Genomic DNA, 922,746 nt, shown 5'->3' with positions numbered 1-922,746 from the left:
ATAACAGGCCAGTCGGAGTTCTGAAGCCGTCTCATTACGGCACTGTTCCCATAACGACTGCCAGGCGGGATCGGGCGTCGCAGCGGTTGCCAACAATAGGGGTGCCATCGTCAGAAACATCAATTTACCTCCAGCTTCTGGCATTTGTGGTCGAGAGTGCGTTTAGGGATATTGAGGCTATCGGCCACCAGCAGGCGATTGCCCTGAAACTGGCGCAGGCGTGCCTCAATAACAGCCGCTTCATACAGCTGCGTGGCAATACGCAAGTCGTGGATGTGCTGATAGCGATCCTGCTCTTCAGGCGGGCTGCTCATCAGCCGCTCGCGCAGTTCCGTCGGCAGCGATGCCAGAGACAGTGCCTCACCGTCCGGCGTATGCGCGCAGGCGACTTCCAGCAGATTGCGCAGTTCCCGCACATTGCCGGGAAAGTCATACGCCACCAGTTGGCGCAGGAAAGCGCGGTTCAATGGCCCAACGTGCTTTTGCTGTTTATCTGCAAATTGACCGATGAAGTGCTCGCACAGCAGACGAATATCGTCCGGCCGCTCGCGCAGCGGGGCGACCTGCAACAGACACTGGCAAAGGCGATGATAGAGATCCTGCCGAAATATGCCGTCAGACACCTGCTGTTCCAGCGGCTGATGGGTCGCAGCAATCAGGCGGAAATCGGAATGCACTTCTTTCTCCGCACCGAGGGGACGGAAGCTGTGCGTTTCCAACACCCTTAACAGCTTGGCCTGCATGGACTGCGGCATATCGCCGACTTCATCCAAAAACAGGGTTCCGCCGTTAGCCTGCTCGACCAGACCAATCTTGTTGCTTTGTGCGCCGGAGAACGCGCCTTTTTGGTAACCAAACAGCTCGCTTTCAATCAGGTTTTCCGGGATCGCCGCGCAGTTGATGGCAATAAAAGGCTTGTCGGCACGTTCGGAACACTGATGCAGCAGACGCGCGACCACATCTTTCCCTGAACCGGTTTCGCCCTGAATCAGCACCGAAAGACGGTGTTTTGCCGCCTGATAAATCTGCTGATGCAGCTCTTTAATGACGACAGATCGGCCAATCAGCGTCGTTTCCACTCGCTTTTCCTGCTCGCGGCGGCTTTGCCCTTCATCCTTAATCTGGCGAAGTGAATCTCTCAGCGCGACCTGCTCCCGTCGGGTATGCGCCAGCTCACGCAGCAGCATCAGCTGACGGCAAAACACCTGCACCAGCCGCTCGCACTCACCGCGCTGATGCAGCGTTTGCAGGCGCATCGGCGTATCCAGCAGCGCCAGCACTGCCAGCGGTTTACCACTCTCCGACAGCAGCGGCAGCGCATGCAGCCCGCAGTTCGTCCCGACAGAAACCAGCATCTGCCGGAATTCACGGTGCTCAATGCGGGCACCGCCATAGAGAGAATCCCAGGTGCGCGCCTGATTCTTATGCAGCGCATAAGCCAGCGGGTGGCTAAAGTCATCCACGCCCAGACTCAGCGCCACCGGCGTTTCATGCACTCGCCCCTGGCAGGTCAGTTGCCTGCCGCTGACATCCACCATACCCAGTAGCATCCCTTGAGGCTGCCAGGCGGCCTGCATCGTCTCCAGCAGCCAGTCGCACAGACCGGCCTCGTCATGCTGTCGGGTGAGTGCAAGCGCCAGTTCGAGGGCATGTTGCATACTCAGCCCTCAACCTCAGTCTGGAACTGGCCGGCTTCGACGCGGAAATGAATACGGCTGACAGGCTCACCCGCAGACATGCGTTGCAGCAGCTGTAGCGAGACCGGCGGCAGCAAGGCACCATCAATTACCGATTCGAGCATACGCGCGCCGTTTTCGCTGCGGTTTGCCAACCGCAGAATCTCTTCCGGCACCTCGTTCTCAATGATGACTTCCGCCCCAAAGCGCTGTTGCAGCAGAGACACCAGACGCGACAGTTTGCCTTGTACGATCTCAACCATGGTGTCATGCGCCAGCGGCAGGTAAGGGATGACTTCCATACGCGCCAGGAGTGCGGGTTTGAAGAAGGCTGCCAGCTCAGGGTAAAGCGCATCCAGCAACACATCCGACTGCTCGGCGTAGTTCACAATCGTCTGGAACCCGAGGTTGGACGTCAGGAAGAACACCACGTTGCGGCAGTCGATCACCCGGCCTTCGCCATCGGCGAGTTCACCTTTGTCAAACGCCTGATAGAACAGGTTCAGAACATCTGGGTGCGCCTTCTCCACCTCATCCAGCAGCACCACGGAATACGGCTTCTGGCGGATGGCTTCGGTCAACACGCCGCCTTCACCAAACCCGACATAGCCCGGCGGCGAACCGATCAGGCGTGAAACCGTATGTTTTTCCTGATATTCCGACATATTGATGGTGGTCAGATAGTTGCGTCCGCCAAACATCAGATCGGCAATCTGGAGCACGGTTTCCGTTTTACCTACGCCGCTCGGCCCGACCAACAGGAAAGCCCCCAGCGGACGCCCCGGACGACGAAGATCCGCACGCGCAGTCAGCAGATGTTTATGCAATTGAGCAATCGCCAACTGCTGCCCTTTAATTGAATCCCCCAGGAATTCAGGCAGGCGCGTGACGACATCCATTTCACTCTGTGAGATGCGGTTCAGCGGTACGCCGGTCCACTCGGCAATAACGGCCGCAATCTGCGTTTTATCAACGTGAGGAGAAACCAGTACCGAGGACTGTTGCAGCGCTTCCAGCGCCTGTTCGCAGGCCGCCAGTTCCGCCGCGGCTGACACCGCATCAAAATCGACAGACTGCTCTTCATCCAGCAGCGCCGTACGCAGTTCAATCACGCGCTGAACCTGTATTTTCTGCTGCTGCCAGTCGGCTTCCAGCTGTGCCAGCTGTACCACACCGGCTTCGCGGGCGTCGCGTAGTTCAGCTAATCGTTCTTCGGTATTGCCCAGACCAATACGCGCCTGACGCTCAAGCTGGGTGATTTCCATCTCCTGCTGATGCAGGCGGGTTTGTAGCTGGCTGACCGCACGCGGTGGCGTCGTCAGGTTAATCGCCACGCGCGCGCTGGCCGTATCCAGCACATCGATGGCTTTATCGGGCAGTTGGCGACCGGAGATATAGCGGGCTGACAGCTGTGCCGCCGCCTGAAGCGCATCTTCATCAATCAGGACACCGTGCGCCTTTTCATAGATGCCACGCAGCCCACGCAGGATAACCGTGGCTTCTTCCGCATTCGGTTCACCGACTTTGACGAGCTGGAAACGGCGGGAAAGCGCGGCGTCCTTCTCGACGTATTTTTTGTATTCGCTCCAGGTCGTGGCCGCGATGGTGCGCAGTTCACCGCGCGCCAGTGCAGGCTTGAGCAGGTTGGAAACGTCCAGCCCACCGGCCTGATTGCCTGCCCCGATGAGCGTATGTGCTTCATCGATAAACAGAATGATAGGGCGCGGTGAATCTTTCACTTCCTGCATCACGCCTTTGAAGCGTTTCTCAAATTCGCCTTTCACCGAGGCACCGGCCTGCATCGCTCCCAAATCGAGCGTAAGCAGTTCCACATCCCGCAGTCTTTCCGGCACGGCACCGGCCACGATACGCAGCGCCAGCCCTTCGATCAGCGCACTTTTACCGACGCCCGCTTCCCCGACCACAATCGGGTTGTTTTTACGACGACGGGAGAGAATGTCGATCATCAGATCGATTTCATGGTCGCGGCACAGCACCGGATCCAGTTGCCCCTGCCGGGCGGATTCCGTCACGTTTTGGGTATAGCGAGAGAGCTGCGTGTTCGCCGCAGCAGCCTGTTCGGCCGTGGCAGACTGCACCGCGACTTCCGTTTCCACCGAATCCTTCACCCACTCATCAAACTGCTGGCGTAAAAGCTCACGGTTAATCTGCGCCAGCGGGCGGGATACTGCGCCAGCCACATAGCGATTGGGCGTCATCAGCAGAACCAGCAGCAAGATGCCGCTACGCAGGCGTGAATGTTGGAATTCAGCCGAGGCCAGCAGCCAGCTATCCTGTAACCACTCCACCAGCAGAGGGGAGAATGAGGGATAGCCTGCGTCAAACTCTTTATCCATGGAGGAAGGTAACAGCAGCGAAGACAGCTCATCCGCATCCACGCCTGCACGCTTGAGGATCTGACGCACATCGCACAGTGGCGTTTCCAGCATTTTCAGCAACAGGTGCTCAATACGGATTTCCGCACCCTGATGTTGAATACAGAGTGCCGCCGCTTCTTCCAGCATATGACGGCACACGGGGTTGAGTCGTTCAACCAGTGTCGGCAGTTCAATTCGAATCACGGTGTAGCTCCTGTTATTGTAATAATTCTCCCAGCTGACGCAGTACGTCCTGGGTTTGATGAGTTAGCTGATAGCGGTACAGGCCGAAGGCGGCCACCAAAACAACACACACGCCGACAAATAGCGTGCGTAATGACACCTGTCTGCGCAGGTGGTAGCGCGAGGCCTGTTGCCCCAGATTCAAGTGGAAGACCGTCGGGGAATTCGCCGGCTCAGGGCGCAGGGTGTCGTGCAGCTTGTTCACGACGCGATTGAGTTCCTCACGCCCCTGGGTCATCACCCGATAGCGCCCTTCAAAACCCAGACAGAGGCAGAGGTAGATAAATTCCAGAATGTCGCGATAGCGGGTTGGGTCGTCCAGTAACTTCTCCAGCAGGACAAATACCTTTTCGCCGCCCCAGGTCTCATTGTGAAAACGGGTCAGCAGAGAATGGGCCGACCACATACTCTGCCCGCCCCACTCCCGTCCCATCACGGCTTCATCAATGAAGGTGCAGAGGATGTAGCGGAACGACAAGATCACGCCGTTTTCGTAGCCATGAGAGTGTAATTCCTGCTCGATAGCCTGAATTTCAGATACCACACGCTGATACAGATCTTCCACGCCCTCATAAGCAGAGAGCTGGCGCACCCGCTCTACCATGCCCAGCAGCGGCGTGACCGCATCCACCATCGGATTAATGCTTTGTCCACGCAGGCGGAACCAGTAGTCGGAGTCCATATCCAGCTGGCGGGCGTGGTCAAAAAGCAGATCGCCCAGTTGATCGTTTTTAATAACCTCGATGCTCATCTTTTCCTCTCCTTACTACTGCCCACGGATGGCCCAAAGCTGCATATCCAGTTCCGGGAATTCGCCAGCAATGTGGAACGCCAGCGTGTTGCCAGATACCAGCACCTGCCAGGCGGGGCTTTGTCTATCCAGTTGGAAATAGCTGTAGCCCGCGTGATAAGGCAGCTGACGCGGCGCAACCGGCAGCGGCAGCAGCGGGATACCCGGCAGTTGCAGGCTGATCAGTTCGCGGATCTTCTCGCTGGAGGCGATCTTCGTTTGTTGCAGCAGCTGTTTACGCAGATGCTCCTGCGGCATACGCGCACGCACCGCCAGTACAAACTCGGCGTTGGCCATCAGTTCCGCATCGCCAACCATCGCCACCATCACGCCATACGGCTGTTTCTTCAGTTGGATGGAGACGGCGCGCGGCGACAGCACGGTGCTCAGCGCCTGACGCAACGACATCATCAGCGGCTCAAAGCTGGCCTGCTGGTGTTCGTGACGATAGGCGGGGAATTCAGGCGGCAGACGCGACTCATCGGTAAACGTCATCAGCTCGCCACACAGCTCAACCAGCGTTTCGTGCAGGCGTTCAGGGTGTAGCGTGCCAAGGCGTGCCAGATGCGACAGTTTGGGCTGCGCACGGTTAAGCAATTGCAGCATCATAAATTCGGCCACGTCCGCGACGCCCTGCTGTCCCGGTGCAGCAATACGCTGCGCCAGACTGCGCGCGCGTTCCGCCACCAGACCGGCGGATTCCCCCAGAAAGCGTTTTAGGGTGGGGATCGCGGTGACGCTGATACTGCACGGCATAAAATTCGGATCCAGAATCAAGCCGCCGTCGGGGCGTTTATCCAGAATGTTGGCAATCGCCAGCGAGGCATAGGCGCTGCGATCGTCACGATCGAGCATCAGGCGCAGGCTAACCTTACCGACTTCCAGAGAAACGATATCGCCGCCGTCGCTGTGCAGGTCGCGCACGTCATGCCGGTGCGATTGCAGGCGGCTGGCGATCCCCTGCCCCGGCTGACCGACTTCACTGACGCCATTTACCGCCAGCGGCAGCGCCAGATACACTTTCTGGTTTGCCAGCGCGACGTCGGTAATCTCCAGCGGCAGCGGCAGCGCATCGTCGCCTGGAATATTGAACACGGTGCCGTCAGGCATCACCCCGCTGGCGTTAACCAGCGCGATGCGGCCAAAATTGAGGTATTCCTCATTAATCGCCAGCGACTGCAAGCCATAGAAATAGTCACTGAGGGCGCTGAGACGCGCGTGCAGTGCGTAATCGGTGTGTCTTTGCTGTTGTTGAAAATGCTGCGGTTTAATGAACAGACCTTCCCGCCAGATAATGCGATTGCGACTCGACATAGTTATTCTTCTTCTTGGTCTTTTTTGATTTCGACTTCATCCCTGCGCAGGTGCACGAGGATCTGATACGTCTGCCCGGTATTCTTTAGCTTGATGACTTTGCGCCACTCTGCGCTTTCCGAATCGGCATAGCGCGCCACCACACCGAGGTAGTGCACTTTTTCATCCAGCGCTTCGGGCGGCAGATATTTGAACTGCCCCGGCAGCAGCGTGTAGTCCTGATGATTGATGTAATTCTTGGCTAATGCCTTTTCGATATCCGTCGTGATTTGGTCGTAATCGGTGGCTAACAGACGCGAATCCTCCGCCAACAGCACCAGTTGGAATTCGATAGGCGCGGCTTCACCGCTGTCATTCGGGTTAACGTCCGGTTCCGCCAGCAGGCTAAATCCCACGGTAGAAGGCTGATGATTATTACTGCCTACCTGAATGTCGGGATTCGCCGCCACCTGCGCCATCTTGCCCAGCGTGGTACACCCCGACAGCAGGAACATCAGGGAACATAAGCACAGAGCCCGCAGCATTATTTTTGCTCCTGCTGTTGACGCACGGAACGGTCATACGCCTGCGCATACACCTGATGGAACAGTTTCTGGAAACCCTGCTGGCGCGGCGACGTTAATTCGCGGTAGTAGTGCTGATACATCTGCCATGCCCAGCCGTCATCGGCCGCCAGTGGTTCGCCACTGCGGCGATAGTGCTCAAAGCGGCTGAGCAGCGCGGCAGGCGAGAAGGCCTGAAGAATATTTTCCAACGCTACGGCAATCGCTTGCTGGTTCGCGATGTGGTGCACCCGCACATTGTTCAACACCTCTTCCACGGCGGCAGGCGCAGACAGGTGCACCGGGCTTTTCCCTTCGGCAAACAGCACCGACAGCGTATCCGCATAGCCCAGCCCCAGACGCAGCGGGTTATCTTCAATCGGGCGTAAATGCGTGTCCGCCATGGCCGCCTGCTCCGTCTGCAATGCCAGCAGGCCTTCCACCATCGCGCGCAGGCTTTTCCCCATTTCTTCCAGCATTTCGCGCAGTCGTGCATCATCACCCGGCTGAAGCGACAGCCCCAGCCCGCGCATCAGCGGTGCCAGTGAGGTGCCATCGCTGTAGCCCTCCAGCCCTTCTCCCGCGTACGGTGTGTTGATGGTCGGTAATTCCACAAATTTCTGATCCATGGTGTCCTCAGCAGAAGAAAAAGAAGAAAGAGAGGTCGTGAGCGATGCACCGGCCGTCTCACTGTCTGATGGCAAGAGTGGCTGGCTCTGCTCTTTCTGTAGTGCCCACAGCGGGTCATTCAGCACCACCGTGGGATCGGCCAGATCCGTTGAGCGCTTTTTTTTATCTTCCGTTAACCAGCCACCCAGCACATCGACCGTGCCCTGCCCTAATACCTGATCGATATCCTGTTCCGTGGTGGGATCGCCGATATAAACGCCCAGCCGGAAAGGCCCGATAACCAGCTCATCGCCGTGCGACAAAATGACTTTGCGATCGCGCCCAATCGGCGACAGCGATCCGTTAATAAAAGACTGACCGCTCAGATCGCACAGGCTGAAATAGCCGTCGGTCATGTCGATACGGGCGTGCGCCGGCACCACGGAGCCCAGTCGATCCCGCAGTTGCCACTGGTCTTTTTCCGACGCGCCCAGCGTGCCACCACGGTGATCGAACTGGTGCTGCACCTGAGAATTGATATCGAGCTGCTCACTGTTGAGCACAACCAACGTGAGTGGATGGGTTACGTTCACATTTACTCCTGCACACAAATCGTCACATAGGGATCCGCGGGCGGCTGCCCGAGAAAGCTGCTCCATCCCAACCGGCTGCTTTGCTCACTGCCCAGACTTAAGCCCTTGGCTTCGCCTTCCGCAAAACCCAGACGCAGATCCCAGGCCAACTGATCGCGAAGAATGAAAGAGACAAAACGCACCAGCGGCTGAAAATGCTCGCCGTTGGGCAAGAAGCTGAGAAAGCGGCTAAAGCTGAGATTGCCGACCTTGAGCAAAAACTTGCCGGCGCAGTCATTCACTTTGTCGCCGATAACAAAATCGCCGCCCAACATCATGTTTCCTTTGCCCAGGCGGTTCTGCTGCCCTTCGTGAATGGGCACGCGACGGTGCTGCCAGGCCAGGACAGCCACGTCATCCAGATCAAAACAGTGAATAACCAAGCCCGCGACCACTTCCGGGGAGCGGCTGGGGCTGGCGAGCACCCCGGCGTAGGAAAGCATCTTGGCGCGGTTAACCGGCAGGCTGTCGCGTACGGCGTCATTCCCTAACCCCACCAGCGCAAACATCAGGCGGGAGAATCCATCCTCACCCTCATTTTGAAAGCGGACGTGATAGCGGTATTTGCGCCATGCGCGGTGCAGCAGCGTAAGTAAGCGGTGATGAAAGAAGTCGAGAAACACGCCCAGCTTCTGTTCGCCCTGCGCGTATTCCCAGGCCAGCTCTTCGAGGTAATAACCGGGCATCGGTGACTGACTGCCGTGCAGGCCAAGAAACGCGACTTCCAGCTCCTGACGGCCATCTTCATCACGTCCCACCTGCAAGATATCGCTCGGGTGAAAACCGATGGAGGCCGTAGAGCGAAAGCGCAGGCGTTCCTGTTCAGGGCGGAAATCCAGCTCTTGTTCCAGATCCACGCCTTCCAGTTGGTTAAGTAACTCCACCAGTTGGAAAAAATTAAAGCGTGAGACATCCTGACGGAACGTCACATCATTGAGTGTTGACCTATCTGTACCGGCCATCGGTAGCGCTCCTTGTTATCGATGTTGACCACTTCCAACAGGTGGAAAGCGTTGACGCTGGCGTATAGCGAGAAGAAGTGCGCCAGCACCGTACTAAACAGATAGAGTTCTCCTTCACTGGAAAACGCGGATTGCCGTACTGACAGGATGGATTTCAAGCCGCGAACCGGCATCCCCTGCACCAGACGGTCGATAGGCGTGGTTTCGATAGATTCGATCCCTGCCAGACGCTTACGCGAGGCCTGTTCCGCCTGCTTGTCGTGCAGCGCCGGGAAATCATAAGTACGCAGGATCTGCACCAGCGCATCGCGCCGCAGCAGCGACACATAGTTCAGAGACAAGTTGGAGATCAGCGTCCAGTGCAAGCTGCCATCCATAGCAGGCCGCAGCGGTCGCGTCGGCCGCACCAGATTGCGAAACGTCGCGAAAGACGGCGAATTGCCGGTTGGCACGCAGATCGACCCAACAGGCAATTTCGCCGCACGCGATCGGTTGGTACAGGTCAGCGTGACCGAGATGGATTCATCCAAATCAATCACTTCCTGCTCATCACCACGCACAAAAGAAAGCATGTGATCAAACCCGTTGCCATTGACCGCTTCTCTTACCCGAATACGGTAATAGAGCGCGAGCCGTCCTTTGGCACGCTCGATTTGGTGCTGAAAGCTCTCAAACGGCTGATAGGTGCGTGGAATCCCCCGAGCACGGCCTGAATTCCCTTCAACCCAGCCTTCAACCTTATCCACAGAGAAGATTTCAAAGCTATCGGCGTTGCGGTAGCTGGCTTTCAGCGGGTAATCCGTCTGGCGTCCGCTGAGGTTGATCGGCTCGCTATCATGCTGGAAGAGATTGATTGCCGGCACGCAGTTGAGCATGAACGAATCAGGACGGATCTTCAGTTCCGCCGGCAGCGGGCGGTCAAAGCAAAAATGCAGACGGAATTCCGTTACCGTCAGCGGGAGCTCCGGCCATACCGCGTCCGCGAGCTGGAAAAAGAGAAAACTTTCAGGAAAACAAAAGTATTCCTGCAGGATACGGTAGCCGGAATAGACATTGCCGGGATACGGCAATAGCGCATCTTCCCGCTCAAAGCCGACCGTTTTCAGCACGCTGGCTTCCTGACGGAAGCGCTGACCATCGACTTCCAGCTCAATGTGCGACAGTTGGCTGGCAATCCAGAAATAGAGTTCGTAAGCCGTATAGGTATCACCGCCCAGATAAAAGCGCAGCTTGTCGAGTTGTAGATCGCTTAGCGATAGCGGGCCATGCAACCCAATATCCAGCGTGATGGTGGAAAGATCGTTGCCGCTCTGTACCTTGATCTCACGGATATCCGCAGGATAAATCCAGGCATCGTGGCAGGTCTGAAAATGGCACACCACATCATCAATCGGCAGACTATCAAGCTCACAGCCGCGCTCAACAAACGCGGGCTGGGCAATCGCGCCGGGGAGTACCGAAAACTGCATAATCGTCATGCTCGGTACGGGGCGCAGGTAATTAGGCCACAGCATGCCCAGCAGACCGTGTGTCAGTTCCGGAAACTCATCCTCGATCTTCGCCCGCAGGCTCCCTGTCAAAAAGGCGAACCCTTCCAGCAGACGCTCGACGTCTGGATCCGTGGTTTGTTCTGACAAAAATCGGGTAAGCTCAGGGTGCGCCTTGGCGAATTCACGCCCTTGCAGGCGCAAGTAGGTCAGCTCATCCCTGAAAAAATGTTCCAGTGACATAATCAGATCATTCTGTAGTGGCGGTGGCTATCCATATGGATATTGAAAGAGGCAACCTGCTCCAGATCTTCCAATCTGACCCGGGCGGTAACCTGAAACGACATCTCCATCGGATTCGATAAATAGTCCGATGTGTCGACATCCACATGAACAATTCGCGGTTCAAAGCGACAGATACACTGTCGGATCGCCTCCCGGATTTTCCCTCGAATGTCCGCCCCACCCTGCGTCGCGTCATTAAAATCAATCACGCCAAGCTCAGGTGCGCTGCGGCAATTTCCGGGCCGGGTGTTGAGCACATTGTCCAATTGACGCTTAACGGACTCGATCAGTGCTTCAACTTCCGTTTCAGGGGAGGAGCGACGCTCCTCCCCACGGATACGATCAAACAGACTTGCCGCGTTTCCCCTTTCCCAGGCAGAAAGAGACGGCATAAGTCTTATTCCTTATCCAAACGCCCTACCAGCGACAGCTCAAAGTTCGCCCCCATGTACTTGAAGTGCGGGCGCACAGACATAGTGACCTGATACCAACCTGGTTCCCCTTCTACATCCAGCACTTTGATTTGTGCGGCACGCAGAGGACGACGGCTACGAACATCTGCCGGCGGGTTTTCCTGATCGGCGATGTACTGTTTAATCCAGGTATTCAACTCACGCTCAAGATCCTGACGCTCTTTCCATGAACCAATCTGTTCACGCTGCAGCACTTTGATGTAGTGCGCCAGACGGTTGATGATGAACATGTACGGCAGTTGCGTACCCAGCTTGTAGTTGGTTTCCGCTTCTTTGCCTTCTTTGGTATTTGGGAACACCTTCGGCTTCTGCACCGAGTTAGCCGAGAAGAAGGCCGCATTGTCGCTGTCTTTACGCATCGTCAGCGTGATAAAGCCTTCTTCGGCCATTTCATATTCGCGACGATCGGTGATCAGGACTTCAGTCGGGATCTTGGCCTGAAGTTGGCCCATGGCTTCATACACATGCACGGGCAGATCGGTAATCGCACCGCCGCTCTGCGGGCCAATGATGTTCGGACACCAGCGATATTTCGCGAAGCTGTCCGTCAACGCCGTTCCCATCAGATAGGCGGTATTGCCCCACAGATAGTGTTCGTGATTGGTGCTGATATCTTCCTTGTAGTTGAAGCCCTTAATCGGGTTCTCTACCGGGTCATAAGGCAGGCGAGCCAGGAAGCGCGGTGCCGTCAGCCCCAGATAGCGACCATCTTCGGACTCACGCAGCGAACGCCATTTCGTGTAGGCCGGGCCTTCGAAAACGGATTTCAGATCTTTGATGGAAGGCAGATCGGTGAAGCGATCCACGCCAAAGAAGGTCGGAGCAACGGAAGAGATGAACGGCGCATGCGCCATCGCACCCACGGCGCTGACATACTGCATCAGCTTGATATCTGGTGAACTTTGCGTCAGCGCATAGTCACCGATTACGCCACCGATAGGCTGACCGCCGAACTGGCCGTAGCCGCTGGAATACACGTGCTTATAGAAACCAGACTGTGAGATTTCAGGCGCGAATTCGAAATCTTCCAACAGCTCTTCTTTCGTCGCATGCAACACCAACAGTTTGATGTTTTCGCGGAAATCGGTGCGATCGATAAGCAGTTTCATCGAACGCCAGGAAGATTCCAGTTCCTGTAATTCTTTCGCATGCAGAATAACGTCAATCTGCTTGCTGAGCTTTTTGTCCAGTTCGACGATCATGCTATCGACCAGCGCTTTGTTCACGGGTTCTGCTGCATTACCGCTATCAAGAATGTTAGCGACCAGCGCGGCAATGCCCTGTTTAGCAACGCTGTAGCCTTCATCAACCGGGCTGATACGCGCTTGAGCCATGATGTCATCAAGCAGCGATCCAGAAGCATTGGCGGCTCCTGCCTGAACCTGTTCTTCAACTATTGACATATTCGTTTCCCTATTTCGTCAATATACTCGTCATACTTCAAGCTGCATGTGCGTTGGCTTCGTTCACTCACCCGAATCACTTACCTGAGTAAGCTCATCGGGATTCCCTCTCTTGCCGCCTTCATGCAACTCGAATTATTTAGTGTATGAACATCAATTATTCGGCGGGTTTGACCAGATCGAGCTCTTTCAAAAGCTGCTCTCTGGCTTCTTCGCTGGACAACAGATCCTGCAAACGATTACGGAATGAGGGAATATTGCCGAGGGGGCCTTTCAGCGCCACCAGTGCTTCACGTAAATCAAGCAGCTTACGTAATTCAGGCACCTGTTGGGCAATGCGGTCAGGGGAGAAATCATTCAGACCGCCGATGCTCAATTTCACTGGCAGGTCGTCCTGACTTTCTTCTTCAAGGCGGTTTGGCACACTGAAATTCAATTCCAGATTTGCTTCTTTCATCACTGAGGTAAAGTTGTTCTTATCGATCGATACGGTCTGACGTTCTTCGATCGGCGTTTCCTCTGTGCGCCCTTTCATATTTCCCACGATCATCAGCGTCAACGGCAATTCTATTTCCGCCTGCTGACCACCAGTGGCCGGAACATATTTGATATTAATACGTTCCTTTGGTGCGACAGATGCACCATCAGTTCCTTTTGCCATGTGTCTATACCAACGTAAGGGCACTCGGGCCCGGAGAAGTAAAGTCGATTCCTACCAAAAGCCCGCCATAGTCCATAAGAACGGCAGCAATTCGGCAAACAAATATCCCCGTCATACTTCAAGTTGCATGTACGTTGGCTGCGTTCAGTCACCCGAATCACTTACCTGAGTAAGCTCATCGGGATTCCTTCTCTTGCCGCCTTCCTGAAACTCGAATTATTTAGGGTATAGCGTATTTGTTTTTCGACCAGCGAGATGAAATAAATTAAAAACCGAATTAAAAAGCATAATAAAACCGTAATGTTACGGCTTATATCGGCGTAAAAAGAATCACACCAAGAAGGAATTAAATACATTTATATTTTGAGTTTGGATCATACACACAACACAAACGCACGGTCAATGCTTATATAGCAGAGCAACTAAACGGAACCACTAAAACACAAAATACATTAAAAACAATAAATTATATTAATCTTAAGTAAAAATAAACGGAAGAAAAAATAATATACCGCTGATTTTCAATTAACGGAAAAGGCATATATTTTATGCCTTTTAATTTCGTTAAAAACGAAATACTTAATGCGCTAATAAAAATCACCAATAACAAAAAGCTCATTAATTTTAATTTAGTGAAAATATTTACCCTCTATTTTTTACTTTTGACAGAACAAATATCTCCATTACCTTAATAAACTATTTCCCTGTTAAGAAATAAATATTAGATAGTTTAGCAATCATTGATTTATTAATGAAAATTAACGGGTTTTTATACTATCAAAAATCACAAGAAAAGAACTAATGACTTACCATGGTTTTTTTGCGTTATTTCATAACAAAAACCACCGTGAGGTGTAGTGAAATGATCTTTTTGACGTCATTTTCAGGCTAAAAAATGGCAGTTATTCGGTAGAAGACTATTCCAGACTGAACGTGATTCTCGGCATGCGACGGAAAGGAAAAATGAGGGAAAAAGCATTAAGCCATCAAAAGATATCGTGAAGCGGATTATCCGCAATATCGTGGAAGAAGGGCGCCCTGACAGGACGCCCTTCTTTGCATTACTTCAGGTTATCTTTGAAGAACGATGTACAGCTCTTTCGGCTGACCTACACGTTTGTACGCGTCTTCGCTAAACGCCTTTGAATGCGCCTGGGAAACGTTCTCATTGGAGAATCATCCTCAGTGGGTTGGGTGGAGACCTTTACGGACGTCAATAAAGCCAGAGTGGCGTCTATCACTAAGAACATGCCGCTGATAGTGAAAGAGCTTTGGTAGCAGCTATGGTCAAACGCGAACCGGCCGTTAAAAATAACCAGTGCACGCAACACCTGATGCGTAGGAACCAGACGAATCGCGCTCGCCGCCGACATCGACCAGAATCCCCCAATAGCGATCCCTATCAGTGCACGACCTGCCATGTAGATCATATAGTTGGGTGCCAACGCGATGATCGCGCCAGAGATCGCTATCAACAGCGTCAGCCCCAGCATTTTCGCTGCTGGTGGATACATTACGTGAAAGTGGTTCGTGGTATGGCGGGATAGAAGTTAGGTTTCTAATATTCCTATCCGTGCTGCAATACGACCTCAGAGGATTTGCAAATATAGTGAATCGTCTGCCTCTTATTATGCTGAATAGCGGAGCCGAAAGAGTAGATAACTGAAGGGAGGTAATCAGTATGTCGGAAGATATCTAAAATTGAATGGTTCATTTTTCCGAGATATTTACAGATTTTCTTAACGTCAATAGTGACCAAGCGGCCACCATCCTGCATTACTTGTGAAACTTCATATAGGGCTTCTGCCCAGTAGGGCTCTCTTCCCCACCACACGGTTGGAACATGTCGCCCTGTTCAAGAAAACCAATGAGTTCCGATAAGTGGCCCGCACCACTGATCACAACCAGGTTGTCTGTAAGTTTACCAACCGGAATCACAATCCCATTGTCGGCAAAATAGTCTCACGTGGCGATCGCGAATCTGAATCACAGAGCAGTAAAATAAGACGTACCACGAAGTTGTTGGTAACCAAGACGATGGCATCCGCAGACATCGTTGTGCTTTACGTATCCACTCAAATGTTGATTTCATCATCTCTCTTGCATGATCGCTGCATGTTGTTTTGCGATGTCTACTCTCCGATCGTACTCTTCGCTCGTAATGTTTTCATAACAGCAGTCTGCTTCATCCCTACGATAGCGGTTACAGCCATAAAAAACGCCACCATCTTTGTTCTTACGCTTAACCATTGTGCCAAGACCACAGCGTCGACAGACAATTTCAATCTCCTTACATTCCGGGTTCGCGCATATCCTTTGCATACCATTGTACATCACCATCGGTGAGCTACATTGCTTGCAGGCACTAGCCATATAATCACAGGCAGGGGAGTGAGAGCAGACATAGAATTTTTTATCATAGCGACTCACTTTGCCCGTTAAGGAGCCGGATTCACAATCTGGACAACTCCATTGACCGACCTCAAGAGAATCACTTTTCGTAATAAGCTGTTTACCCATTTTTGCAATTTCCTCAACAAAAACTGAGGTGTTCTGACTATCAAAGATCATAAATACATAGTGACGGGCACGGGTAACGGCGACATAAAATAACCGACGCTCTTCGGCAAACAGGTATGGCTCTTGCTCTGGGAGAAGAAGGTCTATCAGCTCATCATTTTCTTTTGCTGATGGAAAACTCCCCTTTTCGAGTCCCAGCAGGAGCACGTAATTTGCTTCCAGGCCTTTACTGGCATGCGCCGTCTGGTATTGGATATCCAGGAGTGGAAATTCGACCATTAGCGCTTTTACGTCCAGTTCCTTAAGGTCTCGCATATTTTCCAGACGATAGCGGCCAATAAGCATTACTGGTGCTTGACGGGTACTGTTAAGTCTCAATTCCCGATTTTGGCAACGAGTAAGTGCTCTCTTGATTTGCTGACGATAAGCCTCAGCTTTCTTTTGGTTATGATCGGCAAGGTCAATACCGGGTATTTTTTCCTGAATATCGAGCAGTTGTACTGCCGCATGTTCCACCTGTACGTGGGTAGTAATCTCTTTCTTCAACTGCGCCGGATTTCGAGTAACAAAGGTAGAACTAAGCTCATGTATGCGATTGTTAAAACGATAACTCTTGTCCAGAGGTAACATTCTCGCGGGCGAAAACTGATGATCAAAGCGGGTAAAAAAGCGGAGATCCGAGCCATTGAAGCGGTAAATGGCTTGCCAGTCATCCCCTACTGCAAACAGCCGCATGTTATCCCGGGTTCCCAGTAATGCTTTTAATAGCTTCCCTCGCCCACCAGAAAGATCCTGAAACTCATCGACCAAAACATAGTCATAACGATGATGAAACAGTCCTTCCTGAAGTGCCGTTGTCGCTTCCGCGATCATATCGCTGAAGTCCATTTCTTGCTGCTCTTTGAGATGAGCTTCGTAGGCATCATAAACGGGTTTAAATAACTCGATAAATGCCTGGGTACGCCCCATATCTATACGTTGAGGTGACGCTAGGAGGTCTGGAAACGAAAATTGCCCCTCTTTGAAAAGGCTAAGAAAACGGAGCATCAAATCTATAAAGCCCTGCCACGGCGATGAACCAGAGCTTTTAAGCTCATCTAGGAGTGTATCTGTGTCACGTAAATGCTGTGGCTCCTCAACCCGATTAAGTATATCGAGGATATTTTCTTCCAGCGTCCCTTCGCTCAATTGATAGCTATACAACTCTTCTAGGCGGGTATTGTGCTGTTTATGCAATTTCCGTTTCCAGGCTAATCCTTCGAGATATGTGGCCTGATCGACAAAAGGGGCCGTTCTCATTTCCCGATCGACGCCAAGGTATTCAATATAGGTCTTACTTCCCGGCAAATAGAAGTCAGGCTTATACTGGCGGCGTTCAATGGTTGCTGTGCTGATCTCATAATTCGCCTCGTACTCGAAGGGTACAGAATACAAATACAAATAGTTGGCAACCCGCAATTCGCCTACACTTTTAACCCATTGCCCAGTCAGGGTAATCAGACGACAACTTTGTAGAAATTCATGATATTCTTCAATGGTATTGAAATCGTATTCACAACGACCTGGCGTGCTATAACAAACAAAATATTTAACTAAATTTGTTTTATAATCATCACGGAGGCTGACTTCTGCTTCTAATGTTGATTCAATAAATTGGCGTAATTCATTATTTTGCTCAGCAAAACGTGTAAGCGAACGCTTGACGCCAATACTTTGAGCAACGATACGATTACCGAAAGCATGGAAGGTTGTCGCTTTTAGCTTGTCACCACTCTCTGGCAACCGCTCAGAAATACGTTCAGCCATTTCCCGCGCGGCTTTGTTACCGAAAGCCAGCATTAAGATGTTTTCAGGCTGAGCTAAACCAGCCTTCAATAGATACCCCGCCTTACCGATTAATGTCGACGTTTTACCTGTACCGGCACCAGCAATAACCAAAGTATGATCATCATTAGTTACACATGCTTTACGCTGAGGAGCACTCAGTGGCTGTGATTCGATGTGATCAAAGAAAGTTTGATAAGACGACAAGAGTTGTGGGATGACCAGCTCGTTAAAGTGATTTCTTCCTGATTCTGAAACATCAGCCACGGATAACTTCAGTGCCAGTTGTGCAATTGGGTTGCTGCCTTCACGAGCAATAAAATCGGCGTCAATGGCAAGGTCCTGCAAACGTTGTTTTACCAGAACTAACTGTGACAAAGAGCGCCATTCCCATGAAGAGAAATAGTGATGCCCTTTTTGATAGCGTTTGACTACCCCAAGTAACTCCCGCCACTCGACGCTATGCTGAAAAATATCCAGAGCTGCACACTGTATCTTTTGGATAAGCGTTTCAAGCTGCTGAAAGTTGAAACCATTTAAACGATATGATTCACGTTCTGTCCCAATTACAATCTCAGCATATAACCATCTTTGCTTTAACTTAATATTTTTAATATCGCCAATAGGCAATTTCTCACTTACGCCATGATATTTGAATACCAATTGGCCTGGAGACAGTGATATTTTTTTTGACCGCCGACGCCAGATGCCCCACAGATCGTAAAGTGGGTGTGTGCCGAGGTTATATTCACTTTGCAACTGTGGATTTAATGTGTCCATTCTTTATTGAAAAATCACAAATATAGAAATTTAAAAAGATGACCGAATGAATTGGAACATTCAACGTTGCCGGAGAGTGATATTTAGCCCTCTCAATCTAAGTGAAGGCGCTATACCGTCCAGCTGTTAGACACCACTTCAGCCTGCTTCAGAATCAGCTCTACCGCACCCGCGGTTTTATCCGGCGGATATTTGTATTTACGCAGCGTCTGGCGCACCAGAATACGGAGCCGCGCACGAACACTTTCACGTACCTGCCAGTCTACAGTGGTGGATTTACGCAGCTGCCGCGTGACTTCAATAGCCAGCTTTCTGAGTGTTTCATCTCCTAGCTCACGCACCGCACTTTCATTTTCTGCTAGCGCATCATAGAAAGCGATTTCATCTGGGTTTAAGCCCAGTGCATCATCGCGCGCCATCGCTTCCTGGAACGCTTTAGCCATCTGGATCAACTCTTCAATCACCTGCGCGGTTTCAATGGCGCGGTTATTGTATTTAAGCAATACGGCTTTCAGACGGTCGGAATACTTCTTCTGCTGTACGACGTTGTTGCCGGAACGAGCATGAATGCCATCATTGAGCAGTTTTTCCAGCAGTTCTACGGCCAAGTTACGCTGAGGCATTTCCCGTACTTCTTCCAGGAACTCATCAGACAGCAGACCGATATTAGGTTTATCTAACCCAGCCAGGGCAAACACATCCTCGACACCAGTCGCAACAACGGCGTTATCGAGAATCTTGCTTAACAGGGAATTTTTCTCTGACTGGCCAAATTTTGCCTTCGGATCAAGCTTAATCAGTCCCACCCTAACCGCCGAAAGAAACGCGAACTCCTCTTGTAAAGGTTCGGCCTCATCAAGGGTATTACACAATGACCAAGCTTTACTCATCGCCAACGAGACGTCGAGGTAACGCTTTTTACCGTCATCCAGACCCAGAATGTAGTTAACGGCATCGCGCAAGAACGCCAAAGGATCGCGAGAAAAGCCTTCGTAGCTAAAGCCTGATTTTCCTGCTAAGGACGCGAACATCCCATGAATGATGTCGATTTTTTCAAGCAGGACGGCAAAAGCTTCCCGGGCATCCACCGTGGTCTGCCCCTTCCCTTTTGAGTCGGTATAGGTTTTCAGCGCCTGCTTCAGCTCGTTCGCAATGCCGATATAATCCACCACCAGCCCGCCGGGCTTATCCCGGAACACGCGGTTAACGCGCGCAATGGCCTGCATCAGATTATGGCCGCGCATCGGTTTGTCGATATACATAGTATGGCAGCATGGCGCATCAAACCCAGTCAGCCACATATCACGGACGATCACCAGCTTCAGCGGATCGTTCAAATCCTTAAAACGAGTTTCAAGACGCTTTTTGGTCTGCTTGTTGTAGATATGAGCCTGGAGATGGTCTTTATCTGATGCTGAGCCCGTCATAATGACTTTGATTGCGCCTTGTTCGACATCCGTGCTGTGCCAGTCCGGGCGGATCGCTACGATGGCGTTGTAGAGCTTCACGCAGATATCGCGGCTCATGGCGACAACCATCGCTTTGCCATTCATGGCTGCATTGCGCGTTTCAAAATGTTGAACCAGATCGGCGGCTACCTGTTTGATACGCGGCTCTGAACCTACCAGCTTTTCCAGACGGCTCCAGTCGCCTTTGGTCTTTTCTTGCTGACCTGTCTCTTCATCTTCCACCAGCTCATCCACCTGATCTGAGAGTGTTTCTAACTCCTCATAGTTCAGGTCGAGTTTTGCCAGCCGGGATTCGTAGTAAATCGGCACCGTCGCGCCGTCATCCACCGCATCCTGAATATCGTAGATAGAGACATAATCACCGAACACGGCACGGGTGTCTTTATCTTCAGACGCAATCGGCGTCCCGGTGAATCCCATAAACGACGCATTTGGCAGCGCATCGCGCATGTGTTTTGCGTAGCCGTATTTATAAACCCCGGTTTCGCGGTCTAGGGTCGCACTCAGGCCATACTGGCTGCGGTGGGCTTCATCGGAAATCACCACGATATTGCTGCGCAGGTTGAGTGCTGGATGGCTCTGCTCACTGTCCAGAGGCGCAAACTTCTGCACAGTGGTAAATATGATGCCGCCGGATTCACGGGCATTGAGCAGCTCGCGCAATTCGTCGCGGTCGTTAGCCTGTAAAGGCGTTTGCTTCAGCAAGCCCTGCGCCTGGCAGAATGTGGCGTAGAGCTGCCCGTCAAGATCGTTACGGTCGGTCACCACCACGATGGTCGGGTTGTTCATCTCCGCCTGTTGCAGCAGCTTTCCAGCGTAACAGCACATTGAAATGCTTTTGCCTGAGCCCTGGGTATGCCATACCACACCCGCTTTTTTACTGCCGGGGGTAATGTTGCTACGCAGCGGCAGGTGTTTACCGGTAGACGCCACAATCGTTGCCGCGACGGCTTCGCGCACAGCATGGAACTGGTGATAGGCAGCAATTTTCTTGATCAACCGTTTGCCGTCATACTCAAACAGAACAAAGTAGCGAATGTAATCGAGAAGAAGCTCACGGTTAAAGAAGCCCTGCACCACGGTTTTAAGCTGCCAGTCAAACTGCGGTTTGTCGTCTTCATTAGCGACGGTTTTCCACGGCAGGAAGCGTTCTTCGTCCGCAGTCAGAGAGCCAATACGGGCATTTTGCCCGTCGCTCACCACCAGCGCTTCGTTGCAGATAAACAGGTCGCTAAGCTCGTTTTTATAGGTCTGTAACTGGTTAAACGCAGCCCAGATATCGGCATTCGCATCAATCGGGCTTTTCAATTCAATCACAACCACAGGCAGGCCATTGATATAGCCAATCACATCCGGGCGACGAACCTGTTTTGTGCCCTGAATGGCGACCTGATTCACTACCATAAAGCGGTTATTGTCTGTGTGGTTAAAATCCATCAGCAACGCTTTATCGTGAACCGTTTTGTCTTCACGTTTGTACTCAACGGGCACCCCGTCGAGCAGCAGATGGTGGAATGCTTTATTGCTGACGACCAGATCCGGGCTTTCGGGGCGGGTAATACGCAGTATCACCTCTTCCAGCACGGAAACAGGGAGATGGGGATTGATGGCTTGCAACTGCTCCAGCATCACCGGGCGCAGAAACACATCATGGAATGAGGCACGTAGCGGATTATCGCCATCCGGCGCAATATCGGGCCCGTGCAGCACTTCCCAGTCCTGTTCAGCAAACCATTTCAGGCATTGCTGTTCTAAATCGTCTTCGCTCAGCATCGGGCTTCCTCTGTCTCAGGTTCTTCCGTTTCTTCCGGCGCGTTAGAAATCTCTTTCAGCGCCATATTCAATGGAGCGATAAAAGGGTCGAGCGCTTTTTCAAACGCCGTCAGGTTTACCAACAGCCAGTCAATCATCGCTGGCCAGTTGCTCTCATCCAGACTGGTGGCGGGCGTGGCGAAAGAGATTCGGCACGATTTTTTGCCCGGCAACGGCTCCCACTTCAGCGCATGGCCAAAAGTGTTTTCAATCGTATCTTTACGCTCATACAGCCAATTAAATGCAAAGGTGTTGCTCTCCGCCGATGATTTGGCAATCCACAGCTCAACGCGGCTCTCTTTTTTGCTGAAAATCAGGTTCCATGAGACGGCGCTGATACCGGAGCCAGCACTGAGCCAATGGTCGGTCGAGGGGCTGATATTGTTATACAGTGTGCAAGAGCTGGCCTTCAGACGTTCCAGCGCTTTGGTCCAGAATGCCTTGCGGATCATCAGGATCGCTTTGACCCCGCCGCTGGTGGACTGTTCTTCGGCTTCTTTCTGTGCCATACCGATCATGAAGGATTCCGCTTCTGGCGTCGGAATCACCTGGCGAATATCGACAAACACATCGTCGTTGAATTTATACGGCTTAACCTTAAAACACTGCACCCGCAGGCCAAACTGCATCAGCCACAGAGCGGTATTGGTCACTTCTTTACGGAAGCTGGCCGCGACCATCATCACTCGCTGCGTGCGGCTCTGATTAATTTGCACCTCATCGAGGCTTTCGCACTCCAGAAACTCCGCCATCACTTCCGCCGCCGGACGAGTCTCTTCCGGTTCGTATTTATCGAGATAGAGCTGGAAGATGTCGAGGATCTGATCTTTGCGCAGGTTCGCGCAGTAACCGGCATATTTCAGCGCCTGCCACACTACATCGCGCCCTGAGTCATCAAGCTTGTTTTCGATAATCACCAAGTTGCGCTGTTTATCGATCGCCAGCAGGTCGAGGCGCTCTTTGGTGTCGTCAAAACCGGCGAACTCTTTCTGGATAATCAGCAGTTCATCATCGTTATCACGGGTTAACGCCTGCGGGTTTTTCGCCAGCCACTCCTGCAGATGATCGCGTTCACGAAAGCCGAGGCTGCTGAACGACACTTCTTGCAGGGAGTGCAGGCTGTTGGTCGGCGTATCGACTTTATACATTTTCCGCCTCGCTTACCGCCTGCTCGGCTTCCGGCAGGGTGATTTCACCTGAGAGCAGTTTGGGGAGTAGGGTGTCGCGGAGTTGGGTTAACGTTTTATTCTGAACATTATTACTTTCAATAAATGAATAATACTTACCAACAGCCTTTGAAAAAGCGTGTGTTATTTTCTTCTCAGGGCAAATACACTGCCAATCCATTATTGCTTTTTTATCTCCCCGAGGCATTTTCACACCTTTAGACGTCAGCATCATAAAATCAAAGAATGATTCTTGATAAAGCAGATTGTAAATATACTCCACGGCAATAGAGTCTCTTGCTTCAAAGGCTAACACATCCGCCGAACGTCCCCCCTCGAACCGAGCTAACCAAATTTTCTTGAAATAAGGGCGGATATTGGAAATCAGAACATGTCCACATCTGAAATCAGGCACGCTGTTTACAGATGGTAATGAAGAAGCAGTAGAAATACCGGCTCGATTTTCCAGCATATTCTCAGTGGAAATATATGTATCTGGTGTCAGAGAGGAAATATCGACTTTCCCGTTGGCAAAAGTGGCAATATCGCTCAATGGACCATAGCACCACCCTTCAGGAATCCCCCCCAACTCACTCTCCTGCATCGCAGACGGAAACAGTTCTGCCGTGGCTTTTAGCTCAGCATAGTGCTCAGGGTGTTCACGCTCAAAAACCGCCAGCGCATCAGTATCTTTCCCGGAAATCGCCGTCATGGCAGCACGTGTCGCGTCTTCCTGCGAACCGCCCGCTTCCAGCGCTGCGATTTTGGCTTTTACCGGTTCAAAATCGACAAACCAGCTTTTGAACAGGGCTTGCGCCATTTGTTCTAGGGTTTGGTTGACTCTCTGATTAACTTCAATTTTATTCTCTAAAGAAAATAAAAACGATGCAATGGCTGATTGTGTTTCATAACGCGAAGGAAAACTCACTTCGAAAGGGTAGACTGCGTTTCTATTTAGTGACTTCTGAGCACTTCCAGAATTAAACTGATCAAAATTGATCTGCTTAAGGAAATAATATAGGAACTCAGGACTATGCCCCTTAAAATCAGTAATATAAAGAGATGTATTTAAAGGCCAATAATTTCCCGAGACATAAGAAATTTGCCCCATGGAATTACCACTACGTCCTATGATTACACCGGGCCCTTTCGCTTTATATTGATCATGGTAACCTGTAACTCCAGATGACCCCATGACTGGTATTTGACCAACCTTACGTTCTTGGGATGGAAGGTCATGACCCCTCTGTAATGTGAATATATCGCCTAGTTTTTTTTTCCCCCATTCAGAACTCATAACCCAGCCCCCCCAGATTCGCCTTAATCTGTTCTTCCAGCTTCGCGCTATCTTCTAGTTGATCTTTCAGCTGTGCCGTCAGGCGTGCCATCTTCTCGGCAAAGGGTTCATCGTCTTCTTCCTGCTCGGCGGCACCCACGTAGCGCCCAGGGGTCAGCACAAAGTCATTTTTTTGAATATCTTCCAACGTTGCAGAGAAGCAGAATCCGGCTTCGTCTTCATACTCTTTATCCATCTGCCAAGCGTGGAAGGTATCGGCAATTTTGGCGATATCCTCGCGGCTGAAATCACGCAGCACGCGGTCTTTCATAAAGCCAATCTTACGGGCATCAATGAACAGGACTTCGCCTTTGCGGTGCGCTTTGCCGTTACTGCCAGATTTGTCTTTGGTCAGGAACCAGATACAGGCCGGGATTTGGGTGTTGGTAAACAGCTGACCCGGTAATGCCACCATGCACTCGACCAGATCCGCTTCGATCAGGTTGCGGCGGATCTCGCCTTCGTTGTTGGTGTTGGAGCTCATCGAGCCGTTAGCCAGCAACAGCGCCATCGAACCTTTTGGTGCCAGGTGATGGACCATGTGCTGCATCCACGCGAAGTTGGCATTGCCCTGCGGCGGCGTGCCATATTTCCAGCGCACGTCGTTTTCCAGCTTCGCGCTCCACCACTCCTTCATGTTGAACGGTGGGTTAGCCATCACGAAGTCGGCGCGCAGATCCGGGTGCTGATCGTCCAGCAGGGTATCGGCGTTTTTGCTGCCGAAGTTAAAGTCGATGCCACGGATCGCCATGTTCATCGCCGCTAGCTTCCAGGTGGTCGGGTTCGACTCCTGACCGTAGACGGAGATTTTCTGTTTCTGCTCGGCGGCGTTGTACTGCTTTTCGCCCGCATGCTCTTCAATAAAGCGGTCGCTGGACACAAAGAAGCCGCCAGAACCCATCGCCGGGTCGTACACGCGGCCATTATACGGCTGCAGCATTTCGACGATCAGGGTAACGATGCTTTTTGGCGTGTAGTACTGGCCGCCCTGTTTGCCTTCCGCCAGCGCAAACTGCCCCAGGAAATATTCGTAAACGTGGCCGAGAATATCTTTGCTTTTTAAGTTGAGCTTCTCGCCGTTATATTCCGGGTTGCTGAAGTTTGCATCAGAGAAGGTATTAATCAGCCCGGTTAGTACCTCGTTGCCTAACTGATACTGACTAATTCGGTTCAGGATACCTTTCAGCTTCGGGTTGGTTTTTTCAATTTCATCCAACGCATTGTCCACCAGCCAGGAGACAGAACGCAGTTTGACGTCCTGCCCGGTAGTTTCGTCCACCCACAGCACAGTACCGGTCGGCAACATGGCTTTGTTTTTTAGCGTTTCCCAACGCGCGGCTTTTGGCACCCAGAAGATGTTCTTTTCTGCGTAGTAATCTTCCACTTCCAGTTCATCAACAATCGCCTGCGCATACTCTTCATCAGAATCATAACCGTCACGCGACATCGCGTAGATATTGTCCGGGTTGCCGACATCGCGGAACAGAGTGATCAGATCTTGCTGACGGGCCTCAAAGGCATCGGACACATACTTCAGGAAGATAAGCCCCAGCACGACATGCTTGTAGTTGGCGGCATCCATATTGGCGCGCAGCTTGTCAGCGGCCTTCCAGAATTTGTTATCCAGCTCGTTCAGGAACTGTTGTTCGGCGTTGTTCATGAAAATCCTCGGGGTAAATCGCAAAGAAAGAGCAAACATGCCCTATTGCAAATTCATTTTTGGAATGCAGTTCGCAAAATGATACCCGGAACGGTAATGATTACAAACGCCACTGCGTAAAGAAATTTGCATTTGAGAGGTGAATAATAGGAAACTAAACCGCCGTTCCGTTTGCAACTTCAGCGCTTTTACCAGATACGCAGCTCATCCTTTGAACTGTAAGAACAGTCCCGCAGCATCGAAACGATAAATTTACAAAGTGTTAAAAGTGAGTAATTGCGCATAAATTTTGATTAAAGGTAATCAGAATGTTGTCGATGGTTATTCTTTGGCTTTTTTTTATATGAAACAGGTAAAACTATGCCCTGGCTTAATTCCATTTTATTGGCGCTTACGTCTGTGCAACCCTATATGGTGCCAGCAACCGTTATTGGCCTCGTCAGTGTTGCATTTCTCTGTTTTATTTTCTTTTATCTCTACAGGTCGGTTAAAATTGTTAACCAACTGAAAAAATATACACAGTCAATTAATAATATTGAAAATGATGAGCCAGATAATCAACTAGAGCATCTGAAGAATTTGTTTGTTCAACCAGAGCTAAAGCATGCCTGGAATGAATTTGCAGACTCCTTGCATCCGCAGCGCGAACTGGTTGGCAGTGAAGAGAAAATTGTGAAAATTCGCGCCACCGCACCGAGCGCCAACTTTTTCTCAGAACAGCAACTGGTAGATATTCCACTTAATACTGAATTCTTTAAGCATCTCCCCGGCATACTGACTGGGGTGGGGATTATCGGCACGTTCTATGGGTTGATGATTGGCCTGAATCATTTTGACCCCAGCACACCGGAGCAAGTGGCCAGCAGCGTCAATAATCTGCTGCACGATGTGCTTTACGCTTTCCTTGGCTCTGCAGTTGCTATATTTGCGTCCATCGTTGTCACATGGCTGGAGAAATTCTCTCTGGCGAAATGCTATAAATATCTGGAAAAATTTACCGCTTCCATCGACAAGCTTTATATCAGCGGGGTGGGAGAGGAATATCTCGCCTCACTGGTGAAGTCCAGCAACGAAAGCGCCACTCAGGCGCGCCAGCTGAAAGAGAGCCTGGTCACCGATCTTCGTGACATGCTGCTCCATCTCGCCGAAAGCCAGAAAGTTGAAAATGAACGGCTCGCGAATACATTAAGCAACACCTACCGCGAATCAAGCGCACAGTTTGCCGACCAAGTGAGTGGCGCAATCGAAAATAGCCTGAAGTCACCGCTGGATAAAATTGCGGGTGCAGTTCAGACCGCCAGCGGCGATCAAAGCGGCATGGTACAGAACATGCTGCAGGATGTACTGACTGCATTTATGGCGAAGCTCGACACTACCTTTGGTCAGCAGTTTACGAATCTCAACGAAATGATGGGGCAAACCGTCGGTGCGATTCAGACGATGCAAAGCGGCTTCTCCGCCCTGCTACAGGACATGCGTCAGGTCAGCGACGATTCCCGTCAGGGCAGCGCGCAGTTAATTGAACAACTGCTCTCTGAAATGAAATCGGGCCAACAGGCCATGCAGGCGGGCATGAATGACATGCTCACCAGCTTACAGTCCTCTGTCGCCAAAATTGGCGCTGAAGGCGAAGGTGCTGGTGAACGTATGGCACGCCAACTGGAGAAAATGTTCGCCGACAGCGAAGCGCGAGAAAAAGCCCAGGCAGAACATATGTCCGCCTTTATTGAAGCCATTCAGAATTCCGTGCAGCAGGGGCAAAGTGCCACAATGGAAAAAATGGCGGCTTCTGTCGAAGCACTCGGGGAGCAGTTGAGCAGTCTGTTTGGGCAGATAGATAAGGGTCAGCAACAGATATCAGCGAACCAGCAGGCTAACCAGCAGTCCCTGCACGAACAGACGCAGCGGGTGATGAGTGAAGTAGACGATCAGATTAAACAGCTGATTGAAACCGTTGCCAGCCAACATCAAGGGACGACGGAAACACTGAATAAACTCGCAGAACAAACCAACCGACAGATTCAGGATATGCAAAACGGCGCGGACAAGATGCGTGTTGCGGCCGAGCGCTTTGAGCATGCAGGAGAAAAGGTGTCGGAAGCCAATCACCTCACGGCTGACGTACTGAATAAAGCACAATCGGCAGGTTCATCGCTCGCCCTTGCCACCAGCGAACTCACTTCCGTTGTCGCGGATTATCGTAACAATCGGGAAGCCGTCAGCAAATCCATTGCCATGCTGGAGTTGCTTGCAGCCAATACTCAGTCTGAACAGACTACCCGCAGCCAATTCATTACCGACCTCAAGCAGCATGGTGAGCGCTTGCAGAGCTATAACCGTGAAGCGCAGACCTTTATGGAGAATGTCAGTGACGTGCTCGGAAAAGGTTTTGAAGACTTCTCAGAAGGTGTTTCGCGCAGCCTGGATAAAACGCTGGGCAAACTGGACGTTGAGATGGCCAAAGCCTCTAATCTGCTTGCAGGTTCTGTCGAACAGATCGGAGAAAGCGTCAGTGAGCTTGACGATGTTCTGTCACGCGCTCGTGCCTGAGGAGTGACGGCTGATGTTTGGAAATGCATTTGGTGTTAGAAAACGCCGCGGTGATGAAGCAGAGAAACCCTTCTGGATCTCCTATGCCGATCTGATGACCGCCATGATGGTGCTATTTCTGGTGGTGATGGTCGCGTCGCTAAGCTCCGTTACACAACGTATTCAACGCGCGGAGCAAGGGGAAAAAGTCAGAGGGCAGGATATCACCAGATTATGTGAGCGCCTGGAGCTGCATGCACGTAATGTGAACAAAACCATCGTGGTGGATTGCCACGATAACCGCATCAGCTTTGGTGAGGCAGGTCGTTTCGACCACAATCGTTTTTTCCTGAACGCCGAAGGGCAAAAAGCATTACAGGATGTCGTTCCACTTGTACTGGAGGCATCTGACAGCGATGAAGGCAAAAAGTGGTTTAAACAAATCGTCATTGAAGGATTTACCGACACCGATGGTTCGTACCTTTACAACCTACATCTCTCCCTTCAGCGCTCTGAATGGGTCATGTGCAGTTTGCTGGATAGTCGTAGTCCTCTGCAAAAAAGTATTTCTGCAGAACAGCAGCTCCAAATTCGTAAGCTTTTCCTTGCTGGTGGTGTCTCGTTTAATAATGCGAAAGAGAGCAAAGAAGCCAGCCGCCGCGTCGAGTTGCGCATGCAGTTTTTCGGGCTTAAGGATAAACGTGGTGGGGCCGAAGAAGTGGATTTCCCTCCGGTCGTGAATAAAGAAGTTTGCCAGTTGGTAATGCCGCAATGACACCCGCACTGAATTCTCTATCGCAGCGTATTGCAGCGAAGATGTCTTCCTGCCAGCAGGATGATAATTATCTACGCAATGATTTTCACGCGTTGGCCTCTGCAGCCCTCGATATAGAAAAACGTTTTGATAAAGCAGAGAAGATACCCACACCGCCGCATGAAATGCGACTGGCAGCCCTGCGTCGTTTTCGCCTTGCGGAAGAACTGACTGAACGTGAGTGGCGGATGGTGTTTTATGGCCTTGCCGATAATGACCCTCTATCCCCCGACCAGCCGGTATTGCTGGAGGATGAGCATTTTTTCCCGAAGGTAAACAGCGCTATCAAAAGACGGCTCGAAACCAAAACGTTGAAACGCCGGGACTGGGCAGCACTCTGTTCAAGCTATTTTGCCTACAGGCACGAATATCCGGAGAACAACCCACACTGGTGTGTGCTGCGTGGGCATATCGCCCAGGGTTACTTCGTAGTGAAAACCGAAATTCGCAGAGAAAAGTCATGGATGAAAACTATTGAGTTTTACCACGACATTTTTACGCCCCAGGCTGGCGGAGTGATATCCCATCAGCTACTTTCCGGCGAGAGCAACTCTTTATCATCATTAGAAAAAATAGCGCAAATCCCCGACAGCAGCTGGTTGTGGAAACGTATTTTCACCGTATTGCTGGCGCAGCTTGATACTCTGGATGATCCTCATTATCTGGACAAAATCAGTTGGCTATTAGGCCTGGCGACGCAGTGGATACGTTTTCGCGATGACATCATAACGGCGACGCTGACCCGCTATTACCATTCTACTTATCGTGATCAAGCACATTCCGCTCTGAAACAGGCCGCCCTGGAATACTGGGATAACCCGCAACTGAAAAGCCAACAGAATAAATGGCATCAGTATGTTTCTGAACCCGTCGCAGCAATGGTACGGGGCTGGCTGGCAAAGCAAGATCTGATGCACTTCTTTGAGCTATTACGCGGGAATGACGATGTTGATCAGGCACGATTGCACTACTGGCTACGCTTCGCGAACCAGATGGGATTTACCCGTATTGTTATGGGGCCCGATGCCTGGCAAGATCGTGGCAGCGATTTTATGAGATTCCGCGAGGAGAATCGTGGACGGCTGAGTCATCTGCGCGGTGGACGTAGTTTCGATAACGCCATGATCATGCAGATTAACGATTACATTTTCGTTGAGTTTTCAGGGACGGGGAACGCGATGTATGCCTACCGAGTGGGTCAGGCTCCATTTAACCCAGAGTCACACTCATTGGATATTAATATCCAATTAAAAGACAAATACCGTAATGTTCTTCGTCTTCCACATACTCCACGAGCCGAAGGCTACACCAAAGCCCGACTCACTGGCTGGATGCTGAAATATGATGATGAACTGCGCAAACTGGGTATCCGCTGGATGGCTGAAGAGCCCATCAAATTTGTTGATAAAAAAGCCCCCTCACCCGCCTCGGTATCTGATATCAAAATCATCAATCCATTGCGGGATACGGCAATACAGCGCTTGGTTGAAAACACCTCATGCATAGTCAGCGATAACCGACAAAAAGGTGGTGTGCTCTCCGTTCAGCTCAAATCTCCGGATGACACAACGGAAAGAGAGTTGCTACGACTGGGTTTCGCCCCTGTGACTAAAGAACCTCATCGCTACTGGATCAAATAATGCTGAAACGTTTGTTAAACAAACTGACGGGAAACCGTCAGCAGATAGAACGCCACCTGAAGAATCAGTACCAAATTGAGGAAAACGGACTCAATTTTCAGCAATCGCTGGTTGATGACCTGGAACTTTGGGCTCTGGCATCCTGGCTTGAACAACTGGCTGAAGAAGACTATCTGATATCACTAACAGACCGCTGGTTGTTGAGTTGGGATACATTGTATCGTCTATTGGAAGACGAGGAACATGCCAGCAGCCTGCCTTTGATTGGCGTGCCTGAGATTTTGCCCCTACGTGCAAGTTTGAGTTCGCGAGGAGCTCTAAGCGATAGTGATTTCCGCGTCTGGATTGCTGAATGGGCTACACTTCCCGCGCGTCAACCTATCCGCTTTAGCCGTACCGGGGCTATTTTTACTCATGAAAATCAGCAGCATCTGTTGTCACGAGAAAACTGGGCACTCTTGCAGGCAACCGAGCAGCTCAGCATGCAGCAAACTCAGACTCCCGGCGAAACCACCAATCAACTGGGATGGGCTGTAATTCGCAAATGTGCGAAACAGGCCGCCGCAAAATTTGATGATTATTTAGAAAAAACGCATGTCATCAAACCAACTTCATTGTCGTTACGCCTGCGTAAGGCGACAGTTGCTGATACTGCCGTTATCGAAATTGAGCCCCACTTCGAGGACCAGCCAGCTAACTGGCTCGGTAGTTTTGACAAAAACTTGCAGGTTCATGATAGCTACCGTATACCCGGAGAGAATGGCGAACTCAGCCATGTCATCATCCCCCCCGAAGTGAAAGAAGTCCTGAATTCAATACACTCAATCCCAGGCCGTCGGGTGGCCGGTAGTGAAGCGCTTTCCTTTGTTCGCAACCCCTATACCTTCCTGGGTGAAGATGCCGCCAGTGTTATTGCCCCCGAAGAACATGAACAGGCACTGTTTGATGCCCATATTTTCTTCCATCACTTCAAGCTTCAGCCTCGCGTAAATGATGAGAACAAAATAGAGGATATTGCGTTGGTTCTGGAGCCAATCTCACCGGTACCACAACCGGAAGTGTCATTCCTCTTCTCTGCCCCATGGGAGTTGGATAAATTTGTTCAGGCTCTGGGTATCAGCGTTGCCGCACAAATGCCAGCAGGTTCCTGGCAGGGTTACGAACTGGAATTGAGCCAATTCACCGAACTGCAGTGGCATGATTGCCAGTCACTGCTGACGCGCTGGCAACAGGAAGTCGAAGGTAAAGAGTTCACCGATGTTCTGGATATCAACAAATATGGCGATCGCGTTATTGGTATCGGTGAATTTGAAAAAATATCATCTCGCTGGCTGAGCAAAGCGCAAAGCGAAAACTGGCTCCCTGACGATATCGATTTCTCCGCATTTTCGGTCGAAACGCTGGATGGCTGGCAACCTGATAACCTGCAGCATTTCGATGAACTGCAGGAGAGAATCACCCAGGCAGAAGCTACTGGCGAAACGCATATCATCTCCCCCTGGAATGATACTGAATTACCGCTGGATGCAGCTAAAACGTTCAGTAGGAACTGGGAAAAACAGAAAAATACAGCAAATGAATCTGAGGGCAATGCTGTTGATAAAACAGTCCGGGCTGTCCTCAAAATTGAACAGAACATTGAAGATGTGGCCTACATCAAACAGCGCCGCGATTCACTCCTCAATGCACGTCATGCTGAACCTGAAATTCCTCTGAGTCTGAAAGAGCATATCCGACTCAAAGACCATCAGCGTGAAGGCGTGGCCTGGCTTCAGCAACTTTTCCTTCGTTCACCTCAGGAAACGGCAGGCTGCCTGCTGGCGGATGACATGGGACTAGGGAAAACGCTGCAAATTCTGAGTTTTCTGGTCTGGTTCATTGAAAAATTCCCAGACGAACCACCAAGTCTCATTGTCGCCCCGGTCTCTCTTTTAGATAACTGGGAACGTGAGCTGGATAATTTCTTCTACACCACAGGTATTCCGGTATTGAAATTGTATGGTGAGACCATTAAAGCGGTGAAATACCCGAAACAAGCCATTCCAGCTCATCTACAGTCTCAAGGGATCAAGAATTTACTCAAACCCGGCTGGCAGAGTGAGGCGAAAATTATTCTGACAACTTACGAAACCCTTCGCGATCAGGAGTTCTCACTGGCGCGTCAGCATTGGTCCATTATGGTGTGCGACGAAGCTCAAAAAATAAAAAATCCAGCAGCATTAATCACCCATGCAGCGAATGCCGTACAAGCCAGGTTCAAAGTAGCCTGCACCGGCACACCGGTGGAAAATACGCTTGTAGACCTTTGGAGCCTATTTGATTTCGCTCAGCCGGGTCTATTAGGGGCGCTCAATGAATTTGGCAAGCACTATGTTCGCCCTATAGAAAATGAAGCGGGTCGTGATACGGGGCGACTTGAAAGTTTACGAGCGTTGATTGAACCACAAACATTACGCCGAACTAAAGAAGAGGTAGCGCGCGATCTGCCGCAAAAAATCGAAGTCACCAGCTGTAAGCAACTGTCGTTTTCAGGAGTTCAAAAGCAACTGTATCTTTCCTCTATTGCCAACTGGCAACAACAACAGGCGCTAAGCGAAGGAATGCAGCAGTCGGGCGTTGGGGTGTTAGGGTTGTTACATCGACTCAAACTCATTTGCGCGCATCCGGCAGTGGTTAGCCCGGGGCCTCGCTATCGGGAAGGCTCGCCAAAACTTAACTGGATGCTGAAAACGCTGGATGAAATTAAACACAGCAGTAAAGACAAGGTGATTATCTTCACTGAGCTGCGTGATCTACAGCGCGAGATACAGCATGCGATTCAGCAGCGGTTTGGCTTCCGCCCGGTGATAATTAATGGTGATACCAGCACTAAAAGTCAGAGCCAGAACAGCCGTCAGCGATTGATTGATGATTTCCAGGACCAACCCGGCTTTGGCGTGATTATTCTTTCCACGGTAGCGGTTGGTTTTGGGGTTAACGTTCAGAAAGCCAACCACGTTATTCATTTCACCCGCTGCTGGAACCCGGCAAAAGAAGATCAGGCAACTGATCGCGCCTACCGTATCGGTCAGACAAAAGATGTGTATGTGTATTACCCGACCGTAAGGGACGGCGATATTACGACATTTGAGGAAACTTTAGATGTGTTGCTCAACCGCAGGCGTGCGCTTGCAAGAGATATGCTTTGCACTTCCCCGGATTTAAGCGGGGTAGATTTCGAAGGTGTGTTCAAAGGAGCATGAACAAGGTATATCAGCTATTACATTTGGCACTAACGCATTAATATTTATACCGTTACATCGTGATCCCTCTTACGCGGATGGATAACAATGCCATCGTTTTCATTTTCTTTCAGCACCTGACCCACCTTCATATATTGAGGTGCAAGATAGTGCCTGTTCGTATCAGGCCTTCAGATTAACGCAATCTATCGTCACCGCTACAGGTGTCTCTGAAAGAAAAGTACAGGAAGTGTTAAACACGCTCCAGTCAACGATGGATATCAGCATTACACGCGTAAAAAATGGCAAACGGCAAGTCTTGTCTATCTCGTCATGGAGCGTGTTTGGTGACGGAGAAAGGTTGATCGAGAAACTGAAAAATATCGATCTGTCGATATTTAAACAACATCGTAAAATCACCACAAAAGCGTTGCCAAACAACACGCGCCCCTCACTCATAGTGGCGCTGGAAGAAAAGCGTGATTACTACAACCAGGTGAAACTCAAAAACTATCGGGACAGTATGCGCCTTGAGGGATTCAACGTTGAGGATACGCCACTTCCCCCTGACAAACAGGAAAGGGGAGCACTGAGAAAAAATCTAATTGCGATGTATAAAGCGGGTGGTTATGCCTGATAAATAAGCTCGGCATTGACGTAAAAAACTAGCCGGAGCCGGTTTTGTCGTTTCTGCTATCTACCTCGCTATTTCGCACTTGGGTAGACGATTTTAGATTCCATGACCTGAGACATACATAGGCAAGCTGGCTAGTGCAGGTGAAGAGTGCCAATATCGGTGTTACAAGAAATGGGAGGCTGGGAAAGCATCGAAATGGTTCGGGGATATGCGCATTTATCCGCTGGTCATCTAACAGGACACGCGAGCAAAATCGACGCAATTTTAGAACGCAAACGACACAAATATGGCACAAAAGAAGAATGAAGTTTACACAAAATATAGATAACTTATTGATTTTTATGGTGCCGATAATAGGAGTCGAACCTACGACCTTCGCATTACGAATGCGCTGCTCTACCAACTGAGCTATATCGGCTTTGAGATCGTCGTGGCGAGAGCCAGACGTGAACTACGGGGTGACAAATTAGTGATAATGGTACGTCAAGTCAAGCGTTTGGCGATCGTCTGCTGGTTTTATCAGCATCCACGCTGTTCTGATAATTTTCCGTGCTAATAACGCTATAGGCTATAGCTTTTCGGCTTAACGGACGCGTATGCGGAGCATGTTTCCTATGCCACCATCTTCTTCGGGTGAAGTACAAGAAAGACAATCCCTAATCATATGAAAACACCGTTTTATTTGCAGATAAATATTCCTGTTTTATAAAGCATGATATTTACAATAAAAATATCTTTTTACCTTTCCGATATAAATGCAATACATAACAAAACCCAAGTGTACTGTTTAGGATAATTCCCTATTCTTTTTATTTTCTATTTTGCTCTACTTAAATGACCAAGACGACAAGGAGGCGGTCTTAACGTGAAGCTTTCAATAATACGTTGTCGACGACAAAATTATTGTTAGCGTAGTCATAGAGCGCTGTAAGAGGAAATAGACCATGAATATGAAACCACTGTTTTTAGGCTTAATTCTGGGAACCAGTTACATTGGCATGGTGGCAGCAAATGATCTGGATTCCGCCCGGGCGTCAGCAGAATCGGCCTTCAATCACGATCGCACTGAAGCGAGAGAAAAAGCGTCAGAAGCACGAACCAAGGCGCATGAGCATGGGGCCCAGGCGCGGGAAAAAGCGAATGATTTCAAAGCTGATGTGAAATCCCGAGAATCCGAAGCCAGAAAAGACGCCGAAAAAGGCTGGGCTGACGTCAAATCGAAAGCGGATAATTTTAACAGCCGCGCGGAAAAGAATGCTCGTGAAACCGCCGACTCCATCCACAATGCCGCAGAGAAGCATCAACGTTAATATGAAATAACGCATCATTGTAATAGAGGATAAGTCATTATTACCCTTTATCCTCCGATAGCAAGACAGGTTATGTATTTGTGAATACGCCGCACAAAGCATAGCCTGTTACTATTGGAGGATATTTCTCTGATGCGGTTATTTTATTGCAATTCTATTGCTTTATTACATTTTACGTTAAATACATATAACACAGAAAAAAATCACAGTTGGAATGAGATGTCTTATTTAGACAAAAAGAGAAAAGTAATAAAACAGAATGAAAATAACGCTGCGCATATCTCTCGATATACGCAGCTATGCATCGATTAGGCGCGAATCAAATCGTCACCATAACCAATCCACTTATAGGTGGTCAGTGCTTCCAGCCCCATTGGGCCGCGCGCATGCAGTTTCTGGGTACTGACCGCCACTTCCGCGCCCAGACCAAACTGACCGCCGTCGGTGAAGCGCGTGCTGGCGTTGACATACACCGCAGAGGAATCCACTTCACGCACGAAGCGTTCCGCATTGCTCAAGGAGCGCGTCAGAATCGCATCAGAGTGCTGTGTACCATGTTCACGAATATGGGCAACCGCCGCATCCAAATCGTCCACCAGCGTAACGTTCAGGTCGTTAGAGAGCCATTCATCGTTATAGTTGGCTTCTTCCACCGCAACGACGCGTGCCGGGCCGCCGGTCAGATAAGGCATCGCTGATGGGCTGGCGTGGAGCGTAACGCCTGCCGCCGCCATTTTCTTGCTCAACTCTGGCAGGAAACGGTCGGCAATACGTTGATTGACCAGCAGCGTTTCCAGGCTGTTACAGGCGCTAGGGCGCTGCACCTTGGCGCTTTCAATGACGGTCAGCGCTTTGTCGAAATCGATGCTGTCGTCAGCATAGATGTGACAAACGCCAATACCCCCAGTGATGACAGGGATCGTCGATTGTTCGCGACACAGCTTGTGCAAGCCTGCACCACCGCGCGGAATCAGCATATCTACGTAGCGATCCAGCTTCAGCAGTTGATTAACCAGCTCACGATCCGGGCTTTCAATCGCCTGTACCGCAGCAGCAGGCAGGCCGCACTGCGACAGTGCCTGCTGAATCACTTTCACCGTCGCCGCGTTGGTGCGGTATGTCTCTTTTCCACCACGCAGAATCACCGCGTTACCGGTTTTCAGGCACAGAGACGCCACATCAATGGTGACGTTCGGGCGCGCTTCATAAATCACACCGACCACGCCCAGCGGCACGCGCCGACGCTCCAGCTTCAGCCCGTTATCCAGCATGCTGCCGTCAATCACCTGCCCTACCGGATCGGTCAGACGACATACCTGACGCACATCGCTGGCAATCGCGCTCAGCCGTTCCTGCGTCAAAAGCAAGCGATCCTGCAACGCCTCGCTCATGCCATTTTGGCGTGCATCGGCTAAATCCAGCGCGTTAGCCGCCAGAATCGTCGCACTCTCGGCTTCCAGCAAATCCGCAATCGTCAGCAGCGCGCGATCTTTTTGCGCCGTGCTCAGAACCGCCAGCTGATAAGAGGCCGCTTTTGCCGCTTTACCCATTTGTTCAAGCATCGCGAACTCCTTAATTGATAATCATATCGTCGCGATGGATAGCCACCGGACCATATTCGTAGCCAAGAATCTCGGCAATCTGTTGAGAATGGTGTCCGGCAATCATACGCAGTGCATCGCTGTTATAGCGCGTCACGGCATGCGCCACATCGCGGCCCGCCAGACTACGCACGCGGATGACTTCGCCACGAGAGAAGTTCCCTTCTACGGTGCGGATGCCTTTAGGCAGCAGCGAACTGCCGCGTTCGAGGATCGCCGAGAGCGCGCCGTCGTCGACGGTGATTTCCCCCGCCGGCGGTGCGCCGAAAATCCAGTGTTTGCGGCTTTCCAGCGGCGCATCGAGCGCATGAAAACGCGTTCCGACGGAGATATCCGCAATCACATCGCCAATCACGCCCGGCTTGCTGCCAGCGGCAATCACCACGTCGATACCGGCACGGCAGGCCACATCGGCAGCCTGTAATTTGGTCGACATACCGCCCGTTCCGAGGCCTGATACGCTATCACCCGCAATGCTGCGCAGCGCATCGTTGATGCCGGTGACTTCACGGATCAGCTCCGCATCGGGATTATTACGCGGATCGGCGGTAAACAGCCCTGCCTGATCGGTCAGCAGCAGCAGTTTATCAGCATCGGCCAGAATCGCCGCCAGCGCAGACAGGTTGTCGTTGTCACCGACCTTGATCTCGGCGGTCGCAACAGCGTCGTTTTCATTAATGACCGGAACGATATTGTTATCCAGCAGCGCCCGCATGGTGTCACGCGCGTTGAGGAAACGCTCACGATCTTCCATATCCGCACGCGTCAGCAGCATCTGCCCGACGTGAATACCGTAGATGGAAAACAGCTGTTCCCACAGTTGAATCAGGCGGCTTTGGCCCACGGCGGCCAGCAGTTGTTTGGTCGCAATCGTGGCGGGGAGTTCGGGGTAACCCAAATGTTCACGCCCGGCGGCAATCGCCCCTGAGGTGACAATAACAATCCGATGCCCTGCCGCATGTTGCTGCGCACACTGGCGCACCAGTTCAACAATGTGGGCACGGTTAAGACGGCGCGAACCGCCGGTTAGCACGCTGGTGCCCAGTTTCACAACCAAAGTCTGGCTGCCGCTCATAATTTCTCTGCCGTTGGATGTCAAAAAATAAGAATAAGGAAAACGTTGTAGCAGGACAGACGCGTTATGCCAACAGGCACAACGCGAAAACCTGCGAATAAATCGGGGATCGTCAGGGAAGTATCACGGTCGTGCGACGAGGGTACAGACGGGTTCCAGCGAGTGCAGCTGTTTCTCCAGACGGACATGGAAAGCCTTCCTGGCATTTTCCACCTGTTCCATCACGGCTTTGTCCTTGATTTTTTCTTCACGCCAGTTGCCCTGTTTATCGAACAAACCGTAATGATAGTCATAGGTAAAGCCTTTGCCAGTATCTTCCAAATTCAACCACCAGCCCCAGAACTCACGATTTTCTGGCGCAGGCTTGATATTGACGCAAACCGCCAGGCAATCAAAGAAGAACGCGGTATCCTCGCACTGCGCTTCACGGATATAAGGCCCCAACGACGTAAAATTTTTCATGAGTCGGCTTTTGGGGTGTCCACTCGGTAACATCATCTACGATCTCCTCTGGTTGAACCTTCTTTTTAGCAGAGAATGGCAATTTATCAACCACCTGGCGTCAGGTTACTGCCCGATGCCTGACTTTTCTGCCTCAATACCAATGCGCTGTCATGCTACGAATTTAGGCTGCACGGCAAAGCGTGATAGCCCCATTTCAGCGTGTGGCGCAGGCAATGCCAGCAGCGTTTGCAGGCGTTCAGCAAAATAAGCGTGAACCGGACGCTTGCCGTCCAGCACGCTTCGCAGCTGTTCTTCCGTAAACGGCGTCAGCCTGAGCAGCGCTTCGAAGATCTCTTTCCGCTCTTCCTGCACGCTGAGTGACAGTGGCGTTACTCCATCATCATTGCTTTGACAGAGATCCGCACCGTAGGCATGCAGCATCGCCAGCATGCGGGCGGACACAGACTCAGGGCGCGGTGGGAAATCAATAGCGCGGCGGCTCGTTATCGCACACAGCGCGGGCGTCATGCCGCCTGCGCCACGCGCATTCGGATTTGCACCATATTGCAGCAGAACCTCAAGACAATGCTGTGCGCCTTGTTTCGCCGCCAGCATCAGTGGCGTCATCCCGTGTTCGCCCCACGCGATGTCTTTCTCTATCCCCTGTTGCAGCAGTGCCTCAAGCGTCGCTTTACGCCTTTCCGGCGTCACGACCACATTATAAATAACGCGATGCAGCGGCGGAGCAAGGTGACTTGCGGTTTCCGCATTGAGGCTAACGCCTTGTTGAATCAGCCAGTTCAGCACCTGTGGACGACACCCTGCCGCAGCGGCGTAAACCATGTTCATCCCGTCTGGTGCCGTGCTATGCAGGTTCATCCCACAGGAATGCAGGTGCCGGAAAATATCAATCAGCACGCTTTCATGCGGGCTGGACGGTGAATACAGGAGCAGCGCCATCCCCAGCGGAAGCGCACCGCTTTCTTGCAGTACCTGCTGTTGACTGAAATCCGCACCGTGAGCCATCAACAGATCGATCAAATCAGCATGATATTGTCCGGTGACGATCATCGCCTCACAGAGCGTATAAAGCGCTGGCCACGTCGTCGGCGTGTCATCCTCCTCCTCCCACATCGTATAGCCGATATTGGGGGAAGCGCCCGCTTCCAGCAGATGCTGGAGGGTGGAAGAAAACACGCGATGGACGCGGCTATCCGTTACCGCGGCCTTGGCTTGCAACATGAGATATTGCGCCAGCACCGTGCCCTGATTGACATCATTTTCACGCTCAGCATCGCGTTCGTCCTCTGCGTCATCCTCATCATCGTCAGACTCGTGTTGTTCAAAACGTAGCGGATAACGGCGATCGAGATCGGCAGCCCGTTCCGCAATACGCCGTACCAGCGCAGGAGGAAACGACCTTTCCAGCGCATCCAGCAGAATGCTGTGCGCAGGCACATCGCAGCGCATATCCGGGAAGGTATCCAGCAAGAACGCACACAACGGCGCAGGCAGGCCGCAATGCAGCGCCATTTCCAGCCAGGTCACCGAGGTTTTCTGTTCCTGATGTTTCGGATCATGATGAAATGACAGCGTAAAACCCGATTCCAACATCCCTTCACGTGCAGCCTGTGTAACGATCGGCTGAAACACCTCCAGCGTCATCCATGTTCCGGCGTGCCGGAATACCGTTTCCAATATCGACGTCCCCGTCAGCCGTACCGGGCTATCCGCCTGGAACAGCCGCATTAACAAAAAGCGGTCCTGCTTTTCCAGCAGAATATCGACGGGATGGCGTTTCTCAGCCTCAGGATGAAACAGGACAGGCTGATTGATATCCAGCCCGTTTGCCAGCAACACCCCCAACATCGTACTGCGCTGAGCATGGGTATAGACCGAGCTTTCGGGCAGATCAAAAAAACAGTGTAGCCAGCCGCACCCCTGATTATCATAAAAATCCAGCCGGGCACCGTGCTGTAAAAGCAGCGCAGCAAGCTCAGGAGAGTAAGACGTGATAGCCGCGAAGAGCGCGCTTTCGCCCTCAGGCGTTTCGATACTCGCCCCTTTTTCCAGCAGATAGCGGACGAGCTCGATCTCCGTGTCGCGATCCTGACTTAACTGATGCAGAACGGTTTGTCCGTCGCTCAGCGCGTTGATGTCGCCCTGAGCCGCCAGATAGCGATCGATCAGTTTCCGCTGCTTGCTGGTAGGGATATCAGAGAAGCAAATCGTCTCTAACGTATCCGTTTTGGAAGATGAACCAAACATATACGACGTCCTTATCGCGGCAACGAATGATGGGAAGACGGCTCGCCAGCGCTGAGTCGCGCAATCTGTTGGCGTAGCTGATCGGAGAAATAGCAGTAGCGGTTGCCCTGCGCCAGCCAGTCCAGCAGCCGATGCATATCATCCAGAGTGGGGGACAGTATCTCCAGTAGCGCTTTAAACACCGCTTCATGTTTATTGCGAATACAGCGGACCAGCAGATCGTTACCCTCTTCGTCCACCCGCGTTATCGTCACGCCATACTGATGAAGCAGGGTCACAATTCGCGCCGCCGCCGCATCCGCGCGGTGTAACGCACAGCGCAGGGGCGTCATGCCGTTGGCACTGCGGGCATGCGGGTTGGCACCCCGCGCCAACAACACCTCGGCACACTTCGCTTCACCATAGTACGCCGCGCACATTAGCGGCGTGAATTGTTCATCAATCGAGAACTCATCAATATTCGCGCCGTTATCCAGCAGTACCGCGACGGTTTCAGCACGCCGCTCCGGCGTCAGTGCTTCATCGCTATACAGGCTGATGGTTTTATGCAGAACGGGGGAATTGTCGAATCCGCTCAGGGTGTGAATATCCACACCGTGTGCAATAAGCCACTGTAAAACCTGTGGTCGAGAGCCAATCCCCGCAGCCGCTGCCGTGTTGATCAGGTAAGCATTGGTCGCCTGCAAATCCATACCGTGTTCGTACAGGTAGTTCATCACCTGAAGCAGCACATCTTCATGTGTCGAACTGTAGCCACGCTGAAGCAGCGTAATGCAGAGTGGTTCGCTGACCGCACTTTTCTTCACGTTGAAATTCGCACCGTGTGCCACCAGTAAATCCAGCAGGTCGGGGCGAAAGTTATTCTGCGACACCATTTCAACGCCGACGAGGTAAAGCAATGACCAGTTCCGCATTTCATAGCTACGCCCTCCGCTCATTTTATCGACCAGAGGCGACGCACCGTATTGCAGCAACAGGCTCATGGCATCGTAAAAATAGGCGTAATAGTCAGGCTCGATCAGCGCCTTTATCAGACGGTTGTCCACAAACTGCATCATGGCCGAGCTACCGACGTCAGGGTAAGCATCGGCCTCCCACCCGCTCTGTTTTTTCCGGCCAGAAGAAATGAACAGGGAATAAGGACGATCGATATCCGCCGTTTTTTGAATAATTCGCTCCACCAACTCAAGCGAATAGCGGTTAAGTAACGTGTCCAGAACGAAGCTGTAATTGCTTAAATCACAGCGGATATCAGGATAGGTATCGAGCAAGCATTCACAGAGTCGCTCATCCGCACAATAAAAAATGGCCATTTCCAATAGCGAACCATCGGTACGAATCTTCTTGTCTTCGGAAAGAATCACGCCGGGTTCACGATAAGCCGCTCCCCCCGCGAGTTTCACGATTTGCTGAAAAAGCGGCAGCGGAAGCCACTCACTTTTATAATTAAAGATGCGCTCAAAAATGCCGGTTTCGGCGAAATGGATCGGAATATCGAGCTGAAAAATGTGCTCCAGCAGACTGACATCCTTCTCACAGAGCACGATCTCAATCGGAAAGCTGGTCTCCAGCGATGTCCAGAAAATGGTTTCACGATTGAGATCCAAACCGTAGCGTAACAGCAGATCCAGCATTTGCTTACGCTGCTCGTCGGTGTAGGTATGTCGATCCTGAGGACAGTACAGGTAGTTCAGCCACGAATTGCTGAAGAAATTGAGGTAGTGCACATCAGCGCCGTACTGAAGATAAAGCTCGGCAAGCTCCAGATGGAAAAACTCGATCGCATTATGCAATGCGCTGAATCCTCCAGGCTGTTCAATAAAAGCCCCTTTATCCAGCAGGTAACGAACCAGCTCTGTATCCGGTACATCCGTACTTACCGTAAGCAAACCGAGTACATTAGCATTATGAGGCTGCCTTTCATTGATGCTGCCGCCCTGTGCCAGAAAGCGGTCGATTTGTCGTTTTTTCTTTTCCAGCGGTAATGCTGAACAACAGATGTCATGCAGGCTTTGCTGCTGACGAGACAATATTCCCCACATCATTGCATCCTTCAACGATCCCCAAACGGGTAAAAATTGTTTATGAACCATCTGACATGACGGCCCCTACCTCTCCCCCTTATCCGCACAGGCTTTCCTGAAAAAGCATTGCCGTTCGACGCCGGGTACTCAATACTCAGGTCTCTTCGTTTTCGTTCATTGAGAAGTGACGCCCATGCCCCATTGTATCGCCGAACATTCGTCAGACATTGATGTAAATGCCCTACTTCCTGCGATCTATCGCGGCGCGCTCGAATCCGGTTTGTTTGCCAGCGACGGCAGCGACATCAAAGTTAGATCCCTCGCGTACGATAACTACACGACAGGTGGAGAACGAGCCAGCTTTATTCATGTGGCAATCAAGGTGCTTTCCGGGCGGACGGAGGAGCAGAAAAGCAGTCTCTCCAATCGGGTACTTCAGAAGATTGAAGCTCTGGGATTGAAGAGCCTGTCAGTGACGGTTGAAGTGATTGATATGGATAGGCTTTGCTATGCCAAAAAGATCCTTTGACCGACGGTTATCGTCTGGCAGGAACAGCGGTCTGTGTAGCGAAGATTCGCCTGCACAGACCGTGCGTTGCGCCCGATCTTCTACACTTTATCCTGCAGCCATCCGCTGATTTGCTGTAGTGCGCGGTGGAAATTCTGGTACACCGGCGAGAAATTAACCGGCAGCAGTTTCCCTTGTGCGGATGAGTTCACAATCAGGCTGGCCTCTTCTTTCGGGCAGAGCGGATCGTTATCCCAGTAGCCTGCCAGCATCGGCGTCGGGCAGCGCCGTCCTAGCAGCCCCTGCGTTTTCAGCGAATAGCGTCCCAGTTCGGTTTTCAGCGAGGTATCCGTCGAGAACGGCATACCCAGTCGGCTCGCCAGCACATCCATAAACATATCAGGCACCTGCTGCTGGCGAGTCGGATCGCTTAATAGGTGATGCACCACGGGGCCGAGACAGGCCACGCCGCGTAAACGCTGCGATTCCAGATATGCCAGCCGAACGGCAATATTGGCACCAAAGCGGAAACCAAACGCGGCAACGCGAGTGTGATCGACCCACGGAACATCCGGTAACGCGCGCAAGACCTGCTGATGCAGGAAGCTGGAATCCTGAGTCAGCTTCCAGCGAGAAGAAAATCCAACGGAGGGAACATCAATCGTCAGCATTGCCATGCCCGCTGGCGCAAAATAGTCCTGAAACAGGCGATGATAATCGCTCTGCAACATTTCCAGGCTGCCGCACATCAGAACGGTAGGGAAAGGCGCTTTCGCCTGCGCTGGCATATGCAGAAAACCGGTCAGCGTACCGCCGCCCGTAATCGGGAAGGTTAATTCTTTGAGTTCATAAGGCAGATATTTAGCCGCTTCTTCATAGGCGCGGTTTGCCAGCGTTTGCGCCTGCTCCGCCAGCTCATCGCCTTTAATATGCGGGTAGGCAGCAATGCTGTAGAGGTTGGCGGCATTCAACCAGAGTTGCCCAGTTTGCGACTCATCGCTACTCTCAAGCGCCCGCTGCTGCCAGTCTGCGCCCTGCTTCGCCCATTCATAAATCCAGTTACCGCCTCGATAGCCGATCACCGTATCGAGCAGTTGCTCGTTGCTTCTGTCAGCTTTGCTGGCAGCGATGCGCGACAGCACATCTTCGATTTCCCACGGATCGACGCCACGCCAAATCCACATCAGTCGGTTAATCATCCGATACCAACTGCGGGTCTTCTCCCCTTCCAGCGTAGAATGCAGCCCCTGCACATCCTGACTATTCCGCGTACGTCTGACCAACGTCGAGGTTTCTGGATGTTTAAAGGATGGTTTGAATAGCGTTTCAGACAGGTTAGCTTGCGCCACAGCAGCCTCCGTTAATGTAAACCGCTGTTAGCGGACATCAGACGACTTCTTCGTCACCCACTAAAGTGTAACGAACTCAGGCCAGAGAAGACAAATATCAACGGCAGAAACACACGATCGGATCAAAGCCTGCGCTAGAAATGACGAACGTTCAGAAACAACCGTCGCTATAAACACTAATCGGCATAAATACCCATCGTCAAAAACGACAATGCCCGGCTAAACCGGGCATTGATGGGAATCGATATTCGTTCTGGCGATTAACGGCCAGACAAAGGCGGAACAAACACCACGCCCATATCCCACGGCTGTTCAATCCAAGTGTCCTGCGGGATATCGATCACGTAGTCGTCAACCAGCGGTTTACCAGCAGGTTTCGCGAAAATGGTCACAAAGTGCGCTTTCGGGTACATATCACGAATCGCTTTCGCCGTACCGCCCGTGTCAACCAGATCGTCAATCACGATAAACCCTTCGCCATCTCCCTCGGCACGTTTCAGCACTTTCATTTCGCGCTGGTTGTCGTGGTCATAACTGGAGATGCAAACGGTATCAACGTGACGAATGCCCAGCTCACGCGCCAGCAGTGCGCTTGGCACCAGACCACCGCGGCTAACGGCAATGATGCCTTTCCATTGATCGGCAGGCAGTAAACGCTGTGCCAGTTTGCGGGCATGAATTTGCAACATATCCCAGGTTACGACGTACTTTTCGCTCATAAAATATATCCCAGCCGAATAAAAAACGGCTTAAGTTGAGTCTGAGGGGGGAAAAAGGTTGCGCGAGATTATAGATAGCCAACAACATAAAAACCAGTTTTTCTCAACGTGAGAATCGAGTTTTTCCTGACAACCTGCGCCCTGACAAGCCCATTGGTTCATATTGCAGCAGTAAAAATAAGGCAGAGCCGACGGCAATTCCCCTGCTTTGATGGAAAATGATATTCTGTTGTGACACGCCATGTTATATGGCTAACAGCGATTAACTTTTAACCTATAGCCCTGCCCGCCAGAACGCGAAGGCTGGCCGCTAAAAAGGAGACTGAAATAGTGTCTGAATTGTCTCAACTTTCCCCCCAGCCGCTGTGGGATATTTTCGCCAAGATCTGTTCCATTCCGCACCCGTCTTATCATGAAGAAGCATTGGCCGCGCACATTCTGGAATGGGCTAAAGAGAAAGGCATCTATACCGAGCGCGATCAGGTCGGCAATATTCTGCTGCGCAAAGCGGCAACCGCAGGCATGGAAAACCGCAAACCTGTCGTGTTGCAGGCGCATCTGGACATGGTGCCACAGAAAAACAACGACACCGTACACGATTTCACTACCGATCCGATCCAACCTTATGTTGACGGCGAATGGCTGAAAGCACGCGGTACCACGCTGGGCGCAGATAACGGTATCGGTATGGCGTCTGCGCTGGCGGTGCTGGTCGATCCGAGCGTTGAGCACGGCCCGCTGGAAGTGCTGCTGACCATGACGGAAGAAGCCGGTATGGATGGCGCGTTTGGTCTGCAACCTAACTGGCTTCAGGGTGAAATCCTGATCAATACCGACTCAGAAGAAGAAGGCGAGATCTACATGGGTTGCGCCGGCGGTATTGATTTCATTACCCGCCTGCCGCTAGAGCGCGAACTGCCACCTGCCGGTTACCACACGCTGAAGCTGACGATTAAAGGATTGAAAGGCGGCCATTCCGGTTGCGACATCCATCTGGGACTGGGCAACGCCAACAAGCTGCTGGCACGTTTCCTGTTCGAGCAGGCGAAAGCGCTGGATCTCCGCATTCTCGATCTGAACGGTGGGACGCTGCGTAACGCGATTCCGCGTGAAGCTTTCGCCACGCTGTCACTGCCTGCCGCTAACGTCGAGCAGTTGAAAGCGCTGAGCCAGGACTATCTGGCCGTGCTGAAAAATGAGCTGTCCGCCGTTGAGAAAAACGTGACCGTGCTGGTGGAAGCCAGCGACAGCAATGAGCATCCGCTGACGCAAGACAGCCGTGATCGCCTGCTGGCACTGCTCAACGCCACGCCGAACGGCGTGATCCGCATGAGCGACGAAGTCAAAGGCGTGGTAGAAACGTCGCTGAACCTCGGCGTTGTGACGATGGAAGACGATCACGCGGAAATTATCTGCCTGATTCGTTCGCTGATCGACAGCGGTAAAGACGCCGTCGTCGGTACGCTGACAGCACTGGGCCAGTTGGCTGGCGCGAAAACATCACCGAAAGGTGGCTACCCAGGCTGGCAGCCAGATGCGCATTCGCCGGTCATGGCGCTGGTACGCGAAACGTATCAGAAGCTGTTCAACAAGACGCCGAACATCATGGTGATTCACGCCGGTCTGGAATGCGGTCTGTTCAAAAAGCCGTACCCAGACATGGATATGGTTTCCATTGGGCCGACCATCACCGGACCACACTCGCCGGATGAGCAAGTGCATATCGGCAGCGTCGATCTGTACTGGAAATTGCTGACAGCGCTGCTGAAAGCGATTCCGCCACGCGCTTAATCACGTAGTCGTAAAAATCAGGGTGGCGCATAGACGTCGCCCTTTTTTATCCTCAACTCAGCAGCCTTATCCCCAATCAAACACCAATTGTCGCTCAATTTGCGGGTCGAGCAGCGTCACATGTAACCCAACCAGCCGGACACCCCTGGATTTACGCCGCTCCTGCCAGGTTTGTCGCGCCAGCTTCAACAGATCCTGTTTATTCAGCACCGGCCACACATGCTCCTGCGTCGTTTGCTGAAAATCATCAAACTTGAGTTTGACGCCCTGACGCGCAATATGCAGATCGGGCTTCACCCGTTTCAGGCGGACTTCCAGCTCCTGATAAAGCTGCTCGATCAGGTTTTCACACTGTTCCCAGTCGTGAATATCCTCCGCCAGCGTCTTCTCCACACCAACCGATTTCCTCAGCCGATCCGGTGAAATCCGTCGCTCATCAATCCCCTGACAGCGCTCCCACAGTACGCGGCCAAACTTGCCGAACTCTTTAAGCAGATCCGCCAGCGCATACACCCGCACATCCGCGCAGGTATGAAGGCCACGTTCTTCCAGCCGTTTCGCCGTCACCTTCCCCACGCCGGGGATCTTCTCCAGCGGCAGCGTCAGCAGGAAATCATCCACCTGCTCCGGTGTAATCACATATTGTCCATTCGGCTTATTTAACTCAGAGGCGATCTTCGCCAGAAATTTGATCGGCGCAATCCCCGCCGAGGCGGTCAGATTCAGTTCATCCGCGATGGTTCGACGGATTTCTTCGGCGATGCGCGTCGCCGAACCGTTGCAGTGCGGGCTGTCAGTGACATCCAGATAGGCTTCATCCAGAGAAAGGGGTTCGATCAGCGACGTGTAGCGGGCGAAGATCTCGCGGATTTGGCGCGAGGTGGACTTATACACGTCCATGCGCCCCGGCAACAACGTGAGGTGTGGACACAGGCGCAAGGCGGTTGCCGTTGCCATCGCACTGCGGACGCCGTAGCGTCGGGCAGGATAGTTAGCGGTGCTGATGACGCCACGACGATCGGCGCTCCCACCAATCGCCAGAGGAATATCGCGCAGGCGCGGGTTATCACGCATCTCAATTGCTGCGTAGAAGCAGTCCATATCAACATGAATGATTTTGCGCATACTGGCCCTCTGACAATACTGTATAAATATACAGATCAAAGTCAGTATAGACAAGCTGCGCGATACCTGCCGCGTTTACTGGGCGATCAGCATAACCAGCTTAAATTCGCTCTGCACGGCAGGGTGAAAAGTCTGTTGATGATAGGCGATATCGCCAAGCGAAGGATGGTGGAAACGTCGCTCGCCGCCTTCACGGGCGGTTACCGCCTGCTGTGACCACCAGAGATTGAATTCACGGCTTTCTTCACACAGCGACATCACGATTTGCCGAACGGCGTCAGTCGGCGCGTAATGGCTTGATTCCGCGCGGAACTCCGCCACCACCCGCTTCGCGCGTTCCGGCCAATTAACCACCAGCGATCGTGCCAGTGGATTAAGAAACATGAAACGCAGCAGGTTCGGCTCGGGATCGTTCCCCAGCCATCCGGCAAACAGCTGTTCCGACGGCGCATTCCACGCCAGCATATTCCAGCTGCCATCCAGAAGATACGCAGGACAAGTAATGTGATGCAGACTGGCGGCAATCTGCGCATCCGGCGGCGTTGCCCTATTCTGCTTCTGAGGATCCTTCACGCCAGCAAGGCTAAAAAGATAATCATGCTCTGCGGGTTCCAGTTTTAACGCCTGCGACACGCGGAGCAGCGCCGATGCCGAAGCGGACACATCACGCCCCTGTTCAAGCCAGGTATACCAGGTGGTGCTGATGCGGGCGATTTGCGCCAGCTCTTCGCGACGTAATCCGCTGGTGCGCCGCCGCCCAGAGGCTGGCAGGCCGACCATTTCCGGCGTAGTCCGCTCACGCAGCGCCCGTAAGAAAGCCCCCAGCGCTTTTGGGCCGCTCAGAGAATTGGCTGATATAAACGAATGTGCAGACATAGTCAGGTGTCCTTTTCATCCTGTTCGTCGAGGCAAGCTCGAGACGACAACAGCATGAGTGAAAGCGGTGTTAATCAAACAGGGAGTATTTTATACCCGTATAAATGCTCATATTGTACCCGTATTTTTCCCTCACTATAGTGTTCTCAGACCGACGTCTTCTGTAGTGGCTGGCGCGCCGCCGTTTAACCCATGATGAAACGAAAGCAATTCAGATAAAGCGAGAGCAATGATGGAAGAAAAACAGAACCATAATCATCGCGTCGAACATCAGTTCGGCTCACAGGCGCAGAACTACCTGACCAGTGCGGTGCACGCGCAGGGCAAAGATTTAACCCAACTGGCCGCTTTATTAGCGCCCTTCCCGCAGGCGCGCGTGATCGACATCGGCTGCGGTGCCGGACATGCCAGCTTCGTTGCCGCACAGGCCGTCGCGGAGGTTGTCGCCTACGATTTGTCTTCCCAAATGTTGGACGTGGTGAGTCAGGCTGCCGCAGAAAAAGGACTGCATAACATCCGCGTTCAGCAAGGTGTCGCTGAGTCTTTACCGTTCGAGGATAGCAGCGCAGATATCATCATCAGCCGTTATTCTGCGCATCACTGGCATGATGTCGGGCAGGCGCTGCGTGAAATGCGGCGCGTTCTGAAACCGGGTGGGCGCGTGATCATGATGGATGTCGTTTCGCCCGGTCATCCGCTGCTGGACAGCTATTTGCAGACGGTAGAGAAGCTGCGCGATACCTCACACGTGCGCAATTACGCGCCGGGCGAATGGCTGAGCCTGTTTACCGACGCAGGGTTTATCGTGCGTAACGTCACCAGCGACAGGCTGACGCTGGAGTTCAGCAGTTGGATCGCCCGTATGCGCACGCCAGAACATTTCGCGGTCGCGATTCGTGAACTGCAAAAAACGCTGCCGGACGAGGTGGTACATCATTTTGACGTACAGACGGATGGTTCCTTTGTCACCGACATTATGATGATAGAAGCCACTCGCGCCTGATACGCTTTCCCCGTAATTAACGACCTCAACACGATCTCAAATTAGACGGCCCGCATCCTTTCGGGTCGTTTTTTGTAAATGTTATTTTTTAGCGCTTTTCAACGCTTGATTAATATGAAACCAATGATAATGTGATTTCGTTTTCGTCGTGACCTATTCGCCGACGAAATATATACCGATAACGGCTGTCCCCACGCTTTCGCTAAAACACCAGTAGCGCGACGCGGATGCCGCGTGTAGCAGGCAATTTTATTATCAGGAATCATAATGCAAAAAATCGCGCTGTCGTTTGCGATGTTGTTTTTTTTGCCTTCTCTTGTTGTTACCAGCGCCGCCAGCGAGACCGCACCGCCGCTAGCGCCGATAGCAAAAGAATTAAAACAGCAATTATTAGGCTCTCCGATCTATATTCAGATCTTTAAAGAAGAGCGAATATTCGAACTTTATGCGAAAGTCGGTAACGAATACCGTTTATTGGAACAATATCCCATCTGTAAATATTCAGGCGGATTAGGGCCAAAACGCGTTGAAGGCGATTTAAAAAGCCCGGAAGGTTTCTATCAGGTTGACCTGCGCCAGCTCAAGCCAGACAGCCAATATTACCGCGCGATCAATATCGGCTTCCCCAACGATTATGATAAATCACAGGGATATTCTGGTCGCTATTTGATGATCCACGGTGAGTGTGTGTCGGTCGGCTGCTATGCCATGACCAACACCTACATGGATGAGATTTATCGCTATGCCGAAGCCGCGTTACGCAACGGGCAGGCGAAGATTGATATCGCCATCTACCCGTTCCGCATGACGGAACAGAACATGCAGCGCCACCGTAATTCCACCTACGCCAGCTTCTGGAAACAGCTTCAGCCGGGGTATGCCTATTTTAATCAGCATAATCAGCCACCGGCCGTCACGGTGTTTAACGGACAATACGTCGTTAACCCACCGTTGATGACCAGCCAGCCGACCTTAAAGTACGCGCTCGCCGAAACAAAATAGAACGAATTCACCTGGCATAATCTGATGCCAGGTTTCGTTGCCCGTTAACGGCTGCGTCGCCAGCACGGTGACGACATCATTGGGTGTCGTCTGCTGCTGAAAATCAATCTCCACATCCTGATCCAACAGCGTCGCTTTACCAAACGGCGCGCGGCGAGTGATCCAGTAGAGTTTGGTTGAGCAATACCCCATCACAAAGCGCCCGTCCGACAGCAGCATGTTAAACACGCCTTTCTCCCGCAGGACATCCGCCTGTTTGGCGATATAGCGGAATACCGCTGGCCAGTTACCCGGCGTACGCGGGTAGCGTTCAGCCAGTTGGGACAGCAGCCAGCAGAAAGCAAACTCGCTGTCCGTCTGGCCAACAGGGCGAAACATGCCCGTTTTCAGGGTGTTGTAGCCTTTCAACTGCCCGTTGTGGGCGTACGTCCAGTTCCGCCCCCACAGCTCGCGCGTAAAGGGATGGGTGTTTTCCAACGACACCGCGCCGCGATTGGCCTGCCGGATGTGTGAAACCACCGCACACGATTTGATAGGGTAATCCTGCACCAGCCGGGCAATCGGCGAATTATAGCTTGGCAGCGGATCTTTGAACGTACGACAGCCGTTCCCTTCATAAAAGGTAATTCCCCAGCCATCCCGATGCGGTCCGGTTTTCCCACCGCGCTGTATCAGCCCGGTAAAGCTAAAGCAGATATCCGTCGGTACATTCGCGCTCATCCCCAGCAATTCACACATCTGACTTCCTACCCTTCCCTTCTCGTCATATTTCAAGTTGCATGTGCGTTGGCTACGCTCAAATACTCGGCCCATCGTGGGCCTCGCCCTAAAGGGCCGCTGCAAGCAGCGTTCAAATCTGCTCCCGGCAGATTTGTCACCCGAATCACTTACCTGAGTAAGCTCATCGGGATTCCTTCCCTTGCCGCCTTCCTGAAACTCGAACTATTTAGAGTTTATTATTAACGTGGCTTACTGATCCGCCATCTCTTTTTCAATCAGTTGAATCAGGATGTGAATCGCTTTGATATGGATTTCCTGAATACGGTCGGCATAGCCAAAGTGCGGAACACGAATTTCCACGTCGGCTGAGCCCGCCATTTTACCGCCGTCTTTCCCGGTCAGCGTAATGACCTTCATGCCCTTCGCTTTTGCTGCGGCAATCGCTTTAATAATGTTGCCGGAGTTGCCCGAAGTGGAAATCCCCAGCAGCACATCGCCTTCACGTCCCAGCGATTCGACATAGCGAGAGAAGACAAAATCATAGCCAAAATCGTTGCTGACGCAGGACAGATGGCTCGGATCGGAAATCGCAATGGCTGGATAACCTGGACGGTTCTCGCGGTAGCGGCCCGTCAGCTCTTCGGCAAAGTGCATAGCATCACAGTGTGAACCACCGTTACCGCAGGAAATTACTTTACCACCCGCTTTAAACGCATTAGCCAGCAGTACCGCAGCATTTTGAATCGACTGAATGTTCGCATCATCACTCAAGAAATTATTCAGTGTTTCTGCCGCTTCTTTCAGTTCACTACGGATTAAATCCTGATACATGGAATCCTCTCATTTTGTCTGGTGACAACATTCTATTCTCTATTGTCCAGCAGTGTAGCGGATCGTACCAACAGCGAGAAGCGCGTAATCACGGGATTGAGAGGATCGCTGATGCCCGTCAGAAAACACACGACTGCCGCTCGGTTTGTGAAGTGAGTTGTAATTATGATGTAAACGAATTGATAAAAATAATCAGATAAACTACAACGAATATAAGCAACAGGTCAGACCTCTTATGACATTGACCTATTACGCCTTATTTCACTGATAAAAACGGTTCTCACTTTCCACTGCCACGTAACGCTTGGTGGAAAGGTGAAAACCCTCCATTCGATCACAATGCTGGAGACACGTTATGGTTGCTGTCAGTATCCTCCTCCTACTGATTATTATCGGAGCGATGTTTTACCATCGGCTCAGTCTGCTGCTCGGCAGCGCCATCCTGCTGGCCTACTTCGCAGCCATGTCCGCTATGTTGCTGTGGCCTGTCTGGCTGATGATTCCGCTCGTGATTCTGCTGATACCGATTACGGTTCCGGCTCTGCGCCAAAAGCTGGTTTCCGCTTCCGCGCTGCGCATGTTCCAGAAGGTCATGCCGCCGATGTCGAACACGGAAAAAGAAGCGATCGATGCCGGGACAACCTGGTGGGAAGGCGATCTGTTTCGCGGCGCGCCGGATTGGAAAAAGCTGCATAACTACCCGCGTCCACAGCTGACCGCCGAAGAGCAGGCATTTATCGACGGGCCGGTTGCTGAAGCCTGCCGAATGGCAAACGACTTTGAAATCACCCACGAACGCGCCGATATCCCGCCAGAACTGTGGGAATATTTAAAAGAACACCGCTTCTTCGCCATGATCATCAAGAAGCAGTACGGCGGGCTGGAATTCTCGGCCTATGCACAGGCGCAGGTACTGCAAAAACTGGCGGGCGTCTCCAGCATTGTGGCGATCACCGTCGGCGTCCCTAACTCACTCGGCCCCGGCGAACTGCTGCAACATTACGGGACAGAAGCGCAAAAAGATCACTACCTGCCACGTCTGGCACGCGGTCAGGAAGTTCCCTGCTTTGCGCTGACCAGCCCGGAAGCGGGTTCGGATGCAGGCTCGATTCCCGATACCGGCATTGTCTGTTACGGCAACTGGCACGGCGAACAGGTCGTGGGCATGCGCCTGACCTGGAATAAACGCTATATCACTCTCGCCCCCGTCGCCACCGTGCTGGGGCTGGCCTTTAAGCTGTACGATCCCGATCATCTGTTAGGCGATCAAGACGACGTAGGCATTACCTGTGCGTTGATTCCAACGGACACCGACGGCGTTAAAATCGGCCGCCGCCATTTCCCACTAAACGTTCCGTTCCAGAATGGCCCGACGCAAGGTGAGAACATTTTTGTTCCGCTGGATTACATCATCGGCGGTGCGAAGATGGCCGGTCAGGGCTGGCGTATGCTGATGGAGTGTCTGTCGGTCGGACGCGGTATTACACTACCGTCCAACTCTACCGGTGGGCTGAAATCGATTGCCCTCGGCATCGGTGCTTACGCGCACATTCGCCGCCAGTTCAAAATCTCCATCGGTAAGATGGAAGGCATCGAAGAGCCGCTGGCACGCATCGCGGGTAACGCTTACGTGATGGACGCCGCCGCAACGCTGATTACCAGCGGCATCATGCAGGGCGAAAAACCGGCGGTGCTCTCCGCTATCGTCAAATATCACTGTACCCACCGTGGTCAGCGCAGCGTGATGGATGCGATGGATATCGCCGGCGGTAAAGGCATCTGTCTTGGCCCGTCCAACTTCCTGGCGCGCAGCTATCAGGGCGCACCGATTGCGATTACTGTGGAAGGGGCGAATATTCTGACGCGCAGTATGATCATCTTCGGGCAAGGTGCCATCCGCTGTCACCCTTATGTGCTGGAAGAGATGGCAGCCGCGCAGGAAAACGACGTCTCACGCTTTGACCGCTCGCTAGTGGGTCACATCGGCCACGTCGGCAGCAATAAAGTGCGCAGCTTCTGGCTTGGGTTGACCAACGGCCGCCTGAGTAGCGCACCAGTGAACGACAAAACACGTCGCTACTATCAGCAGCTCAACCGACTCAGCGCAAACCTGGCCCTGCTGGCGGATGTGTCGATGGCGGTTCTGGGCGGCAGCCTGAAACGTCGTGAGCGTATCTCGGCGCGTCTGGGGGATGTTCTCAGCCAGCTCTATCTGGCTTCTGCGACGCTGAAACGCTATGAGGACGAAGGGCGTCAGAAAGCGGATTTACCGCTGGTGCACTGGGGCGTGCAGGACAGTCTGCATCAGGCCGAGCAGGCGCTGGACGATCTGCTGCGTAACTTCCCGAATCGTGCCGTTGCAGGACTGCTGACCTTTATTATCTTCCCACTGGGTCTGCGCTGCCCGGCACCGTCTGACCGCCTCGACCATGAGGTCGCGAAGATTCTGCAAACGCCGTCAGAAACGCGCAGCCGTCTGGGACGCGGTCAATATCTGGTTGCCAGCGAACACAACCCTATCGGGCTGCTGGAAGAGGCACTGCTGGATATCATGGCTGCCGAGCCGATTTACCAACGCCTGTCGAAGGCCAGCGACAAACCACTGCCGTTCATGCGATTGGATCAGTTGGCAGAGCAGGCGCTGGTGGAAGGTCAAATCACCGCAGAAGAAGCGGATATTCTGACCAAAGCCGAAGCCAGCCGCTTACGTTCAATCAACGTGGATGACTTTGCGTTCGACGCACTGGCCGCCAACAAGCCCGCGCCCGTAACGCAACCGGAAAGAAAAACCGAAGCAGCATAACCAGAATCAGGCCGGGTTATACCGGCCTGTTCTTTCCTTTAAAGGCACATCAGTTGTAAAATCCACATCATCTTTCCTTCTAAATGAAACCCGACACATGGCTTACATCCCCAAGAACTACGCCAGACTTGAAAGCGGCTACCGCGAAAAAGCGCTCAAACTTTTCCCGTGGGTATGTGGTCGTTGTTCACGCGAATTCGTCTATTCCAACCTGCGTGAATTAACCGTTCACCACATCGATCACGATCACAGCAATAACCCGGAAGACGGCAGTAACTGGGAAATGCTGTGCCTCTACTGCCACGACAATGAGCATTCCAAATATACCGATGCGGATATGTACGGTTCGACGGTCGTCGCGGGTGAAGATGCGCAGAAGGATGTCGGGGTTGCCACCCATAATCCTTTCGCGGATTTGAAGGCGATGATGAATAAAGGGAAAAAATAATCAGTTTGCCGCTCCCATCAGGTTCATTGACGGGAGCGGTTATAAAATAGCGTGGCTAATGACGACTAAGCACCACTCTGCCGTACACGCGCCAGCAGCGCATCCACATCTGCAACATGCGGGGCGGCCAGTACCAGCGTTCTGCCCAGCGAAATCGCATGACGCTGGCACGCTAAACGCGCTTCAGCCTCCTGAATGCCGTCCAGATCGGCGACGTGCGCCAGCCCAATCGTGCGGCGAATCAGTTCAGTGCCGCAGTAGCCAACGGCATCCCGCCACACCTGCTGTAAAAACAGCGCGGCATAGCCCGATTCCGCCAGCGCAGGATCGTGGCTTTCACTTTCGCTCAATGCCAGAAAACGAGCGGAAAAGGTCTGCCACAGCGTACGAATATCTTCCAGACGTCGTTCGCGCCCAGCCGCCGCCTCGCGCGGAGCCAACAGCCCCGGCAGGCCGCAATAATTCAGCAGCAGATTGCCAATTGCCGTGCCGACATCAAAGCCAATCGGCCCGTAAAAACCGAATTCAGCATCAATCGCTTTTAAGCGCCCTTCTGCGACAAAGATCGACCCACTGTGGATGTCACCGTGCAGCAGCGCCTCGGCTTTGCTCAGGAACCCATGCTTCAGCCCGGCAACCGCCAGCTTCAGCGCACGATCGTCACGCAATGCCAGCACATCCGGCGTCAGCGCGGCGTCAAACTGGTTTCTTTCATGATCGATATAAGGGTCGGTAAAGAAAAGATCTTCGGTAATCTGACACAGTTCGGGGTTAGTGAACTGGCTGACCGCCGCTTTCTTCTCATGTGGATGCTGATGAAAATCAGAGGTATGGAATAACGTCTGCGCCAGATATTCTCCCAGCTGTGTCGCCGCCTGAGGATAATCCGCGCCCTTAACCAGCTCGCTGCGCCAGATACGATGATCGGAGAGATCTTCTTGCACCATCACCGCCAGTTCAGGATCGTGATAGAGCACGGTCACGGTATGCTGTGGACAAAACCGCGCATGCGTCAGCAAGGTTTCGGCTTCAATGCGGGCGCGGTCAAGCGTCAGCGGCCAGGATTCCCCGACGCAGCGCACATAGGGCAATGCCTGTTTGACGATGACCCGACTAACGCCCGCTTCATCTTTAATTTTAAACACCAGATTCAGATTGCCATCGCCGATCTCTTCTGCGGCTACCAGCGTTTGCGGCTGACTGACACCGCCGTACTGGCGGGCATATTCAACAGCGTCATCCGCCGTAAAAGTGCGGTAAAGTGACATTCCAACTCCTCGCTATGCTTAAATTCAAGATACGGACATAAAAACGTTCGGACGTCTATACATCTATCAGGCATCTTGGCAGAATAAGAATATCGATGCAACATGGATTTAACGACCTATGCAGACACTTAACACAACCAGCTTGAAAATTGTTGATAACCAACTGTGGATCCTCGACCAGCAGGCGCTACCGCAAGAAAAACGCTGGAGCCCGTGTCCAGATGTCGCGTCACTGGTTGAGCATATCCAGACGCTACGCGTACGCGGCGCACCGTTGATTGGCCTGTCCGCCAGCCTGCTGCTCGCGCTGCTGGCTGAGGAAGGATTATCTCAGGCCGAACTGGCGCAGGCGCTGGAGACGCTGAGAGCATCGCGCCCTACCGCTGTGAACCTGATGAACAATCTGGATCGCATGAAGCTGGCGCTGGCACAGCCGCAGTTTGTCGATGCGCTGGTGCAGGAAGCTCTGCGACTGGTAGAAGAAGATCGCGCCCTGTGTGAACGCATTGCCGATCACGGCGCAGCGCTGGTGAAACCCAACAGCCGCTTGCTGACCCACTGCAACACCGGCGGGCTGGCAACGGCAGGTATCGGCACCGCCATCGGCGTGCTGCTGCGCGCGCACCAGCAGGGAAAGGTCACTCAGGTGTGGGTCGATGAAACGCGCCCGCTCTTACAGGGCGGACGCCTCACGGCCTGGGAACTGGGTGAGTTAGGCATTCCTTATCAGCTAATCTGTGATTCGATGGCCGCCAGCCTGATGGCGCAGGGTCAGGTCGATGCGATTTGGGTCGGCGCAGACCGCATCGCCGCCAACGGCGACGTCGCCAATAAGATCGGCACTTACAGCCTCGCGGTGCTGGCGCACTATCATCAGATTCCGTTTTACGTCGCGGCACCGCACACCACGCACGATCCTGCATGCCCGGACGGTCGAGCTATCCCTATCGAACAGCGCGCTGCCGCCGAAGTCACCGGCGTTTCCGGCAGCTTCGGCCACTGCCAGTGGGCACCGCAGAACGCGGCAGTCTACAACCCGGCGTTTGATGTCACCCCCGCCGAATTAATCAGCGGCTGGGTACTCGATACTGGCGTGGTCACGCCACAGGACGTCAAAGAAGGGATCTTTCAGACAGCGTTGAAAAGCCATTGAGTGGTAAAAAACGCCATTTTTCTATGTCCGATAGCGCGAATATTTCGGGCGTGTTAATTGCTCGATTCTTCTGTGATTTCATCACACGCCCGACAAGGAGCGCTCAATTGCCGCAGCTCCTTGACCACTGGCTTTTGGCGTGAATTGTGCCGCTGCGCGGTGCCTTCGGCGTTCATGATTGCTTGAGGGCCGCCAGTGACGCGTTCCCGACGCGGCACTGGCTCTCGCCGCTTCCATGCGGCTCACCCAGCCCTCATGCCCACCTCAGCACAATTTTTTACGCCTGTAAAAAATCGGTCAGATACTTACAAGCATCTGACCGATAAAAATTCCCTTTCATCTTAAATAATTAGCGGTGCGCTAGCGCTCCAGCTTCGGATATACATCCGCGATCTTATCGCCGGTAAAATGCGCGATCCAGCCTTCTGGGTTATCGAACAGGCGGATGGCGGTGAAGTGCGGTTCCGGTCCCATATCAAACCAGTGCGCGGTGCCCGCGGGTACCGACAGCAGATCGTTCTTCTCACATAGGATCTGGTAAATCTTGCCGTTCAGGTGCAGACAGAACAGCCCCGCGCCTTCGACGAAAAAGCGCACTTCGTCTTCGTGATGCACATGCTCGGATAAAAACTTGGTGCGTAGCTCCGCGCGCTGCGGATTATCAGAACGCATGCTGATGACATCCCAGCTCTGATAGCCTTTTTCTGCCACCAGCTTGTCTATTTCATGCTGATAAGCTGCCAGTACTTCTTCAGACGACGGCGTATCGCTCAGCTTCTGGCTGGCTTCCCAGCGTTCAAAACGTACGCCGATGTCGTTCAGCTGTTTCTGAATCACCTCAGCATCCTGACTTTGCCAAATCGGCTGGCTTGCATCGCTGTCGCTAAAAATGGTTAATCCACTCATTGGGCGTACTCCGGTAAGTCGATCTGGTCAAAACGTGCCACCTGACGGTGACGGCTTACGTTATCCGCATCATCACGAATAAGCTGACAGGTGTGCCAACCGGCTTCCTGCGCGGCATCCAGCTCCTGACGAATGTCCGACAGGAACAACAGTTGCTCAGCAGGCAGCCCAATGGCTTGTGCAATCGTGCGATAAGAGCCGGTCTCGCGCTTCGCACCGACGCGGGTATCAAAATAGTCGCTGAACAGCGGGCGCAGATCGCCCGCGTTGCTATACCCGAACAGCAGCTGCTGCGCTTCCACCGAACCTGACGAGTACACATACAGGCGCAGGCCCTGCTGCTGCCATGCGGCGAGCTGTGCTGCCACTTCAGGGTACAGATGCCCCTGAAAATCGCCGTTACGGTAGCCCGCACGCCAGATAATGCCTTGCAGCTGCTTCAACGCGGTGGATTTACGATCTTCATCCATAAACTGGTTCAGCGCGGCAATCAGCGTTTCGCTATCCGCATCCGGCTGACCTAGCTCCTGACGCAGGGCATTCAGCGCCTGCGCGATCTCAGGATCGCTACCGTGCTGGCGAACGGTGTCGGCCAGACGTTCGCGGGCATAAGGAAACAGCACGCTGTGAACAAAACGGATATCGCTGGTGGTACCTTCAATATCCGTCACAATGGCCTTAATCATGCTTTCGCCTCCAGCAGTCGACGTTGCAATTCGCACTGGAACAGGAACTCCAGCCCTTCCAGATGACGACGCGCTTCTTTCACCGTCGCGCCCCAGCAGTAAAGACCGTGGCCGCGCACCAGAAAACCGTAGCGTAGCGGCGTGTGGCTGGCGTACTCGGTTACCCGCTGCGCCAGCGCCGGAATATCCTGATCGTTATCGAAAATCGGGATCGCCACGCGATCCAAATGAGTGGTCTGCCCCGCCAGCGACTTTTGCATTTCGTAGCCGTGCAGCACCAGCTCAGCGCCCTTCTCTACCCGAGACAGCACCGTCGCGTTCACCGAGTGCGTGTGCAGCACCGCGCCGATAGTCGGTTCGCGGCGATACAACAGCGTATGCAGCCCCGTTTCCGCCGACGGCGTGCGACCGCTCGGCACATGGTTAGTGACAATCTCCACCAGCAGGAAATCCTCTGCCTGAAGGCTGCCTTTGTCTTTACCCGATTCAGTAATCAGGCACTGCGCGTCATCAAGGCGTACGGACATATTGCCGCCCGTCGCCGGACACCAGCCTTTCTCGCCGATCCAGTGGCAGGCCGCAAGCAGCGCCGTCAATTGTTGATTTTCAGTCATGAGGCTTCCCGTTTTTGGTCTTTCTGTTTCAAAGCATGCAGTTGCAGGTTTAGATCTTTTCATTATGTCTTAGCACGCAAAGGCATTTAGCCGTTTAAACGTCCAAGCGTCTTGATTGCCAAATACTAACAGCATGTTATATTACCAAGCAATACAGGCTTGCAGGAGTTCCACCCCGCTATGAGCGCCGCTCTGATCCCCGACAGTAAACTGCCTTCGCTGGGCACCACCATTTTTACCCAGATGAGTGCGCTGGCCCAACAGCATCAGGCCATCAATCTATCACAAGGTTTCCCTGATTTTGACGGCCCGGACTATTTACAACAGCGGCTGGCGTATCACGTCAATCAGGGCGCCAACCAATATGCGCCAATGACCGGTGTCGCGCCGCTGCGTCAGGCGATTGCCGAAAAAACGGAAGAGCTGTACGGCTGGCGACCGGATGCCGATAGCGAAGTGACCGTCACGGCGGGTGCGACCGAAGCGCTGTTTGCCGCCATTGCCGCGCTGGTACGTCCCGGTGACGAAGTGATTTGTTTCGATCCCAGCTATGACAGCTATGCGCCCGCCGTGACGCTGGCCGGCGGCGTACTCAAGCGCATCGCCTTACAACCGCCCGCCTTTCGCGTGGACTGGTCGCATTTTGCTGAGCTGCTGAGCGACCGCACTCGTTTGGTCATCCTGAATACGCCGCACAACCCGTCCGCGACCGTCTGGCAGAAGGCTGATTTTGAGCAGCTATGGCAGGCGATTGCCGCGCGTAACATCTTCGTGCTGAGCGATGAAGTCTACGAACACATCTGTTTCGACAGCGAAGGACACGCCAGTGTGCTGGCCCACCCGTCGCTGCGCCAACGCGCTATCGCCGTTTCATCATTTGGCAAAACGTTCCACATGACCGGCTGGAAAGTCGGTTATTGCGTCGCCCCAGCCGCCTTAAGCGCAGAAGTACGTAAGGTTCACCAGTATCTGACGTTCTCCGTGAACACGCCCGCGCAGTTCGCGATTGCCGATATGCTGCGTGAACAGCCGCAACACTGGCGTGAACTGCCCGATTTTTATCGCGCACGTCGCGATCGCTTCATCAAGGCGCTGTCAGGCAGCCGTTTTGACATTCTGCCCTGCGAAGGCACTTACTTCCTGCTGGCGGACTATCGGGCAATTTCCGATCTGGACGATGTCAGCTTCTGCCGCTGGCTGACCGAGCACGTTGGCGTCGCGGCCATTCCGCTGTCCGTCTTTTGCGCCGATCCGTTCCCACATACGTTGATTCGGCTATGCTTTGCTAAACAGGAAGCAACGTTGGATGCCGCTGCGGAGCGTTTATGTCGACTTTAAAGATTTCATTGCTGCAACAGCCGCTGGTCTGGCGCGATGGCGAAGCCAACCTGCGCCACTTCGATACCTTATTGGCAGAGATGAGCGGGCGTGATGTGATTGTCCTGCCGGAGATGTTTACCACCGGCTTTGCGATGGAAGCCGCCAAAGGCAGTCTGGATCAGTCGGTTGTAGAGGCGTGGCTGCACCAATGGGCGCAGAAGACGAATGCGCTGATCGGCGGCAGCGTCGCGGTAAATACGCCAAAAGGGGCGGTGAACCGGTTCCTGCTGGTCGATCCGCACGGCGAGGTGCATCACTACGATAAACGCCACCTGTTCCGCATGGCGGACGAACACCATCACTATCAGGCAGGCACGGAGCGGGTCACCCTTGAGTGGCGCGGCTGGCGTATCTGTCCGATGATCTGCTACGACCTGCGTTTCCCGGTCTGGTCACGCAACCGGCAGGACTACGATTTGGCGCTGTATGTCGCCAACTGGCCAGCGCCACGAGCCGCACACTGGCAGACGCTGCTGGCGGCGCGCGCCATTGAGAATCAGGCCTACGTCGCAGGCTGCAACCGCGTCGGCACCGACGGCAACGGTCACAGCTACCGCGGCGATAGCCTGATTATTAATGCTCAAGGGGAAATTCTGGCCTCTGCCGCTCCCAACCAGCCCGCCCGTCTGGACGCCGAGCTGTCGCTGGAAGCGCTGCAAAGCTACCGGGAATCCTTCCCCGCTTGGCGCGATGCCGATCGCTTTACGCTCTAGTGGCTGTAGCTGTCGTTACTGTGCAGAGGCGTGGTAGAACACCGCCTGACTGTACGCCTGTAGCGCCAGCGCCACATCCGCCGTGGTAACGGACTCGTCAGGATGGTGGCTGATGCCGCCACGGCAGCGGACAAACAGCATCGCTACCGGCCAGCGTTCGGCAATAGCAATCGCATCGTGCCCCGCGCCGCTTGGCAACATCAGCGTTTTGCCTTGTACCTGCGTCACTGCCTCATTTAATACCGACTGCAAGGCGGGATCGCAGCGGGTTGCCGCAATACGGTAATACTCTTCGGCGCTGAACTGGCAGCCGCGCTGGTGCGCGATAGCCTGTCCCAACGTCAGGAGTTTTTGTAGCAGCGCATCCAGCGGTGCATCCTCCGGCCCGCGAATATCCAGCGTCATCTTGACCTCACCGGGAATAACATTCGCCGCGCCCGGTAAGCACTGTAATGTGCCAAACGTGGCGACCAGATGAGGATCGCTTTCCCGCGTTATCCGCTCAGCCTGCGCCATCCAGTCAGCCGCCGCCGCCAGTGCATCCTGCCGCTGCGTCATCGGCACCGTGCCCGCATGCCCCGCCAGCCCGAGGAACGTGCAGTTGAGCCGCCGCGCCCCGTTGATCGCGGTGACTACGCCCAGCGCCAGATCCTGCTGTTCTAGACACGGCCCTTGCTCGATGTGTAACTCCAGATAGGCGGAGATATCGCTGACCGGACGTGCTGCGTGCGCCACCTCAAGCGGATCCAGCCCCGCAATGGTCAACGCCTGCGCCACACTGGTGCCCTCGGCATCCTGACACTCCAGCCAGTTCTCCGGCCAGGTGCCCGTCAATCCCCGACTGCCCAGCAGCGTAATGCCAAAACGCGTGCCTTCTTCATCGCCGAAGCCGATGATTTCCAACGCCACGGGCAAACGCATCCCCTGTTGATGGAACGCACGTACCACTTCAATCGCCGTCAATACGCCCAGCATGCCGTCATAACGTCCGGCATTGCGCACCGTATCCAGATGCGAACCGAGCAACAGCGCTGGCGCATCCGGTGTTAATCCTTCATAGCGACCACAAATGTTGCCAACGCTATCCTGCCAGACGTTCATGCCCGCTTCGCGCATCCATTCTCCCACCAGCGCATTGGCACGCAGGTGCTCCAGCGACAGATAAACACGGGTCAGTTGGCCGGGCGTTTCGCTGATTTCCGCCAGCGCATCGCAGCGCGACATAATCTGCTCAGCAGCGACCTGTGCAGCAGCGGGCAACATCAACATTTCACTCATGCACGACCCTCATCCGCCGCATAGCAATTCCAGGCCGCCTGCAAGGCTTCGCCCTGCACGGTACGGAAGCCAAGGCGATTCAGCACCGCCTCCAGCGCCGTCAGCGTTTGCATCACGCAGTCTTTACGCGCGTTGTAGCCCATCGTCCCGATGCGCCAGATCTTGCCCTGAAGCGGGCCAAAGGATGTGCCGATCTCAATGGCGAAATCTTCTAGCAGCAGCTTACGCACCTGCTCACCGTGAACGCCGTCAGGAATCACCACACCCAGTACGTTATTCATTTTGTGAGTCAGTGAACCAAAGGTCTCCAGCCCCATTCCCTGAATCCCCGCCACCAGCGCACTGCCGTGCAGCGCATGGCGGGCAATGCTGCGATCCAACCCTTCTTCGAGGATCGTTCGGGCACACTCGCGTGCGGCGAACAGCATGCTCGTTGCCTCGGTGTGGTGGTTCAGGCGCTCCGGCCCCCAGTAATCCATCACCATGCCCAGATCGAAATAGTTGGAATAGATCATCTCATCGTCGCCGTCCTGATGCGCGTCCGTTCGGATCCCCTGCTCAATACATTTGCGACGGCGGATCACCGCTTCCATCTGCGAACTGAGCGTGATCGGTGAACTGCCAGATGGCCCGCCCAGACACTTCTGCAATCCGGCGGAAACCGCATCCAGTCCCCACTTGTCCGTTTCCAGCGGGTTGCCGCCAAAAGACGCCGTGGCATCGGTATAGAACAGTACGCCGTGGCGGCGGCAGATCTCGCCCAGTTCCTCCAGCGGTTGCAGCATGGTGGTCGACGTATCGCCCTGCACCGTCAGCAGTAAACGCGGGCGTACCGTTTTGATCGCATCTTCGATTTGATCCGGCGAGAACACCTCGCCCCACGGCACTTCAATGGTATGAACGTCAGCACGACAGCGGCGGGCAATCTCGCACAGCAGATGACCAAAACGACCGAACACCGGCACCAGCACCTTATCGCCAGGGCGGATCGCCGACAGCAAAATCGCTTCGATCCCCGCGCGCGAGGTGCCATCGACCAGCATCGTCCAGCGATTTTCCGTGCGGAAAAGTTGACGATAGAGCGCCATGACCTGATTCATGTAGTTCGTCATCGCGGGGTCATACTGCCCCACCAGTTGACTGGCCATTGCCCGTAATACGCGCGGATCGGCATTGATCGGCCCCGGCCCCATCAGCAGGCGATGAGGGGGATTAATTTGCGCGTACAGTTCGCTGTTCATGGTTATCTGCTCCAGATTCTTTACGTTACCGATCTGCTAATCGAATGATTTGATGCGCGTTTCCGTGCGTGATTAGCTCAAAAGAGGGAAGCCTTACGCTTCCGATAGTCCCCGGACCGAGGCGATGAACTGTTTCAGTTCGCGGGTCTGCGGGTTAGCGAACAGCGTTTTGCTGTCGCCCTGCTCCCAGACCGTGCCCTGATGCATAAACACCACGCGGTCGCCCACTTCACGGGCAAAATTCATTTCATGCGTGACCAGAATCAGCGTCATGCCTTCTGCGGCCAGCTGTTCCAGCACTTTCAGTACTTCGCCGACTAATTCAGGATCGAGCGCCGAGGTAATTTCATCGCACAGCAGGACTTTCGGGTTCATCGCCAGCGCGCGGGCAATCGCGACACGCTGCTGCTGGCCGCCCGACAGGTTGGCAGGGTAATAGTGAAGGCGCTCACCCAGCCCCACCTTTTTCAATACCCGCTCGCCCAGCTCACGGCACTCCGCCGCACTTTTACCCAGCACGCGGCGCGGTGCCAGCATCACGTTTTCCAGCGCCGTCATGTGCGGAAACAAATTGAAGTTCTGGAACACCATCCCGACCGAGCGACTAATTTCCCGCGCCTGCGAATCCCTGTCGGTAACTGTCATCCCGCCCAGCTTGATGCTGCCGTCCTGATAGCCTTCCAGACCGTTCATGCAGCGCAATAGCGTGCTCTTACCAGAGCCGCTGCGCCCGATGATCGAAATGACCTCACCCATTTCAATATCCAGATCCACGCCTTTCAGGACATGGTTCTGGCCGTAATATTTTTGAACCTGATTAATGGTGATGAGCGGCATTGAATTTCTTCTCCAAATAGCGGCTGTAGTAAGAGAGCGGATAGCACATCAGGAAGTAACCCAGCGCCACCAATCCGAACACTTTAAACGGCTGATAGGTCACGTTATTCAACATGGTTCCCGCCTTGGTCAGTTCGATAAACCCGATAATCGACGCCAGCGCGGTACCTTTAATCACCTGCACGGAAAACCCCACGGTAGGCGCGATGGCGATACGCATCGCCTGCGGCGCAATCACCCGATAGAGCGTCTGGCCGAAATCCAGCCCGAGGCAGCGCGACGCTTCCCACTGCCCTTTCGGCAAGGCTTCCACACTGCCGCACCAGATATCCACCAGAAAGGCACTGGTAAAGAGCGTCAGCGCCAGTGCTGCCGCCGTCCACGGGCTCACATCGATGCCGAACAGCGCCAGCCCGAAAAAGGCGAGGAATAGCTGCATCAGCAACGGCGTACCCTGAAACAGCTCGGAATACAAATGGACAAAGCGCGTCGGCCATTTGCGTTTCGTCAGCCGCAGCAGCATCAGCGGAAAAGTCACTATCGCGCCGCCGATAAACGCCGTCAGCGACAGCAGTAGCGTCCAACGTGCCGCCAGCAGCAAGTTGCGCACAATATCCCAGTCGGTAAATGTCATCATGACGGGTTCCCCAGAAAGCGCCGACCTGCCAGCAGTAAGAGTTGTCGCATCAGAACAGACAGCACCAGGTAACACAGCGTGGTTGCCAGATACACTTCAAAGCTCAAAAACGTACGGGATTGAATCAGGTTGGCGGCAAAGGTCAGTTCCTCGTAAGACACCTGCGACACCACCGACGACCCCAGCATGACAATGATGCACTGGCTAACCAGTGCCGGATAAATCCGCTGGAGCGCGGGCGGCAGAATCACACGTAAAAAGGTCTGCATTCGCGTCAGCCCCAGCACGCGGGCAGCTTCCCACTGGCCTTTCGGCGTCACCTGAATCCCCGCGCGGATAATCTCGGTGCTGTACGCTCCCAGATTAATCAACATCGCCAACAGCGCGGCCTGTCCGGCGGTGAGCTTCAAGCCCAGGCTCGGCAAGCCGAAGACGATGAAGAACAGCTGAACCACAAACGGCGTATTGCGGATCAGCTCGACGTAGACACCCCATAGCCGACTCAACAGAGTGGGCTTGCCGCTGCGCAAGGCCGCACCGAAGATGCCGATAGCAATGCCGCCGAGGGTTGCCATGACCGTCAGCTCAATGGTGACCCACAACCCCTCCAGCAGCTCAGGCCAGAACGGAAACAGCGCAGAAAAATTAAGCTGATAGGTCATGGCGTGCTCCCGTTAAGCCTTGATGCTGGCCGGCAGCGGCGCTTTCAGCCATTTTTCCGACAGGGTATTGAGCGTATTGTCTTTCAGCGCTTGCTCAATCAGCGCGTCGACTTTCGCTTTCAGCGCAGGCTCGTCTTTTTTCAGACCGATGTAGCACGGCGAATCTTTCAGCATAAACTTCGCTACGGGTGCTTTCGTCGGGTTCTGCTCGGCGATAGCCGCGACAACCAGGTTACCCGTTGCAACATATTCCACCTGCCCGGACAGGTACGCCGACAGCGTGGTGTTGTTATCTTCGTAGCGCTTAATCTGTGCGGCCTTCGGCGCGACCTCCGTCAGCACCATGTCTTCTACCGCACCGCGCGTGACGCCGATACTTTTGCCTTCCAGCGCTTCTGACGATGTCAGCGTGCTGTCTTTCGGCCCAAATACGCCGAGGAAAAACGGCGCGTAGGCGCGGCTGAAATCGATCACTTTTTCACGCTCGGCATTTTTGCCCAGACTGGAGATCACCAGATCAACTTTGTTGGTTTGCAGATACGGCACGCGGTTGGCGCTGGTGACAGGAACCAGCTGCAACTTTAGTTTCATCTCTTTCGCCAGATAGCGAGCGATATCGATGTCATACCCCTGCGGTTGCAGATCCGTTCCTACCGATCCAAACGGCGGGAAATCCTGCGGGACGGCGACACGCAGCACACCGCGCTTCTCGATATCCTGCAACTGATCGGCCATCGCACTACCGGCTTGAACCAGTAACATTGCCGCGCCCATCACCGCCAGTAACCCTTTTTTGATGCCCAGTTTATTGATCAACATCGTCTCTGCCCCCGGTTAGTATAATTGAAACGAAAGATTCTTTAAAAACAAAAATTGAAACCATCGTTGCAGATATTAAGCAAGGAGCATGCCAGATTCCATGAGTACTCTTAGCGATGAGGAGCAGCGTTAGAAGGTCAGAGAGTTTTTCTAAATCACGGGGTAGCGATGGAGATGATTATGGTATGGGTATGTAATATTAGTGAAAGGTTTCGGGCGTGATTGAAGAGAGATCATTTATGCAACTCATGCACCACGCCCGACGTAGGGCTGCTCAGTCGCCGCAGCCCTACGAACCCTGGCTTTCGGCGTGAATTATGCCGCTACGCGGTACATTCGAAACGCGTGTCATCCTGTCGAACCGCCTGTGACGCGCTCCCGACGCGGCACAGGCTTTCGCAGCGTCCATGCTGCTCATTCGGGATGCCCCACGTTTCTCATCATAATTTTTTACGCCTATGAACAGATAACAACGAGAAACAATCCACAGCTCTGCGTCACAAAAATAATCCAGTGCTATCACGCCCGAAACAATCCACGTGACTACATGACAGATAAGCGCATTAGGAATCTAAACACTCACTTTAACGCATTATTTTGGTGCAATAGCACCATCCCAACGCACCATTAGCGTTGCTCAAGCTCATCCAGTTCACCATAAAGATCCACGATCTGGTGAATACGCTGGCGTCCATCACGCAGCATTTCATGCAGCAGCGCATTGCTGATCACGTTCACCAGACTCATAGCGGACGAATAGCTGTCAAACGCCGAGACGCTGTCCAGCGGGACGCACAATGACCAGGTTGCCAGCGACATTAGCGTACTCACCTGCGGTTCGCATAACAGCAGCACAGGCACGCCGCGCTTTTGCAACTGCACCAATAGCGGCTGAATCAGGCGCGGACGGCGGCGAAAAGCCACCACAATCACGACATCCTGCGCAGTGAGATCCACCAGCTCTTCGGATAACGTCTGCCCCGGCTGCGTCAGCAGCGTGACCTGTTGGCGAATCTGGAGCAGCTGTTGGCGCAGGTGCAACGCCACCGGATAGCTATTGCGCAGCCCAATCAAACACACTCGCTGCGCCTGCATCAGCGCCTGAATCACCGCGCCAAACTGCACGGGATCAATCTGGTTTATCCACTGTGTCAGGTTAGCCATTTCCTGCTTGTAATGCCGTGCCAGCAGCGTATTCCCCTGCACGGCATCCCGGTTATCCGCCAGCGGCATCCCGCTCTGGCGCAGCGTTCTGAGCTCATCGCGCATGTCACGGTAGCTGGGGTAGCCCAGCCGTTTGAACAACCGGCTGACGGTCGCTTTGGAAACACCGCTCAGCCGCGCCAGCTCGGCGCTGTTGTAGCTAATCAGATCGTCAAAGTGATCGAAGATGAAATCCGCGACACGCTGTTCCTGCGGTGAAAGCTCGCTGTAGCGATCCCGTAATCGTTCATCTATTTGCATCATCGTCTCTCACCCGTTGCGCTTGCTGTAACGTTTGTTTCATGTCGCAGAACATAGCACAGGATTGTCAGGATGATATAGATACCTCCTCCGGCACCGCATACAGACTTTCCACCGCAATAAAAAACTGGAACGCCGTTTGCTTATAGCTAGGGTTAATAGAACTCATCACCCTACATAAAACTTAAAAAGGAATCCTGAGATGATGCAAAGCAACACCGCCCCGCTGGGCATGGCGGTAGCACCTCATCATTTAGCCAGTGCCAGCGCGTTGGCGATTCTGCGTGAAGGTGGCAACGCTATTGAAGCCATGGTCGCAGCGGCGGCAACTATTGCCGTGGTGTACCCGCATATGAACGGGATCGGCGGCGACGGTTTCTGGCTGATTGTGCCACCACACGGTGAACCTGTTGCTATTGATGCCAGCGGGGCGGCGGGGTCGCTGGCCTGCCGTGAGTACTATCAGGGCGAAAGCCGCATTCCGCACCGCGGCCCGAAAGCGGCACTGACGGTCGCAGGCACCGTCGGCGGCTGGCAGGAAGCGCTGGCCTATTCACAAGAGCTGGACAATTCACAAGAAATAGACAGCACGCCGATGCCGCTGGCTCGTCTGCTATCTGACGCGATTCGCTATGCGGCTGACGGTATTCCCGTCACGCAGTCTCAGGAAGATGCACTCACCCAGCGTTATCACGAGCTGGGCGATTGTCCGGCCTTCAGCCAGCTGTTTATGCCGCAGGGAAATATCCCGCGCGCGGGCAGCCGTTTCACGCAGTCGGATTTAGCCGATACCCTGACGACGCTCAGTATTGAAGGGCTGGACAGTTTTTATCGCGGCTCCGTCGCTGCCAGGCTGTCGGCACAGATGGCGCAGCTCGGGATGCCGCTAACGGCTGACGATCTGGCAAATTACCGCGCCAGGCGGACAACGCCGCTGGTGCTGAAGCACAGCAAAGGTGACATCTATAACCTCGCGCCACCGACGCAGGGTCTGGTATCGCTCGCGATTCTCGGTCTGACCGATCATTTAGACATGGAAGATCTGAGCGATAGCCAGACGATCCACCGCATTGTCGAATCGACCAAGCTGGCGTTTGGCCTGCGTGACCGCTTCATTACCGATCCCAAGCTGATGACACAGGACGTTCAGGCGCTGCTGGAAAACGATGCGCTCGGCGTGCTGGCTCGGCAGGTCGATACCCGCAAAGCCGCACCGTGGGGAGAAGGCAAAGGCCCCGGTGACACGGTCTGGATGGGCGTATGCGACAGCAGCGGTCTGTGCGTCTCTTTCATTCAAAGTATTTACCACGAGTTTGGCAGCGGCGTGGTATTACCGGGAACTGGCGTGCTCTGGCAGAACCGCGGTGCCTCGTTCAGCCTCGATCCGGCACACCTGCTGGCGCTAGAACCGGGTAAACAGCCTTTTCATACCTTAAACCCTGCCGCCGCACGCCTGTCCGATGGTCGAACGATGGTCTACGGCTCGATGGGCGGCGACGGACAACCGCAGACGCAGGCGGCCATCTTTATCCGTCACGTCCAGCAAGGGCTGCCGCTGCAACAGGCGATTACCGCCCCACGCTGGCTGCTGGGCCGTACCTGGGGACAGGTCTCCGATACGCTGAAGATCGAAGATCGCTTCAAACCCGCCACCGTGGATGCCCTGCGTCAGCTCGGTCACGACGTCGAACTGTTGAGCAGCTTTAGTGAAACGGTCGGCCACGCGGGGGCCATCGTACGGCACACCAACGGCATGCTGGAAGGTGCCTTCGACCCACGCAGCAACGGCAGCGCGGCAGGTTTTTAATCATCACTCAACAGGGAGAACACCGCATGACGACAACATCCATCGATAACGACACGTTAGCCGCTTATCTTCAGCACATGGAAACGCTGCTGGCGCTGCAGCTCAGTCAGGAACGGCGTCAGGAGCTGTTAGTGCAGTTCAGCCGCATTCACGCCATGGCGCAGCCGCTGATGGATTTTCCTCTTGATGAGCATCAGGAAATTGCTGGGGTTTATACGCTATGAGTTCACACGCCAGAAGCGCATCCTCATCGTTATCCATCCGACAGATTCAGCAAGGTTTGCAGGCAGGCACGTTCTCCGCCAAAGAGCTTGCACAGCAGGCGCTGAGCGCCATTGAGCAGGCCAACCCCACCATTAATGCCTACACCCATGTCACTGGCGAACGCATGCTGACAGAGGCCGAGTACATCGACGCTTGCCGTCAGCGCGGGGAAACTTTGCCCGCGCTGGCCGGCGTGCCTTACGCCGTCAAAAACCTGTTTGATGTCAGCGGCGAAACTACGTTGGCCGGTGCTGAACTTTTCAGCCAGCGACCGCCCGCCGCACAGGATGCTTTTGCCATCCGCCAGCTTGCCAACCAAGGCGCGCTGCTGTCCGGCATGTTGAATATGGATGCCTATGCCTACGGCTTTACCACCGAAAACAGCCATTACGGCCCCACGCGTAACCCGCTTGATACACAGCGCATTGCGGGTGGATCGTCTGGCGGATCGGCCGCTGCCGTCGCAGCAGGCTTGGTTAACTTCACGCTGGGCAGCGACACCAATGGCTCGATCCGCGTACCGTCGTCGCTCTGCGGCATTTTCGGGCTAAAGCCAACGTTTGGCCGGTTATCACGTCACGGCAGCCACCCGTTTGTCGCCAGCCTCGACCATATCGGTCCGCTGGCGCGTAGCGCAGACGATCTGGCATTAGTATTCGATGCCTTACAAGGTCGCGATGAACACGATCGCTTTCAGGCCAAGCGGGAAACGCAGCATACCGCCGCACAGTTGGAAGCGGGCAGTGACGGATTGCGCTACGCGGTGCTCGATGGCTATTTCTCCACGTGGGCCAGCGAGGAAGCCAACGCCGCCGTTCGTCAGATCGCACAGGCTCTGGGTGCGCAGGACAGCCTGACGCTAACCGATGCCGCACTGGCACGTAGCGCCGCCTTTATTCTGTCGGCCAGCGAAGGGGGCAATCAGTATTTACCCGACTTACGCTCGCAGCCCGAGCGCTTCGAGCCCCTGTCACGTGAGCGGCTGCTGGCAGGCGCTATGATTCCCGCGGCCTGGTATGTGCAGGCTCAGCGCTTCCGTCATTATTTCCGTCAACAGACGCTGGCGCTGTTTGAACACACCGACCTGCTGATCGCCCCGGCGACGCCCTGTTCCGCCACGCTCATTGGGCAGGAAACCATGCGCATTAATGATACCGATCTGCCCGTCCGCGCCAGCATGGGCATGCTGACACAGCCGATCTCTTTCGTCGGTCTGCCCGTCGTGACAGTGCCGGTAGCAACCGCCAGCGGCCTGCCGATAGGCGTGCAGATTATTGCCGCACCGTGGCGCGAGGATCTTTGTCTGCGGACGGCATGGGCGCTTGAGCAGCAGGGCATCACCTATACAGTAGAGGAAAGAAAATATGTTGCCTGAGGATATTAACCAGCCGGATGTGCTGGCCGACGTGACCGCCGCGTTCTATCGCTACGAGAAAGCCTTAACGGGTAATGACATTGCGGTGCTGGATGAACTGTTCTGGCACGATGAAAAAACTGTGCGCTATGGTGCGGGAGAAAATCTGTACGGGATCGAGGAAATTCGCGCCTTTCGCCTCGCTCGCCCCTCTGCCGGTCTGGACAGAACCCTGCGTAATACGGTCATCACCACTTACGGTCATGATATGGCCGTCGCCAGCACGGAGTTTACTCGCGCAGGCAGTACGAAGATCGGCCGCCAAATGCAAACCTGGATAAAAATGCCCGAAGGCTGGCGCATTGTCGCCGCCCACGTCAGCCTGATGAGCGAATAGTAAGAGGGGAGGATTTTTCCCCTCTTGCCACGTCTACCGACCCCACATCCTTAAGGCTGGCGGTGATACACCGCTTCAATATTGTAGCCATCGGGGTCGTGCACGAATGCGGCGTAATAATCCTGATGATAATGCGGGCGCAGCCCCGGCGGCCCGTTATCTATGCCTCCTGCCGCAGTAGCGGCGGTAAAGAAAGCCTCAACATGCTCTCGCGAGGCGGCGCTGAACGCAAAATGCACCGCTGGGCAGGGCTCGCCCTTCGACTGATAAATCCAGAACTCACCGCCGGGATCGCTTGACTGCCCATACCCTTCCATCACTGCAAAGCTGACGGCAAATGACATGTCCTTAATCAGGCGATAACCCAACGGCTTGAGCGCCGTTTCATAGAAGTGTCGGCTACGGGTAATATCCCTCACCGGAATGCTCAAGTGATCTAACACGATGGCCTCTTTCGATAATCGCTGTGGGTGATATCTAGCCACTATAACCATACTTTTATCATGGATAATATGATCGCGATCGGCAAAAGAGAAACACACGATGGTTCACGAAACATCTCATCAAATCAGTACTGTCACCCTGTTTTTATTCCCCCTAAATATGACAGATATATTATTCAGAACACTCTCATTTATTGGTGGGAATTAATGCAATCATTTTACCCACAATATCTTTGCTATACTGTATAAAATACCGACAGATATCATAAGTAAAAAATGTACTTACGTCGGTCTATTTTAGTGTCTATAACCCAAAAAATGTGATTTATTTATCATATTATTCTATTAGTGAAATTCACTATAAATCGCGGTTTATCCACCATCAGAAAAGGTTATATCCCCTGCGAATCCAACGCGTAAAAATCAACAGGTAACACACTGTTATAAAAAGAATTACCTTTCCAATCAAAAATCATAAAGATCACGTAAATCATGAAGATAAGGCAGTAATAATAGCGTTACTGTTATCGCGAATATTAGCCTACCGAGAAACGCCCCTGAGGCAATCAAAGGTTGTCTCAGAATCTGAGTATGGTAGGGTAGATTAAGTTTAATCATTATCAGGGCTACGTTATAGAATTATAAACGACATAGGAAAACAATAATTTCATGGCAATTAAACTTGAAGTAAAGAATCTTTATAAGATATTTGGCGAGCATCCTGACAGAGCATTTAAACTGATTGATAAAGGCCTGAGCAAAGATCAGGTATTTGAAAAAACAGGGCTTACTGTCGGAGTGAAAGATGCCAGTCTGGCCATTGAAGAAGGCGAGATATTTGTCATCATGGGATTATCCGGTTCCGGCAAATCAACCATGGTACGCCTTCTCAATCGTCTGATCGAACCCACTCGGGGTCAGGTGCTGATCGACGATGAGGATATCTCCAAGATATCCGATACCGCGCTGCGTGACGTACGCCGCAAGAAGATCAGCATGGTGTTTCAATCCTTTGCGCTGATGCCGCATCTGAACATCCTCAACAATACCGCGTTTGGTATGGAACTGGCTGGCGTGCCGAAAGTGGAACGTGAGCAAAAAGCGCTGGATGCCTTGCAGCAGGTTGGTCTTGAAGCCTACGCCGCGTCTTACCCGGATGAGCTGTCCGGCGGGATGCGACAGCGTGTCGGTCTGGCGCGTGCATTAGCGAATGACCCCGATATCCTGCTGATGGATGAGGCGTTCTCCGCACTCGACCCGCTGATACGTACTGAAATGCAGGATGAGTTAGTCAAACTCCAGTCTCGTCATAAACGCACGATCGTCTTTATCTCGCACGATCTGGATGAAGCGATGCGCATCGGCGACCGCATTGCCATTATGCACGGCGGTGAAGTCATTCAGGTCGGTACACCCGATGAAATCCTGAATAACCCAGCCAATGACTATGTGCGCACATTTTTCCGCGGCGTCGATATCAGCCACGTGTTTAGCGCCAAAGATATCGCTCGCCGTCGCCCGGTCACCTTAATCCGTAAAACGCCCGGCGTGGGCCCACGTTCCGCGCTGAAAATCCTTCAGGACGAAGACCGTGATTACGGCTACGTGCTGGAAGGCGGAAAACGCTTCATTGGCGTCGTCTCGATTGATTCACTAAAGCAGGCGCTGAAAGAACAGCAGCCGCTGGAACAGGCGTTACTGCCCGAACCTGCTCCCGTGCCCGCAGATATGTCACTCAACGAGCTGATTTCTCAGGTCGCACAGGCCCCCTGTGCCGTTCCTGTCGTCGGCGAAAACCATGAGTACATTGGCATCATTTCCAAAGGAATGTTGCTACAGGCACTGGATAAGGAAGGAGTGACCAATGAGTAAATCAACATCAAATCCGTGGGATAACACCACGGCACAACATCAGCCGGCCGATCAAAACGCAGCCCCTGAACAGGCCAATGGCGCACAGCAAAATGATCCGTGGGCAGCCAGCACGCAGAGCGCACCAGCCGATGGCTCAACCCCCGCGCAACATGGCACGACGCCGGACCACGCAGCGCAGGGCGATCCCTGGTCTACCAGCGCGCCTGCTCAGGATGCACCAGCTAACGGCAGCGATGCCTGGAGCACCGCACCGGCTCCCGATGGTTCCGCCGATGCCGCCCATCAGGCGGCGCAATCCGGCAGTGACTGGCTGAATAACGCCGCACCTGCAACGCCCGAGCATTTCAACCTGCTCGATCCGTTTAAGGACACGCTGATCCCACTGGACAGTTGGGTCACGCACGGGATCGATTGGGTTGTGCTGCACTTCAGACCGGTCTTTCAGGGCGTTCGCGTCCCGGTTGACTTCATTCTGAGCGGCTTCCAGCAGTTCCTGCTGGGTATGCCCGCGCCGATTGCCATTCTGGTGTTCTCGCTGCTTGCCTGGCAGATGTCCAGCTTCGGCATGGGTGTCGCCACCCTGCTGTCTCTGATCGCCATCGGTGCAATTGGTGCCTGGTCTCAGGCCATGATCACGCTAGCGCTGGTGCTGACCGCGCTGTTCTTCTGCGTGCTCATCGGGCTCCCCATGGGGATTTGGCTGGCGCGTAGCGAACGGGCGGCGAAGTTTATCCGGCCACTGTTAGATGCCATGCAGACGACGCCTGCGTTCGTCTATCTGGTGCCTATCGTCATGCTGTTCGGTATCGGTAACGTGCCGGGCGTCGTGGTGACGATAATCTTTGCCCTGCCACCGATTATTCGCTTAACGATTCTGGGTATTCGTCAGGTGCCGGCCGATTTGATCGAAGCTGCCGAGTCATTCGGCGCGAGTCCGCGCCAGATGCTGTTTAAGGTTCAGCTCCCGCTGGCTATGCCGACCATCATGGCGGGAGTTAACCAGACGCTGATGCTGGCGCTGTCGATGGTGGTTATCGCCTCGATGATCGCCGTAGGCGGTTTGGGCCAGATGGTACTGCGCGGTATCGGTCGTCTGGATATGGGTCTGGCTGCCGTCGGCGGCGTCGGGATCGTTATTCTGGCGATTATTCTTGACCGCCTGACGCAGTCTCTCGGACGCGATCGCCGCAGCAAGGGTAACAAAAGCTGGTACACCAGCGGCCCGATTGGCCTGTTGACCCGTCCTTTCATCAAGCAATAACGCACGATAAAAACAGAGGGAATCATGATGCGTAACACCACACTTTGGGCCGCCGCCCTGACTACCGCCCTGTTGAGTACGCAGGTTTACGCCGCAGACACTGCGCAACCTGGTAAAGGTATCACCGTTATTCCGGTGCAAAGCACTATCTCCGAAGAAACGTTCCAGACGCTGCTGGTCAGCCGCGCGTTGGAAAAGCTGGGCTATGACGTGCAGCCTCCGCGTGAAGTGGACTACAACGTGGCCTACACCTCAATTGCCTCCGGCGATGCGACGTTTATCGCCGTGAACTGGGACCCGCTGCACGCCGATCAGTACAAAGCCGCGGGCGGGGACGCGAAATTCTACCGTCAGGGTGAATATGTCTCCGGTGCCGCACAGGGTTATCTGATCGATAAGAAAACGGCTGAGAAATACAAAATTACCAATATTGCGCAGCTAAAAGATCCGAAAATCGCCAAGCTGTTTGATACCAACGGTGACGGCAAAGCCGATCTGACGGGCTGTACGCCGGGCTGGGGATGTGAAGCAGCGATTAATCATCACCTGCCTGCCTATGGATTAACCAACACGGTCGAGCATAACCAAGGCAACTATGCGGCGATGATTGCCGATACCATCACCCGTTATAAAGAAGGTAAACCGATTCTGTACTACACGTGGACGCCGTACTGGGTGAGTGATGTGCTGGTACCGGGGCGTGACGTAGTCTGGTTGCAGGTACCTTTCTCTTCCCAACCGGGAGAAATGAAAGATGTCAGCACCAAACTGCCTAACGGCGCTGACTATGGCTTCCCTGTCAACACGATGAAGATTGCCGCGAATAAAGCGTGGGCCGAGAAAAACCCGGCTGCGGCGAAACTGTTCGCTATCATGAAGCTGCCGATTGCTGACGTAAATGCGCAGAACCTGCGTATGCACGAAGGCCAGGGTTCACAGAAAGATATCGAACGTCATGTTGATGGCTGGATCAAAGCCCACCAGCAGTTGTTTGACGGCTGGGTGAAAACCGCCGCTGACGCCGCGAAATAATCATCGGTAGACGAGCGCCCCTTTCGCGAAAAGGGGCGCTCGTTTTCTTCGTTCCCGCCACAACACGTCACAACCCTGACGCCTCACCCAACCCAATCAGAAAATCATTTTATCTTGTCGTCCAGAAATGCGTGGATGACAGGGATGATGTCATTTGCATGCGTTTCTAAAGCAAAATGCCCGGTATCGTAGAAACGAATGTCCGCATGAGGAATATCCCGCTTCCACGCTTCCGCACCGGCTGGCAAAAAGTAAGGGTCATGGCGGCCCCAGACCGCAAGCAGCGGCGGTTGCTTCTCACGGAAGTAAGTCTGGAATTCAGGATAACGCTGAACATTGGAGGCATAGTCCAGTAGCAGGTCTAGTTGAATATCAGCATTGCCTGGGCGGGATACATGCACCCCTTCAAGAGTGTATCCATCAGGGGAGACAAGGCTGGTATCACTGACGCCTTCTAAATACTGCCATTTCACGGAGGCTGCTGTCGGAAAGTCATGAAGAGCAGCACGATTCTCTGCCGTTGGTGATTGCCAATATCGTCTGATCGCATCCCATCCTTGCGCCAAACCTTCTTCATAAGCATTACCGTTCTGCGAAATAATTGCCGTAATGCGATCGGGATGAGCCGTAGCGAGACGCCATCCAACCGGTGCGCCATAGTCATGAACCATGATCGCATAACGCGGGAGCTTCAACTGTTCCGTGAACCGATCGATCGTCTTCGCCAGATTATCAAACGTATAGTCATACTCATCACTTCCCGGCGATTCTGTGAAACCGAAGGACGGCAGATCGGGAGCAATCACGTGATAATTCTCAGCAAGTGCCGGAATCAGTTCTCGAAACATGTACGAGGATGCAGCGAATCCATGCAGTAGCAAAATGCTGGGTGATGATGGTTTTCCTGCTTCACGATAGAAAATGTTTACGTTACCCACCTGCTCATAACGGTAGTGGACTTGGGTCTCGGGGGTCGTTGCTATATGAGTATTCACAGTCTTTTTCCTTTGTAACCTTTAAAGTGACAATTTGAAGGTTACAAACATTTAGTGTAACCTGTCAATATCATTTTAAGGGTTACATCAATGCACACATCAACGATAGTTCAGCCTCACTTTCTCGCGAACAACCTCGCTTTGGATCTCATCAACAGTGCATTTGGAACAGGAAGCGAATACCACGACTGTTTGACTGATGACGCAAGTGTCATCGCCTGGCTTAAAGCGGCTAAGCAACTACCTGAAAATTTTACGGATACGCCGGCAGGCTTGATGAATGAAGCTCTGGCATTACGTCAGGCAATGGTTCGGACAATAGAGGCCGTCCGATCGGGTAAGGAATATAACCCTGAACAAATCAACCACATTCTTGATAGTGGGCGGCCAGTCAGAACGCTGGAATGGAATAGTCAGCAAGCTGGTTTTAACGTTGTGGAATGCAGGAGGGATAATAGCTGCGCGAGCTTACTCGAACCGGTAGCAATGGCGTTCGCTGCTCTGATTTCCGGGCCTGAGGTAAAATATATTCGTCAGTGTGAAGCGCACGACTGTACTCTGTTCTTTCTGGATACCACCAAATCACATCGTCGGAGATGGTGCAGCATGGCGCTTTGTGGCAACAGGATGAAAGTCGCGGCATTCCGCTCGCGTAAGCAGGAAACAGACTAATAACGGGAACAATGAACCTTTACGCTGCCCGTGAGAAACGTCAAAAGCACACGTTATACATCCGGTAGAGACACCCTTCTTTCTACGACGCCCCTTTCGCGGAAAGGGGCGTTTTTCATTGATGGGCGATAATTACGGCAGGTTAACGATTTCGACCCAGTTCGCGCCTTTTCCAGTCGGATATTGCCCGACTCGCACTAAATCCCCGTTATCCTGATTGATGCGATACACCGACAGCGATGTCGATTTTTCGCCGCTGGCGATCAGGAACTTCCCGCTTGGATCGATCTGAATGCCGCGCGGCTGCGTTTCCGTCGGGTAGCGCGTAATGTATTGCAGCTGCCCGGTTTTCGGTTCTACCCGCAGCAGCGCAATCGTGCTTTTGGTGCGTTCCGATACGTACAGGAATTTTCCATTTGGCGTCAGACGTAAATCGGCACTCCATATCTGTGGACGACTGTCAGTGCTATTTTTATCCGGCGTAACGGTTCCCGCTCGCATCCCCGCATCGGCCGGCACGGTGTCCGTGTAATCCAACAGCGTGAGCTGCCCTGTATTTTCATTCAACGCCAGACGCGCGACTTTGCCGGACAGTTCATTGCTCACGTAGAGCGTTTTATTATCTGGCGATAACACCAGATGGCGCGGTCCGTTTCCTTTAGGCAGCTTAATTTCTGCCGGTTCATTTGGCGTCAGCGTGCCGGTTTTCGCGTCAAACCGGAACTGTACGATTTGGTCGCTGCCCAGATTGCTGGCAAAAACGAATTTATTTTTGCGATCGGCAATAATACTGTGTGCCTTCTCGCCTGTTGGCACCACCGTGACCGCACTCGCGTTCACCTTTCCGTCTTTATCAATGCCATTAACCGCGACTTTATTACCGCCGTACGAGGCGCTGAACAGCCACTTTCCCGTGCGGTCCGTCGAGATGTAGGCCATGCTGTCCGGCAGTTCCGCTTTGCCTAATGGGCTCAGCGCACCGCTTTTAGGGTCGATTTTATAGCTAACCGCCGAGTAAGGAATGCCACGCGTCGCAGCATAGAGGAAGGATTTATCCGGGCTAACGGCCATCGGCATCACTTTCGCGCCTGCGGCGGATTTCCCAATAGCGGTTAATTCACCGCTTTGCGTATTGAGAGTGTAGGCATCAATTACGCCGTCAGTGGCAGCAGAAACGTAAACGGCCGTTACCGCCTGGGCGCCCACCGACCACAGTGCAGCTGCGGGCAGAAGTGCACATCCCATTAACACTGCAACGCTTTTTTTCTTAAATACCTGATAATGCTTAAGCATAATGTCCCCTGTCGATGATGTTATGACGCTGGCGATAAGCTAAATCAATATCATTAAAAACAAAACAAACTTAAGAAGCGTAAAGATATTCTGGTATCTCATTAGGCTCTGCCGGATACTATACCCTCTGCTTTTAACATCATATTAACGTTCACACTATGTCTCTTCAGCAACAATCTGTATCACCCCAGCCGCAACCGGGGCTTAGCCTGTCTTTGACCCTGATTATGTCTGTCGCGACCGGTCTTGCCGTCGCCAGTAACTATTATGCTCAGCCGCTGCTGGAGACCATTGCCAGAGTCTTTGCGCTTTCCGTCAATCAGGCTGGGTTTATTGTCACCGCAGCGCAGTTGGGTTATGCCGTCGGTCTGCTGTTTTTGGTGCCGCTAGGGGATATGTTTGAACGCCGGACGCTGATTGTCGGCATGACGTTACTCGCCGCAGGCGGGATGCTGATTACCGCTTCTGCCCCCACGCTCTGGATCATGATTGCGGGTACAGCGTTAACTGGGTTGTTCTCCGTTGTCGCACAACTGCTGGTGCCTCTCGCCGCCACGCTGGCGACGCCGGAAACGCGTGGTAAAGTCGTGGGCACGATTATGAGTGGCCTGCTGCTGGGGATTCTGCTGGCGCGTACCGTCGCGGGTGCACTGGCTTCACTCGGTGACTGGCGCACCGTGTACTGGGTTGCCAGCACGCTGATGGTCATCATGGCGCTGATTCTGTGGCGGGCATTGCCGCGCATTCCTCAGCAAAACACGCTGAACTATCCGCAACTGCTCGTCTCAATCTTCCGCCTGTTCTCCACCACCCCGCTGCTGCGCACGCGCGCTATCCTGGGCTGTCTGTCCTTTGCGAACTTCAGCATTCTATGGACGTCGATGGCCTTCCTGCTGGCCTCACCGCCATACGGTTATTCCGAAGGCGTTATCGGCCTATTCGGTTTGGTTGGTGCAGCTGGAGCCTTGGCGGCATCACGCGCCGGACGTTTAGTCGATCAGGGCAAAGCCAAGCCGACCACCAGCGTAGGGATTATCCTGCTTTTGCTGTCGTGGGGCTTTATCGCGCTCGGTATTCATTCCGTGGCGGCGCTGCTCATTGGTATCATCGTGCTGGATCTGGCGGTTCAGGGCGTACACGTCACCAACCAGAGCGTGATCTACCGTATGATGCCCGAAGCGCGTAATCGCCTGACATCAGGCTACATGACCAGCTATTTTATCGGCGGCGCGCTGGGATCGCTCCTTTCCGCCTCGGCTTACCAGCAGTGGGGCTGGCTTGGGGTCTGTGCCGCGGGCGGCATCATCAGCCTGTTGAATCTGCTGGTGTGGTGGCGAAGCCATCATCACGAAACGCAGGAAGCGATGGCGGCACTATAAACCTTCATATTTGCAACACAGACCTTCGTACTTGCAACACGCTCGCGTGAGGCTGTCTTATTTGAGACAGTTTCTGGCGAGAAAATTACGCCCGATACCATTGCGCCAAAAACCATCACGCCTGTTACGCAATAACGTGAAATTCCGGTGACGCTTTGCTAGTGTTATCGGTTAATTTCCTTTAAGAACAAAACATATCAAGCTAGTGAAGACATTAACCTCATCTGCACCGACAAAATCTGCGTCTTTTAGCGAAGGCGTATTTGACAGCCTGCCGATTGTTATCGGCTACATGCCCGTAGCATTCGCGTTTGGCATGAACGCCGTCAAGCTAGGTTTTACCCCGCTGGAAGGCATTTTCCTTTCTTGCATCATTTACGCTGGAGCCAGCCAGTTCGTCATCACCGCCCTGCTCAGCGCAGGCATGTCCATCTGGGTGGCAGCATTGACCGTCATGGCGATGGATGTCCGCCATGTGCTGTATGGTCCTGCTTTACGGCATCGTATTGCGCAGCGACTGCCGACCCGAAAAACCGCGCTGTGGGCGTTCGGCCTGACGGACGAAGTCTTTGCCGCAGCCGCCACCCGACTCGCGAAAGATAACCGCCGCTGGTCAGAAGAGTGGATGATGGGCGTGTCGCTGCTCGCCTGGCTCTCATGGGTGCTCGGCACGGTGATCGGAGCCGTGTTCGGTAACGGCCCGTTGAATGATTACCCTGCCGTTGAAGCGGCGCTGTCTTTCATGCTGCCCGCACTTTTCCTGAGCTTTTTACTCGCGTCCTTCAGGCGGAAACAGAGTCTGGTCGTCGCCTGCGCGCTCGGCGGCGCGCTGCTTGGCCTGCTGCTGTCCTCCATCCCAGCCGCAATACTGTTCGGCATTCTCAGCGGCTGTCTGGCTTCGCTGGTGAATCCTGCCACGCCACAGGTGAACGCATGAGTACAGAAGTCATTCTTATCGGGCTGATTGTCGGGCTGGTGAACTACCTCTTCCGCTATCTGCCGCTACGGCTGAGCGCCTCACGCGCTTCCGGTTCGCTGCAACGCGGTAAAAAAGCGCTGTTGCTTGATAGCATTGGCATTGCTTCCATTTGTGCGCTACTGATTGTTTCCAGCGTGCCAGATATTCTCGCGCATCGTGAAAAGCTGCTGCCAACACTGGTAGGATTCATTACGCTGACCGCCTGTTTTTATAAAACCCGTAGTATCGTCTTATCAACGTTACTGGGTGCGCTCTGCTACGGCATTGCCTTTAAACTGCTTTGAATCCGCCGTGCGAATTATCAACTAACATTTTGATTTAAATAAAGTAAGCGGTGAATAATCTTCATTTTAAGCGATTCTCCGCTTACTTTCTGTCACAGAAATAAGCACAATTTCCCACCTTAATGCCGTTTACCCAGTTAGTAACATTAGTTACTATGCACACCGTGATTAATGAGGTTTATATAAAAAATGGACAGTTCATTCACTCCTATAGAACAAATGCTCGACCTGCGTGCTTCGCGTAAGCCCGACTTCCCGCGTCAGGAAGTGCTATTGCTGCGTTTATTCATGCACGTTCAGGGCAAAATCCTGGAACACAGAAACCGAATTCTGAAAGAACAGGGCATCAATGAAACCCTCTTCATGGCATTGCTGACGCTGGAATCTCAAGAGTCTTATAGCATTCAGCCTTCTGAACTCAGTGCCGCACTGGGATCGTCACGCACTAACGCGACGCGCATTGCCGACGATCTGGAAAAAAGAGGCTGGATTGAACGGCGTGAAAGCAGTAGCGACAGACGCTGCCTGCATCTGCATCTGACAGAAGAAGGCAAAGCATTTCTTGGTCAACTGATTCCACCGCAGCACCATAGCCTCCATGTGCTTTGCTCCGTGCTTGAATCTGGTGAACAAAAGCAGCTCGAAAGCCTGATGAGAAAGCTGCTGGTCCGGCTGGATGAGATGGACGAGTCAGTCAACGAATAACAGAAAAAACAACAACAAAAAACAATAGTCAGCACCTTTCCACCCGGAATGACCCGATGCTTATGTATCGGGCGGAGGCGTTTTGCTGCGAAAAATAGGCATGACCTCTCCGCAACCGCGACATGCGGCTTAGCAAAACGGCAATATCACGCTCCGGGCGGGCGACCTTAAGCCCCCCGGGCCGCACAGCAAAATGAATTCATTGCGACTATCGCCAGACTGCTCTGTCTGGTGCGATAGCCGATACAAAGAAAATAAAAAGAGAGAGAACAGCATGAGTGAAAGTGTGGAAAATCAGGTGCCGCAGACGCCACAGAAAAACAAAAAACAGCAGCGCAAACGCGTGTTATCGCTGCTGACGTTTATTTTCGTCGTGCTGGGCTGTGCCTGGCTGGTTTACTGGTTCCTGGTGCTCAGACACCACCAAAGCACCGACGACGCCTACGTCGCAGGCAATCAGATTCAGATCATGGCGCAGGTCAGCGGCAGCGTCACCCATGTTAACGTCGACAATACCGATTTTGTTAAGCAGGGACAGGTGCTGGTGGAGTTAGATCCGACCGATGCCCAGCAGGCGTTTGAACGCACGAAAACCGGGCTGGCCAACAGCGTCCGCCAGACGCACCAGTTGATCATCAATAGTAAGCAGTATCAGGCCAATATTGAGCTGCGCCAAACTGAGCTGAACAAGGCACAAAGTGACTTGAGCCGCCGGGAAGCACTCGGCAGCGCCAATGCTATCGGGCGTGAAGAAGTGCAGCATGCTCGCGATGCCGTCGCAACCGCCAAAGCCGCACTGGAAGTCGCCAGACAGCAATATCAGGCGAATCAGGCAATGATTCTGGATACGCCGCTTGAGAAGCAACCCGCCATACAGCAAGCCTCCGTAGAAATGCGCGATGCCTGGCTGGCGCTACAGCGTACCAAGATCGTCAGCCCGATTGACGGCTATGTCTCACGCCGCAGCGTGCAGATTGGGGCGCGTATCTCTTCGACATCAGCGCTGATGGCCGTCGTTCCTGCCAATCACCTGTGGGTCGATGCGAACTTCAAAGAGACACAGTTAGCCAATATGCGTATCGGGCAACCGGCTACCGTGATCGCAGATATCTACGGTGACGACGTCGTGTATCAGGGAAAAGTGGTCGGTCTCGATATGGGTACCGGTAGCGCGTTCTCTCTGCTGCCTGCGCAGAACGCGACGGGCAACTGGATCAAGGTCGTGCAGCGCCTGCCCGTGCGTATTGAGATCGATCCGAAGCAGGTCGCCGAACATCCGTTGCGTATCGGTCTGTCCGCGCTGGTTAATGTCGATACCGCCAATACCGAAGGCAGCGCGTTAGCAGAAACCTCACGCACCACGCCGGCCTACCAAAGTGATGCGCTGACGTTGGATCTCACGCCTGTTAATCAGGAAATCAGCGCCATTATTCAGGCGAATGCCGGTTAAGCGTGCAGGAGAGAAACGTGCAGAGAGAACCGCTTAAAGGCGCGAGCCTGGCCTGGATGACCGTTGCTCTGTCGCTGGCAACGTTCATGCAGGTGCTGGACTCTACCATCGCCAACGTCGCTATTCCGACCATCGCCGGTAATCTGGGTGCGTCCAACTCACAGGGAACGTGGGTCATCACCTCGTTCGGCGTTGCCAACGCCATCTCTATTCCTATTACCGGTTGGCTGGCCAAACGGTTTGGGGAAGTCCGCCTCTTTCTGTGGTCAACGGCGCTCTTTGCCCTGACATCCTGGCTATGCGGAATATCCACCAGCCTGGAAATGCTGATTTTCTCCCGCGTGTTGCAGGGGATTGTCGCCGGGCCACTGATCCCGCTGTCACAGAGTCTGTTGCTCAGCAATTATCCCCCCGCCAAACGCAGCATCGCCTTGGCGCTGTGGTCGATGACCGTGGTCGTCGCGCCAATCTGTGGCCCGATTCTGGGCGGCTGGATTAGCGACAACTATCACTGGGGCTGGATATTCTTCATCAACGTTCCGCTCGGCATCGCCGTGGTATTTATTGCTATGCAAACGCTGCGCGGGCGAGAAACCAAAACCGAGATTAAGCCCATCGACACCATCGGACTGGCGTTGCTGGTTGTCGGCATCGGTAGCCTCCAAATGATGCTCGATCGCGGCAAAGAGCTGGACTGGTTTAACTCGACGGAAATCATCACCCTGACCGTGGTGGCGGTGATTGCAATCGCGTTCCTGATTGTCTGGGAACTGACGGACGACCACCCGGTAGTAGATTTATCGCTGTTTAAATCGCGCAACTTCACTATTGGCTGTTTGTGTATCAGCCTCGCCTACATGTTTTACTTCGGTGCGATCGTGCTCTTGCCGCAGCTGTTGCAGGAAGTGTATGGCTATACCGCCACCTGGGCGGGGCTGGCATCCGCCCCCGTTGGGTTGATGCCGGTGGTGCTATCGCCGATTATCGGCCGATTTGCTCCGCGTCTGGATATGCGCAAACTGGTGACGTTCAGCTTTATCATGTACGCCGTCTGTTTCTACTGGCGAGCGTACACGTTCGAGCCGGGCATGGATTTCGGCGCATCGGCCTGGCCGCAGTTTGTTCAGGGGTTTGCCGTCGCCTGCTTCTTCATGCCGCTGACGACCATCACGCTGTCAGGTCTTCCGCCGGAGCGTTTGGCAGCAGCATCGAGTTTGTCGAACTTTACCCGAACGCTGGCGGGATCGATCGGGACGTCGATTACCACCACGCTCTGGACACAGCGCGAATCGCTGCACCATGCACACCTGACGGAATCTATCACGCCGTATAATCCGATCGCGCAGGAAACATACCAGCAGCTTCAGGCAATGGGGATGAGCCAAACGCAGGCTTCAGCCTACATCGCAGAGCAGATTACCGCACAGGGGCTGATTATCTCCGCCAACGAGATTTTTTGGGCCGCCGCAGCCGTATTCCTGATACTGCTGGTGCTGGTCTGGTTCGCTAAACCGCCCTTTACCACTGGCGGTGGAGGCGGTGGCGCGCACTAGTTCGTCGTACGCTTTCTTTCCCCTTCTGCCAGCAACGGGCCGAAGGGGAATTCTCTTTTCTCCTTCCCACTGTCCCCTGATGACTCAAACACACTCCCCCTTCTTATAGCACTGTAGCGAATAAGGATTTACAGATTCGGGATAAACATATTTTCACATTCCGATTACAATGCGCCTCTTTTATTCGGGGATTACGTGGTTCTTTTATGTCACAGGTTTTACATTTCATTTTGGCAACAGCAGCCATTTTTTTGTTGGCACTGCTCGTCAGTCACGACAGAAAACGCATCCGACTGCGCTTTATTGTGCAACTGTTGGTGATTGAAATTTTGCTAGCCTATTTCCTTTTGCATTCCAGCATCGGGCTTAACGCGATTAGTTCCTTTGCCGGGTTGTTTGAAAAGCTATTATCTTTCGCCAATCAAGGAACCGATTTTGTGTTTGGCGGGATGAACGCACAAGGGCTTTCCTTTATCTTCCTCAATGTGCTCTGCCCTATCGTCTTTATTTCCGCACTGATCGGCATTTTGCAGCACTGGCGAATTTTGCCGCTGATTATCAAAGGCATCGGCACCTTGCTGTCTAAGGTCAACGGGATGGGGAAACTGGAGTCGTTTAACGCCGTAAGTACGCTGATGCTCGGGCAATCGGAGAACTTTATCGTCTATAAAGGCGTCATCGCTGACATGTCGCCACGGCGGATGTACACGATGGCCGCGACGGCAATGTCGACCGTGTCCATGTCTATCATCAGCGCCTACATGACCATGCTGGACGCCAAATACGTCGTCGCCGCGCTGATTCTGAATATGTTCAGCACCTTTATCATTCTGTCGATCATCAACCCTTACCAGACTGACGACGAACCAGAACTGAAGCTGGAAAAGCTGCATGAAGACCAAAGCTTCTTTGAAATGCTGGGGGAATACATTCTTGCCGGGTTTAAAGTGGCGATGATTATCATGGCGATGCTGATCGGCTTCGTGGCCTTGATTGCCGCCGTGAATGCGCTGTTCAGCACCGTCTTCGGCATTAGCTTCCAGGCAATTATGGGCTATGTCTTTTCACCGTTAGCCTGGCTGATCGGCATTCCGTCTTCCGATATTTTGAACGCGGGCAGCATCATGGCGACCAAGCTGGTGGCGAATGAATTCGTTGCCATGCTCGAACTGAAGAAGATCGCGGCAGAGATGTCGCCACGCGGCTTGGGCATTTTGTCCGTATTCCTGATTTCCTTCGCTAACTTCGCGTCAATCGGCATTATCGCGGGCGCAATCAAAGGGCTGAATGAAGCACAGGGCAACGTGGTATCGCGCTTCGGCCTGAAGCTGGTTTATGGTTCTACGCTGGTGAGCTTACTGTCTGCGGCAGTGGCGGGACTGGTGCTGTAGTTCGTGATAAAAGCCAGTCGAGCGGTGATAATGGGTAGATCGTAAAGACGCTGTGAATACATCCCTGTACGCTCGGATTGCGCCATCCATGGCGCAAACGCTTTACTCTTCTATCCCATTATCACCGTTCTTGTTCTGTCGATGGGATTACAAACGATATGAATCAGCCCCTGAAAAGGGGCTGATGAAAAAATCAGAAAGCGACGCAGACGGGAGCATCAATCCGCATGACGGATTCCTGCGCGAAACGTGATTTGTAGGTGGTACGCAGCGCTTCAATATCACGCTCTTTATCAGCGCCGTGAATCAACATCAGCGCCTTGCTGTTCTCTCGGGCAACCACGCCATCGTTCCCCAGCCATTGCCCTTTGGCATCAAACACCGTCAGGCCTTCTTTAAAGCGCGGCGTAACGTCACCATCCAAAAACGCTTTCCACTCAGCCTCTGAAATCACCGGGCCAGCAGGACGATTCAAACCAAAATAAAGCGTGGTCTGCACCTGCTTATCGCCAATCTGACACGCATCAGCGGCTGGCGTAGCGGCAACGGACGAGTGCGGCAGCGAATGGCAACCGCTTACCAGCAATGTACCCAACAGCAACGATACCGCGATAACTTTCTGCTTCATCAATCGTCCTCTCATCCGTGGTGACACCGACTCAGGGAGCCAATTCTCCCTGTGCGTCGATGCGTGATATCAGGCCTGATTCTGTCGCCACCACTCGGACAGCAAAATGCCCGTTGCGACCGAAATATTCAGACTTTCAACTTTACCGGTGCCGCCGATAGAGACTTTTACATCACCCTGTTGCCAGGCGCTATCCGACAGACCATCGCCTTCCTGACCCAGCACGATCACAGTTTTCGCCGGAAGCGTCGCTTGTGACAATGCCGTGCCTTTATGGCTGGAGGTGGTCACGATGGTGTAGCCTGCGTTACGGAACTCTGTCAGGACGGACAGGAAATCGTCAGCGTTAATCGCTTTAACGTGTTCCGCACCGCCTTCTGCCGTACGCACGGCCGCGCCGGATTCCAGCAGCGCCGCATCTTGTACCAGCACACCTTTCACGCCGAAATGCGCGCAGCTGCGCATAATGCCGCCGAGGTTGTGCGGGTTACCCACATCTTCCAGCGCCAGTACACAGTCTTGCTCGCCAGCCGTTTTCAGGTACTCACGCACATCCAGTCCCTGACGCTTTTTAATCAGGAAGCAGACACCGCCGTGGTGCTCAGTGCCGGAAGCCTTAATCAGTTCGTCCTCTTCCACAACGTGGTAAGCCTTGCGGTTTGCCGCCATCCAGCGCAGTGCATCGCGGAAACGCGGCGTCACTTCTTGCAGGAACCAGGCACGAACGATCACTTCAGAGCGGTTTTTAAACAGCGCCTGACAGGCATTTTCACCGTAGACACGTGTTTCTTCCTGACGCTGGCGACGCAGCTGCTCAGGATCGATATGGCTCTTGCCAGTGATCCCGCCATGGTCCGGCGTTTCGCTGTCGCCCGGCGCACGAGACACGGTTTTCCACGGGGATTCATATCCTCCCGTCTCTTCACCGCGTGGACGACGCGGACGATCGCCGCTACGTTCGTTACGATCTTTATTGCCCCACGGCGATTTCGCATTGCTATCGCCGTCGCGGGACGGATTTTCCCGGGCATAGCGCGGGTTAACGTCGCGCGGATGCTTCGGCTTTTCGCGTTGATCGCGAGAACCACCGCCATCACGCCGATCGCCACGGCGATCTTTGTCAGTTGGGCGCTTGTTTTTATTCTCTTTCTCGCCCTCATCATCACTACGGACGTACATCACACGGACTTTGCCGCTTTTACTATTGAATGAATCGCTCATTGTTTTCTCCACCTACGCGCTGGGCGCGAAGATTACCTTATGTACACCCGCTTAGCCACACGCTTGTGGTAAAAGAGCGCTAACAGTCAGAAGCTATTGTAGCTATTGGGCAAACCACGTTGTTGCCATAATGTCTCCCCACCATAATTTATTCACGCTTAAGCAACATGCCGTTGACTTTCCAATGCCGTATTGCGCGCATTTTATCAGCGACATCTTTATTTTAGCCCTTTTATCTGAGGCCCTGTTATGAATACGGTATGTGGATCTTGCCAAACAACCAATCGCCTGCCAGAAGAGCGTGTTGATGACCATGCAAAGTGTGGTCGTTGCGGAGAAACCTTATTCAGCGGTGACGTTACCAATGCCACAGAAGCGACGCTCGATAAGCTGTTACAGGACGATCTTCCCGTCGTGATCGATTTCTGGGCGCCCTGGTGTGGCCCCTGCATCAACTTTGCCCCGGTGTTTGAAAATGTGGCGCAGGAGCGTAGCGGGAAAGTCCGCTTTATTAAGGTCAATACCGAAGCCGAACCAGCACTCAGCACACGTTTCCGCATCCGCAGTATTCCAACCCTCATGATCTTTAAACAGGGCCAGATGGTCGACATCCTCAACGGCGCGCTGCCAAAAGCACAGTTCGAGAGCTGGCTGGACGAATCGCTGTAGAGAATTAGGGTAGGAGCGTAGGTATTATTGCCTCCTACCCTTTTGGTCAACCCGCCTGTCGATTAGAATGTCGCCTTTCTGAATCAGCTTCTCAATGATGAAAACGAAGCCGATTCGTTGCAGAATCTCATGGCGTCATCTATTTCATGCTCAACCATCCTTTAATGGTCAACCGTCCCCTCATGGACAATGCCGTACTCCGTCTGCGCCAGCAACGTCTTGAGCAGTCAACCAAACCGTTCCGCGCCCGTGGCTGCCGCGTAGTACGCTGTCAGCAGTGTTTATTACCCGCAACTAACTGCCTGTGCCACACCATTCAGGCACAGCAATCTCGCAGCCGATTCTGTCTGGTAATGTTCGATACCGAGCCGCTAAAGCCAAGCAATACCGGACGTCTTATCGCCGATATTCTGCCCGAGACTCAGGCGTTTCGCTGGTCACGCACCGAGCCCGATCCCGAGTTGCTTGCTGCCCTGCAAAACCCGGACGTTCAGCCGTATCTGGTTTTCCTTGCCGATGCCGCGGAAGAAAGACGTCAGGTGTTTCACCAGCTTCCCGCAACGGAAAAGCCCGCGCTATTTGTCTTACTCGATGGTACGTGGCCGGAAGCGCGTAAAATGTTCCGCAAAAGCCCTTATCTGGACAATCTGCCGATCCTGTCGCTGAATGTAGAGGCACTTTCCCGCTATCAGCTGCGCGAAGCCAGTAGCGCAGGACAACACTGCACCGCCGAGATTGCCATCGCCCTGCTCGCACAGGCGGGGGATATCGTCGCGGCCGACGCGCTATCACAACATTTTGACCGTTTCCGACGACACTATCTGGCAGGGAAATCACACCACAGCTTGCGGGAAAATTTACCCATCGTCACAGCACAAGCGGCAGAAAGCGTTTAGTATCAAAGGGGATTGATCTAAAGGAGTGACGCATGAGCCAGCGCGGATTGGAAGCACTGTTACGCCCTAAGTCTATCGCCGTTCTCGGCGCGTCAGAAAAACCGGGACGAGCCGGTTTTCTGATGATGAAAAATCTGCTGGACGGCCATTTCAGCGGCCCCGTGCTGCCTGTTACGCCGAAATATCGTGCCGTTTGCGGCGTGCTGGCCTACCCGACGGTCGCCAGCCTGCCGATGACGCCCGATCTTGCCGTGATTTGCACCAACGCTAGCCGTAATCTGACGCTGTTAGAAGAACTGGGACAGAAAGGCTGCAAAACCGTCATCATTCTCTCCGCGCCGCCGACCCAGTTCAGCGAATTAAAGGCCTGCGCCGTGCGCTATCACATGCGCCTGCTTGGCCCCAACAGCCTCGGGCTACTCGCGCCCTGGCAAGGCCTGAATGCCAGTTTCTCCCCAGTCCCGATTATGAAAGGCAAATTGGCATTCATTTCGCAGTCGGCTGCTGTGTCCAACACCATATTGGACTGGGCGCAGCAGCGCGGTATTGGCTTTTCCTATTTCATCGCTCTGGGCGACAGCCTGGATATCGATGTCGACGACCTGTTAGATTTTCTGGCACGCGATGGCAAAACCAGTGCGATTCTGCTGCATCTGGAACACATCAGCGATGCGCGCCGCTTTCTTTCTGCTTCTCGTAGCGCATCCCGAAATAAACCGATACTGGTGATAAAAAGCGGGCGCAGCCAGCAGGCCCAGCAGTTGTTGAATGACCAGCGTCACGGTCTGGATGCCGCCTATGACGCGGCAATTCAACGCGCAGGCTTACTGCGGGTACGGGATACACATGAGCTTTTTTCCGCAGTGGAAACCTTAAGCCACCTGCGGCCGCTGCGCGGTGAACGCTTGATGCTGGTGAGCAATGGCGCATCGCCCGCTGCACAGGCGCTGGATCAGCTTCTCAGCCGACAAGGCAAGCTCGCCCAACTCAGCGAGGCAACCCGACAAGCGCTACAGGAAGCGCTGCCGCCGACCGTCACTATCGGCAATCCGCTCGATCTGCGTGATGATGCGACCGCAGCCCGCTATCAGGCAGCGGTTTCGGTATTACTGGACAGCGATGAGGTCGATGCACTCTTAATCATTCACGCACCCAGCGCCGCTGCCCCCAGCACCGATAGCGCTGCGCAATTGATTACGCTCTTCCAACAGCATCCGCGTGGGAAAAGAATTACGCTGCTGACCAACTGGTGCGGTGAATTCTCCTCGCAGGAAGCACGACGCTTGTTTAACGATGCAGGCATTCCGACCTATCGCACGCCGGAAGGCGCGGTTACGGCATTTATGCATATCGTCGAATATCGGCGTAATCAGAAACAGCTAAAGGAAACCCCGGCGCTGCCGCTGAATTTAGGCATCAACGCCAGTCAGGCACATGCTCTGATTCATCAGGCGCTGTCAGATGGCGTGACGCAGCTTGATACGCATGAAGTTCAACCCATCCTGCAAGCCTACGGTTTGGATACGTTACCCACCTGGATCGCGGGCGACAGCGCAGAAGCCGTCCATATCGCCGAACAAATTGGCTACCCGGTCGCGATTAAGCTGAGATCGCCCGATATTCCACATAAATCGGAAGTTCAGGGCGTCATGCTGTACCTGAGAACCGCCAGAGAAGTCCAGCAGGCGGCAGATGCCATTCTTGACCGAGTGAAACGCACCTATCCACAGGCACGCATTTACGGCCTGCTCGTGCAGAGCATGGCAAATCGCGCTGGCGCGCAGGAGCTTAGGATTGCCGTCGAGCAGGATCCCGTTTTCGGTCCGCTGATTATGCTAGGAGAAGGCGGCGTTGAGTGGCGAGAAAAACAAGCTGCCGTCGCCCTGCCTCCGCTGAATATGACGCTGGCCCGCTATTTGGTGCTGCAAGCGGTGAAAGGCGGCAAGATTCGGGAATACAGCGCGCTGCGTCCGCTGGACATTCCCGCGCTCAGCCGCTTACTGGTTCAGGTATCCAACCTGATTCTCGACTGCCCTGAAATTTCCCGGCTAGACATTCATCCTCTGCTGGCATCCGGGGACACCTTTACGCTGCTGGATGTTACGCTACATCTGACGCCGTTCAGTGGCGATCCGCAGTCAAGGTTGGCAATCCGCCCTTATCCACACGAGTTGGAAGAAACGGTTACCCTCAAAAATGGTGATAGCTGTCTGTTCCGGCCAATTTTGCCGGAAGATGAACCGCTGCTCAGTTCGTTCATTGCAAGAGTGACGAAAGAAGACCTGTATTACCGTTATTTCAGCGAAATTAATGAATTTACTCACGAAGACTTAGCCAATATGACACAAATTGACTACGATCGTGAGATGGCATTCGTTGCCGTGCGCCAGCTCGGTGAGGAGACTGAGATTATTGGCGTGACGCGTGCGATTTCCGATCCGGATAATACGGATGCGGAATTTGCCGTGCTAGTGCGATCCGATCTAAAAGGGCTGGGCCTTGGCAGACGCCTGTTGGAAAAGCTGATTGATTACGCCAAAGCGCATGGTCTCTCCCGCTTGACCGGCATCACCATGCCGCATAATCAAGGCATGATCCAGCTGTCCAAAAAGCTCGGTTTTCACATCGACGTACAATTAGAAGAGGGAATTGTGACGCTGGAATTGCCGCTGAAGAATTGATAGCAAGACGTGACATGGCTCTTGCAACGGGAATTGTGATACCGATTCAATGGCAAAACAGACTCACAACAGCCGGAAAGTAATGGTATTATCGCCCATTCGGCTACTCCTTAACTTTTGATAATGACCAGAAGGTCATATACCCTAATGCAGCTCGACGTATGGTGGGTATAAACTGATGAGAGAAGAAACGCACTGTGATGCTGTCAAATTTTAAACGCAATAAATACCAACAGCACCTTGCACAACTGCCCAGAATTCCCCAGAACGCAGATGATGTTCAGACGTTACATTCGCCTGAGCTTTTCCGCACGACGCTGATTAACGCCATTTTGAGTGCTAAAAAACGCATCTATATCGTCGCGTTATATCTTGAGCGCGATGATGGCGGCATGGGAGTTCTATCCGCAATTTATGAAGCCAAACGGCAGTGCCCAGAGCTGGATGTCCGCATTCTGGTAGACTGGCATCGTGCTCAGCGCGGCAGGATCGGCGCAGCAGCAGAAAATACCAATGCCGACTGGTATTGCGATATGGCGAAAAAACATCCAGACACGCATTTCCCTATCTATGGTATTCCTGTCAACACACGCGAAGCATTGGGCGTGCTGCACCTGAAAGGATTCATTGTCGATGACACGGTCATCTACAGCGGGGCCAGCCTGAATGATGTTTATCTGCACCAACATCAGAAATACCGTTATGACCGCTATCAACTGATTCATAATCCGGTATTGGCCGATACGATGGTGCAATATATCCAGACCATGCTGACGGCTCCGGCAGTACAGCGATTGGATCATACCGATCGCCCGAAAAGTCTGGAAATAAAAAATGATATCAAGCAGTTCCGTCAAACGTTACGTACTGCCAATTATCAGGCTCCGGAACACAGCACGGACGCGCACGAATTAACCGTCACGCCGCTGGTCGGGTTAGGAAAACAAAGTCCGCTGAATAAGACCATCCATCACCTGATGTATTGCGCTGATGAGCATGTGGTTATCTGCACCCCGTATTTCAACCTGCCAGCGCTGCTGGTGAGAAATATCATCCGGCTATTACGAGACGGTAAGAAAGTAGAAATTATTATCGGTGATAAGACCGCTAACGACTTCTATATTCCAGAAGATCAGCCTTTCAAAATCATCGGCGCGTTACCGTATCTCTATGAGATCAACCTACGCCGTTTCCTGAGTCGTCTGGAGCGCTACATTGAGAATCAGCAGCTTGTTGTGCGGCTATGGAAAGATGGTGATAACAGCTTCCATCTGAAAGGCATGTGGGTAGATGACAAGTGGCAACTGTTGACGGGAAATAACCTTAACCCACGCGCATGGCGTCTGGATCTGGAAAATGCCATCCTGATTCACGATCCTCAGAAGGTTCTATTGCAGCAACGTCTGGACGAGCTGGACACGATCAGGACGCATACTCACGTCGTACAAAGCTATACGGAACTGGAGAGCATTGCGCAATATCCAGTGAAAGTCCGCAAACTGATACGACGTCTGCGCCGTATCCGTATCGATCGACTCATCAGTCGTATTCTCTAAGACCTGTGATCTGCTTTAAAAAAACCTCGGAAGCCGAGGTTTTTTATTGTCATTTGGGAGCCTGGCCGGTGCAACTATCGACCAGGCGTTATGGCAGCGGTCTGAAAACTAAAGCTTCATTCCTTTGCCTCTGCGATGCAGCGTCAATGACACAATAAACGCAACCGCCCCCATCACTGATACATACCAGAAGAAAGCCGTTTCCATACCAAACGATTTAAGCGAAAGTGCAACATACTCAGCCGAACCACCAAACAGCGCATTAGCAACCGCATAAGATAAGCCGACGCCCAACGCCCGGACTTCAGGCGGGAACATTTCTGCTTTTAAAATGCCGCTGATAGACGTGTAGAAACTGACAATAATCAGTGAAAGCATCACCAACGAGAAGGCAATGACAGGGCTAGTCACACTCTGCAGTACCGTCAGAATGGGAACCGTCAGCAATGCCGCAAGCCCGCCGAAACAGAGCATGGAGCTACGACGGCCAATCTTATCCGACAGCGCACCAAAGAACGGCTGTAGCAGCATAAAAATAAACAGTGCGAGGGTCATTAACCCACTAGCCGTTTTCGCATCCATCCCTGCTGTATTCACCAGATACTTTTGCATGTAAGTGGTAAACGTATAAAAAGCTAAAGAACCACCGGCCGTAAAGCCCAGTACGGTAATAAAGGCGCGGCGATGTTTCCACAAACCCGCAAGTGAGCCAGCATCTTTATGTCCGCGAGTTGTTTTATCAGACGTTTCATTCAAAGAGCGGCGTAAATAAAGCGCGACAATCGCTAAAATAGCACCGAGAGCGAAAGGAATACGCCATCCCCACGCCCGCAAATCTTCATCACTCAGTATCTGTTGTAATATCACAACGACTAACAGCGCCAGCAGTTGGCCGCCAATCAGCGTGACATACTGGAAAGAAGCATAGAATCCCTTACGTCCCTCAACGGCAACTTCACTCATATACGTTGCGCTAGTGCCGTATTCTCCACCGACAGAAAGCCCCTGAAATAAACGGGCTAATAACAATAAAAAGGGAGCCCAGGTGCCAATGGTTTCATATCCCGGTAAACATGCAATAACCAGAGATCCAAAACACATCATGCAGACTGAAATTAGCATTGAATTTTTACGACCATGCTTGTCTGCAATGTAACCGAAAAGCCAACCGCCTATCGGTCTCATTAAAAAGCCTGCTGCAAAAACCCCTGCGGTTTGTAGTAATTGAGTGGTGGTATTTCCCGAAGGGAAAAAGATATGGGCAAAATAGATTGAGCAAAAGGAATAAACATAAAAATCAAACCACTCAACCAAATTACCCGATGAAGCGCCAACTATAGCTCGGATACGTTGACGCGTATCTTTCGCATTTTCCGTTAGATCAGTCATCTTATTTTATTCTCCTGTTTTTCCGGGCATAAAACGATGCCCGCTATAGTAAAGCGGCACTTAAACCCTGAGGCAACAAGTTCCTGATTGTAATAATTTATTAATGTAACAACGCAAACAGTGCTTTTATTACCCTTAACTGAAACACGGATAAATAAAACAGCACAAACAGGACGTTATTATGAGGTGGGTTAATAAGAAGATAAGCGCGTCTATTCAGGTAAAAGGAAGAGTTTACGATCCTGAAATAGAAATAAATAAAAGGCCATCCTGTTAAGGATGGCCTTTTATCTTAATTGAAACCTGGCAGTTCCCTACTCTCACATGGGGAAGCCCCACACTACCATCGGCGCTACGGCGTTTCACTTCTGAGTTCGGCATGGGGTCAGGTGGGACCACCGCGCTATCGCCGCCAGGTAAATTCTTTTTTAAGCCGAACATTAACCCAAATAACTGGTGCTGATACCCAGAGTCGAACTGGGGACCTCACCCTTACCAAGGGTGCGCTCTACCAACTGAGCCATATCAGCGCACCTGTATAATTTGATGCCTGGCAGTTCCCTACTCTCACATGGGGAAGCCCCACACTACCATCGGCGCTACGGCGTTTCACTTCTGAGTTCGGCATGGGGTCAGGTGGGACCACCGCGCTATCGCCGCCAGGCAAATTCTGTTTCATTCCAGCCGTTACTATGGTGACTTTATCTTTCTCGTCATCACGCAACCACCAGAACCAATCTCTGAACAAGCTGAACATCGTTCTCTATGAGTCTTTAAAACACCTTCGGTGTTGTAAGGTTAAGCCTCTCGGGTCATTAGTACTGGTTAGCTCAACGTATCGCTACGCTTACACACCCAGCCTATCTACGTCGTCGTCTTCAACGGCCCTTCAGGGACATCAAGTGTCCAGGGAAGACTCATCTCGAGGCAAGTTTCCCGCTTAGATGCTTTCAGCGGTTATCTCTTCCGCACTTAGCTACCGGGCAATGCAATTGGCATCACAACCCGTACACCAGTGGTGCGTTCACTCCGGTCCTCTCGTACTAGGAGCAACCCCTCTCAATCTTCCAACGCCCACGGCAGATAGGGACCGAACTGTCTCACGACGTTCTAAACCCAGCTCGCGTACCACTTTAAATGGCGAACAGCCATACCCTTGGGACCTACTTCAGCCCCAGGATGTGATGAGCCGACATCGAGGTGCCAAACACCGCCGTCGATATGAACTCTTGGGCGGTATCAGCCTGTTATCCCCGGAGTACCTTTTATCCGTTGAGCGATGGCCCTTCCATTCAGAACCACCGGATCACTAAGACCTGCTTTCGCACCTGCTCGAGCTGTCACTCTCGCAGTCAAGCTAGCTTATGCCTTTGCACTAACCTCCTGATGTCCGACCAGGATTAGCTAACCTTCGTGCTCCTCCGTTACGCTTTGGGAGGAGACCGCCCCAGTCAAACTACCCACCAGACACTGTCCGCAACCCGGATTACGGGTCCACGTTAGAACATCAAACATTAAAGGGTGGTATTTCAAGGTTGGCTCCACGCAGACTGGCGTCCACGCTTCAAAGCCTCCCACCTATCCTACACATCAAGGCTCAAGGTTCAGTGTCAAGCTATAGTAAAGGTTCACGGGGTCTTTCCGTCTTGCCGCGGGTACACTGCATCTTCACAGCGAGTTCAATTTCACTGAGTCTCGGGTGGAGACAGCCTGGCCATCATTACGCCATTCGTGCAGGTCGGAACTTACCCGACAAGGAATTTCGCTACCTTAGGACCGTTATAGTTACGGCCGCCGTTTACCGGGGCTTCGATCAAGAGCTTCGCCTTGCGGCTGACCCCATCAATTAACCTTCCGGCACCGGGCAGGCGTCACACCGTATACGTCCACTTTCGTGTTTGCACAGTGCTGTGTTTTTATTAAACAGTTGCAGCCAGCTGGTATCTTCGACTGATTTCAGCTCCATGAGCAAGTCACTTCACCTACCATCAGCGTGCCTTCTCCCGAAGTTACGGCACCATTTTGCCTAGTTCCTTCACCCGAGTTCTCTCAAGCGCCTGAGTATTCTCTACCTGACCACCTGTGTCGGTTTGGGGTACGATTTGATGTTACCTGGAGCTTAGAGGCTTTTCCTGGAAGCGTAGCATCGGTTACTTCATCACCGTAGTGACTCGTCATCACGCCTCAGTGTTAACGATGACCCGGATTTACCAAAGTCATCCACCTTCACGCTTAAACCGGGACAACCGTCGCCCGGATAACCTAGCTTTCTCCGTCCCCCCTTCGCAGTAACACCGAGTACAGGAATATTAACCTGTTTCCCATCGACTACGCTTTTCAGCCTCGCCTTAGGGGTCGACTCACCCTGCCCCGATTAACGTTGGACAGGAACCCTTGGTCTTCCGGCGTGCGGGTTTTTCACCCGCATTATCGTTACTTATGTCAGCATTCGCACTTCTGATACCTCCAGCAGCCCTCACAGGCCACCTTCGCAGGCTTACAGAACGCTCCCCTACCCAACAACACCTAAGTGTCGCTGCCGCAGCTTCGGTGCATGGTTTAGCCCCGTTACATCTTCCGCGCAGGCCGACTCGACCAGTGAGCTATTACGCTTTCTTTAAATGATGGCTGCTTCTAAGCCAACATCCTGGCTGTCTATGCCTTCCCACATCGTTTCCCACTTAACCATGACTTTGGGACCTTAGCTGGCGGTCTGGGTTGTTTCCCTCTTCACGACGAACGTTAGCACCCGCCGTGTGTCTCCCGTGATAACATTCTTCGGTATTCGTAGTTTGCATCGGGTTGGTAAGTCGGGATGACCCCCTAGCCGAAACAGTGCTCTACCCCCGAAGATGAATTCACGAGGCGCTACCTAAATAGCTTTCGGGGAGAACCAGCTATCTCCCGGTTTGATTGGCCTTTCACCCCCAGCCACAAGTCATCCGCTAATTTTTCAACATTAGTCGGTTCGGTCCTCCAGTTAGTGTTACCCAACCTTCAACCTGCCCATGGCTAGATCACCGGGTTTCGGGTCTATACCCTGCAACTTAACGCCCAGTTAAGACTCGGTTTCCCTGCGGCTCCCCTATACGGTTAACCTTGCTACAGAATATAAGTCGCTGACCCATTATACAAAAGGTACGCAGTCACCTAACAAGTAGGCTCCCACTGCTTGTACGTACACGGTTTCAGGTTCTATTTCACTCCCCTCGCCGGGGTTCTTTTCGCCTTTCCCTCACGGTACTGGTTCACTATCGGTCAGTCAGGAGTATTTAGCCTTGGAGGATGGTCCCCCCATATTCAGACAGGATGTCACGTGTCCCGCCCTACTCATCGAACTCACAACTTGTGCATTTTTGTGTACGGGACTATCACCCTTTACTGTGCGACTTTCCAGACGCTTCCACTAACACACAAACTGATTCAGGTTCTGGGCTCCTCCCCGTTCGCTCGCCGCTACTGGGGGAATCTCGGTTGATTTCTTTTCCTCGGGGTACTGAGATGTTTCAGTTCCCCCGGTTCGCCTCATGACACTATGTATTCATGTCATGATAGTGTGTCGAAACACACTGGGTTTCCCCATTCGGGTATCGTCGGGTATAACGCTTCATATCAGCTTACCGACGCTTATCGCAGATTAGCACGCCCTTCATCGCCTCTGACTGCCTAGGCATCCACCGTGTACGCTTAGTCGCTTAACCTCACAACCCGAAGGTGTCTTTAGTAAACCAAAGTCACTGTCGCGCTGCGATTATTTGAGAGACTCATTGACAGACTGATTCACCACGACACACCCGAAGGCCGCCGTGTATGTTCAGCTGTCATGTTTCAATTTTCAGCTTGTTCCAGATTGTTAAAGAGCAAAACTTCGCAGTGCACCCAGACAGGTACACTCTGAAATTTTCTATACAGCGAGTAGTGATGGTGGAGCTATGCGGGATCGAACCGCAGACCTCCTGCGTGCAAGGCAGGCGCTCTCCCAGCTGAGCTATAACCCCATCGTTGCTTACAGATACCTTAGATACCACTCACGGAAGAGTTGGTAGGCCTGAGTGGACTTGAACCACCGACCTCACCCTTATCAGGGGTGCGCTCTAACCACCTGAGCTACAAGCCTATTAAGGTATTTCTGCTCGTTATTTTCATCAGACAATCTGTGTGAGCACTTCACTTAACGCACATCTTTTTGGTAAGGAGGTGATCCAACCGCAGGTTCCCCTACGGTTACCTTGTTACGACTTCACCCCAGTCATGAATCACAAAGTGGTAAGCGCCCTCCCGAAGGTTAAGCTACCTACTTCTTTTGCAACCCACTCCCATGGTGTGACGGGCGGTGTGTACAAGGCCCGGGAACGTATTCACCGTAGCATTCTGATCTACGATTACTAGCGATTCCGACTTCATGGAGTCGAGTTGCAGACTCCAATCCGGACTACGACGTACTTTATGAGGTCCGCTTGCTCTCGCGAGGTCGCTTCTCTTTGTATACGCCATTGTAGCACGTGTGTAGCCCTACTCGTAAGGGCCATGATGACTTGACGTCATCCCCACCTTCCTCCGGTTTATCACCGGCAGTCTCCTTTGAGTTCCCGACCGAATCGCTGGCAACAAAGGATAAGGGTTGCGCTCGTTGCGGGACTTAACCCAACATTTCACAACACGAGCTGACGACAGCCATGCAGCACCTGTCTCAGAGTTCCCGAAGGCACCAAAGCATCTCTGCTAAGTTCTCTGGATGTCAAGAGTAGGTAAGGTTCTTCGCGTTGCATCGAATTAAACCACATGCTCCACCGCTTGTGCGGGCCCCCGTCAATTCATTTGAGTTTTAACCTTGCGGCCGTACTCCCCAGGCGGTCGATTTAACGCGTTAGCTCCGGAAGCCACGCCTCAAGGGCACAACCTCCAAATCGACATCGTTTACAGCGTGGACTACCAGGGTATCTAATCCTGTTTGCTCCCCACGCTTTCGCACCTGAGCGTCAGTCTTTGTCCAGGGGGCCGCCTTCGCCACCGGTATTCCTCCAGATCTCTACGCATTTCACCGCTACACCTGGAATTCTACCCCCCTCTACAAGACTCTAGCCTGTCAGTTTTGAATGCAGTTCCCAGGTTAAGCCCGGGGATTTCACATCCAACTTAACAGACCGCCTGCGTGCGCTTTACGCCCAGTCATTCCGATTAACGCTTGCACCCTCCGTATTACCGCGGCTGCTGGCACGGAGTTAGCCGGTGCTTCTTCTGCGGGTAACGTCAATCAGCAAGGTTATTAACCTTACTGCCTTCCTCCCCGCTGAAAGTGCTTTACAACCCGAAGGCCTTCTTCACACACGCGGCATGGCTGCATCAGGCTTGCGCCCATTGTGCAATATTCCCCACTGCTGCCTCCCGTAGGAGTCTGGACCGTGTCTCAGTTCCAGTGTGGCTGGTCATCCTCTCAGACCAGCTAGGGATCGTCGCCTAGGTGAGCCATTACCTCACCTACTAGCTAATCCCATCTGGGCACATCTGATGGCGAGAGGCCCGAAGGTCCCCCTCTTTGCTCTTGCGAGGTTATGCGGTATTAGCTACCGTTTCCAGTAGTTATCCCCCTCCATCAGGCAGTTTCCCAGACATTACTCACCCGTCCGCCGCTCGTCACCCAGGGAGCAAGCTCCCCCGTGCTACCGCTCGACTTGCATGTGTTAGGCCTGCCGCCAGCGTTCAATCTGAGCCATGATCAAACTCTTCAATTTAAGATTTGTTTGATTTGCTGAACTCGTCAGCGATGCTCAAAGAATTAGTAACTGTTTATTCGTAATGAATTTACTGTTGTTCACTCTTCAAGACTTTTTTATATCGTTAAGATACGGTCTTGTGAGTGCCCACACAGATTGTCTGATTAAATTGTTAAAGAGCAGTGCGTTGTGGTCTTAACCACTTCGCGAGGTGGCGTATATTACGCTTTTCACCTTCAGAGTCAACGCTTATTTTAAAGCATTTTCTCTTTCTTTATCGACCCGGTTGTGTGCTCACAGCGCCGTGTCGATGGAGGCGCATTATAGGGAGCCGATTCAGAAGCGCAAGCAAATCTCGTAAACTTTTTTCTGTTTGCGCATCTTTCATTCGTTCCGCTTGTTAACTGCGCGTTTTTATCCATTTTGGCAGGTCTGCGAGGCTTTCCAGCACACCATCGGCCAGTGCTTCGCCTTGCTCAGTGACGGGTTTACCAGTACGAACCAGCAGCTTTTTTCCTATACCAGCGCCAATTGCAGCCTGAATATCCTCTAATTTGTCTCCCACCATATAGGAAGCCGCCATATCAATGTTCAGCTCACGCTGTGCGGAAAGCAGCATACCAGGCTCAGGCTTACGACAATCACAGCTCTGGCGATACTCACCTTCCCCAGCTTCAGGGTGATGCGGACAAAAATAGATGCCATCCAGATCAACACCACGATCGGCCAGCGACCAGTCCATCCACTCCGTCAGTTGCATAAACTGATCTTCTGTAAACTTACCGCGGGCGATGCCGGACTGATTCGTCACCACAACCAGCGCGAACCCCATGCTTTTCAACTCACGCATGGCATCGATGACGCCATCAATAAATTGAAAATGGTCAATGTCATGAACATAACCGTGATCGACATTGATCGTGCCGTCACGATCAAGAAAAACTGCTGGAACGCTTTGTGCCACTGACTTTGCTCCTGAATGCCTAAATTACGCAGTAGTATCGCATGTTTTCACGCATAGGGAGAATGCAGAGCCATGACAATCCCGATTGACTTAGACGTCTAGACGCCCTAACATCCGTTTCATATTCTGTTAATTCAGAAACTGATTTATCCAGCCATAGGCACTCACGATAAAAAACATATGATTGAACTTTCTAATATTACTAAGGTTTTTCAGCAAAACGGGCGAACAATTACCGCGCTTGCTGATGTCAGCCTTCATGTTCCCACCGGGCAAATTTATGGCGTTATCGGCGCATCAGGCGCAGGTAAAAGTACACTAATCCGCTGCGTCAATTTATTGGAACGTCCGACAGAAGGGAAAGTGCTGGTCGATGGGCAAGAGTTGACTCAGCTGTCAGATAGCCAGTTGACGCGTGCACGCCGTCAAATCGGCATGATTTTCCAACACTTCAACCTGCTCGCTTCGCGCACCGTTTTTGGCAACATATCACTACCGCTGGAATTGGATAACACGCCGAAAGCCGACATAACCAAACGAGTCAATGAGTTGTTGGAGTTGGTTGGACTGGCAGATAAGCATGATGTCTACCCAGCCAATTTGTCCGGCGGACAAAAGCAGCGCGTCGCCATTGCCCGTGCACTGGCTAGCAATCCTAAAGTTCTGCTGTGTGACGAAGCGACCAGCGCGTTGGATCCTGCAACAACCCGTTCGATTCTTGAGTTACTGAAAGACATCAATCGCCGCCTCGGTCTAACCATCCTTCTTATTACCCATGAAATGGACGTGGTGAAACGCATTTGCGATCAGGTTGCGGTGATCAGCGACGGGCGGCTCATTGAGCAGGACACCGTAAGCGAAGTCTTCTCACACCCGAAAACGCCTCTGGCGCAGAAATTCATTCAGTCAACGTTACACCTGGACATCCCAGACGATTACCTCACTCGTCTGTCCCCTGACTCTCGTCCGAATTCCACACCGTTATTACGAATGGAGTTTACGGGTAAATCGGTGGATGCTCCGCTGCTGTCCGAGGTTGCTCGACGCTTTAACGTCAACAACAACATTATCAGCGCCCAGATGGATTATGCCGGTGGCGTTAAGTTCGGCATCATGCTGGCAGAAATGCACGGCAACGATGCGGATATCAAAGCCGCAATCCAATTTCTGCAGGAAAGTCACGTTACAATTGAGGTTCTGGGTTATGTCTGAAGCAATGATGTGGTTAATGGCTAAGGGAGTATGGGAAACCGTCGCGATGACGTTCGTTTCTGGTTTCTTTGGCTTTGTGCTTGGCTTACCCGTAGGCGTTTTGTTGTATACCACACGTCCGGGGCAAATCATCGCCAACCCAAAACTCTACCGAACCGTTTCTGCACTGGTAAACATCTTCCGCTCGATTCCATTCATTATTTTGCTGGTGTGGATGATTCCTTTTACCCGCATCATTGTCGGAACCTCGATTGGTCTGCAAGCGGCTATCGTTCCCCTCACCGTAGGAGCAGCGCCGTTTATTGCCCGCATGGTGGAAAATGCGCTACTTGAAATTCCTACAGGCCTGATCGAAGCCGCCCGTGCGATGGGTGCAACGCCAATGCAAATCATCAGAAAAATATTACTGCCGGAAGCATTACCAGGACTCATTAATGCCGCAACTATCACGCTAATCACACTCGTAGGCTATTCTGCTATGGGTGGAGCCGTAGGCGCAGGCGGCTTAGGTCAAATTGGTTATCAGTATGGTTATATTGGTTATAACGCGACGGTCATGAATACGGTATTAATATTACTGGTTGTTTTGGTTTACCTGATTCAATTCTGCGGCGACAGGGCAGTAAAAGCTGTCACACACAAGTAGTCATCACAATACGCATTTGCCATACAGGCATCTGCCAAGAGAATAATTAATTAGGGGTAAGGATATGGCGATTAAACTGAAATCTATTGCGACCATTGGCGCACTTATTGGTGCTCTGGCGCTAACGGGATGTGGTCAGGAAGAAAAGAATCCTAATCATATTAAAGTCGGCGTTATTGTTGGTGCAGAGCAGCAAGTGGCGGAAGTCGCGCAGAAAGTGGCGAAAGACAAATACGGCCTGGACGTTGAATTGGTCACATTCAACGACTACGTTTTGCCAAATGAAGCTCTGAGCAAAGGCGACATCGACCTGAATGCCTTCCAGCACAAACCTTATCTGGATCAGCAGATCAAAGATCGTGGTTATAAACTGGTTTCTGTCGGCAATAGCTTTGTTTACCCAATCGCGGGTTACTCCAAAAAAATCAAATCGCTGAATGAGCTGCAAGATGGTGCTCAAGTTGCGCTGCCAAACGATCCAACCAACCTGGGCCGTTCTCTGCTGCTGCTGCAAAAAGTCGGCTTGATTAAACTGAAAGACAACGTTGGTCTGCTGCCAACCGTACTGGATGTGACTGAAAACCCGAAAAACATCAAACTGGTAGAGCTGGAAGCACCACAGCTGCCACGTTCTTTAGATGACGCACAAATCGCGCTGGCTGTAATCAACACCACTTACGCTAGCCAGATTAACCTGACGCCAACCAAAGATGGCCTGTTTGTTGAAGAGAAAGACTCTCCGTATGTAAACCTGTTGGTTTCACGCGAAGACAACAAAGACGCTGAAAACGTGAAGAAATTCGTTCAGGCTTATCAGTCTGATGAAGTGAATGACGCAGCAAATAAAATCTTTAATGGCGGCGCAGTGAAAGGCTGGTAATCCCATCCTAACGCGTTTAATTAAAAGATATCTGTAAGACGGGCTATGGCCCGTCTTGTTATTTGTGCAATTGCTTGCTTCAATACCCGCTCTTTGAGAAAAAGCAGAGGAATCCTTAATGCGTGCTGTTCCCTTTATATTGTTGGCCATGTCGCTGACAGGCTGTTCTTTATTTCAGAAGCCACCGGCACCGGCACCTCAACCCGCGATTGAAACCAAAACTGTAGAACCTGCGCCTAAACCGAAGCCTGTGGCTCGCCCGACGCCAGCGGTGTTATATAAAAGTGCAGAAGAATTAGTCGGTAAACCTTTCCGTGATATGGGCGAAGTTTCGGGGTCCTCATGTCAGGTCAGCGCTCAGGACTCTCCCCCTAACGCGGCAAATGCGCGTAAAAGAATGCAAAACCGCGCAACGGCAATGAAAGCTAATGCGGTTTTACTGCATGAATGCCAAACCGTCAGCGGTGTAGCGGGTTGCTACAGCCAGGTCGTTTGCCAAGGCACCGCGCTGAAAGTTTCTGCACAATGAGTCAATTTGTTTTCAATCAGATCGGGATTATCCGCTCACCATATAAAGAAAAGTTTGCCATTCCGCGGCAGCCGGGTCTGATTGAAGACGGAGGCGGAGAGCTTCAGCTATTACCGCCGTACAATCAAGCAGACTGTGTGCGGGGGCTGGAAGATTTCAGCCATATTTGGATAGTGTTCATTTTTCATCAAACGATGGAAGGCGGCTGGCGTCCGACAGTTCGACCACCGCGTCTGGGAGGAAACACACGTACAGGCGTTTTCGCTACGCGTTCCACCTTCCGTCCCAATCCTGTTGGCATGTCGTTGGTTGAATTAAAAGGCATCCGAGCAAAAGGCGATTCGGTTACGCTCGACTTAGGTAGTCTTGATCTGGTTGATGGCACACCGGTCATCGATATCAAACCTTACCTACCCTTTGCAGAAAGCCATCCTCAAGCGCGAGCGGGATTTGCCCAAATGGCACCCGATGCCGCGATGCCCGTCGCTTTTTCCCCTCTTGCGGAAAGCCAGATCGCAGAACACCAAAAGAAATATCCCCAGTTAAAACGCTTTATCTCTCAGGTTTTGGCACAGGATCCGCGTCCCGCCTACCGTAAAGGGGAAAGCACTACACGGGAATACGCCGTTTTATTATTGGAATTCAATGTGCGTTGGCGCGTCAGCGAAGAACAAACCGAAGTGTTAAGTCTCGACCCGTCACATACGTGTTAATACACGAACCGCAGCAATATATTCTAAAATTGTCCCTGCTCTCTTTTGACACGTCGTCCACGCTGGTAAACTAAGCCACTTTTTATGTGCCTTCGGCTGCGCGGCAGCCCTATGCTACTTGTCGTTCTAACGGAACTAAAACCCCATGCGTACTAGCCAATACATGCTCTCCACACTCAAGGAGACGCCAGCCGATGCAGAAGTCATCAGCCATCAGTTGATGCTCCGGGCAGGAATGATTCGTAAACTGGCCTCAGGTCTTTACACCTGGTTGCCGACCGGTTTACGTGTTTTGAGAAAAGTTGAAAATATCGTGCGCGAAGAGATGAACAACGCTGGCGCGATTGAAGTGTCCATGCCCGTTGTTCAGCCTGCCGATTTATGGGTGGAAAGTGGACGTTGGGATCAATATGGCCCGGAACTGCTGCGCTTTGTCGATCGTGGTGAGCGCCCATTTGTGCTCGGCCCAACACACGAAGAAGTGATTACCGATCTGATTCGTAATGAAATTAGCTCTTATAAACAGCTGCCGCTGAATTTCTTCCAGATTCAAACCAAATTCCGCGATGAAGTGCGCCCACGTTTTGGCGTCATGCGCTCGCGTGAATTCCTGATGAAAGACGCCTACTCTTTCCATACCTCGCAGGAATCATTGCAGGTCACTTACGACGCGATGTACGCCGCTTACAGCCAGATTTTCAGCCGCATGGATCTGGATTTCAGAGCCGTTCAGGCGGATACCGGTTCTATCGGTGGCAATGCCTCCCATGAGTTTCAGGTGCTGGCGACCAGCGGCGAAGACGATATCGTTTTCTCAACGGAATCCGACTACGCGGCAAACATTGAACTGGCAGAAGCTATCGCGCCGAAGTTAGGCCGCGCTGAAGCGACGGAAGAGTTGCGTCTGGTTGATACGCCAAATGCCAAGACCATCGCCGAGCTGGTTGAGCAGTTTACGTTGCCAGTAGAAAAAACAGTGAAGACGCTGCTGGTTAAAGCAACGGAAGAAAGCGGCCATAAACTGGTTGCCCTGCTGGTTCGCGGCGATCACGAACTGAATGAAATCAAAGCGGAGAAAATTGCTCAGGTTGCCAGCCCGCTGACATTCGCAACAGAAGAAGAAATTCGTGCAACTATCGGTGCAGGTCCAGGTTCACTTGGCCCAGTCAAGTTGTCGATTCCTGTTGTTGTCGATCGTACCGTTGCGGCGATGAGCGATTTCAGCGCTGGCGCGAACATCGATGGCAAACACTATTTTGGTATCAACTGGGAACGTGACGTTACGCTGCCGCAGGTTGCAGATATCCGTAACGTAGTTGAAGGCGACATCAGTCCAGACGGCAAAGGCACACTGCAAATTAAACGCGGTATCGAAGTGGGCCATATTTTCCAACTGGGCAGCAAGTATTCTGAAGCGCTGAAAGCGACGGTTCAAGGTGAAGACGGCCGTAACCAGACGCTGACGATGGGTTGCTACGGTATTGGTGTGACGCGCGTTGTCGCAGCGGCGATTGAGCAGAATCATGACGAACGCGGCATCATCTGGCCAGATGCAATTGCACCTTTCCACGTTGCTATTCTGCCAATGAACATGCACAAATCTTTCCGCGTGAAGGAAGTGGCTGAGGATATCTACCAGCAGCTGCGCGCTAAAGGCATTGAAGTTCTGCTTGATGACCGTAAAGAGCGACCAGGCGTGATGTTCGCCGATATGGAGTTGATTGGCGTACCGCATACCATCGTCATTGGCGATCGCAATCTGGATAGCGAAGAGATTGAATATAAGAATCGTCGGGTCGGTGAAAAGCAGATGATTAAAACCAGCGAAATCATCGATTTCCTGCTGGCGAATATCGTACGCTAATCGCTGTCGGACCGCCCTTTCACGCGAAAGGGCGAATACAGACATAAAAAAATGGTGGGTCTCCCCACCATTTTTTATTTCAAGACATCAGTAACGCGTCACGAATTATTCACGAAACAGTTCTTCAATGCTCAACCCCTGAACCTGCAAAATTTCCCGCAGGCGGCGTAAGCCTTCAACCTGAATCTGGCGAACACGTTCGCGCGTTAAGCCGATTTCACGACCCACATCTTCCAGCGTAGCCGCTTCGTACCCTAACAGGCCGAAACGACGCGCCAACACCTCACGCTGTTTGGCATTAAGCTCAAACAACCATTTAACGATATTCTGCTTCATATCGTTATCCTGAGTGGTGTCTTCAGGTCCGTTATCTTTTTCGTCTGCCAGAATATCCAGCAGCGCTTTTTCCGAATCGCCACCCAGCGGAGTATCGACGGAAGTAATACGTTCATTCAGGCGCAGCATGCGGTTGACGTCATCAACAGGTTTATCAAGCTGTTCGGCGATTTCTTCCGCACTCGGCTCGTGATCCAGTTTATGAGACAGTTCGCGCGCAGTGCGCAGATAAACGTTGAGTTCTTTGACTATGTGAATCGGCAAACGGATGGTACGGGTTTGATTCATGATCGCCCGTTCTATCGTCTGTCGAATCCACCAGGTTGCGTAGGTTGAAAAACGGAATCCTCTTTCTGGATCGAATTTTTCAACCGCACGGATCAGGCCGAGGTTCCCCTCTTCAATCAGGTCCAGCAGCGCCAGACCACGATTGTTGTAACGGCGGGCAATTTTCACCACCAGCCGCAGGTTACTCTCGATCATCCGTCGGCGCGATGGGACATCGCCACGCAACGCGCGTCGGGCAAAATAAACTTCTTCTTCTGCGGTTAAAAGCGGCGAATAGCCGATCTCTCCTAAATAGAGCTGTGTTGCGTCAAGGACACGCTGTGGGACCCCTTGCGATAACAGCTCGTCTTCCGCCGAGTCATTATCATTGGTATCTTCCTCTGCCAGCGCTTTATCGTCAAAAACGTCAAGTCCATTTTCTTCGAAATCGGTATCTTCATGTAACTCGTTAACTTTCAGCGTACTTTGGCTCATAAGTGGCTCCTACCCGTGATCCCTTGGCAGAATACCGAAATACTCTGCCCGATTTATCGCTGCGGCAGAAAACGCAGCGGGTTTACGGATTTCCCCTTGTAACGAATTTCAAAGTGCAAGCGAACTGAGCTGGTGCCCGTACTGCCCATCGTAGCGATTTTTTGTCCTGCCGTGACGTCTTGTTGCTCACGGACTAGCATCGTATCGTTATGGGCATAGGCACTGAGGTAGTCATCATTATGTTTGATGATTATCAGATTTCCGTAACCACGTAGCGCATTACCCGCGTACACCACGCGCCCACTGGCGGTTGCGGTGATCGGTTGCCCACGTGAGCCGGCGATATCAATCCCTTTATTTCCCCCCTCAGAAGCGGAGAAACTATCTATGACTTTCCCATCGGTAGGCCAACGCCAACTGCCGACAGCAGCCGTATTGCTGCTGGCAACAGCCGCTGGTGCGGAAACAGGAGCGGTTGTTGGTGCCCCTGTCGTAGGTAACATCTTACCTACATTCTGTTTACCCTGATTACCAGAATACGCATTAGTTGACTGAGAATCAACCGATGTAGTTTGTATTTGCGCACTTGATGGCGGCGTAGGTATACCACCTCGGGTGGCATCGGTTGTTGCCAACATTCCACCACCGCTCGTCAGGCCACCGCCCGAAGCGTTGTTGCCAGATCCGCTGCCTAAATTCAGTGATTGCCCCACATTCAGGCTGTATGGCTCAGGAATATTGTTGCGTTGCGCCAGATCCCGGTAGTCATTACCGGTAATCCACGCGATATAAAACAGGGTATCGCCCCGTTTAACCGTGTAGGAATTGCCGCCGCTGTAGCTGCCTTTCGGAATATTGCCGTAGCTGCGGTTGTAAACAATTCGTCCGTCGGACGTTGTTGCAACGCTTTCACCCGCCGTTGAAATGCGTGATGGTGGCGCAGATAACATTCCCCCTCGGTTGCCCGTATTTCCGTCAACGCTGCTGATCGGTGCGGATTTGGAATTATTGTTGGTACATCCCGCCAATCCTAAGACAATCACCGTACAAGCAGCAATGTGACGCAAATTCATCATTCGGCTTCCCATGCGCCTTACTCCCCTATAACTATAGCGTTCAAAAAAGTGTCGATAACATTCAAAAAACAGTAATACTCAGAACTCAATTCGGACATGTCTGCCTCGCACCTGCTCTCGCTTAACGGGTTGTAGCTCAACTGCCCGTTGCGTAAGTGATTGTAGCGTAACCGGTATCCGGTGATTTATTCGTTAGTTGGAACGAGAAAGATCGCTACTTCACCATCGCTGGCGCATAAGCAAAACGAGAAAGGCACCACGATGATTAGATGCTAACAATATCAACAAGTTCGCACTATAAAACAGTTGTGTTGAAATTTTAAAGACTTAACAACAAATGCGTACCAACGCCACGGTATCAGGCTAATTCCCCTTTGACCAGCGGAACAAACCGAACAGCTTCAACCGTTTGAATAATAAATTCGCCAGCATGGCGTTGAACAATTTGTAAGTATTGTGACTGTTCACCAACAGGCAACACCATCACGCCGCCTTCATCAAGCTGTTCCATCAGCGCTCGGGGAATTTCCGGCGGTGCAGCAGTGACGATGATGGCATCAAACGGCCCGCGCGACGCCCAGCCCTGCCACCCATCGCCATGACGGGTAGAAACATTATGCAGATCAAGCTGCTTTAAGCGACGTTTAGCCTGCCATTGCAGCCCTTTGATGCGCTCAACCGAGCAAACGTGCCGCACCAAATGCGCCAGAATTGCCGTTTGATAACCCGACCCAGTGCCAATCTCCAGCACGCGGGATTCGGGCGTCAGGCTGAGCAGTTCCGTCATCTTCGCAACGATATAGGGCTGCGAAATCGTCTGGCCGGAACCAATAGGCAGAGCGGTATTTTCATACGCTTTATGCTCGAAAGCCTCATCAACAAAACGTTCTCTGGGTACGGCTTCTATCGCCTTCAGCAGACGTTCGTCCTGAATGCCCTGCTGGCGCAGCTGCGCCAACAACGTTTCTATACGCTTGTTTACCATTCCCCGCCGACCTCAGCTCTGGTTAACCTCGTCACCAATACAGCAATTTTCCCGCACAGGGGTAAGCTAACCGCCGCTATCGCACGGTTGCCAGCATTATTCTTTTCAACTATTTTCTGCAAAAACGTATCGCAGTACATCAGGCACCGAGATCGGTATCCTGCTGTGAATGCAGCAATTCACGCACCACGCTGGTCGCAAAACTGCCCGCAGGTAGCCAAAACTTCACTTCCACGGTCGCATCGTCCTGCCATTCCCAGTGCATCTGCTGCGGATACAGCAGCACCGCACGCCGGGCAGGTTCGACCCGCTCACGCTTAATCAAAGACCACAGCGTGTCTTGTCCGAGCAAAGCCTGTTCTTCAAATACCCGCGCGTCATCCTGCGTACCAAGTTCGCCATCACCAGGCAGCGGCGCGGTAATCTGGAGTTCGCCCGCATCAAGGCGCGTCTGTAAAACGTCTAATTCATCAGGCTTAGCAACAAACCAGCTGCCGCGCCCTGTTAGCTGCAATGCATCACCACACAAGACCGTTTTCGCCTTCTGCTCCGCGAGTCGTGCACTGGCAACCTGATTAAACATCGCGCTGCGGCTGGCGGAAAGATAAAAACTCCGCTTACTGCGTTCTTTTACCCGAATCTCGTTATTTGCCCAAAGACGAGCCTGCTCAAGATTATTTCCGTTGCGCCCGAAACGCTGGCTGCCGAAATAATTAGGTGCGCCGTTCGCGGCGATCAGCGCCAAACGCGCGTCGACCTCGTTTCGATCGCTAACCTGACGCAGTACCAGCGTAAAATGGTTACCTCGCAGCGTACCGATCCGCAGCTTGCGACGATGGCGAGTCACCTCAAGCACATCACAGCCTTCAAGCGCCAGCGAGGAGAAATCAGGCGTCTCTTTTCCCGGCATGTGCAGGCAGAACCACTGTTCGGTGACAGCATGACGATCTTTCAGGCCCGCATAGCTAACGGCACGCAGCGGTAGACGAACAAATTTCGCCAGCATCTCGGCCACAAATTGCGTATTGCAACCGCGTTTGCGCACGCGCACCAATACCTGCTCACCGTCACCATCTGGCTGAAACCCCAGATCTTCCACCACCAGAAAATCTTCAGCAGTGGATTTCAATGAGCCAGTAGCCTGTGGTTCACCGTGCAACCAGACGAGTTGTTCGTTATTTTCCATCGTTATCCTACAAAGTGCATGGCCGGATGACGCACGGCCACGACATTGTTTTTTATACTGTTAACTTTCTATGACTGATAAGGCTATCGCTTACCACGCAACAATTTCGCCCGTTCCTTTTTTCACCAGCAGGGCAACGGCTTCGCAGGCAATGCCTTCGCCGCGACCAGTAAAGCCCAATTGTTCTGTTGTGGTCGCTTTCACATTGACGTCGTCCATATGGCACTGCAAATCTTCCGCCAGATTCACGCGCATTTGCGGGATATGCGGTGCCATTTTCGGCGCCTGCGCAATAATCGTGACGTCCAGATTGCCCAACTGGTAGCCTTTTTCATTGATACGACGCCAGGCTTCACGCAGCAGACCACGGCTGTCCGCGCCTTTAAAGGCCGGATCGGTATCAGGAAACAGCTTGCCAATGTCACCCAGCGCGGCGGCCCCCAACAGGGCATCGGTCACGGCATGCAGCACCACATCCCCATCGGAATGCGCCAGCAGGCCTTGAGTATAAGGAATTCGCACGCCACCGATCACCAGCGGACCTTCTCCACCGAACTTATGGACATCAAAACCGTGACCGATACGCATCGCGCGTTCTCCTTATCTGTATTTAACGAATAAATTTAGCGAATAAAATAGGGTTACTGCAAACTGGTTAAATAGAATTCGGCTAATGCCAAATCCTCTGGACGAGTGACTTTGATATTATCCGAACGTCCGCTGATAATTTGCGGGCGATAGCCACAGTATTCCAACGCGGAGGCTTCATCTGTGACGGCAACGCCATCCTGAAGCGCCCGTTGCAGGCACTGTTTCAACAGCGCAGCAGGAAAAAGCTGCGGCGTCAGCGCATGCCATAAATCGTTACGTTCTACCGTGCGATCGATAAACCCGTCCGTGCCGCGTTTCATGGTGTCACGAACCGGCGCGGCCAGAATTCCACCAACGTCACTCTGCTCGACAATCGCCAGCAGGCGCGTCAGATCGTCCTGATGAAGACACGGACGCGCCGCGTCATGCACTAACGCCCATGCGCTATCGGCAACGGTAGACAGCCCAGCCAGCACGGAATCCGCACGCTGCTGCCCACCCGTCACGGCACAAATACGGGGATCGTTGGCAATCGCCAGGGTATGAAAGAATGCGTCATCAGGACTGATAACGACGACGACACGCTGCACGCGTGAATGGCGTAAAAGCGCGTCGATGGTATGTTCAAGAATGGTTTTATGGCCGGTCGCATCATTGCCAATCGTCAGATACTGCTTAGGACGATCGTTTTGCATCCGGCTGCCGTTACCCGCAGCGGGTAAAACGGCAACAATGTCAGGCGGGGAAAGGCGTGGTGTCTGCATGCGTCAACGTTGTATGTTGTTGGATGGAGCGTTATTAGATGACGTCGTATTCGCGTTACGATGGTTCGATTCTGGCACCAGACGATAGAAGCTTTCACCGGGTTTAATCATCCCCAGCTCATTGCGTGCACGCTCTTCAATCGCTTCCTGTCCGCCATTGAGGTCGTCAATTTCAGCAAACAGCTGTTCGTTACGGTCTTTTAATTTGGCATTGTTCCCCTGCTGGACAACAACATCATCTTTCACCCGAACATAATCATGAATGCCATTCTTGCCCAGCCACAGTGAGTACTGAAGCCAGCCAAGCAATATCAATAATAACAGCGTAAGCTTTCCCATCCCGCCCCCTGAAAAACCGCCTAATCATCCCATAACTTTTGTTTCGACTCCACTGTGTCCGGCAGTGGGAGGCAATATTCACCCTGCCGCGAGCCCAAATGGGGATATTTCGGGCAGAAGATCACGCCAAACGCGCGCCCGCGCCACACTCACGTCGTCCATTCATCCTCTCGTACTTTCTATTCATCAAAAGACGTAAGCGCATAGCATCTGCCTGGCTAAAACCGTCCATAGGAAAAACGTCAGTTGAACCATTAATGCTATCTGTGTATTTTTATGCATACAAAGTGCATAAAAAAAGAAAGTTTTACATTTAAACCAGGAGAAAACCATGTTCAAAAAATTGTTATTCGTTGGTGCGCTCTTCACCACCGCCCTATCCACTACCGTACTCCCCACCAGCGCCTTCGCTGCAGAGCCAACTTACGTTGTTGGCTCTGGCGGAACCTATCGTCCCTTTGAATTTGAAAATGCGCAGAAAGAGCTGGAAGGCTTTGATATTGATATTATTAAAGCGATCGCCAAGGCGGAGAACTTTAATATCAAGCTGATCAATACGCCGTGGGAAGGGATCTTCGCGACCCTTAACTCCGGCGACCGCGACATTATTATTTCCGGTATCACGATTACCGACAAACGTAAGCAAATGGTCGATTTCTCCGCACCGTATTTCCCAGCCGAGCAGTCCATTGTGGTGCCTAAAGGCTCGACGATCGACTCAATTGCGGCGCTGAAAGATCACAAAGTCGGCGTTGTGAACTCCAGTACCGCCGATATCGTGGTCTCCGATGTATTAGGTAAAAACAGTACATCGATTAAGCGCTTTGATAACACCCCGTTAATGTTACAAGAGCTGTATGAAGATGGTGTGGGTGCAGCGGTTGGCGACGTGGGCGTGGTGAAGTTTTACATTAAGACGCACCCTGAAAAACAGTTCAATCTGGTTTCCGACGCTAAATTCGAACGCCAGTATTTCGGGATCGCCGTCGCGAAAGGCAACGATCAGCTGCGCGCGAAGATTAACTCCGGGCTGAAAAAAATCGTTGCTGATGGCACCTACGCCAAGATCTATCAAACCTGGTTTGATAACAACGTTCCGACCTTACCCGCAGAATAACGCCTGCAAGACACTGCGCACCTCTCCAGGTCTCCACCGCCTCACACGAGACGTCGCATCAACCGGACAGCTAGCCTGTCCGGTTTAATTTAGAGTAATCATTACGTTAGCCTATTCAAAAAAGGAAACGATCTTGACGGGATTTCGTTGGGAGATCATTCAGGAATATGCCCCGCTGTTTATGGAAGGCACCTGGATGACCATCAAATGCACCATTATCTGTGTCATTCTTGGCACCTGCTGGGGATTAACGCTCGGATTAGGCCGCTTAGCGCAGGCACCGCACGGGCCGTGGAAATATATCCTGCACTACGGCGTGCAATGGCCGGTACGTATCTACATCAGCGCCTTCCGCGGCACGCCGCTGTTTGTACAAATCATGGTGGTGCACTTCGCGCTGGTGCCGTTGTTCATCAATCCACGTGATGGATTGCTGGTGACCAGCAATATTATGTCGGTCGACTTTGCCCGCACGCTACGCTCAGATTACGGCGCGTTCCTCTCTTGCATCGTGGCGATTACGCTGAATGCGGGTGCCTATGTCTCTGAGATATTCCGCGCCGGTATTCAGTCGATCGATCGCGGCCAGATGGAAGCGTCACGCTCTCTCGGCATGAGCTATGGCCGCACCATGCGGAAAGTCATTCTGCCGCAGGCTTTTCGCCGCATGTTGCCGCCGCTGGGCAACAACGCCATCGCGATTGTTAAAGATTCATCGCTGGCTTCGGCAATCGGCTTGGCGGATCTCGCCTATGCCGCTCGTACGGTGTCAGGGGCTTACGCCACGTACTGGGAACCCTACCTGACGATCTCTATCGTTTATTGGGTTATTACTTTCCTGCTTTCGCTGCTGGTGCGGCACATGGAAACGAGGTTTGGCAAAAGTGATTCACGTTAAAAACCTGCAAAAACAGTTTGGTGATACGCATGTCCTGCGCGGTATTTCCTGCGACATCGCCCCTCAGGAAGTACTGTGCCTGATTGGCCCATCCGGTTCAGGAAAAAGTACCTTTCTGCGCTGCATCAACGCACTGGAGACGCTCTCGGCAGGCGAGATCACGGTCAACGGTTTTGCCATTCACGATCAGAAAACCAATATCAATCGCGTGCGTGAAAGCGTGGGAATGGTGTTCCAGCGCTTTAATCTGTTTCCGCACATGACGGTGCTGGAAAACATCATTATGGCACCGATGGATGTGAAAAAATTGCCGCGAGCACAAGCCGTTGAACGGGCTAAAGCGTTGCTCAGCAAGGTTGGCCTGCTGGATAAAATCGATGCCTGGCCGAATAGCCTGTCCGGTGGACAGCAACAGCGTGTCGCGATTGCCCGTGCGTTAGCGATGGAACCCGCGATCATGCTGTTCGATGAACCGACATCCGCGCTGGACCCGGAGCTGGTTGGCGAAGTGTTAGCGGTTATGAAAACGCTGGCGAATGAAGGCATGACGATGGTCATCGTGACCCATGAAATGGCCTTTGCCAGAGAAGTGGCCGATAGAGTGATCTTTATCGATCAGGGAGTCATTCAGGAACAGGGAACGCCAGAGGCGATCTTTACTCACCCGAGTAACCCGCGCACGCAGGCTTTCCTGAGCAAGATCCTGTAAATACGGTAAGACCATGGGCTGTCAGCGTCTTCCACGCTGGCAGCCTTTTTCTTTTACCACCCCGTCAGAAAAGAAAATACCAGCCAGAACAGGCAGATCACCGTCAGCCCTGTCGCAAAAAGCGTATAAAAAATATAGCCTCGCAGCAGGAAGCTAAACCCGACGCCAACCAGCACCGAAAACGGCATCAGCGCCAGAAAAAACGGCCAGGTGTAGAGCATGAAGAAAAACGTGGTATTGGAGCCGTATACCAGAAAAGGGATGGCAAAGGCCAACCAATAGAAGGAGAACCCCGTTACCGCCCCCATAAACAGGTAGGAAACGCCGTCATCTTCTTCTTGTTGCGCTGGCCGAGTCTTGCTAATCGTTAACTGCGTGGCATTTTGCATAATCTTTCCCATTCGTCCCCTCATCACCCACTAGCGCGGTGAAAAAAGCGGGATATCAGAGCTTGATAATAGCTCTCTTGCCCAGCAGATCTAACAATTGGCCTGTCAAATTTGTTACTAATTGTTCGCCATCCAGATGACTATCCGGCGCTTCCGGCGCTTCATACGCCGAGTCGATCCCAGTGAAATTACGCAGCTCTCCCGCACGGGCTTTTTTATACAACCCCTTAGGATCGCGCGCTTCACAGGTCGCTAACGGCGTATCCACGAAGACTTCGATGAACTGCCCTTCGCCCAGTAAATCCTGCACCATTTTACGCTCGGCGCGGTGCGGCGAGATAAACGCGGTCAGGACCACCAGACCCGCGTCTACCATCAGTTTGGCGACTTCACCCACGCGGCGGATATTTTCGCGCCGATCGTCGTCGGTGAAGCCTAAATCGCGGCACAACCCGTGCCGCACGTTGTCGCCATCCAGCAGGTAGGTGCTGACGCCACGTTGATGTAGCGCCTGTTCCAGCGCCCCCGCCAGCGTGGATTTACCGGATCCAGACAACCCGGTAAACCAGATAACAACGCCCTGATGACCATGCAATTTCTCGCGCGACTCTCGGGTGACATCGTGCGCATGCCAGACGACGTTATCGTCAGTCGGTTCATCGCGTAAAGACACGTTATTTGCCTCCCAGCAGATCGCGCGCACCCCAATGTGGGAAGTGGCGACGTACCAGCGCATTCAGTTCCAGTTCAAACGCGCTGTGTGCGCCCGGCTCCTGATACACCTGCTCGATAGGTTCCCGCACCAGCCCAGCACCGACCGTGACATTGCTCAGGCGATCGATAAAGATCATCCCGCCCGTCACCGCATTGTGCTGATAGTTGTCCAACACCAGCGGCTCATCAAAAATCAGCTCAACCGAACCGATACCATTCAGCGGCAGGTTCTCCGCGACGCGCTGCGTCAGCGTATTGATCTCAACCTGATACTGAATATTCTCGACCCGAGCGCGCGTTTTCTTACCGCCAATCTTGATGTCGTAACTCTGTCCCGGCACCAGCGGCTGCTCCGCCATCCAGACGACGTCCACCAGCGCATGCTGCACCGCTTTCAGCGACTCGCTGCTGTCGATCAGCAGGTCACCACGGCTGATATCCACCTCATCCGCCAGCACCAGCGTAATCGCTTCACCCGCCTGCGCCTGCGGTAAATCCCCGTCAAAGGTCACAATACGGCTGACGGTGGATTCTACGCCGGATGGCAGCACTTTAACCCGTTGCCCAACGCGGATGATGCCGGAGGCCAGCGTTCCCGCGTAGCCACGGAAATCCAGATTCGGGCGATTCACATACTGAACCGGGAAACGCATCGGCTGTTCCAGCGTACGCTGTGCCACATTGACCGTTTCCAGCACGTCCAGCAGCGTCGGTCCGGTATACCAGCCCATCGTCGTACTCGGCGTTGCGACATTGTCGCCATCCAGCGCGGAAATCGGCACAAAGGTGATATTCAGGTCGGCAGGCAGTTGCTGAGCAAAATCCAGATAGTCCTGCTTAAACTGCTCAAACACCGTTTGCTGATAATCCACTAAGTCCATTTTGTTCACCGCCACCACCAGATCGCGAATCCCCAGCAGGGTCGCAATAAAGCTGTGACGACGGGTTTGATCCAATACGCCTTTGCGAGCGTCAATCAGCAGGATCGCCAGTTCGCAGGTTGATGCGCCGGTCGCCATGTTACGGGTGTACTGCTCGTGTCCCGGCGTATCGGCGATGATGAATTTGCGTTTTTCCGTGGAAAAATAGCGGTAGGCCACGTCAATCGTGATGCCCTGTTCACGTTCAGCCTGAAGCCCATCGACCAGCAGCGCCAGATCCAGTTTTTCGCCCTGCGTGCCCAGACGCTTGCTGTCATTGTGCAGCGTATTGAGCTGATCTTCATAAATCTGGCGCGTATCGTGTAACAAACGGCCAATCAGCGTACTTTTTCCATCGTCGACGCTACCGCAGGTCAGGAAACGCAGCAGCGTTTTATCCTGCTGCGCGTGTAAATACGCTTCCACACCGCCCTGCTCGGCGATCTGCTGTGCAATCGCATTGTTGATGATGACGGCATCTTTCTCAGCCGCATTGTCTGCCGCTGTGTCTTTTAAAGAAATTTGGCTCATTCGACGATTCCTCAGAAATACCCTTGACGCTTTTTCAGCTCCATTGAACCGGCCTGATCGCGGTCAATTACCCTTCCCTGACGCTCACTGGTCGTGGAAACCAGCATCTCTTCGATGATTTCCGGCAACGTTTGCGCCTCTGATGCCACCGCGCCCGTCAGCGGCCAGCAGCCCAGCGTGCGGAAGCGCACCATACGCTGTTCGATCACTTCACCGGGTTGCAGATCGATGCGATCGTCATCCACCATCAGCAGCATGCCATCGCGTTCCACCACCGGACGCGGCGCGGCCAGATACAGCGGAACAATATCGATGTTTTCCAGATAGATGTATTGCCAGATATCCAGCTCGGTCCAGTTGGAGAGCGGGAAAACGCGGATGCTCTCGCCTTTGTTAATCTGGCCGTTGTAGTTATGCCACAGCTCCGGGCGCTGATTCTTCGGATCCCAACGGTGGAAACGATCGCGGAAAGAGTAAATACGCTCTTTGGCACGCGATTTCTCTTCATCGCGGCGCGCCCCGCCAAACGCGGCATCAAAACCGTATTTATCCAGCGCCTGCTTCAGCCCTTCGGTTTTCATAATGTCGGTGTGCTTGGCGCTGCCGTGCACAAAGGGGTTAATCCCCAGCGCTTCACCCTGCGGGTTGCGGTGCACCAGCAGTTCACAGCCGTAGGCCTTTGCCGTCCGGTCGCGGAATTCGTACATTTCACGAAATTTCCAGCCGGTATCAACGTGCAGCAGCGGGAAAGGCAGCGATCCCGGATAGAACGCCTTGCGCGCCAGATGCAGCATCACCGAAGAGTCTTTGCCGATGGAGTACATCATCACCGGATTACTGAACTCGGCCGCTACTTCGCGGATGATGTGAATGCTTTCGGCTTCAAGCTGCCGTAAATGCGTGAGTCGTTTCTCGTCCATACCCTTTCCTTAAGCCAAGTTTACTACCGCTGGGCGGCTGTCTTGCGGCACCGTCGGCGTTGTCTGACCAAACCAGGCAATCTGATGGTGCAAATCCACCACCTCGCCAATCACCAGCAGCGCCGGTGTCGGCGCTTGCCGTGCCAAATGTTCTAACTGTTGCAGCGTGCCAATTTGCACCTGCTGATCGTGTCGGGTGCCGCGACTGATCACGGCAACGGGCGTCTGCGATGAACGGCCATGCGCGATCAGTTGCTGCGAAATCTCGGCGGCCTTCATCGTTCCCATGTAAATCGCCAGCGTCTGACGGCCACGCGCCAGCGTCGACCAGTCCAGCGAATCGCCATCCGGGCGACAGTGTCCGGTAATAAAAAGCACGCTCTGCGCGTAGTCACGGTGCGTTAACGGGATCCCCGCATACGCCGTGACGCCTGCTGCCGCCGTCACACCGGGCACCACCTGAAACGTGATGCCGGCCTGCGCCACCGCTTGCAGCTCTTCACCGCCACGGCCAAAAATAAAGGGATCGCCGCCTTTCAGGCGCACTACCCGCTTCCCTTCCTGCGCCAGCTTCACCAGTAGCTGATTAATCTCATCCTGCGGCAACGAATGCGCGCTGGCGCGTTTTCCAACGCAGATACGTTCGGCGTCGCGCCGCACCAAATCCAGCACGTCGGGGCTGACCAGATGGTCATACAGCACCACGTCCGCCTGCTGCATCACCTGTAATCCACGCAGCGTCAGCAGTCCGGCATCGCCGGGGCCTGCACCAACCAGTGCGACCTCACCACGTGCCGCCGCTGGCTGCTGCTGTTCCGCTTGCTGATGTACCAGTTGCTGTTGCAATTCGTCTTCGGCCTGCGCCAGTTGCCCCGCAGACACCAGCGACGCAAAGCGTCCGACAAACAGCCGCTCCCAAAAGCGACGGCGTGCCGGCATCGAATGCAGTCGGGTTTTAATTCTGTCGCGCCAGCTTCCGGCAATGTCCGCCATCGTGCCCAAACTGGCGGGCAGTAATGATTCCAGCTTTTCACGCAGCAGACGCGCCAGCACCGGCGCCTGTCCACCCGAGGAAATGGCCACCACCAGCGGAGAGCGATCGACAATCGAGGGGAAAATAAACGAACACTTTGGCTGATCGTCCACCACGTTCACTAGCAAATGCCGCTGATTCGCCGCCTCAAATACCGCGGCATTCAGCTCAGCGTCATCCGTAGCGGCAATCACCAGAAATACGCCGGATAGCAAATCAGGCGTAAAAACCTGCGCCAGCCATTCAACTTTTCCGTCCTGATGCTGTGCCGCCAACGGTTCAGCCAGCGCCTGCGCGACAATTTTTACCTCCGCACCCGCGCGTTGCAGTAGATCGATTTTGCGCGTAGCAACCTCGCCGCCGCCGACAACCAGTACCGGACGCTGACGAAGATCGGCAAATATAGGGAGATAGTTCACAATCGCCTTAACTAAGCAAAAAAGTAGATAATGCGACTATACGGTGAGGACAGAACACTTATGAAATGCCGAATTGGAATGACAAGTTCCGTAATGGAATAACAACACGTTTACAACCGGCAGCAGGACGCCTGACGCAATCGGGCATCCATTTGATTGCGCCGTAGGTGTTCAGTTGCAAGCTTGATTCTTGATCCTGACCATTTGTGCAACATCATCGCCGAGCAGTTGATCCAACTGGCCTTCGCGAATCCACTGCACGACCTGTACTTCGATATCCACCGCATGATCCTGACGATCTTGATGGTATGAACCGGGCAAGTAGAGGAAGGCCGCAAACCCCTCGTCATGCAGCTGGCGCGCTTCTCCACGGGCAAAGCGGTCAATCTCAATGCTCATCGCATCAAGATTGGCCTGACGAGCAAGCGCTGCCGGGTCAATCAAACGCGAGTGCATCAGGCCAACGGTTGGCACGTCGGGTATCGCCGCTTTTACCGCTCTCAGTTGAACATAGTCAAACGAAGAGAATTGCAGCAGGTCAGCACAGTCCAGTTCATCGATGAGCTTCATCAGCTTCGGGAAGAGTATCTCATTGCAGTCATACACTTTGAATTCAAGCTGATAGATGATGCCGAGCTGACGGGCGAACAGCAGAGCATCCCTGAGCCGCGGGACGCGTTCTCCTGCGAATTCCTGACTGAACCACTGCCCAGCGTCGAGTTTAGCAAGCTCAGAATAGGTCATGCCTTGCACAAGGCCACGCCCGTTGGTGGTGCGGTTAACCGTCTCGTCGTGAATCAGCACTAATTCACCATCACGCGTGATTCTTAGATCGGTTTCGCAGGTTACGCCGAAACCCGCATGTTCAAACGCCTTGTTAAACGCGGCAAGGGTGTTTTCTGGTGCACCAGCGCTGTGGCCTCGATGACCTCCGAGGCGTATTGTCGAAGGCGTCATTCGTAGTGGATTCATTGCCATTCTCCTCGTTATATTGCGTTTAACCTTTATTGCGTTTAACCACGGCTCCTCATTTCAGTGTCGGATCGGACAGGTCACGTAACCGATCGCCAATGAGGCTGATAGTGAGCGACAGTATGAAGATGACCATCCCCGGCACGATGGATATCCACCACGCCGTCATGATGTAGTCACGCCCTGCCCCCACCAACGATCCCAGGCTGACCTGTGGCGGCTGCACCCCGAGGCCAAGGAAGCTCAGCGACGACTCCAGAATGAGGATTTCAGGCATCACCACCGTGAAGGTGACCAACACGACGGCAAAGATATTGGGAAAAACGTGGACGATCGCGATACGAAAGCCACCCGCGCCATTGCGAAGCAAGGCGGCGATATACGGCTTCTCCAGTTCAAGACTGGCCATCGTCCGCGTCAGTCGAGCAAAACGCTCCCAGCCGAACAGCCCCAGCAGGCAGATGAAAAGCGTGAGGCTGTTGCCGAGAAAGGCCAGCACCGTGAGTGCAATGATGATAAACGGCATCGACGCCTGAAAATCAATCGCCACCCGAATGATGGCATCCGCTACACCGCGTCGGAAGCTCGCGATCAGGCCAAGCGATGTGCCGATGACCATGCTGATAATTGACGCGCCAAGGGATATAAAGAGACTCATACGGAGCGCATAGAAGACGCGGCTTAAAATGTCGCGTCCCATCTCGTCGGTGCCAAGCCAGTGCCGGGAGCCGGTTCCAAGGTGGAACGGCGGCATATTGCGCGCTCTCAGATCTATCTGCGCAAAGCCATAAGGCGAAAGCATGTCAGCAAAGACGGCAAGCACAACGGCAATCACAATGACCCCAATACACACGAGCAGCAGCGGATTAGCATGGGGAAACCGGGCGAATATGCCAGAAGGCATCTTTGACGCGGAGGACGTATCTGTCATGACACACGCCCCCGAGACCGCTGTGAGTGGCGCAGGCGGGGATCGATCATCACATGCAGGAAATCGACGAACAGGTTGGCGCTGACCATCGCCACCGTGATGAGAATGACAATCGCCTGAACCACCGCCACATCGCGGGCAGCAACAGAATTGATGAGCAGCAGGCCCACGCCGGGCCAGGCGAATACCGCTTCAATCACGGCGGAGCCGCCAATCATTCCGCCGAGCAAGAATCCGAACAGCGTCAGCAGAGGCAGTGCCGCGTTCGGCATTACGTGCCTGACGATAAGCCCCCACTCGGAGACACGTTTCGCCCGAGCGGCAAGAATATAACGCTGCCCGATGACTTCAAGTACGCTTGAGCGAACGAATCTCGCGATAACACCAGCGTTGTAAAGCCCGATAGCCAGGGCAGGCATCACCATGTGAGCAAGCGTCGCACCTCCCCCCGATGGCAGGATCCGCAACTGTACGGCGAAAAGCTGGATCAGGAGAATACCGGTCAGGAAGGTAGGAATTGAATGCGTCAGCACGGCGAGGCCGATTACCGTGCGGTCGACAATCCTACCGTGATAGTGCGCCGCGACGATACCCAGCGGAATCCCCACCGCAAGCGCCAGTACAAGCGAAGCCGCCATAAGCCGCAGCGTTGCGGGGAGCTTTTCCATAATCATAGCAAGCGCATCCTGACCGCTTCGCAGCGATGTACCAAAATCCCCCGTCACGATGCGCCCGAGATAGGTGAAATACTGTTCGGTCACGGGGCGATCCAGCCCCCACTGCTGGCGGAGTATGTCAATAACCTGCGGCGGCGTTTCGACACCGAGGAGCGACGTCATCGGGTCACCGCTGATGCGCAGCATGACGAAAGTAAAGGTGACAGCAAGAAACACCGTCAATAACGCACGCAGCGCTGAGCCAAACAGGGTGTTCAGCATGCCGCTCTCTCCACCAGAACGGAGCGGCTGTGTACAGCATCCGCAGCAATGGAGCGACGCCTTCCTTTCGGCACGGCAGCCAGCAGTTTTATGGTGTAAGGATGGGAGGGCTCGGCAAACACGCTTGACGTCAGCCCACTCTCCACCACACCGCCGCCCTGCATCACGGCGACCCGATGCGACACGTGGCGCACCACGCGCACATCGTGGCTGATCAACAAGATCGAAAGACCGCGCTTCTCTTGAAGATCGAGCAGCAAATTGAGCACCTGCGCCTGAACCGACACATCCAGCGCCGAGACAGGTTCATCGCACAGCAAAACCTTCGGCTCAGCCACCAGCGCCCGGGCGATAGCCGCGCGTTGCCGCTGCCCGCCGGACATCTGATGTGGGTAGCGATCCAGCATGGTAATGGGGAGAGCGACAGCGCTAAGTGCTGCTTTAGCCCTATCGCGCCACTCACTCTTGCACCCGATAGCGTGGATCGAGAGCACTTCCGCGATCTGCCGACCAATGGTGTGACGTGGATCGAAGGCACCGAGCGTATCCTGCGCAACAACCTGAAGCACCCGCGCCAAACGCCGGCGATTCGGTTTGAGATAGTGGGAAAATGGCTCGCCAAAGAGTGACAGCGTGCCACGGTCAGGCTGGCGATCGCCGCAAAGTAGCGCGGCAAGAGTCGATTTTCCGGATCCCGATTCGCCGACCAGACCGAGCGTTTCACCTTGTTCAAGCGATAAAGACACGCCGCGTACCGCCTGTTTGCCAGCCCGACGGTTCGGCAACAGCGAAAACCCAACATGATAGGTGAAATCCAGATCGCGGGCTTCGAGAATAGGCATTCTGTCCATCGCGTTCACACTCATGGCGCGCTCCCCGCAGAGAGTGATGAGGTCGCCGTATCACGCTGCCAGTGTTGGGGAATTTCCACCAGTCTGCTTAGCGGTTCACCGCTGCCCGGCATCGCGTCCAGCAGCAGTTGAGCGTAGGGATGGTTCGATCGCGCGTAGATATTTTCAGTCGTATCGATCTCCACGATCTCGCCGCCGTACATAATGGCAATGCGATCGCAGACCTCCGCGACCAGGTCAAGATCGTGGCTGATGAAGATCATGGCAATGCCTCGACGACGCACCAGCGAGACAAGCAGCGACACGACCTGCTGCTGGACGGTAACATCCAGCGCCGTCGTTGGTTCGTCTGCGATGACGAGCTTCGGCTCCAAAGCAAGTGCCATCGCGATCATCACACGCTGGCACATACCGCCAGAGAATTGCGAAGGATAGTCATGGTAGCGCTTCTCTGGTTGATCGATAGCGACGTCTTTCAGCATCTGTAACGCAATCTGGCGAGCCTCCTCCACAGCGTGTCCCGCACTGCGCGCAGCCTCAGCGATTTGTTCGCCAACCGTACGTACCGGATTAAGGCAGGATATCGGTTCCTGAAAGATCATGCCGATCGGCGGAAGCTTTTTCGCCACCAGCGCGTTATGCAGTTCGGACGCGGCGAACGTTTGGCTGCCAATCGTGACCGAGCCAGAAACAAGCGCGGTAGCGGGCAGAAGGCCGGCCACCGCGAGGCATGACAGCGATTTTCCAGACCCGCTCTCCCCCACAATTCCCAGAATTTCACCTTCGCCGACGTCAAAGGATATCGACTTAACCGACGTGGTTCTGCCTTTCCCCGCGAGAAAGGCGATATTCAGATTTTGAATGGAAAGCATGGATTCAGTCATGATGACACCCTCACTTGGCAGCATTAACAAAGGAGAGATTTTGTGGGCCAAGATCCATCGCGAAAACCGGCTTCGGCTTCCACTTCACCTTGTTAGAAACCCCGTAGAAGACGGCGTTCTGGTAAAGCACGGTAATCCCCGGATCCTTCCACTCAATAATGTCCAACATCCTGGAGAAGATCCTGGCACGATCCGCCGGGGCAATCGTCGGTTCAAGCTTTGCGCCGAGCTGGTCAAACTCGTCATTAATCCAGATTTTCTGCGTGCCCAGCGCAGCGGTCTTTGCGAACCCCATCGCATAGACGGAAACGTAGGGATCGGGAATCGCGGCGGTGCTGGACCAGTTACCCACCGCCCGACCAGACGCATTTTCAAACAGCTTGCCGGGCTCAACAAATTCCATCCTGGCGTTGACGCCCACCGCCTGCCACATCGCCACCACGGCTTCACTCACCGAGTTTTCCGCCGTGTAGTAATTGTTTTGTGAGCGGAGCGCGATCGGTTCACCGTGATAGCCCGCCTCCTTCAAAAGCTGCCGCGCTTTGTCAGGGTTATATTCGTAGTTTGGGCGATCCTTCATGTAGATAGGACCGAACACTTTGAACTGCTCACCATTCGGCACAACGGTTCGTCCGTTCCAGATGGAATCCACAATCGCCTGACGGTCAATCGACAGGATAAGCGCCTGACGAACACGCGGATCCTTGAGTACGGGGTTATATTTGTCGAAGAACAGGATACGGTTGTTTGGAACGGGGCCACCGACGATCTTCGCGTTACCCGACTGGTTCACCATCTCAAGCTGATCCGGCGGCAGATCGGTGGCAATGTCATAATCCCCTGCGATAAGACCAGCGATACGCGATGAGACTTCCGGCACCATTCTGAAGATGACACGCTTCGCATTCGGCTTGCCGCCAAAATACCGATCGTGCGCCACCAGCGTCACATGGTCATTGGCTACCGACTCCAGAACCTTATATGGACCTGCGCCGACCGGCTTCTGCTTCCATTTGGCCCAGTCACTGCCCATCTTCATCCAGGCATCTTTGCTGATCACCACAGCGGCATAGCTTGCCAGCCGCTGTAACAAAATCGGATCTTTGAACTTCGTGACGAAACGGACGGTATCAGGATCCACCACCTCGACATGATCAAGGCTGCTAAAATTTGTCAGATACGTGGGATAACCGGGTGCTTTCGGATCGGTCAAACGTTCCGGTCCGAACGAAAAGGCGACGTCTTCCGCCGTCATTTCGCGACCATCATGAAAAATGACGCCCTTGCGAAGCGTCACTTCAAGCGTTTTATCGTCGATCCATTTCCACGCCGTCGCAAGATTCGGCTGTACCGAGAAATCACCATCAATATCGAGCTTCAGTAAGGTCTCGTGGATCGACGGATTGTTGCGGAAAGCGACATTAGACGCCGCATCAACCGGTTCCTGTGTCTCCGGGTTTTTCTGAACCGCGATCCGTAACTCAGGACGCGTGTCCTCCTGAGCAAGTGCGATGCCACCAGAGAGGAAAACAGCAAACAGCACCAGCGCACCGATAAAGCTCGTTCTCTTCATGTCAGGCACTCCCTCAGTAAGCGGGTTCGCCAAGCCGCGTCCACGACTGAACACGCTCGAACTTGTTTAAATAATGATCAAATGTTGACCAAATCCTATCTTTGCAAGATGACGGTGTTATGACGACAATTCGCTTATTGCGACAGGACAGAGGGGAGGTAAAAACAGAGGATGGCGCTACAGGGCGGCTGGTTGAGGTAACACAACGCGAGTAAAATATCGCGTTCGCACTCCGTAGCCAGATATGAAAAACCCCATGCAGAACATGGGGTTTGTGATCGGTCTACCGCTCGTTGTGGGGGAGTTTTTATCCTTCGTGCAGACCGCATTCGCGTTTCAGGCCGAAGAAACGCGTTTCTTCTTCGGCCATACCCGGTTCCCATTTACGGGTGGTGTGCGTATCGCCAACTGACAGATAGCCCTGATCCCACAGCGGATGGTAACCCAAGCCGTTTTCTTTCAGGTACTGGTACACCGTTCGGTTGTCCCAGTCGATAATCGGCAGGAATTTGAAGATGCCGCGCTGAATCGCCAGCACCGGCAATTCACCCCGGCTGCCGGACTGCTCACGACGCAGGCCAGCAAACCATGTTTTCGCCTTTAACTCGCTCAACGCCCGATTCATCGGCTCGACTTTATTCAGCAGGTTGTAGCGCTCAATGCCTTCCACACCCTGCTCCCATAGCTTGCCGTAGCGCGCCTCTTGCCAGGCCGGGGATTCAGCCGCGCGGTACACTTGCAGATTCAGCTTCAGCTGTTCCGTCAGTGCATCAATAAACTGATAGGTTTCAGGAAACAGATAGCCCGTATCCGTGAGAATAACCGGAATATCCGGCCGCTGTTGCGTCACCAGATGCAGCGATACCGCCGCCTGAATGCCGAAACTGGACGACAACACATAGTCGCCCGGCAGATTCTCCAGCGCCCAGCTCACTCTTTCCTGCGCCGACAGCTGTTCAAGCTGGCCATTTACGACAGCCAGCGCGGCCGCCTGCTCCGCTTTCGGCAACGCGTTGAGCGCCTCAAGGTTAAATTCGGCCATCAGGCTCTCCTGTCAGTCATAAAAATCGCGGGCAGGATCCAGCACCGCTTTGATGATGTTGGTGCGAATCACGAAATCCCCGAAGCCTTCATTCCGCTGGCGATCTTGCGCCCACAGCCCGATAAGCCGATCCATTTCTGCAAGGATCTCGGTTTCATTAATGTTCTCGCGATACATACGCGGAATGCGTGTCCCCTCGCGATTCCCGCCCAGATGCAGGTTATAACGCCCCACCGCTTTGCCCACCAGACCGATTTCTGCCAACATTGCGCGACCGCAGCCGTTCGGGCAACCCGTTACGCGCAGAACGATGTGCTCATCGCCCACGCCGTGCTGCTGCATGATGTCTTCCACTTTCGTGACGAACTCCGGCAGGAAGCGTTCGGCTTCCGCCATCGCCAGCGGACAGGTCGGGAACGACACACAGGCCATCGAATTCTTGCGCTGCTCGCTGACGTCGTCGTCAATCAGGCCGTGCTCACGCGCCAGCGCATCAATCTTCGCTTTGCTACGTGCAGGAACGCCTGCGATGATCAAATTCTGGTTCGCCGTTAAGCGGAAATCCCCTTTGTGGATCTTGGCAATTTCCGCCAGACCGGTTTTCAACGGACGACCCGGATAATCCAGAACACGACCGTTTTCGATAAACAGCGTCAGATGCCATTTATTGTCAATGCCTTTTACCCAACCGATGCGATCGCCACGTCCGGTGAATTCATACGGGCGCACCGCTTCAAATTTCACACCGGCACGCGCTTCCACTTCCTGCTTGAAGTTGTCTACGCCTACGCGTTCCAGCGTGTATTTGGTTTTCGCGTTTTTACGGTTAGTACGGTTACCCCAATCGCGCTGCGTGGTCACCACCGCTTCTGCAATGGCCAGCGTATGCTCAATAGAAATGTAGCCCAGTTCACTGGCGGTACGCGGGTAAGTTTCTTTGTCGCCGTGTGCGATAGAGAGTCCACCGCCCACCAGCACGTTGAAGCCCACCAGACGGCCGTTATCGGCAATCGCAACGAAGTTAAGGTCGTTCGCATGCAGATCGATATCATTCTGCGGCGGGATCACCACTGTGGTTTTGAACTTACGCGGCAGATACGTTGAACCTAAAATCGGCTCTTCATCCGTCGTGGCGACTTTCTCCTGATCCATCCAGATCTCAGCATAGGCGCGCGTACGCGGCAGCAGATGCTCAGAAATCTTTTTCGCCCACTCATAGGCCTGCTGATGCAGTTCGGATTCTATCGGGTTAGACGTACACAGCACGTTACGGTTCATGTCATTCGCCGTCGCCAGCGCATCCAGCCCGATGCTATTCAGCATCTGGTGTACCGGTTTCACGTTCGATTTGAGAATGCCGTGATACTGGAACGTCTGGCGGTTCGTGATGCGAATGCTGCCATAGATCGTATTTTCAGTCGCAAATTTGTCGATTCGCAGCCACTGCTCTGGCGTCATCACGCCACCGGGCAGACGGCAGCGCAGCAGCATCGCATGACGCGGCTCCAGCTTTTGCTCGGCACGTTCGGCGCGAATATCGCGGTCATCCTGCTGATACATACCGTGGAAACGGATCAGCAGAAAGTTATCGCCCCTGAAACCACCGGTCAGACCATCGTTCAGGTCTTCAGCAATCGTGCCGCGCAGAAAGTTACTTTCTGTCTTCATGCGCTCAGCATCAGCGAGTTTCCCTTCTACCACCAAGGGGCCGGGGTGTTTTTCACTGAAAACGTATTTTTCACTCATTAGTACACATCTCGCTGATAACGGCGCTCAAGGCGCAGATCGCTTAAAAACTCATCGGCCTGTTCACTGTCCATGCCGCCATGCTCAACTATCACATCCAGCAGTGCCCGCTCGACGTCTTTCGCCATACGGTTGGCATCACCACACACGTACAGGTGCGCGCCATCCTGAATCCAGCGCCAGACTTCCGCGCCTTTTTCCCGCAGTTTGTCCTGCACGTAAACTTTATGCGCCTGATCGCGCGACCAGGCCAGGTCGATGTTGGTTAGCAGGCCATCTTTGACATAACGCTGCCATTCAACCTGATACAGAAAATCTTCCGTAAAGTGTGGGTTACCAAAGAACAGCCAGTTTTTCCCTTCAGCCCCATCGGCATCGCGCTGCTGCATAAAAGCGCGGAACGGCGCGATTCCGGTGCCCGGCCCGATCATGATGACCGGCGCGTCGGCATTCGCAGGCAGACGGAAGTTATCGTTATGTTCGATGAAGACGCGGATTTCATCGTCTTCACTCAGTCTGTCGGCCAGATAGCTGGAAGCGCCACCAGCGCGCTCGCGGCCTTCGTATTCGTAGCGCACCACGCCAACGGTGATGTGCACTTCGCTTTCGACTTCCGCCTGCGAGGAAGCAATAGAGTAAAGACGCGGCGTCAACGGACGCAGCAGACCCAGCAGTTGCTCCGCCGTCAGTTCCGTCGGCGCTTGTCGCACCATATCCACCAGCGGTGTGCGCTGTGCGAACTGCTGAAGCGCAGGTTTATCGGCCAGCAGCGACAGCAGCGTTTCATTACGCGACAGTGCCGCGTATTTCTCGACAATCGGCGCGGTGTTCTGCGTCAGCTCAAAGTGGCTTTTCAGCGCCTGCGATAGTGGCAGCGTCTTGCCGTCAACGCTGACGGATTCATCGCCTTTCAGCCACAGCAGTTCCAGCAATTCCTGCACCAGCGCAGGATCGTTATCGAACCACACGCCCAGCGCATCTCCCGGCTGGTAACGCAAACCGGAATCGCCCAAGTCGATCTCGATATGGCGAACATCCTTTTCGGAGTTACGCCCGGTCACTTTCTGATTAACGGCAAACGTGGCATGCAGCGGTGAGGATTTGCTGTACGGGCTGCTGGTAATTTCATCCAGTGCGCCCTGAGCGGCAATTTGCGCGACGGCTTCACCCTGAACTGGCACCCGCGCCTGCAAAATATCAACCAGCTGACGTCGCCATTGTTCGGCAAGCCCCTGATAATCCACATCGGCATCCACGCGATCCAGCAGACGTTCAGCGCCTAACTCAGCCAGACGGCTATCGAAATCTTTACCCGCCTTGCTGAAGAATTCATAGGAAGTATCGCCCAGACCAAACACGGCAAACGCGGTGTCTTTCATCTCCGGGGCTTTTTTGGACAGCAGGAACTTGTGCAGCGCGACGGCTTCTTCCGGCGGCTCCCCTTCCCCCTGCGTCGAAGCAACGATCAGCAGCAGTTTTTCCTGCCCGATTTGCTTGAATTTGTAATCACCCGCATTGACCAGATTGACGGACAGCTTGGCTGCCAACAGATCGTCACGTAGCTGTTCCGCCACCCGACGTGCATTGCCGGTTTGTGAGGCGGAAATCAGCGTAATCGTTTGTACTGGCACCGTGACTGCGGATACCGTCGTTGCCGTAGCGGCGATCGCCCCCGGCTGCACGTTCCCAGGCTGCTGTACCAGCCCCCAGAAATAGCCGGATAGCCAGGCCAGCTGCGTCGATGAGAAATCACCGGTTGCCGCCTGTAAACGCGTTAATTGCTCCGCACTCAGCGGAAGCAATGAAGTGGGGGAAACCGGAGTAGTCATTGTGATTTCTGTTTCCTTGTGCCTGTGCTGTTAGCCAACGACGCTAATACAAAAACATGCAATAAAAAGATGAATGGAGGATAAGGGTAACGATCTGCATCTTAACAATTAAAGAAATGATGGAAATATTAAATAACCAAAATGACTAAATGGTTTTTCTGATAGTCCTTATTGCTTAAAGTGTTATGCCTGATAGCACGTGCGCTTCATGCCTGTTACGGGAAAAATGTCGGTAGGATGTGATGAGGAAAAAGGGCTGCCACGCAGCCCTCTGTGCAGACGATACTCGCTAAATTTTTAGGACCTTCATGCCGAAATCGTCAGGATGAACGATGTTTTCGAGCTTACCGACCTGCTGCAAGTCGCCATTAGAAACGACACTGCTGATATTGGTATCAGGAAAACGAAGGTTCTTGGTGAGATGCACCACGATAGGCTTACCCTTTTTATCAATATCCATCACCCACCCGAGGAAGCCTCCCGAATATTTCGCCAGACTGCCGATGGGGTAGAGGCCATAAATCTGCACGTATTTGACCAGCACAGCCTTATCATAGGCCGCGTTAGCCTCATAGATTTTGCGATAGGCGGCCAATGGCGTGCGGGGAGAAATACCATTACGCGCATGCCTGAGCTTATTAATCGCCTTAATCACAGAGACCAGCCGGACTAACGGCGACAATGGTTCGGCACGCTTGCCTTGCGGATACCCGCTGCCGTCCAAACGCTCGTTGGCGTTCTCAATCACATCGCGACAGGTAGGGCTTATCGACCAGCCTAGCTCACGTAACTTCGCGCCCAGTACCGCCACATGACCGCTAAGGATCGCTTTTTGCACCGGATTCATATTGACCTTGAGCGACGGAAGACGGGCGTTGACCAACAGCGGTTTGCCCATCGTGTGGAGTAACGCACCTAACACCGCCTCACGCAAATAGGGATCGTGTGGATCGGCAATTAACAGCATGTCGGCCAATTTCCCCGCGACCTGTACCGCATGCCTGACCCAGTCCGCCTCATCACGCAGGAACGACAGCGCATACAGAAAAGCCTTTCGATCTTTTTTAACCATATACAGCAAGGTATCAACACAGTCATAAAAGATCTCAACGGGCAGCTGATTGCGCGTTTTGATGTACATCAGCCCAATCTGAAGCCGATGGGCAATCTCCATGACGCCGCGTTCCATCGGCGTCTGGCGGGTACGCTTCTCTCGCTCCTGACTTTCTCGCAGCAACAGATTTTTCTCCTTAGTACCCGGAATGAACAACGGAGACGAATACACCATGCTGCCAGTCATACCGGTTCGGTATGCTGCCTCTCTTTCCGACTCATTCGTGTAATGAAGTAGGGCTTCGGACTGGGATGAAGACAAATGGATAAATTGGATACCGACGGCCGCATAGCCATTATTGCCAAAGGGGCGTATATGGCGAATTTTCCCCTCGGCATAAAAGCTTTCTCCGTTAGGGAATTCCAGCGTAATACCGGGGATATCCTGGCCCACTTCAATCGCAATACTCTCAACCAGATCGATTTCGACCAGACATCCACCGGTCGATAAATTACGCAGGGTTCCGGGTACGTTAAGCGTGTGTAGATAAACTTCAATGCGAACACGAGCCTGCATGCCAAGAATAAAGGGAATACGAATCGCCCCCCTGTTTTCAGTGACAAAAACAGATTCTGGCAAACGACACTCCAGACGATAAAACATACTGTCCGTCTTGAATAATTGGGTCGGAATATTACAAAGACTGTAGGTTTCTCGTTCGATGTTATCCGTGCCTTTGAGCGCCTCCAGATCAAAATTCAAACCACCATCGGCAAGATATCTGTCGATATCCGAGCCTGAGTATTCCACATCCAACACGATACGGTTTTTATCCGGATTCAATTCCGCAACGTCTGCTTTCAATGCATATAGCATATCCTTCGCATAGATAGACATCACATAGGTATGTTGCAGTAATGCGCTAATCACTTTAGCGGGAGGAGGAGAAAAGTGTTCCACGATAAGATCTACCTATTAACGCGACGGTGATATACCCCAAAATCTAAAAAGGATTTCCCCTTTAATAGAAACGAATTTTTACACAAGATTAAAATTTTTAAACAACATTAAAAGCGCGAGAAAAACACTATTCTTACTGAGTGAAACCTCTCTCAGATTTAATTTATGCGATTTTCTTCACCCTAATACCATGACGACATGACGATCTTCATATCGTTGATCATCCTAACAAGGATGTTATGAAGTCACAACGTTCGCTCTCGCTCGCTAATTTGATTAAAACACGAACAAAAATAAACAAAAAACCAAGTAAACAAAAAATAGCGGAACTAAAAACCAATTAAATAATAATAAACAGAATTAACACCCACAGACAATATAGATTTAAACGATCATTATTTTTTAGTTGATAGTTAAAAACTATTAAACGTAGATAATTGATCATTTAAAACAATTTCCAACTATCCCAAATTGCTGTGTAGAATCCAGACGAGCAAAGCTGTGGAATTCCTATTTCTATGGAGAGGGTGAGTAATCAGTAAAATGAATACAACAACATTGAATATCGATGGAAGAATTCTTAGGCTGACAGCAGAGTTTCAGCCTATTATCCATCTCCCTCAAAATAAAATATTCCGCTATGAAGCCCTCGCCAGGTTTTATAACTCAGAAGGCGTTTTAGCATCGACTCAGCAGACCATAGATAAAATTGAGGAGTGTAAAGCCATCGATAAAGTGACAGACTTTATGTTTGATGTGGTCTGTCAGGTAATAAAAAACAAAAGTAGCATGACAATATCATTCAACCTGTCGCATTTACTTTTTAATAATTCCGCCTATCTGGAAAAGTTATACCAAAAATGCCTCATGCATGAGGTTAACCCACAGAATATAGAAATAGAGATCAGTGAAAAAACGACTCGGCAGCAGCTAATAGACGGGATACCCTTTTTAAATCAGGCCAAGAAATATGGCTTTATGATTTCATTAGATGACTTCGGCGCAGGAAATCTACAAATAGACAGCCTGAGCTTGTTTGACTTCGATACCATAAAAATCGATCGTTCTATTATCGATGGCATCGGGAAAGAAGAGACAAAATCACAAAAACTAAAAGTCTTATTGAACAAACTCATTCCTCTTGGCGTAAACATTATCTGTGAAGGCGTTGAGAAAGCGACCGATTTGAACCGGTTAAATAAATATCACCCCATTGGGATTCAAGGATATATCTTCTATCGGCCACTCACATTCAGCCAATTAAGGCTGCTGGAAGGCTTTTAGCGGGCATCCTCGATTTCTCTGCTCTGCCTCTCGCGGGTTAACGCATCATAATCAATCCGTGATCCCCACTCCCACAATAAATGCCACGCCAACAACGCCTTAGACGATCGCGATTAGCGAACAGGCTCACATTTCTGGCGTTCGCCGCAGGAATTTATCCTTTGCGATAGCACATCAATGCGATACTCACGCCAGTGGCAACGGGAGAAAAACGATGTGGCAACGACGCGCGCTGGAACTTAATACGCAGGATATTTGGCACTGGCAACAGGTCATCTCGGTCGTCGATTACGCCCGTGAACAGGGTTTCAATACGCTGGTGCTGGGTGCCGCGGATTTACTGGATAAGCTGGTGACGCCGGAAGCCTACAATAACGCACGTTTTGACGATCGCATCAGCAGCCAGCAGCGTTCCCGCTGTGTTTACCTGAATCAGGTCGCGGCGCACTGCCGTGAACAGGGGTTAGCGCTATATCTGCAATGCAAAGAGCTGTCCTTTCCCACAGATTTACTGCTTCATCACCCGGAATTACTGGACAACAAACATAGCCTCCGCATGGATACCGATTTTTGGTGCGACTACCTTGCCGCCAAAGTCGAACTGCTGATGCAGCAGATCCCGAGGCTGAGCGGCCTGCTGCTGGCGATCTCCAACAGCGATAGCCTGCTGCGCTTTTCTGCCCCCTCCGGCGATGCGATCAACGGTATCGCTCCCGTTACCACGCTCTGGCCGACCAACGCCGACAGCGAGCAGATCTATCACCGTCTATTCTCCGCCGTCGCCCGCGTGATGCACTACCACCAGCGCCATCTGGTATTACGTGCGTTTCCCGCCAGCCATCAGGATATCGGTAATGTCCTGAACGCCATTCGCACGCTGCCAGAATCGGTCTCCGTCGCCATTAAAGTCACGCCGGAACGCTTCTGGCCGGAGTTTCCCAATAACCCCGCACTGCTGGACGTCAGCGGGCGTGAAGTCTGGGTTGAGCTGGATCTGGCTGGCGAAGAAGTCGGCTGGGGCAATCTCCCCTTCCTGCGCTACACCGAGGTGCAAGGGCGGCTGCTGTGGTGTCGAGAGAAAAATCCCGCGATTGTCAGCACGCTGTGCCGCATCAGTTGGGAAGGGGTGGATAATCACAGCGTGATCGGCACGCTCAGCGAATTTACGTTGTTTGCCTGTGCGCGACTCCTGACTAACCAGATCGCAGCGGCAAATGAAAGCACGCTGTTCGCACAGTGGCTGATGACGCGCTACCAATGGCAGCCGGACGATGCCGTGCTGCATGCGATGCTCGCCTTGCTGGAACAGGCTCACCAGGCCATTTCTCTGTCGCTATACGCACGCCACCATGTTTTCCATCGCCACAGCCTGCTACCGACCAGCTTTGGTCAGGCGATCTGGAGCCTGTACGGTCAGCTCAACCGTAACCACTGGCTGCCGGGTTCCGGTCAGGATATTACGTTCGATCCGCAGCATGCAGAGCTGGCTTCACAGAATCTCTATCACATTGCGAAAGAGAAAGATGCCGCCTGGCAGCTGGCGGAACAGTGCCAGCAGGCCGCACTGCAATTCTCCCGCGAACACGCGATGCCTGACGCGCTCAGACAGCGCTGGCAGCAGGAATGGCGCGGGCTGACGCTGTATTGCCGCGCCTTTGTTCACGCGCAGAAAGCCTTCTTTACGCTGCACTACTGCAAACAGGTGGAGAATAACTGGACGCTGCGGGAAATCGCCAAAACCAATATTCAGGCGCTGTACGGGATTGGGCATGAAATGGAGGATTTCTGCCTGCAACACCGAGATTATCCGGTGAGCCTGCATGTGATGTTTGATGCCGGGCGTCCACGCGCGTTAGCCGATAGCCTGCAACAGCAGTTGGCTGAACTCACGTAACGCACCGGCAATCCCTACATTAATCAATAACGAACGTAATCAATAACGAACATAATCAATAACGATCTGAGTCAGCCGCTTGCTAGCGAATCACCCGTTTCAGAATGCGATCGCCTGAATTGCTGAAGTTTTTCGCCGATTCTTCCACGCTCTTCTTGCCATAGTCGAGCTGTTCGATGGTTTGCAGGATCAGGCTGGCCAGCTGTGGATCTTCAAGATACGAGGACACCGGCGTTTGCATCGGTTTTTCTAGCGCCATCGAGAGCCCGGCAACCGACAGATCGTTGGTATCCAGTTTCTGCTTTTCTTCCAGCGCTTGTCTGGCGATACGGCTGAGCGGAATGCCGCGCTCGGTGCCCATTAGCAGCGCGCCTTCAGGATCGTTCATCAGATAATTCAACAACAGCGCCGCTTCTTTCGGGTGCTTGGTATTTTTACTGATGGCAAACAGCATCGACGGTTTGAAGAACTGCCCGGAGTTATCCGATCCCGGCGTCATGATGTACGGGCCTAGTTCGAGCTTACTGGGTGCCGCCAGCGGATCGGCGTATTTCTTCACAACCGAAATCCACAGATGTGCCCCACCGTATTCCCCGTTAATCCAGGGGCGTGTTTCATACATTCCGACTTTACCGAACGCGTTGTAATACTTCGAAGACGGCATCACATGCTCGTCGATCAAACGCTTATAGAAGCGAAACGCCTCGATCCACTGCGCCTCGCTGTAGTTAAAGCGTTTGTTCTTTTCATCGATCATGCCGATCTGATACTTCTGCGTCATGTAATAGTTGATCAGTTCCAGCATGCCTTCACCGCTGTCCTGCGCAGGTGAAGCAATGGGGAAATAGTTATCGCCCAGTTTCTCTTTAAACACCTTGCCGGCATGGAACAGCTCATCCCAGGTGGTGGGATACGGCAGTTCGGTCTTCTTCCAGGTTTCCGTGTTGTAATACATCACCAGCGCATTCAGCGAAGTGGAAATCGCGTTCACTTTGCCGTCAATCGTCGCGGGTTTCAGCGCATCTTCGGGGAAATCCTGTAATTTCAGCGTATCGGTCAGCTTATTCAGGTCATAAAAACCGGTGCCAGTCTTGGAAAAAATCGGCAGCCAGTTCCAGTTGACCTGTAGCACATCCGGTTCTTCACCGCTGGCAATCTGCGTCGTCAGGCGGGATAAATGCCCGTCCCAACCGGTGTATTCTGGTTTCACGCTGATGTGTGGATACTTTTTCTGAAACGCTTCCAGCGCGGTCAAGGTCGCCTGATGGCGGCTGTTTCCTCCCCACCAGGAGAGGCGTAATTCTACGGGTTCAGCAGCCTGCGCGAACGAACAGAGCGCAGAGAAGGCGATGACAATCAGTCCAGGTAATCTCATTTTTCCCCCAACGACATTATTATTGTGTTTGTGCGTGTGTCTGGCGTACTGGTGTGACGATATAGATGAGAAAGCAGGTCAGGTACATAGCCGTGAATCAAACCATTTCTCGACTCTGACAAGATAGGCAGAACCCTTTTTATCGCGCTAGTCAGCACGGCGGGAAAACGTGTGATTTGCGGGGCTGACGGAAGAAATGCGGATGACTGACCGCGTTAGCGGGCGTTTCAACCACACGGCGTGAGCCCTATGTGACGCGGCAGGGAGGTGCCTCACATCCTTAACCGACGCACCACACCAAAAAGAGATTTAATTCACAAATAAGAAACACAAAAACAACAAAACCACTCCATGCACGCGGCAAAAGAGAAAAAGCGGCGTAAAAGTGTGATGAAACACACATGGCATAACGCGCCACCTCGCCCTCTTCGTTATGCCTTTCACATTTTCTTGCGCCGCGCGCCGTGCGCTGTGAAGCCCGCTCCAACCTCCGCAGATTTCATCACGTCAGCCACAGCCAAAGGCCAGCAAACGTGCTGCAATCGGAGCAGGCTCGATCAGATAGGATAACGCGATGAAGCACTCTATTCAGTCATACTCCCCCGCTGCCGACGGCATCACGCCGGATACCGCCATTTTTCAGCAGGCTATCGATCGGATTGCGGCACAGGGTGGCGGCACGCTGACGGTGGAACCGGGGCGCTATCTATTAGGGGGATTACTGCTGCCTTCCAATTTTTGTCTGCAATTGGAGGCGGGGGCTGTGCTCATCGTCAGCGGTGACTATGAACAGTTTGCGCAGGCTACCACGATCAGCATGGCCGAGCTGTCGCACCGCGCGTTTCTTTATGCCTACCAACAGCGCAATATCACGATCTGCGGTCAGGGTAAGATCATGGGAAATGCCGACGCCTATTTCTCTGCAGAGCCCGACGATCAAGGCTATCGCCTGCCTGCACAACATCGCCCGCGCATTGTGGTCTTTGAGGATTGCGAACACGTCCGCCTGTGTGATTTTACGATTGAACACGCCCCGATGTGGACTGTGCATCTGGTCAGCTGTCGCCACATCATCGTCGAACGGCTGACGATTGATAACGATCTGAGCATGGCAAATACCGATGCGCTGGATCTCGACAGCTGTCAGCAGGTGCAAATCAGCAACTGCTCGCTGAGCGCCGCCGACGATGCGCTGTGCATCAAAACTACTCATAAGCCGCCCCATCTGCAACGTAAGGTGCAGCAGGTCGTCATCAGCAATTGTCTGTTACGATCCAAGAGCTGCGCCCTGAAGATTGGCACCGAAACCTTTGCCGATATCGAAGACATTTCCGTCAGCAACTGCGCCATTTACGATACCAACCGTGCGATCGGCCTGATCTCACGCGATGGCGGCGCGTTCCGACGCCTACAGTTCAGCAACATCACGTTCCAGTGCGTCGCCGCGCATCCGTGCCACTGGGGAAAAGCCGATCCGATCTTTATCTCCGTGCGCTATCGCGATCCCACCATTGAGCCGGGTCGGATCGAAGCGGTACAGTTTTCCCAGATCGCCGGTGTCAGCGAGGGAGCGATTAACCTGCATAGCACGCCCGCAGGCTACATTCGGGATATCCATTTCCATGCTGTGCATCTCGAACAGCGGCAGAGCGACTCGCCGGAACAGGGCATGTACGATGTGCGTCCGCCCTGCAATCCAGAACGCCCGACGGGTATGGGGCTGGATAATGCGTATCGGGTCGATCCGGCGACAGGTCGCGCCTTCGGTGTCGACTATTATCCAGGCGGCATGCCCGCGATCTTTGCCCGTGGCGTGCTGAACCTGACCACCAGCCACATGACGATCCACCGTCCCGATCCGCTGCCTTCCGGCTGGCATCACGCCGCGATCGTGCAGCAGGAAGAATAAGTGATTCAAACGACACTTTCGGGTAGTATGCGACGGTTTTTTGCATACTATGTTCTGAGAGCTCCTTTTTCAGAACGACACCGGGAACATCGCTATGGTCACTACACTCTTTAAAGATTTTCAGTTTGAAGCCGCGCATCATCTGCCTCACGTACCAGACGGCCACAAATGCGGACGGCTGCATGGGCACTCTTTCATGGTGAGACTGGAAATTACCGGTGAAGTGGATCCGTATACCGGCTGGGTGATGGATTTCTCCGAGCTGAAAGCCGCGTTCAAACCTACGTGGGAACGATTGGATCATCACTATCTGAATGAGATCCCCGGTCTGGAAAACCCGACCAGCGAAGTGCTGGCACACTGGATCTGGCACCAGTTGAAGCCGACATTACCGCTGCTCAGCGCGGTCATGGTAAAAGAAACCTGCACCGCTGGCTGCGTCTATAAAGGCGAGTAACAAAGAAGTGGTGGTGCTGTAGTCTGGCGTGAGCATCCCTCCCTCACGCCGCTACGATCGGTCGCTATTATCAGTAAATGAATATCAGGCGATATTCAGGTACTTATGTGTCTGCATAGACAGCCGCCAGTTGCGGGCGATGCAGGTCTCGATACACAACTTAGTCGCATCGTCTTTCTGGCTGATCGGCTGTAGCGCCACAATCCGCGGCTTATCATCATCAAGCCTCGCCAGTAATGCATCCAACGCCTCAATGTCACGCTCACGCGCCACCGGATGTTTTATTTCATCCGCCCGTTGCAGCGCCTGATCGAGCACTTTCATACCGCCGCGCATATTCACTTTCGGCGATACCGTCACCCAGGTTTTTGGCGAACAGCGCACGTCATGGGTGCCGCTGGTTTCGATTTGGCAACTAAAGCCCTGCTTTTCCAGCTGTAGCGTTAGCGGTGCCAAATCGTGGATGCAGGGTTCACCACCAGTGATCACAATGTGGCGCGCCGTGTAGCCTTGCTGCACCATCAGCGCCAGAATGTCGTCTGCACTCGCCGCACCCCAGGCATCGCTTTCTTCCGTTTTTACCAGCACCTGATCCAATGAGGTTTCCCGCTCTGCCAGCTTGTCCCAGGTATGTTTGGTATCACACCAGCTACAGCCGACCGGGCAGCCTTGCAGGCGCACAAACACCGCCGGCACACCGGTAAAATAGCCTTCGCCCTGTAACGTCTGGAATATTTCATTAATCGGGTACTGCATGGTTTTCACTGTCTCTCTCACTTAAAAATGCAGTATACCCTAAATCATTCGCGTTGCAGGACGTCAGCAATGCGCTAGCAAATCCGGCTGGAACACACTACATCAGGGACAGTTGAGTAATTTGCCCCGTGCGTCATAATCAATCTGTTGTTACCACTTCACCTGCTTTCATACGTTTCATTATTAACAAGGACAATAATCAATGAAGTTATTGAAACCTCTAGCCCTATTACTCGTCTCGTGTGCCTTTGTGCCTGCATTTACTCAGGCGCAGGATATCGCGCAGATTAAAACACAGCCGGGCTATTACCGCATGATGCTGGGCCAGTTCGAAATTACCGCACTGTCTGACGGCACCAATACCATGTCGATGGATAAGCTGTTACAACGCACTCCTCCGGAAAAAATCACCGAACTGCTGGCAGAAAAAGCGCTGACACCGCAGGTGGAAACCTCTATCAACGCCTATTTGGTCAATACCGGCAAACACCTGATTCTAATCGACACCGGTAACGGCAAGCAGAGCAACCCTACAGTCGGAAAAGTGCTGCCGAACCTGATTGCGGCGGGCTACAAACCTGAACAGGTCGATACCGTATTGATGACCCACCTGCACGGCGACCATTTTGGTGGTCTGGTGCAGGACAATAAACTCAGCTACCCGAATGCTACCGTGTATGTCAGCCAGCCAGAAACCGACTTCTGGCTCAGCCCGGATAATCTGAAGAACGCACCAGAGAATAGAAAATCCGCGTTCCAACGCGTGCAAAGTACCTTTGATGTCATTCGCAAAGAGAACAAGCTGAAAACGTTCCCAGCTCAGCAAGCCGTATTATTACCCGGCATCACCGCGATTCCGAGTCCGGGACATACACCGGGGCACACGTCTTTTCTGATCGAGAGCGAAGGCAAAAAACTGCTGGCATGGGGAGACATCATTCATGCGGAAGCGGTGCAAATGAGCTTACCGGCCACCACCATCAGCTTTGACTCAAATATGGATCAGGCGACGGAATCCCGTAATAAAGCGCTGGCCGACGCCGCCAGTCAGGGTTATTGGGTTGCTGGCGCTCACCTGCCCTTCCCCGGCATCGGCCACGTGGGTACACGCCTGGAACGCAACGGCACCACCAACGGCTACCGCTGGCTTCCGGCGAATTACAGCGTGGCAGGGTTAAAGAACTAGGTATCAGAATGGCGTTCATTACGTTAATTACTGGCGGTTCGCGCGGCATTGGCCGCGCAACCGCGTGCTATCTGGCAGGAAAAGGCCACAAGGTTTGCATCAGCTACCGCACCCAGCAGGATAGTGCGAATAGCGTTCTCGACGAGATTCGCGCAAGTGGCGGGACGGCAATTGCCGTTCAGGTCGATATCGCCGACGAAGAGCAGGTTATCGAGCTTTTTAAGCGGACGGATAAAGAACTTGGCTGCCTCACCGGTCTGGTGAATAACGCCGCGATGCTGAAACCTCAAGCCACTATTGAACAGCTTGATGCCGTGCGGCTTAACGATATTTTTGCCACCAACACGGTGGGCAGTTTTCTCTGTGCCCGGGAAGCGGTCAAGCGTATGGCGTTCCGTCATGGCGGAAAAGGCGGGGCTATCGTCAACGTGTCATCCGCCGCTGCCCGACTGGGTTCACCGCATGAATATATTGATTATGCGGCATCAAAAGGCGCGCTTGATACGCTGACGATTGGCTTATCGCTGGAGGTTGCCGATCAGGGCATTCGAGTTAACGCCGTGCGTCCCGGTTTTATCTATACCGATATGCATGCTGACGGCGGCGAACCGGCAAGGGTCGATCGCATCAAGCACTCGCTCCCCATGAAACGGGGCGGCCACCCGATGGAAGTCGCACAGGCAATAGGCTGGCTGTTATCGGACGAGGCGTCCTATGTCACAGGGAATTTTATCGATTTAGCTGGCGGCAAATAAAGCATCCTTTCTACCTTCGGTTCTTATACACAAATGCTGCGAGTTATTATGGGTTTTGCCGTTATCCGGCGTAAAAATTATGCAGCGGTGGGCTTGGCCGCCGAGTGAGCGACAGGACGTCGCGAAAGCCAGTGCCGCGTCGGGAACGCGTCACTGGCGGCTCGACTAGCGGTCAAGAACACCGATGGAACCGCGCAGCGGCATAATTTAGCCGGAAGCCTGGGTTCGCAGGGCGGCGGCGACTGAGCGCCCTGCGTCGGGCGCGTATACGGTATCGCATATGAATAGCGACGGTGTGGCGCACGAAACTGCCCCTTAGCCAGCATAACCGATATGACTAAGAGGCAACGCTCGCGTTAATCCAATTACAAATAGACCCGCAGATATTCCGCCAGACACAGGATCGCCATTGCCTGGCCGTACGGCATGGAGGTCAGCGCGATGTTGCGGTAGAAATCCAGATCGTTGCCCATCGCCGTGCCGAACGATACCTGCGTTAGCTCGCCGTCCTTATTGACGTGATTAATCACGCCACGAATCGCTTTCTCCGCCACCTCAGCGTAGCTCGGGTCGACGTAGCGCTTGCGCACCGCTTTCAAAATACCGTAGGCAAAACCGGCGGTTGCCGAACTTTCAAGGTACGAATTCGGATCGTCGATCAGCGTGTGCCACAGGCCGCTGTCATCCTGATATTTCGCCAAGGCTTCAATCTGGCTTTCCAGCACCTGCAACAGGAAGCGACGCGTCGCGTTATGCTCCGGCAGATCCAGCAGTTCAATAAATTCAGGAATGACGATCGTCAGCCAACTGTTACCACGCGCCCAGCGTGCTTTGGCGTAGTTGTGCTGCCCTTCGAACGTCCAGCCGTGGAACCACAGGCCGCTTTCGCGATCCATCAGATATTGCACGTGCAACAGGAACTGATACGTGGCTTCTTCCACAAACTCCGGCCGGTTTAACAGCTTGCCGATTTTCGCCAGCGGCAGCACGCTCATCATCAGCGTGTCGTCCCACAACTGCTGATGGTTTTCGTTGTTATAAACAATATGCTGCAAGCCCTGCTTATCCGTGCGCGGCATTTCATACATCACCCACTCCGCCCAGCGCTCCAGATACGGCAGCCAGCGTGCATCGCCCGTTTCTTCATAGCGATAAGCCAGCGTCAGGAACGGGCACACAGTGTTCACGTTCTTCGTCGGCGTACCTTCCGCCAAACGCTCGGTAAACCAGTCGTCGATGATAGCTCGCATCTGCTCGTCGCCCGTCTGCTGGTAATACTGGTAAATCCCGTACAGCCCGATGCCGTGCGTCCATTCCCAACCCGCCCAACCTTTGGTATCAATTACCCGACCATCGTCCAGCCGTAACAAAAACTCACCGGTTTTATCCTCAATATTCACCAGATTGTCGGTGATACGGCAAATCAGCGCCTTCAGATCCTCGCGGGAGATGAAGCGTTCTGGCTGACGTAAAAGCGGGCTATGTTTTACACTGAATACGGTCATAGTCATTCATCCAATTGAGTTATCAGTTAACAGTTCAATACAGTTACGACTGCGTGGCGTGCGTGACCGGCTTATCACCTTTATGGCGATTCAGATAGCCGATGTTGTTATTGCCCCACAGCGATTCATACGGCATACCAGCCAGCATTTCGACCGTTGCCCGCGCCTGCGGCGTAATGTTCTCCGGCACAGGACGCCCGGCCTCACGCATTTTCAGCGTCTCTTCCCGCAGCACGCTGTGCGTTTGCAGGTTGAGTTTAAAGCGCAGAGAAACCAGGAAGCCCAGCGCCAGCACACCCACAGTGCCGAAGCTCAAAATCATCAGAATCGTGTGGCTAACGCCCGGTGCCTGTACGCTCTGTCCGGACACAAAGCCGGATAGCTGCAACACAATACCCACCAGCATCACCGCACCGGCCTGCGAGGCTTTGCGAGTCAGCGTCATAATCCCGGCGAAGATCCCCTCGCGACGCTGTGCAGTAATCACTTCATCCACGTCGGCGATGTAAGTGTAGGTATTCCACGGCACGTAGTTGATCCCGCCGCGCCCGATACCCGCCAGCGCAGAAATCAACAGCAGCAGAGAGAGGGTGTCATGCAGGCCGCTGTACCACAGGACGGCGTAGGAAAGCGCACTCACGCCAAACAGGCACACGGCCAAGCGGTAAGACGGGGCTGGCCCAAAGCGGATACACAGCGGAATCATGCCGATCACCGCAATGAATTGCAGAATCGCCATCGTTCCCATCAGGTTAGACGCCATGGTCGGGCTTTGCATCAGCACAAAGACCACGTAGTAAGTGAACACGGCGTTAAACACGTCCTGCGCGATATACCCGCCCAGATACATCCCAAGATGCTGACGGAAGATGCGAATACGCAGCGTGGAAACCAGCTCGACGTTCAGCCGTTTCAGGCTTTGGCCTAACGTCAGAGACTGGCGCTCTTTCTCCGCCCGCAGCGACGCTTCCGACATCTGATCGCGCGGCCGTTCCCAGGTAAAGAAATAGACCAGCGTCAACACCAGCGCACAGATAACGGAGAACACCAGACTCGAATAGAAGAAGGAAATGGCGTTGTCTTTACCAAAGTAGCCCAGCAGGATGCCCGGCAGGAACGCAGCCAAAATCGCGGACAGCTGCGCCAGCGCGATGCGTGCGCCGGAGAACTTGGTCTTCTGTTTGAAATCGTCGGTCATTTCCGGCACCAGCGTTTCATACGGCACCAGCACCATCGTATAAACGATATCGAACAGCAGGTACGTCAGTAGATAGTACCAATAGCTCATATCCCCGACCCACATGAAGCTGTAGCTGAACACGAAGGGAATACCGAGCAGAATAAAGAACTTGCGGCGGCCAAAGCGTTTGCCCAGCCAGGTTGAACCGAAGTTATCAGTCAGAAAGCCCATCAGCGGGCTGACGACGGCATCAAGCACACGCGCCATCGCAAAAATAAACGTTGCCTCAATCGGCGTTAAGCCACAAAACGTGGTGTAAAAATAGAGTAACCAAGCGGCCGTCAGCGCCGTTGTACCAGCACCAAGAAAGTCCCCTGAACCGTAGGCTAAATAGTTAGCCAAACCGATCTTACGCGTTTTCATCGCCATCCTTCCCCGAACATTTTTAATTATGAAGGTGTCACGCTGATACGGTAGCGCCCGGCGATCGTGAAAACCTTTGCGCTTTTGCCACCACGCGTCCCGCGCTGGCAGCACAGGGAAGATTGGTGCGATCCGCGTCAAAGATTTTATAAAAAGCCATTTTAACTGAACGAAACCCGCAGTTCGTTTATGGCGATCACAGGATAGAAGATAGGAAGTCAGCAGGAAAAGAGGCAACGTCGCCAACGGACGTTGCCTCGTGATGTCTTGAAAAATAGCGTTTTTTTAGCAGGGACTGGCGCTATTCAGCGTGCTGTAATCGCCATAGGAAGGTTTGCCGCGCGTGGGCTAAACGCGGCTGGCGCAGAGCCCCCGGCACCCAGGCCAGATAGTAATCCAGCTGCGTTGTGCCAACAGGAGGCGGAATAATGGCAAGATCCCCCGTATCCAGCAGATCCTGACATAAATACACCGGCATCACCGTCCAGCCAAATCCACTGGTCAGCACGCGACGCAGCGCACGCAGATCCTGACTCACCACGGCAGGCACCAGTCCCTTGTCCTCCATGCGGTTCTTCTTCAACCAGTGATCGATCAGAGGAAATTCAAGGTCATACGCCAGCATCGGTTCCTGCGCCAGCGCCTGAGGCAGATCGCCCGTCTGCAATAGCCGTTCGACAATCGCGGGAGCCGCTACCGCCTGTAGTGTCGCACTCTTTAACAGATCGCTTTTCAGTCGCTTATCCGTCACCGGATGCGCCGTTATGCCCAAATCACAGTGCCCTTCCAGCAGCATCTGTTTAATCAAATCGCCGTCGCCGGTATGCATATGCACCCGCACGCCCGCCTCAAGCAGCGGCAGTAGCTGTTCCGACACCACTTCGGCCATGAAATCCGCATGGCCAATGATATGCAGCGTCCCCGCGACGTCCATTGACCTCGCGCGGGCGGAGGCCAGCGCCGCCTCGGCCTCATCGAGCTTGTCCCCCAGATCCGCCGCTAAGTCATCTGCCGCCGACGTTGGCGTCACACCATTCGCCTGACGCTCAAAAAGCCGCCGTCCCACCGCCACCTCCAGTCCGGCAATGTGCTGCGACACCGCAGGCTGAGTCAGATTAAGCGCGCGCGACGCTCCGCTAATCGAGCGCTGCCGATAGACTTCCACAAATGTGCGTAGACGAATGAGTGACATACGGTACCTATAGAGACTGAGACATAAAATTATTTATACCCCTCGAATAATAATCTTGTTGGCGGGTGGATCAACCCCTGCCGTATCCTTTATCCCATCTTGAGTGACCCGGAAACCCCGGCTAACTTTCTGTTTTCTCTGGTACTCGACGACAAAAAAGGGGACAAAACATGTCGACACAACAATCCAAAAAGGATTTACAAGCCATCCTGAATACGATGAAGCGTGCTCACATTGCATCTGGCCCAGCCGATGCCGCGCTGCGTCAAGATCGCTTACAGCGCAGCATCAATCTGCTCCGTGAAAACCATGCCGCGCTCGCACAGGCCATGAGTGATGATTTCGGCCATCGCAGCCTGTACCACTCCTTCGCCGCCGACATCGGCATCACGCTGAAAATACTTCAGAACGCCATCGACAACGTTGAACGCTGGATGCAGCCAGAACCTGTTGATGAACCCGCTCCCGGCATGCAGGCGTGGATCCAGCATCAGCCTCTGGGCGTGATCGGGGTAATCAGCCCGTGGAATTTCCCAGTAAACCTGTCATTCGGCCCGCTGGCTGATATTTTTGCCGCTGGTAATACCGCGATTCTGAAACCGTCAGAACTCACGCCACGCACATCTGAACTGCTGGCGGAATTGATTGCCCACTATTTTGATCCGCTGGAATTGGCCGTGGTGCTGGGTGATGCAGAAATCGGTCAGGCATTCAGCGAACTGCCGTTCGATCATCTGGTCTTTACCGGCAGTACTGCCGTCGGGAAACATGTGATGCGTGCGGCAGCAGAGAATCTGGTGCCGGTCACGCTGGAGCTGGGTGGCAAATCACCAGTCGTCATCGATCGTAGCGCAGATATTACCGAAGCCGTTGAACGCACGCTGACGGTGAAAACCTTCAACGCCGGGCAAATCTGCCTGTCACCGGACTACGTTCTGCTGCCCGAAGGTCAGGAGCAGGCTTTCCGCGATGCCGCGAAAGCCTTTATGCAGAAAAGTTTCCCGACGTTACAGGCGAACCCAGATTACACGTCTATCATTGCTGACAGGCATTACGATCGCCTGATTCGTATTCTGAAAGAGGCTGAACAGCAGGGCGCAACCGTCGTCAGCCTGGCACCGGAAGGCGAAGCGCCCTACGATGCGAAAAGCCGCAAGATTGCCCCGCATCTGGTGTTCGGCGTACATGATGATATGACGATCATGCAGGAAGAAATTTTTGGCCCGCTGCTGCCGATTAAAATCTATCAGGCAGCAGAAGAACCGATTCACTACATCAATGCGCACCCACGCCCGCTGGCGGCGTATCTGTTCAGCAACGATGACGCTATGCAGCAGCGTTTCGCAGCCAGAACAACATCCGGCGCGCTGGTTATCAACGATGTGATGACGCACGTGTCTATCGACACACTTCCGTTCGGCGGCGTTGGCGCATCCGGCATCGGTGCATATCACGGCGTTCACGGATTCCGCCGCTTCAGCCATGCCAAACCGATTGTCATACAGAGTGAAGATGGCGCGTCTAACCTAACACTGCGTGCGCCTTACCATGAGAAACAAGACGCAATTGTCGCCGTCCTCAAAGGGTAAACAGCAGCGATTCACCCGATCATCCTGCAACTATAGAGAGAAAAATGATGAAAATTTTAATGGTCCTGACTTCTCACGACAAACTGGGCAACACGGGTAATAAAACTGGCTTCTGGCTGGAAGAGTTTGCTGCCCCTTATTACACCTTTAAAGACGCCGGTGCCGAGCTGGTACTCGCCTCCCCTGCTGGCGGTCAGCCGCCTCTCGACCCGAAAAGCGATCTGGCCGATTTTCAAACCGAGCTGACGCATCGCTTTAAAGCAGACCCTGCCGCACAGCAGGAACTGGCGAATACGGTAAAACTCGATACCGTCAATGAACAGGATTTCGATGCCGTCTTCTATCCTGGCGGTCACGGCCCGCTCTGGGATTTGGCAGAATCACCGGTCTCTATCGCGCTCATCGAAGCCTTTGTACGCGCCAACAAGCCGACCGGTTTTGTCTGCCACGCGCCGGGCGTACTGATTCACGTGAAAGCAGAAAATGGCGACGCGCTGATTAAAGGCCGCAAAGTGACAGGCTTCACCAACGGTGAAGAAGAAGCGGTTCAGTTGACGGACGTGGTGCCTTTCCTGATTGAGGATGAGTTCAAGAAACTCGGCAGCCTGTATGAAAAAGGCCCAGACTGGGCGCCGTACCTCGTTGAAGACGGCAAACTGATCACCGGCCAGAACCCGGCAAGCTCGGAAGTGGTTGCTAAAGCGATTCTTAAACAGCTGGCTTAATCCGCGCTATACCCTCATTTGTCTGTGTCTAAAAAAACAGGGCCGCATCACGATGCGGCCCTGCCATTAAGTACTCCACCTCGGCATATCTCAGGGTGGAGATAATATTGTATCCACCTGCTGCGCGGTTAAATCGATACCGTAAAAGCGCTGATAGAAGTCATGCGTCTCTTTTGCCATATCAATGTGCTGCATCTGCTGCGGATACAGCGTTTTTGCCAGCCAAAGAAATTGCAACGCCTGCTCCGACGTTTCCCGACACCACCAGAACATCCCTAGCGGATTCGCATAAACGCGCCCCTGTTTTACCGCCCGTAGCTGCTGCCACTGCGCATCCTGACGAATCGCCTTCGCATCGTCAGCCCGCATCGTAATAATCACATCGGGATCGGCCTGAAAAATCTGCTCAAGCGACACGGGCGCGGTTGTCACACCAGAACGGCTAAACCACGGTTCTGCCACGTTGATCGCGCCGCCCAGATCCATCCAGTCCTGATTCAGTGAAGGACGTCCCGATGTCGTTAACGGATCGCCAACCGCATGGTAGACCTTCACACGCTGCTGTGACGGGATATGCTGGATCACCTCTGTCACACGCCTGACGTTATCCTGATAGTAGGCAGCAAAATCCTGCGCCCGACGCGATGCGTCCGACCCCAGAACCTCACCGGTAATCAGCGTGCGTTCAACCATCGCCGCCAGCGAGTTATAGCGGAGCGGCACAATAGCGATCCCCGCTTTATTCAGCGCCTCCGCTTCAGCAACCGGTACGCTGTCCGATACGAAAAAGACCTGAGCACGGCGAGAGATCAGCGCTTCCGTATTGATTCCCATGTTTCCGCTATGAGCGACCAGCGACGCCTGCGTAATAGACGGAACAAACTGGCGGAACAGCGGCATATCGCGCACGAGCTTCGTCGTCCCGACAATACGATCGCCATAGCCCAGCATAGCCAGTATCGAGTTTTGCGCATTCCACGAGGTGGCAACTCGCTCAACCGTCGCGGGCACCGTCACCGTGCGATCGCCGTAATAGTGAATCGTCCGCTGCGGTGGTTCAGGCGTCTCCGCCTGAACCCAATGCACACCAGAAAAACTCACCGCCAACAGCACTAACGCATTGAGCAAATACTCGCGATACCGCGTGGTAAGGTTACGTTTCAGCATCACACTCACCAGTCAACGGTCAGAGAAGCGCGGATCTCACGCGGTTCACCGGCGAACGCGTTGGCTCCACTATTAATACCGTTAATGTCGCCGGGGAAAATAGAAGCCCAGTAGCGTTCATTGGTGACGTTATTGAGCGCAACACGAAACGCCGCGGGCTTATCGTACAGCTTAAAGCCGTAGCGCGTGCCCAAATCCAGCGTGAAGTAGCTACCCGCCCAAGCGGTGTTAGTGTCATTCGCCGCGCGTTTACCGGTGTAGTGAAGATTCGCCATATAGACCAGATTGGGTGCAGACGGATGGCTGTATTCCGTCAGCAGATTGGCCTGAATCTTTGGCACCCCGACCACCCGCTGATTACGTGTTGCTGAATCTTTAGTGTCTTCTAATTTAGGATCCAGCAGCGTCATGCTGCCATAGAGATGCAAACCGGAAAGCACTTCACCATCCGCCATCAACTCCAGCCCCGTGTTAACCTGATTACCCTGCTCTTTGAACACGTTGTCTGATACGTACGCAAAAGGCCGTTCCAGACGGAAAAGAGCCGCATTCAGGTTCATCCCATCCCACTGCGATTTCACCCCCGCTTCATACTGGGTACTACGGTAAGGCTTGAGCGTTTGCCCTGCATTTATCACCAGATTGCCTGAATCCTTCGCAGGCGCGGTCCCGCCCTGCTCCAGCGAATCCGCATAGGCAACATAGGTCATCACGTTAGGCAAGGGTTTGTACATCAGAGACAACGTCGGGCTAGTACCTGTGGCACGTTGCACAACGCCAGTATTGAAATTGCGTGAAGTGATCCAACTTTGGCTCACGACGCCCATGGCCGACCAGCGATCGTTGAACGTGATGGTATCACCAACGGTGATGGCCTGCTGGCTATCACGGCCGGATTTAGAGTAACCAGAACCGACATAAAAACGCCCGTCACTAGGGTCGGTGTAAGTGCGTGGCGTATCAAACGCACTGGAACCTAACGGATAGGATTTCGGATTCCCTGGAGAGGCATACCTCGTCCACTGATATCCCGTGGTGCTAAATACCACGTCATGAGAAGGCCCGTTTGTATCAATGTGGCCGTTCAGTTGTAGCGTATTGCTCAATACCTTAAAGCGTCCCGCAGAGTAAGGCTGGCTCAATTTAGATGTAACCGTTCCGTCTTTTTGAATCGCGTGTCCCAACGAGCGCATACCGCGATCGGCGGTTTGATAACCCACCCCGCCCGAGGCATACCAGTTATTATTGAAATAGTGCTTAAGGCGGGTGCTCGCTGTTTTGGTAATGAGATCGAGACCCGCAAAGCTCTGTCCGTATCCCTGCTTCGTCACATCCGGAGCACCGGGTAACTGGGTTGCATTGTCATAAGAAAAGCTACCGGCATAGCCCATTTTTCTGAAGCGATACTCGCTGGCATTCACTTCCAACACCGTATCGGGCGAGAGGTTCCAGTCAAACGCCACGCTGGCAAGTTGCCGTCTCAGCGTGCTGTTGCTGATACTCCCCTCGCCTTCATCGTGCAGCAGGTTGATGCGATAACCGAACTGGTTTTCGTCACCCAGATGTCCGCCCAGATCGGCATGGCCCATTGCTGCGCCTTTACCGGAATAGCCTGCGGTAAAGCGGTTCAGCGTTTGAGCCGTCGGCCTTTTTTGTGTGAAGTTAAACTGGCCGGACGGGCTGGCAGGTCCATACAGCGCGCCAGTCAGGCTGTTAATCACATCCAGCCGCTCCAGCATTTCGACTGGGAACGCCGTGGTGGAAATAATGTTTAATCCATCCAACCGGCTGTTCGCCAGCACATCACCTTGCATACCGCGACTCTGCGGGCGACCGACGTCAATGCCGCCCCGCGCCTGCATCTGGCTGGACGCGCTGTATTTCAGGAGGTCGTTAACGTTCTTCGCCTGCTGATTGGCAATCATGGCTTCCGTCACGGTCGTGGTCGAATACGGCGTATCCAGCCTTGAGCGTTTGCCTAATGGCCCGATCTCCACATCATCGGTCGTCATGCCTGCGCCAGCCAGATTCGCATTCGCCTCACTGCGTTCTGCCTTGACGACCATAACGTCGGCCGCTTTTGCCTTTTCGTTGACCTTGCTGGTTGTCGGTTCGGCGCTCAATACCGGTGGAACAACCACCATTAATACTGGCAATAACCACTGTGCTTTTTTTCTATTATTTTTTCTTGGGGCCTTCATCTGCTATGTCCCTGTTGGTCAATATTATGTCAACAATCGATATGTAAACTTTTATATATCGCCGCATACTATACAGACATGACAAAAAGAAAATAAGGCGAGCCATAGAGGGATTTATTTTATAAAACGTTGAATTTTAAAAATTAAAATATAAAAACGGGGAGTATAGCCGATACCACAAAGTGGGCAGCGGATATCCAAAGAAAGGAAGGAACAGAGCATTTTTCAACGTTGCACAGCAACGGCGCGAAGGGTGAAGCACAGGGATGTCCGGCAAAAAAAATCCAGAAACGTTTTCACGCTTCTGGATTTTTATGGTTAATCACGTTGGCGTATATCAGGCCGTTTTATCCGCAGCCTGATGACACCAGAAACGTAATTACTGGCCTTTAACTTCTTTCAGGCCATTGAACGGTGCAGCATCACCCAGTGCTTCTTCGATACGAATCAGCTGGTTGTATTTAGCAACACGGTCAGAACGGCTCATAGAACCGGTCTTGATCTGGCCAGCCGCTGTACCTACTGCCAGGTCAGCGATGGTGGCATCTTCAGTTTCGCCTGAACGGTGAGAGATAACAGCCGTGTAGCCTGCATCTTTCGCCATTTTAATTGCAGCCAGCGTTTCGGTCAGAGAACCGATCTGGTTGAATTTGATCAGGATGGAGTTAGCGATGCCTTTCTCGATACCTTCTTTCAGGATCTTGGTGTTGGTTACGAACAGATCGTCACCAACCAGCTGGATTTTGTCGCCCAGAACTTTAGTCTGGTAAGCGAAGCCAGCCCAATCAGATTCGTCCAGACCGTCTTCGATAGAGACGATTGGGTATTGTTTAGTCAGATCTTCCAGGAAGTGAGTGAATTCTTCAGAGGTGAACGCTTTGTTGCCTTCGCCAGCCAGAACGTATTTACCGTCTTTGTAGAATTCAGACGCTGCACAGTCCATCGCCAGCGTGATGTCTTTGCCCAGTTCGTAGCCTGCTGCTTTTACCGCTTCAGCGATAACAGCCAGCGCTTCGGCGTTGGAACCCAGGTTAGGCGCGTAGCCGCCTTCGTCACCAACAGCTGTACCCATACCTTTGGATTTCAGAACTTTAGCCAGGGTGTGGAACACTTCAGAACCCATACGGATGGCTTCTTTCAGGGTTTTCGCGCCAACAGGCTGAATCATGAACTCTTGGATATCAACGTTGTTATCCGCGTGCTCGCCGCCGTTGATGATGTTCATCATTGGCAGTGGCATAGAGTATTTACCTGGGGTGCCGTTCAGTTCAGCGATGTGAGCATACAGCGGCAGGCCTTTTGACGCTGCTGCTGCTTTAGCGGCAGCCAGAGAAACAGCCAGAATAGCGTTAGCACCGAACTGAGATTTGTTGTCAGTACCGTCCAGGTCGATCATGATCTTGTCGATGTTCGCCTGATCTTTCGCGTCTTTACCCAGAACAGCCTGAGCAATCGGGCCGTTAACAGCAGCAACGGCTTTCGTTACGCCTTTGCCCAGAAAACGGGATTTGTCACCGTCACGCAGTTCCAGCGCTTCGCGAGAGCCAGTAGAAGCTCCTGATGGCGCAGCAGCCAGACCTACAAAACCACCTTCCAGATGAACTTCCGCTTCAACAGTTGGGTTTCCGCGTGAGTCGATGATTTCACGGCCGATGACTTTAACAATTTTGGACATTAGATTTTCCTCAGTACAAGTTAAACTAAAACTTTAGATAGAACTAAAACCCTAGACGAACAACGCGCGATAGCGATCGCGCGTTGCTGATATAACTCTTACTTCACCTGACGCTTCTGGTACGCGCCAGCGGCTTTCACAAAGCCGGCAAACAGGGGATGTCCATCTCGCGGCGTTGACGTGAATTCCGGGTGGAATTGACAGGCAACGAACCAGGGATGATCGGGTAATTCAACAATCTCCACCAGTTTGCGGTCGGCGGAAAGACCAGCAACCCGTAATCCCGCCGCTTCAATCTGTTTCAACAGCATGTTGTTAACTTCATAACGATGACGGTGACGTTCGATAATCGTCTGCTCACCGTACATCTGACGCACCAGACTGCCTTCGGTCAGATGGCATTGCTGCCCGCCAACGCGCATGGTGCCGCCCAGATCGCTAGCTTCATCACGGACTTCAACATTGCCATTCTCATCACGCCATTCGGTGATCAGCGCAACCACCGGATACTTACAGTCTGGCATAAACTCCGTTGAGTTTGCGCCTTCCATTCCGGCAACGTTACGGGCAAATTCCATTAATGCGACCTGCATCCCCAGGCAAATGCCCAGATAAGGGATATTGTTCTCACGGGCGTAGCGCGCCGACATGATTTTCCCTTCGACACCACGATAGCCAAAACCGCCTGGAATCAGGATCGCGTCTAAATCTTTCAATACGTCGACACCACGGGTTTCAACATCCTGTGAGTCGATCAGCTTGATATTCACCGTCAGGCGATTCTTCAACCCGCCGTGTTTCAGGGCTTCAATCACGGATTTGTAGGCATCCGGCAGCGCAACATATTTGCCGACCATACCGATAGTGACTTCACCGCCCGGATTCGCTTCTTCATACACAACCTGTTCCCATTCTGACAGGTTCGCTTCAGGGCAGTTCAAGCTGAATCGTTTACAAATATAATCGTCCAGCCCCTGTGATTTCAATAGCGACGGGATTTTATAAATCGAATCAATGTCTTTAAGGGAGATTACTGCTTTTTCTGGCACATTACAGAATAAAGCAATTTTTGCACGCTCGTTGGCCGGCACGGTGCGGTCGGAACGGCAAATCAGCACGTCAGGCTGAATACCGATGGAAAGCAGTTCTTTAACGGAGTGCTGCGTCGGCTTGGTTTTCACTTCGCCCGCTGCCGCCAGATACGGCACCAGCGTCAGGTGCATAAACAGCGTGTGTTCGCGGCCCACTTGCACCGCCATCTGCCGAATCGCTTCAAGGAACGGCAAAGATTCGATATCGCCGACGGTACCGCCGATTTCGACCAGAACGACATCGTGGCCTTCGCCACCTTCAATGATGCGCTCTTTAATCGCGTTGGTGATATGTGGAATCACCTGAATAGTCGCGCCCAGATAGTCACCACGACGCTCTTTGCGCAGGACATCAGAGTAGATACGGCCAGTGGTGAAGTTGTTGCGGCGCGACATTTTCGTGCGGATGAAACGCTCGTAGTGACCCAAGTCCAGATCGGTTTCGGCGCCGTCTTCGGTGACAAACACTTCACCGTGCTGCGTCGGGCTCATCGTGCCCGGATCCACGTTGATGTACGGGTCCAGTTTCATGATGGTAACGTTGAGGCCACGGGCTTCAAGAATAGCCGCCAGAGAGGCTGCGGCAATGCCTTTACCCAGAGAGGAAACGACCCCGCCGGTCACAAAAATATAATTAGTTGTCATGCTGAACCTGAGAGTTTAGGTTTAAAGACGATGGAGGTACCAAGACGGGAAAGTAGTATACCTGAACCTGATGAACGCCACAAATGTTCGTTTTACACAATGTGGCGATTCCAACACACTCGAAGGCGAGATAAAACCGCCCTTATCGCAACCAATAATTACCTTTAATAACAATACAATAACCGCATTAAAATCGATAAAAATACGGTTTGTGATTAAAAATGGATTAATGGCCTATTTCCTGTTTTTTCACCTGCTGCCATGCCGCTTCCATTTCATCCAGCGTCGCCTGTTCCAGCGTTTTTCCCGATGCCGTAACGATTTGTTCTACCTCACGAAAACGACGAGTGAACTTGCGATTTGCCGCCTGCAATGCATTCTCAGCCTTGTGCCCCAGGTGACGAGAGAGATTGACTGTGGCGAACAATAAATCACCAATCTCTTCACCTAATTTTTCTTCATCGACAACGGCTTGCCGCGCCTCAAACATCACCTCATCGATCTCTTCATACACTTTATCGAGCACCGGGCCCAGGCTGTCCCAATCGAAGCCCACAGACGCACAACGTTGCTGAATTTTTTGCGCTTTCATCAGGGCAGGCAGCGCATCAGGAATGTCATCCAACGGTGAGTGACGATCTTTCTCCGCACGCTCCTCCGCTTTGGTCTGTTCCCAGTTTGCCAGCACGGCATCGCTGTCCGTCAACGTCAGGTCGCCGAAAATATGCGGGTGGCGGCGTTCCAATTTGTCGCTGATGGCGTTACACACGTCAGAGAAATCGAACAGGCCCTTTTCCTGCGCCATCTGCGCGTAAAACACCACCTGAAACAGCAAATCCCCTAACTCACCGCGCAAATCATCAAAATCCTGACGGCTGATGGCATCCAGCACTTCATACGTTTCTTCCAGCGTATAGGGCGCGATAGTGTCAAACGTCTGTTTCTTGTCCCACGGACAGCCGTTTTCAGGATCGCGCAGGGTTTTCATGATGGCGAGCAGGCGCTCGACGGAGGATAAGTTCGTCAAAGATACGGTCATAATATTCCTGAAAAAATGTGTATAAAAATAGCAAAACACAGCAGCCAACTTCGGCTAAAAAGCGTCAAGACATCACTATTTTCATTTCAACGGCGTAAAAAATTGTGCTGAGATGCACATGACCGCCGAGTGAGCCGCATGGACGCGGCGAAAGCCTGTGCCGCGTATGGAACGCGTCACAGGTGGCTCGACAGAGGACATGTACATCGAGGGAACCGCAACGCGGCACAATTATCGCCAAAAGCCAGGGTTCTGAGGGATGCGGCACCTGAGCATCCCTCAGTCGGGCGTGGCACTGGTGCCACAAAGAACAATATTGCTAAGCACGCACGAAACTTTTCACCACACTCGAACAAGGTTTTCAACTGGCTGATAGTGAAACCATCATTTACGCCCCCTGCTGGCGCCGCGCATCAATCACATCCGGCAGTTGGTTGAGCTTCGCCAGAATGCGGCTCAGCACCTGCAGGTTGTAGATCTCGATATCCATATCAATCGTGGCCAGTTGCTGCTTCGTGTCGCTGCGGCTGGCGACGCCCAGTACATTGACCTTCTCATTCGCCAGAATCGTGGTGATATCCCGCAGCAGCCCGCTACGATCGTTAGCAATCACCCTCACCACCAGCGAATAACCGCTGGAGTAGCTTTCGCCCCAGACGGCATCGACGATACGTTCCGGCGAACTGGCGCGCAGTTCGTCCAGCTGTTCACAGTCGGCACGGTGAATCGAAATACCCCGGCCTCGCGTGATAAACCCAGTGATCTCATCGCCCGGAATCGGCTGACAGCAGCGGGCAATGTGGTGCATCAGATTGCCGACACCTTCTACCACCACGCGGCCGTTGTCCTTCGTGTTGCGTGCCGGTGGCTGATGCGATTTTTGCGTCAGCTGGCGCAGCGCTTCACGATCCAGTTCTTCCGCGCTCGGCTGTTTTAGCTGCGATTGCAGGAAATTCACCATCTGGTTCAGGCGAACATCACCGCCGCCAATAGCAGCCAGTAACTCATCCAGTGAATTCACGTTGTAGCGTGGCAACAGCAGTTTTTCGGCTGCTTTCAGGCTGACCCCCAGATGCGCCAGTTCGTCATCCAGAATCTGTCGACCCGCCAGAATGTTCTTGTCGCGATCTTGCTTACGGAACCAGTTCTGAATCTTCGAACGTCCGCGACTGGTGGTGATATACCCCAGATTCGGGTTCAGCCAGTCACGGCTCGGGTTCGGTTGCTTCTGGGTGATGATTTCAATCTGATCGCCCATTTGCAGTTGGTAGGTAAACGGCACGATACGTCCGCCGATTTTCGCCCCGATGCAGCGGTGCCCGATATCACTGTGGATGTGATAGGCAAAATCCAACGGCGTGGAGCCCGTGGGGAGATCCACCACATCGCCTTTCGGCGTAAAGACATAAACCCGATCGTCAAACACCTGGCTGCGCACTTCGTCCAGTACGTCATTCGAATCCGCCACTTCTTCCTGCCAGGCAAGCAGTTTACGCAGCCAGGCAATGCGGCCTTCGTAGCCGGAGCGCCCGCCCACGGAGGTGCCTTCTTTGTATTTCCAGTGTGCCGCCACGCCCAGTTCGGCATCTTCATGCATCTGCCGCGTACGAATCTGGATTTCGAGCGTCTTTCCACCCGGCCCTAACACCACGGTGTGGATGGACTGATAGCCGTTTGGTTTAGGGTTAGCGACGTAGTCGTCGAACTCGTCCGGCAGATGGCGATAGTGGGTATGCACGATACCGAGCGCACCGTAGCAGTCCTGCAAGCGCTCAACGACAATACGTACCGCACGCACATCGAACAGCTCATCGAACGACAGCGCTTTCTTCTGCATCTTGCGCCAGATGCTGTAGATATGCTTGGGACGACCGTAGATCTCCGCCTGCACGCCCTCTTCTTTCATCGCGTTGCGCAGCGTTTTGACAAAATCGTCAATGTACTGCGCACGATCGATACGGCGCTCGTGCAGAAGTTTGGCGATTTTTTTATATTCATCAGGATGCAGATAGCGGAAGCAGAAATCTTCCAGCTCCCACTTCAACTGGCCGATACCCAGGCGGTTAGCCAGCGGCGCATAGATATTGGTACACTCTTTGGCCGCCAATACCCGTTCTTCTTCCGGGGCATCCTTCACTTCACGCAGATGCGCGATCCGCTCTGCGAGCTTGATCACCACGCAGCGGAAATCTTCCACCATCGCCAGCAGCATGCGGCGGATGTTATCGACTTGCTCAGACGCGCCGGAATCATTCTGCGTCGCTTTGAGCTGGCGAATTGCATCCATATCGCGCACGCCATGCACCAAATCAACGATGTTTTTCCCAAACGCGGCTTCTAGTGTCGCCTCATCGACCACGTTCGCATCGGCCAGCGGAAAGAGCAGCGCCGCGCGCATGCTGTCATTGTCCATGCTCAGCGTGGACAGGATTTCCACCATTTCAATGCCGCGCCACAGCAGTAGCGACGCATCGGCGTGATCTTGCGTTTGCTGCTCACAGTAACGCCAGGTTTCGGCTAAACGTTCACACGATTGCTGGCTGGAAATACCCAGTGAAGCAATCCACGCGTCAGGGACAAATTCACCTGCCGTATTCAAATGCGCACTTCTTACCGCAACCATAATTTCTCCCTACGTTACCCTTCACCTTGCAAACGACGCTGCTTTGCTGCCTATTACGCCTTTCGCGTGCCGGTATCGTGCAAAAACAGTGCCATCGATTCAAGGTGACCGGTATGTGGAAACATATCCAACATGGCGACATTCGCCAGCCGATAACCAGCGGCCAGTAATACTTTGCTGTCGCGTGCTAGCGTCGTGGCGTTACAGGAGACATACACCACGCGTTTCGGTGCCAGTCTGGTTATCTGCTCCATTACGCCTGCCGCGCCCGCACGTGCCGGATCAAGTAATATCTTATCAAAACCCTGAGCCGCCCACGGCTGCTGCGTGACGTCATCTTCAAGATTTTGGTGAAAAAATGTGACATTGGACAGCCCATTGCGTCGGGCATTCTCGCGCCCTTTCTCAACTAACGCGGTCACCCCTTCCACGCCGACGACGCTGGCGGCACGCTGTGCCAGCGGTAGCGTGAAGTTACCCATGCCACAAAACAGATCTAATATTCTATCCTGCGGTTGCACATCCAGCCATGCCAGCGCCTGCGCGACCATCTGCTGGTTCACCGCATCATTGACCTGAATAAAATCGCGCGGGCTAAAGGCCAGCGTCAGCCCGGCAACGTGATAAACCGGTTCTTCACCCTGTAGACACGTCAGCGAGTCGGCATCCGGTGCCAGATAAACCGAAACACCCTGCTGCTGCGCAAAGCCACGCAGCGCCTGCTGATCCGATGAATGGAGCGGATCAAGGTGCCTCAGCACCAGCAGCGGACCGTTCTCCGCCTGCACCAGCTCCACATGCCCAAGACGCTTCACCGCCTTTAATCGGCTCAAACAATCGCGCAGCGGTTGCAGCAGCGCTTCAAGCTCGGGGCGCAACACCGGACAGGCTTTGATATCCACCAGATCGTGAGAATTTGATTGTCGATAGCCCATCAACAGACGCTGCTCTTTTGCCTGAAAGTATAACGCAAGCCGCGCGCGCCTCCGATAGGCATAAGGTGTGCCGGCGATCAGCGAGGCTTCAGGCAGCTCTGCGCCCGTTTCCCGCGTCATCAGGCGCACCAATGCAGCCGTTTTGCTGCTCTGTTGCAGCGTGATGTCCGCGTGCTGCTGCTGGCAGCCGCCACAGCGGGTAAAATGCGGACACGGCGGCGCGACGCGCTGCGGGCTAGGCGTCAGAAGGCGTTTAAGTTTTGCATGTGAAAACTGACGCTTCTCTTCCGTCAACTGAACGTCGGCCTGCTCTCCCGGCAGTACCCCCGTGACAAACACCGTCTTGCCGTCGTGACGCGCCACCCCTTGCCCAAACGGATCAAGCGACGTGACCGTAACAGTGAGGTTCTTAGCAGGAATCGCTTTCCGGGTCGTCACACGCCGGTTTGGAGAGTAGAATTGCGCCATAATGTACTATCGATTTTTCTCTTGAGTTGAACGGCTGTACCAGGTACATGCAGTACCCGATAACTAATGACATCATTGGGTGCCCAGCATCCTCTAATTCTCCCACATTGGAACCCCATGACCAAATACAGTCTTCGTGCACGGATGTTGATACTGATTTTGGCACCGACATTGATGATCGGGCTGCTGCTCAGTTCGTTCTTCGTCATTCATCGTTACAATCAGTTGCAGTCGCAGCTGGCCGATTCGGGCACCAGTATCATTGAGCCGCTGGCGACCATCAGCGCTTACGCCATTACCCATCGCCAGATGGACACGATTCCCGCGTTAATCAATACGCTTCATCGCCGTCACTCCGCGATTATTCGTACCATTAGCGTATTCGATGCGCGCAATCAGCTTCTGGCGACCACCAACGTACGCAACAACGTGACATTGCAGCCGCTCAGCGGCGATGCGCTTGCACACAATAAACTGCACCTGCACCACACGAATGATGCGCTGATTCTGCATATGCCGATCGTCAATGACAGCGAATTCATGCCGGGTGGAACCACACCGGTACTGCCCGGTACCGCTACACCTCTCGGCTATCTGGTGATCGAGCTGGATACCAGCACCATTCGGCTTCAGCAGTATCAGGAAATCTTCATCGCCGCGCTCCTGCTGCTGCTCTCTTTGGGCGCCGCCGTCATCTTTGCCTATCGTCTGATGCGGGATGTCACCACCCCGATTCGTAATATGGTGGATACCGTTGACCGCATTCGCCGTGGGCAGTTGGATAGCCGGGTCGAAGGTTACATGCTCGGCGAGCTGGATATGCTGAAAAACGGCATCAACTCGATGGCGATGTCGCTAACCGCCTACCACGAAGAGATGCAGCAAAATATCGATCAGGCGACCTACGATCTGCGGGAAACGCTGGAGCAGATGGAGATCCAGAACGTCGAGCTGGATCTGGCCAAAAAGCGCGCGCAGGAAGCGGCACGCATCAAATCAGAGTTTCTGGCAAATATGTCGCACGAACTGAGAACGCCGCTGAATGGCGTGATCGGTTTCACCCGCCAGACGTTGAAGACGCCGCTGAACACCACGCAGACGGACTATCTGCTCACCATCGAACGGTCCGCCAATAACCTGCTGAATATTATTAACGATGTGCTGGATTTCTCGAAGCTGGAGGCCGGAAAGCTGGTTCTGGAAGATATTCCGTTCTCGCTGCACAGCACGCTGGACGACGTTGTGATGCTTCTGGCGCACACGGCACATGAAAAAGGGTTGGAGCTAACGCTCAGTATTCAGAATGACGTGCCTGAACAGTTTGTTGGCGATCCGCTGCGAATACAGCAAATCATCACCAACCTGCTGGGCAATGCAATTAAATTCACCGAGCAGGGCAACATCGATATTCGGGTGGAGAAGCGTCGACAGGAATCTCATCAGGTGCAGCTAGAGGTGCAAATACGCGATACCGGCATCGGTATTGCCGAGTTGCAGCAATCGCAGCTGTTTCAGGCGTTCCGTCAGGCCGACACCAGTATTTCGCGCCGTCATGGCGGTACGGGGCTTGGGCTGGTCATCACCCAGCGTCTGGTCAAAGAGATGGGTGGCGATATCAGTTTCCAGAGCCAGCTCAACAAGGGATCGACCTTCTGGTTCCATATCACGCTGCCGCTCAACCCGCACGCCATGCCGACCGAACCGGCCTACACGATGCTGCAAGGCAAACATCTGGCCTACGTTGAGTACCATCCCATCGCCGCGCAGGCCACGCTGGATATCCTGAGCCAGACGCCGCTGATCGTGAGCTACAGCCCGACGTTTGAGCAACTGCCGGAAGGGGAATTCGATATCCTGCTGCTCGGTATTCCTGTGCAATATCGCAACACCCTGCTCGACTACACGCCCAGACTGCGCGATATCTGCCGCCGTTCGCCCTGTGTGATTCTGGCGCTGCCCAGCCTCGCGCAAATGGATGCCGAGCAGTTGAAAACCTTCGGCGTACATGCCTGCCTGAGCAAGCCGCTCGCCGCGTCACGCCTGCTGCCACTGTTACAGGACAGTACGCTGTTCCAGCTCTCTTTTCTGCCGGACGATGCCGCATCGCACCAGGGCGTCGTACGCCATCCCGCCCGTTTGCCGCTGAGCGTGATGGCGGTGGATGACAACCCCGCTAATCTGAAACTGATCGGCACGCTGCTGGAAGAGCAGGTCGAGACGATTATCCTGTGTGAAAGCGGACAAGATGCGATTGCACAGGCGGAGCTGCATCAGTTCGACGTTATTCTCATGGATATCCAGATGCCGGGTATGGACGGCATTTGCGCCAGCGAGCTGATCCGTCAGATTCCTCACCATGCCACCACGCCGATTATCGCGGTGACGGCGCAGACCATGACGGGTGAGCGCGAGCATCTGCTGCGTTCGGGTATGGATGACTATCTGGCTAAACCGATAGATGAACAGATGCTGAAAAGCGTGCTGACACGTCATGCACGGCAAGATCCGTTGAAGCGCAATCGGGGCGATATGGCGGGATTACTGAACGAGCACGACGATAGTCAGCTATCACTCGACTGGGCGCTGGCGCAGCAACAGGCGGCCAACAAGCCGGAACTGGCGCGTGACCTGCTGCAAATGCTATTGGATTTCTTGCCGGAGGTTCAGCGGAAGATAGAAAACGTGCTGAAGGGCCAGACGGATGATGACATCATCGAGCTGGTTCATAAACTGCACGGCAGTTGCAGCTACAGCGGCGTTCCGCGCCTGCAACGCATCTGCCGCTATCTGGAACAACAGTTGCGTAAAGGCATTCACGCCAGCGATCTGGAACCCGAATGGCTGGAGCTACTGGACGAAATCGACAACGTCAACAAAGCCGCCCAGCCGCATATCAAACCGATGCATTCGTAATTAAGCCCTGTCTCTTCGTTACATATTATGGGGCTACAGAGACAGTTTCGTGCGCTTTGCTATTATACGGCGTAAAAAATTATGCTGAGGAGATAGCGGGCTTCGGATGAGCCGCAGGACGCGGCGAAAGCTTGCGCCACGTCTGGAACGTGTCGCAAGCGGTCCGTTAAAGCCGGATATCGACGAAGGTACCGCGTTAGCGGCATAATTTCCGCCGAAAGCCTGGGGTCACGGGGCGAGCGGCGTGTGAGCCGTCCCGTGTCGGGCGCGTGCTGCGAAGTAGCATGAAATAGCCGTATTGTGGCGCACGAAACCGTCTCTCAGTCTGCATAAAAATAAGTAGATAAAAGGTTCTAGACTAACCGTAGCGCCATCGCATTAACGCGATACCGACTGCGCCAGTCGGATCGTGGCAGCGATATTACGTGCCGTCATTCGCACATTCTCTGCCGCATTATCCAGCGCTTCTTCGAGTGAGCAGATGTTGTAAAGCACGCTGAATACGGCATCCAGGCCATGTTCATGCACCACGGCGACATCTGCCGTCAGGCTGCCAGCAATGCCAATCACCGGTTTATTATACTGTTTGGCAACCCGCGCCACGCCAATCGGTACTTTGCCGTGGATCGTCTGACTGTCGATGCGCCCTTCCCCGGTAATCACCAGTGTGGCGTCTCGTACCAGTTCATCCAGTCCCAACGCTTCTGTAACAATCTCAATGCCCTGACGCAGCTCGGCACCGCAAAAAGCCTGTAGTGCCGCCCCCATACCGCCTGCCGCCCCCGCACCGGGAACGTGTTCCACGTCCATATCCAGGTCGTGGCGAATCACCGCCGCATAATGCTTCAGCGCATTATCCAGCTGTTCAATCATCTCTGGCGTTGCCCCTTTCTGAGGGCCAAAAATCGCCGACGCGCCCTGTTTCCCCGTCAACGGGTTGGTCACATCGCAGGCCACTTCAAAGCGGCAATTTTTAATACGCTCATCCAGCTCGCTGATATCGATGCGTTCAAGTTTGTCGAGTTCACCACCGCCAAAACCAATCTGTTCGCCCTGCTTATCCAGCAACTTCGCGCCCAGCGCCTGCACCATGCCCGACCCGCCGTCATTGGTGGCACTCCCGCCAATTCCGATGATGCAGTGCCGAACACCGTGATCCAACGCGCAGCGAATCAACTCGCCCGTGCCATAGCTGGTGGTTTTTAACGGATTACGCAGTTGCGAAGGCACACGTTCCAGACCGCTTGCCGCCGCCATCTCGATAAAAGCCGTTTTTTCATCGCCAGACAGGCCAAAGAACGCATCGATGTTATCGCCTAACGGTCCTGTCACCTTAACATTCACAATCTTGCCATCGGTCGCAGCAACCATGGCTTCAACGGTGCCTTCCCCACCATCTGCAACAGGCAATTTGACATAGCAGGCATCGGGAAATATTTCACGAAATCCCTTTTCAATCTGCGTAGCAACATCTTGTGCAGACAGGCTTTCTTTATAAGAATCCGGTGCGATCACTATTTTCATAAACGATCCGATTTCATCAACGTTCCGATTGCATCAATAATCCGCGCGCTCATGAAACGGCGCTTATACCTGCCAACGTTCAGGGCAGCAAATCCTGAAACCCAGGAGGTAGATCAGAGTGATTATCTGCCAGTCGGCTGGCATCCTGTGCCAGCCTCGTGACTATCGCTTCACGGCTTATCGCGTAACTTCAACTTTGGCCAGCTTCTCGTAGTAGCACGCCAGCGCACTGTGGTCGGCCGATCCCAGATCGTCCGCTTTCAGCGCCTGCATCATTTCCATCACCGCTGCGGTTAACGGCAGTTGTGCACCCACGCCGTGTGAGGTATCCAGCGCGTTCGCCAGATCCTTGATATGCAGATCGATGCGGAAACCCGGCTTAAAGTTACGATCCATCACCATCGGCGCTTTCGCATCCAGCACGGTGCTGCCCGCCAAACCACCGCGGATCGCCTGATAAACCAGATCCGGGTTAACGCCTGCTTTCGTCGCCAGCACTAACGCTTCAGACATGGCGGCAATGTTCAGCGCCACAATCACCTGATTCGCCAGTTTGGTCACGTTACCGGCACCGATGTCACCGGTATGTACAACGGAACCCGCCATGGATTTGAGAATCTCAAAGCAGCGGTCAAACTGGGCTTTGTCGCCACCGACCATCACGGACAGCGTGCCGTCGATCGCTTTAGGCTCACCGCCACTGACCGGCGCGTCCAGCATAGCGATCTCTTTCGCAGCCAGTGCGGTCGCAATTTCACGGCTAGCAAGCGGGGCGATTGAGCTCATATCCACCACAATGCTTCCGGCACGAGCACCGTCGATGACGCCGTTTTCACCCAGCACTACGTCTTTAACGTGTGGAGAGTTAGGCAGCATGGTGATGATGACATCGCACTGCTCTGCAACCTGTTTCGGCGTTGTAGCCGCCGTGGCGCCTGCCGCAACCACTTCCGCGACCGCGTCCAGATTTCGATCCATCACGACTAATGAGTAACCTGCTTTCAGCAGATTTTTACTCATCGGTTTTCCCATGATGCCCAATCCAATAAAACCAATTTTCATCGCCCTAACCTCATTGTCTGATGTAGATATCACTTCAATTCACGATGAACCCGCCTCATGGCGGATCCGATTCGCACGGAATGACTGAATTACTTCTTGTACTTGTCGCTCAGCGCTTGTGTTGCGCTGCGGAACACGCCCAGATCGCTACCGACGGCAACGAAGCTTGCGCCCCATTCCAGATAGCGACGCGCATCGGCCTCAACCGGAGCCAGAATGCCGCATGGCTTGTTATGCGCCGCGGTACGATCGAAGATGTGGCGGATCGCCTTTTGCACGTCAGGATGGTTAGGCTGACCGAGATAGCCCAGCGCCGCAGACAGGTCGCTCGGGCCAACAAATACGCCATCTACGCCGTCTACCGCGATAATCGCATCCAGATTGTCGAGGCCGTCCTGACTTTCGATTTGCACCACGACGGTAATGTTGTCGTTAATCTTGGCGAAGTAATCCGGTTCGGTGCCATAGCAGTTGCTACGGTGCGCCACGGAAACCCCGCGAATCCCCGCTGGCGGATAACGCGTTGACGCAACCGCACGCGCGGCTTCTTCCGCCGTTTCCACGAAGGGAATCAGGAAGTTATTGAACCCAATATCCAGCAGCCGCTTGATGATGATCGGCTCATTGCACGGCGGACGAACGACGGGCGCGCTGTGGCTGCCTTTCAGCGCCATGAGCTGAGGAATAAACGTCACGATATCGTTAGGCGCATGTTCTCCATCCAGCACCAGCCAGTCGAATCCCGCCAGCCCCAGTACTTCAGTTGAAATCGGGTTGCCCAGCGCACACCAGCAGCCAATCAACGTTTTCCCCTGCAGCAAATCCTGGCGAAAACGGTTAGGTAACAGCGGAGTCTTCATTTTTTATCCTCGGTCATTCCAGCGCCGCTTGCCTGAAGCGGCGCGCTCAAAAAACGGAAAATCAGAACGTTAGCGAACCAGACACGGACGTTTATTATCAAACGTCCACTCAGGAATAAGGTACTGCATTCCCATGGCGTCGTTACGTGCGCCTAATCCCATGTTTTTATACAGTTCGTGTGCTTTCATCACCTGGTCCATATCCAGCTCGACGCCCAGACCCGGTTTCTTCGGCACTTCCACCATGCCGCCAACAATCTGCAACGGTTCTTTCGTCAGGCGTTGGTTGCCTTCCTGCCAGATCCAGTGCGTATCAATCGCCGTAATCTTGCCCGGTGCCGCCGCCGCGACATGAGTAAACATGGCCAGTGAAATATCAAAGTGGTTATTGGAGTGAGAACCCCAGGTTAAGCCCCATTCGTGGCACATCTGCGCCACACGAACGGAACCTTGCATCGTCCAGAAGTGCGGATCGGCCAGCGGGATATCGACTGATTGCAGCGAAATAGTGTGACCCATCTGCCGCCAGTCGGTGGCGATCATGTTGGTCGCAGTAGGCAGCCCCGTCGCACGGCGGAATTCCGCCATCACTTCACGACCAGAGAAACCTTGCTCCGCACCGCACGGATCTTCTGCATACGCCAGCACATTGCGCAGCTGTTTGCCCAGTCCGATGGCTTCATCCAGCGACCAGGCACCGTTTGGATCCAGCGTGATGCGCGCCTGTGGGAAGCGTTTTGCCAGCGCGGTAACCGCCTCGGCCTCTTCGCTACCAGCCAGTACGCCGCCTTTCAGTTTGAAATCGTTGAAGCCGTATTTTTCGTACGCGGCCTCAGCCAGACGCACAATGGTCTCTGGCGTCAGCGCTTCTTCATGACGCAGACGGTACCAGTCGCATTTCTCATTAGTCTGGCTCTGGTAAGGCAAATCGGTTTTATTACGATCGCCGATGTAGAACAGATAGCCCAGCATCTCGACGGCATCACGCTGTTGACCATCGCCCAGCAGCGAAGCCACGCTGACGTTGAGGAATTGCCCCAGCAGATCGAGCATGGCGGCTTCAATTCCCGTGACGACATGGATAGTGGTACGCAGATCGAACGTCTGCAAACCGCGCCCGGAAGCATCGCGGTCGGCAAACTGCGCACGTACCGCCGTCATCACGTTTTTGTATTCGCCCAGCGTTTTACCCACCACCAGCGCGGCAGCATCCTCCAGCGTCTGACGGATTTTCTCACCGCCGGGAATTTCGCCGACACCGGTATTCCCAGCGTTATCTTTCAGAATCACAATGTTGCGAGTGAAATAAGGGGCATGTGCGCCACTCAGGTTGAGCAGCATACTGTCGTGACCTGCAACCGGAATAACCTGCATGTGGGTAATCACCGGCGTTGAACTTTGCAATGTCATTTTCTTATCCTTTCTCTCTAATTTTTCACTGTAGGGTTAGCGGCCAAAAACCGGGCGTTTACGGTCAAATTTCCAACCTGGAATCAGGTACTGCATGGCAACGGCATCATTACGTGCCCCGCTCGGTAATTTTTTATACAGATCGTGAGCTTTCATGACCTGTTCCATATCCAGCTCAATCCCCAGACCGGGACGATCCGGCACCTTAATTTTACCGTTGACGATTTGCAGCGGCTCTTTGGTCAGGTGCTGCCCTTCCTGCCAGATCCAGTGCGTATCGATCGCCGTCGGGTTACCCGGTGCCGCAGCCCCCACGTGTGTGAACATCGCCAGAGAAATATCGAAGTGGTTATTGGAATGGCAGCCCCACGTCAAACCCCACTCATCACACAGTTGGGCAACGCGCACTGCACCGTGCATCGTCCAGAAATGCGGATCGGCCAGCGGGATGTCGACCGCCTGTAGCATCACGGCATGGTTCATTTCACGCCAGTTGGTGGCAATCATGTTGGTCGCGACTGGTAGCCCAGTGGCGCGGCGGAATTCCGCCATCACTTCACGACCGGAGAAACCTTGTTCGGCACCGCACGGGTCTTCCGCGTAGGTCAGAATGCCCTTCATGTCTTTGCACAACTCAATCGCTTCATCCAGCAGCCAGGCACCGTTTGGATCGACGGTGATACGCGCATCCGGGAAACGTTTCTTCAGCGCCTTCACGGCATCGATTTCTTGCTCGCCGGGCAACACGCCACCTTTGAGTTTGAAATCTTTGAATCCGTAGCGGTCAGTCGTGGCTTCGGCCAAACGCACAATCGCCTCGCTGTCCATCGCCTGCTGGTGACGCAGGTGATACCACTCGTGCTTGCCTTTCTCACCTGATAAGTAAGGTAGATCTGTCTTCGTGCGGTCGCCGATATAGAACAGATAACCGAGCACGGTGACTTCATCACGCTGTTTACCCGGCCCCAGCAGTTCGGCAACGGGGACACCCATAAATTGCCCCAGCAGATCGAGCAGCGCCGCTTCGAGTGCTGCCACCGCATTCACGCGCAGCTCGAACGTCCAGGCACCTTTGCCGAAGGAATCAAAATCAGAAGATTGATTGCCGACATGAATGTCATGAACCAGACGGTTCATTCGGGCGATTTGTTCGCCTTTTACACGAGGAATTGCTTCAACCAGCGTGTTGTAAATGACCTCACCACCGGGTGCTTCGCCGACACCGGTATGCCCAGCGCTGTCGGTTAAAATGACGAGGTTACGCGTGAAGTAAGCACCATGCGCACCGCCGATGTTCAGCAACATGCTGTCATAGCCCGAAACGGGGATGACTTTCATGTCGGTAATCACAGGCGTCGCTGACAAGTTTGTCATTACAGGCTCCCGTCACAAATGGAGCGCACAGGATTGACGCTTAGGTTTCCGATGTTTGCCACAACGCAGAGACGCGTTGAAGCGGATGAAAATAATTCAGTCATACAGAAATAAAAAACAGATGGTGCACCAGTAGATGATTTCATGTTGTTTTCCTACTTTATTAGCGCGACCTTGTTTTTACTCTGATTTGAACTGAACACTGCTTGTAGGGTTATCAGAATAAAAACAGGTTATAACTGTCCCGATACCTAAATAAACCAGTTAGGAAAGCGATGTTGTACTCCGTACCGCCTTACCAACCTCAGTAAAAAGTATAAGTTTTCTTATTTCACAACTCATTGGGCAATAGCACAGCATTCCCTGTCGAAATGCAGATTAAATATGTCATTATCACAGGCCAATGGGAGGTGTTTCACGAAAACCGGGCAAAGCGAATTTCCGCCTTATAAACACCGAAATACGTCTTCCCAGCAGCCGATTTCAAAGAGATAAAACCCGGATTTCCATGAAGTAAATAAACGGCAAATCTAATAGAGAAACGCTGCGCCATCAGTACGATAGCGCAGCGTTTCGTGTTATTGCCTATATTCAGATGAATGCAGTAACGAATGGCCTTAATTCTTAACGAACGGCTTCAATTCGATACGTTTAATATCTTTCACGATGAACAGGTAGCTGAAGATCGCAACCAGCGCATGGATCCCGACATACACCAGACCCCCATTGAAGGAACCGGTCATTCCGATGATGTAGCCAATCGCAATCGGCGTCACGATACCAGACGCGTTACCGAACATATTGAACAGCCCGCCGCTCAATCCGCTGATTTCTTTCGGTGCGGTATCGGCCATAACTGCCCAGCCCAGCGCACCAATGCCTTTACCGAAGAAGGCTGCGGACATCACCGCAATGACCACCCACTCGGTTTCAACGTAGTTACAAATCACCATCGACATGGAGAGCAACATACCGAGAACGATTGGCGTTTTACGGGCAAAGGTCAGGGAGTTGGTCCGGCGCATCAGGTAATCGGAAATAATGCCGCCCAGAACGCCCCCGACAAAACCACAGATAGCAGGCACTGAGGCGACAAATCCCGCTTTGAGGATCGACATACCACGAGCCTGAACCAGATAAAGCGGGAACCAGGTGATGAAGAAGTAGGTCAGTGCATTAATACAGTATTGACCGATATACACACCCAGCATCATGCGAGACTGCATTAATTGCTTGATCTGGTGCCATTTTTCGCCTTTCTCAGTCGCCTTCTTCGTCCCTTTGGCGTCCATATTGATCAGTGCGCCACCGGCTTCGATGTAGTCCAATTCGGCCTGATTCACACCTGGGTGATCTTTCGGATCGTGAATCACTTTCAGCCAGACAAAGCTCAAAATGATACCCAGCCCGCCCATGAACCAGAACACGTGCGCCCAGCCAACTGCCTGCGTCAGCCACCCCATGATCGGTGCAAAAATAACCGTGGCAAAATACTGTGCCGAGTTGAATATCGCGACGGCAGTACCACGTTCTTGTGCAGGGAACCAGGCAGCCACAATGCGGCTATTTCCCGGGAAGGAAGGCGATTCACACAAGCCGACCATAAAGCGCAGGAGGAACAGAGAAATCACAATGCCCGCGCCGCTGAAAACGTCGACAAAGCCTTGTAATAAAGTAAAAAGCGACCAGGTCAAGATACTGTAGAAGTAGACTTTCTTTGAGCCAAAGCGATCGAGCAGCCAGCCTCCAGGTATTTGTCCAATCACATACGCCCAGGAGAACGCTGAGAAGATATAACCCATCCCCACCGCATCCAACCCAATTTCCTTAGACATTGCTGAACCAGCAATGGATAAGGTCGCACGGTCTCCATAGTTAAATGACGTGACAATAAACAACATCACGACAATCCAGTAGCGGGCGTTTGTTCTCTTTTGTATCGCGCCAGCTGCTGAGCTTACTGTATTCATGATGAACTCCTGCTTCAATCGCGGTTCGCTCATTCATTCCGAATAACAGATAACGGTGTAGGGTTATCAGAATGAAGATTCAGTGGATAGTTAACATTCCCATTTTTATTTTTTTTGCGAATAGCCAGGCTATATAGCATCAGAGTAATTAGCTGACATCTTCAACTCGCAGGAACATTATAATTTTTACCCACTCACTGCTCACTAGCTAAAAGCACAACATTAAAAATGTCCTTTTGAATATGTTGGTGCACTTGCACGATATAATGCGAGGTATTTCACGAAAAACACCGCCGTTCTCTTTTTACATTTATACACATTATTGTCATTTCCCCCTGAAAAACCGTGCGCAGTCAGAATGTGATCAAACTCACCGAAAATTGGGTCTTCGCCTGATAAATCAGAAACAAAAAGCGCTGGCTTAGGTCAATTGCATAATGTACGAGAAGAGAACCTCACGTATACTCGTTAGCGAGCAATGAAATAATAGCGTGATAATAGTTATCACCGCGTTTCTGATAAACCAATAATAAAGGCTTGCATCATGTCAGATAAATCAGAAAGTAATGCTGCACAAGAGCAGCCACTTTATATTAAGGTTCACGATTCTGATAATGTTGCCATTGTTGTTAATAATAATGGCTTACGTGCCGGAACCCGCTTTAACGATGATCTGGAATTAATTGAGCATGTTCCGCAAGGTCATAAAGTGGCCCTTGTGGATATCGCCAAATCAGGCGCCATCATCCGCTATGGTGAAATTATCGGGTATGCGCTGCGTGATATTGCCAAAGGAAGCTGGATCGATGAATCGCTGGTCGAGTTGCCTCAGGCTCCTGCGCTGGAAACTCTGCCGCTAGCGACCAAAATCCCCCCCGCGCTACCTGCGCTGGAAGGTTATACCTTTGAAGGCTACCGCAACGCCGACGGCAGCATAGGCACGAAAAATCTGCTGGGCATCAGCACCAGCGTGCACTGCGTCGCGGGCGTGGTGGACTATGTCGTCAAAATTATCGAGCGCGATTTATTACCGAGATATCCCAATGTGGATGGCGTGGTCGCACTCAACCATCTTTATGGCTGTGGCGTAGCAATCAATGCCCCTGCTGCGGTGGTTCCTATCCGTACCATTCACAATCTGGCGCTGAACCCGAATTTTGGCGGCGAGATACTGGTGGTCGGTCTGGGCTGTGAAAAATTACAGCCGGAACGCCTGCTGGAAGGGACGTCTGACGTACAGGCCATCTCTCTTGACGATACCAGCATTGTCCGCTTGCAGGATGAACACCACGTTGGTTTCAGATCGATGGTGGATGACATTCTGACGATGGCAGACAAACACCTGCAACGGCTGAACAAACGTCAGCGTGAAACCTGCCCGGCCTCTGAGCTGGTTGTCGGCATGCAGTGTGGTGGCAGCGATGCTTTCTCCGGCGTCACCGCGAACCCAGCAGTGGGTTTTGCCTCCGACCTGCTGGTACGCTGCGGCGCCACCGTCATGTTCTCCGAAGTGACCGAAGTACGCGACGCCATTCATCTGTTAACGCCACGCGTCATCAATGAAGAAGTCGGTAAACGCCTGCTGGAAGAAATGGCCTGGTACGATAACTACCTCGACAGCGGGCAGACCGACCGTAGCGCCAACCCATCGCCGGGCAACAAAAAAGGTGGCCTCGCGAACGTGGTGGAAAAAGCACTTGGCTCCATCGCCAAATCCGGCACCAGCGCGATTGTCGAAGTCCTGTCCCCCGGACAGCGCCCAACCAAACGCGGGCTGATTTACGCCGCAACGCCGGCCAGCGACTTTGTATGCGGCACGCAGCAACTCGCTTCCGGTATCACCGTGCAGGTCTTCACCACCGGTCGCGGTACCCCCTATGGCCTGCTGGCTGTCCCCGTCATAAAAATGGCGACCCGCACCGCATTGGCAAACCGCTGGCACGATCTGATGGATATTGATGCCGGCACCATTGCTACCGGAGAGGCCACGATCGAAGACGTAGGCTGGCAGCTTTTCCACTTCATTTTGGATATCGCCAGCGGCAAGAAAAAAACCTGGTCCGATCAGTGGGGGCTGCATAATGCACTGGCCGTCTTCAATCCAGCGCCGGTAACCTGATTACCGTTCTCCGCAGGCCAGCGTCATTATCTGGTCTGCGGATAGCGTTATTTGATCTACAATAAATTCAGCGTCAATAAAAATGAAAAAAAGGCCGTAATTAAAAGAATAAACAGCAGAGCAGCAACATTTAATTTCATTCACGCAAAGAAAAAATAAAAAAACCTTAACAAGTTATTCTTTTTAGCGTCAAATTCATCGATTCCAAAACACCTATTAAGAATAATCCCTATTTTACCCCTACCTATTTTTAATCATTTTTTACCAATTATTTATTGCTAATAAAATGAATCAATTGACAGATAATCGTCCTCATCATAAATTTACGCGTGCTGAAAAAGCGTGCTAACACTGATGACATATTTGTTACAAAAATATATATCCTAAATAATTCGAGTTTCAGGCAGGCGGCAAGGGAAGGCATCCCGATGAGCTTACTTGAGTAAGTGATTCGGGTGACTGAATGCAGCCAACGCACATGCAACTTGAAGTATGACGGATACAGTTACAAAATCTCCATCACGCACAATATAGGGTCAATAGCCCGCTCATAAATAATGCATAACATTATTTTATATAAATGAGTAAGCCACCCAAAAAATTTCAGTATACCCATTTGAATAACTTGAATATTTACACAGCAATATGCCTGACAGATTTCACGGGACGAACCATTCGGCAGCGATACTGCGTTTCAGCCTCTGTAATAACCAGAGCGTCTGAGACGAGAAAAGCGGCCAGCGTGTCTGAACCTGGAAACTGAGCGGGATACGTACGCCGGGGTTTCTAATGAGATTAAATACACCTGTTACACAGCAGGAGTATCTGTTAGACATGGACACCATATTGATGTCCACGACAAATATTCACAGCCACATTACCTATGCCAACTCTGCCTTCATTACGGTTAGTGGTTTTTCCGAAGAGCAGCTCATCAATCAGCCTCACAATATTGTGCGCCATCCCGATATGCCCGTTGAAGCCTATGCCGACATGTGGTTTACGCTGAAACAAGGTGATAGCTGGACTGGATTAGTTAAAAATCGTCGCAATAACGGTGACCACTACTGGGTTCGCGCCAACGTTACGCCGGTCTACCAGCAGGAGCAGCTCGCAGGCTATATCTCAGTACGTAACACGCCTAACGCCGAAGAAATCAAGCATGCCGAAACGCTGTATAGCGCCGTGCAGAAAAAACAGGCGGGCAGCCGTAAGTTCTACAAAGGGTTAGTCGTTCGTACTGGGCTCTTTTCGCCACTGTCGCTCTTGCAGAAATTGTCAGTCCGCTGGCGCTTGCGTCTGGCAGTCTTAACGGTGGGCCTCATTCCCGCACTGCTTGCGTTCAATGGCATGAATCCGCTGTGGCTATTGGCGCTGACGCTACTACTCATTGTCATCATGGATCAGTTTCTGCAAAAGCAAATTGCACAGCCAATCAGGATGATACTGAAGCAGGCTCAGCATGTGGTATCGGGCCGTAAAGTAAAGCATGTCCACCTGAACCGGGTCGACGAAATCGGCTTGCTGCTACGCTCTGTTAACCAGTTTGGCCTGAACCTGCATTCGCTTGTCGACGACGTCAGTACACAGGTAAACGGCATCACCAACGTCAGCCATAAGCTGGCGGAAAACAATGTCGACCTGAATACCCGAACGGAAGAGACATCGGCCAATCTGCAACAAACTGCCGCCGCCATTGAAGAAATTACCGTTGCCGTGCAGCAGAGTGCAGAAACAGCGGCACAGGCCACCACCATGGCAGAAGCCGCCAGCAGCACCGCGTTTAAAGGTGGCAATATCATGAAGGAAACCATCGGCATGATGGATTCCATCTCCAGCGCCAGCGATAAAATCGTTGATATCATTGGCGTGATAGACAGTATTGCCTTCCAGACCAACATCCTTGCGCTGAATGCGGCCGTTGAAGCCGCTCGTGCGGGCGTACAGGGGCGCGGATTTGCGGTAGTGGCCGCTGAGGTTCGCAATCTGGCGCAGCATTCCGCCTCTGCGGCCAAAGAGATTAAAACGTTGATCGATGCCAACGTCGAAAGTGTGAAACAGGGCAGCATAATGGTCGAGAACGCGGGCAAACATATCAGCGACATCGTTGATGAAGTCTTGCAGGTCTCCACTATGATCAAAGAGATCAGCAACGCAACGCATGAGCAAACTTCAGCACTGGGCCTGATCAATACCTCTATTGCACAGATAGAACAAATGACACAGCGCAACACCGATATGGTTACGCACTCAACAGAAGCCGCTGAAGGGCTCAATCTTCAGGCAAGGCGACTGAATAGCGCGATTAACGTGTACGGTAGTTAACTAACGTCATCTCATCCATTAGGGCAAGGGAGTAGAAAAGCCCCCTTGCCCCCCCTTTCTTTCCCTCCAGCAAGCGCATATCATCCTCGTGGTTTTGTAAATTTTTCGTAAAGAAAAGGGCGGAACTGCCGATAATCACTGCAGAATTGACTTATTTCAGGAGGAAGTGATGGCCAATGATATCAGCCGGATTGTAATGAACACATTTCCAAAAGTAGCAGCGGCTCCCACGGCCGGTAAGCCTGCATCTAATACAGAGAGTAAGGCTGCATCGGCGGGTGAAAGTAAAGCTGCACCAGCTACCAGCAGTGGTGCTCAGCAAAAGATTGCCGCATTACAAAATCAAATCAAACAGCTGACCAAAAAGCTAAAAGAACTGGGCACAGATGCCGCCAGTGCGCAAAGTGAAGACGAGCGCAAGCTCATCAAACAGCAGCAGCAAATGATCCAGGCGCAAATCCAGGCGCTCTATGCCGAAATTGCCCGCATCCAAAAAGAAGAAGCGGAAAAGAAAGCGATGGAAGCCGCATCAAAAACGACATCACAACCACCTGAAAATAAAGCCAAAAAAGGCGGTGTTGATATCTACGTCTAACAGCAATATCTGGCGTATTCCCCTCTTTCTTTTTCTCCCTTTCCTGACTGATACAGTTTGTTACATGAGCTGTCAGGAAAGTGAGCATTTCATGTTTCATTGCCAACAATATCCCCTTCGAGAAAGTGCTTAAATTGCCGTTGCACAGGCATGTAGCCCAAGTCATTCGGGTATCAACCCTAAATAATTCGAGTTTCAGGCAGGCGGCAAGCGAGGGAGTCCCGATGAGCTTACATAAGTAAGTGATTCGGGTGACTGACAAATCTGCCAAAGGCAGATTTGAACGCTGTATTGCAGCGGCCCCTACGGGGCGAGGCACACATCAGTGGGCCGAGTAGCGCAGCCAACGCACCTGCAACTTGAAGTATGACGGGTACATCGGCATCTTTTCAGGAGGGAAAATGTCAAACACCATCAGCGTTATCAGCGTATCGACAACCACGGCAAGCAGCAGTAAAAGCAGTAGCACGTCAGAACAGCAGATTGCGCAGTTAACCAAACAGGTCCAATCGCTCACCAAGCAGGTGAGTAAACTGACCGAATCGGCTTCTAGCGCAGAAAGCGATGAAGAACGTAAACTGATCGAACAACAGCAGCAGGCAATTCAGGCCCAGATCCAGGCATTACAAGCACAAATTGCTCGTTTGCAGAGTGAAAAGTCAGAGCAGCAGTCTGATTCCTCTTCTACGACGCAAAATGCTAAACAAGAAGGCGTTAACCGCCCAACCGCAGACAATAAGATTAATGTCTATGTATAGGATGGGGTAACTAGCAAACGTAAAAGGTCGCTTCATTGAAACGACCTTTTTTCGTCAAGGACTGCGCGAGGAAATGGATAATCAGGAACGGGGCCGCTTCAGCGGCGTGACCAACCCTTGCAGACCCTCTATCTTGATTGCCAGCGTAATCTGCATCAATTCCCCTAAGCGACCTTTAGGAAATTCATCCTTGCGGGAGAACCACAGCAGGTACTCTTCCGGTAAATCGATCAGCACTCGCCCTTTGTATTTACCAAACGGCATCTGCATCGTGGCAATGTCTATCAGGTCTTCTTTTTCCATCCGTTTACGCCCCCAATAGTCGGATCATTTCCGCCTCATCGATCACTGGGATCCCCAATTCTTGCGCCTTCACCAGTTTAGAACCCGCGGCTTCACCTGCAATCACCATATCGGTTTTCTTCGAGACACTGCCGCTCACTTTCGCCCCTAACGCCGTTAGCCGATCTTTGGCTTCGTCGCGGGACAGAATACTTAGCGATCCGGTCAATACCACCGTTTTCCCCGCAAATGGGCTGTCGATCTCTTCAGCATTGACGACCTGAACCTCAGGCCAGTGAATGTTGATCCCTGCGGGATCGGTCAATTCACGGATGACGGTTTGGTTGTGCTCTTCCTCAAGGAAATGACGCACGTGCGCGGCGACGACTTTACCGACATCCGGCACTTCCAGCAGCGCCTCTTCATCGGCAGCAAAAAGCGCCTCTAGCGAACCAAAATGCGCAGCCAGATTAGCCGCCGTCGATTCGCCAACGTCACGGATCCCCAACGCATAGAGGAAACGTGCCAACGTGGTGCTTTTCGCCTTTTCCAGCGCATTGACCAGATTCGTCGCGGATTTCGGCCCCATGCGATCCAGCCCCGTCATGATCCCAGCGCTCAAACGGAACAGATCGGCTGGCGTCTTGACGTACTCTTTTTCCACCAGTTGATCGATGATCTTATCGCCCATGCCTTCCACGTCCAATGCGCGACGAGAAACAAAATGCTTCAGTGCCTCTTTACGCTGGGCACCACAGATCAGGCCACCAGTACAGCGCGTGACGGCCTCGCCTTCTACGCGTTCAACGTCAGATCCACATACGGGACAGGCCGCAGGGAAAACGATCGGACGCACCGTTTCTGGCCGCTCAGATTCCACGATGCCGACGATCTGCGGGATCACATCCCCCGCTCGACGCACAATCACGCGATCACCAATCTGCAAACCTAGCCGCTCAATTTCATCGGCATTATGCAGCGTGGCGTTGCTGACGATAACCCCGGCCACGGCGACGGGTTCCAAACGCGCAACCGGCGTAATCGCGCCTGTTCGCCCGACCTGAAACTCGACATCGCGCACCCAGGTCAGCTGTTCCTGCGCCGGAAATTTAAAGGCCACCGCCCAGCGAGGCGCACGGGCAACAAACCCTAACCGCTCCTGCAGTTCCAGAGAGTCAACTTTGACAACGACGCCGTCGATATCAAAGCCTAACGAGCTGCGGGTTTGCTCAACCTGACGATAAAAATCGAGTACCTCGGCCGGACCGGTACATAGTTTAATTCTGTCGCTCACCGGCAGTCCCCACGCCTTGAACTGCATCAGCCGCTCCCAGTGGCTTGCGGGCAGCTCACCGCCTTCCAGCAGACCTACGCCATAGCAAAAGAAGGTCAGCGGACGCTTAGCCGTAATGCGCGGGTCAAGCTGGCGTAGCGATCCGGCGGCAGCGTTACGCGGGTTAGCAAAAACTTTACTCCCCGTACGACGAGCCTCTTCGTTCAGCTTTTCAAAACCGCTGTGCTTCATAAACACTTCACCGCGTACTTCAACACGACGCGGAATATTGTCACCCTCAAGGCGCAGTGGAATCGCTGCAACGGTACGAATGTTACTGGTGATATTTTCCCCGGTCGTGCCATCCCCACGCGTGGCTGCCTGTACCAGAACGCCATCTTCATACAACAGGCTGACGGCTAAACCATCCAGTTTCAGCTCGCAGCAGAATGTCAGATCGTCACCGTTCTTCAGCCGGTCGCCAATTCGCTTGCTGAAGGCCAGATAGCTCTCTTCATCAAAGACGTTATCCAGCGATAACATCGGCACTTCATGACGTACCTGCTCAAATGCCGCCAGCGGTGCCGCACCCACGCGCTGCGTGGGAGAATCACTGGTCACCAGCTCGGGGTGATCCGCCTCTAACGCTTTCAGTTCCTGCATGAGCTTGTCATATTCGATATCAGGAATTTCGGGCGCATCTTCAACGTGATATTTGTATTCGTGATGGCGTAAGACCCGGCGCAACTCCGCTACCCGCAGTGCGGCCGCATTCACTTCGGCTGGTTCTTTCTTCACTGGTTTCATACCTGTTTTATCTGACGTGTCGCCCTGTCGGCGTCGTGATTGTTATGATTCTCGCCCGTGATCTACCAGAGCGAGAATCATTAGCTTGCGGCCTAACGGTGCCGAAATATTGCGAGCACCGTCAGTTTTATTTCATTTAAGATTTAGACGTGTTGGCTTTAATCGTGTTGATGATGTTCGTCGTGGAACAGCCGTCCTCAAAGTTCAGGACTTTCACTTCACCGCCGTTGGCCCAGACTTCTTCACTACCGGCGATTTCATGTGGCTGGTAGTCTCCGCCTTTCACCAGAATGTCCGGCAGAATGCTGGCAATCAGGCGCTGCGGCGTATCTTCTTCAAACGGCACGACCCAGTCGACGGCTTCCAGTGCACCCAGCACGATCATCCGCTGCGGCAGCGGGTTGACGGGACGAGTCGGTCCCTTCAGACGCTTGGTTGAGGCATCGCTGTTTACCGCAACGATTAATCGGTCGCCAAGTTTGCGGGCGTTTGCCAGGTAAGACACGTGTCCGGCGTGCAGAATATCGAAGCAGCCGTTGGTCATGACAATCTTTTCGCCACGCTGACGCGCCAGTTCAACGGCCTGTTTCAGCTGTTCTTCGGTCATGACACCAAATCCGGTGTCGGCACGGCCGCGGATAGCATTTTCCAATTCAATCGGCGTGACCGTGGACGTCCCCAGCTTGCCGACGACGACGCCTGCGGCGGCATTAGCCAGGAAACAGGCCTCTTCCAGCGGGTTACCTGCCGCCAGCGCAGCGGCCAACACACCGATTACGGTATCGCCCGCACCGGTCACGTCGTACACTTCCTGCGCCTGCGTCGGCAAATGCAGCGGTGCTTTGCCCGGCTGTAGCAGCGTCATCCCTTGCTCGGAACGGGTAATCAGTAACGCGGACAGATCGTAATCGGCCACCAGTTGCATACCACGCTCAACCAGCTCGTCTTCCGTTTTGCAACGCCCTGCTACCGCTTCAAACTCAGACAGGTTTGGCGTCAGCAACGTCGCGCCACGATAGCGGGCAAAATCCGTGCCTTTCGGGTCGATCAGCACCGGAACCCCAGCCGCTTTTGCCGTCTGAATCATGGTTTGCACATGCGCTAATGCGCCTTTTGCATAGTCAGACAGCACCAGCGCGCCAATTTTTGGCAGCGCCAGTTGAATACGCTCGATAATCGGCTGAGGATCAATTCCTTCAAAGCCCTCTTCGAAATCCAGTCGGATCAACTGCTGATTACGTGACAGCACGCGCAGCTTGGTGATCGTCGGATGCGTAGGAACAGCGACAAAGTCACACTTCACATTCACTTCGCCAAGTTTGGCATTCAGTGCGCGAGCTGCATCATCAATGCCCGTTAACCCCACCAGACGCGATCCCGCGCCCAATGCAGCGATGTTCATTGCGACGTTCGCCGCGCCGCCTGGGCGCTCTTCGATCGTATCAACCTTGACCACAGGCACGGGTGCCTCTGGTGAAATTCGGCTGGTCGGCCCATACCAGTAACGATCCAGCATGACATCACCGACCACTAATACACCCGCTTGACGGAAATCAGGCAGCGTCACTTTCATCCTCTACTCCAGGCTTATTTCGCATAATGCGCGTAATAATATCATAGGCACGTATCATACACGCCACTGCTGCGCGGCTCTAAACCGCACGGCACATTTGACCATATAGATAGGAGGAGCTTACGCTCCCACCAGCCACTTATTCCAACTCACCAGCACCTGCTCCCGCTCCGCAACGAACCGCTCCTTGCTGACCCGACCGGACAGCTCCTGCAAGGCCAGATGGTGCAGTTCATTGCGCATGGTAACGTAGGCCAGCTTGAGCGCATTGGCTTCACTCTCTTCCATTACGCCATATTGCGCCATCAGTTCCAGAATACGCACGTTGTCTGACCAACGGGTCAAACGCGGTTCCTGAGCGGCGTAACGTAGCATCAGATACTGGGCAATGAATTCGATATCCGTAATGCCGCCCGCATCCGTTTTGATGTCGAAGAGTGCTTTATCTTTGTTCGCCAGATGCTGACGCATTTTTTCCCGCATTTCGCGCACTTCGGTTCGCAGCGTCTCCGCGTCACGCTCTGCACACAGAATGCTGCGACGAATAGACTCAAATGTTTGCTGCACACCGCTTTCGCCGTACACCATACGTGCACGCACCAGCGCCTGATGCTCCCACGTCCATGCCTCATTGCGCTGATACTCATCAAACGCTTCGACCGTACTCACCAGCATACCCGCCGCGCCCGATGGCCGCAGACGGGCATCCACTTCATACAAAATGCCTGATGACGTCCGGGTGCTAAACAGATGCATCACTCGCTGTGCGAGGCGCAGATAAAACTGACGACCATCAATACTGCGTTCGCCATCCGTCATCACGTCCGATGGACAATCCAGCAAGAATACCAAATCCAGATCGGAGCTATATCCCAGCTCCCAGCCGCCGAGTTTGCCATAGGCAATAACCGCAAACCCACGGCCTTCACGATGCTGCAAATGTGACGGCTGGCCATAGCGCGCCACCATCTGTCCCCACGCCTGCTGAACCACGGCCGCGATAATCGCTTCAGCCAAATACGTTAAGTGATCGCTCACTTTCATCACGGGCAGTACGCCACCGATATCCCCTGCGGCGATGCGTAGCTGCTGCGACTGCTTGAACTGGCGAACGGCTTCCAACTGCTGTTCTTCATCATCCTCAGGGACGCGCATCAAATACTGACGTAGCTCATCGGCATACGCGCCCGGTGCCGTCGGCTGATACAGCGTTGATGCATCGAGCAATTCATCCAGCAGCAGGGGGTAGCGTGCCAGCTGGCTGGCCACCATTGGCGACGCCGCGCACAGGCGAATCAGTTGGCCGAGCGCAGCGCGAGACTCCAGCAGCAGTTCGAGATAGGTGGTACGTGTGACAATCCCCAGCAGCAGCGGCGTCAGACGAGACAACACCGTATCCGCTTCCTGACGAGCGCAGACTTCCGCCAGCAAACACGGCATGAGCTGATCCAGCACGTCCCGCCCGCGCGGCCCTATCGTGCGTTTCGCCACATCGTGACGGAATTCCACAATCGTCCGCATCAGCTTTTCACGCACGCTTTCCGAGAGATGGGGCGTCAGCGGAGCCAGTTCACCGTCATCCAGCGTGTCCTGCCATAGGCTGCTATAGCTGCTATGTTCAGGGATATCATTATTGTCCGGTGCATCATCGCCAATCAGGTCATCAAATACGTGACGCACCGCCTGCATATGCTGTTCCAGCATGGATTGCAGCGTGTCCCAGTTGTCAAAACCCATTCCCCATGCCAGCCGCTGCTGATTCAGCTCATCACCCGGCAAGGTTTGCGTCTGCTCATCGGCAATCGCCTGCAACAGGTTCTCTAAACGACGCAGAAACAGGTAAGAGGTACTGAGATCGAGCACCTGCTGTGGCGTTAATAATCCCAGCGTTCCTACATGCTGTAGCGTAGGCAGCAGCGAGCGCCCCTGCAATCCTGGTTCACGCCCGCCACGAATCAGTTGGAAAACCTGCGTGATAAATTCGATTTCACGAATGCCGCCCGCACCCAGCTTGATGTTGTTGCGCAGATCCCGTCGACGCACTTCGCGGGCAATCATGCCCTTCATATTTCGCAGTGACTGGATCACGCTGAAATCGATATAGCGACGGAAGACAAAGGGCTTCAGCGTACTGCGCAGTTCCTGACTATAGTCATCGTCCATTCCCCCCATCAGGCGCGCTTTGACCATGGCATAGCGTTCCCAATCGCGGCCCTGTTCCTGATAATAATCTTCCATGGCCGCAAAGCTGAGCACCAGCGGACCGCTGTCACCAAAGGGACGTAACCGCATATCCACACGGTAAACAAAACCATCGACGGTCGGCTGATCCAGCACCTTAATGAGCCGCTGCCCCAGACGCGTGAAGAATTGCGCGTTATCCAGCTCGCGTCGTCCGCCTTGCGTATGACCATTTTCGGGATAGACGAATATCAGGTCGATATCCGAAGAGAAGTTAAGCTCTCCCCCACCCAGTTTTCCCATGCCAAGAATCAGCAGAGGCTGAGCTACGCCCTGCGCATTGCAAGGTGTGCCCCACTCGCGACAACAGGCCTGATATAGCCAGCTTCTGGCCGCCACGATCACCACCTCAGCCAGCTCACTCAACTGACGCAGCGTGTGCTCCGTCGTACTGGTTTGCAGCGCCTGCGACCACGCAATTCGCGTCAACATATGTCGACGAAACCGGCGTAATGCCGCCATCAACGCATTTTCATCGTTAACGTCGGCCAATACATTGCTCAACCAGTCGGCGTAATGCTGCCACTCTTCAGGCTGCGGCGGTTGCTGATGAATCCCTTGCCACCAGTCAGGATGGAGCGCAAGCGCATCGCTGACAAAATCGCTCAATGCCAGAACAGCAGAGTCACTGTCGGTTATCGGTTCATCAGGTGCGGCTTCCCGCAAACGCGACAGAGCACGCTGAGATTGTTCCGTCAGAAGCACAGGTAAAGCGGGCAAAGGAAGTATCGACATGGGGGTTCCCTTGATGCGCCGCCTATCCTCACTGACAAGCGGCAGTTAACGGTTACTGTGATGGTCCGCCGCTATGTAGCCAGAACGGGGGCAAGGTCAACGCCTCTTTACGGTAGGCTTCCAGATAGGCAGAAGGAGCCTGTCCGGCAGCGAGCCGCTCAATTTCCTGGAGCAACACCCGCCAGTGTGAAATGTAGGCTTCCACCTGCTCCGCCGGATAAGCGCCGGATAAGAGAAGAAAAGCGCAGATATTACGTTGCAGACGAGGGATTTGCTGTTCGTACTGCGCTTCCGTCAATTTAGAGGAAAAAGCGCTTTTCAGATCCGCCGTGCTACGGCTTAACATGATGTCGGCAAAGCGTTTGAACGATCCCTGTAGCTTAATGCGATCTTTATTATCCATATGGTCACGCCAGCCAGACTCGATCAGCCAGGAAGTCAGTACCAACTTACTTTGCAGGTAGTCGACGCTGTAGCACACTTCCGCGCCGTCGGAGCCTTGTAGCCGGGCCTCCAGCGTCGCGAGTGCAGAACGAAAAAGCGTGGTGACCTTGCGTAACACAACGCCTCCCACCAGCACCAACATTTCGCGCATCATCGCACTGGCCTCTGGCAGGACTTCACGGGCAGAGGCATTCCCTCTTACCCACAGTTCTTCGTGGTATTGCCAGTGACTCAACCCCAGTTCCAGCGCCGCGCGGATGGCCTGATCGATATTGGTTTTTGGATCCACAACCAGTCGGTTGAGAGGCTGACACTCGCGAACCGGATTACCTTTAGCCAGATGGTATCCGCGCGCCGCCTTACTCAGGCTGCCCTGCCGCATACCACCAAACTCCGCGATTTCCTTTGCCAGCTCCAGCAGATGGGTGGTCTGCCCGACCTTAAGCTCCATCTCCAGTTCGCACAGCGGTTCACTCAGGTCTCCGGCACGAATTTCACCACGATCTAAGGCAACTTCAATCACGCTTTGATAGTAAGTAAACACCCACTTTTCACGCGTAAAATCCGTACTAAACAGCGGATTGAGCGACGATTGCAGCGCCTCAACATCGCAATCCTCCGGCCAGACTTCCGCCGGAAACAGGCTGAGATCCAGCTCAGCGTTCTCCAGCTCAACATTATATTCTGGGTGTTGATGCAGCCCGCCAATCACCTTGCCGGCCGTTTTCGCCGTCATTTCGTAGCGTTCATTTTCGCCGCGAATACGCAGGCCGATGCCATTGCGGCGCAGGTAATTATCCGCCGTTTCATAATAGGTATTGCTCAGACGCTGGGCACGCATGTGCTCATACTGACTGTAATCACTCTCCCAGTCAGCCAGTTGCGTCAGCAGCGATTCAACGCTGTCGGGATGAACAATAAACTTCAGCTCAATTTCTTCACTCATAGCATTCACAACACCAAGACCACATTCATTATCATGTCAGTAAATAACATTTTACTTCAGCTTACTACTCTTACCGCACACACTCTTTTTCACCTGCGAACAAGCGCGCATTTCTTATGCAACGCTGCCATTGGCAACACCGCTTTTCCCCGCTTAAACACGCCGCTCACCGCCTTCTAAGAACTTATCCCAGCAGGCATTATTGGTGTGAAATAGCCCTAATGGGGAGGTTCTAAGACTGTTCTCATTTCGGTTTATACATTGCCTCGTCAGACTTAAGCCTCTACTATCGGACCACCATTAACGCAACATGATGATCTTATGCAGAAATTAGGCTTACTCTGTTTTACTTTATTTTCGCTCACGCTGAGCTGGACCGCACAGGCGGAAGAAAAACGCTATATTTCCGATGAGTTATTGACGTATGTCCACAGCGGGCCGGGCAATCAATATCGTATCGTCGGCACGGTGAATGCTGGCACTGAGGTCACGCTACTCAGCGTTAATGAAAGTGCAGGCTATGCGCAGATTCGTGATGATAAAAACCGCACCACCTGGATTCCTCTCGACCAGCTTAGCGAGACGCCGAGCCTGCGCACGCGGGTGCCGGAGCTGGAAAAACAGGTAAAAGACCTGACTGACAAACTGAATAATATCGATCAGACCTGGAACCAACGCACCGCGGATATGCAACAGAAAGTCGCAGCCAGCGATGGTGTTATCAATGGGTTGCGTCAGGAAAATCAGGATCTGAAAACACAGCTTATCGTCGCACAGAAGAAAGTCAGCGCGGCGAATGTCCAGCTTGACGATAAGCAGCGCACCATCATTCTACAGTGGTTTATGTATGGCGGCGGCGTGGCTGGCATAGGCTTGCTGCTGGGTCTGCTGTTGCCGCACATCATCCCTCGCAAAAAGAAAAATGACCGCTGGATGAGCTAATCGGAACACGTGCCTGCTTCTTGCAGGCATTTTTCTTTGCGGCCAACGTCGCGGTGCAAAGATGGTAGTATGTGGTGAAGTATTGGTTATTGATTCAGGAGCCCGACGTTGAAGATCTACCTTGTCGGCGGCGCTGTTCGGGACAGCCTGCTGGGTTTACCCGTCACCGAGAAAGATTGGGTGGTGGTCGGCGCGACGCCGGAGAACCTGCTTGAGCAGGGTTACCAGCAGGTTGGAAAGGATTTCCCCGTCTTCTTACACCCCGTTAGCCGCGATGAATACGCTCTCGCGCGTACCGAACGCAAATCTGGCAAAGGCTATACCGGGTTTGTCTGCCATGCCGCCCCCGATGTCACGTTAGAGCAGGATTTGCTGCGCCGCGATTTGACCATCAACGCGATTGCCCGCACCGAGCGAGGCGACCTTATCGATCCTTATCACGGTCGTCGCGATCTTGAGAATCGCGTACTGCGCCACGTTTCCGACGCATTCAGCGAAGATCCGTTACGGGTGCTGCGCGTCGCCCGTTTTGCCGCGCGTTTTGCTCATCTCGGCTTCCAGATTGCCGAAGAAACCATGGCGCTGATGCAAAAAATGGCGCATGAGGGTGAGCTGGCTTATCTGACGCCAGAGCGCGTCTGGAAAGAGACGGAAAAAGCACTCGGCACCTCGTCGCCAGATGTCTATTTTCAGGTGCTTCGTGACTGCGGTGCGCTGGCCGTGCTGTTCCCTGAAATCGATAACCTGTACGGCGTGCCCGCCCCCGCCAAATGGCATCCGGAAATCGATACCGGCATTCATACCATGATGACGGTGGCGATGGCCGCTCGCCTCAGCCCTGAGATTGACGTACGTTTTGCTACGCTGTGCCACGATTTAGGAAAAGGGCTGACGCCCCCCGAACTGTGGCCGCGTCATCACGGGCATGGCCCGGCGGGCGTCAAACTGGTTGAGGCACTGTGCCAGCGCCTGCGCGTACCTAACCCGATTCGCGATTTGGCAAAGCTGGTTGCGGAATATCATGATCTGGTTCATACCGTGCAGGTGCTGCAACCCAAAACCCTGCTGAAGTTATTTGATGCGATTGACGTCTGGCGTAAACCACAGCGTCTGGAGCAGTTAGCGCTCACGAGCGAAGCCGATGCCAGAGGCCGTGCCGGTTTTGAAGAGACCCCGTATCCGCAAGGCGACTATCTGCGTGAAGCTTTCCGCGTCGCCAGTCAGGTCAGCAGTGCGGACGTCGTCGCCGATGGGTTTAAGGGCATTGACGTGCGTAACGAACTCGCACGCCGTCGTATTCATGCACTGGCAGACTGGAAAGCACAGCAGCCAGATTCATCAGCCGCATCCTGAAACAAAGAGGCCACGCTAATGCGTGGCCTCTTCTCTTCTATAACGGTCTACCTAAAATCGACGTTCTCAGTCTTACATAAACACCATGTAAACCACGCCCGCGACGATAAAACGGTAAATCGCAAATGGGACAAACGAGATGCGTTTGATGATTTTCAGGAAGGTTTTAATCGCAATCAGCGCCACAATAAAGGCCGTCACGAAACCAACGGCAAACATCGGCACATCGGCCAGCGACAGGAAATGCCAGCTTTTATACAGATCCAGAACGGTCGCGCCCATCATCATGGGAACCGCCAGAATAAAAGAGAACTCAGAGGCAGCATAGCGGCTGACGCCCATCAGCATCCCACCGGAAATGGTCGCCCCTGAACGCGAAAAGCCGGGCCACAGCGCCAGACATTGAAAACAGCCAATCATAAATGCCTGACGGTGCGTGATGTCATCCAGCCCGACAGCACGCGGCTGTTTTGGCTTGAACCATTCCGCCGCTAACAGCAGGAAGCCACCGATCACCAGCGCATACATCACGTTCTGTGGATAAAACAGCGACTTGATGACGTCATGAAAAATCAGACCAAGCACCACCGCGGGAATCATTGCCAGCAAGATGTGCGTCAGTTTCAGACGTCCAGCGGTTTTCCCCTCGTGCGGAACGTCGCCGAAGTGAATCCCAATCAGACCAAAGAGGCGGCGCCAGAACATCACGACAACGGCCAAAATCGAGCCAAGCTGAATGATAACTTCAAACGTCTTGGCTTTCTCATCAGCGAACCCTAACCAATGACCAACGATAATCATATGCCCCGTAGACGATACGGGCAAAAACTCGGTCAGTCCTTCGACCACGCCAAGAATAAATGCGATTAGCAATGAATGCAGGTCAGTCATCTAAAAATCCTTGCCTCTAATAAAAACGAAAATGCAGCGCACAAAAAAGCGGCCGCGTACTTCCGCGAGCCGCTATAACTGGCTTATAGACTATTTGGGTTACGATTTAGTTGCACGTAAATCAGTATTTATTCTGTTAAATCAGATTTATCGTGTGCCACGCTCAATAATGACGCCAACCTGACGCGCCTGCGCGACAGCGCCCGGCTTGCTGAGCTTGATCCGCAGCCAGGGGATCGAGAAGCGCTGCATCAGCATGTGCGCGACTTCTTCGGCAACGCGTTCCACCAGAGCAAAGCGCTGGTTTGCCACATGGGCAATCACCGCCTCGCTGACATCGGCATAGCTCAGGCAGTCATTAACATCGTCACTGGCGGCTGCCTGACGGTTATCCCAGCCCATTTCGATATCGAACACCAGTTTCTGCTGGATGGTCTGTTCCCAATCGTAAACACCAATAGTTGTGATTACAGTAAGTTCTTCAATAAATACGATATCCATCACGCCATTCTCTGTTTTTGTCGCTGTCGGATACCACTTCCGACGGAATGTGCGTATTATCCACAGATGAGAAGAGTAAAACGACCCTTATTAAACGTCTCTCTATACAAACTAAACGGAATAGCGTTATGAGTGTTACCGCGCTTGGTATGATGTTAATCGCGTATCTGTGTGGCTCTATTTCCAGTGCGATTTTATTTTGCAGAATTGCTGGGCTACCCGACCCGCGCCAGCATGGTTCCGGGAACCCCGGAGCCACTAACGTATTGCGTATTGGCGGCAAAGCGGCCGCTGCAACCGTATTGGTGTTTGATGTTCTGAAAGGCATGCTGCCAGTGTGGGCGGCTTACGAGCTGGGCGTTCCCCCGCTATATCTCGGGTTAACCGCTATCGCTGCCTGCCTCGGTCATATCTATCCCGTCTTTTTCCACTTTCGCGGTGGCAAAGGTGTGGCAACGGCGCTGGGTGCCATTGCCCCTATCGGCTGGGATCTGACGGGGCTGATGACCGGTACCTGGCTACTGACCGTGCTGCTGAGCGGCTATTCCTCGCTGGGTGCGATTGTCAGTGCGCTCATCGCGCCGTTTTATGTCTGGTGGTTCAAACCACAGTTTACCTTCCCCGTCGCGATGCTCTCTTGCCTGATACTGATGCGTCATCATGACAATATCCAACGCCTCTGGCGCGGACAGGAAAGTAAAATCTGGAATAAGCTACGCAAGAAGAAGCAGCCAGAAGACGAACAGACGTCCTCCGAAGAATAAGACAAAAAAATTCCCGTTTTCACGGGAATTTTTTTATGAAGTATGACGGAGATATTAGAATCGGCCGATGGCGGCAAATTCCTGCGATTGCACTTTAAACTGAGACATACTTTCTGCAAGCAGGCGCGCCTGATCTTCCAGTGAGCGCGTGGCAGCAGCGGACTCTTCTACCAGAGACGCATTTTGCTGTGCGACTTCATCCATTTGCGATACCGCCAGATTCACCTGCCCAATACCATTGCTTTGCTCACGCGTGGCCGTTGAGATCTCACGCATCAGGGATGTCACGCGCGCCACGGCGTCAGAAACGTCATTCATCGTTTCGCCCGCCATTTTCGCCATCACGGTGCCTTCACTGACGCGACTTTGAGACTCTTCCATCAGCATTTTGATCTCTTTAGCCGATTGCGCACTGCGCTGCGCCAGACTTCGGACTTCACCCGCCACCACCGCAAATCCACGCCCCTGCTCACCCGCACGTGCGGCTTCAACCGCCGCATTCAGCGCCAGAATATTGGTCTGGAACGCGATGCCGTCAATCACCGCCAGAATATCGCCAATGCGTGCGGAGCTGCTGGAGATCATCTGCATTTTCTCAATCATGCTCCCCACGGTTTCGCTGCCTTTATTAGCGATCTCGGATACATTTTGCGCCAGCGTATGCGCTTGCTCTGCACTTTCCGCATTCAGCGTCACTGTCGCGGTCAACTGCTCCATACTGGCTGCGGTTTCTTCCAGCGAGGAGGCTGACTCTTCCGTACGCGCGGCTAAATGCGTATTGCCGGAAGACAGCTCGCGCGTGCCGACGTCAATCTGCATACCGGCATCACGGACGCGGCCCACGGCGGTTGCCAACGAGTGCTGCATCGCTTTCATCGCCTGAATCAGACGGCCAATTTCATTATTGCCGCCATCGGGAATGCGCTGGGTCAAATCACCACGGGCAATAAACTCCAGTTGACCGACCGTCTCTTCAAGCGGAGACAGAATAGAACGCTTCAAGGCAATCCAGGCTGCCAACACCAGCAGCAGAACGGATATACAGGCAATACCGATGATCATCAAACGGTTGAATGCGAAACTTTCCGCTTCTGCGAGCATGTTTTCCCCGACTTCCAGACCGAAGTCACGGAATTCGTTCGCGACCTTATCCATCTTAACGCTGAGCGGCGGTAGTACGTCCTGCAACAGCACGTAATAGGCTGCGACATCGCCACGTTTCAGCGCATCAACCATCGGCTGAACGCCAAGATTCATGTATTGCTCGTAGTTGCTTTTAACCTCTGCGGCCATTTTGGCACCGCGCTCCGTTACGGTGCCGTAGGAAAGAAAGCGTGCCATTTCTTTGTGGGAAAGCGCCGTGTAGGCTTCTGCCCGCGCGACCGATGCATCCGCCAAATCGGTCAGCCCGCTTTCCATCTGACGAGCCGCCAACGCCGCCCCTGTTCTTGCGCGCAGTGAAGCGGTATAGCTCCCCGCCAGCGCCGTGACTTCTTTGCCCTGAATCTTGTCGATTGTCGTCAGCGACGTGATTCCCTGATTGATTGAGGTGATGCCAATTCCGCACACCAGCAATAACAGCAGTACCATCGTTCCTAACAAAGCAATCAAGCTCGTCTTGATTGTGATGTTTCTTAACATTTTTGTTTCCCTGATATTACAAATGATAAATAAATGCGAAGAAATGCTCCGCATAACGTGATCCAGATCATCTTCCTATCGGTAACAAGCCTGCTTTCTTTAAAGAAACTTTAGTAACGAAAGTATTTTTACTTAAACGACTCGCGCAAGCGCATCACGCCTTGCTCACGCTAAAAATCAGGGACATTAAACGCTTTTTGGCTATAATGACGGCCACGCTATTTCAGGTTTAAGAGAAGGAAACCGACATGAGTCTGAACAATGTCCCGGCGGGTAAAGATCTGCCGGAAGATATCTATGTAGTGATTGAAATTCCCGCGAACGCCGATCCGATCAAATATGAAATTGATAAAGATACCGGTGCGCTGTTTGTAGACCGTTTCATGTCTACGGCCATGTTCTACCCATGCAACTACGGCTACATCAACCACACGCTGTCTCTGGATGGCGACCCGGTTGACGTTCTGGTTCCGACCCCGTATCCGTTGCAGCCTGGCTCAGTGATCCGCTGCCGTCCTGTTGGCGTGCTGAAAATGACCGACGAAGCAGGCGAAGATGCCAAGCTGGTTGCCGTTCCGCACAGCAAGCTGACCAAAGAATACGATCACATTAAAGACGTTAACGACCTGCCTGAACTGCTGCGTGCACAGATCGGCCACTTCTTTGAGCACTACAAAGATCTGGAAAAAGGCAAGTGGGTGAAAGTGGAAGGTTGGGATAACGCTGCTGCGGCGAAAGCCGAGATCGTTGCTTCCTTCGAGCGCGCGAAAAACAAATAAGCGCCACACGATATGCCTTAAAGCCCTTATGGGCTCAAGATATCGCATGATCAAAAACACCGCCTTGCGCGGTGTTTTTATTTATAGCGACCATGACTTGATTGGCGACTCGGCCTCAAGCCTCTTCTTCATCTTCTTCACTGCGCTTTAGCCAGTCACCGCTGGCAATACGCGTCAGCCCTGCAACAGGGTGCTTGTACAGATAGATCCAGGCACTGCCCAGAGGCGTAGGAATCAGCTCACGTTGGTATTCGTGGCCGTCCCGCTTTAAGGCATCCAGTTCTGTCAAAATCGACGAACTAATGCGATAGACCTCGCAATGGATCTCTCCATCACCGGGTACCACTGCCGGATAATGGCCGAGATCGTACAGCTCGAAACCTGCGAGCTGACAATCCCCTAACCATTGCGCATTCGTCATCCAATGACTGTTTCCCTGTTTGCGTCGTAAACTGCCGTAAACAATAATTCGCATCGCTAGAACTCAAACTGATAGAGCACATCTAATGCCTGGCTAATTCCAGACACCGCTTCCAAGTATAGTTTTGGCATCAGGCGATAACGTAGCGTTAACGTTGCCAAAGAATCGAATATGCCAACACCATATTTCACTTGCAGACCCGGAAGGACGTAGCCGCTGACGACAACCTGAGAATTATCGCCAACACCCTGTGTATCCAGAGCTAAATTACTTACGCCAAAGGCCTCGCCGATTTTACCCACAACTTGACCACTTTGTGCAACCCCTAAACCGACTAACATTGAGGTCATTGCCGAGCTATCTGCTCCACCGCTGTCCAAACCCTGTCCACGCAGCAGATAAGAGAGCGCTTCCTGCTGTGACATCGCCGGATCGGAGAAGACTTCCAGCTTCGGTGTCGCGGCCATGCCAGTGACGCGCACGCCGGCAATGACGTCATTCTCCGTGTTGTCTGGGTTACGAATGGCTTCGATATTCAGGATCGGCTGATCCGGCGGGCCGGAGAACAGAATCAGCCCTTTGCGGACGATCAGATCCTGTCCGTAGGCTTTAAAGCGGCCAGATGGAATGTCGATCTGGCCGTTCAGCCCTAATCCGCGCTCGTCCTGAACCATTTTCAGGTCGCCCTGTAGGCGAGCCGCCAGCCCGAACGCATCCAGCTGTACATCATTACCAACGCGGATCGTCAGGTTACTGTTAATCGGAATCGCGGCGCTGGCTTTCTTCAGCGGCTGGCGCTGGGCATCCAGCATCACTTCATCCGATGACACCGCCACCGCACTTTCCGGCATGTCTTTAACTACGATACGCGCCCACGGAATACTGACCGATCCGTTTAACGCAAACAGCTGCGGCGTGGCTTCGAAGACAATATCCGGTGAGACATCCAGCCGCGCCATCGGCGGAATCGTCACACGTAGCTTCTGGCCTTTCGCCGCAATGCGCGCACGCCAAGCATCAGGCTGCGACCAGTCCGCGTTCCCGCCGAGGTTCAACTGCCCGTTATCCGTTTTCAGGAAGCCTTGCAGCGTTGACGACATCCCACTGAAATTCACCGCCAGCCGCCCGTTGGTCAGATCTACCGGCATCCAGTTGCCGTCAATATCCAACCGCTCCAGCACCATCTGGCCAAAGATCTGAGGACGTGCTGCATCCCCCGCCAGACGCAGGTTCGCATTCAGAATCCCCGCTGCTTTTTCTCCTTTATTCAACGCAGGGTTGAGCAACGCCAGCGAAATATTGTTGATCGTGACGCTGCCGCCGAGGTTGCGTCGGCCCTGTGGATCGGTTACCTGAATATCACCGCTGAAGCGCCCGTTCTCGCGAATCGCCATCAGCCAGCCAAGCTGTGCGCGCCCGCGATCGAGCCCGGCATTCAGCGTAAAGGTATCGAAATCAATCGGCAGCGTGTTGCCCTGCATCTGCTGACGAACGCTCACGCCGTTACCCACCAGCGACACTTTCGCCTGCGGTAAGCCTTGCCCCGCCTGCCAGCTGATATCGGCACCGCCGGTGAACGTCCCGGCCAGCACGGTATCCGCCGTCAGGAACGGTTTCAGCATGGCGAGATCGAAGCGGTTCAGTCGAATACTCGCCTGTCCGCTCGGTCCGGCCTCAATCGCTTTTGGAACACAAAGCTCTGCATTCGGATTCCGCCAGCAGTGCGTGCCGATGGTGATCTTCTGCTGCGCATTCAGGTAATCCAGCGCCATATCCTGCGTCAGACGCCATTCACCCACTGGCGTATCGAAGCGGGTATTGTTCAGCGTGCCGCGCCAGCGCTGTTCCTGACGATCAAAGCTGCCCGAAAGTGCCAGTTGCCCCGCGACCGGTTCGCCCTGCATATTCAGGCGAAGCTGGTGCTGCTTTTCGTTGCCGCTGGCATCCAGCGTCAACAGCGCAATATTCAGGCCGTCCTGCTTTAGCGCTTCAAGACGCACGGCCAGCTTGCCCTGAATCTGCTGCTCAGAGCGCACATCGCCTTCCACCCTCACGCTGCTAATCGTCATCGCCTGCCAGCGCAGGCCGGACGCCGTGATATCCGCCAGCATCTGTGGTTCACGCAGATTGCCACGGAGTTTGAGTGTGCCGATGGCGCGCCCCGCCAGACCGGGCAACATACCGTCCAACGACGGCGCATTGATGTCGGCATCCAATTGCCATTTGTCGCTCAGGTCGCCTTTGACGTTCAGTTGGTTGCGGCCTAGCGCCAGATTCAGCGCTGGAATTGTCCACTGTCCCGCCGCGTTACCGCGCAGTTCGCCTCTGGCCGTGAGCTTATTCGCTTTCACGTTGCCGTCCAGACGCAGTTCCGGCACCTGTAACTGCCAGCTACCGCCATAGACGCTGCCACGTGTCGTAATCTTGCCATCTACTTTAGCCGGCCATTCAGGCCACTGTTTCGCAGTGTTAATCCCGTTCAGCAGTAGCTCGCTGCGCCAGCTTATGGCTTTGCTCCAGTCGATCAGCGCCGTCAGGTCGGCATTCCCCTGCAATGCCGCCAACCGCAGGCGGTTCAACGTAAACTGCTGTTCGTTGCCTTTGCCATCCAGCAGCAGCGTGGCGGGAGGAATATCCGCCCCGCTCAGATCGCCGCGCAGCGACAGCGCATAGTCGGTCGCTTTGCCGTTAAAACGCAGCCTGACGTTGTCAGCTTGATACTGCGTCGCGCCCGTCAGCGGCCAACGCACGCGTTCGGTTTGCAGCGTCAACGCCAGCGGCAGTCCGGCTTCCGCCAGTTTGGTTTGCAGATCCAACTGGGCACGCTGCGGCCCAGAGAGGTTCAGCGCCACATTCAGCTGTTCGCGCAGGCCGCCCTCAACCGTCAGTTTAAGCTTCTCACCTTTGATCGGATCGACGTTCAGCACGCCGTTCGCCGTCAGCGAGACAGGCCAGCTCTCGCTGAGCGTCGCTTCACCGCGCACATTCAGCCCGCCCTGCGGCGATTGGACGATAAGTTTGTCCAGACGCAAATGCTGTTGCTGGGTCGAGGCCTGCACGAACAGGTTATTAATCAAAATGTCCTGATCGCCCATCAGCCGCAGCTGTTCACCGTGAATCTCGACAATATTCAGATCCAACGGCAGCGTGAACTGGGGTAAATCAGGTAATAGCGGTTTGGAGAATAACTCGCTAAGGCGTTCACCTAGCGATTGTTCAGGTACGGCAGGCTTGTCAGAGGTGCTATCCGTTTTGGATGTCGATGCCGTCGGTATTGGTGTCGTGGTGGTGGCTGCCGCGACGGTATTGTTTGCCGCCAGCGCGTTATCGATATGAAGCGTTTGCGAGGAGCCTTGCTCCGCCGCATCGCGTACGTTCGCCGCCGTTTCTTTAATAACCGCGGCCATTTCCGCCGCCGTCACTTTGCCGTCTTCCAGCACGTCGACAGGGGTTTTCGGTAAGGCCACCAGCAGGGCGCTGATTTTGGTCGGCAGCAGCGTCAACGCGCGCCCTTCCCACTGCATGCCAGTGCGGAATTCACTGAGAGAAACCGCCGTGTCATCCACGGTAACCTGAACGTTGCTGAGCGTTAACTGACGCAGTGAAATCGGGAACGGTGCAGAGATTTCCGTTACCGGCGTTGAAGGTGCCGGTGGCTCTGCCGCCACAGGCAAGGCTTTGGTATCTACGACCACATCAATGCGGTTTGCCGAAAGGTCATTGATGCACAGCTGACTTTTGCGCAGACACGCTAGCGCAAGCGACAGATGAAACTCCTCGCTCTTTACCGTCACGCCCGGCATTTGGTAGCTAACATTTTTTAGCGTCAAATCACGCCAGCCGCCGCTTACGCTGGCAATGTCCAGCCCCGGCACCACGCGTGCTGCGGTATTCAGCAACAGATGCAGACCCGGCGTGGTTCCTACCAGTAATCCCAGCCCAACAACGAGCAGCAGTAAGAAGGCGACAAACCCAATGCCGACCCTTTTCCACCAGCGCCCTTTTCGTACTGGCGTCACCGGCACGTTATCCTGCGCGGCGTTTTCTTCTGTAGCCAGATCCTGGGCTTTTTTTTCGTTTTTCTCATCCATCATAATTCAGGCCCCAGCGCGATATAGAACTGAACATCGTTCTTCTTCTCTGCATCGCCGATCGGCATAGCAACATCGAGTTTTACCGGACCAATCGGCGAAGCCCAGCGTACACCGACGCCCGTGCCGGTCTTGAAATTACTGCGTTTGATGTCATTCACTGCTTCACCTGAATCAACAAAAACTGCGCCCCACCATTTTCCCGTGACGTTGTATTGGTATTCGAGCGAGCCGGTCGCCAGCTTGGACGCACCGGTCAGTTTGCCGTCGCTGTCGCGCGGCGAAATAGATTTGTACTTGTACCCACGGATGCTGCGATCGCCACCGGCAAAGAAACGCAGTGAAGGCGGGACGCGGGAGAAATTATTGGTTTCAATCCAGCCCAGATTGCCGCGCGCGACAAAGCGGTGTTTATCCGCCAGCGTACGAATCCAGACGTTTTGCGCCTGAACCACGGCAAAGTCGATATCCGATCCCCAGGTGGTGTCGGAAATGTCGATAGAATAACGTTGCGTATCGCCCCATACCGGCATCAGCCCACCGCGTTGGCGAGTTCGGTTAATGCTGACGCCCGGATAGATCAGCATTGTGGTATCCGTCACGCTAGCCTGCGTAAAGTGATCGAGGCTCCAGCGCAGGTTAATCGCCCGTTGCCAACCGCTGGAGAGATCCCAGTAGCGTGCCACGTTCAGCGTGGTGCCATCGGATTTGGTATCGTTGAGATCTTCGCGCTTGAAGCCGCCTTGCAGCAGGTAATACTGCTCAAGCGGGTTCTTCAGTAAGGGGATTTTGTAGCTAAAATCGAGTGATTGCTCCGGCGCGGACACGCTCAGGCTGCTTTCCAGACTGTGACCCCGTGAATTCACCCAAGGCTTATTCCAGGTCGTTTTAAAGCGTGGGCCAACATCCGTGGCATAGCCGACACCAGTCTCAATACGGTTGCGGGTTCGTGGCGTCACCACGGCTTCCAGCGGCAACACCTTGTCGCTTTTCGACCGATCGAAATCAGGTGAGACCACGACAGAATTAAACCACCCCGTCGCAGAAAGACGGCGGTTTAACTCACCGAGGTCTTCGCTGGTGTAAGCATCACCTTCATGAAACGGCACCAGATTTTGCAGATAGTCATCGCGGATTTGCGCGCCCTGAAAGTGTACGGCGCCAAAGCGATAGCGTTCACCGCTGTCAAAGTCGATATCCCAAAACGCCTCTCTCTCTTCCCGCATCACGCCAAGCTGGCTTTGCTGGAAGCGCGCATCGAAATAGCCTTTGCGTAATGACAAACCATTCAGCCCGCTTTTAAAGCGATCGAAATCGCCATGGTTCAACACCGAACCGATTTCAGGGCGATCGTCTTTAACCAGCTGTTGGTAGTCTTTATCGTCGTGCGCACCACCGCGCAGGGTGATGTTCACCCCGGCAATTTTTACCGGTTCACCGGGAGTCACGGTGGCAATCAATACGGGTCGTCCGCCATTAACGGCAGGCCGGAATTCGAAACCAATCTGTGGATCGTAGTAGCCGAGCGCACGCAATCCCTGACGGATCGCTTCATCGACGCGTGAGCGGAAACGCCCATCGGCATTCACCTCATCAACCGAAATGGTCGATAAGCGTGCCCGTACATTCTTTTGTAACTGCCCTTCCAGCCCCATGACTTGCAGACGCACATTCGCTGCCTGGCTCTCTGGGGCCAGCATCAGCAGCGCACACATCAGGCCAAGAACCCGGTATCGTGGCGCACCGCAGCCAGCAAAGCTATTTTTTTGTCCTGCTATGCCTTTTTGCCCGGTAACGCTTTTTTTTCCAATGAAACTTTTCGTTGAGATGAAAATAGTCACTGAGCTCCCTGATAAAATCGGTCTGTCGCCTAAAACCTATCTCCCCGTCATACTTCAAGCTGCATGTGCGTTGGCTTCCCTTACTCACCCCAGTCACTTACTGATGTAAGCTCCTGGGGATTCGTGCGGTTGCCGCCTGCCTGCAACTCGAATTATTTAGGGTATAGCATGGCTTTTATCACTTCGCCCGCCGCATTGACGGCCGTCGCTGTACGCTTACCTGACAATCCGCCACGCAGCGCCGAAATCTCCTACCAACTTTGCATGATATTAGTGATAAATACTAATTTTCCATCTTAAGAATAGATTTTCACCTACAAACATCAATATGCGGCATTACAGATAAACATTACCTTAACATTAAACACCATGAAGATATAAAGACAGCCCAACGCTTCTTGGTTATGCTTTCCATGAAAGCGGGTTATTTACCCAGTCTAGCTGGAGTTAACAACGTGATGAATTCAATTGATAAAACGCAGCGGATTACGCAATCCGATGCTTTACCGGGGCGTTCCACCCCCATGCCCGTCGCCAGGCTGCATGTCGTGCATGAACATTCCATGACACATGTACCAGACTCGATGTCCGTGGCGATTTTTGCGATGGGCTGCTTCTGGGGCGCGGAGCGTTTGTTCTGGCAACAGCCGGGTATCTACAGCACGGCGGCGGGTTACATTGGCGGTTACACGCCCAACCCGACCTACCGTGAAGTGTGCAACGGGCAGACCGATCATGCCGAAGCAGTGCGCGTCGTTTTCGATCCCGCGGTGATCGACTACGAGCAGTTGCTGCAACTGTTCTGGGAAAATCACGACCCCGCGCAAGGCATGCGTCAGGGCGGCGATATCGGTAGTCAATACCGTTCCGCTATCTATACGCTCACGCCCGAGCAGGAAAAGGCAGCACAGGAAAGCCTTCAACGCTTTCAGCAAGCAATGAGGGAAAACGGTGACGGCCGCGCCATCAGCACAGAAATCGAGCCTGCGGGTCCGTTCTATTATGCGGAAGACGAGCACCAGCAATACCTGTACAAAAACCCGAACGGCTACTGTGGATTAGGCGGTATCGGCGTCTGTCTTCCGCCTCAGCGTTGACCACTGGCGGTAATTTCACCGCTCCTGCTATAATGCGTCCGAACCGGGCAGCGCGTTGCCCGGTTATATACCTCCAATTATTGCTATTAATTTACTCACCTTTCTGAGGATCGCTGCGCTAACTTAGGCTCATGCGAAAACTTTAAAAATGATGTTAAACAGTCTATTACTGATTCTTTTTCTTATTGCCATCAGTGCGTTTTTCTCGCTGTCCGAGATCTCGCTGGCGGCGTCACGTAAAATTAAACTCAAATTGATGGCCGATGAGGGAAACCTCAACGCCGATCTGGTGCTCAAATTTCAGGAAACACCGGGCATCTTCTTTACCGTAATTCAAATTGGCGTCAACGCCGTCGCGATTCTTGCAGGTATCATCGGCGATGCGGCATTTTCCCCGACGTTTTCCATTCTGTTTGAACGCTTCATGTCACCCGAAGCCGCTGATAAAGTCAGCTTCATCTGCTCATTCGTCCTTGTCACCAGCCTGTTCATCCTGTTTGGCGACCTCACCCCGAAACGCATTGGTATGATTGCGCCGGAAGCCGTCGCGGTCCGCATAATCAACCCCATGCGCTTCTGTTTGTTCCTCTTCCGTCCGCTGGTTTGGATCTTTAACGGCCTGGCTAACGTTATTTTCCGTCTGCTCAAGCTGCCGATGGTGCGTAAAGATGACATCACGTCTGATGATATTTATGCCGTGGTGGAAGCCGGTGCGCTGGCTGGCGTGCTGCGTAAGCAGGAACATGAGCTGATCGAGAACGTGTTTGAGCTGGAATCCCGTACCGTGCCGTCTTCGATGACCTCACGCGAAAGCGTGGTCTATTTCGATCTGCGCGAGCAGGAAGACAGTATTAAGGAAAAAATCGCCCAGCAGCCGCATTCCAAGTTTCTGGTTTGCGATGGCACGATCGATCAGATCGTCGGCTACGTGGATTCCAAAGACCTGCTGATTCGGGTGTTGGGAAACCAGAGCCTGACGCTGAGTAGCGGCGTGCAGATTCGTCCAGCGCTGATCGTACCGGATACGCTGACGCTGTCCGAAGCGTTAGAAAGCTTTAAAACCGCGGGCGAAGATTTTGCCGTTATTTTGAACGAATATGCGCTGATCGTCGGCATCATCACCCTTAACGACGTGATGACCACGCTGATGGGCGATCTCGTCGGTCAGGGAATGGAAGAACAGATTGTCGCGCGTGATGAGAATTCATGGCTGGTTGAAGGCGGTACGCCAATAGAAGACGTGATGCGCGCGCTGAATATTGATGATTTCCCGCATTCCGGCAACTACGAAACCATCGGCGGCTTCATGATGTATACGCTGCGGAAAATCCCGAAACGTACCGATGCGGTGCGCTTCTCAGGCTATAAGTTTGAAGTGGTGGATATCGACAGCTACAAGATCGATCAGCTGTTGGTGACGCGTCTGGAAGACCGCCCGATTGTCTCATCAAGCGTGAAGATTGATAGCGACGATTAACCGCCAGAAGACATGCCCAACCAATCGGGCTTCATCACAAACCAGAACGGCCCGCTACGGGCCGTTTCTTTATCACTTATCCCATCTCGGCCTGAAGCCGGATGACCTGGCGATTCACTTCGGACATCACCAGAAGATGCTGCTTATCCTGTTTCTTTGGCAGTAGAATTTTGCCGTAGTCGAACTCAAAAGCACCAACCCCTTTTATGTACAGCCGCCCACGAAACAGGGTTTTCACATACTTGGCGACTTTCAAAGGATTGTAACGTTCGAAGATCCTCATCGTTTTACTCTCCCGTTTTATTTTTTTACGCTCTCCCTTTCGCCAACATGGCTGAGGTTCTGGAGCGCTAATGAGATAACGGATACTGCTAATTAGTGCTGTAAAACGGCATTTAGTTCCCCACTATTCAGTATTCTTAACTGCTTTTACAGATTTTTACAGAGTAGTGTTTAAGGAAACCCCTAGTCATCAGTATAAACCTTCAAAAATAAGGGTTTTGTGCACTCGGGCACAAACCGTTTTATCGCGGAGCAGGACAGACCAGTTTCCTGAATCTACGCTTATTCCATAGCCCGATATTTTCCCTCATTGCCATCGCATCGGGCCCCACACTGAAGGACATACCATGATAAAAATACGCCACCTGCTCCTCGCGCTCTCTATCACGCCTCTGCTGGGGCTCCCAGCCTTAGCCCATACGCTGGTACTCAACCAATTGGTTCCCCCCGTCGGCGTCGCAGACAGAGGAGAACTTCAGTACCTTAATAATCAGTTTAGTTATAAAAACTGGAACAGTGCGCAATTGCCCGGAAAAGTACGGGTGATACAACATATCGCTGGCCGTACCTCAGCCAAAGAGATGAACGATCCGCTCATCTCCGCACTGAAGGCCGCTAACCTACCGCATGATTATTACCAAACGACGACAATCGTGAATACCGACGATGCCATCATCGGCACCAGCATGTTTGTGCGCAGTAGCCTTGAGGACAACAAGAAAGCCTTCCCGTGGTCGCAATTCATTGTCGACAGTAACGGCAACGTGCGGAAGGCCTGGCAGCTACAACCACAAAGCTCAGCTATCGCGGTGTTGGATAAACAGGGGAAAATTCGTTTCGTGAAGGATGGCGCATTGAGCGGACAAGAAGTGCAGCAGGTGATGTCCCTGCTGCGCCAGTTACTGGAAGAGAAATAACGAACCCGACTCTAGCTGATTAAAATAAAGAGACGCGAAAACCGGGGTTGAGGAAGGATTCACGCGGCGTGTAGGACAGCGGGCGCCCTTGCCAATCGTGAATCTGCGCCCCGGCAGCCACCGCCACCGCATGACCCGCCGCCGTATCCCAAATGTTGGTCGGCCCGAAGCGTGGGTAAAGCTGCGCTTCGCCTTCCGCCACCAGACAAAATTTTAGCGATGACCCAATCGCCACCGTCTGGTGCTCACCCAGTTGGCTAAGATAATCTTTCAGTTCACTATCGGCATGAGAACGGCTAACCACCACCAGCGGCGGATGCGCCTGCTTCACCGTAATTTGCCGACGCTGGCCGTTCTCTTCTTTCCAGGCTTTGCCGTCCGCCGCAGAATACATTACACCCGTGACCGGCACATACACCACGCCCAGCACGGCCTGACCGTTCTCGATCAGCGCAATATTCACCGTAAACTCGCCATTGCGGCTAAGGAACTCTTTGGTGCCGTCCAGCGGATCGACCAGCCAATAGCGCTGCCAGTGCCGACGGATTTCCCACTCCGGCGGATCTTCCTCTGACAGCAAAGGAATGTCAGGATACGCCGCAGCCAGCCCGTCCTTAATAACACGATGCGCCGCAAGGTCGGCAGCCGTCACCGGTGAGTCATCTTTCTTGTGCGCAACATCGACAGGATGTTGCCCTTCGTAAACCTGCATAATCGCAGCACCAGCATCGCGAGCCAGTTGGCAAACAGTTTCTAACATGATCGACCTCGTCGTTATCGGTTACACGTAACGCAGACTTCATCTCTGTCATTCATTATACATCTGTGAGGCAATCTACGATTATTGCCATTATTGATGTCATCCTCAGCATTTAGAGACGATAATCACTTTAACTTCATCATGATATGAAAGACACCCCCGATCGCCTCACGCGTCGACAATTACCTCACAAGGAGTTACGCAATGAAGCATTCACTGGCACTCAGCCTGCTTGCTACGCTGGTCGCCACGACCGTTCATGCCGCTACTGTTGATCTACGGGTATTGGAAACCACCGATCTGCACAGCAATATGATGGACTTCGATTACTACAAGGATACGCCAACCGATAAATTTGGTCTGGTGCGTACCGCCAGCCTGATTCACGCCGCGCGCGAACAGGCCACCAACAGCGTGCTGGTGGACAACGGCGATTTGATCCAGGGCAGCCCGCTAGGCGATTACATGGCCGCGAAAGGACTGAAAGCGGGTGACGTGCACCCGGTTTATCAGGCGATGAACACGCTGGACTATTCCGTCGGCAACATCGGTAACCACGAATTCAACTATGGCCTGGACTATCTGCACAAGGCGCTGTCCGGCGCGAAATTCCCTTATGTGAACGCCAACGTGCTAGATGCCAAAACGGGCAAACCGCTATTTACGCCTTACCACATTGAAAACAAATCGGTTACGGATCGCGACGGCAAACAGCATACCCTGCGCATCGGCTATATTGGCTTCGTCCCGCCGCAGGTCATGGTGTGGGATAAAGCCAATCTGACGGGAAAAGTCACCGTAGAAGACATCACGGAGAGTGCCAAAAAGTGGGTACCAGAAATGCGTAAGCAAGGGGCCGATCTGGTGATCGTTATCCCTCATTCCGGCCTTTCTGCCGAGCCGTATAAAGCGATGGCGGAAAACTCTGTTTACTACCTCAGCCAAATTCCCGGGATCGACGCGATCATGTTCGGCCATGCTCACGCGGTTTTCCCCAGCAATGACTTTGCAAACATCAAGGGCGCTGACATCAAACAGGGCACGCTCAACGGCGTGCCTGCGGTGATGCCGGGGCAATGGGGTGACCACCTCGGCGTCGTCGATTTCACGCTGAATAACGACAGCGGCACATGGAAGGTAGAACAGGCGAAAGCGGAAGCCAGACCGATCTATGACAAAGCGCAGAAGAAATCACTGGCGGCGGAAGACGACAAGCTGGTGAAAGTGCTGTCTGATGCGCACCAGAATACGCGCGAATTTGTCAGCAAGCCGATTGGTAAATCCGCAGACAACATGTACAGCTACCTGTCGCTGATTCAGGACGATCCTACGGTGCAGATCGTCAACAATGCTCAGCGCGCCTATGTGGAACACTTTATTCAGGGCGATCCCGATCTGGCCGATCTGCCGGTACTTTCAGCCGCTGCACCGTTTAAAGCCGGTGGACGTAAAAACGATCCTGCCAGCTATGTCGAAGTGGAAAAAGGCCAGCTCACCTTCCGTAACGCTGCCGATCTGTATCTCTACCCGAATACGCTGGTGGTGGTGAAAGTTAACGGGCAGCAGGTACAGGAGTGGCTGGAATGCTCTGCGGGTCAGTTCAAACAAATCGATCCAAGCAAGCGTGAACCGCAATCTCTGCTCAACTGGGACGGCTTCCGCACCTATAACTTCGACGTGATCGATGGCGTCAATTATCAGATTGATGTGACACAGCCTGCCCGCTATGACAGCGAGTGCGCGTTAATTAACGATAAATCGCACCGTATCAAAGGGCTGACGTTTAACGGCAAACCGATCGATCCCAAAGCGACCTTCCTGATCGCCACCAATAACTATCGCGCCTACGGTGAGAAATTTGCCGGTACGGGTGAGAAGTATGTGGCCTTCGCCTCGCCGGATGAAAACCGCTCCGTTCTGGCGGCCTACATCAGCGCGGAAACGCAAAAATCGGGAGAAGTGAAGCCACAGGCGGATAACAACTGGCGTCTGGCACCTATCGTCAGCGACACGCCGCTGGATATCCGTTTTGAGACATCACCGTCTGAAAAAGCCACGGCGTTTATCAAAGAGAAAGCCCAGTACCCGATGACGTCCGTCGGCAATGATGAAACGGGCTTTGCGGTTTATCGCCTTGACCTGCAACACGCTAAATAAAGACTGACAGCGATGTCATCCACAGGCTCCTGCTTCGGTGGGAGCCTGAACGGAAGTTTTACAGCGGCTCAACCGAGTTATTTGCTGACGCATCAAACTTCTTTTGGGATAACAGCACGTTATCCATATTCTGCTCCGCCCAATAGGTAAGCTCGGCAATCGGCTTAGCCAGCGTTTTTCCCATTACGGTTGAGGCGTATTCCACTGTCACCGGAATGGTTGGGAAAACCGTTCGTTCGACAAAGCCGTCACGTACCAGATTCTTCAGCGTTTGCGACAGGACCTTTTGTGAAATCCCTTCCACATCGCGTTTTAACTGATTAAAGCGCATCGGTCGTTCAACCAGAATATTCAGAATCAGCAACGTCCACTTATCCCCCACGCGATCCAAAATCATGCGGGTCGGGCAGTTTTGCGCATAAACATCATAGCGTTTGCTCATTATCGCGTTTCCATCTGGTTACCTTGAAGATACCAACTCACTTAAAAGTGCTGTCTTAACAGAACCACGAGGCTCCGATATAGTCCTCACATTATAAAGTTAGTATCCATTAGAAAGCACGTATCACTCGCAGGCTACATGACAAGGCCACGGCGTATCGTTGATAAACACAGAGAAATGAGGATAGGTTATGTCAAAAGCAGTCGTTATTTATCATTCAGGCTACGGCCACACCCAGCGTTTGGCTACTGCCGTAGCCGAAGGCGCTAACGCCGAGCTGATTGCCATCGATGCGGAAGGAAATATCAGCGATGCCGAGTGGGAGCAACTCGCCGCTGCTGACGCCATTATTTTCGGTACACCGACCTACATGGGTGGCCCAACCTGGCAGTTCAAGAAATTCGCAGATGCCAGCTCTAAAGCCTGGTTCTCCCGCAGCTGGAGCAACAAAGTGTTTGGCGGCTTTACTAACAGCGCCAGCCTGAACGGTGACAAGCAGGTCACGCTGATTTATCTGCAAACGCTGGCTTCACAGCACGGCGGAATTTGGGTCAGCCTGAATCAACTGCCTTCCAATGCCAAAGCGGCAAAACGCGATGATTTGAATAACCTCGGTGGTTCTGTCGGTCTGCTGGCACAGACGCCGTCTGACGCCAGCGTAGATGAAGTGGTCGCGGGCGATCTGGCGACCGGTAAGCTGTACGGCCAGCGCATTGCTGACATCGCCGCAAAACTGGCTAACTAGTTTAGCAACACACTCTACGTACCATTATCCAATGCATAAGCGCCGCCCTTTCGCGGCGCTTTTTTTATCCGCTAGTCGCGAAACGATCCCCGCCCATTGCGATAGTACCCATTCCCCCGTTCATGCCCGCGTCTGTCCCAATCACCGCGACGCGGCCCGCGATCGTCAACGTAGCGAGGGGGATCAAAGCGGCGCTTATCATAATCGCGCCTGTCACGCTGACTCTCACGCCACCAGCGGGCATCGCGCCAGCGCCAACCATCCCAATAGTAACCGTGCTGATTACGTTCACCACGGTGGTAACCCCGGTGCTCCTGCCACCAGCGCTCGCTGCGCCAGTCATAGCCATCCCAGTAATTACCTCGTCTGTCACGCTCACCGATATTCAACGTGACGCCGGGCATCAGATCGATGCTGGCACCCTTAGCCTCTGGCGTTGGCATGACCGCAAACATTCCTACAAACAGGGCACTGATGACGAGTGGCTTAAACATAGGGTAACTCCTTGCTCACCGCGACTGCGGCCTGACAGAGATATACGGGGAATTCCCCTACGCCACTATCAGATAAATACTTATTTTCCTAATTTTACCGTTCTTAACGTTTCGCTAATGCCTATGCACGCTATTCATCAGCACGCTATTAATTCATTAATAAATTTAATACTAAAAATCCACTCAAGCACCAATAAATGCAGACTTAAAGATTAACCATAGGGAATAAATATTAGAAATATTCACCTTAGCGCCAATACTTACTTTAAGAATATCCATCATTCATAGAGGAAGCAGCGATGAGCGAAAACTATACGGTGGGAGATTATTTACTGGATCGTCTGACACAGATTGGTATTCAGCATCTCTTCGGGGTGCCGGGCGATTACAACCTGCATTTCCTCGATCATGTCATCAGGCATCCGGAGATCGCCTGGGTGGGCTGCGCGAACGAGTTAAACGCCGCTTACGCCGCCGATGGCTACGCGCGATGCCGTCCGGCGGCGGCCCTACTCACCACGTTCGGTGTCGGCGAGCTCAGTGCGATTAACGGTATCGCAGGCAGCTACGCAGAATGCCTGCCCGTCATTCACATTGCCGCTGCGCCCAGTCTCGCGTCACAACACAACGGTGAATTACTCCATCACACATTAGGCGACGGCGACTTTAGCCACTTTTCCCGCATGGCGGCAGAAGTCACCGTTGCCCAAGCCAGCCTCACCGTCGAGAACGCCACCACAGAGATCGACAGGGTCATTGGAGAAGCGCTTGCTCAGCACAAGCCGGTATATCTGTTTCTGCCCTTGGACGTGGCTGCGGCACCGGCTGGAACACGACCGTATTCGCTCGTTATCCCTGAACCATTACGCTCTGATGAGTCACTGCAAGCCTTTGTTAGCGCCGCCACAGCGATGCTGAGTGAGGCAAAATCGGTCTCATTATTGGCAGATTTTCTGGCTCAGCGCGTTGGCGTTGCAGAGCAAATCCAACGCTGGCTCGATAAAACGCCGCTCCCCCACGCCACCTTACTGATGGGGAAAGGCACGCTAAACGAACAGCATCGCAGCTTTACCGGCACCTACGCGGGTGGCGGCAGTCACGAAGCGATCCGGGCACACATCGAAGACGCGGATGTCATCATCAGCATTGGCGTACGCTACACCGATACGATTACCACTGGCTTCAGCCACCAGATTCCCAGCGAAAAAAACATCGATATCCAGCCCACGCTGGCGCGTGTCGGCAGTCAGGTTTTCCCCGCTATTCCAATGTCAGATGCTATCACCGCGCTGGAAAAAATCACTGCGACGCTTGCGTCCCGTTGGGATCACCGCACCATTACGCCGCCGTCCTTACCACCATCAGAGCACACAGACACGCTCAATCAGCGGGAGTTGTGGCAACAGATGCAGCGTTTCCTCCGTTCCGGCGATATTCTCGTGACCGACCAGGGCACCTCCTGCTTTGGCGCCGCGGCGCTTCGGTTACCGAGCCACTGCCACTTCATCGTCCAGCCGCTGTGGGGATCGATAGGCTATTCTTTGCCAGCCGCATTCGGCGCACAAATAGCTGAGCCGGAACGGCGCGTGGTGCTGTTGATCGGCGACGGATCGCTGCAGCTCACCGTACAGGAGCTTGGCTCTATCATTCGGGATCGTTTGAACATGGTCATTGTGGTACTGAATAACGAAGGCTATACGGTCGAACGCGCCATCCACGGCCCAGAACAGCGCTACAACGATATCGCGGCCTGGAACTGGACGCAGCTTCCCGCCGCGCTGGGCGCGGATGAAAACGAGATACTCTGCAAACAGGTGTGTTCACCCGTTGCCCTCGCGCAGGTGCTTGAGCAGGTGAACGCCGCGTCTCGCTTCTCGCTCATTGAGGTGGTATTGCCGAGAATGGATATTCCCGCGCTCTTACACACCATCACGCAGTCGCTTGAGACCCGCAATACCGTACAGTAGAACGGCATACTTTTTACCGCCTACCTCGTAAGCGGTATATTCAACGATTAAAGATGTATTTAAAATGCAATTTATAAACTGCATTCGTTGAGAGGCATCATCATGGCATACCGCGATCAATCCCTGGGTGAGTTGGCTATCGCTATTCCGCGCGCAACCAAACTCTTTCGTGAACTTAATCTGGACTTCTGCTGCGGCGGAAAGCAAACGCTCAGCCGCGCGGCGGGCAAAAAAGATCTCAATATCGACGAGCTGGAAGCACAGCTAGAAAAACTGGCCGCGCAGCCTTCTGATGCGCGCGACTGGCGTGAAGCACCGCTGGCCGACATTATCGCGTACATCATCCCTCGCTTTCACGATCGCCACCGCGAACAGCTGCCAGAGCTGATTCTGATGGCAGAAAAAGTCGAGCGCGTGCATCACGATAAAGCCGACTGCCCGCACGGCCTCGCAAACCAGCTGACCGCCATCTATAACGAGCTGTCTCAGCATATGATGAAAGAAGAGCGCATCCTCTTCCCGATGATCAGTCAGGGAATGGGCGCGAATGCTGCCGCTCCGATTTCAGTGATGGAGCATGAGCACGATGACGCTGGGCGTGATGTGGAAGTAGTCAAAGAGCTGACCAACGGCGTTGTGCCGCCGGAAGGTGCCTGCAATACCTGGCGTGCGCTGTACTCCGGTATCAACGAGTTCATTACCGACCTGATGGAACACATCCATCTGGAAAACAATTTGCTGTTCCCACGCGCGCTGCGCGGTGAGTAAGTAATGTCGTTTTAATAAAAAACAAAGTAATTAAAAACAATTAAGTAGAAACAAAAAGGCGCTCAATGAGCGCCTTTCTTTTGTCTGGAGATTACAGAATTTCCAGCAGTTCCACTTCAAAAATCAGCGCGCTGAACGGCGGAATGGAAGCACCCGCGCCACGTTCGCCATACGCCAAATTGTGCGGAATATAGAGTTCCCACTTGGAACCAACTGGCATCAGCGTCAGCGCTTCAATCCAGCCTGGAATCACGCCGCTTACTGGGAATTCAGCAGGTTGACCACGCTGGACGGAGCTGTCGAACACGCTACCGTCAATCAGACGACCGGTGTAATGCACACGTACGCGATCCTGACGAGCTGGGATCGAACCTTCACCCTGCGTCAACACGCGGAATTGCAGACCCGATTCCGTGCTGTTCACGCCTTCTTTCTGCGCGTTTTCGGCCAGGAACTGCTGACCTTCTACCGCCAGCACCTGTTGGCGCTCGCGACGTACCGCATCAGCACGCTCGTGAATTTCACGCAGCGCACGATGAACCACATCCACAGGCACCGCAGGCGCATTACCTTCCAGCGCGTCACGTAAACCAGCAAGCAGAGCTTCTGGGATCAGGCCTTCAAGACCTGATTCCTGTAACTGTTGACCAACCTGTAAGCCGATGCCGTAACTTGCCTGCGCTTCGACGCTATCAAAAGAAGGAGTTGTCATGGATGTTCCTTTTAATCTGTAAAAAACTGAAAGCGCAGCATAACAGCGACGGGGATTGGGGTAAAATCCTGTGTGCAGGTAATCACGTTAACCGCACACCAGCCAAGCCATTCCGGGAAGCTGGCCTATACTGGTAGTTCTGATGTTGCTATCGCACGGGTTGCCTTAATCATCAACGCGTTAACTGGTCAGCCCATGCGGATTATCGGTATACTGGATTGCGTTATTATCCTGATACTGTTTTTATGCCGACGCCGCATGGCTACTGGTATAGCTTAGTGACTGGCATAGCGTTGTTAGTGACATCATTTTTATACTGATTGTTTTTATACTGAACTGTAGTAAGAGAGGTCACCATGGGCAGAATTGCGCCCAGGAAGCGGAAAACCACCTGGGATTATCAAACGCTAGTACGCTTCTGCCAGCGAATCATCCAGCGGCAGCCCTCACATGCTGTAGCCGTAGAAAACGACGGGGAACGCGAAGAGCAGGAACAACTGCCCTCTCCTTCCCTGCGCGAACGTCTTGGTGTCATGCTACAGAAAGTCTGGCATCTGCCCGACGGTTATCACTGGATGGAACCGTTGCCGTTCTTCCATCGCCGCGGGATTTTAATCGCTATCGCACTGCTGCTCGTCGTGCTGCTCTGGCCTTACAGCGCACAACATCCGCAGCCAGCCCGTACCACGCCCGTACCTCTTACGCAGGCAGACAATCAGGCGGCGATGCAGGCCGTGATTATTGAAAACCAGCCTTCCATACCCCAGCAGCAGCCTGCGGCTACCGAGCCTCCGACGCAGTCATCAGCACCGTGGCGACAGTATGAGATCGCCTCGGGGCAAACGCTGGCCCAGCTCTTTCGGGATAACAATCTGCCCGTCAGCGATGTGTTCGCGATGGCTCAGGTGGAAGGCCGGGATAAACCGCTCAGCAATTTACGGGCAGGTCAGGCAGTCAAATTACAGCTGAATGCACAAGGTATGGTCGCCGAACTGGAGATCGAAACCACGGCGAACCAGACGATTCGGTTCACCCGCGGTGCGGACGGTGCCTTTACTCGCACTCGCTAGCGAACCAACCGTTCCAATAGAAAATCGCGCAGAACGATAGCATGGTTGTGCTGCGCGTCTTTGCTGCCATAAAGCAGCGTGATTGCCTGCTTCTCTTCAAGTAACGCCAACAGCCTGCCGCACGCCGAGCCATGCGCTAACTCATTACGATAATAATCCACAAATTCCGCCCAGCGTTCAGGTTCGGCGTGAAACCATTTGCGCAACTCGCTGCTCGGCGCGATATCTTTAAACCACTCAACCCCCTCCAGACGCACTTTGCTGATGCCACGCGGCCACAGGCGGTCAATCAGAAAAGTGTGGGGGGAGAAAGGGGCGTGTGCGTCATAAACACGGGTGAGATGAATCAAGTCAGACATGCAGCCTCCGGCCTGCTTTTTAGGTATAGGTAATGATAGGTCATTTCCCGATCCCTAAAATGCAAAACGCTGGCACAAGGCCAGCGTTTCACATGTTAACTAAAGTGTTAATTCAACGATAAACGTGAATTACGCTTCAGCAACAACAACAACATTCAGTTCAGCAAAGACATCGCTGTGTACCTGGAAGCTCACTTCGTGCTCACCCAGAGTACGCAGAACGCCGTTCGGCAGGCGAACTTCGCTCTTAGCAATGTCAACACCGGCAGCCGTTACCGCATCAGCGATATCGCGAGTACCGATGGAACCGAACAGTTTACCTTCGTCGCCTGCTTTAGACGCGATGGTAACGCTACCCAGTTCTTTGATCTTAGCAGCGCGAGCTTCAGCAGCTGCCAGAACGTCAGCCAGTTTGGCTTCCAGTTCAGCACGGCGTGCTTCGAAGAACTCAACGTTTTTCTTGGTTGCCGGGACAGCTTTGCCCTGTGGAACCAGGAAGTTACGAGCGTAGCCCGCTTTAACGTTTACCTGATCACCCAGGCTGCCCAGGTTTGCTACTTTATCAAGCAGAATAACTTGCATTACTTTATCCTCTCAAAGTCTCGTTAATGGACAGTGGCCGATTACTGATGACGGTCAGTGTACGGCAACAAAGACAAGTAACGCGCACGCTTGATAGCGCGGGCCAGCTGACGCTGGTATTTTGCACGAGTACCGGTGATACGGCTCGGAACAATCTTGCCGCTTTCAGTGATATAGTTTTTCAGCGTAGCGATATCTTTGTAATCAATCTCTACAACGCCTTCCGCGGTGAAACGGCAGAATTTGCGACGACGGAAATAACGTGCCATGTGGCTAGTCTCCAGAATCTATCAATTCAATCTGCTCGGCATGTAACACTATCTTGCTCAGACCATTGCGCCCTTGATGGCAGCTAATGAACCCGTGCACGGTAAGTTGCGTGCCGACCGTTATACTGTGGGTAACTGCTTGTGACGAGAGTCCGCTGACAATCACGGGCATACGACACCATGCTTGCCGACTCAATCCGGCCTCCTCCTGTGTCGAGCGGTGCTCAAGCACAAACTGACAGTGAGGAATGCCTGACGGGCTGACTTTACGAATGGGCGTCTTGCACACTGTGCCGGACAACACCAGACGATTCACCGTCACCACAACAATTACTCTTCAGAATCCCCTGCATCCACATCATCGCCAGCTTCAGCGAAATCTTCACGACGCTCACGGCGTTCGTCTTTCGCTTTCACCATTGGAGATGCTTCAGTTACCGCGTGCTTAACGCGCATAACCATGCTGCGGATAACGGCATCGTTAAAGCGGAAGTTTGTTTCCAGCTCATCGATCGCTTCCTGCGGCGCTTCAACGTTCAGCAGAACGTAGTGAGCTTTGTGCAGTTTGTTGATCGGGTAAGCCAGCTGACGGCGGCCCCAGTCTTCCAGACGGTGGATCGTGCCCTGCGCACCAGTAATGGTAGCAGTGTAGCGCTCGATCATGCCCGGAACCTGTTCGCTCTGGTCAGGATGAACCATAAATACGATTTCGTAATGACGCATCGAATTGCTCCTTACGGATTATTCAGCCTCCTGTCTGGGTCAACCGCGGCCCGTGGAGGCAAGGAACGTGTATGTGTGCGGCTGAAAAAATGACGCGTAAGTATAGTGCCCGACATTAAAGAACACAAGGAAGAAACACGGGAGTTTTCTACGTGGCGATATTTAAGCGTTCGGGACGGGATTACAGCGTCCGCTGGAAGAAATCAGCCCCCGCTTGCAGCGCCGTTGGCGTAATGCGATGCCCCACGCCCGGCTCGGTCAAATACGTCAGATTAGCAAGCTTATCGCGCGCCTGTAATGCCTGATAGAGACGAGCGCTTTCTGCCGCCGGCACGACATCATCCGCTTCACCGTGCCACACCAGCAGCGGTCGATCGGACAGCGCGTCCAGACGCGTAGTGACATCATAATCGGCCAGTTTGCTCGCTAACGTCTGCAACACCGCTTGATTTTCCTCACTATCGGCCGGAACCGGAGGAAACAGCGCGGACGATAGCGTAGAGAAATAGCCCGATCCCATAAACGCCGCCACCGCGCTAATCCAGGGATAACGCGCCATACAACCAAGCGCACTCATTCCACCGAGCGACGCACCGCAAACGCCAATCCGCTCACCATCAATCAGGCCACGCTGCCGATATTCCGCTACATAGCCGGGGAGTTCTTCAATATTCGATTGCAGAATATCCCAGAAGTGGCGCAACCGCCGTGCGTCATTCCCGTCATAGCGCGCACCGTGCATGGCCGCATCGGCCAAAATCACCCGAAATCCAGCCTGAGCCAACGCATAGCCAAAATACGAGTACACCTCTTTTGATGAAGTGTAACCATGAAAGAAAAAAATCGTCGGAAGGGGCTGCTCTCTCCTTCCCGCTGGGGCCGCGTGAATCGTTTCAATACCGCTACCGAGTTTATCCAGTGACATTTCGACCATATTTCCCTCGTTTTCTGTTCTGTCAGCCTATTTTTATGTAGCGAAATCGTATTTAGCAGAAAGAGGATGACCTTCTACGATAACCCACTCACAGCCATTTTCTTATCTCCGTGTCGTCACTGATTCCGTGCTGGTTTAATCGACGTATTTATGTAAATAAAAAAATCACATTGATCCAGATCAATAACTGAAATGAATGTTTACACTCCGTGATTAATTTTTTTTCACTTACTGCCGTTAACGCATGTGAAGCAAGACTAAAAAATAACCTTTTTTATTATAAGAGACACACATATGTTGGGACTTTCTTTTAAACACTGGGGCCTGGGTATCAAGCTATCAGTCATCGCTTCACTGAGCGTGGCGATACTTTTCATTGCATTCACCCTATCCCTCACCCGTTCAGCAGGTAATCAGCTCAAAACCCTGACCCTTAACGACATGCAGAGCCAGGTGAATGGCGTCACCGACATGATCAACATGTACGATACCAGCCTACAAGCCGAGGTTAGCAACTATACGCGGCTGCTGGCGAGCTTTCTGCCGACGCGGTTTTCACTGGATACCGTTAACCGCACGCCTTTTGGCAACACCTCTCACCCAACGCTTAGGGCTGGCGACACGGTATTGAACCTCAACACCGAAGTGCCAGACGACTTTCTGAGCCGTACTCACGCGATTTCAACGATTTTTGTACGCGATGGAGAGGATTTTACGCGCGTCACCACGTCGCTGAAAAAAGAAGATGGATCGCGCGCGATGGGCACCAAACTCGATCGTGAAAGTCCGGCCTATGCGCCCGTGATGAAAGGCGACACTTACAGTGGGTTAGCTACGCTGTTCGGCAAACAGTACATCACCCAGTATCAACCGATACGTGATAGTGAAAACAAGGTGATCGGTATTCTGTTCGTCGGCGTCGACATCACGAAGCAATTTACCGAGATGCAGCAAACTATCCTGAACAAGAAAATGGGTGAAACTGGCCATTTCTTTGTACTTAGCACGAAAAAAGGAAAGGATGCGGGCAACTATCTTTACCATCAAAGCAATGCCAACCAACGTCCTGACTGGTCAGAAGGTGCGTTAGAGAAAGTGCTGGCAACCGGTAATGGTACGATCGAATACGACAACAACACGATGACGGGCGAAGAGAAAACTCGAATCATGGTGTACCGCAGTATTCCGCAGTGGAACTGGATTGTTGCAGGCACGGTGAGCAAAGAAAGCCTGATGGCAGAAATTAATCACACCCGTAACTTGTTTTTGGGCGGCGGCATTATTCTGGTTCTGCTGTTCGCCGCATTCTTTGTCATGCTGACACGTAAGTGGCTGAGCCAGCCGCTGGTTGAAATCGTCAAAGTGGCGGAACAGTTTTCTGCCGGTAACCTGACCGCGACGCTCTCCAGCAACCGTAGCGACGAAGTTGGCCGCCTAATCGATGCCATTAACGGCATCGGACAAGGGCTAACGACCATCGTGTCGCAGGTGAGAAATTCGTCCGAAGAAATCAGTGCCAGCACCGATGCGCTGGCCGCCGATAGCGAAAACATCAGCGAGCAGATTGCCCGTCAGGCCAGTAGCGTCGAAGAGACGTCGGCCAGCATGGAGCAACTCTCCGCCAGCGTGAAGCAGAACGCCGATAACGTCTCCGCCGCCAAAGATTTGGCAGAGCAGAGCGCAGCAGCAGCACGAAACGGCAGCCAGACTGTCACCGACTCCGTTTCTACGATGAGCGACATCAAGAACTCATCGCAGCGGATTGCTGATATCACGACCGTGATCGAATCTATCGCTTTCCAGACCAATATTCTGGCACTGAATGCCGCAGTAGAAGCCGCTCGTGCAGGTGAGCACGGCAGAGGTTTCGCCGTGGTTGCTGCTGAAGTGCGGGCGCTGGCACAGCGCAGCTCCACCGCGGTGAAAGAGATCGAAACCCTGATTGATGAATCACTGGAGAAAATCGAAGCGGGTTATCATTTCTCAGAAAAAACGCAGGCGGTAATGGACGACTTGCGTAACCGCATCTTGCAAGTCAGCACCATCGTGAACGATATCGATATCGCCTCACGCGAGCAGTCCGCCGGTATCAGCCAGGTGAACATCGCGATTGTGCAGATTGGTCAGGCAACACAGGAAAACGCCATTCTGGTCAACAATTCGGAAGACACCGCGCAGAGCCTGCGCCAGAAAGGCCACCACCTCAGCGAGCTGGTCAGCGTCTTCCGTATTTAACATTCACACAGCGGCCATCGTGTCACAGGTATTGCACGATGGCCGCCGCTTGCGTATTATGCCGACGTTTTTTTCACCCATCCCCCACACTGACAAAGGAGACGACATCATGACAGCACTAACTCTGATTCTTTGCAGGACATCTCGGGACTAATTCCGCATTCTTTTCCGCTTTGCGTTATCCCCCCAGCTGTAGCCTGCCTTACCCTATTTTTAAATTGATCAGCAGGATGATCTATGGGCAATGCTATTCGCTCTATTTCGGCGCGCGTCAGTGTGATCGCGACGGAAAATACCTGGATTGAAGATAAAGCAATCCAACAGCTTCACATTACATCACAACTTCCCGATATGGTTCGCGTGGCCGGCATGCCAGATTTGCATCCGGGCCGAGGTTACCCTATCGGCGCCGCCTTTTTTTCACAACAGCGTTTCTATCCGGCGCTGGTCGGAAACGATATCGGCTGCGGCATGGCGCTATGGCGCACGAGCCTGAACGCCAACAAAATCTCTCTGGATAAGCTGGAGAAACGGCTTGGTAATATCGATGGGCCACTGGAAGACGATATCGAGATTCCCCCTTCGCTGGCGGATTTTCGCTATTCGCTGGGCACCATCGGTGGCGGTAATCATTTTGCGGAATTACAGCAGCTTGATGAAATCTATCAACCCGATGAACTGCACGCTTTGCACATTGATCCTAAACAGCTGCTGTTGCTCGTCCACAGCGGCTCGCGCGGATTAGGGCAAACCATACTGGAAGCTCACGTGCGGGAGTTCGGCCATCAGGGACTTGAAGCCAATACGCCTGCCGCGCAGGCCTATCTGGAACAGCACCAGTTCGCGCTGACGTTTGCCACCCACAATCGGCGACTGATCGCACAGCGAATGCTGGAACGTTGGCATACGGAAGGCGATGCCGCACTGGACGTGAACCACAATCTGGTGACATCGGCAACGATTGAGGGCATTTCCGGCTGGCTGCACCGCAAAGGCGCGACACCCGCCGACTGTGGACCGGTCATCATTCCCGGTTCGCGCGGCGACTACAGCTACATCGTGCAACCCATTCCTCACGCCGATAGCCTGTATTCACTGGCACATGGCGCGGGCAGGAAGTGGATGCGCGCAGAGTGTAAAGATCGGCTGTCTTCACGTTACAGCGTCCAGCAACTCGCGCGAACCCGCTTCGGCAGCCGCGTGATTTGTCAGGACAGGCAGCTGATTTTTCAGGAAGCACCAGAAGCCTACAAACCGATAGACAGCGTGATCGGTGCGATGCAGCAAGCGGGATTAATCATGCTGATTGCTCGCCTGAAACCGGTACTCACCTACAAAACGCGTGGGGAGGATAAATGATATTGCTTCAACTATCCGCTGCGCAGGGACCAGACGAATGCATGCTGGCAACCGCAAAGGCTTTGCAGGCTCTGACGCGAGATGCCGCGCAGCAAGGCGTCGACTGTGAAATTATCGAAACCGAAGCGGGGAAACGCGCTGGCACACTACGTTCCGCACTGGTTCTGTTAAACGGTGAACAGGCGGAACCGCTGGCTGCCAACTGGTGCGGTACACTTCAGTGGACGTGCAATAGCCCCTGGCGCAAGGGTGGCGGACGCAAAAACTGGTTTATCGGCGTCGCCCGCTTTCATCAGGAACAGGCGTTTGCCGATAACGAGATTCGCTTTGAAGCCACCAAATCCTCTGGTCCCGGTGGGCAGCATGTGAATAAAACCGAGTCTGCCGTCCGCGCCACCCATGTCGCCAGCGGTATCACGGTGAAGGTACAGAGTGAACGCAGCCAGCACGCCAACAAGCGTCTGGCCTGTTATCTCATCGCCTATCGTCTGGAAGCGTTACAACAGCAGCAGCATGCTGAACTACGGGCACAGCGGCGTCTGTTCCACCATCAGATAGAACGCGGCAATCCGGTAAAAGTCTTCAAAGGCGAAGATTTTACGCTGGTCACCTCGCGCTAACCTCAGCTAACTAGCGGGCAATCGATGCCCGCTAGTTAGTTTTCTCTTGCTAAAGAGAATGCCATCGGCCCGACGATAGCGCTACACTTCCGCTATCTACTCCTGTCAGGCTGAAACGATGAACATCGTGCGGATACTTTTCTTACCCCTAATACTGATGCTGTCCGGCTGCCAGATCATACAAGGCAAGCCTGTCGCGCCACCGCCGCCTGCGGAGAAAGCGCTTGAAATTCGCTACGCGCAAGCCAGCACGCTGGAAAAAATGGGGACGATTTCGGTGAGCATGCGCGGAAACGCAGATGACGTGGATCGCGCCCTTCAACAAAAGGCCGATGCCTCTGGTGCACATTATTATGTGATTGTAATGAAATCCGAGGCTGCCACGCTCCCCGGCATGTGGTTTGCGCGCGCCGTGCTGTATCGGATGGGCAGGTTGTAAAAAAATACCGGGCGGATTCCCGGTATTGTCATGCAACGGCAAATTAATACGACATACACGCCGCATTCAGAATCCCGCCGCTGAGCGAGGCGGCACAGAGAAAGGCACCGGTGGCGACATCATTATTCTGGATATGCTGGCTGAGGCGCGGCATATACAGGCGCACCGCGAAATAAATCACCAATTGCACCACCAGCGCGACTGCGCCCCAGGTGATGTAATCCACCAGACTCACCGAATTAATCGCCGCACTGGAAAGCGGGATCACATAGCCAATTAACGCCCCACCAAACCCAATAGCCGCCGTAGCGTTGTTTTCTTTAATCAGCACCCATTCATCATGCGGCGTGACGCGGGTGTAGATAAACAGAAAGGCCAGCACCATGGCAAACCCGATAAAGAAATAGGAAGCGAAAGCGAGTAGCGACGTAACAATAGGCATAGCGATATTCCTTTTAAATGAGCCCCGTTGGCGCATCAGCAATAAATAACAGGAAGCATGAAGAATATAGATGATTCTTGCATAGCAAAGCGTTTATACATGACTTTACGTGATAAACAATGCAGAAGCCCCCCAGCGGAACGCGTTATCCCACAGCCTTCATACCCGCACGGTCTCCTCACATTTTTTAAGAAAACGGATAAGCATTGCGCCTGAAATGCCGATAACAGATAAGGCATTTTTTATCAGTCAGATAGGTGCCTGTTTCACACTCATCACCTGCTTTATATGCAAACACACAACAACAACTAATCCGTTATTGACCTGCGATGACGGTAAATAATTAATGAACGAAAGGAAGAGGTTTATGCTGCGCTGGATGTCATTTCAAAACCTGTCTGTAACGCGCAAGTTATTGGTAGGGTTTGGTTTATTGCTCATCATGGGGGTCATCCTCTCTATGGTCGGCTTTTACGGATTACACAATAGCGACCAATCGTTAAAACGCATCAGCCGCCTTGGCGCCATGTATGACAAGACCGTGGTCGCGCGGGAAGGCAATTTTGGTTATGCGCTGGAGCGTAAAGCACAGTATCTGGAACAGCACGACAGTGCGATCGGTAACATTAAGGAAGAGCTGTCCGCGCTGCTGAAAGCGATCGACACGGGCCATTGGCCAGCAGAAGACAAAAGCGCCATTCAGGATATCAGTGCGTCACTCAACGCTTATATTTCACAGCGCCAGCAGGTGATGAGCCCGGATGTCAGCCAACAACGGCTCAGTGAATTGAACGAGCAGATGGCCGGGTTGCAGGAAAACATCAACAAACTTTACTTCACGGAAGAAAGCCGCGCAGGCCGTAACGTCATTAGCAGCGACATACAGCTGGGCGTGATTACGCTGATTGCCATCATACTCGGTCTGACCACGGCCATCGTTATCTCGCGGCAGATCGTACGCCCGCTGCATCAGGCGTTACATGCCACCCGCGCGATTGCGGAAGGCGACCTCACGATGCAACTTCACAACGATCGTCATGATGAATTAGGCCAGTTGATTTCAGCCATGGGGCAGATGAACAGCAACCTGCACAGCATGATTGATAAAATTCGCCTCAGCGCGAACCAGATTTCCTATGCCGCTGGGGAAATTTCTGCCGGTAACACCGATCTCTCTTCTCGCACAACGCAACAGGCCGCTGCACTGGAAGAAACCGCTGCCAGTATGGAACAGCTGACGTCAACGGTGAAACAGAATGCGGATAACGCCCATCAGGCCAACCGACTGGTTATGGATGCTTCTGACACCGCGAATCAAGGGGGAGAGCAGGTTTCTAAAGCCGTCAACACCATGCACGATATCGCGCAAAGCTCCCACCGCATTGCTGAAATTACTTCAATGATCAACAGCATCGCGTTTCAAACCAATATCCTGGCGCTTAATGCTGCGGTAGAGGCGGCACGGGCCGGTGAACAAGGGCGTGGTTTCGCCGTTGTCGCCAGCGAAGTGCGTAATCTGGCACAGCGCAGCGCGCAGGCCGCTAAAGAGATCGATACGCTCATTGGTGAGTCGGTTTCGCAGATTAATAACGGCGCGGCACTCGTTAACGGCGCAGGGAAAACGATGGAAGGGATTGTCCAGTCAGTGACGCAGGTCCACGCCATTATGAAAGACATTACTACCGCGTCGGACGAGCAACATCGCGGCATTTCTCAGGTCGGTCAGGCCATTATAGAAATGGATCAGAACACGCAGCAAAACACCGTGCTGGTAGAGCAATCCTCTTCTGCCGCCCAGTCGCTGGAACAACAGGCGATCGTACTTTCTGATGCCGTTTCCGTCTTCCGGCTTTTACAGCCTTCGCAACAAGACGTTCGCAGGCTGGCGAGCCCTGCCGTATAAGCACTATTTAGAACGCTAGTCCCAACGAAAAAGAGGTGCCCCAGGGCACCTCTTTACTATCATTCGCGACACTGATTACGCGCGCTGACGCACAGCTTCAAACAGGCACACGCCCGTGGCAACCGACACATTCAGTGAAGACACGCTACCTGCCATCGGAATACTGATCAATTCATCGCAGTGTTCACGAGTCAAACGACGCATACCTTCCCCTTCCGCGCCCATGACCAGCGCCAGCGGCCCGGTCAGCTTGCTTTGGTATAGCGTATGATCCGCTTCACCCGCTGTGCCAACGATCCAGATATTACGCTCCTGCAACAGGCGCATCGTACGGGCCAGATTGGTCACGCTGATAACCGGTACGGTTTCCGCCGCACCACAGGCCACCTTCTTCACCGTCGCATTAAGCTGCGCGGAACGATCGCGTGGCACAATCACCGCATGCACGCCAGCCCCATCCGCATTACGCAGGCAAGCGCCCAGGTTATGTGGATCGGTCACGCCGTCCAATATCAACAGGAAAGGCGTTTCCAGATTGTCTAACATCGCAGGCAGATCGTTTTCCTGATATTTCCGCCCTTCTTTAACTTTCGCTACGATCCCCTGATGCACCGCGTCGTCAGCCTGCTTATCCAGCCATTGACGATTCGCCACCTGAATGACGATGCCCTGCGCTTCCAGCTCCGCAATCACAGGCTGAAGGCGACGATCGTCGCGCCCTTTCAGAACAAAAACTTCCAGAAAACGCTGTGGATCGCGCTCAAGCAGTGCCTTAACCGCGTGGATACCGTAAATAATTTCGCTCATTGATACTCTTCAAATTAACCATAACAGGCGGTGCCCGTTAATGTAGAGATAGAGGTTTACCCCGCGCGCTCCCCTTCTCAGTGGAGAGCACGGGCTCACTAACCTTACTCAGCAGATTTTTTCTTCGCGCGTTTCGCTTTGGTCGCGGCGGCGATTTTACGCGTTTTTTCCGCGTTCTTTTTCGCTTTATCGCGGTTCTTTTTCGGCTTGGCTTTTGACTTATCCGATTTCGTGTTGCTCTCGCCTTCTTTGCGGAATGCGGCATCCGGCTCAAAGTTTGCCGGCGCTTTGCTGGCGCTGCGACGACGTCGGGCTGGCTTAGCCTCACGCGATTCCGGCTTCTTCACACGATCGCGTGCAGTTTTACCTTCACCACGCACCTTGCGCGTGCTGGAAATCAACGCGAAATCAATATTGCGCTCATCCATATGGACGGCTTCAACACGAATTTCGACTTCATCACCCAGACGATAAACCTGCCCGCGCGATTCGCCGATCAGTCGCTGGCCAATATTATCGTAGCGGTAGTAGTCATTATCCAGCGTGGAAACATGCACCAACCCATCGATAAACAGCTCTTTCAGGCGCACGAAGAAGCCAAAACCGGTCACGCTGGAGATAATCCCCGTAAAGACCTCACCCACGTGATCCTGCATAAAGTCGCATTTCAGCCAGTCCGCGACGTCACGCGTGGCTTCATCCGCACGGCGCTCCGTCATCGAGCAGTGCATGCCAAGCTGTAGCATCTCGTTAATATCGCTATGCCAGCCGCCCGTTGGCGTCCAGCGCTCATGACGATCGCTCAGCAGATACTTAATGGCGCGGTGCAGCGACAGGTCTGGATAACGACGAATCGGTGACGTGAAATGGCCGTAAGACGTTAATGCCAGACCGAAGTGGCCTCGGTTCTCTGGATCATAAATCGCCTGCTTCATTGAACGCAGCAGCATCGTTTGCAGCATTTCCCGGTCAGGACGATCAGCCAACTCATTCATCAATTCGGCGTAATCTTTCGGCTGTGGCTTCATTCCGCCTTTCAGCGTCAGCCCCAGTTCGCCCAACACGCTACGCAGGGCTAAGACATGGTCTTCACTCGGCTGGTCGTGTACGCGGAACAGCGCAGGCTCTTCGTTTTTCTCCACAAATTTCGCGGCGGAGATATTCGCCAGAATCATGCATTCTTCGATCAGCTTGTGCGCATCGTTACGCACCACCGCTTCCACACGATCGATACGGCGTTCAGCGTTGAAAATGAACTTCGCTTCTTCCGTTTCAAACGCGATGCCGCCACGCACTTCACGCGCGTGTTCAAGCACCTTGTACATGCGGTGTAACTCTTCCAACCCACCCACCAGCGGCTTGTAGTGCTCGCGCAGTTCGGCGTCGCCTTGCAGAATATTCCACACTTTGGTGTAGGTCAGGCGCGCATGTGAACTCATCACTGCTTCATAGAACTTATAGGACGACAGCTTACCCTGCGCCGAGACGGTCATTTCACAGACCATACACAGGCGATCGACCTGCGGGTTAAGCGAACAGAGTCCGTTCGACAGCACTTCCGGCAGCATCGGCACCACCTGCGACGGGAAGTACACCGAGGTGCCACGCGCCCGCGCTTCATGGTCGAGCGCCGTATTCGGCCGAACGTAATAGCTCACGTCCGCAATCGCAACCCACAAGCGCCAGCCACCGCCGCGTTTCGGCTCACAGTGCACTGCGTCATCGAAATCGCGAGCATCTTCGCCATCAATCGTCACCAGTGGCAGCTTACGCAGGTCCACACGGCCTTTTTTCGCGGCTTCCGGCACCTCTTCGGAGAGATCTTTTACCTGCTCTTCCACTTTCGGCGGCCAGGTGTGCGGAATATCATGGGTACGCAGGGCGATATCCACCGCCAGCCCGGTGCCCATATTGTCACCGAGAATCTCGACGATCTTACCCACCGCTTTCGTGCGGCGCGTGGCGCGTTGCGTCAGCTCAACCACTACCACGAAGCCCATACGAGCGCCGTTAATTTCTTCTTTCGGGATCAGAATATCGAAGCTCAGGCGGCTGTCATCCGGTACGACGAACCCGACACCAGCATCGACAAAATAGCGGCCAACAATTTGTCCGGTACGCGGTTCCAGCACGCGCACAATGCGCCCTTCACGACGTCCTTTACGATCCGCGCCCAGCGGCTGTGCCAGTACTACATCGCCGTGAATCGCCCGTTTCATCTCTTCGGCCGACAGATAAAGATCGTCTTTGCGGCCTTCCACGCGCAGGAAGCCGAAACCATCGCGGTGACCAATAACCGTACCACGCAGCAGATCGAGTTTTTCCGGCAACGCATAGCACTGACGGCGGGTAAAGATAAGCTGACCATCACGCTCCATCGCACGCAGGCGACGGCGCAGCGCTTCGAGAGCGTCTTCTCCGGTTAATTGCAGGTCGGTGGCTAATTCTTCCCGGCTAATCGGGGTATCGCGCTTGGCGATATGCGCCAAAATATATTCACGACTGGGGATGGGGGATTCGTATTTTTCTGCTTCTCGTTCCAGGAATGGATCTTGTGACATTGCGGTTCCTCCGTTGTCATCAGCAGGAGGCTGAACAAAATTCATTCAACCAACAATAATTTATAAAGCGGCGGGTTTTCTTTGACCATATCAGCCAGCGTGTATTGATCCAGCTCATGCAGGAAATTTTGTACCGCTTGTTGAAGAACCTGCTTTAAGCGACAGGCCGGCGTAATGTGGCAAAATTCATGGCTACAGTTAACCAGCGTGAGCGGCTCCAATTCGCGCACGACATCGCCAATTCGGATGGTTTCTGCCGGTTTCCCAAGACGGATACCGCCATTCTTGCCGCGCACGGCCATCACCAACCCAGCACGACTAAGTTGATTGATAATTTTGACCATATGATTACGGGACACGCCATACACTTCCGTGACTTCCGAAATGCTGGTCATTTTCCCGCCCGGCAGCGATGCCATGTAAATCAGCGCCCGCAAACCATAATCCGTAAAACTTGTTAACTGCACATAAACCTCGGATACCTCTGGGTATCATTGACTGGCGTATTGAGTACGCCCCTGAAAAACCAACGCTATTAACAGATAATAAACCAGGCGTAAACGCTACGGCTAATTATTTATACCCTTTGCGTTGAGAGAAACCCGTGGCGAGAGAAGCCTGTGTTGCGGGAAGCGCTCGGTTGCGCCCTTCTTGCCCGCCCCTTTTTACGCCTGCCATATCTTTTTAATTTTATCTCACCGCAACACAGATAACGTATTCTCTTCTGTTGCACACACCACATCCAATGATGACTGGGTTATCACCCACGAAGGCGGCGTAAGGAAAAGGACACCATGGGGTTGAAAAATATTTCTATTCGTACCGGCTTATTAACGTTATTGCTGCTCACTACCCTGTTGCTGCTTATCGTCAGCAGCATGGGCGTTGTCGCGATTAAGAAAGACAGGGAAACGCTGACAGCACAAAATCAGATTCAAGGCATTGAGCTGGGCAACCTGATGAGCGGCTACAACCAGACGCTCAGCGCGAGAGCCTCGGCAACGCTCGCCGTCAGGAAGATCGAAATCGGTCTGCTGGACGACGGAGCCAAGGAAACCGGGGTCGTAGAGAAGCATCTTCGCCAATCGCAGGAAGACATTGAGCGCGTGATCCAATCGGCCAATGCCGATCCCAAACAGCGGGCGCTGGCGCAGGACGTATTGAAAACCTATCAGGCCTATTTTCAGCAGGGCATGACCCCGATGCTAAGTGCACTGCAAAAGCAGTATACCGACGAATATTATGAAGTTCTGGAAAAACAGCTCGGCCCGCTGAGCGAAGCCTTTGATTTATCAATCCAGAATTTCCGTCAGTATGCCCAACAGCTGTCCGAACAGGGTCTGGCACAGTCCGAGAGCAACGAGCGCATCATGCTGTTGCTCATTGCCATCGCCTGCCTGCTGTCTATCACGCTGGTGGCATTAGCCTGGGTCGCGCTACGGCACATGCTGCTCAAACCGCTGGACTATGCCATTGAACAACTGGAGCAGGTTGCCGCTGGTAACCTGACCCGCCGCCTGATTCAAGGCGGAGACAATGAACTGGGTCGACTCAATGATGCTATCGGCCGCATGCAGGGTGCGCTGCTGGAGTCGGTCAGTCAGGTACGCGACGCAAGCACGCAAATCGATCTCGGTAGCCGCGAACTGTTTGAAGAAAACGCTCAGCTTTCTCAACGTACCGAAGAATCTGTTGCTGCACTGGAACAGACGGCAGCGAGCATGGAGCAATTGAGCGCGACGGTGAAACTCAATGCCGATCACGCGGAACTCGCGCATCAGTTGGCCAATAATGTCTCGAACACCAGCAGCCGCAGCAACGAGTCCGTCTGTTACGTCATTGAAAAAATGCAGGAGATCGCCACCAGCGCCAAGCGAATCAATGACATTCTCAGCGTCATTGACGGCATCGCATTCCAGACCAACATTCTGGCGCTGAACGCCTCCGTTGAGTCCGCTCGCGCAGGCGAACAAGGCAGAGGCTTTGCCGTCGTCGCCGGAGAAGTGCGTAATCTGGCGCAGCATAGCGCACAGGCGGCGAAAGAGATCCGCGCATTGATTTTGGATTCCCAAACGCGCGTGTCCGAAGGGCTTGAATTAGCCACTAAAGCCGGTGAAACCATGGATGAAGTGACCGACGAAATCATCCGTATTACACAGCTGATGCGGGATATTTCCACCGCCACGCAAGAACAGCATCGCGGTATTGAGCAGGTTAACGTCGCCTTCACACAGATCGATAAGGTCGCTCAGCACAACGCGCAGCTCGTCAAAGCCTCATCCGCGACTACACAGTCGCTGGAGCAGCAGTCTCAACAGCTCATGCGGTCTATGGCACTGTTTCAGGTAGAGCCTCGCCTTTCCTAATCTACTGATAGATTGCACCGCCTGTGGTCAGCCCAGCGCTGACCACAGGTATCTCCCGCAGATAGCCCCCGCTTCCACATATTCCCTAAAAAATTGAACAAATAATGAGAAAAAGCAGGAACCCTTTTCCCTCCCGACACACCTATTTCATAGGTATACTTTCAGATAATTTGAGTATTATTTTTTTACCGCTATTCTCTGTTTTTACACATAAGCGTATAAATAGAGTTTCTGCATGAAAGCGGAAAAATCAATGACGGCAATACATTGAATAAAAAGACAATCAGAGACATCTCTTATTGGTAATATTCATCATGCGTTTTAGTCTATTAATTATATATCGATATAATATTTATTAATTTAATTAATAGCGCGCTATTTTATTAATTCGACCCATTGGTTTTCGCGTAAAAAAAGGGGACTGCCAATCACCCGATAACATCACAGATGGCATCATGATAAAACGGATGCCTCTGACAACAGCGAATCAAGGGTAAAGACAGAAAGAATATAGGCAAATATAAACATGAATAATCAGTCAGTTGATGTTGATTTGATTACCAGGTTTGACAATGAAGCCAAACTGCACGCGCTCAATTCCGTTTATGCCATCGCCGAATTTGACCTGGCAGGGAAATTGATTGAAGCCAATCCTCTTTTTTGCAAAATGCTGGGCTACAAAAAAGAAGACATTATTCAGAAAAGCCACACGCTTTTTCTGCCAGAAGCACAGCGTCAAAAACATGACCACTTCTGGCACGATGTGATTAAAGGGAATATTAACGCAGGGGAATTCCAACGGAAAACCCAAAAAGGAGACATCATTTGGCTCCACGCCGCCTATACGCCCATTATTGATCATTCAGGTCGCCGCGTTGGCGTCATCAAACTGGCGCTCGATATTACTCAGGAAAAGCGTCTAATGTCGGAGCATCGGGCACAGCTAGACGCGATTGAGAATTCGCAAGGCGTGATCGAGTTTGATAAAGACGGCTATATTACCCACGTCAATAAACACTATCTGATGCTGACGGGCTACGAAGGGAAGGAGATTCTCGGCCTGCACCACAAGTCTCTCTGCGATCCTCTTTATACCGAACAAGCCGACTATCAAACATTCTGGGAAACCTTGCATCGCGGCCATCCCATCAGCGGGCGCTTCCACCAGTTGGGCAAAGACAGCCATTCATTCTGGATACAGGCGACCTACAGTCCAGTGATGGATAGCGACGGTAATGTGAGAAAAATCATTAAATATGCTCACAACATCACGCAAAACGTCGAAACCGAAAAGAAAGCCCATCAGCAAGGCATCATTCTCGATATCCTGCTGTCAGTCCACGACAGCTTTCTGCTCGACCACAATCTGCCTTCCGCCTGCGATAAAGTCTTTGAGCGGCTGCTGAGCGTCACCAACAGCACCTTCGGCTTCATTGCCACATTGCAGGAAGATGAAAACGGCCAGTCGCTCTATCTTCCCGCAATCTCCAACCTTGCCTGGGATGACGAAACCCTTAACTGGTACAGGCACCAGCGCAGAACCCACGGCGGCCTGAGGCTCCGTAAGCTGGATAATCTGTTTGGCCACGTGGTGACCCACAATACGGTGGTGTGCACCAATAACCTGCTGAGACAAAAGGCTGGCCGAGACCTTCCACCTATCCACCCCGCACTGTATTCCCTGCTTGGCATTCCTATCACCCACAACGGCAAAGCGATCGGGATGATCGCACTAGCCAACCGTCGTGAAGGTTACGATCAAACGATGATCGAGCTATTGGCTCCGCTGGTGAAAACGCTCGGCATCATCATCCACGCGCGTTCGCTGGAGGATGAACGCACGCAGATAGAAGCCTCTCTGCGCTTTAACGCGGGGCATGATTTTCTTACCGGGCTGCCGAATCGCAGTAGCTTCTTCGAACAGGCCAGCGATTTTTTTCTCCTCAAGCAGCAAAGCCAGCACACGGAAAAAGGCTGTCTGGCGATTATCGATATCGATTTATTCAAAAGCATTAACGATCAGTACGGCCATCTGGCTGGCGATGCTGTCCTCAAAGAGTTGGCGATGCTCATGCGCATGTCGCTACGTCAGGAAGATCTGGTCGCCCGCCTCGGTGGGGAAGAGTTCATCATTCTGTTAAAAGACGTCTCTTACCAAACGGCGGTGGTAACGATTGAGCGTATTCGTCAAGCAATTGAGCAACATACGCTGGAATACGATCGCCAGAATCTGCGTTTCACGATTAGTGCAGGCATTGCCGTCTACCGTTCCGATCTTGCTTCCGTTGAGGACTGGATTCAGTTAGCCGATGAAAACCTCTATGCGGCTAAACGGCAAGGTCGCAACTGTGTGAAATAAGCCCATCCCGACAGCGCTGCTGGTTGCTTTGCTCGAACGTTTGCATTCCCGCAGCGGCTCCGGTTTGAATCAGGCCGGGAAGCTGGTGCGTTTTCCCTTCCCTAATCAGGTTACTGACCGCCGCCGTCGCCGTCAGCACTTCATAAAGCGCAATTCGGCCACCTTGCGCAGCAGGCAACAGCCTTTGCGTCACCACGGCCTGCAAGCAGGTAGCTAACTGGCTACGAACATAGGCTTTCTCTTCACCGGGAAAGACGTCAATCAGACGATCGACCGCCTGCGATGCACTACGTGTATGCAGCGTCGACAACACCAGATGGCCGGTTTCCGCCGCCGTCAGCGCCAGCCGAATCGTCTCCGTATCGCGCAATTCCCCCAGCAGAATGACATCGGGATCCTCCCGCAATGCGGCCCGTAGCGCCTGCGCAAAGGACGCACTGTGTGCACCAATCTCCCTCTGTTGAATCAGGCAACGTCGGCTGGCATGGATAAACTCGATCGGATCCTCCAGCGTAATCACATGGCGATCGCTGCTGTCGTTTAACGCCCCAAGCATGGCCGCCAGCGTCGTAGATTTACCGCTCCCCGTTGCACCGGTAACTAGGATCAGTCCGTTCGGTTTCTCCAGCAGCGTCGAGAGAACGGGTGGTGCCTGTAGCGCCGCCAATGAAGGCTGAGCGGACGGGATAATACGTAGCGCCGCAGACAGCCCTTCCCGCTGGCGAAATACATTGACCCGCAGGCGTTGTCCATCGGGCAGCATTAGCGCGCCGTCCACCTGACCAGCCTGCCGCAGTTGCTCGCGCTGAGCGGGTGCGAGCCAGGCATCGCACCATTGTGCCACCTGATCCGACGTTAAACGTGGTAAGGTATTTTCAGGCTGTAGCCGCCCGTCCACACGTAGCACCGGCGGGTGACCGCTACAAAGGTGCAGATCCGAGGCATTATGTTTTACACTACGCGCCATCCACTCATCCAACTCCATAGATAACCTCCTGAATAACCATGACGACAATCCAGCAGAATCTACAGGACATCCGGCAGCAAATCTCAGCCGCCGCGGCGCATTGCGCACGGGCACCAGAAGAAATTACGCTACTTGCAGTCAGTAAAACCAAACCTGTGAGCGCGATCGAAGAAGCTATTGCGGCAGGGCAACGGGCGTTTGGCGAGAACTATGTCCAGGAAGGCGTGGAGAAGATCCATTATTTCCAGAAAAACCACCCGGACACGCCGTTGGAGTGGCACTTTATCGGCCCGCTACAGTCAAATAAAAGTCGACTGGTGGCCGAGAATTTTGACTGGTTTCACACCGTGGATCGTCTGCGCATCGCGCAGCGTCTGAGCGAACAGCGCCCGACCACCTTGCCGCCGTTAAACGTTCTGTTGCAGATTAATATCAGCAGCGAACCGAGCAAATCAGGCATTATGGTGGATGAATTAGCAGAGCTTGCCGCCAGCGTCGCCGCACTGCCCAACCTGCGTCTGCGTGGCCTGATGGCGATTCCGGCACCGGAAACCGATTACGAGCAGCAGTTGGCTGTTTTCAAACAAATGGCCGCGCTGTTGCAAACGTTGTCCGCAAATTATCCGCATATTGATACACTTTCTATGGGGATGACGGACGACATGCGCGCGGCGATTACCGCCGGCAGCACGATGGTGCGCATTGGTACGGCAATCTTTGGCGCGCGCGACTATTCAGTCAAAAACGCCTAACTGTCAGTAAAAGATCCATAAACAGGAGTACGCGCTGAACGGCACGTCATCTTTGACAGAATACAAACGGAACAGGTGATTAGCGATAATGCAGATGCAACAACGTAAAATAGCGTTTATTGGTGCCGGAAACATGGCGCAGGCCATTATCGCCGGATTGGTCAACGGCGGTTATCCCGCTCAACACATCAGCGTCTGCGCGCCTTCGGGTAAGAATCGCGATGCGCTGGCTGCACAGTATGGCGTGATCAGCAGCGCGGACAATGTCCGCTGCGCTCAGGAAGCGGACGTTATTGTGCTGGCCGTCAAACCGCAGATGATGGCAACGGTTTGCGAACCGCTGCGTGAACAGGTCAATTTCAGCGGTAAGCTGGTGCTGTCGATTGCCGCAGGCATCAACATCGCACGTTTTCAGGCGCTGCTGGGCGAACCGCTGAATATCGTGCGGATTATGCCAAACACGCCGTCTCTGGTCGGCAAAGGCATGAGCGGAATGTATGCCCCCGCCTCCGTCAGTCAGGCTGATAAAGATTTCACGGCACAGCTGATGCAGAGCGTCGGTAAAATTTGCTGGGTGGATAGCGAGCAAGGTATCAACGGCGTGATCGCCGCGGCGGGCAGCGCACCGGCCTATTTCTTCCTGTTTATGGAAGCGATGCAGCAGGAAGCCATCCGTCAGGGGTTCAGCCAGGAAACGGCTCGCCTGTTGGTGCAGCAGGCCGCTTCCGGTGCTGCCGCGCTGGTTGAAGCCAATCCGGATACGCCGCTGTCGACCCTGCGGGAGAATGTCACCTCCAAGGGCGGCACCACGGCAGAAGCTTTGCGGGTATTTAACGAACAGCAGTTGGCGCAAACCGTGGCCGAGGCCATGCAGGCGGCAATTGCTCGCGCACAGGAAATGGAAACGCTTTTTTAACCACAGCGGGTTCCCCGATTCTTTATCTTATAAGGAAAAGACGTACTTATGCTCACCCTGACTTTTCTGGTCAAAACGCTGGTCGACCTCTATGTAATGGTCCTGCTGCTGCGCATCTGGATGCAGTGGTCACGCAGCGATTTCTATAACCCGTTGTCGCAGTTTGTCGTCAAAATCACCCAGCCGATTGTCGGGCCGCTGCGCCGCATTCTGCCGTCGTTAGGGCCAATTGACAGCGCCTCACTGCTGCTGGCCTTTATTCTCACGACGATCAAATACCCGTTACTGTTGTTGATTCAGGTTGGCGCGATTTCCCTTAGCCCAATGAACCTGCTAGTCGGGCTGATTTCGCTGATTAAATCCGCGGGATACCTGGTTTTCTGGGTCATCATCATCCGTTCCATCATGAGCTGGGTCAGTCAGGGCCGTAGCCCAATCGAATATCTGCTGCACCAGTTGACTGAACCGCTAATGGCACCACTCCGCCGCATTATTCCAGTCATGGGCGGCATTGATTTCTCTGCGATGGCCGTGATTCTGATTCTGTATATGCTCAACTATCTGGGCATGGACCTGTTCCCGGGACTGTGGTTCCTGCTGTGAGTGCCATTACCCGCCACGGCGATGCGCTGGTGATTCGGCTGTATATTCAGCCGAAAGCCAGCCGGGATCAGATCGTGGGTTTGCATGGCGACGAGCTAAAAGTCGCCATCACCGCACCACCGGTGGATGGGCAAGCCAACGCCCATCTGACCAAATTTCTCGCCAAACAGTTTCGGGTCGCCAAGAGTCTGGTCGTGATTGAAAAAGGCGAACTCGGGCGGCATAAACAGATTAGAATTACCCATCCGCAACACATCCCGGCTGACGTCGCGGACTTCATTGAATAAACACGCAGGACAAGACGATGCAAAAAGTGGTTTTGGCTACCGGAAACCCCGGTAAAGTGCGCGAGCTCGCCAGCTTGCTGGCCGATTTCGGTCTGGACATTGTGGCGCAGACCGAACTGGGCGTGGATTCCGCCGAAGAAACCGGCCTGACCTTCATCGAAAACGCCATCCTGAAAGCACGTCATGCGGCGCACATCACGGGACTGCCAGCCATTGCCGATGATTCCGGTCTGGCTGTCGATGCGCTGGGCGGCGCGCCGGGCATTTACTCGGCACGCTACGCGGGCGTGGATGCCAGCGACCAGCAAAATCTGGATAAGCTGCTGCTGACACTAAAAGACGTACCGGACGAACAGCGCCGCGCCAGCTTCCACTGCGTGTTGGTGTATCTGCGCCACGCGGAAGACCCGACGCCGATTGTCTGCCACGGTAGCTGGCAGGGTGTGCTGACGCATGAAGCGGCGGGCAGCGGCGGCTTCGGCTATGATCCGATCTTCTTCGTGCCAGAGCTGGGTAAAACGGCAGCGGAACTGACGCGTGAAGAGAAGAACGCACAATCTCACCGCGGTCAGGCGCTGCGCCTGCTGCTGGATGCGCTACGCAATGCTTAAGCTTCCCCCGCTCAGCCTGTACATCCATATTCCGTGGTGCGTACAGAAATGTCCGTATTGCGACTTCAACTCTCACGCGCTGAAAGGCGACGTACCGCATCAGGAATATGTCGATCACCTGCTGGCGGATTTGGATGCCGATTTGCCGCTGGCGAGCGGTCGTGAGCTGCACTCGATCTTTATCGGCGGCGGTACGCCCAGCCTGCTGAGCGCGGAAGCGATGCAGGCGCTGCTCGACGGCGTTCGGGCAAGAATTCCGTTAACGCCGGACGCCGAAATTACGATGGAAGCCAACCCCGGTACGGTTGAAGCCGATCGTTTCAGCGGCTATCAGCGTGCGGGGATTAACCGTATCTCCATCGGCGTGCAGAGTTTCGATCCGCAAAAGCTGACGCGCTTAGGGCGTATTCACGGGCCGGACGAGGCCAAACGCGCCGCGCATCTGGCGACCGGTCTGGGATTACGCAGTTTTAATCTGGATCTGATGCACGGCTTGCCGGATCAATCGCTGGACGAAGCGCTGGACGACCTGCGTCAGGCGATTGCGCTCAATCCACCGCATTTATCGTGGTATCAGCTCACCATCGAGCCCAATACGCTGTTTAGCTCGCGCCCGCCGACACTGCCGGACGACGACGCGCTGTGGGACATCTACGAGCAGGGCCACGCGCTACTGAGCGCCGCCGGTTACCAGCAATATGAAACCTCTGCCTATGCCAAACCGGGCTATCAGTGTCAGCACAACCTGAACTACTGGCGCTTCGGTGACTATTTGGGAATTGGCTGCGGGGCGCACGGCAAGCTGACCTTCAGCGACGGCCGCATTCTGCGCACGGTCAAAGTCCGTCATCCGCGTGGCTATATGCAGGGCACGTATCTGGATAAACAGCACGACGTCGCCAACGACGATCGGCCTTTTGAGTTCTTCATGAACCGCTTTCGCCTGCTGGAAGCCGCTCCGCGCGCGGATTTCACGGCGTACACCGGTCTGGAAGAGCACGGCATCCGCCCGCAGTTGGATCAGGCATTGGCGCAAGGTTACCTGACGGAAACCGCTACGCACTGGCAAATCACCGAGCACGGCAAACTATTTCTAAACTCCCTGCTGGAGCTGTTTCTGGCGGAAGAAGAATAATCATTCCGTGGGCAGGTTTATCACAGAAAACCTGCCCACCGCTTCCCACCCTATCTCTCCTTTTGCAATGCTTACAGCGCTTATGTCGAGCCGCCTCCCTTTTCCATCACGCGCCATTTGCACGCAGCATGAAAATCCTTTTTCCTTGTGCTGGACGACGATGCCATCGTTAAGTACGCTACAGGCTTCTGATAAGAACAAATCTTACATCTGAGTACCGGAGGCATGATGGCCAGAACCATGACAATTGACCTTGGAGATGAACTTCGTCATTACGTGGAATCGCTGGTGGAATCAGGCGATTACCGAACGCAAAGTGAAGTCATTCGGGAAGCACTGAGAATGCTACGGGAAAAACAGGCGGAGTCAGATCTGCAAACGCTGCGTCAGTTAATCGCTGAAGGGATAAACAGCGGAGAGCCACAGGAGTGGAATAAAGATGAGTTCTTGCAAAAAATCAGAAACAGGACGCGAACGACCACCCGATAAAATCAAGCTAACGCCGCTGTTGTCCGAATACTTCATCAGTTGCAGAACATTGTGCAGCACCTTAAGTGGATATGAGCCATTTTCTGCGAGCATAAGTGCATTAGCTCAGACTTGAACTGTCAGTTTTCGCGGACAGAGCACAATCACATCGGACTGGCTGCATTGGGTAAAAGCGGAAATGAGAAAGGTTTGCTCATGCGATCTTGAGAATTAATTGAGATTATATAAGAAACACCACCACCTTAATGGATAATGGTGTATTAGCCATTAAATATTTTGACTGGGTCGACTTTCAATTAAATGCAGCCTGTATTTTAATGCATGATGTGTCCTAAATTCATTCTGTATATTAATTTTTAGGTTATGCAAGCTGCTCACATACTCCCATCTACCTTGTTTTTTCTGTCCAATCAATGAATTATCGAAAAGAAAGTTAATATATTGACGTATAACACTGTCAGTAATTCCTGCAAATTCATCCCTGCATTTTTCAGAAAAATCGTTATAGTCAAACGTTTCTACCTGAATGGTTTGAAGTACGGTAAGTAAGTTTTCTATCTCAGGAAACTGATTAGACCATTCATCAATCACTTCATTATATACACTAATAGATGCCTCACGGTCAGCCTCATATAACTCATTGGATGTGTAAAGCCCAGAATTATTTTTATTATGGCAGGATCGTATTTTATTAAAGTATACAATTATATCTCTAGGTCTGAAAAAAGAACGGCGACATATATATTTAAAGGGAGGTGTACCTTGTCTGACAAACGAGACTTCAAATGCTTTCCCAGACCTGTCCTTTTCGTCCCCTAAAGTAACCTCTTGAGGTTTATATTTCTTTATCCTTTCATAGTACATATCATTGAGATTGTTTTCGTCCCACGATATGATAATCGCGCTGTCTTGAAGCAATTTATTTTTATCATTAAATTTCAAAGAATGATAAATATCTGTGCGTAAGAATGGTATTACTTTTAATTTATCAGAAAGATTTTCATCGGAAGAGATATTTCTACATACATTAAGCAGGTTTATTAGAACTTTACTATATTCTTCAATTTGACCTTCCAACCAATTTTCGTCTAACTGGTCTAATGCGATTATTATTTTATTATCTCCCACATTATCTTTAAATACTTTTTCAAAATGAACTAAAAGAGTGAAAGCATTTGATCTAAGCTTCTGTTTAAGTTGTGAGTTTTCCGCTATTTCCTCTAATGAAACCTCGCCAACGTCAAGCGATATATCTTCAAGACTTGCACTTGGTCCTTTAATAGTCTTTAATCGGGTAACTTTAGAAAAAAGGACCTCTCTTAGAGTTGGATCTGGGCTTCCAAAAATAGTTTTTATATATTTATCAGCCCATTTCAAATCTTTGTTCAGTTGTTCTTTTTTGGTGTTTTTTATTTCAATAAGCTTAGAAAGTGCCTTAATGTAAAAAAGATACATCCAACTTTTCTGGTAAGCAGATAGCTCACCAGCCATTGCATCCTTGTAAAGTTGATGCGCAGGCCAAGGATAATCACTGAAATTTAAGCATACTGAATTAAACCCATTAAGATTCGTTGGATTTCCTCGCCTAATATGTTCATAAATTGCGGTTTTCCCCGTCCCCTTTCTTCCAAGAACCAGCCAAGCCCTACTTTCAATAATATCTTTAATAGCGGGGAGTTTAAAAAAGTAAGTCTGCAGATCTCGATCTGTTTCAGCCGAAACTTGAAATTCTGGAAGCCAATCCTTGATATCCATATATACCTCACGAAAATTTAAAGATTGATATTTTCTCTAAAAATAAAGGCAAGTAGTGTCATGTGGCAAGTTTTTTTTGATTTATTTCTAAGTTTAGAGACTTTGGCTTTATTTTCTCACTGTTTTGATATTATTGCTGTAAGTATGGATTTATCGTAGATATTAACAAAGACCATCGTCGTCTTTACAACTGACTCACATATCTAAAACGCCACACAACGTCCGCTCCCAGTAGAGGCGACTGTCAGATTAAATTTAGCTCTGCGCTGTAACAGCGCTAGATCAACACTAAGCTAATATGCATAAGCCGCAACATAATCTCAAACAATATCAGCCGGTTCAGCGCTATCGAGGATTGAATTTTTACCTGCGGTTATGACACAGTAGAAACCTATCACGCTCTGTTTATCAACCACCTGCGGGTAACGATGATGAAACGTATAACAACAATCGTAGTAGCGCTGCTGGTCACGGCAGCATTGAGCGGCTGTAACACCACGCGCGGCTTTGGCCAGGATGTGCAGAAACTGGGTAGCAAAATTTCTCACGCCGCCAGCTAACCTTCCGTCAAATGACAAAAAACCGGCCATACATCAGCCGGTTTTTTCGTTTAGCCGCGATCCCTACGCTTTCCGCAGTTGGTTCAATAACCCTCAGAACGCCGACAGCATATCAATATGCGGAATGCCGTCTTCGTCATATTCATCACCGGTCGCCACAAAGCCGAACGCGCCGTAGAACGTTTGCAAATGGGCCTGCGCGGACAGGAAAAGATGCTTTTGCGGCCAGTGGCGTGCGCAGGCAATCAGCGTGTGTTCCATCAACTGGTGCCCCAGATGTTGCCCGCGGGCATGCGGCGCGACAATCACGCGCCCAATCGTCACCACATCGTTGTTCGGATGGGGCGCTAGCAACCGAGCGCATGCGGCCAGCTTGCCGTCACGGTACGCCGTAATATGGCGATTACCGTCCACCAGATCGCGGCCATCAATATCCAAATAGGGACAGGTTTGCTCGACCACGAATACCTGATTGCGCAGCGCCAATATGTCATGCAGTGAATACACGTTAAGGTCTGCCACATCCCAGTCATGCCATATTAGACTCATTGCTACCCTTCCTATTTCGTTTATTCCGCACCGGTGGAACGATCGCGGCGCTTAGCCAGAATCAGCCATGCCCACAGCAGTGCAATAGCCAGCGCAAACAAGACGCCAAAGCCAATCCCGATGGTGATAACCGACACGCCCAGTTTCACCACCAGAGAATAGAGTCCCAGCATTAACAGCATAGCGCCGTTCTCACCCAAATTCTGTACGGCGATCGCATTCCCCGCACCGACGCTAGCCTTCCCACGCTCCTGCAACAGCGCATTCAGCGGGACGATAAAGAACCCACCGAGCGCCCCCAGCAGAATCAGCAAGGAATAGGCGCTCATGAGATTGTGCTGAAGCGTAAAAATCACCACCACTACGCCAATCAGGAACCCGGCAGGCAAGCAGCGCCGCACGCTATCGAGCGTTACCAGCTTCGCAGCCGCACCGGCTCCCACCACGATACCCACGGCGACCATCGCGTTAAGCAGCGTCGGTGTAGCATTGTCGGTAATCCCAAGCGCATGCGGCACCCACAGCACCAGCAGAAAGCGCAGCGTCACGCCTGCACCCCAGAACATACTGGTGCCGATCAGCGAGAGTCGGGCGTCGCCATCGCGCCACAGTACCCGACAGGCGGAAAAGAAGCTGCTCGCCATCTGCACCGGATGCCACGGCTGCCCCGGTCGCGCCGCGTTGAGACGAGGAATCAGCATATTCGCCCCCAGCGCTATGCCGTAAGCCACTGCACAAACCGACAGCGCCCCGTAAATGTTCCAGTCCGCCAGCACGCCGCCTGCGACTGAACCGGTCAGGATCGCCGCAATCGTCGAGGCTTCCATCAGACCATTCGCTTTGACCAACTGATCGCCGCGCGTGATCTCACCCAGAATGCCGTATTTCGCTGGGGAATAAGCCGCAGCGCCAATGCCCACCAGCGTGTATCCCAGAAACGGATTACCGCCCACGCAAATCAGCAGCGCACCTGCCAGTTTCAGGGTATTGGCGAACATCATCACCTGCCCTTTGGAGAAGCTGTCCGCAATTTGCCCGACAAACGGTGCCAGAATGATGTACGCAGCGACAAACCCCATCTGCAAAAACGGCTGGCTCCAGTCGGGATACACCAGCTGTTTGATCAGCGCTAACGTGGCAAACAGCAGCGCGTTATCGCCAAACGCGGAGAAGAACTGTGCGATAATCACCGCACTCATACTGCGCGACAGCAAAGGCGTCGCGGGTTCAGTCTGTTGACTCATGCATTCGGCTCCGACGCGTTAGTTGCTGGTTCTTCGGCCATCTGGCGCAGCGTGACAAAGTCAGGCTTGCCGCTGCCGAGTAGCGGTAAGGCTTTCACATAGCGAATATCGCGCGGCACCGCCAGTTCCGGTACACCACTGCTGCGTGCCTGTGCGAGCAATGCGTCACGGGTTATCTGGTTGTCCGTCGTAAACAGCACCAGCGCCTCGCCTTTGCTGCTGTCACTTTTCGCACTGGCCGCATGCTGCGCTTCCGGCGATATCCTCACCGCCAGCTGTTCTACGCTTTCCAGTGACACCATCTCCCCCGCCAGCTTGGCAAAGCGCTTCACGCGGCCGATGATGGTGCAGAAGCCTCTTTCATCCAGTTCGACAATATCGCCCGTGTCATACCAGCCCTGCTGCAACTCGCCCTGCGCGTTTTCTGCCGCAGGCGCTTCAAGCACGCCGGGGTTTTCCACCCGCAGATAGCCTTTCATGATATTCGGTCCGCGTAGTTGCAGGCGGCCGCCGCGCGTGATGCCCGGCACCGTAATCAAACGCGATTCGATTTCCGGCAAAAGCTTGCCGACGGAATGGATTTTTGTCGCCATCGGCACGTTGATCGCCACGACCGGCGCGCACTCGGTCACACCGTAGCCTTCCAGAATGCGGATACCAAATTTATCCTGCCAAACCTGACGCGTCGTTTCAGACAACTTTTCCGCCCCGGCAACCACATAGCGCAGACGAGCAAAATCATACGGATGAGCAAAGCGCGCGTAGTTGCCTAAGAACGTCGACGTCCCAAACAGCACGGTACAGTTCTGGTCATAAACCAGCTCCGGCACGATGCGATAATGCAGCGGGCTGGGATAGAGGAACACGCGAGCGCCCGTCATCAGTGGCGTTAACAGCCCCACCGTCAGGCCAAACGCATGGAACAGCGGCAGCGCAGACATAAAACGGTCGCGCGGCGTGAAATCCGCCACCGTACGAATCTGCTCAACGTTCGCCAGCAGGCTGTCATGGGAATGCACAACACCTTTCGGATTCCCCTCGGAACCGGAGGTAAACAGCACGATAGCCGCATCGTCAGGCTTCTGCGGCAGCATCGCACGAGCCGGAAACAGCAGATGAAACAGGATCCACAGCTTATCGGTCAGCGTCACGGTGTCTTTCAAATCTTCCAGATAAACCCAGTTGGCCTCGCTGACCTGCTTCGGTAGATCCGTTAGCTTGCCCTTTTCAAGAAACTGGCGAGACGTGACGATGGTTTTAATCCCCGCCGCTTTCATCGCGCTTTGTAGCCCTTTCGCGCCAGCGGTGTAGTTCAGCATGGCAGGAACGCGGTTACGCAGCGATGCGCCCAGGATGGATGCCGCAGTAATGGTTGCGTTGGGCAACAGCATGCCGACATGCTCATCGACGCGGGTAAAGCGCTGCAAAATGCGCGACACGCCCAGCGATTTTTTCAATAAGCCCTGATAGCTGTCTTCATTGAATGAGATGTCCGCAATGCTGGGGGAGGAGCGCCCATAACGGGTTCTCGCGGCCAGAAAGGCCTGATACAGCGTGTGCTGCGGGCGCGTATCCATCCGCGCTTTCATCATAATCTGGTGTAAATGCTCACCGGCCAGCGCCCGGCGTTCTCTGGCACTGCTGGCTTCCGGCATCGGCAACGTGGTCGGCGGCAAATAGGTGATCGTAATTTGCGGGAGGCAGCGGCGTTTAAAGACGCCTGCCAGCCGACCAAACGGCGTGAACTCTGCGCCATCAATGCGCACGGGGATAATCGTTGCTCCCGATTTCGCCGCGACAAACGCCGCGCCGCTGTAAATCTTCATCAGCGATCCGGTTACGCTGATGCGCCCTTCAGGGAAAACCACGACGGGCTGGCCGCGTTCGATCACCTTGATCAGCCCTTTGATTGCCAGAGGCTTAGTGGGGTCTAACGGCACGAAATCGATATACGGCTTCAGCCAGCGCATAAACCAGCGGTCGGAAATGGAGGAGTACACGGCAAAGACGGGCTTTATCGGTAAGAATAACGCCAGCAAAACGCCATCAAGGAACGAGACGTGATTGGGGGTGATGAGCAATTTGGATTGCTGAAACTGGCTGCTGTCGCCCTCGATCCGGATGCGGTACAGACGCTGGAACACCCAACGTAACAGGGTATGAATCATGCCTTCTCCCAATAGACAGATAAACGGGCAGCTTGCTGAAACGCAAAAACCACCAGGCGATACGTCAAAATACTACATATGCACCATACTTCAAGCGACGGGCACACGGCTTAACGTGAAGATTGCCAACGGCACAGCATTCACATCGCATGAAAATGGCTGGAAATAACGAAAGCGGGAAATTCAGGCAAAAAAAAACCTACGCATCCGCGTAGGTTGGTGTAATCAAATGGTTTCAATGTACAGAGCACATCGATATATCACCAATCAATACCTCTGGGACTTGTAACTCTAAAGATCGCCGCATCGCTTCACCAGCGATGAATCGAAAGAGTTATTCTATAAGTGCAACCAACTGTAAGATTCTGGTGAATCATGTAAGGCCGCCGCCTTTTAGCGCGTTTTCTAGCGTGATAGCGACTGATGATACAGGCGCACGGCTTTATCTGGGTAATCCAACCCATCGCCGATGTAACGCCAGCCGTGTTTTTCGTAATAGCCGCTAAACGTGGCGAACAAATAGAGATCGTCAAAACCTCGACGACGACAGAAATCCAGTACGTGCTGTTGCAGCGCCAGACCTAACCCTTTGTCACGCTGGCTTTCTTCCACGTACAGCGATGCCAGCCAGGGCGTCAGATCCTGTCGGCTGATTAAATCACAGCGCCAGAGTCCCACCGTCCCGACTAAACGCTCGCCCTCCAGCGCGATAAACGTCAGCGGCAGCACCGCAGGATTCAGGCTATTGCGCACCACGCTGGCAAAGAATTCCCGGCTGTTCTGGCTGCCGAACGCCTGCCAAATCCAGTCGATCACCTGCTCTTGATGCTGGGGATGATCCGCCAGATAAACAATCTTCACGCTAGAAATATCCGTCATGATCACACCAGTTTCCCCTGGAAGATCGGCACAGAATCAAACAAATAGCCGTCAAACTCCGGTGCATCGGCGTCAGAGATTTCCATCAACGTATTTTTGACGTTTTCGAGGTGCTGCCACATCGCCTGATAAGAGCCAGACACATCGCGACGCCGCAGCGCCGCCAGAATAGCCTGATGATCCGCCAACCATTTCAGGCGATAGCCCTGCGTCCCAACATGCGTATAAAGCTGCTGCCAGAGCGCGTTATCGTCACGGCACGCCCAGATATTGCTGACCGTCTCCAGCAGCATCTGGTTTTGCGTCGCACCGGCAATTTGCAGATGGAACAGGCGATCGAAATCGCCACGGTAATCTTTGCCGGCAATCGCGGCCTGCTCTTGTTCCAGCGTCTTACGCAGATTTTCGATATCCGCCCGCGTTGCCATACGTGCCGCAAACGCCGCGATGTTGCTTTCCAGCAGTTGGCGAGCCTGTAGCATTTCAAACGCGCCGATATGATTTTTGGCACCGTCTGCCGCGTCGTCTTCATCGGGAATACGCAAGACATAAACCCCAGAGCCCTGACGAATATCGACCGTGCCTTCCAGTTCAAGCATCAGTAGCGCTTCGCGCACTATCGTCCGGCTAACGCCATAGGTTTCCGCAATATTTCGTTCAGGAGGAAGGCGCGATCCGACGGGGTAATCCCCTGACTGAATCTTCTGACGCAAATCACAGCCGATTTCCTGATATTGCTTCTTCTCTTGCAGAACCACATCCTTCGCCACGCTTTCACCCTACATGCACTGTCGCCCTAGGTGCGGACGTCAGGCCCGCACCGAATATACCCAGCCACGTACTGACGTCGCAGCGGGGCATTAGTCTACCAAACTCAGCGCCTGATCCAGTACTTTTGCGCCATTTAATGTGCCGTAGGCGACGGGGTCGATCACCGCGATAGGAATCTGGTAGCTGTCCGTCAGCTTTTTATTCTCGTTAAGCTTGAAGCGCACCTGCGGCCCCAGCAGAACCGCAATAATGTCGCCGCCAAACTCCTGCAACTCATCCCGCAAGTTTTGCTCAGGGATCGCGTAGATCTTCAGCTCCATTCCCCGCGTTTCCGCTTCCTTCTCCATCTTGGTGACCACCAGTGAGGTCGACATTCCTGCTGAGCAGGCCAGTACGATTCTTTTCATATTCCGTTCCTCATTTTGGTTATCTGCACCTATTTCTCTTCATCATCCAGCGTCAATTCAAGTCGACGCGTGTCGTGTAGCTGACGAAACCAGGCGGCGGATTTTTTCGGCCGCCGTTGCCGATCCTGCTCCAGATCGATTTCGATCAATCCATAGCGATTTTTAAATGCGTTCATCGGCGAGACGTTGTCGGTAAAGGCCCACAACATGTAGCCGCGGCAGTTTGCGCCCTCTTCCTTCGCCTTCAGCGTCCAGTACAGGTGTTCGGCAATAAATGCGATACGGTAATCATCCTGAATCACGCCCGCGTCGTCTTTAAAGCGCGCCTCGTTCTCAATACCGATGCCGTTTTCCGCTACAAACCACGGCGTATTGCCGTAGTCGCGCTCTATGCGTTTCGCCATGTCGTAAATGATTTTGGGATTGATCTCCCAGCCGCGCGAGGTGTTCATGCGACGCCCCGGCAGCTCAAAATGCTCGTAATAATAGGCCGGATGGAACGGTGTCTCTTTGTTCCACTCACGGCTGGGCGCTTTGACCCGATGCGGGTAATACAGGTTGATCCCCACCTCATCGACCGTATTGTCCCGAATGATCGCCAGCTCTTCTTCCGTGTAATCCCACTTCACCTGATGCTGCGCCAGCAGCGCCACCAGCTCAGCTGGATATTCGCCTTTTAACGCCGGATCGAGAAAAACGCGGTTATAGAACAGATCGTAAAGGTGCGCCGCTTTCACATCGTGCGCCGCACGGGATCGCGGATACGTGACTTCGGGATTGAGGATCACACCGATCGAACCGCCATCCCGGTGATAGCCCTGCTGCCGAAACCGCTGCACCACTTTGGCCGTCGCCAGATTCTTATGGTGATTCCACTGCATCCACGTGTGCGTGTTCTGCTCATAAGGGTAGCGTAGCGCGTCCAGATAAACGCGCGTCTGCACCACAATTGGCTCATTGAAGGTAAACCAGCGCTTCACTTTCCCGGCATAGCGGGTAAAAACCGCGTCGGCGTACAGCACAAACCACTCCACCACCTGCTTGGATGACCAACCCTGATACTTCTCCAGCAAGCAGGCGGGTAGCTCGTAATGCTCAAGGCAAATCATCGGTTCGATCCCCTGCCGGTGCATTTCATCCAGCAGGTTATCGATATAGGCCGCGTACTCTTCATCGACAATGCCTTTCTCATAGTCCAGCATAAAGCGTGACCAGTTGATCGACGTACGATAGTGCGTCAGCCCTGCCAGCTTCATCAGCGCCACGTCTTCCCGATAGCGATTAAAGAAATCCGTCGCTTTCGCCGGGCCGTAGCCGTTGTGCCAGACCTGACGATCCTGCTTGTACCAGAGATCCAGATAGGAATCCTGCCCGGCTTTCTTGCCCCTCCATCCTTCCGTCTGCCATGCCGATGCCGCCGCGCCCAGAATAAAATCCGGTGGGATAGTCAGTGCAACCTTACTCATGCGTTACCTCTCCTCTCGTCCGTTTCAGGCTTTTTCCGCTGCGGCCTGCTTTTCTGCTTCCAACTGCGCCAGCTCGGCACGACGGGACGCCACTTTGACAAACGGCAGATAGATCAGCATCGCAACGATGATGCATACGATTTGTGTCGCAACAGCCCCCATCGATCCTGCCGTCGACAGCCAGGCGTTAATGATCGGCGGTGTTGTCCACGGCACCATCACCACGGCTTTGCCCGCAAACCCCATGCTGGTGGCGAAATAACCAATCGTGCCCGTCACTAACGGTGTGATAATGAAGGGAATAGCCAGAATCGGGTTGAGCATAATCGGCATACCAAAAATCACCGGCTCATTAATGTTGAACACGCTGGGGCCGAAGGAGATTTTGGCGATCTCTTTCATCTCTTTGCGCTTGGAAGCAATCATTACTGCCAGCAGCAGGCCAATCGTCAGGCCGGAACCACCGATGCTCATGTACACATCCCAGAACGGCATGGTGATAATGTTCGGTATCTCATGCCCCTGCTCGAACGCGGTCATGTTGACGGCAATCGCCCCCAGCAATAGCGGTTCACGAATCGGTTTAATCATCTGGTTGCCGTGAATCCCGATCACCCAGAACAGCTGAGCGACAAACATCAGCACCAGTAAACCAGGCAGGCTTTGCACCACGGATTCCAGCGGCTGCTGCACCACCTGATACACCGCGTCATACAGGTACATGCCCGTCACGCGGTGAAACACAAACCCAAAGGTGGCGATCGCAACCACCGTGATAATGGAAGGAAACAGCGCAGAAAAAGAGGCCGCAACGTTGGGCGGCACGCTGTCCGGCATTTTAATCTGCAGCCGATCGACATTTTGCAGCTTGGTATACATCTCGACAGACAGGATGGCGATGAACATCCCCAGAAACAGGCTTTTGGTATCGGAGAACTGTTTCGCCAGCACGTCTTTCACCACCATCATCTGTCCGTTAACGGCCATTTCGATCGTGGTCGGCGTGACGGCAATAAAGCAGATCACTGCCAGCAGGCCAGGAAACAGCCCGCGTGAACCGTTAATCTTCCCAAGCTCGATACCAATCAGGAAGACGGCACCGATAGTCAGAAAACTGAGCGTGGCGTAGTTAATGCCGCTCATAATCGGTTTAAGTTCAGCCAGAAACGAGAACGTGGAAAAACTGGCCAGACCATTTTTCGGATCCATCACCATGTTGGAAATCAGAACGGAAAACGCCCCGACGATAATGACGGGCATCAGCGTAATAAAGGATGCCTTAATCGCCATAATGTAACGCAGACTGTTAAATTTATTGGCAAAGGAGCCCAATGAATCAATCAGTTGGTCCTTAAATGACATAACACCACCTCTTTCATCATCATATTGTTATATCGCGTGTGACACGCGGGATGGCCGTTACGCGCAGGGTAAATGCAGGTACCGCGCTTTCGCGTTTGGCATACCAAAAATCAACCATAATGAATTATTTTTCTGTGACATGACTCTCACAAGGCAATATTGGAATTCCAATATGATGAAAATGTGATTTTTGGCATACCATAAATTCTCAGCCAACCTAGGCTGCTTTCCTGACCGTAATAAGGAAACCGACGATGAAAGATACAGAAAACGTTCCTGCATTCGATATGGAACAAACCGTGATGGAACTGCTGATTAATGCGGGTGAAGCGCGCTCAAACGCCATGATGGCCATTCAGGCCGCACGCCAACGGGAGTGGCAACAGGCTGACGATCTGCTCGCGGCGTCACAAGAAGCGGCGCGTGCGGCTCACCGCGTTCAAACACGGCTGATCGGTCTGGACGAAGGGGAAGGCAAGGTGCCCGTCAACCTGATCATGGTGCATGCACAGGATCATCTGATGACTGCCATGCTATGCCGGGATTTGGCAGAAGAGATTGTCTTGTTACGCCGTGAAATGGCCGCATCACAAAATTAAAAAAAATCTGGTTGAGAAACGAACATCAGGCGTTAAATCCAGCAATATGCCTGTGGTAACATGTCGCATGATGTTCGTAACAGGGATGAATCGGCGTTTTTAGCCCGTCATCATACTCAATTAAGGTGCAGCGATGAAAACCATGCTTGAGGTGGCAAGACGTGCAGGAGTGTCTAAAGCGACCGTCTCCAGAGTGCTAAACGGCACGGGTCAGGTCAAACAGGCAACACGCGATGCCGTATTTCAGGCAATGGAGGAACTAGGCTACCGTCCTAACTTTCTGGCGCGTTCGCTGGCTCGTCGTACCTCAAACAGCATTGGTCTTGTTATCTCCAATTTTAACGGCCCCTATTTTGGTCGTCTGCTGCGCCGTGCTACGGATATCGCAGAAAGCAACGGTAAGCACCTGATCGTCACCGACGGGCACGATACACCGGAAGATGAGCAGCGCGCGGTGCAACTACTGTCAGACAGGCAGTGTGACGCCATTATTCTCTATACCCGTTATATGTCCGAATCGGACCTCATGACGCTGCTCGACACGCTGACCATTCCGATGATCGTGATGAATCGCGATCTGCCGCAGGCGCGAGAGCGTTGCATTTTCTTCCGTCAGCAGCAAGCCGCGTTTGACGTGGTGAATTACCTGATCGAACAGGGTCACCGTGAGATCGCCTTTATCACCGCCCCCATGCAAACACCGACGGCGCAGGCGCGACTCGCGGGCTATCAGCAGGCATTAACCGCTCACCAAATCGCGCTTGAACCGCGCCGGGTGGCATATGGCACCAGTATGGTCGCCAGCGGCTATCAGGCTGCACGCCAGTTGCTGAATAGCGGCATCAGTTTTAGCGCGCTGTTTGTCAGCAACGATCACATGGCGATTGGCGCGATGAAAGCACTGTACGAGGCAGGGAAAAAATTACCGCAGGATGTCTCCGTCTTCGGCTTTGACGATGAACCCTGCGCCACTTACCTGCACCCTTCACTTTCCACCGTCTACATGCCGATTGAAGAGATGGCCGCTACCGCAATTACGCAAGTGCTGGATCTGATCGCGGGTAAGGACGTCAACCCGCTACAGCCCTTCACCGGCGAACTAAAAATCCGCGAGTCGGTACAGAAAGGGCCGTATTACACAGCGTAAAACTCACAGTAAAACCGCTCCCCGGGCAGCTGCCTGCACGGGGCTCTCCTCTTTAGCCATGCTCAATCAACATCACCGCACTCGTATCCGCTTCCAGCGCATCAAACAGATGCGGGACATCAGCGGAGTAGCTAATGTAATCCCCTGCGCTCAGTTCAACGGGCTGTGTGACAGGCCCAATTCTGGCGCGACCACTGCTCAGGATCACGTGTTCAACCGTCCCCGGCCTATGCGGTTGAGAGATTCTGGCTTCCCCCGGCTGCACTTTCAGCCGATAGATATCACGCTGCGCGCCTGCCGGGCACGCGGCCAGCAATGTCGCGGCATAGTTCGCCTGCTCGGAGTAGGTTGCTGCGCCTTCGTTAGCCCGAATCACCTGCACGTGCTGGCGAGGCTGCCCAATCAGTTGGCTGACTTGTACATCAAGCGCCATCGCCAGCGCCCAGAGCGTTTCCAGACTCGGGTTGCCGATCCCAGTTTCCAGCTGTGAAAGCGTTGATTTTGCCAACCCTGCGCGCTTTGCCAGTTCGGTCACTGACAGATTTAACCGCTCTCGTTCACGCCGAATAGAAACCGCCAGCCGTGCGATGGGCGTAATCTCCTGCGCCCCCTTTTCCTGATTATCGATCGCCATATCGTTCACCATAACGTCCATTTGTTCGACTTGACGAACAAATGGTTTGTGTTCATTATTTTGTCCTGTTGTTCATTATAAAAAATTTTGTTCGCTATAGCAGTAATCTCGACACACTAACAGGCAGGAAAAAAGATGGCACCTCAGACTCGCGGCACGATAGAAATGGCTATCGCGATGATCATTTCCGGCACCGTCGGCTGGTTCGTTTTGACAGCAGGACAGCCAGCCATGACGGTCGTCTTCTGGCGCTGCGCGTTCGGTGCATTGACGATGCTCATCGTCTGCGGATTATTGGGTCTGTTGCGGCGGGGCATCATTAGCAGGAAGCAGGCTGGCATTGCCCTACTCGGCGGTCTGGCACTGGTATTCAACTGGATGCTGCTATTTGGCGCTTATACACACGCGTCTATCGCCGTCGCCACCGTGGTTTACCACACGCAGCCCTTTATGCTGCTGGGGCTAGGCGCGATCTTTTTCAGGGAAACGCTCACCCTCAACAAAATCGGCTGGCTGCTGTGCGCCTTTAGCGGCATCGTCCTGATCGTCAGCGCCCAAACGGGAACCGACAGCAATGACAAAAGCTATCTGTCAGGCGTGCTGATGGCATTGGGTGCCGCGTTCTTCTACGCCGTGGCGGCCGCGATAACGAAAAAACTGTCGGGGATCCCACCGCACGTGCTCGTGCTGATACAGCTGCTCGTTGGTGTCGTCATCCTTGCGCCCTTCGCGACAATGCCAGTTTCCCCTACGGTTTCACAGTGGGGAATGCTTGTGACTATCGGCGTGATCCATACCGGGCTGATGTCGACGCTGTTATACAGCGCGATCCAGAAGATCCCGACTGCGCTGGTTGGCGCGCTGTCGTTTATCTATCCCGTTACCGCCGCGCTGGTAGACTGGGCGGCTTTTGGGCATCGGCTGAATGCGATGCAGCTTGCCGGGGCGGTCGCGATTCTGCTGTCCGCCGCCGGTATGACGTTCGGTTGGCGCATCACGTTCAACAGGCAAGGGCCTCGTTTGCGTCAGGCTGTGCGTTCGGGGGAAAAACAGAATGCCTCTCCCCCGATCCAACCGAATCATCCCGATTAAAGTGCTTCCAGCGCCAGCAGCTCGTCCAGCGTCTGGCGACGACGAATCAGGCGTGGTTCACCGTTTTCGAACAGCACTTCCGGCAGCAGCGGACGGCTGTTGTAGTTCGAGGACATGGATGCGCCGTACGCACCAGTATCATGGAAGACCAGATAGTCGCCAACCTGCGCATCCGGCAGCGCGAACGTTTCCACGCCGCCACCCGCCTGCTGAGTAAACACATCGCCGGATTCACACAGCGGCCCGGCAATCACGCTGTCGCGCAACGTGGACTGGCTGGTATCGCGGCCATCGCCCGGCAGCAAAGAAACGTGGTGATAGCTACCGTACATTGCCGGACGCATCAGATCGTTAAACCCGGCATCGACCAGCACAAAGTGGCGACTCCCCATAGATTTTATCGCCCGCACTTCCGCCACCAGCACGCCCGATTCCGCAACCAGAAAACGCCCCGGCTCGATTTCCAGCGTCACCGGATGACCGAGATGCGCGGCAATTTTCTCACGCGCCGCATTCCACAGCCCGTAATAGTGTTCGGTATCAATCGCTTCTTCGCCGTGGCGATAGGGAATCGACAGCCCGCCGCCCGCTGAAATCGCCTCGATATCCTGACCCAGTTCAACAACCTGCTGCACCATCGCCTCGCACACCTGTTCCAGATGGCCGTAATCGACGCCGGAACCAATGTGCATGTGGATTCCCACCAGCTTCAGCTGATAGCGCTGAATGTGCGCCAGCGCCAGCGGCAAATCGCCGTACCAGATGCCGTGCTTGCTGTTCTCGCCGCCAGTGTTGGTTTTCTGGCTGTGACCATGACCAAAGCCCGGATTCACACGCAGCCACACCGGATGCCCCGGCGACTGCTGCCCAAGCTGCTCCAGCATATCGACCGAACCGGCGTTCACCGGAATGTTCAGTTCGGAAACGCGTTGTAGCGTCGGACGATCTAGCAGATCGGCAGTAAACACGATCTCATGCGCATCGGTGCCCGGCACAAAGCCTGCAATCAGCGCACGCTCGATCTCACCCAGCGATACCGAATCCACTTTCACACCCTGCTCACGCATCAGGCGCAAAATGTGCGTGTTGGAACACGCCTTCTGCGCGAAGCGGATCGTGTCAAACTGGCGTAGTTGGGCGATGCGGTTAACGATGGTCTGTGCGTCATAGGCCCAAACCGGGCAACCAAAACGGGCAGGCAGTTCACGCAGACTTTGCGCGTTCAGGGCGTGTGTTACGTCATTCAGATCGTGTGGCATAAATAATTACCAATTACGGGTTAATCGTAGTTAAGAATCACTATAAAAATTACCATTCTGGTAAACAAATATCGTTTTAAGCAGACTCTATTCATTTCTGATATGGTTTATAAAAATGAATGAAGGAGCCGACATGGCAGCAGTATCCTTACGACACATCGAGATTTTCCATGCGGTCATGACGACCGGGAATCTGACGGAAGCAGCGGATCTGCTGAACACGTCGCAGCCGACCGTCAGCCGCGAGCTGGCACGCTTTGAGAAGCTGATTCAGATGACGCTGTTCGAGCGACTGCGCGGTCGGCTTTACCCCACCGCGCAGGGGTTACAGCTGTTTGAAGAAGTGCAGCGCTCGTATTATGGACTGGATCGGATCATCAACGCCGCCAGCGATATTCGCCGTTTTCAGCAGGCGCAGCTTTCCATTGCCTGCCTTCCCGTCTTCTCACAGTCGCTGCTGCCCGACGCCTGTAAACCGCTGCTGGCACGCTATCCGCTGCTTAATCTGCATATCATTCCGCAAGAGTCGCCGCTGCTGGAAGAGTGGCTGTCTGCCCAGCGCCACGATTTGGGCTTAACGGAAAACAGCCTCACGCCAGCCGGTACAGAGCGGCAAACACTGATGTTGCTCAATGAAGTGTGCGTGCTGCCTGCCGGGCATCCATTGGCGCAAAAAGCGGTGCTCACGCCGCAGGATTTTGCCGATGAGCCCTTTATCAGCCTGTCGAGCGCCGACAGCTATCGCCAACTGTTGGACAAGCTGTTTCAGGAAGAGGGCGTGTCGCGCCGGATGGTACTGGAAACGCACAGCGCGGCATCGGTGTGTGCGATGGTGCGGGCAGGCATTGGGCTGTCGATCGTTAACCCGCTCACCGCGTTGGATTATGCCGCCTCCGGCGTCGTCGTGCGGCCTTTCAGCATCGACGTGCCCTTTACGGTCAGCCTGATTCGTCCACTGCACCGCCCTGCTTCGGCGCTGGTCGATACCGTGATTGATCAACTCAAGCAGTATGCCGCCGATGTGCCTTCACGTCTGGAGCAGGTCTTGCAGCGCTAATAACGTGATTCGCTTGTGATTAGCGCCGTCACATCGCCGATGGCTGTGCCAGCGCCCGCCAGCGAGGATCGTGAGCAAACCATTCCACCAGAAAATCCAACAGGGTACGCAGCGCGGCCGGCATCTGGCGGCGCGAGGTGTAAATGCCATAAATGCCCATCGCCTGCGGACGGTATTCCGGCAACAGCGCCACCAGTTGTCCGTTAGCGAGATAGGGTGCCGCAGAATAGCGCGGTTGCAGCGCGATCCCCGCCCCTTCCAGCGCCCCCGCCAGTAGCACCAGTGACTCGTTGCCGCTCAGGTTACCGCTAACGGGAATCGTAAACTTTTCATCACCGCGGGAAAAATGCCACAGGCTTTTACCGAAATAGGTGTAGGTCAGGCAGTTATGAATCGAGAGATCGGTCAGCTGTCGCGGAATACCGTGCTCATTCAGATAAGAAGGCGATGCACACAGCACCGATTCACAGCGTGAAAGCGGGCGGGCAATCAGATTGGGATCCAGCTCGTTGGTGATGCGCAGCGCCAGATCGATACGTTCCTCGACCAGATTCACCGTTCGGTTATTCATTTGCAGATCGATAGCAACGCGAGGATGTCGCCGCAGGAAAGCCGTTATCGCCATACCAAGCGCCCCCTGCGCCAGCGATTGCGAACAGCTGACGCGCAGCAAACCGCTTAACGTAGCATCGTCGGTATCGGCCTCGACGCGCATATCCGCCGTCAGCGCCAGCATCTCCCGACAGCGTGCCAGCGTTTTTTCACCCGCATCCGTCAGGCTCAGCTTGCGCGTGGTGCGGTGCAATAGCCGCGCCCCTGCCCACGTTTCCATCTCCGCCAGATAGCGCGTCACCATCGCCCGGGACATGTCCAGCGTCTCTGCCGCCGCAATCATGCTACCGCGGTCTATAATCGTTACAAACACTTCAGCAGCCGTAATACGATCCATAAATTAGTCCGTTTTATGCAACAAACAATTGCCCGTTTTGCGGTTTTTCGTACGATTAATGCAACATAACATGAACCCACTTTCTGTCATACCTGTGGAGTATCACCATGTCTAAATCTATCGCTTTTACCGTGTCTTTACTTGCTGCATCGCTGGGCCTGGCTTCTGCGGCTAACGCCGCCGAGTTAAAAATCGACGTGTTTAATCCGGGTGAAGCCAGCATATTCCCCGTTTCTTCTGAAATTATCAGCGGCGATAAAGAAGTCGCGCTGATCGATGCACAGTTCCAACGTAACGATGCCCAAACGCTGGTTGATCGCATCAAAGCCACCGGAAAAAAACTGACCACCGTCTATATCAGCCATTCTGACCCTGACTACTATTTCGGTCTGGACGTCATTAAAGCCGCTTTCCCGGACGCTAAAATTATTGCGACTCAGGCGACCATCGATGCGATCAACGCCAGCAAAGACGGCAAAGTGGCGCATTGGGGCCCGGTTCTGAAAGAAAACGCGCCGAAGGAGATCGTGGTTCCTCAGGCACTGGAAGGCGATAGCTTTACCGTTGATGGCAAAAAACTGGAAGTGAAAGGACTGAAAGGGCCAACGCCGGATCGCACTTACGTCTGGATCCCTTCGCTGAAAGCCGTGGTCGGCGGTATTCCGGTATCTGCTAACATCCACGTCTGGCTTGCCGATACCCAAACGCCAGAGTCTCGCGTTCACTGGCGTGATACGCTGAAATCCATTGAAGCGCTGAAGCCAACCACCGTCGTACCGGGCCACTTTATCGCGCCAACCGATTACACCTTGAAAAACGTGACGTTTACGCTGCAATATCTGGATACAGTGGAAAAAGAGCTGGCAAAAAGCAAAGATTCTGCCGAACTGATCGCTGCAATGAAAAAACACTACCCGACGCTGAAAGAAGAATCGGGTCTTGAACTGAGCGCCAAAGTCCTGAAAGGTGAAATGAAGTGGCCACAGTAAGACTGCATTATATTTACGATCCATTGTGCGGCTGGTGCTACGGCGCCGCCCCACTCGCGCTGGCAGCGCAGGAGATTGACGGGTTGGATCTGATCCTCCACGGCGGCGGTATGATGACGGGCAGCAATAGCCGTACCATCACCCCGGAGTGGCACGATTACGTGATCCCCCACGATCGCCGCATTGCACAAATGACCGGGCAAACCTTCGGGGAAGCGTATTACGAAGGGCTGCTGCGCGACACCAGCGTCGTGCTGGATTCTGCGCCGCCGACGGCTGCCGTACTCGCTGCGGAAGCGATGGATGATAAAGGCATGGTGATGCTGCACGAGATCGAGCGTGCGCACTATGTTTCCGGACTAAAAATCGTCGACGCCGCCGTGCTGCGTCAGTGCGCGGAAGCAATCGGTCTGGATGGCGAGGCTTTCAGCACCGAGTTCGCCTTTATCCAGGCAGAAACGCTGTCAAAACACATCAGCGCTAGCCGGGAATTATTGGCGAAAGTGCGTGGACAAGGCTTCCCCACTTTTGCGCTGGAAGACGCTAACGGGAATTTCCAGCAAATCCCGGCGGCAAACTACCTCGGTCAGGTAGACGCATGGCGCAAGGTGCTGACACAGATGGTCAACCACGCGACGGCATAATCGCCCGCATCAACCTTCATTAAGGGAGCACGCCAACGGCCTGCTCCCTTTTCTTTTAATAGCCGCCAAGACGTGAATCTGCAGATCTCAAACCACACCTGGAACCATCAGCTGCAATATCGTACTCATGGCGACACCTTCCTGGGTAGTCATTCTTTGAATCCTCATCATCGGATTCAGCAGCGACGAATGCGCTCAAAATGAGTAGCGGTACACCAACAATGAGTCCTGTTGTTCTCCAAAAACTAATTTTTTCACTTCCATCGGCATTATGGATAATCTGCCCTTGATCATCACGCGCAGCACAACCTGTCATTAATAGGCATAAAGCTATTATCAGTATTTTTTTCATAATTTTTAGTTAGAGAAGAACCTCGTGGCAGATTAAAGAACACTCAAAAAAAGACTATTGATAATGATCATGCTTTTTTGAAAAAAGTTTTTAAATACCAGTATTTATCGCAACGCCCACTCTAACCGTACCTTCAGAAATTTGTTAGCGCTTTTAGGGTTGAATCAAGCAATCTTGAGCTCTTCCCTTTGTTCAGTACCGGCGTAAAGTAGAGTTTTCGGCCTGTCTTCTCCGTCCAAAAGAGGTCATCCGGCATGAAAAAGACACGTTATACCGAAGAGCAGATTGCGTTTGCCCTGAAGCAGGCCGAAACCGGCACACGGGTCGAGGAAGTCCGCAGAAAGATGGGGATTTCTGAAGCCACTTTTTACAACTGGAAGAAGAAGTTTGGCGGCATGGGCGTGACGGAACTGCGCCGTCTGCGTCAGTTGGAAGAAGAGAATCACCGTCTGAAACGGCTGGTGGCGGACCTGAGTCTGGACAAGGAGATGTTGCAGGATGTCATCCGAAAAAAGTTCTGAGGCCCGTGCAAAAGCGTGACGCGGTGGCATATCTGCTGGAAGCTTACCGTATCGGACTGCGTCGTGGCTGCCGTCTGATGATGCAGAGTCGCACGGTGTACCACTATCGCAGTTGCCGTGATGACAGGGCCATTACGCAGCGGATAAGGGAAATTGCCGAAACCCGTGTTCGCTATGGCGTTCAGCGCATTCATATTCTTCTGCGCCGGGAAGGCTGGCTGATTAACCATAAAAAAACACGCCGTATTTATTGTCAGGAAGGCCTGAATCTGCGGACAAAACGCCCCCGTCGACATGTCACCGCCAGACACAGACGCGCACGTCCAGGGGTGAGTGCGATTGACCAGTGCTGGAGCATGGACTTCGTGGCTGATAATCTGTTCAACGGGCGTCGTATCCGGGCGCTAACTGTAGTCGATAATTTTAGTCGGGAATGTCTGGCAATCCAGGTAGGTCAGGGACTGCGCGGAGACTATGTGGTCGCGGTGATGGGGCGCCTGAAACAGTTACAGAAGCGGGTGCCGGGACGGCTGCAGACCGACAATGGCAGCGAATTTATTTCTAAGCCGCTAGATCAGTGGGCCTATGAAAACAAGGTGACAATAGACTTCTCACGGCCCGGAAAACCGACAGATAATGCCCTCATCGAGTCATTCAATAGCCGTTTTCGGGACGAATGTCTGAACGTCCACTGGTTCCTGTCACTGGAAGATGCTCAGGAGAAGATCGAACACTGGCGACAGGAATATAACCAGCAGAGACCGCATTCCTCGTTAAATAACCAGACTCCGGAGGAATTTGTTCGAAGTCTGCAAAAAGGCCCGGATCTCTGATTTAGCCTGGCCCCGATATTGGGAAGAGATCAAAACGCACCTTATTCTGTTGGGTATCCAACATTTGGGGTGCAGTTCAGATTACGGGCTTTATTTTTGTTCTAATTTTAAAAGAGAGACTATTTTATAAGTCTCCATTTTCTACAACCACAAGAAGGGCAAGAATATCTTTCTGCTAGCCATTTCGTTATCTCATCAGAGAATGCTAATAGAGCCACGCCACCAGTAACTATTGCAACACAAATAACAAAGGCGAATCCAGTCCCAGCAAAAAAATAAGTCACCCAAGCCCAGAAGCCACCACCAACAAAACTACCACCAAGAGCTTTTAAGAAAAATGTTTTATTGGCTTCTTCTTTAAACCCACATTTCCCACATTCAACATATGCCATATAGACCTCCGTGTTTCGTGACCAAATTCATTTTTTACTTAGAAATAGAGTGTCCACATTCAGGACAAAACTTCATTGTACTATCTGTTAGAATGGCACCACAACCTTTACAATCGAGAGCATTAAGTTTTTTACGAAGCATCGCAATATGAATTACACACGGAATTGTAACTTTATAAGCGGGACCTGCTAGATCAATAGCTGTCCATAAGCCAGTAATCGCCCATCCAATAGGACCTGTTAGGATGGATGCTGTTCTCATTAATGTTGCATTAGTAGCAAGCATCAGTCCTCTTCCAAGAATTAGTTTCGCAATTTGGTTAGCAATAATGAGTGTTAATTGATAAGAATAAAATCCACCAGATCTAAAAATAGCAATAAATGCAGATGTAGCTACTCCACCGCTACTTAAACCTCCTTTAGCTCCCATCTCATCCATAAGTCTTTGTTTATCTCCATCAGACATTTCGTCTAAAGCTTTAGTTAGGATTGTTTCCAATATTGCATTTTCAATATCTTCAATGACTTTTTCTTTGTTAAATGGGGCTTTTATTTTTGTTGCCACATCACAAACCATTTCATGATAACTAGGTCCCTCACCACCTCTAAATAAATTAGCAAATGAGTTCCCACCCATATCCCTGACTTCTTTTGCAATTAAATCTGCATATTCAGAATGAGATGGCTCGTGTAGTTTGTATGACTCATGAACGGTTAAAGTCTCAGATAGTTTTGTCTTAAGATATTCGACCAGAGGAGCCAAGTCTTCATCAGAAGAAATATCTAAAACGGGATTTATATCTTTATCAAAAATAGTTGTATTTTTCATTTTAATTCCTTTTATAAACAGTTCAATACCAATTTATTTATGTATTATGTAGATAAATTTTCAGCAGGGGGAATATATTAAGAATTTTCTCTATTAACTTTTAAATACTTTCAGAGAGTTAATTTTTGATGACTAACTCTCAAATAAATAGAGCTATACGTAAGTGTTAATCAAATTTTCCGTTAGAACCTCTAACTTCAATAAGATTTTTAGACTCAGTTTTTAGCTTTGCTAATGTTTTCTTTGCATCTCCACATCCGTCATTGGCATAGATAGCCCCCTTCTTTCATGACGGCCACGGAACTATACGCAATGAGTTTCTATGTATCAACTCCATTAATGGTCTTGATGAGGCTTTGTTGAATAAATACTTTTCGAGATACAGCAAAGCCGTTCACATACCTCTCAAGCAATACGCACGCTGTCCGGCATCCCCAGTAACATCATGATGTTTCGCGAATTCAGATAATAAGTACAACGCACAGTCATCACTGCATCATATGAGCGAGTGCTGAATGAGAACACAAACAGCCTGTTACGGCAGTTTATCCCGAAGGAGACAGACCTGAGAAGCGTGTCAGAAGAGGCGTTACTGCAAGGCCACGCAAGTGTCTTGGGTTCAGGCAACCCTCGGTGGTATTTGCAGAGCTAAGAATGGCGGCTTAGCGTTGCACTTCGGAGTTGAATCCGCCAGATAGCTATCAGTCACAACCCGCTCCCTGTGCTATAGTCAGCGCCAACAAAGATAACCTCAGACAACACCGCCAGACACACGAAACGATAACTGACAAACCATGACCGACGTAAAATCAGGTACACACAACACGGTATCCACCGACCCTCGCGCTTCTCGCCTTAACCGCTTCTCCATCGCGCCGATGCTCGACTGGACCGATCGCCACTGCCGTTACTTTCTTCGCCAGTTGAGCAGCCAGACGCTGCTGTATACCGAAATGGTGACGACAGGCGCGATTCTTCACGGCAAAGGCGACTATCTGGCCTACAGCGAAGAAGAACACCCGCTGGCGCTACAGCTCGGCGGTAGCGATCCGCAAGCGCTGGCGCAGTGTGCCAAACTGGCAGAGCAGCGCGGCTATGATGAAGTTAACCTGAACGTTGGCTGCCCGTCTGACCGTGTACAGAATGGCCGTTTCGGTGCCTGCCTGATGGGCGAAGCGGCGCTGGTGGCGGACTGCATCAAGGCGATGAAAGACAGTACCTCAATCCCGATTACGGTGAAAACCCGCATCGGCATTGACGATCAAGACAGCTATAAATTCCTGTGCGACTTTATTCAAACCGTCGCCGAACGCGGCGAGTGCGAGACGTTTATCGTCCACGCGCGCAAAGCCTGGCTATCGGGCCTGAGTCCGAAAGAGAATCGGGAGATTCCACCGCTGGATTATCCGCGCGTTTACCAGCTCAAGCGCGATTTCCCTGCACTCACTATCGCCATCAACGGCGGCGTCAAAACGCTGGAAGAAGCCAAAACGCATTTACAGCATCTGGACGGCGTGATGATGGGCCGTGAGGCTTACCAGAATCCTGGGATTCTGGCACAGGTTGACCGTGAGCTATTTGGCATCGACACTGCCACGCCGGATCTGGCTGGCGTGGTGCGAGCCATGTATCCCTATATCGAGCGCGAACTCTCTGGCGGCGCATCATTAGGCCACATCACGCGCCACATGCTCGGCATGTTTCAGGGCATCCCCGGCGCGCGTCAGTGGCGACGTTATCTGAGTGAAAACGCCCACAAACCCGGTGCTGACGCTGCGGTGGTAGAGCGTGCGCTAGCGCTGGTTAATCTGGTTTAAAAAACACTAACAGTTAGTCTTTTTCACCAATATTCTTTCATTTCTCTTCCCCGTGCCGCTGGTAAATCAATCACTTACCAGCGGCGCATCTTGGCATGATTCTTGTTATAGCTTATGTGGCACGCAGAACTTTTCTCTGCGGTTTAACCGCTACAGGAGCACACCATGTTGGAAATTTTCTTCGTTATTGGCTTTTTTATCATGCTGATGTTGACGGGCGTGTCACTGCTGGGCGTGATTGCGGCACTGTTTGTGGCGTCCCTTTTTATGTTGATTGGTGGGCTGTTTAGCATCGCGATAAAGGTGCTGCCGTGGCTGATTTTAGCCGTCGCGGCGGTGTGGCTGTGGCGCAAATTTAGCGGTCGACCTGTCTACAACTCGCACCGCTATACCTATCGCAAATACACGTATCGCCAGCGCAACGGAAATGAGTGGTAATGCCAGAAAAATCTGAATTACGCACGAAAATGACGGGCAACGCCGTGTTTAACACCAACTTGTTTTAATACGGCTTGTTTTAATACGGATTATTTTAATATGGCCTGTTTTAGTACAAAAGTGTGCGCCAGCAGATATTTTTTCCCGGATGTGGCTGCTAGGATGACGCCACAGTTTGACACCCGATTGTCGTTTAGAGGGTGAGCAAACTAAGTTGGGTAAATAAACAGTTGGGTAAATAAACCAAGTTAGGTAAATAAAACACGGTGGCAAAAAGCCACACAATTTCATCATCGTCAGGGAAATAATAGCCGCACAGCGGCACTTTCGTGACGATCACCACGCTGTACCCTACATACAGTCTGATGAAATTAGCGTAACGGCCAAGGCCTTTCAGGCAATAATACCGACTCGTTAAGAGTCGGTATTATTGTCAGGCTCTGTCACTCAGCAACCGCCTTCCCTGACCTCAGCACATTCACTCACACACCACGCCTACTCTTGCTATTGCAACGGCTCACGCTTGTGTAGCTTCACACGAAAGCCTGATGGCGACATCGTAAAAGCAAAGCTCTCGGTAACGTCCGATGCGGGCTGCTGCGCCTCGACGCGAAACCCGCTACACAGCGCGTGAAATCCCAGTTTAATTTCCATTAATGCCAGCGACCGTCCGGGGCACATACGCGGCCCGCCACCGAAAGGCTGAAGATCGGAAAAAGAGGCCTTTCCGCGTTCAAGCCACCGCTCAGGCACAAAATCATCAGGCTGCTGAAACAGCGCGTCGTCAAACCCGCTCGCATTCAGCATCAGCAACAAAGGCGTGCCCTTTTTAATCAGGAAATCATCAATAACGGTGTTCTTCGTTGGCTCAAGATACAGCAACGGTGCAACGGGCTTGAGCCGCATCGATTCATACATCACAGCGGTGAGCCAGGGCAGTCGCGGAAGCGGCCACGGAAGGAGTGCTCCGGCACCATCAGCCGCCTCTTTACACTCTTGAAAAACACACTCTTCGACCGAAGGCGCTGAGCAAAGCTGGAAACTCATCCAGGCCAGCGTATTCGCCGTCGTGTCCTCCCCCGCGAGAAGGAGCGTAATCGCATTGGCGACAATGTCGTCGTCTTTCAGCGTCCCGTCTTTTTTCTGCTCGGCAAGCATCACCTGTAGCATATTTTCCGGCGCTTCCATTAATTGCGGATTGAGCAGGAGGCGTTTCCGCTGACGATAAATAAACCCATCAACGTATTCACGAATCAGGCTCAGGCTTGCATCGAACTGCTTATCTCGCTCCCTCCTGATGTACCGCCATACAGGAAACAAAGAACCACTGCGGGCATTAATCATGGGAAATAGGCGACGTAAGCTTTGCGACAGCGGGTTTTCCCCCTGTTCGAGCGTATTCACGTCTTCACCAAAGGCCAGTAATGACGTGATATCAACCGTATAGCGCTTGAATTCTTCCACGAGGACAACGGTTTCCCCGGTTTCAGCCAACATCGCGAAACGGTCCGATAGCCGGGAGGTCACCTTCCTGAGGCTGGGATAGAAATATTTCAGATGGGCGGGCTGAAACATCGGCTCCGTCAGCCTGCGCTGATGCTCCCAGCGTTTCCCTTCCGATGAGAAAACCCCGTTCAACCCCGCTTCCTGAAACACGGATTCAATGCTGCTGATGCGCCGAAATTCGTCAGGGCGGGATTTCATGATGGTGCGAATACATTCCGCATCGGCAATCACTATCGCGGACGTGAGCCCCAGCCTTAAGCGATAAAAGCGCCCATACTGCGCTTTCCACCGCAGCATCTGGAGATGAACATCACTTCGTTTCAGGTAATCAACATGCCCAAGAATACTTCGGGTTGGGGGCATTGGCAGGCGTTTGATGGATCTCATACTCACATCCTTCTTTAGTGTGTTCAAAATCAGGCGAGAAATCGCCTGTGAAAACAACAATCGAGATAGCGGAGAGGTAAAGAGAGAACCATTTTTGAAAAAATGCCGTGGAACCGATGCTCACAGCCAGACGCGACATACGCGTTCGATTCTGCTTATTGGGATTGATGTACGGCGCAGACAACGAGCAAGGCACAGGATCTGAATGACCGTCTTAACCTGCTTTTCGTCAAATCCTACAGAGAGGTGTTTAAAAAACAAACAAGCCGTTTTGGTTTTTTTGTTAAGAAGTAATACTGTCAGCCACGTTTTTCCCTGCCTGGAAAAGGGGGGCGGGAGAAGCGAGGTTATCGGCAGAACGCGATAACCTCATTGAGCAATTAGCCCGGAATCAGCAGGCATGAGCCCTGCGTACTGCGACTTTCCAGCGCCCGATGCGCCGCTTGCGCATCCGACAGCGCGAATTTCTGGTTATGCGGCACATCTACCGTAATCGCCCCGCTGGCGATCAGTGAAAAGAGTTCATTGCTGGCCAGCTCCAGCTCGGCGCGGTTCGTCACGTAGCCAAACAGTGACGGACGCGTGACGTACAATGAGCCTTTCTGGTTCAAAATCCCCAGATTGACGCCAGTAACCGGCCCGGACGCGTTGCCGAAGCTGACCATCAATCCACGGCGACGCAGGCTGTCGAGCGAGGCTTCCCAGGTATCTTTCCCGACCGAGTCATACACAACGTTCACTTTCTGCCCGTCGGTCAGTTCTGCGACGCGCTGCGCAATATTCTCGGTACGGTAATTTATGGTCGCCCAGGCACCCGCCTGTGTTGCCCGTTCCGCTTTCTCATCAGAGCCCACCGTCCCGATCAGCTTCGCACCCAGCGCCTTCGCCCACTGGCAAGCGATCAGCCCAACACCACCCGCCGCGGCATGGAACAGGAAGACTTCATTCGGCTTGATTTCATACGTCTGGCGCAGCAGATAGTAAACCGTCAGCCCTTTCAGGAAAGAGGCCGCCGCCTGCTCAAAGCTGATGGCATCCGGCAGCAGCGCCACCTTTTCCGCCACCACGTTGTGCACGTCGCTATACCCGCCCAGCCCGGACTGCGCATACACCACGCGATCGCCCACTTTCAGCTCGCTAACCCCTGCTCCAACTTTCGTCACGACGCCTGCCGCTTCGGTTCCCAGCCCGGAAGGCAAGTCAGGCACCGGATACAGGCCGCTGCGAATATAGGTATCGATAAAATTAATGCCGATGGCGCGGTTCTCAACCTGAACCTCTCCCGCAGCGGGGTCGGCAGGCGTGAAATCCACATATTGCAGAACCTCTGGGCCGCCATAAGCTCGGAACTGAACGCGTTTTGCCATGTTATCTCCTTAATCGTGACAGGTTCATCATTGCTCTATTATGGATATGGATTGTGTTATTTCGGACGTGTGGCATATACAATGCCTCCTAATCCAATGGCAAATCAACCGGTAAAGAACCCGTTTCATGGCAGAGAAAAGACCCACCAATAAATCGAATGAACCCCGTGACCGCCAGATGGAAGGTCTGAAACTTCCGCCACATTCGCTGGAAGCGGAGCAATCGGTATTGGGTGGCCTGATGCTCGACAATGAGCGTTGGGATAATGTCGCCGAGCGTGTTGTCGCGAACGACTTCTATAACCGCGCCCACCGCCTGATCTTCACCGAAATGCAGCGCCTGCTCGAAATGAGCAAACCCATCGACCTGATTACGCTGTCCGAATCGCTCGAGCTGCAAGGTTCGCTGGAATCCGCCGGTGGCTTCGCCTATCTTGCCGAACTGGCAAAAAACACCCCGAGTGCCGCGAACATCGGGGCCTATGCAGATATCGTGCGCGAGCGCGCCGTGGTGCGTGAAATGATCTCCGTCGCCAATGAGATCGCCGATGCAGGCTACGACCCACAGGGCCGCAGCAGTGAAGATCTGCTCGATCTGGCGGAATCCCGCGTCTTCCAGATCGCCGAAAACCGCGCCAGCAAAGACGAAGGCCCGAAAAGCATCGACCGTATTCTGGAAGACACCGTTTCCCGTATCGAGCAGCTGTATCAGCGTCCGCACGACGGCGTAACCGGCGTGTCTACCGGCTATCAGGATCTGGATAAAAAGACCGCAGGCTTGCAAAAATCTGACCTGATCATCGTCGCGGCGCGTCCATCGATGGGTAAAACCACCTTCGCCATGAACCTGTGTGAAAACGCGGCGATGATGCAGGATAAACCGGTATTGATCTTCAGTCTGGAGATGCCCGGCGAACAGATCATGATGCGCATGCTCGCGTCGCTGTCCCGCGTGGATCAGACCCGTATTCGTACCGGCCAGTTGGACGATGAAGACTGGGCGCGTATTTCCAGCACCATGGGGATCCTGCTGGAAAAGCGCAACATGTACATCGATGACTCCTCCGGCCTGACGCCAACCGAAGTGCGATCCCGCGCCCGTCGCGTGTTCCGTGAACACGATGGCCTGAGCCTGATCATGATCGACTACCTGCAATTGATGCGCGTGCCGTCGCTGTCCGACAACCGTACGCTGGAGATTGCAGAAATTTCTCGCTCGCTCAAAGCATTGGCAAAAGAATTGCAGGTTCCGGTTGTCGCTCTGTCGCAGCTTAACCGTAGTCTGGAGCAACGTGCCGATAAGCGCCCGGTTAACTCGGATCTGCGTGAATCCGGCTCCATCGAGCAGGATGCCGACCTGATTATGTTTATCTATCGTGATGAGGTGTATCACGAAAACAGCGACCTGAAAGGCATCGCTGAAATCATTCTGGGGAAACAGCGTAACGGCCCGATTGGTTCCGTTCGTTTGACCTTTAACGGGCAGTGGTCGCGCTTTGATAACTATGCCGGCCCACAATATGACGATGAATAACGCAGCGCTCAGCAATGACAACACTGCACTAAGGAACAAGAATGAAAACGGCAACTGCCGTCATTAACCGGCGTGCTTTGCGCCACAACCTGCAACGTATCCGCCAGCTAGCACCTGGCAGTCAGGTCGTTGCCATCGTGAAAGCCAACGCCTACGGCCACGGCATGATCGACGCTGCCCATACCTTTTCCGACGCTGACTGTTACGGCGTCGCGCGGCTCTCCGAAGCGCTGACACTGCGCGCCGCGGGTATCACCAAGCCTATCGTCCTGCTGGAAGGTTTTTTCTCCGCCGACGAGCTTCCGCTTCTGGTGGAGCATCAGCTAGAAACCGCCGTTCACAGCCCCGAACAGCTTGCCGCCCTGGAACAGGCCACGCTGCCACAGTCGATCCCCGTGTGGATGAAGCTGGATAGCGGCATGCACCGCCTTGGCGTTCTGCCGGAACACGCCGACGCGTTTTGGCAGCGCCTGACCGAATGCCGCAATGTGGTTCAGCCAGTTAATATCATGAGCCACTTTTGCCGCGCCGATGAACCCGAAGCCGGCACCACCGAACGCCAGCTAGCCTGCTTCGATGCCTTTACACAGGGTAAACCCGGCGCGCAGTCCATCGCGGCCTCCGGCGGTATTCTGCTGTGGCCGCAGTCACACCGCGATCGCGTTCGTCCCGGCATCATTCTCTATGGTGTGTCGCCACTGGATAACGAAGACGCCGCGCATTTCGGCTTCCAGCCTGCGATGACCTTTACGTCTCACCTGATTGCCGTTCGCGAACACCACGCGGGCGAAGCAGTCGGTTACGGCGGAACCTGGACCTGCCCGCGCAATACCCGTCTGGGCGTGGTAGCCGTCGGCTACGGCGATGGCTATCCGCGCTGCGCGCCAGCAGGAACCCCCGTGCTCATCAACGGGCGTGAAGTGCCGCTTTCCGGCCGCGTATCAATGGATATGATTACGGTGGATTTAGGGCCGGATGCGCAGGACAAGGTTGGCGATGAGGTCATTCTTTGGGGGCCAACGCTACCGGTTGAACGCATTGCCGCGCATACGGGTGCCAGCGCCTACGAACTGATTACGCGCTTAACCCAGCGCACTGCGGTGGAATACGTCGACGGTGAGTAAAAACGAACCAGCAGGTTTTTATCGGCAGGCTCATGGCTTGCCGACCTTAAAACGGGTTATCTACTATGCGGCAAGCTGGCTTGCCGTCTCCGCGATCCTGACGCTGTTTGCCCTCGTCAATTTCTATACTCTGAAACCGACGGATGTCGGCGGCACGCTGTTTGGCGGCATGTTTAGCGCGATGTTCGATCTCATCTACTGGTCTTGCGCCGCATCGGGTTTCTGTTTTCTAGCGCTCTTTCGGCTTTCAGGATGGCGTGTTGCCTGGATACTCGCGGGTCTGGTGCAAATCGGCATCAGCGCCCTGTGGCGGATTCAATATTGGCAGGAGTATGAAAACGACAATTTGATACTCTCCCCGATGCCCGGTGAGCTGTATGTTTCCATGCTGGTAGGCGCAGGCATGGCCGCTATCGGCATCGTGAAATATCGACACGCGCGGCGCAACCCAGTCGCTCAACGCCCAACCTATGCTAAAGCCGTCGCCGCATTGCTGCTCGTTGCGCTTTATCTGGCGCTTCCGCTACATCTCTACCTGCGTGAACCTCTCCCCTACTGCGCCTTTAGCCCTGACGGACAGCAGTTAAGCATATGTCTGGGGGACAATGACGAGCGGATTATTGTGGAGTGATGGATTTACTGCCGTATAGGCAGTTTAGAAATGGTATGCCAAAGCCGGAGCAGATATAGAAAAGTTCACTGCCGTATACGCAGCTTAGAAACACTGCGTAGTACCCATCACCACAACACAGCGGTTCACTGCCGCATAGGCAGCTTAGAAAACACGGTCACGAATAGTGATCCGCATGATTGGTGTCCACTGCCGTACAGGCAGCTAAGAAAATAAAGCTCTCCTAAAGTCAGGAATAAAAAACTCATAGGCAACGCGGCCTAAAAAGCTGGTAGTCTGTTTGGCCGACTGCCTGATACTGTTTAGGAAACGCGATGTACCACATTGATGACTTCGATCTGAAAATCCTGACGCTGCTACAGACGAACGGCCGCCTGACCAATCAGGAGCTGAGCGATCTGGTTGGGCTTTCCGCCTCGCAGTGTTCCCGCCGTCGCATCGCGCTAGAACAGGCACAGCTGATTCTTGGCTATCATGCCCGTCTGTCGCCGAACGCCGTCGGGCTGGAATGTCTGGGATTAATTGAGGTGCGACTGATCAATCACACCAGCGAATACGTTGAGCGTTTTCACCAGATGCTGGGAGAAGTGGACGCCATCATCGACGCCTATAAAACCACGGGTGATGCCGATTATCTGTTAAAAGTGGCTGTGGCAGATCTGCCTGGACTCAGCACGCTGATTAGCCAGATTCTGTCGCAGAACAAGAGCGTCGCGCACCTGAAAACCTCAGTGGTATTGAACCGCCTCAAAGAGAACGGTTTGATGATGCCAGAACTGCCTGCGTTGCCCTGAATTGGGGCAATCGCCTCTATTTGGTGCAAAAAAGGAATGATTCGCGCAACAAAAACCGAATAAACGCACAAAATAGACAGATAAATAATAAAAAACGCATGAATCACGCATTATTTTCATTCATATAATTCAATACGTTGCTCTTATCGCAGGCGAGAGTATGCTGATGCCCGCCGCTAAGCAGCACTATCTGGTGTGATTCTTGCTTTGGTAAGCACATGTTTTTACGACAGTCTGTTGAGTGCTCACCATGGATAACGTTATTCCCACACAAAAACTATCACACACGCTGCTGGAAGATATTCTGGCGATACTGATCGGCACGCTGATGGTGTCGTTTGGCGTCATTCTGCTCCGTCAGGCTGGTGCCCTTACCGGCGGCACCGCAGGTATCGCTTTTCTTATCCACTACCTGACAAACGTCTCCTTTGGTGTAGCCTTTTTCCTGCTGAACCTGCCCTTCTATTATCTGGCCTTACGCCGCATGGGGTGGGAATTCACGGTGAAAACGTTCTGCGCCGTCGGGCTGGTTTCGCTGTTTTCCGACCTGCACCCGATGTTCGTTCATTTCGATCAGCTCAATCCGTTCTACGCCACGCTGTTTGGCAATATCATCACCGGCATCGGCTTCGTGGTGCTGTTCCGCCATAAGGCCAGCCTCGGCGGCATGAACATTCTGGCGCTGTATCTTCAGGACAAATACGGCCTGCGGGCGGGAAAACTCCAGATGGGTGTTGACGTTGTGATTGTGCTGACTTCCCTGTTCGTGGTAAGCATACCGATGTTGATTGCTTCGATTCTGGGGGCAACCATTCTGAACCTGATTATCGCGATGAATCATCGCCCCGGCCGTTACGCGGCCTGATTGTCCCCACCATCGTCGGGGTTGCGGTACCCATAAAAATGACACATTCAGGAGAGCTACACTGTGTTTCAAAACGTTGATACCTATGCCGGAGATCCTATCCTGTCTCTGATGGAAAAATTCAAACAGGATCCAAGAGCGGATAAGATCAATTTGAGTATCGGGCTCTACTACAACGAGCAGAATATTATCCCGCAATTGCGCTCCGTCAGCGCGGCAGAAAGCAGCCTGAAACAGCCAGCGCAGAGCGCGAGCTCTTATTTGCCGATGGAAGGACTACAGCCTTACCGTACCGCGATCCAACAACTGCTATTTGGTGAAAACCACGCGGCGCTGGAAGCGGGTCGCATCGCCACCATCCAGACACTGGGCGGTTCCGGTGCGCTAAAAGTCGGTGCAGATTTCCTGAAACGCTACTTCCCGAATTCAGAAGTGTGGGTCAGCGATCCAACATGGGAAAACCATATTGCGATTTTTGAGGGCGCGGGCTTTAAGGTTCACACCTATCCGTATTTCGATGGCGAAAACCTGGGCGTGAAATTTGACGCCATGCTCGCCACCCTGCAAGCGTTGCCAGCACGCAGCATCGTGCTGCTGCACCCGTGCTGCCACAACCCGACCGGTTCTGACCTCACCACCGAACAGTGGGATCGCGTCATTGAGGTCATCATCCAGCGTGAGCTGATTCCGTTTATGGACATCGCCTATCAGGGCTTTGGCCTCGGGATTGAGCAGGATGCCTATGCGATTCGCGCCGTTGCCAGCGCGGGCGTTCCGGCACTGATCGCCAACTCGTTCTCCAAGATTTTCTCACTGTATAGCGAGCGCGTCGGCGGCCTTTCCGTGGTGTGTGACGATGCTGACAGCGCACAGCGCGTGCTGGGCCAGTTAAAAGCCACCGTTCGCCGCAACTACTCTTCCCCACCGAATTTCGGCGCACAGGTGGTCTCTAAAGTCCTGAACGACGCGCAGTTGAACGCTGACTGGAAAGCGGAAGTCGAAGAGATGCGCACCCGCATTCTGAGCATGCGTCAGGAACTGGTTTCGGCACTGAAAAACGCACTGCCGAACCGTAACTTCGACTACCTGCTCACCCAGCGCGGTATGTTCAGCTACACCGGATTCAGCCCGGAACAGGTTGATCGTCTGCGTGAAGAATTCGGCGTGTATCTGATCGCCAGCGGCCGTATGTGTATGGCGGGGCTGAACCACAGCAACGTCCAGCGCGTTGCTGCGGCTTTCGCCGCGATTCAGTAAATCGTAAAATAATAAAGCCACTGGCTTAACCGACTCACCGTTGTGAACTCGCTTAACTCAGTGGCTTCTGTGATAAAAATCCCATGACCCAACTACGCTATCTGAACGGCTATCCCCCAGCGATTGTTGCCCAAGTACAAACGCTCCTCGATCAAGGCAAACTCGGCCTCTGGCTGGAAAAAAGATACCCTGACCGTCATCCGATCCAGAGTGATAAGTCGCTCTATCAGTTTGTCGCCGAGCTGAAACAGCGCTATTTGAAAAACGCCCCGGCGATATCAAAGGTGCTTTACGACAATAAACAAAACCCGATAAAAGGGACGCTAGGAACCAATACGTTTGTGGCGCGTGTGCAAGGTGGAAAATTAAAGTCCAATAACGAAATCAGAATAGCGACGCTATTTCGTGACGGGCCGGAAGATTTCCTGCGGATGATCGTGGTACACGAACTCGCTCACCTCAAAGAAAAAGACCACAACAAGGCCTTCTACCAGCTCTGCTGCCATATGGACCCTGATTATCACCAGCTGGAATTTGATATGCGAATCTGGCTGAACTGGCGAGAAATAAATGCGGGTTAGGTCTAACTTCACCTTTTATTATGACTCGCTTTACTTTAGCTTTGCCTTAGCCGTATTATTTCCGCGCGGATAATCAATATATTATCACGCAGTCTATTGATAAATATTCTCATAAGGATTTGATATGGCTAATTTGATTTATGCCAGCATTAATGGTCAAAAACAGGGTTTAATATCATCTGGTTGCTCAACGCTAGATTCAATTGGTAATCGCTACCAAACGGGTCATGAAGATCAAATACAAGTATTAGGTTTAAACCATAGCATCAGCCGCGAACAGAATGTCGCGCATCACCCGATTCATTTTATTAAGCCAATCGATAAGTCGTCTCCGTTATTAGGGATGGCGATCTCTTATAATGAAAAAGTTGATGTGACATTTTATTTTTATCGCGTCAATTCCGCTGGGCAGTTAGAGCTTTATTATGAAGTAACCTTAACGGATGCGAGCATTGTTGATGTCACCTGTGTCTACCCACACGTCATCGATAACAATGACATCATGCCGTATGAAAAAGTCCAGCTGAAATATAAAACCATAGCATGGAATCACAAAATCGCAGGAACGTCGGGTTACAGCATTTGGGAGGAAATGAGCCTCTAAGATTTATGACCTTTGATAACAGGCGCATCTTATCAGGTGTGCTTGTTATTCACCATTCATCACAAAGAGCGATATTTTTCACATATTTATTGGGATCCATCCAGGAGTTTTTAGGACAGATTTCATAGCCTTGTTCTCTAAAATTAAAAGATATATACATAGATGCAACAAAACTAACCACCACACCAATAAAAAACAAATAACCACACACACTTGCTAATATCCCATGCATTCCTATAGGTTTGTTTTTTACTGCCATGTAAAACCCTAAATACGAAAAGTAGAATAATATTGGCGCACCAAAAATAAGTATACCTACTTTCCATGAAAAGATAATGACATCGTTTAGCCTAAATAGATTCCAATAGCCGTTAAAAGAAAACCATATTCCCCAGCATGTAAGAATAAAAGTCAACACTGAGAACGCGAAAGATAATGGCCTATTTATTTTAAACACGAACAATCCTCCACAAGCATGAATAAAAACCTATCAGAACATTGTTTACCATTCATCACAAAGAGAAATGTCTTTCACATACTTATTGGGAGCTATCCATGAGTTCTTAGGACAGGTTTTATAATCTTGATCATTAAGATCATATGATATATAAGTTGATGAAAAAAACTAACAACCGCACCAAATATAGCCACAACAGCTAATGAGTTAGCTAGTTTATTATTCATTTTAGGCACTTCATTTTTTATAGCTGAATAAAATGCCAAATATGAAAAATAAAACAACAAAGGTGATCCAAATACCATTAAACCAAGTTTTCATGAAAAAATTATCACATCACTTTTTTGTAAAAAACTCAAATATCCATTGAAGGAAATCCAGCTAATAAAACATGAAATAAAAAAAAGGAAAAATGCAAACGCACCAACTAATGGCCTATTTACCTTAACCACAAATACCCCCTAAATTATAAAGTAATTATAACTACATTTGTTCTTTACAAAGAGCAATATTCCTTACATATTTATTGGGAGCTATCCATGAGTTCTTGGGACAAATTTTATAACCCTGTTCATTAAGACTATAAGAGATATACATAGATGAAAATAAACTCACCACAGTACCAAAAATAGCAAATATAACCAATGCATTTGAAATTTTATTATTCATTTTAATTGGTCTATTTTTTACAGCAGAAAAAAAACCAAAATAAGAAAACTGGAACACTATTGGAACTAGGAAAATTATAACCCCGAGTTTCCATGAAAATGAAATAACATCATTTAGATTAAAGAAATCAATATACCCACTTAAAGAGAGCCATCCTCCCCAGCATGAAAGAAGAAAAATAAAAACTGAATATATGAAAAAAAACGGTCTATTTATCTTAACCACGGCTGACTCTCCCCCATGCATGAAAGAATTGATCAGGATGGTATGGTGTATATTGCTTTTTATGCGATTTCAAATTTTTTATTATCGTCTCACTTATTTTATACTCATTATCCAACCACAGTAATGAAAGACTGACTATCACCCCAATAGCAAAGATGCCAAAAGCAATGCCAATAACACTGAACCCCGTAGCCATAAGCCCAGTCGCTAATGTTTTCGCCCCCCATGCAACCCCAACCGATACAGCTAACTTTGCCGCATCCATCGTTAAATTAACAAAGAAATCGGTCAGTGCGTATTCATCTTTCACCATCAATTCAATGGCTCGATAAGCGCCTGAAAACACAATGCAGAACCTTGCCCCAGTCGCAATACCGCTTTCAATGCCTTTTGTACCTATCCCTATATCGAGTACTTTTTGGTTACTGACTAAATATCGGGTGGCATCTAAATACTTTCTTACCCCCGGATAGCCAGATAATTTTATGTACTTACTGCCATTTTTCCCGACATATTCCGTTGCCGTGACGCCGAACCCTTTCATCTCCATCACGATTCGGCTCACAGACACGGCTTCTGCGATGTTCCCAGCAAACGATGAAACAGGATCGGTACAGCCAAATATGGCCGTTTTCCACGATTGATTGGGATTCGGGGTGCATAACGTCTGTAAAAAATACGTCGCTTCCTGCGCAGTCAATATGGCATGAATGTTATCGTTATTTATTTCATTGAGTTGAGCATGTAATTTCTGATAGTTAATATCAGCATGCTGCTTTTTAAAATCAAGATGATCTTCTAGCCGATAGTCATCATCCACAAGCGTTTTTAAAACCGGATCGTATTTCACAGCATCTCATTCCTTTGAATTTTACTTAAGTCAACGCACTATTTCCCTGTAAAGGCACTTTAACGGAAAAATGATGATTTTTAAATGTTAATAACGTTCAATCCGCAATTTTTCATTCCCCATAAAGAAACCCGTTACTTAAAAACGTTACGAGAAAGGGGAATCAAAAATACGTTATTTAAAGGCGATAACGCATCAAACACTGACGATAATGCTACCTCGATAATAGCCAGAAAATGGCTCTTAAAACCGGGGATAAACTGCCTGTACGGCAGTGAACGTATTCATAACTATCTCGCCTAATAGCAGCATTTTCTAAGCTGCCTAACCGGCAGTGAACGGCGACGTTCACGCGTTATTTTCACATCGGCATTTCTAAGCTGCCTATGCGGCAGTGAACCGAAAAGGACATTTCTGATGCTGTCCGCGACTTTTCTAAGCTGCCTATGCGGCAGTGAACGTTGGGCGAACGTGAAGAATAATGATGTTGAATTTCTAAGCTGCCTATACGGCAGTGAACGACAGACGGCGAATATCATCGCGCTCGTAAGTTTTCTAAGCTGCCTATACGGCAGTGAACGTCATGGAAATGAAAAAACTGTCACAACGTCTTTTCTAAGCTGCCTATACGGCAGTGAACTGTAATTCATCACCTCTGGTGAGGTTTCTTGTTTTCTAAGCTGCCTATACGGCAGTGAACAACAAACTCTCGCTGATTTCGTCAGGGAGAACTTTCTAAGCTGCCTATACGGCAGTGAACTGTTGAATTTGACGTCTGGCGTTACTTTCATCTTTTCTAAGCTGCCTATACGGCAGTGAACACGGTTATTCAGACCGAGCGCATTAACAGCCATTTCTAAGCTGCCTATACGGCAGTGAACACAGCGTAACCTTCAGATCATGTGCGGTTTCCTTTCTAAGCTGCCTATACGGCAGTGAACACGGTCGCGTATAACGGCCTGATTAATGATATTTTCTAAGCTGCCTATACGGCAGTGAACGCTCAGCCCTGCCACGGCCGCAATCATGCTGCTTTCTAAGCTGCCTATACGGCAGTGAACCTCAGGATGCATGCTTCCAGACGGCTTTGCCGTTTCTAAGCTGCCTATACGGCAGTGAACTTGTGGTTCACAGAACTCCGCGTATTCGGATTTTTCTAAGCTGCCTATACGGCAGTGAACGCGTTAAACTCAAGAATGCCGACGCCGAGACTTTTCTAAGCTGCCTATACGGCAGTGAACCCACTCTTATTCGTCAGTTTAAAAAAGTAGATTTTCTAAGCTGCCTATACGGCAGTGAACGGGATCGGTGAGGTAGACGATCACCCCTGCATTTTCTAAGCTGCCTATACGGCAGTGAACATATGGCACTGGCCTGCGCAGTCGGCGCTATCTTTCTAAGCTGCCTATACGGCAGTGAACTCATTCAATAACCCCTTGCATTTTCCAGTATATTTCTAAGCTGCCTATACGGCAGTGAACCTATGCATCATTATCGGGCTGGCGTTTGGCGGTTTCTAAGCTGCCTATACGGCAGTGAACATTTCTCGCCCGTCAACTGTGGCGCCGGAGACTTTCTAAGCTGCCTATACGGCAGTGAACAGCGTGAACTGTGTCACCGTCTTGCCCGTGGATTTCTAAGCTGCCTATACGGCAGTGAACATCAAATCGCCGTCCGTGGTGTGCGCCTGAACTTTCTAAGCTGCCTATACGGCAGTGAACATTTCGGCAGATGCAGCCCTGCGGATAGCTCATTTCTAAGCTGCCTATACGGCAGTGAACGATTGCTTGCGGCCAAACAGGGCTTTCACGCGTTTCTAAGCTGCCTATACGGCAGTGAACACATGGCGGAGACGTTTGATCCGCGCGTCTATTTTCTAAGCTGCCTATACGGCAGTGAACGACCCGGACACGCCGAGGCCGATTTTTTCCCCTTTCTAAGCTGCCTATACGGCAGTGAACCTCCGCAACCGGCACGATGTTGATACGGGTCATTTCTAAGCTGCCTATACGGCAGTGAACTGTAGCCCGATCACTCTAACGGTTTGTTTTATTAGCAGCAATTGCCGTTTTCCCTGCAAAAACCCTTTTTTTCAGCTCATCTGTAACTCATTGATTATTAAGCCTGTGAAATAGGCCAAATAAAAAGGGTCTGTGTTTGGGTAATATTTTTGTCAGCCACCACGTTCCCAGAATATTTGTGATAGTCTGATTTTCGTTAGTTTTCTGAAGATTATATTTTTTCTTATCAAATAATTAGCCTGCGATTTATTTCGCTGGCGTCACAGCTATTATCGATTGCGGCAGAAAATACATTATGGATAACGCCTTTAGCCCTTCGGACTTAAAAACCATTCTGCATTCCAAACGCGCCAATGTTTATTATCTCCAGCATTGCCGCATTCTCGTTAACGGTGGCCGTGTCGAATATGTCACGGAGGAAGGAAACCAGTCTCTGTACTGGAATATTCCCATCGCCAATACCAGCGTTGTCATGCTGGGAACCGGCACCTCCGTCACGCAGGCAGCGATGCGGGAGTTCGCCAGAGCGGGCGTGATGATCGGTTTTTGTGGCGGCGGTGGTACTCCGCTGTTTGCGGCAAACGAGGCGGAAGTCGCGGTGTCCTGGCTATCGCCACAGAGCGAATATCGGCCAACCGAGTATTTGCAGGACTGGGTCAGCTTTTGGTTCGATGATGAGAAAAGGCTGGCCGCCGCCATCGCTTTTCAGCAGGTGCGAATAACGCAAATTCGTCAGCACTGGCTGGGCTCGCGTCTGTCCCGCGAATCCCGCTTTACTTTTAAGGCCGACCATCTTCAGGCGCTTCTCGATCGCTATGAAAAAGGGCTAACCGACTGCCACACCAGCAATGACGTACTGGTGCAGGAAGCGATGATGACCAAAGCCCTGTACAAACTGGCCGCCAATGCCGTGAGCTATGGCGACTTTACCCGTGCCAAACGCGGCGGCGGCACCGATCTGGCTAACCGCTTTCTCGACCACGGCAATTATCTGGCTTATGGACTGGCTGCCGTCGCGACATGGGTTTTGGGTCTACCGCACGGGCTAGCCGTGTTGCACGGTAAAACTCGCCGTGGCGGACTAGTATTCGACGTCGCCGATTTAATTAAGGACGCACTCGTGCTGCCACAGGCGTTTATTGCCGCGATGGAAGGCGAAGATGAGCAAGAATTTCGTCAGCGCTGCCTGACCGCATTCCAACAATCTGACACGCTGGATGTGATGATCGGCAGCTTGCAGGATGTCGCCAGCAAGCTGAGTCAGGTGGGTCGATGAACATTCTGCTGATTTCAGAATGCAATAAGCGCGCGCTGGTCGAAACCCGCCGGATACTGGATCAGTTTGCTGAACGCAAGGGCGAGCGCACGTGGCAAACCGCCATCACGCAGGAAGGGCTGAACACGCTACGCAAGCTGCTGCGCAAAACGGCGCGTCGTAACACGGCTGTCGCCTGTCACTGGGTTCGCAGCGCGAATCATACCGAACTGCTGTGGATCGTCGGTAATTTACGGCGTTTTAATGCACAAGGGAGCGTGCCGACCAACACCACCAGCCGCGATATTCTGCGCTCGAAAGATGAAAACCCGTGGCACAGCGCCGAGGTGTTTAGCCTGCTGGCCGCTATTGCTGGGTTATTTCACGATGTCGGCAAGGCTAACGCGCTATTCCAGACAGGGTTGAGCGGTACAGGTCCACGCAGCCAACCGTATCGGCATGAATGGGTATCGCTGCGGCTGTTTCAGGCCTTCGTGGGGGAGCAAGACGACAAAGGCTGGTTAACCGCGCTCAGCACGGTGACTCCAGAGGCAGAAACAACCCTGCTGCCAGCCTTACAGCGGGATAAGCAAACGCCCAGTGGCAGTCCATTTCGCACTTTGCCGCCGTTGGCGCAGGTTATCGCCTGGCTGATTGTTTCGCACCACCGGCTGCCTGTGTTTAACAAATCGGCAGAGCTTGCGCCCAACAGCAGTGAACCCCAGCTCGACTATGCAGAAACATGGTTAACCGACCATCTCTCGGCACAATGGAATGCACTCAATCATTGCAAGCTCGATGTCACGCCAGCCAATCTGGCACAGGTGTGGCAGTTTCCGCATGGCACGCCGCTACGCAGCAGCGTCTGGCGTGAGAAGGCGCGCAAGTTTGCGGGTCGAGCGCTAAAGCTCCCCTCATTCATGCATTTCGCTCAGTTAGATCAGCGGCTGACCGTGCATCTGGCGCGTCTCGCACTCATGCTAGCTGACCATCATTATTCAGCAGGCGCGGCAACGGTTGGCTGGCAGGATATGGCTTATTCAGTCTGGGCTAACACCGATCGCAAAACGGGGGAATATAAACAGAGGCTGGACGAACACTGCGTCGGCGTCGGGCAAAATGCTCTGCTGCTGGGGCGCAGCCTGCCGCATCTGCGCGATACGCTACCCGCAATTACTCGCCACAAAGGATTTCGTCAGCGCAGCACGCACCCGCGCTTTCGCTGGCAGGATCGCGCATTCGATCTCGCCTGTTCCATTCGTGAATCCAGCAGGCAGCATGGGTTTTTCGGCGTCAACATGGCCTCGACAGGCCGGGGGAAAACCTTCGCTAACGCGCGAATTATGTATGGCTTGTCGGACGAGTCTATCGGCTGTCGCTTCTCTGTCGCGCTAGGGCTACGCACGCTGACGCTACAAACGGGTGATGCGCTACGGCAGCGCTTAAAGCTGGATGAAGACGACTTAGCGGTGCTGATTGGTTCACAGGCCGTGCAAGATCTCCATGAAATGCAGTTGGAAAATGAGACGCGCCAACAAAACACCGCGCAGACGGGCAGTGAATCCGCCGACCCGCTGTTCTCTGAACATCAGTATGTTCGTTACGACGGCTCGCTGGACGATGGCAGGTTAAAGACGTGGCTGGAACGTAGCCCAACTCTGCATCAATTACTGAGTGCACCGGTGCTGATCACCACCATCGATCACCTGATGCCCGCCACAGAAAGTCTGCGCGGCGGCCACCAGATTGCCCCGATGCTACGGCTATTGACCTCCGATCTGGTGCTAGATGAACCGGATGATTTTGGGCTGGAAGATCTTCCCGCGCTCTGCCGACTGGTGAACTGGGCAGGCATGCTGGGATCGCGTGTTCTACTTTCCTCGGCCACGTTGCCACCCGCGTTAATTCGCGCGCTGTTCGGTGCCTATCTTGATGGCCGTGCTGCCTGGCAACAGGCTTACGGCACACCGAATACACCCTTGAACGTGTGCTGCGGCTGGTTTGATGAATTTGACTGTCAGCATGAGCAGTACGGCGATGTGAAAGGCTTCATAACCAGGCACGATGCGTTCGTTCAGCAGAGGCTGAAGCATCTTACCAAAGAGGAACTCCCGCTCCGGCTGGCTTCCATTGTGCCCGTCAGCAGCCCCAGTAAAAATAAAGATGATGTTCATCTGGCCGTCGCACAGGCGATCCACCCACTGATACGAGATTTACATTCACAGCATCACCAACAGCATAAGAGCGGAAAAACCGTTTCGCTGGGACTGGTCAGAATGGCAAACATCGACCCGTTGGTTGCCGTCGCCCGCCAGTTACTTGCCATCCCCTCGCCGCCGGATACCTGTATTCATTACTGCATTTATCACAGCCAACATCCGCTGGCGATGCGTTCCTATATTGAGCAACGGCTCGATGCCGCGCTGATGCGCAACGACGCCGATGCGCTGTGGCAGGTGGAGGAGATTCGTCAGGCGATAGAAAACACGCCACAGCAGCATCATATCTTTGTGGTGCTGGCGACCTCGGTCGCTGAAGTGGGTCGCGATTTCGACTGTGACTGGGGGATTGTCGAACCCAGCTCAATGCGTTCATTCATCCAACTCGCCGGACGAATATTGCGCCACCGGCAGGATGAACAACATGTGCCTAAAACCCCCAATATCTGCCTACTTAGCCACAATATTCGCGCGCTGAGAGGGGAAGATATCGCGTACTGTAAACCCGGCTTTGAGTCAAAAGACGAACGGCTGGATACGCACGACCTTCGTCAGCTATTGCAGGAGGAGGACTACCGTCATCTCAACGCCGCCCCGCGCATTGTGCAACCGCCGGCCCTCACCAAACCGTTTTCACTGGTGGCGTTAGAACATGCTGTTTTAGGAAAAACGCTGCTTGGCCTCAAAAATCAAAAGCTCGATGGTCTGAAACGCCCGCCCGCCGCATTCTGGTGGCGTGCACATCCGCACTGGAACGGTGAATTGCAGCGGCGCACGCCCTTTCGAAAATCCGACAGAGATGAACCGTATACCCTGTGGATCGCCGATGACGATGAAGATGCCGTTTTCATGATACCGGACGACGGCCCCAGCGGCTGGAAGCCAAGCGATGTGATCCGCACCACGTCACTGCACATGGCAGAAGGCGTTTGTGCGTGGATCGATCCCGACTACCACGCCTTATACCAGCGGCTGGCGGATGAGAAACAGTGGGAACTCAAACGGGTTAGCGCCCGCTTCGGCGAAATCCGCCTGCGGGAAGACGAGGAAAAAGACTGGCTCTGGCACCCGCTACTGGGAGTGTTTGCACAATGACAAAAATAACAATAGGAGGAGGAATGGAAGAAAGCAGACTGACACAGTTCATCGTGTCCTACATCAACAATCGAAAGCAGACCAAGCTGGATGCATTCGATAAAGAAGCGGAGAAGAAACGTGCGGTGCTCAGCGGTGAAGCGTTAGCCGCAGAGGAATTGGAGCTGACCGAGAAGCGGCGAGAGATTGAGCAAAAACATGAGGTTCGCGCGTGGTTAAGCGATGCCGCCAGCCGCGCCGGACAAATCAGTCTGGTCACCCACGCGTTGAAATTTACCCACAGCGATGCCAAAGGCACCAGCGTCTTTAGCACCGGAACGGTAACGGAGGCTAAAACGCTTTCGACCGCAACACTGGCACAACCCGCTATCGATGCCGTGGGAAACGCCGCCGCCCTTGATGTCGCCAAACTGCTCCAGACTGAACACGACGGGGATTCGCTGGTCGCGGCCCTACAGCGTGGCGATCACCGTGCATTAGAAAAACTGGCAGAAAACCCGGAACAGCTCGCACAGTGGCTGGCGGGGTTTCAGCAGGTCTTCACCGATCGCCAGCCCAGCTCACATAAGCTAGCCAAACAGATCTATTTCCCCATAGCAAACGGTGAATACCATCTGTTAAGCCCGCTGTACTCCTCTTCACTCGCGCAAGCGCTCCACCAGCGGATTAATACCGTGCGCTTTGGTGAGGAAGCAAAAGCGATTCGTCAGGCGCAAAAAGCAAATCAGTGGCACGAGCAGCTCTCCATCAGCTACCCCTATCTGGCGGTGCAGAATATGGGGGGCACCAAGCCGCAAAATATTTCCTCACTCAATAGCAGCCGCAGCGGCCGCTCCTATTTGCTCAGTAGCGCACCGCCACAGTGGAACAGCATTGAAAAACCGCCGCAGCAGCATGACTCTATTTTCCGTCCACGCGGCGAGGTGGACTATCACACCCGAGCGACCTTAGCGCAGATGCAGCGCTTTCTGCTTAGCGTCAAAGAGGTGGAAAACAATCGTGACATTCGCCAACAGCGCCTGCGCTATCTCGACCAGTTGATCGATCAGCTCTTCTTTTATATCTCCAGCGTACAAAACCTGCCCTCCGGCTGGAGCGCAGAATCTGAACTGAAACGCGCCCAGCAGCTGTGGCTCGATCCCTATCGTGCAGAAACGGATACGGTTTTCCGCCGTGAGCGTGAAGCAGGAGACTGGCAAAAGGTCGTGGCCTACGATTTTGGCCGCTGGCTGAACCGTCGGCTCAAGCATGAAGAGTTGATCTTCGGCGAAGTCGAACGCCGCGAATGGTCTACCGCCGCGCTGTTCAAACGCCGGATGCGTGAAATGGAAAGCGCACTGAAAGAGGATCTGGCATGAGCACATTACTTATCCTACGGCGTATCAAAGTCGAAAATGCCAACGCCATTGCCGGGTTGACCTATGGCTTCCCCGCTATTACGCACTTTCTCGGCTTTACCCATGCGCTGTCACGCAAGTTACAGGCCAGCCACGGGTTGACGCTGGAAGGCTGCGGCGTGGTGAGCCATCAGCATCAGCTACACGCCTACGGTTCTAGCTGGGAACGGAGTTTCGCCCTGACACGCAATCCATTGACCAAAGAGGCGAAAACCGCTGCTTTCAATGAAGAAGGCCGCATGCATATGACCGCCTCGCTGTTGATCCGCTGCGAGGGACAGATCCCGGCGGATACCACGGCATTGTGTGATTTCCTCACCCAGCAGGCACAGTGCCAGCGGCTGGCGGGCGGCACGATTGTTGATATCGAGCGCGTCACCATCCAGTCATTACCCAGCGACGAAGCGGAAACCCGTAAAGTTATGCGCCGTTTGTTACCTGGCTTTGTACTAAAAGATCGCACATCGCTGCTGCATGACCATTTCCAGACGCTACAGCAGGACAATCCGCAAGCGGAACTGATCGATGCCTGGCTGGATTTCGCCGCATTAAAAATGCGGGCAGAACGCGATCCCAACGGGAGCAATGTACAGTGGCAGTACCAGCCCAAACCCGGTGGCGGCGGCTTTCTGATCCCGCTAATGATCGGCTACCGCGCCATTTCGCCGCTTTATGCTCCCGGTGAAGTCGATAAAACCCGCGATCCGCACACGCCATTCTGTTTTGCCGAAGCCGCCTACGGCATCGGGGAATGGCAAGGCGCGCATCGCATCAGCGATATCCGCCAGATACTCTGGGAGTACGACTATCAGAACGGCGATTATCACTGCCGCCAATTAGCAGACACCCATTCAGCAGCAGAAGACACTTCCTACGAATTCGATGACTAAAAGGACGACATCATGGCAAAAGCACCAACAAGTTTAAAAACTGCATCGGTACTGGCTTTTGAACGCAAGCTGGCGAATTCGGACGCGGTAATGTACGCAGGCAACTGGGCGCAGCAGGATAGCTGGACACCTATTGCCATTCAGGAGAAATCGGTGCGCGGGACGATCTCCAACCGCCTGAAAAATGCCCTCACCAGCGACCCGGCCAAGCTGGATGCAGAAATCCAAAAAGCCAACCTGCAAACCGTAGACGTTGCCGCCCTTCCCTTCGGTGCCGATACCCTGAAAGTCGTGTTTACTCTGCGGGTGCTGGGTAACCTCGCGCAGCCTTCGGTCTGTAACGATCAGGATTATCAAACCGCGTTGGGTAACATCATCACCGGATACGCTCAGGATCAGGGTTTTGGCACACTGGCGGCACGCTATGCGGAAAATATCGCGAATGGTCGTTTTCTGTGGCGCAACCGCGTCGGGGCGGAAGCCATTCGCGTGGTGGTGACCACAGGTGAACAACGCTGGGAATTTAACGGCGAAGACTATTCACTGCGTGAGTTCAGCCAGCCAACAGGTGACCTTGCAGCACTGGCACAGGCGATTGAGCAAGGGCTAGCTGGCGACTCATCGGTGCTTTTTACCGTGGAAGCCTATGTGCAGCTCGGCAACGGTCAGGAAGTCTTCCCTTCTCAGGAACTGGTGCTTGACGACAAAGCACGTAACGGCAAGAGCAAGATTCTCTATCAGGTGAACGATGTCGCGGCTATCCACTCGCAGAAAATCGGTAACGCGCTACGCACCGTTGATGACTGGTATCCGGCGGCGGATGAAGCGGGCCCGATTGCCGTCGAACCCTACGGTTCCGTCACCAGCCGGGGTAAAGCCTACCGCCAGCCCAAGGAGAAGATGGATTTTTACACGCTGCTGGATAACTGGGTGATTAAAGGCGATGTACCTGCACCGGAGCAGCAGCATTACGTGATTGCCACGCTGATTCGCGGCGGCGTGTTCGGTGAAAAAGGCGAATAAGGTGGCGGTATGGATCACTACATTGATATTCGCGTCCAGCCCGATCCTGAGTTCACTGCCTCGCAGCTCTTGAACGCGCTGTTTGCCAAACTGCACCGAGCACTCGGACAGGTGGCGGATGGCAAAATTGGGATCAGCTTTCCCCAAGTGGGTAAAACGCTGGGGGAATGCCTGCGGCTACACGGAACAAAAGAGGCGCTCTCCACGCTGGAGCAAACGGCCTGGCTGAAAGGATTGCGGGATTACACATTGGTTTCTGAGTGTAAAGCCGTACCCAACGGCGTGAAATTTCGCACCGTGCGCCGCGTTCAGCTCAAGAGCAGCGCAGAACGGCTGCGCCGACGCTCGGTGAACAAAGGCTGGCTGACGGAGGCGGAAGCCGCAGCACGCATTCCCGACGCGGTGGAAAAACGCAGCGCACTGCCGTTTGTGCAAATTAAGAGCTTGTCCAACGGGCAAATGTTCTTCGTGTTTATAGAACATGGTCCGCTACAGAATGCTCCTAGCGCAGGACGCTTTTCCTCCTACGGCTTAAGCGCAGAAGCCACCGTACCTTGGTTCTGACCCTTTTTTGGCGACCATCTGCAAGTCATTGATTTTTAATTGCGGTTGGTCGCTCTAATAAAAAAGGGTTTTCCGACAAAAAAGTCGCATTCTCTTTAACAATCTGGTGGTTAGCGTAAAAACTTAACGGGTTCACTGCCGTATAGGCAGCTTAGAAACGCAGGAGCTACATCAGCGATTATTACTGGTAGTTCACTGCCGTATAGGCAGCTTAGAAAGGTGACATCAACTCCCAAATAGGTGAAGTTGTGTTCACTGCCGTATAGGCAGCTTAGAAAACCAATCCGCGATGTTGAAATCAATCGCCGACGTTCACTGCCGTATAGGCAGCTTAGAAATGTCTGGATTGGTTACGACCCGTCACACACAGGTTCACTGCCGTATAGGCAGCTTAGAAAAGACTGTCCGGAGCGGAATCAGCGGGGTTAAAGTTCACTGCCGCATAGGCAGCTTAGAAAGGAGGGATTAGCTAATGGGCTGGATTAAGTGCGTTCACTGCCGTATAGGCAGCTTAGAAACACAGCGTGCCAGTAATCCGATTTCGCACAAGGTTCACTGCCGCATAGGCAGCTTAGAAAGGCTGTTAACAGAACGTCTGATGCAGAGTGTCGTTCACTGCCGTATAGGCAGCTTAGAAAATAAAGCAAAACCCCGCCAAATTGACGGGGTTGTTCACTACCGCATAGGCAGCTTAGAAATGATTCAGCGCTGCTTTTTGCGGCGTGATGTTGTTCACTGCCGTATAGGCAGCTTAGAAATCGCTATGCAACTAACTGCTGAGTAACTGGCAGTTCACTGCCGTGTAGGCAGCTTAGAAAACGAACTACGCCCAGACCTTTACCCAAACCCGGTTCACTGCCGCACAGGCAGCTTAGAAAAGCCAGTCAACATATCGTACACCAAACATGTTGTTCACTGCCGCATAGGCAGCTTAGAAATATCTCACGCAATGCGGCGTCGTGGCTGGGGGGTTCACTGCCGTGCAGGCAGTTCGGCGATTATCGGGATGCGTCGCTGGTGCGACGCATTTTAGAGGCTTATTCCCCGTGGAGGGTGACAACCAGCGAGCGGCTGCCGCCGTGGTTGCGGTGCTCGCACAGGTAGATGCCCTGCCAGGTGCCGATGTTCAGGCGTCCGTTGGTGATGGGAATCATTAGACTGTTGCCCAGCAGGCTACCTTTTAGGTGCGCCGGCATGTCGTCGCTACCTTCATATGTATGGCGGTAATACGGCTCATCCTCCGGCACTAAGCGATTAAAAAAGCTTTCAAAATCCTGCCGCACCGTGGGGTCGGCATTCTCGTTAATCGTTAGCGCCGCCGAGGTGTGTTTGATGAACACCTGCATCAGCCCGACGTTTATCTGGCGCAGTCCAGTAACCTGCGCCAGTATTTCGTCAGTCACCAGATGGAAGCCTCTGGCTTTCGGCTTCAGGCGGATTTCATATTGCATCCACATCGCGGCCCCCTGCTATCAGGCTTCGCGTGCCAGAATCGGCCGCAGGAAGCGTGCAGTGTGGGACTGTTCACACTCTGCCACCGTTTCCGGCGTGCCGGAGACCAGAATTTCTCCGCCGCCGCTGCCGCCTTCCGGCCCTAAGTCGACAATCCAGTCAGCCGTCTTAATCACGTCCAGATTGTGCTCAATCACCACGATGGTATTACCCTGATCGCGCAACTGATGCAGAACGGTAAGAAGCTGCTGAATATCGGCAAAATGCAGGCCGGTCGTAGGTTCGTCGAGAATATACAGCGTCTGCCCAGTTCCGCGTTTTGACAGCTCGCGCGACAGTTTCACACGCTGTGCTTCCCCGCCGGACAGCGTGGTGGCCGACTGCCCAAGGCGAATGTAGGACAGGCCGACGTCGATCAGCGTTTGCAGCTTCCGCGCCAGCGCCGGAATGGCGTCAAAGAACCCTCGCGCTTCTTCGATGGTCATATCCAGCACTTCATGAATGCCTTTGCCTTTGTATTGAATCTCCAGCGTTTCGCGGTTATAGCGTTTGCCTTTGCACTGGTCGCACGGCACATAAACATCCGGCAGGAAGTGCATTTCGACCTTAATCACACCGTCGCCCTGACAGGCTTCGCAGCGTCCACCACGCACGTTAAAGCTGAAACGGCCAGGGTTGTAACCACGGGTACGCGCTTCCGGCACGCCGGCAAACAGCTCACGAATCGGCGTGAAAATACCGGTGTAGGTTGCCGGATTGGATCGCGGCGTACGGCCAATCGGGCTTTGATCGATATCGATCACCTTATCGAAATGCTCCAGCCCCTGAATCTCGCGGTGAGCAGCAGGTTCCGCCAGCGTCGCGCCGTTCAGCTGACGCTGCGCCAGCGGGAACAAGGTATCGTTGATGAGGGTGGATTTACCCGATCCCGACACGCCGGTAATGCAGGTAAATAGCCCAACCGGCAGCGTCAGCGTGACGTCTTTCAGGTTATTGCCCTTCGCGCCAATCAGCTTCAGCACTTTGGTCGGATCCGCAGGCACGCGCTGTTTCGGGATTTCGATCTTGCGTTTACCGCTGAGGAACTGCCCCGTCAGCGAATCCGGCACCGCCATGATCTCTTCCATCGTGCCTTCTGCGACAATCTGGCCGCCGTGCACGCCCGCACCGGGGCCGATATCAATCACATGGTCGGCAGCACGAATCGCATCTTCATCATGTTCCACCACAATGACGGTATTGCCCAGATTACGCAGGTGAATCAGAGTTTCCAACAGGCGCTCGTTGTCACGCTGATGCAGGCCGATAGAGGGTTCATCCAGCACGTACATGACGCCAACCAGCCCGGCACCAATCTGGCTCGCCAGACGAATACGCTGCGCCTCGCCGCCGGACAGCGTTTCTGCCGAACGGGAAAGCGACAAATAGTTCAGCCCGACGTTAACCAGAAACTTCAGTCGATCGCCAATCTCTTTCAGCACTTTCTCGGCGATTTGAGCACGTTGCCCGCTGAGCTTCATATTCTGGAAAAACGTCATCGCATGGCCGATGCTCATATCGGAAATCTGCGGCAGCGTCGTCTGTTCAACAAACACGTTACGCGCTTCTTCACGCAGGCGCGTTCCGCCGCAGCTGGCGCAAGAACGGTTGCTGATGAATTTCGCCAGCTCTTCGCGCACCGCCGTGGATTCCGTCTCTTTATAACGGCGCTCCATGTTGTGCAGCACGCCTTCAAACGGATGGCGACGCACCGACGTATCGCCGCGATCGTTGATATATTTGAACTCGACGTTCTCTTTACCGGAGCCGTACAGAATCACTTTCTGCACCGCGGCGCTCAGGCTTTCAAACGGGGCATCGACGTCAAATTTGTAGTGCTCCGCCAGTGAGCGCAGCATTTGGAAATAGTAGAAGTTGCGGCGATCCCAGCCGCGAATCGCGCCACCCGCCAGCGACAGCTCAGCATTTTGCACCACGCGGGACGGATCGAAGAACTGTTGCACACCCAGACCATCACAGCTTGGGCACGCGCCCGCCGGGTTGTTGAACGAGAACATACGCGGTTCCAGTTCGTGCATGCTGTAGCCACACACCGGACAGGCAAAGTTCGCCGAGAACAGCAGTTCAGGCTGCGTCGGGTCGTCCATATCCGCCACCACCACGCTACCACCGGACAGATCCAGTGCGGTTTCAAACGACTCTGCCAGCCGCTGCGCCAAATCTTCGCGCACTTTAAACCGGTCAACGACAACTTCGATGGTGTGCTTTTTCTGTAATTCCAGCTTCGGCGGATCGGACAGATCGCACACTTCGCCGTCGATACGGGCGCGGATATAGCCCTGCGACGCCAGGTTTTCCAGCGTCTTGCTGTGTTCGCCTTTGCGATCTTTCACAATCGGTGCCAGCAACATCAGGCGCTTGCCTTCCGGCTGCGCCAGCACGTTGTCCACCATCTGGCTGACCGTCTGCGCATCCAGCGGCACATCGTGCTCCGGGCAGCGCGGCTCACCCACGCGAGCAAACAGCAAACGCAGGTAGTCATGAATTTCGGTAATCGTCCCGACCGTGGAACGCGGGTTATGCGAGGTGGATTTCTGTTCGATAGAGATGGCGGGCGACAGCCCTTCTATATGATCGACGTCCGGTTTTTCCATCAGCGACAAAAACTGACGGGCGTAGGCGGAGAGAGATTCCACATAGCGCCGCTGCCCTTCGGCATACAGCGTGTCAAACGCCAGCGATGACTTACCCGAGCCCGACAAACCGGTGATTACGATCAGCTTGTCACGAGGGATTATCAGGTTGATATTCTTGAGATTATGGGTACGAGCACCACGAACTTCGATCTTATCCATTCACACACTTCCCGGAATAAAAACGGTTTGTCATCGCCTCTCGAAGGGAGAGAACCGGTACGAAACGAGCAATTATGGCACAAAAAAAACTGAATGGATATCCAGTATTAAACCCGTTTACTTTGCAAACGCTGCAAATCTTACTTTCATTTCTGAAGCCATTTCGCAGGTATGACAGAGAGTTTTCCCATGGTAAGATTGATCGTTTAGACTTAGAAAATAAATCTACCGATTCATCAGGAGACGAGCATGGCCAGCAGAGGCGTTAATAAAGTGATTCTTGTCGGGAATCTGGGTCAAGACCCGGAAGTCCGCTATATGCCGAATGGTGGTGCAGTTGCCAACATCACGTTGGCTACGTCGGAAAGCTGGCGTGACAAGCAAACCGGTGAGCAGAAAGAGAAGACCGAATGGCACCGTGTCGTGCTGTTCGGCAAACTGGCAGAAGTCGCGGGCGAATACCTGCGTAAAGGCTCTCAGGTTTACATCGAAGGCGCACTGCAAACCCGTAAATGGGCCGATCAGGCTGGCGTAGAGCGCTACACCACCGAAGTCGTCGTTAACGTCGGCGGCACCATGCAGATGCTGGGTGGACGCCAGGGCGGCGGTGCACCAGCAGGCGGTAACGCAGGTGGCGGTCAGCAACAAGGCGGTTGGGGTCAACCTCAGCAGCCGCAGGGCGGCAACCAGTTCAGCGGCGGCGCGCAATCTCAGCAGCGCCCGGCACAGAACAGCGCTCCAGCACAAAGCAACGAACCGCCAATGGATTTCGACGACGATATTCCGTTCTAAGAGTTATTCGTCTATCAACGTCGTTTATCAAAAATAATAATGAGACCCCGATTTATCGGGGTTTTTTATTTTTGCGGCGTGCAGAAAAGGCACCGGTAAACAATCAACTAAAGAAATTATCACCCGATGTGCGTTTAGTGCTCATCGAGATAAGCAGAGCACAATCTGTACAGTTATTTCTCCATCGCTATTAAAAAATAGCAACGCCCCATCAACGGGGTATAAACGCTATATATGGAGATATAACGTATGGAAAAAAATAGTGCGCTTCGCGCCGATAACAAAAAGCTGTCCCACATCCTCGTCAGCAAGACATCCTCACCCCATTCTGGCAACGCATCTTTCAGGCTCGCAGCACTTGCTATAACCGTCTCTAGTTTGCTTTTTGCCTCACCGACACTCATCGCAGCAGAAACAGCAACGACTGCTGATTTAGTGTTACGTAACGGCAATATCTACACTGTTAATCAAGGCCAGCCGTGGGCAGAAGCCGTCGCGGTACGCGATGGCCGCTACGTTTTCATCGGTTCAAATGCACAGGCCGCGGAATTTATCGGTCCGAAAACACAGGTGGTTGATCTTGAGGGCAGCATGGCAATGCCGGGGATTAATGACGTCCATGCTCACCCGTTAGACGGCGGCTATGAAGATATTTACTCCTGTAACTTCGCGCAAACAAGCTCACTGGATGACATTCTGAATAAGGTCAGTGAATGCGCGCAAAAAGCCGGGCCGGGCGAATGGGTGATCGGGTCTGCCTGGGGTAGCCCACGTATGGCGGAGCTGTCTACCGCTGAAGCCTTGGCGAAACTGGATAAAGTCAGTAACGGGCGCCCGGTCATTCTGCGTGATGATTCCTACCATAACCGCTGGATTAATAGCGAAGCGATGCGTTTAGCCACTATCACCGCCCAGTCCGTTAGCCCAGCCGGAGGCGTTATTGTTAAAGACGCCAAAACAGGCGAACCCACTGGCCTGTTGCAAGAATTCCCCGCGTTCCAGCACGTACAAAGTCTGGTTCCAGTACGCACGGAAGAACAACGGCTGACATCAGGACGCGGTGCCGCAAAAACGATGGTGTCGTTAGGTATTACTGGCGTACAGGAAGCGGTCAGTTCTGAAGTGAATCTGCGCATCTGGAGCAAGATTGACCGGGCAGAAGGCCTGCCTTTACGCATTATCGGCTCGATCGTTTCTACTCCGCTTCTGGATGAAGGTGCCGCGGGCATGGAGCTGGTTGCCCGACGCGACGTCTACCGCACCACCAACTTCTTCCCCGATCGTTTTAAATTTGTTTTGGATGGCGTCCCGCCAGCCCATACCGCGAAACTGCTTGCCCCCTATTTGCCCACTCAGGCACATGGCGATCACTACCACGGCGATACGCACTACACCACCGAGCAGGTTGTAGAAATTTTATCCAAGCTGGATAAACAAGGCATATCAACCAAGCTTCATGCTGCGGGAGATGGCTCGCTGCGTCTGGCGCTGGATGCCGTTGAGCAGGTGCGTAAAATAAATGGGCCAAATGGCCCCATGCATCAAATCGCGCATACACACCTGATCTCACCGAAAGATATGCCACGCTTTGCACAATTACGGGTAGCTGCCGACCTCTCGCCGATGCTGTGGTTCCCGTCCGATATGACAAACGCCAGCGTAGTGACGATTGGCGAAGAACGTATGAAGGATTTTGTCCCCACGGTCAAATTGCTGCGTTCTGGCGCCGTGGTTGCCGGCGGTTCGGACTGGCCCGCAGGTGGCCCGACACCGTCTCCATGGATTGGCATTGAAGGGCTGGTAACACGTCAGAACCCACTGGGTGACGCACCCGGTACACTAGCTCCCGAAGAGGCCGTCGATCTGTCTGAAGCGATTAGTATCTATACCATCAACAGCGCAAAAGCGATGGGGATCGAAAAAGAAACGGGATCGGTAGAACTGGGTAAATCCGCCGATCTAATCGTGTTGGATCGTCACTTATTTAACGTACCGATCAAACAGGTTCATCGCACCAGCGTGGTCAAGACGTATTTCAAAGGCCAGCTCGTGCATTCAGCGCCAGAGAAATCCTGACGCCGCGCAGTCTATTACACTGCATAAATATCAGGGGCGTCGATGCGGCGCCTCTGCAAACACCGCTCTCACTTCCCCGAATTGGTCTGCCTACCTATCAATAAGTGGCGGGGTATATCCGGCTATTCCGTTGCTATCTTATTGCTATGAAAAGCAGCCTGATTTTCAGCACCAATTCGTAACCACAAAATATTCGCGACAACATGAGAGTAAAATGATGAATACAGACCAAGAAATTATTGTTAATCCCGTTGTTCCAGAAGATCACGAGCAGTGGCTGCCCTATTGGAAGCGTTATCAGGAATTCTATAAGGTGCAGCTTTCCGATGAGGTCACGGAAATCACCTGGAACCGTTTTTTTAAAACCGATATCCCTGTGTATTGCGCGGTAGCGAGAGAAGGATTACACATTGTGGGCTTCGTACACTTTGTTTTTCACGATTCCACATGGGGAGTAAACTCTTATTGTTATTTAGAGGATCTGTTTGTTGCACCCACCGCTCGCGGTAAAAACGTTGGCAAAAAACTGATTGAATACGTGAGAGAACAAGCTCGAGAAAAAAACTGCGATCGGCTGTATTGGCATACTCAGGAAACCAATAAAACAGCCCAGCGACTTTATGATTGGGTCGCGGAAAAACCCGGCGTTATCGAATATAGAATGCCGCTTTAACGATAAAAAATAGATTGCCGCCGCACAGACTTTCTGTACGGCGTCAGGCACTCACCACCAAAACGCTATTGGTTCGACTTGGGCATTGGCCGCCAGTCCACCTTTATGGGATACGCTTTGAAGTTATAGTCGATACCATAAGAGTGCTGCCTGCCAGCCAGGCTGCATTTACCGAAAAAAGAGTATTCCCCGTTGTATCGTTCTGGTGGTGTCGAAATCACGATGTTTCCGCAGCAGTCTGGATAAATACACGCCGTCGTGTGGGTAAATACAATATAGCCGTCCTCGGTTCTACTAAATAACCTGTCGGCATAAAGCTGTTTGCATTCCTCTTTATTCGGCGCACCGACGACCAAAATGCGGAGATTGTCATAATATCCCACCAGCACCACACCAAATATCACCCCGAATGCGGCAACATACGTCCACAGCGGCAAGTTGATTACAGGATGAATCTGCATAAGATCCGCGACAAGACTCAACCCCGGCAATAAACAAACGGCCACAAAGCTGACAATGAACTTACTCTGTTCAGAATGCGATATTTCCTTATAAATGCGAGCCGTGTTTTCGCCCACCAGATTAGTGTATTGCCCGTGGTGATTATTGACGTTAATAACGCCGGATTCATTATTGATAACCGTTTGATGTTCGCCCGAGTTTCTCTGTTCAATCTCCATCACTCCCTCCTTAGACATAAAACCATCACAGTAAGGGATTTGAGCACAACATGAATGAACCCGCTACGTTGATCTTCACTCACACCTTATTGGCGCATGCCGATCGCCAACCGATTAAAGGCACTCATCAGCGCAACAGCAAAGCTCAGATCGGCGATCTCTGCATCGCTGAAATGCGCCTTCAGCGGCTCGAAATCTTCATCAGGCGCGTGGCTGCGAGCCACGTCCACAAGCGATTCAGTCCAGGCCAGCGCTGCACGCTCGCGTTCATTGAACTGCGTGCTAACACGCCAGCCCGCCAGACTGTCCAGCTTGGCATCCGGCACGCCGTCTGCACGTAAAGCCGACGCATGCATCTCCAGACAAAAAGCGCAGCCATTAATTTGTGAAACACGCAAATAGACCAATTCGATCAACTGTTTACCAAGACTGCTCTTGTTCAGCGCTTTCTTGGCAATGCCGAACCCTTGATAGGCTTCTGGCGAAAGGGTTTGGTAGGGCAAACGAAGCGTACTCATAGAAGATCTCCAGTAAGAATGAAAGAACGAGAAAAGAAGTCAGCGCATAGAGCGTCTGAGCCCATGTTTCAACCGTCGAGGTTGCTCCTGACCGTGCCATCCGAGGTGATCGTAAAGTCGTTGTTCATGGCTCTTCACACCAATAGCGTCTGGCTGAAATGCAGCCCTTTAGCGAGCAAGCCCTGACGAAAATAGAAGCGTTGCGCCAGCGCATTGCTCAGGGCCGTATCGAGCACCAGATGAACACAGCCTTGCCGCTGCGCTTCCTCGCGCATTGCCTCGATCAGCAGGCCGCCGAGCCCTCGATCGCGGGCAGCGACGGCAACCACAAGGTCATCAACATAGAGGAATCGGCCATACAATAGGTTTTCCTGAATGCGGTAGCCCGCCAATCCCATGACGAGATCGCCCTGCCATGCCGCAAGCAAACGATAACCTTGCCCAGCCTGACGACGTGCCTGCGCAGTAAATACGGCAGCATCAGGAAGATGAGGCCGTAGCTCCCGCATCACATCGAAGCAAGCCAGGTAGTCCCGATCGCTGTCAATGAGGCTCAATCGAAAGGTGCTCATGTCAATCTCCTTGTAATGGAGCAGGTATGTTAGGAAAATCATGACCCATAAAAAAGGTGCAAGAATTGAGTAAATGAATGGGACATAACGGATGGACATGCAGCAACTGAAGCCAAGCAGAGAACACGATGCACCGCTCTATTTACAGTTGTATCGACGCTACCGCGACGCCATTACCGCCGGAAAACTTCATCCGGGCGATCGCGTGCCGTCCGTGCGCAGCCTCGCCAGTGAGCTAAATCTGGCACGTGGCACGGTCGAAATGGCTTATCAGATGCTGGCTAGTGAAGGCTATTTCCTGACACGCGGCCCAGCAGGAACCATCGTCTCACTCCGGCTGGAAAACCTGGGCGAGTCGGGACACATCGCCACATCCCTTTCTCAAATACCCGCGCGCCCACAGACCGAAACCACTCAGGTACAACCTTTCCAACTCGGTTTACCAGCACTGGATGCCTTTCCCCGCAAGACCTGGGCGCGCCTTGCCGGACACAACTTACGTACTCTGGATACAGCAGCAATGATCTATCCAGACCCCGCGGGCTATGAACCACTTCGTCGCGCCATCGCGACCTATCTGGGAATCTCGCGCGGTATCACTTGCACATACGAGCAGGTGTTCATTACCGCAGGCTACCGGGGAGCGCTGGAACTGGTGTGTCGCACGTTGTTGCAACCCGGTGATAGTGGATGGTTCGAGGATCCAGGCTATCTCTTTGCGCGCCGGTTTTTGGCGCGAGCAGGTATGCATCTGCAACCCGTTCCAGTGGATGAGGAAGGTCTGAATGTGGACATTTGTCAACAGCGAGCCGCAGAGGCACGTTTTGCCGTAGTGACCCCCACACACCAAAGTCCCATGGGCGTGGCGTTGTCCTTACCCCGACGACTACAGCTGTTGGAATGGGCCAGCCACCGCCGATCGTGGATCATTGAGGACGACTACGACAGCGAGTTCCGTTACCACGGTCGGCCATTGCCGGCACTGAAAAGTCTGGATCGCGATGGGCGCGTACTCTACACCGGCACCTTCAGCAAGGTGCTGTTTCCCGGCTTACGCTTAGCCTATCTGGTTGTCCCTGAACCGCAGATCGAGCGCTTCAAGGATACGGCAAATCACTTTTGCTGCCCCGGTTCGATCTTGCCTCAGGCCACGGTGGCGGCTTTCATGGAGCAAGGCCACTTTGCCCGCCATTTGCGCAGAATGCGTTCACTGTATGCGATTCGCCGCGGCTATCTCGTCGATGCACTGTTACAGACATTAGGTTCACACCTGGTCGTCCAGCCGCAGGCGGGCGGTATTCATGTGTTAGCTACGCTGGCCACCCGTGGCAACGACCAGTCTCTGGCAGCGGCTGCTCAATCTCATGGTCTTGCCATTCAGGCGCTGAATGACTGGCGAATGTGCAGGCCATCACACGGTGGGCTGCTTATGGGATTCACTAATGTGGCCGAACCTGCGATGGCGAAGGCGTTGGTACATCGACTGGCCGTTGCCATCGGGTTATCGTGAAAGGGTTATCCCACAGCCGGATCGCGCTGCTGCCCGTGAGCTCAACCGGTAGTAGTCCCCACCCGCCGCACCGATTCTCTGACCACCACCTGTCCGGCTAGCTCGGTGCGCTGGGCAATACCCAGCGCCTGTGCAGGCGTCATTTGCTGCGCCAGCAGCTGTAGCGCCGCGCGGGCGATGGTCTCAAACGGCAGATGCACCGTGGTGAGCGAAACCGGCAGCATATCGAACGGCAGGATGTCGTCCATCCCCATCACCGATATGTCCTCCGGCACCCGCAACCCATGCTGATAGAGTGCGTCGATCACGCCGATAGCCTGATTATCCGCCGCGCAGAAGATCGCAGTGACCCCCAGCCTGTCGGGGTTAGCCGTCAGCCAGCGCAGCAGCGCGTCACGTGCCGTGCGCGGGTGGAAATCCGGCAGCGAGAGGATCAGATCCTCATCCACCGCAATCCCCGCCTGCATGAGCGCATCCCGATAGCCGCGCTCGCGCTGTTTGATCGTCATGCGCGACGTCCAGGTCAGGTGCAGGATCCGCGTATGTCCTTGCTCGATCAGGTAGCGCACGCCCGCCGCCGCCGCGTAGTGGTTGGCAGGCGTGACGCTGCTCAGGCGCATTGAGGGATCTTCGCCGTTGATCAGCACCGCCGGAATCCCGCTTTCCGCCACGGCGTTCAGCAACGTCGGGTGATCGTCATTCACAATCAGAATGCCGCTCTCTTTTCCGCCCTGAAGTTCACGCAATAGCTGCTGTTCGTTAATGGTGTCGTGCTCCCCCAGAAACGGACGCAGTTGGATATTGCGTTGCAGACACAACATTTTCAGTGCGTTGATCAGCGTCAGCGACACCAGATTGTACTCGCTCTCCAGCATCAGGTTGCGCGGCGTCGCCAGCAGAATGTGGCGCAGCGGCTCGGTCTGCGCGACGGCCGCTTTGGCCACTTTATGCAGCGGATAACCCTGTTCGGTGGCAATCGCCATGATGTGCTGCCTGACTTTGGCGCTGATCGGTGCCGTCCCGTTCAGCGCGCGGGAAACCGTGCTGATGGAAACCCCCGCGCGGTCGGCAATATCCTTGAGTGTCGCCATTATTTCATCCCCGTGTTGGCAATCCCCGTCGTGATGTATTTTTGCAGGAAGACGAATACCGCCGTCACCGGCAGAAGCGAGAGCATCGTCATCGCCAGTATATAGTGCCACTGCACCGAGAACTGCCCCTGAAACGCATTCAGACCGATTTGCAGCGTAAAATTATCCTGACTGGAGAGAACGATCAGCGGCCAGAGGAAGTCGTTCCAGCGCCAGATCACCGAGAAGATCGCCAGCACCGCCAGCGCAGGGGCGGTTAATGGCAGGATGATCTTCCAGTAAATACGGAACTCGCTGGCGGCATCGATACGCGCCGCCTCGATCAGTTCATCGGGGATCGTCAGCATGTATTGCCGCAGCAGGAATACGCCGGTCGGCGTCGCCACCGTGGGAATAATCACGCCCCACAGGTTATCGCCCATGTTCAGGCCAATCACCACCAGGAACGTCGGCACCATCACCACCGACAGCGGAATCATCATGGTCGAAAGAAACAGCGTCAGCACCGTACCGCGCCCGCGAAACTCGTATTTCGACAGCGCAAACGCCGCCATCGAACTGAGCAACAGGGTCAGCAGCGTCGCCATCACCGTCACGAACACGGTGTTCTTCAGGTAGGTGGCAAAGTGGAACTTCGTTATCGGCGTCGTGTAGTTCTCCGTCTCCAGATGCAAGGCCTTCATCGGCACCAGATCTTTCGTCGATACACGCACCACCTCACTCGGCGCATCCGGGTTCACCAGTTGTGCAATCAGGCCAATGCGTCTAACCAATGCCATGGTTTTCGCTTCGCCGTCGTCCTGCTTAACCTGCCACAGCTCCAGCGGCTTCGGGTACTCCGGCAACGTGATAGTATCCGCCGCCTGCGGCAGAAAGCTGGGCGGAAAACGGTTGATCTCCGCGGGCGTTTTGAACGACGACATCGCCGCCCACATCACCGGAATCATCACCAGCAGCGTACCCACCACCAGCCAAACCCAACTCATGATATCCGTGATGTGAATGCGCCCCGGATGACGGGTACGGGTGAGAAATGCGATTATTTTCATCATGGCTCCCGTTATTTTTTCCCTTCCAGCCGACGCGTCAGCAGGAACTGTAACGCCGTCAGGATCATCAATACCACGCCCATCAACACCGAGGCCGCCGAAGCCAGCCCGTAGAGCGACGCGTTTGACGAAAAGGCCGTCTGGTAGATGTACTGCACGATAAAGCTGTTGGCCGTACCGGGGCCGCCGCCGTTGGTGAGCACCCAGGCTTCATCGAAGATCTGCACGCTGTTGATGGTCAGCAGAATCACCACCACCAGAATGTTCGGTGCCAGCAGCGGCAGCGTCAGGCGATAGAAACCACGCCAGCGCGAAGTGCCGTCCACCGCCGCCGCCTCATAGATATCACGTGGGATCGCCTGCAATCCGGCCAGCAGGATCAGGGTATAAAACCCTACGTGAAACCAAACGGAGACAAACACCACCCAGAAGCGCGATAGCGTCGGGTCGAGCAGGAAGGTAATCGGCTGCCCGCCCAGCGACGACAGCACCAGATTCAGCAGGCCATTGCGGTTAAGGAACCACTGCCAGATCAGGCCAACCACCACCGGCGACAGCAGCACCGGATAGAAGAACATGGCGCGGAAAAAGCCACGGGCGATAATCTTGCGGTTGAGGATCAGCGCCGTTACCAGGGCCACCAGCAGCGTGCAGAGCACATTGAAAAAGGTGAACGACACCGTGTTGTAGACGCCGGTCCAGAACAGATCCTGTTCACAGGTCGATGGCTCGGCGTAGTTGCCGCAGCTCAGCAGCGTGGAAAAGTTATCCACGCCGACGTAAGGGCGTTCCCACAGCAGGATATTGGTGCCGCCGGTAAAGGCGTAGCACACCGCCAGCAGAATCGGAATAAAGACAAAAACGGCGAACAGCAGCATATTCGGCGCGATAAAAAACCACGGCATCACTTTGCGGCCACCGAGTTTTTGTAGCAGATTCACCGCTTTTTCCACTGGCGTGACCAGCTTATCGATCAGCGATCCTGCGGGCAGTAAGGCAATCTTTTTCATGTCGTCCTCTCCCGTCGCGATAATTAGTGCTCGGTACAACGCGGCAATGTGTCATCCGTTTTGCCGTCGAACAGATGGCAATACGTCGGCGGGAAGCGGACGAACACTGATTCACCTGCGGCGAACTCACGGTGTTGCGCCAGATGGACGATCATCTCGTCGTCAATGCCGCCCATACGCCCGTAGATAAAGGTTTCATGCCCCATCATCTCGCAGCGATCGACGCACAGCGCCATCCCCTCGCCGTCCTCCACCAGCTCGCAGTGTGAAGGACGAATGCCGAGCGTGACGTTTTGCCCGACGGTACCGATAAACGGCAGCACCAGACGATTACCCGACGGACACTGCACCTCAACGCCGTCCGCGCAGGTGGCGACGATCTGCGCCGGAAACATATTCATGCGCGGTGAACCGATGAAGCCGGCGACAAATTTATTTTTCGGCCGATTGAACAGTTCCAGCGGCGTGCCAACCTGCTCGATGCGACCGGCGTTCAGTACCACAATGCGCTGCGCCATCGTCATCGCTTCCACCTGATCGTGAGTCACGTAAATCATGGTGGTGCGTAGCTTCTGATGCAGGCGGGACAGCTCGCCGCGCGTCTGCACACGCAGCTTGGCATCCAGATTGGAGAGCGGTTCATCAAACAAGAACAGGTCAGGTTCACGCACGATCGCACGACCAATCGCCACACGCTGCTGCTGCCCACCCGACAGCGCACGCGGTCGGCGATCCAGATAAGGTTCCAGTCCCAGCATACGGGCGGCTTCATCAATACGGCGGGCGATTTCGTCTTTGGGGAAGTGCAAATTCTCCAGCCCGAATGCGAGATTCTTGCGCACCGAAAGGTGCGGGTAGAGCGCGTAAGACTGGAATACCATCGCAATCTTGCGCTCTGCTGGCGTGAGATCGTTCACCTTGCGGTTGTCGATCCGCAGTTCGCCGCTGCTGATCTCTTCCAGCCCGGCAATCATGCGCAGCAGCGTGGATTTTCCGCAGCCCGACGGCCCCACAAAGACCATGAACTCGCCGTCATGAATCGTTAAGTCCACACCTTTGATGATGTTCACCGCACCATAGCTTTTGTGGACGTTTTTTAGTTCCAGACTCGCCATTGTCAGCCCTCGCAAACAGAATCTAACTGTGCCAATAACATCAGCATGACCAGCGCCTGCCCGTAAGGCACGGCAACATTAGGAATATCGCGATAGAACTGTAAGTCGTGCCCCATCGCCGTGCCGTCCGAGACACCCTGCACCACACCCTGTGCGTCAATCTGCGCCACTACGGCGGCATAGCCTTTTTCCAGCACGTCCTGTGGGAAAGCGTGCAGCATACCCAATCGACGCGCCGTCAGAATCCCGGCGATAAATCCGGCGCTGGCGGACGTCTCCAGCGGCGAATCCGGGTCATCCAGCAGCGTATGCCACAGGCCAGACTCGTGCTGGCAGCGTGCCAGCGTTGTCGTTTGCTGTTCCAGAATCGCTTCCAGCGTGCGCAGAACTGGCGCGGACAGTTGATCCTCCGCCAGCACCCGCATTTCCGGCAGCACCAGCGTGATCCAGGCGTTGCCGCGTCCCCAGAACGCATTGGCATAGTGATGGCGACCGACGAACGTCCAGCCGTGATACCACAGCCCGCTGCGCACATCGGCCAGATAGCGCGCGTGCGTGACTAGCTGGTATTCCGCTTCTTCGATCAGATCGCGGCGGGAGAGCAATTTCCCCGCCACCACCAGAAACAGACCGGCCATAAACAGCGTGTCATCCCACAATTGCCCGGTGTTCGGGCGCTCTTTCACCGTGTGCTGGAAACCGCCGTCCTCGGTTTTCGGCAGCGAGTGCAGCAGCCAGTCCGCCCAGTCGCTCACGGTTTCACGCCACTGCGCGGGCGCATCCGGTTTGTCCTGACACAGCAACGCCAGCACCAGCATCGGTGCCGTCGAGTTGATCTGACGCGGCGGCAGCCCGGCATCCAGCTTTTGCTGATACCAGTTCGCCAGTGTCGTCAGCATGGTGTCGTCCTGCGTCAGATGCGCCAGCTTCCAGAAACCGTACAGCCCGACGCCGACCTCCCAATCCCATTCCTCAAATTGAATCGTCAGTCCGGCATCCGGCGCATCGTCCTGCGTCACGCTGTCGATCGCTTTCAGGCGGCAAAATGCCCGCGCCACCTGCGCCAGCAGCGCTTCGGTTTGTTGTCGGTTAAGTGAACCTGTCTGCATGTCATGGGTTTCCTGTGTTGAACTGCGGGACGACCGGGACATCGTCGGGAAAAATGAAAGGCTGCTGCGCCACGCTGAATCCTGCCGCGTAGCTAAAGGCCAATTCGCCGTAATCGGGATCGTCGATACGCACGCCGTCGCTGTCCTGTATCAGAGAACGCCCTCGGAAGCGGGCAGCGAATGCGGCGAATCCTTGTGCGCCGTTGCCGCTGTCTACGGCAACGAACCAGACGTTCTGTTCGCCATACGCGCGTAGTTCGCCTTCCGCCTGCTGACCTGCGGTCGCAAACGACTGTAATCCGGCGGGATTATGGAAGGCAGCATAGCCGTTGCCGCCGCGTACGAAGCACCAGACATCTTCAACGATGACGTCATCCAGCGCGGTTTGTGGCAGATAGAGATGTGTCCAGGGGCGGACATCCTGTTGCAGATCGAACACCATCAGCGCGCGATTACGATGCTGCATCAGGTGCGGCAAACGTCCGTTGCCTGCCCAATAAGAAGGACGGTGCACACCGTCAGGGCGATCCTCGCCGGGGTGATTCACCCACAGGCGGGCGGCATAGTGCGTGCCCAGACGTACATCCAGCAGATGCTGCTGGTGTCCGGGCTGGCCGGGGTGATGATCGAAGACGGAAGAAAACGCCACGTCGCGCTGCTTCCAGGCAATGATGCGGGCGCTGCGGTTCAGCCCCTGCACCCAGCGCGCTTCTGCACCGTGCGGCAGTGACCAGTGTGCAATTCGATCCGTCGTTTCCGGCGGCTGATAGTCGCTCAGGCACAGCAGCGGCAGCGCGGCGCAGTGCGGAATCAGCCAGCCCTCGCCCCACATCAGCGCACACAGGCCGGACAGCTCGGTCAACATGCCGGAGCGCAGTTCTTTATCGTAGGCGCGCCCCATGGTGCCAACTGCGACGCCGTTCTGGTGTACCCATGCCGTCATCAGCATGATACGGTCAATCACCACGCGAGATTTCTCGCGCAGATCGGCGTCCTGCGCCAGTTCGTACAGCGCCACCAGCCCAATCAGATCGATGGGGTAATAAGCTGCCGAGTTCCACTCCACCAGCCCGTGCTCCAGAATAGAATCAAACCAGCGCGTCAGGCGTTCGTGAGCAATCGCCTTTTGCTCCAAACCGCGGCGGCCGCTGCATGGGAAGGTGTCATCAGGGAAGTTTTGTCCGGCCAGATACTGCGCGACATGGAAGCACAGGCAGTGGTTTTCGCTCCAGAACCACATGGTGTCGTTGCCCGGTTCATCAATCCAGTAGCGGAAACCGAGAATCGCACTGCGCACGCGCCGCCAGTCCTGCGGCGGCAACTGCTGCCCCTGATAGCGCTGCCACAGCCAAATCAACGGCACCAATTGGAAATCGGCACAGTCTTCACGGCGGCTGATTTTTTGCAGCGCGCTGTTGAGAATCGGTGCGGCGGCATCGCTGCCCTCGCCCGTCGCGACAATCGCCAGCAGCCGTCCGAGGCGCTCAAAGCCGTGCAGCGCTGTATGGCGTAGCACCGCTTCACGTCGCGCGGCCAGCGTCGGTAACGCAGGCATCGTTTGCGATGGCAAGCGCCCGAAGCTGAGCGTGCGCGTCAGCGTAATACCGTTGCAGGTCGCGGCACAGACCAGATCGTAGTAGCCCACCAGAACCGCAGGTAGATCCACCTGCCAGCCGAGATTGCCAGCAGGCAGCGTTTGTTTTTGCTGCCATACGGGGACGGATTCGTTGACGTTGCCAATCAGCCGATGCGCCATCGTCACGGATTCCGGCAGCGGCTGCGCGCTATTGAGCACCAACACAGGCGGTTGGATCAGGTTATTTTCCAGCGTCAGCCCGTTCACCCAGCTATCCAGCGCGGCCAGCTGTACGCTGAGCGCCGCGTCTTCATCAAGCTGCCAGAAGAGCGTGTCGTCTCCCTGATAGCACAGGCTGAACAGGTAGTCAGTATCACGTTCGCACAGCTCTTCGCTATGCACTACCAGCGTGTTCACTCCTGCTTGCAGAGGCAGCGTGATGTCACAGGTTTGCTCGGTATTGCGGGTAAAGGGCGTAAAGCGGGTAATCGGCTCGCCGTTCAGCCACAGCGTGACGCCGCCGCAGGTGCTGAGCGTAAACGGTGCCGTTTGCACGCTGTCGCTGTGGATCACGCAGCGGGAAAAGCGCTGCACGTGAACCGGACACGGCCAGAAATCGCTGAAATTTACGCTGCGGCTTTCATCGCCGCCGCTCCACATCAGCGGGAAGCGTAAATCGTCCGGCAGCGCCACGTCGCGCTTTGCCTCTTCCTGCAAAAAACGCACGCGACAGGGCAGCACGCCGACATCGACAAAACCGTTAATAAAGCGGTAATTCACCTTATCCGGCAGCGTATCCGGCTCGGCGAAATAACGTTTTTCCGTCAACTCGGTGATGAGAAACCGATTAATGACGCCGTTCTTCTTTAATTTCCAACCGATATTCATACTGAATCCTGTTTACGGCGTTGAAAAATAAAATAACGAAAAGGTATGGCGGTACTTATTTGCACTTTCACTGTGCACACCCTGCCAATATTTAGGGCAGCGGGTCATTCTCTGCACCGTGATATCGCAATTAGAATGCAAATTTGCATTAAATTGTCATTTGCGTTCATTTATTGACATTTCGCATTAATAAATAAGATTATCGCGTTTATATATGTGATTAATATCACAAAAATGCTTTATTTAAATCAACATTTAAAATATCTTTAACCTGCTTCACATAAATCAATCAGCGTTCTGTCCATGATTGCATGATGAAAATGACAGATGAATGCAAATTTGCATTAATTAAAAGACAACTTAAATCGCAGGAATAAAATAAACCCCGTCGCCAACGCCAGGGTATTTACGTCATTAATCAAACATAAGATGTGCTCATCAACGGAGAGGTTTATGATGCGTTCCAACACCGCGTTATTTTTTTCCGCCCTCGCACTGGGGTTATTCAGCAGCAGCGCGTTAGCCGCTAAAACGCAAATAACATTTTTATATAGTGACGACGATCCCGAATTAGTGCATTTCATGGAACAGAAGGTAAAAGCTTTCTCCCAGAGCAATGAGCGCATCGATGTGAATTTTGTCAGCACCGGCTATAACGCGCTGCAAACACAATTACCGATGCAGCTGGCAGCAGGCTTAGGCCCGGATATTGCCAAAACCACGCAAATGGGGCTGCTCGGCTATACGCTGGATTTACGCCCTTACCTGAAAGATCCGGCCGCCTTTGAGAAACGCTACAGCGCCGGCATCGAAAAAATCATGCGTGTGAAAGGCGTGCATAAAGCGGATGCGCTACCGGGCTTTGTCGCGTCCTGGACCGCCGATCTGCCGTTCGTTAACGTGACGCTGTTTGAACAGGCGGGCGTGCCCCTGCCACAGCCGGGCTACACGATTGATGATTTGATGAAAGCCTCGAAGCTGGTTGCGGAAAAAACCGGCGTGCATATCCCCTTCACCATCGACCGCAGCGGTTTCCGCTTCTCCGGCCCAGCCTACTCTTACGGCGCACGTTACGATAAAGACGGGCTGATCAACTTCCCGGACGCCGCCGCGCAGCAGTGGATTAAAGATCTGAAACGCTGGTCAGATGAAGGCGTGTTCCCGCGTGAAATGTGGGGCGCGGCAGGCGGTGGTCAGTACAAGAGCATGGCGGACGATTTCGTGAACGGCAACATCGTGACCTACTTCTCCGGCAACTGGCTGTTGAACCAGTTCAGTAAGCAAATTGGCGACGGTTTTGACTGGAAAGTGCTGCCTGCGCCGTGCAAAGAGAAATGCATCTCGATGGGCGGCGCGACCTTCATCATGCCGTTCACCACCACCAAACACCCGCAGGAAGTCGCCGAATTTATGGAGTGGCTGGGCAGCGAACCGCTACAACGTGAGATTGCCGAACGCTTCAATATCATCGTCGGCGCGGATATTACCGATCTGCACTACCAGACCAAAGATAAACACGTGATCGACGGCCTGAACACCGCGCGTGAAGAGATCAAAAAGATCCCGTCTTACGTCTTTGATTGGGAACGCATGGAAAGTCTGGGCGCGAACGAACTGTATCCCATCATCCTGACGCGCTTTACCCAATATCTGAACGATCAGGTGTCGTTTGATGAGTATCTGCGCCTGACGTCAAACGATGTGAAGCGCCTCAACGAGACGATCGCGACCAATCAACAACAGAGGAAAAACGCACCGTGAAATGGCAGCTGAGGGAGATCGACATCGATGGCGATCGTCCCTTTGATCGCATTAGCGAAAGCACAATATGCGAGCAGCGCTGGCCGGGACAACATCGCTATCTGCTGGTCACCGGCGGTTTCACCCGCCTGCTGCACTGGCATGATGGCCTGCTGACCTGCCGCGGCGGCGATAGTTTTCCCATCGGCGACCCGGCCAGCCTGTCGCGGCTAGGGCTGTGGGCGGTACAGGAGATGCTTCAGGCCGTTGAGGGCATCACGCCGCTTACGCCGCTCAGCGAAGTGCTGTTCCTGCACTTCGATAAGCATGTCGATCGCGTGATCGACTGGTCAAAGCAAGCACAGGCCACTGACTACACCACGCTCGGGCACGTTGTGCTGGCACACCCGCAGGACGCGCTGTCGGTGCAGTTGCTGACCCGCTGCGCGGGCGAGTTGAGTCTGCTGCTCAACAGCCTGCCGGACTCACAAACTGAATCCGTCAGCCTCAGCGGCGATCTGGCGGTGGCCTGTCTTCCCTATCTGGATTCTGGAGCGCACGCATCATGACGACATGGCTCTATGCCGGTGTAGATGGCGGCGGCACAGGCTGTCGAGCACGTATTTATCAGACCGACGGTACGCCGCTCGGTCAGGGACACGGCGGCCGTGCCAATCTGCTGCTCGGCGTGGAAAGCGTGCGCCAGTCGGTGGACGATGCCATCGCGCAGGCATTGAAGCACAGCGGGCTATCGCCGGATGACGTATCCCGGTTGAAAGTTGGACTGGCACTCGCCAGCGCAGAACATCGCGCCGCCTACGAGGCGTTTCTGGCGTTGCCACATCCTTACGCGACGCAGGTGCTCAACACCGATGCGCTGGGTGCCTGTCTGGCCGTTAATCAAGGAAAAGACGCAGGCGTGGTCATTGCTGGAACCGGCTCCTGCGGGCTGGCGTGGCAGAACCAGACGATTACCGCCTACGGCGGCCATGAATTCCCGATTTCCGATCAGGGTAGCGGCGCACGGCTTGGGCTGGCGGCACTGCAACACACCTATAATGTGCTGCAAGGCTGGTGCGCGCCGTCTGCGCTCAGTCAGCGTATCGACGATTTCTTTTCCGCCAGCACAGCGCCCACGAACACGCTCGACGCGCTACAGACATTTAGCCAGCAGGCGAAACCGGGCGACTATGCACAGTTCGCCCGCTACGTATTTGACTGCGCTCAGCAGGACGATACTGTTTCTCATGCGCTGCTAGCGCAAACGGCCAGCGAAATCAGCCTGCTATTGGCCGCCGTGGCGCGCCATGCCACACCTCGCTTATCGCTCATGGGCAGCATCGGTTTACATATTCGTCCCTGGCTGCCGGACGAGTGGCAATCCCAACTCGCCGCCCCGGTGGGTGATGCGCTCGACGGCGCACGATTGATTGCCTGTCATGATTATGCGTTATACAGCCATCCGTTATAAAAAATAAATAATGCCGGAGATAGTCATGGAATCACTCACTCGCAGAACTTTCGTCAAGCTCGGCGCAGGCAGCGCCATTACGCTAGCTGGCGGTTTTTTTCACGCTAACGCCGAATCATCAGCGCCCGCCAGTCCGCTGCGCATTGCCATTATTTCAGACGTCCACGTCCACAATATCTACGGCAACTACGATTTTGACGGCCTGCCCGATGCGCAGACCGGAAAGAAGCTGACCATTCGCACCCTGAAAGATTCGGTGAATTCGACCCGCATCTTCAATGAACCCTACTTTGCACTGCTGGCCGCGCTGGACGAACTGGCAAAACAGCAGGTGAAATACGTGGTGCTGTCCGGCGATTATTCTGATGACGGCCAGCAGCCTACCGTTGAAGGGATTGCCGCCATCCTGACGCAGTATGAACAGCGCCACGGGATGCGTTTCTTCGCCACGCCCGGCAACCACGATGTCAATCGCCCGCAGGGGGATGACTCCTGGCAACGGATGCTCAACGCCGACGGCACCAGCACTATGCTAAGCAGCAAACCCGGCGTTAAGCTTGGCGATGCGCAGTCACTGATTGTCACCGCCAAGATGCAGGCGCTTGGCTATGAACACGGCCTGCCGCTGATGAAGCCGTTTGGTTTCTTTAAACGCGACGACTTCCTGCACTGGGAAACGCCGTTTGGCGACAGCGATGAACTCAGCAAGCGTCAGTACCTCGCCCGCTCGCCGGACGGCAGCAAGCAGTGGAATATCGTGGACGCCTCCTATCTGGTGGAACCGGAAGCGGGACTGTGGCTGCTTTCCATCGATGCCAATGTGTATCAGGTCAAAGACGGCCCGGAGAAACGCGAAGGGATTGAAGGCTACTCCACCAGCAGCAACACGGGCTGGAACGCCTTGCTGACCGAGAAACCGTTCATGCTGCCGTGGGTGAAATCGGTGGTACAGCGGGCGAAAGCGCAGAATAAGAAGCTGCTGGTGTTCTCACACTATCCGCTGGTCGATTTCCTCGACGGCACGGTGGAGGACGAAAAGCAGCTGTTTGGCAGCAACAGCTTCATTAAACGCACGCCACGGCCGGAGGTTGCCGAGCAGGCGCTGGCGGCAGGAATCCGCCTGCACTTCAGCGGACACCTGCACGTTAACGACACCGGCGTGTATCGCGGTTCACAGGGGACGCTGGTGAATGTCGCGGTGCCGTCGCTGGCCGCTTACCCGCCCGCCATGAAGCTGGCGACGCTGCATAGTGATCGAGTCGATATCGATACGCTGGTCCTGCGCAACGTGCCGCAGTTCAACCATCTATTCCCGTTCTATCAGAAAGAGTTGGATCGCACCGGTGAACCGCTGGGCGATATTCTGAAAAGCCGCGATTATTACGACTTCCTGCATCATCATCTGGCGCTGCTGGTACGCCAGCGTTTTCTGGTAAAAGACTGGCCGGAAGATTTATCTCCCCTCATTAACACACTGAACTGTGGCGATCTGCTGTGGATTGCCCAGCAACAGGAACCGCTCAGCGCCAAAACGCTGCCCGATGCCGCTGAGCGCAAACCGAATGCGGTCGCGGGCACAGATGGGTTACAGGATATTTCACTGCTCACGCTGGTGACCGACTGGTATTGCCTGCGCAACGGCAGCGATCTCGCCTGGCAGGATATCCCGGCTGCGCGGGTGAAACAGTACCGCGCGCTGCTCGCTGCCTACACGCCAACGGCAACGCTACCGCCGGACAGCCTGCAATACCGCTTCGGCCTGATGTTGAAAATCCTCGCCGGTTACATCAACGATGAGCCAGCGACTCGCTTTGTGGTTGATATGCAGGGGAATTTCGTCACGGTATAAGATTTTCTCTTTCGGGGGCGGCTTCGTACGCCACGCTGAAGATAAAACTGAGTCAACTCATATTGCTCACGGGTCTTCTCTTCACGGCGTAAAAAATTATGCTGAGGTGAACATGAACGCCGAGTGAGCGGCATGGACGCCGCGAAAGCCAGTGCCGCGTCGGGAGCGCGTCACTGGCGGCTCGAAAAGCGGGCATGGGCACCGAAGGAACCGCGTTAGCGGCATAATTTCCGCCAAAAGCCGGGGTTCATAGGGGGCTGGCGTAGCCCCCTATGTCGGGCGCGTGCTACGACGTAGCATGAAGATAACAGTGCTCGACGCGCACGAAATATTCCCCCAAACCAAACCTAATCGCCTTACATACTTTCTTACCTATTGCCTCTATCGTCATCGATAAAAATCGGTATGTTATAATATAACAATTAGCCTTTTACCGATGATAATGACAAGTTTTTACTCCCTCTCCGCGCTGAAGCGCGTGTTACTGGTTTTCCTGCTGTTGGTGCCGTTGTGGCTATTGGTTGGATGGGCGGTGGTGTTGCCATGATTGCCCTGCAAGAACTGGCCTTTGGCTATCGTAATCAACCACCGCTCGCGACGCTAAGCGGGTGCTTTCATCAAGGCTCGCTGACAGCAATTATCGGCGCAAACGGCACGGGCAAATCCACGCTGCTGAAGACGCTGGCGGGTCTGTTGCCGCCACTATCCGGCTCATTCAGCCTCGGTAGGGGTTGTGAAGATAGCGCTATCGGCTATTTGCCTCAGCTCTCAGAATTTGATCGGCAGTTTCCTATCAACGTACGCGATCTGGTGCTCATGGGCTCGCTGCCCCATCGCGGATTACTACGAAGTATCAATGCCAACTGGCATCGTAAAGCGGCAGACGCGCTCGACGCCGTCTCAATGGCAGACTTTGCCGATCGGCATATTGGCGTCCTGTCCGGTGGGCAGCTACAGCGTGTACTCTTCGCGCGGCTGATGCTGACTCAGGCTCCCATCATTCTGCTGGATGAGCCTTTTACCGGCGTAGATAGCCACACCACGCAGGCGCTTTTGCAGATTATTGAGCAGCTTCACGCAGAAGGCAGAACCATTCTGGCCGTGTTGCACGATCTGGAGCTGGTCGGTCAGCACTTCCCGAATATCTTGCATCTCACCCCAGACGGCCCTCACTGGGGAGAGGCTCAGCCCATCTTACATAGCCTGCGCAAGGCAGACAGCGATACGCCAACGCTCAGGATCGTCACGTCATGATGTTATTTCACCTTATTGCTTCGCCTTTTATCGAATTCGGTTTTATGCGCCGTGCGCTAGTCGGCTGTCTGGTCATCACGCTAAGCGCCGCGCCGTTGGGCTGTTTCCTGCTGTTGCGACGCATGAGCCTGATTGGCGATGCGCTGTCACACGCGGTCTTACCCGGCGTCGCCATCGGCTACCTCATCTCCGGGATGTCGCTGCTGGCGATGGGGATCGGCGGCTTTATCGCCGGACTGGCCGTCGCCATGCTCTCCGGCTTCGTCACCCGCCACACGGAATTAAAAGAGGACGCCAGCTTTGCCGGATTTTACCTCGGTTCGTTGGCACTCGGCGTCACGCTGGTGTCACTACGCGGATCCAGTGTCGATCTGTTGCATGTGCTGTTCGGTTCGATCCTCGCGGTGGATCGCGCCGCACTGATCGACATTGCGCTGATCGGATCGACCTCTTTGCTGGTGCTGGCGGTGATCTATCGGGCGCTGGTGATTGAATCGTTTGACGTGACCTTCCTGCGCATCAGTTCAGGCCGCTATCGGGCGTTGATCCACGGCCTGTTTCTGTCGCTGGTGGTGCTGAATCTGGTCGCCGGGTTCCAGCTGTTAGGCACGCTGATGACGGTCGGCATGATGATGCTGCCTGCCGCCAGCGCACGCTTCTGGACGCAGCGTCTGCCCGTCATGCTCGGCATTGCGGTGCTGCAAGGGATGCTCGCCAGCCTGATCGGGCTGCTGTGGTCCTACTATGCCGAGCTGCCCGCCGGGCCCGCCATCATTCTGACGATTACGCTGTTTTTCTGTTTCTCGGTCTGCGTTGGTCACAACGGCGGGCTGCTACGCCTGCGTCGTTGACCAATGAATCTCGTTATCTGCAATGTTCTGTGAGGAAAGAAATGAAACGTTCACTGTTAGCTATTGCGTTATCCGGCCTGCTGCTTAGCCCACTGGCGATGGCAAAGAATCTTGATGTTGTAGCCAGCTTTTCCGTACTCGGCGATATGGTCAGCCATATTGGCGGCGATCGCGTTACCGTGACCGATCTGGTGAAGGTCAATGGCGATCCACATGAGTTTGAACCCTCTCCGAAAGACAGCAAGACGCTGGCTCACGCCGATCTGGTGTTCGTTAACGGGCTGGGGCTGGAAGGGTGGATTGACCGACTGGTCACCGCCTCCGGCTATCATGGCGATGTCATTACGGCGTCAAACGGAATTGAAACCCGCACCATGGTGGAAGATGGCAAAACAGAAACCGACCCGCATGCCTGGAACAGCATGAGCAACGGCGTGGTCTACGCGCATAACATCGTTAATGCGCTGGTGAAAGCCGATCCAACGAATGCCGATTACTATCGTCAGCAGGGTGAAGCCTACATCAAGCAGTTACAGGAGCTGGATAGCTATGCGAAGAAAACCTTTGCCGCGATTCCGCCAGAAAAACGTAAAGTGCTGACCAGTCATGACGCGTTTGGTTATTTCGGCCATGCCTACGGCGTGAAGTTCCTGTCGCCGGTGGGCTACTCTACCGAATCGGAAGCCAGCAGCAAAAAAGTGGCCTCGCTGATTAAGCAAATCAAGCAAGAGAAGGTGAAAAGCTACTTCATTGAAAACCAAACCGATGGACGTCTGGTGAAACAAATCGCCGATGCCAGCGGCGCACAGCCCGGCGGTGAACTGTACCCGGAAGCTCTGACTGACGCCTCCGGCCCCGCGGCAACCTACACGGCTGCGTTTAAACACAACGTCGATACCCTCGCCGCCAGCATGAAGTAAATCCCATTCCTGCCGGTGCCACAACACTGGCAGGAAATCTCGCTCTGCCCCGCCCTATGAAAAAAATTCACTACACTTAACCAGCACGATCTTTCCGAGGAGGGTCTATGACATCGCAATCTTTCGACAACAACGGGTTACGCCAGAAACTTCGCGGGCTATGGTTTCTGGAATCCTTCATTGATGTACTGGGTGACGGCAGCGTGGTTCATATGATGGGGGAAGGGGCAACCGGCTATATTCAGTACACTGACGATAACTGGATGACGGTGCAAATCATGGGCAGCGACAGAGTGCCCTACGACTCGGGCATCATGACGGGAGGTTCAGAGCAGCAGCTGATGCAGGCCGCCGCCACCTACTTCGCGTATGCGGGCCGTTATGAAACCCATGACGCAGCGCAGACCGTCACGCACTATCTGGACTATTACCTCATTCCGAACTGGATTGGTTCCAGCCAGCTGCGCTACGCACAGTTCAGTGAAAACGACACACGTCTCTGTTTAACAACGGATCCGATGACATTCAACGGCGTGGTGCATAAACCCGAACTCAACTGGCGGAAGCAGTCGGCCTGACACAACGCGTCAGGCACAAACCCGGTTTACACCAGCGTCAGATTGAACGCTTTGCCTTTCAGCTCCGTTTGCGCCTCGGGTGCTAACGCGCTGTCGGTGATGATATCGGTCAGCTCTGACAGAGGCGTGACGCAGAACAGTGAGTACGCGCCGTATTTGCTGCTGTCGGCCAACAGTATCCGGCGGCTGGCATTCGCGCCAAGATCTTGTTTTACGCCGGCTTTCTCTTCCGTCGGCGTGGTGACGCCTTTATCCAGACTCCACGAGTTGCAGCTGATAAACGCAATATCGGGGTAAATGCTGCGTAACAGGCGGCGGCCGTGTTCGCCGATGCAGGACTGGCTGCTGTCATCAATACGCCCACCGATAATCGTCACTTCGATCTGCTTGAACTCAGACAGGAACAGCGCAATTTGCAGATCGGCGGTAATCACACGCAGCGGCAGATGCGTCAGGTGGCGCGCCAGCTCCAGCATGGTCGTTCCCGCATCCAACACCACCGCGCTGCCCGGTTTAACCAGCGTTGCGGCATAGCGGGCTATCGCCTGCTTCTCTTGAAGGCTGCGATGTAATTTCTCATTCGTGGTCGGCTGGGAAGGAATAAAGCGATTGAGCGTCACGCCGCCATGACTGCGGCTAATCACGCCCTGCTCATCCAGTTTGATCAAATCACGGCGGATCGTCGCTGGGGAAGCGTCGATCACGGACACCAGTTCATCTACCGTCACCAGATTATGGCTTTTCAGGTAATCCATAATCTGATCAAGACGGCTCTGCCCTTTTACTTTATCCCCGCTCATGCGGAAAGCATCAGTTAATGTAGGATCCACGGCGATATCCATCTTGCTGTTATCGAGTTATTTTACGTTGTTGGTTCTTGATTGCAGGATACCAGAAACCTTCCCGAACGCGGGAAGGAAGATATCCTGCAATGCGTGCTGTATCGCGTTTTATTCGCTTACAAAAACCGAGCTATCAACCGTGATAGGTTACCGCCAATCAGGCCAGCTGCATGGCGAGCTGGATAGAGATCGCCATACTTTCGGACTTCGCTTTCCCTGTCCAGGCAATATCAAACGCCGTGCCGTGGTCAGCAGACGTACGGATGAACGGCAATCCGGCGGTGATGTTCACCCCATCATAGAAGCCCAGCAGCTTAAGCGGAATGTGCCCCTGATCGTGATACATCGCCACCACCATGTCGTACTGGCCTTCATACGCCTGTAGATAGACGGTATCCGGCGGGCATGGGCCATACACATCAATACCTTTGGCCTTCATGGCTTCCACCGATGGCGACACAATTTTGATCTCTTCGTCACCAAACAGGCCATTCTCGCCCGCATGCGGGTTAACCCCGGCAACGGCGATACGCGGGTGGGTAAAACCAACGCGCTTAAGGAAAACATCCGCCATGTCGATCACTGTTTCCACGCGATCGCGGTTCAGCGTATCCAGGAATTTACGCAGCGCAATGTGCGTTGAAACATGGATAACCTTCAACTTATCGGTATACAGCACCATCGCATAGTCGCGGCTGTTGGTCAGCTTCGCCAGCAGTTCGGTGTGACCCGGATAGAGGTGGCCCGCCGAGTGCAGCGCTTCTTTATTCAGCGGCGCGGTGGCAATCGCATGGACTTCACCCGCCATCGCCAGTTCGGTCGCTTTCTTGATGCAGCGGTAAGCCAAATCGCCCGCCTGCGCCTGAACAACGCCAGGCTTCAGTGCCTGAGGATCTTCCAGCGGCTCATCAATCATGTTGATTACGCCCGGCGCGAAGACCGCGTCAGCCGGTTTATCAATGATTTTCAGCTCTACGGCTGGCACGATATTCAGCGCCAGAATACGTCGCATCGTCTGTACACAGCCCACCACCACAGCAGATGCGCTGGAAAGCTCGCCTTCGGCCAGCGACTTGATAATAATTTCCGGTCCAATCCCTGCCGGATCACCCATCGTTACCGCAATAATTTTACTCACTGACCTTCTCCTCAATAAAACGTAAAACGTCGAGCAAAGTAGTTTCGTTGCCAAAACCCCCCGCTTTAGTCATCACAGGGGTCGTGCCGACAACGCTGTTCAGCAGGTATCCCCAGGGCACACAGGATGCGATTTGCCCCTTAATCTGAAAGCCGGTCGCGCCCAGTGCGGTTGCTACGGCAATCGCAATGTCACCACCGGATAAATACAGTCCGCCCGGCAGACGCTGGTTAGCGCTGCCCGCCGTCAGGCTGTCTAGCGCCTGAACAATATTGCGCGTAAGTTCCCCCAGATAGTGGCTGATCGTTTCGCCAAGCTGCTGTCGGCTAAGCCCAAGCTGCTGGCACCGCGCGTCGATCTCGAAGCGCTGATTTTCGTTATGACAGGTACGAATAATGCAGTGATTACCGCTCATCAGCGCCTTCACCGCGTCCTCACACTGGGATGCCATGACGGTGGATGACTCGGCTGAAAAGAGTGCGTTGATATCAATATCAACCAGCGTGACATCGCTGCGCAGCCTGACGGCCGCAATCTGTTTTTGAGCGATGTCGCTCATCGACCCGACGACAGCCAGCAGCGGCTTTTCAGTTTTACGCGTAAAATTCTGCGTATTCGCCAGCGCTTCGCTCAGGCCCGCCGAGCCGACCAGCAAGGGGCGAAACGGCAACGTTCTGGTGGCATCAACGATATGTGTCAGATCGTCCTGCACATCGGTATCAAGAATAATCAGACGCACGCCCTCGTCCGCCAACTGCTGCAAACGGTGGGCTAAATTAGCCTGACGGACGTCATCAAGGTGTATCTCCGCCACAGGCAACGCGGTTTGTTCTGCCAGACGGGCAGCGATAGAAGCGGAGGTCACTGGCGTTTTGGGATCGCTGGCAAATTCCGTGTCGGTAAGCAGACGACCATTCACCCAGACTTCACCTTTGCGGGTCACACGCCCCAGCGTCGGTGATGCCGCGGCAATCAGCGCGACGGGCACGTCTGCCACAGACAGCGCGGCTGCCACTTCCGCGCCCAGATTCCCGCGCAGCGTCGAATCAATCTTCTTGATAATCCAGCCTTGTCCGCCAGCGGCCTGCCAGGCTGCAACCGCTTCTGCGGTACGTTGAGACGCCACGTCGTCACGCGCCGCACGGCTATCGGTGTTGATCACCACCGCATCGCCCAGTAAATCCGCGTGCAGTTTATTAACGTCAAAGACGACGCTAACCCGCGCACCATGCTGCGCCAGACCGACGCCCGCATCATTGGCACCCGTAAAGTCATCAGCGACCACTAATACCTGTTCTGCTGATTGCTGCACGTTTGGCATACCTCATCCCCGCTTCATGATTACCTGATAATGATTATATTGAATCACGTTTGATTATATGTGAGCAATATCAAATTATTTAAAAGGAATTTCACCTATAAATTATCACCACGATGTGGCAAATGGCGTTTAGCAGTGACTAAAACCATTCCATTTGACTGAAAGTAATCACTATCGCAACCATTATCATCGCGATAACGCTCTGGCGAAGAAGAGAAAAGGCAAGGTAATAAGCATGAATATCAATAGCACTATCCTCAGCGGTTACCGGGTACTTCAGGACATTAGTCACCTGTTGGCAGGGAAACAGCACGTTTTATTTGTCACCGACAAAAACATCGTCGGGCTGCCTGACGTTCAGGCGCTGATCGCACAAGTTAAGCACGCCGTTCCGCAGGTTCTGTTGGTTGATCATGTTCCTGCCGAACCAAGCCAGCACGACGTGGCACAGATACTGAGCCAGCTCAATCAAATCCAGACCGATCTGGTCATCGGCGTGGGCGGCGGTAGCGTACTGGACGTCGCCAAACTGCTTTCCGTACTGTGCGCGGGCGATGAAACCGTCACGCTGGATAGCCTGCTGGCGGGAGAGAAACCGACGCGCCGCACGACATCCCTGCTTATCCCGACCACCGCAGGAACCGGCTCAGAAGCCACGCCGAATGCCATTCTGGCGATCCCGGAAAAAGAGACCAAAGTCGGCATTATTACGCCAGTGATGCTGCCGGACTACGTTGCGCTGGTGCCGGAGCTGACCATCAGCATGCCGTCACATATCGCCGCTTCAACCGGTATCGATGCGCTCTGCCACCTGATTGAGTGTTTCACCTCAACGATTGCCAACCCGGTCAGCGACAACTACGCGCTGATTGGCCTGAAAAAGCTGTTTGCCAACCTCGAAACCTCCGTGCGCGAGCCGAGCAATATGGAAGCCAAGCTGAACATGCTGTGGGCGTCTTATTACGGCGGTGCCGCCATTGCCCACTCCGGTACGCATCTGGTCCACGCCATGTCTTACCCGCTGGGCGGCAAGTACCACATCCCACACGGCGTAGCGAACGCCATCCTGCTCGCCCCTTGCATGCGTTTCGTGCAGGACGCCGCACAGGAGAAATTCGCGCAGGCGTATGACCTGCTGCCGGATGCCGATCTGACGCTCAGTACCGCGGAAAAAGCGCAGGCGCTGGTGACCTACTTCAGCGAGTTGGTTAAACGCCTCAACCTACCTAACACCTTACAGCAGCTCGGCGTGGAAAAAGACCACCTGCCGTATCTGGTTGATGCCGCGTTACAGGTTCAGCGCCTGATGAAAAACGTGCCAACACAGGTCAGCGCCGACGACGTCCGCGAGGTTTATCTGACCCTCTTTTAAAGCGCGGATTTAGGCAAAACGGTTTTAAGTTTTCATCTTTTTGATTACGTGTCACGAGGAAGAACAATGAGTAAAAATATTACCGGCGTCCTGACCGCCATCGTCACGCCGTTTGATAACCAGGGCGAATTTAACCCCGCTGCTATGCGTCTTCAGGTTCAGCGCCAGATGCGCTACGGCAACGGTATTTTTTGTAACGGCACCAACGGTGAGTTTTTCGTACTGCACACCGATGAAAAAGTCGCCGTTACTGAAACCTGCGTTGATGAAGTCGCCGGAAAAGTGCCGGTTGTCGGCCACATCGGTGAAATCTCCACGCGGGAAACCATCAAGCTCGGCAAGCGCATCGCCGCGCTGGGTGTTGATGCCGTTTCGGTCATCACCCCGTATTTCATCCCACTCAAACAGGAAGAACTGATCGCCCACTACACCGCCGTCGCCGATGCGCTGACTGTGCCGGTGTTTCTCTACAACATTCCTGCACGCACGGGGAATACGCTGGCGCCGGAAACCGTCCGCACGCTGGCGGATCACCCGAACATCATCGGCATTAAAGACAGCGCAGGCAGCTATGAAAGCCTGAGCGGTTATGTGCAAGCGGTGAAAGGTGTACAGGGCTTTAACGTATTGAATGGCCCAGACTCGCTCATTCACCAGGGCTTTGTTGACGGCTGCTCCGCCTGTATTTCCGGGCTGGCTAACGTGGCACCGGAACCGATCAGCCAGATTTGGCATCGTTTCCATGCCGGTGACATCGAAGGCTCCCGTCAGGCACAAGAACAGGTTGCCGAGTTGCGTAAGACACTGTACGCCATTGCGTTCTCACCGGCTGTGGTGAAAAAAGCGCTGGCGATCATGGGTGAAGATGTCGGCGTCAGCCGCTATCCAATCCAGTTTTCCGCACAGGATGAAGACAACATCCGCAACATACTTAGTCAATTCTCGCAGTAACAGAGAAATATCAATTTCCACTTATAGGCCGAGAAGATATGAACCATTTTAACCTTACTGACACCCTCATAATCGTTGGGATGATTGTGTTTTATATCGCATTCACCTCATGGTTAACCTACAAGCTCCGCAGTAAATCGAACACCGAGTTCATGGAAGGATCACGCGCGCTACCGGCGTTTATCGTCGGTATCCTGCTGATGACCGAGTTCATCGGTGCCAAATCCACCATCGGTACGGCGCAGTCTGCCTTTGAAAACGGCTTTGCCGCATCCTGGTCGGTGATTGGCGCCGCCATCGGCTTCCCGCTGTTTGGTATAGTTCTGGTGAAGAAGATTTATAACACCGGGAAAATTACCATCTCCGGCGCGATTGCCGAGAAATACGGTACCAGCACCAAGAACATCATTTCGATCATCATGATCTATGCGCTGTTGCTGGTTAACGTGGGCAACTACGTCAGCGGCGCGGCAGCCATCGCCACAGTGTTGAAGGTCTCTCTGCCTGTCGCCGCGCTGATCACCGCTGTCGTCAGTACTTTCTACTACTACTTCGGTGGCCTGAAAGGGACAGCCTACATCACGCTGATCCACAGCGCCGTGAAGTACGCTGGCGTCATGATCATTCTGTTCGTGGCGTTGAAAATGACCGGCGGCTTCAAGCCAATGATCGAACAAATGCCGGATTACTACTGGACGTGGGATGGTAAACTCGGTGCCGGCACCATCTTCGCCTGGCTGATCGGGACTATCGGTTCTATCTTCTGTACGCAGTTCGTCATTCAGGCCATTTCGTCAACGAAAGATGCCACCAGCGCCAAACGTGCGACCTGGGTTGCCTTCTTCTTCTGTATGCCTATTGCACTGGCTATCGCGGTCATCGGTGTCGCAGCGAAGTTTGCCCACCCTGAAATCAACAGCCTGTACGCGATGCCAGTCTTCCTGCAAGACATGAACCCGTGGCTCGCCGGTCTGGTCACCACATCACTGGTCGCGTCTATCTTCATCAGCGTGAGTATGGTGGCACTGGCTATCGTTTCTCTGCTGATTAAGGACTTCTACGTTCCTTACTGGAAACCGACGCCAGAAAAAGAAATGAAAATGACCCGAATCCTGTCGCTTGTCGTCGGTTTCGCGCCTCTCCTCTTCGTTCTGTTCGTTCCTGAAATTCTGAAGCTGTCGTTCTTTACGCGTGCCATTCGTCTGTCGATTTCCGTGGTTGCGGTGATTGCGTTCTACCTGCCGTTTTTCAACAGCGCACGCGGTGCAAACGCCAGCCTGATATCAGCCTGCGTCGTCACCTCTGTTTGGTATATTCTCGGCAACCCGTACGGCATCGATAACATGTATGTCGCGTTGGTTACCCCTGCTATCGTCATGCTGATCGACCGCATGATTCCGAACAAAGCGGCCAAAATCAAAATTTCTCAAACTGAAAATAAATCAGGAGCCTGAGTCATGAGTAGCGAAATCATTACCGTGGAACGTAGCGGAAAAGTTCATCACGCAGAAGGCGATGCCGCGCGTCTGGATGCCTACATTCCATCGGAATGCCCGCAGAATCATGCGGCCAACCTGCTCCATCTGCCGAACGGCGATGTGTTGTGCGTCTGGTTCGGCGGCACACAGGAAGGGATTGCGGATATCTCTATCTACATGTCCCGTCTGGTAAAAGGTAACGATAGCTGGAGTCAAGCCGTTAAGCTGTCTGAAGATGCCACGCGCTCCGAGCAGAACCCGGTTCTGTTCCTCGCACCGGACAACGTGCTGTGGCTGCTGTACACCGCGCAGAAATCCGGTAATCAGGACACCGCGATTGTGCGCTACCGTCAGTCTACAGATTTCGGTGCGACCTGGGGCGAGATCGGCACACTGCTCGATCAGCCGGGTACCTTCATTCGCCAGCCCATCACCGTGTTGGCAAACGGCGACTGGCTGCTGCCAGTGTTCTACTGCCGCGTTCAGCCGGGCGAGAAATGGGTCGGCAACGATGATGACAGCGCCGTAAAAATTTCCAGCGATCGGGGGAAAACCTGGCAGGAATACCCAGTGCCAAACAGCACGGGCTGCGTGCATATGAACATCACCCCGCTGAAGGACGGCACGCTGCTGGCGCTGTACCGCAGCCGCTGGGCGGATTTCATCTACCAAAGCCGTTCAACGGATGGCGGTAAAACCTGGTCAGATCCCGTGCCGACCGAGTTGCCGAACAACAACTCGTCCATTCAGGTGACGACGCTGGAGAATGGCCATCTGGCGCTGGTGTTCAACCATATGAGCGCCGCCGATGCCACCGAACGCCGTCTGTCGCTGTACGATGAAATCGAGGACGAAGAAGACAAAGCCAGCAATGCCAAAATGCCGGAAGTGCAAGCCGGTGGTCGTAGCGCCTTCTGGGGTGCTCCACGCGCCCCGATGACGCTCGCCATTTCGGAAGACGGCGGTAAAAGCTGGCCGTGGCAGCGCAATATCGAAGTGGGCGACGGTTATTGCATGACCAATAACTCCACGGAGAAGCTGAACCGCGAGTTCTCTTACCCCAGCGTTAAACAAGCGCAGGACGGTAAGCTGCACGTGGCATTCACCTACTTCCGTCAGGCGATCAAGCACGTCGTGGTGAGTGAGGAGTGGGTCAAAGCGAACTAAACCACGCTGCTTTTTCTCTTTGTCAGCGGGGGGAGCTCCCCCGCTATACCCTAAATAATTCGAGTTTCAGGAAGGCGGCAAGTGAGGGAATCCCGATGAGCTTACTCAAGTAAGTGATTCGGGTGACCGAATGAAGCCAACGCACATGCAACTTGAAGTATGACGGGTATATACCCGGGACACTATAATGATTGCAGGAAACCTCAACGCCCTCAAACTCGCCACGCTGCCCGATGCACTGTGGACCATTCTGTCCGCTCCGGGCATATCGTTGGCTGAACTGAATGCGCTACCCGAAGGCCGTTATCAGCCGGAAGGAGCCGACTGGTTCTACAACATCGGCACCGTGAACACCGCACCGCGCGCCACGCGACATACTGAATTTCACAGCAACTACCTCGATATTCAACTGATTCTGGAAGGCGAGGAAATTATCGGTTACGGTCTGAATGATGTGCACGGCCAACCCGCGACCGAACGTAAGCCGGATCTCTACATTCTGGATAATCCTCAGGTGCCGCATCAGATCCACCTGCGGGCAGGCGACTTCGTCACCTTCTATCCGGGTGAAGCCCATCAGGCGCTGTGTGCGATTAACGACAGCCCTGCTCCGGTCAAAAAAGCCGTGTTTAAAATCCCCGTCACATTGTTGTAATTAAGAATGGTTGCATCAAAGCCGTTAAGTTTGATTAAGGAGACACATGTCATGTCAGCGACAGCCCCCAAACACGCCCTGATTACCGGTAGCAGCTCAGGGATCGGTGCCGCCATCACACAAAAATTACTGGCGGAAGGCTGGCGGGTAACCGGCCTGTCACGTAAGCCGGGTGACTATTCACATCCAAACTTTACCCACCGCGCGGTGGATATCATGGATATGCCCGCGCTGACGGCCATTCTGGACGAAATTACGCAGGTTGATGCCGTCATCCATGCCGCGGGCATCATGAAAGCCGCCCCGCTCGGTCAGCTTTCGCTGGAAGACGGTGAAACGCTGTGGCGATTGCATATCAACGCGGCGCAGGTGCTCGCCGACCGTCTGGTCGATAAGCTGCCGCAAGGCGGCCGCATCGTGCTGCTGGGCAGCCGCACGTCGAGCGGTTCAGCAGGGCGTAGCCAGTACGTCACCACCAAATCCGCGATGATCGGCATGGCAAGAAGCTGGGCGGCGGAACTGGCTCCGCGCGGCATTACGGTAAACATCGTCGCGCCGGGCGCAACAGAAACCCCGATGCTGACGATGCCGGGCCGCCAGAGTTCTCCGCCGAAGCTGCCGCCGATTGGGCGCTTCATCCAGCCGCAGGAAGTGGCCGATCTGGTGGGCTATCTGCTCTCCCCATCTGCCGCAGCCATTACCGGGCAGCAGTTGGTGATGTGCGGTGGCGCCTCGCTGTAATTCATCACGCTGTCCTTGCTAAGCCGGCCGCGCAGGCCGGTTTAGCTAGCTGCTGGCACGCGGCTCAAAGATAAACTTCACTTTTTCGACTACCGGTGGATGTTCGTCGTTGTCCATCATGGCGAGAACCAGACGCCCGACCTCCGCGCCCAGCTTTTCATAATCAAGCCGCATCGCGGTCAGCGCTGGGAACGTGTGCTCACATTGTTCAGAGCCATCCAGGCAGGTAATCGCCAGATCGTAAGGGACTTTCATCAGGCGGCGCTGGCATTCAAAGAGCGCACCTAGCGCAATTTCTTCATGGCTGCAGATAATAGCATCCAGCTCCGGCTGGTTTTGCAGCAATTCAGTCATCGCATAGCGGCCAAACTGTAGGCTAGGCGCTTCCGGGATCGTAATTTTCAGATCCGCATTGTGATAGTGCGCCAGCATGGCTTTATTCCAGCCGTTCAGCTGCTGTTTTTGCAAACGGTTATCCGTATGCGCGCCGATATAAGCCACGTGGCGATACCCCTTTTCCAGCAGCGACATCGTCAGCTGTTCCGCCGCTTCGGCCAGGGCGATATCAATATTGATATTCGCACTCAGCGCGGCTGCTCCGGAAACGTTCACCGTAATAACATTGCTGGTCTGAATAATGTCTCGGGTTCGCTGTGAGAGTTGTGCGCTGAATAACACCAGCGCCGCTGGCCGCTGCTGCAGGAGTTTTTCGACCATTCCCGCTTCGGTATGCTGGCGATATTCATGGCAGCCCATGATTAACGGAACGTTATGTTTGCCCACCGCCTGTTGCAGCGCCTGCACAAAACGCACGCTGGCGCGATCTTGCTGAAAAGGATAAAGCACCGCGATAGCAGGCTGATAGGCTGATGCCAGCGCGCCTGCCGCCTGATTCGGTACATAGCCCAGCGTTTTTATCGCGTCATTGATTTTCTTCTGTGTCGCATCAGAAACCAGACCGGGTTCCCGCAACGCGCGGGACACCGTCATCGCGCCGACACCGGCATGGCTCGCAATGTCCTGTAGCGTCACGCGACTCGTACTCTCGGTGAGCTGGCTGGCCTCTTGGTTGGGTTCATAGCCTAATGCTCTGGCGGCCAGTTCCACTTTGCTGCGTAACTTTTCAGAGACCAGATCGGGTTTGCGCATCACGCGCGATACCGTCATCGTCCCTACGCCCGCGTAGTCGGCGACATCCTGTAGCGTAACCTTACCGGTACTACGACGCTTACGCATGCTCACTTCCTCTCCATTCGTCATGTTTCTCATCGCACGGTCGCGATAACAGCCTGTTACGTCATTGCCTTCAGGCTAGCGTAAAGGGCGAACGCCCCGATTTCCCGACGCATTCACGCCGAACCATCGCCGTTCCTAGTGTGCCTGTGACAACACGGGGGAACAAATAATGGCCCCGCTTGTGCTAAGCAGGTCACAGTTAATGATAGCCATATCAGTTAGCGCTATCTTTTTAGATGTTAATCACATTATTTTCGAGGGCGGCACACTATCCTGCGTTCAGAATGATACAGAGGTGACTCTAATGCTTAACACTTTACTAACACCAGACGTTGTTCAGATTTTACCTGCCTGTGATGACTGGCGTCACGCTATCGCCTTGTCCTGTAAGCCTTTACTGGATAACGGTTCGATTGAACCCACCTATGTTGAAGCGATCTACCGCTCTCATGAGGCTATCGGTCCTTACTATGTCGTCGGCCCGGGGATTGCCATGCCGCATGCACGCCCGGAAGACGGCGTGAACCAACTTGCCGTCAGCCTGACGCTGATTCGCGACGGCGTGGTCTTCCATTCCGAAGGCAACGATCCCGTACATTTACTGATCGTTCTGGCCGCCACGGACAGCAATAGCCATATCGATATTATTTCACAGCTCGCTCAGTTGTTCGACACACCTGATGACGTCGCCGCGTTAATTAACGCGACGGAAGTAGAACAGGTGCTTTCCGTTATTTCTCGTTATTAATTGCCACCAGAGGACACAGATTATGAAAATTACAGTCGTATGCGGTAACGGCCTGGGTACCAGCCTGATGATGGAAATGAGCATTAAAAACATCGTTAAAGAACTCGGCGTGGTTGCTGACGTGGACCACGTGGATTTAGGCTCAGCGAAAGGTACGGACAGCGACATCTTTGTCGGTACAAAGGATATTGCCGATCAGCTCGTCGCGCAGGCAGTGGGGGGGAAAATTGTGTCCCTGAACAACATGATCGATAAAGTGGCGATGAAAGAGCGCCTGTCGGTCGCCCTGACAGAACTTGGCGCGTTATAAGCGAGGGATCAAAAATGGAATTCTTCCGTTTTTTAATGAGTGATGTGCTATCTGAGCCGTCCATATTGGTCGGTTTGATTGCGCTTATCGGCCTGATTGCACAGAAAAAACCGGCTACGGAATGCATCAAGGGGACGGTGAAAACCGTAATGGGCTTCCTGATCCTCGGGGCGGGCGCGAGCCTGATCGTGTCCTCGCTGGGGGATTTCGCCCAGATTTTCCACCATGCGTTCGGTATCGCCGGTGTGGTACCGAACAATGAAGCTATTGTCGCGGTAGCACAGAAGAACTTCGGCACCGAGATGGCCATGATCATGTTCTTCGCGATGGTCATTAATATCGCGATCGCCCGCTTTACGCCGTGGAAATACATTTTCCTGACCGGCCACCACACGCTGTTTATGTCGATGATGGTTGCGGTGATTCTGGCAACAGCAGGCATGAAAGGGGTGATGCTAATTACCGTTGGGTCGCTGGTCGTTGGGGTATCAATGGTGCTGTTCCCTGCCATTATTCACCCGTATATGAAGAAAGTCACAGGCTCGGATGACGTCGCCTTTGGTCACTTCTCTGCGATATCACAGCTGTTGTCAGCGTTTATCGGCAGCAAGTTTGGTAATAAAGAGAAATCAACAGAGGACATGGAAGTACCGAAGAGCCTGCTGTTCCTGCGTGATACGCCGGTTGCCATCGCCTTTACCATGTTTTTCATCTTCATTTTCACCTGTCTGTTTGCTGGCCCGGAAGCAGTGAAAACGATGAACGCCGGTGGGAAAAACTGGTTCATGTTTTCGCTGATCCAATCCATTACCTTTGCCGCTGGCGTGTATATCGTGCTGCAAGGCGTGCGGATGGTGATTGCGGAAATCGTGCCTGCGTTTAAAGGTATTTCTGACAAACTGGTTCCCAACGCTAAACCAGCATTAGATTGCCCCGTTGTCTTCCCGTATGCCCCGAATGCCGTTCTGGTCGGCTTCCTGAGCAGCTTTGCGGCTGGGGTGATCGGTATGGTTCTGCTCTACCTGATGGGATTAACGGTGATCATTCCTGGTGTAGTGCCGCACTTCTTCGTCGGCGCAGCGGCTGGCGTTTTCGGTAATGCCACCGGCGGACGTCGCGGTGCGATTCTAGGTTCTTTTGCCAACGGACTGCTGATTACCTTCCTGCCTGTTTTCCTGCTGCCGGTGTTGGGCAGTATCGGACTGGCAAACACCACGTTCAGCGATTCCGATTTCGGCGCGGTGGGGATTCTGTTGGGCATTATCGTGCGCTAAGCCCGCATTGATGAATGTCATCCAACAGATCGGTTTTAGTTAACGGGGGAAATGATGGAATTCTATTTAGATACGGCGGATGTCGCCGCAGTAGAACGACTCGCTGGCGTGTTGCCGATTAAAGGCGTGACCACCAATCCGAGCATTGTTGCACGCGGAAAATCCGATATTTACAGCGTGCTGCGGGATATGCAGGCCATTATCGGCACGGAAGGACAGCTGTTTGCTCAGGTGATGTCGCGCGATCCTGATGTGATGGTGGAAGAGGCATTGAAGCTCAGAGAGGTGATTCCTTCTCTGGTCGTCAAAGTGCCGGTGACGCATGCGGGTTTGAGCGCTATCAGGCAATTGACGGCGCTGGATATTCCCACCCTCGGCACCGCCGTGTACGGTGCGGGACAAGGGTTTTATGCCGCGTTGGCTGGCGCTCGCTATATCGCGCCTTACGTCAACCGCATCGATGCGCAGGGTGGCGATGGGATTGCACTCGTGAAAGAGCTGCAAACCCTGATTAACCTGCACAGCCCGCAAACTCAGGTGCTAGCAGCCAGCTTTCGCACGCCACGTCAGGTACTGGATTGCCTGCTGGCGGGGTGTCGGGCGATTACCGTCGACCCTGCCGTTGCTGAACTGTTCCTGCAAGATCCTGCGGTTGACGATGCACTTAACCGGTTCGATCATGACTGGCAGGCACGCTTTGGTCATGCCGATCTTGGCTGATTGATGGAAAACACCACTCGCTCGCCGGGTGGTGTTTTCCACTGTTTACAAACCCACCTACTCCCCCCTTCTCGCGAATTCAAAGGCGAGCGCCGAGCCACCCATTTCCCTCTCATGCGAACACGCGATATCTCACCGTAGCCGTAGATCGGTTCTCCCATAAGATAATTGATTGGACAAAATTTGCACATTGAGAAAGGGGTGATTATATTTATCACTCAGTAGTTTTTTTAGTGATAATAACAATAAACAATAGTTACAATATAAAACTATTTATCTTGTAAGTTTACATTACGATTTAAATAGCGCATTGCTGAGGCTCTGTATTCTGGCAGAAATACGGCTTCTATTTTAAATGCGGCCTTTACCCTTTGCCGACAGCGATAGTGGCAATACTTTTCTCCTATGGTTGATTCAAAATACGTATGTATCTTCCTACCCTAAATAATTCGAGTTTCAGGAAGGCGGCAAGAGAAGGCATCCCGATGAGCTTACTCAGGTAAGTGATTCGGGTGACTGAGCGCAGCCAACGCACATGCAACTTGAAGTATGACGGGTATATTACATTCAGGAGTCCAGCATGTTACTCAAAACGTTCTTATTCGGCACAATTTTAGGAATAACCTCATTTACGGCTTTCGCCGCCAATCCTGTCGATGGAAAGACACTTAACGTTGCGGTTTCTCCAGCTTCACCACCAATGCTATTTAAATCCGCTGACAGGAAATTAGAAGGGATCGATCTTGAACTCTTCTCTTCTTATTGTAAGGAGAGAAATTGCAAACTGAAAATAACAGAATACTCATGGGATGGCATGCTGGGTGCCGTGGCAAGCGGTCAGGCTGATGTCGCATTTTCAGGGATATCCATCACGGATAAACGTAAGAAAGTCATGGATTTTTCCGCGCCCTATTATGTGAATTCATTTAATCTGGTGAGCTTGAATAACCGCGATATAGACCTGAGCGATCTGAAAAATTTACAAAAATACTCTGTAGGGTTCCCCAGAGGTATGGCTTATGCCGATTTGATAAAAACCGATCTGGAACCCAAAGGATATTACTCGCTCAGCAAAGTTAAACTTTACCCCTCTTATAATGAAACCATTGCCGATTTGAAAAATGGCAATCTCGATCTCGCCTTCATAGAAGACCCGGTTTACTTTAACTACAAGAACAAGCAAAAAGCCTCGATTGAAAGCCGCTATGTTTTCAAAGGCGTTGATCACCTTGGGTTTGCCTTTAAGAAAGGTTCACCGGTGCGCGATGACTTTAATACCTGGCTGAGTGAACAGGGTGAAGAAAAAATATCGAGCATCGTAGATAAGTGGATGAAATAAAAAACGATGTCATCACAAGATATGATAAACATCTATTATTTCTTGTTTGAAGGTGTCAAATACACGCTCATCGTTACATTGACGTGTTTTGCATCAGCCTTGGTTATTGGATTAACCGTCGCCGTGTTACGGCGACTGGTTTTTCCCTCGGTGAAGAACATACTGGATATTCTGGTCTTCATTTTTCGTGGTATTCCCGTTTTAATCGCCGTTTTCCTCGTTTATTTCGGCCTTCCGGCAATAGGCCTGAGCATTCCCCCCCTGCTTGCCATGAACATTAGCATTGGATTAATCAGCGGGAGTTATCTTGCGGAAGTGTTCCGCGGTGCACTTCAATTGGTTGATCCATCAGAGATTACCGCCGCCAAGACCGCAGGTTTAGGGAAATTACAAATTATAAGATACATCGAGCTACCGCAAATGCTCCGCTTTTCTGTTCCTGGGGTAGCCAACGAATTCTCATCGGTATTAAAAGCCACACCTTTTGCCTACACCGTTGGCATACCGGAAATCACCAAGCAGGCCATGTCTCTGACCGCAGTCACGATGAACGGTCTGGTCATTTATACGCTGGCGGCAATACTTTATTTTCTTATTTACAAATTATCTATTATTGCCGTAAGGCGGCTTGAAATGAGATTTCAGGTAACGAGCGATGGCTTGAAAAATCAGGGTGGCAATAGATGACATTAATAGAATTACGCGAGGTCAGTAAGACACTCGGTAGCAAAAAGGTGCTGGATAATCTCAATTTACAGATTGAGCATGGCGAAATAAAAATCGTCATGGGCCCATCTGGCTGTGGCAAAACGACGCTGCTGCGCTGTCTGGCCCAGCTTGAAAGCCCGGATACAGGTAATATATTTTTTCATGGTCATAACGTTACCGATAAAAAATTTAATATTCTCGATTTCAGGAAAAAAATTGGATTTGTTTTTCAGAACTATGCGCTATACCGCCATCTGAACGTTATGGACAATATTACTCTGGCGCTGCGTAAAGTATTTAACGTCTCAGAACGCGATGCCAGAACTAAAGCCTTATATGAACTGGAAAGGCTGGGTATGGAGGAGCACAGTATGAAATACCCTTCACAGCTCTCTGGCGGCCAGCAACAGCGCGTTGCTCTCATCCGTGCTCTGGTCACCGATCCTGAAATTATTGTGTTTGATGAGCCGACATCCGCCCTCGACCCGCTCATGACCCGTGAAGTGGGTTCGCTCATTAAGCAGCTTCACCGGCGGAAAGTCACCATATTATGCGTCACTCACGATATACGTCTGGCTAAGCAGCTTTGCGACAGAGTGACCTTCCTAAATTATGGCAGGATCCGGGCCGAAGGATCTTTCGCAGAGCTGTCAGCCCTCAATGGCGAACCGGATATTCATTATTTTTTTGGAGAAAAATAATATGCTTGCCGGATGGATGAGTTTTTATCACGAGCTGATAGAGCAGCTCCCACTGGTGCTTGACGGAATCGGCGAGACAGTAAAGCTGGCGATAGTGGTTTCTCTCACGGGCTTTTTCTGGGGCATTGTTATTTTTTTTCTGAGTATCAGCAACCGACCAGCCGTTAAAAAGCTAACAGAAATATATATGGATTTCTTTATCGGCACGCCATTAATTCTTATTTTATTTGTCATGTATTACGGCTTGCCACAAATCGGTATTAACTTATCGCCTTTCGCTGTCGCGGTAACGGGATTTACCCTTAATATCGGGGCTTATAACGCCGCCTATATGACAACCGCTTACAATTCCCTGAACAAGTACGAAGCAGAGGCGGCCGTCGTACAAGGGTTTAGTCAATGGCAAATATTTCGCTTAATGATATTGCCTCAGGTATTAATCACCTCAGTGCCTGCCCTGACTAATCAGGTCATTAATAATATCAAGGACAGCACCATCGCTTTTCTCATCCAGTACACTGAATTTTTTTCCCGCATTCAGGAGGTCGCGGCAACTAACTTTGAGTTTTTCAGTGCCTACCTGTTTGCTGCGCTGGTTTACTTAGTGCTGATTTCTTTTATTGTGCTGCTGTCCAGAATCATTGAACGCAAGCTGCTTGTTCTCACTCAGGCCTAACCTGACAGGTACCGATGATTGATGCAGATAACGGTCAACGGTTCCCCGCGTACTGATTCCAGCACGCTTTTCCTTAACCGTTCTGTCAATGCAGGACGAAATCGCGGTACTTTTCCACCAGCGTCAGAAAATCATCCAGACCGCATAAAGACAGGCTCTCTTCGTCGTAATAACTCATGCCTTCTTCCAGCTCATCGGTGGTGAAAGACAGCTGATTTGCCTGCACCATCACTTCTTCTTCATCCAGCAACAGCGTGTATTCATGCCCCACGCGCCGCCACTGTCGTTCGCTGCCTGCGACGGAACGCGCCGCCTCTTCAACGTCAGTCAAGATCGTCAGCTGGCCTTTCACTTCTTCATTGAACCAGTGTCCGATCGCTTCATGTCCCATCGACATACGAACGATGACCTGGCCCGTCACATCCCGCAAAAATTCATAGTCCATGATGCCATCCTCACTGTGATGTTTCTTTTGTTCAGTTTAGTCGCCTCTGCCCCCTCTCGTCGTGATACACCTTCACCTTTCATGCTGCAAAGGCACGATGCCAACCGCCAATGCACAGGCAGCGTGAGGTATGACGCGTATAAAACGGGCAGAAAAAAAGGAGGCACAAGGCCTCCTTCGGTGTAGAGATGCGAACTATAGCGAGTTAGACCGCCGTCTGGAAGATCACGCTATCCGCTTTCTCGGTATATTGACCTAACTGGTCAAAATTCAGATAGCGATAGGTGTCCTGCGCGGTTTTATCCACCTGCGACATGTAGGTCTGGTACTCTTCTGAGGTCGGCAAACGACCCAGCAGCGACGCAACCGCAGCCAGTTCGGCAGAGGCCAGATACACGTTAGCGCCGGTTCCCAAACGGTTCGGGAAGTTACGCGTCGACGTGGAAACGACCGTTGCACCATCCGCTACGCGTGCCTGGTTACCCATGCACAGCGAGCAACCTGGGATCTCAATACGCGCGCCGCTCTTACCAAACACGCTGTAGTAGCCTTCTTCGGTCAGCTGTGCCGCATCCATCTTGGTCGGCGGCGCAACCCACAGGCGGGTCGGCAGTTGGCCTTTGTGGCTATCCAGTAGTTTACCTGCTGCACGGAAGTGACCGATGTTGGTCATACAGGAACCGATGAAGACTTCATCAATCTTCTCGCCCTGCACGTCAGACAACCAGCGCGCATCGTCTGGATCGTTCGGCGCACACAGGATCGGCTCTTTGATGTCGGCCAGATCGATGTCGATCACTGCGGCGTACTCGGCATCGGCATCCGCTTCCAGCAGTTGTGGATCGGCCAGCCATTTTTCCATGCCCTGAATACGACGTTCCAGCGTACGACGATCGCCGTAGCCTTCGGAGATCATCCACTTCAACAGCACGATGTTGGAGTTCAGATACTCAATGATCGGCGCTTTATCCAACTTGATCGTACAGCCAGCCGCAGAACGCTCCGCCGAGGCGTCGGTCAGTTCAAACGCCTGCTCGACTTTCAGATCCGGCAGACCTTCGATTTCCAGAATACGACCGGAGAAGATGTTCTTCTTGCCTTTCTTCTCAACGGTCAGCAGGCCTTGCTTGATGGCATACAGCGGGATGGCGTGAACCAGATCGCGCAGAGTAATGCCCGGCTGCATTTTGCCTTTGAAACGCACCAGAACAGATTCCGGCATATCCAGCGGCATCACGCCCGTCGCGGCAGCAAACGCCACCAGACCGGAGCCCGCAGGGAAAGAGATACCGATTGGGAAACGAGTATGGGAGTCACCGCCCGTACCGACGGTATCCGGCAGCAGCATACGGTTCAGCCAGGAGTGGATAACACCATCGCCCGGACGCAGTGAGACGCCGCCACGGTTCATGATGAAATCAGGCAGCGTGTGGTGCGTGGTCACGTCAACCGGCTTCGGATAGGCCGCAGTGTGACAGAATGACTGCATCACCAGATCGGCGGAGAAGCCCAGACAGGCCAGATCTTTCAGCTCATCACGGGTCATTGGCCCGGTGGTGTCCTGTGAACCGACAGACGTCATCTTAGGTTCGCAGTACTCGTCAGGGCGAATACCCGCAACGCCACAGGCACGTCCCACCATTTTCTGCGCCAGTGAGAAGCCTTTCTTGCTGACTTCAACCGCTTTGGAAATACGGAACACGTCGCTGTGCGGCAAGCCCAGTGACTCACGCGCTTTAGAGGTCAGACCGCGGCCGATAATCAGTGGAATACGGCCACCGGCACGCACTTCATCCAGTAAGACGTCGGTCTTCAGCGCAAACGTCGCCAGCACTTCATTGGTGTCGTGGCGGCGTACTTCGCCTTCATACGGGTAAATGTCGATCACATCGCCCATATTCAGATCGTTCACATCAACTTCGATCGGCAGCGCACCGGCATCTTCCATGGTGTTGAAGAAGATCGGGGCGATCTTACCGCCCAGCACCACACCACCACCGCGTTTGTTCGGGACATAAGGAATATCTTCGCCCATGAACCACAGCACGGAGTTGGTTGCCGATTTACGCGACGAACCGGTACCGACAACGTCACCGACGTAAGCCAGCGGGAAGCCTTTCTTATTCAGTTCTTCGATCTGTTTGATCGGGCCCACGGCGCCAGGTTGATCGGGATCGATACCCTCACGGGCGTTTTTCAGCATCGCCAGCGCGTGCAGCGGGATGTCAGGGCGTGACCAGGCATCAGGTGCCGGAGACAAGTCATCCGTGTTGGTTTCACCGGTGACTTTAAAGACGGTAACGGTAATTTTTTCCGCCAGTTTCGGGCGGGACAGGAACCACTCGGCATCAGCCCAGGATTGAATCACTTTCTTGGCGTGCGCATTGCCTGCTTTCGCCTTTTCTTCTACATCGTAGAAGTTATCAAACATCAGCAGCGTGTGGGACAGCGCTTCGGCGGCGATCGGTGCCAGCTTGTCGTTGTCTAACGCATCAATCAGCGGATGAATGTTGTAGCCCCCTTGCATGGTGCCCAGCAGCTCGATCGCTTTTTCCTGGGTGACCAAGGGGGAAGTGGCTTCGCCTTTGGCGACGGCAGCCAGAAAACCGGCCTTCACGTAGGCGGCTTCATCAACGCCGGGGGGGACACGGTTAATCAGCAGGTCAAGCAATACTTCTTCTTCGCCCGCCGGGGGATTCTTGAGTGACTCAACCAGCGCGGCCATCTGCGTGGCATCTAACGGTTTAGGAACAATCCCCTGCGCAGCCCGGTCGGCTACGTGCTTACGATATTCTTCTAGCACGACGTTCTCCTCGCTCTCATTGTCTTCATTATGCCCGGCGCTCTTGTTCCCGCTTGTGGTGTCCATGCCTGGGTGCCAGCGTGTGGATGTAAGGTAGTAGAGTGTCCGGTCCAGCCTCGTCAGCATATCAGGATTTGAATTGATTGTTAATTCGTTCACATAATAGCAACATTAATTTTTATTCAACTATGCTATGTGCCCAATTTCACTATCACTAAAAAATGCCGACATCAGCAGAATAGCATGTCCCTGACGGCACACACTAACTATGCTGAGTTAACCACATAATAGGTAAGTTTTTAACAACATAGCGCGATTAATCATCGTTTGATGGCGTAGCGATAATCAGAATGTTCGCAATAGAGTCGGGAAAAGTGTTAACAGATGATAGGTGCCTTTACGGCAACGATGCCGGATGACCTCTTTGATAACAGGAAAAAACGCCATGAAGATAACACGGTATCTGCCAATGGTTTTCGTCTCTGCTTTCGCGTTCACCGCATCCGTCTATGCCGCCCCCATCGATCTGGAGGGTATCGGTTTAACACGCGATATTCCTTGTAATGGCAATAATGTCAATATTTCAGGCAACGGCAACAACATCGTACTGACAGGCAAATGTGCCACGATTTCCGTCGCGGGCTCTGAGCACAACATCACGTTCGATACCGCGACCTCGCTTATCGTGACCGGTGCAGAGATTGCCGCCACAGGTCAATCGACGGGTGACCTGACTGTCGCCGCGTATAAAAACACCATCCGCACGAACATTTTTTCCGAGGATAAACCCGCAAAAGTGAATGTGACGGGTACGGAACATCATCTCGATCTGGATTTTAAAGGCCCTGCCGTTGTTTCCTTCAATGGCATCAGCAACCGCCTCTCATGGGGAGGAACAGAACCGAAACTCTCTTCCAGCGGTGCCAATAACGTCATCAAACAAAAGCCCTAATTTGCTGCGTTTATTCCTCTGAAAGATGCCTGATAAACGGCCGCACGTCACATCGCACAGGCTCCGTTATAAGCTGTTTTATCGATGTCAGTCATTATCCTCGCTCGAATCCGAGGGTATGATAAGCTCAATATATTAGGTATCACTAAACTAGTCAGTTACGCAGGATGGTAGGAACATGGCGTTGAGCAATTCGGATCGAGAATTCATGCAGGACGGTGCAGCAAAAGCAGCGGCTATGCTGCGCGCAATTGGCAATGAAAACAGGCTACTGGTGCTTTGCCTGCTTATCGAGCACGGCGAAATGTCAGTTGGCACGCTGCTTGAACACATCCCGCTGAGCCAATCCGCCCTCTCGCAGCATCTGGCAAAAATGCGTGAAGAAGGGTTGATTAGCTATCGGCGCGAATCACAAACGCTGTACTACCGCATCGAAAATCAGGACGTGGAAAAAATCGTCGCCACCTTAAAAGGCATTTTCTGTCCCTGATAGCGGCAACGGCCCGCAGGGTGAAGGCCAAGGATGGCACGCAATAAAAAAAACGCCACGGCACAATGGCACCGTGGCGTTCGCGATTCAGTATGACGGATATAAAACTTAGAACGACGTATTCACGCTGACAAAGAAAGTCCGTCCCGGTTCGTTATAGGTTGCCGCACCGGCACCCGCAATGGTAACCACGTTATTGTTCACCACATCCTGCGCATTACCCGCGCGGAACAGGCGTTTATCAAACAGGTTATCGACACCACCGGTCACGCTCAGGTTCTTGTTAAACTTATAGGTACTGCTTAACCCGAACAGCGCATAAGGGCTTAACTCATTGGTTGCGCTACCCGTTACGCGCTCACCTTTGTAGTTATATTTCTTCGGCTTCTGACGACCATACCAGGTCACATCGGCCAGGAAGGAAAGGTTCTCCGTTGCCTGCCAGTCCACTGATGAGTTCAGGGTAAACTCCGGCGTAATCGACAGATAATCGCCCGTGGTTTTATTTTTCGATTCCAGCATCCAGGTCAGGTTGTTACGCCAGTTGATGCTTTCCGTAACAGGAACGGTCAGGTTACCTTCCAGTCCCTGAATAACGGCTTTCGGTACATTGCCCCACTGGAAGATGTTGGCATTAGCATATTGGGAATTGGTTCCGCCCACCGCTTTACCGATGACATTATTGCCTGCTTCAATTTTGTTACGGTAATCGTTATGGAAGTAGGTAATACCCGCGATCAACCCATCGCGATGAAACTCCAAACCAATCTCTTTATTCAGGCTGGTTTCCGCCTTCAGGTCTTCATTGCCGATCAGGTAGCAAGACGTGCCGCCAGCACAGCCCTGTCCACGGCTATAGAGGAGATAATTCTCGTTAGTTTGGTACAGGTTCGGCGCTTTGTAAGCACGAGCAATACCTAACTTCAGCGTATAGTCATCATCCAGTTCCTGCGACAGGTTGAGCGACGGGCTCCAGTTGGTGCCTGCCGTGCTGTGATGATCGACACGTAACGCCGGCGTCAACACGGTGCTGTCCGTCAATTGGACGTTATCTTCCACAAAGGCAGAAGCCAGACGAGCCGCGGATTTCTCACTACGACCGCTGCTGCTCAGCGAACCCACACTGCCCGCTTCGGTTGTCGTCTGCGTGTTCGACACCGGATCCGTCATCTTCTGCTCGTTCCACTCAACCCCGAACGTGAGTACCTGATCGACCCAGAGATTCAGCGGAAGATTCACTTCATTGTGCGCAGTGAAATTATCCAGTTTTATCGTGCCATATTGGTTCGGACTATTGGTATCAAAAATCCCTTCTAAACCGCCAGACAGCCCTTCAAGGATACGGGTATTGTGCGTACGTTCGTATTGTAGATACGACGTAGAACTGACGCCGCTGTCCCAGTAGCCGCGATGCGTGACCGCAAAGTTCTGGCGGTACATGCGGTTCGTTTCCTTGCCATAATTACTCACGACAAGCGGGTTGGTGTTGGTATTTTGCGAATCGCCCGCATAGATATTGCCCTGACGGCTGGAACCCGCTTCGAATTCCAGCGACTGCTGCTTGGTCATATCCCAGCGCAACAGGCCGTTGATATCTTTATTACGCACCCCTTCGCGCCCGGAAGGTAGTGAAGCTGACTGATTACCCGCACGTGCGGACTGATGCCCTTGGTTAATATCACGCGCATCAGCTTGGGTTTTGTTCAGATTACCAAACAGACGGAAGCTCAGACTGTCAGTCAGGCCGCCCATCAGGCTGAAATCGGTACGCTTGGTTGCGCCTTCTGAACTATGCTCTGGCGCGTTCAGGAAGGTATTCCAGGTGCCGTGCCATTCTTGCGTCGGCTGTTTGGTGATGATGTTAACCACCCCGCCTGCTGCGCCGTTACCATAGCGCGCCGCGGCTGGACCGCGCAGCACTTCAATACGCTCGACCATATCGGCAGGAACCCAGTTGGTGTCACCGCGAGTATCACGCTCGCCGCGCCAGCCGTAACGCACGGCTGTACGGCTCGACACGGGCTTGCCATCCACCAGAATCAGTGTATTTTCCGGTCCCATGCCGCGGATATCGATCTGGCGGTTGTTACCGCGCTGGCCGCTGGTTGAGTTACCGGACAGGTTGACGCCCGGCATGGTGCGAATCAGATCGGAGAGATCGTTAGCGGGCGGACGCTTGCTGATATCTTCAGCCGTAATCACCGACACGCCCGGAGCCTGACGGGTTTGCTCAGCAGCCGTCACCACCATCGTATCGCCCGATGCTTTACTTTCGGCCTGATTCTGCACCTGAGGGGCAGGTTCTGTTGAAGGCGAGGTCTGCGCAGCGCTCAGAAACGACGTCATCCCGCAGCTAACGCCAATGAGCGTCGCCAGATAACGACGCGATTGTGGTAGTTTCATCAAAATTATCCTGCCCTGTAAGAAATGAATAAGTAGCCTGAAAAAGGATCAACATCGCAGCCGGTACAGCGACACCTAACGACAATCAGCAAAAACGCTGAATAACGGCGGAGATAAAACGCGCAAACGTGGCGGTTATCGGGGAGAAGCGTCATGCCAACGGCATCACGTCGTGTTGTTATGAAATGCTGTGTGTAATCAATCAGCCCTTTTCTCCGCATTGCCGGAAATGGAAAATGCATTTATCGTGCAGTGTGATGTCCTCAACGAAAAATGCTATTGAGAAGTATTTGCATTACCATTTTGGCGCGGTCATTGTTACATTTGTCATTCAGGACGGGGTTTGCTCTAGCAGCAAAATGTTTTGCCAAAGCATCAAAATGGAAGGCGCAGGTCGAAGGGTTTAATCAGGTAGGTAATCACGTGCGCAGCTTCACTCAGTCATCAAAGCCGATCTATAAAGATCACATCGTTCAGCAATCGAGTCTGGTCGCGAATAATTACCGTTTTATCGGCCCCCGGCTGATCGATAACACGCCGGTGCTATTCGGGTCGTTCACTGTCGTACAGCTCAATCCCCATCTGATCCTGCATACCGCGGATGTGATTAATCGCCACAACATGAAAACCCAAAACCTGCTGGATGGTGCCATCAAGCTGGCCATCGTAGTGAGCGGCAATGCGCACATCTCATTTGGTCATCAGGAACTGCATCTGGGAGAGAAGCAGCCCGCCTCGCTGATTGCGCTGACGGAGCCGACGATGTTTACCCGCATCGGCAAGCGCGATGAATATGAGCGAACGATTACGCTGACGTTCGACAGGGAATGGCTGTACGGCAATATGATGGACACCGTTGGCGACTGGCAGGCTATCCACGATTTCACGCAGACCCATCTGGCGACACACCTGTGGACACCGTCCCGGCAGGCGCTGGCGATTGCTTTACAGACGCTGGATGCCGAACCTTGTCAAACGCCGCTCCAGCGCCTGTATCTGGAAATGCAGTGTATGAGCCTGATTATCGAGGCGTTTACCTCATTGACCGCCAGCGTCGCGCAGGAGAAAAGTAGCGGTGTTACCCTGCGCAGCTACCATCGCATTCAACAGGTCAGAGATATGCTGGAAAGCGGCAGCGCCGACCATCTTTCGATGAGTGAAATCGCTAAAAGCGTCAACATGAGTGAAAGCACGCTACAGCGCCATTTTCGTCAGACGTTCAATATGAGCGTGTTTGAATACCTGCGTAACTGCCGTTTGCAGCGCGCTATGCTGGCCTTGCAGAAAGACGGGATCGGTATTGCCCAAGCCGCCAGCATCGCCGGTTACAACAGCCCCGCCAACTTTGCCACCGCTCTGCGTCGTGCGTTCGGTATCACGCCGGGGCAGCTAAAAGACCGCTTCTGATTCTCAATCACTAATAACCAAATGGAATTTATTATTCCGTTTGGTTATTAATCGCTCTTCAGCGATGCGCAGTAAATTAGTGTTTTTCTGCCAGCACATGACTATCCATGACCAATCAGACTGATATCACCGCAACGCTTGCCCACCATATCATCCATAGCGAACCTAATCAGGAAGCGATTGATGCCGCCCGTAACGGGGTGACTGACTTCGTTTCCACCGCACTTCCCATCGTACAAGGTGCGATTGCCGATAGCGGGCTTGCGCCGTTAAAGCAGGTCTTCAGCGGTACGGACAGCCTGACGCGTAGCCTGATTCTGGGTTATGCCGGTCACGTATTGGATTTTGACGATTACCATCCTGCGTTTCGCGGCCACCCCAGTACCGTCATTCTGCCTGCCCTGTTTGCCCTGGCTGCAGAAGATTCCTCCGTCACGGAAGAGGCATTTTTGACGGCGTATGTGATCGGTGTGGAAGCCGCAGGCAGAATCGGGCTGGCATGCGGCCCGCGTCATTACAGCCTCGGCTACCACAACACGGCGACGCTCGGCGCTATCGCCGCCGCTGCCGCTGCTGCACGTCTGGCTGGTGCTTCGGTAGAACAGACGCAAACCATTCTTGGTATGGCGGCCACGCAGGCCGCAGGGCTGCGGGCGCAGTTTGGTTCAGCGGTCAAACCGCTACATGCTGGGCTTTCCGCCAGAGCGGGGCTAACCGCCGTCAAGCTGGGCTTAGCGGGCTTTGAGGGCAACGAACAGCAGGTGATTGACGACTTTCTTGCAGCACACGGCGATCAAAAACAGCAGCCGGAGCTGCTGGTTGAAAACTGGGGCGCGCCGTGGCGTATGTTGACTCCCGGTCTGGAGTTCAAGCGCTACCCAACCTGTGGCGGCACCCACAGCGCTGCCGAAGCCGCGTTTGCCCTGCGGGAACAGTGGCATCAGCAGAATGGTGCGGATGCCGATCTGGCTGATGCCATCGAACAGATCACGGTGACTTTCCCGCCGGGCGGCGATGTTGCTCCCTTTATCCGTAACGCGACAAACGGTGTAGAAGCCCGGTTCAGCCTGGAATATGTGATTGCGGCGGCACTGATTGAAGGGGAGCTAAAGCTGGCTCATTTTTCAGAGGCCCCGGTTGAAACCACGATCGCCGCGCTGGCGAACCGCGTCATACGCCGCGCCGATGAAACCGCGCCACCCGATGAGCTTGACCCAGAGGCGCGCTTTCATGAGGTGACGCTGTACTTACGTAACGGCAGCACGCTAATCCAGCGCACCACACGTCAGGAAACCTCGGCACGCCCTACCGATCTCCGCGCCAAGCTGCGGCAAACGATCGGTTCGCTGGCGCATCTCGACAGCAACCGAATCGCTGACCGCTGCGCATTACGGCAGGAAGGCGATCTACGCTATTTGCTTGGGCTGTTGTTTTAACAAGGTACTGTTTTAACAAGATTCTGGTTTTAGCGGGATGCTGGGATGTGAGTTGCTGTCGATAACCCTCATTATCGACAGCACGATTACTGGTAATCATCTCGCCGCCAGATCGGCTTAATCCGCCTGATGGGAAAGCCATTTCCCTTTTTCATCAAATACCGTCACGCCCGGCACTCTGGAGTAATTCCCTTCCCCCTCCGATTTATAGTGGGTCGCCAGTATATGGGGAGCGCGATAGTCAAAATTGAAATAGCCATCATCAGGATTCTTGACGATCAGCTTGCCCGTGCTGTCGATAAGACCTTCTTCTACCTTGAAGTAGCGATTATCAAGGTTGTTTTTAAAAGATGTCGCTTCGCCATACGTAAACAGGTTCTTTTTCTCTTGCGCGGAAATAGCCGGGAATCGCGTCACATCAAGCTGACGTAATACATGCAGGAACATCAGGCGTTCCAGCGGCGTGCCTGCATCTTTCGGGACTAAAAATTGTAATGTGAGTCCACTTCCCACATTCACATCGTATTCATAGCCGACAAACGCGCTGTCGCCATAAATAAAAAGGTTATCAACTTCTTTACCTTCGGGGACGATCTCTTTGGTTTCAGCCATGAGTTCAGGAATCGACTGAGTAGCTACCTTAAAATAAACATCGTACTTAAACACTTCCGACGGGAATCGTATTTCAATGCGCGTTTTTGACATGCTCCGTTTAATAAAGCGCTCAGGCTTTTCCATACGCTGTCCGAGTGCTTTCCAGATAGCCTGATGCATTTCCGCGATAGCAAATTCATCAGCGATCTTTACGCCATACTTCGCTTCCAATTCCGGCTGAGATAATGCCAAATCGAACATCGACAATGCCTGCTCGCCGCGGTAACGTTCATCCATCGTACGCAGTACCGCAAACGCATTGGCTAACGCGACGGTGTCCCCAGCATTCGCTAACCCGATAAAGTAGCGCTGCTTAGCCTCATCATATTGAAAATAGACGGCTTCCAATTTGCCCTGTTGATTATCATATGCCGCACCGTTTTCCGATTGGAATAACACGCCTTTTTGCCCCTCCAGCCACGATGCCAGATTAAAATCCTCTTTTGCCGCGCTAACGGTAAACAGGTCAAAGTCGGTGTTATGCTGCTTATCCCGATAGGAATAGATCTGCGTGTCTTTATTTTCCCGATCGATAAGCAGACGTCCCATTCTGCGCACATAACTCCCGTGTTCCCATAAACTCAGCTTGTCGAACATGGCAAACGGCAGCTTAATCGTAAAGTCGTCTTCAGGATAAAAAGGGATACCGGGGAAATCATCCATCGGCGCGCGATTAAATACCGCCTTCTCTTCAAGAAGCCGCGCCTGATAGGCTTTTTTATGTTCTTCAAAACGCTGCTGGATTTTGAGTAAACCGGGTGACTGTTCTTCCGTCTTTTTCAAGACCATGGTGATTTCACAATAATAAAACGCACAGGCAGCGCTTTTATCCGATACGAACGTAACCGTGTTTTTCCCGGTGATGTTTAGCGTGTGCCACATACCGTTGACCCGTATACGGTTGTCTTTCATCTCCTCGGTATATTCGCCATCCTCGCTGTAGTAACTCACCTGCGTCGGCGTCAGATTAAAATAGAGGTCATTTTTAATGCTCTTGAGGTTTTTTGCGATATGTTCCTGAAGGTTATCTCTGTTTTTATTGGCTTCAGGATTTTTACTGTTATCAAACACTACGCTGATATCTTCAACCAGATATTTCCCCTCGCTCAGGGTTTCTTCTCCGTTACAGCCCGACAGCCATAAGGCCATCATGATAATACCCAGGTATTTCTTCATCACTTCATCCCTGTAAAATTAAAAAGCCTCTGAGTGCCGCGGCACGCAGAGGCGAGTCATGCATCAGTAAGCTGATGTTATCAAAAAACTTATTGCACTCGTCATACTTCAAGTTGCATGTGTGTTGGCTACGGTCACTCACCCGAATCACTTACCTGAGTAAGCTCATCGGGATTCCTTCCCTTGCCGCCTTCATGAAACTCGAATTATTTAGAGTATATAATGCAGGCGCTGACGGCTAGGGTTTTAGCCATTGGTCCAGAAAGCGAAACACCTCTTCCTGCTGTTCCTGATAGAACACGTGCCCCAGCTCAGGCCAGATTTTGGTTTGCAGCTTGCTGTCTGCCCGTTGGGATTGCCACACCTTGTGCATTTTGGCATAAGCATCCTCAACGGATTGCGTCGGGAACAGTTTGTCCTGGCCGCCGTTAAATAACAACATCGGTTTTGGTGCAGCTACGCTCGCCACATCGGGGAAATCAAAGCGCGTCGGTTGCCCCGGATGCAGCATATAGAATGATGACTGCCCTCTCAGCACATTGTTGCCCGGCGTCATCAGACCGTCATACGTGCCAATCCAGGACACCGCTGCCGTTGCTGCTACCTTGTCGGACAGTGCCGCGAGCTGCCAGGCACGATAGGCACCCATTGAAAAACCCACGACGCCGATGCGTTGTTTATCAACCTGCTCAAGCGATGCCAGAAAGTCCGTCGCCCGCATGTCTTCGTAGGCCATCAGACCCGCGAGTGAGCGCCCCAGATTAAAGAAATTGCTCGCCAGCGCCTGCTGCTGCTCATACTTGATCGGCCCGCGCGATCCCCAACCTAGCGCATCGACAGCCAGCACCACATAGCCCCGCTTCGCCAGCTCATCCCCGACAAAGCGGCCGGTGAAAAACTTATCTGCCCACGCCTGTGCGGAATCGAGCTGTGCGTCATTGCCCCACGGCTTAATCATCTTCTCTTTGCCGATATCAAACTTCGCGCCGTGATCGTGCAGCAGGATCACCGCAGGGTGCGGCCCCGCACTTTTTGGCGTCAGGAGCAACGCGTCTACGCGGCTTTCATCGGTCAAGTTGAAAGCGACTTTCTCCGCTGTATAGCTGCCGCGATCCTGTTTTTCCATCGCCTGCGGCGAAAAGTCTTTAGTCGAATCCGGCGTCAGGAGCAGCGAACGCAGCGTTTTTCTCGACTGGGCTTGCCACTCGCTAAAATCCGTAAAACGCCCAGATAGCCAGGAGTCCGTGTAGGTCATCTGCTGTTTAAGCTGCGGATAAAATGAAGGCAGTCCTTCATCCGTCACCGCCTGATCTGTCGCGGGTTGAATCGTAGGGTTCATATCGTTCGCCATCAGTGAAGGACTAGTCAGCAAAGCCGCCAGTAGCCAGACAGAGGAGCGTAAGGTATTAAGATTCATCATAACCTCAAAAATAAAACGTCGTTTCTTTTTGAGGTTTGATTGTAATTGACGCTGCTAAAAATAAACGGACGGAACGCGCATTCTGCGAAGCCGCAGGCAAAAAAAATCCAGCACCTTTACGGTGCCGGATTATGATTCATCGTAGCAGTATGCGCAAAATGACATCAGGCTACGGATTCACCTCGTTTACGTTCAGCCACCAGCACAACCCCTTTTCGCGATTCATTCGGTGCAAGGCTCCAGATATCGCTTTCGGGAATACTGCGACCATCATATCGGATTCGTTCTCCGTCATACGGCCAAAACGCACGCTGTTCTGAGTCGAATACAAATACCTGAATACCCACTTCTTTACGCGCCATACGTGCCCACAAGGCTTTCCCACCAGGGAATTGAACGTTATCACTCACCAGCACAATGCCGTCATTAATGAGCGCCTTATACATGGCGCTAGCGACATTGGCGTTTCGTTCACGTTTAGTGACAATCACACCTTCAACCTGAGCAAGAGTGTCATCTACCAGTTGCTGATTTTCGTAATAACCGATGACCGCCAAAATAGTCTCGGTTTCATCATTGCTGTGGCGAGATTTTAGGTCAATCTTTGCGACGACAACATGCCGTAAATCTCCGTTAACGTCATCGGGTTCTCCATATATAGCAACGGCATGATGCCGCTCGTTATGGATATAAATATCCACCGCGCGACCGTTCACACTCGTTTCGCCAATTTTCCGATATTCCCGCGCCATAGTGGCGGGACTATATGACATTGGAAGAATCGCCATATCAAAACTCCCGCTATCGTTGAGTACTGGTGACATTGTAAGCATAGCCTGTTGCTCGTCGTTGGGGACTATCATACCAAACATCATGCACATTTTAGCCAATTTACGCTGCGGCGCTCCCCATAAACATTGCAGCCAGACGAAACAGGGAAATAGGTTGATTCATCGCAGGCTCACGAACAAAAAATCCGACACTCTAGCATCGCGTCATGGGGAAGCCGTGTTGTCTGGCAGACCACACCACAACGAACGCAATCAATAACAGTACCAACAGCGCCGGAGAGAAAGCGGTAACGCCGAGGCGCTCCAGCAGAACACCACCGATGATACCTCCCCCTGCAATAGCCATGTTCCAGGCGGTAACCAACATAGACTGCGCCACGTCAGTTCCCCCTTCAGCCGTTCTGACAAGAGCCGTCTGGAATAGCGTCGCCGCGCCGCCGAAGGCTAACCCCCAGACGGCCACTGCCGTATAGACCACAGCTGGTACATCACCTGCCACGCCAAGCGCCAGTACGGACAGGCAGAACAATGCCGAGCAGCCAAGCGTAAGAGCTCGCAAATAGCGGTCAATCAGCACGCCGACGATCCAGATGCCCAGCAGTGATGCGACGCCGAATACCAGTAACACCAAACCGGTCTGTGCAACCATGCCCACCGCTGCGAGAAACGACGCAATGTAGGTGTAGAGAATGTTATGCGCCAGCACAAAGGCCAGCACTGCGCACAGCACGGGTCGCACGCCTGCCATGGTGAACACCTGCCCCAGAGATAGCCTCCTGCTTGCAGATTGCCCAGCGAAATCCGGTACCTGAATACGTACCCACAACATGAGCACGACTGCCAAACCACTCATCACACCAAAACACATCCGCCAGCCGATCACGTTGCCAAGAAAGGTTCCCGCGGGCACACCGAGCGACAAGGCTAATGGCGTGCCGACCATCGCTATCGCAATAGCTCGTCCCTTCTGGTGTTCGGGCACCATACGGGCCGCATATCCCGCCAATAGCGCCCACAGCAGCCCAGCGGCAACACCCGCTAGAAAACGCGCCGCCATCGTTAGCACATAACTACCGGAAAATGCCGTAATCGCATTGGCGACAGCAAAGCCTGCAATAGCTACCAGCAACATCAGGCGGCGACGCACACCTTGCGTCGCGGCGGTCAACGGGATCGCAGCCGCCAGAGAGCCTACGGCATAGATAGTGACGGTTTGCCCGACCCAGGCTTCGGACACCGCCAGACCTTGCGCCATCTGCGGTAGCAAACCCGCAGGCAGCGCTTCGGTCAGGATAGTGATGAAAGCTGCCGTGGCTAACGCCAATAATGAGGCAATGGGCAATCTGTCATGATGTGTATCCGTCATTGAGGCCGTCATCGTGCTGCCTCCAACTCGCCATACACGGCATCGCGCAGTTCGGTGACAAAATTCCCCGACATCCCTTCGTACATCGTGTTGGTGAAAGCCACTACGCTCAAACCTTGTGTTCGATCGACAAACCATGAATGACCGTAGGCACCTCCCCAGCGCCAGGTGCCAGACGATTCAGGCGACCCGGCTAGCAGCGGATCGCGCAGGACGGAGAAACCGAGGCCAAAACCACAGCCCTGTGCATTGGGCAGTTCCAGCCCCTGTGTTTGATCGCGTTCCATCTCCTCGATCAACGCGTCAGGCAGCGGGACACTGCCACCTTTACGCAGAGCTTCCAGCAGGCGCAACAGATCCCCGGCCGTGCTTGCCATGCCAGCACCGCCTGATGGAAAGGCCTGAGGATCACAGATGCGAGCGGGACTGTACGCGATACCGATGGCTCCCTCGAAGGGAGAAACTATTTCACCTTCGGTCAGGCGATGCGGCTGCGGGGTGTCGTTCACGTAAGCGATTGTCAGGCGTGATGGATCACGCACAACGAAGCCGGTATCGTGCATGCCCAGCGGGTCGGTCACCAGTTGGCGAACCGCCTCGCCCAATGACGTACCGTAAATGCGTTCGATCAAGGCACCCAATACATCTGTTGCCAGCGAATAGCCCCAACCCTCTCCCGGCACGTATTGCAGGGGAACGCTGGCGATACGACGCAGGTTCTCCGCTAGGCTGATGCCAGAGGCATCCATACCATCTGAGACACCCGCCTGTGCGTAGGGGCCGTCCGCATGGGTTTCGAAAAAGCGGTAGCCCAAACCCGCAGTGTGACTGAGCAACTGCCGCGCGATAACGCGAGCAGGGCTGCCGTCGGCAAGCCGGAGCTGGAACGTCGGCATCCAGCGAGTAATATCCTCATCCAGATTGAGCCGACCTTGCGCCACCAGAACCAGTGCCGCGACTGACACGATGGGCTTGCTGACAGAAGCCAGCCGGAAGATGGCGTCCAGCGCCATAGGACGGGCGCTCTCCCGGTCAGCCCATCCTGCAGCCTGCTGATGAATCAATTCTCCGTTGCGCGCGACCAGCACGACAGCACCGACCAAACGCCCATCGTCCAGCGCCTGTTGAACGACGGCCTGAATTCGGGCAGAGAGAGGGGCGGTTGAGGCACCGGTATCCAGAGAAAATACGGGAGTTATCAAGGGGTGTTCCTTTTATCAATGGGCGTTCCCGTTACGATAGAAAATCAGCAATTAAAGAAAAAGTAGGCTACTGTTCCTTGATATACGGAACAAACCGTCCGCAATAGAGAGGAAATATGGATAGCCTGAATGGCTTAGCGGTATTTGTGCAGGTGGCCGAAACGCGTAGTTTCATTGCCGCTGGCCGGCTACTGGGCGTGTCAGCGTCTGCGGTAGGCAAAAGCATCGCTCGGCTTGAAGAAAAACTGGGCGTGAGGCTATTTCACCGCAGTACGCGCAGCATCACATTGACCGCCGAAGGTTCACTATTTCTGGCGCGTAGCCGACGAATTCTGGCTGAAATCGAAGCAGCAGAACTGGAGCTGTCGCAGACCAGCGCCGTACCGCGCGGACGCCTGCGGGTAAGTTTGCCGTTGGTCAGTTCACTGGTGTTGCCCGTACTCGGCGAATTCATGCGTGAATACCCCGAGATCGAACTAGATTTAGACTTCACCGACAGAATGGTGGACGTCATTGAGGAAGGTTTCGATGCTGTGGTACGGACAGGAGATCCCGTTGACTCACGCCTTACCGCACGGAGGCTGGGAGCCTTCCGTTCTCTGCTAGTCGCTGCGCCAGACTACCTTACCCGGCGTGGCACCCCTCAGATACCTGTCGATCTGATGCAGCACGCCTGTCTGCACTACCGCTTTCCCAACAGCGGAAAACTGGAGCCGTGGGCGCTACGACTTCCCCCCGGCGAACCAGAGTTGCCATTACCCACCTCGATGGTCTGCAACAACATCGAAACGCGCCTCTGTTTCGCACTGCAAGGGTTGGGGATCGCCTACCTGCCAGACTTCTCCATCCGTGAACCGCTGGCCAGCGGCCATCTACAGCCGATCCTGACCGACTATGTGGAGCGCAGCGGCGTCTTCTATGTGTTGTGGCCTGCCAGCAAACACCCATCACCAAAAGTACGGGCACTCGTCGATTTCCTCTGCGCGCGAGTATTTCCCGCCTCTGATGCGTAAAAAAAATCCGGCACCTCTAAAAGGTGCCGGATTGAATTCACGCTATTCGAACCTGAGCGAACTTACTTCTTCTTCGCTTTCGGGTTCGGCAGGTCGGTGATGCTGCCTTCAAAGATTTCAGCCGCCAGACCAACGGACTCATGCAGCGTTGGGTGCGCATGGATGGTCAGTGCGATATCTTCTGCATCACAGCCCATCTCGATCGCCAGACCGATTTCACCTAACAGTTCACCACCGTTAGTACCGACAATCGCACCACCGATAACACGGTGAGTTTCTTTGTCGAAAATCAGTTTGGTCATACCGTCAGCACAGTCAGACGCGATAGCACGGCCAGACGCTGCCCATGGGAAGGTCGCGGTTTCGTAGCTGATGCCTTTCTCTTTCGCTTCTTTCTCAGTCAGACCTACCCAGGCCACTTCCGGTTCGGTATAGGCGATAGAAGGAATCACTTTCGGATCGAAGTAGTGTTTCTTGCCGGAGATCACTTCGGCAGCAACGTGGCCTTCATGCACGCCTTTGTGCGCCAGCATCGGCTGACCGACGATGTCGCCGATAGCGTAGATGTGTGGCACGTTGGTGCGCATTTGCTTATCAACGTGGATGAAGCCGCGATCGTCAACTTCCACGCCCGCTTTGCCAGCATCCAGGTTTTTGCCGTTCGGTACACGACCGATAGCAACCAGAACCGCATCGTAACGCTGTGGCTCGGCTGGCGCTTTTTTGCCTTCCATCGTCACATAGATGCCGTCTTCTTTGGCTTCTACTGCCGTCACTTTGGTTTCCAGCATCAGGTTGAACTGCTTGCTGATACGCTTGGTGAAGACCTTAACGACATCTTTGTCAGCAGCCGGGATAACCTGATCGAACATTTCAACAACGTCGATTTGTGAGCCCAGAGCATGGTAAACGGTACCCATTTCCAGACCGATGATACCGCCGCCCATAACCAGCAGACGTCCTGGGACGCTTTTCAGCTCCAGTGCATCGGTAGAATCCCATACGCGCGGGTCATCATGAGGAATGAAAGGCAGTTGGATTGGACGTGAACCCGCCGCGATAATCGCGTTATCGAAGTTGATCGTCGTTTTGCCGTTTTCGCCGTCAACTTCCAGCGTGTTGGCACCTGTGAATTTGCCCAGACCGTTAACCACTTTAACTTTACGGCCTTTCGCCATGCCAGCCAGACCACCGGTCAGTTGGGTGATGACTTTTTCTTTCCACAGACGGATTTTATCAATGTCGGTTTTAGGTTCACCGAACACGATACCGTGTTCTGCCAGTGCTTTGGCTTCTTCAATAACTTTAGCAACGTGCAGCAGGGCTTTGGAAGGGATACAACCCACATTCAGACACACCCCACCCAGCGTGGAGTAGCGCTCTACCAGTACGGTTTCCAGACCCAAATCCGCCGCGCGGAATGCAGCAGAGTAACCCGCGGGGCCGGCACCAAGTACCACTACCTGAGCTTTAATTTCAGTACTCATCATGACCTCTTAATTGATTTCCGGCGGGTCTGTGACGTCATTGTTATTGAGTCTTAACGCCCTCTTCCACCGGGACGTGTCTTTGCCGCAGTAGTTTACAAAATCGTTAACAATTTTGAAACAACAAGCGACTAACGATTTGTCCTTGATCACTGACAGCTGTAACAAATTACAGCTTATCAGAAAAAAGCCGGCCGTCAGGCCGGCTTTTCGATTACATCACCAGACGGCGGATGTCAGACAACATGTTGTTAATGATGGTAATGAAGCGAGCACCATCAGCACCGTCAATGACACGGTGGTCGAAGGACAGAGACATCGGCATCATCAGACGCGGAGTGAACTCTTTACCATTCCAGACCGGTTCCATCGCGGACTTAGACACACCAAGAATAGCGACTTCCGGCGCGTTGACGATCGGCGCAAAGTGCGTAGTCCCGATGCCGCCCAGGCTGGAGATCGTGAAGCATCCGCCCTGCATTTCGCCAGCAGTCAGCTTACCGTCACGGGCTTTCTTGGAGATCGCCATCAGTTCGCGAGACAGCTCAGTGATGCTCTTCTTGTTCACGTCTTTAAAGACCGGAACCACGAGACCGTTCGGGGTATCAACCGCAACACCGATGTTGATGTATTTCTTCAGCGTCAGACGTTGCGCATCTTCAGACAGAGAACTGTTGAAGCGTGGCATCTGCTCAAGCGCAGCGGCAACAGCTTTCATGATGAAGACAACTGGGGTGAATTTCACATCCAGTTTGCGCTTCTCAGCTTCGGCGTTCTGCTGTTTACGGAACGCTTCCAGATCGGTGATGTCAGTTTTGTCGAAGTGCGTAACGTGCGGGATCATCACCCAGTTACGGCTCAGGTTAGCACCAGAGATTTTCTGGATACGGCCCAGTTCCACTTCTTCCACTTCACCAAACTTGCTGAAGTCGACTTTCGGCCATGGCAGCATGCCCGGCAGACCGCCGCCAGCGGCAGCAGCTGGCGCAGACTCAGCGCGTTTCACTGCATCTTTCACGTAAGCCTGAACGTCTTCGCGCAGGATACGGCCTTTACGACCAGACCCCTTCACTTTCGCCAGATTCACGCCGAATTCACGTGCCAGACGACGGATAACCGGCGTTGCGTGAACGTAAGCATCATTCTCAGCGAACTCGCTCTTGCCTTCTGCTTTCGCAGCCGGTGCAGCAGCAGGTTTTGCCGCTGGAGCTGGTGCAGTTGCCGCTTCTTGCTTAGCAGCTGGAGCCGCCGCAGGTGCAGCGCCCTCCACTTCGAAGACCATGATCAGTGAACCGGTTTTCACTTTGTCGCCGGTGCTGATTTTGATTTCTTTAACCGTACCCGCGAACGGCGCAGGGACTTCCATTGAAGCCTTATCGCCTTCAACGGTGATCAGTGATTGCTCAGCAGCGATTTTATCGCCAACTTTAACCATCACTTCAGTCACTTCGACTTCGTCACCGCCGATATCCGGTACGTTAACTTCTTTAGCGGCAGAGGCCGCTGGCGCAGCTGCTGCAGGAGCAGCGGCTTGTGCCGGAGCGGCAGCAGGTGCAGCACCCGCCACTTCGAATACCATGATCAGAGAACCGGTAGAGACTTTATCGCCGGTGCTGATTTTGATCTCTTTAACCGTACCTGCGAAAGGTGCCGGGACTTCCATAGACGCTTTGTCGCCTTCTACGGTAATCAGAGACTGTTCAGCAGCAACGGTGTCGCCTACTTTAACCAGTACTTCAGTCACTTCGACTTCGTCACCGCCGATATCCGGTACGTTGACGTCTTTCACTGCCGATGCAGCTGGAGCAGCAGCCGGAGCCGTTTCTTTCTTCTCTTCTGCCTTGGCAGGTGCAGCGTCAGCTGCACCGTCGGCGGAATCGAAAATCATGATCAGTTTGCCAGTTTCAACTTTGTCACCGACAGAGACTTTAATCTCTTTCACGACACCAGCCTGCGGAGAAGGGACTTCCATAGAAGCCTTATCACCTTCAACCGTGATCAGCGATTGTTCAGCTTCAACTTTATCGCCAACCTTCACCAGCACTTCGGTGACTTCAACTTCATCTGCACCGATATCCGGTACGTTGATTTCGATAGCCATGTAATCTTTACCTCTTATGCCAGACGCGGGTTAACTTTATCTGCATCGATGTTGAATTTAGTGATGGCATCAGCAACCACTTTCTTATCGATTTCACCGCGTTTAGCCAGTTCACCCAGAGCCGCAACCACGACGTAAGACGCATCCACTTCGAAGTGGTGACGCAGGTTCTCACGGCTGTCAGAACGACCGAAACCGTCAGTACCCAGTACGCGGTAATCGCTAGCTGGGATGAAGTTACGGATTTGCTCAGCAAACAGCTTCATGTAGTCAGTAGATGCCACCGCTGGCGCATCGCTCAGTACCTGAGCCACGTAAGGTACGCGTGGCGTTTCGGTTGGATGCAGCATGTTCCAACGCTCACAATCCTGGCCTTCACGTGCCAGTTCAGTGAAGGACGTCACGCTGAATACGTCAGAACCGATGCCGTAGTCTGTCGCCAGAATCTGAGCCGCTTCACGTACGTGACGCAGGATAGAACCTGAACCCAGCAGCTGCACTTTACCTTTGCTACCTTCAACCGTTTCCAGCTTGTAGATACCCTTACGGATACCTTCTTCCGCACCCTGCGGCATCGCAGGCATGTGGTAGTTTTCGTTCAGCGTGGTGATGTAGTAGTAAATGTTTTCCTGCGCTTCACCGTACATGCGATGCAGACCGTCATGCATGATGACCGCAACTTCGTAAGCAAATGCCGGATCGTAGGAAATACAGTTCGGGATAGTCAGAGACTGAATGTGGCTGTGACCATCTTCGTGCTGCAGACCTTCGCCGTTCAGCGTCGTACGACCGGAAGTACCACCGATCAGGAAGCCACGAGCCTGTTGGTCACCCGCTGCCCAGCACAGGTCGCCGATACGTTGGAAACCGAACATGGAGTAGTAGATGTAGAACGGGATCATCGGCAGGTTGTTGGTGCTGTAAGACGTTGCCGCCGCCAGCCAGGAAGAACCTGCGCCCAGCTCGTTGATACCTTCCTGCAGAATCTGACCTTTCTGGTCTTCTTTGTAGTAAGCAACTTGCTCACGGTCCTGCGGAGTGTACTGCTGGCCTTTCGGGCTATAAATACCGATCTGGCGGAACAGACCTTCCATACCAAAGGTACGCGCTTCGTCAGCGATGATCGGAACCAGACGATCTTTGATAGATTGGTTCTTCAGCATCACGTTCAGGGCACGTACAAACGCGATAGTGGTAGAGATTTCTTTGTTCTGCTCTTCCAGCAGGGTGCTGAAATCTTCCAGCGTTGGCAGTTCCAGCTTCTCATCAAAGTTCGGCTGACGAGACGGCAGGTAGCCACCCAGCGCCTGACGACGCTCGTGCAGGTATTTGTACTCTTCAGACCCTTTATCGAAAGTGATGTACGGCAGTTTTTCGATATCAGCATCAGACACTGGCACGTTGAAGCGGTCGCGGAAGTAACGCACGCCATCCATGTTAACTTTCTTAACCTGGTGAGCGATGTTCTTACCTTCAGCCGCGTCGCCCATACCATAACCTTTAATGGTATGTGCCAGAATAACGGTTGGTTTGCCTTTGGTGTCCTGCGCTTTTTTCAGTGCAGCGTAGACTTTCTTCGGATCGTGACCACCACGGTTCAGTGACCAAATTTGATCGTCGGTCCAGTCTTTAACCAGTTCTGCCGTCTCCGGGTATTTACCGAAGAAGTGCTCACGCACATAGGCACCGTTTTTGGATTTGAAGGTCTGGTAATCACCGTCAACGGTTTCTTCCATCAGTTGGATCAGTTTACCGCTGGTGTCTTTACGCAGCAGTTCGTCCCAACGGTCGCCCCACATGACTTTGATCACATCCCAGCCAGCGCCGCTGAAGATACCTTCCAACTCGTTGATGATCTTACCATTACCAGTAACCGGACCATCCAGACGCTGCAGGTTACAGTTGATGACGAACACCAGGTTGTCCAGTTTTTCACGGGTCGCGATAGTGATCGCACCTTTGGATTCTGGTTCGTCCATTTCACCGTCGCCCAGGAAGGCATAAACGGTTTGCTTAGAGGTATCTTTCAGACCACGGTTTTCCAGATACTTCAGGAATTTAGCCTGGTAGATAGCACCGATAGGGCCCAGACCCATAGAGACGGTCGGGAACTGCCAGAAATCTGGCATCAATTTAGGGTGCGGATAAGAAGACAGACCGTTACCGTGAACTTCCTGACGGAAATTGTTCATCTGATCTTCGGTCAGGCGGCCTTCAAGGAAGGCACGAGCGTAAACGCCCGGAGAAATGTGGCCCTGGAAGTAGACCAGGTCGCCGCCGTCCTGCGCAGTGCGAGCACGGAAGAAGTGGTTAAAGCACACTTCATAGAAAGTGGCGGAAGACTGGAAAGAAGCCATGTGGCCGCCCAGATCCAGATCCTTTTTAGAAGCACGCAGCACTGTCATGATCGCGTTCCAGCGGATTGCTGAGCGAATACGACGTTCCAGATCCAGATTACCAGGGTATTCCGGCTCGTCTTCCACTGCGATGGTGTTGATGTATTGACGTGCAGCTGTACCAGCAGCAACGCTGACACCGCCTTTACGTGCTTCACTCAGAACCTGATCAATCAGGAACTGGGCGCGTTCAACACCCTCTTCACGGATGACCGATTCGATCGCCTGCAGCCAGTCGCGGGTTTCGATCGGATCCACGTCATTATTTAAACGATCTGACATGGTTATTCCTTATCTTCTCTAATCAGTTAGTTTATGGAGCCTGTCTTCCTGCATTCTGACTCAGGTTTCGTCCTAAGCAAAACGCATGAAGACAGGCTCATCGTCGTCATTACCGCATTCAGAGCCCCAAATTACGGATGCTCAATCCCTGCGTTGCTGGAGCCGACGCAGCGATCTCTCGCGCCGACTATGTTCCCGGTTAAGATCCAGCAATACTTCCTCAATAAACGCCAGATGACGGTGTGATGCTTCGCGCGCCTTTTCCGGCTCACGGGCAACAATCGCCTCAAAAATGCTGGCGCGATGAATGCTAACCTGAGCCAACACTTCACGGCTCAAATAAAGCAATTCAAAATTCTGCCTCACGTTCTGTTCGAGCATCGGCCCCATACAGCGCACCAAATGCAGCAACACCACATTATGCGTGGCTTCTGTTACAGCAACCTGATACTGCATAACGGCTTCTGACTCGGCGTCCAGATCGCCCGCTTCCCTCGCCTTCTCAATCACGGCATGACAATCCCGGATACGCTGCAGATCCGACTCTGTGCCACGCAACGCAGCATAGTAGGCAGCAATGCCTTCCAGCGCATGACGCGTTTCCAGAAGATCGAACTGTGATTCGGGATGTGTGCTCAGTAATTCTGCCAGCGGATCGCTGACGCTTTGCCATAGATTGGCTTGAACGAAGGTACCACCACCCTGACGGCGCAAAAGGAGACCTTTGGCTTCCAGGCGTTGAATGGCTTCTCTCAGAGAAGGGCGGGAAACATCGAACTGTTTTGCCAGTTCGCGCTCCGGTGGGAGCTTCTCGCCGGGGCGCAAGGTTCCCTCAAGGATCAGAAACTCCAGCTGCTGTTCAATCACATCTGACAGTTTGGGCTGACGGATCTTGCTGTATGCCATAGTGAATTCTTCTCTGCGAATGGCGCGGAGTCAATTGGTAATACCAATTTCAAAAACGTGACGCTAAAGTAACAAAGTATTCACCTTCTGTCCATAAGGACCTTGAGCTAAATCACCAATCCCACCAGATTTTAACAAATGCACGAGAAACATGCGGCAAAGTGATAGCCCGCCTGTGGTATTACCATTAATCCCCTCTGTCTATATTTTAACTTTTTTGAAACGTAAAGCAGGCATTGCTGAACCGTTTAAATACGAAAATAGTGAATTTAAATGCAAAAAATAAGGTTTTTTATTCTCATAAGGGAAGCGCAGTTACCCGCAACTTCACATCGTGGTAAACAGCATTTTACAGCAGGGATAAAGAGATAATAAAAAGGAGTAAAACTAAAGGAGTAGCAGCCCCCTTCTCCCCTGAAAAATCCTCTCTAAATTTTCTCGTCATCAGGCTCTTAATCAGGGAAAGGTAAAATTTTTGATGTAGCGATAGTTTTTAATTATCAGACGATAAGAAATCAGTGCAATCTTGCGTACTTACCACTATTCTCTGCCAAACGGTAGCGGTTTTCTTATTTTAAGAAATACCGATCCGTAAAAATAAAATTACACAAACGTATAGTCACTAATACGCGTGTTCGTTCACACCGTGTTTTTTACTTGCACTGGCAGAGGGTTAAATTTGATGGATAATCAACAAACGGACGGCACGCTAAAGCGTGGTTTGAAAAACCGTCATATTCAGTTGATTGCCTTGGGTGGCGCGGTAGGTACTGGCCTCTTTCTTGGTATTGCGCAGACAATCAAAATGGCCGGGCCATCGGTCCTGTTAGGCTATGCGATTGGCGGCCTGATCGCGTTTCTCATTATGCGCCAACTGGGCGAGATGGTGGTTGAAGAGCCGGTAGCCGGATCATTCAGCCACTTTGCCTATAAATACTGGGGCGATTTCGCGGGCTTTGCATCGGGATGGAACTACTGGGTGCTGTATGTGCTGGTCGCCATGGCCGAGCTCAGCGCCGTGGGGATTTACGTCCAGTACTGGTGGCCAGACATTCCGACCTGGGTGTCCGCCGCCGTCTTCTTCCTGCTGATTAACGCCATCAATCTGGCGAACGTCAAAGTCTACGGTGAGATGGAATTCTGGTTTGCCATCATCAAAGTCGTCGCGATTATTGGCATGATCGTCTTCGGTGGCTGGCTGCTGCTCAGCGGTACGGGCGGGCCGGAAGCGACCGTAACCAACTTGTGGGCGCAGGGCGGGTTCTTCCCGAACGGCGTGCTCGGTCTGGTGATGGCGATGGCGGTGATCATGTTCTCATTTGGCGGGCTGGAACTGGTGGGAATTACCGCGGCAGAAGCGGATGACCCAGAGAAAAGTATTCCACGCGCGACCAATCAGGTTATCTATCGCATCCTGATTTTCTACATCGGTTCACTCGCTATCCTGCTGTCACTGTACCCGTGGGGCAAGGTTGTGGAAGGCGGTAGCCCGTTCGTCATGATCTTCCATGAACTGAACAGCAACGTCGTAGCAACGGTGCTGAACATCGTGGTACTGACCGCGGCGCTGTCCGTTTACAACAGCTGCGTGTATTGCAACAGCCGCATGCTGTTCGGTCTGGCGAAGCAGGGTAACGGACCGAAAGTACTGAAAACTGTCGATGCTCGTGGCGTTCCGGTTGTTGCTATCGGTATCTCCGCGCTGGCGACGGCGCTGTGCGTCCTAATCAACTACCTCATTCCGGGTAAAGCCTTCGAGCTGCTGATGGCGCTGGTCGTGTCGGCTCTTGTGATTAACTGGGCAATGATCAGTCTGGCGCACCTGAAGTTCCGTGCGCAAAAGGACAAAGAAGGTACGGTGACCAAGTTTAAAGCGCTGCTTTATCCGCTGGGTAACTATATCTGTCTGCTGTTTCTGGCCGGCATACTGGTCATCATGTTCCTGACGCCGGGCATTCAGATTTCCGTCATGCTGATTCCGGTCTGGCTGGTTATTTTGGGCGTGGGCTACTTTATCAAAAAGAAAAATCAGGCGGCGTAAGCCTAAGCCTCTGCGTTCACCACATCCTTTCCCATGGCCGACTCTGTCGGCCATTTTCATATTTGCCACGTCCATCACACTTTGCCCCACCCGACCCGTTTGTCCATTTTTGCAACCGATTTCATACGCTCTTTTATCCCTATCGAGAGGAATAATCGTGCTTACACGTTAAGCACAGGAGTCGTATTCATGAAGAACAACGCACTGTCCGTTAAAGAAAAGATCGGCTACGGAATGGGTGACGCAGGATGCAACATGATTGGCGGAGCCATCATGCTATTTCTGAGCTACTTCTACACAGATATCTATGGCCTCTCGCCTGCTTTAGTCGGCACCCTGCTACTTTCCATTCGCGTCATCGATGCCGTCACGGACCCGATTATGGGCGCGATCGCCGATCGCACCCAAAGCCGCTGGGGTCGCTTTCGGCCTTATCTACTTTGGGTCTGCGTGCCCTACGTGCTGTTCAGCGTCCTCATGTTTACCACGCCAGATTGGAGCTACAACGGCAAAGTCATCTACGCTTTCGTCACCTATTTTCTGATGTCGCTGACGTACACCGCCATCAACATCCCCTACTGCTCACTGGGCGGCGTGATCACCGCCGATCCGCATGAGCGGGTTTCTTGTCAGTCATACCGCTTCATCATGGTCGGTATCGCCACGCTCATCCTCTCTTCGACGCTGCTGCCTATGGCTGAGTGGTTCGGCGGCGAGGACAAAGCGCGCGGCTACCAAATGTCGATGGGCGTAATGGCGATCATTGCCCTATTCATGTTTCTGTTTTGCTTTGCTACCGTTCAGGAGCGAATTAAACCCGCCATCCCCACCAACGATGCGCTGAAAGCGGACCTGCGAGACGTCTGGAAAAACGACCAATGGCCGCGCATTCTGCTGTTAACCCTGTGCAACGTCTGTCCCGGATTTATCCGCATGGCCGCCACGATGTACTACGTCACGTGGGTGATGGGAAAGTCCGCCTCATTCGCCAGCCTGTTTATCAGCCTCGGCGTGGTCGGCATGATGTTCGGCAGCGCATTGGCGAAACCCCTGACCGACCGTTTCTGCAAGCTGAAAGTGTTTTTCTGGGTCAACATCGCGCTAGCGATCTTCTCCAGCGCCTTCTATTTCTTCAACCCTCACCTGACCAGCTTTATTCTGGTGATGTACTTCCTGCTCAACGTCCTGCACCAGATCCCGTCCCCGCTTCACTGGTCGCTGATGGCCGATGTGGATGACTATGGCGAGTGGAAAACCGGCAAGCGAATCACTGGGATCAGCTTCTCAGGCAATCTGTTCTTCCTGAAGGTCGGGCTGGCGATTGCGGGGGCGATGGTCGGCTTCCTGCTGTCCTACTATGGTTATGATGCCAATGCTCCACAGCAAAATGCAGAAGCCATGAACGGCATCATCATGTTGTTCACCCTTATTCCGGGCGTAGGCTATTTGATTACCGCAGGCGTTGTGCGTTTGCTGAAGGTCGATCGCCAGCTCATGCAGCAAATACAAATCGATCTGGAAAAACGCCGTAATAACTATCGGGAACTGAGCGAAAGCCGCGACAGTCAATCACTCAACGTCAAAAGAGGAGGAAAGAATGATGAACCCACATCAATGGCCTAACCCACTGATTGAACAACGGGCTGACCCTTTCATTCTTCGCCACACGGATGGACTATATTATTTTATTGCCTCAGTACCGGAATACAATCGGCTCGAAATTCGCCGGGCCAGTTCGCTGGAGGCGCTTGCCCACGCGACCCCGGTAACAATCTGGCGCAAGCATGAACGTGGCCCTTTAAGTGCGCTGATTTGGGCACCGGAACTGCACGTGATTCATGGCAAGTGGTATGTCTATTTCGCCGCTGCGCCGACGGAAGACATCAAAGACGGCTTATTCCAACACCGCATGTTTGCGCTGGAATGTGCGGACAGCGACCCGCTAAAAGGCAACTGGGTTGAAAGAGGCCGAATTTATACGCAATTCGATACCTTCTCGCTGGATGCCACCCACTTTGAAAATAAAGGCAAACGCTACTATCTGTGGGCGCAAAAAGACCCCGCTATTTCAGGTAATTCGAATCTGTATCTGGCGGAAATGGAAAATCCGTGGACGCTGAAAGGCACGCCGGTCATGTTGAGCAAGCCGGAGCTACCGTGGGAAGTGATTGGTTTTAAAGTCAACGAAGGGCCCGCTGTCATTAAGCACGGCGAACGCCTCTTCATCACCTATTCCGCCAGCGCCACCGATGAAAATTACTGTATCGGCTTACTGTGGGCGAATGCAGACAGCGATCTGTTGAACCCGACAAGCTGGCATAAATCGCAGCAGCCGGTCTTTACCACCAGCCGAGCAAACCGGCAGTTTGGGCCAGGCCATAATAGCTTTACGCAAACAGAAGCGGGCGAAGACGTTCTGGTTTACCACGCCCGCAACTACACGGAGATCGAAGGCGACCCGCTGTATGACCCGAATCGCCATACGCGGATTAAAACCTTCACCTGGGATCGTGACGGAATGCCCGTGTTCGGCGAACCGCCCGCTGACAGGCAATAAGCGAGAAACGAGTGCGCTGGGACGCCCAACGGGAAATTAAACCAGCGCACCGTATATCGTCAGGAGCGCGACGACGACCACTAATACCAGCGTCACCTTTTTCGCCAGCGTCACAGCGGCTTTGGGCGTCTCCACAGGCTCAACGTGGGATTCACGCGCGAGAGAAAATTGAGCCAGTTGAGTCAACACCCAATACTGTGAACTGCGAGAATCCCCCAGCGAAGCGAACCAGGCAGGCAGCGCTTTCTCGCCGTGCCCCAGCAGTGCGTAAGCGGCACCCGCCAAACGTGCGGGGATCCAATCAAGCCAATGCAGTAAACTATCGACGCCAGACTGCGCGCGCTCCAGCGGGGTGTGGTGGCGGGCAAGCCAGGTTTGTCTGGCACGTAAAAATGCATACCCCGTCAGCGCAATCGGCCCGTAGGGGCCAGCAGCGATAAACCAAAATAGCGGCGCTAAATAAAACCGGAAATTTATCCACAGCAGCGCATTTTGCAGCTCTTTCAGTTGCTCTTCTTCTCCCGTACCAACGGGCAGACCATGAATCAGCGCCAGTTCAGCCGCCATTTCCCGACTGGCATCCGCCTCGCCGCGCTGTGCTGCCTGTAAATAGCGCCGATAGTGCTGACGGATTTCACCTGCGCCAATGCACATCAGGCTGATGACAATCCACAGCAAAAGAGAAATCAGGCCGAACAGAATGCCGCTCGTGAGCCACAGCAAGCCCGCCACGATGCTCATGCTGCAGAGCGTCAGGAACAGCGTTTGCAATAAAGACGGAGACGGCACGTGCCGGAATACGACCTCAAGCCGATGATCGATCTGCCAGTGCTCGCCCTGTTTGAACAAGCGTTCCCATGCCAGCGTAAGCAACAGTGTAAACAGCGTCATTAATCCAGACTCCCTTTGTTCTCTGTCCCGTTTTCTTGTAACAGACGATGATAGCCGTCCCAGTCAAATGCCGGTCCGGGGTCGGTTTTACGGCCCGGTGCGATGTCGCTGTGTCCGGTAATTCGCGATAGCGTAATAGGATAGGCCTGCATTAACAGGCGTGTAATCGCAACCAGCGAGTGATACTGCTGCGCGGTAAAAGGCAGCGTATCCGTCCCTTCCAGCTCAATGCCAATAGAGAAATCATTACAGCGTTCCCGACCTTCAAACACCGAAACACCGGCATGCCAGGCTCGCTGATCGAAAGGCACATACTGGGTGATTTGCCCATCGCGGCGAATCAGGCAGTGTGCCGCGACGCGTAAATGGGAAATATCGGCGAAATAAGGATGCGCAGTGGGATCCAACGTCGCCGTAAACAGTTGATCAATATACGGACCGCCAAACTCGCCAGGCGGCAGACTAATATTGTGGATCACCAGTAGGGAAGGCACCTCATCATTCGGGCGGCCATCATAATGCGGTGAAGGCGTGTGTGTAATGTCGGATAACCAGCCATTTTCCAAAAGCATCGGCGATAACCTCGCATCGTATCGTTTGCCGGCTGAATCAGGCGAAAACTCAATTTCAGGAGTAAAAACAACGTCAGATATAAAAATAATGTCAGGTGTAAAAACCATTGTAGCCAAAAGTCCTTGTATCCAAGATACCATGTTTCACGCCATGCTATCTATTCAACTGGGTATCAATAGGTTTTACCGTTTGTTTTGTGATATTCCCGTCGCTTTCCTGCCTGAACGCAATCCCGATACCTTTTTTAGTAAGGTGAAATTCCTAACACCATTATGTGATTAAAATCACACTACAAATGTAATAGCACAATAAAAGGCAATCGTTTTCGTGCATTGCGTCTATTTTTACTTAAAATGCATGACAAAATTATCTTCTGATTTTTTTAGATATTACCAAAACTTATTTTGCGGTCTTACGTACGACGTAAATAACGTCTAACACTATGGTACTTAACATGAAAAAAACTTTCGCCGCAGGCGCTTTACTCGCACTGTCATGCTCAATGCCTGCTCTTGCCGACAGCAATAAAGCCGAATACCTGTCCGACTGGTGGCACCAGAGCATTAACGTCGTCGGTAGCGCCCACACGCGCTTCGGGCCGCAACTGAACAGCACGACTTACCTGGAATACGAAGCCTTTGCGCGCAAAGACTGGTTCGATTTCTACGGCTACGCCGATGCGCCTAAGTTTTTTGGTGGCGATCCCGACAGCCGTGGCATTTGGGACAAAGGCTCTCCGCTGTTTGTCGAGATCGAACCACGCTTCTCCATTGATAAACTGACGGGCGCTGATCTGAGCTTCGGTCCGTTTAAAGAGTGGTACATCGCCAATAATGTTATTTACGATCAGGGTCGCAACAGCGGTTCACGCCAGAGCACCTGGTACATGGGCTTAGGTACCGATATTGATACCGGCACCGACCTGTCTCTGTCAGTGAACGGCTATGCCAAATACCAATGGCAGAACTACGGCGCAGCTAACGAAAACGAGTGGGACGGCTACCGTGTAAAAGTGAAATACTCTTACCCACTGGGTTCGATGCTGGGCGGCAACGTCTCGTATATCAGCTTCACCAATTTCGATTTTGGCTCAGAACTGCGTGATAAATCGAACTCAAGCCGCACCAACAATTCCATTGCCTCCAGCCATATTCTGGCGCTGGGCTACGACCACTGGCACTACTCTTTCGTCGCGCGTTATTTCCACAACGGCGGCCAATGGGCTGATGGCGCAGAACTCAATTTCGGCAAAGGCCCGTTTGAAGTGAAATCTACCGGCTGGGGCTACTACCTGGTCGTCGGTTATAACTTCTAAAATCGCTTCCGCTTTCCGGCGACCACGGATGTTCGCCGGAAGACTAATGACAGTAACAGATTGAATTTTAATAAGTATTCATTCTGGATGTCCTGATATAAACAAGGTAGCATAGACCTCCGAATCCCCCTTCGGAGTTTTGTCATGTCAACGCGTCGCTACAGTCAGGAACAACGTCAACAAGCCTTGCTCGCTCGTATTGCACAAGATATCCCCGCCAGCGTGCAACTGGCCTTGCGTGAAGATTTAGGTGGCATCGTCGATGCTAATCAAGACATTACCGCGCTTCTGCTCCCCGACAACGAGACCGTCAGCGCACGCATTATCACGCGTGAAGCAGGTATATTCTGCGGCACGCGCTGGCTTGAGGAAGTCTTTTCTCAATTAGGCAACACGACAACGATCGTCTGGCACGTTGCCGATGGCGACGCTATCACGCCCAACCAAACGCTGTGTGACATCACAGGCCCAGCCAAACAGCTCCTGACAGGTGAACGCACTGCGCTGAATTTCCTGCAAACGCTGTCCGGTGTCGCCACTGAAGTCAGCCGCTATGTTGCCGTGTTACAGGGAACGCGTACTCGACTGCTGGATACGCGCAAGACGCTGCCTGGGCTGAGAACCGCGCTGAAATACGCCGTATCATGCGGTGGCGGAGACAACCATCGACTTGGACTATCCGATGCTTTCCTGATCAAGGAAAACCATATCATCGCCGCGGGTTCAATCAAAAATGCGGTAGAAAAAGCACAGTCTCTGCGCAGCGATGTTCCGGTAGAGGTTGAGGTCGAATCACTGGACGAATTACAGCAAGCGCTGGAAGCGGGTGCCGATATCATCATGCTGGATAATTTCAGTCTGGATAACATCCGGGAAGCCGTTAACACGACGCAAGGCCGCGCGCTGCTGGAGATATCCGGTAATGTCACCCTCGACACGCTGCGTGGCTACGCCGAAACGGGCGTGGACTATATCTCAGTGGGGGCGTTAACCAAGCACGTACAGGCACTGGATTTATCCATGCGCTTCATCTAACCGCTCTTCTATTTCTATCGGCGAGGTGCTATTTCGCACCTCGTTCACCTCTCGACATCTCATCCTCCCGCACACCACCGTAACAACACAAACGACAAATCCCGCGCGGACTTCCTGTCCCGACAGCGTGAAAAATTGCGTCTCTGCTCGCAAAAAATTTTCAATCCTCTGCAAGTCCGCTCAAAACATGTCGTGGCGCTTTCCTGTTTCACATTTCCCTGCTCGTCAGCCTTCGCTCCCTTTTCTATGCTGCCGCCATCCGTATGAATTTCTGCACCAAAGCCTTTAATTTATGAGCAACAACAGGGAAATCAACATGACAACACAACAAGGATTTACGCTGATTGAGCTGATGATCGTTATTGCGATCGTCGCCATCCTCAGCGCTATTGGCGTACCGGCTTATCAAGGCTATCTGCAAAAAGCAGCGCTAACAGACATGCTGCAGACGATGGTGTCTTATAAAACACCGGTCGATCTCTGTGGTCTGGAAAATGCCGCGTTTACGGCCTGCAATGCAGGTAGTCAGGGCATTCCGGGTAGCAAATCTTCACGCTATGTCAGCGCCGTTAGCGTCGCTCAAGGCGTGATTACGCTGACTGGCCAATCTACTCTGCAAGGGCTGCGCGTTATTCTGACGCCAACGTGGGATACCGAAATCGGCGCTTCACGCTGGACGAAAAGCTGTGCCACGGATGACAACGCAGAGAGCCTGCAATCTGCCTGTCAGGACGTTTTCCGTTTCGATAATACAGCAGGCTAATCATGACAGACTCCTCCTTCTCCTCCGAGCATACGCTCAGCGAGTTACAGACGCTGTGCCGACGTTATCAGGCATTGTTGCTCAGTCTCGATGAACAAACGCTGTCGGTCGCCGTCACGGCCTCCCCTTCTGCGGAGATGATTGCCGCGCTGCGTTTCGCCAGCAATCGCCGCATTATGGTGGAACAGTGGCCACAAACCAGAATGGAACAGCAGCTTAACCCGGTGAACGCCGTTGCCGAGCCCGCAGAAACCTACCATGCAGGCACTTATGCCAACACTCATAACAATATTCATAACAACAGCACCGGGCTGCAGGATCATGACGATGACTCCCCTGTTGCACAATTTATCCATCAAACACTACGTCTCGCTGTTCAGCGGCGCGCCTCTGATATCCACTTTGAGCCATTACTGGACAGCTATCGCGTACGCCTACGCATTGACGGCGTGCTACAGGCCATATCCGCACCGCCGCCCGAACTGACAAACCGTATTACCGCGCGGCTGAAAATCATGGGTAAGTTGAACATCGCCGAACGGCGACTGCCGCAGGACGGCCAATTCAGCCTGACGCTGGATCAACAAGCCTACTCATTACGCATCGCTACGCTGCCCGTACAACAAGGCGAAAAAGTCGTACTGCGTATTCTGCAAACGCACCAGCAGGAGCTAGCACTGGATAAACTCGGGCTCAGCGCAAAGGCGTTACAGCAGGTGATTAGCGTACTAAGCGCCTCACAGGGAATGCTGTTAGTCACTGGCCCGACAGGTAGTGGAAAAACCGTCACGCTTTACAGCGCGATACGTTGGCTAAACGAGTGCAGCCGCAATATCTGTAGCGTGGAAGATCCTGTCGAAATCCCCTTGCAGGGCATAAACCAAACGGCAATCAATCCCAAAGCCGAACTGGGCTTCGGCCGAATTTTACGAGCGCTGCTGCGACAGGATCCAGACGTCATTATGATCGGTGAAATCCGTGACGCTGAAACCGCAGAAATTGCGGTAAAAGCCGCACAAACCGGCCATCTGGTCATGTCCACGCTGCATACCAACTCTGCCGTAGAAACGTTAACTCGCCTCAGCCATCTGGGCATCCCCGGTTACCTGTTAGCTGCGGCGCTAAAACTCATCATTGCCCAACGCCTTGTTCGTCGGTTATGCCCGCACTGTAAAATCCCAGAAGAACCGCTACTTTCACTACCCAATGACGTATGGCAAGGGCCACTGCAACATTGGCAAGCCCGCGGCTGTAGCCACTGTTTTTCTGGCTACTATGGTCGCGTCGCGCTCTATGAATTGTTGCCTATCACGCCAGATTTTCAGGCAGCGCTAGCGGGCAACGCCAGCACAGGGGAATTATCTGCACTCTCTCGCCATGCCGGTTTTCCAACGTTACTGACTGCAGGGCTTGAGTTGGTCAACGACGGCCTGACCTCACTTGCTGAAGTCTACCGTGTGGTGGGCGATGAGCGGTCAATGAATCAGGAGGCGAAATGAGGCTACAGCGCTTATATCACTGGCAGGCCATCACGTCCGAGGGCGAATTTATCGATGGAGAACTCATTAGCACACATCGCCAGCACGCCTATGCCAGCCTGATTGCACAGGGTTACCAACCGCTTCTCGTAAAAGCCAGCCATTACCTGTCGCTACGCTACTGGAAACGTGAACAGCTAGGCGAGTTAATCAAACAGCTTGCTGCCCTGCTACAAGCCGGATTACCACTGCTGGAAGCATTAAAACTGGTGTCGGAACAGCACGATCGCCCCGGCTGGCGCTGCGTACTACGGGATGTTCGTACCCACGTTGCTCAGGGAAGCTCACTGTCTGAAGCACTACAGGCATATCCTCACATCTTTCCCGTTCTGTATCGTTCCCTCATTGCCGTCGGCGAGCTAACCGGCAAGCTGGACGCATGCTGCCTACAGCTCGCCCAACAGCAAGAAAAACAGTCCAGGCTGCAACAGAAAGTCATCAAAGCGTTACGTTACCCCTGCTTTGTTTTAGCAATCGCCATGCTGGTCAGCATGATGATGTTAACGCTGGTTCTGCCCGAGTTTGCGTCGCTCTATTCCTCATTCGATACGCCGTTGCCGTGGTTTACCCGGCAATTGCTTTATCTGGCAGAGGTCATATCTGACTACGGATTCATTGGGGTGCTGGTACTTAGCAGTTTGATAGTGGGATACGCTCGCTTGAGGCAGAAACGGCAATTGTGGAAAACCCGAGAGCAAGAATGGTTGCTGAAGCTTCCTATCGTATCCAGCCTATTACGCGGTAAATCGCTGAACCAGATCTTCCATATTCTCGCCATGACGCAGCATGCCGGTTTAACGCTCCCGGAAGGGCTGGATGCCGCCGCGACGATCCGTCACCCGCTCTATCAAGTCGCAATTCAACAAATACAGGCGCAGTTGCATCAGGGGACGTCGCTATACCACGCAACACAGCATCACGCCGTACTATTCCCTGCGCCCTGCCCGCAACTGATCCGCGTGGGGGAAGAAACCGGTGCGCTGGATGCGATCTTTACACAACTGGCAGAATGGCATGAGGGTCGGGTACAACAGCAGGCAGACATGCTGACACAAACGCTGGAACCGTTGTTGATGATGGTCGTCGGGGGAATGGTCGGGGCGATGGTGATTGGCATGTATTTGCCTATCTTCCAGTTGGGGAATGTATTGGCCGGTGCCTGAACCGGCCAATACAACATACAAACCAATACAACATACAAACAGCGACAAACTACGCCGTATGCATCACCGCTGACAGCGGACGGAAAGACGGCGCATAACGGCGGCAATTACCCGTTGAAAATACGGTTTTCCTGCTCGGCTACGCGGATAAACGTTGTACGCTTTGTCAGCTCTTTCAAACGGGATGCACCAACATAGGTACAGGCCGAGCGCAGGCCACCAAGAATATCGCGCACGGTATTGTCTACCGGACCGCGCAGAGGCAACTTCACGGTTTTTCCTTCTGCGGCACGGTATTCCGCCACGCCGCCAACATGACGCTCCATCGCGGATGCGGAACTCATGCCGTAGAACAGCATCATCTTCTCACCGTTTTCTTCCACGATGGTGCCTTCACATTCGTCATGTCCTGCCAGCATACCGCCCAGCATGACAAAATCGGCTCCGCCGCCAAATGCTTTCGCAACATCGCCCGGCATGGCGCACCCGCCGTCGCTCACGATTTGCCCACCGAGGCCATGTGCTGCATCGGCACATTCAATCACCGCAGAAAGCTGAGGATAGCCAACTCCCGTTTTAACGCGTGTTGTGCAGACAGAACCGGGGCCAATGCCGACTTTCACGATGTCCGCACCGGAGAGAATCAGTTCTTCAACCATTTCGCCGGTCACAACGTTTCCTGCACAGATAACCTTATCCGGGCAGGCCTCGCGTGCTTTTTGCAGGAACGTGACAAAGTGCTCGGAATAGCCATTGGCGACATCGATACAGATAAATTTCAGCTCAGGCGACAGCGCCAAGATTTGCTTTAACTTGATGAAATCAGCCTCAGATGTCCCGGTCGAGACCATGACATGGCGCAATACTGATGCCGGTGTGCGTTGCACAAACTGAGACCATTGTTCGACAGAGTAGTGTTTATGCACAGCCGTCAGAACATCAAAAGAGGCCAGGACTTCCGCCATACTAAACGTACCCACGGTATCCATATTGGCTGCGATAATCGGTACGCCGGACCAGTTGCCGCCGGCATGGAGGAAGGTGAATTGACGTTCCAGTTCAACGTCGGAGCGGCTTTTCAGCGTCGAACGCTTTGGCCGGATGAGAACGTCTTTAAAGCCTAACTTTAAATCTTCTTCAATACGCATGAGGTTCGAGTTCCTGGTTAATGACGGCGGCATACTCAGTATCGTTACTGAGCATAATCATTTCTGAAAAAATAATGCCCTTTACCAGTGACGTTATCATACGCAGGAATAATCCTGCGGCAAGACTGCGATTTTCACTTTATTTGGGATAAAATCAGAGAAATTTACCTATCACCCAGCAAAGTGATAACGTGAAGCACACTGCGGTTGATAACTGATTGACTTCAGGGGGACGGGAAGATATTCCTCACCCTTGAAAATAGTAGAAATGTTAACTTTTCAACACGGGTGCAATGACATACATCGTAGCCTTAACGGGCGGTATCGGCAGCGGAAAAAGCACCGTAGCTGATGAATTTGCCAAATTAGGGGCCACTATCGTTGATGCGGATATCATCGCGCGTCAGGTAGTCGAGCCTGGGGAACCCGCACTGGATGCCATTAGGCTCCGGTTTGGCGACGCTATGCTCAATACTGATGGTTCATTGAATCGTGCCGCACTACGCCAGCGGATTTTCTCCTCACCAGAGGAGAAACAGTGGCTGAATAATTTACTCCATCCGTTGATCCACCAAGAAACACAGGCCCAGTTTCAGGCTGCATCCGCACCGTACATTCTGTGGGTCGTCCCTTTACTGGTGGAGAACGGTTTACAACAGCGGGCACAGCGTATTCTGGTCGTTGATGTAGACAAAGAAACACAGCTTGCACGTACGCTGGCCCGCGATGGCATCAGCCAGCAACAAGCAGAAAACATACTGGCAGCACAGGCTACCCGAGAACAGCGCCTGGCTTATGCCGATGATATTATTGATAACAGTCGCTGCCCAAACGAGCTGGCTCCACAGGTTGCGGAATTACACCGCCAGTACCTGGAGCTTGCCGCCTCCGCAGCCGACAGGATGACTAAGAATGAGTGACGCCCCCTCAACGATTTTATTCGAATACCCGCTGAACGAAAAAACACGTACCTGGTTGCGTATCGAATCATTATTGCAGCAGTTACATCAAAACCACTCCCTGACCGATATGGGAGGCGCTCTAACATTTTTTCGTGCTATCGCCGAACTGCTCGATGTGCTGGAACGTGGAGATGTCCGTACCGAGCTGCTGAAAGAACTGGAACGGCAACAGCAAAAACTGCTGCAATGGAGTGATGTACCGGGCGTTGACATGGAGCGCATCCATACGTTGAGACGTCAGTTGAAAGATCTGGCCAGTACGTTGATGGCCGCACCACGAATGGGGCAGTTCTTACGGGAAGATCGCCTGATTGGCATGGTACGCCAGCGGCTTGGTATTCCCGGCGGGTGCTGTAGTTTCGATCTGCCCACTTTGCATAGCTGGCTGCACCAGCCTCAGGAACTGCGTGAGAAATTGGTTTCCGGCTGGCTTAACTCCTTATCTCCGCTCAAACAAGCCTTGGACATGATCCTGGAACTGATCCGCCATTCTGGCACGTTCCGCCCGCAGACCAGCCTGAACGGTTTTTTCCAGGACAATGCCTCCGATGCTGATCTGCTACGTTTGCGCCTTGAGCAGATACATCAGCTCTATCCGCAGATATCCGGCCATAAGACACGCTATGCCATCCGTTTTCTGCCATTAGATAGCGAAAACGGCCACATTCCTCCGCGTTTAACCTTTGAACTGGCCTGCTGCTAGACTCAGCCCCGACCAGACAGAAATGCGTTAAGTAGCATATATGTGTTAAGTACCAAATGGAGTGAAAAGAATTTTATGACAGTAGAAATTACGACGGTAAAGTGCCCAACCTGCAAGCAGGCAGTCATCTGGGATGAAACCAGCATCTATCGCCCATTTTGCAGCAAACGTTGTCAGCTCATCGATTTAGGGGAATGGGCTGATGAAGAAAAGCGTATTCCAAGTGATGATATGGTTTCTGATAGTGAAGACTGGAGCGAAACGCGCTAACGGCCACGCTTCGCCACGATAGTTTTTAAGACAGGGGCTTTCAGACAGGAAAAAGTAAAGCCAGATTAAAGCGATTTCAGCCAGCGGATCATCTCCGCATTCGCTGGCGGAAACTCTTCCTCACGTAATTCTTCTACGCCCACCCAGCGAGATTCCTGACCTTCCCGACCATAGGGTTCCCCCTGCCACGTTTCAACCAGAAAGAAATGAAGCGTGATAATTCTCTCCGACGTAGAAAACGTTTTGTCGTTTAGCGGCTGTGGTGCGCTGGCTTCGATGCCCGTTTCTTCACGCAGTTCACGAATCAGCGCCTGCTCTGGCGTTTCACCTTCTTCAACTTTACCGCCGGGAAATTCCCACATCCCTGCCATATGAACGCCATCAGGGCGGCGAGCAATGAAATATTGCTGCTCCGCATTGCGGATGATGCCGACCGCGACGGATAACTGTTTTTGCGTCATGACACTTCCTATCAGATTCTTATCAAGTAAAAGGCGGTCAATGACCGCCCTTGTACTTATCACATATTAACTACTGGATCAGCAGTCAATTATTTCTGCAAGCGACCGTGGCACTGCTTATATTTCTTGCCTGAACCACATGGGCAAGGGTCGTTACGTCCAATTTTACGGTCTGCCTGCGCCGGTGAACCGGTGTTCAGGCTATCTTCTTCCTGATGGCTAAACTGTTGCTGCTGTGCCAAACGCTCAGCTTCTTCGCGGCGTTGCTGCTCCAGCGCTTCAATTTCTTCCGGCATTCTCACCTGAACTTTGCTCAGTGTACTGATCACTTCATATTTCAGTGATTCCAGCATCGCGGCAAACATAGAGAACGACTCACGCTTATATTCTTGTTTCGGATCTTTCTGTGCATAGCCACGCAGATGGATGCCCTGACGCAGATAATCCATTGCCGCCAGGTGCTCTTTCCACAAGGAATCCAGCGTCTGCAACATCACGCCTTTCTCGAAGTTGCGCATGACTTCAGCGCCAACCACTTCTTCTTTGCGATGATAAACCTCAAGCGCCTGCTGGAAAATACGCTCACGCAGTGTTTCTTCGTGCAACTCAGGCTCTTTATCCAGCCACGCCTTGATCGGCATATCCAGATCGAAGTCGTTCTTCAGGCGCTGTTCCAGACCTTCCGTATCCCACATTTCTTCCAGAGATTCCGGTGGAATATAGCTGTCGATAGTCGCTTTAAACACATCTTCACGAATACTGGTGATGGTTTCACTGATATCGGACACATCCAGCAGTTCGTTACGCTGTGTGTAGATCGCACGACGTTGGTCGTTCGCCACATCATCGTATTCCAGCAGCTGTTTACGAATATCAAAGTTACGGCTTTCCACTTTACGCTGTGCGTTAGCAATCGCCTTGGTGACCCACGGGTGCTCAATCGCTTCGCCCGGTTTCATACCCAGTTTACGCATCATATTAGAAACGCGATCGGAGGCAAAAATACGCATCAGCGCATCCTCCATCGACAGATAGAAACGTGATGAACCCGCATCCCCCTGACGACCGGAACGACCACGCAGCTGGTTATCGATACGGCGAGATTCATGACGTTCTGTACCGATAATGTGCAAGCCACCCGCAGCCAGCACCGCATCATGGCGTACTTTCCAGGCTGCTTTGATTTCTGCAATTTGCGCGTCATCTGGGTTTTCCAGATGTGCGACTTCGGCCTGCCAGCTACCACCCAATACGATGTCCGTACCACGACCGGCCATGTTGGTCGCGATGGTGACCGCACCAGACTGACCCGCCTGTGCAACAATGTCCGCTTCCATGGCGTGGAATTTCGCATTCAACACATTGTGTTTGATGCCCGCCTTTTCCAGCGCCTGAGAAACCACTTCTGATTTCTCAATAGAGATCGTACCGACCAGAATAGGCTGGCCTTTTACAGAGCGGTCTTTGATATCTTCAATGATGGCATCAATTTTTTCCTGCTCGGTCATGTAGACCAGGTCAGGCAAGTCTTTACGAATCATCGGACGGTTAGTCGGCACCACAATCGTATCCAGCTTATAGATGGAGCTGAATTCGAACGCTTCGGTATCCGCCGTACCGGTCATACCTGCCAGTTTTTCATACAGGCGGAAGTAATTCTGGAAGGTAATGGAAGCCAATGTCTGGTTTTCATTCTGAATGGTCACCTTCTCTTTCGCTTCCACAGCCTGATGCAGACCATCAGACCAGCGACGCCCCTGCATAGTACGGCCAGTGTGTTCGTCGACGATGATAACTTCACCGTCTTTCACAATGTAATCGACATCGCGGGTAAACAATACGTGCGCACGCAGCGCAGCGGTCACATGGTGCATCAGCATAATGTTGGTCGGAGAGTACAGCGACTCGCCCTCTTCCATAATGCCTTCTTTCACCAGCAGTTCTTCTACCAGAACCAGACCACGCTCGGTGAGGTTAACCTGACGCGCTTTCTCATCAACAGAGAAGTGTCCTTCACCGTGGAAGGTATCCGAATCTTCTTTCTCCTGACGGATCAGGTGAGGGATGATTTTATTGACGCTGATATAAAGCTCAGAGCTGTCTTCAGCCGGGCCGGAAATGATCAGCGGCGTACGCGCTTCATCGATCAGGATGGAGTCAACCTCATCCACCAGCGCATAGTATAATTTACGCTGCACGCGCTCTTCCGGGCTGAACGCCATGTTGTCACGCAGGTAGTCGAAACCGTATTCGTTATTGGTACCGTAAGTGATATCTGCCGCATAGGCTTCACGCTTCGCTGGAGCAGGCATTCCCGGCAGGTTGATCCCAACGCTCAGGCCAAGGAATTCAAACAACGGACGGTTATTTTCGGCATCACGCTGTGCCAGATAATCGTTCACGGTAACTACGTGTACGCCACGACCAGTCAGCGCATTCAGGTACGCAGGCAGCGTTGCCGTCAGCGTTTTACCTTCACCGGTACGCATCTCCGCGATGCAACGCTCGTTCAATACCATACCGCCGATAAGCTGCACATCGAAGTGACGCATGCCAAAGACACGCTTACTGGATTCGCGGACTACCGCGAAGGCTTCCGGCAGCAGGTTCTCCAGCGACTCACCTTTTTCCAGACGGGCACGGAACTCCTGCGTTTTCGCTTGCAGTTCCTCATCTGAAAGTTTTTCCATTTCTGGCTCTAAACGACCGATGACATCAACATTTTTACGCATACGACGCAGCGTACGATCGTTACGGCTACCAAAAATTTTGGTTAGGATATTCATGACCATAATAGTTTTAATCTCACAAGTGCCACGGATCCAGTGGCAACACAACATCGAAAAACTGAGAAACTCAGCAAAAAACGAGAGAAATTTCTTCAGCTAATTATCCACTACACGTTCAGCTGAAAAGAGAGGGCCCTGCGCGGATGCCGCGGATTTGGGCAAGCCAGACGCCGATTTGATGGTGTGCCTGAGGATAAAAAGTGACATGCCCAGCATGAGGGGAGATCACAAAGGGATACTGGGAATCCTGCGTCAACAACGCATTTAGCGTATCCAGCAAAACCAAAGAATGAGGTTGAAGATCGTCAACCTGCTCGGCACTGGCCGTCTGTGGCGTCGTCAACGCAAAAGAAAGATGACGGATTACCGTGCGAATCGCATGCTGATGCCAATAATCAACGCTGTAGGACGAGCGCCGATGCGCTTCCTTCAGCGCGACCAGATCGGTAAGGTTCAGCGAGACGTGATTCTGGCGACTCACGCTGGAGCTTGAATTAGGGAGTGAGGCGATATCCTGTGAGTCGTTCAGGCTTGTCGGCAGGCCAAGACTCGCCGCGACCATCCCTAATAAGAGATGCGGCCAGAAATAACGTCTGCCAAATTGTCGCCAACGATTTAGAATACCAATCACGAGTAACATCCACCGGAGCCAGGTCTATGCGTGATAGCCGCCCACAATCACTGGAATTTCTGTTTGATAGCGCATCTATGTCGGGTAAAGGCCCGCTACAAGATGTGCAACAACGCGCTATCGCCTTATTAAAACTCAACCGTGCCGTACGCGGGTTACTGCCTGCACCGTTGCACCCATGGTGCCGCGTCGCTAATTACCGGCAAGGTTTACTGATACTGGAAACCGCCAACGCCAGTTGGCTGATGCGGTTACGTTACGAACAACCTGCGCTGCTCTCTGCATTACGCGCACAAATACTACCATCATTGGCTTCAATCGACATCAGGATTAATCCAACGCTTGCCGCAAAAGGGCATGAAATTGTGAAAAATAATGACATTACGCCGACGGAAAATACCGATGACAAACCGTTGCGTCAGTTGAGTGAACAAAGTGCGGAAACATTGAGGACATTAGCAGGCAACAGCCCGGAAAAACTCAGAAAGATATTAGAACGACTGGCTTCATTGGCCGGAGAGAGTACCAATAAAACCAGTCGTAATAAGAAATGATTACTTCAAGTTCAAGCGTTACGCCAGCACGATAGACGGTGCTTTAAATGCCAACGGCATCTCAGCTTCGTCTTCAAAGGTCACGTATTCCCACGCTTCCTGATTTGCCAGCACAGCCTGCAACAATTTGTTATTCAGTGCGTGTCCAGATTTAAACGCAGAGAACGCACCGATGATGTTGTGCCCACACATAAACAGGTCACCGATGGCATCCAGCATTTTATGGCGGACAAACTCATCTTCAAAACGCAGACCGTCTTCGTTCAGTACGCGGTAATCGTCAACGACGATGGCACAATCCATACTGCCGCCCAGGCACAACCCACGAGACTGCAAGTATTCGATATCGCGCATGAAGCCGAATGTACGCGCACGGCTGATCTGGCGAACAAACGCATCAGCGGAGAAATCCAAACGATAGCGCTGGTTGCCCGCATCAATCGCCGGGTGGTTGAAGTCGATAGTGAAATCCAGGCTGAAGCCGTTAAACGGTTTCATCTCGGCCCACTTGTCGCCATCTTCAACGCGAACAGGCTGTTTGATACGTACGAATTTCTTGGCACAATTCAGCTCTTCGATACCAGCATCTAACAGCAGGTAAACGAACGGGCTGGCGCTGCCATCCATAATTGGAATTTCTGGCGCGTCAACATCAATGACAATATTGTCAATGCCCAACCCTGCAAGCGCAGCGTTAAGATGCTCCACCGTAGAAATACGGACGTCATGCTCATTAACCAGGCAAGTACAGAGCATGGTATCACGCACGGATTTTGCATCAGCCGGAAAATCAACCGGGGGATTCAAGTCTGTGCGGCGATAGATGACCCCGGTATTTGCCGGTGCAGGACGCATGGTCAACGTGACCTTCTTGCCGGTATGTAACCCGACACCAGTCGCCTGAACAATACGTTTTAATGTACGTTGTTTGATCATCATTTTATCTCGCATGTTACTGAACCTACCGACCTAGTATACACCAGGCTCGGCGGCACAGTTTAGCACAAAGAGCGGAGATTCCAACGTTATCTGGCAGCAAATTAGTCTGCCTGCTTACGCAGAAACGCCGGGATATCCAGATAATCTGGCTCTTTATTCGTCTGCGGATTCTGGTCGTTAACCACTTTGGCAGCCGGTTTTTCCTGCGCCAGTGGCGTCATACCGTGTTGCTGATAACGATGATCCATCACAGGCTGACTGGCCTGCTTGTTCGTCACCAGAGTAATCTCAGGACGCTTGTCCATGCCGATACCCGTCGCAACAACCGTGACACGCAGTTCATCATTCATTTCCGGGTCAAGCGACGTACCGATTACGACTGTCGCATTATCGGACGCGAATGCACGGATGGTGTTACCAACCGTCTCGAACTCATCCAGACGCAGATCAAAGCCCGCCGTGATGTTGACCAACACGCCACGTGCGCCGGACAGATCGATATCTTCCAACAGCGGGCTGGAGATCGCCATTTCAGCCGCTTCTTCTGCACGGTCTTCACCACGCGCAACACCGGAACCCATCATGGCATAACCCATTTCGGACATCACGGTACGCACGTCTGCAAAGTCGACGTTCATCAGGCCTGGACGCGTGATCAGCTCGGCAATACCTTGCACCGCGCCTTTCAGTACATCGTTTGCCGCGCCAAATGCATCCAGCAGGGAGATACCGCGTCCCAGCACTTTCAGCAGCTTGTCGTTTGGAATAGTGATCAGCGAGTCGACGTGCTTAGACAGTTCAGCGATACCCTGCTCTGCAAACGCCATACGCTTTTTGCCTTCAAAGTTGAAAGGCTTGGTCACCACAGCGACGGTCAGAATGCCCAGGTCTTTTGCAACTTCGGCAACAACCGGCGCAGCGCCTGTACCTGTACCACCGCCCATACCTGCGGCGATAAACACCATGTCCGCACCTTCCAGTGCTGAACGCAGTGCTTCACGATCTTCTTCAGCCGAATTACGTCCGACTTCAGGGTTAGCGCCAGCGCCCAGACCTTTCGTGATGCCACTGCCGATCTGAATCGTCTGGCCAACAGCCGTTTTGCGTAATGCCTGCGCATCCGTGTTGACCGCGAAGAATTCGACGCCTTCGATGCGCTCACGCACCATGTGTTCGACGGCATTACCACCGCCACCACCGACGCCGATGACTTTAATCACCGCGTCGTTGGTTAATTCCATTGGTTCAAACATAATTTCTCTCCGTTTGTGCCTGTAACTGCGAGATCATAAAACTGTGCCAGGTGATCTCTTTGATAAAATTAAAATTCTTTCCTCAACCAGCTGTTGATTCTCTTGAACCAGTTGCTCACTGAGGCACGTTTTTCGACTTCATGCTCACCACCCAGATGAGATTCTTTTCCGTAATGCAGCAACCCAACCGCCGTTGAGTAATAAGGCTCTTGGGCGTAATCCGTCAGCCCTGTTATATTCATTGGTTGTCCAATACGCACCTGTGTATGGAACACACGCTGCGCACAGGCCGCCAGACCGTCTATTTGCGCGGCACCGCCCGTCAGCACAATCCCTGCTGCCAGATGGTGTTTCACGCCTTGTTGACGCAACTGCTCCTGCAACTGTAAAAGTTCATCGTTCACCAAGTTCAACAGCTCGGTGTAACGTGGTTCAATCACTTCCGCCAATGTCTGTCTTTGCAGACTGCGAGGTGGACGTCCTCCAACGCTCGGGACTTCCACATTCTCATCTTTGCCGACGATCGCGCCTAATGCACAACCGTGACGCACCTTGATCGCTTCGGCATCCGTCGGCGGCGTACCAAATGCGTAAGCAATATCGCTGGTAACCACATTGCCCGCATACGGAATCACTTTAGTGTGTCGCAATGCGCCACCGGTATAGACCGCGATATCCATTGTACCGCCGCCAATATCAACGACACACACGCCCAGCTCACGTTCATCTTCTGTCAGAACCGCATAACTGGAAGCCAGTCCCGCAAAAATCAGCTGGTCAACCTTTAAGCCGCAGCGTTCAACGGCTTTAACAATATTCTTCGCCATATCGTTATGGCAGGTTATCAGGTGGACTTTCGCCTGCATGCGCACGCCGGATAAGCCAACCGGGTTTTTAATCCCTTCCTGATAATCGATCGCGTACTCCTGTGGAATCACATGGAGAACACGATGTTCATCACGCACGCGCACGGATTTAGCGGTATGCACCACGCTTTCCACGTCGTCCTGCGTAACCTCTTCTTCTGAAATAGGCACCATCCCTATTTCATTCTGGCAGCTGATGTGTTTTCCCGAGAGCGCCAGGTACACGGAAGAGATCTGGCAGTCTGCCATCAACTCAGCCTGATCAATAGCGCGCTGAACACATTTAACGACCGATTCCAGATCGTTTACACCGCCTTTATCCATACCGCGTGACGGGCAACTGCCTACGCCAATAATGTTGACCATGCCATCGGGCAGAACTTCCCCTACCAGCGCAGCCACTTTTGCTGTACCGATTTCCAGCCCAACTACCAGTTTTCTGTCCGTCGACTTGATCATTGTTGTTTAGCCTGTGCCTGTTTCTGGTTACTGTTCTGTTGCTGATCAATGTCTTAGTGCTGACCAACTCGTTGCCGATCACCGTGTTGTTGTTGATCACCCTGTTGCTGATCAAGCAAAGCTGGAGCCCAACCTATCGCGGCCCCGCTGTCATACCGCAAATCCACATGGCTGATACGTTTGTTTTCGCTCTGAGCCTGCCGCTGCAACAGCGGATACAGCTCGATAAAGCGTTGCAGACGTTTAGCCCTGTCGTCCCGCCCCAATTCGAGGCGAGTATCATCGTCTAATCCTAGTTGCCACGAATGCCGCGCACTCATCGCCACCATTTTTAACGTAAACTTCCCGGCGGCCAGCGTCTGATTCATTGTGCGATAGCCTTCCAGCACTTCTGCTTCACTGCCTTCCGGGCCATACAGCAGCGGCATCTTGCGATTGCCAATACGTTCGGCGGGTACACTGAACGAATTTCCTTCTGCATCAACCATTAGCTGATCATTCCAACGCGCCACCGGAACATATTCAACCAGATGAATCTTTAATTCGTCCGGCCACTGCTTGCGCACGCTAGCCTGTTTTATCCACGACAGACGCTCGATCTGCTGCTGGATCACGTTCACATCCTGTGTCATGAACGTTCCCGGCGACCCCAACGACAAAATAGCCTGACGGATATCGTCGTTGGTGGTGTACTGTCTTTCCCCTGTCACTGCCATGCGGGAGAGCGGTAAGCGGCTGGCATCTTTCATCCACCCCACAACCATCCAGCTTCCCCAGACGATCGTCCCTATCACCATCAGCAGGAAAATCATCCCTGCCAATTGGCCTCCATTACTGCGACGTGTTCCTTTGGTTTCAGGCTCTCGTCCGCGTGTATTCAGCGCTGCCTGCGACATATCAGCCAGCGAGCTCTAAAATTTTCACGACCAGTTGCGAGAAAGTCAGCCCACGTTGGCGCGCTGCCATAGGAACCAGACTGTGGCTCGTCATCCCCGGAGACGTATTCACTTCAAGCAGATAGAAGGCACCGTCGCTATCCAGCATAAAATCGACGCGTCCCCATCCGCTACAGCCCACCGCACGATAAGCCGCCATCGCCAGTCCAGCTAGCGCCTGCTCTTGCTCGTCCGGCAAACCACTCGGACAGAAATACTGCGTATCATCCGATAAATACTTCGCTTCATAATCGTAAAACGTACCCGCAGGCTGAATACGAATAGAAGGCAACACGTCATCACCCAGGATAGCCACCGTATACTCTGGGCCGCTCAGCCACTTCTCGATCAGAATATCGTCATCGTGACGGAATGCTTCTTCCAGTGCAGCAGGCAGTTCGCTCAGCGTATTCACTTTGCTCATCCCCACGCTGGAACCTTCACGGCTTGGCTTGACGATCAGCGGCAGCCCGAGATGGGTGAATTTCGCCAGCAGCGCGTTTGCCGCCGTTTCTGAATATTGGCGACGATCCAGCGCCACGTATGGCGACACCGGTAATCCCACGGCTTGCCACACCTGTTTGGTGCGGAGTTTATCCATCGTCAGTGCAGATGCCATGACGCCGCTACCGGTATAAGGCAGCCCCAGGAACTCCAGAACGCCCTGCAATGTACCATCTTCACCACCACGACCATGTAAGGCGATGAAAATCTTGGTAAAGCCTTCTTCCTTTAACGTCGTCACAGAGACGTCACGGGTATCAACCGCATGCGCGTTGATGCCCGCTTCTTTCAGGCCAGCCAAAACCGCCTGACCGGAAAGTAACGACACTTCACGTTCGGCAGAGGTTCCACCAAGCAATACAGCAACTTTCTCAGTCATGATGTTCCTCATTCACTCATCTGTGGCTGTAATCTGGAATCAGCCAGTTTACGCGCCAGTTTACCGATGTTGCCGGCGCCCTGAACCAAAATCAGGTCTTCACCTCGCAGCGCCTGTGACAACAGTTCCGGTAAAGTATCCACATCCGTCACCAGAATCGGATCAATCTTACCTCTTCCGCGAATCGTACGGCACAGCGAACGGCTGTCCGCGCCCGGAATCGGCGACTCTCCAGCGGAATACACATCCAGCATCAGCAGCACGTCAACCTGCGATAGCACATGTGCGAAATCGTCATACAAATCGCGGGTTCGCGTATAGCGATGCGGCTGAAAAATCATGACCAACCGCTTATCTGGCCACCCGGCGCGGGCGGCTTTAATCGTGGCATCGACTTCCGTCGGATGGTGGCCGTAATCATCCACCAACATCGCCGTACCGCTTTGACCATTCACCAGCTCAAGCGGATATTCACCGAGAAAATCAAAGCGACGACCGGTGCCCTGAAAACGCTCAAGCGCGCGTAGAATCGCCTCGTCATCAATCCCTTCATCGGTCGCCACAGCAACCGCTGCTGCTGCGTTGAGCGCATTGTGACGCCCCGGTGCATTCAGCGTGACAGTAAGCAGCGGTTTATCTTTCCGCTCCAGCGTAAAATGCCCTTGCGCACCAGTCTGGTGATACCCTGAAATACGCACATCAGCATCGTCGCTAAAGCCATACGTGGTGATATGCCGACCCACGCGCGGCAGCAGTTCACGGATTACCGCATCATCAATACACATCACCGCTTGCCCATAAAACGGCAGGTTGTGCAGGAAATTGATGAACGTCTGCTTCAGGTTCTCAAAATCACCCTGATACGTGTCCATATGGTCAGCTTCGATATTGGTCACAATCGCTACCATCGGCTGCAAATGCAGGAAAGACGCATCGCTTTCATCCGCTTCCGCAATCAGGTAACGGCTTGAGCCCAAACGCGCATGCGTTCCCGCTGCCTTCACCAATCCACCGTTCACAAACGTCGGATCCAGTCCCGCTTCCGCGTAAATACTGGAGACCATCGCCGTCGTCGTCGTCTTGCCGTGCGTACCTGCGATCGCAATACCGTGACGAAAACGCATCAGTTCCGCCAACATCTCGGCACGACGGATCACCGGAATACGTGCGTCATGCGCGGCGACAATCTCAGGGTTATCCGCAGTAATCGCACTCGACACCACCACCACGCTGGCGTTCAGAACGTTCTCCGCACGGTGGTGGAAGTAAATCTGCGCGCCAAGTTCAGTCAACTGCTGCGTCACCGCATTTGGAGCTAGATCGGAACCGCTAATTTCATAACCTTCGTTGGCCAACACTTCGGCGATACCACCCATGCCAGCACCGCCGATGCCGACAAAGTGTATGTGCCGGACGCGATGCATCTCGGGCACGATTGAACGTAGTTTCGCCAGTTGTTGAGTATTCACTTTATTCTATCGCTACCTTGTAGCGTCGTCGCACAGCCTTATGTCCGACAACGTTGTATTAATTAACCATGAGCCACATGTGTGGCCCGACTGCCTGCCGCTGCACTGACTTCCGCCGCAACCCGGTCGGTTGCATCTGGAATGGCCACTGCGCGGGCTTTTTGTGCCATTGTCAGCAAGGTTGCGCGATCCCAAACGGATAGCACCTCGCTAACAGCCGCCACGCTGAACTGTGGCTGCTCAATAATTTTTGCCGCGCCTGCCTTTTCCAACGGCAGCGCATTCCAGTACTGCTGCCGATCTTTATGCTGGAACGGGACAAACAGCGCCGGTAACCCAGCCGCTGCAATTTCACTGACGGTCAATGCGCCGGAACGGCACACCACCACATCAGCCCAGGCGTAAGCTGCCGCCATGTCATCAATAAATTCGGTAATCTTGTGCTGCGTCTGCCCAACATCCTGATAGGCCTGTTGAACGGTTGATAACGCCCCTTTGCCAACCTGATGCCAAATCGTCACGCGATCGCCCAACTGTGCTGCCACGCCGGGTAGCGTTTGATTCAGCACTCTTGCGCCCTGACTACCACCAACAACCAGCACCCTCACAGGGCCTGAGCGATCGGCTAATCGTGCTTCCGGCGCAGGCAATGCCAGCACATCGGTTCTGACCGGGTTCCCCACAACATCAGCTTTAGGAAACGCACCCGGGAATGCCTGCAATACCTTTTTGGCGATATGGGATAACCAGCGATTGGTTAGCCCTGCAATACCGTTCTGCTCATGTAGGACAACCGGAATGCCGCACAGCCAGGCAGCCAAACCACCGGGACCGGAAACATAACCACCCATCCCCAGCACCACATCAGGCTGGTAACGGCGCATAATCGCGCGAGCCTGACGCACTGCCTGAAAAATACGAATCGGCGCGCTTAACTGCGCCCGAATGCCTTTACCACGCAAGCCAGAAATGCGGATAAAATCAATTTCGATACCATGCTTAGGCACCAAATCGGCTTCCATACGATCCGCCGTACCTAACCAGCGAACCTGCCAGCCCTGCGCCATCAGGTGGTGCGCAACCGCCAGCCCGGGAAAGACATGCCCGCCCGTACCGCCAGCCATCACCATCAAACGCTTGCCTTCGCCACTCATCGGGCACCTCTCGTAAACGCCTGCGCTTTCGTCAGACGCGTTTCAAAATCAATGCGTAACAGCAACACTATCGCCGTCGACATAATCAGCAAACTCGAACCGCCGTAACTGATCAGCGGCAACGTCAGCCCTTTTGTCGGTAGCATCCCCGCCGCCGCGCCTACGTTCACCAGCGTCTGAAAGCTGAACCAGATACCGATGGAACACGCCAGAAAGCCCGAAAAACGCTGATCGATCTCCAGCGCCCGCTTCCCGATAGACATCGCGCGAAAAGCGACGAAGAATATCATTAACAACGCTAAAACCACACCGATATAGCCGAGTTCCTCACCTAAAATAGAGAAAATGAAATCGGTATGTGCTTCCGGCAAATATTCCAGTTTCTGTACTGAATTCCCCAGCCCTTGCCCCCAGAATTCACCGCGCCCAAATGCCATCAGGGACTGCGTTAACTGGTAGCCGCTGCCAAACGGATCGTCCCATGGATTCCAGAAAGACGTCACACGGCGCATACGGTAAGGCTCAGCGATAATCAGCAGGCCAACGGCAAACACGCCACAGCCGATGATCGCCAGAAACTGCCACATCTTGGCGCCAGCCAGAAACAGCATCGCCAGCGTCGTAATAAACAGTACAACTACGGTGCCGAGGTCCGGCTGTGCCAGCAGCAGCACCGCCAACACCACCATCACGCCCATTGGTTTGCAAAAGCCCCAGAAGTTATTTCTCACTTCTTCAACTTTGCGCACCATGTAGCTGGACAGGTAGCAAAACAGCGCCAGCTTGGATAATTCCGCAGGCTGAATACGCAATGGCCCCAGCGAAATCCAGCGTGACGCACCGTTGACCGAGCTTCCCACCGCGAGCACCACCAGCAACATAACCATGGCGAGCAGTAGCAGTACCGGGCTGTAACGTTGCCATATCTCCATCGGCACACGCAGCGTGATTAACGACAAGCCAAATGCCAACCCGATATAAATCGCATCACGTTTCGCGAACAGGAACGGGTCGCTGGCAAGACGCTGTCCAACAGGCATAGAAGCTGACGTCACCATCACAAAACCAATCACGGCCAGCCCAAGCGTCAACCACACCAGCGTCCTGTCGTACAGGACAACGCTGAGCGTATCGCTTTCGCGCGTTCCCATAACCCAGCTCTTGATGCGCTCGATAAACGCCAGCCCGAAGAACCGCATCAGCCTAACTCCTCCGCCAGACGAGCGAATTCATCGCCTCGCTGTTCAAAACTGCGGAACTGATCCAGACTTGCGCAGGCTGGCGACAACAGCACCATATCGCCCGGCTTAACGCGTTCGGCGATGATACGCATTGCCTGTTCCATCGTTTCTGTCTGCTCGGCAATTTCCGGGCGCAGCGCAGCCAGCTGTTGCCCATCCTGACCGAAGCAGTACAAATGAATGTGCTCGCCCTGCAAATACGGCACCAGCGGCGAGAAATCGGCAGATTTACCGTCACCGCCTAACAGCAGGTGCAACGTGCCTTCTACCGCCAAACCGCTCAATGCGGCCTCGGTGCTGCCCACATTGGTGGCTTTAGAATCATTGATCCACCGCACGCCATTACGCTCGAAAGCCATTTGAAAGCGATGAGGCAGTCCGGTAAATGACGTCAACGCCGTCAACGCAGACGCACGTGGAATCTTCACTGCATCAGCCAACGCCAGCGCTGCCAATGCATTCGTATAATTGTGCTGCCCGACCAGCTTGATTTCACGGGTATTGAGCACACGTTCACCGTCAACCCGCAGCCAGGTTTCTCCCTGCTGACGGTTAAGGTGATAATCGCCGACATCGACGCCAAAACTGCGACAGCGTGCATCCGCACCGCGAACCGGCATGGTCAGCGCATCATCAGCATTCACAACACACAAATCCGCGTGTTCATAAATACGCAATTTCGCCGCCCGGTACTGCTGTAGACCAAACGGGTAACGGTTGGTGTGATCTTCCGTCACGTTCAGAATGGTTGCGGCAGCAGCGTGCAGGCTACTCGTCGTTTCCAATTGGAAACTCGACAGCTCCAACACATACAGCTGAGCAGGCTGTTCAAGCAGTTGCAGTGCAGGTAGACCGATGTTGCCCCCCACACCCACCTGCCAGCCTGCGGCACGCGCCATTTCGCCGACCAGCGTCGTCACCGTACTTTTACCGTTAGAGCCGGTAATCGCCACAATCGGTGCCTGCGCTTCACGACAGAACAGCTCGATATCACCAACAATCTCGATGCCAGCATCAGCGGCGTCACACAGAATCGGCGTCGCCAAGGCAACACCAGGACTGGCGACGATCAAATCTGCGCTCATCAGCCAGTCTTCATTCAGGCTACCGAGATGTCGTTCCACCTGCTCCGGCAGCTTATCCAGACCTGGCGGACTGATACGGGTATCCACCACGCGCGGTACGACATCGCGCGCGAGAAAGAAATCAACACAGGAGAGCCCAGTCAGACCCAACCCGATAATGACGACTTTTTTACCCTGATAGTCCACCATGTCTTACCGTACCTTCAGCGTTGCCAGGCCAATCAGCACCAGCATCAACGAAATAATCCAGAAGCGCACAATCACGCGCGGTTCCGGCCAGCCCTTAAGTTCATAATGGTGATGAATCGGCGCCATGCGGAAAATTCGCTGCCCGCGCAACTTAAAGGACCCGACTTGCAAAATCACCGACAGCGTTTCGACCACGAAGACACCGCCCATAATCACTAATAAAAACTCCTGGCGCAGCAGGACCGCAATAGTCCCCAGCGCGCCGCCCAGCGCCAGAGAACCTACGTCCCCCATGAAGACCTGCGCCGGATAGGTGTTAAACCACAGAAACCCAAGCCCTGCGCCCACAATCGCGGTACAGACGATCACCAGTTCACTGGCATGGCGGATATACGGAATGTGCAGGTAACCAGCAAAGTTCATGTTCCCTGTTGCCCATGCCACCAGTGCAAAACCCGCCGCAACAAACACAGTCGGCATGATTGCCAAACCATCCAGACCATCAGTCAGGTTTACGGCATTACTGGTGCCGACAATCACAAAGTAGGCCAGCGCAACATAGAGCAGGCCCAGTTGCGGCATTACGTCTTTGAAAAACGGCACAACCAGCTGCGTGGCTGGCGTATCTTTACCGATGGAATACATGGTGAAAGCCACCACGAGCGCAATCACCGACTGCCAGAAATATTTCCAGCGAGCGATCAATCCCTTGGTGTCCTTACGGACCACTTTGCGGTAATCATCAACAAAGCCGACCGCGCCGTAGCCCGCTAACACCAGCAGTACGCACCAGACATACGGGTTAGACAGGTTCGCCCACATCAAAACGGAAACGATAATCGCCACCAGGATCATCACGCCCCCCATCGTCGGGGTTCCGCGCTTACTGAAATGTGATTCCGGCCCTTCGTTACGCACAACCTGCCCAATCTGCAAACGCTGCAGCCAGGCAATCATGTGCGGCCCCATCCATAAGGAAATAACCAATGCGGTCAGCAGGCTGACAATGGCGCGGAACGTCAAATAAGAAAAGACGTTAAAGCCGGTATAAAGTTTGGCCAAATGTTCGGCCAGCCATACTAACATTGCGCATTCTCCTGTAATGCATGTACAACCTGCTCCATCGCAGCACTGCGTGAGCCTTTGACCAATACGCTGATGACGTTATGTTCTGACATCAGCACCTTCAAACGTGAAACCAGCGCGGCTTTATCCTGAAAATGCTCACCATTGCCACTGGCAGTGCCGATCAATTCACTCAACGTTCCCACACTCAATACGCGATCGATGCCCGCAGCACGCGCCGCTTCGCCCACTTGACGATGGCACTCAGGGGCTTCATCCCCCAACTCGCCCATATCACCAACGACCATCACACGGTAGCCCGGCATCTCTGCCAGCACCTGTGCCGCCGCCGTCATTGAACCGACATTGGCGTTGTAGCTGTCATCCAGCAGCAGCTTGCCTTCAGACAAAGCTATCGGGAACAGCCGCCCCGGTACCGCCTGAAGCTGAGATAATCCGGCTTTAACGGCTTCCAGCGTCGCTCCGACGGACATCGCCAGCGAAGCCGCCGCCAGTGCGTTAGAAATGTTATGTCGACCCGGTAAAGGCAGCAGAACCTGCGTTTCACCAAACGGTGTATGCAGCCTGAAACGCGTGCCTTGCGCCAAAATCTCTACGTCGCTGGCAAAAAAATCGATATCGCAAGCAGCCTGCGGTGAGAAACGCCAGACGGTTTTATGATTCAGCATGACCTGCCAGTGCGGGAAATCGTTGCTGTCTGCATTCACGATCGCTACGCCGTCTGCTGGCAAACCAGAGAATATCTCGCCTTTCGCCTGTGCCACGCCGGCCAGTGAACCAAAACCTTCCAGATGCGCGGCGGCCAGATTGTTGACCAGTGCGCTTTCCGGCCGCACCAGATCGGTGGTATAGGCAATCTCACCAATGTGATTTGCCCCCAGCTCAATCACTGCGAACTGGTGTTCCGCCGTCAGACGCAGCAGCGTTAGCGGCACACCGATATCGTTGTTGAAGTTACCAGCGGTATACAACACGGAGCCACACTGTCGCAGAATCGCCGCCGTCATCTCTTTAACCGAGGTTTTACCGGAAGAGCCTGTCAGGGCGACAACACGCGCCGTTGACTGCTGACGAACCCAAGCACCCAATTGGCCCAGCGCCAGACGCGTATCTTTCACCAGCAGTTGCGGCACATTGATAGGTAAGTGCTTACTGACTAACAGAGCCGCCGCACCGCCTTTTACCGCATCCGCAGCGTAATCATGTGCATCGAATTTCTCGCCTTTCAGCGCGATAAACAAACCGCCGGACGTCAGCTTACGCGTATCGGTTGAAACATCTTCAATATCAATGCTTTCGCCAATCAGCTGCGCATTCAGCACCGTGGCAAGCTGCTGCAAGGAGACACGAATCATGCAATCACCCCCAGCAGGCGGGCAACGGTGATGCGATCGGAATAATCGAGACGCTGATTGCCCACCAGTTGATAGTCTTCGTGCCCTTTACCCGCAACCAGCACCACGTCATTTTCCTGCGCCTGCATAATCGCGCTAGTGACCGCTTCAGCACGTCCGTGAATCACCTGAACGCGCCCGGCATCCAGCAGCCCAGAGAGAATATCGGCAACAATTGCCTGAGGCTCTTCACTACGCGGGTTATCATCGGTAACCACAACGCGGTCGGCCAGTTGTTCTGCGATACCGCCCATAAGTGGGCGCTTACCTTTATCACGATCGCCACCACAGCCAAACACACACCAGAGTTTCCCCTGACAGTGCAAGCGTGCCGCTTCAAGCGCTTTTTCCAGCGCGTCTGGCGTGTGGGCGTAATCCACAACGACCGTTGGTTTTGCTTCAGCATGGAAAACTTCCATGCGGCCACATACCGGTTGCAACTGAGAGCCCGCGATAACCAATTTATCGAGCGGATAGCCCAGAGACAGCAGCGTTGCCAGCGCCAGCAGCATATTGCTGACGTTAAACGCGCCCATCAGGCGGCTTTCAATTTCGCCATGCCCCCAGCTTGAATCAAACGCAATCGTGGCACCGTTATCGTGATAATCAATCTGTGTCGCTTTCAGCCAGCGCCCACGGCAGCCGGGGACAAGATTGTTTTCCATAGTGACGGCAACCGCATCCGGCAGCTTCGCCAACCAGCGCAGTCCGACTTCGTCATCTGCGTTGATAATCATCTGCCCAACACGATGCTCGGAGAACAGCGCCCATTTGGCCGCTTCGTAGCTTTCCATATCGCCATGGTAATCAAGATGATCGCGGCTCAGGTTAGTGAACACCGCCGCCGCGAACGGCAACGCAGCCACACGATGCTGCACCAGACCGTGGGAGGACACTTCCATGGCGGCGAACGTCGCACCTTGATCGACCAGTTGGCTCAGCACCTGCTGAACATCAACAGCAGACCCTGTCGTATTCTCTGTCGGAATTGCTCGACCTAATAGGCCATTGCCTACGGTACCCATCACGGCACTCGTTTCGCCTAATGCCTGACTCCACTGCGCCAGAAGCTGAGTCGTCGTCGTTTTTCCGTTGGTTCCCGTTACGCCAATCAGCTGTAACTTTTCCGCAGGCTGCTGATAAAAACGGCCTGCCAGCGCGGACAGCCGCTGGTTCAGGTTGCTGAGATACACCACTGGCACACCGTGCATTTCGCGAACGGTGCCATCAGCGGCCTCACCTTCAGCTTCGGCAACAATCGCTGCTACGCCTTGCGCAATTGCCTGCGGAATATAGCGCCGTCCATCTGCTTTGTGCCCAACAATCGCGACAAACAGATCCCCGGCAGCCGCAACGCGGCTGTCTAATGTCATTTCCCGCAGCGCGCGCGCCGGAGTGTCTTGCACCCACGGCGCAAGTAAATCGCGCAAATTACGATCTGCCACCTGATCCCTCTTCTCTATTAATTACAAACTCGTTTTTGTCGCCTGTCGGCAACGCATCCGGTTCGATATTCATCGTACGCAGAACGCCGCCCATGATGGCGCCAAAGATTGGCGCAGAAACCGCGCCGCCGTAGTACTTCCCTGCCTGCGGATCGTTAATCACGACAACCAGAGCAAAACGTGGGTTACTGGCTGGTGCCACACCCGCCGTGTAGGCAATATATTTGTTGATGTACTTACCATCCGGGCCAACTTTTTTAGCCGTACCGGTTTTAATCGCGATACGGTAACCTTTGATGGCCGCCTTGGTACCGCCGCCGCCGGGCAGCGCCACGCTTTCCATCATGTGCACCACGGAACGCACCAGCGCTTCAGGGAAGACACGCTCGCCTGGAACGGGTGGATCGACTTTGGTAATCGATAGCGGACGGTAAATACCGAAACTGCCGATAGTGGCGTAGACTCGCGCTAACTGTAACGGTGTTACCATCAGCCCGTAGCCGAAAGAAAAGGTGGCCCTCTCTATGTCAGACCACCGTTGTTTTTGAGGGTATAAGCCACTGCTTTCTCCGACCAACCCCAAATTGGTCGCTTTCCCTAATCCAAAGCGTGAGTAAGTATCTACCAGCGCAGAGGAAGGCATCGCTAACGCCAGTCTGGAAACACCGACGTTACTCGATTTCTGTAGCACGCCCGTCAGCGTCAATTCGCTGTAGCGCGCCACGTCTTTGATTTCATGACCGTTGACGTAGTAAGGCAGCGTATTAAGCACGCTATTTTCTTTGACGACACCACGCTGCAACGCCGTCATTACCACCATCGGTTTAACCGTAGAACCCGGTTCGAAGATATCGGTGATGGCGCGGTTACGCATAATCTCTTTCGGCGTATCCGCCAGATTGTTCGGGTTATAAGACGGGCTATTCGCCATCGCCAGCACTTCACCGGTATTCACATCAACCAGCACAGCCGTTCCTGACTCAGCTTTGTTAAAGGCAACCGCGTTGTTGAGTTCGCGGTAAACCAGCGCCTGCAGACGCTCATCAATGCTCAGCGCCAGATTATGTGCAGCCTGACTATCAACAGAAGAGATATCTTCAATCACGCGACCAAAGCGGTCTTTACGCACGGTTCGTTCACCGGGTTGCCCGGTCAGCCAGCGATCAAAGCTTTTCTCAACGCCTTCAATACCCTGACCATCGATATTGGTGAAGCCGATGAGGTGAGAGGTCACTTGTCCAGAAGGGTAATACCGGCGAGATTCCTGCCGCAGATTAATGCCCGGCAGTTTCAGTTTATGAACATATTCGCCAATGGCAGGATTCACCTGGCGAGCGAGGTACACGAAGCGCCCTTTCGGGTTAGCGTTGATCTTGGTTGCCAGCTGATCCAACGGAATATCGAGCGCATCAGACAGTGCTTTCCAGCGCGTATCCAACGTAATACCGCCACGATCGTTCACTTCTTTCGGATCGGCCCAGACGGCATTCACCGGCACGCTGACGGCCAAAGGACGGCCAGCACGATCGCTTATCATGCCGCGTGCCGTTGGCACTTCCTGTACGCGCAGAGAACGCATATCCCCTTCGCGCACCAGTTTGTCTGGGTTGATAACCTGAAGATAAGCCGCACGCGCCATCAAGCCAACCATCGCAAGCAGGATACAGCCGCAAAGCAACGCAAAACGCCAGCTAACAAAGCTGGCTTGATCTTCCTGGCGCTTTAACTTTCCTGTACGGGCTGCTTTCATGCTTAGCTGGTTGCCTATTTAGTTCATTGCTTAACCACAATGTTTTCCTGTGACGGATCAACGTGCCCCATTTGCAGTTTTTCCGTCGCGATCCGCTCCACGCGGCTATGATCCCCTAGTGAGTTTTCCTCCAGGATCAAGTTTCTCCATTCGATATCCAACGCATCACGCTCCAGCAGCAGCTGTTCGCGTTCTGCTGTCAGCAGACGTGTCTTATGCGCCGTGGTGACCACAAAGACCGCAGAAACCAGCACGGCAATCATCAGCAACACCGGGAGCTTTGCATTACGCAGCAAATCCTCACCGATGACGCCGACCAGAGTATGCCGCTCGTTACCGATCACGCTGGCAGTCTCTCAGCGAAGCGCAGAACAGAACTGCGCGCGCGTGGGTTTTCCGCAACTTCTGCTTCCGAAGGCATCAGTTTCTTGCCGACAGCTTTTAGCGTCTGTCCGCCCTGGCTGCGCAACTGTTCTTCCGTTAACGGCAGGCCTGCTGGCACCTGTGGCCCGCGGCTCTGATGGCGAATAAACCGTTTCACAATCCGATCTTCTAACGAGTGGAAGCTAATCACCGACAGACGTCCTTGCGGAGCCAGTACGCTCAGTGCGCCTTCTAGCGCACGTTCGATCTCTTCCAATTCGCTATTGATGTAAATGCGGATCGCCTGAAAACTGCGCGTTGCCGGATGCTTATGTTTTTCTCTAATCGGACTGGCGGCAGCGATCAATTCAGCGAGTTCTTTTGTCCGCGTCATCGGGTCGAGACGATTACGCTCCACAATGGCGCGGGCAATACGCTTGGCAAAACGCTCTTCGCCGAACGTTTTCAAGACCCAGACAATGTCATCAGCTTCCGCTTTCATCAGCCATTCCGCGGCAGACAAGCCACGTGTCGGATCCATGCGCATATCCAGCGGGCCATCACGCATAAATGAGAACCCACGCTCAGGGTCATCAAGCTGAGGAGAAGAAACGCCAAGATCGAGCAGAACGCCATCGATCTGCCCAGTAAGCCCGAGTTCCGCAACATATTCCGCCATCGCGGAAAACGGTCCGTGAATAATAGAGAAACGAGGATCGTCAATCGCCTTGGCGGCTTCAATTGCCTGAGGATCGCGATCGATAGCTAACAGACGTCCTTCCGGCCCCAGTTGGGAAAGAATCAGACGAGAATGACCACCACGGCCAAATGTGCCGTCGATATATATGCCGCCGCTGCGAATGTTCAGGCCATTTACTGCCTCATCCAACAGGACGGTGGTATGTTTATAATTTTCCAGCATGGCTATAGCGATAGGTCCTGCAACCGCTCAGACAAAGGTTCCTGAGTCGATTGTTCAGCGTCAATATCATCCCTGACCTGTTGATACCAAGTCTGTTCATCCCACAGTTCAAACTTGTTGAACTGCCCGACTAGCATCACTTCTTTTTTGAGGTCCGCATGCTGCCTTAACGTATTCGCAATCAACAAACGCCCTGCACTATCCATTTGGCACTCGCTGGCATGCCCCAATAACAAACGCTGAACACGACGTTCAGCAGGGTTCATGCTCGACAAGCGCGACAATTTTTGTTCAATAATTTCCCATTCAGGTAAGGGATAAAGCAGCAGGCATGGCTGATGCAGGTCAATGGTGCAAACCATTTGACCTTGCGATTCCCCGTTCAGCATTTCCCGATATCGGGTAGGCACAGCAAGGCGCCCTTTACTGTCGAGGTTAACCAGCGTAGCCCCACGAAACATACCTGAGTTACCCCTCCATAACCTTTTTCACCACTTTACCCCACAAAATCCCACCTTTAAGAGTGTACGGAGGGTATGAAAACCTTGTCAAGCCAGAGCTGGCGCGCTTTGGGATTATTCCTGAATGAATTGGGGCCGTCATAGAGGTAAAAGGAATAAGGAGTCAGAATTAACAAAGATTAACGTCATGATAATTTGAGGAAAATTCATAACGGAACGGGAACATTGCAAACATATAGCCACCAACTCCGGCATATCGATTATTTTTATTGTCACAAGCTGATACCAAAGGCAGCAGTTTTCAGAATAGTCTTACCAAGCCGAACACCTTGAATACCAAGGCCTACACAAGCCCGCAGCATCATACCGTAGCGGTTAACATCTGCTCAATGTCACATTTTTAACATCAACATCGCCGATTCTTCATTAATCAGCCGATTTACGTTAATTGATGCCCCACCGACGAATGCGGTTTCCTGAAAAGAAAAGCAGGCTCAGGAAATGTGTCGAATACATTAAGCGTCCCTCATCCTCAAAGACGCATTAAAAATGGAGCACCACAAGCAACCCTGTTTTATCGGTCATCTACTCACTTCCTTTAATGCTTTAACGCAATTCCTTCCCATACAGAAAGGTCTTTCACCAAAAAACCATAACAATTTGTTTTTAAATAATTTTAAATCCCTTGGCGCGATAAAAAAACGGGAAAATTGCCGGGCAGATATAAAGTAGCGGGAAAGTATAAAAAACACTCACAAATAAATATTTTTACCTAGTACAAAGCCAATCATGCAGTGATGTAAACTACGCAAACAAAATAAAGCATGACAAAAAACCACGTTAAACCATTACACCAGTTTATCCGCCCTAAGAATGGAGCAACCAGGCATGTTTTCCCCGACGTCACGATTGCGAAGTGCCACTGCAGATACCTTTGCGCTCGTTGTCTATTGTTTCATCACCGGCATGGCGATAGAAATCATGCTTTCCGGTATGAGCTTCGAGCAATCGCTGTCTTCACGTTTGTTATCTATCCCCGTCAATATTGCCATTGCCTGGCCGTATGGGCTTTACCGCGATCGCGTGTTGAATATGGCCAGACGTCACGGCGGTGAGCATTTCCTGGTACGCAGCGTCGCCGATCTGTTTGCCTATGTCAGTTTCCAATCCCCGGTTTACGCCATCATTCTCTGGTCTATCGGGGCTAACCCCGCGCAAATCCTGACCGCAGTTACCAGTAATTTGGTGGTGTCGATGGTGACAGGCGTGATATATGGCTACTTTCTGGAATATTGCCGTCGGCTATTCCGGGTCGCCTTGCCGTAAAAGTGAATTGAGGTAGGGTAAAGAAGAGGCGCCATAGCGATCTATGGCGCAAAAAACAGGTCGAGATTACGCGCGGCTCAAAGAACCACGACGATACAGATTACGCCGGATACGATTCAAACCAGGTTTCGGCCTTTTCGGCTCATCCAGACTGGCCAACACCAACTCCAGTACGCGTTCCGCGACTTCACGATGGCGCTGAGCGACAGACAATACCGGACACTCCAGATAATCCAACAGTTCATTGTCCCCAAAGGTCGCGATAGCCAGATTATTCGGCAAACGCCCGTTAATCTTCAGGTTGACGTCCATCACTCCCTGCAATAGCGGGAATGAGGTGGTGAATAACGCTTCGGGCATAGGATTATTTTTCAAATAATCCATAAACGCGGCAGCGGCAGCCACGCGTTCATAGCTATTAGAATAAAGGTAATTCACTTCGCGCGGATCGCCCGCCCACGCCTGACGGAACCCCTGCTCACGCAGGAAGCTGACAGAAAGCTCAGGCAAAGCGCCAAGATAAAGTACCGATTTCGCAGGCACTTTTCTTAATTCCTGTGCCAGCATTTCAGCATCTTCAAGATCAGCCCCCACCACGCTGGTGAAGTGCTCACGATCTAACGCCCTGTCTAACGCAATAATCGGCAGGCTGCCGTTTATCCAACGTTGATAAAACGGGTGCTCCGGCGGTAATGCGGTAGAAACAATAATCGCGTCAACCTGGCGCTGCAACAGATGCTCAATACACCGCATCTCATTGTCTGGCTGATCTTCTGAACACGCAATTAATAGCTGATATCCGCGCTGTCTGGCCTGACGTTCCAGATAATTAGCGATGCGTGTATAGCTGGTATTTTCCAAATCGGGAATAACCAAACCAATTGAACGCGTACGCCCGGCACGTAATCCAGCCGCGACGGCGTTGGGATGATAATTGTGCTCCCTGACGACAGCCATGACTTTCTCAACGGTCTTATCGCTCACGCGATATTGTTTTGCTTTCCCGTTAATGACATAGCTGGCTGTCGTGCGTGAAACACCCGCAAGACGCGCGATTTCATCCAGTTTCACGGTAACCCCTTAGTAGGCCGGAAAATAAGTAGGCCGGCTCAATAAATAGTGTGATGACCATAAAATCATCATGGATATGGCGTAGATCTAACAGCAGAAGCTTTTGTACGGCAACTGCTTTTATCACGTTACCGACATATTTCAAGCTGCCATATCAATAATGGATGTCTTTTAAGCTGAATATATTGTGTCTATATAAGATAAGGGAAATAAAAAGGCCCGATACTATTATCGGGCCTCTTAAAAGAAAAAGCAGCGAAAAGTCGATTAACGCATGATTTTATCGCCGCGCGATACGCCGACGATACCAGAGCGCGCCACTTCAACAATTTCGGAGACTTCACGTACGGCACTCAGGAACGCATCCAGCTTATCGCTGGTGCCAGCAAGCTGTACGGTATAAAGCGAAGCGGTGACATCCACGATCTGGCCGCGGAAAATATCGGCGCAGCGTTTCACTTCTTCACGACCATAGCCTGTAGCCTGTAGCTTCACCAGCATGATCTCACGCTCAACGTGCGCGCCCTGCCCAAGCTCGCTGACGCGCAGGACATCCACCAGCTTGTGCAGTTGCTTTTCGATCTGCTCCAGCACTTTCTCATCGCCTACCGTCTGGATAGTCATACGAGATAGCGTTGGGTCTTCGGTTGGTGCCACCGTCAGACTTTCGATGTTGTAGCCGCGCTGGGAAAACAGGCCGACGACACGTGACAAGGCGCCTGATTCATTCTCCAGTAATACTGATAAAATCCGACGCATGATCAGGTCCTCTCCGTTTTGCTCAACCACATTTCATCCATCGCCCCGCCGCGAATCTGCATGGGGTAAACATGCTCGCTGCTGTCGATGTTGATATCAACAAACACCAGACGGTCTTTCTGCGCCAGCGCTTGCAACAGCTTGCTTTCCAGTTCGTCCGGCGTATCGATAGAAATCCCGACGTGACCGTACGCTTCAGCCAGCTTGACGAAATCCGGTAATGATTCCATGTAAGAACTGGAATGGCGGCCAGAGTAGATCATGTCCTGCCACTGCTTCACCATGCCGAGGAAACGGTTGTTCAGGTTAATGACCACCACAGGCAGATCATATTGCAGCGCCGTAGAAAGCTCCTGAATATTCATCTGAATACTGCCGTCGCCCGTTACGCAAATCACCGTTTCTTCCGGCAGCGCAAGTTTGATGCCCAATGCCGCAGGCAGGCCAAAGCCCATCGTGCCCAGTCCACCGGAGTTCACCCAGCGGCGCGGTAAATCGAACGGATAATACAGCGCAGCGAACATCTGGTGCTGACCGACGTCCGATGCCACATAGGCTTTGCCTTCGGTCAGCCGATGCAGCGTTTCAATCACTGCCTGTGGTTTAATCTTATCGCCTTCGGTGCCGTATTTCAGACAGTGACGCCCACGCCACTGTTCGATACCCTGCCACCAGTCACGCAGCGCATCAAACTGCTGCGGTGCGCCATCCTGTGCCAGCAACTCCAACATCAGGGTTAATACTTGTTTAGCATCGCCCACGATAGGGATATCGGCGTTTACCGTTTTGGAAATCGACGCGGGGTCGACATCAATGTGCAGAACCGTCGCATTCGGGCAGTACTTCGCCAGATTGTTCGTTGTTCGATCGTCGAAACGCACCCCTACGGCGAAAATCACATCGGCGTTATGCATAGCCGTATTGGCTTCATATGTCCCGTGCATCCCCAGCATACCGAGGCACTGACGGTGCGTGCCAGGAAAGCCGCCCAGCCCCATCAGGGAGGTTGTCACTGGCAGATTAAGTTTTTCCGCCAGCGTCAGCAGTTCTTCGTGACACTCCGCATTAATGACGCCACCGCCGCTGTAGATAATCGGTTTTTTTGCCGCCAGCAGGGTTTGCAACGCGCGACGAATCTGACCTTTGTGCCCTTGAACCGTCGGATTATAGGAACGCATGCTGACGCTTTCAGGATAAACGTACGGCAGTTTATTCGCCGGATTCATGACGTCTTTCGGCAGATCGACCACCACCGGTCCTGGACGTCCGGTCGATGCCAGATAAAACGCTTTTTTCAGAATCGTCGGGACATCTTCCGCTTTCTTGACCAGAAAACTGTGCTTCACAATAGGGCGGGAAATGCCCACCGTGTCGCATTCCTGAAAGGAGTCATAGCCAATCAGCGAAGTCGCAACCTGACCGGACAACACCACCATAGGAATGGAGTCCATATAGGCAGTAGCAATACCGGTAATCGCGTTGGTCGCACCAGGACCAGACGTGACCAGCACGACGCCGACCTCACCCGTCGCGCGCGCGTAGCCATCCGCCATATGTACCGCACCTTGCTCATGCCGCACCAAAATATGCTCGATACCACCAACCGTATGCAGGGCGTCGTAAATATCCAACACCGCACCGCCCGGATAACCGAACACATGTTTTACGCCCTGATCGATCAACGATCGGACCACCATTTCGGCGCCTGACAACATCTCCATGGGTCTGCCTCTTTTGTTCAGAAAGCGGAATCCGCTTCTGTATTGATCGGGAGAAATCCCCGAACTCACATTGTATTAATACTGTTAACTTTTAGTACAAGAATACGAAATATTATAGGGATTACTGATAACCCATTAACATAACGCCAGATTATGACGCAGACAAACGGCAAAAAACCACCGCCCTTAATCGTGCCTAGGGGAAATCGAACGTGAGGGAAAAAGGAACTGAGATAAAATACTAACTGGAAACCTTCAGACCTGAGAGATCGTCCATGAAGGCCATAAATTACAGAGTGAAATATTGAGGCCGAAAACCACATTTCTTTTCAGGAAACGCGCTTCTCGGCCTACGACATCATCAAGACTCTGCGTACATTGCATCAATTTCCAGCTGGTAACGCTGGTTGATGATCTTCCTGCGCAGCTTGAGCGTTGGCGTCAGCTCCCCTTCTGCCATCGAAAACGGCACAGGCAGCAGCGTGAATTTCTTCACCTGCTCCACGCGGGAAAGCTCTTTCTGCATCTCCCGCAAGCGCTGCTCGAACAGCTCAATAATATGGCTGTGGCGCAGCAGCTCCAGACGATCGTGGTACTTCAGATTGATGGAATGAGCGTATTCTTCCAATGCTTCGAAGCAGGGAACAATCAGCGCAGACACGTACTTACGCGTGTCCGCAATAATCGCAACCTGCTCGATGAAGCGATCCTGTCCCAGCGTGCCTTCCAGATGCTGCGGGGCAATATATTTACCGCCGGAGGTTTTCATCAGATCTTTCAACCGTTCGGTAATAAACAGGTTACCGTTGGCATCCAGTTCCCCCGCATCGCCGGTTTTCAGCCAGCCATCTTCGGTAAAAGTGTCTGCGGTTTCCTGCGGACGGTGGAAATAACCCCGCATGATGGTCGCACCGCGCACCTGAATCTCTTTTTCCTCGCCAATGCGGACCTCAATGCCCGGCAGCGGCGTACCAATAGAGCCCAGGCGGAAGCGACCTTCCTCCCAGCAGGAAACCGTCGCACAGGTTTCGGTCATGCCGTAGCCATAGATGATACGAATCCCGATCGAGCGGAAAAACAGAATGATGTTGTCATCCAGTCGCGCGCCTGCGGCTGGCATAAAGCGAATCTCGCCCCCCAGCAACTGGCGCAGTTTTCCTAACACCAGACGGTCTGCATAGTGGTGCATAACGCGGCGGAAAAGACCGCCCTTCTTCGCGGTCTGGCTCGCCAGAAAAGCGTGTTGCCCCTGCGCGATAGCCCAGTTAAATAGCCGCTGGCGATACCACGGCGCCTGCGCCACTTTTTCATGGATAGCGCTATACACTTTCTCATAAAAACGCGGTACGGCGCACATCACGGTAGGCTTCACCGTCTGCATTGCCTCACGCACCAGATTCGTGTTGCTGAGATACACGTTCTGCGCGCCGCGGTGCATAATGACAAAGCTCCAGGCGCGCTCAAATACGTGGGAAAGCGGTAAAAAACAGAGCGATACGTCATTTTCTGACATATCCAGACGATCGTCATGCAGCTTAAGCTGCATCGCCATGTTGGTGTAATCCAGCATGACACCTTTCGGCTCACCGGTAGTGCCAGAGGTATAAATCAGCGTAAACAGATCGCTGAGATCGCGACTGTCGATACGCGTTTGCCATTCATCACGCCAGAAATCTTCTACGGCCTGCGCTTCAAATTCATGCAGAGATTGTGCGATGTCGCTACCGCGCAGGTTAACGCCTTCATCCATCACGATAATGTTTCGCAGTTGCGGGCACGTGTCCCGCAGCGCCAGCAGCGCATCCAGCTGCTCCTGACCACCGACGAATATCGTACGGATATCCGCATCATTGATGATGAATGCCGCCTGTGCCGCCGTATTCGTGGCATAGATCGGCACGCTGATCGCACGCAGGTGCAGCAGCGCCAGATCGGCCAGCGACCAGTTCATTGAGTTATGAGAGAAAATCGCAACCCGTTCCTGAACATCCAGCCCCAACGCTAAGAGCGCGCTGGCAATGCGCTGAATGCGCTGCCCGGCCTGTGTCCAGGTGAGCTGCTGTTCGCCCGCAGGCGTCCACTCGCGCAACGTAATGCGGCCTGCGCAGTGATTGATTCGATCTTGGACCCGGTGCACCACATGGTATGGCTGTAAATGATTATTCATCTGTAAAAGAATTTCTAAGGGGGAAGAATTTGACAGCGTTTCAGCGTACAGCTGTACATTATTTGGCGTGCAGTCTACCGTCATTGTTCAAAACCGCAACGATCTTTCGTTCATTCGGCGCAGGCTATCGCTGGTTTACTTGATGCACATCACACCAATCAAAAGTTGACATAACCCTGATAATCGCGTACCAATAAAGGAACACCGAATTTTAGATGACGAGACACCATGTTCAACTTTACTGTCCTACTAGGCCTACTACTAAACGCATCCTTCTTGCGCGGTAGGTTTGTGGGCAGAGTTCAGAACTAAGTTTCTCGCCACACGATACAAAAACCCGCGCTGATGCGCGGGTTTTTTTTTACTCGCCGAGCGCCAAGTACAAGTAGACACGACAAGGAACTAAACCGATGAGCGAGCAAGTCATTATTTTCGATACCACATTACGCGATGGTGAGCAGGCTTTACAGGCGAGTCTGAGTGTAAAAGAAAAGCTGCAAATTGCCTTCGCCCTGGAACGTATGGGCGTTGATGTCATGGAAGTCGGCTTTCCTGTTTCCTCTCCCGGCGACTTTGAATCTGTTCAGACGATCGCCCGTAACATCAAAAACAGTCGTGTGTGTGGCCTGACCCGCTGCGTCGAGAAGGACATCGATGTCGCAGCAGAAGCGCTGCGTGTCGCAGAAGCGTTCCGTATCCACACCTTTATCGCGACCTCGCCGATGCACATCGCCACGAAGCTGCGCAGCACGCTGGATGAAGTGATCGAACGCGCCATTTACATGATCAAACGCGCGCGTAACTACACAGACGACGTTGAATTTTCCTGCGAAGATGCGGGCCGCACGCCGATCCCAGACCTGTGTCGCGTGGTTGAAGCTGCCATCAACGCCGGCGCTCGCACCATCAATATTCCTGACACCGTCGGCTACACCATGCCGCATGAGTTTGGCAACATCATCTCCTCGTTGTACCAACGCGTTCCTAATATCGATAAAGCCATTATTTCTGTTCACACCCACGACGATCTGGGTTTGGCCGTTGGCAACGCTATGGCGGCAGTGCACGCCGGCGCTCGTCAGGTAGAAGGCACCCTGAACGGTATCGGCGAACGCGCGGGTAACTGTTCACTGGAAGAAGTCATCATGGCGATCAAAACCCGCCATAACATCCTGAATGTACACACCAACATCAATCATCAGGAAATCTACCGCACCAGCCAGTTGGTCAGCCAGATTTGCAATATGCCTATCCCCGCTAACAAAGCGGTTGTGGGTGCCAATGCCTTCGCTCACTCCTCTGGTATTCACCAGGATGGCGTGCTGAAGAACCGTGAAAACTACGAGATCATGACGCCGGAATCCATCGGCCTGAAAGAAGTCCAGTTGAACCTGACTTCCCGTTCTGGTCGCGCCGCGGTGAAACACCGTATGGAAGAGATGGGCTATCAGGACAGCGATTACAATCTGGACGATTTGTACTCTGCCTTCCTGAAACTGGCGGACAAGAAAGGTCAGGTCTTTGATTACGATCTGGAAGCGCTGGCCTTTATCAGCCGTCAGCAGGAAGAGCCTGAGTTCTACCATCTGGATTATTTCAGCGTTCAGTCCGGTTCCAGCGTGATGGCAACCGCCTCTGTCAAACTGATCTGCGGCGAAGAAACTCAGTCAGAAGCCGCAACGGGTAATGGCCCGGTGGATGCCGTTTATCAGGCGATCAACCGCATTACGGGTTATCAGGTTTCGCTGGTCAAATACCAACTGACCGCCAAAGGTCAGGGGCGCGATGCGCTGGGTCAGGTTGATATTGTCGCGGATTATCAGGGGCGTCGCTTCCACGGCGTCGGTCTGGCAACGGATATCGTTGAATCTTCCGCGCAGGCAATGGTAAATGTATTAAACAACATCAAACGTGCTCAGCAGGTAGAAAAAGAAATTCAACGTCTGCAGCAGCACAGTAACCAACAACAAAACGATAGCAAACAACAAAACAGTCAGGAAACAGTGTGATGACAAAGAGCTACCATATCGCCGTTTTACCCGGAGACGGCATTGGCCCGGAAGTAATGGCGCAGGCCCATAAAGTACTGGATGCGGTACGTCAGCGTTTTGGCATCCGCATTACCACCAGTGAATATGACGTTGGCGGTATCGCCATTGACCGTCAGGGCACACCACTGCCGCAGGCGACCGTTGCAGGCTGTGAGCAGGCCGATGCGATTCTGTTTGGTTCCGTTGGCGGCCCGAAATGGGAACACCTGCCACCAGCAGAACAGCCGGAGCGCGGTGCGTTATTGCCTCTGCGTAAGCACTTCAAACTGTTTAGCAACCTGCGTCCTGCTCGTCTGTATCAGGGGCTGGAAGCGTTTTGTCCGCTGCGTAGCGACATCGCCGCGAAAGGCTTTGATATCCTGTGCGTCCGCGAACTGACGGGTGGGATCTACTTTGGCCAGCCAAAAGGTCGTGAAGGTAGCGGTCAATATGAGCGCGCTTTCGATACCGAGGTGTATCACCGTTTTGAGATTGAGCGCATCGCGCACATCGCGTTTGAATCTGCTCGCAAACGTCGCAGCATCGTGACCTCCATCGATAAAGCCAACGTACTGCAAAGCTCGATTCTGTGGCGCGAGATCGTGAATGAAGTTGCCAAAGCCTATCCCGATGTGAAGCTGTCTCACCTGTATATCGATAACGCGACAATGCAGTTAATCAAAGATCCGTCTCAGTTTGACGTGATGCTGTGTTCTAACCTGTTCGGAGACATTCTGTCCGACGAGTGCGCCATGATTACCGGTTCAATGGGCATGCTGCCTTCTGCAAGTCTGAACGAACAAGGCTTCGGTTTGTACGAGCCAGCTGGCGGTTCCGCACCGGATATCGCTGGTAAAGATATTGCTAACCCGATTGCACAGATTCTGTCGCTGGCGCTGCTGCTGCGCTACAGCCTGGGTGCAGATGATGCCGCAGAAGCGATCGAAAAAGCCGTTAATACCGCACTGGCTGAAGGCTATCGTACTGCCGATCTGGCAAGCACCGGCAGCGCGATCGGCACTAATGAAATGGGCGACGTGATTGCGCGTTTTGTCGCGCAAGGGGCATAACCATGGGTAAGACGTTATATCAAAAATTGTTCGAAGCGCACGTGGTTCATGAAGCGCCGAACGAAACGCCGCTGCTGTACATCGACAGACATCTGGTACACGAAGTAACTTCCCCGCAGGCTTTCGACGGCCTGCGCGCGATGGGCCGTAAGGTTCGTCAACCGGGGAAAACCTTCGCGACCATGGACCACAACGTGTCCACGCAGACCAAAGACATCAACGCCAGTGGCGAGATGGCCCGCATTCAGATGCAGGAGTTAATCAAAAACTGTGCGGAATTCGGCGTTCAGCTGTATGACCTGAACCACCCGTATCAGGGCATCGTTCACGTTATCGGGCCTGAACAAGGGATGACCTTGCCGGGCATGACCATCGTCTGCGGTGACTCGCACACGGCAACGCACGGCGCATTTGGTTCACTGGCTTTCGGTATCGGTACGTCGGAAGTGGAACATGTGCTGGCGACGCAAACCCTGAAGCAGGGTCGCGCTAAAACCATGAAGATTGAAGTCACCGGCGATGCACCACACGGCATCACCGCGAAAGACATCGTGCTGGCGATCATCGGTAAAACCGGTAGCGCAGGCGGCACTGGTCATGTGGTTGAATTCTGCGGTACCGCTATTCGTGCGCTGAGCATGGAAGGCCGTATGACGCTGTGTAATATGGCGATTGAAATGGGCGCGAAGGCAGGTCTGGTCGCACCGGACGAGACGACCTTCAGCTACCTGAAAGGCCGTCAGTTTGCACCGAAAGATGCCAACTGGGATGCCGCGGTTGCGTACTGGAGCACGCTGAAATCCGATGATGACGCGCAGTTCGACACGATCGTCACGCTGGACGCCGCTCAGATCGCGCCGCAGGTCACCTGGGGCACCAACCCCGGTCAGGTTATCGCCGTCAATCAGGAAATCCCTAGCCCTGACTCTTTCAGCGATCCGGTAGAACGCGCCTCCGCGGCCAAAGCACTGGCCTATATGGATCTGCAACCCGGCATTAAACTGACTGACGTGAAGATCGATAAAGTCTTCATTGGCTCCTGCACCAACTCGCGTATCGAAGATTTACGCGCTGCGGCAGAAATCGCCAAAGGGCGTAAAGTTGCTGCTGGCGTTCAGGCTATCGTCGTACCCGGTTCCGGCCCGGTAAAAACCATGGCGGAGCTGGAAGGGCTGGATAAAGTGTTCATCGAGGCGGGCTTTGAGTGGCGTTTACCGGGCTGCTCCATGTGTCTGGCGATGAACAATGACCGTCTGAACCCCGGCGAGCGTTGTGCATCAACCAGCAACCGTAACTTTGAAGGCCGTCAGGGTCGCGCTGGCCGCACCCATCTGGTCAGCCCGGCAATGGCTGCGGCAGCGGCAGTGACGGGTCGCTTTGCCGACGTCCGCGAGTTGAATTAAGAGAGAAACCGACATGGCTAAATTTACTCAACACACAGGTCTGGTGGTTCCTCTGGATGCCGCTAACGTCGATACCGACGCCATCATTCCTAAGCAGTTTCTGCAAAAGGTGACGCGTACTGGTTTCGGCCAACACCTGTTCCACGACTGGCGCTTTCTGGACGATGCGGGCCAACAGCCTAACCCTGATTTTGTGCTGAATCAGCCGCATTACAAAGGGGCGAGTATCCTGCTGGCGCGGGAAAACTTCGGCTGCGGCTCTTCCCGTGAGCACGCGCCGTGGGCGCTGACCGATTACGGCTTCAAAGTCGTTATCGCGCCAAGCTTCGCCGATATCTTCTACGGCAACTCGTTTAACAACCAGCTGCTGCCGGTGAAACTGAGCGACGAGGAAGTGGACGAGCTGTTCAAGCTGGTTGACGGGCAAGAAGGGATTAACTTCACCGTTGATCTGGAAAATCAGGTTGTTCAGGCGGGCAGCAAAAGCTACCCGTTCGAAATCGACAGCTTCCGTCGTCACTGCATGATCAACGGATTAGACAGCATCGGCCTGACGCTGCAACACGAAGCGTCTATTACCGAGTATGAAAAGAATCAGCCTGCATTTTTGAACTGATTCAAGATTACAGATAGCCCGAAGCCCGCACACTTCCCCTGCGGGCTTTTTCTTTTGGAAATATGGACTGTATTACAGTAAAGCGGCAATCATATAGAAAGCCAGCATACTCAAAAGCACCGCGACTACTATATTTCTGATAAAGAATGAAATTACGACACTCACTATCGCGCCGAGAAAATACGGGTTATCAGGAAAGGCGCGAATCACGCCGTGGTCCATTAAAATAATCGGTCCACAAATCGCGGTGAGTAAGCAAGGTGCGGAATACTTTAATGCTCGGTGGAGTAACACCGGAATTTTTACCGGTACGGCGGGCTCAAGAAAAATATAGCGATTAAAAAACACGATCCCTGCCAAAACGAATATCAATAACCAGCTCATTTTTCTTCCTTAAGCACAGACGCAACGAACACAGAGAAAAACATACCGCCGACGCCAGCAATAGCAATGGCGCCTTCTATCTTGAAATAGGTCAACAGCATCGACAACAGCAGAGAAAACAGGACGCCAGAAAAGGTGCTGATTTTCTTTATCATCGGCACAACAATGGTGATAAACGTGGCAACGATAGAATAATCAAGATGATACTTATCCAAATCAGGCACAGATGACGCCATGAGCACACCAAGAATACTGAAGATATTCCAAAAAATATAAAAGGTGAAACCCGCACCAATTAAATAGCTGGTACTAACGTTGTTCTTTCTGTCTTTCTTTTCACTGAGTGCAAAAAGCTCGTCCGATAATAAAAACCCGATAGGAAGGCGCTTTCTCAATTTCAACGTTGAAACATATTCGCGTAACGTCAGGCCATATATCAGGTGCTGCGCGGTGATAAAAAAAACGGAGATTAATAGTGTCGCAATATTCGCCCCGGACATGAGTAAGCCCAGCGAAACGAGCTGCGCCGCCCCCGCGAAAATAATCGCGGACATCCCGATACTTTGCCCAACGGATAATCCCGACTGAATAGCCATAGAACCAGCCAAAATTCCCCAGGGCACCACGGACAAACAGAGCGGAAGCATTTCAACTACCCCCGTCATAAAATGCTTCCACGGACTCACGGTGTCTTTTGATTCAGACGATGAACGAGTTACGGTGTTTTCCATATAACATTGCATTACCATAAAAATATCGATAGCGGAAAACTAACAAAACGTTTTTTAAGAGTATTGGATGAATTTGCTGCGCCCCAGAATAGGGGCCGAGTATAATTACAGATTGCCTTTAGCAAACTCGCCCGGCGTCAGCCCTAACGAGTTTTTGAAATGGCGATGGAAGTGGCTCTGATCGGTAAAACCGCACCGTACGGAAACATCGAGGATCGCATCGCCTTTACGCAACAATGCCTTAGCCTTGCGGAGCCGTGCCTGAATCAAGTAGGCGTGAGGCGTAATCCCCACCACCGCTTTAAACTGTCGTAAGAAGTGCCACACACTGAGTTCGGCCAGCGCAGCCAATTCAACGAGAGCCAGTTCTCTCTCAGGATAGCTGTCCATAAACGCTTTAACGTTCAATATATTTTGGGTCGCTACGGGCAGCATCTGTGGCGTCAGTCGCGTCTTGCTGTAGCGCATCGTCAGCCAGGTTAATGACGACAACAGCAGCGTTTCTTTCAAGAGCATATTGCCCGGCTGAGCGAGCATATTGAACGTCATGAGCAGTTGATCCGATAGCCCTGGGTCGTGAACAACCGCATCGGGAAACCACGGGATGGAATCCTTTGAGCGCTGCAGATCCTGATTAATCGAGCGAAAAAGATCGGGATGCGGATAAATGGCGCGATAGGCCCAGCCGGTTTCGACCTCCGAACTCCCCGTGTGTACATCGTCCGCATTCACCAGAATGATGTCACCTTTAGGCGCAACATGTTCTGCACCGGAGCGATAAAAACGCTGAGCTCCCTGCTCAATCACACTGATGCAATACGTATCATGCACATGGCGAGGAAAACGCTGCTGGTAGTACTGCGCCTGCAACATATCCAGACCACCTAATGCCTCCAGGTGTCTGAAATGTGTTTGCTCTTGCACTACCGGCTTTTTATGCACGCGTTAATCCTCTTATCGTTTGTACAAAATTGCTCTGGCGGAAGCGACATGTGCGTACTTCTTTATAGCCAGAAACAGCGTACCTGTTTCACTGATTCTATCAGAAGCGGATTCACATCCCCATGCTCGAAAAAACAACGAAAAAAAAGCCAGCGACAAAGCCGCTGGCCATTGATGACACATTCTCGTCTTTATGTCTTTTACCAACCGGGTTACATCAGATGAAATCGGGACACGCCAAGATTCAACCGTTCGGCCTGCTGCTCAAGCGATGCAGCAGACGAGGAAGCCTCCAGCACCAGCGTTGCGTTCTGTTGCGTGACCCGATCCATTTCTGATATCGCTAACGACACCTGATTGATACCACTGCTCTGCTCATCAGACGCCAGCGCGATCTCATTCATGATGCGGGTGACGTTATTAATTTCAGCCACAATCTCAGCCATCGCTTTACCCGCTTCGGATGCCAGCGTCGTCCCCTCAGTCACTCTGGCTTCGGATTCTTTAATCAGCGCGGCAATTTCCGTTGCGGCGTTAGCCGAGCGCTGTGCCAGATTACGCACCTCTCCTGCGACTACCGCAAATCCTTTACCCTGCTCGCCCGCTCTCGCGGCTTCAACCGCCGCATTCAGTGCCAGAATATTGGTCTGGAATGCAATCCCGTTAATGAGCGCAATAATCTCAGAAATCTTGTCTGAACTCTTGGCGATATCCGCCATAGATCCCACAACCTGTTCAACAATGCCGCCACCGTTCACCGCTTTGGCTGAGGTCTCCGTCGCCACAACACTTGCATGGTGCGCATTATCGGTATTCTGCTTCACGGCAGCCGTGAGCTGCTCCATGCTGGCCGCCGTTTCCGCCAACGCTGCAGCCTGCTGCTCCGTTCGTGCAGACAAATCCGTATTACCGACGGCAATTTTCGTCGAACTGCTGTGAATCGACTCTGCACTGTCGCGTACCGAGCCAACTGTTTCGGAGAGCGAGTCCTGCATTTGCTGGATGTTGTTCCCCAAAATACCGATTTCATTCCGTCCGACATCCACACTCGGGCGCGTTAAATCTCCGTGCGCGATTGCCTGTATGCGTGATACCCAATACTGCACTGGGTTAATAATGACCCGACGAATGACGAAGAACGTCATGCCCGTTAATACGATCGCCAGAATAAAGGCACCTATCATGAGCGTATAGCCCAGAGTGGAATTCCGTTCAGCCGTCACATTAATATTTTTTGCCATCTCAACCCGATAAAGATAAGACGCTTTCAACGGCACATCATACTCATCATCCAATTTAGACAGGGTCGTCGACTCAAATGCATTGAGTTCTTCAACATTGCCCTTCTTCGCTATGTCAAACATGGGTTTAATACCGCGTTCAACATAATCGCCATAGCGCGCTTTTAATTCATTATCGCGGGCGAGTTCAACATCTGAGCGAACTGACCTATTTTGATACCCATTAAACATTTGCTGAGACAGCGACAGACGTTCTTCTGCCGCTTTCATACTCGCATTGTAGTTATCCGTAAGGCCATTACGTAAGTGATTCACAGCATGGAGCAAATTCATACGTGCTGCACGCATATGATTAGCACTATCAACCAATTCCATTCGAACATTCAATTCCAACGTCGAACTATTTAACGATTGCTCAGCCTGCTTAAGAAAATAGGACGATGTGGAAACCGCCAAGGCAAAAAGAAGTAAAACACCAGAAAAAACAATGACAAAAAGGGGCGTCAGTTTGATATTGTGCACACCAGGTGCAGCGTGCCAGGGTTCTGGTTTTTCGTAAATCTCTATTGACTGATAAGGAACATCGCTCATTTTTACATCCGTCGAGTTATTCAAAAAATTGCTGTGAAGTAAATTGCTGGTAAGCAAGAAAAAATAAAACGCCGCTATATGTTACAGACTATTTAAAGATTGTGACAATGTGCGTTAAACGCAATATAAAAAACAATGGACTATAAAAAATAATTTTATCCATAGGAGCGTCATCACAAAAAACCACCTATGATTTCAAAAGAAATAGTTTCCCCAAAAAACAATTTATAATAAAAACCATTACACTCAATTAGTGAATTATTTTAGTCATTATTCTTACATTAATATTAATTATAAGAGAAAAAAATAGATTAACGGCGTCATTCTTTTTTATTGAGAATAAACACGCTTTAACATTCAATATTACTGACTGATTCACTATTTCGTCACCCTGAATACAGAACCCCACATTACCCCGCACGATGAGCACACAAGGCGTCACACGCCGAGAAAAAGCAGTAAGCCGAGTTGCCATTTCGATCACGGTATTTTCCCGCGGACGTACTATGCTGAAAACGTTCAACTCAATGTGTGAGAGGAGCCTATGGCGCGCACTATTCAGCGTTACCGTTTAAGCATCTCTGGCGATTGCCGGGCCTGGTTCAACATCGACCATCGCCTCACCAATGATTTCCCTCGTCCGCCTCATGCCTGAATCAGCGCCACGCTGATCATTTCCTGTTCCTGCATTCCTTATTTCGGCGTCACATAACGTGTCGCGACGGAATTCTTTTTTCTGGAGATCTATGGCATGAAACGCATCCCTGAACCATTCCGCATTAAGATGGTAGAAAATATCCGCATGACAACGCAGGCGGAACGTGAAAAAGCGCTGGCAGAGGCGGGGTACAATCCTTTCCTGCTACGTAGCGAAGACGTCTACATCGACCTGTTGACCGATTCTGGCACTGGCGCGATGAGCGACCGCCAGTGGGCTGGCTTAATGATGGGTGATGAAGCTTACGCAGGGTCACGCAATTACTATCATCTGTGCGAAAAAGTCGAAACCTTGCTGGGCTACCCGTTTACGATTCCCACCCATCAAGGGCGCGGCGCGGAACAGATTTTATTTCCGTGTCTGATAGCCAAGAAACAGCGTGCTGGCGGCGCGAAAAAGCCCATCTTCATTTCCAACTTCCACTTCGATACCACCGCTGCGCACGTCGAGCTAAATGGCGCTCGAGCCATTAACGTCGTCACACCAAAAGCTTTTGATACGAACACAGCCTATGACTGGAAAGGCGATTTCGATCTGGACCAGTTACAAAGCGTGATTTCACAGCATGGCGCGGAGAATGTCGTCGCCATTATCACCACGGTAACCTGCAACAGTTCAGGCGGACAGCCCGTCTCGATGAGCAACATGCGCGCCGTTTACCATATTGCACAGCAGCATCAGATCCCTGTGGTGATTGATTCGGCACGTTTCTGCGAAAACGCCTGGTTTATCAAGCAGCGCGAAACGGGCTATGCGGATAAATCCATTAAAGCCATCGTGCATGAAATGTATGAATACGGCGACATGCTGACGATGTCCGCGAAGAAAGACCCAATGGTGAATATTGGGGGGCTGTGCTGTTTCCGCAGCGATGAGGACCTGTTTAACGAGGTGCGCATTCGCTGCGTCCCGATGGAAGGTTTCGTCACCTATGGCGGACTGGCTGGACGAGATATGGAGGCGCTCGCCATCGGTCTGGAAGAAGGGATGGACGAAGACTATCTGGCCTACCGTATTGGACAGGTCGCCTATCTCGGAGAACGCCTGAAAGCCGGTGGGATTCCGATTCAGTACCCGGTTGGAGGACATGCCGTCTTTGTCGATGCCGCACGGCTATTGCCTCATATTCCGCCAGAGCAATTCCCTGCGCAGGCCCTTAACAATGCGCTGTATCTGGAAGCCGGTATCCGCAGCGTTGAAATCGGTTCGCTTCTGCTGGGGCGCGATCCAGACACCGGGCAACAGAAAGCGTCACCGCTTGAGCTACTGCGCCTGACCATCCCACGCCGGGTCTACACCAACGACCACATGGACTACATTGCAGATGCCCTTATCGCATTAAAAGCCCGTGCTAACGATATTAAAGGGTTAACGTTCACCTATGAGCCCCCCGTGCTACGGCACTTTGTCGCCCGTCTAAAACCAGTGGAATAACCCGCTGTAAGCATGCCCGGTGTCTTTCTCTGCGGGCATGCTTCCTTTCCAGTCTTCCTCTTCAATTTGCTTTTGCGAAGCTGCGCGCAGGCCGATCGCGCCGTTTAAATGTCAGCTAAATAAGCAGGTATATTTCATTCTCGACCAACACCAGCGTTGACAATTGTCAACACGCGACTTTACCATGACCCTATATAGCGATGAAAAAACATCCAAATAAGCATATTCAGGCAGCTATTGAATACGCACTAGCGCAAGGCTGGCGTTTTTATCCCAGCAACGGGCATGCATTTGGCAGACTTATCTGTGGCACGCCGGATCACAGTACCCATATGATGAGTATTTGGTCCACGACATCAGTCCCGGAAAATCACGCAAAGCAGATCCGCCGCAATGTCGATAGCTGCCTGATAACGTTGAAACAATAGAAGGTCTATACGGCTTACCGAGGAATTTATGACAACGTATCACTTTTCTCTCACGCTAGCGGGCGTTTCCGCAGATACGGCTGGGCTGGAAGATGCGCTTTTTGCCAGCGGCTGCGACGACGCTCTGATCTGCTTCTATGGCAATGCCGTCTATCTCGAATTTGATCGAGAAAGCCCCCGTTTTTCTACCGCGGTTATCAGTGCTATTCATGATATCGAGTCCGCAAGCATCCAGGCCAAAGTCCACTCCGTCGATGCAGTCTGGGTTGGAATCAGTGATATCGCAGCCTTGTCTGCGCTGTCGCGTCAGGCTATTGCGCTTCTCAAAGATGGAAAACGTGGTGCGGGCGATTTCCCCTCTCCGGTCCAGCGCTTACGCGGTACATCACCGCTGTGGGAATGGAGCGATGTCGCCGACTGGCTGGCCAAACAAAAAAAAATCCCCCAAGAATTAGCCGATAACGCCCGGGAGCTTGCCACGATTAACCTGGCTTTACAGATACGCAATGCCCACCAGAAGGACGAATTAGCTCGTTATTGTGCACTGCTCAGCGAAGGCAAGCCATTACGTGAACCAATCATCACGTAAACAACGCCGCTGATACCTCACTACCCTGCAAACCACCCGCAGCAGACAAAGCTAGCGGCAGGTAAACACCATAAAAAAAGCCAGCGAAAAACTCGCTGGCTGGTGAAACATCACCATTACTCAGAATACATTGTTTTACTCAGAATAAATTGTTTCGCACCGCCTAAAGCCAATGACGGTACTCTTCATCAGACATGTCGTTCAGGTGCCACTGCGTTGCCTGCTGCAATAGTGCAACGCGCTGTTGGGCAGACATCCATCGCAACCACTTTGCCTTACAGGTCGATAAGTAGGTTTGATAGAACTGGTACAAACGGGAAATCGCCATCAGCCACCTCCTCTCTTTCCTTGTTGCAAAGTATCGGCGTAATATAGGGAAAGATAAATTGATGACTTTAGTGCAGGGAGTTCCTCTTTTATGTCTTCCCCTCGATTGCAACAACAGTTCATCCGCCTGTGGCAGCACTTTCAGGGGCAAACGACCGACACCACGCTGCAAGAGTTGACCGGGGTGTTGAACTGCTCACGCCGCCATATCCGCTCATTACTGAACACGATGCAGCAGGAAGGCTGGCTCGTCTGGCAGGCAGAAGCCGGAAGGGGAAAACGCTCTCAGCTATCGTTTGTTTATACCGGACTGGCGCTACAGCAGCAGCGCGCTGAAGATCTGCTGGAGCAGGATCGCATTGAACAGCTAGTGCAGTTGGTGGGTGACAAAGAAGCGGTGCGCCAGATGTTACTTGCCCACCTTGGGCGCAGTTTCCGGCAGGGAAAGCATATTCTGCGCATCCTCTATTACCGCCCCTTACGCAACCTGCAGCCAGGTTCGGCGCTGCGGCGTTCGGAAATGCACATTGCACGGCAAATTTTTAGCGGGCTGACCAATATAAATGAGGAAAATGGGGAACTAAAACCCGATCTTGCTCACCATTGGCAGATGCTGGCCCCGCTGCACTGGCGTTTTTATCTGCGTCCGGCCATCCGCTTCCACCACGGTCGCGAGCTCACGATGGATGATGTCATCACCTCGCTTAAGCGCCTCACCGCATCGCCGCTGTTTTCGCACCTTGAAACCATCACATCACCAATGCCCTTCGTGATTGATATTCGGCTGAGCAGCGCGGATAAATGGCTGCCGTGGCTATTGGGCAGCGTGCACGCCATGATTTTGCCGCAGGAATGGCAAACGCTACCCGATTTTGCCCAACACCCGATTGGCACTGGCCCTTACGCCGTGGTGCGCAATAACAGCAACCAGTTAAAGATCCGCGCCTTCGATGATTATTTTGGCTATCGGGCGCTAATTGATGAGGTCAATATTTGGGTACTGCCCGACGAGCCAGAGGAAATGCCGGTATCTATCCAACTCCAGTCTGACAATTCTCGTCACGAACAGCTGGAAAGCCGGATGGAAGAAGGCGGCTATTTCCTGCTGTTCGATAAGCGTTCGCCGTTAGCATCACGACCGGAAGCTCAGCGATGGCTCAGGCAGGTCTTTAACCCTATTTCGCTACTCAACCACGCCAATATCAGCAACCAGCGTGACTGGTCTCCCGCCTACAGTTTGCTGCCGCGCTGGCACCATCATCATCCCGATGTACCGCAATCCATGCCGAAAGGGCTAACGGACGTCACGCTCACGTTCTATCAGGCACACCCTGAATATCGGATATTAAGCGAGATAATGCACACACTGCTGGCACAACACGGCGTCACATTACATATTCAGACGGTCAGCTACGAAGACTGGTATCAGGGCAATGCCGACAGCGATATCTGGTTTGGTAGCCTGAATTGTTACCTGCCGATCGAATTCTCCCTGTTCGCGATGCTCTACGAACTCCCGCTGGCACAGCACTGTCTGAATGACGATCTGCACGCGGACGCGCAGCAGTGGCGTAACCACACGCTGCCGATGGCAGAGTGGTGTGAAAAGCTGATCGCCAGCGGCCAACTGCACCCTCTTCTGCATCACTGGCTACAGCTTCAGGGGCAGCGCAGTATGCGCGGCGTCAGGATGAATATGCTGGGCTGGTTTGATTTTAAATCTGCCTGGTTCGCGCCGCCGGAACGCTGACGGTATCTGAAAAGTGCGGGGCAAAGAGAATTGCACCGCACCCTTCTGCCTATTTTTGCAGTTGCATCCGTAAGAAATGCTCGACGTCGACCGTCTCATAACCGTTACGTTGATTAAACGTACCGGATTTGTCCCACCACATCCCTTCACCCAGAGCGAACGCTGCCCGGTAGCGCGTCATGACGTCATCTGGAGCAGCTTTCAGGTCCGCGCGCAATTTGTCCAGCGTCCATACGGTCTTCTCAAACGTCCTTCCCGTGACATGTTCAACGACATCAGCAAGCTGCCCGTATGAAATCGTGTCGCCTGCCACGTAGACCACCTCATTAACCAGGCGTGGCTCAGCCAGCAAGATTTCCGTCGTGAGCCAGCCAATGTCTTCGGGGATCGTCACGGTCACTTTGGTATCCCAACTTCCCAAGCCATGAAGGGTTCCACGTTCCAGATCCACCACATCGAAGGTTGGCTCAAACAGGAAACTCGTGAACATGCCCGTCGAGACAATCACCCATTCGGTACGTTGCTGGCTGCGCAGCAGCTGCCTCACGTCGTACTGCTCATCAAAAACCGGATGCCCGCTGTTGCGACCAACTACGTCATAGTCAACGCCAAACTGCCAGGGGAAATAGCGCGCGACGTTGGCAGCCAACACCGCTCTGGTTATTTTCATCTGAGTGCCAGGCCCTGCTACGAATCCCGAACAGTTCACTACCGTCTTATAATTCCCGAAAAGCCCCTTAAGGGTATGTTCATCAGAGGCTAGATCGAACCCCATCACATCAACCCCCAGGGCACGGAGTTCGGCCAGTGTTGCCCTATTCTGCTCCGACGGATCGTTAATGGTGCCCGGTGAGACCAGTGCCGTGACCGACAATGGCAGAGCGCGCGCACGCGGCGCGAGAGCACGCAATACCGCCATACCGAGCTGCCCTGCACCAAGCACAAGAATATCTTTCAACGCTGATCCGCTGTCATTCATTACTTAACTCCTTCAGAATTTCAAATTATCACTATCATAGAGGTCGTGTGCTTCCCCTATGCATTCAGCGTGCTAACATGCCTCTGGCCTTTCCATACTTGTCACTGTCAGGAAATCCAGAGTTCGGGAGCTATGTTATACAAGAATGCGCGCATGATAAGATTCAGCCACATCACTTTATAATTTGAAAAAATCAAACAATTAAGTGATATAGCTGCTGGCACGATAGGTACGTCGTCTATGCGTCTTATCAACGTTTCATAGCAAAATGAGGAGACATCGTATGGATCGGTTTCAGGCCATGGAAATATTCATGCGTGTGGTCGATGCGGGTAGTTTCAAAAAAGCGGCGGAAACAATGCATGTTTTACCCTCCACCGTAACCCGCAGCATTAAAGAACTCGAATCACATCTGGGGGCTCGATTACTCAACCGAACAACACGAGCGCTCAGTATTACGGATGTTGGCTTGCGCTATTACGACAGTTGCAAAGCGATCTTGCGTGATGTGCACGCCGCTGAAAGCGTAGCGGCACAGCAAAAGGAAGAACTGCATGGAACGATCAGAATCGGAGCGACACCTTCTCTGGTCAAAAACTTTCTTATTCCAGCACTGTCCGGTTTCTGTGAGCGCTATCCGGGAATAAAGTTGGATTTCCACTTGGGTGATGCCACTGTAGATATCGTTCAGAATGGTATCGATTGTGTCATCAGAACCGGAGAACCGCCGTTATCTCGACTGGTCGCACGACGTCTCGGTGCGTTCCATTGGTATATTTGCGCATCTCCACGCTATCTTGAACAGCATGGACACCCGACAACGTTAGAGTCGCTCAACAAGCACGCCGCAGTAGGATATACCCACAGCCGAACAGGTCGTTCAACTCGCTGGGATTTTCACGATGGAGCGCACACCGTAGCGATGCCAATAGCAGCACAGATCAGCGTCAATGACACGGATGCCTATGTTGCCGCAGGTGTAGCCGGCTTGGGGCTAATACGCATTGCCAGCTATATGGTGCACCAGCAACTTGCTGATGGACATCTTGTCAGGCTACTTCCTGATATCAGTGCCCCGCTTGAACCTATTTTCATTCTCTACCCACAAAGCCGCCACCTCTCGCCCGCGATTCGCGCCTTTATCGACTGGTGTACAGCGCTAATCGAACAAGAATCAGCACAATGGTGAATGACCACAAATAAGACACAAAAGCCGTCACGTTAAGCGAAATTGTGAGCGTACGGCTGTCACGCCGCAGTATCTGAGCGAGCATAGAGGGCTGGTTTGATTTTAAATCTGCCTGGTTCGCGCCGCCGGAACGCTGAGAGCCTTTCGCTGCCCGACTTAACCCTTTACAATGTGCCGTTCTCAACGGGGTGCGGAAAATTTTTCGCTGAGAAGATACCCGTCGAACCTGATCCGGTTAATACCGGCGAAGGGATTTGAGAGTGCTGCTCATTGCTGCCTCAAAGTCCTTTGCCACCCTATGATTCTCAGGAGTGCAAAGTGTTAAATCAATTATTACCGCGTTCAGCCACCGTGCTGAAAACCAGCCTGTCTTGCCTGCTACTGCTCTCAGCGTCGGCGTTCGCCAAGCCTGCGCTTACCGTATATACCTACGATTCATTCGCTTCCGAGTGGGGTCCAGGCCCTGTCATCAAGACCGCATTTGAAAAAGAGTGCGAGTGCGAGCTGAACTTCGTCGCGCTGGAAGATGGTGCCTCGCTGCTGAACCGTCTGCGTATGGAAGGCAAGAACAGCAAAGCGGATATCATTCTGGGGCTGGACAACAACCTGCTGCAGGCAGCGGAACAAACCGGCCTGTTTGCGCCACACAACCTGGACACCCGCGCCGTCACGGTGCCGGGCGGCTGGAACAATAAGACATTCGTGCCTTATGACTACGGCTATTTCGCGTTTGTGTATAACAAAAACACGCTGAAGAACCCGCCGAAAAGCCTGCATGAGCTGGTGGATAGCAACGAACCGTGGAAAGTGATCTATCAGGATCCACGCACCAGCACGCCGGGACTGGGGCTGCTGCTGTGGATGCAGAAAGTGTATGGCGATGATGCGCCGCAAGCCTGGCAGAAACTGGCGAAAAAAACCGTTACCGTCACCAAAGGTTGGAGCGAAGCCTACGGTCTGTTCCTGAAAGGGGAAGCGGATCTGGTGCTGAGTTACACCACGTCGCCGGCCTATCACATCATTGAAGAGAAGAAAGACAACTACGCGGCAGCGACCTTCAGCGAAGGACACTATCTGCAAATTGAAGTCGCCGGGCAGTTGGCTTCCAGCAAAAATCCCGAGCTGGCAAAACGCTTTATGCAGTTCATCCTGAGCCCAACGTTCCAGCAGGCGATCCCTACTACAAACTGGATGTATCCGGCGGTTAAAACCGATCTGCCAGCAGGCTTCGCGACGCTCGCGGTGCCGGAAAAAGCCATGCAGTTCAGCGCGCAGGAAGTCGCTGACCAAAGGACCCAGTGGATTCAGGCATGGCAACGCGCCGTCAGCCACTGATCGGCGGACGTCTGTGGCCAGGGCTACTGGCCACCACGCTGTTAATTTCCGTTGCCGCACTGGCTTTCGGCGCCCTGTGGCTACAGGCACCCGAAAGCCAGTGGCGCACGCTATGGCATGACAGCTATCTCTGGCATGTCATTCGGTTTACCTTCTGGCAGGCCTTTCTCTCCGCGCTGTTCTCTACCGTTCCGGCCATGTTTCTCGCCAGAGCGCTGTACCGGCGACGCTTTCCCGGCCATCGCTGGCTGCTGCGCCTGTGCGCGATGACGCTGGTGCTGCCCGTGCTGGTCGCCGTTTTTGGCCTGCTCAGCGTTTACGGTCGCCAAGGCTGGCTGGCCTCTGCGCTGGGCTGGTTTGACCTGAAATATACATTTTCACCCTATGGGTTGCAGGGCATCCTGCTGGCGCACGTCTTCTTTAATCTGCCGCTGGCAACCCGATTGCTGTTGCAGTCGTTAGAAGGCATCGCTACCGAGCAACGTCAGTTGGCCGCGAATCTGGGCATGAACAGCTGGCAGCATTTCCGGCTGCTGGAATGGCCCGCCCTGCGCCGGCAGATTTTACCCACTGGCGCGCTGATTTTTATGCTCTGCTTCGCCAGCTTTGCCACCGTGCTGTCGCTGGGCGGCGGCCCGCAGGCAACCACGATCGAGCTGGCGATCTATCAGGCATTAAGCTTTGATTACGATCCGGGGCGCGCGGCGCTGCTGGCGTTAATTCAGATGGTTTGCTGTCTTGGTTTGGTACTGCTGAGCCAGCGGTTGGGGCGCATTCTGCCCGTCGGCAGCACACAGCAGCTTGCCTGGCGCAACCCGCAAGATAGCGCTTTAAGCCGCCTCACCGATGGCCTGCTGATTGGTGCACTGTTGCTGCTGGTCGTCCCTCCTTTGCTGGCCGTGGTAGTGGATGGCGTGAACCGATCTCTGGTTACCGTGCTGCAACAGCCTGTGCTCTGGCAAACGCTGTTTACCTCACTGCGCATCGCCTTAGGCGCAGGGCTCCTGTGTCTGGTACTGACCATGATGCTGCTCTGGAGCAGCCGCGAGCTCAAGCTACGCCAGAAGCCACTCTACGGGCAGTTGATGAACCTGAGCGGTATGCTCATCCTCGCCATGCCCGGTATTGTGCTGGCAACCGGCTTTTTCCTACTGCTGAATAACAGCATCGGGTTACCGCAATCCCCTTACGCACTGGTGGTGTTCACCAACGCGCTGATGGCGATTCCCTACGCGATCAAAGTGCTGGAAAACCCCATGCTAGACGTTGCCGAGCGCTACAATCGACTCTGCACGTCGCTGGATATTCGCGGCTGGCAGCGATTGAAGCTGATCGAACTCGCCGCGCTGAAACAGCCTCTGGCGCAGGCGTTAGCCTTTGCCTGCGTGCTGTCGATCGGGGATTTCGGCGTTATCGCGCTGTTCGGCAATGAGCAGTTCCGCACGCTGCCGTTCTACCTGTACCAGCAAATTGGTTCCTATCGCAGCGCCGACGGCGCAGTCACGGCGCTGCTCTTAATGCTGCTGTGCTTTATGTTATTTACTCTGATTGAGAAACTGGCAGGCCGTCATGATCGCGCTTGAGAAATTGACCTACTTTTATCAGCACTTGCCCATGCGTTTTGATTTTCACGTCAAACCGGGCGAGCGCATCGCCATCCTCGGCCCCAGCGGCGCAGGGAAAAGTACGCTGCTGAATCTGGTTGCCGGTTTCCTGATGGCAGACAGCGGGGAATTACGACTTAACGGCGAATCTCACCGCGAGACACCTCCAGCTAAACGACCGGTGTCGATTCTGTTTCAGGAAAATAACCTGTTTCCTCATTTGACGATCGGACAGAACATCGCGCTGGGGCTACATCCCGGACTGCGACTGAGTGCCACACAGCGTGAAACGTTACGGCAGATCGCCGATCGGGTCGGTCTGGCAGATCTTCTGGATCGTCTGCCGTCGCAGGTGTCCGGCGGGCAGCGCCAGCGCGCGGCATTGGCACGCTGTCTGGTGCGTCACCAGCCCATTCTGCTGCTGGATGAACCGTTCTCGGCACTCGATCCCGCCTTGCGTCAGGAAATGCTCGATCTGGTTGAAGGCGTGTGTCAGGAGCGTGAATTCACGCTGTTGATGGTGTCTCACAATCTGGATGATGCCATGCGGATCGCGAAGCGTACGGTGCTGATCGTGGATGGACAGATTTATTATGACGGGCCGACTCAGGCGCTACAAGATGGCAGCGCTGAAGCAGCCGCCATCCTGGGAATTTCACGTCCGTCTTCGGATTGAGAAGTTAAGGCAACGCCTGATAGCGCAGGTTGCTGAACGTCACCTCGCCTTCGCCTGAAGCATACAGGGCAGGCCGCAGACTGAGGAAATCATACGCGACGTTGTGATGGTAGCCGGACACTTCCATCTGCACCGGGTATTTCTTCCACGGTTCCTGATCCGAGGTTCGGGTGTAGAACGTCACGATATGGCGATCGTTTTTCATCCGAATCTGTACCTCATTGCCCGTAATATGCGGTAATTTCTTCTCCGCCCTTTCCAGCCCGTAGCGATGCATGACGATGCCATCCTGATTAAACGACAACCCGACATATAGCTTCGCATTGTAGAACAGCAGTAAACCAGCCTGTGCACCGGGAGCAAAGTTCGCTGTCACTTCAATCTGGTAAGCCTGATCGCCGGGGATCATCGTCAGTGGCGCGCTATCTTTCGGCGACGTGCCTTTTGCCTTCAGGTGCAGCTCGCCGTCGCTAAGCGTAACCCGCTTTAGCTCTTCCGCATTGGCGCGGTAGAAATGCCAGCGAGCCGGAAATTTCTCGTCGGTAAAGCTATCAGACCAGCCGATGCCGTGAGGCACCGCTTCGCCCCCTGTCGGCTTGCGAATCGGTTTGCCGGTATCGAATCCGGCAGACGTAAACCAGCCGTCATCGCCCCAGACAATTGGCTCCAGCATCGCCTGCCGCCCCAGCGTCATAAAGCCATTTTCATAACCGTGATACACCATGTACCAATTTTTATCCGGCCCGTCGATCAGCGTCGCATGACCGCGTGACCACCACTTCTCTGAACGATCCTGCGTGCGGATAATCGGGTTATGCGGCGAGTTTTCCCACGGTCCGTTGATCGATTTAGATCGCGCGGCAATCACCATGTGCCCGGTTGGTGGCCCAGCCGTTCCGCCTTCCGCCAGCACCATGTAGAAGTAGTCGCCGTGGCGCAGCATCTTAGGCCCTTCCTGCGAGAAGCTTTCCACATCCCACTCTTCCGGGTACTGCCATCCCTGATAGACCACCTCCATGTCGCCGACCGTCGACAGCCCGTCGTCCGTTAATTGCACGCGGTTGCCACCAGACATAAAGATGTAACGCTTGCCATCCTCTCCCACAACGTGGCCGGGATCGCTGGCCGGATTTTTCAAGCCAGTATCTTTCGGCGGCGTCCACGGACCGTGGATATCATCGGCGGTAATCACATACAGCGTCTTCTTTTTCGTCCCTTTGGCGTCGATAATCCGGTTTGTGGTGAAGTAGATATAATATTTGCCGTTGTGTTTCACCAAATCCGGTGCCCAGATCGCATCGACAGGCGTCGTGATCGCGGGGCCAAGTGGTTCCCAGTTCACTAAATCGCGTGAATGCCAAATCAGCAGCCCGGGGATGTCGTCAAATGACGAGAACGTCATGTAATAGTCATCCCCGTCTTTGATAATCGTGGGATCAGGATGATCGCCCGCAATAATCGGATTGAGATAACAGCCATTGCCCAAATCAGCCTGACGCTGTTGTTCAATACCCCGTTTCCATTCGTTAGCAGGGCCAGCCTGACAGGCCATCGCCGTGCCGATACCCATTGCCATCAATAAGATACCGCTTAATACGCCTTTCCCTACCGCTCGGGACACGCCCATTTATCACCACCCACTATCTCAATGATTATTTTATAATTTATAACATTGAAACCCTGTTCCAATTGTGAAAACAGTCACGCTTCTCTCGGTTATACGGCGAAAAATCAGGCGATAGTCGTGCGGTGAAATACCAATATATACCCTAAATAATTCGAGTTTCAGGAAGGCGGCAAGTGAGGGAATCCCGATGAGCTTACTCAAGTAAGTGATTCGGGTGACTGAGCGCAGCCAACGCACATGCAACTCGAAGTATGACGGGTATACTGTGACCAATTCGACATATTCAGTTTTTATCCCTTGTAGGTATTGTGTCTTTTTGTACTGCTGTGCTTATATGAGTTGGCGAGTGAATAACTCATTCGAACACAACATTCGGCCATAAATAATTCACTAGAACATAAATAGGATTCCCGTGACGCACTATTCTTCTTCCACTTCAGCACTACTAAGCGCCGCGCATGTTGACGCGGTCGTCGTCGTGCGCGTGGCAGTCGTGGTCGTCGTCGTCGGCAGCGCGCCGTAACGGGTTCCGAATCGAAGATTCTCAAACCCCGCCGGCGCAAGCCGAGCGGGGTTTCTTGTTTTTACCCTCCCCGCTCCGACACCGCACCGGCCCTGATGAAGGATGTAAACATGCGTTATACAGGCGCTCAGTTAATTGTTCTGCTGCTCGAACAGCAGGGCATCACCACCGTAGCGGGCATTCCCGGCGGCGCGGCCCTGCCGTTATATGATGCACTGGGTCAGAGTAAGACTATTCGCCACGTTCTGGCTCGTCACGAGCAAGGCGCTGGATTTATGGCACAAGGCATGGCGCGAGCCAGCGGACGCGCTGCGGTTTGTATGGCTTCCAGCGGGCCGGGGGCGACCAACCTGCTCACCGCCATCGCCGATGCCAAACTGGATTCGATCCCGCTGGTGTGTATCACCGGTCAGGTGCCTTCCAGCATGATCGGTACCGATGCGTTTCAGGAAGTCGACACCTACGGCATCTCTATTCCCGTCACCAAACATAACTATCTGGTTCGCGACATCAACGAACTGCCGCGCGTGATCCCTGAAGCCTTTCGCATCGCGCAGTCGGGCCGCCCTGGCCCAGTGTGGATCGATATTCCAAAAGACATTCAGAATGCGACCATTGAGCTGAGCGAACTGCCGGACGTCTTCCCTCTCGATACGCCACCCGCTATCGCCCAGCAGGAAATCGAGCGTGCTGCGGCCATGATTAATGCGGCTCAGCGTCCGGTGCTCTATCTGGGCGGTGGGATCATTAGCAGCGCCGCGCACGAACAAGCGATTCAACTGGCGGAACGCTCCAGCCTGCCAACCACCATGACGCTGATGGCACTGGGAACCATGCCCGTCGATCACCCTCTGTCACTCGGGATGCTGGGTATGCACGCCGCACGATCAACCAATCTGATCTTACAGCAGGCAGATTTGTTAATTGTGCTGGGTGCGCGTTTTGACGATCGTGCGATTGGTAAAGCAGAACAGTTTTGCCCGCAGGCCAGCATCATTCACATCGATATCGATCCCGCCGAGTTGGGTAAGATCCGCCAACCACACGTGGCGATCAACGCAGATGTCGCACAGGCGCTGGATCAACTGCTGCCACAGATTACGCCGCAGCAGCGTGACGTATGGCGCACCACCGTCCGCGGGCTGCAACAGGAATTTCCGTTCAGCATGCCGGGCGCTGACGATCCATTGAGCCATTATGGTCTGGTTCAGGCCACGGCACAGGCACTGACGGATGATGCCATCATCACGACCGATGTCGGCCAGCATCAGATGTGGGTCGCGCAGTCTTATCCGCTGCGTCGTCCACGCCAGTGGCTGACATCCGGCGGGTTTGGGACGATGGGTTTTGGCCTGCCTGCGGCGATTGGCGCGGCGCTGGCTGAACCGGATCGCACCGTGGTGTGTTTCTCGGGTGATGGCAGCCTGATGATGAATATTCAGGAAATGGCGACCGCGGCAGAAGAAGGACTCAACGTAAAAATCGTCCTGATGAACAACCAATCGCTCGGTCTGGTTCACCAGCAACAGGATATGTTTTTCCAGAAACGCATCTTCGCAGCCGATTACCGCTACAGCGCGAATTTCCTCGCGATTGCCGCAGGTTTTGGCTTTGCAACTTGCGATCTGAACGCCGCCGCCGACCCACAGGCCGCGCTGCAAGAGATGCTCAATCAACCAGGTCCTGCGCTGATCCACGTACTTATTGACGCCAATGAAAAAGTGTTACCCATCGTGCCACCGGGCGCAGCGAACATCGATATGATCGGAGATTAATGACTATGTCAACTCAACCAACTTCAAATCAGGTCACGCTAGAACTCTCTGTGCGCAACCATCCCGGCGTCATGTCACACGTTTGCGGCCTGTTTGCCCGCCGGGCATTTAACGTGGAAGGCATTCTGTGTATGCCGCTGGCCAACGGTGAAGAAAGCCGCATCTGGCTACTGGTCAAAGATGACCAGCGGCTACCGCAGATGATCAGTCAGGTGGAAAAGCTGGAAGACGTCCTTCAGGTTCGCCGTCACGGTGAAGAAATGCGTATTTTCGAGCAGGTCGCCGAGTTTTACTGCTAACTGGCTTGGCCGGGTCTTTCCCGGCCTGCCCAACATTACCCGTTTAACACCTGCCATAGCAGATGACGGTAAACTGGCATCAGCGGGTGCTGTAGTAGTACGATCAGCAAGGCAACCGCTACCACGGACATCACGGGCGCAACCCAGCGCAGACGTCTGAACGGCATCTTTCTGCTAAACCAGTCATGATGTTTACGCTTATCACTGCGCCACCAGCGCCAGTTTAGCCAGCCTGCGCCCCACACCATGATGGCAGTAATCAGCAACAGCCACTTAAATCCTGCGCTGTTTGTCCCCGCGGGAATATCAATCGCAACGCCAGCCAAAATGCCCGGTAAGAAATAGGCTGGCGGCCACAGCAGGCAGCCAATGATATTCGGCACGGCAAATTTATAAGGCGGTAACCCCAGCATCCCCGCCACCATCGGGATGAGCGGACGCGTCGGGCCGACAAAACGCCCGATCAGTATCGTCGGCATCGGGTGCTGATACAGGGCATATTCGGTTTTACTCAGCAGCGCCTGATGCTTTTTCAGGAAAGACCAGTTATGCAGCGGCGCCTTAAAACGCATGCCAATAAAATAAGAAATCCAGTCCCCTAGCAGGCAACCGATAATCCCTGCCGCCCACGCCGGGTAAAGCCCCATTTGTCCGCTGCCGATCAGTGCTCCCAGCGTTGCCATCATCACCGTTCCCGGCAACAGCAGCCCTACCAAAGCCAGAGATTCGAGAAAGGCAACCAGCATGACGGCGATCAGTGAATACGCTAGCGATTGGGTAACCAGATGATCCAGCCACGCTTCCATAAAATCTACCCGTACGTTATAAAAACAAGGATTGTCTGGATCATAGCAGAAGCCGTCAACTCCTGATTTCACCTCATCATCCGATTAGGATTAATGTAAAAATCCAACACACCGGATTACCACGCGATTTCGTCTCTCAGGCGATATTGATCGCCGTCCGTTAGCACGAAACCCAGCAATATCCTACCGAAAATATGTAGCATGATTTATCTATCCTACGTTGAAACGATCTCAGCTCGCAGGTATAGAAAGCCTGTACGTTCTGATAAATATCAACTATTCCCCTTATCAAGGCAGACGCAATATCATTTTCCAATTCAAGCCGTTAGCACCACTTCAGTAATGGTGTTTTATGGTCAATTCTTTTGCACCGACGGGCATCAACACTTATGATAGCGGTCATTTTTTGCCACCGTGCCACACTGCCACTATGTTTTTTAAACTATTCAAACATTTCGGATTACGACGTCTTATCCTACTCTTGGCAGTGGCGAGCGCCTTGGTAACACTGGCAAACAGTTTTTATGCCAGCTATCGCGTCCAACGAGAGCTGCTGATTGATAACACCCTTGAAGCCAACCGCGTTTACGCCACCAAGCTCGCGGCAATGACCCATTCCTTCTTTAAAGAATCCCAGCAGCAGCTCGCCTACAGCGCCAATATCGTCGCGACCCAAATGGATGATAAGGCCGGCCTGTTTAAAGAAGCCGAGCGCCTGCGGTTACAGACCAGCAATTTCAACTCAGTCGTCATTGCAGATGAAAAAGGGATCATCAGAGCCACATCGCCCGATACGTTCCAATTAATCGGGAGAAGCCTGACCACAGAAGGCGCACTCGAAGCCTTGAAAGAAAAACAGCCGCTTATCAGCCAGCCCTATGTATCCGCCGCCAATAACCTCATCGTGCTGATATCTTCGCCGATATTCACACGAGATGGCCGCTATAAGGGGTTTATCGGTGGTTCGATCTATCTTAAGCAGCCCAGCGTGCTCAATACGCTCTTAGACAAACACTATTACCGTGATGGCTCTTATATTTATGTCACCGATAAGAACAAAACAATGCTGTATCACCGTGACATGGAGCGTATTGGCAAAACAGAAACCAATAATCTGAAGATCGATGCGTATCACGAAAATAATGGCAGCCAGCATATGGTGAACTATCTGGATGAAACCATGCTGGCGGGTTACGCCGTTGAAGCCACCTCACAGTGGCAGATTGTGGCGCTTCGCCCGATGGACATCACGCTGAAACCTCTCGATAGCCTGATGCTGAACGTGCTGCGTCACACGCTTCCACTCGCGCTGTTGACCATCTTCTGCGTCTGGCTGCTGGCCCGGCTCATCGCCCAGCCGCTGTGGCTGCTGGCGCGCAGTGCCAATAAGATGGATGCACTCGATGTCTCCGACGACATCAGAAATATCCACTCCTGGTATTTCGAAGCCTCACAGCTCAAACAGGCCATGCTGCTGGGTATCGATTTACTCCAGCGCAAAATTGGTAAGTTGCGTTCAGAGGCACATTCAGACCCCATGACCGAACTGCTCAATCGTCGCGGGTTGGATAGCGTGCTCCGCTACTGGCAAATGGGACAGAAAAGCTTTGCGGTCATCGCACTGGATATCGATCGCTTCAAGCGCATCAATGACACCCACGGCCACGATGTCGGCGACAACGTCATCCGCTATCTCTCACAGCTTATTCGCACCAGCTCACGCGATGCCGATATTCTGTGCCGCAGTGGCGGTGAAGAATTTTTGATTCTACTGCCGGAAACCAGCCTCGACGTCGCACTCAGCATTGCTGAACGGTTGCGGCAGCGCGTGCAGGAATCGACCATTCCTGTCGTGGGCAATATCACCATCTCATTAGGCGTTGCCCTGTGGGAACCGGGCGTCAGCAATATGCCAATCGATCGCACCTTCAAGCTGGCAGATGAAGCCCTGTATCAAGCCAAGCAGGAAGGCCGCAACCGCGTGGTCTCTGCCTCCGGCAGCGAGCAGTAATCCATTTTCCCCTTATTTTATATACCCTAAATAATTCGAGTTGCATGAAGGCGGCAACGGCGCGAATCCCCAGGAGCTTACCCAGGTAAGTGACTGGGGTGAGAAAGGGAAGCCAACGCACAAGCAGCTTGAAGTATGACGGGTATACAGGTGATGTCGCTGGACATCACCTGTATAAATAACCATACTTATCCTTACCATCTTTCCTTATCCCGCTCGCTATAAAAGGCCGCTTAGTGACTCAGGTTCGTCAGGGGTTTCTACTGACCCGCCACTGGAACGACACACCAGCTGGCACGCAGGTTGAATTCTGGCTGGCCACCGATGAGGGCCCGCTGCTCGCACGTCTGCCAGTACAGCAGGCCGTTGCCTTTATTCCCGCACAGCAGGAAGCCCGCGCAAGAACGCTCTTACAGCAGGAGAAACGCTGGCAGTTAAAACCGCTCGCCATGCAGGATTTCCACCATCAGCCGCTGCTGGGGCTGTATTGCCCGCAATACCGACAGCTGCTGCGGCTGGAGAAATTGCTGCGTGAAGGCGGCGTTCAGGTCTACGAAGCGGATATTCGCCCGACGGAACGCTTTTTGATGGAACGCTTTATCACCGCACCCGTGTGGTTTAGCGGCAACGCCGTTTCAGATAGCCTGCTGACGGACTCCCGCATGAAACCCAATCCTGATTACCGCCCGACGCTCAAGCTGGTGTCATTGGATATTGAGACCACCCGCCACGGCGAGCTTTACTGCATCGGGCTGGAAGGCTGCGGACAACGTCAGGTTTACATGCTCGGCCCACCGAACGGCACGCCTGCCGAGCACGAGGATTTTACGCTGGAGTACGTCGCCAGCCGCCCGTTGCTACTGGAAAAGCTGAATACCTGGATGCAGCAGCACGATCCCGATGCCATCATCGGCTGGAATCTGGTGCAGTTTGACCTGCGCGTCTTGCAGAAACATGCCGAGCGCTACAACATTCCGCTCAAGCTAGGGCGCAACGGTCAGGCGTTAGAATGGCGGGAGCACGGCTTTAAACAGGGGCATTTTTTTGCCAGCGCCACCGGCCGTTTGATTATCGACGGCATTGACGCGCTCAAATCCGCGACGTGGAATTTTGCCTCGTTTAGTCTGGAATTCGTCGCGCAGTCGCTGCTGGGGGAAGGCAAAGCAATCGATACGCCCTATCAGCGAATGGATGAAATCGACCGCCGTTTTGCTGAAGATAAACCGGCACTCGCGCGCTATAACCTGCAAGACTGCGAACTGGTCACGCGTATTTTCGACAAAACCGAGCTGCTGCCTTTCTTGCTGGAGCGCGCCAGCGTCACTGGTCTGGCGGCCGACCGCAGCGGCGGTTCCGTGGCGGCATTTTCCCACCTTTATTTACCGCGCATGCATCGCATGGGTTACGTCGCTCCGAATCTGGGTGACGTCGCACTTGAAGCCAGCCCCGGCGGATTTGTGATGGATTCACGTCCCGGCCTGTATGATTCAGTGCTCGTACTGGATTATAAGAGCCTCTACCCTTCCATTATCCGTACGTTCCTGATCGATCCGGTTGGGCTAGCGGTAGGAACGCAGAATCCAGACGCTCAGCACGCCGTCCCCGGCTTTCGCGGGGCGTGGTTCTCCCGCGAACAGCACTGCCTGCCGGCGATTGTTGAACAAATCTGGCAAGGGCGTGAAGCGGCGAAGCGTACTAACAATAAGCCACTGTCGCAGGCGCTAAAGATCATCATGAATGCCTTTTACGGGGTGCTGGGCGCAACAGGCTGCCGTTTCTTCGATCCGCGTCTCGCCTCCTCCATCACCCTACGCGGCCATGAAATCATGCGCAAAACGCGCGAGCTGATCGAGGAACAGGGCTATCAGGTGATTTATGGCGATACCGACTCCACCTTTGTCTGGCTGAAGCACGCGCATAGCGAAGAAGAAGCCGCAAAGATTGGCAACGCGCTGGTGCAGCACGTTAACCAATGGTGGACACAGCACCTGCAAGACACTCAGCAGTTGACCAGCGCGCTGGAGCTGGAGTTTGAAACGCATTTTCGCCGCTTCCTGATGCCAACGATTCGCGGCGCGGAACAAGGCAGTAAAAAGCGCTACGCCGGCATGATCGACACGCCACAAGGCGACAAGATGGTGTTCAAAGGGCTGGAAACCGTGCGCACCGACTGGACACCGCTGGCGCAGCAGTTTCAACAGCAGCTCTACCTGCTGATTTTTCAGCAACAGCCTTATCAGGACTGGCTGCGGGATTATGTCGACCGCACCCTGAATGGGGATTTTGACGATCTGCTGATCTACCGTAAACGGCTGCGCCGCCGGCTTGATGATTACCAGCGCAACGTGCCGCCTCACGCCAGAGCAGCGAAAATCGCCGATGACTATAACCGTCAGCAAGGACGACCGCTGCAATACCAAAACGGCGGCTGGATCAGCTATGTGATGACCGTCAACGGCCCCGAACCGCTGGAAACCCGGCATTCTCCGCTGGACTACCAGTTCTATGTAGAACGCCAGCTCCAGCCCGTCGCAGATGCCATTCTGCCTTTCCTGCACGACGATTTTGCTACACTGGTAACAGGTCAGATGGGTTTGTTTTAAATGGCAGATATTCATGTTTTTAAATGACAGGGGTTAATTCGCGCCACAGCAAGTTTGAGGGGTGACGAACGCACCGTCATCCATTACCATAACGCCCTTTCTGAATTTGCATCAGCAGCATTATCGGCACCCGATAATGTAATCAGACATTCCTCCGACACAGACGAACATCGAGCTAAGAATTTATGCCTTTTACACTTGGTCAGCGCTGGATCAGCGATACGGAAAGCGAACTTGGACTGGGAACGGTTGTTGCCGTCGATACGCGTATGATTACGCTGCTTTTCCCTGCCAGCGGTGAAAACCGACTTTATTCCCGCAGCGACGCTCCCATCACCCGCGTGATGTTCAATCCTGGCGACACCGTCACCAGCCATGAAGGCTGGCAGCTCAAAGTTGATGACGTGCGAGAAGAAAAAGGGTTGCTGGTGTATTGCGGCCAACGCCTGGACGATGAAACGTCGGCGGAACTGCGTGAAGTCTTCCTCGACAGCAAGCTGACGTTCAACAAACCGCAAGATCGCCTGTTCGCAGGGCAGATCGATCGTATGGATCGCTTTGCCCTGCGCTACCGCGCCCGCAAGCATCAGAACGAACAGGCGCTACAGCAGCAGATCGGATTGCGCGGCATGCGTGCCAGCCTTATCCCCCATCAGTTGCATATCGCTCATGAAGTCGGCCAACGCCACGCACCGCGCGTTTTGCTGGCGGACGAAGTCGGTCTGGGGAAAACCATTGAAGCCGGGATGATCATCCACCAGCAATTGCTGGCAGGTCGTGCCAGTCGCGTGCTGATTGTCGTACCGGAAACCTTGCAACATCAGTGGCTGGTCGAAATGCTGCGCCGCTTTAACCTGCTCTTCTCACTGTTTGACGACGAGCGCTATGCCGAAGCCAAGCTGGACAGCAGTAATCCGTTTGAAACCGAACAGTTGGTCATCTGTTCACTGGGATTTGTGCAACGCAGCGCCCAGCGCTTTGCGCAGCTCGTCAACGCCGACTGGGATCTGCTGGTGGTGGATGAAGCTCACCATCTGGTCTGGAGCGAAGAAAGCCCTAGCCCGGAATATCAGGCCATCGAAACGCTGGCACGCGCCACGCCGGCCGTTCTGCTCTTAACCGCGACGCCGGAACAGCTCGGCCAACAGAGCCACTTTGCGCGCTTACGCCTGCTCGATCCCAACCGTTTCCACGACTATCAGGAATTCGTTGCCGAACAGCAGCAGTACCGCCCGGTTGCCGATGCCGTCACGCTGTTGTTAGCGGGCGAAAAAGCCCAAACGGCTGAACTGAATGCGCTGAGCGATCTGCTGGGCGAACAGGATATCGAACCGCTGTTGAAAGCCATCAACAGTGACAGCGATGACAATCAGAAAGCGCGTCAGGAACTGATCACCATGTTGATGGATCGCCACGGTACCAGCCGTGTGCTGTTCCGTAACACGCGTCAGGGGGTTAAAGGCTTCCCGCAGCGTATCCTGCATCAAATCCGCCTGCCGCTGCCGGCGCAGTACCAAACGGCGATTAAAGTGTCCGGCATTATGAACGCGAATAAGGCGCTGGAAGTCCGCGCCCGCGACATGCTGTACCCGGAACAAATTTATCAGCAGCTCGAAGGGGACGATGCCACGTGGTGGAACTTCGATCCGCGCGTGGAATGGTTACTGAACTACCTGACTGCACACCGTGATGAAAAAGTGCTGGTGATCTGTGCACAGGCCGCCACCGCGCTACAGCTGGAGCAAGTGCTTCGCACGCGTGAAGCGATCCGCGCCGCCGTCTTCCATGAAGGGCTGTCGATTCTGGAGCGTGACCGCGCCGCCGCCTATTTTGCTTCTGAAGAAGAAGGCGCACAGGTGCTGATCTGTTCAGAGATCGGTTCCGAAGGCCGTAACTTCCAGTTCGCCAGCCATTTAGTGATGTTCGATCTGCCGTTCAACCCCGACCTGCTGGAGCAGCGTATTGGTCGTCTGGACCGTATCGGACAGGCCAAAGAAATTCAGATTATGGTGCCCTATCTGGAAAGCACCGCACAGGCGTTGCTGGTGCGCTGGTATCATGAAGGGCTGGACGCATTTGAGCACACCTGCCCGACAGGCCGTACCATCTATGATGCGCACCACACGCAGTTGATCGAGCGACTGACGACCGTTGGTGAACAGCAGGGACTGGATGAGTTTATCCATGTTTGCCGTCAACAGCACGACAGCCTGAAACAACAGCTTGAACAAGGCCGCGATCGCCTGTTGGAAATGCATTCTAACGGTGGCGAACAGGCTCAACTGCTAGCGCAGGCCATTGCCGAGCAGGATAATGACGTCAATCTGGTGACATTCGCCCTGAACCTGTTCGATATTGTTGGCATCAATCAGGAAGATCGCAGCGATAACCTGATCATCCTGACGCCATCCGATCATATGCTGGTGCCAGACTTCCCGGGCCTGCCGCAGGACGGCTGTACGATCACCTTCGATCGCGATCAGGCGCTCTCTCGCGAAGATGCACAGTTTATCAGTTGGGAACACCCGCTGATCCGTAACGGGCTCGATCTGGTGCTGTCCGGCGATACCGGAAGCTGCGCAGTGTCGCTGCTGAAAAATAAAGCGCTGCCGGTCGGCACATTGCTGGCAGAATTGGTTTACGTGGTGGAAGCGCAGGCACCGAAACACCTGCAACTGACTCGCTTCCTGCCGCCTACGCCGGTTCGCCTGCTGATGGACCGTAAAGGCACCAATCTGGCGGCACAGGTTGAGTTTGAAAGCTTCAACCGCCAGCTCAATGCGGTAAACCGCCATACGTCCAGCAAGCTGGTGAATGCCGTACAGCCTGATGTTCACGCCATGCTGCAACAGGCAGAAGCGCTGGTGGAAACGCAGGCGCGCCAGCTCATCGCCGAAGCTCAGGAGCAGGCTGACCTGCAATTGCGCCGCGAGCTGGAACGTCTGGAAGCGCTGAAAGCCGTCAACCCTAACATTCGTGAAGATGAGCTGACTGCACTGGAAAACCAGCGCGAGCAGGTGCTAAGCAACCTGCATGAAGCCAACTGGCGTCTGGATGCAATCCGTCTGGTTGTGGTGACGCATCAGTAAGCGTTGCTGACTGCGGTATCGGCATCGTGCTATACCGCAGCTATAAAGACATGTTGTTTGCAAAATCGAGATACACGGGCCTACCACGGGGCGAGGTCTCCCTGCGGGAACCTCATCCCCGTGTTCTCCCTAATATCACACATTATACGTTGCCTGAAAGGTGCTCCGATGGAACCCTATAATCCGCCTACCGATCCCTGGTTGCATATTCTGTATCAGGATCAGCACATCATGGTGGTGAATAAACCCAGCGGTCTGCTGTCGGTTCCCGGCCGCGCGCCAGAACACAAAGACAGCGTCATGAGCCGTATTCAGGCTGACTATCCGACCGCAGAATCTGTACATCGTCTGGATATGGCAACCAGCGGCGTGATTGCCGTCGCCCTCACGAAAGCCGCCGAACGCGAATTAAAGCGTCAGTTTCGCGAGCGTGAACCCAAGAAATCCTACCTTGCCCACGTCTGGGGACATATGGCACAGGATGAGGGCGTCATCGACCTGCCACTGATTTGCGACTGGCCGAACCGCCCGAAACAGAAAGTCTGCTTTGAAACAGGAAAAGCAGCGCAGACGGAGTATCAGGTACTTTCGCGTGACGCTGACGGTACAACACGCGTCAAGCTGATGCCGATTACCGGTCGCTCCCACCAACTGCGTGTTCACCTGCTCGCGCTAGGTCACCCTATCCTCGGCGATGGCTTTTATGCGCATCCCGATGCCAAAGCACTTGCCCCCCGCCTTTTACTGCACGCACAAGAACTGGCTATCACCCACCCTGAATTCAATACCCCAATGCACTTTCGTTGCGAAGCGGATTTTTGAGGCAGATATGCCGACGGTATTTGCAAATCGGTGTTTGCTGGAGCGGTAAAACAGGGAAGGAGTAAGAAGAGGAAGGATGCGGATTATTTTGTCTGATTCGCGCTTTTCAGCAGTTCATAGGCGGCCTGAATATCCTGCGCTTTGCGCTTGGCCATCTCCATCATCCTCGGCGAAAGCTTCTTGGCGACCAGCTTATCGGGATGATGCTCGCTCATGAGTTTGCGGTAGGCACGCTTAATCGTCACGGCGTCATCACTGCTGCGCACGCCTAGCGTACGACAGGCACTTTCGACCGTTGGCCCACGCGGCGGTGAAGCCGGGCGTTGGCCGCCATAAGAGTGTCCGTTGGAGTAGCCCCCACTGGAATGGCCGTTACTGCGTCGTTGATGCGATTTACCGTTCTGGCGTGACTGATTCTGCCGCGACTGTTGCCCCGTGCTACTTTCCATATTCCGCAAAAAGAACTCAAACTGCTCGCGCGTTACGCCCAGCTCATCGGCAATCACATACAACACGCGTCGTTCATTTGGATGCAAAACGCCATCAACAAACGCGACCTGAAGCTGAATTTCCAGAAACATCTTAATTAAATCAAAACGTCCCAGACAGGCATCGCGTAGCTTGCGTAATTTTATTCGCAGAGGGAAATGACTGGTCTTTCCTTCACGGAAAGCCCGTTGAGCGGCGGTTCTGGCCTCACCAAACAGCTCAAGGCGATCCATCATTTTGGTTGCAATCTTGATATCGGCTTCCGTCACCCGGCCTTTGGATTTGGTCAGGTGTCCCATGGCCTGAAAGGTCGTGAGAAAGAACAATGACTGACGGGTAGACTGAGCGGAGAAATAGTCACGGCGACGCGATGCCCGAGCTTTGTCAATCCAATGCCCCATCAGTAAGCCCATGATCATTCCCCAGATGCCAGCGCTTGAGACGATTCCCAGCGCCAACCCCAGCAACTTTCCCCAATACCGCATATACTCCTCAAATCCTCATGCCGTCAGCCAAAAATTGCTTTATCATACCTGTCATTTATCTTTGCACCTAACGGCGGTGCGTATAGGCGGTGGGGATTTAACACTGGCGCAACGCTAACGAGTGATATAGTCTCTGACCGTTTGCCGGCATGATGCCCCTGATGACGGAACACCTGATACCACGTATGAAAAAAAGTTTCCCAACTCTGCTGGCCACTCTGGTTTGGTCGGCGCTTTACAGCCAGCACGCGCTGGCCGATCTCGCTGAACAGTGCATGCTGGGTGTACCTACGTACAACAGACCGCTGGTAACAGGCGATCCTAATCAGTTGCCGGTCAATATTCAGGCCGACAAAACCGAAGCCAACTATCCCGACAACGCCAAATTCACCGGCAATGTTAACATCCAGCAGGGCAACAGCGTCATGACCGCCGAACAGGTGGAACTGAACCAGCTGGATCCGATAACGCAGGGTAGCGCGCCTACGCGTACCATTACTGCGACGGGAAATGTCCACTACGACGACAATCAGGTTATCCTGAAAGGCCCTAAAGCCTGGGCCAACCTGAACACCAAAGATACCGACGTCTATGAAGGCGACTATCAGATGGTGGGCCGTCAAGGGCGTGGTTCCGCCGACAAAATGAAAATGCGTGACAGCAATCGCTACACCATTCTGGAAAACGGCTCCTTCACTTCCTGTCTGCCGGGAGATAATAGCTGGAGTGTCGTCGGTTCGGAAGTGATTCAAGACAGAGAAGAGCAGGTTGCTGAAATCTGGAACGCACGTTTCAAGATTGCTGGCGTACCTGTGTTCTATAGCCCGTATTTACAGCTTCCTATCGGCGATAAACGACGCTCTGGCTTCCTGATCCCCAATGCGAAATATGGTAGCAGCAATGGCTTCGAACTGCTGACGCCCTATTACTGGAATATTGCCCCTAATTTTGACGCCACGATCACACCGCATCTGCAAACTAAACGTGGTATGCAGTGGCAGAACGAATTCCGCTACCTGACCACACCAGGCCTTGGTGTCATTCAGTTCGACTGGCTGCCCAGCGACAATGAATATGCCAAAGTCTCCCCGCAAGATAGTAACGATACCCGCTGGCTGTTCCACTGGGGTCATAGCGGCGTGATGGATCAGGTATGGCGTTTTAACGCCGATTACACGAAAGTCAGCGACGATCGCTACTTCACCGATCTGGAGTCGAATTACGGTTCAACTACCGATGGCTACGTTACCCAAAAATTCAGTGCGGGCTATGCGAACCAAAACTGGAACACCTCGCTGTCCACCAGACAATTCCAGGTCTTTTCCAATGCGACCAGCCGTGATGTCTACCGTGCTGAGCCGCAGCTCGATATCAATTATTACCAGAATGATATCGGCCCGATTGATATGCACCTTTATGGTCAGGCGGTAAAATTTACCAACGTCAACGACAATCGGCCGGAAGCGACACGTCTGCACGCTGAGCCAACGCTGAATCTCCCGCTGGCAAACCGCTGGGCCAGTCTGAATACCGAAGCCAAGCTGTTAGCGACGCACTATCAACAGGACAATCTGGATCGCTATCGCGCCGATCCTACCGTCACCGACGTCAATAAAAACGCGCTCCAGAGCTCCGTTAACCGTGTCATGCCGCAATATAAAGTGGATGGCAAAATGGTCTTTGAGCGCGAAATGGACTGGTCGCAGGCCTATACCCAGACGCTGGAACCTCGCGCGCAATATCTCTATGTCCCCTATCGCGATCAGAGCGGCATTCATACCTATGACTCCACGCTGATGCAGACCGACTATTCCGGCCTGTTCCGCGATCGCAGCTACAGCGGCCTGGATCGCATCGCGTCCGCGAACCAGATTGCGACCGGTGTCACTACGCGTATTTATGATGATGCGCTGGTTGAACGTTTTAACGCTTCTATTGGTCAAATCTATTACTTTGATCGTCCACGTACCGGTGACCGCAATACGTCACTCGATAAAAGCGACAACAACGGCAGCCAGGTGTGGGCCGGTGACTCCTTCCTGAAAATCGATGACAGGTGGGGCGTTCGCGGGGGTCTGCAATATGACAATCGTCTGAACGAAGTCGCGCTGGGCGACGCCGTGTTAGAATACCGTCGCGATGCGGAACGTCTGGTGCAGTTGAACTACCGTTACGCCAGCCCTGAATACATTCGCGACATGCTGCCGAACGTAACAAATCAGGGTTCTCAGCAAGGTATTTCGCAGGTCGGTATCACCGCGAGCTGGCCGATCGTCGAACGTTGGGCGGTGGTTGGGGCTTATTATTACGACACCAAGGCTAATCAGCCAGCAAATCAGCTGATTGGGCTGCAGTACAATACCTGCTGTTGGGCCGTGAGCGTTGGTTATGAACGTAAAATTACCGACTGGAACAGCGCCAGCCGCAGCAGCGAATACGACAACAAAGTGTCATTTAATATCGAATTACGTGGTCTAAGCAGCAATTACAGTCTGGGTTCCGAAAAAATGCTTCGCTCGGGTATTTTGCCTTACCAGCGCGCATTCTGATGCAATACGGAGTGCTTAGCCGATAAGGATGTGGCAAACAGGCTGTCTCACTGAAACGTTGGAACTTTTAACCCGCCTTGCGGATGAAATAATGGGAAAGGTATGAAGAACTGGAGAACGCTTATTCTCGGATTGGCACTGAGTGCCTCTACCGCGTTCGCAGCACCACAGGTGGTTGATAAAGTCGCAGCAGTGGTCGACAACAGCGTCGTGTTGGAAAGTGATGTAAACAGTCTTTTGCAGTCGGTAAAACTGAACGCCCAGCAGGCCGGGCAACAGTTGCCGGATGACGCCACGCTGCGTCATCAGATTACCGATCGCCTGATCATGGATAACATCATCCTGCAAATGGCGCAGAAGATGGGTATCCAGGTGACGGATGAGCAGCTGAATCAGGCGATTACCAATATTGCCGCTCAGAACCGGATGTCTCTGGACCAGTTAAAAAGCCAGTTGGCTTATGAAGGTCTGAACTACAACACCTACCGTAACCAGATTCGCAAAGAGATGCTGATTTCGGAAGTGCGTAACAACGAAGTCCGCCGTCGCATTACCGTGCTGCCACAGGAAGTCGATACGCTGGCTAAGCAAATCGCCACCCAGACCGGTGAAAACGATGAACTGAATCTGAGCCACATTCTGATCCCATTACCAGAAAACCCGACTCAGCAGCAGGTTGATGAAGCGGAAAATCTGGCAACGTCGCTGGTGAAACAAATCAATGAAGGCGCGGATTTTGGCAAGTTGGCCATTACCTATTCTGCGGATCCTCAGGCGCTGAAAGGCGGCCAAATGGGCTGGGGCAAGTTGCAAGAGATCCCAACGCTGTTTGCTGAACGCTTAACACAGGCGCAGAAAGGTCAGGTCGTTGGCCCGATCCGTTCTGGTGTGGGTTTCCACATTCTGAAAGTGAACGATATTCGCGGCGGTAACAAAAGCGTATCGGTAACCGAAACGCATGCTCGCCATATTCTGATCAAGCCGTCTGTCGTCATGACGGACAGCCAGGCGCAAGCCAAGCTGGCCGAAGTGGCACAGCAGATCAAAAACGGCAGCACCGATTTCGCCTCACAAGCCAAACTGCTCTCTCAGGATCCAGGTTCAGCGAATCAGGGCGGCGACCTTGGCTGGGCTTCTCCAGATATGTACGATCCGGCCTTCCGCGATGCGTTGTTGAAACTGAAGAAAGGCGAAATCAGTCAGCCTGTTCATTCCTCTTTTGGCTGGCACCTGATTCAGTTGCTAGACACCCGTCAGGTTGATAAAACCGACGCGGCGCAAAAAGAGCAAGCGTACCGTATGATCTTTAATCGTAAATTCGCTGAAGAAGCGCAAACCTGGATGCAGGAACAGCGTGCAGCGGCCTATGTCAAAGTGATTAATGGTGCCAGTAACTAATGCAGACTGAGAGCAATACGCCACGCGTTGTGATCACCCCCGGCGAACCCGCCGGGATTGGCCCCGATCTGGTGATTGCTCTGGCTCAGCAGGCCTGGCCTGTAGAGCTCGTGATCTGTGCGGATCCTGACCTGTTACTCAGTCGCGCATTACAGCTGTCTATGCCGCTGACGCTACGTGACTATCAACCCGGCCAGCCCGCACAGCCACAACAGGCGGGTAGCCTGACCATTCTGCCGATCGCCGCACCAGCAACCATCATTCCAGGCCAATTGAATGTCGCTAACAGCGCTTATGTCGTTGAAACGTTGGCGCGTGCTTGTGATGGCTGCCTGAACGGTGAATTCGCCGCGCTGATTACCGGCCCGGTGCATAAAGGCATTATCAACGATGCCGGCGTTCCCTTCAGCGGACACACTGAGTTTTTCGCCGATCGCAGCCGCTGTGACCGTGTCGTCATGATGCTGGCAACAGAAGAACTGCGCGTTGCCTTAGCGACCACGCATCTTCCGCTTGCAGCCGTTTCTGCGGCGATTACCCGCCAGAGCCTGCACGAAGTCATCACGATTTTGCATCATGATTTGCAGACAAAATTCGGCATCGCTCAACCGCAAATCTATGTGTGTGGGCTAAATCCTCATGCCGGTGAAGGCGGCCATATGGGCCGTGAAGAGCTGGATGTGATTAACCCAGCGCTGGACGAACTCCGGCAGCAGGGCATCACGCTGGTTGGGCCGTTGCCTGCCGACACGCTTTTCCAGCCAAAGTATCTGCAACACGCTGACGCCGTTTTGGCGATGTATCACGATCAAGGGCTCCCGGTTCTGAAATATCAGGGCTTCGGGCGCGCCGTTAATATCACGCTGGGGTTACCTTTTATTCGTACGTCGGTCGATCACGGTACAGCGCTTGAGCTGGCCGCAACCGGCAGCGCCGACCCCGGCAGCTTCATCACGGCATTAAATCTTGCCATTAAAATGATAAAACACAGTAATGAATAATCGCGTACACCAAGGTCACTTCGCCCGTAAACGTTTTGGGCAAAACTTTTTAAACGATCACTTCGTGATCGATAGCATCGTTTCGGCGATTCATCCTCAACCGGGTCAAGCGATCGTCGAGATCGGTCCCGGCCTCGGCGCGTTGACCGCGCCCGTTGGCGAACGGATGGATCGTTTTACCGTTATAGAGCTGGATAGGGATCTGGCAGCGCGCCTGGAAACGCATCCGACGCTGAAAGACAAGCTGACGATTATTCAGCAAGATGCCATGACGATCGATTTCGCCGCGCTCGCTGAACAGGCTGGGCAACCGCTGCGTGTTTTCGGCAACCTGCCGTATAATATTTCCACACCGCTGATGTTCCACTTGTTCACCTATACTCAATCTATCCGCGACATGCACTTTATGTTGCAGAAAGAGGTGGTTAACCGCTTGGTGGCAGGGCCGAACAGTAAAGCCTTCGGACGCCTGAGCGTCATGGCACAGTATTATTGTCAGATAATCCCAGTGCTTGAAGTACCACCAGAGGCATTCAAGCCCGCGCCTAAAGTTGATTCCGCCGTAGTGCGACTCGTTCCTCATGCCGAGATCCCCTACCCGGTCAGCGACATTCGCGTGCTGAGCCGCATCACAACGGAAGCGTTTAACCAGCGCCGTAAGACACTGCGTAACAGTCTGGGCAACCTGTTCACCCCGGAAATTCTCACCGAGCTGGGAATCGATGTCTCCAGCCGCGCAGAGAATGTGACCGTTGAACAATATTGCCGATTGGCGAACTGGTTGAGCGAGCATCCTGCAAAACAGGAATAACTGGAGTTCATCATGATTAATGCGCCCCGTGTTTGTGTACAGGTTCAGAGCTTCTACGTGGAATCACAGTCGGAGCCTGATGAAGAACGTTTCGTGTTTGCTTACACGATTACGGTTCGCAATCTGGGGCGTCATGAAGTCCAGCTTTTGGGACGCTATTGGCTGATCACCAATGGTAACGGTCGCCAGACTGAAGTTCAGGGTGAAGGCGTCGTCGGCGAACAGCCGATTATCCAGCCCGGCGGCGAATTCCAATATACCAGCGGTGCCGTCATCGAAACGCCTCTCGGCACGATGGAAGGCCACTACCATATGGTTGACCATCAGGGTAAAGCGTTTCAGGTTTCCATCCCCGTTTTCCGTCTGGCTATTCCTTCACTGATACATTAATTATGTCTACCTATTTAGTTGGCGATGTTCACGGCTGTTTCGTGGAACTTAATGCGCTATTGGCGCAAGTTTCCTTTAATCCAGAGCAAGATACGCTCTGGCTAACTGGCGATTTAGTCGCACGCGGGCCGGATTCCCTCCAGGTTCTACGCTTTGTTCGCTCCCTCGGTTCCTCTGTTCGCATGGTGCTTGGCAATCACGATCTGCACCTGCTAGCCGTTTATGCAGGCATCAGCCGCAACAAGCCGAAAGATCGGCTCAACGAGCTCCTTACCGCACCCGATGCCGACGAGCTCATCAACTGGCTACGTCGCCAGCCGATCTTGCAGGTTGATGAAGAGCTGAAGCTGGTGATGGCGCACGCGGGCATCACACCGCAGTGGGATCTGCCGACGGCGCTCATGTGCACACGCGAAGTCGAATCGATCCTGAGCAGCGACAGCTACCCGCTTTTCCTCGATGCCATGTATGGCGATATGCCGAACCACTGGAGCCCAGAGCTCAGCGGTCTGGCCCGTCTACGCTTTAGCACCAATGTCTTTACCCGTATGCGCTACTGCTTCTCTGGTGGGCAGTTGGATATGCTGTGTAAAGAGCCGCCGAGTCAGGCCCCTTCTCTGCTAAAACCGTGGTTTGAGCTGCCGAGTCAGGTTACTGGGGAATACGCGATTGCGTTCGGACACTGGGCCTCGCTGGAAGGGAAAGGCACGCCGGAAAACATTTACGCGCTGGATACCGGGTGCTGTTGGGGGGGAGAACTGACTATGCTACGTTGGGACGATAAGCGCTATTTCACGCAACCGTCGCTTTCATCAAACACGTCATCAAATACCGAGCTTTCTGGCGATAGCGCGCCCTTATCGGGTGAGTAAAGGCTCGAAAGCCGTTGCCCCATCCCCAACCGTGCCAGAGTCATAGAAAGGGGAAAGTCGTCTCAGACTGAACCTTTTTGGATGACGGTACGGCCAACGCCTCGGCGGGAATCGACCAGATGCCACCGCCAAGAAACCCGGACAGGCCGACAGCTTCTACGCCGCCTGACGGCAATTCACGGCGGCTTGGATCGCTCAGGCGGTCAGTATTCAGATTACGGTTTCTATTCGTCATGCTTACTGTCTCCTATCTATCAAATACAGCGGCTTAACGACATCTCAATTGAACGACGGAAGCCGCTACTCGTTTTCATACTAGCGATGATAGATGACGGAAATGTGACCCATTTCCGCTAATAAGTGGAGAATTCATCTCTCACTATGGCTGCTGGTGGGTTGCCGCGGTCGATTTTGTCAGCGGTTGAGAAGCCGCAGAATATTGCACCACCAGCATCCCCATCACGATTAACGCGACACCCGCGATTCGCCCCAGCGTCGCAGGCTTCACCGCCAACCCCATCAAACCAAAGTGATCGATGATCAGCGATGCCACAACCTGCCCAACAATCACGCAGACAATAAAACCTGAGGCTCCGAGCTTTGGCGTCAGCAATAAGGCGGCGGTGATATAAGCCACGCCCGCCACGCCGCCCAGCCAGATCCACCACGGCCCCTGCAAGGCATTACCCAGTGCTGGCATGGGCACCCGAGCAGCAAACAGAATCGGCAACAGCACGCAGATGCTGACCAGCAGGGACACCAGCGTTGCCCAAAGTGGATGGCCTAACGAGCGCCCCAGCATCGCATTACTGGCGGCCTGAAAAGGCACAATGCTCCCGGCGAATACCGCAATACCCAGCGGCAGCAATAATGAGAGAGAAAAAGAAGAGAATAACGACATGGAGCCCCCTGATTCACAATATAAGTTCACAACGTAATTGGGATGTTCCAATACTCCATCATCCATTAAACTGATGGAAATTCGTAATTCATACGGAAGACATTCACAGAATGGATGATTTACGTCGTATCGATATGAATCTGCTGCTAACGCTTCATGCGCTGTTGACGGAAAAACACGTCACGCGGGCGGCACTGCGCTTGCACCGCAGCCAGCCTGCCGTCAGCCATTCACTAGCACAGCTTCGCCAGATTTTTAACGATCCGCTGTTAGTCCGACGTGAAGTCGGTCTGACGCTGACGACCCGTGCACAGGCGCTACTCGGCCCGCTGGAACTCGCGCTTGATCAACTAAATGGCCTCATACAAGCTCCGCAGTTCGATCCGCGCCATAGCACGCGACATTTCCGTTTGGCGCTTTCTGATTACGGTACGAATGCCGTTTTGCCAACGCTCATGCGGCATCTACGCGTGCAGGCTCCCGGCGTTTCGCTGGCCGTCAGTCATGCTGGCCGTGAAATGATGCTGGCACAGTTAATTGATGGAGAAATCGATTTAGGCCTCGGCGTATTTCCTGAACGCCCGTCTGAAGTACACGCCGAGCTTCTCTTTGAAGAACAGTTTGCCTGTCTGGCCGACCGCGTCACGCTGCCGGAAAACGGTACGCTATCGTTTGAGGCATGGCTGGAACGCCCACATGTTCTGGTCACCATGCATCCCGATTCAGCCAATGAAGTGGACAGCGCGCTTGCTGCAAGCGGCCTGTCGCGCAATGTCGTGCTGACGCTGCCCCACTGGCACGCCGCCATCAATCTCATTGCCGGTACTGACCTGATTTTAACTGCCGCACGGCGCAGCATGGCCCACATCACTACGCCAGATTTGCACATTTTTCCGCCTCCTTTCGCGATACCCAACTTTGACTTCCAGCAGGTGTGGCATACGCGACGCGAGAGCGATCCTGCGCATCGCTGGCTGCGACACGCCATTTGGGAAAGCTGTCAGGCGGGGGAAGTAAACATCGGGTAAGAAAACGAAAAAACCCGCCACAAAGGCGGGTTTAGCGGGTCATCGACAGAACGTTATCGCAGGAAAGGTGCTTAGCGGCGTTCCAGAATTTCGAAGCAGTAACTGTGTGAGTTGCGCTCGTCAGCATCATGGAATTCGCTGAAAACAGACTGCCACTCATCCGGCTCATAGTCAGGGAAATGCGTGTCGCCTTCCACTTCGGCATCAATGTGCGTCAGATAGAGGCGATTAGCCTGCGCCAGCATTTGTTGATAGATACTGCCGCCGCCAATCACCATCACTTCCTCGACGTCGCCCGCCGCCGCCAGCGCAGCGTCCAGCGAAGAGACCCAGGTCACACGATCGTCATCACCGGGATGATTGCTGACGACAATGTTCAGTCGGCCGGGCAGCGGCTGACCGATAGAACGGAAAGTATTACGCCCCATAATAATCGGCTTATTAAGCGTATTACGCTTAAACCATGCCAGATCGGCTGGCAAATGCCACGGCATCGCGTTTTCCATACCAATCACGCGATCCACTGCCAGTGCAGCAATCAAACTAATAACCATGGTGAAAAAACCCTGTAGGTCAGAAAATTGCTGACACTATACGGAAAGCCCTTTCGCTCGTCGATATAGATACAAGACCGAAACGTAATATAAGAGTTTTATACTCCCGGCCGTTTACGGTAGAGCCAGATCCCCGGTAAAGACAGGCCGATAGAGAGCGCGCCGACGATAAAACTGGCCTTCAGAAAATTGGTTATCATGACGCTCATCAGCGCTTCGCTGTAGCCAAGATGCGAAATCTCCACCACCGAAATCATCGCGGTATAGGCAGAAATACCGGGAAACATCGGGATCACCGCCGCTACGGTAAAGACTTTCGGATGCGCTAGCAGCCAGCGTGACCAGCGAATACCGATGATGCCGATCAGGATCGCCGCCAGAAACGACGCCCACTCGATATTCATGCCGAAATGTATCGCCAGAAACCGTACGCCATGCCCGACACCACCCAGCAGCGCACAGTAAGGCAGCACTTTCAGCGGCACGTTGAAGACCATCGCAAATCCCAACGCAGGGACCGCCGCCAGCACCATATCCTGCAAGAGTGCCCACAGTAAACTTAAGCCCATCCGCGTAACCCCCACAGCGACATCGCCATCACCACGCCAATACAGGTTGCCAGCGTCAGTAAACTCGCGACCGTCCAGCGTGCCAGACCGGTATTCACGTGCCCTTTAAACATATCCGCCACGGCGTTAATCAACGGAAAGCCAGGAACCAGCAGCAGCACGCTCGCCGCCATCGCGACCGTCGAAGTTTGTCCAAAAGCAGGCAAACGCATCAACAGCCCGGATGCCGACGTTGCAACAAAAGCCGTAATACAGAAGTTGATCAACGGATTCAGGTGTCGCGCCGTAAAGACCTGTCGGACGTACATCGCCAGGCCGCTGGCAATCAGCGTGACGATAAACGCATCCCACCCACCGCCGTTCAAACGGCTGAAGCAGCCGCAGGAGAGCGCCACAACGGAAACCATCAGCCAGCGCGGATAGCGCAGCGGTTTGATATTTCCCAGACGTTTTTCCACCCCTGTCACATCCAGCAGCTTATGCTCGGCCATGATGACCGCATGCTGAACCTCAATGACGACGTGCATATTAATCCCGCGATCCACATTCTTCCGCGTCGACGTCAGGCAATGTCCTTGCATGATGGTGGTCAGCACAATTGAATTTGCCGAGATTGAACTCTCAACGCTATCAGCGCCGAGCGCCATACCCAGCCGTGACGACAGCTGTTCTACCACCATACTTTCTGCGCCATGCTGTAACAGCAACAGCGCACACTGGATGCACAGTCGGGTTATTTCCCGCTGCTGTGGCGCTTCACCCATCCGTTTTTCGCCACATAATGGTTCACGGTTCTCACATTCACTGACCATGTTGTTATCTAACCCGCCCCTGAAATTAACCACAAAAAATGAAAGGACAATTGTTAACATATCGCCGCCGAATAACCAATAAGTGTGATGCGAATTCATTATTCTGGCGCTATGATTTCCCTCGGCCCTCTCTTTCTTCACTGCCTGGAATGACCATGTTAGAAACATCACTGTTTGTCGCGACCATCGCCACGCTGGGGATGCTCTCTCCCGGCCCCGACTTTTTCCTCGTTATCAGGAATGCGGCGCGCTATCCGCGTGCTGCTGCAATGATGACCGCCTTTGGCGTCATCTGCGGCGTAGCAACTCACATGGCGTACTGCGTCGCCGGGCTAGCCGTCGTCATCACCACCACGCCTTGGCTGTTTAATGTACTGAAATATGCGGGTGCCGCCTATCTGATCTGGATCGGTATTCAAGCGCTATTCGCGCGCGGCGGAAGCAAAATGGACGTATCAAATCTGACACAGCAAAGCGTCAGCCTGAAAAAAGCGTTCCTGCAAGGCTATCTCTGCAACCTGCTGAATCCGAAAGCCACACTCTTCTTTCTGGCGATGTTCACTCAGGTTCTGAACATTCACTCAGGCCTCGGTGAAAAACTGTGGTACGCCATGATTATCTGGCTGCTTTCTCTCGTCTGGTGGCCGCTGTTGGTGGTACTTTTCCAAAGCGAACCGGTACGCCGCGGATTGGCTAAAGTGCAGAAACTGGTCGATAAGCTGCTGGGAACAGTGTTGATCGCGTTAGGTATCAAAGTCGCGCTAGGCTAACACTCAAAACGCGCCCATGAAAAAAGCCAGCGCTGTTACCAACGCTGGCTTTTATTATCCGCTTACTGCCTACCGGAGTTGGTCAATCAGCCTTTAATCATCGCATGCATTTCCTGCACGGAAGTCACTTTCTCCGTCGGATCTGCCGTCAACGACATGGCCGTAGCAAAACCGCCGTTCAGCGTTGTGTCGTAGTGCACCTTATATTGCAGCGCGCTGCGGCGAATCAGCTTGGAATCTTCAATCGCCTGACGCCCTGCGGTGGTGTTGACGATGTAAGTGTACTCGCCGTTCTTGATGCGGTCCTGAATATGCGGACGACCTTCATGCACCTTGTTCACCAGACGCGGATTAATGCCCGCTTCGCCCAGCTCAATCGCCGTGCCGTGCGTCGCATCCAGCTCAAAGCCGTACTTCAACAGCTTGGCCGCCAGATCCACCACGCGAGCTTTGTCGCCTTCACGCACCGACAGCAGCGCACGTCCGGTTTTCTTCATGTGTGAGTTACTACCCAGCATCGCTTTAGCAAACGCTTCAGCAAACGTGCGGCCCACGCCCATCACTTCACCGGTTGAACGCATTTCTGGCCCCAGAATCGGGTCAACGCCAGGGAATTTATTGAACGGCAGCACCACTTCTTTTACGGAGTAGTACGGCGGGATAATTTCTTTCGTGACGCCCTGCTCAGCCAGCGTTTTGCCTGCCATCACACGTGCCGCGACTTTCGCCAACGGAACGCCCGTCGCTTTCGAGACAAACGGTACGGTACGCGCCGCACGTGGGTTCACTTCAATCAGATAAACTTCGTTATCCTTCACCGCGAACTGCACGTTCATCAGGCCGCGAACGCAAAGTTCAAACGCCAGTTTCTCAACCTGCTGACGCATCACGTCCTGAATCTCTTTGCTCAGCGTATAAGCCGGCAGTGAACAAGCCGAGTCACCGGAGTGAACGCCCGCCTGCTCAATGTGCTCCATAATGCCGCCAATCAGCACGCGCTCACCGTCACAAATCGCATCAACGTCGACTTCGATGGCATCGTCAAGGAAGCGGTCTAACAGCACCGGCGCATCGTTGGACACGCTAACGGCGTTTTGGAAGTAGCGACGCAGATCGATTTCGTCATACACGATTTCCATCGCACGACCGCCCAGAACATAAGAAGGACGGACAACCAGCGGATAGCCGATACCACGTGCTTTTTCTACCGCTTGCTCAATGGTCGCAACCGTGGCGTTAGCCGGTTGCTTCAGCCCCAGACGATTAACGGCCTGTTGGAAGCGCTCGCGGTCTTCTGCACGGTCAATCGCGTCCGGGCTGGTGCCAATCACTGGCACACCCGCAGCTTCCAGCGCACGCGCCAGTTTCAATGGCGTCTGGCCACCGTACTGCACGATAACGCCTTTTGGCTTCTCGATGCGGACAATTTCCAGCACGTCTTCAAACGTTACCGGCTCGAAGTACAGACGGTCGGACGTATCGTAGTCTGTTGAAACGGTTTCCGGGTTACAGTTGACCATGATGGTTTCATAACCATCTTCACGCAGCGCCAGTGAAGCGTGGACGCAGCAGTAGTCAAATTCGATCCCTTGACCAATACGGTTCGGCCCACCGCCCAGTACCATGATTTTGTCACGATCCTGAGTCGGATTGGCTTCACACTCTTCTTCGTACGTGGAGTACATATAAGCCGTATCGGTCGCAAATTCTGCCGCACACGTATCGACGCGTTTATAGACGGGATGTAGGTCGAACTTATCACGCAGCTTGCGAATTTCGCTTTCTGCCACGCCAGCCAGCTTCGCCAGACGCGCATCAGCAAAGCCTTTACGCTTCAGCGTACGCAGGAATTCGGCATCCAGCGCAGTTGCGCCTTTTTCAGCGACTTGCTCTTCCAGACGCACCAGCTCTTCAATCTGCACCAGGAACCAGCGGTCAACGTTGGTCAGGTTAAACACGCCATCGACAGACATCCCCGCGCGGAAGGCGTCGGCGATATACCAGATACGCTCGGCACCGGCATCTTTCAGCTCGCGGCGAATTTTGGTCAGCGCTTCTGGATCGTCCAGATCCACTTTCGGATCGAAGCCCGTTGCGCCCACTTCCAGGCCACGCAGCGCTTTCTGCAAGGATTCCTGCTGCGTGCGACCAATCGCCATCACTTCACCCACAGATTTCATCTGCGTGGTCAAACGGTCGTTGGCACCCGCGAATTTCTCGAAGTTAAAACGTGGAATCTTAGTGACAACGTAGTCGATAGCAGGTTCGAAGGACGCTGGCGTACGACCGCCAGTGATGTCGTTCATCAGCTCATCGAGCGTGTAACCTACAGCCAACTTGGCCGCGATTTTCGCAATCGGGAAGCCCGTCGCTTTAGACGCCAGCGCGGAAGAACGTGATACACGCGGGTTCATTTCGATAACAATCAGACGGCCGGTTTTCGGGTTTACCGAGAACTGGACGTTGGAACCGCCCGTTTCTACGCCGATTTCACGCAGTACCGCCATCGAGGCGTTACGCATGATTTGATACTCTTTATCGGTCAGCGTTTGTGCCGGTGCGACGGTGATGGAGTCACCCGTGTGGATCCCCATGGCATCGAAGTTTTCGATGGAGCAGACGATGATGCAGTTGTCGTTCTTATCACGCACCACTTCCATCTCATACTCTTTCCAACCGATCAGCGATTCATCGATCAGCAGCTCTTTGGTTGGAGACAGATCCAGACCGCGCTCACAGATCTCTTCGAACTCTTCACGGTTGTAAGCGATACCGCCACCGGTGCCGCCCATCGTAAAGGAAGGACGGATGATGCACGGGAAGCCGACGTCAGCCGCAACCGCCAGCGCTTCTTCCATATTGTGTGCAATACCGGAACGCGCGGTATCCAGACCGATCTTCTTCATTGCCACGTCGAAGCGGCGGCGATCTTCTGCTTTATCAATCGCATCCGCCGTTGCACCAATCATGGTAACGCCGAATTCGGCCAGCACGCCCTGACGTTCCAGCTCCAGCGCACAGTTCAGCGCAGTCTGGCCGCCCATCGTTGGCAGCACCGCATCTGGACGCTCTTTTTCAATGATCTTGCGCACCACTTCCCAGTGAATCGGCTCGATGTAGGTCGCATCGGCCATTTCCGGGTCGGTCATGATGGTTGCCGGGTTTGAGTTCACCAGAATAACGCGGTAACCCTCTTCACGCAGCGCTTTACACGCCTGTGCACCCGAGTAGTCGAACTCACACGCCTGGCCGATAACAATCGGGCCTGCGCCCAGAATCAGGATGCTTTTAATATCTGTACGTTTTGGCATTTTCTCGCTCCTGATTATTTAGCTGAAGAACGGTAAGTCTGAATCAAGTCAATAAAGTGGTCGAACAGCGGCGCGGCATCGTGCGGGCCTGGGCTCGCTTCCGGGTGTCCCTGGAAGCTGAACGCGGGCTTATCCGTGCGGTGAATTCCTTGAACCGTATGGTCAAACAGGGATTTATGCGTGACGCGCAGCGTGGCAGGCAGATTATTTTCATCAACCGCAAAGCCGTGGTTCTGCGCGGTAATCATCACACAGTTGTTATCCAGATCTTTGACCGGATGGTTGCCACCGTGGTGACCCAGCTTCATTTTGATGGTCTTGGCACCGCTCGCCAGTGCCAACAGTTGGTGACCCAGACAGATGCCGAATACCGGAATATCCGTTTCCAGGAAGGTTTTGATCGCGCGAATCGCGTAGTCGCACGGCTCTGGGTCGCCCGGGCCGTTAGAGAGGAAAATACCGTCTGGATTCAGCTTCAGCACCTCTTCGGCAGGCGTCTGCGCCGGAACAACCGTCAGGCGGCAGCCGCGATCCACCAGCATACGCAGAATGTTGCGTTTCACACCGTAGTCATAGGCCACAACGTGGTAAGGCAGTTCGCTTTCGTTTTTCGCCGCAGGCAATTCGCCTTCCAGCGTCCAGCTTCCCTGTAGCCAGCTGTAGCTTTCTGCCGTCGTCACTTCTTTTGCCAGATCCATACCCTTCAGCCCCGGGAAGGCTTTCGCTTTCTCCAGCGCGACGGCAGCATCCGGCGCATCGCCCGCGATGATGCAGCCATTCTGTGCGCCTTTCTCACGCAGTAGGCGGGTCAGTTTACGGGTATCGATATCAGCAATGGCGACGATGTTGTTGCGTTTGAGGTATTCAGACAGGCTTTCTTCACTACGGTAGTTGCTGGCAATCAGAGGTAAATCGCGAATAACCAGACCTTGAGCCTGTACAGAGGGGGATTCTTCATCGTTGGCATTGGCGCCGACATTACCGATATGGGGATAAGTGAGAGTGACAATCTGGCGGGAATAGGAAGGATCAGTAAGGATTTCTTGATAACCGGTCATCGACGTATTGAAGACCACTTCCCCCACTGCCGACCCTTCTGCCCCAATGGCCCGACCGTGGAATTGGGTTCCGTCTTCCAGAACCAATAGCGCTGACTTAATCAAAACACCCTCCAAGGAATAAACAATCACGTTATTTGCATATTAATTCAGATTTGAGTCACTAAATCAATGCAAAAACTACCTGTAAGGCCAATTTTTGGCAAATTGGGCGCATTTTAATGATGGTCTTCCTGATTGTCTACCCAAACCGCTTTTTTTCTCTTATTTTTATGCTTTACGAAATAAATAGTGACCCACTGACGTAAAAAACGCTATCAACTTAGATAAGTAAACGGTTGCGAGACAACATCGTTAAAATAAGGATAACAAATCGCCAGTAAAGGGGACTTCGGTAGTCACAAGGAAGAATTACTGCTAAAAAATAGAATAAAAAACAGATAAAAAGAAACAATAAGGTAAAATTAACCTGAAAAAGGTAAAATAAAAGGTGATCATAAAAATAACCACCTTTATCAGGTAGATATAATATTTGTATTAAAAATTAAGTACTATAAATCATCCAGAGAAAGCACATCTCTCATATCAAAAAGGCCACTTTCTTTCGAGCTAATCCAGATAGCGGCTCTTACTGCACCATTAGCAAATGTCATACGGCTAGATGCCTTGTGGGTAATCTCAACGCGCTCGCCAATGTCAGCAAACATCGCCGTATGTTCACCGACAATGTCACCCGCACGTACGGTCGCAAAACCAATGCTTTTCGGATCGCGTTCACCCGTATAGCCTTCACGCGCGTACACGGCACAGGACTTCAGATCGCGTCCCAACGCATCGGCGATCGCTTCGCCCATCGCCAGCGCGGTACCCGATGGCGCATCCACTTTGTGGCGGTGGTGTGCTTCAATAATTTCGATATCAGTATAGTCGCCCATGACCTTGGCCGCTTTTTCCAGCAGCTTCAGCATGACATTGACGCCAACGCTGAAGTTCGCCGCAAACACAATTCCGATATCCTGCGCAGCTTGCTTAATCGCCGCTTTCCCTGCGTCATCAAAGCCAGTTGTCCCAATAATCATGCCTTTACTGTGCTGACGGCAAAACGCCAGATGCGCTAAGGTGCCTTCCGGGCGGGTGAAGTCGATCAAAATATCGAAATCATTCTGCACGGCATCCAGACTTTCATTCACGGTAATACCGTTTTTACCCAGCCCGGCGAGTTCACCGGCATCGCTTCCTATCAGAGACGAACCAGAGCGCTCCAGCGCCGCGCCCAATACCACGCCGTCCATTTGATCGATAGCCTGAATCAGCTGGCGTCCCATACGGCCGCCCGCACCTACAACCGCAATACGGATGGATGAATCCTTCATAATGTCTCTCTCTTTTTGATCCTGACGACATAAAAATAACATCAGGTTAACGGGCGCTGCGCACTATCGCCAGCGGATTTACCGCCAGATTAGAAAATACTGTTTGAAGCCGCAGAAAATCAGCAAAACTGTCTAACCACACACAGCAAAATGGCGCATCAGAGCGATGAAAAGCCGCAAGGTATTTGAAGATAATCATAAATGGTCAAAATTAAGCCATATGGCATAACGCATAAAAATTCATTTTTATGCATTAACATTTTCATGGGTGAATGAATATAGGGGGAAGAAAATGGAAGGGGATAAAAGCGGTAAGGCCTAAGCCCTACCGCAGCAACAGCATTAATCTATCTGTTTGACTTCAACACGCAGTTCTTTCGGCACTTCAAAGACGATGTTTTCTTCACGTCCCTGCATTTCAACAGCCACCTTGCCGCCTAATTCTTTCAGGCGCTGAATCACCTGTTGTACCAGAATATCCGGTGCCGATGCGCCTGCGGTTACCCCAACATGCGAAGCACCCGCTAGCCATGACTCCTGGATATCTTCCGCTGAATCTATCAGATAAGCCGCTTTCCCCGCGCGCTGTGCCAATTCAGCAAGCCGATTGGAATTTGAGGAGTTTTTAGAGCCGACGACAAAAACGACATCCGCCTTATCCGACAAATGGCGAACGGCTTCCTGACGATTGGTCGTGGCATAGCAGATGTCATCTTTACGCGGGCCGACGATCTGCGGGAAACGCTCACGTAATGCATCAATCACCGCATAGGTATCATCAACAGACAGCGTGGTTTGCGTCATAAAACACAGATTGCTTTCGTCTTTTACCTGTAGCTGCCAGACATCCTCAGGGGATTCCACCAGATACATGCCGCCGTCCGCATTGCTGTACTGCCCCATCGTTCCTTCAACTTCAGGGTGCCCGGCATGCCCGATAAGAATCGCTTCTACGCCTTTCTTACTGGCTCTGGCCACTTCCATATGCACCTTGGTTACCAGCGGACAGGTCGCATCGAATACCGTCAAATCGCGGTTTTTGGCTTCATTACGTACCGCTTGCGAAACGCCATGTGCCGAGAAAATCAGAATCGCACCGTCCGGCACGTCTTCAATCTGCTCAATAAAAATCGCACCACGTTCGCGTAATCCGTTAACCACATAGCGGTTATGTACCACTTCATGACGGACGTAGATCGGCGTACCAAAAAGCTCCAGCGCACGTTCCACAATGCTGATAGCCCGATCGACACCGGCACAAAAGCCGCGCGGATTAGCCAGCAGGATCTGCATGTGTCACCTCCTGTTGTACGGGATCGATATCCAGCACTTCAAGATCGAAGGTTATTGCCTGGCCGGATAGAGGATGGTTGAAATCCACGGTGACCGACTCTTCGGTCACATCGCGAATAATCCCCGGCATATCATTTCCGGCAACGCCGCTGAACAGCATGATGGTGCCAACTTCAGGTACGCCGGTCTGGGCGAAATCACGACGCAGGAAGAACTGGATCAGGTTCGGATTGGTCGGCCCAAAGGCCGACTCCGGCGGTAGCGTAAACTTGCGTTTATCGCCTCGCATCAATCCCAACAGGTTCTGTTCCAACGCGTCAGACAGGCTACCGTCGCCAAGGCGAAACAGCGCTGGTTTGCCGCGCTCACGCGTGGATTCGGCCGTAGAGCCATCCTCCAGCGTCAGAATAAAATGCACCAGCAGCGCGCTGTTATGCTGAACACTCTCGGACATCAGTGACCCTTTTGCTTAACGGTATCAGTATCATCATGCGTACTGAAAAAACCTTCCAGTACGATGAGCGCCGCACCAATACAGATAGCGGTATCGGCAAGGTTAAACGTGGCGAAATGCCAATCACCGACATAAAAGTCGATGAAATCGACAACAAATCCGTGCCATGTCCGGTCGAACAAATTGCCCAGTGCGCCGCCGATAATCAGCGAATACGCAATGTTATTGAGCCGCTGTTTGACGCTGCCACGGTACATCATCACCAGCAGTGCAACCACGATAGCAATCGCGATGCCAGCAAAGAACCAGCGTTGCCAACCGCCTTTATCCGCCAGGAAGCTGAATGCTGCGCCGTAGTTACGGGCGTAATGCAGATTCAGAGAAGGCATCACTGGCACCGTATCTCCCAGCGCAAAGTGGGCAAGGATCCACTGCTTGCTGCCAAGATCGACAATTAAAACCAGTATCGCCAGCCAGAGCCAGCGCAGTCCACTCGAACAGATCTTATTCATCAGACAAATTTACGCTCTTCGCCGTTACCGCCCACGTTAGTCGCACAGCGACCACAAACTTCAGGATGCTCGGCATTGCTACCGATATCCGTCTCGTAATGCCAGCAGCGTGGACACTTGTGCCCTTCTGCCTCACTTAAGGCAATTTTCAGTCCGGTGAGTTCCGTTGCCTGCGCGTTATCCGGCGCATTTTCATAACGTTCCATCTGCGCTTTTGACGTCAACAGCGCAAAGTGCAGTTCCTGACGCAGCTGATTCAACTTGCCTGCCAGATTGGCATCGGCGTACAGCGTGACGGAGGCTTCCAGCGATCCACCGATACGTTTGTCATTACGCGCCTGCTCAATGACTTTGTTCACTTCGCTACGCACTTTCAGAACATCCGTCCAGAACGCATCGTTCATGGTTTCTGCGCTATCCAGCGCGAACAGACCGTCATACCACTCTTCGGTAAAGACGTACTGTGCGCGCTCACCCGGCAGGTAGTTCCAGATCTCATCCGCGGTGAAGGACATAATCGGTGCCATCCAGCGTACCAGCGCTTCTGAGATATGGTACAGCGCAGTCTGGCAGCTACGGCGTGCCACGCTGTCGCCTTTTGCCGTGTACTGACGATCTTTAATGATATCCAGATAGAACGAACCCATTTCAATCGAGCAGAACTGCATTAGACGCTGTACGACACGGTGGAAATCATAGCTTTCATACGCTTCGAGGATCTCTTCCTGTGCCGCTTTCGCACAGCCGACCGCCCAGCGATCCAGCACAACCATGTCTTCTGGTTCCACCATATGCTGCTGTGGATCAAACCCATTCAGGTTCGCCAACAGGAAACGCGCGGTGTTACGGATACGGCGATAGGCATCGGCGGAACGCTTCAGAATCTCATCGGATACGGCGATTTCACCGGAGTAATCCGTTGAACCGATCCACAGACGCAGAATGTCGGCACCGAGTTTGTTCATTACGTCCTGCGGGCTGACGGTATTTCCGATCGATTTGGACATCTTGCGGCCCTGACCATCAACGGTGAAACCGTGGGTCAGTACCTGACGGTAAGGCGCTTTGCCTTTGATCGCCGTAGAGATCATCAGGGAAGACATGAACCAGCCACGATGCTGGTCGGAACCTTCCAGATACATATCCGCCGCGTGACCGCCGAATTCAGGGCGTACATCCACGACAGACGCGTGCGTTGATCCAGAATCGAACCACACGTCCAGCGTGTCCGGCACTTTGACGTAGTTATCCGCGTCTGCGCCCAACACATCGGCCGGATCGAGATCCCACCATGCCTGAATGCCATCGGCTTCAACACGTTTCGCTACCGCTTCAATCAGCTCAGCCGTACGCGGATGCAGTTCTTCCGTCTCTTTGTGGACAAACAGCGACATCGGCACGCCCCAGGTACGCTGACGGGAGATACACCAGTCAGGACGGTTGGCGACCATCGCTTCGATACGCGCCTGGCCCCAATCCGGGATCCACTGCACGCCTTTGATTTCAGACAGCGACTGCTTACGCAAGCCTTTCTGATCCATGCTGACAAACCATTGTGGCGTGGCGCGGAAAATGATCGGCGACTTATGACGCCAGCAGCACGGGTAGCTGTGCTGCAATTTCTCTACGTGCAGCAACATGCCTTTTTCACGCAGGATTTCAACGATCAGGTCGTTGGCTTTGAAAACGAATTTGCCATCCAGTTCAGGATATGTGCCGCTCAGGTAGCAGCCGTTCGGCCCAACCGGGTTGGCGATTTCCAGATTGTATTTCTGACTGATCACATAGTCGTCAGGGCCATGGCCACCGGCGGTATGCACCGCACCGGTACCCGCATCCAGCGTGACGTGCTCGCCCAGAATAGCCGGTACGTCGAAGCCGAGGAATGGATGTTTGAAACGCAGCAGCTCAAGATCCGCACCTTTGCAGTCGCCCAGAACGATCCACTGCGTCACGCCGACGCGTTTCATCACGCTTTCAACCAGATCGGCCGCCAGAATCAGCGCCTGACCGTCAATCTGCACCAGCTGATAATCGAATTCCGCATTCAGTGAGATCGCACGGTTTGCTGGCAGCGTCCACGGCGTGGTAGTCCAGATCACCAGCGAAACAGGGCCGCCGTCTACGCTATTCACGCCAAATTTGGCTAATACCGCGGCCACATCGCTGGCGTTGAACGCGACATCAATGGACGGAGAGGTTTTGTCGTAATACTCAACTTCCGCTTCCGCCAGCGCGGAACCACAGTCAGCACACCAGTGAACCGGCTTAGCACCCTTGTGCAGGTGGCCGTTTTCAATGATGCGGCCCAGCGCACGGATGATGTTCGCTTCGGTTTTGAAATCCATCGTCAGGTAAGGACGATCCCAGTCGCCCAGCACGCCGAGACGAATAAAGTCGGCTTTCTGACCGGCGACCTGCTCTGCCGCATATTTACGGCATTCCGCGCGGAATTCTGCGGCGCTGACTTTCTCGCCCGGCTTACCAATCAGTTGTTCTACTTTCAGCTCAATCGGCAGACCGTGGCAGTCCCAGCCCGGCACGTATGGGGAATCGTAGCCAGACAGACCTTTTGATTTAACAATAATATCTTTCAGAATCTTGTTAACTGAGTGACCAATGTGAATGCTGCCGTTCGCGTACGGAGGGCCATCGTGCAGAATGAAGGTCTTCTTTCCCTTCTTCGCATTACGAATAATCCCGTACAGATCCTGCTCATACCAACGTTTCAGCATGTCAGGTTCGCGCTTGGCCAGATCGCCACGCATCGGGAACCCTGTTTCCGGCAAGTTCAGGGTAGTCTTATAGTCACTCATTAGATTCTCGATTTCGTTTCGGCTAGAAAAATTAAACCGGTGTCTTTAACCCGAAGAACGTCCGGGCTGTCACCACATCATCGGCGATTTGCTGTTTTAACGCATCGAGCGAAGCAAAACGCTGTTCATTACGGATCTTTTTACGCAGTACGACTTCAATATGACGACCATAGAGGTCCATCGTCACGTCCAGCAAATGCACTTCAAGCTGCTGGCGTTTGTCACCGTTTACGGTCGGACGCGTGCCAATATTGGCAACGCCCGGTAGCGGTTCTTGCCCCAGCCCATAAACGCTGACGGCATACACGCCGCTGACGGGGGAAACCTGACGTTTCAGCGGCAGGTTGGCGGTAGGGAACCCAATGGTTCGTCCCAATGCTTTGCCATGTTCCACACGCCCGGAAATGCTGTAAGGATGGCCCAACAGGCTTTCCGCCAGTTCAAGTTCATCACGACTGAGCGCTTCACGTACGGCAGTGCTGCTAACCCGTTTGCCGCCATTACAGAACGAATCGGTGCTGATGACATCAAATCCCGACTCACGTCCAGCCTTCTGTAATAACAGGAAATCTCCCTGACGACCAGCCCCGAAGCGGAAGTCATCTCCCACCACCAGAAACTTCACGCCCAATTTTTTCACCAGCAGGGAAGAAACGAACGTCTCAGCATCGTTGGCGGCAAAACGTGCGTCGAATCTGACGCACAGCAGGTAGTCCACGCCGGCCTGCGCCAGATATTTCACCTTGTCACGCAGACGCGTCAGACGGGCGGGCGCTTTTTCCGCAGCGAAGAGTTCCAGCGGCTGTGGTTCAAAAATCATGACCATCACCGGCAGCCCACGAGCGCGACCTTCCTGCTTCAGTCGTTCAAGCAGCATTTGGTGTCCGAGGTGCACGCCGTCAAAATTACCAATAGTGAGCACACAGCCGTAATGGTGTGCCCGAAGATTGTGTATACCGCGAATTAGCTGCATGGCTGGCCCAGAACAAAGGGTTAATATTATGGAAATCGGCGGATTATACCTTGTACAGCGAGTAAGGTTAACCCGCGATTCGCGCCTTTTGCAGCCACCTTGTAAATCGTGCCAGTATTTGCACGATTTTTAGCTGAATCATCGATGGATGACGCCTATACGCAGAATATCCAGACGGCGGACGGCACATGCAATCCGACTTTACCGATGACAGACAGGGCTTTATCAAATTCAGGATGAATTTATGATGCGAAAAGCTGTATTCCACCGCGTGAAGCTGCTAAAATCCTGCGCCATCACAACGTAACAAGTGTCGACGTACAAACGACGCTTATTTGCACAAATCCATTGACAAACGAAGGCTAAACGAGCATATTCCACGGCCTTTGAATTGTCCTCGATTGAATATATTTGGGAGTTGGACCTTGGCTAATATCAAATCAGCTAAGAAACGCGCCGTACAATCTGAGAAGCGCCGTAAGCATAACGCAAGCCGTCGCTCAATGATGCGTACTTTCATCAAGAAAGTATACGCGGCGATCGCTACTGGCGATAAAGAAGCGGCACAGAAAGCATTTAATGACATGCAACCGATCGTGGATCGTCAGGCTGGTAAAGGCCTGATCCACAAGAACAAAGCTGCACGTCATAAATCCAATCTGGTTGCGCGCATCAACGCCATGCAATAATCACGCATCTGCGTGTTGTTGCTAAGAAAAAACCGGCCTAGGCCGGTTTTTTTGTGTCTGTGGTATCACAGAAGAGCGCTGAAAAATCCGCGTTACAGACGCGCTGCACCGCCGGATGTTGGATCATTCTGGCCGCAAAAATCGCATAATACTCATCCTGAATGTTCTCAATCCTGCCGATCTCGACGATATCGCCCTGCTGGTAGATTTCATTGGCATACAGCGACGGTGCAACGAAAATCGCGTCGTTATTAATGCCGAACGCGGTCATCAGCGCCGCATCATCAAATTCGCCCAAAATAGTCGTCTGAATATTTTGCGCCGTAAACCAGTTCAGTAATTTCCGTCCCAGCATGGTTCGCCGCCCGGGAATCAGCAGCTTACGCTGTTCAAGGCAGGCGGGAAAAGGCTGCTCAGGCTGCGGACGTTTACAATAAAAACTCACACCACATTCACCCAGCTTGATTGAAAACAGCCCTTCCTGCTGCGTCGAATCCACCGGACAATCTGACAGAATCATATCCAGCTTATGCTGGCTCAACTGCTCCAGCAGCATTTCGTGCGTCGACTCAAAACAGCGTAAATGGATATGTTCCTGTTCCGTTACGACCGTTTCCAGCACCCTGCTCACCAGCCGTTTGGACAGCGCATCAGCCACGCCGACATCGAATAACAGGTTCGATTCTTTGCGGTAGTTCACAATATCCAACATTTCCTGGCTAAGCTGGAACATGCTATCCGCATAGCGAAAAACAAGCTGTCCCAGCTCCGTCGGTTCCAACCCTCGTCCCTTACGCTTGAAGAGCTTGCCCTGTAAACGCTCTTCCAGACATTTGATTTGTCCGGTAATGGTCTGCGGCGTTAAGAACAGCGTCTCTGCCGCCCCCGCAACGGATCCCGACTTATAAACCTGCCAGAAATAATAGAGATGATTAAAATTCAAATGAGACACACCCGCCCCCTCTTCACGCCTCCGGCATAGCATCAACCCTTACACGGTTGCATCACCTTGTCCAGCGTAGGCAACACGACGCGTAGCGCCAGATAGCCAAGCAGCGCAGCCAGCCCCGATGCCAGCAGAATTCCCAGCTTGGCATAGGTAATCAATTCCGCATCGCCGCCGGAGAAGGCCAGCAGCGTAATAAATATCGACATGGTAAAACCGATGCCGCACAGCACTGACACCGCTACAATCTGGCTAAAATGAACACCAGCGGGCGGACGCGCGTAGCCCAGCCGGATGGTTAGCCAACTGAACAAGGTAATGCCCAGCGGTTTACCAATCAGTAATCCAGCGGCAATGCCAAGGCTCAAAGGGGAAAATAGTTTTTCCAGCACAATCCCCTGCAATACAATGCCTGCGTTAGCGAAGGCAAACAGCGGGATAATCAGAAACGCGACCCACGTTTGTAAGCCATGTTCCAGCGTGGTTGCCGGAGAAGATTCGCCGTTGGACGTACGTAAAGGAATAAAGAATCCGACAATCACTCCCGCCAGCGTTGCATGAACGCCACATTTCAGGATGCAAACCCACAAGACGATCCCCACCAGCAAATAGGCGGAGGTTTTACCAACCTGCTGCCTGTTCATATAGGCCAGTGCCGCAATCGCCAGCACCGCCCCACCCAGCGCAGGCCAGAAGATCTGCTGCGTATAAAACAGAGCGATGATCAGGATCGCTCCCAGATCGTCAATGATCGCCAGCGCCAGCAGGAAGACTTTCAGCCCAGCGGGAACTCGTTTGCCCAATAGCGTCAGCACGCCAATGGCGAACGCGATATCTGTCGCGGCGGGAATCGCCCAGCCAGCGCGCGTCACTTCATCATTCGCGTTGAAAAGCAGAAAGAGCAAGGCAGGAAACATCATTCCGCCTACCGCAGCCGCCAGTGGCAACATCGCCTGCTGGCGACTGGCTAACGTGCCTTCAACGAGCTCGCGTTTCACTTCCAGGCCAATCAGCAGGAAGAAAATTGCCATCAGCCCATCGTTAATCCACAGCAGCAGATTCTTATTGATTTCCAGTGCGCCAAACCGCATTTCCACCGGCATCATTAGAAATTGCTGATAGCCAGCGGCAGTCACAGACCAATTGGCAAACGCGATTGCCAAAACCGTTGTCATCATTAGCATCACACCCGCGGCGGCATCCAATCCAATAAAGCGACGAATCATTGTTATCATTGACTTAATCTCCCATGAGGCACGAACGCCAATACCGTACGTTCGCTTTCTTACTGGCAAGATTACGTGACCTAACCACTCGTTAAAAGCAGATTAAAACTGGCTTAATCATCGTAAAAAACGATCTATTGAATTGAGGCTATCGAGAGAAGGGAATAAAAAATGTTGGGAGCGTTTTTCAACGTTGCACAGCAACGGCCGCAAGATGACGGACGGATGTCAATCATAAAAAAACCGGCAGGTTTACCCCACCGGTTTCTTATCACGCGTTAACGACAAATCATTAACGGGTTAAATCATCGAAAAATTTCTTCACGCCATCGAAAAAGTTTTTCGAGCGTGGGCTATTTCTCTCGCCAGACGGGCCACCGAAGCTCTCATCGAGTTCTTGCAGCAGTTGTCTTTGACGCTCGTTCAGGTTAACCGGCGTTTCTACAACCACACGGCACAGCAGATCGCCCTGCGCGCCGCCACGTACCGATTTCACGCCCTTGCCACGCATACGGAACAATTTCCCGGTTTGCGTTTCCGCAGGCACTTTCAGCTTCACGCGGCCATCCAGCGTAGGAACTTCAATCTCGCCACCTAATGCTGCCATCGCAAAATTGATCGGCACTTCGCAGTACAGATTGTTTTCTTCACGCTGGAAGATCGGGTGCGCTTTAACCTGCACCTGAACGTACAAATCACCTGACGGTGCACCGTGCTCACCCGCTTCGCCTTCACCAGACAAACGGATACGGTCGCCCGTGTCCACGCCCGCCGGAATTTTCACCGACAGCGTTTTGCTCTTCTCTACGCGACCATGGCCGTGACATTTGACGCACGGATCTTTAATGATCTTACCGCGACCATGACAGTGCGGACACGCTTGCTGCACGGTAAAGAAGCCCTGACGCATCTGAACCTGACCGTTCCCATGACAGGTTGGACAGGTGATCGGGGAGCTACCCGGCTTCGCGCCGTTACCGTGGCACACATCACACTCTTCGAGTGCGGGAATACGGATCTCTTTGGTGACGCCACGTACCGCTTCTTCTAGCGTCAACTCCATGTTGTAGCGTAAATCGGATCCACGGCTCGCGCGCTGACGGCGACCGCCGCCAAAGATGTCTCCGAACACGTCGCCAAAAATATCACCAAAATCGGCACCGCCGCCGCCAAAGCCACCGCCGCCTCCGCCCATACCACCTTGCTCAAACGCCGCGTGACCGTACTGATCGTAGGCTGCGCGTTTTTGCGAATCGATAAGGATTTCGTAGGCTTCTTTGATCTCTTTGAACTTAGCTTCTGCCTCGCTATCACCAGGATTACGATCCGGGTGGTACTTCATCGCCAGACGCTTGTAGGCTTTCTTTATTTCGCGCTCATCTGCGTTTTTAGCAACGCCCAGGCTTTCGTAATAATCTTGCTTCGCCATTTCTTTTCCTGCCCCTCAACATGCGTGCACGGGCGCAGAGTTTCCTCGACGCCCGTGCTGATTGCCAGCAGTAGCCTTGTGGCTGCTACTGCGCCCGCTCAAGGGCGATTACTTTTTATCTTTGACTTCTTCAAACTCAGCATCAACGACATCGTCGTCGCGACGAGCAGAAGCATCATCAGCGGCACCTTCAGCACCTGGCTGTGGCTGAGACGCTTCCAGCAGCTTGCCGGAAACCTGAACCAGCGCCTGAATTTTCGCTTCGATGTCTGCTTTGTCTTCGCCTTTCAGCGCGCTTTCCAGCGCTTTCAGTGCATCGTCAATGGCAGTTTTATCATCAGCGGCCAGTTTGTCGCCCACTTCTTCCAGCTGCTTACGCGTGCTGTGCAGCAGGTGATCGCCCTGGTTACGCGCCTGAACCAGCTCTTCAAACTTACGGTCAGATTCCGCATTGGCTTCTGCGTCACGTACCATTTTCTGGATTTCTTCTTCGTTCAGACCAGAAGACGCCTTGATGGTGATTTTCTGCTCGCGACCGCTGTTTTTGTCTTTCGCGGAAACGTGCAGGATACCGTCAGCATCGATGTCAAAAGTTACTTCGATCTGCGGCATACCGCGCGGTGCAGCCTGAATACCATCCAGGTTAAACTGACCCAGAGATTTGTTATCGTGCGAACGCTTACGCTCACCCTGCAGAACATGGATCGTTACCGCAGACTGGTTGTCTTCCGCCGTCGAGAACACCTGACTGTGTTTAGTCGGGATCGTCGTGTTTTTGGCGATCAGCGGAGTCATCACGCCACCCATCGTTTCGATACCCAGAGACAGTGGGGTTACGTCCAGCAGCAGAACGTCTTTCACGTCACCCGACAAGACACCGCCCTGAACCGCAGCACCGATAGCAACCGCTTCGTCCGGGTTCACGTCTTTACGTGGCTCTTTACCGAAGAAGTCAGCAACTTTCTTCTGTACCAGAGGCATACGCGTCTGACCACCAACCAGAATCACGTCCTGAATTTCAGAAACGGACAGGCCAGCATCCTGCAACGCGACTTTCAGCGGCTCCAGAGAACGGTTCACCAGCTCTTCTACCAGTGATTCCAGTTTCGCACGCGTCACTTTGATGTTCAGGTGCTTAGGACCGGTAGCGTCTGCCGTGATGTACGGCAGGTTAACGTCGGTCTGCTGAGCAGAAGACAGCTCGATCTTGGCTTTTTCTGCCGCTTCTTTCAGACGCTGCATCGCCAGTGGATCGTTGCGCAGGTCGAAACCTTGCTCTTTCTTAAATTCGTCAACCAGATAGTTGATCAGACGGCTATCGAAGTCTTCACCACCCAAGTGGGTGTCACCGTTGGTTGCCAGAACTTCAAAGGTTTTTTCGCCATCAACTTCGTCGATTTCGATGATGGAAATATCGAACGTACCGCCGCCCAGGTCGTAAACCGCGATAGTGCGGTTGCCAACTTCTTTATCCAGACCGTACGCCAGCGCTGCCGCCGTCGGTTCGTTGATGATACGTTTGACTTCCAGACCCGCGATACGGCCGGCGTCTTTGGTTGCCTGACGCTGCGCATCGTTGAAGTAAGCCGGGACGGTGATAACCGCTTCGGTGATCGTCTCACCCAGATAGTCTTCCGCCGTTTTCTTCATTTTTTTCAGCACTTCAGCTGAAATTTGCGGCGGAGCCATTTTCTGATCTTTCACTTCCAGCCATGCATCGCCATTATCTGCCGCGATGATTTTGTACGGCATGATGTTGGCATCACGCTGAACTTCTTCGTCTTTGAAACGACGGCCAATCAGACGCTTGATAGCAAACAGTGTATTTTGCGGGTTGGTCACTGCCTGACGTTTAGCCGGTTGGCCAACCAGAGTTTCACCGTCTTGCGTATAAGCAATGATTGAAGGCGTGGTGCGATCGCCTTCGCTATTTTCCAGTACTTTTACCTGAGTACCGTCAATAATCGCGACACAAGAGTTGGTTGTACCCAGGTCGATACCAATAATCTTACCCATCTAAACATCTCCACTAAAAAGTCATATTCGGTATGGTGGTTAAACCTACTGTGCGGGCGAAATGTCGTTTTTCAACAAGATTTCTCGTTTTTCCAACGACACACCCTCGTTTTCATCAGCAGCACACGTTTCATTTTCATGCTAACCACCGATGTAACGGCCCGACACACGCCTTTGCGGCAGGTCAAACTGTTTCGGTTGGAAATAAGATGGGGCCAACATTTCTATCATCAAGGGGGGAAGATGAAAAAAAATGACCTTTATCCCTCGTACGATCAAACTATTCTGCCTTCCCCATGTTGTGTCCGTTCCAAACGCCCGATATGATGCCGCGCCCGCCGCAGAAATGGGGACATTTCCCCACATAATGGCGGGCAATAACACCTAAACGACACCTATCCCAACGTGATTGGCGCACTCGCTAACCTTAATGCCGCGCCCGACGCGAAGGGACTATTAATAATCTGTTATTGCAGAGGATTTATGAGCACGAACACGTTGGCAAATCCTGGTCCATTAGGACTGATGGGCTTCGGGATGACCACTATTCTGTTGAACCTGCACAACGCAGGCTTTTTCCCACTTTCTTCCATCATTCTCAGCATGGGTATTTTCTACGGCGGTATTGCCCAGATTCTGGCTGGCCTGCTGGAATATAAAAAAGGGAATACGTTCGGCGTGACTGCATTTACGTCTTATGGCGCATTCTGGCTGACGCTGGTTGCCATTCTCGTACTGCCAAAAATGGGTCTGGCGGAAGCCAGCGACGCGCAGTTCCTTGGCGTGTTCCTTGGTCTGTGGGGCGTCTTCACGCTGTTTATGTTCTTCGGCACCTTCGGCACTAACCGCGCCCTGCAATTTGTCTTCGGCAGCCTGACCGTGCTGTTTGCGCTGCTGGCCGTAGGCAACTTTACCGGCAACCACGCCCTGCTGACCTTCGCGGGTTACGAAGGCATCATCTGTGGCGCTAGCGCGATTTATTTGGCGATGGCTGAAGTGCTGAACGAGAAGTTTGGCCGCACCGTACTGCCAATTGGTGCTCGTGGCGCGTCTCACTAAGTTCTGACGCCATACCCGTACCAACGCAATCCTGTGTTCCATGCAAACGAGCCCTGTCAGATTGATAGGGCTCGTTTGTTTTTGATGCCGCGCTATTTTTTGATAATAGCGTGCTTAAACTTCGACGGGCGAACGATCGCGCGCGTCGCTATCGGCCGAAGCATGCGAATCGGCATCCAGATCGCGCTGCAAATAAATCCCCAGCAGCAGCCCTACCGCAGCCAGCGTCAGAACATAGAAGGCAGGCGCCATCGGCGTCGCCTTCATAATCAGCGTCACGAAGACGGGCGTCAGGCCACCGAAAATGGCATAGGAAACATTGTAGGAAAAAGAAATCCCGGAGAACCGCACTGCCGCCGGGAATGCCCGCACCATGACATACGGTACGCCGCCCACCACACCAACGCTGAGCCCCACAATCGCATAGCTGACAAAGAGCAACGTCGTACTACTTGCTGCCGAGCTATAAAAGAACCAGCTACAGGCAGCCAGCAACAGGCTACCCACAATGAACAGCTTGCTCGCACCGAAGCGGTCAACCAGCAGCCCCGCACCGACGCAGCCCACCATCAGCGCAATCGTTGCCAGACAGTTCGCCTGCAATGCCAGCGCGGCAGGAATGCCGTGGACTTTTTGCAGGTAGGTCGGTGCCATCAGAATAACGACGACAATGCACGCAGACAGCAGCCAGGTCAGCAGCATTGAAACCACAACCGCGCGTTTATGATTTAAGACGACAGATTTCAGCGGCAGCTCTTCCGCCAGCTTTTTCTGCTCACGCATCTCCATAAAAATGGGGGTTTCCTGCAACCAGCGACGCAGATACATGGCGACAAGACCGAATACCCCGCCAATAAAGAACGGCAAACGCCAGCCGCCGCCAGACATCTGCTCTGGCGTGAGCACCGTGTTCAGCAGCGTCGCGATCAGCGATCCCAGCAGGATCCCCATCGTTAAGCCGGCAGTCAACGTACCACAGGCAAACCCAATACGGGCGCGAGGCACATGCTCCGCAACGAAGACCCATGCACCGGGGACTTCCCCACCGATTGCGGCACCTTGCAGCACGCGCATTAACAGCAGTAAAAGTGGTGCCGCAATACCAATAGCTTCATAGGTTGGCAGCAAGCCCATTGCCAGCGTCGGTAACGCCATCAGCAATATGCTCAGGCTGAACATTTTCTTACGTCCGCTCTTGTCGCCAAAGTGGGCCATGATGATGCCCCCAAGCGGGCGGGCCAGATAGCCTGCGGCGAAAATACCGAACGTCTGTACCTGCCGCAGCCATTCAGGAATATCGGGTGGGAAAAAGAGATCGCCAATCACGGCGGCAAAGAAGACGAAAATAATAAAATCGTAAAACTCTAACGCGCCACCCAGCGCAGCCAGAGACAGCGTTTTATAGTCCTGCCGGTTCAACCGGCGAGGATGGGCGTGTTGGTCCTGAGTCATAAGTTACCGTGCATTGCCAGAGTGAGAAAAAACATCACCGCAGTGTGTAAAGTAGAAATTACTATAGCGGCAAAATTTTTATACACCAGAAAAGCTGAATCTTATGTTTCAAATCGCCTAACTTCAGTTTTTTATTTCGCGCACGGCATTTTTAGGGCGAAAAGCTGCTACCACATCCGCATTGGTTTCAATATAAGGGCCTTCCAGCAACTGGATACAATACGGTACGCTGGCAAAAATACCGGCGACAACGACCTTGCCATCTGCATCTTTTAAACCTTCCAGCGTTTCCTTAATCGACTTGGGTTGCCCTGGAAGATTAAGAATCAGCGCCTGTTTACGCAGCACGCCCACCTGACGGGAAAGGATCGCGGTAGGAACAAAGCGCAGGCTGATCTGACGCATTTGTTCGCCAAACCCCGGCATTTCTCGATCGGCAACGGCCATCGTGGCATCCGGCGTGACATCACGACGTGCAGGCCCCGTTCCCCCGGTTGTCAGCACCAGATGACAGCCGCGTTCATCAACCAGTTCACACAGCGTTTGTTCAATCATCGGCTGTTCATCCGGCACCAGCCGGGTTTCCACTTCAAAAGGCGTGGTCAACGCGCTGCGGAGCCAGGATTCCAGCTCTGGGATGCCTTTATCCTGATAAATCCCGCCGGAAGCACGATCGGATACGGAAACCAAGCCAATACGCAATACGTTCATAAGCACCTCAGTTTAAACAAAACACCAATTTTATCAGGATATTGACGGCTTTTAGCAAACAATTCGCTCTCATGAGGAAATTCACACGATGTTCGTTATTTCACGCTGAGTGCGGTATGACACTTGATAATAATTATTAAATAGCGTCTCAAAAAAAGTCAGGGCATGACTTAAATTAATAATAACGCGGCGCAATTAAAATTTAAGAATAGTAGGCAAATAAAAAAGATCGCTACCCCATTAAGAGCGGGTGAAATACGCCGATAGATTAAAGAGAAAAGGATGATATCCACCACGACAGAGCATCACGTTAAATCAGATCATATGATAAAATTAAAGCACTTCTTTAGTATCACAATAAGTAAAAAAGCCCTATCAAGGAAGTCGCCATGACCGATCTTAAATATAAGATATTAAAGTTATTTTCACACCCCACCTCGGCCTTCTTCCTTTTTGGGTTTATTTCCTTTTTTATCGTTATCTTTCTTACTCATGAAGCAAGCAGAAACGCATGGAAAGTAGAACGGCAGAATCTGGACATCACCATCAAGACATATGAGTCTTATAATGCGGGTGGAGAAGTAACGGAGAGTGATATCACCCGAAAAACGGGTTCCTACATTTCTTCACGGGTGAGAACGTGGGTATTCAATACACGCGACGTTCGTAGCGAATGTATTAATCGATTATCATCGTCTGAGCTTACATTTAATGATATGGCGATTATCCGTGTCTGCCAGAATAAACTGCCATCAATTGGTGAATATGCAGGTAAAGGCAGCCTTACTACCATATTTCCGGTGCTATCGCCTACGGATGAATTATTGGGTATCCGGATTAGAACCACGTCAGAAACGCCTCCTCCTACGTTTTTTTATACACTGACATCCCTTGGTTCCGCGGCCGTCATTCTCAGCGTTGTGCTGCTTTCTGCGATCTTAGGCAGCTTGCTCTCACTTCTGGCAAAAAAGTACCTGATAGAGCTGCCCATCATCGCGCGGTATGACGATCTCACCGGTTATTTACGGCGAGACGCGTTCTTTCTGGCCGCCAATAAAGCCTTTAGTATCGCTAACCTGACCAAGCGCCCCGTTAGCGTCATTCTGATCGACATTGACTACTTTAAGCAGGTGAATGATAGCTTTGGGCATAGCGTCGGGGATGATGCGTTGAAGTTTGTTGCTGACACCTTCAAGAAATCATTTCGCCGTGAAGATATTTTTGGCCGGATTGGCGGCGATGAATTCGCGATCGTATTACCGAATACCGGGTTAGAGGATGCGTACACCATCGTGGACAAAGCAAGAGAGCGCGTTAGCGACACGCCTTGTGAAACCACCGCGGGGAAAATCAGGCTGACGGTCAGTATTGGGCTGGTTGAATACTATATCGCTGGGGAAGATCTTAGCGAGGTCATGAAACGTGCCGATGACAATCTTTATATCGCGAAGAAAACCCGTAACGCGACGGCGAAATAGCCCTATTCCCTCCACGAGACCAAACTGCAGACAAAAAAATAGCCGGGAATCCCGGCTATTTTCATCAGCAAAATGCTTACAGTAAATCGGCAATCATCTTTTCCAGTTTTTCCTGGTCGATAGCAAATTTACGGATCCCGTCGGCCAGTTTATCAATCGCCATTGGATCCTGGTTGTGCTGCCAGTAGAACTCAGCTTCAGTCATTTTCGCCGGACGAACTTTCACCTCACCGACGTAAGACAGTTTGCGAACGACTTCGCCTTCGCTTTCTGACAGCTCTTTCAGCAGGGCTGGTGCAATCGTCAGGCGGTCACAACCAGCCAGTTCCAGAATCTCACCGACGTTACGGAAGCTTGCGCCCATCACGACGGTTTCATAGCCGTGCTCTTTGTAGTAGTCGTAGATTTCGCTGACGGAAACCACGCCTGGATCTTCATGCGGTGCGAATTCTTTCTTATCGCCATTGGCTTTGTACCAGTCAAGGATACGGCCAACGAACGGTGAAATCAGGAACACGCCCGCTTCAGCACAAGCGCGCGCCTGTGCAAAAGAGAACAGCAGCGTCAGGTTACAGTTGATGCCTTCTTTTTCCAGCTGCTCCGCCGCGCGGATGCCCTGCCAGGTGGAAGCCAGTTTAATCAGGATACGTTCGTTGCTGATGCCCGCGTCGTTGTACAGCTTGATCAGGTGTTTTGCCTTCGCCACACTGGCTTCGGTGTCATAAGACAAACGCGCATCCACTTCTGTGGAGATACGGCCAGGGATCAATTTTAAAATTTCGAGACCGATATTGACCGCCAGTTTATCTGTGGCATCCACGACCTGCTGTTTGCGATCGCTGCTCTGCTCACGCGCCCAGGCAATTGCCTCGTCGATCAGCTTGCGGTATTCAGGAATTTGCGCCGCATTCAGAATCAGTGAAGGGTTGGTGGTCGCATCTTGCGGTTGGTACAGTTTCATTGCCGCAATATCGCCGGTATCAGCTACAACCGTGGTCAGTTGGCGTAGGGAAGTCAGTTTATCCGTCATGTTGGCATGTCTCGTTGTTTATACGTGGTGCTCGTGAATGAAAATAGCTCGTATATGAATCGACTTGTTATCTAATCTGGTGGCCGTCTGTTTTGCGCCGAAATCTGATAATAACACGCGCACTTTCCCGTGCAAGCCGGCCTTTTCCCACTCGCCCCTGCAACGGCGGTTACACGCCGATAAGACGCCATATTTTCCCCTTCTCGAACGCGCGAGAACGAGAAAGACGAGGCGTATTATAGCTATCGCCGTTTTCTTACTACGTTCTTGCTATAGTAGAGCCATCAGAAACCAGACCGACAGGACATGGCGCATGCTTATTACTATTTCACCCGCAAAAACGCTCGACTACACCAGTCCTTTGGCAACGACGCGTTATACCCAGCCGGAACTTCTGGACTATTCCAGCCAGTTGATTGATGTGTGTAAAAAGCTGACGCCGGCACAGATCGCTTCTCTGATGAGCATCAGCGATAAGCTGGCTGACCTGAACGCAGGCCGCTTTAGCGATTGGCAGCCGGATTTCACACCGGAGAACGCGCGTCAGGCGCTGCTGGCGTTTAAGGGCGACGTCTATACCGGATTGGCCGCAGAAGATTTCAGCGAGGATGACTTCGATTTCGCTCAACAGCATCTGCGTATGCTGTCAGGCCTGTATGGCGTGTTGCGCCCGCTGGATTTGATGCAGCCGTATCGGCTGGAAATGGGCACCAGGCTGGAAAATAAAGCCGGCAAAGATCTCTACAGTTTCTGGGGCGACACCATTACTGAAAAGCTGAATCAGGCGTTGCGCGAACAAGGCGACGATGTGCTGGTTAATTTAGCATCGGACGAATATTTCAAAGCTGTTAAACCGAAAAAGCTCAATGCCCGTCTGATCAAGCCCGTTTTCCTGGATGAGAAAAACGGTAAGTTCAAGGTAATCAGCTTCTACGCCAAGAAAGCGCGCGGTCTGATGAGCCGTTTCATTATTCAAAACCGCCTGACTCAACCAGAGCAGTTGAAAGCGTTTAATCTGGAAGGTTACTTTTTCGAGGCGGCGGACTCTTCAGCTAGCGAGCTGGTGTTCAAGCGCCACGAACAGTAAATATACCCGTCATACTTCAAGCTGCATGTGCGTTGGCTACGGTCATTCACCCGAATCACTTACCTGAGTAAGCTCATCGGGATTCACTCTCTTGCTGCCTTCCTGCAACTCGAATTATTTAGGGTATAAATAGTACGATAGGCAAAAAAGAAAGGCGGCGAAAACGCCGCCCTTTCAATCGATTTATTCCGGCAGTGACATCAGGAACTCACGCAGCTTCGCGAAATCATCCGGGAAGTTGTGCGACAGCAGATCCAGATCGGCACGCTCAGCGAGCGCTTCCGGTAGATCCAGTTCTTTACCCAGAATGTCTTCTACGCTTTCCTTGAATTTCGCTGGGTGCGCCGTACCCAGGAACAGGCCAAACTCACCGGCTTGCAGTTGATCGCGCAGCAGACGGTAAGCAATCGCCGCATGCGGCTCAGAGAGATAGCCTAACGCATCCAGCTCATGCATGGTTTCTTTCGTGGTCTCATCGCTCACCGCGCCAAAGCCCAGCGTTTTCAACTGCCAGTTCTTACGACGGAACAGCTCTTCCACGCGCGGCCAGTTGTTCGGCTGGCTTACGTCCATCGCGTTGGATAACGTTGCCACCGTTTTATTCGGTTCCCAATTTCCGCTGCTTAGGAAACGCGGCACGGTGTCATTGGCGTTGGTCGCTGCGATGAAGCGCTTAATCGGCAGACCCAGCGATTTCGCCAGCAGACCGGCAGTCAGATCGCCGAAGTTACCACTTGGTACAGAAACCACTAGCTGGTTACGGGCTTCTTGCGGCAGCTGTGCAACGGCTTCAAAGTAGTAGCAAATCTGCGCCAGCAGACGGCTAATGTTGATGGAGTTCGCTGAGTTCAGGCCAATCGCCTTTTTCAGTTCTTCATCATCAAACGCCTTTTTCACCAACGCCTGACAGGCATCGAAATCGCTGTCGATAGCGATGGTGTGAATATTGCCACCCAGCGTACAGAACAGTTTTTCCTGCAACGGGCTGATCTTGCCCTGCGGATACAAAATCACGACGCGGACATTTTCCAGACCGTAAAAGGCGTGCGCCACAGCGGCACCGGTGTCGCCAGAGGTCGCCGTCAGAATAGTGATTTTCTCGTCGCCAGACACTTCCGTCAGCATTTGCGCCATAAAGCGGCCGCCGAAGTCTTTAAAGGCCAGCGTCGGACCGTGGAACAGCTCCAGCGCAGCAATGTCTTCCGCAACTGGCGCAACGGGTGCCGGGAACGCAAAGGCAGCTTTTACGCGCTCGAACACGGTTTCAGCCGCGATCTCATCGCCAATGTACGCAGACAGAATACGGCTGCTGCGAGTAACGAAATCCAGATCCAGCAGTGCATCAATTTCGGTGCGCTCAAATTCCGGCAGTTCCAGCGGGAAGAACAGCCCTTGCTGGCTACCCAGCCCTTGCTTGATAGCCTGAGCAAAACTGACCTGCTCGTTATGATCTTTAAGGTTGTACAGTTTCATGCGTTATCCCAGTTGTCGTGCGCCAGTCGTATCAAGACGGCAAATATGAACAAAACCTTCATCGTTCTGCAAATAGTTATCCCGCAGCCAGTCGGCTAAGCGCTGTGCGCTTGCCATGTCGTTGCAGACGGAGAATAACGTTGGGCCAGAGCCGGAAATACCGCAGGCCAGCGCCCCGATATCTTCAGCAGCCTGACGAGCGGCCGCAAAGCCGGGCAGCAGTTTCGTACGATAAGGTTCCGCGATGACATCCTTCATCAGTTTCGCCGCCAGCTCAGCCTGTCCGGTATGGCAAGCGTGGATAAAACCGGCCAGATAACGGCCGTGGCTAATGCAATCCTGACGACGATATTGCGCAGGCAGAATCGCGCGCGCTTCAGCAGTAGAGACTTTAATCCCCGGATACGCCATGACCCACAGCCAATCATCGAACGACGGCACGGGCTGGCTGATGATGCCGTTCTCTTCCAGCATCAGTTGGACGCCACCGAGGAAACACGGGGCAACGTTATCGTAGTGAACGCTGCCGGAAATGCGCCCTTCCAGCTCACCCATCAGCGTCAGCAGACGGGTATCATCCAGCGGCTTGCCGCAAAATTCGTTCATCGCCATCAGCCCAGCGACGACAGAACAAGCGCTGGAACCGAGCCCCGAACCAATCGGCATGTTCTTTTCGAGCGTCATCGCTACTGGCACGGTTTTGCCAATTTCCTGACAGAACAGTTCCCAACATTGATACACAATGTTTTCTTTCGGGTTGTCCGGCAGCTTGCTAACAAAACGCCCTTCATTACGCAGGCTGAACAGATCTGCGGCCTCAACAGAGACGCAATCCCCCAGCAGTGAACCGTCTACCGGCGAGACGGCCGCACCCAGCACATCAAACCCGACGCTGACGTTACCGATTGATGCAGGTGCATACACCTTAACCATAATTATGCTCCCAACTTCCATGACAAGGTGCGCAGCAGATCTGCGAACACACCAGCAGCGGTAACATCGTTACCCGCGCCATAACCGCGCAACACGAGCGGCAGTGGCTGATAATAACGGCTGTAGAATGCCAGCGCATTCTCGCCATCTTTGACTTTAAACAGCGGATCGTTGCCGCCAACAGCACTGATTTTGACCTTACAGCGACCTTCTTCAATCACGCCGACATAGCGCAACACTTTACCTTCATCACGCGCTTGTGCAACACGGCTGGAAAACTCATCGTCTGCCGACGGCAGGCGCTGCATGAAGCTGGCAACATCGCCGGAGGCATCGAAGCTGGCAGGCAGAACAGATTCCACCTCAATATCGCCCAGCTCCAGCTGATAACCCGCTTCACGCGCCAGAATCAGCAGTTTACGCGCCACGTCCATACCGGACAGATCGTCACGCGGATCGGGCTCGGTATAGCCTTTTTCTTTCGCCTGTGTGGTCGCTTCCGACAACGACATGCCTTCATCGAGTTTACCGAAAATAAAGGACAGCGAACCAGAAAGAATTCCGGTAAAGCGAATCAGCTCATCACCCGCATTCAGCAAATTTTGCAGGTTCTCAATCACCGGCAGGCCTGCACCGACGTTGGTGTCATACAGGAAACGACGACGGGATTTCGCCGCAGCGCTACGCAGTTGGTGATAGTAATTCATCGACCCCGTGTTGGCTTTCTTGTTTGGCGTCACGACATGGAAACCGTCGGCCAGGAAATCCACGTACTGATCGGCCACGGCCTGATTCGACGTACAGTCAACGATCACCGGGTTCAGCAGATGGTACTCTTTAACCAGACGGATCAGACGGCCCAGATTAAACGGTTCGCGGGCTTTACCCAGCTCTTCATGCCAGTTTTCCATCGAGATACCGTTAATATTGGTCAGCATCGCTTTGGAATTGGCGATCCCACACACGCGCAGGTCGATATGCTTGTCTTTCAGCCACGGCTGCTGGCGGTGGATCTGATCCAGCAGTGCGCCACCCACGCCGCCGACGCCGATCACAAACACGTCGATCACCTGATCGGTGTTAAACAACATCTGGTGGGCAACACGTACGCCAGTGGTGGCGACATCGTTATTCACCACGACGGAGATAGAACGCTCGGAGGAGCCCTGCGCGATAGCCACGATATTGATATTTGCCGTCGCCAATGCCGAGAACAGACGAGCAGACAGACCGCGCAGCGTACGCATGCCATCGCCCACCACAGAGATGATGGCCAGACGCTCCATCACATCCAGCGGTTCCAGCACGCCTTCTTTCAGTTCCAGATAGAATTCGTCTTCCAGCGTTTTTCTGGCACGCGCCAGCTCGTTTTGCGATACGCAGAAGCTGATGCTGTATTCGGAAGATGACTGCGTAATCAGAACAACAGAAATACCTGCACGTGACATCGCGGCAAACACGCGCGCGGCCATGCCGACCATACCTTTCATGCCTGGGCCGGAGACGTTAATCATCGCCATGTTGTTCAGGTTGGTAATGCCTTTCACCGGATACTGCGTATCCGTGCTGTCCATGCCGATGAGCGTGCCGGGAGCCTGAGGATTTTCGGTGTTTTTGATGAGGCAGGGAATTTGGAACTGGGCGATAGGAGCAATGGTGCGAGGGTGGAGGACTTTGGCGCCGAAATAGGACAGCTCCATCGCCTCCTGATAGGACATCGATTTCAATAATCGAGCGTCCGGCACCTGACGCGGATCGCAGGTATAAACGCCGTCCACATCGGTCCAGATCTCACAACAGTTGGCACGTAAACACGCAGCCAGTACCGCAGCGGAATAGTCAGAACCGTTGCGGCCCAGCACGACCAGTTCCCCTTTGTCGTTGCCGGCAGTAAAGCCTGCCATCAGGATCACATGATCTTTCGGGATGGCGCTTTCAGCGATGCGGCGAGTCGACTCCGTGATATCCACGGTGGATTCAAGATAGTGTCCCTGCGCCAGCAGCTTCTCTACCGGGTTGATAACGGAGACCCCATAGCCGCGCGCCTGAAAGACCGCTTCCATGATGGCGATAGACAGTTTTTCACCTCGGCAGATGATCGCAGCGTTCACGCTATCAGGGCACTGACCCAGCAGCGCGATGCCGTGCAGAACGTGTTTCAGCTGTGCAAATTCCTGATCCACGAATGCCTTCAGGCGGGCATGGTCAAAGCCGGGTTGAGACGCGGCAAGGCCTTGCAGCAGCGAAGAAAAGATCGTTTCAGCGTCGTTTAAATGAGGCAGGATATCTTGTCCGGCGACGGTTTTCTCAATCATGGCAACCAGATGGTTGGTAATTTTCGCCGGAGCGGACAATACGGTAGCCACCTGTCCCTGGCGCGCGTTGTTCTCGATAATGTCGGCAACGCGTGCAAAACGCTCCGCATTCGCTACTGAAGTCCCGCCAAATTTCAACACTCGCATTTTTATCTGTTCTCCTGAATTTCTGCCAACCAAACGCCGGAAGCGTTTTTTGTATGCCGCTTACAGACGGCGTTGAGGGATAACCTGCCATAAAAAAAAAGCCCGCACTGTTCGGTGCGGGCTTTTTCTGGAATCTTTATATGCGTCAGCCCGCACCGTTACTGGTTGTATCGGTGATGGTAATAATCGTGGTGATCAGGCTGATAGTGCGCATGTTAAAATCGAATCTCATTAGAAGTAGAGTTATCTGCCCTATTAGTTAGGCCAATCGCCCTTTGAAGTCAACGGATTTCTTTTTTTTCTTCTCGCCGAAGGAAAAATTCCTGCCGCTCAACCCACTGCCTAAACAGGAATAAGCCGGACAAACCGTTGTCAAAATACGTGACTCAAGATGTTCGACTGCCAAAAAAGCCATCTCTGCTATCTTATTTCGGCAATCTTTTTTCAATGTCGTGTAGCAACCGATGGAGCATCGCCGTATCGCGTTGTTCTAAACGACCCAGCCGCTGATGCAGCCAGTCTCGCAGTTTTTCATCGTCCTCAACCGCCAGAGTAACCAAAAGCCGTTCCATACGATCGCGCAGCGCCGATAACTGCCCCGCCACCGCTGGCTGTGTCGCTTCCGGTTTGACCTGCATGAATTCAGCCAGTTGATAACAGTACACCATCACCGCCTGACCAAGATTCAGCGAGGGATAATCCGCTTTCATCGGCACGCCAGTCAGCACATCCGCCAGTTCGAGCTCTTCATTCGTCAGGCCAACATCTTCCCGACCAAACACCAGCGCCGCAGACGCCATCCATTGAACCTTCTCCTGCAATACACCAGTCAGTTCCGCTGGCGTGCAGTAATAGTGATATTTAGCCCGGCTGCGCGCGGTGGTCGCGACCGTAAAATCGACATCTGCCAGCGCTTCGGCCAGCGTGGAAAACGTCTGTACGTTATCCAGAATATCCCCCGAACCGTGCGCCACCCAGCGAGCCGCTGGCTCCTGATGTGCCGTGCTACCGACAATACGCAAGCTGCTGAACCCCATCGTTTTCATCGCACGAGCGGCCGCCCCGACATTTTCAGCCCGAGCGGGCTCAACCAAAATAATATGAAACTGCATAGGCTCCTCAGTATGGGTTACATGCGTTTTGGCAATAGTTCATCTGCTCGCCAAACAACACGACCTTGTAATCGATAACAATTTATTGATGACTACGATTTATTGATAGCGACAATTTGTTGAGTATCACGGTGAAAAGTTAACAATAAATCAACAACATTTCCGGCATCAACACAGCCTTAGATAGGAAACATCGGTGAGTCCAAAAAATGGGCGGGAAGATAAAACCCTAAGAAAAATAAGGTAAATTATTTTATTTCAATAAGTTATAAAACTACCAGCGACTGTGTAGCGCCAATTATGATTATTGGCATTTGCTATGCTAAATCGTTCATAAAAAGTGCTAAATTGTGACGTAAACTGGCAATCCTATAAGTGTTTATCACAAAATAGTTAACGTGCTAAAATGAAATTTGATATATGTCAACAGAACCGTAGATTTATCAGCAGGCAAAATCTGTGCTTACTGTTATGTTGCTGTTAATAAGGTTAAACTGTGCGCCACTTTGAGCGCAGTTAAATTAGCGCCACGCTCATCCGCTAGCAGTACCTCTAAGCGGGTAGAGAATGAACACCAGTAACGCATTTACGTACTTGAGTCTGACGTTGAGCGAGAGCGTAGTCTACCTCGATAAGCTCCAGGGAAATACCCGGAATAACTGGCGTTGTAGCCAGCGGGCCAGCAGGGTATGACAGCGACTTCTGTACTTCCGATTTCTATAATTTAAGTTGGCAATTTTAGGTAGCAAACATGCAGACGCCGCACATTCTTATTGTTGAAGACGAGCTAGTAACTCGTAATACCCTCAAAAGCATTTTTGAGGCGGAAGGATACGTTGTTCACGAAGCCACTGATGGCGCAGAAATGCACCACATTTTGTCCGAGAACGACATCAATCTGGTGATCATGGACATCAACCTGCCAGGAAAGAACGGCCTGTTGCTGGCACGTGAATTGCGCGAGCAAGCCACCGTTGCCTTGATGTTCCTCACCGGCCGCGACAATGAAGTCGATAAGATCCTCGGTCTGGAAATCGGTGCGGATGACTACATCACCAAACCGTTCAACCCACGTGAACTGACGATCCGCGCACGTAACCTGCTGTCACGCACCATGAATCTGGGCAGCGGCACGGAAGAGCGTCGTCTGGTGGAAAGCTATCGCTTCAACGGCTGGGAACTGGACATCAATAGCCGTTCTCTGATTAGCCCGGCTGGTGAACAATACAAGCTGCCACGCAGTGAATTCCGCGCCATGCTGCACTTCTGCGAAAATCCGGGCAAGATTCAGTCCCGTGCAGAACTGCTGAAGAAAATGACGGGCCGTGAGCTTAAGCCGCACGACCGTACCGTTGACGTCACCATCCGTCGTATCCGCAAGCACTTTGAATCTACAGCCGATACACCGGAAATCATCGCGACGATCCACGGTGAAGGCTACCGCTTCTGCGGCGATCTGGAAAATTAATTCCCCTCAGCCGGAGCAAGCTTCTGTTCCGGCTGTTTTCCCTTCTTACCGCACGTTATTCACTCTTTCCCCACGGCATAACCGGCACTGCGCTTAACGCATTCTTCGGCGATCCATCGACTAAACGATCGGAGTAAGCAAGATAGATCAGCGAATTGCGCTTTTGATCGTAAAATCGAACAACCTGCAATTTCTTAAAAACCAGCGATGTTCTTTTCTGGAACACAACAGATCCGCGATCGCCGCCGTTTTTGATTTTATCGGACAGCGTAATCGGCCCAACCTGCTGACAGGAAATGGCAGCGTCCGACGTGTCTTCCGCCAGCCCTAACCCGCCTTTGATTCCGCCCGTTTTGGCTCGGCTAATGTAGCAGGTCACGTTTGATACATCCGGATCGTCAAACGCTTCCACTACGATCTTATGATCCGGCCCCAGCAGTTTAAAGGCCGTATCGACAGATCCCACTTCTTCCGCACTGACAACGCCAGCGGTGGACAGCAATAGCAGACCCGCTCCCATGATGCGCTTTATGTTCATATTCCAGGTCCTGTGACAATTCATAACAAACGGTTAATAACCACAATTAAAAAGGGGATGAGCAAAATAAACCGCTATAATCTCCCTCCTTATCCAAATTACCTGCGGAACATTTTCAAAAATCTTCGGCAGTACCAAAGTGAAAATATTGCTATGATGCGGGATCTCAATACGCTCGCGCTCAATGTGTTTGATGAGGAAGATTATGGATCAAGCCGGTATCATACGTGACTTGCTTAACTGGCTGGAAAGCCATCTCGACCAGCCGCTGTCACTCGATAATGTGGCGGCGAAAGCGGGTTATTCCAAGTGGCATCTGCAAAGAATGTTCAAAGATGTGACGGGCCATGCCATTGGTTCATATATCCGAGCGCGGAGATTGACCAAAGCGGCGGTTGCACTCTGTTTGACCAGTCGCCCTATCCTTGATATTGCCCTGCAATACCGTTTTGATTCACAACAGACTTTTACCCGCGCGTTCAAAAAACAGTTTGCACAAACGCCAGCGTCCTATCGTCGTTCCGATAACTGGAACACTTTCGGCATTCGTCCGCCGATCCGGCTTGGTGCGTTTACCCTGCCACAGCCGCAGTTTGTCACCCTGCCAGAAACGCAGTTGCTTGGGCTAACGCAAACCTATACCTGTCGCCTGGAACAGATTTGTAATTTCCGTACGGAAATTCGCGTCCACTATTGGCGTCAGTTTTTGGGAGAAACCCGCAGCGTCCCACCGGTGCTGTACGGGCTACATCATTCACAGCCGAGTAAAGAGAAAGACGACGAGCACGCAGTGCTCTACACCACCGCGCTGGAGCCGCAGTATCTGCCTGATGATATCCACACGGGCGAACCCATCACACTACCGGGCGGCGACTACGCGATGTTCGTGTTTGACGGCCCGACAGACGAGCTACAGGATTTTATTATCAGCCTGTATGACACCTGCCTGCCGACCTTCCAGCTCACGCGCCGTAAAGGGTTCGACGCCGAGCGTTTTCACCCTAGTCGCGATGCAGACGGGGAAATACCCGACATCATCCGCTGCGAGTATTTTATCCCCATCCAACATCCAGAACCGCTCTCAGCGCTGTAACTCATCCAGTGCCGGAATATCCAAATGCGAAATATCTCCGGCCGTTTCCACCACCCATCCCGGTGCCAGCCACGGGCTTTGCTGATAATCGATGCGCGACAGGGAGCAGTTGCGTAGGCGCAGTCGCCGTTCGGCCGATGCGGGTAACCCCAGAACCGTACTCAGCAGGCATCCCAGCGCCATACCGTGGCTAACCAGCAAAGGACGACTTCCCGCGGGCAACGCCAGACAACGTTCCAGAACGCCGTGCATGCGCAATGCCACATCGACCATCGACTCGCCTTCTGGGATGCGGCCATCGGGCGTGCCATCCACCAGCCCTTTACGCCATTTTTCTTCCTCGGCGGTCAGCGAATCCAAATCGCGGGCTTCTAAGACGCCCATGTTCAATTCACGTAACCCGGGCTCCAGGATTATCTGGCAATCACCACAAGATTTAGCGATGATTTCTGTCGTCTGACGCGTTCTTCCGAGATCGCTGGTAAAAATATGCGTAATCCCTAACGTCCTGATTCGTCCAGCAACTTGCTGTGCCTGTTGCTCACCTCTTGGCGTCAGCGCACTGTCCGATTGACCTTGAATACGTCGAGCCACATTCCATTCTGTTTCGCCGTGGCGAACAAGATATACCTGTAACATGGTTATTTTCCGTTATACTGCGTCAAATTAACTAAAGGTACGAAACTGTTATGTATCACGTTGTTGCTGCAACTACCAACCCGGCAAAGATTAAGGCTATTACTCTGGCATTCACCGATGTCTTTGGTGCAGAAAACTGCCGCATCGAAGGCGTTGACGTCGACAGTGGCGTCCCACGTCAGCCTCTCGGCTCTCTCGAAACCCGTACGGGCGCAAGAAACCGCGTCATGATGGCACGCCAGGTGCGACCAGAAGCCGATTTTTGGGTCGGTGTCGAAGCAGGCATTGAAGAAAGCATGACGTTCGCCTGGATGGTGATCGAAAACGCCCACCTGCGTGGCGAATCACGTTCTGCAAGCCTGGTTCTTCCAGAAAGTATATTACATGGTATCCGTGAAGGGCGGGAATTAGGCGATGAAATGGAGCGTTTGACGGGCGTTCAGAATATCAAACATAAAGGTGGTGCCATCGGCGTCTTTACCGACGGCAAATTGTCACGCACCAGCGTGTACCATCAGGCGCTGCTGCTGGCACTGGTGCCGTTCCATAATCCGATCTATCAGATTCCCGTTCAGGCAGCAAAACCGTAACGGCTACGCGTCATCACTCAACGGCTTATCTGCCGACAGCAACTGCGCTTCCAGCCAGCTTTTTAACGCGGGGGGCGCGGCTTTCAGACTGTTTGAACCGCGCGTAATCGTCGCAATTCCCGCACCTAACTCGCTTTTCAGCTCACGCTGGCTCATTTCACCCCGCATTAGCTCCTGTATAATTCGCACCCGCGTTCCTAACGCTGTACGCTCATCCGGCGTCAGCAGGAGTTGAAGCAGCGGCAATTGAAGATCCTCCGCAATAGACTGCTGCAATAGCGCGACAAAGCGTAACCAATGCTCATTGTCTTGTTCAGAAAGTGCCGGGTCGATAAGCGATAACGGAGTCATAACGGGCTGCCATACTATTTAACTAGTACGGCAGCATAACACAATTTCAGGCAACGAGCGCAACGCCACGTCTCAATAACGCCGCTGCCATTCCGCATCCGTCAGCACACTGGCTGGCTGATTAAGGAAATAGCGATAGAAGACGTCATACGCCAGCACATTTTTCACGTAACCCCGTGTTTCCGAGAACGGAATACTTTCGATAAACGCAACGGGATCGATGCGCCCAGCGCTGTTCCTTAGCCAGGTATTCACGCGCGACGGCCCGGCATTGTAAGCCGCGGAAGACAGAATGCGGTTACGGCCGAATGTCTGGTACACGTACTCCAGGTAGTTCGTTCCCAACAGGATATTGGTTTCGGGATCGAACAGTTGGCTGCTGTTCGTATAGAACGTGATATTACTCATTTTGGCCGTATGCTGCGCCGTCGCGGGCATCAACTGCATCAGGCCCGATGCACCAACCGGAGAACGCGCTTTCGGGTTCCAGGCGCTTTCCTGACGAGCAATCGCCATTGCATAGCTCTGGCTGATGCCTTTCCCCTGTGTTTCACGGCGGAATTCATCGTTCCAGGCCAGCGGGAAACGCTCTTCCAGATGATCCCACAGCTTCGCGACAATCGTCGCCTGAACGCTCAAATCCGCCCAGCGCTGTTCAAACGCATAGCGAGCCAGGGCTTCCTGCTGCGGTTTGCTGCGATTCGCCACCAGCCCGACCCATTCGCTGCGCGCCAGATTATCCATCTGCCAGAACATCAACTCCCGCACTCGGGTAATTTCCGGTAGCTGAGACAAAGAAGGATCTGGTTTCACCGCCGCCATGATAGTCATGGGATAGCGCTCGTTCAGTTTCTGCGCCGCCGCCATCGGATAGAACCCGCGTTCCTGCATCAGGCTGCGTAATAGCGTCTCGCCTTCCTGCCGTTTGCCCTGATCCAACAGCACCACCGCACGCCAGTAGCGCCATTCGTCTTTCTGTAAGGCATCTGCGGGTAAACGCGCCATCCAGCTCGTTAGCCCCTGACGATCGCCGGCTCCCAGCGCCATACGTACGCGGCGTTCCAGCAACGTGGTCGACGTGCTCTGCCGCACCACGCCATCCCGCCACTGTGCCTGTTCTGGCGTGGCATCGTTGCCCATCAAACGCCAGGCAATGGTTTCTTCCATCCCCTGACGTTCTGCCGCGCTCATTTTCTGCAAACGGGCAATGACTGGCAGCATCGAACGGGCATTATCAGCATCCTGACGCGCCGTGCGCGTAAAGGCCGAGAGCGTGACTTTACGCGTAAAATCCGTCGGTCCGACGGTACGGGCGAAGCTCTCCAGCGAATTCGGATCGTTCTGGAGTTTCAGCAGCGCATCGCCCATCGTTTTATAATCGTCGGGTAACTGCTTGATGAGATAGCTCACCAGACTGCTGCTGCCTTCGTCCATCGCCAGACGCGCGCGTTCCAGCGTCGTCAGCGGCGTCTGTTCGCCGGCCTGCTGCCAGACGGAGAAGAGTTTATCGCACACGGTAGGGAGCGAACGCCCTGTCAGCCAGATATCCCGCGTGGCTTCCCACACGCCCTGGCGCTGACCGGTTGCCCACTGGGCGTAATAAAAGTTACAGCGAGCGCTGACCGGCTTCGGCGGCTGAGGGCTAAATGCCAGCAGCCCAATCCAGTCCTGACGACGCGCCAGCTCATTCACAAAGCTGGTCGTCAGGTTACGGGCGGGCGGCAACGTCGGGTGCGTTGCCATAAACTGCTTCACCTGCGTCGCGCTGACCTGACTCAGATCCTGCGTGAGCGAACGGTATTCAAGATAAGGATAAAGTGGGTAACTGCGCAGCGTCGGCATCAGCTGCGCGACCGTGTCCATCTGGTTGCTGTCCCATGCTTGCTTAACCTGCTGATAGCGCTGACGCTGTTCGTCCAGAGAATCCGCCAGCGCATGGCCGGAAATCCCAGCCAGACATATCGCCGAAACGGCGTACCACCAATGACCCGCTTTTCTCACCTGCATTAACCTCATCCGTTATCGAACTTGCTATCGGCATCCTTCATCGTATCGATACCCCTATCCTATCGGGCAGATCCAGTGTGGCACATCATGCCAGACAACGATATGCCGATCCGCAAACCGATTCTGAAATTCATCACGCGGGCCTACGTCTCAGATCGGCCATGGCAAATCGCCGGATAGCTGGGATCGCGGGCTGAAACCCGCTACACTTCATACTTAGAATAATCGATCCGCTGCCGGGGAATTTCCCCAGGCTGCACCACTGAGTATTAAGTAGCACAATGCTACATATGGTCACCCGCTTATGGTGACAAATCATAGAGATAAGAGAGAGGCGAAGTCGCAACGTGGCTCAATATGTTTATACCATGCATCGCGTCGGTAAGGTCGTACCGCCGAAGCGTCACATTCTGAAAAACATCTCCCTCAGTTTTTTCCCCGGTGCCAAGATCGGCGTGCTGGGTCTGAACGGAGCCGGTAAATCAACGCTGTTGCGTATTATGGCTGGCATTGATACGGACATCGAGGGCGAAGCTCGCCCACAACCTGGAATCAAAATCGGCTATTTGCCGCAGGAACCGCAGTTAAACACCGAGCACACCGTACGTGAATCCGTGGAAGAAGCGGTGTCTGAAGTCGTCACCGCGCTGAAGCGTCTTGACGAAGTCTATGCGCTGTATGCCGACCCGGATGCAGACTTCGATAAATTGGCCGCCGAACAAGGCCGACTGGAAGAAGTCATTCAGGCGCACGACGGCCATAATCTGGACAACCAGTTAGAGCGCGCCGCCGATGCGCTGCGCTTGCCGGAGTGGGATGCGAAAATCGCTACCCTGTCCGGGGGTGAACGTCGCCGCGTGGCGCTGTGCCGCCTGCTGCTGGAAAAGCCGGACATGCTGCTGCTCGACGAACCAACTAACCACCTGGATGCCGAATCGGTAGCCTGGCTGGAACGCTTCCTGCACGATTTCGAGGGCACCGTGGTGGCGATTACCCACGACCGTTACTTCCTCGATAACGTCGCCGGCTGGATTCTGGAGCTGGACCGCGGCGAAGGTATTCCGTGGGAAGGCAACTATTCTTCCTGGCTGGAGCAGAAAGATCAGCGTCTGGCACAGGAAGCCTCTCAGGAAGCGGCACGCCGTAAATCCATTGAGAAAGAGCTGGAATGGGTGCGTCAAGGCGCTAAAGGCCGTCAGTCGAAAGGTAAGGCACGTCTGGCACGCTTTGAAGAGCTGAACAACACCGAATACCAGAAACGTAACGAAACCAACGAACTGTTTATTCCGCCAGGAGCTCGCCTCGGCGATAAAGTGGTGGAAGTCACCAACCTCAGCAAGTCTTACGGCGAACGTCAGCTCATCGACGGGCTTTCCTTCTCCGTACCGAAAGGCGCGATTGTCGGCATTATCGGCCCGAACGGTGCCGGTAAATCAACGCTGTTCCGCATGATGTCCGGTCAAGAACAGCCGGATGGCGGCTCGATTGAGCTGGGTGAAACGGTAAAACTGGCGTCAGTTGACCAGTTCCGTGACGCGATGGACAACAGCAAAACCGTCTGGGAAGAAGTGTCTGGCGGACAGGACATCATGCGTATCGGCAACACCGAAATGCCAAGTCGTGCTTACGTTGGCCGTTTCAACTTCAAAGGGGTTGATCAGGGCAAACGCGTTGGCGAGCTGTCCGGTGGTGAACGCGGTCGTCTGCATCTGGCGAAACTGTTGCAGGTCGGCGGCAACGTGCTGTTGCTCGATGAACCAACCAACGACCTGGATATCGAAACCCTGCGCGCGCTGGAAAACGCCCTTCTGGAATTCCCAGGCTGTGCCATGGTGATCTCGCATGACCGTTGGTTCCTCGACCGTATCGCAACGCACATTCTGGATTACCAGGATGAAGGTAAAGTGGAATTCTTCGAAGGTAACTTTACCGAATACGAAGAATACAAAAAGCGTACGCTGGGTGCCGATGCGCTGGAACCACACCGCATCAAATACAAGAAGATCGCTAAATAACCCATCATCGAACGCGATAAAACAAATGGCCCGCAAATTGCGGGCCATTTTTCTTTCCAATACTACTTCACTTACTCGATCAGAACGTTTCCCAGTTTTGACTATCGCTGCCTTTGCTGCTGGCTCCGGCGAGCGCCATCGCTGGCGCTAAGCGCGGTTGCGGTGCCGCCTTCGGTAAGGACGATTTCAGTCTCTGAGCCACGCCAGCCAGCTTGAATACCGCGACAGCCTGCGTTAGACGTGCAGCCTGTTCTTCAAGTGAAACAGCCGCCGCCGAGGCTTCCTGTACCAGCGCCGCATTCTGCTGCGTCGCGCTATCCATTTCAGACACGGCCTGACTCACCTGCCCGATGCCACGGCTCTGTTCGTCAGAAGCGGAAGCAATTTCTCCCATGATGTCGGTCACGCTGACAACCGCGCGGACGATCTCACCCATGGTTGTACCCGCCTGAGACACAAGCCCAGACCCCGTTTCCACCAACCGGCTCGATTCGCCAATCAGCCCTTCAATCTCTTTCGCGGCCTGTGCGCTGCGCTGCGCCAAATTACGGACTTCACCTGCCACCACAGCAAAACCACGTCCTTGCTCACCCGCACGCGCGGCTTCTACCGCGGCGTTCAGCGCCAGAATGTTAGTCTGGAAAGCGATGCTATTAATAACGGACGTGATTTCGGAAATGCGTTTTGAGCTTGTAGAAATGTCCAGCATGGTATCCACCACGCCTTGCACAATTTGTCCGCCTTTCTCCGCTTTTTCAGAGGCATTTTTTGCCAACTGGCTGGCGTGATGGGCATTGTCAGAGTTCTGTTTCACCGTCGCGGTCAGCTGTTCCATGCTCGCGGCGGTTTCCTCCAGCGCGGCCGCCTGCTGCTCGGTACGCGAAGAGAGATCGACGTTACCCGCCGTAATTTCTGACGACCCTTGATAGATCGAATCCGCACCTTCGCGCACGATCGTCACCGTATCCGTCAGCTCCGCCTGCATGTTCTGGATATTCGTTCCCAGAATGCCGATTTCATTACGTCCCATCGCCATCGGCGGCTGCGTCAAATCACCCGCTGCGATCTTCTGGATACGATCAACCAGTCTGTTGACCGGCGCGAGAATCACATTGCGCACCATGATGTAGGCCATGATCGCCATAATGATCGACAGGACAAATGAACCTGCCATCATCCAGTAACCCAGCTTGGCATTATCCGCCGCACGATGATTTATATCCTGCGCAGCTTGCGTGAGTTCATTCACTTTCTTACGCACTGGAACACTGAACGCTTCATCTAACTGACGGGCCAGCGTACTTTCCAACGTGATCGTATCTTCAAATTCCCCGTCGTTTGTCGCTTTCTGCATAGCCAGAATCGCGTTATCACGGTAGTTGGCATACGCCTTAAGAATCTCGTCATCCAGCACGTTTTCGCTCTCCAGTTTGTCTGGACGCGCGATATATTCATCCAGACGCTTCTGTGAGGCTCTGACTCGCCCAGCAGCCTGGTCTGAAGCGGATTTAAAGACGTCGTGATCGCTAATACGGTTTGCCGCCCCCGCCTGAATAAGCAGCAATCTGGCAACGCGCAGTTGATCGAGGCTGCTGCTAATACCAGCGCGGATATCAGACAATTCATTAGCCTTATCCAATGAATCATTACTTTGCTTTAAGAAATAGCTCGCTGTGCCAATAGAAAGCGCAAATAAAATCAGGATAATTGAAAAAAGAGTAATAAATAACGAAACGAGACGTATATTGTTGATGTAACTCAACTTCTCTTTTTGAACAGACATCGGTTGCATTCTCATTTTCACCATCACTGGTCTACATTATCTCTGCCATTGCTGGTGCGGCAGAGCCCAGATATCACTGTGACAATAATGTCACGCAGGACAAACCTTTCATAAGAAAGTCAAAAGGAACCACAATTGTTATCGGCATTTTCAGTCTAAAACGTACCTAAAATAAGTTGATGGAAATCACGTTTCAATAAAAATTAAAAAATATCCGTAAAAATGAAACAAAAATATTATAGGTACGACAATCCCTACTGCTTTTTCAAAAACGTTGAGTAATCGTCCCACGCGCGATGCTGTAAAACAAAGTCGATAAAACACGCCAAGGCGGGCGAATTCAGCTTGCGGCTGGGGTACACCAGATAAAGCTCGTTGGCTTCCACCTGCCAATCCGGCAAGACCCTGACCAGTTTTCCAGACACCGCTTCATCCAGACAGAGGAAATCCGGCAATAGCGTAATCCCCGCCCCCGCAATCGCGCACTCACGGGCGTAAAGCAGGTTATCCGTGATATGCGAATCGGGGAGTAACCAGCGATAGAGTTCTGAACCGCGATGCAGGAGCCACTCCGTCCAAGCATGATGCGCAATACAGCGGTGTTGCTGGAGCTGTTGTGGATGAAGTAGTGCCGAGTGCCGTGCCAGATAGTCAGGCGATGCCAGCAAGTATCGCGGGGTTTGCCCAAGCGAACGCCCAATCAGTGAAGAGTCATGCGGTTTACCGGTGCGAAAAGCGACATCAAAGCCCTCCTGCACCAGATCGATCACATCGTCTGAAATCAGCACATCCAGTGATACCGCCGGAAAGTGCTGCTGAAACTCGGCGGTGAGCCGCGCCAGCAGCGTAGAACCTAATCCTGCCGGGCTGGTGATGCGCAGCCGCCCGCTGGGGTTATCACGCAGGCGCTGTATGGCGAGATCGGCACGCTCGCTGGCTTGCAGCATCTCCTGACAGTGAATCAGGTAACGCTCACCGGCAAACGTCAGATTAAGCTGGCGTGTGGTTCGATTCAGCAATCGCAGGCCAATCTGCTGTTCAAGCTGGCTAATGCGCAGGCTAAGGCTGGATTTTGCCAGCCCCGCTTTTCGCGCCGCCTGTGTAAAACTGCCACACTCGGCCACCAGCGCAAACAGCGCCATATCCTGTAATTGCTTAAACATGATTGTTCACCCCAGACGAACACTGCATTATTTATTGTCCATCTTATCAGCCCTATCTCTGTGTTCTACACTTGGTTTTATTCAAAAATAGGTTTTATTCACAAGACCGCATTCTGAAAATAATGAGGAACAGACCATGACCGCTCATGCGATAGCCGTTGATCCACAACAGCCAGAAAATTTCATTGCCATCACGCAGGATATTCCCGAGCCCGGTGAATACGATCTGTTGGTCGGTGTAAAAGCCATTTCCGTCAATCCAGTGGATACCAAAGTTCATGCTGGGTTACGTCAGAATGGATTACAGCAGCCACGAATTCTCGGCTGGGATGCCAGCGGTGTCGTGCTGAAAATCGGCAGCGCGGTTAACAACATTCAGGTCGGTGATGAAGTCTGGTACGCCGGCAATATCACCCGCCCCGGCAGCAACACCACCCATCAGTTAATTGATTCACGTATCGTGGCACGTAAGCCGGTGTCGCTAGACTGGGCAGCGGCGGCCGCACTGCCGCTCACGGCGCTAACCGCCTGGGAAGGCTTATTCGAGCATTTGAAAATACAGCAGGCCGACAGCAACAAAACGCTGCTGATTATCGGCGGTGCAGGCGGCGTAGGGTCTCTCGCGATTTCTCTGGCGGCATTGCGCAGTTCAGTGAACATCATCGCCACCGCGTCACAGCCTGACTCGGCAAAGTGGTGCCGCCAGCGCGGTGCCCATAAGGTCGTGGATTACCGTAATCTGGTCGATTCTCTGGAAAAAGAAGGGATCAAACAGGTCGATTACATTTTCTGTCTGAACGACACGGACGGCCACTGGGATGCCATCAGCAAACTGATCGCGCCAATGGGACACATCTGCACCATCGTGGAAAACAAAAATCCGCTCGACCAAACGGCACTGAAACTCAAAAGCGCGGCGCTGCACTGGGAACTCATGTTTACCCGCAGCATGTTCACCACGCCGGATATCGCGGAACAGGGGAATATTTTGCACGAAGTCGCACAGCTGGTTGATGCAGGAAAACTTCAGGGAACCGCCAGCGAAACGCTGCAAGGGTTAACGGTAGACACGCTGAAGCAGGCTCACGGTAAAGTGCTGGAAGGGCATATGCGCGGAAAGATCGTTATCGCGCTTTAAAAACGCAGCCAGCCCCAAAAGGGGCTGGCTGTTTATTCCCTGATTAAAACAAATCAGAACAGCAGACGGGCACGAATGGTGCCAGGAATTGCCTTCATCAGTTGCAGTGCCGTTTGCGCACCGTCGGTTTCAACATCAATGACCACATAACCAATTTCAGGTGTCGTTTGCAGATACTGCGCGGCAATGTTAATGCCCTGCTCAGCAAAGATCTGGTTAATTTTGGTAATAATGCCAGGACGGTTTTCATGGATGTGCAGCAGGCGGCTGGCGCGTGCGCCATGAACAGGCAGCGATACTTCCGGGAAATTCACCGCAGACAGCGTAGAGCCGTTGTCTGAATATTTCGCCAGCTTTCCAGCGACTTCATCACCGATATTTTCCTGCGCTTCCTGCGTGGAACCACCGATGTGCGGCGTCAGCAGCACGTTGTCAAACTCGCACAGCGGCGACAGGAACGGATCGCTGTTGGTTGCTGGTTCCTGTGGGAATACGTCAATTGCCGCACCGGACAAATGCTTGCTGCTCAACACGTCGCACAACGCTGGAATATCAACTACAGTACCACGAGCGGCGTTAATCAGGATTGAGCCCGGCTTCATCAGCGCCAGTTCTTCCGCACCCATCATGTTATACGTGCTTTCATTTTCCGGCACGTGCAGGCTCACCACGTCGCTCATATTCAGCAAGTCGGACAGATGACGCACCTGCTGAGCATTACCCAGCGGCAATTTACTTTCGATATCATAGAAGTAAACGTGCATACCGAGGCTTTCAGCCAAAATACCCAACTGCATACCGATATGGCCGTAGCCGATGATCCCCAGCTTTTTACCGCGCGCTTCAAACGAGCCCACAGCCAGCTTGTGCCAGATACCACGGTGCGCTTTCGCGTTGGCCGCCGGGATACCACGCAGCATCAGCAGCATTTCGCCGATCACCATTTCTGCCACGGATCGGGTATTGGAAAAAGGTGCGTTAAATACCGGGATACCACGCTTGGTCGCGGCCGACAGCTCAACCTGATTAGTCCCGATACAGAAACACCCTACCGCGATCAGTTTTTCCGCAGCAGCAAAAATCTCTTCTGTCAGATGGGTACGCGAGCGGATACCCACAAAATGCGCATCGCGGATGGAGGCTTTCAACGCCTCAGGATCCAGCGCACCTTTATGGAACTCGATGTTGGTGTAACCCGCTGCACGCAGGTTATCCAGCGCGCTCTGATGCACGCCTTCCACTAACAGAAACTTAATCTTGTCTTTTTCCAATGATACCTTTGCCATTTCCCGACCTTATTTTCAGACTTCAAATGTGACAGAGTGCTCAATAGCTTCTGCCAACATAACAAAAATTACGCAGTCAGCAATACAAACGATTGCTTCGCCCAAATCGCGCCACAGAGGAGCGCGCCTGATTTATGGCAAAAAATATTGCCAAAGATGTGCATCGCCATATCGACGATAAATAAAATAAGAAAATGTGATATTAAGTACCAAAAATGAGCCGTTAACTAAATGGATTTTTTTAGCTAAAAAATTTCTGACGTGGGAGTTCACCACGCCAGAACGATCGCGCACTCATTTAACGACGGTTTTTACACCCTCAGCCGTACCGACTAACGCAACATCCGCACCGCGGTTGGCGAACAGCCCTACGGTTACGACGCCAGGGATGCCATTAATGTGGTTTTCTACCGCGACCGCATCCATGATATTCAGATTGTGTACATCCAGAATGACGTTGCCGTTATCCGTCAGTACGCCCTGACGATAGACTGGCTGCCCGCCCAACTTCGCCAGTTCACGCGCCACGTAAGACCGCGCCATCGGGATAACTTCAACCGGCAGCGGGAATTTACCCAGCACATCAACCTGTTTGGATGCATCGACAATGCAGATGAACTGACGCGACATTGCCGAAATAATTTTCTCGCGGGTCAGCGCTGCACCACCGCCTTTGATCATCTGCATGTGGCCGTTGATCTCATCCGCGCCATCCACGTAGACATCCAACGAATCCACATCATTCGCGTCAAAAACCGGGATACCCAGACTTTTCAGCTTTTCCGTTGAGGCATCCGAGCTGGAAACCGCGCCTTTGATTTGATGTTTTATCGAACCCAGCGCATCAATAAAGTGTGCTGCCGTCGATCCGGTTCCTACTCCCACAATGGTGTCGGGGCGGACGTAGTCGAGCGCTGCCCATCCCACTGCTTTTTTCAGTTCATCTTGCGTCATAATCTGCTTCTGGCCTGTAGAATCGATATACGAAAACGTGTGCGTATTATAGAACATGCACGTTGGGGAAAGCGTGCAAATTCACTTCACCGCCGATGCATTATTTCATGCGTACCATTTCACACATACCGTGCTGAATCGTGATTGCGCACAACAGCCAAAATAAGATTTCTGCATGGCAAATCTGCAAAATGTGGCATAGTGAAAAAAAACAGACTCATTCAGAGGATTTTGACTTTCATGAAACGCCCGGACTATCGAACGCTTCAGGCTCTGGATGCCGTCATCCGCGAGCGTGGTTTTGAACGCGCTGCCCAAAAACTGTGTATTACCCAATCTGCCGTTTCACAGCGTATTAAACAGCTGGAAAACCTGTTCGGCCAGCCGCTATTAGTCAGAACCATCCCGCCTCGCCCAACGGAACAAGGGCAGAAACTGCTGGCTCTGCTTCATCAGGTCGAGCTGCTGGAAGAAGAGTGGCTGGGCAATGAAACCAACAGCGACATCCCGCTGCTGCTTTCGCTGGCGGTGAACGCCGACAGTCTGGCAACCTGGCTGCTGCCAGCGTTACAACCGGTGCTGGTCGATTCACCGATTCGTCTTAATTTGCAGGTAGAAGATGAAACGCGCACGCAGGAAAGGCTGCGTCGGGGTGAAGTGGTCGGTGCGGTGAGTATTCAGTCCCAGCCGCTGCCAAGCTGTCTGGTGGATAAACTGGGCGCGCTGGACTATCTATTTGTCGCATCGCCGACCTTTGCCGCCCGCTATTTCCCGAATGGCGTGACGCGCTCGGCGCTGCTGCGTGCACCGGCGGTCGCCTTCGACCATCTGGATGATATGCATCAGGCCTTTTTACAGCAGAATTTTGATTTGTCACCGGGCAGCGTTCCCTGCCATATCGTGAATTCGTCAGAAGCGTTTGTACAGCTAGCGCGTCAAGGCACGACCTGCTGCATGATCCCGCATCTGCAAATCGAAAGAGAACTTGCCAATAACGAGTTAATCGACCTGACGCCGGGGCTGTTTCAGCGCCGGATGCTCTACTGGCACCGCTTCGCGCCGGAAAGCCGGATGATGAGGAAAGTGACGGACGCCCTGCTCTCGCACGGTCATCAGGTACTGCGGCAGTCATAACGTACTGAGAAAGTAAAAAAAATAACAGGCCTGTCTGAGCAGGCCTGTTGATATCATCAATGGTTTACGCAACCGTATTTTAGCGTGAACGTTACTGCGTGCGCTGCAACTCAAATACCACATCCACCTGATCGTCAAAGTGAATAGTTTGCTGTTCATAGGTTTGTGCTGCTTCGCTTTGAACCGCGGCATCTGCCGTTTTAAACATCCGTGCCATTGGCATCGGCTGATAGTTAGCAACGTGATAGCGAACGCTGTAGATCGGCCCCAGCTTGGCGTTAAAGCCCTGCGCCAGCGCTTCCGCCTGACTCGTCGCCTGCTCGATGGCTTTCTTACGCGCTTCATCACGATAGGTTTCTGGGTTAGCAACGCCTAATTCTACCGTGCGAATCTCATTCAGCCCCGACTTCAGCGCCCCATCCAGCAACTCGTTCAGTTTGTCTAACTGGCGCAGCGTGACTTCCACCTGACGCACCGCACGATAGCCTTTCAGCACCGAGCCACCGGTTTTCAGATAGTCATATTCTGGCTGCGTACGTAAATTGGCAGCATTGATATCTTTTTTCTCAATGCCATTTTTACCGAGAAAATCAAAATATTGTGCAACGCGGGCATCGACCTGCTTTTTCGCTTCCGCCGCATCCTTCGATGACACGCTCACTTCAATCGCCAGACGCGCGATATCCGGTGTCGCATCTACGCTGGATGTCCCTGATGTCACGATATGCGGGCCATCCGGCAATTCCGCAGCCTGCGCGGCTATCGACACACCGCCAAGTCCTATCGCAGCGGCCAACGCCAGTGCATTGAGCTTCATCATACCTCGCTTCACACTCTCTCCTTACTTATGTTTCGTCACGCATGCCGCTCGCAGATTATCTGTATCAATAGATTGTCCGTATCAATAGATTATCAGCGCCCACACGGTATCTTCCAGAATGAAAGAGACAAGACGGATTGCTTTACCGACCAACATAACGCATTACCAACTCCACACAATATAGGTGAATTTCTGAAACACAGCGTAAGGTGAGGTTATTTATTTCCAACCATCATTGCCAACCGTGACGCGCCAGCTGCAAAGCAATGCCCCACATCACTACACCGACAAAAAAGTTGATGACCCGCTGTACCCGCGGCGTATTCAGCCACGGTGCCAGCCAGGAGGCCAACAGCGCCAGCGCAAAGAACCAGGTGAAGGAAGCCGTCATCGTCCCTAGCGCAAACCAGCTGCGGGCATCGTCCGCAAACTGGCTACCCAGACTCCCTAGCACCACAAAGGTATCCAGATAGACATGCGGATTAAGCCAGGTCACCGCCAGCATGGTAGCAATAATGCGCCAGCGGCTTTGTTTCATCACTTCGGCGCTGGCGAGGGCAATATTCTTGCTGAAGGCAGTTTTCATCGCTCCCCAGCCAAACCAGAGCAGAAACGCAACACCGCCCCAGGTCACCGCCCCCAACAGCAATGAAGACTGGCTAAGCAACGCACTACCGCCAAAAATACCAGCGGCAATCAGCACCATATCGCTCAAGGCACATAGCAGCGCCACCATCAGGTGATACTGCCGGCGAATTCCCTGATTCATCACAAATGCATTCTGTGGCCCCAGAGGCAAAATCATCGCCGCCCCCAACAGAACGCCCTGTAAATACACCGCCCACATACTTCTCTCCTGCATCATTTGTTGTTATCGCGGGGGAGTGTATGGAAGCCAATAAGATAAGTGAAATTGAATATTCTAACGCTACATTAGCTAAGCTAATGTGCTGAAGGCAGAGGAAGTCCCTGTCGGACGAGAAGATAATTTCTGACGATGCACCACGCCGATAAGGACATGGTGCATACCTGAAGGATTACGTCAGAGAGGTTATTCTGGCTGTTTCGCTGCGGATGGTAAGTTATGCAGGTGTACATCCATCTGCGGATAAGGGATACCAATACGGTGCTCATCCAGCACGCGTTTAAAGCTTTCCAGCAGATCCCAATACACCGCCTGCGCGTTGCCGTTGGTTGTCCACACCCACACCACAAAATTCAGCGATGATGCCGCCATTTCATTCAGGCGAATCGTGACGCCCTTATCGTGCTGGATACGTTCATCCGCCGCGACAATATCGCCCAGCAGCTTTTTCACCACGTCGATATCAGCGTCATAGGCTACGCCAACAATAATTTCGGTACGGCGATCCGGTTCACGCGAACTGTTGATGATGTTGCCAGCAATGATCTTGCCATTCGGCACCACGATGATTTTGCCGTCAGACGTGCGCAGCGTCGTCGAGAAAATCTGTACCTGCGTGACTGAGCCGGACACGCCGCCCAAATCCACCCATTCGCCGGTACGGAAAGGCCGGAAAATCACCAGCAAGACGCCCGCTGCAAAGTTGGCTAACGACCCCTGTAATGCCAGACCAACAGCCAAGCCCGCAGCACCCAACACAGCAATCACTGATGCAGTCTGTACGCCAACCCGACTCAATACTGCAATCAGCGTGAACGCGATAATGCCATAGCGCACCAGCGCAGACAGGAAATCTGCCACGGTTGAATCGATAGAACGGTTAATCATCAGTTTATTGATGGTGCCGGAAACGATCCGAGCGATCACCAGACCAACGATGAGGATCACTAATGCGGCGACGATATTCACGCCATACTGCAAAAATAGGCTCTGATGTGTCACCAACCAGTTCCCTGCCTGATCCAACCCCGTATTAAGTTCTTCCATTTCAAAGCTCCTGTTTTTTAATCACTGGGAAAGCATAACGCCCCTAACTGAAACCGCAACATTGAGTCCCAAAAGCCCCAAAAATTAAGGCTCCCGTAGGAGCCTTAGCATCAAATCATGTGTACGTCGTCTGACTTACAGCACGTCAACGGCATTAAGCTCTTTGAAAGCTTGTTCCAAACGAGTCACCATGCTTGCCTGTGAGGCACGCAGCCACACACGCGGGTCATAGTATTTCTTGTTCGGCTGATCTTCGCCTTTCGGGTTGCCCAATTGGCCTTGCAGATACGCTTCGTTTTCTTTGTAGTATTTCAGGATACCTTCCCACGTTGCCCACTGGGTATCGGTATCGATGTTCATTTTCACTACGCCGTAGCTAACGGAATCTTTGATTTCCTGAGCGCTGGAACCAGAACCGCCGTGGAATACGAAGTCCAGGCTGTTGTGCGGCAGGTTATGTTTCTTAGAAACATATTCCTGAGAATCACGCAGGATGGTCGGGGTCAGTTTCACGTTACCTGGCTTGTATACGCCATGCACGTTACCGAAAGAAGCCGCGATAGTGAAACGTGGGCTGATCGCGTTCAGTTTGGTGTACGCGTAGTCAACGTCTTCTGGCTGGGTGTACAGAGCAGAAGCATCCATGTGGCTATTATCCACACCGTCTTCTTCACCACCAGTACAACCCAGTTCGATTTCCAGGGTCATATCGATTTTGGCCATACGCGCCAAATACTTAGAGCAGATCTCGATGTTCTCTTCCAGAGACTCTTCAGACAGGTCGATCATGTGAGAAGAGAACAGCGGTTTGCCGGTAGCAGCAAAGTGTTTTTCACCCGCATCCAGCAGGCCATCGATCCACGGCAGCAATTTCTTCGCGCAGTGGTCGGTGTGCAGAATCACCGGCACGCCGTAGTGTTCAGCCATTTGATGCACATGATGAGCGCCAGAAATCGCACCCAAAATTGCCGCCTGCTGACCTTCTGCTTTCAGGCCTTTACCGGCGATGAATGCTGCACCGCCGTTAGAGAACTGAACGATGACCGGCGCACGCACTTTGGCTGCGGCTTCCAGCACAGCATTGATTGAGTCGCTACCGACACAGTTCACTGCTGGCAAGGCGAATTTGTTTTCTTTTGCTACTGCGAAAACTTTCTGAACGTCATCACCAGTGATGACACCGGGTTTTACGAAATCAAAAATTTTAGACATGTTACGTGTCCCGTTTCGTTGGCCGTGGAGGGGTTAGAGAAATCGATGTTAAATCGACAGGTTGTCTCGACACGATATTGCGAACATCACATATCGAGACAACCACAGGAAAGAGGAAAAGCGCCCCTTACCTTAAATTATTGCTTGGCACGTTCTTCCAGCATAACTACTGCTGGCAGTTTTTTCCCTTCGACAAATTCGAGGAATGCGCCGCCACCGGTAGAAATGTAGGAGATTTTATCTGCAATACCAAACAGATCGATCGCAGCCAGCGTATCGCCGCCACCTGCGATAGAGAACGCGTCGCTCTCTGCGATAGCACGGGCGATGGTCTCGGTTCCTTTACGGAAATTCGGGAATTCGAAGACGCCAACCGGGCCATTCCACAGGATAGTCTTGGCATTCTTGAGAATTTCAGCCAGACGCTCAGCGGATACATCACCCAGATCCAGAATCTGCTCTTCGTCTTTGATTGCCGTAACGGACTTCAGCGTTGCCGTTGCAGTTTCAGAGAATTCTGACGCGACACGCACATCGCTCGGTACAGGAATATCACAGGTTTCCAGCAGCTTTTTCGCTTCAGAAATCAGGTCAGCTTCGTACAGGGATTTGCCCACGTTGTGGCCTTGTGCGGCAACGAAGGTGTTGGCGATACCGCCACCGACGATCAGCTGATCGGCGATTTTAGACAGGGAATCCAGCACGGTCAGTTTAGTGGAAACTTTAGAACCACCCACGATAGCGACCATCGGACGGGCTGGCTCGCTCAATGCTTTACCCAGCGCTTCCAGCTCACCAGACAGCAGCGGACCTGCACAAGCGATAGTGGCAAATTTACCCACGCCGTGGGTTGAAGCCTGCGCACGGTGTGCCGTACCGAATGCATCCATTACGAACACATCACACAGCGCCGCGTATTTTTGGGACAGGACTTCGTCGTCTTTTTTCTCGCCTTTGTTAAAGCGGACGTTTTCCAGTACAACCAGCTCACCTTCGGCGACATCAACACCGTCCAGGTAATCTTTCGCCAGGCGCACAGGAGAAGACAGTTTTTCTTTCAGGTAGTCAACGACAGGCAGCAGAGAAAATTCTTCGTTGTACTCGCCTTCGGTCGGGCGTCCCAGGTGGGAAGTGACCATAACACGAGCACCTTGTTTCAGCGCGATTTCGATGGTCGGCAGAGAGGCACGGATGCGCGCATCAGACGTCACTTTCCCTTCTTTTACTGGTACGTTCAGATCCGCACGAATAAGAACACGTTTACCAGCCAGATCCAGATCGGTCATCTTAATTACAGACATGGTGAATCCTCTTGTTGATTCTCTTTTAAAGTTGCTTGAGCGAGATAGCGACCCCAGATCGCCACCGTCGTACTAGAAACCGCTGGCTGCCATCGCCCGTGTTGTATCCAACATCCGGTTGGCAAAGCCCCATTCGTTATCGCACCAGACCAATGTTTTAATCAGATGCTGACCACTGACCCGTGTCTGTGTGCCGTCGACAATGGCACTGTGCGGATCGTGGTTAAAATCAGCCGACACTAACGGCAATTCAGTGTAATCAACTATACCACGAAACGACTCATGCGCTGATTTTTGCAATAGTGCGTTAATTTCATTCACATTTACGGCTTTCCTGACGCTAACGCTCAGGTCAATTGCCGTGACGTTAATGGTCGGTACCCGCACCGAGATCGCCTCAAAACGATCGACAAACTGCGGAAAAATACGGGTGATCCCCGCCGACAGTTTAGTATCTACCGGAATGATCGACTGGCTGGCGGCGCGTGTACGCCGCAGATCGTGATGATAAGCATCGATCACCGGTTGATCGTTCATCGACGAGTGAATCGTCGTCACCGTCCCATTTTCGATACCAAACGCATCATCCAGCAGTTTGATTACCGGGATAATGCAGTTGGTCGTGCAGGACGCATTGGAAACAATACGGTGCCCGCTTTCCAACTGGTGGTGATTGACGCCAAACACCACCGTCGCATCCAAATCTGTCGTTCCCGGATGAGAAAACAGCACTTTCTTCGCACCTGCCGCCAGATGGGCTTCTCCATCTTCCCGGCTACCGTAAACGCCGCTGCAATCCAGCACGATATCAACACCGAGTTCTCGCCAGGGCAATGGCTGAATCTCTGCCTGATGCAACAGCCGAATACAGTCATCACCGACATAAAGCTGGTCGCACTCCTGACGCACATCCCACGAAAAACGGCCGTGGCTGGAATCATACTTGAGCAAATGCGCCATACCTTCCGCGCTCGCCAGCTCGTTAATAGCCACAACGGTAATCTCGGCTCGGCGGCCTGATTCATACAACGCACGTAAAACACTGCGGCCGATGCGGCCAAAACCGTTTATCGCAATACGGATCGTCATGGCGTTCTTTGTGATTCCTTGTGTCGTGGCAGGGTTACCCAGCACATAGGATATACCCTTCTTAGACACCAGAGAACCCCTGGAGAAACGCCGTCAGCACAACAACTGAAACGCTTCAGCTAGCATAAACGAATTAACGCATAAAAGAAATATTCTCGTCTGGCACACACAAGAAGAGTGACCTGCGTCATAAAAATGAAAAAACCGCGATCGAGGGGCAGGCAAAGCGCATCAAGAGGTGGATGAAACTAAAGATGAAAAAAAAGCCGCCAGCGCTAGCTGACGGCTTCTCATATCGAGATTAATGCGGCGTGATTACTTCAGCAGCGCCTGCGCTTTTTCAACGACGTTATCGACGGTGAAGCCAAACACTTCGAACAGCTGCTCAGCCGGCGCAGATTCGCCGAAGCTCGTCATGCCGACAATCGCGCCGTTCAGGCCGACGTACTTGAACCAGTAGTCCGCAATACCCGCTTCAATTGCTACACGTGCCGATACCGCTTTCGGCAGCACCGCTTCACGATAGGCTGCATCCTGCTTGTCGAACGCATCCGTAGACGGCATGGACACTACGCGCACCTTGCGGCCTGCAGCAGTCAGTTTGTCATACGCGCCGACAGCCAGTTCAACTTCAGAACCGGTGGCAATCAGGATCAGCTCAGGTTGACCCTCGCTGTCTTTCAGCACGTAGCCACCTTTCGCCACGTTCGCCAGCTGTTCAGCCGTACGTGACTGCTGTGCCAGATTCTGACGGGACAGGATCAGCGACGTCGGGCCGTCCTGACGCTCAATGGCGTATTTCCACGCCACCGCCGTTTCCACCTGATCTGCCGGACGCCAGTTGCTCATGTTCGGCGTCACACGCAGGCTGGCCAGCTGTTCAACCGGCTGGTGGGTCGGGCCGTCTTCGCCCAGACCGATGGAGTCGTGGGTGTAAACGTAGATGCTGCGGATTTTCATCAGCGCGGCCATACGTACGGCATTACGCGCATATTCCACAAACATCAGGAAGGTCGCCGTGTACGGTACAAAACCACCGTGCAGCGCAATCCCGTTGGCAATGGCTGTCATACCGAACTCGCGCACGCCGTAGTGGATATAGTTCCCCGCGTGGTCTTTATCCAGCGAAACCGAACCGGACCAGATGGTCAGGTTGCTCGGTGCCAGGTCAGCTGAGCCGCCCAGGAATTCCGGCAGCAGTTTGCCGTAAGCTTCCAGCGCGTTCTGTGACGCTTTGCGGCTGGCGATTTTCGCCGGATTGGCCTGCAAATCGTCGATAAATTTCTGTGCGTCCGCCTGCCAGTTGGCCGGCAGTTCACCGCCGGTGCGGCGTTTGAACTCGGCAGCCAGCTCAGGGTACGCGCTGGCGTAGGCGGCAAACGCCTCATCCCAGGCCGCTTCCTTACGCTGACCGGCCGGTTTCGCATCCCAGGCGGCATAGATGTCGGCAGGGATCTCAAACGGCGCATGCGCCCAGCCCAGCTGTTCGCGCGACGCTGCCACTTCTGCATCGCCCAGCGGTGCACCGTGGGAGTCGTGCGTACCGGCCTTGTTCGGTGAGCCGAAGCCAATCACGGTTTTGCACATCAGCAGCGACGGCTTGTCGGTCACCAGCTGGGCTTCACCGATAGCGCGTTTGATAGCGTCCGCATCGTGACCATCTACGCCGCGCACCACGTGCCAGCCGTAGGCTTCAAAGCGGGCGGCAGTATCGTCGGTAAACCAGCCTTCAACGTGACCGTCAATGGAGATACCGTTGTCATCATAAAACGCGGTCAGTTTGCCGAGCTTCATGGTGCCGGCCAGCGAGCAGACTTCGTGGGAAATCCCTTCCATCATGCAGCCGTCGCCCAGAAACGCGTAGGTGTGATGGTCGACAATCTCATGACCCGGGCGGTTGAACTGCGCCGCCAGCGTGCGCTCGGCAATCGCCATACCGACTGCGTTGGCAATCCCCTGACCCAGCGGGCCGGTGGTGGTTTCGACGCCGGCGGTGTAGCCGTATTCCGGGTGACCCGGAGTTTTAGAGTGCAGCTGGCGAAAGTTTTTCAGTTCTTCAATCGGCAGGTCGTAGCCGGAGAGATGCAGCAGGCTGTAAATCAGCATGGACGCGTGGCCGTTGGACAGCACGAAGCGGTCACGGTTGGCCCAGTTAGGGTTGGCCGGATTATGGTTAAGATAATCGCGCCACAGGACTTCGGCGATATCGGCCATGCCCATCGGTGCGCCCGGGTGACCGGATTTGGCTTTCTGCACCCCATCCATGCTCAGCGCGCGGATAGCATTGGCAAGTTCTTTACGAGAGGACATGCTTGACTCCAGATCGGATTGAACGACTGCCCTTCCTGTATAATCATTAAAAATCAATAAGTTAAACAAGAATGACAAAATAAATATGATTACAAATGTACATGAAAAGCAGAGGGAATGCACATGGAACCGTGAGCAAAAAACAGGGATTTATCGGCTGACGAATCAATGGCGGTTCTTTTACCAATTAGGCAGTTGATTACAGCGCCATACGCCATGTTTTCTAGTAGGTTCACCTTTATCAACCGCGCCTTTTTGGAACTCCCCAAAACAAAAATTCATCGTCGACAAGATATCGGAAGGCATACAAATCAGATTTTCCGATCTATTTATCAATGTCGTTTTCGGGTACCTTAAAGCCGTTTTTTGGGTATTAAAAAAATAAACATTAATCGTATGGAGATGATTTTTATGGCTATTCGTTCTTCTGTACTGGCGCTGTGTGTAGCAACCTTGCTGACTGGCTGCCAGAACTTAAACACCAATACCTTAATGCAATCTGGCGCACAGGCGTTTCAGGCGGCAACGCTCAGCGATGCTGATGTTAAATCACTCAGCAATCAGTCCTGTGAGCAAATGGATAAAGAAGCAAAGATTGCCCCTGCCGACAGCAAGTACACACAGCGCCTGAATAAAATTGCAGATGCGCTGGGTCATGACATCAACGGTACACCAGCCAACTATAAGGTTTATCTGACAAAAGATGTTAACGCCTGGGCAATGGCTAACGGCTGCATCCGCGTCTACAGCGGCCTGATGGATATGATGAATGACAACGAAGTGGAAGGCGTTCTCGGCCACGAAATTGGCCACGTTGCGCTGGGCCACACGCGTAAAGCCATGCAGGTTGCCTATGCGGCGACGGCTGCACGTACTGCCATTGGCTCTGCGGGTGGCGTAGCGGCGTCCCTGTCACAGTCTCAACTCGCCGATCTGGGAGAGAAACTGGTTAATTCCCAATTCTCTCAAACTCAGGAAACGCAGGCAGACGACTATTCCTTCGATTTGCTGAAGAAACGTGGCGTCAAACTGGAAGGTCTGGCAAGCAGCTTTGAAAAACTGGCCAAACTTGATGCCGGTCGTGAGAGCAGCATGTTCGATTCCCATCCTTCATCAGAAGGACGCGCCAAACACATTCGTGAGCGTATCGCTGCCGAGAAATAATCACACACGCTGATTACTCGCAAAGAACACACACGACGGGCAATTGAAAAAATCTCAATTGCCCGCTAGTCATCCGACCACTATCATCCCCATCATATTCACGGTAAGCTGCTACATAACCGCTATCGCCAATCGCTTCTATCCTCACAATGATAGGATTTAAGAATTAATCGATATAAATAGATAGCTATTTTCAATCGTATTTACTTTCTGTTCTCTTTTTAAGAAACGAATCTCGGCAGATTTCCAGATGCTGGGAGCCGCAATCCGCGAATGGGCGGCATACGGAAAAACAGGCAATCGCGATTAGCACAGAGACATACGTCGCAATAAACAAGAATGATGGAGTAACCCCCTGTATTTAAAGATAGAAATAAACCAGTAAATCAAGCATACTATGTTAAACCAATAAAAATTTTTCCAGTTTGATCATATAGATATATGATAAAACCTGTTGTCGCGTCCGCAGGTTTCTCTAGAGGCTCCACCTTTTAGCGATTTAAAGGCATTTCAGGATCGCGATTTCTTAATAACTGGATAACATCAGCAGCGATTATTGGTTTATGGCCACTTTCAGACAATAAACTCATATGTGTTAAAAATCATGGATGTGAGAATTTTCAGTAAATGCAATTTTACCACGGTAGGATTACGGGAAATCCTATCCAGTATCCCTATGCTCTCGATAAAGCCCGTCAACCGGTTTACGCTGCAGCAAGGAAAGAAGAAATGTATTTTCATCATTGACGGTAGCAGCGAGGGCTTTGAGGAATACTACGAGTCGATAAGAACTCACTTTTATAATATGGCATCGTCGTTCGTTATCATCAATAATTCCCCCAATCACCCACCCGTGTGCATTGACGAAAAAACGATTCTTATTTCAAAGTCAGCAGCCATCGATTCTTTTTATAAATTACTCGATTTTGTCCACCTTCACGACCGCCGTTTATTCAGTCCCGTCAGACTGTCAAAATCTGAATATGCCGTATTCCAGCATTGGTGTGCGGGCTACACAGCGGAAGCGATTGCCGATATCATCGGATTAAATAAGAAGTCCGTACTGAACAGCAAATCACGATTACTGAATAAATATGGCGTTCAGGATAAAAACTCTTTACTGCTTATTGCCAAAATTATCTTCAAAGACAGCGTCATTGAAGAATTTGATTCCCTTCCAAAACCAGCAACAGATATCAATATGAGTCATTCGACTATCTAAGCGATAGCCGAAAAAAAAGGGATGCTCGCTCGCATCCCTTTTTACTCACTCAGTCACACTTATTCTTCATCTTCCAAATAAGTATAGCCGTACAGCCCGCTTTCAAACTCTTCCAGGAACTGCGCCTGAAGTTCGGTATCCAGATCGGTTTCTTTCACTTGATCGCGGAAACGGGTCATCAACACTTTGGGGTCAAGCTGCACATATTCCAGCATGTCAGCAACCGTATTCCCTTCGTCAGATTCTTCAATCTCAACGGTGCCATCCTGGAAGACAAACACGTCAACGGTCGACGTATCGCCAAACAGGTTATGCATATTCCCCAGGATTTCCTGATAGGCACCGACCATAAAGAAGCCCAGCAGCGGCGGGTTTTCTGGATCGTAAGGCGGCATCGGCATCGTCGTCGCGATCCCGTCACCATCGACATAATGATCGATCGTACCATCGGAATCACAGGTAATATCGAGCACGACAGCACGGCGCTCAGGCGGCTTATTTAGCCCTTCTAACGGCATTACCGGGAACAGCTGATCGATCCCCCACGCATCCGGCATGGATTGGAACAGCGAGAAGTTGACATACAGCTTGTCAGCCATCCGCTCCTGTAATTCATCGATGACCGGCCGATGTGCTCGGTTGCTCGGATCCAGCTGTTCCTGAATCATCTGGCAGATGCTCAGATAAAGCTGCTCTGCTTTCGCGCGCTGCGTCAGATCCAACATGCCGTGCGTGTATTGGGTATGCACATCGTGCAAGTCCATCTGGCTGTCGTGCAGCCATTCACGCAGCGAACGGCGTTTCCCCGGCTGCTTGATTTCTTTCCAGGTTGACCACAGGCTCTCCAGCGCACGCGGAGCGCCTTCTTCCGGCTCAGTCGGGTCACTGAATTCGTTGCGTTCAACACCGATAATATTGGAAACCAACACGGTATGGTGCGCGGTTACCGCACGGCCAGACTCGGTGATGACCGTCGGATGCGGCAACCCATGTTCGTTACAGGCATCACCGATGCCCCAAATCACGTTGTTGGCATATTCGTTCAGGCCATAGTTCACTGAACAATCGGACTGAGAACGCGTGCCTTCATAATCCACGCCCAACCCGCCACCGACGTCAAAGCACTGGATATTCACGCCCAACTTATGCAATTCGACATAAAAGCGCGCGGATTCACGCACGCCCGTCGCGATATCACGGATATTCGCCAACTGCGATCCCAGATGGAAATGCAGCAGTTGCAGGCTATCCAACTTCCCAGCCTCACGCAGCATCTCAACCAGTTGCAGTACCTGGACCGCCGCCAGACCAAACTTGGATTTTTCACCGCCGCTGGATTGCCACTTGCCCGATCCCTGAGAAGCCAGACGCGCGCGGACGCCAAGGCGCGGCACCACATTCAAGCGCTCGGCTTCTTCCAGCACCAACCGGATTTCGGACATCTTCTCGATGACCAGATAAACCTTGTGGCCCAGCTTTTCGCCGATGAGTGCCAGACGGATGTATTCACGGTCTTTGTAGCCGTTACACACAATCACCGTGCGGGTCATGCCCGCGTGGCCCAGTACCGCCATCAGCTCCGCTTTTGAACCGGCTTCCAGACCCAACGGCTCACCGGAATTAGCCAGTGACTCAATGACGCGACGATGCTGGTTCACCTTGATTGGATAAACCAGAAAATACCCGCCTTCATAACCAAACGATTCGCGAGCCTGTTTAAACGCAGCGTTAATAGAACGCAGGCGATGCTGAAGGATTTGCGGAAAGCAGAACAGCGCAGGAAGGCGCTGATGGTTATCTTTCTGCATATCTTTGACCAGTCTGGCCAAATCGACGCGAGCTTCTGGTACGTCAGGATCTGGGCACACGCTAATGTGGCCGAGCTCATTGACGTCATAGTAATTATTGCCCCACCAGGCAATATTGTAAGTACGAAGCATTTCGCTGGCATTACGGTCATTCATGGCAACCTCCTGCATAGAGCGCAAATTTTCATGTTTACCCGTCGCTGACGAGCCGTGATGAATCATGTCGTCAGACATAACGAACCTCTTCTTTTTCTAGACTGCTGATCACATCAGTACCTGAATAAACAGCCCACATGAGCATACCTGCAACATGCGGCATCGACAGTGAAAAAACCGGCGTAGTGAAGTATGCCGTCACTTTATTACTCTTATTAGTGTAAAACACGTTGTCAGGCTCCGTGTTACGGGTCGATAAAACTCGTTGTGAAAATCACCGGGCGAACGTGACCAGAAAGACGCTAAACGCTTCTGGCAGAAAGAATAACAGGCAGGTTAACCAGCCCTGGAGTCCTGTGTCGAATTTAAAGACAGGCTACGTCGAGAAACGGAAAAGAAGGGTTGAGTCGCGGACGCGGTAGCGTCAAAAGGGACATATTGCGAACGCAATATACTCAGTAAACAACGGATCATTAATCCTACCACCTCCACGTGCGCCGCAGGCTATGCGGTCAGCTATCAATAAAAAATTCAAGATGTCGCGGGTTGTATCACCGCTCGCCGTTTATACCTACATGCTGCTGGAAAAGCAAAATGAAAATTACCGCTAGTCATCTCTTGTAAAAGAAAAAACGGCCGATGATAAAAGGACGATGGCGCGCTAATGCGAAAAACTACTGGCACTGAGACCAAAAGGTGACCTAGAATAGCCATCCAGATGTTAATCCGTCTATACCGATTAACTGATACACTGCTTAACGGCTTTGATTTGAAGGTAAAGAAACTCATGGCTAAACACCTTTTTACGTCCGAGTCAGTCTCTGAAGGACATCCTGATAAAATTGCTGACCAGATTTCTGATGCGGTTCTCGACGCCATTCTGGAGCAAGACCCAAAAGCGCGTGTCGCTTGTGAGACTTATGTAAAGACCGGCATGGTGTTAGTCGGTGGTGAAATTACCACCAGCGCCTGGGTCGACATCGAAGAAATTACCCGTCGTACCGTGCGTGATATCGGTTATGTCAATTCTGAAATGGGCTTTGACGCTAACTCTTGCGCCGTACTGAGCGCGATTGGCAAGCAGTCTCCTGATATCAATCAGGGCGTTGACCGCCGCGATCCGCTGGAACAAGGCGCAGGCGATCAGGGTCTGATGTTCGGTTACGCAACTAACGAAACCGACGTCCTAATGCCAGCCCCCGTGACTTATGCACACCGTCTGGTTCAGCGCCAGTCAGAAGTCCGCAAGAGCGGCTCTCTGCCGTGGCTGCGCCCGGATGCAAAAAGTCAGGTTACGTTCCTGTACGACGATGGCAAGATTGCTGGCATCGATGCCGTGGTGCTGTCTACCCAGCATTCAGAAGACATCAGCCAGAAAGATCTGCATGAAGCGGTGATGGAAGAGATCATCAAACCGGTTCTGCCAGCAGAATGGCTGTCTGCCAATACCAAATATTTCATCAACCCAACCGGACGCTTTGTTATCGGCGGCCCAATGGGTGACTGCGGTTTAACTGGCCGTAAAATCATCGTTGATACCTACGGCGGCGCGGCACGTCACGGCGGCGGTGCGTTCTCCGGTAAGGATCCGTCTAAAGTAGACCGTTCTGCTGCTTACGCTGCTCGTTATGTTGCCAAGAATATCGTCGCTGCTGGCCTAGCCGATCGCTGCGAAATTCAGGTGTCCTACGCTATCGGCGTGGCAGAACCCACGTCCATCATGCTCGAAACCTTTGGCACAGAGAAAGTGTCCACCGAGCAGTTGACGCTGCTAGTGCGTGAATTCTTCGATCTGCGTCCTTACGGCTTAATCCAGATGCTGGATCTGCTGCATCCGATTTATCAGGAAACCGCAGCCTATGGTCACTTTGGCCGCGAACATTTCCCGTGGGAAAAAACGGACAAAGCCGCAGAGCTGCGTGAAGCTGCTGGCCTGTAATCTAGCGACTAAATAAAGGCTATACCCTAAATAATTCGAGTTGCATGAAGGCGGCGACGCAGCGAATCCCCAGGAGCTTACACCAGTAAGTGACTGGGGTGAGCGAGGAAAGCCAACACACATGCAGCTTGAAGTATGACGGGTATAAAACGGCGAATGAAAATTCACCGTTTTTCATTCTATCTCCCCTGCATTTCCCTCCGCTTCACCTATTGCGTCTCCCAGCCACTCAATTTATGCTCACAGCAATGAACACATCCCGAATCCCCATTGCCAGCCATCAGGCTGTAATGCGCTGTCTGCGTGATAAATTGCAACAGGCTAACCTCACCTTGCAGACGGACTACACCGAGCCAACAGTAAACTACCAGCAACGCGGTTCAACGGCAGGAACGGCCTGGCTGCAACACTGGGAAATTCGGCTGAATCCTGTCTTGTTGCAGGAAAATCAGCAGGCCTTTATCGATGAAGTCGTTCCCCATGAGTTGGCTCATCTGCTGGTTTATGCACGTTTTGGCCGTGTCGCACCGCATGGCAAGGAATGGCGCTGGATGATGGAAAACGTCCTGCACGTCCCGGCAAAACGTACACATCGGTTTGCGGTGCAATCTGTACAGGGGAAAACCTTCACCTACCTGTGTGATTGCCAACGGCATGAGCTGACGATCCGCCGGCACAATCGGGTGCTGCGCGGCGAAACAGAATATCGCTGTCGTCGTTGCGGGAAAACCTTACGTCATGATGTAAAAAGTTCTATTTAAAAGGGAATTTCTAGTTTTAAAAACTGCTTTTGCATTTGCCTGCCGACGAGACATCCGGTAGTCTGCCAACTTTACAGCCTGTGGATTATTTGGAATATGCTACGCAAAATTCTCGCTATCGCCGCCGTTGGCGCGACGCTGGTTTCGGCTACCGCGCTGGGTCAAAACATCAATAATTTTTCGCAGGCAAAGGCCGCTGCTGTCGACATTAATCGCGATGCGCCGGGTTCGTTCTACTGTGGCTGCAAGATTACGTGGCAGGGCAAGAAAGGCACACCTGACCTTGAATCCTGCGGCTATCAGGTGAGGAAAAATGAGCAGCGTGCCAGCCGTATCGAGTGGGAGCACGTTGTACCGGCCTGGCAATTCGGCCACCAGCGCCAGTGCTGGCAGGATGGTGGCAGAAAGAACTGTAACAGCGACCCTGTTTACCGCGAGATGGAAACCGATTTACATAACCTGCAACCTGCTATCGGCGAAGTAAACGGCGATCGCGGCAATGCCATGTATGGACAATGGAACGGTGGTGCATCCCAATATGGTCAATGCGAGATGAAGGTCGATTTCAAAAATAATCTGGCAGAACCGCCCGCTCGCGCTCGCGGCCAGATCGCGCGTACCTATTTCTATATGCGCGACCGCTATCAGTTACGCCTTTCCAGCCAGCAAACCCAGCTGTTCGAAGCCTGGGATAAGCAATACCCGGTCACCCAGTGGGAATGTACCCGCAATCAGCGCATCGCCGCAAAACAGGGAAACCCAAATCCCTACGTTCAACAGGCTTGCCAGCGCTAGTTCGTCTACCTACTATAGCGAATCTGTTTCCAGCAAAACCACCGCCAGATGACGGTGGTTTTGCCTATTTCTGGCGTTTCTGCGCCGCTCTATTTTATTCAAAGGTCTGAATTCAGTATGCGAGTACCACGCATTTTTCATCCCGAAACGCTCCCCCTTAACGGTGGTGAAGTCGAACTGAGTGACGATGCCGCCAATCATGTGGGTCGCGTGTTACGCATGACTACGGGTCAGTCATTGCAGCTGTTTGATGGCAGCAATCATGTCTTTGATGCAGAAATCATCACGGCTGGCAAAAAGAGTGTGCGCGTTCGCTTCACAGCAGGTAAGTTGGAAGATAAAGAATCGCCCCTACATTTACATCTGGGACAGGTGATGTCGCGCGGCGAGAAGATGGAGTTTACCATTCAGAAATCCATCGAGCTGGGCGTCAATGTGATTACCCCACTGCTTTCTGAACGCTGTGGCGTCAAACTGGATGCCGAGCGTATGGAGAAAAAAATTAGCCAGTGGCAGAAAATTGCGATCGCCGCCTGTGAACAGTCCGGCCGCAATTGTGTGCCGCTGGTGCGGCCAGCGATGACGCTGGAAGCCTGGTGTGCGGAGCAAGACAACGCGTTGAAATTAAATCTGCACCCGCGCGCCACACAAAGCATCAATACGTTACCACTGCCGGTCGCTCGGGTCAGGCTACTGATCGGCCCGGAAGGCGGGCTCACCGCCGGTGAAATTACCATGACCTCAGAACACGGATTCACTGATATCCTGTTGGGGCCACGCGTCTTGCGCACAGAAACCACTGCACTCACCGCCATGACCGCCTTACAGGTACGTTTCGGCGATTTGGGGTAAAGGAGAAAAGAATGATCAAACTCGGTATCGTGATGGATCCAATTGACACCATCAATATCAAGAAAGACACCAGCTTTGCCATGCTGCTGGAAGCACAGCGCCGTGGTTGGGAACTACATTATATGGAGATGAACGATCTCTATATGCATGCGGGCGTCGCGCGTGCAACAACGCGTCGCCTGAGCGTTCAGTACGATTACGACGGCTGGTACGATTTCTCCGGCGAGCAGGATATTGCGCTGGAAGAGTTGGATGTGGTGCTGATGCGTAAAGATCCGCCGTTCGATACGGAGTTCATCTACGCCACCTATATTCTGGAACGTGCAGAAGAGAAAGGTACGCTGATCGTCAACAAGCCGCAGAGCCTGCGTGATTGCAATGAGAAGCTGTTCACCGCCTGGTTCCCGCATCTGACCCCCGATACGCTCGTTACGCGTCGTGCAGACAAACTGCGTCAATTCCATGAAAAACACGGCGACGTCATTCTCAAACCGCTCGACGGCATGGGCGGCGCGTCTATTTTCCGTTTGAAGCAGGATGATGCCAACGTTTCGGTCATCATCGAAACGCTGACCGAACACGCGACCCGTTACTGTATGGCACAAAACTATCTGCCGGCAATTAAAGACGGCGACAAACGCGTGCTGGTGGTCGATGGCGAACCCGTTCCTTACTGCCTGGCACGTATCCCGAAAAGCGGTGAGACACGCGGCAATCTGGCAGCCGGTGGGCGCGGCGAAGCACGTCCGCTAACCGAAAGCGACTGGAAAATCGCCCGTGATGTCGCACCGACCTTAAAAGCCAAAGGCCTGATTTTCGTCGGTCTGGACATCATCGGTGACCGCCTGACAGAAATTAACGTCACCAGCCCGACCTGCGTACGTGAAATCGAAGCGGCTTACCCGGATGTTTCTATCACTGGCATGCTGATGGACGCCATTGAAAAGCGTCTGGCTGCACGTACCCGCTAAGACCAGAGACACCTGACACGCCACCCGGCCCGCGCAATACGGGCCGTTTCTCCAACGCTGACGGATATCGATAAAAATACACAATGAATTTACAGCATCACTTCCTCATTGCTATGCCAGCACTACAGGACTCTGTATTTAAACGTTCGGTGGTCTATATCTGCGAACATAATGAAGACGGAGCCATGGGGCTGATCATCAACAAACCGATGGATCAGTTTTCCGTGGAAAATGTGCTGAAAAAGCTAAAAATAGATCCGACACCGCGCGATCCTGCCATTCGATTGGATAAACCCGTCTTCATTGGCGGCCCACTGGCGGACGACCGTGGCTTTATCCTGCATACGCCCTGTTCCGGCTTTGGTTCCAGCATCAGTATTTCTGAGGACACAATGATCACCACGTCCAAAGACGTGCTGGAAACGTTAGGTACGCCTAATCAGCCAAAAAATACGCTGGTCGCCTTAGGCTACTCCGCCTGGGAGAACGGCCAACTTGAAGAAGAACTGCTGGATAATGCCTGGCTGACGACGCCAGCCGATAAAGACATTCTGTTCCATACGCCAATTGCCGAACGCTGGCGGGCGGCGGCCAGAAAGTTGGGTATCGATATTCATAATATCTCCACCGAAGCAGGACATGCCTGATGGCCAGCAGAACCATTCTTGCCTTTGATTTTGGGACAAAAAGTATCGGTGTCGCCATTGGTCAGGAAATTACCGGTACAGCGCGTGCACTGACGTCGTTCAAGGCGCAGGAAGGGATACCCGATTGGCAAAAAGTGGAAAAGCTGTTGTCAGAATGGCAGCCCGATCTGGCCGTCGTCGGCTTGCCGCTCAACATGGATGGCACCGAACAACCCCTGACGGCACGGGCGCGGAAGTTCGCTAACCGACTGCATGGCCGTTTTGGCATCGCGATTGAGTTACACGATGAACGCTTGAGTACGGTGGAAGCACGTGCCGATCTCTTCGAACGCGGTGGTTTTAAAGCGTTGGATAAAGGTAGCGTAGACGCGGCGTCTGCGGTGATTATTCTGGAGAGCTGGTTCGAAGCACAGCGTTAAAAGACAATCCCGTGTAGCCGAATATCCGACCACACGGGACTATATTTATGACTAATTAATTGATAACTAATTAGTATTAACGACTAATTAATGCAATTAGGCGTCTGGGAATTCACGGATGAAACGTTCGACGTCATCAACCATGGATTCAGTTCCTACGAAGAACGGTGAACGCTGATGCAGTTTCTCTGGCGTGATATCCAGAATACGGTTTTTACCGTCGCTGGCCTTACCGCCCGCCTGCTCCGCCAGAAACGCCATCGGGTTGCATTCGTACAACAAACGCAGTTTACCTTTCGGATAGCTCGCCGTGCTCGGGTACAGGTAAATTCCGCCTTTCAGCAGGTTACGATGGAAATCTGCAACCAGTGAACCGATGTAACGCGACGTATAAGGACGCTGCGTCTCTTCATCCTGCTCCTGACAGTATTTGATGTATTTCTTCACGCCGACAGGAAACTTGATGTAGTTCCCCTCGTTGATGGAATACATATTCCCTTTTTCCGGGAAGCAAACTTTTTCATGCGAGAGACAGAACACACCGAGCGACGGATCGTAAGTAAAGGCGTGAACGCCGTGACCCGTGGTGTACACCAGCATGGTTGAAGAACCGTAAACGATGTAGCCCGCAGCAACCTGCTGACTACCCGGCTGCAAGAAATCAGCTTCCGTGACTGACGTTCCCAGCGGCGTAATACGGCGATAAATAGAGAAAATCGTACCGACAGAGACGTTTACATCAATATTCGACGAGCCGTCCAGCGGATCCATCAGAACGACATACTTGGCATTTTCCGCCTTATCACCTTCAAAGATAACAATTTCGTCTTCTTCTTCGGAGGCGATACCTGCCACTTCACCACGTGCCTTTAATGCCGCTTTCAGTTTCTCATTGGCATACAGATCGAGCTTCATCTGCACTTCGCCCTGAACATTCGAAATACCGCTGGCTCCCAGGATATCAACCAAACCCGCTTTATTGATATCACGGTGAATAATCTTGGCACCCAGTTTAATAGCAGACAGCAGCGCGGTAAGCTCACCTGTGGCGTGAGAGAAATCGTGCTGTTTTTCGACGATAAATTCGCCTAACGTTTTCATAACACTATTCCAGAATCTACGGATGAAAAGCGGTTTCATTTCTGCACCGCCAACGTTTGCGCATGCAGTGTAGCCCAAAGAGAAAGTGAGTACCTAGTCAAATCCATTTCTTATGGCGGATTCATAGCGTTAGAATGTGACGCAGACTCACTGTGAAGATGGAAAATGTATGCGTATTCATATTTTAGGTATCTGTGGCACCTTTATGGGTGGCCTTGCCCTGCTTGCTCGTTCGCTGGGGCATGACGTCACAGGCTCAGATGCAAATGTTTATCCCCCCATGAGTACCTTACTTGAAGAACAGGGAATCACGCTGATTCAGGGATACGATCCAGCACAGCTTAGCCCTGCGCCTGATTTGGTCATCATCGGTAATGCGATGACGCGCGGAAACCCGTGTGTTGAAGCCGTACTGGAACAGGGATTACCTTATGTTTCCGGCCCACAGTGGCTGCATGATTATGTGCTGCGCGATCGCTGGGTGATTGCCGTTGCGGGTACACATGGCAAAACCACCACGGCGGGGATGGTCACCTGGATTCTGGAAGATTGCGGCTACCAGCCTGGCTTCGTGATCGGCGGAGTTCCCGGCAATTTCACCGTTTCCGCACGCTTGGGTGACAGCCCGTTCATGGTGCTCGAAGCCGATGAATACGACTGTGCGTTCTTCGACAAACGTTCCAAATTCGTACATTACTGCCCAAGAACGCTGGTGCTCAACAATCTTGAGTTCGATCACGCCGACATCTTTGACGATCTGAAAGCCATTCAGAAACAGTTCCACCATCTTGTGCGACTGGTGCCGGGCACGGGGAAAATCATCCTGCCAGCCAATGACCTTAACCTCAAACAGGTGATGGGAATGGGATGCTGGAGCGAGCAGGAACTGGTTGGCGAAGAAGGCACATGGCGTGCACAAAAAGTGGCGATCGATGCCAGCCAATATCAGGTTTACCTGAACAATGAACTCGTCGGTGAAGTCCACTGGAAGTTGGTGGGCGAACACAATATGCACAACGGGCTGATGGCTATCGCTGCCGCTCACCACGTTGGCGTACTGCCTGCTGATGCCTGCCGCGCACTGGGTGGATTTATCAACGCACGTCGTCGTCTGGAGTTACGCGGTACGGAGCACGGCGTCACGGTTTATGACGATTTTGCGCACCACCCTACCGCAATTCTGGCGACGCTGTCGGCGCTACGCAGCAAGGTTGGCGGCACGGCTCGGATTTTGGCTGTGCTTGAACCCCGTTCTAACACCATGAAATTGGGGATGTGCAAAAACGAGCTAGCACCGTCATTAGGCCGCGCCGATGAAGTTTTTCTATTCCAGCCGACACATATTCCATGGCAGGTGGTAGAAGTTGCGGAAGCCTGCGTACAACCCGCTCACTGGAGCGCAGATATTGACACGCTGGTAGAAAACATCGTCAAGACCGCACAGCCTGGCGACCACATTCTGGTGATGAGCAACGGCGGGTTCAGCAACATCCACAATAAGCTGCTGGATGGCCTGAAGAACAAAGCGCAGAAGGCGAAAGACGTTCAGGAATAACAGGTAGAAGCCGTCGTTGTTCACACCACGACGGCCAAACGGTAGATAGCAAAAAGGACGGGAATCCCGTCCTTTTTCATCTTCGCCTCACCCATTAAGGGCGGCAAAATCAAGCGTCGAACGGATCGCGCAGCACCATCGTTTCGCTGCGATCTGGGCCGGTAGAAATGATATCAATCGGCACACCAGTGATTTCTTCGATACGTTTGATGTAGTTCAGCGCAGCCTGCGGCAGTTTGCTGTGATCTTTCACGCCAAACGTGCTTTCAGACCAGCCTGGCATCGTTTCGTAAATCGGCTCAAGACCTTCCCAGCCCTCAGCAGCCAGCGGAGTCGTATCCACTTCGGTGCCGTTCGGCAGGCGATAGCCTACGCAGATTTTAATCTCTTTCAGGCCGTCCAGAACATCCAGCTTGGTCAGGCAGAAACCAGACAGCGAGTTGATCTGTACTGCACGACGTACGGCAACCGCATCCAGCCAGCCGGTACGACGACGACGCCCCGTGGTCGCGCCAAACTCGTTACCTTTCTGAGACAGATGCTCGCCCACTTCTTCAAACAGTTCAGTCGGGAATGGACCTGCACCTACACGGGTAGAGTAAGCTTTAACGATACCCAGTACGTAGTCTACATAGCGTGGACCCAGACCAGAACCGGTAGCAACGCCGCCCGCAGTGGTGTTTGAAGAGGTCACGTACGGATAAGTACCGTGGTCGATATCCAGCAACGTACCCTGTGCGCCTTCAAACATGACGAAATCGCCACGCAGGTGCGCTTTGTACAGCAGATCGGAAACATCAACGACCATGCCTGTCAGAATATCGGCAATCGCTAACACGTCGTCCAACACTTTCTGGTAGTCGACAGCGTCAGCTTTATAGTAGTTAACCAACTGGAAGTTATGGTATTCGACGATCTCTTTCAGTTTGACAGCAAAGGTTTCTTTATCAAACAGATCGCCAACGCGCAGGCCACGGCGAGCAACTTTATCTTCATACGCAGGGCCGATACCACGGCCAGTCGTACCAATTGCTTTCGCACCACGCGCTTTTTCACGCGCGTTATCCAACGCGACGTGATAAGGCAGGATTAACGGACAGGCTTCAGAAAGCAGCAGACGTTCGCGTACCGGGACGCCACGCGCTTCAAGCTCCGTCATCTCTTTCATCAATGCGTCAGGCGCCAGCACAACACCGTTACCGATGATGCTGACAACATTTTCACGCAGAATGCCAGAAGGAATTAAATGAAGGACGGTTTTTTCACCGTTGATAACCAGCGTGTGGCCAGCGTTGTGTCCACCCTGATAGCGCACAACATATTTAGCCCGTTCAGTCAGCAGGTCAACGACCTTGCCTTTACCTTCGTCACCCCATTGGGTGCCCAGTACGACGACGTTCTTACCCATTTCAAGAATCACCAGGTTGCTTAAAAAAGGATTCTACCATCTCATTTGGATGCTTTCAGTACTTTTAGCACACGATTGCGCACATTTTTCCGCTTAATTTTAGCCACCCATCCGGCTACGCAACATGTAGTAGATCACGCACCCTGCAACAACTATTCCGCCGCCAAAACGGCGCAAAATAGTATCCGGCAACTGCGCTATTCCCAAAATCATACGTCGCCAGAGACGGGGAAACAGCAGCGGCCCCAATCCTTCGAGCACCAAAACCAGCCCGAGCGCCAGCCAAATCGTTGAATTCATAACCACCCCTTTTCCCGCTTCAAGTACGAACAGGACCAAACTCTTGGATTTGTCTCTGCCAGAAAATGGCAAAAAAAAGCCCGGAGAAAGAACCCGGGCTTGATGAGACGTTAGTGAATGACTATCAGCGGCGTGGAACCATGCTGCTTTCCGGTGACTTCATGTAGCGGAAGAAGTCGCTATCCGGGCTGAGCACCATCACGTCCTGATTATTACTGAAGCTGTTTTCATACGCGCGCAGGCTACGAACGAAAGCGTAGAAGTCAGGATCTTCACTGAATGCATTAGCAAACAGTTTCGCCGCTTCGGCATCCCCTTCACCACGGGTGATACGTCCCTGACGTTCAGCTTCAGCCAGCGTACGGGTGACTTCATAGTCGGCCGTCGCTTTCAGCTTTTCAGCCTCTTCCTGACCTTGTGAACGGTGGCGACGAGCTACCGCTTCACGCTCTGCACGCATACGTTGGTAAATTGCGTCAGAGACTTCAGTTGGCAGGTTGATTTGCTTAATTCGCACATCGATAACCTCAATACCCAGCGCAGCCATACTGTTAGGGTTGATATGAGGTTCGTTGCTCGTTGTCTCTTTCTCAACACGCGCAGCAGCAGAAGCAATCGCATTATCGGCTTCGGTCGTTTCACCGGTACCGGTATTCAGCGCTTCACGCACGTCAGACATCAGTTGACCACGCGAGTCGGTAACAATGCCTTTCACATCCAGACGACCAATCTCGGAACGCAGACGGTCACTGAACTTACGTTTCAGCAGTACTTCAGCCTGAGAGATGTCACCACCGCCCGTTGCCAGATAGTAACGGCTGAAATCGCTGATACGCCACTTAAGGTAAGAATCGACAATCAGGTCTTTCTGCTCTTTTGTGATAAAGCGGTCAGCCTGGTTTTCCATGGTCTGGATACGCGCATCCAGCATTTTCACTGAGTCGATAAACGGAATCTTGAACTGCAACCCCGGTGCATAGATCAGCGGCTTATTGTCGTCATCACGCAATACTTTGCCAAAACGCATCACAATGCCGCGCTGGCCTTCCTGCACCACAAACAGTGACGCATAGACCACCATCAGTACCAGGATCAGGATAAATAGTAAGGGCTTACGCATCGATTATTCTCTCCCTACTCGAGTGAAGTCATCACGCTGCGCATTTGCTCTGCGCTGATCCATGATATTTCCATTGTTACTGCTGCGCGTTTGATTGCTATTCGTCGCACCGCTGCTGTTGCCAGGCAAACGCAGTGGGTTAGCGCTGCTACTGTTATTGCTTTGCGTATTTTCACCGCCTTGTCCACGCAGCATCTGATCCAACGGCAGCACCATCAGGTTGCCCCCCTTGTCATTGACCAGAACTTTACGAGTATGGCTCAGTACGCGTTCCATCGTTTCGATATACAAACGCTCACGGGTGATTTCCGGTGCAGCTTTATATTCCGGTAAGACTCTGGCAAAACGGGCAACTTCACCCTGAGCTTCCAGAACGGTACGGGTTTTATAAGCGCGAGACTCTTCCAGAATACGTTGCGCCTGACCGTTAGCACGCGGCTGAACTTCGTTCGCGTACGCTTCCGCTTCACGAATATATTGCTGTTCGTTTTCACGTGCGGCAATCGCATCATCAAACGCGGCCTTCACTTCTTCCGGCGGACGTGCGGTCTGGAAGTTGACGTCCAGCAGCGTGATACCCATGTTGTACGGACGAACGGTTTCTTCCAGTACACGCTGAGTATCCGTACGCACAATGGTACGGCCTTCCGTCAAAATTTTGTCCATCGTGTATTTACCAATAACGCCGCGCAGCGCACTGTCAGTTGCCTGACGCAGGCTGTCATCCGCATTGGTTACACTGAACAGATATTGTTCTGGCTGCGTGACACGATACTGCACGTTCATTTCAACGCGCACGACGTTTTCATCTGACGTCAACATCACGCCCGACGTCGCCAGTTCACGCACCGATTCAACGTTCACCGCGCGAACAGAATCGATGAAGGTCGGTTTCCAGTTAAGACCCGGACCAACCAAATGGCTGAATTTACCAAAGCGCGTGACGACACCGCGTTCCGCTTCTTTAATGGTATAGAAACCAGTAGCAGCCCAGATGACAACCGCAGCGACGGCAGCGATACCGACGATCCGGCCACCCAGTGCTGGGCCGCCAGAATTTCCGCTGTTGCTTGAGCCTGAACCTTTTCCGCCACCCAGATCGCCGAGTTTTTTGCTCAGCTTACGGAAGATGTCGTCCAGATCCGGCGGCCCCTGATCTCGGCCACCTTTATTGTTATTTCCGCCAGAGTTGCCGCCATTATTGCTGCTGCTCCCCCACGGGTCGCGGTCTTGTCCGTTATTACCGGGCTGATTCCACGCCATGTTTTAGCTCCATTCTTTATGATAGGTGTTCTTCAGGTTCAATATCCCAGAGTCCGTCAGACTATTTCACCGCTCAGACTGTTTGTACCAGTCAAATCAGACAATATAGTCCAGCAGTTCCTGCTCTTTTTTGCAGAGGCGGTGCCAGTCAGCAATCGGCATACGAATAACCAAACCAATTTGCCCATCCTCTTCAATCCATTCTTTTTCTATTGCCTGAAGCTGGTAAAAACGACTACGCAAGCGTCCTGCCTGCGGGGGAAGATGCAAGGTATGTTGTGCGATTTCCCCGGAAAGCCGCTCAGTCAATGCCTGAAATAGCAACGGAATACCGTCGCCGGTCTGTGCTGAAAGCCAGACCCGTACCGGTAGGTTCTCTTCGTTGCGATCGATACGCGGAACGAAATCATCCAGCATATCAATCTTGTTCATTACCAACAGCGCAGGTATTTCGTCCGCCTCAATTTCCGCCAATACGTCATCAACCGCTTCAATGTTCTCGTCAAGACGAGGATCGGCGGCATCAACAACGTGCAGCAGCAGCGAGGCCTGACGTGTTTCCTGTAATGTAGCCTTAAACGCAGCCACCAAATCGTGGGGCAACTGCCGGATAAAACCTACGGTATCCGCCAACACCGTATCACCCACATCATCCACTTGAATGCGGCGCAATGTTGGATCCAGTGTGGCAAATAACTGATCGGCGGCATAGACGCCCGCCGATGTAATCGTGTTAAACAGCGTGGATTTACCCGCGTTGGTATAGCCCACCAGCGAAACGGTGGGAACATCGGCACGAACCCGCGACCGGCGCCCTTGTTCACGCTGTTTTTCTACCCGTTCAAGACGCGACAGTATCTGCATGATACGGTTACGCAATAAACGACGGTCGGTTTCAAGCTGGGTTTCACCCGGGCCACGCAAACCGATACCGCCTTTCTGACGTTCAAGGTGCGTCCAGCCGCGAACCAGTCGGGTCGCAAGGTGGCGCAGCTGTGCCAGTTCTACCTGTAATTTCCCCTCGTGCGTACGCGCACGCTGGGCAAAAATATCTAAAATCAGTCCGGTACGATCGATCACCCGGCACTCGCACAAACGCTCCAGATTACGTTCCTGAGCAGGCGTCAGCGCATGATCAAACAGCACGACAAACGCGCCCGTTTCTTTTACTACCTGAGCAATTTCTTCAGCTTTGCCTTCCCCGACAAAATACTTGGGGTGAGGCGACTTACGGCTGCCAGTAACAACCTGCAAGGATTCAATACCGGCAGAAGAAACCAGAGATTCAAACTCCAGCAGATCTTCTGTATCTCTATCTTGCGAAAAGAAAATATGAACTAATATGGCCCGTTCACCTGATTCATAACGGTCAAACAAGCGAGTAACCTCTCAAACGAGCAAAAAACACCACAGCGAAGGAGCCGAGCGATGCGTCCAGCTCTCCCACGCCGTGGTGAATTGACAATACGCCTTATTCGGCGTCATCAGCTTCCTGCGACTGCTGCTGAGCAGTCGTGTTACTACCGTGATAGTTGTTGCTGCCGCCTGGATTGTTGCTATGGTGAGAGACTGGGCGAGAAGGAACAACTGTAGAGATGGCGTGCTTATAAACCATCTGACTTACCGTGTTTTTCAACAAAATCACGAACTGATCGAAAGATTCGATCTGACCTTGCAACTTAATACCGTTCACCAAATAAATCGAAACCGGAACACGTTCACGACGCAAAGCGTTCAAGAACGGATCTTGCAAAGATTGCCCCTTAGCCATTCTATATTTTCCTTATTTGTATGTTGTTTGTAACAAAGAACCCTACGGCTCTAAAATAACGGTGTAAAAAAACTTGCACGCTGAGACTCACCGATTGTACACAATCACTCAACCTATGCACTAACAACCTGTATCACCTTGTCCAGTGCTTCAGTCGGTTTTTCGCTATCCAGCCAGCAGACATCATCCCAACCGCGCAGCCAGGTCATTTGACGCTTCGCTAACTGACGCGTCGCACAAATTCCCCGATAAACCATCTCATCGTAATCAATTTCACCGGATAAATATGACCACATCTGGCGATAACCAACGCAACGAATAGAGGGCATATCCGTATGAAGGTCATGCCGGGCAAATAATGTCCGGGCTTCTGTCTCAAAACCTGCCGCCAACATCTGATGAAAGCGCTGTTCAATCCGCTCATGCAACAATTCACGCGTCGCCGGGGCGATAGCAAACTGATGAACATGATAGGGCAGCGCGTCGCCAGACGTTTTTGTCAGTTCAGTTAAAGTGTTACCTGAAACGAAAAAAACTTCCAGTGCTCGCGAGAGTCTCTGCGGATCATTTGGATGAATCCGAATTGCTGCTACCGGATCGATCTCACTGAGCTGCCGATGCATCGCTTCCCAGCCGATTTCTTTTGCCTGCTCTTCAATGCGTTGGCGCACGGCAGGATCGGCTGACGGCAGAGGAGAAAGTCCCTCCAGCAGCGCCTTGAAATACAGCATCGTCCCCCCGACTAACAGGGGAATGCGTCCGGCGGCGGTAATGTCTGCCATCTCACGTAGCGCATCACGGCGAAAATCTGCCGCAGAATAGGACTCTGTCGGATCGAGAATATCGATTAACCGATGCGGGGCCAGTGCCAGCTCTTCCGCACTCGGTTTCGCCGTCCCAATATCCATATCTTTATAGATGAGGGCGGAATCTACGCTAATCAACTCTACCGGCAAATATTCTCGTAACGCCATTGCCAATGCCGTTTTTCCTGACGCCGTCGGCCCCATGATAAAAATGGCGGGCGGCAACGACGCTTGTTCTACATCACTCATGCTTTAAAGCCTTGATGGCATCCTGGATGTCCATCACAGATAAAAGTTCAGACGGCGGCGTTTTCGCCAACTGCGGACAAAGCCGCTCGACATCCGCCAGTAATTGTATGGCCTGAGAATGACTCCAGCTTTCCTGCTCACTCTGCAATCGCGTTGCCATCCACGACGCCAATTCGCCAGGTTCCACCTGCTGTGTCTCAACCGTCTGATAGTCGGCCAGATAGCCTATCAGTTCGGAGATCAAGTTTTGTAAATTTTGTTGGCGCAATGGTAAAGGTACGGCACGCAATGTGGCACGTTGTGACTCAACCACGACATCAATACCAAAACGCGCCAGCAAAGCGTGATGGGCAGACAACACGTTCAGCTCGGATTTACTCAACGTCAGGCGCTGCGGAATCAGCAACGGCTGCGCCCGCAGCCCTTCTTCCGGCGGCGTCAACTGCACCGCTTTCAGATAGCGTTCAGCAACGGAAAGCGACAGCATCGCCAATCCCTTATGGTACTCCAACAGCGCGTAGCACGGCGGATAAACCGTCAATACCCGCCCAAAACCGTTTGATTGGCTTTCCAGCGGTGATTCAACCGGCGCACGTTGCTTGTTATTGCTCGCGGCGGTGTCCGTCGCGGTTCGATTTGGCGGTGCGTCATGCGATGCCGTGGATGGGGCAACCCTATCCGGCGACATAACGTGACTCGACGGTGCAGAAATACGCTCACCAGACGACGGCGGTGCACTTGCTGCGTTATCCGCAGGTTGCAGCAGCGTCTTATACAGATCACCCTGCTTCTTCTGGTACGGATTCTCCGGCTGATAGCCAGAATAAGCAGATTCTTTCGCCTGACCGGAATGACCTGCGCGCGGCGTTTTCCCACCATACGACGGCGAACTATCGGTACGTGACGGCTGGGCAAAATGGTTTTCACCGGCGGCGGTACGGTTTTCCTGCTGCCATTGCACGGGTTTCCCGGTTTCCGGCTCTGTTATGCCAAGCGCCGGTGAGGATGCCTGTTGCAGAACGGACATCACCGCCTGATAGATGAAGTCATGTACCAGACGCGCCTGATGGAACCGAACTTCATGCTTGGCAGGATGCACATTGACATCCACCTGATGCGGGTCGATCTCCAGATACAGCACATAGGCGGGCTGCTGCTCGTCACTAAGCTGATCCTGATAAGCCTGCCGGATGGCATGATTAATCAGCCGGTCACGCATCATGCGCTGATTCACGTAGCAATACTGCATATCAGGCAGTTGCTTGGCTCCAACCGGATCGGCTACCCAGCCATGAATGGTGAGATCACCGTGTTGCCATGACACTGCCAGCGCATGTTGCAGGAACGTCGCCCCGCAGATGCTGCCCAAACGGCGTTCATACTGGCTTTTATCCGGTGCCGCACGGTACTGCCGCATCAGCTTACCGTTATGATGTAGCGTGATGGCGACATCGAAACGCGCCAGCGCGATGCGGCGCACCACCTCATCAATATGTGTGAATTCGGTTTTTTCGGTGCGCATAAATTTACGGCGGGCGGGCGTGTTATAAAACAGATCCAGCACTTCCAGCGTGGTGCCCACAGGGTGAGCCGCGGGTTTAACCGTCACTGCCATGTCACGCCCTTCGGCGTAGGCCTGCCAGGCTTCGGATTGTTCGGCGGTGCGCGATGTCAGGGTTAGACGAGAGACGGAACTGATACTTGCCAGCGCTTCGCCGCGAAACCCCATACTCACGATGGCTTCCAGATCGTCGAGCGTGGCGATTTTGCTGGTCGCATGACGCGCCAGCGCCAGCGTTAATTCATCCTTTCCAATCCCCGAACCATTGTCACGAATACGGATCAGCTTCGTGCCGCCGCGCTCGATGTCGATATCAATCCGGGTCGCACCTGCATCCAGACTGTTTTCCACCAGCTCCTTCACGACCGAAGCCGGACGCTCAACCACTTCTCCGGCAGCGATCTGGTTAGCCAGTTGCGGTGGCAACACCTGAATCGGCATGGCGTATCCCTCTTACTATCCTCAATCTATCGACATCGTCAGCATGAAGAATCAGGCAGACGGAATAACCAGCGTTTGCCCCAGCTGTACCGTGCCGGAGCGCATATTATTCGCCTGCTGGATCTCTTTCATGCTGACGCCGTAACGGGCAGCAATCGCACTCAGGCTATCACCCTTTACGACCTTATGCTTCACCGGCGCTGCCTTTTTAGGCGCAGGTGTTGATGCTGTCTGTCTCGTCCCAGTAGCCGGAATATTCAAGCGCTGTCCAACCCAGACGATGTCCTTGTTCAGCTTATTCACGTCACGCATAGCCGCGAGACTGACGCCATAGCGCCGGGCAATGGAAGAGAGCGTTTCGCCACGTGCAACGGTATGACGCGTGCTGCCCGCACTCGCTTTTGCTGCGGTTACGTTACCGCCCGACGTTGCTCTATCACTTGCCGCCGACTGTAGTGGGCGGCTTTCCTGCTTTGGGAGGGATTGAATCGGGTGAGTTTGGAAGTAACTTCTCAGCCCCTGATAAATCGCATTGGCGATTTTTTCCTGATAGTCGTTGCTCCCCAACAGCCGCTCTTCCGAGACATTCGTGATAAATCCGGTTTCCACCAGTAGAGAAGGAATATCCGGCGAGCGCAACACGCCCAAACTCGCGTGCTCAGGCAGTCGTTTATGCAGCCCCCCGACGCGCTGGAGCTCACGCAGCACCTTGGTCGCGACGTCATACCCGACCCGCTGAGAGTGACCGAATTGCAGATCCAGTACCGCCTGACTGAGGTAAGGATCGGCACTGCTGTTCGCCAGTAGATCGCCTGCCCCGCCCAACAGTTCAGACTGCTTCTCATGCTGCTCCAGCCAGTTTGCCATTTCACTGTTCGCACGGCGGTTGGACAGTACCCAAACAGACGCACCTTTCGCATTGCGGTTCGGTGCCGCATCCGCGTGAATCGACACTAACAGGTTCGCACCCTGCTTACGCGCCACGTCCGAACGCCCCATGACGGAGATAAAGTAGTCGCCGTCACGCGTCAGCACGCCTTTAAAGGCCGGATCGTTATTCAGTAAGACTTGTAGCTTACGCGCGATAGAAATGGTGACATTTTTCTCCCGCAGCCCGTTCGTACCAATCGCCCCTGGATCCTGTCCACCGTGCCCGGCATCAATCGCCACAACGACGCGTTCATTCCCCTGTCGTGCTGGCACGCGTGCAGATGACGAACTGGTATTGACGGCAACAGTCGGTTTGTTGGTAAACGGATTTTTGGCCGGTTCTGCCGGCGCGCTATTTTGCTGGCGTGAAGCAGGAGGCGCAGAGGCTTGCACCGTTTTTGCTTTATCACCGGTGATGGTGAAAACAACAACGTAACCAGACCCTTCTTTTTGCGTCACCGCCCGCGTTTTAGCCGCCTGAGTTAAATCCAGCACCAAACGCAGGCTTTGTGCGTCCTGCGCGTTGCTGGTTCGCACGCGCTTAATCAGATTTTGCCCGCTGAAATCCAACGGCAGCCCCTGAATAATGCCAGTCTGACGAATATCGATGACCACTCTGGCGGGGTTACTGAGCGGGAAAAAAGCATAAATAGGCTGACCGCTAAAGCTCAGGCGCACCGTGGCCTGGCCTGACGCATTATCCACCTTGATATCCGACAGGTTGGCCGCCCACGCCGAGCTTGCCAGCAACAGCCATACACCGATGAACAGCTTAACCATACGACTCATCATGATTCTGTTGTTCCTGGCTGAAGAGAAAAATGTTGCAACATCGCGTCTCCCGCCGCAGAGACAGCGGACAGCTCAGCCTGTCGGCCCTGATCCTGATAGCGTAAATGCAGTTCGATATCCGCATCGGGCAGCACGCCAGCGCCCTGCTGAGGCCATTCAATCAAGCAGATGGCATCCTGTGTCAGATAATCGCGGATCCCCATAAACTCCAACTCTTCCGGGTCGGCCAGTCGATAGAGATCGAAGTGGTAGACCGCCAGCGGCGATAACGCATAGGGCTCGACCAGCGTATAAGTGGGGCTTTTAACATTGCCCTGATGACCGCGCGCCTGTAGAAAACCGCGACTAAACGTCGTTTTTCCCGCACCGAGGTCGCCATAAAGGTGGATAACACAAGCACCGTTGCAGGCTTTCGCCAGCGCCGTACCTAAAGAGATCGTTGCTGCCTCATCCGGCAGAAGTAAGACTATTTTTTTCATTCTATCTATTGTTCTAAAAACATAGGTTCTGAAAGCATCGGCTCTGGAAACACCCGCTCGGGATTAACATATCGGAACAGCACAGGCAGTAAATCGGTTGCCAGCATACCTCGGGTGCCACGTCGCGCTGCCAGCCAATCGGCCGCCGCACCGTGAACGACACACCCTGCACAGGCAGCATCATACAGCGAGAGCTTTTGCGCCAGCAAACCGCCAACGATACCCGACAGCACATCACCCATACCGCCTGTCGCCATGCCGGGGTTTCCCACATCAGCAATGGCAACCTCGTCTCGCTCGCTGGCAATCACCGTTCCCGCACCTTTCAATACGACAACGCCGCCATAGCGTTTTACCAACTTTGTAGCCGCAAGTAAGCGATCACTTTCAATATCAGAAACGCGGCAATTCAGTAAACGTGCCGCCTCACCGGGGTGAGGTGTCAGCACGCGATTCTGCCGCTTATGCGGATTGATTGCCAGCAGGTTAAGCGCATCCGCATCCCATAACATGGGTTTGTTACAATTTTCTGCCAGACGCAGCGCGCTTTTGCCCCATTCATCCTGCCCTAAACCGGGTCCAATCACCACGACATCGGCCCATTCCAGCCCCTGCCGCAGCATCTCTGTCGTCAATTCTTGCACCATCAGCTCAGGCCGAGCCGTCAGAAACGCCGATTGATACTGTTTGTGAGTAAGTACTCGCACTAAGCCTGCGCCGCTGTGTAACGCCGCATCCGCAGCCATCAATACTGCACCACCTAAGCCGACGTTGCCGCCTACCACCAGCAGCCTGCCGTTATCACCTTTATGTTGTCCGGCTGGACGAGGCGTCAACCACTCGGGAAGTTGCGCCGCGGTCAGCCGCCGTATCGGCGCGGTTTGGTCGTCCAGCCACGCCTGCAATCCTAACGAATGATAATGTAATGTTCCGACGTGCTCACGGGCGCGACCGGTCAGTAGTCCCGGTTTCAAGGCGATAAACGTCACCGTCTGCGCCGCACAAATCGCAACGCCTGCACAGGTGCCGGTTTCGGCATCTAAACCAGAGGGAATATCCAGTGAAACAATGGGAGCGGGATAGGCATTCGCCTGCGTCATTAACGCAGCATAAGGCGCACGCGGTGCAGCAGAAAGACCGATTCCCAGTAGACCATCCACAATGAGATCGATCCCATCCGGCCACGGTATATCACCATCCTGCGCACTCACGTCCTGAACATGACCGCCCTCTTCCAGCCACCGCTGACGCGCAAGATGAGCCTCATCAGGTAGCGACTTATCGCGGGTACAGGCAAAAACATCTACCTCTATGCCCGCCGCCAGCGCCAAACTGGCGACCACATATCCATCGCCGCCGTTATTGCCGTGTCCAGCCAGCACCCGCCAACGTCGAGCTGAGGGATAGCATCGGCGAGCCACCTGAAATGCGGCTTCTCCTGCACGCTGCATGAGTTCCCACAGCGAAAGCCCCGACTCGCTGGCCGCTCTGGCTTCTTCACGCCGCACCCACTCGGCGTAAAACACCGAATCAGGCAACTCATCCTCTCGCTTCCGGTCGTGACACGTCATCATCTGCTCTTAGTTTTCATTACAATGACTTAAAATTAGCAAGCAACCTAAACGACCGCCAGCATTCCGCACATCTCAGCAGGCATCGGCTCTGCAGCGCGAATATGGTAACATCAGCACGTCTTGTTTATTTCTGTGGCCCCATCATGTCATACCCCTACGATCTCAACGAATTAGCACAACACATCAAACAATGGGGACAGGCATTGGGGTTCCAGCAGGTCGGCATCTGCGACACTGATTTGTCCGCAGAAGAGCCTCGGCTTCAGGACTGGTTGGATAAGCAATACCACGGGGAAATGGACTGGATGGCGCGCCATGGCATGTTACGAGCGCGTCCGCATGAGCTGCTGCCCGGCACACTGCGCGTCATCAGCGTACGTATGAATTACCTGCCAGCCAAAGCCGCATTCGCCAGTACCTTAAAAAACCCAGAACTCGGCTACGTTAGCCGCTATGCGCTAGGTCGTGATTACCACAAGCTGCTACGCCAGCGACTGAAAAAACTCGGCGACCAGATTCAGGAATACTGCGGTGAATTGAATTTTCGCCCCTTTGTCGATTCCGCTCCCATTATGGAGCGTCCTTTAGCTGCGAAAGCCGGGCTTGGCTGGGTTGGTAAACACTCACTAATTCTGAACAGAGAAGCGGGTTCCTGGTTCTTTCTCGGTGAACTGCTGATCGATTTACCTCTCCCCGTCGATCGCCCACAGGAAGAACAGTGCGGTCGATGTGTCGCCTGCATGACCACCTGCCCAACTGGCGCGATTGTCGCACCTTATACCGTTGATGCCCGCCGCTGCATTTCCTATCTGACTATCGAATTGGAAGGTCCGATTCCTGAAGAATTTCGTCCGCTAATGGGTAATCGCATCTATGGCTGCGATGACTGTCAGCTGATTTGCCCGTGGAATCGGTTTTCACAACTTACCGACGAGGCGGATTTTAGCCCGCGTGCCGCGCTGCATACGCCAGAGCTGCTGGCACTATTCGGCTGGAATGAAGAGAAATTTCTGCGAATTACGGAAGGGTCGCCGATCCGGCGCATCGGCCATCTCCGCTGGCTACGCAATATTGCCGTCGCACTGGGGAATGCCCCCTATCAGGATAGTATCGTACTGGCGCTGCAAGCCCGTCTGGGTGAAAGCGAACTGTTGGATGAACATATCCACTGGGCAGTTCATCAGCAGTTGGAACGTCGTGCATCACTGGGAATCGACGTCCGATCCACACAGAAAAAACGACTTATTCGTGCAGTAGAGAAAGGATTACCGCGTGATGCGTGAGCCGCTCAAACTATTGTCATCAGTTTGTCGCACGCGCTGTGAATAAATAAAAAAAACCGTTGCCAATCAACTGTCACAAAAAGTACAAGCGATAGTTATGGCGTTTTATAAGTAAAATTTATGAATAGATATCAATAAGATACTCTACAGTATTTTATCAATAACATAGTGTGATTAATAAATAACCAACCAACAGCCTGTGGATAAGTCTGTTAAGAAGAATATGATTTTTTGTATTAACTGATAAAAAATGATGTGGATTGAGGTAACACTTGTGCTCGAAATAGGATGCTATGTTGACAGTAAAGAACGGGCAGCAGCACAAAGCGGCGAGCATTATGAATTTCTTATTGTCCTTTAGCAAGGGCTGAGATCTACTTTTTACGATCGAAAGAAAAATTTTACGATCAAAAACAAAAACGCGGCGACACTTCTATGAAGCATCGCCGCGCGGAACGTTAAGAGCGTCGTCAGAGAAACAGAAGGATGGCAAATATATCCACCTTCGTCCTCAACAGGCCGACGTTATGCACGGGTTCTGATCAGGTAGTCAAAGGCGCTCAAGGACGCTTTTGCGCCTTCACCCGTCGCGATAATGATCTGCTTGTACGGCACCGTCGTACAGTCGCCGGCAGCAAAAATCCCTTTCACGCTGGTTTCGCACTTGGCATCGATCTCAATTTCACCGATGCGGTTTCTGGCTACCGTACCTTCCAGCCAGTGGGTGTTAGGCAGCAGGCCAATTTGTACGAAGATCCCTTCCAGCGCTAAATCATGCACTGAATCAGTAATACGATCTTTGTAGCTCAGCCCCGTCACCTTCTGTCCATCGCCTTTCACTTCCGTGGTTTGCGCATTCAGGATGATGTCAACGTTCGGCAAGCTACGTACTTTCTCCTGCAATACCGAATCCGCTTTCAGCTCCGACGCAAACTCAAGCAGCGTGACGTGTTTCACCACGCCAGCCAGATCGATAGCCGCTTCGACACCGGAGTTCCCGCCGCCGATCACTGCAACGTGCTTGCCTTTAAACAGTGGGCCATCACAGTGCGGACAGTATGTTACGCCGCGTGTACGGTACTGATCTTCGCCGGGTACATTCATGTTTCTCCAGCGCGCGCCGGTCGCAATAATCACACTGCGCGCTTTCAACGTCGCACCGGATACGGTAATCACCTGATGCGGTTTACCCGGTTCGCCGCCAGGAATTAGGGCTTCTGCACTCTGCGCGTCAATCACGTCGACATCGTAGTCATCAACATGGCTTTTCAGCGCGGTCGCCAGCTTAGCCCCTTCCGTTTTCGGAACGGAAATGTAGTTTTCGATATCGACGGTATCCAGCACCTGACCGCCGAAGCGCTCACCGACTAATCCGGTACGGATACCTTTACGCGCTGAATAGACCGCCGCCGCTGCGCCCGCTGGGCCGCTACCGATGATTAACACATCATAGACGTCACGCTGATTCAGCTTCTCAACCTGTTTGGCACCCGCGCCAGTATCGATTTTCGTCACAATCTCAGCCAGGCTCGTGCGCCCCTGACTGAAGTGTTCGCCGTTCAGGAAAACGGTCGGAACGCCCATGACATTACGGCTTTGAATTTCATCCTGGAACACACCGCCGTCAATCGCGGTATGGGTGATATTTGGATTCAAGACCGCCATTAAATTCAGCGCCTGCACCACGTCCGGGCAGTTGTGGCAGGACAGTGAGTAATACGTTTCAAAGTGGAATGAACCGTCAAGATGGCGGATTTGATCGAGTAATTCTTTCGCTTCTTTCGACGGATGACCGCCCACCTGCAATAACGCCAGAATCAGGGAGGTAAATTCGTGTCCCATTGGCGCACCGGCAAAACGTGGGCCACTTTGGGAATCTGGATTGGTAATCAGGAATGAAGGCTTACGTACTGCCAGATCATTCTTTTCAATAAAACTTACCCGATCGGACAGCTCAGCAATCTCAGCCAGCAGGGTTCTGACTTCAGCAGATTTAGCAGAGTCATCCAGAGTCGCAATCAACTCAACAGGTTTGGTTAATTTTTCCAGATAGGCTTTCAACTGGACTTTCATCGTATTGTCGAGCATTGGTCGTCCTTAATTAGGCAAGGTGGTACAAAAGCAAAATCGTGCGGGGGTGCTGGCCCCAAAAAGCCGGGCCAGAAAAATCGGGTGCAATGCACCCGACAAAACAGTCATATTTTCCGAGGTGTCAGCTTAGATTTTGCCAACCAGATCCAGAGACGGTGCCAGCGTAGCCTCGCCTTCTTTCCACTTGGCTGGGCACACTTCGCCTGGGTGAGAAGCCACGTACTGCGCCGCTTTCACTTTACGCAGCAGGTCAGAGGCATCGCGGCCAATGCCTTCCGCCGTGATTTCTACCGCCTGAATGATGCCCTGTGGGTCAACGATGAACGTACCGCGATCGGCCAGACCTTCTGCTTCGCGCATGTTCTCAAAGTTACGCGTCAGTTGGCCCGTTGGGTCACCGATCATGGTGTATTTGATTTTGCCAATGGTTTCAGAGCTGCTGTGCCACGCTTTGTGCGTGAAGTGGGTGTCGGTGGAAACAGAGTAGATTTCCACGCCACGCTGTTGGAATTCGTCGTAGTAGTCAGCGACATCACCCAGTTCGGTCGGGCAGACAAACGTAAAGTCGGCCGGATAGAAGAAGAACACGCTCCATTTGCCTTCGATGTTCTTCTCAGTCACTTCGATGAATTGACCGTCTTTGAAAGCCATGTTTTTGAATGGTTTAACTTGGGTATTGATTACTGACATCACTTTATCCTCATGTGTTTTCGCATGTGGCTAAAGTACAGAAATGTGATCGCTATCACCAATCCGTTGTCTTTATCGAATCAATAAGTAATACCTAACGTAGGGTGGAATCAGGGATACGTAATCTCCATATTCTGGCCACCGATCCTGATCGTCTTGAAACGTGGGGAAACGGCTTCAACCTTGCCATCTTTCACCAGCGCGACCAGTTTTTCCGTCCCTATCGCGCCAAACATACTGGCCGCAATCTGCCACTGCCCCTTTTCATCACGGGCGAGGATCTTCCCACCATTCCCCCAGCCTACTCTGGGGAAAACGAGCACTTCGTTATGACCTTCGCCTGTCAAATCAATAGCAAAGAGCAGGCAAGGGATTTCTCTGCATTGATTACCCAGATTATCGCCCTGCAACATGCTTTCGACGCCGTCTTCCAGCGGCCCCACCCACTCGACCTGAACAGGGAGCACTTTCGCGGGGCGACCTTCCAGCCGCTCGAGCAGCACCTGACGCCCTGTCGCGTCAAGTATCCGGTCGTGCTTCAATTCTGCGGCCAGCCAGTTAAATTGCTGCCTGCCCGCCGTTCCTAACTCATCACGCAGCGCCCACAGATCAAATTCATCAATCGGCGTTTTCCCATTAAGCAAGCGCTGAACCTGGTTTTTCGCGCTAAACGCTTCTGGATTTAACAACGGCGTATGTAGCAATATCACCAAAACACAGATGACGGCAGCGAGCAGCGGATTGCTTGTGCGTAAACTCCCCAACCAGACGCCAGAACGGCGGATGACGGCCCACACCATCGCCAGGCTGTAAAGCATCGCAATCGCCACCACGAAGATCGACTGGAAACGGAAAGGTGTCAGGCCATACTGCTCGATACGCAGCCAACTGGAATAGCCCGCCAATGCAACCAAGACTGGCAGGCACACCACGCTGGCACTGACCAACCCGCGTAACACCGCCGGATAAGCGTGGCCTTCGTTATCATCCTGAGAGGCACAGTTAATCAAAAAGAGGTTTACGCCCATCAGGCATAGCAGAATGACGGTAGAGCGGCCGGTATTCCATATCGGCTCCAAACCGCTAAAAGGCAGCGTCAAGGTGAAAACTACGGTAATCAGCGCACTAAACGGCAGCAGGAAGCGGCAAGCCGACAGCAGAATCCCACGCAGCAGCACGACTACCGCTTCTTTGGTCATTCCGATATAAATACCGACAGAAAACACCATCGGTAAGAACAGCATATAAAATCGATGATGGCTAAGTACTTTACTCACCAGCCGAAAACCCAACATGTTGAACAGCATGCCACACAGTACGAGCAGCAACACAACCACCAGGACTAATAGCAAAGCCATCAATACAGTAAAAATATTGCTCCAGGCATCTTTACAGAGTGCTTTATAGGATGGCCATCGCCCTTCACGTGTTGACCAACTGCGCATGAAAGTGCAGCTGATATAACCGAGTAGGATGCCACACAGTAGCCAGGAATCAGGCAGGTAGTTTCCCCCGCCGTCATAAAGAACCCAACCGCTAATCGCCGTCATCAGTACGGTCAGCGCGCCGGCCCAAAGCCACGTCTTATTCACCAAGAGCGTGCGCTCCAGCAATTGCAGACTGATTCCGCCAACCGCCGCCATTGTGATCAACATCGTTTGAGGAATGCCGCTTTTCATTTCCTGCACAGCGACAAATAAAAGCCCCTGGAGCAGGCCAATAACCAGATAAAACCTTAACGATGGGGAACTGGCAGGCATGGCAAATCCTTTTATCGACGTACGTCACATATCGGTCGGTGGTGTAGACACTTTTTCACCACTCGAATGATGTGGGGTAGCAAAATGAGAATAGTGCGAGCAGTCTACAAGTAAACGCTTCAGGTATCACGCTTCGGTGACAAGTTTGCAACACCATGTTTTCCCTAATAACACCGCGAGACAGTGCGCTAAAATTTAACGCATTCAGAATAGTCATATCAAAACATTAGCAATGAATATAATTTCATGGAAATAATATTAAAATAAAACATCACTGGAATTGAATAATAATAAGCTCAGTAAAATAGCGCACCAAATATATCAACACGGGCTATAAATCTATTTCAAAATAACCACAAAGAATTAAAGTTATTTAATTCAATTGCCGATTTTATACTAATACCCATATCGCGGTTTGTCTGAGTCTTATGGCTACAGCGCGCAGACGCTGTATTCCGCCCTATGGTATGAACACAACGCCCAGATATCAGCCTGCTACCTGGAAACCTGAAGATGATTAATTTAAATAACCTTCCCGCAACCAAAAGCATTGATGTTAGAGACACGGCAAAAACAAACTCATCTGTGGTAACAGGCAACACGTCGAATAAAACGACGTCATCCGTCTCCTCAAATGAATCAACAACAAAAGATAAAAGCAGCGTATCGTCGCTGGCACGGCAATTAAATGATGCAGCAACACGTGCAGAAGCGAGGGATAGCAGCAATAGCCGTGGAAAACTGGCGTCATATGCACATTCGGTCATTGAGGAACTGGCTGGTAGCAGCTATGAAAGCCGCCGAAAAGCGCTAGCTGAAGAATTACCGGATACTGACGACCCGCAATTACTTGCTCGCGCAAAGCAAGCTAATGACTTCGCTAATGGTCATGGCTCAAACCCCTTTAAAGGACTCTCTCGCGAGCAACTCTCACTCATTATTTATGATGATAGTAATACCTTTACCGTCAACGAGCGCAGAGCGGCATTACATGAATCAAATGAAATAGAAAGCGCCTGGAGCCATCGAGTCGTAGCGCAAAGCAAGCAAGAATGGAATCGGGGGGAATTTAAACAAACCGAGTTCTTCAAACTTGTTCTGGAACACTATGAAGGCTTGCCGTTAATCGAACAGGTACAGGCTCCCGCCAACTACGAATCTCGACTCAAACATCTAATCGAAATGGATTACAACTTTGTGACCGGCGAGCCAGGGAAAAATGCGAACCCGCTGAACAATCTGTTCGACCTGCTTTTACCACGTAATATCCCAATGGGAAGCAATGCCACCCCTGCGGGAAAGGCTGAATAAGCAAAATAAAGAGTCCTACTGTACGTATCCCAGTAAACCGAACCATTCATTTTTAGAGATCTTCAGGCATACTATTTATGTCCCCCGAGGAGATCACCATGCTTAAAGCCCGATTCACTGAGCACCAGATCATCACCGCTCTCAAGTCCGTCGAAGCCGGACGTACCGTCAAGGATGCCTGACACCAGCGCTAGATACTTGTCTCACTGGTTTCAGCAGCACGTAGGATAATATCGGCGTTTAATGAAGCAGGATGAAATATCAGGCAGTGATAAAACTGGATGTCTGATTAAGATAAAGGGGGGTAATGACGAAAATAAAGAATTTTGGAGCGGGAAACGAGACTCGAACTCGCGACCCCGACCTTGGCAAGGTCGTGCTCTACCAACTGAGCTATTCCCGCAGAGAATCGGATTTATTATCTTTTTACTTTCAGCAAAAAACAAATCTTGCCGAAACTAAAACTAGTTAAACCCAGTCAAATCAAATGTAACCTAATGAATTTAATCACTATTTACCAGTAGGTGATTCAACGGTCAGCATTATGTACCAATCAACTTTACGTGGCAAGCCCTTTTCACTGAAAACCTTACCATCCAGTTTTAACCAGCGCCAACGCAGTGGAGGCAAAGCTATGAGCCCGCCTCCACAACCAGACCGCCTGAGGTTAAGGCGGCCTGATATTTCATTGACTTATGCGTATCAGGATTTTACGCTTTTCAACAACGTTTGCTTACAGATGTGCCCGAATGTGACGTGAGTGACATTATTCCCGCCCACGCCGACACCGCTCTGAGCCGGGACTTCAATACGCCATGCGCCCACATCGTAGGTTGTTCTCCACGTATTAATATAGCCCTGACTGTAGTCCTGGAACTGTGTCGTGTAATCAGCATAACAGTTATCCAATTTCACAGACCCAGAAGCCTTGCCGTTTGCATCAGTGATTATTCCGTGGGCATTGGCAGCATTAAACTCTAACTCACCGTTGTTTTCTCGTTGGTCGAGTATAAGAATCGCCACAATATTTGGAATACCCGCGCCGGTGGAATCCGCCATCGTCACTCCCCAGGTAACATCCCGATAGGCTTGCGTGGTCATAAAACCAAAAGCTGTCGGTGCAGAACTTGGGATACGCAGGACGGTACTTTCCCCCGTAACAGAATGGCTAAACCCAACAATTTTGGAGCCTAAAGTTAGCTTATATTTCTGAGACACCGTCGGTAATCTTGATGGATTAGGCAACACTCTCACCAAAACTTTCTCATTCGGCTGAGAAGGAATAATGGTAATTTCCTGTCCGGTATTACGGGTTGTCCAGGTATTACCGCCATCAGTGGAAGACGCCAGTAACCAGTTGTTATTGGTTCCGCTCGTCACGCCATCAAAGCGAAGTAAAACATGCTGGCCACGGGTTGCGGTAAATACGTAGTAATCCGCATCAGAATCACTATCAGAGTTACCTTCAATTTCCCTCAGATTATCAGACAAGGGATAGGCCAAAGACGGAATATCGTTCAACTCATAAGCATCAACATTCGTATTAACAATGGCGCCAAAATTAAAACCAGAACCATCTGCGGTATTGGCTTCCATAAACCAATAGTAGTGCCCCGGTGGAGTTAAATCCAACGTAGCTTCATCAGCATTCCCTGCTTGATTTGAATAATTAATTGCCGTCACATTATTCTGACCATCGTCCCGCATCAAGCTAAGCGCAATATCGGTTTCAGGACTCATGCCTACGACGAATGCGGTTGTTTTAGAACGCTGAGTGATTTCAAAGTGATAACAGGCGCTGCCTCCACTTTGCAGCCCGTCCAGCGTATAAATAGAGTTTACGGCAAGAGTCGGACACAGCGGAGTGAATGCAGCGTTATTAGCAAGAGGCTGGGTGCTTGATAACGGCTTTTTTTGTGCATTTTTTGCATCAGCCTGTGCATCTGGTGCATTGGGAGCGATAACAACAACCCCCTCATTTTCCGCTTTGTGAAATTTATAATTACTCGCAGCATGCGCTTGTATGCTATTAGGGGCATCAAATACAGAAACCGTGCCTTTCTTTTGCAGTTTCCCAATATCCTTCACTTCGACAGAAACGCTGGTTTCAGCAATCGCTGAACCCATGCAGAATGCCAATCCGGCAGCCGCAAGATATACATTTAAACGATGGTATTTCATCCCAATATTTCCTTATCCTTGAGGATTATCAAATAGAACGCAGACTTATTATTTAATAATTAACAAATACTGAACGTGAAGCGGACGTAGTATTACACCGACACGCTGCATAATCTCAATAAAATCTTACAAAAATATTTAAAATGAAATTTTTTAAATGAGCGAATTGAAATTATTATTAAATATAATTAATTCGCTCATTGATAATTTACTCAATAATTATTTAATACTCGCGACTAAAATCAACCTCACCACGCAACGTATTATCAGCATGAAAGCGGGTGAGATTATCCAGAAATAATCGCCCCATCAGCCCCGGCACCATTGGTCCGGCAATGTGCGCCGTCAACGTCAGATTCGGTGTGTTCCAGAATGGATGGCTGTACGGTAGCGGCTCTTGCCTGAATACATCCAGCACCGCCCCCGCAATCTGCGCATCACATAGCGCCGCCCGCAAATCATCATCCACCACGGCGCTACCCCGCCCGACATTAATGAACAGCGCCGAAGGCTTCATGGCGGCAAACAGACGGGCATCATAGATATCGGTGGTTGCCGACGTATCGGGAAGGAGATTGATGACATAATCAGCCTTCGGTACCGCAGCGGGTAACTCCGCTAAGCTCATGATCCGTTTAAAATCAGGTCGCTGTCTTGGCGTACTAACGATGCCATATAACTCAACACCAAAAGGCCGTAGAAAACCTGCGACCTCACAGCCGATCTCTCCCGCACCAACAATCAGCACGTTTTTATCCGCCAGCGATCCTGGTAAACGGTGATCCCAGCGCCGTTCTTCCTGACTGATTTGCCGTTCCCCCAGACGCAGTTCATGCCTGAGCATATAGGCAATCACATATTCGGCGATAGGTTGCCCAAACACGCCAACGGCACGGCTTAAACGGTAATCACGCGGCAACTCATCAGCCAACAGCGGTTTGAACCCTGCCCAGGTCGACTGTAGCCACTTTGGTTTGGCTCCCTGAGCCAGCAATGCGGCAGCGGTATCCGGTTCACCCAGCCAAATCGGGCAGCTTGCGGCCTGCTCTGCCGTACCGTTCGAGAGCACCAGCTCAAGCTCTGGTGCAGCATGATTTAAGACAGAGCCAATCTCATCGGCCCGCGAGTCCAGCAGCAGAATAGCGGTCATAAGCACGTTCCTTAGCAGAGTGAGACACCTTCGGACTCACTCCGAACATTGTCGTCATTACGTTTACGATTAGGCAGAAGCCTGAATGAGCGACGTCAATAGCGCGCCGCGCTTCGCTTCCGATTTCTTCACCAGTGCAGCGAGCTTCTTGGTGTTGCCCCAGATGAGATACAAAATATGTTCTATCACGGCGGGTTCCCGCATCCGCACTTCTTCAACCAGTTGTTCGAACAACGCATCATTCTCTAGCGCGAGCAACATATTCAACTTTAGGCTTTCTGTCGCATGGCTAAGACAGGCAACCAGCGTCGCCACGTTCTGCGCCGTCGCACTATGCTTATCGAAAAATGCACGAATGAAGGCATCCTGTACCGATTGATGTTCATCATCCACACTTTCCATGTAATCTTTAACGAGTGGGAAGTATCCCGCCTCAGTCAGGCCCAGCCCGAATACCGCATAACTTCCCGGCATACAGCACTTTTCGCCTTCCGAATCGGCGTACCATTCAAATTCTTCAATCGCAGTACGCGCATAATCCTCAAGAAGCGGATAGTTCGATGCATACTGCAACGCGTTAGCAAAAAAACGATGGGTATCCGATTTTGCCAGCCCCTTGATGGGAAGGTACTGTCGCACCGACGATTTCAGGACAATCTTGTAACTCTTTGGGAAACCAAGCGTCAGTAAGCGCGTAATGAAGCGCAGCACCTGCTCATACGCTTCGGCGCTTTCCTTGCGAATACGGACGGTGATGGTCGAGAACACATCATTCGCCACGCATTCCACCGATTCGTTCTTCAGGTTAATCTGCACTTTCTCAAACGCACCACTTCCCTCTTCCATAATGCTTAGCGCATGCAGGTAGCCCAACTGTTTCGCGATATCCAGATATTCCAGCGCCTGAGACTTACTGTAGGAAGGCTCATAACGCAGAATCATGATGGCGGCATAAAGCACGAGCTCGACGGGGTGAAGCGTTTGTGGATCCTGCTGCTCCAACGCGATTCCGGGCTTGAGGGTATAGATTTCTGGCTCAAAAAAATGCTCAGGCTGAGACACATCGCAATACCGCAGCAGAAATTCCTGTTCTACCCACGTTTTTAATGCACCGATAATATTGCGCCGATGCTCCGATAGCTCCGCATGCCCGGCGTTTCGCCGCTGAATTTGCTCAAACTGCGTCATGATCCAGTGGATATCCTGCGAGGGAAAGAGCTGTACATCAAGCAGGTGACTAGCCAGAAAGAACGTTTGCAGCGGCTCTGTCGGCGCATCGCCATGCGTCAGGTGCCGATCGGTATAGGCGTGGATAGACTCAAGTAGCCGCTGTTTTTTCACCTCGTTGGTGAACGTAAACAGCGTAACCAGCAGGCGACCTTCGATTGCCGGGAACACGGCACGGAAACAAAATCGGTAGTCAATCAGCGCCGTATCTGCCAGTTTCTCAACACGCTGCGCGATAGCCTGAGCCAGCACAGGAACGATACTTTCCTGTATCTGCGCCACGCTCAGCGCCCCTTTGCGGCTGCCGGGAGACAGCCCATCGGCATCCGGCTTCGCTTCAGAGGATATCGACGTACGCCCCGGCGCATAATCCAGTATCACATCGTCATGGATGCCGGCCTGCAATGTGGTTCGCGATATAATCTCATCAAGACCGGCCCTTTGCTCCTGCGTATCGAACCATTTGTTGATTGCCGTAAGCGACTCGTCGCGCATAGGGAAATCGTGTTGTGGTGATACCCCGGTTTCGTTTGAATGCCTGCCCGTCATTTTTCTATTTTTCCTTATTATTTATCGCAGATGAAACATTGCCCCAAAGCACGGTATTGATGATTCTACCACCCTCCTCCACCACCACCGCCGGAACCGCCTCCCGACGATCCCCTGCCGGAAGAGCCTGAACCACTGGAGCTGCCGCCTCCCCCGCCAGAGCCGGAGCTCACCACCGTCGTTGACGAGGCGCTACACGCGCTGTTGAACTGGGAAATACCGTCCCACTGCGTACTGGAGAACACGTCAGAAACCATTTGGTGGTTTTTCAGATACTGAGCAAACGTATTGGCCCAGGTTTCCCCCACGCCCAACGCCAGCGCATAAGGCAGCATGCGTTCAAAATGCGTCACTCGCTCATCGGGCGGATACAGCGTCTCATAACGGCGCTCTTCTGCGGCGCGGAGGTACAAGGTCATCCCTTTGGCTACGGCCAGGCCATTCAACCCTTTCTGGGTATGGCGCGGGACAATGCAGAAGAACCCCAGACACAGTAACAGGCTTACCGATAAGGCCCCCTGATAGTCTGTCGGCAGTTGAGACGATGTCAGTAAGCGAAACAGTCCGAGACCAAACGGCAGCGTAAAGAGAAACCCGGCCACCACCAGAAAAAGCGAGGCTTTGCTTTTCTCACTATTCTTTAGCAGTGCGGAATAGCGTGCGTATTTCAGTAATTGCAGACACAGCATCATACTGAACAGAAGGAAAGGCATGCCGATAACCGTGCTTATTGCCGTCCAGAGATTGAAGAAAAAGCCGTACAGCACCGGAACCAGCAGGCTTAGCGCGAGACCCACTCTCACGGCTCCTGCACTCGATAAAAACAGCGTCGGGTGCATTTTTTCATAATGCGCCTCTTGAGCCTTACGCGCCTTCTGCATTGGCACCGAACGCATACTGGTTTCCGTAATATCCAGTTTCTTCGTCTTGCCGGGAAACAATGTGCTGAGGAGCTGTTTATCCTCAGGTGTCAGCTTCACGGACCCGCTTTCAGGTAAGCGAGTGAGCCACTGTTCTTCTCGCCTCTGTGTCATACCACTTCGGCTTTTTCTCGGCTTATGGATGACTTTTGTCAGCGCAATCGCACGCCTGGCAACCAGATCCAAGACATCGCTGGAGAAAGCCACGTTATCGTAGGTTCGTTGACAGAGGTAACGTACATAGCCGGGATAAATGCCATTGGGAACGCTATACAACGGCATGACTGCGGGTTTCGTTAAGCCAAGCGGGGTTATATGCTTACTCCACCAAAACAGGTAGTAAGCCACGATCAGAAAGGGAGGAAACCACAGTATCCCGCTCTTTAACGTGGGTGAGAGCCAATTCCCCAGCAGGGAATCCTCTTGCGGTGCAGGGGCGGAAGCCAGAATACTCCTTGGCCAGGTGTAGGCGACCGTTACACCTTCCCCCGGCTGCAGCGGCGCGAGCGTCTCGATACTGCCATCAGCCAGAATACGGGCGTTGTCACCTTTCCTGCCCACCGGACCGGTATAGACATCAATCGATTGCAGGCGGGTATCTTTACCGCTGGCAGAGAGAAACGCGGCTTGCTCCGGCAGATACAGGCGAAAACGCACCTGATTTATTGGATAACTCCAACCGTTGCCGGTGACGTTCCAATACAGCTCATCCCAATCGGGAAAGCGGCTGAAATGGTTACTCACCTGATACTGAATACGGTAGCGATAGACTCCAGGTTGCAGTTGACGATCGGTGCGACCAATCAATACCTTAATCTGTTCGCCCGTTTGATCGATGCTGTAGCGTTCCGGCTCGCCATCTCGCAGTACCTGTGTAATCTGGTACGCCAGCCGGAACGTACTGCCATCCTGCCGATACCAGACCAGCGGGAGCGTGCGGAAAATCCCTCGTTTGATCTGCTCGCCGGTCGACTGAACCTGAATGGTCTCATCCACCAGCATGGTGCCATCCGTCTGGAAGCGAGCCTGCGAATCAAACAGCAGAATACGTTCGTCCTCTAGCCGGTTATCAACGTTAGCGCCCGGCGCGACGCTAACACCAGGGATAAACATATTATCCGGCACGTTTGCCTGAACTAAAACACTCCATCCGAGTAAAACCAGCCAGCCGCAACGGCGCAGCGCATCCACCCACCTTGCCATCACGTCACTCCATCCGCGGAACGTCACCCTCTGCGGGATTCTCCAGTTCAAAGAACGTTTCGGTTTTAAACTGGAACAGTTTTGCGATTAGCAAGCTGGGGAAGGACTCCACCTGAATATTCAAATCCCGCACCGTGGCATTGAAATAACGGCGCGACATCTGAAGCTGCTCTTCAATGTCAGAAAGCGATTGCTGCAAGGCGAGGAAATTTTGGTTGGCTTTCAGGTCAGGATAAGCCTCCGCTAGCGCAAAAAAGCGCCCCAGCGTCCCTGAGTACTCCCGTTCATTCTGAGCAATTTGCCGCGTGCTGCCAGTCTGACTGGTACGCTGGCGGGAAATGGCTTCCAGCAGATCCTTTTCATGCTGCGCGTAGCGCTTGACCAACGTCAGAAGATTAGGGGCCAGATCGTGCCGGCGCTTTAACTGCACCGCAATACCGCTCCAGGCTTCATCTTTAAAACGTCGCAGAGATATCAATCGGTTGTAGGTAAAAATCGCCCAGATAATCACCAAACCAACCAGAGCTAAACCAAGATAAATTTCCATTTTAAACTGTCTTTTCGCTGTGATAGAGAAGGAAAATCAACGCGTTGGTATAAAGGTATGACGACGAATAGTACCGCATTCACGCGTCGTTGGTGACAGGAAATTACGCTGGTTTGGTTTTTCTCATGATGTAGAGAAGGCGTGATAAATCAGTCAATGACAATCCCACAGCACGGGGAAATCCGTGCTGTGGGATACAGCTAATCAGGCGTGCAGCGTGGCGTTATCAATGACGAAGCGGTATTTCACATCGCCTTTGAGCATCCGCTCATAGGCTTCATTGATTTCGTCCGCGCGGATCAGCTCAATATCGGAAACAATCCCGTGCTCGGCACAGAAATCCAGCATTTCCTGCGTTTCAGGAATGCCGCCAATCATCGAACCCGCCACCGTGCGGCGTTTCATGATCAGGTTGAACACGTTAGGAGAAGGATGCGGCGACGCAGGTGCACCGACCAGCGTGAGCGCGCCATCGCGTTTCAGCAGCACCAGAAACGCATCCAGATCGTGCGGCGCAGCAACGGTATTCAGGATTAAATCGAAGCTGCCTGCGTGCGCCGCCATTTCTTCCGCGTTACGAGACACCACGACTTCATTTGCACCCAGCGACTTGGCATCTTCACGTTTGGATTCAGACGTGGTGAACGCCACAACATAAGCCCCCATGGCATGCGCCAGTTTGATCCCCATGTGGCCAAGTCCACCGATCCCTACGACACCGACCTTCTTACCCGGCCCGGCATTCCAGTGGCGCAGCGGCGAATAGGTGGTAATCCCCGCGCACAGCAGAGGTGCGACCGCAGCCAGTTCCGCCTCGGAATGACGGACGCGCAGCACATAGCGCTCATGTACGACGATCTGCTGGGAGTAGCCACCCAGCGTCCAGCCGGGCTCATCCGCCGTCGGGCCGTTATACGTGCCGACCATTCCGTCACAGTAGTTTTCTAAACCATCGTCGCATTCTTCACAGTGCCGACAGCTGTCCACGATGCAGCCAATACCCACCAGATCGCCAGCCTTAAAGGCTGAGACATGAGCCCCTACAGCCGACACCCGCCCAACGATTTCATGGCCAGGTACACAGGGAAACTGTGTTCCTGCCCATTCAGCACGTACCTGATGCAGGTCCGAGTGGCAGATACCACAGTACGCAATCTCAATCTGGACATCGTGGGCTCCCGGCGCACGACGGACGATCTGCAACGGTTCAAGAGGTTTATCGCCCGCATGGGCTCCATACGCATGTACAAGCATGGCTATTTCCTTTTCTGTTGAGAAACCGATTATGTTGAGAAACACGCTATACCCTAAATAATTCGAGTTGCGTGAAGGCGGCAACCGAGCGAATCCCCAGGAGCTTACACGAGTAAGTGACTGGGGTGAGTAAGGGCAGCCAACGCACAAGCAACTTGAAGTATGACGGGTATATTTTCCTCAATTCCCCCAGCAAACAGGTATAGCATTCCGCTTGTTTTCTTGCCTAATTCTCCATTTTTATGTTCACACGACGTATTACAGACGGCTTTATTCACCACCGTCATGCATCAGAGCGTAATTTTGGTGAACGCCAGCGAAGCGCCTAGCGCAATCAGTGCAACGCCGATACCTTTGTCGACCAGACGTTGCTTGTCGAGCAGCCGGCGACGCATAGCCGGTGCGGCAAAAAACAGCGCGACAATGCTGAACCAGACCCAGTGCGCCACCGACATGAATAACCCATAGCCAAAATTATGGCTCATTGGGCTACCGGGCTGCACAACCTGAGTATAGGTGGCGACAACAAACAGCATGGTTTTTGGGTTAAGCGCGTTGGTGAGAAAGCCCATGCGAAACGCGGCAAGCGATGACGGCGCATGACCGGACGCTTCTTCTAATGTTATTTTTGTTTTATTGGTTAATGACTTATACCCCAGATAAATCAGATATGACGCTCCCAGAACTTTCATCGCCATAAATAGTATCGGAGAGTTCACAATGAATACCGCGATGCCAAAAACGGTATACATCACGTGGATCTGGACGCCACAGGCAATGCCAAACGCGCTGAGTAAACCGGCGCGCGAGCCAAAGGCATAGCTGTTGCGGGTCACCATGGCAAAATCAGGCCCCGGACTGATCACTGCCAAAATGGTGATCGTCGCGACGGCAATTAACTCATTCATTAACGTTTTCCTTGTTCAGCAAGCCATCACCTTCACGATGATTTTGCACAGATGGGTAACAGACAGGATAAAGGAGCAATGCAAAAATCACTGACGCAATACGGCTAGCAAAGATGCGACTCCTACGATATTTCCTCATTATTTAGGCCATTAGGCCTTTTAAATCTGAAGACAGTGTGATTATTCAGCGTTTGCATGTGGCAAAAAAGCGATTTATCTTGGTATAAATCTGTCAAATTTCATCGTGTATATGAAAATTCCCTCGTTAGCCTCTTTTCGCTTCTTTGAAGCGGCCGCACAAACAGGTAGCTTTGTTAAAGCCGCCGAATCCCTGCACGTCACGCATGGTGCTGTCAGCAGGCAGATCAGATTGCTGGAAGAAGCACTGGGGGTTGAGCTATTTGAACGGCGCAACCGGGCAATCTTTTTAAACGCGGCGGGACGTTCTTTGCATACGATCACGCAGTCCGTCTTCGAGCAGCTCGAAGGCGCGGTCTACCGGCTACAGCAAGGTGCGCAGGATGAGGTACTGACGCTGTCATGCGAGCCCACGATTGCCATGAAATGGCTGATTCCGCGGCTGCCGGCGTTTAATCAGGCGAATCCCGATATCAAACTTCATCTGGTGGCTGCGGGCGGGCCGATTGATTTTGTGCGTAGCGGCGTTGACCTCGCGCTGCGGCGTGACGATTTTCACTGGGATCCGCAAACGCATGGGGTAAAGGTATGTGACGAATGGATGGGGCCGGTAAGCCGCAATAAAACCGAGCGCAAGGAAAGTCTGGAGGGAATGCGTTTGCTCTATACTGGAACGCGACCGAAAGCGTGGGCAACCTGGCAACGACAGACGCATGTGTCACTCAAAGGCAGCACCAGAGCGGACTATGAACACTTTTATCTGTGTATTCAGGCGGCGGTATCGGGACTAGGCATGGCAATGGCGTCTTTCCTGATGGTGCAGGACGAGATTGCAAACGGGCAACTGCATGCACCGTATGGATTTGCGCGGGAGGGTTCTGCTTATTATCTATTATCGCCCATCCCCCTTGAACAAAATGAAAAGTACGTACGATTTCATACCTGGCTAATGCAGGAAGTGTCCACCTGCCTTTCCGGGGTTGAAAATGCTTGTTAAAACCGCACTGGAAAGACAATGACAGCATATGCCCGTGAAGCCAATTTCACGACACTGAACATGATTATCGCCGCCTCACTCGTGGGGTTGGTTACGGGGTACACGCTGCCGCTCATCAGCCTAAAGCTGGCCGAGCTCGGGCACAGCACCGCGACACTCGGTATTCTGGCAGCCCTTCCCGCAGCGGGGATGATGCTATCCTCTTTCGTTACGCCATGGCTCAGCCGCCACCTGCACGCCAGCTATCTGTTATCCGGCAGCCTGATCGTTCTGGCGGCATCCACCGTTGCCTCGTTCCTGCTGTCACACCCTGTTTCGCTCATCTTCCCCCGTCTGTTAACCGGGCTCGCCTCGGGGGTTTTGGTGGTGCTGGGAGAAACCTGGGTCACCAGTCGGGCGTCAGACAAACACAAAGCGACGCTGACGGGGCTGTATGCCGCCGTTTTCACAGGGTGTCAGCTGATAGGGCCGCTGCTGATTGCCGCTGGCGAGCCGATGCAAACCTATGCGCTATGGCTGATTTGCGCGCTATCCGCCGCGTGTGCGTTCATGTTGAGGAACTGCGCCACGATGGTTCAGGCAGATGAATCGTCCTCAGCATCTTATCGGGATCTTATTCCTTTTCTCCCGGCAATCGCTTCTGGCGTGCTCTGTTTCTCCTTCTTCGATGCCAGTATCCTTGCGCTCTTTCCGCTTTATGGCATGGAACAGGGCTTGGACGAAAAATCCGCGATCTTACTGGTCACACTCATTTTTCTGGGCGATGCCGTATTTCAGACACCGATTGGCTGGCTGGCAGACAAATGCGGCATCATCAAAACCCACATCGGCTGCGGCATCCTTTTCTGTGTGATGCTGGTCTTGATCACCTTCTCGTTCTCCTCCCCTTCGCTTTTGGTCCCCGTCTGTATCGTACTGGGCGCAGCGGCAGGCGGGCTTTACACACTGTCTCTGGTTCGGGCGGGTCAGAAATTTGCCGGTCAGCGGCTGATTGTGATGAATTCACTTCTGGGGCTGGTGTGGTCGGCTGGCAGTATCAGCGGGCCGCTATTCTCTGGTGCCGCCATCACGTTTTACGGCTACGACGGCCTCATCGCCATCTTGCTGCTCACCGGCGTGCTGTTTGTCGGTATACAGGGCGTATTAAGAAAAGAACGCGTATCGCGCTCGTTGGGTGAAGAGTGAATGCAGAAATCTGGCTCACCCAGCCCGCTACGGCTGGGTGAGCCAGAAATAGATACGCCAGATGGGCGACTTATGCAGCCATTTCGCGTTTGAACGTCTTGCTTGCGCATGCCGCTACGCACCAGCGGGTAAACAATATTCTTCCAGGCGCTCATCCAGGGGAAAAGTGCATCACTGATCTCTTCCCTTCGTTCAGTACCAGCGTAAAGGTGAGTTTTCGGTCATTATTCTACTTAAAAAAGAGGTTATCTGGTATGAAAAGACACGTTATACCAAAGAGTAGATTGCTTTTTCCCTGAAGCAGTATTGATCCTGAATAGTAAAAATTATAAAGCAGGGAATTATTAGAGAAAGAAACCAAAAGATTGGAACGGAAAATGAGATAAATATTCCTCACTCAATACATTGACTAAAAAAATATTTCAAGTACCAGTTTTTTGGTTGGTTATATTGGGTACTAGCTTGAAAATGCATACGTGGAGCTGTAATGTAGCCAAGCGTTTAACCATATAAAATTAAAAAATGAAACTTCATGATATCAACATATCAACATATCAACATATCAACATATCAACATATCAACATATCAACATCATGAAGTATAAATCAGAAATAATAATTAAGTTAAAGATATTCATTCCTTAGAAAGGAGACGATATCATCTGCAAAAGAATTATAAATCTTTGCCATATGATATCTACGAAACTCGATGATATTTTCCTTACTTCTATCATTTAATGATAGCGATACTGTAGGAACAGCCTTTTCAATTACATCGATAACGGATTTATACTCATTTTCAGAATATGTAAAAAAGACTTTACTCCCAAGAAAATTACTTAAACTTGAACGAAATAAACTTTGCGGTGGGAAAATTGAAAAAGAGTTAACATCACCGATAATGTTATTATCAAACAAAACTGAACCTACATAGTTTTTCAGCACTATTGCCAATGTCTTGCCGGAAGCAGAACCAGCAGAATACTTAGCAGATAAATCAGGTGAAACAGCAAGATTTAGCTGTTTGCTTAGGCTAACTTGTAGGCTGAATTCCTTTTTACTTAGCCCCTCTTTAAAGAAGAGTATAATCCCCTCTATTTTTGAAGGACTAGCCCTTCCAAGTTCATATATTGAAATAAAGAACAGCCAATTGCTTAAACGCTTAGTGGATTTCATCCCATGGTAAGAATGAAAATAATGAAATGCCATAAATAGAATATTTGTATAAGGTAGCAAAGAGAATTTATTAATTAGCATTTCATCAACAAAAAACCTCAATGTATCATCTAAAGAACTAAGTATTTTTTCTAATTGATGAGGATTATTTTTATTGATAGTCTTTAGTTTTTCAACAATTTTGTTCCTATCTTGATCATAAACTTCAAATCCGATTGCAGTTTTAATTAATTGAAGGTAGACTTCATTTTTGTTTTTTTCATCAATAAAGTATTTTTTAAAACAAGCACGAACATCATCAATGAATTTATTAATTCCACTGTCAGAATCACCATCGTATGTCAGTGCATAGACTATATCTTGCTGCCCGATATTTTTCCCCATAGAATTTAGCCTAGAAAACACCTCAACAACCTCAGACAAATCTCCACCATCTAATTTTATGACTGCCATTTTATACTTTCTAATTTTATCAGCTAAAATTTCGGCTTTTTCTATTAAAGAATCATCTGATGTTTCATCTATAATCCTGCGAGCTTCCTTTAAAAAAGAAGTTGTTTTTCTGAGTGATTTAATACTTATAAAATGAGAATCATCCCCTTTATTTCCAGGGGAGTGTGTAAAGGAATCCTCTCTAAGATTGAAATATAAATCCCATTTTCCATCTTCATCAAAAATGTCATCTGAAAGGCAACAAAAAAGTGTTGTCAGACGCTGTTGTCCATCAACTATGTAGTATTTCTCACCATTTGATTGACTGACAGCTCTTCCACCAACATAATTTGGAGTCGGGATATCTTTTCCACCACCATTCCATAAAAGAATGGAACCAATTGGATATCCTTTATAGATACTATCAAATAGATACTTAATATCTTTTTCTTTCCAAACATAGGGTCTTTGAAATTCTGGTAACACAATCTTACCATTTTCGATATTTGAAACCAAATCATCGATAAACATCACTTCTGGGCTTACTGAAGGTATTTCACTTTTGTCATTAATCATAATATTCTCTCAATAGCCGCACAGATTTTTTTAAATTCTGTATTTATCTTATCACATCGCAGAACAAAGTCATCTTTTGTTATTAACGCATCTTTTTTATAGACCAAACCAGCAATGTCTTTTCCAAAACCATTTTTTATTTCATCGTAAACTTCATCAGGGATGTTGGCATAGAGACCATTAAATGAAATATCAGTTTTATGCTTATGCCCACCTTTTCTCTTAAATCCAATTTTATAGTCAAAAAAATCTTTTTGTGTAGACGATAATTTTGAGAATGATTCAACTATTTTTTTTCTTGCAAAATCTAATTCTGAAATAATGCTATCCGGTATATAATTCTCTATCTCTCTTTTTTCAAGGGTACAGCAATGAACATTATTCTGAGCTGCAGTTTCAATTATCTTAGCTTGCACGTCACTAGTGTTGTCTCCTGGATATAATTGATCGGAATCATGAACAACTAAAATCCTTTTCATGTTATTCATTTTAGTTGCTTCGCTCAATATATGCTTGGGTATTTCACCACAACCTCCGGCCCCTCGAATCTCCCATGAAATATCTTTTGACTGTAAAAGAGATAGCTTTTTTTGACTTTTTAGTACGACATCAATAAATAACGCATCACTGAATTCATTTTCAAGAATCACTACAGCCTTACGGCTTAAAATTTTATTTAGATCTGACGCTCGAAATTTATCCCTCCCATTTCCTTCTTTTGAAATAGTTACTGTTAATTGATAATTCGTATTGGCTGCTGCGACAACCAACCTTTGAAGACAAGCCCTCTCAAATTCATTAATATTACTATGACTTATCAAGTCCTTAATATTAGACAAATCAATTGAGTGTGAGTCTTTATGTGAAATCATTCCTGAAAAAAACAGTAATTTATCATCAGACGAGTTTAATACATCCAATTCGCATTTTATTTTCATTTCAGCGAACTCGCCATGTTTAATGCGATTACTTCATCAAAATCCTCTTCAAAAATACCTTTAGGCCACCAATCAACGGCTCCTTTATCATCAACCTTAATTGGAGAAAGTCTCGCTGTCTTATTACTATCATCATAGTCAACATAAATAATATTTACATCTTCACAATCAATACCTTCTGCAACACGTCTTCTAATCCTTAGGACAAATTCTTTTGAATGAGTTTCAACAAAGACGATATTACTATTCCTTGCATTTAAATATAGATCGGCGACTATTCCACAAGCTGCAGGATGAATGTGTAACTCTGGCTGTTCAATTATTTCTATACCTTTTATTTTCTTTAAATCCCGCACATTTCTATTTATCACTGATGGAAATATTTGAGCAAACCCCATACCTTCATCAATTATATTTGACTCATTAAATTGATTACTACAAACAACTGAAAAAGATTTATCAAAAGAGCGTAACGCAAAATATTTTCCATTAAAATTACTATGCATCCACTCTTTAATCTTGTTACTTAAAACCCCATTGGATTTATAGTCAACATCCTTGAAAATGTACGGAGCATTTTGGCCTTTATCTCCAATATCAAGTTTTTTTATTGTTTTTACAGTATAGGTTCTTTGTAACTCCGATCTGAAAGGGCCTAAGTAACTTATATCAAAATCATAATTCCTAACATTTTCTAATAGAATAAAAATCACATTATCGCTATCCTTTAAATTTTTAGGGATTAACCCATCAAATACCAATTCCTGCACCTTACCTTCATAAATATATTTTACGCTTCCATTCTTCTCTAACCCTTCAAGATCTAATTCAGCTTGATATGTTATATCTTTATATATAGATTTGAAATTTGAAACCAATAGTGTTTTTAATTCAGTGGAAAAAGTCAACTCTGTAACAAATGATATTTGTTCGCCATCACAATCAAAAGTAGCACCTAATTCAAGCCTAGTGTATTCATTGTGACCATGGACTACATCATGATATGAAGCGCCTATATCGATGTCTAATGGAGTATAATCAACTACATTACCAGAACCAACATTCAATGATTTTAAAATTAAGGGAGCCAGTCTTGCTAAAGCACTTTTCCCCGCACTATTTTTTCCAATAAAAACATTGAATTTACCAACATCCAAGTTTATTTCTTTATATGCCTTATAATTTTTGGCATAAAACCTTATAGGTTTAATCATATTTCTTCTTATTCTTAGCTAAAAGAGATTTATCTTATTTAATTTATCCCAAACAGGCAACAGGTTATTTCATTAACATTTAAGCATACAGTTTCACATGCTGACTTTTAAGATTAGCATTCTATTATTCTAGTTATGAAAATATTTTATAGCTACTTTATTAGCTGTAATATTAACATAGGGACGGTGTACGTTTCTGGCATCAAAACCGTACACCTTACTCCTTAACCGTTCCGCACCAGTCAACTTGCTTCACTCGGCAGCCCTTAGAATGACTCGCACCGATGCCATTTCATTATGTAGCGTGCGCAGAGTAACTCCCTGTTCTAGCCACTAGACGATATAGCGACAGCAGATGACAGGCAAACCACCATACAATGGTGGTCGGCGAGATACCATCTAACCTGTCGTACCAACATCTGCATTTCACAGTTTAGACATGATATATGCTATCTCCAAATCCTCAATAACCTCTGTTCTACGGCACACGGCGACTCACGACACAGAGAAACCATGTCGCACTGGATAATACCTATGATTGAGATATTACGGAGATATCGGTTGTACAACTGCCAACATCGTCAGAGTAATGTCCTTAGGCATCGATTCAGTCCTTCCCTGATATGTGGGTTTACGAGAATTGGTGCAGAAAATGTGCATCAAGTGATAGGTCGCTTCAGAAAGCTCAGAGGCATAAGGGCTGGCGCAGAGATCGTTAGCGGCGTCACTTGCAACGGCTTACAGCCGTATGAAGTACTACGGCTTCATGAATAAACCAGACTGAGCCAACGAAGGCCAGCTATAAGACTGTTGATTCGAGGAGTATGAACAGGATAAAACCCTATGGTTACCAATATGATAAAAGAGCTACCATCACCGTAGCGATCACCCACAAAGAAGTAGCAAGTCAGGTTGAGAACAAGATTGGTCCTGCGTATTCTCTTGAAGCTCATGGCAACATGGGAATACTGCTTGCAACAGCAGTGTAACATTGACAATTTACTGTGCAAAAAACCCTATATCAAACGACCAACGCGCTGCACTTGTCGGTTCCACCACAGCAAGAAAAAAATTTTGTAAACTTCCACAGAGTTGGTTTTCAATCCCCCTCCACCCTGCGTCCGATATCCTAATAGCGCGAAGGCCAAATTTCTTCGGGGCGTTTGTTCAAAGCCTCAGCAATCAGTCTTTCGCCTTTCGGCCAGTGTCTTGTCAGCGCGTTCGCTAATGTGGACGAAGCTAGACCAGCTTTCCTTGAAACTGCCGCCAGCGTCGTACCTTTTTTCCTTAAAGACGCAATTATATCTGCTGGATGCCAGTCATTATTTTCCATCTTTATCTCCTCCATGATTTCAGCGTAAATGTTCAGTATATCTAAACAACTATAATGTTAAGTAATGCTAAACATTAAGTCAATATCTAATAGAGGTGTTGACTATGATTCCTATACGTCTCAAATCTGCACGGCTAAACGTCCATCTTACTCAGGAAGAACTGGGTACACTGGCAGGCATTGAAGAAGAAACCGCACGTTCACGCGTTTCACAGTATGAAAATGGGATACATCGGCCAACATTCGAAATGATGTGTGCCTTTGCTAAGGTGCTGAATGTACCGGAAGGTTACTTTTATACTGTTGATGACAAATTTGCAGAAATGCTTCTGGATCTCTTTCGTCAATACAAAAGTCGTTCCTTCTGATTTTTCTATTCTTGCCTATGACCTCTGTTCAGGGACTCTAAGCAACTAAAATGTAAAGCGATGCTAAACATGGCACCAATATGGATTATTGATGGTGTCATAATGCTACCTACTCGTCTAAAAGCAGCTCGCCTACGCGCTAAAATTACTCAGGAAAAATTAGGCGTACTTTCAGGTATCGAAGAAGCAACCGCCCGTTCCCGAGTTTCTCAGTACGAAAGCGGTACACATCGCCCCACCTTTGAAATGATGTGTTCCTTTGCCCGCGTTCTTAACGTACCTGAAAGTTATTTTTATACTCTCGATGACGAATTCGCAGAACGTATTCTGAAATTGTATGAAGACGAAGTCGTTCAGAATAAATAGTTCATCAAAATGTAGTGCTCAAACGAGCACTAAGAACGACGACAATCCACCGCGAGTTAACCATGGTGATTGTCGTCGATGTTGCGTGGTACAGGCTTAAGACTTTGCACTGATCTGCGTGAAGACATCTTGCAGGGTTGCGGCTTCGTAGGTTGGCGCGATATCCGAATCGTTGGCGGCTCCGCCTGCATTGAACCAGCAGCTGTCTATACCGTACAGGTTCGCCCCAAGAATATCGGCATCGAGCCTGTCGCCCACGATGATCGCTTTGGTTTTCTCGAACGAGCTAAATTTGCTGGCGGAGAACTCGAAGAAGCGCGCATCCGGCTTGGCGAAACCGCAAGCCTCAGAGGTGGCGACAAACGAGAGACAATCTGCCAAACCCGAGTTCGCCACACGCTTCGCCTGCACATGCTCAATACCATTGGTAATAATGCCAACTTCACCAATCTCGGCAAGCGCTTCACAGATCTGAACCGCGCCATCTACCAACACCACGGTCTCAGGCAGGCACTCCAGATAGAGGTTGCTCGCTTTGTGGGGATCGATATCGATGCGATGAAGGGAAAACGTGCGGCGGAATCGTTCTACTTTCAGGAGATCCTTGGAGATTTCCCCCTTTTCAAACTCACTCCATAGCTGAGTATTCTCGCGCTGATAGTCTGCGAACAGGGTCGTATTCTCAATATCGACGCCAAGGTTCGTCAGCGTACGCGCAAACGAAAGACGCTCAGAGGCTTTGAAGTCCAGCAGCGTGTCGTCAAGGTCAAACAGGAAATGGCGGTATTTCATAAATGTTGGTTACTCTGCATCAAGGAATCACTTCTGACGGAGACGGACTGCGCTGGTTTAGCGGCCGCTAGCGCACGGTTAACCCCCAGAAGTACGACGAGGAATGATAGCGTCAATAGCCCAATCATTACCCACGGAAACGCGCCCGGGCCTGCGCTGCTGAGAAGCAATCCTCCAATGACGCCCCCTGAAGCCACCGCGGTGTTCCACGATGTGGTAGACATCGACTGTGCGACGTCCACGGCGTCAGAAGAAAGGTGAGTCATTGCCGTTTGCGTGACGACGGAGAATCCCCCGAAAGAGATGCCCCACATAAAGACTGCCAGAATCAGAATGACCTGTACATCGGACCAAAGGCCCAGAAGGAGCGTCGCCGCGGCGAATAAGAACACCTCGGCAGGACCGAGACGCTTGAGGTTGCCATCGACGATAATGCCGGACAGCACAAGGCCAAACACCGCACCCGCACCGAAAATGAACAACACACCGTTGAGCCAGTCACCCATGGCGGAAGCCACGAGGAAAGGTTCGATGTAAATATACAGAATGTTGTGCGTGACGATGTAGGTGAGGATCAGCGCCAGCGTCGCCCCGACGCCACGCTTGGCGGCAACCTGAGGCAGTGATAACCGTTTATCCGCCGATTCCCCTGGGAAGTCGGGAGCAAAAAGCGCGATCCAGACAACAAGGAGCACCGCGATAGCCGACACGAGCCCAAATGCACCCTGCCAGCCGATGACTGACCCGAGAAGGCCGCCAATCGGTACGCCGAGAACCAGCGCCGCCGTAGAGCCCGCACCAACAATGGCAATGGCACGCCCGAGTAACCATCTGGGAACCATACGGGAGGCGTACCCGGCAAGCATCGACCAGACCACGCCACCGAACAGACCGGCGACAAAGCGGGCGGCCAGTGATAAAACGTAGTTGTCTGAAAAGGCGGTCACCGCATTCACGACGGCAAATCCGCTAATCGCAATGAGCAGCAGAGGTTTGCGTCGCATGCCGCGCGTCAGCGCCGTAGCGGGAATCGCAGATAACAGCGCCCCCAGAGCAAACGCGGTAATGAACTGGCCGGCCAGACTTTCAGAGACATCAAGACCCGTAGCGATCGCACTGAGGAGCCCTGCCGGCATGATCTCAGTCAGTAAGGTCAGAAACGCGGCTGTCGCAAGTGCGAGGAGCTTTAACACGGGGAGAGACGGGGTTTGGATTCGATTTGCACTCAAAATAATTATTTACCTGTAACGCGGACCTGTCGTGGCACACTGAATTTTGCCACCTAAGCAGAGATGATATCACTACATCCGTATACAAACAGGTAACATGATGTTCGACGACAGGGGGGTTCTCACGAGGAAACGCCCGATGACACGCAGGAATCCGCCCACTCGACACCAAGTCACAGCCAATCAGCCCTCAGTTTTCCCACACAATTCACCCGTCAACCACTGAATGTAATCCGCTAAAGCCACCTCATTTCTCTGGCAATACGTCCATTTCTGGTAGCGTTTTATCGTAATGAAACCCGCCTGCCGCAGCAGGTCGACATGCCGACTGGCCGTTGGCTGGGCGATATGCAGCGCGTCGGCGATCAGCGTAATACACACACCAAATTCCTGCGGATCGGCTGACGTCTGACCACTGAAATGTTGTTGCGGATGCTTCAGTAGCCGGAGTATTTCCAATCGAGGCTCGCTGGCTAATACTTTGACTTGGGTTGATCTCTCACTCATCTTTCGTATTATATAGTCATATAGCTAATATTGAATATGACAATAACATGCTTGAACTAAAACATAACGTTATTTTCGAAGGCCAGCCTGCCGCATGGGGCAAGGTTCAGCCGCTGGTGCTGATTCACGGTACGCCTTTTTACTCTGGCATTGAACCTTTGCTTACCGAGCTTGATGGTCCAGTGAGTCTTTTATGGGGCGAACATAATGAGCAGCAGTGACAGCATTCTCGAACACTTACTTTTCACGATCCACAAACGGTTAGTCTCGATACCTGTAGAACAACATTTACGTGGCGATCTCATCCCCATCGTCAATAGCTGGCCTTCCCTGCCAGTAAAAAACACGCGGCCGAATACCGCCGCACGGCTGCCTGCGGTTGATTACCTCGAACAAGCATTGAACATCGGAGAAACATCAGGAGACAGAGAGCTATGCTCAATGATCAGGCTATTAGCTCCCGCATTAAGTTGGAACTTTGATTATTCCCCTCATCCTGATTCTCCGTATCTGGACGAAAAAATCGCCTTTACACAATTTGTCGGACCTGAGGATTTCTGGATATCGTCGCATTTCGCGATAGGGCTGACGCTCATTGCACCAAAAACCCATTATCCAGCGCATTGCCATCCCGCGGCGGAGATTTACCTTCCTCTGGCTGGTACGGGTTTGTGGTCGATGGGGAATGGCGGCTATTTTCCGCGCCAACCCGGTGAGTTAATTTTTCACCCTAGCGGTGTGACACATGCGACTCGGGCGCAAGAAGAGCCCGTGCTTGCTTTGTACATATGGCACGGCAATATTCGTTCACCCTCTGAATGGCAGTACGGATCGTGTAAATAGCCATAAATTGCAGGCAATTGCCTGCAATTTATAGTAGAAAATGAAGAATTATTATTTCTTCATTTCAAGGCTTTTCATTGCCTCTTTGCTTAGGCCATCCTTTGAACTGCTAATAACACAATTGTAACTTTCATTTTTATTAATAATCATGAAAGTGCTCACCGGGTTTTTCATTTTTTTATCAAGAGAGAAAAGAATATTAGCCTCAGGTAAAACACTAGGGCTAAATGCACCAAACGAATAGCTATCAGAGAGACCCAAAGCGGATAAATCGGCCGTTAATTCCATGGGTTGTGTACTGTGTGGCGAAGGGAACATGGATTTTGCCGACATCATCATTGACTGGGTATTAATATTATATTCTGTTGTCACTTTCATGCCGGCGTATTTGGATTCAGGCATATTCAGCTGTTTCTCACACATCGCATCGTGCTGTGGGCTGGGCGTTCCATTTTGCAGGACAGCGTGAATATGTTTGAGTTCAACTTGCTCTTTTCCAGTATGTGCTTTTGCCGTGTCATCAGCCTGAGCAAACCCGCTCATCACTAAAGCCGCCGTCGCTACAACATGTAAAATAGTGCTATTTATTGCTTTCATTTTTCCATCCTCTTTTATCTGTAGGGATAACCATATGATCCATGATAACAACCCATTATTTATTAAATAAATAATCGGAATGCCTCATGAAATTTAAATGATACTCCCCAGATAGCGTCGAATAGAAAAAATCACTAAAAACAATAACAACCTTCTTCATTTTAAACGATGTGATTTTTATAAATGCATTCTGGTTATAAACATAGTTAAATTTTAATATTACGTCAAAATCAAACCGACATAAAAAATAAAATAGAAAAGAGAATCAGAATAAATATAACCAGACTAAGTATTTAATAAAATGATTTATCTACGATATCAACGATCAAGGCACAGCCCAGAGACATCACTCAGCGCACAGCATGGGTTTCTTACGCGATGAAGAAAGCAGAAAGTGTTTAACGGATTTGATACATGAAAAGAGAAAAGGACACTGAATTGAAGGAAAGAAAAAAACTAAAAGATTGGAGCGGGAAACGAGACTCGAACTCGCGACCCCGACCTTGGCAAGGTCGTGCTCTACCAACTGAGCTATTCCCGCATATCGGACAGACATTAACAGGCGTTACGTCTGATTACTGCGCACTGCTTGTATGGTGACAAACAGTGATAAAACTTGGAGCGGGAAACGAGACTCGAACTCGCGACCCCGACCTTGGCAAGGTCGTGCTCTACCAACTGAGCTATTCCCGCCCGGTAAATCTTCACACGATGTTGAAGTTCTTTAATTGAAATTCTTCATCGGTATGGGGTGCGCATTATACGAGAAATCCGTTTAACCGCAAGCCCCCCAAAATGAAAAATTGTCTGACTGCTGATAAAAAAAACAATACGCTGACAAAACAGGCGTTGTGACGTAAATAGCAGCAGATCGCGGCACATCACGCCCTACCCGTTTTGCTTCAACGACTACAGCCGCAGAAAGTTCTCACGGTAATAGGCCAATTCCGCCAGTGATTCGCGAATGTCGTCCATCGCCTGATGCGTGCCTTGCTTCTTAAAGCCCGTCAGGATTTCTGGCTTCCAGCGTCGCGCCAGTTCTTTGAGCGTGCTGACATCCAGATAGCGGTAGTGGAAGTAGGCTTCCAGCTCTGGCATATAGCGGAACAAGAAGCGACGATCCTGACCGATGCTGTTGCCACAGATCGGCGATTTACCCGCCGGTACCCATTTTTGTAGAAACGCCAGCGTTTCCAACTCGGCAGCGCGTTCATCCGTCGTGCTGGCTTTGACGCGATCCGTCAGGCCGCTGGCACCGTGCGTACGCACATTCCAGTCATCCATCAGCGCCAGTTGGCTGTCTGACTGATGCACCGCCATGACCGGCCCTTCAGCCAACACGTTCAAATTTGCATCCGTCACCAGCGTTGCGATCTCAATGATGCGATCGTGATCCGGGTTCAGACCCGTCATCTCAAGATCGATCCAGATCAGGTTATTTTCATCTACCATCGTGGGAATTCCTGTTGCATTGTGCCCTGTCGTCGATACAAGGATACCAGTATCAATCTCAATGCTGATACCGATAAGGTGGTATCAGTTAATTAAAATCAAATAGGGTGTATTATAGTCGGTTCAAACGCGGCGGGCGATAACGCACTGCCGCGAACGATAAATCGTCTTAAGTGAGGCTCAGTGAGCAAAAAGAAACTGTCGAAAGGTCAGCAGCGTCGGGTTAGCGCAAACCACCAGCGTCGCCTGAAAAAAACGGAAAGCAAAGTCGAATGGGAAGATAGCCAACTGGGCGATGCGCAGGAAGGCATTATCATCAGCCGATTCGGTATGCACGCCGATGTGGAAGCCGCCGATGGCGTGGTGCACCGCTGCAACATTCGTCGGACCCTTTCATCGCTGGTCACGGGCGACCGCGTCGTCTGGCGCCCAGGCCATGAATCACTCGCAGGCATCAGCGGGATCGTGGAAGCCGTTCACCCTCGCCATTCCGTCCTGACCCGCCCCGACTATTACGATGGCATTAAACCGATCGCCGCCAATATCGATCAGATCGTGATCGTTTCGGCGATCTTGCCTGAGCTGTCGCTGAATATTATCGATCGCTATCTGGTCGCCTGCGAAACGCTGGAGATCGACCCGCTGATCGTGCTGAACAAAATTGACCTGCTGGATGACAAATCTCGCCAGTTTGTTGATAAACAAATGGATATCTACCGCGCCCTCGACTATCGCGTGCTGATGGTTTCCAGCCATACTCAACAGGGTATCCCTGAATTGGAGCAAGCCCTCACCGACCGTATCAGTATTTTCGCCGGACAGTCAGGTGTCGGGAAGTCCAGCCTGCTTAACGCGCTGCTCGCACTGGACGAAGAACGAATTCTGGTGAATGAGGTGTCTGATAACTCAGGATTGGGGCAACACACCACCACCGCCTCCCGGCTTTACCACTTCCCGCACGGCGGCGACGTGATCGACTCACCGGGCGTGCGTGAATTTGGTCTGTGGCATCTGGAACCTGAACAGGTGACAAGTGGTTTCATTGAGTTACGTAAATACATCGGCTCATGTAAGTTCCGCGACTGTAAACATGAAAACGATCCAGGCTGCGCGATCAATGCTGCACTTGCGCGCGGAGAGATTGCCACAGAGCGTTTTGATAACTATCACCGGATTCTGGAAAGCATGGCGCAAGTAAAAACGCGTAAAGGCTTTTCGGATACAGATAACTGACATTTATCATGACCATCGTTACAATGCGCCCCCTTTGAGGGTAAGTGAATCCGCTAACTCTCTTTCTGGGCTACCGCTGGCAACATCAGGCGTGTTTCCCAGACAGCTTATTTTATGGCGCACTATTAATCCAAGAGGCTCACAGTGCTGGATAATATCAAAATCAAACTACAGTATTGGCTTCCCAAGATCTGGCTGACCCGCTTAGCGGGCTGGGGAGCAAATAAGCGAGCAGGAAAACTCACCAAGCTGGTGATCGATCTGTTTGTCCGCCAATACAACGTCAACATGCAGGAAGCGCAGCAGCCGGATACCGCCTCCTACCGCACGTTTAACGAATTTTTCGTTCGCCCTCTGCGTCCTGGCATTCGCCCTGTCGATCCCCATGCGCACCGTCTGGTGCAGCCCGCTGACGGCGTGCTGTCGCAGTTTGGCCCTATTACCGACGGCAAGCTAATTCAGGCGAAGAACCACGACTACACGCTGGAAGCATTGCTGGCCGGCAACTATGTGATGGCCGATCTGTTCCGCGACGGTCTGTTTGCCACCATTTATCTTTCTCCGCGTGATTATCACCGCCTCCACATGCCGTGCGACGGCGTGCTGCGCGAGATGATTTATGTGCCGGGTGACCTGTTCTCCGTCAATCTGCTGACGGCCGATAACGTGCCGAATCTGTTTGCACGTAACGAACGCGTCATTTGCCTGTTTGATACTGAATTCGGCCCATTGGCCCAGATTCTGGTGGGTGCGACCATTGTCGGCAGCATCGAAACCGTGTGGTCAGGCGTGGTAACACCACCGCGTGAAGGCATCATCAAGCGTTGGACTTACCCGCAGGCGGGTGAAGAAGGTGCCGTCGTACTGGCAAAAGGCGAGGAAATGGGTCGCTTCAAGCTGGGCTCAACCGTGATTAACCTGTTTGCCGCAGGCAATAATCTCCAGTTTGCTGCTCACCTGAATACCATGAGCGTGACGCGTATGGGCGAGCCGTTTGCCGAAGTCCGTCAGGATGAGCAAACGCCTGTTGTCTTCCCGGAAGGCACCGAGCTGGAAGCTAACGACGCCGCACTGTCGCCTGCCGCGGTAGCATCTGAGCCCGCTCAGGTTGAGGGACAAAATCCTGCGGTTGAGGCATCCGGCCAGACGGGCCACAAACCCGACGCGCCGTAAATAACGGCCGACTTTAGTCGCTTGTAAGAGTGTTGTTTGTAATAAAGGTAGCTAACGTGCGTCTGATTCTGACTTTTCTTTTGGGATGTTTATTATCAACTGCCGCGTTGGCTGCCACTGCGCCCAATGAGGCGCAGCTACGCCAGCAGCTACAGCAGGCGGAGGCCAACAAAGGTGCAGCCGATCAGGCGAAAATTGTTGAGGAATATCAGGCTGCGCTGAACACCCTCCAGGATCGCAAAGAATCACTGGAGCGCGCCACACAGTATCAGCGCGTTATTGATGATTTCCCCAAACTGGTTCAGGAGCTGCGTCGCCAGCTTAATGCCGAAGACGGCAAACCGTCGTCTATTTCAGACAGTCTCTCCAGCAACGATCTTGAACAGCAGTTACTGCAAACCAGTAGCCAACTGCTGGAACAGGCGCGCCAGCTCCAACAGGAACAGGATCGGCTGCGTGAAATCAGCGACTCACTGAGCCAGCTTCCGCAGCAGCAAACCGAAGCCAGCCGCATGCAAAGCGATGCGGAACGCCGTATTCAGTCTCTCGGTACGCCTGCTACCCCGCTGGGGCAAGCGCAGCTCGTCGCGCTCCAGGCCGAATCTGCCCTGCGCAAAAGTCGGGTCGACGAACTGGAGCTGGCACAGCTTTCAGCCAGCAATCGTCAGGAGCTATCCCGGTTACGTGTCGAACTGTATAAAAAGCGCCACGACAGGCTGGATCTGCTGCAACAGGATTTACGCAGCAGACTCAACAATATGCGCCAGCGCGAAGCCGAACAGGCATTAGAACGCACAGAGCTGCTCGCGGAACAAAGTGGCGATTTACCCAGCGTCATCAGCAAGCAGCTACAGGTTAACCGCGAGCTTTCCGTCGCGCTGAACCAGCAAGCGCAGCGGATGGACCTCATTGCTTCTCAGCAGCGTCAGGCTGCCACGCACACCATTCAGGTTCGTCAGGCGCTGAGCACCATCCGCGAACAGGCACAGTGGCTCGGCGTTTCACCGATATTAGGTGAAACGTTACGGGCACAGATCGCCCGCCTGCCGGAAATGCCCAAGCCTCAGTTGCTGGATAGCGACATGGCGCAGTTACGCGTGCAGCGGCTGCACTTTGAAGATCTGATCAACAAACCGCAGGATCTTGATAAAGCCAAACAGGACAACGGCGATCCGCTGACCAGCACACAGCAGCGTATTCTGACCGACCAGATGCGAACCCAGCGCGACCTGTTGACTTCACTGATCTCCGGTTGCGATTCACAGATACTCGAACTGACCAAACTCAAAGTCGCCAATAACCAGTTGGCGGATGCATTGACCGAAACACGGGAAGCAGCCCATCGCGACCTGTTCTGGGTGGCGGATGTTGACCCTGTGACGTTCGCTTATCCGCTCAAACTGGTACAGGATCTGACGCGCCTGCTGTCACTGGATACGCTGACGCAGTTGGGTAGCGCGCTGGTAATGATGGTGACCAGCCAGGAAACCGTGCTACCGCTGCTGGGTGCACTGCTGCTGGTTGGCTTTAGTATCAGCTCGCGTCGTCACTATCATGCGTTTATGGAACGTGCCAGCAGCCGCGTCGGCAAGGTCACGCTCGATCACTTTATGCTGACGCTGCGTACCGTATTCTGGTCTATCCTTACCGCCCTGCCGCTGCCGGTGCTCTGGGCCGCGCTGGGATACGGGCTGCAAAACGCCTGGCCTTACCCGATTGCCGTCGCTATCGGCGACAGCGTGACCGCCACCGTGCCGTTGATGTGGCTGGTGATGATCAGCGCCTCATTCTCGCACCCGCAGGGGCTGTTCATTGTCCACTTCCGCTGGTCGCCGGAGCGCGTAGCCAGAGCGATGCGCTACTATCGTCTCTCGATTGCCTTTATCGTGCCGCTGATTATGGCGCTGATTACGTTCGATAAGCTCAACGATCGCGAGTTTTCCAGCACGCTGGGGCGGCTCTGCTTCATCCTGCTCTGTATGGCGCTGAGCCTGGTCACGACCGGATTAAAACGCGCGGGCATCCCGCTGTATCTGGACAAAGAAGGTTCGGGGGAAAACTCCGTTAACCGAGCGATGTGGAACATCCTGATCGCCATGCCGCTCGTTGCTGCGCTGGCTTCCTGCATCGGCTATCTGGCAACCGCACAGGCGCTGTTAGCCCGTCTGGAAACCTCCGTCTCTATCTGGTTCTTCCTGCTGGTGGTTTACCACATTATTCGCCGTTGGATGTTAATTCAGCGCCGCCGCATCGCCTTCGACCGCGCCAAACAGCGACGTTCGGAAATTCTGGCGCAGCGTGCCAAAGGTGAAGAAGACTCGCCGTCTGCGTCGTCCCATGAAAGCAGTTCGGACGCGGTGGAAGAACCCGTCGTCGATCTGGATGCCATCAGCGCCAAGTCCCTCCAGCTAGTACGCTCCATTCTGACACTGATCGCACTGGTTTCCGTTATCGCGCTGTGGTCAGAAATTCATTCTGCCTTCGCGTTCCTCGAAAATATCAGCCTGTGGGATGTTTCCAGCACGGTCAAAGGCGTAGAAAGCGTACAGGCGATTACGCTGGGATCGGTGCTGATCGCGATTCTGATCTTCATTGTTACTGCGCAGCTGGTACGTAACCTGCCCGCCCTGCTGGAGCTGGCAATCCTACAGCATCTGGATCTGTCGCCGGGCAGCGGTTACGCCATTACCACCATCAGCAAATATATTCTGATGCTGATCGGCTGCCTGATGGGCTTCTCGCTGATCGGGATCGAATGGTCGAAACTGCAATGGCTGGTTGCTGCACTAGGTGTGGGACTCGGGTTCGGCTTGCAGGAGATCTTTGCCAACTTTATCTCCGGCCTGATCATCCTGTTTGAGAAACCGATCCGCATCGGCGATACGGTCACGATCCGCGATCTCACGGGTAGCGTCATGCGTATTAACACCCGCGCCACCACCATTTCCGACTGGGATAGAAAAGAGATCATCGTGCCGAACAAGGCATTTATCACCGAGCAGTTTATCAACTGGTCGCTATCGGATTCCGTCACGCGTGTGGTGATGACGGTGCCTGCTCCGGCGAACGCGAACAGTCAGGAAGTCACGGAACTGCTGATGGATGCAGTGAAGCGCTGTTCGCTGATTCTGGATACGCCAGAGCCAGAAGCCTTCCTGGTTGACCTGCAACAGGGGATTCAGATTTTTGAGCTGCGCGTGTTCGCCGCCGAAATGGGGCACCGTATGCCGCTGCGCCACGAACTGCATCAGCTGATTCTGGAAAACTACCGCAAACACAATCTGGAGCTTCCTTTCCCACCGTTCCAGGTGAAAATGGACAATCTGTCACGCAGTGGAAAAACGCTGACGCCACGGCAGCGGACGCCGGGCAGCTTATAAGAAGGGAAAATGGGCGGCGGCCAGATGTGGCCCCGCCCTACTTCAAACGGATTACGCGCGATCGACGGAGAACGCGATCACATCACTCAGCCTCTCGGCATTCAGTGCCAGCATAATCAAACGATCCACACCTAACGCCACACCCGCACACTCCGGCAGACCGTGTTTTAGTGCCGCCAGCAGGTTTTCATCAATCGGCTGCTGTGGCAAATCCCGCGCGGCACGCTTGCGATTATCCTGCTCGAAACGCTGACGTTGCTCATCGGCATCGGTCAATTCGCGGAAGCCGTTCGCCAGCTCGATCCCTTTGAAATAGACTTCAAAACGCTCGGCGACACGATGGTCTTCCGAACTGATCTCGGCCAGTGAAGCCTGCGTTGCCGGGAAATGATAGACAAACGCCGGTTTGTCGCGCCCGATATGCGGCTCAACGCCAAAGGTGAACAGCATCTGCACCAGCGAATCGCGATCGTCTTCACGGCAGGCGATATCGCCCAGCCCGAGTTTTTCTGCTGCTTCGCGCAGCTGCGCTTTATCAACAGACAGAGGGTCGATCTCCAGATGGCGTAAAAACGCCTGCTGATAGGAGAGCATTTCCGCGCTTTCACAATCCAGTACCTGCTGCAACAGGTCATCGACCTCATTCATCAGGCGGTACATATCATAGTGAGGGCGATACCATTCCAGCATAGTGAATTCTGGGTTGTGGTGTCGGCCTGATTCTTCATTGCGGAAACTGCGGCCCAGCTGAAAGATCGGTCCGCTACCGGCAGCCAGCAGACGCTTCATGTGGTATTCCGGGCTGGTCATCAAATACAGCGTCATGCCATCCGCAGCACCGGGACCAACGAAGCGGGTCTGGAACGGGTATAAGAAAATATCCGTTACCGTAGCCTGGCTCATGGCAGGCGTTTCGACCTCCAGTACACCACGATCGGTGAAGAAACGTCGGACAGCAGCAATGATCGACGCTCGTTTCAACAAATTAGCGACAGAAGCACTAGGTTGCCAACTTGTCGTCTCGCTCATGGTTCTTACTCCAAAGTCAAACAGGGGGTGCAGTCTACCCGCATCAGCCCAAATTTCCAGCGGAAAAAAGGCCAGACGCGCTTTTCAGCAATGCATGCTCTACCCTCCAAGAGGGAGCGGTCAGGATAGTCGCTATAAATTATATCCAGTGGATCATTTTCTTATATCCACCTCAAAAGGGTTATTAAAGAAATAAAAGCATCATTTCCCCTTAAATAAGCCTTTCGATCACGTTTTTATCAATAAATACGCAGCCTGCTGAAAAAACCACAAAATGCAGGATCACATCAAATTTCATCTACCCATAATTCGGTATAATCATTCCCACACAAAAATTATAGGTTTATCTATTCTTTATACATCTATCACATAATTTTCAGCGGGTTTGATATTAAGCTCGGATATAAAGACAGAAACGAATAGATATTATTTTTTTATTTTAACTTAATTAACTTAAGTAACTGGAGGAATGCATTGCAAACCTTTAACGCCGATTTGGCCATTATCGGGGCCGGAGGAGCTGGCCTACGAGCGGCAATTGCTGCCGCAGAAGCCAACCCTCAACTGAAAATTGCGCTGATCTCAAAAGTCTACCCAATGCGTAGCCATACCGTGGCGGCAGAAGGTGGGTCAGCAGCAGTGACTCAGGAACACGATAGCTTCGATTATCACTTCAACGACACCGTATCGGGTGGCGACTGGCTGTGTGAACAAGACGTGGTTGAGCACTTCGTCAAACACTGCCCGGAAGAGATGATTCAACTGGAACAGTGGGGCTGCCCCTGGAGCCGTAAACCAGATGGTTCTGTCAACGTTCGCCGCTTTGGCGGGATGAAGATCGAACGCACCTGGTTTGCCGCCGATAAAACCGGCTTCCACATGCTGCATACCTTGTTCCAAACTTCCCTTAAATATCCGCAAATCCAACGCTTCGACGAGCACTTTGTCCTCGATGTTCTGGTCGATGACGGTCAAGCGCGCGGCCTTGTTGCCATCAATATGATGGAAGGTTCGCTGATTCAGATCCGCGCTAACGCCGTGGTGCTGGCGACAGGCGGCGCAGGCCGCGTGTACCGTTACAACACCAACGGCGGCATCGTCACAGGCGATGGCATGGGTATGGCGTTCCGCCACGGCGTCCCACTGCGTGATATGGAATTCGTTCAATATCACCCAACCGGCTTGCCCGGCTCCGGTATCCTGATGACCGAAGGCTGTCGCGGCGAAGGCGGCATCATGGTCAACAAAGACGGCTACCGTTACCTGCAAGACTACGGCATGGGCCCGGAAACGCCGCTCGGCGAACCGAAAAACAAATACATGGAGCTGGGGCCGCGCGATAAAGTCTCGCAGGCGTTCTGGCACGAATGGCGCGCAGGCCGCACCGTCTCAACCCCGTTGGGCGATGTGGTTTACCTCGATCTGCGCCACCTCGGCGAGAAGAAACTTCAGGAACGTCTGCCGTTCATCTGCGAACTGGCAAAAGCCTATGTCGGTGTCGACCCGGTGAAAGAGCCGATTCCTATCCGTCCTACCGCGCACTACACGATGGGCGGCATTGAAACCGATCAGAACTGCGAAACCCGCATCAAGGGTCTGTTCGCCGTCGGCGAATGTTCCTCGGTTGGTCTGCACGGTGCGAACCGTCTCGGTTCCAACTCGCTGGCCGAACTGGTGGTCTTCGGTCGCGTTGCGGGTGAGCACGCCGTACAGCGCGCACAGGCGGCGGCACCGGCCAACGGCACGGCGCTGGATGCACAGACGCGCGACATCGAACAGCGTCTGCATGACCTGATGAATCAGGAAGGCACCGAAAGCTGGGCGAAAATCCGCGACGAAATGGGCATGTCGATGGAAGAAGGCTGCGGTATTTACCGCACCACCGATCTGATGCAGAAAACCGTCGATAAGATGGCAGAACTGAAAGAACGCTTCAAACGCGTGAGAATCACTGACCGCTCCAGCGTGTTCAACACCGACCTGCTGTACACCGTTGAGCTGGGCCATAGCCTGGATGTTGCGGAATGTATGGCGCACTCGGCGATCAACCGTAAAGAGTCCCGCGGTGCCCACCAGCGTCTGGATGACGGTTGCACCGAACGTGATGACGTTAACTTCCTGAAGCATACGCTGGCGTTCTATAACCCGGAAGGCGCACCTCGTCTGGAGTATAGCGATGTGAAGATTACCAAGCTTCCACCGGCCAAACGCGTATACGGTGCAGAAGGTGATGCGCAGGAAGGCAGCAAGAAGGAGCAGGCGAATGGCTGAGATGATCAAAACCCTGAAAATGGAAGTCATGCGCTACAACCCTGAACAGGACAGCGAACCGTATTTTGAGACGTTCGATGTCCCGTACAACACGCAGACCTCCCTGCTGGATGCGCTGGGTTATATCAAAGATAACCTGGCACCGGACCTCTCCTACCGCTGGTCCTGCCGTATGGCGATCTGTGGTTCCTGCGGCATGATGGTGAATAACGTCCCTAAACTGGCCTGTAAAACCTTTCTGCGTGAATACACGAACGGTCTGAAGGTCGAAGCGCTGGGCAACTTCCCCATCGAGCGCGATTTAGTGGTCGATATGACCCACTTTATCGAGAGTCTGGAAGCCATCAAGCCGTATATCATCGGCAACGATCGTAAACCTGCTGACGGCCCGAACAAACAGACTCCGGCGCAAATGGCGAAGTATCACCAGTTCTCCGGCTGTATTAACTGTGGCCTGTGCTATGCGGCATGCCCGCAGTTCGGCCTGAACCCTGAGTTCATCGGTCCGGCAGCAATTACGCTGGCGCACCGTTATAACCTGGACAACCGCGATCACGGCAAGAAAGAGCGTATGGCGCAGTTGAACGGAAATAACGGCGTCTGGACCTGTACGTTTGTGGGCTACTGCTCAGAAGTGTGTCCGAAGCACGTCGATCCTGCCGCTGCCATCCAGCAAGGCAAAGTCGAAAGCGCGAAAGACTTCATGATCGCCATGCTGAAACCACAATAAGGGAGGGACAATGATGACATCTAAACGTAAAGCGTATGTTCGCGGTATGTCGCCGACCTGGTGGAAAAAGCTGGGGTTCTACCGCTTTTATATGTTGCGTGAAGGGACTGCCGTCCCTGCCGTCTGGTTCAGCATCGTGCTGATGTTTGGCGTTTTCGCGCTGAAAAACGGGCCTGAAGGCTGGGCAAACTTCGTCAGTTTCCTGCAAAACCCGCTGGTGCTGCTGATCAATATCGTTGCTCTGCTCGCTGCTGCGCTGCATACCAAAACCTGGTTTGAACTGGCACCGAAGGCCAGCATCATCGTGATTAAAGATGAAAAAATGGGGCCAGAGCCGATCATTAAAGGGCTGTGGGCTGTCACCGTGGTGGTAACCGTAGCCGTTCTGGCGATCGCCTTACTATTCTGAACAGGAGAAATAATGTGATTAACCCAACGCCAAAACGTTCTGACGAACCGCCTTTCTGGGGCCTGTTCGGCGCTGGTGGGATGTGGAGCGCGTTCTTCGCTCCGGTGATCATTCTGCTGGTCGGCGTGATGTTGCCTCTTGGCTTGTTCCCGGACGCGTTGACCTATGAGCGCATCGCCGCGTTCAGCCAGAGCTTTATCGGCCGTGTCTTTTTACTGCTGATGATTGTACTGCCGCTCTGGTGTGGCCTGCACCGTATCCACCACGCGATGCATGACCTGAAAATCCACGTTCCTGCCGGGAAGTGGGTGTTCTACGGCCTGGCGGCCATCCTGACCGTGGTTACCGTTATCGGTGTCGTTACGCTGTAGAGGTAACATCTGTAAATGTGTACCTAACGGCCTGCACGAGATCGTCGCAGGCCGTATTATTTCCCCGCCTGACTACGTCCATCGTCTACACTGGAACAAAGATGAAAACGATGAGATGTCAATATGATGCCCTTTAACGCTATTCGCTTTAACAGCACGTTATTCAAAAGCCTTCTCTTCACCATCAGACGACGTGGGAAAGCCTGCATTGCCGCGTTGATAGCACTCTTTTCTGTCGCCTGTAGCGTGACGCCGCCCGATAACGTCACCGTCGTGGAAAATTTTGACGTCAATCGTTACCTCGGCACATGGTATGAGATCGCCCGCCTCGACCACCGTTTTGAACGCAATATGGAACGCGTGACGGCAACCTACAGCCCGCGGGATGACGGCGGCATCAAGGTGATCAATCGTGGCTTTAACGTCGAAAAACAGGAATGGAACGAGAGCATCGGGAAAGCGTATTTCACGGGTTCGCCTCAGCGGGGCGCACTAAAAGTGTCGTTCTTCGGGCCGTTCTATGGCGGTTACAACATTATTGAACTGGATGACGACTACCGCTACGCCCTGATTTGCGGGCCGAACCGCGACTACCTGTGGATTCTCTCACGCACGCCAACGTTGGATCCTGCGACACGCGACAAACTGGTCGCCACGGCCAAACGCTACGGCTTCCCGACAGAAGCGCTTATCTGGGTCAATCAGTAATCTGAGTGTATTGACCGCAATACAAAAAGAAAACCGCGCCCGGCAGACAAATATAATCGGTTCGGCGCGGTTCTTTTAACATGAACATGAACATGAACATGAACATGGAAAAAGGAATAAACAAGGAAAGGCCGATCGCGTCCTGCAATATTTTCACTATTCCGGCAAAGGCGACCTGATAGCTAATCCGATTTGCAGATACCTGCAAAAAGCATGCGAATAATACAATACCTCGATTGACCAATTATCCAGATTCGGCCACTGAAATAGCGTAAATGCCCGTACCAGATAAACGTCATAAATATATTACTCAACGTCAGCATGCTGGCAGGCATGGCAAGAGACGACGTTATTACTTCACCGAGTGAACCGCGTTTTCATTTCCTCAATGTATGGAAGAAAACACCATCACGGTATTTTCTTCCACTCGGAAACGTTATTACGACTTATTTCCTAAAACATACCCTAAATAATTCGAGTTGCATGCAGGCGGCAACGCAGCGACAAATCGGTTAGAGACCGATTTGAACTGCGCTAGCGCTGGCCCGAAGGGTGGACCTCATTTATGAGGTCCATTAATCCCCAGGAGCTTACATCAGTAAGTGACTGGGGTGAGTGAGGAAAGCCAACGCACATGCAGCGTGAAGTATGACGGGGATGGGCTATTGGGCGCTACGCTGAATGGCCTTCCCACCCGCTTCAACATCTTCCCCAACACCTCTGGTGGTATTACACCCAACCACTGCGGAGAGAATAACCAGAGAGAAAATGGCAACAAACGCTTTCTTCAACATACTCGATTCCTTCTTTATGAGAATAGGATTTCAACGGTACGAAAGGACTGCTTTTTAAGCGTAGCCAATTTTAATGCTTGTGGCGGTTTTTTCGGACGAGGAGCAAAACAGGGGGAGAGACTTGAGTGAGAAAAAATGAATTAAAAAGGCCGCCCTCACAGAAGGCGGCCTTCTTCGCATTAATTACTTAACGCGTGAAACGTATTCGCCAGAACGCGTGTCAACTCTGACAACTTCGCCGATCTGCACGAACAATGGCACTTTAACGACCGCGCCAGTGCTCAGCGTTGCTGGCTTACCGCCAGTACCGGCAGTGTCGCCTTTCAGGCCTGGGTCGGTATCGGTGATTTCAGCTTCGATGAAATTCGGTGGCTGAACGGCGATAGGACGACCATCCCACAGGGTAACGATACATTCGGCGTTGTCTTGCAGCCATTTTGCCGCATCACCAACGGTCTTCTCTTCAACCTGATGCTGTTCAAACGTCTCAGGGTGCATGAAGTGGTAGAACTCACCGTCGTTGTACAGGTAGTTCATGTTGGTATCAACGACGTCTGCGCCTTCTGCAGAATCGGTAGACTTGAAGGTTTTTTCAACGCGAGAGCCCGTCAACAGGCGACGCATTTTTACGCGAGCAAAAGCCTGGCCTTTACCCGGCTTAACAAACTCACTGGATTCGACGGCATACGGTTCGCCTTCGAATATGATTTTAAGACCGGAACGGAAATCGTTGCTAGAATAAGTCGCCATAAAGGCCCTCTACAATTTTAATACTGGTACGAAGCCAAAAAATGGCACACATTGTAACCCTAAATATACCTTCCAGAGAAGATTGGTTGCAGCAACTTGCGGACGTAATTACCGATCCTGATGAATTACTGCAACTTTTGGCACTGAGCGATCACGCTAAACTCCGGCAAGGCCGTGATGCACGCCGGCTTTTTGCGCTGCGTGTACCGCGCGCCTTCGCTGCACGGATGCAGAAAGGCAATCCTGACGATCCATTGCTGCTACAGGTATTGACCGCGCATGAGGAGTTTATCGCCACCCCAGGCTTCACTCATGACCCGCTTGATGAGCAACACAGCGTCGTGCCGGGGCTACTGCACAAATATCACAACCGGGCCTTGCTGCTGGTTAAAGGCGGCTGTGCGGTAAACTGCCGCTACTGCTTCCGCCGCCATTTCCCCTATCAGGATAATCAGGGCAACAAGGCAAACTGGCGTCAGGCGCTGGATTATATCCGCCAGCACTCAGAACTGGATGAAATTATTTTTTCCGGTGGCGACCCGCTGATGGCTAAAGACCACGAGCTGGACTGGCTGATCACCGAGCTGGAACACATCCCACATCTGAAACGCCTGCGCATTCATAGCCGTTTGCCGGTGGTGATCCCTGCACGTATTACCGATACGCTGTGCGATCGCCTGTCACGCAGTTCGCTTCAGGTGTTGCTGGTGACGCATATTAACCACCCGCAGGAAATTGATCCTGATTTAACACAAAGTATGGCGCGTTTGCGCCGTGCAGGCGTGACGCTGCTCAACCAAAGCGTGCTGCTGCGCGGAGTGAATGACAGTGCAGAGACACTCGCCCAGCTCAGTAATGCGCTATTTGACGCAGGAATTCTGCCTTATTACCTGCACGTATTGGATAAGGTTCAGGGTGCCGCGCATTTTCTGGTAGATGACAACGAGGCGCGCGTCTTAGTCAAAGCACTGCTGAAGAAAGTATCCGGCTATCTGGTGCCCCGTCTGGCACGGGAAATCGGTGGGGAAGCCAGCAAAACGCCGCTGGATTTAGGGATGAAGCAGCATCAGGATGACGCTGGGATAGTCGGTTGAGTAATACGTTAGGAAAGCGGTGAGAGCAAAATGCCACTCTCACCGGGTTTTTCTTTAGCTTAAGGACATTTGTAGACGCTGCCGCTCATCTTGCTGTCCAGCGGCGCAAAGCTTGACCAGAAGGTCTCACTCGGACTGGTTGCACCATAGACCGTATTGCCCCCCATCGCCGCCGCTTTATTACGCAGATCGTTTGCCGCACCGCGCATAGAACTGCCGTCGCTATGGTTGCCCGCCAGCCAGTTAGACTGGCTACCGCTGGCCTGCCCCAACAGCTGACATTCGCTGCCTGGCTTGGTATCCGTGAACGTCACGGCCTGCCCGGCGGCGCTGAGTTGGCTACTGCTACTGCTGCATCCCGCCAGCAACACTGCCGCGGCTAGTCCCAACAAAATACGAACCTGCATGTCTTCCTCCTTGCGATTGAAAAACCAAAGGGCACAGGCCCGATTAGTTACGCCACGCCTTGAAGCGGTTGATCAGTCCGTTGGTAGAACTGTCATGGCTGTCGATCGTACTGTCATTTTCCAGCTCTGGCAGAATACGGTTCGCCAGTTGTTTCCCTAACTCCACGCCCCACTGATCGAATGTGAAGATGTTCAGGATCGCGCCCTGAGTGAAGATTTTGTGCTCATACAGTGCAATCAGCGCGCCCAGGCTGTACGGGGTGATTTCGCGCAGCAGGATAGAGTTGGTCGGGCGATTGCCTTCGAATACTTTAAACGGCGCGACGTGTTCCACTTCTTTTGGACTTTTGCCTGCCGCCGCAAATTCTGCTTCTACCACCTCACGGCTCTTACCGAACGCCAGTGCTTCCGTCTGTGCAAAGAAGTTCGATAGCAGTTTGCTGTGATGATCGCTCAATGGGTTATGACTCACCGCCGGCGCAATAAAATCACACGGAACCAGCTTGGTGCCCTGATGGATCAACTGGTAGAACGCATGCTGGCCGTTCGTACCCGGTTCACCCCAGATAATCGGCCCGGTCTGGTAATCCACTGGATTGCCGTTGCGATCGGCAGATTTCCCGTTGGATTCCATATTTCCCTGTTGGAAATAGGCGGCAAAACGGTGCATGTATTGGTCATACGGCAGAATCGCTTCAGTTTCAGCACCGAAGAAATTGTTGTACCAAATGCCGATCAGCGCCAGCAGCACTGGCAGGTTTTTCTCCGCTGGCGTGGAAGCAAAGTGCTTGTCCATCGCGTGCGCGCCGCTGAGCAGTTTTTCAAAGTTATCAAAGCCCAGAGAGAGAATGATCGACAGCCCAATCGCCGACCACAGAGAGTAGCGTCCGCCAACCCAGTCCCAGAATTCGAACATGTTGTCGGTATCGATACCAAATTCGCCGACGGCTTTCGCGTTGGTGGACAGCGCGGCAAAGTGCTTGGCAACGTGTTTCTCGTCCTGCGCCGTTTTCAGGAACCAGTCGCGAGCGCTGTGCGCGTTGGTCATGGTTTCCTGCGTGGTGAAGGTTTTCGACGCAACGAGGAACAGCGTGGTTTCCGGGTTCAGCGGCTTCAACGTTTCAGCGATGTGCGTGCCGTCAACGTTGGAGACAAAGTGCATGTTGAGGTGATTTTTATAAGGCTTCAGCGCTTCCGTTACCATGAACGGGCCCAGATCGGAGCCACCGATACCGATGTTAACCACGTCGGTAATGGTTTTGCCGGTATAGCCTTTCCACTCACCACCAATCACGCGTTCGCTGAAATCTTTCATCTTCGCCAGCACCGCGTTGACTTCCGGCATCACATCTTTGCCATCTACCAGAATCGGCGTGTTGCTGCGGTTACGCAGGGCAACGTGCAGAACGGCGCGGTCTTCCGTGCGGTTGATTTTCTCGCCGGCAAACATGGACTGAATCGCCGCAGATAGGTCGGTTTCCCGTGCCAGCGCGTGCAGTTTTTCCATCGTTTCTGCCGTGATGCGGTTTTTGGAGTAATCCACCAGCATCTGATCGTCGAACGTCGCGGAAAAATGCGCGAAACGATCGCTATCTTGTGCAAACAGCTCGCTGATTTGCACGTCTTTCATCGCGTCAAAATGGTGTTGTAATGCCTGCCAGGCGGCAGTTTGGCTTGGATTAATATTTTTCATAATGCGACTTTCTCTCTAAGCATGAGTTCAAAGTGACTGAATCGATTGTATCCCTTAAAATCCAGATTGAGATCCCTTTTCTTGCTAAAAGCGGTTCATGCCGTTTTGTTTATTGACAGAAACCGCATAACCCGTTATTTGTAACACCGTACTTGCACACTCGGTGTGCAAGCCAGAAGAGGCGCATCGCCCAGGTAAGATATCGGAGGAACCGTAATCCGCTGATGATATCCGAGGGGGAGCGATGCCGAGATGCGGTGAAAATACGGTTTTCACCCTATCGACTACAGAGGCTGAATCCTCTGGGTTGTCACCGGATTTGTCCTGATGGACATCCAGCAAGGTGGAGCGCTTCTGGGTGTATCGTAGTCATTTTTTCTACGCCTGCCCCCTACTTCTGCTCTCCCCCTGTGCCAAGGCTGATTAATGGAATGCTGTTTACTGAAAAACAGCCTACCACCTGACACGAGGTTTTTTGACATGTCTGCAACTGAAGTCTCCGCGAACGCGAACTCTACCGTTATTGCCAAATTTGGCGGCACCAGCGTGGCGGACTTTGACGCCATGAATCGCAGTGCCGATGTGGTGTTATCCAATCCGAATGTGCGCGTTGTGGTGCTGTCAGCATCAGCGGGTATCACGAATTTACTGGTCGCGCTCGCGGAAGGTCAAACGCCGGAAACGCGCGCCGAGCATCTGGCGAAAATCCGCCAAATCCAATACGCCATCATCGACAGACTGACCAATCAAAGCGTGATTCGCGATGAGATTGATCGCATGCTGGACAGCGTCACCACCCTGTCTGAAGCGGCGGCGCTCGCGACGTCAAACGCCCTGACCGATGAACTGGTCAGCCACGGCGAACTCATGTCTACCCTGCTGTTTGTCGAGATTCTGCGCCAGCGTGATGTCGTTGCAGAATGGTTCGATGTGCGCAAAATCATGCGTACCGACGATCACTTTGGCCGTGCTCAACCAGACTGTGACGTACTGGGCGAACTGACTCGCAGCCAGCTGCAGCCGCGTCTTGAGCAAGGTCTGGTGATCACTCAGGGCTTTATCGGCAGCGAAGCAAAAGGCCGCACGACCACGTTGGGTCGCGGCGGTAGCGATTATACGGCGGCACTGCTGGGCGAAGCGCTCAACGTCAGCCGGATTGATATCTGGACCGATGTTCCCGGCATCTACACCACCGATCCACGCGTGGTGCCGACGGCAAAACGCATCGACCAAATCATGTTTGAAGAAGCCGCCGAAATGGCGACGTTTGGCGCGAAAGTCCTGCACCCCGCCACGCTGCTGCCTGCGGTGCGTAGCGATATCCCTGTGTTCGTCGGTTCAAGCAAAGATCCGGCCGCTGGCGGTACGCTGGTATGCAATAAAACCGAAAACCCGCCGCTGTTCCGCGCGCTGGCGCTGCGTCGTAAACAAACGCTGCTTAAGCTGTATAGCCTGAACATGCTGCACGCACGCGGTTTTCTGGCCGAAGTGTTCAGCATTCTGGCGCGTCACAACATCTCCGTTGACCTGATCACGACGTCAGAAGTCAACGTCGCGCTGACGCTCGACACAACCGGCTCCACCTCAACGGGCGACAGCCTGCTATCCAGCGCCTTGCTGACCGAACTGTCATCGCTGTGTCGGGTTGAGGTTGAAGAGAATCTGTCGCTGGTCGCGCTGATCGGCAACAATCTGTCTCAGGCCTGTGGCGTCGGGAAAGAAGTGTTTGGCGTACTGGAACCCTTCCGTATTCGCCTGATCTGCTACGGCGCCAGCAGCAACAACCTGTGCTTCCTGGTACCGGGTGACGACGCCGAGCGAGTGGTACAAACACTGCACCGCAGCCTGTTCGAGTAAGCTTCTTCTATCTTGTGGGGGCCCCCCCCCACAAGATTCTGTCACAGCGTCAGCGGCGATTCTTCGCGTTCTTCATCCCCATCCTGTTGCACAATCAAGACGTTATACGCTACCGCACAGAACAGTGAATTCAGTCGGTTCATGTCCCCGAGTAAGCTCAAATGGAGCGAACTGGTTTCCAGACTCTGTACGTTGTGCTGATGTAAGCGATCGACATGAGCATGGGCATAACGGCGGTTCATAATGCGGAAGCGGTGTTTGGCACGGCGCAGGCGTTTCGCGCTGGTGACATCCTCCGACAGGAAAACCGACAGCCCCAGACGCAGATTCGCCAGCAGCTGTTCATGCAGATGGTTCAACTCTTCCAGACCCTGTGCGGAAAACGCCATGCGTACGCCGGAGGAATGGTTGGCAATGTCATCTGCCATGCGTTCGATAATATCCCCCGCCTGCTCCAGATTCAGCGCCACTTCGATCACCTCAGCCCAGCGCCGGGAATCTCGCTCATCCAAGCCGTCTTTCTGAATCTGCGCCAGATAGAGCTTAATCGCGGTGTAAAGGATATCGACATCGTCATCGAGTCGACGAATCTCCCGCCGCTGCATATGGTCGCCCTGCAAGACTTCGCGGTACAAACGCAGCATCTGCTCCAGCACATCGCCAATGCGCAGCGTTTCCCGCGCGGCGTTGGTTAGCGCCAGCGCCGGCGTATCCAGCGAACTGGTGTCCAGATGGCGCGGTTTCATTTGGAGATCGACCTGCGGCGAGTCAGCAATCATCGCGCAGGACAGGCGTGCCACCACGCCGGTAAGCGGAATCAGCAGCAGACAGCGAATCAGGTTGTAGAACAGATGGAAGTAGATGACCAGCTCTTCGGCGTTTAACGGAATACGCGTCAGCCAGCGCGAAAGCGGCTCGACCAGCGGCAACACGACCAAACAGCCTATCAGTTTGAACAGCATGCTGCCGAGCGCCACGCGTCGGCCTGCCGCATTCTGCGTCGAGGTGCTCATCATCGTCAGTAATCCGCTGCCCAGATTGGCACCAATGACCAGGCACATCGCCACTTCCAGCGAGATCACACCGCTTGCCGTCAGAGTTGCCGTTAGCAGCACCGCTGCCAGACTGGAATAGGTAATCACCGCGAACAGCGCGCCAGCCAGTGCATCCAGCATGACGTCGCCCGTCAACGAGGAAAACAGTACCTTCACACCCGACGTTTGTGTGATCGGAGCCGCGGCCACGACAATCATTTCCAGCGCCAGCAAAATCAGCCCGAGCCCAATCGCCACGCGACCAACCTGACCCACCCGCGTCTGCTTACGGCTGAGGAAAAATATCACGCCCAGAAAAATTAGCAGCGGAGAAAGCCAGGACAGATCGAACGTCAGAATTCGCACCATCAGTGCCGTACCGACATCCGCCCCGAGAATAATCACCAGCGCAGGCGTTAATGCCACCAGCCCCTGTGAGACAAAAGAGGTCGTTAGCAACGCGGTCGCATTGCTGCTCTGCACCAGCGCGGTTACGCCAATACCGGCCATAAAAGCCAACGGCTTTTTCTCAACGCTATCGCTGAGAACCCGCCGTAACTGGGTGCCATAAACTCGCATGATACCGGTGCGGACAATGTGAGTGCCCCACACCAGTAACGCAATCGCAGAAAGGAGATTCAACAGTGTTAACAAAAAGTCCTCGCCTCCAGCTAAACGTGTGTTGATAACGTAATAAATGATCATCTTACCAGATGTTGGCGGACCGTACTGCGAGGCAGCCCGCGCCATAGCAAAATCGCCCACCAATCAACTCATGATAAAAATTACTTAACTGACAATATTTAAAAAACAGAATCCAAATCAATAAGCCAATAATTTTGCCTCACGCCTTTCACGGTTAGCGCTATGCTCTTTTTATCCCTATAACTCTTATGGGTTATAACCCTGCACAATCTTGCAGCCCTCGAGTAAGGAAAATGGATGAAAACGAAAACCTCATATGGACTGAACTGGCTCCCGCTAATCATTATTCTCGCCATCGCCGCCTTTTTTTGGCAAATGGAACCCCCAACTGGCTTAAGCCCCGCCGCCTGGCACTCCGCCGTCCTCTTCGTCGCCACGATCGTGAGCATTGTCGCGAACGTTCTCCCGATTGGGGCTATCGGTATTATCAGTATCACGCTCTTTGCGCTGACGTACGCCGCGGGAGATACAACGGCCAGCGGCGCGATACAAACCGCACTCAGCGACCTGAACAGCTCGCTGATCTGGCTGATTGTTGTCGCTTTCATGATCGCGCGCGGCTTTATCAAAACAGGACTGGGTCGCCGCATCGCCTTGCAGATGATCCGCATGTTGGGAAAACGCACGCTGGGTCTGGCTTACGGTCTGGCCTTTGCCGATCTGGTGCTTTCCCCCGCAATGCCGAGCAACACCGCACGCTGCGGCGGGATTATTTATCCCATTGCCGATTCGCTGTCGCGCAGCTTCGACTCCAAACCGGAAGATGCCTCGCGCAGCAAGATTGGTACCTTCCTGATTACCTGCATCGGTAACGTTAACGACGTAACCGCTGCGCTGTTTATGACCGCTTACACCGGCAACCTGCTGGCGGTGAAACTGGCGGCCAACGCGGGCGTGACCATCACGTGGGGAAGCTGGTTTCTGGCGGCGCTTGTGCCCTGTTTGATTTCTCTGGCCGTTGTCCCCCTGCTCGTCTACTGGCTGACCAAACCAGAAATTCGCCATACGCCGGATGCACCAAAACTGGCCGTCGCCGAACTGGCAAAAATGGGCAACATGAGCCGCGGTGAATGGCTGATGGCATTCACCGTCGTCCTGCTGCTCGTACTGTGGATTTTTGGCGATAAATTAGGCGTGGATGCCACAACGGCCTCGTTCGTCGGGCTGTCTTTCCTGCTGTTAACCGGCGTACTGAGCTGGGAAGACGTAAAGAGCGAGAAAGGGGCCTGGGATACGCTAATTTGGTTCGCCGCCCTGCTGATGATGGCGAATCAGTTGAAAAAACTCGGCTTCACCAACTGGTTTGGCGATCTCATCGGCAGCAACATCGGCCACTTAATGCAGGGAACCAGTTGGGTATTGGTGTTGTTACTGCTAAATGCAGCCTATTTCTACACCCACTATTTCTTCGCCAGCGGCAACGCGCAGATCGCGGCACTTTTTGCGGTATTCCTCGGTGTCGGGATCAACCTGAACATTCCGGCGGTGCCGATGGCATTCATGCTGGCGTTTACCAGCAGCCTGTACTGTTCACTGACGCAATATACCCACGCGCGCGGCCCGATCCTGTTCGGCGCGGGCTACGTACCCACCGCCGTCTGGTGGCGCACCGGTTTCGTCGTCAGCCTGGTGAATCAGGCGATCTTCATGAGCGCGGGTCTGCTGTGGTGGAAGGTGATTGGCCTGTATTAACGCGGTGTGCCGTTGGCATGGTGGGATAACAAAGGGGCAGTACCGCTGCCCCAATATCGTATCTACTCTTGTGAAACCGTGTACTTGTATAAATCACGCTGAGTGAGGTAGGTAGAGGTCGCATTCTTATCAATAGACAAAATGATTTCCCCCGTGAACCCATCATTGAAATCACCTTCATTGATTTTATTTACCGTAAGTAGCGATTGCGCGCCATTCATCTTGGTAAAATATTCATCTTCAGTGTTGGTCACCCGCGAGATATCCCTTGGACTGTAGGGCTCGTTATTATAAACCACACGACAAAGTTCCTCTGGGAAATATAACTGCCCGACAAAAGCAAAGTGCTCTTTTTCCAGAGGATTTTTACTTACCCGCCTTATCGCAACATGAATATGTGTCGCCCTGCCAGCATAGAACCCTGGGAAGATCGTCGTGAACCTCACCACACCATTCTGGTCTGTTGGCTGTATACCCCGAAAGAAACTGGTGCTATCTGTTCTATTAACGGTCCCAACCTCATCTGTTGTCGCTTCTTTATCAGGGCTAATGAAGCTCCAACCTGAGTATTTTCCTCGGGCGTTACAGTGCCAGATATCAACTAATATGTTATCCACGGGTTCACAAGACACCCCATCGATCACTTTTATCTTCAGCAACAGCGGGATGCCGGGCTGAGACTCGGTAATATCACGCCGTAGTATTTTATAATCAACAAAATAAGGCCCTACTATTTGTTCCGTCGTGAGCGGGCACGTCTTTATCCCAACCTCCTTTGCCTTATCCGCTACGTCATTCGCCCTCGTATAGAACGGTATATTCGCTAAAGATAATAACCCGACGGTTCCAATGATTCGTTTCGCAGAGCTAATAAAGAAAAACCGTCTATTTTTATTATTCAATTCCATTGCTATTCCTCACATGCGCTATGTAAATAGCTTTTAAAATAATAAGTAGTAAAATTATTCTCAGGGGTAATAGGTGCTACATCACTTCATTACTGATCCATGCGTCAATTAATCCATTACTGATCAATTAATGAATATGACGTTCGATAACGTCACCGAATATAACACGTCAAAGGAGTATTGTTTTTAGTCGTTAAAATGTCTAGCACATCGGATATAAAAGCCACGTATTGCCACATATAAAAAATCTCAACGACATTAATTACACCTAAAAAATATAAATACAGGAAATATAAATTCACTATTATTTATTTTATTCAATGAATCAGAACGATATTTAACTATTTGCGGAAAATAGCTGAAATAGATATGCAGTAGCAGAATATTATCGCCATTCGCTATCAGGATTAATGTATTCAGATATTGGAGGGAGAATAGAAGATTTATGGATATAAATTTTCATAAAAGCGGCCGTCCTACCCGTTAAAGCAGGACGGCGAAGGCATCAGAACGAGTAAGAGACACTGCCGACTACGCTGCGTTCGGCACCGAAGTAACAAAACTCCAGCGAGTTACAGGACGCCACGTAGCGTTTATCGGTCAGGTTATTGACGTTAAGCTGTGCACTTAGCCCTTTCAGGCCGACCTTCGAGAGATCGTATCCTATCGCCATATCCACCAGCGTATAAGAAGGCAGCGTGTGGGTATTGGCACGATCGGAGGTCACCCCGTTCACGTAACGCACACCGGAACCAATCGTCAGGCCGTCCAGAGGACCACTTTTGACATCATAGTTCGCCCAGGCGCTGGCCTGATTGCGCGGTGCGTACACCGCACGCTTTCCTTGCTCAGCCACACTGCTTTTCTTATAGCGAATATCCATATAGGTATAAGCCGCTTGCAGACGCAGATTATCCGTAATATGGCTCACGGCCTCCAGTTCAACGCCTTCCGATTCAATTTCACCTACAGAACGGTAAGGGTCGTTAGGCTGAACTTTTGTCGCCACGTTCTTCTGATTAATACGGAAGACCGACAGACTGTACTGATCTTGAGAACCTTCCGGCTGATACTTCATCCCGGCTTCCCACTGCTTGCCTTTCATTGGTTCCAGCACGTTGCCGTTATCATCGGCGAAGCTGGTTGGCGTAAAGGCCGTGGAATAGCTGACATATGGCGCAAAGCCGTTATCAAACAGGTAGAGCAAGGCGGCACGTGAGCTAAAGTTGTTTTTATCCAACTCGCTGTGTGTTCCTTTGGTGTGGTTAACGTGGGTCACTTTTACTTGATCGTGGCGACCACCCAGCGTTAAGCGCCAGCGCTCCCAGCTCATTTGATCTTGTAGATAGATGCCCGTCTGTTGCAGCTTGTGCTTTTCCAACGTCCCAGACATGGCCGTTGGACCGGAACCGTAAACGGGATTAAATGCGTCAATAGCCGGGAAAGAGCCAGAAGGCCAGTCCATATTATTATTACGCTGCTGATAGTCGATCCCCACCAGCAGGCGGTGGTTCACCGCACCGGTATCCACGCTGCCATCGAGCTGGTTATCTAGCGTTAACGCAGACAGCGACTCGCGGGAACCCGAGTAATAACGGGTCAGCGTATTGTTGCCCAATGGTTCCCAGCCATAGGCGTACACCTGATCCAAATGCACTTTAGTACGCAAATAACGCAGCTTTTGGCGCACTGCCCAGCCGTTATCGAAGCCATGTTCAAAGTTGTATCCCACCATGTTTTGCTTACGATCGTATTTCTCATAATTCTCTTCCCCTTCATAGAAGGTGTTCGAGATTTTCCGTCCGTTATGCGCCACCACCGTGCCTTCATACGGTAAACCCGAATGGCTTCCGCCCTCAGGATCGCGTTGCAGATACGCCATCAATTCCAGCCGTGTCTTGTCGGAAATCCGCCACAGCAGGCTGGGCGCAATCGCATAGCGTTCTTCTTTCAGCGGCCCAAATTGGGTATCCGCTTCACGGACCATCCCACCCAGACGGAATGCAAAACGCTCGTCATCATCCAGCGGTCCGGTAACGTCAAACGCCGCACCACGTTGTGCATTGTTGCCTGCGAACAGTTTGATCTGTCCGCTGCGATCGAACGACGGCTGGCGGGAATTCAGCGCTACAATCCCGCCCGGAGAAGAGCGCCCGTAGAGGACGGACGCCGGGCCTCTGACCACTTCAATACTGTCGAGAAACCAGGGATCGATAACCAGCGAGCTATGGGAGTTGGTATCCCCCATCATCTTCAGCCCATCAAGATAGACGTTATCGAGGCTGCCGTCGGAAAAGCCGCGCAGCACCATGTAGTCAAAGCGGTTGGACGCGCCGATTTGGTTGTTGTACACGCCCGGCGTATAGCCGACCGCCTGACGAACGCTGATCGCCCCCTGTTCCTGAATCTGATCGCGCGTAATGATAGAAACGGCCTGAGGAGTCTCAATATCGGGCGTTTCCAGCTTAGTCGCACCGCGTTGCGTTTGAGACGTCACGACTAACGTATCACCCTGAGAAGAAGAGGATGGCGTATCCTGCGCCAGTGCCGACACCGTTAATCCACTGGTGAAACAGCCAACCACCAGCGCCAGCCGCGTTTTTCTGAACATGGGAATCTCCACAGACCTTATTATTGTAAATAAGAATTATTACCGTTTTTAGTCTTGCGATAGCTATGCGCAGTGACAACTTGCGTATGCGCAATGACAAAACGGGAACTCAGCGAGAAAGCGTCAAACGGGCAGCCAAGTGACAATATCTGGCATAAATAAGGCTCAGAAGATTGATAAGAAAGGAAATGCTAGATGACCATGCGCGCATCGCTCGGCGCCATACCGTAACGCCGCCGGAAAGCCGTAGCAAAGTTGGTCGCGTGCTGGTAGCCCGACATCCAGGCTGCCTGCTGAACGCTGTATCCCTGCACCAGATAGCGCCGAGCCAGTTCCAGCCGACAATCGCGTAGATAGTCAAAGACCGAATGACCATACGCCTGACGAAACTTGGTACGCAGGCTACTGGTGCTCATCGCGGCCAGCTGCGCCAATTCATTGAGGGTGTACTCTTTTTCAGGCTGTTGTGCCAGAAGCCGCCGAACGTTCTCCAGCCGATCCTGCTCCCCGGGCGGAGGCAATACGCGCCGCTCTCCCCCACGTTGCCCGAATGACAGGCCTTGCCCTAGCAGCTGTAGCATCACGCCTTCCAGCATGAGCTGGCGCGATAGCCCCGGTGTGGTGTTTTCCAGTGCGTGCTGCAACCCAGATAATAAATAGCCGGGAACCTGCCATAAAAATGTCGGATTACCGCCCTGTTCCCACTCGTTCAGCAGCGAGCCCAACAGCGGATCCAAAGCAAAAGTGGTGGGGAAAATGCCCAGCGATACGGTGCGAAGATGACAATCCGCAAGGTGGCTAGCGTTCATGACTAACGGGTCACCTAGCCGGGTGCTGAATGCCATACCAGACCGCACAACAAATTCCTTGCCGTTCAGACGCAGCGCGACGCGACCTTCCAGCACCACCAGCGTATAAAACGGGCAACAGTGCAACGACGTCGATTCGTAAGGCTGCAACACCTGCACGTTGGAGTTCGTCAGGCAAATCCCAGAGGACAGCGTCATCTCTTCGACATCGCCCTGCACAACGATACGCTTTTCTTTCGCGCGCTCACGGCAGGACGACAGCTGCGGGAAGTGGTAATCAATCCCGTAACGTTCACCGATGTCGAAGAAATCCTCAATGGAAAAGAGTCGTTTTAGCATGGGCGGAAAGATACCCTCATCCTGTTTAACGCCCAGAATCAGGCCAGCGGTTAGCGGAAATGCGTGGAATGAAAACAGAAAAATGCTTTCTGCTTAATTGATGCTCACCTTACCATTACCATGAAATCGCATCAATAAGACTGATAACTATTCTCATTGAAATGGTGTTCGCGTAACACAGGGTCATCAGCGGGGAAGATATTGCATGGGCTCAATCACGAAACCAGTACCGCTATGCAAAAAAGCAGACGTTTCGTGCGTGGTAAGCCGAGTATTTCTCTGTGCCATCAGCACCACGCCCGACTCAGGGCGCTCAATCGCCGCCGCCCTGAGAACCCAGGCTTTTTTGGCGGAAATTCTGCCGCTACGCGGTGCCTTCGGCGTTCGTAGTCGCTGTTCGGGCCGTCAGTGACGCGTTCCCTACGCGGCACTGACTTTCGCCGCGTCCATGCGGCTCACCCGGCGGCCACGCCCACCTCAGCAGAATTTTAACGCCAGTTGAAAACCAACACTTGTTAACCCACAGATATTATTTCTTTTACTGGCATCTTAATCTGCATCATAACCTAGATTCGGCGCCAACCAGCGCTCCACCTCACTCACTTCCATCCCTTTACGCACCGCGTAATCCGCTACCTGATCGTGCTGAATTTGCGCGACGGCGAAGTATTTACTGTCGGAGTGGCTGAAGTACCAGCCGGATACCGACGCGCCAGGCCACATGGCATAGGATTCGGTGAGCTTCATGCCGGTATGCTTTTCCACATCCAGCAACTGCCAGATTTGCACTTTTTCCGTGTGATCAGGGCAAGCCGGATAGCCCGGTGCAGGACGGATGCCCTGATAGTTCTCGCGGATCAGCAGCTCATTACTGAGGTTCTCATTCGGCGCATAGCCCCAGTAAACTTTACGCACACGCTCATGCAGGTATTCCGCAAAGGCTTCCGCCAGACGGTCAGAGATCGCCTTCACCATGATCTTATTGTAATCATCATGCTGAGCTTCCCACTGATCGGCCAACGTATCTTCTTCCAGCCCACCAGTCACCGCAAAGGCCCCTAGATAGTCCGGCTTACCGCTGGACTTCGGTGCCATAAAATCAGACAGGCAGTAGTTCGGGAAGTCTGTTTTCTCCGTCTGCTGGCGCAGATGGTGGCTCACTGACAGCACCGTTTCACGCCGTTCATCGGTATAAATCACCACGTCATCACCAACGCGGTTAGCCGGGAATAAACCCACCACACCACGCGGATTCAGCGCACCGCGTGCGGACAAATCATCCAGCATCGCGTTGGCATCGGCAAACAGGCGCTTGGCCTCTTCACCCACCACCTCATCTTCCAGAATGCGGGGATATTTCCCGGCCAGCGACCAGGTCATAAAGAATGGCGTCCAGTCGATGTAGTTACGCAGCGTTTCGATGCTGGCTGTCACCGCCTGCACGCCCAACCGATGCGCAACGGGCGGCGTGTAGTTCTCCCAATCCAGATCGGAAGCGTTAGCACGAGCCGCTTCCAGCGTCACGGGCGGCGTTCTTGGCTTTTTACGCGCATGCTGAATACGCACGGTTTCGTACTCTTTACGGGTACGTGCAACAAAGTCGTCATATTGCGCACTGGAAAGCAGCGCCGATACCACGCCGACAGAGCGCGAAGCATTCTGCACATAGACCGTCGGGCCGCTATAGTTCTGCTCAATCTTCACGGCGGTATGTGCTTTAGACGTCGTCGCGCCACCAATCAGCAGCGGCAGCGTGAAACCCTGACGTTCCATCTCTTTCGCCACGTTGACCATTTCGTCCAGCGACGGCGTAATCAGCCCGGACAGCCCGATGATATCAACATTCTCTTCACGCGCGGTCTTCAGAATTTTATCCGTCGGCACCATCACGCCCAGATCGATAATCTCGTAGTTGTTACATTGCAGCACCACGCCAACAATATTCTTGCCGATATCGTGGACGTCACCTTTTACCGTCGCCAGCAGGACTTTCCCAGCGGAACTCCCTTTGTCTTTACTGGCTTCAATGTAGGGTTCAAGGTAGGCCACGGCCTGCTTCATCACACGGGCGGATTTCACCACCTGCGGCAAAAACATTTTACCCGCACCGAACAGGTCACCAACCACGTTCATGCCGTCCATCAGCGGGCCTTCAATTACCTCGATCGGCCGCGTCGCCTGCTGGCGAGCTTCTTCGGTATCCAGCTCGATAAATTCGGTAATGCCTTTAACCAGCGAATACTCCAGACGCTTCCGCACGTCCCAGCCGCGCCACTCCGCCTGTGTTTTGCTGCCTTCATCTTCCGTTTTGCTGCCGCGATACTTTTCCGCCAGATCGAGCATACGCTCGGTAGCATCGCTGCGACGGTTAAGGATCACATCTTCAACCGCATCGCGTAGTTCAACAGGAAGATCGTCATAGATCGCCAACTGGCTGGCGTTCACGATCCCCATGTCCATACCATTGCGGATCGCGTAATAAAGGAAGACAGCGTGGATCGCTTCACGCACCAGATCGTTGCCGCGGAATGAGAAGGAAACGTTAGATACACCGCCGGAGATCATCGCATGCGGCAGCTGCGCCTTGATGTCCGCACAGGCTTCGATGAAATCCACCGCGTAGTTGTTGTGCTCATCGATCCCCGTTGCCACAGCAAAAATGTTCGGATCGAAAATGATATCTTCCGGTGGGAAACCGACTTCTTCCGTCAGAATTCGGTACGCCCGACGACAAATTTCAATTTTACGGGCACGGGTATCAGCCTGACCGACTTCATCAAACGCCATCACCACCACAGCCGCACCGTAGCGCCGTACCAGTTTGGCGTGATGCACAAAAGCCTCAACGCCTTCTTTCATGGAAATCGAGTTAACAATTCCCTTACCCTGAATACATTGAAGCCCCTTCTCAACCACCTCCCACCGAGAGGAGTCGATCATGATCGGCACACGGGCAATATCAGGTTCACCGGCAATCAGGTTCAGGAAACGGACCATCGCCGCTTCCGCATCCAGCATGCCTTCATCCATGTTGATGTCGATGATTTGCGCGCCGCTTTCCACCTGCTGACGGGCGACGTCCAGCGCTTCGTTATATTTTTCTTCTTTGATCAGACGCTTAAAACGTGCGGAGCCGGTGACGTTCGTCCGCTCCCCGACGTTTACAAACAGCGTGTTGGCATCAATATTCAGCGGTTCCAGACCGGATAGGCGGCAGGCCACCGAAATCTCCGGCAGCTTGCGCGGCGGTACACCTTCCACCACTTTTGCCATCGCGGCAATGTGCGCAGGTGTCGATCCACAGCAGCCGCCGACGATATTCAGAAAACCGGCCTGTGCCCATTCGCCGATATGTTTCGCCATATCGGCCGGATCCAGATCGTATTCTCCAAAGGCGTTGGGCAGCCCTGCATTAGGGTGCGCGCTCACATAGCATTCTGAAATACGTGACAGCTCAGCGACATACTGACGCAGTTCATCCGGCCCCAGCGCACAGTTCAGGCCGAAAGATAGCGGACGGGAATGACGTAAGGAGTTGTAAAACGCTTCTGTTGTCTGACCGGACAGTGTACGCCCTGACGCATCCGTGATCGTGCCGGAAATCATCACCGGCAGCTCGATGCCTAATGCCTCAAACTCGCTTTCTACCGCGAAGCTCGCCGCTTTAGCGTTCAACGTATCGAAGATGGTTTCGATCATGATCAGATCGACACCGCCCGCGATCAATGCGCGCGTCGATTCGCGATACGCTTCTACCAGTTGATCAAAACTGACGTTACGGTATGCCGGATCGTTAACATCGGGAGAGATCGACGCGGTACGGTTCGTCGGGCCAAGCACACCGGCAACATAACGTGGCTTATCCGGCGTTAAGGCCGTCCATTTGTCCGCGCTGGCACGCGCCAGCTGTGCAGCAACGGTATTAATTTCCGCCGACAACGCCTGCATATCATAGTCCGCCATCGCAATGGTGGTGGCGTTGAAGGTGTTGGTTTCGAGAATGTCGGCACCGGCTTCCAGATAGGCGTCATGGATTTCGCTAATCACCTGCGGCCTGGTGAGTACCAGCAGATCGTTATTTCCCTTCACATCGCTCGGCCAGTCAGCAAAGCGCTCGCCGCGATAATCTGCTTCCTGCAGGCGATAACCCTGGATCATGGTTCCCATACCACCATCCAGCACCATAATGCGTTGCGCCAACTGACGCCGCAATTCGTCTACCCGATTACTCACGCGAACCCCATCCTCGGCCAATAAATACGATATATATTGCGTCTATCCTAGCATAAGTTGTGAGCACGCTAACGCGGTGTAGCATGAGACTTTTTCAGGTCATTTGCCGATAAAAAGCGCAGAGAAAGAAGAGTTGCATTCTGCGGTGAAAAAACGAAAATCAATTCCATTACCATAAAAAGGAATCGACGCCATGACGCCACCAGAGCCAGCCAAACGCGGGAAAAAACCCAGAGCCAGCGCGAGCACCGCTGCACAACCGACCGGGCAGGTGCAGTCGTTGACCCGTGGCCTGACGCTGCTTGAATATATCGCCAAAGCCAACGGCAGCGTGGCGCTAACCGATCTCGCTCAGCAGGCCGGTTTACCGAATTCCACGACCCACCGTCTGCTCACCACCATGCAGCAACAGGGCTTTGTGCGTCAGGTTGGCGATTTGGGGCTGTGGACGATTGCTTCACACGCGTTTATCGTCGGCAGCAGCTTTCTGCAAAGCCGCAACCTGCTGGCGATTGTGCATCCGATAGTACGCAAGTTAATGGAAGATTCTGGTGAAACCGTCAATCTGGCCGTGCTCGATCAGACCGATAGCCAGGCGATTATCATCGATCAGGTGCAGTGTACGGCGCTGATGCGTATGTCTGCACCGATTGGCGGTAAGCTGCCGATGCATGCTTCCGGTGCTGGGAAAGCCTTTCTGGCGCATTTACCCGATGCTCAGGTCACTCAATTGCTACACAAGAAAGGGCTGCACGGCTACACACCACACACCTTCAGCTCGCCACAAGCGTTGAAAGAAAATCTGTCGCTGATTCGCAAGCAGGGCTATTCGTTCGATGACGAAGAGCACGCGCTGGGGCTGCGCTGTATCGCGGCCTGCATTCTGGATGAACATCATGAAGCGTTCGCCGCCATTTCCATTTCCGGCCCCGTGTCGCGCATCACAGACGATCGCGTCACAGAACTCGGCGCGCTGGTGATCAAAGCCGCCAAACAAGTCATGCAGGAATACAGTGGGTTATAAGCCTTTTAGGCGCATGTTTATGCAGACTGTGGGAAGGTTTCGTGCGCAATAATACCGTTATTTTCATGCTACTTCATAGCATGCGCCCGACACAGGGCGCTCAGTCGCCGCCGCCCTGTGTACCCAGGCTTTCGGCGGGAATTATGCCGCTACGCGGTTCCACCGGTGTTCCTGACCGCTAGTCGAGCCGCCAGTGACGCGTTCCCTACGCGGCACTGGCTTTCGCGACGTCCTGTCGCTCACTCGGCGGTCAAGCCCACCGCTGCATAATTTTTACGCCAGATAACGGCAAAGGCCTGAATCATTCTCAGTAGTGGTGTATAGCGGCTCAGCGCGTTGGCTAAAACGCTTGCGGCGTCGGTAGGCGTAAACATCCTCAATATGCCCTTCCCGGATACGCTGCTGTAGTGCTCGCCAGTAATCCGCACAAAACAGGTCGCCGTGCATTTCCTCAAACAGCGTACGAATGTGGCGGTCACTGCACAGGAAATGGGGGAATTCTTCGGGAAACACATCGTTTGGCGCGACGCTGTACCACGGCTCGGCGGCCAGTTCGTCCTCTGGGTGACGCGGCGGCGGGATTTTACGGAAATTCACTTCAGTCATGTAGCAGATTTCATCGTAGTCATAAAATACGACTCGCCCATGACGCGTGACGCCGAAATTCTTGAATAGCATGTCGCCGGGGAAAATATTCGCCGCGGCCAGCTGTTTGATGGCATTGCCGTATTCTTCAATCACATCGTGCAACTGCTGTGCGCTTGCCTGTTCCAGATAGAGGTTCAGCGGCGTCATCCGGCGTTCCATGTACAAGTGTCGGATCACCAATTGATCGCCCAGATCTTCCAGCTTTTCCGGTACCTCACGCCAAAGCTCTTCCAACAACTCTGGACTGATACGATGTTTATCGATGACGAAGTTTTCATATTCCTGCGTATCCGCCATGCGCCCTACACGATCGTGCTCTTTCACCAGTTGATAGCACGCCATGACCCGCTCTGCACTTACCTCTTTCTGCGGCGCGAAACGATCTTTGATGACCTTAAATACGCGATCGAACGACGGCAGCGTAAACACCAACATCACCATCCCTTTCACGCCGGGAGCGATAATAAACTGCTCTTCTGATTCGGCAATGTAGTGCAGATATTCGCGGTAATACTCGGTTTTACTGTGCTTCTGGCAGCCAATCGCCAGATACAGCTCCGCCGTCGTCTTCCCCGGCAAAATGTCACGCAGCCATGCCACCAGCGCCGACGGCAACGGGGCATACACCATGAAGTACGAGCGGGCGAAACCGAACACAATGCTGGCGTCTGCCTGACTGGTTAAGCAGGTATCAATAAATAGCGCTCCGCGTTCGTTGTGGTGAATCGGCAGCAGGAACGGAAAGACACCGTCAGGGAGCGACAGTTTTCCCACTAACCAGGCCGCTTTGTTACGATAAAACAGCTCATTAGCCAGCTGTAATGTCGCCTGCGCAAGCTGCTCCGCTGAGAAAGTACGCTGCAAATACGCAGTGATATAACCAATATCACGTGGTAAATCCTCCCACGGTAGGCGCAGCGGCACATCGCTCAGCAGCTTTTCCAACATGTTCTGCCAGCCGTCAGTGGGCACAAACGTCTTGGCGATAGGCCGGGGGATTTCACGAAAGCGCTGTTCAGGCTGAGAGCTGAAAACAAACAACTTATCAGGCGTCAGTTCCCGATGGTTGAACAGCCGACAGTAGACAGAATTAAAGAAACTCTCGGCAATCTCAAAACGCGGGTAGTCCGGCAGTAAGCGGGTGTAGATATGCTTCACGCGAGCCAAAAAATCCGCATCATCGCAGCGAATGCCCGTAATACAGCGCAGCTGTTCAACCACCAGACCAACGTGGTGATCGTAGAGGTGAATACGCTGTTTCATTGCCTGTTGTACGGCAGGCCAGTCGGCCTGTTCAAAGCGCTGCTGCGCCCCTGCCGTCACTTCGAGAAAACGTCCATATTGCGCATCAAACCCTTGCAGGATCGTCTGCGCCACCAGCTTTTCAAGGTCACGCGTCATCATGATCTCCCGATGAAACCCGGCCAGCCGAACACTGACCGGGTTAGGATCAGAACTGCTGTTCTTCCGTCGATCCCGTCAGCGCCGTCACTGAAGACTCGCCTCCCTGAATGATGTTCGTCACCTTATCGAAGTAGCCGGTCCCCACTTCCTGCTGATGCGATGAGAAGGTATAGCCGTCTTTAATCGCCTCAAATTCAGGCTGCTGCACTTTTTCTACGTAGTGCCGCATCCCTTCGCCCTGCGCATAGGCATGGGCCAGGTCAAACATGTTGAACCACATGCTGTGGATGCCGGCCAGCGTAATGAATTGGTACTTGTAGCCCATCGCCGACAGCTCATCCTGAAAACGTGCGATCGTGCTGTCATCCAGATTCTTCTTCCAGTTAAAGGAAGGTGAACAGTTGTACGCCAGGAGCTTACCGGGGAACTTCGCGTGGATAGCCTCAGCAAAACGACGCGCCAGCGATAAATCCGGCGTTGAGGTTTCGCACCACACCAAATCGGCATACGGTGCGTAGGCCAGACCGCGGCTGATTGCCTGCTCGATCCCGGCTCGCGTGCGATAGAAGCCTTCCACCGTACGTTCTCCGGTGATGAAATCACGGTCATGCTCATCGCAATCGGAAGTCAGCAAATCCGCTGCATCAGCATCGGTTCGCGCAACCAGTAAGGTCGGCACACCTAAGACATCCGCCGCCAGCCGCGCCGCAACCAGTTTCTGAATGGCTTCCTGCGTCGGTACCAGCACCTTGCCCCCCATGTGCCCACACTTCTTCGCCGATGCCAGTTGATCCTCAAAGTGAACCGCCGCAGCACCCGCCTCGATCATCGACTTCATCAGCTCAAACGCATTCAACACGCCGCCAAACCCCGCCTCCGCATCCGCCACAATCGGAAGAAAGTAGTCGGTATGACGCTTGTCGCCCGGTTCAATACGGTTCGCCCATTGAATCTGATCGGCACGTCGAAAGGTGTTATTGATGCGTTCAATCACCGCAGGTACGGAGTTCGCCGGGTAGAGCGACTGGTCGGGATACATGCTGGACGCCAGATTGGCATCCGCCGCCACCTGCCAGCCGGAAAGGTAAATCGCTTCGATGCCCGCTTTCGCCTGCTGTAAAGCCTGCCCTCCTGTCAGCGCGCCCAGGCAATTCACATAGCCTTTGCGAGAGTCACCATGCAGCAGGTTCCATAGCTTTGCCGCGCCGAGTTGCGCGAGCGTGCATTCCGGGTTCACCGATCCCCGTAGATTAATCACATCTTCTGCGCTGTAGGGGCGCGTAATCCCTTCCCAGCGGGCGGTTTTCCACTCTTTTTCGATATGCTGGACTTGTTGGGTGCGAGAGGTCGTCATAGCAGAGGTTCCTTTTTATTATCAGTCAGGATTAATCAAGCAATGCGTAGCCAGGTAGCGTCAGGAAGTCGATCAGCTCATCTTGCGTGGTAATTTGCTCCATCAGCCGAGCTGCTTCATCAAAGCGCCCTCCGCTGAAACGGGCATCACCGAGTTCCTCCTGAATCACAAACAGTTCTTCGGCCAGCATCTGGCGGAACAGCGCTTTGGTGATCACACGGCCATCGCTCAACGTCTTGCCGTGGCGAATCCACTGCCAGATTGAGGTGCGGGAGATTTCTGCCGTCGCCGCGTCTTCCATCAGCCCATAAATCGGGACGCAGCCATTGCCGGATATCCATGCCTCGATGTACTGCACCGCAACGCGAATATTCGCGCGCATCCCCACTTCCGTTCTCTCTCCCGGGCAAGGCTCCAGCAACTCTTCTGCACGGATGGGCGCATCCTGTTCACGGCTGATATCGAGCTGATTTTTACGCTCACCTAACGCCCGATCGAACACTTCCATCACCGCATCGGCCAGCCCCGGATGCGCCACCCAAGTGCCATCGTGACCATTGTGAGCTTCCAGCTCTTTGTCTTTACGTACCTTATCCAACACCCAGTTATTGCGTTCCGCATCCTTACTCGGAATGAACGCCGCCATCCCGCCCATAGCGAACGCACCGCGACGGTGACAGGTTTTGATCAATAGCCGCGAGTAAGCGCTAAGAAAGGGTTTTTCCATCGTCACCGACTGGCGATCGGGTAGAACGCGATCGCTATGGTTCTTTAATGTTTTGATGTAGCTGAAAATATAATCCCAGCGGCCGCAGTTCAGCCCAACGATATGGTCACGTAAGTGATAGAGAATTTCGTCCATCTGGAAAACGGCAGGCAGCGTTTCAATCAACACCGTCGCTTTGATCGTCCCACGCGGCAGATCAAAGCGATCTTCCGTATGGCTGAAGACATCATTCCACCAGGCCGCTTCCTGCCATGATTGGGTCTTTGGCAGATAGAAATAAGGGCCACTACCTTTCTTCAGTAGTTCCTGATAGTTGTGGAAAAAATACAGCGCGAAGTCGAACAGGCTGCCGGGAATCGCGTCTCCCTGCCAGGACACGTGTTTTTCGGGCAGATGCAAACCGCGCACGCGGCAAATCAATACGGCAGGGTTGGGTTTCAGTTGGTAGATCTTTCCTGTTTCATTGATGTAGGAAATCGTACCGCGTACGGCATCACGCAAGTTGATTTGCCCATCGATCACCTTTTCCCATCCCGGTGACAGCGAATCTTCAAAGTCCGCCATGAAAACTTTCACGTTGGCATTTAATGCATTGATCACCATCTTGCGTTCGACCGGACCGGTAATCTCAACGCGACGATCCTGAAGGTCATCGGGAATACCGCGTATTGCCCATGCCTTATCACGAATGGAAGCCGTTTCTGAAATAAAGTCAGGTAGCTTCCCCTGATCGATATTACGCTGTTGTACCTGCCGCTCAGCGAGCAACTGATTACGTGCCGGCGTGAAATGCGCGACCAGCTCCGTTAAGAAATCAATCGCCTCTTCCGTAAGAATTTGCTTCTCACCTTCACCAAAACGCTGACTAAACGCCAATTCTTTGCTTATCGTCTGCTGCATCATTCGTGGTTCCTTTTCAGATTCCGCTTCATTTATCAACAACCGCCAAATCGGCAAACCAGTATGTACATTTCTTAGCCGACAGAATTAAGCGTAATACAATAAAAAACAAAATCAAAAACAATTTCCATTTTAATAAAAAAGTAAAAATAACCCCATGATAAAAATGAAAATTAAAATCAAAAAGGAAGAGAAATAACTTTCACTAACCAACAGAAATGAAAGAGTTCAGCACAAAAAAGAAAGGCACCTCAAAAGGTGCCTTAGCGAAAAGAAGGGGAATGGGTTAGTCCAGCGTAGGGTTCATCCGGCGTAAATCGTAAGGCGTAATCTGGTAAACATAGTAATTCAACCAGTTAACAAAAAGCAGATGACCGTGGCTACGCCAGCTCGCTTTCGGTGCCAGTTCAGGGTTGTCATCGGGGAAATAATTCACCGGAACGGCCGGATCCAATCCAGCGTCGCAATCACGGAAAAACTCCCCCGCTAGCGTCGAGACATCATACTCTGGGTGTCCGGTAACAAACGCCAGACGCTTATCTTTGCTGGCAAACAGATAGGCTCCGGCCTGCTCCGACTCAACCAGAATCTCTAAATCCGTATGCTGACGAATTACATCAGCAGGGAAATCTGCATAGCGTGAATGTGGTGCAAGGAACGTTTCATCAAAGCCACGAGTCAACAACGCATGAGGTTGCAACGTTTGATGTGAATAAACACCAGATAGCTTTTCCTTGCGCGTCATCTTGGGAATACCGTAGAGGATATTGAGAGCAGCCTGCACAGCCCAACACACGAATAATGTGGAGGTAACATGCTCTTTTGCCCACTCGATGACACGTGCGATCTGTGGCCAATAAACAACATCGCAGAAATCGACTAATCCCAGCGGTGCGCCAGTAACAATCAGGCCATCAAAATTTTCGTTTTGGATGTCGTCGAAATCGCAGTAGAAGTTATTCAAATGCTCAGCCGGCGTATTCTTTGATTCACGACTATCGATACGCAGCAGTTGGATATCGATCTGTAAGGGGGAATTGGATAACAGGCGCAGAAACTGATTTTCAGTCTCGATCTTTTTAGGCATCAGGTTCAGAACCAGCACTTTGAGGGGACGAATTTCCTGCGTTTTAGCACGCGAGGACGTCATCACAAAGACGTTCTCATTCCGCAGAAAATTAACGGCTGGTAACTCATCAGGAACCCGAATTGGCATAACCTTATATCCTCAAAGCATACGTTTAAACGTTTAGACATCCAGATGCCCGAAGATAGCGAGTTTTCGTTCTAATGTCGAGCGCTCAGAGCATAAGGTGAAAATGTTTCACGAAACCTAGTATGCGTCATCAGTGCGACTTCTGCTGAATGCGTTTAAGCACGTCAGAATCACTTAGGGGAACAGCCCATAGCAAAAAGCCCCTGTCTTTCGACAGGGGCTTTTCACTTATTTGATGCCTGGCAGTTTATGGCGGGCGTCCTGCCCGCCCCCCTCCGGGCCGTTGCTCCGCAACGTGCAAATCCGCTCCCGGCGGATTTGTCCTACTCCAGAGAGCCCTCACCGACAAACAACAGATAAAACAAAAAGCCCAGTCTTTCGACTGAGCTTTTTGTTTTATTTGATGCCTGGCAGTTCCCTACTCTCACATGGGGAAGCCCCACACTACCATCGGCGCTACGGCGTTTCACTTCTGAGTTCGGCATGGGGTCAGGTGGGACCACCGCGCTATCGCCGCCAGGCAAATTCTGTTTCATTCTAGCCGTTATGTTTCACTTTTTTGTGTCACACAACCACCAGAACCAATCTCTGAACAAGCTGAACATCGTTCTCTATGAGTCTTTAAAACACCTTCGGTGTTGTAAGGTTAAGCCTCTCGGGTCATTAGTACTGGTTAGCTCAACGTATCGCTACGCTTACACACCCAGCCTATCTACGTCGTCGTCTTCAACGGCCCTTCAGGGACATCAAGTGTCCAGGGAAGACTCATCTCGAGGCAAGTTTCCCGCTTAGATGCTTTCAGCGGTTATCTCTTCCGCACTTAGCTACCGGGCAATGCAATTGGCATCACAACCCGTACACCAGTGGTGCGTTCACTCCGGTCCTCTCGTACTAGGAGCAACCCCTCTCAATCTTCCAACGCCCACGGCAGATAGGGACCGAACTGTCTCACGACGTTCTAAACCCAGCTCGCGTACCACTTTAAATGGCGAACAGCCATACCCTTGGGACCTACTTCAGCCCCAGGATGTGATGAGCCGACATCGAGGTGCCAAACACCGCCGTCGATATGAACTCTTGGGCGGTATCAGCCTGTTATCCCCGGAGTACCTTTTATCCGTTGAGCGATGGCCCTTCCATTCAGAACCACCGGATCACTAAGACCTGCTTTCGCACCTGCTCGAGCTGTCACTCTCGCAGTCAAGCTAGCTTATGCCTTTGCACTAACCTCCTGATGTCCGACCAGGATTAGCTAACCTTCGTGCTCCTCCGTTACGCTTTGGGAGGAGACCGCCCCAGTCAAACTACCCACCAGACACTGTCCGCAACCCGGATTACGGGTCCACGTTAGAACATCAAACATTAAAGGGTGGTATTTCAAGGTTGGCTCCACGCAGACTGGCGTCCACGCTTCAAAGCCTCCCACCTATCCTACACATCAAGGCTCAAGGTTCAGTGTCAAGCTATAGTAAAGGTTCACGGGGTCTTTCCGTCTTGCCGCGGGTACACTGCATCTTCACAGCGAGTTCAATTTCACTGAGTCTCGGGTGGAGACAGCCTGGCCATCATTACGCCATTCGTGCAGGTCGGAACTTACCCGACAAGGAATTTCGCTACCTTAGGACCGTTATAGTTACGGCCGCCGTTTACCGGGGCTTCGATCAAGAGCTTCGCCTTGCGGCTGACCCCATCAATTAACCTTCCGGCACCGGGCAGGCGTCACACCGTATACGTCCACTTTCGTGTTTGCACAGTGCTGTGTTTTTATTAAACAGTTGCAGCCAGCTGGTATCTTCGACTGATTTCAGCTCCATGAGCAAGTCACTTCACCTACCATCAGCGTGCCTTCTCCCGAAGTTACGGCACCATTTTGCCTAGTTCCTTCACCCGAGTTCTCTCAAGCGCCTGAGTATTCTCTACCTGACCACCTGTGTCGGTTTGGGGTACGATTTGATGTTACCTGGAGCTTAGAGGCTTTTCCTGGAAGCGTAGCATCGGTTACTTCATCACCGTAGTGACTCGTCATCACGCCTCAGTGTTAACGATGACCCGGATTTACCAAAGTCACCCACCTTCACGCTTAAACCGGGACAACCGTCGCCCGGATAACCTAGCTTTCTCCGTCCCCCCTTCGCAGTAACACCGAGTACAGGAATATTAACCTGTTTCCCATCGACTACGCTTTTCAGCCTCGCCTTAGGGGTCGACTCACCCTGCCCCGATTAACGTTGGACAGGAACCCTTGGTCTTCCGGCGTGCGGGTTTTTCACCCGCATTATCGTTACTTATGTCAGCATTCGCACTTCTGATACCTCCAGCAGCCCTCACAGGCCACCTTCGCAGGCTTACAGAACGCTCCCCTACCCAACAACACCTAAGTGTCGCTGCCGCAGCTTCGGTGCATGGTTTAGCCCCGTTACATCTTCCGCGCAGGCCGACTCGACCAGTGAGCTATTACGCTTTCTTTAAATGATGGCTGCTTCTAAGCCAACATCCTGGCTGTCTATGCCTTCCCACATCGTTTCCCACTTAACCATGACTTTGGGACCTTAGCTGGCGGTCTGGGTTGTTTCCCTCTTCACGACGAACGTTAGCACCCGCCGTGTGTCTCCCGTGATAACATTCTTCGGTATTCGTAGTTTGCATCGGGTTGGTAAGTCGGGATGACCCCCTAGCCGAAACAGTGCTCTACCCCCGAAGATGAATTCACGAGGCGCTACCTAAATAGCTTTCGGGGAGAACCAGCTATCTCCCGGTTTGATTGGCCTTTCACCCCCAGCCACAAGTCATCCGCTAATTTTTCAACATTAGTCGGTTCGGTCCTCCAGTTAGTGTTACCCAACCTTCAACCTGCCCATGGCTAGATCACCGGGTTTCGGGTCTATACCCTGCAACTTAACGCCCAGTTAAGACTCGGTTTCCCTGCGGCTCCCCTATACGGTTAACCTTGCTACAGAATATAAGTCGCTGACCCATTATACAAAAGGTACGCAGTCACCTAACAAGTAGGCTCCCACTGCTTGTACGTACACGGTTTCAGGTTCTATTTCACTCCCCTCGCCGGGGTTCTTTTCGCCTTTCCCTCACGGTACTGGTTCACTATCGGTCAGTCAGGAGTATTTAGCCTTGGAGGATGGTCCCCCCATATTCAGACAGGATGTCACGTGTCCCGCCCTACTCATCGAACTCACAATCTGTGCATTTTTGTGTACGGGACTATCACCCTTTACTGTGCGACTTTCCAGACGCTTCCACTAACACACAAACTGATTCAGGTTCTGGGCTCCTCCCCGTTCGCTCGCCGCTACTGGGGGAATCTCGGTTGATTTCTTTTCCTCGGGGTACTGAGATGTTTCAGTTCCCCCGGTTCGCCTCATGACACTATGTATTCATGTCATGATAGTGTGTCGAAACACACTGGGTTTCCCCATTCGGGTATCGTCGGGTATAACGCTTCATATCAGCTTACCGACGCTTATCGCAGATTAGCACGCCCTTCATCGCCTCTGACTGCCTAGGCATCCACCGTGTACGCTTAGTCGCTTAACCTCACAACCCGAAGATGTTTCGATTGAATCATCATCGCGCTGCGATTATTTGAGAGACTCATTGACAGACTGATTCACCACGACACGCCCGAAGGCCGTCATGCATGTTCAGCTGTCATGTTTCAATTTTCAGCTTGTTCCAGATTGTTAAAGAGCAATATCGTAAACATGACTCCGAAGAATCATCTTTAAGATATTCGTGATAATGTCTTTCACTCATTATCGGATTGGCGTCCCCAAGGGGATTCGAACCCCTGTTACAGCCGTGAAAGGGCAGTGTCCTAGGCCTCTAGACGATGGGGACACGAAAAATCCGCACCAGGTCATAAACCCGGCACGCTCGCGTCAGCATGAGTCTACACTCATGACATCAACAGGTGCGCTTGCTCAGTATTTTCATCAGACAATCTGTGTGAGCACTTCACTCAACGCACATCTTCTTGGTAAGGAGGTGATCCAACCGCAGGTTCCCCTACGGTTACCTTGTTACGACTTCACCCCAGTCATGAATCACAAAGTGGTAAGCGCCCTCCCGAAGGTTAAGCTACCTACTTCTTTTGCAACCCACTCCCATGGTGTGACGGGCGGTGTGTACAAGGCCCGGGAACGTATTCACCGTAGCATTCTGATCTACGATTACTAGCGATTCCGACTTCATGGAGTCGAGTTGCAGACTCCAATCCGGACTACGACGTACTTTATGAGGTCCGCTTGCTCTCGCGAGGTCGCTTCTCTTTGTATACGCCATTGTAGCACGTGTGTAGCCCTACTCGTAAGGGCCATGATGACTTGACGTCATCCCCACCTTCCTCCGGTTTATCACCGGCAGTCTCCTTTGAGTTCCCGACCGAATCGCTGGCAACAAAGGATAAGGGTTGCGCTCGTTGCGGGACTTAACCCAACATTTCACAACACGAGCTGACGACAGCCATGCAGCACCTGTCTCAGAGTTCCCGAAGGCACCAAAGCATCTCTGCTAAGTTCTCTGGATGTCAAGAGTAGGTAAGGTTCTTCGCGTTGCATCGAATTAAACCACATGCTCCACCGCTTGTGCGGGCCCCCGTCAATTCATTTGAGTTTTAACCTTGCGGCCGTACTCCCCAGGCGGTCGATTTAACGCGTTAGCTCCGGAAGCCACGCCTCAAGGGCACAACCTCCAAATCGACATCGTTTACAGCGTGGACTACCAGGGTATCTAATCCTGTTTGCTCCCCACGCTTTCGCACCTGAGCGTCAGTCTTTGTCCAGGGGGCCGCCTTCGCCACCGGTATTCCTCCAGATCTCTACGCATTTCACCGCTACACCTGGAATTCTACCCCCCTCTACAAGACTCTAGCCTGTCAGTTTTGAATGCAGTTCCCAGGTTAAGCCCGGGGATTTCACATCCAACTTAACAGACCGCCTGCGTGCGCTTTACGCCCAGTCATTCCGATTAACGCTTGCACCCTCCGTATTACCGCGGCTGCTGGCACGGAGTTAGCCGGTGCTTCTTCTGCGGGTAACGTCAATCGATAAGGTTATTAACCTTACCGCCTTCCTCCCCGCTGAAAGTGCTTTACAACCCGAAGGCCTTCTTCACACACGCGGCATGGCTGCATCAGGCTTGCGCCCATTGTGCAATATTCCCCACTGCTGCCTCCCGTAGGAGTCTGGACCGTGTCTCAGTTCCAGTGTGGCTGGTCATCCTCTCAGACCAGCTAGGGATCGTCGCCTAGGTGAGCCATTACCTCACCTACTAGCTAATCCCATCTGGGCACATCTGATGGCGAGAGGCCCGAAGGTCCCCCTCTTTGCTCTTGCGAGGTTATGCGGTATTAGCTACCGTTTCCAGTAGTTATCCCCCTCCATCAGGCAGTTTCCCAGACATTACTCACCCGTCCGCCGCTCGTCACCCAAAGAGCAAGCTCTTCTGTGCTACCGCTCGACTTGCATGTGTTAGGCCTGCCGCCAGCGTTCAATCTGAGCCATGATCAAACTCTTCAATTTAAGATTTGTTTGATTTGCTGAACTCGTCAGCGATGCTCAAAGAATTAAAACTGTTTATTCGTAATGAATTTACTGTTGTTCACTCTTCAAGACTTTTTTATATCGTTAAGATACGGTCTTGTGAGTGCCCACACAGATTGTCTGATTAAATTGTTAAAGAGCAGTGCGTTGTGGTCTTAACCACTTCGCGAGGTGGCGTATATTACGCTTTTCACCTTCAGAGTCAACGCTTATTTTAAAGTGTTTTCTCTTTCTTTATCGACCCGGTTGTGTGTTCACAGCGCCGTGTCGATGGAGGCGCATTATAGGGATCCGTTTTCGTTACACAACAACTTTCTTGATCTTTTTTTCTGTTCGCGTGTTTTTCGACCCTTTCGATGAGATCTTACTCGATCCACACCACTTTTCAGTTGCCGACATCCCATATCTGTCGATATTTTGTCTAAAACGAATCATCAGTATGTGGCAAATAACTACATATGCTAAATAACTACGAGGTTATCGATGAGTGCAAAAACATTCCGTCGTTATAACGGTATTTCTCCCGTTCTAGGCGAAAGGGTCATGGTCGATCATTCCAGTGTGGTGATTGGCAAGGTAACACTAGGCGATGATGTCGGCATCTGGCCCCTTGTCGCCATACGCGGTGATGTTAACTACATTACTGTTGGTGCAAGGAGTAATGTTCAGGACGGTTCTGTACTTCATGTCACCCATTGCTCAGAGAAAAAACCAGAAGGTAATCCGCTTATTATTGGTGAAGACGTCACGGTAGGTCATAAAGCGATGCTGCACGGTTGCCAAATAGGAAATCGGGTTCTGGTCGGGATGGGATCAATACTTCTGGATGGAGCAATTGTTGAAGATGATGTCATGATTGGTGCTGGTAGCTTAGTCCCCCCAGGAAAACGGCTAGAGAAGGGACATCTATACCTCGGCAGCCCAGTCAAAAAAATTCGGCCACTCACACAAGAAGAAATAGAAGGGTTGATTTACTCGGCAAACAACTATGTTCGCTGGAAAGATGAATACCTTGCTCAGGACAACGAGTAACAACCTTCATCATCCCATTCTTCAACAGCGATCATTTGTTCCAGTTCATCTTCAAGATCCCATCGATATTCCCTGAACAGTGCCAGCCACCGTTCAGGGCTATCACCGCCATAACGTTGCTGGAGCAGCTCAGCACTCACTAAACATTCCTGCAGAAAACCATTCACTAAAACAGGAAAGCGGATCGCCATTACCTTATCATCCCAGCTTTCACGATCGGGAAACTGGATCGCCTGATTCATTTAGCAAGATCCTGCTTTAGTAAAGCAATCACGGGCTCCACATCCGGCATGACGCCATGCCAAAGTTTAAACGCATGTGCCGCTTGCCCCACCAGCATTCCCAAACCATCTGCATAATGGAGGGCACCATGCTGTACGCACCATGACAAAAATGGTGTCAGCTGCGGCAGGTAAAACATGTCATAACAGCACGTTTCCGGCGAGATGAGTTCTGTCGGTAAGTTAGGAACGCTGTCGTACATACCAGAAGATGTGGCGTTGATGATCAGATCGAACGACTGACCTTGTAAATCATCGAGAGCAACAGCGTTAATATCACCAATGCCACGGAAGATCTTAGCTAAGGCATCGGCCTTGGAAAAGGTTCTATTTGTCAGCACCACTGTACAGCCATAAGCCAGAAGAGGTTGGATAACCCCCCGTGCCGCACCACCCGCACCAACCAGCAAAACACGATCCAACGGCTTCACCAGCGCCAATCGTTGCAGATCGCTAAGCAAACCGATGCCATCGGTATTATCACCAAACAGGCGGCCGTCACTCAATCTCTTCAATGTATTGACCGCCCCCGCAAGCGCGGCACACTCGCTACACTCATCGGCCTCAGCAAAGGCACGCTCTTTAAAGGGCGCTGTCACATTCGCCCCACCAGCACCATCACGAAAATGCTGGCGCAGCATCTGCTCAAAATTATCCAGAGGCGCCAACACGCGCTGGTACGTCAACGTTATCCCCGTCTGTGCAGCAAATAGCTCATGTATGCGAGGTGATTTACTATGCGCAATCGGGTTGCCAAAAACCGCAAAAGACGTTACTTCAGACACGTTCCTCTCCAACTTGTCGTTACCCCTGACGAATAAGCTCGCCTGTTAATACATCCCTGATTTCTGATGGGTTCATTCTTCCGCCGACATCCCCAACCAGCACAGGAAAATCATCACCAAACTGTAGAGAAACTTCCTGAGCCGTGCGGCAAGGCGGTTGACCACTTAAATTGGCACTGGTCGATACCAACGGTTTACCGTAGCGCTGGCACAGTTCCTTGACTAATGGGTGGTCGCTAACGCGCACCGCAAGTGAAGAAAATTGGCCCGTTAACCACTGCGGAGTCGTGCGTTTTGCTGGCAATACCCAAGTAACCGGACCTGGCCATGTGGAAAACATCACGGCCTTCTGCTCATCGGATAACGCACTGTCATCAATATAAGGAGCCAGTTGGCTAAAATCTGCCGCAATCAGGATCAACCCTTTTTGCCAAGGGCGTTGTTTTAACGCCAGCAGGCGATTAACCGCCACTTCACTATCAGGATCGCATCCCAACCCAAATACCGCTTCAGTCGGGTATGCAATAACCTGCTCGTTGTGTAACTCCCGCAAAACGGGAATCATTCGTTCATCAGACACATCACTCATTCTTATCAACTTCTACCGCTATCGGTTTTCCACATAATTTACTGGCACAAAATAGCTTGATACCTTGTGCCGTTTTTTTCTCAAACAATAAAGCGTAATGGCAAGAAGGGCATTCACCCGCTATCGGCTTATGGTTTAACGTAAACTGGCAATCGGGATAGCGATCGCAAGAATGAAACGCCTTGCCGTAGCGAGATTTACGCTGTAACAGCGTGCCTTCATTACACTGTGGACATCGAATCGCCGTATCATCAGGGCGATCGATAGTCTCGGTATGATGGCATTCAGGGTAATTGCCACAGCCGATAAACATCCCATAACGACCTTGCCGTAAGACCAAGGTCGACTGACAAAGCGGACATTGCTGCCCATCTAACACTTTGACGATATGTCCATCAGCTTGTGCTTTCAGCGGGCGAATGAACTCACATTCCGGATACGCAGAACAGCCAAGAAATGGGCCGTGCCGACCAGAACGGATAACCAGCACTGACCCACAGTCTGGACACATTTCCTGTTTTTTTTCAGCAAACAGTGCAGGCTTAGCCATTCGAACTATTATTCCTCTGGCTATTGCACATAACCGTCATTGACCTCAAAGAGTAATTCTTCCATTTGCTGATAGGCATTCTCACAACCAGGTACATTGAAAAGCACCATGAGAATGACCCACTTCAGATCTTCCAGATCAAATTCCGGTGTTTCCAACGCCATGACGCGTTCAATGATCATTTCCCGCGTTTCAAGGTTCAGAACCTGAATTTGCTCAAGGAACAATAAAAAGCCACGACATTCCGCATCAAGACGCTGCGCCTCATCCTGCGTATAGATCCGTATAGCCAGAGGATCGTTCGCTAAATAAAGCGGCGCAGTCTGCCCTTCCTGAATATCCGCCAGTTTTTCCAGCCAACTCAACGCGCTATAGATATCGTTACGATGGAATCCAGCGCGGGTGAGGTCATCAGTTAACGTATCCTGATCGACACGCATTTCAGTTTCATTGTGGATGTAGCTCTCAAACAAGTACATGAGTACGTCGAACATGGCCTGCCCTCCTTAATCGGACATAGCCGCCGGGTACTGCTGCGATCCATCCTGCTAACTCCAGATCTAATAGCTTAGTGACTATCTCTGGCACAGGTTGGCCGGCACGTTCAGCGACAACGTCAACAGGTGTAACCTCATCTCCTACGTTAGCCAACACGTCGGCAAATGGCAATTCGCCATCCTCTTCTTCGTTAGAAATAGTTTGCCCGCTTTCCATCGGCAGCCACTGTAACTCACTCACCAACTGCTCAAGAATATCTTTCGGATGTGTAACCAGGCTGGCTCCTTGCTGGATCAACCAGTGTGTTCCCTCAGTCATCGGGTTGCCAATCGGTCCCGGCAGAGCAAAAACCTCTCGCCCTTGCTCCAAAGCATAACGCGCAGTGACCAGCGACCCACTGCGGATAGTGGCTTCAATGACCAGAACACCCAGTCCTAACCCGCTGATAATACGATTTCTTCTGGGAAAGTTGGTTGGAAAAGGCGGCATCGCGAGGGGAAATTCAGAGACCAACGCGCCACCACCGCCACAGATACGTTCGGCAAGCTTAGCGTGCCGCTTGGGATAAATATTTTTCAACCCGCTTCCCAGCACTGCAATGGTTCGCCCTCCCGCATCCAAAGCAGCGCGATGAGCAATACCATCAATGCCAATCGCTAGCCCACTTGTTACCGTGAGTTCATTCGCGGCAAGCTCCTGGGCGAAAAAGCATCCCCAGCGTTCACCGTAAGCACTACTCCCCCGGCTACCAATAATCGATATTTGTGGCGATGTCAGTAACTCAGGAGAGCCAGAAACAAAGAGTAGAAGCGGAAAATCACGAATATTGCTCAATAGAAAAGGATATAAGGCATCTTCGCACGTCACGATATGATGATTGGGATAAGACAACCAATTAAGGGTTTCTTCCAGAGTCTTACGATCGTAGGCACAGAATTGGGCTATTTGGGTATCAGACAGGCCTAACGCCCTCAGGAGCTCGTTATCGAACGAGTTTAAGTCAATAAGCTTTCTGACAATCGCCCAAGCACGTCTGGCACCCAGATGCCGTACGCCCGTCATACGTAACCAGATTTCCGTTGATCGCATCGGTGTCCCTTACTCAGCTCTGTTCAGATAAGTGCTGCAATTCAGTGCCGATGCTGTCAATCGGGGCAGGAAATGTCTAGAATGAGGACTAAGACTCTCTCACTATTCAGATACAGATCTAAACATATATGGCAGTTTTGCAGGTATTACATTTTCCAGACGAGCGGCTCCGCATCACTGCGCAGCCAGTAAAAGAAGTCAATGCAGATATTCAACGTATCGTGGATGATATGTTCGATACCATGTACGAAGAAGAAGGTATTGGGCTGGCTGCGACACAGGTGGATATTCATCAGCGTATTATTGTTATTGACGTCTCTGAAGAACGAGACCAACGACTGGTGCTGATCAATCCCGAGCTGATTGAAAAGAGCGGCGATACGGGCATCGAAGAGGGTTGTCTGTCGATCCCTGAAACGCGTGCGCTGGTTCCTCGTGCAGAGCATGTGAAAGTGCGCGCATTGGATCGTGAAGGTAAGCCGTTCGAACTTGAAGCAAGCGAGCTACTCGCCATTTGTATTCAGCACGAAATGGACCATCTGGTTGGGAAACTGTTTATCGATTACCTTTCCCCGCTTAAACGCCAGCGCATTCGTCAAAAACTGGAAAAACTGGCTAAGCAGAATAGTCGAGCCCGATAATTTTCATCCTGACAGGAAGCACCGTGTCTGATTCTTTACGCATAATCTTTGCCGGAACCCCTGACTTTGCCGCGCGTCACCTCGACGCGCTTTTATCATCGGGCCATGAAGTCGTTGGCGTTTTCACCCAGCCCGATCGTCCAGCAGGCAGGGGCAACAAGCTCACTCCCAGTCCGGTAAAAGTACTGGCAGAGCAGCATAGCATCCCCGTTTTCCAGCCTAAATCTCTGCGGCCGGAAGAAAATCAAGCGATGGTTCAGGCGTTAAATGCCGATGTTATGGTCGTTGTCGCCTACGGATTAATTCTGCCGCAGCCCGTGTTATCCATGCCTCGCCTTGGCTGCATTAATGTTCACGGTTCTTTGTTGCCTCTCTGGCGCGGCGCAGCACCCATTCAACGTGCATTGTGGGCTGGGGATAGTGAAACCGGCGTGACGATCATGCAAATGGATGTTGGACTCGATACTGGCGCAATGCTGCACAAAATTTCGTGCCCAATCCTGCCCCAGGATACCAGCGCAACGTTGTACGATAAACTTGCTGAGCTGGGCCCACGTGGCTTATTGGAAACGCTGGAACAACTTGCTGATGGCAGCGCTGTTGCTGAAACACAAAATGATGCCCTTGCCACCTATGCAGAAAAGCTCAGCAAAGAAGAAGCTCGTCTCAACTGGCAGTTATCTGCCGAGCAGCTTGAACGCTGTATTCGTGCTTTTAATCCTTGGCCAGTCAGCTATTTCATCGTCGATGAACAGCCAGTGAAAGTTTGGAAAGCTGAGGTCATCGCCAAAGCACATGACTCACAGCCCGGTACAATCATACAGGCAGACAAGCAAGGCATTCAGGTAGCAGCAGCCGATGGCATCTTGAATATTCAGGAATTGCAGCCCGCAGGCAAAAAAGTCATGGCCGCACAGGATCTGCTTAACTCACGTCGTGAGTGGTTCGTTCCCGGTAATACACTGGACTAATCTATTTTTCATACCGGCACCATGCCGGTATATCCTCTCTCTTTTACGTATACGTCATCGCTAACACATGAAAAGCTCATACAATCTACGCAGTATTGCCGCAAAAGTGGTGGGGCAGGTTCTGGATCAGGGGCAATCACTCAGTGCCTTATTACCTGTCTATCAGCGTGAAGTCTCCGATAAAGATCGCGCACTTTTGCAAGAGCTTTGCTTCGGCGTATTACGCGTTTTACCGCAGTTGGAATGGTGTATTCAACAACTGATGGCTAAACCTCTTACGGGTAAACAACGCACGCTGCACTACCTCATCATGGTCGGCATCTACCAGTTGCACTACACTCGAATCCCGCCACATGCGGCCCTGGCAGAAACAGTAGAAGGTGCCGTCGCATTAAAGCGGCCACAGCTCAAGGGACTGATTAATGGCGTATTACGCCAATTTCAGCGTCAGCAGGAAGAACTGATTCAACGTGAGGCAACTCACTCATCTCATTACCTGCATCCAAGCTGGCTGCTGGCGCGCATTGAACGTGCTTATCCACATCATTGGCAAAACATCGTTGAGGCGAATAATCAACGCCCCCCAATGTGGCTACGTGTGAATCGATTACACCACACACGTGAAGCGTATTTAAACTTGTTAGAGCAAGAGGGAATCGAGGCATTTCCTCATGCTGAATACAGCGATGCGATACGACTTGCTGCCCCCTGTGCGGTCGATCAATTGCCAGGATTTTCGCAAGGGTGGGCAACGGTACAGGATGCATCGGCTCAAGGTTGCGTCTATTGGCTCGATCCACAAGATGGCGAACAGATCCTCGATCTCTGCGCTGCACCCGGCGGAAAAACGACACATATTTTAGAAGCGGCACCAAAATCTCATGTGCTCGCTGTCGATGTAGATGAAACCCGTTTAGGTCGGGTAAAAGAAAATTTACTGCGGCTACAAATGCATGCCGAAGTAAAACAAGGTGATGGACGTTATCCCGATTCATGGTGCGAAGGACGTGTGTTTGATCGCATTCTGTTGGATGCCCCATGCTCGGCCACGGGTGTGATTCGCCGTCATCCTGATATTAAGTGGTTGCGCCGAGATAGAGACATCGAGGAATTAGTGGCATTGCAAAAAGAAATTCTTGATGCCATCTGGCCACATCTCAAAACAGGCGGCACGATGGTCTATGCTACCTGTTCTATTCTGCCGCAAGAAAATACCCAACAAGTTGCTGATTTCCTGACTCGCCATACCGATGCAACGCTTGTCGATACAGGAACCAGAGAAATACCGGGTATACAGATGCTTCCCCATGCCGATGGTGGTGATGGTTTCTTTTATGCGAAGCTGGTAAAAAACTGATATTGAACCCAGTATTGTCTGCAACAGACAGCAATCAATAAACGGCATGGCTTATTATGAAAATTATCATTCTTGGCGCGGGTCAGGTCGGCGGAACACTGGCGGAAAATTTAGCGGGTGAAAACAATGACATCACTGTCGTTGATACTGATGCAAATCGGTTACGCCAGCTTCAGGATAAGTTTGACCTGCGTGTCGTTACAGGCTATGCCTCTCATCCACGCGTACTACGTGAAGCGGGAGCAGAAGATGCGGATATGCTGGTCGCCGTTACCAATTCAGATGAAACGAATATGGTAGCCTGCCAGATTGCTTATTCTCTTTTCAAAACACCAAACCGGATTGCACGCATTCGTGCAGCTGAATACATTCGTGAATCAGAACAGCTGTTTTTACCAGAAGCGGTTCCCATCGATCACTTAATTTCTCCAGAGCAGTTAGTGATCGATAACATTTACAAACTGATCGAATATCCTGGAGCACTTCAGGTCGTCAACTTCGCTGAAGGCAAAGTGAGTCTTGCGGCAGTTAACGCCTATTATGGGGGCCCACTGGTCGGTAATGCTCTGACTTCTCTTCGTGAACACATTCCTCACGTAGATACCCGCGTTGCGGCTATTTTTCGTCACGATCGCCCGATTCGCCCACAGGGTTCCACTATTATCGAAGCTGGAGATGAAGTGTTTTTTGTCGCCGCTTCACAGCATATTCGTGCGGTGATGAGTGAGCTGCAGCGCCTTGAAAAACCATATAAAAGGATCATGATTGTTGGTGGCGGGAACGTCGGTGCAGGATTAGCGCAGCGGTTAGAAAAAGACTACAGCATCAAGTTGATAGAACGAAATGCAGACCGAGCTGTGGAACTGGCTGAGCTTCTGCAAAATACGGTCGTATTCCATGGCGATGCTTCAGATCAAGAACTCCTCGCCGAAGAGCATATCGAGCAGATCGATGTATTCATCGCCATTACCAACGATGACGAAGCGAATATTATGTCAGCTATGCTGGCTAAACGTATGGGCGCGAAAAAAGTAATGGTACTTATCCAACGTCGGGCTTATGTCGATCTGGTTCAGGGCAGCGTCATCGATGTCGCAATATCCCCACAGCAGGCAACAATTTCTGCGCTACTCAGCCACGTCCGCAAGGCGGATATTGTTAGCGTATCCTCTTTACGTCGTGGTGTCGCCGAAGCAATCGAGGCCATCGCCCATGGAGATGAGGGCACATCGAAAGTTGTCGGCAGAATGATCGAAGATATTAAGCTTCCACCCGGTACGACCATCGGTGCTATCGTTCGCGGTGATGACGTCATCATTGCCAACGCAAATAGCAAAATTGAACAAGGTGATCACGTCATCATGTTCTTGGCCGATAAGAAATTTGTGCCTGATGTTGAACGTCTATTTCAACCGAGTCCCTTCTTTTTATAACGTGGGAACAGATTTATTGCCCATCGATAATCTGGCAAAGATACGGCTATTGGTTAGAATTAATTTATAAATTTTGGCAGGAGAACAGATATGAGCATCATCAAAGAATTCAGAGAGTTTGCCATGCGTGGCAACGTTGTCGATTTGGCGGTGGGTGTCATTATTGGTGCAGCTTTCGGCAAAATCGTCTCTTCTCTGGTATCAGATATTATTATGCCGCCACTTGGGCTTTTGATTGGTGGTGTCGACTTTAAACAATTCAGCCTTATTCTCCGGGATGCACAAGGCGAAATTCCTGCCGTTGTCATGAATTATGGCGCTTTCATCCAGAATATTTTCGACTTTGTCATCGTCGCTTTCGCGATTTTTATAGCGATCAAACTTATGAATAAAATGCGGCGCAAACAGGAAGATACGCCTGCCGCCCCACCAAAGCCTAGCGCTGAAGAAAAGCTCTTAGCTGAAATTCGCGACTTACTAAAAGAACAACAAACTAGACAATAAGAATTAAGTTTCTACTTAGACTCAGTGTCGTTACTCAGAAAGCAGAAAGGCCAGAGGTAAATAATCATTTGATTGCTTACCACTGGCCTCCCAATTACCTTTCTTCATGTGCTTCTCTTTCCTACGATAACTTCCTTTCCCTTTTTCATTCACTTCAATTCGTTGACGAAACAGTGGGTCATGTAGCAATGCCTCAATGGCGTTGTCCTGAATTTTCCCACGTTTATGGCGGTATGTGGTCATCATTACTCCTAAAGAACTCGGGTTGGTATGTACATCAATAAAACGTGCAGAGTATATAGTCGAAATGGGTAGATGAGAACGGGTGGGATGTATCTTTCAGCTCACTCAGACACAGGTCGTTGCTTACCATGTATATTTATGTGAAGGCATGACTTATTTCAGATATAAAAAAACCGGGTTTCCCCGGTTTTTTTACGCTCTTACAGATTACTCTGCAGTAGCCACTTCTTCTGTCTGCGAAACTGAGCGATCAACGAGCTCGATGTATGCCATCGGCGCATTGTCACCAGCACGGAAACCACACTTCAGAATACGAGTGTAACCACCGGCACGGCTCGCGAAACGCGGGCCCAGTTCATTAAACAGTTTTGCCACGATCTCGTTATCACGAGTACGGGCGAATGCCAGACGACGATTAGCAACGCTGTCGGTCTTGGCAAGAGTAATCAGCGGTTCAACAACGCGACGCAGCTCTTTCGCTTTCGGCAGGGTCGTCTTGATGATTTCATGACGAACCAAAGAACTAGCCATGTTACGGAACATAGCCTGACGATGGCTGCTGTTACGGTTCAGTTGACGACCACTCTTACGATGGCGCATGACCTTATCCTTCTCAGTAAAACCTTAACCTGTGATCTGGTTACTCATCAGCAATGCTTGCCGGTGGCCAGTTTTCCAAGCGCATGCCCAGAGACAGACCACGGGAAGCCAGTACGTCTTTAATCTCAGTAAGAGATTTTTTACCAAGGTTAGGCGTTTTGAGCAGCTCAACCTCGGTACGCTGTACCAGATCACCGATGTAGTGGATAGCTTCTGCCTTAAGGCAGTTAGCAGAGCGGACAGTCAATTCCAGATCGTCAACAGGGCGCAGCAGAATCGGATCGAATTCTGGTTTCTCTTCTTTAACTTCTGGCTGACGAACATCACGTAAGTCAACAAAAGCTTCAAGTTGTTCAGCCAGAATGGTAGCCGCACGGCGGATCGCTTCTTCAGGATCGATCGTGCCATTGGTTTCCATTTCGATGACTAGCTTGTCCAGGTCAGTACGCTGTTCTACACGAGCTGCTTCAACATTGTAGGCAATACGCTCTACAGGGCTGTAGCAAGCATCAACTAACAGACGACCAATCGGGCGCTCATCTTCTTCCGTATGAATACGGGCAGATGCCGGCACATAACCACGACCACGTTGAACTTTGATACGCATGCTAATAGATGCGTTTTCATCGGTCAGGTGGCAAATTAAGTGCTGCGGCTTGACGATTTCGACATCACCATCATGGATGATGTCGGCTGCAGTCACAGGGCCAATGCCAGATTTATTCAGGGTAAGAATAACTTCATCTTTGCCTTGAACTCTCACCGCCAGCCCTTTCAGGTTGAGCAGGATTTCCAGGATATCTTCCTGTACGCCTTCTTTGGTGCTGTACTCATGCAGTACACCATCAATCTCAACCTCGGTCACCGCGCAACCTGGCATGGATGAAAGCAGAATACGGCGCAGTGCGTTGCCAAGAGTATGGCCGAAGCCCCGCTCTAATGGCTCAAGGGTCACCTTGGCGTGCGTCGAACTCACTTGCTCGATATCAACCAGGCGCGGTTTTAGAAACTCTGTCACAGAACCCTGCATTGTGTCCTCTCTTTGGTACTAAGCTTTACTTGGAGTAAAGCTCGACGATCAGGTGTTCATTAATGTCCGCAGACAGATCGGTACGTTCAGGAATACGTTTGAACACACCTTCCATCTTGGCAGCATCAACTTCCAGCCAAGTTGGCTTTTCACGCTGTTCAGCCAGCTCCAGAGCGGCTTTCACGCGAGATTGCTTTTTCGCTTTCTCACGGATGCTGACTACGTCATTCGGGGATACCTGATAAGAAGCGATGCTAACAACGCGACCGTTTACCATGATAGCTTTGTGGCTTACCATCTGACGTGCTTCAGCACGAGTGGCACCAAAACCCATACGATAAACAACGTTATCCAGACGACCTTCCAGCAGTTGCAGCAGGTTTGCACCTGTGTTGCCTTTCAGACGTGCAGCTTCTTTATAATAGTTACGGAACTGACGCTCCAGAACACCGTAGATACGGCGAACTTTTTGCTTTTCACGCAACTGTACACCATAGTCAGACAGACGCGGTTTACGCGCACCGTGCTGGCCAGGAGCTTGTTCAATTTTACACTTGGAATCGATCGCACGAACACCAGACTTCAGGAACAGGTCGGTGCCTTCACGACGGCTCAGCTTGAGCTTAGGACCCAAATATCTTGCCATTTTCTTTCTCCAACAATCCTAAAAGCGGCGTTATACGCGGCGCTTTTTCGGCGGACGACAACCGTTATGAGGGATCGGAGTCACATCAGTAATATTAGTGATGCGGAAACCAGCCGCGTTCAATGCGCGGATAGTAGACTCACGGCCCGGACCAGGTCCTTTAACCATAACTTCCAGGTTCTTAATACCGTACTCTTTCACGGCCTCTGCGCAACGTTCTGCAGCTACCTGAGCAGCGAACGGCGTAGATTTACGAGAACCACGGAAGCCGGAACCACCGGCAGTTGCCCAACCCAGCGCATTACCCTGACGATCAGTAATGGTTACGATGGTGTTGTTGAAAGAAGCATGGATATGAGCCACACCGTCAGAGACTTGCTTTCTTACACGCTTACGTGCACGAATAGGTGCCTTTGCCATTATTCAATCACCCCGATTATTTCTTGATCGGTTTGCGCGGACCCTTACGGGTACGGGCGTTAGTCTTGGTACGCTGACCGCGAACCGGCAGACCACGACGATGACGCAAACCACGATAAGTACCAAGGTCCATAAGACGCTTGATGCTCAGGGTAACTTCACGACGCAGATCACCTTCTACAACAAACTTGGCAACTTCGTCACGCAGCTTATCGATTTGCTCTTCAGACAGCTCACTGATCTTAACATCTTCGGCAATCCCTGTTGCAGCACAAATAGCCTGCGACCGGGTTTTACCGATACCGAAAATCGACGTTAACGCAATAACGGTATGTTTATGATCAGGAATGTTAATGCCTGCTATACGGGCCACTATGCACTCCTACAATTTTATACAGCAACACCATTCTGAAAAGCCCGTTTTCAGGATACTCAAATAATGTTGCAGCTACATACAAAAGATTGGCTGGCTAATCTAGCCAGCTCAATCCAACTTTGCAAGAAAAATATGCGAGATAATCAGCCTTGACGCTGTTTATGCTTCGGCTCGGCACTGCAGATCACACGAACGACACCGTTACGCTTAACAATCTTACAGTTACGACATAATTTCTTGACGGAAGCACGAACTTTCATTTTTACTCTCCGTAACTTCTCAAGCTCACCTAATTAACGGTTATAGCCTTTCAGGTTTGCTTTCTTCAATGCAGACTCATATTGACTCGACATCATTAGAGTTTGCACTTGAGCCATAAAGTCCATGATGACGACAACAACGATCAATAAAGATGTACCCCCGAAATAGAAAGGTACTTTCATTGCGTCACGCATAAACTCCGGGATCAGGCAGATAAAAGTAATATACATCGCACCAATCAGAGTCAGGCGAGTCATCACTTTATCGATATATTTCGCCGTTTGCTCTCCCGGACGAATTCCTGGCACGAATGCACCGGACTTCTTCAGGTTATCTGCTGTTTCGCGCGGGTTGAAAACCAACGCAGTGTAGAAGAAACAGAAGAAGATGATTGCAGACGCATAGAGTAACACATAAAGCGGCTGTCCGGGCTGCAAATACAGCGAAATAGTTGTCAGCCAGTTCCAACCGGTACCGCCCCCAAACCAAGATGCAATCGTGGCTGGGAACAGAATAATACTGGAGGCGAAAATTGCAGGGATAACCCCAGCCATGTTCACTTTCAGCGGTAAATGCGTACTCTGTGCTGCATAAACACGACGCCCCTGTTGACGTTTTGCATAGTTAACGACGATACGACGTTGACCACGCTCAACGAAAACAACGAAGAAGGTTACTGCAAACACTAAAACTGCAACCAACAGCAACAGGAGGAAGTGCAGGTCGCCTTGCCGAGCTTGCTCGATAGTATGGCCAATGGCCGGCGGTAGTCCCGCAACAATACCAGCGAAGATTATGATCGAGATACCGTTACCGATACCACGTTCCGTAATCTGTTCTCCCAGCCACATCAGGAACATTGTCCCAGTAACCAGGCTCACAACAGCGGTAAAGTAGAAAGCAAAACCTGGATTTATCACCAAGTCTTGCATTCCAGGCATATTCGGCAAACCGGTGGCAATACCGATCGACTGGAATATAGCCAATACCAAGGTACCGTAACGGGTATACTGGCTGATCTTACGACGGCCAGCTTCCCCTTCTTTCTTTATTTCAGCCAACGCGGGATGAACCACCGTCAGCAACTGGATAATAATCGACGCCGAAATATACGGCATAATACCCAGTGCAAAGATAGAAGCACGGCTGAGAGCACCACCAGAGAACATGTTAAACATTTCAATGATGGTGCCTCGCTGCTGTTCAAGCAATTTGGCAAGCACAGTGGCATCAATACCAGGAATTGGGATAAAAGAGCCAATACGGAAAACAATTAGCGCACCGATAACAAACAAAAGTCTGCGCTTCAGTTCACCAACTCCGCCTTTAGCACTTTGAAAATCTAATCCTGGTTGCTTAGCCATCTGCTACTTATTCCTCAATTTTACCGCCAGCAGTTTCGATAGCAGCACGAGCACCTTTAGTGACACGCAGACCACGAATCGTTACCGGACGAGCAACTTCACCAGACAGAATCACTTTCGCGAACTCAATCTGAATGCCAATAACATTAGCGGCTTTCAGCGTATTCAGGTCAACCACATCGCCTTCTACTTTAGCTAAATCAGACAGACGAACTTCTGCCGTGATCATCGCTTTGCGAGAAGTAAAACCGAATTTCGGCAGACGACGATATAAAGGCATCTGACCACCTTCAAAACCACGACGTACGCCACCGCCAGAACGAGAGTTCTGACCTTTGTGACCACGACCACTGGTTTTGCCCAGGCCAGAACCGATACCACGACCTAAACGCTTCGGTGCGTGTTTAGCACCTTCGGCCGGAGACAGAGTATTTAAACGCATCTGTTACTCCTCTACTTTAACCATGTAGGAAACCGCGTTGACCATACCGCGAACCGCAGGAGTATCCTCACGTTCAACTGTATGACCAATACGACGCAGACCCAGGCCAAGCAGTGTCGCCTTATGTTTCGGCAGACGACCGATTGCACTACGGGTTTGAGTAATTTTAATAGTCTTTGCCACGGTCATTACCCCAGAATTTCTTCAACGGATTTACCACGCTTGGCAGCGACCATTTCTGGGGACTTCATATTTGCCAAACCATCAATCGTTGCACGAACCACGTTAATCGGGTTAGTGGAACCATAGGCTTTAGCCAATACGTTGTGAACCCCTGCAACTTCCAAAACGGCGCGCATTGCACCACCGGCAATAATACCGGTACCTTCGGAAGCTGGCTGCATGAACACACGAGAACCCGTGTGAGCACCTTTAACTGGGTGCTGCAGGGTGCCGTTGTTCAGCGCGACATTCATCATATTGCGACGGGCTTTTTCCATCGCTTTCTGGATCGCTGCTGGAACTTCGCGAGCTTTACCGTAACCAAAACCAACGCGGCCGTTGCCATCACCCACTACAGTCAGTGCGGTGAAGCTGAAAATACGACCACCTTTAACGGTTTTAGATACGCGATTTACCGCGATCAGCTTTTCCTGCAGTTCGCCAGCTTGTTTCTCGATGTGAGCCATCTTACACCTCTACCTTAGAACTGAAGGCCAGCTTCACGGGCAGCATCTGCCAGTGCTTGGACTCGACCATGATATTGGAAACCGGAACGGTCGAAAGAGACATCTTTGATGCCTTTTTCTAACGCGCGTTCTGCAATAGCTTTACCTATTGCACTTGCTGCGTCTTTATTACCGGTAGACTTCAGTTGTTCAGCGATAGCTTTTTCTACAGTAGAAGCGGCTACCAGGACTTCAGAACCGTTCGGTGCAATGACCTGCGCATAAATATGGCGTGGAGTACGATGTACCACCAGACGCGTCGCACCCAGTTCCTGGAGCTTGCGGCGTGCGCGGGTCGCACGACGGATACGAGCTGCTTTCTTATCCATAGTGTTACCTTACTTCTTCTTAGCCTCTTTGGTACGCACGACTTCGTCGGCGTAACGGACACCCTTGCCTTTATAAGGCTCAGGACGACGGTAGGCGCGTAATTCCGCAGCAACCTGACCAATAACCTGCTTATCAGCACCTTTCAGTACGATTTCAGTTTGGCTTGGGCATTCTGCAGTAATACCTGCCGGCAGTGCATGCTCTACTGGGTGAGAAAACCCGAGAGACAGGTTAACCACATTGCCTTTAACAGCAGCACGGTAACCAACACCAACCAGTTGCAGCTTCTTAGTGAAGCCTTCGGTAACACCGATAACCATTGCGTTCAACAGAGCACGAGTGGTACCAGCTTGGGCCCATCCGTCAACAAAACCTTCGCGCGGAGCGAAAGTCAGAGCGTTGTCAGCTTGTTTCACTTCAACAGCATCGTGGATCTTACGACTCAGCTCGCCGTTTTTACCCTTAATCGAAACATCCTGACCGTTGAGTTTTACCTCTACGCCGGCAGGAATGACGACGGGTGCTTTTGCAACACGAGACATTTTTCCTCCCGATTAAGCTACGTAGCAGATAATCTCGCCACCAAGACCAGCCTGGCGAGCTGCACGATCAGTCATAACACCTTTAGAGGTAGAAACAACTGCGATACCCAAACCGGCCATAACTTTTGGCAGCTCATCTTTTCTTTTATAGATGCGCAGGCCTGGACGGCTTACTCGCTGAATGCTTTCTACCACTGCCTTGCCCTGGAAATATTTAAGTTCTAATTCCAGAACTGGCTTGGTGTCGCCTTCGATTTTGAAATCTTCAATGTAACCTTCTTCCTTCAGCACGTTGGCAATTGCCACTTTCAGCTTGGAGGAAGGCATGGTGACCGCAACTTTGTTCGCGGCTTGACCGTTACGGATACGGGTCAGCATATCCGCGATCGGATCTTGCATGCTCATCTGTCTTTACTCCCGTGATTCAATTGGTGACAATTACCAGCTAGCCTTTTTCAGACCCGGAATTTCACCGCGCATAGCGGCTTCACGGACCTTGATACGGCTCAACCCGAACTTCCGCAGGAAAGCGTGCGGACGACCAGTTTGGCGGCAGCGGTTACGCTGACGAGACGGGCTGGAATCACGCGGCAGAGTCTGCAGCTTAAGAACTGCATCCCAACGATCTTCGTCGGATGAGTTCACACCAGAGATGATAGCTTTCAATTCCTCGCGTTTAGCGCGGTATTTTTCAGCCAGTTTCACACGAACAACTTCGCGTGCTTTCATGGATTGCTTAGCCATTAGTAACCCTACCTTACTTGCGGAATGGGAAGTTAAAGGCGGCCAACAGCGCACGGCCTTCATCATCGGATTTCGCAGTAGTGGTAATGGTAATGTCCAAACCACGAACGCGATCGACTTTATCGTAGTCGATTTCCGGGAAGATGATCTGCTCACGCACACCCATGCTGTAGTTACCACGACCATCGAATGACTTAGCGGACAAGCCACGGAAGTCACGAATACGCGGTACAGCAATGGAAATCAGACGCTCAAGGAACTCCCACATGCGTTCGCCACGCAGAGTTACTTTACAGCCGATCGGATAGCCCTGACGGATTTTGAAGCCTGCAACAGATTTGCGTGCTTTGGTGATCAACGGTTTTTGACCGGAGATTGCTGCCAGATCAGCTGCTGCGTTATCCAGCAGTTTCTTGTCAGCGATCGCTTCACCAACACCCATATTCAGGGTGATCTTCTCGACCCGAGGGACTTGCATGACAGAATTGTAGTTAAACTCAGTCATGAGTTTTTTAACTACTTCGTCTTTGTAGTAATCATGCAGTTTCGCCATCGTACTACTCCAAATTACTTGATAGTTTCGCTATTAGATTTAAAGAAACGGACTTTTTTTCCGTCTTCGAATCTAAAGCCTACACGGTCAGCCTTACCAGTTGCCGCATTGAAGATTGCAAGGTTAGAAACTTGAATTGCAGCTTCTTTTTCAACGATGCCACCTGGTTGGTTCAGGGCCGGAACCGGCTTCTGATGTTTTTTAACCAGGTTAATACCTTCAACAATGACCTTACTAGCAGACAGGACATTTTTTACTTTACCGCGCTTACCTTTATCTTTACCGGTTAGCACAATAACTTCGTCATCACGACGGATTTTCGCTGCCATGATTCGCTCCTTAAAGTACTTCTGGTGCCAGAGAGATAATTTTCATGAACTTCTCATTACGCAGTTCACGAGTTACCGGCCCAAAAATACGCGTACCGATAGGCTGTTCGCTGTTATTGTTTAAAATAACGCAAGCATTGCCATCGAAGCGAATGACAGAACCGTCCGGGCGACGAACACCCTTCTTGGTGCGCACCACTACCGCCTTCAGAACATCGCCTTTCTTCACCTTACCGCGAGGAATTGCTTCCTTGATGGTAATTTTGATGATATCGCCGACGCCTGCGTAGCGACGGTGCGAGCCACCTAGAACCTTGATACACATTACGCGACGTGCACCGGAATTATCGGCCACGTTCAGCATAGTCTGTTCTTGGATCATTTTAGTGCTCCGCTTGTCAACTACTACTCTAGGACCCTTTCGGGCCATTAAATACCCCATAATTGAGGGCGCAGCATTATAACACCGCTTCCTTGGTATGGGTAGAAAAAATAAACGGCCCTTTGCAGAGCCGTTTATCATAAGAGAAGAGCGCTACTTTATTACAGAATCGCTTTCTCTACAACGCGAACAAGTGTCCAAGACTTATTTTTGGACAGCGGACGGCATTCGCGGATTTCAACCACGTCACCGATACCGCATTCATTGTTCTCGTCATGTACGTGCAGCTTAGTCGTACGCTTAATGAATTTACCGTAAAGCGGGTGTTTCACAAAACGTTCGATAGCAACAACCATGGATTTCTCCATTTTGTCGCTTACAACACGACCTTGCAGAGTACGGATTTTATCGGTCATTACGCACCCGCCTTCTCAGTCAGTAAAGTCTTAACACGTGCAATATTCTGACGCACTTGTTTTACCAGGTGAGTCTGTTGCAACTGACCACTGGCAGCCTGCATACGCAGGTTAAATTGCTCGCGCAGCAGGCCGAGCAGTTCAGTGTTCAGCTCTTCGACGCTTTTTTCACGCAGCTCATTTGCTTTCATTACATCACCGTCTTAGTTACAAAGGTGGTTTTGATAGGCAGTTTCGCTGCTGCCAGTTGGAATGCCTCACGGGCTAACTCTTCCGGCACACCGTCCATTTCGTACAGGACTTTACCTGGCTGAATCAAGGCAACCCAATATTCCACGTTACCTTTACCTTTACCCATACGAACTTCAAGCGGTTTCTCGGTGATCGGTTTGTCCGGGAATACACGGATCCAGATCTTACCTTGACGCTTAACAGCACGAGTCATGGCACGACGTGCAGCTTCGATTTGACGAGCAGTCAGGCGACCGCGGCCAACAGCTTTCAGACCGAAAGTGCCGAAGCTAACATCCGTACCCTGCGCCAGACCACGGTTGCGGCCCTTGTGCACCTTACGGAATTTTGTACGCTTTGGTTGTAACATCAGCGACTCTCCTTACTTGCGGCCTTTACGCTGCTGCTTTTTAGGTTGAGCAGCCGGTTTTTCCGGTTGTTCAACGGCAGCCATACCACCCAGGATCTCACCTTTGAAGATCCACACTTTCACACCGATAACACCATAAGTGGTGTGCGCTTCGGAGGTGTTGTAGTCGATATCCGCACGCAGTGTATGCAATGGAACACGACCTTCACGGTACCATTCGGTACGCGCGATTTCAGCGCCGCCAAGACGGCCACTTACTTCAACTTTAATACCTTTAGCGCCCAGACGCATGGCGTTCTGTACCGCACGCTTCATAGCACGACGGAACATCACACGACGCTCCAGCTGAGAAGTGATGCTGTCAGCAACCAGTTTTGCGTCCAGTTCAGGTTTACGAACTTCTGCGATATTGATCTGTGCAGGTACGCCAGCGATATCCGCTACGACTTTGCGCAGTTTTTCAACATCTTCACCTTTTTTACCGATCACGATACCCGGGCGAGCAGTGTGAATAGTCACACGAATGCTTTTTGCCGGACGTTCGATAACGATACGAGAAACGGAAGCCTTCTCCAGTTCCTTCGTCAGGTATTTACGAACTTTAAAATCGCTGTCCAGGTTGTCAGCGAATTCTTTGGTATTCGCATACCAGGTAGAGTTCCAAGGTTTGACAATACCCAGGCGAATACCATTAGGATGTACTTTCTGACCCATTGCTAGTCTCCAGAGTCTCAGCGATCGGACACAACCACAGTAATGTGGCTGGTACGCTTCAGGATGCGATCCGCACGACCTTTAGCACGCGGCATAATGCGCTTCATGCTTGGGCCTTCGTCAACGAAGATTTTCGCGACTTTCAGATCATCAATGTCAGCGCCATCGTTGTGTTCTGCGTTAGCAATAGCAGACTCCAGCACTTTTTTAACCAGACCAGCAGCTTTCTTGTTGGTGTAGGTCAGAACTTCCAGAGCTTGCGACACTTTCTTACCGCGAATCAGGTCTGCCACCAGGCGAACCTTTTGAGCAGAAGAACGAGCGTGGCAATGTTTAGCGATAGTTTCCATCTCTTCCTCCTACCTTAGCGCTTCTTGGCCTTTTTGTCGGCCGCATGGCCGCGATAAGTACGAGTCGGCGCGAATTCACCCAGTTTGTGACCGACCATTTCATCGGAAACAAACACCGGAACGTGCTGACGACCATTATGGACAGCGATGGTCAAACCGATCATATTTGGAAAGATCGTTGAACGACGGGACCAAGTGCGCAAAGGCTTCTTGTCTCCGCTTTCCACCGCTTTCTCTACCTTCTTCAGCAAGTGCAGGTCAATAAATGGACCTTTCTTGAGAGAACGTGGCATGGTTTATCCTCTAAGATTATTTAGTACGGCGACGTACGATAAATTTATCAGTACGCTTATTGCTGCGGGTCTTCTTACCTTTGGTCTGAACGCCCCACGGACTAACCGGGTGCTTACCAAAGTTACGACCTTCACCACCACCGTGTGGGTGGTCGACTGGGTTCATTGCCGTACCGCGAACGGTAGGACGAACACCACGCCAGCGTGCAGCACCAGCTTTACCCAGAACGCGAAGCATGTGCTCAGCGTTGCCAACTTCGCCCAGCGTAGCGCGGCAGTCGGATTCGACTTTACGCATTTCGCCAGAACGCAGACGCAGGGTAACGTAAGAACCGTCACGAGCAACGATCTGAACGTAAGCACCAGCAGAACGAGCCAATTGGCCGCCTTTACCTGGTTTCATTTCTACGTTATGAACCGTTGAACCGACTGGAATGTTACGCATCGGCAGGGTGTTACCCGCTTTAATCGCAGCATCAACGCCAGATTGAATCTGGTCGCCGGCTTTCAGGCCTTTCGGCGCCAGGATATAACGACGTTCGCCGTCTTTGTACAGAACCAGCGCGATATTCGCGGAACGGTTCGGATCATACTCCAGACGCTCAACAACCGCAGGAATACCGTCTTTATTGCGTTTGAAGTCAATCAGACGATATTGCTGTTTGTGACCACCACCGATGTGACGGGTAGTGATGCGGCCATTGTTGTTACGGCCACCGGATTTGCTGTTCTTTTCCAGCAACGGGGCATAAGGCTTGCCCTTGTGCAGCTCAGGGTTAACCACTTTAACAACGTGGCGACGACCCGGAGATGTCGGTTTACATTTAACAACTGCCATTGTCTTTCTCCTCCGACTTACTCAGCGCCGCCGATGAAGTCCAGATTCTGGCCTTCTTTCAGGGTGACGTAAGCTTTTTTCCAGTCGCTGCGACGACCAATACGCTGTCCGTGACGCTTAACTTTACCCTTAACTACTAGGGTGTTTACGTCTTTAACTTCTACTTCGAACAGTTTCTCTACAGCAGCAACGATCTCTGCTTTAGTCGCGTCTTTAGCAACTTTGAGAACGATGGTGTTAGTTTTTTCCATCGCGGTAGATGCTTTTTCAGATACGTGCGGCGCGCGCAGTACTTTCAGCAGACGTTCTTCACGGATCATGCCAGCATCTCCTCAACTTGCTTAACTGCATCAGCAGTCATAACGACTTTGTCGAAGGCGATCAAGCTAACTGGGTCGATACCTGCTGCATCACGCACGTCAACCTTGTACAGGTTACGCGCAGCCAGGAACAGATTTTCATCCAGTTCACCGGTGATGATCAACACGTCTTCCAGTGCCATTTCTTTCAGTTTCTGTGCCAGCAACTTAGTTTTCGGTGCTTCTACAGAGAACGTCTCGACAACGATCAGACGATCTTGACGTACCAGTTCGGACAGAATGCTTTTCAGCGCGCCGCGGTACATCTTTTTGTTAACTTTCTGACTGTGGTCCTGTGGCTTAGCAGCGAAGGTTACACCACCGGAACGCCAGATCGGGCTCTTAGCAGAACCAGAACGCGCACGGCCAGTACCTTTCTGACGCCAAGGTTTTTTACCGGAACCAGTTACTTCAGCACGGGTCTTCTGGGCGCGAGTACCTTGACGGGCACCTGCTGCATAAGCAACAACAACCTGATGTACCAGCGCTTCGTTGAAATCACGACCGAAGGTAGTTTCGGAAACAGTCAGCGCGCTTTGCGCGTCTTTCAATACTAATTCCATTGCTATCTCCTCACGCCTTCACAGCTGGTTTAACGATCAGGTCGCTACCGGTAGCTCCCGGAACAGCACCTTTAACCAGCAGCAGGTTGCGCTCAGCGTCAACACGCACTACGTCCAGGCTCTGAACGGTTACACGTTCGTTACCCAGCTGGCCTGCCATTTTCTTGCCTTTGAACACTTTGCCCGGAGTCTGGTTCTGACCGATAGAACCCGGAACGCGGTGGGACAAGGAGTTACCGTGAGTAGCATCCTGAGTACGGAAATTCCAGCGCTTAACTGTGCCAGCAAAACCTTTACCTTTAGATGTACCAGTAACGTCTACTTTTTTAACGTCTGCGAAAATTTCGACACTGATGCTCTGACCTACAGTGAACTCTTCGCCTTCAGAAAGACGGAATTCACGCAGAGTACGGCCAGCTTCTACGCCAGCTTTAGCAAAGTGACCTGCTTCTGGCTTAGTAACACGGTTTGCTTTTTTAGCACCAGTAGTTACTTGCACAGCGCGGTAACCGTCGTTAGCCAGGTCTTTAACCTGAGTTACGCGGTTTGCTTCAATTTCGATAACGGTTACGGGGATAGATACGCCATCTTCAGTGAAGATACGGGTCATGCCCACTTTTTTACCGACTAAACCAATCATTGTTTCAACCTCTCAATCGCTCAATGACCTGATTAACCCAGGCTGATCTGCACGTCTACACCAGCAGCCAGATCCAGACGCATCAGAGCATCAACGGTTTTCTCGGTTGGCTCAACGATGTCAACCAGACGCTTGTGAGTGCGAATCTCGTACTGATCGCGCGCATCTTTATTGACGTGCGGAGAAATCAGAACGGTAAAGCGCTCTTTGCGGGTCGGCAGCGGGATCGGACCACGTACTTGCGCACCAGTGCGCTTAGCAGTCTCGACGATTTCCGCAGTTGATTGATCAATCAGACGATGATCAAACGCTTTCAGGCGGATACGGATTCTTTGGTTCTGCATGAGACCAGAGCTCCAATTATTTATAAACGTAAATGATTACTCCTCACACCCATTTCGATTGATGGGGGAGTGTAATCGTCAGCACATAACCCCCATATCGGGAGTATTGTTTTGGTCAATAAATGAATATTGGCCGTCTGATTCGGATTGAATCAGGCTTACCTAGTTTCGGTAAGCTCGCGCATTATACGCAAATTGGCTGGGGAAGCAATAAGCAGGACGAAATGATTTTAACGCGGCCGGAGCAATGTGCACAGTCCGGCCGAATTGGGGCATAAATTGCATAGCAGGCTATGATAATCAGTTACTCAGCTTTTAGCTGAGCTTGAAGATAGTTTTGTATGCCAAGACGTGAAATCAAGTCTAATTCTGTTTCCAGCCAGTCGATGTGCCCTTCTTCATCGGCAAGAATTTCTATCATTAGATCCCTACTGACGTAGTCATGCACCGAATCAGCATAGGCAATTGCCTCACGCAAATTCTTTGCGCCATCCAATTCAAGTTGAAGATCAGAACGTAAGATCTCCTCGACATCCTCGCCAATGTTTAACTTACCCAAATCCTGTAGATTCGGGATGCCTTCGAGAAACAGGATTCGTTCGATGTAGCGATCAGCATGTTTCATTTCGTCAATAGACTCATGATATTCGTGATCGTTAAGACGGGTTAAGCCCCAGTTTTTAAACATTCGGGCATGAAGGAAATATTGGTTAATGGCTACCAGCTCGTTGCCCAATAACTTATTCAGGTGTGTGATGACTTTTTTATCGCCTTTCATGACATGCTCCTCCGCTCCAGTTCTTAAAGTGTAGAACCGGTAAGCAGAGAGTCAAAAAAACAACCCTACATTTTATGCCACTTCATACATATCAGGAATTTTAGCCTGCTCTTCCTCAAAAATGACACGCGCCTGACGAATACACTTACCGCAATCTGTCCCGATAGGGACGAGCTTGCGTAATTGCTGCATGGATTGAGGCTGGTGCTGACGAACAGCATTACGAATGACTTTGTCAGAAATTGCGTTGCACAAACACACATACATATCAGGATGACTCATTATTATCGCGAGTGTCTTTCGCACTACCTTTCAGGACACTACAACCAGCATTTGAAACCGCTCCTAGCGATTTTTTAACCAACTGAGTTATTCTAAATAAGAATTATTTTTATTTCAATTTCCATCTAATCATTTGGACGTAAAAAAAGGCACCGAAGTGCCTTTTTCATGCATTAAGTTTATCAGCGATTAAGCGATAACTTTAGCAACAACGCCCGCGCCTACTGTACGGCCGCCTTCACGGATGGCGAAACGCAAACCGTCGTCCATCGCGATTGGGTGGATCAGGGTAACAACCATTTTGATGTTGTCGCCCGGCATTACCATCTCTACGCCTTCTGGCAGTTCGATGGTGCCCGTTACGTCAGTTGTACGGAAGTAGAACTGAGGACGGTAGCCTTTGAAGAACGGAGTATGACGGCCGCCTTCATCTTTGCTCAGGATATACACTTCGGATTCGAACTGAGTGTGCGGCTTGATTGAACCCGGCTTAGCCAGTACCTGGCCACGCTCGATTTCTTCACGCTTGATACCACGCAGCAGAACACCAACGTTCTCGCCTGCACGACCTTCGTCCAGCAGTTTGCGGAACATTTCTACGCCAGTACAGGTAGATTTCGCCGTATCTTTGATACCAACGATTTCAACTTCTTCACCGACTTTAACGATACCGCGCTCTACACGACCGGTAACAACGGTACCACGACCGGAGATGGAGAATACGTCTTCGATTGGCAGCAGGAACGGCTTGTCAATTGCACGCTCTGGTTCTGGGATATAAGAATCCAGGTGCTCTGCCAGTTCGATGATTTTTGCTTCCCACTCAGCTTCGCCTTCCAGCGCTTTCAGAGCTGAACCACGAACCACTGGGGTGTCGTCGCCTGGGAAGTCGTACTGAGACAGCAGCTCACGTACTTCCATCTCAACCAGTTCCAGCAGCTCTTCGTCATCAACCATGTCACATTTGTTCAGGAACACGATGATGAAAGGAACGCCAACCTGACGACCCAGCAGGATGTGCTCACGGGTCTGAGGCATTGGGCCGTCAGTCGCAGCAACAACCAGGATCGCACCGTCCATCTGGGCAGCACCGGTGATCATGTTTTTCACATAGTCGGCGTGTCCCGGGCAGTCAACGTGCGCATAGTGGCGAGACGGGGTATCGTACTCAACGTGAGACGTGTTGATGGTGATACCACGTGCTTTTTCTTCTGGTGCGTTATCGATCTGGTCGAATGCACGCGCGTTACCACCGTAGGTTTTAGCCAGAACGGTAGTGATTGCAGCAGTCAGAGTCGTTTTACCATGGTCAACGTGGCCGATAGTACCGACGTTAACGTGGGGTTTTGTACGTTCAAATTTTTCTTTAGACACGGCGATATTCCTTACTCAAATGCTCTCCCCCTATGGAGAGAGCACGGGATTTTGTTTTAACCCTGAGGCTTATTTACCACGGGCTTCAATTACGGCCTGAGCAACGTTGTTAGGCGCATCATCGTACTTCAGGAACTCCATGGAGTAAGAAGCACGGCCTTTGGTCAGAGAACGCAGTTGAGTTGCGTATCCGAACATTTCAGACAACGGAACTTCAGCGTGAATCACAACGCCAGTAACGTTAGATTCCTGACCACGCAGCATACCACGACGACGGCTAAGGTCACCGATGACGTCACCAGTGTTCTCTTCCGGCGTTTCAACTTCAACCTTCATGATCGGCTCAAGCAGAACAGGTTTTGCTTTCTTAAAGCCGTCTTTAAAGGCGATAGAAGCAGCCAGTTTAAACGCCAGTTCAGAGGAGTCAACGTCATGGAAAGAACCGAAGTGCAGACGCACGCCGAGATCAACCACTGGGTAACCAGCCAGAGGACCCGCTTTCAGCTGTTCCTGAATACCTTTATCAACGGCAGGTATGTATTCACCAGGAATTACACCACCTTTGATGTCGTTGATGAACTCGTAACCTTTCGGATTTGAGCCCGGCTCCAGTGGGTACATGTCGATAACAACATGACCATACTGACCACGACCACCAGACTGCTTGGCGTGTTTACCTTCGATATCGGTAACTTTCGCACGAATCGCTTCACGGTAAGCAACCTGTGGTTTACCCACGTTCGCTTCAACGTTGAATTCACGCTTCATACGGTCAACGATGATATCGAGGTGCAATTCACCCATACCAGCGATGATAGTCTGGTTAGATTCTTCGTCAGTCCAAACGCGGAAAGACGGGTCTTCTTTAGCCAGACGGCCCAATGCCAGACCCATTTTTTCTTGGTCAGCTTTGGTTTTCGGTTCTACCGCGATGGAGATTACCGGCTCTGGGAATTCCATACGTTCCAAAATGATGACGTTATCTGGATCACACAGAGTGTCACCCGTCGTTACATCTTTCAGACCGATAGCAGCAGCGATATCGCCCGCACGAACTTCTTTGATCTCTTCACGCTTGTTAGCGTGCATCTGAACGATACGACCAAAACGCTCACGTGCTGATTTAACTGGGTTCAGTACGGTGTCACCGGAGTTAACTACACCAGAGTACACGCGGAAGAACGTCAGGTTACCAACAAACGGGTCGGTAGCAATTTTGAACGCCAGAGCAGCAAACGGCTCTTCATCACTCGCGTGACGCTCAGCCGGCGTGTCTTTACCGTCATCCAAAAGACCATTGATCGCAGGTACGTCAACTGGGGATGGCAGGTAGTCAACTACTGCATCCAGCATCGCCTGAACACCTTTGTTCTTAAATGCAGAACCACAGGTTACCAGGATGATTTCGTTGTTCAGAACGCGCTGACGCAGAGCTTTTTTGATCTCTTCTTCAGTCAGTTCTTCACCACCCAGGTATTTCTCCATCAGCTCTTCAGAAGCTTCTGCTGCGGATTCGATCAGGTTTTGGTGCCATTCTTCAGCCAGTTCCTGCATATCAGCTGGGATATCTTCGTATTCGAAGGTCACACCCTGATCGGCATCGTTCCAGTTGATGGCTTTCATTTTCACCAGGTCAACAACACCGGTGAAACCTTCTTCAGCACCAATTGCCAGCTGCAGCGGAACAGGGTTCGCGCCCAGACGGGATTTGATCTGACCAACAACTTTCAGGAAATTCGCACCCATGCGGTCCATTTTGTTAACGAACGCAATGCGTGGAACTTTATATTTGTTTGCCTGACGCCATACGGTTTCAGACTGCGGCTGAACACCACCAACTGCGCAGTAAACCATTACCGCACCATCAAGTACACGCATGGAACGTTCTACTTCGATAGTGAAGTCAACGTGTCCCGGGGTGTCGATGATGTTTACGCGATGCGGTTCATACTGCTTAGCCATACCAGACCAGAATGCAGTAGTCGCTGCGGAAGTGATAGTAATACCACGCTCCTGCTCCTGCTCCATCCAGTCCATGGTAGCTGCGCCGTCATGAACTTCACCGATTTTATGGTTTACACCAGTGTAGAACAGAATACGTTCGGTAGTAGTGGTTTTACCGGCGTCGATGTGCGCACTGATACCGATATTACGGTAGCGTGCGATGGGTGTTGTACGAGCCATTTGTATCCTCTATTTACTAGGGCGTTCAATTTAGTTAACCCAAGCGGGTTGGCTATTTTTAGCGCCCGCTTGGTTAGCATGACTACAGCGAAGGGATTACCAACGGTAGTGAGCGAACGCCTTGTTAGCTTCGGCCATACGGTGAACGTCTTCACGTTTCTTAACAGCAGTACCTTTGTTTTCTGCTGCATCAGAAAGTTCGTTCGCCAGGCGCAGAGCCATAGATTTATCACCGCGTTTACGAGCAGCTTCTACGATCCAACGCATTGCCAACGCATTACGACGAACCGGACGGACTTCTACTGGTACCTGATAAGTAGAACCACCAACGCGGCGCGACTTAACTTCGACAGTCGGGCGAACGTTGTCCAGAGCTACTTCAAAAGCTTCCAGATGATCTTTACCAGAACGCTGAGCCAGGGTCTCCAGCGCGGTATAGACGATTGCTTCTGCAGTAGATTTTTTACCATCTACCATCAGGATGTTTACAAATTTGGCCAGCAGTTCTGATCCGAACTTAGGATCCGGCAGAATTTTACGTTGACCAATGACGCGACGACGTGGCATGGAAATACTCCGTTGTTAATTCAGGATTGTCCAAAACTCTACGAGTTTAGTTTGACATTTAAGTTAAAACGTTTGGCCTTACTTAACGGAGAACCATTAAGCCTTTGGCTTCTTCACGCCGTATTTGGAACGGGATTGCTTACGGTCTTTAACACCTGAGCAGTCCAGCGCGCCACGAACGGTGTGGTAACGCACACCTGGCAGGTCTTTAACACGACCGCCACGGATCAGGATCACGGAGTGCTCCTGCAGGTTATGACCTTCACCACCAATATAGGAGGTAACTTCAAAACCGTTGGTTAAACGAACACGACATACTTTACGCAGTGCGGAGTTCGGTTTTTTAGGGGTGGTAGTATATACACGGGTACATACGCCACGTTTCTGCGGGCATGCTTCCAGCGCCGGAACGTTGCTTTTAGCAGCCTTCAGGGAGCGTGGTTTGCGTACCAGCTGGTTAATCGTTGCCATTCAAAAAGCTCCTGGGTTTTGCTTCGTAAACACGTAATAAATCGCCTCATGTTTGCGCAAGGCAAAGTATGAGGACGCAGAATTTTAGGGCTGGCAGTGGAAGGAGTCAAGAAATATACAAAAATTCGGCGTTACCACGCGAGTTGCTGCGGGTGCTCCACTGTCAGTTGAACAAACTGATTATAGTCAATGAGTGTCACATTGTTTGAAATTTGTTCAGTCATTCCTCTTGCCGCGGTATCAGGCTGGAGCGCGTAGAGAAGAACCGCTGAATCAAGAAGACGCTGAATAATATCTCCACCAGCCAGCGCAGCGATAACACCGTCTTGCAATAAGACCAGCGCATCACCCTGATCCAAGCTGCGCAAGAGTGCATCCAGGTCAACGTGATAAGGAGAACGTGAGAGCGTATGCAGCATAAAGGGGAGATCCGTCGCTAGAATGAAAGGATGGAATGATAATCGGCCAACTTACTGCGCCATGCTTGCGGCCCTAATAGCTCTACATCCAAAACCCAGTCTGTGCCTATACTCAACCCACGCTGGCGCGCAGAAGTCTCGCACAGATAACAAGCGTCGATATCGTATAACGGCAGCACGCCAAACGTTGCGATGTAATTACGCATCAAAATCTTTTCCGGCTGTTGATGCGGCAGCAGTTGCAGTACGCCATCACCAACAAAAAATACGCCAATCTCTTCCGTCAGGGCTGACATCGCCAATAGTGCATCCAGCCCTTCCCGTCCGGAAGCGCTCCCATGTGGAGAATGCGTAAAAACAAATGCGACTCGCTTCATAACGCTACCTTAAAACTGAATAACCCGATCGCAGGTCAGCACCGATTGCGCCAGTTCCCCCAGCCCGCTCAGAACAAAGCCGGGTTGCAGATTCGCGCCAGCAAGGTTGAGCTGAGTCGCTTGCTGCGCGTCGGTCACACCTCTGCGTAATGCCGCAGCGACACAGACATTCAGCGCCACCTGATGCGTTTCGCCCAACTGCTGCCAGGCGCGTACAAGATCAAACTCATCATTAGCGGGTGACGTTAGCTGGTTGGCATTTAGCACGCCCTCGCGATAGAAGAACACGCTTTTCAGTCTGTGCCCTTCAGCTAACAGCGCCTGTGCAAACTGCAACGCGCTGCTCGCTTGCTGTGTGCCATAAGCCGGGCCGGTCACCAGCAAACAGTAACTCAGCATTAACGTTCGTGCCCGCTGAAGTCGCCGCTTTTGAATTGACGAATATAAAGGTAGACCGTGTGTTTGGAGATATTGAGGCGTTCGGCGACCTGGTTGATGGCGTCTTTAATATCAAAGATGCCTTTCTCATACAGGCTCAGTACGATTTGGCGATTTTTCGCATTATTGGAGACATTGCGATCCGCATTGACTTCCTCAATCGAAAATTCCAGCGTTTGTGCCACGAGATCATCAACGGATGACGCAAAGTTAACAGAAGAGGCGGCATCATGCGTTTCAGGTGGAATAAAGGTCTGCACAATCTGGGAGAAAGGCACATCCAAATTCATGTTGATACACAGCAGCCCAATCACGCGCTGATCGCGATTGCGAATGGCAATCGTCACTGACTTCATCAACACGCCGCTTTTTGCGCGGGTAAAATAGGCTTTCGACACGCTGCTATCTTCACCTGCCATGTCATGCAGCATGCGCAATGCAAGATCCGTAATCGGCGAGCCAATCTTCCTGCCGGTATGTTCCCCATTCGCAATACGCACGGCGGAACATTTAAGATCCTCAAGCGAGTGCAACACAATCTCACAATGCTCGCCAATTAACATGGCCAAGCCATCAACCACCGCTTCATACGATTTCAGGATCTCATAGTCCGTTTGACTGAAAGGACGTTCATCCAGCAAATCAAGCTCATAAGATTCGCCAGATACAAGCGAATTAGACATGGCAGACACCACCCTCAACGTCATCTATTTATTTTGTATTGACAGGGGACACAGTCTAGCAAATGTCCACACTCGCGTCCCTGAATTTAACGGGCTACCTCTTAAGGTTGCATTAATTTAATCCCGCTAGAGTCAGCGTCTTCTTTCCTCTCCATCATGGAAATCACGAGAGACGTGTATGAAAAAACGAATACCGATGGGCAGACCACACCTGAGCAGCATCACGTTCGTGCTGATATTTTCTGCCTTTATTACTCTGGTCCAGAACATTGCCTACTACCGCCAAACGCTGAAACTGCTGGACATGACAGACTGGGTTGCTATCCCTTTCTTTCTCAGCATGCCCGTTGTGATTTTCGCGGTGCTGAATATCATTTTCACACTTCTGGCAGTACCTTATCTGCGTAAGGCCGTCATTGTTCTTTTTCTGCTGACCGGTGCCGCAGCGCAATACTTTATGCTGAACTACGGCATTATCATTGACCGAACCATGATCCAGAATATCCTGGAGACAACAGCTGGCGAATCCTTTTCACTGCTTACGCCACAGCTTGTCGCCTGGGTATTCTTTATTGGCGTCATTCCTGCGGCACTCGCCGTCTGGATAAAAATAAAGCCCGCCAAGCCGACAACGCTCTATATTGGCATGCGCTTTCTTAGCATCATTATTTCGTTATTCGCTATTTTATCTATCGCGGCATTCTTTTATAAAGATTACGCCTCGTTCATGCGTAATAACAAAGAGTTGGTAAAAGCAATTACGCCCAGCAATATTGTGGCGGCCAGCTTGTCCTACCATAAACATAGTGTGCTGGCTAACTTGCCTCTGGAGCAAATTGGTCTGGATGCCCACAAAGCGGCCCCACCGTCCCCGACGGCAAAAAAGAATCTGGTTATTCTGGTGGTTGGCGAGACATCCCGAGCGCAAAACTTTTCGCTGGGTGGCTACGGGAAAGAGACAAATCCGCTGCTGGCAAAAGACAATGTGATTTATTTTGAAAACACCTCATCGTGTGGCACATCAACAGGCGTTTCCGTTCCCTGCATGTTTTCCAACATGCCGCGCCAAAGCTTTAACGGCGATGTAGCCAGCCATCAGGAAGGGCTGCTGGATATATTACAACGGGCAAAGGTTAACGTACTTTGGCAAGAAAATGATGGCGGCTGCAAAGATGCCTGTACACGAGTGCCAACGGTTGATGTGACATCGCTGAAACTGCCGGGATTATGCATCAACGGCGAATGCCACGATGAAGCGTTATTCCACGGCGTTGAAGACTACATCAATAAGCTCGATAACGACGGAATTATCGTATTACATACGATAGGCAGCCACGGCCCGAGCTACTACCAGCGCTACCCTGATGCCTTTAAGAAATTTACGCCAACGTGCGATACCAATCAGATTCAGACCTGTACGCAGGAAGCGCTGACCAACACGTATGACAATACGATCCTGTATGTCGATTTTGTTGTGGATAAAGCGATCAATTTACTGAAACAGCATCAGGATAAATTTAATACGTCGCTGGTTTACCTGTCCGACCACGGCGAATCGTTAGGGGAAAACGGCATCTACCTGCATAGCATGCCCTACTCTATTGCGCCGAAGCAGCAAACGCATGTGCCAATGCTAATGTGGTTATCAACGGGTTATCAGCAGCAACAAGGTATTCAGGATTCCTGTCTGCGCCAGAACGCGAAGCAGCTGGATTACTCGCAAGATAATCTTTTCCATACCATACTGGGGATGTTTACTATCGCCACGAAAGAATATCAGCCTCAGCTTGATATCCTTCATCCGTGCAGGGACAAGGCAACATGAAATTATTGATTGTTGAAGACGATAAGCTGTTGCAGGAAGGATTATTATTGGCGTTGAGTCATGAAGGTTATGCCTGCGATTGTGCAGGCACGGCCAAAGAAGCGGACGCGCTCATCGGCAGCGCGCATTACAGTCTGGTTATTCTCGATCTTGGCTTACCGGATGAAGACGGACTCACCCTGCTCTCACGCTGGCGTAAGAATCATTACCAGCATCCCGTACTCATCTTAACGGCGCGGGATAAGGTAAACGATCGCGTCAGCGGGCTGGATGTCGGCGCAGACGATTACCTTGCCAAGCCCTTCGCACTGACGGAATTACAGGCGCGCGTACGCGCGCTGATTCGCCGCAATCAGGGTTCAAGCAACAGCACAATACAGGTCGACAACATTACGTTGGACTTAAACAATCAACAGGTGTTACTGGACGACAAGCCAGTGGTGCTAACGCCAAAAGAGTTTGCGATCCTGTCCCGTCTGGTGTTGAAAGCCGGTTCTCAGGTACATCGCGAGGTCCTGCATCAGGATATCTACGCCTGGAACGACGACCCGTCCTCCAATTCGCTGGAAGTGCATATCCATAATCTGCGTCACAAGATAGGGAAAGACCGCATCCGAACCCTGCGAGGTTTTGGCTATCTGCTGACTAAAGGTGAACAGCCATGAAGAGCGATGCCGACACCGTTACCAGCATGCGTCGTCGTTTGGTGCTGGCGCTGGGCGGCATCCTGCTTGTCTGTCAGATGATCAGCGTATTCTGGCTTTGGCACGAAAGCGAAGAGCAAATCAGCCTGCTGGTTGATAAATCCCTGAGCGCCAGCGCTCAGAACATGCAGATCGATCAAGAGATCAATGAAGCGATCGCCTCGCTCAGTATCCCAAGTCTGGTGATGGTCATTCTGACATTGCTCATGTGCTTTCAGGCGGTCAGTTGGATCACTCGTCCGCTTTCCCGTCTACAGGAAGAATTGCAGGATCGCACGGCGGAAAACCTGGAGCCACTGCCACAGCAGAGTGACATTAAAGAAATCGCTGCTGTCACCCATACCATCAACCAGCTTTTTCAACGTCTGGACGAAACGTTGAAACGCGACAGGCAATTTACTGCGGATGTCGCTCATGAATTACGAACCCCGCTATCCGGTATTCGACTGCACCTCGAACTGCACCAGCAACAACACCAGATTGACTGTAGTTCACTCATCAAACGCATTGATAAAATGGTGAAAACGGTGGAACAACTTTTGCTGCTTGCGCGTGTCGGGCAAGAGTTTTCAGCGGGCCATCACCAAAATGTCGCGTTCCTGAAAGACGTCATTTTTCCTATGCAGGATGAACTGGCCGAGATGCTGCAAAAACGTCAGCAGACGCTGAAATGGGTATTGCCGCCAGAAGATATCACGCTGCGCGGCGATGCGACGTTGCTCCAGCTACTGCTACGCAATCTGGTAGAAAACGCCTATCGCTATAGCACGGAAGCCAGCCAGATCACCGTAAGCCTGAGTACGCGGCAACATCTTGAACTACAGGTTGAGGATGAAGGGCCGGGGATCGATGAAAGCAAGGTCGGTGAATTGAGTAAGGCGTTCGTTCGCATGGATAGCCGCTATGGCGGTATCGGTCTCGGACTAAGTATCGTGACACGCATTGCTCAGTTGCACGATGGAAAATTTTTCCTCTGCAACCGACCGCAACGTTCTGGCGCCCTCGCCCGCGTGGTGCTCACCGCCCCTGACGAATACCCCGATTCCGCCTGAAAAATAAAGCAGCGCCCCACACCGCATAGTCGTGAGACGGCACATCCCTGTGCACAAACCTCACCTGCGTTATTGGTACACAGGATAGCGTTGGCACAGCGCCACTACCTGCTGGCGCACACGATCGCATACCGCCGTTAATGCGCCATTCCCTTCGCCAAGCCCATCCAGTACATCACATAACCATTCCGCCAGTTGCTCGCACTCCGCCACACCAAAACCGCGCGTCGTCACGGCTGGCGTTCCAATACGCAGACCTGAGGTCACAAAGGGTGAACGTGGATCGTTAGGCACCGAGTTCTTGTTTGTCGTGATGTAAGCCTCGCTCAGTGCAGCATCGGCATCTTTACCGGTATACGGCTTGTCGGATAGGTCAATCAGTATCAAATGGTTGTCGGTGCCATCAGAGACAATCTTGTAACCGCGTTGCTGGAGAACGCGTGCCATGGCACGGGCGTTGGTCACCACCTGACGCTGATAAACCGTGAATTCAGGGCGTAACGCTTCCTTGAATGCCACCGCTTTGGCGGCGATAACGTGCATCAACGGACCGCCCTGAATACCGGGGAATACGGCAGAGTTAAGTTTTTTGTAGAACTCCTCGCTCTGACCTTTGGCTAAAATAATCCCACCGCGCGGGCCGCGCAGCGTCTTATGGGTTGTGCTGGTTACAACGTGAGCATGAGGGAGCGGATTCGGATACTCTCCGGCAGCCACCAAACCAGCAACATGCGCCATATCCACCCAGAAAATAGCGCCTACCTTGTCAGCAATCGCGCGCATACGAGCCCAATCCTTATGGCGAGAATAAGCGGAGAACCCGCCGATTAGCATCTTTGGCCGGGTTTCCAACGCAATACGCTCCATTTCATCGTAGTCGATCAGCCCAGTATCAGGGTCTAACCCATAGGGGACGATCTTGTAGTGGCGACCAGAGAAGTTGGAGGGATTACCGTGGGTCAAATGCCCGCCCTGAGCGAGGTTCATGCCCATCACGGTATCGCCCGGATTAGTCAATGCCAGAAACACGGCCGCATTAGCCTGAGCGCCAGCATGAGGCTGGACGTTAGCATAATCGCAGTCAAACAGCGCTTTGGCCCGTTCGATAGCCAGACGTTCAGCCACGTCGACATACTCACAGCCGCTGTAGTAGCGCTTGCCTGGGTAGCCTTCCGCATATTTGTTGGTGAACACGGAGTTCTGGATCGCCATCACCAGCGGACTGGCGTAGTTCTCTGAGGCGATAAGTTCAATGTGAGTTTCCTGCCGGTGTTCTTCATGCCGGATGGCGTCGGCCAGTTCCGGGTCGAAGTCAGTAAGGGTAAGAGAAGCGTCATACATGGGCATCGTCCTATGCGTTAGTCATTGGTTTTTTAATCGTGTGATTCTGTGAGAGGTTCGTCAGGCCAGTAGTAGCTATCCGGCAAAGGGCGCGCACCAAAGATTGCCTGCCCGACGCGTACCACGGTGGCACCTTCCTCAATGGCTATTTCAAAATCGCCGGACATCCCCATGGATAATTCATCCAGCTCAATGCCGACCGGAAGGTTTTGCTGCAACCGATCGCGTAACTGACGCAACCGTATAAAACACTGACGCACGCGTTCAGCCTCGCTGGAGAACAGCGCGAGCGTCATCAACCCGCGCACACGTAGCGCAGAGAATGCGGGAAGCGCCTGAATAAACGCGGGGACATCTTCAGGCGACAGGCCGTATTTGCTGGCCTCACCGGAGGTATTCACCTGCACAAATACATCCAGCGAGCGCCCTTCAATCTGCAAGCGACGATCCAGCGCTTCAGCCAGCCGCAGACTGTCCAACGCCTGAAACTCACTAGCGAAGCGTGCCACCAGCTTAGCCTTGTTGGTTTGCAGGTGACCAATGACCGACCACTGTAAATCGGTTAAATCCTGCATGGCTTCCCATTTACGGAACGCTTCCTGCACCTTGTTTTCACCCAATATCCGACAACCAGCCGCATGGGCCATACGCAGGCGTTTTTCAGGCTTGGTTTTGCTAACGGGCAGCAGCCGCACTGTTGCAGGATCGCGGCCGACGCGCTGACAAGCTGCTGCAATACGAGCCTGAACTGCCGCCAGATTGAGTTGGAAGTCATCAACCGTGACAGCGTCGGGATAGCAGCCGTGCCTGTCGTGGCGAGTTTGAGTATCGGAGGATATCGACATCAGCGTCACTCCTGACGAAAAAGATGAATGGATTGTGAAACGTATTTATAGATTTAAAATAGCTGGATGTTCCCCACCATTTTCCCGATAAGAGGCAGACCAATTGTTCAAACACGCCCAGCTTGAATCGGTCAAGGCCTGGATTGGCGACCCCGCGCAAGGTGCCCTACCCCTGCACGCTCGTATCCAGCGAGCGATTCGCCAGTTAATCCTCGATGGCGTTCTTGATGTGGGCAAGCCCTTACCCGCCTCACGCGCACTGGCTATATCACTAGGGGTGTCGCGTGATACGGTCGAGTCGGCTTATAGCCAACTGCATGCGGAAGGATTTATCGAACGTCGCGTCGGCAGCGGCAGTTTCGTGTCGGAGCGGGCAAAGCGTCTGCCGGCGCGTGGCAAAGCCCGGAAAACGGGAGATAGCAGAGCAGAGCTACGCCTCAGTCAACGCGGCAGCGCTATGTTCCAGAATGGTGGGGTGCGCGACTTCATCATCCCGCGTGCGTTCGCGCCCGGCGTACCAGAAACCCGCAGTTTTCCCCTCCAGACATGGGAACGACTGGAACGGCAGGTACTAAAAGAATATGGCACGCGGGCACTACTACACAGCCCACCGCAGGGCATGGAAGTGCTAAGGCGCGCCATCGCAGATTATGTCAATCTCGAACGGGGAGCTCGCGCCACGCCCGAACGCGTACTGGTGCTGACCAGTTCCCAGCAAGCGCTCACCCTGTGTGCGACTGTATTGCTGGATGCTGGCGATCCGATCTTCCTTGAAGATCCCGTGTACCACGGCGCACGCAAGGCATTCGAGGCGGCCGGACTCGCGTGCGTGCCGATCCCGTTAGATGCCGATGGTTTGCAGATTGAACACCTGCTTGAGGCAAGCAACAAACATAATGTGCCCGCTAAAGCCGTGTTCCTGACGCCCTCACACCAGTTTCCAACTGGCGCAACGCTGGCGCTGGATCGGCGTCTGGCCGTGATTGAATGGGCATGGCAGCACCAGAGCTGGATTATTGAAGACGACTACGACAGCGAGTTTCACTACGCGGGCAAACCTACCGCGTGCGTTCAGGGGCTCGACCCGCACGATAGAACGATCTATATCGGTACCTTCACCAAATCGCTGTTTCCCGGCCTGCGCATCGGCTACATGGTACTGCCGCCGCAGTTGGTTACTCCCATGACCGTGGCCCGCACGCTGATGGATGGGCACAGCGCGCCCATTCCACAGCTCACGCTGGCGCGTTTTATCGAAGGAGGCCATTTCGGTGCCCATGTACGCACAATGCGCGCCGTTTATGCCGAACGCCGCGATGTGCTGGCACGGCTGGTGCGCCAGCATCTGGCTGATTTCGTGGAGCCACGAGTGCCAGCCGGAGGCATGCAGATGCCGTGTATCTTCATCCGTGACATCTCTGAACGTGACGCCGTGGAGTCCGCGCGTCGGGCCGGCATCGATCTACTCGGGCTAACAGCACTGTATACGTCGGGCCAGCATCAGGCTGGTTTCCTCATGGGATTTGCTGCCCACGCACCGCATGAACTGGAAACGGCGGTCAAGACGTTGGCGAAGGTGCTACGCGCACTGTGCTGATGATAGGTTGCAGGTGGTGGATGACAGATAGGTGCCGTCACGGTTAACGGAAAAGGGATTCGATCGCAGGGAAATGATGGTGAAAAAAAACCGCAGGTCGAAGCCTGCGGTTATATCGCCATGATCGCGATGCTTATTTAGCCGCTTTCTCTTCGGCTGCTGGTTTTTCAGCTTTCGCATCATCCGCTGCTTTCAGGTCAGCTTCAGATTTAATGTCCAGCAGTTCAACGTCAAACACCAGCGTGGAGTTAGCCGGAATGCCAGGCACGCCGTTCTCGCCATAGGCCAGAGCCGGTGGGATAGCCAGCTTGATTTTGCCGCCTTTCTTAACGTGCTTCAGACCTTCAGTCCAGCCTGGGATCACGCCATCCAGACGGAAAGACAGTGGCTCACCGCGTTTGTAGGAGTTGTCGAACTCGCTACCGTCAACCAGCGTACCTTTGTAGTTAACCACTACGGTGTCGCTGTCTTTCGGCGCGTTGCCGCTACCTTCTTTCTCAACCTGATACAGAAGGCCAGATGCCGTTTTCTTCACGCCTTTTTCTTTGGCGAAGGACTCAAGATACTTAGCGCCTTTATCCGCGTTATCTTTCGCATCTTGCTTCATCTTGGCTTCAGCAGCGGCTTTCACTTTACCTTCAAAGCCTTGCAGCGTTTTCTCGATTTCTTCGTCAGTCAGCTTGCTCTTATCAGCAAAGGCATCCTGCACGCCAGCAATCAGCTGATCTTTATCCAGTTTGATACCTAATTTTTCTTGTTCTTTCAGAGAGTTATCCATGTAACGCCCTAAAGATGCACCTAACGCATAAGCCGCTGCCTGCTCATCGTTCTTGAATTTGGCTGCCGCAGTGGTGTCAGATGCCTGCGCTTTGTCTGCCGCCAGAGCCTGGCCCGCGTTCAGAGCCAGAGCCATCGTTGTTGCTAACAGCGTTACTTTAAACAGTGATTTCATCCATTTCTCCAGCATCTGGAGCGACGCGCTCCAGCCATCATTAAAATAAATTCGCGCCTACTATAACTGTGCGGACGAAGACAACACAACGACGCACGCGACAATCCTTTGATAAAAAACGTCAGGAAGCTTTTCTGACATCATTTGTGTCGTCCTAAGGCCTTCTGGCAACAATATGCCCCGATCCGGATAGTGCATTGCGCCCTACTGCGACCGTTTTTACTACCAGAAGTTTCCGCTTTCTGACAAACTCGCGGGTAACAAGAAGTAAGGGGAATACCGATGTCACCATCAGCACTTGAAGAACGGCTCGAACAGTTGGAAAGCCGACAGGCTTTTCAGGAATTAACCATAGAAGAACTTAACCAAACGGTTATTCAACACGAGCGGGAAATTAGCCGCCTGCGTGAGCATGTCCGTCTCCTCACCGATCGGCTGCGCAGCCAGCAAACCTCGCTCGTTGCCCCCCAGTCGGAAGAAACGCCGCCGCCGCATTACTGAGATTCGCGACCCGTTATGCCGGCGCTCACCACCGTCCAGATATAACAATAAATAAAAAAACCTCAGGTGATCTTCATCAACCTGAGGTTTCTTTTGTGCGTATGCGCTACGACTAATTAGTGGCAGCCGCATCCACCGTTGCCGCCGCAGCCGCCTTTACCGTGCTGGTGACCGTGATCGTGGTCGTGATCATGGCCGTGACCGCCACAGCAGCCGTCGCCGTGTTCATGATCGTGTTCGCCGTGAACGTGACCGTGCGCCAGCTCTTCTTCCGTCGCTTCGCGGATAGCAACAACTTCAACGTTGAAGCTCAGGTTTTGGCCTGCCAGCATGTGGTTGCCGTCGACAACAACGTGGTCGTCTTCAACTTCGGTGATTTCAACTGGCACTGGACCCTGATCGGTCTCAGCCAGGAAACGCATGCCAACCTGTAGCTCGTCAACGCCCATAAAGACATCTTTCGGTACGCGCTGAACCAGATTCTCATCATAGTTGCCGTAAGCATCGTTGGAACCGATGTTCACATCAAATTTCTCGCCCGCTTCACGGCCTTCCAACGCTTTTTCCAGACCAGAAATCAGGGAACCGTGACCATGCAGATAGTCCAACGGCGCGCTCACCGGAGACTCATCAACCAACACACCGTCTTCTGTACGTACCTGATAGGCCAGGCTGACCACCAGATCTTTTGCTACTTTCATGATATCTCCTACCGTTGGAAATCAAACTGGCGCAAATTGTAGCTGAAAAATGTCCCTATGTACCGTCTGGAATCAAAAAACGTCAACGGTTGATGACAATGCCACCACGACACGCGTCCCTCATTCTGGCCGGAAGATCCCGATAATCTCGTTAGCCTGCGGGGCGGATGCTACCGCAGGTTCCTCTGTCTGGCTCTGGCGATATCCGCACTTCACGCACACCACAACCTCGACGTCATCTTCTCGTCCAACGGCAAGCGTGTCCTGCGCCTGACACGTCGGGCACACCGCCCCTGCAATAAAACGTTTACGCATGATAACTCCCATTCATCTCCGCCCTAAAATCTAGAACCTGGAATCTATTCTACTAGGCGTTATTGGCGCAGACAGTTTGGACTCGGACAGCGCGCAGAAACCGGAGCGTACACGTAGTACGTGAGGATTTCGAGCACTGCCCAGGTTCAAAATGGCAAGTAAAATAGCCTAGAGAATAGGTTCTTACTCGTCGTCCTCATCCCACACACTAGGCCGACGTCGCTCGCGCAGCATTTCCCGCTGGAAAATGTCCTCCAGCTCACGGCGAGCCTCTTTCACACGAGAGATTTGCGCGACATCCCCCGTCAGTTGCGGCACCAGTTCACGCAGCATACGCATATCGAGACGGCGGAAATGCTGTTGCGCACGCATCGCCTGATGGGGGTGCATGCCCACCGTCACCAGCGTTTTACGCCCTAACTCCAGCGCACTGGAAAAGGTTTCACGCGAGAAATGTTTTACGCCCGTCTGTAACAGCTCATGAGCTTCCACGCGCCCACGGGCCCGCGCCAGAATCTCCAGATTTGGAAAGTGTTGCTGACAGAGATGCACAATCTCCATCGTATCTTCCGGCGCATTACAGGTAATCACGATTGAACGCGCTTTATCCGCGCCCGCCGAGCGCAGCAGTTCCAGCTCCGTGGCATCGCCATAATAAACCTTATAACCATAGCTACGCATCAGGCTCACGGCGCTGATATCACGCTCCAGAACGGTAATCCGCATTTTGTTCGCCATTAATAAGCGACCAATCACCTGTCCGAAACGCCCGAAGCCCACCACAATCACCTGCGGTTCGTCGTCCTCGACATACGGTTTCTCATCCGGCACATCCTGCACGTTATAGCGACGTACCAGAATGCGGTCGATCAACTGCATCAGCAGCGGCGTCGTCATCATTGATAGCGTCACCGTCACCAACAACAGCGGCAGTTGCTCGCCTTTCAATACGTTGAATGAAGCCGCTGCGGAAAACAGGACGAAAGCGAACTCACCGCCTTGACTCAGCACCCCGGCAAACTGCAAGCGCTCGGAGCGGCGCATACGGTTAATTCGCGCAAGGACATACAGTACGGCCGCTTTCACTGCCACCAGCACCAGCACCGCAACCATAATCTTCACGATGTGGGTGTAGAGGATCCCGAGATTCAGTGCCATTCCTACAGAGATAAAGAACAGCCCAAGCAGCAAGCCTTTAAACGGCTCAATGGCAATTTCCAATTCATGCCGATATTCGCTTTCCGCCAGCAGAATGCCGGCGATAAAGGTGCCTAACGCCATGGAAAGCCCCAATGCTTCCATAAACAGCGCAGAACCGAGCACCAGCAACAGCGCAGCGGCGGTGAACACCTCGCGCACGCCGGATGCCGCAATAAAGCGGAACAGCGGACGCACCAGATAACGACCACCGATTAACATGCCGAGAAACGCGGCGACCTTCAGCCCAATTCGCTCCCAATCGCCGAAGTCACCCTGCACACCGGCCAAGATGGGAATCAGTGCCAGAGCAGGGATAACGGCCAAATCCTGAAACAGCAGAACAGAGAAGCCCAGTTGCCCCGACTCATTGCGGTTCATGCCCTTTTCGCGCATCAGCTGCAGCGCCATAGCCGTTGACGACATCGCCAGCCCCACGCCGCCAATCAGCGCGGACTGCCACGAGAAATCAGTCAGATACAAGGCGCCGCCTAAAATCAGCGTACTCAGCCCGACCTGGGCCGCCCCAACGCCAAAGATCGAGCGGCGCAGCGTCCAGAGCTTGGACGGATTCAGTTCCAGGCCAATGATGAACATCAGGAAAACGACACCCAGCTCCGAGAAATGCAGGATGGCTTCCACATCACGGATAAAGCCAAGCCCCCAAGGGCCAATGGCGATCCCTGCGATCAAATAGCCCAGTACGGCACCAATGCCTAATCGGGCAGCAATCGGTACAGCTACGACCGCCACAAACAAAAATAAGACTCCGGCGGTCAGTAGCGCGGAACTCTCCATATTAGCGTTCCTCTTCAGGTAAAGGGGAGGATAGCCATTCACCGTAAGCTTTGGCTTGACTCAACAACACATCAGGCTGTAACCGACGCGCCCAGTAAATAATCATGGGATGCATCCAGTGCATACGGCACATTGCTGCCGTAAGCTCAAACGGACGTAGCAAATCCTCCATCGGGTAGCGATTGCTCCCGTCAGGATGGTAGGCATCTTCCGGTTCACCGGTCGTAATCACCGAGCGCCAATATTTCCCCGCCAGCGCATTCCCGCCGATCCCATTGGCAAAACCACGGGATAACACCCTATCGAGCCACTCTTTCAGCAAAGCCGGGCAGCTATAGGTATAAAACGGATGTTGGAAAACAATGACCTGATGCTCACGCAGCAGCTGTTGCTCATGATGAATATCGATAAAAAAGTCAGGATAGTGTGCGTAAAGATCGTGCACAGTTACATTCGCCAACTGCTGAGCCGGTTGCAATAAGATCCGGTTCGCTACCGAGTCCTGTGGTTCCGGATGGGCATACAGCAGCAAAATCTTCGGTGGCTGCGACATCATTCCCCTCCAAAGCGTCGTCATAATAATCGTTTTCCGTTACCATGCAGCGCAACGACTAAAAACAGGGCACCGCGTGTCCTGATATGTCCATAATTTAACATACTCTGAACATACGGCGCTTTATGATTGTTTTCTCTTCGCTGCAAATTCGACGTGGTGTGCGCGTTCTGATCGACAACGCGACAGCAACGGTTAACCCCGGCCAGAAAGTCGGTCTGGTTGGCAAGAACGGCTGTGGTAAATCTACGCTGCTGTCATTACTGAAAGGTGAAATCAGCGCCGATGGCGGCAGCGCGACCTTCCCGCAAAACTGGTCACTGGCCTGGGTCAATCAGGAAACGCCTGCGTTAGACAAGCCTGCGCTGGACTACGTGATTGACGGCGACCGTGAGTTTCGCCAGTTGGAAGCCGCGTTGCAGACCGCCAACGAAGAGAACGACGGCAACGCCATCGCTACGCTGCACGGCAAGCTAGATGCGATTCAGGCCTGGACGATTCAGGCCAGAGCATCAAGCTTGCTCAATGGGTTAGGATTTTCTCAGTCACAGTTACAGCAACCTGTCAGCGCCTTTTCCGGCGGCTGGCGGATGCGTCTGAATCTGGCACAGGCGCTGATCTGTCGTTCAGACCTTCTGCTGCTGGATGAACCAACCAACCACCTCGATCTGGATGCGGTCATCTGGCTGGAAAAGTGGCTGAAAAACTACACGGGCACGCTGGTCCTTATCTCGCACGACCGCGATTTCCTCGATCCGGTGGTAACCAAGATCCTGCACATCGAGCAGCAGTCGCTCAATGAGTACACCGGTAATTACTCCTCGTTTGAACGCCAGCGCGCCACCCGTCTTGCACAGCAGCAGTCGCTCTATGAACATCAGCAGGAGCGCGTCGCACATCTGCAACACTATATTGACCGCTTCCGCGCGAAAGCGACCAAAGCCAAGCAGGCGCAAAGCCGGATAAAAATGCTGGAACGCATGGAGCTGATTGCGCCAGCGCATGTCGATAACCCTTTCCGCTTCAGCTTTCGTGCCCCGGAGTCGTTGCCCAATCCACTCATGAAGATGGAAAAGGTCAGCGCAGGCTACAACGACAAACTGATTCTGGAATCCATCAAACTCAATTTAGTGCCGGGTTCCCGCATCGGGCTGCTCGGCCATAACGGTGCGGGTAAATCCACGCTGATCAAACTGCTTGCTGGCACGCTCGCCCCACTGAAAGGGGAAATTGGCTTGGCGAAAGGCGTGAAGCTCGGTTACTTCGCCCAGCACCAGTTAGAGTTCCTACGTGCGGACGAATCGCCCTTGCAGCATCTGGTGCGTCTGGCAGAGCGGGAAACGGAACAGCAACTGCGCGACTACCTCGGCGGCTTCGGTTTTCAGGGCGACAAAGTCACAGAGATCACCGAGCGCTTTTCCGGTGGCGAAAAAGCCCGTCTGGTGCTGGCACTGATCGTCTGGCAGCGTCCCAACCTCCTGCTGCTCGACGAACCGACCAACCACCTCGATCTGGATATGCGTCAGGCGTTGACCGAAGCGTTAATCGATTTTGAAGGCGCGTTGGTTGTCGTCTCGCACGATCGACACCTGATCCGTTCTACTACGGACGATCTCTATCTGGTGCACGACCAGAAAGTAGAACCGTTCGACGGCGATTTGGAAGACTACCAGCAGTGGCTGGTCGGCCTGCAACGTCAGGAAAATGCGGCTGATGAAACGCCAAAAGAAAATGCCGCCAACAGCGCGCAGGGCAGAAAAGATCAGAAACGCCGCGAAGCTGAATTGAGAACGCAAACGCAGCCGCTGCGCAAACAGATAACCAAGCTTGAACAGCAGATGGAAAAGCTGGGGGAAACGCTCGCAGCGCTTGAAGCTCGGCTGGCGGACAGTGCCATCTACGACATCAGCCGCAAGGCCGAACTCACCGATTGCCTGCAACAACAAACCAAAGTCAAAATCGAGCTGGAAGAAACGGAGCTGTCCTGGCTGGATGCGCAGGAACAGCTAGAGCAGATGATGCAGAGCGAGTAAATTGCGTTTTCCCACCCGAGCGGGCGCCCCCCGCTCGCTTTCCCATTCTTTTCTTTCGCTATCACGACATTATCTTAAGAAGTGATGATAATGCGCATTGAGCGCAATATTTCCCCAAGGTAATATTTAGCAATTAATCTACTGATTTCTACACACTAACCTATTCACCGATATTGAAGGCCGCAAGGCATAAAACGGCCGAACAATAAGGCAAGGACAACATTTATGATGGAAAATACGCCGTCTGTTTCTACTGATTCCCTTTCTGCTACGCTCACCACTTCTGGCAACAACGCCGTCCCCCTGACAGCAGGCGATGCGTTATCTGAGCTCAACCTGTCGCAGCTTAGCGAGCAGGAAAAAAGCGAAGTATCAGTACTAGTCAATAAAATTGATATTACTGACCCGATGCTGTCCATCTCTTACGCCGCAAACACCATGGGCAATATTTCGCGTTTTTCAGAATCTTTAATGCAGGAAGTCAGAGCAAAAGATGCGGGCGTGATTGGCGAACAGCTGACAGATTTGCTGATGAAGGTAAAGTCGGTCGACCTCACCGTGTTTGACACTAAGCAAAGCTTCCTCGCATCTTTCCCATTGATAGGAAAACTGTTCAACACCATCCAGCGTACGCTGCTGGAATATCAAACGCTGGCACAGCAGGTTGATACCGTTTCTAAAAAACTCGAAAGCGCCATGATGGAGCTCTTGCGTAATATCTCCACGCTGGAACAGCTCTTCATACGCAACCGCGAGTATTTTCAACAAATCACGCTGCATATCATGGCCGGTAAACAGAAATTGGCAGCCATTCAGTCTGGCGATCTGACCGCCGCACAGGAAAAAGCACAGCGCACCAACGACCCGATGGATATGCAGTACGTGCGTGATTTAGTGAGCAACATACAGCGCTTTGAAAGACGACTGCACGACCTGATGATGTCCCGCACCATCGCGATCCAAACCGCGCCGCAAATTCGCTTGATGCAAAGTAATAGCCAGTCGCTCGCCGAGAAAATTCAGAGCAGCATTCTCTCCACAATTCCGTTGTGGAAGAGCCAGATCGTGATGGCGATAACGCTGCATTCACAGCGCAAATCGGCAAAACTGCAAAAAGACGTCTCTGATACTACCAATGCCATGCTGAGAAGAAATGCAGAAATGCTCCAGCTCGGCACTGTTGAAACCGCGCGGGAAGTCGAACGCTCGATTGTGGATATCGAAACCTTACGCGAGGTGCAAAGCCGCCTTCTGAACACCATCGAAGAAACCGTCACGATTGCCAATGACGCCAGAACCCGTCGGGCTGATGTAGAAAAAGAACTAGGCACGATGGAAACGGAGCTAAGAACGCGTCTGGCCGAGATTGCAGCGAACCAACAACACGCGATGCAGCAACGTTCTGCATAAATAATTTCGTTTTGATAAGTGGTCTTCATTGAATATGCAAAACGCATCTTCCCCTCCAGATGAGGGATGGCAAAAGAAACTAGGTCGTTTGTGCCTGACGCTGCTTAAGATCTGGGGATTAGTCTGGGCTGCTTTTATCGTCTCTGCGCTGATCACTATACTGTTTCTAGGTAAATTATATCCAGACCTCATGGCGGACGAAAACGTTCAAACTCGTGTTTTCATCGTGAATGCTTTCAGCTTAATTCTGCTGTGGTACGCCTTTACACGGTCTCAGGTTGACATGATTTGGCCACTTGTGGCTGGCGTAATTTGGTTCATTGCGCATGATGCCCTATTCGTTCTGGGATGGATTGCGGCAGCGTGGTGGATAATCAAAGTATGCTCCGAGATTTCTCATCCTCGTCTTGGCACAGCTATTCAGTTTCTTTTAGTTTTCATCATCATCATGAGCTACACCGATGTGCATAGGTTTGGTGAACACCCGTTCTATAATACGGCCTTCGCCACGTGTATTGTTCTAGGTGCAATGAGCCATTACCAAGGGAAAACTGCTTTCAAAACAAGGAAAGACCAACCCAAAACTCCCATTCCGGCACCAGCCCCTATGTCGTCTAAACCTTCGCAGCCAGTTGTTACACCGCCTGTTCAGAAAGCAATTACGTTTGAGAGCCGTATCGTACGGTTGCAAAACTTACAGAAGCTCCCCACCGAGCTTCTCGACGAACTGAAAATTATCGTTGAGTACGGACAGCTTATTGTCACGTGTATGAAGGAAGATCCCAAGGATGTGGAGCCGGGTACGGCGTTTCTTAATCGTTATCTTCCTGCCGTAGAGAAAATGGCTGGCGAGTTTGTCAGGCTCTCGACCCAATTGGAAAAACACGGCAAATCAGATGATTTTCTGCTGAAGAATGTTACTGCCCTGAAAGCACTCGGTTCCGCCTTTCAACAGCAACACGCACGGCTGCTGGAGAACGATACGTTGGATTTTGATGTCGAACTTAACCTGGTAAATAATCTATTAAAAACAGATGGTTACAAGTAAATCTCTCCGATAATATTCTGCTAACCGTGTAGTTCCTAAGTCGCGAGCGAAAAACCGCTCGCGATTTCATCAACGAAGTATTAATGCCAGATCAACAGCACGCAGGCAGCGGTCAGCAGGCCCATTGATACATTAAAGATAATCCACGCTTTCTTACTGCGCAGCAGTCGCCCAATCATCGTGCCAAACCCAAGCCAGATAACACCGGACACCAGATTGACCAGCACAATCCCGATGCTTATCGCGATAACAGACTGGTTATAGCCTTCCCCCGCCAGACTAAAACTGGCCACCGCGCCCAGCGCCATGAGCCACGCTTTCGGGTTCAGGAATTGCAGCAACCACCCTTGATAAAGCCGGATCGGCTGGGGCGGTGCAATGGACGTTTCCAGACGTTCGTAAGCCGCCGTGGCAATTTTCCACGCCAGCCAGAGCAGATAGGCACTGCCGAGGACTTTCAGAATAAAGTGCAGCGAAGGGTAAATCAGAATCAAACCACCGACACCGAATGCCACCAGCAGCAAAATGCTCTGCATGCCCAGCATGATGCCGACCATCAACCACAGTGAGCGCATAAAGCCAAAATTCGCGCCCGAGGTGGTCAACAGCATATTATTCGGCCCCGGCGTGATGGCCGCTACCCACAAAAACCCCAACATCGAAAGAAATAAACTCAGTTCCATTATTTGTGGGCGCTCCTGACCCAAATGTCGTACCAACTGGCAGCATTGAAGCTAACAGTGTGATATTGATCGTACAAGAGCCGACAACAAGATTTCTATATCCTTTATGTATGACCATTTTCGTCCGCTGAGCGGCGCGCATAATCCACATCTGCAAACGCTATTGCCGCGTCTGATCCGCCGTCATGCGCAATTCTCGCCAGTCTGGCAGCCACTTGAATTGCCGGATGGCGATTTCGTCGATCTGGCCTGGAGCGAAGCCCCCGAACAGGCACGGCACAAACCGCGCGTGGTGCTGTTCCACGGCCTAGAAGGTAGCTTTCATAGCCCCTACGCTCACGGCCTGCTGCATGCCTGTAAGCAGCGCGGCTGGTTGGCCGTCATCATGCATTTTCGTGGATGCAGCGGTAAGCCCAACCGGATGAAGCGCATTTATCATTCCGGCGAAACCAGCGATGCCAGTTATTTCCTGCGCTGGATGCAGGAGACGCTGGGCGATGCCCCTACCGCCGCCATCGGCGTGTCCCTCGGCGGCAACATGCTGGCCTACCTGCTCGCGCAGCAAGGCGAAGCCTGTTCACTGTCCGCGGCCGTTATTGTTTCCGCACCACTGATGCTCGAACCCTGTAGCCGTCGGATGGAACAAGGCTTCTCCCGCGTCTACCAGCACTATCTGCTGCGCCTGTTGAAACAAAACGCCGGCCGCAAGCTGGCGGCTTACCCAGATACGCTGCCAATTCAGTTGCCGCAGCTGAAGCGAATTCGCCAGCTACGCGAGTTTGATGACGTCATTACTTCACGTATCCACGGCTTCCGCGATGCAGCAGACTACTACCGACGCTGTAGCGCTCTGCCGCTGTTGCCTCAGATACGTAAACCGTTGCTCATCATCCATGCGAAGGACGATCCTTTCATGACTTCAGAGGTGATTCCCGATCTGTCGCAGTTACCGTCTAATATTGAGTATCAGCTAACGGAACATGGCGGGCATGTCGGCTTCGTCGGCGGAACGTTGCTGAAACCGGAAATGTGGCTGGAACAGCGCATTCCCAACTGGCTTAGCCCATTTTTGGACCAGGCCAGCGACTCTTTTCCTTCAGGAACCGTTTTTACTCAGGAACCCTTTGAATCAGGAAACATAGCGTGATTATTCCCTGGCAACAGCTCGATCCAGAAACGCTGGATAACATCATCGAATCTTTCGTTCTGCGGGAAGGCACCGATTATGGCGAACAGGAGCGTTCGCTGGCGCAGAAAGTGGAAGATATCCGCGGCCAACTCCAGTCTGGCGAGGTGGTGTTGGTGTGGTCTGAGTTGCATGAAACCCTCAATATCATGCCGCGTAACCAGCTCAATTCCGGAGGTCATGCCCCCTATTGAGCATGCCGAAAGTCGTGAAAGAACGCGCCAAACATGCTAACAATGATGACAATTACGTCTTTTTTGAGGATGCGCGCAGGCCTTCGGTCTACGCGGGCATCGCGATCACGGAGTCACGCACCTTATGTCACATCAGCATCCGATTATTGCGGTTACCGGCTCCAGCGGAGCGGGAACCACGACAACCAGTCTGGCCTTCCGTAAGATTTTCCAGCAGTTTGATCTGCGTGCCGCCCAGTTAGAAGGCGATAGCTTTCACCGCTATACCCGCCCGGAAATGGATATGGCGATTCGTAAAGCGCGTGATTCAGGGCGCCACATCAGCTATTTCGGCCCGGAAGCGAATGATTTCAGCCTGCTGGAACAGTCGTTTATCGAATATGGCCTGCACGGGCGCGGCCAGACGCGTAAATACCTTCATACCTACGATGAAGCAATTCCCTATAATCAGGTTCCCGGAACGTTCACGCCGTGGGAGCCAATGCCGGAACCCACCGACATCCTGTTCTATGAAGGGCTCCACGGCGGCGTAGTCACAGAGCAAAATGATGTGGCACAGCATGTGGATTTACTCGTCGGCGTGGTGCCGATCGTCAACCTGGAATGGATTCAAAAGCTGATTCGTGACGTTAATGAGCGCGGCCACTCGCGTGAAGCGGTGATGGATTCCGTCGTCCGCTCAATGGAAGATTACATCACCTATATCACGCCACAGTTCTCTCGCACACACATCAACTTCCAGCGTGTGCCTACCGTAGACACCTCCAATCCGTTCGCCGCCAAATCGATTCCATCACTGGACGAAAGCTTCGTCGTGATTCATTTTCAGGGATTGGACAATATTGATTATCCCTATCTGCTCGCCATGTTGCAGGGTTCCTTTATCTCCCACATCAACACGCTGGTCGTTCCCGGCGGGAAGATGGGATTGGCGATGGAATTAATCATGGCGCCGCTGGTACAGCGGTTAATTGAAGGGAAAACCATCGAATAAGCATCGAGATACACGGGGCGACCACAGGGGTGAGGCCTCCCTACGAGAACCTCCCCCTGTGTTTCCCCTAATAACAGGCTTAAGTGACCAGAATGAGTGCCCAGAGAAAGGGATTATTCCAGTACTCTAATTTCGTGGCTGTGCGTTACCTCAACGGCTTTACCCAGCATCAGTGCCACAGAGCAGTATTTTTCCGCCGACAGTGCGACGGCTCGTTCAACAACTTTGTCGGTCAATCCTTTTCCCGTCACGATAAAATGCAGATTGATGTGGGTAAATAAACGCGGCGCGTCAGACCGACGCTCTGACGTTAATTTCACTTCACAATCCGCTACATCGTTGCGGCCTTTTTGCAGAATCGATACCACATCAATCGCACTGCATCCCCCCACAGACATCAGCACCATTTCCATCGGACTGGGCGCTTTATCACCGGAATTGCCGTCCATCAATATCTGATGTCCTGATGCGGATTCGCCCAAAAACGTTAAGCCTTCAACCCATTTTACCCGTGCCTGCATGATGCCTCTCCACTAAAAATTTTTTGAAAATTTATACCGTTACTGTACAAAAACCAGCGTTAATCAGCGCTTTGTCATGCTGAAGCGAGACAACACAAGACACGTCCTTAAAGCTGTGTTAAAACGAAAATAGAATAGACCTTTTCTGGACAAACCCAGAAACGAAGAAGATGATGACCTGGCCAGACATACCCCAGCCACGTTTACGGTGCGGCAAGGCAGCAACCGGAAAATAAAGGGTACAGTGGTTTCAGTATATTCCCTGACGTCATTCTGCCTAGACTGAATTTTATTTTTTTAGCAGTTAAACACGCCGTACAGGGAACTCTGACCCCTGTAATTTGCGCAGTGAATTACAACAGAGGATGATAGCGAATGGTTCTCGGCAAACCGCAAACAGATCCAACTCTCGAATGGTTCCTTTCCCATTGTCATATTCACAAGTATCCATCGAAGAGCACGCTGATTCACCAAGGTGAAAAAGCAGAAACGCTTTACTACATCGTGAAAGGCTCTGTCGCAGTGCTAATCAAAGATGAAGAAGGCAAGGAAATGATTCTTTCCTACCTCAATCAGGGCGATTTTATCGGCGAGCTCGGCCTGTTTGAAGAAGGTCAGGAGCGCAGCGCCTGGGTGCGGGCAAAAACTGCCTGTGAAGTGGCTGAAATTTCCTATAAAAAATTCCGCCAGCTCATCCAGGTTAACCCGGATATCCTCATGCGTCTGTCTGCGCAAATGGCCAGCAGACTTCAGGTTACCTCTGAGAAAGTCGGCAACCTCGCCTTCCTTGATGTGACCGGCCGTATTGCCCAAACCCTACTCAACCTGGCCAAACAACCTGATGCCATGACGCATCCAGATGGCATGCAAATAAAAATTACCCGTCAGGAAATTGGGCAAATCGTTGGCTGCTCGCGTGAAACCGTGGGCCGCATTCTGAAAATGTTAGAAGACCAGAACCTGATCTCTGCACACGGTAAAACGATTGTCGTTTACGGCACTCGCTAAGCCCCTGTCGCTGTACCCTACCAATAAAAAAGCGTGAAGCCTCGGCCTCACGCTTTTTTTATGGCGAGCTTCCTGCTCACCACCCTACGGGTCGTTGCTAACGCAACGCTGAAAAACGTTCCCTGCGTTTTTTTATGGCGTGCCATCCCTGGCCGCCACCCTAACGGGCCGTCGCAAGCGACGTTGAAAAACGTTCCCTACGTTTTTTTATGGCGTAACGTAATCAGTTTGCTGCGTTAACGACCTGCGCGACGGCTTTAGCGAATTTCGCCATCCCCTGCGCAATATCATCTTCATCAATGATCAACGACGGTACAAAGCGGATCACATTCGGCCCAGCCATCAGCACCATAAGCCCCTGAGACGTTGCCGCCGCCAGAAACTCGCCCGCACGACCATGCCATTGCGGTTTCAGTTCTGCACCCAGCAGCAAACCCATACCGCGAACCTGTTCGAATACACCGAACTGCTGATTGATTTTCTCAAGCTCACTGACAAAGCGATCGTGGCGATCCGCCACGCCTGACAGCACTTCTGGCGTATTGATAATATCCAGCGCGGCTTCCGCCACCGCACAGGCCAGCGGGTTGCCGCCATAGGTGGTGCCGTGTACCCCAACCGTCATGGCCGATGCGATCTCTTCCGTCGTCAGCATTGCACTAATTGGGAAACCACCGCCCAGTGCTTTAGCCGTTGTGAGAATATCCGGCGTAATGCCGTAGTGCATGTAGCTGAATAGTTTGCCAGTACGCCCCATTCCGCTCTGCACTTCATCAAACACCAGCAGCGCCTTGTGCTGATCGCACAGATCGCGAACGCCTTGTAAAAATTCAGGCGTAGCAGGCGTAATCCCCCCTTCACCCTGAACCGGTTCCAGCACGACTGCACAGGTATGATCGTCCATCACCGCTTTAACAGCAGCCAGATCGTTGAAGGGTACATGAACAATATCGGCAGGCTTAGGCCCGAAGCCATCGGCATATTTAGGCTGTCCGCCGACCGAAACGGTGAACAGCGTCCGACCATGGAATGCATTGTAGAAGGAGATGATCTTGGTTTTATACGGACTATGGCGTTTAACCGCATAGTGACGCGCCAGCTTAAAGGCAGCTTCGTTGGCCTCGGCACCGGAGTTAACAAAGAACACACGGTCGGCAAAAGTCGCATCAATCAATTTGCTGGCGAGGCGCAACGCAGGCTCATTAGTGAAAATATTGCTGGTATGCCACAGCTTTTCACCCTGCTGCTGCAACGCATTCACCAATGCAGGATGACAGTGACCCAGCGCCGTAACCGCAATACCGCCGGAGAAATCGATATACTCGCGACCGTCCTGATCCCAGACGCGGCTCCCTTTACCTTTCACGGGTACAAACTTCGCGGGTGCATAAACTGGCAAAATCACTTTATCGTGAGTATCCCGTGTCACTGCTTTCTGCTCTGCTGCCATTTGCTGCCTCACTCTGCTGTCCATCATATCGGAATGAAAATATAGTCACTAAATATGCATAAAAAATCAATTTCAGGCAATATTAAATCGGCTACTGAGGAGAATAACTTTCTATATCGCTAAATTTTAAGGAAATTATCCAAAAGCTGATGCCCTTGCTGGCTAAGAATGCTCTCTGGGTGAAACTGCACCCCTTCCAGCGGCAATGCGCGATGGCGAATCCCCATAATCTCATCACGCTTTCCTTCATGTTCGCTCCAGGCCGTGACTTCAAAGCAATCGGGTAGCGAGGCGGAATCAATAATGAGTGAATGATAACGGGTGACCGTCAACGGCTGTGCCAACCCCGTGAAAACCCCCGTATCGCTATGCGCAATCGCTGAGGCTTTCCCGTGCATGACCTGCCGTGCCCGCACCACACGCGCGCCGAACGCCTGTCCCATCGCCTGATGGCCAAGACACACGCCCAAAATAGGCAATTTATCGGCAAAGTGACGGATTGCAGCCAGTGAAATGCCCGCCTCGTCCGGCGTACAAGGGCCCGGTGAAATAACCAACCGCTCAGGCGCAAGCTGTTCAATCTCACGCAGCGTCAGTTCATCATTACGCTTCACCACAACCTGTGCACCAAGCTCACAAAAGTATTGGTAAAGGTTGTAGGTAAAGGAGTCGTAGTTATCGATAATTAGCAGCATATTGACTTAATCTTTTGATAGATATTGGTTATTTAAATTAACTCCACGTTTGATACCAGCAATAATACCCGAAAATTATGTCGATGCGTTTTTCATAGGCGAGTGCAACACAGGTTATTGCATCTGTATACGCGATTAGAAGGATGACACGACGTTGACGCTAGCTGCATCCAGAGGCGAGTGGATGATAGGAGGCAGAGATTCCAAATGAAATTGGAGAACAGTGCGGAATCTCTGGTTTGGTTCTATATTGATTAAGCGACAAGCATGATCGTTAAACGTCATCCAGGATAAAGGTTATTGGTACCTGATAAAAACCATCAACATATTCAGGCCTTAGCTCAGCAACGGAGCTATCTGGCTTTTCCCCATATAGTTTGATTGCTATATCTGTCAGAGTGTTAGTCGTTACAGCATCTTTCGCGCTAGACTGGAATATGCCTATCGATGATAAATAATCCAGGGGGAAATTAAACCGATAGACGCCAAATTTATTTTCATTTCGGATAATAATATCCATGGGATTCATAATCTTATTGCCTTTTAACGACAATTTAGGAATGTAGGTTGTGAACTCGACAGGCGCTTCATCTCTAATTTCGGCCCACGTGACATTGCAACTCTGATTCGCAGAAGCAAGTTTTCCTTTCGCTTTGAAGGCATCAGAAAGGCATAAGCCAACTTTGCTTCCGGTTAAAGGTTCCATCGTAGACTTACGGATAACGTTAATAATAAATTTTACAGCATCCTGCTGTGTTGATTTAACGGAATTACACTGACCTTTTTTAAAGATAAATTTATCCAACCGTTCATTAATATCATCCCTGTTATTAATTAATGCTGCATTTATTAATATGGATTTTCCACCGACTTCACTGTGTGCTTTATATGTCAGGCTACATAGGCTGAATGCAACACCGGATAAGATAAAAGTCCTTCTGCTAATCATTACTCAGTCCTCCAGGCTCATCAACTCATCCTCAGCATGGGACATTATTGTCATGTTTGATGAAGGGTATGTTACACAGGATAATATATACATTCCTTGTTGGGCAGTGTTGAGGAACGACTGATCGCTATCCTGGTAACTACCAGATATCACCGTGCATGCGCAAGATGAGCAGGCACCAGCCCGACAGCTATAGGGAAGGTCTATTCCGGCCTGCTCAGCAGCATCAAGTATATAGGTATCATCACTGCATGTTATTGTATCCGTTTTACCGCAATTTAATATAGTTATAGTATATTTAGCCATAATGTATCATCCTTTGAAATTATTAATTAAATACAATCCATTAAGATGCATAGTTTATAAAACCACTACCTATTTATTAATCTAATTATCAATACTATTGTAATACCAATGAATAGAGCGTTTATTAATTTCACTTTATTATACTCACTCTAATAGCATGGCTTTTCTTGAATTCAAAAATGGATCAGAACGTACACATCGGAATCATTCCTTTGCACTGAGTAACACAAGCGTGGAAGCGCGAACTTCCATAATCACCAGGAATACCAATGAGATAGGAGCACTCCGCAATACATTGCTCTATCTCTTTAATGGAAATATTGTTATTAATAACAACATCATCTATTGTTTTATTTTTAACAACGCAAGATTTATCACTTTCTATAAAATTTGCTTTCCCATTTAAAAATTTAATAGAGACAATTTTATTTTCTGAACCCACTGCGTTGCTAGAAAACAAAAATAAAGATATAAAAAATGGAAAAATAATTGATAACATCGACATCCTTAACATAAATAAATCCTTTCAAGATATGCTAATAATCATTTAAACCCTATAATTCACTTCATTTCCCATTAGAAAAACCTAACCGTTATGCCTCATTCACATCCTTATTCACATAAACCGTGAAGCCGTCTGGTTTTAAATCGGGATGATCAATAGAAATATCATTTATCACCTTACCGGTTAAGGTATAAATTAAGTGCCCGGCAACATGCAGGCACCTTTCATACTCTTCCTGAGGTAATTCAGTTTTCAGCACCGCTAATTCTGCTTTGATTTGTTCGATAAGAATGATTGATTTATCAATTAAACTTGCTGCGATTTTTTTATCTGAAATGAACATATTACGATCCTGGTGATGTGTTTGAAAATGGCTTCCCTGTATTCCAATCACGCTACCTCTCACACATTTAACAGTCAAGAAAAACCAATCTTGTCAACAAAAAATATGTGGCGAAAATATTTATGCAGATAAACGGTTGCAACACATGGCCAGCCTCCCTCTTTTTAGTTATTTTTAGCGCTCCACAACAGTGAGCGGCAATCTTCAACGACACAACGTCTCTGCAAACAGAGGAAAATCGGGGCTATGTGTTTACACGATGTCAGAACATAAAGTTAGCACAATAATAATTACATAGATCACAAATAATTTATTTCCGTAATAACCATCTTTATTAATAGGCCTTATTTATTAGATTCATTACAGTAAACGATTACCCTGAAATTATTTTTAACAAAAAAACAATAACCACAAAAACCCATGAATTAATTAATTTTTTGAAAAAGGAAGAGGGTAGCCAGGTAAAAAAACCTTCCCATTGATATTTATTTTTAATTTTTGATGACGATCACAATTGCTAAGAAAGCGAATAAACCACGCATGTTAGATGGATAAAAAATAAAGAATCCAGATTGAAAAAACACATATTAAAAAACATAACTCAATGAATTTAAATGATTTAAATGGAAATTAGTTTCTATTTAAAAGCAATAAACACAAATCCTCTCAGCTGTCCTCTGTTATTTAATTAATATATTTAACGCCCCATCTTGTATTGTTTATTTTTTCTGTTAACACTTAGCTCGGTTTTATAGACAAACCTTAGTTTCATTTTTGTTGAAACAGCCTTTTTTATTACACAGGGTGTGTAGTGATAAATACCCAAGAAAATTCTATGTCAAGGAGAGTACATAATGAAATACCTACTGCCTTCTGCAGCCGCTGGGCTGTTGCTGATCGCTGCCCAACCGACAATGGCGGCAAATACGGGAGGTTATGCCACCACTGACGGCGGCGACGTTTCCGGTGCTGTGAAAAAAACCGCACGCTCTCTGCAAGAGATCGTCGATATCATTGAGGCCGCGAAAAAGGACTCAAGCGGTAAAGCAGTCAAAGGTGGCGCCTACCCGCTCGTCATTACCTATAACGGTAATGAAGATGCGCTAATCAAAGCTGCTGAAGCCAACATCTGCGGCCAATGGAGCAAAGATCCGCGCGGTGTAGAAATCAAAGAGTTCACCAAAGGGATCACCATCCTCGGTACCAACGGATCTTCCGCTAACTTCGGTATCTGGATGGTTAACTCTTCCAACGTTGTCGTGCGTAGTATGCGCTTCGGCTATATGCCGGGCGGGGCAAAAGATGGCGATGCCATCCGCATTGATAACACGCCGAACGTCTGGATCGACCACAACGAGATCTTCGCCAAGAACTTCGAATGCGCTGGTACGCCAGACAATGACACCACCTTTGAATCAGCGGTTGATATCAAGAAAGGGTCAACGAACGTCACGGTGTCCTACAACTATATCCATGGCGTGAAAAAGGTCGGGTTGAGCGGCTCAAGCAACACGGATACCGGTCGTAACCTGACTTATCATCACAATATTTACAGCGATGTTAACTCACGTCTGCCGCTGCAACGTGGTGGTCAAGTGCATGCTTATAACAACTTGTATGACGGTATCAAAAGTTCAGGCTTTAACGTCCGTCAGAAAGGGATCGCGCTGATCGAAAGTAACTGGTTCGAAAATGCACTCAACCCAGTGACTGCACGTAACGACGATTCCAACTTCGGTACTTGGGAACTCCGTAACAACAACATTACCAGCCCATCTGATTTTGCTAAATACAAGATCACTTGGGGTAAACCGTCTACTCCGCACATCAATGCGGATGACTGGAAGAGCACCGGTAAATTCCCAGCCGTTCCGTATAGCTACTCACCAGTTTCCGCACAGTGCGTGAAGGATAAACTGGCAAACTATGCTGGCGTAGGTAAAAACCAGGCAGTCCTGACAGCAGCTAACTGTAAGTAAACGCGTTAAGCCCGACGCATGCATTCTGCGTCGGGTTCTTCCTGAGCGAGTGCTTCGGCCTCGCTCATTTTTAAGAAACCTGCGCAAGATTGTCAGCGTGACCTTCATGAAAATAGGCGTCATGCCAATGATAATTTAGCCAATAAACCGCGATGAATAATGAGGTCTATTTTTGGCTTATCACCTAAAGAAACGCCATATAGCGACTAATAATAATTATTTTTTAACAAACTAAAATTCACGATAAATTTGACGCATCACGTAAACAATATTGAATATGCCTGTGATAGTATATTTTGACTTAAGATGGTTTCCTTGCGCTAGCGGCAGTCATTGCCACAACCAAAATAATCATTTAAAACCCAACTAATAAAGAAACCCGATTGCATTTATTTCCTGCAAAAAAATAACTTTATGATTTTCTGTTACTTTAAAAGAAAATCATTTCTTATAAAATCCAAATTATCCAATCATCAGTATTACAAAATGTTTCAAACGTAATACATTTAACATTTCCCCCTTGAACTGATCTTATTTTTTGACCACACTCCCCCTTGGTTTTTCACCAAAACTGAGTTTCATTTTTGTTGAAAAATTTGTACCTGTTACATCGGGCATAGGGATCGATAAATGCCCATGAAAATTCTATTCCAAGGAGACAATCATAATGAAATACCTATTACCTACGGCAGCCGCGGGATTGTTATTACTCGCAGCTCAACCCGCGATGGCCGCAAATACGGGCGGCTATGCCACTACGGATGGTGGAGACGTATCCGGTGCCGTGAAAAAAACGGCACGTTCTATGAAAGAAATTGTGGATATTATTGAAGCCGCGCAAGTGGATTCAAAAGGCAAGAAAGTCAAAGGCGGTGCTTATCCGCTCTTCATTACCTATAACGGCAATGAAGATTCATTAATCAAAGCGGCTGAAAAGAATATCTGCGGCCAATGGAGTAAGGACGCCCGTGGCGTACAAATCAAAGAGTTCACCAAAGGCATTACTATCCAGGGCACCAATGGCTCATCCGCCAACTTCGGTGTTTGGATCGTGAATTCTTCTAACGTCGTGGTACGTAACATGCGCTTTGGCTATATGCCGGGCGGCGCACAAGACGGCGATGCCATTCGTATCGATAACTCACCGAACGTCTGGATCGACCACAACGAGATCTTCGCCAAGAACTTCGAATGCGCTGGTACGCCAGACAATGACACCACCTTTGAATCAGCGGTTGATATCAAGAAAGGGTCAACGAATGTCACGGTGTCCTACAACTACATCCACGGCATCAAGAAAGTCGGCCTGAGCGGTTCAAGTAGTTCGGATACGACAGCTCGTAACCTGACTTACCATCACAATATCTACCGCGATGTTAACTCACGCCTGCCACTGCAACGTGGTGGTCTGGTTCACGCGTACAACAACCTGTATGACGGCATCACCGGTTCAGGCTTTAACGTCCGTCAGAAAGGGAAAGCCCTCATCGAAAGCAACTGGTTCGAAAATGCGCTGAACCCAGTGACGGCACGTAACGACAGCTCCAACTTCGGTACCTGGGAGTTGCGTAATAACAACGTCATGAGCCCAGCCGACTTCGCGAAATACAAAATCACCTGGGGCAAACCGTCCTCCCCTCACATCAATGCGGATGACTGGAAGACCACAGGAAAATTCCCTACCGTCTCCTATAAGTACACTCCAGTTTCTGCGCAGTGTGTGAAGGATAAACTGGCAAACTATGCTGGCGTAGGTAAAAACCTGGCAGTACTGACAGCAGCTAACTGCAAATAAACGCGGCCAGGCTTTCTCTGTCGAATCAAGACAGGAAGCAATAAGCCTGAATGTCCCGCGGCCATGACTCTTCACGCTAAGACATGGTTCTATCCGAGCGAGCTCTAAGAGCTCGCTCGTTTTTTATGAAACTTACGCATGAGAGTGGATAGGCATTCCTAAAAAGTAGGCACAAATTAAATATCATGCTAATTATTTAGATATTAAATTAATAGCTTAATTTATTAATGAAGAAACCATTCTTTAATTAAGGATTAATCGATAAAAATAACAGAATTCAATCAACACAGGATTAATTAATAATTTGATCGGCATCAAATATTTCTTACGCAATCATCTCAATGAGGAAATTTTACTTATTTATTGATGTCGCTCACAGTTATCACCTCTATCAAATCGCATCCAACAGCGGGTAATAAAACGAAATATAATTTTATTTTTCATAAAAATTCAAAGCGGATTGATTTTAGAAAAAATGAAAAAAACATTACCTTTTAAAATAGTCACTTATTATCGATGCGTATTTCCATCTTCATTCAGCCCTATATATTTAATATCGAAATATTGAATTCTTTTGCTTTTATGGTAAGACTTAATTGGGATTTCAATAAACCTTGATTTCATTTTTATTGAAACACCAAAATAATATAATCTGGGCTATGTGGATCATAAATGCCCAAACAAAAATTCAATTCCAAGGAGAGTACCTTAATGAAATACCTACTGCCTTCTGCAGCCGCTGGGCTGTTATTGCTTGCGGCCCAACCAACGATGGCGGCAAATACGGGGGGTTATGCTACCACTGACGGTGGTGACGTTGCCGGTGCCGTGAAAAAAACGGCGCGCTCCATGCAAGACATCATTGATATCATCGAAGCCGCTAAGCTGGATTCCAAAGGTAAGAAAGTCAAAGGTGGCGCTTACCCGCTCGTCATCACCTATAACGGTAATGAAGACGCGCTGATCAAAGCCGCAGAGAACGATATCTGCGGTCAGTGGAAGAAAGACGCCCGCGGTGTAGAAATCAAAGAGTTCACCAAAGGCATTACCATCATCGGAACCAACGGATCGTCCGCCAACTTCGGGATCTGGCTGACAAAATCATCCGATATCGTCATCCGTAACATGCGTTTTGGTTACATGCCGGGCGGCGCGCAGGATGGTGATGCCATTCGTATCGATAACACGCCGAACGTCTGGATTGACCACAACGAGATCTTCGCGAAAAACTTTGAATGCGCAGGTACAAAAGACGGTGACACCACATTCGAATCCGCGATTGATATCAAGAAAGCCTCAACCAACGTGACGGTGTCGTACAACTACATTCACGGTATCAAAAAAGTCGGGCTGAGCGGCTTCAGCAGCAGCGATACGGGTCGTGACCTGACTTACCATCACAATATTTACGACGACGTTAACGCTCGCCTCCCGCTGCAACGTGGCGGTCAGGTTCACGCGTACAACAACCTGTATACCGGCATCACCAGTTCTGGCCTGAACGTGCGTCAGAAAGGGATTGCGCTGATCGAACGTAACTGGTTCGAGAATGCGAAAAACCCAGTGACCTCGCGTTACGACGGTTCCAACTTCGGTACCTGGGAGCTGCGTAATAACAACGTTATGAGCCCAGCCGACTTCGCGAAATACAACATCACCTGGGATAAAGACTCCAAACCCTACGTGAATGCGGAAGACTGGAAAAGCACTGGCACATTCGCTTCTGTTCCTTACAGCTACTCTCCAGTTTCGGCACAGTGCGTGAAGGACAAATTGGCGAACTATGCTGGTGTGAACAAAAACCTTGCCGTGCTGACAGCAGCAAATTGCAACTAGTTGCGATGTGTAACGCGTGAAGGGTAAATAAGCAAACTGCAGGCTCCACCCCTCATTGTCCTGTGCTAACCGGAGCCTGCAAGCGCGCTTAACGCCCGTTGGTTTATCGTTCGGGCCACACTTGAGCGAGTCCTAAGGGCTCGCTCATTTTTATCGTTAATATTCAAGGAAATGAAATGAAACGTTCTCTTCTGTTCGCCGCACTGTTCAGCACTGGCTTAGTATTCAGTGTTGGCGTACCGATGGCTAGCGCCGCCACACCGGCAGCACCAGAGTTGAAAGGATTCGGAACGGATACGGTTGCAGGCAGCGGTGGACGCATTATTCGCGTCACAACGCTGGCCTCTTCCGGATCTGGTTCACTCAGGGAAGCGCTGGCCGCCAAAGGGCCGCGCATTATCGTTTTTGAGGTTGGCGGCATTATCGACCTGAATAAAAGTGACCTCCGGTTAACAGAACCGTTTGTCACCATCGCCGGTCAGACCGCTCCCTCTCCCGGTATCACCATCATTCGCGGTGGAATGGGGATCAGCACCCATGATGTGCTCATGCAGCATATTCGTTTTCGCATCGGCGATGCCGGTACGGGTAAAAAAAGCGGCTTTGAACGCGATGTTTCCATCAACGGCAAAGATGCCTACAACGTCGTGATCGACCATTCTAGCTTCGCCTGGGGTACGGACGAAAACCTGTCTATTTCCGGCCCACGCTATGACGGGCCGCAGGGCACCGCGCACCGCATCACACTCTCGAATAATATCGTTGCTGAAGGCCTATACGATTCGGCTCACACCAAAGGTATTCACTCGATGGGCACACTGGTTCACGATAACGTGACTGACGTATCGATTGTGGGCAGCCTCTATGCGCACAACAACGAGCGCAATGCCTGGTTCAAGGCTGGCTCTACAGGCGTCATGGTCAATAACCTGATCTACAACCCCGGCATCTGGGGTCTTCGCGTTGGTGGAGTAGCAAAAGAGTGGGAAGGGAAAACCATGCCTGCCAGCCCACGCGTCTCCGTGGCGGGTAACGTGATGCACTACGGCGCTAATACCAAAGCAGGTTTAGGATTGGTAGGAAGCAACAGCTCCGGCGATGTCTGGATGTCAGATAACCTCGCGTACGATGCCAAGGGCAAAGCCGCACCACAAACGTCAGGCAGCGGGATTACTTTACTCAAAGTATCCCCTATTTGGCCTGCGGGATTAACGGCATCACCGGCCAGCGCCGTCACCAATCAGGTACTACAAAGCGCAGGCGCACGCCCTAAAGATCGTGATGTTGTTGATAAACGTATCGTGGAGAATTTCAAACAGCGGAAAGGTAGCTTCGTGAATAGCCAGGAAGACGTCGGCGGCTATCCTGTTGCCACAGCAACCTACCGTCAGTTGAACGTGCCGAGCACCGGCGTGGACGCGTGGCTACAGCAAATGGCTAAAGCACTGGAATAACGCGGTAGTCGAGACGTTAATAACGCCTATCTACTCAATAAAACGGTGGTAATGGAATAGAAGAGTAAAGCGTTTGCGCCATGGACAAAAACGTCGCTTGCGACGACCCTGAAAGGGTGAATCTCAGGGATGAGATTCATATCTGCGCAAGCCGAGCGTACAGGGAAGTATTTACAGCGTCTTTACGATCTATCCATTACTACCCGCTCTGCTAGCTTTGTCAAAAACGCGAAAAGGCCACATCAGTGGCCTTTTTCGTATTCTCGGTTCTTTACTTATCTATCTTGCCGATCAGGGCAGCACTTTCGCAGACTGAATCACCACTGGCGTAGTCGGTACGTTCTGATAAGGCCCGACGTTTTTCGTTGGCACCTGAGAGATCTTATCCACGACGTCCATGCCCTTCACGACTTTACCGAACACGGCGTAGCCAAAATCACGCTGGCCGTGATCGAGGAACGCGTTGTCCGCGATGTTGATAAAGAACTGGCTGGTTGCACTGTCTTTATCAGACGTGCGTGCCATCGCGATCGTACCGCGCTGGTTACGTAAACCATTATCGGCTTCATTCTTGATCGGCGCGTTCGTCGCTTTTTGGCTCATTTCGCCAGAAAAGCCGCCGCCCTGCACCATAAAGCCAGGGATCACACGGTGAAACGTCGTCCCGTTATAAAAACCGTTGTTAACGTACTCGACGAAATTTTTTACCGAAACCGGTGCCTTTTGATTATCTAAAGACAGTTCGATATTGCCCGCGGACGTCGTCAACAGCACACGTGTGGTGGTGTCGGAAGCCGCAAAGGCGGGAGAAAATGCCGTCAGTGAAATAAGGGCTGCCGCAGCAACCAGAGTACGTTTGAACATGAGAATTCCTTTTTGAAGAGGCCGACTACAGAAAGCGTAATGATTGTAAGTATCCACACCCTTCAACGCTACCCATTTACCTTTTTTTACGTATAAAAGTCTGTTCGTAACCAACTGTGAGCGAAAACCTGTACGTAAGATAAAAAAAGGGCCGATTGCTCGGCCCTCATGATGATGATTATCGCGCAGCGCGCCTAGTCAATACGTACCTAGCCCATACGCTCCGAGCGCACCGCCAGATCGCGGCTGTACTGACGGCTAGCGTCCACCAGCATAGAGGTATACGCGTCCTTCGGTACATCGCTGGTCAGGTCGTCGGTTTCCAACGTTTCCAGTATTTTACCGTATTGCATCACCGCTACTTTATGGCACAGGTGGGAAATCACGCCCAAGTCATGCGTCACCATCAGGTAGGTCAGCTTTTCCTGCTGCTGCAACTCCGTCAGCAGGTTGAGAATTTCCGCCTGTACCGACACATCCAGCGCCGACGTCGGCTCATCCAACAGCAGCACTCTCGGTTCCAGAATCAGCGCTCGGGCAATCGCCACACGTTGACGCTGTCCACCCGAAAGCTGGTGCGGATAACGGCGGCGGAAGTGCGTTCCCAGCCCCACTTTCTCCAGCAAGGTATCGATACGATCGTCACGATCGTCAAAGCGGTGGATCGACAGCGGCTCTTCCAGAATCGACTCCACGGTATGACGGGGATGCAGCGATCCGTACGGATCCTGAAACACCATCTGCACCCGGCGACAGCGCGCCTGATCGATTCGGTGCGCCAGTTTCTTCCCGTCAATATGCAGCGTGCCTTCCCAATGATTAAAAAGCCCGGCCAGACACTTCAGCACCGTGGTTTTACCGGAACCCGACTCCCCTACCAGACCAAAGATATCGCCATCGTTGACGGTAAGGTTCACATCGTACAACACCTGATTCGCCGTGCTGCCCTGCCCAAAAGAGAGATTCAGGTTATTCACTTCGATCATCGGCTTGCGCTGACTCATTGCTTCAGTTGCCATGATTATCCCCTTTATCCATTGATCCAGGCTGGATCGCGATTCATCACCGGCAAACGCGGGCGTCGATGGTCGATATCCGGCAGAGAGTTCAGCAACCCACGCGTGTAAGGATGCTGCGCGTTGTCCAGATCGGCGGCAGCAATGGACTCCACGACGCGTCCGGCATACATCACCAGCACCCGATCGCAGAAGCTGCGTACCAGATTGATATCGTGGCTGATGAAAATCAGCCCCAGACCGCGCTCGCTGACCAGATCGTCCAGCATTGCCAGCACCTGCAAACGCACGGACACATCCAGTGCAGAGGTCGGTTCATCGGCAATCACGATTTCAGGTTCGGTAATCAGCATCATCGCAATCATGATGCGCTGCCCCTGCCCGCCCGAGATTTCATGAGGGTACAGATTGTAGACGCGCTCTGGCTGGCGAATACGCACCACATCCAGCATCGCCATGACCTTTGCCTTCGCCTCGCGGTGCGACACTTTATGGTGCGCCAGATACGCTTCGGCAATCTGATCGCCAACGCACACCACCGGGTTCAGCGAATATTTTGGGTCCTGCATAATCATAGAGATGCGCTTGCCGCGAATCTGACGCATCCGCGCCTCATCCGCTTTCAGCAGGTCGGTATCGCCGAAGCACAGTTTGTCTGCCGTAATCCGCGCGCTATGCGGATGCAGTTGCAGCAGCGCACGGCCGACCGTCGATTTACCGGAGCCAGATTCGCCGACAATAGCCAGCTTTTCACAGCCCAGCGCGAAGGAGACGCCGCGCACGGCGTCCGTCACGGCACCACGGTTCACGAAGCTTACCCGCAGATTTTCCACTTCCATCAGGGGCGAGCTTCCCGGCGCACGTTGAGAAGACTTATTCAGTTCTGGGATCGAGGATGTCACGTAGGCCGTCTCCAAGGAAGTTGAACGCCAGGCTGTTAATCAAAATCGCCAGCCCCGGAATAGTTACTAACCACCAGCACTCCATCATGTAACGACGACCCGCAGAGATCATCGCGCCCCATTCAGGATCGGGCGGCTGTGCCCCCAATCCCAGAAAGCCCAGACCCGCCGCGGTCAGAATGATGCCCGCCATATTCATGGTGATACGAATAATCACCGACGGCAGACACAGCGGCACAATGTGGTGCAGCAGGATGCGGATAGAGGATGCGCCTTGCAGCTTCACGGCAGAAACAAAGTCCGCGTGACGCAGCGACAGCGTCTCCGCCCTTGCCAGACGGGCAATCGGCGGCCAGGCTGTCAGCGTAATCGCAATCACCACATGCTCCAGACCTGGGCCAAGCGCTGCAACGAACGCCAGCGCCAACACCAGACTAGGGAACGAAATGAAGATATCGGTAATACGCATCAGGATAGTATCGACGATCCCGCCGTAATACCCTGCCACCACGCCCAGCGCCAGCCCGATAGGCCCCACGGTTACCGACACCAGCGCAACGATATACAGCGTGATGCGTGAACCATAGACCAGACGACTAAACACATCGCGCCCAAACTCATCGGTGCCAAAGTAATGCGCCGCACTCGGGGCCTGTAGCGCGTTAGCCAAATCCTGTACCAGCGGATCGTGCGTGGCGATCCACGGGGCGAAAATAGCGACCAAAATCAACATCAGCACAATCGCAGAACCAATCGCGGTCAGCGGATTGCGCATCATCGTCAAGAGAAACCCGCCGATTCGCGCACCGCGTAGCCGCAGGCGGCTCACACGTTTTTCCGGCGGTGTCCGCATTACCGATTCACGGCTGACTGGCGGCTCAGAGGAAATATTCATGCGTTCGTCCTCGGATCAAAGATTTGATACAACATGTCCGACAGCAGGTTAAGCGTCACGAAGATCAACCCGACTAGCAGCACACATCCCATAACCGCGTTCATATCCCCTAGCAGCAGGCTGCCTGTCAGATAGGAACCAAAACCAGGCCATGAGAAGACCGTTTCGATCAGTACCGCCCCTTCCAGCAGCGAGCCATACGCCAGCGCCACCACCGTCAAAAGCTGAACCAGAATATTGCGAAACGCGTGCGCCCAGACAACGCGGAACTCAGACAGCCCTTTCACTCGCGCAGTAATGATGTATTCCTGCGAAAGTTGAGCCAGCATGAAGCTACGCGTCATACGGCTGATATAGGCCAGCGAGTGGAAACCGAGAATCGTGGCTGGCAACACCAGATGGTTCAGCGCACTGCGGAACACATCCCACTCGCCCGCCAGTAGCGAATCCACCAGCAGCAGGCCGGTACGGTTCTCCACCAGGCCGTCGTAGGCCATATCAACCCGTCCGGCACCGCCCACCCAGTTCAGCCAGGCGTAGAACACCAGTAGCCCCATCATCCCGACCCAGAATATTGGCGTGGAATAACCGGCCAGACTGATAAAACGCACCACATAATCCGCCCACTTGCCGCGTCGCGCCGCAGCCAGCACGCCTAACGGCACGCCCAGACCGGCACCGACGATAATCGCCATGGTGGCAAGCTCGATGGTGGCAGGGAAAACGCGGATAATGTCATCCACGACCGGTCGCCCGGTCAGGAGGGCATTGCCCAAATCCCCATGCATTAGTGAATTGAAGTAAATAAAGAACTGCACATACAGCGGCTTATCCAACCCCAGCTGTTGGTAAACCTGTTGATAGGTACTTTGGTCGGCGTCCTGTCCGACAATAGCCAGGACTGGATCGATTGGCATCACGCGGCCGATCACGAAGGTCAGGATTAATAACCCGAACAGCGTGACGACGACCTGAAACAGACGTTTTGCCAAACGACGCAGTACTCCACCCGGCTTGATCCAATCAGAGAAAACCATGTTCTTTCTCCTGATATCCCGGTGAGCGGCGACAGCAAATCACCACTCACGCGGTCATCTCTTTTTAACGTATCTGATCGGGATGATTAGCCGGGAACGTATCGGCTAATCATCCGGTTTAACGTGTGGACACTAGCGCTGCTTATACACCTCACGCAGATGCGTCGTAGAAGACGGATGCGGCACATAGCCTTTCACGTCCTTACGCAACACCACAGAATCGATCATCTGCGACACCGGAATGATGGCCGGGAACAGTTCTTCATAGCGATTCTGCACGTTGATATACATCTGCTTCTGTTTCTGAGGGTCTTTCTCCAACAGCGCCTGATCGATCATGTCGTTCAGAGGCTTATCGTAGAAAGACGTGCGCCAGCCCTGGAAGTTGGTCAGTTTGGCTTCGTCGCTGTTATCTGGGTTATAGACAACAGAACGCAGGCTGGAGTGAGGATGTGGATCGACGCCGCCACCGCCGCGGCCAACCAGCATATCGAAGTTACGATCGCGCATTGCGCCGTAAACCTGATTACCGGTGCCGGAGATGATTTTGGCTTTGATGCCCGCCTGTGCCAACGTGGACTGTACCGATGTCGCCAGATTCAGGAACGGCTGATCGGACAAGACACGCAGCGTGGTTTCAAATCCATTCGGGTAGCCCGCTTCGGCCAGCAGTGCCTTGGCGCGTGGCACGTCCAGCTTGTAGCCAGGATCCGGCAACGTCGCATCCATCCCTTTCTGGATAGGACGCTGATGATAGAAACCATAGCCAGGCATCACCGTCTTATTAACGCCGTCGTAATCAATCAGGTAACGAACCGCTTCACGTACTTTCGGTTTGGCGAAGTATTCGTTCTTCAGGCTCATGGCAACGTAGTACAGCGTGCCTTTTTGCACCTCATCAACCACAACGTCTTTATCTTGTTTCAAGGCATTGATATCCGGCACCGACATGCCAGAGGCCACGTCAATATCGCCTTTTTCAATCATCAGGCGTAGCGCCTGTGATTCAGTCATGTGACGGAAAATCACGCGACGCATTTTCGCATCGCCCTGCCAGTTGTTCTCAACTTTGCTGATGCGCAGCACGTCTTTCGCCTGCCACACGTCCAGCTTGAACGGACCGGAACCGGCTTCATTCGTGGTCAGCCAGCCGTTACCCCAGTCGCCGTTTTTCTCATGCTGCATGACCGTTTTGCTATCCAGCACCGAGCCGCTACCCAGCGTCGCCAGCGAGTAGAGCACCAGTTTTGGATCGTTCGGTTTTGGCAGTTCGATTTCGACGGTGTGCGCGTCTTTGGCACGGATCATTTTCTCCACGTTTTCCGCGGTGAAGCCGTAGGATTTCCACGTCGTGGCCTGTGCCATGTTGAGGTTAAGCAGACGCTTCATCGACCAGGCGAAGTCTTGCGCCGTTACGGGGTTACCGGAATGAAATTTGGCGTTATCCACCAGATTGAAGGTAATGACCTTACCATCATCACTGACGCTCCAGCTTTTCGCCAGAGAAGGCTGGATGTTACTCAGGTTGGCGGGATCCAGCACCACCAGCGAGTCATAGAGGTTGACGATAATGCCCACCACTTCGTTACCGGTCATCGCGGCCGGATCGAGTGAGAGCATGTTGTTCATGTTCATCCCCACGATCAGCTGATCGTCAGGGGTTTTTGCCGATAGAATGGCCGGCGTAGCGGCCATGCAGAGTGAACCTAACAGCAGGGTACGGAGTATTGCTCGTGCTTTCATCATTATTCTCCAAGGTGTGGGAGCATGGAAGACGACAACTTTTTATTTTTTAGGTAAGGCTATCTTTCAGGTCGAACAAAAAACGATTAGAACAAAACGTTATTCTTTACTTAGGGTATGCTCCTCAATCCAGTCAAAATTAATATCTTCTCCCAGCCCTGGACGTTGCGGCAGATGCACAAAGCCCTCATTGTCCATTGGATCGACAATCGAATTCAAATACGCAGCAGGTTCGTCGTAATCGAGGAAAGGATGCAGCAGCCCGCGCTCATACCAGCGGCAGTTTTTGATCGCACCCACGACGTTGAGGTTTGGCGCGCCGTTACCGTGAACTTCGCAGTCCATACCGAAGGATTCCGCCAGACTCGCGACTTTCATACACGGCCAGAGACCGCCCACGCCTTGCACGCCCGCGCGTAAAATGTCGCATGCGCCTTCTTTAACCCAGTCAGCACGGCTGAAATATTTACCTGACAGACTTTCTGGCCCGATAACATCGATATCCAGACTCTTGGTCAGCCAGCTGTAAGACGCCATGCTCTGTTCTTCCATCGGCTCTTCAAACCAGGTGAAATCGAGCTTTTGCAGTTCACGGCCGATGTACAGTGCATCGCTGCGGCTGTACCAGTGGTAACCATCCAGCATCAGGCAGATATCCGGGCCGACCGCTTCACGTACTGCCGCACAAGCTTGTACGTCAATCTTCGGGCTAGGCGCGAATGACACCGGTGGCATCCAGGTATGCAACTTGATGGCTTTATAGCCGCGCTGCACCAGCTTTTCTGCGAACTGACCGTATTCCTCTGGCGTAGATAAGCCGCCTTCCAGCTCATCACCACACATGGTGCTGCCGTAAGCAGGGACTTTCTCACGATAGCCGCCGAGCAGCTTATGCACTGGCATGTTGAGCACGCGACCTTGCAGATCCCACAGTGCGGATTCCACAATCGACAGCGCACGGTCGGTCAGTTGGTTGGCGCTACCGCGCTGCCAGTGCACCAGATCCTGCCACAGGCGCTCACGGTCGAACGGGTTTTGCCCAATCAACACTTTGCGGAAGAAAGCATTAACGATATGAGGACGAATCACTTCCGGCGGAGCGAAAGCGTAGCCTTTTTGGCCGTCATCTGCCGTGATGGTTAACAGCGCCATCTTGGCCTGATTTTCAGGTCCCGGGTGTGAATGACCCGCACTGTCGGAAACCCGGCGTGTGGGATAAGTGAAGACGGTGACATCAATTGATTCTATTTTCACGTTGTTACCTGCCTTGATGTTTAACACAACTCATGTACAAGATTGACGAATGTAAGCCGTATAAATAATTAAAGAATAACTCCACTGACTGTGTTGGCCTTGTCGCTAAAAAACACCGCTATTTTTCTGGTACGACCTTATAAGTCGATCAATGTCACAGAAAAGAAATAGTGTGCTAATTAAAAAAAAATGCTGTTTTATTTTCAATTATTAAGGTTGTGACGCCGTTAGTCATTAGGCAATTTCTTCCATATGATGAAATTATGTCACCGATAATTGTGCAATTGCACACAACCTTGTGAGCATTATCACCAGAAAATTTCATATCCTTATTAAACAAATGGATAATCCCTTAGTTTTATTTTTAAGCGATCAGGAACGTGAATGATTGACGAGGGGGACGATTACTCTGATAGCGGATTGCCCGCTAACCAGTCGGCTTCTGACCAAAAGCGTGCTATAGATCTCATTTTTGCCCGCCACTAAAACTCCAGCAAAAACCAAGACTTAAGAAAAAATAAGTAAAATCATCAAGATACCTATAAAGTAGTATATAAAAGACAATTTGATGTACATCAATAAGCGTCCAGTGTGGAGCGATAAGGTAACCTCAGAAGAAGCAATTTTGAGGCAAAAATGAACAAAGTCAGACTCGCTGTTATCGGTAACGGGATGGTTGGCCACCGTTTTATCGAAGAGTTGCTGGATAAGGCCCCAACGTCCACCTACGAGATTACCGTTTTTTGTGAAGAACCCCGCGTCGCCTACGACCGTGTCCACCTCTCTTCTTACTTCGCGCACCACACGGTAGAAGAGCTCTCTTTAGTACGCGAAGGCTACTACGAAAAAAATGGCGTTAAAGTCCTGCTCGGTGAACGCGCCATCACCATCAACCGCAGTGAAAAAGCCATCCACTCCAATTCCGGCCGTACCGTGTATTACGACAAGCTCATCATGGCCACCGGCTCTTATCCGTGGATCCCGTCAATCAAAGGATCAAACGGGCAAGACTGTTTCGTCTACCGCACCATTGAAGATCTGAACGCCATCGAAAACTGCGCACGCCGTAGCAAACGCGGCGCGGTGATCGGCGGGGGTCTATTAGGTCTGGAAGCGGCTGGCGCGCTGAAACACCTTGGCGTGGAAACGCACGTCATCGAGTTCGCCCCCGTGCTCATGGCCGAACAGCTGGATGCCCAGGGCGGCACCCTGCTGCAACGCAAGATTGAAAACATGGGTGTGCGTGTGCACACCAGCAAGAATACGCAGGCCATTCAGCATTCCGGTCTGGAAAACCGCAAAACGATGATCTTTGCCGACGGCAGCACGCTGGAAGTCGACTTCATCGTGTTCTCAACCGGTATCCGCGCACAGGACAAACTGGCCCGTCAGTGTGCGCTGGAAATCGGTCCACGCGGCGGTATCGCGATTAACGACTGGTGCCAAACCTCCGACCCGGACGTCTACGCTATCGGCGAATGTGCCGCCTGGCATGGCCGACCATTTGGTCTGGTCGCACCCGGCTACAAGATGGCGCAGGTTGCCGTCGACCACCTGTTAGGGCACGAAAACCGATTCCAGGGTGCCGACATGAGCGCCAAGCTCAAGCTGATGGGCGTCGATGTCGGCGGGATTGGCGATGCACACGGCCATACGCCGGGCTCTCGCAGCTACATGTGGCTGGATGAAAATAAAGAAACCTACAAACGTCTGATCGTCAGCGCCGACAATAAAACGCTGCTCGGTGCTGTGCTGGTCGGCGACACGCGGGATTACGGCAACCTGCTGCAATTCATGCTGAACAAAATCCCGCTGCCGGATTCTCCTGAAGCGCTGATTCTTCCTGCGTCCGCTGGCAGTGCCAAACCGACGCTGGGTGTCGATGCTCTGCCAGAAAGTGCGCAAATCTGCTCCTGCTTCGACGTGTCCAAAGGCGATATCATCAAAGCGATTAACGGCGGCTGTCATACCGTCGCGGCGCTTAAGGAAACCACCAAAGCCGGTACGGGCTGCGGCGGCTGTATTCCGCTGCTTACGCAGGTGTTGAACGCGGAACTCAGCAAACAGGGGATCGAAGTCAATAACCACCTGTGTGAACACTTCGCCTATTCGCGTCAGGAGCTGTACCACCTGATCCAAATCGAAAAAATCAAAACGTTCGATCAACTGCTGGAGAAACACGGTTCAGGCTACGGCTGTGAGGTCTGTAAACCGACCGTCGCGTCCCTGCTGGCTTCCTGCTGGAACGAGTACGTGCTCAAACCGCAGCACACGCCGTTGCAGGATTCTAACGACAACTTCCTCGGCAACATTCAGAAAGACGGCACCTACTCCGTGATCCCACGCTCCGCAGGCGGGGAAATCACGCCGGATGGCCTGATCGCCATCGGTCGCATCGCGAAGCAATACAACCTGTACACCAAAATGACCGGCTCTCAGCGCATGGCGCTATTCGGTGTACAGAAAGACGACCTGCCTGACGTATGGGCTCAGCTCATCGAAGCCGGGTTTGAAACCGGCCACGCTTACGCCAAGGCATTACGTATGGCAAAAACCTGCGTCGGCAGCACCTGGTGCCGCTTTGGCGTCGGCGACAGCGTGGGCTTTGGCGTCGAGCTGGAAAACCGCTACAAAGGCATCCGCACGCCGCACAAAATGAAATTTGGCGTCTCCGGCTGTACGCGGGAATGCGCGGAAGCACAGGGTAAAGACGTGGGGATTATCGCCACCGAAAAAGGCTGGAACCTCTATGTATGCGGCAATGGCGGGATGAAGCCGCGCCACGCCGACCTGCTGGCAGCCGACTTAGACCGCGAAACGGTAGTCCGCTATCTGGACCGCTTCATGATGTTCTACATCCGCACGGCCGATAAGCTCCAGCGTACGTCCGTCTGGCTGGATAATCTCGAAGGCGGCATCGACTATCTGCGTAATGTGATTGTGAAAGACAAACTGGGCATTAACGATCAGCTTGAAGCGGATATCGCACGGCTGCGGGAAGGCTACGTCTGCGAATGGCAGGCGACGCTGGAAGATCCGGAAGCACAGAAACGCTTTGCCCACTTCATTAACAGCCCGGTACGTGACCCGAACGTGCAAATGGTGAGTGAACGTCAACAACACCGTCCGGCGCGCCCTGCCGAGCGTATTCCGGTGAAACAGATTGAACTAGAGGAGGAAAACGCATGAGCCAGTGGACGACCGTATGTAAGTTAGACGACATCCTGCCCGGCACTGGCGTGTGTGCACTCGTCGAGCAGCAACAGATTGCCGTGTTCCGCCCACGTAACGATGAGCAGGTTTACGCCATTAGCAATATCGATCCGTTCGCACAGGCGAGCGTATTAAGTCGTGGGATAGTGGGCGAGCATCAGGACGATCTTTGGGTCGCAAGCCCATTGAAAAAACAGCATTTCCGCCTTTATGATGGCTTCTGTCTGGAGGATGGAGCCTATTCTGTTGCAGCTTATGATACTCAGGTAACAAACGGTAATGTGCAAATATCCATCGCAGACCGTGACATCGCGGTTGATAATAGCCAACCATTACCCTAATAACCTGAGCTTTCAAGAGGCGTTACATGGATTACCTGCCAATATTCTGTCAGTTGCACGATAAACCTTGTCTATTGGTAGGAGGGGGTGAAATAGCCGAGCGTAAAGCCCGGCTATTGCTGGATGCTGGCGCAGTAATTACCGTCAATGCGCTCGATTTTAACGATCAATTTCGGGCGTGGGAACAGGATGCTCAATTAACGCTGGTACAGGGCACCTTCGATCCCACGTTACTGGACGCGGTGTGGCTGGTGATTGCCGCTACCGACGATCAGGACGTCAATAACCATGTCTATGCCAGCGCCAGCGAGCGCCGTATTTTCTGTAACGTGGTGGATTCACCAGAACGCGCCAGCTTCATTATGCCGTCGATCATCGACCGTTCGCCGCTGATGGTCGCGGTGTCTTCTGGCGGCGCCGCACCGGTATTGGCTCGGCTACTGCGGGAAAAGCTGGAAAGTATTCTGCCGCAAAATCTCGGTAAGCTGGCGACATACGCAGGTGAATTGCGCAGTCGGGTCAAAAGCCGGTTCCGCAATATGAGCGCACGCCGCCGCTTCTGGGAAAAGCTCTTCGTACACGATCGGCTGGCTCAGGCGCTGGCAAATGACAATAGGCAAAGCGTTCAACAACTGACGGAACTGCTTTTCTCCGCGCCGCTCGATGACCGAGGCGAAGTCACGCTGGTTGGCGCAGGGCCTGGCGATGCGGGATTACTGACGTTGAAAGGCCTTCAGCATCTCCAGCAGGCCGACATCGTTGTTTATGACCGTCTGGTATCGAAAGAGATCCTCAACCTGTCACGCCGCGACGCCGAGCGAATTTTCGTCGGTAAAGCGTCTGGCTATCACAGCGTTCCTCAGGATCAAATCAATCAACTGCTGGAAGAAAAGGCACGAGCGGGGCATCGGGTCGTCAGGCTGAAAGGCGGCGATCCCTTTATCTTCGGCCGGGGTGCAGAAGAGCTGGAGCATCTGCAACAGGCGGGCGTCCCGTTCTCCGTCGTCCCCGGCATTACGGCCGCGTCGGGCTGTTCAGCCTACAGCGGTATCCCACTCACCCATCGCGATCACTCGCAGGGCGTCAGGCTGATCACCGGACACGTCAAGCACGACACCGATCTGGACTGGTCCAGCCTCGCCGCGGAAAAACAGACGCTGGTGTTTTACATGGGGCTTCAGCAGGCTGAGCACATTCAAAGTAAGCTCATCGAACAGCGGTTACCGGAAACCGTGCCTGTCGCGATTATCGAAAACGGCACCTCAACCAAACAGCGCGTTCTGACTGGACAGCTCTCCCAACTGCGCGAATTAGCACAACAAGCCAGCAGCCCGAGTTTGATCATCATCGGCAACGTTGTCGGGCTGCGGGAAAAATTGAGCTGGTTCTCTGACCAGACAGCATAATCCTCTCCTGACCACCTTACTCACCCGCTATCCGTTCTACCGGATAGCGGTTATGCACCATCATAATGCAACGTCCCGTCAAATAGCATAACAATGCACTATTTTGAACATACTCCCTTACAAAATGTCACTTTAATGCTTTACCGCAGGCCACATCTGCCTTATTTTGACTAAAACAAAACCCATTAATAAGCAGACTATATGAATAAATAATCAATAATCGTTTACGTAAAACGTGGCCCGACTATTGCTTAGCTTTCTAATAGATTCGCGGCACGACCTCTGAATCGTTCCTATCGAACCGATTTCATCGTCAAGCCATCGTGGTTTATCGAATTAGTGCCTCATCGAACGAATACATATCGAAAGGTGATACATCGCGTCATTACGTATTTCTACTCTCGTTCCTGAACGGAGTATGTAGTCCTCTCATCACAAAAACAGTTCTGCTCAGCAGAACAATAAGCAAGCAGTTTGGAGTCACTTGTGGAAGACGTTACTTTCTGGCATCTCATCAGTTTTGGTGAACATGGCTGGGGGAAATTATTACTCATCGGGGCAGGAATGACCCTCGCACTGGCGATCGGCGGCTTCCTTCTAGGGGCGGTGATCGGCACGATCGGTGCCTGGTCCAAAATTTGCGGCAATCGCCCCGTACGCTATCTGGCCGATGGCTACACGACGCTTATCCGTGGCGTCCCCGATCTACTCATCATCTACCTGCTGTATTTCGGCGGCAGCTCTGCGTTAACCCTGCTCGCCAAACTGTTTGGCAGCAATGAGTTCTTTGGCTTTCCCGGCTTCCTCGCCGGGGTAATCGCCGTCGGCATTTCTTCCGGCGCGCAGCAGACGGAAGTCTACCGCGGTGCCTTCTACGCCGTGTCCAAAGGGGAAATTGAGGCCGCCAAAGCCTGCGGTATGCCAACGCTACTGCGCCTGCGCCGCATCATCATCCCGCTCCTGCTGCGCCACGCGATCCCCCCACTCGGCAACGTGTGGCAGTTGGTGCTGAAAACCTCTGCGCTGGTTTCCGTTACCGGCGTCGCTGAACTATTGACGCAGGCGCAAACTGGCGCGGGCTCTACCGGCAAACCGTTTGATTTCTTCATGGCGGCCGCGCTGCTGTATCTGGCTATCTCAATCTGTTCCGGCTGGATTATGCGCCGTGCTGAGTCTCATTATTCCCGGGGTGTGAAACGCTGATGGATTTTCCTTTTCTGTACGAAACGTTTCTGGAGATTATTCCCGGTATCCCGTTAACCCTGCAGCTGGCGGTCAGCTCAGTCTTTCTGGGCTTCTTCCTGGCACTGGGTTTGGCGTTGATGCAGCTGTCATCCTTTGCCGTACTGCGCTCCATTGCCCGGACCTACGTGCTGTTTTTCCGCGGTACGCCGCTGCTGGTTCAGCTGTTCCTGATTTACTACGGGCTGGGGCAATTCACCTGGGTTCGGGAAAGTATGCTTTGGCCATTCCTGCGGGAACCGCACTGGTGCGCCCTGCTGTCGCTCAGCCTGTGTACCGGTGCCTATGCCAGTGAAATTATCCGTGGCGGATTACAGTCCGTTCCGGTTGGCCAGATCGAATCGGCGCGCGCCTGCGGCATGCCGTCGTTCATGATTTTCAAGCGTATCGTTTTTCCACTGGCAATTCGTCAGGCGCTCCCTGCTTACGGCAACGAGCTGATTTCGATGGTCAAATCGACCTCGCTGGCTTCCATCATCACGCTGATGGAAATCACCGGAATTGCTGCACGTCTCATCGCGGAAACCTACCGGGCGCTCGAAGTGTTCCTGGTCGCTGGTGCTATTTATCTGTTTATTAACCTGATTCTGACACGTTTACTGATGTGGACAGAATTTAGGCTTACCCCTCATCTCCGTGCGCCGGGTGCGCAACCGGCAGCGAAAAAAATTAAGAAATTGGGAGATCTGCAATGACGACACCCGCCATTAGCCTGCGCAACATTCATAAAAGCTTCGGCTCTCTGGACGTCCTGAAAGGGATTTCGATTGAGGCCAATCAGGGGGAGGTCATCTCAATTCTGGGATCGTCCGGTTCAGGTAAATCGACGCTGCTGCGCTGTAGCAACCTGCTTGAGCTTCCCGATCAGGGCGAGATTATCGTCGGCGGAGAAGCGATTGAAATGAAGCCGAACCGCAAAGGGCAGAACCGCCCGTCGAACCTCAAGCAGATCGACAGAATTCGTACTCAGTTGGGCATGGTATTCCAGAATTTTAACCTCTGGTCACACAAGACCGTGCTGGAAAACATCATCGAAGCGCCCGTGCACGTCTTAAAACGCCCACAGACGGAGTGCGTGGAGCACGCCGAGCAGCTGTTAGAGAAAGTCGGTCTGGCGGATAAGCGTCACTACTATCCCGCGCATTTGTCCGGTGGACAACAGCAGCGCGCCGCTATTGCCCGTGCGCTCGCGATGGAACCCAAAGTGATGCTGTTTGATGAGCCGACCTCCGCACTTGACCCAGAGCTGGTCGGCGAAGTGCTGCGCGTCATGCGCACGTTGGCGGACGAAGGGATGACCATGCTGGTCGTGACCCACGAAATGGATTTTGCCCGCGAAGTCTCCAACCGCATCGTCTTCCTCCATCAGGGGGAAATTGAAGAACAGGGAACGCCGGAGCACGTTTTCACTGCCAGCCAGTCGGCTCGCTTCCGGCAATTTATTGCCAGTTGGTAAACACAACCCCACCACTATCGTCACAGTGGTGGGGAAATAAACAAAATATAACGATATAAAACGCCGGGAGAACACCAATGATCAAATCAAAACTCACACTGCTCGCCTGTTCACTGTGTATGGCAGGAACATTGGCCGCTTCATTCACCGCCTCAGCGGAAGAGAAAAAATGGACGACCGTCCGCATCGCGACCGAAGGCGCTTACCACCCGTATAACTTCACCAAACCAGACGGTACGCTGGATGGTATGGAGATCGAACTATACAAAGTGCTGTGTAACAACATGCAGGTGAAATGCGAGATCATGGTTCAGCCCTTCGCCAGCGCGATTCCTGCGCTGAACGCGGGTAAATATGACGCGATCATCGCGGGTATGTCCGCCACGGCAAAACGTCGTGAAGTGATCGACTTCAGCCAGCCATACACGCAGGCAGGACAGACTTTCGCCGTGCTGAAGTCCAGCTCACTCGCCAAAGATTTCCCAGACGCGGGCGTGCGTTTCTCTATTGAACCCGCCGATGAAGCGAAAGCACTGGCTGAAGTTGAGAAGCTGAAACCGCTGCTGGAAGGCAAAACCATCGGCGTGCAGTCCGCCTCTATCGCCAGCGCCTTTTTGGATAAATACATGAAAGGCGTGATGAAAGTGCGCGAATATAAAACCACTCAGGAACACGATCTGGATCTGAAAGCAGGCCGTGTGGATCTGGTCATCGCTTCCGCGCCTTACCTGAAAAGCACAACGGACAAACCGGGCAATGACAACATCGTGATGCCAGGGCCACAGTTCATCGGCGGCATTCTGGGCAGCGGTTCTTCCGTTGGCCTGCGCAAAAGCGATCCTGAGCTGAAAGCCATGTTCGACAAGGCAATCGATCAGGCCAAGCAAGACGGCACCATCCGGAAACTGAGCGAAAAATGGTTCGGCATGGACACCACGCCGCTCTAAGCGTTACCCAATCGCAGAATCGCGTGTCATGGCCGATTGGCTGTGACACGCTCCTCGCCAATGCCATCCGAGAAATCAAACGAGCACACCACGCATGAATGCAACACACAATGAAGGAACGCTGCCGGCCGTTAATCGCCAGAACGTGGAAGAAATCTGCGATCTGATTGCCACCAAGCGGCAGCAGTTCTGTACGCTGAGCGACGGCATCTGGGATACGCCAGAGCTGAACTACGAAGAGCATCGTTCGGCGGCACAGCACGAAGCCATCCTGAAAGCAGAAGGCTTCCGTCTGACGAAAGGCATCGCCGACATGCCGACCGCACTGCTGGGTGAATTCGGCGAAGGTTTGCCGATTATCGCCATTCTGGGTGAATACGATGCGCTGCCGGGCCTGAGCCAGCAGGCGAATGTCGCTGAGCCAAAGCCGTTGGAAAACGGTGGCAACGGCCACGGCTGCGGACATAACCTGCTCGGCACCGCGGCACTACAGGCAGCGACGGCAGTGAAAGATTATCTGCAAAAGCACGCATTATCTGGAACCGTGCGCTTTTACGGCTGCCCTGCGGAAGAAGGCGGATCGTCCAAAGGTTTTATGGTCAAGGAAGGCGTTTTTGACGACGTCGATATCGCCCTCTGCTGGCATCCAGCGACCTTCACTGGCGTCAACAGCCCGGTCTCGCTGGCCTGTAACGAACTGAATTTTTACTTCAAAGGTCGCGCTGCTCACGCCGCCAGCAGCCCACATCTGGGACGAAGCGCGCTGGATGCGGTGGAACTGATGAACGTTGGCGTGAACTACATGCGCGAACACATGCCGTCCTCTGCTCGCATCCACTATGCGATTACCGACAGCGGCGGCCACGCCCCGAACGTCGTTCAGGCCAACGCCACCGTGCGTTACCTCGTACGAGCTCGCCAGTTGCCGGAACTGCACCAGTTGGTCAAACGCGTGAAGAAAATTGCCGAAGGCGCAGCGCTGATGACAGAAACTGAAGTCAGCAGCGAAGTGATTAGTGGTGATGCCAATCTGCTGGCAAACCCGCCGCTGGAAGCGCGTATGCACGAACATCTGCTGGCACTCGGCCCGATACCGTTCGATGACGAAGACCGCAAAATGGCAGCGATGTTCCAGACCGCGCTGAGCGCCGAAGACATTGCCGAATCCTACGCGCGTTTCGGCGTTAAACCGCAGCCGGGTTTAACGCTGCACGACGGAATTTATCCGCTGTATAGCCCGAATGATGCCTTCATCGGTTCTACGGACGTGGGAACGGTTAGCTGGGTTGTGCCAACCGTACAGATTCGCAGCGCCACCTATGCCATCGGTACGCCGGCACATTCATGGCAGTTGGTCGCACAGGGGAAAACCGGAGCCGCACACAAAGGCACGGAGTATGCGGCGAAAGCGATGGCCTCACTGGCTATCGATCTGCTGGTCACGCCCGAACTAGTTGCACAGGCAAAAGCCGATCATCAGGAAAGATTGCAGCAGACACCGTTTGAGAACCCGATTCCAGACGACGTGTTTCCGCCTATCCCACAAGGATAAGATAGCGGATTCAAAGGGATAGATAAGCAGTAGCAGGAAACCGTCAGGAGAGAGCCTCCTGACGGTAATTAAGACTTACGGGCGGGAAACAAAACCGACAGCGTCGTAGACTTTCTTCAGCGTTTCCTGTGCGCGAGCACTCGCTTTGTCAGCCCCTTCACGCATGATCTGTTGCAGGAAAGCCTCATCGTTACGGTAGCGATGATAACGTTCTTGCAGCTCAGACAGCATACCGGATACGGCATCCGCCACCGCGCCTTTCAGGTGACCATACATCTGGCCATTAAATTCCTGCTCCAGCTCAGGGATGGGTTTTCCCGTCACGCCAGACAGGATATCCAACAGGTTCGATACCCCAGCTTTATTCTTCACATCATAGCGAATGACTGGCGGCTCATCGGAATCCGTCATCGCGCGTTTGATCTTCTTCACCACCGCTTTCGGATCTTCCAGCAGCCCGATAACGTTATTGCGGTTATCGTCGGACTTGGACATCTTCTTGGTCGGCTCCAGCAGCGACATCACGCGCGCGCCCGATTTCGGAATGAACGGCTCTGGCACTTTGAAAATGTCGCCATACAGGCTGTTGAAGCGCTGCCCGACGTCACGGCTCAGTTCCAGATGCTGTTTCTGATCTTCACCCACTGGCACCTGATTCGTTTGGTACAGCAGGATATCCGCCGCCATCAGCACCGGATAACTAAACAGACCGGCGTTGATGTTCTCTTCATAGCGCGCAGATTTATCCTTGAACTGCGTCATGCGGCTCAGTTCGCCGAAATACGCGTAGCAGTTCAGTATCCAGCTCAGTTGGCTGTGCTCAGGCACGTGCGACTGAACAAAAATGGTGCTCTTTTTCGGATCGATGCCGCAGGCCAGATACAGCGCCAGCGTATCCAGCGTCGCTTTTCTCAGCGCCTGCGGATCCTGACGTACCGTGATGGCATGCAAATCCACAATGCAATAGATGCAGTCGTAATCGTCCTGCATGTTGACCCACTGACGTAACGCCCCCATGTAGTTACCAATGGTCAATTCACCAGACGGCTGCGCACCGCTAAATACAATGGGCTTGCTCATACTAAGGGTTCCTGATTGTGTGAAGAAGACTGCCCGAACAGGGGCAAAATATCGGCAAAACGATCCAGAACGACATCCGGCTGACTCAGCTCGATCGCTTCACCATAGTTATAACCATACGTCATGCCGACACTGCGGCAGCCCGCCGCCTGTGCCGCCTGAATATCATTGCGGGAATCGCCGACGAACAGAAGCTCGCTGGCACGCAGCCCCAGCTTACCGAGCACCAGATAAAGCGGCGCAGGATGCGGCTTTTTCACAATGACATCATCGCCACCGATGATCAGCGAAAAATAGTCGCCAATCCCCAGGCCTGCCAAGAGCGGGGCAACGAACGGCGTGGGTTTATTGGTCACCACCGCCATCGGAATGCCCTGCTGCGCCAACTGCGCCAGCGTCTCTTTTACCTGTGGAAACAGCGTGCTACCGCTATCCACCGTCTGCGCATAATAGACATCGAACCGCTCACGGGTTTCTTGCAAGCGTGCACCTGTAGGCTCAACGCCAGCCCAGCGCAGCGCCCGTTCAACCATCACGTCCGCACCGTTACCAATCCAGGTTGCGACACGAGCTTCGCCCGCAGCAGGCAACGACTGCGCCACTAAGGCCTGATCGATCGCCGCCGCCAGACCCGGTGCGCTGTGAATCAGCGTCCCATCCAAATCAAAAGCTACTCCGCGAACTGCGGTTAATTCAGTCATGTGTCGTCCTTGAAATTTCACTACGCATTTGATCAATGACGGCACGGTAATCTGGATGACCAAAAATCGCCGATCCCGCCACAAACATATCCGCGCCCGCTTCAGCAATTGCGCCGATATTGTCTACTTTTACGCCGCCATCGACTTCCAGTCGAATGTCGTAACCGCTGTCGTCGATCAAGCGACGAACCTGACGCAGTTTATCCAGCGTGCTGGGAATAAAGGACTGGCCGCCAAATCCAGGGTTAACCGACATCAGCAGAATGATATCCAGCTTATCCATGACGTAATCGAGATAACTCAGCGGCGTCGCCGGGTTAAACACCAGCCCAGCCTTGCAGCCGTGATCTTTGATCAGTTGCAGTGAACGATCGAGATGATCCGTGGCTTCGGGATGAAAGGTAATGAAACTGGCTCCCGCATTGGCAAAATCCGGGATGATACGATCGACCGGTTTCACCATCAGGTGGACGTCAATCGGCGCGGTGATGCCGTAATCGCGCAGGGATTTCAGGACCAGCGGGCCAATCGTCAAATTTGGCACATAGTGGTTATCCATGACATCAAAATGGACCACATCCGCCCCGGCAGCCAATACGTTAGCGGTATCTTCACCAAGACGGGCAAAATCAGCCGACAGAATGGACGGCGCGATTAAAAACGGTTTCATTCATTTCTCCAAACGGTAAAGTCTGAATGCCTGCGGGTAACCTATTCCCGGCTAATGACGCCTCTCAGACGGCATTAACCGATTCACCGCGCTCTGTTTACCCCAAACGGTATTACCGATATAGGGCTAATAACTCGTTTACTTTACTACGCCCTAAAATATTACGGCTAATCGTTCTGCGTGCTTTAACAACATAAAGCACCGCTTCCTGATACCACTCACGAGTCAGTAACGTGTCATGATTGGAAATCAGTACCGGAATCTGGCTTTCTGCTGATAAACGGCGCGCCAATTGCGCCAAGCTCTGCTGGTCGGCACGACTGAAATTATTGGTGTGATAGGCCGTAAAATTCGCGGTCGCAGACAGCGGCGCATAAGGCGGATCGCAATAAATGACCGATCCCTTCTCTGCTTTTTCCAGCGTGTCCTGATAATGCTCACAGACGAAAGTGGCATTTTGCGCTTTGAAGGCGAACCAGCGAATTTCTTCTTCAGGAAAATAGGGCTTCTTGTAGCGCCCGAAAGGAACATTGAATTCACCGCGCATGTTGTAACGGCACAGGCCGTTATAGCAGTGGCGATTCAAATAGAGAAACAGCAGCGCGCGCCGATAGGCATCGCTGCAAAGGTTAAATTCGTCACGCAGCAGATAAAACGTCTCTGACGTGTTGACCTCATCCGTAAAAAGTTTACGGGCGTCGGTAACAAACTCATCTGCATTCGATTTAACGATATTGTAGAGATTAATCAGGTCGCTATTAATATCAGCCAGTATGTAGCGATCGTATTCCGTATTCAGAAACACGGAACCCGCGCCAACAAAGGGCTCAATGAGACAGTCTCCTGCGGGTAAATAGCGACGAATTTCTTCTACCAGCGGATATTTACCACCAGCCCATTTTAAAAAAGCGCGGTTCTTCTTCATGCCGTCGTTAGTTACTCATACGTTTCAGAGCCGCGGATTGTACTCTGTGTCAGACAGCACATCAGGGCTAAAATTGGTGTTACTTATTCAAGTCCTGCTTCACCTGGCGGATCGGCTTAACCCATGGTTTTTTCGCTTGTACCTCTGCGGGCAACGCGGCAATTGCCTGTTTCGCTTCCGCAGAAGAAGCATAGACTCCGGTCACTAACACATACCAGGATTTTCCGTCTCGTTTCGTTTCATACACCCAAGAATGGGTGAGATTATGTTGTTTTGCGTAGGCTTTCAGCGTATCCGAGCGTGATGCGCTGCTCAGTTGCAACGTAAAACTGCTGGCAGGCGCATTCTGTACGGAAACGTTCTGCCCGGCTGCTGCAGGAGCCGCTTTTGCATTAGCTGCGGGTTTGCTTGCGACTGGCGCTTTTGGCGCGCTGTTCGCAGCAGGCTTAGCGTTGCTGGCGTGTGCAGGCGTCGTGTTGTGCGTATTTTTAGCGGATGAGGTCGCAGGCGTTTTCCCCGCAGGAGCAACCGTCGCAGGCGCCGTTGGCAACGTCGAGTTTCCTGCCGCACCCTGAGAGAATTCGCTCACGCGCCCTTGCTGTTGCGACAGCGCATCAGTGATATTGCCCGGCAGCTCAATACGCTGCTGGCCTGCCACCGGCGGTTGAATCTGTGCATCCGTCGGCGTACCGGAAATCGGTGGAGCACTCAATGTCTGAGGCGACGTCGGCGTTTGAGAAGACGCCTGCCCTGGCATTTGACCATGACTGACCTCGCCGGAAACAGCCGCAGGGCTTTCACTCGGAGAGGAAGGCTGCGTGTTCTGGGTCATGGAGGACGAGGAAGAGAGATCGATATTTCGCTCGCCACTCGCTTGATTCTGCGTCTGTGAGGTTTGTGGCTGAGAAGGCGCCTGCAAGGCAGACCCAATACCCACGATCAGCAACACCAGCACCACAATCCCGATGCCAATCATCAGGTGCTGTCTGGAAAGCGCGATTTTAGGTACCGCGAAGTTGCTGCTTTTCTGCTGACGAGTAGGTCGACGGTCACTGGTATCAGGCTTCAGCTCATCTTCCGGCTTGAACTCATCCATTTAACATCTCCCCACTAAAAAGCTCGAATTCGCCACGCGGTCGCCAAGGCGAATCATTGAATCGTAACGCATTGTATTTTATTAACCATAACCCATCAGGGCGTGTCTGTCGTTAATACTTATCTTTCATAACTGCCAGTCTTTCATAACCCGATAGCATTACGCATCAGGCAAGACAGTCAGCTATCGAAGCCAACACCATGTCATGCGCAACGCCGCCACGAACTTCAGATTGACCGATTGCCGTTGGCAGCACCAGACGTAACTCGCCCGCCAGCACTTTCTTGTCGCGCATCATATGAGGAAGATAGGATTCAGGTGTCATTTGCGTTGGGCCGTTTACAGGTAAGCCAGCGCGAATCAGCAGAGACTTGACTCGCTCGACATCCTCAACGGAGAACTGCCCAAGGCGACGTGCCGTATGTGCAGCCATCACCATGCCTGCCGCAACCGCTTCGCCGTGAAGCCAGTTACCGTAGCCCATTTCTGCTTCAATGGCATGCCCGTAAGTATGGCCCAAGTTGAGCAGCGCACGCATACCGCTTTCGCGTTCATCTGCTGCAACCACCGCCGCTTTGATTTCACAGCAGCGTCGAATGCAGTAAGCCAGCGCGTCATGCTGTAGCGCACGCACGGCTTCAATGTTTTCTTCGAGCCAAAGAAAGAAATCGCGATCCAGAATAATGCCGTACTTGATGACTTCCGCCAGCCCGGATGACAATTCCCGTGCCGGTAAAGATTTCAGGCAGTCCAGATCGATCACAACCGATACGGGCTGGTAGAACGCCCCGATCATGTTTTTACCCAATGGGTGATTGACGGCGGTTTTACCACCGACGGAAGAATCTACCTGCGATAGCAGCGTCGTCGGCACCTGAATAAACCGGACGCCACGCTGATAGCTGGCCGCGGCAAAACCGGCTAAATCGCCGATGACACCGCCACCCAAGGCAACAATCGTCGTATCACGACCATGCGGTTTCGCCAACAGCGCGGTAAAAACCTGATCCAATACGGTCAGCGATTTGTGCTGCTCGCCGTCAGGTAAGATAACCTGATCGACATGCACACCACTGTTTTCCAACACGCCACGAACGCGGTCAAGGTACAGAGGAGCCAACGTCTGGTTCGTCACCAGCATGGCCTGCTCCCCCGCTTTCAACGGCATAAAAGAAGCCGAATCATCAAATAATCCAGCGGCTATCGTAATGGGATAACTACGTTCCCCTAGTGTTACGGTAATTCTTTCCATGCGCGTTAAACAACCCGTTCAGGATCCGCTCAATGCGGATAAGGTATGCTCTTAGTTACTTTCCAGCATATTGATAATCTGGTTAGCAACGACCTTGGCACTTTGCTCGTCAGTCCGAATGGTAACGTCAGCGATTTCTTCATAAAGCGGGTTCCGCTCTTTCGCCAACGCTTCCAATACTTCACGTGGAGGGGTTTCAACCTGAAGTAACGGACGCTTCTTGTCACGCTGCGTGCGGGCAAGCTGTTTCTCGATTGTCGTTTCCAAATAAACGACAACGCCGCGCGCGGAAAGACGATTGCGCGTCTCACGTGATTTGACTGAGCCACCGCCTGTCGCCAGCACGATGCCTTGCTTTTCCGTCAATTCATTAATGACTTTCTCTTCACGATCGCGGAAGCCTTCTTCGCCTTCCACATCGAATACCCAGCCCACATCAGCCCCAGTGCGTCGCTCAATTTCTTGATCGGAGTCGAAAAACTCCATATTGAGTTGCTGAGCTAACTGACGGCCAATAGTGCTTTTGCCGGCACCCATAGGCCCAACCAGAAAGATATTGCGTTTCTCTGCCATGTTTTTTGGTATTACTAAGACAATTCGTTAATGATAACCCGCCCCGCCAATCAACCCAGCGGCGGGACCTAAACTGAAACCTCATGAGCGATAGTGCGAGAATCAGACAAAAAATTATCTCAAGACTCAGGGTAGTTTGGCAACCGAATAAAATGTCACACCGACCACAGGGGGTCAATGTAGTATGTTTTATCGACATTTTCGGTGGAACAACACTTCAGTGCTCAATTCGCTAACCCTTGTAAGCTAAATCCGCCGCAGCGTCAAACTCATAAGCGACGAACGTGACAAAATATTGCGCCCAATCCGAAAGAAAAACACCGTATGACATCAGAGCCCGCCTGAGTTTACTCACGATGATGCGGGTATCAGCGTCGGCGTAATGAAAATGACCAATTCTCGTCGCGTATGCTGCTGAGTATGGTTTCTGAACAGATGACCAAATACGGGAACCTCGCCCAATATGGGTACCTGTCTGTCGCTGTTCTTTTTTTGCTGCTGGAAAATGCCGCCTAAAACGATGGTTTCTCCATCAGCGACCGTCACCTGGGTTTGGATTTCCTGTTTATCGATCGCTAACGCTTCGCCATTATCACCCTGTTTAATCGTCTGCCCCGGCATGTTTTGGCTGATTTTCAGGTTCAGTGTAATCCGTCCAGCACGCAGAATGTCTGGCGTGACCTCCATCCCTAACACCGCCTCTTTGAACTCGATAGACGTCGATCCGCTGGCACCGCTGGAGACCTGATACGGAATTTCCGTGCCTTGTTTAATACTGGCGGTCTGCTGGTGCGCGGTAAACAAGCGAGGGCTGGCGATAATCTCGACCTGACTTTCCTGTTCCAGCGCCATTAATTCCAGGTCCAGCAGGCGACCATTCAAGCGTGCCAAATGGAATCCGGCATTGATCGCGGGCGTATCGACTGGCAGGCCAACGTTAAAATTATTCAGCCTGAGCGCCTTGTTCGCCGCGTCCCCTTCACCCAACCCCCAATTCACGCCCAGCGCCTGTAGGTGCTCGCTACTGATGGTGACGATATGCGCCGCCAGCTGTACCTGCGCTAACGGCAGATCGAGCTCTTTCACCCACGGTTCGAGCTGTGCCAGAGCCTCTTCCGTATCGCGAATCAATAGGGTATTCGTCCGCTTATCCACGGTTACGCTGCCCCGCGTAGAGAGTAGCGTTCCACGCTGAGCCTGAACGCTGGCCGCCACTTCCGTCGCATCAGCATATTGCAATGCAATAGAGATATTATGCAGCGGCAATTTCTGCGCCTGCTCCGCCGCATGTTCGTCTCGTTCTTTCTGCAAGGACTCAAGGTGCCCAGCAGGGAAAACCATCAGCACGTTACCGTTCCGCTCGACGCTGAGCTTCCCCATACGTAGAACAATATCCAATGCCTGCTGCCAAGGAATATCGGCCAACCTCAGGCTAAGATTCCCCGTCACACCCGGAGCGATCACCACATTGAGCTGTTGGTGATCGGCTAACGCCTGTAGCACCCGAGGTATCGGTGAATCTTCAAACGCCATCGATACCGAACTTTCCGCGCTGGCCTGACACGGCGCGGCGAGAAGAAGTAACCCACTCCACGCCACCATCCGACATAACATCCTCATATTCATAACCTTCCTTGTTATCGAGATACGCTGTTGCCAGCGTTGTTTTCAAAGAGCGGTAGTCCAAAGACAGCGTTCAAAATACCTGTCGTCAGGCAGACTGCATCTATTCCGCAGGCTTAGTGATAAACGGAGAAATCAGCAGCAGATTCTCTGGCAGACCATCACAGCCTGCCTCATGCGCTGTCGGGACAAGTTTGGCACCTGATTTATCCAGTTGACTGACCACCCAATTCCCCGGAGGGATCGTCTCGCCACGTGTCAGCCTGATCCAACCGGCCTCCGGCTGCGCTAACCAGCCAGTCCAACGGTCGCCAGAACCAATCACGCCTTTTAGCTGCCACGCTGGCTGTGTCGCTGAGGGCAGACAGCGTGAAGCAGCCAGAGGCTGAAAAGGGTCGATACGCTCTGTGGATTTTTCTGCCTGCACGCTATGTGGCGCAAATAGCAGCATCAATGTGATACGAAGCGTGGCATGGCTCATGGCGACACCTCCGGCCTGATTAGCGTTAGTTCAACCAGAAGCCGCGGTTTTTCCGACGCTGCCGCTGGAGCGCCATCTGGCTTTACGGTTAGTTGCGTTATTCGCAGCACATAAGGTAATGCCGTCAGCGCACGAAGCACCTGCAATACGCCCGTGTAATTCGCGCTAAATGCCAATTGCCAACGTTCCTGATGAGGTGCTCCCGCATGAGGCGGAGCGGGCTGCCAGGATAGAAGCGAAGCCCCCGCCAGCGACAGCGGCTCAACGATAAGCTGTGCCAGCCCGTCAGGCTGAAAGGGATCGTCTTGCGCGGTTTTCTCCGCTAATTGCGTGCGTAGCACCGAGAGCAGTGGCATCGAACCTAGTTTTTGCTGGAGTTCCCCTACATCCAGACGCGCCTGAACGGTTTGCTCTTCTATGCCAATCACCGCCTGCCGTACTTCACCGATGAGGAACCAGCCTGCTAACAGTCCAGCAGTGGCGACGAACGCCAATTGAAGCGCTAGCTGCTGCCAAAGCGGTTTATTCACTAGCCCAGGCCGATTCAGTACGACGGCAGTCACGATCGCTTGATTAATCATGGTCTTCCCTCGGTAAGGAAACACCCGCATCGCGCCAGTTGGCCTGAAAGGAAAAGTGCAACGGGGTATTCACACCACGCTCTCGGGACGTATGCAGCAACTGCACACGCTCAACAGAAACATGACGTGATAACGCGTGCTGTAGCGTAATGATATCGTGATAGTTTTCACTTACACCGGACAGCAGCAGATGCGACCCGCGGTCAGCGATTTCCGTCAGCCACAGACGCGCGGGCACCATGCCAGAAAGCTGATCTAACAGATGGAGGTTACGACGATTGTCATGCTGGACTCTCGCCTCGCCGCGTTCCTGTTCCAGATAGCGACGCAGCGCTTCTCGCGCCTGATGCGTTTGTTGATACTGCACCGTCAGTTGCTGCTGTTGGGCCAGCACCGCATGGAGTTCATCCTGCGCGCGTTGCTGCCTGTTTTGCCAAAGCAGATAGCTCGCCGCAATAAGACATAGCATCAACCCCGTCTGTAGCCACAGCAGCCCTAGCCAACGGCTTGCCCGCTGGCGCATCCGAGTGTTGCGCCAGGGTAAAAGATTAATCAGCAACATAGTCAGGCATCCTCAGGCCGCAATGCCAATCCACCCGCAATCGCAAAAGCCGAGGGGAAACTCGGCAGCGGCGGCTGCATGTGGTTAAACACCGTTAACGGCGACCACGGCTGCAATACGTCGGTCTGCTGGCTGGGTAAATCGGGCGAGACGCTAGAGTAATAGGCTATGTCATCGACATCATGCTGATAGCGAGTGCTTACAACAGATAAGATATCGGCCTCGCCATTCAGCTCATCAAGGTGTATCACGCCCGAGTGAAAAGCATGGTTCAACGGGGAAACCCACAGCCAGCCATCCAACAAGCGATGCAGCAACAGACGGTGAGTTTCAAGCCCAGCCCGCTGCGCCATCGCCCGAAGCGCACAGGTTGAAACCTCAAGTACATCGGGGTGTAGCCCCGCGCTATTCAGGCATGCCAGCCAGTTATCAACCTCCTGTCGGCGCGCGGCCGTCACCAGCAGCGAACCCCGCATCTGCGGATCTTCCCGATAGTCTATCGCCAGCGATTCGCTGCTGATCGGTAGCTTACGCGCCGCCAGGGTTTCGATGTAGAGGCTACGCTCCGGCTCCTGTAAACGCGGGTCGGGCATCGGTAAATGCTGCTGTAAAATCAACTGAGCAGGGAACCCTACCCGTAGCGAAATGTGTCCAGGCAGTAAACGACGCCATGTTCGCAAGGCCTCACAAAGTGCCTCAGTATGGTGTAGACTACCCGTGCGCAAGGTGTCGTCTGGTAGCGGATATTGCCACCAGTGACGAAGCTGCCAGCCATCGCGGCGGCGCTGAACCGCCAGCGCACGCATGAAGCCGTTTTGTATATCAACGCCAACCCGCCAGATGTGATAACCCATGTTCAACCCGATTTCCTTATCCAATAAACATATCCACAGTGCTGGCTTACCTTTATACTAGCGCCCGGTTGTTTATAAACTGTCCAAACGCTACTGAATGGAAAATCCCAGGTGAAGTTCGTAAAGTATCTATTCATCCTTGCAGTCTCTTGCATTCTGCTGGGAGCTGCCTCGATATACGGTTTGTATCGTTATATCGAACCCCAACTGCCCGATGTCGCCACGCTGAAAGACGTTCGGCTGCAAACGCCTATGCAGGTTTACAGCGCCGATGGCGAACTGATCGCTCAGTTTGGTGAAAAACGCCGTATCCCACTCAAGCTGGATCAGGTTCCCCCTGAGTTGGTACACGCTTTTATCGCGACCGAAGACAGCCGCTTCTATGATCACCACGGTGTCGATCCCGTCGGGATCATCCGCGCCGCGTCTATCGCACTCACATCGGGTCACGCCTCTCAAGGGGCGAGTACCATTACGCAACAGCTCGCCAGGAACTTCTTCCTGAGCCCCGAACGCACCCTGATTCGTAAGATCAAGGAAGTGTTTCTGGCTATCCGCATTGAGCAGTTGCTGACCAAGGATGAAATCCTTGAGCTTTATCTGAACAAGATTTACCTCGGCTATCGCGCTTATGGCGTTGGCGCAGCGGCACAGGTTTACTTTGGCCGCCCTGTTGACCAGTTGACGCTGAGCGAAATGGCGATGATCGCCGGTCTGCCGAAAGCGCCATCGACGTTCAACCCGCTCTATTCCTACGACCGTGCCGTTGCCCGTCGCAACGTCGTCCTTGCACGTATGAAGGATGAAAACTACATCACCCAGTCGCAATACGATGCGGCACGTAACGAAAAACTGGTCGCGAATTATCACGCACCGGATATTTCGTTCTCCGCCCCGTATGTCGCAGAAATGGCACGACAGGAGATGGTCAAACGCTACGGCGAAGATGCTTATAACGATGGTTATAAGGTCTACACGACGGTCACCAAAAAATTGCAAACCGCCGCACAGGATGCGCTGCGTAATAACATCCTCGCCTATGACATGCGCCACGGTTACCGCGGCCCGAGCAAAGTGCTCTGGAAGGTAGGCGAAGGCGTCTGGGATCAGGCGAAGATGATTGCCGCCCTGAAAGCGTTGCCGGTCTACGGCCCGCTCTATCCGGCCATCGTCACCAGCACTACGGCTGACAACGCGATTGCGATCCTGTCTGACGGCAGCAACATTGCCCTGCCGATGGCGGGCATGCGCTGGGCACGTGCATACCGTTCCGATACGCAGCAAGGGCCAACACCGAAGCGCGTCACGGACGTGGTACAGGCAGGCCAGCAGGTCTGGGTGCGTAAAGTGAACGATGACTGGTGGCTGGCACAGGTGCCGGACGTCAACTCTGCCATCGTCTCGCTTAACCCGAAAAACGGGGCGATAGAAGCACTGGTTGGCGGTTTTGACTTTAACCAAAGCAAATTCAACCGTGCGACGCAGGCACTGCGTCAGATTGGTTCCAACATCAAACCGTTCCTGTATACCGCTGCGATGGACAAAGGTTTAACGCTGGCAACGATTCTGAACGACGTACCGATCACCCGTTGGGATGCCGGTGCAGGATCTGACTGGCGGCCGAAAAACTCACCGGCAACCTACGATGGCCCGATCCGTTTGCGTCAGGGGCTGGGTCAATCCAAAAACGTAGTGATGGTACGTGCCATGCGTGCGATGGGCGTAGACTATGCCGCGGATTACCTGCAACGCTTCGGTTTCCCGGCGCAGAATATCGTCCATACCGAATCGCTGGCGCTGGGCGCGGCCTCGTTTACGCCGCTACAGGTCGTACGTGGTTATGCCGTCATGGCAAACGGCGGCTATCTGGTCGACCCTTATCTGATTAGCAAGATAGAGAACGAAGTGAGTGGGACGGTCTTTACCGCGACGCCGAAAGTGGTCTGTGATACCTGTAACCTACCGCTAGTTTACGGTGAAACGCCACGTTCTCCGGTGTTGGCGACCACTAACGTTGAAGATGTTGCCACGTCAAACGAAGCGCCGCCGGTAGGCCTGCCGCAGCCAGAACTGGAACCTGTCACGCCAGAAGCCGCACAGCAAAGTGCTGCACAGCCTTATGCACCGCACGTGATCAACACGCCGTTGGCGTTCCTGATTAAAGACGCGCTGAACAGCAACGTCTTTGGCGAACCGGGTTGGATGGGAACGGGCTGGCGTGCAGGCCGTGATTTGAAACGTCGTGATATCGGCGGTAAAACCGGTACCACGAACAGTTCCAAAGACGCCTGGTTCTCCGGCTATGGCCCGAATCTGGTGACTTCAGTCTGGATTGGCTTCGACGATCACCGTCGCGATCTGGGTGCCAGCAGCGCATCTGGCGTCATCAAAGATCAGATCTCCGGTTATGAAGGCGGTGCGAAATCAGCACAGCCTGCGTGGGATGATTTCATGAAAGCCGCGCTGGATGGCGTACCGGAGCAACCGCTGACGCCGCCGCCTGGCATCGTCAGTGTGGTCATTGACCGTAGCAGCGGCAAGCTGTCCAACGGTGGTGGGAATAGCCGTTCCGAATACTTCATTGATGGAACGCAGCCGAAAGAATACGAAGTGCATGAAGTCGGCACCACGCTGATGGATAACGGACAAAGCGAAGAATTATTCTAGCCAACGTTCGATAGCGTTACACTTACAAAGAAGGCACCAGAAACGGTGCCTTCTTTTTTGGCTATGATGAGTCAGGAAATTAGCGGGGTGTGCGGCGCAGCCAGTCGTGGGCCAGAAACAGCGCGCTGACATTACGCGCTTCGCGGAAATCAGGCTCTTGCAGCAACGACATCATGTTATCTATCGGCCAGCGGACTTGCGGCATCGGCTCCGGCTCATCGCCTTCCAGGCTCTGCGGATACAGCCCACGCGCCACAACGATATTCATCTGGCTGGAAAAATAGGAGGGCGCCATCGTTAACGTCGCCAGCAACTCCAGCTTTTCCGCTCCAAAACCGACTTCTTCCATTAGCTCGCGGTTAGCGGCTTCGAAAACCGTTTCGCCGGGATCGATCAGCCCTTTGGGAAAGCCCAGTTCGTATTCTTCAATGCCGACGGCGTATTCACGGATCAACAGCAGTTCATCATCAATGATCGGGACAATCATCACCGCCTGTCGGCCACTTGGGCGCATCCGTTCATAAACCCGACGTACTCCGTTACTAAATTCAAGATCGACGGATTCCACATTGAACAGGCGCGAATGCGCTACCGTTTCTACCTTGAGGATTTTAGGTTTTTTCAGGTTATGACTCATTGATGCCCCCCAGAGAGTTACGACCAGAACGGCACCTTAGCCCAACGCGCATGAGAGACTGCGTTTATCGCAGCCTGAATATGCCATGCTGTTGAATAAGAAGAGATCGTAAATATGCTTTTTTGATTCTGTTCACATTGTGCGTTAACAGTCACCTTCGCTGCAACTATCGTGACGATGAATTTACGTGTGGGCAACATGAAGGATACATCCTGTATGAGAAACCACCAGAAAAAGTCAATAACTTAAAAAAAATAGGAATATCCTCATTCAAGAGGCGTTTTTTGCTTGTTACTATCATCACCTTATGCGATTAATTCCATTCACAATTACGTTATTAATCTAAGAAAACAATGCCATACGGGTTATCATCGATTGTATAATTTTGTTAAACTCCGACGAGAACAAGGAGCATCGCGTTTTGGAATGGAGATGAGATGAGCACAATATTTACCCTATTGGCGATATTGCTTGCCTGTCTGATCGCTGTCGGAGGTCTTATCGCCTACCGTATGCGACACCGTTTCTTCTCCGCTCCGCCGTTACCCGTTTCGCAATCGCTTCCCCGACGGTTAACTGAAGACGAACGGATCGCCATTGAGCGTTATCTGGCTCAGGAAAACAGCCAGCAAACCACGCCGCTTGATACCCCCAACGAGCAGCCAAAACTGCCGCGTTCCCTGCAAAGTAATCGGGTTTACCCCATCACCCATACGATTACACGCTATGGCCTGAGCACTGATACTCAGAATAAGTGGCGCTACTATATTGATACGCAAGAAGTCCATCTGCCGCCCAGTTGGGAACCGTTTATTACCGAAAATAACACCGTCGAACTGATTAAGACGCGCTCGATCCCGCTGGTCATTTCCTTGAATGGACACTCGCTAACCGAGTGTCTCGACGATCGTCCCCTCGCCCCACTGCCGAGTGAAGTCCCTGTCCCGAACGCCTCCATCCGTCAGGAAGGGAGTGAGCATGCCGAGTTGGTCACTATCCGTAAGGAAACACGTGAAGAACACGCCATGCACCACTCTGGGGGCTTGAAGGAAACCGCCGTGCTCTGCGTGTCTTTTCTGCTTTTGTTCATCAGTCTGAATAGCCCTATCGCCCTGCTCCCCTGGCTGATCGGTACCGCATCATTATTAGCAGGCTGGAGCCTGTGGCAGCTTTTCCGCTCGCCGTCCGCTCAGGAACTGCGCGATGTGCACTGCCTTCACGGCACGCCGCAAGGTTTGGGTCTGTTTGGCGAATCCAATCAGGGGCCGCTCGGTAATATCTCGCTCGGTAATATCGATCTGATTTACCCGCCTCACTGGCAGCCCTATATCACGCAGGATCTCGGGCGAAAAACAGATGTCGATATCTATCTCAACCGACAGGTGATCCGTCAGGGAGAGCACCTGTCGCTGCATGATGAAGTGAAACATTTCCCGCTACAGCGCTGGGGCAGGAATCTACTGCTGGCCGCTGGTTCACTGCTCAGCCTGATTTTGCTCGTCACTAACGTACAGCTTGAACTGCCGCTCAAGCTCAGTCTGGCCTGGCTTCAAGGTGCGCAGCGCATTCAGGTCACGCAGGTCAGCGATCTGGAAACCACTCAGCTCCGCATTGGCGACACGCTGGCGGTACGTGGCAACGGCATGTGCTATGTGCCCGCAGGCATTCATCCCGTTTCCGCACCGTCGTCCTATGCATTCAGTCCTTTTGACTGCTCCGCTATTTACTGGAATAAAGCTGCACCGCTGCCATTACCGGAATCCGAGACGATTGAAAAAGCTTCTGCCCTGCTGAAATCCGTCAACAGCCAGCTCCATCCGCAAGCGGAAAAAGAAGGTCAGGTTAACTCTCAGTTAGCGTCTACGATCCAGAAATCAGGTCTGATTCTGATGAAAAACTTCGCTGAAGTTGTCCTGAGAACACAAGATTTGTGTCGGCAGGAAAACGATTGCTCTCGCCTGAAAAATGCGCTGGTGAATCTAAGCGACGTCAAGAACTGGAATACACTGGTAAAAGACGCCAATTCCGGCACGCTGAAAGGTATGAATGTGGTGCTGCCCGCCGTCAGCGCAGAAACGCTGGAATCCTTGGTCAACAGTTCTACCGATCAATTCTTCTATCAGGAAATCAATAACGCGGCAGATTCGCTGAACAGCCCGCCGCCCGGTGGATTCCTGATTCGCAGCGACGAAGGCCGACAGTTCGTTAACCATCCGCTTCCTCCGATGCCGCTGAATGAATATCGTCCATCGGACCAGTGGCAGGAACTCCAGCGGCTTTCCGCGATGCTGCTGCATACACCGTTTAATGCCACGGGCGTGATTACGCAGCTGAATACCGATGCCAACGGAACCCAGCACATCAGCCTGCACAGCGAACCTGACGTCATTACCGTCTGGCGCTATCTCGGCACGTGTCTGCTGCTGCTGCTCTTTTCTGCAACGTTTATCGTTAATGCGATTTTGACCGGGATTAAGATGCGTAAAAGCCAGAAGCGAGTGACCGATATTCAGCGCTATTACGCCTCACGGTTCAATATGATGACGAATTCGTTCCCAGACAATCGCCCACAGCTACCCCGCTAACGGCATCGTGCCCGCTCTGTGGTTATGCTAACCTAGCGGCCGTCACTCTTGTCACAATTGCATTGCGCGTCTTCTGCTGCATCACCCCTATAGCACGGCGCGACATCTGGAGTCGTTATGAATCCCCACGTTAACTGGCACGACATCGACACCGTGATACTGGATATGGATGGCACGCTACTCGATCTGGCGTTTGACAGCTATTTCTGGCTTCAACTGGTGCCGCAGTCGCTCAGTGAAAAACGTCGCATCAGCCTTGAACAGGCGCGCCAGCTTATCGAACAGGAGTACCAGGCCGTTCAGCACACGCTAAACTGGTACTGTTTCGATTACTGGTCAGAACGTCTCGATCTGGATATCTATCAAATGACGACGGATATCGGTACGCGAGCCCGATTGCGCGATGACACGACGCCGTTTTTAGCGGCGCTGCGCGAATGCGGTAAAGAGACAATTCTGCTGACCAATGCCCATCCACACAGTCTGGCGGTAAAAATCGAACACACCGGGCTGGATCAGCACCTTGATTTATTACTTTCCACCCATACTTATGGGTATCCGAAAGAGAATCAGCGCTTGTGGCAGGCCGTACAGCAGCAGACTGGCTTCAACCCCGCCAGAACGTTATTCGTGGATGACAGTGAACCGATTCTGGATGCCGCGAAAACGTTCGGTATCCATTACTGTCTGGGCGTGCGTAATCCCGATTCCGGCCAGCAGGAAAAGGCATTCCTGCAACATCCGTCAATGAACGACTACCTTGCGCTGCTACCAGCCCTGCGCCACTCCGTTAACGCAGGGTAATGCAGGTGGCCTGAGGGGGAAACACGGAGATGAGGTTCCCGCAGGGATGCCTCGCGCCGTGGTCGCCCCCAGTAACGCGATCCTTAAACGATCGGCATTAGGGTAATCAGGGGAATTTATGGTGAAAGCTACCGAGCAGGCCGACGACGCCGTTCGTCTGGACAAATGGCTTTGGGCTGCCCGTTTCTATAAAACCCGGGCGATAGCTCGCGAAATGATCGACGGCGGCAAAGTGCATTATAACGGGCAACGCGGTAAGCCGAGCAAACAGGTCGAACTGAATGCCGAGATCAAACTGCGTCAGGGCAATGATGAACGCACCGTGGTCATTTTAGCCGTCAGCGGCCAGCGCAGAAGCGCGACAGAGGCGCAGGCGCTGTATCAGGAAACGGCCGCAAGCATTGAGAAACGAGAAAAGCTGGCACAGGCGCGGAAAATGAATGCGCTGACGATGCCACACCCCGATCGCCGCCCTGATAAAAAAGAGCGACGCGATCTGATTAAATTTAAATACAGCGATCAGGAATAACGCTCCGCTCTTCATTTGTTGGTCATCAAACTGCTGACAATAGAGAGAAGACCCAGCGATTGCCGCACCACTCATCGCCGCACTACTCATCTCCGCACAACGACGAGAAAATATTATGGCTCATGACCAACTACATCGTTATCTGTTTGAAAATTATGCCGTTCGTGGCGAGTTGGTGACAGTTAACGAAACGTATCAACGTATTTTGACCAACCACGACTACCCAGCTGCGGTACAAACGCTGCTGGGCGAAATGCTGGTTGCCACCAGCCTGCTAACGGCCACGCTGAAATTCAGCGGCGATATTACCGTTCAGCTTCAGGGCGATGGCCCACTGAAACTGGCGGTGATTAACGGTAACCACCAGCAACAGATGCGCGGCGTTGCCCGTCTGCAAGGGGATATCGCACCGGGGAGTTCGCTGAAAGAAATGGTCGGCAATGGCTATCTGGTCATTACCATTACGCCGACTGATGGCGAGCGTTATCAGGGCGTCGTCGGTTTAGAAGGTGAAACCGTGGCCGAATGTCTGGAGAGCTATTTCCAGCAGTCCGAACAGTTGCCGACACGGCTGTTTATCCGCACGGGTCAACACGACGGGAAGCAGGCAGCCGCAGGCATGCTGCTTCAGGTGTTGCCCGCACAGGATGCCGACCGTAATGATTTTGATCATCTGGCACAGCTCACCACAACGGTCAAAGCCGACGAGCTGTTTACCCTGCCTGCCACCGAGGTACTGTACCGCCTTTATCATCAGGAAGAAGTCACCGTGTATGAGCCGCAGGATGTCGAGTTCCGCTGCCACTGTTCGCGCGATCGTTGCGCAGATGCATTAATGACGCTGTCCGATCAGGAAGTGAATGAGATGATCGAGCAGGACGGTGAAATCGATATGCACTGTGATTATTGCGGTACGCATTACCTGTTTAATTCGCTGGACATCCGCGCCATACGGCAGGATTCATCAGGAAATCTGTTGCATTAATCTTTTTAACGGGTACGAAAGTACCCGTTTTATTTTGCTTATTTTCCCATCTGTAAACCGACGTGATTATTTTTCAAACACCCTAAATAAGCAAAGTTATTAATGAATTTATTTAATTTTATGATTGCTATCGCGGTTAAAATAAGCTCACTCCCTACAATGTTTAGTAGTACGACTATAACTTGAGGAGTAGCAACATGCTGATCAACGGTCTTACCCCGCAAGCCCTGACGGCTTATGGAATCCACGATGTCCGCGATATTGTCTACAATCCCAGCTATGACCTGCTTTTTGAAGAAGAACGCTCCCCTACCCTACAAGGCTATGAACGCGGCATCGAAACCCAACTGGGTGCGGTAGCCGTCGATACCGGCATCTTTACTGGCCGTTCCCCGAAAGATAAATACATCGTGCGCGATGACGTGACCCGCGACACCGTGTGGTGGTCCGATCAAGGAAAAGGTAAGAACGATAACCACCCCTTGAGTCAGGAAACCTGGTCACATCTGAAGCAACTGGTCACCACACAGCTGTCCGGCAAGCGGTTGTTCATCATCGATGCCTTCTGCGGTGCTAACCCAGATAGCCGCCTCAGCGTACGTTTCGTGACGGAAGTGGCGTGGCAGGCGCATTTCGTCAAAAACATGTTTATCCGCCCGAGCGATGAAGAGTTGGAAGGCTTTGAGCCGGATTTCATCGTGATGAACGGCGCAAAATGCACCAACCCGAACTGGCAGGAACAGGGGCTGAACTCCGAGAACTTTGTCGCGTTCAACCTGACAGAACGCATCCAGTTGATTGGCGGCACCTGGTACGGCGGCGAAATGAAGAAAGGGATGTTCTCCATCATGAACTACCTGCTGCCGCTGAAAGGCATCGCTTCCATGCACTGTTCGGCAAACGTCGGCGAAAAAGGCGATGTGGCGGTCTTCTTTGGCCTGTCCGGCACGGGTAAAACCACGCTGTCCACCGATCCGAAACGCCAGCTGATTGGCGATGACGAGCACGGCTGGGACGACGACGGCGTCTTCAACTTTGAAGGCGGCTGCTATGCCAAAACCATCAAGCTGTCTAAGGAAGCAGAGCCGGATATCTACGGTGCCATCAAACGCGATGCGCTGCTGGAGAACGTCACCGTGCTGGCAGACGGCACCGTGGACTTCAACGACGGCTCCAAAACCGAGAACACCCGCGTCTCCTATCCGATCTACCACATTCAGAATATCGTTAAACCGGTCTCCAAAGCGGGCCATGCAACGAAAGTGATCTTCCTGACGGCGGACGCGTTCGGCGTGTTGCCACCGGTTTCCCGCCTGACGTCCGATCAAACGCAGTATCACTTCCTGTCCGGCTTTACCGCCAAACTGGCAGGAACCGAGCGCGGCGTAACGGAACCGACACCGACCTTCTCCGCCTGCTTCGGCGCAGCATTCCTGATGCTGCACCCGACGCAGTACGCTGAAGTGCTGGTAAAACGCATGAAGGCGGCTGGCGCACAGGCCTATCTGGTGAACACCGGCTGGAACGGCAGCGGCAAACGTATCTCCATTAAGGATACGCGCGGGATTATTGATGCCATTCTGAACGGCAGTATTGATGATGCAGAAATGCAGACGCTGCCTGTCTTCGATTTGGCGATTCCGACCTCGCTGCCCGGCGTCAATCCTGACATTCTCGACCCGCGTGATACCTACGCCAGCGTCGAACAGTGGCAGGAAAAAGCGGACGATTTGGCACAGCGCTTTATCACCAACTTCGATAAGTACACCGATGCACCGGCAGGCGCAGCGCTGGTGAAAGCAGGACCGAAGCGGTAACCACAGGTAAGAAAACCATTACGAAAAAGGCGCGGATTCCGCGCCTTTCTTATTCATGCCAGTACTGCACAAAATACTTATGACTCTTTCACGGCACCCGCATCCGCTACCGCAACGTCCGAGAGCAGCGGCAGATACGCGCGGACGCAGAGCCCACCGCGTTCGCTCCTGCCGACATCCAGCACGCCATTGTGCGCATCGATAATACGCTGCACAATCGCCAGCCCCAGCCCTGTACCGCTAGTGGTTCGTGCGCTATCACCACGCACAAACGGCTGGAACAGGTGCTGTAACTGATCGGGCGCAATGCCTTCTCCGTCGTCTTCTACCTGAAACCAAACGCGCTGTAGCTCACGTCCAGTACTGACTTTGATCCAACCGTTCCCGTAACGCGCCGCATTCACGACCAGATTCAGCGCCGCGCGTTTGATCGAAAGGGAGCTAATGCGCACCAGCAGTTCGCCGGTAGCAAAATCGCTGTCAATCTGGCGTTCATAACCGCTTTCCGATGCCACCACTTCGCCCATAATGGCGTTCAGGTCGGCCACTTCCGTCTGCATTTCCTGACCGGTACGCAGGTAGTCGAGGAACTGCTCAATAATCGCATTACACTCTTCAATGTCCTTATTGATCGACTCCGCCAGATAGTCATCTTCCTTGCCCATCATTTCGGTCGCCAGACGAATTCGCGTCAGCGGCGTACGCAGATCGTGGCTGACGCCCGCCATCAGCAGCGTGCGGTCATCGGCCAGCAGCTTCACGCCGGAGGCCATCTGGTTAAAGGCACGCGTCACGGAACGCACTTCGGAAGCGCCATATTCACGCAGCGGCGGCGGAATAATGCCTTTACCGACCTGCAAAGCCGCATGCTCCAGCTCAACCAAGGGTCGGTTCTGCACCCGAATAAATAGCCACGCACCGCCAATCACCAGCAGCATTATCGCCAGCGTATAGCGGAATAGCGGCGAGAAATCGCCCTGATGAATTTCGGTGAGGGGAACGCGCACCCAGATATCCGGTGACAGCCAGGTTTTCAGCCACACCACCGGCGTATTCTTGCTGACTTCAACCCGCACATCCGTCGGGCCGCCCAGCTGTTGCGCCATCTGGTCACTCAGAAACTTGTAGTGCTGGGCCCAACGCAGGCCGCTTTCCTCCGCCGCCGCATTGGTGTACAGCGATATACCCAATTCGCGGTAAATCTCACGCCGGAACGCAGGCGGCACCTCAAGCGTGGAGCCATCTTCCAGTTGCAGACTGTCCGTCATCAGCATTCTTACTTCGTATGCCAGCACTTTATTGAACTGCTGCAAACTCGGCAGAATCGCGAAGTTGAGCACCACCAGATAGGTGGTGACCAAACTGACAAACAATAACGTGACAATCAGTAGCAACGTCCGTGCAAATGAGCTGCGCGGAGAAAAACGCCATTGCATCATGCCTTACTGCCGTCCGGGACAAACACGTAGCCAAGACCCCACACGGTCTGGATATAGCGCGGGTGCGCCGGATCCTCTTCCACCATGCGGCGCAGACGAGAAATTTGTACGTCGATGGAACGCTCCATCGCACTGTATTCACGACCACGGGCCAGGTTCATCAGCTTATCGCGAGACAGCGGCTCGCGCGGATGGCTCACCAGCGCCTTAAGTACGGCAAACTCGCCGCTGGTTAACGGCATCGGTTCATCATCGCGGAACATTTCGCGCGTGCCCAGATTCAGCTTGAATTTGCCAAACGCGATAATGGCTTCTTCCTGCGATGGCGCGCCCGGCAGTTCGTTCGCCTGACGACGCAGCACCGCACGGATGCGAGCCAGCAGTTCACGCGGGTTGAAAGGTTTAGGAATATAATCGTCCGCGCCGATTTCCAGCCCGACGATACGATCGACTTCTTCCCCTTTTGCCGTCACCATAATGATCGGCATCGGGTTGCTCTGGCTACGCAAGCGACGGCAGATGGACAACCCATCTTCGCCCGGCAGCATCAGATCCAGCACCATAAGGTGAAAGGATTCACGGGTCAGTAAACGGTCCATCTGTTCAGCATTGGCTACGCTACGTACCTGAAAACCCTGCTCAGTCAGATAACGCTCTAACAGCGCCCGCAAACGCATGTCGTCATCTACAACCAGAATTTTATAGTTTTCTTGCATTCTCTTTCTCCAAAGGCGTAATAGCGCCGACGATGCTATTGTTCAGAAACATACGAATTACTGACAGTCGTTTCTGGTATACATTCTAGGCAAAATTGTTACAAAGCATATTAAAATTCGTGTAATCAATCATTTCCTGTGCTCTCAGGCATGAAATAATCGGCGATTAATGACGATTGCGGTTAGCGAAGCGTGTCGTTTACGAAGATTGCCGTTTACCAAGATTGTCGTTTACGAAGATTATAGTAACGCCGCTACCAATAAAAAGGCACGGTAGCGGCGAAAGCAGGAGAAAAGCGAAGAAAGAGGACGTTGCCGCCTGAATTCAGCGCGACAACGTGGAGCGGTCAACGTATCGCGGTGATTAGCGCATAAGCTCATCCAGCACAACACGCACCGACGGCAGTGCCGGTTGGAAAAGGTGACGCGTCGTCTTGTAAGGGAACAGGCTCTTTTCCGCCACAATCGTTTGCATAATCAGGCTTTTGCAAAATGGTTGCCCGGTCTTCCAGTGGTAAACGGACACGCGGGGATCGTCATAGTCGAGCAGCGCACAAGGGATATGCTTTAATCCCAGCTCGGCGGCCGCGCGTAACCGGTGATTACCGTCCATAATAATCCCCGTCTCTTTCTCTATCGGTACTGGCGTCGTCCAGCAGCCACAGCGGCAAATATCCTCCATCAGACATTCCACGTTCGACATATCGACATTTTCAGAGGGAAGCAGGAACTGCACGGGCGTAAGAGCAATCTGGTAAGTCATACTTTCAAACACGCTCTACCTCCTGAAGTAAACAATCTCGTATCGCTCCGGCCAGTGCACCGGAGCCGACGGTGAGTGACTTACTGCGTAAGACTGACGAAATAGCCCGGCTGGTAATCAACCGGCAAGAACTGCTGGTGAAGCTGGCGGAAGGTGTCATCCGCATTGAGATCGCGGAATAAGTCTGGGTGGAACCACTCGGCCAGTTGCTGAATGGCGATAAAGTCATACGGGCCGTTGTAAAACTGATGCCAGATGGCATGAAACGCTCGCTGCTGCTTGGCGACGCTGTTGGTGTAGGCCGGACGCCCCAGAAACCATTCGAGACGCTTACGTCCTTCCGCCATATCCTGCCCCGGCCCCAGACCAATCCAGCGTCCACCGGGCACGAAGGCCTCAAAGTTACCGCTGGTGATCACCACAATTTCCGGGTTTTCCACAATCACCTGTTCAGGGTGCATCTGCATAAAGGTGCTCGGCGCATTCTTCGCCGCAACGTTATCGCCACCGGCCAATTGCACGAATTTACCGAAGTTATCCGGGCCGAACGTCAGGCAGCATTCATCGGTATAGCCACCCAATCGCTCAATAAAAACGCGCGGGGAACGTGGTTTTTTCGCCGCCAGCACATCGGAAACGCGTTTTAGCTGTGCCTCACGGAATGCGAGAAAGGCTTCGGCACGTGCTTCCTGATTAAACAGCTTGCCGAACAGACGCATGGTAGGCGCCGTGTTTTCCAGCGGGTGATAGCGAAAATCGACATACACAATCGGAATGCCGACGCTGTCCAGTATCCGGTCATAACCCGCATCGACAATCGACCGCTGTGCCTCAATGTTCATAATGATGACGTCCGGCTTGAGCGACACCGCCTGCTCCACGTCAAACGTGCCCTTTTCCGTGCCGTCAAACGTCGGGATTTTTGCCAGTTGAGGGAAGCGGTCACGATACTGGTGCCACGTTGCCGGATCGGACTGAATCAGATCGCGCTTCCAGGCGACAATCCTTTTCGCCGGGTCTTCCCTGTCGAGCATCGCAACCAGATACAGCTGACGCCCCTCCCCCAGCATGACACGCTGCACCGGCGTCTTTACTCTCACCTCGCGCCCCAGCACGTCCTTGATGACAGTGGAGGTTTGCGCAGTTTGCTCAGCCTGCCCCGCCAGCGGCGACAGGCCTATCATCAACAGCGCGCTCAGCAATAACCGACGGCAATATTGCCGCGTCCAACGATTACACATTTTCGATATTTCCCTTCGTCGAGAGAGAGTCATGTTTTTCCGCCTGTATCCGCAGGCGTCGTAGCAGCATCAGCGCGACCAGGAAGGTCACCAGATACGCGGCACCAACGCAGAAGAACAGCGAACGTAATCCGGGGGAGTAGAGAACCAATCCGCCCAAAGCAATGCCTAGAATCGAGGCAAACTGGCTGACGCTTTGCGCCACGCCGAGTATGTAACCCTGCTGCCCGGCCCCAGCCGCACGGGAAATCAGCGCCATCAGCACGGGCGTCGTCGCCCCCAACAGCACGCCCCACAGGAAGTACAGCGGGATGAAAATCGCAATATTCAGGATCGTAGCAGCCGTCAATGTCACGGTGGCGCAGGCTAGCATGACCACACACAGGCGGCTCAGCGTCTGCGACAGCGAGAGATTTTCAAAATAGCGCGCCCACAGCGATGCGGAGACAATCACGCCAGTCGCCTGCAAGCCATAACACAGCCCGATAACCCACTTATCCACCTGAAAGAAGCCGTCCAGATAGAGGGAAAACGGTGTTTGCGGGATCATACGGCTGGTCAGCAACAGGCCAGAAATCAGCAGCAGACCGGGAATCGGCGACAGCGCCCAGAGCCGCCTGCGGGGAAGGGCTTTCGCCTGCGCGTCCGCTGGCGGAACAACGGGAGCCTCAGGGGCGACATGTGGCAGGAACAGCGCCACGGTGATGCCGCACAGCGCGCAGAGGATCGCCGCACTCAGGTTGATCCAGAAGAAGTTCAGGTAATCGAGGATCAGCCCGCCGACAATCGCTCCCAGCAGCGATCCCACGTTGGTAGATACCTGAAGCCAGGCAAACAGCCGCGTGCGCTGTAGCGGACTGACCACCGCGACGCCATACGCCTGCGCGGGCGCAATATAGCCCGCACAGGCACCCTGAATAAAACGCAGCGCGACTATCGTCCAGATGTCGTTTGCCCACGCCAGCCCAAGCTGGGTTAACGCCAGCCCAAACAGCGCGCGGATCATCATGGCTTTGTTGCCCAGCCGGTCGCCCATCCGTCCCCAGAAGGCGCTGGTCAGCATAATGCCCAGCATCGGCCCGACGTACACGGCAATCCCCGCGATACTCAGTTCCGCACCGGATGACATACTTTCCAGATGCAGCGGCCAAAACGGCCCGCTCATCTCCATCGCCCCCATCGCCACTAGCTGCACGACAAACATAAAGTGGATGATGAACGCCACCTGTCCGCTCAAGCGCATGCGTCAGCTCCTTCTGCTTCGACGGCGTCACCCGGCCTCATTCCCGCTACGGTCATCACGTCAATTCATCTCATCCGTCAGCCAGTGCGGCGGGAAATAGTCGGGGCGATCCTGCGTGGAGGTTCCCATGTAATCGCTGCACCACCGGTAAACTTCCTCAATGTACGGCACGCTAACGGTCAGATTCTCCGCAATCGTCACCAGCAGGCTCAGGCCATAGGCAATATCCTCCTGAAACACCCGATGCTGCGTATCAAACACGTACCCACCAGCGTCATGTTTTCGCAGCGGCAGACCGATGCCGTGATAAGCCTGATTGGTGCGCAGCACGGAAAGCATCGTGTGCGCATCGGCAATCTGATCGCCATAGGCATCGATAATCTCCTGCTTGAGCGGCAGCACTGAATCCAGCCGCACGCCGAGCCGCGTCTCCAGCGCTGCACACAGCCGCTGGTTCTCCTCGTCCATGCGTTCCAGATAATAGGCACCGAGTTCCGGGCAATCATTCCACCAGCACAGCGGCTGTGAGAGCGGTCGGGCATGCCACTGCCCGTAGGGACCGATCAGGCCGTAAATCACCGCGCTGTGCATAATCGGGTTACCCGGCGTCAGCGTGATCTCCAAATAATCCGGCAAGAGCACCACGGGCGCAGCATAGAGCCGTTGCAGCAGCGCCATCAGCGCCTGCTGGCTCGCAGCGGTTTCACGCCGATGCGTGGCGACATACAGCGTGGCCTTTTCGCCGCCCATTTTGATCGACTGTCCCGGCAGCAAATCAAACGCAATGTGCGCGACGTCCTTCATGCCCCAAATCACCGCGTTTGGGCGCGCGGCCAGCTCACGTTCGGCCAGCCAGTCAAAACCGCAAAAACCGGGGATTGCGCCGACGTACACCGGTTTATCGCGGGGAAGATGCGGAACGATCCGCGCCAGAAGATCGGCGCGGAAGTTGGCGGGAACGGTGATGATAACGATATCCGCATCGCGGCAGGCTTCCGCCGGATCGCAGGTCACGCAGTCCGGCGTCGCCGTCAGCGTCTCGCCATCCGGCAGCAGCGCGTGTAGCCGTTTACCGTGCTGCTGATAGGCTTCCGGCAGACGAGGATGGCTGCCCAACAGCGTCACCTTGACGTCTGGCAGTTGTTTAAACAGCACCGTGGCGAGATGGCCGGTCTTGCCGGCCCCGCAAATCACCACGTTAAGCGGCTGCCCGCTTAGCGTTTCGATCATCCTTGACTCCTTAGCTCGCCTGCTCCAGAGAAATCGCATTGCCCAGCCAGCGATCCAGATCGTGCCACACGCCGCTATCGATCAGGTTACGCGCCGCCAGCCACTCTTCGTTAAACACCGTGTGCAGATATTTCTCCCCGCCGTCGGCAATCGCCAGCACGACGTTGCCGCCGATGCGATCCTGATAGATCAGCTCCAGTGCTTTATAGATCACCCCGCCCGTCGAACCGCCGACCAGCAAACCGTAGTGCCGTGCGATATAGCGTGCCGTTTCAAACGCCTGCGCATCCGAAACCTGCTCACCACAGTCGATGCAGCTGTAATCCAGCACCAGCCCTACGGTATCACCCGCTGGCGTACCGGTGCCGGATTGATAGTAAGGCTTGCCGGGGTGGCCGAAGACGATAGAACCCACCGGTTCAACGGCAATGGTCGTGATATCCGGGTTATGGACTTTCAGGCCGTGCGAAATGCCCGTCATCGAACCGCCGGTGCCCACGCAGCCGACAAACGCGTCGATCTTGCCAATCTGGCTGAACAGCTCGCGGACAAAATCGGCATAGCCGCCCGCGTTCGCCGCGTTATCCGACTGGTTCATAAACACCGCGCCGGGTATTTCCTGCGCCAGCTGTGCCGCCATGCGCTGGCGTTCCACCACCGCCACCTCATCTTCGCCGTAGTCACCGGAGACGTAGCGAATTTCCGCGCCGAGCGCGCGCATGATGGCGATTTTATCCTGTGCTGCGTGATGATCGACCACGGCGATAAAGCGCAGGCCGTATTCAATTGACGCCAGCGCCAGCCCGATACCGGTATTCCCCGATGACGACTCGACAATGGTGCCACCAGGGCGGATTTTGCCTGACTTCAGCCCGGCGACAATCATGTTTCTCGCCATGCGATCCTTCATGCTGCCGCCGGGGTTGTTCTTCTCCACTTTTAAAAACAAACGCGTATCCCCATAGGGAACCGGAATTTGTATAACGGGCGTATTACCAATTAAATCAGTTACTTTATTCAGGATCATGGTTCTGCTCCATTCAGTTATCACTGGAAAAAATCAGCTCACCTTTCTTACCTTTGAACGCACACAGGCGCGCAGGCAGCGGATGCCGATGAAACGCGTTTTCCAGCAGGTCCATCTGGTATCCCGCCGTATTCGCGTAAATCAGTAAATCGCCTGACTGCGGCACGGTTCGAAAATGAATCAATCGGTTCGTAATGACATCGTCGTCCAGACAGCTGTGTCCGGCGATCCAGGCTTTGCCCGGTGCCAGAGGCGTGTCTTTTTTGACGGAAAAAACATGCAGAGGATCAATCAAAAACTCAGAGTTAAACCAGGTTTCACACGCGCTGAAGCTGCTGCCTTCCACAAACACGACGTGGTTGCCATCCGGCTGGCGGCGCGTGCGCGTGACGCGAAACACGGTAATCGCACTTTGGTCAGCGAGGCTGCGTCCCGGCTCAATCGCCAGAATCAGGCCGTGCTGCTTGAGCACGTCCGCTACGCGATCCTGTCCGATTGAGGCGGACAGGAATGCCTCAAGATAGTCGACAGCCGAACGCTCACCGCCATATGGGTAAAACGAGGTCGGCACCTGACCGTGGCGGTAATCCGCCGCATTCTGCTTCGCTAAATAATCCTGATAGCGTGAAGCCGAAAGATATTGAATCGGCAATCCCCCGCCGATATCAATAATCGCGGGCTGCAATCCCTTTGAGCGTGCCCGCTCCAGTAATGGCAGGACCTCAGCAAATGCCGCCACGCGGGTATCGGGATCATAGCCGCCGAGATGGAAATGGAAGCCTTCCAGATGAAGCACAGCCTGTCTGGTGCTCAACGCCTCCAGACAGATTGCAACCTCATCGGCCAGCATGCCAAACCGACTGGCCTGCGCGAACGACGGGCGATAGCGCAGCAGAACCCGCACGGGATCCGTCACGCGCAGCAAATCCGCCAGCGCGAGCACCTCGTCGAACTCTTCCGGTGAATCCAGCACGATAAGAGCGCGGTGATGAACCAGCGCAGTCAGGAACTCACGCGTTTTGGCCGGGCCGGTGGCGCACAGCCGCGCGCCGTCGCAGCCTGCCCGCAGCGCATCTTTCAGTTCCTGTAAGCTGGAAACATCCACGCCGACGCCCGCATTCACCGCCGCCTGTACCAGCCCCGGCGATTTGTTCACCTTCGCGCCGTAGTACAGGCGGCAGTCTACGTCGTGACGCTGCAACACTGTCCGCAATGCCGCGATATTGTTGGCCACGGTGTGCGGCCAGACAATATTCAGCGGCGACCCATACTGCTCAACCAGCCACGACAGCCTTTGCGGCGAGTTGAAAAGAAACTGCTCAATCTCACTATCCAGATAAGGCGTCAGTCTCTCAGGCCAGTGGGCCTGCGCGACAGGGAGGGAAGACACTGCGGCAAAGCTAAACAGGTTGCTCATCGCTATCTCCTTAACGTTCGGTTCCTGAAAAATACCTATCCTTAGAAATCAACCGCGACGGACAGCATCAGCGTCCGCGGCGTTCCTTGCGATACCGTGCTGAACGACGTCACGCCAGACCAGTAATTGCGGTCAAAGGCGTTCAGGACATCGGCACGGAATGTGGTGGGCGCGCTGTAGATTCGCGTCTTGTAACGCGCGCCGAAATCAACGGTGGTCCAGGAAGGAATAGACTGGGTATTGATGGTGTTGACGTTCTGCTTCCCGTTATGAGTAACGTTGGCGTTCAGCGTCAGATCGCGCAGGAACGGCAGGTCATATTCCACGCCGGCGTTCGCCTGAAAACGCGACGTGCCCGGCGCACGCTTGCCCTGTGCACCCGGCGTCACACTTTTGGTCAGTTCGGCATCCAGCAGCATCACGCCACCGGTCAGACGCAGATCTTCCAGCGGTGAACCGACCACATCCAGCTCGATCCCCCGATTGCGCTGCTCGTTAGCCTCAATAAACTCACTGCCCGGTCCGTTAGCTAACGCGCCGCTCGGCTTGGTGATCTGGAAGACGCTTAGCGTAGAAATCGTCCCCAACGCGTCCACTTTTACCCCAGCCTCGTACTGTTTGCTCTTATACGGCGACAGCACTTGACCCGGATTGCTCGCCGTCGTGGGCGCCACGTCCCCTTTACTTAGCCCCTCAATGTAGTTGGCGTAGAGAGAAACATGCTGCCAGGGTTTAACAATCACCCCGAGCATCGGGGTGATTGCGCTCTTGTCATAAGAAGAGCGCACCCCGCCATCCGGGGCGGCGAAGTTATCCGTGTTGATCTGCTGATAACGCAGCCCACCCGTGACCTGCAGCGCATCGTTCCAAAAGCCGAGCGTATCCGCTAGCGCGATACCCGACAGTGCCGTGGAAGAACGTTTGTATATGCTTGACGGTGCGGCGATATCCTGTGCTGGCACATAGACAGGGTTATAAATATTTGAATTAATAGCTGTTCCCGGCACATTAGCGCTAGCCTGACGATCGCGATAGTAGCTAGTCTGTGCCGACAGCTTGTGCGTCACCGAACCCGTTTCCACATCCGCACGAATGCCGGTCGCGAAATTGTAACGGCTGGTGGTAAAGCGGTAATTCCCTACGGTAGAACGAATATCGCCGTTATTATTCGTCACCTGCGGCACCTGCTCCGACAGTCGGCTCACGTGTGCACTGGAACCACCCAAATCGGTAAACCAGGTAACGTTATCCGCCAGATCGTATTCGGTATGTAGCAACACCGACTGGTCTTTGGAATGCCAGAACCCCCACGGCTGAGAGATATTGTTATTGCCATCCGGTGCGTCGGGCACGGTCACCCCCTGCGCGAACGAATAAGGACGAGACGGTGCACGGGTTTTTAGATGCTGAGTGATGAGATCCAACGTGGCGCGGAAGCGTTCTGACGAGAAATCCAGCCCAAGCGAGCCGACCTGTGTACGTTTATCGCTGCCATCCCACACCGTGTCGCCGTAGCCGTAATTCCCGTTAAAACGCACGCCGAGCAGATTGTTATTGTCCAGCGCATAGACGCGGGAAATATCCGCATGCTGTGTGAACTGGGAATCAGACTGCCAACTGGTCGTGAGGCGGGTCAGATTGCCGACGGTGGTCGGGCGTTTGGTGACAGCATTAATCACGCCGCCCACGCTGCTGTTAGGCGACAGCCCATACAGCAGCGCCGACGGCCCTTTCAGCACTTCTACCCGCTCGATGTAGTCGGTCATCAGCTGATAGTTGGGCGCAACACCGTAGACGCCGTTCATGGCGATGTCGCTCAGGTTTCCTTCATTGAGAGGAAAACCGCGAATGTAGTAGGAATCCAGCAGACCGCCCTGAGAACTGCTCACCCGCACCGATGCGTCATGCGCGACCACCTGCCCCAGCGTCTGTGCCTGTTTATTTTCAATAAACGATGAGGTCATGTTGCTGACATTAAACGGCGTATCCATCACGTCCTTTTTGCCCAGCAGTCCGGTGCTGGACGACCGCGCCGACATGCCGCCCGCGACCAGCCCCTGCACGGCATCCGCGTCTTTAGCTTCCACCACGATAGTGGAATCATCGCGCTCACCCGTTGCAGACTGCGCGGGTATCGCGATGCCGCTTAGCACCGCCGTTACGGCGATGGCCAACGCGGAGGGAATAGGAAAACGAGTCTTCCCGGTAGGTGGAGTGAAGTTCTTCCTGGCGTTCATCAACAAAGTTATCCATCTCAAAATGAGGAGTGAAAAAGATGCTCCCCTTTTCAGCCTGTGAGGCGGGAGCATCGCCATACATCACGATCCGATGCGGGTTTCTTCCTCTTCAATGAGGAAGGGATTGCTCAGACCGTGCTGAATCCGATAGTCGCGATATTCCTGGATGTGCATGCGCAGCAGCGAACGCGTATACCAGGGCTGGGTCATAAACATGTCGCGTTCGGTCTGCCACAGCTCGCCATCAACGCGCGACTTCACCGCGTCAAACGCCGCGGCGGTTTCTTCTTTCATCACCTGCCACAGCCGGGCATCGGCAAAGCCGTATTCCGCGCTGAGCGCCAGCGCCAGTTCGTGCAGGTGGCTGACAAAGCAGGCATCGACGACAAACATCCGCACGGGTTCGATGTCGTCTTCAAATACCGTGGGCAGAATGCCGGGCCAGACGTAGGGTTGCAGATGGTGACCGCGCTGACGCAGCAGCGGTGCATAGGTGCGCCCGTCGCCGAAATCACGGATTAATAATCCCTGCGCGACACCTTCCGGTGAAAAGAGGATCTGGCTGTTCTGCTGATGCGCTTCCAGCCCGATGCCGTACAGCAGATAGATAGCGATGACTGGCCGGGTTACGGCGCGAACGTATTGGCGGAACCACGCTTCGGGGCCAAGCCCAGACAGCGTCACCAGCTCGGTGAACAGCGGTTGGTCGCGGTGAGGCAGTGCCGTAAACAGCGTGGCGACGGTCACGGGAAGCGCGCCGTCAGTGCGTTCATAAATTCGAGCATCGCGGAAAACGACGGAGAGATGTTTGCCCGGCGCGTCATCCTGATGAACTGCGTGCTTGTAGTGGAACGCCGTCTCTTCGCGGAAAAACGCCAGCCGCTGTTCGAACCCGCTTTCCTGCGCCAGAATCGCTTCGATAATGGTGCTGATACGTGGCCCCATGTGGATGGATTTCGCTTGTAGGCTGCGCATTTCGCTGGTCATCCAGATGGCGACAGGCAGTTTGATGAAAGGGGAAGCAGGCGGTTCAACGGGCAAAACAGTACGGAACGACATACCCGGTAGCGTGATGAGATCGGGGCCGTCGGTAAGCAGAATCCCTTCGGCAATTTCATCCGCATAGTGGGATTTCACCCAGTTTTCCAGATGCCAACTGTGGATGGGCAGCGGGAGCCACTGCGTCTCATCCAGCCCTTGTTGATTCAGGCGCTGCTTCCAGTCCTGCCAGAGCGCGGGGAATGCCTGAGCAAACCACGAATGAAAATCATCGACGTGCGGCATGGATTCGACATACGCCATATCGCGGCGCAGCGCGGTAATACGCAGCGGCACGCGGGCGTTAAATTCGGGTGACAGCTGCTGGACGTCTTCGTCACTCAGTCCGGGGCGGGATTTCCAGGTCGGGTAGTAAGGGTGGCCTTCCAGCGATCCCCACTGATCGAGAAACATGGCGGCATCGCGAATGCTGAGCTGCCGACGCAGCCACGGCGTGAAAGCGTTCTGCCCGTCCTGCTGCATGGCATCAGCCACCTCAGCACGCCACTGGCAACGATAGCGCCGGGCGTTGGTATCATTACGAATGCTGTTACCGACGTCTTTTTTCAGGCCACGGATGCCGCTCTCGTCAGGATGAAAATCGAAATTGTCGCGAAGTAAATCAATCAATCGCTCGTGGCTGGTAACGGGAAAAGACGTTCCATCTGAATGAATGAGATAAATATTTCCATTATTAATATAGGTGTTTGCCGGTGATGGCGAAATATCATCAAATTTCAATATACCTTTGCCACCCTGCAAAGCCAGCGTTGCTTCTCTGGAATTACCCTTAATAAATCTCAGGTCATTTTTATTCAAAATCCCTTCTGCGAAAAAGCAGCGAATCAATCGCCTTAACGCGTTTTTATTTGAGTAATCAGAGAGAAAATCATCTACATCCTGATGTATATCCCTGTGTTTAATTTCGTCAGCCTTGATATTCATAACCACTCCTCATACCGATAAAACAAGTAAAAACCGATTGCAGTAACGTATAAAAGGGTGTCGTTAAATCTCGGGTTAACACGTCCCGAAACTTAATAAAAATGTCGCGATAGATGGATTGAAAAATAATGAACGGAAAGCTAGCATATTAATCACTGCAATGTAAATAGCTATCATTCTTATTCGCAATTAATGAGTTACATTTTAATAAAACTGCATTTAATCAATAAATTAACAGAAGGAGAGCAGCATGGAACACGCTAAAACCTATCTCTTTGTGCCTGGTAATGCGCCCCACCGCTTTCAACAAGCCGTCTGCTGCGGTGCCGATGCCGTGATATTTGATTTAGAAGATGCTGTTCATCCTGATGAAAAAAACCAGGCTAGAGAAAATATTATCCAATGGGATAAAAACGATACGACCGTCTCTGAAATAAATTGCAAAAGATATATACGTTTAAACAAATTTGGTTCAGTGGAATTCAGTGAAGATATCGAGTTTCTGAATAGGCTTAATAATAAAGAAAAATTAAGAAATAACGCCCCATCCAAACATAAAACAGCCAAATGGGAAATTGTTTTACCTAAAATAGAATCCGCAGAAATGCTGCATGATGCGCGGGAAATGATAAATCGTAATAGATCGGAAGCGGTTAATATTATTGCGATAATTGAAAACGCGCAGGGGTTGCATCATGCAGAAGAGATTTGTGCAGCAGGGGTAGAAAGAGTCGCATTTGGCTCATTGGATTTCTCACTCGATATTCATTGCGATCAATCCTTGTATGCCTTGCTGTATGCCAGAAGCCGCATTGTATTAGCCTCCAGACTGGCCGACTTGCCGCCACCGATAGATTGCGTCAATCCTGACTTCACGCATCACGACCGGGTGTTAGCTGACGCATTACATGCGCGCTCGCTCGGCTTCTCAGCCAAACTCTGTATTCATCCCTCGCAGATCGATGCCGTTCAGCAGGCATTCGCGACGGATCGCAGCAAAATAGACTGGGCAAAGCAGGTTCTGAAAGCAGCCGAACACAGCTACGCTTTCCAGATAAACGGTGAGATGGTGGACTTACCCGTCATTGAGCAGGCCAGGCAGCTATTGCGGGCGCAAAATGTAGATGACTAAACCTCTTGCGCCAATAGGACACGAAGGGGATACGCTCGCCCGGCTTGCGGTGTGTTTCCCCTGCGTGCCGCTGCCGGGCCGCTTATGACTTAACGTACTCAATCGAATTAACAAACCACTCACGCGGGCCGTCTGGCGTGTTCACGGTGAACTCCTCATCAACCGCTTTTTTCAGCATGGCGCGCGCCATCGGGGAATCGATCGAAATATAGTCTTTATTGTCGCCGTAGATCTCGTCCGGGCCGACAATCCGAAAACGCTTCACCTCACCTTGTTCATTCTCGATCTCTACCCAGGCACCAAAGAATACGCTGCCATCCTGCTGCGGCGAATAATCAACGATTTTCAATTCCGTCAGGCATTTTCTCAGGTAGCGCACACGCCTGTCGATCTGGCGCAATAAACGCTTGTTATAGGTGTAGTCCGCATTTTCTGAACGATCCCCCAGGCTCGCTGCCCAGGAGACAATTTTCGTAATTTCCGGGCGCTTTACATTCCAGAGATGGTCATGCTCTGCCCGCAGTTTGTCATACCCCTCGCGGGTAATCAGATTGGTTTTCAAGTCAGTAACCCCGTTAGGCTCTTAGTGCGTACCACATGCTTCGCTATTCCCACGTACAAAAATCGCGCGTTCATTACACAGATTTACAGTTTTGGCTAATAATCTATCAACAGACATAAATATGTCATTTCTATCCCGTACTTTTAGCCACGGAGAGCTACGGAGAACGATTTATGTTTAGCTTAGACGCCATTCTGCAAGATCTTGCCCCGCATCGCCATACGCCACCCTGGCAGAAAACGGTTTTGCGTTCTCTGCTATTTGAAAATGAAATGCACCAATTTGCGCGGCGTTACCCGCATTTGAAAGGCTTAGATCTGGTCGAACAGATTCTTGACTACTTCAACTTCAATTGTGAAATGGTCGAAGGGGATTTAGAAAATATCCCCAGTCAGGGGCCGGTGGTGTTGGTTGCCAACCACCCCATTGGCTCACTGGACGGTCTGGCGCTACTGCGTACCGTCGCCAGCGTCAGGCCCGATGTCCGCATCGTCGCCAGCCAGCTACTCTCTTATGTCGCCCCGCTCAAAAATCTGTTTTTTTCCGTCGATAACTTCAATAACCGCACCAAACGCCAGCAAATCAGCGCCATCCAGCAGCATCTGGAAGGCGACGGCGCGATCATTGTCTTCCCCGCGGGCGAAGTTTCACGCGCTAGCCTGCAAGGTATTCGCGACGGTCACTGGCACAACGGCTTTATCCGCATGGCGAGCAAAGCCCGCGCGCCCGTGGTTCCGATTCATATCGGCGGACGCAACAGCGCGCTGTTTTATCTCTCTTCCATGGTTTATCGCCCGCTCTCCACGCTCCTGTTGGTAAGAGAAATGTTTGGTCAGCGCGACCAAACCCTCAAGCTGCGTATCGGTGCCAGAATTCCCTATGCGTCCTGGAGCCAGGGCGAATGGAACGCTAACGATCTGGCGGCTCGTTTCCGGCGTCACGTTTATCGCCTAGGGCAAGGAAAGCCCGGCTGTTTTACCGGTGAAAAACCCATTGCGCTGGCTGAAGACCGCGTGCTGCTGAAGCGCGCGCTGTCAGAGTGCGAAACGCTGGGTACCACGCCGGATGGCAAGATTGTCTATCTGTATCGACGCGGTGAAGAAGATTACGTGCCGCTGTTGCGCGAACTCGGACGCCTGCGCGAAATCGCCTTCCGGGCTGTGGGCGAAGGATCCGGCCAACGTCGCGATCTGGACAGCTATGACGATGACTATTTGCATCTTATCCTGTGGGATGACCGCGAACTGGAGATTGTCGGTGCCTATCGCTTTGTCTCGACGGCCAGTTTGATCGCAGAAAAAGGGAAAAGCGGCCTCTACAGCCACAGTCTGTTCCAGTACGGCGACGAAATGGATCCGATACTGGCATCAGGCATTGAGCTGGGACGCAGTTTCATTCAGCCCAAATACTGGGGTAAACGCGGGCTGGATTATCTCTGGCTGGGTATTGGTGCCTATCTGGCGCGCTATCCAGAACATCGCTATCTGTTCGGGCCAGTGTCGCTTTCCGGTACTTTGCCGCCGCATGCACGCGACTTGCTGGTGGCGTTTTATCGCCTGCACTTCACGCCCGATCAGCCGCTGGCTACGTCGCGTCGCCCTTATCCAGCCTCGCTGCCTGACGTGCTGAAACAGTTTGAAGGAACGGACTACCAGCAGGATCTCACGCGATTGAAAAGCATGCTCAGCAACATGGGTTGCGCAATCCCCACGCTCTACAAGCAGTATTCGGAGCTGTGTGAGCCGGGCGGCGTGCGGTTTATCGACTTCGGTATCGACCCTGATTTCAATAACTGCATCGACGGTCTGGTGCTGGTCGACCTACAACAGCTGAAAGAATCACGCTATCAGCGCTATATCGCCCCTTTTGTCAGCGATAAAGCGTCGTGATCGATCGGTGCGTTAACGTCTAAAGGGGTTAACGCACCACTCTCCAACGTTTTTCTCATTATTCCCATTAGCCAACGCCATACCCGCACGCATTTTGTCTCTCAGATCACACATTTCATACGAAATCCCATTCGCCGTAATTTACGTGATCAATAGAACGCTTTTCTTGCCGATATTACAGATATTCTTATCGATATGTTTTTGAGGACGGGAGTTACCGATGTATCCCGAAAATACGAAACATAGCTATAATTCCTTGTCATTACTTGCATCGATTACGATAGCAAGCCCCCTCCGTTATGCCTTCATAGCATGTCAAAAAATTAAGGATGTTTATGAATATGCTGAACAGAATCAAACTCGGCAAGATGCTGGGTATGGGATTTTCTCTGGTTATTATCATCAGCCTGATGGTGGCATTCTTCGGACGACTCCAGCTGGTTGGGCTGGGTAACGACATCAACCGGCTTTCCGGTACCACGTTGGCGAATATGTTATTGATTCAGGAAGTTAAAGCTGGCTTTGACGCCAATGCTCGTCTGATCCGTAACATGGCACTCAGCACCGATCCTACGCAAATCAGGCAGGAAAAGCAGTTCGTCGACGAGCAAATCGCCCGCAATACCGCCAACCTGAAAAAGCTGGGGCAACAGCTCGACACCGAAGGCACCAGTGCGCTGCTGAAACAGTTTCAGGACACCCGTCCGCCCTACCTTGCGGCCTTTTTGAAAGCGATGGAATTGGTGCAATCCACCGATCCGCAGCAGCGTCTGCAAGGTAACACCATTATTCTCAATGAGATGCAGACGGCACAAAACGCACTGTTTAAAGTGCTGGACGCGATGATGGCCTCGCAGCAGCAGGATACCAACGAGATTGTCAGCGGGGCGCAGCAGGATGCGCAGTCCGGCAGCGTTATCATGCTGATTCTCGCGCTTGCCGCTGCCGCGATGGCTGCGGTCGTGGCCTGGCTGATTACCCGCACGCTGAAAAACCAACTGGGGGGAGAACCGCTCTACGCCACCCACGTTGCCCGGCAGGTGGCCGATGGCGATCTGGCCGTCGATATCAATATCAAGCCGAACGACCACAGCAGCCTGTTAGCCACCATGCGTCATATGAGCCATAACCTGGGTGATATCGTCGAGCAGGTGCGGCAGAGCAGCGAAGCCATCGCGTCCGGTTCCAGCCAAATCGCCGCAGGCAGCGAAAACCTGAGCCAGCGTACGGAAGAACAGGCCGCCAGCCTGCAACAAACAGCCGCCTCAATGGAGCAGATGAGCCAGGCGATTCGTCAGAATGCCCATACCGTGCGTAGCGCCACCCAGCTTGCCAGCCAGGCCAGCGAAACGGCAACCAAAGGCGGTGATGCCATCAGCGATATGGTCATTACGATGAAAGAGATCTCCACCAGTTCACACAAAATCCGCGACATCATCAGCGTCATTGATGGTATCGCCTTCCAGACCAATATTCTGGCACTGAATGCGGCGGTCGAAGCCGCGCGCGCGGGTGAGCAAGGTCGCGGTTTCGCCGTGGTGGCTGGGGAAGTTCGCTCGCTGGCGCAGCGTTCCGCCTCCGCCGCTAAAGAGATCGCGGTACTGATCAACACCAGCGTCGAAAAAGTGGAAGCGGGAAATCGTCTGGTTGAAGACACCGGCAGCACCATTGATGAGCTGGTGCGTCAGGCGCGCAGCGTGGCGGATTTAATCAGTGAGATCGGGACGACAACGCAGGAGCAGGAATCCGGTATTTCGCAAATTCATGATGCCGTGAACCAGCTCGATCAGGTCACCCAGCAGAACGCGACGCTGGTGGAAGAATCCGCCAATGCGGCAACCAGCCTGCGCGAACAGTCCTCTCATCTGGTTACGCTTATGAACCATTTCCATCTGCGAGGCACACCAACAGTCCGTCCAGCGCCGAAGAAAGCCCAACCGACTCGTTTAGCGCTCGCGCCGGTCGGCAACGCACAGGATAACTGGGAAAAATTCTAGGCTTGTCCTGCCCGTGATCACCATGATGCCGCGACATAGGCATCATGGTGAAAATCACATCAGTCTTTCAGCGCGGAAACATAGTCCCGACGCGGCTGTCCGGTATAAATCTGGCGCGGACGGTAGATGCTGATTTCATCCTGCTTGTGCATCTCATCCCAATGTGCAATCCAGCCGATCGTTCTGCCGACGGTAGAAATAACCGTAAACATTGACGGCGGCAGCCCCATCGCTTTGAGAATGACCGAGGTATAGAAATCGACGCTCGGGTAGAGCTTATTCTCCAGAAAATAGGCGTCGGTCATGGCGATATGTTCCAGCTCCATCGCCACCTGCAACAGGCTGTCTTCCGTGCCGAGTTCATTGAGCACTTCATAACAGGTTTTGCGCAGAATCGCCGCGCGTGGGTCGAAATGCTGATAGACCGAGTTACCGAATCCCATCAGGCGGAATGAATCGCAGCGGTCTTTCGCGCGTCGTACAAATTCAGGGACGCGATCGACCGTTTTGATCTCTTCCAGCATGCGCATACAGGCTTCGTTCGCCCCGCCGTGCAGCGGCCCCCACATTGATGCCAGCCCGGCAGCAATGCAGGCAAACGGGTTAGCGCCGGAAGAACCCGACGCTCTGACCGCCATCGTAGACGGGCACTGACCATGATCGGCATGAAGAATCAGGATGCGGTTCATCGCTCGTTCCAGCACCGGATTCACTTCATATTCCTCCGCCGGAATCGAAAACAGCATATGCAGGAAGTTACCGGTATAGGAGAGCGAATTACGGGGATACACGGACGGCTGTTCGATGGAATATTTGTAGCACATCGCCGCTAACGTCGGCATTTTCGACAGCAGCCGCACGGCCGCCAGCTCGCGATGCTCCGCGTTATGGATATCTAATACATCGTGATAGAACGCGGCCAGCGCGCCCACCACCGCGCACATCAGCGCCATTGGGTGAGAGTCGCGACGAAAGCCGCTGAACATCCGGGTGATTTGCTCATGAACCAGCGTATGGCGGGTGATGTTATCGGCAAATTTCGCATACGCTTCCGCCGAAGGCGCTTCACCATGCAGCAGGATGTAACAGACTTCAGTAAAGTCACACTGCTCGGCGAGCTGTTCGACAGGGAAGCCCCGATGCAGCAGCACGCTATTCACCGCATCTATATAGGTAATCGCCGACTCGCACCCTGCCGTATTGGCAAAACCGGGGTCATAGCTGCACAGCCCGTGTTCACCGAGTGGGCGAATATCCACCGCTGTTTTCCCCAGCACGCCGGAACGCATGTTCAGCGTGATATCCGCCTGCCCTTCTGCCGTCAACGTGGACGTTCTGACTGTCATGAACCTTTCTCCTGCCCGAATTAATGATGTTGTCCTCGTCCGCTCTTACGGGCTTCTGGATCGGTCATCCCGTGCGGCGCTCAATTTATAGCTACACAAGGCCAACGTATGTCATACGCTAAAATCGTGAGTGGGTTGCAAGAATCTAACGGAATATTGATGTAGGTAAATTTTGCCGCGCCTCTTTCCCCTTCTCGGATCGTAATCCGGCGAACAGCGCCATCATCGTCCCCGTATTCCAGACGGCGGCGGCTGGCATTTTGCACGCTCAATCCGTATAACTGTCCTCACTTATTTCACCCACTACTTATTTACTCCACTAACTTGATGACGACTGATATCAGACCTATGAATGATTCATTAAGCCACATTATCGCCAGCGAATTGCAGGCGCGTACGGAGCAGGTAGACGCCGCCGTCCGCCTGCTGGACGAAGGAAACACCGTCCCTTTTATCGCCCGTTACCGTAAAGAAGTGACCGGCGGGCTGGATGACACCCAGCTGCGCCAGCTCGAAACGCGCCTCGGTTACCTGCGTGAACTGGAAGACCGACGCCAGACTATTCTGAAATCCATCGACGAACAGGGGAAATTAACCCCGCAGCTCGCCACCGCCATTAACGGCACGCTGAGCAAAACCGAGCTGGAAGATCTCTATCTACCGTATAAACCGAAGCGCCGCACGCGTGGGCAGATCGCGATTGAAGCCGGTCTGGAACCACTAGCCGACGGCCTGTGGCAAGATCCGAGTCAGGAGCCGGAGCTGACGGCACAGGCTTATGTCGATGCCGAGAAAGGCGTAGCGGACGTGAAAGCCGCATTGGACGGCGCACGTTACATCCTGATGGAACGCTTTGCCGAAGACGCCACGCTGCTGGCGAAAGTGCGTCACTATCTGTGGAAAAACGCCCATCTGGTTTCCCGCGTCGTGGAAGGGAAAGAGGAAGAAGGCGCGAAGTTCCGCGATTATTTCGATCACCATGAACCGATTGCTCAGGTGCCTTCACACCGCGCACTGGCCATGTTCCGTGGCCGTAACGAAGGCGTACTGCAGCTGGCGCTGAACGCCGATCCGCAACATGAAGAAGCGCCGCGTGAGAGCTACTGCGAACAGATTATTATCGACCACCTGAACCTGCGTTTGGGGAATGCGGCTGCGGACAGCTGGCGACGCGCCGTCATTAGCTGGACGTGGCGCATTAAAGTGCTGCTGCACCTTGAAACTGAACTGATGGGCAGCGTGCGTGAAAAAGCCGAAGACGAAGCAATCAACGTTTTCGCCCGCAACATGCACGACCTGCTGATGGCCGCCCCAGCGGGCATGCGCGCCACTATGGGTCTCGATCCCGGCCTGCGCACTGGTGTAAAAGTCGCGGTGGTGGATGCCACCGGCAAGCTGGTCGCGACCGATACGATTTATCCGCATACCGGTCAGGCAGCGAAAGCCGCGCCGATCATCGCCGCACTGTGCCTCAAACATCAGGTTGAGCTGGTGGCGATTGGTAACGGTACTGCATCGCGTGAAACCGAACGCTTCTTCCTCGACACGCAGAAACAGTTCCCGGATATCAAAGCACAGAAAGTGATCGTCAGCGAAGCCGGCGCGTCAGTGTACTCCGCGTCCGAGCTGGCGGCGCTGGAATTCCCCGATCTGGATGTCTCGCTGCGCGGCGCAGTCTCTATCGCCCGTCGTTTGCAGGATCCGCTGGCGGAGCTGGTGAAGATCGACCCGAAATCCATCGGCGTGGGTCAGTATCAGCATGACGTAAGCCAAAGTCTGCTGGCGAAGAAACTGGATGCAGTGGTCGAAGACTGCGTAAACGCCGTCGGCGTTGATCTGAATACCGCGTCCGTGGCGCTGCTAACCCGTGTCGCCGGACTCACGCGCATGATGGCGCAAAATATTGTGACCTGGCGTGATGAGAATGGCCGCTTCCACAATCGCGAACAGCTGCTGAAAGTCAGCCGTCTGGGGCCAAAAGCCTTTGAACAGTGTGCGGGCTTCCTGCGCATCAACAACGGCAACAACCCGCTGGATGCCTCCACCGTTCACCCGGAAGCCTATCCGATCGTGGAACGTATTCTGGCCGCGACCGAGCAAGCGTTGCAGGAGCTAATGGGGAACCCCAACGCGCTGCGTAACCTGAAACCGTCGGATTTCACCGATGAGCGTTTCGGCGTGCCGACAGTAACCGACATCATCAAAGAGCTGGAAAAACCGGGTCGCGATCCACGTCCTGAGTTCAAAACCGCCAGCTTCGCCGACGGCGTGGAAACCTTAAACGATCTCCTGCCGGGTATGATTCTGGAAGGTGCCGTCACCAACGTCACCAACTTTGGTGCGTTTGTGGATATCGGCGTCCATCAGGACGGTTTGGTACACATTTCATCACTGGCCGACCATTTCGTCGACGATCCGCACAAGGTCGTGAAAGCCGGCGATATCGTCAAAGTGAAAGTGATGGAAGTGGATCTACAGCGTAAGCGTATTGCGCTGACCATGCGCCTTGATGAACAGCCGGGCGACACCGCATCACGTCGTGGCGGTGGCAATGCGCGTGGCGATAGCAATACTTCATCGCGTCAGCCAGCCGGTAAATCACGTCCTCGTCCCGCTAGCGCCCCTGTCGCTGGCAACAGCGCGATGGGCGATGCTCTGGCCGCCGCCTTTAAAAAGCGCTAACCGCCGTTCTGTCATTTAAATCATGCCTGACCTTATTTACGGGGTCAGGCATCTTTCCTGCCAAAATACCGCCATTTTGTTTCCCTAATAAAACTACGTTTCATTTATATTGAAATATTCAACCACTTCGCGATTATTTTGTGATCTGCATCTAGGTAAATAAATTACCGTTGCGTTATTATTGTTCTATATAGGAAACCATAGTTTTATATATAGAACCCAATGAATATATTCCAACAGCTCGAACACAGTAAAGCGCCGGCAGCCGTCCGTTTAGTGATGATTATTGACTACATCGCCAAACATGACGAAGCCAGCTTCACTGAGATTTGCACTGATTTGTCTATACCCAAAAGCAGCGTACATCATCTACTGGAAGTGCTGGTGGTGACGCAATTGTTACGTCAGCGCGCTGACGGTCGTTATGTTTTGGGATTGAGACTGTTTGAGCTTGGCGGTTTGGTAATAAAGAATATTGATCTGCGTAAAGACACGATTAACTTTATGCATGAATTAGTCAAAGAGACAGAACTGACCTGCCATCTTGGTATTATGGATGGCGATAACGGTTTCTTCCTGAGTAAAGTCGAATCCCCCAAGGCCATCGTAAAAACATCCTGGGAAGGTAAGAAAATTGTATTTAACCGTATGTCTCTGGGGAAAGTACTCGTCGCCTGGCTACCACAGGAAAGAATTGAATCACTGATTGCCGATTGCACCTTTGAGTATTTGACGCCCCGGACGATTACCAATAAAGAAGATTTCCTGCAGCACCTGAAAATCGTCAAGGAACAGGGCTGGGCAATAGACGACGGCGAAGATATAGAAGAGATCTGTTGCATGGCTGCGCCTATCTTTAACCAAAATGGTGAAGTCATCGCCGCCATTGGCGTTAACGGTATGCAGTCGCAATATGCGAATGGAAAAAAAGAAAAGCATCTGGCAAGCCTGATTAAAACCAGCAAAGCAATTACCGCTCATATTAACAGCCGGAATATTGATATTAGATAAAACATTTATCGTCGCTTTCCATAATTAAAAACTCTGGCTTATTAAAACAATCCAGAAATAATGACACGCAAAAAGCGTGACGGACACGTATGACATAATTACCTGTAAATGCTAATACGCATTACGGGAAGGCCATCTATAACTAAAAAAACATGACATAAGTCATCATTAAGATGACGAAAAATATTAATTATCAATTTTATAATGGGGACAACCATCTTCACTAATTAATAAAATCGGGTAATAACCTCTTGGGTTTTATTCCGCCCTATTTATGACTTTATACCAATACTCCATCTGCTTTCACTGAAAGCGGGCTGAACATGCTTTTATCTTTTAATGAGGTCTTTTATGAAAATCAAACAAGCTATTGATAAAATCCCTGGGGGATTAATGCTGGTGCCGCTCTTTTTGGGCGCACTCTGTAATACCTTTACGCCTGGCGCTGGGAAATACTTAGGTTCTTTCAGTAACGGCCTGATTACTGGCACAATCCCTATTCTGGCGGTATGGTTTTTCTGTATGGGTGCGTCCATTGAATTTAAAGCAACGGGAACGATGCTGAGAAAATCAGGCGTTCTGGTGGTCACCAAAATCGCCACCGCCTGGGTTGTGGCGCTGATCGCGGGCACGTTCCTGCCGGGTGACGGCATCCAAAACGGCATGCTGGCTGGGATCTCCGTGCTGGCGCTGGTCGCGGCAATGGACATGACTAACGGCGGTTTGTACGCTGCACTGATGAACCAATACGGTTCGAAAGAAGAAGCGGGTGCCTTCGTACTGATGTCTCTGGAATCCGGCCCGTTGATGACCATGGTCATTCTGGGTGCCAGCGGTATCGCTACTTTTGAACCTCAGTTATTTGTCGGTGCCGTCCTGCCTTTCCTGATTGGTTTTGCATTGGGCAACCTGGACCCAGACTTGAGAAAGCTGTTCGGTAATTCAGTACAAACGCTGATTCCTTTCTTTGCCTTTGCGTTAGGTAACACCATTAATTTATCAGTGATCCTCCAGACGGGCTTCGCAGGTATCTTCCTCGGCCTGCTCGTGATCGTTGTTACAGGTATCCCGTTGATTCTGGCGGATAAATTTATCGGCGGTGGTAATGGAACCGCAGGCGTGGCCGCATCCAGCAGCGCGGGTGCCGCCGTCGCCACTCCTCTGTTGATCGCGAATATGGCTCCGGAATTCGCTCCGGTCGCTCAACAGGCAACAGCGTTAGTCGCCACCAGTGTGATCGTGACATCAGTACTGGTGCCCATCCTTACGGCAGTATGGGCAAAACGCTTTTCACCTAAAACCGCATAAGAAGGTAGCAAAATGGACGTACGACAAAGTGTACACAGTGAACATGCGAAAACGCTTGATACCACTGAGCTGAGAAAGAAATTTCTTATTGAGCAGATATTTACGCCAAACCAATACACCATGACCTACAGCCACATCGACCGTATCGTGGTGGGCGGGATCATGCCGGTGGATGGCGAGATAACGTTTGATGACGGCATCGGCAAACAATTTGGCGTGAACTATTTTCTTGAGCGTCGCGAGCTGGGGCTGATCAATATTGGCGGCCCGGCAAAAATCGTCATCGACGGCACAAGCTATGAAGTTGGCAATGAGGAAGCGCTCTATGTCGGCAAAGGGGCGAAAGCCTTAGCGTTCAGCAGCCTGGACAGCGCCAAGCCTGCGAAACTGTATTACAACAGCGCACCAGCACATGCCGTTTTCCCGACACGCATCATTACACAGGATGACGCGATCAAAGCACCACTGGGCGATGTCAAAACCTGTAATAAGCGGACGATTTGCAAATATCTGGTGCCGGAAGTGGTGGAAACTTGCCAGCTGAGCATGGGGTTAACGCGTCTGGCAGAAGGCAGCAACTGGAATTCAATGCCGACGCATACCCATGAGCGCAGAATGGAAGTGTACTTCTATTTTGATATGGCGGAAGACACCATTATTTTCCATATGATGGGTGAACCGCATGAAACGCGCCATCTGGTGATGCATAACGAGCAGGCTGTGATCTCCCCGAGTTGGTCGATTCACACCGGTGTCGGCACCAAAAACTACGCCTTTATCTGGGGCATGATCGGCGAAAACCTGACGTTTGACGATATGGACCATATCGCGATGCTGGATTTACGTTAATCCCCTCTGGCGTCACGCCAAGACAGTAAAATGCAGCAGGGTGAACCACGTTCACCCTGTTTTTTTATGTCACGTCAGTTATTAGTCGCCACACTTACTCGCCACATTTACTCACCACGCAGTGCCGTGGCGGGAGATTGGCGGTAAGACAGCATCGCGGGAATGGTGAGCACCACAGCGGCGACCAGCAACAGGAGCAGGACGAAGTGGATGTCTTCCCATTCCAGCGTCACCGGCAAGACGAAACCGCTTTTCTCGCTCATGACCACCGCAATCGCACGGGCGGCAAGATAGCCCAGACCGACACCCAGCAGCACGCCGACGCTCACCAGCGACATCAATCCGCTCCAAATCAGCGTAAAAATGCCGTAGCGCGGCGCGCCAAAGGCACGCAGTGCGCCAATCTGTTTCTGTCGCTGCCGCAGGTGGATAACCGCCACCATCGCCACCGCGACGCCGACTAATCCCTGCGTTCCCAGCGAGATATAGGTCAGCAGTTCACGAATGTCGCCCAGCATCGAGTAGAGTTTCACCAGCACTTCGCCGGGGAACACCGCCAGCGTCGTGTTGCTGCGATACAGCGAACGCAGTTGATAAGCACCCGCGATCGTTTTCGGTTTAACGACAATAGCGGGCAATCCCGCCTGATGCGCATGGCCGTGTGCTTCTGCTTCGCCGTGCTCGTCATCATGAGACGCTGTTACCGGTTGAGCGGCATCCGCATGATGATCATCACTTGCAGCAGCTTCCGCAGGATGAGCGTCGTTGTGATGTTCATCAGCATGCTGTTCGCCTGCAGCCTGCGTGGTTTCATCATGCGAATGACCGTCATGTTCACCTTCGTGCTCATGTGCGCCATGATCATGGTCGGCATGCTCGTTATGGTCGTGATCATCGTGGTGTTCATCGTCCGCAGCATGCGGTGGATGGATGCCGTGTACTCGCCACACCGCGTTCACCGGCACCAGAATCGCTTTATCCCACGCGCTACCGTCAGCAGGTAAAACACCGACAACGGTGTAGGTGACGTCATCGTGCGCGTGCGCCCCTTCCGTCCCCACCTGACCATGAATCGGGCTAAAGGTACTTCCCACCGTCAGCCCCGTTTGCGCCCCTACCACGGCCTCAAAGCCGTCGTTGAACACGCGTCCGGCGGTAAGCTGCCGCTTACCATTATCCGTGACCAGCGGCGGCGTGGTGCCAACAATCGGCATCCCCTGATAGAAATCACCAAACGCGACCGGGGCCGCCCAGGCAACCAGCGGGTTCTTTTCCAAATCGGTCAGCACCTGCGCGGGAACCAGCGTCAGCGCCGACGGTTGCAGGAACACGGATGACAGCACCAGTTGGGTTTCGCTCCCCGGCGCGCCGATCACCAGATCGAAACGGTCAGCCGCTTTGGCGCTGCCCATACGTAGCGCTCTTTCCTGCAAACTCACCGAAATACTTAACGCTGTCGCCACGGCGATCAGCAACACTACGACCAGCACACCCGGCCAGAGCCGACGCCAGTCAACCCAGATAAGACGCCAAGGAATCATGCGCGATCCTCCTGATACAGCGTGTCCGCCACGAGGCGTCCTTTTTCCAGTTTAATACAGCGCGACATCTGTGAAGCCAGACGTGCATCGTGCGTAATCGCGATAAGCGTCGCGCGACTCTCGCGCGCCAGCATCACCAGCAGGTCGGCAATCTGCTCACCGCTGTGCGCATCCAAACTGGCCGTTGGCTCATCGGCGATGATGATATCAGGCTTGCTGAGCAAGGCTCTTGCGACCGCCACCCGCTGCTTCTCGCCGCGTGATAGCACTTCAATCGGACGTTTCGCGGTATCCAGCCCGACCTGTGCCAGCAAATCCGCCGCCCGCTGCCTGAGCGCCGCAGGGATCCGCCAGTGGTGAAACTGCGCAGGCAGTAAGACGTTCTCTATCGCACTCAGGCCGGGGAACAGGTGGAAATCCTGCATCACCAGCCCGATATGCTGCGCCCGCCAGCGGTCGCGTTCCGCTTCGTTCATCTGCCAGATATCCTGTTTTTCCCACTGCACACAGCCCGTTCCGCTGTGATCCATCCCGGTAATAGCATTCACCAGCGTGGTCTTACCGGAACCGGAAGGCCCCATCACCGCGACCCGCTCGCCAGAACGAATCGACAATGTGGGAATAGCCAGCACAGCCTCGGACGTATCGGGGAAGGTCACACTCAGGTGTTGAATCAATAACTCCGCCATCAGCGCTCCTAAAGGGTATCGAACGTGGCTTCACGCAGTCGCAGCAGGCTGACAAAACCCGTTTCAGGGTCAGTCCACGATCCGTGTTCCAGCACGCCTTCCACCTCAATCATGGTGTTGTTCTGTACGAAGGTCTGACGTTTGGCGAGGTAAACAACGAGGATATCTTCAGGCCAGTCCGCATCAGACGAACAGAAGGGGCACAGCGCCATCGGCATTTTGGTTAAGACAAAGAATTGTGACTCCGCCTTGAGGGGCGGTGCCATGAAGCCGCGCATTTTTACCCGTTTGCCGGAGAGCGTTTTGACTTCATTGGAGAATTCCAGACCCAGCACGCCGTAAGAGGCGTACAGCTTGTCGAAGGAGAGTTCAGACTGCGCGGCTTTCACCGGGGCGATACCACCGAGGAGGAAGATCACCAGCACCGCGCGCAGCCAAGAGAATAAAAGCGGGGTCGCCCCCGCTTTGCTGCATTTCGCATTATTCATAGCGTCGTAGGATTACTTTTTGTCCTGCGGTTTCACCGCCAGTGCATCAACAATCACCCGGAACAGATCGGTGTTTTCCATGTAACCACGGATACGCTCTGCACCTGGGCCGCTCGCCTGAATCACCATGTCGTCAACGGCATGAACACCCGTATCGGAAGAGCGTGGCAGGATCCCTTCACGGAATACCGCGCCCGGCACTTTCTCGTAGGCTTTGTTGGCGACATATTCATCTTTTTCGTTCTTGATAGCAGGAACGAACTGGTTATCCAGCTTCGGACGGAACGTCTCGTAATAGTCAGGGAAGTTGTTGAAGAACACCGCCAGACGTTTAGAAACGTTCAGGTCATCCGGGTAGCCGTCTTTGTTGGCATCCTTATAGTTCGGATAGCCCGCATCTTCATACACGCCAACCTTCTCACGCATTTCGGTGCCCGGCTTGCTGTCGTCCACAGTACCGATGATAGACAGGCCATGCGTATGGTCACCCGTCACGATAATCATCGTGTCTGGGTTTTTCTCGGCAAATTTCTTGGCGATGGCGACAGACTGATCCAGCATGATGGTGTTCGTGAAAGCACGTTCCCAATCCAGCGGGTGGGACGCTTTGTCGATCAGCGCAGATTCCACCATAAGGAAGAAGCCATCCTGGTTTTTGGACAGCACATCCAGCGCCGCCTGCGTCATGTCGGTCAGGTCAGGCTGGTTCGGGAATTTCTTGGCAACGTCATTTTTCAGGAAGCGACGATCCATCACGCCATCCATGTTGCCGGTGTGGAACAGCCCCAGCAGCTTGGTCGCCTGCGCAGCATTTTTCTTCAGTGAATCCGCATCGGTAACCAGTGAATAGCCCGCCTGCTGGAATTTCTCAACGTAGTTGGTTTCGTCTTTACGCTTAGAACCCGGCGTGCTTTTTGGCAGGAAGTAGGCAGAACCGCCGCCCAGCATGACCGTAGGCTGCACGTTGTAGAACATCTCAACGATTTCGGCTTTATCCGCACGACGACGCGTGTGAGAGACGACCGCCGCTGGCGTAGCGTCTTGAAGTTCAGCATCGCTGACGACGCCGACAGACATTTTGGTCGAACGGGTTAACAGCTCACCCAGCGTTTCCTGCTTCGGGTGATCCAGTGAATTTTTGCTACGGCTGACGTAGACACCCAGCGCATTCACACCGGATTTGTGACCGGTCATATAGGCGCTCATGGTGTTGGCGCTATCGGCCGCGATAGAGTCGGTACTGGACGTACCGGCAAACGCCATATATTGCAGGTCATCAATCGCCAGACGACCGTCAGCTTTCCCTTCCGTCACCCCTTTGGACAGGATGCGCGCGCCAGTGCGGTGCGCAACGGACAGGCCATCGCCGATGAACAGAATCACGTTTTTGGCTTTACGCGTGCCGGACGCGGAATAAACGTCCCAGTTCACCTGCGTCTTTTTGCCTTTGGCTTCCGCCTCTACCACATACTTGCCCGCTTCCGGCAAGTTCACGTCTCGCAGCCAGATCGTGGACGCGTTGCCGCCGTCTTCACGCTCAACAAACGAGGCCGTTTTGCCCAGCACCTGCTGGTAATCCTTGCCGTTGATCAGAATGCGAATATCTTCCGGCTTAAGTACTTCATCAAACTCGACTTTAAAATCGAATTTCCCGCCCGCCAACATGGTGGCACGGTCAATGGGATAAATGGCCTGAGCCTGCACCATTCCTGGCAGTGCAGCAGAAATCAGTAAAGGCAGTAACCAGCGAGCTTTCATTGTTATGTCCTTGGTTGCGTAGTTTAGCAGGACATAACGTAGTTACCTTTTTTTACAGTTTGATGAATTTACCCATAAATTATTGCATCTACATCTATTTTCAATAACAAATACAATCTGGCTGTTACGTTTCAAATGCATTCTCCCGACGCCACTTTCCGGGCGCCATCCCCAGATGCTGCCGGAAAATACGGCTCAGATGACTGGGATCGGAAAAACCGGTATCTGCCGCAATTTGGGACAAGGTGCGGGAAGTCCGCAGCATCAGCCAACAGGCCTGAGCGATCTTCATGTCCATGTACGTCTGCTGGATGGTACGGCCAATGCGCTTTTGCAGCGATCTATCCAGCTGTCTCCGCGACAGGCCGCTGCGCTGAGCAATATCCTCAGAAGTTAGCCTGCTTGCCAGACTCTGGCGCATGATAGTCAGCGCCCGTCGTACCGACGTCGGCGCGCCTTCAAGCTCAGGGCTGTTCCATGTCAGGCTGGACGGAGGAACAAACCCACCGACCAACATATCTGATAACCCCTTGATAGCCCGTTCTCTTCCTAGCTTTTTTTCCAGCAGAAAAGCTGCCAGCTCGATAGTGGCACTGCCGCCGGGGCAGGAATAGATACCGCCTTCCTCCATGACGTTCCTGTCCGTAACGGGGGTAATAGACGGAAAAAGCGCTTTAAACTCACCGAAATGACGCCAGTGAACCAGAATGCGTTTGCCGGAAAACCCCGTCTCCGCAAGCAGAAAGGCGGCATTATCAACACTCACCAGCGGGATCTTGCTGCGCCGAAGGTGCCGCAGCAAGGGGAGATAAGAGGCGGTATCAGACATGATTTTGGCGGGTGTATTCCCACCGAAAATGACGAAATAATCGCAGTTTCCAGCATGGATTTTCCGCGTTGAAACCGCCTCGTCTGGCACCAGCACGGCCCCACAGCTGGCTGTCACTGGCTGGTTATCCAGCGTCGTCAGCGTCCAGGAACAGTTCACCTGGCGACTATAGTCCTCCTCATCGCTGGAGAACCGCAGCTTATCGAGAAATCCACCGACCGACAGAAGGGAAAAACCCGGCATCAGCAGCAGAACGAATTTTATCTGGGGATTGACCATGTACGCCTGCTCAAAAAGCGGATCGCGACAACGCAATCCAGACAGAGATAACCCTATTTTAACGCTCAGCGAGAGAAAGCGGCTTTTTAGCGCAAGACCCACCGTTTACTGCATAAACAGCACCAGTCCGCCAATCGTCACAAAGATGGCACCGCAAACCATGCTAAAGGCTTTGCCATGCTCTGCAAGATAAACCCGAAATCGCCCCGCCGTTAGGTTGATAGCCAGTTCAACCAGAAACTCCACGGCGACAAAGGTGGCAACCATCACGACAAATTGCAGCAATGTATCCTTTGTCGGATCGATAAATTGAGTGAGAAACGCCCCGAAGAATAAGAAGACTTTCGGATTCGCCCCTGCCGACGCGGCACCCTGAGTAAAAAGGGATAACCGATTTATTGATGCCACCACTGGCGCAGATTCACTGATAGGCAGCGTCCTTAACCGCCACTGCCTGAAACCCAGCCAGATAAGATACATGCCGCCGGCAAATTTTATGTAAGTCAGGAAAGAAGGGTACATGGTAAGCAACACGTCAATGCCAAACAGGGACACAACCATCAGCAGCGCGAAGGCCAGTATGCCGCCCCAAATGGTATACAGGGTGATAGCAGGCCCGAATCGAATACTGTGCGTGATGACCAGTAGCGCATTCGGCCCTGGAGTCATGGCAAGGCCGCAACAGGCAAGCGCGAAGTAAAACCATACAGTGATGTCCATAACCTCTCCTCTTTTACAGAGGTATTAGAGCGAACTGTTCAGCGTGAATAAATGAACAGTTCGGACTAAATAGTGTTGTTTATGGATACCCAGCAAACCACCATTCGGCGAATGCCATCAGGTCGTCAGGCAATGTCGACCATGCCCTACTCGGGTGCTTTCTCCTTTAACGGAAAGCGGCGGCGTACGACAACAAAGAACAGCGGCACAAAGAAGATGGCGAGGAAGGTGGCAGCCAGCATCCCGCCGATCACGCCCGTTCCCACCGCATGCTGGCTGGCCGAGCCCGCACCGCTGCTGGTTGCCATCGGCAGAACGCCGAAGATAAACGCCAGCGACGTCATCAAGATCGGCCGCAATCGCTGACGGGAGGCTTCCAGCGTGGCCTCAACCAGATCCTTCCCTTTCTGGTTCATTTCGTTAGCGAATTCCACTATCAGAATGGCGTTCTTCGCCGATAGCCCGACCACCGTCAGTAGCCCAACCTGAAAATAGACATCATTTTCCAGACCGCGCGCCCAGGTTGCCACCAGCGCCCCCAGCACGCCCATCGGCACCACCAGCATGACGGAGAACGGCACCGTCCAGCTTTCATAGAGCGCAGCCAGACACAGGAATACCACCAGCAGCGAAATGGCATACAGCGCCGGTGCCTGCGCCCCGCTCAATCGCTCCTGCAACGACATACCCGTCCACTGTAATCCAAAGCCTTCCGGCAACTTCGCCACCAGTGATTCCATGACATTCATCGCCGTACCGGTACTGACGCCCGGCGTCGCCTCGCCGACAATCTCCAGCGACGAATAGCCGTTGTAGCGCTCAAGGCGCGGCGATCCCGTTTCCCAGACGGTTTGCGCAAACGCGCTGAACGGCACCATGCCGCCGCTGTTGTTGCGCACATACCATTTGCTGACATCGTCCGGCAGCATGCGGAACTTCGCCGCCGCCTGCACGTAGACTTTCTTCACCCGGCCACGGTCAAGGAAGTCATTCACATAGGTCGAACCCCATCCCGTTTTCAGCGTGCTGTTAATGTCATCCACCGATACGCCCAGCGACTGTGCTTTGCGCTGATCGATATGAATGCGCAGCTGCGCGCTATCATCCAGACCGTTGTGGCGCACGCGCGTCAGTTCGGGATTGCTATCAGCCATATTTAACAGCTGATCCCGCGCGGCCATCAGCGCATCGTGTCCCAGTCCCGCGCGATCTTGTAACCGCATGGCGAAACCGGCGGCACTCCCCAGCCCGTTAATTGACGGCGGACTACTGGCGAACACACGCGCTTCCTGAATATGACGAAAGGCTTTGGTCGCGCGTTCGATAACCGCAAACGAGCTGCTCTCCGGCGTGGTGCGTTCATCCCAGTCTTTAAGGCGTACAAACAGCCGCGCTACGTTCTGCCCGTTTCCACCCGGCCCTGAGCCAATGGTGGAAAACACGGACGTCACGGTGTCTTTTTCCTGCGTGAGATAGTACTGCTCGATCTTGTTGACCACCTGTAGGGTCTGCTGCTGCGTCGAGCCCGGCGGGAGCTGCACTTGTGTCGTGAACACACCGCGATCTTCCTGCGGCAGAAACGAGGTCGGTAGCCGGAAGAACAGGAAGGCCATAACCCCGATGATGCCCATATACAGCAGCAGCCAGCGCCCGCTGCTGATCAATATCTTGCCGACGCCGCGTTCATACTTCAGCGACGTGCGGGTAAAGCTCCGGTTAAACCAGCCAAAGAACCCTTTGCGGCCATGATGCTGCCCCTTGGCAAGCGGCTTGAGCAACGTCGCGCACAGCGCGGGCGTCAGAATCATCGCCACCAGCACCGACAGAATCATTGAGGTCACAATCGTGATGGAGAACTGGCGGTAAATCGCTCCCGTCGTGCCGCCAAAGAAGGCCATCGGCACAAATACGGCGGACAGCACCAGCGCGATCCCGACCAGCGCCCCTTGCACCTGCCCCATCGATTTTCGCGTCGCCTCGCGTGGTGAGAGCCCTTCCTCGCTCATCACACGCTCTACGTTTTCCACCACCACAATGGCATCGTCAACCAGCAGGCCAATCGCCAGCACCATCGCGAACATCGTCAGGGTATTCAGGCTAAAGCCGAAGGCATACAGCACGGCAAACGTGCCTAGCAACACCACTGGCACCGCAATCGTAGGAATCAACGTGGCGCGGAAATTCTGCAAGAACAGATACATCACCAGAAAGACCAGCAGCACCGCTTCGAACAGGGTTTTCACCACATCAGTGATAGAGGCTTTAACAAAAGGGGAGGTTTCGAAAGCGATTTTGGCTTCCAGACCGTGCGGGAAATATTGCGACAGCTCCTCGATACGTTCTCTGACGCGCTTATCGGTTTCCAGCTCATTCGCACCGGACGCCAGTTTTACGCCCAGACCGGAAGCGGCCTGACCGTTGAAGCGGCTGAGAAAATCGTAACGCTCTGCCCCCAGCTCGACTTCCGCGACATTGCCGAGCGTCACAGCAGAGCCGTCTTGATTGACGCGCAGCGTGATATCGCGAAACTGCTGCGGCGTCTCTAACAGCGACTGCGCGTTGATCGTGGCGTTCAGCGCCTGATTATCCACCGACGGCACGCCACCGACCTGACCGACCGAGACCTGACTGTTCTGCGATTCGATAGCCCGCACCACATCGCTGGTGGTCAGCGCATAATCCATCAGTTTGGCCGGATCCAGCCAGATGCGCATCGCATACTGCGATCCGTAGGAATCGACCTCGCCTACCCCGCTGATGCGGCTGATCGGCTCCTGAATATTGGTGGCGACATAATCGGCGATGTCCTGTTTGTCCATGCTGCCATCGGTAGAGACAAACGCGACCATCAGGATATTGGTATCGCCGGTTTTACTCACGGTGACACCCTGCTGCTGGACGTCCTGCGGCAGCTTACGGGTAGCGGATTGAAGCTGGTTTTGCACCTGCTGGCGGGCTTCATCGGGGTCGGTGCCTGCCTCGAAGGTCAACATGACTCTGGCTTGCCCGGTATTGCTGCTGTCCGAGGACATGTACATCAGGTTATCCAGCCCCGTCATGCTTTGCTCGATAACCTGTGTGACGGTATTTTCCAGCGTCTGCGCCGATGCGCCGGGGTAGCTCGCGGTGATTCGCACGCTGGGCGGAGCCAGATCGGGATACTGTTCCAGCGGCAATGACTTGATGGCCAACATACCGCACAGGCTGAGAAGGATAGCCAGCACCCACGCAAAAATGGGACGGTCGACAAAAAAGTTCGCCATCTCTCCAACACTCCTCAGCCATATTTTAACGTGGCTGCTTCACGAGCAGCCTACTTATGAACAATCTGAATAAGATTCACAAAACCCAGAGAAAACCCTGCACACAGGGTGCCGAATTACCTTAACTGTCGATGTCGGCTAAATCGTGGAGAAATTGAGGAGAAAATGTAAATTATCGTCGGCTACGCCTGCGCGAACGCGATCACCTGCTCGGCAAAGGCATCAGGGTGCGAGATAAACGGCGCATGCGCGGCCTTTGGAATCACCACCGAGGTTGAATTTGGCCACTGGTCATCCAGCAATCCGGCAACCTTGCGCGGCACCAGCCCGTCTAACGCACCATAGAGCCGCAGGAACGGCACGGCCAGGTCGGCTAACGGCTGGCGTAAATCCGCTTCACGCAAAATCGCCAGCCCGCCGTTTAATACCTCGACTGACGGCATAGGCTGTTCCAGCACCACGCTTTTTAACAGTCGGGCATCCTGACGTGCGCTCTCCGTTCCCAGCGTTTGCAGCGCCAAAAACCGCTCAACCGTACGCTGGAAATCTTCACTAAGCTGCTGTTGAAACCCCTGCAAGACGTCTGGCTTGATTCCCGGCCAGTCGTCCTGTGCACTGAAGCAGGGGGATGACGCCACGGTAATCAGCTTGTCCACCCGCACAGGGGCGCTCAATGCAATCTGGCTGGCAACCAGCCCACCCAGCGACCACCCTAGCCAGACGGCGTGTTCCGGCGCCTGCGCCAGCACGATGTTCGCCATGTCACTCAGCGGCATCGGCCCAAATCCCTGACTTCTGCCATAGCCCGGCAGATCGACTACATGCAGACGAAAATGCGGGGCGAGTCGCGCAATCATGCTTTGCCATACCTGCGCATTCAGTCCCCACCCGTGCAGCAACACAAGATCCGTGTTTCCTGCGCCTTCGGTCTGCCAATACAACGCTGCCATCAGTTATCTTCCTTCCTCAGGAAACCCCTTCACGTTTGCATGGGGTCAATATATTTCAGGGAAAACGATCGTTAAGGAAAACAATGTTAACCATCTCCGCACGCTGCTGGCTATGCTTATTGCCGCTTCATCACAGCCAGCAGGGTATTTGCTCGTACTGCCAGCGCCATTTGCCGCGTTTGCCCCTCTGCTGCCCGCGCTGTGGCTTGCCCTCCGGTGACACAACACATCAGTGCGGGCGCTGCCTGCAAAACCCGCCGCCCTGGCAATCAATCACGTTTATCAGCGACTACGTACCGCCATTCAACACGCTGCTGAAGCATTTTAAGTTTCACGGTAAAACCGAGCTGGCAGCGGTGCTCGCCCGACAGCTGTTGCTACGCTGGCAGATGACCTACCGCGAGCGAAAGCTCACCGGACAGGTTCCCCTGTTCCGCCCCGATCGTTTGTTCACCGTTCCCCTGCACCGGAACCGCCAGTGGCGACGTGGCTTCAACCAGACCGAGCTGCTCGCCCGGCCTCTCGCCCGCTGGCTGAACTGCGCTTACGAGCCACGCGCATTGCAGCGCACCCGACGCGCGCCGCTACAGCAAACGCTCAGCGCCAGTGCGCGACGGCGCAATCTGCGGGGTGCATTTTCCTGTGATGTCTCGCTGTCCGGGCAGCAGGTGGTTTTACTGGATGATGTGGTCACGACGGGTAGTACCGCAGCCGAAATCAGCAGGCTGCTGCTGGCTCAAGGTGCAGCGGGCGTTCAGGTCTGGTGTTTGTGCCGAACCTTGTAGTTGGGGGGAGGATGGGCGTATTATAACCGATAAGTGCAGTCAACTATCGAGCTTACTCTTATGATCCGTATTACCGATGCTGCTCAGGAGCATTTCCTGAAACTGTTGGCAAAACAGGAAGAAGGCACACAGATTCGCGTATTTGTTATCAATCCAGGTACGCCAAACGCCGAGTGCGGCGTATCGTATTGCCCGCCGGATGCCGTAGAAGCCAGCGATACCGTACTGAAGTTTGAAAAAATTTCCGCTTACGTGGACGAACTCAGCGCACCTTATCTGGAAGACGCTGAAATCGACTTCGTGACCGACCAGTTAGGTTCTCAGCTCACGCTGAAAGCGCCGAACGCTAAAATGCGTAAAGTGGACGACAATGCCCCGCTGATGGAACGCGTGGAATATGTGCTGCAATCGCAGATCAACCCACAGCTGGCAGGCCACGGCGGCCGAGTGACGCTGATGGAAATTACCGATGACGGTCTGGCGATTCTGCAATTTGGCGGCGGCTGTAACGGCTGTTCGATGGTTGACGTCACGCTGAAAGAAGGGATTGAGAAAGAGCTGCTGCAAACTTTCCCTGAGCTGAAAGGCGTGAGAGATCTCACCGAACACCAGCGCGGCGAGCACTCCTACTATTAATCCTCTCCCCTGATGATTGATCTTTGCTTTTCCTCCCCGGCTCAGGGGAGGAAGAGTATTCATTCTGTTATTCGGCTTTCTGCGCTTTCATCGGCGCGCCACGACGCAAATCCATATCCCGAACCAGTCGTTCAAGGCAGCGGTCAGCGAAGATCGACTCCAGCGGACGCGTGAGCTTGCGCCGCCAGTTGGGGTATTCACGATTGGTGCCCGGCACATTGACCGGCGTCGCCATGTCCAGCCAGTCTTCCAGTTGGAACCCGACCAGCGCGCTTGCGCTGTCAGCGACATAGCGATGAACGCCACGACTCAGCGGTGCGCCCATTGTCGTCAGCGCCGAATTACGGCCAACCCGCTGCGGCAATAGCCCGAATTCGTGCAATGCGTTGAGCAACCCCTGTTTCGCTTTCTCACGCTGCTGCATTTGTTCTTGCAGTAGCGCTTCCGTCGGGTACAGCCCTAACTCCCGCCCCAGCGATAAATCCACGGTTTGCCAGTAGCCGCGCAGCGTCGGGAGATCGTGCGTGGTGATCGTTGTCATGGCCTGACGCGGGTAATCTTCCGGCGCGCGGAAGTGGTTCTCTTCGTCCTTTTCAAAGAAAAGCACCTTGTAAGAATAGATACCGTAGTCGTGCAGTTTGCTGACAATTTCCGGCGGCACCGTGCCTAAATCCTCACCGATAATCAGGCAGCGATGACGCTGGCTTTCCAGCGCCAGTACCGCCAGCAGATCGTCGACCGGATAATGCACGTAAGCCCCGTTGCCCGCCGACTCCGCCTTGGGTATCCACCACAGGCGCAAGAGCGCCATCACGTGATCGATACGCAATGCACCACAGTGCGCCATGTTGCTGCGCAGGACGTCGATAAACGGTTGATAGCCACGAAGCTGCAGCATAGTTGGATTCACCGGGGCAAGCTGCCAGTCTTGTCCCTGCGGCCCAAGCGGATCCGGCGGTGCACCGATAGAGGCATCAAGGCAATAGAGCTGCCGTTCGTCCCAGGTTTCCGCGCCGCCCTGTGCAACGCCAACGGCTAAATCGCGATACAGACCGAGCGGCAAGCCAAGCTGTTTACTGTGCGCGTAGCACTCCGCGAGTTGCTCGTGCGCCACCCATTGCAGCCAGCTGTAAAACGTAATCTCATCGCTGTTTTCACGGCGGAATGATTTCACGGTTTCACTGTGCACGTCATGATAGCTGGCAGGCCATTGGTGCCAGTCCGCGTAATTCTCACCCTGTTTTTTCAGGTAGGCCTGCAATGCATCAAACGTCGCCTGAAGTTGCAGACTCTGCCCACCGCTAACGACAAACTGGCGAAAGGCGCTAATACGCGGATCCAGCGCACTGCGCGTCGTAAAGTAGCGGAAAGCCAGCCGCAAGGCGGTCAGCTTAAGGGCCGTCACCGGTTCATAATCGACCCAGCGTCCTGCCCGCAGCGCAGACACCGCGCTTTGCGTATCCTCACGGTGCCACCATGCTTGCGCTTCACTGCTCTGCTGGAAATCATCGATCCGATTCATATCGATATAAATAATGTTCAGCCAGTGCCGAGAGGAAGGACTATAAGGGCTTGCAGCTTCTGGTAGTGCGGGGTACAGCGAATGCAGCGGATTCAGCCCCACAAAGGCACCGCCGCGCCGGGCAATCTGTTCTATCAGTTGGCGAAGATCGCCAAAATCCCCGACGCCCCAGTTGTTCTGCGATCGCAGGGTATACAGCTGGACGGTCACGCCCCACCAGCGTTTTCCCTGTAATAAGGACTCGGGCTCATAGCAGCGGTGCGGGGCAACAATAATCCGACAGCTCCAGCGCTGATCGGCCTGCGTCAGCGTCAGGTAGTGGTAACCCAGCGGCAGCACGCCCGGCAGCGCCAGCGTTGAGCCGCCCGTTATCTGTCCTTGAATTTGACCGCCGTTTTCATACATCAGCGTCCAGAGGAATTCACCGTGACCAGCAAGCTCGATGACCGCATCCCGGCCTTGCAAAAAGACCCGAACAGGCGGCAAGGGTGCATTATCGCTATCAGAAACGTCCATCATGGCCTGAATCTGGTTTCTGATTGCGGCCGCAACAATGTGCTCTTTGCCATACGCATCGGTATAGCTTTCCGCGATGCCTGTCTGCTGGCTTGCCAGTTTATCCACCTTGAACACCCTCTCCTTTTCCTAACGATGCGCTTGCCAAATGCGCGTCTGGTAATCATGAATCGCCCGATCCGAACTGAACATCCCCATTCTGGCGGTATTCAGCACACAGCGGCGCGTCCATTCATCCGGCTCACGGTAAAGCGCATCAACACGCTGCTGCACCTCACAATACGGTGCAAAATCGGCCATTAACATATAGGGATCGCCCAGTTTCAGCAGGCTATCCAACAGCGGGGCAAACGCATTTTTATCCCCCTGACTGAACGCACCGCTCGCTAGCTCGTTCAACACTTCACGCAGCAGCGGTGTCACAGCAAGGTAGTCAGACGGCTCATAGCCCTGCGCCTGTAGCGCTTTTACCTGTTCGACGGTGTGACCGAAAATGAACAGATTGTCTTCACCGACCTGCTGCGCCATTTCTACATTCGCGCCATCCAGCGTGCCGACGGTCAGCGCGCCGTTCAGCGCCAGCTTCATATTGCCCGTGCCGGACGCTTCTTTACCTGCCGTTGAAATCTGTTCAGACACATCCGCGGCAGGAATCATCCGTTCGGCCAGCGAGACGCGATAGTCCGGCGGGAAGACAACCTTCAGGCGATCGTTAACGCGGCGATCCTGATTAATGACCGCAGCGACTCGGTTAATGGCATAAATGATGTTTTTCGCTAATACATAGCCCGGTGCCGCTTTGGCACCGAACAAAAAGACGTGCGGCACTATATCCAGATGCGGATTGTCACGCAATTGACGATATAGCGCGAGGATATGCAGCAGATTCAAATGCTGGCGTTTGTACTCATGCAATCGCTTGATTTGCACATCAAACAACGCCTGCGGATCGATCACGATGTCGTACTGCTGGCGGAGGTAGGTCGCCAGCTGCGTTTTATTATCGGCTTTGATTTGTCGATAGCGCTCACGAAAGCCAGCATCGTCAGCATAGGGCTCCAGCCCTTGCAGCGCGGGCAGATCATTCACCCACGGCGTGTGCAGCGTGTCGTCGATGAGCGTGGATAACGCCGGATTACACTGCTTTAGCCAGCGGCGTGGTGTAATGCCGTTGGTGACGTTATGGAATTTGGTCGGCCACAGCTGGTGATATTCAGGGAACAGATCTTTCACCACCAGCTCCGAATGCAGCGCCGCCACGCCATTGACCGCGAAGCAGCTGACAACACACAGGTTTGCCATGCGAATCTGACGCTGGTGGCGAATCGCGAGCTTAGCCCATATCTGCCGATCGCCGGGCCATTGCTGTTCGACCTGCGCCTTAAACTGCGTATCGATTTGCCGAATGATAGACAGGTGACGCGGAAGCAGACGGCCAAGCAGCCGTTCGTCCCAGCGCTCAAGCGCTTCCGGCATCAGCGTGTGGTTGGTATAGGCAAAGGTGCGTCCGGTTATCGACCAGGCTTCATCCCACGGTATCTGATGCTCGTCCAGCAGCAGACGCATCAGTTCGGGGATCGCCAACGTCGGGTGAGTATCATTAAGCTGGATGACTTCGTAATCCGGCAGCGTGGACAGCGCCCGCCCAGCATTAAGATGACGGCGCAGAATGTCGGCCACCGAACAGGCGCAGTGGAAATACTGCTGCATCAGGCGCAGGCGTTTGCCCGCAGCGTGGTTGTCATTCGGATACAGCACGCTGGTCAGGCTGGCGGCGGAAATCCCCGCCTGTGCCGCACGCAGATAGTGCCCTTCGTTGAATAACGTCAAATCAAACGGATCGCGATGCGTCGTACGCCACAAACGCAGCGGCTGCGCCGCACCGTTGTGATAGCCAATCACCGGCAGGTCACAGGCTTCACCTCTGAAAACGGTATCCGGCAGCCAGCGCAAGGTGCCGTCAGTTTGAGGTTGCAGACGCCCGCCAAACCCAACATCCACCGCCAACTCCGCGCGCGGTAAAAACCACGGATAGGTATCGCGCTGCCAGTCATCGGCCGTTTCCTGCTGCTTTTCCTGCGCAAAATGCTGACGGAACAGACCGTATTGGTATTTGAGGCCGTAACCCGTTGCAGGCTGCCCCACCGTTGCCATCGAATCCAGAAAGCAGGATGCCAGCCGACCTAATCCGCCGTTGCCTAAACCCGGATCGGTTTCCTGCTCCAGAATATCGCTCAGGTTCAGTCCCTGCTCAGCCAGCACGGCGGCTACCGCGTCATACCAGCCCAGATTCAGCAGGTTGTTGCCCGTCAGACGACCGGGCAGAAACTCCATCGACAGGTAGTTCACATGGCGCTGAGGCGTATTGGCAACAGGAGACGTTGGCGAAGCGGAGTGCATCAGCAGTTGTTCAGACAGCGCAAGGCTGACGGCGCGCCAGCACTGCACTGGCGTCATCGTTTTCAGGGACGCGACGCCACCGAGCCGCTGTTGGCGGCGCAGCGCGACGGTAAATTCTGAGGCATCAAAGGCGATAGCGGGATGGGCGGAGGAAACGGGCTGCGTTAAAGCCTCTGGCTTTTTTGCAGCCGCTGAACGTTTTGACGATCCGGATACTTTTGCAGAACCCGACTTTCTTGAAGAATCTGACATCGTGCCTCCTCCTTTGTCCATCATGGAAAAGGCACATCGGGTTCAACACAACTCCAACTGTACCTTATGTTGTTCAATGATTTTCAGTACGCTGGGCGGTGGTGACTGATCGGTAAAAAGATAGTCTATCAAATCCATGTTACCCAAATTCACCATCGCATTACGACCAAACTTGGAATGGTCCGTCACCAGCATGACGCAGCGAGAATTTTCAATAATCGCCCGTTTTGTGCGCACTTCATGGTAATCAAACTCCAGTAATGACCCATCCATGTCAATACCACTGATGCCCAAAATGCCGAAATCCAGGCGGAACTGAGAGATAAAATCCAGCGTCGCTTCCCCCATGATACCGCCATCGCGGGTACGCACTTCGCCACCGGCCAAGATCAGGCGAAAATCCTCTTTTGCCGTCAGCAGCGTGGCTACATTCAGGTTATTGGTGACCACGCGCAGATCCTTATGCTGCATCAGCGCATAGGCCACCGCTTCGGGCGTGGTACCGATATCAATAAACAAGGTAGCGCCGTCTGGAATTTGGCTCGCCACCCGACGGGCAATGCGCGCTTTTTCATCCGACCACATCATTTTACGGTCATGGTAGGCCGTGTTAACCGAGCTGGACGGCAATGCCGCGCCGCCGTGGTGGCGATGGATTTTATTCTGCTCGGCCAGATCGTTCAGATCGCGACGAATGGTCTGCGGGCTCACCGCAAAATGCTCCACTAGCTCTTCAGTACTGACATAGCCCTGCTGGCGCACCAGCTCAATAATGGCGTCATGCCGTTGTGTCTGCTTCACATTTATCCCCTAAGACGCCCCGATTTACCGGGGGTTTGTTTTATTATACGTGTCCCAAAAGGCCATCAATAGCCCGACAACCAGACCAGCCACATGCGCCGCATTCGCGATCGACATGCCTAAAATATCGAAATATCCGGCGACCAGCCACAGTAAAGCGAAGGCCATCAAACTGCGCGGCATGGATAAATAACCGTCAGGCTCTCGTTCCCCTCGCAGCCAGACATAGCCCATCAGGGCATAAACCACGCCAGACAGGCCACCAAAATGGGTTCCGCTAAACCAAGACTGCGCCCAGCCGCTCACCAGCGCGGAAACCAACGTGATGACCAGTAACTTTCCGGTTCCCAGCACTTTTTCAACCGGGCCGCCCAGATACCACCACCACATGAGATTGAACAAAATGTGCAGCAGGGAAAAGTGCAACAAAACATGACTGAACCAGCGCCACACCTCTATCTGTTGTCCCTCAGCCGGGAATGCCAGCCATACCATCACGCTCTCATAGCCCGAGATTTGCATCAGGATGAACACCGCGATCGTCACGACCATCAGGGAGAGCGTCAGCGGGCCTGCTTTTTGCTTCAGCGTTTGCAGGTAAGAGTAGCGTTGGTATTGAATACCGGTATCCATCGATCCCGTTTGCCAACTGGCCGCCAGATAGCGCGGGTTTGTCGGGTCGCGCAGAAAAATCTCCAGCTCACCCTGAACCTTGCTCAGTTGGCTTTCATCCTCCAGCCACAGTTCAGCTTCATGCCCCTGAGGCCGCATTTCCAGATGAACCTGCTGTGTACGCATGTAATCAACAAATGCCTGAGCCAGACGCGGGTTGGAGAGAGCAATAACGCGAATCATCATAGCGGGAAGCGCCAGTGAGTAGGTTGAGTTAGGAACATGATAATAAAGGTTCTTTAATCGTCATGCGATCAGGCTTGCGCCTGCGTGTCTTGCGGGTAGCGGTTTTGCCAGGCCTCAAAGCCACCATCGATACTGTACACCGAATCAAATCCCAGGCTAATCAGGTACTGTGCAGCGTTGCGGCTGCTGATACCGTGGTAGCAAATCACCATGACCGGTGCTTCGAGGTCAGCGCCGCGCACGAAGTCAGACAGCGTCTCGTTCGTCAGGTGCGTCGCGCCGGGGACATGGGCTGCGACAAAGCTCTGTGGATCGCGAATATCAACAACAACGCCTCCTTCCTGCCAGCGGGAATGGGCTTGCTCAATACTGATAGCTTCAAATTGTTCCATCGAAAGTGACAACCTTGTTAATAATGGACAGGATGTTAGTAACAACTGGCGTCATTGTAACCCGCCTTCAACGGCATAAAACCCATATGATTATAAGGTTATTTATAAAAACAGTGCTTCACTAATGTGGAGAGTGGCGACAAAACGGCACAATTCCAGCCTAATATCCCTTCTTTTAATGTGACAACTATCATCATATTGTTAGGTTCGTCACGCATAAATGTTTTTATTTGGTTAACCGTTGGCTGATTTGTTTGTTTTCGATTATCATAATGCTCGAAAACGAACATTTTGATTTATTCGAGGGTGGAGGAAGAAACGTGGAAACCAAAGATCTAATCGTTATCGGCGGCGGAATTAACGGTGCAGGCATCGCCGCAGATGCGGCTGGGCGAGGGTTATCAGTCCTGTTGTTGGAAGCGCAGGATCTTGCCTGTGCCACGTCCTCCGCCAGTTCCAAGCTGATTCACGGTGGCCTGCGTTACCTTGAGCACTATGAGTTTCGTTTGGTCAGCGAAGCGCTGTCTGAGCGTGAAACGCTGCTGAAAATGGCCCCGCACATTATTTTCCCTATGCGCTTTCGTTTGCCTCACCAACCGCACCTGCGTCCGGCCTGGATGATTCGTATCGGCCTGTTCATGTACGACAACATCGGCAAACGCGTCAGCCTGCCTGCCAGTAAAGGACTGAAATTCGGCGCAGATTCTGTGCTTAAGCCTGAATTGAAGCAGGGCTTTGAATATTCTGACTGCTGGGTGGACGATGCGCGTCTGGTGGTGTTAAACGCGCAGGAAGTGACAAAACGCGGCGGAGAAGTCCGTACCCGCACCAAAGTGACCCGCGCTCGCCGTGAACAAGGTGTATGGATTGTCGATGCGGTTGACTCACTGACTGGCGAAACCTTCACCTGGCGCGCCAAAGGTCTGGTGAACGCCACTGGTCCGTGGGTGAAAGAATTCTTTGATGACGGCCTGCAGCTGAAATCGCCTTACGGCATCCGTTTGATCAAAGGCAGCCACATCGTGGTGCCAAAAGTTCATAACCAACCGCAGGCGTATATTCTGCAAAACAAAGATCACCGTATTGTGTTCGTGATCCCGTGGCAGGATGACTACTCAATCATCGGCACGACCGACGTGGAGTACAAAGGCAATCCGCACGATGTGAAGATCGATGACAACGAAGTCGCCTACCTGCTGGACGTGTATAACGACCATTTCAAACAGCAGCTTACGCGTGACGATATCGTCTGGACTTACTCTGGCGTGCGTCCGCTGTGTGATGACGAATCCGATTCTCCGCAGGCGATTACCCGTGACTACACGCTGTCAGTCGATGATGATAACGGTCAGGCTCCCCTGCTCTCCGTGTTTGGCGGCAAGCTGACGACATACCGTAAGCTGGCAGAGCACGCGCTGGACAAGCTGCACAAATACTACCCGCAAGCGGGTAAGGCCTGGACGAAAGGTGCGGTACTGCCGGGTGGTGATATCGCCGGCACGCGTGATGACTACGCCGCTGCGCTGCGTCGCCGCTTCAATCTGCCTGAATCACTGACGCGCCGTTACAGCCGCACCTACGGTTCAAACAGCGAACTGATTCTGGCAAACGTGAAAGGCCTCAGCGACCTGGGTGAAGATTTCGGTCATGACCTGTATGAAGCAGAACTGCGCTATCTGGTCGAAAAAGAATGGGCCGTTATGCTTGATGACGTCATCTGGCGCCGCACCAAACTGGGCATGCGCTTCGATGATGCACAGAAACAACGCATCAGCGACTGGCTGGCAAACCATTACCAACAGATAGCAAAAGCGGGCTAATTGCTCCAACCTCTACTTCTCGATCAGGCCCCCTGATCGAGAAGCCTTCCTACTATAAATAGCAGACGTCTAACATCCGCAACATACTCTTATCGTACCCGGTTCTCCGATGATGATTGAGCCTTTTGATTCGCACTCTAATTTATTCTCAATGAGATTATTTCAATATTAATCAATGGGTTTACTTAGTTTTAGTCCTTTTTTTGTGCTATTGACTCTGAAAAAATCTTGTTATCCTTTACGCGTACTTTCTTAAAAGGAATAGCGTCAAAGATGCCACATGGAACGTTTTCATTACTCTTCACACCGCTTCAACCCTGCAACCTTCTTGTCTCCCACGACGTGAACACACCGACTCTCTGCTCGACTTAAATGTTTTGCGCTTTGCACCCACGTTGCGTTTTTAGCCAACACGGCATCTTATCAACGTAACGCTTTATCAACATGAATGATGGTGTGAGCAGGCTCAGACCTCAACGCAAGTTTTCATTTCAATCAGGATAGCGACGTGCCGCTCCGGGAAAACCCGAGGCGTGCGGTAGCCATGGCAACGGCGAAGGAAGAAGGAGAGGACGGGTGGCAAACAGTACAGGATTACAGTTCACCGTAAAGGTCGGTGCCCTGGAAGCAGGCACTTTCGCGGTGGTGGATTTCAGGCTGGATGAAGGGCTGAATAGGCCTTTCAGCCTGTCGCTGAGTCTGGCAAGCGCGTTGCCGGATGTGGATTTCGGCGCGGTGCTGGACCAGCCGTGCGAGCTGATGATCTGGTATGAAGGCGAACTGAAACGTCGCGTCAGCGGGATTGTCAGTGGCTTCACGCAGGGTGACACCGGATTCCGCCGCACGCGCTATCAGGTGGAAGTCCGTCCGGCCCTGTGGCGACTGGGATTACGCACCAACGCCCGTATCTTTCAGGCCCAAAAGCCGGAAGAGATTATTGGTGCGCTGTTGGAAGAAGCGGGCATTACCGACTACGCCTTTGCGCTGCGTAACGAGCACGCGGTGCGCGAATACTGCGTGCAGTATCGGGAAAGCGATTTAGCCTTTATCACCCGGCTGGCTGCTGAGGAGGGAATGTATTTCTTCCATGAATACGAAGAGGGTAAACACCGGGTGGTGTTTGCCGACGATGCCGGTGCGCTGACCAAAGGCCCCGAGCTGTTCTTCAATCTGGCGACGCAGGGGCTGAGTGAGGGCGAATATGTCCGGCGCTTCCACTACGCGGAGCGGGTGAGTACGGCCGAAGTCGTGCTGAAAGACTACAGTTTCAAAACGCCGGCTTACGGGCTGTTGCATAAGAAAATGAGCGGTGAGCTGGAGCATCAGCGCGAAAGCTACCAGCATTACGACTATCCAGGTCGCTATAAGCAAGACCCGAGCGGCAAGGCGTTCAGCGGTTACCGGATGGATGCGCTGCGTTCAGGGGCGGTGACGAGCGAAGGGGAATCCAACTGTGCGGGGCTGATGCCGGGCAACACCTTCACCCTGACCGAGCACCCGAATGCGACGCTGAATGCAGTGTGGCAGACGGTGAGCGTGACGCACGTCGGGCAGCAGCCGCAGGCGCTGGAAGAGGAAAGCGGCGGCGAACCGACGACCATGAGCAACAGTTTTGCGGTGGTGAAAGGCACGACGACATGGCGTGCTGCCATGCCATACAAACCGATGGTGGATGGTCCGCAAATCGCCACCGTCGTCGGCCCGACGGGGGAAGAAATTTACTGCGACCAGTATGGTCGGGTAAAACTGCAATTCCCGTGGGATCGCTACGGTGCGAGCAATGACCAGAGTTCCTGCTGGGTGCGCGTTAGTCAGGGCTGGGCAGGCGGCCAGTACGGCATGATTGCCATCCCGCGCATCGGCCATGAAGTGATCGTCAGCTTCCTCGAAGGCGATCCTGATCAGCCGATTGTGACCGGGCGTACTTTCCACGTCACTAACCCGTCCCCCTATCCGCTGCCCGCTAACAAAACGCGTACCACGCTTCGCTCCAAAACCCATAAAGGCAAAGGATTTAACGAACTCAGCTTTGAGGATGCGACCGACAACGAAGAGATCTTCCTCCACGCCCAGAAAAATATGGCAGTGCGGGTGCTCAATTCCAAAGATGAGCGTGTGGACTATAACCACACAACAAGCATCGGACATGATGAAGAACTGGTGGTCGCCAACGATCGTAAAGTCACGGTAGAAGGCAATCAGGATCACAAAACCACAGGCAACCATTTATCGCTGACCGAAGGCGATCGGGGCATACAGGTTAAGGGCGATCTGACGCAGAAAATCAGCGGCGTATTCAGCGTGGACAGCAACGGCGACCTGACGCTGCAAAGCGGCAGCAAATTAACGCTCAGGGTCGGAGGCAGCTTTGTGGTCATCCACGCCGGCGGGGTGGACATCAAAGGGCCAGCCATCAATCTGAATTCAGGCGGCAGCCCGGGCGATGTGGCACTCCCCGCAGATCCGGCGATATTGAAAGCGGCCGCTGTCGCAGGGACGATGTTTGTGGCGCACTGTCCGGCAAAGGAGAAAGAAAACAGTGAGTGAGATAACACGCTGGGCAATAGTGGATGCAGCGGTAGAGCCTGAATTATTTTCGATGCTGGAACAATTAGATCCACCTCATGCCAGTTTATACGCGGAGCCAGTACCGGAAGATATTGGGAAATTGGCACCGCACCTGGTGCAAGTAGATGACAGGGTCTTTCACTGGCTGAATAGAAGGAAAACACCCTGGGGTATCTTGTTGGAAACAACGTCTGAAATGAAAGTATTGCGGCAACACTTGCGTAAATATCTACATGTACAGATCCCCAATGAAGAAAAACCTGTATTTTTCCGTTTTTATGATCCGAGAAATATTTGGTCTTTTTGCGATGTAATGACTGAGTGGGAACTGTTCTGCTTCATGGGGCCAATTGAAAAAATCATGACCATTTATGATGGAGCAGTACGAGAAGAGACTTTTCATTCAGTTCGTGCTCAATTTCCTCTCACGGCCAAGAGCAAGATGAAACTTCTAAAATTTAGTCAATCACAACTTGATGTTCTAAATAACCACTCCGAATTGAGATATATTGATGAGGTTTTTTCTAAAACACTTGTTAAATATAAAGAAAAGATACATCACATTTCTCACAGCAGTAACCAAAGTGATCCTGAACAGGATTTTTATTTCTATAAAGACTCTCAGGAAAATTCGACAACTTTCTCAGTAAAACATATTGTCATTGAGTGTTATTATTTTTGTAAAGAGCATAACATTAATGATGACCACTCAATTCGTGAGTTAATTCATTTGTTAATAGAAAAGGATTATTATTCATTAGAACAAGCCCCCGAGTTTTGGAGGGATTCTTTGCTCCGTGAAGAATTACCTGGTTACTATCGTGTTAGTAATTTATTAAAAGATGTTCTAGGTGAATATTCTGCCTGAGAGGGATAGGCATGACTGGAGCATCGTACTTACCCACGGTTGAGTGGGCGTATAAAGTATGGTAATTTCGGCGAAAGGACTTGTGTCTTTCACTCTATCATATAGGGATATGTAATGAATAAATCATCTATTATTGGCATCTTTTTAATACCCACATTTATTTGGTTATCGCTATCATTTTTATATGCTTTTTTTTGTGGTGATAGGGATGTGCATACGTATTTTTTTAATAGCTGGAATTTTGTCTCATGGATTATTTTCGCAAGCTACACAATAAGTTGCAGTGTTGTTTCTATCTTTTTCCACTTAATAATGAAAAAATATTATATCGTTACGATGATAATCATTACTTTTATATTTTCTATTACAGTCACAGATTTTGATTACATATATTCGTCTTTATTTTTTATTATTATGTTAAGCATTCCACTCTTTGGTTCATTGACCTTACGGTATCTGCGTAATAAACAGGCTCATCATAAGTAGACTAGCGACGAGGACAATCAACATTAATGCCGTTCATTAGAAAATCTTAAAATAAGTATTTTACATCGAACTCAACTAATTATAGTTCTCATCTGTTATTTTTAGATATAGCGTCGTTAAAAAATGAAAAATGTTATTACTTATAGATATTTCACCAGGATAATTTCATATTAGATAAATTGAAATAAAAAGGAATTTTAATATGCAGCCTGAAAATAAAACTGAAGAATTACTCGAGTATATTTCAAAAAAAGACTCTCTAACTGTAGAACAAAAAAAACAAGAAATTGAAAAATTTTCACACCCTGATAAAAATTCGAATTATAATGCTGGTCAAGCTTGCGCCACATGCCCGCCATCCCATGCCAGAAAAGAGTTTGTAGATGAGCTTATTAACTCTTTAGAATCTAGATATGCTGTCACTATTTATACCGCTTATCCAGGAACGCCTTTAAATGATAACGATGGAAAACCAGAGTTTAAAGAAGGAAAAAGAGTCGTATCTGAAGCTGGTCATATGTGGTTAGAGATCTCTAAACTTCAAAAAAATAATATTAACACTTCAAAATCTTATGGCTTTGCACCAAAAAAATCAGGAATTACAGGTGATGGTTCAGTCACAAACAAAGATACTCATCATTATGAAAATCCTTATTACAGAAGAAAAATCGAAATAAAAAAAGACCAATACAATAAATTAAAAGAATTTGGAGATACCGCAACCAATGAATCTGAAAAATATTTCGACCTTTATTATAACGGAGCAACAAATAGTTGTATCGATTTCACATGGCAAGCATTACGCCACGCAGGATTAATTCCAGAAAGTACATGGAATGATTTTAGTCGTTATAATAAGGAGAAGAAAAAAGCAGGTAAATTTGACGGCGATCTTAAGGTCATTAATAACATTCCACATATAAAGTCTATTCCAACACCATTTCCTGATAGTGAATTAAACTCGGAGAAATATAACCAAAAACCAGATAGAACAATGCTGCAATGGATTTTGTCTAAAAATGATGACGATAAAAATGGTGATAGTATCGACGTTGCAAGTAGGCAACATGACCGCGCACTCAACAGTGTTTGATATCGCTACAGAGAAGCTGAAAAAACAACGCTGAGTCTGAATGGGCAAATCGTATTTGCAACGGAAGTACCCTACGAAAAGGAACGCAATGTGGGTAACGCAGTTAAATTAGGCGATAGCGACACAGGGCATGGGAGTCATCCACCGACACCTGTCGCTGCAGGTTCATCAACGGTTAAAGTTGATGGTTTGCCGTTGGCTCGTCAGGGCGATCCGCTGTCTCATCATGGTCATGACCGGAGCATTAGCAGCGGTTCATCCAGCGTACTCGTTGATGGTAAACCAGCAGCACGCACGGGTGATGCAGTAAGCTGTGGGGGCGTGTTGATTGGTGGGGGAAGTGTGAATATCGGATGATATACCACAGTACTTCCCCCATCTTTAGTAAACAGGCGTTCATTGAACGCCTGTTGTCTTTTTAAAAATTAACCCTCAATGGAAGGGTCTTCTCTCATCACAACCGTATCGGTTTAATATTCCAGATATCTTCTGCGTATTCGCCGATGGTGCGGTCGGACGAGAAATAGCCCATGTTGGCAATATTCTGGACGGCACAGCGCGCCCATTCGTCCTTTTTCGCATACAGCTCATCCACCCGATCCTGCGTATCCACATAGCTGCGATAATCTGCCAGTAGCTGGTAGTAATCGCCAAAATTCACCAGTGAATCAAACAGATCGCTATAACGTCGGCTATCATCAGGGCTGAAAACGCCCGTGGTGATTTGCGTCAGCACGCGGTGCAGTTCTTCGTCCTGATCGTAATATTGCCGTGGGTTGTAGCCGTTCTGACGTAGCGCTTCAACCTGATCGGCCGTGTTGCCAAAGATGAACATATTCTCTTCGCCAATATGTTCCAGCATTTCAACATTCGCCCCATCCAGCGTGCCAATCGTCAGCGCACCGTTCAGGGCAAACTTCATATTACTGGTTCCGGAGGCTTCCGTGCCCGCCAGCGAGATCTGTTCAGAGAGATCCGCCGCTGGGATGATCATCTGTGCCAGACTCACGCTGTAGTTCGGGATGAAGACCACTTTCAGCCGATCGTGCAGGGTCGGATCGTTGTTGATCACCTTCGCGACATCGTTGATCAAGTTAATAATATGCTTCGCCATGTAATAGGCTGATGCGGCTTTGCCCGCAAAAATGACGACACGCGGTACACGCTCGACCTCAGGGTCATCCTTAATGCGGTTATAGAGTGTGATGACGTGCAGCACGTTCAGCAACTGCCGCTTGTATTCGTGAATACGCTTAATCTGCACATCAAACAGCGATTCCGGGTTAACCACAATATTCAGGTTTTCCGCCATATAGGTCGCTAAACGCACTTTGTTCTTCAGCTTCACCTTGCTGATTTTCTGCACAAATGCCGGATAATCGATGTGCTGTTTCAGTTCGCTCAATTGGCTCAGATCGGTGCGCCAGGTCTGCCCAATGGTGTCATCCAGCAGTTTGGAGAGCGACGGGTTAGCCAGCGCCAGCCAGCGCCGCGGCGTCACACCGTTGGTTTTATTACAGAAGCGGTTAGGGAAGAGACGGGCGAAATCGGCAAACAGAGACTGCACCATCAGATCCGAGTGCAGCTCCGATACGCCGTTCACCTTATGGCTGGCCACTACAGCCAGCCACGCCATGCGTATTTTACGCCCGTTGTTTTCATCAATGATGGAAACCCGCGCCAACAGTTCGTTGTCATCGGGGACTTCTTTCTGGACGTACTCCAGAAAATGTTCGTTAATTTCGAAAATCAATTGCAGATGGCGCGGCAGGATTTTACCCAGCATATCAACCGGCCAGGTTTCCAGCGCTTCCTGCATCAGCGTGTGGTTGGTGTAGGAGAAGACTTTCCTCACCACGGTCCACGCCTCTATCCATTTGAATTTGTGCTCATCGATCAGCAAACGCATCAGCTCAGGGATGGCCAGCACCGGATGCGTATCGTTCAAGTGAATGGCGAACTTCTCTGCCAAATTGTTGTACGTTTTGTGCATCATCCAGTGACGGTTGAGAATGTCCTGCACCGTGGCGGAAACCAGGAAGTATTCCTGACGCAGACGCAGTTCGCGGCCTGAATAGGTGGAATCATCGGGATACAGCACGCGCGACACGTTTTCCGAGTGGTTTTTATCTTCTACCGCCGCAAAATAGTCGCCCTGATTAAATTTACCCAAATTGATTTCGTTACTGGCCTGCGCGCCCCACAGACGCAGTGTATTGGTGGCATCGGTATCAAAACCGGGAATGATTTGGTCGTAGGCACACGCAATAACTTCTTCCGTTTCCAACCAGCGCATTTTGCTGCCTTCCTGCTGGATTCGGCCGCCGAAGCGCACTTTGTAGCGCGTGCTGTGGCGCGGGAATTCCCACGCATTACCGTATTCCAGCCAGTAGTCCGGCGATTCAGCCTGCCTGCCGTTAACAATATTCTGTTTGAACATACCGTATTCGTAGCGAATACCGTAGCCGCGCCCCGGCAGCGCCATCGTCGCCAGCGAATCCAGAAAACAGGCAGCCAGACGCCCCAGGCCGCCGTTCCCTAAGCCGGGATCGTTTTCTTCCTGTAGCAGATCGTCCAGTTCCAGCCCCATGCCATCCAGCGCGGCCTTCAGATCGTCATACAGTCCCATCGCCAGCAGCGCGTTCGACAACGTCCGCCCCAGCAAAAATTCCATCGACAGGTAATAGACCTGCCGCACATCCTGCGAAAGCTGTGCCCGATTCGAGCGCAGCCAGCGCTCCACCATCCGGTCACGCACGGCCAGCAGCGTAGCATTCAGCCAGTCATGTTTATTCGCAATAGAGGGATCTTTCCCCACGCTAAACATGAGCTTGTAAGCAATAGAGTGTTTCAGCGCTTCCACACTGAGCGTTGGTGAAGTATAGATAAACGGCGAGTTCATAATATTCATTCCCAAGTGAGTGTTACCCTACCCTGTCGTTTTCAGATTGCACGAGGATGACGCGCAGCGGGAAAACTAGTGGGTATACAAGCGTTGATAGAGCGCACCATAAGCCTGAGCAGAAACCTGCCAACCAAAATCCATCGCCATCGCCTGACGCTGCACATAGCGCCATAGCGTGGGTCGGGACCACAACACAAACACACGACGAATCGCGCGGGATAGCGATCCCACACTGCAATCGTTAAAGACGAACCCGCTTGCCAGCCCATCCGCCAGATTCTCCAGCGAACAGTCCGATACCGTATCCGCCAGCCCGCCGGTTCGGCGTACCAGCGGCAACGTGCCATATTTCAGGCCGTAGAGCTGCGTTAACCCGCAAGGCTCAAATCGGCTCGGCACCATGATGACATCCGCGCCGCCAATAATGCGGTGCGAGAAGGACTCGTGATAGCCAATCTGTACGCCAACCTGACCGTGATATTCCGCCGCCGCCGCCAGAAAGCCCTCCTGTAAATCCGCATCCCCTGCGCCCAGCACCACCAGTTGCCCGCCCTGTTCCAGCAGGTCCGGCACCACGCTTAGCGCAATATCGAGCCCTTTCTGACTGGTCAAGCGGCTGACGATGGCAAAAACCGGTGCCTTGTCGTCCACCTTCAGGCCCATCGCCGTTTGCAGATGCCGCTTGTTTGCGGCTTTGTCCGCTAAAGCATCTCGGGAGTAATGGCTGGTGAGTAAAGGATCGTGCGCCGGATTCCAAATCGTTTCGTCTACGCCGTTGAGGATGCCGGACAGCCGTCCTTCTTCTTCGCGCGTTTTCAGCAAACCTTCCATGCCGTAGCCATAAGCCGGTAGCGTAATCTCGTGCGCGTAGGTTGGGCTGACGGTCGTAATATGGTCAGCGTAGTACAATCCCGCCTTGAGGTAGGAAATCTGGCCGTAAAACTCCAGCCCGTACACCTGAAAGAACTCGCTCGGCAGGTGGAGATTCGGCATATGCCGGGCATCAAACAGCCCCTGATAGGCCAGGTTATGAACGGTAAAGACCGATTTCGCCGGACGGTTGCGCGCCGCCAGATAGGCACAGGTCAGCCCCGCGTGCCAGTCATGGGCATGCACAACATCAGGCAGCCAGTAGCGATCCAGCCCGCATGCCATTTCACATCCCATCCACCCCAGCAGCGCAAACCGCAGGTAGTTGTCAGCATACGCATAAAGCGCCGGGTCGTGATAAGGGCTGCCCGCGCGTTCATACAGCTCAGGCACATCAATCAAATAAATACCGACGCCGTTAAAATGGCCGAACAGCAGCGTGACGTGTCCCGCGAAGGTATCCAGCTCACGCACAACCTGTAGGTTGGCGATGCCTTTTTTCAGATCGGGGAAGGCAGGCAGGATGACACGGGCATCCATCCCCGCCGCAATCTGCGCGCCGGGCAACGCACCAGCCACATCCGCCAGTCCACCGGTTTTCAATAGTGGAAATAGCTCCGAACAAACATGTAAGACCCGCATTATTACTCCCGTTTTGTTCCGATGGTGTTTACAGCTTTTCCAACATTGATCGCGTGACCAGCACGATCCCCTCTTCCGAACGGTAAAAACGGCGGCTATCCTCTTCCGCGTTTTCACCAATCACCATGCCTTCCGGCAAGTGGCAGGCGCGATCGATGACACAACGGCGTAAACGGCAGGAGCGCCCCACGTTGACATCCGGCAGGATCACCGTCGAATCGATACTGCAAAACGAATTCACCCGCACGCGCGGGAACAGCACGGAATGCGTGACAACAGAACCGGAGACGATGCAGCCCCCGGATACCAGCGAGTTCATTGTCATGCCGTGACTGCCGGAACGGTCCTGAACAAATTTGGCGGGCGGCAACGATTCAATCGCGGAACGAATCGGCCAGTGCCGATCGTACACATCCAGCTCCGGCGTAACGGACGCCAAATCGAGATTGGCGCGCCAGTAGGCTTCCAGCGTGCCGACATCCCGCCAATACTGATGTTCATCTTCGCCCGATGTGACGCACGACAGCGTAAAAGGATGCGCCCAGGCCAGACGCTGCGAGACAATCTTCGGAATCAAATCCTGCCCAAAGTCGTGGGCAGAATCCGTCGCGCTACGATCCGTTTCCAGTAATTGATAAAGATAGTCCGCATTAAAAACATAGATCCCCATGCTCGCGAGCGCCATATCGGGGTTATCCGGCATCGGCGTCGGGTTATCCGGTTTTTCGGCAAAATCGAGGATGCGGTGCTGTTTGTCGACACTCATGACACCAAAGGCGCTGGCTTCTTCGATCGGTACGGGCAGACAGGCGACGGTACATTCCGCTCCCTTCTCCACGTGATCGATGAGCATACGTGAGTAGTCCATCTTGTAGATGTGATCGCCCGCGAGGATCACCACATACTCCGCACGATAGCGTCGAATGATGTCGAGATTCTGACACACCGCATCTGCCGTTCCCCGATACCAGTGATCGGTCGAATGGCGCTGCTGCGCAGGAAGTAAATCGACAAATTCGTTCATTTCCGCATTCAGAAATGACCAGCCGCGCTGAATGTGCTGCACCAGCGTATGCGACTGATATTGCGTAATCACGCCAATACGGCGGATACCGGAATTCAGGCAGTTAGAGAGCGCGAAATCAATAATGCGAAATTTGCCGCCAAAATGGACGGCAGGCTTGGCACGTAATGCCGTCAACCCTTTCAGTCGCGTTCCACGGCCTCCGGCCAAAATTAATGCCACGGATTTCAAAGGGAGCTGTCTTGCCAACATCAGAGGGTCATGCTTGTCGTTATTCACCATGGCTATCTCCTGATTATTCTTTTAATGGCTTGCGCTTAGGCGGTCTGCTTTATCAAGACGCTTACCGCCTGCGCTTGTCCGTGCCAAATTCCACCTTCAGGCGGATTCGTCTCATCAAACGGCGGTGAAACCTGCCAGTGGCCTTCTGGCAAAATGAACGCACCGGCATGCAGGCTGGCGTTAAACAACACGAGCCAACGACCGGAAAGTAAAATCTGTAGCTGATGCTCCCCTTGCTCCCATTGCTGCGGCGTCAAAGGCTGCCCTTCTCGGTTCAGCCACTGCACTGCACCATCCCCTTCTTGCCACCACGTTTCCTGCTGCAATGCCGGAATCGTGCGGCGTAACTGGATCAATCCGGCGACAAACTCACGCAGCGCGCTATTCGCGTTTTCCCAGTGCAGCCAGGTCAATTCGTTGTCCTGACAGTAGGCGTTGTTGTTGCCCTGCTGGCTGTGTCCCAGTTCATCGCCCGCCAGCAACATTGGCGTTCCCTGCGACAGAATCAGCGTCGTCAGCAGCGCCTTCTGGCTGGCCAGTCGGCGTTGAAGGATGTCGTCATCCGCTTCCAACCCTTCCGTACCGTGGTTATTGCTGAAATTGCTACCTGTGCCGTCGCGGTTGCCCTCGCCGTTGGCGTCATTGTGCTTGTGGTTGAAACTCACCAGATCGCGCAGCGTAAAGCCGTCATGGGCCGTCAGTTTGTTGATGGAGGCATGAGGCAGGCGGTCACGCTGCTGGAAGATGTCGCTGGAAGCAGCAAAGCGGCGGGCGAATGCGCCAAGAGAAATGTCACCATGCAGCCAAAAGCGGCGCATGTCGTCACGGTAGCGGTCGCTCCATTCGGCAAACGGTGTCGGGAATTGACCGAGCTGATAACCGCCATGTCCGATGTCCCACGGTTCAGCGATCAGCTTGCAGCCCTGTAAGCGGCTATCATTTTTCATAGCAGACAGCAGCGGCGCGTCGGCGGTAAAATCCGGGGTACGCCCCAGCACCGTTGCCAGATCGAAGCGGAAACCATCTACGTGGCAGACCTCGCGCCAGAAATGCAGGCAGTCCATCACCCAATCCATCACCGCCGGATGATTCAGGCGCAACACATTGCCGCAGCCAGTCCAGTTATGGTATTCGCCGTTTTCAGTCAGCCAGTAGTAGCTACGGTTGTCGATACCGCGCTGGCACAGCGTGGGCCCTTCGACGTCCAGCTCGGCGCTGTGGTTAAACACCACATCCAGAATGACCTCGATGCCCGCATGATGCAGCGCTTTCACCGCATCGCGAAATTCATTCAGCGCGTCGTCGCCCGCGGCCAGACTGTTATCGACGGCAAACGGCAGCAGCACGTTATAGCCCCAGTAGTTACGCAGCCCCAGTTGCTGAAGCCGGGGTTCATCGGCATGCTGCTGTACAGGAAGCAGCTCCAGCGCCGTGATGCCCAGCGACGTCAGATAGTCAATCATCACCGGATGGCCTAACGCCGCATAGCTACCGCGAATGTCTTCGGGGATATCGGGATGCAACTGCGTCAGCCCACGGACATGCGCCTCATAAATCACCGTCTGATTCCAGGGCGTTTGCGGATGCTGGTCATCCTGCCAGTCATAATCCTCAGCCGTAACGACACACTTCGCCATAATGCCAGCGCTATCGCGCTCATCTCGTTGGTCAATCCCGCCTTGCAGGCAAGCGTCATCCACCACCCAGCCATCAAGCTGGCGGGCGCACGGATCCAACAGCAGTTTATGCGGATTGAAGCGCAAACCCTGCGACGGTTCGAACGGCCCATCGACCCGGAAACCGTAGCGTAGCCCCGGCTGTGCATCAGGGAGATAGCCATGCCAGATATCGCCGCTGCGTGCAGTCAGCGCGATGCGCTGCTCCTGCTGATGTTCATCAAATACACACAGTTCGACTCGCTCGGCATCCGCCGAAAACAGCGCGAAATTCACGCCGCTGCCGTCAAAACTGGCTCCCAGCGGCGTCGGCTTGCCCGTCTGCAATTCCGCCATTTACGCCTCCTTCACCAGATACAGCGTGGCAAGCGGCGGAATAGTCAGAACCAGAGAATGCTGGCGCTGGTGGCTAGCGTGCTCCTCGCTGTAAATCGTCCCGACATTGCCCGTATCGCTACCGTTGTAGTGAACCGAATCCGTGTTGAGCACTTCTCGCCAGCCGCCAGGCTGGTTAATGCCGATACGGTATCCATAGCGTGGAACCGGCGTGAAGTTGCTGACCACCAGCATCTCATTGCCTTGCTCATCACGCCGGACAAAGACAAAGACCGAGTTTTCCCGGTCATCCACCACCAGCCATTCAAAGCCCTGAGGCTGGAAATCAAGCTGATACAGCGGCGGCTGCTGGCGATAGCAGTGGTTAAGATCGCGCACCAGCTTCTGCACGCCGCGGTGCCAACCTTCCGGCTCATCCAGCAGGTGCCAGTCCAGACTGGCGTCGTGGTTCCACTCACGCCCTTGCGCAAATTCGCCGCCCATAAACAGCAGCTTCTTGCCGGGATACGCCCACATAAAGCCGTAATACGCGCGCAAATTGGCAAATTTCTGCCAGACATCGCCGGGCATGCGATCCAGCAGCGAGCGCTTACCATGCACCACTTCATCGTGAGACAGCGGCAGCACGAAATTCTCGCTATAGGCGTACAACATGCCGAACGTCAGCAAATCATGATGGTATTTGCGGTGAACCGGATCGTGCTGCATATAAGCCAGCGTGTCGTGCATCCAGCCCATATTCCACTTGTAGTGAAACCCTAACCCGTTGCAGTCCGGCGGCAGCGTGACGCCTGGATAATCGGTGGACTCTTCGGCCAGCGTGATCGCCGCGGGCGCGGCATGACCCAGCATATGGTTGGTGTAACGTAGAAACGCAATCGCTTCGAGGTTCTCTTTACCGCCGTAATGGTTCGGTACCCACTCGCCTTCACTGCGGCTGTAGTCGCGGTAAATCATGGAAGCCACAGCGTCGACCCGCAGGCCGTCGATGCCATAGCGCTCCATCCAGAACAGCGCGTTGCCCGCCAGATAGTTACGCACCTCATGGCGACCATAGTTATAAATCAGCGTGTTCCAGTCCTGATGATAGCCTTCACGCGGATCGGCATATTCATACAGCGCGGTACCGTCAAACTGCGCCAGACCGTATTCGTCGCCGGGAAAATGCCCCGGCACCCAGTCCAGCAGGACGTTAATACCTGCCCCATGGAGCGCATCAACAAAGGCTCTGAACTCAGACGCGGTGCCGAAACGGCGCGTTGGCGCATACAGCCCCAGCGGTTGGTAACCCCAGCTACCATCGAACGGATGTTCGTTAATCGGCATCAGCTCCACGTGCGTGAAACCCATGTACAGCACATAATCAATCAGCTGATTCGCCAGTTCTTCATAGCTCAGCCAGAAATTGTTATCCGTATGCCGCCGCCAGGAACCAAGGTGAACTTCATAAATGGAGATCGGTGAACGCAGACCGTTCGCCTCACGCCGGGCGTCGCTGGTCGGGACTTTCTCAGGCAGCGGTGTAATCAGCGAGGCCGTATCCGGGCGCATCTGCGCTTCGAACGCATACGGATCGGCCTTCAGCCGGACGTTGCCGTGGCTGTCGATCATTTCATATTTGTAGAGCTGCCCCGCTTTCACATCGGGCAGAAACAGTTCCCAAATACCGTTTTCCTGCCGCAGCCGCATCGGATGACGTCGACCATCCCAGAAGTTGAACTGCCCCACCACTGAAACGCGCTGGGCATTCGGCGCCCAGACGGCGAAGCGCGTGCCTTCAACACCGTCCAGCGTTTCCAGATGTGCGCCTAGCCGCTCGTAAGGCCGCAGGTGGGTGCCTTCAGCCAAAAGCCAAATGTCCATATCCTGCAACAGCGGGCCAAAACGGTAAGGATCTTCAATGACCCAGGTTTCTTCACCCCAGGTCACGGCCAGTTGATAACGGAAGGCATTTTTCCGGCGCGGCACCAGACCACAAAAAAAACCGCGTTCGTCTACACTATCCAGCTCGACGATTTTTCGTCCATTGCTGGCATCCACAACCCAGACTGCCTGCGCATCCGGCAGCAGTGCCCGAACTTCAAGACCTTTGGAGGAATGATGCATACCTAACAGCGAAAACGGATCGGCATAGTGCCCGGAAATAAGTGAATTAATCGCCTCAGAAAACGCTGACATGGTATCCATCCTCTGATTAACCATTTGAATTAAATAAATAAGTAATATAAAAAGCGCATTACGTTGTGCTTATATTCTCCCGTTACTTATTTTTAACAAAAATTCAATAAAAATAACGGGTTATTAGCTTGCTAATGAATAACGGCGACGTGTAAAAATAATGAATACTATGAAAGAGTTCTTGAACCACGCCCCCTAATTCAGCGTAGTCAAAGAACGGAGAAATATCAGAGAACGGATGAAATTTTTCCGTTTATATTTATATGAATAAGTTATGACACGGGATAATTAGCATCTTTTGTTTAAAGATCGGTTCGTCTGCTAGCAAAAAGCAGTACAATTTGGCGGTTCGCGTATGATGAGATCCCGCCCATGGTTAGCCAGATTGATCTGATTCTTTCCCTGTTACAGCAGATGTGTGTTTATCTGGTTATCGCCTATCTGCTCAGTAAAACACCGCTTTTTATCCCGCTGATGCAGGTCACCATCCGCCTGCCACACAAGCTGGTCTGCTATCTGGTGTTTTCCGTGTTTTGCATTATGGGAACCTATTTCGGCCTGCATATAGACGATTCTATTGCCAATACCCGCGCGACGGGCGCCGTGCTCGGCGGCATGCTGGGCGGCCCTTCCGTCGGCTTTCTCGTCGGGTTAACGGGCGGATTACACCGCTATTCGATGGGCGGGATGACCGCGCTGGCCTGTATGCTGTCGACGATTGCCGAAGGCTTGCTCGGCGGGCTGTTACACCGCTATCTGGCACGCCGCAACCGCATCGATTTGCTGTTCCAGCCCCTCGTCGTCGGCCTGACCGCGCTGGTCGCGGAGATACTGCAAATGGCGATTATTCTGCTGGTTGCCCGTCCGTTTGATAACGCGGTTGAACTGGTTCGAGACATCGCTCTACCGATGATGATCACCAACACCATCGGTGCCGCCATGTTCATGCGCATCCTGCTCGACAGACGCGCCATTTTTGAAAAATACACCTCTGCGTTTTCCGCCAAGGCTCTGCAAATCGCCGCCCGCGCCGAAGGGGCGCTACGTCAGGGATTCAACCCGCAAAACAGTATGCGCGTCGCCCGTATTTTGTATGAAGAGCTGGGAGTGGGTGCCGTAGCCATTACCGATCGCGACAAACTGCTGGCCTTCATCGGGCTGGGCGACGACCACCACAATGTCGGTGCGCCTATCACGTCATCACACACCCGTCGGGCGATAGACAACAATCAGGTGGTGTACGCCGACGGCAACGAAGTGTCTTATACCTGTTCGGTTTCATCACACTGCAAACTCGGCTCCACGCTAGTGATCCCGCTGCGTGGCGAAGATCAGCGCGTTGTCGGCACGATCAAGCTTTATGAGCCCAAGAACAAGCTATTTTCCAGCATTAACCGCACGCTGGGGGAAGGGATCGCCCACCTGCTTTCCGCACAGATTCTGACGGGCCGTTTTGAACAGCAGAAACAGCTACTGGCCCAATCGGAAATCAAGCTGCTACACGCACAGGTCAACCCGCATTTTCTGTTTAACGCACTGAACACGCTGTCCGCCGTGATACGACGCAACCCCGATCACGCTCGCCAGCTGGTGTTGTCCCTGTCGACGTTTTTCCGTAAAAACCTCAAGCGCAGCAACGATGAAGTGTCGCTCAATGACGAGCTAGAACACGTTAATGCCTATCTCGCAATCGAAAAAGCGCGCTTTGCCGATCACCTTACCGTAGACATTTCGCTACCGGAGGCGCTGCGTGAAGCGCGGTTACCCGCGTTTTCCCTGCAACCGATTGTCGAAAATGCGATTAAGCACGGTATCTCTCAGATGATTGAAAACGGGCATATCCACATTAGCGGACGCCTGCACGCCAACACGCTGGAACTGTCAGTGGAAGATAACGCTGGTACCTATCAGCCTCGCAGCGGCGGCGATGGGCTGGGCATGAATCTGGTCGACCGTCGCATCAAAGCACGCTACGGCAACCGCTATGGCATCACGGTAGTCAGCGAAGCGGATAAATTCACCCGGGTCGAAGTACGCGTTCCACTGATCTCACCCCGTCAGGCATTGGAACAGCTGGATAGCGTGGCGTGATGGGGAGATAAAGGCGTTGTGGGCCAGGTAGCAGGCTACCGTGACGGCAGAGCAAAATCAGTTTATCAATACAAGGAGGCGTTATGACCGATACCGCACTTTATGCCGCATTTGAACAGGCAGTACCCGGATTTTCAGCACACGACATCATTACGCCAGCATTGAATCAATCGCATGGCGAATATGCACAGATCTATTGGCTGGATAATTTATTGGGGGAAGATTTTCTTTGTTATATCGAATGGAAAGAATTTGATCTTCAGGCGCTGGAAGCGTTAACCCCTATTCAGCAAGCAGGGATCGCGTTATCTATAGACAGTTTGTTTGACGAACAGGGTTTCCCAATCGGGGACATCACTCCTGAAGAGTTCTTTTATGATGCATCCGGTTTTTACCTGCCAGTGCTACAGCAGCAGTTACAACAAGCCGAATTGCAGTTGCTTGAAGTTGGATTACTTCAGAACGGCGACGTCTATTTACATGAAAACCCACGTTTTATCTGCACCACAACGGCTAAAGATAAAGTGGATCAGCTAAATCTGTGCCTGCAACAAAGAAGTCTGGTACTTTGCTGAAAATCTCAGTGAGTGATACGCGCCTTGGACGCTGGGCGTTCTGAAATACCCGGCCCGTCGCGGTTCTCGAAGACATACGAGTGAAGAAATACGAGCAGAAATATGGCGCAACACCAAACGATGTTGCGCCAGAAAAGCAGGAGGATTACAGCAGAATGCGCAGCATACGGCGCAGCGGTTCAGCGGCTCCCCACAGCAGCTGATCGCCGACCGTGAAGGCGGACAGGTATTCCGGCCCCATGTTCAGCTTACGCAGACGACCCACCGGCGTAGAGAGCGTGCCCGTTACCGCAGCAGGCGTCAGCTCACGCATGGTGATGTCGCGATCGTTCGGCACCACTTTCACCCAGTCATTGTGGGTTGCCAGCAGTTGTTCGATTTCCGGCAGCGCCACGTCTTTTTTCAGTTTGATGGTGAACGCCTGGCTGTGGCAGCGCAGTGCGCCGACGCGCACGCAGAGGCCGTCAACAGGAATGACGCTACTGGTGCTAAGAATCTTGTTGGTTTCCGCCTGACCTTTCCACTCTTCGCGGCTCTGGCCGTTATCCAGCTGTTTGTCGATCCACGGAATCAGGCTACCTGCCAACGGCACGCCGAAGTTATCAGTCGGCAGCGAACCGCTACGGGTAAGCGCGGTCACTTTACGTTCGATATCCAGAATCGCAGAAGCCGGATCCTGTAGCTCTTTCGCCACTTCACCGTGTAACGAACCCATCTGAGCCAGCAGTTCACGCATGTGACGCGCACCGCCACCAGAAGCTGCCTGATACGTCGCAGCAGAAACCCACTCAACCAGATTGTTCGCAAACAGGCCGCCCAATGACATCAGCATCAGGCTGACGGTACAGTTGCCGCCGGCAAAGGTTTTGATGCCTTTATCCAGACCCTGCTGAATCACACCGTGGTTAACCGGATCCAGAATAATAATCGCGTCATCTTTCATACGCAGTGAGGATGCGGCATCGATCCAATAACCCTGCCAGCCACTTTCACGCAGCTTTGGGTAAACTTCATTGGTATAATCGCCGCCCTGACAGGTAATGATGATGTCCAGCGCGCGCAGTGCATCGATATTATAAGCATCCTGCAACACGCCTTTATGACCACCCAGCGCCGGAGCAGGTTCGCCGTGCTGAGAAGTCGAAAAGAATACCGGGTGAATCACATCAAAGTCGCGTTCTTCCACCATGCGCTGCATGAGAACCGAGCCGACCATACCGCGCCAGCCAATAAAACCAACATTTTTCATGGTAACTGTCCTGCTTTGGGGGTAACAAAAAGAATTCTGGCTAACGTCGATAGCGCTTAGTGATTGCTGGTTCGGTGATCTCCCGCAGAGGTCGCGCGCGCGTCGTGTCGTAAACCTGTAAATAATCGTGTCATTCAACCTTACAAAATGTACATAAAGTCGCAAGTGAATTTATTCGATAGTACGCCCTTTTTCAGCAGTCATTCTAATATCATCAACCTGGCACAGGATAATCACGTTGGTCAGCCCGTGAAGATGGCCCAGGTCAGGAAACAAGGTTTCGGGAGTAAAAAACCAAAATGACAGAAATGATCTCCGCAACAGTGCTGCTGTTGCTCATTATGGATCCACTCGGCAATCTGCCGATTTTTATGTCCGTACTCAAACACCTCGACCCCAAACGCCGACGTGTGGTGCTAATCCGTGAGATGCTGATCGCACTCGGGCTGATGCTGATTTTCCTGTTCGCCGGTGAACGCATTCTGGCATTCCTGAATCTGCGCACCGAAACCGTGTCGATTTCTGGCGGTATCGTGCTGTTCCTCATCGCGATTCGTATGATTTTCCCTTCGCAGGAAGGCAATAGCAGCGGCCTGCCAGCAGGCGAAGAACCGTTTCTGGTGCCCATGGCGATTCCACTGGTAGCGGGGCCGTCGATCCTCGCGGCGCTGATGCTGCTGTCCCACCAGTATCCCAATCAACTACCCCACCTGACGCTGGCGCTGTTTATCGCCTGGACGATCTCATTCATCATCCTGCTGATGTCGGATGTGTTCTTGCGTTTGCTGGGTGAGAAAGGCGTGAGTGCGCTGGAGAAATTGATGGGATTGATTCTGGTCATGCTATCGACGCAGATGTTCCTCGACGGCGTGCGTGCCTACATGAAGTTATAGACGCTCCGTTTCCCCCTGTGTCCTATACATAAATGTGCAAATTATTAGGGGGTTGACGTTATCTGGCGTAAAAATTATGCAGCGATGGGCATGACCACCGAGTGAGCGGCAGGGACGCCGCGAAAGGCTGTGCCGCGCCGGACAAAAACGTCAGAGACGTTTTTGAACAGCACTTGTGCTGGCCCGAAGGGCGAGCCCCGTTTATGGGGCAAGTAAACGCGTCACAGTCGGCTCGAAAAGTGGTCATGAACGCCGATGGCACCGCGTAGCGGCATAATTTAGCCAGAAGCCTGGGGTCATGGGGCGAGCGGCGTTTGAGCCGCCCCATGTCGGGCGCGTGCTACGCAGTAGCATGAAAATAACGACATTATCGCGCACGAAACCGTCTCTTGGTCGGCATAAAAATGTGACTAAAAGCCTCCCTCCGCAAGGAGGGGGCTAAACACATCAGAGGAAAATACTCCCCACTAACGCTATCAGGAACGCGATACTGCCGAGCAACGTTTCCATCACCGTCCAGGTTTTCAGGGTCGTTTTCTCATCCATTTCGAGGAAACGGCCAACCAGCCAGAAGCCTGAGTCGTTCACATGCGACAGCACGGTCGCACCGCCCGCAATCGCTACCACGATAAAGCAGAGATCGAACTGGCTGAGGCCAGGGGTCGCCGCCACCGCTGGTGCCATCAACGCCGCCGTGGTCGTCAACGCTACCGTTGCGGAACCCTGTGCCACACGCAGTGCAGCAGATACCACAAACGCCGCTACAATCACCGGCATACCGGTATCTGCCAACGCGCCAGACAGCGCATCGCCGATACCGCTGGAACGCAGAACGCCACCGAACATCCCGCCCGCACCGGTGACCAGAATAATCGAACAAACCGGGCCCAGCGCGCCTTCACAGATCTTCTCAAGGTGCCGGCGGCTATGCTGGCCGCTAAACATAATCATGGCGAACAAGACCGTAATCAGTAGCGCAATCGGCGTTTTCCCTAACATACGCAGGAACTGCACCAGACCGCTATCACCGCTGATAACGCCCATTACCGTCAGGGTATTCAACCCGGTATCGAGGAAGATCAGGATCAGCGGCAGCAACAGCACCCACATCACCACGCCAAACGCTGGCGGCGTATGCTTCTCATCCGCTTTGACTTCGGTCAGGAAGGTAGACGGCAACGGCAAATGGAATTTCTTACCTGCCCACAGGCCGAACAGATAACCGCCCAGATACCAGGTAGGGTAAGCAATCACAGCACCAACCAGTACCAGCAGGCCAATGTTGGCACCCAGCAGTTCACTGGCAGCAACCGGACCAGGATGCGGCGGCAGCAAGGCGTGCATAACAGCAAACGCGCCCGCAGCAGGGAACGCATAGGTCAGCGTTGAGCCACCAAAACGTTTCGCCACGCTGAAAATAATCGGCAGCATCACGATCAGCCCGGCATCGAAAAAGATCGGGAAGCCGAACAGCAGAGAGGCAAGACCCAGCGCGAAAGGCGCACGTTTCTCACCAAATTTATTGATTAGCGTATCCGCCAGCACATTTGCGCCACCGGTCACTTCCAGCAGGCGGCCAATCATTGCCCCCAGACCAACCAGCAAGGCAACAGATGCCAACGTACTGCCGAAACCGCTGAGCAGCGTAGGAACGAGTTTCTCAAAAGGGGTTTTCGTCGCTAGCGCCGTGATCAGGCTCACCAACGTCAACGCCAAAAACGCGTGGACGCGGAAGCGCATAATCAGTACCAGTAACAGCGCGACCGCACCTGCGGCGATGGTTAATAGCACACTGGCGCTATAGGCGGATGTTATTTCTGTCATCGTTAATAATCTCTTTAGGGCACCCGGTCTGGATTGGCTGATTGTTTGTGAGGTGTATCACATCATCATTTGATACCGGTAACATGATACGGGTAACATGTTAAAATCAGGAACTATCAAACACCATTTAATTTACATTTTGAGATAGAGATCAAATTATGTCAGGTCGAAGCATTATTCTGATGGGCGTATCAGGCAGTGGAAAATCCTCAGTTGGCGCTGAACTTGGCCGCGCCATTCAGGCAAAATTTATTGACGGCGACGATCTGCACCCGCGCGCGAATATCCAGAAAATGGCCAGCGGTACGCCATTGAATGACGACGACCGCGCACCGTGGCTGGAGCGTCTCAGCGATGTTGCCTACAGCCTGGCGCACAAAAACGAGACGGGCATCATCGTCTGTTCCGCGCTGAAAAAGCGTTACCGCGACCGCCTGCGCGAAGGCAACGAAAAGATGGTGTTTATCTATTTGAAAGGCAGCTTTGAGCTGGTTCTGGAGCGTCACAAAGCCAGAGCAGGCCACTTCATGCCGACAGACCTACTGAAAAGCCAGTTCGATGCGCTGGAAGAACCGGGTAGCGATGAGCCGGATGTCCTGAAAGTCGATATTGACGGCACCCGGGAAGACGTCGTGCAACGCTGCGTTGACGCACTGCGCGCGGCAGGCTAACGCAGCGGCTTAGAGGCTTTCGCCGTCCAGCACGGTAAAGCCGACATCGACCCTCTCCTGCGTAACTGGCTCGCCCCGCAGACGAGCCAGCAGTTGTTCGGTGCCGACGCGTCCCATGTGTTCACGCGGTGTCAGTACGCTAGCCAGCTTCGGCACCATCGCCTGACCAATGTCGTGCCCGTGGAAACCCGCTACGCCAATGTCATCCGGCACGCGCAGCCCCTGCCGCTGGCATTCGAACATCGCACCGACGGCTAAGTCGTCATTGGTGCAAAATACGCTATCGACCTGCGGGTATTCCGCCTGCGTCTGCCGCAGCAATTCGCCACCGAGCGAATAGGACGATGCCCGCTCGCTCATCGCGCAATAGCTCTTGAGCCCGCTTTCCCACATCGCTTGCTCGTAGCCCTGACTGCGCATAATCGTACGCTCATCCTGACGCGCACCGAGATAGACGATATGACGATGCCCCAGCGCGACCATACGCAGCGTCATCTGTCGAGCGGCTTCAACGTTATCAAACCCAACAGCCATATCCAGACAGGGTGAGACGGAATCCATCAGCTCAACGACCGGAATGCCAGCAACGTCCAGCATCTGGCGCGTTCGCGGCGTGTGGGTACGTTCAGCCAGAATAAGCCCATCGATGTGATACGACAGCAGGGAAGTCAGACGCTGTTCTTCTCTGTCAGGATGATAGCCATAGTGCGCCAGCATGGTCTGGTAGCCGTGCGCTTCCGCCGTGCGTTCAATCCCGCGCAAGACTTCGGCGAAAACCTGATTAGTTAATGACGGCAGCAGCACGCCAATCGCCCGGCTGGTGGAACTGGCGAGCATATTCGGCGCGAGGTTGGGGATATAGCCCAGCTCATCCAATGCAATAGCGATCTTTTCCTGCAACGCGGCGGATACCTGAGCGGGATTACGCAAATAACGGCTTACCGTCATTTTGGTAATCCCCACGCGATCAGCAACGTCCTGGAGAACGGGTCTTTTTTTCTTCATCGTCGACTAAAATGCCTGAAAAACAGTAATCTAAGTCTAACAAAAAAAGCATTAAGAAAGTAAAGGCAAAGGGGCAGAATCTGAATGATGTAATCAGGTCGTGATAAATAAAAAGCCCGCGTCTTTTCCTACGCGGGCTTCTTCACTTTTCTCACTCGCCGTTATACTGGCGGCAGATCAAACAGCAGGATTTCACTGTCCTCGCTGGCGTGTACGGAGATCGCCGTTTCGTCCCACACTGCAAACGCATCGCTGGCTTCCGCTTTCTGGCCGTTAATCTCTACCGTACCGCGCACCACCTGAACCCAGACGCGGCGACCGGCCTGAATCTGGTACACCGATTGCTCCTGCGCTTTCAGCGCCCAGCGCCACAGCGTCATGTCCTGAAAGACTTTCAGTGAGCCTTCACGCGCATCCGGGGACAGCACCAGTTGACGCCCTTGTTGCACATCAAAGCGCTTCTGCTCGTAGCGCGGCGTCAGCCCGGTTTTTTCCGGGATAATCCAGATTTGATACAGGTGCAGCTGTTCGTCTTTGCTGGCATTGTATTCAGAGTGGCGAATGCCCGTGCCCGCACTCATAATCTGGAACTCACCCGCTGGTACCTGCTCTTTATTTCCCATGCTGTCCTGATGTTCAACCGCACCGGACAATACATAGGTCAGAATTTCCATATCTTTATGCGGATGCGTGCCAAAGCCCTGACCGCCTTCAATAAAGTCCTCATTAATGACGCGCAGTGCCGAAAATCCCATGAAATCAGGATCGTAATAATCGGCAAATGAGAACGTGTGCCAGCTGTCGAGCCAGCCGTGATTCGCATGTCCGCGATCTTGCGCTTGACGTAAATAGATCATGTTATTTCCTCCCGCGTTTTTGATAAGGAAAGTGTAACGGGCGGCGGTAAATAAGATAGCGCAAAAAACTCACCGCTCTGTTCGAAAAATCAGAACAGGATGCAGCATTGAGAAATAAGAATTGAGAAATGGCGGAACCAGAGAATCACTCTGGTTCCGTGTTCAGCGATTACTTAACAACACCTAACGCTGTCGGATCGGGATATAACATCACCCACCGACCACTATCATTGCTCACGCCCGTTCCCGTCGCTGAAATTTGATAGGTGTCAGGATCCATAATGAGGAAGCGCTTATTCGACACGGCCAATAGCGTTCCGTTACCGTTGCCGGAATCGGTATAAATAAAAGATTCGCTGTCGGTGATATTGTCTGCAGACGCCACTAAACGCCCATCAGCGGTGGCAGAAATATATTTCCCCGTCTGTATCGAGCGGAAAGCGAATCTATTTTGATTAAGGTAAACCGCCTGAATTCCACTATTTACCGACGGATTTACGCCATTGACGATAATGGGCGTTGATTCGCCAGTAACCGTGGCCAGCGTCCCGGTATTATCCTGATTCCTGTATTTGCTGACCGATTGCAGAACGATAGACATTGGGCGTGAGGTGGAAGCCTCCGTAGCATTAATAAGCCCTTCATAAGAGGGATGGTCAAAATAGAATTTACCTATCGGCATACGACTGATGACGTCTTTCGTGTAAGGCAGTTTGGTTTCAGGCACGCCGGCAGCGGTGAATAAACTGAAAATCCCCCGATATATTGGCCTGAACTCACCACGAAACGCAGAAGAGATGGTCAGGCCAGGGATCCACGAGCGCCCTTTTCCCATATCCGCAAGCGTATAACCTTTGCCAGGAATCGGCGTATAGGGCACCGTATATCCCAGATTATATTTCGCTGTATATTCCGCAGCCTTAACAAGCGGATAGCTATTATTCGGGTAGCTCACCATATCTGCACCGCTTGTATGATACTGGCGCTGGTTATAGCCAATCTGCGCCGCCATCACCAATAAGCCTAATCCCCCTTGCGCATGCGCCTGATCGCGGCCGCTCTCCTGCAATTGGCCATTATCATTTTGTACATAATGGATAACCGAGCCGTTGCCCTCGCCCTGCTTAAAATACGTTACGGCATTATTATATATTTCAGAATCGTTCAGCCAGACGCCTAAGCTCAGGTTAAATACCGTGTCGGCCGCGTCCCAATTACCATTCGCCCAACCGCCATTTACCTGACCATACGTGATGGTCAATGGGTAAAATACGTTGGTCATCATTTTACTAAACTGCGCAATATCAGCAGACGACCAACCGCTGCCGGTATAGCGCAAAATTTCAGCCGCATTAAGCAATTTATAACCATATAGGCTGGCGGCCAGCTGTGCGTCATTACCTTTAATTGCCGTTAATGTCGTTGACCAGCCGTTAAGAATTTTTATCGCCGCATTCGCATAGGCGGGATTTTTTGTCATCGCCCATTCAATTGCGAGGGACAATGCGGCGGAAGCACTATTCTGTAGCTCGCCGTTTCCCGTATTCCCATTCGTGGGGTCGTTCCGGTATACCACCGCTTTTGGCGTGACCGAATACGTGGAGCTTGCCAAATAGTGAGATTGCAGCAGTTGCCAATCCGTATACCAAGGCTCTTGCTTATTATTGACACCTGCCTTCATCCGCTCCAGATCGGCCTGCGTATAAAGCATACCCGGATGCAGGAAGGCTTTATCGTTGGCGGCCGAGTAGCCTACTCTTAGCCCGCCTAGAAATAGACTCAACAGCATAATTATTAAGAAAAATGCGTTTTTTTTCTTACTCAAGCAGCTATCCATAAACAGTTTCCCTTTTATTAATTGACCTCTATGGCGGTGCGATACCCGTTCGTTTTTCCAGAACGGTATCATCAATAATCGATCGGCAAGGCAATCACCAGCACGATGTATCGGTAAAACCAGAGAATGGTTTATGGCGGTGGATTAAGGGAGAAGGCTTTCGGAAGATCTGAGACGGCAGTTTGGGCGTTCGACAGGCAAAAAAAAAGCCAGCACCCGAGCTGGCTAAATAATACTGGAAGCAATGTGAGCAATGTCGTGCCTTCACGGGGAAGCCGAATCGTCATGAACACCATCGGTAATTAACACAGGCACATGACATCGTTCCCCGGAACGCACAGCAATAATAATCATTATCATTCGCACTTGTAAAGTGCTTTTTGCGATAAATTCTTATTCTCAATACGGACCGAGGAACAGCCCGTATTGCTCCCCTTTTGTTTGTTACTCTGGCTGCGCCAGTGACCTCGCCAACAGGGTGATCGGGTGCTCACACCGTTTACTGGTCGACATCTCAATCTGCCATTTACAGGTTTCGCAGTCCGTCACCACGATATCGACGCCGCTCTCTTCAATCTGCTGGAACAGCGGTGCGCCAATGCCTTGCGACGTAGCGTAGTTCTCTTTCTTGAAGCCATAAGTGCCCGCAATGCCGCAGCACTGGGAATCCAGCATCACCAGCTCAAGGCCGGGGATGCGTTGCAGCAGCGCCAGGGTATACGCCGTCCAGCCCATCCTCTCCAGATGGCAGGGCGTGTGATACGCCACCCGCAGCGGCAATTTACCCAGCGGCAGCGTGCGCCCTTCTTCTTCCAGCAGACGGTAGAGCTGGCGCGTCACCAGTTCGACGCCATCGCGCACATGGCCGTTATCCACCCCCAGCAAATGCGGATATTCGTCCCGCAGCGTGAACGTACAGCTGGATGACGTCGCGACCACCGGCAGGGATTTCTGATTGATTGCCTCATCCAGCGATTTGATATTCGCATGTGCCTGCTTTCTGGCCTTGTCGTGAAAACCATTGGCAATCAGCGGCACGCCGCAGCACTTCTCTTTATTCAGCAACTGGACGCCAATGCCCATCGCGTTAAAGACCTGAACCAGATCTTTACCCAACTGTGGATGGTTGTAGTTCACATAGCAGCCGTGGAAGTACGCAATCTGTTCATCATAGGCCTGCTGCTTTGCCGCCTGCTGACGATACCAGCGTCGGAAAGTGCCGAATGAATATTTCGGCAACTGGCGACGATGGTCGATTTTCAACGCCTTATCCAGCAGATGGCGCACGGGTTTCAGACTGGTCGCCGTATTCACCAGCGGCGCAAACGGTGTGGCAATCGACCCCATAAGATCGGTATGGCTCAGAATCGCATCGCGCAGCGTCGGCTTGTGGGTGCTGTGCGTCCCCTTTGCGCGCTGAATAATGTCACCAATTTTGACATCCGACGGGCACGCGACCTCACAACGTTTGCAGTTGGTGCAGTATTTCAGCGCATCATCATACAGCGCCGGATCTTTGCGCCGCAGGCGTTCGCCGTCCGGCCCGGCCTGTTTCGGGCCGGGATAAAGTGGGTTCACGCGTGAAACCGGACAGTACGTGGTACAGACCGTACACTTAATGCAATCTTCAAAACTGTTATCGCTAAGCAGGCTCATGGGTTGCCCTCCTTCAAAATCTGTTCGGCAACATGAAGTGCGCTGAGCAAGGAAACCCCCGCTCCACATCCCTGTACAATCGGGTCGAAGCCTTCCAGCACCGCGCCAATCGCGTACAGGTTGTTGACCGTTTCGCCCCCAATGCACGGATGCAGGTATTCATCGACAATTGCGCCAAATTGCAGATAAGGCTGTGGCGCAAACACATCCTGCTGGCTCCAGCCCTCGCGCTGGTCAGCGAATCGAACGTCCAGCCCAAAGACCGGTTCGGTCACCCGATCAAACTGCGTCACCAGCCCATTACTGAAAAAGCTGCCGCTCGCCAGCACCGCATGCTTCGCCCGCAACGGAATATCGCGATGATGGTGGCTATGGATCGCAATCTCCTGCGGAGACAGCGAGGCGCGCACCGCACGATCTCCCGGCATCACCATCCCACCCAGTTGGCGAAAGCGCTGCGACAGCGCCTGATGCAAGCGTAACCCGAGCAATGACGGCGGCAATGTCGGCAACAGCAGCACCGGTTTACCTAACGCATCAGCAAGTTCATTGATGATTTCAGGGCTGTCCAAGCCCAGACAGGCTGGCATGATGATGGCATCGTTACCGTTAGCCAGAAGCGACAATTCCTCCAGCAGCGCCGAGCGATTTTCCGGTCGGTCGAGCACACGGGCGATATTAACCGCGCGGAATTCGCTGGGGTTCTGACGCAATCGATCCAGCACGGGCAGCTTGAGTTCATCACTGCGGGCCGCGATCCCCTGCGTCTGAAGCGTACCGGCCACAATACGGGACTGAAAATCCAGAAAGCCTTCGATACCCGCAATCAGCGGATTATCGCCAAAGCGGGAATCCGGCAAACCACGCGTGACGCCATCGACCGGGCTCAGCCAGCAGGCGCGAAACTTACCTAGCGGCGTCATGCGCCAGTGGTTTTGCTGATGATTGCCCTGCAGGGTGATATTGCTGCGTTCCAACAGCGCCTCGGCCTGTGGCAACAGCGCCGCCACTGCCGCCGCGCCCATGCGGGAATAAGGGTGGTGAGGAGCCTGATGCGCCAGTTCATCCAGCGCATCGAGCGGCTGGCTCACGGGCTGCCCGTCAGGAAGATGGGAGAGTAAATCCAGCGCACCGGAAGAAAAATGCAGCGCATTCTGTCCCGCGCTAACAATCGCACAGCGTTTTCCCTGCTCCGCCAGGCGAATACCGCAGGTCAATCCCGCCAGTCCGCCACCGATAATCACAACGTCATAGCGCATGACGATCCTCCTGACTGTCGCTGGCCGTCAGGCCGCACAATCCCTGATAAATCCAGCTGGTAAACTCGCTTTCGCGCAGCGCATTGCCCCACGCAATCGGGCGAATGCCTTTCCAGCGTTCGTTCAAAAACTGACTGAGCTGCGTGAGCGACTGCTCCGGCGTCGCGGTGCCCAGACGGCACAGCAGACCCGCCGCACGACAGGCACAGAGTTCACCCTGACAGGTGCCCATACCCACGCGGGTGCGCCGACGTAAATCAATCAGGTTATTCACCTGTAACGATTCCACGGCGTAGCGCACTTCCCCCGCCGTCACCGCCTCACATTCGCACACCAGACTGCGGTCCAGACGCTCACCGGACAACATTCTTCCGGCACGTTCACCGTGGCGATAAATCGCCGAACCGCGCAGCGGCGCAGAGAGCGGTTTTGCCGTAGGGTAAGCAGACAGGGGATGAGGAGCGGACTTCACCTCCTCCAGCGATTCAGAACCGGGCAGCGGCGTCTGTGCCGTCGAGCAGGCCACGTCATGACCCAGCTTTTTGCAAATAGCGTCAGTCACCCACTCCGCCATCAGGCGGTAGGTCATCAGCTTGCCGCCGGTGATAGTAATAAATCCTTCCAGCCCGTCGCGGCTGGCATGGTCGAGCAGCACAATACCGCGGCTTACGCTACGCCCGCTCGGGTCGCTATCGCTGGCAACAAGAGGACGGACGCCGGCATAGGCGCGCAAAATTCGCGTGCTCGCCAACGTCGGCGCCAGCATCGACCCTTCCCGCATCAGCGTTTCCACCTCGGCAGGCGTTACCAGCATATTGTCGATTTGATCGTAATCGATGTGGGTTGAGGTGGTGCCAATCAGCGAAATGGTATCGCCCGGTACCAGAATGTCGGCATCCGCCGGTTTACGGCAGCGGTTGATCACCATGTTGTTGATGCGGTGCCCAAGAATCAACAGCGCACCTTTTGCCGGGAACATCCGCACGCGCAGATCGGCATATTCCGCAATGTGTTGCCCCCAAATACCGCCCGCGTTGACCACCACCTGTGCGTAGATTTCTGTTTCTACACCTTTTTTATGGTCGAAAACGCGCACGCCGGTAATACGATCGCCCTTGCGAATCAGCCCGATGACCTCGTGATAGGTCAGCACTTCCGCGCCGTGCTCGCAGGCATCAATCATGTTGGCCGCCGTCAGGCGAAAAGGATCGACCGAACCATCCGGCACGCGCACCGCGCCAATCAGTGTCGGATTTGCTGCCGGTTCCAGTCGTAACGCTTCCCGCGGGTCCAACGCCTGTGCGCTAATCCCCGCCTGCTGACAGGCGGTAATAAACTGTGCCTGCCAAGCGAGATCGTCTTCGGGCAAGGTGATAAACAGACCGTCAGTAGGTTCGATACAGTGGCGAGCAATCCGCCGGAGAATCTGGTTTTCTTCAATACATTCGCGGGCAGACTCGCCATCGGTTACTGCATAGCGGGCACCGCTGTGTAATAAGCCGTGATTACGCCCGGTTGCGCCGGTCGCAATGTCATAACGTTCAAGCAGCAGGCAGCGCAGTCCGCGCAGGGCACAATCCCGTGCCGTTCCTGCTCCCGTTGCACCACCGCCGATGACAACCACGTCAGTTTCACGCCAGTTCCCCGTATTTTGCATCATGTTCTCGCTCCAGGCGGATGGTCTACATGTTGCTATTGGGACACAGAAAGCAGGGTTAATGTTTGATAAAGAGCAAAAACGAACACTAAACGAAAATAAAGCAGGGTTTAAAAACAATAAGTGTGATTTAGGTCACTAAAACCGCACTGTGTAATTTTTCGATTCTGTTAACATGAGCGCAAAAATCGTCACAGTTTCATAAAAGTGTAACATCAGCGTCATGAATCACACTCATTTGCACGCTAACCCCTTACAATAACGTTCGTAATAGAACAAAAAAGCTATCGTTTTTTTTCGCATTGGAGATATCTATGCTGAGTATTTTTAGGCCCGCCGCCCACCAGCCGCGCGTGTCGCAAGAACACGTTGATCCGCTCTATCGCCGCCTGCGCTGGCAGATTTTCATGGGGATCTTTTTTGGCTACGCCGCCTACTATCTGGTGCGTAAAAACTTCGCACTGGCCATGCCTTACCTGATTGAACAGGGCTTCTCACGCGGTGACCTCGGTTTTGCACTGTCAGGTATCTCTATTGCCTACGGCTTTTCCAAATTCATCATGGGATCGATATCCGACCGTTCTAACCCGCGTGTGTTCCTGCCTGCGGGTCTGATTCTGTCAGGTGCGGTCATGCTGTTCATGGGCTTCGTGCCGTGGGCAACGTCCAGCATTGCAGTCATGTTCGTCCTGCTGTTCCTGTGCGGCTGGTTCCAGGGTATGGGCTGGCCACCGTGCGGACGTACGATGGTTCACTGGTGGTCACAGAAAGAACGTGGTGGCATCGTGTCCGTATGGAACTGTGCTCATAACGTCGGTGGTGGTATTCCTCCTCTGCTGTTCCTGCTGGGTATGGCCTGGTTCAACGACTGGAAAGCAGCACTCTACATGCCGGCCTTCGCCGCCATTCTGATTGCCATGATCGCTTTTGCACTGATGCGTGACACACCGCAATCCTGTGGTCTGCCACCGATTGAAGAGTACAAAAACGATTATCCGGTTGATTACAATGAAAAAGCGGAAGAAGAACTGACGGCTAAGCAGATCTTCATGCAGTACGTTTTCCCGAACAAACTGCTGTGGTACATCGCGATCGCCAACGTCTTCGTTTATCTGCTGCGTTACGGTATCCTCGATTGGTCACCGACCTACCTGAAAGAAGTTAAACACTTCGCACTGGATAAGTCTTCCTGGGCCTATTTCTTCTACGAATACGCAGGGATTCCGGGCACGCTGCTGTGCGGCTGGATGTCCGACAAGGTCTTCAAAGGCAACCGTGGTGCAACGGGCGTGTTCTTCATGACGCTGGTGACAATAGCAACCATCGTTTACTGGATGAACCCAGCCGGTAACCCAGGTGTGGACATGGCCTGTATGATCGTCATCGGCTTCCTGATTTACGGCCCGGTCATGCTGATTGGTCTGCATGCATTGGAACTGGCACCGAAAAAAGCAGCGGGTACCGCAGCGGGCTTCACCGGCCTGTTCGGTTACCTCGGCGGCTCCGTTGCCGCTAGCGCCATCGTCGGCTACACCGTTGACTTCTTCGGTTGGGACGGCGGCTTCATGGTGATGATCGGCGGCAGCATTCTGGCGGTACTTCTGCTGGTGATTGTTATGCTGAATGAGAAAAAGCATAAAGCAGAGTTAGCCAATCGCGCCTAACCCGCTCTTGTAAGCATCCCTCTGGCGGCGTCCTGATGACGCCGCCTTTCTCTCAACAGAAAGAGGTTTGATCGCATGAACGTTACCGTAACATCTCTACTCTCCGCCCTCGCGCTCTCCGTTTCCTTTAGTGCTTTCGCTTCATCAACCGACAAAATCGTTATTGCCCACCGCGGTGCCAGCGGCTATCTGCCCGAGCATACGCTTCCGGCAAAGGCGATGGCCTACGCTCAGGGTGCCGATTATCTGGAACAGGATCTGGTGCTCACCAAAGATAACGCGCTCATTGTGTTGCACGATCACTATCTGGATCGCGTGACCGACGTGGCAAAACGTTTTCCGCAACGCGCCCGTAAAGATGGACGCTTTTACGCTATCGACTTCACGTTAAAAGAGATCAAGTCGCTGAAATTCACCGAAGGATTCGATATCAAAGACGGCAAACAGGTACAGAGCTACCCGAACCGTTTTCCGATGTGGAAATCCGACTTCCGTATTCATACCTTTCAGGAAGAAATTGAATTTATTCAGGGTCTGAACCACTCGACCGGCAAGAACATCGGACTCTACCCCGAAATCAAAGCACCGTGGTTTCACCATCAGGAAGGGAAAGACATCGCGCGCGAAACGCTGGCCGTGTTGAAGCAGTATGGCTATACGAAAAAAAGCGATAAGGTCTTCCTGCAATCATTTGATGTCGCAGAGCTAAAGCGCATCAAAACCGAATTGCAGCCGCAGATGAAGATGGATCTGAACCTGATTCAGCTGATTGCCTATACCGACTGGCATGAAACCTACGAGAAGCAGGCCGATGGAACGTGGGTGAATTACAACTACGACTGGATGCAAAAGCCCGGCGCGATGCAGCAAATTGCGACCTATGCCGATGGTATCGGCCCGGACTATCACATGCTCGTCCAGAAAGGATCGACTCCTGATAAGATCACCTTTACCGATATGGTGAAGGAAGCCCATCAGTATAAACTTCAGGTACACCCGTTTACGGCAAGAGCCGACAGGCTACCGGCGTACGCCAACGATATCGATCGGCTCTACGATATTCTCTACTATCAGGCGAATGTTGACGGGCTGTTCACCGATTTTCCCGACAAAGCGGTCGATTTCCTGAAAAAACCGCGCTGAGACTCAGCATTGCCATCGGGCACCGCGTGCCCGATGATGCGTCGGTCGATACTATACGACTTACTTCAGAAACAGTTCCCGCAGGTAATTCGGCACCGCGCTGTCCGCGTTAGACCCAATCACTTCACGATCCGGCAGCATATCTTTCAGGCGCTGATGCGCGTTCTGCATCACGCAGCCTTTACCCGCCATCGACAGCATTTCGTAGTCGTTCATGCCATCACCAAACGCCACACACTCTTTGAGTGAGAAGCCGATAATCTTCGCCACCTGCTCCAGCGCATGGCCTTTAGACACACCGCCCGCCATCACTTCCAGACAGGTAAGCGTCGAAAAGCTCACGTTAACGCGGTCGCCCCAGCGCGCGTTGATCGCTTCTTCCAGCGGTAACAACTGCTCATGGGAATCACAGGTAAAGAACACTTTGCTGACGCCATCGGTTTCGAGCAATGCAGGTTCAAACAGCTTGTATTTAAAGATCGACTCTTTGAAGAAGCGCTCTTCTTCCGCGCGCGGACGGTTCATAAACCACTCATCATCGCGGTAAACGTGCGTCAGCATATCGGGGTTATTGTGTACGACGCTGTAAAGGTCGCGGGCAATGTCCTGATCCAGGTTGTGGCTGAAAATCAGCTCGCCCTGCGAGTTGTGCACGCGCGCGCCATTCGAGGTAATCATAAACGCGCTAATGCCGAGGTTATCGCGGATCTGCGCGACATCCATGTGATGCCGTCCGGTAGCAAACACAAAGTGAATCCCTTTTTCCGTCAGCAGCCTGAGGGTTTCTTTCGCATACGGGGACAGCGAGTGGTCAGGTGACAGCAGTGTGCCATCTAAATCGGAAGCAACGACATGGTACATAACGATGAGATCTCACTTCTGGTGTGTTGTGGCGGCACGCGCCGCAAAAAATTAACGAGGTTGCTGGCAGCATCCGTTGAGCGGCGTGCCAACAGTCTAAAATTAATGATAACGCGCAAAGTGCGCCAAAATTAGCGCAAATGCCTGAGCGCGGAGGTTATCCGTTTCAAAGAGAATTTCATGCCGCGCACCGGGGATAACCTGCAACACGCCGTTTGAGTTAGCGTTACCGTTCTGTGTCAGCGTCTGGCAAAACGCATTCTGGCTGCGGTTATCCACCACGCGTTCCTCTCCTGCCTGTAGCAGCAGAAGCGGTGTGGTGACGGCGCTGGCCTGTGCCAGTAGCTGTTTCCCCGCCTGTATCGCCTCACGCACCCAATGATAGGTCGGGCCGCCGATGCGCAAATCCGGTGAATCCGCATAAAATCGAATGCTGCGCTGGTAACGCTCACGGCTGTGCGTCAGCACATTCATCCGATAAGGCAACGGCCGCCACTGTCCGGTGCCAATGGCGTAGTAATCACGAATCGCCGGGCGACGCTCCGCCCAATCGACGATCCATCCGACAACGCAATGAGGAAGCGGTAAATGAATGCCAAACATCGGCGCGCATAGCGCTACGGCATCAAACGTCTCAGGTTGGCGAATCAGCAGCTGTGCCAGAATCGCGCCTCCCATCGAATGCGCCAAGGCAAACCGGCGGGTATAGTGCTTCGGGCCAATATGCTGCTGGCACAGCGTTTCAGCATCATCGACATAATCACTGAAGCGCACAACGTGTCCACGGTGTCCGTCTTGCAACACCCGACCCGATCGCCCTTGCCCACGGTGATCCATGATGAGCACATCATAACCGCTATGAAAGAGGTCATAAGCGACTTCGCTATATTTGACATAGCTTTCGATACGGCCTGAAAAGACAACGACAATCTTATCGTGCTGGGGTGCGGTAAAGCGAACGAACCGGATCGGTACATCATCAACGCCGGAGAATTCGCCCTCTTCGCGCTGACGCCAGAAATCCAGTAATTCTCCGGTAGCAAAAGCGGCAAACTGCGCTTCTCGCGTTAACAGGTTCGAGGCTAACCCCTCAGGCGTTAACCGTTCCGACGTAAACAACGTATTGTGGCGTTGAACCATCACACCTCTCCGGTGACGCGGGAAAACTAAAGCTAGCGGAAGAACATGACAAGCGGTAGAGCACCAGCGTATTGTGACATAAAAAACAGACAGACTCTCGTAATACAGAACGTGATTCAGGGGCATGCTTCATGACATTGGATTGGTGGTTAACCTATTTACTCACAACGCTTATTCTCAGCCTGTCGCCCGGCTCGGGTGCCATCAACACCATGAGTACCGGCATTAGCCACGGCTATCGCGGCGCGGCGGCCTCAATCTGTGGTTTACAGGTCGGGCTGGCGATTCATATCGTGCTGGTCGGCATCGGGCTAGGCGCGCTGCTTAACCAGTCGGTACTGGCTTTCGATATGCTGAAATGGCTGGGCGCGGCGTATCTGATTTGGCTGGGGATTCAGCAATGGCGCGCCGCAGGCGCACTTGACCTTCAGGCGATCGCCAGCGCGATGCCACGTCGTAGACTGTTTAAACGTGCGGTGCTGGTGAATCTGACCAACCCGAAAAGCATCGTGTTTCTGGCGGCGCTGTTCCCGCAGTTCATTATTCCCCACCAGCCGCAGACTGCACAGTATCTGGTGCTAGGCATCACCACCGTAGTAGTCGATATCATCGTGATGATTGGCTACGCCACGCTAGCCACGCGTATCGCCGGATGGCTGAAAGGTCCACGGCAGATGAAGACGCTCAACCGGATATTCGGTTCACTGTTCGTGCTGGTCGGCGCGTTACTCGCTACGGCGAGAAAGGCCTGATTAAAAGACAGCGCGTCGTATCAGAGTACAGCGCGCTGTTTTTTTCTCGAAAGCAAATGCTCTTAGAGGGATATTCTCGCAGGGAAAGATTAGCGAGAGAAAATCAGGTGCAAGCCGAACCCGGTAAACAGCACGCCCGCTACGCCATCCACCCATTTCGCCAGACGCTGATAGCCGCGACGCATTGCTGGCAAGGCGAAAACCATCGCGACCAGACTGAACCAGATCAGCGTTTCAATGGAGATCAGCGCAAACAGCCCCCAGCGGGCACCGCTGCCAACGCTATCGCCAACAAACAGCGAAAACACGCTGCCGAAATAGATCAGCGCCTTCGGATTCGCCAGATTCGTCAATAGTCCGCGCATGAAGGTTTTACCACGCTGAGGCAGTACCACCGCCGTTTCCTGCGTGGTTTCCAGCTGTGCTTTACGCCGAGCAGAACGCAGCATCTGCCAGCCCATCCAGCACAGGTACAGCCCGCCGCCGACGGTAATGGCCGTATGCAGCCAGGCCATTTTTTGCAACAGCAGGTGCAGCCCCAGCAGCGCGATAGCCGCCCAGACAACCACACCCAGAGAAATACCTAGTACGCCCATCATCGCTTCACGGCGGGAACGGCTGGCCGCAGTTTGTGAAACGAAAAAGAAATCAGGTCCTGGACTCATTAGTGCAATGAAATGCACCAGCGCCACCGTCAGAAATAGCATCAGCATCTTGGTTTTCCTGTTTTTTAAATGCAATCAGATAAGGCGAGCGTTACTCGTCATCATTATCGACATGATCGCGAATCATGTTCATGAAAGGCGCACCGAAACGTTCGAGTTTACGGTGTCCAACCCCGTTGATATTCAGTAGCTCACCCGCGGTGATCGGCATCAGTTCAGCCATCTCCAGCAGCGTGGCATCGCTGAACACCACGTAAGGCGGAATATTGTCTTCATCCGCGATGGATTTACGCAGTTTGCGTAATTTGGCAAACAGCTTGCGGTCGTAATTTCCACCGTACGATTTTTGATTGGCACGCGGTTTCAGGTTAATCACACGCGGCACGGCCAGCTGTAGCGGCATTTCTCCCCGCAACACGGGGCGCGCAGATTCGGTAAGCTGTACGGCGGAATGCATTGTGATGTTCTGGTTCAGCAAGCCCAGATGAATCAACTGGCGCAGCACGCTGACCCAATGCTCCTGCGATTTATCTTTACCAATACCGTAAACCGGCAGTTTGTCATGGCCGAAATCACGGATACGTTGGTTATTCGCCCCGCGCAGCACCTCGACGATATACCCTAAACCAAAGCGCTGCCCAACCCGGTATACGCAGGAGAGCGCTTTTTGCGCTTCGACCAGCCCGTCATAACGCTTCGGCGGATCGAGACAAATATCGCAGTTGCCGCAGGCCTCCTGGCGTCCTTCACCGAAATAGTTCAGCAACACCAGACGGCGGCAGGTCTGCGCTTCGGCAAACGCGCCCATCGCATTGAGCTTATGACGCTCGATATCCAACTGCGGCCCAGCCGGTTTTTCCTCCAGACAGCGGCGCAGCCACGCCATATCCGCCGGATCGTAGAACAGTGCAGCTTCGGCAGCGAGGCCATCACGCCCAGCTCGCCCCGTTTCCTGATAGTAGGATTCGATGTTGCGCGGAATATCAAAATGCACCACGAACCGTACGTTAGGCTTGTTGATGCCCATCCCAAACGCCACGGTCGCGACTACCACCTGGAGATCGTCACGCAGGAACGCTTCCTGCACCTGTGCACGCCGCTCGTTATCCAATCCAGCGTGATAAGCCCCTGCGCTCAGCCCACGGGCCTGCAACCGTGCGCAAATATCTTCCACGCGGGAGCGGCTGTTACAGTAGATGATGCCGCTTTTTCCACGCTGCCCCTGCACGAACATCCAGAGCTGGTCGAGCGGTTTGAACTTCTCCACCAGCGTGTAGCGAATGTTTGGACGGTCAAAGCTGCTGATCTGAATCAGCGGCGACTGAAGATCCAACAGGCGAACGATATCGTTCCGCGTGGTCTCGTCAGCCGTAGCGGTCAGCGCGATAAAAGGAAGATGCGGGAAACGCTGTTTAATCTGCCCCAGCGCGCGGTATTCAGGGCGGAAATCGTGCCCCCATTGGGAAATACAGTGCGCTTCATCCACCGCGATCAGAGCGATCTGCCAGTGGGCGAGATGATCGAGGAAACTGTCCGTCGTCAGGCGTTCAGGCGCAATATAAAGCAGCTTGATCTGACCCGTACGACAACCGGCCATCACCTCAAGCTGCTGCTCGCGCGTCTGCGTCGAATTCAGGCAGGCTGCCGAAACACCGTAGGCCTGCAGCTGATCGACCTGATCTTTCATCAGTGAAATCAACGGGGACACCACCAGCGTCAGCCCGTCCATCACCAGCGCAGGGATTTGATAGCACAGCGATTTGCCGCCGCCTGTCGGCATGATAACCAGACAGTCCTGCCCACTGAGCGTCGCGCTGATAATTTCCTGCTGACCCGGTCGGAATTGCTGGTAGCCGAACGTGTCCCGCAGAACCTGAACCGCCAGCGCTTCCTTATTCAATACTTCCGCCGTAGACACGCCTTCCCCAATTCAATGAAATCAAACAGGCGCTATTTTCAGCGCCGTTGGGTAAAACTGCAATCGTTAGTTTGGTAAAACAACAGGGGCTAAAGCGGTAATCGCTAAAACCCCAGTCGCGAAAACATGGCCGTTAGAACATGTCGTTCAGCGTGACGCCAACGCCAAAGCGGGTCTGACGGTGGTTGTAGTCAATCAGGGATTCGCCGTAGCCGCTAAACACCTTGGTGTAGAAACGGACATGACGCGTCAGCGGGTAGCTCCAGCCCAGTTCACCGCCGCCGTAGCCGCTGTTCCAGTTATAGCGCCCTTCTGCGCTAAACACGCTGTCGCCCCACACATAGCCGACGCGCAAGCGATAATGGCCCATGTATTTGGTGATATCTGGATTGTCATCCTGACTGTCGGAGAAACGCACCCACGGCTTCACATCAACCTGCCAGTTGCCGTTCTGAGCCATCAGGCGGGCATAAGCGCGGTTCCAACTGCGCGACGTCGGCTCGGAACGGCCGTTAGACTGGTGGTTAAAGCCCATTTCCACATCCCGCAGCGTCCAGCCCGCGAAGGTGTAGTTCGTTGCCCAGCCCAAAAAGACCTGTGGCTCATAATCGGTTTCACGGAACGGAGAAGACTCACTCTTATTAGACAACTGCCACCATGAGCGCTGCGTATAGGACGCCCCCAGCAACGAGTTATCACCCAGAATGCCACGCCAGATCGGGAACCCCAGACTCAACTGGTAATGCACTTCATCTTTACGTGCTTCATCGCCCCAGTTATAGCTCTGTATCGCCGTTTTATTGATGTTGCTGGTATAGGTATACAGTATGTAGTTGCTCTCGTAAGGATAAAGAACAAACGGGGTGTTGTGCTCTTCTAACAAGCTGGCAATAATGCTGCCACGTACCGCAGGTTGATTTGGCGCAGGCTCGTTTACGTTTGTTGTTGTTTCAGCATGGGCCTGTGCCATCAGTAATGCTGCCAGTACGAGTACTATTTTATGCATTCATTTTCTCCGACATGTCTTTTCTCCGGCATTCTTTTATCCAAATATACCCGTCATACTTCACGTTGCTTGTGCGTTGGCTGCCCTTACTCACCCCAGTCACTTACTTGTGTAAGCTCCTAGGGATTCGCTCGGTTGCCGCCTTCACGCAACTCGAATTATTTAGGGTATAAATGCTTTTATCTAAATAAACTCATTTATCTAAATAGTGATAAGCCTTCCCCACTCAAGCCCGCCATTCTACACAGTTCAGCGACGTTTGAATTATCGTTCTCCCGTTTCTCGGCCTTTTCTGGCAAGAAACAAAATCAATGCATAAAATAAACACTTGCATAACCTTATCGCATCAAATCACCTACATTTAATGTTTACCTCTTATTGCTCGGACGGAAAACAACGATGGCTAACCACCCCTCATTTCAGGGAACGACATTAACCAGAGATACCGTGCGCCAGCTCGTTGGCGAGATCTTCATTTACAAGATGCCATTCAACATCGAACTCGGTCTTGAACTACAGCAGTTTGAAGCCGACAAAGCCGTCCTGACGTTCACCCGGCAAGATAAGCTCATCGGCAATGCAGCACAAAAAATCCTGCATGGCGGCGTGATTGCTGCCGGGCTGGACGTTGCCGCTGGATTGGTCTGCGTTGGCAACACGCTGCTGCGCCATGAGACGATCAGCGATCAGGAATTTCATCACCGCCTCGCCCGCATGGGAACGATTGATATGCGGGTAGATTATCTGCGGCCAGGCTATGGAGAACACTTCACCATTACCAGCACGTTGCTGCGCGGCGGCAATAAAATCGCCGTCGCCCGTGCCGAATTGCATAACGAACAGGGTTCGCATTTGGCCAGCGCTACCGCAACCTATATTGTCGGGTAGCCTTTCTCGTGGGCAAGCAGGATTGTCACTAACACTTTACGTGAAAGCGCTCACAGTTTTGGGTAGACTTAGCGTTTTCCCGCCGTCCTTATCGAGTCACCCATGAACGCGCAACAAACCCGTGAGGGGATCTTTTTCGCCCTCGGTGCGTACTTTATTTGGGGAATTGCTCCCGTTTACTTCAAGCTGCTTGAGCACGTTCCACCCAATGAAATACTGACGCACCGTATTATCTGGTCATTCTTCTTTATGCTCATCCTGCTGACCATCGGCCGGAAATGGCGTCAGGTGAAACTTGCCTGCCGTAACGTCAAACATCTGTTTCTGTTGGCATTAACGGCGGTACTTATCGGCGGGAACTGGCTGTTGTACATCTGGGCGGTCAACAACCATCACATGCTGGAAGCCAGCTTGGGGTATTTCATCAACCCGCTGGTCAACGTCATGCTGGGCATGATCTTCCTTGGCGAACGCTTTCGCCGTCTGCAATGGCTGGCCGTGCTGCTCGCCGTGACTGGCGTACTGGTTCAGCTGTGGACGTTTGGCTCGCTGCCGGTTATCGCACTCGGGCTGGCATTCAGCTTCGCGTTATACGGTCTGCTGCGTAAGAAGATTGGTATCGACGGGCAAACTGGCATGCTGATCGAAACGCTGTGGCTGCTGCCGGTTGCGGTCATTTATCTGTTTTTTATTGCCGACACGCCAAGTAGCCATCTGACAGCCAATCCCTGGTCGCTGAACCTGCTGCTGCTCTCGGCGGGTATCGTCACTACAGTGCCACTACTGTTTTTCACCGCCGCGGCGATGCGCCTGCGCCTGTCAACCCTCGGCTTCTTCCAGTATCTCGGCCCTACCATCATGTTCATACTGGCAGTGGTGTTCTACGGTGAAACATTCAGCAGCGACAAACTGATTACTTTCGCCTTCATCTGGGGTGCGCTGGCGCTGTTTATTCTGGATGCGCTTTATACGCAGCGTAAGCTACGCCGCACGCCAGCTACAGTTTCCCAGCCTCAACACGACGGGAAATAAAGCGCGATAAGATCGGGCTGAACAACAGCGTCGAAAACAGCCGCAACGTCTGCATGGCAATGACAAACGCCATATCGACCCGACTGCCTGCGGCAATAATCGCAATCGAATCCAGCCCGCCGGGGCTGGTCGCCAGAAAGGCGGTCAGCATATCCACCGGCATCATTTTCGTCACCATCCACGCCATTCCACCGCACAGCAGCATCAATCCGACTATCGACGCCATCATGTGCGGCAGCGTGCGGATCGCCAGCAAAAAGATCGGGCGGGTGAAACATAAACCTACGCTCCAGCCGATAAAGGCATAGGCCAGCGCCAGCAGCCATTCTGGGGTTTGCAGATGCAAGGTGCCGCTGGCATGCAGCATCGAGCCAATAATCATCGGCCCTAACAGCGCCCCGGATGGAATGCGCAGGCGTCTTCCCAGCCAGGCGCTGCCAAACGCCACGCAAAGCGTCGCCAGAAAGCGCCAGTCCAGTGCGGGAAACCAGACCAGCATCGCGCTGTTTTCCGCCGCTTCATCACCCAAACTCAGGCGTGCGACAAACGCCGCCGACGCGGTGACCATCAGCACGCGTAAATATTGCATGAAGGCGACCAGCCGCACATCCGCGCCAAACTCCCCGGCCATCGCGACCATTGCAGATGCCCCGCCCGGCGACGCGCCCCAGGTTCCGGTCGTGCCGGGCAGTTCGCTAAATTTGACCAGCAGCCAACCAGATAGCCCGCTGGCAACCAGCGTCGCCAGCAGAATGAACAGCACCAGCGGCCATTCACTCATCAGCGGTTTCAGGATAGAAAATGACAGGCTTTGTGCGACCAGACAGCCCAGAACGGCATTGCTGCCCGCAAAGCAGACGGGCGGGATGCGAATCGTCGCACCGTTTAACCCCATGACGACGCCGACCATCATCGGCCCCAGCAACAGCGCGGCGGGAACGTGGTAAATCTGTAGCCCAAACCCAAGGGATAATGAAACCGACAGTAATATTCCCCATTGCATCCAAGGAGACATCCCTTTCATGCACACGACCTGTTTTTAGTAATAGAAAGTAAGAACAGAAAGACTGTCCGCCATTCTAAACAAGATGGCCGGAGAATGAACAGACGCGGAAGAATAAACAGGAAGAGTGAGTCGGGGAACGATAAGTATAGAGAAAGGCGTTTTAACGCGCCTGACGGTTAAACCCCATCAGGCGCATCGGTAAAAACTTACAGCCAGTTCTTACGTTTGAAATAGAGGTACGGTGCCAGTCCGGCGAGAATCATCAGCACAATCGCACCCGGATAACCAAACGACCATCTCAACTCGGGCATAAACTCAAAGTTCATCCCGTAGCTGGATGCCACCAGCGTCGGCGGCAGGAACACCACGGAAACCACCGAGAAGATCTTGATAATCCGGCTCTGCTCGATATTGATGAAGCCCATCGCCGCCTGCATCAGGAAGTTAACCTTCTGGAACAGGGATTCGTTGTGCGGCAGCAGAGATTCGATATCGCGTAAAATTTCGCGCGCCTGCTCAAGCTGACCGGATGGCAAGCGGGCTTTACGCACCAGAAAGTTCAACGCGCGTTGGGTATCCATCAGACACAGGCGCACTTTCCAGCCCACGTCTTCCAGTTCCGCTAGCGTAGACAGCGCGTCGTCGTACTCTTCCCCCTGACGCCCTTCCATAATGATGCGGCTCAGCGATTCCAGATCGCTGTAGATGTTCTCGATCTCGTCCGCCAGTTGCTCAATTTTGGTCTCAAAGAGATCGAGCAGCAGTTCGTAAGCATTGCCGTCCACCAGCGTTTGGTTACGGGCACGCATGCGATACAGGCGGAATGCAGGCAGCTCACGTTCGCGCAAGGTGTACAGACGACCATCGCGAATAGTAAACGCCACGGTCGAGTTACCGGCGTGATCGTCAGCATCTTCAAAAAAGAAAAAGGAGTGAATGTGCAGGCCGTCTTCATCTTCAAAAAAACGTGCCGACGCCTCAATGTCTTCCAGTTCCGGGCGGGTTGCCAGGCTTTGTCCCAGTTCGTTTTGTACTTTTTCACGCTCATCGTCTTCCGGTTCGATCAAATCGACCCAAACTGACGTGGTGAGATCATCGGAGTCATCCAGTTCCAGACGAGATAAACGGCAGTTATCCAGTTTAAATGCGCTCAGCATGGGCCATAGCTCCCCTTTCAGTAGCAGAGATGGACAACGCGATTGAAGCACAGAAACAAAGGTGAGGTGTCACCAGCAGGTTTCAGTCCGTTCGACGGATCTGACTCGTAGCGACAAAAACAGCGTCGCTGACAACCACGAAGGCTATCAGCAGAGGAAGATAGCCTTAGAAGTTGTACCTAATGAACAGGTTAGTGAGCCAGTATCGACTGGGTGTGTCCAAGGCGTTAGTCCTCCGAGAATAATGATGCGCGCATGTTACGCCGAGATGAAAAAGACTTCAACTTTAAAACCTCGGCTGAAACACGCTGTAAAAGATTGATCAAATGGATAAGGTTTATTCAATAAGTTTGGCGCGGAAAAGGGTAAAAAGCGCAGTCCTCAGCGTAAAAAAAGAACTGCGTTTATCGATTAAGCGTGGTCTGGTAAATAGGCGATAGCACGGACGGGGAAGCCGGGCGCACCAGCGAAATTAGGGTAGCTGACGTGAATATAAGCGCCGGTAGACGGCAGCTGATGCAGGTTATTGAGTACCTCAACCTGCCAGGCATTTTGGTTCAGCACGAAGAACTCGCCAATCAACCCGTTGTTGCGACGGAAATCCGCGGCGGAATCCGTATCCAGCGTTTCATGCCCAACCGCGCTAATGCCGCGCTCTTCAAACAGGAACGTCAGCGCCTCAAGCGACCACCCCGGCGTATGGCTGTTGCCCTCTTCATCTTTATTGGCGAAGGCATCAAGATCAGGCCAGCGCGTGCTCCAGCCGCTGGCAAACGCGACAAAGCTGCCTGACGGGATTTCTCCGTGTTCACGCTCAAACGCCAGAATGTCGTCAACCGACAGACGGTAATCGGGATCGTTCGCGACGGCGTCTTGCTTGTGGAGCACCACCAGCGGCAGCAATAGCTCTTTATTATCAATACGATCCAGATAACGCTTACCCGCGACAAAATGCCCCGGCGCATCAATATGCGTTCCCGTCTGCGTCGCAAACGTCACGGCCTGCGCATAGAACCCGTGATCTTCAACGTTGAATAAGGTCTTACGCTGCAACACACCTTCAAACGCGCTAAAAATAGGAATCGACTCCGTAATCGTATGCGTAAGATCGACCCATTTTTTCTTCTGCAACTCGGCAACAATCTGGTCTAGCGTCATGGGCATGCTCCTTTTTTATTGTGATACCACACATCCATGGATACGCGGCAAGTCACCTAGCATTGTCGAAAATGACGATAAAGACTAAGACAGGGTTTTTATAAGTTATATAACCCCGTGATACTTCAAACTGCATCGTGACGATCACACCGTTTCCAGTCTGGCATAAGCGGCGACCAGCCATTTAATGCCTTGCCCTTGAAACGCGACCTGAAGGCGGGCATGATCGCCGCTGCCTTCCAGATTCACGATCGTACCTTCGCCGAATTTCGCATGGCGAACCCGCTGCCCTAATTTGTAGCCGCTGTCGTTTTGCGTTATCGGCGTGCCGAGGCGCTGATGATTAACCGGACGGGAGACGCTGGCGCGTAACCGTACTTCTTCAACACACTCTTCCGGCAGCTCGCCGACGAACCGGGAAGGCCGGTGATAAGCTTCTTTGCCGTATAAACGGCGGGATTCCGCGTAGGTTATCGTTAGCTTTTCCATCGCGCGCGTGACGCCGACATAAGCCAGACGACGCTCTTCTTCCAGACGTCCGCCTTCATCCAGCGACATCTGGCTAGGGAACATCCCTTCTTCCATACCGACGATAAACACCTGCGGGAACTCCAGCCCTTTCGCCGAGTGCAACGTCATAAGCTGAACCGCATCCTGATTGGCATCCGCCTGACCTTCACCCGCTTCCAGCGCGGCATGCGACAGGAAGGCCTGAAGCGGCATCAAATCCTGATCTTCTTCCTGATAGCTGAACTGGCGCGTCGCCGTCACCAGTTCTTCCAGGTTTTCTACCCGTGCCTGCCCTTTCTCGCCTTTTTCCTGTTCGTACATGCTCCACAGGCCGGAATCCTTAATCGCCCGGTCGGTTTGAATATGCAATGGCAGCTCAGAGGTTTCATAAGCCAGCGCATCGATCAACTCGATAAAGCGTTGCAGCGATGCCGCCGCCCGCCCAGCCAGCACTTTCTCCTGCAACAGCGCCCGCGTGGATTGCCACAGCGTCAGTTGACGATCGCGCGCCGTCTGACGCACCACGTCCAGCGTGCGATCGCCAATGCCGCGCGTCGGCGTATTCACCACACGCTCGAACGCCGCATCATCGTTACGATTAGCGATCAGGCGCAGATAAGACAGCGCATCTTTGATTTCCTGACGTTCGAAGAAGCGCATGCCGCCGTAGATACGGTACGGCATACTCTGCTGTAACAGCGCCTCTTCCAGTACGCGCGACTGGGCATTGCTCCGATACAGAATGGCGTTATCTTTCAGCGCACCGCCATTTTCATGCCAGGTTTTAATCCGATTAACGACGTAGCGCGCTTCATCCAATTCGTTGAACGCGCAATACAGCGAGATAGGCTCGCCTTCTACGCCATCGGTCCACAGGTTTTTTCCGAGCCGCCCGCCGTTATGCGCGATCAGCGCATTCGCCGCTTTCAGGATGTTGCTGGTCGAACGGTAGTTCTGCTCCAGACGGATCGTTTCTGCACCGGCGAAATCTTTCAGGAACAGCTGAATATTTTCGACCTGCGCCCCGCGCCAGCCGTAAATCGACTGATCGTCATCCCCGACGATCATCACCTTAGCGCTGTCGCCCGCCAGCATACGAATCCAGGCGTACTGAATGCGGTTGGTATCCTGGAATTCGTCCACCAGAATGTTGGTAAACCGTTCGCGATAGTGGTTCAGCACATGCGGCTTGTTCAGCCACAGTTCATGCGCGCGCAGCAGCAGCTCGGCGAAATCCACCAGCCCGGCACGATCGCACGCTTCCTGATAGGCCTGATACACGCGCTGCCACGTTTGCTCGATAGGGTTGCCGTAGCTTTCAATGTGCTGCGGGCGCAGCCCTTCATCTTTCTTTCCGTTGATGAACCACATCGCCTGACGCGGCGGCCACTGCTTCTCATCCAGATTCAGAGCCCGAATCAGACGCTTCAGCAGACGCAGCTGATCTTCGCTGTCCAGAATCTGGAAATCCTGCGGCAGATTGGCATCCATATGGTGCGCACGCAGCAGGCGGTGTGCCAGCCCGTGGAAAGTACCGATCCACATGCCGCCCTGGCTGGTGCCGATCAGATGATCGATACGATGGCGCATCTCCGCCGCTGCTTTGTTGGTAAACGTCACCGCCATAATGGAATACGGCGAACAGTTTTCGACGGACAAGAGCCAGGCAATGCGATGAACCAGTACCCGAGTTTTGCCGCTGCCTGCCCCCGCCAGCACCAATAAATTGCTGCGCGGCGCGGCTACCGCGTCACGCTGTTTGTCGTTGAGGCCATCAAGCAGATCAGAAACGTCCATAGGTACGGGTTATCCGGTGAGGGAAACACCGCATCGACAAGGGCGTTTCCACTGGTGATTTATACAGATTAATGCAGTGATTATAGCAATGCCGACAGCGATGCCAACCGCGAAATTTCAATATGCGGCAGCAGCCGGGCGTCGCCAATCTGCGTCAGGCTACCTTCACGCAGGTTAATCCAGCAGGCCTGCATACCGCAGCGGATCGACCCCGCCACATCGGTCGTGAGATCGTCACCGACATGCAGAATCTCATGCACAGGCAAATTAAGCTTTTGCGCCACCAGATGGTACATGTCGTCAAACGGCTTGGCGCGACCGTGCGGGCCAGCGCGCAGGATAAACGAAAAATAGCGATCGAGGCCAAAGCGGTGCGGCTCAGCATTACCGTTGGTGATGGCGGCCAGCGGTACTTTCTCGGCTAACGCCGCTAGCGTCTGGTGCGTTTCTTCGGTAATCGTAATCTGGCTGCGCCAGTGGGCAAAGTTTTCCATTGCCGCTTTTGCGCCATCCTTAGCCTCTGCCGCGCTCAGGCCGCGCTCTAACATCGCCAGTTCAGCCGCACGGCGACGCCATTCGGTCACGTCGTGATAGATGTCCGGTTCGCGCTCCAGCAAGGTCTGGCGTAAGTTCTGAAAGTCATCAGCCTGAAAATCACGAAGTGCAGGATGGTACTGTTGCAGAAAGCGGATTGACTCTTGCCCCGTGCGCCGAATGACGTCCGCGTTATCGTACAGCGTGTCATCCAGATCGAACGTGATCGCCCGGATCGGGCCAAGAGATCGGTAAAAATGCATCAGGGTTTCCCTCGTTTGGCGCGTGGATGCGCGGCATCGTACACGGAGGCTAAATGTTGAAAATCAAGATGGGTGTAAATCTGCGTCGTGGTCAGGTTAGCGTGGCCAAGCAGCTCTTGTACCGCGCGTAAATCACCGCTGGATTCCAGCATGTGCGTCGCAAAGGAGTGACGCAGCTTGTGCGGATGAACATGGCTATTCACGCCCTGCTTAATCCCCCATTCGGCAAAACGCTTCTGCACGTTGCGCATCGAAATGCGTCGCCCCTGATTGGAAATAAACACGGCATCATCCTGTGGGCCAAACAGTTCGCGTAGCGCCAGCCAGCGTTCCAGCCAGGTTACCGCCGTTTTTCCTATCGGCAATTTGCGCTCTTTACTGCCTTTCCCCATGACCCAGATTTCACCGCTGGCCAAATCAATATGCTGATAATCCATGCCGACCAGCTCAGCTAAACGCAGCCCCGCGCCGTACATCACTTCCAGCATTGTGCGGTCGCGCACCGCAAGGGGATCGTCCAAATCGATCTCCAGCAGGCGATTCGTCTCATCCACATCCATATTCTTGGGTAATGGACGCCCGGCTCGCGGCGCGGATACTCCTTTAGCGGGGTTCGCCGCCAGCACGCCGCGTGACACCATCCAGTCGAGAAAACTGCGCAATGCCGATAAACGGAGCGCCAGGCTACTGGAATGTAGCCCATCGCGCTTACTGCGGGACACCACGGAACGCACGCCAGAGGCGTCCAGCTTGCGCCAGTCAGCCACACCCGCCGCGGCGAGTATCGTGATAACCGCGGACAGTTGGCGTAAATAGCTGGTCTGCGTCAGCGGGCTTAGCTGACGCTCTACTTTCAGATAGCGCAGGAACGCCTCAACATCAGCGTGTAACGGCGAAGAGGAAGGAGCCTCCGATGGCGCAGGCTGCCGGCTCATGCCCGCTCAACCCAGCGCGCCAACATCGCTGGCAGCATCATGGCCATTTGCTGAAGCAGCACGGTTCCCATGCCATCCTGATAATGATGGCTGTCGCGGCTGCTAAAAATCAGCACGCCCAAATCGTGATGATTTCCCATCAACGATAGCGCGACCGACCCAACCTGTCTGGCCTGTGGCAGCAGAAGCAACAGCTCCGGCCCGTTCAGACTGCCAAGATAGTGGTTATGTTGTCCGAAGCGCTGAATGCGCAGCGGCTCAAAGGTGGAGCGGTTTAGCCCAAGGTGGGTAAAACCAGACGGCGCGCCAAGGCGCCATTTATCACTGAACAGACGCACCGTTGCGCCCGCCAGACCAAGCTGACGCGCCCAGCGCTGCAAGCGATCCAACATGTCGGTCAGGCTATCCGCCGACGCCAATTCAGTTTGTAACCCAAGCAGGCGATTGAACAGCACTTCGTTCGCCCCCGCCTGTTCCATCAACAGCGTGATTTCTTCCTCAAGCTGAGTAATGTGGTTACGCTGACGTGCCAGCTGCCATTCCACCAGCGACACGGTTCCCCTGACGGGGTGAGGAATGCGCATCTGCTCGACGGGACGCGCATTGCGGATAAAAAAATCGGGATTCTGTTGCAGGAACTGCAAAACCATCTCGTCACTGAGTGCGATCTCGCGCTCTGCCTGTTCCTCGACATTCTTCATAAATGAATAAATCCATCGTAGACATGCGTTGCAGGCCCGGTCATGAATAACGGATGTCCCGGCCCATCCCACTGGATATCCAACTCCCCGCCCGGCAGCGATACGCGAACGTTCGCGGACAATAATCCCTGCTGGATCCCTACCGCCACAGCAGCACACGCGCCGCTACCGCACGCTTGCGTTTCTCCCGCACCGCGTTCGTACACCCGCAGACGGACAGTGTGGCTATCCACCACTTGCATAAAACCGATGTTGGCACGCTCGGGAAAACGCTCGTGGCTTTCCAGCAGCGGCCCCAGCGTTTCCACCTTCGCCGTGTCCACATCCTCAACCTGAATCACACAGTGCGGGTTGCCCATCGACACCACGCCACACAGCACCGTATGTTCGTCGGCACGCATGATGTAGGTTTTCTCCGCTTTGACCGCGCGGAAAGGCACCTGTTGCGGCTCGAAATTGGGTTCGCCCATATTGACGCGTACCAGTTCGTCATCGGTCACCGACAATACCATCCGGCCAGTCTGCGTACTGACGGCAATATCACGCTTGTTGGTCAGCCCTTTCAGGCGAACAAAACGAGCAAAGCAGCGCGCGCCATTGCCGCACTGCGCCACTTCGCTGCCATCCGCGTTAAAAATGCGGTAATGGAAATCCAGTTCAGGATCGTAGGGTGGCTCAACGACCAGCAATTGGTCGAACCCTACACCACAGTGTCGATCCGCCAAACGGCGAATCAATTCGGGTGAAAAATAAACGTTTTGCGTAACGGCATCAACAACCATGAAATCGTTGCCTAACCCGTGCATCTTAGCGAACTGCATTATCCTGACTCCCCCGCTTGCTTAACCGGGCGCGATAAACATCTACGTGACCTGTTATTTATTATTACCGTCACGCATTAAGGACGTACTGACGCTTTCTTTTGCGGCGGCTGGTTCTCATTTTGCTGAGTCGTTGACGCACCGGATTTGCCATCGGCAGGCATATAAAGCGGCCCTTTCAGACCACAACCAAATAAACTCACTACGGCTAACACCAGAAAAAGCTGGCGAAATACGTTCTTCATCACGTTAAGACCTGTCATTAATACTCGTATGCTCTCTATAATCGCAGGTGGATCATGAAAATCAATAGGAATCGAAAATGAACGATAGCGAGTTCCACCAATTAGCCGACGAACTCATGCTTCAATTGGAAGAAACGCTGGATCGGTTTGAGGGTGATGCCGACATTGATTACGAAACTAACGGCGGCGTGATGACGCTGAGTTTTGAGAACGGCAGCAAAATCGTGATCAATCGGCAGGAACCGCTGCACCAAATCTGGCTGGCGACCAAAACGGGCGGTTACCACTTCAACCGTCAGGCGGAACGCTGGGTATGCGATCGCAGCGGTAAAGATTTTATCGCGCTGCTGTCAGCAGCCTGCTCGGATCAGGCCGGGGAAACCGTTCGCTTCGGGTAACAGACTTTTCAACGGTCTCGCGGCGCTCCACACATCAGCGCCGTCCCAGAATGATCAACCCCAGAACCAGCAACAACAGCATGCCGATACCCACCATATTGACCAGCGGCCAACCGCTGGTTAGCGCCATCAGGCTACCGGCAGACAGCGAAGCCAGCGCGTTAGGCACGTAAATCACCAGCGAGTTAATCCCCTGCAAACGGGATTTATGTACCGAATGGGTAAACGCGTTCAGCATGAATGTCCCGCCGTTGAACATAAACGCCCACCCGACGCCGAACAGCATCAGCGCAAAAAGGAAGTGCCAGAACGTCAAACCGCTCAGCGCGACCGCTACCCCGACAACGTTACACACCATACCAATCACCACGACCTGAATCGGCGTCAGTCGCTTCGCCAGCAGCACTAACAGCAACGCGGGCGCATACATCGTCACAAAATGCCATTGCAACACCGTCGCGCTGTGGCTAACGGAAAAGTGGTGCTGGTGCATTGCCAGCGGCACGGAGTTCATTAAGAGCGTCATCACCACAAACCCGACAGAACAGCTTGCCGTTCCCAACACAAACGCCCGGCTTTTCAGGATTGACGCCAGCGGTTCACTAAGCTGAGTGCTGGGCGTGGCAACGGACATCGGGGGTAGTTTGAGACCAAGTAACAGCAGTGACGTGATAACACAGATGAAGGCCGCCGCGATAAAGCTGCCAAGAAACGGGTACGAAACCCAGAGCTGAGAAGACTGGCTAGCCGCGAACGGACCGAGGAAGCCACCCAAAATACCACCGCTGATCACCCATGAAATCGCCCGATTTTTCTGCTGATTGTCGGTAAAAATTTCAGCCGCAGCGAAGCGATAATACTGGTTGAAGGCGCAGGACATCCCCAGAACAAATGTCGAAAACACAAAGAGGGAGAAGCTGTGTAGCACAATCGCCAGCGCCGCCAAAAGCGCGCCCGCCAGCCCCAGCAGCGTGCCGATGATGAACGCGTTGCGCCTGCCATATTTCGTCATCAATGAGGAAACGGTGTAGATCATGAGCGCCGCACCGCACACCGTCGCGGTAATCGGCAGCGTGGTCAACAGCGGAACCGGCGTCATTAATACGCCAACCAGCGTAGAGCACAGCGTCATCAGGGAAATAATACTGCCGGTCAGCCCTTGTCCGAGCGCCAGCAGTATCAGGTTTCGGCGTTGCAACGAATCCATCAATACATCCCTTTCTGAATACGCTGAAAGCCGAGTGCCAGAACGTTATAGAATCTGTAGCCGCTGCTTCATTGTCATCACCTCATCATCCACTGCGGGTGTAATGCACAGATGAGAAAGTGCGCTGCTGCGGAACGGGATCACCTGCGTGCGGCCGTCCAGTTGTACGATTTGGTAGAACTGCGGCAGATTGAAATTGATAAAGCTGGAGCCGTAGGTAAAGCGATCGTGCGAAGACGAATAGAAGCGGCTGACATCACGCACCAGCTCTTCTTTACTGCCTTCACAATGGTGATACACCTCAACGCGATTCGACTCATCCAGAATATAGATATTAAAGCCCTGATTTTCTGTCAGATCTTCAAAGAAGAACTGGATGATCCCTTCGCTGGCGACGCCATCGACCACTGGCGGTAAATGGACATGGTTGGTTTCAACCTGAACCGGCTGACCTTGCAGTTTGTTGTTGGAAATCGCGCCATAAAACTCGACCGCATTTTCCAGCTTCTGCACCGATACACTCAGCCGCTCGAAGAACAAGCCCCAGGTTTGCCCCGCCACTTTCACTGCTTTGAAACGCCCAGGCTCTTGCTGACGCGTACTGGTCAGGCGCAGTTCAATGCATTCGGACACCAGTTGCTGAACACGCGTACGAATCAGCCCGCGCAGGTGCTGGCTGTAGCAGAAGACTTCCAGCGATTCCGGCAGCGCCGCATCCTGATGCATTTTGCCCAGAATGGTTTTCAGCGCTTCCAACACCGCCTGCTCACCGCTGAAATGCAGCGTACGCACTTCATTCCACGAGTTGCGATACAGCAGGTCGATACTGCCAACCAGACACTGCTGCTGCTGGCCGAAGCTAAAGACATCCAGATGACGGAAATCGAAATGGACTACCTGATTGCGGAAAGCCGCCGTCGGATCGTGTTCCAGATTGACGATAATCGCCAGATGACGAATTTCACACGGGCTGTACAGCGCCTTCGGCGTGGGGGCAGGCAGACGCAGCGGGAAGTGGCTGGCTACGTCGTCCACCAGCGCTTGCAGGCGCGTGATGTCACACAGCTCGTTGCCTTTAATATACAGGCGCGTGCTTGGCGTCAGCAGGCCATTAAAATACGCCCACGCCACCAGCTTGTTCAGATAGCGATTATATTCCAGCGGCTGATGGCTGACGATCGCATCCATCGACGGTGCCTGATTGTACAGGTACCAGCCAGAGCGGTTCGCGCGGCCCGCCGGAACATAGATAAAGGTTAAATTCGGCTCCGACAAATCGGGCGAAATTTGTGGGTTCAGCAGGGTAACTTTACCCGGCAGCGCTTCAAACGCAGCGTACAGTTTACGGGTCAACACACCGATATCCTGCGGGCTGGCGCTGACGCTCAGGTTATTACGGCGGGCGAAGCGAATCAGGTTGCGATAGGTCTGCATCATCGCATCCAACAGCTCATTATGTGCTTCGCGTACCTGTTCGATTTTCCAGTTAGCGCGGTTATCCAGCATCGCCAGATGCTCGTCGCTCCATCCCCATTCTTGCACCAGCTGGCTCAGAATCTGACGACGCCAGCCGACACAGGCTTTTTCTCTGGAGAGCTTTTCACAGACTTTTAAGTAGAAACATCGACGCGCCAGATCGAGGCGCGTGGGATCGTTGATCGCCGTCAGATAGTGCGTCACGCGATCCAACATCATGCAGTAAGGATCAAGACCGAAAGAGACGATCTCGCCGTCATGCAGGCGTTTTTTAATTTCGGTCGACAGCAGGCTGGTGTCTGGGTATTCCCAGGAATAGGCTTCCAACAGCAGCGTCTTCAGTACGGCTTTATAGGGGGAATCGATGCTTTTATAGAGCTGCCAGAGACTCGCGCCGAAATACTCTTCCGCCGACAGCGTGCTCAGGCCGCCTAAATCCATCCACTCGTTCGGTGCCAGTGCCCCTTGCGAGTAGAGCGACAGCACATACTCGTCGTAGTGAGATTCTTCCTCGACCGGCACCATATTCCACAGAATACGTTTACCCGCCATACGCACGGCGGTACGGTAGAATTCGTCGAGTAACAGGATGTGCTGCATGGTGCCGCAGTCTTCGCCGCTCAGGCTACCGCTTTCATTGTGGCGGAAACGGCTTTCATCCATCAGGAAGAAGCTGACCTCAGCGCCCTGCGCCGCAGCCCACTGCTCAAGCAGCGTACATTTCTTCTGTAGGAGTTGGCGTTCTTCGCTATCCAGCCAGGATTGGTGGCACACCCAGATATCGAGATCGGAGCTACAGCTCTGCCCGATAGACGAGGTGCTTCCCATTGAATAGATGCCCGTGATCGGCAGTTCACCCTGCGGATGAGAACAGTCAAACTGACCCCAGCGCAACGCGATGCCATCAAGGTACTGTTGCTGCTTTTCATCAGGCGTGTGAGTGCAGATACCGTGAGGCACCTTGCCTTCAAGGTAGCCGGGCATCAACGGGTGATGATGATGTAATAAAATGGGCAGAAGACTGTAAACCTGCTGAAAAGCGGGTTTCATTGCTCCCAGAGCACGGTCAACACGCAGTTGGTTGATCGCATCCAGTCTTTGCTTCAAAGTCTCGATGTAGAAGTACAAGACGTTTCGCCTGATTTATCCCAGTGCCTAGAAAAACCCCGTGTTCCAAATCCGCATGATGAAATTAGAAGAATGTTTAGCGAATTATTGCTGGAAACGTGATCAATTTAACACCTTGCTGAATGGGCGTAAAGAAAGTAAAGAAAGTTAGACTTATCTATCTTGCTTTATTACGAATTTCTCTACCCGACTGCATCAGCACGGCTTCCTATCTATGTATGCGGCACCCGAATTTCAGACCGTTTTAAAAGGCGCACCGCTAATGCCCACAACCTGACACCAACGCACCATCAATGATACGATGGCGGAAAATGATAAAAACGGTATCAAGCATGTTAGCCAATATTATTAGAATTGCCACCCGACAAAGCCCGCTCGCCCTGTGGCAAGCACGATATGTTCAGCAGTGTCTGAACCACCTCTACCCGGATTTACACGTGGAGCTGGTGCCGATGGTCACCCGCGGCGACATCATCCTCGATACGCCACTGGCAAAGGTCGGCGGTAAAGGATTGTTTGTTAAAGAACTGGAGTTGGCGCTGCTTGAAGGGCGCGCCGATATTGCCGTCCACTCCATGAAAGATGTCCCTGTCGAATTCCCAGACGGCCTCGGTCTGACCACCATTTGCGAGCGCGACGACCCGCGCGACGCTTTTGTTTCCAATCATTACGACAGCCTCGATCAATTACCGGAAGGCAGCTGTGTCGGCACCTCCAGCCTGCGCCGTCAGTGCCAGTTGCGCGCCCGACGTCCCGACCTGGTGATTCGAGATTTGCGCGGTAATGTCGGCACACGCCTGTCAAAACTGGATAACGGCGAGTATGACGCCATTATTCTTGCGGTCGCGGGCCTGAAACGTCTTGGTCTTGAAGCGCGCATCCGCTGTGCGTTAAGCCCGGAAGAGTCTCTGCCAGCCGTCGGACAAGGCGCTATCGGCATCGAATGCCGTTTGGATGACGAACATGTCCGCCAACTCCTTGCCCCACTCAATCACCCCGCTACCGCGGTCCGCGTACTGGCTGAACGCGCCATGAATGTACGCCTTGAAGGTGGCTGTCAGGTGCCGATTGGCAGCTACGCCGAACTGGAAGGCGATACGCTGTGGCTACGTGCGCTGGTTGGCGCGCCGGACGGCAGCCAAATGATCGTCGGTGAACGCAAAGGAAACGTCTCCGATGCCGAACAACTCGGGATTGCACTGGCTGAAGAGCTGTTAGCCAAAGGAGCCAGCGCCATCCTTCAAGCCGTTTATCAAGGATCAAGCTCATCATGACAATTCTGGTTACCCGTCCGTCACCAACTGGCGAACAACTGGTGACCCGTTTAAGAAAGCTCGGCTATAACGCCTGGCACAGCCCGCTGATCGAGTTTTCACCCGGACGAGAACTCGCCAGCCTGCCTACCCTATTACAGGCACTGAGCGCCGACGATTTGGTGTTTGCGCTCTCACAACACGCCATTCATTACGCCGATCCGATGCTGGTACGTACGGGCATCAACTGGCCTGCCCATCTCGCTTATTACGCCATAGGCCGAACCACCGCGCTGGCGCTGCATAAAATCAGCGCACACCCGGTAGCCTATCCGCCTGAGCGCGAAACCAGCGAAACGCTCCTGCAACTTCCTGACCTGCAAGATGTTTCCGGTAAACGCGCATTATTGCTGCGCGGCAACGGCGGCAGGGAACTGCTAGGGGAAACGCTAACCGAGCGGGGCGCACAGGTGACCTACTGTGAATGTTATCAGCGCAGAGACGTTCACTATGACGGGCTAGAGCAAAGCCGCCACTGGCAACAAATAGGCATCGACAAACTGGTGATCACCAGCGGAGAAATGCTACAACGGATCTATACTTTAGTACCTGATTACTATCGGGCTTCCTGGTTACTCGGCTGCCAGTTGATCGTCGTCAGCGAACGGCTGGCAGAACAAGCTCGTCAGCTTGGCTGGCGTGATATCCGAGTGGCTGATAATGCCGATAACGATGCGCTCGTGCGCGCACTACAATAAACCTGATCATGGGATGTACCATTATGACGGAACACAATACCCCCACAGCTCCATCCGACGAGGTTGCTGAACGGGTTGAACCCGCGCATCAGCAGCAGGATCCCGCACCGCAGCCCAAACGTAGCGGTGCCGTGCTGGGGGCGATCGCGATTGTGATTGCACTGGCCATAGGCGCAGGCTTGTATTACCACGGCCACCAACAGGCGCAGAAAGAAACTGCCGCGCTTCAACGTCTGGAAGCGCAGTTCAACACATTGCAGCAACAGCATAAGCAAGAGCAACAGCAGTGGCTGGACGCTCAACAGCAGCAAAGCAAAGCGCAGGAGACTGCCGCACAGCGTCTTGAGGCGCTAACGCGTCAGTCAGACGAGCTGCGCGATAAGCTGGCGGCGCTTTCCAGCCATGACACCAATACCTGGCTGATCGCTCAGGCAGATTTTCTGGTGAAACTGGCAGGACGCAAGCTGTGGAGCGACAAAGACGTCACCACCGCAGGCGCGTTGCTGAAAAGCGCGGACGCCAGCCTGGCGGAAATGAACGATCCTAGCCTGATAGAAATCCGCCGCGCGCTGACCAGCGATATCGGAGCGCTGGCAGGCGTAAGTCAGGTCGATTTTGACGGCATCATCCTGAAAGTCAATCAGCTCACCGATCAGTTGGATAACTTGCAGCTCGCCGATAACAACACCGATGAAGCGCCGATGGACGCCAACAGCACAGAGCTGTCCGCTTCCTTGAGCGAGTGGCGACAAAATCTGAGCAAGAGCTGGCACAATTTCCTGGCTGATTTTATCACCATTCGCCGCCGCGACAGCGCCGCCGAACCGCTGCTGGCACCGAATCAGGATGTGTATCTGCGCGAGAATATCCGCTCACGTCTGCTGGTTGCGGCACAGGCCATTCCTCGCCACCAGAATGAAGTGTACAAACAGTCGCTGGAAACGGCAGCAACCTGGGTTCGCGCCTACTTCGATACTACCGACCCTACGACGCAGGCCTTTTTGGATCAGCTCGATGCCTTAAGCCAGCAGTCGGTTTCACTGGATGTCCCAACGGAGCTACAAAGTCAGGCGCTGTTGGAAAAACTGATGCAAACGCGCGTTCGTAACCTACTGGCTCAGGCGCCAGCCACACAGCAAGGGGAATGAGCATGCTAAAAGTCTTATTGCTGTTCCTGATCCTGATCGCTGGCGTGGTGATCGGCCCGATCGTCGCGGGTCACCAAGGCTACGTCCTGATCCAAACGGATAACTATGACATTCAAACCAGCGTGACCGGTCTGGTCATCATGCTGGTACTGTTCTTCCTCGCCTTTTTGGCAGTGGAATGGGTGCTACGCCGGATCTTTCGTACCGGATCCCGCACGCGCGGCTGGTTCCTTGGCCGCAAACGTACTCGCGCCAGAAAACAGACCAAAGCCGCGCTGCTCAAGCTGGCCGAGGGGGATTATTTACAGGTAGAGAAGCTACTGACGCGCAATGCCGACCATGCCGAGCAGCCCGTAGTTAACTACCTGCTGGCAGCCGAAGCCGCTCAGCAGCGCGGCGACGAATTCCGCACCAAGCAATATCTGGAGCGTGCCGCCGAGGTTGCAGATACCGATCAGCTTCCGGTGGATATTACGCGCGTGCGTATTCAGCTAGCGCGTAATGAAGATCATGCCGCACGTCACGGCGTCGACAAACTGCTGGAGGTCGCGCCCCGCCACCCTGAGGTGCTGCGTTTAGCGGAGCAGGCTTTCCTGCGTACTCACGCCTATAGCGCGCTGCTGGATATTCTGCCTGCGATGCGCAAGATCAACCTGTACCCTGAAGAACGTTTGCTGGATCTGCAGCAGCAGGCCTATATCGGCTTGATGAATCAGGCAATGGCAGATGGCGGCAGCGAAGGACTGAAATCATGGTGGAATAATCAGAGTCGCAAAGTACGCCATGAAATCCCGCTTCAGGTCGCGATGGCTGAGCATCTGATCGAGTGTGACGATCATGATACCGCTCAGAAGATCATTCTCGACGGTCTCAAGCGCCAGTATGACGAACGCTTGATCCTGCTAATGCCACGTCTCAAAGCCGGAAACCCAGAACAGCTGGAAAAAGTGCTGCACCAGTACATCAAGCAGCAGGGGGCAACGCCGCTGTTAAGCAGCACGTTAGGTCAATTGCTGATGAAACACGGCGAATGGCAGCAGGCCAGCGATGCTTTCCGCACCGCGCTAGAGCTCCGACCAGACGCGTATGATTATGCCTGGCGCGCCGATGCACTCGATCGGTTGCGTCTGCCGGATGAAGCGGCCCAAATGCGGCGCGAAGGGCTGTTACTCACGCTACAGCAGCCTGCCGACTAACCGCTACGCCGCTCTTTCATAAGGCTCCTTTTGGAGCCTTATTCTTTTGTGTGACCCGTCCTGCATAGCGCGACAGAAGGCCGTTACCGAACATTTTCCTCAGACGAAAAAAAACGCTTACCGATAAACGGTAAGCGTTGAAAATATCAGGTCTGTCAGACAACAGAATGGTGCCTCACTCAACGTTATGTCCGGAAGGCCCGATGGAGATTTGCATCTTCATCTGGAGTTGGACGATAGGCACCTCAAATTGGCTCTGCGTCATTCCCAGGATTATGAAGCCGAAGCAAGCATAGAAGGTGGAATGAGCATCTACACGCTTATTTAAGCATAAATTATGCCAACATGCATAACTTTATTATCACAGCCTCACCAAGTAGAGGTAAGCGACTAATAATAAATACTATTTTTATTTATCCACTGCGAGAGCAACTAAGACACGATGGGCGACAAAAACGAGATCGCGCTCACAAAACCTGTCGCCATTCAGAGACGATTTTGTCACGTAAAATATTAACCATTAATAATCAATGAATTAAATGTCTCCTTTTTGCGACAGCAGAACCCCTAGAGTGTCGTGTTTTTCCGACAGCCCTATCAAAGCTGCTGATTCAATTTAAGAAAGGGGAAAATATCCGCGCCGGGAAACCGACACGGACAGAGTTGGCTTAATGAGAGGAGATTAGCGGGAGGACAGTTGCTCTAAGCTCTGCTTCGCCACCTGATACAGATAGTGCGCAGTCGGGAACAGTGCGCTGTCATCAACGCGGAATTTCGGGTGGTGCAGCGCATACGGCCCGCCGGAACCGACCATCATGAACGTACCCGGTAATTTTTGTTGATAGAACGCGAAATCTTCACCAATCGGGCTGGCTTCCACGCGACGCGCTTCAAACCCTTCGTCACTCGCCACATTCAGCGCAAACTCAACCCACTCTGGCGTGTTGATCACCGATGGTGGCCCTGCGTGCCACAGGAACTCAATTTCTGCACCAAAAGTACTGGCGATACCTGCAACGATCTGACGGAAACGCTGTTCAATCAAATCACGCGCGTCCTGATTAAACGTTCTGACCGTGCCTTCAACGTAGGCCGTGTCTGGGATAACGTTCCAAGTGCTGCCGCTATGAACCTGAGTAATCGACACCACCGCGTTGTTGTCGGACGATACCGTGCGGCTGATGATGGTCTGTACGGCAGAAATCAGCTGGCCCAGGATAATAATCGGATCGTTACCTTCATGCGGCTTCGCAGCGTGACAGCCTTTCGCCGCAATCTTGATCTCAAAGCGGTCAACGCCCGCCGTCAATGCGCCATCTTTCCCACCGATGACGCCAACGGGCAGCGTCGGATCGTTGTGAATGCCGAAAATCGCTACCGCATTGTCCAACGCGCCAACGGCGATGACTTCCGGTGCGCCCAGCCCGGTCTCTTCGGCGGCCTGGAACAAAATTCGCACGGTGCCTTTCAGCTCCGGCTCGATTTTCTTCAGCAGAATCGCCGCGCCAAGTGCAGCGGAAGAGTGAAAATCATGACCGCAGGCGTGCATCACGCCTTTGTTGAGCGACGTGAATTCTACGCCAGACTCTTCTTCAATCGGCAGAGCATCGATATCAGAACGTACCACGACCAGTGGACCATCCTGTAAGCCGCCGACTTCAGCAACCAGACCGGTTTTCAGCGGTAGATCGAGGATACGAATCCCCTCTTTTTCCAATACCGCACGAATCTTCTTCGTGGTTTCGAACTCCTGATTCGACAGTTCAGGATTGCGGTGTAAATCGTGGCGAAACGCCTGAATAAACTGAGCCAGAGGCTCGTGCTGAGGTGCTGTTCTCATGAATACTTGCTCCACATTATCGTGCCCTGCCTGACAGGGCTGCCTTGTTCAGGCGTGCAGGTGTGTCTACGTATGCGTTAAATATCGTACTCAAGCGGCTCAGGCAGCTTGGTCAACTGACGCAGGAAACGCTGGGTTTGCGGGTTATCCGAGAAGCTAATCACCTGCTCCGCCGGACCTTCCTCAACGATATGACCGTCTGCCATGAAGATCACTCGGTCAGCCACTTCTTTCGCAAACTGCATTTCGTGGGTGACGATCACCATCGTGGTGTCATTTTTCGCCAGCTTCTGAATCACCTGAAGCACTTCGTGTACCCTTTCCGGGTCCAGCGCCGAGGTCGGTTCATCAAACAAAATCGCCTTCGGATCGACCGCCAGCGCACGCGCAATACTCACGCGCTGCTGCTGTCCGCCAGATAGCGTCACCGGATATTGTGCCGCCTGCGGCAGCAGGCCAACCTGCTCCAGCAGTGCCAGACCGATTTCATCCGCCTGCTTCTTCGGCATTTTTTTCACGACAATCAGCGCTTCCGTCACATTCTCCAGCGCCGTTTTGTTCTTAAACAGGTTGTAACTCTGGAATACCATCGCCGTCTGGCGGCGCAGCGCATAGGCCTCTTTAGAGGAATAACGGCGCGTATCCAGCGTTTGGTCGCCAATTTCAATCGTGCCCGACTCTGGCGTTTCCAGCAGGTTCAGACAGCGCAGCAGCGTGGATTTACCCGAACCGGATGGGCCGATAATCGCCACGACTTCACCCTTCGCGATATCCAGACTAATGTTGTCCAACACCACCTGATCGCCAAAGCGTTTAGAAAGATTCTTTACACTGATCATGTCAGCCCCTTATCGCTGTAGCGAGTGATTCAGTTTCTTCTCCAGCTGTTTTTGCAGCCAGGAATAAACAATGATCACCAACCAGTAAATCAGACCCACAACCAGGAAGGTCTCAAAGAAACGCAGAGATTCAGCGGCAATCATCTTGCCTTCCGCGAACAGTTCGGAAACGCCCAGCGCAAAGGCCACCGAGGTATCTTTAATCAGAGAAATGAAGGTGTTCCCCGTCGCGGGCAGCGCATTCAGCATGGCCTGAGGCAACACGATGCGGCGATAGACCTGCGCTTTGCTCATGCCAATGGATAAGCCCGCTTCCGTCTGGCCGAAATCCACCGAGGCCAAGCCCGCACGGAAAATCTCAGCCATATAGGCGGACGTTTTCAGGCTAAAGCCGATAATCGCGGCCGTCATCGCATCCAGATTGGATAAGCCGGGGAATAGCTGCGGCAGGCCGAAGTAGATGATAAACAGCTGAACCAGCGACGGAATGCCGCGGAACAGCGAGATATACAGCTCGACGATTTTTACTACCACGACAATCTTGCTTTCACGGACTAACGCCAGGATAAGGCCGAGAACCATAGCAAAAAACATCGAAACCACGGCGAGGAACAGCGTGGTTGGCAAATACATTAATACCTGGGGAAAGACCTTTAACAGGTAGGCAAGATCGATATTCATGAGTAATACCATTAATGCATCCACCGGCCATATTGCGCCGGTGGAACAAGGTTATGACTAGACTACATAACAAGCCATCTGGCGACATAACGAATCATCAGGTTACGTAATGACTCGGCCAAGATGACGGCGTGAGGTTATTTAGCCGGTGATACCGTGATGTCTTCACCAAAATATTTTTCGGAGATCGCTTTCAGGCGTCCATCTTCACGCATTTTCGTTAACTCTGCATCGAACTGCTTACGCAGCGCATCGCCTTTCTCGTCCTTATGGAACGGGAAGCTCACTTCTTCAATCACCAGCGGCTCGCCAACCAGTTTGAACGGCAGGTTACGCTTATTGATTTCTGCCAACAGAATCGGACGTGAATTCACGTAGCCTTCAACGCGCTTAGACAGCGCATCGTTCATCGCGCCATCGCGTGTTTCATAGGTGCGAATATTCACGCTGCCGTCGGCAAACGCTTTTTTCAGGTTGTTGACATGGTTGGAACCCAGAACCCCGGCAACCGTCTTCCCTTTCAGGTCAGCCAGTGTATTAATGTCCGCGTTGTCTTTGTGCGTCACAATCTGGCTGCCGTAGAAGCTATACGGTTGAGCAAAATTGTATTTTTCCTGACGCGCTGGAGTAATGGCTACCACGTTCGCCACGGTATCCAGTTTTTTCGCTTCCAACTGGCCCATCAGGCCACTGAAATCGGCGGTGACCCACTCAACTTTGTAGTTCAGATCTTTCGCGATGGCTTCCGTGACTTCAACGTCAAACCCGACCAGCTTGTTATCCTGCTTGAAGCCACTTGGATAACTTTGGCCTGTTGAACCCACTTTCAATACTTTTTCCTGCTCAGAGCCGCTCTTCCCAGAATCACAGCCAGCAACAAGAAAGGCGGTCGTCAGCGCCAGAACAGACAACGTTACTTTTTTCATCATTTTACTGCCTCTCTTTTTGATTTTTTATCTTTCCACTGGTCATACAATTGGTTATCAAGGATTTTTTCCATCCAGATTGTCAGGTGTCCTTTTCCCAGATTCGTCTGCCCGACTTCCTTGAAACCATAATTTCTGTACATCTCAATCAGCCACGGGTGGTTTTGCGCGGTGCCAAGCGACACGGCAGGCGCTTTGAGCTGGTTAATCAGAATTTCTTCCTCCAGCCAGCTCATCATTTGCTTACCCAGTCCCTGTTTTTTATAGCCAGGGTGCGTTGCAAACCAGCCCAGATGAGGTAGACCGAACGGGCCCGGCTCAGGCCCCCACGGATAGCGGATGGTAAATGACGACACCATCTCACCGTCTTTTACCATCACATAAACGCCGTGTGAGGCAATATGCGTACGCACCATGTCGATATCTGCATGGGCGGCGGAAAAATTGATGCCTAACTGGCGAATCGGCTCAAATGCGGCCAGCGCCAGCGCCAGAAAAGTTTCATCATCCGCAAGCGTGGCCTGACGAAATACGATACTCATGGTGTCACCTTATGCTGGCAGCAGGCCGGAGTTATCTGCATAGCGAATCACGTCATCAACCTTCTGCGGCGCACTGCCAACGTAGTTAGCCGGATTCAGCCATTCGTCCAGATCGGCAGCAGTTACCTGTTCAGACAGCACCGGATGAGCCAGCAGCACCGATTTAAAGGACTGATTCTGCTCGAATGCCTGCATTGAGCATTCGTAAACCAGATGGTGAGCAGTCTGCTTGCCGAGGCGTTTGCCAATCTCGAACATCACTTTTTCGGACAGCAGCAGGCCATTTTGCAGATCGAGGTTCGCCAGCATCTGCTTCTCGTTGACGGACATGCCACGCAGGATGCCAAGCGCATTCTGAAGCTGAGCGGACAGATAGATATTGATTTCCGGCAGCGCAATCCACTCCGCACGCCAGCTCATCGCATCACGCTCATGCTCAACTTTCATCGATTCATGAATCAGTGCAGCGCTCTTAAACAGCGGAGCCGTCAGGCTCGCCAGCCCTTCCAGCGCAGCTGGATTGCGTTTATGCGGCATCGTGGTAGAACCAATTTTCCCTTCGGAGAACGGCTCTTCAATTTCGTTAATCTCAGTGCGCATCAGGTTGTACAGCTCATTACCGATTTTGCCCAGCGTACCGCTGATCAGAACCGTAACAGAAGCATATTCGGAGAAGCGATCGCGGGCAGACTGCCAGCCGATATTCGGCGTATTCAGCCCCAGCTTATCCAGCGTCAAACGCTCGATTTCCGGCCCTTGTTCGCCAAAAGAAGCATAGGTACAGATGGCACCGTTGATGTTGCCGACAAGAACACGTTCTTTGATTTCACCCAGACGTTCGAGGTGACGGATAAATTCATCCAGCCAAACGGCCAGTTTGAAGCCAAACGTGGTGGGCAGCGCCTGCATACCGTGGGTACGACCGGCCATCAGCGTGTGTTGGTATTTCTTCGCCAGACGTTTCAGTTCAACGGCCAGCAGTTGTGTATCTCTGACGACAATATCAAAAGATTGTTTCAGCTGTAACACTGTCGCGGTATCAACGATGTCCTGCGTGGTCACGCCGTAGTGAATAAACTCACCCGCCGCACCGCACTGTTTCTGAATCGCGGCAATCGTCGGCATCAGAGAGTGCTTCATGCGCGCGGCATCTTTGGCAATCTCTTCAACGTTAAGCGCGCTTGCGTCAGCGTTTTCTGCAATGGTTTTTGCCGCATCCAGCGGAATGACACCCAGTTCACCCTCGGCAAGTGCCAGGGCAACTTCGACTTCGACCTGTTTAGTCAGGCGGTTATGCTCGGACCATACGCCGCGCATTTCAGGCGTGCCAAAATTATTCCCTATAAGAAGAAAATCAATAAGATGTGATGCCATAGTTAACTCGTTAGTGTTGGATTTATCAGGCGGGATTTATGTCGTCTTTTTAATTTTTAAAAATATAACATGCGGAAATTATGCGCTTTATACCTTTGGGATCTATCTTAGATCAAAAAGTTTGATTGCAAACTATGCATGTAGAAATGTTCGCTAACACTCTCTCCCAAGCAGAAAAGCCCATTTGTCACTTTCCTCTTCCTACAATGAAACTCCTTATCCGTATGACCGCTGACGAAGGATTATCATGCTTCCCCACACGACATTACGTACTCCCCGTAGCTTATTGATTACCATGATCATTATTTCAGCCTTTTCTACTCAGGCTCAGGCGCAGGATCGCTACCAGTTAGAAAAAGTTGTTGAAGTCAGCCGTCATGGCGTACGTCCTCCAACAGAATCCAACACAACGGCACTTGAATCCGGCACAGCACGAGAGTGGCCGCAGTGGGTCACACGCGAGGGTGAATTAACCGGACACGGCTATGCCGCTACCGTGCTAAAAGGCCGCTATGAGGCCGAGTATTACCGTCAACAGCATCTGTTTACGTCAGGTTGTCCAACGGAGCAGCAAATTTATGTGCTCGCTAGTCCGTTACAGCGCACCCGCGCAACCGCACAAGCCTATATGGATGGCATGTTTCCCGGCTGCGGCGTTGCGACGCATGCCGTTGAGGATGAAAAACAGGATCCGCTGTTCCACGGGGATAAAATGGGGATTGGCACGCTTGACCCCGAACGAGCAAAAGCTGCGGTGCTGGAAGCCATGGGAGGTGATTTGAATATCGCCTATGAGCGTCTTAAGCCCAGTATCGAGCTATTGAAGCAGGTCGTATGCGAAGCGGATAAGCCGTGCCCGGTGTTTGATAAACCGTGGGCGATAAAACAGGATAAAGACGGTTCGACGTCTATCAGCGGCCTGAATACGCTGGCGAATATGAGCGAGGTTTTCCTGCTGGAATACAGCGAGAATCTGCCGCAGGCGCAGGTCGCTTTTGGTCACGTCCGCAACGCGCAGGATCTCATCCCATTGATGGCACCGATGACGGCTAAATACGACTTCACCAATGATATTCCCTATATCGCACAGCGCGGCGGTTCGCTATTCATGCAGCAAATCGCCCAGGCTCTGGCACAGGGGACGCAGGAAGCGCAGGGCATGTCACAAGGCGAGCCACCAGCCGTGCCTTACTTGCTGTATGTCGCTCACGACACCAACATCGCCTATCTGCGCACGCTGTTGCAGTTTCATTGGCAGCTACCCGGTGACACTGCCGATAACATTCCACCCGCGGGCAGTCTGGTATTCGAACGCTGGCACGATACCACCACTCAGCAGCGTTTTTTGCGTATCTATTTCCAGACACAATCGCTGGATCAGATCCGTTCTCTGACGCCGCTTGACGATCGGCAACCGTTACTGAAAGAGGAATTTACGTCTCAGGGCTGCCAGCAGACGGAAAAAGGCACGCTGTGTCCTTTTGGTACCGCACTGAAATCAATGCGAGAAAGTATCGATAGCAGCGCGCTGGCACCTGTGCATTACGCGCTGTAACGCACGATATCGCAGGGAACAACAACGCCTTGTCGGGTTAATGAATTCGGCAAGGCTTTCGCCAGAGAAGGCAAATTACAGGTGAAAAAAAAACACATCTTTCGATGTGCTTTTTTTTCGTAATTGGTCGGCGAGAGAGGATTCGAACCTCCGACCCACTGGTCCCAAACCAGTTGCGCTACCAAGCTGCGCTACTCGCCGAATGTACTGCTTTTTTTGAACATCACTGATGTTCTCGTTTGTGTGGTGCGAAGAGAGGGACTTGAACCCTCACGTCCGTAAGAACACTAACACCTGAAGCTAGCGCGTCTACCAATTCCGCCACCTTCGCATAACTCACAAACTGTCAATCAACTGCTATATCTGCAAAATCTGGGGTGGCTAATGGGACTCGAACCCACGACAACTGGAATCACAATCCAGGGCTCTACCAACTGAGCTATAGCCACCATCACCACACTTTACATCAACTACTTATTACGCGGTACTTCCTTTTTACGGGATACTTTCTTTAGGAAGAAAAGTGTACCACCGCAGCTCTTGCACACAACATACTTCATAAAAATATAATGGTGCGCCCGACAGGATTCGAACCTGAGACCTCTGCCTCCGGAGGGCAGCGCTCTATCCAGCTGAGCTACGGGCGCTTAGCGCCGTTGCGGGGCGGGATATTACGGGCTTAGCGACTGACTGTCTAGTGCTTTTTTATCGAAATGATGCGTTTGATTAGGATTTGCTCATTCAAAGCTAAATAACACACAGTTCCGCCCTTCCCGCCCCCAAATACTACGACTTACTCTCTGTCAGCGACGTTTTTTTGCCCAGTCCCAGCGCGAAATAACACAGGCTGACCACGGCTAAAAAGCCGATACCGACCAATAAAGACATCCGCGTATCGATATTGATGTACATGCCTACCAACACACACAGCAAAAATGCCATCGTCAGGTAGTTTACCCACGGGAACAATATCGATTTAAACGGGTGTGTGGCCAGCGCGGCGCGATGCTGTTCACGAAAACGCAGTTGGCTAATCAACACCACAAACCACGGCACCATACCCGGCAGCACGCTAGCGCTATAAACATACACAAACACTTTTTCTGGGTTAGGGATGATGTAGTTCAACACCGACCCAGCCATCAAGCAAAGAATAGAAATCATGACGCCTGCCGCGGGTACGCCGCTGGCTGTCACTTTACCTAGCCAGGCAGGGAGCTGGCGATTGTTGGCCAGCGAATACAGCATACGTCCACAGCTATACATGCCGCTGTTGCAGCCAGACAACGCAGCCGTCAGTACCACAAAGTTGATGATACCCGCCGCCGCAGTGATGCCAATTTTCGCAAATGTCAGCACAAACGGACTACCGGACGTGCCGATTTCACTCCAGGGGAAAATCGTGACAATAACGAAGATCGCGCCCACATAGAAAATCAGGATGCGCCACAGAATGTTGTTGATCGCTCGCTTCAGCGTCACCTGCGGATTTTTCGCCTCGCCCGCCGTAATGCCGACCAGTTCCACGCCCTGATAAGACGCCACAACCAGACAGAGTGCGAACAGCAGACCTTTCCAGCCTCCCGCGAGGAAGCCGCCGTGTTCGGTCAGGTTACTGAACCCGGTCGCCTGACCGTGGTTGCCAAAGCCGAAGAAGATAATGCCGACACCGACGACAATCATCACGACGATGGTGGTGATTTTTATCATCGCGAACCAGAATTCGATTTCACCATACAGCCTGACTGCCGCAAGGTTTGCGCCCGCGACCAGCGTAACTGCGGCGATGGCAGGTAGCCATTGCGGCAAATCGGGGAACCAATACTGAACATACACGCCAATGGCGGTAATTTCCGAAATCCCGACCGCCATCCACATAAACCAGTAGCCCCACGCGGTGAGATACCCGAAAAAGGGACTCATGTATTTATGCGCGTAGACGGCAAACGATCCCGCTACCGGCTCCAGAAACAGCATTTCGCCCATTGAGCGCATGATGAAGAAAACGAAGATCCCAGCGACAATATAGGCCAGCAATACTGACGGTCCCGCCCACTTCAGCGCGCTAGCCGCGCCCATAAACAGCCCGACGCCGATCGTGCCACCCAGCGCAATCAGCTCAATATGCCGGGCTTCCAACCCTCGATGGAGTTTTTCCTGCTTTACATCTTCTGCCATATATCCTCTGTCTTTATGTTGTGCTTATCCCGGCTGCTGCCGGTTATTGTTCTTATTTCAGAAATACTGCCGACTACCGATGAGAAAGAACGTACCCTTGCCCCAAATTAGCGGCATGAAAATACCGTAATGTGGGTTTGAATAACACATCAGGGATGACGAATACGCCAAAGATAGAATTCTGTATTTCTGATTGGCTGGCAAACAGACAATTAAAATCGAATAGGAATAAGAAATCAGGTTTATATACTACTGGGAAAAATGGCGGGGAAAGGTTGGCGCGTTTAACGCGCCAATTTAATGAAGCTACAGACGACCGCTGTAGTGATAGGCGACATATTTCAACAGCTTAAGCTGCCGAAAAATACGGCTCGGCTGGGACAGCAAACGATACAACCACTCCAGTCCTAAGTTTTGCCACACGAGCGGGGCACGCTTCACATGCCCGGTAAAGACGTCATACGTTCCACCCACGCCCATATACAGCGCATCGGGATAGTGGTGACGACAGTCGCGCATCAGGATTTCCTGTCGTGGCGACCCCATCGCGACGGTAACAATTTGCGCACCGCTGGCGCGGATACGTTCGAACAGGGCATCGCGCTGCTCTGGCGCAAAATAGCCATCCTGACTACCGACAATATTCACGTTCCACTGCGCCCGCAGTTTCGCTTCCGTTTGTGCCAACACATCAGGTTTGCCGCCCACCAGAAAAACTGGCGTTCCCTCCTTGCCCGCCCGTTCCATTAGCGCTTCCCACAGATCAGCGCCTGCAACCCGCGTGACGTCAGCCTGCGGGTATTTGCGCCGAATGGAGCGCACGATGCTGATGCCGTCCGCATACTTGTACTCTGCGCGATCGAGCAGCGCACGCAGCGCGACGTCTTTTTCCGCCGTCAGCACTTTCTCAGCGTTAATCGCGACGAGCGTGCCTGTTTCAACCCGCTCGCCCGTAAACAGGTAATCAACAAACTGCGCCATATTGCGAAAGCCGTGAATGGGCAAACCACGAATGGTATACAGAGGAATGGTCTCTGTGGTTTTTAACGCTGTCATACCTGCTCCTTTATCACAGGATCCACGGTGTCGGGTGTCGGCGCGATCGGCGTAGCTCGCATACGCATCAGACGCTGCCGGATGAGTCCGGCGCTTTCCAGCAGCCAATAGAGCAGTTTGGCAACCAGCAGACACAGACCAAATACCAGACAGAAAAACACCACACGTGAAACAAAAGAATCGACGCCTTCACGCGTCAGCACAATAATATTGAACACCGCCCCGAAGCAGAACGCCTGTAAAATAGCGGCCTTATAGCGATTGCTGTCGTTCTTCCCTAACTCGTACACCCAATCGAACCACTTGATAACCAGCCCTACCGCAATCGCACCGAGCGGGATAAACAGCACTCCGCCCATCACCACCAGAGAACCCAGCAACGTGGGGGAGATTGCCAGGCCAGAGCGGTTATTCAACACTTCCCAGGTGAAATAATTCGCACTGTTTAACACCAAATTAGGGCGGTCCGGCCATAGCCAGGAGGGAATAAAGACGTAGAAATCACGGGCAATCGGTGCCAGCCCCTGGAATTCAATCTTGTCGTAGTTCTGCCATAGCAGCGCCAGATTTTCCCAGGGCGAGAAGGTGTCACGGGTTAAATAGAGGAACGTATAAAAGGCGTAATCACCGCTGACGTCCAGCCCATAGCGCTTCAGCGCCAGCCAGAACATCCCGACAATCCCGAACGCACCAGCCGCAACTAGCATCCAGAGCGTAATCCAGCCGCGCACAATGCCAATAAACAGAAATAGGGCGAAGGCGATAATCACATTCGCACGCGTTCCGCCAACAATCACATACGTCAGCATCCCAAACACGACCGTTCCGATGAGGAACATTATCCACGCACGCTGCGTCTGACGCAGGAAATATACCACCAGCATCGCCGGAATGAAGAAGTAGAAAAAGCGTTTCAACGCCACACCGGATACATCGCTGGAGAATATCTGGCTGTAAGAACGCAGCTTAAACAACAAGAAGCCATTGTTGAGGAAGAAAATACCGACGGTGGCAACCGCAATCAACGCCAGCAGCAGCCAGGTCAGATTGGCTTCAACCCGGTTCACCGTCAGGAGTGGCGCACGTGGCGCGGAGGTTTTCTGGCGTAGTCGCGTCTTATAGCTGACGTAATAGATCGCATAGAACGCCGTCGCAGACAGCATCGCCTGAAGCAGGAACTGCACGGGAACCACTTCAACGCCAAACCGGAACACCAGCACGCAGGTAAACGGAAAACCAAAATAGAACGTCAACAAATAGAGCAGGGAAAACAGCACGTTGAAATTAAAACGCACCCGCCGGAACTCCATCCAGGTCAGGCTCAGGATAAAGATGACTGAAATCAGGTAGACGACAAACAGCCCACCAAATTGCCCCAGCGTCATGTTGGTTCTCCCGTCGCCAATGCCAGCGCATCGCGCCAGCCTTGCAGATAATTGGGATTAAAAAACGCAATCTGTTGCTTATCGACTGATGCCAGTTGGCGCTGCGCTTCACGCACCAGCGCCTCATCCAATTCGTCACCGTAAAACAGCACGGGCAGCCCTTGTTCCGTCAGATCCTGCCAGAACGGATTTTGTCGACTGATCACGAACGGCACGCCGAACTGAATCAGCAGACATAACGTGCCGATTCCCTGCTGGCGATCGAAAATAAAATAGCCCAAATCGCAAGTGCGAAGCATGTTGAGATAATCATCAAACGCCAGTTGGTCTTTCAGCAGTTGGAAATTTTTCACGCCAAACAGCGCCAAACCGTCCTTTTCCACCTGCGCGATGTAGGACTCGTTATTCGCGGGATAGCCCATCGGCACAACGACCCGCACGTTTTTCCCGAACTGCTTGTGAATCGCCCGCAGCGCTTCCTGATGGCGATTCGTGCGATCGCCAGAGTTGCCGACCAGAATCGTCATCGGCCCTGCCAGCGGTTTATCCACCTGCATACCCGTGAGCGCCGGATCCATTCGCGTTGGGAAGTACAGCAATGACGTCGGCACGCGAGGTGAACGCTGCTGATACCACGCCAAATCGCCACGCGTGGCAAACACGTGTCCGACACGCTTTTGCGCCATACGCCGCAGCAGATAAAACAGGCGATATTTCAGGCTGCTCGCCTCTTCATACAAATCCGCGCCCCAGACGTGCCAGTAAACCTGCTCGGATTTGATTTTTCCGCTCAGCAACGCCAGCCACAGCGTGGGATTAAACTGCCCATGCAGGAAAAAGCGCATTTTGCGGTTCGCTTTGGCTCTGGCAATAACGGCCTCAGCCAGCGTTTTCTTATCCACGCAGGTTTCGATACGCAGCGCGGGGAAATCAGCCGATGAAATGCCGTCGCGGGACGCCACGATAAAATGCCGAATCTGCTGCTCGGGGAGTTCCGTCGCCAGTACGTCGTTAAAAAAACGTAAAACGGTCTGGTTATGATGCGGGATGTCAGATCCCAATACATGAATCAGTGTCGTCATGCTCGCCTACGGTAAATAATGAATACGCAACAACAAAGCAAAAAATAGACCAGGTAGGTTGCCATATAGGCCTGTGCCGCACCTTGTGCGCCATAAAGCGGAATCAGCCAGTGGGAAAACCCGGTCAGCAGGAGAAACTGGCTCACTTCCGTGAGCAGATAAAAGCGCAGCGCCGCTTTCGCAATGACCAGATAGCCAAAGACGTAAGCGCCCACTTTCATTACATCGCCTACTAATTGCCAAACGAAGAGATCTCGCATGGCCGTGAACTCGCTGGAGAACAGCAGCCAGATGGCAAAATCTCGCAGCAGCCACACGCAAAAGCTAACGCCAGCCACAACGGGCAGCACAAACTTCAGCGAGCGGATAATCTCCTGCGACAACGCGGCTTTATCCGTCAGACGCGAGAGTGTCGGCAGCAAATACACGGTAAAGGAGGCGGTAATGAATTGCAGGTAAGCATCGGAAATACTGCTGACGCCCTGCCAAATACCCACTTCGTCCCAGCTGTAGTGTGCCGCCAACAGGTTACGCATCATGATGTACGCAACGGGTAGCGTCACCGCGGTCATTAACGCCATCAGCGTAAATTTGCCCAACTGCCCGGCAATCGCGCGATCCCACGCGGGTTTTAGCGATGTCAGCGACAGCGGAGTGCGCCGATATAGCATGATACCTGCTGGAATCACCAGCAGCGCGGGCACCAGCGCCAGCCCTGCCAGTGCGCCAACATAGCCGCCCAGTTGCAGGCAGAGCCAAAAGGCCGCCAGCCCGATCAGGCTGCCGCCGATCACAGCCAGCGCGTTGCCTATCGCATCCCGATAGCCCTTGAGGATCGCCAGAAACAGGTTGGCGTAGGCGATACCCATCTGGATAAACGCCAGCGCACGCACCACATCGCGATAGTCATCATGCCCAAACAGCAGATTGGCGATAGGCGTTGCAGCGGCCAGAAAGATAATCGCCAACAGCGTCGAGAACCCCAGCACCAGCGTGACTGACGTACCGAGCAGCGGCCTGAGCCGTTCCGGCTGTTGCTGGTACTCCGCCACATATTTGGTGACGCCGTTGAAGATCCCCGCACCGGCTAACACGCCCAACACTGTAATCAACTGGCGGAAATTCCCTGCCATTCCCACACCGCTAGGGCCAAAAGCGACCGCCAGCAGTTTGACGACAACCAGCCCCGCGCCGATTTTTATCAGCGTGGAGCCTGCCGTCCATATCGATGCTTTCGCCAACGACATATCAGGAGAAGAAGCTCAGAATGGTATTGATCACCGTCCGCTGATTGACGTCTGACAGGTTGTAGAACAGCGGTAAACGTACCAGCCGCTCGCTTTCCTGCGTAGTGTAGCGGTCTTCACCGGAGAAACTACCGAAGTTCAGACCGGCCGGGCAACTGTGCAGCGGGATATAATGAAAGACCGTCATGATTTCGGCTTCTTTCATGTAATTGATAAACGCACTGCGGTCGTCCTGATCGCGCAGTTTGATATAAAACATGTGCGCGTTGTGAATCCCATTGGCAGGCACAGTCGGCAGGGTAATACGCCCGGCATCAGCCAGCGATTTGAATGCCGCGTAGTAGTTCTGCCACAGTTTCAGACGGCGTTCGTTGATCGGCCGCGCCGCTTCCAGCTGTGCCCAGAGGTAGGCAGCCTGAATATCTGCCATCAGGTAGCTTGAACCGATATCCCGCCAGGTGTATTTGTCCACCTGTCCGCGGAAGAACTGGCTGCGGTTGGTGCCTTTTTCACGGATGATTTCCGCACGCTCCACCAGCCTTGCGTCATTAATCAACGTGGCTCCGCCCTCGCCGCCCGAGGTGTAGTTCTTGGTTTCGTGAAAGCTGAAGCAGCCGATGTGGCCGATAGAGCCCAGAACGCGGCCTTTATAGCTCGACATCACGCCCTGCGCGGCATCTTCCACGACATATAAATCGTATTTCTTCGCCAGTGCCATAATCGCGTCCATCTCGCAGGCTACACCTGCGTAGTGAACCGGCACGATAATGCGCGTCTTTTCCGTAATGGCCGCTTCGATCTTCGTCTCATCAATATTCATGGTATCCGGGCGAATATCGACAAACACGATCTTCGCACCACGCAGCACAAAGGCATTGGCGGTAGACACGAAGGTATAGCTCGGCATGATCACTTCATCGCCGGGCTTCACGTCCAGCAGGATGGCGGCCATCTCCAACGAAGCGGTACAGGACGGCGTGAGCAGGACTTTTTTGCTGCCGGAATAATGTTCCAGCCACTGCTGACAGCGACGGGTAAACCCACCATCGCCGCACAATTTACCGCTGCTCATCGCAGCCTGCATATAATCTAGTTCTGTACCCACAACTGGTGGCGCATTAAATGGAATCATGTGATCACCTGTATAACCAATACGCCGTGCTCTCAATCGTAGCACCACGGCGAAGATAAAGACGAAGCGCCGCCACGTTGCTAACCTGTGTCGCGACCCGAAGACATATCAACTCTTGTTGTCGGCACCACGCTTCCGCCAGCGCCATCAGCTGTGAACCGATGCCACGTACCGTAACGCCCGGCCAAACGCCCAGTAGACCGATACGGGCATCCGAGTCATTCACTCTGCGTAGCGTGACCCATCCTTGTGGATTGCCCGCGGCATCTTCCACCAGCAAACAACAGTGGTCGAACGTACCGCGCACAGCATTCTCAATCCACTGTGCATAGAAACGCCCGCTATCCTCCGGTTGATACCACGGAGAACGAAAACGACTCAGCGCAAAAACACGTGACGCCGCGTCCCTTAGTGCAGGGATATCGTCGGGTGTAGCTTCACGCCAGCGCGGTAGCGGCGTAACAACCGTAGCCCGTTGCAGCGGCAGACTGAGATCGACCTCGCCTTCAACCAATCGAAACCCTAGATCGGCAAGCGCATCTGCCAGCACCAGGTTGTCCGCTGCGATTTTAGCCTGCGTCAGCGTAAATGCGCTCAGCGTATCAGGCGTCAACGCGGGCGCAGAAGGCGAAAAATTCAGCTTACCGCTGTCAATCTGGAAGAATTCGCTCTCCCAGCCCAGCGGTTCAACCGTAGCGCGAATCTCTCCCTTTCCAATTGATATCGGATGGGTCATCGTTTCGCTCCTCTCTTTTCCGCCCTCAGACGCAGGTTTAATCATTCAGTCCTAAACGTTCGCCGGCATAAGAACCATCCTGCACGCTGCGCCACCATTTTTCGTTATTCAGATACCAACTGACGGTTTTTCTCATGCCCGTCTCAAACGTTTCTTCTGGACGCCAGCCCAGTTCACGTTCAATTTTCCCGGCATCGATCGCGTAACGCATGTCGTGGCCAGGGCGGTCTTTCACGTAGGTGATGAGATCGCGGTAATGTTCCACACCAGCAGGCTTATTCGGTGCCAGCTCTTCCAGCAGCGCGCAAATGGTCTGCACGACTTCAATGTTTTTGCGCTCGTTGTGACCACCGATGTTGTACGTCTCGCCGATTTCGCCTTCCGTCACCACTTTGTACAGTGCGCGAGCGTGGTCTTCGACAAACAGCCAGTCACGGATTTGCGCGCCGTCACCGTAAACCGGTAAAGGTTTGCCCGCGACCGCATTCAGAATCACCAGCGGAATCAGCTTCTCTGGGAAATGGTAAGGACCGTAGTTATTCGAGCAGTTGGTGATAACTGTCGGGAACCCGTAGGTGCGCAGCCAGGCGCGAACAAGGTGGTCGCTGGAGGCTTTCGATGCGGAATAAGGGCTGCTTGGCGCATAAGGCGTAGTTTCTGTAAACAGATCGTCCGTCCCATGCAGGTCACCAAACACTTCATCGGTGGAGATATGGTGAAAACGGAATGCGCGCTTGTCCACATCAGCCAGGTTCTGCCAGTAATGACGTGCTGCTTCCAGCATCGTATAGGTACCGACAATATTGGTTTCGATAAATGCCGCCGGGCCATCGATAGAGCGATCGACGTGGCTTTCTGCCGCCAAATGCATCACCAGCGCGGGCTGGTAAGCGGTAAAGACACGGTCCAATTCAGCACGATCGCAGATATCAACCTGCTCAAACGCGAAGCGTGAGCTATCAGCGACGGGTGCCAGCGAAGACAGGTTCCCTGCATAGGTCAGCTTATCGACAACGACGACGCTGTCCTGCGTTTCCGTCAGAATGTATCTGACCAACGCCGAACCAATAAACCCTGCTCCGCCGGTAATTAAAATACGTTTCAACGCCATACTCCTTTGGTATCGATAACCCACTGTTGTTTCAAATCTTCTGGGCTAACCGCTTTAAACTGACGGTGGTCAACCAGCATTACCAGCACATCGGCTTCTTTTAATGCACTGCTGGTATCGACCAGTTTTACCTGCCCGGCCAACACGGACGGCAGGTGTTTGACATTCGGTTCGACGGCTAACGTCACGCCGGTATTCCACTGTGCGATCATGGACGTAATCCCTACTGCTGGGCTTTCACGTAAATCGTCAATATCGGGCTTGAACGCCAGCCCAAAGCAGGCCACCGTGACCTCGCTAGCGCGCTTATCCGTTTGTGCCAGATAATCCGCCACGGCAGCTTTGACGCGATCCACGACCCAGAGTGGCTTGCCATCGTTCACCAGTCTGGCGGTATGAATCAACCGGGCCTGCTGCGGGTTCTGCGCCACGATAAACCAGGGGTCGACCGCAATGCAGTGCCCGCCGACGCCAGGGCCGGGTTGCAGGATATTGACGCGGGGATGACGGTTTGCCAATCGGATAAGTTCCCATACGTTAATGTTTTGTTCGGCACAAATCAGTGAGAGCTCATTGGCGAAAGCAATATTAACGTCGCGGAAGCTGTTTTCCGTCAGCTTGCACATTTCGGCGGTGCGGGAGTTAGTAACCACACACTCACCTTCGAGGAAGATTTTGTACAGTTCGCTCGCGCGAGCAGAGCATACCGAGGTCATGCCGCCAATGACGCGATCGTTTTTAATCAGTTCGACCACGACCTGCCCTGGCAGAACGCGTTCAGGACAATAGGCTATATTGATATCCGCCGTTTCCCCAACCTGCTGCGGAAACGTCAAGTCCGCTCGCGCCTCGGCCAGCCACTCGGCCATTTGTTCGGTTGCACCTACGGGGGATGTCGATTCCAGAATCACCAGATCGCCTTTCTTCAGAACAGGCGCGATGGATGCCGCAGCCGCCTGAACGTAGGCCAGATCGGGTTCGTGATCGCCTTTGAATGGGGTAGGAACGGCGATCAGGAAAGCGTCGGCTGGCACAGGCTTTGTCAGCGCCTGAAGGTAACCATTTTCCACTGCCACTTTGACCAACGCATCCAGATCGGGCTCGACGATATGGATTTCGCCACGATTAATGGTTTCGACCGCCAGTTTGTTCACATCGATACCGATGACTTTTTTCTGGCGCGACGCAAACGCCGCAGCGGTGGGTAAACCGATGTAGCCCAAACCGATTACGGAAATGGTAGTAAAGCTCATAGTGTCACCTGATAATTTTTATGTCGGGCCGTCGCAAGGCGACGTTCAATTTTCGAGCGCTGATGGATGCATTGAGCGGAGATAATGGATAGATCGTAAAGACGCTGTGAATACATCCCTGTACGCTCGGATTGCGCCATCCATGGCGCAAACGCTTTACTCTTCTATCCCATTATCTCCGTTTACACTCTGTCAATCAGCTATTCTCCGCCCGAAAATACACTTAGCGATTTTTTATGTCAGGCTATCCCTGCACGACACCCTTAGGATCGTCGCAAGCGACGTTTAAAATCGCTCCTGGCGATTTTTTAAAGCATCAACGATGCGTTGACAGGCTTGTCCATCGCCATAAGGATTATGGGCGCGACTCATTGCCTGATACGCTTCTTCATCCGTCAACAGCGTAGATACCGCATCGACAATGCTGGTTACTTCTGTCCCTACCAGCTTGACCGTACCGGCTTCCACCGCCTCCGGCCGCTCTGTCGTATCACGCATCACCAATACGGGCTTGCCTAACGACGGCGCTTCTTCCTGAATGCCGCCAGAGTCGGTCAAAATCATGTAAGAACGATTCATCAAATATACGAAAGGCAGATAGTCCTGCGGCGCAATCAGCATCACATTATCAATGCCGCTCAGGATGCGATTCACCGGTTCGCTGACGTTAGGATTCAGGTGAACCGGATACACAATTTGTACTTCAGGGTGTCGACGGGCAATATCTGCCAGCGCGCTGCAAATGCGCTCAAAGCCGCCGCCAAAACTTTCGCGGCGGTGTCCGGTAACCAGAATCAGTTTCTTGTTATCGTCTAAAAAGGCATATTTTTCGTCAAGGCTGCGGCGTAGCGCGGCATCCCCGAGAATACGATCGCGCACCCAGAACAACGCATCAATCACCGTATTACCCGTCACAAAAATATGTCGGTCAGACAGATGCTCACGCAGTAAATTTTGGCGGGAATTTTCCGTTGGGGCGAAATGGTACATCGCCAAATGTCCGGTCAGTTTGCGGTTAGCCTCTTCCGGCCAGGGCGAGTACAGATTGCCAGTACGCAATCCCGCTTCTACATGGCCGACGGGGATACGCTGATAAAAAGCCGCCAGACTGGTTGCCAGTGTCGTGGTGGTATCGCCGTGTACCAACACCAAATCCGGTTTGAACTCCGCCATAACGGGTTCAAGTCCTGATAAAATCCGGCAGGATATCTCACTGAGTCCCTGTCCCGGTCGCATAATATCCAGATCGTAATCCGGCGTAATATCGAACAAACGCAGCACCTGATCCAGCATCTCCCGGTGCTGGGCTGTTACGCAAATTCTCGATTCAAAGGCTCCATCCTGAGCCAGGGCATGAACCAGCGGTGCCATTTTTATGGCTTCCGGCCGGGTGCCGAAAACAGTCAATACTTTCACATTGAATCTCTTTAATCAGGTTAGACGCAGACGCTCGCTGAGCATCAGACGCGAATCAGCAAGCTGGTTAGCGCGGACGGCGAGCCAAGGCAACACCCGCGCCGACGAGCGCACCAATCGCACCCCACATCACCATCAGGAATGCCCGGCGTGGGCTGTCACGCTTCACCGGCTCTTCCGGCGTACGCAAATAACGATACGTCTGGAAACTGGCCTCAAGCGTTGGGCCAACGTTCAGCGTCGCCAACATCGCGCGATTTTGATCGTAATCCAGTTCGTAGTGGGGGCCGCTGGTCTGCAATGTTTCCAGTCGGGCTTGAAGCATCGGCCTGCCAAGCAGGAACATTTCCGATGCGGGGATTTCGTCTGCCGGCGTATCCGTCTGGCTGCGGCTAATACCTTGCTGCTGGGCGATTTTCAACGCCAGCTCAACGCTGCGGACTTCGCGATCGTAAATCGCTTTTGCTACCGCTTCCTGACGCTTGATCTGCGACTTCATGAAGATAGTTCTGGCCGCCCAGGCACCCTTAATTTCTTCATTCAGGTGACTGGCTGCACGCTGGCTGGCAAAAACCACATACTGACGAAGCAACGTGTTGGAATCTTTAGAGTTTTCTGCCACCAGTTTCACGGAATCATTGGTCTTTTTCCCGTCGTCGCGCGGCGTAAACTGAATGTTGTTAACCAATTCATCGAGCAGAGCCGCATCGGCTTTTTCATCGCCTTCCAGACGCTGCTTATAATAGTCGGTCTGCAACCAGAAATCGCGGCGGGTATCGTAAGCCGCTAATTGCATGATGAACTCGTCATAAGCATCGGCCGAAATAGACGGTTGTTCTGGCTGAGGCGCGGAAAAAGAACGGGCGTCGAGGTTACGCAGGAATTGCTGCTGCGAATAATACCCACCCAGCATATTGACCGTCGGCTTGTCGGTAATCGCTGTCGCGCTCCACTCCTGTTTAACAAGATAGGAATAACCCAGTGCCACAACGGCAAAAAGCAGGCCGATTGCTATCGGCCATACCTTTCCACGCCACAGCAGGCGAAATAAACCACGGATATCCAGTTCGTTATCAATCAACGCATTCCCGGTAGACAAGTTCTCTGATTTCATTACTTCCCCAAAATTATTTGGTCAGGATGACTGCTTTTGCTCATCAGAATGCCGCATACGGCGTTTGATTCGCTTGATAAAACGGGCGACCCGCCATGCTCGTTTCAGGCAGTAGCCATACAGCAGAAATGCAAGCAAGAATAATGCCAACATAAACCATTCGGGTATAAAAAAGAAATATTCTCCCAACACACCGACCGCGGCCAACAAGGCGGCAGCAAGCGTAATCAGTACAAACGCCTGACGGGAAGAGAAGCCAGCCCGCATCATTAAATGATGGATATGCTGTCGGTCAGGCGAGAACGGGCTCATCCCTTTGCGCAAGCGTCGATACATAATGGCGATCATATCGATCAGCGGGATAGCGATGATCCACAGTGCCGTAACCGGATTAATCGGATGCTGCGGGCCTTGCGTTGTTTGAATCAGGAGCCAGATGGCCGTGAAGCCAATCATCGTGCTACCGGCATCGCCCATGAACACCTTGTAGCGAGGTCCAAACATGCCGAGGTTAAGCAGAATATAAGGCAACGTCGCCGCAATCATGGCGAAACACCACAATGCCAGATTCGTGTGGCCGCTCAGGTACAGCAAAATCCCCATCGCCCCAAATGAGACGCTGGACAACCCGCCGAGCAATCCATCGATCCCGTCCACCATATTGAACGCATTAATTGCCGCCCAAACCGCAAACAGCGTGACCAGATAGCCAAACGGCCCCAGCCCCATCTGCCACGGACCGAAAATGAATCCCAGGTTATGTATCGTCAAGCCAGCGAAAGCCATCATCACCACGGCAACAAAGGCCTGCACAACGGCACGAATTTTCACGCTGATATCAAAACGATCGTCCAGCATGCCGATAAACACCAGCACACCCGCGCACAGCAGGTAAAGACGGAAGTTGGGAATATATTGATCGGTAATGAAGTAGGTAAAGCAGATACCCGCATACACGGAGATACCACCAACCAGAGGTACAAGACCCCGATGGCGTTTACGGTAGTTGGGACGATCGACAAGCCCTATTTTACCCGCGATGCTGCGAGCAAAAAAAAGAAAGCCCAGAGAAAACAAGAAAATAAATAGTAATTCGGTACTCATAGTGAGTAAGTTCACCGTTAACAGCTGCGCTGTAGCTGTTCAGTATAGACTCGGTTTACGCCTTATATCCTATCGCCCACGTTGATCGCCAGTACAAATTGAGTGATAACCGAGACTTCCTGGTAGAAAGCCCCTTCACATCCGATCAATTAGGGGATAAAAAAACGCCACGACCCAGCGTGGCGTTCCCCGAGTTATCCGTAATGGATGAACGCCCGGATTTATGAACGTTTCATCATATCGAAGAATTCATCGTTGGTTTTCGTCATCGCCAACTTGTTGATGAGGAATTCCATCGCGTCGATCTCACCCATTGGGTGGATGATCTTGCGTAGAATCCACATCTTCTGCAATTCTTCAGAGGTAGTAAGCAGTTCTTCTTTACGCGTACCGGAACGATTGTAGTCAATCGCCGGGAACACGCGTTTTTCTGCGATTTTACGCGCCAGGTGCAGTTCCATATTACCTGTACCTTTAAATTCTTCGTAAATCACTTCGTCCATCTTAGAACCGGTATCAACCAACGCGGTGGCGATGATGGTCAGGCTACCGCCTTCCTCAACGTTACGCGCCGCACCGAAGAAACGCTTCGGACGATGCAGGGCGTTAGCATCCACACCACCAGTCAACACTTTGCCCGAAGCCGGAACCACGGTGTTGTAGGCACGTGCCAGACGGGTAATGGAGTCCAGCAAGATGATAACGTCTTTCTTATGCTCAACCAGACGCTTCGCTTTTTCGATCACCATTTCGGCAACCTGAACGTGACGGGAAGCTGGCTCGTCAAACGTTGACGCCACCACTTCACCTTTCACCAGACGCTGCATCTCGGTAACTTCTTCCGGACGTTCGTCAATCAGCAGCACCATCAGCACACAGTCAGGATGATTGTAAGCGATGCTCTGTGCGATGTTTTGCAGCAGCATGGTTTTACCCGCTTTTGGCGGTGCAACGATCAGACCACGTTGACCACGGCCGATCGGCGAAGCCAGATCCAGCACACGCGCCGTCAGATCTTCTGTCGAACCATTACCCCGCTCCATACGCAGACGAGAGTTTGCGTGCAGCGGCGTTAAGTTTTCGAACAGGATCTTGTTGCGGGCGTTTTCAGGTTTGTCATAGTTGACTTCGTTAACTTTCAGCAGCGCAAAGTAGCGTTCACCTTCTTTCGGCGGACGAATCTTGCCAGAAATGGTGTCACCAGTGCGGAGGTTAAAACGGCGGATTTGGCTGGGAGAAACGTAGATATCATCGGGGCCTGCGAGGTAGGAGCTGTCTGCGGAGCGGAGAAAGCCGAAGCCATCCTGCAATATCTCCAGCACACCATCGCCGAAAATATCCTCGCCGCTTTTGGCATGCTGTTTCAGAATAGCGAAGATAATATCCTGTTTGCGCATGCGGGCCTGGTTTTCCAGTCCCATATTTTCGCCAAGAGTAATTAACTCAGAAACTGGCGTATTCTTTAATTCGGTAAGATTCATAGTGGTGGGTTCTTTAACTCGGGGTAAATCTCGAACTATAACGTGAATGGTATGGCAGGATCATCCGTGCCTCTATAACAGCCTTCAACCACCGGATTCCTGTCTGGTTTCACACCTGAAGCGCATTAAATCCGCGCAAAACAACATCCGCATAAACGATATCCGCATAAATCAACGGCAGGAGATCGAAGACACATAAAACCAATTATTGTAAAACTAGCAGACTGCCCAAATCGGATCACAAACGTGTTGTGAAACAATCGTCTTGTAGAACAATTACCTTGTAAAACAACGATTTTTTCGATTTCGACACAGAATAATGCTTTAGACTCTAACTTTTAGGCTTAAGCCTAAGGGCTTAAACATAGGCAAGTACGATATGCAGTGATGAAGAATCTAACACGCTTCCCGACGAGCGGCAAGCAGTCAATATGAGAATTGCATATTGCCCAATTGCGCCCGCCGGCGACACCCTTTTTAGGGTATCAAGCTAATTACAGGTTCGCCGTCAGGAACTCTTTCAGTTGCCCTTTCGACAGTGCGCCGACTTTCGTCGCAGCGACTTCGCCGTTTTTAAACAGCAGCAGAGTAGGGATACCACGGATACCATATTTCGGCGCAGTAGCCGGATTTTCATCAATATTCAGCTTGGTAACCGTCAGTTTACCTTCAAACTCTTCAGCAATTTCATCCAGAATAGGAGCGATCATTTTGCAAGGACCACACCACTCAGCCCAGAAATCAACCAAGATAGCGCCCTCAGCTTGCAATACTTTCGTGCCGAAGCTGTCATCAGTCAGGTGAATTATTTTATCGCTCATATTTTACTCCGCAGGATTATTTCTACCTTGTTGGTTTAGCATTAACCAACAACGGCTTGACTTTATTTCACCGGATACGCTTTCGTAAAGCAATAGTTAGCTGATATTCTACCACACTATGAGCAAAACACACTTAACTGAACAGAAGTTTTCCGACTTCGCCCTGCACCCGCAGGTTATTGAAGCTCTTGAAAGTAAAGGGTTTCATAACTGTACGCCTATTCAGGCGTTAGCTCTGCCATTGGCTCTGTCAGGGCGTGATGTTGCGGGTCAGGCGCAAACCGGTACCGGCAAGACGCTGGCTTTTCTCGCGTCTACTTTCCATTATCTGCTTTCACACCCTGCAAATGCAGAGCGTCAGACCAATCAGCCACGTGCCTTAATTATGGCACCAACCCGTGAACTGGCTGTCCAGATTCACTCTGATGCAGAAACGCTGTCTCATGCAACTGGGCTAAAATTAGGTTTAGCCTACGGTGGCGACGGCTACGACAAACAGCTTAAAGTGCTGGAAAGCGGCGTTGATATTCTGATCGGCACCACCGGTCGTCTGATCGATTATGCCAAGCAGAACCACATCAATCTGGGCGCGATTCAGGTCGTCGTGCTGGACGAAGCAGATCGCATGTACGATCTCGGCTTCATCAAAGACATTCGCTGGTTATTCCGCCGCATGCCCGCAGCGGCACAGCGCCTGAACATGCTCTTCTCCGCTACGCTCTCCTACCGGGTGCGTGAACTCGCGTTTGAACAGATGAATAACGCCGAGTATGTGGAAGTTGAACCGGAACAGAAAACCGGCCACCGCATTAAAGAAGAACTGTTTTATCCATCCAACGAAGAAAAAATGCGCCTGCTCCAGACACTGCTGGAAGAAGAGTGGCCGGACCGCTGCATTATTTTTGCGAATACCAAGCATCGCTGTGAAGACATCTGGGGCCATCTGGCTGCCGATGGTCATCGCGTTGGACTGCTGACAGGCGACGTCGCACAGAAAAAACGTCTGCGTATTCTGGAAGAATTTACTCAGGGTAATCTGGATATTCTGGTGGCAACGGACGTTGCCGCACGCGGTTTGCATATTCCTTCTGTAACCCACGTTTTTAACTACGATCTGCCAGATGACTGCGAAGACTACGTTCACCGTATTGGCCGTACGGGCCGTGCGGGGCAAAGCGGATTCTCTATCAGTCTGGCCTGTGAAGAGTACGCGCTGAACCTTCCGGCTATCGAAACCTATATCGGTCACGGTATCCCAGTCAGCAAATACAACAGTGACGCGCTGATGAATGATTTACCTGCGCCGAAGCGTTTAACACGTCCACCGCGTTCCAATAATGGCCCGCGCCGACACAATGCGCCACGCCGCAGCGGAGCGCCCCGTAATAACCGTAAACGAGCGGACTAACCGTCGATGCTGAGCTCTTCTTCACTTTACGCTGCCATCGATCTCGGCTCGAACAGCTTCCATATGCTGGTCACCCGGGAAACCGCAGGCAGCATTCAGACGCTGGCGAAAATAAAGCGTAAAGTCCGCCTTGCGGCAGGGCTGGATAAACAGAATCGGCTCTCGCAGGAAGCGATGCAGCGTGGCTGGCAGTGTCTACAGCTGTTCTCCGAACGGTTGCAGGACATTCCGCAGGATCAGGTGCGCGTTGTCGCGACAGCCACCCTGCGACTGGCAACGAACGCTGACGAGTTTCTGCAACGGGCTCAGGAAATTCTGGGCTTGCCGATTCAGGTTATCAGCGGTGAAGAAGAAGCACGCTTGATTTATCAAGGTGTGGCACATACGACAGGCGGCCCGGATGCGCGTCTGGTCGTGGATATTGGCGGTGGCAGTACCGAACTGGCAACGGGAATCGGCGCAAAAACGACTCAGTTGATCAGCCTCCCGATGGGATGCGTAACGTGGCTGGATCGCTATTTCAGTGACCGCAATCTGGAAGCCGGTAACTTTGAACGCGCTGAACAGGCGGCGCGTGAAATGTTGCGCCCTGTCGCGGCCTCTCTGCGTGAGCAAGGCTGGCAAATCTGCGTCGGCGCTTCCGGCACAGTCCAGGCGCTACAGGAAATTATGGTCGCGCAGGGAATGGATGAATACATTACTCTGCCGAAGCTCAGACAGCTTAAAGAGCATGCGATTCAATGCGATAAGCTGGAAGAATTGGAAATTGATGGCCTGACGCTGGAACGTGCGCTGGTTTTCCCCAGCGGATTAGCCATTCTACTGGCGATCTTCCAAGAGCTAGACATCAAAACGATGACGCTGGCCGGAGGCGCGCTGCGTGAAGGACTGGTCTATGGCATGCTGGATCTGCCTGTCGATCAGGATATTCGTCACCGCACGTTAGCAACACTGCAACGCCGTTATCTGCTGGATACCGAACAGGCTAAACGCGTCAGTGCATTGGCGGACAACTTTCTGCAACAGGTTGCCCGTGACTGGCAGTTAGATAATCGAGCTCGTGAGTTACTGCGCAGCGCCTGTCTGGTTCACGAAATCGGTTTGAGCATCGATTTTCGCCAGTCGCCCCAGCATGCAGCCTATTTGATTCGCCATAGCGATCTCCCAGGCTTTACGCCCGCCCAGAAAAAGCTGTTAGCGACACTCCTGCAAAACCAGATTAACCCTGTCGATTTAATGCCGCTCAGTCAGCAAAACGCGCTGCCGGTCAATCAGGCACAGCGCCTGTGCCGCCTGTTGCGTCTGGCGATTATTTTTGCCAGCCGCCGCCGCGATGACACGCTGCCAGCCGTACGTTTACGCGTAGAAGGTGAAACGTTACGCTTGATTCTGCCTGCTGGCTGGCTGGCTCAGCACCCGTTACGGGCAGAAATGCTGGAACAGGAAAGCCGCTGGCAGAGCTACGTACACTGGCCGCTGATGCTGGAAGAAACCACAGCTTAACGGATATATAGGGGAGAACTACTCCCCTTTTGCTTTCGCTAACATCGCCCGAATATTAGCGACATTCGTCTGACCTTTCTGCATACGCTCTTGTGCGCTCACCACTTTTCTTTCCGTTTCCCACACCACATCATCTTGCGGCAGTTCAAGCAGGAAACGACTCGGCTCAGGGCGCACCAACTCGCCATACTGGCGGCGTTCTTTGCACAATGTGAAGAACAGTTCGCGCTGAGCACGCGTAATCCCCACGTATGCCAGACGACGCTCTTCGTCGACGTTATCTTCATCAATGCTGCTCTGGTGCGGCAACAGACCTTCTTCCATCCCAACTAAAAAGACGTACGGGAATTCCAAGCCTTTGGACGCATGTAGCGTCATTAGCTGAACCTGATCCAGTTCCTCTTCACTCTCTCCCCGTTCCATCATGTCCCGCAGCGTGAAGCGCGTTACGACCTGCGTTAGCGTCATCGGCTCATCCAGATCGGACCCTTCCAGCATTTCCGTCATCCAGCTGAATAGCTGATTGACGTTCTTCATCCGCATTTCTGCGGCTTTTGGGCTCGGCGAGGTTTCATACAGCCAGCTTTCGTAGTCCAGCCCATGAATCAGGTCGCGCACGGCGACGACCGGTTCACGCTCTGCCAGACGGGCGATTTCCGCCAGCCACTGGGTAAACCGTTGCAGGGACTCCAGCCCACGACCGGTCAGCGTCTGGCTCAGCCCAAGATCAAAACTCGCGCTGAACAGACCTTTATTGCGCTGCCCTGCCCACTCGCCCAGTTTCTTCATCGTCGCCGGGCCAATTTCACGCTTGGGCGTGTTCACAATACGTAAGAACGCGCTGTCATCGTCTGGGTTGGTCAGTACGCGCAGATAAGCCAGTAAATCTTTGATTTCAGGTCGGGAAAAAAACGACGTGCCGCCGGAGATACGATACGGAATACGGTTCTGCATCAACATCTTTTCAAACAGACGCGATTGATGGTTGCCACGATACAAAATGGCATAGTCGCCGTACTGGGTCTTTTTAATAAAGTGATGGGCAATCAGCTCACCAACGACCCGCTCCGCTTCGTGATCTTCATTGTTGGCGGTAATCACTTTGAGTTCATCACCGTAACCCAGCTCCGAGAACAGACGCTTTTCAAAAACGTGCGGGTTATTAGCGATGAGAATATTGGCGGCTTTCAGAATGCGCCCGGACGAGCGGTAGTTTTGTTCCAGCTTGATCACGTCAAGCGCGGGGAAATCCTGCTGTAGCAACACCAGATTCTGCGGTCGCGCACCACGCCAGGAGTAAATAGACTGATCGTCATCACCTACGACGGTAAAACGCGCGCGGGTGCCTACCAGCAGCTTAACCAGCTCATACTGGCTGGTGTTGGTGTCCTGATATTCATCCACCAGCAGGTAGCGTAAGCGGTTCTGCCAGCGTTCACGCACCTCCGCGTTCTGCTTCAGCAACAGCGTGGGCAGCAAAATCAGATCGTCGAAGTCCAGTACGTTACAGGCGCGCAGATGGTCGTGATAGAGCGAGTAGCAATGCACAAACAGCTTGTCGCGTTCGGAGCGAGCGGTTGCTGCCGCACCGGCAGGATCGATCAGATCGTTTTTCCAGTTTGAGATCGTCGAGATCAGCTGTTGCAGCAGAACCTTATCGTTTTCCAGCCACTGTTCCGTCAGCTCTTTCAGCAATGCCATCTGGTCCTGATCGTCAAACAGGGAGAAATTAGATTTCATGCCCAACGCGACGTATTCACGTTTGATGATCTCCAGCCCCAGCGTATGGAAGGTCGCGATCATCAACCCACGCGTTTCTTTACGCCCCAGCGTTTGCGACACACGCTCCTTCATCTCTCGCGCCGCTTTGTTGGTAAACGTCACGGCGGCAATGTGCTTAGCCTGATAGCCACACTGGCGGATAAGGTGCGCGATTTTGTTGGTGATAACGCGGGTCTTGCCTGAACCTGCGCCCGCCAGCACCAGACAAGGTCCGGTGACGAATTCGACGGCGTGTTGTTGGCTGGGGTTTAAGCGCATAACGATCTTGCTCACTCATAAAACGGAAGGCGATTGTAGCAGAAAGCCGTATCGATCTTGACCAGGGATTTGTTATTAAGGAAAGCACATCGCAGTCCACATCTTGCGTTGCAAATGTTACATTGCGCGCCGGAATCTCTTTTGCAAAAAAGGTAATAACATGGCAAATACCGCAGCAGCCCTACACATCCTGGTAGACACTGAGCAGGAAGCTACTGAAATTCTTGCGCAACTGGAAAAAGGTGCAGACTTCCAGAAACTGGCACAGAAGCACTCGACCTGCCCGTCAAAACGCAACGGCGGCGATTTAGGTGAATTTCGTAAAGGCGACATGGTGCCAGCATTCGATAAGGCGGTGTTTTCCTGCGAATTGCTGAAGCCGTTTGGTCCGGTGAAAACCCAGTTTGGTTACCACGTAATCAAGGTGCTTTATCGCAATTAAGTTGTATCGCAATGAAGTCGCCACGCCGACACCCCCGAACATGAAAAACGCGCCGACCTTCTGGTTTGGCGCGTTTTTTCTATTAAATGCCTTATTAGCCTATCGTCATCAGGCTGGCATTGCCGCCTGCGGCGGCGGTATTGATACTCAGAGAACGTTCGGTCAACAGACGCTCCAACTGAACGTGGGTATCGCCCTGCGCATAGCCTAACGGCTGGATAATCGGGCCATCGCGCTCTGCAAGCGCCTCACTCAGTTGCCGTAACCGATCGGCGTCCCCATGATAAATGACACCATGAAAAGACACGTCTTGCCGCTGCCAGTCAGGCGTGAACTGAATATGCGACTGCACGCCGGCGGGTAAACGGCCGTAAAGCGTTTTCTCCCGCTCGCCTTCCAGCCACAGCAACTCTCCGCCCGTTGCCAGCACCGCCGCCGTCTGAATCAAGCGATCGTCCTCATTATCCGCCAGACACAGAATCCGCTCACGCGGCAGCAGCGTATAGGAATTACTTTCCCCTGTCGGGCCGGGCAACAGCCGCGTTGTCCCGCTGACGCTATATTCTCTATAGCGCTGGCATAACGTCGCTAGCCCGTGACGCTCTCCAGTAATCGCCCAGTCTTCCAGCGCCTGTAGCCCCGCCAGCAGCGCCTGCTCACGGTTCTGCTGTGCAAATTCTGCCGCAAGCGCATCGTCCGGCCGATGTGCCAGCAAACGGTAGAGATAAAGCGGTCCGCCTGCCTTTGGTCCGGTTCCTGATAAGCCTTCCCCGCCAAACGGTTGAACACCGACAACGGCACCGACCATATTGCGGTTCACATATTGATTACCCACCTTCGCCTTGCCCGTCACACGCAGGATAGTTTCATCAATGCGGGTATGCACACCCAGCGTCAGACCGTATCCCGCCGCGTTGATCTGCGCAATCACTGCATCCAACTGCTGGCTTTGATAGCGAACTACGTGTAAAACTGGACCAAAAACTTCTTTTTTCAGCTCGTCTATCTTGCCCAGCTCTATCAGGGTCGGTTTCACAAACGTCCCGTGCCGCCACGTCTCCTCATCCTGCGGATACGCTGCCTGAAATACCGTATGGCCTTTCGCCCGCATCGTCTGGATATGCAGCTCCACGTTCTCTTTCGCTTCCGCGTCAATCAGCGGACCGATGTCGGTCGATAACCGCTCAGGATTGCCCATTCGACACTCCGCCATCGCGCCACGCAGCATAGCCAGAGTGCGATCCGCAATATCCTCTTGCAGGCACAACAGGCGCAGCGCAGAGCAACGCTGTCCGGCGCTGTCGAACGCAGAGGCGATAACGTCATTCACCACCTGCTCCGTCAGCGCAGACGAATCGACAATCATCGCATTCAGTCCACCCGTTTCGGCAATCAGCGGCGTCAAACGCCCCTGTGGATCGAGCCTGCCCGCGATGCTGCGTTGCAGGGTTTTGGCAACGGCCGTCGATCCGGTAAACACCACGCCGCGTACCCGTTCATCGCTGACCAACGCGGCACCAATCGTTTCTCCCCGTCCGGGCAGCAGTTGCAGCACACCCAGAGGAATGCCCGCCTCATGCAAAATACGCACCGCCTGTGCCGCAACCAGCGGCGTCTGTTCAGCCGGTTTTGCCAGCACGCTGTTTCCTGCCGCCAGTGCGGCAGAAATTTGACCGGTGAAGATCGCCAGCGGGAAATTCCACGGGCTGATACAAACCACTGGCCCCAGCGGACGATGGGTATCATTGGTGAATGAATCCCGAACCTGTCCCGCGTAATAGCGTAAGAAGTCCACCGCTTCGCGCACTTCCGCAATCGCGTTACTGAAGGATTTACCCGCTTCCCGCACCAGCAGTCCCAGCAGACTTTGCAACTGCCCTTCCATCAGCGAGGCGGCCTGATTCAATATCGCGGCCCGCTCTGCGGGTGGCGTCGCAAACCAAATGGTGCCAGCATGTACTGCGGCATCTACCGCCTGCTCAACATCCGCCACCGAGGCATCGAGAACGTAGCCCACCACATCGTGCATATCTGCGGGATTCACGACAGGTCTTTCTTCACTTGCATCGCTTTCCCCCTCAATCATTGGCGCGGCATACCACGGCTGTGATGCATGATTCAGCAACGCGCTGGAGAGCGAGGCCAGCCGGTGCTCGTTCGAGAGATCCAGTCCGCTCGAATTTTGCCGTTCCCGCCCATATAGCTGACGTGGCAAGGGAATCTTGGGATGCGGCGCGCCCATGCTCCATTCCACTTTTGCCAGCGCCTCTACGCCACGAATCGGATCGGCAATCAGCGTTTCCAGCGCCATTGAGGTATCCGCAATGCGGTTAACAAACGAGGTATTCGCGCCGTTTTCCAGCAGGCGTCGCACCAGATAAGCCAACAGCGTTTCATGGGTTCCGACCGGAGCATAAATACGGCACGGCCGGCTCAGTTTTCCATCAGCAACCGCGCCCACCACCTGATCGTAAAGCGGTTCCCCCATGCCATGCAAACACTGGAATTCATACTGTCCAGGATAATAATTGTGGCCCGCCATGTGGTAGATCGCGCTTAACGTCTGCGCATTGTGCGTGGCAAACTGCGGGTAAATCAGATTCGGTACGGCCAACAGCTTCCGAGCGCACGCCAGATACGACACATCGGTATAAACCTTACGCGTGTAGACTGGATAACCTTCCAGCCCGTCAACCTGCGCGCGCTTGATTTCACTGTCCCAGTACGCCCCTTTCACCAGACGAACCATCAGCCGCCGACGGCTGCGCTGCGCCAGCTCAATCAGCGCATCAATCACATACGGGCAGCGTTTCTGATAAGCCTGAATGACAAACCCAACGCCGTTCCACCCCGCCAACTGCGGCTCCATGCAGAGTTTTTCCAGCAGATCGAGCGAGATCTCCAATCGATCGGCTTCCTCCGCGTCAATATTGATCCCGATATCGTACTGACGCGCCAGCAGCGTCAGCATCAACAAACGCGGATACAGTTCCTCCATCACGCGATCATACTGCGACCGGCTATAGCGGGGATGCAGCGCCGACAGCTTGATGGAGATGCCCGGCCCTTCGTAAATCCCGCGCCCGTTCGAGGCTTTGCCGATAGCATGAATCGCCTGTTGATAGGCCGACAGATACGCGGCAGCATCATGTTCCGTCAGCGCGGCTTCACCTAACATGTCGTAAGAGTAACGGAAGCCTTTATTCTCCCGTTCACGGGCATTCGCCAGCGCTTCGCCAATGGTTTCCCCAGTGACAAACTGCTCCCCCATCAGCCGCATAGCCATATCGACACCTTTGCGGACAAGCGGCTCACCGCTTTTCCCAATGATGCGGTTCAGCGAATTCGAGAGGTTCACTTCGTTGTGCGTCGCCACCAGCTTTCCGGTAAACAGCAGCCCCCAGGTTGCAGCATTCACAAAGAGCGACGGGCTATGACCAAGATGCGCCTGCCAATTTCCCCGACTGATCTTGTCGCGGATCAGCGCATCACGCGTGGATTTATCGGGAATACGCAGCAGCGCTTCGGCTAAGCACATCAGCGCCACCCCTTCCTGAGAAGAAAGTGAGAATTCCTGTAGCAGCCCTTGCACAATGCCCGCACGCCCATTTCCGGCTTTCTGGCCGCGTAATTTCTCTGCCAGTTGATAAGCCAGTTTCTGCGTTAACTGCGACATTTCATCGGTAAGTCTTGCTTGTTCCAGCAAGATAGGCACCAGTTCACTTTCGGGGCGGCGGTAAACAGAAGTGATGGCGGCGCGGATAACGGACTGCGGAAGAATGTGCTCGGCGAAATCAAGAAAGGGTAGGTGGGTTTCTTCTTCCTGAGATTGCGGCATAATCTCTTCCGCTTCAATGTGGCTGACATTCGCCCATTGCGGTGTTTCAGGAGTGTCGAGGCCGCTTTCGAGGCGTTCGAGGTAATGGAAAATAGCCTGTTTGATCAGCCAGTGCGGTGTACGATCAATACGCTGGGCTGCCGCCTTGATACGTTCGCGCGTTTCCTCATCGAGTTTTACACCCATCGTGGTAGAGCCCATAGAGTCCACTCCTATAATGAGAAGATGCACATCGGGATAACGTCAATATCAACCATGTTGCAACTTTGTGCAACCTTGTTAACAAATGGATCGGTTGCAGCCCATCATCACCGTCAGACCTCGTTCCGGCCTGAGTGATTACTATAAAACACAGCGTCGCCGCGACAGCGGCACGAAAAATAATGTGGAGAGTTGAATGACAATAAGCACACCTATGCTGGTGACGTTTCTATTGTATATTTTCGGGATGGTTCTCATCGGCCTGTTCGCCTATCGCGCGACGAATAACTTTGGCGATTACATTCTGGGCGGACGCCGGATGGGAAGCGTGGTGACAGCACTGTCGGCTGGCGCTTCCGATATGAGTGGCTGGCTGCTCATGGGATTACCGGGCGCTATTTTCATTGCCGGGATTTCTAAAAGCTGGATCGCTATCGGCCTGACGTTAGGCGCGTATCTGAACTGGAAATGGGTCGCCGGACGCCTGCGCGTACACACTGAGGTAAACCACAACGCGCTCACCCTGCCTGACTATTTCACCCACCGCTTTGAAGATAACAGTAAATTACTGCGTGTGATTTCCGCGTTAGTGATCCTGATTTTCTTCACGATCTATTGTGCATCCGGCGTAGTTGCGGGGGCGCGCCTGTTTGAAAGTACCTTCGGTATGAGTTACGGCACCGCGTTGTGGGCCGGTGCAGCAGCCACCATCGCCTATACCTTCATCGGCGGCTTTCTGGCCGTAAGCTGGACGGACACCGTTCAGGCCAGCCTGATGATTTTCGCCCTGATTCTGACGCCAGTAATCGTCATCCTGTCTCTTGGAGGAATTGATAGCTCACTGATGGTGATTGAAGCGAAAAATCCGGCCAACCTGGACATGTTCCGAGGGCTGAATTTTGTCGCTATCCTCTCGCTGATGGGCTGGGGTCTGGGCTATTTCGGTCAGCCTCATATTCTGGCGCGCTTTATGGCTGCAGATTCACATCACACGATCCACAGCGCACGCCGCATCAGTATGACCTGGATGATTCTTTGTCTGGCTGGTGCCGTGACGGTAGGCTTCTTCGGCATTGCTTACTTCCACAACAACCCGGATCAGGCAGGTAACGTGACGCAAAACAGCGAACGCGTCTTTATCGAGCTGTCGATGCTGCTGTTCAATCCATGGATTGCCGGGGTGCTGCTGTCTGCGATTCTTGCCGCCGTGATGAGTACGCTAAGCTGCCAGTTGCTGGTGTGTTCCAGCGCCATCACCGAAGATTTATACAAACCCTTCCTGCGCAAAAATGCCAGCCAGCAAGAGCTGGTGTGGGTGGGACGCGCGATGGTGCTGTTAGTGGCTATCATCTCCATCGCGCTGGCGTTTAATCCTGAAAACCGCGTGCTGGGTCTGGTGAGCTATGCCTGGGCTGGGTTCGGTGCCGCATTCGGACCGGTGATTTTGATTTCCCTGCTGTGGCCGCGCATGACGCGCAACGGCGCCCTGTTCGGCATGATCGTGGGCGCAACAACCGTGCTGATCTGGGAACACTACGCTTGGCTGGGCCTGTATGAAATCATCCCAGGTTTCATCTTCAACAGCCTGACCATTTTTATCGTCAGCCTGCTGGGTAAAGCGCCATCAAAAGCGATTACCGATCGCTTCAATCAGGCGGAAGAAAAATATAAGTCTGTTTGATAAAACACGCCCGTGGCATCGTTCGCAGCGCCACGGGCTTATCTTTACCCGAAAGTTGCTCTGACTGCATCGACGAAGGTTTTAATTTTAACTGCCGACCGCCGTCCCATCGGGACCATAACATGAACCGGGCGGGCAGGGCCGTTATAGTCAGATAGCACCTGAACCAGTCGTCCACGGTCAATTTCCTTACGTAGCACGACCTCCGGCCCCAGCGTAATACCATATCCCTCTATCGCTGCATGCAGCAACGCGTTCCAATCATTAGCAAAAAGCCTACCCTGTGGCCTGATTTCTTCGGACTTACCGTCTTTCTGGAATACCCAGCGGCAAGACGTCGCGGCGGTGCGTAAGCCATAAATCAGGCACGCGTGGCGTGCGAGACTTGCTGGCGTCTCTGGCACGCCTTCACGCGCCAGATAGTCAGGCGATGCACAGGCAATCAACGAGTAAGACTGAAGCGGCCAAGCCACCATCGAACTATCCGCCAATTCACCGATACGAATGATGACTTCAAACCCCTCTTCTATCGGGTCGACCAGACGGTCATTCAGCGTTAGCGCAATTTGCGTGTCAGGGTAGCGTGCGAGATAGTGCGTGATAAACGGCGCAAGTAGATGCGATCCCCAGGTAACCGGTGCGTTAACCTGAATAATTCCCGAAGGTGTCACCTGCATTTCGCGGGCGACTGCGTCAGCATCCTCTGCCTCGGCAAGAACAACCTTGCAGCGCTCATAATAACGCACACCAATATCCGTCAGGCTTTGCCTCCGCGTCGTACGATTCAGCAACCGAACACCAAGCCTCGTTTCAAGCCATGCCACCTGCTTCGCCACCATCTGTGGAGATATGCCTAACGCTTCTGCGGCGGCGGCAAAAGACCCTAACTCCGATGCTTTAACAAAGACACTCATACTGGTCAGCCGGTCCATAATTCGCTCATATTTATTGTTTGTTTACTTTTAAAATCACAATTTATCTTCAAATTGTAGGTAATTAAGATTCTTTTCTCAAAAGCATTAAGGAGAAGAAGATGAATATCGGCATTATTGGTGCAGGCTTTGTTGGACGGGCGATCGCTAAATTAGCACTCCAGAACGGTCATCAGGTCATGCTCAGTAACTCACGCGATCCCCAATCACTTTTCAGCCTCCGTCCTATGATCGGCTGCGACATCGGAACCGCCACTCAAGCCGCGCAATTTGGTGACATTGTGGTTATCGCAATTCCCTTTACCGCCATCGATAAGCTTCCTGAACCGGTTTTACGGGGAAAATCCGTCATCGATACCGTCAATTACTATACCGAGCGAGATGGTAAGGTCACCGCACTGGATACGCGCAGTACCACCACCAGCGAGCTACTGGCGCGTTATTTACCAGGCGCCAGGATCACCAAAGCGTTCAATGCAATCCCTATGACGCAGCTTGAAAGCGATGGGCTCCCGACAGGCTCAGCCCATCGCCGGGCGCTACCGCTTGCAGGTGATGATGAGCAGGAAAAAGCCATTGTAGCTGGGCTCTATGATGCATTCGGATTTGATGTTGTCGATGCGGGAAAGTTGTCTGAAGGATGGCGCTTTGAAAGGGGAATGCCGTCTTATTGTGTTCGTATGACAACGGCAGAATTAACCACGGCGCTGACGCTTGCCTCACGCGACATACCGACGGTACACGACGTAAATAACGCAAGATAAAGGGTAACTACGGATAAAAAAGAGGGCACAGCCAATGCTGCGCCCTCTTCTATTTCGATCACTGACGGAAATTAACCCGCAACGGCGATACGCTTCATGTCTTTCATGTAACCGCGCAGCGTGTGGCCTACGGTTTCGATTGGGTGATTACGGATCGCTTCGTTAACATCACGCAGTTGCGCGTTGTCCACTTCGGTGCCCGCTACTGCTTTGCCCAGATCGCCCGGCTGCAGGGATGCCATGAACGCATCTTTCAGCAACGGAACGGCAGCGTTAGCAAACAGGTAGTTACCGTATTCTGCGGTATCAGAGATAACCACGTTCATTTCATACAGACGCTTACGCGCAATGGTGTTAGCGATCAGCGGCAGCTCATGCAGTGATTCGTAGTAAGCCGACTCTTCGATGATGCCGGAGCTCACCATGGTTTCAAACGCCAGCTCAACGCCCGCTTTCACCATCGCAACCATCAGCACGCCGTTATCAAAGTATTCTTGCTCAGCGATTTTACCGTCGAACTGCGGTGCGTTTTCGAATGCCGTTTTACCGGTCTCTTCACGCCAGGTCAGCAGTTTCACATCATCGTTCGCCCAGTCAGCCATCATGCCGCTGGAGAATTCGCCAGAGATGATGTCATCCATGTGTTTCTGGAACAACGGCGCCATGATGCCCTTCAGCTGCTCAGACAGTGCGTAAGCACGCAGTTTTGCTGGGTTAGACAGGCGATCCATCATCAGCGTGATCCCGCCCTGCTTCAGCGCTTCGGTGATGGTTTCCCAGCCGAACTGAATCAGTTTTTCTGCATAAGCCGGATCGGTGCCTTCAGCAACCAGTTTGTCGAAGCTCAGCAGAGAACCCGCCTGCAGCATACCGCACAGGATGGTCTGCTCACCCATCAGGTCAGATTTCACTTCCGCAACGAAAGAGGATTGCAGAACGCCAGCACGGTGACCACCGGTTGCCGCAGCCCACGCTTTAGCGATAGCCATACCTTCGCCTTTCGGATCGTTTTCCGGGTGAACCGCGATCAGCGTTGGTACGCCGAAACCACGTTTGTATTCTTCACGTACTTCCGTACCCGGGCACTTCGGTGCCACCATCACGACGGTGATGTCTTTACGGATTTGCTCACCCACTTCAACGATGTTGAAGCCGTGAGAGTAGCCCAGCGCAGCGCCCTGTTTCATCAGCGGCTGTACCGCCTGAACTACTGCTGAGTGCTGTTTGTCCGGCGTCAGGTTAACCACCAGGTCAGCCTGCGGGATCAGATCTTCGTAGGTGCCAACGGTGAAGCCGTTTTCGGTCGCTTTGCGCCATGATGCACGTTTTTCGGCAATCGCTTCAGCACGCAGGGCATAAGCGATATCCAGACCAGAATCGCGCATGTTCAGACCCTGGTTCAGACCCTGAGCACCACAGCCGACGATCACCACTTTTTTCCCTTTCAGGTAGCTCGCCTCATCGGCAAATTCATCACGCCCCATGAAGCGGCACTTGCCCAATTGATCCAGCTGCTGACGCAGGTTTAATGTGTTGAAATAGTTAGCCATGTCGTGCTCCGTATACGGTTTTGTTTGTCTGTTATTCGAGAAAGGATTCCCGCCAGATGGGAATTCACTATGACCCCATCATATGACAGGAATTGCGTTGCTTAAATTGATATATTAACAACGTCACATTGCACTATCTGCAAGATAAAAAACGGGGCCTGTATCGCATGGATTTACGTGATCTCAAATTATTCCTGCATTTGGCGGAAAGTCGGCACTTTGGCCGTACCGCCAAGGCGATGCACATCAGCCCGTCCACGCTGTCACGGCAAATTCAGCGGCTGGAAGAGGATTTAGGGCAGACGCTGTTTCTGCGCGATAACCGTACCGTGCAGCTTACCGATGCAGGAGATCACCTGAAGCAGTTCGCCCAGCAAACGTTGTTGCAATACCAGCAGCTACGCCACACGATAGACCAGCACGGGCCGTCGTTAAGCGGCGAGCTGCGGATCTTCTGTTCCGTCACCGCCGCCTACAGCCACCTGCCGCCGATTCTGGATCGCTTTCGGGCGCTACACCCGCTAGTGGAAATTAAACTGACGACGGGCGATGCCGCCGATGCCGTTGAGAAAATTCAGTCGAACGATGGGGATTTGGGGATTGCAGGACGCCCCGAAGCGCTGCCTGTCAGCGTTGACTTCATGCCGCTCGATAAACTGCCACTGGCGTTGATTATCCCGGCACTTCCCTGCCCCGTGCAGTCGCTGGTACGGCAGGCAGACCCAGACTGGTCGCAGATTCCGTTTATCCTGCCGGAACACGGCCCGGTGCGTAAGCGCATCGATCTGTGGTTCCGACGCAACCACATCACTAACCCGCAAATTTACGCCACCATCTCCGGGCATGAAGCGATGGTATCGATGGTCGCGCTGGGCTGTGGTATCGCACTGATTCCCAACGTCGTACTGGAAAACAGCCCAGAACCGGTACGCAACCGCGTCTCTGTCTTTGTCGAACAGGTGATGGAGCCGCTTGAACTCGGCGTGTGTGTACAGAAAAAACGGCTTAGCGAACCGCTGATTGCCGCCTTTTGGGACATATTACAGGATACCCCATGAAGATAGCCTTCACTGCCCTGATCGCCGCAGGGGTGACGTTCGTTTCCCTCAGCCACCATGCGCAAGCCGCCAGTTTCTCCTGCAACAACGCCGCCTCAGCGCAGGAAAAGCTGATTTGCGCCAGCCCGCTGCTCGGGCAGCTCGATGAAGAACTGGCACAGGTCTGGAAGACCTCCCGCGCGTTTCTGACGGCGTACGACAACAGCGCGCCGTGGGAAAAAACGCTCAACCAGTTTCAGCGCAGCTGGCTGACCACACGCGATCAATGCAAAGACGAAGACTGCTTGCGCCAACGCTACCAGCAGCAGTTAAACCGGCTGCGCTATCTGAATGACATCGCGCAGCACGCACTCCCTTCGCCGATTACGCCCGTGAAAAGCACCGCTTGTTTCCACGGTTCATTCAGCTATGAGTATGTGATGTCAGGACTTTCTGCCGAGGAATATCGCGATCTGGGGGATTATTTTCGGGAAATGTACGATCAGAAAGCGCCCTACCACGCCGTCAGCCTGACGATGACCAACCAGCGCGGCAAGATTGAAGGCGGCGCATCCATTGCATTTCGCTACGGCAACAAGCTGGATGATTCAGACTTCACCGCCCGTCAGATGAGCGATACGCAAGCGATTGGCAAAGGTGAAAGCAGCTTCGGTCAGCAGGTGAAAATACTGCTCACCTGCATTGACGATGATCATCTGCAAATCGCCACCTTCGGCAGCAATCGGGAAGAAGGTTACCTGTTTAACTATTTGCTGGAGCGCGATAAAACGCCACTGGAGCCGCAGAAAACGCCGTAGCGTTGGCTAGCTCTAGCGTTCGAACCACTTATCCGCCGAAAAGGCCCGCGTATCGGACTCCGTTTCCTGCGCGGCCTTCTTCATCGTTTCGACATTCATCAGATAATGATAGAGCGGTTCAAGCTGGGTAAAACCCTGTGACAGAACCGTCACCAGATCGCCGGAAAACAGCGCGTCCATATCCTGTCGGGTAGATATCGCAGCAAACGACTTACGGTTATACCAGTCAGCCAGTTCCGGCTCCTGATCTTTAATCAGCGGGCGTTTGTAGCTTTCGCCTTCCAGCGTGAAGGTCTTTCCCAGACAGCTTGCTACTTCAAGAAACTGCGACGGATTACCGCGCAGCGTCTGACGGAACAGGTCCATCGTATTCCGCGTCGCGCTGTAATAGCCCAGCCCGTAACGCCAGGTATCCGGCGTGATTTCAAAGAAATACACCGGCGCGTCCGTCCAGTCTTTGCGAGTACGTTTGAAGGTTAGCCACATATGGCTGCGATAGCGTGATTTATCGTGAGAAAAGCGCGTATCGCGGTGAATACGGGAGAGCGTTTTGCCGATGGCAGGACGCGTTTCAAAGTGATCATCAATCTGCAACATGGTCAGACTGAGTTCATCCACCAGCGTGCGGAACGGCGCAACCAGTTGCTCATCGTAAACCGCACGATGCTCGTCAAACCACGCTTTATCGTTGTACTGACGCACCTGCTGAAGAAACGTTAAACCCGCTTGAGAAAAACCTGTGAACTGCGTTGCCATAAAGAAATGCCATCCCTGTTGCTGTCAGATGACATAAAGATAACGCCGCCGACGGTGAAACACCATCGGCGGCGTTACACACTTATCCAAAGGATAAGTATTAAGGGATATTGAGCTCACCGTCTAGCGACTCGATCCGTCTGTAGTTTTCTACCGCCTCGCAAAGACTTTTACCAGAAAAATAAATAGGGCTATCTTTAATATACGGGTGTACTTTATACGCACAACGATAGACAACATAATTTTTCCACGCGGCTTGATCTGCTTTGAAAAGCTTAACGGCATCTTCCTCACCTTCCATAGTTATCAGTTTGGATAGAAAGCTTATTGCTTCTTTATTTTTTTGTTCTAGTTTTTCTGTCGAATCAGCAAGCATCCGGTCAATACAAATGTCCACTTCATGATAGCTTTCCCCTTTCATAATATCTTTACATAACGTTTTCTCCATTAATTCCAGTTTACTCCAATAAATCTCACCAAATGCAGGGGATATACCATTCACAGCAAATAGCATCAACATAAATAAATATATAGGTTTCATTTCTTCATCCTTAAATAATCCGCTCGTTTTCTTCCTTCCTCAAAGTCTAGCAACTCTTTCGTACTCTCTATTTTCTTTATTAACAGATCGATATCATTCTTTGCGGCGACAGGAATAGTCGTCTCTCCAGCAAACCCTTGGTAGGCAAGATCCACCAAAATATCTCGAATAGCAGGGTGAAGTTCAGCCCAATCGGCCCTATCGGGTACATTGGTGGAATAACGTGCATATCGCTTTTTCGCTATTTCTATATATCCAACATAAATGATATTAAACAGCTCCATCTGTTGCTGATGTGTAATCACGCCAATTTTTTCTTTATACATTTTCACAAAAGTGGCGGCGGCACCGCCCTTTAACCCAGCCCCCGTCGCTATTAAACTCGCTTTTTCACTCCCAATACCCACTCTAAGCATATCCGAATAAATTTCACCCTTGGTTCTCTTCCCCATATCATAGCCTCGCCCCAGGGTCACACCAGACTTAGTCTTTCCTGGCCAGTGAATAACTCGACTAAAAAAAGGGCTACCTGGGATATCATTCCCTTCGCCATCAAAGGTTATTTGTCCTTGAGGTACTCTTAACATTGAGTAAATTCCTTTTCATTAACACGAAGCATCAATGTGCGAAGTTAATTAGCATCTCTTTAGATTAGTGATGAATTAGTTAATAAAGCAGCCATGAATAACATAATTATCAATGGCTGTATGTTTTATTACCAAGTAAATTAAATACCACTATCATTCCAGATACTATAACCTGATGTTCCCGCAACTTTGTGTTCCCATGATATAGAACCATATTTTAATAAAACCTTCTCGTATGGCATGACGTCATTGTCATTAATCGAATGCGGATAACTACAAGAAATGTCAACAATACGGGCATCTGTTAATTTAATGACATAAAACAACTCTAATTGCCCAGCGGCATTTATCCTATACAAAAAGAAATTTGCACTTAGCTTTTCATTGGAAGAGGTAGAAACACCAAGCAACGGTGACGATTTATCGATGAGTTTAATTACTTCAACGGGGTGACAGGATAGATTATCAGCATGACTCATTGAGTGATTTAAACTTAACACCTGAATCTGATCTTCATGACCAATTTGGCTTCTATTACCAATTGACTGCAATGTTGAACAACCAGAAGAAATTAATCCTTGCTTATCACCCGTCAACTCTAAATAGATAATACTCGACATTTTTAGCAGCCTCTAAGAATAAATCTAATCAATGCACCGATGGTGTATCAAGCTTGAGTGAAAGTTTTCGCCCATCCGACGTCTTCATTTCCACAAGATTACTTTGAGTCACCTGCATCAGAGAAAGGCATAACTTCATCATCAATGCGAGTATTTCTTCAGGAGGTAACGAACTATTAATAAGGCTACTCTTTAATTGTTCATTTAACTGAATGGCAAGTTTTTCTTTATTTTTCATACTCGGTCTCCATGTGTTATTCCACTTTTCACCAAACTAACCTAGAAAACAATAGTTAGCAATATTTAAAGAAATTAGAAAAATAAACAATTAATTTGAAAATAATAATAACAAACCACAATTAGATTGATTCAACAACGCCTTGAGACACCTGCTGAAGAAACGTTAAACCCGCTTGAGAAAAACCCGTGAACTGCGTTGCCATAAAGAAATGCCATCCCTGTTGCTATCAGATGACATAAAGATAACGCCGCCGACGGTGAAACACCATCGGCGGCGTTAGGGGAACACTCAACGTTTAACCGCTAACTTAACCCGCTAAAAAGAAACGGAACGCGGGGTTATTGGTTTCATCGTGACATTCATAGCCGAGCGCCTGTAGGTGCTGCTCGAATTCCCGATCGCCTGCATCCAACTCGAACGCGGCCAGCACGCGACCAAAATCCGTGCCGTGGCTGCGGTAATGGAACAGTGAAATATTCCAGTGCGCCCCCAGCGTATGCAGGAACTTCAGTAATGCGCCCGGTGACTCTGGGAACTCAAAGCTGTACAGCCGTTCCTGGAGCGGTTTGGAAGGGCGTCCGCCGACCATATAACGAACGTGCAGCTTCGCCATTTCATCATCGGACAAATCCACCACTTCATAACCGTCTGCGGACAGCTCGGCGATAATCTCCTGCCGCTCCGCATAGCCACGCGTCAGACGCACGCCGACAAAAATGCAGGCATCTTTAGCATCCGCATAGCGGTAGTTGAACTCGGTAACGGAACGACCGCCCAGCAGTTGGCAAAACTTCAGGAAGCTGCCCTGTTTCTCGGGGATCGTCACGGCCAGCAAGGCTTCGCGCTGTTCACCCAGCTCGCAGCGCTCAGAAACGTAGCGTAACCCGTGGAAGTTGACGTTCGCGCCGGACAGAATATGCGCCAGACGTTCACCCTGAATCTGATGCTGCTGGATGTATTTCTTCATCCCCGCCAACGCCAGCGCGCCGGACGGTTCAGCAATTGCGCGGACATCCTCAAACAGATCTTTCACTGCCGCACAGATGGCATCGCTGTCGACGGTAATCACGTCATCCAGATATTCCCGACACAGGCGGAACGTTTCATCGCCAATGCGCTTCACTGCCACGCCTTCGGCAAACAGCCCGACACGCGGCAGATCGACAGGTTGCCCGGCATCCAGCGCCGCACGCAGACAGGCGGAATCTTCCGCTTCTACGCCGATCACCTGAATCTGTGGCATCAGCTGTTTGATCAGTACGGCAACACCTGCCGCCAAACCACCACCGCCGACCGGCACAAACACGCGATCCAGATGCGCATCCTGCTGTAGTAATTCCATCGCCAACGTGCCCTGTCCCGCAATCACGGCAGGGTGATCGAACGGCGGCAGAAAGGTCATATGCTGCTGTTGTGACAGCTCAATCGCCTTCGCCTTGGCCTCATCAAAGTTGGCACCGTGTAGCAGCACTTCGCCGCCAAAACCGCGCACGGCATCTACCTTGATATCAGCCGTCGCCACCGGCATCACAATCAGCGATTTAATCCCCAGCTTGGTGGAAGAGAGCGCAACACCTTGCGCATGGTTACCGGCTGACGCCGTTACCACGCCGTGGGATTTTTGCTCATCGCTCAGACCGGCCATCATCGCGTACGCGCCGCGCAGCTTGAAGCTGTGCACCGCGTGCCTGTCTTCACGTTTTACCAGAATGACATTACCCAGCCGCGAAGAGATCTTTTCCATCTTCTCCAGCGGTGTGACCTGCGTGACTTCATACACTGGCGATCGCAAGATCGCCCGCAGGTACTCCGCGCCTCCCGGCGCGGCAGGAAGAGGTTGTGACACAGCCATCAGCATTAGCCTCCCAGCTTGCTTTTATCCCGCACAGCGCCCTTATCTGCGCTGGTTGCCAGGCTAGCGTACGCACGCAGCGCAAAAGACACCTGACGTTCACGATTGTGCGGCGTCCAGGCCTGCTCGCCTCTCGCTTCTTCCGCTGCGCGGCGGCTTGCTAACGCATTGTCATCCAGGACCAGCGCAATGCTGCGGTTCGGAATATCAATCGCGATGATGTCACCGTCCTGTACCAGTGCAATGGTGCCGCCGCTGGCTGCTTCAGGAGACGCATGGCCGATAGACAGGCCAGAAGTACCGCCGGAGAAGCGCCCGTCAGTGATCAGCGCACAGCTTTTACCCAGCCCCATCGATTTCAGGTAGGTGGTCGGATACAGCATTTCCTGCATACCCGGCCCGCCTTTCGGCCCTTCATAACGGATCACAACGACGTCACCCGCCACGACTTTACCGCCCAGAATAGCGTCTACCGCATCATCCTGACTTTCATAAACTTTTGCCGGACCGCGGAAGACCAGACTCCCTTCATCCACGCCTGCAGTTTTCACGATACAGCCATTCTCTGCCAGATTGCCGTACAGCACAGCCAACCCGCCATCCTGACTGTAGGCAAATTCACGGGAACGAATACACCCTTCCTGACGATCGGTATCCAGTGAATCCCAGCGACAATCCTGAGAAAACGCTTTGGTCGTACGGATACCCGCCGGGCCGGCGGAATACATGCTTTTTACACTCTCATCCTGAGTCAGCATCACGTCGTAGGCTTCCAGCGTTTCCGGCAGTGTTTTGCCCAGCACGTTGTTCACTTCACGGTTCAGCAAACCTGCTCTGTCCAACTCGCCCAGAATACCGATCACGCCGCCTGCGCGGTGTACGTCTTCCATGTGGTATTTCTGTGTGCTCGGCGCCACTTTACACAGGTGTGGCACCTGACGTGACAGCCTGTCGATATCGGTCATAGTGAAATCCACCTCACCTTCCTGCGCCGCGGCTAACAGATGCAGAACGGTATTGGTGGAACCGCCCATCGCGATATCCAGAACCATGGCGTTTTCAAATGCGGCTTTATTAGCGATATTGCGTGGCAGCACGCTCTCGTCATCCTGCTCGTAGTAGCGCTTAGCCAGACCGACAATGCGTTTGCCTGCGTTCAGGAACAACTGCTTACGGTCAGCATGCGTCGCCAGCAGAGAACCGTTACCCGGCTGAGACAGCCCCAGCGCTTCGGTCAAACAGTTCATGGAGTTAGCGGTAAACATACCAGAACAGGAGCCACAGGTCGGACAGGCTGAACGCTCCACCTGCTCGCTCTGCTCATCCGAGACTTTCGGATCTGCGCCCTGAATCATGGCATCCACCAGATCCAACTTGATGATCTGATCGGATAATTTGGTTTTCCCTGCTTCCATCGGGCCACCCGAAACAAAAATAACCGGAATATTCAGACGCAGCGACGCCATTAACATCCCTGGGGTGATTTTGTCGCAGTTGGAAATACACACCATGGCATCCGCACAGTGGGCATTGACCATGTATTCCACGGAGTCGGCGATCAGTTCACGGGAAGGCAGGGAATAGAGCATGCCGCCGTGTCCCATCGCGATACCGTCATCGACCGCAATGGTGTTAAATTCTTTCGCGACGCCGCCGGAGGCTTCGATCTGCTCGGCAACCAGTTTACCCAGATCGCGCAAGTGCACATGGCCCGGCACGAATTGGGTGAAAGAGTTGACCACTGCGATAATCGGTTTACCAAAATCGTCGTCGGTCATCCCGGTGGCGCGCCACAAGGCTCGGGCACCGGCCATATTACGGCCGTGAGTGGTTGTGGCTGAACGGTACTTAGGCATGCTCTGTTACTCCAAAAATTACGAATTTGGCGATGACGGAACGTGTCACCGCCTGACTGTCTGTCTTGACTACTTACTGATTTATCGGATCCAACCAGCCCCATTTATCTTCGGTTTCACCCGTAAAGAGGCCAAAGAACGCCTGCTGCAAGGCTTTGGTGACCGGTCCGCGTTTGCCAGCACCGACCTGAATGCCATCGACGCTGCGCACGGGGGTAATTTCTGCCGCCGTGCCGGACATGAAGACTTCATCCGCCAGATACAGTGACTCGCGGGATAGCACCTGCTCACGTACTTCATATCCCGCATCTTTCGCCAGTTTGATGATAGCGTCACGCGTAATGCCCGGCAGCGCCGAAGAGGTAAACGGCGGCGTGAAGATAATACCGTCCTTCACTTCAAATAGGTTCTCACCTGCACCTTCAGAAACATAGCCGTGGACATCCAACGCGATCCCTTCCTGATAGCCGTGGCGGCGTGCTTCGCTACCCACCAGCAGAGAGGATAGATAGTTGCCGCCCGCTTTCGCGGCGGTTGGAATGGTATTCGCCGCCACACGATTCCAGGACGACACCATCGCATCAATACCGGCTTCCAGCGCTTCTTCACCCAAATACGCGCCCCACGGGAAGGCCGCGATGATGACGTCGGTTTGATAACCGTCTGGCGGGTTAACGCCCATACCCACATCACCAATAAACACCAGTGGGCGAATATACGCGCTGGTCAGGTTATTTTTACGCAGCGTTTCACGACAGGCTTCCATCAGCTCATCCACGCTTTGCGCGACGGGCATACGGTAAATTTTTGCCGAATCACGCAGGCGCTGCATGTGCTCACGGTGACGGAAAACCACCGGGCCCTTATGTGAATTGTAGCAACGAACGCCCTCAAAGACGGAGGTGCCATAATGCAGGGCATGCGACATGACGTGTACTTTTGCTTCAGCCCATGGAACCATCTCGCCATTGAACCAAATGTAGTCCGCTTTTTTTGTCATTCTTCTTTTTCCTTATTATTTGCGTTAGGCGCTGATCTGCTGTGATGTCGTCATCGGTTGAATGTCAACGCAGGCAATATCCAACAGCTTGCTCAATTGCGTTGACAATAAATCCACCGAACGATGGCTGGCAACGGTCAGTTCAATATTAATGTGATCGGCATTGGTGGTTTGCACCATATTCATCGCGCAAACCTTGAAACCGCGGTGGCGGGTAACACGCAATACACGCTCCAGAACCTCGGGACGAAAGCGCGCCTGAATCGAAAGTTGATGGTGTGTCATTCTGTTGTCTCCAGCACTTATTCTGTGTAAGTCGGCCATTGTTTGGTTTTGCCGAGCTTAGTTCGGTTTTGTCGAGCCTATTCGGTTTTATCGAGCATCGTTTCGTTACCCGCACCCGGCGGAACCAGTGGCCAGACGTTTTCATATTCATCTATCGATACGTGCAGTAAATAGGGTCCTTCGCTGTTAAACAGGGCGTCCAGCGCGACATCAATTTGATCTTTACGGGTGATGCGCTGGCCAGGGATATCAAACGCGCTTGCCAGCGTCAGGAAATCAGGGTTATCGGAGAGGTCGGTTTCACTATAACGTTCATCAAAGAATAACTGCTGCCACTGACGCACCATGCCTAACCGTTGGTTATCCAGCAGCACGATCTTCAACGGCAGCCGTTTTCGCTTGATGGTGCCCAGCTCCTGAACGTTCATCATGAAAGAGCCGTCGCCGGAAATGCAGATAACCATGTCATCCGGACGCGCAACCTGTGCGCCTACCGCAGCGGGTACGCCGAAGCCCATCGTGCCGAGGCCGCTGGAGGTGATGAAATTCTCAGGGCGGCTGAACGTCATATGCTGTGCAGCCCACATCTGGTGCTGGCCCACATCGGTCGTCACCACAGTATCCGCATCCATTCGTTCGGAGATCGTTTTCAGCAGCGCAGGCGCATAAATCGCCTGACCGGGATGATCATAACGCCACGGGTATTCCGCCTTCATCATGGTCGCCTGCTGGCGCCACGCGCTGACGTTCAGCGGCTGTTGTAGCGCCGGTAATATCGCGTTCAGATCGCCTTGCAACGCGACATTAGCATGACGCAACTTGCTCAGTTCCGCTGGGTCGATATCCATGTGAATCACGCTGGCGTGAGGCGCGAAGGCGTTCAGCTTGCCGGTCACACGGTCATCAAAACGCGCCCCAACGGCGATTAACAAATCACACTCCTGCACAATCAGGTTCGCCGCCTTCGTGCCGTGCATACCAATCATACCGAGGTAATAGGGATGATTGGCATCCACGGCACCCAGACCTTTCAGCGTCGAAACGGAAGGGATATCCGTTACGCTCAGGAATTCACGCAGTGCCGGAACCGCATTCGCCATGCCAACACCGCCGCCAACATACAGCACGGGTTTTTGCGCTTTCGCCAACAGGGCACATGCCTGCGCGATATCTTGATCGGGGAAATCAACATCGTTAGCAACGGGCGCAAAGTTCGGAGTGAAATCCCCCATCGCCAGCTGAATATCTTTAGGAATATCGACCAGAACAGGGCCTGGGCGGCCGCTGTTGGCAATCGCGAACGCTTCTGCCATCACTTCCGGCAGTGATTCGAGAGACTCAACCAGAAAACTGTGTTTCGTACAGGCCAGAGACAGCCCCAACACGTCGATCTCCTGGAAAGCATCGGTGCCGATCAGTGCCGACCCAACCTGTCCGGTGATCGCAACCACAGGCACAGAATCCAGTAACGCATCGGCCAAACCGGTGATCAGGTTCGTTGCCCCCGGGCCAGATGTCGCAATGCAGACGCCCACGTTACCTGTTGAGCGGGCATAGCCAATCGCCGCCATCACCGCGCCTTGCTCATGGCGACACAGCAGGTGTTTAACGCCGCCGTCATAAAGTGCATCGTAGACTGGCATTATCGCGCCCCCTGGATAACCAAAAACGGTTTCCACTCCCTGCGCTCGCAACGCTTGAACCACCCACTGTGCTCCATTCATAGTTATTTCCCCGACATCTTATGGGAATAACAGAATTTTATGCTGATGTTCATTTTCTGTTCCTTTCCGTTATAGATTACGCCCAACAAAAAACCCCCGACCTTTCGGTGCGGGGGTTTTCTTGAATTAGGCCTTGATTTCTAAGCCATTCTTCGTCCAAGTGCAGCCCCGCACGGTGGGATAATAATCACCACCACGCTAATCACGACTAGGCTAATCACTAGGGATAGGGCTTTCATAATAGGTTGTTCATTAATCTTCTGTCGAACGAATGCCTACAGAGTTATCACAGTAAGACATGGCCTGACAACAATTTTTTTTCATTGCCACCCGTAAGTATTACCTATGATAGGAGAAAAAATACAACGTAATCATAAGGTAGACGCGCATCAAATTATTTTCGCCCGTTGGCGTAAAAATGAGCGTTGTACGAGAAACGTGACAGATGAAAACGAGGGTCGTCAATCGGCGGATAGCATTAAGCCATCGGTTCACCCTACATAATTGCGGCGCATCACGCACAAATTTCACTCATTACTGAAACAGAGGATTATTTCATGACATCGCCGCGCAAAGTGGCGAAGACAGTCTCTACTTCTTCTCCCTTGCCAGACATGATGCAAACCATCAGCAAAGGGGAAATAGCATGTCATTGGCAGTTACCTATACTCGGGCAATGATTGGTGTACAAGCACCGGACGTTTATATCGAAGTTCATATCAGCAGCGGGCTACCAGCCCTAACGCTGGTGGGCTTACCAGAAACCACCGTCAAGGAAGCGCGTGATCGCGTGCGTAGCGCTCTCATCAATTGCGGATTTACGTTTCCGGCGAAGCGCATCACGGTCAATCTCGCCCCCGCAGACCTGCCAAAGGAAGGAGGACGCTACGATCTGCCGATTGCTCTGGCGATTCTGGCGGCCTCAGAACAAATCGATGGTGAGAAGCTAAGCCGCTACGAGTTTCTTGGCGAACTCGGCCTGTCTGGCACCTTACGTGGCGTCAATGGCGCGATTCCCGCTGCATTGGAAGCCATAAAGTCAGGCCGCCAGCTTATCCTGCCAGATGACAATAAACGGGAGATGACCCTGATACCACAGGGTGAAGCGCTAATGGCCGGGCATTTGTTGGACGTGTGTGCTTTTCTCAGTGGAGAAGAGGAATTGCTCAGTTGCTCCGACATGACGCCCGTTCCACCGATCGAGGAAGATACGCTCGATCTGAAGGATATCATCGGTCAGGAACAGGCTAAACGCGCGTTAGAAATCGCGGCGGCAGGCGGTCACAACCTGCTCTTGCTAGGGCCTCCGGGAACAGGGAAAACCATGCTGGCGAGTCGATTAGGCAATCTGATGCCACCATTAAGCGATGAAGAAGCGCTGGAAAGCGCCGCCATCAACAGCCTAATCAACATTGATGCCACCATGACGCGCTGGCGAGCCAGACCGTTCAGAGCGCCTCACCATAGTTCCTCCATGGCTGCGCTCGTGGGCGGAGGGTCGCTACCCAAACCCGGAGAAATCTCGCTCGCCCACAACGGTGTACTATTTTTGGACGAATTACCGGAGTTTGAGCGACGCGTACTGGACTCACTACGAGAGCCTCTGGAGTCCGGTGAAATTATCATTTCCCGCACTCGGGCTAAAGTGTGCTACCCAGCACGGGTGCAGCTCGTCGCCGCAATGAATCCCAGCCCCTCAGGACACTATCAGGGCGTTCATAACCGGTTGCCGGCACAACAAATACTGCGCTATCTCAGCAAACTTTCCGGTCCCTTTTTGGATCGCTTTGACCTTTCAATCGAAGTCCCTTTACTACCACCAGGGGTTTTATCTCAGCAGCATTATCAAGGCGAAAGCAGCGCGACAATTCGTGAGCGCGTGCTGATCGCACGGCAGATACAGCTGAAGCGGGCAAATAAAATCAACGCGCTACTCACTTCACGTGAAATAGAAAAACACTGCGGATTGGAGATGGCTGATGCGACCTATTTGGAAGAGGTGATGAACAAACTTGGCTTATCCGTACGTGCATGGCACAGGATCTTGAAAGTCGCGCGCACGATCGCTGACCTAGGCGGTCGGGATAATATTGAAAGAAAACACCTTGCCGAAGCGCTGAGCTATCGCTGTATGGATCGCTTGCTCATCCAGCTCCACAAAAACCTTGAATAGCGAGAGCATTACATTTGTTCGCTACAAAAGGAAATGGGGCGTTAGCCCCATTCTTAATTAATCATCGCTTTCAGTGTATTCTTCCACTGCATCCATCTGCGGCTTACCACCAGACAACGTATGGAAGCGTTTAGGACGACGAATACGATCCAGATATTTGGACCAGATTTTTTCCAGTTCCGTTTCCGCTTTACGTTCGCCGCGACACATTGCAACAAACGATGTCTCTTCCTCCGTCACTGGCTCACGTTTACCCAAATCCAGCTCGTTAAACGCGTAGCCGTGGCGTTCCAACAATTGTGCTTCTTTAATCGTAAAGTCGCCATGTCGGGAAAAACCACGCGGGTAGAACTTGTTATCAAAAAAACGATTAGTGGTAGAGAAGCTTTCTGCCATCTTACACGCTCCTAATTCTTCTATGGTCGTGTTGTTTATGGCGCGGAGTATTAGATAGGCTTGACATTGTGTAAAACAAAACATTTAAATCATTACGACAAAATTTTTTTGGAGATGGGCGTGGATACCGAATTACTAAAAACCTTTCTGGAAGTCAGCAGGACAAGACACTTTGGCCGTGCCGCCGAATCCCTGTATCTCACGCAGTCAGCGGTGAGTTTTCGGATTCGCCAGTTAGAGACGCAGCTTGGTGCCAACCTGTTCACGCGCCATCGGAACAACATACGTCTGACGCCCGCTGGCGAACGGCTTCTGCCCTATGCGGAAAGCCTTATCGGTACCTGGCAGATCGCCAAAAAAGAAGTCGCACGCTCGCAGCAACACAGCCTGCTTTCGGTAGGAGCAACGGCGTCACTCTGGGAGGCCTATCTGACTCCCTGGCTACAATCGCTGTATCAACAGCGCCCGCTGCTCCAGCTAGAAGCGCGCATTGCCTTACGTCACTCGCTGGTAAAACAACTCCATGAGCGTCAGTTGGATCTGTTGATTACAACCGAACAGCCAAAAATGGAAGAATTGGCGAGCCAGCTACTGGGTAACTTCTCCCTTTCGCTGTTTGCTGCAGAAGCGCACCCACCCGGGCAGGAACTGCCTTATATAAAATTAGAGTGGGGCGCAGACTTTCATCAGCAGGAACATCGCCTATTAGCCAGCGATCAGCTTCCCGTGTTGACAACAACATCGGCCCAGTTGACCCGCCAATTGCTTGAAACAACCGGCGGCTGCGCGTTTTTACCCAGCCATTGGTTACAAACCTATTCCAACCTGCGGATAGTTGGCGACAGTCAGCCCGTCGTGCGCCCGTTTTACGCCGTTTGGTTACAAAACAGCGATCAGCAGACGATGATTCGTCAGTTGCTGAAAACGCCTATTGTGATTAATCCATGAGCTATTTTGCTCACAACTCACTTAAGCACGTCTGGCTAACCAGAATGTGCTTAACGCCTTCTGTAACCCAATGAAAGCAAACAGCAGGAAACCAATGACGATTTTTGTCCACCATGAGCTCAAGGTACCATCAAACGTGATATACGTTTGAATCAGACCTTGAATCAGTACGCCAAACAGGGTGCCCAATACGGTTCCGACACCACCGGTCAGTAGCGTACCGCCGATGACAACGGCAGCGATGGCGTCCAATTCCACACCGCTTGCTGCCAGAGCATAACCCGCGGAGGTGTAGAGAGAGAAAACAATACCTGACAGCACCGCTAACGTACTGGAAAGCATGTAGATATGAATCGTCGTCCGCCTGACGGGCACCCCCATCAGTTCCGCTGAATAGCTGCTACCCCCAATCGCATAAACACGGTTACCAAAACGGGTACGGTGCGCCATCACGATCCCCAGCAGTACCACAATCAACATAACCAGCGCCAGAAAGGTAAACCGTCCTCCATCCGGCATGCGCCATGCTAAACCCGCCAGTTGGCTATAGACCGGATGATCGATTGGAATCGACTCCTGTGAGACGATAAAGCTCATTCCTCGGACAAAGAACATACCCGCCAGTGTGATAATAAAGGCTGGCAATTTGAGCGTGTCGATAATCCATCCCATCAGCCCGCCAAACATGGCGCCCATCACCAGCGCTATTGCGAACGCAAAGAAAGGATCAATGCCATACGTACCGATCAGTTTGGCCAGTAACACACCAGTAAATGCAATAACTGACCCTACGGAGAGATCGATCCCGCCAGACAGGATGACAAACGTCATCCCAACTGCCACGATCCCAAGAAAGGCGTTATCCGTCAGTAAATCGAAGAAAACTCGCGTCGACGCAAAGCCGGGAAACTGGCTGAGACAGAATAAATAGCCAGCAATAAAGACCAGAATCGTCATCAACAGGGGGAAGTGGCGTTTCAACATTATGTTTTCCTCCTGAACAGGTGGTGCAACGAAATGCGTGGAGATTGCATAACCAAAACCAGCAGAACGACGAGTGCCTTCAGAACCAGGTTGAATTCCGGCCGATAGCCAGACAGCAGGATGCCAGTATTCATACTCTGAATAATCAAGGCACCGACGACAGAGAGCAGCAAATTAAAACGCCCCCCAAGTAGCGAACCGCCACCGATCACCACAGCCAGAATCGCGTCTAATTCCAACCAGAGGCCCGCGTTGTTCGCATCCGCCCCACGGATATCTGCCGTCACGATAACGCCCGCTACGGCCGCACACACGCCGCATATGACATAAGCTGCGACCAATACCAGCTTCGTACTCACGCCTGCGTTGCGAGCCGATCGCAAATTAATACCGACTGATTCGATAAATAGCCCAAGCGCCGTTTTACGCGTCAAAATCCACAACGCCAACAGCATCACGCAGGCAATAATCACTGGCATGGGTAGATAGAACAGGGTTCCGCTGCCCAACTTAGCCAACCCGGCGTTATCGAACGTGATAATTTGACCTTCGGTAATCAGCTGAGCAATGCCTCGCCCGGCAACCATCAGCATCAACGTCGCCACAATCGGCTGAATCTGTAACACCGCAACCAGAAAACCGTTCCATAGCCCACACAGCGCACCAACCAATAGCGCAACCAGCAGTACAGAAGGAAGCGGATGACCAGCAGCAGTAAGCGTTGCGGCCGTCGCGCCTGCAATCGCCATTACCGCACCAACCGATAAATCGATTCCACCAGTGGCAATCACTAACGTCATACCTAATGCCAGCAGCGCAACGGGCGCACCGCGGTTAAGGATGTCGATAAGGCTACCGAACAAGCGCCCATCCTGAATGTGGAGGGAGAAGAAGTTGGGCGCGACCATGCTATCAATCAGCAAGATGGCAACGAGCGCCAGAAGCTGTGGCACCCCTTTGGTGAACGTTAAGCGGACTTTTTTGGCAGGTTTGACGTTATTATCTGTCATCATCTGCTCCCGTTTGTACTGCGATTGCCTGCATCACTGCGGCAACCGAGATCTCATTATGTTCAAGATGCGCAACGTGCTGCCTGTCGCGCAGCACAATGATGCGATCCGCATAACCAGTCAGTTCTTCCAATTCAGAAGAGATCACGAGTAACGCCATCCCCTGCTCACACAATTTTTCGATCAGGCGAATGATTTCAGCATGCGCACCAACATCGATTCCTCGCGTTGGCTCATCCAGAATCAAGAAGCGCGGTTCTGTTGCCAGCCAGCGCGATAGCAGGACTTTTTGCTGATTCCCTCCCGATAGATACTGAATTTCCTGCTCTGGACTCGGCGTACGAATCCCTAATAGGCTGATAAATTTTTCAGCGATACGGGTTTGCTCACGTAAGGAAATGGGCTTCAGCCAGCCACGTTGCGCCTGAAGCGCCAAAATGATGTTCTCTCGTACCGTTGCCGCACCGACAATGCCGTCAGTCTTGCGATCCTCAGGGCAATAGCCAAAGCCGAGTTTTCCTGCTGCACGCGGCGTGCGAATGCTGACTTGTTTGCCATCAACTCTGGCTTCACCGGCATCAGGCACGTTAATACCAAATATCAGCTGCGCAGTTTCTGTCCGGCCGGAACCCAGTAGACCAGCGAGGCCAACAATTTCTCCCGGGCGCACGGAAAGCTCGAAGTCATTAATCGAGCCACGCCGACCATAGTGTTTAAACTGCACGATGGGCTCACCTGAGACGTCACTATGTTCGCCACGCTTCAATAACGTTTCATCAAAACTGTGCCCCAACATCATTTGGACTAATTCAATACGTGGTAATTCTGCGGCAGGCAATGTCCCCACTAATCTTCCATTACGCAAAACGGTAATTCTGTCACTAATGCGATAAACCTGATCCAGAAAGTGCGTCACAAATATCATACCGATTCCGCGGTCGCGCAACGTCCGCAATATATCCAGTAGCATATCGACTTCTTTTGCATCAAGGCTTGCAGTCGGTTCATCAAGAATTAAAACTTTAGCGGAAAGATCGATAGCTCTGGCGATAGCGACAATTTGCTGCACTGCGATGGAGTAATTACCAAGCGGATGACTAACATCGATCATCAGTCCATAATTCAATAAAAGTGCTTCGGCCTGATGCAGTATTTTATGTTGATCCACGATGCCCCAACGTGTGGGCTCACGGCCAATAAATAAATTTGCCGCAACGGACAGATTCGGTAATAGATTGACTTCTTGATAGACCGTGCCAATACCCAATGACTGAGCATGAGCCGTATTTACAGGATTAATCGCCATACCATCGAGGATAATTTCACCCGTTGAGCGATGGTAAACGCCAGTCAACGCCTTAATTAACGTTGACTTCCCTGCACCATTCTCTCCTAATAGCGCCACTATTTCGCCGCGATTAAGCGTGAAGTCCACTTGATCTAGTGCTTTTACCCCTGGAAACTCAACGCTCATGCCCCGAATATCTAACAACCGTGTCGTTTCCATCAGCATCACCTATGCGACAACTTAACAAGGCTACATCACACCTGAGCAATATTATGGTAAGTAGGCTGACAATATTCACTGTCCCGTGATTAAACGGTGCAGAAAACATAGCAAGCCCACTTTCCCATATTTATATTTCTGCCAGGTATTTAGCAAAATTTATATCAATGATAAATCCACAATATAAATCTCAATAACCAAGGTCTTTCTTGGTTTCATATTCCTGTTTTGCCGTGTCAGGCAGTAATAAACGTGATTCGGTTTGAATGAATTTTTCAGGCTGTTTCCCGTCCTTCTTCATCGCTAATAAAGCATCAAAAGCAGGGCCAGCCATATTAGGTGTTAATTCAACGGTGGCATTAGCTTCGCCATTCATCATAGCTTTAAAAATGTCGGGGACACCATCAATGGAGACAACTTTTATTTGTGAACCAGGTTTCAGACCCGCTTCTTTAATTGCCTGAATAGCGCCTATTGCCATGTCATCATTATGTGCATAAACCGCACAGATATTTTTCCCGTTCTGCTCAGCTTTAATAAAGCTTTCCATGACCTCTTTACCCTTGCTACGAGTAAAGTCCCCCGACTGTGAGCGAATAATTTTTATCTGTGGATCTGAAGCTATACCGTCAGCAAACCCTTTCTTACGGTTTATCGCAACGCTAGCCCCAACCGTTCCCTGCAACTCAACAACATTACAAGGTTTGCCAGCGGCTTCTTTCACAAGCCACTCCCCTGCCACTTTTCCTTCATAGACACTATCAGAGGCGATAGCAGCGGTGTACAACGATGGATCGCTAACCTCAATCGTTCTATCAAGCAGGAACACGGGAATTTTTGCTTCTTTAGCTTCCTGTAAGACTGGTGCCCAACCTGTCGCGACAACTGGAGCAATAAATATGGCATCTACGCCCTGAGCGATGAACGACCGCACAGCCTTAATCTGATTCTCCTGCTTCTGCTGAGCATCCGCTATTTTTAACGTTATCCCACGCTTCTCGGCTTCCTGCTTTGACACCTTAGTTTCCGCAGAGCGCCATCCTGATTCTGAACCAATCTGGGAAAACCCAACCGTTAAGGGTTTTGCCTGTACGGCACCACATAACGCAGTGCTTACAGCAACAGCTACCAGTAAACGTCTGTACATACTTAAACTCCTTCTGTGTAGTCTTACAGCTACTTAGTCAGATTTCAGGTACAGCATAGCGCTACGAATTTCTGCTGTAGCGCTACCGATGTGATGTTGGCAGGTATCACTAACAAGTGAATGCAACCTGAAGGATCGTTCTGAAAAACAACTTCCTTTCACTCAGGTTGTAGATAGTTTTAGTTCAAATATCGAACAAGGTGAATGAGCAAGTTCACAACCTGGTATTACGGTTATTTTGTGCATATTTACAGCTAAATCAGCACGATCTATCAACAGCACATTAGTGAATTTTATCTATTAAATAACAACACGTTAGATTAATTAGACATCCAGAGGAGAGAAATAACGAAGAAATTGGAAAGAAGGATACGAGACAGGATCGAGCATAAAGTACAGATCAAAAAAAACCCTTCACGATAACGTGAAGGGTTTTATTTGGCAGGGGCGGAGAGACTCGAACTCGCGACACCCGGTTTTGGAGACCGGTGCTCTACCAACTGAGCTACGCCCCTAAATTACGCTTAACATTATGCCTGCTAAAGTTAGCAGGCATAATTTTTAATAAGTGGCGGAACGGACGGGGCTCGAACCCGCGACCCCCTGCGTGACAGGCAGGTATTCTAACCAACTGAACTACCGCTCCACCGAATTTCTCTACAACCACCAGATCGCTCTGGCTTACTGCTTAATTTGATGCCTGGCAGTTCCCTACTCTCACATGGGGAAGCCCCACACTACCATCGGCGCTACGGCGTTTCACTTCTGAGTTCGGCATGGGGTCAGGTGGGACCACCGCGCTATCGCCGCCAGGCAAATTCTGTTTCATTCTAGCCGTTATGTTTCACTTTTTTGTGTCACACAACCACCAGAACCAATCTCTGAACAAGCTGAACATCGTTTTATATGAGTCTTTAAAACACCTTCGGTGTTGTAAGGTTAAGCCTCTCGGGTCATTAGTACTGGTTAGCTCAACGTATCGCTACGCTTACACACCCAGCCTATCTACGTCGTCGTCTTCAACGGCCCTTCAGGGACATCAAGTGTCCAGGGAAGACTCATCTCGAGGCAAGTTTCCCGCTTAGATGCTTTCAGCGGTTATCTCTTCCGCACTTAGCTACCGGGCAATGCAATTGGCATCACAACCCGTACACCAGTGGTGCGTTCACTCCGGTCCTCTCGTACTAGGAGCAACCCCTCTCAATCTTCCAACGCCCACGGCAGATAGGGACCGAACTGTCTCACGACGTTCTAAACCCAGCTCGCGTACCACTTTAAATGGCGAACAGCCATACCCTTGGGACCTACTTCAGCCCCAGGATGTGATGAGCCGACATCGAGGTGCCAAACACCGCCGTCGATATGAACTCTTGGGCGGTATCAGCCTGTTATCCCCGGAGTACCTTTTATCCGTTGAGCGATGGCCCTTCCATTCAGAACCACCGGATCACTAAGACCTGCTTTCGCACCTGCTCGAGCTGTCACTCTCGCAGTCAAGCTAGCTTATGCCTTTGCACTAACCTCCTGATGTCCGACCAGGATTAGCTAACCTTCGTGCTCCTCCGTTACGCTTTGGGAGGAGACCGCCCCAGTCAAACTACCCACCAGACACTGTCCGCAACCCGGATTACGGGTCCACGTTAGAACATCAAACATTAAAGGGTGGTATTTCAAGGTTGGCTCCACGCAGACTGGCGTCCACGCTTCAAAGCCTCCCACCTATCCTACACATCAAGGCTCAAGGTTCAGTGTCAAGCTATAGTAAAGGTTCACGGGGTCTTTCCGTCTTGCCGCGGGTACACTGCATCTTCACAGCGAGTTCAATTTCACTGAGTCTCGGGTGGAGACAGCCTGGCCATCATTACGCCATTCGTGCAGGTCGGAACTTACCCGACAAGGAATTTCGCTACCTTAGGACCGTTATAGTTACGGCCGCCGTTTACCGGGGCTTCGATCAAGAGCTTCGCCTTGCGGCTGACCCCATCAATTAACCTTCCGGCACCGGGCAGGCGTCACACCGTATACGTCCACTTTCGTGTTTGCACAGTGCTGTGTTTTTATTAAACAGTTGCAGCCAGCTGGTATCTTCGACTGATTTCAGCTCCATGAGCAAGTCACTTCACCTACCATCAGCGTGCCTTCTCCCGAAGTTACGGCACCATTTTGCCTAGTTCCTTCACCCGAGTTCTCTCAAGCGCCTGAGTATTCTCTACCTGACCACCTGTGTCGGTTTGGGGTACGATTTGATGTTACCTGGAGCTTAGAGGCTTTTCCTGGAAGCGTAGCATCGGTTACTTCATCACCGTAGTGACTCGTCATCACGCCTCAGTGTTAACGATGACCCGGATTTACCAAAGTCACCCACCTTCACGCTTAAACCGGGACAACCGTCGCCCGGATAACCTAGCTTTCTCCGTCCCCCCTTCGCAGTAACACCGAGTACAGGAATATTAACCTGTTTCCCATCGACTACGCTTTTCAGCCTCGCCTTAGGGGTCGACTCACCCTGCCCCGATTAACGTTGGACAGGAACCCTTGGTCTTCCGGCGTGCGGGTTTTTCACCCGCATTATCGTTACTTATGTCAGCATTCGCACTTCTGATACCTCCAGCAGCCCTCACAGGCCACCTTCGCAGGCTTACAGAACGCTCCCCTACCCAACAACACCTAAGTGTCGCTGCCGCAGCTTCGGTGCATGGTTTAGCCCCGTTACATCTTCCGCGCAGGCCGACTCGACCAGTGAGCTATTACGCTTTCTTTAAATGATGGCTGCTTCTAAGCCAACATCCTGGCTGTCTATGCCTTCCCACATCGTTTCCCACTTAACCATGACTTTGGGACCTTAGCTGGCGGTCTGGGTTGTTTCCCTCTTCACGACGAACGTTAGCACCCGCCGTGTGTCTCCCGTGATAACATTCTTCGGTATTCGTAGTTTGCATCGGGTTGGTAAGTCGGGATGACCCCCTAGCCGAAACAGTGCTCTACCCCCGAAGATGAATTCACGAGGCGCTACCTAAATAGCTTTCGGGGAGAACCAGCTATCTCCCGGTTTGATTGGCCTTTCACCCCCAGCCACAAGTCATCCGCTAATTTTTCAACATTAGTCGGTTCGGTCCTCCAGTTAGTGTTACCCAACCTTCAACCTGCCCATGGCTAGATCACCGGGTTTCGGGTCTATACCCTGCAACTTAACGCCCAGTTAAGACTCGGTTTCCCTGCGGCTCCCCTATACGGTTAACCTTGCTACAGAATATAAGTCGCTGACCCATTATACAAAAGGTACGCAGTCACCTAACAAGTAGGCTCCCACTGCTTGTACGTACACGGTTTCAGGTTCTATTTCACTCCCCTCGCCGGGGTTCTTTTCGCCTTTCCCTCACGGTACTGGTTCACTATCGGTCAGTCAGGAGTATTTAGCCTTGGAGGATGGTCCCCCCATATTCAGACAGGATGTCACGTGTCCCGCCCTACTCATCGAACTCACAATCTGTGCATTTTTGTGTACGGGACTATCACCCTTTACTGTGCGACTTTCCAGACGCTTCCACTAACACACAAACTGATTCAGGTTCTGGGCTCCTCCCCGTTCGCTCGCCGCTACTGGGGGAATCTCGGTTGATTTCTTTTCCTCGGGGTACTGAGATGTTTCAGTTCCCCCGGTTCGCCTCATGACACTATGTATTCATGTCATGATAGTGTGTCGAAACACACTGGGTTTCCCCATTCGGGTATCGTCGGGTATAACGCTTCATATCAGCTTACCGACGCTTATCGCAGATTAGCACGCCCTTCATCGCCTCTGACTGCCTAGGCATCCACCGTGTACGCTTAGTCGCTTAACCTCACAACCCGAAGATGTTTCGATTGAATCATCATCGCGCTGCGATTATTTGAGAGACTCATTGACAGACTGATTCACCACGACACGCCCGAAGGCCGTCATGCATGTTCAGCTGTCATGTTTCAATTTTCAGCTTGTTCCAGATTGTTAAAGAGCAATATCGTAAACATGACTCCGAAGAATCATCTTTAAGATATTCGTGATAATGTCTTTCACTCATTATCGGATTGGCGTCCCCAAGGGGATTCGAACCCCTGTTACAGCCGTGAAAGGGCAGTGTCCTAGGCCTCTAGACGATGGGGACACGAAAAATCCGCACCAGGTCATAAACCCGGCACGCTCGCGTCAGCATGAGTCTACACTCATGACATCAACAGGTGCGCTTGCTCAGTATTTTCATCAGACAATCTGTGTGAGCACTTCACTCAACGCACATCTTCTTGGTAAGGAGGTGATCCAACCGCAGGTTCCCCTACGGTTACCTTGTTACGACTTCACCCCAGTCATGAATCACAAAGTGGTAAGCGCCCTCCCGAAGGTTAAGCTACCTACTTCTTTTGCAACCCACTCCCATGGTGTGACGGGCGGTGTGTACAAGGCCCGGGAACGTATTCACCGTAGCATTCTGATCTACGATTACTAGCGATTCCGACTTCATGGAGTCGAGTTGCAGACTCCAATCCGGACTACGACGTACTTTATGAGGTCCGCTTGCTCTCGCGAGGTCGCTTCTCTTTGTATACGCCATTGTAGCACGTGTGTAGCCCTACTCGTAAGGGCCATGATGACTTGACGTCATCCCCACCTTCCTCCGGTTTATCACCGGCAGTCTCCTTTGAGTTCCCGACCGAATCGCTGGCAACAAAGGATAAGGGTTGCGCTCGTTGCGGGACTTAACCCAACATTTCACAACACGAGCTGACGACAGCCATGCAGCACCTGTCTCAGAGTTCCCGAAGGCACCAAAGCATCTCTGCTAAGTTCTCTGGATGTCAAGAGTAGGTAAGGTTCTTCGCGTTGCATCGAATTAAACCACATGCTCCACCGCTTGTGCGGGCCCCCGTCAATTCATTTGAGTTTTAACCTTGCGGCCGTACTCCCCAGGCGGTCGATTTAACGCGTTAGCTCCGGAAGCCACGCCTCAAGGGCACAACCTCCAAATCGACATCGTTTACAGCGTGGACTACCAGGGTATCTAATCCTGTTTGCTCCCCACGCTTTCGCACCTGAGCGTCAGTCTTTGTCCAGGGGGCCGCCTTCGCCACCGGTATTCCTCCAGATCTCTACGCATTTCACCGCTACACCTGGAATTCTACCCCCCTCTACAAGACTCTAGCCTGTCAGTTTTGAATGCAGTTCCCAGGTTAAGCCCGGGGATTTCACATCCAACTTAACAGACCGCCTGCGTGCGCTTTACGCCCAGTCATTCCGATTAACGCTTGCACCCTCCGTATTACCGCGGCTGCTGGCACGGAGTTAGCCGGTGCTTCTTCTGCGGGTAACGTCAATCGATAAGGTTATTAACCTTACCGCCTTCCTCCCCGCTGAAAGTGCTTTACAACCCGAAGGCCTTCTTCACACACGCGGCATGGCTGCATCAGGCTTGCGCCCATTGTGCAATATTCCCCACTGCTGCCTCCCGTAGGAGTCTGGACCGTGTCTCAGTTCCAGTGTGGCTGGTCATCCTCTCAGACCAGCTAGGGATCGTCGCCTAGGTGAGCCATTACCTCACCTACTAGCTAATCCCATCTGGGCACATCTGATGGCGAGAGGCCCGAAGGTCCCCCTCTTTGCTCTTGCGAGGTTATGCGGTATTAGCTACCGTTTCCAGTAGTTATCCCCCTCCATCAGGCAGTTTCCCAGACATTACTCACCCGTCCGCCGCTCGTCACCCAAAGAGCAAGCTCTTCTGTGCTACCGCTCGACTTGCATGTGTTAGGCCTGCCGCCAGCGTTCAATCTGAGCCATGATCAAACTCTTCAATTTAAGATTTGTTTGATTTGCTGAACTCGTCAGCGATGCTCAAAGAATTAAAACTGTTTATTCGTAATGAATTTACTGTTGTTCACTCTTCAAGACTTTTTTATATCGTTAAGATACGGTCTTGTGAGTGCCCACACAGATTGTCTGATTAAATTGTTAAAGAGCAGTGCCACTTCATCGGTGGCGCGGGCTGCATATACTATGCTTTTCCGCTGTGAAGTCAAGTCATTACTGACTGCCTTCGGTGAATCTTTTTTTCCTGTCACCACAACGGCGTGTCGCTGTTGCCGTGTCAGTGGAGGCGCATTATAGGGACTTCTCGGCCACTGACAAGCGCTAAATGCAAAAAAAATATCGTTTGTCTATTATTCACCCACAAGGCTATCAAAGTGGCAGTTTTTCCAGCGAATCGAAGCCATAACGCTGCAATATTGGCCACAGCGTGGCGACTTTAGGCGTAATCGCCAGGCAGTAAACCAGATTCTTATCTGTCGAAAGTGGCGGATTATCCAGATTAGCAATCAGCCATGCTGTTCTTTTAGCTATAGCAGCACCAGAATCGACAAGACGTGTACCATCTGGCAAGGCCATTTTCAGTTCTTCTGCCAATAATGGAAAATGCGTACACCCAAGCACGACCGTATCTGGCGGTTCCGATAAACGCAGCCAAGGGCGCAGAATCTTTTGCAATTCGGAAATGGAGATCGTCTCTCCTTGCAATTTCGCTTCTGCTAACTCGACCAGTTCTGACGATCCCAATGACAAAATCTGGCAATCCGTCGCAAAACGGGCAATCAGCTCGTGTGTATACGGACGTTGAACCGTTGCACGCGTCGCCAATAGGCCGACAACGCCGTTGCGCGTCAGCTTAGCCGCAGGCTTCACCGCAGGGACAACGCCCACGACAGGGAAAGTAAAGCGCTCACGTAACGCAGGAAGGGAAATCGTACTCGCCGTATTGCAGGCAATTACAACCAATGCGAGCTGATGGCGTAGTTGAACTGCGTTAACAATCTCAACCACGCGCTCGATAATAAACTGCTGTGATTTCTCACCATACGGAAACGCTTCGTTATCGAATGCGTATATATAGTGAAGATCCGGCAAGAGCTGCCGGATTTCATCATAAACAGACAGCCCGCCTACGCCGGAATCGAAGACCAGAACCGTAGGACGGGATGGCAGGTTAGAAGGTATAGCTTCCTGTGAGATAGTATTCTCGCCCTGCCGTGCGGTAGCCATATGCCGTCTCATAATCTTTATCAAACAGGTTGGCGATTCTACCACGAACTGTCAGATGAGAGGTGATCGGATATGAGGCTGCGAGATCCCAGAGGCTTACGCCGCCTAATTTCACAGGCTGGAACGTGTTGTAGTCCGTGTCATAACGTTGTCCGAGATACTGGTAAGTCACCGACCAATCAATATCAGCTACCGCCCAATCCAACTGATACTTAACCTGCTGCTTGGCGCGACGTAGTAACACTTTATTCGTCTGGCTATTACGCGGGTCAAGGTAATCAAAAGAAACTGTATGAGCCAGAGGACCAGTATCGAAAGATGCCGTTGCTTCAGCACCTTTGATACGCGCTTTTTGGATATTGCCGTAACGATTTGTTGAGTCAAAATTGATGAGGTTGTCAATATCATTGCGATAGCCAGACAACCTCCAGTTAACCGGGCCAGTCAAACCTTCGAAGCCGCCTTCCCACTGCTTACTTTCTTCTGGCTTAAGATTGAGGTTACCGTATTTTTCGCTATAGACCTGATTCAGGTTCGGTGCTTTATAAGCAGTTCCATAAGAGGCAAAAATGCTGTACCCCTCAATAAACTCCCACGCAGCGCTCGATTGCCAAGTGTTATGCCAGCCAAAAACATTATTGTCATCGCCCCTAACAGCCCCTTCTAGCGTCACACTGCTTATTTTTTGTTGGGCGGTGGCGTAGATACCAGCGTTACGTTGCTCATGCCCAGCCGTTACGCGACCTGTACCTGGTTGTGATGTCTGTTTTTGCCAATCCACACCCGCGCTAACACTCCCCGCGCCAACAGCAAATGTATTGCCCCATTGCAGGTTATATTGTTTTACATCATCCAACGATGATGCAGGGCTATAACGTCCCTTAGCAGGATCAAAATTTAGATCCTTGGTGTAGCTATAACTGGCGACTAATTGGCTCGAATAAATATCTCGGTTAAATTGCAGGCCTGCATCCCACGTTTGACTATAAAGCTGTCGAATACTTGGTGTACCCAAAAAAACCCACGTTACGTCCTCAAGGGCATCATAACCATCATAATCGGTTCGATTATCAAAACCATATCCACGCACGAAACCACTAAATTCATCATTGAACTGCTGCTTTACAGCACCATAGATGGATTTACTCATGAATCCATCACGATCTGGCTGACGCGGCGCATCAGCAGCAGCGACATCAAATCCTTTGGTATAGGTGTAATTACCCGCTAACGTGACTGTTGTGCCACTATCCAAAGTCTGTTGGGTTGCCAAATCATAGGCTTGGTAGCCTTTTGAGCCAACACCAGCAACCAATGTTGTGCCATTTTTCTCTCTGGTGGTAATGATGTTTACAACACCACCAATAGCATCAGAACCATAGACAGCGGAACGTGCACCACGGATATATTCTATCTTTTGAACCAAAGAAAGAGGAATCTGGCTGAGGTCGGAAGAACCGCTAATACCAGCTTGATTCAAACGAATGCCATCTATCAAAATAAGAACATGTCTGCTCTCAGAACCTCTAATGCGTAATGCACTTTGTTGTCCCAATCCACCACTCTGTTCAATATCCACACCCGGCAAGCGGCGCATAACATCAGTCAGGCTTTTTGCCTGCCAGCGGTCGATCTCTTCTCTTGTCACTACAGTAGTAGGTGCCAGCACCGAAGAAACTGGCTGTGCGAAACGATTTGCTGTGACTACCATGTCATCGGCATTTTTTTCCGATGGCGAATTTGGAGATGAACTGTTTTCCTGCGCCCAGCCAGAAAATGCCGTGACGGAAAGCGCCGTCAGCAGCGAAATTTTTTTAATCATTGTTAAAGCATCCGAGAAATAATAAGGATGCCGCAGGCTCTGTTAATAGCACGCGATATGCAGAACCAATTGCGACGTATTCCGGCAGGTCTTCGGGCTTGGATGCCGTTGTCCCACAAATCGTCAACGACGGTAGGGGATACAACGAAAGCGATGACTTCCCATCCTCAAAAATTGAAGACAGTGTCTGCATAATAATGCTATCGCCGGGGCATTTCTTACCGCTGCGCGTCAGCTCCAGATTTACACTGGATTCCCTTTTAACTTGTGGTACAAGGCCGGACGCTCATCCTACAATCGCGAATTGTGGAAGTCTAGACTTCTATATCACTACAGGATAATCACGTAACAAAACTGGACTTCCTGGCCGGATTCCCTACAATTCCCGGCCAATAACACCCTTTTAGACGCTGTTGACGAGAAAACCATGACGCCAGAAATCCTGCCCATCGAACAATACGACGACCAGCTTGCAGAGAAAACCGAGCGTCTGCGTGGGATGATGGCACCGTTCAATGCACCGGAGCCTGTCGTCTTCCGTTCTCCCGTCAGTCACTATCGGATGCGCGCCGAATTCCGTATCTGGCACGATGGCGACGAGCTTTATCACATCATGTTTGACCAGCAAACCAAACAGCGCATTCGGGTCGATCGCTTTCCGGCTGCCAGTGAACTGATCAACCGCCTGATGCCGGAGCTGCTTGCCGCCATTCAGCCCGATTCCGTCCTGCGCCGCAAACTGTTCCAGATAGACTACCTGTCCACCCTGAGCGGCGAAGTGATCGTTTCTCTGCTGTATCACCGCGCACTGGATGAGGAATGGCAGGAACATGCCCGCGCGCTGCGCGATAGCCTGACCGCACAGGGGTTCCGTCTACAGTTGATTGGTCGCGCGACAAAAACCAAAATCTGCCTCGATCGCGATTATGTCGATGAATGCCTGCCGGTTGCAGGTCGGGATATGATTTACCGACAGGTAGAAAACAGCTTCACGCAGCCGAATGCCGCAATCAATATTCAGATGCTGGAATGGGCGCTGGATGCGACAGCGGGATCAACGGGAGATTTACTGGAACTGTATTGCGGCAACGGCAATTTTTCACTCGCGCTGGCAAGAAATTTCGAACGCGTACTGGCGACGGAGATCGCCAAGCCCTCCGTCGCGGCAGCACAATATAATATCGCGGCGAACCAGATAGAGAACGTGCAGATTATCCGTATGGCAGCGGAAGAATTTACGCAGGCTATGCAGGGCGTGCGTCAGTTTAACCGTTTACAGGGCATCGATCTGACGAGCTACCAGTGCGAGACCATTTTTGTTGACCCGCCGCGCAGCGGACTGGATGACGAAACGGTGAAACTGGTGCAGGCGTATCCGCGCATTCTTTATATTTCCTGCAACCCGGAAACGCTGAGCAACAACCTGCAAACGCTCTCGGAAACCCACGACATTCGCCGTCTGGCGCTGTTCGATCAATTCCCTTACACCCACCATATGGAGTGTGGCGTGCTGTTGGAAAAGCGTCAGTAACAGCACACAACCTGGCGGGTCACCCCCGCCAGAATACACTCGCTACAGCGTCTCGTTCTCTTCTGCGGATACAGAATCCGTTTCTTTTCTGCGGCGCAGCTTCAGGCCAATCCAGAAAACCAACACCACGCACAGGATTGAAGGAATAAAGTTCGATCCTATGGCGGGATATTCAACGCGCACGATGGCGCTGTAAATCAATAATCCCAGCAGAAAACTGGCCGCCGCCAGCATCGGAATGCCTTCCGGCATACTGTGGTGCAAATAGCGTTGATGTAGACAATAAATGGACAATACCAGCGCAATCAGGGGAAAAATCGAGAACGGAACAATACTGCTGAACAAGGCGGCGAATGCGCCATTGACGGATAAGCCCGCAATCAACGCCAGCACCAGCGTACCTTTTTCTTGGTGAGGTTTTTCTGTCATGGATTCTCCCTTTTCATGTTGTTGGTATAGAGGATTTATGGCACGGTAAAGCTACTATCGTGTTCTTTTCTGTACCAGTAATAAGCACCTTTGGCGATCATCCGCAGTTGCAGTACTAACCGCTCTTCTAGCTGTTTACGCTGTTCCAGGGAAACATCCAGGGCTTCCGCCCCCGCGCTGAAAACAATGGTCACCATCGCTTCCGACTGCGCTTCCGCGAAACTGCGGGGAATATGGTTTTCCACCTCAAGATAATCCGCCAGTTCAGCGATAAAATGCTGAATCTCCCGTGCGACCGCCGCACGGAATGCCGCCGACGTCCCTGAGCGCTCACGCAGCAAGAGCCGGAACGCATTAGGATTATTGCCGATAAATTCCATGAAGGTGGCAACCGACGTCCTGATTACGCTACCCGTCTTCGCAATACGCTGCCGGGCCTGTCGCATTAACTGACGCAGCATCAGCCCGCTTTCGTCAACCATTGTCAGCCCCAGCTCATCCACGTCACGAAAATGACGATAGAAAGACGTCGGCGCGATACCCGCTTCTCGGGCAACTTCACGCAGACTCAGGCTGGCAAAACTGCGTTCAGCGCTTAACTGGCTAAATGCAGCTTCAATAAGGGAACGACGAGTCCGTTCTTTTTGTTGTGCTCTGACACCCATTATGCTGCCCAAATGATCTACTCCCCTTTCCAGAGGGGCACTATAGCAAACTTTATTGTCCGCAGAATGAGACAAAGTTTGCCATATTAAGAATGTGAGAATCTGTTTCCATAGTAAAGGCAGGGATGATTGGGTTCTGCCGCAGTCGATGTTACAATGCGCAATGTTACAGTCGCGTTATTAATTTGTATAAAAACAGGTTTAACCTACCATGACTCTACAACATCAATTCGATTACGATGCCATCGTTATTGGTTCCGGTCCCGGCGGTGAAGGTGCAGCAATGGGATTGGCCAAGCACGGCGCCAAAATTGCGGTGATTGAACGTCACTACAATGTCGGCGGCGGCTGTACCCACTGGGGTACGATTCCTTCCAAAGCCCTCCGCCACGCCGTCAGCCGTATTATCGAGTTCAATCAAAACCCCCTCTACAGTGACAACTCCCGCATTATCCGCTCCTCATTTTCCGACATCCTGCGCCACGCCGACAGCGTCATTGGTCAGCAAACCCGTATGCGACAAGGATTTTATGAGCGTAACCAGTGCGAGTTGTTTTCCGGTGAAGCCAGCTTCATCGATGCACATACGATTGCCGTTCACTACCCAGACAATACCCATGAAACGCTGACCGCCGCGAATATCATTATCGCGACCGGTTCACGTCCGTATCATCCGGCAGAAGTCGACTTTAATCACCCGCGAATTTACGACAGCGACTCGATTCTGCAACTCGACCACGAGCCTCAGCACGTCATCATTTACGGCGCGGGCGTTATCGGCTGCGAATATGCCTCTATCTTTCGCGGCCTGAGCGTTAAGGTCGATTTAATCAATACCCGCGATAGGCTGCTGGCCTTTCTCGATCAGGAAATGTCGGATGCCCTGTCCTACCATTTCTGGAACAACGGCGTGGTGATTCGCCACAACGAAGAGTTCGAGAGTATTGAAGGGCTGTCTGACGGCGTTATCGTTAATCTGAAGTCAGGCAAAAAGATGAAGGCGGACTGCCTGCTTTATGCCAACGGACGCACGGGTAACACGGAAACGCTGGGGCTAGAGAATATCGGCCTGAGCACCGACAGCCGCGGGCAGCTCAAGGTCAACAGCATGTACCAGACGGCGCTGGCGCATATTTATGCCATCGGCGATGTCATTGGCTATCCTAGCCTGGCATCGGCAGCGTACGATCAGGGTCGACTCGCCGCACAGGCGATCATCAAAGGCGATGCCAGCGCGCATCTGATCGAAGATATCCCAACCGGTATTTATACCATCCCGGAAATCAGCTCCGTGGGGAAAACCGAGCAAGAGCTCACCGCGATGAAAGTGCCTTATGAAGTCGGGCGGGCACAGTTCAAGCATCTGGCGCGAGCGCAGATTGTTGGGATGAATGTGGGGAGTTTGAAGATTCTGTTCCATCGCGAAACGAAACAGATTCTGGGTATTCACTGCTTTGGTGAGCGCGCCGCTGAGATTATCCACATCGGGCAAGCCATCATGGAACAGAAAGGTGAAGGCAATACTATCGAATATTTCGTTAATACTACCTTCAACTATCCAACCATGGCAGAAGCGTACCGTGTAGCCGCGCTGAACGGGCTTAACCGCTTATTTTGACAGGTTTTCCATATAGCCTTGCATATGCTCGCGGATGGTATCAGCAAGTTGCTCATAACGTCCGCGCAGCGGTGAACCGGGGCGATACACCAGCGCGATAGTGCGCTTGGGCTCCGGTTTATAGCACGGCAAATAGCAGACGCCGTCGCGCTCGCGCTCACGCGGAACCGACAATGACGGCAGAAGCGTAATACCGCTTCCAGCTGCGACCATGTTGCGCAGTGTCTCCAGGCTGGTCGCCCGGAAATGCGTATCTTCATCCGCCCCCGCCTGAAAACAGAAGCCCATCGCCTGATCGCGCAGACAGTGGCCGTCTTCCAGCATCAGCAGTTTTTCACCCGCCAGATCGGACATCGCCACACGTTCACGGTTCGCCCAAGGGTGATCCTGATAAATGGCCAGCTTCATCGGCTCGTCGAAGAGGGGAACCTCGATAAAGGCTTCGGACTCTTTCACCATTGCCAGAATGGCGCAGTCCAGTTTGCCGCTGTCCAACTGGGCCAGCAACTGATGGGTTTGCGCTTCGTGCAGATACATTTCGAGTTTGGGAAACGTGCGGTGCAACATTGGAATGATTTGCGGCAGCAGATAAGGCCCCACGGTAGGGATCAGGCCGATATGCAGCGGTCCGGACATGGTTTCACCCTGCTGGCTCGCCATCTCTTTTAATACTTTAACCTCGCGTAATACCGTTCGTGCCTGCTCGACCAGCAGCAGCCCCGCTTGCGTAAACAAGACCTTGCGACTGGTTCGCTCCAGCAGCATCACGCCGAGTTCATCTTCCAGTTTACGAATCTGTCCACTGAGTGTTGGCTGACTCACATGGCAGGAATCTGCCGCACGCCGAAAGTGACGATGTTCTGCCAGCGCGACAAGATACTCTAAGTCCCGAATATTCATTATTATTCTCCTTATCATGATAGCTAACAGCGATAGATAGGATACCAATGAACGATAATCCCTATCAACATCCAAAATGAATAATATATCCCACCAAAGCGTATCTATTTATTTCTACAGGAATAAAACAATATTTTTACGATTTCGGCACCACTTGGGTAGACCTACCCACTTTCAGCCACGCTATAACAAGCAGACTAACATCTTCAAGCGATTTGGCAGCGACAGCATTTTGTGTGTGTCGGCCAACGATACTCCCGCACTCGACACCGGGAAATCTGACCAGCAGGCAAAGTCATTAACGGTATGGGAATAAGCGGAGAGAAATAGAGGATGCGAATAGTCAGGGGGATGGTTAATAACGCCGCCAGGCGGTCATCGTACTGTTATGAATGATAGACACGATTATTTATAGGAACGACTCGCGATAAAAACGGGATAAGAGATAAAAGCAGGTGCTGTAGGTAATCATTGAATCGGTCAGTAGCGGTCGGTCGAACTGCATGAATAGGAATCTCATCCCTGAGACTCCTCCTTTTCAGAGCCGCAGTAAGTGACGTTGAAAGGCATTCCAATCCCGTTACTCTTCGTCACCGCGCTGCGGCCTCTTTCTTCCTGAAATATTGCGTGTCGCCTCAGCGTGCCACATCAGGGCGGACGCCCAGCGTATGGCAAATCGCATAGCTCAGTTCCGCGCGGTTCAGCGTATAGAAATGGAAATCTTTTACGCCTTCACGACTGAGAATTTTCACCATATCCATGGCGATAGACGCACCCACCATTTTGCGGGTTTCTGGATCGTTATCCAGGCCGTCAAACATGGTCGTCATCCAGTTCGGCACACGGACGTTGGTCATCGTGGCAAATTTTTGCAACTGCTTGAAGTTCGACACTGGCAGAATGCCCGGCACAATTTCTACATCGATGCCCGTCGCCACGCAGCGGTCACGGAACCGCAGATAGCTTTCTACGTCGAAAAAGAACTGCGTGATAGCGCGATTCGCGCCGGCATCAATCTTGTGTTTCAGGTTAATCAGGTCAGCCTGCGCGCTTTTCGCTTCAGGGTGTACTTCAGGATAGGCGGCAACCGAAATATCGAAATCGCCAACCTCTTTCAACAGCGAAACCAGATCCGCCGCATACATGTCCGGTTTGCCGCCCTCTGGAGGCAAGTCGCCGCGCAGCGCGACAATATGGCGGATACCGCTCTGCCAGTAATCCTGAGCGATGTCGCGCAGTTGCTCACGCGAGGCATCAATACAGGTCAGGTGAGGTGCCGCTTCCAAACCGGTACGTTCTTTAATGGTTTTGATAATGCTGTGAGTACGGTCACGCTCGCCAGAATTTGCCCCGTAAGTCACGGAAACAAACTTGGGCTTCAGGCTGCTCAGTCGATCGATAGAGCTCCACAGGGTGTCTTCCATCTCGCTGGTACGCGGCGGGAAAAATTCGAATGACACATTAATGCGCCCCTGTAATTCCGCCAGACTTTGATTCAGCGCTTCCCGCTGGTTTGCGTGAAAAAAGCTCATACCTGCTACCCCGTTGACCGTGACTGTTATTATCATTCGCTACACGTCTATACGTTTAGACGGCTATATAGAAAATGACGTAATCCGCTTAAAGAGTCAACGTTTTTCAGCACGACAAACCGTGATGATTGCTCACGGTAAATGAAAAAAGTTCATGATGGGTTTCACGCAAAAGTGCTGTCTCGTAGTCACATTGTTATGGAGACGCGGAGACAGTTTCGTGTGCCATCGAGAGAATCTGGGAAATACGCCGTCAGCCACAGGGGAAATCGTGAAAATGTACGGTATGCCCTTCTTCCGCCGTCAGAAAAATGGCGTACTGCGGGGCTTCCAGACTGACCTCAAATCCCGGAGCAAAGCGCAGCGCGGATTGGTGATTGGTGCCGCGTATCGTGCTAAACGATATTCCTCGCCAGCTGCCGCTAGCAGGCCGATGCACGTGCCCTGCAGAAATATGCCGCACATTGCCGAAACGATGACACACCTGATACAGCGCATCTGCTGCCTCGGGGGCTAATCGAACGTTATCCAGCGCCGGAAGTCCGATCGACATCGGAGGATGATGCAGGAACAGGAACACATTCTTGCCTTCCGCAGCCTGAAGCTGTTGCTCCAGCCACGCCAGCCGCGCGGAACACAGCGTTCCGGCAACGTCACCGGCCTGCAACGAGTCCAGTAAAATGACGCAATCATCTCCCACGGACGTCACGCTCTGCACAAATCCATTTTCATCCACCAGCGTCGGGAACTGGGCCAAAAACGTCTCCCGCTCGTCGTGATTCCCCATCGTCACACGCCAGGGAAGCTGGAGTTCAGCCAGCGCCGAGGCCAGAAATACATAGGATGCCGCACTGCCGTCATCGGACAGATCGCCGGAGATGACCACCAGATCGGCATCGCGATGGTGTGCGTTGATGTCGGCAATCGCCGCTTTCAGTTGCTGCTCCGGGTCGCGACCATGCAAATTGCCGCCTTGTGCGGTCAGATGGAGGTCGGAAAGTTGAATCAGTTTCATATTATCCTCGGTTTTCATTATCCACGCGCTATCGCCTGCCAATACCGTTACGCCGACTGGCGACGGATTAGCGGGGCAGCCACTTTCGCTCGACACGCGGGTTCTTGTACCTGGGACTGGCGTCGATCGAGCAACGCCAACGCCTGTGCCGCCATCGTGGCGGGATCCTGACGAAATGTCGTCAACGCATAGGCATCCCACCCTGCGGCCGGAATATCATCAAATCCGATAACCATGAGATCCTGCGGAACGGCTAGTCCACACTGCTTTGCGCGGTCGATCACGCCGAACGCCACTAAATCGTTAACGCAGAACACCGCATCCGGCCTGGCGGCTGCGGGAAGTGAAAATAGCCTCTGCCCCACCGCCAGCCCGTCGCCATAATCCGTATCATCACCACGCACCACAGCGACGGACAGACCTAACAAATGCGCCTCTTCACAAAACGCCTGTTCACGCTCGATGATATTGGGCGTTGCCGACGCCGCTCCGGCCAGAGCCAGACGCGTTCTGCCCGATGAGGCAAACAGTCGCACCGCCATACGTGCGGCGGTGTCATTATCAATGTGTACGCTGTCACACGCCGGTTCGTGCCGCCCGATGACAATCAGCGGCTGACCGTTTAACTGCGCCAGCTCGACAAATTCTTTCGGCGGCGAGCCGGAAAGCACAATCGTCGCTTCCGCACGGTGACCAAACAGAATCGAACGCGCGGCGGCCATCGCTTCCCGCACATGACCGGTATTGATAAGCACAGGAATCGAGCCGCGTTGGATTAACGCCTGCGACAGTTCTGCAACCAAATTGGCACGAAACCCGACCTCGGGGTGCGTCACCACCAGCCCAACCAGACGGCTGCTGTTCGCCAGCAGGCCGCGTGCCAAATCGTTAACCTGATAGCCCAACTCCTGTGCCGCCGTCATTACCTTGGCATAGGTGGCAGCCGACACGCTGGCGCCGGGGGTAAAACTGCGGGACACCGCCGAGCGTGATACGCCAGCCCGACGAGCAACATCCTGTGCGCTAACGTAGCCCTGTTTACCTGCCGTCATTTTCCTATCCTTGCCATTACGTCGGCTTTCAAAAAACGTTCCACCACCAGCATGAACAGCACGGAAGGAATCAGCAGCACCAGCGCGGTAATGGAAGCGATCTGATAGTTACCGCCTGCCCCCGCGGTATAGAGCAGCAGCGGCATCATTTGCACATCTGGTGCTCCCACAAAGTAGCTGCCGGTAAATTCATCCAGCGATTCGAGGAAAACGAAGATGGCCGATGCCATCAGCCCCGGCATAGCCAGCGGCAAAGTGATATCGACAAAAGCGCGCCACGGCCCGGCACCAATTGAACGTGCCGCCTGTTCCATTTCACGCCCTACCGCCGAGAACGCCGCCGAGGCAATCCAGACCGCAAATACCAGCCCATGAACCGTGTGAACCAGCACCACGCCCAGCAGCGTGCCGTTCAGCCCCCACTGATAAAACAGGCGAGCGATATTGACGTACACCGTCAGATTCGGAAATGCCTGCGGGATCAGGAAGACCAGCAGTATCAATCCACGAGCGGGCAGCGGCAGGCGCGCCAGCGCATATCCCGCCGGAATCGCCAGCGACAACGAAGCCAACACGGTGAACACCGCCACCAGCACGCTATTCCCCAGCGCTTCCCAGGCTACCCCACGCGGTGAAAACACCCGCTTCCAGAAGGCAAAGCCCCAGTCATTGGGCAGCAGATGGGGATAGAACCATTTTTCCGCCACCGACCACAGCAGGAGGTTAGCCAAGGGCCCAAAGATCAAGAAGATCAGCGTCCCCAGAATCAGCATTCTCGGTATCCACCACAGTACGTTCTTCATGCTTTATCCCTCATGTTCAGGCGGAGATAAATCACGGCAAACAAACCAGTCATCAACAGGGAAATTACCCCTAACGCATTCGCCACGCCATAATCGCCGTAGGCGTTAATGCGGAAGGCAATGTTGGCGGTTAGCATCGTCGGCGACTGGGCATTGATCATCATCGGTACGGACAGCACCGACATCATGGTGACGAAAGAGAGAATGAGTCCGGTGAGCAGCGTTTGCCCAACCTGAGGCACCACAATTTCACACAGAATACGCAAGCGCGACGCACCTAAGTTACGGGCGGACTCGATCATCGTGCGATCCAGCGATGCCATCGCGCCCGCGACCAGCAGCGCCACAAACGGCGTCTGCTTCCAGACAAAGGCAAATACGATGCCACGCCAGTCCAACCAGTTGCTGGCGCTGGCCATATCGACAATGCCGAGCGTATCCAGCGCCCCATTCAACCAGCCGTTCTTGGCCAGAAACGTGCGTAAAATTTGCCCGGTCACGATAAACGGGATAAAAAGCGGCCAACGATAGACCCAGCGCAGCAGCGCCACCATGCGCGGACTTTCCCCCAGCGTCAGGTAGCCGCCGATCATGACGGACAGCAGACCAATCAGCAGCGTCGCGAGGCTCACAATCAGTAAGGTAAACAGAATATCGGGCAGATAGAGCGTCAATGCGGTGACAAAATTATCAACACCCACACCATTCTGACTGACAAAAGCGCCCCCAACCGACAGCCCCAGCGGCGTGATAAAACAGACCGCCACCACCGCCAGCGCGGGTAGCACAAGCGCGATACCCGCCAGTCGGGAAGAGAATTGGGATACTTGCAACATGAATGTCTCCGCGCTCTGGCTTCATCCCGCCAGAGCGCCTGTGATGCTAAGGGTATAAAAATTTAGGGAATGATTACTTCGCCATCGCCTGCTCATAGGCGTTCAGAATCGCAGTGTGGTAAGGCGCGATAGGGAACGTCTTGCCTTTGCTCGCCAGTTCATCAGGCGTTACGTCCGTGAAAAGACGCTGCCAGACAGCGGGCTTCAGCTCGGTCTGAACGTACTTGGCATCGATCCCCGGATACCAGTTAAAGCGTTCCACAATCCCTTCAGCCTGTACTTTGGCGCTGGTGGCAAGTTCGACAAACTGTTTAGCCAGTTCGCGGTTCGGTGCCTGCGCGGGGATGACATAGTGCATCGGCTGCCCCGGCATACCGGGCGCAGGAAGCAACAATTTGAAATTGTCCGGCAGTTGTCCGCTCGCTTTCCAGGAATAGAACATATCGACCCACACCGGCCCCATCGCGATTTCGCCACGGCTCAGCATGTCGAGCGTGCCAGCATTGCCCGGCGTCAGCGTCACGTTCTTGTTAAAGGCTTTCAGGCGCTCAAACGCCGGTTGCCATTTCTGTGCTTCCGCTTCATCAAACGGCCCGTTCATCAGCTTCTGAGCATCACCGCCGTAAGCGTAAATCCAACCCATTACGAAGCTCACGCCCGATGCGCCACCCTTAATGCCGTTGTAGCCGAACATCTTCGGATTCGCGGCAGCCCACTGCTGGATTTCGTCATAGCTTTTAGGCGGATTCGCTACCATGCCGGGGTTATAGGCCAGCGCCGTCTGGCTGCTGAACATCGGCATGACGTAACCTTTCACATCTGTGCCCATGGCCTTATCCGCAGCGGCCATGCTGACCAGCTTGCCGCTGGCGATATCATCGCGATATTTCAGCAGGTCGCCCTTTTGCACCATCGGACCGACAAATTTCTCATGCACGACGGCCACATCGGTGTCCCAGACTTTGGCACCAGCAGCCTGTTGTGCATTGAAACGCTCAAGAATCTTCTGCGACCCCGCATCACCCGGTCCGGTGCCGACGGCACGTACTTTTACGCCGGGATGCTGTTTCTCAAACAGCGGCCCCAGATATTCATTGACATAGTCGACCATGTTTTGGTCACCCGCCGTCAACACTGTTAATTCCTGTGCCTGTACCGCCGCCAGCGGCGTACTCATCATCAGCGTTGCAGCAAAAATGCGTTTCATCTCATTTGTCTCCAATTCAGGATCAGGCCGTCAGGCCGGGAAGCGGGGAATAACGTGAAGTGGTATCCGGTATCGCCGTCGAAGATGTCGTCTCTTCTGCCAGCGGGAAAAGAAATAGCGCCTCGGCAGGGATCTGCACCGCAACCCGCTGCCCGATGGCATAGGGGTGCGACGCATGAACCTGTATCCGCCAGGTGCCGCTGGAAATCGTATGCAGCCAGTATCCGCCGGGGTAGCTCTGTGCCTGTACCGTGCCGTAGCGCATCAACATGCCGGGCTGGATAAGCGGGGTGTCCGCCGCATCGTAAAGGCGAGCGGCTTCCGCACGAAAACGTGCTTCTATCGCTCCGGGCGGTAGCGACGTGTTCGCTGGCACCAACGAATGACTCTCGGCATCACCGGGAATCATCAGCGTCTCGCCGTCATAGCGCGCTTCCAGCACAAGCCGATTTTCCGCGCCCATAAACGCCGCGACAAACGAGCTGGCAGGATGGTGATACACCTCTTGCGGGCTGCCCGCCTGCATGATCCGACCCTGATTCAAAATCACGATGCGGTCCGCCATCACCATCGCTTCTTCGCGATCGTGCGTTACGTGGATCGCGGTCAATCCCAGCCGCTGTTGCAGCGCACGGATCTCGTCACGCAGTTGCAGGCGAATACGTGCATCCAGATTGGAGAGCGGTTCATCCAGCAGCAGAATATCGGGTCGTACCGCCAGTGCGCGGCCCAAGGCGACACGCTGACGCTGTCCACCGGACAGTTCCGCAGGTTTACGGGCGCTCAGGCCCGTCAAACCAAGCATGGTTTCCAGTTCCGCCACACGGCTGGCAATCTCCGCACGCGGGACGCGGCGCAAACGCAGTCCGTAGGCAATATGCTGTGCCACCGTCATATGCGGCCACAGTGCATAGCTCTGGAACACCAGCGCCATTCTGCGTTTCTCTGGCGGCGCTTGCGTCATATCCTGCCCGTTAACGCGAATCGCCCCCGCTCGCGGTGACGAGAACCCAGCGACCGTACGCAGTAATGTCGTTTTGCCGCACCCTGACGAACCGAGCAATGCCACGAATTCGCCCTGCGCAATCTCCAGATGGATATCGTTCAGTACGGCCGTCGTGCCGTATCCAACGTGTAGGTGGTCGATGACAATATGCGGTGATGCCGTAGAGGAAGTTGTTTTTTGCACAGCTGTGCATTCCACGATAATCAAACAATGCACTGATTGTGCGGTGACATCGTGTCAGTGGCGTGTTGTCACCGTGACATTTCAATGACACGACTGACGAGAAAGATAGCGGTGGAAATTTCTTAGCGAGAAGGGAAACGAGGGAATGGGTCTCTTGAGTATTGGCCATCTCCCCATACGCGGAGACGGCCAACGGTATGTCGCGCTGACAACAGGTTCTACAGTAACTGCGCCAAGCGGTTTAGATCAGACTGAAGCGCACCGGCGGTGACATCGCGCCCCGCGCCCGGCCCACGGATAACCAGCGGGTTATCCCGATACCAGCGACTTTCAATCGCAAACACGTTATCACCCGGCAACAGCGAGGCCAGCGGATGATCGGGACGAACCGCTTCAACGCCCACGCGCGCTTTACCATTGCTGTCAAAGCGTGCAACGTGACGCAGAACCAGACCCATTTCCTGTGCGGCTTCCAGACGACGCAGCATCTGCTCGTTCAGCGAATCGCCGTTCTCGAAGAAGTAATCGACAGAACCCTGCTCACAGCCCGGCGGCACCAGCGACTCAACCCGAACCTGACTAGGCTCGATGTCATAGCCCGCTTCACGCGCCAGAATCACCAGCTTACGCATGACATCCTGACCAGAGAGGTCAACACGCGGATCCGGCTCGGTCAGCCCCTGCTGGCAAGCCTGATCGACCAGTTCGGTGAACGGCACGGTGCCGTCAAACTGCAAGAACAGCCAGGAAAGCGTGCCGGAGAAAATCCCGCTAATCGCCAGAATACTGTCGCCGCTTTCTCGTAGATCGCGTACCGCAAAGTTGACCGGCAACCCTGCGCCGACGGTCGAGTTATACAACCAGTGACGATCCGTTTTCGCGAACGCGTCGCGGATCTGGCGATAGTTATTGCCGCCTGATGCACCCGCCAGTTTGTTAGCGCTGATGACGTGGAAACCATAGCTGGCGAAATCCAGATACAGATCGGCGACCGATTCACTGGCGGTGACGTCCAGCACCACCAAATCATCGAAGGGGTGCGCACGCATCCACAGGAACAGATCTTCACCATCCCGCTCTTGCGCTTCACTTTCGAAGAAAGCCAACGCACGGCTGGCATCCAGTCCGTCATAGTTCAACAGGCTGCGCGTACTATCCACCACACCGGCCAGTACAAACTCAAAACCGGTACGTGCAGACAGATTGCTCTGCTCACGCGCAAACAGCTCCAGCCAGCGTGAACCAATATTTCCTTTGCCGAACAGCACCAGACCGATACGTTTTTCTGCCCGGAACAGCGAATGGTGCAGCCCACGGATCAAATGCTCCGTCGGACCGACACGCAGCACCGCCACCAGACTGATGCCATCATCGGCCTGGCGGACAAATTCAATCGGCTGATCTTTCAACTGCTGATAGAAGCGGTGACTGTGCAGCGGATTTTTACCCACGCCTGCACCGACCATCGCGACCATCGCCAGCCCATCACGCTGATTGAGTTCAACAGGTAACGCGGCCTGTGCCAGCAGTTGCAGCGCGCTATCCACCACTTCGGAGGTGTAGCACAGTTGCAGCAGGTTACGATCCTGATGAACGCCGATCGCCAGCGGTTTCAGCTGCGCACGATTCAGAAGCTGTTCGACTTCTTTTTGCAGCAGCACGAAATCGTGTTCAGAAGGAACCTGAACTTCAATCAGGCACACGTCATCATGGCTGGTGACAATTTTGGCACCTGTGCCCGAGGCCAGTACGCGTTCGATGCGCGTCGACCCTTGTTCAGGCTGATAGCTGCAACGCAGTTGCAGGTCGATATCGCTGCCGGAAACGGGCTGTAAGGTACGCGTATGTAATACCGGTGCCGCCAGACGAGCCAGTTCACTGGCTTCATCTAGCCGCAGCAGTGGCAACAGGCAGGCGTCTTTCACTTTACGCGGATCGGCGCTATATACCCCGGCGACGTCGCTCCAGATGGTCACGCGTTCAACGCCCGCCAACGCACCAATTTGTGTGGCGGAATAGTCACTGCCGTTGCGCCCCAGCAGCACCGTTTCGCCTGCATCATTGCGGCAGATAAAACCCGTTACCACTAAACGCTGACCTGCGTGTTGCGTCAGATATTGCTGCAACAGCGGCCAGGAACGGCCTTCATCCACCTGCGGCTGCGCGGCACGTTCTGCGCAGAGAAAATCACGTGCATCCAGCCACGCTGCATTCATATCCAGATGATTCAACACGGCAGACATCAGGCGAGCCGACCAGATTTCACCGTGCCCAACCACTTCGGCGTAGACGGCATCCGTCAGCTTGCCATCCAGCAGCGCAGCCAAACGCTCCAGATCGCGAATAAACTGAGCGGTCAGCGTCTCTGCCTCTTGCGCAGGCAGAAGCCCGGCAATCAGTTCACTGTGGTAGCGGCGTAATGCCTGCTGAACCTGATGCGCCGACAGGCGGTCGCTCTGGCTCAGCTTCAACCAGCTAATCAGCTGGTTTGTGGTACTGCCTGCGGCAGATACCACCATCAAATCACCGGGGTGGCTATACTCCGCCATAATACCGGCTACGCGCAGGTAACACTTCACATCGGCCAGACTGCTACCGCCAAACTTATGCAGCTGTCGGCCTGTTACCGATGGCGCTACTCCTAATGCACTCATTCTTACCTCTTGGCTGCGGCTTGAAACGCACGATCCAGATCGGCAACCAGATCATCGCCGTCTTCAATGCCGGTGGAAATACGCAGTAATGTTTCAGAGATACCCGCCGCGGCACGCGCTTCTGGCGCCATGCCAGCATGCGTCATCGTTGCCGCATGAGAGATGAGGCTTTCGACTCCGCCCAGCGATTCCGCCAGTGTGAACAGCTCCAGCGAGGCCAGAAAACGGCGTAGCGTGTCTTCATCTCCATCCAGCTCAAAACTTAGCATAGCGCCAAAGCCGGATTGTTGACGGCGGGCAATATCATGGCCGGGATTGTTCGGCAGTGAAGGATGGTACAGCGCCTTCACCAACGGCTGCGTCTGTAAGAATTCAACGATTTGTTGCGCATTACGCTGCGCGGCTGCTATGCGAGGTGCCAGAGTACGCAGGCCACGTAGCAGCAGATAGCTGTCAAACGCCGCGCCTGTGACGCCGATGTTGTTTGCCCACCAGGCCAGTTCAGTAATGGTATCGGCATCTCTGGCGATCACTGCACCCGCCACTACGTCAGAGTGACCATTCAGGTACTTGGTACACGAATGCACCACCAGATCGGCACCCAGCTCCAGCGGCTTCTGCAGCGCCGGGCTCAGGAAGGTGTTATCCACCACGCTGACCGCGCCCGCTTCCCGCGCGGCCTGACAAATCGCGGCAATATCCACGACGCGCAGCAGCGGATTGCTCGGGCTTTCCACCAGCACCAGCTTCGGCTTTTCTGCCAACGCCGCGTTGAGCGCATCGGTATCACTTTGATCGACAAATTTGACGCGAAATGCGCCGCGCTTGCTCAGGCTGTCAAACAGACGATAGCTGCCGCCGTAGCAATCATGCGGCGCCACCAGCAGATCGCCGGGACGCAGGAACACCGTACAAACCAGCATAATCGCCGACATTCCGCTGCTCGTCATTACCGCACCCGCACCGCCTTCCAGTTCGGCAAGCGCACGCTGCACAACATCACGCGTGGGGTTACCGCGACGCGAATAGTCGTGTGCGCGTGGCTGGTTGAATCCGGTAAAGTTATACGTGCTGGAAAGGTGAATGGGTGGGACGACGCAGCCATACTGCTCATCATCATTTAACCCGCTGCGGACTGCGATCGTTGCCTGTTTACGCGTCATCGGCTCATTTCCTGGCTGGAGGCTGAAAAGATAGGAACTTAAGAGTAAACGCAGTTTTAATAGACGTCAACACATCTAGACATCTAAACTTCTTTGCGTATAGATTGAGCATAAGCATAATAACCGCTAGAATTGTGGCATTTCATGACAGATGCTGTCTTCATTAGATTAATTTTTAAGGTATCCCATGGCTGAGTGGAACGGCGAGTATGTCAGCCCTTACGCTGAACACGGTAAAAAAAGCGAGCAAGTCAAGAAGATAACAGTATCTATCCCATTGAAAGTACTAAAGATACTGACTGACGAACGCACGCGTCGTCAGGTGAACAACCTGCGCCATGCCACCAACAGCGAACTGCTGTGCGAGGCGTTTCTGCACGCGTTCACAGGTCAACCGTTACCGAATGACGAAGACCTGCGTAAAGAACGCAGCGATGAAATTCCTGAAGCCGCGAAAATCATCATGCGTGAAATGGGTATCGACCCGGATACGTGGGAATACTGATCGCGTTTACGCTGTCGGTTTTCTGGCTAACCCCGCCTTCTCCGGCGGGGTTTTGCTATGCAGAGAATCCCGCTCAACACATCACTCTTCACTAACCTCTAAAACCTCGCCCCTCCACCGCTCGCACTTCTTCCGAACGCTTCGTCTTACACTCACATTGTGAATCGGGATTGCATTTAATTTGTTATGTTATAACATATCATTTTTAATCTATAACGGTGATATGCCCGCATCATGACAGAACTTTTCTCCAGTAACCCCGTGCTGCTACAGCTTCACCATGTTTCTGTTGCCGACGCCAATCGCGCACCGAGGCTCAGTGATATTTCGCTGTCCATGCAGGCTGGAGAGCGTTTGGCGCTGGTTGGGCCCAACGGTAGCGGTAAATCCACGCTGCTACGCGTGTTAACCAGCGAGCTCGGTACGACAGCGGGATACATCCATCTAAACGGTCAACCGCTGAATACACTCAGCCGTCATGAGCGAGCAAAGCGCATCGCGATTCTGGCGCAGAACGATGCACCGGACCTGCGTCTGCGGGTCGCGGAGTACGTCGCCTTAGGGCGGATTCCCCACCACGGATTCAGCACACCAGCGTACGATCGCCAGCTCATCGAAGAAGCGCTGGACGATACCGGATTATTACCGCTGCGCCATCGCCTGCTGGGCACGCTCTCCGGTGGAGAACGTCAACGCGCGGCGCTGGCGCGTGCGTTTGCGCAAACGCCGCAGCTCCTGCTGCTGGATGAACCGACGAACCATCTCGATCCGCTAGCGCGTGCGCAACTGCTGTCTCTGGTGCGGAAACGCGGCATTTCAACGCTGGCGGTGCTGCACGATCTGCCACTCATCACCCCCTTTGCCGACCGTGTCGCCGTGTTGCAGCAGGGAACGCTACTCCGCTGGGGAACACCTGCACACGCGCTGAGCGCCGACTGTGTGAAATCCGTATTTGGGATGGAGAGCTTTACGGTGCCGCATCCGATAAACGGCTCGCCCATTCGCATCTTTGAAGCCCCTGAACTGCACTAAGGAACCCTGATGAAAATAACGCTTCTGTCTGGACTGCTGGCCTTGACGTCGTGCTGGGCACACGCCTCGGGTTTTCCCGTCACGGTCGACAGCTGTGGGCAACCGCTAACCTTCACCCAGCCGCCCCAGCGAGCCGTTATTCATGATCTGAACATGACGGAAATGGCGTTTGCGCTTGGGCTGCAAAAAAATATTGTCGGGCTGACGGGGATCACTGGCTGGTATAAAGCGCCCCCTGACTTTATCAAGCAGCAGGGCACAATCCCTGAACTGGCAGCAAAATACCCGACGTTGGAAAATCTGCTGGCTGTACACCCGGATTTCTTCTTTGCAGGGTGGAACTACGGCATGAAAGTCGGTGGCGAAGTCACGCCGCAAGCGCTGCAAAAATACGGCATTCAGACACTGGTACTCAGCGAAAGCTGCGTTTTCACCGAACAGCAGAAACAGCGGCCACAAGCCAGCATGGATCTGCTCTACGGCGACATGCTGAAACTGGGGAAAATCTTCGGCAAGCAGGAACAGGCTCAGGAACAGATTGACGGCTGGAAGCAGCACATTGCCGAACTGCAAACCCGTATTGGCAATCAGCCAAAGCAGACGGTTTTTCTGTATGACTCTGGCGACGATAAGCCCTTTACCAGCGGGAAATTCGCCATGCCAACCGCCATCATTGAGGCGGCGGGCGGCAAGAACGTCATGGACGATATGGAGACGAGCTGGGCCTCGACATCGTGGGAAAGCGTGGCGGCACGCGAGCCTGACTTTATCATTTTGCTGGATTACCAGACCGGCAACGGTGCAGATGCGTTAAGGCGCTTTCTGGAATCACATCCGCTGATGAAATTTACCCCCGCCGTACAACAGCATCGCTATCTGAAACTGCAATATGCAGAGCTCACGCCGGGACCCGCGAATATCGCTGCCGTCGATAAACTGGCGCACGCACTCTACCCGGATGCTTTTAAGTGAGCCCTACGTCTTCACGTTATGCCGCAACCTTCGTTATCGCGCTGCTGATACTGGCTGGGCTGATGCTGTTAAATATTGCGACAGGCAGCACGACGATCCCCCTTACGCAGGTCGCCAGCGTGTTGGGGCTATCATCAGCAGACGTGTCGCCGATGACGTCACGCATTATTCTCGAACTGCGTATTCCCCGCAGCCTGCTGGCGGCGCTGTGCGGCGCGGGGTTAGCGATGGTCGGTGCCTTTTTGCAAACGGCAACCCGCAACGATCTGGCCGACCCGTTTCTGTTTGGCCTGTCTGCCGGTGCCTCAGCGGGTGCGGTCGCCGTCATCACCCGCTTTGGTGAGCAGCTCGGTGACTGGGCGCTGCCGATAGCGGCCTTCTGTGGCGGACTCTTATCGGCCGTCGCCGTGACCGTGCTGTTTCTGCTGCAACAGGCGCGGGGCGCAGAGCGCCTCATCATCTGTGGATTGGCGATCTCATTTCTGTTCGGTGCGTTGACAAATTATTTGGTGTTTTCCGGCGATCAGCGGGCCGCCAGCTCGATTCTTTTCTGGTCGCTGGGCGGGCTGGGCCTTGCCCGTTGGGACACGTTACCTTTTGCGGTGTTCAGCGTTCTGCTGCTATTCGGCCTCACCGCCCTGCGCTGGCGTGCGCTCGACGCGCTGCTGGCTGGCGGACAAACCGCGGCCTCAATGGGGGTTAATCTGTCTCGCGTACGGGTGGAAATTTTCATCTGCTGCGCGTTCGCCACGTCGCTGTTAGTCGCGCTGACCGGCGTGATTGGTTTTATCGGCCTGATGATTCCCCATCTGGCTCGCCCGCTGAGCGGCGTGCTGCACAAGAAGCTTCTGCCGCTGACCGCCGTGCTGGGTGCGATACTGCTGTGCGGCGGCGATTGGCTCAGCCGACAGCTACTGGCACCACAGGAATTGCCCATCGGGATTATTACGGCAGGATTAGGCGGCATCTTCGTGCTGGGGATGCTGGTAAAACGTCAGCAGGGATGAAATAACTCCAAAATATTGCTAGCTGGAGTTATTGGGGTTATTTAATAGGGAAGATTTACCGATAGGCACGGTAAAAAGCATCAGGAAACAAGCAGGAATATGATCATCGCTGACTCGAAGAGGCTTAATTATGTTTTATCCGATTGCAATTGAAGCAGGCGACGATACCCACGCATACGGTGTAACAGTGCCAGATCTACCGGGCTGTTTTTCTGCAGGCGATACGCTAGACGATGCCATCGCGAATGCTAAAGAGGCGATTACCGGACATATCGAACTGCTGATCGAGATGGGTCAGGATATTCCCACCGTGTCTTCAGTAGGCCAATTGGCAAAAAGCGCAGAATACGCTGGGTACACGTGGGCGGTTGTTGATATTGATGTGACGCGTTTAATGGGCGGTTCAGAAAAAATTAACGTCACGCTGCCTAAATCGCTGATTGACCGAATTGATCGTTGCGTGGCGAGTAATCCTGAATTTAAAAGCCGCTCAGGTTTTCTCGCGCAGGCGGCATTAGAGCGAATCTCGTCTTCCCGATGAACAACACTGAGCCACCAGAAACAACAAAGGCACCTGTCGGTGCCTTTGCAGGAAGTTACTGTACCAATTGGCCAGTAGAACTTATTTTTTAGCGCCTGGAACGGAGAAACGCTTGTTGAAGCGGTCAACACGGCCACCAGTTGCAACATCACGTTGTTTGCCGGTGTAGAACGGGTGGCATTCGCCACAAACGTCCAGGTTCAGGTCACGACCCACGGTAGAATGGGTTTTGATCACGTTACCGCAAGAGCAAGTTACAGTAACTGCAGAATAATTCGGGTGAATACCTTTTTTCATGGGGAAACCTCAGTTAAGGCCGTGTCGCTATCCAGCCCTGTTCCGCCAGACACCACACGAAAGTTGTATAAGTAAGTTTCATTATGCAAACGGCACAATGGCGGCGGATCATACAGAATCCGCTACCCTGATGCAATCGCATCCACACATTATCCCTCGCAGCATGTACACTAGCGCCTTGCGTTATTTTCACCCCGCGTCGCGCATGATACAGACCGCTCGGTTATGTCATTGATCGCCGCGCCAATCTACGTCGACTATCACGGAGAAGTTATGTCTGTCGCTCAGGTCGCTTTGCCCGTGCCATTGGCACGTACATTCGATTATTTGCTACCCGCAGGAGGCATCGCTCCGCAGGTCGGCGCGCGCGTCAGCGTCTCCTTTGGTAACCGTAAAGCGATCGGCATTATTACCGCGCTGAGCGACACCAGCGAACTTCCGCTTGAGCAATTAAAACCCGTGCATGACGTGCTGGACGAACAGCCGCTGTTCCCCCCCAGCCTGTGGCGCATTTTGCTGTGGGCCGTTGAGTACTATCATTACCCGATTGGCGAAGTGCTGTTCCACGCGCTGCCGATCCTACTGCGTCAGGGGAAACCCGCACACCGTGCCCCGCTCTGGCAGTGGTTTGCCACCGAACAGGGTCGGGCGACGCCGCTCAGCACGCTCAAACGCGCCGCGAAACAGCAACAGGCTCTGGCGGCCTTACTTCAGTCGCCGCTTTATCGCCATCAGGTGAGCGAAATCGGGCTGACGGAAACGGCGTTGCAGGCGCTGCGCAGTAAAGGACTGTGCGAATTGCAGGCCGCAGAGCAAACGCTTCACGACTGGCGTCAAAGTTTTAGTTTGGCAACCGACCGACTGCGTTTGAATACCGAACAGGCCACTGCCGTCGGCGCGATCCGCAGCGAAGATAATCATTTTGCCGCCTGGCTGCTCGCGGGTATCACCGGTTCGGGAAAAACCGAAGTCTATCTCAGCGTGCTGGAAAATGTGCTGGCACAGGGCAAACAGGCGCTGGTGTTAGTACCGGAAATTGGCCTGACGCCGCAAACCATCGCCCGCTTCCGTGAACGCTTTAACGCCCCGGTGGATGTGCTGCACTCGGCACTCAACGACAGCGAACGCCTTGCCGTCTGGCTACGTGCCCGCAGTGGTGAAGCCGCCATCGTCATCGGAACGCGGTCGGCGTTATTTACGCCCTTTGCCCGTTTGGGGCTGATTGTGATCGATGAAGAACACGACAGTTCCTACAAACAGCAGGAAGGCTGGCGCTATCACGCACGTGATTTGGCGGTCTTCCGCGCCAGAGAAGAAGACATTCCCATCGTCATGGGGACGGCGACGCCCGCGCTGGAAACGCTGTATAACGTCCAGATCGGCAAGTATCGACGCTTGAATCTGACCAAACGAGCGGGCAATGCCGCGCTCGCCAAACAGCACGTCATCGATTTGAAAGGGCTGCCGCTGACGGCCGGGTTATCCCAGCCGCTGATTACCCGCATCCGCCACCATCTGACGAACGATAATCAGGTTATCTTGTTCCTCAACCGGCGCGGGTTCGCCCCCGTGGTGATGTGCCACGAGTGCGGCTGGATTGCTGAGTGTCAGCGCTGCGATCACTACTATACCTACCACCAGCATCAGAGGATGCTGCGCTGCCACCACTGCGACAGCCAACGTCCGGTTCCACAACAGTGCCCCGGTTGCGGCTCAACCAATATGGTGCCGGTCGGTCTGGGTACCGAGCAGTTGGAACAAAGCCTTGCACCGATCTTTCCAGATGTCCCGATCACCCGCATCGACCGTGACACCACCAGCCGTAAAGGGGCGCTTGAGCAGCAGCTCTCGCAGGTCAGGCAGGGCGGCGCACGTCTTCTCATCGGCACACAGATGCTGGCAAAGGGGCATCATTTCCCTGACGTGACGCTAGTGGCCCTGCTGGACGTGGACGGTTCGCTGTTCTCTGCCGACTTCCGCGCAGCCGAACGTTTTGCGCAGCTCTATACTCAGGTGGCGGGTCGTGCAGGACGAGCAGGCAAGGCGGGCGAAGTAGCGCTGCAAACTCACCACCCGGAACATCCGCTATTACAAACGCTGCTGCAACAGGGCTACGATGCCTTTGCCAGCCAGGCGCTGACTGAACGGAAAAGCGTTTTTCTGCCGCCGTTTACCAGCCATATTCTCTTCCGCGCTGACGACCACGATAATCAGCAGGCCGCATTATTCCTCCAGCAGTTGCGTAATTTGCTGGAGGCAAGTCCGCTGCGGGATGAATCACTCTGGCTGCTGGGCCCAGTCCCTGCTTTGCAACCCAAACGTGCGGGACGCTTCCGCTGGCAGCTCTTGCTACAGCACCCCTCCAGAGCGCTATTGCAGAAACTGGTCAGAACATCGCTGACGCTAATCGGCACGCTGCCGCAGGCGCGTAAAGTGAAATGGATGCTGGATGTCGACCCCACGGACGGTTAGCGCTTCCTGTTAGATCATTTCGGTTTCTTGCCACTCATTTTTTGCGATCGGCGTCGAGAACACGATATTCATCACACTTTCTGTGCAAATTAAGCAACAAAACCTGCGTTCAATCTGTTATCACTGTCTGCGCAGGCCGTATGCTGAGGCCAGACCGTTTATTGAGCTCAGGTTGTGTACTCAGGTATAGCGCCGTTCTATCGGCATACTGTCCCCGAAAAGCGTTACCCGTAATCATAGAAAGTCAGTAGACAGGGGCGTTCTGCTGACAGTCAGCGCCAGTTAACGCTGACGCAAGGAGAAAAGCGTTGAAGCAGAAGAAAGGCGTCACCACGGCGACGATGAAAGACGTGGCGGATGAAGCGGGCGTTTCCACCGCGACCGTGTCCCGAACGTTAATGAACCCAGAGAAAGTCTCTGCGACCACCCGTAGGAAGGTCGAGCAGGCTGTCATCGCCGTTGGCTATTCGCCTCACGCACTCAACAGGAATCTCAAGCGTAACGAATCGCGCACGATCCTGACGATCGTCCCGGATATCTGCGATCCTTATTTCTCCGAAATATTTCGCGGGATCGAGGAAACGGCAGCCGAACACGGCTATCTGGTGCTGATTGGCGATTGTGCTCACCAGCATCAGAAAGAAAAAACCTTCGTCGACCTGATTATTACCAAGCAGATCGACGGCATGCTGTTACTCGGCTCTAATCTGCCGTTTGACGCAGGCCAGGAAGAGCAGCGTAATCTGCCGCCGATGGTGATGGCGAATGAGTTCTCACCGGATCTGGCGCTGCCCACCGTGCATATCGATAACCTGACCGCCGCCTTTGAAGCCGTACATTATCTGTATCAGGCGGGTCATCAACGCATCGCCTGCATTGCGGGGCCAGAGCACATGCACCTGAGCCAATATCGCCTGCAGGGATATATTCAGGCCCTGCGCCGTAACGGGATTCTCATCGATAATCAGTATATCTTTCGGGGCGATTTCACCTACGAAACTGGGATAAACGGTCTGATTGCGCTGATGCAACATCCTCAGCCGCCCAGCGCGGTCTTCTGTCATAGCGACCTCATGGCGCTGGGCGTGCTGGCGCAGGCCAGAAAGATGGGGCTGGATATCCCGCGCGACCTCTCCATTATCGGTTTCGATGATATCGAACAGGCGCAGTACAGCTGGCCGCCTCTGACTTCTGTCGCCCAGCCTCGTTATCAGATCGGACGCGAGGCAATGCTGCTACTCTTAGAGCAGTTGCAAGGCAACACGGTACAAAGCGGTTCCCGTCTGTTGTCTAGTGAGCTGGTCATACGCGACAGCGTCGCCGCGCCGAATTACGCCCGTAACAGGCTTTAAGACTTCAGGTGCTGGTCAAATATTTGAGGGTTCAGTAACATGACCCCCTAATTATATTATTTACCTATCAATTCACAGCGAAACGACAGTGGCACAAAGAGACTACGTGAGCCGGGGACGTTCATCAGGGACGCGCCGGAAAACGACAAATAGCCGGAAAAAAGGCAAGGCTTCAGGTGCGTCCAAAACGATGATCGCACTCGCTGTTGCCGTTTTGGTCACCTTCGCGGGCGGTCTGTACTTTATCGCCCATAATAAACCGGACGATTCACCCGTCCTGCCGCATCAGAATGCAGGCAAAGGTAACGGGCTGCCTCCCAAGCCGGAAGAACGCTGGCGCTACATCAAAGAACTGGAAAATCGTCAGTTGGGCGTCACGACGCCAACGGAGCCTTCCGCGGGTGGCGAGATTCAGTCGCCAGTGCAGTTGACGGATGAACAGCGCCAGCTGCTGGAACAGATGCAGTCTGATATGCGTCGCCAGCCAACGCAGCTTTCCGAGGTGCCGTATAACGACCAGACGCAGGTTCCGCGTTCTCAGGTGACGATTAAGCCACAGACTCAACCAATGCAGCCGCCGCCTGTCGTAACAACGCAGCCAACCACACGGGCACCTGCGATCACGCAAGCGGCACCTGTCGTACCAAGACAAGAAGCAGCAAAACAGGAAGCACCGAAGCAACAGCCGGTCAAACAGCCTGAAGCGCCAAAAACCGAGAAAACCCAGCGCTGGGCGATCCAATGTGGCTCCTTCAAAACCATGGATCCTGCCGAATCGGTCAGAGCACAGTTGGCGTTTGCCGGTATCGAAAGCCGCATCACCTCTAACGGCGGCTGGAACCGTATTATGCTTGGGCCTTATAACAACCGTGCTGCCGCAGATAGCATGATCCAACGTCTCAAGGGCGCGGGCGCATCAAACTGTATTCCTCTTGCCAGCGGGGGTTGAAAAACCCCACGCCTTCCCCCATCTATAACTTCAATGTGCCCCGAATCATGCGGGGATCTTTTTCTTCAAACGGGGACTGACTCGTGACAACAATTGTAAGCGTACGCCGCAACGGCCAGGTGGTCATTGGCGGTGATGGACAAGCCACTCTGGGCAACACCGTGATGAAAGGCAACGTGCGTAAAGTGCGTCGTCTCTACCATGACCGCGTCATCGCCGGTTTCGCAGGCGGCACGGCGGATGCCTTCACCCTTTTTGAGCTTTTTGAGCGCAAGCTGGAATTACACCAGGGTCATCTGGTGAAAGCAGCCGTCGAGCTGGCGAAAGACTGGCGTACCGACCGTATGCTACGCAAGCTGGAAGCCCTGTTAGCCGTCGCGGACGAAAATGCTTCGCTGATCATTACCGGTAATGGTGATGTCGTGCAGCCTGAAAACGATCTGATCGCGATTGGTTCCGGCGGTCCTTATGCACAGGCTGCCGCGCGTGCTTTACTGGAAAACACCGAGCTGGGTGCGCGTGATATCGTCGAGAAATCTCTGGGGATTGCTGGCGACATCTGTATCTACACCAACCAGTTCCACACGATAGAAGAATTAGCCTCCAAGGCGTAAGGATCAACTATGTCTGAAATGACCCCGCGCGAGATAGTCAGCGAACTCGACAGCTATATCATCGGCCAGCATAAAGCGAAACGCGCCGTTTCCATCGCGCTGCGTAACCGCTGGCGCCGTATGCAGTTGGACGAAGCACTTCGTCATGAAGTGACGCCTAAAAATATTCTCATGATCGGCCCGACCGGCGTCGGTAAAACCGAAATCGCTCGCCGTTTGGCGAAGCTCGCCAATGCGCCGTTCATCAAAGTGGAAGCCACCAAATTCACCGAAGTGGGCTACGTAGGTAAAGAAGTTGACTCCATCATCCGCGATCTGACGGATTCCGCGATCAAGATGGTGCGCCTCCAGTCCATCGAAAAAAACCGCTTCCGTGCGGAAGAGATGGCGGAAGACCGTATTCTGGACGTGCTGATTCCACCAGCGAAAAACAACTGGGGACAGGCGGAAAGCACGCAGGAGCCTTCCGCTGCACGTCAGGCATTCCGCAAGAAACTGCGTGAAGGCCAGTTGGACGACAAAGAGATCGAGATCGACCTGGCGGCCGCTCCCGTTGGCGTAGAGATCATGGCTCCTCCGGGCATGGAAGAAATGACCAACCAGCTCCAGTCCATGTTCCAGAATCTGGCAGGACAGAAGCAGAAAGCCCGTAAGGTCAAAATCAAAGACGCCTTCAAGCTGCTGATAGAAGAAGAAGCCGCCAAGCTGGTGAATCCGGAAGAGCTGAAACAGCAGGCGATCGAAGCCGTTGAGCAGCACGGTATCGTGTTCATCGATGAGATCGACAAAATCTGTAAGCGTGGCGAAAGCTCCGGCCCGGATGTGTCCCGTGAAGGCGTTCAGCGCGATCTTCTGCCGCTGGTTGAAGGCTGTACCGTGTCCACCAAGCACGGCATGGTCAAAACCGACCACATCCTGTTTATCGCGTCCGGTGCGTTCCAGGTTGCCAGCCCGTCCGATCTGATTCCAGAATTGCAGGGGCGTTTGCCGATTCGCGTAGAGTTGCAGGCGCTGACCACGGAAGATTTCGAACGCATCCTGACCGAGCCGAGCGCGTCGCTGACCGAGCAGTACAAAGCGCTGATGGCGACGGAAGGCGTAAATATTTCGTTCACCGCCGATGGTATCCGCCGTATTGCTGAAGCCGCCTGGCAGGTCAATGAAAGCACCGAGAATATCGGCGCGCGCCGTCTGCATACCGTGATGGAGCGTTTGATCGAAGATGTGTCTTACGACGCCAGCGAAATGAACGGTCAAAGCGTTACCATTGACGCAGATTACGTACGTAATCATCTGGATGAATTAGTAGCAGATGAAGATCTGAGTCGATTTATCTTATAATCCGTTTTCGCGGATCGCACGATTAACGATAAAGTGGGAGGCGTTGGCCTCCCACTTTTGTTTCTGACGCCGCCATCACTGACTTTTCTTGTTTATAAACGGATGATTCACGCAATTGAATCGTCAATAAAAATTGAAGCACACCATGACCTTATCGACCCATAGCAGCAAAACCAAAGCCTGGCTGGATAGCCTGCGTCCAAAGACGTTGCCATTAGCTTTTGCGTCCATCGTCACCGGCTCGGCGATCGCGAGCTGGCATAGCAGCTTTAAACCGGGCGTAGCATTACTGGCGTTGTTAACCGCCGGACTGCTGCAAATCCTTTCCAATCTGGCGAACGACTATGGGGATGCGATAAAAGGCAGCGATACCGAGGAACGCATCGGGCCGTTGCGCGGTATTCAGACCGGGGCGATTACACTGGCACAGCTGCGCAATGCGCTAATCGTGACCGTGGCGCTCACCATCATTTCCGGCGTGAGCCTGGTGATTCTGGCGTGTGAAAAGCCGGCGGATATCTTTGGTTTCCTGATTCTGGGGCTGCTGGCGATTTTCGCCGCCATCACCTATACCGTCGGTAACAAGCCCTACGGCTATATCGGACTCGGCGATATTTCAGTGCTGATCTTTTTCGGCTGGCTCAGCGTCGCGGGGTCGTATTATCTGCAAACCGGCCATTTCGACAGCATCGTGATGCTGCCAGCGACGGCCTGCGGTCTGTTGGCGACGGCGGTGTTGAACATCAACAACCTGCGCGATATCGACAACGATCGCATCAGCGGAAAGAACACGCTGGCAGTACGTCTTGGTGCGGAAAAAGCGCGCTTCTATCACACGATGCTGCTGTTGCTGGCACCGGTTTGTCTCGGTCTGTTTGCCACGTTTTATCTGCACAGTCTGGCGGGCTGGCTCTTTATTCTGGCGCTCCCGTTGCTGATTCAGCAGGCGCGCTATGTGCTGCGTGAAACCAGCGCATTCAGTATGCGTCCGATGCTGGAAAAAACGGTGAAAGGCGCGCTGCTGACCAACATTCTGTTCGCCGTTGGCGTGATATTGAGTTAGTGCGGGTAAAGTGAGCGCGGGCGAAAAGTGGTGCGTATTTACTGATACGCATCAAGTTAACATTTGATGATTTTGCCAACAGCCGCCAGAAAGGGATATACTCATGATTCCGGCGGCAAACAGACGTTAATCCTATGAAATACGATACTTCCGAACTGTGCGATATCTACCACGAAGAGGTGAATGTTGTTGAGCCTCTGTTCTCTAATTTTGGCGGGCGTACTTCATTTGGTGGCAAGATCACCACGGTGAAATGTTTTGAGGATAACGGCCTGCTGTTCGATCTTCTGGAAGAGAACGGCCTCGGGCGCGTACTTCTGGTCGATGGCGGCGGCTCCGTGCGTCGCGCGTTGATCAACGCGGAAATCGCCCGGCTGGCGACGCAAAACGAGTGGGAAGGCATTGTCGTTTATGGCGCGGTGCGTCAGGTTGACGATTTGGCTGAGCTGGATATCGGTATCCAGGCGATGGCAGCGATTCCGGTCGGCGCGGGTAGCGAAGGCATCGGCGAGAGCGATATTCGCGTCAACTTCGGTGGCGTCACGTTCTTCTCCGGTGACCATCTGTATGCCGATAATACCGGTATTATTTTGGCGGAAGACCCGCTGGATATTGAATAATATCGTTGAATTCCCGCGTTTTTATTGCGGTGACATCAGCACAAAAAAGGGCGATAAACGCCCTTTTTTATTTGGCTCAATCGATAAGCCGTTCCTTCGTCTGAGCCAGCAAGTCCTATTAGACTTCTTCCATTTTGCCTAACAGCGCGCGCAGGCGCTCTTGCCATACCACTTGCTCTTCTTTCAACTGCTCGTTCTCGCGCACCAGCGCTTCACGTGAACCAGCTGCCGCCTGCACATCCTGCGACAGCGCGTTGTTCTGCTCTTTCAGCTCTTCAATTTCCATTTGCAACAGCGTGATGGTATCAATCGCCTGCTGAACTTTCGCTTCCAGCTTTTCAAACACTTCAAATGACATTCTTCAAACCCCTTTTAATCGCAACAAGGCAAAGATCGGTTAACGCTGGCTTTCGGACTCTGTAACCAACACCCAACGGTGTCGCCATCCGCCCGTAAACATAATCCTGACCGCGGGACGGCTGGCAAGACAGACCATAGCGAAATTGTATGTAGCCAACCGCCACCTGTCTAGCGCACATCCCCCACTACGCGAGTGTGGCAGCTTTTCTTACGTAACACTATCAGTACAAACTGAAAAACAGGCAGTACAAACTGAAAAACAAACAGTACAAACTGAAAAACGGACAGCCGAAACGGAAAAATGGGCGGCGTAAACTGAAAACTACTCCTGTTCGCTTCCCCATTACTCCTATTGTGTTAATAAATTTAACCTGAGCGTTACTATCAACCGTGGGCGAAAAATCACTGCGAGTCATTTTATAAGCGAATACGCTCATTTTCTTGACGCACAACACACATTTAAATTTCGATATTTCTCGTTTTCGAGCATTAACGATAAATTCACATCATAAATACATTTAAAACAGAGGATGCCCCCACGGTATCCTTAGACCTACCACTCTGTACGTTACCCAGCAGGAAAAAAATATGAGCCAAGCAGAACGTTCAACGCTAAAAGGCCAGTGTATCGCCGAGTTTCTCGGCACTGGCCTGCTGATTTTCTTCGGTGTCGGCTGTGTCGCCGCCTTGAAACTGGCGGGAGCCAGCTTCGGACAGTGGGAGATCAGCATCATTTGGGGTCTGGGGGTTGCGATGGCAATCTATCTGACTGCCGCCATTTCCGGCGCTCACCTCAACCCGGCCGTTACTATCGCCCTGTGGCTGTTTGCCTGTTTCGACGGGCGCAAGGTGGTGCCTTACATTCTGGCTCAGATTGCCGGGGCATTTTGTGCCGCCGCACTGGTCTACGGTCTTTATCACAATCTGTTCGTGGATTTTGAACAAGCCAACAATATGGTGCGCGGCAGTACGGAAAGCCTGAGTTTAGCGGGCATTTTCTCCACCTATCCGAACCCACACATTTCCGTTATGCAGGCGCTGCTGGTTGAAACCGTCATCACCGCTATCCTGATGTGCCTGATTCTGGCGCTGACCGATGATGGCAACGGTATCCCACGCGGGCCACTCGCTCCCCTGCTGATCGGTATTTTGATTGCCGTTATCGGTGCATCCATGGGACCGCTGACCGGCTTCGCCCTTAACCCAGCGCGTGACTTTGGTCCTAAGCTGTTCGCTTTCCTGGCGGGCTGGGGCGACGTGGCCTTCACCGGCGCACGTGAAATTCCTTACTTCCTGGTTCCCATCTTCGGCCCCATTATCGGTGCCTGTCTGGGTGCCTTCGGTTATCGCGCACTGATTGGCCGCAATCTGCCATGCGATGTGTGTGAACCCGAGGCAGAAGCTACCACGCGTCGTGAAAGCCGTTAAACTTAACGCCACGACCATCCTATTTCACGGTTAATCATTACAGGATTGGATTTATGAACCCGGAAAAAAAATACATTGTCGCAATAGATCAGGGCACAACCAGCTCCCGCGCCGTCGTACTGGATCACGATGCGAATATCGTTAGCGTTTCACAGCGTGAATTCACTCAGATCTATCCAAAAGCGGGCTGGGTAGAGCACGACCCGATGGAAATTTGGGCCACACAGAGCTCAACGCTGGTCGAAGTGCTGGCTAAAGCCGATATCAGCGCGGATGAAGTCGCGGGCATTGGTATCACCAACCAGCGTGAAACCACCGTCGTATGGGAAAAAGAGAGCGGCAAGCCGATTTATAACGCCATCGTCTGGCAGTGTCGCCGTACCGCTGAAATTTGCGAAAAGCTGAAGAAAGACGGTCTGGAAGAGTACGTGCGCAACACCACCGGTCTGGTGGTGGATCCCTACTTCTCCGGCACCAAGGTGAAATGGATTCTGGATCACGTTGAAGGATCTCGCGAGCGCGCCAAACGCGGTGAACTGCTGTTTGGTACCATCGATACCTGGCTGATTTGGAAAATGACGCAAGGGCGTGTTCACGTAACGGATTACACCAACGCCTCCCGCACCATGCTGTTTAACATTCATACGCTGGAATGGGATACCCGCATGCTGGAAGCGCTGGATATCCCACGCGAAATGCTGCCAGAAGTGCGCGCGTCTTCAGAAGTCTACGGCCAGACCAACATTGGTGGTAAAGGCGGCACGCGTATTCCTATCGCCGGTATCGCGGGTGACCAGCAGGCGGCGCTGTACGGCCAGCTTTGCGTCAATCCTGGCATGGCGAAAAACACCTACGGCACGGGCTGCTTCCTGCTGATGAATACCGGTAAAGAAGCGGTGCTGTCCAAACACGGCCTGCTGACCACCATCGCCTGCGGTCCACGCGGCGAAGTGAACTACGCGCTGGAAGGCTCCGTGTTCGTTGGCGGAGCCTCCATCCAATGGCTGCGTGACGAGCTGAAGCTGATCGGCGACTCAATGGACTCCGAGTACTTCGCGACGAAAGTGAAGGATTCTAACGGCGTTTACGTCGTCCCTGCCTTTACCGGTTTGGGTGCTCCTTACTGGGACCCGTATGCCCGTGGCGCGATCTTCGGTCTGACCCGTGGCGTGAATGCTAACCACATCATCCGTGCGACGCTGGAATCGATCGCCTTCCAGACCCGCGACGTACTGGATGCCATGCAGGCAGATGCCGATACGCGTCTGAAAGCGCTGCGTGTCGACGGCGGTGCGGTCGCCAACAACTTCCTGATGCAGTTCCAGTCCGATATTCTCGGCACGCGTGTGGAACGTCCGGAAGTACGTGAATCCACCGCGCTGGGTGCAGCTTTCCTGGCGGGCTTAGCGACAGGCTTCTGGAACGATTTGGATGAAGTGAAGAGCAAAGCGACGATTGAGCGTGAATTCCGCCCTAGCATCGAAACCGTAGAACGTAATATTCGCTACAGCGGATGGCAGAAAGCCGTGGCTCGTGCCCGTAACTGGGAAGATCACGACGCGTAATCCGCCAACGCATCTATCCATATCGGGCGCGTCTACCGCGCCCGTTTTTTCCTATCGCCCAACCGCCACTCTCCCCCGTTGTGATAAAATCCTCGCCCACATCTCTTCCTTTCCCGATCGACAATAGACAGGTATTTATGAAACGTGAATTAGCCATTGAGTTCTCGCGCGTCACCGAAGCAGCCGCGCTGGCAGGCTATAAGTGGTTAGGCCGCGGCGACAAGAATGCCGCCGACAATGCTGCCGTACAGGCAATGCGCATCATGCTGAATCAGGTCAATATCAACGGCCAGATTGTCATCGGCGAAGGGGAAATCGACGAAGCGCCTATGTTGTTCATCGGCGAGCAGGTCGGTACAGGTCAGGGCGATGCCGTAGACATCGCTGTCGATCCGATTGAAGGCACGCGGATGACGGCAATGGGTCAGGCGAACGCGCTGGCCGTACTGGCCGTTGGCGAAAAGGGCACGTTTTTGCACGCGCCAGACATGTACATGGAAAAGCTGATTGTTGGCCCCGAGGCAAAAGGTGCGATTGACCTCAACCTGCCGCTGGCGGACAACCTGCGCAATGTCGCACTGAAGTTGGGTAAACCGCTGAGCCAGTTAACGGTGACTATACTCGCTAAACCGCGCCACGATGCCTGTATCGCGGACATGCAGCAGTTGGGTGTGAAAGTGTTCGCGATTCCAGACGGCGACGTAGCGGCATCCATCCTCACCTGCATGCCAGACAGCGAAGTTGACGTGCTGTACGGCATCGGCGGCGCGCCAGAAGGCGTGATTTCAGCAGCCGTTATCCGCGCGCTTGATGGCGACATGCAGGGGCGTTTGCTCGCTCGTCATCAGGTCAAAGGCGATAGTGCTGAAAACCGCCGTATCGGTGAAGATGAGCTGGCACGCTGCCGCCAAATGGGCATCGACGCGGGTAGTGTCCTCAAGCTTGATGACATGGCGCGCAACGATAACGTGATTTTCTCTGCAACCGGCATCACCAAAGGTGATTTGCTGGACGGGATCGCGCGTAAAGGCAATATGGCAACGACCGAAACGCTGCTGATCCGCGGCAAATCCCGCACGATCCGCCGGATTAAATCGACGCACTATCTGGATCGTAAGGATCGTACGCTGCACGAATTCCTGCTGTAGCAGGCCACTGCCCGACTGACGGATTGTTTCACAGTTGTTAATAAATGGCGTATCGTAGATGCACGACTTACATGCAAAAATAGCAGCGTCTAATGCAAGCAACAGGAGCAGAAAAATATGGCTGAATGGGTGACAGGCAAGGTAGTTCAGGTAGAAAACTGGACAGAAAGTCTGTTTAGCATTCGGGTTCACGCACCCACCGATGCATTCACTGCCGGGCAGTATGGCAAACTGGCGCTGGAGATTGATGGCGAGAAGGTGCAACGCGCTTATTCCTACGTGAATGCGCCCAGCGATCCCACGCTTGAGTTCTATCTGGTGACGGTGCCAGAAGGTAAGCTTAGCCCGCATCTGCATGCGTTGCAGCCCGGTTCAGACGTCCTGATCGTCAAAGAGGCTGCCGGCTTTTTCGTACTGGAAGAAGTGCCTGATTGCGAAACGCTGTGGATGCTGGCAACAGGGACGGGCATTGGCCCTTATCTGTCGATTCTTCAGGAAGGCAAGGGTCTGGAGCGTTTTAAGAATATCGTGCTGGTTCACGCCGCCCGATTCTCACGCGATCTGAGCTATCTGCCGCTGATGCAGCAATTACAGCAGCGCTATCACGGTCAGTTACGTATTCAAACCGTCGTCAGTCGGGAAGAAGAAACAGGCTCGCTGACAGGCCGCATTCCCCAGCTTATCAGCAGCGGTACGCTGGAAGCCGCCGTAGGCCTGCCGATGGATGCAGCAACAAGCCACGTCATGCTATGCGGCAACCCGCAGATGGTACGCGACACTCAGCTGTTGCTGAAAGAGGAGCGCCAAATGACCAAGCACCTGCGTCGCAGGCCCGGTCATATGACTGCCGAAAACTATTGGTAAACGGCAGTTCGTTGTTAATCAGCGGCGGAAGCGAAACGGCTCCGCCGCTGCTCCAAAGCGGTTTTCCCCTTTTGTCCCCAGAAAAACGCCGCAGTCGAGCAGCGTCATCACGACAATCAGGATCGGCAAGAAGCGGCCAATGCCCCACTGCCAGATGGATGAGAACATCGTCCAATTCCCCGAAGCCAACATCCACGCCACCACTAGCAGCAGCGCCCACCAGCCGCTCTTATTACGGTCGTGCAGCCGTTTCACCATAATCGCCGCCGTCGGCCACAGCAATACCACCAAACCAAACGCCGTCGATTGCGTATCCAGCCAGCTTTGGCCGGATAGCGTAAACAGCACCGCCATCAGCGCGACCCAAATAGCCATCCAAAGCCAGAAATCACGACGACCGACTCGGCCTTTAAACGAGAAGCACCACTGCTGTAATGTCATTAACGATAACGCCCTGAATTGTCGGCCAGCCTGGCCGAATTAATCTGTATTTTACGCAGGCTGATTTTACCTCAACCGAGACAGTTGCCCGCCATCTTTACGCGATTTTTGTCAGCCACGTGCGATTTCTCACAACGACGTACTATTTTTGACAACAACGTACAAATGCCGCTTTAATCAAACGTATTCTGCCGTTATCGGCCTGGACATCTTTTGAAGTGGCTGACCCGAATCCCTATGACACGAAAACGCATCGCTTCACTTTTGATTTTATCATCGCTGGTGCTGTACCAGACTCACGCGGGTGCCGATCCGACGTACCCGCCTAAACCCTCAGCCAATGCGCCGTATCTGTTGGCTGGTGCCCCTACCTTCGATCAAACCATCACGCAGTTCCGCTCTCGCTACAATCTGAGCAACCCAGCGCTGCCGATTGGCGAATTTCGGGTTGTCGACACCGGTAATATCACCAGCATGTTGACCCGCGCCGCCAGCCGGATCAACGACCACCTCTATGCCTCAACCGCACTGGAGAAAGGCACCGGGAAAATCAAAACGCTGCAAATCACCTGGCTGCCGCAGCCGCAGAGCGAACAAGAAACTGCGGCGCGCCGTAAGCAGGCTATCGACTATATGGCAGCACTGGCACGCACGTTCGCACCGTCACTGACGGAAGAACAGAGTGTGAAAAAAGTCACCGGACTGCTGGAAAAAGGCAAGGGACAGCGCTTTTATCAGCAAACGGAAGGAGCCTTGCGTTATGTTGTTGCAGATGATGGTGAAAAAGGGCTAACTTTTGCTGTTGAACCGATTAAGCTAACGCTATCTGAACCGTGATCAACACGGTAATTCATGACGAAAAACAGAGCCACGGTCACATTTCGTCTCTATACTGTGGGCAGGTCATATTGCCTGACGGCAGTAAAATTTATGCATCGGTTCATTAACACCTTGATTTATTAACATATTGATTCATTCGCGATTCCAGCTGGAGGAAAAAAGATGCGACATCCATTAGTTATGGGTAACTGGAAGCTGAACGGCAGCACTAACATGGTCAACGAACTGATCGCGGGCCTGCGTAAAGAGCTCAGCACCGTTGACGGCTGTGGCGTAGCGATTGCACCACCTGCTATCTACCTCGATCAAGCTAATCACCAACTGGCCGGCAGCCGCATTGCGCTGGGCGCGCAGAACGTTGACGTGAACCTTTCCGGCGCTTTCACTGGCGAAACGTCTGCCGAGATGCTGAAAGATATCGGCGCGAAATACATCATCATCGGCCACTCTGAGCGCCGCACCTACCACAAAGAAAGCGATGAATTCATTGCGAAGAAATTTGGTGTGCTGAAAGATGTCGGTCTGATTCCGGTACTGTGCATTGGCGAAACCGAAGCAGAAAACGAAGCGGGCCAGACGGAAGCCGTCTGTGCACGTCAACTGGACGCCGTGCTGAATACGCTGGGCGCGAAAGCATTTGAAAACACCGTTATCGCCTACGAACCTGTATGGGCTATCGGTACCGGCAAATCTGCGACTCCTGCGCAAGCTCAGGCTGTTCACAAATTCATCCGTGACCACATCGCTAAGCAAGATGCTGCCGTTGCTGAACAAGTGATCATCCAGTACGGCGGTTCGGTGAATGCGGCGAATGCCGCTGAGCTGTTCACCCAGCCGGACATCGACGGCGCGCTGGTTGGCGGTGCATCACTGAAAGCTGACGCCTTTGCTGTCATCGTGAAAGCGGCAGCCGACGCTAAACGCGGCTAAGCGTTATCGAAAATGGGCGGACAAAGGTTCGTCTAATCAAAAAGCCGGTTCACGCTATCGCGCCAACCGGCTTTTTTTATGACGGATATCCCTATCCGTCACCCTTCGGGCCGTTGCTTGCGCAACGTTGAAAAACGCTCCCGGCGTTTTTTTATAACGGATATCCCTATCCGCTACACTTCTTTTTAAACCGTCAGTTAACGGCTCAACCGTTACTTCGCCGCAGGGATTTGCTGCGTAATGCAGTGAATATTTCCCCCGCCCAGCAGGATTTCCCGCGCAGGCACGCCGCTAATCAAGTAGCCAGGGAACATCTGTTGCAGCAGATCGCGTGCAACGTCATCCGTCTTCTCATCCAGCAGCGGGAAAATGATCTGCTGGTTACTAATCAGGAAATTCACGTAAGACCCCGCCAGACGCGAGCCAGCAAGGCGTTCAACCGCATCGCCGCTGTCCACGCCCTGCGCTTCCTCTTTGGTTGCATAGAGCGGGCCAGGTGCAGGCAGCTTCCAAATTTTCAACTCACGTCCTTGCGCATCCCGCGCGGCCGACAGCACCTCATAGGCCGCGACGGAGCGTGCATACTGCGGATCGTTTTCATCATCCGTCCAGTGCAGTGCCACTTCACCGGGACGCACGAAACAACACATATTATCGATATGCCCGTCTGTTTCGTCGTTGTACACGCCCTCTTCCAGCCAGATAATCGTAGAGATGCTGAGATAATCACGCATCAACTGTTCGATTTCTGCCTTACTCAGGTGCGGGTTGCGGTTCGGGTTGAGCAAGCATTCCGCCGTGGTCAGCAGCGTACCTTCACCATCGACATGGATCGAGCCGCCTTCCAGAATCAGCGGCGCGGCATAACGCGCGGCCTGATGATAGTCCAGCACCTGTGCCGCGACTTTCTCATCCTGACGCCAGTCTTCGTACAGACCGCCCAGCTCGCCGCCCCAGGCATTGAACTGCCAGTCGATACCCCGACGCTCACCGGTCTGATTCAGCACGATGGTTGGACCGGTGTCGCGCATCCAGGCGTCATCGCTTTCCATTTCCACCAGCGTGACGTTCACCGGCATCACTTGTTGCGCATCCGCCATGTAGCGTGCGGGCACACCCATGATCACCGGCGTGTTCTGAGCGATAGCTTCCGCCACGCGTGCGAACGTTTTCTGCGCCGGAACGCCCTGTTCGCGCCAGTTGTCGGTACGATACGGCCAAATCATCCACACGGCATCATGCGGTGCCCATTCGGCGGGCATCGCAAAACCATCCTGATGCGGCGTGGTAAGATGAGGAGTAGCTAGCTGTGACATCACTTATCTCCGGGTCTTGCCGTCAGAGGTGGCAATCGTACTGTACATTTCCGGGCGACGGTCGCGGAACAGACCCCATGACGCACGCTGTGCAGCAATGGCTTCTAAATCAAACTCATGCACCAGAATCGCTTCATCTGTCTTGTTGGCCTGAGCCAGCAGCGCACCCGTTTGGTCGGCAATAAAGGACGAACCGTAGAACGTCATTTCCAGACCGTCGATGTATTTGCTGGCTTCTGTACCAATACGGTTGGATGCGATCACTGGCACGAGATTCGCGGCGGCGTGGCCTTGCTGAACACGAGTCCAGTGCGGCTGGCTGTCGATGTCCGGGTAAGCCGGTTCGGAACCAATCGCGGTCGGATAGAAAATCAGCTCTGCGCCCTGCAACGCCAGACTGCGGGCGGTTTCCGGGAACCACTGATCCCAGCAAATGCCCACGCCGATTTTTGCGTAGCGCGTCTGCCAGACTTTAAAGCCGGTATCGCCCGGAATGAAGAATTGCTTCTCCTGATACGCTGGGCCGTTTGGAATGTGTGTTTTGCGGTAAACGTCCAGCACGGTGCCGTCCGCGTCAATCATCACCAGCGAGTTGTAATAGGCGTTATTGGCACGCTCGAAGAAGCTCAACGGCAACACCACGTTCAGCTCCGCCGCCAGTGCGGAAAAATGCTTAATCAGCGGGCTGGTTTCCAGCTCCTGCGCCAGCGCATAGTGCTCCGGGCTTTGATCGATACAGAAATACGGTGCGGCAAACAGTTCCTGAATCAGGATAACCTGAGCGCCTTTTGCATGCGCTTGTCGCACCAGTTTTTCAGCATTTTCGATATTCTTGGGCAGATCCCAGGAACACGCCATTTGTGTTGCGGCAACGGTAACTTTTTTCATGCGAAAACCTCAATAATAACGATATATACTCGCCCTTTCTTACCGGCAAGTATCGGCAATAAGTGTTTCTCTCGGTCACAATTACGCATCGGCACTAACCGGCGCGGCCTTAACGAGTGTAGGACAACACGCCTACGCATGCCCAATAGGAATATCCTGTTAAGGTATTGACCGAAAATGACATGCGCATTATGCCAGTTAATGACGAGACTTCACTATGCTGAAAATGAATGATCTCGCGTGACGAGCAGAAAAGAAAAACCGCCTTTTCCACGGCGGTTCTGACTGTCAACAAACTTATTTGCCGAACGAAAACGGGAATAACGGAATAGAAGAGTAAAGCGTTTGCGCCAGGGATGGCGCAAGCCGAGCGTACAGGGATGTATTTACAGCGTCTTTACGATCTATCCGTTACTCCCGCTCTACGGACTTTGTCAGCAACCTCAATCGCCTTTTCCACGGCGGTTTCTATCGATGATTAAGATTGAGAGAAAGCAGTAGGCAACAGCATCAGGCTTCAACGGTATCCGCCTTATGTAGCGCCTGACTGACCGCTTGTCGTTGCTCCAACAATGCAGTGCTGGTTCGGTCGCGGGGATAAGTGAGATTTATCGGCAGAATCCTGCTAATCCGGCCAGGCCGGGGCGACATCACCACCACGCTGTCCGCCAGAAAAACCGCCTCTTCCACATCGTGTGTCACCAGCAGGATCGTCAAATCTGTTTGCTGGCGAATCTCCGCCAGGCGCTCCTGCAACTGCTGTTTAGTCAGCGCATCCAGCGCTCCAAAGGGTTCATCCAGCAAGAGAATACGCGGCGTCGACACCAGCCCACGAGCGATCGCCACGCGCTGTGCCATTCCTCCCGACAGCTGGTGCGGCCATGCGTCGGCAAAGCCCTCCAACCCCATCATCTGGAGATAGTGTGCAATACGGTGCGTCACTTCCGCAGGAGAAAGATCGAGGTTGAGCATACCGAGGCGAATATTGTCCGTCACGGTGAGCCACGGAAACAGGCGTGGCTCCTGAAACACCAGACTGACATCATCGGGAATACCCTGCACAGGCCGTTCGCCAATCAGAATGCGCCCACGCTCTGTGGTATCAATCCCGGCGGCCAAACGCAGCAGCGTCGATTTACCACAGCCGCTGGCACCGATGACCGCAACCAGTTCTCCAGCCTGCAACGACAGATCGATGTCCTGTAACACCGTCAGCGGCGCGCCGTTGACGGTAAAATGTTTGGTAATGTGCTGAAAATGCAGGGACATAGATTCTCCGTTAACGGTCACGCAAAGCGCCAGCGGGTCAGCCGCCGTTCAGACAAGGTAATCAATCGGGAAAACAGCGCGGCCACCGCGGCAATCAGCACCACGCCCGCCATGATGCGATCGGATTCAAGCAACTGCTGCGCGCGAATCATCATGCCGCCCAACCCTTCTCCCGACGGCATGAAATACTCTGCGCCAATCGCGCCCGTCCACGCATGCATCAGCGCCAGCCGCAGGCCGGAAAACAGCGGCGGCAATACGCTGGGCAATATCAACGTGCGAAGCGTCTGCACCGACGTCAGACGCAGAACTTGCGCCACTTCCAATAGCGCAGGCGGAAGCTGGGCGATCCCCTGACGGGTTGCCAGCATCACAGGAAAGAACGCCGCGACGGCGATAAACACGATCTTGGCGCTCTCCCCTAAACCAAACCAGGCGGTGATCAGCGGCAGCCAGGCAAATAGCGCCACGCAGCGCAGCGCGGACAGCGCCGGATTAAACAGCCTGTCGGCGATACGCCAACCGCCAAGTAACGCACCGACCAGCACGCCGATCGCGCTGCCCAGCACAAAGCCCTGTAGCGCACGCAGCAGGCTGGCATGAAGATCGGCCGACAGCCCGCCCTGAACCAGCCCCGTCCACAGCGCGTCGATCACGCTGCTCGGTGCAGGAAGAAAGGCCACGTTCACCCACTCGTAGGTGCTACTAACCTGCCACAGCACAACCAGTACCAGTGGCGCTAACCAGGGCGTCAGCGACAGGCTCGGCAGCGCAGTGCTCAGGCTATCGCGACCCAGCACTGGCGCAGGCCAGTGAATCCAGCGACGCTCCAGCTTCAGCAGCACGCGCTCCCCGGCAAACCCCAGTACGCCAATAATCAGAATGCAGACGAACACCAAATCCAGCATAAATAGCTGGCGACTTTGTACCAGCAGATAGCCCAGCCCTTCGCTGGATGCGAGTAGCTCGACCGCGATCAAGGCGACCCATCCGGTAGAAAACGCCAGCCGAATGCCCGTCATCACATACGGCAGCATCGCAGGCAGAATCAGGTAACGCAGGAAGGCTGCGGGCGGTAAACGCAGGCTACGCGCCATTTCATGCAGCTTTTGTGGCGTCTGTTGAATGCCGGCACACGTGTAGAGCGTAACCGGCACCGTCACCGATTTCACCAGCACTACCAGTTTCAGCGCCTCACCGATACCCAGCGACAGCATCAAAAGCGGAATCCAGGCTAGCGTCGGGATCTGCGCGATGACGGTGAAGAGCGGCATAAACAGCGCATTCAACTGGCGATTCAGACCAAACAGGCTGCCGAGCACCAAGCCCAGCGCGATCCCGCCGCTAAAGCCAATCACCAGC

At 52.8% G+C, this 922,746-nt stretch carries 792 protein-coding genes, 15 tRNA genes, 10 rRNA genes, 5 pseudogenes, 2 CRISPR repeat arrays, 3 riboswitches and 1 other annotated feature (2 of these 828 only partly in view); of the genes and pseudogenes, 314 read left to right on the top strand and 508 right to left on the bottom strand.

What is annotated here, in order from left to right; genetic code table 11:
* From vasI to MYB54_RS04725, 18 genes and pseudogenes are all read right to left on the bottom strand, one after another.
* Positions 1-120: the 5' end (the start) of a type VI secretion system-associated protein VasI gene (gene vasI / locus MYB54_RS04810; RefSeq protein ID WP_248721580.1), read on the bottom strand. It extends 441 nt beyond the left edge of the window; the window shows 120 of its 561 coding nt (coding positions 1-120); the start codon lies at positions 118-120; the stop codon falls past the left edge of the window.
* Positions 120-1,658: a sigma-54 interaction domain-containing protein gene (locus MYB54_RS04805; protein ID WP_248721579.1), complete on the bottom strand. Its 1,539-nt coding sequence runs from the start codon at positions 1,656-1,658 to the stop codon at positions 120-122. The genes vasI and MYB54_RS04805 overlap by 1 nt, the downstream gene beginning before the upstream one ends.
* A 2-nt stretch (positions 1,659-1,660) precedes the next feature.
* The gene (gene tssH / locus MYB54_RS04800; RefSeq protein ID WP_248721578.1) at positions 1,661-4,258 is read right to left on the bottom strand and encodes a type VI secretion system ATPase TssH; all 2,598 of its coding nucleotides are present in this window, start codon (positions 4,256-4,258) and stop codon (positions 1,661-1,663) included.
* Between the two features lie 13 nt (positions 4,259-4,271).
* Positions 4,272-5,048, bottom strand: a complete 777-nt coding sequence (gene icmH / locus MYB54_RS04795) for a type IVB secretion system protein IcmH/DotU (protein ID WP_248721577.1) — start codon at positions 5,046-5,048, stop codon at positions 4,272-4,274.
* Between the two features lie 15 nt (positions 5,049-5,063).
* Positions 5,064-6,401: a type VI secretion system baseplate subunit TssK gene (gene tssK, locus MYB54_RS04790; RefSeq protein WP_248721576.1), complete on the bottom strand. Its 1,338-nt coding sequence runs from the start codon at positions 6,399-6,401 to the stop codon at positions 5,064-5,066.
* A 2-nt stretch (positions 6,402-6,403) separates the two neighbouring features.
* Complete coding sequence (gene tssJ, locus MYB54_RS04785) at positions 6,404-6,925, bottom strand: type VI secretion system lipoprotein TssJ (RefSeq protein ID WP_010282515.1); 522 nt, start codon at positions 6,923-6,925, stop codon at positions 6,404-6,406.
* Complete coding sequence (tagH, locus tag MYB54_RS04780; protein WP_039276625.1) at positions 6,925-8,145, bottom strand: type VI secretion system-associated FHA domain protein TagH; 1,221 nt, start codon at positions 8,143-8,145, stop codon at positions 6,925-6,927. Before tagH ends, tssJ begins: the two co-directional genes overlap by 1 nt.
* 2 nt (positions 8,146-8,147) lie before the next feature.
* Positions 8,148-9,146, bottom strand: coding sequence for a type VI secretion system baseplate subunit TssG (gene tssG, locus MYB54_RS04775; RefSeq protein ID WP_014916355.1), 999 nt, complete (start codon positions 9,144-9,146; stop codon positions 8,148-8,150).
* On the bottom strand, positions 9,110-10,876 hold the full coding sequence (gene tssF / locus MYB54_RS04770; protein WP_039467471.1) for a type VI secretion system baseplate subunit TssF: 1,767 nt from the start codon (positions 10,874-10,876) through the stop codon (positions 9,110-9,112). Before tssF ends, tssG begins: the two co-directional genes overlap by 37 nt.
* A 2-nt stretch (positions 10,877-10,878) precedes the next feature.
* The gene (gene tssE, locus MYB54_RS04765) at positions 10,879-11,310 is read right to left on the bottom strand and encodes a type VI secretion system baseplate subunit TssE (RefSeq protein WP_005972060.1); all 432 of its coding nucleotides are present in this window, start codon (positions 11,308-11,310) and stop codon (positions 10,879-10,881) included.
* A 5-nt stretch (positions 11,311-11,315) separates the two neighbouring features.
* Positions 11,316-12,794 (bottom strand): type VI secretion system contractile sheath large subunit, encoded by a 1,479-nt coding sequence (gene tssC / locus MYB54_RS04760; RefSeq protein ID WP_248721575.1) that lies wholly within the window; start codon positions 12,792-12,794, stop codon positions 11,316-11,318.
* A 157-nt stretch (positions 12,795-12,951) separates the two neighbouring features.
* Entirely contained in the window at positions 12,952-13,455 is a 504-nt protein-coding gene (gene tssB / locus MYB54_RS04755) for a type VI secretion system contractile sheath small subunit (protein WP_010282535.1), read from the bottom strand.
* A gap of 1,301 nt (positions 13,456-14,756) precedes the next feature.
* Positions 14,757-14,948, bottom strand: a pseudogene (locus tag MYB54_RS04750) (MFS transporter); the annotation flags it as partial.
* A 598-nt stretch (positions 14,949-15,546) separates the two neighbouring features.
* Positions 15,547-18,579, bottom strand: coding sequence for a UvrD-helicase domain-containing protein (locus tag MYB54_RS04745; RefSeq protein ID WP_014916361.1), 3,033 nt, complete (start codon positions 18,577-18,579; stop codon positions 15,547-15,549).
* A 110-nt stretch (positions 18,580-18,689) separates the two neighbouring features.
* Positions 18,690-21,821: a type I restriction endonuclease subunit R gene (locus tag MYB54_RS04740; protein ID WP_014916362.1), complete on the bottom strand. Its 3,132-nt coding sequence runs from the start codon at positions 21,819-21,821 to the stop codon at positions 18,690-18,692.
* A complete protein-coding gene (locus MYB54_RS04735) occupies positions 21,815-23,008 on the bottom strand; it encodes a DUF4268 domain-containing protein (protein ID WP_014916363.1) in 1,194 nt (397 codons plus the stop codon). Before MYB54_RS04735 ends, MYB54_RS04740 begins: the two co-directional genes overlap by 7 nt.
* Positions 23,001-24,323 (bottom strand): restriction endonuclease subunit S, encoded by a 1,323-nt coding sequence (locus tag MYB54_RS04730; RefSeq protein WP_040038328.1) that lies wholly within the window; start codon positions 24,321-24,323, stop codon positions 23,001-23,003. Before MYB54_RS04730 ends, MYB54_RS04735 begins: the two co-directional genes overlap by 8 nt.
* Positions 24,313-26,022, bottom strand: a complete 1,710-nt coding sequence (locus tag MYB54_RS04725) for a class I SAM-dependent DNA methyltransferase (RefSeq protein ID WP_248721574.1) — start codon at positions 26,020-26,022, stop codon at positions 24,313-24,315. The genes MYB54_RS04730 and MYB54_RS04725 overlap by 11 nt, the downstream gene beginning before the upstream one ends.
* A gap of 360 nt (positions 26,023-26,382) precedes the next feature.
* Here MYB54_RS04725 and zorA1 point away from each other — a divergent pair, with 360 nt between their 5' ends.
* The 6 genes and pseudogenes from zorA1 to MYB54_RS04695 form a co-directional block, all read left to right on the top strand.
* Positions 26,383-28,572 (top strand): type I Zorya anti-phage system protein ZorA1, encoded by a 2,190-nt coding sequence (zorA1, locus tag MYB54_RS04720; protein WP_248721573.1) that lies wholly within the window; start codon positions 26,383-26,385, stop codon positions 28,570-28,572.
* A gap of 13 nt (positions 28,573-28,585) precedes the next feature.
* The gene (gene zorB1, locus MYB54_RS04715) at positions 28,586-29,326 is read left to right on the top strand and encodes a type I Zorya anti-phage system protein ZorB1 (RefSeq protein ID WP_040033381.1); all 741 of its coding nucleotides are present in this window, start codon (positions 28,586-28,588) and stop codon (positions 29,324-29,326) included.
* On the top strand, positions 29,323-31,005 hold the full coding sequence (zorC, locus tag MYB54_RS04710) for a type I Zorya anti-phage system protein ZorC (RefSeq protein WP_248721572.1): 1,683 nt from the start codon (positions 29,323-29,325) through the stop codon (positions 31,003-31,005). The genes zorB1 and zorC overlap by 4 nt, the downstream gene beginning before the upstream one ends.
* Positions 31,005-34,247, top strand: a complete 3,243-nt coding sequence (gene zorD / locus MYB54_RS04705) for a type I Zorya anti-phage system protein ZorD (RefSeq protein WP_248721571.1) — start codon at positions 31,005-31,007, stop codon at positions 34,245-34,247. The genes zorC and zorD overlap by 1 nt, the downstream gene beginning before the upstream one ends.
* Before the next feature lie 253 nt (positions 34,248-34,500).
* Positions 34,501-34,863, top strand: coding sequence for a YhfG family protein (locus tag MYB54_RS04700; protein ID WP_248721570.1), 363 nt, complete (start codon positions 34,501-34,503; stop codon positions 34,861-34,863).
* A 74-nt stretch (positions 34,864-34,937) separates the two neighbouring features.
* Positions 34,938-35,169, top strand: a pseudogene (locus tag MYB54_RS04695) (tyrosine-type recombinase/integrase); the annotation flags it as partial.
* 36 nt (positions 35,170-35,205) lie between these two features.
* On the opposite strand, the gene MYB54_RS04690 reads toward MYB54_RS04695, so the two are convergent.
* A tRNA-Thr gene (locus MYB54_RS04690) sits at positions 35,206-35,281 on the bottom strand.
* A gap of 526 nt (positions 35,282-35,807) precedes the next feature.
* Between MYB54_RS04690 and MYB54_RS04685 the strand changes: the two genes are divergently transcribed.
* Entirely contained in the window at positions 35,808-36,173 is a 366-nt protein-coding gene (locus tag MYB54_RS04685) for an ATP synthase subunit B family protein (protein ID WP_014916392.1), read from the top strand.
* Positions 36,174-36,481: 308 nt separating this feature from the next.
* On the opposite strand, the gene proA is transcribed toward MYB54_RS04685, so the two are convergent.
* The 5 genes from proA to MYB54_RS04660 form a co-directional block, all read right to left on the bottom strand.
* Positions 36,482-37,735, bottom strand: coding sequence for a glutamate-5-semialdehyde dehydrogenase (proA, locus tag MYB54_RS04680; RefSeq protein ID WP_248721569.1), 1,254 nt, complete (start codon positions 37,733-37,735; stop codon positions 36,482-36,484).
* Between the two features lie 10 nt (positions 37,736-37,745).
* Positions 37,746-38,849 carry a glutamate 5-kinase gene (proB, locus tag MYB54_RS04675; protein WP_014916394.1) on the bottom strand — a complete coding sequence of 368 codons (1,104 nt, stop codon included), beginning with the start codon at positions 38,847-38,849 and terminating at the stop codon, positions 37,746-37,748.
* A 123-nt stretch (positions 38,850-38,972) separates the two neighbouring features.
* Complete coding sequence (gene crl, locus MYB54_RS04670; RefSeq protein WP_014916395.1) at positions 38,973-39,347, bottom strand: sigma factor-binding protein Crl; 375 nt, start codon at positions 39,345-39,347, stop codon at positions 38,973-38,975.
* A gap of 114 nt (positions 39,348-39,461) precedes the next feature.
* On the bottom strand, positions 39,462-41,561 hold the full coding sequence (locus MYB54_RS04665; protein WP_248721568.1) for an ankyrin repeat domain-containing protein: 2,100 nt from the start codon (positions 41,559-41,561) through the stop codon (positions 39,462-39,464).
* A gap of 11 nt (positions 41,562-41,572) precedes the next feature.
* Positions 41,573-43,654, bottom strand: coding sequence for an ankyrin repeat domain-containing protein (locus MYB54_RS04660; protein ID WP_248721567.1), 2,082 nt, complete (start codon positions 43,652-43,654; stop codon positions 41,573-41,575).
* A gap of 124 nt (positions 43,655-43,778) precedes the next feature.
* Between MYB54_RS04660 and MYB54_RS04655 the strand changes: the two genes are divergently transcribed.
* The gene (locus MYB54_RS04655; protein ID WP_206556118.1) at positions 43,779-44,114 is read left to right on the top strand and encodes a 5-carboxymethyl-2-hydroxymuconate Delta-isomerase; all 336 of its coding nucleotides are present in this window, start codon (positions 43,779-43,781) and stop codon (positions 44,112-44,114) included.
* 80 nt (positions 44,115-44,194) lie between these two features.
* Here the strand turns inward: MYB54_RS04655 and frsA are convergent, their stop codons facing one another.
* Together frsA and gpt are read right to left on the bottom strand one after the other, a co-directional pair.
* On the bottom strand, positions 44,195-45,442 hold the full coding sequence (gene frsA, locus MYB54_RS04650; RefSeq protein ID WP_014916399.1) for an esterase FrsA: 1,248 nt from the start codon (positions 45,440-45,442) through the stop codon (positions 44,195-44,197).
* Positions 45,443-45,702: 260 nt separating this feature from the next.
* A complete protein-coding gene (gene gpt / locus MYB54_RS04645) occupies positions 45,703-46,161 on the bottom strand; it encodes a xanthine phosphoribosyltransferase (RefSeq protein WP_010282559.1) in 459 nt (152 codons plus the stop codon).
* A gap of 330 nt (positions 46,162-46,491) precedes the next feature.
* Here gpt and pepD point away from each other — a divergent pair, with 330 nt between their 5' ends.
* On the top strand, positions 46,492-47,952 hold the full coding sequence (gene pepD, locus MYB54_RS04640; RefSeq protein WP_248721566.1) for a beta-Ala-His dipeptidase: 1,461 nt from the start codon (positions 46,492-46,494) through the stop codon (positions 47,950-47,952).
* Positions 47,953-48,018: 66 nt separating this feature from the next.
* Here pepD and dinB read toward each other — a convergent pair whose 3' ends face one another.
* Positions 48,019-49,077, bottom strand: a complete 1,059-nt coding sequence (gene dinB, locus MYB54_RS04635) for a DNA polymerase IV (protein ID WP_014916401.1) — start codon at positions 49,075-49,077, stop codon at positions 48,019-48,021.
* Positions 49,078-49,152: 75 nt separating this feature from the next.
* Positions 49,153-49,953, bottom strand: coding sequence for a helix-turn-helix transcriptional regulator (locus MYB54_RS04630; RefSeq protein WP_100018275.1), 801 nt, complete (start codon positions 49,951-49,953; stop codon positions 49,153-49,155).
* Positions 49,954-50,185: 232 nt separating this feature from the next.
* Between MYB54_RS04630 and MYB54_RS04625 the strand changes: the two genes are divergently transcribed.
* Together MYB54_RS04625 and dpaA are read left to right on the top strand one after the other, a co-directional pair.
* Entirely contained in the window at positions 50,186-50,956 is a 771-nt protein-coding gene (locus MYB54_RS04625) for a class I SAM-dependent methyltransferase (protein WP_248721946.1), read from the top strand.
* Positions 50,957-51,223: 267 nt separating this feature from the next.
* On the top strand, positions 51,224-51,958 hold the full coding sequence (gene dpaA, locus MYB54_RS04620) for a peptidoglycan meso-diaminopimelic acid protein amidase (RefSeq protein ID WP_014916404.1): 735 nt from the start codon (positions 51,224-51,226) through the stop codon (positions 51,956-51,958).
* Here dpaA and MYB54_RS04615 read toward each other — a convergent pair.
* Together MYB54_RS04615 and lpcA are read right to left on the bottom strand one after the other, a co-directional pair.
* A complete protein-coding gene (locus MYB54_RS04615) occupies positions 51,929-52,696 on the bottom strand; it encodes a class II glutamine amidotransferase (protein WP_014916405.1) in 768 nt (255 codons plus the stop codon). The genes dpaA and MYB54_RS04615 overlap by 30 nt on opposite strands.
* Positions 52,697-52,927: 231 nt before the next feature.
* The gene (gene lpcA, locus MYB54_RS04610; RefSeq protein ID WP_005975726.1) at positions 52,928-53,509 is read right to left on the bottom strand and encodes a D-sedoheptulose 7-phosphate isomerase; all 582 of its coding nucleotides are present in this window, start codon (positions 53,507-53,509) and stop codon (positions 52,928-52,930) included.
* A 355-nt stretch (positions 53,510-53,864) separates the two neighbouring features.
* Between lpcA and fadE the strand changes: the two genes are divergently transcribed.
* A complete protein-coding gene (fadE, locus tag MYB54_RS04605; RefSeq protein WP_119871850.1) occupies positions 53,865-56,312 on the top strand; it encodes an acyl-CoA dehydrogenase FadE in 2,448 nt (815 codons plus the stop codon).
* A gap of 97 nt (positions 56,313-56,409) precedes the next feature.
* The gene (yajD, locus tag MYB54_RS04600) at positions 56,410-56,760 is read left to right on the top strand and encodes an HNH nuclease YajD (protein WP_039277633.1); all 351 of its coding nucleotides are present in this window, start codon (positions 56,410-56,412) and stop codon (positions 56,758-56,760) included.
* Between the two features lie 65 nt (positions 56,761-56,825).
* On the opposite strand, the gene mtnK is transcribed toward yajD, so the two are convergent.
* On the bottom strand, positions 56,826-58,028 hold the full coding sequence (gene mtnK / locus MYB54_RS04595) for an S-methyl-5-thioribose kinase (protein ID WP_248721565.1): 1,203 nt from the start codon (positions 58,026-58,028) through the stop codon (positions 56,826-56,828).
* A gap of 118 nt (positions 58,029-58,146) precedes the next feature.
* Between mtnK and mtnA the strand changes: the two genes are divergently transcribed.
* Entirely contained in the window at positions 58,147-59,181 is a 1,035-nt protein-coding gene (gene mtnA, locus MYB54_RS04590) for an S-methyl-5-thioribose-1-phosphate isomerase (RefSeq protein WP_248721564.1), read from the top strand.
* Between the two features lie 360 nt (positions 59,182-59,541).
* Here the strand turns inward: mtnA and MYB54_RS04585 are convergent, their stop codons facing one another.
* Genes MYB54_RS04585 through MYB54_RS04575 form a run of 3 tightly spaced genes read right to left on the bottom strand, consistent with a single transcriptional unit; the run spans position 59,542 to position 61,387 of the window.
* Positions 59,542-60,087: a 1,2-dihydroxy-3-keto-5-methylthiopentene dioxygenase gene (locus MYB54_RS04585; RefSeq protein WP_248721563.1), complete on the bottom strand. Its 546-nt coding sequence runs from the start codon at positions 60,085-60,087 to the stop codon at positions 59,542-59,544.
* On the bottom strand, positions 60,084-60,773 hold the full coding sequence (mtnC, locus tag MYB54_RS04580) for an acireductone synthase (RefSeq protein WP_104213481.1): 690 nt from the start codon (positions 60,771-60,773) through the stop codon (positions 60,084-60,086). The genes MYB54_RS04585 and mtnC overlap by 4 nt, the downstream gene beginning before the upstream one ends.
* Positions 60,770-61,387 (bottom strand): methylthioribulose 1-phosphate dehydratase, encoded by a 618-nt coding sequence (locus MYB54_RS04575; RefSeq protein WP_039530210.1) that lies wholly within the window; start codon positions 61,385-61,387, stop codon positions 60,770-60,772. Before MYB54_RS04575 ends, mtnC begins: the two co-directional genes overlap by 4 nt.
* Positions 61,388-61,567: 180 nt before the next feature.
* Between MYB54_RS04575 and MYB54_RS04570 the strand changes: the two genes are divergently transcribed.
* Together MYB54_RS04570 and MYB54_RS04565 are read left to right on the top strand one after the other, a co-directional pair.
* Positions 61,568-62,725, top strand: coding sequence for a pyridoxal phosphate-dependent aminotransferase (locus MYB54_RS04570; RefSeq protein WP_248721562.1), 1,158 nt, complete (start codon positions 61,568-61,570; stop codon positions 62,723-62,725).
* Entirely contained in the window at positions 62,713-63,480 is a 768-nt protein-coding gene (locus MYB54_RS04565; protein ID WP_205566569.1) for an amidohydrolase, read from the top strand. Before MYB54_RS04570 ends, MYB54_RS04565 begins: the two co-directional genes overlap by 13 nt.
* Before the next feature lie 15 nt (positions 63,481-63,495).
* On the opposite strand, the gene hpxK is transcribed toward MYB54_RS04565, so the two are convergent.
* The 7 genes from hpxK to MYB54_RS04530 all read right to left on the bottom strand — a co-directional run bounded on the left by hpxK (position 63,496) and on the right by MYB54_RS04530 (position 70,421).
* The gene (gene hpxK, locus MYB54_RS04560; protein ID WP_248721561.1) at positions 63,496-64,758 is read right to left on the bottom strand and encodes an allantoate amidohydrolase; all 1,263 of its coding nucleotides are present in this window, start codon (positions 64,756-64,758) and stop codon (positions 63,496-63,498) included.
* Positions 64,755-65,999 carry a (S)-ureidoglycine--glyoxylate transaminase gene (gene pucG / locus MYB54_RS04555; protein ID WP_039288515.1) on the bottom strand — a complete coding sequence of 415 codons (1,245 nt, stop codon included), beginning with the start codon at positions 65,997-65,999 and terminating at the stop codon, positions 64,755-64,757. The genes hpxK and pucG overlap by 4 nt, the downstream gene beginning before the upstream one ends.
* A 93-nt stretch (positions 66,000-66,092) precedes the next feature.
* Positions 66,093-66,836, bottom strand: a complete 744-nt coding sequence (locus tag MYB54_RS04550; RefSeq protein WP_014916424.1) for an amino acid ABC transporter ATP-binding protein — start codon at positions 66,834-66,836, stop codon at positions 66,093-66,095.
* Positions 66,817-67,470, bottom strand: a complete 654-nt coding sequence (locus MYB54_RS04545; protein ID WP_085996940.1) for an amino acid ABC transporter permease — start codon at positions 67,468-67,470, stop codon at positions 66,817-66,819. The genes MYB54_RS04550 and MYB54_RS04545 overlap by 20 nt, the downstream gene beginning before the upstream one ends.
* On the bottom strand, positions 67,470-68,135 hold the full coding sequence (locus MYB54_RS04540) for an amino acid ABC transporter permease (protein ID WP_010282622.1): 666 nt from the start codon (positions 68,133-68,135) through the stop codon (positions 67,470-67,472). Before MYB54_RS04540 ends, MYB54_RS04545 begins: the two co-directional genes overlap by 1 nt.
* A gap of 12 nt (positions 68,136-68,147) precedes the next feature.
* Positions 68,148-68,933 carry a transporter substrate-binding domain-containing protein gene (locus MYB54_RS04535; protein ID WP_165572467.1) on the bottom strand — a complete coding sequence of 262 codons (786 nt, stop codon included), beginning with the start codon at positions 68,931-68,933 and terminating at the stop codon, positions 68,148-68,150.
* A 648-nt stretch (positions 68,934-69,581) separates the two neighbouring features.
* The gene (locus tag MYB54_RS04530) at positions 69,582-70,421 is read right to left on the bottom strand and encodes a MurR/RpiR family transcriptional regulator (protein WP_014916426.1); all 840 of its coding nucleotides are present in this window, start codon (positions 70,419-70,421) and stop codon (positions 69,582-69,584) included.
* A gap of 199 nt (positions 70,422-70,620) precedes the next feature.
* On the opposite strand from MYB54_RS04530, the gene MYB54_RS04525 reads away from it, so the two are divergent.
* The 4 genes from MYB54_RS04525 to hpxZ are packed head-to-tail and all read left to right on the top strand — an operon-like array spanning position 70,621 to position 74,240.
* Positions 70,621-72,225: a gamma-glutamyltransferase family protein gene (locus MYB54_RS04525; RefSeq protein ID WP_039288529.1), complete on the top strand. Its 1,605-nt coding sequence runs from the start codon at positions 70,621-70,623 to the stop codon at positions 72,223-72,225.
* A gap of 26 nt (positions 72,226-72,251) precedes the next feature.
* The gene (hpxX, locus tag MYB54_RS04520; RefSeq protein WP_039277060.1) at positions 72,252-72,449 is read left to right on the top strand and encodes an oxalurate catabolism protein HpxX; all 198 of its coding nucleotides are present in this window, start codon (positions 72,252-72,254) and stop codon (positions 72,447-72,449) included.
* Complete coding sequence (locus MYB54_RS04515; protein WP_248721560.1) at positions 72,446-73,864, top strand: AtzE family amidohydrolase; 1,419 nt, start codon at positions 72,446-72,448, stop codon at positions 73,862-73,864. The genes hpxX and MYB54_RS04515 overlap by 4 nt, the downstream gene beginning before the upstream one ends.
* On the top strand, positions 73,854-74,240 hold the full coding sequence (gene hpxZ / locus MYB54_RS04510; protein WP_248721559.1) for an oxalurate catabolism protein HpxZ: 387 nt from the start codon (positions 73,854-73,856) through the stop codon (positions 74,238-74,240). Before MYB54_RS04515 ends, hpxZ begins: the two co-directional genes overlap by 11 nt.
* Before the next feature lie 50 nt (positions 74,241-74,290).
* Here the strand turns inward: hpxZ and MYB54_RS04505 are convergent, their stop codons facing one another.
* Positions 74,291-74,683, bottom strand: a complete 393-nt coding sequence (locus MYB54_RS04505) for a VOC family protein (protein ID WP_248721558.1) — start codon at positions 74,681-74,683, stop codon at positions 74,291-74,293.
* Positions 74,684-75,352: 669 nt separating this feature from the next.
* On the opposite strand from MYB54_RS04505, the gene proV reads away from it, so the two are divergent.
* Genes proV through proX form a run of 3 tightly spaced genes read left to right on the top strand, consistent with a single transcriptional unit; the run spans position 75,353 to position 78,851 of the window.
* Entirely contained in the window at positions 75,353-76,555 is a 1,203-nt protein-coding gene (gene proV / locus MYB54_RS04500; RefSeq protein WP_248721557.1) for a glycine betaine/L-proline ABC transporter ATP-binding protein ProV, read from the top strand.
* Positions 76,548-77,819 carry a glycine betaine/L-proline ABC transporter permease ProW gene (proW, locus tag MYB54_RS04495; RefSeq protein WP_104213490.1) on the top strand — a complete coding sequence of 424 codons (1,272 nt, stop codon included), beginning with the start codon at positions 76,548-76,550 and terminating at the stop codon, positions 77,817-77,819. Before proV ends, proW begins: the two co-directional genes overlap by 8 nt.
* A 27-nt stretch (positions 77,820-77,846) precedes the next feature.
* Positions 77,847-78,851, top strand: a complete 1,005-nt coding sequence (gene proX / locus MYB54_RS04490) for a glycine betaine/L-proline ABC transporter substrate-binding protein ProX (RefSeq protein ID WP_039463162.1) — start codon at positions 77,847-77,849, stop codon at positions 78,849-78,851.
* Positions 78,852-78,955: 104 nt separating this feature from the next.
* Here proX and MYB54_RS04485 read toward each other — a convergent pair whose 3' ends face one another.
* Positions 78,956-79,846, bottom strand: coding sequence for an alpha/beta fold hydrolase (locus MYB54_RS04485; protein ID WP_205591811.1), 891 nt, complete (start codon positions 79,844-79,846; stop codon positions 78,956-78,958).
* Between the two features lie 90 nt (positions 79,847-79,936).
* Between MYB54_RS04485 and MYB54_RS04480 the strand changes: the two genes are divergently transcribed.
* A complete protein-coding gene (locus MYB54_RS04480; protein WP_039518028.1) occupies positions 79,937-80,518 on the top strand; it encodes a CGNR zinc finger domain-containing protein in 582 nt (193 codons plus the stop codon).
* A 132-nt stretch (positions 80,519-80,650) separates the two neighbouring features.
* Here the strand turns inward: MYB54_RS04480 and MYB54_RS04475 are convergent, their stop codons facing one another.
* The gene (locus MYB54_RS04475; RefSeq protein ID WP_014916436.1) at positions 80,651-81,811 is read right to left on the bottom strand and encodes a lactonase family protein; all 1,161 of its coding nucleotides are present in this window, start codon (positions 81,809-81,811) and stop codon (positions 80,651-80,653) included.
* A 158-nt stretch (positions 81,812-81,969) separates the two neighbouring features.
* On the opposite strand from MYB54_RS04475, the gene MYB54_RS04470 reads away from it, so the two are divergent.
* From MYB54_RS04470 to MYB54_RS04440, 7 genes are all read left to right on the top strand, one after another.
* Positions 81,970-83,190 (top strand): MFS transporter, encoded by a 1,221-nt coding sequence (locus MYB54_RS04470; protein ID WP_039318166.1) that lies wholly within the window; start codon positions 81,970-81,972, stop codon positions 83,188-83,190.
* Between the two features lie 205 nt (positions 83,191-83,395).
* Positions 83,396-84,127 (top strand): AzlC family ABC transporter permease, encoded by a 732-nt coding sequence (locus MYB54_RS04465; protein WP_010282655.1) that lies wholly within the window; start codon positions 83,396-83,398, stop codon positions 84,125-84,127.
* Positions 84,124-84,453, top strand: coding sequence for an L-valine transporter subunit YgaH (gene ygaH, locus MYB54_RS04460; protein ID WP_014916438.1), 330 nt, complete (start codon positions 84,124-84,126; stop codon positions 84,451-84,453). Before MYB54_RS04465 ends, ygaH begins: the two co-directional genes overlap by 4 nt.
* Before the next feature lie 189 nt (positions 84,454-84,642).
* Entirely contained in the window at positions 84,643-85,158 is a 516-nt protein-coding gene (gene mprA / locus MYB54_RS04455) for a transcriptional repressor MprA (protein WP_014916439.1), read from the top strand.
* Positions 85,159-85,432: 274 nt separating this feature from the next.
* Positions 85,433-86,608: a multidrug efflux MFS transporter periplasmic adaptor subunit EmrA gene (gene emrA, locus MYB54_RS04450; protein ID WP_205591813.1), complete on the top strand. Its 1,176-nt coding sequence runs from the start codon at positions 85,433-85,435 to the stop codon at positions 86,606-86,608.
* 56 nt (positions 86,609-86,664) lie between these two features.
* Complete coding sequence (gene emrB / locus MYB54_RS04445) at positions 86,665-88,161, top strand: multidrug efflux MFS transporter permease subunit EmrB (RefSeq protein WP_214648844.1); 1,497 nt, start codon at positions 86,665-86,667, stop codon at positions 88,159-88,161.
* A 206-nt stretch (positions 88,162-88,367) separates the two neighbouring features.
* Positions 88,368-89,552, top strand: a complete 1,185-nt coding sequence (locus MYB54_RS04440) for a NupC/NupG family nucleoside CNT transporter (RefSeq protein WP_039499642.1) — start codon at positions 88,368-88,370, stop codon at positions 89,550-89,552.
* A 193-nt stretch (positions 89,553-89,745) separates the two neighbouring features.
* On the opposite strand, the gene MYB54_RS04435 is transcribed toward MYB54_RS04440, so the two are convergent.
* Together MYB54_RS04435 and MYB54_RS04430 are read right to left on the bottom strand one after the other, a co-directional pair.
* Entirely contained in the window at positions 89,746-90,180 is a 435-nt protein-coding gene (locus MYB54_RS04435; RefSeq protein ID WP_014916443.1) for a DUF3574 domain-containing protein, read from the bottom strand.
* A gap of 69 nt (positions 90,181-90,249) precedes the next feature.
* A complete protein-coding gene (locus MYB54_RS04430; protein ID WP_248721556.1) occupies positions 90,250-91,401 on the bottom strand; it encodes a tRNA/rRNA methyltransferase in 1,152 nt (383 codons plus the stop codon).
* Positions 91,402-91,650: 249 nt separating this feature from the next.
* On the opposite strand from MYB54_RS04430, the gene trxC reads away from it, so the two are divergent.
* The 4 genes from trxC (at position 91,651) to pssA (ending at position 97,203) form a co-directional block, all read left to right on the top strand.
* Complete coding sequence (gene trxC / locus MYB54_RS04425; protein ID WP_014916445.1) at positions 91,651-92,070, top strand: thioredoxin TrxC; 420 nt, start codon at positions 91,651-91,653, stop codon at positions 92,068-92,070.
* A gap of 182 nt (positions 92,071-92,252) precedes the next feature.
* Positions 92,253-92,966 (top strand): tRNA-uridine aminocarboxypropyltransferase, encoded by a 714-nt coding sequence (locus MYB54_RS04420; RefSeq protein WP_039289069.1) that lies wholly within the window; start codon positions 92,253-92,255, stop codon positions 92,964-92,966.
* A 32-nt stretch (positions 92,967-92,998) separates the two neighbouring features.
* A complete protein-coding gene (locus MYB54_RS04415) occupies positions 92,999-95,647 on the top strand; it encodes a bifunctional acetate--CoA ligase family protein/GNAT family N-acetyltransferase (RefSeq protein WP_014916447.1) in 2,649 nt (882 codons plus the stop codon).
* Positions 95,648-95,847: 200 nt separating this feature from the next.
* The gene (pssA, locus tag MYB54_RS04410) at positions 95,848-97,203 is read left to right on the top strand and encodes a CDP-diacylglycerol--serine O-phosphatidyltransferase (protein ID WP_039518043.1); all 1,356 of its coding nucleotides are present in this window, start codon (positions 95,848-95,850) and stop codon (positions 97,201-97,203) included.
* Positions 97,204-97,311: 108 nt separating this feature from the next.
* On the opposite strand, the gene MYB54_RS04405 is transcribed toward pssA, so the two are convergent.
* The 9 genes from MYB54_RS04405 to gmhB form a co-directional block, all read right to left on the bottom strand.
* The gene (locus tag MYB54_RS04405) at positions 97,312-98,592 is read right to left on the bottom strand and encodes an MFS transporter (protein WP_014916449.1); all 1,281 of its coding nucleotides are present in this window, start codon (positions 98,590-98,592) and stop codon (positions 97,312-97,314) included.
* Positions 98,593-98,893: 301 nt separating this feature from the next.
* A 5S ribosomal RNA gene (gene rrf, locus MYB54_RS04400) occupies positions 98,894-99,009 on the bottom strand.
* Positions 99,010-99,046: 37 nt separating this feature from the next.
* Positions 99,047-99,122, bottom strand: a tRNA-Thr gene (locus MYB54_RS04395).
* Positions 99,123-99,140: 18 nt separating this feature from the next.
* Positions 99,141-99,256 (bottom strand): 5S ribosomal RNA (rrf, locus tag MYB54_RS04390).
* Between the two features lie 130 nt (positions 99,257-99,386).
* Positions 99,387-102,293 (bottom strand): 23S ribosomal RNA (locus MYB54_RS04385).
* A 221-nt stretch (positions 102,294-102,514) separates the two neighbouring features.
* Positions 102,515-102,590 (bottom strand) — tRNA-Ala (locus MYB54_RS04380).
* Between the two features lie 42 nt (positions 102,591-102,632).
* Positions 102,633-102,709 (bottom strand) — tRNA-Ile (locus MYB54_RS04375).
* A 73-nt stretch (positions 102,710-102,782) separates the two neighbouring features.
* Positions 102,783-104,324, bottom strand: a 16S ribosomal RNA gene (locus MYB54_RS04370).
* The 16S, 23S and 5S rRNA genes sit together here with 3 tRNA genes alongside, the layout of an rRNA operon.
* Positions 104,325-104,706: 382 nt before the next feature.
* Positions 104,707-105,270, bottom strand: coding sequence for a D-glycero-beta-D-manno-heptose 1,7-bisphosphate 7-phosphatase (gene gmhB, locus MYB54_RS04365; RefSeq protein WP_014916450.1), 564 nt, complete (start codon positions 105,268-105,270; stop codon positions 104,707-104,709).
* Positions 105,271-105,450: 180 nt separating this feature from the next.
* Here gmhB and metN point away from each other — a divergent pair, with 180 nt between their 5' ends.
* The 6 genes from metN (at position 105,451) to proS (ending at position 111,114) form a co-directional block, all read left to right on the top strand.
* Complete coding sequence (metN, locus tag MYB54_RS04360) at positions 105,451-106,482, top strand: methionine ABC transporter ATP-binding protein MetN (protein WP_014916451.1); 1,032 nt, start codon at positions 105,451-105,453, stop codon at positions 106,480-106,482.
* Positions 106,475-107,128, top strand: coding sequence for a methionine ABC transporter permease MetI (locus MYB54_RS04355; protein WP_010681577.1), 654 nt, complete (start codon positions 106,475-106,477; stop codon positions 107,126-107,128). The genes metN and MYB54_RS04355 overlap by 8 nt, the downstream gene beginning before the upstream one ends.
* A gap of 64 nt (positions 107,129-107,192) precedes the next feature.
* The gene (locus MYB54_RS04350; RefSeq protein ID WP_014916452.1) at positions 107,193-108,008 is read left to right on the top strand and encodes a MetQ/NlpA family lipoprotein; all 816 of its coding nucleotides are present in this window, start codon (positions 107,193-107,195) and stop codon (positions 108,006-108,008) included.
* Positions 108,009-108,126: 118 nt separating this feature from the next.
* Positions 108,127-108,537: an envelope stress sensor lipoprotein RcsF gene (gene rcsF, locus MYB54_RS04345; protein WP_010681579.1), complete on the top strand. Its 411-nt coding sequence runs from the start codon at positions 108,127-108,129 to the stop codon at positions 108,535-108,537.
* Positions 108,534-109,250: a tRNA (N6-threonylcarbamoyladenosine(37)-N6)-methyltransferase TrmO gene (tsaA, locus tag MYB54_RS04340; protein ID WP_014916453.1), complete on the top strand. Its 717-nt coding sequence runs from the start codon at positions 108,534-108,536 to the stop codon at positions 109,248-109,250. The genes rcsF and tsaA overlap by 4 nt, the downstream gene beginning before the upstream one ends.
* A 145-nt stretch (positions 109,251-109,395) precedes the next feature.
* Entirely contained in the window at positions 109,396-111,114 is a 1,719-nt protein-coding gene (gene proS / locus MYB54_RS04335; protein WP_014916454.1) for a proline--tRNA ligase, read from the top strand.
* Between the two features lie 105 nt (positions 111,115-111,219).
* Here the strand turns inward: proS and rpoS are convergent, their stop codons facing one another.
* The 7 genes from rpoS to ftsB all read right to left on the bottom strand — a co-directional run bounded on the left by rpoS (position 111,220) and on the right by ftsB (position 117,153).
* Complete coding sequence (gene rpoS / locus MYB54_RS04330; RefSeq protein ID WP_010299820.1) at positions 111,220-112,212, bottom strand: RNA polymerase sigma factor RpoS; 993 nt, start codon at positions 112,210-112,212, stop codon at positions 111,220-111,222.
* A 53-nt stretch (positions 112,213-112,265) separates the two neighbouring features.
* On the bottom strand, positions 112,266-113,288 hold the full coding sequence (gene nlpD / locus MYB54_RS04325; RefSeq protein WP_039283027.1) for a murein hydrolase activator NlpD: 1,023 nt from the start codon (positions 113,286-113,288) through the stop codon (positions 112,266-112,268).
* A gap of 358 nt (positions 113,289-113,646) precedes the next feature.
* On the bottom strand, positions 113,647-114,273 hold the full coding sequence (locus MYB54_RS04320; RefSeq protein ID WP_010681583.1) for a protein-L-isoaspartate(D-aspartate) O-methyltransferase: 627 nt from the start codon (positions 114,271-114,273) through the stop codon (positions 113,647-113,649).
* A 139-nt stretch (positions 114,274-114,412) separates the two neighbouring features.
* Positions 114,413-115,459 (bottom strand): tRNA pseudouridine(13) synthase TruD, encoded by a 1,047-nt coding sequence (gene truD / locus MYB54_RS04315; RefSeq protein WP_039283030.1) that lies wholly within the window; start codon positions 115,457-115,459, stop codon positions 114,413-114,415.
* 90 nt (positions 115,460-115,549) lie between these two features.
* A complete protein-coding gene (gene ispF, locus MYB54_RS04310) occupies positions 115,550-116,047 on the bottom strand; it encodes a 2-C-methyl-D-erythritol 2,4-cyclodiphosphate synthase (protein ID WP_014916457.1) in 498 nt (165 codons plus the stop codon).
* A 53-nt stretch (positions 116,048-116,100) separates the two neighbouring features.
* Positions 116,101-116,814: a 2-C-methyl-D-erythritol 4-phosphate cytidylyltransferase gene (gene ispD / locus MYB54_RS04305; protein ID WP_248721555.1), complete on the bottom strand. Its 714-nt coding sequence runs from the start codon at positions 116,812-116,814 to the stop codon at positions 116,101-116,103.
* Positions 116,815-116,817: 3 nt separating this feature from the next.
* A complete protein-coding gene (gene ftsB, locus MYB54_RS04300) occupies positions 116,818-117,153 on the bottom strand; it encodes a cell division protein FtsB (RefSeq protein ID WP_040043998.1) in 336 nt (111 codons plus the stop codon).
* 331 nt (positions 117,154-117,484) lie between these two features.
* Here ftsB and MYB54_RS04295 point away from each other — a divergent pair, with 331 nt between their 5' ends.
* The 3 genes from MYB54_RS04295 (at position 117,485) to MYB54_RS04285 (ending at position 119,877) form a co-directional block, all read left to right on the top strand.
* Positions 117,485-118,270 carry a basic amino acid ABC transporter substrate-binding protein gene (locus MYB54_RS04295; protein ID WP_039466034.1) on the top strand — a complete coding sequence of 262 codons (786 nt, stop codon included), beginning with the start codon at positions 117,485-117,487 and terminating at the stop codon, positions 118,268-118,270.
* A gap of 133 nt (positions 118,271-118,403) precedes the next feature.
* A complete protein-coding gene (locus tag MYB54_RS04290) occupies positions 118,404-119,168 on the top strand; it encodes an amino acid ABC transporter permease (protein WP_010681589.1) in 765 nt (254 codons plus the stop codon).
* Positions 119,155-119,877 carry an amino acid ABC transporter ATP-binding protein gene (locus tag MYB54_RS04285; RefSeq protein ID WP_010681590.1) on the top strand — a complete coding sequence of 241 codons (723 nt, stop codon included), beginning with the start codon at positions 119,155-119,157 and terminating at the stop codon, positions 119,875-119,877. The genes MYB54_RS04290 and MYB54_RS04285 overlap by 14 nt, the downstream gene beginning before the upstream one ends.
* A 53-nt stretch (positions 119,878-119,930) precedes the next feature.
* Here the strand turns inward: MYB54_RS04285 and MYB54_RS04280 are convergent, their stop codons facing one another.
* The 15 genes from MYB54_RS04280 to MYB54_RS04210 all read right to left on the bottom strand — a co-directional run bounded on the left by MYB54_RS04280 (position 119,931) and on the right by MYB54_RS04210 (position 137,583).
* Positions 119,931-120,266: a DUF3561 family protein gene (locus MYB54_RS04280; RefSeq protein WP_039272805.1), complete on the bottom strand. Its 336-nt coding sequence runs from the start codon at positions 120,264-120,266 to the stop codon at positions 119,931-119,933.
* Between the two features lie 55 nt (positions 120,267-120,321).
* Positions 120,322-121,002 (bottom strand): adenylyl-sulfate kinase, encoded by a 681-nt coding sequence (cysC, locus tag MYB54_RS04275; RefSeq protein WP_201723197.1) that lies wholly within the window; start codon positions 121,000-121,002, stop codon positions 120,322-120,324.
* Positions 120,941-122,368, bottom strand: coding sequence for a sulfate adenylyltransferase subunit CysN (gene cysN / locus MYB54_RS04270; RefSeq protein ID WP_371928288.1), 1,428 nt, complete (start codon positions 122,366-122,368; stop codon positions 120,941-120,943). The genes cysC and cysN overlap by 62 nt, the downstream gene beginning before the upstream one ends.
* Positions 122,369-122,442: 74 nt before the next feature.
* Positions 122,443-123,351, bottom strand: a complete 909-nt coding sequence (cysD, locus tag MYB54_RS04265) for a sulfate adenylyltransferase subunit CysD (RefSeq protein WP_010299862.1) — start codon at positions 123,349-123,351, stop codon at positions 122,443-122,445.
* Between the two features lie 9 nt (positions 123,352-123,360).
* Complete coding sequence (gene cysG / locus MYB54_RS04260; protein WP_039501971.1) at positions 123,361-124,803, bottom strand: siroheme synthase CysG; 1,443 nt, start codon at positions 124,801-124,803, stop codon at positions 123,361-123,363.
* Positions 124,804-124,974: 171 nt separating this feature from the next.
* Positions 124,975-125,775 (bottom strand): glycerophosphodiester phosphodiesterase, encoded by an 801-nt coding sequence (locus MYB54_RS04255; protein ID WP_205569178.1) that lies wholly within the window; start codon positions 125,773-125,775, stop codon positions 124,975-124,977.
* Between the two features lie 55 nt (positions 125,776-125,830).
* A complete protein-coding gene (locus tag MYB54_RS04250; protein WP_248721553.1) occupies positions 125,831-126,628 on the bottom strand; it encodes an ABC transporter permease in 798 nt (265 codons plus the stop codon).
* 74 nt (positions 126,629-126,702) lie between these two features.
* Entirely contained in the window at positions 126,703-127,644 is a 942-nt protein-coding gene (locus MYB54_RS04245; protein WP_039466026.1) for an ABC transporter permease, read from the bottom strand.
* On the bottom strand, positions 127,638-128,510 hold the full coding sequence (locus MYB54_RS04240) for an ABC transporter ATP-binding protein (protein WP_205594605.1): 873 nt from the start codon (positions 128,508-128,510) through the stop codon (positions 127,638-127,640). The genes MYB54_RS04245 and MYB54_RS04240 overlap by 7 nt, the downstream gene beginning before the upstream one ends.
* On the bottom strand, positions 128,507-129,379 hold the full coding sequence (locus tag MYB54_RS04235; protein ID WP_248721552.1) for an ABC transporter ATP-binding protein: 873 nt from the start codon (positions 129,377-129,379) through the stop codon (positions 128,507-128,509). Before MYB54_RS04235 ends, MYB54_RS04240 begins: the two co-directional genes overlap by 4 nt.
* 10 nt (positions 129,380-129,389) lie before the next feature.
* Positions 129,390-130,952 (bottom strand): ABC transporter substrate-binding protein, encoded by a 1,563-nt coding sequence (locus tag MYB54_RS04230; RefSeq protein ID WP_248721551.1) that lies wholly within the window; start codon positions 130,950-130,952, stop codon positions 129,390-129,392.
* A gap of 307 nt (positions 130,953-131,259) precedes the next feature.
* Entirely contained in the window at positions 131,260-131,994 is a 735-nt protein-coding gene (locus tag MYB54_RS04225; protein ID WP_039283058.1) for a phosphoadenylyl-sulfate reductase, read from the bottom strand.
* Between the two features lie 12 nt (positions 131,995-132,006).
* Entirely contained in the window at positions 132,007-133,740 is a 1,734-nt protein-coding gene (cysI, locus tag MYB54_RS04220; protein WP_205591827.1) for an assimilatory sulfite reductase (NADPH) hemoprotein subunit, read from the bottom strand.
* A complete protein-coding gene (cysJ, locus tag MYB54_RS04215; RefSeq protein ID WP_104212857.1) occupies positions 133,740-135,569 on the bottom strand; it encodes an NADPH-dependent assimilatory sulfite reductase flavoprotein subunit in 1,830 nt (609 codons plus the stop codon). Before cysJ ends, cysI begins: the two co-directional genes overlap by 1 nt.
* 289 nt (positions 135,570-135,858) lie before the next feature.
* Complete coding sequence (locus MYB54_RS04210; protein WP_104209396.1) at positions 135,859-137,583, bottom strand: PilZ domain-containing protein; 1,725 nt, start codon at positions 137,581-137,583, stop codon at positions 135,859-135,861.
* Between the two features lie 543 nt (positions 137,584-138,126).
* Between MYB54_RS04210 and MYB54_RS04205 the strand changes: the two genes are divergently transcribed.
* Together MYB54_RS04205 and MYB54_RS04200 are read left to right on the top strand one after the other, a co-directional pair.
* A complete protein-coding gene (locus tag MYB54_RS04205) occupies positions 138,127-138,867 on the top strand; it encodes an EAL domain-containing protein (RefSeq protein WP_014916474.1) in 741 nt (246 codons plus the stop codon).
* Positions 138,868-139,081: 214 nt separating this feature from the next.
* Positions 139,082-140,761, top strand: a complete 1,680-nt coding sequence (locus MYB54_RS04200; protein WP_248721550.1) for a hypothetical protein — start codon at positions 139,082-139,084, stop codon at positions 140,759-140,761.
* 82 nt (positions 140,762-140,843) lie between these two features.
* Here MYB54_RS04200 and MYB54_RS04195 read toward each other — a convergent pair whose 3' ends face one another.
* Positions 140,844-142,136, bottom strand: a complete 1,293-nt coding sequence (locus tag MYB54_RS04195) for an ABC transporter substrate-binding protein (RefSeq protein WP_248721549.1) — start codon at positions 142,134-142,136, stop codon at positions 140,844-140,846.
* 574 nt (positions 142,137-142,710) lie between these two features.
* Between MYB54_RS04195 and MYB54_RS04190 the strand changes: the two genes are divergently transcribed.
* Both MYB54_RS04190 and queD read left to right on the top strand, forming a co-directional pair.
* Positions 142,711-144,045, top strand: coding sequence for a glycoside hydrolase family 28 protein (locus tag MYB54_RS04190; protein ID WP_248721548.1), 1,335 nt, complete (start codon positions 142,711-142,713; stop codon positions 144,043-144,045).
* Positions 144,046-144,139: 94 nt separating this feature from the next.
* Positions 144,140-144,502 carry a 6-carboxytetrahydropterin synthase QueD gene (queD, locus tag MYB54_RS04185; RefSeq protein ID WP_010309068.1) on the top strand — a complete coding sequence of 121 codons (363 nt, stop codon included), beginning with the start codon at positions 144,140-144,142 and terminating at the stop codon, positions 144,500-144,502.
* An 84-nt stretch (positions 144,503-144,586) separates the two neighbouring features.
* Here the strand turns inward: queD and queE are convergent, their stop codons facing one another.
* On the bottom strand, positions 144,587-145,258 hold the full coding sequence (gene queE / locus MYB54_RS04180) for a 7-carboxy-7-deazaguanine synthase QueE (RefSeq protein WP_039285249.1): 672 nt from the start codon (positions 145,256-145,258) through the stop codon (positions 144,587-144,589).
* A gap of 202 nt (positions 145,259-145,460) precedes the next feature.
* On the opposite strand from queE, the gene MYB54_RS04175 reads away from it, so the two are divergent.
* Together MYB54_RS04175 and MYB54_RS04170 are read left to right on the top strand one after the other, a co-directional pair.
* On the top strand, positions 145,461-146,444 hold the full coding sequence (locus tag MYB54_RS04175; RefSeq protein WP_205531974.1) for an MBL fold metallo-hydrolase: 984 nt from the start codon (positions 145,461-145,463) through the stop codon (positions 146,442-146,444).
* 8 nt (positions 146,445-146,452) lie between these two features.
* Positions 146,453-147,199 carry an SDR family oxidoreductase gene (locus tag MYB54_RS04170; RefSeq protein ID WP_248721547.1) on the top strand — a complete coding sequence of 249 codons (747 nt, stop codon included), beginning with the start codon at positions 146,453-146,455 and terminating at the stop codon, positions 147,197-147,199.
* A gap of 365 nt (positions 147,200-147,564) precedes the next feature.
* On the opposite strand, the gene bglB (MYB54_RS04165) is transcribed toward MYB54_RS04170, so the two are convergent.
* The 3 genes from bglB (MYB54_RS04165) to MYB54_RS04155 all read right to left on the bottom strand — a co-directional run bounded on the left by bglB (MYB54_RS04165) (position 147,565) and on the right by MYB54_RS04155 (position 151,499).
* A complete protein-coding gene (bglB, locus tag MYB54_RS04165) occupies positions 147,565-148,704 on the bottom strand; it encodes a beta-galactosidase BglB (RefSeq protein ID WP_010681611.1) in 1,140 nt (379 codons plus the stop codon).
* 43 nt (positions 148,705-148,747) lie between these two features.
* A complete protein-coding gene (locus MYB54_RS04160) occupies positions 148,748-150,307 on the bottom strand; it encodes an MFS transporter (protein WP_206555409.1) in 1,560 nt (519 codons plus the stop codon).
* A gap of 301 nt (positions 150,308-150,608) precedes the next feature.
* Positions 150,609-151,499, bottom strand: coding sequence for a LysR family transcriptional regulator (locus MYB54_RS04155; RefSeq protein ID WP_014916481.1), 891 nt, complete (start codon positions 151,497-151,499; stop codon positions 150,609-150,611).
* 170 nt (positions 151,500-151,669) lie between these two features.
* Here MYB54_RS04155 and MYB54_RS04150 point away from each other — a divergent pair, with 170 nt between their 5' ends.
* Both MYB54_RS04150 and MYB54_RS04145 read left to right on the top strand, forming a co-directional pair.
* Entirely contained in the window at positions 151,670-153,088 is a 1,419-nt protein-coding gene (locus MYB54_RS04150) for a coniferyl aldehyde dehydrogenase (RefSeq protein ID WP_205593921.1), read from the top strand.
* 47 nt (positions 153,089-153,135) lie between these two features.
* Positions 153,136-153,813 (top strand): type 1 glutamine amidotransferase domain-containing protein, encoded by a 678-nt coding sequence (locus tag MYB54_RS04145; protein ID WP_205593943.1) that lies wholly within the window; start codon positions 153,136-153,138, stop codon positions 153,811-153,813.
* 90 nt (positions 153,814-153,903) lie between these two features.
* Here MYB54_RS04145 and MYB54_RS04140 read toward each other — a convergent pair whose 3' ends face one another.
* The 7 genes from MYB54_RS04140 to rlmD form a co-directional block, all read right to left on the bottom strand.
* Complete coding sequence (locus MYB54_RS04140) at positions 153,904-154,980, bottom strand: ABC transporter substrate-binding protein (RefSeq protein WP_205593920.1); 1,077 nt, start codon at positions 154,978-154,980, stop codon at positions 153,904-153,906.
* Between the two features lie 5 nt (positions 154,981-154,985).
* Positions 154,986-157,181, bottom strand: coding sequence for a TonB-dependent receptor (locus MYB54_RS04135; RefSeq protein ID WP_248721546.1), 2,196 nt, complete (start codon positions 157,179-157,181; stop codon positions 154,986-154,988).
* A 379-nt stretch (positions 157,182-157,560) separates the two neighbouring features.
* A complete protein-coding gene (gene eno, locus MYB54_RS04130; protein ID WP_010305823.1) occupies positions 157,561-158,856 on the bottom strand; it encodes a phosphopyruvate hydratase in 1,296 nt (431 codons plus the stop codon).
* 98 nt (positions 158,857-158,954) lie between these two features.
* Positions 158,955-160,592 carry a glutamine hydrolyzing CTP synthase gene (pyrG, locus tag MYB54_RS04125; protein ID WP_014916487.1) on the bottom strand — a complete coding sequence of 546 codons (1,638 nt, stop codon included), beginning with the start codon at positions 160,590-160,592 and terminating at the stop codon, positions 158,955-158,957.
* A 226-nt stretch (positions 160,593-160,818) separates the two neighbouring features.
* Positions 160,819-161,631 (bottom strand): nucleoside triphosphate pyrophosphohydrolase, encoded by an 813-nt coding sequence (mazG, locus tag MYB54_RS04120; protein WP_248721545.1) that lies wholly within the window; start codon positions 161,629-161,631, stop codon positions 160,819-160,821.
* A gap of 388 nt (positions 161,632-162,019) precedes the next feature.
* A complete protein-coding gene (relA, locus tag MYB54_RS04115; RefSeq protein ID WP_014916489.1) occupies positions 162,020-164,254 on the bottom strand; it encodes a GTP diphosphokinase in 2,235 nt (744 codons plus the stop codon).
* A 53-nt stretch (positions 164,255-164,307) separates the two neighbouring features.
* On the bottom strand, positions 164,308-165,657 hold the full coding sequence (gene rlmD, locus MYB54_RS04110) for a 23S rRNA (uracil(1939)-C(5))-methyltransferase RlmD (protein ID WP_248721544.1): 1,350 nt from the start codon (positions 165,655-165,657) through the stop codon (positions 164,308-164,310).
* Between the two features lie 117 nt (positions 165,658-165,774).
* Between rlmD and barA the strand changes: the two genes are divergently transcribed.
* Positions 165,775-168,570 (top strand): two-component sensor histidine kinase BarA, encoded by a 2,796-nt coding sequence (gene barA / locus MYB54_RS04105; RefSeq protein WP_248721543.1) that lies wholly within the window; start codon positions 165,775-165,777, stop codon positions 168,568-168,570.
* 378 nt (positions 168,571-168,948) lie between these two features.
* On the opposite strand, the gene MYB54_RS04100 is transcribed toward barA, so the two are convergent.
* The 6 genes from MYB54_RS04100 to MYB54_RS04075 form a co-directional block, all read right to left on the bottom strand.
* A complete protein-coding gene (locus MYB54_RS04100; protein ID WP_014916492.1) occupies positions 168,949-170,094 on the bottom strand; it encodes a glycerate kinase in 1,146 nt (381 codons plus the stop codon).
* A gap of 177 nt (positions 170,095-170,271) precedes the next feature.
* Entirely contained in the window at positions 170,272-171,156 is an 885-nt protein-coding gene (garR, locus tag MYB54_RS04095; protein ID WP_010285153.1) for a 2-hydroxy-3-oxopropionate reductase, read from the bottom strand.
* Between the two features lie 89 nt (positions 171,157-171,245).
* On the bottom strand, positions 171,246-172,016 hold the full coding sequence (gene garL, locus MYB54_RS04090; RefSeq protein WP_010309153.1) for a 2-dehydro-3-deoxyglucarate aldolase: 771 nt from the start codon (positions 172,014-172,016) through the stop codon (positions 171,246-171,248).
* A 69-nt stretch (positions 172,017-172,085) separates the two neighbouring features.
* Positions 172,086-173,426: a glucarate dehydratase gene (gudD, locus tag MYB54_RS04085; protein ID WP_039283108.1), complete on the bottom strand. Its 1,341-nt coding sequence runs from the start codon at positions 173,424-173,426 to the stop codon at positions 172,086-172,088.
* 36 nt (positions 173,427-173,462) lie between these two features.
* Positions 173,463-174,800: an enolase C-terminal domain-like protein gene (locus MYB54_RS04080; protein WP_161546812.1), complete on the bottom strand. Its 1,338-nt coding sequence runs from the start codon at positions 174,798-174,800 to the stop codon at positions 173,463-173,465.
* Between the two features lie 617 nt (positions 174,801-175,417).
* Positions 175,418-176,770, bottom strand: coding sequence for an MFS transporter (locus tag MYB54_RS04075; protein ID WP_014916495.1), 1,353 nt, complete (start codon positions 176,768-176,770; stop codon positions 175,418-175,420).
* Positions 176,771-177,314: 544 nt separating this feature from the next.
* Between MYB54_RS04075 and garD the strand changes: the two genes are divergently transcribed.
* The 4 genes from garD (at position 177,315) to MYB54_RS04055 (ending at position 182,567) form a co-directional block, all read left to right on the top strand.
* Positions 177,315-178,889: a galactarate dehydratase gene (gene garD / locus MYB54_RS04070; RefSeq protein WP_119872064.1), complete on the top strand. Its 1,575-nt coding sequence runs from the start codon at positions 177,315-177,317 to the stop codon at positions 178,887-178,889.
* A gap of 789 nt (positions 178,890-179,678) precedes the next feature.
* Positions 179,679-181,214, top strand: coding sequence for a methyl-accepting chemotaxis protein (locus MYB54_RS04065; protein WP_039465985.1), 1,536 nt, complete (start codon positions 179,679-179,681; stop codon positions 181,212-181,214).
* Positions 181,215-181,383: 169 nt separating this feature from the next.
* Entirely contained in the window at positions 181,384-181,809 is a 426-nt protein-coding gene (locus MYB54_RS04060) for a FlxA-like family protein (protein ID WP_205591842.1), read from the top strand.
* Between the two features lie 401 nt (positions 181,810-182,210).
* Entirely contained in the window at positions 182,211-182,567 is a 357-nt protein-coding gene (locus tag MYB54_RS04055; RefSeq protein WP_248721542.1) for a FlxA-like family protein, read from the top strand.
* A gap of 81 nt (positions 182,568-182,648) precedes the next feature.
* On the opposite strand, the gene MYB54_RS04050 is transcribed toward MYB54_RS04055, so the two are convergent.
* The 5 genes from MYB54_RS04050 to MYB54_RS04030 all read right to left on the bottom strand — a co-directional run bounded on the left by MYB54_RS04050 (position 182,649) and on the right by MYB54_RS04030 (position 190,868).
* Entirely contained in the window at positions 182,649-182,870 is a 222-nt protein-coding gene (locus MYB54_RS04050; RefSeq protein WP_095700466.1) for a DUF3820 family protein, read from the bottom strand.
* Between the two features lie 4 nt (positions 182,871-182,874).
* Positions 182,875-184,929, bottom strand: a complete 2,055-nt coding sequence (ligA, locus tag MYB54_RS04045) for an NAD-dependent DNA ligase LigA (RefSeq protein ID WP_248721541.1) — start codon at positions 184,927-184,929, stop codon at positions 182,875-182,877.
* Between the two features lie 136 nt (positions 184,930-185,065).
* On the bottom strand, positions 185,066-186,502 hold the full coding sequence (gene hldE / locus MYB54_RS04040) for a bifunctional D-glycero-beta-D-manno-heptose-7-phosphate kinase/D-glycero-beta-D-manno-heptose 1-phosphate adenylyltransferase HldE (RefSeq protein ID WP_248721540.1): 1,437 nt from the start codon (positions 186,500-186,502) through the stop codon (positions 185,066-185,068).
* A 120-nt stretch (positions 186,503-186,622) separates the two neighbouring features.
* Complete coding sequence (glnE, locus tag MYB54_RS04035) at positions 186,623-189,478, bottom strand: bifunctional [glutamate--ammonia ligase]-adenylyl-L-tyrosine phosphorylase/[glutamate--ammonia-ligase] adenylyltransferase (protein WP_248721539.1); 2,856 nt, start codon at positions 189,476-189,478, stop codon at positions 186,623-186,625.
* A gap of 52 nt (positions 189,479-189,530) precedes the next feature.
* Positions 189,531-190,868 carry a CYTH domain-containing protein gene (locus tag MYB54_RS04030; protein WP_248721538.1) on the bottom strand — a complete coding sequence of 446 codons (1,338 nt, stop codon included), beginning with the start codon at positions 190,866-190,868 and terminating at the stop codon, positions 189,531-189,533.
* Positions 190,869-191,189: 321 nt separating this feature from the next.
* Here MYB54_RS04030 and MYB54_RS04025 point away from each other — a divergent pair, with 321 nt between their 5' ends.
* Together MYB54_RS04025 and MYB54_RS04020 are read left to right on the top strand one after the other, a co-directional pair.
* Positions 191,190-191,810 carry a TIGR04211 family SH3 domain-containing protein gene (locus MYB54_RS04025; protein WP_039277862.1) on the top strand — a complete coding sequence of 207 codons (621 nt, stop codon included), beginning with the start codon at positions 191,190-191,192 and terminating at the stop codon, positions 191,808-191,810.
* 108 nt (positions 191,811-191,918) lie between these two features.
* Positions 191,919-193,163 (top strand): multifunctional CCA addition/repair protein, encoded by a 1,245-nt coding sequence (locus MYB54_RS04020; protein WP_248721537.1) that lies wholly within the window; start codon positions 191,919-191,921, stop codon positions 193,161-193,163.
* 72 nt (positions 193,164-193,235) lie between these two features.
* Here the strand turns inward: MYB54_RS04020 and bacA are convergent, their stop codons facing one another.
* Both bacA and folB read right to left on the bottom strand, forming a co-directional pair.
* A complete protein-coding gene (bacA, locus tag MYB54_RS04015) occupies positions 193,236-194,054 on the bottom strand; it encodes an undecaprenyl-diphosphate phosphatase (protein WP_014916508.1) in 819 nt (272 codons plus the stop codon).
* A gap of 147 nt (positions 194,055-194,201) precedes the next feature.
* Positions 194,202-194,555: a bifunctional dihydroneopterin aldolase/7,8-dihydroneopterin epimerase gene (gene folB / locus MYB54_RS04010; protein WP_010287496.1), complete on the bottom strand. Its 354-nt coding sequence runs from the start codon at positions 194,553-194,555 to the stop codon at positions 194,202-194,204.
* 128 nt (positions 194,556-194,683) lie between these two features.
* On the opposite strand from folB, the gene plsY reads away from it, so the two are divergent.
* Positions 194,684-195,319, top strand: a complete 636-nt coding sequence (gene plsY / locus MYB54_RS04005) for a glycerol-3-phosphate 1-O-acyltransferase PlsY (protein WP_010287497.1) — start codon at positions 194,684-194,686, stop codon at positions 195,317-195,319.
* 54 nt (positions 195,320-195,373) lie between these two features.
* On the opposite strand, the gene MYB54_RS04000 is transcribed toward plsY, so the two are convergent.
* Complete coding sequence (locus MYB54_RS04000) at positions 195,374-196,960, bottom strand: methyl-accepting chemotaxis protein (RefSeq protein ID WP_039526606.1); 1,587 nt, start codon at positions 196,958-196,960, stop codon at positions 195,374-195,376.
* Between the two features lie 248 nt (positions 196,961-197,208).
* Between MYB54_RS04000 and ppa the strand changes: the two genes are divergently transcribed.
* Positions 197,209-197,739: an inorganic diphosphatase gene (gene ppa / locus MYB54_RS03995; RefSeq protein ID WP_010278977.1), complete on the top strand. Its 531-nt coding sequence runs from the start codon at positions 197,209-197,211 to the stop codon at positions 197,737-197,739.
* 115 nt (positions 197,740-197,854) lie between these two features.
* On the opposite strand, the gene MYB54_RS03990 is transcribed toward ppa, so the two are convergent.
* Genes MYB54_RS03990 through tamA form a run of 3 tightly spaced genes read right to left on the bottom strand, consistent with a single transcriptional unit; the run spans position 197,855 to position 203,966 of the window.
* Entirely contained in the window at positions 197,855-198,214 is a 360-nt protein-coding gene (locus MYB54_RS03990) for a gamma-glutamylcyclotransferase family protein (protein WP_039283139.1), read from the bottom strand.
* A 2-nt stretch (positions 198,215-198,216) separates the two neighbouring features.
* Positions 198,217-202,254, bottom strand: a complete 4,038-nt coding sequence (gene tamB, locus MYB54_RS03985) for an autotransporter assembly complex protein TamB (RefSeq protein WP_248721536.1) — start codon at positions 202,252-202,254, stop codon at positions 198,217-198,219.
* Positions 202,251-203,966: an autotransporter assembly complex protein TamA gene (gene tamA, locus MYB54_RS03980; RefSeq protein ID WP_039285256.1), complete on the bottom strand. Its 1,716-nt coding sequence runs from the start codon at positions 203,964-203,966 to the stop codon at positions 202,251-202,253. The genes tamB and tamA overlap by 4 nt, the downstream gene beginning before the upstream one ends.
* A gap of 584 nt (positions 203,967-204,550) precedes the next feature.
* Between tamA and msrA the strand changes: the two genes are divergently transcribed.
* A complete protein-coding gene (gene msrA / locus MYB54_RS03975) occupies positions 204,551-205,189 on the top strand; it encodes a peptide-methionine (S)-S-oxide reductase MsrA (protein WP_248721945.1) in 639 nt (212 codons plus the stop codon).
* 151 nt (positions 205,190-205,340) lie between these two features.
* On the top strand, positions 205,341-206,666 hold the full coding sequence (paeA, locus tag MYB54_RS03970; RefSeq protein ID WP_205544892.1) for a polyamine export protein PaeA: 1,326 nt from the start codon (positions 205,341-205,343) through the stop codon (positions 206,664-206,666).
* A 76-nt stretch (positions 206,667-206,742) separates the two neighbouring features.
* On the opposite strand, the gene MYB54_RS03965 is transcribed toward paeA, so the two are convergent.
* Positions 206,743-206,949 carry a stringent response modulator YtfK gene (locus MYB54_RS03965; RefSeq protein WP_005974755.1) on the bottom strand — a complete coding sequence of 69 codons (207 nt, stop codon included), beginning with the start codon at positions 206,947-206,949 and terminating at the stop codon, positions 206,743-206,745.
* Positions 206,950-207,295: 346 nt separating this feature from the next.
* Between MYB54_RS03965 and MYB54_RS03960 the strand changes: the two genes are divergently transcribed.
* Entirely contained in the window at positions 207,296-207,865 is a 570-nt protein-coding gene (locus MYB54_RS03960; protein WP_014916515.1) for a YtfJ family protein, read from the top strand.
* 19 nt (positions 207,866-207,884) lie between these two features.
* On the opposite strand, the gene cysQ is transcribed toward MYB54_RS03960, so the two are convergent.
* Positions 207,885-208,625, bottom strand: a complete 741-nt coding sequence (cysQ, locus tag MYB54_RS03955) for a 3'(2'),5'-bisphosphate nucleotidase CysQ (protein ID WP_014916516.1) — start codon at positions 208,623-208,625, stop codon at positions 207,885-207,887.
* 204 nt (positions 208,626-208,829) lie between these two features.
* On the opposite strand from cysQ, the gene MYB54_RS03950 reads away from it, so the two are divergent.
* Complete coding sequence (locus tag MYB54_RS03950; RefSeq protein ID WP_205569156.1) at positions 208,830-210,782, top strand: bifunctional 2',3'-cyclic-nucleotide 2'-phosphodiesterase/3'-nucleotidase; 1,953 nt, start codon at positions 208,830-208,832, stop codon at positions 210,780-210,782.
* Between the two features lie 58 nt (positions 210,783-210,840).
* Here MYB54_RS03950 and MYB54_RS03945 read toward each other — a convergent pair whose 3' ends face one another.
* Positions 210,841-211,224: a winged helix-turn-helix transcriptional regulator gene (locus tag MYB54_RS03945; protein ID WP_248721535.1), complete on the bottom strand. Its 384-nt coding sequence runs from the start codon at positions 211,222-211,224 to the stop codon at positions 210,841-210,843.
* 190 nt (positions 211,225-211,414) lie between these two features.
* On the opposite strand from MYB54_RS03945, the gene MYB54_RS03940 reads away from it, so the two are divergent.
* Entirely contained in the window at positions 211,415-211,969 is a 555-nt protein-coding gene (locus MYB54_RS03940; RefSeq protein ID WP_010279026.1) for a flavodoxin family protein, read from the top strand.
* A gap of 71 nt (positions 211,970-212,040) precedes the next feature.
* Here MYB54_RS03940 and MYB54_RS03935 read toward each other — a convergent pair whose 3' ends face one another.
* Positions 212,041-212,463, bottom strand: a complete 423-nt coding sequence (locus tag MYB54_RS03935; RefSeq protein ID WP_039509812.1) for a DUF2502 domain-containing protein — start codon at positions 212,461-212,463, stop codon at positions 212,041-212,043.
* Positions 212,464-212,762: 299 nt separating this feature from the next.
* Here MYB54_RS03935 and ipdC point away from each other — a divergent pair, with 299 nt between their 5' ends.
* Together ipdC and ytfE are read left to right on the top strand one after the other, a co-directional pair.
* Positions 212,763-214,430: an indolepyruvate decarboxylase gene (ipdC, locus tag MYB54_RS03930; RefSeq protein WP_248721534.1), complete on the top strand. Its 1,668-nt coding sequence runs from the start codon at positions 212,763-212,765 to the stop codon at positions 214,428-214,430.
* A gap of 102 nt (positions 214,431-214,532) precedes the next feature.
* Positions 214,533-215,198 carry an iron-sulfur cluster repair protein YtfE gene (ytfE, locus tag MYB54_RS03925; protein WP_010279034.1) on the top strand — a complete coding sequence of 222 codons (666 nt, stop codon included), beginning with the start codon at positions 214,533-214,535 and terminating at the stop codon, positions 215,196-215,198.
* A gap of 91 nt (positions 215,199-215,289) precedes the next feature.
* Here the strand turns inward: ytfE and bamJ are convergent, their stop codons facing one another.
* A complete protein-coding gene (gene bamJ / locus MYB54_RS03920) occupies positions 215,290-215,910 on the bottom strand; it encodes a BamJ family beta-barrel-assembly machinery protein (protein ID WP_248721533.1) in 621 nt (206 codons plus the stop codon).
* 356 nt (positions 215,911-216,266) lie between these two features.
* Between bamJ and MYB54_RS03915 the strand changes: the two genes are divergently transcribed.
* Positions 216,267-216,980 (top strand): LysM-like peptidoglycan-binding domain-containing protein, encoded by a 714-nt coding sequence (locus MYB54_RS03915; RefSeq protein ID WP_014916522.1) that lies wholly within the window; start codon positions 216,267-216,269, stop codon positions 216,978-216,980.
* Here the strand turns inward: MYB54_RS03915 and MYB54_RS03910 are convergent.
* The 6 genes from MYB54_RS03910 to yjfP form a co-directional block, all read right to left on the bottom strand.
* The gene (locus MYB54_RS03910) at positions 216,977-217,339 is read right to left on the bottom strand and encodes a DUF488 domain-containing protein (RefSeq protein WP_014916523.1); all 363 of its coding nucleotides are present in this window, start codon (positions 217,337-217,339) and stop codon (positions 216,977-216,979) included. The genes MYB54_RS03915 and MYB54_RS03910 overlap by 4 nt on opposite strands.
* Before the next feature lie 129 nt (positions 217,340-217,468).
* Positions 217,469-217,921, bottom strand: coding sequence for a 50S ribosomal protein L9 (gene rplI / locus MYB54_RS03905; protein ID WP_010279043.1), 453 nt, complete (start codon positions 217,919-217,921; stop codon positions 217,469-217,471).
* A 41-nt stretch (positions 217,922-217,962) separates the two neighbouring features.
* Complete coding sequence (rpsR, locus tag MYB54_RS03900) at positions 217,963-218,190, bottom strand: 30S ribosomal protein S18 (RefSeq protein WP_005974788.1); 228 nt, start codon at positions 218,188-218,190, stop codon at positions 217,963-217,965.
* A 4-nt stretch (positions 218,191-218,194) separates the two neighbouring features.
* Positions 218,195-218,515 carry a primosomal replication protein N gene (priB, locus tag MYB54_RS03895; protein WP_015841576.1) on the bottom strand — a complete coding sequence of 107 codons (321 nt, stop codon included), beginning with the start codon at positions 218,513-218,515 and terminating at the stop codon, positions 218,195-218,197.
* Between the two features lie 5 nt (positions 218,516-218,520).
* Positions 218,521-218,913, bottom strand: a complete 393-nt coding sequence (rpsF, locus tag MYB54_RS03890) for a 30S ribosomal protein S6 (RefSeq protein ID WP_005974793.1) — start codon at positions 218,911-218,913, stop codon at positions 218,521-218,523.
* A gap of 181 nt (positions 218,914-219,094) precedes the next feature.
* Positions 219,095-219,847, bottom strand: coding sequence for an esterase (gene yjfP / locus MYB54_RS03885; RefSeq protein ID WP_014916524.1), 753 nt, complete (start codon positions 219,845-219,847; stop codon positions 219,095-219,097).
* Positions 219,848-220,141: 294 nt separating this feature from the next.
* Here yjfP and MYB54_RS03880 point away from each other — a divergent pair, with 294 nt between their 5' ends.
* From MYB54_RS03880 to bsmA, 4 genes are all read left to right on the top strand, one after another.
* The gene (locus MYB54_RS03880; RefSeq protein ID WP_205605358.1) at positions 220,142-222,082 is read left to right on the top strand and encodes a methyl-accepting chemotaxis protein; all 1,941 of its coding nucleotides are present in this window, start codon (positions 220,142-220,144) and stop codon (positions 222,080-222,082) included.
* Between the two features lie 237 nt (positions 222,083-222,319).
* A complete protein-coding gene (locus tag MYB54_RS03875; RefSeq protein WP_248721532.1) occupies positions 222,320-223,441 on the top strand; it encodes an RNA ligase RtcB family protein in 1,122 nt (373 codons plus the stop codon).
* Positions 223,438-224,061, top strand: a complete 624-nt coding sequence (gene prfH, locus MYB54_RS03870; protein ID WP_039277931.1) for a peptide chain release factor H — start codon at positions 223,438-223,440, stop codon at positions 224,059-224,061. Before MYB54_RS03875 ends, prfH begins: the two co-directional genes overlap by 4 nt.
* Positions 224,062-224,179: 118 nt before the next feature.
* Positions 224,180-224,500 (top strand): biofilm peroxide resistance protein BsmA, encoded by a 321-nt coding sequence (gene bsmA / locus MYB54_RS03865; protein WP_248721531.1) that lies wholly within the window; start codon positions 224,180-224,182, stop codon positions 224,498-224,500.
* Positions 224,501-224,543: 43 nt separating this feature from the next.
* Here bsmA and MYB54_RS03860 read toward each other — a convergent pair whose 3' ends face one another.
* Positions 224,544-224,942, bottom strand: coding sequence for a DUF350 domain-containing protein (locus MYB54_RS03860; protein ID WP_075278312.1), 399 nt, complete (start codon positions 224,940-224,942; stop codon positions 224,544-224,546).
* Positions 224,943-225,309: 367 nt separating this feature from the next.
* Between MYB54_RS03860 and MYB54_RS03855 the strand changes: the two genes are divergently transcribed.
* On the top strand, positions 225,310-226,845 hold the full coding sequence (locus MYB54_RS03855; protein WP_248721530.1) for a methyl-accepting chemotaxis protein: 1,536 nt from the start codon (positions 225,310-225,312) through the stop codon (positions 226,843-226,845).
* A 75-nt stretch (positions 226,846-226,920) separates the two neighbouring features.
* Here the strand turns inward: MYB54_RS03855 and rlmB are convergent, their stop codons facing one another.
* The 3 genes from rlmB to nsrR all read right to left on the bottom strand — a co-directional run bounded on the left by rlmB (position 226,921) and on the right by nsrR (position 230,680).
* Positions 226,921-227,652: a 23S rRNA (guanosine(2251)-2'-O)-methyltransferase RlmB gene (rlmB, locus tag MYB54_RS03850; RefSeq protein WP_010279080.1), complete on the bottom strand. Its 732-nt coding sequence runs from the start codon at positions 227,650-227,652 to the stop codon at positions 226,921-226,923.
* A 104-nt stretch (positions 227,653-227,756) separates the two neighbouring features.
* Positions 227,757-230,213, bottom strand: a complete 2,457-nt coding sequence (rnr, locus tag MYB54_RS03845; RefSeq protein WP_205566676.1) for a ribonuclease R — start codon at positions 230,211-230,213, stop codon at positions 227,757-227,759.
* 41 nt (positions 230,214-230,254) lie between these two features.
* Positions 230,255-230,680 carry a nitric oxide-sensing transcriptional repressor NsrR gene (gene nsrR / locus MYB54_RS03840; RefSeq protein WP_010279087.1) on the bottom strand — a complete coding sequence of 142 codons (426 nt, stop codon included), beginning with the start codon at positions 230,678-230,680 and terminating at the stop codon, positions 230,255-230,257.
* Positions 230,681-231,007: 327 nt separating this feature from the next.
* Here nsrR and MYB54_RS03835 point away from each other — a divergent pair, with 327 nt between their 5' ends.
* Positions 231,008-232,579: a methyl-accepting chemotaxis protein gene (locus tag MYB54_RS03835; protein ID WP_206555395.1), complete on the top strand. Its 1,572-nt coding sequence runs from the start codon at positions 231,008-231,010 to the stop codon at positions 232,577-232,579.
* A 526-nt stretch (positions 232,580-233,105) separates the two neighbouring features.
* A complete protein-coding gene (locus tag MYB54_RS03830; RefSeq protein ID WP_104212826.1) occupies positions 233,106-234,938 on the top strand; it encodes a sensor domain-containing diguanylate cyclase in 1,833 nt (610 codons plus the stop codon).
* Here the strand turns inward: MYB54_RS03830 and MYB54_RS03825 are convergent.
* Positions 234,907-235,923, bottom strand: coding sequence for a type IV pilus twitching motility protein PilT (locus MYB54_RS03825; RefSeq protein WP_205594628.1), 1,017 nt, complete (start codon positions 235,921-235,923; stop codon positions 234,907-234,909). The genes MYB54_RS03830 and MYB54_RS03825 overlap by 32 nt on opposite strands.
* Before the next feature lie 20 nt (positions 235,924-235,943).
* Between MYB54_RS03825 and MYB54_RS03820 the strand changes: the two genes are divergently transcribed.
* From MYB54_RS03820 to MYB54_RS03790, 7 genes are all read left to right on the top strand, one after another.
* Complete coding sequence (locus MYB54_RS03820; protein ID WP_039517028.1) at positions 235,944-236,657, top strand: YggS family pyridoxal phosphate-dependent enzyme; 714 nt, start codon at positions 235,944-235,946, stop codon at positions 236,655-236,657.
* A gap of 94 nt (positions 236,658-236,751) precedes the next feature.
* The gene (gene proC / locus MYB54_RS03815) at positions 236,752-237,573 is read left to right on the top strand and encodes a pyrroline-5-carboxylate reductase (RefSeq protein ID WP_039498040.1); all 822 of its coding nucleotides are present in this window, start codon (positions 236,752-236,754) and stop codon (positions 237,571-237,573) included.
* A gap of 48 nt (positions 237,574-237,621) precedes the next feature.
* Positions 237,622-238,176: a YggT family protein gene (locus MYB54_RS03810; protein ID WP_010295003.1), complete on the top strand. Its 555-nt coding sequence runs from the start codon at positions 237,622-237,624 to the stop codon at positions 238,174-238,176.
* Positions 238,173-238,463: a DUF167 family protein YggU gene (gene yggU, locus MYB54_RS03805; RefSeq protein ID WP_010279110.1), complete on the top strand. Its 291-nt coding sequence runs from the start codon at positions 238,173-238,175 to the stop codon at positions 238,461-238,463. Before MYB54_RS03810 ends, yggU begins: the two co-directional genes overlap by 4 nt.
* Positions 238,464-238,480: 17 nt before the next feature.
* A complete protein-coding gene (locus MYB54_RS03800) occupies positions 238,481-239,074 on the top strand; it encodes an XTP/dITP diphosphatase (RefSeq protein ID WP_014916538.1) in 594 nt (197 codons plus the stop codon).
* Entirely contained in the window at positions 239,067-240,209 is a 1,143-nt protein-coding gene (gene hemW / locus MYB54_RS03795; RefSeq protein WP_100018222.1) for a radical SAM family heme chaperone HemW, read from the top strand. The genes MYB54_RS03800 and hemW overlap by 8 nt, the downstream gene beginning before the upstream one ends.
* A gap of 225 nt (positions 240,210-240,434) precedes the next feature.
* Positions 240,435-240,698: a type II toxin-antitoxin system ParD family antitoxin gene (locus MYB54_RS03790; RefSeq protein ID WP_228376632.1), complete on the top strand. Its 264-nt coding sequence runs from the start codon at positions 240,435-240,437 to the stop codon at positions 240,696-240,698.
* A 267-nt stretch (positions 240,699-240,965) separates the two neighbouring features.
* Here the strand turns inward: MYB54_RS03790 and MYB54_RS03785 are convergent, their stop codons facing one another.
* Complete coding sequence (locus MYB54_RS03785; RefSeq protein WP_248721529.1) at positions 240,966-242,453, bottom strand: P-loop ATPase, Sll1717 family; 1,488 nt, start codon at positions 242,451-242,453, stop codon at positions 240,966-240,968.
* A 431-nt stretch (positions 242,454-242,884) separates the two neighbouring features.
* On the opposite strand from MYB54_RS03785, the gene MYB54_RS03780 reads away from it, so the two are divergent.
* Positions 242,885-243,013: an entericidin A/B family lipoprotein gene (locus tag MYB54_RS03780; protein WP_010279129.1), complete on the top strand. Its 129-nt coding sequence runs from the start codon at positions 242,885-242,887 to the stop codon at positions 243,011-243,013.
* 93 nt (positions 243,014-243,106) lie between these two features.
* On the opposite strand, the gene MYB54_RS03775 is transcribed toward MYB54_RS03780, so the two are convergent.
* The 8 genes from MYB54_RS03775 to MYB54_RS03740 all read right to left on the bottom strand — a co-directional run bounded on the left by MYB54_RS03775 (position 243,107) and on the right by MYB54_RS03740 (position 251,859).
* Entirely contained in the window at positions 243,107-243,562 is a 456-nt protein-coding gene (locus MYB54_RS03775) for a GNAT family N-acetyltransferase (protein ID WP_039558290.1), read from the bottom strand.
* A 20-nt stretch (positions 243,563-243,582) separates the two neighbouring features.
* Positions 243,583-244,806, bottom strand: coding sequence for a lysophospholipid transporter LplT (gene lplT, locus MYB54_RS03770; RefSeq protein ID WP_014916545.1), 1,224 nt, complete (start codon positions 244,804-244,806; stop codon positions 243,583-243,585).
* Complete coding sequence (gene aas / locus MYB54_RS03765) at positions 244,803-246,974, bottom strand: bifunctional acyl-ACP--phospholipid O-acyltransferase/long-chain-fatty-acid--ACP ligase (RefSeq protein WP_039549646.1); 2,172 nt, start codon at positions 246,972-246,974, stop codon at positions 244,803-244,805. Before aas ends, lplT begins: the two co-directional genes overlap by 4 nt.
* A 405-nt stretch (positions 246,975-247,379) precedes the next feature.
* A complete protein-coding gene (locus MYB54_RS03760; RefSeq protein ID WP_248721528.1) occupies positions 247,380-247,853 on the bottom strand; it encodes a GNAT family N-acetyltransferase in 474 nt (157 codons plus the stop codon).
* A gap of 2 nt (positions 247,854-247,855) precedes the next feature.
* Positions 247,856-248,623 (bottom strand): FCD domain-containing protein, encoded by a 768-nt coding sequence (locus MYB54_RS03755; protein WP_014916548.1) that lies wholly within the window; start codon positions 248,621-248,623, stop codon positions 247,856-247,858.
* A 90-nt stretch (positions 248,624-248,713) separates the two neighbouring features.
* Positions 248,714-249,031: a PTS sugar transporter subunit IIB gene (locus MYB54_RS03750; protein WP_014916549.1), complete on the bottom strand. Its 318-nt coding sequence runs from the start codon at positions 249,029-249,031 to the stop codon at positions 248,714-248,716.
* Positions 249,032-249,060: 29 nt separating this feature from the next.
* Positions 249,061-250,497 carry a glycoside hydrolase family 1 protein gene (locus MYB54_RS03745; RefSeq protein ID WP_248721527.1) on the bottom strand — a complete coding sequence of 479 codons (1,437 nt, stop codon included), beginning with the start codon at positions 250,495-250,497 and terminating at the stop codon, positions 249,061-249,063.
* 24 nt (positions 250,498-250,521) lie between these two features.
* Positions 250,522-251,859 (bottom strand): PTS sugar transporter subunit IIC, encoded by a 1,338-nt coding sequence (locus MYB54_RS03740; protein WP_248721526.1) that lies wholly within the window; start codon positions 251,857-251,859, stop codon positions 250,522-250,524.
* 254 nt (positions 251,860-252,113) lie between these two features.
* On the opposite strand from MYB54_RS03740, the gene MYB54_RS03735 reads away from it, so the two are divergent.
* Both MYB54_RS03735 and MYB54_RS03730 read left to right on the top strand, forming a co-directional pair.
* Complete coding sequence (locus MYB54_RS03735; RefSeq protein ID WP_010279161.1) at positions 252,114-252,458, top strand: PTS lactose/cellobiose transporter subunit IIA; 345 nt, start codon at positions 252,114-252,116, stop codon at positions 252,456-252,458.
* Between the two features lie 133 nt (positions 252,459-252,591).
* Positions 252,592-253,605: a LacI family DNA-binding transcriptional regulator gene (locus MYB54_RS03730; RefSeq protein ID WP_039502062.1), complete on the top strand. Its 1,014-nt coding sequence runs from the start codon at positions 252,592-252,594 to the stop codon at positions 253,603-253,605.
* Positions 253,606-253,657: 52 nt separating this feature from the next.
* Here the strand turns inward: MYB54_RS03730 and MYB54_RS03725 are convergent, their stop codons facing one another.
* Positions 253,658-254,251: a helix-turn-helix domain-containing protein gene (locus MYB54_RS03725; protein WP_305883918.1), complete on the bottom strand. Its 594-nt coding sequence runs from the start codon at positions 254,249-254,251 to the stop codon at positions 253,658-253,660.
* Positions 254,252-254,374: 123 nt separating this feature from the next.
* Here MYB54_RS03725 and MYB54_RS03720 point away from each other — a divergent pair, with 123 nt between their 5' ends.
* The gene (locus MYB54_RS03720) at positions 254,375-255,331 is read left to right on the top strand and encodes a DMT family transporter (RefSeq protein WP_248721524.1); all 957 of its coding nucleotides are present in this window, start codon (positions 254,375-254,377) and stop codon (positions 255,329-255,331) included.
* Here the strand turns inward: MYB54_RS03720 and lysA are convergent.
* Positions 255,328-256,590 carry a diaminopimelate decarboxylase gene (gene lysA / locus MYB54_RS03715; protein ID WP_248721523.1) on the bottom strand — a complete coding sequence of 421 codons (1,263 nt, stop codon included), beginning with the start codon at positions 256,588-256,590 and terminating at the stop codon, positions 255,328-255,330. The genes MYB54_RS03720 and lysA overlap by 4 nt on opposite strands.
* A 133-nt stretch (positions 256,591-256,723) precedes the next feature.
* Here lysA and MYB54_RS03710 point away from each other — a divergent pair, with 133 nt between their 5' ends.
* Entirely contained in the window at positions 256,724-257,647 is a 924-nt protein-coding gene (locus tag MYB54_RS03710; protein ID WP_248721522.1) for a LysR family transcriptional regulator, read from the top strand.
* A 28-nt stretch (positions 257,648-257,675) separates the two neighbouring features.
* Here MYB54_RS03710 and MYB54_RS03705 read toward each other — a convergent pair whose 3' ends face one another.
* Positions 257,676-258,596 (bottom strand): LysR family transcriptional regulator, encoded by a 921-nt coding sequence (locus MYB54_RS03705; RefSeq protein ID WP_248721521.1) that lies wholly within the window; start codon positions 258,594-258,596, stop codon positions 257,676-257,678.
* A gap of 107 nt (positions 258,597-258,703) precedes the next feature.
* Between MYB54_RS03705 and MYB54_RS03700 the strand changes: the two genes are divergently transcribed.
* On the top strand, positions 258,704-259,585 hold the full coding sequence (locus MYB54_RS03700; RefSeq protein ID WP_014916558.1) for an MBL fold metallo-hydrolase: 882 nt from the start codon (positions 258,704-258,706) through the stop codon (positions 259,583-259,585).
* On the top strand, positions 259,573-260,229 hold the full coding sequence (locus tag MYB54_RS03695; RefSeq protein WP_014916559.1) for a DsbA family protein: 657 nt from the start codon (positions 259,573-259,575) through the stop codon (positions 260,227-260,229). The genes MYB54_RS03700 and MYB54_RS03695 overlap by 13 nt, the downstream gene beginning before the upstream one ends.
* Positions 260,230-260,284: 55 nt before the next feature.
* On the opposite strand, the pseudogene MYB54_RS22025 reads toward MYB54_RS03695, so the two are convergent.
* Positions 260,285-260,371 (bottom strand): annotated as a pseudogene (locus MYB54_RS22025) (transmembrane anchored protein); the annotation flags it as partial.
* 464 nt (positions 260,372-260,835) lie between these two features.
* On the opposite strand from MYB54_RS22025, the gene MYB54_RS03685 reads away from it, so the two are divergent.
* Positions 260,836-261,935 (top strand): IS3 family transposase gene (locus MYB54_RS03685; protein WP_148276414.1). Its coding sequence is split into 2 segments (ribosomal slippage): positions 260,836-261,097 and positions 261,097-261,935, totalling 1,101 coding nucleotides; the frame shifts between segments, so codons are not numbered across the junction.
* Positions 261,936-262,054: 119 nt separating this feature from the next.
* Here the strand turns inward: MYB54_RS03685 and MYB54_RS03680 are convergent.
* Complete coding sequence (locus MYB54_RS03680; RefSeq protein ID WP_071822608.1) at positions 262,055-262,327, bottom strand: hypothetical protein; 273 nt, start codon at positions 262,325-262,327, stop codon at positions 262,055-262,057.
* Between the two features lie 34 nt (positions 262,328-262,361).
* Positions 262,362-263,156, bottom strand: a complete 795-nt coding sequence (locus tag MYB54_RS03675) for a ubiquinol-cytochrome C chaperone family protein (protein WP_014916562.1) — start codon at positions 263,154-263,156, stop codon at positions 262,362-262,364.
* Positions 263,157-263,649: 493 nt separating this feature from the next.
* On the opposite strand from MYB54_RS03675, the pseudogene MYB54_RS03670 reads away from it, so the two are divergent.
* The 3 genes and pseudogenes from MYB54_RS03670 to pspG form a co-directional block, all read left to right on the top strand.
* Positions 263,650-263,822 (top strand): annotated as a pseudogene (locus MYB54_RS03670) (IS30 family transposase); the annotation flags it as partial.
* Between the two features lie 128 nt (positions 263,823-263,950).
* Positions 263,951-264,973 carry a tRNA dihydrouridine(20/20a) synthase DusA gene (gene dusA / locus MYB54_RS03665; protein ID WP_206555386.1) on the top strand — a complete coding sequence of 341 codons (1,023 nt, stop codon included), beginning with the start codon at positions 263,951-263,953 and terminating at the stop codon, positions 264,971-264,973.
* A gap of 165 nt (positions 264,974-265,138) precedes the next feature.
* Complete coding sequence (gene pspG, locus MYB54_RS03660; RefSeq protein WP_010279209.1) at positions 265,139-265,411, top strand: envelope stress response protein PspG; 273 nt, start codon at positions 265,139-265,141, stop codon at positions 265,409-265,411.
* Positions 265,412-265,915: 504 nt separating this feature from the next.
* Here the strand turns inward: pspG and MYB54_RS03655 are convergent.
* A complete protein-coding gene (locus tag MYB54_RS03655; protein ID WP_206555385.1) occupies positions 265,916-267,304 on the bottom strand; it encodes a cytochrome P450 in 1,389 nt (462 codons plus the stop codon).
* A 380-nt stretch (positions 267,305-267,684) separates the two neighbouring features.
* Entirely contained in the window at positions 267,685-268,671 is a 987-nt protein-coding gene (locus tag MYB54_RS03650) for a quinone oxidoreductase (RefSeq protein ID WP_206555384.1), read from the bottom strand.
* A gap of 127 nt (positions 268,672-268,798) precedes the next feature.
* Between MYB54_RS03650 and dnaB the strand changes: the two genes are divergently transcribed.
* The 8 genes from dnaB (at position 268,799) to MYB54_RS03610 (ending at position 276,061) form a co-directional block, all read left to right on the top strand.
* Positions 268,799-270,205 (top strand): replicative DNA helicase, encoded by a 1,407-nt coding sequence (gene dnaB / locus MYB54_RS03645; protein WP_010279223.1) that lies wholly within the window; start codon positions 268,799-268,801, stop codon positions 270,203-270,205.
* A gap of 41 nt (positions 270,206-270,246) precedes the next feature.
* Positions 270,247-271,329 carry an alanine racemase gene (gene alr / locus MYB54_RS03640; RefSeq protein ID WP_248721520.1) on the top strand — a complete coding sequence of 361 codons (1,083 nt, stop codon included), beginning with the start codon at positions 270,247-270,249 and terminating at the stop codon, positions 271,327-271,329.
* Positions 271,322-271,960: a hypothetical protein gene (locus tag MYB54_RS03635; protein ID WP_248721519.1), complete on the top strand. Its 639-nt coding sequence runs from the start codon at positions 271,322-271,324 to the stop codon at positions 271,958-271,960. The genes alr and MYB54_RS03635 overlap by 8 nt, the downstream gene beginning before the upstream one ends.
* Positions 271,961-272,274: 314 nt before the next feature.
* Complete coding sequence (locus tag MYB54_RS03630; protein ID WP_010295086.1) at positions 272,275-272,754, top strand: Lrp/AsnC family transcriptional regulator; 480 nt, start codon at positions 272,275-272,277, stop codon at positions 272,752-272,754.
* A 250-nt stretch (positions 272,755-273,004) separates the two neighbouring features.
* Positions 273,005-273,619: a YitT family protein gene (locus tag MYB54_RS03625; protein WP_010279239.1), complete on the top strand. Its 615-nt coding sequence runs from the start codon at positions 273,005-273,007 to the stop codon at positions 273,617-273,619.
* A 63-nt stretch (positions 273,620-273,682) separates the two neighbouring features.
* Positions 273,683-274,876 carry an amino acid aminotransferase gene (locus MYB54_RS03620; RefSeq protein WP_205569136.1) on the top strand — a complete coding sequence of 398 codons (1,194 nt, stop codon included), beginning with the start codon at positions 273,683-273,685 and terminating at the stop codon, positions 274,874-274,876.
* An 83-nt stretch (positions 274,877-274,959) separates the two neighbouring features.
* Positions 274,960-275,457, top strand: coding sequence for a M48 family metallopeptidase (locus MYB54_RS03615; RefSeq protein WP_039278469.1), 498 nt, complete (start codon positions 274,960-274,962; stop codon positions 275,455-275,457).
* A gap of 124 nt (positions 275,458-275,581) precedes the next feature.
* Complete coding sequence (locus MYB54_RS03610; RefSeq protein WP_014916572.1) at positions 275,582-276,061, top strand: Hcp family type VI secretion system effector; 480 nt, start codon at positions 275,582-275,584, stop codon at positions 276,059-276,061.
* 49 nt (positions 276,062-276,110) lie between these two features.
* Here MYB54_RS03610 and MYB54_RS03605 read toward each other — a convergent pair whose 3' ends face one another.
* The 4 genes and pseudogenes from MYB54_RS03605 to MYB54_RS03590 all read right to left on the bottom strand — a co-directional run bounded on the left by MYB54_RS03605 (position 276,111) and on the right by MYB54_RS03590 (position 278,262).
* Positions 276,111-276,518 carry a DUF1240 domain-containing protein gene (locus MYB54_RS03605; protein WP_039278467.1) on the bottom strand — a complete coding sequence of 136 codons (408 nt, stop codon included), beginning with the start codon at positions 276,516-276,518 and terminating at the stop codon, positions 276,111-276,113.
* A 45-nt stretch (positions 276,519-276,563) separates the two neighbouring features.
* Positions 276,564-276,970, bottom strand: a pseudogene (locus MYB54_RS03600) (DUF1240 domain-containing protein).
* A gap of 31 nt (positions 276,971-277,001) precedes the next feature.
* On the bottom strand, positions 277,002-277,412 hold the full coding sequence (locus MYB54_RS03595) for a DUF1240 domain-containing protein (protein ID WP_206555382.1): 411 nt from the start codon (positions 277,410-277,412) through the stop codon (positions 277,002-277,004).
* Positions 277,405-278,262, bottom strand: a complete 858-nt coding sequence (locus MYB54_RS03590; protein ID WP_104212805.1) for a hypothetical protein — start codon at positions 278,260-278,262, stop codon at positions 277,405-277,407. Before MYB54_RS03590 ends, MYB54_RS03595 begins: the two co-directional genes overlap by 8 nt.
* A 312-nt stretch (positions 278,263-278,574) precedes the next feature.
* Positions 278,575-280,283: a CRISPR direct-repeat array (repeat unit 28 nt; unit sequence TTTCTAAGCTGCCTATACGGCAGTGAAC).
* Positions 280,284-280,578: 295 nt separating this feature from the next.
* Between MYB54_RS03590 and cas1f the strand changes: the two genes are divergently transcribed.
* Genes cas1f through cas6f form a run of 6 tightly spaced genes read left to right on the top strand, consistent with a single transcriptional unit; the run spans position 280,579 to position 288,726 of the window.
* Positions 280,579-281,559, top strand: a complete 981-nt coding sequence (cas1f, locus tag MYB54_RS03585; protein ID WP_248721518.1) for a type I-F CRISPR-associated endonuclease Cas1f — start codon at positions 280,579-280,581, stop codon at positions 281,557-281,559.
* Positions 281,556-284,852: a type I-F CRISPR-associated helicase Cas3f gene (cas3f, locus tag MYB54_RS03580; protein ID WP_248721517.1), complete on the top strand. Its 3,297-nt coding sequence runs from the start codon at positions 281,556-281,558 to the stop codon at positions 284,850-284,852. Before cas1f ends, cas3f begins: the two co-directional genes overlap by 4 nt.
* A 23-nt stretch (positions 284,853-284,875) precedes the next feature.
* The gene (gene csy1, locus MYB54_RS03575; protein ID WP_248721516.1) at positions 284,876-286,210 is read left to right on the top strand and encodes a type I-F CRISPR-associated protein Csy1; all 1,335 of its coding nucleotides are present in this window, start codon (positions 284,876-284,878) and stop codon (positions 286,208-286,210) included.
* The gene (gene csy2, locus MYB54_RS03570; RefSeq protein WP_248721515.1) at positions 286,207-287,139 is read left to right on the top strand and encodes a type I-F CRISPR-associated protein Csy2; all 933 of its coding nucleotides are present in this window, start codon (positions 286,207-286,209) and stop codon (positions 287,137-287,139) included. The genes csy1 and csy2 overlap by 4 nt, the downstream gene beginning before the upstream one ends.
* 12 nt (positions 287,140-287,151) lie before the next feature.
* Entirely contained in the window at positions 287,152-288,162 is a 1,011-nt protein-coding gene (csy3, locus tag MYB54_RS03565) for a type I-F CRISPR-associated protein Csy3 (protein WP_248721514.1), read from the top strand.
* A 9-nt stretch (positions 288,163-288,171) separates the two neighbouring features.
* Entirely contained in the window at positions 288,172-288,726 is a 555-nt protein-coding gene (cas6f, locus tag MYB54_RS03560) for a type I-F CRISPR-associated endoribonuclease Cas6/Csy4 (RefSeq protein ID WP_248721513.1), read from the top strand.
* A gap of 130 nt (positions 288,727-288,856) precedes the next feature.
* Positions 288,857-289,604: direct repeats of the CRISPR family, unit length 28 nt; unit sequence GTTCACTGCCGTATAGGCAGCTTAGAAA.
* A gap of 159 nt (positions 289,605-289,763) precedes the next feature.
* Here the strand turns inward: cas6f and MYB54_RS03555 are convergent.
* Together MYB54_RS03555 and uvrA are read right to left on the bottom strand one after the other, a co-directional pair.
* Positions 289,764-290,183: a secondary thiamine-phosphate synthase enzyme YjbQ gene (locus tag MYB54_RS03555; protein ID WP_248721512.1), complete on the bottom strand. Its 420-nt coding sequence runs from the start codon at positions 290,181-290,183 to the stop codon at positions 289,764-289,766.
* 15 nt (positions 290,184-290,198) lie between these two features.
* Complete coding sequence (gene uvrA / locus MYB54_RS03550) at positions 290,199-293,033, bottom strand: excinuclease ABC subunit UvrA (RefSeq protein ID WP_014916582.1); 2,835 nt, start codon at positions 293,031-293,033, stop codon at positions 290,199-290,201.
* Between the two features lie 249 nt (positions 293,034-293,282).
* On the opposite strand from uvrA, the gene ssb1 reads away from it, so the two are divergent.
* From ssb1 to MYB54_RS03535, 3 genes are all read left to right on the top strand, one after another.
* Positions 293,283-293,825, top strand: coding sequence for a single-stranded DNA-binding protein SSB1 (gene ssb1 / locus MYB54_RS03545; RefSeq protein ID WP_039283288.1), 543 nt, complete (start codon positions 293,283-293,285; stop codon positions 293,823-293,825).
* Between the two features lie 249 nt (positions 293,826-294,074).
* Positions 294,075-295,901: an amidohydrolase gene (locus tag MYB54_RS03540; protein ID WP_248721511.1), complete on the top strand. Its 1,827-nt coding sequence runs from the start codon at positions 294,075-294,077 to the stop codon at positions 295,899-295,901.
* A 214-nt stretch (positions 295,902-296,115) separates the two neighbouring features.
* Positions 296,116-296,574 (top strand): GNAT family N-acetyltransferase, encoded by a 459-nt coding sequence (locus MYB54_RS03535; protein WP_248721510.1) that lies wholly within the window; start codon positions 296,116-296,118, stop codon positions 296,572-296,574.
* A gap of 65 nt (positions 296,575-296,639) precedes the next feature.
* Here the strand turns inward: MYB54_RS03535 and MYB54_RS03530 are convergent, their stop codons facing one another.
* The 3 genes from MYB54_RS03530 to MYB54_RS03520 all read right to left on the bottom strand — a co-directional run bounded on the left by MYB54_RS03530 (position 296,640) and on the right by MYB54_RS03520 (position 298,344).
* Entirely contained in the window at positions 296,640-297,254 is a 615-nt protein-coding gene (locus tag MYB54_RS03530) for a hypothetical protein (RefSeq protein WP_248721509.1), read from the bottom strand.
* Between the two features lie 86 nt (positions 297,255-297,340).
* Positions 297,341-297,772, bottom strand: a complete 432-nt coding sequence (locus MYB54_RS03525; RefSeq protein WP_119872205.1) for a carboxymuconolactone decarboxylase family protein — start codon at positions 297,770-297,772, stop codon at positions 297,341-297,343.
* 134 nt (positions 297,773-297,906) lie between these two features.
* Positions 297,907-298,344: a GNAT family N-acetyltransferase gene (locus tag MYB54_RS03520; RefSeq protein WP_248721508.1), complete on the bottom strand. Its 438-nt coding sequence runs from the start codon at positions 298,342-298,344 to the stop codon at positions 297,907-297,909.
* Positions 298,345-298,435: 91 nt separating this feature from the next.
* On the opposite strand from MYB54_RS03520, the gene pdxR (MYB54_RS03515) reads away from it, so the two are divergent.
* Positions 298,436-299,854 (top strand): MocR-like pyridoxine biosynthesis transcription factor PdxR, encoded by a 1,419-nt coding sequence (gene pdxR / locus MYB54_RS03515; RefSeq protein WP_248721507.1) that lies wholly within the window; start codon positions 298,436-298,438, stop codon positions 299,852-299,854.
* A gap of 41 nt (positions 299,855-299,895) precedes the next feature.
* Here the strand turns inward: pdxR (MYB54_RS03515) and MYB54_RS03510 are convergent, their stop codons facing one another.
* From MYB54_RS03510 to MYB54_RS03485, 6 genes are read right to left on the bottom strand one after another with little or no spacing between them, the layout of a single operon-like run.
* Positions 299,896-300,945 carry a LacI family DNA-binding transcriptional regulator gene (locus tag MYB54_RS03510; protein ID WP_248721506.1) on the bottom strand — a complete coding sequence of 350 codons (1,050 nt, stop codon included), beginning with the start codon at positions 300,943-300,945 and terminating at the stop codon, positions 299,896-299,898.
* Positions 300,945-301,997, bottom strand: a complete 1,053-nt coding sequence (locus tag MYB54_RS03505) for a carbohydrate ABC transporter permease (RefSeq protein ID WP_039483648.1) — start codon at positions 301,995-301,997, stop codon at positions 300,945-300,947. The genes MYB54_RS03510 and MYB54_RS03505 overlap by 1 nt, the downstream gene beginning before the upstream one ends.
* An 8-nt stretch (positions 301,998-302,005) precedes the next feature.
* Positions 302,006-303,004, bottom strand: coding sequence for a carbohydrate ABC transporter permease (locus tag MYB54_RS03500; RefSeq protein WP_010279314.1), 999 nt, complete (start codon positions 303,002-303,004; stop codon positions 302,006-302,008).
* A 23-nt stretch (positions 303,005-303,027) separates the two neighbouring features.
* Entirely contained in the window at positions 303,028-304,119 is a 1,092-nt protein-coding gene (locus MYB54_RS03495) for an ABC transporter ATP-binding protein (RefSeq protein WP_039316854.1), read from the bottom strand.
* Positions 304,120-304,121: 2 nt separating this feature from the next.
* Positions 304,122-305,228: a beta-galactosidase BglB gene (gene bglB, locus MYB54_RS03490; protein ID WP_048255822.1), complete on the bottom strand. Its 1,107-nt coding sequence runs from the start codon at positions 305,226-305,228 to the stop codon at positions 304,122-304,124.
* A gap of 1 nt (position 305,229) precedes the next feature.
* Complete coding sequence (locus MYB54_RS03485; protein ID WP_248721505.1) at positions 305,230-307,692, bottom strand: hypothetical protein; 2,463 nt, start codon at positions 307,690-307,692, stop codon at positions 305,230-305,232.
* A 453-nt stretch (positions 307,693-308,145) separates the two neighbouring features.
* On the opposite strand from MYB54_RS03485, the gene MYB54_RS03480 reads away from it, so the two are divergent.
* From MYB54_RS03480 to MYB54_RS03445, 8 genes are all read left to right on the top strand, one after another.
* Positions 308,146-309,453 (top strand): ABC transporter substrate-binding protein, encoded by a 1,308-nt coding sequence (locus MYB54_RS03480; RefSeq protein ID WP_010286561.1) that lies wholly within the window; start codon positions 308,146-308,148, stop codon positions 309,451-309,453.
* The gene (locus tag MYB54_RS03475; protein WP_248721504.1) at positions 309,450-310,001 is read left to right on the top strand and encodes a glucosamine kinase; all 552 of its coding nucleotides are present in this window, start codon (positions 309,450-309,452) and stop codon (positions 309,999-310,001) included. The genes MYB54_RS03480 and MYB54_RS03475 overlap by 4 nt, the downstream gene beginning before the upstream one ends.
* On the top strand, positions 309,998-310,903 hold the full coding sequence (locus tag MYB54_RS03470; RefSeq protein WP_248721503.1) for a glucosamine kinase nucleotide-binding domain-containing protein: 906 nt from the start codon (positions 309,998-310,000) through the stop codon (positions 310,901-310,903). The genes MYB54_RS03475 and MYB54_RS03470 overlap by 4 nt, the downstream gene beginning before the upstream one ends.
* A 25-nt stretch (positions 310,904-310,928) precedes the next feature.
* Entirely contained in the window at positions 310,929-312,752 is a 1,824-nt protein-coding gene (locus MYB54_RS03465) for a metallophosphoesterase (RefSeq protein ID WP_248721502.1), read from the top strand.
* A 543-nt stretch (positions 312,753-313,295) separates the two neighbouring features.
* Complete coding sequence (locus MYB54_RS03460) at positions 313,296-314,006, top strand: metal ABC transporter ATP-binding protein (RefSeq protein ID WP_181025861.1); 711 nt, start codon at positions 313,296-313,298, stop codon at positions 314,004-314,006.
* Positions 314,003-314,857: a metal ABC transporter permease gene (locus tag MYB54_RS03455; protein ID WP_014916598.1), complete on the top strand. Its 855-nt coding sequence runs from the start codon at positions 314,003-314,005 to the stop codon at positions 314,855-314,857. The genes MYB54_RS03460 and MYB54_RS03455 overlap by 4 nt, the downstream gene beginning before the upstream one ends.
* A gap of 41 nt (positions 314,858-314,898) precedes the next feature.
* Positions 314,899-315,777, top strand: a complete 879-nt coding sequence (locus MYB54_RS03450) for a metal ABC transporter substrate-binding protein (protein ID WP_014916599.1) — start codon at positions 314,899-314,901, stop codon at positions 315,775-315,777.
* A gap of 107 nt (positions 315,778-315,884) precedes the next feature.
* The gene (locus tag MYB54_RS03445; RefSeq protein ID WP_248721501.1) at positions 315,885-316,355 is read left to right on the top strand and encodes a lipocalin-like domain-containing protein; all 471 of its coding nucleotides are present in this window, start codon (positions 315,885-315,887) and stop codon (positions 316,353-316,355) included.
* Positions 316,356-316,381: 26 nt separating this feature from the next.
* Here the strand turns inward: MYB54_RS03445 and MYB54_RS03440 are convergent, their stop codons facing one another.
* The 3 genes from MYB54_RS03440 to dtnK form a co-directional block, all read right to left on the bottom strand.
* The gene (locus tag MYB54_RS03440) at positions 316,382-317,197 is read right to left on the bottom strand and encodes a DeoR/GlpR family DNA-binding transcription regulator (protein WP_014916601.1); all 816 of its coding nucleotides are present in this window, start codon (positions 317,195-317,197) and stop codon (positions 316,382-316,384) included.
* Positions 317,198-317,354: 157 nt separating this feature from the next.
* Positions 317,355-318,335, bottom strand: coding sequence for a D-threonate 4-phosphate dehydrogenase (locus tag MYB54_RS03435; RefSeq protein ID WP_248721500.1), 981 nt, complete (start codon positions 318,333-318,335; stop codon positions 317,355-317,357).
* Positions 318,328-319,656 (bottom strand): D-threonate kinase, encoded by a 1,329-nt coding sequence (gene dtnK / locus MYB54_RS03430; RefSeq protein ID WP_248721499.1) that lies wholly within the window; start codon positions 319,654-319,656, stop codon positions 318,328-318,330. The genes MYB54_RS03435 and dtnK overlap by 8 nt, the downstream gene beginning before the upstream one ends.
* A gap of 235 nt (positions 319,657-319,891) precedes the next feature.
* On the opposite strand from dtnK, the gene MYB54_RS03425 reads away from it, so the two are divergent.
* The 6 genes from MYB54_RS03425 to MYB54_RS03400 all read left to right on the top strand — a co-directional run bounded on the left by MYB54_RS03425 (position 319,892) and on the right by MYB54_RS03400 (position 326,020).
* Positions 319,892-321,028 carry an iron-containing alcohol dehydrogenase gene (locus MYB54_RS03425; RefSeq protein ID WP_014916604.1) on the top strand — a complete coding sequence of 379 codons (1,137 nt, stop codon included), beginning with the start codon at positions 319,892-319,894 and terminating at the stop codon, positions 321,026-321,028.
* A 66-nt stretch (positions 321,029-321,094) separates the two neighbouring features.
* Positions 321,095-321,979 (top strand): dihydrodipicolinate synthase family protein, encoded by an 885-nt coding sequence (locus tag MYB54_RS03420; protein ID WP_014916605.1) that lies wholly within the window; start codon positions 321,095-321,097, stop codon positions 321,977-321,979.
* 38 nt (positions 321,980-322,017) lie between these two features.
* On the top strand, positions 322,018-323,433 hold the full coding sequence (locus MYB54_RS03415) for a sodium:solute symporter family protein (protein WP_205544816.1): 1,416 nt from the start codon (positions 322,018-322,020) through the stop codon (positions 323,431-323,433).
* A 3-nt stretch (positions 323,434-323,436) separates the two neighbouring features.
* On the top strand, positions 323,437-324,624 hold the full coding sequence (locus MYB54_RS03410; protein WP_248721498.1) for a sialidase family protein: 1,188 nt from the start codon (positions 323,437-323,439) through the stop codon (positions 324,622-324,624).
* Between the two features lie 187 nt (positions 324,625-324,811).
* On the top strand, positions 324,812-325,279 hold the full coding sequence (locus tag MYB54_RS03405; RefSeq protein WP_248721497.1) for a NanQ anomerase/TabA/YiaL family protein: 468 nt from the start codon (positions 324,812-324,814) through the stop codon (positions 325,277-325,279).
* A gap of 51 nt (positions 325,280-325,330) precedes the next feature.
* Positions 325,331-326,020 carry an SDR family NAD(P)-dependent oxidoreductase gene (locus tag MYB54_RS03400; RefSeq protein WP_248721496.1) on the top strand — a complete coding sequence of 230 codons (690 nt, stop codon included), beginning with the start codon at positions 325,331-325,333 and terminating at the stop codon, positions 326,018-326,020.
* Between the two features lie 45 nt (positions 326,021-326,065).
* Here the strand turns inward: MYB54_RS03400 and MYB54_RS03395 are convergent, their stop codons facing one another.
* Positions 326,066-327,256: a LacI family DNA-binding transcriptional regulator gene (locus MYB54_RS03395; RefSeq protein ID WP_248721495.1), complete on the bottom strand. Its 1,191-nt coding sequence runs from the start codon at positions 327,254-327,256 to the stop codon at positions 326,066-326,068.
* A gap of 304 nt (positions 327,257-327,560) precedes the next feature.
* Between MYB54_RS03395 and MYB54_RS03390 the strand changes: the two genes are divergently transcribed.
* The 8 genes from MYB54_RS03390 to MYB54_RS03355 all read left to right on the top strand — a co-directional run bounded on the left by MYB54_RS03390 (position 327,561) and on the right by MYB54_RS03355 (position 333,732).
* Positions 327,561-328,004, top strand: a complete 444-nt coding sequence (locus MYB54_RS03390) for a PTS sugar transporter subunit IIA (RefSeq protein WP_010286817.1) — start codon at positions 327,561-327,563, stop codon at positions 328,002-328,004.
* Between the two features lie 22 nt (positions 328,005-328,026).
* Positions 328,027-328,314 (top strand): PTS sugar transporter subunit IIB, encoded by a 288-nt coding sequence (locus tag MYB54_RS03385; RefSeq protein WP_010286822.1) that lies wholly within the window; start codon positions 328,027-328,029, stop codon positions 328,312-328,314.
* Between the two features lie 14 nt (positions 328,315-328,328).
* On the top strand, positions 328,329-329,588 hold the full coding sequence (ulaA, locus tag MYB54_RS03380) for a PTS ascorbate transporter subunit IIC (RefSeq protein ID WP_010286825.1): 1,260 nt from the start codon (positions 328,329-328,331) through the stop codon (positions 329,586-329,588).
* 54 nt (positions 329,589-329,642) lie between these two features.
* Entirely contained in the window at positions 329,643-330,308 is a 666-nt protein-coding gene (fsa, locus tag MYB54_RS03375) for a fructose-6-phosphate aldolase (protein ID WP_039317201.1), read from the top strand.
* Positions 330,309-330,888: 580 nt separating this feature from the next.
* Entirely contained in the window at positions 330,889-331,647 is a 759-nt protein-coding gene (locus MYB54_RS03370) for a transporter substrate-binding domain-containing protein (protein WP_248721494.1), read from the top strand.
* 6 nt (positions 331,648-331,653) lie between these two features.
* Complete coding sequence (locus MYB54_RS03365) at positions 331,654-332,334, top strand: amino acid ABC transporter permease (protein ID WP_205605172.1); 681 nt, start codon at positions 331,654-331,656, stop codon at positions 332,332-332,334.
* A complete protein-coding gene (locus MYB54_RS03360) occupies positions 332,331-333,056 on the top strand; it encodes an amino acid ABC transporter ATP-binding protein (protein ID WP_039283380.1) in 726 nt (241 codons plus the stop codon). Before MYB54_RS03365 ends, MYB54_RS03360 begins: the two co-directional genes overlap by 4 nt.
* 1 nt (position 333,057) lies before the next feature.
* Positions 333,058-333,732, top strand: a complete 675-nt coding sequence (locus MYB54_RS03355) for an amino acid ABC transporter permease (protein WP_014916616.1) — start codon at positions 333,058-333,060, stop codon at positions 333,730-333,732.
* Between the two features lie 85 nt (positions 333,733-333,817).
* Here MYB54_RS03355 and yacL read toward each other — a convergent pair whose 3' ends face one another.
* Both yacL and acnB read right to left on the bottom strand, forming a co-directional pair.
* A complete protein-coding gene (yacL, locus tag MYB54_RS03350) occupies positions 333,818-334,177 on the bottom strand; it encodes a protein YacL (RefSeq protein ID WP_039283384.1) in 360 nt (119 codons plus the stop codon).
* 205 nt (positions 334,178-334,382) lie between these two features.
* Entirely contained in the window at positions 334,383-336,980 is a 2,598-nt protein-coding gene (gene acnB, locus MYB54_RS03345; protein WP_100018553.1) for a bifunctional aconitate hydratase 2/2-methylisocitrate dehydratase, read from the bottom strand.
* A 445-nt stretch (positions 336,981-337,425) separates the two neighbouring features.
* On the opposite strand from acnB, the gene MYB54_RS03340 reads away from it, so the two are divergent.
* Both MYB54_RS03340 and MYB54_RS03335 read left to right on the top strand, forming a co-directional pair.
* Positions 337,426-337,932, top strand: coding sequence for a DUF3060 domain-containing protein (locus tag MYB54_RS03340; protein WP_205541058.1), 507 nt, complete (start codon positions 337,426-337,428; stop codon positions 337,930-337,932).
* A gap of 178 nt (positions 337,933-338,110) precedes the next feature.
* Positions 338,111-338,422 carry an ArsR/SmtB family transcription factor gene (locus MYB54_RS03335; protein WP_039317193.1) on the top strand — a complete coding sequence of 104 codons (312 nt, stop codon included), beginning with the start codon at positions 338,111-338,113 and terminating at the stop codon, positions 338,420-338,422.
* 108 nt (positions 338,423-338,530) lie between these two features.
* Here the strand turns inward: MYB54_RS03335 and MYB54_RS03330 are convergent, their stop codons facing one another.
* Positions 338,531-340,825, bottom strand: coding sequence for a TonB-dependent siderophore receptor (locus MYB54_RS03330; protein ID WP_248721493.1), 2,295 nt, complete (start codon positions 340,823-340,825; stop codon positions 338,531-338,533).
* A 423-nt stretch (positions 340,826-341,248) separates the two neighbouring features.
* On the opposite strand from MYB54_RS03330, the gene MYB54_RS03325 reads away from it, so the two are divergent.
* A complete protein-coding gene (locus MYB54_RS03325) occupies positions 341,249-342,232 on the top strand; it encodes a helix-turn-helix transcriptional regulator (RefSeq protein ID WP_014916622.1) in 984 nt (327 codons plus the stop codon).
* Positions 342,233-342,339: 107 nt separating this feature from the next.
* On the top strand, positions 342,340-343,668 hold the full coding sequence (locus MYB54_RS03320) for an MmgE/PrpD family protein (protein WP_180789319.1): 1,329 nt from the start codon (positions 342,340-342,342) through the stop codon (positions 343,666-343,668).
* Positions 343,669-343,785: 117 nt separating this feature from the next.
* Here the strand turns inward: MYB54_RS03320 and MYB54_RS03315 are convergent, their stop codons facing one another.
* The 5 genes from MYB54_RS03315 to MYB54_RS03295 all read right to left on the bottom strand — a co-directional run bounded on the left by MYB54_RS03315 (position 343,786) and on the right by MYB54_RS03295 (position 350,277).
* Positions 343,786-345,498 carry a hypothetical protein gene (locus MYB54_RS03315; RefSeq protein WP_014916624.1) on the bottom strand — a complete coding sequence of 571 codons (1,713 nt, stop codon included), beginning with the start codon at positions 345,496-345,498 and terminating at the stop codon, positions 343,786-343,788.
* Positions 345,499-345,736: 238 nt separating this feature from the next.
* Complete coding sequence (locus tag MYB54_RS03310) at positions 345,737-346,915, bottom strand: dienelactone hydrolase family protein (RefSeq protein ID WP_205559624.1); 1,179 nt, start codon at positions 346,913-346,915, stop codon at positions 345,737-345,739.
* A 167-nt stretch (positions 346,916-347,082) separates the two neighbouring features.
* A complete protein-coding gene (locus MYB54_RS03305) occupies positions 347,083-347,706 on the bottom strand; it encodes a hypothetical protein (RefSeq protein WP_039466062.1) in 624 nt (207 codons plus the stop codon).
* Between the two features lie 196 nt (positions 347,707-347,902).
* Positions 347,903-349,087, bottom strand: a complete 1,185-nt coding sequence (locus MYB54_RS03300) for an MFS transporter (protein WP_205541129.1) — start codon at positions 349,085-349,087, stop codon at positions 347,903-347,905.
* Entirely contained in the window at positions 349,084-350,277 is a 1,194-nt protein-coding gene (locus tag MYB54_RS03295) for a serine hydrolase domain-containing protein (RefSeq protein WP_205594662.1), read from the bottom strand. Before MYB54_RS03295 ends, MYB54_RS03300 begins: the two co-directional genes overlap by 4 nt.
* A gap of 116 nt (positions 350,278-350,393) precedes the next feature.
* Between MYB54_RS03295 and MYB54_RS03290 the strand changes: the two genes are divergently transcribed.
* On the top strand, positions 350,394-351,290 hold the full coding sequence (locus MYB54_RS03290; protein WP_205594663.1) for a LysR family transcriptional regulator: 897 nt from the start codon (positions 350,394-350,396) through the stop codon (positions 351,288-351,290).
* A gap of 62 nt (positions 351,291-351,352) precedes the next feature.
* Here the strand turns inward: MYB54_RS03290 and lpdA are convergent, their stop codons facing one another.
* The 4 genes from lpdA to pdhR all read right to left on the bottom strand — a co-directional run bounded on the left by lpdA (position 351,353) and on the right by pdhR (position 358,462).
* Positions 351,353-352,777: a dihydrolipoyl dehydrogenase gene (gene lpdA / locus MYB54_RS03285; protein WP_014916629.1), complete on the bottom strand. Its 1,425-nt coding sequence runs from the start codon at positions 352,775-352,777 to the stop codon at positions 351,353-351,355.
* A gap of 214 nt (positions 352,778-352,991) precedes the next feature.
* Positions 352,992-354,878 carry a pyruvate dehydrogenase complex dihydrolipoyllysine-residue acetyltransferase gene (aceF, locus tag MYB54_RS03280; RefSeq protein WP_014916630.1) on the bottom strand — a complete coding sequence of 629 codons (1,887 nt, stop codon included), beginning with the start codon at positions 354,876-354,878 and terminating at the stop codon, positions 352,992-352,994.
* A 14-nt stretch (positions 354,879-354,892) separates the two neighbouring features.
* Positions 354,893-357,556, bottom strand: a complete 2,664-nt coding sequence (gene aceE, locus MYB54_RS03275) for a pyruvate dehydrogenase (acetyl-transferring), homodimeric type (protein WP_205593858.1) — start codon at positions 357,554-357,556, stop codon at positions 354,893-354,895.
* Positions 357,557-357,697: 141 nt separating this feature from the next.
* A complete protein-coding gene (pdhR, locus tag MYB54_RS03270; protein WP_010306328.1) occupies positions 357,698-358,462 on the bottom strand; it encodes a pyruvate dehydrogenase complex transcriptional repressor PdhR in 765 nt (254 codons plus the stop codon).
* 682 nt (positions 358,463-359,144) lie between these two features.
* On the opposite strand from pdhR, the gene MYB54_RS03265 reads away from it, so the two are divergent.
* From MYB54_RS03265 to MYB54_RS03255, 3 genes are all read left to right on the top strand, one after another.
* Positions 359,145-360,503, top strand: coding sequence for an amino acid permease (locus MYB54_RS03265; RefSeq protein ID WP_014916632.1), 1,359 nt, complete (start codon positions 359,145-359,147; stop codon positions 360,501-360,503).
* Between the two features lie 189 nt (positions 360,504-360,692).
* Positions 360,693-362,126, top strand: a complete 1,434-nt coding sequence (locus tag MYB54_RS03260; RefSeq protein WP_205533881.1) for a glycoside-pentoside-hexuronide (GPH):cation symporter — start codon at positions 360,693-360,695, stop codon at positions 362,124-362,126.
* The gene (locus MYB54_RS03255; RefSeq protein ID WP_248721944.1) at positions 362,104-363,060 is read left to right on the top strand and encodes a glycoside hydrolase family 43 protein; all 957 of its coding nucleotides are present in this window, start codon (positions 362,104-362,106) and stop codon (positions 363,058-363,060) included. The genes MYB54_RS03260 and MYB54_RS03255 overlap by 23 nt, the downstream gene beginning before the upstream one ends.
* A gap of 36 nt (positions 363,061-363,096) precedes the next feature.
* Here the strand turns inward: MYB54_RS03255 and ampE are convergent, their stop codons facing one another.
* The gene (gene ampE, locus MYB54_RS03250) at positions 363,097-363,951 is read right to left on the bottom strand and encodes a beta-lactamase regulator AmpE (RefSeq protein WP_010681499.1); all 855 of its coding nucleotides are present in this window, start codon (positions 363,949-363,951) and stop codon (positions 363,097-363,099) included.
* On the bottom strand, positions 363,951-364,523 hold the full coding sequence (gene ampD, locus MYB54_RS03245; protein ID WP_039285308.1) for a 1,6-anhydro-N-acetylmuramyl-L-alanine amidase AmpD: 573 nt from the start codon (positions 364,521-364,523) through the stop codon (positions 363,951-363,953). The genes ampE and ampD overlap by 1 nt, the downstream gene beginning before the upstream one ends.
* Here ampD and MYB54_RS03240 point away from each other — a divergent pair.
* The 6 genes from MYB54_RS03240 to hofC all read left to right on the top strand — a co-directional run bounded on the left by MYB54_RS03240 (position 364,492) and on the right by hofC (position 370,338).
* On the top strand, positions 364,492-364,806 hold the full coding sequence (locus MYB54_RS03240) for a hypothetical protein (RefSeq protein WP_248721492.1): 315 nt from the start codon (positions 364,492-364,494) through the stop codon (positions 364,804-364,806). The two genes, ampD and MYB54_RS03240, sit on opposite strands and share 32 nt — an antisense overlap.
* 172 nt (positions 364,807-364,978) lie before the next feature.
* A complete protein-coding gene (locus MYB54_RS03235; protein WP_039283422.1) occupies positions 364,979-365,839 on the top strand; it encodes a nucleoside-specific channel-forming protein Tsx in 861 nt (286 codons plus the stop codon).
* 144 nt (positions 365,840-365,983) lie between these two features.
* Positions 365,984-366,874 (top strand): carboxylating nicotinate-nucleotide diphosphorylase, encoded by an 891-nt coding sequence (nadC, locus tag MYB54_RS03230; protein ID WP_010681502.1) that lies wholly within the window; start codon positions 365,984-365,986, stop codon positions 366,872-366,874.
* A gap of 316 nt (positions 366,875-367,190) precedes the next feature.
* On the top strand, positions 367,191-367,637 hold the full coding sequence (gene ppdD / locus MYB54_RS03225; RefSeq protein WP_014916639.1) for a prepilin peptidase-dependent pilin: 447 nt from the start codon (positions 367,191-367,193) through the stop codon (positions 367,635-367,637).
* Positions 367,638-367,639: 2 nt separating this feature from the next.
* A complete protein-coding gene (gene gspE / locus MYB54_RS03220) occupies positions 367,640-369,136 on the top strand; it encodes a type II secretion system protein GspE (protein WP_248721491.1) in 1,497 nt (498 codons plus the stop codon).
* Positions 369,133-370,338 carry a protein transport protein HofC gene (gene hofC, locus MYB54_RS03215; RefSeq protein WP_248721490.1) on the top strand — a complete coding sequence of 402 codons (1,206 nt, stop codon included), beginning with the start codon at positions 369,133-369,135 and terminating at the stop codon, positions 370,336-370,338. Before gspE ends, hofC begins: the two co-directional genes overlap by 4 nt.
* A gap of 107 nt (positions 370,339-370,445) precedes the next feature.
* On the opposite strand, the gene MYB54_RS03210 is transcribed toward hofC, so the two are convergent.
* Complete coding sequence (locus tag MYB54_RS03210; protein WP_010681506.1) at positions 370,446-371,486, bottom strand: GMP reductase; 1,041 nt, start codon at positions 371,484-371,486, stop codon at positions 370,446-370,448.
* Between the two features lie 293 nt (positions 371,487-371,779).
* On the opposite strand from MYB54_RS03210, the gene coaE reads away from it, so the two are divergent.
* The 3 genes from coaE (at position 371,780) to yacG (ending at position 373,421) form a co-directional block, all read left to right on the top strand.
* Complete coding sequence (gene coaE, locus MYB54_RS03205; protein ID WP_014916643.1) at positions 371,780-372,406, top strand: dephospho-CoA kinase; 627 nt, start codon at positions 371,780-371,782, stop codon at positions 372,404-372,406.
* Complete coding sequence (gene zapD, locus MYB54_RS03200) at positions 372,399-373,151, top strand: cell division protein ZapD (RefSeq protein WP_039509888.1); 753 nt, start codon at positions 372,399-372,401, stop codon at positions 373,149-373,151. Before coaE ends, zapD begins: the two co-directional genes overlap by 8 nt.
* Positions 373,152-373,226: 75 nt before the next feature.
* A complete protein-coding gene (gene yacG / locus MYB54_RS03195) occupies positions 373,227-373,421 on the top strand; it encodes a DNA gyrase inhibitor YacG (protein WP_039465810.1) in 195 nt (64 codons plus the stop codon).
* A 65-nt stretch (positions 373,422-373,486) separates the two neighbouring features.
* Here the strand turns inward: yacG and mutT are convergent, their stop codons facing one another.
* From mutT to secM, 3 genes are all read right to left on the bottom strand, one after another.
* Positions 373,487-373,882: an 8-oxo-dGTP diphosphatase MutT gene (gene mutT, locus MYB54_RS03190; RefSeq protein ID WP_039278334.1), complete on the bottom strand. Its 396-nt coding sequence runs from the start codon at positions 373,880-373,882 to the stop codon at positions 373,487-373,489.
* An 89-nt stretch (positions 373,883-373,971) separates the two neighbouring features.
* Entirely contained in the window at positions 373,972-376,674 is a 2,703-nt protein-coding gene (gene secA, locus MYB54_RS03185) for a preprotein translocase subunit SecA (RefSeq protein WP_039465807.1), read from the bottom strand.
* Positions 376,675-376,786: 112 nt separating this feature from the next.
* Positions 376,787-377,302, bottom strand: coding sequence for a secA translation cis-regulator SecM (gene secM, locus MYB54_RS03180; RefSeq protein WP_174435823.1), 516 nt, complete (start codon positions 377,300-377,302; stop codon positions 376,787-376,789).
* Between the two features lie 26 nt (positions 377,303-377,328).
* Here secM and MYB54_RS03175 point away from each other — a divergent pair, with 26 nt between their 5' ends.
* Positions 377,329-377,856, top strand: a complete 528-nt coding sequence (locus MYB54_RS03175) for a DUF721 domain-containing protein (protein WP_010681513.1) — start codon at positions 377,329-377,331, stop codon at positions 377,854-377,856.
* Positions 377,857-377,874: 18 nt separating this feature from the next.
* Here the strand turns inward: MYB54_RS03175 and lpxC are convergent, their stop codons facing one another.
* The 16 genes from lpxC to mraZ form a co-directional block, all read right to left on the bottom strand.
* A complete protein-coding gene (lpxC, locus tag MYB54_RS03170; protein ID WP_039278868.1) occupies positions 377,875-378,792 on the bottom strand; it encodes a UDP-3-O-acyl-N-acetylglucosamine deacetylase in 918 nt (305 codons plus the stop codon).
* 104 nt (positions 378,793-378,896) lie between these two features.
* Entirely contained in the window at positions 378,897-380,048 is a 1,152-nt protein-coding gene (ftsZ, locus tag MYB54_RS03165; protein WP_005975217.1) for a cell division protein FtsZ, read from the bottom strand.
* Positions 380,049-380,116: 68 nt separating this feature from the next.
* On the bottom strand, positions 380,117-381,373 hold the full coding sequence (gene ftsA, locus MYB54_RS03160; protein ID WP_010298002.1) for a cell division protein FtsA: 1,257 nt from the start codon (positions 381,371-381,373) through the stop codon (positions 380,117-380,119).
* Between the two features lie 53 nt (positions 381,374-381,426).
* The gene (gene ftsQ / locus MYB54_RS03155) at positions 381,427-382,269 is read right to left on the bottom strand and encodes a cell division protein FtsQ (RefSeq protein WP_039278323.1); all 843 of its coding nucleotides are present in this window, start codon (positions 382,267-382,269) and stop codon (positions 381,427-381,429) included.
* Position 382,270: 1 nt separating this feature from the next.
* Positions 382,271-383,191, bottom strand: a complete 921-nt coding sequence (locus MYB54_RS03150) for a D-alanine--D-alanine ligase (protein WP_039509897.1) — start codon at positions 383,189-383,191, stop codon at positions 382,271-382,273.
* Between the two features lie 8 nt (positions 383,192-383,199).
* A complete protein-coding gene (murC, locus tag MYB54_RS03145; RefSeq protein WP_010681517.1) occupies positions 383,200-384,660 on the bottom strand; it encodes a UDP-N-acetylmuramate--L-alanine ligase in 1,461 nt (486 codons plus the stop codon).
* Positions 384,661-384,722: 62 nt separating this feature from the next.
* Positions 384,723-385,814 carry an undecaprenyldiphospho-muramoylpentapeptide beta-N-acetylglucosaminyltransferase gene (gene murG, locus MYB54_RS03140; RefSeq protein ID WP_205591897.1) on the bottom strand — a complete coding sequence of 364 codons (1,092 nt, stop codon included), beginning with the start codon at positions 385,812-385,814 and terminating at the stop codon, positions 384,723-384,725.
* The gene (gene ftsW / locus MYB54_RS03135; protein WP_039283451.1) at positions 385,811-387,013 is read right to left on the bottom strand and encodes a cell division protein FtsW; all 1,203 of its coding nucleotides are present in this window, start codon (positions 387,011-387,013) and stop codon (positions 385,811-385,813) included. The genes murG and ftsW overlap by 4 nt, the downstream gene beginning before the upstream one ends.
* Entirely contained in the window at positions 387,013-388,329 is a 1,317-nt protein-coding gene (gene murD, locus MYB54_RS03130) for a UDP-N-acetylmuramoyl-L-alanine--D-glutamate ligase (protein ID WP_014916651.1), read from the bottom strand. Before murD ends, ftsW begins: the two co-directional genes overlap by 1 nt.
* A gap of 3 nt (positions 388,330-388,332) precedes the next feature.
* Positions 388,333-389,415, bottom strand: coding sequence for a phospho-N-acetylmuramoyl-pentapeptide-transferase (gene mraY, locus MYB54_RS03125; RefSeq protein WP_010298023.1), 1,083 nt, complete (start codon positions 389,413-389,415; stop codon positions 388,333-388,335).
* Positions 389,409-390,770 carry a UDP-N-acetylmuramoyl-tripeptide--D-alanyl-D-alanine ligase gene (gene murF / locus MYB54_RS03120; RefSeq protein WP_119871984.1) on the bottom strand — a complete coding sequence of 454 codons (1,362 nt, stop codon included), beginning with the start codon at positions 390,768-390,770 and terminating at the stop codon, positions 389,409-389,411. The genes mraY and murF overlap by 7 nt, the downstream gene beginning before the upstream one ends.
* Positions 390,767-392,254, bottom strand: a complete 1,488-nt coding sequence (gene murE, locus MYB54_RS03115; RefSeq protein WP_119871983.1) for a UDP-N-acetylmuramoyl-L-alanyl-D-glutamate--2,6-diaminopimelate ligase — start codon at positions 392,252-392,254, stop codon at positions 390,767-390,769. Before murE ends, murF begins: the two co-directional genes overlap by 4 nt.
* Positions 392,241-394,004 (bottom strand): peptidoglycan DD-transpeptidase PBP3, encoded by a 1,764-nt coding sequence (gene ftsI, locus MYB54_RS03110; RefSeq protein WP_014916654.1) that lies wholly within the window; start codon positions 394,002-394,004, stop codon positions 392,241-392,243. Before ftsI ends, murE begins: the two co-directional genes overlap by 14 nt.
* A 23-nt stretch (positions 394,005-394,027) precedes the next feature.
* Positions 394,028-394,348: a cell division protein FtsL gene (ftsL, locus tag MYB54_RS03105; RefSeq protein ID WP_014916655.1), complete on the bottom strand. Its 321-nt coding sequence runs from the start codon at positions 394,346-394,348 to the stop codon at positions 394,028-394,030.
* Complete coding sequence (gene rsmH, locus MYB54_RS03100) at positions 394,345-395,289, bottom strand: 16S rRNA (cytosine(1402)-N(4))-methyltransferase RsmH (RefSeq protein ID WP_010681524.1); 945 nt, start codon at positions 395,287-395,289, stop codon at positions 394,345-394,347. Before rsmH ends, ftsL begins: the two co-directional genes overlap by 4 nt.
* 2 nt (positions 395,290-395,291) lie before the next feature.
* The gene (gene mraZ / locus MYB54_RS03095) at positions 395,292-395,750 is read right to left on the bottom strand and encodes a division/cell wall cluster transcriptional repressor MraZ (RefSeq protein ID WP_010298042.1); all 459 of its coding nucleotides are present in this window, start codon (positions 395,748-395,750) and stop codon (positions 395,292-395,294) included.
* Positions 395,751-396,638: 888 nt separating this feature from the next.
* On the opposite strand from mraZ, the gene MYB54_RS03090 reads away from it, so the two are divergent.
* On the top strand, positions 396,639-397,076 hold the full coding sequence (locus tag MYB54_RS03090) for an L-alanine exporter AlaE (protein WP_010681525.1): 438 nt from the start codon (positions 396,639-396,641) through the stop codon (positions 397,074-397,076).
* Between the two features lie 66 nt (positions 397,077-397,142).
* Here MYB54_RS03090 and cra read toward each other — a convergent pair whose 3' ends face one another.
* The 4 genes from cra to MYB54_RS03070 form a co-directional block, all read right to left on the bottom strand.
* The gene (gene cra, locus MYB54_RS03085; RefSeq protein ID WP_039278293.1) at positions 397,143-398,147 is read right to left on the bottom strand and encodes a catabolite repressor/activator; all 1,005 of its coding nucleotides are present in this window, start codon (positions 398,145-398,147) and stop codon (positions 397,143-397,145) included.
* A 267-nt stretch (positions 398,148-398,414) separates the two neighbouring features.
* Positions 398,415-398,906, bottom strand: a complete 492-nt coding sequence (gene ilvN, locus MYB54_RS03080) for an acetolactate synthase small subunit (RefSeq protein WP_010681718.1) — start codon at positions 398,904-398,906, stop codon at positions 398,415-398,417.
* Positions 398,907-398,908: 2 nt separating this feature from the next.
* Positions 398,909-400,627: an acetolactate synthase 3 large subunit gene (gene ilvI, locus MYB54_RS03075; protein ID WP_248721489.1), complete on the bottom strand. Its 1,719-nt coding sequence runs from the start codon at positions 400,625-400,627 to the stop codon at positions 398,909-398,911.
* Between the two features lie 361 nt (positions 400,628-400,988).
* A complete protein-coding gene (locus MYB54_RS03070) occupies positions 400,989-402,794 on the bottom strand; it encodes an AMP-dependent synthetase/ligase (RefSeq protein WP_205564649.1) in 1,806 nt (601 codons plus the stop codon).
* A gap of 410 nt (positions 402,795-403,204) precedes the next feature.
* Here MYB54_RS03070 and leuA point away from each other — a divergent pair, with 410 nt between their 5' ends.
* From leuA to leuD, 4 genes are read left to right on the top strand one after another with little or no spacing between them, the layout of a single operon-like run.
* Positions 403,205-404,803: a 2-isopropylmalate synthase gene (gene leuA / locus MYB54_RS03065; RefSeq protein ID WP_039501485.1), complete on the top strand. Its 1,599-nt coding sequence runs from the start codon at positions 403,205-403,207 to the stop codon at positions 404,801-404,803.
* Positions 404,803-405,894 carry a 3-isopropylmalate dehydrogenase gene (leuB, locus tag MYB54_RS03060; protein WP_010298064.1) on the top strand — a complete coding sequence of 364 codons (1,092 nt, stop codon included), beginning with the start codon at positions 404,803-404,805 and terminating at the stop codon, positions 405,892-405,894. Before leuA ends, leuB begins: the two co-directional genes overlap by 1 nt.
* A gap of 2 nt (positions 405,895-405,896) precedes the next feature.
* The gene (leuC, locus tag MYB54_RS03055) at positions 405,897-407,297 is read left to right on the top strand and encodes a 3-isopropylmalate dehydratase large subunit (RefSeq protein WP_014916661.1); all 1,401 of its coding nucleotides are present in this window, start codon (positions 405,897-405,899) and stop codon (positions 407,295-407,297) included.
* Positions 407,298-407,310: 13 nt separating this feature from the next.
* Positions 407,311-407,913 carry a 3-isopropylmalate dehydratase small subunit gene (gene leuD / locus MYB54_RS03050; protein ID WP_014916662.1) on the top strand — a complete coding sequence of 201 codons (603 nt, stop codon included), beginning with the start codon at positions 407,311-407,313 and terminating at the stop codon, positions 407,911-407,913.
* A 72-nt stretch (positions 407,914-407,985) separates the two neighbouring features.
* Here leuD and MYB54_RS03045 read toward each other — a convergent pair whose 3' ends face one another.
* The 4 genes from MYB54_RS03045 to MYB54_RS03030 all read right to left on the bottom strand — a co-directional run bounded on the left by MYB54_RS03045 (position 407,986) and on the right by MYB54_RS03030 (position 411,802).
* On the bottom strand, positions 407,986-408,297 hold the full coding sequence (locus MYB54_RS03045; protein ID WP_010298072.1) for a branched-chain amino acid transport AzlD family protein: 312 nt from the start codon (positions 408,295-408,297) through the stop codon (positions 407,986-407,988).
* The gene (locus MYB54_RS03040) at positions 408,294-409,028 is read right to left on the bottom strand and encodes an AzlC family ABC transporter permease (RefSeq protein ID WP_248721488.1); all 735 of its coding nucleotides are present in this window, start codon (positions 409,026-409,028) and stop codon (positions 408,294-408,296) included. The genes MYB54_RS03045 and MYB54_RS03040 overlap by 4 nt, the downstream gene beginning before the upstream one ends.
* A 105-nt stretch (positions 409,029-409,133) precedes the next feature.
* A complete protein-coding gene (locus MYB54_RS03035) occupies positions 409,134-409,970 on the bottom strand; it encodes an AraC family transcriptional regulator (protein ID WP_014916665.1) in 837 nt (278 codons plus the stop codon).
* 212 nt (positions 409,971-410,182) lie between these two features.
* Positions 410,183-411,802 (bottom strand): methyl-accepting chemotaxis protein, encoded by a 1,620-nt coding sequence (locus MYB54_RS03030; protein ID WP_248721487.1) that lies wholly within the window; start codon positions 411,800-411,802, stop codon positions 410,183-410,185.
* 544 nt (positions 411,803-412,346) lie between these two features.
* Here MYB54_RS03030 and tnaC point away from each other — a divergent pair.
* The 4 genes from tnaC (at position 412,347) to MYB54_RS03010 (ending at position 414,971) form a co-directional block, all read left to right on the top strand.
* Positions 412,347-412,457, top strand: a complete 111-nt coding sequence (gene tnaC / locus MYB54_RS03025; protein WP_072010003.1) for a tryptophanase leader peptide — start codon at positions 412,347-412,349, stop codon at positions 412,455-412,457.
* A 96-nt stretch (positions 412,458-412,553) separates the two neighbouring features.
* Positions 412,554-413,954, top strand: a complete 1,401-nt coding sequence (gene tnaA, locus MYB54_RS03020; RefSeq protein WP_040033701.1) for a tryptophanase — start codon at positions 412,554-412,556, stop codon at positions 413,952-413,954.
* A 200-nt stretch (positions 413,955-414,154) separates the two neighbouring features.
* Positions 414,155-414,382, top strand: coding sequence for a hypothetical protein (locus MYB54_RS03015; RefSeq protein WP_248721486.1), 228 nt, complete (start codon positions 414,155-414,157; stop codon positions 414,380-414,382).
* Positions 414,383-414,410: 28 nt separating this feature from the next.
* Positions 414,411-414,971 (top strand): helix-turn-helix transcriptional regulator, encoded by a 561-nt coding sequence (locus MYB54_RS03010; protein ID WP_248721485.1) that lies wholly within the window; start codon positions 414,411-414,413, stop codon positions 414,969-414,971.
* 163 nt (positions 414,972-415,134) lie between these two features.
* On the opposite strand, the gene sgrT is transcribed toward MYB54_RS03010, so the two are convergent.
* Positions 415,135-415,299 (bottom strand): glucose uptake inhibitor SgrT, encoded by a 165-nt coding sequence (gene sgrT / locus MYB54_RS03005; RefSeq protein ID WP_014916671.1) that lies wholly within the window; start codon positions 415,297-415,299, stop codon positions 415,135-415,137.
* 90 nt (positions 415,300-415,389) lie between these two features.
* Between sgrT and sgrR the strand changes: the two genes are divergently transcribed.
* Positions 415,390-417,048, top strand: coding sequence for an HTH-type transcriptional regulator SgrR (gene sgrR / locus MYB54_RS03000; protein ID WP_248721484.1), 1,659 nt, complete (start codon positions 415,390-415,392; stop codon positions 417,046-417,048).
* A gap of 49 nt (positions 417,049-417,097) precedes the next feature.
* Here sgrR and MYB54_RS02995 read toward each other — a convergent pair whose 3' ends face one another.
* A complete protein-coding gene (locus MYB54_RS02995; protein ID WP_205531866.1) occupies positions 417,098-418,027 on the bottom strand; it encodes an aromatic alcohol reductase in 930 nt (309 codons plus the stop codon).
* Positions 418,028-418,310: 283 nt separating this feature from the next.
* Between MYB54_RS02995 and MYB54_RS02990 the strand changes: the two genes are divergently transcribed.
* The 4 genes from MYB54_RS02990 (at position 418,311) to thiQ (ending at position 422,831) form a co-directional block, all read left to right on the top strand.
* On the top strand, positions 418,311-419,216 hold the full coding sequence (locus tag MYB54_RS02990) for a LysR family transcriptional regulator (protein WP_014916674.1): 906 nt from the start codon (positions 418,311-418,313) through the stop codon (positions 419,214-419,216).
* Positions 419,217-419,390: 174 nt separating this feature from the next.
* Positions 419,391-419,487, top strand: a riboswitch (TPP riboswitch).
* 80 nt (positions 419,488-419,567) lie between these two features.
* Positions 419,568-420,551: a thiamine ABC transporter substrate binding subunit gene (gene thiB / locus MYB54_RS02985; RefSeq protein ID WP_141210019.1), complete on the top strand. Its 984-nt coding sequence runs from the start codon at positions 419,568-419,570 to the stop codon at positions 420,549-420,551.
* Complete coding sequence (gene thiP / locus MYB54_RS02980) at positions 420,527-422,134, top strand: thiamine/thiamine pyrophosphate ABC transporter permease ThiP (RefSeq protein ID WP_040044072.1); 1,608 nt, start codon at positions 420,527-420,529, stop codon at positions 422,132-422,134. Before thiB ends, thiP begins: the two co-directional genes overlap by 25 nt.
* Positions 422,121-422,831, top strand: coding sequence for a thiamine ABC transporter ATP-binding protein ThiQ (gene thiQ, locus MYB54_RS02975; protein ID WP_205547008.1), 711 nt, complete (start codon positions 422,121-422,123; stop codon positions 422,829-422,831). The genes thiP and thiQ overlap by 14 nt, the downstream gene beginning before the upstream one ends.
* A 4-nt stretch (positions 422,832-422,835) precedes the next feature.
* Here the strand turns inward: thiQ and MYB54_RS02970 are convergent, their stop codons facing one another.
* A complete protein-coding gene (locus MYB54_RS02970; RefSeq protein ID WP_248721483.1) occupies positions 422,836-424,458 on the bottom strand; it encodes a family 43 glycosylhydrolase in 1,623 nt (540 codons plus the stop codon).
* Between the two features lie 633 nt (positions 424,459-425,091).
* Here MYB54_RS02970 and ilvB point away from each other — a divergent pair.
* Both ilvB and ilvN (MYB54_RS02960) read left to right on the top strand, forming a co-directional pair.
* Positions 425,092-426,756, top strand: a complete 1,665-nt coding sequence (ilvB, locus tag MYB54_RS02965; protein ID WP_248721482.1) for an acetolactate synthase large subunit — start codon at positions 425,092-425,094, stop codon at positions 426,754-426,756.
* 5 nt (positions 426,757-426,761) lie between these two features.
* Positions 426,762-427,055, top strand: coding sequence for an acetolactate synthase small subunit (gene ilvN, locus MYB54_RS02960; protein WP_039466048.1), 294 nt, complete (start codon positions 426,762-426,764; stop codon positions 427,053-427,055).
* Positions 427,056-427,090: 35 nt separating this feature from the next.
* Here the strand turns inward: ilvN (MYB54_RS02960) and MYB54_RS02955 are convergent, their stop codons facing one another.
* On the bottom strand, positions 427,091-427,861 hold the full coding sequence (locus MYB54_RS02955) for a DedA family protein (RefSeq protein WP_248721481.1): 771 nt from the start codon (positions 427,859-427,861) through the stop codon (positions 427,091-427,093).
* 430 nt (positions 427,862-428,291) lie between these two features.
* Here MYB54_RS02955 and MYB54_RS02950 point away from each other — a divergent pair, with 430 nt between their 5' ends.
* The 4 genes from MYB54_RS02950 to rluA all read left to right on the top strand — a co-directional run bounded on the left by MYB54_RS02950 (position 428,292) and on the right by rluA (position 436,386).
* On the top strand, positions 428,292-429,872 hold the full coding sequence (locus tag MYB54_RS02950; protein WP_100018549.1) for a sensor domain-containing diguanylate cyclase: 1,581 nt from the start codon (positions 428,292-428,294) through the stop codon (positions 429,870-429,872).
* Between the two features lie 236 nt (positions 429,873-430,108).
* Entirely contained in the window at positions 430,109-432,475 is a 2,367-nt protein-coding gene (locus MYB54_RS02945; RefSeq protein ID WP_248721480.1) for a DNA polymerase II, read from the top strand.
* 185 nt (positions 432,476-432,660) lie between these two features.
* Positions 432,661-435,564, top strand: coding sequence for an RNA polymerase-associated protein RapA (gene rapA, locus MYB54_RS02940; RefSeq protein WP_248721479.1), 2,904 nt, complete (start codon positions 432,661-432,663; stop codon positions 435,562-435,564).
* Between the two features lie 168 nt (positions 435,565-435,732).
* Positions 435,733-436,386 (top strand): bifunctional tRNA pseudouridine(32) synthase/23S rRNA pseudouridine(746) synthase RluA, encoded by a 654-nt coding sequence (gene rluA / locus MYB54_RS02935; protein WP_248721478.1) that lies wholly within the window; start codon positions 435,733-435,735, stop codon positions 436,384-436,386.
* An 83-nt stretch (positions 436,387-436,469) separates the two neighbouring features.
* Here the strand turns inward: rluA and djlA are convergent, their stop codons facing one another.
* Entirely contained in the window at positions 436,470-437,360 is an 891-nt protein-coding gene (gene djlA, locus MYB54_RS02930; RefSeq protein WP_014916686.1) for a co-chaperone DjlA, read from the bottom strand.
* A gap of 185 nt (positions 437,361-437,545) precedes the next feature.
* Here djlA and lptD point away from each other — a divergent pair, with 185 nt between their 5' ends.
* From lptD to apaH, 6 genes are all read left to right on the top strand, one after another.
* A complete protein-coding gene (gene lptD / locus MYB54_RS02925) occupies positions 437,546-439,909 on the top strand; it encodes an LPS assembly protein LptD (protein WP_248721477.1) in 2,364 nt (787 codons plus the stop codon).
* Positions 439,910-440,011: 102 nt separating this feature from the next.
* A complete protein-coding gene (gene surA, locus MYB54_RS02920) occupies positions 440,012-441,307 on the top strand; it encodes a peptidylprolyl isomerase SurA (RefSeq protein ID WP_039278231.1) in 1,296 nt (431 codons plus the stop codon).
* The gene (gene pdxA, locus MYB54_RS02915) at positions 441,307-442,308 is read left to right on the top strand and encodes a 4-hydroxythreonine-4-phosphate dehydrogenase PdxA (protein WP_014916689.1); all 1,002 of its coding nucleotides are present in this window, start codon (positions 441,307-441,309) and stop codon (positions 442,306-442,308) included. The genes surA and pdxA overlap by 1 nt, the downstream gene beginning before the upstream one ends.
* Entirely contained in the window at positions 442,301-443,119 is an 819-nt protein-coding gene (gene rsmA / locus MYB54_RS02910; protein WP_014916690.1) for a 16S rRNA (adenine(1518)-N(6)/adenine(1519)-N(6))-dimethyltransferase RsmA, read from the top strand. Before pdxA ends, rsmA begins: the two co-directional genes overlap by 8 nt.
* A gap of 12 nt (positions 443,120-443,131) precedes the next feature.
* Entirely contained in the window at positions 443,132-443,509 is a 378-nt protein-coding gene (gene apaG / locus MYB54_RS02905; protein ID WP_010681750.1) for a Co2+/Mg2+ efflux facilitator ApaG/CorD, read from the top strand.
* 2 nt (positions 443,510-443,511) lie between these two features.
* Positions 443,512-444,381 carry a bis(5'-nucleosyl)-tetraphosphatase (symmetrical) ApaH gene (gene apaH / locus MYB54_RS02900; RefSeq protein ID WP_248721476.1) on the top strand — a complete coding sequence of 290 codons (870 nt, stop codon included), beginning with the start codon at positions 443,512-443,514 and terminating at the stop codon, positions 444,379-444,381.
* Between the two features lie 40 nt (positions 444,382-444,421).
* Here the strand turns inward: apaH and MYB54_RS02895 are convergent, their stop codons facing one another.
* Both MYB54_RS02895 and MYB54_RS02890 read right to left on the bottom strand, forming a co-directional pair.
* Positions 444,422-444,616: a hypothetical protein gene (locus tag MYB54_RS02895; RefSeq protein ID WP_039501526.1), complete on the bottom strand. Its 195-nt coding sequence runs from the start codon at positions 444,614-444,616 to the stop codon at positions 444,422-444,424.
* 144 nt (positions 444,617-444,760) lie between these two features.
* Positions 444,761-445,282, bottom strand: coding sequence for a DMT family transporter (locus tag MYB54_RS02890; RefSeq protein WP_206555338.1), 522 nt, complete (start codon positions 445,280-445,282; stop codon positions 444,761-444,763).
* Positions 445,283-445,392: 110 nt separating this feature from the next.
* On the opposite strand from MYB54_RS02890, the gene MYB54_RS02885 reads away from it, so the two are divergent.
* A complete protein-coding gene (locus tag MYB54_RS02885) occupies positions 445,393-446,310 on the top strand; it encodes a LysR family transcriptional regulator (RefSeq protein ID WP_248721475.1) in 918 nt (305 codons plus the stop codon).
* Positions 446,311-446,381: 71 nt separating this feature from the next.
* Here MYB54_RS02885 and folA read toward each other — a convergent pair whose 3' ends face one another.
* The 3 genes from folA to MYB54_RS02870 all read right to left on the bottom strand — a co-directional run bounded on the left by folA (position 446,382) and on the right by MYB54_RS02870 (position 448,197).
* The gene (gene folA, locus MYB54_RS02880) at positions 446,382-446,864 is read right to left on the bottom strand and encodes a type 3 dihydrofolate reductase (RefSeq protein ID WP_010299774.1); all 483 of its coding nucleotides are present in this window, start codon (positions 446,862-446,864) and stop codon (positions 446,382-446,384) included.
* A gap of 98 nt (positions 446,865-446,962) precedes the next feature.
* Positions 446,963-447,433, bottom strand: coding sequence for a threonine/serine exporter (locus MYB54_RS02875; protein WP_010681755.1), 471 nt, complete (start codon positions 447,431-447,433; stop codon positions 446,963-446,965).
* Positions 447,424-448,197 (bottom strand): threonine/serine exporter family protein, encoded by a 774-nt coding sequence (locus tag MYB54_RS02870; RefSeq protein WP_039285342.1) that lies wholly within the window; start codon positions 448,195-448,197, stop codon positions 447,424-447,426. Before MYB54_RS02870 ends, MYB54_RS02875 begins: the two co-directional genes overlap by 10 nt.
* Positions 448,198-448,400: 203 nt before the next feature.
* Between MYB54_RS02870 and MYB54_RS02865 the strand changes: the two genes are divergently transcribed.
* Positions 448,401-449,015: a LysE family transporter gene (locus MYB54_RS02865; RefSeq protein WP_014916698.1), complete on the top strand. Its 615-nt coding sequence runs from the start codon at positions 448,401-448,403 to the stop codon at positions 449,013-449,015.
* Positions 449,016-449,101: 86 nt separating this feature from the next.
* Here the strand turns inward: MYB54_RS02865 and carB are convergent, their stop codons facing one another.
* The 8 genes from carB to ribF form a co-directional block, all read right to left on the bottom strand.
* The gene (gene carB / locus MYB54_RS02860; RefSeq protein ID WP_014916699.1) at positions 449,102-452,326 is read right to left on the bottom strand and encodes a carbamoyl-phosphate synthase large subunit; all 3,225 of its coding nucleotides are present in this window, start codon (positions 452,324-452,326) and stop codon (positions 449,102-449,104) included.
* A 14-nt stretch (positions 452,327-452,340) separates the two neighbouring features.
* A complete protein-coding gene (gene carA / locus MYB54_RS02855; RefSeq protein ID WP_010681763.1) occupies positions 452,341-453,489 on the bottom strand; it encodes a glutamine-hydrolyzing carbamoyl-phosphate synthase small subunit in 1,149 nt (382 codons plus the stop codon).
* 446 nt (positions 453,490-453,935) lie between these two features.
* The gene (dapB, locus tag MYB54_RS02850) at positions 453,936-454,757 is read right to left on the bottom strand and encodes a 4-hydroxy-tetrahydrodipicolinate reductase (protein WP_248721474.1); all 822 of its coding nucleotides are present in this window, start codon (positions 454,755-454,757) and stop codon (positions 453,936-453,938) included.
* Positions 454,758-455,099: 342 nt separating this feature from the next.
* Complete coding sequence (ispH, locus tag MYB54_RS02845) at positions 455,100-456,050, bottom strand: 4-hydroxy-3-methylbut-2-enyl diphosphate reductase (RefSeq protein ID WP_014916702.1); 951 nt, start codon at positions 456,048-456,050, stop codon at positions 455,100-455,102.
* Entirely contained in the window at positions 456,031-456,504 is a 474-nt protein-coding gene (fkpB, locus tag MYB54_RS02840; protein WP_014916703.1) for an FKBP-type peptidyl-prolyl cis-trans isomerase, read from the bottom strand. The genes ispH and fkpB overlap by 20 nt, the downstream gene beginning before the upstream one ends.
* Positions 456,504-457,019 carry a signal peptidase II gene (lspA, locus tag MYB54_RS02835; protein WP_094371036.1) on the bottom strand — a complete coding sequence of 172 codons (516 nt, stop codon included), beginning with the start codon at positions 457,017-457,019 and terminating at the stop codon, positions 456,504-456,506. Before lspA ends, fkpB begins: the two co-directional genes overlap by 1 nt.
* The gene (ileS, locus tag MYB54_RS02830; protein ID WP_248721473.1) at positions 457,016-459,832 is read right to left on the bottom strand and encodes an isoleucine--tRNA ligase; all 2,817 of its coding nucleotides are present in this window, start codon (positions 459,830-459,832) and stop codon (positions 457,016-457,018) included. The genes lspA and ileS overlap by 4 nt, the downstream gene beginning before the upstream one ends.
* A 31-nt stretch (positions 459,833-459,863) precedes the next feature.
* A complete protein-coding gene (gene ribF, locus MYB54_RS02825) occupies positions 459,864-460,805 on the bottom strand; it encodes a bifunctional riboflavin kinase/FAD synthetase (RefSeq protein WP_040035469.1) in 942 nt (313 codons plus the stop codon).
* 425 nt (positions 460,806-461,230) lie between these two features.
* On the opposite strand from ribF, the gene rpsT reads away from it, so the two are divergent.
* On the top strand, positions 461,231-461,494 hold the full coding sequence (gene rpsT, locus MYB54_RS02820) for a 30S ribosomal protein S20 (RefSeq protein WP_010681770.1): 264 nt from the start codon (positions 461,231-461,233) through the stop codon (positions 461,492-461,494).
* Between the two features lie 37 nt (positions 461,495-461,531).
* On the opposite strand, the gene nhaR is transcribed toward rpsT, so the two are convergent.
* The 4 genes from nhaR to dnaK form a co-directional block, all read right to left on the bottom strand.
* Positions 461,532-462,446, bottom strand: coding sequence for a transcriptional activator NhaR (gene nhaR, locus MYB54_RS02815; protein ID WP_010681771.1), 915 nt, complete (start codon positions 462,444-462,446; stop codon positions 461,532-461,534).
* Between the two features lie 32 nt (positions 462,447-462,478).
* The gene (gene nhaA / locus MYB54_RS02810; protein WP_248721472.1) at positions 462,479-463,675 is read right to left on the bottom strand and encodes a Na+/H+ antiporter NhaA; all 1,197 of its coding nucleotides are present in this window, start codon (positions 463,673-463,675) and stop codon (positions 462,479-462,481) included.
* 283 nt (positions 463,676-463,958) lie between these two features.
* Positions 463,959-465,095: a molecular chaperone DnaJ gene (gene dnaJ, locus MYB54_RS02805; RefSeq protein ID WP_014916707.1), complete on the bottom strand. Its 1,137-nt coding sequence runs from the start codon at positions 465,093-465,095 to the stop codon at positions 463,959-463,961.
* A gap of 108 nt (positions 465,096-465,203) precedes the next feature.
* Complete coding sequence (gene dnaK / locus MYB54_RS02800) at positions 465,204-467,111, bottom strand: molecular chaperone DnaK (RefSeq protein ID WP_100018132.1); 1,908 nt, start codon at positions 467,109-467,111, stop codon at positions 465,204-465,206.
* A 483-nt stretch (positions 467,112-467,594) separates the two neighbouring features.
* Between dnaK and satP the strand changes: the two genes are divergently transcribed.
* A complete protein-coding gene (satP, locus tag MYB54_RS02795; RefSeq protein WP_005973207.1) occupies positions 467,595-468,170 on the top strand; it encodes an acetate uptake transporter in 576 nt (191 codons plus the stop codon).
* Positions 468,171-468,284: 114 nt separating this feature from the next.
* Here satP and MYB54_RS02790 read toward each other — a convergent pair whose 3' ends face one another.
* Positions 468,285-469,622, bottom strand: coding sequence for an MFS transporter (locus MYB54_RS02790; protein ID WP_039501556.1), 1,338 nt, complete (start codon positions 469,620-469,622; stop codon positions 468,285-468,287).
* A gap of 123 nt (positions 469,623-469,745) precedes the next feature.
* Positions 469,746-470,333, bottom strand: coding sequence for a molybdopterin adenylyltransferase (gene mog / locus MYB54_RS02785; RefSeq protein ID WP_014916710.1), 588 nt, complete (start codon positions 470,331-470,333; stop codon positions 469,746-469,748).
* Positions 470,334-471,049: 716 nt separating this feature from the next.
* On the opposite strand from mog, the gene MYB54_RS02780 reads away from it, so the two are divergent.
* Positions 471,050-471,811: a GGDEF domain-containing protein gene (locus MYB54_RS02780; RefSeq protein ID WP_228376633.1), complete on the top strand. Its 762-nt coding sequence runs from the start codon at positions 471,050-471,052 to the stop codon at positions 471,809-471,811.
* 76 nt (positions 471,812-471,887) lie between these two features.
* Here the strand turns inward: MYB54_RS02780 and tal are convergent, their stop codons facing one another.
* The gene (gene tal, locus MYB54_RS02775; RefSeq protein ID WP_010681778.1) at positions 471,888-472,841 is read right to left on the bottom strand and encodes a transaldolase; all 954 of its coding nucleotides are present in this window, start codon (positions 472,839-472,841) and stop codon (positions 471,888-471,890) included.
* 313 nt (positions 472,842-473,154) lie between these two features.
* Between tal and yaaA the strand changes: the two genes are divergently transcribed.
* Positions 473,155-473,928: a peroxide stress protein YaaA gene (yaaA, locus tag MYB54_RS02770; RefSeq protein WP_248721471.1), complete on the top strand. Its 774-nt coding sequence runs from the start codon at positions 473,155-473,157 to the stop codon at positions 473,926-473,928.
* 183 nt (positions 473,929-474,111) lie between these two features.
* On the opposite strand, the gene thrC is transcribed toward yaaA, so the two are convergent.
* The 5 genes from thrC to MYB54_RS02750 form a co-directional block, all read right to left on the bottom strand.
* On the bottom strand, positions 474,112-475,401 hold the full coding sequence (gene thrC / locus MYB54_RS02765) for a threonine synthase (protein WP_010681780.1): 1,290 nt from the start codon (positions 475,399-475,401) through the stop codon (positions 474,112-474,114).
* A 3-nt stretch (positions 475,402-475,404) separates the two neighbouring features.
* Positions 475,405-476,334 (bottom strand): homoserine kinase, encoded by a 930-nt coding sequence (gene thrB, locus MYB54_RS02760; RefSeq protein ID WP_010681781.1) that lies wholly within the window; start codon positions 476,332-476,334, stop codon positions 475,405-475,407.
* A 2-nt stretch (positions 476,335-476,336) separates the two neighbouring features.
* Positions 476,337-478,796 (bottom strand): bifunctional aspartate kinase/homoserine dehydrogenase I, encoded by a 2,460-nt coding sequence (gene thrA, locus MYB54_RS02755; protein WP_248721470.1) that lies wholly within the window; start codon positions 478,794-478,796, stop codon positions 476,337-476,339.
* Positions 478,797-478,887: 91 nt separating this feature from the next.
* Positions 478,888-479,003, bottom strand: a sequence feature (Thr leader region).
* Positions 478,942-479,010 (bottom strand): thr operon leader peptide, encoded by a 69-nt coding sequence (gene thrL, locus MYB54_RS22020; protein ID WP_014916714.1) that lies wholly within the window; start codon positions 479,008-479,010, stop codon positions 478,942-478,944. Its footprint overlaps the feature before it by 62 nt.
* Positions 479,011-479,221: 211 nt before the next feature.
* A complete protein-coding gene (locus tag MYB54_RS02750; RefSeq protein WP_248721469.1) occupies positions 479,222-479,908 on the bottom strand; it encodes a tRNA/rRNA methyltransferase in 687 nt (228 codons plus the stop codon).
* A 751-nt stretch (positions 479,909-480,659) separates the two neighbouring features.
* Between MYB54_RS02750 and arcA the strand changes: the two genes are divergently transcribed.
* A complete protein-coding gene (gene arcA / locus MYB54_RS02745) occupies positions 480,660-481,376 on the top strand; it encodes a two-component system response regulator ArcA (protein WP_010300511.1) in 717 nt (238 codons plus the stop codon).
* 55 nt (positions 481,377-481,431) lie between these two features.
* Here the strand turns inward: arcA and creA are convergent, their stop codons facing one another.
* The gene (gene creA / locus MYB54_RS02740; RefSeq protein WP_371928287.1) at positions 481,432-481,896 is read right to left on the bottom strand and encodes a protein CreA; all 465 of its coding nucleotides are present in this window, start codon (positions 481,894-481,896) and stop codon (positions 481,432-481,434) included.
* 223 nt (positions 481,897-482,119) lie between these two features.
* Here creA and robA point away from each other — a divergent pair, with 223 nt between their 5' ends.
* The gene (gene robA / locus MYB54_RS02735) at positions 482,120-483,007 is read left to right on the top strand and encodes an MDR efflux pump AcrAB transcriptional activator RobA (protein WP_110162365.1); all 888 of its coding nucleotides are present in this window, start codon (positions 482,120-482,122) and stop codon (positions 483,005-483,007) included.
* Here the strand turns inward: robA and gpmB are convergent.
* Positions 482,996-483,646 carry a 2,3-diphosphoglycerate-dependent phosphoglycerate mutase GpmB gene (gpmB, locus tag MYB54_RS02730; RefSeq protein WP_014916718.1) on the bottom strand — a complete coding sequence of 217 codons (651 nt, stop codon included), beginning with the start codon at positions 483,644-483,646 and terminating at the stop codon, positions 482,996-482,998. The two genes, robA and gpmB, sit on opposite strands and share 12 nt — an antisense overlap.
* 50 nt (positions 483,647-483,696) lie before the next feature.
* Between gpmB and yjjX the strand changes: the two genes are divergently transcribed.
* A complete protein-coding gene (yjjX, locus tag MYB54_RS02725) occupies positions 483,697-484,236 on the top strand; it encodes an inosine/xanthosine triphosphatase (protein WP_010300523.1) in 540 nt (179 codons plus the stop codon).
* Positions 484,237-484,239: 3 nt separating this feature from the next.
* On the opposite strand, the gene trpR is transcribed toward yjjX, so the two are convergent.
* Positions 484,240-484,587 carry a trp operon repressor gene (gene trpR / locus MYB54_RS02720; protein ID WP_014916720.1) on the bottom strand — a complete coding sequence of 116 codons (348 nt, stop codon included), beginning with the start codon at positions 484,585-484,587 and terminating at the stop codon, positions 484,240-484,242.
* Between the two features lie 72 nt (positions 484,588-484,659).
* The gene (sltY, locus tag MYB54_RS02715) at positions 484,660-486,594 is read right to left on the bottom strand and encodes a murein transglycosylase (protein WP_205547023.1); all 1,935 of its coding nucleotides are present in this window, start codon (positions 486,592-486,594) and stop codon (positions 484,660-484,662) included.
* Between the two features lie 347 nt (positions 486,595-486,941).
* On the opposite strand from sltY, the gene ettA reads away from it, so the two are divergent.
* Complete coding sequence (ettA, locus tag MYB54_RS02710) at positions 486,942-488,609, top strand: energy-dependent translational throttle protein EttA (protein ID WP_010300532.1); 1,668 nt, start codon at positions 486,942-486,944, stop codon at positions 488,607-488,609.
* 79 nt (positions 488,610-488,688) lie between these two features.
* Here the strand turns inward: ettA and MYB54_RS02705 are convergent, their stop codons facing one another.
* Entirely contained in the window at positions 488,689-490,392 is a 1,704-nt protein-coding gene (locus tag MYB54_RS02705) for a methyl-accepting chemotaxis protein (RefSeq protein WP_248721468.1), read from the bottom strand.
* A 254-nt stretch (positions 490,393-490,646) separates the two neighbouring features.
* Positions 490,647-491,555, bottom strand: a complete 909-nt coding sequence (locus MYB54_RS02700) for a LysR family transcriptional regulator (protein ID WP_039549864.1) — start codon at positions 491,553-491,555, stop codon at positions 490,647-490,649.
* A 136-nt stretch (positions 491,556-491,691) separates the two neighbouring features.
* On the opposite strand from MYB54_RS02700, the gene MYB54_RS02695 reads away from it, so the two are divergent.
* On the top strand, positions 491,692-492,693 hold the full coding sequence (locus MYB54_RS02695) for a zinc-binding alcohol dehydrogenase family protein (RefSeq protein ID WP_248721467.1): 1,002 nt from the start codon (positions 491,692-491,694) through the stop codon (positions 492,691-492,693).
* A gap of 53 nt (positions 492,694-492,746) precedes the next feature.
* On the opposite strand, the gene serA is transcribed toward MYB54_RS02695, so the two are convergent.
* Both serA and rpiA read right to left on the bottom strand, forming a co-directional pair.
* On the bottom strand, positions 492,747-493,979 hold the full coding sequence (serA, locus tag MYB54_RS02690; RefSeq protein ID WP_010681794.1) for a phosphoglycerate dehydrogenase: 1,233 nt from the start codon (positions 493,977-493,979) through the stop codon (positions 492,747-492,749).
* A 294-nt stretch (positions 493,980-494,273) separates the two neighbouring features.
* Complete coding sequence (gene rpiA / locus MYB54_RS02685; protein WP_010681795.1) at positions 494,274-494,933, bottom strand: ribose-5-phosphate isomerase RpiA; 660 nt, start codon at positions 494,931-494,933, stop codon at positions 494,274-494,276.
* Positions 494,934-495,173: 240 nt separating this feature from the next.
* On the opposite strand from rpiA, the gene MYB54_RS02680 reads away from it, so the two are divergent.
* Entirely contained in the window at positions 495,174-496,067 is an 894-nt protein-coding gene (locus MYB54_RS02680) for a LysR family transcriptional regulator ArgP (RefSeq protein ID WP_010300546.1), read from the top strand.
* Positions 496,068-496,158: 91 nt separating this feature from the next.
* Here MYB54_RS02680 and MYB54_RS02675 read toward each other — a convergent pair whose 3' ends face one another.
* The 7 genes from MYB54_RS02675 to tkt form a co-directional block, all read right to left on the bottom strand.
* Complete coding sequence (locus MYB54_RS02675) at positions 496,159-496,884, bottom strand: oxidative stress defense protein (RefSeq protein WP_039285344.1); 726 nt, start codon at positions 496,882-496,884, stop codon at positions 496,159-496,161.
* A gap of 235 nt (positions 496,885-497,119) precedes the next feature.
* Positions 497,120-497,734, bottom strand: coding sequence for an arginine exporter ArgO (gene argO / locus MYB54_RS02670; protein WP_014916729.1), 615 nt, complete (start codon positions 497,732-497,734; stop codon positions 497,120-497,122).
* A 204-nt stretch (positions 497,735-497,938) separates the two neighbouring features.
* Positions 497,939-498,799 (bottom strand): small-conductance mechanosensitive channel MscS, encoded by an 861-nt coding sequence (gene mscS, locus MYB54_RS02665; RefSeq protein WP_248721466.1) that lies wholly within the window; start codon positions 498,797-498,799, stop codon positions 497,939-497,941.
* A gap of 135 nt (positions 498,800-498,934) precedes the next feature.
* The gene (gene fbaA, locus MYB54_RS02660) at positions 498,935-500,011 is read right to left on the bottom strand and encodes a class II fructose-bisphosphate aldolase (protein WP_010300561.1); all 1,077 of its coding nucleotides are present in this window, start codon (positions 500,009-500,011) and stop codon (positions 498,935-498,937) included.
* Between the two features lie 137 nt (positions 500,012-500,148).
* Positions 500,149-501,312 (bottom strand): phosphoglycerate kinase, encoded by a 1,164-nt coding sequence (gene pgk, locus MYB54_RS02655; protein WP_205593830.1) that lies wholly within the window; start codon positions 501,310-501,312, stop codon positions 500,149-500,151.
* A gap of 72 nt (positions 501,313-501,384) precedes the next feature.
* Positions 501,385-502,401, bottom strand: coding sequence for an erythrose-4-phosphate dehydrogenase (gene epd / locus MYB54_RS02650; protein WP_014916731.1), 1,017 nt, complete (start codon positions 502,399-502,401; stop codon positions 501,385-501,387).
* A gap of 315 nt (positions 502,402-502,716) precedes the next feature.
* Positions 502,717-504,711, bottom strand: a complete 1,995-nt coding sequence (gene tkt, locus MYB54_RS02645; protein ID WP_039511240.1) for a transketolase — start codon at positions 504,709-504,711, stop codon at positions 502,717-502,719.
* A 411-nt stretch (positions 504,712-505,122) separates the two neighbouring features.
* Here tkt and loiP point away from each other — a divergent pair, with 411 nt between their 5' ends.
* Positions 505,123-505,875: a metalloprotease LoiP gene (gene loiP / locus MYB54_RS02640; protein WP_039283589.1), complete on the top strand. Its 753-nt coding sequence runs from the start codon at positions 505,123-505,125 to the stop codon at positions 505,873-505,875.
* A 676-nt stretch (positions 505,876-506,551) separates the two neighbouring features.
* Positions 506,552-507,097, top strand: coding sequence for a helix-turn-helix transcriptional regulator (locus MYB54_RS02635; RefSeq protein WP_014916734.1), 546 nt, complete (start codon positions 506,552-506,554; stop codon positions 507,095-507,097).
* Between the two features lie 59 nt (positions 507,098-507,156).
* On the opposite strand, the gene speA is transcribed toward MYB54_RS02635, so the two are convergent.
* Both speA and MYB54_RS02625 read right to left on the bottom strand, forming a co-directional pair.
* Positions 507,157-509,139, bottom strand: a complete 1,983-nt coding sequence (gene speA / locus MYB54_RS02630) for a biosynthetic arginine decarboxylase (protein WP_010285791.1) — start codon at positions 509,137-509,139, stop codon at positions 507,157-507,159.
* On the bottom strand, positions 509,132-509,290 hold the full coding sequence (locus MYB54_RS02625) for a hypothetical protein (RefSeq protein ID WP_005973095.1): 159 nt from the start codon (positions 509,288-509,290) through the stop codon (positions 509,132-509,134). Before MYB54_RS02625 ends, speA begins: the two co-directional genes overlap by 8 nt.
* A gap of 558 nt (positions 509,291-509,848) precedes the next feature.
* On the opposite strand from MYB54_RS02625, the gene metK reads away from it, so the two are divergent.
* From metK to ruvX, 7 genes are all read left to right on the top strand, one after another.
* A complete protein-coding gene (gene metK / locus MYB54_RS02620) occupies positions 509,849-511,000 on the top strand; it encodes a methionine adenosyltransferase (protein WP_010285793.1) in 1,152 nt (383 codons plus the stop codon).
* 248 nt (positions 511,001-511,248) lie between these two features.
* Positions 511,249-511,761, top strand: a complete 513-nt coding sequence (locus tag MYB54_RS02615) for a SprT family zinc-dependent metalloprotease (RefSeq protein WP_205593829.1) — start codon at positions 511,249-511,251, stop codon at positions 511,759-511,761.
* A 96-nt stretch (positions 511,762-511,857) separates the two neighbouring features.
* A complete protein-coding gene (gene endA / locus MYB54_RS02610) occupies positions 511,858-512,556 on the top strand; it encodes a deoxyribonuclease I (protein ID WP_110162362.1) in 699 nt (232 codons plus the stop codon).
* A 117-nt stretch (positions 512,557-512,673) separates the two neighbouring features.
* Entirely contained in the window at positions 512,674-513,408 is a 735-nt protein-coding gene (gene rsmE / locus MYB54_RS02605; RefSeq protein WP_205591929.1) for a 16S rRNA (uracil(1498)-N(3))-methyltransferase, read from the top strand.
* A gap of 11 nt (positions 513,409-513,419) precedes the next feature.
* Positions 513,420-514,379 carry a glutathione synthase gene (gene gshB, locus MYB54_RS02600; protein ID WP_010285797.1) on the top strand — a complete coding sequence of 320 codons (960 nt, stop codon included), beginning with the start codon at positions 513,420-513,422 and terminating at the stop codon, positions 514,377-514,379.
* 83 nt (positions 514,380-514,462) lie between these two features.
* On the top strand, positions 514,463-515,026 hold the full coding sequence (locus MYB54_RS02595; RefSeq protein ID WP_039283593.1) for a YqgE/AlgH family protein: 564 nt from the start codon (positions 514,463-514,465) through the stop codon (positions 515,024-515,026).
* Positions 515,026-515,445: a Holliday junction resolvase RuvX gene (gene ruvX / locus MYB54_RS02590; protein WP_205569080.1), complete on the top strand. Its 420-nt coding sequence runs from the start codon at positions 515,026-515,028 to the stop codon at positions 515,443-515,445. The genes MYB54_RS02595 and ruvX overlap by 1 nt, the downstream gene beginning before the upstream one ends.
* 96 nt (positions 515,446-515,541) lie before the next feature.
* Here ruvX and fbp read toward each other — a convergent pair whose 3' ends face one another.
* Positions 515,542-516,546 (bottom strand): class 1 fructose-bisphosphatase, encoded by a 1,005-nt coding sequence (fbp, locus tag MYB54_RS02585; protein WP_010285800.1) that lies wholly within the window; start codon positions 516,544-516,546, stop codon positions 515,542-515,544.
* Positions 516,547-516,715: 169 nt separating this feature from the next.
* On the opposite strand from fbp, the gene mpl reads away from it, so the two are divergent.
* Positions 516,716-518,101: a UDP-N-acetylmuramate:L-alanyl-gamma-D-glutamyl-meso-diaminopimelate ligase gene (mpl, locus tag MYB54_RS02580; protein ID WP_039501608.1), complete on the top strand. Its 1,386-nt coding sequence runs from the start codon at positions 516,716-516,718 to the stop codon at positions 518,099-518,101.
* Positions 518,102-518,210: 109 nt separating this feature from the next.
* Here the strand turns inward: mpl and MYB54_RS02575 are convergent, their stop codons facing one another.
* The 11 genes from MYB54_RS02575 to nnr form a co-directional block, all read right to left on the bottom strand.
* A complete protein-coding gene (locus tag MYB54_RS02575; RefSeq protein WP_014916742.1) occupies positions 518,211-519,509 on the bottom strand; it encodes an adenylosuccinate synthase in 1,299 nt (432 codons plus the stop codon).
* Between the two features lie 99 nt (positions 519,510-519,608).
* Positions 519,609-519,809 (bottom strand): DUF2065 domain-containing protein, encoded by a 201-nt coding sequence (locus MYB54_RS02570; RefSeq protein ID WP_010285804.1) that lies wholly within the window; start codon positions 519,807-519,809, stop codon positions 519,609-519,611.
* Between the two features lie 124 nt (positions 519,810-519,933).
* A complete protein-coding gene (hflC, locus tag MYB54_RS02565) occupies positions 519,934-520,929 on the bottom strand; it encodes a protease modulator HflC (RefSeq protein WP_039283596.1) in 996 nt (331 codons plus the stop codon).
* 3 nt (positions 520,930-520,932) lie between these two features.
* The gene (gene hflK, locus MYB54_RS02560) at positions 520,933-522,192 is read right to left on the bottom strand and encodes an FtsH protease activity modulator HflK (protein WP_010285819.1); all 1,260 of its coding nucleotides are present in this window, start codon (positions 522,190-522,192) and stop codon (positions 520,933-520,935) included.
* 96 nt (positions 522,193-522,288) lie between these two features.
* Positions 522,289-523,569 carry a ribosome rescue GTPase HflX gene (hflX, locus tag MYB54_RS02555; RefSeq protein ID WP_010285822.1) on the bottom strand — a complete coding sequence of 427 codons (1,281 nt, stop codon included), beginning with the start codon at positions 523,567-523,569 and terminating at the stop codon, positions 522,289-522,291.
* A gap of 94 nt (positions 523,570-523,663) precedes the next feature.
* Entirely contained in the window at positions 523,664-523,963 is a 300-nt protein-coding gene (gene hfq, locus MYB54_RS02550) for an RNA chaperone Hfq (protein WP_010285823.1), read from the bottom strand.
* A gap of 113 nt (positions 523,964-524,076) precedes the next feature.
* Complete coding sequence (gene miaA / locus MYB54_RS02545) at positions 524,077-525,018, bottom strand: tRNA (adenosine(37)-N6)-dimethylallyltransferase MiaA (protein WP_104213307.1); 942 nt, start codon at positions 525,016-525,018, stop codon at positions 524,077-524,079.
* Positions 525,011-527,020: a DNA mismatch repair endonuclease MutL gene (mutL, locus tag MYB54_RS02540; protein WP_104213306.1), complete on the bottom strand. Its 2,010-nt coding sequence runs from the start codon at positions 527,018-527,020 to the stop codon at positions 525,011-525,013. The genes miaA and mutL overlap by 8 nt, the downstream gene beginning before the upstream one ends.
* A 51-nt stretch (positions 527,021-527,071) precedes the next feature.
* Positions 527,072-528,742, bottom strand: a complete 1,671-nt coding sequence (gene amiB / locus MYB54_RS02535) for an N-acetylmuramoyl-L-alanine amidase AmiB (protein ID WP_040044227.1) — start codon at positions 528,740-528,742, stop codon at positions 527,072-527,074.
* Positions 528,739-529,221, bottom strand: a complete 483-nt coding sequence (gene tsaE / locus MYB54_RS02530; RefSeq protein WP_248721465.1) for a tRNA (adenosine(37)-N6)-threonylcarbamoyltransferase complex ATPase subunit type 1 TsaE — start codon at positions 529,219-529,221, stop codon at positions 528,739-528,741. Before tsaE ends, amiB begins: the two co-directional genes overlap by 4 nt.
* Positions 529,222-529,226: 5 nt before the next feature.
* Positions 529,227-530,795 carry a bifunctional ADP-dependent NAD(P)H-hydrate dehydratase/NAD(P)H-hydrate epimerase gene (gene nnr / locus MYB54_RS02525; RefSeq protein ID WP_248721464.1) on the bottom strand — a complete coding sequence of 523 codons (1,569 nt, stop codon included), beginning with the start codon at positions 530,793-530,795 and terminating at the stop codon, positions 529,227-529,229.
* A gap of 143 nt (positions 530,796-530,938) precedes the next feature.
* On the opposite strand from nnr, the gene queG reads away from it, so the two are divergent.
* A complete protein-coding gene (gene queG / locus MYB54_RS02520) occupies positions 530,939-532,078 on the top strand; it encodes a tRNA epoxyqueuosine(34) reductase QueG (RefSeq protein WP_205547031.1) in 1,140 nt (379 codons plus the stop codon).
* Positions 532,079-532,603: 525 nt separating this feature from the next.
* Here queG and ahpF read toward each other — a convergent pair.
* From ahpF to MYB54_RS02505, 3 genes are all read right to left on the bottom strand, one after another.
* The gene (gene ahpF / locus MYB54_RS02515) at positions 532,604-534,166 is read right to left on the bottom strand and encodes an alkyl hydroperoxide reductase subunit F (protein WP_039283611.1); all 1,563 of its coding nucleotides are present in this window, start codon (positions 534,164-534,166) and stop codon (positions 532,604-532,606) included.
* Between the two features lie 129 nt (positions 534,167-534,295).
* On the bottom strand, positions 534,296-534,859 hold the full coding sequence (gene ahpC / locus MYB54_RS02510) for an alkyl hydroperoxide reductase subunit C (RefSeq protein ID WP_010287114.1): 564 nt from the start codon (positions 534,857-534,859) through the stop codon (positions 534,296-534,298).
* 110 nt (positions 534,860-534,969) lie between these two features.
* A complete protein-coding gene (locus MYB54_RS02505; protein WP_014916749.1) occupies positions 534,970-536,619 on the bottom strand; it encodes a DUF4153 domain-containing protein in 1,650 nt (549 codons plus the stop codon).
* Positions 536,620-537,132: 513 nt separating this feature from the next.
* Here MYB54_RS02505 and MYB54_RS02500 point away from each other — a divergent pair.
* Positions 537,133-537,930 (top strand): hypothetical protein, encoded by a 798-nt coding sequence (locus MYB54_RS02500; protein WP_206555323.1) that lies wholly within the window; start codon positions 537,133-537,135, stop codon positions 537,928-537,930.
* Positions 537,931-538,257: 327 nt separating this feature from the next.
* Here the strand turns inward: MYB54_RS02500 and MYB54_RS02495 are convergent.
* The 8 genes from MYB54_RS02495 to MYB54_RS02460 all read right to left on the bottom strand — a co-directional run bounded on the left by MYB54_RS02495 (position 538,258) and on the right by MYB54_RS02460 (position 547,869).
* A tRNA-Gly gene (locus MYB54_RS02495) sits at positions 538,258-538,333 on the bottom strand.
* Positions 538,334-538,632: 299 nt separating this feature from the next.
* On the bottom strand, positions 538,633-540,111 hold the full coding sequence (locus tag MYB54_RS02490) for a hypothetical protein (RefSeq protein WP_100018108.1): 1,479 nt from the start codon (positions 540,109-540,111) through the stop codon (positions 538,633-538,635).
* A 223-nt stretch (positions 540,112-540,334) separates the two neighbouring features.
* On the bottom strand, positions 540,335-541,261 hold the full coding sequence (locus tag MYB54_RS02485; protein WP_014916753.1) for a D-2-hydroxyacid dehydrogenase: 927 nt from the start codon (positions 541,259-541,261) through the stop codon (positions 540,335-540,337).
* Between the two features lie 69 nt (positions 541,262-541,330).
* A complete protein-coding gene (locus MYB54_RS02480) occupies positions 541,331-543,037 on the bottom strand; it encodes a DUF6138 family protein (protein ID WP_371928262.1) in 1,707 nt (568 codons plus the stop codon).
* A 65-nt stretch (positions 543,038-543,102) separates the two neighbouring features.
* Positions 543,103-545,160, bottom strand: coding sequence for a DUF2207 domain-containing protein (locus MYB54_RS02475; RefSeq protein ID WP_248721462.1), 2,058 nt, complete (start codon positions 545,158-545,160; stop codon positions 543,103-543,105).
* Positions 545,161-545,164: 4 nt separating this feature from the next.
* Entirely contained in the window at positions 545,165-545,707 is a 543-nt protein-coding gene (locus MYB54_RS02470) for a LemA family protein (RefSeq protein ID WP_039521670.1), read from the bottom strand.
* A gap of 204 nt (positions 545,708-545,911) precedes the next feature.
* Positions 545,912-546,961: an NAD(P)-dependent alcohol dehydrogenase gene (locus MYB54_RS02465; protein ID WP_014916755.1), complete on the bottom strand. Its 1,050-nt coding sequence runs from the start codon at positions 546,959-546,961 to the stop codon at positions 545,912-545,914.
* A gap of 290 nt (positions 546,962-547,251) precedes the next feature.
* On the bottom strand, positions 547,252-547,869 hold the full coding sequence (locus tag MYB54_RS02460) for a LysE family translocator (RefSeq protein WP_014916756.1): 618 nt from the start codon (positions 547,867-547,869) through the stop codon (positions 547,252-547,254).
* 250 nt (positions 547,870-548,119) lie between these two features.
* On the opposite strand from MYB54_RS02460, the gene MYB54_RS02455 reads away from it, so the two are divergent.
* Together MYB54_RS02455 and MYB54_RS02450 are read left to right on the top strand one after the other, a co-directional pair.
* On the top strand, positions 548,120-549,004 hold the full coding sequence (locus MYB54_RS02455) for a LysR substrate-binding domain-containing protein (protein WP_248721461.1): 885 nt from the start codon (positions 548,120-548,122) through the stop codon (positions 549,002-549,004).
* Positions 549,005-549,022: 18 nt separating this feature from the next.
* Positions 549,023-550,189: an MFS transporter gene (locus MYB54_RS02450; protein WP_014916758.1), complete on the top strand. Its 1,167-nt coding sequence runs from the start codon at positions 549,023-549,025 to the stop codon at positions 550,187-550,189.
* Between the two features lie 624 nt (positions 550,190-550,813).
* On the opposite strand, the gene MYB54_RS02445 is transcribed toward MYB54_RS02450, so the two are convergent.
* From MYB54_RS02445 to MYB54_RS02430, 5 genes are all read right to left on the bottom strand, one after another.
* Complete coding sequence (locus MYB54_RS02445) at positions 550,814-552,373, bottom strand: DUF262 domain-containing protein (RefSeq protein WP_014916759.1); 1,560 nt, start codon at positions 552,371-552,373, stop codon at positions 550,814-550,816.
* Positions 552,370-553,311: a hypothetical protein gene (locus MYB54_RS02440; RefSeq protein ID WP_014916760.1), complete on the bottom strand. Its 942-nt coding sequence runs from the start codon at positions 553,309-553,311 to the stop codon at positions 552,370-552,372. The genes MYB54_RS02445 and MYB54_RS02440 overlap by 4 nt, the downstream gene beginning before the upstream one ends.
* Positions 553,308-554,525 carry a DUF3696 domain-containing protein gene (locus MYB54_RS02435; RefSeq protein WP_014916761.1) on the bottom strand — a complete coding sequence of 406 codons (1,218 nt, stop codon included), beginning with the start codon at positions 554,523-554,525 and terminating at the stop codon, positions 553,308-553,310. The genes MYB54_RS02440 and MYB54_RS02435 overlap by 4 nt, the downstream gene beginning before the upstream one ends.
* A gap of 252 nt (positions 554,526-554,777) precedes the next feature.
* Positions 554,778-554,837, bottom strand: a complete 60-nt coding sequence (locus MYB54_RS22015) for a phage integrase N-terminal domain-containing protein (RefSeq protein WP_148276443.1) — start codon at positions 554,835-554,837, stop codon at positions 554,778-554,780.
* 817 nt (positions 554,838-555,654) lie between these two features.
* Positions 555,655-555,858: a helix-turn-helix domain-containing protein gene (locus MYB54_RS02430; protein WP_014916763.1), complete on the bottom strand. Its 204-nt coding sequence runs from the start codon at positions 555,856-555,858 to the stop codon at positions 555,655-555,657.
* A 104-nt stretch (positions 555,859-555,962) separates the two neighbouring features.
* Here MYB54_RS02430 and MYB54_RS02425 point away from each other — a divergent pair, with 104 nt between their 5' ends.
* Entirely contained in the window at positions 555,963-556,226 is a 264-nt protein-coding gene (locus tag MYB54_RS02425; protein WP_014916764.1) for a helix-turn-helix domain-containing protein, read from the top strand.
* 102 nt (positions 556,227-556,328) lie between these two features.
* Positions 556,329-556,592: a helix-turn-helix domain-containing protein gene (locus MYB54_RS02420; protein ID WP_043902055.1), complete on the top strand. Its 264-nt coding sequence runs from the start codon at positions 556,329-556,331 to the stop codon at positions 556,590-556,592.
* A gap of 96 nt (positions 556,593-556,688) precedes the next feature.
* Here the strand turns inward: MYB54_RS02420 and MYB54_RS02415 are convergent, their stop codons facing one another.
* The 3 genes from MYB54_RS02415 to MYB54_RS02405 all read right to left on the bottom strand — a co-directional run bounded on the left by MYB54_RS02415 (position 556,689) and on the right by MYB54_RS02405 (position 559,120).
* Positions 556,689-557,384, bottom strand: coding sequence for a YjjG family noncanonical pyrimidine nucleotidase (locus MYB54_RS02415; protein ID WP_014916766.1), 696 nt, complete (start codon positions 557,382-557,384; stop codon positions 556,689-556,691).
* Positions 557,381-558,613, bottom strand: coding sequence for an MFS transporter (locus MYB54_RS02410; RefSeq protein WP_071822618.1), 1,233 nt, complete (start codon positions 558,611-558,613; stop codon positions 557,381-557,383). The genes MYB54_RS02415 and MYB54_RS02410 overlap by 4 nt, the downstream gene beginning before the upstream one ends.
* A 183-nt stretch (positions 558,614-558,796) precedes the next feature.
* Entirely contained in the window at positions 558,797-559,120 is a 324-nt protein-coding gene (locus MYB54_RS02405) for an ArsR/SmtB family transcription factor (protein ID WP_248721460.1), read from the bottom strand.
* 47 nt (positions 559,121-559,167) lie between these two features.
* Here MYB54_RS02405 and MYB54_RS02400 point away from each other — a divergent pair, with 47 nt between their 5' ends.
* Both MYB54_RS02400 and MYB54_RS02395 read left to right on the top strand, forming a co-directional pair.
* Positions 559,168-559,341, top strand: coding sequence for a hypothetical protein (locus MYB54_RS02400; RefSeq protein WP_014916770.1), 174 nt, complete (start codon positions 559,168-559,170; stop codon positions 559,339-559,341).
* A complete protein-coding gene (locus tag MYB54_RS02395; protein WP_248721459.1) occupies positions 559,328-559,963 on the top strand; it encodes a dimethylsulfonioproprionate lyase family protein in 636 nt (211 codons plus the stop codon). Before MYB54_RS02400 ends, MYB54_RS02395 begins: the two co-directional genes overlap by 14 nt.
* Before the next feature lie 51 nt (positions 559,964-560,014).
* On the opposite strand, the gene MYB54_RS02390 is transcribed toward MYB54_RS02395, so the two are convergent.
* The 4 genes from MYB54_RS02390 to orn all read right to left on the bottom strand — a co-directional run bounded on the left by MYB54_RS02390 (position 560,015) and on the right by orn (position 562,012).
* A complete protein-coding gene (locus MYB54_RS02390) occupies positions 560,015-560,560 on the bottom strand; it encodes a hypothetical protein (RefSeq protein ID WP_104210233.1) in 546 nt (181 codons plus the stop codon).
* Between the two features lie 465 nt (positions 560,561-561,025).
* A tRNA-Gly gene (locus MYB54_RS02385) sits at positions 561,026-561,101 on the bottom strand.
* A gap of 76 nt (positions 561,102-561,177) precedes the next feature.
* Positions 561,178-561,253 (bottom strand) — tRNA-Gly (locus MYB54_RS02380).
* 216 nt (positions 561,254-561,469) lie between these two features.
* Positions 561,470-562,012, bottom strand: coding sequence for an oligoribonuclease (gene orn / locus MYB54_RS02375; RefSeq protein WP_010283124.1), 543 nt, complete (start codon positions 562,010-562,012; stop codon positions 561,470-561,472).
* A 183-nt stretch (positions 562,013-562,195) separates the two neighbouring features.
* Between orn and rsgA the strand changes: the two genes are divergently transcribed.
* The 3 genes from rsgA (at position 562,196) to mscM (ending at position 567,798) form a co-directional block, all read left to right on the top strand.
* Complete coding sequence (gene rsgA / locus MYB54_RS02370; protein ID WP_039552660.1) at positions 562,196-563,245, top strand: small ribosomal subunit biogenesis GTPase RsgA; 1,050 nt, start codon at positions 562,196-562,198, stop codon at positions 563,243-563,245.
* 144 nt (positions 563,246-563,389) lie between these two features.
* Complete coding sequence (gene asd, locus MYB54_RS02365; RefSeq protein WP_039526960.1) at positions 563,390-564,418, top strand: archaetidylserine decarboxylase; 1,029 nt, start codon at positions 563,390-563,392, stop codon at positions 564,416-564,418.
* Between the two features lie 56 nt (positions 564,419-564,474).
* Positions 564,475-567,798 carry a miniconductance mechanosensitive channel MscM gene (gene mscM, locus MYB54_RS02360; RefSeq protein WP_248721458.1) on the top strand — a complete coding sequence of 1,108 codons (3,324 nt, stop codon included), beginning with the start codon at positions 564,475-564,477 and terminating at the stop codon, positions 567,796-567,798.
* Positions 567,799-567,849: 51 nt separating this feature from the next.
* Here the strand turns inward: mscM and epmA are convergent, their stop codons facing one another.
* On the bottom strand, positions 567,850-568,827 hold the full coding sequence (gene epmA, locus MYB54_RS02355; protein WP_039498020.1) for an elongation factor P--(R)-beta-lysine ligase: 978 nt from the start codon (positions 568,825-568,827) through the stop codon (positions 567,850-567,852).
* A 474-nt stretch (positions 568,828-569,301) separates the two neighbouring features.
* Here epmA and frdA point away from each other — a divergent pair, with 474 nt between their 5' ends.
* The 5 genes from frdA to MYB54_RS02330 all read left to right on the top strand — a co-directional run bounded on the left by frdA (position 569,302) and on the right by MYB54_RS02330 (position 573,316).
* Complete coding sequence (gene frdA, locus MYB54_RS02350; RefSeq protein ID WP_119871775.1) at positions 569,302-571,098, top strand: fumarate reductase (quinol) flavoprotein subunit; 1,797 nt, start codon at positions 569,302-569,304, stop codon at positions 571,096-571,098.
* Positions 571,091-571,828 carry a succinate dehydrogenase/fumarate reductase iron-sulfur subunit gene (locus MYB54_RS02345; protein ID WP_010283136.1) on the top strand — a complete coding sequence of 246 codons (738 nt, stop codon included), beginning with the start codon at positions 571,091-571,093 and terminating at the stop codon, positions 571,826-571,828. Before frdA ends, MYB54_RS02345 begins: the two co-directional genes overlap by 8 nt.
* Positions 571,829-571,841: 13 nt before the next feature.
* Positions 571,842-572,237 carry a fumarate reductase subunit FrdC gene (gene frdC / locus MYB54_RS02340; protein WP_010295522.1) on the top strand — a complete coding sequence of 132 codons (396 nt, stop codon included), beginning with the start codon at positions 571,842-571,844 and terminating at the stop codon, positions 572,235-572,237.
* Between the two features lie 14 nt (positions 572,238-572,251).
* The gene (gene frdD, locus MYB54_RS02335; protein WP_005972985.1) at positions 572,252-572,608 is read left to right on the top strand and encodes a fumarate reductase subunit FrdD; all 357 of its coding nucleotides are present in this window, start codon (positions 572,252-572,254) and stop codon (positions 572,606-572,608) included.
* Positions 572,609-572,731: 123 nt separating this feature from the next.
* Positions 572,732-573,316 (top strand): lipocalin family protein, encoded by a 585-nt coding sequence (locus MYB54_RS02330; RefSeq protein ID WP_248721457.1) that lies wholly within the window; start codon positions 572,732-572,734, stop codon positions 573,314-573,316.
* Here MYB54_RS02330 and MYB54_RS22010 read toward each other — a convergent pair.
* From MYB54_RS22010 to efp, 4 genes are all read right to left on the bottom strand, one after another.
* Positions 573,306-573,524, bottom strand: a complete 219-nt coding sequence (locus MYB54_RS22010; RefSeq protein ID WP_371928261.1) for a DMT family protein — start codon at positions 573,522-573,524, stop codon at positions 573,306-573,308. The genes MYB54_RS02330 and MYB54_RS22010 overlap by 11 nt on opposite strands.
* Positions 573,499-573,615 (bottom strand): hypothetical protein, encoded by a 117-nt coding sequence (locus tag MYB54_RS22005; RefSeq protein ID WP_371928260.1) that lies wholly within the window; start codon positions 573,613-573,615, stop codon positions 573,499-573,501. Before MYB54_RS22005 ends, MYB54_RS22010 begins: the two co-directional genes overlap by 26 nt.
* A 363-nt stretch (positions 573,616-573,978) precedes the next feature.
* The gene (locus MYB54_RS02320; protein ID WP_014916783.1) at positions 573,979-574,110 is read right to left on the bottom strand and encodes an entericidin A/B family lipoprotein; all 132 of its coding nucleotides are present in this window, start codon (positions 574,108-574,110) and stop codon (positions 573,979-573,981) included.
* Between the two features lie 183 nt (positions 574,111-574,293).
* Positions 574,294-574,860 (bottom strand): elongation factor P, encoded by a 567-nt coding sequence (efp, locus tag MYB54_RS02315; protein ID WP_014916784.1) that lies wholly within the window; start codon positions 574,858-574,860, stop codon positions 574,294-574,296.
* Between the two features lie 41 nt (positions 574,861-574,901).
* Here efp and epmB point away from each other — a divergent pair, with 41 nt between their 5' ends.
* Positions 574,902-575,954 carry an EF-P beta-lysylation protein EpmB gene (gene epmB, locus MYB54_RS02310; RefSeq protein WP_248721456.1) on the top strand — a complete coding sequence of 351 codons (1,053 nt, stop codon included), beginning with the start codon at positions 574,902-574,904 and terminating at the stop codon, positions 575,952-575,954.
* A gap of 59 nt (positions 575,955-576,013) precedes the next feature.
* Here epmB and MYB54_RS02305 read toward each other — a convergent pair whose 3' ends face one another.
* Complete coding sequence (locus tag MYB54_RS02305; RefSeq protein WP_014916786.1) at positions 576,014-576,361, bottom strand: DUF4156 domain-containing protein; 348 nt, start codon at positions 576,359-576,361, stop codon at positions 576,014-576,016.
* Positions 576,362-576,404: 43 nt separating this feature from the next.
* Positions 576,405-578,054: a glucose-6-phosphate isomerase gene (gene pgi, locus MYB54_RS02300; RefSeq protein ID WP_014916787.1), complete on the bottom strand. Its 1,650-nt coding sequence runs from the start codon at positions 578,052-578,054 to the stop codon at positions 576,405-576,407.
* Positions 578,055-578,222: 168 nt separating this feature from the next.
* A riboswitch (Lysine riboswitch) is annotated at positions 578,223-578,416 on the top strand.
* 118 nt (positions 578,417-578,534) lie between these two features.
* On the opposite strand from pgi, the gene lysC reads away from it, so the two are divergent.
* A complete protein-coding gene (gene lysC / locus MYB54_RS02295; RefSeq protein ID WP_014916788.1) occupies positions 578,535-579,911 on the top strand; it encodes a lysine-sensitive aspartokinase 3 in 1,377 nt (458 codons plus the stop codon).
* Positions 579,912-579,952: 41 nt separating this feature from the next.
* Here the strand turns inward: lysC and MYB54_RS02290 are convergent, their stop codons facing one another.
* Positions 579,953-581,599, bottom strand: coding sequence for a Na/Pi cotransporter family protein (locus tag MYB54_RS02290; RefSeq protein ID WP_039320606.1), 1,647 nt, complete (start codon positions 581,597-581,599; stop codon positions 579,953-579,955).
* 288 nt (positions 581,600-581,887) lie between these two features.
* Here MYB54_RS02290 and MYB54_RS02285 point away from each other — a divergent pair, with 288 nt between their 5' ends.
* The gene (locus MYB54_RS02285) at positions 581,888-583,342 is read left to right on the top strand and encodes a DASS family sodium-coupled anion symporter (protein ID WP_010283156.1); all 1,455 of its coding nucleotides are present in this window, start codon (positions 581,888-581,890) and stop codon (positions 583,340-583,342) included.
* 62 nt (positions 583,343-583,404) lie between these two features.
* Here MYB54_RS02285 and MYB54_RS02280 read toward each other — a convergent pair whose 3' ends face one another.
* From MYB54_RS02280 to metH, 4 genes are all read right to left on the bottom strand, one after another.
* Positions 583,405-584,250, bottom strand: coding sequence for an intradiol ring-cleavage dioxygenase (locus tag MYB54_RS02280; RefSeq protein WP_248721455.1), 846 nt, complete (start codon positions 584,248-584,250; stop codon positions 583,405-583,407).
* A gap of 505 nt (positions 584,251-584,755) precedes the next feature.
* Positions 584,756-586,861 carry a ferrioxamine B receptor FoxA gene (gene foxA, locus MYB54_RS02275; RefSeq protein ID WP_248721454.1) on the bottom strand — a complete coding sequence of 702 codons (2,106 nt, stop codon included), beginning with the start codon at positions 586,859-586,861 and terminating at the stop codon, positions 584,756-584,758.
* A gap of 191 nt (positions 586,862-587,052) precedes the next feature.
* Entirely contained in the window at positions 587,053-588,009 is a 957-nt protein-coding gene (locus MYB54_RS02270) for an AraC family transcriptional regulator (protein WP_248721453.1), read from the bottom strand.
* Between the two features lie 549 nt (positions 588,010-588,558).
* On the bottom strand, positions 588,559-592,194 hold the full coding sequence (metH, locus tag MYB54_RS02265; protein ID WP_248721943.1) for a methionine synthase: 3,636 nt from the start codon (positions 592,192-592,194) through the stop codon (positions 588,559-588,561).
* A gap of 241 nt (positions 592,195-592,435) precedes the next feature.
* On the opposite strand from metH, the gene iclR reads away from it, so the two are divergent.
* Positions 592,436-593,266 (top strand): glyoxylate bypass operon transcriptional repressor IclR, encoded by an 831-nt coding sequence (gene iclR / locus MYB54_RS02260; protein ID WP_014916796.1) that lies wholly within the window; start codon positions 592,436-592,438, stop codon positions 593,264-593,266.
* 273 nt (positions 593,267-593,539) lie between these two features.
* Here the strand turns inward: iclR and aceK are convergent, their stop codons facing one another.
* The 8 genes from aceK to MYB54_RS02220 form a co-directional block, all read right to left on the bottom strand.
* Entirely contained in the window at positions 593,540-595,315 is a 1,776-nt protein-coding gene (gene aceK / locus MYB54_RS02255) for a bifunctional isocitrate dehydrogenase kinase/phosphatase (RefSeq protein WP_248721942.1), read from the bottom strand.
* A gap of 49 nt (positions 595,316-595,364) precedes the next feature.
* Positions 595,365-596,672 (bottom strand): isocitrate lyase, encoded by a 1,308-nt coding sequence (gene aceA, locus MYB54_RS02250; RefSeq protein WP_039289122.1) that lies wholly within the window; start codon positions 596,670-596,672, stop codon positions 595,365-595,367.
* 31 nt (positions 596,673-596,703) lie between these two features.
* A complete protein-coding gene (gene aceB / locus MYB54_RS02245; RefSeq protein WP_039526982.1) occupies positions 596,704-598,302 on the bottom strand; it encodes a malate synthase A in 1,599 nt (532 codons plus the stop codon).
* A gap of 283 nt (positions 598,303-598,585) precedes the next feature.
* Entirely contained in the window at positions 598,586-599,515 is a 930-nt protein-coding gene (gene metA, locus MYB54_RS02240) for a homoserine O-acetyltransferase MetA (RefSeq protein WP_014916800.1), read from the bottom strand.
* A gap of 405 nt (positions 599,516-599,920) precedes the next feature.
* Positions 599,921-600,036 (bottom strand): 5S ribosomal RNA (gene rrf / locus MYB54_RS02235).
* 121 nt (positions 600,037-600,157) lie between these two features.
* Positions 600,158-603,064, bottom strand: a 23S ribosomal RNA gene (locus MYB54_RS02230).
* A 227-nt stretch (positions 603,065-603,291) separates the two neighbouring features.
* A tRNA-Glu gene (locus MYB54_RS02225) sits at positions 603,292-603,367 on the bottom strand.
* A gap of 140 nt (positions 603,368-603,507) precedes the next feature.
* Positions 603,508-605,049 (bottom strand): 16S ribosomal RNA (locus tag MYB54_RS02220).
* A gap of 504 nt (positions 605,050-605,553) precedes the next feature.
* Between MYB54_RS02220 and MYB54_RS02215 the strand changes: the two genes are divergently transcribed.
* Complete coding sequence (locus MYB54_RS02215) at positions 605,554-606,102, top strand: gamma carbonic anhydrase family protein (protein ID WP_039277415.1); 549 nt, start codon at positions 605,554-605,556, stop codon at positions 606,100-606,102.
* Here MYB54_RS02215 and MYB54_RS02210 read toward each other — a convergent pair.
* The 6 genes from MYB54_RS02210 to dprA are packed head-to-tail and all read right to left on the bottom strand — an operon-like array spanning position 606,087 to position 609,894.
* Complete coding sequence (locus tag MYB54_RS02210; protein ID WP_039503811.1) at positions 606,087-606,344, bottom strand: DUF1488 family protein; 258 nt, start codon at positions 606,342-606,344, stop codon at positions 606,087-606,089. The genes MYB54_RS02215 and MYB54_RS02210 overlap by 16 nt on opposite strands.
* The gene (aroE, locus tag MYB54_RS02205; RefSeq protein ID WP_039510430.1) at positions 606,341-607,168 is read right to left on the bottom strand and encodes a shikimate dehydrogenase; all 828 of its coding nucleotides are present in this window, start codon (positions 607,166-607,168) and stop codon (positions 606,341-606,343) included. The genes MYB54_RS02210 and aroE overlap by 4 nt, the downstream gene beginning before the upstream one ends.
* 19 nt (positions 607,169-607,187) lie before the next feature.
* Positions 607,188-607,757 (bottom strand): L-threonylcarbamoyladenylate synthase type 1 TsaC, encoded by a 570-nt coding sequence (gene tsaC, locus MYB54_RS02200; protein ID WP_119872315.1) that lies wholly within the window; start codon positions 607,755-607,757, stop codon positions 607,188-607,190.
* The gene (locus tag MYB54_RS02195; RefSeq protein WP_119872316.1) at positions 607,750-608,307 is read right to left on the bottom strand and encodes a DNA topoisomerase family protein; all 558 of its coding nucleotides are present in this window, start codon (positions 608,305-608,307) and stop codon (positions 607,750-607,752) included. The genes tsaC and MYB54_RS02195 overlap by 8 nt, the downstream gene beginning before the upstream one ends.
* 20 nt (positions 608,308-608,327) lie before the next feature.
* Positions 608,328-608,801, bottom strand: coding sequence for a DUF494 family protein (locus tag MYB54_RS02190; RefSeq protein ID WP_010287009.1), 474 nt, complete (start codon positions 608,799-608,801; stop codon positions 608,328-608,330).
* Entirely contained in the window at positions 608,773-609,894 is a 1,122-nt protein-coding gene (gene dprA, locus MYB54_RS02185; RefSeq protein WP_248721452.1) for a DNA-protecting protein DprA, read from the bottom strand. Before dprA ends, MYB54_RS02190 begins: the two co-directional genes overlap by 29 nt.
* A gap of 128 nt (positions 609,895-610,022) precedes the next feature.
* On the opposite strand from dprA, the gene def reads away from it, so the two are divergent.
* The 5 genes from def (at position 610,023) to mscL (ending at position 614,800) form a co-directional block, all read left to right on the top strand.
* Positions 610,023-610,535, top strand: a complete 513-nt coding sequence (gene def, locus MYB54_RS02180; RefSeq protein ID WP_010287013.1) for a peptide deformylase — start codon at positions 610,023-610,025, stop codon at positions 610,533-610,535.
* Between the two features lie 23 nt (positions 610,536-610,558).
* Positions 610,559-611,506, top strand: coding sequence for a methionyl-tRNA formyltransferase (fmt, locus tag MYB54_RS02175; RefSeq protein ID WP_248721451.1), 948 nt, complete (start codon positions 610,559-610,561; stop codon positions 611,504-611,506).
* Positions 611,507-611,573: 67 nt separating this feature from the next.
* Positions 611,574-612,863 carry a 16S rRNA (cytosine(967)-C(5))-methyltransferase RsmB gene (rsmB, locus tag MYB54_RS02170; protein WP_039510439.1) on the top strand — a complete coding sequence of 430 codons (1,290 nt, stop codon included), beginning with the start codon at positions 611,574-611,576 and terminating at the stop codon, positions 612,861-612,863.
* Positions 612,864-612,919: 56 nt separating this feature from the next.
* Positions 612,920-614,296: a Trk system potassium transporter TrkA gene (gene trkA / locus MYB54_RS02165; protein WP_010304922.1), complete on the top strand. Its 1,377-nt coding sequence runs from the start codon at positions 612,920-612,922 to the stop codon at positions 614,294-614,296.
* 90 nt (positions 614,297-614,386) lie between these two features.
* Positions 614,387-614,800 carry a large-conductance mechanosensitive channel protein MscL gene (gene mscL, locus MYB54_RS02160; RefSeq protein ID WP_014916810.1) on the top strand — a complete coding sequence of 138 codons (414 nt, stop codon included), beginning with the start codon at positions 614,387-614,389 and terminating at the stop codon, positions 614,798-614,800.
* Between the two features lie 30 nt (positions 614,801-614,830).
* On the opposite strand, the gene MYB54_RS02155 is transcribed toward mscL, so the two are convergent.
* The 39 genes from MYB54_RS02155 to MYB54_RS01965 form a co-directional block, all read right to left on the bottom strand.
* Positions 614,831-615,043: an alternative ribosome-rescue factor A gene (locus MYB54_RS02155; protein WP_014916811.1), complete on the bottom strand. Its 213-nt coding sequence runs from the start codon at positions 615,041-615,043 to the stop codon at positions 614,831-614,833.
* 207 nt (positions 615,044-615,250) lie between these two features.
* Positions 615,251-615,643 (bottom strand): 50S ribosomal protein L17, encoded by a 393-nt coding sequence (rplQ, locus tag MYB54_RS02150; RefSeq protein ID WP_005970246.1) that lies wholly within the window; start codon positions 615,641-615,643, stop codon positions 615,251-615,253.
* Between the two features lie 40 nt (positions 615,644-615,683).
* Entirely contained in the window at positions 615,684-616,673 is a 990-nt protein-coding gene (locus MYB54_RS02145; RefSeq protein WP_005970247.1) for a DNA-directed RNA polymerase subunit alpha, read from the bottom strand.
* Between the two features lie 25 nt (positions 616,674-616,698).
* The gene (gene rpsD / locus MYB54_RS02140; RefSeq protein ID WP_010286047.1) at positions 616,699-617,319 is read right to left on the bottom strand and encodes a 30S ribosomal protein S4; all 621 of its coding nucleotides are present in this window, start codon (positions 617,317-617,319) and stop codon (positions 616,699-616,701) included.
* 30 nt (positions 617,320-617,349) lie between these two features.
* A complete protein-coding gene (gene rpsK, locus MYB54_RS02135; RefSeq protein ID WP_002919257.1) occupies positions 617,350-617,739 on the bottom strand; it encodes a 30S ribosomal protein S11 in 390 nt (129 codons plus the stop codon).
* Positions 617,740-617,755: 16 nt separating this feature from the next.
* Positions 617,756-618,112 (bottom strand): 30S ribosomal protein S13, encoded by a 357-nt coding sequence (rpsM, locus tag MYB54_RS02130; protein ID WP_010286058.1) that lies wholly within the window; start codon positions 618,110-618,112, stop codon positions 617,756-617,758.
* A 146-nt stretch (positions 618,113-618,258) separates the two neighbouring features.
* The gene (gene rpmJ / locus MYB54_RS02125) at positions 618,259-618,375 is read right to left on the bottom strand and encodes a 50S ribosomal protein L36 (protein ID WP_002227352.1); all 117 of its coding nucleotides are present in this window, start codon (positions 618,373-618,375) and stop codon (positions 618,259-618,261) included.
* Positions 618,376-618,408: 33 nt separating this feature from the next.
* Positions 618,409-619,740: a preprotein translocase subunit SecY gene (secY, locus tag MYB54_RS02120; RefSeq protein WP_010286083.1), complete on the bottom strand. Its 1,332-nt coding sequence runs from the start codon at positions 619,738-619,740 to the stop codon at positions 618,409-618,411.
* Between the two features lie 7 nt (positions 619,741-619,747).
* Complete coding sequence (rplO, locus tag MYB54_RS02115) at positions 619,748-620,182, bottom strand: 50S ribosomal protein L15 (RefSeq protein WP_010286086.1); 435 nt, start codon at positions 620,180-620,182, stop codon at positions 619,748-619,750.
* A 3-nt stretch (positions 620,183-620,185) separates the two neighbouring features.
* Entirely contained in the window at positions 620,186-620,365 is a 180-nt protein-coding gene (gene rpmD, locus MYB54_RS02110; protein ID WP_004846568.1) for a 50S ribosomal protein L30, read from the bottom strand.
* A gap of 5 nt (positions 620,366-620,370) precedes the next feature.
* Positions 620,371-620,871, bottom strand: coding sequence for a 30S ribosomal protein S5 (gene rpsE, locus MYB54_RS02105; RefSeq protein WP_005970257.1), 501 nt, complete (start codon positions 620,869-620,871; stop codon positions 620,371-620,373).
* 14 nt (positions 620,872-620,885) lie between these two features.
* Positions 620,886-621,239, bottom strand: a complete 354-nt coding sequence (rplR, locus tag MYB54_RS02100) for a 50S ribosomal protein L18 (protein ID WP_010286111.1) — start codon at positions 621,237-621,239, stop codon at positions 620,886-620,888.
* Positions 621,240-621,248: 9 nt separating this feature from the next.
* Positions 621,249-621,782: a 50S ribosomal protein L6 gene (gene rplF, locus MYB54_RS02095; RefSeq protein WP_005970259.1), complete on the bottom strand. Its 534-nt coding sequence runs from the start codon at positions 621,780-621,782 to the stop codon at positions 621,249-621,251.
* A 12-nt stretch (positions 621,783-621,794) separates the two neighbouring features.
* On the bottom strand, positions 621,795-622,187 hold the full coding sequence (gene rpsH, locus MYB54_RS02090; protein ID WP_005970261.1) for a 30S ribosomal protein S8: 393 nt from the start codon (positions 622,185-622,187) through the stop codon (positions 621,795-621,797).
* A gap of 33 nt (positions 622,188-622,220) precedes the next feature.
* Positions 622,221-622,526 carry a 30S ribosomal protein S14 gene (gene rpsN, locus MYB54_RS02085; RefSeq protein WP_010286114.1) on the bottom strand — a complete coding sequence of 102 codons (306 nt, stop codon included), beginning with the start codon at positions 622,524-622,526 and terminating at the stop codon, positions 622,221-622,223.
* A 13-nt stretch (positions 622,527-622,539) separates the two neighbouring features.
* Positions 622,540-623,079 carry a 50S ribosomal protein L5 gene (gene rplE / locus MYB54_RS02080; RefSeq protein WP_005970265.1) on the bottom strand — a complete coding sequence of 180 codons (540 nt, stop codon included), beginning with the start codon at positions 623,077-623,079 and terminating at the stop codon, positions 622,540-622,542.
* Between the two features lie 14 nt (positions 623,080-623,093).
* Entirely contained in the window at positions 623,094-623,408 is a 315-nt protein-coding gene (gene rplX / locus MYB54_RS02075; RefSeq protein WP_005970267.1) for a 50S ribosomal protein L24, read from the bottom strand.
* 10 nt (positions 623,409-623,418) lie between these two features.
* On the bottom strand, positions 623,419-623,790 hold the full coding sequence (rplN, locus tag MYB54_RS02070) for a 50S ribosomal protein L14 (RefSeq protein ID WP_000613954.1): 372 nt from the start codon (positions 623,788-623,790) through the stop codon (positions 623,419-623,421).
* 161 nt (positions 623,791-623,951) lie between these two features.
* Entirely contained in the window at positions 623,952-624,206 is a 255-nt protein-coding gene (gene rpsQ / locus MYB54_RS02065; protein ID WP_010286161.1) for a 30S ribosomal protein S17, read from the bottom strand.
* Positions 624,206-624,397 carry a 50S ribosomal protein L29 gene (gene rpmC / locus MYB54_RS02060; protein ID WP_014916814.1) on the bottom strand — a complete coding sequence of 64 codons (192 nt, stop codon included), beginning with the start codon at positions 624,395-624,397 and terminating at the stop codon, positions 624,206-624,208. The genes rpsQ and rpmC overlap by 1 nt, the downstream gene beginning before the upstream one ends.
* Positions 624,397-624,807, bottom strand: a complete 411-nt coding sequence (rplP, locus tag MYB54_RS02055; RefSeq protein ID WP_005970273.1) for a 50S ribosomal protein L16 — start codon at positions 624,805-624,807, stop codon at positions 624,397-624,399. Before rplP ends, rpmC begins: the two co-directional genes overlap by 1 nt.
* A 12-nt stretch (positions 624,808-624,819) precedes the next feature.
* Positions 624,820-625,521: a 30S ribosomal protein S3 gene (rpsC, locus tag MYB54_RS02050; RefSeq protein WP_005970274.1), complete on the bottom strand. Its 702-nt coding sequence runs from the start codon at positions 625,519-625,521 to the stop codon at positions 624,820-624,822.
* A gap of 17 nt (positions 625,522-625,538) precedes the next feature.
* Positions 625,539-625,871 carry a 50S ribosomal protein L22 gene (rplV, locus tag MYB54_RS02045; protein WP_005970275.1) on the bottom strand — a complete coding sequence of 111 codons (333 nt, stop codon included), beginning with the start codon at positions 625,869-625,871 and terminating at the stop codon, positions 625,539-625,541.
* Between the two features lie 14 nt (positions 625,872-625,885).
* A complete protein-coding gene (gene rpsS / locus MYB54_RS02040) occupies positions 625,886-626,164 on the bottom strand; it encodes a 30S ribosomal protein S19 (protein ID WP_004929772.1) in 279 nt (92 codons plus the stop codon).
* A 16-nt stretch (positions 626,165-626,180) separates the two neighbouring features.
* On the bottom strand, positions 626,181-627,002 hold the full coding sequence (rplB, locus tag MYB54_RS02035) for a 50S ribosomal protein L2 (RefSeq protein ID WP_010286179.1): 822 nt from the start codon (positions 627,000-627,002) through the stop codon (positions 626,181-626,183).
* A gap of 17 nt (positions 627,003-627,019) precedes the next feature.
* On the bottom strand, positions 627,020-627,322 hold the full coding sequence (gene rplW / locus MYB54_RS02030; RefSeq protein ID WP_005970277.1) for a 50S ribosomal protein L23: 303 nt from the start codon (positions 627,320-627,322) through the stop codon (positions 627,020-627,022).
* Positions 627,319-627,924 carry a 50S ribosomal protein L4 gene (gene rplD, locus MYB54_RS02025; protein ID WP_010286181.1) on the bottom strand — a complete coding sequence of 202 codons (606 nt, stop codon included), beginning with the start codon at positions 627,922-627,924 and terminating at the stop codon, positions 627,319-627,321. The genes rplW and rplD overlap by 4 nt, the downstream gene beginning before the upstream one ends.
* Before the next feature lie 10 nt (positions 627,925-627,934).
* Positions 627,935-628,564, bottom strand: a complete 630-nt coding sequence (rplC, locus tag MYB54_RS02020; protein ID WP_010304941.1) for a 50S ribosomal protein L3 — start codon at positions 628,562-628,564, stop codon at positions 627,935-627,937.
* Positions 628,565-628,596: 32 nt separating this feature from the next.
* Positions 628,597-628,908, bottom strand: a complete 312-nt coding sequence (gene rpsJ, locus MYB54_RS02015) for a 30S ribosomal protein S10 (RefSeq protein ID WP_001181005.1) — start codon at positions 628,906-628,908, stop codon at positions 628,597-628,599.
* Between the two features lie 304 nt (positions 628,909-629,212).
* A complete protein-coding gene (gene bfr, locus MYB54_RS02010) occupies positions 629,213-629,686 on the bottom strand; it encodes a bacterioferritin (protein ID WP_010286186.1) in 474 nt (157 codons plus the stop codon).
* A 72-nt stretch (positions 629,687-629,758) separates the two neighbouring features.
* Entirely contained in the window at positions 629,759-629,953 is a 195-nt protein-coding gene (gene bfd, locus MYB54_RS02005; protein ID WP_005970281.1) for a bacterioferritin-associated ferredoxin, read from the bottom strand.
* 204 nt (positions 629,954-630,157) lie between these two features.
* The gene (gene tuf, locus MYB54_RS02000; protein WP_014913795.1) at positions 630,158-631,342 is read right to left on the bottom strand and encodes an elongation factor Tu; all 1,185 of its coding nucleotides are present in this window, start codon (positions 631,340-631,342) and stop codon (positions 630,158-630,160) included.
* Positions 631,343-631,411: 69 nt separating this feature from the next.
* The gene (fusA, locus tag MYB54_RS01995) at positions 631,412-633,526 is read right to left on the bottom strand and encodes an elongation factor G (RefSeq protein WP_014916816.1); all 2,115 of its coding nucleotides are present in this window, start codon (positions 633,524-633,526) and stop codon (positions 631,412-631,414) included.
* A gap of 96 nt (positions 633,527-633,622) precedes the next feature.
* Positions 633,623-634,093, bottom strand: a complete 471-nt coding sequence (gene rpsG / locus MYB54_RS01990; protein WP_009111198.1) for a 30S ribosomal protein S7 — start codon at positions 634,091-634,093, stop codon at positions 633,623-633,625.
* A 96-nt stretch (positions 634,094-634,189) separates the two neighbouring features.
* Positions 634,190-634,564 carry a 30S ribosomal protein S12 gene (rpsL, locus tag MYB54_RS01985; protein WP_005969567.1) on the bottom strand — a complete coding sequence of 125 codons (375 nt, stop codon included), beginning with the start codon at positions 634,562-634,564 and terminating at the stop codon, positions 634,190-634,192.
* Positions 634,565-634,695: 131 nt separating this feature from the next.
* Positions 634,696-634,983: a sulfurtransferase complex subunit TusB gene (gene tusB / locus MYB54_RS01980; RefSeq protein ID WP_010296976.1), complete on the bottom strand. Its 288-nt coding sequence runs from the start codon at positions 634,981-634,983 to the stop codon at positions 634,696-634,698.
* A 17-nt stretch (positions 634,984-635,000) separates the two neighbouring features.
* Complete coding sequence (gene tusC / locus MYB54_RS01975) at positions 635,001-635,360, bottom strand: sulfurtransferase complex subunit TusC (protein WP_014916817.1); 360 nt, start codon at positions 635,358-635,360, stop codon at positions 635,001-635,003.
* Positions 635,361-635,369: 9 nt separating this feature from the next.
* Positions 635,370-635,759 carry a sulfurtransferase complex subunit TusD gene (gene tusD, locus MYB54_RS01970; protein WP_010277471.1) on the bottom strand — a complete coding sequence of 130 codons (390 nt, stop codon included), beginning with the start codon at positions 635,757-635,759 and terminating at the stop codon, positions 635,370-635,372.
* Complete coding sequence (locus MYB54_RS01965) at positions 635,759-636,481, bottom strand: helix-turn-helix transcriptional regulator (protein WP_010296984.1); 723 nt, start codon at positions 636,479-636,481, stop codon at positions 635,759-635,761. Before MYB54_RS01965 ends, tusD begins: the two co-directional genes overlap by 1 nt.
* A 178-nt stretch (positions 636,482-636,659) precedes the next feature.
* Between MYB54_RS01965 and eptA the strand changes: the two genes are divergently transcribed.
* From eptA to pmrB, 3 genes are read left to right on the top strand one after another with little or no spacing between them, the layout of a single operon-like run.
* Positions 636,660-638,306: a phosphoethanolamine transferase EptA gene (eptA, locus tag MYB54_RS01960; protein WP_043901919.1), complete on the top strand. Its 1,647-nt coding sequence runs from the start codon at positions 636,660-636,662 to the stop codon at positions 638,304-638,306.
* Positions 638,303-638,971: a two-component system response regulator PmrA gene (pmrA, locus tag MYB54_RS01955; protein ID WP_039549937.1), complete on the top strand. Its 669-nt coding sequence runs from the start codon at positions 638,303-638,305 to the stop codon at positions 638,969-638,971. Before eptA ends, pmrA begins: the two co-directional genes overlap by 4 nt.
* Positions 638,968-640,062, top strand: coding sequence for a two-component system sensor histidine kinase PmrB (gene pmrB, locus MYB54_RS01950; protein WP_205594807.1), 1,095 nt, complete (start codon positions 638,968-638,970; stop codon positions 640,060-640,062). Before pmrA ends, pmrB begins: the two co-directional genes overlap by 4 nt.
* Before the next feature lie 69 nt (positions 640,063-640,131).
* Here pmrB and glyA read toward each other — a convergent pair whose 3' ends face one another.
* Positions 640,132-641,403 carry a serine hydroxymethyltransferase gene (gene glyA, locus MYB54_RS01945; RefSeq protein ID WP_248721450.1) on the bottom strand — a complete coding sequence of 424 codons (1,272 nt, stop codon included), beginning with the start codon at positions 641,401-641,403 and terminating at the stop codon, positions 640,132-640,134.
* A gap of 32 nt (positions 641,404-641,435) precedes the next feature.
* Entirely contained in the window at positions 641,436-642,248 is an 813-nt protein-coding gene (locus MYB54_RS01940; RefSeq protein ID WP_248721449.1) for a YggS family pyridoxal phosphate-dependent enzyme, read from the bottom strand.
* A 103-nt stretch (positions 642,249-642,351) separates the two neighbouring features.
* Here MYB54_RS01940 and pdxR (MYB54_RS01935) point away from each other — a divergent pair, with 103 nt between their 5' ends.
* Positions 642,352-643,845, top strand: coding sequence for a MocR-like pyridoxine biosynthesis transcription factor PdxR (gene pdxR, locus MYB54_RS01935; protein WP_248721448.1), 1,494 nt, complete (start codon positions 642,352-642,354; stop codon positions 643,843-643,845).
* Positions 643,846-643,978: 133 nt separating this feature from the next.
* Here pdxR (MYB54_RS01935) and fkpA read toward each other — a convergent pair whose 3' ends face one another.
* Complete coding sequence (gene fkpA, locus MYB54_RS01930; protein WP_039281941.1) at positions 643,979-644,797, bottom strand: FKBP-type peptidyl-prolyl cis-trans isomerase; 819 nt, start codon at positions 644,795-644,797, stop codon at positions 643,979-643,981.
* A 282-nt stretch (positions 644,798-645,079) separates the two neighbouring features.
* On the opposite strand from fkpA, the gene MYB54_RS01925 reads away from it, so the two are divergent.
* The gene (locus MYB54_RS01925) at positions 645,080-645,298 is read left to right on the top strand and encodes a protein SlyX (RefSeq protein ID WP_010277499.1); all 219 of its coding nucleotides are present in this window, start codon (positions 645,080-645,082) and stop codon (positions 645,296-645,298) included.
* 116 nt (positions 645,299-645,414) lie between these two features.
* Here the strand turns inward: MYB54_RS01925 and slyD are convergent, their stop codons facing one another.
* The 4 genes from slyD to kefG form a co-directional block, all read right to left on the bottom strand.
* The gene (slyD, locus tag MYB54_RS01920) at positions 645,415-645,999 is read right to left on the bottom strand and encodes a peptidylprolyl isomerase (RefSeq protein WP_039498070.1); all 585 of its coding nucleotides are present in this window, start codon (positions 645,997-645,999) and stop codon (positions 645,415-645,417) included.
* Positions 646,000-646,119: 120 nt separating this feature from the next.
* Entirely contained in the window at positions 646,120-646,314 is a 195-nt protein-coding gene (locus MYB54_RS01915; protein WP_181025865.1) for a YheV family putative zinc ribbon protein, read from the bottom strand.
* A 183-nt stretch (positions 646,315-646,497) separates the two neighbouring features.
* On the bottom strand, positions 646,498-648,309 hold the full coding sequence (gene kefB / locus MYB54_RS01910; protein ID WP_014916828.1) for a glutathione-regulated potassium-efflux system protein KefB: 1,812 nt from the start codon (positions 648,307-648,309) through the stop codon (positions 646,498-646,500).
* Position 648,310: 1 nt separating this feature from the next.
* The gene (gene kefG / locus MYB54_RS01905; protein ID WP_014916829.1) at positions 648,311-648,862 is read right to left on the bottom strand and encodes a glutathione-regulated potassium-efflux system ancillary protein KefG; all 552 of its coding nucleotides are present in this window, start codon (positions 648,860-648,862) and stop codon (positions 648,311-648,313) included.
* 125 nt (positions 648,863-648,987) lie between these two features.
* Here kefG and MYB54_RS01900 point away from each other — a divergent pair, with 125 nt between their 5' ends.
* The 3 genes from MYB54_RS01900 (at position 648,988) to MYB54_RS01890 (ending at position 653,353) form a co-directional block, all read left to right on the top strand.
* Positions 648,988-650,895: an ABC transporter ATP-binding protein gene (locus MYB54_RS01900; protein WP_014916830.1), complete on the top strand. Its 1,908-nt coding sequence runs from the start codon at positions 648,988-648,990 to the stop codon at positions 650,893-650,895.
* Between the two features lie 225 nt (positions 650,896-651,120).
* A complete protein-coding gene (locus MYB54_RS01895; RefSeq protein ID WP_014916831.1) occupies positions 651,121-652,305 on the top strand; it encodes a toxic anion resistance protein in 1,185 nt (394 codons plus the stop codon).
* A 34-nt stretch (positions 652,306-652,339) separates the two neighbouring features.
* On the top strand, positions 652,340-653,353 hold the full coding sequence (locus tag MYB54_RS01890; protein WP_080589431.1) for a 5-bromo-4-chloroindolyl phosphate hydrolysis family protein: 1,014 nt from the start codon (positions 652,340-652,342) through the stop codon (positions 653,351-653,353).
* 80 nt (positions 653,354-653,433) lie between these two features.
* Here the strand turns inward: MYB54_RS01890 and MYB54_RS01885 are convergent, their stop codons facing one another.
* The gene (locus MYB54_RS01885; RefSeq protein WP_014916833.1) at positions 653,434-654,036 is read right to left on the bottom strand and encodes a LysE family translocator; all 603 of its coding nucleotides are present in this window, start codon (positions 654,034-654,036) and stop codon (positions 653,434-653,436) included.
* 106 nt (positions 654,037-654,142) lie between these two features.
* Between MYB54_RS01885 and MYB54_RS01880 the strand changes: the two genes are divergently transcribed.
* From MYB54_RS01880 to MYB54_RS01870, 3 genes are all read left to right on the top strand, one after another.
* Positions 654,143-655,183: a hydrolase gene (locus MYB54_RS01880; protein ID WP_014916834.1), complete on the top strand. Its 1,041-nt coding sequence runs from the start codon at positions 654,143-654,145 to the stop codon at positions 655,181-655,183.
* Complete coding sequence (locus MYB54_RS01875; protein WP_010277524.1) at positions 655,180-655,416, top strand: YheU family protein; 237 nt, start codon at positions 655,180-655,182, stop codon at positions 655,414-655,416. Before MYB54_RS01880 ends, MYB54_RS01875 begins: the two co-directional genes overlap by 4 nt.
* A gap of 124 nt (positions 655,417-655,540) precedes the next feature.
* On the top strand, positions 655,541-656,410 hold the full coding sequence (locus MYB54_RS01870; RefSeq protein ID WP_010297039.1) for a phosphoribulokinase: 870 nt from the start codon (positions 655,541-655,543) through the stop codon (positions 656,408-656,410).
* Positions 656,411-656,523: 113 nt separating this feature from the next.
* On the opposite strand, the gene MYB54_RS01865 is transcribed toward MYB54_RS01870, so the two are convergent.
* Positions 656,524-656,931 carry an OsmC family protein gene (locus tag MYB54_RS01865; RefSeq protein ID WP_014916835.1) on the bottom strand — a complete coding sequence of 136 codons (408 nt, stop codon included), beginning with the start codon at positions 656,929-656,931 and terminating at the stop codon, positions 656,524-656,526.
* A gap of 375 nt (positions 656,932-657,306) precedes the next feature.
* Between MYB54_RS01865 and crp the strand changes: the two genes are divergently transcribed.
* On the top strand, positions 657,307-657,939 hold the full coding sequence (crp, locus tag MYB54_RS01860; RefSeq protein WP_004090925.1) for a cAMP-activated global transcriptional regulator CRP: 633 nt from the start codon (positions 657,307-657,309) through the stop codon (positions 657,937-657,939).
* 223 nt (positions 657,940-658,162) lie between these two features.
* On the opposite strand, the gene argD is transcribed toward crp, so the two are convergent.
* The 6 genes from argD to MYB54_RS01830 form a co-directional block, all read right to left on the bottom strand.
* Positions 658,163-659,389, bottom strand: coding sequence for a bifunctional acetylornithine/succinyldiaminopimelate transaminase (argD, locus tag MYB54_RS01855; protein ID WP_014916836.1), 1,227 nt, complete (start codon positions 659,387-659,389; stop codon positions 658,163-658,165).
* A gap of 119 nt (positions 659,390-659,508) precedes the next feature.
* Positions 659,509-660,084 carry an aminodeoxychorismate synthase component II gene (locus MYB54_RS01850; protein ID WP_248721447.1) on the bottom strand — a complete coding sequence of 192 codons (576 nt, stop codon included), beginning with the start codon at positions 660,082-660,084 and terminating at the stop codon, positions 659,509-659,511.
* A 274-nt stretch (positions 660,085-660,358) separates the two neighbouring features.
* On the bottom strand, positions 660,359-661,033 hold the full coding sequence (locus MYB54_RS01845; protein ID WP_248721446.1) for a hypothetical protein: 675 nt from the start codon (positions 661,031-661,033) through the stop codon (positions 660,359-660,361).
* Between the two features lie 3 nt (positions 661,034-661,036).
* Positions 661,037-661,339 (bottom strand): 2Fe-2S iron-sulfur cluster-binding protein, encoded by a 303-nt coding sequence (locus MYB54_RS01840; RefSeq protein ID WP_248721445.1) that lies wholly within the window; start codon positions 661,337-661,339, stop codon positions 661,037-661,039.
* A gap of 184 nt (positions 661,340-661,523) precedes the next feature.
* Complete coding sequence (locus tag MYB54_RS01835) at positions 661,524-661,838, bottom strand: hypothetical protein (RefSeq protein WP_248721444.1); 315 nt, start codon at positions 661,836-661,838, stop codon at positions 661,524-661,526.
* Positions 661,839-661,932: 94 nt separating this feature from the next.
* Positions 661,933-662,187, bottom strand: coding sequence for a hypothetical protein (locus MYB54_RS01830; protein ID WP_039549969.1), 255 nt, complete (start codon positions 662,185-662,187; stop codon positions 661,933-661,935).
* An 854-nt stretch (positions 662,188-663,041) separates the two neighbouring features.
* Between MYB54_RS01830 and pelA the strand changes: the two genes are divergently transcribed.
* From pelA to pelZ, 4 genes are all read left to right on the top strand, one after another.
* Entirely contained in the window at positions 663,042-664,166 is a 1,125-nt protein-coding gene (gene pelA, locus MYB54_RS01825) for a pectate lyase PelA (RefSeq protein ID WP_248721443.1), read from the top strand.
* A 667-nt stretch (positions 664,167-664,833) separates the two neighbouring features.
* Positions 664,834-665,961 carry a pectate lyase PelB gene (gene pelB, locus MYB54_RS01820; protein WP_014916841.1) on the top strand — a complete coding sequence of 376 codons (1,128 nt, stop codon included), beginning with the start codon at positions 664,834-664,836 and terminating at the stop codon, positions 665,959-665,961.
* A 711-nt stretch (positions 665,962-666,672) separates the two neighbouring features.
* On the top strand, positions 666,673-667,797 hold the full coding sequence (gene pelC, locus MYB54_RS01815) for a pectate lyase PelC (RefSeq protein WP_248721442.1): 1,125 nt from the start codon (positions 666,673-666,675) through the stop codon (positions 667,795-667,797).
* Positions 667,798-667,973: 176 nt separating this feature from the next.
* Complete coding sequence (gene pelZ / locus MYB54_RS01810; protein ID WP_248721441.1) at positions 667,974-669,251, top strand: pectate lyase PelZ; 1,278 nt, start codon at positions 667,974-667,976, stop codon at positions 669,249-669,251.
* 291 nt (positions 669,252-669,542) lie between these two features.
* Here the strand turns inward: pelZ and ppiA are convergent, their stop codons facing one another.
* From ppiA to MYB54_RS01775, 7 genes are all read right to left on the bottom strand, one after another.
* Entirely contained in the window at positions 669,543-670,115 is a 573-nt protein-coding gene (gene ppiA / locus MYB54_RS01805; protein WP_205550081.1) for a peptidylprolyl isomerase A, read from the bottom strand.
* A 209-nt stretch (positions 670,116-670,324) separates the two neighbouring features.
* Entirely contained in the window at positions 670,325-671,101 is a 777-nt protein-coding gene (locus MYB54_RS01800) for an ABC transporter ATP-binding protein (protein ID WP_202618495.1), read from the bottom strand.
* Between the two features lie 44 nt (positions 671,102-671,145).
* Positions 671,146-672,033: an ABC transporter ATP-binding protein gene (locus tag MYB54_RS01795; protein WP_371928259.1), complete on the bottom strand. Its 888-nt coding sequence runs from the start codon at positions 672,031-672,033 to the stop codon at positions 671,146-671,148.
* Entirely contained in the window at positions 672,005-672,886 is an 882-nt protein-coding gene (locus tag MYB54_RS01790; protein ID WP_100018545.1) for an ABC transporter permease, read from the bottom strand. Before MYB54_RS01790 ends, MYB54_RS01795 begins: the two co-directional genes overlap by 29 nt.
* Positions 672,887-672,924: 38 nt before the next feature.
* Complete coding sequence (locus MYB54_RS01785; RefSeq protein WP_010277605.1) at positions 672,925-673,965, bottom strand: ABC transporter permease; 1,041 nt, start codon at positions 673,963-673,965, stop codon at positions 672,925-672,927.
* Positions 673,966-674,097: 132 nt separating this feature from the next.
* Entirely contained in the window at positions 674,098-675,708 is a 1,611-nt protein-coding gene (locus MYB54_RS01780; protein ID WP_039288682.1) for an ABC transporter substrate-binding protein, read from the bottom strand.
* 99 nt (positions 675,709-675,807) lie between these two features.
* On the bottom strand, positions 675,808-676,962 hold the full coding sequence (locus tag MYB54_RS01775; protein WP_010297089.1) for a mandelate racemase family protein: 1,155 nt from the start codon (positions 676,960-676,962) through the stop codon (positions 675,808-675,810).
* A gap of 636 nt (positions 676,963-677,598) precedes the next feature.
* On the opposite strand from MYB54_RS01775, the gene nirB reads away from it, so the two are divergent.
* From nirB to MYB54_RS01735, 8 genes are all read left to right on the top strand, one after another.
* Positions 677,599-680,151 (top strand): nitrite reductase large subunit NirB, encoded by a 2,553-nt coding sequence (nirB, locus tag MYB54_RS01770; protein WP_248721440.1) that lies wholly within the window; start codon positions 677,599-677,601, stop codon positions 680,149-680,151.
* The gene (gene nirD / locus MYB54_RS01765) at positions 680,148-680,516 is read left to right on the top strand and encodes a nitrite reductase small subunit NirD (RefSeq protein WP_010277621.1); all 369 of its coding nucleotides are present in this window, start codon (positions 680,148-680,150) and stop codon (positions 680,514-680,516) included. Before nirB ends, nirD begins: the two co-directional genes overlap by 4 nt.
* 26 nt (positions 680,517-680,542) lie before the next feature.
* Entirely contained in the window at positions 680,543-681,922 is a 1,380-nt protein-coding gene (cysG, locus tag MYB54_RS01760; protein ID WP_248721439.1) for a siroheme synthase CysG, read from the top strand.
* A gap of 486 nt (positions 681,923-682,408) precedes the next feature.
* Positions 682,409-683,125 (top strand): ABC transporter permease, encoded by a 717-nt coding sequence (locus tag MYB54_RS01755; RefSeq protein WP_039288675.1) that lies wholly within the window; start codon positions 682,409-682,411, stop codon positions 683,123-683,125.
* Positions 683,125-683,859 (top strand): ABC transporter permease, encoded by a 735-nt coding sequence (locus MYB54_RS01750; RefSeq protein ID WP_014916851.1) that lies wholly within the window; start codon positions 683,125-683,127, stop codon positions 683,857-683,859. Before MYB54_RS01755 ends, MYB54_RS01750 begins: the two co-directional genes overlap by 1 nt.
* The gene (locus MYB54_RS01745) at positions 683,856-684,620 is read left to right on the top strand and encodes an ABC transporter ATP-binding protein (RefSeq protein WP_248721438.1); all 765 of its coding nucleotides are present in this window, start codon (positions 683,856-683,858) and stop codon (positions 684,618-684,620) included. The genes MYB54_RS01750 and MYB54_RS01745 overlap by 4 nt, the downstream gene beginning before the upstream one ends.
* Positions 684,621-684,697: 77 nt before the next feature.
* Positions 684,698-685,567, top strand: a complete 870-nt coding sequence (locus MYB54_RS01740; protein WP_014701663.1) for a transporter substrate-binding domain-containing protein — start codon at positions 684,698-684,700, stop codon at positions 685,565-685,567.
* A gap of 94 nt (positions 685,568-685,661) precedes the next feature.
* Positions 685,662-687,119 carry a M20 family metallopeptidase gene (locus tag MYB54_RS01735; protein ID WP_039288667.1) on the top strand — a complete coding sequence of 486 codons (1,458 nt, stop codon included), beginning with the start codon at positions 685,662-685,664 and terminating at the stop codon, positions 687,117-687,119.
* A gap of 75 nt (positions 687,120-687,194) precedes the next feature.
* Here MYB54_RS01735 and trpS read toward each other — a convergent pair whose 3' ends face one another.
* The 12 genes from trpS to pilM form a co-directional block, all read right to left on the bottom strand.
* Positions 687,195-688,199, bottom strand: coding sequence for a tryptophan--tRNA ligase (gene trpS, locus MYB54_RS01730; RefSeq protein WP_205550093.1), 1,005 nt, complete (start codon positions 688,197-688,199; stop codon positions 687,195-687,197).
* Positions 688,196-688,900, bottom strand: coding sequence for a phosphoglycolate phosphatase (locus MYB54_RS01725; RefSeq protein ID WP_248721437.1), 705 nt, complete (start codon positions 688,898-688,900; stop codon positions 688,196-688,198). Before MYB54_RS01725 ends, trpS begins: the two co-directional genes overlap by 4 nt.
* Positions 688,893-689,570, bottom strand: a complete 678-nt coding sequence (rpe, locus tag MYB54_RS01720) for a ribulose-phosphate 3-epimerase (RefSeq protein WP_010277661.1) — start codon at positions 689,568-689,570, stop codon at positions 688,893-688,895. Before rpe ends, MYB54_RS01725 begins: the two co-directional genes overlap by 8 nt.
* A gap of 112 nt (positions 689,571-689,682) precedes the next feature.
* Positions 689,683-690,495, bottom strand: coding sequence for an adenine-specific DNA-methyltransferase (gene dam, locus MYB54_RS01715; protein ID WP_014916855.1), 813 nt, complete (start codon positions 690,493-690,495; stop codon positions 689,683-689,685).
* Between the two features lie 79 nt (positions 690,496-690,574).
* Positions 690,575-691,591, bottom strand: coding sequence for an SPOR domain-containing protein (locus tag MYB54_RS01710; protein ID WP_248721436.1), 1,017 nt, complete (start codon positions 691,589-691,591; stop codon positions 690,575-690,577).
* Positions 691,592-691,757: 166 nt separating this feature from the next.
* Positions 691,758-692,843, bottom strand: coding sequence for a 3-dehydroquinate synthase (aroB, locus tag MYB54_RS01705; RefSeq protein ID WP_010277670.1), 1,086 nt, complete (start codon positions 692,841-692,843; stop codon positions 691,758-691,760).
* Positions 692,844-692,894: 51 nt separating this feature from the next.
* The gene (gene aroK / locus MYB54_RS01700) at positions 692,895-693,416 is read right to left on the bottom strand and encodes a shikimate kinase AroK (protein ID WP_005969451.1); all 522 of its coding nucleotides are present in this window, start codon (positions 693,414-693,416) and stop codon (positions 692,895-692,897) included.
* A gap of 351 nt (positions 693,417-693,767) precedes the next feature.
* Complete coding sequence (hofQ, locus tag MYB54_RS01695; RefSeq protein ID WP_248721435.1) at positions 693,768-695,042, bottom strand: DNA uptake porin HofQ; 1,275 nt, start codon at positions 695,040-695,042, stop codon at positions 693,768-693,770.
* Between the two features lie 100 nt (positions 695,043-695,142).
* Entirely contained in the window at positions 695,143-695,520 is a 378-nt protein-coding gene (locus tag MYB54_RS01690; RefSeq protein WP_248721434.1) for a HofP DNA utilization family protein, read from the bottom strand.
* A complete protein-coding gene (locus tag MYB54_RS01685; protein WP_248721433.1) occupies positions 695,517-696,101 on the bottom strand; it encodes a hypothetical protein in 585 nt (194 codons plus the stop codon). The genes MYB54_RS01690 and MYB54_RS01685 overlap by 4 nt, the downstream gene beginning before the upstream one ends.
* Positions 696,094-696,663: a PilN domain-containing protein gene (locus tag MYB54_RS01680; protein WP_248721432.1), complete on the bottom strand. Its 570-nt coding sequence runs from the start codon at positions 696,661-696,663 to the stop codon at positions 696,094-696,096. The genes MYB54_RS01685 and MYB54_RS01680 overlap by 8 nt, the downstream gene beginning before the upstream one ends.
* A 2-nt stretch (positions 696,664-696,665) precedes the next feature.
* Positions 696,666-697,517, bottom strand: a complete 852-nt coding sequence (pilM, locus tag MYB54_RS01675; protein WP_248721940.1) for a type IV pilus biogenesis protein PilM — start codon at positions 697,515-697,517, stop codon at positions 696,666-696,668.
* 111 nt (positions 697,518-697,628) lie between these two features.
* Here pilM and mrcA point away from each other — a divergent pair, with 111 nt between their 5' ends.
* Entirely contained in the window at positions 697,629-700,184 is a 2,556-nt protein-coding gene (mrcA, locus tag MYB54_RS01670; RefSeq protein WP_205559771.1) for a peptidoglycan glycosyltransferase/peptidoglycan DD-transpeptidase MrcA, read from the top strand.
* Positions 700,185-700,263: 79 nt separating this feature from the next.
* Here the strand turns inward: mrcA and nudE are convergent, their stop codons facing one another.
* Positions 700,264-700,821, bottom strand: coding sequence for an ADP compounds hydrolase NudE (gene nudE, locus MYB54_RS01665; RefSeq protein WP_014916864.1), 558 nt, complete (start codon positions 700,819-700,821; stop codon positions 700,264-700,266).
* Positions 700,822-701,258: 437 nt separating this feature from the next.
* On the opposite strand from nudE, the gene MYB54_RS01660 reads away from it, so the two are divergent.
* The 5 genes from MYB54_RS01660 (at position 701,259) to pckA (ending at position 707,541) form a co-directional block, all read left to right on the top strand.
* On the top strand, positions 701,259-703,406 hold the full coding sequence (locus tag MYB54_RS01660; RefSeq protein WP_248721431.1) for an intracellular growth attenuator family protein: 2,148 nt from the start codon (positions 701,259-701,261) through the stop codon (positions 703,404-703,406).
* A gap of 117 nt (positions 703,407-703,523) precedes the next feature.
* Positions 703,524-704,210: a GMP/IMP nucleotidase gene (yrfG, locus tag MYB54_RS01655; protein WP_039288638.1), complete on the top strand. Its 687-nt coding sequence runs from the start codon at positions 703,524-703,526 to the stop codon at positions 704,208-704,210.
* Positions 704,211-704,328: 118 nt separating this feature from the next.
* The gene (gene hslR / locus MYB54_RS01650) at positions 704,329-704,739 is read left to right on the top strand and encodes a ribosome-associated heat shock protein Hsp15 (RefSeq protein WP_010277707.1); all 411 of its coding nucleotides are present in this window, start codon (positions 704,329-704,331) and stop codon (positions 704,737-704,739) included.
* A gap of 115 nt (positions 704,740-704,854) precedes the next feature.
* Positions 704,855-705,724 (top strand): Hsp33 family molecular chaperone HslO, encoded by an 870-nt coding sequence (gene hslO / locus MYB54_RS01645; RefSeq protein ID WP_010277708.1) that lies wholly within the window; start codon positions 704,855-704,857, stop codon positions 705,722-705,724.
* 197 nt (positions 705,725-705,921) lie between these two features.
* Positions 705,922-707,541, top strand: a complete 1,620-nt coding sequence (gene pckA / locus MYB54_RS01640; protein ID WP_039498094.1) for a phosphoenolpyruvate carboxykinase (ATP) — start codon at positions 705,922-705,924, stop codon at positions 707,539-707,541.
* Between the two features lie 77 nt (positions 707,542-707,618).
* On the opposite strand, the gene envZ is transcribed toward pckA, so the two are convergent.
* From envZ to MYB54_RS01590, 10 genes are all read right to left on the bottom strand, one after another.
* On the bottom strand, positions 707,619-708,980 hold the full coding sequence (envZ, locus tag MYB54_RS01635; protein ID WP_039277203.1) for a two-component system sensor histidine kinase EnvZ: 1,362 nt from the start codon (positions 708,978-708,980) through the stop codon (positions 707,619-707,621).
* The gene (gene ompR, locus MYB54_RS01630) at positions 708,977-709,696 is read right to left on the bottom strand and encodes an osmolarity response regulator transcription factor OmpR (RefSeq protein WP_005969424.1); all 720 of its coding nucleotides are present in this window, start codon (positions 709,694-709,696) and stop codon (positions 708,977-708,979) included. Before ompR ends, envZ begins: the two co-directional genes overlap by 4 nt.
* 364 nt (positions 709,697-710,060) lie before the next feature.
* Positions 710,061-710,471 (bottom strand): ParB N-terminal domain-containing protein, encoded by a 411-nt coding sequence (locus MYB54_RS01625; RefSeq protein WP_080718602.1) that lies wholly within the window; start codon positions 710,469-710,471, stop codon positions 710,061-710,063.
* Positions 710,472-710,539: 68 nt separating this feature from the next.
* Positions 710,540-711,700, bottom strand: coding sequence for an ABC transporter substrate-binding protein (locus tag MYB54_RS01620; RefSeq protein ID WP_248721430.1), 1,161 nt, complete (start codon positions 711,698-711,700; stop codon positions 710,540-710,542).
* Positions 711,693-712,943 carry an MFS transporter gene (locus MYB54_RS01615; protein WP_248721429.1) on the bottom strand — a complete coding sequence of 417 codons (1,251 nt, stop codon included), beginning with the start codon at positions 712,941-712,943 and terminating at the stop codon, positions 711,693-711,695. The genes MYB54_RS01620 and MYB54_RS01615 overlap by 8 nt, the downstream gene beginning before the upstream one ends.
* A gap of 60 nt (positions 712,944-713,003) precedes the next feature.
* Complete coding sequence (locus MYB54_RS01610) at positions 713,004-714,173, bottom strand: NAD/NADP-dependent octopine/nopaline dehydrogenase family protein (RefSeq protein WP_248721428.1); 1,170 nt, start codon at positions 714,171-714,173, stop codon at positions 713,004-713,006.
* Between the two features lie 10 nt (positions 714,174-714,183).
* Positions 714,184-715,200, bottom strand: a complete 1,017-nt coding sequence (locus MYB54_RS01605; RefSeq protein ID WP_010277727.1) for a PLP-dependent cysteine synthase family protein — start codon at positions 715,198-715,200, stop codon at positions 714,184-714,186.
* Between the two features lie 13 nt (positions 715,201-715,213).
* Positions 715,214-716,617 carry a Y4yA family PLP-dependent enzyme gene (locus MYB54_RS01600; protein ID WP_039557373.1) on the bottom strand — a complete coding sequence of 468 codons (1,404 nt, stop codon included), beginning with the start codon at positions 716,615-716,617 and terminating at the stop codon, positions 715,214-715,216.
* Positions 716,618-716,658: 41 nt separating this feature from the next.
* Positions 716,659-718,854 (bottom strand): TonB-dependent receptor, encoded by a 2,196-nt coding sequence (locus MYB54_RS01595; RefSeq protein ID WP_248721427.1) that lies wholly within the window; start codon positions 718,852-718,854, stop codon positions 716,659-716,661.
* 81 nt (positions 718,855-718,935) lie between these two features.
* The gene (locus MYB54_RS01590; protein ID WP_248721426.1) at positions 718,936-720,837 is read right to left on the bottom strand and encodes an IucA/IucC family protein; all 1,902 of its coding nucleotides are present in this window, start codon (positions 720,835-720,837) and stop codon (positions 718,936-718,938) included.
* A gap of 250 nt (positions 720,838-721,087) precedes the next feature.
* Between MYB54_RS01590 and MYB54_RS01585 the strand changes: the two genes are divergently transcribed.
* Positions 721,088-721,969, top strand: coding sequence for an HpcH/HpaI aldolase/citrate lyase family protein (locus MYB54_RS01585; RefSeq protein WP_248721425.1), 882 nt, complete (start codon positions 721,088-721,090; stop codon positions 721,967-721,969).
* Between the two features lie 82 nt (positions 721,970-722,051).
* Here MYB54_RS01585 and greB read toward each other — a convergent pair whose 3' ends face one another.
* Positions 722,052-722,531 carry a transcription elongation factor GreB gene (gene greB / locus MYB54_RS01580; protein WP_039288614.1) on the bottom strand — a complete coding sequence of 160 codons (480 nt, stop codon included), beginning with the start codon at positions 722,529-722,531 and terminating at the stop codon, positions 722,052-722,054.
* 173 nt (positions 722,532-722,704) lie between these two features.
* On the opposite strand from greB, the gene olsF reads away from it, so the two are divergent.
* Positions 722,705-724,420, top strand: coding sequence for a bifunctional ornithine lipid synthase OlsF (gene olsF / locus MYB54_RS01575; protein WP_039311536.1), 1,716 nt, complete (start codon positions 722,705-722,707; stop codon positions 724,418-724,420).
* 335 nt (positions 724,421-724,755) lie between these two features.
* The gene (locus tag MYB54_RS01570; protein ID WP_248721424.1) at positions 724,756-726,417 is read left to right on the top strand and encodes a methyl-accepting chemotaxis protein; all 1,662 of its coding nucleotides are present in this window, start codon (positions 724,756-724,758) and stop codon (positions 726,415-726,417) included.
* Between the two features lie 59 nt (positions 726,418-726,476).
* On the opposite strand, the gene MYB54_RS01565 is transcribed toward MYB54_RS01570, so the two are convergent.
* Positions 726,477-727,763 (bottom strand): citrate synthase, encoded by a 1,287-nt coding sequence (locus MYB54_RS01565; RefSeq protein ID WP_248721423.1) that lies wholly within the window; start codon positions 727,761-727,763, stop codon positions 726,477-726,479.
* A 348-nt stretch (positions 727,764-728,111) separates the two neighbouring features.
* Here MYB54_RS01565 and MYB54_RS01560 point away from each other — a divergent pair, with 348 nt between their 5' ends.
* From MYB54_RS01560 to kduI, 4 genes are all read left to right on the top strand, one after another.
* Entirely contained in the window at positions 728,112-730,445 is a 2,334-nt protein-coding gene (locus MYB54_RS01560; RefSeq protein ID WP_039498104.1) for a Tex family protein, read from the top strand.
* Between the two features lie 222 nt (positions 730,446-730,667).
* A complete protein-coding gene (locus tag MYB54_RS01555; RefSeq protein WP_014916882.1) occupies positions 730,668-731,456 on the top strand; it encodes an IclR family transcriptional regulator in 789 nt (262 codons plus the stop codon).
* A 351-nt stretch (positions 731,457-731,807) separates the two neighbouring features.
* Positions 731,808-732,764, top strand: a complete 957-nt coding sequence (gene kdgT / locus MYB54_RS01550) for a 2-keto-3-deoxygluconate transporter (RefSeq protein WP_014916883.1) — start codon at positions 731,808-731,810, stop codon at positions 732,762-732,764.
* A gap of 12 nt (positions 732,765-732,776) precedes the next feature.
* A complete protein-coding gene (gene kduI / locus MYB54_RS01545) occupies positions 732,777-733,613 on the top strand; it encodes a 5-dehydro-4-deoxy-D-glucuronate isomerase (protein ID WP_010299379.1) in 837 nt (278 codons plus the stop codon).
* A 107-nt stretch (positions 733,614-733,720) separates the two neighbouring features.
* On the opposite strand, the gene MYB54_RS01540 is transcribed toward kduI, so the two are convergent.
* The 8 genes from MYB54_RS01540 to bioH all read right to left on the bottom strand — a co-directional run bounded on the left by MYB54_RS01540 (position 733,721) and on the right by bioH (position 744,130).
* A complete protein-coding gene (locus MYB54_RS01540; RefSeq protein ID WP_248721422.1) occupies positions 733,721-735,154 on the bottom strand; it encodes an FtsX-like permease family protein in 1,434 nt (477 codons plus the stop codon).
* A complete protein-coding gene (locus MYB54_RS01535) occupies positions 735,151-735,843 on the bottom strand; it encodes an ABC transporter ATP-binding protein (RefSeq protein WP_248721421.1) in 693 nt (230 codons plus the stop codon). Before MYB54_RS01535 ends, MYB54_RS01540 begins: the two co-directional genes overlap by 4 nt.
* 8 nt (positions 735,844-735,851) lie before the next feature.
* A complete protein-coding gene (locus MYB54_RS01530; RefSeq protein WP_039288599.1) occupies positions 735,852-736,331 on the bottom strand; it encodes a hypothetical protein in 480 nt (159 codons plus the stop codon).
* Between the two features lie 12 nt (positions 736,332-736,343).
* Complete coding sequence (locus MYB54_RS01525; RefSeq protein ID WP_010277828.1) at positions 736,344-738,089, bottom strand: alkaline phosphatase; 1,746 nt, start codon at positions 738,087-738,089, stop codon at positions 736,344-736,346.
* Between the two features lie 124 nt (positions 738,090-738,213).
* The gene (locus MYB54_RS01520; protein ID WP_228376634.1) at positions 738,214-739,299 is read right to left on the bottom strand and encodes a GlxA family transcriptional regulator; all 1,086 of its coding nucleotides are present in this window, start codon (positions 739,297-739,299) and stop codon (positions 738,214-738,216) included.
* A gap of 3 nt (positions 739,300-739,302) precedes the next feature.
* Positions 739,303-739,917, bottom strand: a complete 615-nt coding sequence (locus MYB54_RS01515) for a LysE family translocator (protein WP_014916889.1) — start codon at positions 739,915-739,917, stop codon at positions 739,303-739,305.
* Between the two features lie 146 nt (positions 739,918-740,063).
* Entirely contained in the window at positions 740,064-743,180 is a 3,117-nt protein-coding gene (gene acrD / locus MYB54_RS01510; protein ID WP_248721420.1) for a multidrug efflux RND transporter permease AcrD, read from the bottom strand.
* Between the two features lie 182 nt (positions 743,181-743,362).
* Positions 743,363-744,130 (bottom strand): pimeloyl-ACP methyl ester esterase BioH, encoded by a 768-nt coding sequence (bioH, locus tag MYB54_RS01505; protein WP_248721419.1) that lies wholly within the window; start codon positions 744,128-744,130, stop codon positions 743,363-743,365.
* Between the two features lie 83 nt (positions 744,131-744,213).
* Here bioH and gntX point away from each other — a divergent pair, with 83 nt between their 5' ends.
* Complete coding sequence (gene gntX / locus MYB54_RS01500) at positions 744,214-744,915, top strand: DNA utilization protein GntX (RefSeq protein WP_205604545.1); 702 nt, start codon at positions 744,214-744,216, stop codon at positions 744,913-744,915.
* 60 nt (positions 744,916-744,975) lie between these two features.
* Positions 744,976-745,551, top strand: coding sequence for a Fe-S biogenesis protein NfuA (gene nfuA / locus MYB54_RS01495; protein ID WP_010277845.1), 576 nt, complete (start codon positions 744,976-744,978; stop codon positions 745,549-745,551).
* 67 nt (positions 745,552-745,618) lie between these two features.
* Here nfuA and malQ read toward each other — a convergent pair whose 3' ends face one another.
* From malQ to glpE, 5 genes are all read right to left on the bottom strand, one after another.
* Positions 745,619-747,706, bottom strand: a complete 2,088-nt coding sequence (gene malQ / locus MYB54_RS01490) for a 4-alpha-glucanotransferase (protein ID WP_248721418.1) — start codon at positions 747,704-747,706, stop codon at positions 745,619-745,621.
* Between the two features lie 12 nt (positions 747,707-747,718).
* Complete coding sequence (gene malP / locus MYB54_RS01485) at positions 747,719-750,241, bottom strand: maltodextrin phosphorylase (RefSeq protein ID WP_248721417.1); 2,523 nt, start codon at positions 750,239-750,241, stop codon at positions 747,719-747,721.
* Between the two features lie 42 nt (positions 750,242-750,283).
* On the bottom strand, positions 750,284-751,042 hold the full coding sequence (locus MYB54_RS01480; RefSeq protein WP_010277854.1) for a DeoR/GlpR family transcriptional regulator: 759 nt from the start codon (positions 751,040-751,042) through the stop codon (positions 750,284-750,286).
* A gap of 24 nt (positions 751,043-751,066) precedes the next feature.
* Positions 751,067-751,900 (bottom strand): rhomboid family intramembrane serine protease GlpG, encoded by an 834-nt coding sequence (glpG, locus tag MYB54_RS01475; RefSeq protein WP_014916895.1) that lies wholly within the window; start codon positions 751,898-751,900, stop codon positions 751,067-751,069.
* A 68-nt stretch (positions 751,901-751,968) separates the two neighbouring features.
* Positions 751,969-752,292 carry a thiosulfate sulfurtransferase GlpE gene (glpE, locus tag MYB54_RS01470; protein ID WP_039504599.1) on the bottom strand — a complete coding sequence of 108 codons (324 nt, stop codon included), beginning with the start codon at positions 752,290-752,292 and terminating at the stop codon, positions 751,969-751,971.
* A 320-nt stretch (positions 752,293-752,612) separates the two neighbouring features.
* Here glpE and glpD point away from each other — a divergent pair, with 320 nt between their 5' ends.
* The 5 genes from glpD to MYB54_RS01445 all read left to right on the top strand — a co-directional run bounded on the left by glpD (position 752,613) and on the right by MYB54_RS01445 (position 759,484).
* The gene (glpD, locus tag MYB54_RS01465) at positions 752,613-754,112 is read left to right on the top strand and encodes a glycerol-3-phosphate dehydrogenase (RefSeq protein ID WP_010277863.1); all 1,500 of its coding nucleotides are present in this window, start codon (positions 752,613-752,615) and stop codon (positions 754,110-754,112) included.
* Positions 754,113-754,688: 576 nt separating this feature from the next.
* Complete coding sequence (locus tag MYB54_RS01460; protein ID WP_206556052.1) at positions 754,689-756,659, top strand: type VI secretion system Vgr family protein; 1,971 nt, start codon at positions 754,689-754,691, stop codon at positions 756,657-756,659.
* Positions 756,652-757,548 carry a DUF4123 domain-containing protein gene (locus tag MYB54_RS01455; protein ID WP_206556053.1) on the top strand — a complete coding sequence of 299 codons (897 nt, stop codon included), beginning with the start codon at positions 756,652-756,654 and terminating at the stop codon, positions 757,546-757,548. The genes MYB54_RS01460 and MYB54_RS01455 overlap by 8 nt, the downstream gene beginning before the upstream one ends.
* Before the next feature lie 688 nt (positions 757,549-758,236).
* The gene (locus tag MYB54_RS01450; protein WP_206556054.1) at positions 758,237-759,127 is read left to right on the top strand and encodes a hypothetical protein; all 891 of its coding nucleotides are present in this window, start codon (positions 758,237-758,239) and stop codon (positions 759,125-759,127) included.
* A 90-nt stretch (positions 759,128-759,217) separates the two neighbouring features.
* Positions 759,218-759,484 (top strand): type VI secretion system PAAR protein, encoded by a 267-nt coding sequence (locus tag MYB54_RS01445; RefSeq protein WP_206556055.1) that lies wholly within the window; start codon positions 759,218-759,220, stop codon positions 759,482-759,484.
* Between the two features lie 97 nt (positions 759,485-759,581).
* On the opposite strand, the gene glgP is transcribed toward MYB54_RS01445, so the two are convergent.
* From glgP to glgB, 5 genes are all read right to left on the bottom strand, one after another.
* Positions 759,582-762,029, bottom strand: coding sequence for a glycogen phosphorylase (gene glgP, locus MYB54_RS01440; RefSeq protein WP_014916897.1), 2,448 nt, complete (start codon positions 762,027-762,029; stop codon positions 759,582-759,584).
* Positions 762,030-762,104: 75 nt separating this feature from the next.
* The gene (glgA, locus tag MYB54_RS01435) at positions 762,105-763,544 is read right to left on the bottom strand and encodes a glycogen synthase GlgA (protein WP_248721416.1); all 1,440 of its coding nucleotides are present in this window, start codon (positions 763,542-763,544) and stop codon (positions 762,105-762,107) included.
* 28 nt (positions 763,545-763,572) lie between these two features.
* Complete coding sequence (glgC, locus tag MYB54_RS01430) at positions 763,573-764,850, bottom strand: glucose-1-phosphate adenylyltransferase (RefSeq protein ID WP_100018001.1); 1,278 nt, start codon at positions 764,848-764,850, stop codon at positions 763,573-763,575.
* Positions 764,851-764,885: 35 nt separating this feature from the next.
* Positions 764,886-766,862: a glycogen debranching protein GlgX gene (gene glgX / locus MYB54_RS01425; protein WP_248721415.1), complete on the bottom strand. Its 1,977-nt coding sequence runs from the start codon at positions 766,860-766,862 to the stop codon at positions 764,886-764,888.
* Positions 766,863-769,040, bottom strand: a complete 2,178-nt coding sequence (gene glgB, locus MYB54_RS01420) for a 1,4-alpha-glucan branching enzyme (protein ID WP_248721414.1) — start codon at positions 769,038-769,040, stop codon at positions 766,863-766,865.
* A gap of 372 nt (positions 769,041-769,412) precedes the next feature.
* On the opposite strand from glgB, the gene MYB54_RS01415 reads away from it, so the two are divergent.
* Positions 769,413-771,131, top strand: a complete 1,719-nt coding sequence (locus MYB54_RS01415; protein WP_039277645.1) for a sensor histidine kinase — start codon at positions 769,413-769,415, stop codon at positions 771,129-771,131.
* 83 nt (positions 771,132-771,214) lie between these two features.
* Complete coding sequence (locus MYB54_RS01410; RefSeq protein WP_248721413.1) at positions 771,215-771,706, top strand: hypothetical protein; 492 nt, start codon at positions 771,215-771,217, stop codon at positions 771,704-771,706.
* A gap of 145 nt (positions 771,707-771,851) precedes the next feature.
* Here MYB54_RS01410 and asd (MYB54_RS01405) read toward each other — a convergent pair whose 3' ends face one another.
* A complete protein-coding gene (gene asd / locus MYB54_RS01405) occupies positions 771,852-772,955 on the bottom strand; it encodes an aspartate-semialdehyde dehydrogenase (RefSeq protein ID WP_039277647.1) in 1,104 nt (367 codons plus the stop codon).
* Between the two features lie 299 nt (positions 772,956-773,254).
* Here asd (MYB54_RS01405) and MYB54_RS01400 point away from each other — a divergent pair, with 299 nt between their 5' ends.
* Entirely contained in the window at positions 773,255-773,848 is a 594-nt protein-coding gene (locus MYB54_RS01400; RefSeq protein WP_014916905.1) for a YhgN family NAAT transporter, read from the top strand.
* A gap of 447 nt (positions 773,849-774,295) precedes the next feature.
* Here MYB54_RS01400 and MYB54_RS01395 read toward each other — a convergent pair whose 3' ends face one another.
* The gene (locus MYB54_RS01395; RefSeq protein ID WP_010277889.1) at positions 774,296-775,672 is read right to left on the bottom strand and encodes a GntP family permease; all 1,377 of its coding nucleotides are present in this window, start codon (positions 775,670-775,672) and stop codon (positions 774,296-774,298) included.
* Between the two features lie 158 nt (positions 775,673-775,830).
* On the opposite strand from MYB54_RS01395, the gene MYB54_RS01390 reads away from it, so the two are divergent.
* Positions 775,831-776,343: a gluconokinase gene (locus MYB54_RS01390; protein ID WP_010277892.1), complete on the top strand. Its 513-nt coding sequence runs from the start codon at positions 775,831-775,833 to the stop codon at positions 776,341-776,343.
* A gap of 9 nt (positions 776,344-776,352) precedes the next feature.
* On the opposite strand, the gene gntR is transcribed toward MYB54_RS01390, so the two are convergent.
* The 6 genes from gntR to glpA form a co-directional block, all read right to left on the bottom strand.
* Entirely contained in the window at positions 776,353-777,348 is a 996-nt protein-coding gene (gene gntR / locus MYB54_RS01385; RefSeq protein ID WP_248721412.1) for a gluconate operon transcriptional repressor GntR, read from the bottom strand.
* A 161-nt stretch (positions 777,349-777,509) separates the two neighbouring features.
* Positions 777,510-778,205, bottom strand: coding sequence for a pirin family protein (locus tag MYB54_RS01380; protein ID WP_039286197.1), 696 nt, complete (start codon positions 778,203-778,205; stop codon positions 777,510-777,512).
* Positions 778,206-778,374: 169 nt separating this feature from the next.
* Positions 778,375-780,114 carry an alginate lyase family protein gene (locus MYB54_RS01375; protein ID WP_248721411.1) on the bottom strand — a complete coding sequence of 580 codons (1,740 nt, stop codon included), beginning with the start codon at positions 780,112-780,114 and terminating at the stop codon, positions 778,375-778,377.
* Positions 780,115-780,486: 372 nt separating this feature from the next.
* Positions 780,487-781,698 carry an anaerobic glycerol-3-phosphate dehydrogenase subunit GlpC gene (gene glpC / locus MYB54_RS01370; protein WP_127157853.1) on the bottom strand — a complete coding sequence of 404 codons (1,212 nt, stop codon included), beginning with the start codon at positions 781,696-781,698 and terminating at the stop codon, positions 780,487-780,489.
* Complete coding sequence (glpB, locus tag MYB54_RS01365; protein WP_014916911.1) at positions 781,695-782,957, bottom strand: glycerol-3-phosphate dehydrogenase subunit GlpB; 1,263 nt, start codon at positions 782,955-782,957, stop codon at positions 781,695-781,697. The genes glpC and glpB overlap by 4 nt, the downstream gene beginning before the upstream one ends.
* On the bottom strand, positions 782,947-784,617 hold the full coding sequence (glpA, locus tag MYB54_RS01360) for an anaerobic glycerol-3-phosphate dehydrogenase subunit A (protein ID WP_014916912.1): 1,671 nt from the start codon (positions 784,615-784,617) through the stop codon (positions 782,947-782,949). The genes glpB and glpA overlap by 11 nt, the downstream gene beginning before the upstream one ends.
* Before the next feature lie 311 nt (positions 784,618-784,928).
* Here glpA and glpT point away from each other — a divergent pair, with 311 nt between their 5' ends.
* Complete coding sequence (gene glpT, locus MYB54_RS01355) at positions 784,929-786,278, top strand: glycerol-3-phosphate transporter (protein ID WP_205564810.1); 1,350 nt, start codon at positions 784,929-784,931, stop codon at positions 786,276-786,278.
* Between the two features lie 75 nt (positions 786,279-786,353).
* Positions 786,354-787,421: a glycerophosphodiester phosphodiesterase gene (gene glpQ, locus MYB54_RS01350; RefSeq protein ID WP_248721410.1), complete on the top strand. Its 1,068-nt coding sequence runs from the start codon at positions 786,354-786,356 to the stop codon at positions 787,419-787,421.
* A 60-nt stretch (positions 787,422-787,481) separates the two neighbouring features.
* Here glpQ and yigL read toward each other — a convergent pair whose 3' ends face one another.
* The gene (gene yigL / locus MYB54_RS01345; RefSeq protein WP_010294521.1) at positions 787,482-788,282 is read right to left on the bottom strand and encodes a sugar/pyridoxal phosphate phosphatase YigL; all 801 of its coding nucleotides are present in this window, start codon (positions 788,280-788,282) and stop codon (positions 787,482-787,484) included.
* A 102-nt stretch (positions 788,283-788,384) separates the two neighbouring features.
* Positions 788,385-789,422: a lysophospholipase L2 gene (gene pldB / locus MYB54_RS01340; protein ID WP_205564808.1), complete on the bottom strand. Its 1,038-nt coding sequence runs from the start codon at positions 789,420-789,422 to the stop codon at positions 788,385-788,387.
* Between the two features lie 131 nt (positions 789,423-789,553).
* Between pldB and rhtB the strand changes: the two genes are divergently transcribed.
* The gene (rhtB, locus tag MYB54_RS01335) at positions 789,554-790,174 is read left to right on the top strand and encodes a homoserine/homoserine lactone efflux protein (RefSeq protein WP_039277662.1); all 621 of its coding nucleotides are present in this window, start codon (positions 789,554-789,556) and stop codon (positions 790,172-790,174) included.
* Between the two features lie 89 nt (positions 790,175-790,263).
* Here the strand turns inward: rhtB and rhtC are convergent, their stop codons facing one another.
* From rhtC to pldA, 3 genes are all read right to left on the bottom strand, one after another.
* Positions 790,264-790,887 (bottom strand): threonine export protein RhtC, encoded by a 624-nt coding sequence (rhtC, locus tag MYB54_RS01330; RefSeq protein WP_010284889.1) that lies wholly within the window; start codon positions 790,885-790,887, stop codon positions 790,264-790,266.
* A gap of 43 nt (positions 790,888-790,930) precedes the next feature.
* Entirely contained in the window at positions 790,931-792,757 is a 1,827-nt protein-coding gene (gene recQ, locus MYB54_RS01325; protein WP_248721409.1) for an ATP-dependent DNA helicase RecQ, read from the bottom strand.
* A 133-nt stretch (positions 792,758-792,890) separates the two neighbouring features.
* Entirely contained in the window at positions 792,891-793,763 is an 873-nt protein-coding gene (gene pldA, locus MYB54_RS01320) for a phospholipase A (protein WP_039286213.1), read from the bottom strand.
* Positions 793,764-794,162: 399 nt separating this feature from the next.
* Here pldA and MYB54_RS01315 point away from each other — a divergent pair, with 399 nt between their 5' ends.
* Together MYB54_RS01315 and rarD are read left to right on the top strand one after the other, a co-directional pair.
* Complete coding sequence (locus MYB54_RS01315; RefSeq protein WP_014916920.1) at positions 794,163-794,651, top strand: thioesterase family protein; 489 nt, start codon at positions 794,163-794,165, stop codon at positions 794,649-794,651.
* A 102-nt stretch (positions 794,652-794,753) separates the two neighbouring features.
* A complete protein-coding gene (gene rarD / locus MYB54_RS01310; protein WP_039311608.1) occupies positions 794,754-795,683 on the top strand; it encodes an EamA family transporter RarD in 930 nt (309 codons plus the stop codon).
* Here rarD and MYB54_RS01305 read toward each other — a convergent pair.
* The 10 genes from MYB54_RS01305 to lptM all read right to left on the bottom strand — a co-directional run bounded on the left by MYB54_RS01305 (position 795,649) and on the right by lptM (position 804,828).
* Positions 795,649-796,707, bottom strand: a complete 1,059-nt coding sequence (locus tag MYB54_RS01305) for an AbrB family protein (RefSeq protein ID WP_039311610.1) — start codon at positions 796,705-796,707, stop codon at positions 795,649-795,651. The genes rarD and MYB54_RS01305 overlap by 35 nt on opposite strands.
* A 188-nt stretch (positions 796,708-796,895) precedes the next feature.
* Entirely contained in the window at positions 796,896-797,846 is a 951-nt protein-coding gene (gene corA, locus MYB54_RS01300; RefSeq protein WP_010284904.1) for a magnesium/cobalt transporter CorA, read from the bottom strand.
* 166 nt (positions 797,847-798,012) lie between these two features.
* Positions 798,013-798,069 carry a YsgD/CorL family protein gene (gene ysgD, locus MYB54_RS22000; protein WP_349814568.1) on the bottom strand — a complete coding sequence of 19 codons (57 nt, stop codon included), beginning with the start codon at positions 798,067-798,069 and terminating at the stop codon, positions 798,013-798,015.
* A gap of 188 nt (positions 798,070-798,257) precedes the next feature.
* Positions 798,258-799,004, bottom strand: coding sequence for a cyclase family protein (locus MYB54_RS01295; RefSeq protein WP_010284906.1), 747 nt, complete (start codon positions 799,002-799,004; stop codon positions 798,258-798,260).
* A 144-nt stretch (positions 799,005-799,148) separates the two neighbouring features.
* Positions 799,149-801,311 (bottom strand): DNA helicase II, encoded by a 2,163-nt coding sequence (gene uvrD / locus MYB54_RS01290; RefSeq protein WP_039311612.1) that lies wholly within the window; start codon positions 801,309-801,311, stop codon positions 799,149-799,151.
* A gap of 80 nt (positions 801,312-801,391) precedes the next feature.
* Complete coding sequence (gene yigB / locus MYB54_RS01285) at positions 801,392-802,108, bottom strand: 5-amino-6-(5-phospho-D-ribitylamino)uracil phosphatase YigB (RefSeq protein ID WP_248721408.1); 717 nt, start codon at positions 802,106-802,108, stop codon at positions 801,392-801,394.
* Positions 802,108-803,043 (bottom strand): tyrosine recombinase XerC, encoded by a 936-nt coding sequence (xerC, locus tag MYB54_RS01280; protein ID WP_014916926.1) that lies wholly within the window; start codon positions 803,041-803,043, stop codon positions 802,108-802,110. The genes yigB and xerC overlap by 1 nt, the downstream gene beginning before the upstream one ends.
* On the bottom strand, positions 803,040-803,744 hold the full coding sequence (locus tag MYB54_RS01275) for a DUF484 domain-containing protein (protein WP_014916927.1): 705 nt from the start codon (positions 803,742-803,744) through the stop codon (positions 803,040-803,042). Before MYB54_RS01275 ends, xerC begins: the two co-directional genes overlap by 4 nt.
* Positions 803,741-804,565, bottom strand: a complete 825-nt coding sequence (dapF, locus tag MYB54_RS01270; RefSeq protein WP_014916928.1) for a diaminopimelate epimerase — start codon at positions 804,563-804,565, stop codon at positions 803,741-803,743. Before dapF ends, MYB54_RS01275 begins: the two co-directional genes overlap by 4 nt.
* A gap of 77 nt (positions 804,566-804,642) precedes the next feature.
* Positions 804,643-804,828, bottom strand: coding sequence for an LPS translocon maturation chaperone LptM (lptM, locus tag MYB54_RS01265; RefSeq protein WP_014916929.1), 186 nt, complete (start codon positions 804,826-804,828; stop codon positions 804,643-804,645).
* Positions 804,829-804,887: 59 nt separating this feature from the next.
* Here lptM and cyaY point away from each other — a divergent pair, with 59 nt between their 5' ends.
* Positions 804,888-805,208 (top strand): iron donor protein CyaY, encoded by a 321-nt coding sequence (gene cyaY / locus MYB54_RS01260; RefSeq protein ID WP_248721407.1) that lies wholly within the window; start codon positions 804,888-804,890, stop codon positions 805,206-805,208.
* A gap of 34 nt (positions 805,209-805,242) precedes the next feature.
* Here cyaY and MYB54_RS01255 read toward each other — a convergent pair whose 3' ends face one another.
* Both MYB54_RS01255 and MYB54_RS01250 read right to left on the bottom strand, forming a co-directional pair.
* Positions 805,243-806,415 (bottom strand): MFS transporter, encoded by a 1,173-nt coding sequence (locus tag MYB54_RS01255; protein ID WP_248721406.1) that lies wholly within the window; start codon positions 806,413-806,415, stop codon positions 805,243-805,245.
* 45 nt (positions 806,416-806,460) lie between these two features.
* Positions 806,461-809,019 carry a class I adenylate cyclase gene (locus MYB54_RS01250; protein WP_039498143.1) on the bottom strand — a complete coding sequence of 853 codons (2,559 nt, stop codon included), beginning with the start codon at positions 809,017-809,019 and terminating at the stop codon, positions 806,461-806,463.
* A 332-nt stretch (positions 809,020-809,351) separates the two neighbouring features.
* Between MYB54_RS01250 and hemC the strand changes: the two genes are divergently transcribed.
* Genes hemC through hemY form a run of 4 tightly spaced genes read left to right on the top strand, consistent with a single transcriptional unit; the run spans position 809,352 to position 813,374 of the window.
* A complete protein-coding gene (hemC, locus tag MYB54_RS01245; protein ID WP_014916932.1) occupies positions 809,352-810,293 on the top strand; it encodes a hydroxymethylbilane synthase in 942 nt (313 codons plus the stop codon).
* The gene (gene hemD, locus MYB54_RS01240; RefSeq protein ID WP_248721405.1) at positions 810,290-811,030 is read left to right on the top strand and encodes a uroporphyrinogen-III synthase; all 741 of its coding nucleotides are present in this window, start codon (positions 810,290-810,292) and stop codon (positions 811,028-811,030) included. Before hemC ends, hemD begins: the two co-directional genes overlap by 4 nt.
* A 23-nt stretch (positions 811,031-811,053) precedes the next feature.
* Positions 811,054-812,178 (top strand): uroporphyrinogen-III C-methyltransferase, encoded by a 1,125-nt coding sequence (gene hemX / locus MYB54_RS01235; protein ID WP_014916934.1) that lies wholly within the window; start codon positions 811,054-811,056, stop codon positions 812,176-812,178.
* A 2-nt stretch (positions 812,179-812,180) separates the two neighbouring features.
* Complete coding sequence (gene hemY / locus MYB54_RS01230) at positions 812,181-813,374, top strand: protoheme IX biogenesis protein HemY (protein ID WP_039286233.1); 1,194 nt, start codon at positions 812,181-812,183, stop codon at positions 813,372-813,374.
* A 682-nt stretch (positions 813,375-814,056) separates the two neighbouring features.
* Here the strand turns inward: hemY and MYB54_RS01225 are convergent.
* From MYB54_RS01225 to MYB54_RS01200, 6 genes are all read right to left on the bottom strand, one after another.
* Positions 814,057-815,214 carry a M20 peptidase aminoacylase family protein gene (locus MYB54_RS01225; protein WP_039311633.1) on the bottom strand — a complete coding sequence of 386 codons (1,158 nt, stop codon included), beginning with the start codon at positions 815,212-815,214 and terminating at the stop codon, positions 814,057-814,059.
* Between the two features lie 77 nt (positions 815,215-815,291).
* On the bottom strand, positions 815,292-816,053 hold the full coding sequence (locus tag MYB54_RS01220) for an amino acid ABC transporter ATP-binding protein (RefSeq protein WP_010284939.1): 762 nt from the start codon (positions 816,051-816,053) through the stop codon (positions 815,292-815,294).
* Between the two features lie 9 nt (positions 816,054-816,062).
* Entirely contained in the window at positions 816,063-816,734 is a 672-nt protein-coding gene (locus MYB54_RS01215; protein WP_010284942.1) for an amino acid ABC transporter permease, read from the bottom strand.
* Between the two features lie 137 nt (positions 816,735-816,871).
* Positions 816,872-817,663 (bottom strand): amino acid ABC transporter substrate-binding protein, encoded by a 792-nt coding sequence (locus MYB54_RS01210; RefSeq protein WP_010284946.1) that lies wholly within the window; start codon positions 817,661-817,663, stop codon positions 816,872-816,874.
* Complete coding sequence (locus MYB54_RS01205; protein WP_014916938.1) at positions 817,660-818,202, bottom strand: GNAT family N-acetyltransferase; 543 nt, start codon at positions 818,200-818,202, stop codon at positions 817,660-817,662. The genes MYB54_RS01210 and MYB54_RS01205 overlap by 4 nt, the downstream gene beginning before the upstream one ends.
* A 9-nt stretch (positions 818,203-818,211) precedes the next feature.
* The gene (locus MYB54_RS01200; protein WP_014916939.1) at positions 818,212-819,576 is read right to left on the bottom strand and encodes an N-acetyl-S-(2-succino)cysteine lyase; all 1,365 of its coding nucleotides are present in this window, start codon (positions 819,574-819,576) and stop codon (positions 818,212-818,214) included.
* A 247-nt stretch (positions 819,577-819,823) separates the two neighbouring features.
* Here MYB54_RS01200 and MYB54_RS01195 point away from each other — a divergent pair, with 247 nt between their 5' ends.
* Positions 819,824-821,131 (top strand): histidine-type phosphatase, encoded by a 1,308-nt coding sequence (locus MYB54_RS01195; RefSeq protein WP_248721404.1) that lies wholly within the window; start codon positions 819,824-819,826, stop codon positions 821,129-821,131.
* A gap of 124 nt (positions 821,132-821,255) precedes the next feature.
* On the opposite strand, the gene MYB54_RS01190 is transcribed toward MYB54_RS01195, so the two are convergent.
* From MYB54_RS01190 to trxA, 18 genes are all read right to left on the bottom strand, one after another.
* Positions 821,256-821,332: transfer RNA gene (locus MYB54_RS01190), tRNA-Pro, on the bottom strand.
* A gap of 43 nt (positions 821,333-821,375) precedes the next feature.
* A tRNA-Leu gene (locus tag MYB54_RS01185) sits at positions 821,376-821,462 on the bottom strand.
* A gap of 42 nt (positions 821,463-821,504) precedes the next feature.
* A tRNA-His gene (locus MYB54_RS01180) sits at positions 821,505-821,580 on the bottom strand.
* Between the two features lie 121 nt (positions 821,581-821,701).
* Positions 821,702-821,778: transfer RNA gene (locus MYB54_RS01175), tRNA-Arg, on the bottom strand.
* A gap of 139 nt (positions 821,779-821,917) precedes the next feature.
* Positions 821,918-823,309, bottom strand: coding sequence for a bifunctional threonine/serine APC transporter ThrP (gene thrP, locus MYB54_RS01170; protein WP_014916941.1), 1,392 nt, complete (start codon positions 823,307-823,309; stop codon positions 821,918-821,920).
* Positions 823,310-823,615: 306 nt separating this feature from the next.
* The gene (gene wecG / locus MYB54_RS01165; protein ID WP_014916942.1) at positions 823,616-824,365 is read right to left on the bottom strand and encodes a lipopolysaccharide N-acetylmannosaminouronosyltransferase; all 750 of its coding nucleotides are present in this window, start codon (positions 824,363-824,365) and stop codon (positions 823,616-823,618) included.
* Positions 824,362-825,750 (bottom strand): ECA oligosaccharide polymerase, encoded by a 1,389-nt coding sequence (wzyE, locus tag MYB54_RS01160; RefSeq protein ID WP_248721403.1) that lies wholly within the window; start codon positions 825,748-825,750, stop codon positions 824,362-824,364. Before wzyE ends, wecG begins: the two co-directional genes overlap by 4 nt.
* Positions 825,747-826,832 (bottom strand): TDP-N-acetylfucosamine:lipid II N-acetylfucosaminyltransferase, encoded by a 1,086-nt coding sequence (locus MYB54_RS01155; RefSeq protein ID WP_010283870.1) that lies wholly within the window; start codon positions 826,830-826,832, stop codon positions 825,747-825,749. The genes wzyE and MYB54_RS01155 overlap by 4 nt, the downstream gene beginning before the upstream one ends.
* Positions 826,829-828,079: a lipid III flippase WzxE gene (gene wzxE / locus MYB54_RS01150; RefSeq protein ID WP_248721402.1), complete on the bottom strand. Its 1,251-nt coding sequence runs from the start codon at positions 828,077-828,079 to the stop codon at positions 826,829-826,831. The genes MYB54_RS01155 and wzxE overlap by 4 nt, the downstream gene beginning before the upstream one ends.
* A gap of 1 nt (position 828,080) precedes the next feature.
* On the bottom strand, positions 828,081-829,211 hold the full coding sequence (gene rffA, locus MYB54_RS01145; protein WP_039466141.1) for a dTDP-4-amino-4,6-dideoxygalactose transaminase: 1,131 nt from the start codon (positions 829,209-829,211) through the stop codon (positions 828,081-828,083).
* Positions 829,212-829,215: 4 nt separating this feature from the next.
* On the bottom strand, positions 829,216-829,947 hold the full coding sequence (gene wecD / locus MYB54_RS01140) for a dTDP-4-amino-4,6-dideoxy-D-galactose acyltransferase (RefSeq protein ID WP_248721401.1): 732 nt from the start codon (positions 829,945-829,947) through the stop codon (positions 829,216-829,218).
* 37 nt (positions 829,948-829,984) lie between these two features.
* On the bottom strand, positions 829,985-831,058 hold the full coding sequence (gene rffG, locus MYB54_RS01135) for a dTDP-glucose 4,6-dehydratase (protein ID WP_200879528.1): 1,074 nt from the start codon (positions 831,056-831,058) through the stop codon (positions 829,985-829,987).
* A complete protein-coding gene (gene wecC / locus MYB54_RS01130) occupies positions 831,049-832,311 on the bottom strand; it encodes a UDP-N-acetyl-D-mannosamine dehydrogenase (protein ID WP_248721400.1) in 1,263 nt (420 codons plus the stop codon). The genes rffG and wecC overlap by 10 nt, the downstream gene beginning before the upstream one ends.
* A 285-nt stretch (positions 832,312-832,596) precedes the next feature.
* A complete protein-coding gene (gene wecB, locus MYB54_RS01125; RefSeq protein WP_039498155.1) occupies positions 832,597-833,727 on the bottom strand; it encodes a non-hydrolyzing UDP-N-acetylglucosamine 2-epimerase in 1,131 nt (376 codons plus the stop codon).
* 67 nt (positions 833,728-833,794) lie between these two features.
* Entirely contained in the window at positions 833,795-834,841 is a 1,047-nt protein-coding gene (gene wzzE, locus MYB54_RS01120) for an ECA polysaccharide chain length modulation protein (protein WP_205594759.1), read from the bottom strand.
* A 21-nt stretch (positions 834,842-834,862) separates the two neighbouring features.
* Positions 834,863-835,960: a UDP-N-acetylglucosamine--undecaprenyl-phosphate N-acetylglucosaminephosphotransferase gene (gene wecA / locus MYB54_RS01115; protein ID WP_094370123.1), complete on the bottom strand. Its 1,098-nt coding sequence runs from the start codon at positions 835,958-835,960 to the stop codon at positions 834,863-834,865.
* 206 nt (positions 835,961-836,166) lie between these two features.
* Entirely contained in the window at positions 836,167-837,426 is a 1,260-nt protein-coding gene (rho, locus tag MYB54_RS01110; protein WP_010283881.1) for a transcription termination factor Rho, read from the bottom strand.
* A gap of 494 nt (positions 837,427-837,920) precedes the next feature.
* Positions 837,921-838,247, bottom strand: coding sequence for a thioredoxin TrxA (trxA, locus tag MYB54_RS01105; protein ID WP_010283883.1), 327 nt, complete (start codon positions 838,245-838,247; stop codon positions 837,921-837,923).
* Positions 838,248-838,365: 118 nt separating this feature from the next.
* Between trxA and rhlB the strand changes: the two genes are divergently transcribed.
* Both rhlB and ppx read left to right on the top strand, forming a co-directional pair.
* Entirely contained in the window at positions 838,366-839,655 is a 1,290-nt protein-coding gene (rhlB, locus tag MYB54_RS01100) for an ATP-dependent RNA helicase RhlB (RefSeq protein WP_039311655.1), read from the top strand.
* Positions 839,656-839,661: 6 nt separating this feature from the next.
* A complete protein-coding gene (gene ppx / locus MYB54_RS01095) occupies positions 839,662-841,158 on the top strand; it encodes an exopolyphosphatase (protein WP_205565092.1) in 1,497 nt (498 codons plus the stop codon).
* 18 nt (positions 841,159-841,176) lie between these two features.
* On the opposite strand, the gene rep is transcribed toward ppx, so the two are convergent.
* Positions 841,177-843,198 (bottom strand): DNA helicase Rep, encoded by a 2,022-nt coding sequence (rep, locus tag MYB54_RS01090; RefSeq protein WP_248721399.1) that lies wholly within the window; start codon positions 843,196-843,198, stop codon positions 841,177-841,179.
* Between the two features lie 160 nt (positions 843,199-843,358).
* Here rep and ppiC point away from each other — a divergent pair, with 160 nt between their 5' ends.
* Complete coding sequence (gene ppiC / locus MYB54_RS01085) at positions 843,359-843,640, top strand: peptidylprolyl isomerase PpiC (protein WP_039277727.1); 282 nt, start codon at positions 843,359-843,361, stop codon at positions 843,638-843,640.
* Between the two features lie 94 nt (positions 843,641-843,734).
* Here ppiC and putA read toward each other — a convergent pair whose 3' ends face one another.
* Positions 843,735-847,679: a trifunctional transcriptional regulator/proline dehydrogenase/L-glutamate gamma-semialdehyde dehydrogenase gene (putA, locus tag MYB54_RS01080; protein ID WP_248721398.1), complete on the bottom strand. Its 3,945-nt coding sequence runs from the start codon at positions 847,677-847,679 to the stop codon at positions 843,735-843,737.
* Between the two features lie 196 nt (positions 847,680-847,875).
* Between putA and putP the strand changes: the two genes are divergently transcribed.
* Complete coding sequence (putP, locus tag MYB54_RS01075; RefSeq protein ID WP_039504671.1) at positions 847,876-849,360, top strand: sodium/proline symporter PutP; 1,485 nt, start codon at positions 847,876-847,878, stop codon at positions 849,358-849,360.
* A 44-nt stretch (positions 849,361-849,404) separates the two neighbouring features.
* Here the strand turns inward: putP and MYB54_RS01070 are convergent, their stop codons facing one another.
* Positions 849,405-850,292 carry a LysR family transcriptional regulator gene (locus tag MYB54_RS01070; RefSeq protein ID WP_104212886.1) on the bottom strand — a complete coding sequence of 296 codons (888 nt, stop codon included), beginning with the start codon at positions 850,290-850,292 and terminating at the stop codon, positions 849,405-849,407.
* Between the two features lie 101 nt (positions 850,293-850,393).
* Here MYB54_RS01070 and MYB54_RS01065 point away from each other — a divergent pair, with 101 nt between their 5' ends.
* Positions 850,394-851,056, top strand: coding sequence for an NADPH-dependent F420 reductase (locus tag MYB54_RS01065; RefSeq protein WP_248721397.1), 663 nt, complete (start codon positions 850,394-850,396; stop codon positions 851,054-851,056).
* A 71-nt stretch (positions 851,057-851,127) separates the two neighbouring features.
* Here the strand turns inward: MYB54_RS01065 and ilvC are convergent, their stop codons facing one another.
* Entirely contained in the window at positions 851,128-852,606 is a 1,479-nt protein-coding gene (ilvC, locus tag MYB54_RS01060) for a ketol-acid reductoisomerase (protein WP_010283900.1), read from the bottom strand.
* Between the two features lie 167 nt (positions 852,607-852,773).
* Here ilvC and ilvY point away from each other — a divergent pair, with 167 nt between their 5' ends.
* Positions 852,774-853,664, top strand: a complete 891-nt coding sequence (ilvY, locus tag MYB54_RS01055; RefSeq protein WP_014916961.1) for an HTH-type transcriptional activator IlvY — start codon at positions 852,774-852,776, stop codon at positions 853,662-853,664.
* Complete coding sequence (locus MYB54_RS01050) at positions 853,661-854,461, top strand: lysozyme inhibitor LprI family protein (RefSeq protein ID WP_014916962.1); 801 nt, start codon at positions 853,661-853,663, stop codon at positions 854,459-854,461. The genes ilvY and MYB54_RS01050 overlap by 4 nt, the downstream gene beginning before the upstream one ends.
* Before the next feature lie 12 nt (positions 854,462-854,473).
* On the opposite strand, the gene MYB54_RS01045 is transcribed toward MYB54_RS01050, so the two are convergent.
* The 11 genes from MYB54_RS01045 to ilvL form a co-directional block, all read right to left on the bottom strand.
* Positions 854,474-855,217 (bottom strand): DUF2461 domain-containing protein, encoded by a 744-nt coding sequence (locus MYB54_RS01045; RefSeq protein WP_014916963.1) that lies wholly within the window; start codon positions 855,215-855,217, stop codon positions 854,474-854,476.
* A gap of 100 nt (positions 855,218-855,317) precedes the next feature.
* Positions 855,318-855,758 carry a lysozyme inhibitor LprI family protein gene (locus MYB54_RS01040; RefSeq protein WP_014916964.1) on the bottom strand — a complete coding sequence of 147 codons (441 nt, stop codon included), beginning with the start codon at positions 855,756-855,758 and terminating at the stop codon, positions 855,318-855,320.
* A complete protein-coding gene (locus MYB54_RS01035; protein WP_014916965.1) occupies positions 855,755-856,345 on the bottom strand; it encodes a DUF8812 domain-containing protein in 591 nt (196 codons plus the stop codon). The genes MYB54_RS01040 and MYB54_RS01035 overlap by 4 nt, the downstream gene beginning before the upstream one ends.
* Before the next feature lie 140 nt (positions 856,346-856,485).
* The gene (locus tag MYB54_RS01030; protein WP_071822623.1) at positions 856,486-856,965 is read right to left on the bottom strand and encodes an Hcp family type VI secretion system effector; all 480 of its coding nucleotides are present in this window, start codon (positions 856,963-856,965) and stop codon (positions 856,486-856,488) included.
* A 28-nt stretch (positions 856,966-856,993) separates the two neighbouring features.
* A complete protein-coding gene (locus tag MYB54_RS01025) occupies positions 856,994-857,203 on the bottom strand; it encodes a hypothetical protein (RefSeq protein ID WP_014916966.1) in 210 nt (69 codons plus the stop codon).
* Positions 857,204-857,513: 310 nt separating this feature from the next.
* Entirely contained in the window at positions 857,514-859,058 is a 1,545-nt protein-coding gene (gene ilvA, locus MYB54_RS01020) for a threonine ammonia-lyase, biosynthetic (RefSeq protein WP_039277767.1), read from the bottom strand.
* A 5-nt stretch (positions 859,059-859,063) separates the two neighbouring features.
* Entirely contained in the window at positions 859,064-860,914 is a 1,851-nt protein-coding gene (ilvD, locus tag MYB54_RS01015) for a dihydroxy-acid dehydratase (RefSeq protein ID WP_039286277.1), read from the bottom strand.
* Positions 860,915-860,987: 73 nt separating this feature from the next.
* Positions 860,988-861,914 carry a branched-chain amino acid transaminase gene (locus tag MYB54_RS01010; protein ID WP_014916970.1) on the bottom strand — a complete coding sequence of 309 codons (927 nt, stop codon included), beginning with the start codon at positions 861,912-861,914 and terminating at the stop codon, positions 860,988-860,990.
* A 24-nt stretch (positions 861,915-861,938) separates the two neighbouring features.
* Complete coding sequence (ilvM, locus tag MYB54_RS01005) at positions 861,939-862,199, bottom strand: acetolactate synthase 2 small subunit (RefSeq protein ID WP_010294673.1); 261 nt, start codon at positions 862,197-862,199, stop codon at positions 861,939-861,941.
* Between the two features lie 77 nt (positions 862,200-862,276).
* Entirely contained in the window at positions 862,277-863,923 is a 1,647-nt protein-coding gene (gene ilvG / locus MYB54_RS01000) for an acetolactate synthase 2 catalytic subunit (RefSeq protein ID WP_039516435.1), read from the bottom strand.
* 140 nt (positions 863,924-864,063) lie between these two features.
* Entirely contained in the window at positions 864,064-864,162 is a 99-nt protein-coding gene (ilvL, locus tag MYB54_RS00995) for an ilv operon leader peptide (protein WP_071531109.1), read from the bottom strand.
* 407 nt (positions 864,163-864,569) lie between these two features.
* On the opposite strand from ilvL, the gene MYB54_RS00990 reads away from it, so the two are divergent.
* A complete protein-coding gene (locus tag MYB54_RS00990) occupies positions 864,570-866,096 on the top strand; it encodes a YifB family Mg chelatase-like AAA ATPase (RefSeq protein WP_014916972.1) in 1,527 nt (508 codons plus the stop codon).
* Positions 866,097-866,153: 57 nt separating this feature from the next.
* On the opposite strand, the gene MYB54_RS00985 is transcribed toward MYB54_RS00990, so the two are convergent.
* Positions 866,154-866,492: a MaoP family protein gene (locus MYB54_RS00985; RefSeq protein ID WP_010283921.1), complete on the bottom strand. Its 339-nt coding sequence runs from the start codon at positions 866,490-866,492 to the stop codon at positions 866,154-866,156.
* Positions 866,493-866,612: 120 nt separating this feature from the next.
* On the opposite strand from MYB54_RS00985, the gene hdfR reads away from it, so the two are divergent.
* The gene (gene hdfR, locus MYB54_RS00980) at positions 866,613-867,440 is read left to right on the top strand and encodes an HTH-type transcriptional regulator HdfR (RefSeq protein WP_010294681.1); all 828 of its coding nucleotides are present in this window, start codon (positions 866,613-866,615) and stop codon (positions 867,438-867,440) included.
* A 21-nt stretch (positions 867,441-867,461) separates the two neighbouring features.
* Here hdfR and yjfF read toward each other — a convergent pair whose 3' ends face one another.
* From yjfF to btuB, 12 genes are all read right to left on the bottom strand, one after another.
* Positions 867,462-868,424: a galactofuranose ABC transporter, permease protein YjfF gene (gene yjfF, locus MYB54_RS00975; protein WP_010294682.1), complete on the bottom strand. Its 963-nt coding sequence runs from the start codon at positions 868,422-868,424 to the stop codon at positions 867,462-867,464.
* Positions 868,424-869,434, bottom strand: a complete 1,011-nt coding sequence (ytfT, locus tag MYB54_RS00970; protein ID WP_010283927.1) for a galactofuranose ABC transporter, ATP-binding protein YtfT — start codon at positions 869,432-869,434, stop codon at positions 868,424-868,426. Before ytfT ends, yjfF begins: the two co-directional genes overlap by 1 nt.
* A complete protein-coding gene (gene ytfR, locus MYB54_RS00965) occupies positions 869,424-870,941 on the bottom strand; it encodes a galactofuranose ABC transporter, ATP-binding protein YtfR (protein WP_040034473.1) in 1,518 nt (505 codons plus the stop codon). Before ytfR ends, ytfT begins: the two co-directional genes overlap by 11 nt.
* Positions 870,942-871,131: 190 nt before the next feature.
* Positions 871,132-872,088 (bottom strand): galactofuranose ABC transporter, galactofuranose-binding protein YtfQ, encoded by a 957-nt coding sequence (ytfQ, locus tag MYB54_RS00960; protein ID WP_010283932.1) that lies wholly within the window; start codon positions 872,086-872,088, stop codon positions 871,132-871,134.
* Between the two features lie 439 nt (positions 872,089-872,527).
* A tRNA-Trp gene (locus MYB54_RS00955) sits at positions 872,528-872,603 on the bottom strand.
* A 54-nt stretch (positions 872,604-872,657) separates the two neighbouring features.
* Positions 872,658-872,734: transfer RNA gene (locus MYB54_RS00950), tRNA-Asp, on the bottom strand.
* A 52-nt stretch (positions 872,735-872,786) separates the two neighbouring features.
* Positions 872,787-872,902: ribosomal RNA gene (gene rrf / locus MYB54_RS00945) — 5S ribosomal RNA — on the bottom strand.
* Positions 872,903-873,023: 121 nt separating this feature from the next.
* Positions 873,024-875,930 (bottom strand): 23S ribosomal RNA (locus MYB54_RS00940).
* Between the two features lie 227 nt (positions 875,931-876,157).
* Positions 876,158-876,233 (bottom strand) — tRNA-Glu (locus MYB54_RS00935).
* Positions 876,234-876,373: 140 nt separating this feature from the next.
* Positions 876,374-877,915 (bottom strand): 16S ribosomal RNA (locus tag MYB54_RS00930).
* 381 nt (positions 877,916-878,296) lie between these two features.
* Positions 878,297-879,154 (bottom strand): glutamate racemase, encoded by an 858-nt coding sequence (gene murI, locus MYB54_RS00925; protein WP_039521220.1) that lies wholly within the window; start codon positions 879,152-879,154, stop codon positions 878,297-878,299.
* Positions 879,099-880,976, bottom strand: a complete 1,878-nt coding sequence (gene btuB / locus MYB54_RS00920; RefSeq protein ID WP_248721396.1) for a TonB-dependent vitamin B12 receptor BtuB — start codon at positions 880,974-880,976, stop codon at positions 879,099-879,101. The genes murI and btuB overlap by 56 nt, the downstream gene beginning before the upstream one ends.
* 66 nt (positions 880,977-881,042) lie before the next feature.
* A riboswitch (cobalamin riboswitch) is annotated at positions 881,043-881,272 on the bottom strand.
* Between the two features lie 131 nt (positions 881,273-881,403).
* Here btuB and trmA point away from each other — a divergent pair.
* Positions 881,404-882,507, top strand: a complete 1,104-nt coding sequence (trmA, locus tag MYB54_RS00915) for a tRNA (uridine(54)-C5)-methyltransferase TrmA (protein ID WP_014916979.1) — start codon at positions 881,404-881,406, stop codon at positions 882,505-882,507.
* Positions 882,508-882,549: 42 nt separating this feature from the next.
* On the opposite strand, the gene MYB54_RS00910 is transcribed toward trmA, so the two are convergent.
* The gene (locus MYB54_RS00910; protein ID WP_014916980.1) at positions 882,550-882,936 is read right to left on the bottom strand and encodes a YijD family membrane protein; all 387 of its coding nucleotides are present in this window, start codon (positions 882,934-882,936) and stop codon (positions 882,550-882,552) included.
* Between the two features lie 35 nt (positions 882,937-882,971).
* Positions 882,972-883,601 carry an HTH-type transcriptional repressor FabR gene (gene fabR, locus MYB54_RS00905; RefSeq protein ID WP_014916981.1) on the bottom strand — a complete coding sequence of 210 codons (630 nt, stop codon included), beginning with the start codon at positions 883,599-883,601 and terminating at the stop codon, positions 882,972-882,974.
* A 211-nt stretch (positions 883,602-883,812) separates the two neighbouring features.
* Here fabR and sthA point away from each other — a divergent pair, with 211 nt between their 5' ends.
* Positions 883,813-885,219, top strand: coding sequence for a Si-specific NAD(P)(+) transhydrogenase (sthA, locus tag MYB54_RS00900; protein ID WP_014916982.1), 1,407 nt, complete (start codon positions 883,813-883,815; stop codon positions 885,217-885,219).
* On the opposite strand, the gene oxyR is transcribed toward sthA, so the two are convergent.
* The 10 genes from oxyR to metB all read right to left on the bottom strand — a co-directional run bounded on the left by oxyR (position 885,211) and on the right by metB (position 897,570).
* On the bottom strand, positions 885,211-886,119 hold the full coding sequence (oxyR, locus tag MYB54_RS00895) for a DNA-binding transcriptional regulator OxyR (protein ID WP_010281486.1): 909 nt from the start codon (positions 886,117-886,119) through the stop codon (positions 885,211-885,213). The two genes, sthA and oxyR, sit on opposite strands and share 9 nt — an antisense overlap.
* A 635-nt stretch (positions 886,120-886,754) precedes the next feature.
* Positions 886,755-887,651, bottom strand: coding sequence for a methylenetetrahydrofolate reductase (gene metF, locus MYB54_RS00890; protein ID WP_014916983.1), 897 nt, complete (start codon positions 887,649-887,651; stop codon positions 886,755-886,757).
* A gap of 253 nt (positions 887,652-887,904) precedes the next feature.
* The gene (locus tag MYB54_RS00885) at positions 887,905-888,762 is read right to left on the bottom strand and encodes a phosphodiesterase (RefSeq protein WP_228376636.1); all 858 of its coding nucleotides are present in this window, start codon (positions 888,760-888,762) and stop codon (positions 887,905-887,907) included.
* Positions 888,714-889,718: a LacI family DNA-binding transcriptional regulator gene (locus tag MYB54_RS00880; protein ID WP_014916985.1), complete on the bottom strand. Its 1,005-nt coding sequence runs from the start codon at positions 889,716-889,718 to the stop codon at positions 888,714-888,716. Before MYB54_RS00880 ends, MYB54_RS00885 begins: the two co-directional genes overlap by 49 nt.
* A complete protein-coding gene (locus MYB54_RS00875; protein WP_039281140.1) occupies positions 889,715-890,521 on the bottom strand; it encodes an ABC transporter permease in 807 nt (268 codons plus the stop codon). Before MYB54_RS00875 ends, MYB54_RS00880 begins: the two co-directional genes overlap by 4 nt.
* Entirely contained in the window at positions 890,518-891,357 is an 840-nt protein-coding gene (locus MYB54_RS00870) for an ABC transporter permease (protein WP_014916987.1), read from the bottom strand. The genes MYB54_RS00875 and MYB54_RS00870 overlap by 4 nt, the downstream gene beginning before the upstream one ends.
* Positions 891,358-891,430: 73 nt before the next feature.
* Positions 891,431-892,564, bottom strand: coding sequence for an extracellular solute-binding protein (locus tag MYB54_RS00865; protein ID WP_014916988.1), 1,134 nt, complete (start codon positions 892,562-892,564; stop codon positions 891,431-891,433).
* Between the two features lie 22 nt (positions 892,565-892,586).
* Positions 892,587-893,753, bottom strand: coding sequence for an ABC transporter ATP-binding protein (locus MYB54_RS00860; RefSeq protein WP_014916989.1), 1,167 nt, complete (start codon positions 893,751-893,753; stop codon positions 892,587-892,589).
* 218 nt (positions 893,754-893,971) lie between these two features.
* A complete protein-coding gene (locus MYB54_RS00855) occupies positions 893,972-896,407 on the bottom strand; it encodes a bifunctional aspartate kinase/homoserine dehydrogenase II (protein ID WP_014916990.1) in 2,436 nt (811 codons plus the stop codon).
* A gap of 2 nt (positions 896,408-896,409) precedes the next feature.
* Positions 896,410-897,570 carry a cystathionine gamma-synthase gene (gene metB, locus MYB54_RS00850; RefSeq protein WP_014916991.1) on the bottom strand — a complete coding sequence of 387 codons (1,161 nt, stop codon included), beginning with the start codon at positions 897,568-897,570 and terminating at the stop codon, positions 896,410-896,412.
* Between the two features lie 187 nt (positions 897,571-897,757).
* Between metB and metJ the strand changes: the two genes are divergently transcribed.
* From metJ to MYB54_RS00825, 5 genes are all read left to right on the top strand, one after another.
* On the top strand, positions 897,758-898,075 hold the full coding sequence (gene metJ / locus MYB54_RS00845) for a met regulon transcriptional regulator MetJ (protein WP_005973355.1): 318 nt from the start codon (positions 897,758-897,760) through the stop codon (positions 898,073-898,075).
* Positions 898,076-898,309: 234 nt separating this feature from the next.
* Positions 898,310-899,107 (top strand): ABC transporter ATP-binding protein, encoded by a 798-nt coding sequence (locus tag MYB54_RS00840; RefSeq protein ID WP_014916992.1) that lies wholly within the window; start codon positions 898,310-898,312, stop codon positions 899,105-899,107.
* Positions 899,108-899,116: 9 nt separating this feature from the next.
* Entirely contained in the window at positions 899,117-900,079 is a 963-nt protein-coding gene (locus tag MYB54_RS00835; RefSeq protein WP_014916993.1) for an ABC transporter substrate-binding protein, read from the top strand.
* A complete protein-coding gene (locus MYB54_RS00830) occupies positions 900,076-901,086 on the top strand; it encodes a FecCD family ABC transporter permease (RefSeq protein WP_014916994.1) in 1,011 nt (336 codons plus the stop codon). The genes MYB54_RS00835 and MYB54_RS00830 overlap by 4 nt, the downstream gene beginning before the upstream one ends.
* A 130-nt stretch (positions 901,087-901,216) precedes the next feature.
* The gene (locus MYB54_RS00825; protein ID WP_014916995.1) at positions 901,217-901,627 is read left to right on the top strand and encodes a type II toxin-antitoxin system HicB family antitoxin; all 411 of its coding nucleotides are present in this window, start codon (positions 901,217-901,219) and stop codon (positions 901,625-901,627) included.
* Positions 901,628-901,708: 81 nt separating this feature from the next.
* On the opposite strand, the gene rpmE is transcribed toward MYB54_RS00825, so the two are convergent.
* Positions 901,709-901,924, bottom strand: coding sequence for a 50S ribosomal protein L31 (gene rpmE / locus MYB54_RS00820; protein ID WP_010281510.1), 216 nt, complete (start codon positions 901,922-901,924; stop codon positions 901,709-901,711).
* Between the two features lie 273 nt (positions 901,925-902,197).
* On the opposite strand from rpmE, the gene priA reads away from it, so the two are divergent.
* From priA to rraA, 7 genes are all read left to right on the top strand, one after another.
* Positions 902,198-904,396 carry a primosomal protein N' gene (gene priA / locus MYB54_RS00815; RefSeq protein WP_014916996.1) on the top strand — a complete coding sequence of 733 codons (2,199 nt, stop codon included), beginning with the start codon at positions 902,198-902,200 and terminating at the stop codon, positions 904,394-904,396.
* Between the two features lie 308 nt (positions 904,397-904,704).
* Entirely contained in the window at positions 904,705-905,748 is a 1,044-nt protein-coding gene (gene cytR, locus MYB54_RS00810) for a DNA-binding transcriptional regulator CytR (RefSeq protein ID WP_010281514.1), read from the top strand.
* Between the two features lie 88 nt (positions 905,749-905,836).
* Positions 905,837-906,697: a cell division protein FtsN gene (ftsN, locus tag MYB54_RS00805; protein ID WP_119870816.1), complete on the top strand. Its 861-nt coding sequence runs from the start codon at positions 905,837-905,839 to the stop codon at positions 906,695-906,697.
* Positions 906,698-906,780: 83 nt separating this feature from the next.
* The gene (gene hslV, locus MYB54_RS00800) at positions 906,781-907,311 is read left to right on the top strand and encodes an ATP-dependent protease subunit HslV (protein WP_005973334.1); all 531 of its coding nucleotides are present in this window, start codon (positions 906,781-906,783) and stop codon (positions 907,309-907,311) included.
* 9 nt (positions 907,312-907,320) lie between these two features.
* A complete protein-coding gene (gene hslU, locus MYB54_RS00795; protein ID WP_014916999.1) occupies positions 907,321-908,652 on the top strand; it encodes an ATP-dependent protease ATPase subunit HslU in 1,332 nt (443 codons plus the stop codon).
* Positions 908,653-908,797: 145 nt separating this feature from the next.
* Positions 908,798-909,715, top strand: a complete 918-nt coding sequence (locus tag MYB54_RS00790; protein WP_014917000.1) for a 1,4-dihydroxy-2-naphthoate polyprenyltransferase — start codon at positions 908,798-908,800, stop codon at positions 909,713-909,715.
* A 134-nt stretch (positions 909,716-909,849) separates the two neighbouring features.
* Complete coding sequence (gene rraA, locus MYB54_RS00785) at positions 909,850-910,335, top strand: ribonuclease E activity regulator RraA (protein WP_010281528.1); 486 nt, start codon at positions 909,850-909,852, stop codon at positions 910,333-910,335.
* Positions 910,336-910,453: 118 nt separating this feature from the next.
* Here rraA and zapB read toward each other — a convergent pair whose 3' ends face one another.
* Positions 910,454-910,693 (bottom strand): septal ring assembly protein ZapB, encoded by a 240-nt coding sequence (gene zapB, locus MYB54_RS00780; protein ID WP_010281529.1) that lies wholly within the window; start codon positions 910,691-910,693, stop codon positions 910,454-910,456.
* 590 nt (positions 910,694-911,283) lie between these two features.
* Here zapB and MYB54_RS00775 point away from each other — a divergent pair.
* From MYB54_RS00775 to fpr, 4 genes are all read left to right on the top strand, one after another.
* Positions 911,284-912,123 (top strand): MIP/aquaporin family protein, encoded by an 840-nt coding sequence (locus tag MYB54_RS00775; protein WP_014917001.1) that lies wholly within the window; start codon positions 911,284-911,286, stop codon positions 912,121-912,123.
* A 53-nt stretch (positions 912,124-912,176) separates the two neighbouring features.
* A complete protein-coding gene (gene glpK / locus MYB54_RS00770; protein WP_014917002.1) occupies positions 912,177-913,688 on the top strand; it encodes a glycerol kinase GlpK in 1,512 nt (503 codons plus the stop codon).
* A 137-nt stretch (positions 913,689-913,825) separates the two neighbouring features.
* The gene (glpX, locus tag MYB54_RS00765; RefSeq protein WP_039275793.1) at positions 913,826-914,836 is read left to right on the top strand and encodes a class II fructose-bisphosphatase; all 1,011 of its coding nucleotides are present in this window, start codon (positions 913,826-913,828) and stop codon (positions 914,834-914,836) included.
* A gap of 117 nt (positions 914,837-914,953) precedes the next feature.
* Positions 914,954-915,700, top strand: a complete 747-nt coding sequence (fpr, locus tag MYB54_RS00760; RefSeq protein ID WP_010281538.1) for a ferredoxin--NADP(+) reductase — start codon at positions 914,954-914,956, stop codon at positions 915,698-915,700.
* An 18-nt stretch (positions 915,701-915,718) separates the two neighbouring features.
* Here the strand turns inward: fpr and MYB54_RS00755 are convergent, their stop codons facing one another.
* Positions 915,719-916,141 carry a DUF805 domain-containing protein gene (locus MYB54_RS00755; protein WP_010281540.1) on the bottom strand — a complete coding sequence of 141 codons (423 nt, stop codon included), beginning with the start codon at positions 916,139-916,141 and terminating at the stop codon, positions 915,719-915,721.
* Positions 916,142-916,378: 237 nt separating this feature from the next.
* Here MYB54_RS00755 and MYB54_RS00750 point away from each other — a divergent pair, with 237 nt between their 5' ends.
* Together MYB54_RS00750 and tpiA are read left to right on the top strand one after the other, a co-directional pair.
* Positions 916,379-916,978 carry a YiiQ family protein gene (locus tag MYB54_RS00750; protein WP_040043766.1) on the top strand — a complete coding sequence of 200 codons (600 nt, stop codon included), beginning with the start codon at positions 916,379-916,381 and terminating at the stop codon, positions 916,976-916,978.
* 165 nt (positions 916,979-917,143) lie between these two features.
* Entirely contained in the window at positions 917,144-917,911 is a 768-nt protein-coding gene (tpiA, locus tag MYB54_RS00745) for a triose-phosphate isomerase (protein WP_014917006.1), read from the top strand.
* A gap of 212 nt (positions 917,912-918,123) precedes the next feature.
* On the opposite strand, the gene aguA is transcribed toward tpiA, so the two are convergent.
* The 4 genes from aguA to MYB54_RS00725 all read right to left on the bottom strand — a co-directional run.
* Positions 918,124-919,227: an agmatine deiminase gene (gene aguA, locus MYB54_RS00740; protein WP_014917007.1), complete on the bottom strand. Its 1,104-nt coding sequence runs from the start codon at positions 919,225-919,227 to the stop codon at positions 918,124-918,126.
* Positions 919,228-919,230: 3 nt separating this feature from the next.
* Complete coding sequence (aguB, locus tag MYB54_RS00735; RefSeq protein ID WP_014917008.1) at positions 919,231-920,115, bottom strand: N-carbamoylputrescine amidase; 885 nt, start codon at positions 920,113-920,115, stop codon at positions 919,231-919,233.
* A gap of 510 nt (positions 920,116-920,625) precedes the next feature.
* Positions 920,626-921,384, bottom strand: a complete 759-nt coding sequence (locus MYB54_RS00730; RefSeq protein WP_039281203.1) for an ABC transporter ATP-binding protein — start codon at positions 921,382-921,384, stop codon at positions 920,626-920,628.
* A 17-nt stretch (positions 921,385-921,401) separates the two neighbouring features.
* Positions 921,402-922,746 carry the 3' portion of an ABC transporter permease gene (locus MYB54_RS00725; RefSeq protein WP_248721395.1) on the bottom strand. 251 nt of this gene lie beyond the right edge of the window, so only the last 1,345 of its 1,596 coding nucleotides appear in the window; the start codon falls outside the window, past its right edge — the gene reads right to left on this strand; the stop codon is at positions 921,402-921,404.

This window comes from Pectobacterium nicotianae (assembly GCF_023272715.1).
GTDB classification, from domain to species: Bacteria; Pseudomonadota; Gammaproteobacteria; order Enterobacterales; family Enterobacteriaceae; genus Pectobacterium; species Pectobacterium brasiliense.
Note: the sequence above shows the minus strand (reverse complement) of the source record. Positions and strands in the feature narration are given on the sequence as shown.

Excerpts from the sequence above, each read along its gene's own strand:
- MYB54_RS04805 (WP_248721579.1), bottom strand. The coding sequence starts at position 1,658 with ATGCAACATGCCCTCGAACTGGCGCTTGCACTCACCCGACAGCATGAC.
- icmH (WP_248721577.1), bottom strand. The coding sequence starts at position 5,048 with ATGAGCATCGAGGTTATTAAAAACGATCAACTGGGCGATCTGCTTTTT.
- tssK (WP_248721576.1), bottom strand. The coding sequence starts at position 6,401 with ATGTCGAGTCGCAATCGCATTATCTGGCGGGAAGGTCTGTTCATTAAA.
- tssJ (WP_010282515.1), bottom strand. The coding sequence starts at position 6,925 with ATGCTGCGGGCTCTGTGCTTATGTTCCCTGATGTTCCTGCTGTCGGGG.
- tssG (WP_014916355.1), bottom strand. The coding sequence starts at position 9,146 with ATGGCCGGTACAGATAGGTCAACACTCAATGATGTGACGTTCCGTCAG.
- tssF (WP_039467471.1), bottom strand. The coding sequence starts at position 10,876 with ATGTCACTGGAACATTTTTTCAGGGATGAGCTGACCTACTTGCGCCTG.
- tssE (WP_005972060.1), bottom strand. The coding sequence starts at position 11,310 with ATGCCGTCTCTTTCTGCCTGGGAAAGGGGAAACGCGGCAAGTCTGTTT.
- tssC (WP_248721575.1), bottom strand. The coding sequence starts at position 12,794 with ATGTCAATAGTTGAAGAACAGGTTCAGGCAGGAGCCGCCAATGCTTCT.
- tssB (WP_010282535.1), bottom strand. The coding sequence starts at position 13,455 with ATGGCAAAAGGAACTGATGGTGCATCTGTCGCACCAAAGGAACGTATT.
- MYB54_RS04745 (WP_014916361.1), bottom strand. The coding sequence starts at position 18,579 with ATGGACACATTAAATCCACAGTTGCAAAGTGAATATAACCTCGGCACA.
- MYB54_RS04740 (WP_014916362.1), bottom strand. The coding sequence starts at position 21,821 with ATGCTGAGCGAAGACGATTTAGAACAGCAATGCCTGAAATGGTTTGCT.
- MYB54_RS04735 (WP_014916363.1), bottom strand. The coding sequence starts at position 23,008 with ATGTATAAAGTCGATACGCCGACCAACAGCCTGCACTCCCTGCAAGAA.
- MYB54_RS04730 (WP_040038328.1), bottom strand. The coding sequence starts at position 24,323 with ATGAGTTCTGAATGGGGGAAAAAAAAACTAGGCGATATATTCACATTA.
- MYB54_RS04725 (WP_248721574.1), bottom strand. The coding sequence starts at position 26,022 with ATGAACAACGCCGAACAACAGTTCCTGAACGAGCTGGATAACAAATTC.
- zorA1 (WP_248721573.1), top strand. The coding sequence starts at position 26,383 with ATGCCCTGGCTTAATTCCATTTTATTGGCGCTTACGTCTGTGCAACCC.
- zorB1 (WP_040033381.1), top strand. The coding sequence starts at position 28,586 with ATGTTTGGAAATGCATTTGGTGTTAGAAAACGCCGCGGTGATGAAGCA.
- zorC (WP_248721572.1), top strand. The coding sequence starts at position 29,323 with ATGACACCCGCACTGAATTCTCTATCGCAGCGTATTGCAGCGAAGATG.
- zorD (WP_248721571.1), top strand. The coding sequence starts at position 31,005 with ATGCTGAAACGTTTGTTAAACAAACTGACGGGAAACCGTCAGCAGATA.
- MYB54_RS04700 (WP_248721570.1), top strand. The coding sequence starts at position 34,501 with ATGGATATCAGCATTACACGCGTAAAAAATGGCAAACGGCAAGTCTTG.
- MYB54_RS04685 (WP_014916392.1), top strand. The coding sequence starts at position 35,808 with ATGAATATGAAACCACTGTTTTTAGGCTTAATTCTGGGAACCAGTTAC.
- proA (WP_248721569.1), bottom strand. The coding sequence starts at position 37,735 with ATGCTTGAACAAATGGGTAAAGCGGCAAAAGCGGCCTCTTATCAGCTG.
- proB (WP_014916394.1), bottom strand. The coding sequence starts at position 38,849 with ATGAGCGGCAGCCAGACTTTGGTTGTGAAACTGGGCACCAGCGTGCTA.
- crl (WP_014916395.1), bottom strand. The coding sequence starts at position 39,347 with ATGATGTTACCGAGTGGACACCCCAAAAGCCGACTCATGAAAAATTTT.
- MYB54_RS04665 (WP_248721568.1), bottom strand. The coding sequence starts at position 41,561 with ATGTTTGGTTCATCTTCCAAAACGGATACGTTAGAGACGATTTGCTTC.
- MYB54_RS04660 (WP_248721567.1), bottom strand. The coding sequence starts at position 43,654 with ATGGTTCATAAACAATTTTTACCCGTTTGGGGATCGTTGAAGGATGCA.
- MYB54_RS04655 (WP_206556118.1), top strand. The coding sequence starts at position 43,779 with ATGCCCCATTGTATCGCCGAACATTCGTCAGACATTGATGTAAATGCC.
- gpt (WP_010282559.1), bottom strand. The coding sequence starts at position 46,161 with ATGAGCGAAAAGTACGTCGTAACCTGGGATATGTTGCAAATTCATGCC.
- dinB (WP_014916401.1), bottom strand. The coding sequence starts at position 49,077 with ATGCGCAAAATCATTCATGTTGATATGGACTGCTTCTACGCAGCAATT.
- MYB54_RS04630 (WP_100018275.1), bottom strand. The coding sequence starts at position 49,953 with ATGTCTGCACATTCGTTTATATCAGCCAATTCTCTGAGCGGCCCAAAA.
- MYB54_RS04625 (WP_248721946.1), top strand. The coding sequence starts at position 50,186 with ATGGAAGAAAAACAGAACCATAATCATCGCGTCGAACATCAGTTCGGC.
- dpaA (WP_014916404.1), top strand. The coding sequence starts at position 51,224 with ATGCAAAAAATCGCGCTGTCGTTTGCGATGTTGTTTTTTTTGCCTTCT.
- MYB54_RS04615 (WP_014916405.1), bottom strand. The coding sequence starts at position 52,696 with ATGTGTGAATTGCTGGGGATGAGCGCGAATGTACCGACGGATATCTGC.
- lpcA (WP_005975726.1), bottom strand. The coding sequence starts at position 53,509 with ATGTATCAGGATTTAATCCGTAGTGAACTGAAAGAAGCGGCAGAAACA.
- fadE (WP_119871850.1), top strand. The coding sequence starts at position 53,865 with ATGGTTGCTGTCAGTATCCTCCTCCTACTGATTATTATCGGAGCGATG.
- yajD (WP_039277633.1), top strand. The coding sequence starts at position 56,410 with ATGGCTTACATCCCCAAGAACTACGCCAGACTTGAAAGCGGCTACCGC.
- mtnK (WP_248721565.1), bottom strand. The coding sequence starts at position 58,028 with ATGTCACTTTACCGCACTTTTACGGCGGATGACGCTGTTGAATATGCC.
- mtnA (WP_248721564.1), top strand. The coding sequence starts at position 58,147 with ATGCAGACACTTAACACAACCAGCTTGAAAATTGTTGATAACCAACTG.
- MYB54_RS04585 (WP_248721563.1), bottom strand. The coding sequence starts at position 60,087 with ATGAGTGGATTAACCATTTTTAGCGACAGCGATGCAAGCCAGCCGATT.
- mtnC (WP_104213481.1), bottom strand. The coding sequence starts at position 60,773 with ATGATTAAGGCCATTGTGACGGATATTGAAGGTACCACCAGCGATATC.
- MYB54_RS04575 (WP_039530210.1), bottom strand. The coding sequence starts at position 61,387 with ATGACTGAAAATCAACAATTGACGGCGCTGCTTGCGGCCTGCCACTGG.
- MYB54_RS04570 (WP_248721562.1), top strand. The coding sequence starts at position 61,568 with ATGAGCGCCGCTCTGATCCCCGACAGTAAACTGCCTTCGCTGGGCACC.
- MYB54_RS04565 (WP_205566569.1), top strand. The coding sequence starts at position 62,713 with ATGTCGACTTTAAAGATTTCATTGCTGCAACAGCCGCTGGTCTGGCGC.
- hpxK (WP_248721561.1), bottom strand. The coding sequence starts at position 64,758 with ATGAGTGAAATGTTGATGTTGCCCGCTGCTGCACAGGTCGCTGCTGAG.
- pucG (WP_039288515.1), bottom strand. The coding sequence starts at position 65,999 with ATGAACAGCGAACTGTACGCGCAAATTAATCCCCCTCATCGCCTGCTG.
- MYB54_RS04550 (WP_014916424.1), bottom strand. The coding sequence starts at position 66,836 with ATGCCGCTCATCACCATTAATCAGGTTCAAAAATATTACGGCCAGAAC.
- MYB54_RS04545 (WP_085996940.1), bottom strand. The coding sequence starts at position 67,470 with ATGACATTTACCGACTGGGATATTGTGCGCAACTTGCTGCTGGCGGCA.
- MYB54_RS04540 (WP_010282622.1), bottom strand. The coding sequence starts at position 68,135 with ATGACCTATCAGCTTAATTTTTCTGCGCTGTTTCCGTTCTGGCCTGAG.
- MYB54_RS04530 (WP_014916426.1), bottom strand. The coding sequence starts at position 70,421 with ATGATGCAAATAGATGAACGATTACGGGATCGCTACAGCGAGCTTTCA.
- MYB54_RS04525 (WP_039288529.1), top strand. The coding sequence starts at position 70,621 with ATGATGCAAAGCAACACCGCCCCGCTGGGCATGGCGGTAGCACCTCAT.
- hpxX (WP_039277060.1), top strand. The coding sequence starts at position 72,252 with ATGACGACAACATCCATCGATAACGACACGTTAGCCGCTTATCTTCAG.
- MYB54_RS04515 (WP_248721560.1), top strand. The coding sequence starts at position 72,446 with ATGAGTTCACACGCCAGAAGCGCATCCTCATCGTTATCCATCCGACAG.
- hpxZ (WP_248721559.1), top strand. The coding sequence starts at position 73,854 with ATGTTGCCTGAGGATATTAACCAGCCGGATGTGCTGGCCGACGTGACC.
- proV (WP_248721557.1), top strand. The coding sequence starts at position 75,353 with ATGGCAATTAAACTTGAAGTAAAGAATCTTTATAAGATATTTGGCGAG.
- proW (WP_104213490.1), top strand. The coding sequence starts at position 76,548 with ATGAGTAAATCAACATCAAATCCGTGGGATAACACCACGGCACAACAT.
- proX (WP_039463162.1), top strand. The coding sequence starts at position 77,847 with ATGCGTAACACCACACTTTGGGCCGCCGCCCTGACTACCGCCCTGTTG.
- MYB54_RS04480 (WP_039518028.1), top strand. The coding sequence starts at position 79,937 with ATGCACACATCAACGATAGTTCAGCCTCACTTTCTCGCGAACAACCTC.
- MYB54_RS04475 (WP_014916436.1), bottom strand. The coding sequence starts at position 81,811 with ATGCTTAAGCATTATCAGGTATTTAAGAAAAAAAGCGTTGCAGTGTTA.
- MYB54_RS04470 (WP_039318166.1), top strand. The coding sequence starts at position 81,970 with ATGTCTCTTCAGCAACAATCTGTATCACCCCAGCCGCAACCGGGGCTT.
- ygaH (WP_014916438.1), top strand. The coding sequence starts at position 84,124 with ATGAGTACAGAAGTCATTCTTATCGGGCTGATTGTCGGGCTGGTGAAC.
- mprA (WP_014916439.1), top strand. The coding sequence starts at position 84,643 with ATGGACAGTTCATTCACTCCTATAGAACAAATGCTCGACCTGCGTGCT.
- emrA (WP_205591813.1), top strand. The coding sequence starts at position 85,433 with ATGAGTGAAAGTGTGGAAAATCAGGTGCCGCAGACGCCACAGAAAAAC.
- emrB (WP_214648844.1), top strand. The coding sequence starts at position 86,665 with ATGACCGTTGCTCTGTCGCTGGCAACGTTCATGCAGGTGCTGGACTCT.
- MYB54_RS04440 (WP_039499642.1), top strand. The coding sequence starts at position 88,368 with ATGTCACAGGTTTTACATTTCATTTTGGCAACAGCAGCCATTTTTTTG.
- MYB54_RS04435 (WP_014916443.1), bottom strand. The coding sequence starts at position 90,180 with ATGAAGCAGAAAGTTATCGCGGTATCGTTGCTGTTGGGTACATTGCTG.
- MYB54_RS04430 (WP_248721556.1), bottom strand. The coding sequence starts at position 91,401 with ATGAGCGATTCATTCAATAGTAAAAGCGGCAAAGTCCGTGTGATGTAC.
- trxC (WP_014916445.1), top strand. The coding sequence starts at position 91,651 with ATGAATACGGTATGTGGATCTTGCCAAACAACCAATCGCCTGCCAGAA.
- MYB54_RS04420 (WP_039289069.1), top strand. The coding sequence starts at position 92,253 with ATGGACAATGCCGTACTCCGTCTGCGCCAGCAACGTCTTGAGCAGTCA.
- MYB54_RS04415 (WP_014916447.1), top strand. The coding sequence starts at position 92,999 with ATGAGCCAGCGCGGATTGGAAGCACTGTTACGCCCTAAGTCTATCGCC.
- pssA (WP_039518043.1), top strand. The coding sequence starts at position 95,848 with ATGCTGTCAAATTTTAAACGCAATAAATACCAACAGCACCTTGCACAA.
- MYB54_RS04405 (WP_014916449.1), bottom strand. The coding sequence starts at position 98,592 with ATGACTGATCTAACGGAAAATGCGAAAGATACGCGTCAACGTATCCGA.
- metN (WP_014916451.1), top strand. The coding sequence starts at position 105,451 with ATGATTGAACTTTCTAATATTACTAAGGTTTTTCAGCAAAACGGGCGA.
- MYB54_RS04355 (WP_010681577.1), top strand. The coding sequence starts at position 106,475 with ATGTCTGAAGCAATGATGTGGTTAATGGCTAAGGGAGTATGGGAAACC.
- MYB54_RS04350 (WP_014916452.1), top strand. The coding sequence starts at position 107,193 with ATGGCGATTAAACTGAAATCTATTGCGACCATTGGCGCACTTATTGGT.
- rcsF (WP_010681579.1), top strand. The coding sequence starts at position 108,127 with ATGCGTGCTGTTCCCTTTATATTGTTGGCCATGTCGCTGACAGGCTGT.
- tsaA (WP_014916453.1), top strand. The coding sequence starts at position 108,534 with ATGAGTCAATTTGTTTTCAATCAGATCGGGATTATCCGCTCACCATAT.
- proS (WP_014916454.1), top strand. The coding sequence starts at position 109,396 with ATGCGTACTAGCCAATACATGCTCTCCACACTCAAGGAGACGCCAGCC.
- rpoS (WP_010299820.1), bottom strand. The coding sequence starts at position 112,212 with ATGAGCCAAAGTACGCTGAAAGTTAACGAGTTACATGAAGATACCGAT.
- nlpD (WP_039283027.1), bottom strand. The coding sequence starts at position 113,288 with ATGATGAATTTGCGTCACATTGCTGCTTGTACGGTGATTGTCTTAGGA.
- MYB54_RS04320 (WP_010681583.1), bottom strand. The coding sequence starts at position 114,273 with ATGGTAAACAAGCGTATAGAAACGTTGTTGGCGCAGCTGCGCCAGCAG.
- truD (WP_039283030.1), bottom strand. The coding sequence starts at position 115,459 with ATGGAAAATAACGAACAACTCGTCTGGTTGCACGGTGAACCACAGGCT.
- ispF (WP_014916457.1), bottom strand. The coding sequence starts at position 116,047 with ATGCGTATCGGTCACGGTTTTGATGTCCATAAGTTCGGTGGAGAAGGT.
- ispD (WP_248721555.1), bottom strand. The coding sequence starts at position 116,814 with ATGCAGACACCACGCCTTTCCCCGCCTGACATTGTTGCCGTTTTACCC.
- ftsB (WP_040043998.1), bottom strand. The coding sequence starts at position 117,153 with ATGGGAAAGCTTACGCTGTTATTATTGATATTGCTTGGCTGGCTTCAG.
- MYB54_RS04295 (WP_039466034.1), top strand. The coding sequence starts at position 117,485 with ATGTTCAAAAAATTGTTATTCGTTGGTGCGCTCTTCACCACCGCCCTA.
- MYB54_RS04280 (WP_039272805.1), bottom strand. The coding sequence starts at position 120,266 with ATGCAAAATGCCACGCAGTTAACGATTAGCAAGACTCGGCCAGCGCAA.
- cysC (WP_201723197.1), bottom strand. The coding sequence starts at position 121,002 with ATGCGCTGGTACGTCGCCACTTCCCACATTGGGGTGCGCGCGATCTGC.
- cysD (WP_010299862.1), bottom strand. The coding sequence starts at position 123,351 with ATGGACGAGAAACGACTCACGCATTTACGGCAGCTTGAAGCCGAAAGC.
- MYB54_RS04255 (WP_205569178.1), bottom strand. The coding sequence starts at position 125,775 with ATGAATCCACTACGAATGACGCCTTCGACAATACGCCTCGGAGGTCAT.
- MYB54_RS04245 (WP_039466026.1), bottom strand. The coding sequence starts at position 127,644 with ATGCTGAACACCCTGTTTGGCTCAGCGCTGCGTGCGTTATTGACGGTG.
- MYB54_RS04240 (WP_205594605.1), bottom strand. The coding sequence starts at position 128,510 with ATGAGTGTGAACGCGATGGACAGAATGCCTATTCTCGAAGCCCGCGAT.
- MYB54_RS04235 (WP_248721552.1), bottom strand. The coding sequence starts at position 129,379 with ATGACTGAATCCATGCTTTCCATTCAAAATCTGAATATCGCCTTTCTC.
- MYB54_RS04230 (WP_248721551.1), bottom strand. The coding sequence starts at position 130,952 with ATGAAGAGAACGAGCTTTATCGGTGCGCTGGTGCTGTTTGCTGTTTTC.
- MYB54_RS04225 (WP_039283058.1), bottom strand. The coding sequence starts at position 131,994 with ATGGCCGAATTTAACCTTGAGGCGCTCAACGCGTTGCCGAAAGCGGAG.
- cysI (WP_205591827.1), bottom strand. The coding sequence starts at position 133,740 with ATGAGTGAAAAATACGTTTTCAGTGAAAAACACCCCGGCCCCTTGGTG.
- cysJ (WP_104212857.1), bottom strand. The coding sequence starts at position 135,569 with ATGACTACTCCGGTTTCCCCCACTTCATTGCTTCCGCTGAGTGCGGAG.
- MYB54_RS04205 (WP_014916474.1), top strand. The coding sequence starts at position 138,127 with ATGAATACAACAACATTGAATATCGATGGAAGAATTCTTAGGCTGACA.
- MYB54_RS04200 (WP_248721550.1), top strand. The coding sequence starts at position 139,082 with ATGTGGCAACGACGCGCGCTGGAACTTAATACGCAGGATATTTGGCAC.
- MYB54_RS04195 (WP_248721549.1), bottom strand. The coding sequence starts at position 142,136 with ATGAGATTACCTGGACTGATTGTCATCGCCTTCTCTGCGCTCTGTTCG.
- MYB54_RS04190 (WP_248721548.1), top strand. The coding sequence starts at position 142,711 with ATGAAGCACTCTATTCAGTCATACTCCCCCGCTGCCGACGGCATCACG.
- queD (WP_010309068.1), top strand. The coding sequence starts at position 144,140 with ATGGTCACTACACTCTTTAAAGATTTTCAGTTTGAAGCCGCGCATCAT.
- queE (WP_039285249.1), bottom strand. The coding sequence starts at position 145,258 with ATGCAGTACCCGATTAATGAAATATTCCAGACGTTACAGGGCGAAGGC.
- MYB54_RS04175 (WP_205531974.1), top strand. The coding sequence starts at position 145,461 with ATGAAGTTATTGAAACCTCTAGCCCTATTACTCGTCTCGTGTGCCTTT.
- MYB54_RS04170 (WP_248721547.1), top strand. The coding sequence starts at position 146,453 with ATGGCGTTCATTACGTTAATTACTGGCGGTTCGCGCGGCATTGGCCGC.
- bglB (WP_010681611.1), bottom strand. The coding sequence starts at position 148,704 with ATGACCGTATTCAGTGTAAAACATAGCCCGCTTTTACGTCAGCCAGAA.
- MYB54_RS04160 (WP_206555409.1), bottom strand. The coding sequence starts at position 150,307 with ATGAAAACGCGTAAGATCGGTTTGGCTAACTATTTAGCCTACGGTTCA.
- MYB54_RS04155 (WP_014916481.1), bottom strand. The coding sequence starts at position 151,499 with ATGTCACTCATTCGTCTACGCACATTTGTGGAAGTCTATCGGCAGCGC.
- MYB54_RS04150 (WP_205593921.1), top strand. The coding sequence starts at position 151,670 with ATGTCGACACAACAATCCAAAAAGGATTTACAAGCCATCCTGAATACG.
- MYB54_RS04145 (WP_205593943.1), top strand. The coding sequence starts at position 153,136 with ATGAAAATTTTAATGGTCCTGACTTCTCACGACAAACTGGGCAACACG.
- MYB54_RS04140 (WP_205593920.1), bottom strand. The coding sequence starts at position 154,980 with ATGCTGAAACGTAACCTTACCACGCGGTATCGCGAGTATTTGCTCAAT.
- MYB54_RS04135 (WP_248721546.1), bottom strand. The coding sequence starts at position 157,181 with ATGAAGGCCCCAAGAAAAAATAATAGAAAAAAAGCACAGTGGTTATTG.
- eno (WP_010305823.1), bottom strand. The coding sequence starts at position 158,856 with ATGTCCAAAATTGTTAAAGTCATCGGCCGTGAAATCATCGACTCACGC.
- pyrG (WP_014916487.1), bottom strand. The coding sequence starts at position 160,592 with ATGACAACTAATTATATTTTTGTGACCGGCGGGGTCGTTTCCTCTCTG.
- mazG (WP_248721545.1), bottom strand. The coding sequence starts at position 161,631 with ATGACCGTATCTTTGACGAACTTATCCTCCGTCGAGCGCCTGCTCGCC.
- relA (WP_014916489.1), bottom strand. The coding sequence starts at position 164,254 with ATGGTTGCGGTAAGAAGTGCGCATTTGAATACGGCAGGTGAATTTGTC.
- rlmD (WP_248721544.1), bottom strand. The coding sequence starts at position 165,657 with ATGGCGCAATTCTACTCTCCAAACCGGCGTGTGACGACCCGGAAAGCG.
- barA (WP_248721543.1), top strand. The coding sequence starts at position 165,775 with ATGACCAAATACAGTCTTCGTGCACGGATGTTGATACTGATTTTGGCA.
- MYB54_RS04100 (WP_014916492.1), bottom strand. The coding sequence starts at position 170,094 with ATGAAAATAGTGATCGCACCGGATTCTTATAAAGAAAGCCTGTCTGCA.
- garR (WP_010285153.1), bottom strand. The coding sequence starts at position 171,156 with ATGAAAATTGGTTTTATTGGATTGGGCATCATGGGAAAACCGATGAGT.
- garL (WP_010309153.1), bottom strand. The coding sequence starts at position 172,016 with ATGAAGACTCCGCTGTTACCTAACCGTTTTCGCCAGGATTTGCTGCAG.
- gudD (WP_039283108.1), bottom strand. The coding sequence starts at position 173,426 with ATGACATTGCAAAGTTCAACGCCGGTGATTACCCACATGCAGGTTATT.
- MYB54_RS04080 (WP_161546812.1), bottom strand. The coding sequence starts at position 174,800 with ATGACAAACTTGTCAGCGACGCCTGTGATTACCGACATGAAAGTCATC.
- MYB54_RS04075 (WP_014916495.1), bottom strand. The coding sequence starts at position 176,770 with ATGAATACAGTAAGCTCAGCAGCTGGCGCGATACAAAAGAGAACAAAC.
- garD (WP_119872064.1), top strand. The coding sequence starts at position 177,315 with ATGTCAGATAAATCAGAAAGTAATGCTGCACAAGAGCAGCCACTTTAT.
- MYB54_RS04065 (WP_039465985.1), top strand. The coding sequence starts at position 179,679 with ATGAGATTAAATACACCTGTTACACAGCAGGAGTATCTGTTAGACATG.
- MYB54_RS04060 (WP_205591842.1), top strand. The coding sequence starts at position 181,384 with ATGGCCAATGATATCAGCCGGATTGTAATGAACACATTTCCAAAAGTA.
- MYB54_RS04055 (WP_248721542.1), top strand. The coding sequence starts at position 182,211 with ATGTCAAACACCATCAGCGTTATCAGCGTATCGACAACCACGGCAAGC.
- MYB54_RS04050 (WP_095700466.1), bottom strand. The coding sequence starts at position 182,870 with ATGGAAAAAGAAGACCTGATAGACATTGCCACGATGCAGATGCCGTTT.
- ligA (WP_248721541.1), bottom strand. The coding sequence starts at position 184,929 with ATGAAACCAGTGAAGAAAGAACCAGCCGAAGTGAATGCGGCCGCACTG.
- hldE (WP_248721540.1), bottom strand. The coding sequence starts at position 186,502 with ATGAAAGTGACGCTGCCTGATTTCCGTCAAGCGGGTGTATTAGTGGTC.
- glnE (WP_248721539.1), bottom strand. The coding sequence starts at position 189,478 with ATGTCGATACTTCCTTTGCCCGCTTTACCTGTGCTTCTGACGGAACAA.
- MYB54_RS04030 (WP_248721538.1), bottom strand. The coding sequence starts at position 190,868 with ATGAGTGAAGAAATTGAGCTGAAGTTTATTGTTCATCCCGACAGCGTT.
- MYB54_RS04025 (WP_039277862.1), top strand. The coding sequence starts at position 191,190 with ATGCAGAAATTAGGCTTACTCTGTTTTACTTTATTTTCGCTCACGCTG.
- bacA (WP_014916508.1), bottom strand. The coding sequence starts at position 194,054 with ATGACTGACCTGCATTCATTGCTAATCGCATTTATTCTTGGCGTGGTC.
- folB (WP_010287496.1), bottom strand. The coding sequence starts at position 194,555 with ATGGATATCGTATTTATTGAAGAACTTACTGTAATCACAACTATTGGT.
- plsY (WP_010287497.1), top strand. The coding sequence starts at position 194,684 with ATGAGTGTTACCGCGCTTGGTATGATGTTAATCGCGTATCTGTGTGGC.
- MYB54_RS04000 (WP_039526606.1), bottom strand. The coding sequence starts at position 196,960 with ATGTTAAGAAACATCACAATCAAGACGAGCTTGATTGCTTTGTTAGGA.
- ppa (WP_010278977.1), top strand. The coding sequence starts at position 197,209 with ATGAGTCTGAACAATGTCCCGGCGGGTAAAGATCTGCCGGAAGATATC.
- MYB54_RS03990 (WP_039283139.1), bottom strand. The coding sequence starts at position 198,214 with ATGCGAATTATTGTTTACGGCAGTTTACGACGCAAACAGGGAAACAGT.
- tamB (WP_248721536.1), bottom strand. The coding sequence starts at position 202,254 with ATGATGGATGAGAAAAACGAAAAAAAAGCCCAGGATCTGGCTACAGAA.
- tamA (WP_039285256.1), bottom strand. The coding sequence starts at position 203,966 with ATGTGTGCGCTGCTGATGCTGGCCCCAGAGAGCCAGGCAGCGAATGTG.
- msrA (WP_248721945.1), top strand. The coding sequence starts at position 204,551 with ATGAATTCAATTGATAAAACGCAGCGGATTACGCAATCCGATGCTTTA.
- paeA (WP_205544892.1), top strand. The coding sequence starts at position 205,341 with ATGTTAAACAGTCTATTACTGATTCTTTTTCTTATTGCCATCAGTGCG.
- MYB54_RS03965 (WP_005974755.1), bottom strand. The coding sequence starts at position 206,949 with ATGAGGATCTTCGAACGTTACAATCCTTTGAAAGTCGCCAAGTATGTG.
- MYB54_RS03960 (WP_014916515.1), top strand. The coding sequence starts at position 207,296 with ATGATAAAAATACGCCACCTGCTCCTCGCGCTCTCTATCACGCCTCTG.
- cysQ (WP_014916516.1), bottom strand. The coding sequence starts at position 208,625 with ATGTTAGAAACTGTTTGCCAACTGGCTCGCGATGCTGGTGCTGCGATT.
- MYB54_RS03950 (WP_205569156.1), top strand. The coding sequence starts at position 208,830 with ATGAAGCATTCACTGGCACTCAGCCTGCTTGCTACGCTGGTCGCCACG.
- MYB54_RS03945 (WP_248721535.1), bottom strand. The coding sequence starts at position 211,224 with ATGAGCAAACGCTATGATGTTTATGCGCAAAACTGCCCGACCCGCATG.
- MYB54_RS03940 (WP_010279026.1), top strand. The coding sequence starts at position 211,415 with ATGTCAAAAGCAGTCGTTATTTATCATTCAGGCTACGGCCACACCCAG.
- MYB54_RS03935 (WP_039509812.1), bottom strand. The coding sequence starts at position 212,463 with ATGTTTAAGCCACTCGTCATCAGTGCCCTGTTTGTAGGAATGTTTGCG.
- ipdC (WP_248721534.1), top strand. The coding sequence starts at position 212,763 with ATGAGCGAAAACTATACGGTGGGAGATTATTTACTGGATCGTCTGACA.
- ytfE (WP_010279034.1), top strand. The coding sequence starts at position 214,533 with ATGGCATACCGCGATCAATCCCTGGGTGAGTTGGCTATCGCTATTCCG.
- bamJ (WP_248721533.1), bottom strand. The coding sequence starts at position 215,910 with ATGACAACTCCTTCTTTTGATAGCGTCGAAGCGCAGGCAAGTTACGGC.
- MYB54_RS03915 (WP_014916522.1), top strand. The coding sequence starts at position 216,267 with ATGGGCAGAATTGCGCCCAGGAAGCGGAAAACCACCTGGGATTATCAA.
- MYB54_RS03910 (WP_014916523.1), bottom strand. The coding sequence starts at position 217,339 with ATGTCTGACTTGATTCATCTCACCCGTGTTTATGACGCACACGCCCCT.
- rplI (WP_010279043.1), bottom strand. The coding sequence starts at position 217,921 with ATGCAAGTTATTCTGCTTGATAAAGTAGCAAACCTGGGCAGCCTGGGT.
- rpsR (WP_005974788.1), bottom strand. The coding sequence starts at position 218,190 with ATGGCACGTTATTTCCGTCGTCGCAAATTCTGCCGTTTCACCGCGGAA.
- rpsF (WP_005974793.1), bottom strand. The coding sequence starts at position 218,913 with ATGCGTCATTACGAAATCGTATTTATGGTTCATCCTGACCAGAGCGAA.
- yjfP (WP_014916524.1), bottom strand. The coding sequence starts at position 219,847 with ATGGTCGAAATGTCACTGGATAAACTCGGTAGCGGTATTGAAACGATT.
- MYB54_RS03880 (WP_205605358.1), top strand. The coding sequence starts at position 220,142 with ATGTTGGGACTTTCTTTTAAACACTGGGGCCTGGGTATCAAGCTATCA.
- MYB54_RS03875 (WP_248721532.1), top strand. The coding sequence starts at position 222,320 with ATGGGCAATGCTATTCGCTCTATTTCGGCGCGCGTCAGTGTGATCGCG.
- prfH (WP_039277931.1), top strand. The coding sequence starts at position 223,438 with ATGATATTGCTTCAACTATCCGCTGCGCAGGGACCAGACGAATGCATG.
- bsmA (WP_248721531.1), top strand. The coding sequence starts at position 224,180 with ATGAACATCGTGCGGATACTTTTCTTACCCCTAATACTGATGCTGTCC.
- MYB54_RS03860 (WP_075278312.1), bottom strand. The coding sequence starts at position 224,942 with ATGCCTATTGTTACGTCGCTACTCGCTTTCGCTTCCTATTTCTTTATC.
- MYB54_RS03855 (WP_248721530.1), top strand. The coding sequence starts at position 225,310 with ATGCTGCGCTGGATGTCATTTCAAAACCTGTCTGTAACGCGCAAGTTA.
- rlmB (WP_010279080.1), bottom strand. The coding sequence starts at position 227,652 with ATGAGCGAAATTATTTACGGTATCCACGCGGTTAAGGCACTGCTTGAG.
- rnr (WP_205566676.1), bottom strand. The coding sequence starts at position 230,213 with ATGTCACAAGATCCATTCCTGGAACGAGAAGCAGAAAAATACGAATCC.
- MYB54_RS03835 (WP_206555395.1), top strand. The coding sequence starts at position 231,008 with ATGGGGTTGAAAAATATTTCTATTCGTACCGGCTTATTAACGTTATTG.
- MYB54_RS03830 (WP_104212826.1), top strand. The coding sequence starts at position 233,106 with ATGAATAATCAGTCAGTTGATGTTGATTTGATTACCAGGTTTGACAAT.
- MYB54_RS03825 (WP_205594628.1), bottom strand. The coding sequence starts at position 235,923 with ATGGAGTTGGATGAGTGGATGGCGCGTAGTGTAAAACATAATGCCTCG.
- MYB54_RS03820 (WP_039517028.1), top strand. The coding sequence starts at position 235,944 with ATGACGACAATCCAGCAGAATCTACAGGACATCCGGCAGCAAATCTCA.
- proC (WP_039498040.1), top strand. The coding sequence starts at position 236,752 with ATGCAACAACGTAAAATAGCGTTTATTGGTGCCGGAAACATGGCGCAG.
- MYB54_RS03810 (WP_010295003.1), top strand. The coding sequence starts at position 237,622 with ATGCTCACCCTGACTTTTCTGGTCAAAACGCTGGTCGACCTCTATGTA.
- MYB54_RS03800 (WP_014916538.1), top strand. The coding sequence starts at position 238,481 with ATGCAAAAAGTGGTTTTGGCTACCGGAAACCCCGGTAAAGTGCGCGAG.
- hemW (WP_100018222.1), top strand. The coding sequence starts at position 239,067 with ATGCTTAAGCTTCCCCCGCTCAGCCTGTACATCCATATTCCGTGGTGC.
- MYB54_RS03790 (WP_228376632.1), top strand. The coding sequence starts at position 240,435 with ATGATGGCCAGAACCATGACAATTGACCTTGGAGATGAACTTCGTCAT.
- MYB54_RS03785 (WP_248721529.1), bottom strand. The coding sequence starts at position 242,453 with ATGGATATCAAGGATTGGCTTCCAGAATTTCAAGTTTCGGCTGAAACA.
- MYB54_RS03780 (WP_010279129.1), top strand. The coding sequence starts at position 242,885 with ATGAAACGTATAACAACAATCGTAGTAGCGCTGCTGGTCACGGCAGCA.
- MYB54_RS03775 (WP_039558290.1), bottom strand. The coding sequence starts at position 243,562 with ATGAGTCTAATATGGCATGACTGGGATGTGGCAGACCTTAACGTGTAT.
- lplT (WP_014916545.1), bottom strand. The coding sequence starts at position 244,806 with ATGAGTCAACAGACTGAACCCGCGACGCCTTTGCTGTCGCGCAGTATG.
- aas (WP_039549646.1), bottom strand. The coding sequence starts at position 246,974 with ATGATTCATACCCTGTTACGTTGGGTGTTCCAGCGTCTGTACCGCATC.
- MYB54_RS03760 (WP_248721528.1), bottom strand. The coding sequence starts at position 247,853 with ATGACGGATATTTCTAGCGTGAAGATTGTTTATCTGGCGGATCATCCC.
- MYB54_RS03750 (WP_014916549.1), bottom strand. The coding sequence starts at position 249,031 with ATGAAAAGAATCGTACTGGCCTGCTCAGCAGGAATGTCGACCTCACTG.
- MYB54_RS03745 (WP_248721527.1), bottom strand. The coding sequence starts at position 250,497 with ATGAGTAAGGTTGCACTGACTATCCCACCGGATTTTATTCTGGGCGCG.
- MYB54_RS03740 (WP_248721526.1), bottom strand. The coding sequence starts at position 251,859 with ATGTCATTTAAGGACCAACTGATTGATTCATTGGGCTCCTTTGCCAAT.
- MYB54_RS03735 (WP_010279161.1), top strand. The coding sequence starts at position 252,114 with ATGAAAGATACAGAAAACGTTCCTGCATTCGATATGGAACAAACCGTG.
- MYB54_RS03730 (WP_039502062.1), top strand. The coding sequence starts at position 252,592 with ATGAAAACCATGCTTGAGGTGGCAAGACGTGCAGGAGTGTCTAAAGCG.
- MYB54_RS03725 (WP_305883918.1), bottom strand. The coding sequence starts at position 254,251 with ATGGTGAACGATATGGCGATCGATAATCAGGAAAAGGGGGCGCAGGAG.
- MYB54_RS03720 (WP_248721524.1), top strand. The coding sequence starts at position 254,375 with ATGGCACCTCAGACTCGCGGCACGATAGAAATGGCTATCGCGATGATC.
- lysA (WP_248721523.1), bottom strand. The coding sequence starts at position 256,590 with ATGCCACACGATCTGAATGACGTAACACACGCCCTGAACGCGCAAAGT.
- MYB54_RS03710 (WP_248721522.1), top strand. The coding sequence starts at position 256,724 with ATGGCAGCAGTATCCTTACGACACATCGAGATTTTCCATGCGGTCATG.
- MYB54_RS03705 (WP_248721521.1), bottom strand. The coding sequence starts at position 258,596 with ATGGATCGTATTACGGCTGCTGAAGTGTTTGTAACGATTATAGACCGC.
- MYB54_RS03700 (WP_014916558.1), top strand. The coding sequence starts at position 258,704 with ATGTCTAAATCTATCGCTTTTACCGTGTCTTTACTTGCTGCATCGCTG.
- MYB54_RS03680 (WP_071822608.1), bottom strand. The coding sequence starts at position 262,327 with ATGGCATATGTTGAATGTGGGAAATGTGGGTTTAAAGAAGAAGCCAAT.
- MYB54_RS03675 (WP_014916562.1), bottom strand. The coding sequence starts at position 263,156 with ATGAAAAATACAACTATTTTTGATAAAGATATAAATCCCGTTTTAGAT.
- dusA (WP_206555386.1), top strand. The coding sequence starts at position 263,951 with ATGACCGACGTAAAATCAGGTACACACAACACGGTATCCACCGACCCT.
- pspG (WP_010279209.1), top strand. The coding sequence starts at position 265,139 with ATGTTGGAAATTTTCTTCGTTATTGGCTTTTTTATCATGCTGATGTTG.
- MYB54_RS03655 (WP_206555385.1), bottom strand. The coding sequence starts at position 267,304 with ATGAGATCCATCAAACGCCTGCCAATGCCCCCAACCCGAAGTATTCTT.
- MYB54_RS03650 (WP_206555384.1), bottom strand. The coding sequence starts at position 268,671 with ATGGCAAAACGCGTTCAGTTCCGAGCTTATGGCGGCCCAGAGGTTCTG.
- dnaB (WP_010279223.1), top strand. The coding sequence starts at position 268,799 with ATGGCAGAGAAAAGACCCACCAATAAATCGAATGAACCCCGTGACCGC.
- alr (WP_248721520.1), top strand. The coding sequence starts at position 270,247 with ATGAAAACGGCAACTGCCGTCATTAACCGGCGTGCTTTGCGCCACAAC.
- MYB54_RS03630 (WP_010295086.1), top strand. The coding sequence starts at position 272,275 with ATGTACCACATTGATGACTTCGATCTGAAAATCCTGACGCTGCTACAG.
- MYB54_RS03625 (WP_010279239.1), top strand. The coding sequence starts at position 273,005 with ATGGATAACGTTATTCCCACACAAAAACTATCACACACGCTGCTGGAA.
- MYB54_RS03615 (WP_039278469.1), top strand. The coding sequence starts at position 274,960 with ATGACCCAACTACGCTATCTGAACGGCTATCCCCCAGCGATTGTTGCC.
- MYB54_RS03610 (WP_014916572.1), top strand. The coding sequence starts at position 275,582 with ATGGCTAATTTGATTTATGCCAGCATTAATGGTCAAAAACAGGGTTTA.
- cas1f (WP_248721518.1), top strand. The coding sequence starts at position 280,579 with ATGGATAACGCCTTTAGCCCTTCGGACTTAAAAACCATTCTGCATTCC.
- cas3f (WP_248721517.1), top strand. The coding sequence starts at position 281,556 with ATGAACATTCTGCTGATTTCAGAATGCAATAAGCGCGCGCTGGTCGAA.
- csy1 (WP_248721516.1), top strand. The coding sequence starts at position 284,876 with ATGGAAGAAAGCAGACTGACACAGTTCATCGTGTCCTACATCAACAAT.
- csy2 (WP_248721515.1), top strand. The coding sequence starts at position 286,207 with ATGAGCACATTACTTATCCTACGGCGTATCAAAGTCGAAAATGCCAAC.
- csy3 (WP_248721514.1), top strand. The coding sequence starts at position 287,152 with ATGGCAAAAGCACCAACAAGTTTAAAAACTGCATCGGTACTGGCTTTT.
- cas6f (WP_248721513.1), top strand. The coding sequence starts at position 288,172 with ATGGATCACTACATTGATATTCGCGTCCAGCCCGATCCTGAGTTCACT.
- MYB54_RS03555 (WP_248721512.1), bottom strand. The coding sequence starts at position 290,183 with ATGTGGATGCAATATGAAATCCGCCTGAAGCCGAAAGCCAGAGGCTTC.
- uvrA (WP_014916582.1), bottom strand. The coding sequence starts at position 293,033 with ATGGATAAGATCGAAGTTCGTGGTGCTCGTACCCATAATCTCAAGAAT.
- ssb1 (WP_039283288.1), top strand. The coding sequence starts at position 293,283 with ATGGCCAGCAGAGGCGTTAATAAAGTGATTCTTGTCGGGAATCTGGGT.
- MYB54_RS03540 (WP_248721511.1), top strand. The coding sequence starts at position 294,075 with ATGGAAAAAAATAGTGCGCTTCGCGCCGATAACAAAAAGCTGTCCCAC.
- MYB54_RS03535 (WP_248721510.1), top strand. The coding sequence starts at position 296,116 with ATGATGAATACAGACCAAGAAATTATTGTTAATCCCGTTGTTCCAGAA.
- MYB54_RS03530 (WP_248721509.1), bottom strand. The coding sequence starts at position 297,254 with ATGGAGATTGAACAGAGAAACTCGGGCGAACATCAAACGGTTATCAAT.
- MYB54_RS03525 (WP_119872205.1), bottom strand. The coding sequence starts at position 297,772 with ATGAGTACGCTTCGTTTGCCCTACCAAACCCTTTCGCCAGAAGCCTAT.
- MYB54_RS03520 (WP_248721508.1), bottom strand. The coding sequence starts at position 298,344 with ATGAGCACCTTTCGATTGAGCCTCATTGACAGCGATCGGGACTACCTG.
- pdxR (WP_248721507.1), top strand. The coding sequence starts at position 298,436 with ATGGACATGCAGCAACTGAAGCCAAGCAGAGAACACGATGCACCGCTC.
- MYB54_RS03510 (WP_248721506.1), bottom strand. The coding sequence starts at position 300,945 with ATGGCGACACTCAAGGATATTGCCGACCGCGCGGGGGTTTCCATCAGC.
- MYB54_RS03505 (WP_039483648.1), bottom strand. The coding sequence starts at position 301,997 with ATGATGAAAATAATCGCATTTCTCACCCGTACCCGTCATCCGGGGCGC.
- MYB54_RS03500 (WP_010279314.1), bottom strand. The coding sequence starts at position 303,004 with ATGAAAAAGATTGCCTTACTGCCCGCAGGATCGCTGATCGATAAGCTG.
- MYB54_RS03495 (WP_039316854.1), bottom strand. The coding sequence starts at position 304,119 with ATGGCGAGTCTGGAACTAAAAAACGTCCACAAAAGCTATGGTGCGGTG.
- bglB (WP_048255822.1), bottom strand. The coding sequence starts at position 305,228 with ATGCAGACAGGTTCACTTAACCGACAACAAACCGAAGCGCTGCTGGCG.
- MYB54_RS03485 (WP_248721505.1), bottom strand. The coding sequence starts at position 307,692 with ATGAATATCGGTTGGAAATTAAAGAAGAACGGCGTCATTAATCGGTTT.
- MYB54_RS03480 (WP_010286561.1), top strand. The coding sequence starts at position 308,146 with ATGATGCGTTCCAACACCGCGTTATTTTTTTCCGCCCTCGCACTGGGG.
- MYB54_RS03470 (WP_248721503.1), top strand. The coding sequence starts at position 309,998 with ATGACGACATGGCTCTATGCCGGTGTAGATGGCGGCGGCACAGGCTGT.
- MYB54_RS03465 (WP_248721502.1), top strand. The coding sequence starts at position 310,929 with ATGGAATCACTCACTCGCAGAACTTTCGTCAAGCTCGGCGCAGGCAGC.
- MYB54_RS03460 (WP_181025861.1), top strand. The coding sequence starts at position 313,296 with ATGATTGCCCTGCAAGAACTGGCCTTTGGCTATCGTAATCAACCACCG.
- MYB54_RS03455 (WP_014916598.1), top strand. The coding sequence starts at position 314,003 with ATGATGTTATTTCACCTTATTGCTTCGCCTTTTATCGAATTCGGTTTT.
- MYB54_RS03450 (WP_014916599.1), top strand. The coding sequence starts at position 314,899 with ATGAAACGTTCACTGTTAGCTATTGCGTTATCCGGCCTGCTGCTTAGC.
- MYB54_RS03445 (WP_248721501.1), top strand. The coding sequence starts at position 315,885 with ATGACATCGCAATCTTTCGACAACAACGGGTTACGCCAGAAACTTCGC.
- MYB54_RS03440 (WP_014916601.1), bottom strand. The coding sequence starts at position 317,197 with ATGGATATCGCCGTGGATCCTACATTAACTGATGCTTTCCGCATGAGC.
- dtnK (WP_248721499.1), bottom strand. The coding sequence starts at position 319,656 with ATGCCAAACGTGCAGCAATCAGCAGAACAGGTATTAGTGGTCGCTGAT.
- MYB54_RS03425 (WP_014916604.1), top strand. The coding sequence starts at position 319,892 with ATGAATATCAATAGCACTATCCTCAGCGGTTACCGGGTACTTCAGGAC.
- MYB54_RS03420 (WP_014916605.1), top strand. The coding sequence starts at position 321,095 with ATGAGTAAAAATATTACCGGCGTCCTGACCGCCATCGTCACGCCGTTT.
- MYB54_RS03415 (WP_205544816.1), top strand. The coding sequence starts at position 322,018 with ATGAACCATTTTAACCTTACTGACACCCTCATAATCGTTGGGATGATT.
- MYB54_RS03410 (WP_248721498.1), top strand. The coding sequence starts at position 323,437 with ATGAGTAGCGAAATCATTACCGTGGAACGTAGCGGAAAAGTTCATCAC.
- MYB54_RS03405 (WP_248721497.1), top strand. The coding sequence starts at position 324,812 with ATGATTGCAGGAAACCTCAACGCCCTCAAACTCGCCACGCTGCCCGAT.
- MYB54_RS03400 (WP_248721496.1), top strand. The coding sequence starts at position 325,331 with ATGTCAGCGACAGCCCCCAAACACGCCCTGATTACCGGTAGCAGCTCA.
- MYB54_RS03395 (WP_248721495.1), bottom strand. The coding sequence starts at position 327,256 with ATGCGTAAGCGTCGTAGTACCGGTAAGGTTACGCTACAGGATGTCGCC.
- MYB54_RS03390 (WP_010286817.1), top strand. The coding sequence starts at position 327,561 with ATGCTTAACACTTTACTAACACCAGACGTTGTTCAGATTTTACCTGCC.
- MYB54_RS03385 (WP_010286822.1), top strand. The coding sequence starts at position 328,027 with ATGAAAATTACAGTCGTATGCGGTAACGGCCTGGGTACCAGCCTGATG.
- ulaA (WP_010286825.1), top strand. The coding sequence starts at position 328,329 with ATGGAATTCTTCCGTTTTTTAATGAGTGATGTGCTATCTGAGCCGTCC.
- fsa (WP_039317201.1), top strand. The coding sequence starts at position 329,643 with ATGGAATTCTATTTAGATACGGCGGATGTCGCCGCAGTAGAACGACTC.
- MYB54_RS03370 (WP_248721494.1), top strand. The coding sequence starts at position 330,889 with ATGTTACTCAAAACGTTCTTATTCGGCACAATTTTAGGAATAACCTCA.
- MYB54_RS03365 (WP_205605172.1), top strand. The coding sequence starts at position 331,654 with ATGTCATCACAAGATATGATAAACATCTATTATTTCTTGTTTGAAGGT.
- MYB54_RS03360 (WP_039283380.1), top strand. The coding sequence starts at position 332,331 with ATGACATTAATAGAATTACGCGAGGTCAGTAAGACACTCGGTAGCAAA.
- MYB54_RS03355 (WP_014916616.1), top strand. The coding sequence starts at position 333,058 with ATGCTTGCCGGATGGATGAGTTTTTATCACGAGCTGATAGAGCAGCTC.
- yacL (WP_039283384.1), bottom strand. The coding sequence starts at position 334,177 with ATGGACTATGAATTTTTGCGGGATGTGACGGGCCAGGTCATCGTTCGT.
- MYB54_RS03340 (WP_205541058.1), top strand. The coding sequence starts at position 337,426 with ATGAAGATAACACGGTATCTGCCAATGGTTTTCGTCTCTGCTTTCGCG.
- MYB54_RS03335 (WP_039317193.1), top strand. The coding sequence starts at position 338,111 with ATGGCGTTGAGCAATTCGGATCGAGAATTCATGCAGGACGGTGCAGCA.
- MYB54_RS03330 (WP_248721493.1), bottom strand. The coding sequence starts at position 340,825 with ATGAAACTACCACAATCGCGTCGTTATCTGGCGACGCTCATTGGCGTT.
- MYB54_RS03320 (WP_180789319.1), top strand. The coding sequence starts at position 342,340 with ATGACCAATCAGACTGATATCACCGCAACGCTTGCCCACCATATCATC.
- MYB54_RS03315 (WP_014916624.1), bottom strand. The coding sequence starts at position 345,498 with ATGAAGAAATACCTGGGTATTATCATGATGGCCTTATGGCTGTCGGGC.
- MYB54_RS03310 (WP_205559624.1), bottom strand. The coding sequence starts at position 346,915 with ATGAATCTTAATACCTTACGCTCCTCTGTCTGGCTACTGGCGGCTTTG.
- MYB54_RS03305 (WP_039466062.1), bottom strand. The coding sequence starts at position 347,706 with ATGGCGATTCTTCCAATGTCATATAGTCCCGCCACTATGGCGCGGGAA.
- MYB54_RS03300 (WP_205541129.1), bottom strand. The coding sequence starts at position 349,087 with ATGACGGCCTCAATGACGGATACACATCATGACAGATTGCCCATTGCC.
- MYB54_RS03290 (WP_205594663.1), top strand. The coding sequence starts at position 350,394 with ATGGATAGCCTGAATGGCTTAGCGGTATTTGTGCAGGTGGCCGAAACG.
- lpdA (WP_014916629.1), bottom strand. The coding sequence starts at position 352,777 with ATGAGTACTGAAATTAAAGCTCAGGTAGTGGTACTTGGTGCCGGCCCC.
- aceF (WP_014916630.1), bottom strand. The coding sequence starts at position 354,878 with ATGGCTATCGAAATCAACGTACCGGATATCGGTGCAGATGAAGTTGAA.
- aceE (WP_205593858.1), bottom strand. The coding sequence starts at position 357,556 with ATGTCAGATCGTTTAAATAATGACGTGGATCCGATCGAAACCCGCGAC.
- pdhR (WP_010306328.1), bottom strand. The coding sequence starts at position 358,462 with ATGGCATACAGCAAGATCCGTCAGCCCAAACTGTCAGATGTGATTGAA.
- MYB54_RS03265 (WP_014916632.1), top strand. The coding sequence starts at position 359,145 with ATGGATAATCAACAAACGGACGGCACGCTAAAGCGTGGTTTGAAAAAC.
- MYB54_RS03260 (WP_205533881.1), top strand. The coding sequence starts at position 360,693 with ATGAAGAACAACGCACTGTCCGTTAAAGAAAAGATCGGCTACGGAATG.
- MYB54_RS03255 (WP_248721944.1), top strand. The coding sequence starts at position 362,104 with ATGAACCCACATCAATGGCCTAACCCACTGATTGAACAACGGGCTGAC.
- ampE (WP_010681499.1), bottom strand. The coding sequence starts at position 363,951 with ATGACGCTGTTTACACTGTTGCTTACGCTGGCATGGGAACGCTTGTTC.
- MYB54_RS03240 (WP_248721492.1), top strand. The coding sequence starts at position 364,492 with ATGTCGGATAACCAGCCATTTTCCAAAAGCATCGGCGATAACCTCGCA.
- ampD (WP_039285308.1), bottom strand. The coding sequence starts at position 364,523 with ATGCTTTTGGAAAATGGCTGGTTATCCGACATTACACACACGCCTTCA.
- MYB54_RS03235 (WP_039283422.1), top strand. The coding sequence starts at position 364,979 with ATGAAAAAAACTTTCGCCGCAGGCGCTTTACTCGCACTGTCATGCTCA.
- nadC (WP_010681502.1), top strand. The coding sequence starts at position 365,984 with ATGTCAACGCGTCGCTACAGTCAGGAACAACGTCAACAAGCCTTGCTC.
- ppdD (WP_014916639.1), top strand. The coding sequence starts at position 367,191 with ATGACAACACAACAAGGATTTACGCTGATTGAGCTGATGATCGTTATT.
- gspE (WP_248721491.1), top strand. The coding sequence starts at position 367,640 with ATGACAGACTCCTCCTTCTCCTCCGAGCATACGCTCAGCGAGTTACAG.
- hofC (WP_248721490.1), top strand. The coding sequence starts at position 369,133 with ATGAGGCTACAGCGCTTATATCACTGGCAGGCCATCACGTCCGAGGGC.
- MYB54_RS03210 (WP_010681506.1), bottom strand. The coding sequence starts at position 371,486 with ATGCGTATTGAAGAAGATTTAAAGTTAGGCTTTAAAGACGTTCTCATC.
- coaE (WP_014916643.1), top strand. The coding sequence starts at position 371,780 with ATGACATACATCGTAGCCTTAACGGGCGGTATCGGCAGCGGAAAAAGC.
- zapD (WP_039509888.1), top strand. The coding sequence starts at position 372,399 with ATGAGTGACGCCCCCTCAACGATTTTATTCGAATACCCGCTGAACGAA.
- yacG (WP_039465810.1), top strand. The coding sequence starts at position 373,227 with ATGACAGTAGAAATTACGACGGTAAAGTGCCCAACCTGCAAGCAGGCA.
- mutT (WP_039278334.1), bottom strand. The coding sequence starts at position 373,882 with ATGACGCAAAAACAGTTATCCGTCGCGGTCGGCATCATCCGCAATGCG.
- secA (WP_039465807.1), bottom strand. The coding sequence starts at position 376,674 with ATGGTCATGAATATCCTAACCAAAATTTTTGGTAGCCGTAACGATCGT.
- MYB54_RS03175 (WP_010681513.1), top strand. The coding sequence starts at position 377,329 with ATGCGTGATAGCCGCCCACAATCACTGGAATTTCTGTTTGATAGCGCA.
- lpxC (WP_039278868.1), bottom strand. The coding sequence starts at position 378,792 with ATGATCAAACAACGTACATTAAAACGTATTGTTCAGGCGACTGGTGTC.
- ftsZ (WP_005975217.1), bottom strand. The coding sequence starts at position 380,048 with ATGTTTGAACCAATGGAATTAACCAACGACGCGGTGATTAAAGTCATC.
- ftsA (WP_010298002.1), bottom strand. The coding sequence starts at position 381,373 with ATGATCAAGTCGACGGACAGAAAACTGGTAGTTGGGCTGGAAATCGGT.
- ftsQ (WP_039278323.1), bottom strand. The coding sequence starts at position 382,269 with ATGTCGCAGGCAGCGCTGAATACACGCGGACGAGAGCCTGAAACCAAA.
- MYB54_RS03150 (WP_039509897.1), bottom strand. The coding sequence starts at position 383,191 with ATGACTGAGAAAGTTGCTGTATTGCTTGGTGGAACCTCTGCCGAACGT.
- murG (WP_205591897.1), bottom strand. The coding sequence starts at position 385,814 with ATGAGTGGCGAAGGCAAGCGTTTGATGGTGATGGCTGGCGGTACGGGC.
- ftsW (WP_039283451.1), bottom strand. The coding sequence starts at position 387,013 with ATGCGGTTCTTCGGGCTGGCGTTTATCGAGCGCATCAAGAGCTGGGTT.
- murD (WP_014916651.1), bottom strand. The coding sequence starts at position 388,329 with ATGGTGGACTATCAGGGTAAAAAAGTCGTCATTATCGGGTTGGGTCTG.
- mraY (WP_010298023.1), bottom strand. The coding sequence starts at position 389,415 with ATGTTAGTATGGCTGGCCGAACATTTGGCCAAACTTTATACCGGCTTT.
- murF (WP_119871984.1), bottom strand. The coding sequence starts at position 390,770 with ATGATTCGTGTCTCCTTGCAGCAGCTTGCCACGGTGCTGAATGCGCAG.
- ftsI (WP_014916654.1), bottom strand. The coding sequence starts at position 394,004 with ATGAAAGCAGCCCGTACAGGAAAGTTAAAGCGCCAGGAAGATCAAGCC.
- rsmH (WP_010681524.1), bottom strand. The coding sequence starts at position 395,289 with ATGCTGGAAAATTATAAACATACCACCGTCCTGTTGGATGAGGCAGTA.
- mraZ (WP_010298042.1), bottom strand. The coding sequence starts at position 395,750 with ATGTTTCGTGGGGCTACGCTGGTTAACCTCGACAGTAAAGGGCGCCTT.
- MYB54_RS03090 (WP_010681525.1), top strand. The coding sequence starts at position 396,639 with ATGTTTTCCCCGACGTCACGATTGCGAAGTGCCACTGCAGATACCTTT.
- ilvN (WP_010681718.1), bottom strand. The coding sequence starts at position 398,906 with ATGCGTCGGATTTTATCAGTATTACTGGAGAATGAATCAGGCGCCTTG.
- ilvI (WP_248721489.1), bottom strand. The coding sequence starts at position 400,627 with ATGGAGATGTTGTCAGGCGCCGAAATGGTGGTCCGATCGTTGATCGAT.
- MYB54_RS03070 (WP_205564649.1), bottom strand. The coding sequence starts at position 402,794 with ATGAATAATCATTTACAGCCATACCATGTGGTGCACCGGGTCCAAGAT.
- leuA (WP_039501485.1), top strand. The coding sequence starts at position 403,205 with ATGAGCGAGCAAGTCATTATTTTCGATACCACATTACGCGATGGTGAG.
- leuB (WP_010298064.1), top strand. The coding sequence starts at position 404,803 with ATGACAAAGAGCTACCATATCGCCGTTTTACCCGGAGACGGCATTGGC.
- leuC (WP_014916661.1), top strand. The coding sequence starts at position 405,897 with ATGGGTAAGACGTTATATCAAAAATTGTTCGAAGCGCACGTGGTTCAT.
- leuD (WP_014916662.1), top strand. The coding sequence starts at position 407,311 with ATGGCTAAATTTACTCAACACACAGGTCTGGTGGTTCCTCTGGATGCC.
- MYB54_RS03045 (WP_010298072.1), bottom strand. The coding sequence starts at position 408,297 with ATGAGCTGGTTATTGATATTCGTTTTGGCAGGGATCGTGTTTTTTAAT.
- MYB54_RS03040 (WP_248721488.1), bottom strand. The coding sequence starts at position 409,028 with ATGGAAAACACCGTAACTCGTTCATCGTCTGAATCAAAAGACACCGTG.
- MYB54_RS03030 (WP_248721487.1), bottom strand. The coding sequence starts at position 411,802 with ATGAGCGATGTTCCTTATCAGTCAATAGAGATTTACGAAAAACCAGAA.
- tnaC (WP_072010003.1), top strand. The coding sequence starts at position 412,347 with ATGGCGCGCACTATTCAGCGTTACCGTTTAAGCATCTCTGGCGATTGC.
- tnaA (WP_040033701.1), top strand. The coding sequence starts at position 412,554 with ATGAAACGCATCCCTGAACCATTCCGCATTAAGATGGTAGAAAATATC.
- MYB54_RS03015 (WP_248721486.1), top strand. The coding sequence starts at position 414,155 with ATGAAAAAACATCCAAATAAGCATATTCAGGCAGCTATTGAATACGCA.
- MYB54_RS03010 (WP_248721485.1), top strand. The coding sequence starts at position 414,411 with ATGACAACGTATCACTTTTCTCTCACGCTAGCGGGCGTTTCCGCAGAT.
- sgrT (WP_014916671.1), bottom strand. The coding sequence starts at position 415,299 with ATGGCGATTTCCCGTTTGTACCAGTTCTATCAAACCTACTTATCGACC.
- sgrR (WP_248721484.1), top strand. The coding sequence starts at position 415,390 with ATGTCTTCCCCTCGATTGCAACAACAGTTCATCCGCCTGTGGCAGCAC.
- MYB54_RS02995 (WP_205531866.1), bottom strand. The coding sequence starts at position 418,027 with ATGAATGACAGCGGATCAGCGTTGAAAGATATTCTTGTGCTTGGTGCA.
- MYB54_RS02990 (WP_014916674.1), top strand. The coding sequence starts at position 418,311 with ATGGATCGGTTTCAGGCCATGGAAATATTCATGCGTGTGGTCGATGCG.
- thiP (WP_040044072.1), top strand. The coding sequence starts at position 420,527 with ATGGCAACGCGCCGTCAGCCACTGATCGGCGGACGTCTGTGGCCAGGG.
- thiQ (WP_205547008.1), top strand. The coding sequence starts at position 422,121 with ATGATCGCGCTTGAGAAATTGACCTACTTTTATCAGCACTTGCCCATG.
- MYB54_RS02970 (WP_248721483.1), bottom strand. The coding sequence starts at position 424,458 with ATGGGCGTGTCCCGAGCGGTAGGGAAAGGCGTATTAAGCGGTATCTTA.
- ilvB (WP_248721482.1), top strand. The coding sequence starts at position 425,092 with ATGCGTTATACAGGCGCTCAGTTAATTGTTCTGCTGCTCGAACAGCAG.
- ilvN (WP_039466048.1), top strand. The coding sequence starts at position 426,762 with ATGTCAACTCAACCAACTTCAAATCAGGTCACGCTAGAACTCTCTGTG.
- MYB54_RS02955 (WP_248721481.1), bottom strand. The coding sequence starts at position 427,861 with ATGGAAGCGTGGCTGGATCATCTGGTTACCCAATCGCTAGCGTATTCA.
- MYB54_RS02950 (WP_100018549.1), top strand. The coding sequence starts at position 428,292 with ATGTTTTTTAAACTATTCAAACATTTCGGATTACGACGTCTTATCCTA.
- rapA (WP_248721479.1), top strand. The coding sequence starts at position 432,661 with ATGCCTTTTACACTTGGTCAGCGCTGGATCAGCGATACGGAAAGCGAA.
- rluA (WP_248721478.1), top strand. The coding sequence starts at position 435,733 with ATGGAACCCTATAATCCGCCTACCGATCCCTGGTTGCATATTCTGTAT.
- djlA (WP_014916686.1), bottom strand. The coding sequence starts at position 437,360 with ATGCGGTATTGGGGAAAGTTGCTGGGGTTGGCGCTGGGAATCGTCTCA.
- lptD (WP_248721477.1), top strand. The coding sequence starts at position 437,546 with ATGAAAAAAAGTTTCCCAACTCTGCTGGCCACTCTGGTTTGGTCGGCG.
- surA (WP_039278231.1), top strand. The coding sequence starts at position 440,012 with ATGAAGAACTGGAGAACGCTTATTCTCGGATTGGCACTGAGTGCCTCT.
- pdxA (WP_014916689.1), top strand. The coding sequence starts at position 441,307 with ATGCAGACTGAGAGCAATACGCCACGCGTTGTGATCACCCCCGGCGAA.
- rsmA (WP_014916690.1), top strand. The coding sequence starts at position 442,301 with ATGAATAATCGCGTACACCAAGGTCACTTCGCCCGTAAACGTTTTGGG.
- apaG (WP_010681750.1), top strand. The coding sequence starts at position 443,132 with ATGATTAATGCGCCCCGTGTTTGTGTACAGGTTCAGAGCTTCTACGTG.
- apaH (WP_248721476.1), top strand. The coding sequence starts at position 443,512 with ATGTCTACCTATTTAGTTGGCGATGTTCACGGCTGTTTCGTGGAACTT.
- MYB54_RS02895 (WP_039501526.1), bottom strand. The coding sequence starts at position 444,616 with ATGACGAATAGAAACCGTAATCTGAATACTGACCGCCTGAGCGATCCA.
- MYB54_RS02890 (WP_206555338.1), bottom strand. The coding sequence starts at position 445,282 with ATGTCGTTATTCTCTTCTTTTTCTCTCTCATTATTGCTGCCGCTGGGT.
- MYB54_RS02885 (WP_248721475.1), top strand. The coding sequence starts at position 445,393 with ATGGATGATTTACGTCGTATCGATATGAATCTGCTGCTAACGCTTCAT.
- folA (WP_010299774.1), bottom strand. The coding sequence starts at position 446,864 with ATGGTTATTAGTTTGATTGCTGCACTGGCAGTGGATCGCGTGATTGGT.
- MYB54_RS02875 (WP_010681755.1), bottom strand. The coding sequence starts at position 447,433 with ATGGGCTTAAGTTTACTGTGGGCACTCTTGCAGGATATGGTGCTGGCG.
- MYB54_RS02870 (WP_039285342.1), bottom strand. The coding sequence starts at position 448,197 with ATGGGTGAAGCGCCACAGCAGCGGGAAATAACCCGACTGTGCATCCAG.
- MYB54_RS02865 (WP_014916698.1), top strand. The coding sequence starts at position 448,401 with ATGTTAGAAACATCACTGTTTGTCGCGACCATCGCCACGCTGGGGATG.
- carB (WP_014916699.1), bottom strand. The coding sequence starts at position 452,326 with ATGCCAAAACGTACAGATATTAAAAGCATCCTGATTCTGGGCGCAGGC.
- dapB (WP_248721474.1), bottom strand. The coding sequence starts at position 454,757 with ATGAAGGATTCATCCATCCGTATTGCGGTTGTAGGTGCGGGCGGCCGT.
- ispH (WP_014916702.1), bottom strand. The coding sequence starts at position 456,050 with ATGCAGATCCTGCTGGCTAATCCGCGCGGCTTTTGTGCCGGTGTCGAT.
- fkpB (WP_014916703.1), bottom strand. The coding sequence starts at position 456,504 with ATGTCCGAGAGTGTTCAGCATAACAGCGCGCTGCTGGTGCATTTTATT.
- ileS (WP_248721473.1), bottom strand. The coding sequence starts at position 459,832 with ATGAGTGACTATAAGACTACCCTGAACTTGCCGGAAACAGGGTTCCCG.
- ribF (WP_040035469.1), bottom strand. The coding sequence starts at position 460,805 with ATGCAGCTAATTCGCGGTATACACAATCTTCGGGCACACCATTACGGC.
- nhaA (WP_248721472.1), bottom strand. The coding sequence starts at position 463,675 with ATGATAACAATGATTCGTCGCTTTATTGGATTGGATGCCGCCGCGGGT.
- dnaJ (WP_014916707.1), bottom strand. The coding sequence starts at position 465,095 with ATGGCGAAGCAAGATTATTACGAAAGCCTGGGCGTTGCTAAAAACGCA.
- dnaK (WP_100018132.1), bottom strand. The coding sequence starts at position 467,111 with ATGGGTAAGATTATTGGTATCGACCTGGGTACAACCAACTCTTGTGTC.
- satP (WP_005973207.1), top strand. The coding sequence starts at position 467,595 with ATGAGCACGAACACGTTGGCAAATCCTGGTCCATTAGGACTGATGGGC.
- MYB54_RS02790 (WP_039501556.1), bottom strand. The coding sequence starts at position 469,622 with ATGACTCAGGACCAACACGCCCATCCTCGCCGGTTGAACCGGCAGGAC.
- mog (WP_014916710.1), bottom strand. The coding sequence starts at position 470,333 with ATGAACGTATTGCGTATTGGCTTGGTTTCCGTATCCGATCGTGCTTCC.
- MYB54_RS02780 (WP_228376633.1), top strand. The coding sequence starts at position 471,050 with ATGGCGATTATCCGTGTCTGCCAGAATAAACTGCCATCAATTGGTGAA.
- tal (WP_010681778.1), bottom strand. The coding sequence starts at position 472,841 with ATGACGGATAAACTGACTTCCCTACGCCAACTGACCACGGTTGTAGCT.
- yaaA (WP_248721471.1), top strand. The coding sequence starts at position 473,155 with ATGCTTATTACTATTTCACCCGCAAAAACGCTCGACTACACCAGTCCT.
- thrC (WP_010681780.1), bottom strand. The coding sequence starts at position 475,401 with ATGAAACTGTACAACCTTAAAGATCATAACGAGCAGGTCAGTTTTGCT.
- thrB (WP_010681781.1), bottom strand. The coding sequence starts at position 476,334 with ATGGTTAAGGTGTATGCACCTGCATCAATCGGTAACGTCAGCGTCGGG.
- thrA (WP_248721470.1), bottom strand. The coding sequence starts at position 478,796 with ATGCGAGTGTTGAAATTTGGCGGGACTTCAGTAGCGAATGCGGAGCGT.
- MYB54_RS02750 (WP_248721469.1), bottom strand. The coding sequence starts at position 479,908 with ATGCAGTTTCATATTATTTTGGTTGAGCCCGCTCGGGCTGAAAATGTC.
- arcA (WP_010300511.1), top strand. The coding sequence starts at position 480,660 with ATGCAGACGCCGCACATTCTTATTGTTGAAGACGAGCTAGTAACTCGT.
- creA (WP_371928287.1), bottom strand. The coding sequence starts at position 481,896 with ATGGGAGCGGGTCTGCTATTGCTGTCCACCGCTGGCGTTGTCAGTGCG.
- robA (WP_110162365.1), top strand. The coding sequence starts at position 482,120 with ATGGATCAAGCCGGTATCATACGTGACTTGCTTAACTGGCTGGAAAGC.
- gpmB (WP_014916718.1), bottom strand. The coding sequence starts at position 483,646 with ATGTTACAGGTATATCTTGTTCGCCACGGCGAAACAGAATGGAATGTG.
- yjjX (WP_010300523.1), top strand. The coding sequence starts at position 483,697 with ATGTATCACGTTGTTGCTGCAACTACCAACCCGGCAAAGATTAAGGCT.
- trpR (WP_014916720.1), bottom strand. The coding sequence starts at position 484,587 with ATGACTCCGTTATCGCTTATCGACCCGGCACTTTCTGAACAAGACAAT.
- sltY (WP_205547023.1), bottom strand. The coding sequence starts at position 486,594 with ATGCAGGTGAGAAAAGCGGGTCATTGGTGGTACGCCGTTTCGGCGATA.
- MYB54_RS02705 (WP_248721468.1), bottom strand. The coding sequence starts at position 490,392 with ATGTCTGTTCAAAAAGAGAAGTTGAGTTACATCAACAATATACGTCTC.
- MYB54_RS02700 (WP_039549864.1), bottom strand. The coding sequence starts at position 491,555 with ATGTTTAAGCAATTACAGGATATGGCGCTGTTTGCGCTGGTGGCCGAG.
- MYB54_RS02695 (WP_248721467.1), top strand. The coding sequence starts at position 491,692 with ATGACCGCTCATGCGATAGCCGTTGATCCACAACAGCCAGAAAATTTC.
- serA (WP_010681794.1), bottom strand. The coding sequence starts at position 493,979 with ATGGCAAAGGTATCATTGGAAAAAGACAAGATTAAGTTTCTGTTAGTG.
- rpiA (WP_010681795.1), bottom strand. The coding sequence starts at position 494,933 with ATGACGCAAGATGAACTGAAAAAAGCAGTGGGATGGGCAGCGCTCGAC.
- MYB54_RS02680 (WP_010300546.1), top strand. The coding sequence starts at position 495,174 with ATGAAACGCCCGGACTATCGAACGCTTCAGGCTCTGGATGCCGTCATC.
- MYB54_RS02675 (WP_039285344.1), bottom strand. The coding sequence starts at position 496,884 with ATGAAGCTCAATGCACTGGCGTTGGCCGCTGCGATAGGACTTGGCGGT.
- argO (WP_014916729.1), bottom strand. The coding sequence starts at position 497,734 with ATGTGGGCGGTGTATTTACAGGGCGTTCTGTTGGGGGCGGCGATGATT.
- mscS (WP_248721466.1), bottom strand. The coding sequence starts at position 498,799 with ATGGAAGAACTTAATACGGGGTTGGATCAGGCAGGGAACTGGTTGGTG.
- fbaA (WP_010300561.1), bottom strand. The coding sequence starts at position 500,011 with ATGTCTAAAATTTTTGATTTCGTAAAACCCGGTGTCATCACTGGTGAT.
- pgk (WP_205593830.1), bottom strand. The coding sequence starts at position 501,312 with ATGTCTGTAATTAAGATGACCGATCTGGATCTGGCTGGTAAACGTGTT.
- epd (WP_014916731.1), bottom strand. The coding sequence starts at position 502,401 with ATGACGATCCGTATTGCGATAAACGGTTTTGGCCGCATCGGCCGCAGT.
- tkt (WP_039511240.1), bottom strand. The coding sequence starts at position 504,711 with ATGTCCTCTCGTAAAGAACTTGCCAATGCTATCCGCGCGCTGAGCATG.
- loiP (WP_039283589.1), top strand. The coding sequence starts at position 505,123 with ATGGCTATTCGTTCTTCTGTACTGGCGCTGTGTGTAGCAACCTTGCTG.
- MYB54_RS02635 (WP_014916734.1), top strand. The coding sequence starts at position 506,552 with ATGCTCTCGATAAAGCCCGTCAACCGGTTTACGCTGCAGCAAGGAAAG.
- speA (WP_010285791.1), bottom strand. The coding sequence starts at position 509,139 with ATGTCTGACGACATGATTCATCACGGCTCGTCAGCGACGGGTAAACAT.
- metK (WP_010285793.1), top strand. The coding sequence starts at position 509,849 with ATGGCTAAACACCTTTTTACGTCCGAGTCAGTCTCTGAAGGACATCCT.
- MYB54_RS02615 (WP_205593829.1), top strand. The coding sequence starts at position 511,249 with ATGAACACATCCCGAATCCCCATTGCCAGCCATCAGGCTGTAATGCGC.
- endA (WP_110162362.1), top strand. The coding sequence starts at position 511,858 with ATGCTACGCAAAATTCTCGCTATCGCCGCCGTTGGCGCGACGCTGGTT.
- rsmE (WP_205591929.1), top strand. The coding sequence starts at position 512,674 with ATGCGAGTACCACGCATTTTTCATCCCGAAACGCTCCCCCTTAACGGT.
- gshB (WP_010285797.1), top strand. The coding sequence starts at position 513,420 with ATGATCAAACTCGGTATCGTGATGGATCCAATTGACACCATCAATATC.
- MYB54_RS02595 (WP_039283593.1), top strand. The coding sequence starts at position 514,463 with ATGAATTTACAGCATCACTTCCTCATTGCTATGCCAGCACTACAGGAC.
- ruvX (WP_205569080.1), top strand. The coding sequence starts at position 515,026 with ATGGCCAGCAGAACCATTCTTGCCTTTGATTTTGGGACAAAAAGTATC.
- fbp (WP_010285800.1), bottom strand. The coding sequence starts at position 516,546 with ATGAAAACGTTAGGCGAATTTATCGTCGAAAAACAGCACGATTTCTCT.
- mpl (WP_039501608.1), top strand. The coding sequence starts at position 516,716 with ATGCGTATTCATATTTTAGGTATCTGTGGCACCTTTATGGGTGGCCTT.
- MYB54_RS02575 (WP_014916742.1), bottom strand. The coding sequence starts at position 519,509 with ATGGGTAAGAACGTCGTCGTACTGGGCACCCAATGGGGTGACGAAGGT.
- MYB54_RS02570 (WP_010285804.1), bottom strand. The coding sequence starts at position 519,809 with ATGAATTCAACGATTTGGCTGGCGCTCGGGCTGGTTTTGGTGCTCGAA.
- hflC (WP_039283596.1), bottom strand. The coding sequence starts at position 520,929 with ATGCGTAAGCCCTTACTATTTATCCTGATCCTGGTACTGATGGTGGTC.
- hflK (WP_010285819.1), bottom strand. The coding sequence starts at position 522,192 with ATGGCGTGGAATCAGCCCGGTAATAACGGACAAGACCGCGACCCGTGG.
- hfq (WP_010285823.1), bottom strand. The coding sequence starts at position 523,963 with ATGGCTAAGGGGCAATCTTTGCAAGATCCGTTCTTGAACGCTTTGCGT.
- miaA (WP_104213307.1), bottom strand. The coding sequence starts at position 525,018 with ATGAGTGATGTAGAACAAGCGTCGTTGCCGCCCGCCATTTTTATCATG.
- mutL (WP_104213306.1), bottom strand. The coding sequence starts at position 527,020 with ATGCCGATTCAGGTGTTGCCACCGCAACTGGCTAACCAGATCGCTGCC.
- amiB (WP_040044227.1), bottom strand. The coding sequence starts at position 528,742 with ATGATGAGTCGTATGGTTAAGCTGTTCATCGGTGTATGGCTGTTGCTG.
- tsaE (WP_248721465.1), bottom strand. The coding sequence starts at position 529,221 with ATGAAAAAAATAGTCTTACTTCTGCCGGATGAGGCAGCAACGATCTCT.
- nnr (WP_248721464.1), bottom strand. The coding sequence starts at position 530,795 with ATGATGACGTGTCACGACCGGAAGCGAGAGGATGAGTTGCCTGATTCG.
- queG (WP_205547031.1), top strand. The coding sequence starts at position 530,939 with ATGTCATACCCCTACGATCTCAACGAATTAGCACAACACATCAAACAA.
- ahpF (WP_039283611.1), bottom strand. The coding sequence starts at position 534,166 with ATGCTCGACAATACGATGAAAGTCCAGTTGAAAGCCTATCTGGAAAAA.
- ahpC (WP_010287114.1), bottom strand. The coding sequence starts at position 534,859 with ATGTCAGTAATCAATACCCAAGTTAAACCATTCAAAAACATGGCTTTC.
- MYB54_RS02505 (WP_014916749.1), bottom strand. The coding sequence starts at position 536,619 with ATGCCTGCCAGTTCCCCATCGTTAAGGTTTTATCTGGTTATTGGCCTG.
- MYB54_RS02500 (WP_206555323.1), top strand. The coding sequence starts at position 537,133 with ATGATTAATTTAAATAACCTTCCCGCAACCAAAAGCATTGATGTTAGA.
- MYB54_RS02490 (WP_100018108.1), bottom strand. The coding sequence starts at position 540,111 with ATGAAATACCATCGTTTAAATGTATATCTTGCGGCTGCCGGATTGGCA.
- MYB54_RS02485 (WP_014916753.1), bottom strand. The coding sequence starts at position 541,261 with ATGACCGCTATTCTGCTGCTGGACTCGCGGGCCGATGAGATTGGCTCT.
- MYB54_RS02480 (WP_371928262.1), bottom strand. The coding sequence starts at position 543,037 with ATGACGGGCAGGCATTCAAACGAAACCGGGGTATCACCACAACACGAT.
- MYB54_RS02475 (WP_248721462.1), bottom strand. The coding sequence starts at position 545,160 with ATGGCAAGGTGGGTGGATGCGCTGCGCCGTTGCGGCTGGCTGGTTTTA.
- MYB54_RS02470 (WP_039521670.1), bottom strand. The coding sequence starts at position 545,707 with ATGGAAATTTATCTTGGTTTAGCTCTGGTTGGTTTGGTGATTATCTGG.
- MYB54_RS02465 (WP_014916755.1), bottom strand. The coding sequence starts at position 546,961 with ATGCTTGTACATGCGTATGGAGCCCATGCGGGCGATAAACCTCTTGAA.
- MYB54_RS02460 (WP_014916756.1), bottom strand. The coding sequence starts at position 547,869 with ATGAATGAGTTAATTGCCGTCGCGACGATCACCATTTTGGCAGTGATC.
- MYB54_RS02455 (WP_248721461.1), top strand. The coding sequence starts at position 548,120 with ATGAAAATTCCCTCGTTAGCCTCTTTTCGCTTCTTTGAAGCGGCCGCA.
- MYB54_RS02450 (WP_014916758.1), top strand. The coding sequence starts at position 549,023 with ATGACAGCATATGCCCGTGAAGCCAATTTCACGACACTGAACATGATT.
- MYB54_RS02445 (WP_014916759.1), bottom strand. The coding sequence starts at position 552,373 with ATGATTAATGACAAAAGTGAAATACCTTCAGTAAGCCCAGAAGTGATG.
- MYB54_RS02440 (WP_014916760.1), bottom strand. The coding sequence starts at position 553,311 with ATGAAAATAAAATGCGAATTGGATGTATTAAACTCGTCTGATGATAAA.
- MYB54_RS02435 (WP_014916761.1), bottom strand. The coding sequence starts at position 554,525 with ATGATTAAACCTATAAGGTTTTATGCCAAAAATTATAAGGCATATAAA.
- MYB54_RS02430 (WP_014916763.1), bottom strand. The coding sequence starts at position 555,858 with ATGGAAAATAATGACTGGCATCCAGCAGATATAATTGCGTCTTTAAGG.
- MYB54_RS02425 (WP_014916764.1), top strand. The coding sequence starts at position 555,963 with ATGATTCCTATACGTCTCAAATCTGCACGGCTAAACGTCCATCTTACT.
- MYB54_RS02420 (WP_043902055.1), top strand. The coding sequence starts at position 556,329 with ATGCTACCTACTCGTCTAAAAGCAGCTCGCCTACGCGCTAAAATTACT.
- MYB54_RS02415 (WP_014916766.1), bottom strand. The coding sequence starts at position 557,384 with ATGAAATACCGCCATTTCCTGTTTGACCTTGACGACACGCTGCTGGAC.
- MYB54_RS02405 (WP_248721460.1), bottom strand. The coding sequence starts at position 559,120 with ATGAGTGAGAGATCAACCCAAGTCAAAGTATTAGCCAGCGAGCCTCGA.
- MYB54_RS02400 (WP_014916770.1), top strand. The coding sequence starts at position 559,168 with ATGCTTGAACTAAAACATAACGTTATTTTCGAAGGCCAGCCTGCCGCA.
- MYB54_RS02395 (WP_248721459.1), top strand. The coding sequence starts at position 559,328 with ATGAGCAGCAGTGACAGCATTCTCGAACACTTACTTTTCACGATCCAC.
- MYB54_RS02390 (WP_104210233.1), bottom strand. The coding sequence starts at position 560,560 with ATGAAAGCAATAAATAGCACTATTTTACATGTTGTAGCGACGGCGGCT.
- orn (WP_010283124.1), bottom strand. The coding sequence starts at position 562,012 with ATGGTAGATGAAAATAACCTGATCTGGATCGATCTTGAGATGACGGGT.
- epmA (WP_039498020.1), bottom strand. The coding sequence starts at position 568,827 with ATGAGCGAGACGACAAGTTGGCAACCTAGTGCTTCTGTCGCTAATTTG.
- MYB54_RS02345 (WP_010283136.1), top strand. The coding sequence starts at position 571,091 with ATGGCTGAGATGATCAAAACCCTGAAAATGGAAGTCATGCGCTACAAC.
- frdC (WP_010295522.1), top strand. The coding sequence starts at position 571,842 with ATGACATCTAAACGTAAAGCGTATGTTCGCGGTATGTCGCCGACCTGG.
- MYB54_RS02330 (WP_248721457.1), top strand. The coding sequence starts at position 572,732 with ATGATGCCCTTTAACGCTATTCGCTTTAACAGCACGTTATTCAAAAGC.
- MYB54_RS22005 (WP_371928260.1), bottom strand. The coding sequence starts at position 573,615 with ATGACGTTTATCTGGTACGGGCATTTACGCTATTTCAGTGGCCGAATC.
- MYB54_RS02320 (WP_014916783.1), bottom strand. The coding sequence starts at position 574,110 with ATGTTGAAGAAAGCGTTTGTTGCCATTTTCTCTCTGGTTATTCTCTCC.
- efp (WP_014916784.1), bottom strand. The coding sequence starts at position 574,860 with ATGGCGACTTATTCTAGCAACGATTTCCGTTCCGGTCTTAAAATCATA.
- epmB (WP_248721456.1), top strand. The coding sequence starts at position 574,902 with ATGGCACACATTGTAACCCTAAATATACCTTCCAGAGAAGATTGGTTG.
- MYB54_RS02305 (WP_014916786.1), bottom strand. The coding sequence starts at position 576,361 with ATGCAGGTTCGTATTTTGTTGGGACTAGCCGCGGCAGTGTTGCTGGCG.
- pgi (WP_014916787.1), bottom strand. The coding sequence starts at position 578,054 with ATGAAAAATATTAATCCAAGCCAAACTGCCGCCTGGCAGGCATTACAA.
- lysC (WP_014916788.1), top strand. The coding sequence starts at position 578,535 with ATGTCTGCAACTGAAGTCTCCGCGAACGCGAACTCTACCGTTATTGCC.
- MYB54_RS02285 (WP_010283156.1), top strand. The coding sequence starts at position 581,888 with ATGAAAACGAAAACCTCATATGGACTGAACTGGCTCCCGCTAATCATT.
- MYB54_RS02280 (WP_248721455.1), bottom strand. The coding sequence starts at position 584,250 with ATGGAATTGAATAATAAAAATAGACGGTTTTTCTTTATTAGCTCTGCG.
- foxA (WP_248721454.1), bottom strand. The coding sequence starts at position 586,861 with ATGTTCAGAAAAACGCGGCTGGCGCTGGTGGTTGGCTGTTTCACCAGT.
- MYB54_RS02270 (WP_248721453.1), bottom strand. The coding sequence starts at position 588,009 with ATGCTAAAACGACTCTTTTCCATTGAGGATTTCTTCGACATCGGTGAA.
- metH (WP_248721943.1), bottom strand. The coding sequence starts at position 592,194 with ATGGTGCTGGATGGTGGTATGGGAACCATGATCCAGGGTTATCGCCTG.
- iclR (WP_014916796.1), top strand. The coding sequence starts at position 592,436 with ATGACGCCACCAGAGCCAGCCAAACGCGGGAAAAAACCCAGAGCCAGC.
- aceK (WP_248721942.1), bottom strand. The coding sequence starts at position 595,315 with ATGACGCGTGACCTTGAAAAGCTGGTGGCGCAGACGATCCTGCAAGGG.
- aceA (WP_039289122.1), bottom strand. The coding sequence starts at position 596,672 with ATGACGACCTCTCGCACCCAACAAGTCCAGCATATCGAAAAAGAGTGG.
- aceB (WP_039526982.1), bottom strand. The coding sequence starts at position 598,302 with ATGATGCAGCAGACGATAAGCAAAGAATTGGCGTTTAGTCAGCGTTTT.
- metA (WP_014916800.1), bottom strand. The coding sequence starts at position 599,515 with ATGCCAATTCGGGTTCCTGATGAGTTACCAGCCGTTAATTTTCTGCGG.
- MYB54_RS02215 (WP_039277415.1), top strand. The coding sequence starts at position 605,554 with ATGAGTGCAAAAACATTCCGTCGTTATAACGGTATTTCTCCCGTTCTA.
- MYB54_RS02210 (WP_039503811.1), bottom strand. The coding sequence starts at position 606,344 with ATGAATCAGGCGATCCAGTTTCCCGATCGTGAAAGCTGGGATGATAAG.
- tsaC (WP_119872315.1), bottom strand. The coding sequence starts at position 607,757 with ATGAGTGATGTGTCTGATGAACGAATGATTCCCGTTTTGCGGGAGTTA.
- MYB54_RS02195 (WP_119872316.1), bottom strand. The coding sequence starts at position 608,307 with ATGGCTAAGCCTGCACTGTTTGCTGAAAAAAAACAGGAAATGTGTCCA.
- MYB54_RS02190 (WP_010287009.1), bottom strand. The coding sequence starts at position 608,801 with ATGTTCGACGTACTCATGTACTTGTTTGAGAGCTACATCCACAATGAA.
- dprA (WP_248721452.1), bottom strand. The coding sequence starts at position 609,894 with ATGCGATCAACGGAAATCTGGTTACGTATGACGGGCGTACGGCATCTG.
- def (WP_010287013.1), top strand. The coding sequence starts at position 610,023 with ATGGCAGTTTTGCAGGTATTACATTTTCCAGACGAGCGGCTCCGCATC.
- rsmB (WP_039510439.1), top strand. The coding sequence starts at position 611,574 with ATGAAAAGCTCATACAATCTACGCAGTATTGCCGCAAAAGTGGTGGGG.
- trkA (WP_010304922.1), top strand. The coding sequence starts at position 612,920 with ATGAAAATTATCATTCTTGGCGCGGGTCAGGTCGGCGGAACACTGGCG.
- mscL (WP_014916810.1), top strand. The coding sequence starts at position 614,387 with ATGAGCATCATCAAAGAATTCAGAGAGTTTGCCATGCGTGGCAACGTT.
- MYB54_RS02155 (WP_014916811.1), bottom strand. The coding sequence starts at position 615,043 with ATGACCACATACCGCCATAAACGTGGGAAAATTCAGGACAACGCCATT.
- rplQ (WP_005970246.1), bottom strand. The coding sequence starts at position 615,643 with ATGCGCCATCGTAAGAGTGGTCGTCAACTGAACCGTAACAGCAGCCAT.
- MYB54_RS02145 (WP_005970247.1), bottom strand. The coding sequence starts at position 616,673 with ATGCAGGGTTCTGTGACAGAGTTTCTAAAACCGCGCCTGGTTGATATC.
- rpsD (WP_010286047.1), bottom strand. The coding sequence starts at position 617,319 with ATGGCAAGATATTTGGGTCCTAAGCTCAAGCTGAGCCGTCGTGAAGGC.
- rpsK (WP_002919257.1), bottom strand. The coding sequence starts at position 617,739 with ATGGCAAAGGCACCTATTCGTGCACGTAAGCGTGTAAGAAAGCAAGTC.
- rpmJ (WP_002227352.1), bottom strand. The coding sequence starts at position 618,375 with ATGAAAGTTCGTGCTTCCGTCAAGAAATTATGTCGTAACTGTAAGATT.
- secY (WP_010286083.1), bottom strand. The coding sequence starts at position 619,740 with ATGGCTAAGCAACCAGGATTAGATTTTCAAAGTGCTAAAGGCGGAGTT.
- rplO (WP_010286086.1), bottom strand. The coding sequence starts at position 620,182 with ATGCGTTTAAATACTCTGTCTCCGGCCGAAGGTGCTAAACACGCACCG.
- rpsE (WP_005970257.1), bottom strand. The coding sequence starts at position 620,871 with ATGGCTCACATCGAGAAACAAGCTGGCGAACTGCAGGAAAAGCTGATC.
- rplR (WP_010286111.1), bottom strand. The coding sequence starts at position 621,239 with ATGGATAAGAAAGCAGCTCGTATCCGTCGTGCGACCCGCGCACGCCGC.
- rplF (WP_005970259.1), bottom strand. The coding sequence starts at position 621,782 with ATGTCTCGTGTTGCAAAAGCACCCGTCGTCATTCCTGCCGGCGTAGAG.
- rpsH (WP_005970261.1), bottom strand. The coding sequence starts at position 622,187 with ATGAGCATGCAAGATCCGATCGCGGATATGCTGACCCGTATCCGTAAC.
- rpsN (WP_010286114.1), bottom strand. The coding sequence starts at position 622,526 with ATGGCTAAGCAATCCATGAAAGCACGCGAAGTTGTTCGTGTGAAACTG.
- rplE (WP_005970265.1), bottom strand. The coding sequence starts at position 623,079 with ATGGCGAAACTGCATGATTACTACAAAGACGAAGTAGTTAAAAAACTC.
- rplX (WP_005970267.1), bottom strand. The coding sequence starts at position 623,408 with ATGGCAGCGAAAATCCGTCGTGATGACGAAGTTATTGTGCTAACCGGT.
- rplN (WP_000613954.1), bottom strand. The coding sequence starts at position 623,790 with ATGATCCAAGAACAGACTATGCTGAACGTGGCCGATAATTCCGGTGCA.
- rpsQ (WP_010286161.1), bottom strand. The coding sequence starts at position 624,206 with ATGACCGATAAAATCCGTACTCTGCAAGGTCGTGTTGTAAGCGACAAA.
- rpmC (WP_014916814.1), bottom strand. The coding sequence starts at position 624,397 with ATGAAAGCAAATGAGCTGCGTGAAAAAAGCGTCGAAGAGCTGAACACT.
- rplP (WP_005970273.1), bottom strand. The coding sequence starts at position 624,807 with ATGTTACAACCAAAGCGTACAAAATTCCGTAAGGTGCACAAGGGCCGC.
- rpsC (WP_005970274.1), bottom strand. The coding sequence starts at position 625,521 with ATGGGTCAGAAAGTACATCCTAATGGTATTCGCCTGGGTATTGTCAAA.
- rplV (WP_005970275.1), bottom strand. The coding sequence starts at position 625,871 with ATGGAAACTATCGCTAAACATTGCCACGCTCGTTCTTCTGCTCAAAAG.
- rpsS (WP_004929772.1), bottom strand. The coding sequence starts at position 626,164 with ATGCCACGTTCTCTCAAGAAAGGTCCATTTATTGACCTGCACTTGCTG.
- rplB (WP_010286179.1), bottom strand. The coding sequence starts at position 627,002 with ATGGCAGTTGTTAAATGTAAACCGACATCTCCGGGTCGTCGCCACGTT.
- rplW (WP_005970277.1), bottom strand. The coding sequence starts at position 627,322 with ATGATCCGTGAAGAACGTCTGCTGAAAGTACTGCGCGCGCCGCACGTA.
- rplD (WP_010286181.1), bottom strand. The coding sequence starts at position 627,924 with ATGGAATTAGTATTGAAAGACGCGCAAAGCGCGCTGACTGTTTCCGAA.
- rplC (WP_010304941.1), bottom strand. The coding sequence starts at position 628,564 with ATGATTGGTTTAGTCGGTAAAAAAGTGGGCATGACCCGTATCTTCACT.
- rpsJ (WP_001181005.1), bottom strand. The coding sequence starts at position 628,908 with ATGCAGAACCAAAGAATCCGTATCCGCCTGAAAGCGTTTGATCATCGT.
- bfr (WP_010286186.1), bottom strand. The coding sequence starts at position 629,686 with ATGAAAGGCGATAAAAAAGTCATCACACACCTGAATAAGTTATTGGGC.
- bfd (WP_005970281.1), bottom strand. The coding sequence starts at position 629,953 with ATGTATGTGTGTTTGTGCAACGCAATTTCTGACAAAGTCATTCGTAAT.
- fusA (WP_014916816.1), bottom strand. The coding sequence starts at position 633,526 with ATGGCTCGTACAACACCCATCGCACGCTACCGTAATATCGGTATCAGT.
- rpsG (WP_009111198.1), bottom strand. The coding sequence starts at position 634,093 with ATGCCACGTCGTCGCGTCATTGGTCAACGTAAAATTCTGCCGGATCCT.
- rpsL (WP_005969567.1), bottom strand. The coding sequence starts at position 634,564 with ATGGCAACGATTAACCAGCTGGTACGCAAACCACGCTCCCTGAAGGCT.
- tusB (WP_010296976.1), bottom strand. The coding sequence starts at position 634,983 with ATGCTGCATACGCTCTCACGTTCTCCTTATCACGTTGACCTGGATGCA.
- tusC (WP_014916817.1), bottom strand. The coding sequence starts at position 635,360 with ATGAAGCGAGTCGCATTTGTTTTTACGCATTCTCCACATGGGAGCGCT.
- tusD (WP_010277471.1), bottom strand. The coding sequence starts at position 635,759 with ATGCTGAGTTACTGTTTGCTGGTGACCGGCCCGGCTTATGGCACACAG.
- MYB54_RS01965 (WP_010296984.1), bottom strand. The coding sequence starts at position 636,481 with ATGTCTAATTCGCTTGTATCTGGCGAATCTTATGAGCTTGATTTGCTG.
- eptA (WP_043901919.1), top strand. The coding sequence starts at position 636,660 with ATGAAAAAACGAATACCGATGGGCAGACCACACCTGAGCAGCATCACG.
- pmrA (WP_039549937.1), top strand. The coding sequence starts at position 638,303 with ATGAAATTATTGATTGTTGAAGACGATAAGCTGTTGCAGGAAGGATTA.
- pmrB (WP_205594807.1), top strand. The coding sequence starts at position 638,968 with ATGAAGAGCGATGCCGACACCGTTACCAGCATGCGTCGTCGTTTGGTG.
- glyA (WP_248721450.1), bottom strand. The coding sequence starts at position 641,403 with ATGTATGACGCTTCTCTTACCCTTACTGACTTCGACCCGGAACTGGCC.
- MYB54_RS01940 (WP_248721449.1), bottom strand. The coding sequence starts at position 642,248 with ATGTCGATATCCTCCGATACTCAAACTCGCCACGACAGGCACGGCTGC.
- fkpA (WP_039281941.1), bottom strand. The coding sequence starts at position 644,797 with ATGAAATCACTGTTTAAAGTAACGCTGTTAGCAACAACGATGGCTCTG.
- MYB54_RS01925 (WP_010277499.1), top strand. The coding sequence starts at position 645,080 with ATGTCACCATCAGCACTTGAAGAACGGCTCGAACAGTTGGAAAGCCGA.
- slyD (WP_039498070.1), bottom strand. The coding sequence starts at position 645,999 with ATGAAAGTAGCAAAAGATCTGGTGGTCAGCCTGGCCTATCAGGTACGT.
- MYB54_RS01915 (WP_181025865.1), bottom strand. The coding sequence starts at position 646,314 with ATGCGTAAACGTTTTATTGCAGGGGCGGTGTGCCCGACGTGTCAGGCG.
- kefB (WP_014916828.1), bottom strand. The coding sequence starts at position 648,309 with ATGGAGAGTTCCGCGCTACTGACCGCCGGAGTCTTATTTTTGTTTGTG.
- kefG (WP_014916829.1), bottom strand. The coding sequence starts at position 648,862 with ATGTCGCAGCCACCGAAGATTTTGCTGCTGTATGCCCATCCGGAACCA.
- MYB54_RS01900 (WP_014916830.1), top strand. The coding sequence starts at position 648,988 with ATGATTGTTTTCTCTTCGCTGCAAATTCGACGTGGTGTGCGCGTTCTG.
- MYB54_RS01895 (WP_014916831.1), top strand. The coding sequence starts at position 651,121 with ATGATGGAAAATACGCCGTCTGTTTCTACTGATTCCCTTTCTGCTACG.
- MYB54_RS01890 (WP_080589431.1), top strand. The coding sequence starts at position 652,340 with ATGCAAAACGCATCTTCCCCTCCAGATGAGGGATGGCAAAAGAAACTA.
- MYB54_RS01885 (WP_014916833.1), bottom strand. The coding sequence starts at position 654,036 with ATGGAACTGAGTTTATTTCTTTCGATGTTGGGGTTTTTGTGGGTAGCG.
- MYB54_RS01880 (WP_014916834.1), top strand. The coding sequence starts at position 654,143 with ATGTATGACCATTTTCGTCCGCTGAGCGGCGCGCATAATCCACATCTG.
- MYB54_RS01870 (WP_010297039.1), top strand. The coding sequence starts at position 655,541 with ATGTCACATCAGCATCCGATTATTGCGGTTACCGGCTCCAGCGGAGCG.
- MYB54_RS01865 (WP_014916835.1), bottom strand. The coding sequence starts at position 656,931 with ATGCAGGCACGGGTAAAATGGGTTGAAGGCTTAACGTTTTTGGGCGAA.
- crp (WP_004090925.1), top strand. The coding sequence starts at position 657,307 with ATGGTTCTCGGCAAACCGCAAACAGATCCAACTCTCGAATGGTTCCTT.
- argD (WP_014916836.1), bottom strand. The coding sequence starts at position 659,389 with ATGGCAGCAGAGCAGAAAGCAGTGACACGGGATACTCACGATAAAGTG.
- MYB54_RS01850 (WP_248721447.1), bottom strand. The coding sequence starts at position 660,084 with ATGCTGCTAATTATCGATAACTACGACTCCTTTACCTACAACCTTTAC.
- MYB54_RS01845 (WP_248721446.1), bottom strand. The coding sequence starts at position 661,033 with ATGATTAGCAGAAGGACTTTTATCTTATCCGGTGTTGCATTCAGCCTA.
- MYB54_RS01840 (WP_248721445.1), bottom strand. The coding sequence starts at position 661,339 with ATGGCTAAATATACTATAACTATATTAAATTGCGGTAAAACGGATACA.
- MYB54_RS01835 (WP_248721444.1), bottom strand. The coding sequence starts at position 661,838 with ATGTTATCAATTATTTTTCCATTTTTTATATCTTTATTTTTGTTTTCT.
- MYB54_RS01830 (WP_039549969.1), bottom strand. The coding sequence starts at position 662,187 with ATGTTCATTTCAGATAAAAAAATCGCAGCAAGTTTAATTGATAAATCA.
- pelA (WP_248721443.1), top strand. The coding sequence starts at position 663,042 with ATGAAATACCTACTGCCTTCTGCAGCCGCTGGGCTGTTGCTGATCGCT.
- pelB (WP_014916841.1), top strand. The coding sequence starts at position 664,834 with ATGAAATACCTATTACCTACGGCAGCCGCGGGATTGTTATTACTCGCA.
- pelC (WP_248721442.1), top strand. The coding sequence starts at position 666,673 with ATGAAATACCTACTGCCTTCTGCAGCCGCTGGGCTGTTATTGCTTGCG.
- pelZ (WP_248721441.1), top strand. The coding sequence starts at position 667,974 with ATGAAACGTTCTCTTCTGTTCGCCGCACTGTTCAGCACTGGCTTAGTA.
- ppiA (WP_205550081.1), bottom strand. The coding sequence starts at position 670,115 with ATGTTCAAACGTACTCTGGTTGCTGCGGCAGCCCTTATTTCACTGACG.
- MYB54_RS01800 (WP_202618495.1), bottom strand. The coding sequence starts at position 671,101 with ATGATCGAAGTGAATAACCTGAATCTCTCTTTTGGGCAGGGCAGCACG.
- MYB54_RS01790 (WP_100018545.1), bottom strand. The coding sequence starts at position 672,886 with ATGCGGACACCGCCGGAAAAACGTGTGAGCCGCCTGCGGCTACGCGGT.
- MYB54_RS01785 (WP_010277605.1), bottom strand. The coding sequence starts at position 673,965 with ATGGTTTTCTCTGATTGGATCAAGCCGGGTGGAGTACTGCGTCGTTTG.
- MYB54_RS01780 (WP_039288682.1), bottom strand. The coding sequence starts at position 675,708 with ATGAAAGCACGAGCAATACTCCGTACCCTGCTGTTAGGTTCACTCTGC.
- nirB (WP_248721440.1), top strand. The coding sequence starts at position 677,599 with ATGAACAAAGTCAGACTCGCTGTTATCGGTAACGGGATGGTTGGCCAC.
- nirD (WP_010277621.1), top strand. The coding sequence starts at position 680,148 with ATGAGCCAGTGGACGACCGTATGTAAGTTAGACGACATCCTGCCCGGC.
- cysG (WP_248721439.1), top strand. The coding sequence starts at position 680,543 with ATGGATTACCTGCCAATATTCTGTCAGTTGCACGATAAACCTTGTCTA.
- MYB54_RS01750 (WP_014916851.1), top strand. The coding sequence starts at position 683,125 with ATGGATTTTCCTTTTCTGTACGAAACGTTTCTGGAGATTATTCCCGGT.
- MYB54_RS01745 (WP_248721438.1), top strand. The coding sequence starts at position 683,856 with ATGACGACACCCGCCATTAGCCTGCGCAACATTCATAAAAGCTTCGGC.
- MYB54_RS01740 (WP_014701663.1), top strand. The coding sequence starts at position 684,698 with ATGATCAAATCAAAACTCACACTGCTCGCCTGTTCACTGTGTATGGCA.
- MYB54_RS01735 (WP_039288667.1), top strand. The coding sequence starts at position 685,662 with ATGAATGCAACACACAATGAAGGAACGCTGCCGGCCGTTAATCGCCAG.
- trpS (WP_205550093.1), bottom strand. The coding sequence starts at position 688,199 with ATGAGCAAGCCCATTGTATTTAGCGGTGCGCAGCCGTCTGGTGAATTG.
- MYB54_RS01725 (WP_248721437.1), bottom strand. The coding sequence starts at position 688,900 with ATGACTGAATTAACCGCAGTTCGCGGAGTAGCTTTTGATTTGGATGGG.
- rpe (WP_010277661.1), bottom strand. The coding sequence starts at position 689,570 with ATGAAACCGTTTTTAATCGCGCCGTCCATTCTGTCGGCTGATTTTGCC.
- dam (WP_014916855.1), bottom strand. The coding sequence starts at position 690,495 with ATGAAGAAGAACCGCGCTTTTTTAAAATGGGCTGGTGGTAAATATCCG.
- MYB54_RS01710 (WP_248721436.1), bottom strand. The coding sequence starts at position 691,591 with ATGGATGAGTTCAAGCCGGAAGATGAGCTGAAGCCTGATACCAGTGAC.
- aroB (WP_010277670.1), bottom strand. The coding sequence starts at position 692,843 with ATGGAAAGAATTACCGTAACACTAGGGGAACGTAGTTATCCCATTACG.
- aroK (WP_005969451.1), bottom strand. The coding sequence starts at position 693,416 with ATGGCAGAGAAACGCAATATCTTTCTGGTTGGGCCTATGGGTGCCGGC.
- hofQ (WP_248721435.1), bottom strand. The coding sequence starts at position 695,042 with ATGAATATGAGGATGTTATGTCGGATGGTGGCGTGGAGTGGGTTACTT.
- MYB54_RS01690 (WP_248721434.1), bottom strand. The coding sequence starts at position 695,520 with ATGAGCCATGCCACGCTTCGTATCACATTGATGCTGCTATTTGCGCCA.
- MYB54_RS01685 (WP_248721433.1), bottom strand. The coding sequence starts at position 696,101 with ATGATTAATCAAGCGATCGTGACTGCCGTCGTACTGAATCGGCCTGGG.
- MYB54_RS01680 (WP_248721432.1), bottom strand. The coding sequence starts at position 696,663 with ATGTTGCTGATTAATCTTTTACCCTGGCGCAACACTCGGATGCGCCAG.
- pilM (WP_248721940.1), bottom strand. The coding sequence starts at position 697,517 with ATGGGTTATCACATCTGGCGGGTTGGCGTTGATATACAAAACGGCTTC.
- nudE (WP_014916864.1), bottom strand. The coding sequence starts at position 700,821 with ATGAGTCATAACCTGAAAAAACCTAAAATCCTCAAGGTAGAAACGGTA.
- MYB54_RS01660 (WP_248721431.1), top strand. The coding sequence starts at position 701,259 with ATGAGCACAATATTTACCCTATTGGCGATATTGCTTGCCTGTCTGATC.
- yrfG (WP_039288638.1), top strand. The coding sequence starts at position 703,524 with ATGAATCCCCACGTTAACTGGCACGACATCGACACCGTGATACTGGAT.
- hslR (WP_010277707.1), top strand. The coding sequence starts at position 704,329 with ATGGTGAAAGCTACCGAGCAGGCCGACGACGCCGTTCGTCTGGACAAA.
- hslO (WP_010277708.1), top strand. The coding sequence starts at position 704,855 with ATGGCTCATGACCAACTACATCGTTATCTGTTTGAAAATTATGCCGTT.
- pckA (WP_039498094.1), top strand. The coding sequence starts at position 705,922 with ATGCTGATCAACGGTCTTACCCCGCAAGCCCTGACGGCTTATGGAATC.
- envZ (WP_039277203.1), bottom strand. The coding sequence starts at position 708,980 with ATGATGCAATGGCGTTTTTCTCCGCGCAGCTCATTTGCACGGACGTTG.
- ompR (WP_005969424.1), bottom strand. The coding sequence starts at position 709,696 with ATGCAAGAAAACTATAAAATTCTGGTTGTAGATGACGACATGCGTTTG.
- MYB54_RS01620 (WP_248721430.1), bottom strand. The coding sequence starts at position 711,700 with ATGTGTAATCGTTGGACGCGGCAATATTGCCGTCGGTTATTGCTGAGC.
- MYB54_RS01615 (WP_248721429.1), bottom strand. The coding sequence starts at position 712,943 with ATGCGCTTGAGCGGACAGGTGGCGTTCATCATCCACTTTATGTTTGTC.
- MYB54_RS01610 (WP_248721428.1), bottom strand. The coding sequence starts at position 714,173 with ATGATCGAAACGCTAAGCGGGCAGCCGCTTAACGTGGTGATTTGCGGG.
- MYB54_RS01605 (WP_010277727.1), bottom strand. The coding sequence starts at position 715,200 with ATGATCCTGAATAAAGTAACTGATTTAATTGGTAATACGCCCGTTATA.
- MYB54_RS01600 (WP_039557373.1), bottom strand. The coding sequence starts at position 716,617 with ATGAGCAACCTGTTTAGCTTTGCCGCAGTGTCTTCCCTCCCTGTCGCG.
- MYB54_RS01595 (WP_248721427.1), bottom strand. The coding sequence starts at position 718,854 with ATGAACGCCAGGAAGAACTTCACTCCACCTACCGGGAAGACTCGTTTT.
- MYB54_RS01590 (WP_248721426.1), bottom strand. The coding sequence starts at position 720,837 with ATGAATATCAAGGCTGACGAAATTAAACACAGGGATATACATCAGGAT.
- MYB54_RS01585 (WP_248721425.1), top strand. The coding sequence starts at position 721,088 with ATGGAACACGCTAAAACCTATCTCTTTGTGCCTGGTAATGCGCCCCAC.
- olsF (WP_039311536.1), top strand. The coding sequence starts at position 722,705 with ATGTTTAGCTTAGACGCCATTCTGCAAGATCTTGCCCCGCATCGCCAT.
- MYB54_RS01570 (WP_248721424.1), top strand. The coding sequence starts at position 724,756 with ATGAATATGCTGAACAGAATCAAACTCGGCAAGATGCTGGGTATGGGA.
- MYB54_RS01565 (WP_248721423.1), bottom strand. The coding sequence starts at position 727,763 with ATGACAGTCAGAACGTCCACGTTGACGGCAGAAGGGCAGGCGGATATC.
- MYB54_RS01560 (WP_039498104.1), top strand. The coding sequence starts at position 728,112 with ATGAATGATTCATTAAGCCACATTATCGCCAGCGAATTGCAGGCGCGT.
- MYB54_RS01555 (WP_014916882.1), top strand. The coding sequence starts at position 730,668 with ATGAATATATTCCAACAGCTCGAACACAGTAAAGCGCCGGCAGCCGTC.
- kdgT (WP_014916883.1), top strand. The coding sequence starts at position 731,808 with ATGAAAATCAAACAAGCTATTGATAAAATCCCTGGGGGATTAATGCTG.
- kduI (WP_010299379.1), top strand. The coding sequence starts at position 732,777 with ATGGACGTACGACAAAGTGTACACAGTGAACATGCGAAAACGCTTGAT.
- MYB54_RS01540 (WP_248721422.1), bottom strand. The coding sequence starts at position 735,154 with ATGATTCCTTGGCGTCTTATCTGGGTTGACTGGCGTCGGCTCTGGCCG.
- MYB54_RS01535 (WP_248721421.1), bottom strand. The coding sequence starts at position 735,843 with ATGGCGGAGTTATTGATTCAACACCTGAGTGTGACCTTCCCCGATACG.
- MYB54_RS01530 (WP_039288599.1), bottom strand. The coding sequence starts at position 736,331 with ATGAATAATGCGAAATGCAGCAAAGCGGGGGCGACCCCGCTTTTATTC.
- MYB54_RS01525 (WP_010277828.1), bottom strand. The coding sequence starts at position 738,089 with ATGAAAGCTCGCTGGTTACTGCCTTTACTGATTTCTGCTGCACTGCCA.
- MYB54_RS01515 (WP_014916889.1), bottom strand. The coding sequence starts at position 739,917 with ATGGACATCACTGTATGGTTTTACTTCGCGCTTGCCTGTTGCGGCCTT.
- acrD (WP_248721420.1), bottom strand. The coding sequence starts at position 743,180 with ATGGCGAACTTTTTTGTCGACCGTCCCATTTTTGCGTGGGTGCTGGCT.
- bioH (WP_248721419.1), bottom strand. The coding sequence starts at position 744,130 with ATGGCAGCGTTGTATTGGCAGACCGAAGGCGCAGGAAACACGGATCTT.
- gntX (WP_205604545.1), top strand. The coding sequence starts at position 744,214 with ATGTTAACCATCTCCGCACGCTGCTGGCTATGCTTATTGCCGCTTCAT.
- nfuA (WP_010277845.1), top strand. The coding sequence starts at position 744,976 with ATGATCCGTATTACCGATGCTGCTCAGGAGCATTTCCTGAAACTGTTG.
- malP (WP_248721417.1), bottom strand. The coding sequence starts at position 750,241 with ATGTCAGATTCTTCAAGAAAGTCGGGTTCTGCAAAAGTATCCGGATCG.
- glpG (WP_014916895.1), bottom strand. The coding sequence starts at position 751,900 with ATGATGATTCGCGTTATTGCTCTCTCCAACCCGCGTCTGGCTCAGGCA.
- glpE (WP_039504599.1), bottom strand. The coding sequence starts at position 752,292 with ATGGAACAATTTGAAGCTATCAGTATTGAGCAAGCCCATTCCCGCTGG.
- MYB54_RS01450 (WP_206556054.1), top strand. The coding sequence starts at position 758,237 with ATGCAGCCTGAAAATAAAACTGAAGAATTACTCGAGTATATTTCAAAA.
- glgP (WP_014916897.1), bottom strand. The coding sequence starts at position 762,029 with ATGAACTCGCCGTTTATCTATACTTCACCAACGCTCAGTGTGGAAGCG.
- glgA (WP_248721416.1), bottom strand. The coding sequence starts at position 763,544 with ATGCGGGTCTTACATGTTTGTTCGGAGCTATTTCCACTATTGAAAACC.
- glgC (WP_100018001.1), bottom strand. The coding sequence starts at position 764,850 with ATGGTGAATAACGACAAGCATGACCCTCTGATGTTGGCAAGACAGCTC.
- glgX (WP_248721415.1), bottom strand. The coding sequence starts at position 766,862 with ATGGCGGAATTGCAGACGGGCAAGCCGACGCCGCTGGGAGCCAGTTTT.
- glgB (WP_248721414.1), bottom strand. The coding sequence starts at position 769,040 with ATGTCAGCGTTTTCTGAGGCGATTAATTCACTTATTTCCGGGCACTAT.
- MYB54_RS01415 (WP_039277645.1), top strand. The coding sequence starts at position 769,413 with ATGGTTAGCCAGATTGATCTGATTCTTTCCCTGTTACAGCAGATGTGT.
- MYB54_RS01410 (WP_248721413.1), top strand. The coding sequence starts at position 771,215 with ATGACCGATACCGCACTTTATGCCGCATTTGAACAGGCAGTACCCGGA.
- asd (WP_039277647.1), bottom strand. The coding sequence starts at position 772,955 with ATGAAAAATGTTGGTTTTATTGGCTGGCGCGGTATGGTCGGCTCGGTT.
- MYB54_RS01400 (WP_014916905.1), top strand. The coding sequence starts at position 773,255 with ATGACAGAAATGATCTCCGCAACAGTGCTGCTGTTGCTCATTATGGAT.
- MYB54_RS01395 (WP_010277889.1), bottom strand. The coding sequence starts at position 775,672 with ATGACAGAAATAACATCCGCCTATAGCGCCAGTGTGCTATTAACCATC.
- MYB54_RS01390 (WP_010277892.1), top strand. The coding sequence starts at position 775,831 with ATGTCAGGTCGAAGCATTATTCTGATGGGCGTATCAGGCAGTGGAAAA.
- gntR (WP_248721412.1), bottom strand. The coding sequence starts at position 777,348 with ATGAAGAAAAAAAGACCCGTTCTCCAGGACGTTGCTGATCGCGTGGGG.
- MYB54_RS01380 (WP_039286197.1), bottom strand. The coding sequence starts at position 778,205 with ATGATCTATTTACGTCAAGCGCAAGATCGCGGACATGCGAATCACGGC.
- MYB54_RS01375 (WP_248721411.1), bottom strand. The coding sequence starts at position 780,114 with ATGATACCGTTCTGGAAAAACGAACGGGTATCGCACCGCCATAGAGGT.
- glpC (WP_127157853.1), bottom strand. The coding sequence starts at position 781,698 with ATGAGCCTGCTTAGCGATAACAGTTTTGAAGATTGCATTAAGTGTACG.
- glpB (WP_014916911.1), bottom strand. The coding sequence starts at position 782,957 with ATGCGCTATGACGTTGTGATTATCGGTGGCGGACTGGCGGGATTGACC.
- glpA (WP_014916912.1), bottom strand. The coding sequence starts at position 784,617 with ATGATGCAAAATACGGGGAACTGGCGTGAAACTGACGTGGTTGTCATC.
- glpT (WP_205564810.1), top strand. The coding sequence starts at position 784,929 with ATGCTGAGTATTTTTAGGCCCGCCGCCCACCAGCCGCGCGTGTCGCAA.
- glpQ (WP_248721410.1), top strand. The coding sequence starts at position 786,354 with ATGAACGTTACCGTAACATCTCTACTCTCCGCCCTCGCGCTCTCCGTT.
- yigL (WP_010294521.1), bottom strand. The coding sequence starts at position 788,282 with ATGTACCATGTCGTTGCTTCCGATTTAGATGGCACACTGCTGTCACCT.
- pldB (WP_205564808.1), bottom strand. The coding sequence starts at position 789,422 with ATGGTTCAACGCCACAATACGTTGTTTACGTCGGAACGGTTAACGCCT.
- rhtB (WP_039277662.1), top strand. The coding sequence starts at position 789,554 with ATGACATTGGATTGGTGGTTAACCTATTTACTCACAACGCTTATTCTC.
- rhtC (WP_010284889.1), bottom strand. The coding sequence starts at position 790,887 with ATGCTGATGCTATTTCTGACGGTGGCGCTGGTGCATTTCATTGCACTA.
- pldA (WP_039286213.1), bottom strand. The coding sequence starts at position 793,763 with ATGCATAAAATAGTACTCGTACTGGCAGCATTACTGATGGCACAGGCC.
- MYB54_RS01315 (WP_014916920.1), top strand. The coding sequence starts at position 794,163 with ATGGCTAACCACCCCTCATTTCAGGGAACGACATTAACCAGAGATACC.
- rarD (WP_039311608.1), top strand. The coding sequence starts at position 794,754 with ATGAACGCGCAACAAACCCGTGAGGGGATCTTTTTCGCCCTCGGTGCG.
- MYB54_RS01305 (WP_039311610.1), bottom strand. The coding sequence starts at position 796,707 with ATGAAAGGGATGTCTCCTTGGATGCAATGGGGAATATTACTGTCGGTT.
- corA (WP_010284904.1), bottom strand. The coding sequence starts at position 797,846 with ATGCTGAGCGCATTTAAACTGGATAACTGCCGTTTATCTCGTCTGGAA.
- MYB54_RS01295 (WP_010284906.1), bottom strand. The coding sequence starts at position 799,004 with ATGACGCTAGACCAGATTGTTGCCGAGTTGCAGAAGAAAAAATGGGTC.
- uvrD (WP_039311612.1), bottom strand. The coding sequence starts at position 801,311 with ATGGACGTTTCTGATCTGCTTGATGGCCTCAACGACAAACAGCGTGAC.
- yigB (WP_248721408.1), bottom strand. The coding sequence starts at position 802,108 with ATGCATTTTTACCGATCTCTTGGCCCGATCCGGGCGATCACGTTCGAT.
- xerC (WP_014916926.1), bottom strand. The coding sequence starts at position 803,043 with ATGAGCCGGCAGCCTGCGCCATCGGAGGCTCCTTCCTCTTCGCCGTTA.
- MYB54_RS01275 (WP_014916927.1), bottom strand. The coding sequence starts at position 803,744 with ATGAAGAATGTCGAGGAACAGGCAGAGCGCGAGATCGCACTCAGTGAC.
- dapF (WP_014916928.1), bottom strand. The coding sequence starts at position 804,565 with ATGCAGTTCGCTAAGATGCACGGGTTAGGCAACGATTTCATGGTTGTT.
- lptM (WP_014916929.1), bottom strand. The coding sequence starts at position 804,828 with ATGACAGGTCTTAACGTGATGAAGAACGTATTTCGCCAGCTTTTTCTG.
- cyaY (WP_248721407.1), top strand. The coding sequence starts at position 804,888 with ATGAACGATAGCGAGTTCCACCAATTAGCCGACGAACTCATGCTTCAA.
- MYB54_RS01255 (WP_248721406.1), bottom strand. The coding sequence starts at position 806,415 with ATGGATTCGTTGCAACGCCGAAACCTGATACTGCTGGCGCTCGGACAA.
- hemC (WP_014916932.1), top strand. The coding sequence starts at position 809,352 with ATGTTAGCCAATATTATTAGAATTGCCACCCGACAAAGCCCGCTCGCC.
- hemD (WP_248721405.1), top strand. The coding sequence starts at position 810,290 with ATGACAATTCTGGTTACCCGTCCGTCACCAACTGGCGAACAACTGGTG.
- hemX (WP_014916934.1), top strand. The coding sequence starts at position 811,054 with ATGACGGAACACAATACCCCCACAGCTCCATCCGACGAGGTTGCTGAA.
- hemY (WP_039286233.1), top strand. The coding sequence starts at position 812,181 with ATGCTAAAAGTCTTATTGCTGTTCCTGATCCTGATCGCTGGCGTGGTG.
- MYB54_RS01225 (WP_039311633.1), bottom strand. The coding sequence starts at position 815,214 with ATGAGAACAGCACCTCAGCACGAGCCTCTGGCTCAGTTTATTCAGGCG.
- MYB54_RS01220 (WP_010284939.1), bottom strand. The coding sequence starts at position 816,053 with ATGATCAGTGTAAAGAATCTTTCTAAACGCTTTGGCGATCAGGTGGTG.
- MYB54_RS01215 (WP_010284942.1), bottom strand. The coding sequence starts at position 816,734 with ATGAATATCGATCTTGCCTACCTGTTAAAGGTCTTTCCCCAGGTATTA.
- MYB54_RS01210 (WP_010284946.1), bottom strand. The coding sequence starts at position 817,663 with ATGATGAAAAAAGTAACGTTGTCTGTTCTGGCGCTGACGACCGCCTTT.
- MYB54_RS01205 (WP_014916938.1), bottom strand. The coding sequence starts at position 818,202 with ATGAGTATCGTATTTCGTCAGGCCACGCTTGCGGATGATGAAACTTTT.
- MYB54_RS01200 (WP_014916939.1), bottom strand. The coding sequence starts at position 819,576 with ATGGCATCACATCTTATTGATTTTCTTCTTATAGGGAATAATTTTGGC.
- MYB54_RS01195 (WP_248721404.1), top strand. The coding sequence starts at position 819,824 with ATGCTTCCCCACACGACATTACGTACTCCCCGTAGCTTATTGATTACC.
- thrP (WP_014916941.1), bottom strand. The coding sequence starts at position 823,309 with ATGGCAGAAGATGTAAAGCAGGAAAAACTCCATCGAGGGTTGGAAGCC.
- wecG (WP_014916942.1), bottom strand. The coding sequence starts at position 824,365 with ATGACAGCGTTAAAAACCACAGAGACCATTCCTCTGTATACCATTCGT.
- wzyE (WP_248721403.1), bottom strand. The coding sequence starts at position 825,750 with ATGACGCTGGGGCAATTTGGTGGGCTGTTTGTCGTCTACCTGATTTCA.
- MYB54_RS01155 (WP_010283870.1), bottom strand. The coding sequence starts at position 826,832 with ATGACGACACTGATTCATGTATTGGGATCTGACATCCCGCATCATAAC.
- wzxE (WP_248721402.1), bottom strand. The coding sequence starts at position 828,079 with ATGTCGTTGGCGAAAGCATCGATATGGACGGCAGGCTCCACGCTGATA.
- rffA (WP_039466141.1), bottom strand. The coding sequence starts at position 829,211 with ATGATTCCATTTAATGCGCCACCAGTTGTGGGTACAGAACTAGATTAT.
- wecD (WP_248721401.1), bottom strand. The coding sequence starts at position 829,947 with ATGACCCATCCGATATCAATTGGAAAGGGAGAGATTCGCGCTACGGTT.
- rffG (WP_200879528.1), bottom strand. The coding sequence starts at position 831,058 with ATGGCGTTGAAACGTATTTTAATTACCGGCGGAGCAGGGTTTATTGGT.
- wecC (WP_248721400.1), bottom strand. The coding sequence starts at position 832,311 with ATGAGCTTTACTACCATTTCCGTAATCGGTTTGGGCTACATCGGTTTA.
- wzzE (WP_205594759.1), bottom strand. The coding sequence starts at position 834,841 with ATGAAATCAGAGAACTTGTCTACCGGGAATGCGTTGATTGATAACGAA.
- rho (WP_010283881.1), bottom strand. The coding sequence starts at position 837,426 with ATGAATCTTACCGAATTAAAGAATACGCCAGTTTCTGAGTTAATTACT.
- trxA (WP_010283883.1), bottom strand. The coding sequence starts at position 838,247 with ATGAGCGATAAAATAATTCACCTGACTGATGACAGCTTCGGCACGAAA.
- rhlB (WP_039311655.1), top strand. The coding sequence starts at position 838,366 with ATGAGCAAAACACACTTAACTGAACAGAAGTTTTCCGACTTCGCCCTG.
- ppx (WP_205565092.1), top strand. The coding sequence starts at position 839,662 with ATGCTGAGCTCTTCTTCACTTTACGCTGCCATCGATCTCGGCTCGAAC.
- rep (WP_248721399.1), bottom strand. The coding sequence starts at position 843,198 with ATGCGCTTAAACCCCAGCCAACAACACGCCGTCGAATTCGTCACCGGA.
- ppiC (WP_039277727.1), top strand. The coding sequence starts at position 843,359 with ATGGCAAATACCGCAGCAGCCCTACACATCCTGGTAGACACTGAGCAG.
- putA (WP_248721398.1), bottom strand. The coding sequence starts at position 847,679 with ATGGGCTCTACCACGATGGGTGTAAAACTCGATGAGGAAACGCGCGAA.
- putP (WP_039504671.1), top strand. The coding sequence starts at position 847,876 with ATGACAATAAGCACACCTATGCTGGTGACGTTTCTATTGTATATTTTC.
- MYB54_RS01070 (WP_104212886.1), bottom strand. The coding sequence starts at position 850,292 with ATGGACCGGCTGACCAGTATGAGTGTCTTTGTTAAAGCATCGGAGTTA.
- MYB54_RS01065 (WP_248721397.1), top strand. The coding sequence starts at position 850,394 with ATGAATATCGGCATTATTGGTGCAGGCTTTGTTGGACGGGCGATCGCT.
- ilvC (WP_010283900.1), bottom strand. The coding sequence starts at position 852,606 with ATGGCTAACTATTTCAACACATTAAACCTGCGTCAGCAGCTGGATCAA.
- ilvY (WP_014916961.1), top strand. The coding sequence starts at position 852,774 with ATGGATTTACGTGATCTCAAATTATTCCTGCATTTGGCGGAAAGTCGG.
- MYB54_RS01050 (WP_014916962.1), top strand. The coding sequence starts at position 853,661 with ATGAAGATAGCCTTCACTGCCCTGATCGCCGCAGGGGTGACGTTCGTT.
- MYB54_RS01045 (WP_014916963.1), bottom strand. The coding sequence starts at position 855,217 with ATGGCAACGCAGTTCACAGGTTTTTCTCAAGCGGGTTTAACGTTTCTT.
- MYB54_RS01040 (WP_014916964.1), bottom strand. The coding sequence starts at position 855,758 with ATGAAACCTATATATTTATTTATGTTGATGCTATTTGCTGTGAATGGT.
- MYB54_RS01035 (WP_014916965.1), bottom strand. The coding sequence starts at position 856,345 with ATGTTAAGAGTACCTCAAGGACAAATAACCTTTGATGGCGAAGGGAAT.
- MYB54_RS01030 (WP_071822623.1), bottom strand. The coding sequence starts at position 856,965 with ATGTCGAGTATTATCTATTTAGAGTTGACGGGTGATAAGCAAGGATTA.
- MYB54_RS01025 (WP_014916966.1), bottom strand. The coding sequence starts at position 857,203 with ATGAAAAATAAAGAAAAACTTGCCATTCAGTTAAATGAACAATTAAAG.
- ilvA (WP_039277767.1), bottom strand. The coding sequence starts at position 859,058 with ATGGCTGTGTCACAACCTCTTCCTGCCGCGCCGGGAGGCGCGGAGTAC.
- ilvD (WP_039286277.1), bottom strand. The coding sequence starts at position 860,914 with ATGCCTAAGTACCGTTCAGCCACAACCACTCACGGCCGTAATATGGCC.
- MYB54_RS01010 (WP_014916970.1), bottom strand. The coding sequence starts at position 861,914 with ATGACAAAAAAAGCGGACTACATTTGGTTCAATGGCGAGATGGTTCCA.
- ilvM (WP_010294673.1), bottom strand. The coding sequence starts at position 862,199 with ATGACACACCATCAACTTTCGATTCAGGCGCGCTTTCGTCCCGAGGTT.
- ilvG (WP_039516435.1), bottom strand. The coding sequence starts at position 863,923 with ATGAATGGAGCACAGTGGGTGGTTCAAGCGTTGCGAGCGCAGGGAGTG.
- ilvL (WP_071531109.1), bottom strand. The coding sequence starts at position 864,162 with ATGAAAGCCCTATCCCTAGTGATTAGCCTAGTCGTGATTAGCGTGGTG.
- MYB54_RS00990 (WP_014916972.1), top strand. The coding sequence starts at position 864,570 with ATGTCATTGGCAGTTACCTATACTCGGGCAATGATTGGTGTACAAGCA.
- MYB54_RS00985 (WP_010283921.1), bottom strand. The coding sequence starts at position 866,492 with ATGGCAGAAAGCTTCTCTACCACTAATCGTTTTTTTGATAACAAGTTC.
- yjfF (WP_010294682.1), bottom strand. The coding sequence starts at position 868,424 with ATGTTGAAACGCCACTTCCCCCTGTTGATGACGATTCTGGTCTTTATT.
- ytfT (WP_010283927.1), bottom strand. The coding sequence starts at position 869,434 with ATGACAGATAATAACGTCAAACCTGCCAAAAAAGTCCGCTTAACGTTC.
- ytfR (WP_040034473.1), bottom strand. The coding sequence starts at position 870,941 with ATGGAAACGACACGGTTGTTAGATATTCGGGGCATGAGCGTTGAGTTT.
- ytfQ (WP_010283932.1), bottom strand. The coding sequence starts at position 872,088 with ATGTACAGACGTTTACTGGTAGCTGTTGCTGTAAGCACTGCGTTATGT.
- murI (WP_039521220.1), bottom strand. The coding sequence starts at position 879,154 with ATGGCTACCGCACGGCAGGGCGAGAATACTATCTCACAGGAAGCTATA.
- btuB (WP_248721396.1), bottom strand. The coding sequence starts at position 880,976 with ATGATTAAAAAAATTTCGCTGCTGACGGCGCTTTCCGTCACGGCATTT.
- trmA (WP_014916979.1), top strand. The coding sequence starts at position 881,404 with ATGACGCCAGAAATCCTGCCCATCGAACAATACGACGACCAGCTTGCA.
- MYB54_RS00910 (WP_014916980.1), bottom strand. The coding sequence starts at position 882,936 with ATGACAGAAAAACCTCACCAAGAAAAAGGTACGCTGGTGCTGGCGTTG.
- fabR (WP_014916981.1), bottom strand. The coding sequence starts at position 883,601 with ATGGGTGTCAGAGCACAACAAAAAGAACGGACTCGTCGTTCCCTTATT.
- sthA (WP_014916982.1), top strand. The coding sequence starts at position 883,813 with ATGACTCTACAACATCAATTCGATTACGATGCCATCGTTATTGGTTCC.
- oxyR (WP_010281486.1), bottom strand. The coding sequence starts at position 886,119 with ATGAATATTCGGGACTTAGAGTATCTTGTCGCGCTGGCAGAACATCGT.
- metF (WP_014916983.1), bottom strand. The coding sequence starts at position 887,651 with ATGAGCTTTTTTCACGCAAACCAGCGGGAAGCGCTGAATCAAAGTCTG.
- MYB54_RS00880 (WP_014916985.1), bottom strand. The coding sequence starts at position 889,718 with ATGACGGCAGGTAAACAGGGCTACGTTAGCGCACAGGATGTTGCTCGT.
- MYB54_RS00875 (WP_039281140.1), bottom strand. The coding sequence starts at position 890,521 with ATGAAGAACGTACTGTGGTGGATACCGAGAATGCTGATTCTGGGGACG.
- MYB54_RS00870 (WP_014916987.1), bottom strand. The coding sequence starts at position 891,357 with ATGTTGCAAGTATCCCAATTCTCTTCCCGACTGGCGGGTATCGCGCTT.
- MYB54_RS00865 (WP_014916988.1), bottom strand. The coding sequence starts at position 892,564 with ATGAAACGCATTTTTGCTGCAACGCTGATGATGAGTACGCCGCTGGCG.
- MYB54_RS00855 (WP_014916990.1), bottom strand. The coding sequence starts at position 896,407 with ATGAGTGCATTAGGAGTAGCGCCATCGGTAACAGGCCGACAGCTGCAT.
- metB (WP_014916991.1), bottom strand. The coding sequence starts at position 897,570 with ATGACGCGTAAACAGGCAACGATCGCAGTCCGCAGCGGGTTAAATGAT.
- metJ (WP_005973355.1), top strand. The coding sequence starts at position 897,758 with ATGGCTGAGTGGAACGGCGAGTATGTCAGCCCTTACGCTGAACACGGT.
- MYB54_RS00840 (WP_014916992.1), top strand. The coding sequence starts at position 898,310 with ATGACAGAACTTTTCTCCAGTAACCCCGTGCTGCTACAGCTTCACCAT.
- MYB54_RS00835 (WP_014916993.1), top strand. The coding sequence starts at position 899,117 with ATGAAAATAACGCTTCTGTCTGGACTGCTGGCCTTGACGTCGTGCTGG.
- MYB54_RS00825 (WP_014916995.1), top strand. The coding sequence starts at position 901,217 with ATGTTTTATCCGATTGCAATTGAAGCAGGCGACGATACCCACGCATAC.
- rpmE (WP_010281510.1), bottom strand. The coding sequence starts at position 901,924 with ATGAAAAAAGGTATTCACCCGAATTATTCTGCAGTTACTGTAACTTGC.
- priA (WP_014916996.1), top strand. The coding sequence starts at position 902,198 with ATGTCTGTCGCTCAGGTCGCTTTGCCCGTGCCATTGGCACGTACATTC.
- hslU (WP_014916999.1), top strand. The coding sequence starts at position 907,321 with ATGTCTGAAATGACCCCGCGCGAGATAGTCAGCGAACTCGACAGCTAT.
- MYB54_RS00790 (WP_014917000.1), top strand. The coding sequence starts at position 908,798 with ATGACCTTATCGACCCATAGCAGCAAAACCAAAGCCTGGCTGGATAGC.
- rraA (WP_010281528.1), top strand. The coding sequence starts at position 909,850 with ATGAAATACGATACTTCCGAACTGTGCGATATCTACCACGAAGAGGTG.
- zapB (WP_010281529.1), bottom strand. The coding sequence starts at position 910,693 with ATGTCATTTGAAGTGTTTGAAAAGCTGGAAGCGAAAGTTCAGCAGGCG.
- MYB54_RS00775 (WP_014917001.1), top strand. The coding sequence starts at position 911,284 with ATGAGCCAAGCAGAACGTTCAACGCTAAAAGGCCAGTGTATCGCCGAG.
- glpK (WP_014917002.1), top strand. The coding sequence starts at position 912,177 with ATGAACCCGGAAAAAAAATACATTGTCGCAATAGATCAGGGCACAACC.
- glpX (WP_039275793.1), top strand. The coding sequence starts at position 913,826 with ATGAAACGTGAATTAGCCATTGAGTTCTCGCGCGTCACCGAAGCAGCC.
- fpr (WP_010281538.1), top strand. The coding sequence starts at position 914,954 with ATGGCTGAATGGGTGACAGGCAAGGTAGTTCAGGTAGAAAACTGGACA.
- MYB54_RS00755 (WP_010281540.1), bottom strand. The coding sequence starts at position 916,141 with ATGACATTACAGCAGTGGTGCTTCTCGTTTAAAGGCCGAGTCGGTCGT.
- MYB54_RS00750 (WP_040043766.1), top strand. The coding sequence starts at position 916,379 with ATGACACGAAAACGCATCGCTTCACTTTTGATTTTATCATCGCTGGTG.
- tpiA (WP_014917006.1), top strand. The coding sequence starts at position 917,144 with ATGCGACATCCATTAGTTATGGGTAACTGGAAGCTGAACGGCAGCACT.
- aguA (WP_014917007.1), bottom strand. The coding sequence starts at position 919,227 with ATGTCACAGCTAGCTACTCCTCATCTTACCACGCCGCATCAGGATGGT.
- aguB (WP_014917008.1), bottom strand. The coding sequence starts at position 920,115 with ATGAAAAAAGTTACCGTTGCCGCAACACAAATGGCGTGTTCCTGGGAT.
- MYB54_RS00730 (WP_039281203.1), bottom strand. The coding sequence starts at position 921,384 with ATGTCCCTGCATTTTCAGCACATTACCAAACATTTTACCGTCAACGGC.